At 45.2% G+C, this 922,746-nt stretch carries 779 protein-coding genes, 3 tRNA genes, 2 rRNA genes, 1 other RNA gene, 7 pseudogenes and 1 riboswitch (2 of these 793 only partly in view); of the genes and pseudogenes, 404 read left to right on the top strand and 388 right to left on the bottom strand.

Features of this window, described 5'->3' with window-relative positions:
* Both MUK70_RS30555 and MUK70_RS30550 read right to left on the bottom strand, forming a co-directional pair.
* Positions 1–865, bottom strand: partial view of a TonB-dependent receptor domain-containing protein gene (locus MUK70_RS30555; RefSeq protein ID WP_234656611.1) — the beginning only. It extends 2,024 nt beyond the left edge of the window; 865 of the gene's 2,889 nt are visible here — the first part of the coding sequence; the start codon lies at positions 863–865; the stop codon falls past the left edge of the window.
* Between the two features lie 136 nt (positions 866–1,001).
* Complete coding sequence (locus tag MUK70_RS30550; RefSeq protein WP_234656610.1) at positions 1,002–4,616, bottom strand: PAS domain S-box protein; 3,615 nt, start codon at positions 4,614–4,616, stop codon at positions 1,002–1,004.
* Between the two features lie 81 nt (positions 4,617–4,697).
* On the opposite strand from MUK70_RS30550, the gene rsmA reads away from it, so the two are divergent.
* Entirely contained in the window at positions 4,698–5,504 is an 807-nt protein-coding gene (gene rsmA, locus MUK70_RS30545) for a 16S rRNA (adenine(1518)-N(6)/adenine(1519)-N(6))-dimethyltransferase RsmA (protein WP_234607063.1), read from the top strand.
* A gap of 68 nt (positions 5,505–5,572) precedes the next feature.
* A complete protein-coding gene (mgtE, locus tag MUK70_RS30540; protein ID WP_234607062.1) occupies positions 5,573–6,925 on the top strand; it encodes a magnesium transporter in 1,353 nt (450 codons plus the stop codon).
* Positions 6,926–7,060: 135 nt separating this feature from the next.
* Here the strand turns inward: mgtE and MUK70_RS30535 are convergent, their stop codons facing one another.
* Positions 7,061–8,488, bottom strand: a complete 1,428-nt coding sequence (locus tag MUK70_RS30535; protein ID WP_234656609.1) for an L-serine ammonia-lyase — start codon at positions 8,486–8,488, stop codon at positions 7,061–7,063.
* Between the two features lie 106 nt (positions 8,489–8,594).
* Between MUK70_RS30535 and dtd the strand changes: the two genes are divergently transcribed.
* Together dtd and MUK70_RS30525 are read left to right on the top strand one after the other, a co-directional pair.
* Positions 8,595–9,047: a D-aminoacyl-tRNA deacylase gene (gene dtd, locus MUK70_RS30530; protein WP_234656608.1), complete on the top strand. Its 453-nt coding sequence runs from the start codon at positions 8,595–8,597 to the stop codon at positions 9,045–9,047.
* Positions 9,048–9,201: 154 nt separating this feature from the next.
* Positions 9,202–9,528 (top strand): nucleotide pyrophosphohydrolase, encoded by a 327-nt coding sequence (locus tag MUK70_RS30525; RefSeq protein WP_234607059.1) that lies wholly within the window; start codon positions 9,202–9,204, stop codon positions 9,526–9,528.
* A 56-nt stretch (positions 9,529–9,584) separates the two neighbouring features.
* Here the strand turns inward: MUK70_RS30525 and odhB are convergent, their stop codons facing one another.
* The 8 genes from odhB to MUK70_RS30485 all read right to left on the bottom strand — a co-directional run bounded on the left by odhB (position 9,585) and on the right by MUK70_RS30485 (position 22,271).
* Positions 9,585–11,243 (bottom strand): 2-oxoglutarate dehydrogenase complex dihydrolipoyllysine-residue succinyltransferase, encoded by a 1,659-nt coding sequence (gene odhB, locus MUK70_RS30520; RefSeq protein ID WP_234656607.1) that lies wholly within the window; start codon positions 11,241–11,243, stop codon positions 9,585–9,587.
* A gap of 49 nt (positions 11,244–11,292) precedes the next feature.
* Entirely contained in the window at positions 11,293–14,055 is a 2,763-nt protein-coding gene (locus tag MUK70_RS30515; protein ID WP_234656606.1) for a 2-oxoglutarate dehydrogenase E1 component, read from the bottom strand.
* 111 nt (positions 14,056–14,166) lie between these two features.
* Positions 14,167–15,087 carry a PorP/SprF family type IX secretion system membrane protein gene (locus MUK70_RS30510; RefSeq protein WP_234656605.1) on the bottom strand — a complete coding sequence of 307 codons (921 nt, stop codon included), beginning with the start codon at positions 15,085–15,087 and terminating at the stop codon, positions 14,167–14,169.
* A 103-nt stretch (positions 15,088–15,190) separates the two neighbouring features.
* The gene (locus MUK70_RS30505) at positions 15,191–18,409 is read right to left on the bottom strand and encodes a hypothetical protein (RefSeq protein WP_234656604.1); all 3,219 of its coding nucleotides are present in this window, start codon (positions 18,407–18,409) and stop codon (positions 15,191–15,193) included.
* A 16-nt stretch (positions 18,410–18,425) separates the two neighbouring features.
* Complete coding sequence (locus tag MUK70_RS30500) at positions 18,426–19,496, bottom strand: NAD(P)/FAD-dependent oxidoreductase (protein WP_234656603.1); 1,071 nt, start codon at positions 19,494–19,496, stop codon at positions 18,426–18,428.
* Position 19,497: 1 nt separating this feature from the next.
* Positions 19,498–20,205 (bottom strand): (d)CMP kinase, encoded by a 708-nt coding sequence (gene cmk / locus MUK70_RS30495; RefSeq protein ID WP_234607053.1) that lies wholly within the window; start codon positions 20,203–20,205, stop codon positions 19,498–19,500.
* 97 nt (positions 20,206–20,302) lie between these two features.
* Entirely contained in the window at positions 20,303–20,890 is a 588-nt protein-coding gene (locus MUK70_RS30490) for a LutC/YkgG family protein (RefSeq protein WP_234656602.1), read from the bottom strand.
* 4 nt (positions 20,891–20,894) lie between these two features.
* On the bottom strand, positions 20,895–22,271 hold the full coding sequence (locus tag MUK70_RS30485; RefSeq protein ID WP_234656601.1) for a lactate utilization protein B: 1,377 nt from the start codon (positions 22,269–22,271) through the stop codon (positions 20,895–20,897).
* Positions 22,272–22,513: 242 nt separating this feature from the next.
* On the opposite strand from MUK70_RS30485, the gene MUK70_RS30480 reads away from it, so the two are divergent.
* Complete coding sequence (locus tag MUK70_RS30480; RefSeq protein ID WP_234656600.1) at positions 22,514–22,906, top strand: T9SS type A sorting domain-containing protein; 393 nt, start codon at positions 22,514–22,516, stop codon at positions 22,904–22,906.
* 89 nt (positions 22,907–22,995) lie between these two features.
* Here the strand turns inward: MUK70_RS30480 and MUK70_RS30475 are convergent, their stop codons facing one another.
* The 7 genes from MUK70_RS30475 to MUK70_RS30445 form a co-directional block, all read right to left on the bottom strand.
* Positions 22,996–23,769: a (Fe-S)-binding protein gene (locus MUK70_RS30475; protein WP_234656599.1), complete on the bottom strand. Its 774-nt coding sequence runs from the start codon at positions 23,767–23,769 to the stop codon at positions 22,996–22,998.
* Between the two features lie 2 nt (positions 23,770–23,771).
* Positions 23,772–24,554: an endonuclease/exonuclease/phosphatase family protein gene (locus tag MUK70_RS30470; RefSeq protein ID WP_234656598.1), complete on the bottom strand. Its 783-nt coding sequence runs from the start codon at positions 24,552–24,554 to the stop codon at positions 23,772–23,774.
* Positions 24,555–24,595: 41 nt separating this feature from the next.
* Positions 24,596–24,928: an L-rhamnose mutarotase gene (locus MUK70_RS30465; protein ID WP_234607047.1), complete on the bottom strand. Its 333-nt coding sequence runs from the start codon at positions 24,926–24,928 to the stop codon at positions 24,596–24,598.
* Positions 24,929–24,936: 8 nt separating this feature from the next.
* A complete protein-coding gene (locus MUK70_RS30460) occupies positions 24,937–25,767 on the bottom strand; it encodes an amidohydrolase family protein (RefSeq protein ID WP_234656597.1) in 831 nt (276 codons plus the stop codon).
* Position 25,768: 1 nt separating this feature from the next.
* Entirely contained in the window at positions 25,769–26,632 is an 864-nt protein-coding gene (locus MUK70_RS30455; RefSeq protein WP_234607045.1) for a fumarylacetoacetate hydrolase family protein, read from the bottom strand.
* A 157-nt stretch (positions 26,633–26,789) separates the two neighbouring features.
* Positions 26,790–27,563 (bottom strand): SDR family NAD(P)-dependent oxidoreductase, encoded by a 774-nt coding sequence (locus tag MUK70_RS30450; protein ID WP_234656596.1) that lies wholly within the window; start codon positions 27,561–27,563, stop codon positions 26,790–26,792.
* A 56-nt stretch (positions 27,564–27,619) separates the two neighbouring features.
* Positions 27,620–29,272, bottom strand: a complete 1,653-nt coding sequence (locus MUK70_RS30445; protein WP_234656595.1) for a UxaA family hydrolase — start codon at positions 29,270–29,272, stop codon at positions 27,620–27,622.
* 157 nt (positions 29,273–29,429) lie between these two features.
* Here MUK70_RS30445 and MUK70_RS30440 point away from each other — a divergent pair, with 157 nt between their 5' ends.
* The 4 genes from MUK70_RS30440 (at position 29,430) to MUK70_RS30425 (ending at position 34,093) form a co-directional block, all read left to right on the top strand.
* Positions 29,430–30,332 carry an AraC family transcriptional regulator gene (locus MUK70_RS30440; RefSeq protein ID WP_234656594.1) on the top strand — a complete coding sequence of 301 codons (903 nt, stop codon included), beginning with the start codon at positions 29,430–29,432 and terminating at the stop codon, positions 30,330–30,332.
* Positions 30,329–31,975, top strand: coding sequence for an adenine deaminase (gene ade, locus MUK70_RS30435; RefSeq protein WP_234656593.1), 1,647 nt, complete (start codon positions 30,329–30,331; stop codon positions 31,973–31,975). Before MUK70_RS30440 ends, ade begins: the two co-directional genes overlap by 4 nt.
* A gap of 162 nt (positions 31,976–32,137) precedes the next feature.
* Positions 32,138–32,719, top strand: a complete 582-nt coding sequence (locus tag MUK70_RS30430) for an RNA polymerase sigma factor (protein ID WP_026631654.1) — start codon at positions 32,138–32,140, stop codon at positions 32,717–32,719.
* Between the two features lie 102 nt (positions 32,720–32,821).
* The gene (locus MUK70_RS30425) at positions 32,822–34,093 is read left to right on the top strand and encodes a replication-associated recombination protein A (RefSeq protein ID WP_234656592.1); all 1,272 of its coding nucleotides are present in this window, start codon (positions 32,822–32,824) and stop codon (positions 34,091–34,093) included.
* Here the strand turns inward: MUK70_RS30425 and MUK70_RS30420 are convergent.
* Entirely contained in the window at positions 34,087–34,269 is a 183-nt protein-coding gene (locus tag MUK70_RS30420) for a hypothetical protein (RefSeq protein ID WP_234656591.1), read from the bottom strand. The two genes, MUK70_RS30425 and MUK70_RS30420, sit on opposite strands and share 7 nt — an antisense overlap.
* 136 nt (positions 34,270–34,405) lie before the next feature.
* Here MUK70_RS30420 and MUK70_RS30415 point away from each other — a divergent pair, with 136 nt between their 5' ends.
* The gene (locus tag MUK70_RS30415) at positions 34,406–34,954 is read left to right on the top strand and encodes a YfbU family protein (RefSeq protein ID WP_234656590.1); all 549 of its coding nucleotides are present in this window, start codon (positions 34,406–34,408) and stop codon (positions 34,952–34,954) included.
* Positions 34,955–35,249: 295 nt separating this feature from the next.
* Here MUK70_RS30415 and MUK70_RS30410 read toward each other — a convergent pair whose 3' ends face one another.
* The 4 genes from MUK70_RS30410 to MUK70_RS30395 form a co-directional block, all read right to left on the bottom strand.
* The gene (locus MUK70_RS30410) at positions 35,250–35,444 is read right to left on the bottom strand and encodes a hypothetical protein (RefSeq protein ID WP_234656589.1); all 195 of its coding nucleotides are present in this window, start codon (positions 35,442–35,444) and stop codon (positions 35,250–35,252) included.
* 157 nt (positions 35,445–35,601) lie between these two features.
* Entirely contained in the window at positions 35,602–36,036 is a 435-nt protein-coding gene (locus MUK70_RS30405) for a hypothetical protein (RefSeq protein WP_234656588.1), read from the bottom strand.
* Positions 36,037–36,040: 4 nt separating this feature from the next.
* Positions 36,041–36,541, bottom strand: coding sequence for a hypothetical protein (locus MUK70_RS30400; protein ID WP_234656587.1), 501 nt, complete (start codon positions 36,539–36,541; stop codon positions 36,041–36,043).
* A 161-nt stretch (positions 36,542–36,702) separates the two neighbouring features.
* Positions 36,703–38,700: a T9SS type A sorting domain-containing protein gene (locus tag MUK70_RS30395; RefSeq protein WP_234656586.1), complete on the bottom strand. Its 1,998-nt coding sequence runs from the start codon at positions 38,698–38,700 to the stop codon at positions 36,703–36,705.
* Positions 38,701–39,251: 551 nt separating this feature from the next.
* Here MUK70_RS30395 and MUK70_RS30390 point away from each other — a divergent pair.
* The gene (locus MUK70_RS30390) at positions 39,252–39,986 is read left to right on the top strand and encodes a response regulator transcription factor (protein WP_234656585.1); all 735 of its coding nucleotides are present in this window, start codon (positions 39,252–39,254) and stop codon (positions 39,984–39,986) included.
* A gap of 11 nt (positions 39,987–39,997) precedes the next feature.
* Here MUK70_RS30390 and MUK70_RS30385 read toward each other — a convergent pair whose 3' ends face one another.
* The 7 genes from MUK70_RS30385 to MUK70_RS30355 all read right to left on the bottom strand — a co-directional run bounded on the left by MUK70_RS30385 (position 39,998) and on the right by MUK70_RS30355 (position 47,743).
* The gene (locus MUK70_RS30385) at positions 39,998–41,044 is read right to left on the bottom strand and encodes an aldo/keto reductase (RefSeq protein ID WP_234656584.1); all 1,047 of its coding nucleotides are present in this window, start codon (positions 41,042–41,044) and stop codon (positions 39,998–40,000) included.
* A gap of 17 nt (positions 41,045–41,061) precedes the next feature.
* Positions 41,062–41,556 (bottom strand): GNAT family N-acetyltransferase, encoded by a 495-nt coding sequence (locus MUK70_RS30380; RefSeq protein ID WP_234656583.1) that lies wholly within the window; start codon positions 41,554–41,556, stop codon positions 41,062–41,064.
* 234 nt (positions 41,557–41,790) lie between these two features.
* Positions 41,791–42,318, bottom strand: coding sequence for a hypothetical protein (locus MUK70_RS30375; RefSeq protein ID WP_234656582.1), 528 nt, complete (start codon positions 42,316–42,318; stop codon positions 41,791–41,793).
* 87 nt (positions 42,319–42,405) lie between these two features.
* Positions 42,406–44,151 (bottom strand): ArnT family glycosyltransferase, encoded by a 1,746-nt coding sequence (locus tag MUK70_RS30370; protein ID WP_234656581.1) that lies wholly within the window; start codon positions 44,149–44,151, stop codon positions 42,406–42,408.
* A 22-nt stretch (positions 44,152–44,173) separates the two neighbouring features.
* Positions 44,174–45,946: an ATP-binding protein gene (locus MUK70_RS30365; RefSeq protein ID WP_234656580.1), complete on the bottom strand. Its 1,773-nt coding sequence runs from the start codon at positions 45,944–45,946 to the stop codon at positions 44,174–44,176.
* Positions 45,947–45,957: 11 nt separating this feature from the next.
* On the bottom strand, positions 45,958–46,380 hold the full coding sequence (locus MUK70_RS30360) for a response regulator (protein ID WP_234607027.1): 423 nt from the start codon (positions 46,378–46,380) through the stop codon (positions 45,958–45,960).
* Positions 46,373–47,743 carry a PAS domain S-box protein gene (locus tag MUK70_RS30355; RefSeq protein WP_234656579.1) on the bottom strand — a complete coding sequence of 457 codons (1,371 nt, stop codon included), beginning with the start codon at positions 47,741–47,743 and terminating at the stop codon, positions 46,373–46,375. The genes MUK70_RS30360 and MUK70_RS30355 overlap by 8 nt, the downstream gene beginning before the upstream one ends.
* Before the next feature lie 182 nt (positions 47,744–47,925).
* Between MUK70_RS30355 and MUK70_RS30350 the strand changes: the two genes are divergently transcribed.
* Positions 47,926–48,447 (top strand): DUF4142 domain-containing protein, encoded by a 522-nt coding sequence (locus MUK70_RS30350; protein WP_234656578.1) that lies wholly within the window; start codon positions 47,926–47,928, stop codon positions 48,445–48,447.
* A 26-nt stretch (positions 48,448–48,473) separates the two neighbouring features.
* Complete coding sequence (locus tag MUK70_RS30345; RefSeq protein WP_234656577.1) at positions 48,474–48,815, top strand: hypothetical protein; 342 nt, start codon at positions 48,474–48,476, stop codon at positions 48,813–48,815.
* 7 nt (positions 48,816–48,822) lie between these two features.
* On the opposite strand, the gene MUK70_RS30340 is transcribed toward MUK70_RS30345, so the two are convergent.
* From MUK70_RS30340 to MUK70_RS30205, 28 genes are all read right to left on the bottom strand, one after another.
* Positions 48,823–52,611 (bottom strand): metallophosphoesterase, encoded by a 3,789-nt coding sequence (locus MUK70_RS30340; RefSeq protein ID WP_234656576.1) that lies wholly within the window; start codon positions 52,609–52,611, stop codon positions 48,823–48,825.
* Positions 52,608–53,468 (bottom strand): SdiA-regulated domain-containing protein, encoded by an 861-nt coding sequence (locus tag MUK70_RS30335; RefSeq protein ID WP_234656575.1) that lies wholly within the window; start codon positions 53,466–53,468, stop codon positions 52,608–52,610. Before MUK70_RS30335 ends, MUK70_RS30340 begins: the two co-directional genes overlap by 4 nt.
* A gap of 8 nt (positions 53,469–53,476) precedes the next feature.
* A complete protein-coding gene (ppk1, locus tag MUK70_RS30330) occupies positions 53,477–55,510 on the bottom strand; it encodes a polyphosphate kinase 1 (protein ID WP_234656574.1) in 2,034 nt (677 codons plus the stop codon).
* Positions 55,511–55,516: 6 nt separating this feature from the next.
* Entirely contained in the window at positions 55,517–56,767 is a 1,251-nt protein-coding gene (locus MUK70_RS30325; RefSeq protein WP_234656573.1) for a Pycsar system effector family protein, read from the bottom strand.
* Positions 56,768–56,805: 38 nt separating this feature from the next.
* Positions 56,806–59,202 (bottom strand): GAF domain-containing protein, encoded by a 2,397-nt coding sequence (locus tag MUK70_RS30320; protein WP_234656572.1) that lies wholly within the window; start codon positions 59,200–59,202, stop codon positions 56,806–56,808.
* 83 nt (positions 59,203–59,285) lie between these two features.
* The gene (locus MUK70_RS30315) at positions 59,286–60,572 is read right to left on the bottom strand and encodes an NAD(P)/FAD-dependent oxidoreductase (protein ID WP_234656571.1); all 1,287 of its coding nucleotides are present in this window, start codon (positions 60,570–60,572) and stop codon (positions 59,286–59,288) included.
* Between the two features lie 104 nt (positions 60,573–60,676).
* The gene (locus tag MUK70_RS30310; protein ID WP_234656570.1) at positions 60,677–61,408 is read right to left on the bottom strand and encodes a methyltransferase family protein; all 732 of its coding nucleotides are present in this window, start codon (positions 61,406–61,408) and stop codon (positions 60,677–60,679) included.
* Entirely contained in the window at positions 61,405–62,151 is a 747-nt protein-coding gene (gene cmoA, locus MUK70_RS30305; protein ID WP_234607016.1) for a carboxy-S-adenosyl-L-methionine synthase CmoA, read from the bottom strand. The genes MUK70_RS30310 and cmoA overlap by 4 nt, the downstream gene beginning before the upstream one ends.
* Before the next feature lie 6 nt (positions 62,152–62,157).
* Complete coding sequence (locus MUK70_RS30300) at positions 62,158–62,802, bottom strand: sterol desaturase family protein (protein ID WP_234656569.1); 645 nt, start codon at positions 62,800–62,802, stop codon at positions 62,158–62,160.
* Between the two features lies 1 nt (position 62,803).
* A complete protein-coding gene (locus tag MUK70_RS30295; RefSeq protein ID WP_234656568.1) occupies positions 62,804–63,376 on the bottom strand; it encodes a DUF4833 domain-containing protein in 573 nt (190 codons plus the stop codon).
* Between the two features lie 15 nt (positions 63,377–63,391).
* The gene (locus tag MUK70_RS30290; RefSeq protein ID WP_234656567.1) at positions 63,392–64,300 is read right to left on the bottom strand and encodes a PfkB family carbohydrate kinase; all 909 of its coding nucleotides are present in this window, start codon (positions 64,298–64,300) and stop codon (positions 63,392–63,394) included.
* A gap of 58 nt (positions 64,301–64,358) precedes the next feature.
* Complete coding sequence (locus MUK70_RS30285) at positions 64,359–65,069, bottom strand: HAD family hydrolase (protein ID WP_234656566.1); 711 nt, start codon at positions 65,067–65,069, stop codon at positions 64,359–64,361.
* A gap of 112 nt (positions 65,070–65,181) precedes the next feature.
* Positions 65,182–66,195 (bottom strand): lysylphosphatidylglycerol synthase transmembrane domain-containing protein, encoded by a 1,014-nt coding sequence (locus MUK70_RS30280; protein ID WP_234656565.1) that lies wholly within the window; start codon positions 66,193–66,195, stop codon positions 65,182–65,184.
* Positions 66,176–67,147 carry a CDP-alcohol phosphatidyltransferase family protein gene (locus MUK70_RS30275; protein ID WP_234656564.1) on the bottom strand — a complete coding sequence of 324 codons (972 nt, stop codon included), beginning with the start codon at positions 67,145–67,147 and terminating at the stop codon, positions 66,176–66,178. The genes MUK70_RS30280 and MUK70_RS30275 overlap by 20 nt, the downstream gene beginning before the upstream one ends.
* Positions 67,147–68,016 (bottom strand): hypothetical protein, encoded by an 870-nt coding sequence (locus tag MUK70_RS30270; RefSeq protein WP_234656563.1) that lies wholly within the window; start codon positions 68,014–68,016, stop codon positions 67,147–67,149. Before MUK70_RS30270 ends, MUK70_RS30275 begins: the two co-directional genes overlap by 1 nt.
* 63 nt (positions 68,017–68,079) lie before the next feature.
* Positions 68,080–68,793 carry a nucleotidyltransferase family protein gene (locus tag MUK70_RS30265; protein ID WP_234656562.1) on the bottom strand — a complete coding sequence of 238 codons (714 nt, stop codon included), beginning with the start codon at positions 68,791–68,793 and terminating at the stop codon, positions 68,080–68,082.
* 31 nt (positions 68,794–68,824) lie between these two features.
* The gene (locus tag MUK70_RS30260; RefSeq protein ID WP_234656561.1) at positions 68,825–71,392 is read right to left on the bottom strand and encodes a DUF5686 and carboxypeptidase-like regulatory domain-containing protein; all 2,568 of its coding nucleotides are present in this window, start codon (positions 71,390–71,392) and stop codon (positions 68,825–68,827) included.
* Between the two features lie 103 nt (positions 71,393–71,495).
* Positions 71,496–72,521, bottom strand: coding sequence for an NAD-dependent epimerase/dehydratase family protein (locus MUK70_RS30255; RefSeq protein ID WP_244784584.1), 1,026 nt, complete (start codon positions 72,519–72,521; stop codon positions 71,496–71,498).
* Entirely contained in the window at positions 72,518–73,639 is a 1,122-nt protein-coding gene (locus MUK70_RS30250; protein ID WP_234656559.1) for a GNAT family N-acetyltransferase, read from the bottom strand. The genes MUK70_RS30255 and MUK70_RS30250 overlap by 4 nt, the downstream gene beginning before the upstream one ends.
* Positions 73,636–74,841: a serine palmitoyltransferase gene (spt, locus tag MUK70_RS30245; RefSeq protein WP_234656558.1), complete on the bottom strand. Its 1,206-nt coding sequence runs from the start codon at positions 74,839–74,841 to the stop codon at positions 73,636–73,638. Before spt ends, MUK70_RS30250 begins: the two co-directional genes overlap by 4 nt.
* Positions 74,842–75,287: 446 nt before the next feature.
* The gene (locus MUK70_RS30240) at positions 75,288–78,434 is read right to left on the bottom strand and encodes an efflux RND transporter permease subunit (RefSeq protein WP_234656557.1); all 3,147 of its coding nucleotides are present in this window, start codon (positions 78,432–78,434) and stop codon (positions 75,288–75,290) included.
* Positions 78,435–78,455: 21 nt separating this feature from the next.
* The gene (locus MUK70_RS30235) at positions 78,456–79,505 is read right to left on the bottom strand and encodes an efflux RND transporter periplasmic adaptor subunit (protein ID WP_234607002.1); all 1,050 of its coding nucleotides are present in this window, start codon (positions 79,503–79,505) and stop codon (positions 78,456–78,458) included.
* A gap of 41 nt (positions 79,506–79,546) precedes the next feature.
* Positions 79,547–80,863 carry a TolC family protein gene (locus MUK70_RS30230; protein ID WP_234607001.1) on the bottom strand — a complete coding sequence of 439 codons (1,317 nt, stop codon included), beginning with the start codon at positions 80,861–80,863 and terminating at the stop codon, positions 79,547–79,549.
* 59 nt (positions 80,864–80,922) lie between these two features.
* Positions 80,923–81,534 (bottom strand): TetR/AcrR family transcriptional regulator, encoded by a 612-nt coding sequence (locus MUK70_RS30225; RefSeq protein WP_234607000.1) that lies wholly within the window; start codon positions 81,532–81,534, stop codon positions 80,923–80,925.
* 152 nt (positions 81,535–81,686) lie between these two features.
* Positions 81,687–82,916, bottom strand: coding sequence for an acetate/propionate family kinase (locus MUK70_RS30220; RefSeq protein ID WP_234656556.1), 1,230 nt, complete (start codon positions 82,914–82,916; stop codon positions 81,687–81,689).
* The gene (gene pta, locus MUK70_RS30215) at positions 82,913–85,006 is read right to left on the bottom strand and encodes a phosphate acetyltransferase (protein WP_234606998.1); all 2,094 of its coding nucleotides are present in this window, start codon (positions 85,004–85,006) and stop codon (positions 82,913–82,915) included. The genes MUK70_RS30220 and pta overlap by 4 nt, the downstream gene beginning before the upstream one ends.
* A gap of 53 nt (positions 85,007–85,059) precedes the next feature.
* On the bottom strand, positions 85,060–86,046 hold the full coding sequence (locus MUK70_RS30210; protein ID WP_234656555.1) for an FAD:protein FMN transferase: 987 nt from the start codon (positions 86,044–86,046) through the stop codon (positions 85,060–85,062).
* A 177-nt stretch (positions 86,047–86,223) separates the two neighbouring features.
* Positions 86,224–86,412, bottom strand: a complete 189-nt coding sequence (locus tag MUK70_RS30205; RefSeq protein ID WP_234606996.1) for a hypothetical protein — start codon at positions 86,410–86,412, stop codon at positions 86,224–86,226.
* A 222-nt stretch (positions 86,413–86,634) separates the two neighbouring features.
* Between MUK70_RS30205 and MUK70_RS30200 the strand changes: the two genes are divergently transcribed.
* The gene (locus MUK70_RS30200; protein ID WP_234606995.1) at positions 86,635–86,781 is read left to right on the top strand and encodes a hypothetical protein; all 147 of its coding nucleotides are present in this window, start codon (positions 86,635–86,637) and stop codon (positions 86,779–86,781) included.
* Positions 86,782–86,833: 52 nt separating this feature from the next.
* Positions 86,834–88,438 (top strand): amidase, encoded by a 1,605-nt coding sequence (locus MUK70_RS30195; RefSeq protein ID WP_234656554.1) that lies wholly within the window; start codon positions 86,834–86,836, stop codon positions 88,436–88,438.
* A gap of 52 nt (positions 88,439–88,490) precedes the next feature.
* Here MUK70_RS30195 and MUK70_RS30190 read toward each other — a convergent pair whose 3' ends face one another.
* Positions 88,491–89,948, bottom strand: a complete 1,458-nt coding sequence (locus MUK70_RS30190; protein WP_234606993.1) for a hypothetical protein — start codon at positions 89,946–89,948, stop codon at positions 88,491–88,493.
* 289 nt (positions 89,949–90,237) lie between these two features.
* Between MUK70_RS30190 and MUK70_RS30185 the strand changes: the two genes are divergently transcribed.
* Positions 90,238–91,950, top strand: coding sequence for a twin-arginine translocation signal domain-containing protein (locus MUK70_RS30185; protein ID WP_234656553.1), 1,713 nt, complete (start codon positions 90,238–90,240; stop codon positions 91,948–91,950).
* Between the two features lie 190 nt (positions 91,951–92,140).
* Positions 92,141–93,394 carry an asparagine synthetase B gene (locus MUK70_RS30180; RefSeq protein WP_234656552.1) on the top strand — a complete coding sequence of 418 codons (1,254 nt, stop codon included), beginning with the start codon at positions 92,141–92,143 and terminating at the stop codon, positions 93,392–93,394.
* Positions 93,395–93,551: 157 nt separating this feature from the next.
* Here MUK70_RS30180 and MUK70_RS30175 read toward each other — a convergent pair whose 3' ends face one another.
* The 3 genes from MUK70_RS30175 to MUK70_RS30165 form a co-directional block, all read right to left on the bottom strand.
* Complete coding sequence (locus MUK70_RS30175) at positions 93,552–94,496, bottom strand: bifunctional helix-turn-helix transcriptional regulator/GNAT family N-acetyltransferase (protein ID WP_234656551.1); 945 nt, start codon at positions 94,494–94,496, stop codon at positions 93,552–93,554.
* A gap of 374 nt (positions 94,497–94,870) precedes the next feature.
* On the bottom strand, positions 94,871–95,980 hold the full coding sequence (gene lpxB, locus MUK70_RS30170) for a lipid-A-disaccharide synthase (RefSeq protein WP_234656550.1): 1,110 nt from the start codon (positions 95,978–95,980) through the stop codon (positions 94,871–94,873).
* A gap of 20 nt (positions 95,981–96,000) precedes the next feature.
* Positions 96,001–96,420 (bottom strand): 6-pyruvoyl trahydropterin synthase family protein, encoded by a 420-nt coding sequence (locus MUK70_RS30165; protein ID WP_234606988.1) that lies wholly within the window; start codon positions 96,418–96,420, stop codon positions 96,001–96,003.
* 114 nt (positions 96,421–96,534) lie between these two features.
* Here MUK70_RS30165 and rfaD point away from each other — a divergent pair, with 114 nt between their 5' ends.
* From rfaD to MUK70_RS30150, 3 genes are all read left to right on the top strand, one after another.
* Positions 96,535–97,500, top strand: a complete 966-nt coding sequence (gene rfaD / locus MUK70_RS30160) for an ADP-glyceromanno-heptose 6-epimerase (protein ID WP_234656549.1) — start codon at positions 96,535–96,537, stop codon at positions 97,498–97,500.
* Positions 97,501–97,596: 96 nt separating this feature from the next.
* A complete protein-coding gene (sufB, locus tag MUK70_RS30155) occupies positions 97,597–99,048 on the top strand; it encodes a Fe-S cluster assembly protein SufB (RefSeq protein WP_234606986.1) in 1,452 nt (483 codons plus the stop codon).
* Between the two features lie 108 nt (positions 99,049–99,156).
* Positions 99,157–101,427 carry a monovalent cation:proton antiporter family protein gene (locus MUK70_RS30150; RefSeq protein ID WP_234606985.1) on the top strand — a complete coding sequence of 757 codons (2,271 nt, stop codon included), beginning with the start codon at positions 99,157–99,159 and terminating at the stop codon, positions 101,425–101,427.
* An 8-nt stretch (positions 101,428–101,435) separates the two neighbouring features.
* On the opposite strand, the gene MUK70_RS30145 is transcribed toward MUK70_RS30150, so the two are convergent.
* The gene (locus MUK70_RS30145; RefSeq protein ID WP_234656548.1) at positions 101,436–102,329 is read right to left on the bottom strand and encodes a 1-aminocyclopropane-1-carboxylate deaminase/D-cysteine desulfhydrase; all 894 of its coding nucleotides are present in this window, start codon (positions 102,327–102,329) and stop codon (positions 101,436–101,438) included.
* 40 nt (positions 102,330–102,369) lie between these two features.
* On the opposite strand from MUK70_RS30145, the gene MUK70_RS30140 reads away from it, so the two are divergent.
* Both MUK70_RS30140 and MUK70_RS30135 read left to right on the top strand, forming a co-directional pair.
* Entirely contained in the window at positions 102,370–103,401 is a 1,032-nt protein-coding gene (locus MUK70_RS30140) for an RluA family pseudouridine synthase (RefSeq protein ID WP_234656547.1), read from the top strand.
* A 46-nt stretch (positions 103,402–103,447) separates the two neighbouring features.
* Positions 103,448–103,891: a GNAT family N-acetyltransferase gene (locus MUK70_RS30135; protein WP_234606982.1), complete on the top strand. Its 444-nt coding sequence runs from the start codon at positions 103,448–103,450 to the stop codon at positions 103,889–103,891.
* Here the strand turns inward: MUK70_RS30135 and trmD are convergent.
* From trmD to fabG, 10 genes are all read right to left on the bottom strand, one after another.
* The gene (gene trmD, locus MUK70_RS30130; protein WP_234656769.1) at positions 103,888–104,565 is read right to left on the bottom strand and encodes a tRNA (guanosine(37)-N1)-methyltransferase TrmD; all 678 of its coding nucleotides are present in this window, start codon (positions 104,563–104,565) and stop codon (positions 103,888–103,890) included. The two genes, MUK70_RS30135 and trmD, sit on opposite strands and share 4 nt — an antisense overlap.
* Complete coding sequence (gene rimM, locus MUK70_RS30125; protein WP_234656546.1) at positions 104,555–105,118, bottom strand: ribosome maturation factor RimM; 564 nt, start codon at positions 105,116–105,118, stop codon at positions 104,555–104,557. The genes trmD and rimM overlap by 11 nt, the downstream gene beginning before the upstream one ends.
* A gap of 87 nt (positions 105,119–105,205) precedes the next feature.
* On the bottom strand, positions 105,206–105,964 hold the full coding sequence (locus MUK70_RS30120) for a 30S ribosomal protein S16 (RefSeq protein WP_234656545.1): 759 nt from the start codon (positions 105,962–105,964) through the stop codon (positions 105,206–105,208).
* 141 nt (positions 105,965–106,105) lie between these two features.
* Complete coding sequence (locus MUK70_RS30115) at positions 106,106–107,614, bottom strand: OmpA family protein (protein WP_234656544.1); 1,509 nt, start codon at positions 107,612–107,614, stop codon at positions 106,106–106,108.
* A 55-nt stretch (positions 107,615–107,669) separates the two neighbouring features.
* Positions 107,670–108,078: RNase P RNA component class A (gene rnpB, locus MUK70_RS30110), an RNA gene on the bottom strand.
* 106 nt (positions 108,079–108,184) lie between these two features.
* Positions 108,185–109,525 carry a DUF4403 family protein gene (locus MUK70_RS30105; RefSeq protein WP_234606978.1) on the bottom strand — a complete coding sequence of 447 codons (1,341 nt, stop codon included), beginning with the start codon at positions 109,523–109,525 and terminating at the stop codon, positions 108,185–108,187.
* A 94-nt stretch (positions 109,526–109,619) separates the two neighbouring features.
* Positions 109,620–110,603 (bottom strand): Smr/MutS family protein, encoded by a 984-nt coding sequence (locus tag MUK70_RS30100; RefSeq protein ID WP_234656543.1) that lies wholly within the window; start codon positions 110,601–110,603, stop codon positions 109,620–109,622.
* Between the two features lie 59 nt (positions 110,604–110,662).
* Complete coding sequence (locus MUK70_RS30095; protein ID WP_234656542.1) at positions 110,663–111,577, bottom strand: DUF2279 domain-containing protein; 915 nt, start codon at positions 111,575–111,577, stop codon at positions 110,663–110,665.
* Positions 111,578–111,587: 10 nt separating this feature from the next.
* Positions 111,588–113,663: a VWA domain-containing protein gene (locus MUK70_RS30090; RefSeq protein ID WP_234656541.1), complete on the bottom strand. Its 2,076-nt coding sequence runs from the start codon at positions 113,661–113,663 to the stop codon at positions 111,588–111,590.
* 25 nt (positions 113,664–113,688) lie between these two features.
* Positions 113,689–114,435, bottom strand: a complete 747-nt coding sequence (gene fabG, locus MUK70_RS30085) for a 3-oxoacyl-[acyl-carrier-protein] reductase (RefSeq protein ID WP_234656540.1) — start codon at positions 114,433–114,435, stop codon at positions 113,689–113,691.
* Positions 114,436–114,581: 146 nt separating this feature from the next.
* Between fabG and MUK70_RS30080 the strand changes: the two genes are divergently transcribed.
* Positions 114,582–115,295 (top strand): SDR family oxidoreductase, encoded by a 714-nt coding sequence (locus MUK70_RS30080; RefSeq protein WP_234606973.1) that lies wholly within the window; start codon positions 114,582–114,584, stop codon positions 115,293–115,295.
* 142 nt (positions 115,296–115,437) lie between these two features.
* On the opposite strand, the gene MUK70_RS30075 is transcribed toward MUK70_RS30080, so the two are convergent.
* The 3 genes from MUK70_RS30075 to MUK70_RS30065 are packed head-to-tail and all read right to left on the bottom strand — an operon-like array spanning position 115,438 to position 118,055.
* On the bottom strand, positions 115,438–116,508 hold the full coding sequence (locus tag MUK70_RS30075; protein ID WP_234656539.1) for a hypothetical protein: 1,071 nt from the start codon (positions 116,506–116,508) through the stop codon (positions 115,438–115,440).
* Positions 116,505–117,143: an ABC transporter ATP-binding protein gene (locus MUK70_RS30070; protein WP_234656538.1), complete on the bottom strand. Its 639-nt coding sequence runs from the start codon at positions 117,141–117,143 to the stop codon at positions 116,505–116,507. The genes MUK70_RS30075 and MUK70_RS30070 overlap by 4 nt, the downstream gene beginning before the upstream one ends.
* A gap of 24 nt (positions 117,144–117,167) precedes the next feature.
* Positions 117,168–118,055 (bottom strand): hypothetical protein, encoded by an 888-nt coding sequence (locus MUK70_RS30065; RefSeq protein WP_234656537.1) that lies wholly within the window; start codon positions 118,053–118,055, stop codon positions 117,168–117,170.
* A gap of 343 nt (positions 118,056–118,398) precedes the next feature.
* Between MUK70_RS30065 and MUK70_RS30060 the strand changes: the two genes are divergently transcribed.
* A complete protein-coding gene (locus MUK70_RS30060; RefSeq protein ID WP_234656536.1) occupies positions 118,399–119,433 on the top strand; it encodes an isoaspartyl peptidase/L-asparaginase family protein in 1,035 nt (344 codons plus the stop codon).
* A 23-nt stretch (positions 119,434–119,456) separates the two neighbouring features.
* A complete protein-coding gene (locus MUK70_RS30055) occupies positions 119,457–120,875 on the top strand; it encodes an alpha-L-fucosidase (protein ID WP_234656535.1) in 1,419 nt (472 codons plus the stop codon).
* On the opposite strand, the gene MUK70_RS30050 is transcribed toward MUK70_RS30055, so the two are convergent.
* On the bottom strand, positions 120,872–121,156 hold the full coding sequence (locus tag MUK70_RS30050; protein ID WP_234606967.1) for a type II toxin-antitoxin system RelE family toxin: 285 nt from the start codon (positions 121,154–121,156) through the stop codon (positions 120,872–120,874). The two genes, MUK70_RS30055 and MUK70_RS30050, sit on opposite strands and share 4 nt — an antisense overlap.
* The gene (locus tag MUK70_RS30045; protein WP_234656534.1) at positions 121,150–121,437 is read right to left on the bottom strand and encodes a hypothetical protein; all 288 of its coding nucleotides are present in this window, start codon (positions 121,435–121,437) and stop codon (positions 121,150–121,152) included. Before MUK70_RS30045 ends, MUK70_RS30050 begins: the two co-directional genes overlap by 7 nt.
* A 210-nt stretch (positions 121,438–121,647) precedes the next feature.
* Here MUK70_RS30045 and MUK70_RS30040 point away from each other — a divergent pair, with 210 nt between their 5' ends.
* From MUK70_RS30040 to MUK70_RS30915, 7 genes are all read left to right on the top strand, one after another.
* A complete protein-coding gene (locus MUK70_RS30040) occupies positions 121,648–123,111 on the top strand; it encodes an alpha-L-fucosidase (protein WP_234656533.1) in 1,464 nt (487 codons plus the stop codon).
* A gap of 189 nt (positions 123,112–123,300) precedes the next feature.
* Positions 123,301–123,906 carry an RNA polymerase sigma factor gene (locus MUK70_RS30035; RefSeq protein WP_234656532.1) on the top strand — a complete coding sequence of 202 codons (606 nt, stop codon included), beginning with the start codon at positions 123,301–123,303 and terminating at the stop codon, positions 123,904–123,906.
* Positions 123,907–123,993: 87 nt separating this feature from the next.
* A complete protein-coding gene (locus tag MUK70_RS30030; RefSeq protein ID WP_234656531.1) occupies positions 123,994–125,133 on the top strand; it encodes a FecR family protein in 1,140 nt (379 codons plus the stop codon).
* A 162-nt stretch (positions 125,134–125,295) separates the two neighbouring features.
* Positions 125,296–128,868, top strand: coding sequence for a TonB-dependent receptor (locus MUK70_RS30025; RefSeq protein WP_234656530.1), 3,573 nt, complete (start codon positions 125,296–125,298; stop codon positions 128,866–128,868).
* A 48-nt stretch (positions 128,869–128,916) separates the two neighbouring features.
* Entirely contained in the window at positions 128,917–130,581 is a 1,665-nt protein-coding gene (locus tag MUK70_RS30020) for a RagB/SusD family nutrient uptake outer membrane protein (RefSeq protein ID WP_234656529.1), read from the top strand.
* Positions 130,582–130,673: 92 nt separating this feature from the next.
* A complete protein-coding gene (locus MUK70_RS30920; RefSeq protein ID WP_256464063.1) occupies positions 130,674–131,300 on the top strand; it encodes a sugar phosphate isomerase/epimerase family protein in 627 nt (208 codons plus the stop codon).
* On the top strand, positions 131,239–131,640 hold the full coding sequence (locus MUK70_RS30915; RefSeq protein ID WP_256464062.1) for a sugar phosphate isomerase/epimerase family protein: 402 nt from the start codon (positions 131,239–131,241) through the stop codon (positions 131,638–131,640). The genes MUK70_RS30920 and MUK70_RS30915 overlap by 62 nt, the downstream gene beginning before the upstream one ends.
* Before the next feature lie 152 nt (positions 131,641–131,792).
* Here MUK70_RS30915 and MUK70_RS30010 read toward each other — a convergent pair whose 3' ends face one another.
* The 3 genes from MUK70_RS30010 to MUK70_RS30000 all read right to left on the bottom strand — a co-directional run bounded on the left by MUK70_RS30010 (position 131,793) and on the right by MUK70_RS30000 (position 133,492).
* Entirely contained in the window at positions 131,793–132,050 is a 258-nt protein-coding gene (locus MUK70_RS30010) for a Txe/YoeB family addiction module toxin (RefSeq protein WP_234656527.1), read from the bottom strand.
* Complete coding sequence (locus MUK70_RS30005) at positions 132,050–132,256, bottom strand: hypothetical protein (protein ID WP_234656526.1); 207 nt, start codon at positions 132,254–132,256, stop codon at positions 132,050–132,052. Before MUK70_RS30005 ends, MUK70_RS30010 begins: the two co-directional genes overlap by 1 nt.
* A gap of 69 nt (positions 132,257–132,325) precedes the next feature.
* Positions 132,326–133,492 (bottom strand): LacI family DNA-binding transcriptional regulator, encoded by a 1,167-nt coding sequence (locus MUK70_RS30000; RefSeq protein WP_234656525.1) that lies wholly within the window; start codon positions 133,490–133,492, stop codon positions 132,326–132,328.
* 348 nt (positions 133,493–133,840) lie between these two features.
* Here MUK70_RS30000 and MUK70_RS29995 point away from each other — a divergent pair, with 348 nt between their 5' ends.
* The 17 genes from MUK70_RS29995 (at position 133,841) to cobA (ending at position 160,320) form a co-directional block, all read left to right on the top strand.
* Positions 133,841–136,867, top strand: a complete 3,027-nt coding sequence (locus tag MUK70_RS29995; protein ID WP_234656524.1) for a SusC/RagA family TonB-linked outer membrane protein — start codon at positions 133,841–133,843, stop codon at positions 136,865–136,867.
* Positions 136,868–136,897: 30 nt separating this feature from the next.
* A complete protein-coding gene (locus tag MUK70_RS29990; RefSeq protein WP_234656523.1) occupies positions 136,898–138,391 on the top strand; it encodes a RagB/SusD family nutrient uptake outer membrane protein in 1,494 nt (497 codons plus the stop codon).
* Complete coding sequence (locus MUK70_RS29985) at positions 138,392–139,324, top strand: hypothetical protein (protein ID WP_234656522.1); 933 nt, start codon at positions 138,392–138,394, stop codon at positions 139,322–139,324. It begins immediately after the preceding gene.
* Positions 139,321–141,459 carry an FAD-dependent oxidoreductase gene (locus tag MUK70_RS29980; RefSeq protein ID WP_234656521.1) on the top strand — a complete coding sequence of 713 codons (2,139 nt, stop codon included), beginning with the start codon at positions 139,321–139,323 and terminating at the stop codon, positions 141,457–141,459. Before MUK70_RS29985 ends, MUK70_RS29980 begins: the two co-directional genes overlap by 4 nt.
* An 82-nt stretch (positions 141,460–141,541) precedes the next feature.
* Positions 141,542–144,112: a glycoside hydrolase family protein gene (locus tag MUK70_RS29975; RefSeq protein ID WP_234656520.1), complete on the top strand. Its 2,571-nt coding sequence runs from the start codon at positions 141,542–141,544 to the stop codon at positions 144,110–144,112.
* A gap of 202 nt (positions 144,113–144,314) precedes the next feature.
* Positions 144,315–146,000 carry a sodium:solute symporter family protein gene (locus MUK70_RS29970; RefSeq protein ID WP_234656519.1) on the top strand — a complete coding sequence of 562 codons (1,686 nt, stop codon included), beginning with the start codon at positions 144,315–144,317 and terminating at the stop codon, positions 145,998–146,000.
* Positions 146,001–146,300: 300 nt separating this feature from the next.
* Positions 146,301–148,328 (top strand): glycoside hydrolase family 2 protein, encoded by a 2,028-nt coding sequence (locus MUK70_RS29965; RefSeq protein ID WP_234656518.1) that lies wholly within the window; start codon positions 146,301–146,303, stop codon positions 148,326–148,328.
* A 56-nt stretch (positions 148,329–148,384) separates the two neighbouring features.
* Entirely contained in the window at positions 148,385–150,661 is a 2,277-nt protein-coding gene (locus MUK70_RS29960) for an FAD-dependent oxidoreductase (RefSeq protein WP_234656517.1), read from the top strand.
* Positions 150,662–150,789: 128 nt separating this feature from the next.
* Positions 150,790–151,959 carry a TSUP family transporter gene (locus MUK70_RS29955; protein ID WP_234606946.1) on the top strand — a complete coding sequence of 390 codons (1,170 nt, stop codon included), beginning with the start codon at positions 150,790–150,792 and terminating at the stop codon, positions 151,957–151,959.
* Positions 151,960–152,063: 104 nt separating this feature from the next.
* The gene (locus MUK70_RS29950) at positions 152,064–153,251 is read left to right on the top strand and encodes a trans-sulfuration enzyme family protein (RefSeq protein WP_234656516.1); all 1,188 of its coding nucleotides are present in this window, start codon (positions 152,064–152,066) and stop codon (positions 153,249–153,251) included.
* Between the two features lie 24 nt (positions 153,252–153,275).
* Complete coding sequence (locus MUK70_RS29945; RefSeq protein WP_234656515.1) at positions 153,276–153,620, top strand: hypothetical protein; 345 nt, start codon at positions 153,276–153,278, stop codon at positions 153,618–153,620.
* The gene (locus MUK70_RS29940; RefSeq protein WP_255716665.1) at positions 153,617–154,063 is read left to right on the top strand and encodes a type II toxin-antitoxin system VapC family toxin; all 447 of its coding nucleotides are present in this window, start codon (positions 153,617–153,619) and stop codon (positions 154,061–154,063) included. The genes MUK70_RS29945 and MUK70_RS29940 overlap by 4 nt, the downstream gene beginning before the upstream one ends.
* An 8-nt stretch (positions 154,064–154,071) precedes the next feature.
* Positions 154,072–154,776, top strand: coding sequence for a phosphoadenylyl-sulfate reductase (locus MUK70_RS29935; RefSeq protein WP_234656513.1), 705 nt, complete (start codon positions 154,072–154,074; stop codon positions 154,774–154,776).
* A 125-nt stretch (positions 154,777–154,901) separates the two neighbouring features.
* Positions 154,902–155,855: a sulfate adenylyltransferase subunit CysD gene (gene cysD, locus MUK70_RS29930; RefSeq protein WP_234656512.1), complete on the top strand. Its 954-nt coding sequence runs from the start codon at positions 154,902–154,904 to the stop codon at positions 155,853–155,855.
* Positions 155,856–155,979: 124 nt separating this feature from the next.
* Positions 155,980–157,224: a sulfate adenylyltransferase subunit 1 gene (locus MUK70_RS29925; RefSeq protein ID WP_234656511.1), complete on the top strand. Its 1,245-nt coding sequence runs from the start codon at positions 155,980–155,982 to the stop codon at positions 157,222–157,224.
* A gap of 13 nt (positions 157,225–157,237) precedes the next feature.
* Positions 157,238–159,466 (top strand): ferredoxin-like domain-containing protein, encoded by a 2,229-nt coding sequence (locus tag MUK70_RS29920; protein WP_234656510.1) that lies wholly within the window; start codon positions 157,238–157,240, stop codon positions 159,464–159,466.
* Positions 159,467–159,546: 80 nt separating this feature from the next.
* Positions 159,547–160,320, top strand: a complete 774-nt coding sequence (cobA, locus tag MUK70_RS29915; RefSeq protein WP_234656509.1) for a uroporphyrinogen-III C-methyltransferase — start codon at positions 159,547–159,549, stop codon at positions 160,318–160,320.
* On the opposite strand, the gene MUK70_RS29910 is transcribed toward cobA, so the two are convergent.
* A complete protein-coding gene (locus MUK70_RS29910; protein ID WP_234607271.1) occupies positions 160,317–160,610 on the bottom strand; it encodes a hypothetical protein in 294 nt (97 codons plus the stop codon). The two genes, cobA and MUK70_RS29910, sit on opposite strands and share 4 nt — an antisense overlap.
* A 150-nt stretch (positions 160,611–160,760) precedes the next feature.
* Between MUK70_RS29910 and MUK70_RS29905 the strand changes: the two genes are divergently transcribed.
* The 11 genes from MUK70_RS29905 (at position 160,761) to MUK70_RS29855 (ending at position 175,011) form a co-directional block, all read left to right on the top strand.
* On the top strand, positions 160,761–161,678 hold the full coding sequence (locus MUK70_RS29905; protein ID WP_234656508.1) for a lysophospholipid acyltransferase family protein: 918 nt from the start codon (positions 160,761–160,763) through the stop codon (positions 161,676–161,678).
* A gap of 82 nt (positions 161,679–161,760) precedes the next feature.
* On the top strand, positions 161,761–162,675 hold the full coding sequence (locus MUK70_RS29900; protein WP_234656507.1) for a lysophospholipid acyltransferase family protein: 915 nt from the start codon (positions 161,761–161,763) through the stop codon (positions 162,673–162,675).
* Positions 162,668–163,681 carry a glycosyltransferase family 9 protein gene (locus MUK70_RS29895; RefSeq protein ID WP_234656506.1) on the top strand — a complete coding sequence of 338 codons (1,014 nt, stop codon included), beginning with the start codon at positions 162,668–162,670 and terminating at the stop codon, positions 163,679–163,681. The genes MUK70_RS29900 and MUK70_RS29895 overlap by 8 nt, the downstream gene beginning before the upstream one ends.
* Positions 163,682–163,727: 46 nt before the next feature.
* Complete coding sequence (locus MUK70_RS29890) at positions 163,728–164,636, top strand: carbon-nitrogen hydrolase (RefSeq protein ID WP_234656505.1); 909 nt, start codon at positions 163,728–163,730, stop codon at positions 164,634–164,636.
* A 780-nt stretch (positions 164,637–165,416) separates the two neighbouring features.
* Positions 165,417–168,575 carry a SusC/RagA family TonB-linked outer membrane protein gene (locus MUK70_RS29885; protein ID WP_234656504.1) on the top strand — a complete coding sequence of 1,053 codons (3,159 nt, stop codon included), beginning with the start codon at positions 165,417–165,419 and terminating at the stop codon, positions 168,573–168,575.
* Positions 168,576–168,606: 31 nt separating this feature from the next.
* Entirely contained in the window at positions 168,607–170,085 is a 1,479-nt protein-coding gene (locus tag MUK70_RS29880) for a SusD/RagB family nutrient-binding outer membrane lipoprotein (protein WP_234656503.1), read from the top strand.
* Between the two features lie 38 nt (positions 170,086–170,123).
* A complete protein-coding gene (locus MUK70_RS29875) occupies positions 170,124–170,606 on the top strand; it encodes a hypothetical protein (RefSeq protein ID WP_234656502.1) in 483 nt (160 codons plus the stop codon).
* A 108-nt stretch (positions 170,607–170,714) separates the two neighbouring features.
* A complete protein-coding gene (locus tag MUK70_RS29870) occupies positions 170,715–171,905 on the top strand; it encodes a pyridoxal phosphate-dependent aminotransferase (protein ID WP_234656501.1) in 1,191 nt (396 codons plus the stop codon).
* Between the two features lie 207 nt (positions 171,906–172,112).
* Positions 172,113–173,207, top strand: coding sequence for an AEC family transporter (locus tag MUK70_RS29865; protein ID WP_234606931.1), 1,095 nt, complete (start codon positions 172,113–172,115; stop codon positions 173,205–173,207).
* Between the two features lie 22 nt (positions 173,208–173,229).
* Positions 173,230–173,817 (top strand): Hint domain-containing protein, encoded by a 588-nt coding sequence (locus MUK70_RS29860; protein WP_234656500.1) that lies wholly within the window; start codon positions 173,230–173,232, stop codon positions 173,815–173,817.
* A gap of 120 nt (positions 173,818–173,937) precedes the next feature.
* Positions 173,938–175,011 (top strand): agmatine deiminase family protein, encoded by a 1,074-nt coding sequence (locus tag MUK70_RS29855; RefSeq protein WP_234656499.1) that lies wholly within the window; start codon positions 173,938–173,940, stop codon positions 175,009–175,011.
* Between the two features lie 122 nt (positions 175,012–175,133).
* On the opposite strand, the gene MUK70_RS29850 is transcribed toward MUK70_RS29855, so the two are convergent.
* The gene (locus MUK70_RS29850) at positions 175,134–175,934 is read right to left on the bottom strand and encodes a glycoside hydrolase family 25 protein (RefSeq protein ID WP_234603622.1); all 801 of its coding nucleotides are present in this window, start codon (positions 175,932–175,934) and stop codon (positions 175,134–175,136) included.
* A 130-nt stretch (positions 175,935–176,064) separates the two neighbouring features.
* Between MUK70_RS29850 and MUK70_RS29845 the strand changes: the two genes are divergently transcribed.
* The 5 genes from MUK70_RS29845 to MUK70_RS29825 all read left to right on the top strand — a co-directional run bounded on the left by MUK70_RS29845 (position 176,065) and on the right by MUK70_RS29825 (position 178,536).
* Positions 176,065–176,271: a hypothetical protein gene (locus MUK70_RS29845; protein WP_234603623.1), complete on the top strand. Its 207-nt coding sequence runs from the start codon at positions 176,065–176,067 to the stop codon at positions 176,269–176,271.
* Positions 176,261–176,527, top strand: a complete 267-nt coding sequence (locus MUK70_RS29840) for a type II toxin-antitoxin system RelE family toxin (protein ID WP_234603625.1) — start codon at positions 176,261–176,263, stop codon at positions 176,525–176,527. Before MUK70_RS29845 ends, MUK70_RS29840 begins: the two co-directional genes overlap by 11 nt.
* A 155-nt stretch (positions 176,528–176,682) precedes the next feature.
* Positions 176,683–177,063 (top strand): T9SS type A sorting domain-containing protein, encoded by a 381-nt coding sequence (locus MUK70_RS29835; RefSeq protein WP_234656498.1) that lies wholly within the window; start codon positions 176,683–176,685, stop codon positions 177,061–177,063.
* Positions 177,064–177,178: 115 nt separating this feature from the next.
* Complete coding sequence (locus MUK70_RS29830) at positions 177,179–177,697, top strand: helix-turn-helix domain-containing protein (protein ID WP_234658927.1); 519 nt, start codon at positions 177,179–177,181, stop codon at positions 177,695–177,697.
* The gene (locus MUK70_RS29825) at positions 177,694–178,536 is read left to right on the top strand and encodes an IS3 family transposase (protein WP_244784531.1); all 843 of its coding nucleotides are present in this window, start codon (positions 177,694–177,696) and stop codon (positions 178,534–178,536) included. Before MUK70_RS29830 ends, MUK70_RS29825 begins: the two co-directional genes overlap by 4 nt.
* Positions 178,537–178,610: 74 nt before the next feature.
* Here the strand turns inward: MUK70_RS29825 and leuS are convergent, their stop codons facing one another.
* Positions 178,611–181,418 carry a leucine--tRNA ligase gene (leuS, locus tag MUK70_RS29820; protein WP_234658045.1) on the bottom strand — a complete coding sequence of 936 codons (2,808 nt, stop codon included), beginning with the start codon at positions 181,416–181,418 and terminating at the stop codon, positions 178,611–178,613.
* Between the two features lie 249 nt (positions 181,419–181,667).
* Here leuS and MUK70_RS29815 point away from each other — a divergent pair, with 249 nt between their 5' ends.
* From MUK70_RS29815 to MUK70_RS29805, 3 genes are all read left to right on the top strand, one after another.
* Positions 181,668–182,336, top strand: coding sequence for a porin family protein (locus MUK70_RS29815; RefSeq protein ID WP_234603630.1), 669 nt, complete (start codon positions 181,668–181,670; stop codon positions 182,334–182,336).
* Positions 182,337–182,498: 162 nt separating this feature from the next.
* Positions 182,499–183,989, top strand: coding sequence for a helix-turn-helix domain-containing protein (locus tag MUK70_RS29810; protein ID WP_234603631.1), 1,491 nt, complete (start codon positions 182,499–182,501; stop codon positions 183,987–183,989).
* Between the two features lie 157 nt (positions 183,990–184,146).
* On the top strand, positions 184,147–185,079 hold the full coding sequence (locus MUK70_RS29805) for a sterol desaturase family protein (protein ID WP_234658044.1): 933 nt from the start codon (positions 184,147–184,149) through the stop codon (positions 185,077–185,079).
* Here MUK70_RS29805 and MUK70_RS29800 read toward each other — a convergent pair.
* The 3 genes from MUK70_RS29800 to MUK70_RS29790 are packed head-to-tail and all read right to left on the bottom strand — an operon-like array spanning position 185,072 to position 186,711.
* Positions 185,072–186,235: an acyl-CoA dehydrogenase family protein gene (locus MUK70_RS29800; protein ID WP_234658043.1), complete on the bottom strand. Its 1,164-nt coding sequence runs from the start codon at positions 186,233–186,235 to the stop codon at positions 185,072–185,074. The genes MUK70_RS29805 and MUK70_RS29800 overlap by 8 nt on opposite strands.
* Before the next feature lie 25 nt (positions 186,236–186,260).
* Entirely contained in the window at positions 186,261–186,461 is a 201-nt protein-coding gene (locus MUK70_RS29795; protein ID WP_234658041.1) for a type II toxin-antitoxin system HicB family antitoxin, read from the bottom strand.
* Positions 186,454–186,711: a type II toxin-antitoxin system HicA family toxin gene (locus tag MUK70_RS29790; RefSeq protein ID WP_234658040.1), complete on the bottom strand. Its 258-nt coding sequence runs from the start codon at positions 186,709–186,711 to the stop codon at positions 186,454–186,456. Before MUK70_RS29790 ends, MUK70_RS29795 begins: the two co-directional genes overlap by 8 nt.
* A 152-nt stretch (positions 186,712–186,863) precedes the next feature.
* Here MUK70_RS29790 and MUK70_RS29785 point away from each other — a divergent pair, with 152 nt between their 5' ends.
* A complete protein-coding gene (locus MUK70_RS29785; RefSeq protein ID WP_234658039.1) occupies positions 186,864–187,283 on the top strand; it encodes a hypothetical protein in 420 nt (139 codons plus the stop codon).
* A 6-nt stretch (positions 187,284–187,289) separates the two neighbouring features.
* Here MUK70_RS29785 and MUK70_RS29780 read toward each other — a convergent pair whose 3' ends face one another.
* On the bottom strand, positions 187,290–188,213 hold the full coding sequence (locus MUK70_RS29780) for a sugar phosphate isomerase/epimerase family protein (protein WP_244784581.1): 924 nt from the start codon (positions 188,211–188,213) through the stop codon (positions 187,290–187,292).
* A 108-nt stretch (positions 188,214–188,321) separates the two neighbouring features.
* Between MUK70_RS29780 and MUK70_RS29775 the strand changes: the two genes are divergently transcribed.
* The 5 genes from MUK70_RS29775 (at position 188,322) to MUK70_RS29755 (ending at position 197,010) form a co-directional block, all read left to right on the top strand.
* Positions 188,322–189,908, top strand: a complete 1,587-nt coding sequence (locus MUK70_RS29775) for an NAD(P)/FAD-dependent oxidoreductase (RefSeq protein ID WP_234658037.1) — start codon at positions 188,322–188,324, stop codon at positions 189,906–189,908.
* Between the two features lie 81 nt (positions 189,909–189,989).
* Entirely contained in the window at positions 189,990–190,643 is a 654-nt protein-coding gene (locus tag MUK70_RS29770) for an NUDIX hydrolase (RefSeq protein ID WP_234658036.1), read from the top strand.
* A gap of 169 nt (positions 190,644–190,812) precedes the next feature.
* A complete protein-coding gene (locus MUK70_RS29765; protein ID WP_234658035.1) occupies positions 190,813–193,659 on the top strand; it encodes a DNA gyrase/topoisomerase IV subunit A in 2,847 nt (948 codons plus the stop codon).
* 190 nt (positions 193,660–193,849) lie between these two features.
* The gene (locus MUK70_RS29760; protein WP_310590025.1) at positions 193,850–194,443 is read left to right on the top strand and encodes a SanA/YdcF family protein; all 594 of its coding nucleotides are present in this window, start codon (positions 193,850–193,852) and stop codon (positions 194,441–194,443) included.
* Positions 194,440–197,010, top strand: a complete 2,571-nt coding sequence (locus MUK70_RS29755; RefSeq protein WP_234658034.1) for a DUF5686 and carboxypeptidase-like regulatory domain-containing protein — start codon at positions 194,440–194,442, stop codon at positions 197,008–197,010. The genes MUK70_RS29760 and MUK70_RS29755 overlap by 4 nt, the downstream gene beginning before the upstream one ends.
* Here the strand turns inward: MUK70_RS29755 and MUK70_RS29750 are convergent.
* On the bottom strand, positions 197,005–197,988 hold the full coding sequence (locus MUK70_RS29750; protein WP_234658033.1) for an ABC transporter ATP-binding protein: 984 nt from the start codon (positions 197,986–197,988) through the stop codon (positions 197,005–197,007). The two genes, MUK70_RS29755 and MUK70_RS29750, sit on opposite strands and share 6 nt — an antisense overlap.
* Positions 197,988–198,560 carry a nitroreductase family protein gene (locus MUK70_RS29745; protein WP_234603647.1) on the bottom strand — a complete coding sequence of 191 codons (573 nt, stop codon included), beginning with the start codon at positions 198,558–198,560 and terminating at the stop codon, positions 197,988–197,990. The genes MUK70_RS29750 and MUK70_RS29745 overlap by 1 nt, the downstream gene beginning before the upstream one ends.
* A 170-nt stretch (positions 198,561–198,730) precedes the next feature.
* On the opposite strand from MUK70_RS29745, the gene MUK70_RS29740 reads away from it, so the two are divergent.
* Entirely contained in the window at positions 198,731–199,051 is a 321-nt protein-coding gene (locus MUK70_RS29740; RefSeq protein WP_082215562.1) for a heavy metal-binding domain-containing protein, read from the top strand.
* A gap of 18 nt (positions 199,052–199,069) precedes the next feature.
* On the opposite strand, the gene metF is transcribed toward MUK70_RS29740, so the two are convergent.
* Both metF and MUK70_RS29730 read right to left on the bottom strand, forming a co-directional pair.
* Positions 199,070–200,026, bottom strand: a complete 957-nt coding sequence (gene metF, locus MUK70_RS29735) for a methylenetetrahydrofolate reductase [NAD(P)H] (protein ID WP_234603649.1) — start codon at positions 200,024–200,026, stop codon at positions 199,070–199,072.
* A gap of 372 nt (positions 200,027–200,398) precedes the next feature.
* A complete protein-coding gene (locus MUK70_RS29730) occupies positions 200,399–200,863 on the bottom strand; it encodes a GNAT family N-acetyltransferase (protein WP_234603651.1) in 465 nt (154 codons plus the stop codon).
* A 100-nt stretch (positions 200,864–200,963) separates the two neighbouring features.
* Between MUK70_RS29730 and MUK70_RS29725 the strand changes: the two genes are divergently transcribed.
* Complete coding sequence (locus MUK70_RS29725) at positions 200,964–201,680, top strand: YebC/PmpR family DNA-binding transcriptional regulator (protein WP_234603653.1); 717 nt, start codon at positions 200,964–200,966, stop codon at positions 201,678–201,680.
* Here MUK70_RS29725 and MUK70_RS29720 read toward each other — a convergent pair.
* Positions 201,677–202,309: a transcription elongation factor gene (locus MUK70_RS29720; RefSeq protein WP_234658032.1), complete on the bottom strand. Its 633-nt coding sequence runs from the start codon at positions 202,307–202,309 to the stop codon at positions 201,677–201,679. The two genes, MUK70_RS29725 and MUK70_RS29720, sit on opposite strands and share 4 nt — an antisense overlap.
* Here MUK70_RS29720 and MUK70_RS29715 point away from each other — a divergent pair.
* Positions 202,286–203,206, top strand: coding sequence for an aspartate carbamoyltransferase catalytic subunit (locus tag MUK70_RS29715; RefSeq protein WP_234603655.1), 921 nt, complete (start codon positions 202,286–202,288; stop codon positions 203,204–203,206). The genes MUK70_RS29720 and MUK70_RS29715 overlap by 24 nt on opposite strands.
* Positions 203,207–203,208: 2 nt before the next feature.
* Here the strand turns inward: MUK70_RS29715 and MUK70_RS29710 are convergent, their stop codons facing one another.
* Positions 203,209–203,922 (bottom strand): DNA alkylation repair protein, encoded by a 714-nt coding sequence (locus MUK70_RS29710; RefSeq protein WP_234658031.1) that lies wholly within the window; start codon positions 203,920–203,922, stop codon positions 203,209–203,211.
* 79 nt (positions 203,923–204,001) lie between these two features.
* Between MUK70_RS29710 and MUK70_RS29705 the strand changes: the two genes are divergently transcribed.
* The 3 genes from MUK70_RS29705 (at position 204,002) to rlmB (ending at position 206,997) form a co-directional block, all read left to right on the top strand.
* Entirely contained in the window at positions 204,002–204,892 is an 891-nt protein-coding gene (locus tag MUK70_RS29705; RefSeq protein WP_234658030.1) for an SDR family oxidoreductase, read from the top strand.
* Between the two features lie 150 nt (positions 204,893–205,042).
* Positions 205,043–206,248, top strand: a complete 1,206-nt coding sequence (locus tag MUK70_RS29700) for a GWxTD domain-containing protein (RefSeq protein WP_234658029.1) — start codon at positions 205,043–205,045, stop codon at positions 206,246–206,248.
* Positions 206,224–206,997, top strand: a complete 774-nt coding sequence (gene rlmB / locus MUK70_RS29695; protein WP_234603659.1) for a 23S rRNA (guanosine(2251)-2'-O)-methyltransferase RlmB — start codon at positions 206,224–206,226, stop codon at positions 206,995–206,997. The genes MUK70_RS29700 and rlmB overlap by 25 nt, the downstream gene beginning before the upstream one ends.
* Positions 206,998–207,033: 36 nt before the next feature.
* Here the strand turns inward: rlmB and mnmA are convergent, their stop codons facing one another.
* The 4 genes from mnmA to fdhA all read right to left on the bottom strand — a co-directional run bounded on the left by mnmA (position 207,034) and on the right by fdhA (position 212,138).
* On the bottom strand, positions 207,034–208,137 hold the full coding sequence (mnmA, locus tag MUK70_RS29690) for a tRNA 2-thiouridine(34) synthase MnmA (RefSeq protein WP_234603661.1): 1,104 nt from the start codon (positions 208,135–208,137) through the stop codon (positions 207,034–207,036).
* A 110-nt stretch (positions 208,138–208,247) separates the two neighbouring features.
* Positions 208,248–209,807, bottom strand: coding sequence for a T9SS type A sorting domain-containing protein (locus tag MUK70_RS29685; protein WP_244784579.1), 1,560 nt, complete (start codon positions 209,805–209,807; stop codon positions 208,248–208,250).
* Between the two features lie 19 nt (positions 209,808–209,826).
* Positions 209,827–210,870 carry a hypothetical protein gene (locus MUK70_RS29680; RefSeq protein ID WP_244784577.1) on the bottom strand — a complete coding sequence of 348 codons (1,044 nt, stop codon included), beginning with the start codon at positions 210,868–210,870 and terminating at the stop codon, positions 209,827–209,829.
* Positions 210,871–210,947: 77 nt separating this feature from the next.
* Positions 210,948–212,138: a formaldehyde dehydrogenase, glutathione-independent gene (gene fdhA / locus MUK70_RS29675; protein ID WP_234603664.1), complete on the bottom strand. Its 1,191-nt coding sequence runs from the start codon at positions 212,136–212,138 to the stop codon at positions 210,948–210,950.
* Between the two features lie 128 nt (positions 212,139–212,266).
* Between fdhA and mobA the strand changes: the two genes are divergently transcribed.
* From mobA to MUK70_RS29645, 6 genes are all read left to right on the top strand, one after another.
* The gene (gene mobA, locus MUK70_RS29670) at positions 212,267–212,857 is read left to right on the top strand and encodes a molybdenum cofactor guanylyltransferase (protein WP_255716738.1); all 591 of its coding nucleotides are present in this window, start codon (positions 212,267–212,269) and stop codon (positions 212,855–212,857) included.
* Positions 212,844–213,695, top strand: coding sequence for a formate dehydrogenase accessory sulfurtransferase FdhD (gene fdhD, locus MUK70_RS29665; RefSeq protein ID WP_234658025.1), 852 nt, complete (start codon positions 212,844–212,846; stop codon positions 213,693–213,695). Before mobA ends, fdhD begins: the two co-directional genes overlap by 14 nt.
* Complete coding sequence (locus MUK70_RS29660) at positions 213,692–214,060, top strand: DUF7009 family protein (protein WP_234658024.1); 369 nt, start codon at positions 213,692–213,694, stop codon at positions 214,058–214,060. Before fdhD ends, MUK70_RS29660 begins: the two co-directional genes overlap by 4 nt.
* A gap of 2 nt (positions 214,061–214,062) precedes the next feature.
* Positions 214,063–216,384, top strand: a complete 2,322-nt coding sequence (locus tag MUK70_RS29655) for an FdhF/YdeP family oxidoreductase (RefSeq protein WP_234658023.1) — start codon at positions 214,063–214,065, stop codon at positions 216,382–216,384.
* Positions 216,385–216,601: 217 nt separating this feature from the next.
* A complete protein-coding gene (locus MUK70_RS29650; RefSeq protein ID WP_234658021.1) occupies positions 216,602–219,145 on the top strand; it encodes a PQQ-dependent sugar dehydrogenase in 2,544 nt (847 codons plus the stop codon).
* A gap of 133 nt (positions 219,146–219,278) precedes the next feature.
* Complete coding sequence (locus MUK70_RS29645; RefSeq protein ID WP_234658020.1) at positions 219,279–220,049, top strand: glycerophosphodiester phosphodiesterase; 771 nt, start codon at positions 219,279–219,281, stop codon at positions 220,047–220,049.
* A 52-nt stretch (positions 220,050–220,101) separates the two neighbouring features.
* On the opposite strand, the gene MUK70_RS29640 is transcribed toward MUK70_RS29645, so the two are convergent.
* Positions 220,102–221,151, bottom strand: coding sequence for a homoserine O-acetyltransferase family protein (locus MUK70_RS29640; RefSeq protein WP_234658019.1), 1,050 nt, complete (start codon positions 221,149–221,151; stop codon positions 220,102–220,104).
* Positions 221,152–221,274: 123 nt separating this feature from the next.
* Positions 221,275–221,382: riboswitch (SAM riboswitch) on the bottom strand.
* A gap of 139 nt (positions 221,383–221,521) precedes the next feature.
* On the opposite strand from MUK70_RS29640, the gene MUK70_RS29635 reads away from it, so the two are divergent.
* The 3 genes from MUK70_RS29635 (at position 221,522) to MUK70_RS29625 (ending at position 224,932) form a co-directional block, all read left to right on the top strand.
* Positions 221,522–222,451: a M20/M25/M40 family metallo-hydrolase gene (locus MUK70_RS29635; protein ID WP_234658018.1), complete on the top strand. Its 930-nt coding sequence runs from the start codon at positions 221,522–221,524 to the stop codon at positions 222,449–222,451.
* Between the two features lie 11 nt (positions 222,452–222,462).
* Positions 222,463–224,013 carry an alpha,alpha-trehalase TreA gene (treA, locus tag MUK70_RS29630; RefSeq protein WP_234658017.1) on the top strand — a complete coding sequence of 517 codons (1,551 nt, stop codon included), beginning with the start codon at positions 222,463–222,465 and terminating at the stop codon, positions 224,011–224,013.
* A 130-nt stretch (positions 224,014–224,143) separates the two neighbouring features.
* A complete protein-coding gene (locus tag MUK70_RS29625) occupies positions 224,144–224,932 on the top strand; it encodes a PhzF family protein (protein ID WP_234658016.1) in 789 nt (262 codons plus the stop codon).
* Positions 224,933–225,093: 161 nt separating this feature from the next.
* Here MUK70_RS29625 and MUK70_RS29620 read toward each other — a convergent pair whose 3' ends face one another.
* Entirely contained in the window at positions 225,094–225,966 is an 873-nt protein-coding gene (locus MUK70_RS29620; protein ID WP_234658015.1) for a DMT family transporter, read from the bottom strand.
* 73 nt (positions 225,967–226,039) lie between these two features.
* Here MUK70_RS29620 and MUK70_RS29615 point away from each other — a divergent pair, with 73 nt between their 5' ends.
* On the top strand, positions 226,040–227,431 hold the full coding sequence (locus tag MUK70_RS29615) for an OmpA family protein (RefSeq protein ID WP_234658014.1): 1,392 nt from the start codon (positions 226,040–226,042) through the stop codon (positions 227,429–227,431).
* Positions 227,432–228,032: 601 nt separating this feature from the next.
* Here the strand turns inward: MUK70_RS29615 and pth are convergent.
* Positions 228,033–228,593: an aminoacyl-tRNA hydrolase gene (gene pth / locus MUK70_RS29610; protein ID WP_234658013.1), complete on the bottom strand. Its 561-nt coding sequence runs from the start codon at positions 228,591–228,593 to the stop codon at positions 228,033–228,035.
* Between the two features lie 66 nt (positions 228,594–228,659).
* On the opposite strand from pth, the gene pyrR reads away from it, so the two are divergent.
* Complete coding sequence (gene pyrR / locus MUK70_RS29605; RefSeq protein WP_234604274.1) at positions 228,660–229,199, top strand: bifunctional pyr operon transcriptional regulator/uracil phosphoribosyltransferase PyrR; 540 nt, start codon at positions 228,660–228,662, stop codon at positions 229,197–229,199.
* 8 nt (positions 229,200–229,207) lie between these two features.
* Here the strand turns inward: pyrR and MUK70_RS29600 are convergent, their stop codons facing one another.
* Positions 229,208–230,758, bottom strand: coding sequence for a hypothetical protein (locus tag MUK70_RS29600; RefSeq protein WP_234658012.1), 1,551 nt, complete (start codon positions 230,756–230,758; stop codon positions 229,208–229,210).
* Positions 230,759–230,918: 160 nt separating this feature from the next.
* On the opposite strand from MUK70_RS29600, the gene argS reads away from it, so the two are divergent.
* The 4 genes from argS to MUK70_RS29580 all read left to right on the top strand — a co-directional run bounded on the left by argS (position 230,919) and on the right by MUK70_RS29580 (position 234,755).
* Positions 230,919–232,697, top strand: coding sequence for an arginine--tRNA ligase (argS, locus tag MUK70_RS29595; RefSeq protein WP_234658011.1), 1,779 nt, complete (start codon positions 230,919–230,921; stop codon positions 232,695–232,697).
* A gap of 132 nt (positions 232,698–232,829) precedes the next feature.
* On the top strand, positions 232,830–233,387 hold the full coding sequence (locus MUK70_RS29590; RefSeq protein WP_234658010.1) for a glutathione peroxidase: 558 nt from the start codon (positions 232,830–232,832) through the stop codon (positions 233,385–233,387).
* 73 nt (positions 233,388–233,460) lie between these two features.
* Positions 233,461–233,838: a DUF5618 family protein gene (locus MUK70_RS29585; protein WP_234658009.1), complete on the top strand. Its 378-nt coding sequence runs from the start codon at positions 233,461–233,463 to the stop codon at positions 233,836–233,838.
* Positions 233,839–233,861: 23 nt separating this feature from the next.
* Complete coding sequence (locus MUK70_RS29580; RefSeq protein WP_234603687.1) at positions 233,862–234,755, top strand: 1,4-dihydroxy-2-naphthoate polyprenyltransferase; 894 nt, start codon at positions 233,862–233,864, stop codon at positions 234,753–234,755.
* A 6-nt stretch (positions 234,756–234,761) separates the two neighbouring features.
* Here the strand turns inward: MUK70_RS29580 and MUK70_RS29575 are convergent, their stop codons facing one another.
* From MUK70_RS29575 to MUK70_RS29545, 7 genes are all read right to left on the bottom strand, one after another.
* The gene (locus tag MUK70_RS29575) at positions 234,762–236,543 is read right to left on the bottom strand and encodes an SGNH/GDSL hydrolase family protein (RefSeq protein ID WP_234658007.1); all 1,782 of its coding nucleotides are present in this window, start codon (positions 236,541–236,543) and stop codon (positions 234,762–234,764) included.
* Positions 236,544–236,616: 73 nt separating this feature from the next.
* Positions 236,617–237,066: a DUF4920 domain-containing protein gene (locus MUK70_RS29570; RefSeq protein WP_234658006.1), complete on the bottom strand. Its 450-nt coding sequence runs from the start codon at positions 237,064–237,066 to the stop codon at positions 236,617–236,619.
* A 28-nt stretch (positions 237,067–237,094) separates the two neighbouring features.
* Positions 237,095–240,547 carry a T9SS type B sorting domain-containing protein gene (locus tag MUK70_RS29565; RefSeq protein WP_234658005.1) on the bottom strand — a complete coding sequence of 1,151 codons (3,453 nt, stop codon included), beginning with the start codon at positions 240,545–240,547 and terminating at the stop codon, positions 237,095–237,097.
* Between the two features lie 19 nt (positions 240,548–240,566).
* Positions 240,567–241,187 (bottom strand): ABC transporter ATP-binding protein, encoded by a 621-nt coding sequence (locus MUK70_RS29560; protein ID WP_234658004.1) that lies wholly within the window; start codon positions 241,185–241,187, stop codon positions 240,567–240,569.
* Between the two features lie 104 nt (positions 241,188–241,291).
* On the bottom strand, positions 241,292–242,125 hold the full coding sequence (bla, locus tag MUK70_RS29555) for a class A beta-lactamase (RefSeq protein ID WP_244784574.1): 834 nt from the start codon (positions 242,123–242,125) through the stop codon (positions 241,292–241,294).
* A 29-nt stretch (positions 242,126–242,154) separates the two neighbouring features.
* The gene (locus tag MUK70_RS29550) at positions 242,155–243,360 is read right to left on the bottom strand and encodes a hemolysin family protein (RefSeq protein ID WP_234603694.1); all 1,206 of its coding nucleotides are present in this window, start codon (positions 243,358–243,360) and stop codon (positions 242,155–242,157) included.
* Positions 243,357–243,650, bottom strand: a complete 294-nt coding sequence (locus tag MUK70_RS29545) for a hypothetical protein (protein ID WP_234603695.1) — start codon at positions 243,648–243,650, stop codon at positions 243,357–243,359. Before MUK70_RS29545 ends, MUK70_RS29550 begins: the two co-directional genes overlap by 4 nt.
* A 184-nt stretch (positions 243,651–243,834) precedes the next feature.
* Here MUK70_RS29545 and fbaA point away from each other — a divergent pair, with 184 nt between their 5' ends.
* Complete coding sequence (fbaA, locus tag MUK70_RS29540; protein ID WP_234603696.1) at positions 243,835–244,914, top strand: class II fructose-bisphosphate aldolase; 1,080 nt, start codon at positions 243,835–243,837, stop codon at positions 244,912–244,914.
* 122 nt (positions 244,915–245,036) lie between these two features.
* Here the strand turns inward: fbaA and MUK70_RS29535 are convergent, their stop codons facing one another.
* The gene (locus MUK70_RS29535; protein ID WP_234658002.1) at positions 245,037–245,414 is read right to left on the bottom strand and encodes a winged helix-turn-helix transcriptional regulator; all 378 of its coding nucleotides are present in this window, start codon (positions 245,412–245,414) and stop codon (positions 245,037–245,039) included.
* Positions 245,415–245,508: 94 nt separating this feature from the next.
* Between MUK70_RS29535 and MUK70_RS29530 the strand changes: the two genes are divergently transcribed.
* The 3 genes from MUK70_RS29530 to MUK70_RS29520 all read left to right on the top strand — a co-directional run bounded on the left by MUK70_RS29530 (position 245,509) and on the right by MUK70_RS29520 (position 249,632).
* Complete coding sequence (locus tag MUK70_RS29530) at positions 245,509–246,141, top strand: NAD(P)H-dependent oxidoreductase (RefSeq protein ID WP_234658001.1); 633 nt, start codon at positions 245,509–245,511, stop codon at positions 246,139–246,141.
* A gap of 59 nt (positions 246,142–246,200) precedes the next feature.
* Positions 246,201–246,908 (top strand): DsbA family oxidoreductase, encoded by a 708-nt coding sequence (locus MUK70_RS29525; protein ID WP_234658055.1) that lies wholly within the window; start codon positions 246,201–246,203, stop codon positions 246,906–246,908.
* A gap of 156 nt (positions 246,909–247,064) precedes the next feature.
* Complete coding sequence (locus MUK70_RS29520; RefSeq protein WP_234658000.1) at positions 247,065–249,632, top strand: DUF5686 and carboxypeptidase regulatory-like domain-containing protein; 2,568 nt, start codon at positions 247,065–247,067, stop codon at positions 249,630–249,632.
* A gap of 367 nt (positions 249,633–249,999) precedes the next feature.
* Here the strand turns inward: MUK70_RS29520 and MUK70_RS29515 are convergent, their stop codons facing one another.
* Positions 250,000–251,859, bottom strand: a complete 1,860-nt coding sequence (locus MUK70_RS29515; RefSeq protein WP_234657999.1) for a M1 family metallopeptidase — start codon at positions 251,857–251,859, stop codon at positions 250,000–250,002.
* A gap of 270 nt (positions 251,860–252,129) precedes the next feature.
* On the opposite strand from MUK70_RS29515, the gene MUK70_RS29510 reads away from it, so the two are divergent.
* Positions 252,130–252,294 (top strand): DUF1328 family protein, encoded by a 165-nt coding sequence (locus MUK70_RS29510; RefSeq protein WP_026628251.1) that lies wholly within the window; start codon positions 252,130–252,132, stop codon positions 252,292–252,294.
* A gap of 62 nt (positions 252,295–252,356) precedes the next feature.
* On the opposite strand, the gene guaA is transcribed toward MUK70_RS29510, so the two are convergent.
* Complete coding sequence (gene guaA, locus MUK70_RS29505; RefSeq protein ID WP_234657998.1) at positions 252,357–253,886, bottom strand: glutamine-hydrolyzing GMP synthase; 1,530 nt, start codon at positions 253,884–253,886, stop codon at positions 252,357–252,359.
* A gap of 179 nt (positions 253,887–254,065) precedes the next feature.
* On the opposite strand from guaA, the gene MUK70_RS29500 reads away from it, so the two are divergent.
* Positions 254,066–254,257: a cold-shock protein gene (locus MUK70_RS29500; RefSeq protein WP_026628253.1), complete on the top strand. Its 192-nt coding sequence runs from the start codon at positions 254,066–254,068 to the stop codon at positions 254,255–254,257.
* 290 nt (positions 254,258–254,547) lie between these two features.
* Positions 254,548–257,001: a TonB-dependent receptor gene (locus MUK70_RS29495; protein ID WP_234657997.1), complete on the top strand. Its 2,454-nt coding sequence runs from the start codon at positions 254,548–254,550 to the stop codon at positions 256,999–257,001.
* 128 nt (positions 257,002–257,129) lie between these two features.
* Here MUK70_RS29495 and MUK70_RS29490 read toward each other — a convergent pair whose 3' ends face one another.
* Entirely contained in the window at positions 257,130–258,320 is a 1,191-nt protein-coding gene (locus MUK70_RS29490) for a phosphoglycerate kinase (RefSeq protein ID WP_234657995.1), read from the bottom strand.
* Between the two features lie 267 nt (positions 258,321–258,587).
* Here MUK70_RS29490 and MUK70_RS29485 point away from each other — a divergent pair, with 267 nt between their 5' ends.
* Positions 258,588–260,327, top strand: coding sequence for a VRR-NUC domain-containing protein (locus MUK70_RS29485; protein ID WP_234657994.1), 1,740 nt, complete (start codon positions 258,588–258,590; stop codon positions 260,325–260,327).
* Here the strand turns inward: MUK70_RS29485 and MUK70_RS29480 are convergent.
* Positions 260,295–261,095 carry an endonuclease/exonuclease/phosphatase family protein gene (locus MUK70_RS29480; RefSeq protein ID WP_234657993.1) on the bottom strand — a complete coding sequence of 267 codons (801 nt, stop codon included), beginning with the start codon at positions 261,093–261,095 and terminating at the stop codon, positions 260,295–260,297. The two genes, MUK70_RS29485 and MUK70_RS29480, sit on opposite strands and share 33 nt — an antisense overlap.
* 97 nt (positions 261,096–261,192) lie before the next feature.
* Here MUK70_RS29480 and MUK70_RS29475 point away from each other — a divergent pair, with 97 nt between their 5' ends.
* From MUK70_RS29475 to MUK70_RS29465, 3 genes are all read left to right on the top strand, one after another.
* Positions 261,193–262,512, top strand: coding sequence for a M16 family metallopeptidase (locus tag MUK70_RS29475; RefSeq protein WP_234603711.1), 1,320 nt, complete (start codon positions 261,193–261,195; stop codon positions 262,510–262,512).
* A gap of 40 nt (positions 262,513–262,552) precedes the next feature.
* Complete coding sequence (locus MUK70_RS29470; RefSeq protein WP_234657992.1) at positions 262,553–263,929, top strand: M16 family metallopeptidase; 1,377 nt, start codon at positions 262,553–262,555, stop codon at positions 263,927–263,929.
* 185 nt (positions 263,930–264,114) lie between these two features.
* Positions 264,115–264,969 carry a sugar phosphate isomerase/epimerase family protein gene (locus MUK70_RS29465; protein WP_234657991.1) on the top strand — a complete coding sequence of 285 codons (855 nt, stop codon included), beginning with the start codon at positions 264,115–264,117 and terminating at the stop codon, positions 264,967–264,969.
* A gap of 64 nt (positions 264,970–265,033) precedes the next feature.
* On the opposite strand, the gene MUK70_RS29460 is transcribed toward MUK70_RS29465, so the two are convergent.
* The 5 genes from MUK70_RS29460 to MUK70_RS29445 all read right to left on the bottom strand — a co-directional run bounded on the left by MUK70_RS29460 (position 265,034) and on the right by MUK70_RS29445 (position 272,434).
* Positions 265,034–266,932, bottom strand: coding sequence for a RagB/SusD family nutrient uptake outer membrane protein (locus tag MUK70_RS29460; RefSeq protein ID WP_234657990.1), 1,899 nt, complete (start codon positions 266,930–266,932; stop codon positions 265,034–265,036).
* A gap of 18 nt (positions 266,933–266,950) precedes the next feature.
* Positions 266,951–268,528: a SusC/RagA family TonB-linked outer membrane protein gene (locus MUK70_RS30910; protein ID WP_256464061.1), complete on the bottom strand. Its 1,578-nt coding sequence runs from the start codon at positions 268,526–268,528 to the stop codon at positions 266,951–266,953.
* The gene (locus MUK70_RS30905; protein WP_256464060.1) at positions 268,525–270,450 is read right to left on the bottom strand and encodes a SusC/RagA family TonB-linked outer membrane protein; all 1,926 of its coding nucleotides are present in this window, start codon (positions 270,448–270,450) and stop codon (positions 268,525–268,527) included. The genes MUK70_RS30910 and MUK70_RS30905 overlap by 4 nt, the downstream gene beginning before the upstream one ends.
* Before the next feature lie 180 nt (positions 270,451–270,630).
* Positions 270,631–271,755, bottom strand: coding sequence for a FecR family protein (locus tag MUK70_RS29450; RefSeq protein ID WP_234657988.1), 1,125 nt, complete (start codon positions 271,753–271,755; stop codon positions 270,631–270,633).
* Positions 271,756–271,843: 88 nt separating this feature from the next.
* Entirely contained in the window at positions 271,844–272,434 is a 591-nt protein-coding gene (locus MUK70_RS29445; RefSeq protein WP_234657987.1) for an RNA polymerase sigma factor, read from the bottom strand.
* Positions 272,435–272,588: 154 nt separating this feature from the next.
* On the opposite strand from MUK70_RS29445, the gene MUK70_RS29440 reads away from it, so the two are divergent.
* From MUK70_RS29440 to MUK70_RS29405, 8 genes are all read left to right on the top strand, one after another.
* Entirely contained in the window at positions 272,589–273,545 is a 957-nt protein-coding gene (locus tag MUK70_RS29440; protein WP_234657986.1) for an isopenicillin N synthase family dioxygenase, read from the top strand.
* 58 nt (positions 273,546–273,603) lie between these two features.
* Complete coding sequence (gene chrA / locus MUK70_RS29435; protein ID WP_234658053.1) at positions 273,604–274,746, top strand: chromate efflux transporter; 1,143 nt, start codon at positions 273,604–273,606, stop codon at positions 274,744–274,746.
* A 98-nt stretch (positions 274,747–274,844) separates the two neighbouring features.
* Positions 274,845–277,856, top strand: a complete 3,012-nt coding sequence (locus MUK70_RS29430) for a serine hydrolase domain-containing protein (protein ID WP_234657985.1) — start codon at positions 274,845–274,847, stop codon at positions 277,854–277,856.
* Positions 277,857–277,893: 37 nt separating this feature from the next.
* Entirely contained in the window at positions 277,894–278,220 is a 327-nt protein-coding gene (locus MUK70_RS29425) for a DciA family protein (RefSeq protein WP_082215617.1), read from the top strand.
* A gap of 42 nt (positions 278,221–278,262) precedes the next feature.
* On the top strand, positions 278,263–278,463 hold the full coding sequence (locus MUK70_RS29420; RefSeq protein WP_234603723.1) for a DUF2683 family protein: 201 nt from the start codon (positions 278,263–278,265) through the stop codon (positions 278,461–278,463).
* Complete coding sequence (locus MUK70_RS29415; protein ID WP_234657984.1) at positions 278,454–278,717, top strand: Txe/YoeB family addiction module toxin; 264 nt, start codon at positions 278,454–278,456, stop codon at positions 278,715–278,717. The genes MUK70_RS29420 and MUK70_RS29415 overlap by 10 nt, the downstream gene beginning before the upstream one ends.
* A 14-nt stretch (positions 278,718–278,731) precedes the next feature.
* Positions 278,732–279,658 carry a S66 peptidase family protein gene (locus MUK70_RS29410; protein WP_234657983.1) on the top strand — a complete coding sequence of 309 codons (927 nt, stop codon included), beginning with the start codon at positions 278,732–278,734 and terminating at the stop codon, positions 279,656–279,658.
* Between the two features lie 9 nt (positions 279,659–279,667).
* Positions 279,668–280,468, top strand: a complete 801-nt coding sequence (locus MUK70_RS29405; RefSeq protein WP_234657982.1) for an SDR family oxidoreductase — start codon at positions 279,668–279,670, stop codon at positions 280,466–280,468.
* A gap of 5 nt (positions 280,469–280,473) precedes the next feature.
* Here the strand turns inward: MUK70_RS29405 and MUK70_RS29400 are convergent, their stop codons facing one another.
* Positions 280,474–281,802, bottom strand: coding sequence for an amidohydrolase (locus MUK70_RS29400; protein WP_234657980.1), 1,329 nt, complete (start codon positions 281,800–281,802; stop codon positions 280,474–280,476).
* 466 nt (positions 281,803–282,268) lie between these two features.
* Here MUK70_RS29400 and MUK70_RS29395 point away from each other — a divergent pair, with 466 nt between their 5' ends.
* From MUK70_RS29395 to MUK70_RS29360, 8 genes are all read left to right on the top strand, one after another.
* A complete protein-coding gene (locus tag MUK70_RS29395) occupies positions 282,269–283,636 on the top strand; it encodes a carboxypeptidase-like regulatory domain-containing protein (RefSeq protein ID WP_244784573.1) in 1,368 nt (455 codons plus the stop codon).
* Between the two features lie 31 nt (positions 283,637–283,667).
* Positions 283,668–285,512 carry a TonB-dependent receptor domain-containing protein gene (locus tag MUK70_RS29390; RefSeq protein WP_244784863.1) on the top strand — a complete coding sequence of 615 codons (1,845 nt, stop codon included), beginning with the start codon at positions 283,668–283,670 and terminating at the stop codon, positions 285,510–285,512.
* Positions 285,513–285,520: 8 nt separating this feature from the next.
* Entirely contained in the window at positions 285,521–286,981 is a 1,461-nt protein-coding gene (locus MUK70_RS29385) for a SusD/RagB family nutrient-binding outer membrane lipoprotein (RefSeq protein ID WP_234657976.1), read from the top strand.
* 238 nt (positions 286,982–287,219) lie between these two features.
* Positions 287,220–290,375: a SusC/RagA family TonB-linked outer membrane protein gene (locus MUK70_RS29380; RefSeq protein ID WP_234657974.1), complete on the top strand. Its 3,156-nt coding sequence runs from the start codon at positions 287,220–287,222 to the stop codon at positions 290,373–290,375.
* Between the two features lie 10 nt (positions 290,376–290,385).
* The gene (locus MUK70_RS29375) at positions 290,386–291,960 is read left to right on the top strand and encodes a SusD/RagB family nutrient-binding outer membrane lipoprotein (RefSeq protein ID WP_234657972.1); all 1,575 of its coding nucleotides are present in this window, start codon (positions 290,386–290,388) and stop codon (positions 291,958–291,960) included.
* Between the two features lie 10 nt (positions 291,961–291,970).
* Positions 291,971–292,945, top strand: coding sequence for a DUF1735 domain-containing protein (locus MUK70_RS29370; RefSeq protein ID WP_234657970.1), 975 nt, complete (start codon positions 291,971–291,973; stop codon positions 292,943–292,945).
* Positions 292,946–293,086: 141 nt separating this feature from the next.
* Positions 293,087–294,331 (top strand): pyridoxal phosphate-dependent aminotransferase, encoded by a 1,245-nt coding sequence (locus tag MUK70_RS29365; RefSeq protein WP_275975550.1) that lies wholly within the window; start codon positions 293,087–293,089, stop codon positions 294,329–294,331.
* A gap of 48 nt (positions 294,332–294,379) precedes the next feature.
* Entirely contained in the window at positions 294,380–295,168 is a 789-nt protein-coding gene (locus MUK70_RS29360; RefSeq protein WP_234657968.1) for a queuosine precursor transporter, read from the top strand.
* Positions 295,169–295,201: 33 nt separating this feature from the next.
* Here the strand turns inward: MUK70_RS29360 and MUK70_RS29355 are convergent, their stop codons facing one another.
* On the bottom strand, positions 295,202–295,966 hold the full coding sequence (locus MUK70_RS29355) for a TrmH family RNA methyltransferase (RefSeq protein WP_234657966.1): 765 nt from the start codon (positions 295,964–295,966) through the stop codon (positions 295,202–295,204).
* On the opposite strand from MUK70_RS29355, the gene tamL (MUK70_RS29350) reads away from it, so the two are divergent.
* The 6 genes from tamL (MUK70_RS29350) (at position 295,966) to secG (ending at position 303,121) form a co-directional block, all read left to right on the top strand.
* Positions 295,966–298,437, top strand: coding sequence for a translocation and assembly module lipoprotein TamL (tamL, locus tag MUK70_RS29350; RefSeq protein ID WP_234657964.1), 2,472 nt, complete (start codon positions 295,966–295,968; stop codon positions 298,435–298,437). The genes MUK70_RS29355 and tamL (MUK70_RS29350) overlap by 1 nt on opposite strands.
* Positions 298,438–298,576: 139 nt before the next feature.
* Complete coding sequence (gene miaB, locus MUK70_RS29345; RefSeq protein ID WP_234657962.1) at positions 298,577–300,061, top strand: tRNA (N6-isopentenyl adenosine(37)-C2)-methylthiotransferase MiaB; 1,485 nt, start codon at positions 298,577–298,579, stop codon at positions 300,059–300,061.
* Positions 300,058–301,359, top strand: a complete 1,302-nt coding sequence (locus MUK70_RS29340) for a sigma-54 interaction domain-containing protein (RefSeq protein WP_234603742.1) — start codon at positions 300,058–300,060, stop codon at positions 301,357–301,359. Before miaB ends, MUK70_RS29340 begins: the two co-directional genes overlap by 4 nt.
* Positions 301,343–301,903, top strand: coding sequence for an LptE family protein (locus MUK70_RS29335; protein ID WP_234603744.1), 561 nt, complete (start codon positions 301,343–301,345; stop codon positions 301,901–301,903). The genes MUK70_RS29340 and MUK70_RS29335 overlap by 17 nt, the downstream gene beginning before the upstream one ends.
* 53 nt (positions 301,904–301,956) lie before the next feature.
* Positions 301,957–302,610: a DUF8458 domain-containing protein gene (locus tag MUK70_RS29330; protein ID WP_234657961.1), complete on the top strand. Its 654-nt coding sequence runs from the start codon at positions 301,957–301,959 to the stop codon at positions 302,608–302,610.
* 85 nt (positions 302,611–302,695) lie between these two features.
* Positions 302,696–303,121, top strand: coding sequence for a preprotein translocase subunit SecG (secG, locus tag MUK70_RS29325; protein WP_234657959.1), 426 nt, complete (start codon positions 302,696–302,698; stop codon positions 303,119–303,121).
* Between the two features lie 66 nt (positions 303,122–303,187).
* Here secG and MUK70_RS29320 read toward each other — a convergent pair whose 3' ends face one another.
* Entirely contained in the window at positions 303,188–303,895 is a 708-nt protein-coding gene (locus MUK70_RS29320; RefSeq protein ID WP_234603748.1) for a hypothetical protein, read from the bottom strand.
* 231 nt (positions 303,896–304,126) lie between these two features.
* On the opposite strand from MUK70_RS29320, the gene MUK70_RS29315 reads away from it, so the two are divergent.
* Both MUK70_RS29315 and groL read left to right on the top strand, forming a co-directional pair.
* The gene (locus tag MUK70_RS29315; protein ID WP_026628287.1) at positions 304,127–304,423 is read left to right on the top strand and encodes a co-chaperone GroES; all 297 of its coding nucleotides are present in this window, start codon (positions 304,127–304,129) and stop codon (positions 304,421–304,423) included.
* Positions 304,424–304,478: 55 nt separating this feature from the next.
* The gene (gene groL / locus MUK70_RS29310) at positions 304,479–306,110 is read left to right on the top strand and encodes a chaperonin GroEL (protein WP_234603749.1); all 1,632 of its coding nucleotides are present in this window, start codon (positions 304,479–304,481) and stop codon (positions 306,108–306,110) included.
* A gap of 105 nt (positions 306,111–306,215) precedes the next feature.
* Here groL and MUK70_RS29305 read toward each other — a convergent pair whose 3' ends face one another.
* Positions 306,216–306,878 (bottom strand): ABC transporter ATP-binding protein, encoded by a 663-nt coding sequence (locus MUK70_RS29305; protein WP_234657957.1) that lies wholly within the window; start codon positions 306,876–306,878, stop codon positions 306,216–306,218.
* Positions 306,879–306,969: 91 nt separating this feature from the next.
* Here MUK70_RS29305 and sucC point away from each other — a divergent pair, with 91 nt between their 5' ends.
* The 3 genes from sucC to MUK70_RS29290 all read left to right on the top strand — a co-directional run bounded on the left by sucC (position 306,970) and on the right by MUK70_RS29290 (position 308,993).
* Complete coding sequence (sucC, locus tag MUK70_RS29300; protein WP_233846274.1) at positions 306,970–308,193, top strand: ADP-forming succinate--CoA ligase subunit beta; 1,224 nt, start codon at positions 306,970–306,972, stop codon at positions 308,191–308,193.
* A gap of 90 nt (positions 308,194–308,283) precedes the next feature.
* Positions 308,284–308,691, top strand: a complete 408-nt coding sequence (locus tag MUK70_RS29295; RefSeq protein ID WP_234657956.1) for a HEPN domain-containing protein — start codon at positions 308,284–308,286, stop codon at positions 308,689–308,691.
* Positions 308,664–308,993 carry a nucleotidyltransferase domain-containing protein gene (locus MUK70_RS29290; RefSeq protein WP_234657955.1) on the top strand — a complete coding sequence of 110 codons (330 nt, stop codon included), beginning with the start codon at positions 308,664–308,666 and terminating at the stop codon, positions 308,991–308,993. The genes MUK70_RS29295 and MUK70_RS29290 overlap by 28 nt, the downstream gene beginning before the upstream one ends.
* Here MUK70_RS29290 and MUK70_RS29285 read toward each other — a convergent pair.
* The 3 genes from MUK70_RS29285 to MUK70_RS29275 all read right to left on the bottom strand — a co-directional run bounded on the left by MUK70_RS29285 (position 308,985) and on the right by MUK70_RS29275 (position 312,518).
* Positions 308,985–310,319 (bottom strand): GntP family permease, encoded by a 1,335-nt coding sequence (locus MUK70_RS29285; protein ID WP_234657954.1) that lies wholly within the window; start codon positions 310,317–310,319, stop codon positions 308,985–308,987. The two genes, MUK70_RS29290 and MUK70_RS29285, sit on opposite strands and share 9 nt — an antisense overlap.
* Before the next feature lie 11 nt (positions 310,320–310,330).
* Positions 310,331–311,467 (bottom strand): alpha/beta hydrolase family protein, encoded by a 1,137-nt coding sequence (locus tag MUK70_RS29280; protein WP_234657952.1) that lies wholly within the window; start codon positions 311,465–311,467, stop codon positions 310,331–310,333.
* Positions 311,468–311,642: 175 nt separating this feature from the next.
* The gene (locus tag MUK70_RS29275; protein ID WP_234657951.1) at positions 311,643–312,518 is read right to left on the bottom strand and encodes a diacylglycerol/lipid kinase family protein; all 876 of its coding nucleotides are present in this window, start codon (positions 312,516–312,518) and stop codon (positions 311,643–311,645) included.
* Positions 312,519–312,563: 45 nt separating this feature from the next.
* Here MUK70_RS29275 and MUK70_RS29270 point away from each other — a divergent pair, with 45 nt between their 5' ends.
* The 6 genes from MUK70_RS29270 to MUK70_RS29245 all read left to right on the top strand — a co-directional run bounded on the left by MUK70_RS29270 (position 312,564) and on the right by MUK70_RS29245 (position 321,510).
* Positions 312,564–313,604 (top strand): App1 family protein phosphatidate phosphatase, encoded by a 1,041-nt coding sequence (locus tag MUK70_RS29270; protein ID WP_234657950.1) that lies wholly within the window; start codon positions 312,564–312,566, stop codon positions 313,602–313,604.
* On the top strand, positions 313,601–314,287 hold the full coding sequence (locus MUK70_RS29265) for a response regulator transcription factor (RefSeq protein ID WP_234657949.1): 687 nt from the start codon (positions 313,601–313,603) through the stop codon (positions 314,285–314,287). The genes MUK70_RS29270 and MUK70_RS29265 overlap by 4 nt, the downstream gene beginning before the upstream one ends.
* Before the next feature lie 2 nt (positions 314,288–314,289).
* Positions 314,290–315,657, top strand: coding sequence for a HAMP domain-containing sensor histidine kinase (locus MUK70_RS29260; protein ID WP_234657948.1), 1,368 nt, complete (start codon positions 314,290–314,292; stop codon positions 315,655–315,657).
* Between the two features lie 92 nt (positions 315,658–315,749).
* Entirely contained in the window at positions 315,750–316,997 is a 1,248-nt protein-coding gene (locus tag MUK70_RS29255; protein WP_234657947.1) for a TolC family protein, read from the top strand.
* A gap of 45 nt (positions 316,998–317,042) precedes the next feature.
* Positions 317,043–318,131, top strand: a complete 1,089-nt coding sequence (locus MUK70_RS29250; RefSeq protein ID WP_374759741.1) for an efflux RND transporter periplasmic adaptor subunit — start codon at positions 317,043–317,045, stop codon at positions 318,129–318,131.
* 271 nt (positions 318,132–318,402) lie between these two features.
* Positions 318,403–321,510 carry an efflux RND transporter permease subunit gene (locus MUK70_RS29245; protein ID WP_234657946.1) on the top strand — a complete coding sequence of 1,036 codons (3,108 nt, stop codon included), beginning with the start codon at positions 318,403–318,405 and terminating at the stop codon, positions 321,508–321,510.
* A gap of 101 nt (positions 321,511–321,611) precedes the next feature.
* Here MUK70_RS29245 and MUK70_RS29240 read toward each other — a convergent pair whose 3' ends face one another.
* The 5 genes from MUK70_RS29240 to MUK70_RS29220 form a co-directional block, all read right to left on the bottom strand.
* On the bottom strand, positions 321,612–323,042 hold the full coding sequence (locus MUK70_RS29240; RefSeq protein ID WP_234657945.1) for a hybrid sensor histidine kinase/response regulator: 1,431 nt from the start codon (positions 323,040–323,042) through the stop codon (positions 321,612–321,614).
* A 31-nt stretch (positions 323,043–323,073) separates the two neighbouring features.
* Positions 323,074–324,540, bottom strand: coding sequence for a sigma-54-dependent transcriptional regulator (locus MUK70_RS29235; RefSeq protein WP_234657944.1), 1,467 nt, complete (start codon positions 324,538–324,540; stop codon positions 323,074–323,076).
* 43 nt (positions 324,541–324,583) lie between these two features.
* Positions 324,584–326,026 carry an RNA polymerase factor sigma-54 gene (rpoN, locus tag MUK70_RS29230; protein WP_234603773.1) on the bottom strand — a complete coding sequence of 481 codons (1,443 nt, stop codon included), beginning with the start codon at positions 326,024–326,026 and terminating at the stop codon, positions 324,584–324,586.
* A gap of 476 nt (positions 326,027–326,502) precedes the next feature.
* On the bottom strand, positions 326,503–326,814 hold the full coding sequence (locus tag MUK70_RS29225) for a hypothetical protein (RefSeq protein ID WP_234657943.1): 312 nt from the start codon (positions 326,812–326,814) through the stop codon (positions 326,503–326,505).
* A gap of 56 nt (positions 326,815–326,870) precedes the next feature.
* Complete coding sequence (locus tag MUK70_RS29220; protein ID WP_234657942.1) at positions 326,871–327,185, bottom strand: YtxH domain-containing protein; 315 nt, start codon at positions 327,183–327,185, stop codon at positions 326,871–326,873.
* A 248-nt stretch (positions 327,186–327,433) separates the two neighbouring features.
* Here MUK70_RS29220 and MUK70_RS29215 point away from each other — a divergent pair, with 248 nt between their 5' ends.
* Positions 327,434–327,823, top strand: coding sequence for a response regulator (locus MUK70_RS29215; RefSeq protein ID WP_234657941.1), 390 nt, complete (start codon positions 327,434–327,436; stop codon positions 327,821–327,823).
* A gap of 102 nt (positions 327,824–327,925) precedes the next feature.
* On the opposite strand, the gene MUK70_RS29210 is transcribed toward MUK70_RS29215, so the two are convergent.
* From MUK70_RS29210 to pgmB, 3 genes are all read right to left on the bottom strand, one after another.
* On the bottom strand, positions 327,926–330,202 hold the full coding sequence (locus MUK70_RS29210; protein WP_234657939.1) for a tetratricopeptide repeat protein: 2,277 nt from the start codon (positions 330,200–330,202) through the stop codon (positions 327,926–327,928).
* A gap of 137 nt (positions 330,203–330,339) precedes the next feature.
* Positions 330,340–332,655: a glycoside hydrolase family 65 protein gene (locus MUK70_RS29205; protein WP_234657938.1), complete on the bottom strand. Its 2,316-nt coding sequence runs from the start codon at positions 332,653–332,655 to the stop codon at positions 330,340–330,342.
* 38 nt (positions 332,656–332,693) lie between these two features.
* The gene (gene pgmB / locus MUK70_RS29200; RefSeq protein ID WP_234657936.1) at positions 332,694–333,350 is read right to left on the bottom strand and encodes a beta-phosphoglucomutase; all 657 of its coding nucleotides are present in this window, start codon (positions 333,348–333,350) and stop codon (positions 332,694–332,696) included.
* 121 nt (positions 333,351–333,471) lie between these two features.
* Here pgmB and MUK70_RS29195 point away from each other — a divergent pair, with 121 nt between their 5' ends.
* Genes MUK70_RS29195 through MUK70_RS29185 form a run of 3 tightly spaced genes read left to right on the top strand, consistent with a single transcriptional unit; the run spans position 333,472 to position 337,176 of the window.
* Entirely contained in the window at positions 333,472–335,211 is a 1,740-nt protein-coding gene (locus MUK70_RS29195; protein ID WP_234657935.1) for an alpha-amylase family protein, read from the top strand.
* A gap of 53 nt (positions 335,212–335,264) precedes the next feature.
* The gene (locus MUK70_RS29190; RefSeq protein WP_234657934.1) at positions 335,265–336,083 is read left to right on the top strand and encodes an N-acetylmuramoyl-L-alanine amidase-like domain-containing protein; all 819 of its coding nucleotides are present in this window, start codon (positions 335,265–335,267) and stop codon (positions 336,081–336,083) included.
* Between the two features lie 4 nt (positions 336,084–336,087).
* Positions 336,088–337,176 carry a mechanosensitive ion channel family protein gene (locus MUK70_RS29185; protein WP_234657933.1) on the top strand — a complete coding sequence of 363 codons (1,089 nt, stop codon included), beginning with the start codon at positions 336,088–336,090 and terminating at the stop codon, positions 337,174–337,176.
* Positions 337,177–337,334: 158 nt separating this feature from the next.
* Here MUK70_RS29185 and MUK70_RS29180 read toward each other — a convergent pair whose 3' ends face one another.
* The 3 genes from MUK70_RS29180 to MUK70_RS29170 all read right to left on the bottom strand — a co-directional run bounded on the left by MUK70_RS29180 (position 337,335) and on the right by MUK70_RS29170 (position 340,151).
* A complete protein-coding gene (locus MUK70_RS29180) occupies positions 337,335–338,705 on the bottom strand; it encodes a HAMP domain-containing sensor histidine kinase (protein WP_234603786.1) in 1,371 nt (456 codons plus the stop codon).
* Positions 338,702–339,379, bottom strand: coding sequence for a response regulator (locus MUK70_RS29175; protein WP_234603787.1), 678 nt, complete (start codon positions 339,377–339,379; stop codon positions 338,702–338,704). Before MUK70_RS29175 ends, MUK70_RS29180 begins: the two co-directional genes overlap by 4 nt.
* A 214-nt stretch (positions 339,380–339,593) precedes the next feature.
* Positions 339,594–340,151, bottom strand: coding sequence for a DinB family protein (locus MUK70_RS29170; RefSeq protein ID WP_234657932.1), 558 nt, complete (start codon positions 340,149–340,151; stop codon positions 339,594–339,596).
* 190 nt (positions 340,152–340,341) lie between these two features.
* Here MUK70_RS29170 and MUK70_RS29165 point away from each other — a divergent pair, with 190 nt between their 5' ends.
* From MUK70_RS29165 to MUK70_RS29155, 3 genes are read left to right on the top strand one after another with little or no spacing between them, the layout of a single operon-like run.
* Positions 340,342–340,953 carry a DUF4136 domain-containing protein gene (locus MUK70_RS29165; RefSeq protein WP_234657931.1) on the top strand — a complete coding sequence of 204 codons (612 nt, stop codon included), beginning with the start codon at positions 340,342–340,344 and terminating at the stop codon, positions 340,951–340,953.
* 2 nt (positions 340,954–340,955) lie between these two features.
* Positions 340,956–341,618, top strand: coding sequence for a hypothetical protein (locus MUK70_RS29160; protein WP_244784571.1), 663 nt, complete (start codon positions 340,956–340,958; stop codon positions 341,616–341,618).
* 57 nt (positions 341,619–341,675) lie between these two features.
* Entirely contained in the window at positions 341,676–343,817 is a 2,142-nt protein-coding gene (locus tag MUK70_RS29155; protein WP_234657929.1) for a hypothetical protein, read from the top strand.
* 45 nt (positions 343,818–343,862) lie between these two features.
* Here MUK70_RS29155 and pheA read toward each other — a convergent pair whose 3' ends face one another.
* Both pheA and MUK70_RS29145 read right to left on the bottom strand, forming a co-directional pair.
* Positions 343,863–344,936, bottom strand: a complete 1,074-nt coding sequence (gene pheA, locus MUK70_RS29150; RefSeq protein WP_234603794.1) for a prephenate dehydratase — start codon at positions 344,934–344,936, stop codon at positions 343,863–343,865.
* 98 nt (positions 344,937–345,034) lie between these two features.
* A complete protein-coding gene (locus tag MUK70_RS29145; protein WP_234603795.1) occupies positions 345,035–346,906 on the bottom strand; it encodes a DNA topoisomerase IV subunit B in 1,872 nt (623 codons plus the stop codon).
* Positions 346,907–347,175: 269 nt separating this feature from the next.
* Between MUK70_RS29145 and MUK70_RS29140 the strand changes: the two genes are divergently transcribed.
* From MUK70_RS29140 to nagA, 18 genes are all read left to right on the top strand, one after another.
* Positions 347,176–349,692: an SLBB domain-containing protein gene (locus MUK70_RS29140; protein WP_234657928.1), complete on the top strand. Its 2,517-nt coding sequence runs from the start codon at positions 347,176–347,178 to the stop codon at positions 349,690–349,692.
* On the top strand, positions 349,692–350,774 hold the full coding sequence (locus MUK70_RS29135; protein WP_234657927.1) for a hypothetical protein: 1,083 nt from the start codon (positions 349,692–349,694) through the stop codon (positions 350,772–350,774). The genes MUK70_RS29140 and MUK70_RS29135 overlap by 1 nt, the downstream gene beginning before the upstream one ends.
* Before the next feature lies 1 nt (position 350,775).
* Positions 350,776–351,609: an ABC transporter permease gene (locus MUK70_RS29130; protein WP_234657926.1), complete on the top strand. Its 834-nt coding sequence runs from the start codon at positions 350,776–350,778 to the stop codon at positions 351,607–351,609.
* Positions 351,610–351,626: 17 nt separating this feature from the next.
* Positions 351,627–352,886: an ABC transporter ATP-binding protein gene (locus tag MUK70_RS29125; protein ID WP_234603800.1), complete on the top strand. Its 1,260-nt coding sequence runs from the start codon at positions 351,627–351,629 to the stop codon at positions 352,884–352,886.
* Positions 352,879–353,964 carry a DegT/DnrJ/EryC1/StrS family aminotransferase gene (locus MUK70_RS29120; RefSeq protein ID WP_234657924.1) on the top strand — a complete coding sequence of 362 codons (1,086 nt, stop codon included), beginning with the start codon at positions 352,879–352,881 and terminating at the stop codon, positions 353,962–353,964. Before MUK70_RS29125 ends, MUK70_RS29120 begins: the two co-directional genes overlap by 8 nt.
* 1 nt (position 353,965) lies before the next feature.
* Entirely contained in the window at positions 353,966–356,014 is a 2,049-nt protein-coding gene (locus tag MUK70_RS29115) for an ArnT family glycosyltransferase (protein ID WP_234658049.1), read from the top strand.
* Positions 356,015–356,020: 6 nt separating this feature from the next.
* Entirely contained in the window at positions 356,021–356,719 is a 699-nt protein-coding gene (locus MUK70_RS29110; protein WP_234657922.1) for a WbqC family protein, read from the top strand.
* 2 nt (positions 356,720–356,721) lie between these two features.
* Positions 356,722–357,381: an acetyltransferase gene (locus MUK70_RS29105; protein WP_234657921.1), complete on the top strand. Its 660-nt coding sequence runs from the start codon at positions 356,722–356,724 to the stop codon at positions 357,379–357,381.
* 61 nt (positions 357,382–357,442) lie between these two features.
* Entirely contained in the window at positions 357,443–358,666 is a 1,224-nt protein-coding gene (locus MUK70_RS29100; protein WP_234657919.1) for a glycosyltransferase family 4 protein, read from the top strand.
* Entirely contained in the window at positions 358,663–359,646 is a 984-nt protein-coding gene (locus MUK70_RS29095) for a glycosyltransferase family protein (protein WP_234603805.1), read from the top strand. The genes MUK70_RS29100 and MUK70_RS29095 overlap by 4 nt, the downstream gene beginning before the upstream one ends.
* Positions 359,646–360,404: a DUF5672 family protein gene (locus tag MUK70_RS29090; protein WP_234657918.1), complete on the top strand. Its 759-nt coding sequence runs from the start codon at positions 359,646–359,648 to the stop codon at positions 360,402–360,404. The genes MUK70_RS29095 and MUK70_RS29090 overlap by 1 nt, the downstream gene beginning before the upstream one ends.
* Before the next feature lie 6 nt (positions 360,405–360,410).
* Positions 360,411–361,361: a hypothetical protein gene (locus MUK70_RS29085; protein ID WP_234657917.1), complete on the top strand. Its 951-nt coding sequence runs from the start codon at positions 360,411–360,413 to the stop codon at positions 361,359–361,361.
* Positions 361,362–361,388: 27 nt separating this feature from the next.
* The gene (locus tag MUK70_RS29080; protein WP_234657916.1) at positions 361,389–362,276 is read left to right on the top strand and encodes a glycosyltransferase family 2 protein; all 888 of its coding nucleotides are present in this window, start codon (positions 361,389–361,391) and stop codon (positions 362,274–362,276) included.
* Positions 362,273–363,604, top strand: coding sequence for a hypothetical protein (locus tag MUK70_RS29075; protein WP_234657915.1), 1,332 nt, complete (start codon positions 362,273–362,275; stop codon positions 363,602–363,604). The genes MUK70_RS29080 and MUK70_RS29075 overlap by 4 nt, the downstream gene beginning before the upstream one ends.
* A gap of 55 nt (positions 363,605–363,659) precedes the next feature.
* Positions 363,660–364,709, top strand: coding sequence for an acyltransferase family protein (locus MUK70_RS29070; RefSeq protein ID WP_234657914.1), 1,050 nt, complete (start codon positions 363,660–363,662; stop codon positions 364,707–364,709).
* A gap of 67 nt (positions 364,710–364,776) precedes the next feature.
* A complete protein-coding gene (trxA, locus tag MUK70_RS29065) occupies positions 364,777–365,073 on the top strand; it encodes a thioredoxin (protein WP_234603814.1) in 297 nt (98 codons plus the stop codon).
* A 23-nt stretch (positions 365,074–365,096) separates the two neighbouring features.
* A complete protein-coding gene (locus MUK70_RS29060; RefSeq protein WP_234657913.1) occupies positions 365,097–365,657 on the top strand; it encodes a pentapeptide repeat-containing protein in 561 nt (186 codons plus the stop codon).
* 59 nt (positions 365,658–365,716) lie between these two features.
* Positions 365,717–366,826 carry an N-acetylglucosamine-6-phosphate deacetylase gene (gene nagA / locus MUK70_RS29055; protein ID WP_234657912.1) on the top strand — a complete coding sequence of 370 codons (1,110 nt, stop codon included), beginning with the start codon at positions 365,717–365,719 and terminating at the stop codon, positions 366,824–366,826.
* 3 nt (positions 366,827–366,829) lie between these two features.
* Here nagA and MUK70_RS29050 read toward each other — a convergent pair whose 3' ends face one another.
* Positions 366,830–369,028 carry a B12-binding domain-containing radical SAM protein gene (locus MUK70_RS29050; protein ID WP_234657911.1) on the bottom strand — a complete coding sequence of 733 codons (2,199 nt, stop codon included), beginning with the start codon at positions 369,026–369,028 and terminating at the stop codon, positions 366,830–366,832.
* A gap of 260 nt (positions 369,029–369,288) precedes the next feature.
* On the opposite strand from MUK70_RS29050, the gene MUK70_RS29045 reads away from it, so the two are divergent.
* Entirely contained in the window at positions 369,289–370,689 is a 1,401-nt protein-coding gene (locus MUK70_RS29045; RefSeq protein ID WP_234657909.1) for a purple acid phosphatase family protein, read from the top strand.
* A 39-nt stretch (positions 370,690–370,728) separates the two neighbouring features.
* Here the strand turns inward: MUK70_RS29045 and MUK70_RS29040 are convergent, their stop codons facing one another.
* Positions 370,729–371,514: a ThuA domain-containing protein gene (locus tag MUK70_RS29040; protein ID WP_234657908.1), complete on the bottom strand. Its 786-nt coding sequence runs from the start codon at positions 371,512–371,514 to the stop codon at positions 370,729–370,731.
* A 31-nt stretch (positions 371,515–371,545) separates the two neighbouring features.
* On the bottom strand, positions 371,546–373,420 hold the full coding sequence (locus tag MUK70_RS29035; RefSeq protein WP_234657907.1) for a CocE/NonD family hydrolase: 1,875 nt from the start codon (positions 373,418–373,420) through the stop codon (positions 371,546–371,548).
* Between the two features lie 133 nt (positions 373,421–373,553).
* Between MUK70_RS29035 and MUK70_RS29030 the strand changes: the two genes are divergently transcribed.
* The 5 genes from MUK70_RS29030 to MUK70_RS29010 all read left to right on the top strand — a co-directional run bounded on the left by MUK70_RS29030 (position 373,554) and on the right by MUK70_RS29010 (position 376,498).
* Positions 373,554–374,660, top strand: a complete 1,107-nt coding sequence (locus MUK70_RS29030; protein WP_234657906.1) for an MBL fold metallo-hydrolase — start codon at positions 373,554–373,556, stop codon at positions 374,658–374,660.
* An 82-nt stretch (positions 374,661–374,742) separates the two neighbouring features.
* Positions 374,743–374,934, top strand: coding sequence for a hypothetical protein (locus MUK70_RS29025; RefSeq protein WP_234657905.1), 192 nt, complete (start codon positions 374,743–374,745; stop codon positions 374,932–374,934).
* Positions 374,935–375,023: 89 nt separating this feature from the next.
* Complete coding sequence (locus tag MUK70_RS29020) at positions 375,024–375,557, top strand: hypothetical protein (RefSeq protein ID WP_234657904.1); 534 nt, start codon at positions 375,024–375,026, stop codon at positions 375,555–375,557.
* A 318-nt stretch (positions 375,558–375,875) separates the two neighbouring features.
* Complete coding sequence (locus MUK70_RS29015) at positions 375,876–376,058, top strand: type II toxin-antitoxin system HicA family toxin (RefSeq protein WP_234657903.1); 183 nt, start codon at positions 375,876–375,878, stop codon at positions 376,056–376,058.
* 11 nt (positions 376,059–376,069) lie between these two features.
* Positions 376,070–376,498 carry a hypothetical protein gene (locus MUK70_RS29010; RefSeq protein WP_234603831.1) on the top strand — a complete coding sequence of 143 codons (429 nt, stop codon included), beginning with the start codon at positions 376,070–376,072 and terminating at the stop codon, positions 376,496–376,498.
* 47 nt (positions 376,499–376,545) lie between these two features.
* Here MUK70_RS29010 and MUK70_RS29005 read toward each other — a convergent pair whose 3' ends face one another.
* Positions 376,546–376,896, bottom strand: a complete 351-nt coding sequence (locus MUK70_RS29005) for a helix-turn-helix domain-containing protein (protein WP_234657902.1) — start codon at positions 376,894–376,896, stop codon at positions 376,546–376,548.
* 104 nt (positions 376,897–377,000) lie between these two features.
* On the opposite strand from MUK70_RS29005, the gene MUK70_RS29000 reads away from it, so the two are divergent.
* Positions 377,001–377,267 (top strand): hypothetical protein, encoded by a 267-nt coding sequence (locus MUK70_RS29000; protein WP_234603836.1) that lies wholly within the window; start codon positions 377,001–377,003, stop codon positions 377,265–377,267.
* Here the strand turns inward: MUK70_RS29000 and MUK70_RS28995 are convergent.
* Both MUK70_RS28995 and MUK70_RS28990 read right to left on the bottom strand, forming a co-directional pair.
* The gene (locus MUK70_RS28995) at positions 377,248–377,955 is read right to left on the bottom strand and encodes an AAA family ATPase (RefSeq protein WP_234657901.1); all 708 of its coding nucleotides are present in this window, start codon (positions 377,953–377,955) and stop codon (positions 377,248–377,250) included. The genes MUK70_RS29000 and MUK70_RS28995 overlap by 20 nt on opposite strands.
* A gap of 96 nt (positions 377,956–378,051) precedes the next feature.
* A tRNA-Glu gene (locus MUK70_RS28990) sits at positions 378,052–378,123 on the bottom strand.
* A gap of 257 nt (positions 378,124–378,380) precedes the next feature.
* Here MUK70_RS28990 and MUK70_RS28985 point away from each other — a divergent pair.
* The gene (locus MUK70_RS28985; RefSeq protein ID WP_234657900.1) at positions 378,381–380,870 is read left to right on the top strand and encodes a M14 family zinc carboxypeptidase; all 2,490 of its coding nucleotides are present in this window, start codon (positions 378,381–378,383) and stop codon (positions 380,868–380,870) included.
* A 170-nt stretch (positions 380,871–381,040) separates the two neighbouring features.
* On the opposite strand, the gene aroQ is transcribed toward MUK70_RS28985, so the two are convergent.
* On the bottom strand, positions 381,041–381,457 hold the full coding sequence (gene aroQ / locus MUK70_RS28980; RefSeq protein ID WP_234657899.1) for a type II 3-dehydroquinate dehydratase: 417 nt from the start codon (positions 381,455–381,457) through the stop codon (positions 381,041–381,043).
* Between the two features lie 35 nt (positions 381,458–381,492).
* Here aroQ and xerD point away from each other — a divergent pair, with 35 nt between their 5' ends.
* Complete coding sequence (gene xerD, locus MUK70_RS28975) at positions 381,493–382,389, top strand: site-specific tyrosine recombinase XerD (RefSeq protein WP_234657898.1); 897 nt, start codon at positions 381,493–381,495, stop codon at positions 382,387–382,389.
* On the opposite strand, the gene MUK70_RS28970 is transcribed toward xerD, so the two are convergent.
* Together MUK70_RS28970 and MUK70_RS28965 are read right to left on the bottom strand one after the other, a co-directional pair.
* Complete coding sequence (locus MUK70_RS28970) at positions 382,390–382,593, bottom strand: hypothetical protein (protein WP_234603846.1); 204 nt, start codon at positions 382,591–382,593, stop codon at positions 382,390–382,392.
* 1 nt (position 382,594) lies between these two features.
* Positions 382,595–383,101, bottom strand: a complete 507-nt coding sequence (locus MUK70_RS28965) for a SixA phosphatase family protein (protein ID WP_234603848.1) — start codon at positions 383,099–383,101, stop codon at positions 382,595–382,597.
* Positions 383,102–383,294: 193 nt separating this feature from the next.
* On the opposite strand from MUK70_RS28965, the gene sppA reads away from it, so the two are divergent.
* On the top strand, positions 383,295–385,061 hold the full coding sequence (sppA, locus tag MUK70_RS28960) for a signal peptide peptidase SppA (protein ID WP_234657896.1): 1,767 nt from the start codon (positions 383,295–383,297) through the stop codon (positions 385,059–385,061).
* Positions 385,062–385,065: 4 nt separating this feature from the next.
* Here sppA and MUK70_RS28955 read toward each other — a convergent pair whose 3' ends face one another.
* The 4 genes from MUK70_RS28955 to metH form a co-directional block, all read right to left on the bottom strand.
* Positions 385,066–385,989, bottom strand: coding sequence for a YihY/virulence factor BrkB family protein (locus MUK70_RS28955; protein WP_234657894.1), 924 nt, complete (start codon positions 385,987–385,989; stop codon positions 385,066–385,068).
* Between the two features lie 85 nt (positions 385,990–386,074).
* Entirely contained in the window at positions 386,075–387,313 is a 1,239-nt protein-coding gene (locus MUK70_RS28950; RefSeq protein ID WP_234657892.1) for a NupC/NupG family nucleoside CNT transporter, read from the bottom strand.
* Between the two features lie 93 nt (positions 387,314–387,406).
* Entirely contained in the window at positions 387,407–387,952 is a 546-nt protein-coding gene (locus MUK70_RS28945) for a nuclear transport factor 2 family protein (protein ID WP_234657890.1), read from the bottom strand.
* Positions 387,953–388,153: 201 nt separating this feature from the next.
* Positions 388,154–391,978: a methionine synthase gene (gene metH / locus MUK70_RS28940; RefSeq protein ID WP_234657888.1), complete on the bottom strand. Its 3,825-nt coding sequence runs from the start codon at positions 391,976–391,978 to the stop codon at positions 388,154–388,156.
* Between the two features lie 192 nt (positions 391,979–392,170).
* Between metH and MUK70_RS28935 the strand changes: the two genes are divergently transcribed.
* From MUK70_RS28935 to MUK70_RS28920, 4 genes are all read left to right on the top strand, one after another.
* On the top strand, positions 392,171–392,647 hold the full coding sequence (locus MUK70_RS28935; RefSeq protein WP_233797213.1) for an Lrp/AsnC family transcriptional regulator: 477 nt from the start codon (positions 392,171–392,173) through the stop codon (positions 392,645–392,647).
* A 276-nt stretch (positions 392,648–392,923) separates the two neighbouring features.
* Positions 392,924–393,538 (top strand): RNA polymerase sigma factor, encoded by a 615-nt coding sequence (locus MUK70_RS28930; RefSeq protein ID WP_234603856.1) that lies wholly within the window; start codon positions 392,924–392,926, stop codon positions 393,536–393,538.
* The gene (locus tag MUK70_RS28925; RefSeq protein ID WP_234657887.1) at positions 393,528–394,937 is read left to right on the top strand and encodes a hypothetical protein; all 1,410 of its coding nucleotides are present in this window, start codon (positions 393,528–393,530) and stop codon (positions 394,935–394,937) included. Before MUK70_RS28930 ends, MUK70_RS28925 begins: the two co-directional genes overlap by 11 nt.
* A 94-nt stretch (positions 394,938–395,031) precedes the next feature.
* Entirely contained in the window at positions 395,032–395,943 is a 912-nt protein-coding gene (locus tag MUK70_RS28920; RefSeq protein WP_234603858.1) for a Ppx/GppA phosphatase family protein, read from the top strand.
* Positions 395,944–395,955: 12 nt separating this feature from the next.
* Here MUK70_RS28920 and MUK70_RS28915 read toward each other — a convergent pair whose 3' ends face one another.
* The 9 genes from MUK70_RS28915 to MUK70_RS28875 all read right to left on the bottom strand — a co-directional run bounded on the left by MUK70_RS28915 (position 395,956) and on the right by MUK70_RS28875 (position 406,202).
* Positions 395,956–396,318, bottom strand: a complete 363-nt coding sequence (locus MUK70_RS28915) for an SxtJ family membrane protein (protein WP_234657885.1) — start codon at positions 396,316–396,318, stop codon at positions 395,956–395,958.
* Positions 396,319–396,393: 75 nt separating this feature from the next.
* A complete protein-coding gene (locus MUK70_RS28910) occupies positions 396,394–396,543 on the bottom strand; it encodes a DUF5989 family protein (RefSeq protein ID WP_169719989.1) in 150 nt (49 codons plus the stop codon).
* Positions 396,544–396,614: 71 nt separating this feature from the next.
* Positions 396,615–397,736 (bottom strand): SGNH/GDSL hydrolase family protein, encoded by a 1,122-nt coding sequence (locus tag MUK70_RS28905; RefSeq protein ID WP_234657883.1) that lies wholly within the window; start codon positions 397,734–397,736, stop codon positions 396,615–396,617.
* A 28-nt stretch (positions 397,737–397,764) separates the two neighbouring features.
* The gene (locus MUK70_RS28900) at positions 397,765–399,627 is read right to left on the bottom strand and encodes a carbamoyltransferase family protein (RefSeq protein WP_234603861.1); all 1,863 of its coding nucleotides are present in this window, start codon (positions 399,625–399,627) and stop codon (positions 397,765–397,767) included.
* A gap of 348 nt (positions 399,628–399,975) precedes the next feature.
* Positions 399,976–400,929, bottom strand: coding sequence for a hypothetical protein (locus MUK70_RS28895; RefSeq protein WP_234657882.1), 954 nt, complete (start codon positions 400,927–400,929; stop codon positions 399,976–399,978).
* 182 nt (positions 400,930–401,111) lie between these two features.
* Positions 401,112–401,498, bottom strand: coding sequence for an acyl-CoA thioesterase (locus MUK70_RS28890; RefSeq protein WP_234657880.1), 387 nt, complete (start codon positions 401,496–401,498; stop codon positions 401,112–401,114).
* 75 nt (positions 401,499–401,573) lie between these two features.
* Positions 401,574–403,895, bottom strand: a complete 2,322-nt coding sequence (gene metE, locus MUK70_RS28885) for a 5-methyltetrahydropteroyltriglutamate--homocysteine S-methyltransferase (RefSeq protein ID WP_234657878.1) — start codon at positions 403,893–403,895, stop codon at positions 401,574–401,576.
* 350 nt (positions 403,896–404,245) lie between these two features.
* A complete protein-coding gene (locus tag MUK70_RS28880) occupies positions 404,246–405,370 on the bottom strand; it encodes an acyltransferase family protein (protein ID WP_234657875.1) in 1,125 nt (374 codons plus the stop codon).
* 97 nt (positions 405,371–405,467) lie between these two features.
* A complete protein-coding gene (locus MUK70_RS28875; protein ID WP_234657873.1) occupies positions 405,468–406,202 on the bottom strand; it encodes a glucosamine-6-phosphate deaminase in 735 nt (244 codons plus the stop codon).
* 146 nt (positions 406,203–406,348) lie between these two features.
* On the opposite strand from MUK70_RS28875, the gene fumC reads away from it, so the two are divergent.
* The 12 genes from fumC (at position 406,349) to MUK70_RS28815 (ending at position 415,865) form a co-directional block, all read left to right on the top strand.
* Positions 406,349–407,749 (top strand): class II fumarate hydratase, encoded by a 1,401-nt coding sequence (gene fumC / locus MUK70_RS28870; RefSeq protein WP_234603872.1) that lies wholly within the window; start codon positions 406,349–406,351, stop codon positions 407,747–407,749.
* Between the two features lie 91 nt (positions 407,750–407,840).
* Positions 407,841–408,362 (top strand): HEAT-like fold family protein, encoded by a 522-nt coding sequence (locus MUK70_RS28865; RefSeq protein ID WP_234657872.1) that lies wholly within the window; start codon positions 407,841–407,843, stop codon positions 408,360–408,362.
* Between the two features lie 37 nt (positions 408,363–408,399).
* Positions 408,400–409,341 (top strand): D-2-hydroxyacid dehydrogenase, encoded by a 942-nt coding sequence (locus tag MUK70_RS28860; protein ID WP_234603875.1) that lies wholly within the window; start codon positions 408,400–408,402, stop codon positions 409,339–409,341.
* Between the two features lie 23 nt (positions 409,342–409,364).
* Positions 409,365–410,543, top strand: coding sequence for a galactokinase (locus MUK70_RS28855; protein WP_234657871.1), 1,179 nt, complete (start codon positions 409,365–409,367; stop codon positions 410,541–410,543).
* Between the two features lie 38 nt (positions 410,544–410,581).
* On the top strand, positions 410,582–411,721 hold the full coding sequence (locus tag MUK70_RS28850) for an aldose epimerase family protein (protein ID WP_234657870.1): 1,140 nt from the start codon (positions 410,582–410,584) through the stop codon (positions 411,719–411,721).
* Between the two features lie 91 nt (positions 411,722–411,812).
* Complete coding sequence (locus MUK70_RS28845; protein WP_234657869.1) at positions 411,813–412,049, top strand: DUF4160 domain-containing protein; 237 nt, start codon at positions 411,813–411,815, stop codon at positions 412,047–412,049.
* Positions 412,042–412,374, top strand: coding sequence for a DUF2442 domain-containing protein (locus MUK70_RS28840; RefSeq protein WP_234657868.1), 333 nt, complete (start codon positions 412,042–412,044; stop codon positions 412,372–412,374). The genes MUK70_RS28845 and MUK70_RS28840 overlap by 8 nt, the downstream gene beginning before the upstream one ends.
* Before the next feature lie 25 nt (positions 412,375–412,399).
* Positions 412,400–413,023 carry a hypothetical protein gene (locus MUK70_RS28835; RefSeq protein WP_234657867.1) on the top strand — a complete coding sequence of 208 codons (624 nt, stop codon included), beginning with the start codon at positions 412,400–412,402 and terminating at the stop codon, positions 413,021–413,023.
* Positions 413,024–413,171: 148 nt separating this feature from the next.
* A complete protein-coding gene (locus MUK70_RS28830; RefSeq protein WP_234657866.1) occupies positions 413,172–413,804 on the top strand; it encodes a PspC domain-containing protein in 633 nt (210 codons plus the stop codon).
* 49 nt (positions 413,805–413,853) lie between these two features.
* Positions 413,854–414,039 (top strand): LiaI-LiaF-like domain-containing protein, encoded by a 186-nt coding sequence (locus MUK70_RS28825; RefSeq protein ID WP_234657865.1) that lies wholly within the window; start codon positions 413,854–413,856, stop codon positions 414,037–414,039.
* Positions 414,040–414,043: 4 nt separating this feature from the next.
* Positions 414,044–415,084 (top strand): toast rack family protein, encoded by a 1,041-nt coding sequence (locus tag MUK70_RS28820; protein ID WP_234657864.1) that lies wholly within the window; start codon positions 414,044–414,046, stop codon positions 415,082–415,084.
* Positions 415,085–415,145: 61 nt separating this feature from the next.
* Complete coding sequence (locus tag MUK70_RS28815) at positions 415,146–415,865, top strand: M15 family metallopeptidase (RefSeq protein WP_234657863.1); 720 nt, start codon at positions 415,146–415,148, stop codon at positions 415,863–415,865.
* A 1-nt stretch (position 415,866) separates the two neighbouring features.
* Here the strand turns inward: MUK70_RS28815 and MUK70_RS28810 are convergent, their stop codons facing one another.
* A complete protein-coding gene (locus tag MUK70_RS28810; protein WP_234657861.1) occupies positions 415,867–416,586 on the bottom strand; it encodes a head GIN domain-containing protein in 720 nt (239 codons plus the stop codon).
* 241 nt (positions 416,587–416,827) lie between these two features.
* Between MUK70_RS28810 and MUK70_RS28805 the strand changes: the two genes are divergently transcribed.
* Genes MUK70_RS28805 through MUK70_RS28795 form a run of 3 tightly spaced genes read left to right on the top strand, consistent with a single transcriptional unit; the run spans position 416,828 to position 420,265 of the window.
* A complete protein-coding gene (locus tag MUK70_RS28805; RefSeq protein WP_234657860.1) occupies positions 416,828–417,421 on the top strand; it encodes an RNA polymerase sigma-70 factor in 594 nt (197 codons plus the stop codon).
* A gap of 2 nt (positions 417,422–417,423) precedes the next feature.
* Positions 417,424–418,455, top strand: coding sequence for a FecR family protein (locus tag MUK70_RS28800; protein ID WP_234657859.1), 1,032 nt, complete (start codon positions 417,424–417,426; stop codon positions 418,453–418,455).
* Positions 418,442–420,265: an STN and carboxypeptidase regulatory-like domain-containing protein gene (locus MUK70_RS28795; RefSeq protein WP_234657858.1), complete on the top strand. Its 1,824-nt coding sequence runs from the start codon at positions 418,442–418,444 to the stop codon at positions 420,263–420,265. Before MUK70_RS28800 ends, MUK70_RS28795 begins: the two co-directional genes overlap by 14 nt.
* On the opposite strand, the gene nadE is transcribed toward MUK70_RS28795, so the two are convergent.
* Positions 420,266–422,326: an NAD(+) synthase gene (gene nadE / locus MUK70_RS28790; RefSeq protein ID WP_234657857.1), complete on the bottom strand. Its 2,061-nt coding sequence runs from the start codon at positions 422,324–422,326 to the stop codon at positions 420,266–420,268.
* Between the two features lie 106 nt (positions 422,327–422,432).
* Between nadE and MUK70_RS28785 the strand changes: the two genes are divergently transcribed.
* Positions 422,433–423,668, top strand: coding sequence for an ABC transporter permease (locus MUK70_RS28785; protein ID WP_234657856.1), 1,236 nt, complete (start codon positions 422,433–422,435; stop codon positions 423,666–423,668).
* A gap of 16 nt (positions 423,669–423,684) precedes the next feature.
* Here MUK70_RS28785 and MUK70_RS28780 read toward each other — a convergent pair whose 3' ends face one another.
* Entirely contained in the window at positions 423,685–424,845 is a 1,161-nt protein-coding gene (locus MUK70_RS28780; protein ID WP_234657855.1) for a methionine aminotransferase, read from the bottom strand.
* A gap of 177 nt (positions 424,846–425,022) precedes the next feature.
* Between MUK70_RS28780 and MUK70_RS28775 the strand changes: the two genes are divergently transcribed.
* Positions 425,023–427,170, top strand: coding sequence for a glycoside hydrolase family 31 protein (locus MUK70_RS28775; RefSeq protein ID WP_234657854.1), 2,148 nt, complete (start codon positions 425,023–425,025; stop codon positions 427,168–427,170).
* On the opposite strand, the gene MUK70_RS28770 is transcribed toward MUK70_RS28775, so the two are convergent.
* Positions 427,171–427,647, bottom strand: coding sequence for an NUDIX hydrolase (locus MUK70_RS28770; protein ID WP_234603901.1), 477 nt, complete (start codon positions 427,645–427,647; stop codon positions 427,171–427,173).
* A gap of 20 nt (positions 427,648–427,667) precedes the next feature.
* A complete protein-coding gene (locus MUK70_RS28765; RefSeq protein WP_234603902.1) occupies positions 427,668–428,705 on the bottom strand; it encodes a LacI family DNA-binding transcriptional regulator in 1,038 nt (345 codons plus the stop codon).
* A gap of 275 nt (positions 428,706–428,980) precedes the next feature.
* On the opposite strand from MUK70_RS28765, the gene kduD reads away from it, so the two are divergent.
* The 7 genes from kduD to MUK70_RS28730 are packed head-to-tail and all read left to right on the top strand — an operon-like array spanning position 428,981 to position 436,275.
* Positions 428,981–429,751 carry a 2-dehydro-3-deoxy-D-gluconate 5-dehydrogenase KduD gene (gene kduD / locus MUK70_RS28760; RefSeq protein WP_234657853.1) on the top strand — a complete coding sequence of 257 codons (771 nt, stop codon included), beginning with the start codon at positions 428,981–428,983 and terminating at the stop codon, positions 429,749–429,751.
* 39 nt (positions 429,752–429,790) lie between these two features.
* A complete protein-coding gene (kduI, locus tag MUK70_RS28755; RefSeq protein WP_234657852.1) occupies positions 429,791–430,621 on the top strand; it encodes a 5-dehydro-4-deoxy-D-glucuronate isomerase in 831 nt (276 codons plus the stop codon).
* A complete protein-coding gene (locus MUK70_RS28750; RefSeq protein WP_234603905.1) occupies positions 430,621–430,968 on the top strand; it encodes a cupin domain-containing protein in 348 nt (115 codons plus the stop codon). The genes kduI and MUK70_RS28750 overlap by 1 nt, the downstream gene beginning before the upstream one ends.
* A gap of 23 nt (positions 430,969–430,991) precedes the next feature.
* Complete coding sequence (locus tag MUK70_RS28745; RefSeq protein WP_374759740.1) at positions 430,992–432,932, top strand: glycoside hydrolase family 88 protein; 1,941 nt, start codon at positions 430,992–430,994, stop codon at positions 432,930–432,932.
* Positions 432,933–432,944: 12 nt separating this feature from the next.
* Positions 432,945–434,468 carry a tagaturonate reductase gene (locus MUK70_RS28740; protein WP_234657850.1) on the top strand — a complete coding sequence of 508 codons (1,524 nt, stop codon included), beginning with the start codon at positions 432,945–432,947 and terminating at the stop codon, positions 434,466–434,468.
* Positions 434,469–434,518: 50 nt separating this feature from the next.
* Complete coding sequence (locus MUK70_RS28735; RefSeq protein ID WP_234657848.1) at positions 434,519–435,799, top strand: MFS transporter; 1,281 nt, start codon at positions 434,519–434,521, stop codon at positions 435,797–435,799.
* Positions 435,800–435,843: 44 nt separating this feature from the next.
* Positions 435,844–436,275, top strand: a complete 432-nt coding sequence (locus tag MUK70_RS28730; RefSeq protein WP_234657847.1) for a nuclear transport factor 2 family protein — start codon at positions 435,844–435,846, stop codon at positions 436,273–436,275.
* Between the two features lie 156 nt (positions 436,276–436,431).
* Here the strand turns inward: MUK70_RS28730 and MUK70_RS28725 are convergent, their stop codons facing one another.
* The 5 genes from MUK70_RS28725 to MUK70_RS28705 all read right to left on the bottom strand — a co-directional run bounded on the left by MUK70_RS28725 (position 436,432) and on the right by MUK70_RS28705 (position 441,893).
* A complete protein-coding gene (locus tag MUK70_RS28725) occupies positions 436,432–436,800 on the bottom strand; it encodes a DUF1016 N-terminal domain-containing protein (RefSeq protein ID WP_234657846.1) in 369 nt (122 codons plus the stop codon).
* A gap of 88 nt (positions 436,801–436,888) precedes the next feature.
* Entirely contained in the window at positions 436,889–437,434 is a 546-nt protein-coding gene (locus tag MUK70_RS28720; RefSeq protein WP_234657844.1) for a hypothetical protein, read from the bottom strand.
* Between the two features lie 119 nt (positions 437,435–437,553).
* Positions 437,554–438,768, bottom strand: coding sequence for an ATP-grasp domain-containing protein (locus MUK70_RS28715; protein WP_234657843.1), 1,215 nt, complete (start codon positions 438,766–438,768; stop codon positions 437,554–437,556).
* Positions 438,769–438,877: 109 nt separating this feature from the next.
* Complete coding sequence (locus tag MUK70_RS28710; protein ID WP_234657842.1) at positions 438,878–440,269, bottom strand: leucyl aminopeptidase family protein; 1,392 nt, start codon at positions 440,267–440,269, stop codon at positions 438,878–438,880.
* 73 nt (positions 440,270–440,342) lie between these two features.
* The gene (locus MUK70_RS28705; protein ID WP_234657841.1) at positions 440,343–441,893 is read right to left on the bottom strand and encodes a M20/M25/M40 family metallo-hydrolase; all 1,551 of its coding nucleotides are present in this window, start codon (positions 441,891–441,893) and stop codon (positions 440,343–440,345) included.
* 37 nt (positions 441,894–441,930) lie between these two features.
* Between MUK70_RS28705 and MUK70_RS28700 the strand changes: the two genes are divergently transcribed.
* Both MUK70_RS28700 and MUK70_RS28695 read left to right on the top strand, forming a co-directional pair.
* The gene (locus tag MUK70_RS28700; protein WP_234657840.1) at positions 441,931–442,845 is read left to right on the top strand and encodes a UbiA family prenyltransferase; all 915 of its coding nucleotides are present in this window, start codon (positions 441,931–441,933) and stop codon (positions 442,843–442,845) included.
* Positions 442,846–442,849: 4 nt separating this feature from the next.
* Positions 442,850–443,479: a class I SAM-dependent methyltransferase gene (locus MUK70_RS28695; protein WP_234657839.1), complete on the top strand. Its 630-nt coding sequence runs from the start codon at positions 442,850–442,852 to the stop codon at positions 443,477–443,479.
* Here the strand turns inward: MUK70_RS28695 and MUK70_RS28690 are convergent.
* The gene (locus tag MUK70_RS28690; protein ID WP_234657838.1) at positions 443,476–444,375 is read right to left on the bottom strand and encodes an EamA family transporter; all 900 of its coding nucleotides are present in this window, start codon (positions 444,373–444,375) and stop codon (positions 443,476–443,478) included. The genes MUK70_RS28695 and MUK70_RS28690 overlap by 4 nt on opposite strands.
* A 185-nt stretch (positions 444,376–444,560) precedes the next feature.
* Here MUK70_RS28690 and MUK70_RS28685 point away from each other — a divergent pair, with 185 nt between their 5' ends.
* Positions 444,561–445,358 (top strand): HAD family hydrolase, encoded by a 798-nt coding sequence (locus MUK70_RS28685; protein WP_234657837.1) that lies wholly within the window; start codon positions 444,561–444,563, stop codon positions 445,356–445,358.
* Positions 445,359–445,367: 9 nt separating this feature from the next.
* Here MUK70_RS28685 and fabF read toward each other — a convergent pair whose 3' ends face one another.
* The 9 genes from fabF to MUK70_RS28640 all read right to left on the bottom strand — a co-directional run bounded on the left by fabF (position 445,368) and on the right by MUK70_RS28640 (position 452,737).
* Positions 445,368–446,618, bottom strand: coding sequence for a beta-ketoacyl-ACP synthase II (gene fabF, locus MUK70_RS28680; protein WP_234657836.1), 1,251 nt, complete (start codon positions 446,616–446,618; stop codon positions 445,368–445,370).
* A gap of 33 nt (positions 446,619–446,651) precedes the next feature.
* Entirely contained in the window at positions 446,652–446,888 is a 237-nt protein-coding gene (locus tag MUK70_RS28675) for a DUF2798 domain-containing protein (RefSeq protein WP_234603925.1), read from the bottom strand.
* 49 nt (positions 446,889–446,937) lie between these two features.
* Positions 446,938–447,687, bottom strand: coding sequence for an SDR family oxidoreductase (locus tag MUK70_RS28670; protein ID WP_234657835.1), 750 nt, complete (start codon positions 447,685–447,687; stop codon positions 446,938–446,940).
* 68 nt (positions 447,688–447,755) lie between these two features.
* The gene (locus MUK70_RS28665; RefSeq protein WP_234657833.1) at positions 447,756–448,340 is read right to left on the bottom strand and encodes a TetR/AcrR family transcriptional regulator; all 585 of its coding nucleotides are present in this window, start codon (positions 448,338–448,340) and stop codon (positions 447,756–447,758) included.
* A gap of 146 nt (positions 448,341–448,486) precedes the next feature.
* Positions 448,487–449,755 (bottom strand): PQQ-dependent sugar dehydrogenase, encoded by a 1,269-nt coding sequence (locus MUK70_RS28660; RefSeq protein ID WP_234657832.1) that lies wholly within the window; start codon positions 449,753–449,755, stop codon positions 448,487–448,489.
* A gap of 137 nt (positions 449,756–449,892) precedes the next feature.
* The gene (locus MUK70_RS28655; protein ID WP_234657831.1) at positions 449,893–450,447 is read right to left on the bottom strand and encodes a DUF2911 domain-containing protein; all 555 of its coding nucleotides are present in this window, start codon (positions 450,445–450,447) and stop codon (positions 449,893–449,895) included.
* Between the two features lie 46 nt (positions 450,448–450,493).
* Positions 450,494–450,754: a Txe/YoeB family addiction module toxin gene (locus MUK70_RS28650; RefSeq protein WP_234657830.1), complete on the bottom strand. Its 261-nt coding sequence runs from the start codon at positions 450,752–450,754 to the stop codon at positions 450,494–450,496.
* On the bottom strand, positions 450,751–450,957 hold the full coding sequence (locus tag MUK70_RS28645) for a type II toxin-antitoxin system Phd/YefM family antitoxin (RefSeq protein ID WP_234657829.1): 207 nt from the start codon (positions 450,955–450,957) through the stop codon (positions 450,751–450,753). The genes MUK70_RS28650 and MUK70_RS28645 overlap by 4 nt, the downstream gene beginning before the upstream one ends.
* A gap of 88 nt (positions 450,958–451,045) precedes the next feature.
* Entirely contained in the window at positions 451,046–452,737 is a 1,692-nt protein-coding gene (locus tag MUK70_RS28640; RefSeq protein WP_374759739.1) for a serine hydrolase domain-containing protein, read from the bottom strand.
* 31 nt (positions 452,738–452,768) lie between these two features.
* On the opposite strand from MUK70_RS28640, the gene MUK70_RS28635 reads away from it, so the two are divergent.
* Positions 452,769–453,911: a DEAD/DEAH box helicase gene (locus MUK70_RS28635; RefSeq protein ID WP_234657828.1), complete on the top strand. Its 1,143-nt coding sequence runs from the start codon at positions 452,769–452,771 to the stop codon at positions 453,909–453,911.
* Here MUK70_RS28635 and MUK70_RS28630 read toward each other — a convergent pair.
* From MUK70_RS28630 to MUK70_RS28610, 5 genes are all read right to left on the bottom strand, one after another.
* Positions 453,905–455,032, bottom strand: a complete 1,128-nt coding sequence (locus MUK70_RS28630) for a sialidase family protein (protein WP_234657827.1) — start codon at positions 455,030–455,032, stop codon at positions 453,905–453,907. The two genes, MUK70_RS28635 and MUK70_RS28630, sit on opposite strands and share 7 nt — an antisense overlap.
* Before the next feature lie 59 nt (positions 455,033–455,091).
* On the bottom strand, positions 455,092–456,099 hold the full coding sequence (locus MUK70_RS28625; RefSeq protein ID WP_234657826.1) for an NAD(P)H-dependent glycerol-3-phosphate dehydrogenase: 1,008 nt from the start codon (positions 456,097–456,099) through the stop codon (positions 455,092–455,094).
* A gap of 161 nt (positions 456,100–456,260) precedes the next feature.
* Positions 456,261–457,694, bottom strand: coding sequence for an efflux RND transporter periplasmic adaptor subunit (locus tag MUK70_RS28620; RefSeq protein ID WP_234657825.1), 1,434 nt, complete (start codon positions 457,692–457,694; stop codon positions 456,261–456,263).
* Between the two features lie 71 nt (positions 457,695–457,765).
* Positions 457,766–459,259 carry a TolC family protein gene (locus MUK70_RS28615; RefSeq protein WP_234657824.1) on the bottom strand — a complete coding sequence of 498 codons (1,494 nt, stop codon included), beginning with the start codon at positions 459,257–459,259 and terminating at the stop codon, positions 457,766–457,768.
* Between the two features lie 116 nt (positions 459,260–459,375).
* Positions 459,376–460,611, bottom strand: a complete 1,236-nt coding sequence (locus tag MUK70_RS28610; protein ID WP_234657822.1) for a spore maturation protein — start codon at positions 460,609–460,611, stop codon at positions 459,376–459,378.
* 135 nt (positions 460,612–460,746) lie between these two features.
* Between MUK70_RS28610 and MUK70_RS28605 the strand changes: the two genes are divergently transcribed.
* A complete protein-coding gene (locus tag MUK70_RS28605) occupies positions 460,747–461,211 on the top strand; it encodes a hypothetical protein (protein WP_234657821.1) in 465 nt (154 codons plus the stop codon).
* Positions 461,212–461,285: 74 nt separating this feature from the next.
* On the opposite strand, the gene MUK70_RS28600 is transcribed toward MUK70_RS28605, so the two are convergent.
* From MUK70_RS28600 to MUK70_RS28580, 5 genes are all read right to left on the bottom strand, one after another.
* Positions 461,286–462,716: a PKD-like domain-containing protein gene (locus MUK70_RS28600; RefSeq protein ID WP_244784568.1), complete on the bottom strand. Its 1,431-nt coding sequence runs from the start codon at positions 462,714–462,716 to the stop codon at positions 461,286–461,288.
* 96 nt (positions 462,717–462,812) lie between these two features.
* The gene (locus tag MUK70_RS28595) at positions 462,813–463,463 is read right to left on the bottom strand and encodes a hypothetical protein (protein ID WP_234657818.1); all 651 of its coding nucleotides are present in this window, start codon (positions 463,461–463,463) and stop codon (positions 462,813–462,815) included.
* A gap of 100 nt (positions 463,464–463,563) precedes the next feature.
* Positions 463,564–464,145 (bottom strand): Crp/Fnr family transcriptional regulator, encoded by a 582-nt coding sequence (locus tag MUK70_RS28590; RefSeq protein ID WP_234657817.1) that lies wholly within the window; start codon positions 464,143–464,145, stop codon positions 463,564–463,566.
* A 110-nt stretch (positions 464,146–464,255) separates the two neighbouring features.
* Entirely contained in the window at positions 464,256–465,224 is a 969-nt protein-coding gene (locus tag MUK70_RS28585) for a sugar phosphate isomerase/epimerase family protein (protein WP_234657816.1), read from the bottom strand.
* A 5-nt stretch (positions 465,225–465,229) separates the two neighbouring features.
* Entirely contained in the window at positions 465,230–466,489 is a 1,260-nt protein-coding gene (locus tag MUK70_RS28580) for a Gfo/Idh/MocA family protein (protein ID WP_374759742.1), read from the bottom strand.
* Positions 466,490–466,713: 224 nt separating this feature from the next.
* On the opposite strand from MUK70_RS28580, the gene MUK70_RS28575 reads away from it, so the two are divergent.
* A complete protein-coding gene (locus MUK70_RS28575) occupies positions 466,714–468,309 on the top strand; it encodes a Na+/H+ antiporter (RefSeq protein WP_234603945.1) in 1,596 nt (531 codons plus the stop codon).
* Between the two features lie 2 nt (positions 468,310–468,311).
* On the opposite strand, the gene MUK70_RS28570 is transcribed toward MUK70_RS28575, so the two are convergent.
* Complete coding sequence (locus MUK70_RS28570; protein WP_234657814.1) at positions 468,312–469,838, bottom strand: S8 family serine peptidase; 1,527 nt, start codon at positions 469,836–469,838, stop codon at positions 468,312–468,314.
* A gap of 165 nt (positions 469,839–470,003) precedes the next feature.
* Here MUK70_RS28570 and MUK70_RS28565 point away from each other — a divergent pair, with 165 nt between their 5' ends.
* The 12 genes from MUK70_RS28565 (at position 470,004) to MUK70_RS28510 (ending at position 481,921) form a co-directional block, all read left to right on the top strand.
* Positions 470,004–471,293, top strand: coding sequence for an aminopeptidase P family protein (locus tag MUK70_RS28565; RefSeq protein WP_234657813.1), 1,290 nt, complete (start codon positions 470,004–470,006; stop codon positions 471,291–471,293).
* A 56-nt stretch (positions 471,294–471,349) separates the two neighbouring features.
* Positions 471,350–471,586 carry a hypothetical protein gene (locus tag MUK70_RS28560; protein WP_234603950.1) on the top strand — a complete coding sequence of 79 codons (237 nt, stop codon included), beginning with the start codon at positions 471,350–471,352 and terminating at the stop codon, positions 471,584–471,586.
* Positions 471,576–471,911, top strand: coding sequence for a type II toxin-antitoxin system RelE/ParE family toxin (locus MUK70_RS28555; RefSeq protein WP_234603951.1), 336 nt, complete (start codon positions 471,576–471,578; stop codon positions 471,909–471,911). Before MUK70_RS28560 ends, MUK70_RS28555 begins: the two co-directional genes overlap by 11 nt.
* Before the next feature lie 82 nt (positions 471,912–471,993).
* A complete protein-coding gene (locus MUK70_RS28550) occupies positions 471,994–472,623 on the top strand; it encodes an MgtC/SapB family protein (protein WP_234657812.1) in 630 nt (209 codons plus the stop codon).
* Between the two features lie 208 nt (positions 472,624–472,831).
* The gene (locus MUK70_RS28545) at positions 472,832–473,680 is read left to right on the top strand and encodes an EboA domain-containing protein (protein ID WP_234657811.1); all 849 of its coding nucleotides are present in this window, start codon (positions 472,832–472,834) and stop codon (positions 473,678–473,680) included.
* Positions 473,681–473,691: 11 nt separating this feature from the next.
* On the top strand, positions 473,692–474,720 hold the full coding sequence (locus MUK70_RS28540; protein ID WP_234657810.1) for a TatD family hydrolase: 1,029 nt from the start codon (positions 473,692–473,694) through the stop codon (positions 474,718–474,720).
* A 1-nt stretch (position 474,721) separates the two neighbouring features.
* Positions 474,722–475,591, top strand: coding sequence for a UbiA-like protein EboC (eboC, locus tag MUK70_RS28535; RefSeq protein ID WP_234657808.1), 870 nt, complete (start codon positions 474,722–474,724; stop codon positions 475,589–475,591).
* Positions 475,592–475,631: 40 nt separating this feature from the next.
* A complete protein-coding gene (locus MUK70_RS28530) occupies positions 475,632–476,795 on the top strand; it encodes a 3-dehydroquinate synthase (protein WP_234657806.1) in 1,164 nt (387 codons plus the stop codon).
* Positions 476,792–477,994 (top strand): metabolite traffic protein EboE, encoded by a 1,203-nt coding sequence (eboE, locus tag MUK70_RS28525; RefSeq protein WP_234657804.1) that lies wholly within the window; start codon positions 476,792–476,794, stop codon positions 477,992–477,994. The genes MUK70_RS28530 and eboE overlap by 4 nt, the downstream gene beginning before the upstream one ends.
* Positions 477,987–479,351: an alkaline phosphatase family protein gene (locus tag MUK70_RS28520; protein WP_234657802.1), complete on the top strand. Its 1,365-nt coding sequence runs from the start codon at positions 477,987–477,989 to the stop codon at positions 479,349–479,351. Before eboE ends, MUK70_RS28520 begins: the two co-directional genes overlap by 8 nt.
* Positions 479,352–479,409: 58 nt before the next feature.
* Positions 479,410–480,615, top strand: a complete 1,206-nt coding sequence (locus MUK70_RS28515; RefSeq protein WP_234657800.1) for a PQQ-dependent sugar dehydrogenase — start codon at positions 479,410–479,412, stop codon at positions 480,613–480,615.
* 94 nt (positions 480,616–480,709) lie between these two features.
* A complete protein-coding gene (locus MUK70_RS28510; protein ID WP_234657798.1) occupies positions 480,710–481,921 on the top strand; it encodes a saccharopine dehydrogenase family protein in 1,212 nt (403 codons plus the stop codon).
* 132 nt (positions 481,922–482,053) lie between these two features.
* On the opposite strand, the gene folB is transcribed toward MUK70_RS28510, so the two are convergent.
* The 3 genes from folB to MUK70_RS28495 form a co-directional block, all read right to left on the bottom strand.
* A complete protein-coding gene (gene folB, locus MUK70_RS28505; RefSeq protein WP_234657797.1) occupies positions 482,054–482,404 on the bottom strand; it encodes a dihydroneopterin aldolase in 351 nt (116 codons plus the stop codon).
* 6 nt (positions 482,405–482,410) lie between these two features.
* Positions 482,411–483,460 (bottom strand): DivIVA domain-containing protein, encoded by a 1,050-nt coding sequence (locus tag MUK70_RS28500; protein ID WP_234657795.1) that lies wholly within the window; start codon positions 483,458–483,460, stop codon positions 482,411–482,413.
* A gap of 104 nt (positions 483,461–483,564) precedes the next feature.
* On the bottom strand, positions 483,565–484,467 hold the full coding sequence (locus tag MUK70_RS28495) for a WD40 repeat domain-containing protein (protein WP_234657793.1): 903 nt from the start codon (positions 484,465–484,467) through the stop codon (positions 483,565–483,567).
* A 56-nt stretch (positions 484,468–484,523) separates the two neighbouring features.
* Here MUK70_RS28495 and MUK70_RS28490 point away from each other — a divergent pair, with 56 nt between their 5' ends.
* Entirely contained in the window at positions 484,524–485,153 is a 630-nt protein-coding gene (locus MUK70_RS28490; protein WP_234603970.1) for a 4'-phosphopantetheinyl transferase family protein, read from the top strand.
* On the opposite strand, the gene MUK70_RS28485 is transcribed toward MUK70_RS28490, so the two are convergent.
* Positions 485,148–485,996 carry a transglutaminase-like domain-containing protein gene (locus MUK70_RS28485; protein ID WP_234603972.1) on the bottom strand — a complete coding sequence of 283 codons (849 nt, stop codon included), beginning with the start codon at positions 485,994–485,996 and terminating at the stop codon, positions 485,148–485,150. The two genes, MUK70_RS28490 and MUK70_RS28485, sit on opposite strands and share 6 nt — an antisense overlap.
* A 211-nt stretch (positions 485,997–486,207) precedes the next feature.
* On the opposite strand from MUK70_RS28485, the pseudogene galE reads away from it, so the two are divergent.
* From galE to MUK70_RS28450, 7 genes and pseudogenes are all read left to right on the top strand, one after another.
* Positions 486,208–487,229 (top strand): annotated as a pseudogene (gene galE / locus MUK70_RS28480) (UDP-glucose 4-epimerase GalE).
* Positions 487,226–488,281 carry a dTDP-glucose 4,6-dehydratase gene (gene rfbB, locus MUK70_RS28475; protein WP_234657790.1) on the top strand — a complete coding sequence of 352 codons (1,056 nt, stop codon included), beginning with the start codon at positions 487,226–487,228 and terminating at the stop codon, positions 488,279–488,281. The pseudogene galE and the gene rfbB overlap by 4 nt, the downstream one beginning before the upstream one ends.
* Positions 488,282–488,342: 61 nt before the next feature.
* The gene (rfbA, locus tag MUK70_RS28470; RefSeq protein WP_234657788.1) at positions 488,343–489,209 is read left to right on the top strand and encodes a glucose-1-phosphate thymidylyltransferase RfbA; all 867 of its coding nucleotides are present in this window, start codon (positions 488,343–488,345) and stop codon (positions 489,207–489,209) included.
* Positions 489,210–489,249: 40 nt separating this feature from the next.
* A complete protein-coding gene (locus MUK70_RS28465; protein ID WP_234657786.1) occupies positions 489,250–489,891 on the top strand; it encodes an O-methyltransferase in 642 nt (213 codons plus the stop codon).
* A 35-nt stretch (positions 489,892–489,926) separates the two neighbouring features.
* Positions 489,927–492,446, top strand: coding sequence for a LysM peptidoglycan-binding domain-containing protein (locus MUK70_RS28460; protein ID WP_234657784.1), 2,520 nt, complete (start codon positions 489,927–489,929; stop codon positions 492,444–492,446).
* Between the two features lie 2 nt (positions 492,447–492,448).
* Positions 492,449–493,048 carry a DUF3109 family protein gene (locus tag MUK70_RS28455; RefSeq protein WP_234603978.1) on the top strand — a complete coding sequence of 200 codons (600 nt, stop codon included), beginning with the start codon at positions 492,449–492,451 and terminating at the stop codon, positions 493,046–493,048.
* Positions 493,032–493,364: an MGMT family protein gene (locus tag MUK70_RS28450; RefSeq protein ID WP_234603979.1), complete on the top strand. Its 333-nt coding sequence runs from the start codon at positions 493,032–493,034 to the stop codon at positions 493,362–493,364. The genes MUK70_RS28455 and MUK70_RS28450 overlap by 17 nt, the downstream gene beginning before the upstream one ends.
* Positions 493,365–493,422: 58 nt before the next feature.
* Here MUK70_RS28450 and MUK70_RS28445 read toward each other — a convergent pair whose 3' ends face one another.
* The 3 genes from MUK70_RS28445 to MUK70_RS28435 form a co-directional block, all read right to left on the bottom strand.
* Positions 493,423–493,821 carry a hypothetical protein gene (locus tag MUK70_RS28445; protein ID WP_234657782.1) on the bottom strand — a complete coding sequence of 133 codons (399 nt, stop codon included), beginning with the start codon at positions 493,819–493,821 and terminating at the stop codon, positions 493,423–493,425.
* Between the two features lie 259 nt (positions 493,822–494,080).
* Positions 494,081–494,671, bottom strand: a complete 591-nt coding sequence (locus tag MUK70_RS28440; protein ID WP_234657780.1) for a hypothetical protein — start codon at positions 494,669–494,671, stop codon at positions 494,081–494,083.
* Positions 494,672–494,860: 189 nt separating this feature from the next.
* Complete coding sequence (locus MUK70_RS28435) at positions 494,861–496,336, bottom strand: sodium:solute symporter (protein ID WP_234603983.1); 1,476 nt, start codon at positions 496,334–496,336, stop codon at positions 494,861–494,863.
* 107 nt (positions 496,337–496,443) lie between these two features.
* Between MUK70_RS28435 and MUK70_RS28430 the strand changes: the two genes are divergently transcribed.
* From MUK70_RS28430 to MUK70_RS28420, 3 genes are read left to right on the top strand one after another with little or no spacing between them, the layout of a single operon-like run.
* On the top strand, positions 496,444–496,719 hold the full coding sequence (locus MUK70_RS28430) for an ATP-dependent Clp protease adaptor ClpS (protein WP_082216086.1): 276 nt from the start codon (positions 496,444–496,446) through the stop codon (positions 496,717–496,719).
* Positions 496,720–496,739: 20 nt separating this feature from the next.
* Complete coding sequence (recR, locus tag MUK70_RS28425) at positions 496,740–497,354, top strand: recombination mediator RecR (protein WP_234603985.1); 615 nt, start codon at positions 496,740–496,742, stop codon at positions 497,352–497,354.
* Positions 497,355–497,382: 28 nt separating this feature from the next.
* Positions 497,383–498,093, top strand: a complete 711-nt coding sequence (locus tag MUK70_RS28420; RefSeq protein ID WP_275975549.1) for a superoxide dismutase — start codon at positions 497,383–497,385, stop codon at positions 498,091–498,093.
* A gap of 79 nt (positions 498,094–498,172) precedes the next feature.
* Here MUK70_RS28420 and MUK70_RS28415 read toward each other — a convergent pair whose 3' ends face one another.
* On the bottom strand, positions 498,173–499,516 hold the full coding sequence (locus tag MUK70_RS28415; protein WP_234657779.1) for a tetratricopeptide repeat protein: 1,344 nt from the start codon (positions 499,514–499,516) through the stop codon (positions 498,173–498,175).
* A gap of 194 nt (positions 499,517–499,710) precedes the next feature.
* Here MUK70_RS28415 and MUK70_RS28410 point away from each other — a divergent pair, with 194 nt between their 5' ends.
* Positions 499,711–500,256, top strand: coding sequence for a TlpA family protein disulfide reductase (locus tag MUK70_RS28410; protein ID WP_234657778.1), 546 nt, complete (start codon positions 499,711–499,713; stop codon positions 500,254–500,256).
* Positions 500,257–500,319: 63 nt separating this feature from the next.
* On the opposite strand, the gene azu is transcribed toward MUK70_RS28410, so the two are convergent.
* Entirely contained in the window at positions 500,320–500,814 is a 495-nt protein-coding gene (gene azu, locus MUK70_RS28405; RefSeq protein WP_234657777.1) for an azurin, read from the bottom strand.
* A gap of 104 nt (positions 500,815–500,918) precedes the next feature.
* The gene (locus MUK70_RS28400; protein WP_234657776.1) at positions 500,919–501,485 is read right to left on the bottom strand and encodes a hypothetical protein; all 567 of its coding nucleotides are present in this window, start codon (positions 501,483–501,485) and stop codon (positions 500,919–500,921) included.
* Between the two features lie 139 nt (positions 501,486–501,624).
* Here MUK70_RS28400 and sucD point away from each other — a divergent pair, with 139 nt between their 5' ends.
* From sucD to MUK70_RS28350, 11 genes are all read left to right on the top strand, one after another.
* On the top strand, positions 501,625–502,503 hold the full coding sequence (gene sucD, locus MUK70_RS28395; RefSeq protein WP_234603991.1) for a succinate--CoA ligase subunit alpha: 879 nt from the start codon (positions 501,625–501,627) through the stop codon (positions 502,501–502,503).
* Positions 502,504–502,563: 60 nt separating this feature from the next.
* Entirely contained in the window at positions 502,564–503,745 is a 1,182-nt protein-coding gene (locus MUK70_RS28390) for a DUF4271 domain-containing protein (RefSeq protein WP_234657775.1), read from the top strand.
* A 42-nt stretch (positions 503,746–503,787) separates the two neighbouring features.
* Positions 503,788–504,570 (top strand): uroporphyrinogen-III synthase, encoded by a 783-nt coding sequence (locus MUK70_RS28385; RefSeq protein WP_082216078.1) that lies wholly within the window; start codon positions 503,788–503,790, stop codon positions 504,568–504,570.
* A 132-nt stretch (positions 504,571–504,702) separates the two neighbouring features.
* On the top strand, positions 504,703–505,680 hold the full coding sequence (locus MUK70_RS28380) for a PorP/SprF family type IX secretion system membrane protein (RefSeq protein ID WP_234657774.1): 978 nt from the start codon (positions 504,703–504,705) through the stop codon (positions 505,678–505,680).
* A gap of 355 nt (positions 505,681–506,035) precedes the next feature.
* Positions 506,036–507,109: a T9SS ring complex lipoprotein PorK/GldK gene (porK, locus tag MUK70_RS28375; RefSeq protein WP_026628456.1), complete on the top strand. Its 1,074-nt coding sequence runs from the start codon at positions 506,036–506,038 to the stop codon at positions 507,107–507,109.
* Positions 507,110–507,229: 120 nt separating this feature from the next.
* Positions 507,230–508,045, top strand: coding sequence for a type IX secretion system motor protein PorL/GldL (porL, locus tag MUK70_RS28370; protein WP_234603997.1), 816 nt, complete (start codon positions 507,230–507,232; stop codon positions 508,043–508,045).
* Positions 508,046–508,182: 137 nt separating this feature from the next.
* Positions 508,183–508,578, top strand: coding sequence for a hypothetical protein (locus MUK70_RS30930; RefSeq protein ID WP_275975548.1), 396 nt, complete (start codon positions 508,183–508,185; stop codon positions 508,576–508,578).
* Positions 508,529–509,734, top strand: coding sequence for a type IX secretion system motor protein PorM/GldM (gene porM, locus MUK70_RS28365; protein WP_275975547.1), 1,206 nt, complete (start codon positions 508,529–508,531; stop codon positions 509,732–509,734). Before MUK70_RS30930 ends, porM begins: the two co-directional genes overlap by 50 nt.
* A 38-nt stretch (positions 509,735–509,772) precedes the next feature.
* Complete coding sequence (gene porN, locus MUK70_RS28360; protein ID WP_234604282.1) at positions 509,773–510,837, top strand: type IX secretion system ring subunit PorN/GldN; 1,065 nt, start codon at positions 509,773–509,775, stop codon at positions 510,835–510,837.
* Positions 510,838–510,918: 81 nt separating this feature from the next.
* Complete coding sequence (locus MUK70_RS28355) at positions 510,919–511,437, top strand: helix-turn-helix domain-containing protein (RefSeq protein ID WP_234658927.1); 519 nt, start codon at positions 510,919–510,921, stop codon at positions 511,435–511,437.
* Positions 511,434–512,276, top strand: coding sequence for an IS3 family transposase (locus MUK70_RS28350; protein ID WP_244784531.1), 843 nt, complete (start codon positions 511,434–511,436; stop codon positions 512,274–512,276). Before MUK70_RS28355 ends, MUK70_RS28350 begins: the two co-directional genes overlap by 4 nt.
* 73 nt (positions 512,277–512,349) lie before the next feature.
* On the opposite strand, the gene MUK70_RS28345 is transcribed toward MUK70_RS28350, so the two are convergent.
* The gene (locus MUK70_RS28345) at positions 512,350–512,964 is read right to left on the bottom strand and encodes a hypothetical protein (protein ID WP_244784867.1); all 615 of its coding nucleotides are present in this window, start codon (positions 512,962–512,964) and stop codon (positions 512,350–512,352) included.
* A gap of 253 nt (positions 512,965–513,217) precedes the next feature.
* Here MUK70_RS28345 and miaA point away from each other — a divergent pair, with 253 nt between their 5' ends.
* A complete protein-coding gene (miaA, locus tag MUK70_RS28340) occupies positions 513,218–514,144 on the top strand; it encodes a tRNA (adenosine(37)-N6)-dimethylallyltransferase MiaA (RefSeq protein WP_234657121.1) in 927 nt (308 codons plus the stop codon).
* Between the two features lie 11 nt (positions 514,145–514,155).
* Here miaA and MUK70_RS28335 read toward each other — a convergent pair whose 3' ends face one another.
* The 4 genes from MUK70_RS28335 to MUK70_RS28320 form a co-directional block, all read right to left on the bottom strand.
* Entirely contained in the window at positions 514,156–514,452 is a 297-nt protein-coding gene (locus tag MUK70_RS28335) for a rhodanese-like domain-containing protein (protein ID WP_234657119.1), read from the bottom strand.
* 27 nt (positions 514,453–514,479) lie between these two features.
* Complete coding sequence (locus MUK70_RS28330) at positions 514,480–516,339, bottom strand: T9SS type A sorting domain-containing protein (protein WP_234657117.1); 1,860 nt, start codon at positions 516,337–516,339, stop codon at positions 514,480–514,482.
* Entirely contained in the window at positions 516,314–517,111 is a 798-nt protein-coding gene (locus tag MUK70_RS28325; RefSeq protein WP_234604005.1) for a PASTA domain-containing protein, read from the bottom strand. Before MUK70_RS28325 ends, MUK70_RS28330 begins: the two co-directional genes overlap by 26 nt.
* A 68-nt stretch (positions 517,112–517,179) precedes the next feature.
* On the bottom strand, positions 517,180–517,773 hold the full coding sequence (locus tag MUK70_RS28320) for a riboflavin synthase (protein WP_234604006.1): 594 nt from the start codon (positions 517,771–517,773) through the stop codon (positions 517,180–517,182).
* 168 nt (positions 517,774–517,941) lie between these two features.
* Between MUK70_RS28320 and hisB the strand changes: the two genes are divergently transcribed.
* The 4 genes from hisB to MUK70_RS28300 all read left to right on the top strand — a co-directional run bounded on the left by hisB (position 517,942) and on the right by MUK70_RS28300 (position 521,954).
* A complete protein-coding gene (hisB, locus tag MUK70_RS28315) occupies positions 517,942–519,066 on the top strand; it encodes a bifunctional histidinol-phosphatase/imidazoleglycerol-phosphate dehydratase HisB (RefSeq protein WP_234657115.1) in 1,125 nt (374 codons plus the stop codon).
* A gap of 227 nt (positions 519,067–519,293) precedes the next feature.
* The gene (locus MUK70_RS28310) at positions 519,294–519,566 is read left to right on the top strand and encodes a hypothetical protein (RefSeq protein WP_234604008.1); all 273 of its coding nucleotides are present in this window, start codon (positions 519,294–519,296) and stop codon (positions 519,564–519,566) included.
* Positions 519,567–519,681: 115 nt separating this feature from the next.
* Positions 519,682–520,329 carry a carbonate dehydratase gene (gene can, locus MUK70_RS28305; protein WP_234604009.1) on the top strand — a complete coding sequence of 216 codons (648 nt, stop codon included), beginning with the start codon at positions 519,682–519,684 and terminating at the stop codon, positions 520,327–520,329.
* A 47-nt stretch (positions 520,330–520,376) separates the two neighbouring features.
* The gene (locus MUK70_RS28300; RefSeq protein ID WP_234657114.1) at positions 520,377–521,954 is read left to right on the top strand and encodes a SulP family inorganic anion transporter; all 1,578 of its coding nucleotides are present in this window, start codon (positions 520,377–520,379) and stop codon (positions 521,952–521,954) included.
* Positions 521,955–522,100: 146 nt separating this feature from the next.
* Here the strand turns inward: MUK70_RS28300 and MUK70_RS28295 are convergent, their stop codons facing one another.
* From MUK70_RS28295 to MUK70_RS28260, 8 genes and pseudogenes are all read right to left on the bottom strand, one after another.
* Positions 522,101–522,556: a hypothetical protein gene (locus MUK70_RS28295; RefSeq protein WP_234604011.1), complete on the bottom strand. Its 456-nt coding sequence runs from the start codon at positions 522,554–522,556 to the stop codon at positions 522,101–522,103.
* Between the two features lie 19 nt (positions 522,557–522,575).
* Complete coding sequence (locus tag MUK70_RS28290) at positions 522,576–523,016, bottom strand: hypothetical protein (protein ID WP_234604012.1); 441 nt, start codon at positions 523,014–523,016, stop codon at positions 522,576–522,578.
* Between the two features lie 54 nt (positions 523,017–523,070).
* Positions 523,071–523,613, bottom strand: coding sequence for an RNA polymerase sigma factor (locus tag MUK70_RS28285; protein WP_234657113.1), 543 nt, complete (start codon positions 523,611–523,613; stop codon positions 523,071–523,073).
* Between the two features lie 162 nt (positions 523,614–523,775).
* On the bottom strand, positions 523,776–524,732 hold the full coding sequence (locus MUK70_RS28280; RefSeq protein ID WP_234604014.1) for a transketolase family protein: 957 nt from the start codon (positions 524,730–524,732) through the stop codon (positions 523,776–523,778).
* A gap of 9 nt (positions 524,733–524,741) precedes the next feature.
* Positions 524,742–525,601, bottom strand: a pseudogene (locus MUK70_RS28275) (transketolase).
* 94 nt (positions 525,602–525,695) lie between these two features.
* Entirely contained in the window at positions 525,696–526,154 is a 459-nt protein-coding gene (gene bcp / locus MUK70_RS28270; protein WP_234657112.1) for a thioredoxin-dependent thiol peroxidase, read from the bottom strand.
* A gap of 4 nt (positions 526,155–526,158) precedes the next feature.
* A complete protein-coding gene (locus tag MUK70_RS28265; protein WP_234657111.1) occupies positions 526,159–528,117 on the bottom strand; it encodes a M23 family metallopeptidase in 1,959 nt (652 codons plus the stop codon).
* A gap of 47 nt (positions 528,118–528,164) precedes the next feature.
* Positions 528,165–528,776 (bottom strand): fumarylacetoacetate hydrolase family protein, encoded by a 612-nt coding sequence (locus tag MUK70_RS28260; protein WP_234657110.1) that lies wholly within the window; start codon positions 528,774–528,776, stop codon positions 528,165–528,167.
* Positions 528,777–528,984: 208 nt separating this feature from the next.
* Between MUK70_RS28260 and MUK70_RS28255 the strand changes: the two genes are divergently transcribed.
* From MUK70_RS28255 to MUK70_RS28245, 3 genes are all read left to right on the top strand, one after another.
* Positions 528,985–529,620: a C40 family peptidase gene (locus MUK70_RS28255; RefSeq protein ID WP_234657109.1), complete on the top strand. Its 636-nt coding sequence runs from the start codon at positions 528,985–528,987 to the stop codon at positions 529,618–529,620.
* 115 nt (positions 529,621–529,735) lie between these two features.
* Positions 529,736–530,956: a hypothetical protein gene (locus MUK70_RS28250; RefSeq protein WP_234657108.1), complete on the top strand. Its 1,221-nt coding sequence runs from the start codon at positions 529,736–529,738 to the stop codon at positions 530,954–530,956.
* Positions 530,953–532,608: a DUF8832 domain-containing protein gene (locus tag MUK70_RS28245; protein ID WP_234657107.1), complete on the top strand. Its 1,656-nt coding sequence runs from the start codon at positions 530,953–530,955 to the stop codon at positions 532,606–532,608. The genes MUK70_RS28250 and MUK70_RS28245 overlap by 4 nt, the downstream gene beginning before the upstream one ends.
* A 5-nt stretch (positions 532,609–532,613) precedes the next feature.
* On the opposite strand, the gene MUK70_RS28240 is transcribed toward MUK70_RS28245, so the two are convergent.
* On the bottom strand, positions 532,614–533,270 hold the full coding sequence (locus MUK70_RS28240) for an HAD family hydrolase (RefSeq protein WP_234657106.1): 657 nt from the start codon (positions 533,268–533,270) through the stop codon (positions 532,614–532,616).
* Positions 533,271–533,584: 314 nt separating this feature from the next.
* Between MUK70_RS28240 and MUK70_RS28235 the strand changes: the two genes are divergently transcribed.
* From MUK70_RS28235 to MUK70_RS28215, 5 genes are all read left to right on the top strand, one after another.
* The gene (locus MUK70_RS28235) at positions 533,585–534,025 is read left to right on the top strand and encodes a hypothetical protein (protein ID WP_234604026.1); all 441 of its coding nucleotides are present in this window, start codon (positions 533,585–533,587) and stop codon (positions 534,023–534,025) included.
* 15 nt (positions 534,026–534,040) lie between these two features.
* Entirely contained in the window at positions 534,041–534,508 is a 468-nt protein-coding gene (locus MUK70_RS28230; RefSeq protein ID WP_234657105.1) for a hypothetical protein, read from the top strand.
* A gap of 88 nt (positions 534,509–534,596) precedes the next feature.
* Positions 534,597–535,088, top strand: a complete 492-nt coding sequence (locus tag MUK70_RS28225; RefSeq protein WP_234657104.1) for a hypothetical protein — start codon at positions 534,597–534,599, stop codon at positions 535,086–535,088.
* Positions 535,089–535,142: 54 nt separating this feature from the next.
* Positions 535,143–535,652: a 2-C-methyl-D-erythritol 2,4-cyclodiphosphate synthase gene (gene ispF / locus MUK70_RS28220; protein ID WP_234657102.1), complete on the top strand. Its 510-nt coding sequence runs from the start codon at positions 535,143–535,145 to the stop codon at positions 535,650–535,652.
* Positions 535,653–535,676: 24 nt separating this feature from the next.
* The gene (locus MUK70_RS28215; protein ID WP_234657101.1) at positions 535,677–536,810 is read left to right on the top strand and encodes an amidohydrolase family protein; all 1,134 of its coding nucleotides are present in this window, start codon (positions 535,677–535,679) and stop codon (positions 536,808–536,810) included.
* Between the two features lie 4 nt (positions 536,811–536,814).
* Here MUK70_RS28215 and MUK70_RS28210 read toward each other — a convergent pair whose 3' ends face one another.
* Positions 536,815–537,930: a tetratricopeptide repeat protein gene (locus MUK70_RS28210; RefSeq protein WP_234657100.1), complete on the bottom strand. Its 1,116-nt coding sequence runs from the start codon at positions 537,928–537,930 to the stop codon at positions 536,815–536,817.
* A gap of 145 nt (positions 537,931–538,075) precedes the next feature.
* Between MUK70_RS28210 and MUK70_RS28205 the strand changes: the two genes are divergently transcribed.
* Positions 538,076–539,332 carry a M16 family metallopeptidase gene (locus MUK70_RS28205; RefSeq protein ID WP_234657098.1) on the top strand — a complete coding sequence of 419 codons (1,257 nt, stop codon included), beginning with the start codon at positions 538,076–538,078 and terminating at the stop codon, positions 539,330–539,332.
* Positions 539,333–539,337: 5 nt separating this feature from the next.
* Here MUK70_RS28205 and MUK70_RS28200 read toward each other — a convergent pair whose 3' ends face one another.
* Positions 539,338–540,267, bottom strand: a complete 930-nt coding sequence (locus MUK70_RS28200) for a glycoside hydrolase family protein (RefSeq protein WP_234657096.1) — start codon at positions 540,265–540,267, stop codon at positions 539,338–539,340.
* Between the two features lie 21 nt (positions 540,268–540,288).
* Entirely contained in the window at positions 540,289–541,581 is a 1,293-nt protein-coding gene (locus tag MUK70_RS28195) for a M16 family metallopeptidase (RefSeq protein WP_234657095.1), read from the bottom strand.
* Positions 541,582–541,672: 91 nt separating this feature from the next.
* On the opposite strand from MUK70_RS28195, the gene MUK70_RS28190 reads away from it, so the two are divergent.
* On the top strand, positions 541,673–542,791 hold the full coding sequence (locus MUK70_RS28190; RefSeq protein ID WP_234657093.1) for a glycosyltransferase family 4 protein: 1,119 nt from the start codon (positions 541,673–541,675) through the stop codon (positions 542,789–542,791).
* On the opposite strand, the gene MUK70_RS28185 is transcribed toward MUK70_RS28190, so the two are convergent.
* From MUK70_RS28185 to MUK70_RS28175, 3 genes are all read right to left on the bottom strand, one after another.
* Positions 542,792–544,198 carry a tetratricopeptide repeat protein gene (locus MUK70_RS28185; RefSeq protein WP_234604037.1) on the bottom strand — a complete coding sequence of 469 codons (1,407 nt, stop codon included), beginning with the start codon at positions 544,196–544,198 and terminating at the stop codon, positions 542,792–542,794.
* A gap of 77 nt (positions 544,199–544,275) precedes the next feature.
* Positions 544,276–545,274 carry an NAD-dependent epimerase/dehydratase family protein gene (locus tag MUK70_RS28180; protein ID WP_234657092.1) on the bottom strand — a complete coding sequence of 333 codons (999 nt, stop codon included), beginning with the start codon at positions 545,272–545,274 and terminating at the stop codon, positions 544,276–544,278.
* A gap of 124 nt (positions 545,275–545,398) precedes the next feature.
* The gene (locus tag MUK70_RS28175; protein ID WP_234657090.1) at positions 545,399–546,154 is read right to left on the bottom strand and encodes a hypothetical protein; all 756 of its coding nucleotides are present in this window, start codon (positions 546,152–546,154) and stop codon (positions 545,399–545,401) included.
* Positions 546,155–546,413: 259 nt separating this feature from the next.
* Here MUK70_RS28175 and metG point away from each other — a divergent pair, with 259 nt between their 5' ends.
* Positions 546,414–548,483, top strand: coding sequence for a methionine--tRNA ligase (gene metG / locus MUK70_RS28170; RefSeq protein WP_234657088.1), 2,070 nt, complete (start codon positions 546,414–546,416; stop codon positions 548,481–548,483).
* Between the two features lie 63 nt (positions 548,484–548,546).
* On the opposite strand, the gene MUK70_RS28165 is transcribed toward metG, so the two are convergent.
* From MUK70_RS28165 to MUK70_RS28150, 4 genes are all read right to left on the bottom strand, one after another.
* Positions 548,547–548,882, bottom strand: coding sequence for a hypothetical protein (locus tag MUK70_RS28165; RefSeq protein ID WP_234604041.1), 336 nt, complete (start codon positions 548,880–548,882; stop codon positions 548,547–548,549).
* Between the two features lie 271 nt (positions 548,883–549,153).
* Positions 549,154–549,576 carry an Hsp20/alpha crystallin family protein gene (locus tag MUK70_RS28160; protein ID WP_234657086.1) on the bottom strand — a complete coding sequence of 141 codons (423 nt, stop codon included), beginning with the start codon at positions 549,574–549,576 and terminating at the stop codon, positions 549,154–549,156.
* Between the two features lie 105 nt (positions 549,577–549,681).
* A complete protein-coding gene (locus tag MUK70_RS28155; RefSeq protein ID WP_234657084.1) occupies positions 549,682–549,831 on the bottom strand; it encodes a hypothetical protein in 150 nt (49 codons plus the stop codon).
* Entirely contained in the window at positions 549,831–550,106 is a 276-nt protein-coding gene (locus MUK70_RS28150; RefSeq protein WP_234657083.1) for an Rdx family protein, read from the bottom strand. Before MUK70_RS28150 ends, MUK70_RS28155 begins: the two co-directional genes overlap by 1 nt.
* A 398-nt stretch (positions 550,107–550,504) precedes the next feature.
* On the opposite strand from MUK70_RS28150, the gene MUK70_RS28145 reads away from it, so the two are divergent.
* From MUK70_RS28145 to MUK70_RS28130, 4 genes are all read left to right on the top strand, one after another.
* Positions 550,505–550,918, top strand: a complete 414-nt coding sequence (locus tag MUK70_RS28145; RefSeq protein ID WP_234604046.1) for a hypothetical protein — start codon at positions 550,505–550,507, stop codon at positions 550,916–550,918.
* A gap of 732 nt (positions 550,919–551,650) precedes the next feature.
* The gene (locus MUK70_RS28140) at positions 551,651–552,514 is read left to right on the top strand and encodes a sensor histidine kinase (protein WP_234657082.1); all 864 of its coding nucleotides are present in this window, start codon (positions 551,651–551,653) and stop codon (positions 552,512–552,514) included.
* Positions 552,515–552,520: 6 nt separating this feature from the next.
* Positions 552,521–553,180 (top strand): response regulator transcription factor, encoded by a 660-nt coding sequence (locus MUK70_RS28135; protein WP_234604050.1) that lies wholly within the window; start codon positions 552,521–552,523, stop codon positions 553,178–553,180.
* A 122-nt stretch (positions 553,181–553,302) separates the two neighbouring features.
* The gene (locus tag MUK70_RS28130; RefSeq protein WP_234604052.1) at positions 553,303–553,983 is read left to right on the top strand and encodes a type 1 glutamine amidotransferase domain-containing protein; all 681 of its coding nucleotides are present in this window, start codon (positions 553,303–553,305) and stop codon (positions 553,981–553,983) included.
* Positions 553,984–554,003: 20 nt separating this feature from the next.
* Here MUK70_RS28130 and rfbC read toward each other — a convergent pair whose 3' ends face one another.
* On the bottom strand, positions 554,004–554,552 hold the full coding sequence (gene rfbC, locus MUK70_RS28125) for a dTDP-4-dehydrorhamnose 3,5-epimerase (protein ID WP_234604055.1): 549 nt from the start codon (positions 554,550–554,552) through the stop codon (positions 554,004–554,006).
* Positions 554,553–554,655: 103 nt separating this feature from the next.
* Here rfbC and pyrF point away from each other — a divergent pair, with 103 nt between their 5' ends.
* The 4 genes from pyrF to MUK70_RS28105 all read left to right on the top strand — a co-directional run bounded on the left by pyrF (position 554,656) and on the right by MUK70_RS28105 (position 560,254).
* Positions 554,656–555,483: an orotidine-5'-phosphate decarboxylase gene (pyrF, locus tag MUK70_RS28120; RefSeq protein WP_234657081.1), complete on the top strand. Its 828-nt coding sequence runs from the start codon at positions 554,656–554,658 to the stop codon at positions 555,481–555,483.
* A 52-nt stretch (positions 555,484–555,535) separates the two neighbouring features.
* Entirely contained in the window at positions 555,536–556,765 is a 1,230-nt protein-coding gene (gene lysA / locus MUK70_RS28115; protein ID WP_234657080.1) for a diaminopimelate decarboxylase, read from the top strand.
* Between the two features lie 119 nt (positions 556,766–556,884).
* Positions 556,885–559,488 carry an ATP-dependent chaperone ClpB gene (clpB, locus tag MUK70_RS28110; protein WP_234657079.1) on the top strand — a complete coding sequence of 868 codons (2,604 nt, stop codon included), beginning with the start codon at positions 556,885–556,887 and terminating at the stop codon, positions 559,486–559,488.
* 214 nt (positions 559,489–559,702) lie between these two features.
* Complete coding sequence (locus tag MUK70_RS28105) at positions 559,703–560,254, top strand: type 1 glutamine amidotransferase domain-containing protein (protein ID WP_234657078.1); 552 nt, start codon at positions 559,703–559,705, stop codon at positions 560,252–560,254.
* 28 nt (positions 560,255–560,282) lie between these two features.
* Here the strand turns inward: MUK70_RS28105 and MUK70_RS28100 are convergent, their stop codons facing one another.
* Positions 560,283–560,966 carry a hypothetical protein gene (locus tag MUK70_RS28100; RefSeq protein ID WP_234657077.1) on the bottom strand — a complete coding sequence of 228 codons (684 nt, stop codon included), beginning with the start codon at positions 560,964–560,966 and terminating at the stop codon, positions 560,283–560,285.
* A gap of 141 nt (positions 560,967–561,107) precedes the next feature.
* On the opposite strand from MUK70_RS28100, the gene MUK70_RS28095 reads away from it, so the two are divergent.
* Positions 561,108–562,604: an ATP-binding cassette domain-containing protein gene (locus tag MUK70_RS28095; RefSeq protein ID WP_234657076.1), complete on the top strand. Its 1,497-nt coding sequence runs from the start codon at positions 561,108–561,110 to the stop codon at positions 562,602–562,604.
* Here the strand turns inward: MUK70_RS28095 and MUK70_RS28090 are convergent, their stop codons facing one another.
* The 3 genes from MUK70_RS28090 to porQ form a co-directional block, all read right to left on the bottom strand.
* Positions 562,605–564,392, bottom strand: coding sequence for a cytochrome-c peroxidase (locus MUK70_RS28090; RefSeq protein ID WP_234657074.1), 1,788 nt, complete (start codon positions 564,390–564,392; stop codon positions 562,605–562,607).
* Between the two features lie 65 nt (positions 564,393–564,457).
* Positions 564,458–565,924, bottom strand: a complete 1,467-nt coding sequence (locus MUK70_RS28085; protein WP_234657072.1) for a PhoX family protein — start codon at positions 565,922–565,924, stop codon at positions 564,458–564,460.
* 106 nt (positions 565,925–566,030) lie between these two features.
* A complete protein-coding gene (porQ, locus tag MUK70_RS28080) occupies positions 566,031–567,104 on the bottom strand; it encodes a type IX secretion system protein PorQ (RefSeq protein WP_244784565.1) in 1,074 nt (357 codons plus the stop codon).
* Positions 567,105–567,190: 86 nt separating this feature from the next.
* Here porQ and MUK70_RS28075 point away from each other — a divergent pair, with 86 nt between their 5' ends.
* From MUK70_RS28075 to rbp, 7 genes are all read left to right on the top strand, one after another.
* Positions 567,191–568,750: an acyl-CoA carboxylase subunit beta gene (locus MUK70_RS28075; RefSeq protein ID WP_234657069.1), complete on the top strand. Its 1,560-nt coding sequence runs from the start codon at positions 567,191–567,193 to the stop codon at positions 568,748–568,750.
* 153 nt (positions 568,751–568,903) lie between these two features.
* Complete coding sequence (locus MUK70_RS28070) at positions 568,904–570,178, top strand: Gfo/Idh/MocA family oxidoreductase (protein ID WP_234604071.1); 1,275 nt, start codon at positions 568,904–568,906, stop codon at positions 570,176–570,178.
* Between the two features lie 50 nt (positions 570,179–570,228).
* A complete protein-coding gene (locus MUK70_RS28065) occupies positions 570,229–573,666 on the top strand; it encodes a DUF1080 domain-containing protein (RefSeq protein WP_234657068.1) in 3,438 nt (1,145 codons plus the stop codon).
* A gap of 122 nt (positions 573,667–573,788) precedes the next feature.
* Positions 573,789–574,277 (top strand): Xre family toxin-antitoxin system antitoxin, encoded by a 489-nt coding sequence (locus tag MUK70_RS28060; protein ID WP_234657067.1) that lies wholly within the window; start codon positions 573,789–573,791, stop codon positions 574,275–574,277.
* Positions 574,278–574,283: 6 nt separating this feature from the next.
* Complete coding sequence (locus MUK70_RS28055; protein WP_234604075.1) at positions 574,284–574,739, top strand: RES family NAD+ phosphorylase; 456 nt, start codon at positions 574,284–574,286, stop codon at positions 574,737–574,739.
* Between the two features lie 143 nt (positions 574,740–574,882).
* The gene (locus MUK70_RS28050) at positions 574,883–575,713 is read left to right on the top strand and encodes an SMP-30/gluconolactonase/LRE family protein (protein ID WP_234657066.1); all 831 of its coding nucleotides are present in this window, start codon (positions 574,883–574,885) and stop codon (positions 575,711–575,713) included.
* 43 nt (positions 575,714–575,756) lie between these two features.
* Positions 575,757–576,356, top strand: coding sequence for an RNA-binding regulator (gene rbp, locus MUK70_RS28045; RefSeq protein ID WP_234657065.1), 600 nt, complete (start codon positions 575,757–575,759; stop codon positions 576,354–576,356).
* An 84-nt stretch (positions 576,357–576,440) separates the two neighbouring features.
* Here rbp and MUK70_RS28040 read toward each other — a convergent pair whose 3' ends face one another.
* The 7 genes from MUK70_RS28040 to MUK70_RS28010 all read right to left on the bottom strand — a co-directional run bounded on the left by MUK70_RS28040 (position 576,441) and on the right by MUK70_RS28010 (position 584,978).
* The gene (locus MUK70_RS28040; RefSeq protein WP_234604081.1) at positions 576,441–577,631 is read right to left on the bottom strand and encodes a nucleoside permease; all 1,191 of its coding nucleotides are present in this window, start codon (positions 577,629–577,631) and stop codon (positions 576,441–576,443) included.
* 48 nt (positions 577,632–577,679) lie between these two features.
* On the bottom strand, positions 577,680–580,340 hold the full coding sequence (mutS, locus tag MUK70_RS28035; RefSeq protein ID WP_234657064.1) for a DNA mismatch repair protein MutS: 2,661 nt from the start codon (positions 580,338–580,340) through the stop codon (positions 577,680–577,682).
* A gap of 97 nt (positions 580,341–580,437) precedes the next feature.
* The gene (locus MUK70_RS28030) at positions 580,438–581,034 is read right to left on the bottom strand and encodes a pseudouridine synthase (protein ID WP_234657063.1); all 597 of its coding nucleotides are present in this window, start codon (positions 581,032–581,034) and stop codon (positions 580,438–580,440) included.
* 31 nt (positions 581,035–581,065) lie between these two features.
* The gene (locus MUK70_RS28025; RefSeq protein WP_234657062.1) at positions 581,066–581,650 is read right to left on the bottom strand and encodes a Uma2 family endonuclease; all 585 of its coding nucleotides are present in this window, start codon (positions 581,648–581,650) and stop codon (positions 581,066–581,068) included.
* A gap of 42 nt (positions 581,651–581,692) precedes the next feature.
* The gene (locus MUK70_RS28020) at positions 581,693–582,481 is read right to left on the bottom strand and encodes an exodeoxyribonuclease III (RefSeq protein ID WP_234657060.1); all 789 of its coding nucleotides are present in this window, start codon (positions 582,479–582,481) and stop codon (positions 581,693–581,695) included.
* Positions 582,482–582,506: 25 nt separating this feature from the next.
* Positions 582,507–584,333 (bottom strand): hypothetical protein, encoded by a 1,827-nt coding sequence (locus tag MUK70_RS28015; protein ID WP_234657059.1) that lies wholly within the window; start codon positions 584,331–584,333, stop codon positions 582,507–582,509.
* 18 nt (positions 584,334–584,351) lie between these two features.
* On the bottom strand, positions 584,352–584,978 hold the full coding sequence (locus MUK70_RS28010; RefSeq protein ID WP_234657057.1) for a hypothetical protein: 627 nt from the start codon (positions 584,976–584,978) through the stop codon (positions 584,352–584,354).
* Between the two features lie 143 nt (positions 584,979–585,121).
* Between MUK70_RS28010 and MUK70_RS28005 the strand changes: the two genes are divergently transcribed.
* Entirely contained in the window at positions 585,122–585,628 is a 507-nt protein-coding gene (locus tag MUK70_RS28005; protein WP_234604088.1) for a DUF4494 domain-containing protein, read from the top strand.
* Between the two features lie 53 nt (positions 585,629–585,681).
* Here MUK70_RS28005 and MUK70_RS28000 read toward each other — a convergent pair whose 3' ends face one another.
* The gene (locus MUK70_RS28000) at positions 585,682–586,419 is read right to left on the bottom strand and encodes a hypothetical protein (protein WP_234657056.1); all 738 of its coding nucleotides are present in this window, start codon (positions 586,417–586,419) and stop codon (positions 585,682–585,684) included.
* A 60-nt stretch (positions 586,420–586,479) separates the two neighbouring features.
* Positions 586,480–587,868, bottom strand: a complete 1,389-nt coding sequence (locus tag MUK70_RS27995; RefSeq protein ID WP_234657055.1) for an OmpA family protein — start codon at positions 587,866–587,868, stop codon at positions 586,480–586,482.
* Positions 587,869–588,027: 159 nt separating this feature from the next.
* On the opposite strand from MUK70_RS27995, the gene MUK70_RS27990 reads away from it, so the two are divergent.
* The gene (locus MUK70_RS27990; protein WP_234657054.1) at positions 588,028–588,837 is read left to right on the top strand and encodes a UDP-2,3-diacylglucosamine diphosphatase; all 810 of its coding nucleotides are present in this window, start codon (positions 588,028–588,030) and stop codon (positions 588,835–588,837) included.
* On the opposite strand, the gene MUK70_RS27985 is transcribed toward MUK70_RS27990, so the two are convergent.
* The 4 genes from MUK70_RS27985 to MUK70_RS27970 all read right to left on the bottom strand — a co-directional run bounded on the left by MUK70_RS27985 (position 588,838) and on the right by MUK70_RS27970 (position 591,732).
* On the bottom strand, positions 588,838–589,584 hold the full coding sequence (locus MUK70_RS27985; protein ID WP_234657053.1) for a carboxypeptidase-like regulatory domain-containing protein: 747 nt from the start codon (positions 589,582–589,584) through the stop codon (positions 588,838–588,840). It lies immediately after the preceding gene.
* A gap of 129 nt (positions 589,585–589,713) precedes the next feature.
* Positions 589,714–590,547, bottom strand: a complete 834-nt coding sequence (locus MUK70_RS27980; protein WP_234604094.1) for a phosphatidate cytidylyltransferase — start codon at positions 590,545–590,547, stop codon at positions 589,714–589,716.
* A complete protein-coding gene (locus tag MUK70_RS27975; RefSeq protein WP_234604095.1) occupies positions 590,519–590,740 on the bottom strand; it encodes a putative signal transducing protein in 222 nt (73 codons plus the stop codon). Before MUK70_RS27975 ends, MUK70_RS27980 begins: the two co-directional genes overlap by 29 nt.
* Before the next feature lie 20 nt (positions 590,741–590,760).
* A complete protein-coding gene (locus MUK70_RS27970; protein ID WP_234657052.1) occupies positions 590,761–591,732 on the bottom strand; it encodes a CPBP family intramembrane glutamic endopeptidase in 972 nt (323 codons plus the stop codon).
* A 65-nt stretch (positions 591,733–591,797) separates the two neighbouring features.
* On the opposite strand from MUK70_RS27970, the gene dusB reads away from it, so the two are divergent.
* From dusB to frr, 4 genes are all read left to right on the top strand, one after another.
* A complete protein-coding gene (gene dusB, locus MUK70_RS27965; protein ID WP_234604099.1) occupies positions 591,798–592,787 on the top strand; it encodes a tRNA dihydrouridine synthase DusB in 990 nt (329 codons plus the stop codon).
* On the top strand, positions 592,781–593,317 hold the full coding sequence (locus MUK70_RS27960; protein WP_234657051.1) for an acyl-CoA carboxylase biotin carboxyl carrier protein subunit: 537 nt from the start codon (positions 592,781–592,783) through the stop codon (positions 593,315–593,317). Before dusB ends, MUK70_RS27960 begins: the two co-directional genes overlap by 7 nt.
* A 63-nt stretch (positions 593,318–593,380) precedes the next feature.
* Positions 593,381–594,100, top strand: coding sequence for a UMP kinase (pyrH, locus tag MUK70_RS27955; protein ID WP_026628531.1), 720 nt, complete (start codon positions 593,381–593,383; stop codon positions 594,098–594,100).
* A gap of 28 nt (positions 594,101–594,128) precedes the next feature.
* Positions 594,129–594,689: a ribosome recycling factor gene (gene frr, locus MUK70_RS27950; protein WP_234604102.1), complete on the top strand. Its 561-nt coding sequence runs from the start codon at positions 594,129–594,131 to the stop codon at positions 594,687–594,689.
* Positions 594,690–594,768: 79 nt separating this feature from the next.
* On the opposite strand, the gene MUK70_RS27945 is transcribed toward frr, so the two are convergent.
* Together MUK70_RS27945 and MUK70_RS27940 are read right to left on the bottom strand one after the other, a co-directional pair.
* Positions 594,769–595,761 (bottom strand): UDP-glucuronic acid decarboxylase family protein, encoded by a 993-nt coding sequence (locus MUK70_RS27945; RefSeq protein ID WP_234604103.1) that lies wholly within the window; start codon positions 595,759–595,761, stop codon positions 594,769–594,771.
* Between the two features lie 39 nt (positions 595,762–595,800).
* Positions 595,801–597,117, bottom strand: coding sequence for a UDP-glucose dehydrogenase family protein (locus tag MUK70_RS27940; protein WP_234657050.1), 1,317 nt, complete (start codon positions 597,115–597,117; stop codon positions 595,801–595,803).
* A gap of 211 nt (positions 597,118–597,328) precedes the next feature.
* Between MUK70_RS27940 and MUK70_RS27935 the strand changes: the two genes are divergently transcribed.
* From MUK70_RS27935 to MUK70_RS27925, 3 genes are all read left to right on the top strand, one after another.
* Positions 597,329–598,495, top strand: a complete 1,167-nt coding sequence (locus MUK70_RS27935) for an acyl-CoA dehydrogenase family protein (protein ID WP_234657049.1) — start codon at positions 597,329–597,331, stop codon at positions 598,493–598,495.
* Positions 598,496–598,620: 125 nt separating this feature from the next.
* Positions 598,621–599,535 (top strand): SPFH domain-containing protein, encoded by a 915-nt coding sequence (locus MUK70_RS27930; protein WP_234604106.1) that lies wholly within the window; start codon positions 598,621–598,623, stop codon positions 599,533–599,535.
* A gap of 1 nt (position 599,536) precedes the next feature.
* The gene (locus MUK70_RS27925; RefSeq protein ID WP_234604107.1) at positions 599,537–599,971 is read left to right on the top strand and encodes an NfeD family protein; all 435 of its coding nucleotides are present in this window, start codon (positions 599,537–599,539) and stop codon (positions 599,969–599,971) included.
* Positions 599,972–600,059: 88 nt separating this feature from the next.
* On the opposite strand, the pseudogene pafA (MUK70_RS31260) reads toward MUK70_RS27925, so the two are convergent.
* The 3 genes and pseudogenes from pafA (MUK70_RS31260) to MUK70_RS27910 form a co-directional block, all read right to left on the bottom strand.
* Positions 600,060–601,716 (bottom strand): annotated as a pseudogene (gene pafA, locus MUK70_RS31260) (alkaline phosphatase PafA).
* Between the two features lie 63 nt (positions 601,717–601,779).
* The gene (gene pafA / locus MUK70_RS27915; RefSeq protein ID WP_234657047.1) at positions 601,780–603,456 is read right to left on the bottom strand and encodes an alkaline phosphatase PafA; all 1,677 of its coding nucleotides are present in this window, start codon (positions 603,454–603,456) and stop codon (positions 601,780–601,782) included.
* 126 nt (positions 603,457–603,582) lie between these two features.
* Complete coding sequence (locus MUK70_RS27910) at positions 603,583–606,393, bottom strand: M16 family metallopeptidase (RefSeq protein ID WP_234657126.1); 2,811 nt, start codon at positions 606,391–606,393, stop codon at positions 603,583–603,585.
* Positions 606,394–606,605: 212 nt separating this feature from the next.
* On the opposite strand from MUK70_RS27910, the gene MUK70_RS27905 reads away from it, so the two are divergent.
* The gene (locus MUK70_RS27905) at positions 606,606–606,998 is read left to right on the top strand and encodes a hypothetical protein (protein ID WP_234604110.1); all 393 of its coding nucleotides are present in this window, start codon (positions 606,606–606,608) and stop codon (positions 606,996–606,998) included.
* A 42-nt stretch (positions 606,999–607,040) separates the two neighbouring features.
* Positions 607,041–607,568 (top strand): acyl-CoA thioesterase, encoded by a 528-nt coding sequence (locus MUK70_RS27900; protein ID WP_234657046.1) that lies wholly within the window; start codon positions 607,041–607,043, stop codon positions 607,566–607,568.
* Here the strand turns inward: MUK70_RS27900 and MUK70_RS27895 are convergent.
* Positions 607,558–612,144, bottom strand: coding sequence for a translocation/assembly module TamB domain-containing protein (locus MUK70_RS27895; RefSeq protein ID WP_234657043.1), 4,587 nt, complete (start codon positions 612,142–612,144; stop codon positions 607,558–607,560). The genes MUK70_RS27900 and MUK70_RS27895 overlap by 11 nt on opposite strands.
* Positions 612,145–612,215: 71 nt before the next feature.
* On the opposite strand from MUK70_RS27895, the gene tsaD reads away from it, so the two are divergent.
* On the top strand, positions 612,216–613,214 hold the full coding sequence (gene tsaD, locus MUK70_RS27890; RefSeq protein ID WP_234657041.1) for a tRNA (adenosine(37)-N6)-threonylcarbamoyltransferase complex transferase subunit TsaD: 999 nt from the start codon (positions 612,216–612,218) through the stop codon (positions 613,212–613,214).
* 31 nt (positions 613,215–613,245) lie between these two features.
* Positions 613,246–614,043 (top strand): MOSC domain-containing protein, encoded by a 798-nt coding sequence (locus tag MUK70_RS27885; RefSeq protein ID WP_234657038.1) that lies wholly within the window; start codon positions 613,246–613,248, stop codon positions 614,041–614,043.
* Positions 614,044–614,192: 149 nt separating this feature from the next.
* Here the strand turns inward: MUK70_RS27885 and MUK70_RS27880 are convergent, their stop codons facing one another.
* The 5 genes from MUK70_RS27880 to MUK70_RS27860 all read right to left on the bottom strand — a co-directional run bounded on the left by MUK70_RS27880 (position 614,193) and on the right by MUK70_RS27860 (position 619,775).
* Positions 614,193–614,969, bottom strand: coding sequence for a hypothetical protein (locus tag MUK70_RS27880; protein WP_234657037.1), 777 nt, complete (start codon positions 614,967–614,969; stop codon positions 614,193–614,195).
* Positions 614,970–615,179: 210 nt separating this feature from the next.
* Complete coding sequence (lpxA, locus tag MUK70_RS27875) at positions 615,180–615,992, bottom strand: acyl-ACP--UDP-N-acetylglucosamine O-acyltransferase (RefSeq protein ID WP_026628546.1); 813 nt, start codon at positions 615,990–615,992, stop codon at positions 615,180–615,182.
* A complete protein-coding gene (locus tag MUK70_RS27870; RefSeq protein ID WP_234604120.1) occupies positions 615,989–617,380 on the bottom strand; it encodes a bifunctional UDP-3-O-[3-hydroxymyristoyl] N-acetylglucosamine deacetylase/3-hydroxyacyl-ACP dehydratase in 1,392 nt (463 codons plus the stop codon). The genes lpxA and MUK70_RS27870 overlap by 4 nt, the downstream gene beginning before the upstream one ends.
* 33 nt (positions 617,381–617,413) lie before the next feature.
* Positions 617,414–618,460 (bottom strand): UDP-3-O-(3-hydroxymyristoyl)glucosamine N-acyltransferase, encoded by a 1,047-nt coding sequence (gene lpxD, locus MUK70_RS27865; RefSeq protein WP_234657035.1) that lies wholly within the window; start codon positions 618,458–618,460, stop codon positions 617,414–617,416.
* An 82-nt stretch (positions 618,461–618,542) separates the two neighbouring features.
* Positions 618,543–619,775, bottom strand: coding sequence for an HD domain-containing protein (locus tag MUK70_RS27860; RefSeq protein WP_234657034.1), 1,233 nt, complete (start codon positions 619,773–619,775; stop codon positions 618,543–618,545).
* A 193-nt stretch (positions 619,776–619,968) separates the two neighbouring features.
* Between MUK70_RS27860 and MUK70_RS27855 the strand changes: the two genes are divergently transcribed.
* A tRNA-Ile gene (locus tag MUK70_RS27855) sits at positions 619,969–620,042 on the top strand.
* 559 nt (positions 620,043–620,601) lie between these two features.
* On the opposite strand, the gene MUK70_RS27850 is transcribed toward MUK70_RS27855, so the two are convergent.
* The 5 genes from MUK70_RS27850 to MUK70_RS27830 form a co-directional block, all read right to left on the bottom strand.
* On the bottom strand, positions 620,602–623,202 hold the full coding sequence (locus MUK70_RS27850) for an ABC transporter permease (RefSeq protein WP_234657033.1): 2,601 nt from the start codon (positions 623,200–623,202) through the stop codon (positions 620,602–620,604).
* A gap of 13 nt (positions 623,203–623,215) precedes the next feature.
* A complete protein-coding gene (locus MUK70_RS27845) occupies positions 623,216–623,554 on the bottom strand; it encodes a PadR family transcriptional regulator (protein WP_234657032.1) in 339 nt (112 codons plus the stop codon).
* A 163-nt stretch (positions 623,555–623,717) separates the two neighbouring features.
* The gene (locus MUK70_RS27840) at positions 623,718–624,782 is read right to left on the bottom strand and encodes a hypothetical protein (protein WP_234657031.1); all 1,065 of its coding nucleotides are present in this window, start codon (positions 624,780–624,782) and stop codon (positions 623,718–623,720) included.
* Positions 624,783–624,811: 29 nt separating this feature from the next.
* Positions 624,812–625,549, bottom strand: coding sequence for a hypothetical protein (locus tag MUK70_RS27835; protein WP_234657030.1), 738 nt, complete (start codon positions 625,547–625,549; stop codon positions 624,812–624,814).
* Positions 625,527–626,081: an RNA polymerase sigma factor gene (locus MUK70_RS27830; RefSeq protein WP_234657029.1), complete on the bottom strand. Its 555-nt coding sequence runs from the start codon at positions 626,079–626,081 to the stop codon at positions 625,527–625,529. Before MUK70_RS27830 ends, MUK70_RS27835 begins: the two co-directional genes overlap by 23 nt.
* Positions 626,082–626,229: 148 nt before the next feature.
* Between MUK70_RS27830 and MUK70_RS27825 the strand changes: the two genes are divergently transcribed.
* The 4 genes from MUK70_RS27825 to MUK70_RS27810 all read left to right on the top strand — a co-directional run bounded on the left by MUK70_RS27825 (position 626,230) and on the right by MUK70_RS27810 (position 632,958).
* A complete protein-coding gene (locus tag MUK70_RS27825; RefSeq protein ID WP_234657028.1) occupies positions 626,230–626,655 on the top strand; it encodes a hypothetical protein in 426 nt (141 codons plus the stop codon).
* A gap of 1,323 nt (positions 626,656–627,978) precedes the next feature.
* Complete coding sequence (locus MUK70_RS27820) at positions 627,979–629,418, top strand: SGNH/GDSL hydrolase family protein (protein ID WP_234657027.1); 1,440 nt, start codon at positions 627,979–627,981, stop codon at positions 629,416–629,418.
* Between the two features lie 38 nt (positions 629,419–629,456).
* Positions 629,457–631,277, top strand: coding sequence for a sialate O-acetylesterase (locus tag MUK70_RS27815; RefSeq protein WP_234657026.1), 1,821 nt, complete (start codon positions 629,457–629,459; stop codon positions 631,275–631,277).
* A gap of 100 nt (positions 631,278–631,377) precedes the next feature.
* On the top strand, positions 631,378–632,958 hold the full coding sequence (locus MUK70_RS27810) for a glycoside hydrolase family 43 protein (RefSeq protein WP_234657025.1): 1,581 nt from the start codon (positions 631,378–631,380) through the stop codon (positions 632,956–632,958).
* Between the two features lie 88 nt (positions 632,959–633,046).
* On the opposite strand, the gene MUK70_RS27805 is transcribed toward MUK70_RS27810, so the two are convergent.
* The 3 genes from MUK70_RS27805 to MUK70_RS27795 all read right to left on the bottom strand — a co-directional run bounded on the left by MUK70_RS27805 (position 633,047) and on the right by MUK70_RS27795 (position 635,789).
* Positions 633,047–634,087, bottom strand: coding sequence for an SDR family NAD(P)-dependent oxidoreductase (locus MUK70_RS27805; RefSeq protein WP_234657023.1), 1,041 nt, complete (start codon positions 634,085–634,087; stop codon positions 633,047–633,049).
* Positions 634,088–634,135: 48 nt separating this feature from the next.
* Positions 634,136–635,308, bottom strand: a complete 1,173-nt coding sequence (locus MUK70_RS27800) for an alpha/beta hydrolase (protein ID WP_234657021.1) — start codon at positions 635,306–635,308, stop codon at positions 634,136–634,138.
* A 64-nt stretch (positions 635,309–635,372) separates the two neighbouring features.
* Positions 635,373–635,789: a pyridoxamine 5'-phosphate oxidase family protein gene (locus tag MUK70_RS27795; RefSeq protein WP_234657020.1), complete on the bottom strand. Its 417-nt coding sequence runs from the start codon at positions 635,787–635,789 to the stop codon at positions 635,373–635,375.
* A gap of 157 nt (positions 635,790–635,946) precedes the next feature.
* On the opposite strand from MUK70_RS27795, the gene MUK70_RS27790 reads away from it, so the two are divergent.
* The 3 genes from MUK70_RS27790 to MUK70_RS27780 all read left to right on the top strand — a co-directional run bounded on the left by MUK70_RS27790 (position 635,947) and on the right by MUK70_RS27780 (position 643,255).
* A complete protein-coding gene (locus MUK70_RS27790) occupies positions 635,947–641,946 on the top strand; it encodes an FG-GAP-like repeat-containing protein (protein WP_234657019.1) in 6,000 nt (1,999 codons plus the stop codon).
* A gap of 7 nt (positions 641,947–641,953) precedes the next feature.
* Complete coding sequence (locus MUK70_RS27785) at positions 641,954–642,298, top strand: hypothetical protein (protein ID WP_234657018.1); 345 nt, start codon at positions 641,954–641,956, stop codon at positions 642,296–642,298.
* Between the two features lie 138 nt (positions 642,299–642,436).
* A complete protein-coding gene (locus MUK70_RS27780; protein ID WP_234657017.1) occupies positions 642,437–643,255 on the top strand; it encodes a hypothetical protein in 819 nt (272 codons plus the stop codon).
* Here the strand turns inward: MUK70_RS27780 and MUK70_RS27775 are convergent, their stop codons facing one another.
* The 7 genes from MUK70_RS27775 to MUK70_RS27745 all read right to left on the bottom strand — a co-directional run bounded on the left by MUK70_RS27775 (position 643,256) and on the right by MUK70_RS27745 (position 652,622).
* Positions 643,256–645,472, bottom strand: coding sequence for a TonB-dependent receptor family protein (locus MUK70_RS27775; protein ID WP_234657016.1), 2,217 nt, complete (start codon positions 645,470–645,472; stop codon positions 643,256–643,258).
* A 15-nt stretch (positions 645,473–645,487) separates the two neighbouring features.
* On the bottom strand, positions 645,488–646,630 hold the full coding sequence (locus MUK70_RS27770; protein ID WP_234657015.1) for a DUF3179 domain-containing (seleno)protein: 1,143 nt from the start codon (positions 646,628–646,630) through the stop codon (positions 645,488–645,490).
* Between the two features lie 110 nt (positions 646,631–646,740).
* Complete coding sequence (locus MUK70_RS27765) at positions 646,741–647,958, bottom strand: MFS transporter (RefSeq protein WP_234657014.1); 1,218 nt, start codon at positions 647,956–647,958, stop codon at positions 646,741–646,743.
* Between the two features lie 17 nt (positions 647,959–647,975).
* Entirely contained in the window at positions 647,976–650,747 is a 2,772-nt protein-coding gene (locus tag MUK70_RS27760; RefSeq protein WP_234657013.1) for a TonB-dependent receptor, read from the bottom strand.
* Between the two features lie 13 nt (positions 650,748–650,760).
* Entirely contained in the window at positions 650,761–651,336 is a 576-nt protein-coding gene (locus MUK70_RS27755; protein ID WP_234657012.1) for a carboxymuconolactone decarboxylase family protein, read from the bottom strand.
* Between the two features lie 28 nt (positions 651,337–651,364).
* Complete coding sequence (locus MUK70_RS27750; protein ID WP_234657011.1) at positions 651,365–651,922, bottom strand: carboxymuconolactone decarboxylase family protein; 558 nt, start codon at positions 651,920–651,922, stop codon at positions 651,365–651,367.
* A 145-nt stretch (positions 651,923–652,067) separates the two neighbouring features.
* Positions 652,068–652,622, bottom strand: coding sequence for a hypothetical protein (locus tag MUK70_RS27745; protein WP_234657010.1), 555 nt, complete (start codon positions 652,620–652,622; stop codon positions 652,068–652,070).
* A 121-nt stretch (positions 652,623–652,743) separates the two neighbouring features.
* On the opposite strand from MUK70_RS27745, the gene MUK70_RS27740 reads away from it, so the two are divergent.
* Entirely contained in the window at positions 652,744–653,082 is a 339-nt protein-coding gene (locus MUK70_RS27740) for a cupin domain-containing protein (protein ID WP_234657009.1), read from the top strand.
* On the opposite strand, the gene MUK70_RS27735 is transcribed toward MUK70_RS27740, so the two are convergent.
* The 6 genes from MUK70_RS27735 to MUK70_RS27710 form a co-directional block, all read right to left on the bottom strand.
* The gene (locus tag MUK70_RS27735; RefSeq protein ID WP_234657007.1) at positions 653,076–653,822 is read right to left on the bottom strand and encodes an SDR family NAD(P)-dependent oxidoreductase; all 747 of its coding nucleotides are present in this window, start codon (positions 653,820–653,822) and stop codon (positions 653,076–653,078) included. The two genes, MUK70_RS27740 and MUK70_RS27735, sit on opposite strands and share 7 nt — an antisense overlap.
* Positions 653,823–654,113: 291 nt before the next feature.
* Positions 654,114–654,446 (bottom strand): hypothetical protein, encoded by a 333-nt coding sequence (locus MUK70_RS27730; protein WP_234604145.1) that lies wholly within the window; start codon positions 654,444–654,446, stop codon positions 654,114–654,116.
* A gap of 174 nt (positions 654,447–654,620) precedes the next feature.
* Positions 654,621–655,793, bottom strand: a complete 1,173-nt coding sequence (locus MUK70_RS27725) for a glutathionylspermidine synthase family protein (RefSeq protein WP_234657005.1) — start codon at positions 655,791–655,793, stop codon at positions 654,621–654,623.
* A gap of 10 nt (positions 655,794–655,803) precedes the next feature.
* On the bottom strand, positions 655,804–656,415 hold the full coding sequence (locus MUK70_RS27720) for a Cj0371 family chemotaxis-regulating polar lipoprotein (RefSeq protein WP_234657004.1): 612 nt from the start codon (positions 656,413–656,415) through the stop codon (positions 655,804–655,806).
* Between the two features lie 204 nt (positions 656,416–656,619).
* Entirely contained in the window at positions 656,620–657,906 is a 1,287-nt protein-coding gene (locus MUK70_RS27715) for an aminotransferase class V-fold PLP-dependent enzyme (protein ID WP_234657002.1), read from the bottom strand.
* A gap of 67 nt (positions 657,907–657,973) precedes the next feature.
* On the bottom strand, positions 657,974–658,738 hold the full coding sequence (locus MUK70_RS27710) for a M23 family metallopeptidase (protein ID WP_234657000.1): 765 nt from the start codon (positions 658,736–658,738) through the stop codon (positions 657,974–657,976).
* A gap of 160 nt (positions 658,739–658,898) precedes the next feature.
* Here MUK70_RS27710 and MUK70_RS27705 point away from each other — a divergent pair, with 160 nt between their 5' ends.
* Positions 658,899–659,870, top strand: coding sequence for an aldo/keto reductase (locus tag MUK70_RS27705; protein ID WP_234656998.1), 972 nt, complete (start codon positions 658,899–658,901; stop codon positions 659,868–659,870).
* 42 nt (positions 659,871–659,912) lie between these two features.
* On the opposite strand, the gene MUK70_RS27700 is transcribed toward MUK70_RS27705, so the two are convergent.
* Positions 659,913–660,323, bottom strand: coding sequence for a DoxX family protein (locus MUK70_RS27700; RefSeq protein ID WP_234656996.1), 411 nt, complete (start codon positions 660,321–660,323; stop codon positions 659,913–659,915).
* A 201-nt stretch (positions 660,324–660,524) separates the two neighbouring features.
* On the opposite strand from MUK70_RS27700, the gene MUK70_RS27695 reads away from it, so the two are divergent.
* Both MUK70_RS27695 and MUK70_RS27690 read left to right on the top strand, forming a co-directional pair.
* Positions 660,525–662,786, top strand: coding sequence for a TonB-dependent receptor (locus tag MUK70_RS27695; RefSeq protein ID WP_234656995.1), 2,262 nt, complete (start codon positions 660,525–660,527; stop codon positions 662,784–662,786).
* A 149-nt stretch (positions 662,787–662,935) separates the two neighbouring features.
* Positions 662,936–663,247 (top strand): isoamylase early set domain-containing protein, encoded by a 312-nt coding sequence (locus MUK70_RS27690; RefSeq protein WP_234604154.1) that lies wholly within the window; start codon positions 662,936–662,938, stop codon positions 663,245–663,247.
* 137 nt (positions 663,248–663,384) lie between these two features.
* On the opposite strand, the gene MUK70_RS27685 is transcribed toward MUK70_RS27690, so the two are convergent.
* The 4 genes from MUK70_RS27685 to MUK70_RS27670 form a co-directional block, all read right to left on the bottom strand.
* Positions 663,385–664,305, bottom strand: a complete 921-nt coding sequence (locus MUK70_RS27685) for a hydroxypyruvate isomerase family protein (RefSeq protein WP_234604155.1) — start codon at positions 664,303–664,305, stop codon at positions 663,385–663,387.
* Positions 664,306–664,384: 79 nt separating this feature from the next.
* Positions 664,385–667,078, bottom strand: coding sequence for a PVC-type heme-binding CxxCH protein (locus MUK70_RS27680; protein WP_234656994.1), 2,694 nt, complete (start codon positions 667,076–667,078; stop codon positions 664,385–664,387).
* 408 nt (positions 667,079–667,486) lie between these two features.
* On the bottom strand, positions 667,487–667,738 hold the full coding sequence (locus MUK70_RS27675; protein WP_234656993.1) for a hypothetical protein: 252 nt from the start codon (positions 667,736–667,738) through the stop codon (positions 667,487–667,489).
* 48 nt (positions 667,739–667,786) lie between these two features.
* Positions 667,787–670,870, bottom strand: a complete 3,084-nt coding sequence (locus MUK70_RS27670) for a PVC-type heme-binding CxxCH protein (protein WP_234656992.1) — start codon at positions 670,868–670,870, stop codon at positions 667,787–667,789.
* A gap of 107 nt (positions 670,871–670,977) precedes the next feature.
* Between MUK70_RS27670 and MUK70_RS27665 the strand changes: the two genes are divergently transcribed.
* The 5 genes from MUK70_RS27665 to MUK70_RS27645 all read left to right on the top strand — a co-directional run bounded on the left by MUK70_RS27665 (position 670,978) and on the right by MUK70_RS27645 (position 674,754).
* Positions 670,978–671,568: a hypothetical protein gene (locus tag MUK70_RS27665; RefSeq protein ID WP_234656991.1), complete on the top strand. Its 591-nt coding sequence runs from the start codon at positions 670,978–670,980 to the stop codon at positions 671,566–671,568.
* A 68-nt stretch (positions 671,569–671,636) separates the two neighbouring features.
* Positions 671,637–672,566: an alpha/beta hydrolase gene (locus tag MUK70_RS27660; RefSeq protein WP_234656990.1), complete on the top strand. Its 930-nt coding sequence runs from the start codon at positions 671,637–671,639 to the stop codon at positions 672,564–672,566.
* A 57-nt stretch (positions 672,567–672,623) separates the two neighbouring features.
* Positions 672,624–673,055, top strand: coding sequence for an Xre family toxin-antitoxin system antitoxin (locus tag MUK70_RS27655; RefSeq protein ID WP_234604162.1), 432 nt, complete (start codon positions 672,624–672,626; stop codon positions 673,053–673,055).
* Between the two features lie 3 nt (positions 673,056–673,058).
* Entirely contained in the window at positions 673,059–673,508 is a 450-nt protein-coding gene (locus tag MUK70_RS27650; protein ID WP_234656989.1) for an RES family NAD+ phosphorylase, read from the top strand.
* Between the two features lie 58 nt (positions 673,509–673,566).
* Positions 673,567–674,754 (top strand): glycosyltransferase family 87 protein, encoded by a 1,188-nt coding sequence (locus tag MUK70_RS27645; protein WP_234656987.1) that lies wholly within the window; start codon positions 673,567–673,569, stop codon positions 674,752–674,754.
* 53 nt (positions 674,755–674,807) lie between these two features.
* Here the strand turns inward: MUK70_RS27645 and MUK70_RS27640 are convergent, their stop codons facing one another.
* From MUK70_RS27640 to MUK70_RS27615, 6 genes are all read right to left on the bottom strand, one after another.
* Positions 674,808–675,224, bottom strand: coding sequence for a T9SS type A sorting domain-containing protein (locus MUK70_RS27640; RefSeq protein WP_234656986.1), 417 nt, complete (start codon positions 675,222–675,224; stop codon positions 674,808–674,810).
* Between the two features lie 164 nt (positions 675,225–675,388).
* The gene (gene moaA, locus MUK70_RS27635) at positions 675,389–676,381 is read right to left on the bottom strand and encodes a GTP 3',8-cyclase MoaA (protein ID WP_234656985.1); all 993 of its coding nucleotides are present in this window, start codon (positions 676,379–676,381) and stop codon (positions 675,389–675,391) included.
* A gap of 9 nt (positions 676,382–676,390) precedes the next feature.
* Complete coding sequence (gene moaCB, locus MUK70_RS27630) at positions 676,391–677,299, bottom strand: bifunctional molybdenum cofactor biosynthesis protein MoaC/MoaB (protein WP_234656984.1); 909 nt, start codon at positions 677,297–677,299, stop codon at positions 676,391–676,393.
* A gap of 42 nt (positions 677,300–677,341) precedes the next feature.
* Complete coding sequence (locus tag MUK70_RS27625; protein WP_234656983.1) at positions 677,342–677,791, bottom strand: molybdenum cofactor biosynthesis protein MoaE; 450 nt, start codon at positions 677,789–677,791, stop codon at positions 677,342–677,344.
* A 35-nt stretch (positions 677,792–677,826) separates the two neighbouring features.
* Complete coding sequence (locus tag MUK70_RS27620; protein WP_234656982.1) at positions 677,827–678,066, bottom strand: MoaD/ThiS family protein; 240 nt, start codon at positions 678,064–678,066, stop codon at positions 677,827–677,829.
* Positions 678,067–678,115: 49 nt separating this feature from the next.
* Positions 678,116–679,306, bottom strand: a complete 1,191-nt coding sequence (locus tag MUK70_RS27615) for a molybdopterin molybdotransferase MoeA (protein ID WP_234656981.1) — start codon at positions 679,304–679,306, stop codon at positions 678,116–678,118.
* Positions 679,307–679,783: 477 nt separating this feature from the next.
* Here MUK70_RS27615 and MUK70_RS27610 point away from each other — a divergent pair, with 477 nt between their 5' ends.
* Both MUK70_RS27610 and MUK70_RS27605 read left to right on the top strand, forming a co-directional pair.
* Positions 679,784–680,608, top strand: a complete 825-nt coding sequence (locus MUK70_RS27610) for a lytic transglycosylase domain-containing protein (RefSeq protein WP_234604172.1) — start codon at positions 679,784–679,786, stop codon at positions 680,606–680,608.
* Positions 680,609–680,736: 128 nt separating this feature from the next.
* Entirely contained in the window at positions 680,737–681,183 is a 447-nt protein-coding gene (locus tag MUK70_RS27605; RefSeq protein WP_234656980.1) for a peptidylprolyl isomerase, read from the top strand.
* 68 nt (positions 681,184–681,251) lie between these two features.
* On the opposite strand, the gene MUK70_RS27600 is transcribed toward MUK70_RS27605, so the two are convergent.
* The 3 genes from MUK70_RS27600 to purH all read right to left on the bottom strand — a co-directional run bounded on the left by MUK70_RS27600 (position 681,252) and on the right by purH (position 685,556).
* On the bottom strand, positions 681,252–682,871 hold the full coding sequence (locus MUK70_RS27600) for a sodium:solute symporter family transporter (protein ID WP_234604177.1): 1,620 nt from the start codon (positions 682,869–682,871) through the stop codon (positions 681,252–681,254).
* A 160-nt stretch (positions 682,872–683,031) separates the two neighbouring features.
* A complete protein-coding gene (locus MUK70_RS27595; protein WP_244784562.1) occupies positions 683,032–683,907 on the bottom strand; it encodes a hypothetical protein in 876 nt (291 codons plus the stop codon).
* A gap of 113 nt (positions 683,908–684,020) precedes the next feature.
* Entirely contained in the window at positions 684,021–685,556 is a 1,536-nt protein-coding gene (gene purH, locus MUK70_RS27590; RefSeq protein ID WP_234656977.1) for a bifunctional phosphoribosylaminoimidazolecarboxamide formyltransferase/IMP cyclohydrolase, read from the bottom strand.
* A gap of 137 nt (positions 685,557–685,693) precedes the next feature.
* Between purH and MUK70_RS27585 the strand changes: the two genes are divergently transcribed.
* The 5 genes from MUK70_RS27585 (at position 685,694) to MUK70_RS27565 (ending at position 694,059) form a co-directional block, all read left to right on the top strand.
* Complete coding sequence (locus tag MUK70_RS27585; RefSeq protein ID WP_234656975.1) at positions 685,694–686,482, top strand: SDR family oxidoreductase; 789 nt, start codon at positions 685,694–685,696, stop codon at positions 686,480–686,482.
* A gap of 197 nt (positions 686,483–686,679) precedes the next feature.
* Positions 686,680–687,609: a hypothetical protein gene (locus tag MUK70_RS27580; protein WP_234656973.1), complete on the top strand. Its 930-nt coding sequence runs from the start codon at positions 686,680–686,682 to the stop codon at positions 687,607–687,609.
* Between the two features lie 92 nt (positions 687,610–687,701).
* Positions 687,702–690,443 (top strand): TIM-barrel domain-containing protein, encoded by a 2,742-nt coding sequence (locus MUK70_RS27575; protein ID WP_234656971.1) that lies wholly within the window; start codon positions 687,702–687,704, stop codon positions 690,441–690,443.
* Positions 690,444–690,445: 2 nt separating this feature from the next.
* Complete coding sequence (locus MUK70_RS27570; RefSeq protein WP_234656970.1) at positions 690,446–691,657, top strand: DUF4249 domain-containing protein; 1,212 nt, start codon at positions 690,446–690,448, stop codon at positions 691,655–691,657.
* Between the two features lie 11 nt (positions 691,658–691,668).
* Positions 691,669–694,059 (top strand): TonB-dependent receptor, encoded by a 2,391-nt coding sequence (locus MUK70_RS27565; protein ID WP_234656968.1) that lies wholly within the window; start codon positions 691,669–691,671, stop codon positions 694,057–694,059.
* A gap of 4 nt (positions 694,060–694,063) precedes the next feature.
* On the opposite strand, the gene MUK70_RS27560 is transcribed toward MUK70_RS27565, so the two are convergent.
* From MUK70_RS27560 to MUK70_RS27530, 7 genes and pseudogenes are all read right to left on the bottom strand, one after another.
* A complete protein-coding gene (locus MUK70_RS27560) occupies positions 694,064–697,399 on the bottom strand; it encodes a VCBS repeat-containing protein (RefSeq protein ID WP_244784560.1) in 3,336 nt (1,111 codons plus the stop codon).
* A gap of 3 nt (positions 697,400–697,402) precedes the next feature.
* Positions 697,403–698,434: an FG-GAP repeat domain-containing protein gene (locus tag MUK70_RS27555; RefSeq protein WP_244784558.1), complete on the bottom strand. Its 1,032-nt coding sequence runs from the start codon at positions 698,432–698,434 to the stop codon at positions 697,403–697,405.
* Positions 698,334–698,741, bottom strand: coding sequence for an FG-GAP repeat domain-containing protein (locus MUK70_RS27550; RefSeq protein ID WP_445438797.1), 408 nt, complete (start codon positions 698,739–698,741; stop codon positions 698,334–698,336). Before MUK70_RS27550 ends, MUK70_RS27555 begins: the two co-directional genes overlap by 101 nt.
* Positions 698,742–698,978: 237 nt before the next feature.
* Positions 698,979–700,746 (bottom strand): annotated as a pseudogene (locus tag MUK70_RS27545) (CRTAC1 family protein); the annotation flags it as partial.
* Between the two features lie 15 nt (positions 700,747–700,761).
* Complete coding sequence (locus MUK70_RS27540) at positions 700,762–701,340, bottom strand: hypothetical protein (RefSeq protein ID WP_234656964.1); 579 nt, start codon at positions 701,338–701,340, stop codon at positions 700,762–700,764.
* Positions 701,341–701,427: 87 nt separating this feature from the next.
* Positions 701,428–702,918, bottom strand: coding sequence for a RagB/SusD family nutrient uptake outer membrane protein (locus tag MUK70_RS27535; protein ID WP_234604191.1), 1,491 nt, complete (start codon positions 702,916–702,918; stop codon positions 701,428–701,430).
* 17 nt (positions 702,919–702,935) lie between these two features.
* Positions 702,936–705,998, bottom strand: coding sequence for a SusC/RagA family TonB-linked outer membrane protein (locus MUK70_RS27530; RefSeq protein ID WP_234656962.1), 3,063 nt, complete (start codon positions 705,996–705,998; stop codon positions 702,936–702,938).
* Positions 705,999–706,495: 497 nt separating this feature from the next.
* On the opposite strand from MUK70_RS27530, the gene MUK70_RS27525 reads away from it, so the two are divergent.
* A complete protein-coding gene (locus tag MUK70_RS27525; RefSeq protein WP_374759728.1) occupies positions 706,496–709,393 on the top strand; it encodes an FAD-binding and (Fe-S)-binding domain-containing protein in 2,898 nt (965 codons plus the stop codon).
* Positions 709,394–709,568: 175 nt separating this feature from the next.
* On the top strand, positions 709,569–710,690 hold the full coding sequence (locus tag MUK70_RS27520) for an ATP-binding protein (protein ID WP_234656959.1): 1,122 nt from the start codon (positions 709,569–709,571) through the stop codon (positions 710,688–710,690).
* 2 nt (positions 710,691–710,692) lie between these two features.
* On the opposite strand, the gene MUK70_RS27515 is transcribed toward MUK70_RS27520, so the two are convergent.
* The 5 genes from MUK70_RS27515 to MUK70_RS27495 all read right to left on the bottom strand — a co-directional run bounded on the left by MUK70_RS27515 (position 710,693) and on the right by MUK70_RS27495 (position 717,340).
* Positions 710,693–713,485 (bottom strand): DUF5686 and carboxypeptidase regulatory-like domain-containing protein, encoded by a 2,793-nt coding sequence (locus MUK70_RS27515; RefSeq protein WP_234656958.1) that lies wholly within the window; start codon positions 713,483–713,485, stop codon positions 710,693–710,695.
* 104 nt (positions 713,486–713,589) lie between these two features.
* On the bottom strand, positions 713,590–715,503 hold the full coding sequence (locus tag MUK70_RS27510) for an AAA domain-containing protein (RefSeq protein ID WP_234656957.1): 1,914 nt from the start codon (positions 715,501–715,503) through the stop codon (positions 713,590–713,592).
* 27 nt (positions 715,504–715,530) lie between these two features.
* Positions 715,531–716,760 (bottom strand): multidrug effflux MFS transporter, encoded by a 1,230-nt coding sequence (locus tag MUK70_RS27505; protein ID WP_234656956.1) that lies wholly within the window; start codon positions 716,758–716,760, stop codon positions 715,531–715,533.
* A gap of 144 nt (positions 716,761–716,904) precedes the next feature.
* On the bottom strand, positions 716,905–717,099 hold the full coding sequence (locus tag MUK70_RS27500) for a hypothetical protein (RefSeq protein ID WP_234604200.1): 195 nt from the start codon (positions 717,097–717,099) through the stop codon (positions 716,905–716,907).
* A 28-nt stretch (positions 717,100–717,127) separates the two neighbouring features.
* Positions 717,128–717,340 carry a hypothetical protein gene (locus MUK70_RS27495; RefSeq protein WP_234656955.1) on the bottom strand — a complete coding sequence of 71 codons (213 nt, stop codon included), beginning with the start codon at positions 717,338–717,340 and terminating at the stop codon, positions 717,128–717,130.
* Between the two features lie 380 nt (positions 717,341–717,720).
* On the opposite strand from MUK70_RS27495, the gene MUK70_RS27490 reads away from it, so the two are divergent.
* From MUK70_RS27490 to MUK70_RS27460, 7 genes are all read left to right on the top strand, one after another.
* Positions 717,721–719,886, top strand: coding sequence for a TonB-dependent receptor (locus MUK70_RS27490; protein WP_234656954.1), 2,166 nt, complete (start codon positions 717,721–717,723; stop codon positions 719,884–719,886).
* An 85-nt stretch (positions 719,887–719,971) separates the two neighbouring features.
* A complete protein-coding gene (locus tag MUK70_RS27485) occupies positions 719,972–720,631 on the top strand; it encodes a hypothetical protein (protein WP_234656953.1) in 660 nt (219 codons plus the stop codon).
* A gap of 34 nt (positions 720,632–720,665) precedes the next feature.
* Entirely contained in the window at positions 720,666–721,769 is a 1,104-nt protein-coding gene (locus MUK70_RS27480; protein WP_234656952.1) for a sensor histidine kinase, read from the top strand.
* A 317-nt stretch (positions 721,770–722,086) separates the two neighbouring features.
* The gene (locus MUK70_RS27475; RefSeq protein WP_234656951.1) at positions 722,087–722,842 is read left to right on the top strand and encodes a LytR/AlgR family response regulator transcription factor; all 756 of its coding nucleotides are present in this window, start codon (positions 722,087–722,089) and stop codon (positions 722,840–722,842) included.
* 60 nt (positions 722,843–722,902) lie between these two features.
* Positions 722,903–723,676 carry a non-homologous end joining protein Ku gene (gene ku, locus MUK70_RS27470; RefSeq protein ID WP_234656950.1) on the top strand — a complete coding sequence of 258 codons (774 nt, stop codon included), beginning with the start codon at positions 722,903–722,905 and terminating at the stop codon, positions 723,674–723,676.
* A 1-nt stretch (position 723,677) separates the two neighbouring features.
* Positions 723,678–724,577 carry a non-homologous end-joining DNA ligase gene (ligD, locus tag MUK70_RS27465; protein ID WP_234656949.1) on the top strand — a complete coding sequence of 300 codons (900 nt, stop codon included), beginning with the start codon at positions 723,678–723,680 and terminating at the stop codon, positions 724,575–724,577.
* Positions 724,578–724,617: 40 nt separating this feature from the next.
* Entirely contained in the window at positions 724,618–725,793 is a 1,176-nt protein-coding gene (locus tag MUK70_RS27460) for a glycoside hydrolase family 18 protein (RefSeq protein ID WP_234656948.1), read from the top strand.
* On the opposite strand, the gene nfi is transcribed toward MUK70_RS27460, so the two are convergent.
* Positions 725,794–726,522, bottom strand: coding sequence for a deoxyribonuclease V (gene nfi / locus MUK70_RS27455; protein WP_234656947.1), 729 nt, complete (start codon positions 726,520–726,522; stop codon positions 725,794–725,796).
* Between the two features lie 69 nt (positions 726,523–726,591).
* On the opposite strand from nfi, the gene MUK70_RS27450 reads away from it, so the two are divergent.
* On the top strand, positions 726,592–727,098 hold the full coding sequence (locus tag MUK70_RS27450; RefSeq protein WP_234656945.1) for a hypothetical protein: 507 nt from the start codon (positions 726,592–726,594) through the stop codon (positions 727,096–727,098).
* Positions 727,099–727,120: 22 nt separating this feature from the next.
* Here the strand turns inward: MUK70_RS27450 and nhaA are convergent, their stop codons facing one another.
* On the bottom strand, positions 727,121–728,302 hold the full coding sequence (nhaA, locus tag MUK70_RS27445) for a Na+/H+ antiporter NhaA (protein WP_234656944.1): 1,182 nt from the start codon (positions 728,300–728,302) through the stop codon (positions 727,121–727,123).
* A 266-nt stretch (positions 728,303–728,568) separates the two neighbouring features.
* Between nhaA and MUK70_RS27440 the strand changes: the two genes are divergently transcribed.
* Positions 728,569–728,793, top strand: coding sequence for a hypothetical protein (locus tag MUK70_RS27440; protein ID WP_234656943.1), 225 nt, complete (start codon positions 728,569–728,571; stop codon positions 728,791–728,793).
* A gap of 93 nt (positions 728,794–728,886) precedes the next feature.
* On the opposite strand, the gene MUK70_RS27435 is transcribed toward MUK70_RS27440, so the two are convergent.
* The 8 genes from MUK70_RS27435 to MUK70_RS27400 form a co-directional block, all read right to left on the bottom strand.
* Positions 728,887–730,188, bottom strand: a complete 1,302-nt coding sequence (locus MUK70_RS27435) for a DUF5690 family protein (protein WP_234656942.1) — start codon at positions 730,186–730,188, stop codon at positions 728,887–728,889.
* Positions 730,189–730,206: 18 nt separating this feature from the next.
* On the bottom strand, positions 730,207–731,562 hold the full coding sequence (locus tag MUK70_RS27430) for an aspartate aminotransferase family protein (RefSeq protein WP_234656941.1): 1,356 nt from the start codon (positions 731,560–731,562) through the stop codon (positions 730,207–730,209).
* A gap of 39 nt (positions 731,563–731,601) precedes the next feature.
* Positions 731,602–732,540, bottom strand: coding sequence for an alkaline phosphatase family protein (locus MUK70_RS27425; protein WP_234656940.1), 939 nt, complete (start codon positions 732,538–732,540; stop codon positions 731,602–731,604).
* Positions 732,541–732,551: 11 nt separating this feature from the next.
* Complete coding sequence (locus tag MUK70_RS27420) at positions 732,552–733,682, bottom strand: TIGR03364 family FAD-dependent oxidoreductase (protein WP_244784554.1); 1,131 nt, start codon at positions 733,680–733,682, stop codon at positions 732,552–732,554.
* Between the two features lie 20 nt (positions 733,683–733,702).
* Positions 733,703–734,413 carry an HAD family hydrolase gene (locus MUK70_RS27415; RefSeq protein WP_234656938.1) on the bottom strand — a complete coding sequence of 237 codons (711 nt, stop codon included), beginning with the start codon at positions 734,411–734,413 and terminating at the stop codon, positions 733,703–733,705.
* A 210-nt stretch (positions 734,414–734,623) separates the two neighbouring features.
* Positions 734,624–735,283 (bottom strand): helix-turn-helix domain-containing protein, encoded by a 660-nt coding sequence (locus tag MUK70_RS27410; RefSeq protein ID WP_234656937.1) that lies wholly within the window; start codon positions 735,281–735,283, stop codon positions 734,624–734,626.
* A 39-nt stretch (positions 735,284–735,322) separates the two neighbouring features.
* Positions 735,323–736,132: an isocitrate lyase/PEP mutase family protein gene (locus tag MUK70_RS27405; RefSeq protein WP_234656936.1), complete on the bottom strand. Its 810-nt coding sequence runs from the start codon at positions 736,130–736,132 to the stop codon at positions 735,323–735,325.
* 6 nt (positions 736,133–736,138) lie between these two features.
* A complete protein-coding gene (locus MUK70_RS27400; RefSeq protein ID WP_234656935.1) occupies positions 736,139–736,576 on the bottom strand; it encodes a carboxymuconolactone decarboxylase family protein in 438 nt (145 codons plus the stop codon).
* 232 nt (positions 736,577–736,808) lie between these two features.
* Between MUK70_RS27400 and MUK70_RS27395 the strand changes: the two genes are divergently transcribed.
* The 5 genes from MUK70_RS27395 (at position 736,809) to MUK70_RS27375 (ending at position 745,231) form a co-directional block, all read left to right on the top strand.
* Positions 736,809–737,810, top strand: a complete 1,002-nt coding sequence (locus MUK70_RS27395) for an aldo/keto reductase (protein ID WP_234656934.1) — start codon at positions 736,809–736,811, stop codon at positions 737,808–737,810.
* A gap of 232 nt (positions 737,811–738,042) precedes the next feature.
* A complete protein-coding gene (locus tag MUK70_RS27390) occupies positions 738,043–738,627 on the top strand; it encodes an RNA polymerase sigma factor (RefSeq protein WP_234656933.1) in 585 nt (194 codons plus the stop codon).
* Positions 738,628–738,724: 97 nt separating this feature from the next.
* A complete protein-coding gene (locus MUK70_RS27385; RefSeq protein WP_234656931.1) occupies positions 738,725–739,699 on the top strand; it encodes a FecR family protein in 975 nt (324 codons plus the stop codon).
* Positions 739,700–739,870: 171 nt separating this feature from the next.
* A complete protein-coding gene (locus tag MUK70_RS27380) occupies positions 739,871–743,434 on the top strand; it encodes a SusC/RagA family TonB-linked outer membrane protein (protein ID WP_234656929.1) in 3,564 nt (1,187 codons plus the stop codon).
* Between the two features lie 18 nt (positions 743,435–743,452).
* A complete protein-coding gene (locus MUK70_RS27375) occupies positions 743,453–745,231 on the top strand; it encodes a RagB/SusD family nutrient uptake outer membrane protein (RefSeq protein ID WP_234656927.1) in 1,779 nt (592 codons plus the stop codon).
* Positions 745,232–745,327: 96 nt separating this feature from the next.
* On the opposite strand, the gene MUK70_RS27370 is transcribed toward MUK70_RS27375, so the two are convergent.
* Both MUK70_RS27370 and MUK70_RS27365 read right to left on the bottom strand, forming a co-directional pair.
* On the bottom strand, positions 745,328–745,510 hold the full coding sequence (locus MUK70_RS27370) for a hypothetical protein (protein WP_234656925.1): 183 nt from the start codon (positions 745,508–745,510) through the stop codon (positions 745,328–745,330).
* Positions 745,511–745,592: 82 nt separating this feature from the next.
* Positions 745,593–745,964 carry a hypothetical protein gene (locus tag MUK70_RS27365; RefSeq protein WP_234656924.1) on the bottom strand — a complete coding sequence of 124 codons (372 nt, stop codon included), beginning with the start codon at positions 745,962–745,964 and terminating at the stop codon, positions 745,593–745,595.
* Positions 745,965–746,131: 167 nt separating this feature from the next.
* Between MUK70_RS27365 and MUK70_RS27360 the strand changes: the two genes are divergently transcribed.
* Both MUK70_RS27360 and MUK70_RS27355 read left to right on the top strand, forming a co-directional pair.
* Positions 746,132–746,632: a hypothetical protein gene (locus MUK70_RS27360; protein WP_234656922.1), complete on the top strand. Its 501-nt coding sequence runs from the start codon at positions 746,132–746,134 to the stop codon at positions 746,630–746,632.
* Between the two features lie 13 nt (positions 746,633–746,645).
* Positions 746,646–747,008 carry a DUF983 domain-containing protein gene (locus MUK70_RS27355; protein WP_234656920.1) on the top strand — a complete coding sequence of 121 codons (363 nt, stop codon included), beginning with the start codon at positions 746,646–746,648 and terminating at the stop codon, positions 747,006–747,008.
* Positions 747,009–747,011: 3 nt separating this feature from the next.
* Here MUK70_RS27355 and MUK70_RS27350 read toward each other — a convergent pair whose 3' ends face one another.
* The 5 genes from MUK70_RS27350 to MUK70_RS27330 all read right to left on the bottom strand — a co-directional run bounded on the left by MUK70_RS27350 (position 747,012) and on the right by MUK70_RS27330 (position 754,845).
* Positions 747,012–747,779 carry a GDSL-type esterase/lipase family protein gene (locus MUK70_RS27350; RefSeq protein WP_234656918.1) on the bottom strand — a complete coding sequence of 256 codons (768 nt, stop codon included), beginning with the start codon at positions 747,777–747,779 and terminating at the stop codon, positions 747,012–747,014.
* A gap of 98 nt (positions 747,780–747,877) precedes the next feature.
* Positions 747,878–750,088 carry a DUF2357 domain-containing protein gene (locus MUK70_RS27345; RefSeq protein ID WP_234656916.1) on the bottom strand — a complete coding sequence of 737 codons (2,211 nt, stop codon included), beginning with the start codon at positions 750,086–750,088 and terminating at the stop codon, positions 747,878–747,880.
* On the bottom strand, positions 750,088–751,683 hold the full coding sequence (locus tag MUK70_RS27340; RefSeq protein WP_234656915.1) for a DUF8727 domain-containing protein: 1,596 nt from the start codon (positions 751,681–751,683) through the stop codon (positions 750,088–750,090). The genes MUK70_RS27345 and MUK70_RS27340 overlap by 1 nt, the downstream gene beginning before the upstream one ends.
* Before the next feature lie 108 nt (positions 751,684–751,791).
* Positions 751,792–752,319 carry a DinB family protein gene (locus tag MUK70_RS27335; protein WP_234656914.1) on the bottom strand — a complete coding sequence of 176 codons (528 nt, stop codon included), beginning with the start codon at positions 752,317–752,319 and terminating at the stop codon, positions 751,792–751,794.
* Positions 752,320–752,334: 15 nt separating this feature from the next.
* Positions 752,335–754,845: a glycosyltransferase family protein gene (locus tag MUK70_RS27330; RefSeq protein ID WP_234656913.1), complete on the bottom strand. Its 2,511-nt coding sequence runs from the start codon at positions 754,843–754,845 to the stop codon at positions 752,335–752,337.
* 216 nt (positions 754,846–755,061) lie between these two features.
* Here MUK70_RS27330 and pfkA point away from each other — a divergent pair.
* A pseudogene (pfkA, locus tag MUK70_RS27325) lies at positions 755,062–756,037 on the top strand (6-phosphofructokinase).
* A 13-nt stretch (positions 756,038–756,050) separates the two neighbouring features.
* Here pfkA and MUK70_RS27320 read toward each other — a convergent pair.
* On the bottom strand, positions 756,051–756,824 hold the full coding sequence (locus MUK70_RS27320) for a YdcF family protein (protein ID WP_234656912.1): 774 nt from the start codon (positions 756,822–756,824) through the stop codon (positions 756,051–756,053).
* Between the two features lie 105 nt (positions 756,825–756,929).
* On the opposite strand from MUK70_RS27320, the gene MUK70_RS27315 reads away from it, so the two are divergent.
* Positions 756,930–758,333, top strand: coding sequence for a TlpA family protein disulfide reductase (locus tag MUK70_RS27315; RefSeq protein ID WP_234656911.1), 1,404 nt, complete (start codon positions 756,930–756,932; stop codon positions 758,331–758,333).
* Here MUK70_RS27315 and MUK70_RS27310 read toward each other — a convergent pair.
* Positions 758,328–759,431 carry a lactonase family protein gene (locus tag MUK70_RS27310; protein ID WP_234656910.1) on the bottom strand — a complete coding sequence of 368 codons (1,104 nt, stop codon included), beginning with the start codon at positions 759,429–759,431 and terminating at the stop codon, positions 758,328–758,330. The two genes, MUK70_RS27315 and MUK70_RS27310, sit on opposite strands and share 6 nt — an antisense overlap.
* A gap of 108 nt (positions 759,432–759,539) precedes the next feature.
* Here MUK70_RS27310 and MUK70_RS27305 point away from each other — a divergent pair, with 108 nt between their 5' ends.
* The 9 genes from MUK70_RS27305 to MUK70_RS27265 all read left to right on the top strand — a co-directional run bounded on the left by MUK70_RS27305 (position 759,540) and on the right by MUK70_RS27265 (position 766,750).
* A complete protein-coding gene (locus MUK70_RS27305; protein ID WP_234656909.1) occupies positions 759,540–759,878 on the top strand; it encodes a tRNA-binding protein in 339 nt (112 codons plus the stop codon).
* Between the two features lie 303 nt (positions 759,879–760,181).
* Positions 760,182–760,391, top strand: coding sequence for a heavy-metal-associated domain-containing protein (locus tag MUK70_RS27300; RefSeq protein ID WP_234656908.1), 210 nt, complete (start codon positions 760,182–760,184; stop codon positions 760,389–760,391).
* A gap of 87 nt (positions 760,392–760,478) precedes the next feature.
* The gene (locus tag MUK70_RS27295; protein WP_234656907.1) at positions 760,479–760,943 is read left to right on the top strand and encodes an HYC_CC_PP family protein; all 465 of its coding nucleotides are present in this window, start codon (positions 760,479–760,481) and stop codon (positions 760,941–760,943) included.
* Between the two features lie 89 nt (positions 760,944–761,032).
* Entirely contained in the window at positions 761,033–763,258 is a 2,226-nt protein-coding gene (locus tag MUK70_RS27290; protein WP_234656906.1) for a TonB-dependent receptor, read from the top strand.
* Positions 763,259–763,270: 12 nt separating this feature from the next.
* The gene (locus MUK70_RS27285) at positions 763,271–763,840 is read left to right on the top strand and encodes a helix-turn-helix transcriptional regulator (RefSeq protein WP_234656905.1); all 570 of its coding nucleotides are present in this window, start codon (positions 763,271–763,273) and stop codon (positions 763,838–763,840) included.
* A gap of 29 nt (positions 763,841–763,869) precedes the next feature.
* The gene (locus tag MUK70_RS27280) at positions 763,870–764,106 is read left to right on the top strand and encodes a heavy metal-binding domain-containing protein (protein WP_234656903.1); all 237 of its coding nucleotides are present in this window, start codon (positions 763,870–763,872) and stop codon (positions 764,104–764,106) included.
* A gap of 20 nt (positions 764,107–764,126) precedes the next feature.
* Entirely contained in the window at positions 764,127–764,468 is a 342-nt protein-coding gene (locus MUK70_RS27275; protein ID WP_234656902.1) for a heavy-metal-associated domain-containing protein, read from the top strand.
* Positions 764,469–764,486: 18 nt separating this feature from the next.
* The gene (locus MUK70_RS27270) at positions 764,487–765,923 is read left to right on the top strand and encodes a hypothetical protein (RefSeq protein WP_234656901.1); all 1,437 of its coding nucleotides are present in this window, start codon (positions 764,487–764,489) and stop codon (positions 765,921–765,923) included.
* 83 nt (positions 765,924–766,006) lie between these two features.
* Entirely contained in the window at positions 766,007–766,750 is a 744-nt protein-coding gene (locus tag MUK70_RS27265) for a class I SAM-dependent methyltransferase (RefSeq protein ID WP_234656899.1), read from the top strand.
* Here the strand turns inward: MUK70_RS27265 and MUK70_RS27260 are convergent, their stop codons facing one another.
* The 4 genes from MUK70_RS27260 to MUK70_RS27245 form a co-directional block, all read right to left on the bottom strand.
* Positions 766,751–767,248, bottom strand: a complete 498-nt coding sequence (locus MUK70_RS27260; protein WP_234656896.1) for a DUF6691 family protein — start codon at positions 767,246–767,248, stop codon at positions 766,751–766,753.
* 18 nt (positions 767,249–767,266) lie between these two features.
* Positions 767,267–767,842 (bottom strand): YeeE/YedE family protein, encoded by a 576-nt coding sequence (locus tag MUK70_RS27255; RefSeq protein WP_234656894.1) that lies wholly within the window; start codon positions 767,840–767,842, stop codon positions 767,267–767,269.
* Between the two features lie 22 nt (positions 767,843–767,864).
* The gene (locus tag MUK70_RS27250; protein WP_234656893.1) at positions 767,865–769,247 is read right to left on the bottom strand and encodes an MBL fold metallo-hydrolase; all 1,383 of its coding nucleotides are present in this window, start codon (positions 769,245–769,247) and stop codon (positions 767,865–767,867) included.
* A gap of 94 nt (positions 769,248–769,341) precedes the next feature.
* On the bottom strand, positions 769,342–770,727 hold the full coding sequence (locus tag MUK70_RS27245; protein ID WP_234656892.1) for an MATE family efflux transporter: 1,386 nt from the start codon (positions 770,725–770,727) through the stop codon (positions 769,342–769,344).
* Between the two features lie 349 nt (positions 770,728–771,076).
* Here MUK70_RS27245 and hflX point away from each other — a divergent pair, with 349 nt between their 5' ends.
* The 3 genes from hflX to MUK70_RS27230 all read left to right on the top strand — a co-directional run bounded on the left by hflX (position 771,077) and on the right by MUK70_RS27230 (position 774,584).
* Positions 771,077–772,312: a GTPase HflX gene (gene hflX, locus MUK70_RS27240; RefSeq protein ID WP_234604270.1), complete on the top strand. Its 1,236-nt coding sequence runs from the start codon at positions 771,077–771,079 to the stop codon at positions 772,310–772,312.
* A 46-nt stretch (positions 772,313–772,358) separates the two neighbouring features.
* Positions 772,359–772,430 (top strand) — tRNA-Arg (locus tag MUK70_RS27235).
* A 957-nt stretch (positions 772,431–773,387) separates the two neighbouring features.
* The gene (locus tag MUK70_RS27230) at positions 773,388–774,584 is read left to right on the top strand and encodes a L,D-transpeptidase family protein (RefSeq protein WP_234656891.1); all 1,197 of its coding nucleotides are present in this window, start codon (positions 773,388–773,390) and stop codon (positions 774,582–774,584) included.
* On the opposite strand, the gene MUK70_RS27225 is transcribed toward MUK70_RS27230, so the two are convergent.
* The 3 genes from MUK70_RS27225 to MUK70_RS27215 all read right to left on the bottom strand — a co-directional run bounded on the left by MUK70_RS27225 (position 774,542) and on the right by MUK70_RS27215 (position 777,526).
* The gene (locus MUK70_RS27225) at positions 774,542–775,309 is read right to left on the bottom strand and encodes a murein L,D-transpeptidase catalytic domain family protein (RefSeq protein WP_234656890.1); all 768 of its coding nucleotides are present in this window, start codon (positions 775,307–775,309) and stop codon (positions 774,542–774,544) included. The genes MUK70_RS27230 and MUK70_RS27225 overlap by 43 nt on opposite strands.
* Before the next feature lie 168 nt (positions 775,310–775,477).
* The gene (locus tag MUK70_RS27220; protein WP_234656889.1) at positions 775,478–776,335 is read right to left on the bottom strand and encodes a prephenate dehydrogenase; all 858 of its coding nucleotides are present in this window, start codon (positions 776,333–776,335) and stop codon (positions 775,478–775,480) included.
* A gap of 33 nt (positions 776,336–776,368) precedes the next feature.
* Positions 776,369–777,526 (bottom strand): pyridoxal phosphate-dependent aminotransferase, encoded by a 1,158-nt coding sequence (locus MUK70_RS27215; RefSeq protein WP_234656888.1) that lies wholly within the window; start codon positions 777,524–777,526, stop codon positions 776,369–776,371.
* A gap of 140 nt (positions 777,527–777,666) precedes the next feature.
* On the opposite strand from MUK70_RS27215, the gene modA reads away from it, so the two are divergent.
* From modA to MUK70_RS27180, 7 genes are all read left to right on the top strand, one after another.
* Complete coding sequence (gene modA / locus MUK70_RS27210) at positions 777,667–778,419, top strand: molybdate ABC transporter substrate-binding protein (RefSeq protein ID WP_234656887.1); 753 nt, start codon at positions 777,667–777,669, stop codon at positions 778,417–778,419.
* Between the two features lie 94 nt (positions 778,420–778,513).
* Positions 778,514–779,188, top strand: coding sequence for a molybdate ABC transporter permease subunit (gene modB / locus MUK70_RS27205; protein WP_234608446.1), 675 nt, complete (start codon positions 778,514–778,516; stop codon positions 779,186–779,188).
* A complete protein-coding gene (locus tag MUK70_RS27200) occupies positions 779,169–780,062 on the top strand; it encodes an ABC transporter ATP-binding protein (RefSeq protein ID WP_234656886.1) in 894 nt (297 codons plus the stop codon). Before modB ends, MUK70_RS27200 begins: the two co-directional genes overlap by 20 nt.
* Before the next feature lie 74 nt (positions 780,063–780,136).
* A complete protein-coding gene (locus tag MUK70_RS27195; protein ID WP_234656885.1) occupies positions 780,137–780,814 on the top strand; it encodes an SGNH/GDSL hydrolase family protein in 678 nt (225 codons plus the stop codon).
* 188 nt (positions 780,815–781,002) lie between these two features.
* Positions 781,003–781,971, top strand: a complete 969-nt coding sequence (locus MUK70_RS27190) for an integrin alpha (RefSeq protein ID WP_234656884.1) — start codon at positions 781,003–781,005, stop codon at positions 781,969–781,971.
* A gap of 19 nt (positions 781,972–781,990) precedes the next feature.
* Complete coding sequence (locus MUK70_RS27185; protein WP_234656883.1) at positions 781,991–784,807, top strand: FG-GAP-like repeat-containing protein; 2,817 nt, start codon at positions 781,991–781,993, stop codon at positions 784,805–784,807.
* 6 nt (positions 784,808–784,813) lie between these two features.
* Positions 784,814–785,080 carry a T9SS type A sorting domain-containing protein gene (locus tag MUK70_RS27180; protein WP_234656882.1) on the top strand — a complete coding sequence of 89 codons (267 nt, stop codon included), beginning with the start codon at positions 784,814–784,816 and terminating at the stop codon, positions 785,078–785,080.
* 84 nt (positions 785,081–785,164) lie between these two features.
* Here the strand turns inward: MUK70_RS27180 and MUK70_RS27175 are convergent, their stop codons facing one another.
* From MUK70_RS27175 to thrA, 5 genes are all read right to left on the bottom strand, one after another.
* Entirely contained in the window at positions 785,165–786,061 is an 897-nt protein-coding gene (locus MUK70_RS27175; RefSeq protein ID WP_234656881.1) for a nucleotidyltransferase family protein, read from the bottom strand.
* 123 nt (positions 786,062–786,184) lie between these two features.
* Positions 786,185–786,511 carry a HesB/IscA family protein gene (locus MUK70_RS27170; RefSeq protein ID WP_234608441.1) on the bottom strand — a complete coding sequence of 109 codons (327 nt, stop codon included), beginning with the start codon at positions 786,509–786,511 and terminating at the stop codon, positions 786,185–786,187.
* Positions 786,512–786,570: 59 nt separating this feature from the next.
* Positions 786,571–787,500, bottom strand: a complete 930-nt coding sequence (locus tag MUK70_RS27165) for a phytanoyl-CoA dioxygenase family protein (RefSeq protein ID WP_234656880.1) — start codon at positions 787,498–787,500, stop codon at positions 786,571–786,573.
* A 63-nt stretch (positions 787,501–787,563) separates the two neighbouring features.
* Positions 787,564–788,493, bottom strand: coding sequence for a homoserine kinase (locus tag MUK70_RS27160; protein ID WP_234656879.1), 930 nt, complete (start codon positions 788,491–788,493; stop codon positions 787,564–787,566).
* A gap of 18 nt (positions 788,494–788,511) precedes the next feature.
* Positions 788,512–790,968, bottom strand: a complete 2,457-nt coding sequence (gene thrA / locus MUK70_RS27155) for a bifunctional aspartate kinase/homoserine dehydrogenase I (RefSeq protein ID WP_234656878.1) — start codon at positions 790,966–790,968, stop codon at positions 788,512–788,514.
* A 278-nt stretch (positions 790,969–791,246) separates the two neighbouring features.
* Between thrA and MUK70_RS27150 the strand changes: the two genes are divergently transcribed.
* Both MUK70_RS27150 and MUK70_RS27145 read left to right on the top strand, forming a co-directional pair.
* A complete protein-coding gene (locus MUK70_RS27150) occupies positions 791,247–794,384 on the top strand; it encodes a SusC/RagA family TonB-linked outer membrane protein (RefSeq protein ID WP_234656876.1) in 3,138 nt (1,045 codons plus the stop codon).
* 23 nt (positions 794,385–794,407) lie between these two features.
* Positions 794,408–795,868: a SusD/RagB family nutrient-binding outer membrane lipoprotein gene (locus MUK70_RS27145; protein ID WP_234656874.1), complete on the top strand. Its 1,461-nt coding sequence runs from the start codon at positions 794,408–794,410 to the stop codon at positions 795,866–795,868.
* Positions 795,869–795,949: 81 nt separating this feature from the next.
* Here MUK70_RS27145 and MUK70_RS27140 read toward each other — a convergent pair whose 3' ends face one another.
* Positions 795,950–796,690, bottom strand: a complete 741-nt coding sequence (locus MUK70_RS27140; protein ID WP_234656873.1) for a hypothetical protein — start codon at positions 796,688–796,690, stop codon at positions 795,950–795,952.
* Positions 796,691–796,902: 212 nt separating this feature from the next.
* Between MUK70_RS27140 and MUK70_RS27135 the strand changes: the two genes are divergently transcribed.
* Positions 796,903–797,148, top strand: coding sequence for a YrdB family protein (locus MUK70_RS27135; protein WP_234608432.1), 246 nt, complete (start codon positions 796,903–796,905; stop codon positions 797,146–797,148).
* 5 nt (positions 797,149–797,153) lie between these two features.
* Here the strand turns inward: MUK70_RS27135 and MUK70_RS27130 are convergent, their stop codons facing one another.
* Positions 797,154–800,105, bottom strand: coding sequence for an FAD-binding and (Fe-S)-binding domain-containing protein (locus MUK70_RS27130; RefSeq protein WP_234656871.1), 2,952 nt, complete (start codon positions 800,103–800,105; stop codon positions 797,154–797,156).
* Between the two features lie 121 nt (positions 800,106–800,226).
* Here MUK70_RS27130 and MUK70_RS27125 point away from each other — a divergent pair, with 121 nt between their 5' ends.
* The 3 genes from MUK70_RS27125 to MUK70_RS27115 all read left to right on the top strand — a co-directional run bounded on the left by MUK70_RS27125 (position 800,227) and on the right by MUK70_RS27115 (position 802,753).
* Complete coding sequence (locus MUK70_RS27125; protein ID WP_244784552.1) at positions 800,227–801,687, top strand: thioredoxin domain-containing protein; 1,461 nt, start codon at positions 800,227–800,229, stop codon at positions 801,685–801,687.
* Between the two features lie 389 nt (positions 801,688–802,076).
* Complete coding sequence (locus MUK70_RS27120) at positions 802,077–802,370, top strand: type II toxin-antitoxin system HigB family toxin (RefSeq protein ID WP_234656855.1); 294 nt, start codon at positions 802,077–802,079, stop codon at positions 802,368–802,370.
* The gene (locus MUK70_RS27115; RefSeq protein WP_234656853.1) at positions 802,367–802,753 is read left to right on the top strand and encodes a helix-turn-helix domain-containing protein; all 387 of its coding nucleotides are present in this window, start codon (positions 802,367–802,369) and stop codon (positions 802,751–802,753) included. Before MUK70_RS27120 ends, MUK70_RS27115 begins: the two co-directional genes overlap by 4 nt.
* A 52-nt stretch (positions 802,754–802,805) precedes the next feature.
* Here the strand turns inward: MUK70_RS27115 and MUK70_RS27110 are convergent, their stop codons facing one another.
* Both MUK70_RS27110 and MUK70_RS27105 read right to left on the bottom strand, forming a co-directional pair.
* Positions 802,806–803,381: a DUF4136 domain-containing protein gene (locus tag MUK70_RS27110; RefSeq protein WP_234608427.1), complete on the bottom strand. Its 576-nt coding sequence runs from the start codon at positions 803,379–803,381 to the stop codon at positions 802,806–802,808.
* 311 nt (positions 803,382–803,692) lie between these two features.
* A complete protein-coding gene (locus MUK70_RS27105) occupies positions 803,693–805,060 on the bottom strand; it encodes a Gfo/Idh/MocA family protein (RefSeq protein WP_234656852.1) in 1,368 nt (455 codons plus the stop codon).
* A gap of 143 nt (positions 805,061–805,203) precedes the next feature.
* Here MUK70_RS27105 and MUK70_RS27100 point away from each other — a divergent pair, with 143 nt between their 5' ends.
* Together MUK70_RS27100 and MUK70_RS27095 are read left to right on the top strand one after the other, a co-directional pair.
* Complete coding sequence (locus tag MUK70_RS27100; RefSeq protein ID WP_234656850.1) at positions 805,204–805,659, top strand: DUF6934 family protein; 456 nt, start codon at positions 805,204–805,206, stop codon at positions 805,657–805,659.
* Positions 805,656–805,811, top strand: a complete 156-nt coding sequence (locus tag MUK70_RS27095) for a hypothetical protein (RefSeq protein WP_234656849.1) — start codon at positions 805,656–805,658, stop codon at positions 805,809–805,811. Before MUK70_RS27100 ends, MUK70_RS27095 begins: the two co-directional genes overlap by 4 nt.
* Here the strand turns inward: MUK70_RS27095 and MUK70_RS27090 are convergent, their stop codons facing one another.
* The 20 genes from MUK70_RS27090 to MUK70_RS26995 all read right to left on the bottom strand — a co-directional run bounded on the left by MUK70_RS27090 (position 805,812) and on the right by MUK70_RS26995 (position 827,588).
* The gene (locus MUK70_RS27090; protein WP_234656848.1) at positions 805,812–806,747 is read right to left on the bottom strand and encodes a sugar ABC transporter substrate-binding protein; all 936 of its coding nucleotides are present in this window, start codon (positions 806,745–806,747) and stop codon (positions 805,812–805,814) included.
* A gap of 37 nt (positions 806,748–806,784) precedes the next feature.
* Positions 806,785–807,732, bottom strand: a complete 948-nt coding sequence (locus MUK70_RS27085) for an ABC transporter permease (RefSeq protein ID WP_234656846.1) — start codon at positions 807,730–807,732, stop codon at positions 806,785–806,787.
* A 93-nt stretch (positions 807,733–807,825) separates the two neighbouring features.
* Positions 807,826–809,328, bottom strand: coding sequence for a sugar ABC transporter ATP-binding protein (locus MUK70_RS27080; protein ID WP_234656844.1), 1,503 nt, complete (start codon positions 809,326–809,328; stop codon positions 807,826–807,828).
* A 195-nt stretch (positions 809,329–809,523) separates the two neighbouring features.
* Positions 809,524–810,684 (bottom strand): Gfo/Idh/MocA family protein, encoded by a 1,161-nt coding sequence (locus MUK70_RS27075; RefSeq protein WP_234656843.1) that lies wholly within the window; start codon positions 810,682–810,684, stop codon positions 809,524–809,526.
* A gap of 20 nt (positions 810,685–810,704) precedes the next feature.
* A complete protein-coding gene (locus MUK70_RS27070) occupies positions 810,705–811,766 on the bottom strand; it encodes a sugar phosphate isomerase/epimerase family protein (RefSeq protein WP_234608419.1) in 1,062 nt (353 codons plus the stop codon).
* A gap of 105 nt (positions 811,767–811,871) precedes the next feature.
* A complete protein-coding gene (locus MUK70_RS27065) occupies positions 811,872–813,086 on the bottom strand; it encodes a cupin domain-containing protein (protein WP_234656841.1) in 1,215 nt (404 codons plus the stop codon).
* 238 nt (positions 813,087–813,324) lie between these two features.
* A complete protein-coding gene (locus MUK70_RS27060) occupies positions 813,325–814,419 on the bottom strand; it encodes an aldose 1-epimerase family protein (RefSeq protein WP_234656840.1) in 1,095 nt (364 codons plus the stop codon).
* Positions 814,420–814,467: 48 nt separating this feature from the next.
* Positions 814,468–815,274 (bottom strand): alpha/beta fold hydrolase, encoded by an 807-nt coding sequence (locus MUK70_RS27055; protein WP_234656839.1) that lies wholly within the window; start codon positions 815,272–815,274, stop codon positions 814,468–814,470.
* A 331-nt stretch (positions 815,275–815,605) separates the two neighbouring features.
* Positions 815,606–816,433 (bottom strand): sugar phosphate isomerase/epimerase family protein, encoded by an 828-nt coding sequence (locus MUK70_RS27050; protein ID WP_234608415.1) that lies wholly within the window; start codon positions 816,431–816,433, stop codon positions 815,606–815,608.
* Positions 816,434–816,466: 33 nt separating this feature from the next.
* Complete coding sequence (locus MUK70_RS27045; protein WP_234656838.1) at positions 816,467–817,534, bottom strand: ThuA domain-containing protein; 1,068 nt, start codon at positions 817,532–817,534, stop codon at positions 816,467–816,469.
* Positions 817,535–817,558: 24 nt separating this feature from the next.
* Entirely contained in the window at positions 817,559–818,410 is an 852-nt protein-coding gene (locus tag MUK70_RS27040; protein WP_234656837.1) for a sugar phosphate isomerase/epimerase family protein, read from the bottom strand.
* 39 nt (positions 818,411–818,449) lie between these two features.
* Entirely contained in the window at positions 818,450–819,214 is a 765-nt protein-coding gene (locus MUK70_RS27035; protein ID WP_234656836.1) for a 3-keto-disaccharide hydrolase, read from the bottom strand.
* 276 nt (positions 819,215–819,490) lie between these two features.
* A complete protein-coding gene (locus MUK70_RS27030; RefSeq protein WP_234656835.1) occupies positions 819,491–820,045 on the bottom strand; it encodes a fasciclin domain-containing protein in 555 nt (184 codons plus the stop codon).
* A gap of 184 nt (positions 820,046–820,229) precedes the next feature.
* Entirely contained in the window at positions 820,230–821,375 is a 1,146-nt protein-coding gene (locus MUK70_RS27025) for a beta-1,2-mannosidase (protein ID WP_234656834.1), read from the bottom strand.
* Between the two features lie 81 nt (positions 821,376–821,456).
* Positions 821,457–822,065, bottom strand: coding sequence for a YceI family protein (locus MUK70_RS27020; protein ID WP_234608409.1), 609 nt, complete (start codon positions 822,063–822,065; stop codon positions 821,457–821,459).
* Positions 822,066–822,123: 58 nt separating this feature from the next.
* On the bottom strand, positions 822,124–822,675 hold the full coding sequence (locus MUK70_RS27015; protein WP_234656833.1) for an RBBP9/YdeN family alpha/beta hydrolase: 552 nt from the start codon (positions 822,673–822,675) through the stop codon (positions 822,124–822,126).
* Between the two features lie 22 nt (positions 822,676–822,697).
* A complete protein-coding gene (locus MUK70_RS27010) occupies positions 822,698–823,783 on the bottom strand; it encodes a formylglycine-generating enzyme family protein (protein WP_234656832.1) in 1,086 nt (361 codons plus the stop codon).
* An 8-nt stretch (positions 823,784–823,791) separates the two neighbouring features.
* Positions 823,792–825,246 carry a phytoene desaturase family protein gene (locus tag MUK70_RS27005; RefSeq protein WP_234656830.1) on the bottom strand — a complete coding sequence of 485 codons (1,455 nt, stop codon included), beginning with the start codon at positions 825,244–825,246 and terminating at the stop codon, positions 823,792–823,794.
* An 11-nt stretch (positions 825,247–825,257) separates the two neighbouring features.
* Positions 825,258–826,766, bottom strand: a complete 1,509-nt coding sequence (locus tag MUK70_RS27000; RefSeq protein WP_234657125.1) for a sulfatase family protein — start codon at positions 826,764–826,766, stop codon at positions 825,258–825,260.
* Positions 826,767–827,024: 258 nt separating this feature from the next.
* A complete protein-coding gene (locus MUK70_RS26995; protein ID WP_234656829.1) occupies positions 827,025–827,588 on the bottom strand; it encodes a DUF4142 domain-containing protein in 564 nt (187 codons plus the stop codon).
* A 316-nt stretch (positions 827,589–827,904) separates the two neighbouring features.
* Here MUK70_RS26995 and MUK70_RS26990 point away from each other — a divergent pair, with 316 nt between their 5' ends.
* The 5 genes from MUK70_RS26990 (at position 827,905) to MUK70_RS26970 (ending at position 833,633) form a co-directional block, all read left to right on the top strand.
* Positions 827,905–828,522 (top strand): biliverdin-producing heme oxygenase, encoded by a 618-nt coding sequence (locus MUK70_RS26990; protein WP_234656828.1) that lies wholly within the window; start codon positions 827,905–827,907, stop codon positions 828,520–828,522.
* Between the two features lie 2 nt (positions 828,523–828,524).
* On the top strand, positions 828,525–830,810 hold the full coding sequence (locus tag MUK70_RS26985) for an ATP-binding protein (RefSeq protein ID WP_234656827.1): 2,286 nt from the start codon (positions 828,525–828,527) through the stop codon (positions 830,808–830,810).
* Positions 830,811–830,932: 122 nt separating this feature from the next.
* The gene (locus MUK70_RS26980) at positions 830,933–832,033 is read left to right on the top strand and encodes a DNA topoisomerase IB (protein ID WP_234608401.1); all 1,101 of its coding nucleotides are present in this window, start codon (positions 830,933–830,935) and stop codon (positions 832,031–832,033) included.
* A gap of 26 nt (positions 832,034–832,059) precedes the next feature.
* Positions 832,060–833,028 carry a lipid A deacylase LpxR family protein gene (locus tag MUK70_RS26975; RefSeq protein ID WP_234656826.1) on the top strand — a complete coding sequence of 323 codons (969 nt, stop codon included), beginning with the start codon at positions 832,060–832,062 and terminating at the stop codon, positions 833,026–833,028.
* 137 nt (positions 833,029–833,165) lie between these two features.
* Complete coding sequence (locus MUK70_RS26970) at positions 833,166–833,633, top strand: ferritin-like domain-containing protein (RefSeq protein WP_234656825.1); 468 nt, start codon at positions 833,166–833,168, stop codon at positions 833,631–833,633.
* A gap of 83 nt (positions 833,634–833,716) precedes the next feature.
* On the opposite strand, the gene lolA1 is transcribed toward MUK70_RS26970, so the two are convergent.
* From lolA1 to MUK70_RS26940, 6 genes are all read right to left on the bottom strand, one after another.
* Positions 833,717–834,364, bottom strand: coding sequence for an outer membrane lipoprotein periplasmic chaperone LolA1 (gene lolA1, locus MUK70_RS26965; RefSeq protein ID WP_275975545.1), 648 nt, complete (start codon positions 834,362–834,364; stop codon positions 833,717–833,719).
* Between the two features lie 93 nt (positions 834,365–834,457).
* Positions 834,458–836,980 (bottom strand): FtsK/SpoIIIE family DNA translocase, encoded by a 2,523-nt coding sequence (locus tag MUK70_RS26960; protein ID WP_234656824.1) that lies wholly within the window; start codon positions 836,978–836,980, stop codon positions 834,458–834,460.
* Positions 836,981–837,019: 39 nt separating this feature from the next.
* Positions 837,020–838,051 (bottom strand): quinone-dependent dihydroorotate dehydrogenase, encoded by a 1,032-nt coding sequence (locus MUK70_RS26955; protein ID WP_234656822.1) that lies wholly within the window; start codon positions 838,049–838,051, stop codon positions 837,020–837,022.
* Between the two features lie 173 nt (positions 838,052–838,224).
* Positions 838,225–838,428: a hypothetical protein gene (locus tag MUK70_RS26950; RefSeq protein WP_234656821.1), complete on the bottom strand. Its 204-nt coding sequence runs from the start codon at positions 838,426–838,428 to the stop codon at positions 838,225–838,227.
* Between the two features lie 10 nt (positions 838,429–838,438).
* A complete protein-coding gene (locus tag MUK70_RS26945; RefSeq protein ID WP_234656820.1) occupies positions 838,439–838,771 on the bottom strand; it encodes a hypothetical protein in 333 nt (110 codons plus the stop codon).
* Positions 838,761–838,961: a hypothetical protein gene (locus tag MUK70_RS26940; RefSeq protein ID WP_234656819.1), complete on the bottom strand. Its 201-nt coding sequence runs from the start codon at positions 838,959–838,961 to the stop codon at positions 838,761–838,763. The genes MUK70_RS26945 and MUK70_RS26940 overlap by 11 nt, the downstream gene beginning before the upstream one ends.
* Before the next feature lie 267 nt (positions 838,962–839,228).
* Here MUK70_RS26940 and MUK70_RS26935 point away from each other — a divergent pair, with 267 nt between their 5' ends.
* The 4 genes from MUK70_RS26935 to tamL (MUK70_RS26920) all read left to right on the top strand — a co-directional run bounded on the left by MUK70_RS26935 (position 839,229) and on the right by tamL (MUK70_RS26920) (position 850,095).
* Positions 839,229–841,658, top strand: a complete 2,430-nt coding sequence (locus MUK70_RS26935) for a TonB-dependent receptor (protein ID WP_234656818.1) — start codon at positions 839,229–839,231, stop codon at positions 841,656–841,658.
* Positions 841,659–841,943: 285 nt separating this feature from the next.
* Positions 841,944–842,657: a hypothetical protein gene (locus MUK70_RS26930; RefSeq protein ID WP_234608392.1), complete on the top strand. Its 714-nt coding sequence runs from the start codon at positions 841,944–841,946 to the stop codon at positions 842,655–842,657.
* Positions 842,658–842,738: 81 nt separating this feature from the next.
* Positions 842,739–847,667 (top strand): translocation/assembly module TamB domain-containing protein, encoded by a 4,929-nt coding sequence (locus tag MUK70_RS26925; RefSeq protein WP_234656817.1) that lies wholly within the window; start codon positions 842,739–842,741, stop codon positions 847,665–847,667.
* Entirely contained in the window at positions 847,657–850,095 is a 2,439-nt protein-coding gene (tamL, locus tag MUK70_RS26920) for a translocation and assembly module lipoprotein TamL (RefSeq protein WP_234656816.1), read from the top strand. The genes MUK70_RS26925 and tamL (MUK70_RS26920) overlap by 11 nt, the downstream gene beginning before the upstream one ends.
* 9 nt (positions 850,096–850,104) lie before the next feature.
* Here the strand turns inward: tamL (MUK70_RS26920) and mce are convergent, their stop codons facing one another.
* Together mce and rsgA are read right to left on the bottom strand one after the other, a co-directional pair.
* On the bottom strand, positions 850,105–850,509 hold the full coding sequence (gene mce / locus MUK70_RS26915; protein ID WP_234656815.1) for a methylmalonyl-CoA epimerase: 405 nt from the start codon (positions 850,507–850,509) through the stop codon (positions 850,105–850,107).
* Positions 850,510–850,515: 6 nt separating this feature from the next.
* Positions 850,516–851,451 (bottom strand): ribosome small subunit-dependent GTPase A, encoded by a 936-nt coding sequence (rsgA, locus tag MUK70_RS26910; RefSeq protein WP_234608387.1) that lies wholly within the window; start codon positions 851,449–851,451, stop codon positions 850,516–850,518.
* A 247-nt stretch (positions 851,452–851,698) separates the two neighbouring features.
* Here rsgA and MUK70_RS26905 point away from each other — a divergent pair, with 247 nt between their 5' ends.
* Positions 851,699–852,922 (top strand): ROK family transcriptional regulator, encoded by a 1,224-nt coding sequence (locus tag MUK70_RS26905; protein ID WP_234656814.1) that lies wholly within the window; start codon positions 851,699–851,701, stop codon positions 852,920–852,922.
* Positions 852,923–852,966: 44 nt separating this feature from the next.
* Here the strand turns inward: MUK70_RS26905 and MUK70_RS26900 are convergent, their stop codons facing one another.
* The gene (locus MUK70_RS26900; RefSeq protein ID WP_234656813.1) at positions 852,967–854,223 is read right to left on the bottom strand and encodes a 3-deoxy-D-manno-octulosonic acid transferase; all 1,257 of its coding nucleotides are present in this window, start codon (positions 854,221–854,223) and stop codon (positions 852,967–852,969) included.
* A 222-nt stretch (positions 854,224–854,445) separates the two neighbouring features.
* On the opposite strand from MUK70_RS26900, the gene MUK70_RS26895 reads away from it, so the two are divergent.
* The 4 genes from MUK70_RS26895 (at position 854,446) to MUK70_RS26880 (ending at position 859,014) form a co-directional block, all read left to right on the top strand.
* Positions 854,446–855,216 carry a hypothetical protein gene (locus tag MUK70_RS26895; RefSeq protein WP_082215826.1) on the top strand — a complete coding sequence of 257 codons (771 nt, stop codon included), beginning with the start codon at positions 854,446–854,448 and terminating at the stop codon, positions 855,214–855,216.
* 59 nt (positions 855,217–855,275) lie between these two features.
* Positions 855,276–856,154 carry a lipoyl synthase gene (lipA, locus tag MUK70_RS26890; RefSeq protein ID WP_234656812.1) on the top strand — a complete coding sequence of 293 codons (879 nt, stop codon included), beginning with the start codon at positions 855,276–855,278 and terminating at the stop codon, positions 856,152–856,154.
* 282 nt (positions 856,155–856,436) lie between these two features.
* The gene (gene metK / locus MUK70_RS26885) at positions 856,437–857,717 is read left to right on the top strand and encodes a methionine adenosyltransferase (protein ID WP_234656811.1); all 1,281 of its coding nucleotides are present in this window, start codon (positions 856,437–856,439) and stop codon (positions 857,715–857,717) included.
* Positions 857,718–857,931: 214 nt separating this feature from the next.
* On the top strand, positions 857,932–859,014 hold the full coding sequence (locus MUK70_RS26880) for a fatty acid desaturase family protein (protein WP_234656810.1): 1,083 nt from the start codon (positions 857,932–857,934) through the stop codon (positions 859,012–859,014).
* Position 859,015: 1 nt separating this feature from the next.
* Here the strand turns inward: MUK70_RS26880 and MUK70_RS26875 are convergent, their stop codons facing one another.
* Together MUK70_RS26875 and MUK70_RS26870 are read right to left on the bottom strand one after the other, a co-directional pair.
* Positions 859,016–862,123, bottom strand: a complete 3,108-nt coding sequence (locus MUK70_RS26875) for an efflux RND transporter permease subunit (protein ID WP_234656809.1) — start codon at positions 862,121–862,123, stop codon at positions 859,016–859,018.
* Positions 862,124–862,179: 56 nt separating this feature from the next.
* Positions 862,180–863,184 carry an efflux RND transporter periplasmic adaptor subunit gene (locus MUK70_RS26870; RefSeq protein WP_244784550.1) on the bottom strand — a complete coding sequence of 335 codons (1,005 nt, stop codon included), beginning with the start codon at positions 863,182–863,184 and terminating at the stop codon, positions 862,180–862,182.
* 389 nt (positions 863,185–863,573) lie between these two features.
* Here MUK70_RS26870 and MUK70_RS26865 point away from each other — a divergent pair, with 389 nt between their 5' ends.
* Both MUK70_RS26865 and MUK70_RS26860 read left to right on the top strand, forming a co-directional pair.
* Positions 863,574–869,588 carry an alpha-2-macroglobulin family protein gene (locus tag MUK70_RS26865; protein ID WP_234656807.1) on the top strand — a complete coding sequence of 2,005 codons (6,015 nt, stop codon included), beginning with the start codon at positions 863,574–863,576 and terminating at the stop codon, positions 869,586–869,588.
* Between the two features lie 42 nt (positions 869,589–869,630).
* The gene (locus tag MUK70_RS26860; RefSeq protein WP_234656806.1) at positions 869,631–870,668 is read left to right on the top strand and encodes an RNA ligase family protein; all 1,038 of its coding nucleotides are present in this window, start codon (positions 869,631–869,633) and stop codon (positions 870,666–870,668) included.
* Positions 870,669–870,678: 10 nt separating this feature from the next.
* Here MUK70_RS26860 and MUK70_RS26855 read toward each other — a convergent pair whose 3' ends face one another.
* The gene (locus tag MUK70_RS26855; RefSeq protein ID WP_234657124.1) at positions 870,679–871,893 is read right to left on the bottom strand and encodes a DegT/DnrJ/EryC1/StrS family aminotransferase; all 1,215 of its coding nucleotides are present in this window, start codon (positions 871,891–871,893) and stop codon (positions 870,679–870,681) included.
* Positions 871,894–872,051: 158 nt separating this feature from the next.
* On the opposite strand from MUK70_RS26855, the gene MUK70_RS26850 reads away from it, so the two are divergent.
* The gene (locus MUK70_RS26850; RefSeq protein ID WP_310590022.1) at positions 872,052–873,338 is read left to right on the top strand and encodes a hypothetical protein; all 1,287 of its coding nucleotides are present in this window, start codon (positions 872,052–872,054) and stop codon (positions 873,336–873,338) included.
* A 160-nt stretch (positions 873,339–873,498) separates the two neighbouring features.
* Here the strand turns inward: MUK70_RS26850 and MUK70_RS26845 are convergent, their stop codons facing one another.
* The 3 genes from MUK70_RS26845 to MUK70_RS26835 all read right to left on the bottom strand — a co-directional run bounded on the left by MUK70_RS26845 (position 873,499) and on the right by MUK70_RS26835 (position 878,932).
* Positions 873,499–875,220 (bottom strand): SusD/RagB family nutrient-binding outer membrane lipoprotein, encoded by a 1,722-nt coding sequence (locus MUK70_RS26845; RefSeq protein ID WP_234608376.1) that lies wholly within the window; start codon positions 875,218–875,220, stop codon positions 873,499–873,501.
* A gap of 48 nt (positions 875,221–875,268) precedes the next feature.
* Entirely contained in the window at positions 875,269–878,613 is a 3,345-nt protein-coding gene (locus MUK70_RS26840) for a SusC/RagA family TonB-linked outer membrane protein (RefSeq protein WP_234656805.1), read from the bottom strand.
* A 100-nt stretch (positions 878,614–878,713) separates the two neighbouring features.
* Complete coding sequence (locus MUK70_RS26835; protein ID WP_234656804.1) at positions 878,714–878,932, bottom strand: hypothetical protein; 219 nt, start codon at positions 878,930–878,932, stop codon at positions 878,714–878,716.
* 172 nt (positions 878,933–879,104) lie between these two features.
* Between MUK70_RS26835 and MUK70_RS26830 the strand changes: the two genes are divergently transcribed.
* The 4 genes from MUK70_RS26830 (at position 879,105) to MUK70_RS26815 (ending at position 882,859) form a co-directional block, all read left to right on the top strand.
* The gene (locus MUK70_RS26830; protein ID WP_234656803.1) at positions 879,105–880,529 is read left to right on the top strand and encodes a BamA/TamA family outer membrane protein; all 1,425 of its coding nucleotides are present in this window, start codon (positions 879,105–879,107) and stop codon (positions 880,527–880,529) included.
* Between the two features lie 119 nt (positions 880,530–880,648).
* The gene (locus MUK70_RS26825; RefSeq protein ID WP_234656802.1) at positions 880,649–881,239 is read left to right on the top strand and encodes a hypothetical protein; all 591 of its coding nucleotides are present in this window, start codon (positions 880,649–880,651) and stop codon (positions 881,237–881,239) included.
* A gap of 4 nt (positions 881,240–881,243) precedes the next feature.
* A complete protein-coding gene (locus tag MUK70_RS26820; protein ID WP_234608371.1) occupies positions 881,244–881,951 on the top strand; it encodes a peptidylprolyl isomerase in 708 nt (235 codons plus the stop codon).
* Positions 881,951–882,859 (top strand): SDR family oxidoreductase, encoded by a 909-nt coding sequence (locus MUK70_RS26815; RefSeq protein WP_234656801.1) that lies wholly within the window; start codon positions 881,951–881,953, stop codon positions 882,857–882,859. Before MUK70_RS26820 ends, MUK70_RS26815 begins: the two co-directional genes overlap by 1 nt.
* Positions 882,860–882,862: 3 nt before the next feature.
* On the opposite strand, the gene MUK70_RS26810 is transcribed toward MUK70_RS26815, so the two are convergent.
* From MUK70_RS26810 to MUK70_RS26780, 7 genes are all read right to left on the bottom strand, one after another.
* Entirely contained in the window at positions 882,863–883,462 is a 600-nt protein-coding gene (locus MUK70_RS26810; protein WP_234656800.1) for a Uma2 family endonuclease, read from the bottom strand.
* Positions 883,463–883,538: 76 nt separating this feature from the next.
* Complete coding sequence (gene glgP / locus MUK70_RS26805; RefSeq protein ID WP_234656799.1) at positions 883,539–885,185, bottom strand: alpha-glucan family phosphorylase; 1,647 nt, start codon at positions 885,183–885,185, stop codon at positions 883,539–883,541.
* A gap of 90 nt (positions 885,186–885,275) precedes the next feature.
* The gene (locus MUK70_RS26800) at positions 885,276–886,409 is read right to left on the bottom strand and encodes a multinuclear nonheme iron-dependent oxidase (protein ID WP_234656798.1); all 1,134 of its coding nucleotides are present in this window, start codon (positions 886,407–886,409) and stop codon (positions 885,276–885,278) included.
* 22 nt (positions 886,410–886,431) lie between these two features.
* Positions 886,432–886,587 carry a chryseobasin-related MNIO class RiPP peptide gene (locus tag MUK70_RS26795; protein WP_234656797.1) on the bottom strand — a complete coding sequence of 52 codons (156 nt, stop codon included), beginning with the start codon at positions 886,585–886,587 and terminating at the stop codon, positions 886,432–886,434.
* A 146-nt stretch (positions 886,588–886,733) separates the two neighbouring features.
* Entirely contained in the window at positions 886,734–887,645 is a 912-nt protein-coding gene (locus tag MUK70_RS26790) for a hypothetical protein (RefSeq protein ID WP_234656796.1), read from the bottom strand.
* 93 nt (positions 887,646–887,738) lie between these two features.
* On the bottom strand, positions 887,739–888,305 hold the full coding sequence (locus MUK70_RS26785) for a hypothetical protein (RefSeq protein WP_234656795.1): 567 nt from the start codon (positions 888,303–888,305) through the stop codon (positions 887,739–887,741).
* Positions 888,306–888,437: 132 nt separating this feature from the next.
* A complete protein-coding gene (locus tag MUK70_RS26780) occupies positions 888,438–889,202 on the bottom strand; it encodes a 3-keto-disaccharide hydrolase (RefSeq protein ID WP_234608363.1) in 765 nt (254 codons plus the stop codon).
* A 191-nt stretch (positions 889,203–889,393) separates the two neighbouring features.
* On the opposite strand from MUK70_RS26780, the gene MUK70_RS26775 reads away from it, so the two are divergent.
* The 3 genes from MUK70_RS26775 to MUK70_RS26765 all read left to right on the top strand — a co-directional run bounded on the left by MUK70_RS26775 (position 889,394) and on the right by MUK70_RS26765 (position 895,885).
* The gene (locus tag MUK70_RS26775) at positions 889,394–891,238 is read left to right on the top strand and encodes a 3-keto-alpha-glucoside-1,2-lyase-like domain-containing protein (RefSeq protein ID WP_234656794.1); all 1,845 of its coding nucleotides are present in this window, start codon (positions 889,394–889,396) and stop codon (positions 891,236–891,238) included.
* A 25-nt stretch (positions 891,239–891,263) separates the two neighbouring features.
* Positions 891,264–893,234, top strand: coding sequence for a c-type cytochrome (locus tag MUK70_RS26770; protein ID WP_234656793.1), 1,971 nt, complete (start codon positions 891,264–891,266; stop codon positions 893,232–893,234).
* Between the two features lie 110 nt (positions 893,235–893,344).
* Complete coding sequence (locus MUK70_RS26765) at positions 893,345–895,885, top strand: hybrid sensor histidine kinase/response regulator (protein ID WP_234656792.1); 2,541 nt, start codon at positions 893,345–893,347, stop codon at positions 895,883–895,885.
* On the opposite strand, the gene MUK70_RS26760 is transcribed toward MUK70_RS26765, so the two are convergent.
* Both MUK70_RS26760 and MUK70_RS26755 read right to left on the bottom strand, forming a co-directional pair.
* Positions 895,873–897,243: a sigma-54-dependent transcriptional regulator gene (locus MUK70_RS26760; protein WP_234608359.1), complete on the bottom strand. Its 1,371-nt coding sequence runs from the start codon at positions 897,241–897,243 to the stop codon at positions 895,873–895,875. The two genes, MUK70_RS26765 and MUK70_RS26760, sit on opposite strands and share 13 nt — an antisense overlap.
* 128 nt (positions 897,244–897,371) lie before the next feature.
* Positions 897,372–897,680 carry a hypothetical protein gene (locus MUK70_RS26755; RefSeq protein ID WP_234656791.1) on the bottom strand — a complete coding sequence of 103 codons (309 nt, stop codon included), beginning with the start codon at positions 897,678–897,680 and terminating at the stop codon, positions 897,372–897,374.
* A gap of 572 nt (positions 897,681–898,252) precedes the next feature.
* Here MUK70_RS26755 and MUK70_RS26750 point away from each other — a divergent pair.
* The 13 genes from MUK70_RS26750 (at position 898,253) to cysM (ending at position 911,030) form a co-directional block, all read left to right on the top strand.
* Positions 898,253–898,978 carry a ferritin-like domain-containing protein gene (locus MUK70_RS26750; RefSeq protein ID WP_234656790.1) on the top strand — a complete coding sequence of 242 codons (726 nt, stop codon included), beginning with the start codon at positions 898,253–898,255 and terminating at the stop codon, positions 898,976–898,978.
* Between the two features lie 28 nt (positions 898,979–899,006).
* Positions 899,007–899,798, top strand: coding sequence for a ferritin-like domain-containing protein (locus tag MUK70_RS26745; RefSeq protein ID WP_234656789.1), 792 nt, complete (start codon positions 899,007–899,009; stop codon positions 899,796–899,798).
* Positions 899,799–900,020: 222 nt separating this feature from the next.
* Positions 900,021–901,253, top strand: coding sequence for a sulfite oxidase (locus MUK70_RS26740; protein ID WP_234656788.1), 1,233 nt, complete (start codon positions 900,021–900,023; stop codon positions 901,251–901,253).
* Between the two features lie 19 nt (positions 901,254–901,272).
* Positions 901,273–901,695: a hypothetical protein gene (locus MUK70_RS26735; RefSeq protein WP_234656787.1), complete on the top strand. Its 423-nt coding sequence runs from the start codon at positions 901,273–901,275 to the stop codon at positions 901,693–901,695.
* A 32-nt stretch (positions 901,696–901,727) separates the two neighbouring features.
* The gene (locus MUK70_RS26730) at positions 901,728–902,276 is read left to right on the top strand and encodes a thermonuclease family protein (protein ID WP_234656786.1); all 549 of its coding nucleotides are present in this window, start codon (positions 901,728–901,730) and stop codon (positions 902,274–902,276) included.
* Positions 902,277–902,294: 18 nt separating this feature from the next.
* Entirely contained in the window at positions 902,295–902,885 is a 591-nt protein-coding gene (locus MUK70_RS26725) for a hypothetical protein (RefSeq protein ID WP_234656785.1), read from the top strand.
* A 97-nt stretch (positions 902,886–902,982) separates the two neighbouring features.
* The gene (locus MUK70_RS26720) at positions 902,983–904,149 is read left to right on the top strand and encodes a hypothetical protein (protein ID WP_234656784.1); all 1,167 of its coding nucleotides are present in this window, start codon (positions 902,983–902,985) and stop codon (positions 904,147–904,149) included.
* Positions 904,150–904,230: 81 nt separating this feature from the next.
* Positions 904,231–905,622 carry a hypothetical protein gene (locus MUK70_RS26715; RefSeq protein ID WP_234656783.1) on the top strand — a complete coding sequence of 464 codons (1,392 nt, stop codon included), beginning with the start codon at positions 904,231–904,233 and terminating at the stop codon, positions 905,620–905,622.
* A 29-nt stretch (positions 905,623–905,651) separates the two neighbouring features.
* Entirely contained in the window at positions 905,652–906,161 is a 510-nt protein-coding gene (locus MUK70_RS26710; RefSeq protein WP_234656782.1) for a GNAT family N-acetyltransferase, read from the top strand.
* Positions 906,162–906,303: 142 nt separating this feature from the next.
* Positions 906,304–908,013 (top strand): AMP-binding protein, encoded by a 1,710-nt coding sequence (locus tag MUK70_RS26705; RefSeq protein WP_234656781.1) that lies wholly within the window; start codon positions 906,304–906,306, stop codon positions 908,011–908,013.
* Between the two features lie 114 nt (positions 908,014–908,127).
* A complete protein-coding gene (locus MUK70_RS26700; RefSeq protein ID WP_234656780.1) occupies positions 908,128–908,859 on the top strand; it encodes an alpha/beta fold hydrolase in 732 nt (243 codons plus the stop codon).
* 83 nt (positions 908,860–908,942) lie between these two features.
* A complete protein-coding gene (locus MUK70_RS26695) occupies positions 908,943–910,151 on the top strand; it encodes an alpha/beta hydrolase family protein (protein ID WP_234656779.1) in 1,209 nt (402 codons plus the stop codon).
* Positions 910,152–910,157: 6 nt separating this feature from the next.
* Positions 910,158–911,030 carry a cysteine synthase CysM gene (gene cysM, locus MUK70_RS26690; RefSeq protein ID WP_234656778.1) on the top strand — a complete coding sequence of 291 codons (873 nt, stop codon included), beginning with the start codon at positions 910,158–910,160 and terminating at the stop codon, positions 911,028–911,030.
* A 57-nt stretch (positions 911,031–911,087) separates the two neighbouring features.
* On the opposite strand, the gene MUK70_RS26685 is transcribed toward cysM, so the two are convergent.
* Positions 911,088–911,507: a cytochrome B gene (locus MUK70_RS26685; protein WP_234608344.1), complete on the bottom strand. Its 420-nt coding sequence runs from the start codon at positions 911,505–911,507 to the stop codon at positions 911,088–911,090.
* A 104-nt stretch (positions 911,508–911,611) separates the two neighbouring features.
* Here MUK70_RS26685 and MUK70_RS26680 point away from each other — a divergent pair, with 104 nt between their 5' ends.
* The 3 genes from MUK70_RS26680 (at position 911,612) to MUK70_RS26670 (ending at position 913,086) form a co-directional block, all read left to right on the top strand.
* Entirely contained in the window at positions 911,612–911,914 is a 303-nt protein-coding gene (locus MUK70_RS26680; RefSeq protein ID WP_234656777.1) for a DUF4286 family protein, read from the top strand.
* Between the two features lie 227 nt (positions 911,915–912,141).
* Positions 912,142–912,519 carry an HPF/RaiA family ribosome-associated protein gene (locus tag MUK70_RS26675; RefSeq protein WP_234656776.1) on the top strand — a complete coding sequence of 126 codons (378 nt, stop codon included), beginning with the start codon at positions 912,142–912,144 and terminating at the stop codon, positions 912,517–912,519.
* Positions 912,520–912,672: 153 nt separating this feature from the next.
* Positions 912,673–913,086: a MaoC family dehydratase gene (locus tag MUK70_RS26670; RefSeq protein ID WP_234608341.1), complete on the top strand. Its 414-nt coding sequence runs from the start codon at positions 912,673–912,675 to the stop codon at positions 913,084–913,086.
* A 57-nt stretch (positions 913,087–913,143) separates the two neighbouring features.
* Here MUK70_RS26670 and MUK70_RS26665 read toward each other — a convergent pair whose 3' ends face one another.
* Both MUK70_RS26665 and MUK70_RS26660 read right to left on the bottom strand, forming a co-directional pair.
* Positions 913,144–913,323, bottom strand: coding sequence for a BF3379 family histone-like protein (locus MUK70_RS26665; RefSeq protein ID WP_234608340.1), 180 nt, complete (start codon positions 913,321–913,323; stop codon positions 913,144–913,146).
* 257 nt (positions 913,324–913,580) lie between these two features.
* Positions 913,581–914,853: pseudogene (locus tag MUK70_RS26660) on the bottom strand (aminotransferase class I/II-fold pyridoxal phosphate-dependent enzyme).
* Positions 914,854–915,042: 189 nt separating this feature from the next.
* On the opposite strand from MUK70_RS26660, the gene MUK70_RS26655 reads away from it, so the two are divergent.
* The 4 genes from MUK70_RS26655 to MUK70_RS26640 all read left to right on the top strand — a co-directional run bounded on the left by MUK70_RS26655 (position 915,043) and on the right by MUK70_RS26640 (position 919,659).
* The gene (locus MUK70_RS26655) at positions 915,043–916,548 is read left to right on the top strand and encodes an acetyl-CoA carboxylase biotin carboxylase subunit (RefSeq protein WP_234656775.1); all 1,506 of its coding nucleotides are present in this window, start codon (positions 915,043–915,045) and stop codon (positions 916,546–916,548) included.
* Positions 916,549–916,740: 192 nt separating this feature from the next.
* Positions 916,741–917,790 carry a tRNA preQ1(34) S-adenosylmethionine ribosyltransferase-isomerase QueA gene (queA, locus tag MUK70_RS26650; RefSeq protein ID WP_234608337.1) on the top strand — a complete coding sequence of 350 codons (1,050 nt, stop codon included), beginning with the start codon at positions 916,741–916,743 and terminating at the stop codon, positions 917,788–917,790.
* 84 nt (positions 917,791–917,874) lie between these two features.
* A complete protein-coding gene (locus MUK70_RS26645) occupies positions 917,875–918,549 on the top strand; it encodes a 2-C-methyl-D-erythritol 4-phosphate cytidylyltransferase (RefSeq protein WP_234608452.1) in 675 nt (224 codons plus the stop codon).
* 33 nt (positions 918,550–918,582) lie between these two features.
* Positions 918,583–919,659, top strand: a complete 1,077-nt coding sequence (locus MUK70_RS26640; protein ID WP_234656774.1) for a winged helix DNA-binding domain-containing protein — start codon at positions 918,583–918,585, stop codon at positions 919,657–919,659.
* Here MUK70_RS26640 and MUK70_RS26635 read toward each other — a convergent pair.
* Positions 919,656–920,789: an acyltransferase family protein gene (locus MUK70_RS26635; RefSeq protein WP_234656773.1), complete on the bottom strand. Its 1,134-nt coding sequence runs from the start codon at positions 920,787–920,789 to the stop codon at positions 919,656–919,658. The two genes, MUK70_RS26640 and MUK70_RS26635, sit on opposite strands and share 4 nt — an antisense overlap.
* 523 nt (positions 920,790–921,312) lie before the next feature.
* Between MUK70_RS26635 and MUK70_RS30900 the strand changes: the two genes are divergently transcribed.
* Positions 921,313–921,438, top strand: a complete 126-nt coding sequence (locus MUK70_RS30900; RefSeq protein ID WP_255716677.1) for a hypothetical protein — start codon at positions 921,313–921,315, stop codon at positions 921,436–921,438.
* Positions 921,439–921,934: 496 nt separating this feature from the next.
* Here the strand turns inward: MUK70_RS30900 and MUK70_RS31305 are convergent.
* The 3 genes and pseudogenes from MUK70_RS31305 to MUK70_RS26625 all read right to left on the bottom strand — a co-directional run.
* A pseudogene (locus MUK70_RS31305) lies at positions 921,935–922,135 on the bottom strand (ISAon1 family transposase N-terminal region protein); the annotation flags it as partial.
* Between the two features lie 340 nt (positions 922,136–922,475).
* Positions 922,476–922,587, bottom strand: a 5S ribosomal RNA gene (gene rrf / locus MUK70_RS26630).
* 139 nt (positions 922,588–922,726) lie between these two features.
* Positions 922,727–922,746: ribosomal RNA gene (locus MUK70_RS26625) — 23S ribosomal RNA — on the bottom strand; it runs 2,802 nt beyond the window's last position.

The raw sequence follows: 922,746 nt of genomic DNA, 5'->3' as shown, positions 1-922,746 counted from the left end.
CGATCAGATCCTGGCTGGAAAAATTCTGCATATTAATGTTGTTGCTCAGCCCGATCACGGATATACGCTGATTCCCTTTGAAAAAGCTCACATTTCCACCAGCCTGATAACGATTATCCAATCCGTAACCGGCGAAAACCTTACCGAACTGACCCATTTTACGATCGGCTTTGGTTACAATGTTGATGGTTTTCTGTCCATTACCATCGTCAAAGCCGGTGAATTGTGCCTGATCGCTCAATTTGTCGAAGACTTCTATTTTATCAACAATCTCGGCAGGAAGTGATTTTAATGTCAATGCAGCATCTTCGCCGAAGAACGGCTTACCATCCACCAAAACTCTGTTAACCGTCTCACCATGCGCTGTTACGGTTCCGTTGGTAACCGTAATGCCAGGCATTTTTTGGATGAGATCTTCTGAGGTTGCGTCGGGATTGGTTTTGAATGCAGCAGCGTTGAACTGGGTCGTGTCGCCTTTTTGCTCCATGGCGGTAACCTGGCCTACGACTTTAATTTCTTTCAGGTTTGCAACAGCTTCACTCAATTGAAATGTTCCGACATCCTGATTATCATCTTGCAATGTAACTGTGCGCGAAGCGTCTTTATAACTCAGATAAGAAACCTTAACCAGGTAAACAGCCTGTTTCGCAAGGCCGTTGAAGGAAAATTTGCCCTCTATATCAGTCGTTACATACTCGGGCTTCGCATCCGGCAGGTTCCTGCTCACCGCCACATAAGCGCCAACGACCGGCTCATTGGTTACACTGTCTTTGACAACGCCGGTTATCCGGCCCGTTGAGTCTTGTGCAAATGCCGATAGCGACAATAATATCAGCAGCGAGAGTAGGGATGCGAATTTCTTCATGGTTTCTGTAAAGGTTTATTGCAGTTTAGAGCAACCTTTTTGATTATAGTTTAATCACGCTCCGCAATAAACCGCTACAATCGATGAAACCACCGCACTTATAGATTAACGCCGGGATTTACCCGACGAGAAAATTTCACTTCAACCAGTCTTTTAACAGCCCTTCGTACGCGTTCAGGAACTTTTGGTAAGCCTTTTCCAATTGCGGAAGCGCCTCGGCGAGCGTACTCGTGTCATCCGATTTCAAGCGCCATTCTGCATCGCGCGCTATTTCGGCTACTTGTGCTACGCCCACAGTTCCGCCACTGCCTTTTAATGTATGCAAATTGCTTTTGATCGTTTTAATGTCGCCGTTGGCATAAGCCTCCAATGCGCCAGAAACCAGCTCATTGGATTCAGTAACAAAATCTTCAAACACAGACCACACAAGATCCGCCCCGCCTATGCTATTCAGCTGGTCGATGATTTCTTTGTCCAAAATTGGCAGAGCCACTTCCTGCGCAATTTCACGCTGCTTCGATTCCAGCTTGCGGCTCTCCACGTTGTTTATCAGATCTTTTACTTTAAGTATCAATGTTTGTGCGCGGATCGGTTTGGCGATGTAATCGTCCATGCCCTGGCTCATAAACCGGTCGCGGTCTTCCTTCATGGAATACGCGGTCATAGCAACGATTGGCGGCATGGAATCAGGGAAGCGTTTTTTGAGTTCCTGAGAAGTTTCCACACCATCCATATCCGGCATTTGGATATCCATAAAAATGATGTCGTAACTCAAGTCTGAAACTTTTCGCTTGGCCTCGACCATTTCAATCGCCTTGAAACCGCTTTCTGCAAGATCCACGTAGCAACCCGATTTTTTCAGGATTTCATTGGCCACCTTCCGGTTAACCGCGTTATCATCCACAAGCAGAATGGTAGGATGATAATCTGCAAAAACATTCTCGATCGGCGTTTCCTCCAATTGCACAATGTTGCTGGCCTGCGCGATGGAAGTCTCTTTTGTTTCAAATGTAAACCAGAATGTACTGCCCTCTCCTATCGTCGACTCGACGCCGATTTCACCGTGCATTAATTCGCACAATTGTTTGGAAATCGCCAATCCAAGTCCCGTTCCACCAAAAGATTTACGCGACGAGTTATCCAGCTGTGTAAATGACGTAAACAATATCTGTTTATCCATCGGACTGATCCCTATGCCCGAATCCTGAACCTCGACTTTGATTTTATGAAACAATCCGTCCTTTTTAACCAATGTCAAAAACAATGTAACTGCCCCATGATCAGTGAATTTCAATGCATTGGAAGTCAGGTTAGACAAGATCTGCAGTAACCTGGTCTGATCGGCAATGATGAATTTCGGAATTTCAGGCGCAATGTGATACGTAAGTGTGTTCCCTTTGCTTTTGGCTGTTTGTCCAAAAAGTGAGACGAGTTTCAGCAATAATTCTTCCGTCGCAATCGGCGCCTCATGCAGTTCCATCTTGCCGGCCTCGATTTTGGAAAGATCCAGAATGTCGTTCAGAATATTCAGTAAAGTTTCCGATGATCGCTTGATTGTTAACACATAATCCTTCTGCTCCACATCCAGCGGCGTTTCGCCCAGCAAGTCGATCATCCCGATCACCCCATTCATCGGCGTCCGGATTTCGTGGCTCATGTTGGCCAAAAAGCCTTCCTTAACCTTCAATGAGCGCTCTGCGTGTTCCTTTGCTTTCAGCAATTCCTGCTCGTTGCGTTTCAATTCAGTAATGTCCCGAGCGAGAACGGCGATTTCGGTCGGTTTGCCTTTGTCGTTCGTAAACATCAGCATGTTGATCATAAACTGCCTTTCCGTGCCATCTTTGCGGTAAAGCGAAATTTCGAAGTTACGTAAGCTCTTGCTTCTCCTTAGCCTGATCAATGCAGAATGTATCCGTTTTTTATCCGGGAAAAATTCAGTGATCTTGTGTCCTATGACTTCACCAGGCAAGTAACCAAGCCTTTTCAGCACGGATTGGCTGATCATCGTGATCTCACCCAGACGATTAATCCGGCAATAAATGTCTTGCAGGTTTTCAAAAATCCCACGGAAAAGCTCCTCGCTATGCCTCAATGAAAGCTCGGCCTCTTTACGCCGCGTAATGTCGCGCGCTATTCCCGAAACCTCCTCAATCACGCCGTCCGCATAGTGGATTGGATTCAGGTAAAATTCCAGCCACATTTCGCCCTGGTCTTTCCGATCTATTTTAAATTCAAAATATTGCGGTTCCCCTTTTAATGCTTGCCTGTATTTGGTTTCAAGTGTCCTGCGGTTGCTGTTACCAACCATTCGCCAGCCAAATTTCTCCGCGCTGGACTGCAATGATGGCCTTACACCAAGCTGATTCTGAATCAGATCCGCATAATTCCTGTTAAATGAGGTCAGCTGCAATGATTTGTTAACCGACCATATCAGGTGGGAACTGCTGTCAAAAATCGCATTCAACCGCGCAAGATATTTGCTAAGCTCTTCTTCACTTTGTTTCCGCGCAATCGCCATCGCGACCTGTCCCGAAATAAACTCCAGCAACTCCAAATCCCTGGCATCGAACATATTAGGATCATCGTAGGATTTTACACCAATGATGCCCGTAACACGGTCGCCTACCCGCAAGGGCACGCACAGGAGCAATTTTGGCGTGACGCCGTATAAATAAAGGCTGTTTGTTTTAGCCAGTTCTTCTATTTTCTCTCCTGATAAAAAAAGCGGTTTATTGGACGCAATGGCATATTCCGTCACTCCATTGCCCAGTTTTCTTTTGGTAAACTTTACATTTCCCTGAAAATATTGATCCACATAATAAGGGAAATAAATGTAGCTTTTGCTGGGATCGTAAAGCGCAATGAAGAAGTTTTTTACGTCGATGATCTTACCTAACGCTTCGTGAATGCTATGATAAAAATCATCGAGATTTTGCGTATTAACCGTCCAGTTCGCAATGCTGTAATACAGGTTTTGCGCCTTTTCAGCCCTTATTTTTTCTGTAAAGTCATTTAGAATGCAGCGGAATGCGGTGGGTTTACCATTATCAAACCGGCAATTGACACTTCCTGCAACAAAGACTTTTTTGCCTTCCCTGCTTAGGAAAACAGTCTCAAAATTCGCATTGGAATGGCCTTGCTCTATCAGTTTCAGCTGCGCCAGTGCCTGCTCTTTATGCTGCGGATGCAGAATGTCTTCCATCCGCATGGACGCAATTTCATCCAGTCCATAGCCCAGCACTTCGCGCCAGGCTTTATTTACAAATATGAATTTCCCGTCAATCGCAACAAGCTGGATCAGATCGCTCGTGTTGTCCACCAGATCCTGCAACTGCGAATTGGATTTGGCAATGGACGACTCCATCCTGCGGCGCCGCGTAATGTCGTCACCCACCAGAGTCACACATTCCACCTCGTCCTGCTCGCGGTGCATGAGCACGCTATTGATCGAAAACGTTCTTAATGTGCCTTTTTGTGCCAAAAAGGGAACTTCCCGCTGTTCAAGTTTCCGTTTTCCCTGAATTCCTTCTTCCAGCATCTGCCGGATTTCGTGCTCTTCTTCCTTGGGGATGAGTTTATCAAAAATGCTGTGCCCCAACAGATCCGACTCCTGCCAGCCCGTTTTCATTAAAGCGTGCGCACTAATATTACGGATGATGAAGTCCGGAGAAAAAGTAATTCCAATCAGGTTCAGATGCTGAAGTGTAGCGTGTATAGTCTGCCAATCGGTATGGGACAAGATCATTTCCATAGTATCTCGATAATCGCACTTTTAAGATTCCTTCCTATTCTTTATTCGATAAATCTACGAATTAAGCCGTAATTTTGGTTCGTGAAAACAAATTATAAAAAGCGCGACGATTCCAAAGTGAGGGCCAAAAAGCATTTGGGCCAACACTTTCTGAAAGACTTAAATATTGCTCAGCGGATCGTTGACGGCCTCTCGGGACATAATGGTTACGGCAAGGTTCTGGAGATAGGCCCCGGCATGGGTGTTCTCACCCAGTTTCTTATCCCTAAGGACACATTCAGCACTTATGTGATTGAAATTGACACCGAATCGGTTGCCTATTTAAAGAAACATTACGAAAGTCTGACGCCCAGGATCATTGAGGGCGACTTCCTGAAATTCAATCCGGCAGACTATTTTTCGGAGCCTTTTGCCATCATTGGTAACTTCCCGTACAACATTTCCTCACAGATCTTTTTCCGCGCATTACAAATCCGGGATCAAATCCCGGAGGTCGTTTGTATGCTGCAAAAGGAAGTGGCTATGCGCATTGCGTCTCCGCCGGGAAATAAGGATTATGGCATTTTGAGCGTTCTATTGCAGGCATTTTATGATATAGATTACCTGGTTTCTGTGCCGCCGGGCGCATTTGATCCGCCTCCCAAAGTCCAGTCCGGTGTGATCCGGCTGCGGAGAAATGCGGTTGCAGCATTGGATTGTGATGAAAAAATGTTTTTCCGGGTTGTGAAAACAGCTTTTAACCAAAGGAGGAAAACACTTCGCAATGCATTGAAACCCATTGGTGAATTTCCCGAAAATCCGTTGCTGACCAAACGGGCCGAGCAGTTGAGCGTTGCGCAGTTCGTGGAGCTTACGAAACTCGCCCAGGAATTGCAGCCGCAAATCTGAAAATGCCTTTAAAAAGTATATAATCCAGCCAGGAGCCATTCTGCTAATTGCTAAAAGCTTAGGGAACAATGACGTTTGAATTAACCAAGGAATACGTAGAGCACATTCAGGAACTGATTGAGAAAGAGGATTCTGCTTCCATCAGGACAGAGACAGAGAGCCTTTTTCCCGCGGATATAACCGGTCTGTTATCAGAGTTGGAAACAGAAAGTGCCAAATTCCTGATCACGCAGCTGGATGTGGAACGCGGGGCGGAGATCCTTGCGGATATGGACCCCAACGAGCGCCGGGAGTTTTTGAAAGCATTCACGTCGGAGGAAATCTCCCATTTTGTCAACCTTTTTGATTCTGATGATGCGGTGGACTTGCTGAATGAGCAGCCTATCCGCGTCCGTGAAGAAGTAATTGCCTTGCTGGAAGACCGCGAACAAGCGCGTTTTATCCTGGATCTGCTGCATTATGATGAAGATGTAGCAGGTGGTTTGATGCAGAAAGAGTTGGTGAAAGCCAATGTCAATTGGAATGTAAATCAATGCATTGAAGAACTCCGCAAGCAGGCAGAAGATGTCGGGAAGGTTTATGCGGTGTATGTTGTGGATGATTTTGGCAAGTTGCTTGGCATTCTTTCATTGAAAAAAATCGTCCTTGCGCATAAGAATACACGCATTGAAAGTCTGTACGATAAAGACGTTATTTTCGTAGAAACATATCGCCCAGCCGAAGAAGTCGCCGAACTCATGCAGCGCTATGACCTTGACGCACTGCCTGTTGTGAATGTTCAGGGTAAACTTTTAGGCCGGATCACCATTGATGACGTGATTGACGTGATCACCGATCAGGCCAGTTCCGATACGCTGGCTATGGCTGGTATTACGGGTGATGTGGAAGAAGATGACACGATCTGGCAGCAAACCAAAGCACGTTTACCGTGGCTTTTGGTAGGCATGATGGGGGGGATTCTGGCCGCGAAATTTATCAGTTTTTTTGAGGGAGATTTGAAGATTGTCCCTGCTATGGCTGCTTTTATCCCGATTATCGGATCAACCGGCGGGAATGTGGGCATTCAGACCTCTTCTATTATTTTGCAAAGCCTGGCTGACAAAACGGGCTTGGACACAACAGTTGGTCAGCGATTGATCCGAATGTTTGCCGTTGCATTTATCAATGGGATTATCATCAGCACCATTGTATTTGGATTTAATTTATTGATTGGCAATGATGTACAGCTTGCATTCGTCGTTTCAGCAGCATTGATGTCCGTAGTTTTCCTGGCATCGTTTATGGGCACCATGACGCCAATTTTATTAGAAAAAATAGGCATCAACCCCGCAGTCGCATCAGGCCCATTTATCACCACAGCCAATGATTTGATCGGCTACGGCGTATATTTCGGACTAGCACATTTGCTACTCAATCTATAAAAACAAAGAATAAGTATAAAATTCCACTCAGCGCAAAGGCACCCACTCATTCATAGCAACGGCGCCCCACTCATTCAGCGCAACGAAGCCCGCTCATTCAGCGCAACGGCGCCCGATCATTCACTCATTTAACATTCAACATTCACTCAAACTAATCGGAATATTAACCGCCAACCCGCCCTCCGAAGTTTCCTTATAGCGGTTGTTCATATCCAACGCCGTTTCCCACATCGTGTGCACCACATTGTCCAGTGACACTTTCGCATTGTCAGGGTTACTTTGCAGAGCCAGCTGACAAGCCGTAATCGCCTTGATCGCCCCCATTGTATTTCGTTCGATGCACGGAATCTGCACCAAACCACCCACAGGATCGCAGGTGAGGCCTAAATGATGCTCCATAGCAATTTCGGCAGCCATTAAACATTGCTCGACCGTTCCACCCGAAACCTGAGCCAGTCCAGCTGCCGCCATTGCAGAAGAAACGCCGATTTCAGCCTGACAACCACCCATAGCAGCCGAAAGCGTAGCGCCTTTTTTGAAGATGCTGCCAATTTCACCGGCTGTAAGCAAGAATCTAAACACATCTTCATCTGTCCCACCGCCAAAAGTAAGATGATATTGAATCACCGCCGGAATCACACCAGCCGAGCCATTTGTAGGTGCGGTAACTACGCGACTGTAAGAGGCGTTTTCCTCATTTACGGCCAATGCGAAGCAGCTTACCCAATCCAATGTATATTTAAAACCGCCCCCCCCACGTCTGATCGCGTCCATCCAATCGTCGCAGCCAACGCAAACGAAGTCATTTAAAAGTTTCTGATTCAGAGCTGCCGCGCGACGCTGCACATTCAGACCGCCCGGCAAAACCCCATTCGTTTGACAACCATGGAAAATGCTTTGCTGCATCACATGCCAGATGTTCATCAGGTCACATCTGACCATGTCTTCATTTTTCCAAACCTTTTCATTTTCCAAAACGATTTCCCAGATGGGCCTCCTTGAAATATTATGCCATTTGAGCAAGTCCGCGGCCTGGTCAATCGGATAAGGAAGATCAACGCATGTCTTCACCTCATCGTCCGCCTTGCCTTCCTGAATAACGAAGCCACCGCCAACTGAATAGTAAGTTTCCTCTATCTGCCCCGTTGATTCGCAATTGGCAATGAATGTGAGGCCATTGGGATGGAAGGGAAGCGTTTCGTTTTTATGAAAGATAATGTTCTCTTTCGGGGCGAAAACCACCCGCATGTCGCCGGGGAGCATGATGCATTCCTTTGAAGCTATTTCAGCCAGGATTGCATCAATATTTTCCGTCTTAACTGTAACCGGATCGTAACCGCTTAGCCCCAGAATAACAGCAATATCCGTCCCATGCCCTTTCCCTGTTTTCGCCAAAGAACCATAAAGATGAATGTCAACCGCCCGCACCTTATCTAGCCCACATTGCTCGTGAACAGCTTGTAAAAATTGCTGCGCCGCCCGCCAGGGCCCAAGTGTATGCGAACTGGAAGGTCCAATCCCAATCTTAAAAATATCAAAAACGGATATGCGTTCTTCTTTCATTGATTATTGAAGTTGGCTTAGGTAAAGTTAGCGAGACTTTCCAGGTTTTGGAAACCTGGAAAGTCTTGGGCTACCTTTACGGAACGCTAATTTAAGCTTAGTTAATATGATCGCAGTAATCCAACGCGTGACCAGCGCGTCCGTTACAATTGAGGGGAAAGTTGAGGGAGAGATTCAGAGGGGATTCCTGGTCCTTTTAGGCGTCACACACCTTGATAACCGGGAGGATGTGGAATGGCTGGGAAAAAAAATCGTTGGTCTGCGGGTTTTTGGTGATAGCGACGATAAGATGAACCTGGACCTTAGATCAGTGGATGGGGACATTCTTCTGATCAGCCAATTTACATTACACGCGAGCACAAAGAAGGGAAACCGGCCATCGTTCATCGAAGCCGCCAGACCGGAAGCCGCCATCCCGCTTTATGAAGGGATGATCTCCTTCCTGGAAACAGAACTGGGCAAACCCATCCAACGCGGAATCTTCGGAGCAGACATGAAAGTAGCATTACTAAACGACGGCCCTGTAACAATCATCATTGATTCAAAAAACAGGATTTAATCCAACATCTATTCCAAACCGCCCTCAATTATTAATTATCATCGCCCACCTATATTCACTCATCCCAACATTCACTCATTCACTCATTCACTCATTCAACATTCAATCATTCAACATTCAATCATTCAACATTCAATCATTCAAAATTAAACCAATGACCATCCAAGAAGCACAATCGCAAGTCGATAACTGGATCAAAACCTACGGTGTCCGTTATTTTTCCGAGTTAACCAATATGGCGATCCTCACGGAAGAAGTGGGCGAACTTGCCAGAATTATGGCCAGAACTTACGGCGACCAATCATTTAAAAAATCGGATCTGGGCAAAGACCTGGGCGATGAGATGGCGGATGTAATGTGGGTCCTGATTTGCCTTGCTAATCAGACGGGCATTAACCTGACCGAGGCTTTTGAGAAAAATATGGCCAAGAAAACAGAGCGGGATAAAGACAGGCACAAGGATAACGCCAAATTGAGCTAAACAAAAAAGAGAGCCAGGTGACCAGGCTCTCTTTGTATTATAACGCAATATTGAAATTACATATCGAGTAGTAACCTCATTGGATCTTCAAGTAATTGCTTCACGCGAACCAGGAAGCTTACCGAATCCTTACCGTCAATCGTACGGTGGTCATAAGAAAGTGCCACGTACATTATCGGACGCACAACGATCTGACCGTCAACAACAACTGCGCGTTCAACAATGTTGTGCATTCCTAAAATTGCAGACTGCGGCGCATTGATGATCGGTGTGGAAAGCATTGAACCGAATGTTCCTCCATTGGTAATCGTGAACGTTCCACCAGACATCTCATCCAGTCCAAGTTTCCCATCACGCGCACGCACGGCCAGGCGAACGATTTCCTTCTCCACCGCTGCGAATGACAATGTCTCAGCATTACGGATCACAGGAACAACCAAGCCGCGAGGCGTTGAAACTGCTACGGAGATATCGGCGTAATCGTTGTAAACCAGCTCCTCGCCATCCATATAAGCATTAATAACCGGGAAGTCTTTCAACGCAACGGTTACTGCTTTCACAAAGAATGACATAAAGCCTAAACCAACTTCATGCTTCTCTTTGAATTTATCTTTGAATTTTGAACGCACGTCCATCACAGGCTTCATATCCACCTCGTTGAACGTTGTAAGCATCGCTGTTTCATTTTTCACAGCAACCAGACGGCGTGCAATGGTCTTACGCAAGGACGACATTTTCTCACGACGCTGACCTCTCGCTCCTGCTGGGGCTGATGCGGCTTGCGCAACTGGTTTAGCTGCGGCAGGTTGTGAAGCAGGGGCTGATTCCGCAGGCTTGCTACCCGCTTTCAGCGCATCGTCTTTCATGATTCTGCCACCCGAACCTGATCCGTTTACGTCTTTTGGATCAATTCCTTTTTCAGCTAAAATTTTCGCTGCAACGGGTGAAGCGTGTTTTTCGCTGTATGCTTTATCGGCTCCGGCTGTTTCTCCGGACGGTGCGGCTGCTTGCGGCTGAGAAGCAGATGTTGATGCTTGCGCTCCACCGGCTCCCGGCTCAATGGTGCAAATAACTGCGCCAATTGATAATGTCTCACCTTCTTTTCCAACGATCCGCAGCGTTCCTGCTGCTTCCGCTGGCAATTCAAATGTTGCTTTATCAGATTCCAGCTCGCAAAGGATTTCATCGACTTCTACATGATCACCATCTTTTTTGCTCCAGGAAGCAATGGTAACCTCTGTTATCGACTCTCCCACTGCCGGGACTTTCATTTCATATGCCTTTCCACCACTCGCAGGCGCAGCCTGGGCTGGCGTGGCAGCAACTGGCGCAGCGGCGGCTGGCGCAGCCGCGGCTGGTTCACCGGCTTTATCTTCAATCTTATCGGCAGCCGATTCCTCAGCGGCGGAAGCAGCTGGTGCAGCAGCGTTAGCCGCAGTTTCCTGTTTAGGAGCACTATCTTTCGACGCACCGTTTGCAGCTGAATCGATGGTTGCAATCAGGTCGCCAATGTTCAGCGTATCGCCTTCTTGTGCTTTGATGTGCAGGACGCCTTCTGCTTCTGCTGTTAATTCAAATGTCGCCTTATCCGAATCAAGCCCGCAAATGACCTCATCCATTTTCACAAAATCGCCATCATTTTTGAACCAGTTTCCTATTGTAACCTCTGTAATGGACTCGCCAACGGGCGGTACTTTTATCTCAATTTCAGCCATTTTATGTGCAATCTTGTTATCGAACTAAGTGTCTAAATTTATAGGAATATCATTCAAAAGCTCTGCTAATAATCTCCGCCTGCTCTTTCGCGTGGATTTTGGAGAAACCTGTGGAAGGCGAAGCGCTTGATACGCGGGCGATCACCTGTAAAGGTTTCGCGCCTTTGTACATTCTTAACATGAATGTCCAGCCACCCATGTTGAAAGGTTCTTCCTGCACCCAATATACTTTTGCATTTGGATATTGTGCCAAATGCGCATCGATCTGGCTTTGTGGGAACGGATGCATTTGTTCAAGACGGATAATGGCAACATCATCGCGCTTATCGGCCTGTTGCTTTTCATAAAGCTCATAATATAGCTTTCCAGTGCATAGCAACACTTTCTTCACTTTTTTAGGATCTGCATAAGTGTCCCCGATGGTTTCCTGAAACGAGCCGTTAACAAGACTGTCAATCGGCGAAACGCACAGGGGATGTCTTAGCATTGATTTTGGCGACATCACCACCAAGGGCTTGCGGAATGGGAATTTCAACTGTCTGCGCAGCAAATGGAAGAAGTTTGCGGGCGTTGTAACATTCGCAACGATCAGGTTATAGTTGGCTGAAAGTTGCAAATAACGCTCCGGACGTGCATTGGAGTGCTCTGGCCCCTGGCCTTCGTAACCGTGTGGCAGCAACATAACCAATCCCGTCCAGCGATCCCATTTGGTTTCACTGGATGTAACAAACTGATCGATAATAACCTGCGTACCATTGGCAAAGTCACCAAACTGTGCTTCCCAAATCACCAGTGCATTTGGGTTTGCCATGGAGTAACCAAACTCAAAACCCAAGACGCCGTATTCCGAAAGCAGCGAGTTGTAGATCATAAACCGGCCCTGATCTTCCTGAATATGTTCCAGATTGCTATAAGGCGCATTCGTCTCAACATCCCTAAGGACTGCATGTCGGTGCGAGAATGTTCCGCGCTGTACGTCCTGTCCACTTAATCTTACGATATTGCCGTCAGTCAGGATGGAGCCGTAAGCCAGCAACTCGGCTGTGGCCCAGTTCACTTCTTTTTTATCAAATATCATTTGCTCACGATCTTTGAGCAACTTGTCAATCTGTTTCAGGCGATTGAAATTCTCGGGCGTGCTTATCAGAGCCTTGCCAATTTTTTCCAGCGTTTCCAATGGGACACCGGTTTCCGGTGACTTTTCAAAATCTTCTGGCTTCGCCTTACGAAGCGTATGCCACTCCTGCTCTAATTTAGGCATTGTATAGGGCAATGCTTTTTGCTTCACCATATCCAATCTTTCTTGCAGGAGTTGCTTAAACTCTTTGTCCATATTAGCCGCTAGCTGCGCATCTACATCACCACGGTCTGCAAGGGTTTTTTGATAAATTTCCCTGGGATTCTGGTGTTTTTCAATCGATTTGTAGAGAACAGGCTGCGTAAATTTCGGTTCGTCCGCCTCATTGTGACCATGACGGCGATAGCAAACCATATCAATGAAAATGTCCTTATTGAACTTCTGACGATATTCCACCGCCAGTCGCATACAGAACACAACGGCCTCAGGATCATCACCATTCACGTGCAATACAGGCGCATCGACGATCTTGGCAATGTCGGTGCAGTAAATGCTTGATCTTGCATCAATAAAGTCCGTCGTAAAACCAACCTGGTTATTGATCACAAAGTGGATGGTTCCACCTGTGTAATAGCCATTTAGTGCAGACATTTGGGTAACCTCATAAACAATTCCCTGACCTGCAACCGCTGCATCACCGTGGATCAGAACCGGCAAAACGCGGTCATAATCACTGTCATACATGCCATCGGCCCGCGCACGGATGTAACCTTCTACAACCGGGTTAACAGCTTCCAGGTGAGATGGGTTAGGTGCTAGTTTCAAGTGTACTTTTTCACCATTCTTGGTTGTGATCTGGCTTGCGAAACCCATGTGGTATTTCACGTCACCGTCACCCCAGACCTGGTCGGGCAGGTTACCTTCAAATTCGTTGAAGATCTGTCCGTACGTTTTTTGCATGACGTTGGCAAGCACGTTCAGGCGGCCACGGTGTGCCATCCCGATCATCACCTCCACAACGCCCATTTCAGCGGCCTTATTGATCATCGCGTCCAATGCGGGAATTGTGGTTTCGCCACCTTCCAGTGAAAAACGCTTTTGACCTAAATATTTTGTATGAAGGAAATTTTCAAAAACAACGGCCTCGTTTAACTTGGAAAGAATATGTTTTTTCTCATCAATAGAAAAACTCATATTCAATGCTTCCTTCTCTATTTTCTTGCGCAACCAGCTTTTTTGCTCGCGGTCGCGGATGTATAAATATTCGAAACCAATGTTCCTGGTATAAATCGTTGTCAGGGAATCGACGATCTCCCGCAATGTTGCTGGCCTGCCGAAAACCTCCACACCTGCTTCAAAAACCGAATCAAGGTCTTCGTTACCGAGGTTAAAATCGGCGATATCAAGCTGTGGTTGACGATCTTTACGCTTCTGAATCGGGTTGGTAGTGGCCAATAAGTGCCCTCTTGACCTGAAACCACGGATCAGGTGAACCACCTCCATTTCCTTGCGGATACGGGCTGGACCAACTTTGGATATTGCGGCTGCTTCCTTGCCATTGGCAGCGCCATTGACGTGGCCGTTGCCATTAACAGGATACTTTTGTGAGAAGTCGAAACCTTCAAAAAATTTCTGCCAGCCTTCGTCTACGGAAGCTGGATTCTGCTTATAGGAATTGTACAATTCCTCTATGTAAGCGCCGTCGGAATTTGCTATATATGTGTATTTATCCATCACAAAAGTGAGTATTTCATTTACCGCACAAAGGTACGAGAGTTATTAAAACATTACGAAAAAATTCTCCTTTTAACTTGGGCTGAAACGATTGCTGACGTTTCTGCCGCGTTAGTATTTTTGAAATCCGTTAGGACTCGGTACAAATTTCAGCATCAGTTCGTGGATGCCTTTGGGGCCTGAATAGGAGGCGTAAATTTGCTCGGCCTGTCGCGTGCTGTAAAAGTATCCTAACCTTATATTCCTCCCTGCCTGCACTTCTGCCGAAACCTGCAAATAATCCACTTTCCCTGAAAACGATTTATAACCTCCGCCAGCCCGATACGACGCTCCTATGCCCACTTTTTCATTAAACCAAAACCGGCTGCCAACATCAAAGCGCAACGCATGGTCTTTTTCCTGGACAAATAAAATGTGTGGCAACAGCATCACGTCATCATTCAGTTCATAACTGCCACCGGCCATTATATATAAGGGACGACGATAAACGTTCGATATTGCCTGACCGCCAAAATTCTGCGCTAATAGTTCCGGCTTGGAAAGCCCAAAATACAGACGATCGGAACGCAGCCAAGCCCCGAGTCCGAAACTTCCCAGCACCGTATTATTTCTGGGTGAGGTTAAATCCACCACCGGAAGCACATTAATGCCACCTTGCGCACCAAGTCCCAGTTTCCATTGATCTGAAATGCCCAGGTGAAACGCAAACGATCCCGAAAAGCCCGTTGTGGTGAAAAAGCTCGTCTGATCGTTCAATGCCATAAAACCTATTCCAAACTTCCCATTGGCAACCGTTCCATCTGCTGTGAATGTCTGGCTGGATGGCGAATTTTGAATGTTAAACCATTTTCTACGAAACATTGCGGTCATATTGAATGTCTCACGGACGCCGGTAAAGCCGGGATTAATAGTCATCGGGCTTTGCACATATTGTTCGTAAAGAACCTCTCTTTGGGCAAAAGCAGTCTGAGCGCTTGCAGCAAAGAATAACAACAGGCCAAGGTTTACTTTGTTTAAGAAATGTGTGTTCATGAGAATGAATTAAATATGTAATGAATAAACTAAAAATGGCAAGAGAGGTTATCCCTTGCCAATCTAAAGAACCTGAAATTTTGATTTTATACTGATTTTCTAATCAAAAATCATAACCTAATGTCACGTAAGGAACAGCCTTGTTAGTGTAACCATTGTCAACTCCCCATGCGTAATCGAACTTGGCATAGAAGCCGAACAATGTGGTCCTGGCACCTACTCCGTAGCCCATTAAGTAAGGATTTTTGAAGTTGGTAACCGTCGCCCGGAACGGATCCTCCTCGGTTCCAATAATTTGCGTATTCAAACTGTTATTTTCACTGAATGGCCCCTTACCCGTCCACGCCGTCCCGATATCGCCGAACCCGACAATCTGGAAGTTGCGCAGGAAGCTTGAAGTGATCGCCCCGCGATATAAATATTTTACCAATGGAATTCTCAGTTCTGCGTTCAGCAACATGTAGCTTGTTCCTGATAACCTGTTCAGCTTAAAGCCCCGAAGGTTGGTTGCAAAATCGGCAAAGAAAATGTCGCGGTTGTCTTTCTGGAAATCCAGAGGATTTTCGCCTGTGCGGATTTCCTTCTTATTTCCGATCCAGTTTTCCATTCCGCCCAGGATGTTCTGTTTTGGCGCCTTACCACCTGAATGGCTGGCCGAAGCACGAACCGCTAAAATCAGATCGCGGTGGATTTTTTGGTAATGACGAAAATCGAGGCTAACGCGGTTGAAGCTTTCGTTACCGTTCGTAAGACCTTGTTGCAGGTCATAACGAATCTTAAAACGTGTTCCTTCCATCATGTTCATGCCATTCACCCTTGTGTTATCAAACACGTATTCACTTCTCAAACCGCCGTAGCTGGAAGCCAGGTCAGGATTTGGGAGCAAATACACGTCGATCATGCGCGTGGAACTGAACATCGGGGATAATGAAAAACGGCTGGTTGTCGAGAATGGATAGGAAGCTGTAAACATCAATTGGTTAAAGCGATATTTTTGCGGTGCCCCTTCCGAGTCGATGTAAAGGCTTTTTCTGTCCATCCGCAGTCCAAAGTCGATGCGATATGTGTTATTGTTATATTCTGCAAAAAGATCGCTGTTCCGGAAATTGGACGAGATGAAAAGTCCGGCTTTAATGACGTGATTTTCTAAAAGATCATTCATCGAAATGGATTGCGCATAGCCAAATCCTCTGATGGGATCAATGCGCCAGTCGGAACTTGCGTCATTGGTAATGAACAAGCCCTTGTAAGGGTAAGGTCCCTTAACAGCGATGTTTTCACGCGTTGCTTTCGATCTGGTCAGGGCGCTGGAAGTGCTCGGGAATGTTCCTCTGCGTTGTCTGGATTCGAATGATTTCAGCACATCCTCGTCAAATTCATAATTATCGGTGTCCACTTCACCTTCTTTTAACGCGATCTTAGGCGTTTGCACTGGTTTTGCCTGTACTGCCGAATCCGCTTTCGGGGCAGCAGCATTGCCGGATGCTCCAGTGGTTGTACCAGCTGCCTGCGCATCGCTCATTGCTGGGGTAGAAACCGACGTATTGATGTCAAATGAGTTTTTAAATGCTGCGGTGTAATAACCGTCGTTCAAATAAGTGTAAGCCAATCCGCCACCCGACTTTGTCGTCAGATCCGCATTTCTGATATTTTGAATATAATTGGTCAGTTGCGAGTTGGTATTGCCGGCACGGTTGAATTTGTACAGATTACTTATGCCTTTCGCATTGGAAAGATAAACTATGTCATTTTCGTCCGCGTAAACGGGTAAGGTCTTGGTTTTCCCATCGGTTTGAACCAGTTTCAGCAGGTTATCAGACTTCGGAGTTCCGTCGTGCTCAAAAATGGTAAATGAGCTGGAAATGGACTTATAATTGCCCTTATCTCCCGTTCCGAGTGAGTCCAGCGGCCTGTTTGAAGAAAAAACAACCCTGCGTGATGATCCCTGAACAAAACGCGGTGAGAGGTCATCGTAAAGGTCGCTGGTCAACGGCAATGCAGAAGCCCTTGCAACGCTGATCAGGTAAAGGTCATTTTGTCCGCCTTTGTCCGCGCTTACAGCCAACATTGTTCCATCATGCGAAACATCCATGTCCACAATCTGATCCAGGCCGCGAATGTTGCGTTTCAACTTAACCTTGACCTTTTTTGTGCCGAGATTTTCATACTGATAAAAATTCTTGCGGTCGTTTTCAGTGGCCAGGATGGATAGCACGTTGTTCCTTGACCAGCCCAAAAGCGGTGGCTGCGATTTAACTCTTCCGCCAATAAAGTCAAGCTTACCCTGGCGAACGATTTTCTTACTTCCGGTCTCGCTATCAAACAAATAAACCCGGTAACGACCATTTTTTATTTCACTAACTGCGGTAAATTTCTTATCCGGAGACACCTTAATCACCGCACTTGCATCCGAAACACTGAATTCGTTCAGCTTGTATTTCCAGGTTGGATTGGGATCGGCGTAAAATTGCTCCGCGTTTTTGTTTTGGTTCAAATAGTATGCTTTCCAATCGCGTAAAAAACGGTTGTAAGACTGGATTCCCAAAGTGCTTGTAATGCTGGTCTGTTCTGTCCGGATGATCCGAGTGAGGTTAAGAATGTCCGATATTTTGTCTTTTCCGTAGCGCTCGGCAATGTAATTCCAGATCGAGTGACCGATCAATGTTGCGTCGTTGCCTGTCATTAACGTTGGCTTGCGCACATTGCGGTTTTTGAAAAAATCACGCATGTAATCGTTCAACTCCGGCGACCAGCCTTCCGCAATGTAAGCGGCGGTTCCGGACATAAACCATTCAGGAAGCGTCAGAAGCAATGAACTTTGCAAGGCTTCCTTCATATTTCCGCCGTATAGCATGTCATAAACAAACAAAAGGGTGATGTCCTTTACCAGCTTTTTGCGGAAGCCGATCTGGTCCCCAGTGTACGCAACTTCCACACGCGACTGAGAAAGATCCAGTTTCTGCTCATTCAGGTTGTCCAATGTCGACAGCCCCATATTGCTCTGTTCCAGCTCGGCGGGAGAATTGTAAAGGAAGATTTTCACACGGCTATATGGAGTCCAACCCAGGATATCCGTTATCTTATCAAATTCACTTTCAGCATATTGCGCAGTCAGCTTGGCAAGTGCGGTTCCGCCCTGATAGTGATAGATCTCGAAATTGGTTGTTTTGAATATCTTCCAATTGAAGGTCTTGTACTGGACCCTGTTTTTCCCAAAAGTTTCCTGAGAGGGGTAGCGTTGCGCTTCTGATTCGGTAAATAATCCTAAAACTGCTAAAAGACCGACCGAAAAGGTTAACTTGTATATAGATTTTATGCTCATAGTGCTAAGGCTGACTTCAACGGAAATATAACGAAAAATACCGCTGAATATTAACTAGCGGATTCAATTCTTTCCCGTTTTCCAAATGTTGGGCGAGCTCGTTTGCAAAAAACGGCGCCAGCGTCACACCTTTCGTGCCTAAGCCATTGAAAATGGCAACATTATCGTATTCCGGATGCACACCAATCAATGGCCTGCGATCCCTGACAGACGGCCTGATCCCGGCCACTTCGGACTTAACCTGATAAGGAATTTTCAGCAGCGTATCGAGCTTTTCTTTCAGCTCAGCGGTTGCCTCTTCGGTAGGTTCCCAATCCAGCGGCTCCCAGGAATAAGTGGCCCCTACCCGGCTGACCTTTTCGCCCACCGGAAACATAAAAATCCCCTGGTTCACGATGTAATCCTGTAACGCAACATCCGTCTCAATTTCAAGGATCTGGCCTTTGACAGGTGTAAAGGGAAGCCAGCTGAAAAAATCGTTTTCCAAAGCCATAAATCCCTGGCATAACACCAGTTTTCCAAACGTCTTGCCTTTCCAGACAATCGCCTCTTTTGAAACAGATAACCCATTGAATTCAAACTGCTCGTCAACGAGCCAATCGTTTTCGAGAAAGTAATTTCGGCTCTGCTCCAATAGTAAAGGCAGATCGATCCATCCTGATTTTATAACCTCCAAACCGCCAAAATCCGCATGAATATAGTCTGATAAATCAGCCAAATCACCGCTTTGCTTAATATAGAAAGCGATTGTTGGATCTGCGGTCTGGGCCAGATAAGTGTTTTGTTCGGTAATGGAGCGAAACGGCCTGTAAATGGGCGCCTGATGAACGATCTTCTCACCGAAAATCGCTTCCAGATAGCTATAAAAACCTTTGGCGTAGGGAAAAAGGTCGTCTGCAAGCCAGGTTTTCACCAGTTTTTTACCCGTTAAGGGATTGAAAATACCAGCGGCAACTTTGGAAGAAGATGGCGCGCCTGAATTATTGATGATCAGGATTTTTTTTCCAAGGTCTAATAAATGCATCGCTAGCGAAGTGCCTGCAATGCCTTGACCAACAATCAGATAATCGTAATCATGATCTTCCATATCAGGCTTTACCGGCTTTCCTGCGCAATGATAACCCGATCTGCTCGTCGGCCAGCCGGACAACCATTTCAACTTGCTCGTCGAGCGTCATCAGCGAATTATCAATGTATATAGCATCTGCTGCTTGTCGTAGCGGACTTTCCGCACGTGTTGTGTCAATATAATCGCGCATTTTGAGATTTTCGGCAATTTCGGCAAGCCCTATCAACTCGCCTTTTTCAAGTAATTCGAGCTGCCTTCTTTGCGCGCGGATTAATGGGTCAGCAGTCATGAATATTTTCAGTTCCGCCTGAGGAAAAACGACGGTCCCGATATCACGGCCGTCCATGACGATGCCTTTTGTTTTGCCCATACGTTGTTGCTGCGCCACCAATGCATGCCTGACCTCCGCAATCGCACTCACGTCACTCACTTTTTCGGAAACGTACATTTTGCGGATCTCATCCTCCACATTCAGCCCGTTCAGGTAAGTGTCATTCCGCCCAAGTTCGGCGTGCCTGCGGAATGAAATATGGATATTATTGAGTGCTGCCTCTGTTTCTTTGGGGTTGGTGAGGCCAATGTGATTTTGTATAAAATACAATGTAACAGCACGATACATTGCACCAGTATCAATATAGGGGTAATTCAGCTGCTTTGCAACCAGTTTCGCAGTTGTGCTTTTGCCACAGCTGGAATAGCCATCAATCGCAACAATTATTTTGGGCATATGGATGAATCTTGTGTTTGCAAAAATAGGAGAAAGAATGGGCTGGCAGCCGATTTCAAGCAATTTTTTCCTAGGTTGCAACATTATCCATTGCATATCATGCGTCTTCCAGGAGAAAGATCACCAAACTTCTCGCGCCATGGGCGCCGATAACAAGCGATTGTTCGATATCAGCAGTTTTGGAAGGACCTGAAATAAAACAGCCCCAGCCTGTTGTATCGTGCAAGCGCTCATATGCATCATGCATATTGTTGACAATTGCGTTTCTGGGAATTACAAAAGCCAGGTTCTGGGTTATAAAAGGCAGCGCCCGGTGCGGCAAATGTGTGTCCGAAATCCATACTGCTCCGTTTTCTGCAACACCAAATTCTGCCTGCAATATCGCAATCTCGATCAGTTCCAATGCGTGCGGATCGGGATCATTGAGACTAAAATCCGCCCAATCGGCCAGCGCGGGAATCGTGGTTGCGCGATTCACTACCGACGCATAAAGTTCACCTGCTTTCCGCACCAGTTCCGCCAGATCCTTCACTACGATCACTTCGGTGTAGATCGCAGTTAGCGTTTCAATGAATTTATCTTCTGTATTTTCATATAAACTGTCAAAACGCGTGGTTTGAGGAAGCAGCGTTTCGGCTGGTTTATTCAATTTGATCTGCTGTAATATTCTATCCCGGGACGTCATTGTGCTATTCTTTTCGATTACGGATATACCAGTCGCGGAAGCTTTCTTTGGGCGGCTCAGGCATTTCGCGCTGTTTGAACCAGGGATTCATTCCATTATTGACTACAAAAGGAACTGTCCGCATTAACGATCTTCCCAGCCTACCCGACCATTGATAAAATCTCGGCTGAGACAAAACCACGGACATTGCTTTTATCCCGATTTCCTTCGCTTGCGGCACATGACCGCCTTTGACCAAAACCTGGCGCCACTTATAAAGCTGGTCATGAATGTCAATTTTTACTGGGCAAACATTGGAACAACTGCCGCATAATGTGCTTGCGAACGGCAAATCTGCATTTTTGGTCATATCCAAATTGGGAGCCAGAATCGATCCGATGGGCCCGGCGACCGCATTGTGGTAACTGTGCCCACCGCTTCTTCTATAAACCGGGCAAGTGTTCATGCACGCGCCGCAACGAATGCATTTTAGCGAATTTCTGAAATCAGCCCGTCCTAGCTGGGTCGTCCGACCATTATCCACAATGATAATGTGCATTTCCTGACCCGCACGCGGCCGTTTAAAATGGCTGCTGTAAGTGGTGATTGGTTGCCCGGTTGCGCTTCTTGCCAATAATCTGAGAAATACCGCCAGATCTTTTTGTGTCGGAATTATTTTTTCAAAACCCATGCTGGCAATATGAATGTCCGCCAAATGTGCACCCATATCCGCATTCCCTTCGTTGGTGGAAACCACAAAACCGCCGGTTTCCGCAATGGCGAAATTCACGCCTGTTAATGCTGCCCTTCTGGTCAGAAATTTATCACGCAAATGTTGCCTCGCAGCCTCCGTCAAATATTGCGGGTCGGTTGCGCCTGCTTCTGTTCCTAAATGTTCGTGGAAAAGGTCGCCTATGTCTTTCTTTTTCAAATGAATAGCCGGCAACACAATGTGGCTTGGCGGCTCATTCCGCAACTGCACAATACGCTCGCCTAAATCCGTATCGATCACTTCAATGCCATTTTTAGACAAAAACTCATTCATATGACATTCCTCGGTCAACATGGACTTGCTCTTGACCATCTTATCAATGTTGTTTTGCCGCAAAAGGCCCAGAACGATCTCGTTATGCTCAGCCGCATCGGCTGCCCAGTGAATGCGGACGCCGTTTTCCTTCGCTTTTTGTTCGAAAGCAATGAGCAGTTCGTCCATATGGGAAAGCACATAATTCTTGATGCCCGAAGCCACTTCCCGCAATTGCTCCCATTCGGGCAATAATTTCGAGGATTTATCCCTTTTCTGACGCACAAACCAGAGCGTTTCATCATGCCAATCCACATACGGCTCATCCTTGTTGAAGGTCTCCGAAGCCACGGAATGCTCAATAATTGTCTTAGACATAGTTTCCTTAACAATTTGATAATAGTATTTTATAAAGAATAAGAATTGTACTTTTCACATTCGTTGTACTATTCCAAGTTTGCTATTTGTTTAATAAACAACTTTTTACTTGCCGCAAAAAAGCTATTTTATTGTATTGCAATATCTTATACTTTTGAATCACAAAGTTATTCGATCAGGGCATCGGAGTCCGAAACAAGTTTAGTTTAACTTTTTTTAGACACAATTAAATTTTCACTCTTATGAAAACTAAAAACACGCTTCTCATCGCAGCCTTGACTGGCTTGCTTTTATCAGGTTCGGCATTGACAGTTCATGCACAAACCAACATCGCAACTGAAAAAACTGAAACGGTTTCTAACAAACTGACGGTTATTCAGATCAAACCAATGCAATTCCGCGTTTCATATAATAATCCAACTTCGAAAAATGTAGCCGTTCGTATTTTGGATACTGATAAAAACATTCTTTTTTCAGAAAGCAGACGCGTTGACAACAGCTATTTGAAATATTTCGACTTATCGACCTTGCTGGATGGTACTTATACATTTGAAATCACGGACGGTAAAGAGAAGGCTACACAATCATTTGATATTCTGACTACAACCAGCCGCGTTGTTTCTTCTATCAACTAACAACAAAGCGCTTCTCAGATTTCGACCCCCTCGCGGCGCGACCCGTTTGGAGCACCTTTCATCAGTAAAACTTTGTAAAATGCCGGTTCCTATGCGGGGACCGGTATTTGTTTTATTGCACTGTTCAAAATTTCGGCAATGTGTTTCACCTGAACATTGCTTTTGCTTCTCTTCAAGATCCCTTCCAGATGTAAAAGGCAGCTCATATCAGAGCCTGTAATGTATTCGGCATGATGACGAATATGGTCCGAAACGCGGTCTTTGCCCATTTTTACAGAAACCGCTTCTTCACTTACACAAAAAGTCCCGCCAAACCCGCAACATTCATCCGCCCTATCCAGATCCACCAACTCTAACCCTTTCACATTTTTCAAAAGCGAAACCGGCTTTGAGAACGGCGCCGCATTCAGTTCCGACATTTGCGATAAATGCAGCCCCCGCTGGCCATGGCAGCCTTGATGTAATCCGACGCGATGCGGAAATTCAGCTTCAATGAACTCCACTTTTAAAACATCGACGATGAACTCTACCAACTCATAAACTTTCTTACGCAAAACCTTGGACTCATCAGCCTTGTTTTCCACCTTCAAATGATCCTTAATGTGCAGCACACAACTTCCCGAAGGCGACACAACATAATCACAATCAGCAAATTGGTTATAGAAAAGACGATCGCAATCCTTTGTTAAATGCTCAAACCCCGAATTAGCCATAGGCTGGCCGCAGCAAGTCTGGTTAAGAGGAAATGTTACTGTACAACCCAGTTTTTCAAGCAGTTCGAGGGTTGCGATGCCCACCTGCGGATAAAATTGGTCCACATAACAGGGAATAAACAATCCGATTTTCAAATCCGAGTGATTCATTTTTACCAAAATTCAATGGTGGCAAGTATTGGGTAATGGTCCGAAACCTGCGGGTAATTCCTGATTACCTTATAATTCCTGATCCGCACTTTATTATTCAGCAAAGCAAAAATATAGTCGAGCCGGTCGCCGGGCAATCCTTCGTTCCAGGTTTCCAATTGTGAGCCCTGGGCTGCATCCTGCCAGTTTTTCCGGAATGAAAAGTAGGGCTGCTCGTTCGGTCGTGCGCCCATATCCATGCCCAATAATACCGGCTGAACGCTGTTTACGAGCATCTGGTTGATGTAGGCGGCCTGCAAAGCCCTGTCCATCACCGACGCGTATTCCAGACGCGCATTACAAAACCGGAAAGTGAGCCCTCTGGCTGGCTTTATCAGCCCACATAAGAGCACTTTTGGGTCGGCACCGTCCGTTTTTGGCAGGTTAATGATCTGGCTCTTTTCAAATTCCCAGCTTGATAAGATCCCCACGCCCTGCGATCCGTTTTCGGATCTGTCGGCTTCTCCATATAAATAATGCATCCCGGTTTGAACGGCAATTTGCCGGAGCTGGAACTGCACTTTTCCGTCACCCACCAGACTATCAACCGCTTGCAATGCGATCAGATCCGGTTTGTGCTCATGAATGATTTTCAGAATATCCCGCAGGTTTGACTCGTCGGCCCGGTTCAGCCCATGGCGGATGTTAAAGCTCATCACCTTGATTTCCACTGGCTTGCGGGGCCGGGAAGAAAACAATGTGCAAGACAAACTGGCAATTAGTAATAGATAAATTAATTTACTCAAACCTTATTTTAGAACGCTAAGTCACAAATCCTTCCTTCTTCTTATTTGAGGGCAAATATTTTATCCATTAACACCCATTTTTCGCCAGGCTTGGCGGATGGCAGGGCCTTTTGATATTTCCACATTAACTGCTCCCATTCCTGGACCTGCGCGTTGGCAGCATCCATCTGGGCTTTGTTTTCAAAACTAAAATCGTCTTCTGTCTCCATGATCATGAAAAGCCGTTCACCGATCCGGTAAATTTCCATTTGCGTAATTCCCGCATCCAGAATGCTCTTCTCAATTTCCGGTCTGGCTTTTTTGTGATATTGCTCATACTCAGCAATCATAACCGGATCATTCACCAGATCCACCGCGAGACAGTATTTTTTCATTATATCAGTTATATATCAAGACTGTAAAAATCCACCGCATTTTTACCCATCACTTTCTGCAATTCCGTATCCGAAAACATGCTCAGGTAATCCGTTAAAATCCCCTTAGCACCTTCGTACTCAGCAGCGACCAGACAAACCGGCCAATCGGAGCCATATAAAAGCCTATCGGTCCCAAATGCTTCGAAAACAACGTCCAGATAAGGTCTGAAATCTGCTTTTTCCCAGTTTCGCCAATCCGCTTCGGTTACCATTCCGGATACTTTGCAGCTTACGTTGGAAAGCTCTGCGAGGTTGCGGATATCCGCTGCCCAAGGTTGCATTTCGCCGTTTTTAATCAACGGTTTTGCAATGTGATCGAGGACAAAATGTACATTAGGCAGTTTCACGGCAAAATTGAACGCTTCTTTCAGCTGATCCTGCCGGATCAAAATGTCATAAGTGAAATCAAATGCGACCAGTTGACCAACGCCTCTTATAAATGCTGGCTGCAACATAAACCCCTCCGCCTCGCCTTGCACAACATGCCGGAAACCTTTCAATTTTTCGAATTGGGCATATTTTTCGAGCTGCTCATATAAATCATCCGCTTGCAAATCCACCCAGCCGACAACGCCATTTATAAAATCATTGGCCTCGGCCAGCTGCAACAGAAAATCCGTTTCCGACCTGGATTGCGACGCCTGAACGGCTACACAACCATCCACGCGATTTTCTTTTAAAACCGGTTTCAGGTCTTCGGGCAGGAAGTTTTTTCTGATAACGTGCATTTCCGGCGTGATCCACGAATCACGTTCCTCGTCAAAAATCCAGAAATGCTGATGCGAATCTATTACCATATTACAGTGGTTTCCAAGCGATTGCTTCCTGCTTCTGTGATCCTAATTTTTCTATGCCTAGCTCAACAACATCTCCCGCTTTGAGATAAACCTGAGGCTTCATACCCAGGCCAACACCCGCAGGCGTTCCGGTCGTGATCATATCTCCCGGCAGCAATGTCATGAACTGGCTCAGGTAACTGATCAGAAAAGGAACCTGAAAAATCATGTCAGATGTGCTGCTATCCTGGATTTTCTTGCCATTTAGTGTCAGCCAAAGTTCAAGGTCGTTCGCATTGCCAACTTCGTCCGCAGTTACCAAATATGGACCTAACGGCGCGAAAGTATCATTGCTCTTTCCTTTCACCCATTGTCCGCCTCGTTCCATCTGGAACGCGCGTTCAGAATAATCGTTATGTACGGCATAACCCGCAACATAGCTTAGCGCATCTGCTTCTTCGACATAACTGGCTTTTTTACCAATGATTACGGCCAGCTCCACTTCCCAGTCTGTTTTCTCCGAATTTCTTGGGATGATCACCTGGTCGTAAGGTCCGCAAAGTGCAGAAGTAGATTTAAAAAATACGATGGGCTCTTTGGGCAGTTCCGTCGCTCCCGACTCGTATGCATGTTTGGCATAATTCATTCCTATGCACACAATTTTAGAAGGACGCGCTACGCATGAGCCGTAACGGAAGCCTTCCGCAACTTCCTGGCAGCTTTCCACATTGGTAACAAGCCACTCCGAAAGGCGGTTAAGGCCATCGGTTGCAAAAAATTTCTCGTTGTAATCTTCACCAAATGCAGACACATCCAGTTTTTTACCATCGGGAAGCTCTACACCCGGTTTTTCCTGCTCAAAAGCACCAAATCGAAAAAGTTTCATATGTTGTTCTTGCTTTAAGCTCTAGGCTCTGGGCCGTAGGCTTTAAATATTTGGATAAATAGTATAGTTACATCATACTAACAGGCCAAATCGTGAGGCCTTGCGTAATTTTATTCTAACATAAGACTTACAGCATATAGCTTTTAGCTTACAGCCCCTAATTATTCAATTTCTCAAATCCTCCGTCGATCAGATAATCACAGCCTGTGATAAATCCTGCTTCGTCGGAGCACAGATACAATGCCAGTGCGCCGATTTCTTCCGGTTTTGCCATTCTGCCGATGGGCTGGGTTTTGGAAAGCTTTTCAAACATTTCCGCTTCTTGTCCCGGATATGTTTTTGAGATAAAACCATCCACAAACGGCGTGTGCACACGTGCTGGCGAAATGCTGTTGCAACGAATGCCATCGCCCAGATAATCCCGCGCAACAGACAATGTCATGGAATAAACCGCGCCTTTGGCCGTGGAATATGCAAAACGGTCCGGAATTCCAACGGTCGCAGCGATAGATGCCATGTTCAAAATCACGCCGCCGCCATTGGTTTTCAAATGCGGAATGGTCGCCATCAGGCAATTGTAAACGCCTTTTACATTGACATTGATAACCCTATCAAAATCAATTTCAGATGTGTTATCCGCTTTTCCAATGTGCGCAATGCCGGCGTTATTCACCAGGATATTAATGGTATGATTGGTTGCAATGGCATTGATCACATTCACCACATCTGCTTGCTTTGAGATATCAATGGCATGCGCTTCAGCCTGTCCGCCATCCGCAATAATCTGGCTTACAACTTGATTAGCTAGGTCAAAATTGAGTTCGAGAATATGCACAAATGCGCCCTGTTTTGCAAAAGTTTGAGAGATCGCAAGGCCAATCCCGCTCGCCCCTCCGGTTACCAATGCTGTCTTTCCGCTTAAATCAAACATGTACTTTTTTATTAATATTAAAACAAAAGAGCCTTTTTAATGGCCTTTACTCTGTTTTATAATGAAACTCCTCTCTTCCAGGGGATGAAATCATCCTGACCCAGCTGCTGCGCCTTGGTTTGCTCACCACTCGCAACGCGGATTACATATTCCAGCAATGCTTCCGCATTTTGTTCCAGACTTTGCGTTCCATCCACGACCGGGCCGCAATCGAAATCGATTACATCGGGCATGCGGTTGGCTAATATTGTGTTTGTTGCCACTTTTGCAACCGGGCAGATTGGGTTTCCAGTTGGCGTTCCCAGGCCGGTTGTGAAAAGGATAATGTTAGCGCCGGCAGCAGTTTGGCCCGTCGTTGCTTCCACATCATTTCCTGGCGTGCACACCAGTTGCAGGCCGGATTCTGTGGCTCTTTCCGTGTAATTAAGCACGTCCGAAATGTATGCATTACCGCCTTTCCGCGCTGCTCCGGCAGATTTGATCGCGTCTGTGATCAGTCCGTCTTTAATATTTCCTGGCGACGGGTTGAAGGCGAAAGCTGAACCAACAGCCTCGGCCTTACCCGCGTAATCCCGCATTAGTTTTTCAAATTTCGCTGCTTTTTCTTCTGTAACACAACGGTTAATAAGCTCTTGTTCAACGCCGTTCAATTCCGGAAACTCAGCTAATAATGTTTGTCCGCCCAATCCTACAACGATATCTGATAAATGTCCGAGCACAGGATTAGCCGATATGCCCGAAAATCCATCCGAACCGCCGCATTTTAGTCCGACAGAAAGTTTGGACAATGGCGCGTCGCTTCTTTCGAACTCATTGATTTTGGTCACGCCCATGAAAGTCTCCTTAATAGCGCCAGACATTAAGGAATATTCTGTGCCTTTCTGATGCTCGAATGCGAAGAATGGTTTATTGAAATTAGGATCGCGCTTCTTGATTTCATCTTCCAATGTTTTCAGCTCCGAATTCTGACAACCGAGGCTCAAAACCGTGATTCCGGCCACATTAGGATGCACGGCATAAGCTGCAAAAAGCGCGCAAAGCGTGTTGGCATCCGTTCTTGTGCCGCCGCAGCCGCCCTCGTGTGTAAGGAATTTAATGCCGTCCACATTTTTGAACGGACGTTCCGGCTTCCTTCTTACAGGCTCGCGTTCGGTGAATGCTTCCATGCTTTTAATCGTGCGCAAATCGCCGCTTTGATATAAATGCAGGAAATCGCGGACGTGCTCTCTGTAAATGTCCGTCTGCGCATAACCAAGCTCACGCTCGAACGCATCCTTCATAATCAGCACATTGCGGTTTTCACAAAAAACCAGCGGCACCACAAGCCAGTAATTATATGTTCCTACGCGGCCATCCTCGCGGTGATATCCTTTAAATGTCCTGCCTTGCCATTTGCTGACATCCGGCTGGACATAAGAATAAGGCTGGCGGTTGGCCGTGCTGTAATCCTGTGAATCGTGTTTGAGATTAAATGTGGTGATGGGTTCGCCTTTCCTAATCGGCTGCGAAGCCCGGCCCACCAGCACGCCATACATAATGATAGCGCCACCTGTTTCAATATCCTCTGTTACAAACTTATGCTTGGCCGAAACGCCATAAGGCAGCGAATAATGGCTGCCTGCCCACGCCACGTCTGCATTCACCGGCAAATCGCGCAATGCAACGATCACATTATCAGAAGGATGTATTTTTAAAAGCTGTGACGCCATAGTCTGCTCCAAATTGGTTTATAATTGTAGGGTATGACAAATAGAATTTATCAACAAATGAACTGAAATATTTCAATACATTGATTCGCAATACTAGCAAAGTTTTCAACTATATTGGCATATATTTCCTCTTAATCGATTGTTTTTGTAATTATTTGTGAAACCGCAATTACTGAAAGTCCCGAAAGGTCTGCAAAAATCGTTCAGTATCCGGCGTGATGTGGTCCTTTACTTTTATAACCGCTGGCATTACCACCCCGAATTGGAGCTCATTCACATTGAGCAAGGTTCGGGCACGCAGTTCGTGGGCGACAACATTCAAAACTTCCAGAGCGGCGACTTGCTTTTAATTGGCCCTAACCTGCCCCATTACTGGCGCTGCGATGAAAAATATTTCCAGCGCGAGAGTCAGTTGTACGCACAAGCCACGGTTGTGCACTTTTCGCTGGACCTTTTCGGCAATGCTTTTCTTGATTTGCCGGAAAACAAAGCCATCCGCGAGTTACTGCTCAAAGCCAGATTTGGGATGAAACTTTTGGGCGAAGGAACAGAAAATGTGAAAAAGCTTTTGCAGGAATTGCTGGATCAAAAAAGCGGCAACGCAGTGATTTCACTTTTGCAAATCCTTGAAAATCTGGCACATTGTGCGGAGACAAAAACTTTGTCACACACACATTATCAGGAAGAATATGATCAGTATGACACGGATCGTATTAATCAGATCTACCAATATTCGATCAGCAATTTTCAGAAGAAGATTTCCATTGAGGAGATTTCGGAGATCGCTAATATTAGCCCGCATTCATTCTGCCGTTATTTTAAGAGCCGCAGCCGGAAAACTTATTCGCAGTTTTTGCTGGAACTCAGGATTGGTCATGCCTGTAAATTGCTGTCCGAAAGCAAGTTGCCCGTTGCACAGATCTGCTATGAAAGCGGGTTTAATAATTTTGCCAATTTCAATAAGTATTTCAAAATCCACACCGGCAAGAGTCCTTTGGCCTACCAAAAAGAATTCCGAAAAATTGCCGTTCACCTGCCTAATCTGGAAGTCGCTTTATGAAAATCAACGTCGTCAATATTTTTGAAAAAACCATTTCCGAAGCAGAATTGCACATTGCAGATGGTTTGATAAAAGAAATCAATGTTACCGGCCCTGAAAATCCAACATTGCCTTACGCGATGCCCGGCTTCACGGACGCGCACGTACATATAGAGAGCTCCATGCTTACGCCCGCGCAATTTGCACGGCTCGCCGTTGTGCATGGGACGATTGCCACCGTTTCTGACCCGCACGAAATCGGCAATGTGCTCGGAATGGAAGGCGTTGAGTTTATGATTAATGATGGCAAACGCGTGCCATTCAAATTTTGCTTTGGCGCGCCTTCCTGCGTTCCCGCGACGATTTTTGAAACTGCGGGCGCTGTGATTGATGCTGATCAGGTTGGCCAGCTGCTGGCTAATGATGACATTGGTTATCTGGCTGAGGTCATGAACTTTCCTGGCGTCATTAATGAAGACCCGGACATGATGGCCAAAATCAACTGGGCCAAACATTATAATAAGGTAATCGACGGCCACGCGCCAGGACTCCGAGGCGAGGCTGCACAAAAATACGCTTCACACGGCATAACGACTGATCATGAATGCTTTACCTATGACGAAGCCAGAGAAAAAATTAATTATGGCGTCAAAATCCTGATCCGTGAAGGAAGCGCGGCGAGAAATTTTGATGCATTAATCCCGCTCATCGCCGAATTTCCGGAAAAGATCATGTTCTGCTCAGATGACAAACATCCGGATAATCTGGTTGCTGGGCACATTAATGTGTTGGTTAAAAGAGCATTAGTATTGGGTTATGATATTTGGAACATTCTCTTGGCGGCGTGTATCAACCCAGTTTTACATTATAGCCTGCCTGTCGGCTTGCTGCGTGAAAAGGATCCGGCAGACTTTATCCTAGTTGATAACCTGACTGACTTCAATGTAAAAGAAACATGGATTAACGGGGCACTCGTTGCCAAAGATTCCATTTCGCTGATCCCGAATTTGCAAAGCCCACATCCCAACCGGTTTGTTTGTGATCCAAAAACAGCTGCTGAATTTATTTGTAGAATTGAAAAAAAATCTGAATATCAGATAAGGGTCATTGAGGCATTAGAAGGTCAACTGATTACAAATGAAATCATTGTCAATGCCAAAATGCAGGACAATGAAATTTTAGCTGATCCGGACAATGACATATTAAAGGTGACCGTGATAAACCGGTATGAAAATGCGCCACCCGCGACCGGCCGCCCTGCGATTGCTTTTATCAAAAATTTCGGATTGAAAAAAGGCGCCATTGCTTCATCGGTTGCGCATGATTCTCATAACATTATCTGTGTGGGTTGCGATGATGAGAGCATGGCCTTCGCAGTAAATGCGATCATTGAAGCAAAAGGTGGAATTTCGGCTGCCGGGAACGGGAAAACGCATTTAATACCACTTCCGATCGCCGGCATTATGACGGATTCGGACGGTTATGAAGTAGCAGCTGCATACACGCTGCTCGACAATTTTGTGAAGGAAGAATTGCTGTCGTCACTGCAATCACCATTCATGACGCTTTCATTTATGGCATTATTGGTGATCCCAGCTTTGAAATTAAGTGATAAAGGGCTCTTTGACGGAGAAAACTTCAAATTTGTCTCATTAAGTACCTGAATAGTTACATTCTTAACAAAATGGTAACATTGACCTTTGAAATATAATTTTCTGACGAAAATATTTTTTTAATACGTTTTTTTATAAATATATTTACAAGTGTAATAATGACCCTTATTGCATATATCAATTCCTAACCCCAATCAAAATCCTTTCCAAACAATGGCTCACCTACGCTACAAGCAAGAAGAAGAACTCTGTTTTTGGGATCAGTTCAGAAAAGGCGATGAAAATGCTTATGCATGCCTGTACCGCTCTTACGTTCACATTTTGTATCAGTATTGTTCTCAGTTTACGATTGACAAACCACTGATTAAGGATTGCATTCATGACTTGTTCGTAGAACTCTGGAAAAACCGAATGACGCTGGGTGACACCACTTCCGTTCGGTTTTATCTTATGGCGTCGATCAAAAGAAAGTTAGTTCGCCATTTGAATGCGCAACAAAAGCATACAAGCAACGAAGATATACCGGTTGAATACTGGCATATCAACACGCCTTCTCACGAAAATCACCTGATTTCTGAGGAAGAATTTGAATCAACCAATCAGCATTTAAACGTAGCCATCAACGGGCTTCCACGCCGCCAGCGCGAGGCCATCTTTCTGAAATTTTACATGAATTTGAATAACCACGAAATTGCAGATTTGATGAAAATCAACATTCAGTCTGTTTATAACCTGGTTTTTGGTGCATTAGGCAACCTTAAAAAGCAAATGACGCTGGACAGGCTAACCTTCTGATATTTTCTTACAACATCTTTGCATTGAAAGCGTGGCGAACTAAGCCACGCTTTTTTTGTTAAATATTTACGATCATTAACAAACAGAAATAAGACCAATTGAATGTCGCTGAACTCCACGCCGCTAGCTGAACGTCTTCGCCCGAGAACCCTGGATGATTTTGTAGGCCAGGAAAAATTATTAGGCCCAAACGGCCCGTTACGCAGGGCAATTTTACAAAATACAATTCCTTCCATGATCTTTTGGGGGCCTCCCGGAGTTGGAAAAACAACATTGGCATTGCTCATTGCCGAAACCACAAAAAGACAATTTTATAACCTCAGCGCGATCAGTTCGGGCGTGAAGGATTTACGGGAAGTCCTGGCCCGACCATCCGGCTTGTTTCCGGCCATTTTATTTATTGATGAAATTCACCGTTATAACAAAAGTCAGCAGGATGCGTTGCTGGGTGCTGTGGAAAAAGGACAGGTTACATTAATCGGTGCGACCACTGAAAATCCTTCTTTTGAAATCAATTCGGCCCTTTTATCACGAAGCCAGATCTACATTCTGGAAGCTTTTGGTGAAAAAGAATTGAAACAACTTATTGAGCGAGCGCTTGCGAAAGATCAGTTTTTGAAGGAAAAGAACGTCACTTTTGAGTCGTATGATGCACTGATGCGCCTTTCCGGCGGGGACGGACGAAAGTTGCTCAATCTCCTGGAACTGGTGATTTTAGGAAAAGGCGAGGAAAAGGACATTGTGATCACCGATGAATGGGTAACCGAAGTCGCGCAGCAGAACATTGCGCGTTACGACAAATCAGGCGAGCAACATTATGACATCATTTCTGCATTCATCAAATCTTTGCGTGGCAGCGATCCGAACGGGGCCGTTTACTGGATGGCCCGTATGATTGTGGCTGGTGAAGACCCGTCTTTCATCGCCCGCCGAATGCTGATTATGGCATCGGAAGACATTGGAAATGCCAACCCAACGGCAATGATTATGGCCAATGCCTGCATGCAGGCCGTGAATGTGATCGGCTATCCGGAATGTCGCATAATCCTCTCACAAGTAGCCATTTATCTCGCAACATCTCCCAAAAGCAATGCCAGTTACATGGCCATTGGCGACGCGATTGAGCTTGCAAAAAACACGGCACATTTACCCGTTCCGCTGCATTTACGCAATGCACCGACCAAGCTGATGAAGCAGATCGGGTATGGCAAAGAATATAAATATTCACACGAGTTTGAAGGAAATTTTGCCAAGCAGAACTTCATGCCTGATGAGTTGAAAGGAAAGAAGGTTTTTGAACCCGGATTAAATGCCCGGGAAGAGGAAATCCGCAAAAAATTGCAGCACTGGTGGGGTGACTGGTATGGTTACTGATCCTTATTCTTCAATTTTTCCTCAAATTTCGAAAACGACAAGTCGGGGACTTTACCGGTTTTAGACGGCTTGCTCCACTCTTTTGACAATTTTTTCGCCATTTTGTCGAGGTTTTCCTCGGTCTCCTTTTCCGGGATGGCCTTGGCATTTTCAGACATGGGTGAGTTTCTTTTCATGGATTGAGCATCCGGACAGCGAAAATATATGACAGATTTATAAATTACGCAAAGATGCTTTTGATGGATCAAATATCAGAAACATTACTAAACTTTATAAGCAAAAATTAACCAAATGCCCCCAAAAGCTTAAACAATGACCAATAACACCACGATTCCTGAAACGATTTCTTTGATCGAGCGTCAATTGCTCATAAACCAATGCAAAATATTGTCGATAATCAGCGACGAAAAAGAAAGGGAGATCAATGAAAAACGGATTGAGATTCTCGAAAAAGGCTACACGGGTCTTTATCCCAAAGTTTTTAATACGCTCTATGAGGAAGTGCCGATCAGCGTTTACACCGAAATTTCCAACATTATGAAAATGTATGGACAAATTAACGAGTCGATCAAGCGGTTATCTGATGAAGAAAAAGAGCTGCTCGACCTTGCTGAGATAGAGTTCGAGGGTTTTGATCAGGATAGCGGCATGCACTATTATATGATGTCCTACCTCGTTGACAGGATGGACGAGCACGGCGAGTACAAAGGACGGCAACTGAAATCACACAATAGTTCCTGCATGATTAAATACAATAAGATGCTTTCTGTGTACTCAAATTACGAAAAAGATCACGGCAACCCCTTCGCGTTATCCGATTTGCAAAAATTCATAGAAGCCGTTCAGAATGCACAGGAGTGATTTTATGCCCATTTTACGCAATGAGAAGTCCTAAAAGGCTTAGTTTAAAATAATTTACTTCGCATCCCTATAAAAAATGTTATTTCTTGAATAAAAAATAATGTTTTGAATAAAGAATTTGTTAAATTTGTTAGTGATGGTCAGGAAACTGATTATCAAATAACGTTGAGTAAAATCAGACAACCCGAATACATTGTATTTGGGTTGTTTTTTTTTGCAATAGCATAAAAAAATGCACAGCGAACTGTGCATATATATGAGCTTTAATTTTTAAGGCGATCTCGTTACATCAGGATTAATGCAATTCCATTTTCCTAAGTCTGGTTGCATTGCGTTTCAGGAACATTGCATCCCCCACCATAAATTGATCCTGACCTGGTGACTTCTTTAACTGGGTAATCAGCCATACGCCAAACACGGTCGCGCCGATCAGCACAAGAGTAAATAGATATGGTCCGATTGCATATATACTTTGAAGTAGCTCCGTCATGATTTCCAGTGATTAGTCAGATTTAAGTGTTTGACTAATCAGGAAAAATAATCGTACCAGAGGCACTTCACTTGTCAACCGGATCCTGACACACTATTTTGAGCAAACTTGTAGAATTGCAGGTAGTTAAGCGGCGAAAAGTGGGGAATATCAACCGCTAAAATCCGCTTTTTACCACATTATCCTCTTGCAGATAGCCCAGATATTCGCGGAATTCATACCCGGTCATATCAGTGATTTTCTTTGAAAACAGCTTGTGTTTTTTATCCGGCTCCAACTGTGAAAGTGCATCAGTAATAAGGAAGGTCAGGATCGGGTTCCAACGGTTTAATGTACTCTCGAATGTGATCTCCGGATCGCTCAATTCCTTACTGATAAAATGCAGTCCTTTGTCGTCTGCCAGCAATTTCAGTATCTCGAGATAGACCTTTTGGTTTTCATCATATTCCGGCCTCTTTCCGATTCCTTCGTATTGAAACAGAAAATCTTGTATCTTATAAAGATTCTGTATTGTTGACTCCTGATCCGCCATGGTTATATTGAGTAAATCGTTTGCTTCTTGCTGATGAAAATCATGCCTTATCCAAGGCATGATATCAAATGACTGCATTCACCACTTTCGTATCGCAACCCACCACAGAATTATTCACATAACCCACGCTTACTCCGGACACTTTTGTTGCCTTTTTGGAAGGAAGCGGTGTTTTGATGGTTACGATTTTTGAAGTAATAATCGCCTGTGTATCCGACAAGTACTTGAATTCCACCTCAATATTCTTAATCGTCGCATCGGAATTGTTTTCGATAACCATGCTGTGAATCGCAATCCCGCCCACAGAATGCCATTCGTTTTCAAGGATTTTGATTTTTGCGATCAGTTTCTCCTTATTCTCAGCACCAACGGCACTCAGTGAGTCGGCCTGGCTGAGCACTTCTGTTTTGGATTTGACTACCGGCTTCTCTTTGAGGAAATCGAATTGCTTGTAGTAGTAAAGGATGTAAATGAATGCGCAAACGGGAACTATGGCGCTGACCCATTTTAATAAAGGAATAAAGAACTTCTTGAACTTGGCTTTTTTGCCTCTTCTTCCTGCCATATATGTATTGTTATCGTTTTTGTGATGCTGTTAAACGCAAATATACCGATACGTAGCTGCAAATTTATTCATGTCGTTTTTTTTTGACGCGATAGTGTTACAAACAAAAACAAACCGCTGGTTAAAACCAGCGGTTTGTATGTGTATCGTGCTGAACAGGACTATTGTCTCACAAATCTATGCGCAGATATTGTGCCATTGGTATGAATAACCTGGACAACATATGTGCCGGAGTTCAGGTTACGGGTGCTGATGCCTGTGCTCAATGCATTCGAGGCTTCAAAAACGGTTTTACCAAGCGCATTAACCACTTTTACCTGCTTAACTTTTGACCAGTCGGTCAGGTTCAGGTTCAGGTTTTCAGTATTACGGACCGGATTCGGATACAAGAATGCTGTGCTGGCAAATTTCAGGTTTTCAATATGGCTGTAAGCGAAAGTTTCATCCAGGTCGACCATTTTCAGTCTGTAAAGATTTTCGCCATCCAATGGCTGCGCATCCTGGAAAGAATAAAAATGCTGTGTCACACTTTCATGATTGGATTTCACAGATCCGATTTTTTCCCACTTTTTACCATTCTGGCTACGCTCGATGTCAAAACGGTCACTGTTTGTCTCAGAAGCAGTCGACCAGGAAAGCAGCGCCGTCGGGCCTTCGGATGAAGCTTTGAAGCTTACCAGCGTAACCGGCAATGATGGCTCAATGGTTATTTTAAAAGTCGTCACCGCAGTTTGTCCAAAGGCATTACGTGCTTCCACATCGAAGAAATATACACCTACCTGAGTCTCTGCGGCATTTCCAGACAGGACACCGGCTAATGATAAGGTTAATGTATTAGGCAATGTTCCGGCAGTGGTCCTTGCGTTTACCAGTGTAACATCTTTAAGTCTGTATGTGTAATCAGTTGACGTTCCACAGGCAATGGTGAATCCTGGTTGAGCTGGATACATTGGATAAAGAGGGTCCAAAGCATACGCAGTAGCAGAACTGATATTTATGTTAATGTTGTCGCCGGCATCATACACCTGCAAGTCACCACCCGTAAATATGATAGGTGAACGCGCACTTACTTCGTGAATATTTAAGCTATTAAGGACATTTGCAACGCCTTCTATAATGATTTCAACCCCGTCAAAGGTTACGCCCGGAGCAAAAGCCACTGTGGCAGGCTGCAAATTGTCAAAATCAAGCAAGGTCAGACCCAAGAGAAGACTTTGAAGCGTGCGCGCCGTGCCCACCCTCGTGTTGCCCAGCCTCGCCTGAATCCTTATATTGGACAACAAGGTTACATCAGCCAACAAACCGATTTTAGAAAGTGTAGCAACGATTTCGGTAGTGCCCGGTAGGGTTTTTGTAAAGCGGATTACCTGGGACGTCCCTGCAACCGCACTTACTTCAGAAGCCTTTAACACTGAATAAGTTTCCATGCTGCCATCTATTGCCCTTTCCGGATTTACCAGTGCATTTGTAAGGGCTACACTTATACCATTGGATTCAGCACCGGCATTCGTAAAACGTGTTACTGATTCGCAAGGCACAAAGGTGGTATTTGTGTAAGCCACCGCATGATCAATATCCATTGAAACCTGACCAACAGCCACGGTTCCTATACCCGCAAAATCCAATCCAACACTAACCCGCGTATATGCACCGGATGGAGTGACTGCTAAAAATAAAGCTCCTGATGGATCTCGGACAAGTTTAGAGGTCGTTGGTCCGCCGTTGGACGTTGCGGTAATCGCACTATTATCGAGTAATCCCAGTAATCCCACGATTTGGTCAAGATCCAGACCCACTATATTCGTTGTAAAATCAGTGATCCGGACATAGGTTGTAACGCCCCCGGATATACCGGGGTTAAAATTCATATTTAGTGCGCCATCACTTGCGACATTAATAGTTTCTCCCAGGATATTAACGGTTAGGCCTTCCACTGATATAGTAGCAACGCCACCACCCGGGGCACCCAGTGCATTATCCTTTCCAGTGACCTCCGCATCGGCTGTCAGTTCATCATTTTCTGTGACTGTCGTATTGTCTACATACTGCTGCGCAGACGCACCGTGTACGAGCAAACCAAAAATCAATATAAGACCTGAGGTTACCCTGGAACCTTTCATGGCTAAATTTCTAATTAGTTGACGGATAGAAATTTTCATAGTATTTAAATTTAGATAGTTATAGTGAACCGTTATGTGAAATAAAAGACGTTAGTAGGCATAGTAATAGCGTGCGACTATTTTCAGCCGCGAAATACTTAACTGTATTTATCTTAATGTGGAGCGTTCCGGATCATCACCGGAAGTGGGTATCAGCCCTAAAGCAACGTGAATTCGAAGACGTAAAATTTAATCATTCAATAGTTTTAAGTTGATGGATTGAGTTACTGCAAAGCCTGGAAAATTGTAATTATTGGTTACATCTGAGCACTATTTACATAGCACAAATAGTAGTTATTTGCAAATGTATCTATAAATAGGTCAAAAAAACCCCACATAATATTACTATGAAATAACCCGCAAATTCTTGGGGGTATAGAACTAATTTTATCCACAGAATTTTTATATATTTTATTGGTAAATTGCCGGACAGCAACTCATAAAGTGCCTGTTTGACTTCTGTGAGGACATTTTCAGTCATGAATACTACGTTAGCAAGAACCGTTCTACTTAGTGTTGAAACAAATAGACATGCTGTTACTTCTGATCTTATGGAAATCAAGCTAAAGCATTCAGATGAGCGCTCGAATTTTGTTCTAGGTGGCCTCAAAAATAGTTCTATCAAGGTTGTTCTGGTGGATGAACTTGTAATTCTGACCGACGCTTTGCGGTGCGTTCTACAAGGCATGCAGGAGATTGGTAACGTGGCTTCTTATACCGATGGAAAGGTTTTTTTAGCCGATAAATCCGCTTGTCCGCCAGGTATCCTGATAATGGATTGGGCTATCAATGGCATGAGCGGACTGGAACTGCTGGATTTCGCGCGAAATGCGATGCCTAAGGAAATGAAGATCATTATTTTGTCGACCGTGACGGACGTGCAAACGATCAAGCACGCCATCAGAAGGGGTGCGAATGGCTTCCTGCCGAAAACGACCTCGCTGGACGAATTGAAAGAAGCCATTGTCCAGGTGATCGCAGGGAAACAATACATTGGGAAAGGAATCCGGGATAACCTGATTAACAGTGTTTTTACAGACGAGCAGGTAGTCCTGCACCTTTCGCCCAGAGAAAAGGAAGTTTTACAGAAAGTTTGCAGCGGCCGTACCATTAAAGAAATCGCTTACGACCTGAAACTGAGCGCACATACGGTGCAATACTATCACAGAAGTGTAATGGATAAGCTAAAAGTGAAGCGAACGACAGACCTCATTGTATATGCCATGCAACACGGACTTTATATTCCGGAATTGAAAGAGCCGACACGCAGTCAGCGTGCCGGCTAACGACTAAATTGTTATCGGCTGACTTTCCCGTAAAAATCAGGCAGTGGATTGAGCGCTGTATTTTTGCGCTGGTGCCAATAAGGATATACGGGCGACTTATCACTTGCCGCATCCAGCTTCTTTACCTGTTCAAGATTCAGGTTCCAACCCACTGCCCCAAGATTTTGCCTGAGTTGTTCCTCATTTCGGGCTCCGATCACTACATTGCTTACGGTTGGCCTTTGCAACAGCCAGTTAAGCGCAACTTGCGCAACTGTTTTTTCAGTTTCGGCAGCCACTTCGTCGAGCACATCGATAAGATGAAAGAAAAACTCTTCCGAAACCTCCGGCCCTTCTCCCCCACCTTGCGCAATACGACCTTCCGGAGGAATTGGTTGGCCTCTTCTATATTTTCCTCCAAGCCTTCCAGCCGATAACGGGCTCCATACGATTGTCCCAATGTTCTGATCAACCCCAAGCGGCATTAATTCCCATTCAAATTCACGACTGATCAGGGAATAATGTGCCTGATGTGCAATGTATCTGGACCAACCATATTTTTCAGAAACGGAGAGCGATTTCATGAGATGCCAGCCCGAAAAATTAGAGCAGGCAATGTAACGGACTTTACCTGCTGTAATCAGGTCATTCAATGCGCTAAGCGTTTCCTCGACCGGCGTGTTACCGTCAAAGCCGTGCATATGGTAGATGTCGATATAGTCTGTTTTGAGGCGGCGAAGGCTGTCTTCGCAGGATTTTATTAAATGAAACCGGGAAGAGCCAAAATCGTTAGGCCCGGATCCCATTTTAAATGTGGCTTTGGTTGAAAGAATGATCTTATCCCGCAAACCAATGATCGCCTTACCCAGGATCTCTTCCGACAAACCCTGAGAATAAACATTGGCTGTATCAAAAAGCGTGATTCCTGCATCCAAGCACAGGTTCACGAGCCGGGCTGCCTCGTCGGTCTGCGTATTTCCCCAGGCTTTGAAAAAATCGCCGCCGCCACCGAATGTTCCGGTCCCGAAGCTCAGCACGGGGACATTCAACCCGGATGCGCCTAATTGTCTGTATTCCATATGTGAAAGATGTATTTTTATTTCAAAAATTTTTGCAGCCAAATCAGATCAAAATACCTGCCGTTTTTGTAACCAATCCTCTCAAAATTTCCACATTCTTTATATCCCAACGCCCTATGGAAGTTTAAGCTGGCTATGTTTTCAGATGAAATATTAACCAAAATACTGGATATTCTTAAACCCCTAAGCTCACTCTCCAGAATATTGTAAAGTCGGCTTCCTATCCCTTTCTTAGTAAAACCATCTTTTAACCAATATGTTAATTTCACTGTTTGCGAAAAGGTGCTTTCAGACCTGAAATTATAGGCATACCCAAATCCGATTAGTTCCTTGCCACTCAGGACTACATACCTGGGAAGCATGCTCTTCTCATTTAACATATCCGAGATACTGGTTTTCTTTATAGGCGTCTCAGAAAAATAGGACGTTGAATTAGTAACATAATAGTTAATGATATCTAAAATATCATCTGCATCGGCTAAGGTCATTGGCCTAAATGAAATATTTTCCAAATTCAAGGTGCAAGTTATTTATGATGCCCGTAATATCTTATTTCGAATCATTTTGTAAGTAAATGGAGACCTAAAATACTTAATAATGAATCCATACAGACATTTATCAACTATCAATCAATAAGCCCGATTCAAATCGCTTAAATAAAAAATATGGCGTCCAGTTTTGAACGCCATATTTTTCGCTTTATTAAGCCCTACATCAGCTTTACGGAATCAGATCCATTGCGACGCTTATTGGGGAACGTTTGTCCCTTTGTCGTCGCGATCCCGGTTTTTTCGTTTTTTGTCTTTTTTGCTTGCCTTATCATTCCCGGAACTTTGCCCGGTTTCCGAAGGCTGTGTTGTTGCTGATTGCGTCGCAGTTTGAGATGTTGATTGATTTGTAGAATCCGGCGTTGTCGCGGCAGCGGTTCCTGTTGCCTGCGGCCACGCGGACGTTCCTCCCGCGCTATTGCCTTGTGGCTGTGTGCCGTTTTGTGTCTGATTCGTACTTTGTTGCTGACCCGTATTTTCACTGGTTCCAGTTCCCTGCGATTTGGTGGTTTGTCCGGTCGTATCCGTTGCTGGTGACTGCCGGCTTGCTCCTGCCGTTCCGGTACTTTGTGGCCACGCCGATGTTCCACCTGCGCTGCTTCCCTGCGTCTGGGTTGAATCTTTGGTCGTTGTGGACGGCTGCGAACTTGGACTGGTCGTTTGTGCGTACACCGTGCTGCACAATGTCAGCATCAGCAAGCCTATACTTATTTTTATCGTTTTCATACTATTGATTGTTGATGAATTCTGATTTTCACCCTAACCATCAATAACTGTTCCAGCAAGATTGCCATAACGGAAATAGCAGCCTGCTCACCTGACGTATAGCAAGCTCATCTTTTCCAGCATTCTATTTCTGGTGTCCTTATTTAAAAATCCAGATTTCAATTTTGTGATCCGAAAATAGGCTGGCGTGGCGAGCACATCTGCTTTCAGGCCAGATTTGAGAAGGCTGTCGGCAAGTTCCGGGGAGGTGTAGATGTAGCAAGGGGTTCGTGTTAAAAATGCGCTCAGCTTTTCGCTGGAAGGTAAGATCATTACTTCACCTGGCGCGTAAAATTCGAGGGAATGGGATAGTGATTTGTAAATGGCAACAGGAGGCGTGGGCTCATTTTCCCAAATTGTTCTGGCTGCACTTCTGCCGGATTGAAATTGCAGCAGGAACGGGTAAAAAAACAGAAACAGGAAAATGTAAATGATCGCTGCCATAGCATAACCGTTGTATAAAATTCGCTGTAACGAATTCTGAAAGGGAATAATGTTCACGATCGCCACGATCAGACAGGTTACTCCGGTTGCCAGCCATTCGTTTTTCAGCCCGGTAAAATACAGCAAAGCGATTACTGCAATAGCGGCGATAAAAACCAAAGCCTGCTGGAATTTGGCCAAAATATGCAATTGAACATGCTTCGATTTTTGATATAAAAAATATCCGGTAATGATCGAAAAATAGGGAAACAGGATCAAAATGTAATGCGGGAGCTGAAAGCGCGACAGTGAGAACAAGATGAATGTCAGCAATGTGCTGCCGTAAATCGTCCATCGCACGGCCGCCCGGTTTGTATCAAAACGAATCAGATAAACGATGCCGCCCACCAAACCGACTGACCACGGAAGAAAGGCCCATAATGTAGTGTGCATAAAGAACGTAACATTTCCGCTCCCCTTAATGGGTCCTGTATTGAAGAAGCGCCCGAACTGACTGTCCCAGAAAAAAAATTTCAAACCGGAAACGCCGGTTTTGCCAAAGACGACTTTTTCAGGATGGAGGTCAAACTGCGCATAGAGGCTATATAATTCCGGGGTGATAAACAGGAGGCAAAGGAAGAGCATTACCCACCAGCGGTAATTGATAAACTGCTGCCATTGGGAAGTAAAGATCCAAAAAAGCACCCAGCCGCCACCAATAGTAAGCAACACGAAAATTCCCTTTGTCATGATCGCACAAGCCGAAAACAGCGCAGCGGCAACAATGTGAAGCCCGCTCTTTTTTTGGTAAACACCCAACATATGCCATACAGCCGCAATGATGCAAGTGGTAAGATAAGGCTCCGCACGAACGTCGAAATTCGCTAATGTACTATGCAAAGCAACTGCTGAGATCAACACCGAAATCCTGGCAACGCTAACATTAAACAGATCCCTGGCCGTCAGAAAAGTGTAATACAGCCCCAGGAGCCAGAAAAGAAATGCGGGAAACTTGTAAGCAAAGCTGGTTATTCCAAAAAAACTATAACTGATCGCTGCCATCCAGAATGGGAAATGGGGCTTATCGAGCCAATCCTGGCCGTGACCCCATAAGTTGATCCAGTCGCGGTGCAGTACCATGCGCTTGGCAATGGTGGCGTAAAGTGCGCCGTCGGGTTCGATAATTTCAAGCCATAAACCGGGAACATTCAGTGCAATGCCAATGATCAGTAACCAGGGAAAATAACGTTGCAGTACAGGCTCAACATCACGCATAATTGTAAATTTTTGACCAGGAATTTCCGGCGCTTTCGGGTGAAAGTTGCAAACATACAAAACGACTGCATCATTTGAACCGACGTTTCCGGACATCGCATTTGTCGGGAACGCCTTTCTAGGAGACTTTGGCCGTCTGAACGCCTAGAAAAGGGAAGATATAAGCGTAAAAATCCTCTGGGATAAATGGTTTCGCGAGGTAACCTGTGAAGCCGCTGGCATGGACGCGGTCTTTTTCACTTTCAAGTGCGGAAGCCGTCAGTGCAATAATAGGGATGCGCTGATCAATCTTCCTGATCAAGGCGGTGCTTTCGAAACCATCCATGACCGGCATCCTCAAATCCATCAGGATCAGGTTAAAGCCACCTTGCAGAAAAAGTTCGTAGGCTTCTTTGCCGTTCTGAGCAACCTCGAAGAGAATGTTCTTGCGTTTCAGCAACATGGTTGCCAGGGTCACATTAATTTTGTTATCGTCTGCAATGAGCACTTTCGCTTGCGGATAAGCTATTGCAGTCACGATTTTTTCGCGGACAGCGGGCTTTGCGGCTACTTTTTCTTCCAGATAAGGAAATTGTATTTCAAACGAAAAAACGGACCCTTTTTCAGGTTCACTTTCAAGATGGATGTCACTCTTGAAAAGCCGCAGCAGTTCCTTGGATATAGCTAAACCCAAGCCTGTCCCCTTATTTTCCTGCTCCTCTTGCGGCCTGACCTGTGTAAAACTTTCAAAAATAGTCGGCTGCTCCTCGGCCGGAATGCCTATACCGGAGTCCTTCACAGTAAAGTGTAAACGGACAGTTTTTTCGTCCCGGGCCACTTCTCGCACAGTAAACATCACATATCCTGTTTCAGTAAACTTTACAGCATTGTGAATCAGGTTTGTAATGATCTGATTGAGCCGGACGCTGTCAGAAATAATGTGCGATGGCAGCCGTTCATCGATATCGAAAATAAGGTCGAGCTTTTTCTCGCCAGCCCGCGGAACGAATGTCTTTCGCAGGTTTTCAAAAAGGAGGCCGGGGTCAAAAGCAAATTCGTCGAGCTGGATGTGATCCGAATTAATTTTGCTGAAATCCAGCACATCGTTTACAACGGCCATCAAATGGTCCGAAGAGAATTTCAATGTGGTCAAAAGCTCATTCCTGTTTTTTTGATTTTGATCCTCATCCATCATAATGTGCACAATGCCCACAATCCCGTTCAGCGGCGTGCGTATTTCATGGCTCATCATGGAGAGAAAATCAGACTTGGCTTTTGTCGCATTTTCCGCGATTGTCTTTTGTTTTTCGAGTTCAATATTCTGCTCTTGCAGGTTGTACCGGTAATAAAATTCGCGCTTGTCTTTTCCTACACTAACCTTCATAACAAACGGAAACAAAAATTGCGCGAGTAACAGGAAAACGCCGCCTTCTGTAAAAAACATTTTAAATGCAGACGGCTCGCCGAAAAAATAAATAGCCGAAGGATAAAGGATCATGCTCAGCAGCGAAGAAACAAGCGCATACCGGACTGGCCAACGCAAAATCAACCCTGTAAAAATAACGCCTAGTGTAAGATTAAGGCACGACTGCGCATATGACCTGTGCGGCTGTGCGAGAAGGTAAGCATAGAAGCCTATCATCATGAGCTGTGCCAAAAAGCTCATTTGCTGCCCAGTTATCACTTTTTTATAATGCAAAAGCAAAAGCACTGCGATCAGACTGCCCGAAATGCAATGCGTGTAAATAATCGTTAAGAAAAGAGGGTCACCGGCCAGGTAAAAACCGATGGAGGCCGCAGGATTACAGAGCAGGAAAGTGATACAGAAGAGTTTATTGTATAATTTATTCTCCGCCTCCGCTTCTGACAGCCAAAGCCTTTCAAAAGACCCGGCATAAGCTATGTTTTTCAATGTTTAAGAATTTATTCTGCGGTAAAATCTTGGAAAAAGCCCTTCAACATTTCACTATGGACAATCCTTCCGCAGCTTTCAACATTGAGTGGTTTTTGTTGGTAATCGATCACCTGGCTGTAATTAAGCGCCTTTTTCTTTTCGGATTCTTCCGTTGCAGAGCTTACCATTACTACGTGAACACGGTTTACATAAGGCCTTTCGGCAATTGCATTCAAAAATTCCCAACCGTTCATAACGGGCATATTGATATCCAGTAAAACCAGGAAATGGGTTTCTCCTGACAGATAATTATCCAGATATTGCAGCGCGTCCAATCCATTGTAACACAAGACTGTATCGTTATAGATACCACTTTTTTTCAGAAACATTTCATGCAGGAACAGCATGATCTTGTCGTCATCTACCAACAGGATTTTAAGATCACTAATCATCTTCGGTCTGAACTTTATCGGCTTTATTCACTATCTCTTTTATCACACTGTCGAGTTCGGCGGCCGACTGTTGCACAAGGTTGAGTATTTCTTCCTTCCCCAAATCCCCATATTCCCCCAATTTGAGAAGTTCAACCAACCCCATCATCCGAGTCAGCGGCGCCCTTACTACATGCGACTGAATCCACGCAATTTCCCTCAATTGCTCGTTTTGGAGCTGAATCCGGTGTAAGCTCTGCTTATAATCCGTGATATCCCTTACGGAACCAACGGCACGAATGGCTTTCCCATTCACATTACGTAAAAAAATGATCCTGTGCTCCACTAACGCCACCTTTTGATCAAATTTTACATAGCGGCATTCGGTAACCAGCATTTCCCTTCCTGGATCATTAAGCGCTGCTGAAATCTCTCTTATCACCCGCTCTTTGTCTTCATAATAAATATTATCCGACCAGATATGATTATTATAAACCGCCAGATCATATCCAAAAATATCTTTAAACCCCGTCCCCCATTCAACCTTGTCACGCTCGATATCCCAATCGTAGATGGCTTCGTTGGCTGCATTTAGAATGAGCTTATAACGCTCATTACCCAAAATCAGGGCTTTGGATTTCAGAACTTTTTCAGTGATATCTGTAACGACGCAAAGATGCATGCCAGGCAGAATGTTGGGCTTCACATTGAAACTGCCAATGATCACGCTTCCATCCTTATGAATCAAGTGCATTTTGCCGTTCCGGACCTTCCCTTTGAGGAACCGTGTCCAGATCGCATGTAGATCCCCCGCCCTGACCTTTAATAACTTAAAAAGGCTGATCTTGTCCAGCTCCTTCCTGGAATAGCCAAACATATCAACGACTGCGGTATTATAATCGAGGCAATTGCCATCATCATCGCAGATCATGATGGCATCCTGCGTGTGTTCAAAAATCGCCTTGAACTTCTCGTCTGTCTTGCATTTTTCTGTAATATCCGTCGAAAGAACGAGCTCAGCCTTGCGGCCATCAATATAAATGATGTTGCTCTGAATGTTGACATCAACGATCTCCCCGTTTTTCTTCTGATGCTTGTACCCCCCCGACGAGTAAAGCTTATCATGCATTCTGACTATCTCAACAGCAGAAACCATAGTAGCGATCTCGGCAGCGGGACGCAGGTCTTTGATAGTTAGCCGAAGGAACTCGTCCCTGCTATAACCATAATGTCTTACCGCCGCTTCATTCACGTTCAGTATTTCAAAAGTTTCTACATCATAAACCCACATCGGCTGGGGATTTAGCAGGAAAAGGTCGCGATACATTACTTCCGAAGAAATAGAGCTGTCCTTTTCACTTTTTCCCTGAGTATAATTAGTCATTAAAGCAATAGAGGTCCAATAAATCCTGATAAAACCAGCAATCTAAATTAATTTTTTCTAAATGTAGAACTACTATTACCAAAAGTTTTGAAATAAAATGTGTGTACAAAATCGCGCTTCCTGGCACAATTATTAACGGCCTGTTCTAAGTCACCAAAGGGTTCGAAAAGAAAACATAAGGTATGAAGCATATTAGAGAATATTTTTTTGCCGCGGCCATGATGTTTGCCGGCATTGCATGCAATGATGACACAGCAAGCACAGACGTTCCGGCAGAAATGGATAAACAATTCATACTTTCCGCTTCGGATGCGGGCTTGTTCGAAGTGAATGCAGGCCAGGTTGCGTCATCCAAAGGAACCACAAGTGTTATCAAAGGATTTGGCAAACAATTACTCGATAAGCATACGGAGATCAATCAGGAATTAATGAAGCTTGCTAATAATGCTAATGTCGACCTCGCTACCACCCTGCCTGATGCAAGGCAGCAACAACTGGATACATTGTCCGGACTTACGGGAATGGCGTTTGACACAACTTATATTAAAATGATGGTCAGCACACATGAAGAAATTGTAAATTTATATGAAATCCAGGCAGCGACCGGTGGCAATCCCGACCTGAAAACGTTTGCTTCGGACAAGTTGTCCGGACTGCGGGCGCATCTGGAAACAGCGAAGTCCATAAGGGATTCGATTCAATAAAGATTCAACATTAATCAGAGAAACCCATGTCACAATCCGTAATAGCCATTTTCGAAACCAATGCGGAGGCTCAAAAAGCCAGGCACGCCCTTCTTTCGAGTGGATTTGATATAAGCCAGATAGATGTAACCTACAATGTGGACGTAGAAGAAGACCGCAGCACGGATGGCCAGCAAACCGCTACAACGGAGCAGCCTGCACAGGACGGCAGTCAGGGTTCTATCGTCACCGTTCACGTGGTTAACAACCCGGAATTATTGAATGCAACGACAATCCTGGAAGATTGCGGAGCCATTGATGTCAATGAATTCTCTGCAAAGCCCGCAGTCGATAATGATCCCCTGTTTGACCCGGGAAATATCTCGTAAACCTGTATTAGAACCAAAAACCGATCTGAAATGCGATACGGGGCTTTTCTTCTTTCTTCTCTTTGGGAATAAATGCTCCTACCGCTAATGTAAGGATGTCAACCGGAGCAAACCAGACGCCGCCTCCGTAACTGTAATGCCACGCTTTGGATTCATCATCTTCCAGCCACACACGGCCGTGGTCGAAGCTCCCGAATACGCCGTAGGTAAGCGGTAATGTCGGGTTGTAACTGCTCCCCAATCTGATCCTCAGATCGGTATCATGCCAAAAACTGCTATTTCCGTAAAACCGCTCAGTGCGATATCCGCGCAGTCCCTGCTTGCCGCCCAAGGTAGGCATTTGGAAAAATTCATAACTGTCACCAAAAATCAATCCTGTGCCAACCTGCGTAGCCAGGATAATGTTTTCCCTCGAGTCCAGGCTGGTATAGTAGGCAAATCTGGCGTTGAATGATCCGAAATTATTCCGATTGTCCAAGTTGGTTGTCCACTTAAAGCCGGCATTAAAACGAATTCCGGTGTGAGGCGAGAAAATGTTGTCTACACTGTTGAAATCAAACAGCAATTTACTCCCGGCAAACATTTTCGTATGAAAAACATCGTCAGAGAGTCCGTTCTCGGCACTGGTAATGAAACGCCCGCTTGTAGGCTGGACATCCGACAATTCGAAAAAGGGACCTAGCGTAATAAAACCGGCTGTTCCCGCAAAACGCTTTTTTAATGCAGGGTAGATGTGAAAAAAGCTTTGCCTCACACGGTAATAATCAGGGTCGTCAACCGGCCTTTCCGTATCATTCCCTAGTCCCGCATAATTAAAGGAGTAGGTAGGGCCGTGATAATAGGTGTCCAGATAAAAGTCAAATTTCCGGAATGCATTGATAAAATCCCCCGTGTAATTGACTTTAAATCCGTGTGTTGCAAAGGCATAGCTTGCCCCGAAAGCATGTGATGAGGCATAGGGCTCCTTTTTAAATCCATATCGCATCCATGTCGCATTCGCACCCAGCAGCAAACCATCGTCGGGGTTTACGCCCAGGATCGGTGCGGGAATGGCAATGTCGTAATTGCTGTCGGCGCTTCTGCGATCATAAACATTATAGCGGTAGAGATTCGTCCGCTTGTCCTTCGTATCCGGGCCCGTAACGACCGTGTTCTTCCTTAGATCGTCGTATATGAAGGTTTTCTTTTTTCCCGCACCTGCATGCGTACTGTCTGCAAAAACATCTGTCCCCAGCCCGCCTATCAGCCGCACCTTAATGCCTTTTCCGACATCTCCTTTTACAATAAATTCATCGTCATCCCCATTGCCATACACATGGATCGCTTTGGTGATATCCGAATCAAAAATCCGTTCATAGTTCAAATGCTTGATACGGCCATCCTTCCCTTTTTCATATACCGAAATCTTTGTGCGCTCATCGTCCAGCCTTTCCACTACAACGCGCTCCTCTTCCTCTGTTCCGATTACATTCACATTTTCACTCACAAACTCATAATGCGTTCTGGCGATTGTGAGGAGGTTATCGCGCCGGATTTTCATATTCCGGATCAATGCGGGTGAGGATATTTTCCTGGCTTCGTCAGGCCAGGCGGCAAAAGCGTTATTAATGACGTCGTCGGTAAGGTTTTGCTGGATAAATTTTGCCTGCTCCTCCCACTGTTCCCAGGTAAGCTGCGTAAGGAATGTCCTGTCAAAAAGCCGGGCACTCCATGTAGTCCATTTCATGCTCTGGATCTCGGGACTAAAACTTTGCAGCTGACGAAGGAATGGCAATGTTAGCCTGGCAACACCTGTAAGCATCCCATCATACATGGAAAACGCCTGGTCTCGGTCTCTCGGGATAGGTCTGTACAACGTTGTGCCGTCCTTTTGCTTTACCGAGGACCATGCCCATTGGTCATCATGCCGGTCCCAGTCGCCCACCACAAAGTCGAAAAGCCTTGTCCGGACCGCCCACGATTCATCCACTTTGTTTTTACCATTTTCAAGCATACTTTCCACCAGTTCGGGCGTGCTGACGATCTTATCCGGATTTCCGAAAAACGCTGCCTGTTTCCATCTTTTCCCGTCAGGCCGCTCTTCCAGCAAATTCATCGTGCCACCGAAAAGCGCATTATATGTGGCCAAACCGGGCTGCGCAGGAACATAATATAGTTTTGGGTTTGTATGGTAAACCTTCACCGCATCCGCTAGTATGGGCATGCAAAGCGGCGCAAATGGATTGGTTGACAGGAAGTTGTCCTCCACCAAATATTTCGCAGCAATCATTTGGTTAAAAGGAAATGGCAAGAAACGGCTCACATCTTTCGTCAAGCCGCGTAAGGCGTATTCTTTCCCCTCGCTATCGCGCAGGCGCAAAGAGTTGGTTTGATTTCCACCGCCTTGCTTCACAGGTGTCAAGCCGCCCTTATATTGCGCAAGGTCCAGAACCGGAAACGGGTATTTATGCACATACAAATCGCGGTTATGCTGCCCCAGCAGAAATTTGTGAAATCCACCGACGGGTTTTACTTCATTACTGGTCACAAACCGGCTAGTGGAATCATTATGCTGGTTATATTCTGTAAACGCGACGGCCGGGTCGGGTAATTCAATGGCCTGTTTGTCCTTGATTTTTTTTCTGAAAACCAGTTTCGCATTTTTTCCGTCTTGGCTCACTTCCCAGAAATTGGTCCATGTTTCCCCGCCTTCATAAAAGCTGATTGTGGAATAACCCAGCCTGGATGAGGCAAATTGGGAGCCCTTACCAAGGCTTACGGGGCTATTTTTGCTCCCGCTACCACTGACAATAAACTCCTGACCATCGGTTTCAATAAACTGCAATGCATGTTCGTGCCCGCTCGCGAAGATGAATTTGCCATTCTTCTTCGCACCCGCCATTACAGCTGTACGCAAATCTTTGTAATGCTTGTTAGCAACGTCTTGTCTGGACCCAATTGTAGCGCGAAACAGTGCGCCGATCGTCCCTAACCCAGGCAGAGGAATCCAGAGATCGGGATTGAGCTCGGTAAGCGGGAAAATGTGCTGCTTAATGGTGGATCGTCCCCCGTGCGGTCCGTATGTGTAAGGTGGGTGATGCATGGCAAAGACCACATTTTTATTGCGGTATTTTCTGACCACATTTTCAAACACAAATCGGAACTGCTCCCGGTTTTTGATCTCGCAACCGTCATTGATCTTGGAATCCTTATCCCAATCCGTGAGCCACCACTGCGAATCCACAACGATAACGACCACATTATCATTTAGTTCTATCACTTCCGGACCGGAGCAGCCGTCGAGCGGCAGGAAATAATGCTCGTAATCGTCTTTGTCCTTGATGCCGCGCTTTTCATTGATATATTTATCCACAAACTTTTCCTGGCGTTTTAGACCTTTTACGCCCCAGCCACGCCAATCGTGATTTCCAGGAACAAAAATCGGTGTCCCTTTAAACTTATCCAGCGTTTCGAGCTGGGAAATGATTCTGAATTCGGCCGTTTTACGGTCTGCGGAATCTTCCGCGGGCGGCATGCCGTATTCATAGATATTGTCGCCCAAAAATAATGCAGAACTGCTGGCAGGCTCTGTTTCCAGCTTTATTTTGAGATATTTCAAAACCGGTGCCCGGCTTTCCGGCGAATCGTTTCCGGCATCGCCGATCAGATACATGGTGTGCTTCAAAACGAGATCAGATGCAGGTGCATCCCGCTCCCAGGTTGCGCCTTCCCGGGAAAATTGTGTTTTGTAGCTCGCGCACGAAAACGCGCCGATTAGCAAACCTGCGAAGGTCAGAATCCGCAATGCACTCCTCATCGGCTGATCTTTTTAAATTTCAAAATATTGCCCGAAAAGAGGTCATCGCCCTCATTGGAAATGTAAAGATTCCCCTGCTTGTCGAAAACAATGCCCTCCGGCTGGATAAACATGTTCCCATTGAGCTTGTAAGCCTCTTTTACCTTCCATTGACTGTCGGTGACGATCATAAGCTTATTTACAGCAGAAATTATATACCAATCGTTTGTCAGCGGATTTTTGGCTAGCCCCGAAGGCCTGAAACCTCTTTCAACTTTGCCTGTAATGGCTTTAATCTCATCCACATTAATAGAAAATGTACCGGAAACCTGGGTAGAATCCTTATCCGGCTCCAAAACGTAGCCGGTTACGCTATTCTTGGATTTATCCTGCTCGCAATTTTTACAAAGTATGTAGATCTTACCCGTAACTTCATCGCCGAACATACCTTCGTATTCTCCTTTTGGCAAAATTTTCTTGTATTCCCTGATCTGCTCAACTTCTTGAAAAACCGCTTCGGACAATGGAAAGTTATAGATCAGACCATTGCTTTTGAGGATAAAAACATTGTTTTTCAGAATGGTTACATCCTCATAGTCGCCCTTTTTGGAAAATTTAGCATTAAACTGCTTAGGATGGTCCCAACCCAGGCGATAAAGACGGCCATCTTCATCCTGAACCGCGTAGATCGTGTCGGGGTTGCCCTGGTTCAGCGCGATGCCTGAAATCTCGAAAAGACTTTCGGGCATATTGAATTTGTCCGGCTTTTCCAGATCGTAATCTTTATAAACCACTTGCTCTTTTTTGGTAGAATCGCATCCGCCGAGCGAAAAGCTAAGCATGGCGAGCAAGCCAATCTGTTGTAAAAATGTAGCCATTTCTTTGTTCAAATCAATTTTAGTTCGGCAACGCCTCCCGACAAAAGCCTGTAAATTGCTTCCTGAGAACGGATTCCGCTACCCGTTCCTTTCAGGGAAACATTGTTTAATTCGCTGTCGATCATAACAGCCTGTTCTGTGTCCTGCCATTGCAGTTCGATCATCTCTGTCAGTTCAGCTTTTAGTTTTTCGCTGTAAACAGGGAAACAGACTTCGATGCGCCGGTAAATGTTCCGGTTCATCCAATCGGCGGAGCCCATGAAGATCTCAGGGTTGCCATTGTTATGGAAAATAAATACGCGGCCATGTTCCAGAAATCGATCAACTATCCGCTTGACAACAATATTTTCACTCTGTCCTTGCAAACCCGGCACGATACGGCAAACGCTCCGAACGATCAATCGGACCGGGATGCCTGCCTGAGAGGCCTCGTAAAGTTTGTTAACAAGAACTTCTTCTTCAAGGTTATTCAATTTGATTGTAATCCCGGCTGTCCGGCCATTTCTCGCATGCTCGATCTCCCGGTCGATCAGTTGCAGGAACTTCGCCTGCAAGTTAAATTGAGCGACCAGCAGATGTTTGAATGCAATGATATCCGAGCTGTCCGGCTTTTTCTTTTTACTTAAAAACCGGAAAAGCGTTTCCGCTTCCATAAGCATCGGCTGATGGGCGGTAAGCAGGATATGGTCCGTATAAAAACGCGCTGTTCCCTCATTCAGGTTACCCGTAGCGAACAACCCGAGATACGGATGCTCTGCATGCCTTCGTTTGACCAGGGCAAGCTTTGCGTGCACTTTCAGCGCATTCACGCTATGTACGATTTTCACGCCGGCCGACTTCATTTTCTTGGCCCAGCGAATGTTGTTGGCTTCATCAAAACGTGCTTTCAATTCCACCAGAACGGTCACTTTTTTTCCATTCTTTGCCGCGCTGATCAGGGCAAACGCGATTTTAGAATCATGAGCGACCCGATACATAGTGGTATAAATCTCCTCTACAAGCGGGTTTATCGCAGCCTCATTGAAAAAACGTAAAATCGTGTCATAACTTTGGTAGGGCGCGTGCACCATCAGATCGCGAACGGTAAGCGAATCAAATAACGTATGATTTTCGTCCACGCCTTCTATTCCTTCCACGGCCGGCCATTTGGGATAGGTGTCTGCCGGTGGAGTTACCGGCAGTGAGGCCAGGTCTTTGAGGTTATGATATCGCCCTCCCTGCACTACAGAAGCACTTTTTAAATCGAAAAAGGAGACGATGTGCTGTAAATGCCGCAATGGCAAACCTGGTTCAAATAACAGCCGCGTAGCAAAGCCAAAATCACGCTTTGTTAACTGTTTTTCAAATTTTTCGGCAATATCGTCTCCATCTTCGTCCATCATATCAAGTTCGGCATCCCTCGTTACCTTGATGTTGAAAGCCTGAATCCCGACTGCTGCCGGAAAAAGACTTTTCAGGTTGCGCTTGATAATGTCTTCGAGGAAAACGATATAATCCTTCTTCCCGCTCGTGACCTTCAAAAAACGGCTGAGGTTACCGACCGGAATGTTGACAAGTGCAACGCGCTCTTTGCCTGACGAAAATTCCAAAATCACAACCAGGTATAACTGGTTGTTTTCGGGAAAAAACGATGTGTTTTTCTTTATAATAACGGGCTGTAAAAAACCCGCAACTTGTGCAAAGAAATAGTCGTTGGCAATGCTTGCAATGTCTTCCGGAATCCCATTTTTATAACAAAAATGTACGCCGAGGTTGCTCAGTGACGGAATGATGGAATCTCTTAAAATCCTTCCAAACTCATCTTGTTGCTTGTCAATGATGGCCCCAGCTTTGCTATAAGCATCTTCACCTCCGTCCTGTATCTCCTTTTTTTGCAAATAAGGCATCCTGACCCGGTAAAATTCATCCAGGTTTGAAGAATAAATCGAAAGGAAACGAATGCGCTCCATGAGCGGCACAGCATTATTGGCAGCCTCTTCTAAAACACGACCGTTAAAGGAAAGCCAGCTGATATCACGGTTGAAATAGCGGTACTCTTCCATCGTTAATCAATGTTCAAAAAGTGCGGAAGCAAACACAAAAGCAATCACGGATACGACTATACCGAACATGAAAACATTGTAGGCGATACGCAATAACCTGTATTTCCTGCCCAGTACAACGCCCTGAGAATAAACATCTTTGGTCAAACTGCCATATAGGAATTCACGGTCGTTCATCATGCGCTGCATGCCATTGGAATAATCGTTATAAGACATCCGGTAAAAATTCCCGAAGAAAAGCAGGTTCACATTTTTAGTGTCAATATCCTCCTGGGTGAATGTGCCATGCGGAATGGTAGGGCGTGTAGCGAGAATCGAAAAGACCATCGTAACCATACAAACAGTGAGCAGCAGCATGGTTGGGATGATCAGATAGGTGTTGTCTTCCAGCTTGCGGATTAGGATACTCAGCAAAACCGAAATAATAATGGAAGTGGTTGTAATCATGATATGTGCCTTGTTATCAGCCATATCGCTTAGCCTCTGATGGTTATTGGAACTGATCCTGAACATGGTTTCGATCCCTTTGTCGGGCCGGTCGTTCTTGATTTTTCTGATATCCATGATTTCCGGCGCCGTTGCAGGTGTAAACGGTTGCTCGGCGGGCTCCACAACAGGTGTTTGGGTTATGCTGACAATCTCCTCCGGTATGCCCGAACTTTCCAGCTCTTTTTGTTTTAATTTCTCAATATTTTTTTGCTTTTGCTTGTCAAGCAGGTCTCGGCAGTAATCGGTCTGAAATATGTGCGATTCGAGTAGAGCGATGGTGCTTTTACGCCATTGCGCCTTGTCTATTTTTTTTCCTGCGCGCTGCTCCGCTTCCTTGCGCACAAGCTTGTTCCAATCGGAAAACTCGGGCGTGCCAAAGTGGAAAAGATCGGCGTCGCATACGATCTGCTGAAGGAAACTTTGCGGGTTTTGCGGCCATATTGTTGCCAGGATACAACCTTCCACTTCCTTTATAACACTGTCTTCTATTTCTTCTGATCGCAGAAATTCGGCAGCAAGGACGGCTCCTCTTTGTTCGTGACCGGCTGCTTCGCCGGTGCTGTAACCTGTGTCGTGAAACCAGGCGGCAGTAACCACAATAAAGGTTTCTCTGTCTTCCAACCGGTAATGATTGGCAATTTGAACGGCATTGGACACAACGGCTTCGGTATGCACCAGATTATGGTAACTGAGCTGCGCCAGTGCTTTTGTACCAAAAAAATGATGGACATGGTGCCTTACCTTATCGAGCCGATGGTTGTAATTCATAAAATAGTAATTTTAAAATAGCGCAAACAAACATTGTATCAGTCCCAGTCGGATTCGAGGTTCACCCCGATCCTGAGTGCCTTCAATCCGGTGACGCCCTGCAATTCTTCCAGATCAAGGAATTCGAGGTCATCATTTAAAGTCTTTTTTTCCTGTAAATACCGGATATAACCTACATATTCTTCGGCAGATTTACTATTAAAATAAACGAGTGCTATCTTTCCGGGTTGGGTAAGCCGTTCGCCAGTCCCTTTAATATGTACTTTATCAATGCGCTTTTTAATAACCTGATAGCGAATGTTATAAGCGCCTTCTACGTCAAACCTGCGTTCATCGTCACGAAAACTGATGTCAATGCTGGTAGAGTGAATAAAGATTAACTGCGTGGTTTGCAAAGGCTTCTCCATTTGTGAAATGAGCGAATTGGTGATTTTCGCGATAGCTGCCATGGAGGTTAATTGCCACAAACGTATATTTTTGAGATACAATTCACTGAACTTTTTCTCCGGCTCAATGGACTGTCCGATATAAATGTCGTATTCGATTCCATCCGTCCTGAATTTTTCGAAATAACAGGGATAGGATTGCTGTATTTCTTTCCTGAACAGGTCCAGATACAAATTCACGGAAGAATTGACTTTCTGCATGGAAGCTTCCAGCGCGCGCCGGTTTGAGTAGGCAGCACCGGTTTGTTCGTCTGTTATTTCAAAATAGCTGTCAATCACGTCGACCAGTTCCTCATTCTCGTCACCGGAAGTTTCCGACACAGCCTGAAAAGCCCTTGCTTCCTTGAAATGGATTAAAAAAGGGTGCGCTTCATATTCGAGAAAATCGCGCACGCGCATTTCGTCGCTGTCCGTAGTGTCATTGTCTATTTCTTCGATCCATTTTTTGCATTTATAGATCATTTCATCGGCCAGCCCGAATCCCAGTTTCTGCTTTAAAATTGTAAAGGTTTTTATCAATAAGTCAAATTGTAGGTGCAAATCGTCTCTCAGCGCAGCATTTCTCTCTACTGTGGAATTCCGGATATCAATGGCTCCATACAGCGGATACACATTGCGGAATTGGATGGTCTCAACAGGGGGAGAAGGCAGTTTGGGCGATTTGTCACGCAGATAATGCCAGGCAGTTTCCCGAAATCTCCATTGAACGGCAGGTTGTAAAGATGTAAATTTCTCCCTGATAACATTATCTATCTCTACATTAAATTCGTCAATGTAGTATTTCATCATTTGTCCTATAAACGGAAGTGCAGCATCCAGCCGCGCAAGCACACGCTCATCGATCGCTTTATGTGATTTGGAATACACTTCAAGTACGCCTATGGCTTTGCGGTCGTAGTAAACCGGCAGCAAGGCATAAGACTCTACTCCATCACTCTTGAGAATGCGTATAAAATCCTGCTTACTCTCATCCTCCATAGCCAGATTTCTCATTAACAGCACCTTAGGCGCCTGAAAATATTGATTGGCCATGGACAAGTACATTTCCTCCGCCCGGTCGTCCATTAGTGCCGCGCTCATCAGCTTGCTAAAAAGTACTGTGCTCCGGTCAAAAACCAGCTTATTGTTCACACGCAACACAGGCAGGAGGCCAAAATCAATATCCGAACTGCAGGCAAGCATTTTCAAAGCATCGGTGACATTTCTGAAATACGTGTTAGCGTCGTTCGAGGCTCTATCCAGGATTGCACTCTTAATGCTATCAACCGCATGCTCTCCCGTTACATCCGTAAACATTATAACGGAAAAACCTTCAAACCGGAATAATGAAAGTGGCAGCAGACGGGTGAGGACAGTAATATCATCAGATTCCTGTAATTCCTTCCGAATTTCCTCGAGATCCAGCTCAGGCAGACTTCCTTTGGCGTAAACGTCGGCAAACCGGGTGTCCAGATTGGCACGATAATATCTTTTCAGACCCGTTTTGTCATCATTAAGCGCAATAATGAGGTCGTTTTCGTGCAGGGGCGGAAAATGATACAGACGTTCGAGGATAAACGAGTAAAGCTTTTTCATTTTCTGCTTCACATTGACGACCGTCTTATCGGCAATTTCGCACCGGACGCAGCCGGAATTATCCGTCATCAATTTATAAAAGCCCGATGTCCCGTAAAATACGACAGGACTAACAGGTGTGCTGAGTGCCCAGAAAACCTCATCTTCGTTTGTAACGGGTGGCATTAGCATGCCATAGACCAAACTCAATTCTTCTCTGAAATCCGCGATATTGCTAATGTCAATATCGGCAGAAAACGCCGGATTCGACCGAAGTCTGTCCAGCACCATGGAGAAAAATGTTTTTTTGACTGTTTGTTCCTGTCCTGCTTTCTTTTCCAGAAAACTGATAAAATTTCTGAACGAGATGGAAGAGTCGATGTTCTGGAGACCGTATGGTGCATCTTGGATTACATCAATAATAGTCGGTTCCATTATTTTTTATTTTAAAACGCGCTGGCTATCTGACGGCCCTTAAAATTCCGCGTTTTTGTTGAATTGCCAATGTTAAATTTGAATTACTCTTTTAAAACCGGCTCCTGGACTTTCTCCGTGACAGACGGCTTAATGATCATTCGAAGTGACTGATCTTTGGTAAAATAAGCCACCATCCAATTGTAAAGTGTTTTAATCCGGTTTCGATGGTTAATGAGCGAGATCAGGTGAATAAACAGCCACGCCAGCCATGCGATCACGCCTTTGAAATGGAGCTTGGGCGATGGCATATCCACAACCGCTTTTGCCCTGCCAATGATCGCCATAGAACCCTTGTCATGGTACGCGAAGGGTTTTAGTGGCTGATGTTCGGCCAATCTTCTGAAATTCTGCGCAAGTGTTTTTCCCTGCTGAATGGCTACTTGTGCGACCTGCGGATGCCCGTTCGGAAAATTCGGGTCCGTTTGCTGCAGGCTTGCATCGCCGATTGCGTAAATGTTGTACGAGCCAATTAATTTATTGTAAGCGTCCACAAGCATTCTGCGTCCGCGGCCATAGGCTTCCGGCGGAATGCCTTCAAAGACTTTTCCCGTAACGCCTGCAGCCCAGATCAATGTTTTTGCTTCAATGCATTCACCCTCGCTGAAACAAACCTTGTCGTCCACGAAATCGGAAACGTGTGTATTCAGCTTGATTTTCACACCTAATTTCCGCAAAGCCTCGTAAGTGTCTTTCTGAGAAGCTTCGCTCATGGGCGAAAGCAAGGCATCACCGCCGTCAACCAGATAGATCTCGCTTCCTTTTCCTGCCAGTTCGGGATATTCTTGTCTCAAAATCCCATTTCGCATCTCGGCGAACATGCCGGAAATCTCCACGCCGGTCGGTCCGCCACCGGCTATGACAACGGTCAAAAGCTTGCGGACTTCTTCGGGATCTTCTGAAATGGTGGCCCGCTCCATTTGCTGCAGAAGCCTGTTCCGCATACCGATGGCATCTTCCACGGTTTTCATAGGAGTTGCATTGCGCTTTACATTCTCCATGCCGAAGAAATTCGTCTCGGCACCGGTTGCAAAAACCAGATAGTCGTATCCCAGCTCTCCGTTTGAAAGAATGATCTTGTTCTCGGTCGTTACCACGCTTTGCAACTCTCCAAGCCGGAACGCCAGATTGCCTTTACCCTTGAAAAGTTTCCGGAACGGATAGCTTATGCTGGAAGGCTCTAAAAATGCCGTAGCGACCTGGTAGATCAGCGGCGGGAAAAAATTATAATTGTTTTTATCTACGAGCGTAACTTCGAACTTATTATGCTTAGCGAGGTCGAGCGCAAGGTTTACACCTGCAAAACCTCCTCCTACAATGACAATTTTCATAATGCTTACTGTACTTAGGGGGTTATGATTTTTACTTATTCGTTCCGCATGAATCGGCAACAGTCTGAAAAGCTTCCCCAAGTAAGATCATTAAAAGAGGCACGCTAGGCCAGGCTGTCTGTCATTTTGCCGGATTTTTTCAAATATTTAATATATCCATAAACGAGACCAAAAAAAACGACAATGCCTATGAAAAGCCTCACACGCGTATCACTGTCAGGTGTAAGCTCGGGATACCTGAATAATATGATAGCCGTGATCCCTACTAACCAGACGAACAACGTGTTGTATTCCTTTAAAATCCATCGTTTATAATTGAAACGCATATCATTGAAAGTCTCTGACATGCCTTTAAAATCGATGATCCATCTGTTCACTTTCCTGCAATATTGATCAAAGTCGGCGCCGAACTTGTTGCGCAGAAAGTTCTCTTCTGCCAGCACGATCGCCTGATAGATGAACAAAAAAGACGGCATAACAATGCCCACATATACCAAAGAATTCGATAAAATCCCGACACCCAGCAACATTAGGATATTTCCAACATAAAGTGGGTTTCGGCAATGTTTAAAAATTCCCTCCGTTACCAGCTTTTCCGCATAAACCCTGCGATCCCGGCCGCCGCGGATAATGTATGCAAGCCCGATCGTAATTCCACGGATTATCTCACCCGAGAATGTCACTAAAAGCCCCAGAATGATTGGGAACAAATAATATTTCTCTCCAAAATGCTCTGGCTTAAATAGCAAAGGCGAGGGTAAGAACAAAAGCAGATATAGAAAAATGAACAATATGTTTCTGAACCTGAAAAAGAAATTGCCGATTGTGACCATCATTTTTTATAAGCGATTAGACCTGAAAAATTATACCATTTGAAGAAAGTTTCACAATCTCCAAAGCCCGTTTCCTTCAATAAAAGCAGATTTTCAGACAGCTTATATGGTATGAGAACATTTTCCAGGGCCTCCCTTTTTTGCGAAATTTCCATCTCGCTGTAATGGTTACGGCGCTTATAATTGTAATAATATTTAATAAAATCACGATTGAAAACCGTACTCTCGGCAAGCACTTTTTCCACCAGCAGCAACACGCCTCCAGGGTTCAGTCCTTCGTAAATGTTGCGCAGTAACCGCTCTCTGTAAAGCGGCCTGACGAATTGCAATGTGAGACAAAGAATAACAACGGAAGCATTCTTGATCGGCAATGTCTCATGCAGATCACCCGTTACAAGCTCGTAAGGCCGGACAAAACCCGCTTCTTTCAATTTCACATCACACTTTTCAAGCATTTCGGTCGACTCGTCGATTCCTATGAACCGGACATCCGATGGAATAAGCTTGTCCACTTCGATCATCGTTGTGCCTGTCGAACATCCCAGATCGTACACAAAACTTCCTTCCTTGACGTGATCCGCCGCAATTTCTCCCAGCATGCGCTGCATTTCGTTGTAAAACGGGACTGATCTGCTGACCATGTCGTCAAAAACTTTTACAACTGTTGTCCCGAATTTAAAATCCGACACTTTGGTAATTTCATCTTTGAAAACATTGTCCTGTTCGGGCTGCGGTGTCTCTGTCATACTAGGTTAGGTTTGATGTAGTTCAGCTTTCTCCCGTTTGCTTTCTTTCGTCTTGAATATCCTGTCCCAAAAGTCTGAGCTTACACCATAACCCTTTTCAGAATCAGCGTAATGATGCTCCATATGATGCTTTTTCAATTTCTTCCAAAATGGAGATTTGAAGTTCGCATGGTGCAATGCATAATGGCTCATATCATAGAACAAATACCCGGTCATAAAACCTGAGAAAAAAGCAGCGACACGGAATTCGTCCATAAAAATGGCAAATAAAAAATAAAATCCAGTCGCTAACGGAATACTTACTGACGGCGGCATCACAAGTCGCTTAGAATCATTGGGATAGTCGTGATGCACTCCGTGAAAAATAAAGTGTATCCGTTCCATCCACTTTCCTTTGGGCGAAAAATGAAACACGAACCTATGCATGAAATATTCTGTGAACGTCCAGACGAACAAGCCGCCGAGAACTGTCAGAACAAAATCATACCAAACCAAACCTCCTGGCTGCAACGATTTCCAGGAAAAATAAACGATTACCGGAATAAAAATGAAGAGCGGTACGCTGAAGTGGACCTTCGAAAGGGATTCAAGAAGATTATTTTTAAACATTCTTGAAGATCCCTTTGAGTTTGAGACATAATTTTTAGCCATGTCATACTGGTTTAATCCGCTGGGTTACCGTCTTCCCGGTAGCCGTCTCAGTTCCCTTAAGTTCGATATATAGTACATTGGGAGACCAGAACGTCCCCCCGTCGATCCGGATGAAGACCCGGCTCAGAATGCATTCCTTTTTATTAATGTTCGCGTAAACGTGATACTCGTTCTTGCTGTCCTTGCGAAGATAAAGCGGCATTTTCGAGTAAGCCACCGACCGCAGTTCATAGGTCGCATTTCCCAGCGGCTTGGAGTTGATCCCGTAAGCAAATTTTCTTTGCAGGTAATTGAGATCCCTTCTTTCCCCACCATCGGTGTATCTGATCCAAAACGCGTCAACAGGATTCTTACGACTTAACTGGCCCTGCTCATCCAGGTTAAGATGATAAATGATTGTATTCGCATTGGGATCACGCTGAATGTAGAAAAGTAATCCGGGGATATTCTTTGGTACGGGAAATTCGTCGGGCTCAGCAACGGACGCCTTTGAATTTTTGACAGCAGATTGACTTCCTGAATACGAACACAGCAGCAGGCTAATAGCCAGCACGATACTAACTGCGTTTTTCATGACTATTGTTGAGTACTATTGATAAATTGCGTGGGCGATCATTTCACGATCACATTCTCCATATTGGAGCACTTCTTCAACCATTGCGGCATTACCCGAAAACGGCCCGGATGACTGGATTTTCAAAGTGGCCATTGCCGCTCCGAACTCACCCGCTTCCTGGATATCAGCTCCTTGTATTTTTTTACTCAGATAACCCGCCATATAAGTATCCCCGCAGCCGGTCGCATCCACGATCGCCGTTGGCTTATAAGCCGGAATCCTGAAAAAATCATTGTCTTTATAGATCAGTGAGCCTTTGCTGCCCAGTGTGATAATCACTTCTTTTACACCAAGGTCCGCCAGATATTCAGCGCCCTTGCGCACGTCGCTGGTGCCTGTCACCACTTCCATTTCAAACTCATTTGCTTTGAGGATCGAAACATGCGGAAGCGCTTCTTTTTTGTCAGCCCAGTCTTTATACAAAACTTTCTGGTCTTTTACATATCTCAAATAACCCTGGATATCCAGTGAAACTGTGCCCTTTTGGGCAAGCGATTTCAACAGATCCACAGTAATATCATCGGAAAGCAAAGGACCCAAATGAAATATCCGCGATTCAATGTCAGGCATTTGCGCCGTCGTGAACGGTGCAGCTTTATGCAGCACATTCTGCTCGCGGTGGTCCTGATTGGCACTATAGATATTTTCAAAATACACAGTATGTTCACTCGGTTGCGAGAACACCTGGATGTTTTCGTCCCTTAATGCAGATACAATATGGTTTTCTTCTTCTGCCAGCGCCGTCACCAGCATGTAGTCCACATCGAATTGGCGAAGCGCCTTCGAAAAGTAGAACGACGTGCCGCCGGGCATGTATTTGACAGACTGGGCAGTTACTACTTTATCCAAAGTAATGTGCCCTATGGTACAAATGTCGTACATCTTTATTTTCAATTTAATTTTATCAGGGCTGGTGTCGGTGCCCGATAAAAGTTGACAACTAACCCAAAATTGTAATTGTATCCGCTATTTGGGCAAAATCGGTAATCTCAACATCCGCATCCGAAACTTTGAAGTCCGTATCGGCTTCATCCCATCCTTTCACATTCAGCCAGATTGTTTTACAGCCTAAGGACTTGGCTGGCTGAATGTCTTTGGAATACGAATCCCCTATCACGACACATTCCGCAGGAGGCAACGCCAGTTGATCAATTCCGAGCTGATAAATTTGCGGGCTGGGCTTCCGGACGCCAACCACAGCAGATTCAACAACAGCCTGGAAATAATCCCTAATGCCGAAATCCTTCAAAACATGATTGATGTTTCCATAAAAATTGGAAACCATCACAAGCGGGTATTTTTGCGACAGCCCGGCCAAAACCGGCGCGGCTTTTTCAACAGTAGTGCGTGCAAAATCATTACACTCGCTTGCTATCGCCTCAATCGCTGCATCATTTAATTCAAATCCTTTTTCTCTCAAAAAGCTGAATTGCTGCTCAACTTTCAGAAACAAAACATCATAGAATATATGATGCGGTTCAATGATCGGTTTGATCGCCAGGGCTCTCTCGCCGAATTTGTACGCCTCTGCGAATGCATCCCTATCCACATTTACCTGGTTACGCTGGTAACTTTCCCATAAAACATTAGCCCAATGCAGGCCGTTGGTATCGATCGTACCGCCGTAATCTAGTAGAATGCCATTTATCATTGTGTACTTCGGCTTTCGGCAGTCAGCTTCCAGCCTTTTGTAGTTTATAAAAATATATTAAATCAAATGCGCCCGATTGCCGACAGCCGATTGCCGACAGCCGATCACTAAGTCATTCTGCCAAAGCTACTTCCTCCTTCACTTTCACCTTTTTACTCATCAATGCCAATCCAATGATGATCCAGACTATTTCTCTGATCCGCATGACGATGCCGATGAAAATTCCCTGCGCTGCTGCAAATCCTACGCTGCTTAATGCTAATGCGAGCCCGCCTTCCCTAGTGCCCAGCTGCATCGGGAAGAAGAAAATCAGGTTGGCAAAGAGCGATGATCCCGAGCTGATGATCAGTGATTCCGACAAAGACATGCCCAATCCAATGGCGTGGGCAGTGAAAAAGATCTCTGCGCAACCAATGACCCTTGCCGTGAATTCATAAAACAACGACAGGTAAAAAATGTTTCTCCTTTCGGCATATAAAATGCGGATCTGGTCGTCGACTTCGTATAATGTTTCCGAATTCTTTAATGCAAATGCCCTCGCCTTGGTTTTTACAAAAGGGATTTTTTCCAAAAGACGGAACGTGCTTACCGTAAAACCTTTTTTATAAACATTGATAAACCAATATCCCAAAACCAGTCCCGTAACCAGCAATATGCCGCATCCAACCAGCATTATATCATTCAAAGGCACAACGGCGACGATCAAAACGATGGAAACCAGCCAGAAAATCACGTGCGAAAACATATGCATTAAGCTGTAAAGCAACACCGAAGAAGTGGCTTTTTGAATTCCTAATGCAGGTTTCAGCTCCAAAATCCGGTAAGGCTCGCCGCCCAATGCCACAAATGGCGTAATGTAATTGATCGCATATCCCGAGATCGTCAGCTTTAAAACAGACCAAAACGAAAGATTGCTTTCCGGCAAATTCGGCTCCCGGATAATCGACCGGAATGCCAGCGCATTCAGAACGTAAATCACCAGCCAGCTCCCGATAACGGGGATGAACCAGATGCCAGTCCTGTTTATATTTTCCCAAATCACAAGCGGCCCCGTGCCATAGATCATATAACCCAGTGACAGGATGCCTACGGCCATGAAAAGGGCTTTATACGCCTTGGAACTCATTCGTTTTTCCAGTCAGAATCTTTTGATAAAAATAACGGCTCACTTTCTCCTGGTTTACGATCATGTAAATCAGAATGGGGTTAAGGACAAACATATCGAAGAAGAAATAAATCCACGATTGGTCCAGAAAGAGCCAAAGGAACAGGAATAGCACCCTCGTGTTGAACTGGACAATGTTTGTATACTTCATCAATGGCTTGTTATGCGCCCGAAAATCGGTAACCAGATCTTTTGGCAAGCCTGTTTTATATTTTTCACGAACCAAACCCAGCAACTTCTGCAAATGCGGCGAAAAGCTTTCCTGCAACTTCGTGTAATTGAGATAAGTCCGGGCAATGAATTTCATTCCAAAATCCGATTTCCAGCTCAGGCTGTCGTATTCCTTTTGCAAATCACGGCTGTTGTCCAGCTCACTTCCCGATGTTCCTTTAATAAAAAACAAATGCACATTCCGGTAATAATCTGCCATCGCGGATTGCACCACGTGCGACGCCCCCGCAAGCACACCCGGGACCCAAATCCAGGCGCTCCAGCCCTCATTCATGCTCCTGAGGCAAATCGCAATGTGAATCGCAATGAACCAGAAATCACCCGCAGCACCATCCAAAATCCTTCCCAACCGGCTTTTATCATTCGTCATCCTGGCCAGCTGACCATCCGCGCTATCCAGCGAATTGGCAAATACCAGCAGCAACATCCCGATCACATTGATCCACAGCTCCTGGTAGTAAAACAAGATCCCGGCTGCCACGCCGAAGAAAATACTGATAATGGTAACCGGATTGGGCCGTAACCCTATTTTGGCGCAAAACAAGGCTATTTGATATCCGATAGGCCGATAAAACCAAATGTCGATCTGTTCTTCCGTATCATTGGATTTCAGCGAACTTTCGAATGCTGAAATTTCAGGTTCAGTAATGGTCGTTTCGGGGCGCTTTATAACTGGATCCATTAATTGCTTTTTGTAAATTTCTCGTAAATCATCCGGGCAATGTGTCCTGCGGCCTGGTCGCGGCATGGCGCGAAACTGGGCCAGTCATTCAAGTCGATAATGCCGAAGCTGCCGTCCTTACCAACAATGGCGTCGCCACCGTAAACATCTACTCCAACAGCTCCTGCCGCTTCGGTTGCAACAACCTTCAATTGATCCGCATCGAATGGATAGTAAGCTGAATTGCCGTTAATGTTTTGATATTCAACATATTTATGATGGTTGTTGTCATATGGATAAAACCAAAAGAAAAAATCTGTCCCACGCACGCCGTAAAATTTCACCAGGTCACCGATCAAATGTTTGCTGATCACAGCATCCGGAATGTCCCGCAATGCATATTCACGCAAAATCTCTCTGGCTTCCTCACGCGACGCGGCAAATGAAACGTCTTCCTTATGAATAGCGTGAAAATCGCCCCTTTTGATCCAATATCCCTTTCCTGTAATTGCATCAAAAACTTCGTCACCCGTATAATCCGTCGGCACAATGTAGCTTTCGGCAACCGGGATGTTGTTCAGGTTCAATGCATTGGTCAGGTTGGTGCGGAAGCAATTTTCTATGCCGAATGCTGAGTTGATGACCTGAGCACCGTTCTCCTCTAAAACCTGCAATTTTTTTACCACTTCCTTCTGGCGGGCCATTGTGAAGATCTTTTGTTCGGCAATGTTCTCGTTATTCAAAAAATCATCCTCAAAACTGATCCGCACTTTGCATCCCATTTTTTCTAATTCCTTTGCTGTCAAAGAAAAAATCGCATCATCATTTCCAATGTGGTTAGGCGAGAACTTGCGGTTCCTGGGAACGCCTAATATGTTTAAATCACTCATTTACGCTGCGGCAGGCTGAACGCTCCTGCCTTTATTGGTGTCGGTTACTCAATTTATTTTTAATCAAACAGCAGTTTCGGGGCTTAAAAAAAGCTCGGCTGTTTTAATATCCTGCACGTGGTCCACATCCACAATTTTCGAAAACGGGTAAGCTTTCAGATGAATGTCGTTTTCCAGCAACTGCCGTTGAAAATTGCGCATCCGGCTCACACCGCCATGCACTGCTTCGCTTACCAGCGCAATCGCTTCTTTCCTGAGGCAATAAATCCCGCCGGAGACGAAGCGCGTTTGCGTGGTGTTTTTATCCGTGAACGCTGTAATGTTATCTGCATCATCCACTGTTACATACAAAGGACTTTCGTCGTCAATAAACGTGGTAACAGCCATCAGGCCGCCCAGTTTCTCATTCGCTGCAAATTCCTGAATGTAGGCTGTGAATTCCTCTTCCTTAAAAACCGTGTCCGTTGTCGTCAGGCAGATGGCTTCCAGTTCCGGGTCGCTTCCCAGCAGTTCGTACACGCTATGCAGCGAGCTCGGCGTTGATTTTTTGACAATCTGAATCGGCAATGTCAGGCTCAGGTCTGACAGGTGACTTTCCAGTTCGGCAGATTCTTCATTGATAATGATCATGATTTTTTCTGCATTGTTACGCATAAAAATCCCTATTAGCCTGTCTATCAGCATTTCCCCATAAAGCGTCACCATTGGTTTGGGATGCTTGAAGCCCTCCCTTGCCAAACGTGACCCTTCCCCGGCCGCTATAATTGCGTAATTCATATATAATTGGTGTCGTATTTCTTTGTTCTCCTTAAAAATCAAGCCTGAAACGCGCCCTGATCCCCCACTCCGAAACATTCGGGTTGTCGAGATAGGTAAAACGTTTTACAAGATCCACTCTTAACAGCTTGAAAATGTTGGCTATGCCGACGCTTCCTTCAATGTAAGGTTCCCGGGATAATGTGTAACTGATCGGCTTGCCGTTCTCATCCACCGGAAAGCGGAAAAGTCCAGGGCTATTCATTGGATTGTTCTCATCCCGAAGTCCGCCCATCAGCCCCTTGAAGCTGAAAACCTCTCTCAGTTTCAGTTTTTTCAACAATGGTATTTTGTTGAAAAGAAACCCGTTCATATAATACTGCACATCCAGACTGGCATAATGATCGCTCACAAATTCCAGGAAGTTCATCAGGTTATAGCTGTTGAGCTGGTAAGCATAAGTCTGGTTGGCGCGGTGGATGGTAAGCAGCGGAAAAAGGACATTGCTACCAAAAATGTAACTTCCCTCGGCCGTTACGTCCGCATAACCAAACTGCGAAAGGTAAACACGCTTTGCAATGTTGGCTGAAACGTTGTGATACCGGTTTTGACCTTCAAAAACACCTTTTAAACCTGCATTGTAGCGCAAGGTGAAAATCGGGTATTTATTAATGATCGGCGTGCGATACAATTTTCCCTGGTAATATTGCTCATGCGGTGCATAGCGCACTTCCAGATTCGCTTCTGTGTTGCTCAGGCCTCCCACATTCTCTAAACTACCTTCTTTATCAAGCCTTTCGTATTTCAAAATTCCCGCTGGGGTTTGTTTCCAGTTGGTAAAACCGATCTTGTATGAAAAGCGGCTTTCGAACTCACGCACATATTCCAGCTTGTACACGTCATTGTAAAGCCAGCGGTTGTTATCGCCCCTTTTGAATGACAAGAGGAAGTTGTCTTCCTGCACAAACTGCAAATCCTGACCCGGAATCTTGGTATCACGTTGGTAACTGGCGCGGATGTAGTTCAGCGGGAAATGGTAAACGGATTTGTTATTGAATGAATAAGTCCCGCTCAAAAAGTATTTCCATCTCTGGTCCTTGAAACCGTAAGCTGCATAAGTCTCCAGGTAGAAGCGCTTGCTGAAATCGGTTGTAGTCCGTCCGCCAAAACGCAGCCTGAAACCCTCAACCGGGTTGAAACTGTAAAATGTGTTCACCGGCCCTACTTCCACTTTTCCAAACGATTTATAACCGGATAAGAAAAGCGTAGCAATGTCCATGGTCCTGCGGAATGACGGAATGGTCTGGAGGGTATCCACATTTCGGTAAATGTTCAGCTCCATTTTTTCCAGGGGCAAATGTCTCACGCCAGCCCAGAATGCTTCACCGGTTTTTACATCAGGATTGAACACGATTTCTTCCCTGGGTCCGCGGTAAACACTGTCGGGCCGGCTTTGGTTAATGGTGTAGTTTTTAAAATTCACCACGCGCTGGCCATAAAAACCTGCATTTTTCTCGCCTAATGCGAACTCCATGCCCAATGTTGTCTTCGTTGGGTGATAGCGTCCGTCCGGTCCTTTTTCATATTCCAGACGTGCTTCGAGGTCACGCATGAAATTGAGGTTAATGTCTTTGTTGACAGTCAGATAAGCATTTTGAACTCCATAATTTCCATCCAACGTGATAAACAGCTTGCCTTCGAACAGCATGTCTGTTTTATTTCGTGGCACAAATCCCAATTCAACCAACCATGGCGTTTCTGTCTTGATCGTATCACGAATGAAGAACTTATAGAACGTCGGTGCGGAATTCGCGATCGGGCTCAGTAACAGGTTAGTCGCAATGGAAATGTCATTTTCATACAGATTAATATCTTCATATAACCTGTTGAAATAGGCGCTCAGACCGTCATTATCCACAAATTTCGCGTCGAATTCAGCCCTTCTGTTCGCCAGCACCCATTGCTTTTTGGTATAAGGATTTTTGCGGAAATAAACCTGCGAAAGCTTTTCCTGGATGTAAGCAGGCAACATATTCTTCCCGCCCATGGCAGTCGAATCCTGATCCTCAAAAAGGAATTGGTAATTCTTGAAAATGCGTTTCTCCTTGAAATTGTCCGAGAGGTTGCTCAGCGCAAACGAGATCTTTTCATACTGCTCATACTCCACGAAGTCATTAGCCGCCATTTTATTCTGGTCTTTGTGCGCAATCACTTCGCGGATCAGCTGAACAGCCGGGTTATCCTTGTTTCTGTATCGTCCTCTTCCTTTAATGGTTACTTCTTTCAGCATGGAAGCATCCACCGACATTTTCACATTAATCACCTGATCGATGCCTGGAGTAATGGGTTTTTCAATGCTGAGATATCCTACGTAGGTGAATTTTACGGTTTTGTAATCTTCGCGCAATGTCATCGCATATTTTCCGTCTGCATCGGAGGCTGTCCCCATTGTTGTTCCCGGGATCAGGATGGACACAAACGGCAATGTTTCGCCTGTTTTTGCGTCGGTAACGGTTCCTTTAATTGAGGTGCTTTGCGCTATGGCCGTTCCTGAAATGATCTGTACGAGACAGATAATCAGGAAAACTTTTAACCATACCGACTTAATTAATGTTTTCATTTTTGAACGTCGTAACGTGTTTTTTCATGACTTTGCCATGCATCATAAACATGAGTTTCCTGACGGGAACCCGGTGTAATGATCGATTAGATACCCTGAAATGTTATAGCCACTTATTTTCTTTGTACCACATTAGGGTTTCCTGCATTCCCTGCCGCAAGTCATATTGCGGTGTATAGTGCAGGCTGTTCCTGGCTGCGTCTATGCTACAGATCCAGTTTGCAGCTGTGAGCTCTTTGAGTTTTTCCCTGTTTAAAACCGGGGTTACGGAGGTAAATCCATAGATAAAGTCCAGTAAACCAGCCATTAACCTTACCAAAAACCAAGGTAAATGTGCCCTGAATATGTTTTTACCGCTGATTTCCCGGAACCGGTCTGCGAATGCATAGCGGTCGTAAGCCTGTCCGTCGGAAATATTATATACTGTGATTTCGCGCTGGTTTTCCAGCATTGCAGCCATGGTGGCAGCCACAAGATCTTTTACATAAACGAAGCTGAGCCGTTGCGGGCCCTTGCCTATATATGCATCCAATCCATTGTTCAGTGTTTTGAAAAGAATAAACAAATCCTTTTCACCGGGACCATAAACGGCAGTCGGACGGATGATGGTTAATGGTAAGCCGCTCACTTGCTCGAGATTTTGCTCAGCCAGCAATTTACTTTTACCATAATCTGTCACAGGAATGGGCAATGTTTCCTCTGTGATAAGCTGCTGTTCAGCATAAGCCAGCGGGCCAATAGCGGCCAGACTGCTTAGAAAAACAAAGCGTTTTAAAGGAATATTGGCTGACATGGCCGCTTGCGCCAGATGCAGGGAATATTCTGCATTGACTTTATTGTAAACAGCCGTTTTCTTAGCCTTGGTCACTCCTGCTGCATGGATAATGTAGGAATAGCCTCCATTTTCCAGTAATTCTTTCAAGGAATCCCTTGAATCAAAATTTGTATTCACAAAAGTCAGCGGTCCTTTTCCGGTCTTTTCCAAATCGCCTTGCAGCTTTTTCAGAAACGTCAGGTCGCTGGTGGGCCTGGTTGCTGCATGCACTTCCATGCCTGCTTCCAGTGCAGCTTCTACCAGATGATAACCGATAAAACCGCTCGCCCCCGTTATGAATACTTTCTCTTTCATATTTCTTTTTCCAACAGTCTGTACCGCTTGTACAGCTTTCCGTTGATTTGCTCGATGGCGTGATTCATCAGATAATTGCCTTCCAGCATCCATGAACATTCGCCACCTGTGACTTTTGTGCCGTAGGTGTTTTTGATGATATGGCCGTATAAACAGGCTTCTATGCCCATTTTGCGATATCCTTCAATCACGCCCAACGTTAGTACGCGAATGCGGGTTATATTTTTTTTGCCAAACAATAATTTAAAAATTCCGGTTGGCAACAAACGTCCTTTTTTGATCTTAATCTGGATCTGGTTAATGTCCGGGATGCCCAGCACAAAACCTACCAGCTTGTTATCCTTTTCTGCGACAAGACAAAAATTCGGATCAAGGACTAATTTCAAATCATTGGCCAGGTAATCAAATTCCTTTTCGGTCATCGGAACAAAGCCCAGGTTCTTGTCCCAGGCACTGTTGTAAATTTCCCTGATCTTGGCCACCTCACCCTTGAAATCCTTCAAATTGATCTTGCGAATCGTAATGCCGCTTCTTTTCAATCTTCCTTCCAATGCTTCGATCAGCCTCACTGACTTGTCATTCGCCTCGTTTACATTGATCTCGTAAGCAAGCAAATCGGTCTTTTTTACAAGACCTGTATTTTCAAGCAAAGGCACATAATAGGGCGGATTGTAAGGCATCATAGCCATTGGCGGCTTGTCATATCCTTCAATCAGCAAACCCACAGTGTCGTTGGTCGACAAATTGACCGGTCCTATCAGCGTATCTGCGCCTTTGGATTTAACCCATTCAGCCGCCTGCCCGATCAGCAGATCTACAACTTCCTGGTCATTGATCGTATCAAAAAAACCAAAAAAGCCGTCTTTTCTGCCTGTAAACGCATTGTGATTGCGGTTATCAATCGCCGCAACACGTCCCACAATCTTCTCTCCCTCGTAAGCCAGAAACAGCTTCACTTCCGAATGTTCATAAAAGGGATGCTTCTTCGGAGAAAGCATGTCTCTTTGTGCGATAAAAAGCTCCGGAACGTAGTTTGGATTTTCCTTATATAACTCGTGGGGAAAATCGATGAACGATTCGAGATCTTTGGGAGAGTTTACGTGGGCAATGCGCTTCATAGTTTTGCGGTAACCGCTTCCGGACAGATCTGACGATAAATTTTTGTCATTTTATCAACTGCTTCTTCGATCTGACTGAAAGTGTGCGTCGCCATCAGGGAGAAGCGGATCAATGAATGTTCCGGACGAACCGCTGGCGAAACAACCGGATTGACGAAAACGCCGTCTTCCTGCAACAGCTTGGTCATCAGGAATGTTTTTTCGTTATCACGGATGTAAACCGGCAGGATCGGACTTTCGGTTTTACCCAAATCAAATCCATTAACCAATAACAATTCTTTGGCATATCTGGTGTTGGCCCAAAGACGCTCAATGTGATGCGGCTCTGATTCAATGATATCCAATGCTGCCAATGTGCTGCCCACTGCGGCCGGCGTCATGCTGGCGCTGAACATCAGCGAACGTGCGCGGTGTTTCAGATAATCGATTGTTGCTGCATCTCCGGCAATAAAGCCGCCCAGTGAAGCGAGTGATTTACTGAATGTTCCCATGATCAAATCTGTCGTTTCCGTCAGTCCGAAGTAGGATGCTGTTCCTGCGCCGTTCTTGCCAATTACGCCCAAGCTGTGTGCGTCGTCCACCAACACCGAGGCATCAAATTCTTCTGCAATCGCATTCAGTTCAGGAAGTTTAACAATGTCGCCTTCCATGCTGAAAATACCGTCTGTTGCAATAAGCTTCACGGCTTCTTCAGGCAAAAGGCTTAGTTTCTTCCTGAGGTCTTTCATATCATTGTGCGCATACTTGATCACTTTTGAAAAAGACAAACGGCTGCCGTCAATGATGGAGGCGTGGTCGCTCTCGTCGAGGATCAGGTAATCATTGCGGCCGGTAAGGCTTGACAATGCACCAAGATTCGCCTGGTAACCTGTGCTGAAAAGCACCGAAGCTTCTTTTCCTGTGTAAAGGGCAAGCCTTCTTTCCAGTTCTTCGTGAATGTCCAGCGTTCCGTTCAGGAACCGGGATCCGGCACATCCGCTTCCATATTTTTGCACCGCTTTTTGAGACATCTCAATAATGTAAGGATGCGAGGTCAGGCCCAGATATGAGTTCGATCCGAACATAAGGACCGGCTTTCCATTGATGATAACTTCCGTGTCTTGCCCGGATTCGATGGGGCGGAAGTAAGGATAAAGACCTTTGGATCTAATGATAGCCGCGTCTTTAAATTCGGCGATGCGCTTATTTAATTTTTTACCCATAAGTAATTAATGTCAGAATCAACAGCTTCTTTTAGTGGGGTGCCTGGTGGCTTTCAAGCCGAGGCTGAGGGGTGATCAGAGCGATCAGTTGGTATTGTAGTGATTATTTTCCATGCTAAAATTTTTAGAACTTGAGTTTGATAAAAATGTCAGTTTGGCTTCCCGCGCCTTCTTTTAACCTGTTCTTAAACTACGATCCGGACGTAACAATTTACCGGAAATTCTTTACTGGCATTCAAAGTTAAAAGGTAAACCCGATACCTGCCATACTAGTTCATCAAACTGCCTATTCATTTTGCATTTTACCGTTAACATGAAAAAAATCTTTTTGCATTTTTTCCCCATTCAGCTCTTAAATTGTCAAGTTCTGACGCAGTTGACTTTCAGTTTTTCAAAATTGGGAACTTTTTCAAACAGGAATTTTTTCATGTTAACGTTTATCCTAGCTAGGCTTCCTCCACCACTATACTTTTGGTTACCGTGCCAGAACGGAATCTGAACGACGCCCATTTTTCAGCAGCCCTGTCGACCAGATAATACATCATTGGCACGAGATAAATGGTTAAAAGCATTGAACTTGTAAGCCCGCCTATTAAAACCCATGCCAGCGAATTTTTCCATTCTGCACCTGCGCCTGTTGCCGTTGCAATGGGCACCATTCCGATCACCATGGCAATGGTTGTCATCAGAATCGGACGAAGACGCTCTTCCCCCGCAATCAGAATGGCATGTCTGAACGGCACGCCAAGCTCTTTCTGCTGATTGGCAAAGTCAACGATCAGAATTGCATTTTTAACTACAAGCCCGATCAGCATCAGCATCCCCAAAAGGGCAAAAATACCAATGTTTGACGACGACAATGCGAGTGCCAGAAGCGCTCCGACAACGGCCACCGGGATGGAGAACAACACCACCAGCGGATAAACAAAACTGTCGTACAGCAACACCATGATAAAGTATACCAAAACCAACCCTGCAAGCATCGCCAGACCGAGTGACCCGAACCCTTCGCTCTGATTTTTTGCGTCACCGCCCCAGGTCAGCGTCACGTCAGACGGAAGTGGCTTCTCCACTAACCCCTGCTGAATATTGCTCACCAATGTTCCTGATCCAATTCCTAATGTATTAGCGGTTACCGTCACGGATGAACGACGGTTTTTCCGCTCCACAATCGACGGGCCGTTACTTAAACTCACGTTTGCGAACTCCGCCAGACGGACCGGACGCTTGGCTGCCGGACTGTAAAAGTTAATATTCTTAACATCATCCGGGTTCTTGCGATCGAATGCGTCCAGCATGATGCGGATCTCATAATCTTCACCGCCATCGCGATATTTTGAATCATCATTTCCGGCAAATGCATTCTGCATAGTAGCGCCTACTGTCTGGATGTCGAGGCCAAGCTTCGCCATTTTTTCACGGTCTATTTCCACGCGCACTTCGGGATTACCGGCTTCAACGGACACATTCACGTCATTTGCGCCCGGTGTTTTTCTCAATCTGTTGGCAAGGTCGTTTGCGGATGCAAGGATTTTATCCAAATCATCCCCACTTAGGAAAATTTCGATGGGAGACGTGCCTGAGTTGACCATCCCTACGGCCGCTGAATTGAATTCCACTCCTGCAAACTTCTGTTCCAATTCCTTTCGCACTGCAAGCATGTAATCCTCTGTTGGTTGCGCATTAGCGCGCTCCGTAACAGGGATCAATTCTACGGTTAGCTCCGTCCGGTTTGTTTCACCTTGTCCCGAGCTGTTCAAGCCTGTACTGGCCCCGCCTACATTGGCAAAGATCGTTTTCACCTCAGGTTTTTTTCTCAAATAATCTTCTATCTGTCTGGAAGTAAGGTTATTTTGCTGCAATGAGGCACTTTTGTCCAATTTCATAGTCAATAAGAACTTGCCCTGATCACCTTCGGCTACGAATTCAGAACCAATGATGCCTAAGCTCATTACCCAAACCGTCATCCCGAATATCGCCACCAGAATTCCTGAGAATGCCAGCTTATGACCCAAAACCCATTGCAAACTGCCGTGATACCACTTGGTCATCTTGGTAAGGCCTTTTTCAAACCATAATAAGAAAGCCTGAACCGGATTTTTCGGATCCAGATGTTCGATCCGTGCCATTTTGGAAGTCATCCATGGCGTCAGCGTGAAACTTACCAGCAAGCTGACCATTGTCGCAAACGCGACTGTTAAGCTGAACTGACGAAGCAAATCGGCAATAACGGAGTTCACAAATGTGATTGGAACAAAAACCACAACGATTACCAATGTGATCGCCAATGCTGCAAATCCAATTTCCGTAACCCCTTCAATGGTTGCATCCCAGCGGTTTTTGCCCATTTCCAGATGTCGCTGAATGTTCTCGAGAATTACAATCGAGTCATCGACCAGAATCCCGATCACCAGTGAAAGGGCCAGTAATGTCATCAGGTTCAGCGAGTAACCCATCAAATACATGAAAAGGAAAGCTGCGATCAATGATGCCGGAACGGAAACCATGACAATGAATGCATTCCTGAAACTGTGCAGGAACAGAAGCATAACCGCAGCCACCAGGATCACAGCAATGATCAAGTCATGGGTTACAGCCTCAACCGATTCCAGCGTAAAAATGCTGCTGTCGTAAGCAATGGCAAATTTCACTTTGTCCTTTACATTGGTTTTCTCTATTTCCGAAAGCTTCGCCTGAATGGATTTGCTGATCTCAACCGCATTCGCATCGGATTGTTTTTTTACAAATAATCCAATTCCGTTGATCCCATTATAGCGGCTGATGCTTTCTGCGTCCGTAAGGCCGTCGGTAATGTTGGCGACGTCACCCACGCGGATGGGGCTGCCTGTTACGGGCGAGGTGATGACCAGATTTCTGATGTCATCAATGGAAGTAAACTTTCCGGCGAGGCGCAATGTCATATTTTCGCTTGTGCTCTTCACTTTTCCAGTCGGGAAGTCGAGATTCGCCTGATTAATGGCCTGCGTAACCTGTAATAATGATAATCCGTAAAAGTTGAGCTTATCATTGTTCACATTCACACGGATCTCGCGCTGGTCGCCACCGGTCATGGTGATTTCGGCAACGCCTTCTATCTGCGTTAGTATGGGCAAATATTTGTCTTCAACTTGCTGGTAAAATACTTCATTAGGCAGGCTCGAAGTTGCCAGCAGCTGCATAATCGGCTGATCGCTGGGCGATATTTTGGATAGAGACGGCGTTTCCGCGTCATCCGGCAAGTCGCTCAGCATGTTGTTTACATCACGTTGGGCATCTTCCAAAGCTTTGTCAATGTCCGTCCCAGCTTTAAATTCAACGATAACCAGCGATGCACTTTCCAAAGATTTGGAAGTCACTTCTTTAATGTTGTCCAGGCCCGAAACGGCATCCTCGATCTTTTTACTCACTTCGGATTCTACTTCCGTAGGCGCCGCACCCGGGTAAACCGTTGTGATGGTGATGGTTGGCACTGAGAATTCCGGCAACAGCATGTAATTCAGCTGCGTGTAGGAAACAAGCCCTCCGAGGATCAGCACTGCAAACAGCACAATGATCATCGACGGACGTTTTAATATGGTTTGAATAAATTTCATGTTTTTTCTGGCTAATGTGGATTATTGCGCAATGACCGAAGTGCCGTTTTGCAGGTTGATCTGGCCGCTGGTGACCACTTGCTCGCCTGCCTTCAGACCTTTTGTAATTTCATAAAATTCATTCGTCGTCGCGCCAATGGCTACGTCGCGCAGCTTTGCCTTACCATTTTCAACCACATAAACCTGCGGCTGCTTAGCGGAACCTGTAATCGCCTGACGTGGGATTGCAAGCGCTTCGCCTTTCACTTCGGCATTATTGGCAATGGAACCGTACATGCCTGCTTTCAAAGGATTTTTCTGTGAATTCTGGACCGTAATTTCAACCGGATAATTGTGCGCGTCGTCGCCTTCTGCGCTTACCATGGTCACTTTTCCGCTGAAACTGGCGTCGGGATACACATCCGTTTGAATGCCAATGGTTCTGCCATTGCGGAATTCATTGATCGATTTTTCAGGAATGTTAACCACCAGTTTTAAAAGTGAAATGTCCGTAATTTCAGCCATCGGCGTTCCAATGCTCACAACAGAGCCTTTTTCAACCATTTTAGCCGTTACGATGCCCGAAAACGGTGCTATAATGCTGGTGTTGGCCACTTGTTTTTTCAGTTGTTTGATCTGCGCCTCGGTGCTGCGGATGCTCAGTTGCGTTCTCTCCAGGTTCACGGCCGGGACCGCGTCGCCTTTTACAAGCACTTCGTATCTTTTCAAATCATTTTGGTAACCTTCCAATGTTACTTGCGCGGCCTCAATCTGGTAACGCAATTGTTCATCGTCCAGCTTGGCGATCAACTGCCCTGCTTTCACAAATTGACCTTCCTGAATGTTCAGACGAACGATTTCGCCACCTGCCTGCGGCCGGATTTCAACTTTCCGGTTAGGCGTAAACGAGCCTAAAAAAGATGCTTCTTGCGACAATTTCCGCATTTCCGCAACCGCAACCTTTACCCCTACTTTGGGATCTGCATCGGGAACGTAAACTTTTGCGGCAGTTTTTTCTTTGTTGTCCAATAACTTGGCGGCAGTAAGGCCTATGCCAGCAATCACGGCTAAAAATATAAGTAAGCGTTTCATAATCTTGATGTTAATGTTTAGTACAGTAGTAATTGAGTATGTTATTTTTGTATCAATGAGCCGGTCGCCTTCTTCCATTCCAGTTCGGCTTTCAGCAATTGGACGAGGGAAGTCAGGTAATTACTTTGGGCGTCCAGGTTGCTGTTTTCTGCTTGAATTACGTCCGTCAGCGAAACCGTTCCTTCTTTGAATTGTAATTGGATCTGTTTGTAAACCCTGCCGGCCAAAGCCACCTGATCTTTCTTTGCATTAATATTCCTTTGTTCTACGGCAAATTTGTTTCTCGCATTGGCTTCTTCCATGGCTATGGACTCTTTGACCTGCCGCAGCTGCACACCCAGTTTCTCGTTATCGATCTGGTTCTGACTCCTTTTCGCCCTTCTTGCCATCCCGTCAAAAACACTCCAGTTCAGCTGCAACCCAGCCCAGTAACCCGGCACGTCCTGAAAGGTTGAATTCTCCCCTGCTTTGGCGTAGAACGACATATTTGCTGTTCCGTAAGCACTTACAGTCGGGATAAAGCCAGACTTAATGTTCTTGTCCTGCAACTCGTTCAAATCGCGCTGCTTTTGTATTAAAGCCACATCTGTGCGCCTTGATTCGGCATCTTGCGACTGCACAGGAAGCGAAACATCACTAACGTTTATCGCTATACGCAACGAATCGGATTGCGGGGTCCCGGTGTAATATTTCAGGAGGTTGACGAGCTGACTGTAATTGTCTTTCAATGTTGCCAGCTGCGTTTCTGTTGTGGTTTTGTTGATCAAAATCCTGTCCACATCCACGCGTTGGCCCAGTTTGTTCTGATAAAGCAAATCAGAAACTTTGTACATGCGATCCAGCGAAATAAGGTTGCTGTCTAAAAAAGCCATCTGCTGCACTACCGTAACCAAGTTGTAATAAGCATCTGTAACATTGTAAGCTACATCTTCCTTGGTTTTTACAGTGCTTAACGAGGTAAGCTCCCGATTCAGATTCGCTGCTTTCAGTGCATATCTTACGGATGGATTGTACAGATTCTGAGTTACTTGCGCTGTTGTTGACAGATTGTAAGGCAATCCAAAAGCCAATGTACTGTACTGCCCTTCGGGTCCGCCAAATGCACTTGCCGGCACAACCTGACCTGGAATTTTAAAGTAACGCTTGTAATCCCCCGAAACATTCACACTGGGAAGCAGGGCCGATTTTACCTCATCAATTCTGGCATTGGTTTTCCTTTCTTCCAACTGCGCCGACTGAATGCTAAAATCATTCTTCATGGCTAATTCCAATAGTTGCGGCAGCGAATGCTCCTGCGCTTTAATGCTGCCGGTGGCCAAAAAAGACATAAGGGCTGCGATATGAAATTTTAATTTCATGGCTTAGTTCAAGTAAATGTTTATTTTAAATGTTTGTTTAAATGATAGGCAAAAAAAATTTATCCAATAACCAGATAACTGCAAATCATTTCCTTAATGTGCTCCTTCTGGGTTTCGGCAAAAGTCTCAAATCCTTCGTCCGTCATGTTATACAGTTTTTTATGAATAGGTTTGGCCAGGTAGATAAACTCGACCGAACACTTGATCAGGGGCAGCAGATTTTCGAGCCGCATATCTCTGATCGTTCCATTGGCAATGCCTTCTTCCAGTTGTTGGGTAAAATAGGTTTCCTGCAACCGCTTGAAATGAAACATGCTCGTAAACAAGCGATCCGGCTCTTTGTGGATCTCGTTCATAATGAAAATGACCATATCCGGTTCATTCTTCATCATCGCAAAATCATGCTCGATCATTTCCGAGATTTTCTCCTTAATGCTGATTCTTTTATTCAAAATCTCAATGGTGTTGTTGAAATACATCGCCAGCACTTCACTGAAAATTTCTAAAAACAGCTTCTCCTTACTTCTAAAATAATAATTGGTCAATGCAATGTTCATATCCGCTTCGCGGGCAATGTCTCTCGACGTTGTTCCGTCAAAACCTTTTTTCAGAAAAACCCTCCTGGCCGCTTCCTTAATCTTATCCTCGCTTTTTTCTGTTATGCACTTCACTTGCTTGTCTTATTTAATTTTTGTCAGATTGTCTTCAACGCACAATGTAATTACAAACCAAAGGTCTGCAATTTTTTTTACTCCGCAAACATTTTAAATGATTAATTTAAACAACCATTTAAAACTATAATTTAAAACTAATAATTATCGGATTAATACAATTCAATTTGCTCGCATGGCGGTTCTTCACTTAATAACTCAAAGCTCTGTTTAGCGATCTCAAACTCCTCATTGGTAGGCACTACAAGGATTTTTACACGGGATTCTGGCGTATTAATCTCATTAATCTCATCGGATTTAATCCGGTTACGCTCGGAATCGATCGTCAAACCTAAAAATTCCATATCCCTGCAGACCCTCTCACGCATGAGGGCGTCATTCTCGCCTACGCCAGCGGTGAAAATGACTGCGTCCAGCCCATTTAATATTGCGGCATAAGAGCCAATGTATTTTTTGATGCGGTAAGCAAACATGTCCGCGGCTAATTCGGCGTCATAATTACCCATTTCAAGTAGTTTTCGCACATCACGCATGTCGCTATGGCCTGTAAGCCCCATCATGCCCGATTGCTTGTTAAGCAAAACATCCATCTCATCCGGTGTTTTTTTCTCCTGCCGAAGCAAATGCAAAATAACAGACGGATCAATGTCGCCCGACCGCGTTCCCATGATGAGTCCGCTCAAAGGACCAAAACCCATGCTAGTATCCAGCGACTTCCCCGCGTCGACGGCAGTAATGCTGCACCCATTTCCTAAATGAATGCTGATGATTTTAGCATCGGGCTTTTGCAACCAGTTCATCGCCGCGGAGCTGACAAACTTGTGACTGGTGCCGTGAAACCCGTAAGCGCGGATCCGCATTTCTGAATAATATTTCTCGGGAATTGCATAGCGAAATGCGTATTCTGGCATGGATTGATGAAACGCAGTGTCGAAAACGGCAATTTGTTTTGCGTCCGGAAAAGTCTTTTCTGCTATCTCAATGCATTTATAATTAACAGGATTATGCAATGGTGCCAGGGAAAAAAGCGAGCGGATTTTTTCTTTCACTTCATCTGTCACCATAACAGCCGTCGTAAAATCTTCGCCTCCATGCACCACCCGGTGCCCGATCACTTCAATTTCACCAGTCTTTTCAATAACACCCGTTTCCGGATCGGTTAATAACTGCACAACATTTTGAAGGCCTTCGGAATGGTCTTTGACGAAGAAAGTCTTTTCTGTAAGCTTCTCCACTCCGTCCCGCTGCACTTTATGCCTGATAAAACAATTTTCTTTTCCTATCCTTTCAATGATCCCGACACAAAGCGGTTTTTGCTCGGGCATTTTGAAAAACTGATATTTAAGCGAGCTGCTTCCTGAATTGATGATGAGAATGTTCATTCTTGCTGACATTGAATGGCGGTGATTACCACGGTGTTAAAAATATCGTCGACGGTGCATCCGCGGCTCAGGTCGTTGATGGGTTTATTCAGCCCCTGCAACATCGGCCCGATTGCCAAAGCCCCCGTTTCACGCTGAACGGCTTTGTAAGTGTTATTCCCTGTGTTCAGGTCTGGAAAAATCAGCACGCTGGCCTTTCCTGCTACTTCGGAATTCGATAATTTCTGGTTGCCTACAATCGGGTCCACAGCGGCGTCATACTGGATGGGACCTTCCACTTTGAGATGCGGCGCCCGCTCCTTTACAAGAGCCGTCGCCTCGCGAACACGTTCCACATCCTCGCCTTCTCCCGAAGTTCCGGATGAATAAGACAGCATTGCAATGCGCGGTTCAATGCCAAATCTCGCACTGCTTTCGGCGGATGAAATAGCGATATCGGCAAGCTGGGAAGCCGTTGGGTTTGGGTTTACGGCACAGTCGCCAAAGATCGCGACGCGGTCCGGGAGGCACATAAAGAAGATGGACGAGACGATGGAAACGCCTGGTTTTGTTTTGATAAACTGCAATGCGGGCCGGATCGTGTGCTGCGTCGTGTGCACCGCGCCGGAAACCATTCCATCCGCATGACCTTTGTAAACCATCATTGTGCCGAAATACGAGACATCCGTCATCAGGTCGCGCGCCATTTCCAGGTTTACATTTTTATTTTTCCGGAGCTCATACAGTGTCTCTACATAATCTTCATAATGTTCCGAATGAGTTGGATTTACAACCCTGACTATATTCAGGTCGAGATCTATTCCCAGCCTTTTAATAGCAGCGGCAACTTCCGTTGGATCACCAAGGATCGTCAGGTCCACCACATTCTGGCCAACTAACCTGGCAGCCGCCCGTAAAATCCGGTCATCATTGCCTTCCGGCAGGACAATGTGCTTTTTCTGGCTTTTCGCCCATTTCACCAGTTGATACTGAAACATATGTGGCGTGATTCCTTCTGGCTGGAATGTGATGATTTTATCATCCAGCTTTTTCATATCCACATATTTTTCAAAAGTGTCGATCGCCAGCTCGATCTTTTTCGTGTTGTCCGCAGTAATTCGCGAATGTATCGCACCAATGGCCGTCGTCGTTCCAAATGTGCCTTGCTGTACGGCAATGATGGGGATAATGTTTTGCAAACCTTCCACCAGCCTCATTACCGGCTCTTCGGGAATGGTTCCGGCCGTCAGAACAATGCCTGCAACTTTGGGATAATTGGTGGAAAGGTTAGCCTGCAATGCACCGATCACAATGTCGCCCCGGTCGCCGGGTGTGATGATCAGCACATTCTCTTTGATATGGTTCAGAAAGTTGGGCAGCATCATGGCACCGGTCACGTAGTTGTCAACCTGGCTCGAAAGCAAATGTTCCCCAAAAAGCACTTTGGCGTCGAGCGCATCGGCAATTTCGCGCATAGTAGGACTTAGCAGCGCTTTTTCCCAGGGAATCACCGTGAGCATAATGTCGTCCGGTAACTGCATCCGCAGCAATTCCCTGACGTCTTCCACTTGTTCGGCCTTAACCCGATTCGCCACAATGCCCAGCACCTGGACTTCACGCGATTCAAAATTTCGCAGCACATTCAGCGCTGAATTAATAATCTGAGCCGTAGATTTATTTTCACCATTGATGATTGTCAGCACCGGCGCACCAAGGTTTTTAGCAATCGCCGCGTTGGATTCGAATTCAAAGGCAATTCCTTCACCTAAAAAGTCACTTCCTTCAATGACGGTAAAATCGTAATCCTCTTCCAGCTTTTTAAACTTGCTGATAATGGTGTTGATCATTTCGCCCCAGTTTTCCGATTCGGGGTGTTGCAAAACTTCCTGCCGGGTAAAAGCGAATGTATCCTCGTAAGCAATAGGCAATGAAAAGTAACTAATAATGGCCTCAATGTGCTTGTCTTTCCGCCCGGGTTCCTGCTGGGAAATGATGGGTTTAAAAAAACCGATTTTTTGTGTTTTGGACAAAAGCATATTAACAAGGCCCAATGCAATCACTGACTTCCCTGCATATGGCTCTGCGGAAGCGATAAAAATAGTCTTTGTCATAAATTTTAGCTGAAAAAGCGGTAAGCTATGCTTTCAAGGTGAGGGTTAAAAAACTATTCCAATGTATTCCATTCGGCCACACGCTCATCCTGCCTTTCCACCAGCCAAACTTTACTGTCAGGAAACCGTGCGATGATCTTCTTGCTTTTCGCGATTCCTGCCACACTGAATGCTGTCGCTAGTGCATCCGCAACGGTCCCATCCAGCGAAATAACAGTTGTTCGCACGTGAAATAACAGCCCTATGCCCGTTTTCGGATCGACAATGTGCGAATATCTGGTCCCATTATATTCCATAAAACGATACGTTGGGCCGGAGGTGGCGAGCGCCACGTTTGATAATGCCATTGTTTTAAGCGAATCACTGCCATTTGAAATGGTAATGTTCCAGCCTTCTGTCCCCGGTGGCGGACTGGTGAGAACGATTTTTCCGCCGGCATCCATCATAATTGATTTTATACCAAAGGTCTGCAAGACTTTCACCGCTTCTTCGGCGGCGAATCCTTTCCCAAGACCACCAATGTCCAGCCGCATCCCCTTTTGTGACAGAAATACTTTTTTGGATTTCGGGTCAAGCTTCATTTTTGTGTAACCCGTTTTCGCCATCGCTTCCTTAATTTCGCTTTCCTTCGGAAAAATGCCCTTCCTGGTCGCGTGGCGCCACATCTGCACCACCGGGCCCAAAGTTGCGTCAAAAGCCCCATCCGTTTTTACGCTGATATCCTGACTGATGGCCAGAATGTTGAAGAGATCATCACTCACCGGCACCCATTTGCCGCTTCCGGACTGGGCCGAAAGCATGTTTATTTCACTTCCATCGCGGTAATCGCTTAAAAGTTCGTTCAGTTTCTCAATTCTTTTAAATGCACTTTGGGCTGCAATGTTAGCTACGGAATCGTTTTTTGCATAAAACACGAGCTTAAATGGAGAGCCCATCATGCCTTGTTCAAAACTATATCTACTTTCCTGGGCATAAGTGAACGAAGTCACTGCACTTAGTCCCCATATAAAAACGCATTTAACAATCCTTTCTGAAAACATTCCGGCCATTTTGGTTACTACGACTAACTATATGGATAAAGCCCAAAAGTATTCGATTTGGAAGAATAACTTCTCATGACCTCGGAATGTTGCCATGTTTATGTAGTATATGAACAAAAAAAGGGGCAGAATCTGATTTCTGCACCCATTTATATTATTCAATATGTCAAGATCGTATTATCCGAAATAATCCGCCATGTGATTCCGGTCCGCATGCTGGTGCGAATGTGAATCAATAGCGTCTTTAATCAATCCTACACCGATAAACGGCAAGGACACGATGGTAGAAATGATCATGGCAACAAACAAAATTGTTGCGAAAAGTAACTTACCTGAATAATATATGACGTTTGATAAGAAGTCCATGACAATTACTGTTTATGTGATATTTTTCAATGACAAAGTTAAAAAAATAACCGTGCCAGAGAAATTATATATGATAATTTTATTAGATATTTATATCATTTAAAGGCATTTAGCTATTTATAACTATGCCTAGTTATACTTACTATATCTATTTGTCAAAAACATTCTAAGCGCAAGAAAGTACAGTATAATTTATTCTACAATTCACACACACTCATAGCAATGACCGAAATTATTATAGTAACCCTTCGATTCTTATTCGCCCTGATTCTCGGCGTAGCAACGGTTGTCACCGTCATTATGATCGGACCGTTCTGGCTGATTTTCTGGATCTGGAAACAGCTTACTGAAAAAAAATCCCGCCGTTAACATTTCACTACGGAGACTTTTTATATTGCATCTGAACCTATGATAATGCTTTATGAAAAGAAGAAACTTTGTGCGTCTGGCTTCTGCTGCTGGAATTACTACTGTTGCGTTTCCATTTTTTCAATGTCAGACCAAATCGGCAAACCAGGAAAAGCACGAGCCGTCCAAATTCGCATTAGCCGAAATGACGGTCGTGCAAATGCAGGAGCAGATGAAGCAGGGCAAATTATCATCTCGCTCAATCACAGAGCATTACCTTGATCAAATTGCTGCTTTTGATAAAAAAGGGCCGAAGATCAATGCAGTGATCGAAGTCAACCCGGACGCACTTGCCATTGCGGATGCGATGGATGCGGAGCGAAAAAACGGGAAGGTCCGGGGGCCGATGCACGGCATTCCGGTGCTGATCAAGGATAACATTGATACGAAGGATAAAATGCAAACAACTGCGGGCTCAATCGCACTTGCCGGCAACATTGCTTCTGTGGATGCATTTGTAGTCAAGAAAATGCGCGAAGCCGGAACGGTTATTCTCGGCAAAACCAATATGAGCGAATGGGCTAACTTTCGGTCTACGCGTTCGTCGAGCGGATGGAGCAGCCGTGGCGGGCAAACCAGGAATCCGTACATACTGGACCGTTCCCCTTGCGGTTCCAGTTCGGGATCAGGCGCGGCCGTTGCCGCAAATTTCTGCGCTGTGGCTGTAGGCACGGAAACCAACGGTTCCATCGCATGCCCGGCAGCGATGAATGGTGTGGTCGGCATCAAACCGACGGTGGGGTTGGTAAGCCGCTCAGGCATTATCCCCATATCGGCAACTCAGGACACGGCCGGACCACTCGGAAGGACGGTTGCGGATGCCGCCATGTTACTTAGCGCAATGGTGGGGGCCGACCCCAACGATCCAGCAAAAACTGCCGTTGATTATAAAATTTTCACCGACTTCACCGCTTCCCTTTACCCTAACGGCTTGAAAGGAAAGCGCATCGGAATTGAAAAAGATTTTCTGAAACAACACGAAGATGTGGATGCTTTGCTAAAAAAAGCATTGGATCAAATGAGGGAAAAAGGGGCTGTGATTGTAGAAGTGAATTATATGAAGACGCAAAAAGTGGACGGAGCCGAGTCTATTCTGCTACATTATGAATTTAAGGATGGTTTGAATAAATATCTTTCCAAATCAAACTCAAAAATAAAGTCTTTGGAAGCACTGATCGCGTTCAACAAAGCCAATGCTGCAAAGGCAATGCCTTATTTCCAGCAGGAATTACTGGAAATCTCGCAGGAAAAAGGCGATCTAGAATCGAAGGAATACAAAGAAGCCCTGAAAAAAATATTAAATGTGAGAAATACATTGAATGCACTGTTTGAGTCAGAAAAACTGGATGCGCTTTGTGGACCAGCAACCGGCCCTGCCTGGTGCAATGACCTGGTTAACGGAGACTTTTGGACTGGTTACGGCGGTTATGGACCAGCTGCGATATCCGGATTCCCTTCCGTAACTGTTCCTATGGGTGCTGTGAATGAGCTTCCCGTCGGCATTTCATTTTTGGGTAAAGCATTTGGAGAGCCGGACCTGATTCGCATTGCTTATGCCTATGAGCAAGCCTCTAAAAACAGAAAAGCCCCCAGGTTTATTGAAACGGTTAAAGCATAAAGCTGACCTCGTTTCAATTACCGGGGGCTGTGAAGATATCAGAAGGTTGGCGTTATCTTGCTAAATAAAGTTCATAAATCGAGCCTTTCTGACCCAGGAACTGGTTGGCTTCCTGCTGCGAGTAAATTGTCAGGCCCAATTCATAAAAATCTTCAAACTGATTATACGGATAAGGCTTAAATGTCACCTTATCGGGGAAAAGCATGGACGTTACAACGTTTTCCTGCAATGCCCGCCGGATCTGCGATATCGGGACGATGAGGCCCATGAATAAAAACAGCATGAGTGGATAGGCAACTTTCAGTTTGTACCAGTTGGGCCGCTCTTTGATCCAGACGGAAAAACCTTGCAGGATAAACAAAGAAAGCAATGTCAGAACCGGTGTATTTCCCCTCAGGAACCAGTCGTTCCACTTGCCCATTCTTACGAGCGAAATAAGGATTAGCAGCATAAATAATGCAAGAATGATATCCTTATTGATATTTTTATGAAGGTTAAGAATGAAAACAATGCCGACCAAAACACCCAGATCGATCACTACGCCGAAGAAATAGTGGAACGCGATTTCGTTCAGCGGATTAAACTGCCAGATAAAACCAGCAATCACAGAACCTTTACCTGATAAAAAATAGAAAAAAGTAGGAACGAAAAGCATTCCGGGGATGAGAATGTCGATCATGACTTGGCGCTGGAAAAATGCCCGGATATCATTGCGGTAACGCAGCACGACAAGCATAGAAAAAATGATCACAAAAACGATCGACGGAAAAATCCCCCAGATAAAAATCGCGATAACGGCCAGGAAGCTCCTCTCGGGCTTTTTCAGATACACATAATCATGAAAAAGAATGGAGGAAACGATAATGATAGGGATAAGTTGGTTTGGTGCCCATTGCGCCTGATAAAGCACAGGCCAGATTTCCGTAAAAAACGGCGGTACATGATAATTTAAGCCGATTAGTCGGAGCGTAACCACTTTCACCAAATGTCCGACGCCGCCTAATGAGAGGAACAGCATCAGAGAAAGATAGCTCTTCCCAGTAAAAATGAATATCCAGCAAAAGCCAAGAAACAAGCCAACGGAGGCCCACAAATAAAGTGCGATGCCTGATAATTCGCCCAGCATTTTGGAAATCAATGCGGGAACAAGGAAGAAACCGAAGTAATGACAAGCATAACGGCCATTGGCTTTGAACAAAACCGGCCAGTCATGATTAAAAAGTGTATAATATTTAGAATTATGCGCCCAGTAATCAAAAGCCTGAAAGCAAAAGCCACCAATGCCGGAAAATGCAATGATCAGCAGCGATATGAAGGAAATTTGAATGAGCTGCTTATTACTGATTTCCGCGAGGCTGCTTTTTTCAAGGCGGAAATTGTAAACAAATATGCAGACAATGCCCAGGGCCAGCATCAACGACAAGGGCAAACGGAACCAACCCAGTGAAAAAATAAGGTTCGGCAAAAGAAGATACCCCAGGCTTAAATTTCGAAGTAGAGTTGTTTTCATTTAATAGCCAGGAAAATAGTGAGTTATAATTTGCAGATGAAATGCGCAGGAAAGCTCGGCGCTACTGTATAATAAAGCTCCCGAAAAATCAGGGCTTTTGAAAATACAATTAGCAAGCGGTTGAAGAAACATCTTGTTATCGGGGAAACGGGTTCAAATTTGCCTGAATTTTATCTCAAATCCTAAGGCCGCTTTTACAAATAAATTGAAAAGTTGTAATAAGAATTCTACAAACCAGTAACCCGCCGGTTTTCGATTCTTTTGTCTGCATTTGTAACGATTTGCCTGCATGAACAGAAGAAATTTTGTAAAGGGAACAACCGTCGCTATTTGCGCTTTGCCCATTGCTTCGGCCATGGCCTTTAGTCCTGTAAACAAGAGGATACAAAATGTGCCGGAATGGTTGGAAGCGCTGGTTAAACAAAATGATATCGGCGTTGAGGCAATCAAGAAATTGCAAATCAAAGAGACTGCAAATCCTGCTTATGGCGGGCTTATGGACGCTTTTGAGGTGGTCAACCCACACACAACATCGGCGCTGATCCAGGCAGGGGCTAATGCAATCTCTTCGCCTGGTTCCCGGTTTTTCCGGTCAAACGAATTGCTTGCAGACATGAACCTGGCCACGCTTTATCTCGTTAAAACACAGCACGAGGATGGCACTATTGATCTGCTTTCTACCAACTTCCATTCCACACCAGACACTGGGTTTCTCGTCAAGCGGCTGGTGACTGCCTATACGCTGATCCAAAAATCGGAAACCAGCGGTGGCGATAAAATGCTGACAAACCTCAAAACATTCCTCATCCGTGGGGGCAACGCGCTGTCGGTAGGTGGAATACACACGCCCAATCACCGGTGGGTTGTTTGCGCCGCGCTCGCGAAGCTCAACTCACTTTGGCCCGATCCCAAATACGTTGCCCGGGCGGAGCAATGGCTCGGCGAACACATTGACATTGATCAGGACGGCCAGTATAATGAGAAAAGCACGTTCATTTACTCATCATTGACAGACCGGCTGCTGATCACGATTGCCAGCGGTTTCAATAAACCCGAACTGCTGGACAGCGTCCGCAAGAATCTCGATATGACTATGTTCTATGTGCATCCGAATGGCGAAATTGTTACGGATGCTTCTGGACGCCAGGATAAGGCCCTGGTCGGGACGTTGGAAAATTATTACTATCCTTATCGCTACCTGGCCTTGAAAGACCAAAACGGTGCGTATGCTGCAATGTGTCAAATGATTGAAAAAACAGCCGGGTTGAAAATCGGCGGTTTTCTGGATTACTATCTGTCCGATCAGACATTATGGAAAGAATTGCCTGCGCCCAAGCCATTACCTGTCAATTATGTTAAGACTTTTCCAAACTCCGGCCTGGTCAGGATCCGGCGAGGGAATTGGGACAGCACATTGATCGCCAATAATCCTTCCTGGCTCACATTCATGAAAGGAAATGCAGTTTTGCAGGGCGTGCGACTGGCTTCCTCATTTTTTGGCAAAGGACAATTTCAATCGGAAAAGCTGGATGAAAAAGGAAAAACCTGGGAGCTGGCCCAAACACTGGACGGGCCGTATTTTCAGCCTTATCCCAAAGATTTCATTTCGAAAGACGGAGATTGGGAAAAAATGCCGCGGTTGTTCCGACCTGTTAGCGAAGTCCAAAATCTGGAAACAAGAATCCTGATCAGCGAAACAGAAAACGGGATGCAAATTGACATTCAAACCATAGGCACCGAACGGGTTCCCTTAGCTGTTGAACTGATTTTCAGGCCGGGCGGCACATTCACCGGGCTCACCCGAATTGAAAACACCAAAGATTCGTGGCTGCTGAAAGAAGGAACCGGAAGTTATAGCTTTAATGGTGACACGATTTCTTTTGGTCCGGGGATTGGCTTGCACAAGAACATTGCATTACGCGGCGCACTCCCGCCTGTTGAAGCACCGACTGTGTTCCTGACTGGTTTTACGCCTTTCAAGCATACCATTCGCTTTTCCTAACCATTAGGCTCTGGCCAGCGCGTCGCCGCACCTGTTTCATTGTGACAAACCGGCCTTACCTGCACTTCAATTTAATTTCAAAAAAATACATAAAACACTTACAGGCAACTATTTAATATGCTGAATATTACATAAATTTGATTTTACCCTCCCCTGTTTTCTGGCGCTAAAAATTTTAACCTGTCACATTATGCTGAAGAGGTTTCTATTGCTCGTTTTGGTGCTCGCTTCGCATATCTGTCTTGCGAATCAGATCCTTGTCCCGATGGATAATACGCAGACCAATCACCTGAAAGCTTACGGGTTGGCCTATTCGCTTTTGAAAGATGAGATCGATGTGGATTGGCTGCTGAATTACCGTGGCGGGAGCTTCAAAGTAGGTTATAGCAAGTCCATTGAGAATGAATGCAAGCTCCGCGCCATCTCCTATGAGGTCTTATCCGAATCCGCCAGCGCCCAGATCGTGAGCCAGATCAGTGATCCGAACGTGAATATGGATGTCATTAAGCTGCATAAGGCCGCAAAAATCGCCGTGTATTCCCCTATTAAGATCAGTCCATCCGAATTTGAGAATACAGATGCTGTTTTATTGGTTTTAAAATATGCAGAAATCCCTTTTGAAGTCATTTATGATGAAGAAATCCTGAAAGGCGATTTGCCCAAATATGACTGGCTGCATTTGCACCACGAAGATTTCACGGGTCAATTTGGTAAAAGCCTGCGGCGCACGACGCCTGCGGATGTGAAAGCGCAGGAAGCGATCGCGAGCCGTTTTGGTTTTGCCAAAGTGCCGCAGATGAAACTGGCAGTTGCCAAAGCGATTAAAGAGTTCTGTGCGGGCGGCGGCTTCCTGTTCGCAATGTGCTCAGGTGCAGAAACTTTCGACATTGCACTGGCGGCCGAAGGTATTGATATCGTGGACAATATGGATGGCGATGGCGCGGACCCGGACGCGCAGTCCAAGCTGGATTTTGAAAAAACTTTTGCATTTCAAAACTTCAAATTGCAACTCGACGAATACGAGGGAATGACTTTCTCGGACATCAATTCTTCCGCAGGCCGTTTCCGCAACTGGGGTGAGGATGGCGCTTACTTTTCACTCTTTGATTTTTCTGCCAAATGGGATGTGATTCCCGCTATGCTTGTTCAGAATCATGAGCATCTGGTGAGGGAATTTATGGGACAAACTACTGCTTTCTCAAAACATACGGTTAAACCAGGCGTGCTGGTGATGGGCACGACGACCTCATCAGACCGCTACATTTATGGTGAACTGGGCCGGGGACAATGGACATTTTATGGTGGCCATGACCCGGAAGGACGAGGCGGAGGCGGCCGAAGAATGCCCACGGACCTGAATTTGTACCCCAACTCCCCAGGTTACCGGCTGATATTGAACAATGTGTTATTTCCGTCTGCAAAGAAGAAAAAGCGCAAAACCTAGCAGATAACTCCGGAGGAGTAACCTGTTTAGAGAAGAAATTCGGTCATTTTGTTGGCTCCGGAGGAGCCTCCTGACTACGTCGACATTAGGAAACTCCTTCGGAGTTGTTCCGTGCAACGATAATTGTTTTCCAGAAACAGGAGGCCCTTCGGGCAATTTAGAGAACCAGCTCCATCTTTATATCGGCGCGTTTGAAGTTGTGACCGGTTAATGGCACTTCAATGAAGCCCAGCTTTTTGTAAAGGTTAATCCCTGCTGCTGAGCCTTTTTTGTTGGAATACAAAATAACTTTTTCCGCTCCGAGTTCTCGCGCTTTCTCAATGATCGCATTGCCCAGCAAATCCCCGATTTTCTTGCCGCGCATTTCTTTCGAAACCGTCATTTTACTCATTTCTACAACGCCAGGGTCGCCTTGTTTCAAGGCGCAGGTGCCGACCGTTTCTCCTTGGTAGAGCGCTATTAATATGGCGCCTCCATCTTTCAAATAGTATTTTTCAGGGTCTTCAAGCACTTTTTCATCCTCCGGCTCGACTTCGTAGGCGTCGGAGATCCAGGCGTAATTCAGGTCATAGAATGCTTCTGCGTGCTCGCGCTTGTAGTCTACAATTTTAACTGCCAAAGTCGTTTCTTCCTGACTTAGACGCTGATAGCGATCAAAAAAACCCTCTTTTTTCAATTGGTATTCTGTTTCATCCATGGCTAGTAAAAGGTTATTTGCTGTATTTGTAATGTCTTCTGCCGCTTTGCGTATCACTTCCCAGATGGGCTGCATCTTCTGAACCAATATTTGCGCCTTTTCCGAAAGGCGAACCATTCGTTTACGTTCATCCCGCCCGTCCTTGAATGATTCAACCAATCCTTCTTTCTCCAATTCCTTAAGCAATGTAATCGTCGAAGGATGCGCATAACCAATCTCCTCCGAAAGTTCCAGAATGCTCAGTGCCTGTTTCACGTACAGCGCATAAATAACCGGGAACCATTTCGGTTCGAAATCAATGTTGTTCGCCTTATAAATCAGCGCCCCATCCTTTCGGAATTGGTCACTGAGCTGTTGTAATCGAGTTGAAATGGCCAGGCCACCGAGTTCGTTGAAAATGTTCACTTTTATGAATCTGATTTATCAGTATAAATATACGTAGATAACTACGTAAATGCAAATTTAAAAACGATGTTGATGCTTTTCGACAGTATGTCAGCTCCGCAGGAGCAACCTGTTTCTAGAAAAGCACGAAGAGTTGCAGGTTCGGCTACAGAGTAGCCTCCTATGTTCTAGCTAGGAAACCCGCAGAGTTCCTACAAAATTTCCAGAAAACATTAACCAAGAATGCCTGGCTGCAGCGCAGCCTCCTGAGCTGGCACCAGGAAACTCCTCCGGAGTTCAACAAAAATTTCGAACATGATTTCTAGAAACAGGGAGCCCGTCCCGGGCTTCGCTAGGGAGCAATCTGAGGGTGCTCTACTGCTAGGCTGGGTTGATCATTTCAAATAATCAACTATCAATCCACCCGCTCGCTCCGACGCTCCTGGCCCGCCGACCAAGCTTTTTAATGTCTCATAGTTGCTCATTTGCTGCTCATGCTTTGCTCCGTCAGGCAGGATTTGTCTTAACTCTGCAACCAATAAATCCTCATTCAAACCATCTTGAATCAACTCCCTAACCGCTTCTTTCTCCAAAATAAGATTAACCAGTGAAATGAACGGAACGCGGATGAGGCGTTTGGCGATGGCGTAGGAAAATGCGCTCGTTTTATAGCAGACCACTTCGGGAACACTGAACAGTGCTGTTTCTAATGTAGCTGTCCCCGATGTTACCAATGCAGCGTCGGCAATGTTTAGCAAATCGTAAGTTGATTCGTAGACAATGATTGCATTATGCGCTGCAATGTACTTTTCGTATAAGGTTTTTGGCAGGTTACTAACGCCTGCGATCACAAACTGATGACCAGGGAAATGTGGCTGGACAGTTAGCATAATGTCCAGCATGCCTATAATTTCCTGTTGGCGACTGCCTGGAAGTAACGCTATTATGGGCTTGTCGGATCTGAGGTTGTTCTTTTGCTTGAACTCAGGATCGGGTTTGAAAGCTGCAATGGCGTCCATGAGCGGATTGCCCACGTAATCCACTTTGTAATCGAACTTCTTGTAAAAATCGATTTCAAATGGAAAGATCACGAACATGTGATCTACATTCCGCTTGATCTTTAATGCGCGTTTTTGATTCCAGGCCCAGACTTTGGGGGAAATGTAGTAAAACACTTTCAAGCCTTTTGACTTTGCAAAAGACGCTATACGTAAGTTAAAACCCGGGTAATCGATCAAAATCAGCGCGTCGGGCTTGTATTCAAGAATATCCGCTTTGCATTTTTTGAGAAAACCTGAAATTTTGTGCAGGTTAAGGGCCACTTCCAGGAAACCCATAAAGGCTGTGTCCTTATAATGCGTAACCGGGTCCATGCCTGCGCCCGCCATCATATCACCTCCCCAGCCACGAAACTGCGCATGGGGATCATTCTCACGGATTCCGCCGATGAGGTTGGAGCCGTGCAAATCTCCCGAACGCTCTCCTGCAATGAGGTAATATTTCATCTCGACTAGTCAGTTGGCGCTTATTCGCCGTAATACTCTACAAAATTCTTCGGCGTTTCAACCAGCTTAATGTAATGCAGCTTAGAATTCGGGGATGCTTCTGCAATGGCTGGTGCAAGGATATTCCATATTTCGGTTACAAATATTTCGCAGGAAGCCATTTTGCCGTGCATAAAATCAACGTCCAGATTGAGATTTTTATGGTCCACTTTATCCACCACTTTTTCCTTCACTATATCGCCCAGCACTTTCAGATCAATGACAAATCCCGTGTCCGGATCCGGTTTTCCTTTTACCGTAACAATCAGCTCAAAATTGTGTCCATGCCAGTTGTTGTTGGCACACGGGCCAAATACTTCCTGGTTTTTTTCATCAGACCAGGCCGGATTAAAAAGCCGGTGGGCTGCATTGAAATGCTCTTTTCTGGTTACGTAAATCATAAATCTTCTCCTCCTTGATAAATAGGGTACAAAATTACATCTTGTATCCGTAGTTTTGCAGTTTAACAAGAGGATAACAAAAAAAATGCTATCATTCAAAATATAATCTCTCTCATGATTATCGTAACAGGTGCAGCCGGATTCATTGGCAGCGGGCTTATTAGCCGCTTAAATCAGGACGGTTTCAAAAGCATTATTGCAGTAGATGATTTTTCCAAAATCGAGAAAGCAGAAAACCTTGAAGGGAAAACAATTCAGGAAAAAGTAGAAAGGGTTGAGCTCTTCAACTGGCTCGACAATAACAACCGCGATGTCGAATTTATCTTCCACATAGGCGCCCGTACAGACACAACCGAATTCGACAAAGAAATTTTTGACGAGCTTAATGTCAGCTATTCCAAACAGATCTGGGAGAAGTGCATTGCCTACCAAATTCCGCTCGTATATGCATCATCCGCAGCCACTTACGGGCTTGGCGAACACGGTTACGATGACAATGAATCCACATTATCGCAGCTAAAACCGCTCAATCCGTACGGTGATTCCAAGAATGAGTTTGATATCTGGGCATTGCAGCAAGAGAAAAAGCCGTTTTTCTGGGCAGGATTGAAGTTTTTCAATGTTTATGGCCCGAACGAATATCACAAGGGCAGAATGGCTTCTGTGGTCATGCATGCCTTCAACCAAATCAATAAAACGGAGAAAATGAAGCTCTTCCGATCGCATAACCCTGATTTCCAGGATGGCGAGCAGATGCGCGATTTTATTTATGTAAAAGACCTGATCGACGTTTGCATTTTCTTTATGCATCACCGTAAAAACTCGGGTATATACAACCTCGGAAGCGGCCGCGCACGGACATTCAAAGACCTGGTAACAAGCACATTTAATGCGATGGGCAAGCCGGCAGACATTTCGTATATTGATACGCCGGAAGATATTCGTGATAAATATCAGTATTTCACGCAGGCCAACATGAGCAAACTTCGCTCTATCGGTTTTACACGTCCGTTTACTTCATTGGAAGACGGAATTGACGACTATGTGAAGAACTATCTTTCAACGGGGGCTTACCTGTAAATCCGCATTTTTGTGTATTTTTGATGTTCTCAATAAACTCAATCCCCGTTCTCTGTGTTACTGTAATACGAAACACAGTGTGATAATAATTAGACTATGAGCAAAGAAGATGAATTGTTGGAGGAAATCACCAGTTCGGAATACAAATATGGTTTTGTAACTGATATTGAGGCAGATGAGGCTCCTATGGGGCTGAATGATGATATTGTCAGGTTTATCTCAGCCAAAAAAAATGAACCGGAATGGATGCTTGCGTGGCGTTTGAAAGCTTATCATTTGTGGCTGACAATGGCTGAACCCAAGTGGCCAAATGTTCATTATCCAAAAATCGATTTTCAGGGAATAAAATATTATTCGGCGCCTAAAAAGAAAAAGCAGGTTGACAGTCTGGACGACATTGATCCGGAATTGCGCGACACTTTTGAGCGCCTGGGAATTTCCCTCAATGAGCAAAAAAGACTTTCAGGTGTTTCCATCGCTGTCGATGCCGTAATGGATTCCGAATCGGTTTTTACGACTTTTAAAGGATCGCTGAAAGAAAAAGGAATTATCTTTTGCTCTATCAGTGAAGCCATTCGTGAACATCCTGAATTGGTTAAAAAGTATTTGGGGTCGGTTGTTCCGCCAAAAGACAATTATTATGCCGCATTGAATTCCGCTGTTTTCTCAGACGGTTCTTTTGTATATATTCCAAAAGGCGTTCGTTGCCCGATGGAGCTTTCCACTTATTTCCGTATCAATGCAGCCGGAACAGGCCAATTTGAGCGTACATTGATTATCGGTGACGCTGATAGTCACGTGAGTTACCTGGAAGGTTGCACAGCACCGATGCGTGACGAAAACCAATTGCACGCTGCGGTTGTAGAAATTTTCGCGCACGAGAATGCGAATGTCAAATATTCAACTGTTCAAAACTGGTATCCTGGTGATAAGGACGGCAAAGGAGGGATTTACAATTTCGTAACCAAACGCGGTCTTTGCGATGGCGCAGGTTCGAAAATATCCTGGACGCAAGTTGAAACCGGTTCGGCGATAACCTGGAAATATCCTTCGGTTATCCTGAAAGGTGATAATTCAATTGGCGAATTTTATTCAGTTGCTGTTACAAATAACATGCAACAGGCTGATACGGGCACGAAAATGATCCATATCGGGAAAAATACGAAGAGCCGCATAGTTTCGAAAGGAATTTCAGCTGGCAAAAGCCAGAACTCATACAGAGGACTCGTTCAGGTTTTCAAGAAAGCAGAAAAAGCGAGGAATTTCTCCCAATGTGATTCCCTTTTATTAGGTGACAAATGCGGAGCGCACACTTTCCCGTACATTGAAGTGAGCAATCCTTCCGCAACTGTCGAGCACGAAGCTACGACTTCAAAAATTGGTGAAGACATTCTTTTCTATTGCAACCAACGCGGAATCCCAACGGAGCAAGCGGTTGCTTTGATTGTTAATGGTTATGCAAAAGAGGTGTTGAACCAGCTTCCGATGGAGTTTGCTGTGGAAGCGCAGAAATTACTGGAAATCAGTCTGGAAGGCAGCGTAGGTTAATGCCATAAAGCCCCTTTTTATACGATTGCCCCTCGAAAGCCTTTGATTCGTCAAAGGCTTTTTGTATTTTATTGATCCCGAAAGAAATTAGCCGCTTAGCCCAACGATATGACGCACGTTCCACAATTAATTGTTGACCTTTCACTAATACTCACGATGGCGGGTATCATTACCCTTATTTTCAAGAAATTGAAACAGCCCATCGTGTTAGGTTATATACTGGCCGGATTACTTGTAGGACCGAATTTCAACCTTTTCCCCACCATTACCGACATTAAAACCATTGAAATATGGGCTGAGATCGGTGTTATTTTCTTGCTTTTCAACTTAGGTCTCGAATTTAGTTTTAAAAAACTGGTTAAAGTCGGAAACACGGCTGCGATAACGGGTTTGTTTGAAGTGGGAATGATGCTCGCAACAGGTTTCGTAACGGGGCAGTTACTAGGTTGGAGCAAAACGGATAGTCTTTTTCTGGGAGGGATCATCGCGATCTCCTCCACCACCATTATATTTCGTGCATTTGATGAACTAGGCCTAAAAACGCAGAAATTCACGCGTGTCGTATTGGGCATTCTGGTTATTGAAGACCTTACCGCCGTTTTGTTAATGGTTTTGCTTTCAACATTATCCATCAGTCAGCAATTTGCTGGGATGGAGCTGCTGCAATCCATTCTAAAACTATTCTTCTTCCTGACGCTCTGGTTTTTAGGCGGCATATTCGTCTTCCCAACATTACTTCGCCGTTACAGGAAATTGATGAATGATGAAAGCGTGCTCATCACATCGGTTGCGTTATGCTTTGGAATGGTTTTTCTGGTGACACAAGCCGGTTTTTCGGCTGCTTTGGGCGCATTTATTATGGGTTCCATTCTTGCGGAAACCACGCATGCGGAGAAGATCGAACATTTATTGAAGCCATTGAAAGACCTTTTCGGAGCGGTATTCTTTATATCGGTTGGTATGCTGATCAATCCGGGGTTGCTGGTTGAATATGCAGTGCCCACTGCCATTCTGGTTCTGGTGGTAATTTTGGGTAAAACAACTTTTGTTTCGCTGGGAGCAATCATTTCGGGGCAGCCGCTTAAAAAGTCGTTGCAGTCTGGAATGAGCATGTCGCAGATAGGTGAATTCTCTTTTATCATTGCCAATCTTGGCCTTTCGCTAAGCGTTACCAGTAATTTCCTTTATCCAATCGCCGTGGGAGTTTCAGTAATCACCACATTTACAACTCCTTACATGATGAGGGCATCCGAGCCGCTTTCTGAATGGCTGGAAAAACGCTTGCCGCAAAAATGGAAACATTATCTCAACAGATATGCTACGAGCACTGAAACCATTGTCCAGACCACGCATTGGAATGAAATCCTGAAATCCTATTTTCAAACGATCATCATCAATTCCGTTGTAATCATTGGAATCGTCCTAGCCTCTTCACATCAGCTGGCCGATCAATTACACACTCGAATTCCTGAAACGTATATTACTAATGCGGTTTTGTTTGGCATTACATTCCTTCTGATCTCACCGTTTCTTTGGGCATTGATTTTTAAGAGGTCAAATCGTAAAGCTTATTCGGCTATTTGGTTAAGCAGGAAATTTAGCCGCGGGCCGTTGCTTTTGCTTGAACTATCCAGAGTGCTGGTCGCGATATTGCTGATGGGTTTTCTGCTCAATTCCTTCTTCGCAACCCCAACCGCTTTAAGCGTTGCCGGGGGCATTATGATTTTAGGTTTCGCGATTTTTTACCAAAGATTACAGATCTCTTATCACCGGATTGAAGAGCGTTTCCTGCAAAATTTAAATGCGAGACAATTGGAAGGAAGCGGAAAATCGAAGAAAATATTATTGCCCTGGGACGCGCATTTCGCCTTTCTGGAAGTAAGTCCCGATTCCTCACTGATTGGTAAAACATTGCAGGAATTGAAGATCAGGGAAAATTTTGGTATTAATGTGGTGCTGATCGAGCGCGGCAGCAAAACCATTCATCTCCCCCGCCCCACCGAAGTGCTCTATCCCTGCGACCGCATTGAGGTTATCGGAACGGATGATCAGCTGGACGTTTTCCGGGGCCACATTGAAGTAAGCACCAATGGCGACGTGTACATCGCGCACGAAGACAGCATTGTACTGGAACGTGTGGAAGTAAAAAGCGAATACCATATTCGCGGCAAAAGCATCAGAAGCAGCCAGATCCGTGAAAAAACGCATGGAATGATCGTAGGCCTCGAGCGAAACGGCGAGCGTATCCTCAATCCCGATTCTTCCATGATCATTGAGAATGACGATGTGTTATGGATTGCGGGCGAAAAGGATTTGATCAAAGAATTTGTTAAAACAAAATCAGCGAACAGTGACGAAGAGATTCCGGCTTTGTCCTGAGAGCTTGCCTATAATTTAAGCAGTCCCTGCACTCCGCCTGTATGCACGGCAACAATCGTCTGTCCTTTCTGAAAGTGATTTTTATGAATCAAATCAAAAAGTCCATACAGCATTTTGGCGGTGTAAACTTGTTCAAGCTGGATACCAAACGCTTGCCGGAATTCAAGCATAAATGTGATCAGCTCCTGGTTCCATTTGGCATAACCACCAAAATGGTAATCAGTAAAAAGCTGCAAGTCGCCGGAATGTTGCCCATTTAACAAGGCATGAATATCCTTTTCTAGAAATTCTCCGCCTTTTAATGCTGAGAAAGCAAGCACATTCACGCCAGCAGATAACAGTCCGGCAGCCGTTCCCCCAGTGCCCACAGCAACGGCAAAGTAATCAGGCACTTGGGCCAATTGCGCTTTTATTTCCGGGACAATTTCGCCCACACCTTTTAATGCCAATGCCGACGTCCCGCCCTCCGGAATTATAAACGGGTAATCAAACCTGGCGGCTAGCTCTCGCAAGTAATCTTCGGAGTTCCTGAGCTTATACTCTCCGCGCGACACAAAATGCAGTTGCATGCCTTGGTCTAAACAAAATAACAACGTTGGCGAGAGCTTATCCGCTAGTTCCTCGCCCCGCACTATGCCAATTGTTTCAAGCCCGAGCGCTTTTCCGGCAGCTGCCGCTGCATATAAATGATTGGAAAATGCACCGCCGAATGTCAGCAAACGCCTATTCCCTTGTGAGTCAGCTTCGAGCAAATTGTATTTCAGCTTCCGCCATTTGTTACCCGAAACCTTCGGATGGATTAAATCGTCGCGCTTGATGTACAGCTTGATCCCAGCCTTTTCCGTGATGGCATTGGAAAGTTCCTGGATCGGCGTTGGCAACACGGCACTTAGTAAATCCACTTATTTTGATAATTTTGTTTACAATAAATGACCAATTGGAATGTCCGAAGACAATATTGAGATTGCCTCAGAAGAAGATGATTTATTTGAACATTACAGAATTGTTGCTGACAAAGGTCAGGGACTGATCAGGCTGGACAAATATTTGAGCCTCCATGTTGCGAATGCTTCCCGGACAAAAATACAAAATGGAATTGATGCAGAAGCCGTAAAGGTGAATGGCCATGTTACCAAGGCCAGTTATAAAGTAAAGCCTCTTGATGTGATCACGCTCTCGCTCCCTGAGCCACCCCGCGATACGGAGATCATTCCCGAGAACATTCCGCTGAACATCATTTACGAAGACGAAGTGCTTTTAATTGTCAATAAGCCCACAGGCATGGTGGTGCATCCGGCATTTGGCAACTGGACCGGAACGCTTATCAATGCACTGGTTTATCACTTTCAGCAACTTCCCACCGGCAGAAACGGCGAAGGACGGCCAGGCCTGGTGCATCGCATCGATAAGGACACATCGGGTTTATTGGTCATTGCAAAAACGGAATTTGCAATGACATTTTTGGCTAAACAATTCTCCGATCACACCATTGAAAGGACTTACAATGCATTGATTTGGGGTGAGCCAAAAGAAGAATCTGGCACAATTACCGGCAACATTGGAAGAAGTGCAAGGGACCGGCGCGTGATGGATATTTTTCCGGATGGAAGTCAGGGCAAACATGCTGTGACACATTACAAAACAATCAGGTCGCTACGATATGTTACGCTCATTCAATGTAACCTTGAAACGGGTCGCACGCACCAGATCCGTGCGCACATGCAGCACATAGGCCATCCGATTTTCAATGACACAGTTTATGGTGGGGACAAAATCCTGCGCGGGCCTTCAAATGGAAGTTATAAGGCAATGATCAACAACCTTTTTGAATTGCTTCCGGGACAGGCATTACACGCGAAATCATTGGGATTCATTCATCCTACTACCCGGCAATGGATGCAATTTGATACAGATCTACCATCCAATTTTCAGGCAATTTTAGAAAAGTGGGAAAACTTCACAGACAATCAGTAGGAAATGATGTATTTTGACCTCTTTCAGAATATTAATTGACGATACTATGACAATCTCGACCCGCCAAGGAAAACTAGAAGACATCCCTGCCATTTTCGAATTAGTGAAGGAGCTGGCCGTTTATGAGCGAGCGCTTAACCAGGTCACCAACAATATTGAAAAAATGACCCGGGACTATAATGAAAAGCTGTATGATTTCTTCGTTGCCGAGTCGGATTCAAAAATTATTGGCATGTCGCTTTACTATTACCGTTATTCGACGTGGAAGGGAAAGAGATTGTATATGGAAGATATCATTGTCACAGAAGACATGCGCGGAAACGGAATTGGAAAAGTACTTTTCGATGCAACTGTGGCAGCTGCCAAACAAACCGGTTGTACAGGCATGTTGTGGCAGGTGCTGGATTGGAATACATCAGCCGTTGGTTTCTACCGGAAATACGGCACCAACTTTGACAACGAATGGATCAATTGCAGTCTTGATTTTTAGGGTTTTAACAAATCCGGCCTGCGTTCCCTGGTGCGCTGGATGGACTGCTCGTAACGCCATTCTTCAATTTTAGCTTCGTGCCCTGACATCAGAATGTCCGGAACCTTATGTCCTTCAAATTCCGCAGGGCGCGTGTAAACGGGCGGTGCCAGCAAATTATCCTGAAATGAGTCGGTCAATGCAGAAGTTTCATCATTAAGCACACCGGGAAGTAAACGAATAATCGCGTCGGACAGCACTGCTGCGGCTAATTCGCCACCAGAAAGGACATAATCGCCAATGCTCACCTCTTTGGTAACAAACATATCCCGCACGCGCTGGTCAACGCCTTTGTAATGTCCGCATAGCATAATGATGTTGCCCTTCAATGAAAGTTGGTTCACCATATGCTGCTGCATGAGTTCTCCGTCGGGTGTGAGATAAATTATTTCATCATAATCCCTTTCCTGTTGCAAGCTGCGGATACATTTTGCGATAGGCTCAATTTGCAAAACCATTCCCGCTCCCCCACCAAATGCATAATCATCGATAGTCCGGTGCTTATTTACCGAATAATCCCTAATATCATGCACCATTACTTCCACAAAGCCACCTTGTTGGGCTCGTTTCAGGATAGAATGTGCAAAGAAGCTATCCAGCAGATTGGGAACGCAGGTTATAATATCAATCCGCATCATCCGGTGTATTTTCAGAATCAGAATTGTCAAGATAAACTTCCAGCAGGCCTTCTGGCAGATTGACAATGAGCTGCTTATTTTCTTTATCAGCCTTTAGAACAATGTCGGCTGCGGTTGGGATCAGCACTTCCACACTCTGATAATCCATCGCGATCAGATCCTGCCCGTTTAACGAATACACTTCGCGCACTGTTCCAAGCGTGCCGACAGTTTGATCTACAACCGTAAAGCCTTTGATCTCATGATAATAAAACTCCTCATTGCTCAGCTCTTCCAACTCGTCCAGTGACAGGTAAAGGGAGCTTCCGACCAGGGCTTGCGCTTTTTCTATTGTATTAATATCCTCAAACTTTACAATCGCATTGGCTTGCTTTTGCAAGTTGAAATTTTCTATAAAGTAAGGAACCAGTTCTCCTTTGATTTCAACATAAATTGCGTCGAGATCCTCATATTCCTCGGGATAATCCACGTCAAGAAAAATGACAACATTGCCCGCTGTTCCGTGCGTGCGAACGATATAACCTAATAAATAACAATTATCCTGTGTCACCTGCTTATCAAATAATGGTGTAGTATAAAACAATATGAGTCTGCACGGATCACCGACAGACTCATAAATAGTGTATTTAAACGCTTATTACTCAGCATTTTTCTCTGCTGATTCATCCGTTTCAGGAGTTTCAGTAGACGCTGCTGCCTCAGGAGCAGGAGTTTCAGCAGGTGCTGCAGTCTCAGCTTCCGGAGCCTCAACGGGTGCCGCCGCTTCAACTTCCGGCGTTTCAGCAGGAGCTGGTGCAGCTGCCTCAGCTTCCGGAGTTTCAACAGCTGCTGTTTCTTCAACGACTGTTTCTTCAACTGCTACTTCGTCAGAAACTTCTTCTGTTACTGTGTCGACAGCCGCTTCCGCTTCCTCTACTTCAGGAGCTTCTTCAACAGGAGGCGCGTTTTTCTTAGCGATTGCTTCTGCACGGCTCTGGTTTACTTTGCGTTCAGCATCAAGTCTGGCTTGTTTGTCAGAATCTTTCTTCTGTGACAATGAATCAGCAGCAGTCGCTTTACGATCTGTTTTAGATTCTTTCCATTCATCAAAACGTGAATCAGCAACTTCTTGCGTGATTGCACCTTTAATAACGCCTACTTGCAAATGTTTTTTAAGCATAACGCCTTCATGTTGCAAAATAGAACGTGCTGTATCAGTTGGTTGTGCGCCTTTCAAAAGCCAATCAACTGCTTTGTCTGCTTCCAGAACGATGGAAGCAGGGTTCGTTCCCGGGTTGTAGATACCCAATTTTTCGATGAAGCGACCATCACGTGGTGCTCTGGCATCTGCGACTACGATATCATAAATCGCCTTCTTCTTGCGTCCACGACGCGCCAACCTAATTTTAACTGCCATTATTGAATTTGTTATGATCGGGAACTCGTCCCTAAATTAAACAGGGTGCAAAGGTAAGCGAAATTCCTGAATTCACGAACAGCGCGCACAAAAAAAGGAAGGTAATTGCTTACCTTCCTTTCAATATGTCTTAAACAATTCCTAAGGGCGGAAACCGGCAGGATATGTTGAGCGAAGCGTGTTGTTTGGCAAAATCTTGATCTCAACACGACGGTTGGATTGTAAGCCTTCAACTGTTGTGTTTTCAGCAATCGGGCGGTACTCTCCATAATGCTCGATAATGATACGGCTAGGATCTGTAATTCCAGCGCGGATCAGGAAGCGCTTGGCAGCATCAACACGACGACGTGAAAGTGAAACGTTATACGCATCCGAAGCACGGGCATCCGTGTGACCAACCAGAACGATACGGCAGTTTGTACGCATGTTCAAAAGCTCAACCACTTTGCTTAGCGTTTCTTTTGACGGGTTGCGGATAATGGCTTTGTCAGTATCAAATTCGATGTTGCTGAACAATGCTTCGCATTCGTCTTTCGGCAAATTGTTTTTGATAGCGTCTCTGATGATTTTATCAAGATCCATTGCAACTCCACCACCCGAAACGATGCTTCCGATTGGCGTGTTCGGCTCTTTATCAAAAAGATCTGCTACACCGTCACCGTCTGAATCAGTATAAAGGCGTGGGTCAACCGGCTTAGGCATGTTTGCTTTTGCGATTGAATCCGCATCTTCCATTGTAGGATTGTAAGGAATCGGGATTAAAGACTGTGGATTTGCCCAGCGCAAGTGGTAACGGCCGCTTCCAGCATCATACTTGCCTTTTTTCGCCATTACTGCATTCTTACCCAGCTTGTAAGTCAATGCAATCGTTGCAATTCCGTAAGCGTCGTTGCCTGACTCTCCTTTTGCAAATGTCCAGATGCCTGCTTGTGTTGAGTAATCACTCAATCCACCAACTGTTGCATCCAGTTTCTCAGTATTAACAAAGTTATGCGTGTAATCTAATCCCAAATCAAATCTTGGTGTCAGTTCGTAATGTACAGACAGACCGACAGGCATTACCCATTCACGTGTATAGGTTGAACCATTACGTTCCCACTTTCCAGCTGTTTTGGAACTGGCATCTGTGTTAGTAGAAAATTTATCCACTTGCCCAGTCGTCACGTTAATATAATCTACATCCGTGTGGTAGTAAATGATACCCCAACCTAAATGTGCATCCACTTTCCATCTGCGTAATTTTTTATAACCAAATAGCAAACGGTTAAGATTGGCTGTTCCGTCCAGGGAAACCTGAACGAACGAAGGGCTATTGAATGTAGCGTTGTACTCGTGATTAGTGAGTGAGCTGATGTGGCCCGCTTTTGAACCTTGCAGACGGCCATTGAATCCTACGATCTGAACACCGAAAATGGGTGAAAGCTGTTTGTTAATGGATAAACCCCAGCCACCTGTTAGTTTCTCGTTGTCTCCGCGTTTGAAGCCATTGTACTCAGTTAAATCTCCGAAGAATTTGGTAATCCCTCCGTAACCTGTGATAGACCAGGTGTTCATTTTATTGGGTCCTTCGTACGTTCGATTTTGGGCGGACGTATTCAAACTCAGTAGGGACAAACAAATCAAAGCAACGTAAAGATTCTTTCTCTTCATGGGAAACACCAGTTATGTGATTCAAATATTCACTATTTATTTAACTCAAAATCAGAAAAAAGGTAAGCCAGTAAGCCGGATTCTGTTACTCACATTGGCAAGCCAATGTTACGTTCCTACCATTTATCCAGGATTCCAGTCACCTGGAACCTCTAACGATCTACCCGTGTCAATGTCCCGAGAGACGGGGACGAGCAGCCCCACGGATTGACACCTATTTGATCTTTCAGCCCGTAAGGTTTACCGTGCCTCTGTGGTCACCCAAAGAGCGGTGGTCTCTTACTCCACCATTTCACCCTTACCATGACACATAAAAAACATGCCAGGGCGGTATAATTTCTGTGGCACTTGCTGTCAGCAATCCGTCTCCGGCCTGCTGCCTTCCCGTTAGGAAGTACGATGCTCTTTGCTGCCCGGACTTTCCTCTCCGGCCGAAACCGCAGCGGTAGGTCAGCTTATTCCTTTCCTCTGACCACAAAGCTAAGAAATACTTTCTTTCGATCAGCAGTCAATATACTATTAAAAGTAAAAAATTATGGCAAAGACGCGGATTATTGTCGAAATTTTGTTTCAAATTCCCTTTAATCCGTTGACCTTCAAATTCACATTTCCATTCGCAAATACAACAGAATAAAGGTGTTCCGGTGTTAAATAAACTCTGTCAGGTGTAATATCCGTTAAGTTCCCTTTCAAAATGACACCTTCGGTTACTTTTAAGTTTGACAATGCTTTTTGGATCGTTTTCTTGGCATCAATGATCTGTGCGCCGACAGGAAAAACCATTTTTCGCTCCATCATTCTACTAAATTGCCCCTGCAAAAGCCAGCCCGCAGTTTTCACAATTGAATTCTTTGTATCAAGATCATAATCAAGCCCTTTCAGGGATAATTGCTGTGTCAAGGGGTCATAATAAGGCACACCTTTCAGATAAATGTCCCCATTTATGCTCCCCTTCAAGCCTGCTTTGATCACCAACTTCTCGTTTTGACCATACATATCAATAGAAGTGACCTCAACATTATATTGGCCAGCAAGGAAAGAGAACTTTTCTCCCGCAAATTTAGCAGTCGCCAACCTTGCGGCTTCCGCATAGGAGACCATGCTGATCAATCCAACTTTAAAATCCTCCGGAACTTTGCTCACGATCTGCAAATCAGGCAATTTCAAAATCGCAGGAATTGCCGGCTTGTTTGCCGAAGTAATCGTTTGTGTATAACCTTTAATGCCGATCACTGATCGTAGAACGTTGTTTTTTGCCAGTAGAGGGGTCATGACAACCGCTGTGGGCACAATTGTCAGCCAGGTATCAAATTCCTTTGACAGCAAAACGGGCTGCCGAGCAATGTTCCAGGCCAATTCAGCATTCTTCTTCAATTCAATGTTGCTGGCTACCTGCTCATCGATCGCTTCGGTGATCTTGTCGAAATTTTTATTCAAAAGCCGGCTCGCCATGCTTTTGATCGGAATGTTTATGCCAGCCACCTTGACGTTCGGATCGGAAATCCAATCATAGCTGTCCACATACGTTTCTGATTTAATGGCCCAGTTAGAAGCGATGCCGATTTTTGAGATCAGCCGGATCTTGATGGAAAACTCCGTATCCTTATAACCGGACATGGTTATGCCCAAAGGACTGATCTTGTATCCTGCACTAACCCAGATTTTAAGAGGGACCTCGAACAAAAAAGAGGAGTCTATCGCAACGACTTTAATCGGGCTTATTTTCCAGACTTTGGCTTTGAGATTGTCGTTATCTTCGTCCTCGTAGCTATTATCCTCGTATATTAATCCCTTTATTTTCGCGTTGATCTGGTTTTCGATTTCCGAAATAGGGATTTCCACCGGAACATTCAAAACAGACAAATGCTTTTCGTTCTGAATCTGATTATCGGAGTATTTGTATTCTTCCATAGGCGCTTTCGGAGAGGTGCTTTTAGATCGGCATTGCCATATGCTGAGTGCAAATGCCATTAGAAACAATACATTCAGGCAATTAACGAGCCACTTATTTAATCTTAACGAGGGTTGCACCGTATCCGAATTTTTCTTTTTGAGCGTCTTTAAAATAATTTACATGCTGGTTTTTCCCCAGCCTTCTGTGCAACTCAGTCCGCAAAACCCCGCTTCCGGCGCCGTGAATGAATGTTATCTCCTCCATTCCATTCGCTATGGCAGATTCAAGGCTGCTTTCAAATGTGGAAAGCTGCGTTTTAAGGATAGAATCATTTGATAGCGACCCTACATGTTTCGTCAGTTTTTCAATGTGCAGATCCACCACCTGCTCGGGTTTTTCCAAAACAGGGGTTTCAGTCTTGGCCCCGCCCATTAAGCTCGTTTTCAAATCATTGGAAAGATTTTCAGGGCTAACATATCCTTCCACTTTTGGATTTTCCTCGTCAATCTGATAAACGAACGCTTCCTTTCCCAACACAGGTGCTTTGCCTTTGTTTTTGTAAAATGATTGTGCCCTGCACTTGATTCTTTTGCTCAAAGTCTGGGGCTGCGCGTGGTTGCCTTCGCGGTAATAAAGTATTTTGAATTCAAACACCGGCCACGTTTCAAAATCCTTCATGATCAGTTCCGATAACTTTTGCGCGGTGCGTGGTTGCAACACGCCACCTGCCAGGCCCGCACTACGCTGGTCGTTCATAGCCACTGCCGTAAACGGTAAAATCCAATCCGAATTATTGACAATATGCAGCGTAACCGTCCGGTCATTCACCGGGACGAACGCCAGATAAATGCCTTTTTCTGCAAACGGCGCATTTCTGGGCACAATCGTATCGATTTGTGACCCAATTTTCTTAGAGTCTTGCTCCTTCACCAGCCGCTGACTTTCAATTGGTGAAATGGTTACGATCTCATTCCGCAAGACAGGGATCCGAAATCCGTCTTCAATTTCTATCTCAACAATGTTACCAGGTAGAAATGCATAAATTACGCCTTCCTCCCGTCCGTGCACAAGCCTGACTTTATCTCCTATATTCATATTTTTATCTGTTTGAAAGAATGCTGCGCATTACAACATTCACATTTTAGCAACAATTGTTAAAAGTAAAACGGTTTAAAGTCGATGCCTTTTTTGCTGATCTGTAAAGCCGGGGCGGGAATCTTGATCGAATTGGCAAAAAAACCGATCGTTTTGACCAGCTTGCTTCTTGTCTTAATTTTAGTCAAATCAATGTCCAGCGACAAATAATATTGCCGATAAGGGCGATAACCGCGCTCAATGCTCTTACCTTTTTCAGCAGAAACCATGTTATGAATGCCATAACCGACTGAAAAACAGAGCCAGGAGGGCCAGCCGCTGTTTTTGAAAAACGTACCGGGGCTGCCTGAAAACCAGTAAGTCTGCCCATTGTAATCTTTCAGCCAGCTTTCCGAACGGTTGCTGCCCAGCAGTTCCGGCCGCACTTTTGACAATGATGTATAATGAAAAGAAAACTTCGGCTGAATACGCACTTCATCCCAAAGCGCGATCTGGCCCAGATAAATGACGGATCCAGAAATGTTAGCGATCATATCCCCCGGTGAAAAGCCGTAATCCGGAGAAAAGCCATCCAGGATTTCAATAGGCGTTTGAAAAATTATGCCTGAAATAGCGCCATAGACCAGCATTTGTCGTTTTGAAATTCCCGTTTTCCTGTAAAGTTCGGCAGTGTGTCTTGCAATCTGATACGATGTGTAAACGTGCCCCATTTTGTCCATTTGAAGCCACTCGCGCGTGTCATCCTTAAATGTAAACTTTGTCAGCGGATTTTTGTACCAGGATTTACTGAGGCCATAAATCGTGCCGAGGTAGAGCACTGACTGCGCTGCAAAAATGCCCCTTAGCAACGCATAATTCGGTTTTAGCGTTTGGCCTGAGTCGTTTGCTATCGGCTCAGTTTGCAAAGAATCAGTTTGAGCAAGTACCGGGTTGAGAGGATGAAAAGCGAAAACCAGCGGCAGAAATAATCGCACTAAAAGCGTTTTAATATCCACCATGATACTTTCTAAGGCCCCATTCAGCGCCGAGCAGCAAAACCAAAAGGAAGAACAGCCATTTCATATAGATAATCTCGACCATTTCTTCGCTGCTGTCCAGCCGATCGGCAGGGCGGTTTTCTTTTAGTTTTGAGATAAAATCCGCAAAAGCAGCAGGTGTCGTAAATGTTCCGCCCGAGCGACTGGCCAACTCACGCATCATGCCGAAATCAGCCGTAGTATTATTTAATTCAAGATCTGCATTGCTGATTACAAACTGCCCATTCACTTTTTCCTGACCTGAACGCAATGATGTTGAAGCTGCGAAACGGTAAACGCCATCTGCCAATCCGCTCACATTGAACCTCGGATTTTCCTTGGAATGTGTATAAGTAAACTGCTTCGTCACACCTTTCTCATTGGTAACATCCAGCTTCACTTCCTGACCAAAAATGGGTTCGTAAATGTCATTATATATCTCCGTTTGAAACACGACCTGCTCCCCAGCCTCAAACTCGCTCCGAACCGGGTAAACACGAAATTTCCGCTTATCCTCACGCACCGAAAGCACCTGGATCAGCTTCTGGAACAGGTTATCCACCACTTCCTGCTTGTTCGTTTGCGCAAATTCTTCCTGCCTCCACTGCCAGATCCCCTCTCCCGCCAACACGGCTGTTTTCTGGCCGCCATTCGTATTTAAAACTAAAAGCGGTTTGCTCGTATTTAATGTTCCAACTTTTTGGAACAAAATTGTTTCGGTTCCCGACGAAATGTTATAATCGCCGAAAGGCACAGATAATGGTGGAAGCCGTTCGAGCAATTTAAGTTGTTCCGGATCAAAATTCAGTTGCTGGAAAGCCGGATTGAAGCGTGCGGTAACCTTGTCAACCTGGTTATTGGTGGCATTAATGGTCAGTGACCGGTTCAAAGAGTTGGCAAGCTGCACCGCTGATTGATTGCCTAATATAAAAAACAGCGGCGTTTTGGATTCAATAAAGCTGCGAACCTGCGCATTTCCCATTCCTAATACGTTAGGGATCTGATGTAAGATGATCAGATCGTAGGGTTTCGCGGTTGCTACGGGCGTATTGGATATTGATAAAATTTTAATATCCAGCTCGTAATTGTCATTTGCTTCTATCAGGCTCCGAATGCTTTTAATGTCCGGATGCGGCGCGAGGGCCATCAACAAGATCTTTTGCCTGCCGTCGATAATGTCGATATAAACGTCCTTTCTGTTATTTTTTGGTGAAGTTTCGCCTGCTACGCCGCTCAATTCCAATGTATAGTGCTGCACGCCTTTTTGGCTGGATGATGCTTTGAAATCGACAGCTTTAAAAAAAGAAGGTTTATCAATCATCGCCTGCTGGCTTGAAATGACCCGCCCATTTTGTTTTAATGTAATGGTTGTGGATTTTCCGGCAAGACCATTAGCGGCGATTTCGGCACGGACAGGAAACTCATTTCCGAGATAAGCGATCCTGTTGCTGATCACATCCTTGATCCTGATATCCAGATCCGGAACTGTGTCGCCCACAGCCAATGTGTTCACCCTGAATGGAAAACGATTGTAAGCCGGTGAAATTCCCTGGTTAACAATGCCGTCTGAAAGCAATATTACGTCCGTGAGGTTTCTTCCTTCAAAGTTCGTTTTCACGGTTTGCAGCATTTCAGACAAGTCCGTTTTCTTAGCGTCGAAACGGATGGAATCGGCAACCGGCGAACGGGAATCTTTTCCCAATGTTTGCACACTTACCTCAAAACCGGACGATTCCAGGTCTTTAACCGCATTGGCAACCTGTTTCATCATCGCCGACCCCGGCCCTTTTACCGATTCAGAATTATCGATTGCGAAAACGATTTTGGCTTTATCAACGGAGGTTTCCGTCTTACGGACCAGCGGGCCCAGCAGCAAAAAACAAATCATTCCAACAGTCAGTCCTCTCAGCAATGCCAGCGCATAGTTCCATTTTTTTCCCCAGGCAGCTGCTGGCTGGTAAAGCATGAACGCATACGCAGCGCCTGCCACCAAACAGAAGACAATAAACCAGTAAGGGGTTTGGAAAATGAGTTCGGACCGCATGTGTTAAATGTAACGAAAAAACATGCTATGTCAACATACCGCCATCCACTTGTAAAACCTGGCCGGTAATGTAGCGCGAAAGGTCAGAAGCAAGAAAAACGCAGGCATCGGCAACCTCTTCGGGCTGGCCTCCCCTCTTCATCGGAATCGATTGCTTCCATTCGTCCACCGCTTTTGAATCCACTGCATCCGTCATTTCGGTTTCAATAAATCCCGGCGCGACGGCATTCGAGCGGATGTTCCGTGAGCCTAATTCGAGTGCGATTGATTTGGTAAAACCAATGATCCCTGCTTTGGAAGCGGCATAATTGGACTGCCCTGCATTGCCGCTGATCCCAACCACCGAAGTAATGTTAATGATAGACCCGCTTCTGGCGCGCATCATGCTCTTGGTTGCTGCTTTTGTAAGGTTAAAAACAGATTTCAAGTTAATCGTAATCACAGAATCCCATTGTTCCTCACTCATGCGCATTAGTAATCCGTCACGTGTTACGCCCGCATTGTTGATCAGCACATCCAGCTTGCCAAAATCAGCGATAACATCCGTAACCAGCTGATCCGCAGCTTGAAAGTCAGACGCATCCGAACGGTAACCTTTTGCTTTTACACCGAATTGTTCCAGTTCTTTCGTCAGCGCTTCACCTTTTTCAACACTGGATAGATAAGTAAATGCAACGTCAGCTCCTTCCTGAGCCAGGCGCAAAGCAATGGAACGACCGATACCACGTGATGCTCCGGTTACCAACGCGACTTTATTTTCTACTAATTTCATAAATGGGGATAATTCTGTCAAAATGATTTTGGTGGACAAAAATAGGATTTTAAAGGGCACTGGCAAAAAAGAACACATAGAAACCTTCTGGGTTGGCTTGCTGTTAACCCACTACATTTAATTTTTGTTTACCTAAATTGAAAGCAATGGCAGAAACAATCAAAACAGCGCTCATAACAGGCGGCTCGAAGGGCATAGGCTACGGCATTGCAGAAGTGCTTATAAAAGAAGGCATACACGTGGCAATCACCAGCCGTTCCAAGGAAAGTGCCGACAAGGCAGCAGCGTCATTGAATCAGATAAAAGAAGGATTTGCCATCGGCATTGAATCTGATGTAAGAAATCTGGAATCTCAGCAAAAGGCTGTGGACGCCGTTGTTTCCAAGTGGGGCCAGTTAAATTACTTCATCGCAAACGCAGGTGTGGGACATTTCGCTCCTATTAAAGATCTCACTGCCGAACAATGGCAGGAAACGATCGACATTAATCTGACCGGCGTATTTTTCAGCGCAAAGGCGTCATTAGCAGCCCTGACGCAAACAAAAGGCTATTTTATCAACATTGCAAGCCTTGCAGGAACCAACTTCTTTGCAGGCGGAAGCGCGTATAATGCGAGCAAATTTGGATTAGTCGGCTTCTCACAAGCCATGATGATGGACGTGCGGGACGCGGGCGTTAAAGTGACGACGATCATGCCCGGTTCGGTTGCAACAGAATTCGGCGACCACAAACCATCCGAAAAAGATGCCTGGAAAATCCAGCCCGAAGACATCGGCCAGATCGTTTCCGACCTGATCAAAATGCCAGCAAGAACATTGCCAAGCAAAGTGGAAGTAAGGCCTTCCATGCCGCCGAAGTAGGGCAGGAAGTTTAGGGTTCAGAGTCAAGAGTTTAAAGTCAAGAGTTTAGAGTCAAGAGTTTAGAGTTTAGAGTTTAAAGGTTAAAGTCAATAGTTTAAACGCTAAACTTTACCCTAAACTCTAAACTCTAAACTCTTAAACTCTAAACTCTATACCAGCGCGGGTAAGCTAAAAGCGTAAACGCTACAAACATTCCGGCGATCAACAAAACCGGGATTTTATACAAAATCAACAATGTAAGCCCGATAAAGCCAAAAAGAAACGCTTGAATGCATTCGTCAAGCAAACCTTCTTTTTTGTAAAAAAATAAGTGAGCAGCGACCAGAACAGAAAGTCCCAAAACGTAAAGCTGCATAATTTCAAACGCGGATAATGCGCCATTTCGAACGCTGACGAGCGTTTCTGGAACTATAATGATGGCATGGACCAAAAATATCCGCCCTATCCTGCGCCATCGTGATACCGGTAAAGATCTTCCCCAAAGCCAGGTTTCGCTCTCCCATTGATATAATTCAAATGAAATACCAATGTTCAGTAAATAAGCCAGCGATAATCCGACGGCAGGAAGTCTGAGGTCGTATTGGTCTGTTGAATAGTAAAGCAATGTGCCTAATGTGAACAACATGGCACCCAGCTTACCAGCCAGCAACGTCACACCTTTTTCCTGAAACAACCATTCAAGCGACCACCAGGTCCAGGATGCAAAGCGTTTGAAAGGCCATTTGAAAAAGCGCGTTTTACTTTTTTCAACATATAGCTGCGGGTTCGTGATCCGCCATGCTGCGGCTCCCCCAATCATAATAATAAGCAGAAAATAGTAAGGAAAAATGGGCCATAAACCAGCCAGAAGCTTGTCCTGAACTGCAACTGCAATCAGATAAACACCATAATAAATCAACGGTTGCAAAAAACCAATGGCAAGCAGTGTAAAACGAAAAATCCGTTGAAGAAGCGGCCAAAGCCTGACATTATATACAAATGTATATTCCGGACGCTTCCAGAGCGTGATCAGAAACTGCGTACACATTAATGTATACACGAGCCAAATTGCACCCAGATAGAGCATGCCATTGGATGCCGTCAGAAAGAAAACCGCGAATGCGTGATGCTCAGCTCCGCTTAAAAAGCCGAACAGAAGCGCCAAAAGCACAAAGAACATTCCTGCACGCTGCTTGAAAAACTCCGTAACGGTAACCAGCAGCAATGTTTTCATACATCCCAAACGGCAGAAAGTGTCTTATTTTTGAGAACAAATGTTTCGGTCACATCCAAGCCTTCGTCGCGGAAAGCCTCGTGCGACGAAAGCAGGAATGTTGCGCCGTCAGCCCGGTATTCGCGGATTAGCGCAAAAAGTGCAGCCCGTGCTTCCCGATCAATGGTGATCAGCGGTTCGTCGAGGATAATCACGGAAGGCTTTCCGAGAAATGAAACGGCAAGCGAAACTTTCTTCACCATTCCACTCGAACAACTGCCAAATGGAGTTTGCAGATAATTAATCCCCAAAGCATCAATTAGCATTTCCGATTGGCCTGCCGGGCTTTTCTTCGCCTCAGCTACAAAGCTGATCAGGTCACCAGGCGTCAGAAACGAAGGATATAATGGCTCCGCCTCCCCCAGGTTTATGCGGAGCCTGAAATCAACAGGATGTTTTTTCAGATCATAAAGGCCGTCGAGCACGAGCGAGCCGGTGTAAGGAAGCATTCCGGCGATCGTCCGGAAAAGGGTGGACTTCCCCGCGCCATTTTCGCCCTGAATCCAGAAAATCCCCTCACCAATTTCCCAGGAAGCAATACTCAGTATTTCCAAATCGCCATATCGCTGGTGAAGGTCGCGGATCCGAAGGGTCATTTTAGTGAAGAAAAAAATGATGCATTATTCCTGATAGCCAAATTCGTCTTTAAGAACTTGTAATGCAACCGCTTCTTCATGTTTATACAAATCTTTATTAAACATCGCATCATGGCCCGCATTTCGCAAACTCACCCAACTATGCGTTGCAAAAGGATCATAATCGAAATGCTTGAATGAATGGCCCATATTGTTCAAATCGGCAAACCATTTCACGCCCACATCCAGCCGGTCATACGCGCCGAAAGCAGCCGCTTTTCCTATCGGCAATGTATCATTTCTGGTTTTTTGAAGGTCAATAAGAGCAACATATTCGTTCAGGCGACATTCAGGAAGTGGCCATGGCGTTGCCGGATCCACCACTCTCGGATAGGCATGCGTGCGTGACTGCGGGTAATCCCTTGCCAATTGCAGCACTTCTTCATAAGGCGGTTTGTATGTCGTGTAAATTTCGGGATAACACAATTTGGCCTCATAAGCAGGACAACCCCAACATTGCCCGATCCGCCCGATGCCTGATGCCGATCCCAGGCCTTCGAGATATTCTTTAACCAGATCTTTTTTGAAATAAACATCATTATGAAGCACCAACAAATACTTCTGATCCGACATTTCCCAGGGATACTGATATCTGATCGCATGTCTGAACTTCTTGAACTTCAAAAGAAAAGGGAACTTCACGTTGTTTGTCCAAAGCCATACACTCGGTTTGTAATGCACGATCTTATCCCCGAAATGATCCAGAATAAATTTGTATTTCGAAGGTTCCGGCTGCCTGGCTTCTTCAACAAAATAAATTTTATTGATCCACTTCCCGGAATGCTTCATTAATGTATACAGCGTAATGGCGGTTTGATATGGCTTACCATAGGCATTTATAGCTACATCAACACTTGATTCGAGAGGGTTCATTAGAATTAATAATGGTATGACATGCAGTATTAATTAGGCTAATTTATTAGTTTCTTCCAGATACAAAAACTTGGACCCTGAAAATGTCTCTTATAAAATGTTAAATTTCAAAAATTGCCACTCCCGTTCGTTTAAAATCAGAATATTAAATGGCAAGCCGACATAATCGGCAAATTGTCTACCAGGCGAATCCGTTTTAACAAAATAATGTTACAATAATTGTTATCCACCTGCGGAAATGTATATTTGAAAAAATTTTAAAAACGATTTCCGTATCATTAAAATTTATATTTAAGCTAAAAATACGTTTCAAAACTCGCCTGTCCACCCTAACCGCATTGAGATGACTTCATCACGCCGTTCATTTTTACGCCTGTCCACGCTCGCGCTGCCGCTCGCAAGTGTTCAAAAATTGTTTGCAAAAAATGTCGTCAAAAAACCCCTTGTAATCTCGACTTGGGATAGCGGACAGATCTCCAACGCTGCCGCTTGGCCCGTACTGGAAAAAGGCGGCAAAGCGCTGGATGCAGTGGAACAGGCCGCTATTGCCATTGAAAACGACATCAATTGCTGCGTAGGCCTGGGCGGAAACCCGGACCGAGACGGCTTCGTGACGTTGGATGCATGCATTATGGATGAAAAAGCCAATTGCGGTTCGGTAGCATTCCTGGAACGGATCAAACACCCTATTTCCGTTGCCCGGAAACTGATGGAAACCACACCACACGTTTTCCTGGCCGGCGTAGGCGCTCAGCAGTTTGCAGTAGCAAATGGTTTCAAACTGGAACCAGCAAAGCTTTCTCCCGACGCTGAAAAATCTTATAAGGAATGGTTGAAAAAGGGCGAATACAAGCCTGTTATCAACATTGAACATCAACAATCCAAAGGACAAAAAGGCCACGGTCCATTTGCACCGGCACGCCTGGAAGACGGCTCATTCAATCACGATACAATGGGCACATTGGCCCTGGACAACAACGGTGACCTGTCTGGAATGTGCACCACCAGCGGCATGGGTTTCAAAATGCGCGGCAGGGTTGGTGATTCGCCCATCATTGGTGCAGGTTTGTTTGTAGACAATGAAATCGGCGCTGCGACTTCCTCAGGACAAGGCGAAGAAGTGATCCGGGTTTGTGGCACGCACCTCGTAGTGGAGTTCATGCGCTCAGGACTTTCACCTGAAGAAGCTTGTAAAAAAGCCATTGAACGCATTGTTAAGCCCAATCCGGAGCGTGCGAAGACATTCCAGGTCGGTTTCCTTGCCATTAACAAGCAAGGCGAAGTTGGTGCATATTCCGTTCAGAAAGGCTTCAATTATACAGTTACCGAGCAAGGCGGAAAAGGCGTGGTTATTAACGCCAAAAGCTATTTTTCCTGAAAACCCACATTTAAAAATCTAAAATGAAATTGAAATCTACATGGCTTGCCGCTGCACTGTTGTTCGGCGGTAGCATTCACGCGCAGCAGCATTCCGAGCAGGATCATTCCAAATACGTTGCACCGACAGATCCGTTGGTTAAAGAAAAATTGAGCAAATGGCAGGACGTAAAGTTCGGGTTGCTCATGCACTGGGGAACGTATAGTGCGTGGGGAATTGTAGAATCCTGGTCATTATGCCCTGAGGATGAAGGCTGGTGCGAGCGAAAAGGCCCGCATTCACACGATTGGTTTGAGTATAGAAAAGCCTATGAAGACATTCCTAAAACCTTTAACCCTGTAAAATTCAATCCGGAACGCTGGGCGCAGGCTGCTAAAGGAGCGGGCATGAAATACGTCGTTTTCACAACCAAGCACCACGACGGTTTCGCCATGTTCGATTCCAAATACACGGATTATAAGATCACCAACACGCCTTTCAAGTCAAATCCGAAAGCAAATGTTACCAAGGAAGTTTTGGCCGCATTCCGCAACCAGGGATTCATGACAGGCACTTATTTTTCAAAACCTGACTGGAACACAGATTCTTACTGGTGGCCTTACTTCCCGCCCAAAGACAGGAATGTTTCCTACGACCCGAAGAAGCGTCCTGAAATGTGGAATAAATTCAAAGATTTCACTTACAACCAGATCGAAGAGTTGATGTCGGATTATGGTTCTGTGGATATTTTATGGCTGGATGGCGGCTGGGTAAGGCCTTTCAGTACGATTGACCCTAATATCAGCTGGCAAAAATCGATTCCCTACGACCAGGACATTGACATGGCGCGGATCGCAAAAATGGCCCGATCGCACCAACCCGGATTGCTCGTTGTGGACCGGACGGTAACAGGGGAATTTGAAAATTATGTTACACCGGAACAGTCCATCCCGGATCATTATATGTCCATCCCCTGGGAATCCTGCATAACGATGGGCGATTCGTGGTCTTACATCCCAAAAGAGAATTTCAAATCGACGCAGAAGCTCGTTCACACATTGGTTGACATTGTCGCCAAAGGCGGTAACCTGCTCCTGAATGTTGCGCCTGGGCCGGACGGAGAGTGGCACGAAGAAGCTTACCAGCGCCTGGAAGAAATAGGTAAATGGATGAATGTCAACAGCGTCGGCATCTACGAAACCAAGCCGCTGGCACCTTACCGTGCAGGAAAGTGGGCCTATACCAAAAAAGGCAACACAACCTACGCATTCTACCTGGCCGAAGCAGGAGAAAAGCTGCCAGCAACCCTAAAACCCGAAGGCCTAACCCTTGCCGCCAACGCAAAAATTACCTTAGCAGGAAACAAAAAGGCGCTAAAAACCAAAGCAGGAAACATCGAAATCCCGGCAAAAACAGCCACGGAAATCGGCCAGCAGCCTGCTTATTTATTTGTGATTGATTAGGATTTGGGGGGGAAGGATTTATAAATACTGCCACGACTCAGGATCCTTAACAAAGTGACGTCGGGATGAATGCATTCAATGCCTATCCTCCAATCACCTACGCGGATCCGATAGTAGTTTTCGCCGCTTTTCTGCCCCTCCATTCGCTTGTAATCAAGACCTGAGCTTTCAAGATTTGTTGCAGATTCCAGAATCGTAATGACATTAAAAACCTTTCTTTGAATGTCATTCGGAGTATTTTTTAATTCTTTTTCAAACCTTTTAACATACTGAACTACCATTCCATTTCTTTCTTCAAATCAGCAATGGGAAGGCGCGGTTCTTCGGCATCAGCCCTCATGAGTTCAAGAAAGAAATAGTCTTCAAGCTTTTCATTTTGGATAATGGCTAAAATCTGCTTCATTTCATTTTCGGTCCAGTTCCCGCGTTGCTTTTTAACACTGAATGTTGGAGCAGGCATCCCGATTTGTTCCGCCAAAAAAGCATTTTTATAACCAGACTTATTGATCAGGGCACCCATGTTCTTTTTAAGTTGCATGTAATTTTCGACGATATTTAACATGATAACATTAAAGCTGAACGTTGAAGAATTGGGAAATTATGAATTTAAATTAAGATTTTTGTTATGCTTTCAATCTTTAAATGTGTGTTCTATGTCGACCACTATTTAAAATCAACATCCTAATCAAAAATTAGTGATCTGTTTTAAAAAAACCGATCTTCACTTTTCGAATCACTGCTGACTCTATTTATCAAATATCAATACCTGACGATGATCAAACCCTTAGCCGCACTTGCTTTCTTAACAACTTTAAACGCTTTTGCGCAGACTCCTCCGAAACCTTATGGCGCTTTGCCGGCCCCGAGGCAGGTTGCATGGCACGAAACCGAGGTTTATGGCATTATGCACTTCACTCCTACTACATTCGAAAATAAAGAATGGGGCTTCGGAGACGCTGATCCAAAGACATTCAATCCGAGTGATTTTAATGCGGAACAAATCGTCCTGGCTGCCAAAGCGGGTGGATTGAGAGGCATTGTGCTTGTTGCCAAGCACCACGACGGCTTCGCATTATGGCCGACCAAAACCACTGAATACAACATTTCAAAAAGCCCATTCCGTGGCGGGAAAGGCGATTTGGTGAAGGAAGTCGCGGACGCAGCAAGAAAACACGGACTAAAATTCGGTGTGTACTGCTCGCCCTGGGACAGAAACAGTGCGAAATACGGAACGCCCGATTATCTGGCGCTTTACAGAGAACAGCTCCGCGAGCTTTATACGAATTACGGCGAACTGTTTATGTCGTGGCACGATGGCGCTAATGGCGGCGACGGTTACTACGGCGGCGCCCGCGAAAAACGCGCGATCGATAACACCACTTATTATCAGTGGGATTCTACCTGGACGAACCTGACCCGCAAGCTGCAACCGACAGCCAGTATTTTCAGCGACATTGGGTGGGATGTGCGCTGGGCTGGCAACGAGGACGGAAGCGTGAACGAAACTTCATGGGCGACATTAACACCGAAACCTTCCGAAGGACAGAATGTTGCAGTTCCCGGGCAAGCCAATGCCACCGAAAATCCTGGCGGAACAAGAAACGGAAAGTTCTGGATTCCTGCCGAATGTGACGTTCCGTTGCGCAAAGGCTGGTTTTACCACCCGACCGAAAAACCAAAAACACCAGAAAAGCTATTTGACCTGTATCTCAAAAGCGTTGGCCGTGGTGCAGCGCTTGATCTTGGACTTGCGCCAGATTTGCGCGGACAACTGCACGAAGACGACGTTGCGGCCTTAAAGTCATTCGGCGACCACGTTAAGGCGACATTTGCGACGAACCTGATCGCCCGCGCCGGCTCGAAAGCCGTGAATGTCCGCGGATACAACTCCATTTACAGCGCAAAAAATATCCTGGACAGCAAACCTGAGACCTATTGGGCGACGGATGATGATTTCAAAACACCCGAAGTGGTCATTGACCTGAGCCAGCCGGTGACGTTTGACATTATCAGTTTGCAGGAATTTATCAAGCTCGGACAGCGCATTGAAGAGTTTGCCGTTGACAGCTGGGATGGCAGTGCCTGGAAGGAAATTCACAAAGGAACCAGCATTGGCGCAAAAAGAATCGTTAAACTTGCGACACCTGTGACTACCCAAAAAGTGCGGCTGAGAATCATCAAATCTCCGGTGAGCGTCGCCATTAGTGAGTTCGGTTTATATAAAGATTCCGAGTAACTTACAGAAACATTTTAAGTTAAAGTCACGCTCAAAGGCGTGACTTTTCTTTTTTATTAACGCATCTGTGTTGTCTTTTTGCAGAATTGGACAATTAAATTTTGTTATTCGAATAATTTGCAAAACAGTATTTTATATATAAATCACAATGCCTATTTTTGGTTAGATCAGCCTCTTACTCCGATTACATTGGCGCAGTTTTCAGAACATACCGACGATGCTATTCTTTGGAATTACTTCCGTAGCGGGGATGAAGACGCCTTTACCGAACTTTCGCATCGCTACTATCGCACCCTGATTCAATACGGACAACGGTTTACGTTAAACATGCAAGTTGTCGAGGACACATTGCAGGATTTGCTTGTGCATCTGTGGCTCCACCGCGAGACGATCAATGATACGCCTTCTGTTAAGTTTTACCTGATCAAATCTTTCCGTCACCGCATGCTGAAAACGATCAAACCGCTTTTGGAAGAAGTGGAGCTGACTGATCGGTTTGAGGACATGAATACGGAATTTTCGTGCGAAGATTTTCTCATTCAGCGTGAGCATGAATATGCGCTCAAAAAGCAAGTCAAAAATGCGGTTGATCAGTTGCCCGTCCGGCAGCAGGAAGTAATTTATCTTCGTTTTTTCCAGAATCTGCAACCCGAGGAAATCGGCAGACTACTCTCTATCAACTCACAATCGGTTAGTAACATTATTCAGCGCGCGTTGCATAACCTGCGGAATATGTGGATTTCCACACCGCCTTTCTCCATACTCATCTGCTCTTTTTTCCAAATTTTATATTAAGTCCCGAACCAAAGAAAAAATATTCTATCCCAACTGAGTATTTACCCAGTATAATCGGATAATGTAAGAAAAGCCGCATTTCCGCATATGCATTCCAGTTCATCCAATCTTTTGCAAGCATTGCTCACCAACCCGGATTTCATTGCCTGGTCAAATGGTGACCGGCCGGAGGATGATGTAAAATGGAACAAATGGGCTGGGGACGACCTGGAAAAACAGGAAACGATTGCCATAGCGAGAGAGGTGTTGGAATCTTTTCAGGTTGCCGGACCCAACATGACCGACGAGCACGTTACCAGCAAAGTAAGCCAGGCGCTGAATACGGCCAAAAGGATCGAAAGCGAACAAAACTCACGGAGCATTAGCCCGTTCAGAAGGCTCAATTTTACAGTCTGGAATGTCGCCGCAACGCTGGTAACACTGCTTGGTCTGGCTTTGGCGATTTTTGGAATATATAAAAACGGGCATTTCAAACTTGACTTAAAAAACAATGTCTCGAAAATTGACGATGCGGATACATTTACCGAAGTCACCAATCAGGATCAGGCTGTAAAGTATGTGCGGCTTTCCGATGGAAGCGCCATTGTTTTACATAAAAACAGCAGCATAAGGTTTCCAAAACAGTTTTCCGGCCCGGTGCGTGAGGTGTTTCTGACTGGCGATGCGTTTTTTGAAATAACCAAAAATCCGGAGCAGCCGTTTTTTGTCTATGCGAACGAACTCGTGGCGAAAGTGCACGGAACGAGTTTCAGCATTAAGGCCGGCCAAAGCGATTCCAAAGTTATTGTGGCAGTTAAAACCGGGAAGGTTTCTGTGTTTTCTAAAAACGATTTGAAGGCGGACCAATACAAGAAAGACAAGGCTTTGCAGGCGCTCGTGCTCACGCCTAATCAGCAGGCCACATTAGAACGGAGCCAGTTCAAGCTGTCGCGTCTGGCGCTTAGCAGCCCGATATTATTGAACATTCCTATTGAAAACCAGGACTTTACATTTTCAGAAACACCGGTTAAGGATGTTTTTGAGGCATTGGAAAAAGCTTACGGAATCCACATTGATTTCAATAGGGAAACACTGGCCCAGTGCAGCATAACCGCGACTTTGGGCGATGAGCCGCTGGAAAATAAACTGAAATGGATTTGTACAATCCTAGAAGCAGAATACGCAGTGCGTGAAGATAAAATAACGATTAAAGGCAATCCCTGTAATAATTATTCACCTGAACCTTAACCATTTGACCTAAACAAAAAAGGTGAACGATGCGTCAACATCATTCACCTCGTAACCCCCCCCACTCTATGCTGGCGCTAAGAATAAATCCCTGGGTAAAACCCGGATGGGATGCGGGAATTATTTTGCTGATTTTTTATAACCACCAAAACAATCAAAAGTATGAAAAAAACCTTTTACCGGCAGAACTACCTGCTTAAAATTATGAGAATCAGCCTCATGCAAATGTTGATGATCACCTTGTTTTCCGGGCTTTCCTATGCATTCGACGGCTTCGGCCAGGAAGTGCTGAACCGCAGGTTGACAATCAACATTAAGGAACAAAAAATCGGAACGGCACTCAATCAGATCGGTAAACTTTCGGGCGTGAATTTCATGTACAGCCCCGAACTGATCGGTTCACAACGCACGGTTACTTTCAGTGCAAAAGAAGAAAAACTGGAAGCCATCCTGAACAATTTCCTTACCCCTTTGCAGGTCACTTACGAAGTTTCCGGCAAGCAGATCTTGTTGAAAAGAGCATCACCCAAAACGGCACCTGCGCAAAGCCCTGGTTCGTCTACAAAAATGACCCAACCCGTTGACGTACCCGTTAAAGGGCAGGTAAAGGACGCAACCGGTGCAACAGTTCCGGGAGCAACGGTGGTTTTGAAAGGCAGCTCGTCTGTCGGAACGACCACTGACGCGGATGGCGCTTTTTCACTGACCGTTCCCGATGGCAGCACAACATTGGTCGTGTCGTCAATCGGCTTCCTGACGATGGAAGTGGATATTACCAACAAATCAATGGTGGAAATCACTTTGCAGTCGGATGTGAAAGCACTGTCGGAAGTGGTTGTAACCGGTTATTCTTCTCAGTCCAAAAGGGACATTACCGGCGCTGTTTCCACTGTGGACGCAGTAGAATTGACCAAAGTGGCAGCTCCTAACGTTGCCCAGCAGTTACAAGGACGTGTTGCCGGGGTTACGGTTACTTCCAATAATTCGCCGGGTGGTGAAGCAACCGTTCGTATCCGCGGTTTTGGAACAATCAATAACAACGATCCTTTGTATGTGATCGATGGAGTGCCTACAAAAGGCGGTCTGAACAGCATTAACCCAAACAACATTGAATCCATGCAAGTGCTGAAAGATGCGTCTTCGGCTTCAATTTATGGTTCAAGAGCGGCGAACGGTGTTATCATCATTACGACCAAAAAAGGGAAAGCCGGTGCGCCGCGCTTCACATTCAATTCAAGAGCTGGCTTGCAAACGGGCAAAGTGGAGCTTGACCTGATCAAAGATCCGCAGCAATTTGGCGATCTGCTTTGGACGCAGCGCAAAAATGCGGGCGTATTAACGAATGGCAAGCCTTCGCATCCGCAATATGGAAACGCAGACAATGCTGTTGTTCCTGACTACATCCTGGCGGGGTCGAGTTATGGTCTTTTCGAAGGCGATCCAAAAGTGAATCCTTCTTTATACAACTACAACCGCGCTGGTTTTTACCAGATCGTAAAGGCTAACAAGGAAGGAACTGACTGGCATAAGGAAATCCTCCGTCCGGCTGCCATCCAGGAATACAATGTGGGCGCCACAGGCGGATCGGAAACAGGAAGATATGCGGTTGCATTCAACTATTTTAAGCAGGATGGTGTGCTAATCCATACTTCTTTTAATCGTTACTCATTGCGGTCGAACACAGAATTTACTTTCAAAAAACGCATTCGTGTGGGCGAAAACCTGGAAGTAAGTTATACTGAAAACAAAGGTTATTACAACAACAACGGAACAATAAGCTCGGCCAATAACCAGGATGGCAACCCGGTCGGAAACGGATATCGCATTCCTTCCATCATTCCGGTTTATGACATTATGGGCAACTTTGCAGCAACCAGAGCATCCGGACTTGGACCTGCCACAAACCCTGTTGCGCAGCTTTACAGAACCAGAAAAAACCAGACAAACAACTTCCGTGCATTCGGTAACGCCTATCTGGAAGTGGACATTTTGAAAGATCTGACTGCAAAATCGAGCATAGGCATTGACCTTACTGCTGCAAACCGCGTGGGTTACACATTGATGGATTTGGAAGAAGCGGAAATTGAAGCAGCAAATGCTTTGACCAACGCCAATGCTTACGACATCAACTGGACCTGGTCAAACACATTGAATTACAACAAAACCTTTGCGAACATTCACAAACTCGGCGTGCTTTTGGGTACGGAAGCGATCAAAGGAACGGGCCGCGATTTCACTGCAACCAGAACCACTTTCTTCTCAGAAGATCCTCAATATATGTTCCTGAGCGCAGGAACGGCGGGCATTGCCAACACCGGCGCAGGTTATGAATGGGCCTTGTTTTCGACTTTTGGTAAAATAAATTATGCATTGAAAGACCGCTATTTGCTGGAAGCAACGGTGCGCCGGGACGGCTCTTCCCGTTTTGGACAAAACAACCGTTACGGAACATTCCCTGCATTCAGCGCGGGATGGAGACTTTCCGAGGAAGCATTCTTGAAACCATTGACCTGGCTGGACGATCTTAAAATCAGAGCGGGATGGGGACAAACGGGTAACCAGGAAATTGGTAACTATAACGGTTTCAGCACATATCGTTCAAGCCTGAGCGCATCATCTTATGCGATTGATGGCTCTAACAATGCTGTTCAGCCCGGTTTTGACACAGAAGCATTTGGTAACCCGGATGCAAAATGGGAAACGACTACCCAGACGAACATTGGTGTGGACGCGACATTCCTGAAAGGCATGTTCAACTTCAACCTGGATCTGTATAATCGTACAACTTCCGATATGCTTTATCAGGTGAGCTTGCCGGCAACGCAGGGTGTGGCCACGATTCCGTTTGTGAATGTGGGAGAAATGAACAATAAAGGGATTGACCTTGCACTGGATTTCAATAACAAAGCCATGAACGGAGACCTTACTTACTCCGTAGGCGTGAACTTCTCGACTTATAAAAATGAAGTGATGAAGCTGAACAACAGCACGAGCGCAACGCTTCTTGGACCTGCGATCCGCAGTTATACCTGGACGCGTTCGGTTGCAGGCATGCCATTGTATTCATTCTACGGTTTGCAAATTGACGGCATTTACCAAAATCAGGGTGAAGTGGATAACGGGCCGAAATATCCGGGTTATGCAGCAGTTGGTAAATACAAATACCACGACACAGACGGCGATGGCACCATCACCGACAGCGACCGCAAATTCCTGGGCAACCCGCACCCGGATTTTACCTATGGTATCAACCTGAATGTTAATTATAAAAACTTCGACGTGTCGGCATTCTTCCAGGGCGTGAAAGGAAACGAGATCATTAATATGGTAAAACGGTGGGTTGACTTCAACAATCAGGCCGGTAACAGAAGCCTGCGCATGCTGAATGATTCCTGGACCCCAGAAAACCCTGACGCTGTGCTTCCGATCCTGGATGCAAACGACAGCCGCAGCCAGCAGCCATCGAGCTATTTCATTGAGGATGGTTCTTATTTCCGTATGAAAAACCTGACCGTGGGATACACATTGCCATCAGGTGTTTTGTCAAAAATCGGTTTTGAAAGTGCACGTATTTATCTGCAAGCGCAAAACCTGTTCACCATTACCAAATACAGCGGCATTGATCCGGAAGTTACTTCGGTTGGATCAACACCGGGAAGCACTGTTTTGGGTGTGGATCAGGGGAATTATCCCAATTCAAAAATGTACCAGGTGGGTATCAATTTCGGATTTTAATCAAGGCAAAATAGACATTACTTATCTGATAATTACAAGTTTATAGATATGAACAAGAAAGTATCAATCTTAACAGCGCTGGTTTGCATGGGGTTAATGACCTCCTGCGGCGATGAATTCCTGCAAACCACTCCGCTTGGCGTGGGGAATGAGCAGTCACTTTCCAATAAAAACGGCGTTAATGCAGTCCTGATCGGTGCATACAGTTTGCTCGACGGCGTGGGCGCAGGTCCGGTTAACACCTCATCGGTGAGCAACTGGATTTACGGTTCCGTGGCCTCCGACGACGCATACAAAGGCAGCGACGTGGGTGACCAGGCGCAGATCACGACCATTGAACGTTACATTCCGCAAGCGGATATCGGTGCCTATAATGATAAATGGGTGGCGGTTTATGACGGTGTCTCCCGCACCAACAACACCATCAAGCTCATCGCCCTCGCAACCGATATGACCGAAGCTGAAAAGGCACAAGCATTGGGTGAAGCGCGTTTCCTGAGAGCATGGTATCATTTTGAAGCCAAGAAACTTTGGAATATGGTGCCTTATGTGGATGAAACAGTGACGGATTATATCAACCTGCCAAACGATAAGGACATCTGGCCAAACATTGAGGCGGATCTGCAATTTGCGGTGGACAATATTTCAGCAACAAAAACACAGGCCGGCCGTGCGACCAAGTGGACCGCGAAGGCAACTTTGGCCAAAGTGCACATGTATCAGCAGGACTTCACAGCTGCGAAACCATTGCTTGATGATGTGATCAATAATGGGCCGTTTGCTTTGGTAACGAGCTTTCACGATAATTTCCGGATCACGACGGAGAACAATAGCGAGTCTATTTTTGAAGTGCAGATGTCCGTTGGTGACGGTGGCGGCGGACAGAACGGAAGCTGGGGAGACAATTACAACTTCCCTTACGGATCTGCTCCCGGCGGTTGCTGCGGATTTTACCAGCCTACTCAAAACCTCGTAAATGCATTCAAAACCGATGCCGCTGGCTTGCCATTGCTGGATACGTTCAATGACGCGGATGTGACAAATGATGAAGGACTTTCTTCTACAGATGCATTCACGCCTTACACCGGCACACTGGACCCTCGTCTCGACTGGACGGTTGGCAGAAGAGGTTTACCATTCCTGAACTGGGGTGTGCATCCTGGTAAAAACTGGATCAGGGACCAGGCTTTCGGCGGGCCATATACTTTCAAGAAGTTCTTTGCTTACAGTGGCGAAAACGCGGGCGCAGAATCCCCTCGTGCCAATGCAAATAACTATCGTGCAATCCGTTTTGCGGACGTTCTTTTAATGCGTGCGGAAGTTGCAGTGGAAGAAAATGACCTGGCCGCGGCCTTGAAACTGGTCAACCAGGTGCGCACTCGTGCCGCTAATGTGGTGGTGACGAACGAAGCGGGCAAGCCAGCGGCAAATTATCTTGTAAAACCTTATCCATCCTTTGCAAATAAGGATTATGCAAGAAAGGCGGTTCGTTTTGAGCGTCGCGTTGAGCTTGCGATGGAGGGCCACAGACACTTTGACCTGGTTCGCTGGGGCGTTGCTGATGTGGTGTTGAATGCGTATCTGGCCAAAGAAAGCAAGAAGCGGACTTATCTCTCCGGAGCGACATTCATAAAAGGCAAAAGTGAATATTTCCCGATCCCGCAAGCACAGATCGACATTATGGGATCCAATGTGCTGAAACAAAATCCCTGACCGATTTGGACAAAGCAGGTTATTCATTTAACTTGCTTTGTCACAAATTTTTCAAATTTTATTTATATAAACTATTCCTAAACCTTTACACAATGTCATTCGATCTGAATACAAATAAAGAAGGTGAATCGCGCCGGACATGGTTGAAGACTGCCGCGTTGGCGGGCGTTGCGGCGATGGCTGGTAAAAATGCGCATGCGGGGGAGACAAATTCCGCCGTGCTGCCCGCAAGAAGAATTCCCATTGCCGTTTCCACCTATTCTTACTGGCATTTCGGGAAGGAGAAATATCCGGTTGAAAAAGTGATCGAAGACGCTGCAAAGCTTGGTTTCGACGGTGTTGAAATCCTCCACCGCCAAATGGAGAATGAGACGGTTCCTTATATGAACAAGCTGAAAAGGCTTGCTTTTGATAACGGTCTGTCGCTTCCACTGCTTTCGATTCACCAGAGTTTTGTTCAGCCCAAAGCCGAAGACCGTAAAAAAGACGTTGCGCATACGGTCAACTGCATCAATATGGCCGTTCAAATGGGGATTCCGGCGATCCGGATGAACACAGGAAGCTGGCGGACGGCAAAGAGAGATGCTAATTATTATAAAGATGGCAAGGAGCCGCCGATCGAAGGTTACACAGATCAGGACGCTATCAAATGGTGCATTGATTCGATGGGGGGAATGTCTGGTTGCTGCGGAGAAAGCGGGCGTTGTGCTGGCCATTGAAAACCATTGGGGCTTGTCTTCCAACATTGATTATCTGCTCGAAATTTACAAACCTCTCTCTTCTTCACCTGCTATGGGTATGAATGTAGACACGGGAAATTTCGTGGGTGATCCTTATCCGCAATTTGAGCGGTTGGCACCATACGCCACCATTGTTCAGGCCAAGACTTATTACGGAGGCGGTCACTATTACGATCTGGACCTGGATTACAAACGCATTGCCGGCATTCTGCGCAAAGCCAATTTCAAGGGTTATATCTCCCTGGAAATGGAAGGAAAAGAAGATGCAGCCACGGCAGTTCCTAAAAGCCTAAAATTATTCAGGGAAGTGTTCAGTTGATCCCTTTAAGACAATTATAATTATATTCTGTAGTTAATAAAGTGCGGCTTCGTTGGATTCGCACTTTTTTTTGTGCCACGAATGCACCGCAGCGGCGGCCGCAGATAAGGCACTAATAGTATTCGTGTCCATTGGTGCATTCGTGGCAAGAATCATTTCTCATAATGATAACGACACTGCGTAATTGTAATCAAATCTTTTTCTACCTTGTAAACCAGGCGATGCTCATGCGAGATCCTTCTTGACCAATAACCCGAGAAGTTTGATTTTAGTAATTCCGGCTTGCCCTTACCTTCAAAAGGGTGCCTCAAACATTCTTTTATAAGCTCGTTAATTTTGGTAACGACTGCCTTGTCGGTCCGTTGCCATTCAAGATACTCTTCCCAAGCTTTTGCTCGCCACGCGAGCATCAAGGCTCGATCAGTTCACGATAAATAATATTTCTTCCATTTTCAATGTCGTCAATGGCTTGAAGCAAGTATTCTCTGTTTACAGGATTACTCATCAGATATTCAGTTGCATCCATTTCGACAGCCTTTTTCTTCCGAGCTTTTCGGCTCAAAAACCTAAGAATGGATCGTTTTCCCCTTTCCGTCGACAAAGCTAATCGTAGCATAAGTGAAGATTTTTAATGTTAGTATGTGTTATGAATTGAGTAATGTATTTCAAATATAAAACAATTATTTCAATCCCCACACCGCCGTGACGACCCTCTCACAATTAGCTCCGTCTGTAAAATCTTCTTCTCCGGCAGGTGAACGTCGTCCAGATCAACAAGCTGCAAAACCCATTCCGCAGTGGTCCGGCCCATCTCTAATGTCGGTTGCCGGACTGTCGTCAATCCAGGTCCAATGTAAGCAGATTCAGGATTATCGCTAAAACCAACAACACCCAGTTCGTCTGGAATGCTAATTCCTTTTTCCTTTGCCATTAAGATGATTTCTATTGCTGCGGAATCATTTACGGCAAAAATCGCGTCCGGGCGGTCGGCGAGATCGAGCAGATATTGGCCGTATATTCTTGCTTTTTGCTGGGTCAACATGCCCTGGATTACCATGTGGTCGTCGATGGTTTTACCATGCTTTTCCAACGCAGCCTTGTAACCACGCAATCTTTCCCGGCTCACCGACAAGGTCAGCGGCCCGCCCAGATGCGCGATCCGTTCGTAACCATTCATGATCAAATGCTCCACAGCCAGAAATGAAGCTTCGAAATCATTCACAACAACTTTCGGTACATCAATCTGCTCGCATACGCGGTTGAAAAGCACCAGCGGGATACCGCGTTTTTCGAAAACACCCAGATGATCAAAATTATTGGTTTCCTGCGTCAGCGATATCAGCAGGCCATCGATGCGGTTCGCGAGCATTGCCCTCGTATTCGAAATTTCCACCTGATACGACTCATTGCTTTGCATAATGGTCAGGTTATAACCTGCCTTGGTCAGCACTTCATGTGCGCCGATGATTACGTTTGGGAAAAACGGATTATGAAATTCCGGAACGATCATTCCAATTGTATTTGTCTTGCTTTTTACCAGGCTATAAGCAAGCTGATTTGGCTGGTAATCCAGCTGCAAAGCTTTGTCCAGCACAGCTTGCCGTGTTTCCGGACTAATGTCCGCATGTCCGTGCAATGCGCGGGAAACCGTAGAGTTGGAAACGCCAAGCGATTTAGCAATGTCAATGATTGTGGTCTGATGTCGTTTTCTTTTCGCTGAAATCGCAAAAGGATCTTTTTCTGAATGGGTGAAATAATAGTTACAGGTCTTGCACAGATAGCGCTGCTTGCCTCGTACATAGCCTGCTTTCATAATATGATCCACCTGTTCACACTTCACACATTTGATCATAGCACTTGTACTTTTTCCATAAAACAGCTTTTCCAGACTAAAAGAAACGCAACAATAGCTTCTCCATACAAAAATATGAAATTCTTATATTAATGATTCATAAAACCATATATCGGCAACGTCTTCGCAAACGTTACCGATATTTTTTGTTCAAATCTGATATTTAATAGGCTTATAATTGGCTTGACATCCCCTGCCTACGCGTCTATATTTATGTAAAACCAGCTTGACAATAGCCTGATGAGCAAGTTTGCCCGCTTCTCAAACCCACGCTTTCTCACACCTATACTCAATAAAATTGCATTATTCCTATTTGACCCACATTTACTTTAACCCTAAAAACAGTATATGAAGAGAAGAATACTCAAATCAATTTTGCTGATGGTCCTGCAACTGGGACTGACGCATGCATTGCTGGCGCAGTCCGGCACCGTAACCGGAAAAGTGACCGATGAAAAGGGTGAGGGAATTCCAGGCGCGAGTGTGACCGTAAAAGGAACGCAGCAGGGAACATTAACCACCGCAGAAGGCACATTCTCCATCGAAGCTGCGGCGAACGCGACAATCGTTTTCTCATTTGTTGGTTACCTGGCACAAGAAATCGCCGTTAACAACCAAACAAACATTGACATTGCTTTACAAACCGACACAAAAGCGCTCGAAGAAGTGGTTGTAGTGGGTTATGGAACGCAGCGACGTGTCGAAACAACCGGCTCTATTGCTTCGGTAAAGGCCGAAGATCTTGTGCAAACGCCCGTCGCAAACATTGCCCAGGGCTTGCAGGCGAGAGTTTCCGGAATGCAGATTAATCAGAATTCCGGAGCTCCCGGCGGAAATATCAGCGTACGGATCAGGGGAACAAACTCTATTAACGGGTCATCGGAGCCGCTTTATGTGATCGATGGAATCCAGATTTCCAACGGCGGCGGCATCACGGATGTAAGCCCGCTTTCTACAATCAACCCCAATGATATCGAGTCGGTTGAAGTTCTCAAAGACGCTTCTGCTTCTGCCATTTACGGCGCCAGGGCTGCCAATGGCGTTGTTTTGATTACTACAAAGCGCGGCAAAAGCGGCAGAACGAATGTGACATTCGATAGCTACTACGGCACGCAAAAAGTGAATAAGCAACTGGATGTTTTAAATGCTTCTGAATTTGCACAGCTTGAAAATGAAGCGTTCAAAAACACTTACTATCCTGACCCTGCATCTTTGGGCGAAGGCGTCAATTGGCAAGATTACATTTTCAGAAAAGCCCCGATCCAAAATCATCAGCTTTCAATCAATGGCGGAAATGAAAAAACGCAGATCGCATTGTCCCTCAACTATTTCGATCAGCAGGGAACATTCATCGGCTCGTCTTTTAAGCGCTATTCCTATCGCCTCAACCTGGATCACAGGCTAAGCAAAAAAGTGAAAATCGGAACCAGCATTTTGGGGAGTTATTCCATAAATGACGGCATTCAAACCGGCGGAGAGAATATTGGCGACGGCGGCGCCGTGTTGTCGTCTGTCCTCGGTGCAGCGATTGGCGCGCCTCCTACCCTGAAACCTTATCGGGATGATGGCTCCATTTTTCCTTTTGGCGAACAGGCTGGCGGTCAGTATCGTGAGGTTGTCAATCCGCTGAATTTTGCGGCCATGACCTTGAACCGGGACATTAAAAGAACGCTTGCAAACTTGTATGCCGAGATCAATTTTGTAAAAGGTTTGACTTATCGGGCATCTTTCAATCTGGATCAGCGCGGTGAGTTATTCAATGCTTATTCGCCCAGATCCATCGTTAATAAAAGTGACCTAAACGACAATTCCGGCTCAGGCTCAAAAGGCAATGGCAATTTTCTTGCTTTGCTGCACGAAAGCATTTTAACGTACAATACAAATCTTGGCAAAAACCATACATTCAAGGCGACAGCCGTTTTCGGGACGCAGGTTGAACAATCGAATTCCAATAATCTGAATGCGTCCGGCTTCCCCAATGATGCCACGCAAAATGAAGCATTACAACTTGCATTAACCCGCACAGTGAGCAGCGGCCGAAGCAGCCAGCGTCTGGATTCGTATCTGGCGCGTGTGAATTACGGTTTCAAAGACAAATTTTTCCTCGACCTGACAACCCGCGTCGATGGTTCCAGCAAATTCGGGGCTAATCATAAGTACGGCGTTTTCCCAGCCATTTCCGCCGCTTACAGACTGATTGAGGAGCCATTTATTAAAGAATTGAGCTGGTTGTCGGACCTTAAACTCCGCGGAAGCTTCGGGATTACCGGGAATGCTGGCGGCATCAACCCCTATCAGTCCCTTTCAACGGCAGCATCTACTGGCAGTGATTATCTCATCAATCACACTTACGTGACCGGGATAAACCCCACCGGAATTGCTAACCCCGATTTGCGTTGGGAACGTTCCAGGCAAACCAATTTAGGCATTGACGTTAGTTTGTTAAACAATCGTGTGAACTTTATCGCAGATGTCTATCACAAAAAAACAGACGATCTGCTCTATACAAAAAGCCTTCCTTTGAGCGCGGGTTATGGGTCAATTACAGGCAATTACGCCTCTCTTGAAAACAAAGGACTGGAACTTGCCTTAAATGCGCGGATTCTGGATGGACCACTCAAATGGGACGTGTCGGCCAATACAACATTCAACCGGAACAAAGTCCTGGATCTGGATGGCGGCGTAACGAATGAGAGATTTGTAACAACCTACACAATTCTGAAAGTCGGAGAACCGCTGGGTTTGTTCAAGACTTATGTTTTTGATGGGGTAAACCAAACAGGCGAAGCCATCCTACCCGGCTATGACGGACGTTTGGGCGGTCATAAGGTGAAGGACATTACGGGCGACAACCAGATCACCGCCGCTGATCAGATGATCGTTGGCGATCCAAATCCGAAGTTCATTTACGGTTTCTCAACCAATCTGGCTTACAAAGGTTTTGATCTGGCCGTGTTCATTTCCGGATCGCAGGGCAACGACATTTACAATGCAAGCCGCCTCTCTTTCGAGAACCCGCTGGGCCAGCGCAACTTGCTGGCAGGCGTTGTGAACCGCTGGTCGCCTACAAACCCGAACAATCAATATGTGAGCGCGGCGCAAGGCGGAAGGCTTCCTATTTCGAGCTATGTGGTTGAAGACGGCTCTTATATGCGTTGCAAAAACCTGACGCTGGGTTACACATTGCCACGATTCAAGGGCGTGCAGGGCATCCGGCTTTATGTGAGTGCCAATAATTTGTTCACCATCACCAATTACAGCGGATACGATCCCGAAGTGAACACTTACGCAGGTTCCAACACGATCATTGGCGTCGATAACTTCGTCTATCCGCAATCCAGATCATTCCTGGGCGGCTTGCAGGTCACATTCTAAATCCTCATCACTGACATTATTTTTCGAAACATGAGAAAAACATTAAAAATAAGCGCAATGCTGAGCATACTCGGGGCTTCCCTGCTGCTGCCTTCCTGCGAGCTGAACGAAACGATTTACTCGTCCATTTATACCGAAGATTTTTACAAAACCGCAGCCGATGCAGAAAAAGGCTTGGTTGCTGTTTACGGCGCATTGGGCGGCCTCGGCGGCGCCCCAGCGCTGACATTGGTGGCCGATTTTAGCGACGACCAGACTTACCCGCGCGGCGTTGTGGGCCGTAACACATTGACCATGTTCACCTATGATGTCAATTACACGACCCAAAAAAGCAATAGCCGAGTAAACGAATCGCCGCAGCAGATCTGGCAGTCGTGTTACAGCGGCATTGAAAAGGCCAACTGGGTGATTGCCAAAGTGCCTGGTGCCACAATGGATGAACCGCGTAAAAAGCAGATTATGGGCGAAGCGTACTTTTTACGCGCTTTTTACCATTGGCTTTTGACCAAAAATTTCGGTGATGTTCCCGTAAAGATCACACCAAGCTACACCGAGGAAGAAGCATTGACCGCAAAGAGCCCAAAAGCAGACGTTTACAAACAAATTTACCTGGACCTCGATCAGGCCACATCGGCCGGACTCCCCTCCTTTCCGGCCGTTGCAAAAGGCCGCGCTTCCCATGAGGCTGCCCTCTCACTTTACGCCAAAGCTGCGCTCTATAATGAAGATTGGGCAACTGCATTGGCCAAAGCGAAGCTGGTAATTGCTTCCAATAAGCATGCGCTTTTGCCAAATGTCTGGGATGTGTATCGCTATGATAATGAAGATGCAGCGCGCCTGGAAAACATTTTCGCCTATGAGGTGGATCCGGTTACGCCAGGTTTGAGCCATCAATTGGTCGGCCTTTGCGGTCCTCCGGGAAGCGCAGGGCCGGAATATGCGCGGACTTCGTTCGGTTCCATGTTTGCCTACCAGTCGTTTTTCAACTCGTTTGATCCGAAAGATAAGCGCAGGACGCTTCTGGACACAAACTACATGGACAAAGCTGGAAAAGTGGTTCCGCAAAAAAGCATTACACCCATCACCACGGAAGGTGTTTTGATCAAAAAATACCAGGATCCGGTTTCGACAATTGGTTTAATTCCAAACATTCCAATCCTGCGCATGCCCGATGTTTATCTCATCGCCGCCGAAGCGGAAGCGCGCCAGAATGGAGCTACGGCTGCTGCCTATGAGTATATCAATGTTGTGCGTCAGCGAGCGGGGCTGCCCATTTTAAAAGTTGGCTTGACCAAAGATGCATTTATAGAAGCTGTTTTGCAGGAACGCGCCTGGGAATTTTTCGCAGAAGGTGACCGCTGGTATGACCTTACCAGAACAGGGAAGTTTTTGACTGTTATTCCAAAAGCAGTGAACAGCGTGTACCCAGTCAGGAATGTGACGGCCAAAAACCGCTATTTCCCTATCCCGCAGGACGAGATCAACGCAAACGCAAAGATTGAGCAAAACCCCGACTGGAAGTAAATGAAAAGAGCAGCTATCATTTTGATTTTGAGCATGATTTGTCACTTTTCCACAAAAGGAAGTGATCAAATCCGTGAATTCATCATCGTTGAAAGTGACACGCTGACCTACACATTGAAACTGGTGCTGGACGATTCCGGGCAACCGCAATATTTCTTCCGCAACATTTTCACACCGGTTTGCTATACGAATGAATGCAAGCCGGTGCATATCAACTTCTATTGGGATTTACTGGGCAACTACGAACGTTTCGACTTACCCGAAGGCAAGGTTTTGACCAAAGTTGATCATGATGAATTTAAGCAGGAAGACTATGAAAAATTGCAGGAAATTCTGGCCCAACCCAATTCCATTTTCGCAGACCTGCAGATGGAAGATCTGATCACAAAAGGAACCGACAACCTTACAGATTCTGTGGACGCCAAAGCAGGCGCAACATTGAAAACGATTAAAAATCAGGTTATCGATGGAGCAGTTTACACTTGTTACACCCTTTGGCACATTGCATATGGAACGGTCGTTCCAGAAATGAAAAAGATTATTGAAAATTATAAAAACGACATCTTACTACACCGGTTCTTGGCCAGTAACAATTATCAGTATCAATACTGGGCAATAGAAAAGGTGATGGATAAAAAGGGCAATGTTCAAAAGGCTTATGAAGCTGATCTTGAAAATATCATTGAGGGCAGGAATATTTTCATTGCCAAGAATGCATTGCAACGCGTAAGCAGCGACTTCTTATCTAGTCAAAAACGGCAGGAGTGGCTTTGGAAAACCTATCAAAAATCTCCATATGCACTTCAAATCGCCATTTTAAAAAAACTAAAATCCGTGCATGTCACAACCACATTGGCCAGCAACCTAAAATCCAGCCTGGAAAAATCTAATGAGGAACAAACATCCTTAATCCAACAAATCCTAAACCCATGAAAAAACTCCATATCTCCGGGTTGAAACCCGGAGCAAAGGATATTAGTTGTGCCGATAGCACTTTTTCCTTGTTCTCTTTTTGCTCAGGGTTGAAACCCGGAGCAAAGGATATCAGTTGTGCCGATGGCACTTTTTCCTTGTTCTCTTTTTTATCCAGGTTGAAACCCGGAGTAAAAGATATCAGTTGTGCCGATGGCATTTTCTCCTTGTCCTCTTTTTTCTCCTGGCTGAAACCCGGAGCAAACAATACCGGCCATGCCGAAGGCACTTCCTCCCTATTCCCCAGATCAAGAGCAGCAGCCAGCACCATCAACACCTTCCTACATTCCCCCGGGTTTCAACCCGGGGCAGTAATACTCCTAACTCTGATAACCTTCTGCGCCACTGCGCAAAACCACGTTTTCGTGGAAACGGAATCTTTCGAAGACAAAGGCGGATGGGTGATTGACCAGCAATCTTTTGTAGTCATGGGCTCGTCTTACCTGATGGCACACGGCATGGGCAGGCCGGTGAAAGACGCCTCAACGACCGTCGAATTTCCAAAACCCGGAAAATATAAGATGTGGGTCCGTACCAAAGATTGGGCACCATTTCCGAAAGGGCCCGGAAAATTCGAAATCAGCATGGATGGCAAGAAGGTTGAGCAGGTTTTTGGTGCAAGTGGATCCGATGCATGGAAATGGTATGATGGCGGCGAAATGGATGTTAAAACGAATTCGGCAAAGCTTTCGATTAAGGACTTAACCGGCTTCAATGGCCGCTGTGACGCGATTTTATTTACAGATGATTTAAAATTTACACCTCCTGATGAATCCGAAGCACTAAGCGCATATCGCAAAAAGCTGCTTAACCTGACCGATAAACCTGCCGACGCCGGACGGTTCGATATGGTGGTTGTGGGCGGTGGAATTGCCGGAACATGTGCAGCCATTTCAGCTTCGAGAATGGGTTTGAAAGTTGCTTTAATTCAAGACAGGCCCGTTTTAGGAGGAAATAACAGCTCCGAAATCCGTGTGCATTTGATGGGTGATGTGGATAAAAACCACTATCCCAAACTCGGCAGGATTGTAAGGGAAATGGACAATGGCGATCCGGGAAACGGCAATCCGGATGCCAAGGAATATGGAGACGCACGCAAAATCGCCATCGTTAAAGCGGAACCCAACATTTCACTGTTTCTGAACACTCATGTCTATAAGATTGAAAAAGAGAACGACATTATCACCGCGGTTGTAGGCCGCGACATTGCCACAAATAAAGAAATGCGTTTCACAGGCTCCTTCTTTTCAGATTGCACTGGCGACGGAACAATCGGTTATCTCGCAGGCGCTGAATTCCGAATGGGTCGCGAGAGCAAAGCTGAAACGGGCGAATCTCTGGCCGCTGAAAAGGCGGACGATTTTACATTAGGAACTTCCAATTTATGGGCTTCCCTGGAACGAGACAGCGTCTCTTCTTTCCCGGAAACGCCCTGGGCAATTCAGTTTTCGGATGAATATCACATTGACGAGCCCAAGGCTGACTGGCAGTGGGAAACGGGTTTTGGCAACTTCAATACCATTACAGACGCCGAAAAAATCCGCGACCATAATCTTCGCGCCATTTACGGGAACTGGTCTTATCTCAAAAAGAACAAACCCGTCAAATACGCCAAACGTGAGCTCGCCTGGGTTGCCTACATTGGCGGCAAGCGTGAATCGCGACGAATCATTGGCGACCATATTTTAAATCAAATGGACATTCAGGAGGGCAAATTTTATCCAGATGGCTCCGTAACTGCCACATGGACCATTGATCTGCATTTTCCGGACGCCAAAAACAGCAAATACTTTGAAGGTCAGGAGTTTTTCGCTGGCACCAAACACATTAAGGTTGCTCCTTACACGATTCCTTACCGCTGTCTTTACTCCAAAAACATTCAAAACCTGTTCGTTGCGGGAAGGAACATCAGCACCACGCACGTCGCGTTTGGCAGCACGCGGGTAATGCGCACATGCGGGATGATGGGGGAAGTGGTTGGTTTTGCGGCCTATCTCGCGACCAAATATAAAACAACGCCGAGAGGTATTTACCAGGACCATTTACCTGAATTAATGGGGATTTTAAAAGGTGAAACGCCCGCCCCGCAACCTTGATTTATTTATTCAAATAGAATTAGCGGATTGGCGACTTATGCCTGCGCAGGATTCGATAGTTTATCAACGAAATAGTGACCCAATGAAATTATACTTCGCGATTTTTCTGTGTTTTTGCTCAATTCGTTGTGTTTTAGGTCAGGGTAAATCGCCTGCCAGCCTAACCAATGACCGGATTAGTGTTCAATTTAAAAGTGACAAGAAGAATTGGTCGGTTAATAAAATTCTGGTTAAAAATAATGGCAAATGGGTCAATGGTTTGACGCCTTCCGGCGAGTATACTTTGCTTTATTCAGAGACAAAACCTTCTACGGAGCCTGCAGAAACGTTTGAGAAAATTACGGGAGGAAAATTCCCCGAGGACAATTACCATTATCAGCAACAGCAATGGAAGGAAAGCACAACGGAAGTTGCATTGAACAAAGCGGGACAGGTATATCATTTTTTTCCAGCCAATCTTTTAATTAAAAAAGATGAGCTCGAATTCACCCAGGAAACCAATGTAGCGACTGTCAAAGCAACCTGGACACTGGACCCGCAATTCCCGAACGACGTTCAGGTTACGATGCGGTTGATCCCTAAAAAGAAAGGATATTTTTCACTGGCAACGCCTACGCTCGCCTCAGTTGCAACAAACCAAATGGCATGGACATCGGTGCCCGGTTATTTCCAGGGGAATTTTATCCAAAAGAACTTTGCGCTGGCGTATACTTATGGACACGGCATTCCGGACCGGCCAGTCGTTTACCGTGAACGTTGCGCAACGACATTAAGTCCGCTAATCAGCACAAAAAGCGGCATTACATTGTCTGTTATCCCCGAGCCGGGACTGGCGCGTGATCCCTGGGCAAAGGATAAGATTACACAAACGGATTGGCACCTGGGCCTTTCTCACATGAACAGAAAGGCGCAGCTTTCGCCAACATTATACTATCCGGTCCTGGGCGAACCAAAATCAGAACTGAATGCTGGCGAGGAGATTAGCTATTCGTTTCGATACAGCCTTATCGCCGGCGACTGGTTCCAGGCGATCAAGCACGCAGCCAATGATATTTACAAATTTGACGAAACATTAAGCCTGCGCCAAAGCAAACAAGCACTAACCGACCGCATTGAAAAAATGCACCATTATCTCACCGACCCGAAAACTTCACTTTGGAACATTGAAGAATATGAAGGCAAGCAAATCGGCGCACAATCTTACCTTGGCGGCGTGGTGGGCTCCAATAAAGATGCCATGAAAAATGCGGATTACGGCGCGATGTGGATGCTGGCGAATGCGACTAATGATCCTGAGTTAAAGCAGAAAGTGCTTCCTCCGGCGCTCAACTTCAAATTGGTACAGCAAGAAACCAAAAAGGGCTTCTTCGAAGGTGCCATTGAAGGACAATATTATTTAGCCAAAAGCAAAAAATTTGTTGAGGAATGGGGTGAGGTTGTGGAGCCTATTGCATTGACTTACTATGTGTTACTGGACATGGGTAACATGCTTTTGTTCCAGCCGGAAAATGCGGAATTGAAAGAAAGACTGCGCCTGGGTGCTGATAAATTACTGAATTGGCAAAATGCAGACGGCAGCTGGGCAGTGGCATACGACCGGAAAACGGAGCAGGAATTATTCAAAGATATCAAGGACGTAAGACCGACATTTTATGGAATGATCGTGGCTTACCGCCTTTTGAAAGACGAAAAATACCTGAAAGCCGCTCAAAAAGGGGCTGACTGGTTTATCAAAAACGCAGTCGAAACCGGCACATTCCTGGGCGTTTGCGGCGATGCGCGTTACGCCCCGGATTTCGCAACCGGCCAATCGGCCCAGGCGCTTTTGGATCTTTATGATTTTACTAAAAACAAAAAGTACCAGGATGCGGCAGTGACCTGCGCGAAAATCTACACCGCTTCTGTATACACCCATCCTATTGCCAGCCGTAATGTCAAGAAAGTCAATGGCACCAGTAAGGAAGATTGGGAAATCAGTCAAACTGGTTTGAGCTTCGAGCATGGCGGTATTTTCGGGTCAGCAACACGTCTAGGTCCGATTCAGTTGGCCAGCCATGCAGGGCTTTTCATTCGCATGTATCAGTTAACCGGTGAACAGATCTTCGCCGACATGGCAAGATCAGCCGCTATCGGGCGCGATGCATTTGTAGATAGCAAAACGAGCGTTGCATCCTATTACTGGCAAGCCATGAACAAAGGAGCAGGCCCTTACCCACATCACGCATGGTGGCAAATTGGGTGGATTACAGATTATTTGCTCTCCGAAGCAGCATTAAGATCTAAGGGAAAGATCGAATTTCCAAGAGGTTTTGTAACGCCAAAAGTAGGGCCGCACCAGACTTATGGCTTTGCGCCGGGAACGGTTTATGGCGATAAGGCGAAACTAGTGATTCTGGAAGGATTCGCCGTGGCGAACAAACCCGCTATTGATGTCATTACTGCGAAATCGACTTCAACAAACAGTATCTACGTCGTGCTTCTGAACAACAGTCCGACACCAACTGAATTCGGGCTGAAACTTGATGCTAGCAAAATCAGTAACGCAAAACAAATTGCTAAAATTGAAGCCCTTGGAAACGAACAAATAACAAAAACTGACCAAATAACAATAGAACCATTCGGCTTAAAATCCCTGAAAATTGAACTCCGCTAACTCATAACCGTCAGCTTAAGCTGACGGCTAGAGCACGGATTGATCGGATGCCAGGCTGACGGCTAGAGAACGGATTGATCAGATGCCAGGCTGACGGATGAAGATCAGATTGATCGAATGCCAGACTGACCAATAACGACAAAGCCGCCTGACAGCCAGACCTAAAACAAACCGGATTGCTAAATGCTAATAACCCTAATTCATGAACAACACCATTGATACAGTCGTCATCCTAGTTTTCTCCGCATTCGTGATGGGCATTGGGATGTTATTTGCGAGAACTGGACGGAATTTAAAATCTTTTTTTGCCGGAGGAGAGGCAGTTCCCTGGTTTATCGGGGGGCTGTCCTTATTTATGAGCTTCTTCTCGGCCGGGACATTTGTAGCCTGGGGTTCTATTGCATACAAGCACGGCTGGGTTGCCATAACCATTCAATGGACAATGTGCATAGGCGCCTTGATTACAGCACTTTATTTGGCGCCGCGATGGAAAAGAACGGGTGCATTAACCGCGGCAGAATTCATTAGGGAGCGGCTGGGATTGCCTGTTCAGAAGACCTATATCTTCATTTTCACGCTGGTTTCCGTTTTTATCAAAGGCTCGGTTTTGTATCCGGTTGCCAAGCTTGTGAGCGCTTCTCTTGACTTGCCATTGGTGCCTTGTACGGTTGGTCTGGGGCTTTTTATGATTGCTTACACGGCAATCGGCGGGCTTTGGGCAGTGATGGTTACCGACATTCTGCAATTTGTGGTGTTATCGGCTGCGGTTTTCATTTTGCTTCCATTATCGTTTGACAAAGTCGGCGGATGGGAAGGTTTCAGCAAAGCCGTTCCAGACGATTTTTTTAACCTTTTGAATGGCGAGTACACCATTGGATTCGTCGCCGCATTCGTCATTTATCACATTTGCTACATCGGCGGAAACTGGACCATGGTGCAGCGTTACACCAGCGTCGACAGTGAAAAATCTGCTAAGAAAGTGGCGTTTCTTTTTGCGGGATTGTATCTGATCAGTCCGGTGATCTGGATGTTCCCGCCAATGATTTACAAGGCCATTAATCCAACATTAACAGGCCTTGATACGGAAAATGCGTATCTGATGATCTGCAAATTGGTTTTACCTCCGGGTTTGCTGGGGCTCATGCTAACCGGCATGTATTTCTCCACCTCAGCCAGCGCAAACACAGCTTTGAACGTCGTTTCAGCGGTTTTTACCAATGACATTTACAAAGGAATGGTCAACCCAAAGGCTTCTGACAAGCAACTGATCCGGGTTGCCCGCGGCTCATCCTGGTTTTTCGGATTGGGAATGATCGGGATTGCATTGCTCGTTCCGGCCGCAGGTGGCATCGTAGAAGTTGTTTTAAGTATTTCTGCCATATCAGGCGGCCCGCTTCTGGCACCTCCTCTTTGGGCTCTTTTTTCCAAAAGACTCAACAGCACAGTCACATTATGGGTTACCAGCATCGGACTTTCGGTTAATCTTTTCTTCAAAATCCTTGCTCCGATTCTGCTCGATTTCAAATTGTCCAGAGGTATGGAAACGATCGTTGGCGTAGGACTTCCGCTGTTGCTTTTGCTGGCTTACGAACTCTGGGCGAGGTCGAAAGACATCATTGCACACGAATATTTGACTTACCTGGAAACAAAGGAACAAAAACGCATCGACGCCTTGGAAATCAATGAAGAGGAAGCGATCGAAATCAAGCGTCAGAACCGTTTCGGCTTGCAGGTAATCGCCGGCGCATTGCTCTTCACGGCAGTAATGCTCTTTATATTAAGTGTAATGACGACTTCCGGGACGGTGATAACAGCTGTTGTTGCGACGGTTGTTTTATTTTCGGCGGCGATCCCGTTTGTGGCTTCTCGGAAAGTTAATGTTACGTGATGTCGTTACATGCCTCTGGCATTCCCTGTGACTTCGATTACATCGGGCTACCAATATTGCGTCCCTACGGGACTGAGCCTTGCGAATAATAACAAGCTGAAAAATTGTTGATTAAATAGTCCTAACCAACGCACTATTGGCGAAAAATAATAAACGAATAGATGTCACTAAGTCCCAGAGGGACATCATATAGGTAACAAACAGCCGAATGAATAATGCCCAAAGTCCCGGCAGGGACGAAACATCATGCAAAGGGATGCAACCATATTTTTTGCCTTGCAGTAATAATCATATAAAACAATGAAACAACTCCTAATAACATTTACATTAATTGCTTGCCTTCTAACCCTGCAAACTTCACTTGCACAATTTAAAATCCGTGAACCTAATGCTATCCCACTGCATGGAGAGTGGCTTTTTGCTTTGGATCCGGCTGAGATGGGGATTAAGGGAAAGTGGTATCTGGATAAATTAGCGCAGAGTAACCGGCTGGATAAGGTGACTGTTCCGCATTGCTTCTCTTCGGACCCGCGCTTCGAACATTATACCGGAACAGCTTGGTATAGAAAGAATTTCGCCTGGAAACCGGTCGCCGGAAAGCGGGTGATCCTGCATTTTGACGCTGCTTATTATAAGACGCACGTTTGGCTTAATAATGAAAAAGTGGGCGAGCATGAGGGCGGTTACACGCCATTCAGTTTCGATGTGACGGATTTGCTGAAAGATGGCGACAACCTGCTGGCCGTTTCGGTTAACAATGATACATGGAAGCCAGGCACGGTTCCGGGTGCGAAGGATAATGGGAACATTAATGATCCTTTTATGGGCTGGCTGAATTATGGTGGCCTGGTCCGGCCCGTTTATCTGACCGTTAAGCCCGAGGTTTATGCCGAAAATCTAAAAATTGATGCCCTGCCCGATCTGGAGAAAGGAATAGCGACTTTAAAAACCAAAATCCGTATTCGCAATGCGTCCAAATCTGCCGTCTCGCCGCAGGTTAGCTACAATGTGTTATTTAAAGGCAAAACAATTCCCGTCAATTTAAAAGGTAAACCTGAAAGCATTCCCGCCGGACAAACTGGCATCGTTGACGCGGAAGCCACATTAACTGCCGCACAGGTCAGGTTGTGGGACTTGGATGATCCCAATTTGTATCAGCTTAAAATCGCTGTCGGGGGAGATTCTATCGCTTCCAGCTTCGGGATCAGAAAGGTCGAGGTGAAACATGCGCAGCTGCTTTTGAATGGAAAATCGATTCGTGTTGGTGGTGGAAACCGGGTTGTGGATTATCCCGGATTGGGCTCGGTAGAACCGGATTGGCTTATCGAAAAGGACTTTAAACTGATGAAGGAAGCAGGAATGGAATTCCAGCGGCTTACGCATTACACGCCTTCTGAATACTTCTACGATCTGGCCGACAAATATGGCATGCTGATTATTACCGAGGCCGGAAACTGGCAGCTTACGCCCAATCAAATGGACAATGATTCAATCCGTAAAAAATTCCGCTCGCAGTTTACCGAAATGGCCGAACGGGACTGGAACCACCCGAGTATAATTGCATATAGCGTTGGAAATGAGTATGCGTCTACAACCTCAGCGGGCCAAAGGTGGACAAAGGACATGATTGAATTTGCCCGGCAAACCGATCCGACGCGACTCTACACATTTGCCACAATGCTGTTGAACACACTTCCCAAAAAACCGGAAGATGAAGCCAGCCAATTTGTGGATTTTGTATCAACAAACACTTACGGAAACCATGCAAAAGCGCTCGATCACATTCACGGTTTATATCCCGACAAACCGATTCTTGTAAGCGAATGGGGCGTTCGGGCAGACGAAAAGGATGAGGCATTTCAGGCGCAGCACATTACGGATCTTATGGCCGAATTCCGCAAACGGCCTTATGTGGTGGGCACTTCCTGGTGGACCTATAATGATTACCAAAGCCGCTTTCACAACACAAATGCGAACGGCTATCGTCCGTGGGGCATTGTCGGGCCTGACCGCTCGTTTCGTCAAGCTTATGGTATTCATCAAAAAGAATATTCTCCGGTTACCATTGAAAAAGTGGGTTTTAAAAACGGTGGACAAGGGCAGCATCTGCTTACAGTCCGAATCACTGCACGCGGCGATTTCCCGTCGAGAGCAATTAAGGGTTATAAGCTAAAAACCAATGCAACGACACTTGTGCTGCCCGATCTGAACCCGGGCGAGTCAAAAGAAATCGACATTCCAATCGCTGGTTTTGACAAGCAACTGCATATTAAGATATCAAAACCAACGGGTTTTACGGCTATCGAGACAGACATCGAATTGAAATAATTATAAATACGCGTTCCGCTTTGACAACAGCGGAACGGATGTAATGACCTGACAAAATGATACGCGAAGAAGCATCTGAGAAAAGAGCACCAAAAACCATTGAATCGGCAGCAGATCTGGTGATTGTGGGAGGAGGATTAACGGGAACCTGCGCGGCGATCACTGCTGCGAGGGCTGGCGTAAAGGTAACATTGATTCAAGACAGGCCCGTTTTGGGCGGAAATTGTTCGAGTGAAGTGCGACTCTGGATACTCGGAGCCACATCGCATATGGGCAATAACAACCGCTGGGCCCGTGAAGGCGGCGTCATTGACGAGATTATGCTCGAAAACATTTACCGCAATCCCGACGGCAACCCGCTGATTTTCGACACGGTTTTGCTGGAAAAAGTAATCAATGAAGCCAACATTACATTACTTCTGAACACGGCGGTTTATGATTTGGATAAAAACATAGAATCAGAGACCATCACAGCCGTCCACGCATTTTGCAGCCAGAATAGCACCAGATACACGGTTACCGCACCTCTTTTTTGCGACGCTTCCGGCGATGGAATTATCGGCTTTCTTTCTGGCGCAGCATTCAGAATGGGCGCTGAGTCGGCGGAGGAATTTGGTGAGAAATTTGCACCGGACAAAGCTTATGGTGAGCTTTTGGGACATTCTATGTATTTCTATTCCAAAGACATAGGCCGTCCCGTGAAGTTCATACCGCCTTCGTACGCATTGCAGGACATTACGGAAATCCCCCGTTACAAAACATTCAATCCGAAAGACTTTGGCTGCCGGTTATGGTGGCTCGAATATGGCGGCAGGCTTGACACTGTACATGATACGGAGAAAATCAAGTGGGAATTGTGGAAAGTGGTTTACGGAGCCTGGAACTACATTAAAAATTCGGGTGAGTTCCCGGAATCAGAAAATATGACATTGGAATGGGTCGGCACGATTCCGGGTAAGCGGGAAAGCCGGCGTTTTGAAGGGGATTATTTATTAAAACAGCAGGATATTGTGGAGCAAACGACCTTTCCTGACACAGTTGGTTTTGGTGGTTGGAGCCTGGATTTGCACCCGGCCGATGGCGTTTACAGTGATCAATCGGGTTGTAACCAATGGCACAGCAAGGGCGTTTACAGCATTCCTTACCGTTGTTTTTATAGTAAAAACATCAATAATCTCTTCATTGCCGGCCGCATTATCAGCGCTACACACGTCGCTTTCGCCTCCACGCGCGTGATGGCGACGAGCGCGATGGGCGGACAAGCGGTCGCAATCGCGGCTGCCATTGCGAAGAAATATAGCTGCGCACCCCGCGAAGTTGGTGAACTGCATTTAATAGAACTGCAACTGGAATTATGGCGCGCAGGGCAGTATTTACCACAAACTGAAATCAATGATGCTGAAAATCTGGTTGAAAAAGCAGTAGAAATCAGTGCTTCTTCAAGTTTGAAATTAAAAGATCTTCCCGGCTCAGATCATTGGGCGATTATAGCGCATTCAGTTGCGCAAATGTTGCCTGTTCATGGTAAAATGCCGTCGGTAACGGTCTGGGTGGAAACGTTGTCGGATACTGAATTGATCATCGAGCTTCGAAAAAGCAGCAAAGCATTTAACCACACGCCGGACGTAACACTTGCAACGAAAACATTTAGCCTGAATGCTGGAAAGCATGAAATTACACTTGACTGGTCAGCTGACTTTAATGAAGAAGCTTATGCTTTTGTTTGTTTTATAAAAAATGAAAATATCAAAATTCAATATTCCGAAAAGCGCGTAACAGGCTTGCTAACGGTTTTTAATGCTACAAATCCAGCTGTTTCCAATTATGGAAAACAAGAACCTACGGAAGATTTAGGAGTGGATACATTTGAGTTCTGGTGTCCGCAGCGCAGGCCGGAAGGCCGTAACTTAGCATTTATTCTCAGCGAACCGATCGCGCTTTTTGAACCTGAGAATTTAAAAACCCGTCATAACCGCCCCATCGCCAGTCCGAACGCCTGGGTTGCTGACTTCAATGACGCAGAACCGGTGGTAAACATCCGCTGGGAAGCGCGGGTGAACATTAGCAAAATTGAGATTTGCTTTGATACGGATTTTGACCATCCGATGGAAAACGTGATTTATGTCCATCCCGAAACAGTTATGCCGTTTTGCGCAACCGACATTGAAATTTGTAATGACAGAGATGAAGTTGTTGGAAAAATTAGCGGCAACCACCTCTCACGCAGGACCATTTCCTTCGATCAGCCTGTCCTAACGCAGTTTTTAAAAATAAAAGTGACCAATCCAAATCCGCATACGCCCGCATCTTTATTCCAGATCCGCTGCTATTGATCTCCGCCGGGAGATTTTGTTCTTTGAAAACTAACAATTTGATCTTAAATTTGCCACCCGAAATAGCAAACATTTGTTTGCTATTTTAATGCTCGTTTACTCTATCATTATAGTATACTACATAGACTTTGAAGGAAGCGGCGGATTTCATACCCTCATCTGACACAAATTGGGAATCTCTTGATGTTGCCTACATCGCAAGTGGTGATCCTGAGGAAGATCGGCGCCTGGCGGAACTCGCCCGGGCAAAGGGCCAGGTGGTTTTCCTGCGCGACCTCCCCGAAGAATCCGACGTCCGTTTTAATGTTAACTCCCCTGCTGCTGCGCCCATTGCATCAGCACCAAGTCAGACAAGGAATAATACAAAAATACCATTGACCTGGGAAACCATCCAGCAAAAAATCTGGGCGGCCACTATTCGCAAAAGAACGCGCACTGAAGTTGCCGTTAACATTTTCTCCGCGATCGCATTAATGATTGTAGGCCACCTGCTATTTACATTCTTCACTTACGACCGGCTTACTGTTCTCTGGAATGAACTGGAACTGAATGAAGGTTTCTTTTATTACGTGCTCGGCGGCTTTGTGGCACAAATGATTGATGGCGCATTGGGCATGGCCTATGGCGTTACGGCCGCTACTTTTCTGCTCACACTCGGCGTGCCACCTTCTGCAGTGAGTGCCAGCGTGCACACTTCCGAAATATTTACCAGCGGGGTTTCGGGCTATATGCACTTGAAATTCGGCAATGTAAACAGCAAGCTTTTTAAGAAAATTCTGTTTCCAGGCGTTTTAGGAGCAATTACGGGTGCTTATCTTTTATCGTCGTTTGAGAAATACATTTATGTAATCAAGCCATTAGTGGCAGTTTATACTTTAATTCTGGGAATTCTTATCATTCAGAAAGCGTTAAAGAAGCGAGTTGAAAAGAAGCCGATGACGAAGATTGGCTGGCTGGCCATGGCAGGTGGAACGCTCGATTCGATCGGCGGCGGCGGCTGGGGACCTATTGTAACATCCACGCTGATTGCCCGCGGACGCCACCCGAAATACACCATCGGATCAGTCAACCTGGCTGAGTTTTTCGTTTCGCTCGCAAGTTCAGTTACCTTCATCAGCATCATCGGATTCTCGCATTGGCAGGTCGTTTTGGGACTCATACTTGGTGGTATGGTCGCCGCTCCGATTGCCGCTAATTTATCCAGGAGATTACCAATCAAAACCATGATGATCATGGTCGGAACCGTTATCATTATCGTGAGTTTGAGGATTGTTTATATGGTTTTGAGTGCGCTTTAAGCTATATGCCATAGGCTATATGCGTTCAGCGGCGATTGAGAATTACATTTAAATTATTAACAGGCATACGGCCTGAAGCTTACAGCTTATAGCATACAACATTCATGAAAAAACAGACCAAAGCGATACGCACGCAGACGCCAAAAACAAAGTATCGCGAGCATTCAACACCATTGTTCCTGACCAGCAGTTTCACATTTGAAAGCGCGGAACAGGGAAAAGCATTGTTTGAAGAGACCGAGGATGGAAACATTTACAGCCGTTTCTCCAACCCGACTGTGCAGGAATTTGTTGACAAGGTTTGTCTTTTGGAAGATTGCGAAGACGGTGTTGCGACTGCAACGGGTATGGCGGCGGTTTTCGCAAGTATGGCCGCATTATTGAAAACAGGTGACCACATTATCGCCAGCCGGGCATTGTTCGGATCTGCCCATCAGGTAATTACGCAGATTTTGAGCAAATGGGGCATTACACACACCTATCTGGACGCGGACGCAAGCGAAGCTGACTGGGAAGCAGCAGTTCAGCCAAATTCAAAAATGGTCTATCTCGAAACGCCATCAAACCCAGGTCTTGATCTGGTCGATCTTGCTATGGTAGGAAGGCTTTGCAAAAAGCATAATTTGATATTTAATGTAGATAACTGCTTTGCATCACCAGCATTGCAAAATCCGGCAGAATACGGCGCCGATCTTATCGTGCATTCTGCTACTAAATACATGGACGGACAAGGCCGTGTTTTGGGTGGTGTTGTTGTTGGCAAAAAGGAATATATCAAAGAGTTACGCTTTTTCTGTCGGCAGACGGGGCCGTCCATGTCGCCGTTTAATGCGTGGGTTTTGACTAAAAGCCTTGAAACATTGGGTCTGAGAATGGATAGACATTGTTCTAATGCATTGGCGCTTGCTGAGGCTTTGGAAAAGCATCCGGATGTGAAATCTGTAAGATATCCATTCCTGGAATCGCACCCGCAGCATGAATTGGCCAAACAGCAGATGTCAGCCGGCGGTGCCATTGTTACCATTGATTTGGAAGGTGGATTTGAAAGAGTTTCCGCATTCATGGATGCCTTGGAAATCGCCTCACTTTCATCCAACCTCGGCGATACAAGAACCATTGTAACAAATCCAAACACAACAACACACGCCAAACTAAAACCAGAAGAGAAGAAAGCGCTAGGCATCACCGAAGGCCTCATCCGCATTTCAGTCGGCCTGGAAGACATTGAAGATTTAATCGAAGACTTCACCAACGCCGTGGAGGTGTCGGTGAAAAGTGATATATTAGATTGATAAACACTTAAACATATTCATATCATGCACACATTAACAATTGAAATTCCGGAGCAGTTTGAGAAGAAAGCGGTTCTGCTTTCTATTGCAGTTCAACTGTATCAAAAGGGAGCACTTACGGCTAAACAAGCAGGGGATTTGGCAGAAGTTCCAATGAATGACCTGGTATATTATTCCTTGTCTGATAATGATCCTGCAAAGGAGTTGATTAAGCCGACAATGAAATATGCTTCAACCGAGGAATGGATCGAAAATCTAAAAACAGAGCAAAACTATAAGGGTTTTGATAAGGAGAGAATGCGAAAGCTTGCTGATGAAATGGACATCCAGGAACCATTGGAGCTTTTGCTTTCTCAACTTACCAAATGAGATATTTTCTTGACACCAATATACTGCTTGCCTATTTGAGAAAACACCATTTGGTCGACACTTTACAAACATACTTTGAAGACGAAGGAGAACCGAGTCAAATGTTTACTTCGGCAGTTTGTATTGGAGAGTTGGCATCCATTGGGATCAGAAACAATTGGGGTAAGCAAAAGATGGCAGCACTTAATGCTCTTAAACATTCGGTGCTCATCACAACAGAACTAAATGAACCGATTGTCGAGCGTTACGCAGAAATAGACGCATTCAGTCAAGGCAGATTGCAAGAAAAACAGTTGAAAGGTTCGGCTAAAAACATGGGTAAAAATGACTTATGGATTGCGGCGACGGCGAGTGTTTTGAATGCAACATTAATAACAACGGACAAGGACTTTGATCATTTGAATAAAGAATTTTTAAATGTCGCCCGTTTTGAATTGATATAATATTCACCATGAACAACACAACATCATCTTCTTTAAACGCTGCCATTGAAGGCAAGAGTGAGACGGAATCGCTAGCGATTCTGGCGGATCTTTTTCCTGGCGAGGTCGTTTTTTCAACCAGTTTAGGCTACGAAGATCAGGTTATTACCGATTTTATCCTGAAAAATAACCTGAACATTACGATTTTCACCCTGGATACCGGAAGGCTTTTCAGCGAGACTTATATGACGCTGCAAAAGACGAACAATCGTTACGATACGAAGATCAAGGTTTACTATCCGCAGACGGATTCAGTCGAAACATTGGTAAGCACAAAAGGGCCTTTGAGTTTCTATGACTCTGTGGAAAACAGGAAAGAATGCTGCTTTATCCGTAAGGTGGAGCCATTAAACCGTGCGTTGAAAGGCGCGAAAATCTGGGTTACGGGCATCAGGGCAGAACAGTCGGGGAACCGTCATGATATGCCACAGCTGGAATGGGACGAGGCGCATCAGCTGGTGAAGTTTCACCCGATCTTGCATTGGTCTTTTGAAGAAGTGAAAGGGTATGTTAAATCTAATGGCATTCCTTACAACCCATTGCATGATAAAGGTTTTGTCAGCATTGGTTGCGCACCTTGCACCCGCGCGATCCAGGAAGGCGAAGATTTCCGCGCCGGACGCTGGTGGTGGGAAGATGAATCGAAAAAAGAATGTGGATTGCATGCTAAGTAGGCTGTCAGCCGTCGGCTTTCGATTTTTAGCTTTTAAGGAATGAGTTTTTGCAGTCGACCCTAATCAAAAAATATTACCCGATAGCCGACGGCCGATTGCCGAAAGCTTAAAATAAACTATTAATTATGTCAATTTCAGTTAAAGAAGTGTCGGATATCAGCGATCGGGAAGCGAGACGCAGTTCTCCCGATTATCTAGACCAGTTGGAGGCCGAGGCGATTTACATTATGCGTGAGGTCGCTGGCCAGTTCGAGCGCCCTGCATTGTTGTTTTCAGGAGGAAAGGATTCTATCACATTGGTTAGACTGGCTCAAAAGGCCTTTGCGCCTGGAAAAATTCCCTTTCCGCTGGTGCACGTTGACACCGGACACAATTTTATTGAAGCAATAAATTACCGCGATGAACTGGCTGAACAAATCGGCGCGAAACTGGTCGTTCGCTATGTTGAAGATACGATTAAGGCAAAAGGCTTGAAAGAGCAGACGGGTAAGAATGCAAGCCGTAACTGGTTGCAAACTTTCACTTTGCTGGATACAATTGAAGAATTTGAATTTGACGCATGCATTGGCGGTGCGCGTCGTGACGAGGAAAAAGCACGTGCGAAAGAACGCATTTTCTCATTTCGTGATGAATTCGGTCAGTGGGACCCGAAACGCCAGCGTCCTGAGCTTTGGAACTTGTTCAATGGAAGAATTCACAAAGGCGAGAATGTGCGTGTTTTTCCAATCTCAAACTGGACCGAATTAGATGTTTGGGCTTATTTGAAAAGAGAAAACATCACATTACCATCCATTTATTTCGCCCACGAGCGTGAATTGATTTTGAGAGATGGCAAATTGCTGAACAACACGCCTGTTATTGAACCTGATGAGTACGATCAAATCGTAAAACGCCAAGTCCGTTTCAGAACGGTTGGTGATATGACCTGCACAGCAGCCGTAGAATCCAGCGCAGCGACATTGGACGAAGTTATTGCTGAGATCACTGTTTCTAGGATTAGTGAGAGAGGTGAAACGCGTATTGATGATCAGCAGACGGAAGCGGCGATGGAGGATCGGAAAAAGGGGGGATATTTTTAAGGAAGTTTAGAGTCAAAAGTTTAAAGTTCAGACAAATTAAACTCATCAACTTTCAACTCATAAACTCTATTCACTCATCGCACCGGCGACCCGGTCACTCATTCAATCATTCAACATTATTAAGGTGGATTTACTAAGATTTATAACAGCAGGTTCTGTGGACGATGGCAAGAGCACATTGATCGGACGCTTGCTTTACGATACGAAAAATATATTAGCAGATCAGATGGAGGCCATTGAGCGTGCGAGTAAGAGCCGCAATGTGGGCGAAATTGATTTAGCATTGCTTACGGATGGGTTGCGTTCGGAGCGTGAGCAGGGCATTACGATTGATGTGGCTTACAAATATTTTCAAACGCCTAATCGCAAGTTTATTAGCATTGATGCGCCGGGACACATTCAGTATACCAGGAATATGGTTACAGGTGCTTCTAATGCAGATTTGGCGATCATTTTGGTGGATGCGCGTCATGGGGTTGTCGAACAAACACGCCGCCACTCGTTAATCGCTTCCATGCTGGGGATTCCGCATGTGATTGTCGCGATTAACAAAATGGATTTGGTTGGAAACTCGGAAGATGCGTTTTTGGAGATTGCCAAATCTTATCAGGAACTGGCTGCTAAATTGAACATTAAAGACCTGACCCTTATTCCGGTGAGTGCTTTGAATGGCGACAACATTGTTGACAGATCGGTTAATATGCCCTGGTATACTGGGGAAACATTGCTTTCTGTTTTAGAAAATGTCAATGTTTTGAAAGATCAGAATCAGGAAGATGGTCGTTTCTCGGTTCAATATGTAATCCGCCCGCAAACGGACGAATTGCACGATTATCGTGGATATGCGGGTCGCGTGCAAAGCGGAACATTCAAAAAAGGGGATTTAGTTAAAATCCTTCCTTCTGAAACCGAATCTAAAATCGCGAAGATTGAATTTGGTGGAAACGAAATTGAAGAGGCCTCTGTTTTAGAGTCAGTTACGATCCTGCTTGAAGATGACGTAGATATCAGCCGCGGCGATATCATTGTTTCTGCAACCAATTCACCGATTGTAAGCCAGGATATCGAAGCATTGATTTGCTGGATGGATGATAAAAAGACATTGAAAGCAGGGAACAAATACGTTTTACAGCACGGAACAGCGAGATCAAGATGCTCCATCCGTGACATTGAATACCAAATTGACATTAATTCATACGAGAAGCTGGACGAAGTGGACAGCTTGAAATTGAATGACGTCGCGAGAATTATACTTAGAACAGCCCAGCCAATCGCTTACGATCCATATCAGAAAAACCGCGCTAACGGCGCAGCGATCCTGATCGACGAAACGTCGAATGTGACCGTAGGAGCTTGCATGATTGAATAAAAGAAATATCACCATGAGCGAAATATTGATTTCTGACAAAGTATCGGCCGTTGCGAAGCGCGATATCATTGATTTGAACCAAAAAATCAATGCATTTAATACGGGCGAAACACCCGAAGAAGCTTTCCGCAAGTTCAGGCTTACACGCGGTGTCTACGGCCAGCGCCAGCCAGGCGTTCAAATGATCCGCATCAAGCTGCCTTATGGTCGTGTAACTGCGGACCAGCTTGTCAGGATCGCGGATACTTCGGACAAATTTGCAACCGGAAACCTGCACGCAACCACGCGCCAGGACATTCAGCTACACTTTGTGAAACTTTCAGATTCACCGCAATTGTGGGCTGACCTGGAAGATGCTGGCATTACATTGAAAGAGGCTTGCGGAAACACAATTCGCAATGTTACGGCTTCTTCGGTGGCCGGAATTGATCCGGATGAGCCGTTTGATGTGACGCCGATTACGCATTCTATTTTCACTTACTTCCTGCGTAATCCGATTAATCAGGATATGGGACGGAAATTTAAAATTGCCGTTTCTTCTTCCGAAAAAGACTCAGCATTGGCATTCATTCATGACGTTGGCCTTATTGCGAAAATGGGTGTGAATGAAGCTGGTGAAACCGTGAAAGGTTTCAAAGTGCTGATTGGCGGCGGATTGGGCGCGCAGCCTTTTTCTGCACAAACCGCATTTGAATTCCTCGAAGAAGATAAAGTCATTCCATTTATAGAAGCATTGCTTCGCGTTTTTGACCGTTACGGCGAACGCGTTCGTCGTCATAAGGCGCGTATGAAGTTTCTTTTGGCGGAAATTGGTCTGGACGAAATGATGGCGAGAGTTGAAGAACAACGTGTTGCCATTAAAAATAAAGTCTTCACCATTCCCGAGGATCTTTTTGGAACGAAAGATGTAGAATCCATCACTTTCGTGCCCCGCCCCTCCTTGTCGGAATCGGAAATATTGAACATTGCTTCTCAAAGCATTGAAGCGGATAAGCTTGATATTTTTACAAGATGGCTGAGAACCAACACTTTTGAACAAAAACAGAAAGGCTGGTTTGCTGTTCAGCTGCGTGTTCTATTAGGCGATATGCATTCGGATACAGCTCGTCAGCTCGCGAACCTGGTTCGTCAATATGCGGCCGACGACATTCGGGTAACTGTTAATCAAGGTTATATCCTTCGTTTTGTAAAAGGCGAAGACCTGGTTGCGCTTTATCATGAATTGGCAAAATTAGGACTTGCTGCGCCTGGTTTCGATAGCACGATGGACATTACAACTTGCCCGGGAACAGACACTTGTAACCTCGCCATTTCAAGCAGTTACGGGATCACACGCGTGCTGGAAGATGTCATGCGTGATGAATTCCCTGAAATGATTTACAATCAGGATATTAAGATTAAAATTAGCGGTTGCATGAACGGCTGCGGCCAGCATAATGCTTCTAATATTGGTTTTCACGGAAGTTCAATTAAAAATGGCAAGCTGGTTCTTCCCGCTTTGCAGGTTTTACTCGGCGGTGGTTTCTCCGGCGATGGCGTTGGCTTGATTGGAGATAAAGTAATCAAAGTTCCGACCAAACGCGGTCCGGAAGTTTTGCGTACGCTATTCAACGATTTTGAAACAAATGCTTACGACGGAGAATATTACAATCAATATTACCAGCGTCAGACGAAGAACTATTTCTTTCAATTATTGAAACCGATTGCGGATCTCAGCACTTTGCAGGACGACGATTACCGCGACTGGGATCACGACGAATTGTTTAAAACAGAGATCGGGGTTGGAGAATGTGCGAGTGTGCTGGTTGACCTTGTAGCTACGACCATTACAGAAGGCCAGGAAAAACTGAATCTTGCCAAAGAAAATTATGAATCAGGAATCTGGGCGGATGCGATTTATCATGCTTATAATGTGTTAATTACGGGTGCGAAAGGTTTGTTAATGACCAAAGACGTGACCTTGAACACGCAGTATGGCATTGTAAATGACTTCGAAACGCATTTCGGACAGGATTTTAAATATGAAACACCTGCCGAATTTACACGCGAAGACAAGTCAGAAGCGCCTTTCCGTTCATTGGCGTTCAGCATCAATCATTTTGAGCCAACACAGGAATTTGCCACTTACTTCCTGAGCAAAGCAGAAGAATTCCTGAATTTTGTTCGTGATACACGTGAATCGCAATTGGTAGAAACGGGCGAGCCGGTTTTGCAGGAATTGTCATTCGGAAAAGATAGTTAAAATGGCTTTCGGCTTTCGGCTGTCGGCAATCGAGTGTAATGCTTGACAGCTAACAGCCGAAAGCCGAAGTCATAAAAGATATGAAACTTACATTAATCGGTGCCGGGCCAGGCGATCCTGACCTGATCACTATGAAAGGGGTTAAGGCATTGCAAAATGCAAAAGTCGTGCTCTACGACTCCCTCGCCCACCCATCCCTTCTGGATTACTGCCCCGAAGATTGTGTTAAAATCCTGGTTGGAAAACGCTTTGGTAAAACCAGCTGCGCACAAGACGACATCAATGCCCTTATCGTTGAAAATGCCCGCTTGTATGGAGAAGTTGTCCGGCTGAAAGGCGGGGATTCCTTTGTATTCGGTCGGGGTTATGAAGAAATTCTTTATGCTGCCAAGCACGGCATTGAATCCGAAATCATTCCAGGCATTTCGAGCAGCTACGCTGCTCCCGCACTGGCTGGCATTCCATTGACTTCAAGAGGTTTAAGCGAAAGTTTCTGGGTTATTACAGGAACAACAAAACAGCATGCACTTTCAAACGACGTGCATTTGGCAGCGCAATCCACAGCGACCGTTGTAATTCTGATGGGCTTGCACAAGCTCGACGAAATCGTCTCGATTTACGCTGACTTAAACAAATTTGACGAATCCATTTCCATCATTCAAAACGGAACATTGGAAAATCAGAAAGTGGTGACTGGTAAGATCAGCAACATTGCCGCTCTGGCAAAGGCGAGTGAAATCGCTTCCCCGGCCGTGATCGTGATTGGAAAAGTGGCCGCTTTGCCCGATTTGAGCTTTGCAGACATTGAAACATTAATCCAACAGGGAAAACCTGTCACGAGTGAAGTAAATTAAAGCAGGTTCAAAACCCAGCTGATATCGATCAGCCCCTTCCCGCGAAATTCCAGAAAATAGATAATCCCAGCCAACACAGCATAGCTGACAAACAGCCATTTCTTCTTCATTTCATACTGATCGTGGTGATGAACATAATCGTACACCATGGATGCTGTAAAGCCGAAAATCATCAGCACAAACGACAACAAGCCGCAGTTCTGGCGGTAATGCGTGTAGGTGTGCAAGGCCGGAGCGCCCAGCACCAGATACATCAGCCACATCCCAAATCCCATCCGATACAAATACATGCTCAGGCGGCGATCGTTTTTTATGTCAAATATTCCTTCCAAAACGTCGTTATTGGGTTGGTTTGAATCAGTGAATTTAACAAATTGCGTCAAAAAAACCAGGATTTCGCTGAGATAATATATATACGTATTATTGCAAAAAATTTTTGCATGCCCCTATTTGTATCAAAATTTCTTTTTTTAATTCTAAACCAGGTTTCGTCATTGTCCTGGAGAAATGCTTTCAGGCTCTCTGACTTCCTCCGCTGGTCCATTTTTACAGTCGGCGGATATCGGCGTAAGGTGATTTGGCAAAATTTAAAGAACAGCTTTCCCGAAAAATCGGATGAGGAGCTCACCTGCATTGCCGAAGCATTTCAGCAGCACTTCACAGATCTTATTGTAGAAACCATCAAGTTCCGCACCGCAAGCCCGGAATGCGTGCGGGAGCGCTTGCAAGGCGATATCAGCATTATGGATAAATTTTATGCTGAAAAAACCAACATTATCTATCTCATGGGACACCGCGGCAACTGGGAGCTGGCTAACTTGTTCTCGTCCCTTTGCTTTACACACGAATGCATTGTCGTTTATCGACCATTACAGAATCAGGCTTCTGATCGGTGGTTCCTGGACCTCCGGACCAGATTTGGCGCCAAGCTTGTTCCTATGGATTGTATTTTTAAGGAACTGCAAAAGCCGAGGGAAAGGCCTTACTGCGTCGTGCTTGCAAATGATCAATCACCTAATCCTAAAACAGCCTTCTGGACCAATTTCCTACATCAGGATACAGGCGTTTTCAGAGGCGTTGAAACCATTGCCCGGCGCTATAACCTGACCGTTTTATATGCCGATTTTAGTAAAGTGCCCGGGAAAAGAGGCTACTATCATGTCAACATTTCCACCATTACAGAATGTCCGAAAGAAGTTGAGAATAATGCAATATTGGAAAAACAACTCCGCATTCTTGAAAAAGACATTAATTCTCAGCCCCATAACTGGCTTTGGAGCCACAGGCGCTGGAAACACAAACGCCCGGAATGCCTGAAACCGGAGCAAACTTTGCCCGGATTGTCTTCTGATTTTTAAGCGCTAAGTCTTCGAAAAGTTACATTCAGAGGAACTAAATCTTTTGCATAATTGCTTTTCTAGTGCAAAAGATTTTTACGCAATGAAAACCCTCTCAACCCGATTATTGCTGTTTTTTCTGACAGCGATATCGAGGCTCTCATGGAAAAATTTATATAAGCTTTCCGATATCTTCCGCTTCCTCATTTTCGACATTGGACATTATAGGAAAGAGGTTATTTTTTCAAACCTCAGGAACAGCTTCCCTACTTATAACGACGACACGATCGCGTGCATCGCCAGACGCTATTACCGAAACTTCACGGACATTATTTTCGAAACGATCAAGCTGAGGTCAGTCTCAAAGAATGATTTACTCGGACGGTTTGAGCTGGAAACTGAATTGCTGGACTATTACTATGCGCAGCAAAAGAATGTGGTTGTCGTTTCAGGGCATCTTGGGAACTGGGAAATGCTCAACTTATTTGCTTCTGCCAAATTATCCTACCAAATTGTGGTCGTTTATCACGAGCTGGCCAACGAGATTTTCGAAGATTGGTTTAAAAAAGTAAGGACCAAGTTCGGGACCGAAATGGTGCCTATGAAAGAGGCAATGGTCCGCGCGATGGCGCCAAGAGAAAAACCGTTTCTTTTTGTTTTGGTCAATGATCAGTCACCGAGTCCGGATAAAGCTTATTGGACTAATTTTCTGAATCAGGACACGGGAATTTTCAGAGGCGGTGAACTGATTGCCAAACGCCTGAATGCGCCGGTTTTGTACATGGGGATTTTACGTGATGAGCATAAAAGAGGGCATTACCGCTCCTATTTCAAGCTGATCACCGAAAATCCAAAGCAAGAGCCGACTAACATGATCTTGCAAAGTCAGATCGAATATCTGGAAGAAGACATTAAGCGGCAGCCGGACAACTGGCTTTGGAGCCACAGGCGGTGGAAACATTCCCGGCCGCAAAATCTGCCGCCTTTTCAATTACGTCAAGACACAAAAAGTGAATAAACCTGTTAAATTTCTTATTATCCGCTTTTCGTCAATAGGCGACATTGTCCTTACCACGCCTGTGATCAGGTGCCTCAAACAGCAATATCCCAACGCCGAAGTTCATTTTGTGGTTAAAAAAAAATTCAGGCAGGTTGTAGAACACAATCCTTACATTGATCACCTCCATCTGCTTGACAACAATCTGGACGACCTCGTCAAAATCTTCAAATCCGAGCATTTTGACTACATTATAGATCTGCACAAGACATTACGGTCTTACTTACTGCGTTTGAGGCTCCGCCGGCCAACCCTTACGTTCCGTAAACTTTCCGTGCAAAAGCTGATCATGAACCGGTTTCATGTGGATTTCCTGCCCAAAGGTGTTCACATTGTGGAAAGGAATTTGCGTGCAGTGGAACCGCTGGGCGTAAAAAACGACCACCATCCGGTTGACTATTTTATTTCCCCGGAAGATGAAGTCCCCGTGTCAAGCTTACCGCCATCGCATCAAAACGGATATATTGCCTTTGTGATCGGCGGACAGCATTTTACCAAAAAGTTACCCCCGGAGAAAATAATTGCCATTTGCAAGCGAATCAATAAGCCGATTGTCTTATTGGGCGGACCGGAAGATGCCGCCGTCGCTGAACTCATTACGGCATCCGGCAGCGAAAACATTTTTGATGCCTGCGGAAAATATAGTCTTAACCAATCCGTGTCGCTGTTGAAGTCTGCCAGCTCGGTTATAGCTCATGACACCGGGCTCATGCACATTGCGGGCGCATTTAACAAACCGATTGTTTCTGTCTGGGGCGCTACTTCTGCGGGTCATTTCGGTGTTTGGCCCTATTTGAACACCCAACAAGTGATAGCGGAGGTAAAAGGTCTGCCGTGTCATCCATGCAGCAATTTTGGAATGGCGGCTTGTCCACAGAAACATTTCAGATGCATGTGGGAGCAAGATGAAAATCTGATCGCGGACAGTGCGGTGAAAATGTTCAATGAAACAAGTTTTGATAAATAACTGTTGCAATTAGAGTTAGTGTCCGAGTCAGATATCCATCAAATACATGAATAAAAAAGTCAACATCGGCATCGTGCAAATGAGTTGCAGCGGTGATATTGATGCTAATTTTCATAAAGCCGTTCAGGGAATCCGTGACGCAGCTGCGAAGGGTGCCAACATTGTATGTCTTCAAGAACTTTTCCGCTCGCTTTATTTCTGCGACGTGGAAGACCATAAAAATTTCCTCTTAGCCGAACCCATTCCCGGCCCTTCCACAGAATCGCTGAGCGCGGTGGCGAAGGAATTGGGCGTTGTGATCATTGCTTCGTTATTTGAAAAGCGTGCGCATGGGCTTTACCATAATACAACGGCCGTTCTGGACGCTGACGGTGCTTATCTTGGAAAATATCGCAAAATGCACATTCCGGATGATCCGGGTTATTACGAAAAATTCTATTTCACACCTGGCGACGCGGCAACGGGCGAGTCAGTCGGTGAAGCCGGTGATAAAGATGGCTATCGGGTTTTTGATACGAAGTTCGCAAAAATCGGTGTGCTCATCTGCTGGGATCAATGGTATCCCGAAGCGGCGCGCATTACGAGCTTAATGGGTGCCGAAATCTTGTTTTACCCAACTGCAATTGGCTGGGATACAAATGAAACAGACCCGATCATTAATGAAGAACAATATGGCGCGTGGCAAACCATTCAGCGCGGACATGCGGTTGCAAATGGCGTTTATGTGGTTTCTGTAAACCGGACGGGCCGTGAAGCCGACCAGCAATTCTGGGGCGGATCATTCATTGCCAATCCGCAAGGCCGCTTGCTTTATCTTGCTCCGCACGAAGAAGAAGTGACGCATGTGGAAGAACTTGATTTGGGTAAGCTTGACTTTTACAGAACAACCTGGCCGTTCCTGAGAGACCGAAGAATTGATTCCTATCGCCCAATTCTTAAACGATTTATTGACTAAACACTTAGAAATAAATATAACTATTTTAAGTTTATAAAAAGGAGGCAGCTGTGATCAGCAGCCTCCTTTTTGCGTTTTGCAACTTTGCCAGTTTTAGGTTTAAAAATCCAGTTATGTAACCGAGATTTTACCTAAAAACCAAAATTTACGTATATAAACGTCTAGTTTTAAGACAATTAATTGCAACTTTTGAAAATTTAAGTCTATCAATGACGTAGACATTCTGACAAAACGGGAAATTTAAACTTAATATAAAATTATTACCAAAACATTTTATAACGATTTTAAATGACCAATTTTTATTGCAAAAAACTTCAATTATTAAGTTTAATCTCTTGCATTATTTCACATTGTCAGTATATTTGAGAAGTCGTTAAACGAATGACTGAACTTCTTAAAAGCAGATGTATTCCAGCCGCACATGAATATATCTGTTTGTATCAGGAGGAACATTAAATAAAACCGGCTGTCATAACCAAAACATCCGGCAGGTTCTGTCCTAATACAATATAATTTTTTCAATAACCGAATTACCAATAACGCCGTGGACAGGCAAAATGTCTACGCAGGGATTTCTTTGTCTCTGCCTAAACCTGAGAATGCTGTCTGTCCTCGATTTAAGAGGGTATTGCTTTCCGGAAAAGCAGTTTTGCAAGCTTATGGCTGTGTTGTTCTGTCCACGCGAAAGTGTGTGCGGCGCACGGCAACGTGGACACCACACAGCCATAACTTTTTTCCCTTACTACTCGATACCTAACAACAATTTAACCCCAATCACCCATGCGTAAAGTTCTACTCTTAGTATTATGGGCTTGCATGCTATCCCCACTGGTTAACGCCCAGGTGCGTCAGATAAGTGGCAAGATCTCAGCAGCTGACGATGGTCTCGGACTTGCAGGAGCCTCTATCATATTCAAAGGAACCAACGTAGGTTCAAATGCAGACGCAGACGGAAAATTCAGCTTCTCTGTTCCGGGCGACGGAATTCTTGTGGTTTCATATGTGGGTTTTTTAATCAAAGAACTTCCCATTGGCAACCAAACTCAATTTGACATAAAACTTGACGCCGATACACGCCAGCTTGCCGAAGTGGTGGTTACCGCTTTTGGTATTGAACGCGAGAAAAAAGCATTGGGCTATACAGTCCAGGAAGTGAAAGGAAGCTCGCTGACCGAATCCAGGTCAACAAACGTGGCCAATGCATTATCCGGAAAAATTGCCGGTGTAAGGGTTCAGGCCAATGGCGGCCCGGGCAGCAGCTCAACGATACAAATCCGTGGATCATCTTCTGTTTCAGGCAATAACCAACCATTAATTGTAATCGACGGTGTGCCTATGGAGCAAACTTCCAGCAAAACGCTTGGAGGCGGAATCTCGGAAGTTAACCCGGATAACATTAAAGAAATGTCTGTCCTGAAAGGACCTAACGCGGCTGCATTATACGGTTCACGCGCAGCAAACGGGGTTATTTTGATTACAACAAAAAATGGCCAGGGAACAAAAGGATTAGGTGTTGAAATAAACTCCAACATTACATTCGAACGCCCCTGGATCAAACCTGATTTTCAAAACACATACGGCGGAGGAAGCGGTTACCGGACTTGGTACAACGATGGTTGGAGCTCATCTATCACTGATCCTGCGCAAATTGCACAATACAGGGCCGTTTATGACGCAAGATATCCTCTGGCTGGTTCGGCAGGAACGGATGAAAGCTGGGGAGCACCTATGGATGGCCGTATGGTGAGACAGTGGTGGACGGGTGACGAAGTTGCGCCACTGACTCCTCAGCCTAACAACTGGGAAGAATACTGGCAAACCGGCCGCACGATCACAAACTCGGTGGCATTGTCAGGAGGAAACGACAAAGGCTATTTCCGCCTGGGGTTGAGCCGGGTGGATCAGAAAGGGATTATGTATTACAATGATTTCCACAGAAACAACTTCCGTATCAATTCTGGTTACAATTTGACCAAAAACATCAGCGTCACATTATCTGGTGAGTATATCAAATCAGGCTCGGACAACCGCAGCTATGCAGCTGGACAGGAATTTATCTGGTCGCACCGCTCCGTTTCATGGGATCAGCTTCGTAACTATGAGCAATATACGGATGTGCATAACCAAAAAGCGGGTGACACAGATCCACCAAACTGGCAGCACACATTCTTTACAAACCCTTATTTTTCTCAGCTAAAAATGCCGTCGGGCAATGAAAAAGACAGGTTGTTGGGGAATATTGCATTGAACTACAAAATCCTGCCTTCGCTATCCTTAATGCTTCGCTCAGGAACGGATTATTGGTCAGATACGCGTATCAATGTGACCAACTTCCTTCGCGTTCGTAACGGCACGAGAACACCGGGCCGCTTCAACGAAGAAGTTTTGCGCAGCCAGGAAACGAACACCGATTTCATGCTGACTTACAACAAAAACCTGACAAACGATTTTGGATTGAACATTCAGTTTGGTGGAATTCAACGTAAAAACTATAACAAAAGAAACTACTTTGCTGTGGGTGAAATGGTTGTGGACGGCCTTTACAATGCTGGAAACTCAGTTCCTAGCGCCAACACCATTGAAAGTAAGATCGAGGAATCTGAAACGCAGAGCTTATTCGGGACGGCTAACTTCTCATGGAGAAACGCACTTTTCCTCGACCTGACGGCAAGAAACGACTGGTCGAGCACATTGCCTGCGGATGCACGCTCTTACTTCTACCCTTCTGCATCGGTAAGCGCAGTGATCACAGAATTGTTTGACGTAAAAAGCAATGTATTGTCATTTGGTAAACTGCGCGCCAGCTATGCACAAGTGGGTAACGATGCGCTTCCTTACCAGCTTGCGCAAACATTCACAGCGAGCGGTTCCTGGAATGGTTCTGTGCCGAAATTTGCTGAGAACATTCAAATCGCAAACTCCGAACTGAAACCTGAGATCACAACTGGTCTTGAATTAGGCGCTGACCTGCGTTTCTTCAAAGGAAAAGTTGGTCTGGACGTCACTTACTACGAACAGACTACAAAAGATCAGATCCTGGGTGTTGAGATTTCCAAAGCCAGTGGTTATGACAAAAGAGTCCTGAATGCTGGAAAGATCACCAACAAAGGGGTTGAACTAACACTTTCAGGAACGCCGGTTAAGTTGTCAAATGGTTTCAGCTGGGAAGTTTCTTTGAACTATGCACGCAACCGCAACAAAGTGCTTGAACTGGCAGAAGGACTGACCACTTACACATTGGCAACACAACGTGGAATGACTTCGGAAGCGCGTGTAGGAGAATCTTACGGAACATTCTACGGCGTTGGTTTCCAGAAATCGCCTGACGGACAAGTTGTTTACGGAGCCAACGGCTTACCTGTAACGGTTTCAAATCAAAAGCTCGGCAATGTTCAGCCTGACTGGATTGGTGGAATGCTGAACACACTCAACTACAAAGGTTTCTCCCTAAGTGCATTGGTTGACGTGCGCATCGGCGGTGACATTTATGATGAAGGAACTGGAACCGCTCGATGGACTGGTCAATATGCAGAAACAGCATTGGGACGTGAAGAAGGTGTGATAGGAAAAGGGGTTCGTGAAGTGACAGGGGCGGATGGTTCTAAATCTTTCATTCCAAATGACATCATTGTTACTGCAAACCAACTTTACGGTTACAGCAACCCACGTAACTATCATGAATCAGCCATTTTCGATGCGAGTTATGTAAAGCTTCGCGAGGTTTCATTAGGATACAGCATCAGCCCTTCATTCCTGAAAAGAATCAAAATTCAGTCTGCAAAACTTTCAGTAGTAGGACGCAACGTGTGGATGATCTTCAAAAACACACCGCATATCGATCCTGAAATTGATGCAAAAGGAGCAAACGGACAAGGTTTTGGTTACGGCGAGCTGCCAAGCTCACGCAGCGTGGGTATGAACCTGTCATTGTCATTCTGATCCAGTTAACTGACCTTAAAGAATCTTCAAAATGAGAAATATATTGAATCATAAAACCATTTGGATGACGGCGCTTGCAGGGATTCTTACTGCATCGAGCTGCACCAAAGATTTTGATGAAATGAATACAAGTCCGAACAACCCTACGGCCCTCGGACCACAGTATTTGCTTCCTACCGGCATTGAAACAGCAATTGACCGTTACTGGGGACACCGTACGCGTTTTGAGCGGATCAACATTGATGCAGCCGAATTGTATGTGCAGCATTTGACCCGAAACATTTATTCCAATGAAGGCGATGATTACACCGTTTCGCCTGCGCTGGTTGCCAATAACTGGAAAGGCTTTTACAACGATTCGCAGCTGAACTTCCAACGCATCATCACCATGAGCGGCGAAGGATCTGCCACTCCAAATCCCAATTACGAAGGCGTTGCGATCGTAATGCGCACATGGGTTTTCTCTTTACTCACAGATCTTTACGGAGCAATTCCTTATAATGACGCAATCAAAGGAACAGCCGACGCACCCATTTACACGCCCAAGTATGACGCTATGGACGTGGTTTATGCAGGAATGCTTAACGATCTGAAAATGGCGAACGAAAAACTGGTTGTAGGCGGCCCGGCTATCGCAGGTGACATTATGTATGGCGGCGATATTTTGAAATGGAAAAAATTCGCAAACTCACTGCGCCTTCGTCTTGCCAATCGCCAGGCTGCTAAAAAACCTGCTGAATCCAAAGCGATTATGGCTGAGATCGTCGGCGACGCAGCGAAATTCCCGATTTTCACCAGTAATGCTGACAATGCACAGCTAAACGGAACCGCAGTTTTGCCTAGCAACAACGAGTGGAACCAGGTTATGAAGCAAGACGGACGAACTGACTGGAACATTAGCAAAACACTGGCCGACAAAATGAATGCACTGGGCGACACCCGCATTACAGTTTTTGCCAACGCAAACAAAGACGGTAAATACGAAGGCCACCCGAACGGCTTACCCGACGCAATCGCAACCACATACCTCGCAACCAGTTCCACCATTGGCGATGCATTCACAAAGGCAGAAGCGCCGGAAGTGATCATGACTTTTGCAGAACTGAACTTCATTCTGGCCGAAGCTGCGCTGGATGGCGAGATCACCGGCAGTGCTAAAACTTACTTCGATGCAGGTGTTGCGGCTTCCTTTGCACAATATGGCTTAACGCCGCCCGCTGCTTTTCTCTCCAAATTGGGAGCAGTTACGAGAGAAAAAGTTTTGGAACAAAAGTGGGTTTCACTGTTCGGCCAAGGAGTTGAAGCCTGGGCAGAATGGCGCAGAACCGGTTTCCCTGTTTTCCCCGCGCCGGACCCTCGTGCGGTTTTGCAAAATGGCGGCATCCTCCCTACCCGTTTCCCTTATCCTAACTCGGAATATTCATTGAATGCTGAGTCCGTAAAAGCAGGAGAAGGTTTGAACGGAGGCCCTAATGACATGAAAACCAAGCTTTGGTGGGCTGAAAAGTAAGCAGGTTATCATTTCAAAACTTATTTAGAATCGAGATTATGAAAAACATCAAAACATACATTCCCGCACTTTGCCTGGCTTTGACACTTTCATTGGGACTGGCATCCTGCAGGGAAGAAGATCCATTCCTAGACAGAGACGTTGCGCCCGTGCTTGTTGACATTGTGGGTGCAGCTTTTGGAGCACCCATTGCCAGCGAGCCGACCGTAGGTTACAAGGCAACCGCGACCAAACTGACACTTTCAGCACGCTTGCTGGAACTGGACAAGACCAATATTCTGGATCACACAAAAGGCATTGACTCTATTCCCGTTCCGAATGTTCCAATCAAAATCACATTGCGCACCGGCGAAATTTTAGGTGAAGTGACATCCAACGCACAAGGCTTGGTAACCGTCGACAAAACCTGGGCAGAGCTGGGCGTCCCGGCTCCGAAAGCAGGTGGCGTTACCAAAATTTCCTGGACGGGAACGTACAAGGGAATTGCATTTACAAGATTTTCACAAATACAAGCTAACTAATTGAAAAACAAGCATACAGGTGTTAGCTGTTGGCTTGTTTTTTCGTAAATTGTATCAAGGACTTTACCACAAATACTTATCGTCAAATCTTTTCTAAACAATACAACAATGACTCAAAAAATGGACCGTCGAAATCTTTTAAAATCCGGTTTAATGGCAATCGGAGGAATGACTTTGGCACCGCATCTGAGCATGGGTGCATTTTCAAACGCGCCGCTTAGTCTGGACCCTGAAAACCGTATTTTCCGTAGCCCAATGGTAAGAGAGCACTTTTTACCAAACGACCGCAAAGCGCCGAAAATTATTGCGAAACTGAACTCCAATGAAAATCCATACGGCCCACCGATGTCTGCACAAAAGGCAGTTGCGGATTCTGTAAAAAACGGAAACCGTTATGCATGGAAGGAAATGTATGATTTGATTGATAAAATCGCCAAGAAAGAAGGTGTTTCTGCCGACCACATTATGATGGGCCCTGGATCATCCGATCTTTTGGAAAAAGTGGCTTTGGTAACATTCATGAACGGAAAAGGAAATATTGTTTCTGCTGATCCATGTTATATGTCACTTGTTCAGGTTGCGAAATCTGTGGGTGCAACCTGGAAGCCTGTTCCTTGCACAGCAGACTGGTCACACGACCTGAAAGCAATGGAAGCTGCCGTAGACAGCGAAACGAAACTGGTTTATGTTTGTAACCCAAACAACCCAACCGGCGCAATCACAAAAGGTCAGGATCTGATCGATTTCTGTTCACGCGTTTCTGAAAAAGTGCCTGTGTTCGTTGATGAAGCTTATATCGAGCTGGCTGTTGGTGCTGATACACAAAGCATGGTTTCGCTATTATCACAAAAGAAAAACGTAATCGTTGCCCGCACTTTCTCTAAAATCATGGGAATGGCTGGTATCCGGGTAGGTTATATGGTTGCATTGCCTTCTTACCTGGCTACAATCAACAAAATTACACGTGGCGGGATGGGAATTTCTTACACTTCCATCTTTGCAGCATCTGCAAGCTTGGACGATGCAGATTTCCAAGGCAACACGCGCAAGCTGAACCACGAGGCAAAACTTTATTTATACGAAAACCTGGACAAATTGGGATACAAATACATTCCGTCTTACACCAACTTCGTACTCTTCCCGATCAGCATTCCAGGCAAAGAGCTCTTGACAAAAATGAGCGAAAAAGGAGTAGCCGTAAGGTCTTTCGATATTCAAAACAAACCGTGGTGCCGCGTCAGCATTGGCACAATGGACGAGATGAAGGCCTTTGTAGGCGCATTGAACCAGCTGAGCTGACATAGTGCAATCACTTCGACTCCGCTCAGCGTGACAAAGCTGTTATCAGTGTCATAAGCACTGTCAGCCTGATCGGAGATAGCTTGTCACACTGAGCGGAGTCGAAGTGATTGCACTATGAACATTTTCACTCCTATAAAACACCAACGACCCCACCTACCCTCTTAAATCTTTAAATCCCATTGACCATTCAAATCCCTTTTGATCATGAGTGATGCATTGCAAAAGACCATAACACTCTTATTATTAATCGGTTTGGGGCTCCTACTCAAATCGAAGTTCAAGAATAAAGACCAGACGAACGGGATTAAGGAAATCATTTTGTCCGTTGCATTGCCTTCTACGATCTTTATTTCATTAATGAAGATTGAGATTGATTCGTCCATGATCATCATTCCGTTGGTGACACTGGTTTTCAACTTCTTAATGTTCTTTTCCGCGCCGCTTGCATTCTCATTATTTGGTATTGAAAAAAACAGCCCTACTGGCAGGACTATGATGATGCTTATTCCATCGCTTGCTCCCGGTTTGTCGTGCTTCCCGTTTATTGCAGAATTTCTGGGTGAAAAAAGCCTTGCTATTGCGGCCCTGGCGGATGTGGGTAACAAGTTTTTTGTGCTCATTTCGCTGTACATTCTTGCGATGAACATGTTCCTGAAAAACAGCGATGACAAGGAAACTAAAATGGGGGGGAAACTGAAAAGCTTGTTTGCCAGCATGTTTCAGGAGCCTATCAACCTGCTTATTTTCCTCGCAATCATCCTGTTGAGCCTGGGCATCAATTACAGCTCATTGCCATTTGTGGTAACCGAAATTTTCGACAAAACCAGCGCTATGATGACGCCTTTGGTTCTGCTCTTCATCGGACTGGCCGTGCAGCTTAAAGAAGGCAAGAAACGCATTGTCGCAAGTATCTTATTTTTTCGCGCCGGCATTACGATGATCATCAGTGCCGGAATGATTTACGTGCTGCATATTACGGACCTTTCCATGATTTTGCTGGCGATTGTGATTCCATTGAGTGCCGCTAGCTTCTGGCCATTGGCCCACATTTCAGCATTTAATTTAAGAGAAGACGCCAAAGGTTTGCCGAAGGAAAAGAGAACATTTGACCTGGAACTGGCTGTGTTGCTACTGGCATTCTCATTGCCATTTTCCACAATCCTGATCCTCGCCATTCTTTCATCCGGCTCATTTTTCGCGCATACCTCTACGCTGCTTACGAGCGGGATGATATTTATAGTCCTTGGCGCATTACCAAACGCTTTAAGTAAGGTGTTTGTAAAAATGTCAAAAGCCTGACTTCCAACCGAAATACAATTTTATGCACAAGTTCGCAATAACGTCTGTCCTAGCCCTTTTTTCATTCAATCTGATCGCCCAAACCGATTTTCCAGCCACCGACAATGTCAAATCAGAAGTCACCATCAAAGTATCCAGGAAGACGAAAAGACATCGTTATTTTTCGGATAACGCTCCCGTTACAATGGCTGACGGAAGTGTGAAATCGATTGCGGATATAAAGGTGGGCGAACATGTAAAAACCTGCAAGGGTGGAAAAAGTATGGCTACGCAGGTGAAACAAATTGATGTGTATAACAAACCTGACTTTTCACTCACTGCTATTTATCTTCGTCCCGTCGACGGAATCGCCAATTACGACCCAAAAATGATCCCCGCCCTCCTGCTGGAAGCCACGCCTAACCACCGCGTGCAGACCAACAGAGGCAAAAAACGCTTGAAAAAGCTGAGCAAAAATGACATCCTGTATCATTACGAGCCTTCAACCGGCATTGTTTCGTCCTGGAAGGTGGGCGCGGTTAAAGAAAATGCCAGGTTTGTTTCAAAGGCCTACAACCTCGAAACGGAAGACGGCACGTATCTGGTAGACAATGTGATGGTTGCCCAGTAAAATTGATTTACTCAACTTTCCCCCACGGGATGTAGGCAACTGCATCCCGTTTTTTTGTCTTATACATTATCATTTTGCAATTGCCAGTCAGCAAAACCTTTCCGACCTTTGCACCCTCATATGACTTTTTCAATTGTGCCTGATATAAACACTTCATTGACGCCGGGGGAACTCGGTTTTACGTTTCCAGCCGAATGGTTTCCTCACCGCGCCACCTGGCTTACATTTCCGCATAACGAGGCTTCCTGGCAGGACGAAAGGCTTGCTAAGATGCGTCCGCAATATCTTGCTTTCATCAAGGCCATCAGCCAGGGCGAAAATGTCGGGATCATTGCCAATGATACCAACCTTAAAGAATTTATTACAAATGAACTCGATCGCACAGGCGTTGACCTTGCCAGGATTGAATTTGTAGTTAAGCCAACTAATGATGCCTGGTGCAGGGATCACGGGCCTTCTTTTGTTATTAATGAAAAAACAAAAGAAAAAGCAATCGTAAACTGGGGACATAATGCATGGGGAGGCAAATATCCACCCTACGACGATGATAACCGGACACCGGAAGCCATTGCCAATTATTTGAACCTGCCTGTATTCAACCCCGGGATCATTATCGAAGGCGGCGCGGTGGAATTCAACGGAGCCGGAAGCCTGCTAACCAGCAAGTCTTGCCTGCTAAACCCAAACCGGAACCCGCATTTAAACCAAGGCCAGATCGAAGCGATCCTCTGCCAATATTACGGAATCGAGCAAATTCTCTGGGTTGAAGGCGGCATTGTCGGCGACGATACAGATGGCCACATTGACGACACCACGCGTTTTATCAATGAAGACACGGTTATTGCCTGTGTCGAGCACGATCCGAATGATGAGAATTTTGAAATATTGAAAACCAATCTGCAAATGCTGAAAGGCATGCGTCTGGTTAATGGTAAGCAGCTCAATATCATCGAAATCCCAATGCCCAAAGCCGTCATCATCGACGATTTCCGCACGCCGGGTTCGTATGCGAATTTTTTGATTTGTAATGCTGGTGTTATTGTGCCTGTTTTCAAAAACCCCAATGACCAGGTTGCCATTGACATTCTTGAAAAAGCGTTTCCGGACAGAAGGATCATCCCGCTGGAAGCAACAGAGATCATTTGGGGACAGGGAAGCTTCCACTGTTTAAGTCAGCAGGAGCCGCTGTTGTAAGCTTGTCAGTTCAAGCGCCCACGCGACTTGTCGGCCTGAGCGCCTACTCACCTTGTCAGCGGAGTCGAAGGCACGTTACCCAGGAGTAGCGTGCCTTCGACTCCGCTCAGGCTGACAAGGTGCTAGTTTGCCAAGTTCTGCCAGTCTTCCGGTTCGTGCAAAAACACATTATAGTCCACAAACCCTCTGATCCCATCCGCCCAGCCTTTTTCGCTGTGTTGCCAGAAGAGCACGTGCGCGTCGGATGCCAGGTCGTCCAGGTGCGTGCGGGAATAACCGGCTAGCCAGAGGGGATATTCATCAAAATTTCCGGCAATGTATTTTTTGTAAAAATATTCGTTGACGTAAATGATCGGTTTCACGCCGTAATGTGCTTCAATTTGTTCCAGCCAGTTTTTAACGCCTTTTATAATGATGTCGTCCGGCTTGTTGGCGTGTGTTTCGAGGTCGAGAACAGGCGGCAGATCGCCCGGCTCCATCCGCACTTGCCCGATGAAATTCCGGACCTGCCTGTCTGACATTACCCTTGGATTATAAAAGTGATAAGCGCCCCGGCGCATCCCGACCCGCTTCGCTTCGGTCCAGTTCCGCTTGAATTGTCGGTCTAAATGCGTTGCGCCTTCTGTGGCCTTTATGTAGACGAAATCTATCCCAATGTTCTCGGAACGCGTTTTTTTCAGTTTGTCCCAATTGATTTTTGCATTGTGGTGTGAGACGTCAATACCGTGAATGGCGTAGCGAAGCGGCAGCTTGATGCCGAACTTGGCGATGAACTCCCATTTATTTACATCCTTCTTATCACTCCACCAGATCAGCGCACCGATAAACAAAATCACCCCGGCAATGATCGCCCAGCCCTTTGCCGGTAATGGTTTCAAATACTTTGCTTTGGCCGCCGAAGCCCGAACTTTCCTTTTTGCCATACCGCGCAAAAGTACAAAAGATCGCTGTTTGAATTGAGCTTTAAAACCGATTGCCTGCTCAAAGCAGCCTGTGAAAAATTGCTCCCTTGCTATATGACAAGTTTCTTATTATTTTAGAATAAAAAAAGGCATGGAATCTATTCTCATCAATCCACGGAACAGCGAAGAGTTGAAGCTCCTCTCCGACTTTCTTGAAAAGTCAAATATCACTTCAAAGATTCTCTCCGAAGAACAATTAGAAGATGCTGGTCTCACAATGCTGATGCGCGAAACTGACCGCAGTCAAAAGGTTTCGCGTGAAGAAATTATGCAGAAACTGAAAATCATTGAAAGTTGAATTCCTAAGGAAGTTTTCCAAAGATCTGGACAACCTTAAAAAGCCCGCTATCAAGCTCGCACTCACCGAACTCATCAAATCTCTCGAAGATGCGGACTCACTGAAAGACATTCCCCATACGAAGAAATTGAAAGGCTTTTCAAACGCTTACAGAATCCGTATCGGTGATTACCGTGTTGGGATTTTTGTTGAAAATGACATCGTGGAGCTAGCCAGAATAGCACATCGCAAGGACATTTATAATGTTTTTCCCTAACTCAGCTTATCCAAGTTATTTATTTAAGCACCATTCTACCACTCATTTTACTATTCAACCACTCATGTACTATGCTATACATAGTACCTGCCATCGCATTATGTTTGTCATGTCCAAACGGAACAAAAGATCAGAACCTTAAATAACTGTTAGCCATGAAAACTTCAATCAGAACCTTCGCATTAGTAATTGCCTTCGTTGCTTCTTTCGCTTTTAACACATTTGCCGACGAAAAAGAAAATAAAAAAGTGGTCGGTTTTGGGACCGGTATTTTTGTAAGCAAAAGCCACAAGCTGTTTGTAAGTGTAGATAAGTACAATGACTCCAATGCCATACTGACATTGACCGATAAAAGTGGCAAAGCCATTTACCACGAAACGCTTAACAGAAAAGTCGATAAAATCAGAAAAATACTAGATATCAACACATTACCAGCAGGAAATTATACAATTGAAATTTTCAGCAATGGTGAACGATACAGCAAAACAATTGAAGTGGCCGAACAATTTACCCAACGCGCGATCAGCCTTCGGTAATCAGCCAGCAACATGAGCCATGAAAGAATAAAAATTAGCTAGAAAAATAAAAGAAAGGGCCGCTGTTCAACATGCACTGCCCCCAAAAAGTTAGACACTTCTTGGGGGCTTTTTTATGGGCAAAAACAGAAAACACAGTGTAGCTTTCAGGCTAAAGGTCGTTAAAGCCTATCTAGCCGGTGATGGTATCAATGAATTATCCAGACGCTTTAAGATTGCTAAATCCAGTGTGCAAAAATGGATTGGACATTATAAGCAAGGCGGGGGTTCAAGCCTTTTGCCGCAATACGGGCACAATTACACAAAAGAATTTAAGCAACAAGTCGTGCATGCTTATCAGAACCAGGGCTTATCTTTGAATGAGTGCTGCTTCAAATTTAAAATACCCAGCATGAGTACTTTACATGTCTGGATCAGGCAGTATGAGCAGTTTGGTATAGATGGTTTTATCACGGCCCGTGGCAGGCCCAGGTCTATGAAAAACAAACCCAAGATCATTAAAACATACGGTCCATTGACCCGATTGGAGGAGCTCGAAAACGAGAACCTGCGCCTGAGGGCAGAGAATGACTTGCTAAAAAAGCTGGATGCCTTAATCCGCGAGAAGGAAGCTGCGCAAAAGAAAAAGCGTTGACAATCCATGGGTTAAGGCAGAAATACCCGCTTGAATTGCTTTTGGACCTCTTTGAAATACCCAGAAGTAATTTCTACTACCATATTAAAAATAGCGCTGCCGACAGCAAGTATAAAGACGCGCGAAGGCAGATCAGGCAAGTTTATGATCGGCATAAGGGAAGGTTCGGCTACCGTCGCATTACAATGACTATCCGTAAGATGGGCAGCAACATCAACCATAAAACGGTCTTAAAGCTGATGAAGGCCATGGACCTTAAATCGCTGGTCCGCGCCAAAAAGTACCGCTCTTACAAAGGTCAGACAGGCAAGGTAGCGCCCAACATCCTCAACAGGGATTTTAAATCTATAAAGCCATCACAGAAATGGGCAACGGATGTCTCTGAGTTCAGGGTGAAAGACAAAAAACTTTTTCTATCTCCTATTATTGATCTCTTTAATGGAGAAATCATCAGTTATAGCCTATCTGAATCGGCTAATTTCAAACAAGTCACACAAATGCTCAAAACCGCATTTAAAAAGATAAATAAGCCAGAAAGCCTGGTGCTACATTCGGATCAGGGATGGCAATACCAAATGAGTGAATATCAAAAAATGCTCAAATCAAAAGGCATTACCCAAAGTATGTCCAGAAAAGGCAATTGCCTGGACAACGCTATTATTGAAAACTTTTTTGGAACAATTAAATCGGAATTGTTCTACCTGAACAAATATCAAAGCATTGATGAGCTCAAAAAAGACATCAAAGATTACATTCACTATTACAACAAAGATAGGATCAGGCTTAATTTAAATGGAATGAGCCCGGCTCAATACCGGGCTCATCACACTAATCGTTAAATCTTAACTCGTCCAACTTTTGGGGTTCAGTCCAACAACAGCGGCCCTTTTGCATGGATATATTTAAACCAGCGTCAGATCACAACATTCACGATCCGCTTCGGAACAACGATCACTTTCTTCGCAGCTTTACCTTCCATCCAGCGTTGAACGGTTTCGTCGGCTAAAACTTCCCGCTCAATGTCAGATGCCGGCGTGTCCAAAGCAAAAGTGAGCGAAGCCCGTACTTTACCATTAATTTGGATCGGATATTCGAAAACAGAATCGGTAACGTGCTGCAACTCCCATTTCGGGAAAGTCGCTTTTGAAATCATTCCCTTCTCATTGCCCAACAGATCCCACAACTCTTCGCTGATGTGCGGAGCATATGGTGAAAGCAAAATGACCAGTTCTTGCAAAACCGCTTTACTCTGACATTTAACAGCACCCAACTCATTCACACACACCATAAAAGCACTTACTGCAGTATTGAATGAGAAGTTTTCAATGTCTTCCTCAATTTTCTTGATCGTCTTATGCAGGATTTTCAGCTCTTCGGGTTTAGCGGGAACGTCCTTCACCATCCATTGTCCCGCGTCATTATAAAATAACCGCCAAAGCTTGCGGATAAAACGATATGTTCCGTCTATCCCATTGGTATTCCAGGGCTTAGCCTGTTCCAACGGCCCTAAAAACATTTCATACAAACGCAATGTGTCCGCTCCGTAACGCTCCACAATGTCGTCGGGGTTAACCACATTGAACTTGGATTTTGACATTTTCTCAACCTCCACACCACATACATACTTACCATCTTCCAGGATAAATGACGGGTTCTCGCCTACAATGTCGCGGCGTGTTGCTTTGAACTTCTCAACATCCAAAACATCATTCTCCACGATATTAACATCCACGTGCAATGCGGAAACATCATATTCAGAACGCAAACCAGCACTTACAAAAACAGGACTGCTGTAATCATCGCCTTTTACCCGATACACAAAATTGCTGCGGCCCTGGATCATTCCCTGGTTGATCAGTTTTTTGAATGGCTCTTCCTCGGGCACAAAACCGCGATCTTTCAGAAACTTGTTCCAAAAACGGCTGTACAACAAATGTCCGGTTGCATGCTCGGTTCCTCCAATGTACAAATCCACGTCGCGCCAGTAATCGATCGATTCCCTGGAAGCGAACTCTTCATGATTTTTCGGATCCATATAGCGATACCAATACCAGCTGCTTCCCGCCCATCCCGGCATGGTGCTCAGCTCGTAACCATTGCCCGAGCCATGCGCCCAATCCTGCGCGCGGCCTAAAGGCGGCTCGCCGTTTTCTGTTGGCAAATATTTGTCAACCTCCGGCAGGTTTAAAGGCAATTCGTTTTCTTCCAATAAGTAAGGAAGCGGCTGTCCGGTGCTGTCATTTTTATAAAAAACAGGCACAGGCTCGCCCCAGTAACGCTGACGGCTGAAAACCGCGTCGCGCAAACGATAGTTGATTTTGCCTTTTCCAATCCCTCTTTCTTCAAGCCAGTTAATTAAAACCTTGTTGGCTTCATGAAAAGTCATGCCGTTAATGATGCCGGAATTGATATAATGACCTTCCTTTGTTGAATCTGCCTGCGTTTCCGTTTCTTTTTGTGAATCCAGAATGGGAATGATCGGCAGATTAAAATGTTGCGCAAAATTCCAGTCGCGCTGGTCGCCCGACGGAACTGCCATAACGGCGCCTGTTCCGTAACCTGCCAACACATAATCTGCTATATAAACAGGGATTTTTTCATCATTAAAAGGATTCACCGCATAAGCACCCGTGAATGCGCCAGAAACCGTTTTCACATCCGACATCCGGTCACGCTCCGATTTTTTCTTGGTTGAAGCAATGTAGGCATCAATATCACCGCGCTGCTCCGGCGTTGTAATGATATCAACAAGCTCATGTTCAGGCGCTAGCACCATGAAAGTGACGCCATAAATCGTATCTACGCGGGTTGTAAAAACTTCGATCACATTCTCATGTCCATCTATGCCAAACTTCACCAACGCACCCACAGATCTGCCGATCCAGTTGCGTTGCTGCTCTTTCAGCGATTCGGTCCAGTCGATCGTGTCCAATCCGTCGATCAAACGCTGTGCATAAGCAGTGATGCGCATCATCCACTGGCGCATCAGTTTCTGAACAACAGGAAATCCGCCACGCTCTGAAACGCCGTCTTTTACTTCATCATTGGAAAGCACAGAACCCAGTCCAGCGCACCAGTTTACCGTCGCATCCGCAACATAGGTAAGCCTGTATTTCAATGTTAATTTATACTGATCTTCTTCTGACCAGCTGTTCCATTCTTCTGCTGTAAAAATAGGTGTATCCTCATCGCAAGGCGCATTAACACCTTTATTTCCACTTTTTTCAAAAATAGAAATCAATGATGCAATCGGCTCTGCTTTGTCAGAGTCTTTGTTATACCAGCTCTTGAAAAGCTCGGCGAAGATCCATTGCGTCCATTTGTAATAGTCAGGTTCCGACGTGCGCACTTCACGCTTCCAGTCGTAGCTGAAACCCAGGTTTTTCAATTGCTCAATGTAGCGCGTGATGTTCTGCTCGGTCGTGATGGCCGGGTGCTGGCCAGTCTGGATGGCATACTGCTCAGCCGGAAGACCGAAGCTGTCGAATCCCATAGGATGCAAAACGTTAAACCCTTTCAGCCTTTTGTAACGGGAATAAATGTCGGACGCGATGTATCCCAGCGGGTGTCCCACGTGCAATCCGGCTCCCGAAGGATACGGGAACATATCCAACACATAATATTTGGGAAGATTTGATTGGTTATCAACATTAAATGTGCCCTGGCTCTCCCAATATTGCTGCCATTTCTGCTCTATTTCCCTGTGACTGTAATCACTCATAACTTTTTATATTTCCTTATTCCGATAGGGGCTGGCTTTCTGCCTTGCCGAATTTCAAACTGCCCGCAAAAATAGCGTTTTTGCTCGTAATAAGGTTTACCCCTTCCACATTACATCATGATTCCCGCCATCATTAACCCTTTGTAGAAAGTAATTCCCATTTCGAAAGCAATTACGGGTATTGCTTGCAGGCACGGGTTTTTAAGATTTTTTATTAATAAAATATATATCTACTAACTGAAAATCAACATGAAAAACTTTATGATTGCGCTGTGTTTGATGATGATAAGCTATGCGGCGACAGCACAATACGACCCGGCTTTCAGATTCGGGATCAAGGCGGGAGCCAACTTATCCAACATCAATGGAAGTAATGACCTAACGCTTGCTTCGGGCAATAATCCGTTCAATTTCAAAGACAACGATAACCGTTCGCTGGGTTTTGCAGGAGGTGTATTTTTCCGTTTTGGGAAAACATTCTATATCCAGCCCGAGATTTTATTATCACAAAAAGGAGGTCGTTTCAATGTATATGAAGACGGCGTGCAGGATTCGAATGGAAAGGTTGATGTTCGTTTTTCAAACCTTGATGTGCCGATCCTGTTTGGGGTGAGAGTTGCAAAGTTCTTCCGTATCAATGTTGGCCCGATGGCTTCGCTGAGATTATCGAACAATGGCAAAATCGGTGATTCGTTCGATGTGATCACGGGCGAAAACTCTGCGGAATTCAAAAATCGCCTTGCTTATGGTTACCAGGCAGGTGTGGGCGTTGACTTTGGAAGGTTGAGCCTGGATGTGCGTTATGAAGGCAATTTCACGGACATTGTGAAAGTTGAATTTGATAATGCTACAACTGCTTCGCAATTTGGCAAAAAGAGCAATTTGTTCCAAGCAACGCTTGGCTTTGCGATTTTTTGATCCAAAAAACGGAATGATATAGACGGGACCGGTGTTACAGCGGGTCCCGTTTTTTGTTTTAGCACATTGTCATGAATCTTCACGCGATTTCTACTTTTGCATTTCTTTACCTAAATTGCCTGTGTGCGAAATCATACATTACAGGCGGATTAACACAGCAAAGTGGCGATAAATACAGATAATGTAAGGTTGGTTTTCGGGTTGAAGCTTAAACAGCTGCGACTGGACAAAGGAATGTCACTCAGTGAGCTTTCTCAAAAATCGGGGTTGTCTATTTCTTATATTAATGAAATTGAAAAAGGCAAAAAATACCCAAAATCCGACAAGATTATTGCCCTGGCCTCGGCTATGGATGTGGATTACGACACGCTCGTTTCCCTCAAACTTACGAAACGCCTCGAACCAATTTCCGACCTGCTGAGCTCCAATGTGCTCACCGAACTACCACTCGAACTTTTTGGAATAGATCCTGCCAACCTGCTTGAAATCCTTTCCGACGCGCCGGCCAAAATCAGTGCATTTGTTGGGACGCTGATCGAAATCGCGCGTAATTATAATATGTCGATTGAGAAGTTCTATTTCTCGGCACTGCGCACCTATCAGGAAATGCACGACAATTATTTTGAGGACATCGAGCTGGAAGCAGAGCGTTTTTTAATAGAAAATAATGTGGATCAAAATCAGATCCTGGATGAAAAAGACCTCGCTGAAATCCTGAAATCGCGCTTTAATTATTCGATTGAAAACATCAATGAAAAGGCGAATCCGGAGTTTTCCAGCGTTCGTTCCCTGACCATTACCAGCCCCAATGGCAATCGTTTGCTGATGAATAATCACCTTTCTTCGGTGCAGCGGGGGTTTATCTTCGGGCGGGAAATCGGGTATTTGTATTTAAATCTGAAAAACAGGCTGCATACCACGGCATTAGTGGAAGCGGAATCGTTTGAACAGCTACTTAACAACTTTAAAGCTTCCTATTTTTCCAGTGCCATTATCATTAAGAGAAGCCTGCTTGTGCCCGCAGTTGCAGCCGTTTTTGAACAAAAAATGTGGCAACCGCAACAGCTGATCGACCTCATTCACAGGTTTAATACAACGCCGGAGTCATTTTGTTACAGGCTAAGCAACATCCTGCCGCGTTATTTTGGCATTAACCAGATCTTTTTTTCCCGTTTCAACAATTTCGTCGGTCAGAATATTTTTGATATGACCAAGGAAATGCACATTTCCCGCAAACATTATCCGCACACGGTTAAGGACGAACATTATTGCAGGCGCTGGGTCGCATTGACCATCTTGAATGATCTGGGTGACGTGATCAGGCGAAAAGAGCAGCCGGGCATTCTTTGCAAAGCGCAGAAATCCACTTATCTGGACACGCGGGATGAATATCTGGTGATCAGTTTTGCCCTGCCTATGTCCCCTACTCCTGGCCTCAATGTGAGCGTATCAATGGGCATTTATCTGGATGCGCCTACAAGGGAGAAATTACAGTTTCTGGATGACCCGTTCCTGGTGGCGAGAGAAGTAAACCAAACCTGCGAACGCTGCTCGCTCTTCGACTGCCGTGAAAGAATCGCAGCCCCCACGATCCTACAAAAACGCCATAAAAACGAAGAACTAAGGAAAGCATTAAAGAGGATGATCAACTAAAAACCCCACGGAATAGGGGCTTCGGCGCAGTTGAATGTCTTATTATGGATGGTAATTAAGTCAGTTAAAAGCTGGATTAGAAATAGCTTAGAATTTAAATTCGCAAACCTTACCACCACGTTCCGAATTATCTTTGTGAATATCTGACGTCACTGCTATGCCTGGCACATATGAGTTTGAGGATTTTCTTTTAAAAGTCTCCACTCCGTTTTATCTGTTGCTGATCTGCGTCGAAATTTTTCTGACTTACCGGCCCTCGCACGACCATGGCAGTCCACGCGCTTCCTACAACTTTAAAGATACAATTACCAATGCTTCTTTAATGCTCCTCAACGGCGGCATTGACCTCTTGTTCAGGACGGCTTATGTGGGCGTGCTGATCTGGTTTTATAATATGGGTTTCAAAACGGCGGTTGCCAATCCATTTTTTTACTGGTTCAGTTTATTCCTTTTGGAAGATCTGGCATTTTATACATTGCATTACGTGGACCATCATTGCCGATTATTTTGGGCCGTGCATGTGACGCATCATTCTTCCCAGCATTTTAATTTGACGACCGGTTTTCGCTCGTCTGTTTTTCAGCCACTTTACCGGTTTGTATATTTCATCCCGCTTGCAGTGATCGGCTTCAATCCCGCGGATATTATCATTATGTATTCTTTGACGCAGATTTACGGCATTATTGTGCATACCGAATACGTTGGCAAACTTGGCTGGCTGGAATATCTTTTCGTAACCCCTTCTCATCACCGTGTTCACCACGCAAGCAATGTGCAGTATCTGGATAAAAATATGGGCATGTGCCTGATCATCTGGGACCGCATTTTCGGCACATTTCAGGAAGAGCTGGAAACCGTTCCGCCTGTTTACGGCTTGACAAAACCCATTGAAAACGCGGGCCTGGCCAACACCGTTTTGCATGAGTGGAGGGAAATAGGAAAGGATTTTAAACAAAAAACAAACCTCAGGACAAAGCTCAATTACCTGATTAAAGCGCCAGGCTGGTCTCATGACGGATCAAGACAAACTACAAAAGACCTGCAAAACATATCCTCCACAGCCGACAGCCGAATGCCGACAGCTATTTAAATGCTTGAATGCCCGTAATTTCTGCACCCAGGATCAGTAAATGAATGTCATGCGTTCCCTCGTAAGTGATCACCGATTCCAGGTTCATTACATGCCGCATGATCGGATAGTCGCCCGAAATGCCCATTGCACCCAGGATTTGACGGCATTCTCTCGCCACATTCAGTGCCATGGCCACATTATTGCGCTTTGCCATCGAGATTTGCGTGGTTGTTGCTTTTCCTTCGTTCATTAATGTGCCCAATCTCCACGCCAGGAGCTGCGCTTTGGTAATTTCCGTCAGCATTTCGGCTAATTTCTTTTGTGTCAATTGGAAAGCGGCAATGGGTTTATCAAACTGAATGCGTTCTGCCGCATATTTGACAGCGGTTTCATAACAGTCCATCGCAGCACCGATGACGCCCCAGGCAATGCCGTAACGAGCCTTATCCAGACACAGCAGCGGCGCTTTCAGTCCGGATGCATTGGGTAAAATATTTTCTTCGGGAATAAATACATTATCAAAAACCAGCTCACCGGTCGCACTCGCCCTTAATGACCATTTGTTATGAATTTCGGGTGTTGAAAAACCTTCCATTCCGCGTTCTGCAATCAGCCCACGGACTTTGCCGTCATCATCGCGCGCCCAAACGATTGCGATATCCGCAAATGGAGCATTGGAAATCCACATTTTGGAGCCGTTGAGCAAATAACCGTTTTCGGTTTTCGAAATTCTGGTCGTCATGCCGGCAGGGTTGGAGCCATGATCCGGTTCGGTTAATCCAAAGCAGCCGATCAGCTCTCCGGTGGCCAACCCGGGAAGATATTTACGTTTTTGCTCTTCTGATCCAAACGCAAAAACCGGCCACATGACCAGCGAGCTTTGCACAGAAATCGTCGAGCGCATGCCGGAATCGCCTCTTTCAATTTCCTGGCACATTAAGCCATAACTAATGTAATCCAGACCGCCACCGCCATATTCCTGCGGGATCGTCGCCCCGAACAAACCGATCTCACCAAACTTTTTAATCAAATGCAAAGGGAATTCCGCCTTCCGGGCATAGTCCTCAATGATGGGTTTTATTTCCCTGTCCGAAAAGTCTTTGACAGTACTTACAATCAGTTGCTGCTCAGTAGTTAGCAGATCATAGATGTTGAAGAAATCTGGGGTTGGCATGGAGCTAGAGTCGATCAAGCATACATCAGCTTACCTTGGGTTTCGGAATTTCTCTTCCCAGCGCTTTGGCAGTCTCAATCCATTGATCAACCACAATTTGTACGTTCAGTAACGCTTCACTTTGGGTAGGGCCATCTGCCATGCAGCCTGGCAATTCCGGAACTTCCACAACAAATGTTTTATCCTCTTCGCTCCAATACATAATTAACTCGTATTTGCTATTCATAACTTACAAGTTTGTATTTCAAAATAATCCCTCTCACCTGTTTCACCTGATATGATTTAGCTTTATTTCCATCAGGTTGAATATTTACAATTTCCACAATATTTTCCTTATAAAAAATTCTGTGGCTTCCTCCTGTCGTTTTTTCTGTAAAACCCAGATTTATTAAAACTAATCTTAGGTCATCAAAACTAAAATTGCTATCAGCAGACCCGGAAAGCAACTTTAAAATCAGCTTATCAAATTTTCCCATGTTCTGAATTAGTTATAGTGTGGTGATTCTCTGTCATGATATCCGGGCTAGCCCAAAACGCACTCCAAATTTCTACACACAATATAATAACAGTTACAACCAATGTTGCAGAAATTACATCTTTCCAGTTGAATCCTTAATATCAAAAATCCATGAAAATTCACTACTCAATATTCGTGACATTCTTGTTTGTCAGCATGTTTTCCTGCAAAGAAAACGATGTCCAAGTCGAAAATAACGGTCTGGTAGGGAAATGGAAAATGATTGAATTTTTGTATGATCCAGGCGATGGCAGCGGCAAGTTTCAAAAAGCCTCAGAAGGAGAATCCAGCATTGTGGAGTTTAAGGCGAATGGTGATTTTAAGGAAACCAAAGGACTGCTATATTCCTCTATCAATTCATATACGAAATATAAAATTCTAAACGACTCAAAAATTGAACTCAGCGGCGCACCTTCCAGCAGCGCTTATCCCACTCACACTTGGACTTACAGTAATCTGACAGCCACAACCGTCATACTGGGTTTTGGTTGTGATGAAAGTTGCGCAGGAAAGTTTATAGCAATAAAATAGGCAGCATTATTTCAGCCAGTCCTTGAAAATTTCAGCACTATAAAGCAGGTCTTTCTTATGCGCTTCCACAGCATCCATTGTTTTTGGTGAAGTCTTTTCAAGGCATTGTTCCAAAACAAGATGCGGCTTAACATTCATTGAATTTAATGTTGTTAGGAGACGGCGGTAATCAATGTCGCCATCGGAAAATGCCTCCTGCCAGATTCCATCTTTGGATTGTCGTAAATGCAGCTCCACAATTCTTTTTCCATATAATTTAACAATATCAAAAAGCGCAACCTGCGAATTGGCCGAGCCGCGGTAAACCCAATGCACGTCCAGGCAGAGTGAGACATTTTTAGGGTCTGTTGCCAACAGCATATGGTGAAATTCACGCGCTGCCGCCCGTAACTCCACGTCGTGCGTATGGTAAGCAAGCGTCATGCCCCGTTTTTGTAGTTCAGTACCCAGTTTGTCGAGGTTTTTAGCTTGTTCCGCCAGTTCGGCATCATTTTTATTTTCGGAACCTCCCCATTGCAGCGGGTTGGGATTGGTCACAATGATCTTTGTATCAGCCGGTTTCAATGCATCCGCGATCGCCAGCACCGACTCGATGGATTTCGTTGCCTCATCGGCTTTATGCATCGAACTGTTCACGTAAACCGAGGGCATTACAAGCTGATATTTTTTCAGAACCGGCAATAACTTGGCCACCTCATCGGCTTGTGTAAATGCGGGTTCATATGCTTTCAGGCCCGTTGAAGCGAACTCTTTAAGCGACTGATCCAGGTTCGCGCCCCAGTCTTTTCCCTCCCGAGCATAGAAAGTAATCCATGAATATTGGTTACAGGAAATAGGAAAAGCGGGTGCTATGCCTTCCGTTTCGGGCAAAAAAGCGGCTCCGGCCGAGACGGCCAGTGAATTCATAAATGTTCTCCGGTCCATAGTCATGACACAAGGCAGTTTAGCGAGTTCAGGTAATTTTAATCAAAGGTGAAAACGGGAGAATAATACCGTCTTGCTTACCTTTGCAGCATTAAAGGATAAATCCCTTTCGCAATGCATCAAACGCTTCAACTGACACTGGCGCCCGAAATCGCGCTGGACGACGAGAATTTTCGTCAGCATATCATTAAAAAATTGCGGCTTCGTTCAACAGACACGCCCATTATCCGCAAAACCCGCCAATCCATTGACGCCCGCAGCCGACAGGTGAAAGTCAATGTGCAGGCAGAAGTTTATGTCAATGAAACGCCGCCATCGCTCATTGGTTTCCAACTTGATTATCCGGACGTCAGCAAAAAGCCGCAGGCATTGATCATCGGATGTGGCCCGGCGGGCATGTTCGCAGCATTGCGGTTGATCGAGCTGGGCATTAAGCCGGTGATTTTTGAAAGAGGGAAAGATGTGCGTGCCAGACGGCGCGACCTGGCTGCTATTAATAAAGACCACATTGTCAATCCTGAGTCCAATTACTGCTTCGGCGAAGGCGGCGCAGGGACTTATTCGGATGGAAAATTATATACGCGCTCGAACAAGCGCGGGGACATTCGACGCGTTCTGGAAATATTCGTAGGCCACGGCGCCAGCGAGCAAATTTTGATTGACACGCACCCGCACATCGGCACCAACAAACTGCCTGTTGTGGTTTCCGAAATGCGCGAAAGCATTCTGAAAGCAGGCGGCGAAATCCACTTTGATACAAAGGTTACAGATTTCATCATTGACCAAAACTCGCTGAATGGCGTTATTACCGATGATCAGAAGGAACATTTAGGCATTGGTGTGATCCTGGCAACGGGCCATTCGGCTCGGGATATTTACGAATTGCTGGATGCGAAAAAGATCCTAATCGAAAGCAAGTCATTTGCAATGGGCGTGCGCATTGAGCATCCGCAAAACACCATTGATAAGATCCAGTATCATTGCGAAAAGGATCGGGGACCTTATTTGCCCGCTGCATCATATAGTTTGGTAACCCAAACGCGCTATAAAGGCGTTCAGCGGGGTGTTTTCTCGTTTTGCATGTGCCCGGGCGGGTTCATTGTGCCTGCGGCAACGGCTTCCGGGGAAGTGGTCGTAAACGGCATGTCGCCTTCCCGCCGCGATTCGCCTTACGCTAATTCTGGCATCGTGGTTGCCATTGAAGAGCATGATCTCTTGCCTTACAAGGAATTTGGCGCGTTGGCTGGATTGCATTATCAGAAGGAAATTGAACAGGCAGCCTGCCAGTTTGCCGGCGCCACCCAAACAGCTCCTGCGCAGCTTGCATTGGATTTTGTAAAAGGAAAAGTGTCGTCACAACTGCGCGAAACGTCTTACCAGCCCGGCTTGCAATCTGTTGATCTCCGTGAAGTTCTTCCGGCTGAAATTGCCTTTCCACTCAGCGAAGCACTTTCTGATTTTGGACAAAAAATGAGAGGCTATCTGTCCGGCGATGCGCAGTTAATCGGCGTGGAAAGCCGTACTTCATCGCCTGTTCGCATCCCGAGAGAAACGGAAACCTGCGAGCATCCCGAACTGAAAGGCTTATTCCCCTGCGGCGAAGGAGCGGGTTATGCCGGAGGCATCATGTCGGCAGCCATGGACGGCGAACGCTGCGCCCAGCAACTCGCAAAACTATACGCCAACAAGAAAATCCAATAACTTCGGTATCCATCGTTGTATTGTTATATTTGTATAAATGACGCGGACTGACACCAACACCTTACTCAAAAATCTGCCTCTATGGCCACTTTGGGATCTTTTTCCTTATTTATTGATGCACTCACACAAAAACTGAAATATCCGCTGCCCGGTGAATCAGCGCACCGGATCATGCAGGCTTCTACAAAGCTCAGACTGACTTTCAAACCCAACGCACGCACCCGCAAAAGCGCCGTTCTGGTTTTATTTTATCCTTACAAAGACGAAATTTATTTCCCGCTGATCCTGCGCCCGGCCTACGACGGTGTACATTCAGGACAAGTGGCGTTCCCGGGCGGACGCTTCGAACCGACCGACGAAAATCTCATACGCACCGCCTTACGCGAAGCGCAGGAAGAAATCGGCCTTCGGCTGAATGATGTGAAAATACTAGGCATCCTTACCGAATTGTTTATCCCGGCGAGCAATTTCTACGTCCTGCCCGTCATCGCGACAATGCCTTACCGCCCCGACTTTTACCCCGACCCGCGCGAGGTCGAAGATATTTTTGAGATCAAATTAAAAGAAATTTCTGATATTGAGATTATCGGTTCCAGTGACATACAAGTCCGTGGCGAACAGGTACATGCGCCGCATTATACGGTGCAGGGATACAAAATATGGGGCGCAACAGCCATGATGATCAGTGAGCTCCTGACCGTCCTGAACGCACCCGACGGCGATCCCGGGAGCTAGAAATTGACGCTTTATTTGCTATATTAGCAGGTAATTCAATTAGGTCTTCCGGTATAGTCTGCCCTGTCTCGTTCTTTTGGAATGGAACGGCGCTGTATCACAATCCGGCTGGAAATAGTGGCCTTACAAAAATTTACTGAGTACTTAAAACCTGGTTCCTCCTTCATTTATGGACGAAAACGGAGCTACGCCTGACGTAGAAGATAGCGGATTGCACGATAAACTGCCCATTTCGGGACTATATGAAAGTTGGTTTCTTGATTACGCATCTTATGTAATTCTGGAACGCGCGGTTCCAGCCGTTGAAGATGGCCTAAAACCTGTTCAAAGGCGCATTATGCATGCTTTGAACGAGATGGACGACGGCCGTTTCAATAAGGTAGCCAATGTCGTGGGCTCATCCATGCAATATCACCCACACGGGGATGCCTCCATTTACGACGCCATTGTAAACATTGGTCAGAAAGAATTGCTATTCGACACCCAGGGAAACTGGGGCGACATCCGCACGGGCGACGGCGCTGCGGCTGCGCGTTATATAGAAGTCCGTTTGTCGCGCTTTGCCAAAGAAATTGTTTTTAATGACGACACCACCGAATGGCAGCTGTCCTATGACGGACGGAAACGCGAGCCGGTAACATTGCCCGTAAAATTCCCGCTGCTGCTTTCACTTGGCGTGGAAGGAATTGCCGTGGGATTATCTACGAAAATTCTCCCGCACAATTTCTGCGAGCTGATCGAAGCTTCCATCAGCATTCTTCAAGGCAAAGAAGTCACCATTTTCCCCGACTTCCTTACCGGCGGGCAAATTGATATTTCCAATTATAGCGATGGCCACCGCGGCGGAAAAGTAAGAGTTCGTGCGCGGATCGAGGAAGAGGATAAGAAAATGCTCGTCATCCGCGACATTCCGTTCGGGACCACGACGACTTCCATCATTGATTCGATCATTAAGGCCAATGATACGGGTAAAATCAAGATCCGGAAAGTGGTTGATAATACGGCTGCGGAAGTTGAGATCCAGGTGCATCTGGCGCCTGGCGTTTCGCCTGACATTACCATGGATGCGCTTTACGCATTTACAGAATGTGAAGTTTCCATTTCCCCCAATGCATGCATCATTATCGCCGACAAGCCGCATTTTGTTGGTGTAACAGAGATTTTAAAATACAACACGGGCCAAACGGTTCATTTACTGCAACGCGAGCTGGAAATCAAGCGCTTGGCTTTGCTGGAAAAGATCCTTTACGGTTCCCTGGAAAAAATATTTATCGAAAACCGCATTTACCGTGATATTGAGGAATGCGAAACTTTCGAAGCCGTTATCAGGACTATTGACAAAGGACTTGAACCTTACAAGCCGCAATTCTACCGCGAAATTACGGACGACGACATTGTTGAGCTGACTGAGATCAAGATCAAGCGTATTTCAAAATACGATGGTTACAAGGCGGACGAATTGATGAAAAAATGGGAGGAAGAATTGGCCGAAACCGAAGATAACCTCGTGCATATCACACGCTTTGCCATTGAGTATTATAAAGATTTGCTAAAAAAATACGGCAAAGGACGTGGACGCAAAACGGAGATACGCGCATTCAATCAGATCTCAGCGAATATTGTTGCGGCCAATAACCAGAAACTGTATGTAAACCGTGCAGAAGGATTTATTGGTTACGGACTCAAAAAGGATGAATTCGTAACCGATTGCTCTGACATTGACGACATCATTGTTTTCAAAGCAGACGGAAGATGTCTGGTTACCAAGATTCAGGAAAAAGTTTTTGTTGGAAAAGACATTATTCACTGTGCGGTTTTTGTCAAAAACGATGAACGCATGGTCTATAACGTCGTTTATGTGGACGGGAAAACGGGCGTTTCTTACATTAAAAGATGCCAGATAACCGCCGTAACCCGCGATCGTGAGTATGACCTCACCCAAGGAACGCCCAAATCCAAAATCACCTATTTTACGGCAAATGAAAATGGTGAAGCTGAGATCATTGCAGTAAGCCTTTCGGCGCAAAGCAAGGCAAAAGTGAAGCAGTTCGACTTCAATTTCGCCGATCTGCTGATCAAGAACCGCAGCGCGATGGGTAACATTCTGACTAAATATCCGATCAGGAAAATAACATTGAAACAAGCCGGTCGCTCAACATTAGGCGGCGTGGATATGTGGTTTGACCCGATCATCGGGCGCCTTAACCGGGATGAACGAGGTGAATATCTGGGCAACTTCGGCCCTTCTGACAGCATTTTGGTCATCTACAAAGAAGGTTCTTACGAGCTCACAAATTTTGATCTGACCAACCATTATGTTTCAAATGAAGTGTTGCTGGTCAAAAAGTTTGATCCCAAAATGGCTATAACGGCGCTCTATTTCGACGGTGGACAGAAAAACCATTTCATCAAACGTTTCAACATTGAAACCTCCACACGGGACAAAAAATTCCTATTCATTAGTGATGCCAAAAATAGTAAGTTACTGCTAGCCAGCACCGATAAGCACCCAAGACTGGAAATAACATTGCCCAAAACCGCAACAAAAGAACAGTCGAAGGAGGAATATCTGATTGAAGAAATGGTCGATGTGCGCGGCTGGCGGGCAATGGGAAACAAGCTGCCTAACGATAAATTTAAAGATGTACGCTGGCTGGAACCGCTGCCGGAACCCGAAGAAGAAGTTATAACATCGGCAGAAGTTGCTGATGGAGAAGTTGGGGATGGGGAAGTTGCGGACGGAGACGCAGTGGATGGAGAGGTTGCAGACGTGGAAGCAGAAGAAAACGAAGACCCCGCAAACGAATCCAACACGCAACAAAAGAGTCCAAAGGACGACCCATCACCTAACTCCGGACCTCAGTCCGGGGATACAGGCGAAAGCGACCAAAAAGCGAACAGCCTGTCCGAAACCGCTACGCCGGAAACAACTGACGATGATTCCAAACCAGAAGCAAAAGTAAAGAAAGAACCAAAAAAGGGGAAAGATCAGAAAAACCAGCTGGGTCTTTTTTAAATGATGCATCCGGAGAAATAAAAAACGAAAATCAGCAACAAAAAACGCTGCTAACTGCGTACGGTTTAGAAGTACAACATCGCGTACAGAAGACCGGAATCTTGCAAAGAGTTGGTACATTAGGAAGACAACTTCAAGTATACTGGTGAAGACATTGATAAAAACCATATTACTCTTATTATTTGCGTGCATGGTTTTTATCTTGCTTTGTAACCTCTGGGTGGTGTATTGTACAAGGCAATACAATTTCTTTTCGATTGAAAATCTGCCTTCCAATGATGTAGCGTTGGTTTTAGGGACAAGCAAGAAATCGGAAAAGGGAAAGGAAAACTTGTTTTTTAAATATAGAATGGAGGCTACGGCTCGGCTATTCAAGGAAGGAAAAATAAAATACATTATTTTAAGCGGAAATAATGACTCCCAATATTACAATGAACCGCTTGACATGCAAAGAGCGTTACTGAATCTGGGAATACCCGAGAACGTCATGACGCTGGATTATGCCGGGTTCAGGACATTCGATTCGATCATTCGTTGCAAAGAGGTTTTTAATCAGGACAACTTCACGATCATTTCACAGAATTTCCACAATGCAAGGGCACTATATATAGCTCATAATGAAGGCATTAATGCGATTTCATTTGCAGCGCAGGATGTGCCGGACGGATATTCACTGCGTACATTGGTGCGGGAATACCTGGCAAGACCGAAGGCTGTTCTGGACGTTCACGTATTGCGTCCTGCGGCAGATGTTACCTCAAACAATGAGATAAGAAAAAAATGAGAAATTGGAATGAGGGAAATGATTCGGCACACACCCCGGTTCAGACATATAGCTTGAAAAAGACATTACTTTGTCTGCTCCTACTTGCATTTATTTGTACTACCAAGTCCTTTTCACAGACCACTTATACTATCAAAGGAAGGATAACCGACGCAACAACGGGCGACGCCATTCCTTTCGCTAATGTGGGCATAAAAGCTTCGCTGGCAGGCGCTACAACCAATTTTGATGGCTTTTACCAAATCACTTTCACGCCACCTGCGGATTCGCTCGTAGTTACTTATGTCGGTTATGATAGCAAAAGCAAACCGATCAAACCTGATCTGACCGAGCAAACCATTGATATACAACTCTCCCCGGGAACGCTGCAACTGAGAGAAGTACGGATTTTTGCCGGGGAAAATCCGGCTTATGCCATCATGCGTAAGATTGTAGCGGGGAAAAATAATAACAACACGGAAGAACTGGATGCTTACGAATATGAAAGCTACAACAAGATCCAGATTGACATTGACAACCTTTCCGAGAAATTCAGGAACAGGAAGTCTGTCAAAAAAATGACGCACATTGTCGATAAATATGATGAGGTGAAAGGCGAAAATGGCGAAACGATTATTCCTATTTTCATATCCGAATCAGTATCAGACGTTTATTATCGGCGGAATCCGAAGAAAAAGAAGGAGATTATTAATAAAACCAAAGTTTCCGGTGTGGGTTTGACGGACGGAAGCCTTGTTTCGCAGGTGATCGGATCGTCATTTCAGCAATACAATTTTTACAATAACTGGCTGAATATCTTAGACAAAGACTTCGTTTCCCCGATCGCCGACAGCTGGAAAGTTTACTATGAATATTATCTGTCGGACAGTGTAAAAAACGGCGACAAATACGATTACCAGATTGATTTTGAACCCAAACACGAACAGGATCTTGCTTTCACAGGATCATTTTGGGTGGACGGCGACACGTATGCATTGACGCAAATGGATGCAAGCGTGGGCAAGCGAGCAAATTTGAATTTTATTGAGAAGATAAAAATTCAGCAGTCGTATGAGTTCTTTGAAGAACAAAATGAATGGGTAACCTCTAAAACGCGCGTGCTGATCGACGTGGATGAGCCGACGAAGCAGACAGCTGGCATGTTGCTGAAATTTTATTCAGCTAATTCAAAATACAAGATCAATAACCCACACGATCCCAAGTTTTATGACACCGCCATCGAGCTGAAAGAGGATTATATGCAGCACGATTCCACTTTCTGGCAAAAGAGTCGCCCGGAAGCATTGAGTTCCGCAGAATTGCTTTCATTTCAACTGGTTGACTCGCTGAAAGTCCTGCCTGTTGTGAAAACGTACACCGAGATACTGAACATTTTCGTAAACGGATACAAGCGTATCGACAAATGGAACATTGACATTGGTCCTTACCTGTTTTTATATGCCAACAACAACATTGAAGGCCACCGCGTCCGGCTGGGCTTTAAAACCGATCCCGGTTTCAGCAGAAAATGGATTTTCAATGGTTACGGGGCTTTTGGAACCAAGGATAAAGAATTCAAATACGGCGCCGGAATGGACTATATTTTTGACCGGAAACCCTGGACCGTTGGTGGCATTTCTTATTCCAAAGATCTGGAACGGCTCGGCCTTTCCGCTGAAACAATAGGCCCGAATACACTATTTGGTGCTTTTTCCAGATTCGGAACATTTCGCAGGGCATACTGGCAGGAAGATATTTCAGCTTATTTCAAAAGGGAACTGGTCAAAGGCTTAACGGGAAGCATTCAGATACGCCACCGCGATTTCAGGCCATTATTTCCATTTACTTACCGGACCAATCCTGAGGCTGGCATCGAATCTCCGGTGAAAAGCACATTTGATATTACCGAAATAAATCTCGAAACGCGGCTTGCCAATAAAGAAACGTTTTTACAAAATGATAATGAGCGCATCAGCATGGGTAACGGAAATTCCCCGGCTTTCACATTGCGTTACACATTGGGAGTCAGGAATTTTCTGGGCGGAGATTTCAATTATAATAAATTCTCCTTCAACATTAAACAGAGCTTTCGCTTCGGTGTTATCGGCAGGACTTATTACAATGTTACATTCGGTCTGATCCCCTCCACATTGCCCTATCCCTTGCTGTATACGCCGCTTGGAAATGAGTCGCTTTTTTATGTTGACAATGCGTTCAACCTCATGCGTTATTTCGAATTCATGAGCGACCGATATGTTTCACTGCGCATGGAACACAACTTTGAAGGCTTTCTATTGAACAGGATACCCGCGATCAGAAAGCTCAAATTGCGGATGCTGGCAACCGGAAAACTGTTTTACGGAAGCGTAAGCGACGCGAATCTTGCATTGTCCACAACACAAGATGAGTCAGGCAATGAAGTCCAGGTGTTTAATAAACTGAAAGACAGGCCTTACGTCGAGCTTGGCTACGGGATAGATAACATTCTCAAATTTGGCCGCGTGGATTTTGTGCACAGGCTTACCTATCTCCAAAATCCGAATGTTACTCCGTTTGCTGTGAAGATTTCCTTCTGGTTCAGCTTATAAGATGCGTTTCAGGTCTTTTGAAGCGTAAGTTAAATATACCAACTGCCCTACTTGCATATCCATACGGTTTCTGTAAAAGGATAATGTTTCCTTTTTTGCATTGATACAACGGATTTCCCAGTGGTTTCCATGGAACCGGATCGCCTCCACTTTGCCTTGCCATCTGCTTTTTTCAGGATGCTTCGTCGGCTCGATTTTCTCCGGACGGATGTAAAATTGTTTCGAATTATCTGCGCCGGCGAGCCAGTTAATGTCGCCGGTTAACTCGGCAACGTAACTGTCGACTGGCTGATTATAAACCTCCTGCGGCGTTCCTATCTGGATAATCTCCCCTTCCCGCAGCACCGCAATCCGGTCCGACCAGGCTAATGCATCGGCTGCCTCATGTGTAACGAAGACGCAGGACATCTTTTGTTGCCTGCGCATGGTTTCAATCGCACTGGCCAGCACCCGGCGATTGTGGTTGTCCAAATGCGCAAATGGCTCGTCGAGGAGCAGGACGTCGGGTTGCTCCGCCAATGCTTTTGCGATAGCAGTACGCTGTTTTTCGCCTCCCGACAAAAGCTTGGCTTTCTGATTTTTGACATATTCCAAACCTGTAACAGAAAGCAGCTCATTCACCTTTTCCTTCCTGTAATCAGCCTCATAAAACCGCAGGGAGTAGGCTATGTTCTCCTCAACCGTCTGGTTAGGGAAAAGCTCAAATTCCTGGTGGATGAGCTTGATGGATTCGTGCCCGGGGATGAGCTCGCCGCTTACAGGTTTCAATTCTTGCTCTTTAAAAAAGACCTTACCTTGCTCCGCATCCTGAAAACGGCCCAGAATGCGGAGTAAGGTGCTCTTACCCGACCCGCTTTCGCCTAATATGCCCAGCCATTCTCCTGCATTAAGCTGTAAATCAATGTTGGACAGAACCGGCTTTGCACCAAAGCTCTTTGTAAGGGATTGCGCGCGCAGGGTAATGATGTCTTTTTTCATTACGCCCAGGTGATCTTGTTTTCCATGGGTGTGCGACGGGCCGGCGCTTCCGGTGCATCGTGGTAGCCCATGAAATACAATCCGAGACATTTCTGGTTTTCGGGAACGCCCGCGAATTTGGCCAAAAGGTCCAGAACGCCCGGACTGCTCCAATATGAGCCGATTCCGTAGGCCGTTGCAGTCAGCCACATGTTTTGCACAGCGCAAGCCACCGCAGCCGTTTCTTCCCATTCCGGAAGTTTGTCAGGGTGCAATTCGGCGCAGATCAGCACTACAACCTTGGATTTAAGCACTTTCTCGCCTGCTGCGTCATATCTCGCCTGAGAAAACGATTCAGGGGGCGTTACTGTGCGATATCTTTCCGTAAAGAATCCGGCAAGTTTGTTCAGGCTTTCGCCTTTGTAAACGACGAAACGCCAGGGCTCTGTTAATTTATGGGTCGGGGCATAGTTGGCGTTTTCAAGGATCGTCAACAAAATCTCCTCAGGAATGTCTTTTTCAATATAACTAGGCGGAAAAATACTGCGTCTGTTACGGATTACATGATTTACTGCCTCAACTGTTTGTTCCATTACAATAAAATTTACTTCTGATTTGCCAAAAAAACAAAGCTAGCAATCTGTAACTAAAATTTACCAACATCGTGCACAACTTTGCCGTTAAACAATTAATTTGGGCGGCTCCTTAGTGAAATCCGCTAAATTGGCCTCAATAAATTTCACTTCAACCAACCTGACGCAATATGCTTGTTACTACTACGCCGAATATTGAGGGTAAAAAAATCACAAAATACATTGGTTTGGTAAACGGAGAAGCCATCATAGGAGCCAATTTTTTCAAAGATTTTCTGGCTGGTATCCGGGATGTGGTGGGCGGTCGTTCCGGCTCGTACGAGCAAGGCCTGCGGGAAGCCAAAAGCATTGCCATTCGTGAAATGATGGATCAGGCCCAAAGACTAGGCGCCAACGCCGTGATCGGCGTTGACATTGACCTGGAAACCATTGGCGGAAATAGTTCGATGCTGATGGTCAGCGCGAATGGAACGGCAGTGTGCTACGAATAATCAAACGAAACGGCTCAATCAGAAGATTGCTCTGGCGATTTGCGCAACATTATCCGATTTTCCCATGGTATAAAAATGGAGCACGGGTACACCATATGCCATTAATTCTTTGCATTGCTGAATCCCCCATTCAATCCCTACTTTTCGCACGTCTTTATCTGTTGCACATTTTTCAACTTCGCTGACAAGTTCCTTTGGAAATTCGAGGTGGAAAATATCGGCAAGCACAGTTAATTGTTTTTTGGTAGCCAAAGGTTTCAGGCCTGGAATGATCGGAACGTTAATTCCTTCTGCACGGCATCTTTCCACAAACTGGAAATACTTTTGGTTATCAAAAAACATCTGGGTCACTATGTAATCAGCGCCCAGTTCCACTTTTTTGCGCAAGTGCGCATAATCGGAGTCAAAGCTTGCCGCGTCGAAATGCTTTTCAGGATAACCCGCTACGCCGATGCAGAAATCTGTTGGCCACATTTCGGTTTCCGCATTGAGCAATTTCCCCTGGTTCATGTCGTGCACCTGCTTCACCAGTTCCGACGCATACGAGTGTCCGCCTTGCTTGGCTTTGAACACACCGGCAGATTTTTCAGCATCGCCGCGCAAAACCAGCACATTATCGATACCGAGATAATGCAGATCGATCAGGACATCTTCGGTTTCATCTTTTGTAAAGCCGCCGCAAATAATGTGCGGGACCGCATCCACGTGAAAACGCTCCATTAACCGCGCGCAAATGCCCACAGTGCCTGGTCTTTTGCGAACCGGAATGCGCTCGATCAGCCCGTCCTGCCCCACTCTGTCAATTAATTCTTCCCTATGATAAGTAACGTCAACAAACGGAGGCTTGAATTCCATCAACGGCTCGATTGAATTGAGCAACTCATTGATATTCTGCCCTTTTAATGGTGGGATAATCTCTATTGAGAAAAGTGTTCTGCCTTCGGCCTGACGAATGAACTCGGTAACTTTGGTCATGAAATGATGTGGTGTGTTCTGATTTCGGACACAAATAAACAAAAAAAATGGCCTACCGCATAACAGTAGGCCATTCCACGTAAACCCTCCTCTATCAGTGTTCGTCAAAAATGTTATTGGGTGTCTGACAGGGCGTCAGTCCCAGGCAACAATTTGCTTGACTGAATACTAATAACTAAAATTCTGTGCCAAATTATGAAACAAACACAAACAGACAAAAATATATCAAAGTTTTTTTATCTAAATGTAGATTTTTTACTACAAAAAGCCGGACCAGTCCACTTATTTATACCTATCTGAATAATGCGTAAACCAAGCAGTGTTTAAATATTCATCAAATCCGGGAATTCATTCCCCAAAGTTCTTCCACTTCTAATACTCAGTGATTTGACGCGTCATTTCGATGTGTTCGATGTCATCTTCCAGGTAAATTCCGCTGGATTGTACGAAGCCGAAGGAGCCATAAAATCTTTTCAAATAAAGTTGCGCACCGATCCTGATAATAGTCTTCCCATACAGCTCCTCCACTTTTTTGATAGATTCATTTAACAGCTCAATCCCGTAGCCCATGCCCCTGCCCTGCCCGGAAACAACGATGCGGCCAATGGAAGCAAATTCGTAAGAAACGCCGGGAGGAAGAATGCGCGCATAGGCCAGCAAGTTATCGTCCCGGAAACCGCATAAGTGATGCGATTTTTGATCTTTGCCATCGAGATCGGGGTAGCAGCATCTTTGCTCAACCACGAAAACCTCATTCCGTATCCTGAGAATTTCATAGAGCTCCTGCTTGCTGAGCGCTTCAAATGTCTTGAAGTTCCAGTTTAATTTCAGATCCATTTACAACAGTTGTTCTTGAAAGAATATATTTTTACCTGATTTAAATCGTCTTTTATAAATTTGCAGCGAATTAACAATATAACATTTTACAAAGCTAAGCATGGGAAGAGCTTATGAATATAGAAAAGCGCGGATGTTCAAGCGTTGGGACAAAATGGCCAAAACCTTCACGAGGATTGGAAAAGACATTGTCCTTGCCGTAAAAAGCGGAACCGCCGATCCTAATACAAACGCAAGGCTGAGAGTTCTTTTGCAAAATGCCAGGGCTGCCAATATGCCGAAGGACACCATTGAGCGTGCTATAAAACGTGCCACATCCAAAGATCAGGAGGATTATAAGGAAATGGTTTATGAGGGATACGGACCGCACGGTGTCGCAATCCTCGTTGAAAGCACTACGGACAACCCAACGCGGACCGTAGCCAATGTGCGAAGCTATTTTAACAAGCTAGGTGGAAGCCTGGGCACAATGGGCATGCTTGATTTCATCTTTGACCGGAAATGTATTTTCAAGATCAAAAATCCGGGCAACAAAGACCTCGAAGAGTTCGAATTTGAATTGATCGACGTGGGCGGTGAAGAGATTTTCCTGGATGAAGAAACCAACCTGATCAACATTTACGGCGAATTCACTGCGTTCGGCGCCTTGCAGCATTATCTGGAAGAAAACGGCTACGAAATCGTTGAAGCAGATTTTGAACGCATTCCCAATGACACCAAAACGTTAAGCGACGAGGAAGTCGCCGAGGTTGAAAAACTGATCGAAAAGATTGAGGACGATGACGACGTGCAGCGCGTTTACCACAATATGGGTTAATGCAGCGCGATAATTTCGTGTTGTCGTTTCATGAAATCAAACTTGTCGCCGGGGCCTTTTCCCAGCAAAGATCCGCCAACAGGCGACGAAGAAGAGACTGCCATCACGGTCTCTTCTTCTATTTTTACTGCTCCCAGGCTCACAGCGATAAAGAACCAGCCGGCCGTCGTTTCCAGTAATGAGCCTACTGCGGCGCGTAAGGAAACCTCATTTTCGTGTATTTTTTCTAAAACCAATCTTTCCAGCCGCACCTGCTCATATTGCCGGGCGTGCATATTCCTGTCCAGCTGCCCCATAGAGCGGGAAGTCTCGTATTTGTCCCCCATTGAGCTCTTTCCCTGATCATTGGCCGACGATTGCGCCGCTTCCATCGCATTCCACGCCACCATCATGCGCTCTTCCAAAAGTGATTTTATATAAGTTATCAATGCAGCCTTATCCATTCTATTCAAAATTTTTGAGTCGTTATGCTTACCAGAAAAAAGCATGGTAATGTGCCAAAGATAGTCAGCTGTGACGAAGAAATCGGGATGGGAAATTTCCAAATGCGTTTTCGCGTTGCCAGCTTCCTTATTATCTTTGCCAAACTTTCTTGAATACCAGCAATGACAAAACTTTCGGTCCGGCACTTACTTGGAATTAAAAACCTGAACGAGAATGACATTCATACCATCTTAGACACGGCAACGCAGTTCAAGGACGTCATTAACCGGCCCATCAAGAAAGTCCCATCGCTCCGGGATATTACCATAGCAAACGTTTTTTTCGAAAATTCGACCCGTACACGGTTGTCTTTTGAGTTAGCCGAAAAGCGTCTTTCTGCTGATGTAGTTAATTTTTCAGCCTCGGGAAGCTCGGTAAAAAAGGGTGAAACGCTGCTGGATACGGTCAATAATATCCTCGCCATGAAAGTGGATATGATCGTGATGCGTCATAGCAGCCCGGGAGCGCCACATTACTTGTCTACGCGCATTCCCGCCAATGTTGTGAACGCGGGCGACGGCACGCACGAGCATCCTACGCAAGCATTGCTCGATGCTTTCTCGATGCGCGAGAAGCTGGGCGATCTTACCGGAAAGAAAGTGGCCATCATTGGCGACATCACCCACTCACGGGTTGCGCTTTCCAACATTTTTTGTCTGCAAAAATTAGGAGCAGAAGTTATGGTTTGCGGCCCGTCTACATTGATTCCCAAGCATCTGGACGAGTTGGGCGTCAAGATAAGTCACAACGTAAAGGAAGCATTACAATGGTGCGACGTCGCTAATGTGCTCCGCATTCAGCTGGAACGTCAGCAGATCAAATATTTTCCGTCATTAAGGGAATATTCACTCTATTATGGCATTAATAAGGCGATGCTGGATGATTTGAATAAAGAAATTGTCCTGATGCACCCTGGCCCAATCAATCGTGGAGTTGAGCTTTCCTCCGATGCGGCCGATTCCAGTCATTCTATTATTTTAAATCAGGTTGAAAACGGGGTCGCCGTGCGGATGGCAGTGCTTTATCTGCTCGCACAGCAGTAATTTCAGCATCTCACTTCTTTTCTTTTTGCCCCTAACCTGCCCGTATCCCAAACTTTTCGAATATAGTCGGGCGCATAGGGCACTTTGCAGGCCGTATTACCCACATTGACACTCACTTTTCCGACCCTGTTTGCAATCTCTAATGCTTTCTCAGCCGACGGCTTATAATAGGATCCGACAGCAATTATAAAGCCATTCATTACATACCGGACACGATTCGGCGCATCCGGAATTTGGTTCTCAACGCGGTCCAGGAGCTGATCAACTTCTTCTTTATCAATCCGCTCATCCGGCGTAAGTGCCATTAAGCAACCCAGTGCCGACCAACCTGCGCCTGCAATCAGTTCTTTATCAGATTCAATCCATTTCCGGGCCATTTCAAAGCCATATGGACTCTCCGCAGCGTTCCACGCGACGGTGTACTCGCTGATCATATGCCACGGCGCACGTTCAACCCATTCGTCCAGTACTTCCGGTGTCAGCAACGACGGATTTGACATTAGTCCAGCCAGATACATAACGTCCGAATTGCCGGTTTTGTAAAGCTCCAGTGCGAGTTGGTGGTTGTTTTTGTGTTTTTTCAATATCGGCTTCATATCACCGATTTTCACGCCATACATAGGCTCGACGCCGCCATGATTCCGGAAAGTTTTCAGGGTTTGTTCGCTGCCGAGCTCCGCCAGCTGGTTCATTATGTCCTTCACCTGGTTCATCATAAGCTTATTATTTTAAAACAAAATATAACAATTTTAGATAAAAATTTACCTTTACCCGCATCCATAAAATCTAATTCTGATGATCCATACGGAGGGAATGTTGCGCGATGATGCGCTGAAAAATAAAACGATCATTGTTACCGGGGGCGGCACGGGACTGGGAAAATCCATGGCCAGCTATTTCCTGAAACTGGGCGCTAACATTGTGATTTGCAGCCGACGTCTTGAAGTCCTTGAAAAAACGGCAAAGGAGCTAGAAGAGACCGTTGGCGGAAGCGTCTTAGCCATTGAATGTGACGTACGTAAACCGGAGCAAATCGAAAATGTGATTGCAAAAGCGATTGAGAAATTCGGAAATGTGAATGGCTTGGTCAATAATTCTGCTGGTAATTTTATCAGCCCTACCGAAAGGCTTTCCTATAAAGCCGTGGATGTGGTTGTCGACATTGTTTTGCGTGGGACTTATTATTTCACGCTCGCTTTGGGTAAATATTGGATTGAAAATAACATTAAGGGGACGGTTCTAAACATTTCGACAACGTATGCATGGACAGGTTCGGGCTGGGTGGTCCCTTCTGCTATGGCAAAAGCAGGCGTGCTTGCCATGACCAAATCGCTGGCTTTCGAGTGGGCGGATCACGGGATCAGGCTGAATGCCATTGCACCAGGGCCATTTCCTACAAAAGGAGCGTGGGAGCGGCTTTTTCCCGAAGAACTCGCCAAGAAATTCTCTTTCGAAAACCGCATTCCCCTGGAGCGTGTGGGCGATCACCAGGAACTGGCCAATCTTGCGGCTTATCTGATGTCCGATTTTTCAGCTTATATGACGGGCGAGGTGATAACCCTGGATGGAGGTGAAGTTTTGTCCGCCGGACAGTTCAATTTTCTGAAAGAAGTCACTGATGATCAGTGGGATGTCCTTGAAGATCAGATTAAAAATGCCAACCGTGCGAGCAAGAAACCAGAATAAAAATTTTCTTACCGTTTTATTGGGTAATTTTACCTGTTCGTTCGTTATTTGACAAATGATGAAAACATGTACATGAGAACTACTTTAAGCTTTTATATTTGTGTTTTAACTGCCTTGGTGCTAGCTGGATGTGCGTCATCCAACAAGCCTATGAAGCAAATTCCGGAAGCCCAGGTTCGCCCCACACAGCAATCCGCGCCAATTAACGAAGAACTTTCCCTCATTGCCATTCAAAGTAAATATTTACTGAAAGACACCACGCAGACCAAAATCTATCTTTACGTGGATGCTTTCAAAGGCAAAAACCCGATTTCCCCTGCTGATTTTATCAAGCTTTACAACCTCAATTACGTCATTTACTCGGATTACGGAACGCGTGATCGCTTCGGCTATGGCAATGTGAAACTGGATTCTTCCAATGTTTCCCAAGCTGGCCAAAAGATCGTGATCTCGTACGAGATTAAGAGCCCGGATAAGGAATATGGCGTTCTATTGAGTGAAATAAGCCAGACGGGAACATTGAAAAAGGTTCTCAATGACCTCACTATCAGATTTAAAAAGCAGGGCGTTAACCAAACATATGGCGTTTATACTGCCAGCAGCAGCCAGCCATTGCAACGTCATTATATTAATACTAATGAGCCATTTACCTTAAAAAGAGCAACTGGCGGAAGCGAGCAATTGCACGTGTTTTATTACAATCATGATTTCGAGGCGGCAGGATCGCCTATGAACATTGCGCCTAAGAATGTAAGCAAATCCCTTGAAGTTGACAGCTCATTCACAATCAGTTCGGACCAGCAGCTTGCATTTACAAAAGAAGGCTTGTACAACATTTTCGCGGACACAACACAATCGGAGGGTCTAGGCATACTCGTTGTAAATGAGCGCTTTCCAAAGATGACACGCCCGCAAAACCTGCTCGGACCGTTGCTTTACATGAGCACCAACAACGAAATTAACGAGATTAAAAAAGCAGAAGATTACAAAAAAGCGCTTGACAAATACTGGCTGACATTAATGAATGGAAATGCTCCTCTGGCGCAACAATCCATCCGTTCATTTTACGGCCGCGTTGAGGAAGCAAATCAGCTTTTTACTACATATAAAGAAGGGTGGAAAACAGATAAAGGAATGATTTACATCGTCCTGGGCCCACCGGATAAAGTTCAACGCAGTAAGGATCGGGAAGTTTGGACCTATGATCAACGCGGCAATGCGCAGAACGTCAATTTTACATTTAATAGAAAAAACAATCAATTTGTGGATGATCATTATGAACTGGTTCGCTATGCGGAATACCAGCCCATTTGGTATCCAGTTGTAGAAGCATGGAGAAACGGCAGTATACGGTAAGAAAACCCGCCCCAAGACAGTCCCAGGCCGACATGGTTTTTGGTACGCAGTCTGTACTTGAAACCCTTCGTTCGGGAAAAGAAATAGAACGATTATTCATTCAGAGAGAATTCGGACTTGCTGAAATTGAGAAACTTGCAAAGGAATTGGGCGTTCCTTTTCAGCGCGTGCCGGTTGAAAAACTCAACCGTGTAACCCGAAAAAATCACCAAGGCGTTATCGCTTTCGTCTCCCCGATCCAGTATATGCCCCTTCACAACGTGCTTACGCAGGTTTATGAAGAAGGCAAGACGCCATTGTTGCTGCTTCTAGACAGGATCACTGACGTCAGAAACTTCGGAGCGATTGCCAGAACGGCAGAATGTGCCGGTGTTCAAGCACTTATTGTCCCTACAAAAGGCGGCGCACAGATCAACGCGGATGCCATGAAAACGTCATCCGGCGCGTTAAACTTCCTGCCCGTTTGCCGCGAACCAAATCTGTACGAAACGCTACAATATCTCCGCAACAGTGGTTTACAGATCATTGCCTGTACGGAAAAAACAGAAAAGTCATTGTATGAAATTGATTTCTCGATCCCGACAGTGATCATTATGGGTTCCGAGGAAGATGGTATTTCAAAGGAATTTATTCAGCTGGCAGATTCAGGAGCAAGAATTCCACTGAATGGGCAAGTAGAGTCGTTGAATGTTTCCGTGGCTAGCTCGATTGTGCTTTATGAGGCTGTTAGGCAGCGGACAAAAATTTGATTAGACTTTCCAAGTCTTGAAGACTTGGAAAGTCTGTTACTGCCGGAAACTCTTCATAATCCAGCCGCCGCCAACAACATCATCCCCTTCATAAAACACTGCAGCCTGCCCTGGCGCGATGCCGTTGACGCCGTCGTGGAATTTAGCAACGATTTTATCCGGCTCGATTTGTTCAATGGTTGCCGGCGTTCCGTCGTGTTTGTAGCGCACTTTTGTGACTGTTTCGAGCGGTTTTTCGAGGGAAGCGTATTTTTGCAGATTCAGTTTGCTGACATACATGCCATCCCTGAAAAGGTCAGGCAGATCTCCCAGAACGACTTCATTTGTATCTTTTCTGATTTCCGTGACAAATGCAGGTTTACCCAATGCAATGCCTAATCCCTTGCGCTGACCCACAGTATAAAACGGATAACCTTCATGTTTCCCGACGATTGTGCCGTCTTCAAAAACGAAGTTTCCACCAGCAACCTCTGCTTCCAGACCCGGAATCCTTCTTTTCAGGAACCCTCTGTAATCATTATCCGGCACGAAACAGATTTCATAGCTTTCTGATTTGTTGACCAGATCAATAAAACCTCTTTCGCGTGCCATTTCACGAATTTCTGATTTATGCAGATAACCCAATGGCAATTTTGTGCGGGCCAGGCTTTCCTGCGAAACACCCCAAAGCACGTAACTCTGATCTTTCCAGCTGTCAATGCCTTTGGAAACATAATGACGGCCATCGTGAAATTGCATATTGGCATAATGTCCTGTCGCGATAAATTCGCAATCCAGGCGGTCAGCGCGTTTTAACAGCGCGTCCCATTTAATGTGAGTGTTACATAACACACAAGGATTAGGCGTGCGGCCTTCGAGATACTCACCTGTAAAGTGGTCGATCACGTAATCGCCGAATTCGGCGCGTATGTCCAGAATGTAATGGGGGAAACCCAATTCAACCGCGATGTTTCGGGCGTCGTTGATAGAGTCAAGAGAGCAGCAGCCGGTTTCTTTCTTGGTGCCACCGCTGCTGGCGTAATCCCAGGTTTTCATGGTCATACCAATGACCTCATAACCTTGTTCGTGTAACATAACAGCTGCAAGCGAGCTGTCGATGCCGCCACTCATGGCGACCAAAATGCGTCCGTGTTTGCTCATTCGAGGAATCTGCGAAGGTTGAATGCCTTCCGATTTTGTTTAAGTTGAAAACCCTGAACAGCTATAATTGCCCGTCAGGTTCCACAAAGGTAAGGATTTGTTTCAAAGCGTCAGTTATTCACAACGACCTTCATTACTTCCTTACCCACCTTGATCAGATAAAGACCATTTTGCAGGCTGCTCGTTGCGATAGGTTTGTTGCTCACTACTGAACCCTCTTTTATAGTTTCCCCATTCAATGTCTGAATGCTATACCTAAGATTATCGTTGCTGGCCTTCACAAAAAGCTGCCCTGTTGAGGGATTTGGATAAACAGTTATCTCTTTGGAAAGTTGCTTATTCTCCGTTCGTTTTACCACTATAATTCTTGAATACGAGGACGAGTTATCCAAGTCCACTTGTTTGAGACGGTAGTATGTGACTTTTTCAGGAGCAACATCCGTAAAAGAATAGGTATTGCTACGATTGCTGGTGCCAGCACCATCCACAAATCCGATCTGATCAAATTTTATTGCATTTGCGCTTTTTTCAATGTGAAATCCAGCATTGTTCTGTTCCCAGGTCGTTGTCCAGGTCATTTGATTCCCTTCGAGCGTGCTTTTGCCTGAAAAGCTGATGAGATTCACGGGTAATATTTCTTGGCAAACATTGGAATTGAGAATTTCCGCTTTGGTTTGGCAACCGCTCGCATTTCCCTCAAGCTGTACTGGCAGATTGTTAGACAGCCCATTCAAATAAGTGCAAATGCTCTTCACTCCGCAAACTGAGAGATTAGTGCAGTTGAAAATTTGCAAAAATGATATTCCTGAACTACTGATATTGTCCAGGCCCGCCAGACCAGTCAGAGCAGGGTTATTTTCCAATTTAATGTAACCATTGATTTCTAAAAGATTGGCTAGGCCACTCAAATCTGAAAGCAGAAGATTATTACCAATATACAAAAACCCCCCAAGTGCTTTCAAGCCGATTAGACCAGAGACATCTTTCATTTTATCACTAAGACTTATCATCAAAGCATCTCCTACAGAGGTAATATTTTCCAATCCTGAGAGATTTTCTAATAAAGGGTTACCACCAATTGACATGTTACCATCGACAGCAGTTAATTTGCCCGCACCCGCCACGCTAGTTAAGGCAGCATTGAAAACGACGCGAAAATTTCCCACCTTGACTAAGTTCCCAAGGCCAGATAGATTAACCAGCGACGAATTGTTTTCGATATCTATATAGCCCACAGTTTCCAGCTGTGATAGTCCGGACAAGTCCGCGAGCATTGGATTATTCACAATATTTAAAGCCCCAGAGCTTTTCAACATTGATAGTCCGGAAAGGTCCGTAAGCCTTGGATTATCGGAGATGGTCAATCCGCCAATTGATGTCACTCCCAACAGACCGTCAAGGTTAGTGATGTTAACACCTGAAATGTTAAAACCGTTGGTTACTTCCGTACAACCCGGATAATTTTTGGAGAAATTATCAATAGCCCACTGAGATATCAGATCGCCAACGGTGCAGGCTGCTTTGACGGAAAATGAATTTGCTATTATTACAAAAAAAATCAGCAGTAAAGGTTTTTTCATAAAAGAGGAAGAAGTGATTGGCGGGAGTAATAAGTAATCCTTGGTTACAATATTTTCAAAAAATGGACCACATACAACTAAAGTTGTCACTTTATTTACAGAAACCAAACTACGCGATCACCTGCCGAATTATATTTTTGATATTGAGCTCAATAATCTCAGTCATACTCTCGCATTTGGAGTAATGCGTATCGGAAAAATGTTTGGCTAACCCTTCTCTCAGCTGGTGGATGTTAGCAACCGTTGATATGTTATCTGCAATGGAAACATCACGCAATTCTTTTAAACGGTGCCTTTCACTTCTTGCCTGATACATGATCGAAGATTGCTCTTCCTGTTGATATTGTAGGACCGTTTTATCTGTTAAATATTCCATTGCCAGCTCAACATAGGGCCGGTTCTCTTTGAAAAACTGGGGCATGTAAACCTTAATATTACCTTCGTAAAACTGCTGATCAAAGTCAATTGCGCGTAAACGGAACTGAAAATCGTCAAAATCGGGCGTTATCTGCATGACAAAATTATAGGAGCGCATATCGCCGAGCAGCGTAATCATACAGCGTTCGTTGAATTTGACAAATTCTTTTGCAATGCGGATAGGGTTATAATCTGGCTCGCGCAGGCGCGTTCTCGCAAATTCATCTCCCGGAATTCCTGCAATATGCTCTTCGATCAGACTATCGCCATCTACCAAGTAGTTGACTTGATTAGGTGAAAAAATCTCTTCCAGTTCCAATCCATATATTCTGGACGCGTCCGCTCTTTTAACATAAAAATAATCGTAGATGTCATTCAAACGATTTACAATCTTGATCCTGAACGGGTTAGAGTTACCAAATTTGCAATAGTCAATGCGGTCAATGTATTTGTGTTCAACAATACGAAGGTTACCGGACGCTTTTAGCATAGCGTAGGCCTTTTTCAAACCGTTATGCAGCCTGTCTATCTCATGCGGCGGATAAAGCGGACTTTCCCAGAGTGTATCCCTCCCGTTTTTGTCCATAACCGGAAACGACTCGTAGAAATAAAGCAAATCGTGATAGCCCACCGGCAGCTTGGCGTCGCGCTGGTAAAAACGCAGATATTTTCGCAGCTCGGTACTAACGGGATAAATTGGTTTCTTTTTTAATATTTTAACATCACCTTGTTCCATACAGGAAGTTAGCATTTTATAATGGAAAAGGAGAAGTACGGACCCGCACTTCTCCTTTTGTTATCTTTCAAAAATCCTTAATTCATGATCATATTATGCGGATCGATCACGAATTTTTTGGCTGCACCTTTATCAAAATCCTTATAGCCACGCGGTGCATCCTGCAAGCTGATCACCTCCACATTCACCGCTTTCGCGATTTTGATCTTATCATACAAAATGGCATTCATCAGCGAACGATGGTATTTCATCACAGGACATTGCCCTGTATAAAAGGAATGTGATTTGGCCCAGCCTAGCCCGATCCGAATGCTCAAACTGCCCTCCTGGGCCGCCTTGTCCTTCGCGCCAGGGTCGCCCGTTACGTATAAACCAGGAATTCCAATGGCACCGCCAGCGCGTGTAATGGCCATTGCGGTGTTCAAAACAGTTGCAGGAAGCTCAGTTCCAGAATTGGCTCCGTGCCCACGGGCTTCAAAACCCACACAATCCACAAAGCAATCCACTTCCGGAACGCCAATAATGGCAGCTATGGCTTGTTCGAGTGGTGTGTCTCGGGTCAAGTCAATGGTCTCACAACCAAAGCTTTTCGCCTGATCCAGCCTTTCCCGGATCATATCACCCACAATTACAACCGCGGCCCCCAACAAATGACAGGAAGCTGCGCAAGCGAGTCCCACCGGCCCGGCACCGGCCACATATACAATAGAACCTGGCCCTACTCCGGCCATGACAGCACCGTGAAACCCAGTTGGAAAAATATCAGAAAGCAATGTAAGATCCTTAATATAAGCCATTCCCTGATCCTTATCCGGGAATTTAAGCAGATTAAAATCGGCATAAGGAACCATCACATATTCGGCCTGGCCGCCTACCCAGCCGCCCATATCCACATAGCCGTAAGCCGCGCCGGGGCGGGCTGGATTTACATTCAGGCAAATTCCGGTCTGCCCCACTTTGCAATTGCGGCACCTTCCACAGGCAATGTTGAACGGAACCGAAACGAGGTCGCCCACCTTAATGTATTCCACGTCCCTGCCCGCTTCAATCACAATGCCGGTGATTTCGTGACCTAAAACCAATCCCGCAGGAGCTGTTGTCCGTCCGCGGACCATATGCTGGTCGCTTCCGCAAATGTTAGTCGATACAATTTTCAAAATCACTCCATGCTCGCATTTCCTGTCGCCCAAAGCCAGTTTGGGATACTCAATTTCCTGAATTTCAACCTCGCCCGGCTTTATGTAGGCGACACCGTGGTTTTGACACATAGCAATGATGGGTTAAGTTTAGAAATAATCGGTTTTGCAATATTTTTTATGGGATAACTTCAAATTTAACAAAATTCCCCGTTTACAAGACAAATGATTAAATTAGAGGTGATATTATTTTGACGGTTATGACATTATATGGTTTGGCAGTATGCGGAGGTAAAAGTTCCCGGATGGGTTCTGATAAAAGCCAGCTGCAGTATTTCGGAATTCCGCAGGCTGATCGTGTCGTAAACATTTTGTCACCGCTTTGCGAAAAAGTGTTTTTGTCCTGCAATAGGGAGCAATCCACTATTTCCGGAGCACATAGAATTATAATAGATTCACCTGAATATGAAGACATTGGCCCGATGGCTTCTTTGCTTTCTGCGTTCAAAATTTACCCTGACGCAGATTTTCTGATCGCAGGCTGTGACTATCCGTTTCTCACTACGGAAGTCTTACGCGATTTTCTATTGTCTATTCCCGAAGGTTCGGTTGCCGCTGCATTGTATAATACGGATGAGCAATATGAGCCGTTACTGGCCTGGTACGCAAAGGAGTCCGCGCCTATGCTTTTGAATCGTTTTGAATGCGGAAAATTCAGTTTACAGCATTTCTTAAGGGAAATAAATGCTTGTAAATACATTCCTGGCTCGGAAAATGTAATGCTTAGCGTGGATACGCCTGAGGCTTATGATCGGGCTAAGGATTTACTTAATGTTCATGAAGAGAAATAATAATATGGAAATCAGTGCGATAGCGCAGCAACGCATTAGAGTGATAACCAGCAGCGATGGTCAAGATGCGGAAGACGATCTGGCTGTTGAAGAGCCGCTGGAAATTCAGCTTGCATTCGCTGAATCCGGCAAAAAAATAAAAAAAAGTATTTCCGTGACAATGCGCACGCCGGGTGATGATGACGAGTTGGCGGTTGGTTTTCTCTTTACCGAAGGGATCATTACTGAAAAAAGTCAGGTTAAGGCGGTAGAAACTGATGTTTTAGACGAAAATAAAGTGATCGTGAATCTGGCGCATGATTTCGTTCCGGAGATTAATTCGCTGGAAAGGAATTTCTACACCACTTCCAGCTGCGGCGTTTGCGGGAAAGCGAGCATTGATGCGATCAAGACGGTTTCTGTTTATCAAAACGAGGATAATGCATTGCTTGTGACTAAGCACGTTATTTTTTCATTGAAGGACAAGCTGAATGTGCAGCAAAATATTTTTGAAAGCACCGGCGGACTGCATGCCTCAGCACTTTTTGACCCGAATGGAAATTTTATCACATTACGCGAAGATGTGGGCAGGCACAATGCTTTGGACAAATTAATCGGCCACGCGTTGCTCAATGATCTGCTTCCACTCGCCAACAAGATCCTGCTTTTGAGCGGACGGGCCAGTTTTGAGCTGATTCAAAAAGCAGGAATGGCTGGCATTAAGATCGTTGCGGCCATTGGCGCGCCTTCCAGTCTGGCCGTGAAGCTTGCCGAAGAGAGCAGCATTACGCTTATTGGCTTTTTAAAAAATGACAAATTCAACATTTACTCAGGTTTCGACCGGATTTCAGCATTATGAAAATACGCATTCAACGCAATTCCGTGCGTTTCAGATTGAGCAGGACCGACATTGAAAAGTTGAGTTCGGAAGGTTATATGGAAGAAGTGACGCCATTTGGTCCTACCCGATTTATTTATGCTGTAAAAAAATCAACGGACGTTCCTGGGCTTTCCGCTGAATTCGGGAATGGCAAAATTTTATTGCACATTCCGGCAAGCTGGACCGACGGGTGGGCAGATAACAATGTGGTTGGTCACGATGGAAATATGTCTTTTGGCAATAATGAAAGTTTGAAATTATTAATTGAAAAAGATTTCAAATGCCTGGACAATGTTACTGATGATCAATCGGATAACTATGAAAACCCCGCAAAAACCTGCTAATCATGCCCAATGACCAGAGTAACATTCCAGGAGCCGAAAATCCCGACGAGCTGACCGGACTTCGCAAAACGGAGATCAAAAAAGTGGCCGCAGGCATTCCGGCGGTTGTTTCCACATTTCAGAAAACGATTAGCGAAGCAGGCGTGCAGCGCGGCATGAAAGCACTTTTTAATTTGAATAAAAAAGGCGGTTTCGATTGCCCAAGTTGCGCCTGGCCCGACCCCGACGATGAGCGCTCGGGCATTGCAGAATATTGTGAAAATGGCGCGCGGGCCGTTGCGGAAGAAGCAACCTTAAAAAAACTGGACGCCTCGTTTTTTGCCCAAAATTCTGTTGAATCACTGGGTAAGCTCTCGGATTATGAAATTGGTGGAAAAGGACGGATTGCAGCTCCGATGTTTTTGCCGGCAGGTGCCCAATTTTATCAACCGATTTCCTGGAAATCGGCCTTTGAGAAAATAGCATTGGAATTGAACAGGCTTAAATCGCCGGATGAAGCCATTTTTTACACTTCCGGCCGGACGAGCAACGAAGCGGCATTTCTATATCAGCTTTTCGTTCGTGAATTTGGCACCAATAACCTGCCCGATTGCAGCAATATGTGCCACGAAAGCAGCGGCGTCGCACTGGGTGAATCGCTTGGCATTGGCAAGGGCTCTGTGAAACTGGATGATTTTTATGAAGCCGAGGTCATTATGATCTTAGGACAAAATCCGGGGACCAATCACCCGCGGATGCTGACTGCGTTGCAAAAAGCAAAAGCGAATGGCGCGACGATTATTTCAATCAATCCTCTGCCTGAAACCGGTTTAATGGGTTTCAATAATCCCCAAACGGTGCAGGGAATTTTCGGGACCAATGCAGCACTGACCGACATTTTTCTGCAAGTCAAAATCAATGGTGACCTGGCGTTACTGAAAGCCATTGAAATATTACTACTTAAAGAGGAAGAAAGTAACCCCGGAATGGTCTTTGACCGCAATTTCATCGCTAACAACACCGAAGGTTATAACGATTTTATCGCCCATTTGAAAGAACAGAATGCAGAAGAGCTTGCACGTTTGAGCGGGATCTCTACGACTCAGGTTCAGCAAGTTGCGCGCGTATTAGCCGGAAAAAGCAAGATTATTGCATGCTGGGCAATGGGCCTGACGCAGCACAAGAATGCTGTCGACACGATCAAAGAAATTGTAAATTTGCTTTTGCTGAAAGGCAGCATCGGCAAACCCGGCGCTGGCACTTGTCCTGTACGCGGCCACAGCAATGTGCAGGGCGACCGGACGATGGGGATTTTTGAGAAACCTTCGGAAAAATTCCTGCATGCCATCGAGCGGAATTTTCATTTCATAACCCCAAAAAAGCATGGTTATGACGTTGTTGAGTCCATTAAGGCGATGCATGAAGGCAAAGCAAAGGTGTTTTTTGCGATGGGCGGCAACTTTTTGAGTGCCACGCCGGATACGAGATTTACGGCTGAGGCGCTTAGCAAATGCCGCCTTACGGTGCACGTTTCTACAAAATTAAATCGCAGCCATTTGGTGACGGGTGAGCAGGCGCTAATCCTTCCCTGCCTGGGCAGGAGCGATATGGACATGCACAAGGATGAAAACAGGTTCATATCCTGCGAAAATTCGATGGGCGTGATTCAGCTTTCCAAAGGCGTTTTGTCTCCCGTTTCGGATCAGCTGCTGAGCGAGCCAGTGATCGTTTGCAAGCTTGCTAAGGCCGTTTTGGGACGGAAAACGCAGATTAACTGGGATATTTACGCGGAAGATTATGACGTGATCCGCGCCGACATTGAGCGCACGATTCCCGGATTTGAAAATTACAATGAACGCGTCCGCATGCCGGGTGGTTTTTATTTGCCTAACTGCAACCGGGAAGGATATTTTGATACCTTGTCCCAAAAAGCACATTTCAACATTGGCGCGCTTCACAATCCGGAATTGAAAGACAATGAACTGATGATGATGACCATTCGGAGCCACGACCAGTTTAACACCACCATTTATGGCTTAAATGATCGTTACCGGGGCATTCACAACGAGCGGCGCGTAATTTTGATGAACGAAAACGACATTGCAAAAAGAAATCTGAAAGGCGGTGATGTTGTGGATCTGTACAACCATTATGATGGCATTGAGCGGGTTGCGTACAAGTTTGTTGTGGTCCCCTACCCGATCCCTGAGGGCTGCACAGCGACTTATTTTCCGGAGACCAACGTCCTTGTCCCCATTAACAGCGTGGCCGACAAAAGCAACACCCCAACTTCCAAGATGGTTATTTTAACAATCCGCAAACATTTAAATGCAGTAAGTCATTGAAAGGCCATTTACCCTAAAACTTTAAACTCTAAATCTAAACTCCCAAACTTTCAACTCCCAAACTCTAAACTCTAAACTCCTGAACTCTAAACGCTCAAAAACCCCATTTCTGATTATTTCAGCTGCAATTGCATGCCTTTTTCTGCCTGCATTTTTAGCGAAACCACCTGCAAAAAGGGCAATTTCAGATGCGCCTGACAGCACGCGCTTCACCCATATGATGCTTGCACAAGGCCTGGACGAGCCCATGCAAATGGCCATTTTACCCGATCTGGATGTCATTATTGTGGAGCGCAAAGGCGACGTGAAATTCTACGATGCCAAAGAAAAGCAGATCAAAACCATTGCGCACATTAATGTTTACAGTGGAATTGAAGACGGTTTGCTAGGCGTTGCCGCGGATCCTGATTTTGCTAAAAACCATTGGGTATATCTCTATTATGGCCTCACCGGTGAACGAAATGTAAGTCAGCTTACACGCTATGATTTTGTGGATCAAAAATTGGATCTCAATTCCAAAAAAGTGCTGCTGGAAGTGCCCACACAACGCACTTATTGCTGTCATTCAGCAGGTTATCTGACATTTTCTGATGGATTATTATATCTCTCAACCGGGGACAATACCAATGCAGAAGAAATAGAAGGGCATAATCCCACGGATGAGCGCCCGGGCAGGCAGTTATCTGATGATCAGGGAACCACAGCGAATAGCAAAGATTACCGGGGCAAAATTTTGAGGATCAAACCACTTCCGGACGGCACATATACGATTCCGGACGGCAATTTGTTTCCGAAAGACGGCTCCCTGGGTTATCCCGAAATATATGTGATGGGCTGCCGCAATCCTTTCCGTGTATCGGTGGACCCGAAGACAAAATTTGTGTATTGGGGTGACGTTGGGCCGGATACGAACGTGCCTGCGGAAGAAGGATTTCTCAGCTATGATGAGATCAATCAGGCCAGAAAGCCCGGTTTTTTTGGTTATCCCTTTTTCCTCGGTGCTAATGAGGCTTTTCCCAAATATGATTTTGAAACAAAGAAAGAAGGCCCTAAACAAGATCCTTCGCGGCCCATTAATAATTCACCTAATAACACAGGAATTAAAGAACTTCCCCCTGCTCAGCCTGCTATGATCTGGTATGGAAAAGGCGAATCGAAGCGCTGGCCAATGGTGGGAAAAGGGGCAGCGAGCGCCATGGCCGGGCCGGTTTATTACAGCGAGCTTTATCCCAATGCAAAATACAAGCTCCCGGAATATTACAACGGGAAGCTGTTTATTTATGAATGGATCAGGAAGTGGATTATGGCTGTGACATTGGACAAAGATGGAAATTACGTCAGTATGGAGCCATTTTTGCCCCATTTGAAGGTTATTGCACCCATGGATATGCAAATTGCGCACGATGGCGCCATGTATATGCTCGCTTATGGCACCAACTGGTTTGCAAAAAACACGGATGCCGGACTCATCCGCGTGGAATACTCAGAAGGAAACCGCAACCCAATTGCCAATATCCAAGCTGATAACACGATTGGTGCGGCCCCGCTTACGGTAACATTATCTGCTTCGCAATCAAAAGATTATGATGATGGTGACAAGTTAGCATTCAACTGGAAAGTTGGCGATCGAATCTTCTCAGGAACGAATGTTAAGCATACATTTGATAAACCGGGCGTTTACAATGTTGCACTTACCGTGTCGGACCAGGCGGGTGGCTCAGGCGTGGCGACTGCGCAAATTAAAGTCGGCAATTCTCCGCCGGATGTGGTGATCAGCACGAATGCAAATCGTAGTTTTTACTGGGACAATGTTCCGTTTGATTACAAAGTGATTGTGAAAGATGCTGAGGATAAAACGCCTGAGCAGGAAAATATGAAGCTGGCTTTTGATTATCTGCCTATTGGAAAAGATTTCGCGGCTGCACTTTCCGGCACCAGCCACGGGAACCTGCGCTATGCGGCAACCGAGACATTTTACGCTTCCCTGGATTGCAAATCCTGCCATACCATGGATTCCAAGTCCATAGGGCCCGCTTTGAAGGAGATTTCAAAACGTTATGCGACAAAAAACGGCGCGGCAGATTTGCTTTCCGACAAAATCATTAAAGGCGGCAGCGGCAATTGGGGAACCTATCCAATGCCCCCGCATCCTAATCTGACCACGGCGCAGTCCCGCGAGCTGGCTGGCTACATTCTCTCCCTAACCGGCGAAAAACCCGTATTGGCAACGCAAGGCAACATTAACCTCGAAGAACACGTAGGACAAGGCACCGAAGGTGCATATGTGCTGGCAGCAAATTATACGGATAAAGGCGCAAACGGCATTGAACCATTAAAGGGAAGCGCTTTTGTAGTTTTGAAAAACCCATTGGTTCAGCTGGAAGATTTTGAAAAAGGCAATGTAAGCGTCTCTATCGGCACAAAAAACAATGGATTCGTAACCTCAGTCCCGGCGGGGAACGGCAAGTTTGTAAGCTTTACGAAGATTGATCTGAACCACATTAAAAAAATAAAATTTCGGATACAGGAAGAGGGCGAAGGCGGAATATTGGAAATCCGGCAGGGAAGCGTCGACGGGTCATTATTAGGTTCGATAGCGATAGCCGGGGTGAAATCAAAAGACCTTAAAAGGGAGTGGAAGGAGCTGCGGGCAGACATCAAACCCACCACCGGACAGACCGATATTTTTCTGGTTTTCACAAATCCCGATAAGAACGAAAAACTGCTTTTTTACATTGACTGGATGCTTTTCGAAAGATAATGCTTCCTGAAAATTAACATTAAGCTAACACCGCTGAGCGAAACAAGCTTTAATTTTCGAATCTGCTTTGGATTTCGGTTCAGGGTAAATCCAGGTTAATGTGTTCTTTTTATATAAGTCCAAATTCGAAAAAATGAAAAAATTCTTATCCATTATTGCAGTTGGTTTGCTTAGTCTGACCGCTTTTGAAAGCATGTCTCAAAACAAAAATAAAGTCATAGCGCACCGTGGCGCCTGGAAAAATACGGGCGTAACCGAAAATTCCATCGGCGCATTGGAACATGCGATCAAGCTGGGCTGCTATGGGAGCGAATTTGACGTGCATATGTCGGCCGATTCCGTGATTTATGTCCTTCATGATCATTCAATTAAAGGAACGCACATAGAAAAAACGAATTCCCAGGAGCTTTCGCAGATCAAATTGGAAGACGGTACGGCATTGCCAACTCTGGAAGCTTACTTGAAAGCGGGTGCGAAACAAAAGAAAACGCGGTTAATCCTTGAAATAAAAACCTCTTCTATGGGCAAAGAACGTTCGCTGGCATTGGCCACGAAATGTGTGGAAATGGTGAAGAAATTGAAAGTGGAAAAGATTACGGATTACATCGCATTTGACTTTGACGTTTGTAAAAAAGTAAAAGAACTGGCTCCAAAAGCACATGTGGAATATCTGAACGGAGACAAAACACCGGACGAAATTCAAGCTGCAGGCCTCGACGGCATTGATTATAACCAGGGCGTATTGAAGAAAAAGCCGGAATACATTGCCGCTATCCGTGACAAAAAACTCACTACTAACGTCTGGACAGTGAATGATGAAGAATCAATGAAATGGTTTCTGGAAAAAGGCATTGATTACATCACAACCAATGAGCCGGAACTGCTTTTAAAAATCACGAAGTAAGATTGAGACAAGTCCAGACTTTCCAAGTTTTGAAAACTTGGAAAGTCTAATGCTAAATCCTCGCGGTTTGCAACTTGCCATTTGTTTCCTGCCAAGCTCTGATTACTTGTGTTAACTGCTTATATTCGATCAAAAAGCCGTCGTGGCCATATAGGGAATCAATTTCCTGGAAAACAGCGTCCGGAATGTGCCGGGCCACAAATTGCTGTTCGGATAATGGGAAAAGCAGGTCGGATTTGATGCCCAACACCAATGTTTTGGCCTTGACCAACCCCAATGCATGCACAATTCCGCCGCGATTACGGCCCACATTATGCGAATCCATGATCTTGGAAAGCGTCCAGTACGAATAAGCATTAAACCGTTTCACAAACTTATCGCCCTGGTATTGCTGATAAGACGATGCCCTGAAGTCATCAATCTGATCCGGATTATCACGCGCCTGTGTAAAGTTATAAGTGTCGTAATTTCTGTATGAAAGCAGTGCAATGGACCTCGCAGCGCGCATGCCCATGCTTCCCGCCTCATCCGTGCCATCATTAAACGTCGGGTCCGCCTCGATCGCCATCCGCTGGGATTCATTGAAAGCAATGCCCCAGGGCGAATGCAGCGCATTGGAAGCAATCAGGATCAATTCCTCAAAAAGGTCCGGCACTTCCACCGCCCATTCCAAAGCCTGCTGGCCACCCAGCGAGCCGCCTATACAAAGCTTGATTTTCCTGATCTCCATTTCCTGCCGCAGCAAATCCATGGCACCAACCACATCGCGGACTGTAATGGTCGGGAATGTTCTGTAAAACGGTTTGTGCGTACGCGGATTAATGCTCAGCGGACCCGTTGAGCCATAAGCTGAACCCAGCACATTCACACAAACGATGAAATATTTGGCAGGATCAAAAAACTTGTCATCCCCTACCAGGCCATCCCACCATTCTGCTGCGTTAGAGCTGCCGGTTAGTGCATGACAGATCCAGACAATGTTGTTGTTATCAGCGTTTCGCGTTCCATAAGTGGTGTACGAGAGCTCGAAGCCCGGCAGTTCACCACCCATTTCCAGCGCGTAGGCGTAAGGATATTTAAATGTTTTTTGTTCCGCTTGCATAGTGCCAGAGCACAGGTTTTAATTCAAAGATTTAACAGACTGCTCCGTGGAATGCACAGGGCAGATGCGAGAATAAAGCCATCCGGCTTACGGAAATTTCTAACTGTAAGTTCACGCGAATTGAGTTTATATCTCCTAATAACTTAGGTGGGAATTAGCACCTTTCTCCATCGTGGTAGCAGGTTGCCAGAGGTTCATTGAGCCCATTCTCTCGCCTCTTCTTTATAAATCAATCGCACACTAGGTGAAGCAACTGACTTGATGCTGCAATATTAAGCGCAGATGCCTGAAAATGCAAATAAAAGCGCAAATTCTATTTTGCAGGGGATGTAGGGCGGTTTATCTTTGCCCTTTAATGCTACTCTGTTCAATGAAAAAATACTTAGTCCTCCTTTGTTTTGTTTGCCAAAATGCTTTTGCCCAGCTGCCCTCTCCCGATAATATTTCCAGGCACGTTTACAAGCTTGCGTCGGACAAAATGCAGGGCCGCGGAACGGGCAGCAAGGAGAACAAAAAAGCTGCAAAATACGTGGCGAAGCAATTCAGAAATTACGGACTTCAACCAAAAGGAACAGACGGTTATTACCAGCCATTTACAGCGAAAATCAAACGCGTCGTGGTGCCGGACAGCTTACGGGAAACCAATAATGTGATCGGCTTTCTGGATAACGGGGCTGAGCATACCATTGTAATCGGTGCTCATTTTGATCATTTAGGCTTGGGAAAACAGGGGAGTTCAAAGGCTGAAAAACCCGAAGGACAGATCCACAACGGAGCCGATGATAATGCTTCGGGCGTTGCAGGATTGCTGGAACTTGCCAGATATTTCTCCGAAAACGACGTAAAAGAGCCTTATAACTTCCTGTTTATTGCATTTGGCGCAGAGGAACTGGGTTTGCTCGGCTCGCGCCATTTTGTAAACAATCCTACATTGCCATTGGATAAAATCAATTTCATGTCCAATATGGATATGATCGGTCGTTATGATGCTGGCCGCGGCGTGGGGATCGGCGGCTTTGGAACGAGTGAAGAATGGCCTGAGATATTCAAGAATGTCAAAAATGAAACCAAGTTTTTCACAGACAAGGCAGGAAGCGGCGGCTCGGATCATGGATCTTTTTATGCCAAAAACATCCCGGTCCTTTTCTTTCACACAGGCGGACATGATGATTATCACAAACCAACCGACGATCCCGAAAAAATAGATTATAACGCTGCGGCAGGCATTTTAGGCATTCAAATTCAACTCATAGAAAATGCTATGAAGCTGCCCAAACTTACATTTACCACAGTCCTCTAACCACAATAAATTTGTACGGATTCATTGCACCAACTTTCACGTATGGTCAGTCACATGTTTCTCCGGATGACTTGTATGGGACGCTTTTCCGTGATATCCAGCACAGTCATATTTTTAAGGATTCCAAAACCTTCGCCGATGCGATCCCCCTGGAAGATCCCGTCCTGATCATTGAAAGATATCACCACGAAAAGGGCGAACCGGATTTCGACCTGCAAACATTTGTGAGTGCAAATTTCCGGATGCCTGTGCACATTAAGTCCACTTTTAAGGCAGACAAAAGCTTATCCACTTCGGAGCATATTAAAAGGCTTTGGCCTGTTCTGACCCGTCAGCCCGAAAACCAGGAACGCGGCGGTTCCCTGATCCCGCTGCCATTTCCCTATGTTGTCCCTGGCGGGCGGTTCCGGGAAATCTATTACTGGGACAGCTATTTCACAATGCTCGGCCTGAAAGAATCCGGGAGAACGGATCTGATCGAAAGCATGGTGAACAACTTTGCATATCTGATCGACAGCTTTGGCTACATCCCTACCGCCAACCGAACCTATTATCTGACAAGGTCCCAACCGCCGTTTTTCTCACTAATGGTCCGTCTATACAGTGACATGGCCGGGAAGAAAATCCTGAAACGCTATTTGCCCCAGCTCCAAAAGGAATACGATTATTGGATGCAGAGCGACGGCCCTGCGCATGAACCGTTCACAGCACACAGACGGCTTGTAAAACTGCCCGACGGCGTGCTGCTGAACCGATATTGGGATGATAAGGCCACACCTCGTCCCGAATCTTACCGGGAAGATGTTGAATTAAGTGTTGAAGCAGCGGAGCGATTTCAAACGGAGCCTGATGCCGTCTTCAGGCACATCAGGGCAGCTGCCGAATCGGGATGGGATTTCAGCAGCCGGTGGTTTGCGGATGAAAACGATTTTGCAAGCATTCACACCACAGACATTCTACCCGTTGACCTGAACTGCCTGATGCACCACCTCGAAAAAACGCTGGCCGAGGCTTATTTGCTGAATGATAATTCGGGCATGCATTTGATTTATGAGGAAAAAGCCCGCTTGCGAAGCGCTGCCATTCAGACCTATTTCTGGGATGAGTCGCGCAATTATTTCATGGATTACGATTTCAAAAAGCAGACTTTTACCAAAGCCCTGACACTGGCAGGCACATTTCCGCTTTATTTCAAACTGGCTACCAAATCGCAGTCACATTATTTAAGAGGTTACATTCGCCTGAATTTTATGCGTTCCGGCGGTCTTTTAACAACTACGGTAAAGACCGGGCAGCAGTGGGACGCGCCAAATGGCTGGGCACCTTTGCAGTGGATCACTTACAAAGGCTTGCGTAACTATAATTTTCACCGAACAGCCAACGAACTTTGCGCAGAATGGATCACGCTGGTGGATAAGGAATTTAAACATTCGGGCAAAATGCTTGAAAAATATAATGTCTCGGACACGAATCTTATTGCCGGCGGAGGTGAGTATGAGATCCAGGAAGGATTCGGCTGGACCAACGGCGTTTATCTCCGGATGAAAAATAAAAGGAGCTAGTTTACGTATAAACCGCTGTCGAAATTATTATCTGATTCTAATAATATAATTGAAAATTTCCAGAGGCAACTTCTTCTAATCGTGAATATTTTTAATACCTTGGTAGTGCTAACCCCATTTTGAGAACTACATGAAACTATCCATATACCAGGTCGATGCGTTTACTGATAAACTCTTTTGTGGAAATCCTGCTGCGATTGTTCCTCTGAATGAATGGCTTCCGGATGAAACAATGCTCAACATTGCTGCTGAAAATAACCTGGCCGAAACGGCATTCTACGTTCCGAATGAAAATGGATTTCACATCCGCTGGTTCACGCCTTCCGTGGAAGTTGATCTTTGCGGACACGCTACATTGGCAGCTGCCTATGTAATCTTTAACATCCAAAATTACGAAGGCAAATCCATCCGCTTCGATTCACGGAGCGGCGAGCTTCGCGTGGATTGCAAGGAAGATTGGCTAACATTAAACTTCCCGGTGGATCAGTTCCACATCGCTGTGCCACCTCCCGCTTTGGTAGAAAGCCTTGTTGATACGACTATGCTGGAAGTTTACAAAGGAAAAACCGATTATATGGTTGTTTTAGAGTCTGAAGATGTGGTCAAAAATCTCGATTTCGACATTATCGTGCTCTCCACTATTCCGGCAAGAGGCATTATTGTTACGGCTGCCGGAGAGGATGTTGACTTCGTTTCACGCTTTTTCGCTCCGCAATCGGGCATTGATGAAGATCCTGTAACCGGCTCGGCCCATACAACACTGATCCCTTACTGGGCCGAAAAGCTCGGTAAAACAGTATTAACAGCCAAACAACTCTCAAAACGCGGAGGATATCTCAAATGCGAACTCGACGGCGACCGGGTACACATCGGAGGCCAGGCGAGGCTGTATTTGAGAGGGGAGATTTTGATAGATTAAAAGTTAATTTTGAATGAGTGAATGAGTGAATGTAAAAGTGTCGATGATCGCCAGAGAGAGGGGTGACGCAATCAGTTATTAATTATTTAATAAAATAATTTAATCATTCCGCGCAACGGCGCCCATTCATTCAGGCATTCAGCGCAACGGCGCCCGCTCATTCACTCATTACTCCTCCCCCTCTGCCCTGCATACAGTCCGGCAACAACGAACACAGTTCCGATAACCGTGTAAATTGTCACGGGCTCATCCATAAGCCACCAGGCAAAGAAAAAGCCGAACAGCGGGCAAAGGAAGAGCCATAATGACGCTCTTACCGTGTCTATTCTGAGCAAATGAAACCAGCATATCAGTCCGACAATTGATACGGCGAGACTAAGCCACAGGACCGGAAACCAGAATGTGCCGTCCCAGACTGTGGTAGAGAAATCTGCAAACATTACTGTTGCGGGAAGCAGGAACACACCGCCCAGGAAAACCTGCCAGCCATTGATCAGCAAATTGGGCAGTTCCCATTGAATGGTTGCATAGTAAACACTGGCCGCAGAAACAGCTATCATACTGATCAACAGAATACTTACTCCTTCAACTGTTGTATAACTGTCCGCAAGCAATGGATAAGTTGCAATGCCGACACCCGCCATACCTAACAGGATACCCAACCATTCTTCGGAACGGGGACGCCTTTTGAGCCACCATGACGACAACAGGACAATGATCAGCGGGTTGGTTGAAACAGCCAGGCTGCCGATTCCGGCGGCGGTAAATTTCATGGCGTACACGTACAGGCCCAGATAAAGCGTTGTATTGAGAAAACCAAACAGCGCAAGCTGCTTCCACTCTTTCTTGTTCGGTAGCCGATAGGACTTGTCGTTGCTCAGGAGATAGGAAAAAGTCAGCAGTAATATACCAGCGATAAAGAAGCGAACGTTTGCGAGTATTAACGGAGCTGCAGACCGGACCCCAAACTTGGTGGCGACAGATGCAGAGGACCAAAGAATGGAAAAGAGGATGCCAATACCAATGTTTTTCACGCTTGAAAAGAATTATGAGCCAAAAATACGCGATGCCTTTCGGGTTACCCCTGCACTTTTTATATTTTTGGGCATGATTGATAAAATTAATGCGAAGTGTATCTTGGCGATCCTTTTAACCGGATTTTGTTTTCCCTCCTTTTCGCAAAGCCAGTGGACTTACGACTTCAACAATGGCCTTAATCCGATAGAAAATGCAGGTCCACCATTAAAAGTGCTTGGTCAGCCTGGGAAATATGTAAAAGAAAAAATTCCCGGATCGGATGATTTGAGCCGCACCATTTATCAATTCGAAAAAAATAGTGGCTTACAATTCAATAATGTTGAGGCCAAAGGTTTTTTAAACAAATCATTCACCGTTGAGATCTATTTTAAAATGGATGAGCTCGACAGCTGGAAAAGGGTACTTGATTTCAAAAACAGAAAAAGCGACTACGGCAGTTATATCTACGACGGCAAGCTCAATTTCTACGATTTTGCCATTGGCGAAAAAGCCCCTGTGCGCGCGAACCAGTATGTGCATTACGTGTATTCCCGTGATTTTGAAACCAAGATCATTAAAATGTATATCAATGGTCAGTCCAAACTGGAGTTCAAAGATCCGGGGACGGAAGGGATGCTGGACAATGACCAGGTGCTCAATCTTTTCCAGGACGACCTCATTGCAAATCACGAATCCAGTGCAGGCTCCATCGTCCTGATCCGCGTTTATGACCGGGTTATGACGCCGGTTTTTGTCAGGAGAAGTTACCAAACGATTAGCAGGGTGCCCAAAGCGCCTGTGGCTGAAAAGGAAGAGGAGCAACCGGAAGAAAAGCCGGTAGTGAAAGAGCCAGCCAAAAGAAATTCCAATCTGGCTGTCGTGACGGGACGTGTTTACGACGGAAAAAATCTGAAACCGGTGAATGATGCCGATGTAACGGTGCGTAAATTCAGCACAGACTCCCTGGTTGCGTCAACTAAAACGGTGAACGGTATTTATAATTTTGAACTCCGTCCGCATGAAACTTACCGCATTTCGGCCCAGGCGGATGGTTTTCAGCCGAAAAGCGTGTCCGTGAAAGTCTCAAACCGTTTCGAAGAAGTGAAGTCACTGATCAGCCTTTCGGAATCAACTTATGACACGCCGTTATCAACATTGTATTTTACGCAGAGCACAGATGTGCTGGAAGATGATGCGCTAAGCGGCCTCGATTCACTTGTTTCTTATTTTCTGAAGAAAGAAAATTTAAGAATTATTCTCAAAGGCCATACGGACAACACCGGGGATTTTGCCAAGAATCTGGAATTGTCCAATAAGCGCGTGGAAACTGTCAAATCCTATTTACTTGGCAAGGGAATTCCTGAAAACCGCATTATGGGTTCTGGTTACGGATCTGCGCAGCCTAACCGCATGAACCAGACAGAAGCATTGAAGCGATCGAACCGCAGGGTTGAAATATGGGCAGAGCCTATAAAAAGATAAAGCCATCTCACTGAGACGGCTTTATACTGACTATTCCTAAACCCTTAACCTTTTCTTATCTTATATATCTTTGCAATGATTTCGGCGCGATAGCCGAATAAATTATATCAATGCACGCGTATCTGAACCTCTTTTTATATAAAGTAACAATGTTTTGAATAATACTGCAATTTCCCAAGTAACTAATCCGGAAATGTCGGTCTATATACGAAGCAAATTTAATTTCAGATCTGCCCCCAAACACTGCTTACTTAACTCAATCTGCGTTTCGGACGACTTTTGCCTTATTAACTTGTAACTGAGCGACTAACGAAACTGATTCAATTGTAACAAAGGTAAAAACATTAATATTATTTCCTTTGATTTATTCTATTTTTATTTCGGCGAACCGTGATACAAATGTCTGCATTAATTTTGATATTACAAGCATTACTTAAACGTCTCAACAAAATTATATTTGGAACGAATGCTGGTTTTCAGCGTCTATTTTGTTACAAAATATTAATTTTAACGATTTAAATTAGTTAATATTTCGCCAAAACCCATTATAACAAAATAAATACAAATCTTGAAATATTTATATTTTCTTTAAATAGTACAATCATTGGTTATAATTATTCATTGTTGATTGTATTCCCAAAGTACAAAACGAAAGCACCATATCACCAGCATTGTCTAAAAATATAGGCAGTTCCTTCATTTCTTCATTGGAAAAAGGTTTTAGAACATAATCTACTTGTCTTCCACGCGGAAAATTATTTCCTATTCCGAACCGCAAACGAGGATAATTGGTCGATGCCAGCAGTTCTTCAATATTTTTCAAACCATTATGTCCGCCGTGGCTTCCTTTGGGTTTAATCCGCAATGTCCCGAAAGGAAGCTGTAGTTCATCCAGTATAACAAGCATATTTTCCTCCTGGATCTTGAACTGGTCCATATAGTAGCGGATTGCCTTGCCGCTCAGATTCATGAACGTCGTTGGTTTGATAAAGTAAATTTGCCTGCCTTTATGTTTCCACTCAGCTACAAACGCAAGCTTTTCAAAGGAAAATTTAAAATCATGTTGCGCCGCCAACCTGTCCAGCACCATAAAACCCACATTATGCCTGGTGAATGCATACTCCGGACCTATATTTCCCAATCCGGCAATCAGATATTTCATTTGTCAAAAGTTTTTGATTTCATCTTTGAGCACTTAATTTAGGCTAAAATTCAGGGAATTTACATGATACCCCAAAAACGATTAATACTTAGCAGCCCATTGCTAGAGATCATGACCAGCCGGTTGTGTCAGGAACTGATTGAGAATCACCAGGACTTTTCCAATTCCGTGGTGATGGGACTGCAACCGCGGGGAATATATTTTGCCGAACGCATCATTGCCGAACTTCGGGAGCGCACCGGAAAAGACATTCCACTGGGTTATCTGGACGCTACTTTCTACCGGGATGATTTCAGAAGACGTGAATCCCCGCTCCTTCCCAATAAGACCAATGTCCCTTTTTTGATTGAGGGAAAAAGAGTGATCCTCATAGATGACGTCCTTTCAACGGGGCGCATGGTGAGGGCAGCATTGGACGCTATGACGGCGTTTGGAAGGCCTAAAACCGTTGAGTTAATGGTGCTGATCGATCGCCGCTACAACCGCGAGATTCCTATCGATCCTGATTATGTCGGAATGCAGGTTAGCACGGTGGAAAGTCAGCGCGTGCAGGTGGAGTGGAAAGAGCAGGGCTTTGAGGCTGATCACATCTGGATGGTGGATTAGGCCAGATATCAACGTGGCCGCGAGGCTTCTTCTTTTGTTGCCTTACCGATATCCTCTGTTTTGTAAGTCAGCTTGTTGATATAAAAAACCTCACGTCCCTGACCTATTGAGGATGTTCCCAGGCGCTGCATCCCATAGGCCAGAAAATACTGCCCATACCAAGGCGAGAGATAGCTATCTTCATTGTTAAGCACTTTTTCTTTCTCCGACTTTGCTGTGATTTTGAATTTTTCTGTCTCAACAACCACCTGATTGCGGCTGATCACTTCTGTGTGAATCTCACCTTCCTGCGGATAAGCCAACACAAAATAGTCGTCCACTGGCGTTACCTGAACCATTTCCTGCAAATCATAGCTCGTCAAATCCTTGATCGTAATGGTATTATCCCACATAAATTTGCCGTTTTTATCAAAACCGCATACAATCGCGTGTGTATAACGATATCCTTCCAGTGAACGTGAAATGTAAGGTCTGGAGATGCCTCCGGTGATGATCGGACTGCTGGATCTTTGGTTGGGATAATAAACCTCAGCAACGAGCACAATTTCGTTTTCCGTTTGGATGAGTTCATGAACCAGCAGCCGGTAGCGAAACTTATTTTCCTTACCCAGACTTTTCCGATTAGCAATGCGCTCCATCATGCGTGCACGGCGTTTGGGCTTCATGTAATTGAAAAAATTCTGTAATTCCGAAAATTCTATAAATTGCGGATCCCTCGGTTCATCGTGCTCGACGTGCGTCACATACAACCCCTGAGAATACTGCGTACAACCTACCGAGTAATTGCCAATCAAGTAAGAATCATCCGCATTTAACGGCACGATCTGCCCGGAAATAAAACTGTATCTCGGGTCGCTTAATGTGGTTTTCTTCAAAAGTTTACCGTCATAATTGTATGTCTTAATCTCAAAAACACAGTTTTTCTTTCTATAAGCATAAGTGATCACATTAATGTAGCCATCAATCTCATTGATATCAACATTGTTAAGCTCTGTATTCTTCTCAAAAAGTCCCGGCAGCACACGGGTGGTATGATCAAAAAACGAATGCACGATCACAACCGGCCGTGACCTGTAATAACCGGATACCAACGCTTTACTGCCGATCACTTTGAACTGCTGCACATCCACACCCGACAGCAGATTTCCCTTGTAAGTATCTATGGAACCATCATTGTAATTGATCTGCATAAAAAGAAAACGGTCTGTATCAGGCTCAGCGAAAAGCCAGTAACCACTTTCTTCACCTTTGTAAGCCATTACGGGGATATAACGGAAATCCAGTTTATAGGAGGTTCGCCAAATCACTTTCAATGTCGTGTCGTACTTAACGAACTGCCATTGCTCATTTCTTGAATTAGACCATTCATTGCCCCTGATTACGGATAATAAACCTTGTTCTCCTAAACTAAACACCTCGAATTGCTCGGTAGAAGTAGGACTGGCAGGAATTTCGAGGCGATCTGATTGCTGCAATTGCGCAAATGCACCGACAACCGGAATAATGCACAAAGAGAGCATCCAGTAAATCCGGGACCAGTGCAGAGATTGGTTATTCATAACTTCTTCCTTCGGGGTGTAACTCTCTTCAATATTTACCCTAATTTTGCATCAAAAAGGACAACATTGCTATTAATATTATAAATTATTTTAATCAAATAAAAACTTTGGGAAATGTCATTCTGATTTCGGAGAAGCACTTCCATTTACCCCATCATTCATGACGATTGAAGCAATTCTGAAGGACGATATTCAAAAAGCAATCCAGAAGCATTTTGATATAGCCGTTGAAGACATCATTTTACAACCGACAAAAAAGGAATTTGAAGGATTTTACACTTTTGTTACTTTCCCGCTCACCAAATCCATCCGCAAAACACCCGCGGAAATAGGGCAGATTATCGGAACTGAGCTTGCAGAGCACTCTTCCGTGGCTGACAAGTTCAATGTCGTTCAGGGCTTTTTGAACATCAGCCTGAAAGACACAACCTGGTTGGAATTGTTTTCGAAAGTTTTTAATAATCAGAATTTTGGGACATTTCCTTCGAACGGCCAGTCCGTAATGGTGGAATTTTCTTCTCCCAACACCAATAAGCCGCTTCACCTGGGACATTTGAGGAATAATTTCCTTGGTGATTCTTTATCTAAGATTCTCAAAGCCAGCGGTTATGATGTTGTAAAAACTTGTTTGGTAAACGATCGCGGAATTCACATCTGCAAATCCATGCTGGCTTACCGTGAACTTGGAAATGGCGAAACGCCGGAATCGAGCGGCATTAAGGGCGACAAATTGGCTGGGAAATATTACGTAATGTTTGACGGTGAATATAAACGGCAGATTAGGGAGCTTGTTGAACAGGGAATGCCGGAAGAAGAAGCTACCAAAAAGGCGCCCTGGATCCTCGAAGCCCAAAAATTGCTTTTGCTTTGGGAAAATAATGACCCTGAAACCGTTGCATTATGGCATAAGATGAACGGCTGGGTTTACGAAGGCTTCCGCCAGACTTATGATAAAATTGGTGTTGGTTTTGATAAAACATATTATGAATCAAACACATATCTGCTTGGGAAAGACATTATAGAAGAAGGTTTGCAAAATAATGTTTTCTACAAAAAGCCCGACAATTCTGTCTGGATCGACCTCTCCGCAGAAGGCCTGGACGAAAAGCTCGTTCTGCGTGGTGATGGGACTTCCGTTTACATTACGCAGGATCTGGGAACAACCGAGCTTAAATACGGCGACTTTCATAACAACCGTTATCTGTGGGTTGTAGGAAACGAGCAGGATTATCATTTCAAAGTCCTTTTTGCCATTCTGAAAAAACTGGGGCGTCCTTATGCCGATGGCTGTTATCACATTAGTTACGGCATGGTGGATTTGCCCTCGGGGAAAATGAAATCGCGGGAAGGAACGGTGGTAGATGCCGATGACCTGGTGGAGCAAATGATCCAGACCGCAGCAAGCAGAACGCAGGAACTCGGCAAAATTGATGATTTCGATAGCGCGGAAGCGAAGCAGCTTTACAATCAGCTCGCATTGGGTGCATTAAAGTATTTTCTTTTAAAGGTTGACCCTAAAAAAAGAATGCTCTTTAATCCCGAAGAATCGATTGATTTCCAAGGACATACAGGCCCGTTTATTCAGTACACATATGCCCGGATCCGCTCTATTACCAGAAAAGCGGAGCAGTCAGGCATCCAACCGGTGATTCCGCCCGTAAGCTATGTATTACATCCGGCAGAAAAAGAGTTGATTTTTGCTTTGTCACAATATCCGGTTCGTGTGCTGGCGGCGGCGAATGAGTTTGCGCCTTCAGTTATTTCGTTGTATGCATTTGAGTTGGCAAAGGTCTATAATCAGTTCTACGCAGAGGTCTCTATTTTCTCTGATCCAAACCCGGAAGCAGTGAAATTCAGGGTTGCATTATCGCGTGCAGTTTCTGAAACAATTCAGAAGGCTTTGGGGTTATTAGGGATAGAAGTTCCGGAGCGAATGTAGCGAGGCCGGGTGGTTAGGGAAATCGCGCTGAAAGCAGCTAAAATGTATTAATTTCATGTATTTCATTTTAAATAACATAAACTAACCAATAACCAGACTACGATTATGAGCTTATTAAAATCCTTATTTATTATGATTACGAGTTTAATAACCGGCCTCTTCGCCGATAAGTCCGAAATTGCCACAAAACCTGCGCACGATGTTGTTGCCAAGCAAACGCTTTATGATTTCAAAGTAAAATCGCTGGTTGGTAACAAAACGGTTGATCTGAGCAAATACAAAGGCAAAAAAGTGGTGATCCTCAATGTTGCTTCCAAATGCGGCTACACCAAGCAATATGCTGATTGGGAAAAATTCAATAAGGAGCATGGAGATAAGGTGGTTGTGTTGGGTTTTCCCGCAAACAATTTCGGTGGACAGGAGCCAGGCACAAGCGAAGAAATTGCAACATTCTGCTCAGCTACTTATGGCGTGACTTTCCCTATGTTTGAGAAAGTTTCTGTTTTAGGTGAAGATCAGGCACCCATTTACAAATGGCTTACGACTAAAGACTTGAACGGCTGGAATGACAAAGCTCCAACCTGGAATTTCTGCAAATATGTTGTGAATGAAAAAGGTGAACTAACCAATTTCTTCGCCTCAAAAATATTACCGACTGATCCAGAGTTTTTGACCGCAGTCGGCATTTAAAAAAAGCTTTTTAATTTTCAGGCTGCAAATGTTGCAGCCTGAAAATTTTCCACCATATATACACATCACTAACATGAAAGACATTACAGAAGCAAAGCGCTACATCTCTAACGCTAAGGAAATTTTAAGAGAAAAGGCGATTAAAGAAGGCGGCAGTTACAAAGACCGAAAGTATGTAAGGATGGCAGGGCACACTGCCTACTCTGGTGTTCTGGTTGCACTTGACAGTGTTTTGGGTGATAAGAAAAAAAAGACCAGAAAAAGTGTGGAATGGTATCAAAAGGAGCTTTCTGTTGTTGACAAAAAAGTCTTATCCTACTTCCTTGATGCTTACGACATTCTTCACCTTTCGATGAGCTATGACGGCGTGTTAAATGCCGCTGTATCCAAGGAGGGCCTAGAAGTTGCAGAAAAAATCATAAACTGGGCTGAGCAGAAAACGCAGGCCTGAATACCCGACTCCAATAGAAATCAATGAATCCCTGGATTGAAGCAGCCCGTCCCCGTACATTGCCCCTTGCACTTTCATGTATATTAATGGGCTGTTTTTTAGCGGCTTCTACCGGAACATTCAGCTGGCCAGTGGCAGGATTGAGCGTGTTAACAACCATTTTACTGCAAATCCTATCCAATTTCGCCAACGATTATGGAGATGCTGTGAATGGAAAAGATACCGAATTACGTCAAGGACCACGCAGGGCGGTTCATTCCGGGCACATTCAGGCATCAACCATGCTGAGAGCTATCATCGTCTTTTCGATTCTTGCATTGATTTCCGGAATATCGCTTTTGATCATTGCCTTAAAAGACGCTCCTGCTAATGTCTTCTGGGTTTTTCTGGGTATTGGCATTGCTTGTATCATTGCCGCAATCACTTATACAGCAGGAAAGCGTCCTTACGGCTATGTCGGCCTGGGCGATTTGTCGGTTTTGATATTTTTCGGATGGGTTGGTGTGTTGGGCAGCAGTTATCTTCACACACATGTTTGGGATTGGGGCTTACTCCTTCCCGCGTCCAGCTGCGGACTTTTCGCCGTTGGTGTTTTGAACATTAACAACATTCGTGACATTGAGTCTGATAAGGCGACTGGCAAAAACTCAATTCCCGTACGGCTGGGACGCGAAAAAGCCATTGCCTATCACTGGACCATTTTGATTATCGGAATGCTTTGCGTTTCCGTTTACACCGCCGAGCATTTCTCGGGTTATACAAGCCTGATGTTTCTCCTGAGCTTCCCTTTATTTATCAAAAACGGCCTGGCTATTTCGAGGTTAAAAAAAGCGAATGAACTGGATCCTTATTTAAAGCAAATGGCGCTTTCCACATTGCTTTTTGTGATTTTATTCGGCATAGGCGTCGTTTTATAAGCCGGATTACTTCACAGACCGCTTGATCGAATCTCCCAGAAGCTTGTATCCTTTTGCATTCGGATGCAGGCCGTCGGAAAATAACGACTCATCTATTTTTCCATCTTTTTGCAAGAAAACCTTACCGGGATCAAGGAAGTTTACATTGGTTTCTCCCGTTAGTTGCGCCAATTTCTCATTGATAACAGCAACTCTTCCTTCCTGCTGACGTCTTGGATAAATTCCCAACATTGTAATTTGTGCCTCGGGCTGATGAAATTTCATCGCGTCGATAAGCATTCGCCATCCTTCGACAATTTCCTCATCTGAATTTAAATGCAGGTTATTGGTACCAATGTTTACAAAAAGCTGCTTCGCAGCGTAGCCGTCCAGTTCTCCGTGGTTGATGCGCCATAGCACATTCTCGATCCGGTCCCAGCCATAGCCCAGGTTCCTTGCATTTTTGCCGAATGTATTATCCCACGAATCGGCCCCGTTGGCGCGTGGCCCTTTTGGCAATCCACCCCAAAAATGTGTGATGGAGTTTCCTATGACGACCGTTGCAGGCGGATTGTTCTTATTTAAGTTCAGGATTTCATGATGCCTGGCTTCCCAATCGTAATTATTGAGCTCCCGCATTTGAATAACAGGTTGTGTTGTGGACGCGGTGCCTTTGTATTCGTGCAGGATCTGGCGCAAATGCTTCTCATATCCTTCCGCATAACGCATCATTCCGAGGTCGTTAGGATGCGTCCCGTCCACCATGGTCTCGATATCCTGCCCGAAATCTGCTTTTGGAATAATAAACAATTGCTCAATGCCTTCCGATTTGAGCTGCGCAAACGCCTCTTTCAATGTTTCATTCACCTCGCTGTAAAAATGCCTGCTTTGCGGATTCATATCCTCGTCCGTATAACCGGCGTGTGAGGCCAACACGATAGGCGTGTTCGGATGCTTTTTACGGAGCATTCGGGTGGTGGCGAGAATCCTGGTTTTTACATCTTCAATCGTTAATCCAAGTTTTGAATCGGGTCGTATGGTGAGGTTGGGAAGGCAGTCCAGCACAAAGGCTTTGGCATCAATTTCAGACACAATGCTCACCACTTCCTCTTCCAGCCGTCCGTTTCCAGAAAATCCGAGGTTAACAAGCGGATGGTCCAGCTTCCGTCCCAAAATAGCCGTCCAGGCCATTCCCGGGCGTGAAGCGCAGGCGCCGTGTGCGATGGAAGTGCCGTAAATGACGATAGGCTTGTCCGGTCTGGTTGCCAGCGGCGTAAATTCTGTTCCTTCCGGCGTTCCCACTTCCAGCCATTTCACGCTGTTATATAACGGAAGATAAAGTCTGTATTCCCGGCCTTTTTTGTGATATGAATCATTGGGTTCCAGCCCTCGGAAAGTGTACGTAATTGTATCACCAAAAGCATATTTTCCCGCACACCAACGCCAGTCGCCATCGCTTGAAATAGCGTAAAGATCCACCCCACTCACGCCCGTAGCGGGCATATGGGGTAATGCGTGCTTGCCGTTCACAACATAACGAATGCTTATTTCGGCAGAATTGGCCCGAAACCGCAACATTAGTCCGGCAGATTGATTTGATAAGCCCCAAACCTGCTCTCTAACCTGCTTTTCGGCCCGCGCGGGCAACCTGTCGTAGGGATTTTTCACCTCCTTTGGCCAGGCTTGCCCCTCCAAAACCGGGAATGTGGCAGTTTGCGGGTTCCACCAATTTAGTTTGGTGGTTTGGGCAAATGTAAAATGAAACGAAAAGACTAATCCGAAGCAGGCGAAGGCGGTTTTGAACTTCATATAAAAAGAAAAGGACACTTCTGAATATGTTCAAAAGTGCCCATTCGCTTGTTTCTTACTTCGAAGATCGAAATTATTTCACGATCACGCCATCTGCAATAAAAGTCAATTCATCCTTTGGCTCGGTGATTTTAGCAATTTCTTCCTGGCTCTGACCGGCGTCTTTGGCATAATGCTGTAAATGCTCAACGGGAATCGTTTTCTTCTGCGCCTGACCTTCAAAAACAACCGTTTTTCCGGTTATATCTTTTGGAACAAAAAACGCGTAATCCTTGAACATAACCCGCATTGTTTCACCATTATCCAGCTTTACGGCCATCCAGCATCCTTTCACCTGGCAAACCGATTCTACCTGACCACTTACTTTGGCTGCCATTTCCTTTTTGTCGCCCATTTTTTCCGGCAGTGCGCTGGCTTCAATGGCTTTGCTTTCATTAATTTCCTTTCCAAAATGGCTGTCACTCTGCGCCTGAACGGCCAATGTGCCCATTACAAGCATCATCAGCATCATTACTTTTTTCATGTTCGTTATGTGTTTAAGTGTAAGATAATTATTCCAAAACTTCTACCCAGCCTTTGCAATGGTTGCCCTGAGGCGTATCGACGACATAAAAATACGTCCCGTTTCCGATGCCTTTGCCCCAGTCATTCTTGTAATCCGCCGCTTTGAAAACCGATTTCCCCCATCTGTTAAAGATTTCAAGGGAAGCGGGCAAAACCGGGACAATGAACAGATCATTCTTACCATCACCATTAGGCGTAATTACATTGGCCAGTGTAAATGGTGGTGATGCCGTTATTTTTTTCGACGACGTCAAAGCACATCCTGCACTGTTATAGGCAGTTAATGTAATGGTGTATTCGCCAGGCGTCTCGTAAATATATTCATTAATCTCCGGATCTGTTATCGTGTTTCCAGTCCCGAGGTTCCATTCGTAGCGCTGCGCATTTTTTGTCTGGTTGGACATCGAATAGCTGAACGGCGCATTGCAAGCCCCACCGGATTGATTTATCTCGAAAATCGGTTCATGCGTCCTGTCAACCTTGACCGTAATCTCGCGTACAGGACGGCAGCCGTCCGCATATGTTCCTTCAATGGTGTAGGTGGTTGTTTTTTGCGGCTTCACCGTAACCGATTTGCCGATGGTTTCTTCCAATCCGTCCGTTGCCAGCCAGCGATATTTTGTCCCGTCACCCGAAACAGAGAGCACAACAGTGGCTCCCGCGCAGACTTCCACATCCGGCATATCAATGAAATCGATCTTTTTATCAACCGAAACCTTCATTTTCTCCGTAACCTTACAGCCGCTTGCATTGCTGATCTCGACAGAAAATTCGGCATCTTCCTTGACAGTGACCGAGGGCATAGCAATCGCTGCATTATCCATTCCCGTCGAAGGCGACCATTTATATTGTGTTCCCCCTGATGCCCAGAGCTGCAATTTCGTGTTTTCACAAACCGTCGTATCCGCCTTAATCTTGCTATTCAGCGTCTCTACGATGATTTTCTTCTGCGCAACGTCCATGCGCTTGCAACTCAGCCGGTTATATGCCTTCAATGTAACAGTATATTCGCCCGGTTTTGTAAAAGTGTATTCCGATTGATCCTCTTCACGGGAAAATGTATTTCCGCCAACGTCCCAAATGTAATCCACGCCGCCTTCACTCGTGTTTACGAATGATAGAGATAATGGCGCACAACCGCGTAAAACGTCTTTAGTACTTCCTGAATACACATCAAAACCAGCTTTCAGGCGGTCAATGTCAATTTTGAATGCTGCGTTATTGCAGTTATCGCTGTTATTGGTTTTGGACCAGGCTTGCGGCGTAACCGGAAAGCCGCTGCCCCCGCAGGCGCAAGTCGCATGGTATATAGTCCCATTTTTATCGAACCGACTCGTCCCGCCGTCCACGTGATCGCCCTGGACTTGGCCTGACCGATCCCGGCTCCCGAAATAAGTGGCGTATAGCAGTGATTTGGCACCTTGCTCCAAAATAGCGATGTAAAAATTATTGCCGTTTGTCAAAGATTGGATCGCGTCGTCCGTAACGACCAGATCCGTGGTCGTACTGCTTGAATTATTGGCCGTGGATGAATTTACATTGCCTCCCCAGCCAGCCAGATAAATATTGCCACATTCGCTCACCAGAAAAGCGGTTGGGGAAATGTCAGGAACTCCCCTGCCCGATCCGATTACCGTGGAAAAGACCGTTTTTGACAAAGCCGCATCCAGCGCATGTATGAACTGACCGCTCTTTGCATTCTGATATACACCCTGACTCACCGGATAGGGGCCATTGGTGAGGCCATAAACATACACATTGTTGCCCGCGTCCAGATCCAGTAGGTAAGCGCCGTCCTGATTCGGCGTGCCCAGATAAGTTGCGCCCAGCAATTTATCATTGGCATAATGTGCTACAAATCCGTCTTCTGTTCCATTCAAGGCTTTCTGAAAAGAAGAAGCATTGGCCGGCAAATTTTTGCTTTGCGTAATTCCCGCCACGTAAATATCGCCCAAGGCCGAAACCTTAAGCGAATAAGCAGCGTCCCACTCGTTCCCGCCTATAAATGTGCTCCATAGCAAACTATTCAAGCCGGAATTGAATTTCAGAATGACCCCGTCCTGGACGCCTGCAAATTTCCCCTGAACGGCATTTTTTAAAGGAAAATTGGCGGAATTGGTCGAGGAAACAATAAGCACATTATCATCCTTGTCAATGCCGATTTCGCCTCTGAAACTATCGCCGTAATTGCGGATTGTCGCGAGCTCGGTCATGCTCACGCCATCATTTCCGCTGCCCCCAGCGAAAGTTGATGCAGCCAGCTGTTTGCCGTCCGCGCTTATTTTTGATACGAAAATATCGCTGCCGTTTTCAAGATCCAGTCCTGATATCGGGATAATCTTTGTCCCGCCGCCAAATACTGTTTGGAAAGCGCCGGTCCTCGTGGGGAAGTTTTTGGAAGAGGTTGTGCCTAAAATCAGTAACTCTTTCTTGCTGTTGACGATCAGGCTGCTTGGAATGTCGGTGTGACTGCCGCCCAGAAATGTGGCATAAACCAGTTTGCTTCCATCCGGTGTGAATTTCATGATCGAAACGTCTACCTGGCCTTCGAATTTGGTCTGAAATGCACCGACCGTTGCTGGGAAATTTGCTCCAAAAACAGTCCCGCCGGAATAGAGATTACCTTCATCATCATACGTCGCGGTATGCCCCCAGTTATCCGCAACGGAACCGGAATAGGTGGAAAATATCAGTTCCGGATCAATAGTGAGCTTTTCTGATTTGTTATAGGCTTTTGGAATGCTGAAGGTGACCACATTACCAGCTGACAACTGAAACTGTGAAGAGATTTCCGTAGTCCTGGCATTGATCTGTTGAAATGAATATGGCTCAGCTTCTTTGAACTGCCCAATGCTCGTTTTTACAACGATCTGGCCCGTTTCATTCACAGAAATCTTTTCCGCACCATCGTATTTCATCCTGATCTGTGACGGATCAGCCTGCGGATGGACGATGAATTCGTATTTGAGTTTGAATTGATGCAGATAAACACGCATATCAATCCCCTCGTAAATATTTTTATAAATAACCTCTTCAAACCCTTTTACGCCGCCCGCCCAGTTCTGTTCCTTTTCTCCCAAAAAATAGTTAAAGCCTGTCTCAATGGGCGTACTGGCAGCGTATTTGACATTGGCAGAAGCACCCAAAAACTCAACTTCAACCCCATGTGCTGAGATGGATTTGTCATTTTCCCGGGCACCGGGCGAAGCCACCGGCTGCTTTCCATGATTCGCGGAAACCTGCGCAGCATCATATAATACGTAAACGAGTGATTGTTTTTTAAGAAAAAGAAAGCCGCCGGGGATTTCGGTGCGGAACAAAATGTCCGGTTCCCACTGGCCGCGGTTTTCAATAAAATGCATTCCGCCAGCAAAGCTGCTGCCAACGATGCAGGTTAAAAACAGAAAAAGTAAAACGATAGAACGTATATTTCCCCGCATATTTGGCTCCGCTGTGTTTCTATTTGAACGCAGAAACTGAAATGATATTTTCACAAAATTCGTATTCCTGTTTCACGTTCGAACCTAGCAAAACAAGCTGATTTTGTGTGTGATGGACCACGTGATCGAGATACCAGTTGATGCCCGGAACATCCAGATTGGTTGTAGGTTCGTCTAAGAAAATAACGGGGACGTCGGACATGAAAGCGAGACCCAGCTTCACGCGCTGTTTCATGCCGGAAGAAAAATGACGGAGCGTTTTCCCGCTTGCATGCGGCAACTGAATAAAATCCTCGAAATCTTTGAATGTAATCCCGTTTTTGAATGGCTTGAACTTGCTGTGAAATTGGATCAGCTCGCGCAATGTAAACTCTTCGATCAGTTCGAGATAAGGCGCCGCTACGACCAGATGTTTATACCAATGATCCACTTCGACTTCCTTTCCCGCTGTAGTGATATATTTAATTGTACCCTCAGAAACAGGCATAATGCCCGTCAGCAACTGCAATAACGTTGATTTCCCACTGCCATTCGGCCCTACAAATGTATATTGTTGTCCGGCTGCGAGCTCAAAAGTAGCATTGCGGACAATCCATTCCTTCACAAATTTTTTCCCTATTTTCTCAACCGATATCTGCACTTTTCAAAAACTTAATAATAAAACGAGCCACAAAACCTCCTATTTTGATGCATAATGCTCAAATGCTGCCTTGGAAACCTGCGCCATAACCGATTCGATCGCTTTCAGATCAGCCGTTGAATTGGAGACGAACAATACAATCGCAAAACTTTACCATTTGGCATTTTGACAATGCCGACGTCATTTACGGCGGCCATCATGCCTTTGTCATTCGTGCCGGAAGTGCCCGTTTTATGAGCGACAATGGCATCTTTAGGCAACTGGCCTTTGATCCGGTTCATGCCAGTAGGTCCGTCGATCATGATTTTGGATAAAAAATCCTGGCTGGTTTTAGAAAGATTTTTTCCTTTATGAAAAATTTCCAGCAATTGCAGCATAGCACCCGGCTTGCACCAATTGGTATACTGAACATTCCAGTCCTGCCCCATTTGCTCTTCATTGGCAACGATAGCAATGTCCTTTACGCCCAAACCGTGCACATAATCCTGAACCGGTTTTGTTCCGCCAGCCAGTTTGAAGAGAATGTCGCAGGCAATGTTGTCACTCAATGAAACCATGCTAGCCAGCAGATCTGCAATGGTCAGATCGACATTTCCATCCGGATATTTGTCCCGCAGCGGGCTGTAAGTTTTGAGCTGAACGTCTTCTTTGGTGAGGTGATATTTCTGGTTTAGCGATAATTTCCCTTTATCAACCTGATCCAGAACGGCCATCGCGATGGGGAATTTGAAAGAGCTGAGCATTGGAAATTTGTGATCTGCATTCAGGATAATGGTTTCCTTGCCTTGAAGATCCTGGATGGCAACGCCTGCAATGCCGTCAACTTGTCTGGTAATGCTTTCCAGCTGACTTTTTAAATCTGACTTTTGAGCTAATAATAAATGGGGCAAAAAGAATATTGTCGTTAACAGAAAACTTGATAATGTATTTACTTTCATTGGATTGATTAATTGTTCTTATGAATCTGTTAACTTTTTTCGCTTTTCTTCTCTCTTTCTTCAATGGTTAATCTGACGAGTTCAATGCGCGTGTCCTGCATAGAAACGACCTGGAATGCGTAAGGCGGAATGCTCACCGTTTCATTCACTTCCGGCAAGTCGCCAAAATAGTCGATCACCATCCCGGCTAATGTATCATAATCGCCTTCCGGAAGCTCCCATCCGTATTTTTCGTTTAAATAATCCAGCTCATGCCGGGCGCTCAGAATGTAACTATCATCGTCCAGTTTACGCTCCGTCCAGTCTTCGGTGGAGTCATATTCATCCTGAATTTCACCAAAAATTTGTTCTACGACGTCTTCCACACTTACCAGTCCCGACGTTCCTCCAAACTCATCCACAACCAATGCCAGACTTCTTCTTTCCTCTAAAAAGCGGAGCATAAGATCACTTGCAGGCATTGCTTCCGGCACGATCAGGATCGGCGTGATAATGTTACTGATCTCTTTTGGCTTTTTGAAAAGGGATAATGCATGACAATAACCCAAAACCTCATCAACCGACTCGCGGTGCACGATGATTTTGGAATGGCCGCTCGTCAGGAATGCCGTCCGCAAGTCCTCAATGCTTGCATTCACATTCACCGCCGAAATTTCCGTTCGGGGAATCATACAATCCCTGATACGCAAATCTTTGAAATCCAACGCATTGATAAACATTCTTTCCTCAATGCTGTGGTCATCAAAGTCGGGATCGTCCGCAGAGGCCGCATCATCGCGCAGCGAAGGCGATAGAATATTTTCTTTTACAAATGGCTCAACAACCCAATATAACGGCGTAATGACCCATTCTGCGACGCGAACGGGGAATGCGGAAAGGTCCAGTGCCTCCGGAAAAGCACGCCCGATTTTCACCCAGCTGGAATAACTCGCCATCCAGACCACGATTAAAACGGCAAACATACCGGCTACCAATGCGCCTTCATGAACGCCCAGATCCACCAAAAGGACCGGATAAAACGCTGCTATCGCCCAAAAACAGCCTAATGCAACGGTTAGCAAGCGGATCATACGAAGGATCCTGCGCCAGTATAATGTTTGATAAACTTCCTCGGATTTTTCGTGGCGCAAGGAATAACGGTCTATGGAAACATCCAGCAAAACAGAGCGCACAGCCCCATAATAACCTGCAAGGATAAAGAAAACGACCGTCAAACCCAGAAATAGCATGCTCATTTTTTTGATGTTTTAACCGGCTTGTTCTTTTTTATATCAACCTTCATTTCGGCTTCTTTTTTGGCTAGTAACGAAGCTTTTAACCTGCTGAACTGGAACATTAACAAGCACATAATGGCAAGCAAAAGCAGCCAGTAACTTTCGAACATGGTTGTCCGCCGAAATTCGAGGACCCACACTACAAAAAAGCCCAGTGCGAGGGCAATCAGGATCGTCCTGGTCAGTTTGGAATTCATTAATAATGCTTTCGTCATACAATCATGCAAGCCGATGCCTGCAAATTCAATCATTTTCAAAGATACGCAGATTGCGCCAAAACGATTATAGATAGATTAATCTTCGTCATAAAGCATAATATACCCTTGATCTTTCCTCCATTTTCTGTAAAATACCTAACTTGCAGGGATTCCCGCGCAGTTCATTTTTTATATCTGAATTGTAAAATTTATTCTTGAAAAAATATTCTTTATTACTATGAGCGAAACTACAAAACGCTTTGCGCCCGGTGTTGTAACCGGTGACGGAGTTAGCGAAATTTTCCGCCACGCCAACGAAAATAACTATGCCCTTCCGGCGGTTAACGTGGTTGGAACCAACTCAGTAAATGCAGTTCTTGAAACTGCCAAAGCGGTTAACAGCCCCGTTATCATTCAGTTTTCAAATGGCGGAGCTATATTTTATGCTGGAAAAAGTCTTTCAAACACGGATCAGCAGGCTGCAATTGCAGGTGGAATTTCCGGCGCAATGCACGTCCACCAAATGGCTGCACTTTACGGCATTCCCGTAATTTTGCACACAGACCACTGCGCAAAAAAATTGCTCCCTTGGATCGACGGCCTTCTGGACGCAGGCGAACGTTATTTCGACCAACATGGCATTCCACTGTACAGCTCTCACATGCTGGACCTTTCGGAAGAACCGATTGAAGAAAACATCGAAATTTCGGCAAAATACTTCGAGCGTATGGCCAAAATCGGCATGACACTTGAAATTGAATTGGGTGTAACAGGTGGGGAGGAAGATGGCGTTGACAACAGCGACGTGGACAGCTCTAAACTTTATACGCAGCCGGAAGAAGTTGCTTACGCATACGAAGAGCTTTCTAAAATCTCACCAAATTTCACCATTGCAGCAGCATTCGGTAATGTTCACGGTGTTTACAAGCCGGGAAATGTGAAGCTTGAACCGAAAATCCTTCGCAACTCACAGCAATTTATCCAGGAGAAATTCGGAACTGCTGAATTGCCCGTTAACTTCGTATTCCACGGAGGATCAGGCTCTTCCCGCGAAGAAATCCGCGAAGCGATTGAATACGGAGCCATCAAAATGAACATTGACACCGATATGCAATGGTCAACCTGGGAAGGTCTTTTGAAATATTACAAAGAAAACGAAGGCTTTCTGCAAACGCAACTAGGCAATCCAAATGGCCCGGATTCGCCAAACAAAAAATACTACGACCCACGCGTATGGTTACGCAAAGGCGAAGAAAGCATGATCCAACGTCTGAAACTGGCGTTTGAGGATTTGAATTGTATTAATCAGCTGGGATGATTTTTTGGCTGAGTTTTTGATTTTAATTTGAGGAAAAGCAACCTGCGAGGGTTGCTTTTTTTGTGTCAAATTTCAAACTTTTCCAGAGAGTCAGCTGCTTTAAAAATTGGTTACTATTCGGTCTACAAATGCATAATTCGATCCCTATGCGCTACTCCCCAATTCCGCAGCACCTCGATCACCGGCTTTAATGTGTGGCCGTAATCAGTTAATGTATATTCCACAACCACCGGAATGGAATCGTAGACTGTTCTTTTAACGAGGCAGTTGGCTTCCAGGTCTCTTAGTTCTTTCGACAACATTTTATCTGTAATGCCAGGAATTTCTTTGGCTATTTGGGAGAAACGTTTGTTTCCGAAGATGAGGGAAATGATGATCGGCAATTTCCACTTTCCGCTTAGCACTGCCAATGCATCGCGGACCGGCAGCATGCTTTTCGTGCATTCTCCGTAGGTGTGGGGGGCTTTTTTTGCTGTGACTTCTACGTCTGCTGCTTCCATGAGTGAACTTTTTAAGCTATCCTTTGGTATAGTACTTACAAATGTATAGTTTATTTATTTAAGTTTGCACATCGAATTTAACAAAATATTTGAAATGAATAATCTTATAGAAGACCTAAACTGGAGATATGCTGCTAAAAGAATGAATGGACAGGCAGTTCCACAGGAGAAATTGAATACGATACTGGAAGCCATCAAGTTATCCCCTTCTTCTGCTGGCTTACAACCCTATAACATCGTTGTGATCAGTGACCAGGAAACGAAAAACAGGATTTTTAAGGAAGCCGCTCCGCAGCCGCAGATTCCGGACGCATCACATCTGCTTGTTTTTGCAGCCTGGGACAAAATTACAGCCGCGCAAATCAGCGAGTATATGAATCTGATTGCAACGACACGTGGGATTTCTGTGGAATCGTTGTCAAAATTCCAGGAGAATGTTACCAACAGCGTCCAGGCGCGTTCAGATGAAGGGAATTTCAACTGGGCGGCAAGGCAGGCTTACATTGCATTAGGACACGCGCTGGTTGCGGCGGCTACGGAACACGTGGATGCAACGCCTATGGAAGGTTTTAATAACGCCAAACTGGATGAAATTTTAGGTTTGACCGAAAAAGGATTGAAAAGTGTTGTTATCATGACATTGGGTTACCGCGACGCTGAAAATGATGGTTTGTCAAAAGCGAAAAAGGTAAGAAGATCGCACGAGGAGCTTTTTATTTCGATCTGATAAGCGCCAGCAATAAGTCCGCGGCAACAGATCATTAATTGAACTAACTGACTGATATGATGAAAGTTGAAATATGGAGTGATGTAATGTGTCCTTTTTGCTACATAGGCAAACGGAAGTTTGAAAAGGCATTGGAACAGTTTCCTCAAAAAGAAAAGATTCAGGTGGAATGGAAAAGCTTCCAGCTTAACCCGGCCATGAAAACGGAGCCAGGAAGAACCATCAACGATTATCTGGCGGAAGTGAAAGGCTGGACGCCTGAATATGCAGCCCAAATGAATGATCATGTGACTTCGATTGCAGCCGAAGTGGGTTTGGAATATAATATGGATAAGGCCGTTGTTGCGAATTCATTCGATGCGCACCGGTTTGTACAATATGCAAAAACCCAGGGAAAAGGCGACGAGGCTGAAGAGCAATTATTCAAGGCTTACTTCACTGATGGAAAAAACACGGCCGATAAGGAAACTTTGCTTGACCTGGGTTCAGCAATCGGACTTGATGTGGCTGAATTAAAGTCTGTCCTGGAAACCACCCGGTTCAGTGAGCAAGTTCGTCATGACATTTATGAAGCGCAGCAAGTGGGTGCGCGCGGCGTTCCCTTTTTTGTATTAGACCGCAAATATGCCGTTTCAGGCGCACAACAGCCGGAGACGTTTCTAGGCGCTTTGGAAAAATCATTTTCAGAATGGGAAAAGGCAAACCCCGAACCATTGATTTCTCTGGCAGACGGTGCGAATTGCACGGTTGACGGCCAATGTGACTAACCTGCTATTGGATCTAAAAAGCAGTGTGCGACGTGGTTCGTTCACTGCTTTTTTCTTTGCGTTTAATGCATTGGTACGGTTATATAGTGCGTAAGCATAACGAAACAGTAATTTCGTTGAATTTGTGCTTATTGCAACTAAATGACAGACCCCTCTATGCGCCTATTGTTACTCGTGATACTTTTTGTTGGACTACAACCCCAATTAATCGCCGGCGGAATCAAAGGACGCATTATGACCAACAAAGGCGAAGCGCTTCCCTATGCTGGAATTGCAGTTAAGGGGACCAGTAACGGAACCATGGCCAATGAAGAAGGTGCTTATGAATTCAGTTTGGCGCCGGGAAGTTATGAGATTATTTTTCAATATCTGGGGTTTAAAAGCACTTCCAAAAACGTTACGATTGGCAGCGACTTTACAGAACTGAACATTGTCCTGGAGGAGCATGCACTCAATTTACAGGAAGCGACCATCGGCAAAGGCAAGGAAGATCCTGCTTACAGTATAATGCGGCGCGCAATTGCAAAAGCGCGTTTCCATCAACTGCAATTACGCGGTTACACTGCCAAGGTTTATTCCCGGAGCACAGCATTACCTACAAAAATCCCTTATCTCGTCGAGCGCAGGCTTAAAAAAGAAGGCATTCAGGAAGGGAAAGCAATCCTCAACGAGAGCGTTGCCGAAATCAAATACAGACGACCCGCGAGTTATACACAGAAAATCGTTTCAACGCGAAACAGCCTCGATAACAGCATTCCATCTCCCAACGAGTATATTCTTGCCAGCTTATACAGTCCTGAAATTGCAGGGACGATTTCTCCGCTTTCACCGAGAGCATTTGCTTATTACAAGTTTGAATATGAAGGTTATTTTGAAGATCAGGGACAACTGGTCAACAAGATTAAGGTGATTCCCAAAGCTTATGGTGAAGGCGTTTTTAAAGGGAGCCTTTTTATTCTGGAAGATCGTTGGGCCATTCATAGTTATGATCTGCAAACGACAACCAGCGGATTGAATATTTCGGCTAAACAGATTTTCAGCCCGGTTCAGAATGTATGGATTCCGGTGAATCAGCAATTTCGAATCGATGGAAGTTACCTGGGTTTTGCTGGCGAATTCCGATATCTGGTTTCATTGACTTACGAAAAGCTTGACGTCGATCCGGGGTTGAAGGAAGACATTGTGATCGTTGACCACAAAAAAGAAAAGCCTGCGGACGGATCGAAGCGGAAAAAAGATTTGGAAAAAATGATTCAGGACCAAAAGGAATTTTCTACAAAAAACTTCCGGAAATTGACCAAGGAATACGAAAAGGAGGAGAAAAAGGAAAATAAACAGCAAGGCAGCAGCGATCGGCTGGTCAGGCAGGATTCAATTGTGATCGATTCCATGGCTAATAAGCGTGATACCACTTATTGGCAAGCACTACGGCCCATTCCGTTAACAAAGTCCGAAGTCAGCAGCTACGTCCTGCAGGATAGCATTAAGGTTGTTAAGGATTCGATCAGGGAGAAAACGCGGCCCGACTCTGTTGCATTTAAACCCTTGCATTTGGTTACGGGAAATACTTATACCATTGGCGAGCGCCAAACATTTTATTTCAAAAGTCCATTGCTTTCGATCAGTTATAACACCGTAGAAGGTAACGCGATCAACTTTTTAACTGAGTGGCAGAAACGCTGGGGCAAATCCTACCATTTCAGGGTAACTCCGCTCGTTCGATACTCGTTTGGACGTAAGCGCGTTTATGGCCAGTTGGAAACTGCGATCGGCAATAACAACTGGAGCTTGCTGCTTACCGGCGGTGAAATGGCTAGCCAGATCAATAATAACAATCCAATTCCCCCATTGCCGAACAGCATCGGCGCCCGGTTTTTCGACCGCAATTACATGAAGCTTTATCAAAAGCAGTTCGGACGGGCAGAATTTTCGTTGCGCAACATTGCTGATATCCTGAGCTTTAATGCAGCTGTTGAATACGAGCATAGGGAAGAACTTTTTAATCAGGAAACTGCGCGCCCTATTTTCTTTTGGAGCAAATACAGCTACACACCCAATCGGCCTATAAACAAGGAACTGTCAGACACCGGATTTCCCGAGCACGATGCAGTAACGCTGGATCTTACGGCAACGCTTCGTCCCTGGCGAAGATACCTGATCAGAAACGGAGAAAAACGTTATTTGAGGAGCAAGGGGCCGTCTTTTAGCGTAAATTATAAAAGGGGGGTTGGCGTGGCCGGCGATGTGGATTATTCCATGCTGCAAGGAACGGTCAGGCAGAATTTGAGCCTTGGCCCAAGGAGCAATCTGGAATATTTTGTGAATGGTGGCAGCTTTTTAAGCAGAAAACAGATGTATTTCCCTGATTACCGACATTTCATGGGCAATGAGTTTTTCTTTCAATATGCTTATCCACCGGACCAGTTCAGAATGCTGCCCTTTTATCGTTACAGTACAGATTCCTGGTTTTTCCAGGCACACGCGATCTGGACTTCGCAGCGATTTGCACTTACCCGGATAGAAGCATTACGGATCACCGGCATCTCGGAAACGCTTCAATTGCATTATCTGAGAGCACCAACAATCCACAATTATACCGAGGCGGTTTATGGAATAGACGACATTCTGCGCGTTATCCGCCTGGAAGCCGTCGCTCAGTTCCACGGCAGTCATTTTAAAGGAATGGGCTGGCGCGTGGGGACTTCTATTAAGTTTGGAAGGTAAATTAGCTGCTAAACAAAAAGCGGGATGCTCCTACGAAGCACCCCGCTTTGATCACCCCAACAATTGTTCTCTCACGATTGTCATAAGGATTGGTTTTTAAAGTAATGAACGCGAGGCAGCCAAAGCAGGCCAGAAGCGGAATCATTTTCTGTGCGTATTTTTTTTGCATAGCGATGTGATCGTTTTAGTTAAAAAATTAACATTTTCTATCCGCAAACTATGTTTAGGAAAGTTGAAAGCTGCTATGCGATGTGCTGCCGTGCCGTCTCAATGATTTTACGGCAAAATGTCAAAAGAGTTGAGATTTTAGAAACAAAAAAAGTGACTTCCCCGATTGAGAAAGCCACTTTTCAATAATGTACATTTATTACTTTACAATTTTCTCTGCCTTAAACCGCGGCAGCTCTCTGGATATAGACGGGTATGTATTATTATCCGGATTAATGTCCGCCATTCTCTGGCTTGGGTCGATAACTATTCTTTCAATGTCGGCCGGATTTCTGTCGATAGAGAATGAATATTCAGGATAAGTCCAGCCCCAGTCGCTTAAATATGTTGTTTTGGAATAAAGCGCTTCGGTTTTTTCGCCGCGCATGAGTTCGAGAGGAATGTTGAAGTTCTCCTGACTTCCGTCCTTATAGCTCACCACCACATCGAGAGGCATCGGCATTTGTCCTATCTTTTCTAAAACAACAGTTGTTTTTGCTGCATTCGCCACGACCTCTTTGATTCCATAATCAATGGTTTTGGTGGTTCCCACAAAGTCTTCGAAATACCAATCCAATTCCAGCCCCGATTCCTTTTCCATGATCCGTTTCAGGTCATTAGGGTTTGGGTGTTTAAACTTCCATTCATTAAAATAGCGTTTCATGCCGCTGTCCAGCTTTTGCTTGCCGATAATGTAACCAAGCTGGTTCAGGAAAACTGCGCCTTTGGAATAACTGGCAATGCTGTAAGCACGGTTGGAATTATAATGATCTGCATGGGTTGTCAATGGTTCTTCCAGACCTGATTTTGCGAGATTACGGTAACTGACCGTGCTTCCCCGCTGCGCATCGAGCCGTGATGGGAATAATTCAGCCATGACAATGTTCTGTGCGTAGGTTGTAAACCCTTCATCCATCCAGGCATATTTAGATTCATTTGTTCCCAAAATTTGCTGGAACCAGCTGTGAATGGATTCATGAACAGTTACACTGACTAATCCGCCCAGGTTCTGGCGGCCCGTTATTAATGTTGCCATCGCGTATTCCATCCCGCCATCACCGCCCTGGATTACTGAATATTGCTTATAAGGATAGCGCCCGAATTTTTCGTTCATGATTTTGAAACAACGCACGGCAAGGGGCTCCATTTCCTTCCAGACATTGGCTAATGTATCTGTCTGATAAAAGAAATGCATATCCAGATTGTCATCCACTTTTACCACATCGTGCTTGTAATCGCGGTCAGCGGCCCACATAAAATCATGGACTTCGGGTGCGATGAAATGCCAGGTCAGTTTATCACCGGGCTTGTGCTTCACTTGTGTTTGAGAATAACCATGACCAATTTTGTCCGGGTTTTGCAGATAGCCGGTTGCGGCAACTACATAGGAAGCATCAATCGTCAGCTTCACATCAAAATCGCCCCAAACTCCGTAAAATTCTCTTCCTATATACGGGATAGCATGCCATCCTTCATAATCGTATTCGCTCATTTTTGGATACCATTGCGCCATCGAGTAGTCGATCCCCTCGGAGTTGTCGCGGCCGGTACGACGGATCTGGATGGGGACTTGGGCTTCAAATTCCATTTCAAATGTATGCTGTGTTTTGGGAAGGATCTTTTCCGTTAATGTTACTTCCAGAATCGTCCCTACCACTTCGTATTTAACTGCCTTGCCATTATGCTTTAAAGAGAGCACTTTTTCATAGCCTATTTCTGAGGGGGCTAATTTTGAAATGCGGTCCTTTACGCGCGGGTCCGGGTCGCTGATCGTTCTGGAGCGAACGTCCATTTGGCTGCCTGGCTGAAATGCGTTGAGATATAAATGATAAAACACTTTGTGGAGCGTGTCCGGGGAATTATTACTGTATGTCAGCTTTTGTTTTCCTTTGTATTGATGCTTCGTGGCGTCGAAATCAACCTCCATCTGATACTTCACGCGCTGCTGCCAACGATCACTTTGTGCTGAAACCTGCAAACTGAAAGCAGTAATTAACAACACGACAAAATTCAACTTCATTCGTACTATTTTAGGTTTGTTAATTTGCAAGATAAGTATTTTCGTTTGGTTATGTCAGGATTGAAAACGTGCGGGAAGGCGTAATATTCGGATATTACATAGGAAAAAGTCGAAAAATGGGCATGATTCTCCCCAGAAAATCAGTGATAATTCTTCTTTTTTGATTTAAATTCTTATAAAAACCGAGGTTTTAAGGCGCATCGGCTTTTGGCACATAATTGGTAAAATAGTTTTCATATTTCATTAAGAAACTTAAACCATTTGTCAATTATGTTAAGATGGACCGTAATATTTCTGATAGTGGCTATTATAGCCGGAGTGCTTGGTTTTGGCGGAATCGCTGCCGGAGCAGCTGGAATTGCTAAAATTCTATTCTTCGTATTCCTGGTATTATTCGTGTTAAGCTTAATCAGCCGTGGAGTCGGGCGATCCTGACGCTAACGGAGCGATATTAAAAAAGCGGACAATTTGCATTGTCCGCTTTTTTTCGTTTTCTGCTATTCCCATTCAATGGTTGCCGGCGGTTTCGACGAAATGTCGTAAACAACGCGGTTCACACCTTTGACGCGGTTAATGATATCATTGGAAACCTCTGCCAGGAAGTCATAGGGTAAATGTGCCCAGTCGGCCGTCATTCCGTCCACAGAAGTTACGGCGCGAAGTGCGACTACGCTTTCATACGTCCGCTCATCGCCCATTACACCCACACTCTGCACAGGCAAAAGCATTGCTCCTGCTTGCCAAACATCTTTATATAGATTCCATTTCCGAAGTCCTCCGATGAATATCGAATCCACTTCTTGTAAAATTGCCACTTTCTCAGGCGTGATTTCTCCCAAAATACGGATAGCAAGTCCGGGACCCGGGAAAGGATGACGTCCCAGTATTTTTTCGTCAATGCCAAGCGTCCGGCCCACCGCCCTTACTTCGTCCTTAAACAGTGTATTGAGCGGCTCAACGATTTTGAGCTTCATAAAATCAGGCAAACCACCCACATTATGGTGCGATTTGATCGTTGCAGAAGGCCCGTTGATAGAAACTGACTCAATCACGTCCGGATAAATCGTTCCCTGACCCAGCCATTTCACCTCTTCAATCAAATGTGCTTCCTGATCGAAAATGTCAATAAAGGATCTTCCAATCGCTTTACGTTTCGCTTCCGGTTCTGACAATCCGTTCAGAGATTGGTAAAAATGTGATTTGGAATCAACACCTTTGATATTCAGACCCATATCCTGGTATGAATGAAGCACTTCTGCAAATTCATCCTTACGCAAAAGACCATTATCAACAAATATGCAATACAAGTTCGAGCCAATTGCCTGGTGAACCAGCGTTGCCGCAACCGTGGAATCCACACCGCCCGAAAGCGCCATGACAACCTTATCATCTCCCAGTTTCTTGCGAAGATTGCTGACAGTCTGTTCAACAAAAGATTCGGCCGTCCAATCCTGCTTACAACCACAAATTTTGGCTACAAAATTATACATCAGTTTTTTACCCTCGGTTGTATGCGTAACCTCCGGGTGGAATTGAATGCCGTATGTAAGTTCATTTTCAATTTTAAATGCAGCCACTTTCACTGATTCAGTAGAAGCAATGACGTGGAAGTCGTTCGGAGCACGAACGATGGTGTCGCCGTGTGACATCCAAACCTGTGAAGATTCCGACAAACCTGCAAGCAAAGAAGAATCCGTGTCATCGATAACCAGACGAGCGCGGCCATATTCGCGATGCTGTGAAGGTTTTACGTCGCCGCCCAGTTCCTGAGCCATCAGCTGCGCACCATAGCAAACGCCTAACACGGGCACTATTTTACGAAACTGATCCAAATCTATACGCGGTGCATCTGCGTCCCGGACAGAACAGGGACTTCCGGAGAGAATTACACCTTTGATATTGGGAGTGAGATCGGGGAAATTACTGTAAGGATGGATTTCACAATAAACATTAAGCTCACGAACGCGACGTGCTATTAATTGCGTGTATTGCGAACCAAAATCTAAAATCAGAATTTGTTCAGTCATATAAATGCTATCTAAAACGCAAATGTAGGGGAATTGACCCAAATCAAAAAACCGGATTCAATCATTCCGCAAGCGACTGAAAACCCTACGACTGTCCGGATTTTAATTTTTTCAATGTTTGTTTGTACAAACGCTGCCTTATCCTTACCTTTGACGTAAATTTTCAATATATAATTAATATGAATCAAGGAACAGTAAAATTCTTTAATGACTCAAAAGGTTACGGGTTTATTAAAGACACAGAAACAGGACAGGATTATTTTGTACACATCTCCGGTCTTGTTGACGAAGTTCGCGAAAATGACGACGTTACTTTTGATCTTCAGGAAGGACGTAAAGGGCTTAACGCGATCAATGTTAAGCTTGCCTGATAGGAACTTAATATAAAATGCAAAAGCCGCTTCTCACGAAGCGGCTTTTTTTGTGCCACTTGTCATTCGCAACGGCATTTTGCCACTTAAACTTTTTTTCTCGCCTGATGCAACTTTCTTTCTTCCCTTTGTATCTATCAATCGCAAGTCAGGCACACACATCCGCTTATATAACATAAAAACCACTTATGTAATCTAAGGTTCTATGTTATACAAAGTACTTACTTTTACAATGTACCGGAAAGGAAGTTAATACACCTAAGCCGGACATTGAACATAATCTATTAGCCATGAAATTTTTAATTAACCTAACTGTAGCATTGCTACTGGCTGGAACTTTTGTGCAGGCACAAACCGCTTCCAGCCCCACTGGCAAAGGAAAAGTCTTCGGAGCGATCCTCGACGAAAAGTCTCAGCCATTCCCGTTTGTCAATGTTTTGTTATTGAAGGCAAGCGATTCCACTCTGGTAAAAGGACTTGCTGCCGATGATGGTGGTAAATTTGTATTCGATCAAATCCCAGTCGGCAAATTTCTTACGCTGGTTTCAATGGTCGGTTACCAAAAGAGTTACAGTGCACCATTTGCAGTGAATGACAACGATGTTGCACTTCCCACGATTTCTCTAAAAACCGACACGCAAGCCTTGAACGAAGTGACGGTTGTTGCAAAAAAACCTTTCATTGAGCAACAAATAGACCGCACGGTTGTGAATGTGGAAAACAGCATTGTTTCCGCTGGCGCCACAGCACTCGAAGTCCTGGAACGCGCTCCGGGCGTAACAGTCGACCAACAAAACGAGCAACTTAAATTACGTGGAAAAGAAGGCGTAATCGTTCAGATTGATGGAAAACAGACTTTTTTATCCCAACAAGAGCTCATCACGCTTCTCCGCAATACGCCCAGCGACAACATCGAAAAAATCGAGCTGATCACCAATCCTTCCGCCAAATACGACGCGGCAGGAAACTCCGGGATCATCAACATTAAGATGAAACGCAACAAGAATTATGGCACGAACGGAAACATTAATCTCGGTGCCGCTTATGCACGCTACGGACGTTCCAGTGCAACCGCAACCGTAAATCACCGCGCCGGGAAATTGAGCTCGTTCATCAGCGGAGGCGCTTTTTTCAATAAAGGATTTAACAACAATGACATTTACAGAAAGATCCCGTTCGAAGATAAAGTGACCATTTTCGACCAGAAAACCGAGCGGATCAACAAATCTCAATATTACAATGTCCGTGCGGGTGTCGACTATTTTGTTACGGATAAAACAACGGTTGGCGTGCTCGTTTCAGGGTTTTATAACAACTGGAGCAACCCGTTTGGACAAACAAATACCAGAATCCTGAACGAAGATCTAAGCCTGCAACGCACATTCAGAACGGACGTGTTCAATGGTGGAAAGATGAACAATGTGAGCGCAAATGCGAATTTGAAACATCAGTTCAATGATAAAGGCAAAGAACTGACATTCGATGTGGATTATGTGAATTACAGCGGCAGCAAAAAAAGCAACCTGGATACGCGTTATTTCAATCCACAAGGTCAGGAGGAAAACAATCGCGAAACGGTTAGAAACAACATGCCTTCCGACATTAACATTGGCGTTGCCAAACTCGATTATGCGCAGCCATTGGGCAAAGGAAAGTTTGAAACTGGCTTGAAAACCAGCTTCGTTGCTTCGGATAACGACATGGTTTTTGAAACAAAAACAGATGACTGGGTGCTCGATCCTACGCGTTCTAACCGCTTCAAATACACTGAAAACGTGAATGCAGCCTATGTAAATTACAACGGAAGCATTACGAAAAACCTGAAATATCAGCTTGGCTTACGCGGTGAGCACACGCATTCAATCGGAAACTCGGTGACATTGAATCAGAAACGTGATCGTAATTATGTCAATCTGTTCCCTAGCGTTTTCTTGTCGCAAAACCTTGATACGAACAATGTGCTGAACCTTTCTTACAGCCGCCGTATTGATCGTCCTAATTACCAATCGCTTAACCCATTTGAATTTTATCTTGACCCTTACACTTTCCAACGCGGTAATCCGAATCTGAAACCGCAATACACCAATTCATTCCAGTTAGTCCACGTTTATAAAAGCAAAATCAATACAACCCTTGCTTACAGCCGCATCAAGGATATGATCGCGGACGAGCTTCCGCAACAGATTGCTTCTGAGAACAAAACGTTCGTAACCTCGGATAACCTGGATAATCAGGATAATGTGAGCTTAACTGTTTCGTTCCCGGTCACTTTCACCAAATGGTGGACTTTGCAGGCCAACTTTACCGGGGTTTACAACGCATACAACTCGATTTACCTGGATCAGCAACTGGAAATCAAGCAGGCTTCCTGGAACATGTATGCGAGCAATCAATTCACAATTGGAAAAGGATGGTCGGCTGAGCTTTCGGGATGGTACAATAGCCGGGCGTTTTACGGATTGTATGCAGCGAAGCCGATGGGCATGTTGAATGCTGGTTTGCAAAAGAACATTTGGAATAAAAAAGGAACAATTCGTCTCAATGTAAACGACATTTTCTGGACCAACCGGTTCAACGGAACTGCGATTTACAAAGACATCGATTTCAAAGTGAAGTCGGAATGGCCAAGTCGCCAGTTCAGACTCACATTTACTTACAATTTTGGTAATCAAAATGTAAAAGGCGCTCGCCAGCGCAACACGGGTTCTGATGATCTTCAGAAACGTGCAAACAGCGGAGGATAATCAGGAATTCCGGTCAACTCTGACCCGTGTTCATAAATTAGTTAGGTTTGTTATGCAGAAAAACCATCCCGCGCTGTGCGAGATGGTTTTCTTATTTTTTAACCAAACTTTATTTATTAACCCGAAGCCTAGGCTTCAAGTGCAGCAACGCCTGGAAGCACTTTGCCTTCCATATATTCGAGCAATGCACCACCGCCCGTGGACACATAACTTACACGGTCGCCATAACCTGCATTGTTGATCGCAGAAGCCGAGTCACCACCACCGATCAGTGAGAATGCATCGTTTTCTTCTGTAACGGCAACCACTGATTCAGCGATCGCATTCGTTCCCTGTGCAAAATTCGGGAATTCAAAAACACCCATCGGGCCATTCCAAAGAACTGTTTTAGAATTTTTGATGATTTCAGAGAAGATCTTGATGGTTTCCGGACCAATGTCCAGCCCCTGCCAATCATCCGGAATCTGGCCTGCTGGAACAATCTTACGTTCTGCATCATTGCTGAATTTATCGGCAATCACAGTGTCAACCGGAAGGATCAGGTTAACACCTTTTTCTTTTGCTTTTTTAACCAATTCAAGCGTAAGATCTTGCTTATCAGCCTCTAATAAAGACTGCCCAATGCTTCCGCCCTGTGCTTTTGAAAATGTATAAGACATCCCGCCGCCGATGATCAGGTTATCCACCGTATCAATCAGTCGCTCGATGATCAATATTTTGTCTGAAATTTTGGCACCGCCCATGATCGCTGTGAAAGGTCTTTCGGAATGCTCCAAAAGTCTTTCTGCATTATCAAGTTCAGCCTGCATGACATAACCACAAACTTTGTCTTTGAAAAACTTGCCGATCACAGCTGTTGAAGCGTGTGCGCGGTGCGCAGTTCCAAAAGCGTCCATTACCCACACATCTCCCAGCTTCGAAAGCTTTTCTGCAAAACCTTCATCTCCTTTTTCTTCTTCTTTATAAAAACGAAGATTTTCCAACAGCAAAACTTCACCCGCATTCAAAGAGCCCGCAAGTTCCGTGGCGCTTTGCCCGATGCTATCGTCAGCAAACTTTACAGTCCGGCCGAGAATGAGCGACAAAGGGTTAACAAGGTGTTTAAGAGAATATTTTTCAGTTGGTCCGTCCTTAGGGCGTCCCAGGTGTGACATCAGAATGACAGATCCTCCATCATTAAGAATTTTACTGATAGTAGGGATTGTTGCTTTGATCCGGGTGTCGTCCGTGATCTCAAATTTGTCATTAAGCGGAACATTAAAGTCCACGCGGACTAAGGCTTTTTTGCCTGAAAAATCGTACGAATCTAATGTTGTCATGGGCATGTAAAATTGTTTTCCATAGGCAGCAAATGTAATCCAATTTCTTTATAATATACTATGATATCAAGAATTTACGGCATTTGCAATAGGTATAATGCAATTTATACTATCAATTTTTCTAAAAAAATGAGAATTAACAAAATTTTAATCCTTTCCATAAAAGTTGCCCGCAGGCGCAAAAAGTAGGCGCAATTTGTTACGTAAAAGGCATTATTTTGGTAACTTTAATTTTAGATCAAGTCATTACAATCCGTTTTTATCGAAGTGCTTCCGAATCCTTACGTGCAGAATATCGAGTTTCCGACGGATCTTCCACCTAAATACTATCACGAATATTTCAGTTACGTCCTGGAATTTGTCAGGAAGCGCTATGCCCATGTTTTGAATGAAACGGAGCTGCGTTTTCTGAACGATTACGACTCGCTGTCAGAAGATGCGCAATGTCTTTTCATCCGATTCAGCAACCGCAGCAAATCATTTTTCAGGGTCAATAGCCTCTCCTATTCCGAAATAGATGACCTTCCGGCCGTGCTGAACGAACTGTTGGAAAAAGACTTCATTGAGTCGCTTTGTGATGCGCATGAAGTTCGTTTTTCGGAGATTATGGAGCTCTTCACCAAGCCGGAGCATTTGCTGTTCACAAAGATCCTGGGGCCGGACATTATGCCGTCCAAAAGCATCAAAAAGCCCGATCTTGTGCGCTGGCTTATGCACGAATACGATTTCAAAACATTGTGCGAGATCATTACGGCGCACGAGCCGGTTGTAAAAGTCTCCTATGAAGCCGAAGTGATGGTAATGAAATTTCTGTTTTTCGGGAACAGAAATGCGGACATGACCGAATTTGTGATCCGTGATTTGGGACACGTTCGTTTCAATTCCTTCGATGAGCAACATTTAGCCATTCAATTCGAGACCCGGAAAGACGTGGACGATACCTTAATGGTGTCGCTCATGAAAGAAACTTTTGACGATCTGAAAACGGCATTGCCTCCCGAAGACATTTTCGACTGGTTCATGAACTGGCACGTGGGCAGCGGAACTGGACTGAGCCCGAAGGCCATTCCATCATTCAATACGTTCATTCTCAGGGTTAGCGCGTGGTTGGAACGCAAGAAAATGCTTTCTCAGGCGCTTAGCATTTATCAGCTTACCAATGATGCGCCAGCCCGGGAACGGCGTGTGCGGCTGCTTTACAATCTGGGTGAAATCGATGAAGCTTTGGCATTGTGTGAAGAAATTGCTGAAAATCCGCAAAATGCTGATGAGCGTTATTTCAGCATGGATTTTTATGAAAGGATCAAAAACAAAAAGAGCCGGATCATTAAGCGCACTACCCAAGCATTGAAAGCCGCCGAAGCGATTGAAGTGCCCATTACGTATCGCTACCAGGTGGAATTAGGCGCCATACATTATTACAGGGAACGTGGTTACCAGGCATTTTTCAGCGAAAATGAGCCCTGGCGCACATTGTTCGGGCTGCTTTTCTGGGATGCGATTTACGATACCAATGTGCAAACCATTCACAATCCCTTGCAACGCGTCCCCACCGATTTTTTCCTTCCCGATTTTTATTACAAAAGGGCTGATCAGCTCAAAGAAAGGCTGAAAGCGGCGCACTCCAGGGAGATTATCGAAGAGCTGGTTACGCAGACATACATGGAAAAATATGGCATTACTAATGTCCTCGTGCCCTGGTATGAAGGCGCTTTGGAAAAAGTGCTCGTCTTAATTTCGCTGCTAAGCCCGGAGCAGATCCATTTGGTGATGATGGAAATTGCTCTAAACCTGCGGGAAAACACGCGAGGCTTTCCCGACTTACTGGTTTGGAATGAAACGGAATATGCATTTATCGAAATTAAATCCCCAACGGATCACCTGTCGTCCAGGCAGTTACATTGGCAACATTTCTTCAAAGAACATCATGTTCAAAGCCGCATTGTGCGTGTAAAGTGGCTGAAAGACGAAGTGTCAATCGATCTCGAAACTGGCGACAACGGGTAAATGATCAGACGCATATTTTTCGTCAATGACCTGTGTATCAGATGCTTTCAGCTTGCTTCCTTGCTTAAACATGATAAAGTCGATTGCCTTGTTAGGCATTTCTACGGGAATGGTTGGTTTGCAATCTGAGCACGTTCTGGTAAAATATTTATCAAAATAAGCGATTACCAGGCTTTCGGGAACTGCATTGAAATCGCCTGCGAGGATCATGGGAAGTTCTGTTTTTCCTAACTTTTCCATGATCGTTTCCGCTTGTAAAAGCCGGTTTGGCTCTTTTAAGCCCAAATGTGTGCTGGCGAAAATGACCTTTTGCTTGTTGGGTAATGTAACGGTTATCGCAGCAACCGTCCGGTTTTCTTCGGGCTTGTCCGCATGGATTGGCAATGCATATCTTACAGAATCTTCAATCGGGAATTTACTCAAAACAGCAACGCCATAATCACCGCCCTGGTGGTCGATGGCTTTGGAAAAATAGAATTTCATTCCGGTTAATGCCGCCAATTGCTGCGCCTGATTTTTGCCTTTCCCTGAACGCTCAGTATTCACATCAACTTCTTGCAATGCCACAAAATCGGGTTTTTCAGCATTAATAACCTTTGCAATGGCTTCCACATCAATTTTGTCTCCGGCGGACGGCGGGTTGCAATGGTGAATGTTGTAAGTCATCACCTTGAAACGAAATTTTTTCGCGGGCTTGTCCGACGCATTAACATTCTCAAAAACGCAGACACAAACCAGGATAAGCAGACTAAAAAGGCTATTTTTCATAAAGAATTAAAGGATTAGGATATGGAAGCCTTAAAAGTAGTGGATAGATTTAAATCCAATCGCTATCATTACGCATCAATTAACGAAGCTTAATCAAATGATAAAGAAACTTCTGCTGACCGCAGCGCTGACGGCTGGTTTCGGCATGTCTTTTGCGCAAACCAAGCCGGAAGATGTGAAAACTTTCACATTGGCCAACGGGATGAAATTCCTGGTGCTCGAAGACAAATCCATTCCCAATGCCAACATGTATTTGTTCTGGAAAGTAGGCTCCCGAAATGAAGTGCACGGCATCACCGGCCTTTCTCACTTTTTCGAACACATGATGTTCAACGGTTCCAAAAATTTCGGCCCGAAAGAATTTGACCGTTTTATGGAAGCCAATGGCGGCTCAAATAATGCCTATACATCGGAAAATGTAACGGTTTACACCGACTGGTTTCAAAAAGATGCATTAGAACCCATCTTCAAACTCGAATCAGACCGCATTGCCAGCTTATCCATCGATCCCAAAATGGTGGAAAGCGAACGTGGCGTGGTGCTTTCGGAGCGGAGCACGGGTCTGGAAAACAGCAATTACCGGCTTCTTGGCGAGCTTGTACAATCTGTTGCATTCCAGGAGCATCCTTATATGTTTCCGGTGATCGGCTTTGAGTCGGACATTAAAAGCTGGACGCAGGAAGATCTCGAAAACTATTTTAAAACGTACTATTCGCCCAATAATGCGACCGTTGTTGTGGTTGGCGATGTAACATTGGAGCAGGTCAAAAAAATGGCTGACCAATATATGGCGCCCATTCCGGCGAGAGGTTTACCACCCAAAATCAGAACCGTGGAACCGCCTCAAAATGGTGAAAGACGCGTTACGACTTACAAGGACATCGCGACGCCAAACATTCTGATGGCTTACCACGTGCCCGAAACGAAACATGAAGATTTCTATGCACTGGATTTGTTTAGCAGCTTGCTTACTTCCGGCAATTCTTCAAGACTTACCAAGTCACTGGTGATGGATTCCACATTAGCAACCAATGTTTCCAGTTTCACGGACCAAAGTTTCGATCCAAGCCTTTTCATCATCTATGCCATAGCGGGGAACAATGTTTCGGCGCAGGATTTGGAAAAAGCAATTGATAATCAGATTGATATGATTATCAAAAACGGCGTGAAAGATGAAGAGTTGCAAAAAGTAAAAAATCAGAAGCTCATGGAATTCTATCACACATTGGAAACCATTAATGGTAAAGCCAACAGCCTGGGCAGTTATGATGTGTTTTTTGGGGATTACAAAAAGATGTTCGAAGCGCCGGATTTGTATAAAAAAGTGACTGTGGAAGACATTAAGCGCGTTGCCGCAAAATATTTTACGGATCGCAACCGGACAGTGGGTTATCTCCTACCAGAAAAGTCCAAATAACATCCTCTTCACACCGATAATCATTCATAAAATTTGAAATATGAAAAAGATCCTATTTGTGTTTCTGGCGCTGCTCACGCTTTCGGCCTCGGCACAAAACAATTTCAAAGTGCCGCCTTTCGAGAAATTTAAGCTGAAAAATGGCCTGACGGTTTACCTGATGGAGCAGCACGAAGTCCCGCTAATCAATGTATCAGCCGTTTTTGACGCCGGTTCTATAAACGATGGCGACCGTTATGGACTCGCGGGCATAACCGCCGATGCACTGCTTTTTGGCACTGAAAAATATACTAAACCGCAAATTGAAGAAATGACCGATTTCGTGGGCGCGAGCATTAACACTTACGCAGCCAAGGATTTGGCCGGGCTGACCTCGTCTTTCGCAACCAAAGATCAGGGAAAGCTTTTCGACATCATTCAGCAGGTGATCATGCACCCGGTTTTTGACAAAACGGAATTTGACAAGCATAAGCAACGTCTCACACAGGAACTGGTCAGAGAAAAGGAAAGCCCGCGAGCCGTGATCAACGCTTACATGAACGCATTTATGTTCAAAGATTTCCCCTACGCAACACCCGGCGGCGGCACGCCTGCATCCATCGAAAAACTATCCCCAGCCGACGCAAAAGCCTTTTACGAAAGCAATTACACGTCGGGATTGGGTGCAATTGCCATTGTCGGTGACTTCAAAACGGCAGATATGAAGAAAAAAATGACCGCCATGTTTGGTGCCTGGAAAACAGCGCCTTACCGTATGGTAAAACGCGTTGCGCCAAACCTGGAATTCGACAAAAGCCGCGTGTTGCTGGTTGACAAACCCGATGCAAGAGAAACAACATTCGTGATTGCAGGCAAAGGAATTGATTATAATTCAGCCGATTACGTGCCGGTTTTGGTTGTGAACACCATCCTTGGCGGCCGCTTTACTTCCTGGCTGAATGATGCATTAAGGGTCAATTCAGGCCTTACTTATGGTGCAAGAAGCGGTTTTACCCGTTACAAATTTGCCGGAACATTCTCCATCAGCACTTTTACCAAAAATTCCACAACAGTTCCGGCTGTGGATATGGCTTTGCAGGTCCTGGATAGTTTGCACAAAACAGGGATTAATGAAGAAATACTAAAATCGGCCAAGGCATACGTGAAAGGCAGCTTCCCGCCCGCATACGAGTCTGCCGGCGCACTGGCCAGGCTACTCACCGACATGCATATTTACAATTTTGACGAAAGTTACATCAACACATTCCAGGCGCAAGTCGACGGTTTGACCACCGCCAAGACCAAAGAAATAATTGCTACTTACTTCCCGAAAGACAAGTTGCAATTCGTTATGATCGGCAAAGCCAGTGAGATTCGGGATTCGGTGAAGAAATATGGAGAGGTTACCGAAAAGCAGATCAAGGCGGAGGGTTTTTAGTATAACCATCACTGTCCTCGCTTTTATGCAAGTTGGTGGGCTTCGGCTTCGCTCAGCCTGACAAGGTGGTGCGCTTAACATTACCAACACTTGTCATGCTGAGCGGACAGTCCATTAGCATTGTCATGCTGAGCGAAGTCGAAGCACGCTACTAATCAAGAACAAACATTAAATTAAATTATCAAATGAATAAACTATTAAAAACCTGCCTTTTCGCAGCTGCAACCTTTTTAAGCCAAGAAGCCGTCTTTGCGCAGGGCAATGTCTACACAAACCCAATCGGCTTGCAGGCTTACACATTCCGCGGAAGCTGGGACAAAGGCATTGAGGCGACGCTTGATACGATCAAGTCGCTGGGCGTTACAGAATTGGAGGGTGGGCCTATCAAAGGCATGACGACGGAAGAGTTGCGTAAGCAGCTGGACAAGCGCGGCATTAAGATGGTCTCGATCGGTGCGGATTACAACAAACTGGCTGAAAGCAGCGAGCAGACGATTAAAGACGCCAAAGTTTTAGGCGCAAAATATGTCATGGTCGCGTGGATTCCTCACAAAGGCAAATTTGATCTCGAAACGGCTAAAAAAGCAGTCGCCGACTTCAACAAGGCAGGCAAGGAACTGAAAGAAGCGGGCATTGAACTGACTTACCACAACCACGGCTATGAATTCGAGCCTTACGAAGACGGAACATTGTTTGACTATATTGTCAAAAACACGAACCCTGAATATGTAAATTTTGAAATGGATGTGCTTTGGACGGCATTTCCCGGTCAGGACCCTGCAAAGTTACTTCTTAAATATCCGACAAGGTGGAAGCTAATGCACCTGAAAGATCTCAAAAAAGGTGTAGTCGGTAACCTGTCCGGCGGCACGCCAACCACCAATGATGTGGCTCTCGGAACGGGCTCCATCGACATTCCAGCCACATTAAATGCTGCGAAAAAAGTGGGGATCAAACATTATTTTATCGAAGACGAAAGTCCTTCCTATTTGAAGCAGATTCCTCAGACAATCGCTTATATCAAGGGGATTAAGGAGTAAGTTGTCACTAACTCTGTCACCCTGAGCGGACCGGGCCGCTCAGGGTGACAATGTTAGTAGCGCCCTACCAACCCGGATTCTGCTTCAAGGTTGGCGTTCTTTGTAATTCATCCTGCATGATAGGGAATAAATAATGCCTTGGGGTTACGAAGACGCGGCTTTCAATGAAGTAGCGCTGCATTTTGTATTTTTTACCTTCCACTACAATCTTCCCGGCGGGATCTTCAACCGGCTTCATTCCGTTAATCATTCGCTGCGATTTAGGATAAGGCCATGCCTTTTGAGAGCGCTGGTCATTTGTACTTCCGGCTCCCTGCCACGCCTGTTCTTTGGTGGTTTCTTTGGGTGAACTCGGTTCCAGATATAGCCGGGTTGTCCAAATCCGGTTGTTTTCATAAAACAGCTCCACTCTTCTTTCGCGTTTGATATACTCGTCCATTAATGCCTTACTCGCCTTGGCTTCTGCCGGGATCGGTGCCATAAATGCTCTTTTGCGGACCGTGTTCAGCAAGTCATAAATTTCTGCATTGGGCCCGGCGGTTTCGTTCACAGCTTCGCAATAAATGTAAATGAACTCGGGAAGGCGCCAGACCGGTGGGCCGCTGATAGAAAAACTCTTATCCCTGTTCCAGGATTCCCGCAAAATTTTACGCAAGAAATAACCTGTGGTCGTTGAGTTTGTTGCGCCTACTTTGTCAGCGCCGGAGGCAGTGTTGATCACTTTTCCTTTGAAGGTGGAGCCATGATAAACAATGTCCCTGTAAAATCGCGGGTCGCGTTTTACGCTTTCGTAAGGATTGGCATCGTCATAGCCATCTTTTTTGGCCCTTGCAGCATAAACCGGGTAACCAAATCCATCCGGCGCAATATATTCATATTCATCCACTTGCTCCTGAACGGGCATTTGACGGGAGCTTCCGCCCCAGCTTGGCGGGTAAATGTCCCCCTGCCAATTGTTGTCTTTATCACGGGTCACAAAGAAAACTGCTTCATTCTGGAACGCTTCCATATTGTGATAAAGGTCCCAGAGCCTGGCGGGAACTTTGGAATTGTTGTTATTAATGCCTGCGTCATCTCTGAAATCCGCAGCATCGTGGCCCTGATATAATGCATAACGCTGACGGCCTTCCACTTTGAAATCAATGACAGCCTTTGCAGCTGCTTTTGCCGTGTTCCAACGTGCCGGATTGAAAGCGTATTCGGCGGCAAACGAACGCGTATCATTAGGGAATGTGCCTCCGTTCCACATGGGGGTTGCCGCCATCCAGGCCACTACGGCCTTTAATCCAAGACAAGCGCCCTGATCCACTCGCCCAAAATCGGCACCGCCCCAGCTTGGAGGCACCAGCGCCATGGCGGAATCGCAATCCTGATTAATCTTCGCAACTATGGCATGGAATGACTCCTGCCTGAAATCCATGGGATCGGTCGTTCCGATGGTCCGGTTGACGTAAACCACCTCGCCATACATGCGTGCGGCCAGATAATGGAAATAAGCCCGGAGAAAATAGGTTTCTCCCAACCGTTTGTTCAAATCTCCTGCCTGCAACGGATTATCTGGCGTTTTGTATTTTCTGACACCTTCCAAGATCACATTTGCCTTCCTGATCCGTTCATACAAACTCCACCAATATTGCCCTCTGCTGCTTCCTGCCGGCATTACGCTGGCATTCCAGTCGCCGTTGTTGAATTTGTTGGTAAGACTTCCCTCGGCGGTTGAACCTTCGGCTTCATCGGTTACCGGTGCGGTGGAAAAGTGAGAAAAGAACACGAGCGGGCTGTTGGAGCCTTTTGCGTTGTCGTACAGGTCTGTAACGAGCTGGTTTGTTTTGTTGTATCGGGTAAAAACCTGCTCGGCGTCCACCTGATCATCCGGTTTTCTATCCAGGAAATCCTCTTTGCAAGCTGAGAGCAATGTACAGGCAAAGAACAGAATGGTGATATATGTGTTTTTAGTCTTCATAAATGCTTTGGATTAAAATCAGAATGTTAAATCAACACCGAAATTCAGGACCTTCTGGATCGGATACCAATCGCCGGTTCCTTCCTTTGTTTCCGGGTCCATATCCACCTTTTTGAGACCATCCCAAGTCAGCAGGTTAAGGCCCTGGCAGTAAAACCGCACTTGCTCAATGCCGATTTTCTTGATAGCGGCTTTTGGCAGATTATATCCTAACTCAATGGTTTTAAGGCGAATGTATTTTGAATTATAAAGAAATAAACTGCTGTTCCCGTTCTTATTGTTGCTATGATCCCCGAAATGCAATGCCGGATAAGTGGCGGTTTCAGCGGTTTCGGGCGTCCAGCGTTCCAGGTGCATCGGTTTTACTTTTCCGTATTTATCCTGATTAAACAAAGGAAAGTCGTACACGGCCGCTCCTGAAAGCTGAACCGAAGCCCGTGCCGCACCCTGGAAAAGCATGCTGAAATCGAAGCCTTTGTACTTTGCCCCAACCGGCAGGCCAAACATGATTTCAGGATTTCGTGGGTTACCCATGGCCGTCCGGTCACCGAGATCATCAATCTTTCCGTCGCCGTTTAAATCTTTATACACCACATCACCGGGGCGCAATGTTCCCCAGGATTGGTAACCTCCACCCGAATTCATGGCATTAAGCTCATTGGCTTCCTCCTGATTTTTTACAAAATGGTCAAAAGTATAGTTGAAATGTTCGCCGATGCGTTTGCCCGTGTTTGCCCTGCCTGCCATTGCGTAAGGGATTTCGTTCATGAACACGATGTTGTTGCGCGCAAAAGACATATTAGGACGGATAAAATACGTTGCATCCTTGCCAATGCTGCCAGACCAGCCTATTTCCAAATCGAAGCCGCGGTTGTTAACAATTCCTGAATTAATGTATGGCGCATCCTTCCCGACAATGTCTGGGAAGCCCAGCTTGTCCCCACCGCTCATGTCTGTAATGATGTCATAGCGATGTTCATGGAACAGATCGAGCGTTACAGTAAGGTGTTTCAGGAATGTTGCATCAATTCCAATGTTGGCCTTTCGCGCTTTTTCCCAGGTCAGGCCCGGGTTGGCCAGGTCGCCTTCGTAGAGATAACCGCCCGCACCTGATCCGAAATTGTCCGTTCCGAAGTTGTAATCATGATCCCGGTGACTGAAATACTGAAGATAGATAAAACGGCGGTCATTGGGCACGCGGTCACTTCCGACCAAACCATACGACCCTCTGATCTTAAATGAGTTAAGCCAGTTTTGGGTGCTGCTCATAAACTGCTCTTTTGAAAGCACCCATCCCGCAGAAACGGAAGGAAAAAATCCATAACGCTTGCCTTTTGCGAAGTTCTCCGAACCATTGTAAGCAGCATTAAACTCAAAAAGATAACGATCATCATAACCGTAAGTCGCCCTGGCGGTAATTCCCTGGTAACTGAATGGAACCTGGTTGTTAATGATCCTTTTGGAGCGGTTAACGAGCACCATTCCGGTTACGTCGTGCATTCCGAAATTGCGCTGATAATCCAGCTTGGCCTGCACATAGGAGCGGTTCTCATTGTCTTTATTATCAAACGTTTCGGATCGTCTGGTCAATGTCATATTTGTTCCCTGACTTGTAAGCACCAGTGTAAACGCCGGGATTCCTGTAAATGTCGCTTCCCCTGCTCAGGAACGAATGTGGCATAACCCGGATATTCGCGGTAACCTTCCGAATAAGTCGTCACATCCCGTCTGATCCACGCCCCGTCGGACGCGTCATAAGAGAAAACTCCGTCGATCGAAAGTCCTTTGGTAATGAAATCCAACTTGTGCCCCAGCGAAAATGAACCGTTCAGATAAGTGTTTTTATCATTCAAAAATCCTGTGCGGCTCAATTCTCCGAGCATGTTAAATCTGTAAATCTGATCGCCATAAAGCATTCCTAATGGATTATTGGCTTCATACACGCGGTTGGCAGGATTTCCGTTGGGTTCCAATGTGATCGGGAGATAAGAAGGCTGCGTGTTGGCCATCTCTATAATCCTGGCGGCCGAGGTTCCGGGTGCGTTCCGGTCTGTGATCCGGGCCCCAATATCCAGTCTTGCAAAGAAATTGTCGGTAATGTCTATATCAATGTTCGAGCGGAAGTTATAGCGCTTGAAAATGGCCTGTGTGTTATTAGGACCCATATTCGTGTGCTTATAGTTTCCATCCTGCTGAAAGTAATTGGCCAGAACAAAATATCTGGCCCTTACGGATCCACCGCTAATAGACAAACTATAATCGTGCTGCACGCCGGGCTTAAATGCGTAATCGAAATAATTCCAGTTATATCCCAAACCGTCCGAATTGTCGCCTTTTGCTTTCCGGAAGTTGGCAATTGCCGATTCTGTGAACAGATTCAACGTGGATGGATCTGAATCCGGATTGTCGTTTCGCCTTGCTTCATTGTACAACATAGCATAGTCGGCCGAACCCAGATATTCAGGGAATTGTACTGGCTGATTAATGCCCACCGAACCTTTAAAATTCACCGTGGCTTTGTCCTGCACTTTTCCCCTCTTTGTTGTGATCAGGATTACGCCGTTGGCTCCTCTAACCCCGTAAGGCGCTGTTGCTGAGGCATCTTTCAGTATCGTAAATGTTTCAATTTCCGAAGGTGCCAGATAATCCATGCTTCTTTCCAAACCATCGATAATGACGATCGGCGCCTGGTTTCCGTAAGTTGCTGTACCGCGGATATAAATATCGCTGCGGTCTACACCCGGCTCGCCACCACCGAACTGGTTTGCGAAAAGTCCCGGGAGCCTTCCTGCAAGTGCATTTGTAATGCTTGCCGTCGGACTTTGTTTCAAATCTTCCGTAGTAATGGTGGCGATGGAACCCGTAATCGTGGCTTTGCGCTGAGAACCAAAGCCCACAATCACAACTTCCTCCAAGCCACCCAAGTCTTCTTCCAACTTCACATTAATTGCAGTTTGGGCGCCCACAACGAACTCTTTACCCAGGTAGCCGATGAAAGAAATCACGAGCACGTCGCCCTGTTCGGCTTCAATGCTGAATTTACCGGTGGCGTCTGTGGAAGTGCCCTTGTCTGTTCCTTTCACGATAACCGTAGCACCCGGCAACGGTCCGCCTTTCATATCCTGTATCGTCCCCGTAATTTCCCGGATCACATTTTCAACCGGAGCAACGGGCGCAGGAAGTGATTTCAGCGCATTGGATCTTGACTCCTCGTCTTTTTTGAAAACAGCGATTTGTTTTCCGATGATCTTAAACGTCAGGTCGGAGCCTTTCAACGCTCGTGTCAGAATAGCGGGAACAGTTTCGTTTTTTAGGTTTAGATTGAGATTACCCGCTCCTGTTTCCGGGAAAAGGCCGTCTTTGTAAAAAATCCGGTAATCGGTTTTATCCTGAATCAGCTTGAACAACGCGCTCAGATTGCCGTTCCGGATCGCCACATCCATCCTGCTTTTCTGTGAATAGCCCGTTGCGTGAACGCCCATCATTCCGATCCATAGCAGTAGAATCGTCAGCTTCATAATGTTAAGCAATTTGGTTGGGTACAATAGACCCGGGGGGCAATGCCCTGAATGGTCAAATTTTTTCATAAATTTGAATTGACTTTTGTTGATACAATGGTTTAAAAATCACTTGCTTGCCGGCAAGTGTGACTTTCGGGAGACGTTGCCGCGTCTCCCGTTTTTTGTTCTAATCATGTGCTATCTGAATGTAAACCTCCTTTCCGTTTGCTGATAAGTGAGTGATGTGGATACGGCAATCGCATCGAGAACCATTGCGAGATCATCCTGCAAATCCAGTCTTCCGGAAAATGTAATGTGCTTTGCATCAGCACTTCCCACCAGGATTTCTGCCCGGTAGTAACGCGAAAGCTTTTTCAGAATGTCGGCCAGCGGCGCATTTTTCAGGATCAGGAAACCGTCTTTCCAGGAGATATAGGATTCAATATCAACATCTGTAATTTTCAAACTGTCCTTTTCAGGATTGTAAACGGCCATTTTGCTGGGAGTCAGTTTCCTCTCTTTAGCCCCTAACAATGATTTTTGATTGGCTGTGAGCGCAATGCTCCCCTTCACCAGCACTGCCGCTGTGAACTGGTCGTCATCATAAGCGCTCACGTCAAACTCGGTTCCGAGGACCTGCACTTTCATGTTTTTGGTGTGTACATAAAAAGGATTTTCCGCAGCGTGGGAAACGGAAAAGTAAGCCTGCCCTTCCAGATACACTTCTCGGGTGTCCTCGTCAAACCGGGCCGGGTAAACCAGCCGGGAACCCGAATTGAGCCAGATTTTTGTCCCATCCACAAGCGTAATGGTGGACCTTTTGCCGTAAGGGACTGTTAAGGTGTTGAATCCCTGTTCGGCCCCGGCAACCTGTTGCTCCACCACGGACGATGCATTGATCTGGATCCGGGAACCGTTTTTTTCATATATCAGGTTTGAATTTTGCCTGGACAGCTTGATAACCCGTTTGTCGGCCAGTTCTAACCGGGTTTCCTCCTTATCTGCGCTGATTTTAGAAGCCACTTCCTCCATCGCCATGCCCGCATTTTTCCGCATGAACAGATAACCAGAGCCAGCGATAAGCAGCAATGCAAGGGAGGCCGCCATAGCGAGCCAAGCCCTGCTGAAAGATCGCTCATGCTTTTGCTGGATCGTTTCCTCAACGCGCAACAGAAGCGTTTCTTTTTCCGAAACGGGCAACGATTTCTCCTGCAAGGACTGCATCAAGATCTTCGTGTTGGCCAGGATTTTCTTGTCGTCGTCCGTGAGTGCGACTGGTTCGGATTGCGATACACCTTTGCGCTTTGCTGATCTTCTTTTCATTTAGGGTCTTGTTTGACATACAAGAGAAGACTTTCGACAGCATATAGACTTCAAAAAAGGATTATTTTAACAAAAAGAAGAAAATATTTTATACCCAGTAAAAAATCAGGGCAATGGCGCCGAATTCCAGCTTGCCGCGAAGCTGTTTCAGTGCCCGGTAAATAAAGGTCCGGCAGGTAGGAACGGAGATCTGCATGATGGAGGCAATTTCTTCATAATCAAGATCCTGATTGAAACGCAAATAGAGGATCTCCCGCTGCCGCTCGGGCAACTGATTGATTTCGAATGCCAGATGGTCGAGCATCTCCCTTTGCTTCTCGTCCATAATCATATCGTGTTCAACACTGAAAGCGAATGCATTAATGCCAAATGTTTCGTCAGCATGCCAGCTTTTGAAATTGAGTAAAGAGGATTTACGGTGCGCAGCATGCAGCTTTCTTCGAAACGATTTCAGTAAATAAAATTTAACATTAACCTCCTTCGCCAGACTTCCGCGATAGCTGTGCAGGTCAATGAAAAGATCATGGATACAATCCTTAACCAAATCACTGTCAGCAGAATACCGCATCCCGAACTTGTACAGAATGTCCGTGTAAGCATCATAAAGCTCGCTGAATGCCGAAGAACTCCCGGAAATAAAACGTTCCCACAGGTCAATTCCCGGATCAATGTCTGTCATGGCAGAAAATCAAAAGAAGAAGTCCAAAGATTATAAAAAAGGATGTAATGTATATATAAAAAACATTCCCTTCTGTATACGTTTTCCAGTTCGTGCTGCAAGATCACTTGGCAAGTCTGCGGATAGTTTTTACTTTGCACCAAAAAAGGATTTTATGGAACCAGCATTATTAAATCAAGTCCCATCGCTGGATTTGGCCGATTTTACCTCAGGAAATACTGAAAGGAAAATGCAGTTTGTAGCTGAGCTGGGTGACGCCTTTACCAACATTGGATTTGTGGCAATAAAGAATCACGGACTCAGCGACGCACTAAGAAACGAGCTTTACGAAAAAGTCAAGCAATTCTTTGCGCTGCCGGACGAGGTTAAGAAAAAGTATGAGTTTGCTGAACTGTTTGGGCAAAGAGGATATATTGGCAAAGGAAAAGAAACGGCAAAAGGCTTCAAAGTGGCCGATTTAAAGGAATTCTACCACATTGGACAGCCTGATCCTATTGGAAGCATGCCTTCAAATATTTTCCCGGAAGAGCTCCCCGAGTTTGAAAAATATACATTAGAAGTTTATCATACTTTTGAAAATGCAGGGAAAATGCTCCTGCGCGCCATTGCGATCTACCTGAATCTGCCGGAGGATTACTTTGAGGATAAGGTTAAAAATGGCGACAGTTTACTGCGCGCATTACATTATTTCCCAATTCCAAATCCGGAACTTGTACCCGAAGGGGCTGTTCGTGCAGCCGCACATGGCGACATTAACCTCATAACCTTGCTCATGGGCGCCAGTGCAGAAGGATTGGAAGTGCTTCGCCGGGACGGAGAATGGATTGCCATAACCGCGCTTCCCGATCAAATCGTCGTGAATGTGGGTGACATGCTGGACAGGCTTACCAACCACAAATTGAAGTCGACCATTCATCGGGTTGTGAACCCGCCACGTGAGAAAATGGGCACATCGCGTTACTCTATCCCTTTTTTCATGCACCCGCGGGCAGATATGGATCTTGCAAGCCTGGAAAGTTGCGTGTCGCAGGAGAACCCGAAATTGTATGTCGATATGACGGCCGGGGAATTTTTGGATGAAAGATTGAGAGAACTGGGTTTAAAAAAATAACCTGCACAAACGCTTGGCCCACCCTCCTATCCGCCGCTTTCGCTACATCATTTACCTGATGGACATCCTCTTGTTGTCATTAACCGCTTTTGGAGGTCCGCAGGTGCATTTGATGATGATGATTGAAAGATTGGTCAGGCAAAGAAGATACATTACCGAAGAAGAATTGCTTGAATTACAGGCATTATGTTCCGTTTTGCCGGGCCCGAGTTCCACGCAGACGGTTACGGCCATCGGACTGAAAATAGGGGGACAACCACTTGCTTATCTGACACTTATCGTGTGGTCGCTGCCTGCCATGATCCTGATGACAATGGCGGCGATAGGCATTCATTACCTGGAACGACATTCAATTTCGCTGCAATTCACAAAGTTTGTGGGACCCATGGCGGTGGCTTTTTTAATGTATGGAGCTTCATCTATTGCGCGAAAAGTCATCCATAACACCCAGGGTTGGTCTTTTCTGATCATTTCCACTATTCTCGCTTACATGTATCCCTCTCCCTACATGACGCCAGTGCTCATTATCACAGGGGGCATTGCGGCATCCCTGAACTTCAAAAAACATGAGGTTATGGAGAAAAGCCCGATCCATATTTTGTGGAGGCCGATTATCTTCTGGATTTCGGTTTTGATCGTGGCTGCGGTCGTCGGTAAGCTCACTAATTCACTCCCTGTGAGGTTATTCGAGAATTTTTACAGGAATGGCAGTCTGGTTTTCGGTGGCGGCCAGGTTCTCATTCCCATCCTTTATAATGAGTTTGTGGAATTTAAACATTATCTCACCGACCAGGAATTTCTTGCTGGAATGGCCTTAACGCAGGTTGTGCCAGGGCCTGTTTTTTCCATTGCTACATTTGTAGGAAGCATTTCCCTGCAGTCGGCAGGCATAACAGGACAAATCATTGGCGGCTTTGTCGCAACAGCAGGGATTTTCCTGCCAGGAACATTCTTTATCTTTTTCGCCTACCCGTTCTGGGACCAGTTGAAACGATACAGGGGCATCCGCGCTTCCCTGGAAGGCATACACGCCGCCAGCTGCGGCCTCACCATCGCCGCTGCGATCTCCCTGTTCCAACCCATGATGAACAACTGGCAACCCCTGTTTACTGTCATCTGCACCATTCTCGTTCTCACATTTTCCAAAGTGCCTTCTTACGTGATTATCATCGCCGGGCTGGTGTTGGGGCTGGTTTTTTAACAAGCATTACGCAAACATTCAGCCAGGCAATAGTTTCCATTGGATTAGTCAATTGGTTTTCCAAACTTTGGAAACTGATTCCTATTATGTCCTAATTCATGAAAAAATTCACCTTTCTACTGCTTTTTCTGTTCTTAATAAGGCTTTCAAGTGTTGATTCCCAAGCCCAGATTGCTTCTTCACCTGCTTTTCTGCAGCAGAGCCAGGCCAGCGAATCCCGGCAATGGGTCGATTCGGTTTTTGCTACGCTTACGCCGGATGAACGCATTGCGCAGTTGATTATGGTGGCGGCTGTTTCTGATGTGAAACGGGCGGTTATTGATCCTAAAACGAGCAATCCGGCCGTAGTGGAGAAGTTGATTCGCGAAAATAAGGTGGGTGGGATCGTGTTCTTTCAGGGCGGGCCGGTTCCTCAGGCGCAGCTGACAAATTATTATCAATCCATTTCAAAAGTGCCGCTGCTCATTGCGATGGACGCTGAATTTGGGCTGGCCATGCGGATCGACAGCACGGTAAGATATCCGTATCAAATGACATTGGGCGCCATTCAGGGCAGTAATGATCTGATTTATGAAATGGGCGCGCAACTCGCAAAACAGGCCCGGAGGTTAGGAATGCACATTAATTTCGCCCCCGTTGCAGACGTAAACAACAATCCGGACAATCCGGTTATCAGCTTCCGGTCTTTTGGGGAAAATAAATATAAAGTCGCAGACAAAGCGGTGGCTTACATGAAAGGAATGCAGGAGAATGGCCTGCTAACCAGCGCGAAACACTTTCCCGGCCATGGCGATACGGGAGTGGATTCGCACTACGATCTTCCCTTAATTTCACACAATACAGACAGGCTGGATTCTTTGGAACTATATCCTTTCAAAGCATTGATTGCCAATGGGATAAGCGGGATGATGATTGCACATTTGAGCATTCCCGCTTTGGACAAAACACCGAATTTGCCCTCAACGCTTTCCAAACCCATTGTATCGGATCTTTTAAGAAAACAACTTGGATTTGACGGGCTGATTTATTCCGATGCGATGAATATGAAAGGCGTTACCAAGTATTTCCCGAACGGCAAAGCCGATGCCATGGGCCTCGAAGCTGGAATGGACCTGCTGGAATTTACGGAGGACGTTTCAAAGTCGATTGCTGAAATCAAAAAGAGCATTGCAGAAGGAAAAATAACGCAGGCAGAGATTGATGCACGTTGTAAAAAAGTGCTGCAAGCCAAAGCATGGGCAGGCTTGAATCACTACAAACCGGTTGATCTCAACAATTTATACAAAGACCTGAACCCAAAAGCCGCAGAACTGACGAACCGTCTTTTGACCGAAAAAGCGTTGACAGTCCTGAAAAATGATAACGACTTATTGCCATTGCGAGACCTGGACACTTTGAAAATAGCCTCGATATCCCTGGGTGCAGACACCATTACGACTTTCCAGAAAACATTAGGCCTGTACACAACCGTAGAGCATTTCTACATTCCTGCCAAAGCCACCGAAACGCAGGTTACCGAGCTGCGCGAAAAGTTAAAAGCATTCAATTTGTTGCTGGTAGGCGTGCACTTGGGCAGCATTTCACCGCGAACCAATTATGGGTTAACGGAGCAAATGAGCGCCGTTTTGCAGGAGCTGATAGCTTCCAACAAGGCAGTTGTTTCTATTTTCGGCAATCCTTATGCTTTGAATAAAATTCAAAAGCCGGAAAATGCACGTGCATTGTTGATGGCTTATCAGTTAACGCCTTATACGCAAGACCTTTCGGCGCAGCTGATTTTTGGAGCCATTCCTGCACAGGGAAAACTGCCGGTTACGGTGAATGCCCGATTCCCATACAATGCAGGCATGGAAACACCGGCCATAGGACGACTAAAATACACCATCCCAGAGGAACTTGGCCTTGATTCCGAGGTGATTACTTACAAAATTGACTCCATTGCAAATGTTGCCCTCACGCAAAAAGCAACGCCCGGATGCGTGGTGCAGCTGGCGAAGGACGGTAAAGTGTTTTTCAGAAAAGCCTATGGAAAACACACATACGAAGGAAATGCTAATGTCAAACTAACAGACCTTTACGACCTGGCCTCGGTAACCAAGATCACAGCCTCTACATTGGCCTTAATGAGCCTCTGGGATCAGAAAAAGTTCGATCTGGACGCGACAATGAAGGATTATCTGCCTGATTTCAAGAATTCAAATAAAGCAGATCTGCCATGGCGACGCGTTTTGACGCATAGTGCGCGGTTAAAAGCGTTTATCGTTCTTTGGAAAGAAGCGCAGAATGCGGACGGCAGTTGGAAAAAGAAGACTTTCAGCACCAAACAGTCGAAGAGATATCCGACTTCGGTGGTCGGCGACAGCCTGTTCATTTTTAAAAATTATGATAAGAAGATTTTCGAAGCCATCCGCGACTCTCCTTTGAATGAAAAAGATGGTTATGTGTACAGCGACCTTTCATTTATTCTTTATCCACAAATCGTGAAAACATTGTCGGGCGAGAACTTTGAGGATTATCTGAAAAACCATTATTACCACAAATTAGGCGCAAACACATTAACATTCAACCCCAAACGTTTTTACAAGCCGGAAGACATTGTTCCTACCGAGCGCGATACGTTTTTCAGGATGACGCAACTGCACGGCCAGGTTCATGACGAAGCGGCTGCAATGCTCGGCGGACTGAGCGGGCATGCGGGCTTGTTTGGGGACGCCAATGATGTGATGAAAGTTTGGCAAATGTATTTGCAGCAGGGATATTATGGCGGTCAGCAATTATTAAGTAAAGATGCGCTGATCGAGTTCACGCGTTATCAATATCCGGAGATGGGAAGTCGTCGTGGGATCGGATTTGACAAACCCACATTTAAATATTCAGGAAACGCGCCGAAATATGCCAGCCCTTCGAGCTTTGGGCATACAGGTTATACGGGGATCATGACCTGGGCAGATCCCGCGTGGAAGCTGAATTATGTATTTTTGTCCAACCGCGTTTACCCGACGAGGGAGAATAATAAGATCTCGCAGCTGAACATCCGCACGGCGATCATGGATGTGGTTTATCAGGAATTATTGAAAAAAGTAAGCTCTGAAACAACCGCCGGGCTCTGAGAACTTCCTACATTTGCAGGATTCACTTTGTACAATTATGGCGCAACATTATCGGTTCGACAAAGAAAAAGCCTCCCGGCGGCCTGGCGTCACGCCGTTGAAAGATGCCATTGATCAAATGCTGGAAAAGTATCGTTTACGGAACCGGTTTGATCAATCTTATGTAGTCGCGCATTGGGACAAAATCATGGGTTCAGCAATCGCAACGCGGACAAAAACCGTTTACATTAAAGACAGGACCCTTTTTCTCCAAATAGAATCCGCCCCGTTACGCAATGAGCTATTTCGCGCGAAGGCTAAGATTATTGAGCTGATCAACAGAGAAATGGGCTCGGATCTGCTGGAAGAAGTGGTTTTTATTTAGGGTAAAAGTCTGTTATATTTAATCTCGCTTAAAAATAAAGACATGACAACACTATTGATTAAAACAGAAGATGAAGCGTTTTTAACAGCTGTTAAGAACCTGTTGAAAGACTTCCAGGTTGCATTTGAAGAAAGGGAAGAAAGTCCATATGACCCGGAATTTGTAAAAAAAATAAAGCAGGGCCGACAGGATATTCTTGAAGGTAAAGGTGTCAAGATCGAGCTTGACGATATATGGAAATAACGTATTCCCCACGGGCGAATGCTGAATTACTGCATTGGAAAAAGACCAACAACACTATCATTTTAAAGAAAATACGCGCACTTATTGAGTCAATATCTGAAACACCCTTTGAGGGAATTGGAAAACCCGAAGCGCTAAAATATGACCTTTCTGGACATTGGTCCAGACGAATAACTAAAGAACATCGCCTTGTTTATCAGGTGTTCGATGATATAATACTTGTATTATCTCTAAAAGGTCACTACGAACCCTAGCATAATATCTTTTAATGAATAAAATCAAGCTCCCATCCTTCCTTAAACCGGGTGATAAAATTGGCATTGTAGCTCCGGCGAGCGTTTTGAATTATGATGACATTCTGCCGGGAATTGATATTTTCAAGAATGATTGGGGGCTTGAAGTAATTGAAGGACAGACTTTGAAAACGGCTTCGAACCAGTTTGCTGCCCCCGACAATGTGCGTCTCGCCGATCTGCAAACGATGCTGGATGACCCTTCCATTAAAGCCGTCATCGCAGCCCGCGGCGGTTATGGGTGTTCCCGGATTGTAGATCAGCTTAATTTCGATCAGTTTCTAAAAAACCCGAAATGGGTCGTAGGTTTCAGCGACCTTACCGTTATTCTTTCGCGGATATTGGGTTTGGGTTACGCCAGTTTGCATGCACCAATGGCGAAGTCAATCACGACAGACGGAGCCGAAATGGCCAAAGAATCGCTCAGGCAAATGCTGTTTGGCGAAATGCCGCATTATGCAGTAGAAACACATGAACTGAATAGATCTGGAACTGCAAATGCCGAGGTTGCGGGCGGCAACCTTTGTCTGCTGGCGCATCTGATCGGGACGGAAACGGACGTTGACACGGACGGAAAAATCCTTTTTATTGAAGACATTAACGAATATCTCTACAACCTGGACCGTATGATGATCCAGATGAAGCGGGCTGGTAAATTTGACAATCTGGCCGGTTTGATCGTAGGACAATTCACGGATATGAAGGATAATAGCAGTCCGACATTTGGTAAAACCTACTACGAAATCATTCACGAACACATTGCGGAGTTCGATTATCCGGTTTGTTTCAATTTCCCCGTGGGCCACGTTGGCGACAACCGCGCCATGGGCGTTGGAATGGAGGCTTTTCTGACTGTTACCCGCGAGGATGTTTCCTTTCATTTTGCACACCCTACTAGCTGATCATCCTTTATGGAGACATTTAAAAATAGAGTTGTGTGGGTCACTGGCGCATCTTCCGGGATCGGAGAGGCAGTAGCGCTTGCATTTGCCAAAGAAGGCGCCAGGCTTGTGCTCACTGCCCGGCGGGAACAAGAGTTGCAAAGAGTGAAACAACTGACCGGATTACCAGATGCTTCCATCCTGGTGCTTCCTATGGATGTTACCGAGTTTGACAAAGCCCAAGGCGCTGCCGAACAAGTGATTGCGTACTTTGGACGGATCGATATCATGGTTCACAATGCAGGTGTCAGCCAGCGCTCCTATGTGAATGATACCACGCTGGATGTTTATCAGAAACTGATGGATGTAAATTTTTTCAGCACCGTGGCGCTTACCAAGGCCGTTTTGCCCTACATGGTGCAGCAAAAAAGCGGGCATTTTATTGTAATCAGCAGCGTTGCCGGCAAAATCGGCACGATCATGCGATCGGGTTATAATGCAGCCAAGCATGCCCTTCATGGCTTTTATGATTCATTACGTGCTGAGGGTTACAATGATAACATCAAAGTGACGACGATTTGTCCGGGTTACATCCGCACTAACATTTCGCTGAATGCAATGGATGCTTCCGGAAGTAAATTTGGCAAAATGGATTCCAATCAAGTGAAAGGAATCCCGGCCGAAGAATGCGCCAAACGAATTCTGGACGCTGTGAGAAACGATAAAAAGGAAATTTACATTGGCGGCTTTAAAGAAGTTGCCGCCATATATTTAAAACGTTTTTTACCAAACCTGCTTTTTGATCAGGTGCGTAAGAACATTCCGGAATAACTGGTTTACTTGCTTTTCGCCTTCTTAACTTCGCTTGTTTTAGCCATTTGCAGATAATCCGTTGCCAGGCGGCTCAGCGAGCGAACACCTAGCACAAGGCTGCCTTCGTCTACATAAAAATCAGGCGTATGGTGCGGTGCCGCTTCCTCTATGGACTTCCCCTTCGGCATCCCACCCAGAAAAAAGAAGAATCCGGGGACTTTTTGCTGAAAATAGGAGAAATCTTCGGCACCGGTTTTTGCCGGGATTAATGACACATTGCCTTTCCCTGCCACATTATCAAGTGTCCCGATCATTTTCGCGGTTAACGCTTCATTGTTGAATGTCACGGGATACATTACATTGATATTCACCTTGGCAGATGCACCTGCGCTTTCCGCAATGTTGGTCGCGATCTCATTCATACGCTTGTGCACATGGGTATGCATGCCCTCGTCAAATGTGCGGATCGTGCCTATCATTTTTACGCTTTCCGGAATAATGTTCTGTCTTATGCCGCCATTCACCGCACCGACAGTCACCACTGCGGGCGCTTGCGTAAGATTAAGATTGCGGCTCACGATGGTCTGCAATCCCATAATGATCTGCGAAGAGGTTACAATCGGGTCCACGCCGGACCACGGATAGGCGCCGTGTGTCTGCTTTCCTTTCACATCAATGCTGAAAAAATCTACCGCTGCCATGGTTGCTCCCGGCTTGTAAGCGATCTTGCCAACTTCTATTAATGCATCAATATGTAGTCCGAAAATGGCTTCAACGGCTGGATTTTCGAGAACGCCCTCTTTAACCATTAATTTTGCACCGCCTTCCTCCCCTTCCGGCGCGCCCTCTTCGGCAGGCTGAAAAATAAACTTGATCGTTCCGGGGATTTCGTTTTTCATTCCAGCCAGCACTTCCGCAACGCCCATCAGGATTGCAACGTGCGTATCATGGCCGCAAGCATGCATTACGCCCGTTTTTTGACCGTTATAATCAACCGTTACATTCGACTTAAACGGCACATCCACACGTTCGGTAACGGGCAACCCGTCCATATCCGCTCTTAGCGCTACAACCGGACCCGGCTTCCCACCTTTTAGTAAACCCACGACCCCCGTATGTGCAATGCCTGTTTGCACTTCAATGCCCAGTTGTTTCAAATGACTCGCCACTTTTTCGGCCGTTTTGAATTCGCGGTTACCCAGCTCCGGGTTTTGGTGAAAATCGCGGCGCCATTCCACCAGCTTTTTTTCCAGCAACTGTGCCTTCTGATCGATTGAGGCCGACAAATTGGTCTGCGCTTCTGCGTGGAGAGCCAATAAAACAAGCGCGATTGGAAGTAATTTTCTAAGCATAAATGTAAGATTTAAGAACTTTAATTTATTAGAATAGTCCTATATATAGAGATCTTAGTTAACGGCTAGGAACGAATAAATTCTAGAAAAATTTAATTTAGATTCATTCTTATTTACTGATACGTATATGGATAGCGTACAACTAGTTTGCCTTTTACTAAATGTAAAACCACTTACCTGTAATGATACAAAAAAGTTAAAGAAAGCCCTGTATTGTTAACAAATATATAACAGTAACCGACTTTTGACAAAAATGGCACATTTAAAAAAATCGCAAAAAATGCCTAAATGCAGGTATAAAATTCGCCAAAAACACAGGGGATACCAAAGTATATTTTGAAAAATTGCAATTAAAAGGTTGTAATGGTTAAACTAACTATTATTTTTGCAACATTATGTTAACATAACAAATCTAACTCTTTTAACACGTATGAGGAAGACTCTATTAACCCTACTGGGATGCTTGATGCTATTGACAGCACAGGTTTTTGCCCAGGATCGCGCCGTGACTGGTAAAGTCAGCGCCGAAGACGGCTCCGCGCTGCCAGGTGTGAACATTTCTTTGAAAGGTACTAATCGCGGTACTACCACCAACGCCCAGGGAGAATTCTCGATTAATGCCGAATCGAATTCTACGCTGGTTTTTAGCTTTATCGGTTTCCAGACTCAGGAGGCCGCAGTAGGAAGTCAAACCACTATCAACATTTCTCTTAAGAATGATGTAAGCCAGTTACAGGAAGTTGTTGTAACGGCATTAGGCCAGGAAAGAAAAAGAAATGAGTTGGTTTACGCTGCCCAGCAGGTTAACGCAGAGCAGATCACGCAGGCACGTAACCCAAGTGTAATGAATGCACTGGCTGGTAAAGTGGCCGGTTTGGATATCAAAACCAACAATAACATGGGTGGATCTACCAGCGCGGTTATCCGTGGTTTTAAATCCATTACCGGTAACAACCAGGCGCTATGGGTTATCGATGGTGTGCCTGTATCCAATGCCAACACCAACACTTCTGATCAGCAGACAGGCCGCGCAGGAACTGACTACGGTAATGCCGCAGCGGATATCAACCCGGACAACATTGCTTCGGTTAACGTTTTGAAAGGTGCGGCTGCAACTGCATTGTACGGTTCACGTGCATCTAACGGTGTGATCCTGATCACTACCAAGCAAGGACGTAAAAACAGCTTTGACGTTGTTGTAAACAGCGGTGTTACCTGGGGTAAGATTGACAAATCGACTTTCGTAAAATACCAGAAAGAATATGGCGCAGGATACGATGGTGACGGCGCAAAAACACGTTTTTACCGTGGTAACCTGGGATCTGGCGAAGGAAATATCACATTGTTTGACGCTGATGCTTCTTACGGTCCTAGATTTGACCCAAGTGTAATGGTTTATCAGTGGGATGCACTAGATCCAAGTTCACCAAATTACCAGAAAATGACTCCATGGGTTGCTGCGGCAAACGGACCGGACAAATTTTATGAAACGGGTGTAAACTCTAACCAGAGCGTAAGTATCACAGGTGGTGGCGAAAACACTACATTTAAAGTTGGTTATACGAGAAATGATGAAAAAGGCGTGCTTCCAAACAGTAAATTGGGCAAAAACCTTTTCAATTTCTCAGCAACATTTGACTTGACGAAGAAACTTTCAGTTCAGGCCAATGCTAACTACTCACAAATCAAAGGTCTTGGTCGCTATGGAACGGGTTACGATGGTAAAAACCCTAACCAACAGTTCAGACAGTGGTTTCAGACCAACGTTGATTTGTTAGAACAAAAAGACGCTTATTTCCGAAACGAGCAGAATGTAACGTGGAACTGGGGCTAGCCCAACAAGACCATTTGACACAAACGGCCCGATCTACTCTGAAAACCCATATTATTCCCGTTACCAAAACTACTCGAACGACACACGTGATAACTTCTTCGGTTACGCACAGGCAGTTTACAAACTCGCTCCGTGGGTTGACATAACAGGTCGTTTTGCTTACAACGGAACACAGGATTTCCAGGAAGAAAGGATCGCATTTAACAGTTCCAGCCCAGCAGAATACAGCCGTTACAACAGAGGTTTCAATGAAACTAACCTGGATGTGATCGTTAATTTCCGCAAGGCGATCACAAAAGACATTAATTTTTCAGGTTTGGCGGGTGGAAGCATGCGCAGATCTAAGTTGAACGCGATCAGGGCTAAAACGAACGGTGGTATGGTTGTACCAGGACTTTATTCCCTGTTGAACTCTATCAACGCGATCGAAGCTCCGTCTGAAACTTACCAGCGCATTGGTGTGGATGGGATTTACGCACAGGCTTCATTTGGTTACAAAGATCTTATCAACCTTGACCTTACGGCAAGACAAGATAAATCTTCAACGCTGCCAAAAGACAACAACACCTATTTCTATCCTGCAATCGGTGCCAACTTCAACTTCTCAAACCTCCCAGGTCTGAAGTTTGATTGGTTCACAATGGGTAAACTGAGCGCAAACTACGCGGAAGTAGGTAATGATGCTCCCTGGGGAAGTGTATTGGACGTTTACGACAAGCCAACTGGTATCGGATCGACTCCATACTTTACATTGCGTAACACTAAAAACAACCCTAACCTGAAATCAGAGCGTACAAAAAGCTATGAATTCGGATTGGAAACAGCATTCCTGAACGATCGTGTAGGTTTTAACTTCACTTACTACCGTTCACAAACGCTTGATCAGGTCCTTCCTGTATCGGTCTCAGCTGCGACAGGATTTGCTTTCAAGTATATTAACTCAGGAGAAGTTCAAAACAAAGGTATCGAGATCTCTGCTTACGTAACGCCGATAAAAACTGCTGACTTCTCATGGACATTGAGCGCGAATTTTGCACGTAACAGAAATAAGGTTGTCAGCTTATATGAAGGTGTGACAAACGTTCCTGTTGCCACTTTGCAAGGTGGTGTTTCTCTGAATGCTGCTGTTGGACAACCATTTGGTATCATCCGTGGAACGAACTTCGAATATCATAAAGACAATGGTCAGAAAATAGTTCGCTCGAATGGTACGTACGCTGCAACTGCAAGTGCTGCCGAAATTATCGGAAACCCAAACCCGGACTGGATTGGTGGTATCAGCAACAATTTGAAATTCAAATCACTTTCATTGAGTTTCTTGCTGGATATTCGTCACGGCGGAGATGTATGGTCACTGGATCAATGGTATGGAGAAGGAACAGGTATGTATCCGATCACTGCCGGCTTGAACGAATTGGGTAACCCAAAAAGAGATCCTGCTTACAACTATGATAAGGATGGTAAAAGACTTGGTCTGACAGATCGCCCAGGTGGTGTGTTGTTCCCGGGTGTTAAGGCTGATGGTAGCCCTAACGACATCAGAGCTGAAAACTCCGATGGTAACGGAAACACGGCTTATGGTTATCCAACAAACCCTCCCCGTGCAATGTACATTTATGACGCGAGCTATATTAAGCTGAGAGAAGTTGCTTTGACTTACGCTTTGCCACAAGTTTTCGTTGAGAAACTGCGCGCTTTCAAAGGGGTTGACGTTTCACTTATCGGACGTAACCTTTGGATCATTCAAAAGAATATGGAATTCCAGGATCCGGAAGAAGGTTTGGGCTCCGGCTTGCTGAACGGTGCAGGCGGTTACCAGAGTGGTGCATATCCAGCGGTAAGAAGTTATGGTTTCAATGTTAAATTCCGTTTCTAAAATATAGTATGAAAAGATTAATCATTTTCTTTCTCCCGATCCTGCTGATGACCGCATGCGTCGACAGCCTGGACGACTACAATGTTGACCAGAAGCGCCCTTCGGAGGTGCCACCGGTGAATTTATTTTCCAATGCACTGAAGGGACTTGCGGATACACTTACAAGCCCTAACGTAAACGTGAACAACTATCGTTTGTACGTACAACACTGGGCAACAACCACTTATCTGGATGAGCCTCGTTACAACGTGACAGCGCGTATAGTTCCTCAGGCTTTCTGGCAAGGACTTTACAAAGGTGTAATTTCTGACCTGAATGAAGCACGCAGATTGCTGAATGCAGACGAGTTCATTGTTCCAGCGAACAGAGAGGTGCAATTGGCACAGATCGAAGTAGTTGAAATCATGGCCTGGGCTGCGCTTGTGAACACTTTTGGTAACATTCCGTATTCGGAATCTCTGAATCCGGATAACGTTCTTCCTAAGTATGACGATGCGAAAACAGTTTACGACGATTTGCTTGCCCGTCTGGACGTAGCAATTCCTAAGTTTAGCGCGGCGGGTGTAGGGTTTACAAATGGCGACTTGCTTTATGATGGCGACAAGGCACAATGGGCCAAGTTTTCAAATTCGTTGAAATTAAAACTGGCGATGATTATTGCGGACAGCGATCCTGCCAAAGCAAAAACACTTGTAGCACAAGCTGCGCCGAATGTATTCACTTCGAACAACGACAACGCGGCGTTCCCTTACATTGACACCCCGCCAAACTACAATGTGATCGCTCAAAATTTGAATCCATTGTATTCAAGCCGTCAGGATTTCGTAGCCTCGGCAACGATTATTAACCCAATGAACGATCTAAAAGACCCGAGACTTCCGGCATTCTTCACCACAGTTGATGGTAAATATGTTGGTGGCGCTTACGGATTTTCTAACACTTACTCTTCATTCTCTCACGTAGGAGACAACATCATCGAGCCGGATTTGGAAGGTTTGTTGCTGGATTATTCAGAAGTTGAGTTCTTGCTTGCGGAAGCAGCAGAAAGAGGTTTCATTACAGGTTCTGCTGCAACGCATTACAACAAAGCTGTTGGCGCTTCAATAGAATACTGGTTGAATAACATCGGCGCGCCGGCTGCAACAATCACTGCTGCAACAGCGGCCTACCTTGCTCAGCCAAAAGTGGCTTATGCAACAGCGGGAGCTAATTACAAAGAAAAAATCGGCTTCCAGAAATGGTTGGCATTGTATAACAGAGGATGGGAAGCATGGGTTGAATGGAGAAGATTGGATTATCCAAAATTGCTTCCTCCAACAGGTGGTAACGCCCCTGCCGGACTTGCTATTCCAGTTAGAATGATCTACCCGATCAACGAGCAAACACTGAATGGTGCTAATCGCGAATCGGCAGCAAGTGCAATCGGTGGCGACCTTGTAACGACTAAATTATGGTGGGATAAGTTTTAATTGAACTTACCGACATACAAAAAAAGGGGACAAAGTTTGTCCCCTTTTTTTGTGCCCGCCGTTTAAACACCTCATGAATTCACTTTAAATTCTGAAAAATAGCATCCTAGTAAAATTTAATATACAAATATTGCTCAACTAACAAATTTATATTCTGAAAATTTGTTGGTTTAATTGCAATTGTCAAAACAATAATTATTTTTACCGTAAGCATTATTGACTTAACAAACCTAACTTGATGAAAAAAACTCTACTGACCCTTTTGGGAGGGTTGCTGCTGCTCTGCAGTCAGGCTTTCGCCCAAAGCAGGGAAGTGACCGGGACGGTTACTTCCAAAGACGACGGATCGCCTCTTCCAGGCGTTTCCATTAGAATTGCCGGCAGTAACACCGGAACGCTTACAGATGACAGGGGCGACTACAGCATTAACGCACGCCCGGATCAAACACTCATTTTTTCATTTGTCGGTTTCCTCAACCAGGAACTGAAAGCACCTTCATCAGGCAAACTGGATGTGTCATTAACCCTTGATGAGCTTGCTTTGAACGAGGTGGTAATCACCGCCGGTGGTCTTACGGCACAACGCCGCGAGCTGGGCAACCAGTCCACCACTGTAAAAGCGCAGGACATTGTACAGGGTAAGCCTATCAGCGTCGCAGCCAGCCTCGCGGGCCGCGTGCCCGGTTTGCTGGTAATGGGTGTGAGCAGTGGGGTGAATCCTAATTATCGTTTAGTGTTACGCGGTAACCGTTCGCTGACCGGTAATAACCAGGCACTGGTCGTGATCGACAACATTATTTCCACAAACGACATTCTCGGTAATCTTAACCCCGAGGACATCGAAGACATTCAGGTTTTGAATGGTGCCGGAGCTGCCGCATTATACGGTTCGGATGCTTCCAATGGTGCCCTTATCGTTACCACTAAAAAAGGAAAATCAGGTGTAACGCAGTTCCGTGTTTCCAACACGACAACACTTGAAAAAGTAAGCTTTTTACCTCAGCTGCAAAACGGATTTGGATCCGGAACAACACCGGATGATGTGCCTTCATACACTCCGTACGAAAACCAACAATACGGACCAGCATTCGACGGTTCTATGGTGAACATTGGAAAGCCTTTGCAGGATGGCTCCATCCAACAAGTCCCTTATTCTTCACAAAATTTCCGTGAGGATTTTTGGAACACAGGCGTCGCCAACCAAACTGACCTAAGCGTTACTACAGGAGATGAAAAAGGCACATTCTACTTGTCCGCACAGTATTTTGATCAAAAGTCGACTGTTCCTTACGATAAGTATAAGCGTTATAGCGTCCGCGCCAATGTTGTTCGTCACATTTACAAAAATCTGACGGCCTCATTTAACACAAACTTCATTGCAGGTCGTACCGCACAAAGCAGTGCAACAGCAGCTGCTTATGAAAACCTTTTGATGTCGCCCGGCCAAGTTGATGTTACGAAGTATGAAGATTGGCAAAACAATCCATTTGCAAATCCAAATGGGTATTTCAACGAATATTACCATAACCCCTATTTTACCCTTTCAAACAACCGTTGGGATCAGCGGAACGACTATTTGCAGGGTAACATGGAATTAAAGTGGAACCCTGTTAAACCATTGACATTCACTTACCGCGTGGGTATGAGCGGTCGTAACCTGTCAGGAAAAGTTTACACAGGCAAATTCACCTTTACGGATTATACCAAAAGCATTTCCGGAAGCTCTAAGACAGACATTGCTGGAACGGTTGTCGATTATGCAGGTTACACAACGCAATTTGTAAACGACTTTTTGGCCGAATTCAGAACCAACCTGAGCCCGAATTTCAACTTGAATATTGCCTTGGGTACAACCGTTCGTGAGAATGCAACAAAAGCAATGGGTGTTGTGGCAAACGGATTGGTAATTGACGGACTTTACAATGTCGGTAACAGCTTGAACCCACCGATTGCAAACGAAGGGAATTATAAAGCACGCCAGATCGGTGTGTATGGCGAAGCCCGTCTTGGTTTCAAAGAATTCCTTTACCTGCACGTAACTGGTAGAAATGACTGGCGCTCAATCCTCGCGAAGGAAAACCGCTCCTTCTTCTATCCTTCTGCGGACATTTCATTCATCGCAAGCGATGCGATCCCCGGACTTTCAAATTCTGAATTCCTTGAAAGCTTGAAACTTCGTGCAGGTTATTCACAAGTTGGTCAGGTGAACCTGGGTAATAACAGGGATTTTGGTCCTATTCCTTTGAACAACCTTGGCGCTTACTCATTGAGCAGCACATTCTCGCAAGGTTTTGGTTACCCTTATACAAGCGGTGCCGGTTTTGTATTGGACAATACGCTTGTTTCGTCCGACCTGAAACCTGAGATCACAACCGGAATTGAAGGCGGTATCGACTTTGAATTCCGTCCGTGGAGCATTGGTGGTGGTATTACATATTATAAAACCAACACGGTGGACCAAACCATCACCGTTTTGATCCCGAATTCAACGGGTTATGGATTCTTAAGAACCAACATTGGAGAGGTTGAAAACAAGGGGATCGAAGCAACATTGCACATTACCCCGGTTAAAACTGCATCGGGACTGCGTGTCGAATTGGGGGCTAATTATACTTACAACCAGAATGAAGTGCTTTCCCTTTCTGCACAATCTAACGAGTTAAGTGTTGGTTCTTCCGGTACTCCTGCAAAGGTTATTGCAAAAGTAGGCTCTCCTTTTCCGCTTCTGCAGGTAACGGATTACAGACGCGACGATCAGGGGAGAATCATTGTTGATGCAAAAACGGGTTATCCTTCGACAGATGGTACATACCATGATGTAGGCATCACCAACCCGCCGCACATCCTCGGCGTAAATGGAGGTATCACCTTCAAAAAGTTAAGACTAAACCTGCTGTTTGAGTATCGCAACGGACATTATATCTACAATTCCGTTTCCGGAGGATTTGACTTTTCTGGTGCTGGAGTTCGCACAGGGTGGTACAACAGGGATCGTTTTGTGATTCCGAATTCCTCGTATGAGAATGCAGAAGGTGAATTTGTGGAGAATACCAACATTGCCGTAAGAAGCGGTGGCGCTGATTTCTGGACGGATGCAACCAGAAACAGGGACATTGGCCGGAATTTTACGAACTCGGCAGGTTTCTGGAAATTGCGTGAGGCATCCATCGGCTACGAGCTGCCCGCCGGATTGCTTGATAAAACAAAAGTGATCAAAGGTGCCAGCATCAGCGTTCAGGGAAGAAACCTCTTTATATGGGCTCCAAAATCAAACTTGTACACCGATCCTGAGTATAGCGCAAATGGTGCAGATAACAACGCTGTCGGATTTACCAGCCTTGGACAAACTCCGCCTGCACGTTACTTCGGTGGCACATTATCATTAACATTCTAATTAAACAATAATGAAAAGATATAACATCAGTTGGATGCTGGTACTGCTAATCACAGTCCTCTCATCTTGTAAAGATTATCTCGATATCAATACCAACCCTAACCAGGCAACAAGTGTGCAACCCCTGCTGGTTTTGCCCGCTGCCATTACCGGGACGGCTTCGGTATCGAACCAGTTTAACAGTTATGGTTTACATTTGGGTGGCTACATGGCCAATGCAGGTGGTTTTTCAGGTTTTGGTAATCTGTTCAACTACCAGATCATCCCGGCCGACTACAATGCACTATGGGTAAACACTTACGACAATTTGAACGATTACAAATATGTAATCGACCAGACAGAAGGCGACGATACCCAAGCTTATGCCAATGCAGTTGCAAATATTATGGTTGCATATAACTTCCAGAAATTGGTTGATGCATTCGGTGACGTGCCGTACACAGAAGCTTTGCAAAATAATGCAAACCTGACACCCAAATATGATGACGCAGCGACCATCTATCAGGATCTTGTAACAAGATTGGACGCAGCGATTGCCTTGACTGATGCAGCTGAGTTTCCGACCGCGTTGACCTCGTCTTCTGACCCTATGTTCGCAGGCGATATGACGAAATGGAAGAGATTTGCCAACACCATTAAACTGCGCATTCTGGTTCGCATTTCAGGTGTTGCATCACTTTCATCTTTTGTAACAACAAAATTTGCCGCGCTGGACAAAACGCTTGGATTTATTACCGACGACGCAATTGTTAACCCGGGATATGTAAAAGATAAGCCAAATCCAGTCTGGAACTCGTGGGGATATACTACAACCGGTACACTTGCCAACTCTTCCCGCATTCCGACCGAGTTTGCTTTCGGATTTTACAAAGGCCAAAAGCTGACGGACACCGGAAGAGGTAATGTCATCTACAAAAACTTTGAAACTAACACGCCGGTTAACCAGCTTGGAAACGAAGTAGATGCACCAACGATCATTACCAACTATTCGACCTGGTATACCGGCACGTTCAGCAGCGCTTCGAGCATTGGTAATGCCCTTGGAGTTTTGAAAGGTGCGGGTCAGGGACAAGTGTTGATGCTATTGGCAGAAGCTCAGTTTTTGCAAGCAGAGGCGAGATTGAAAGGCTTCATTACAGGCGACTATGCGGCAAGTTTTGATGCCGGCATCGCTGCATCTTTTACTTACCTGTACAAAGACGTGACTAATGTGGTTGCAGCGGGGAAGAATGTTACCAAAGACGTCGCTGGATACAAGGCCGAAAATGCAGCAAGCTATCTTGTGAACATTAAACTTGCTACAACAGCTGCTCAGCGTTTGGAAGCGATTATTACCCAAAAATGGATTGCAGTAAATATGATCAATTCAGAAGAAGGTTATAATGAATTCAGGAGAACGGGTTATCCAGTTACCCAGCCAAACGGCGATGGCTTCCAAAATATTGCTTCGTTGCTGTCAACCTCTACCCGCGCTGACAAATTGCCTTCAAGAATTCTTTATCCGACCTCCGAGCAATCGTACAATGCCGGCAATTACAGAGTGATTAACCCATTTACCGATTTGATCTTCTGGGATCCTAACTGAAAAATCTCATATGAAATATTCAATAAAAATCGCTGGCCTTTTCCTCTTCGGTGTGGCCATCACCTCCTGCCTGAAAGACGACATGAACCTGGATCCGGACACGTCGACGAATGTAGTAGAATTTAAAAATCCTTCTAGCTTCGTATCCCCTTCCGGCAGTACTTACTCGCTGTATACCCAAGCTTTTGACTTGGCCGAGGAGAATGATTATGCCGTTACAGTAAGTTATTCAGGTGCTAGTGTTGCTCCCGAAGATATACGGGTAACACTCGGTCTTGACACAGCTGCCATTACGCAGTATAATACTGAGCAGGAGACGCATTTTGACCTGATTACGCCCGATTTGTACACCATGCCAACAGAGGTAACCATACCAAAAGGGCAGCGTACAGCAACGGTGAACATAAAAGTGAGAAGCTCGAAATTTGATTTTAGCAAAGCTTATGTCTTGCCTATATCAATCGTGTCTGCATCCACTGGAACGGTAAGTGGTAATTTTGGGACAATTCTGCTGAGCCTGAATGCGAAAAACAAGTACGATGGCAATTACACAGTGACTGCCACCGATCCAATGGTTGATAAAGTAAACCCACTGATAACCGGCTATTACCCTATCAATTCGGATCTTCATACGACGGGTGCAAATTCTGTCGTGATGTACAGCATTTCCTACCTGGACGGATTGGAAGGACACCCGATTAAAAGCAAGAATGCAGAAACCGGTGCGATCTCCGATTCATATTATGGAAGTTTCGCCCCTGTTTTTACCATGGACGCAACCGGAAAAGTGATAAGTGTGACCAACTTTTACGGCCAGCCTGCCGGTAATGGAAGGTCTGCAAGACTTGATCCAACCGGTGTTAACAAATTCACAATCAATGCAGACGGCAGTAAAGTGCTGGAAGTAAAATATGTGATGCAACAAGCTGGACCGACTGATAGAACATTCTTTAGCGAAAAATGGACATTCAAAGCACCCCGATAATGCACTTCCTTATTACGTAATAGTTTGAGATTAGCTGGCCTGCCTCAGGCCAGCTAATTTTTTTATAGATAATGTTGCTGCCTCATATAGGACGTTTTACAATTGATTTTTTAACTTTGATGGTTATCCTATCTGAAATCAATGGAATTCTTAAAAAGCCAGCGCCTGAACAATCTTAAATATGAGATTCGCGGCGCTACGTATCAAAAAGCATTGGAACTGGAAAGCCTGGGTTATAAAATCCATAACCTGAACATTGGTAATCCAGCCCCATTCGGATTTGACTCGCCGGATGAGATTGTTCACGATATCATCATGAATCTCCGCAATGCGCAGGGCTATTCAGATTCCAGGGGATTGTTCGCAGCCAGAAAAGCTGTTATGCATTACACCCAAACAATTGGTATTCAGGATGTTGAAATCAACGATATCTTCATTGGGAACGGCGTAAGCGAGCTGATCCTGCTTTCCATGCAGGCGTTGCTGAATTCGGGAGACGAAATATTGGTCCCATCTCCGGATTACCCGCTCTGGACGGCCGCCATCGCATTAAGCGGAGGCACACCCGTACATTACGTATGTGATGAACAGGCCGACTGGAATCCTGATCTGGATGATATGGAAAAGAAGATCACGTCAAAAACAAAAGGCATTGTCCTCATTAATCCAAACAACCCTACGGGCGCTGTTTACGAAAAGGACGTTTTGACCCGCATTGCCAAAATTGCAGAAGAACATGGTCTCATCATTTTTTCCGATGAGATTTACGATAAAATCCTTTACGACGGCGCGGTGCACTATCCCATGGGCTCGCTTGTAACGGAAACGCTATGTGTGACTTATGGCGGGCTTTCTAAAAATTACCGTTCTGCTGGTTTCCGCGGCGGATGGATGATCCTGAGCGGCGCCAAACAAAAAGCCAAATCCTATCTGGAAGGCATTCTCTTGCTCGCAAGCATGCGCCTGTGTGCTAATGTGCCGACGCAATATGCCATTCAGACCGCATTAGGAGGTTACCAGAGCATTAAAGAACTGGTTGTTCCAACGGGCAGGTTGCACAAGCAAATGAACCTGGTTTACGATCGTCTTACTTCCATTCCGGGTATTACGTGCGTAAAACCCAAAGGCTCGTTGTATGTTTTCCCAAAAATTGATCTGAAAAAATTTGGGTTAAAAACAGACGAACAGTTTGTCTATGACCTTTTAAGCGATCAAAAAGTGCTTGTGGTGGCGGGAACGGGTTTTAATTATATTTCCGATGATCATTTCAGGATTGTGTTTTTACCAACGATCGATGAACTGAACCAGGCCATGGATAAAATTGAATTCTTCCTTGAAAATCACCGGATCCTGTCAACCCGTACTGTGGAAGATGTGATCGCCTGAGCAGCAGACCATGTAACCGATCCTTATCAGCCGTTATTGCCAAAATAAATGACCATCGAAAATACCAGTGTCCAGGAAGCAAAACGGCAACGTTTGTTTTTGCTGCTTTGTGGGATATTTTTAACCAATGCATTGATCGCAGAGATCATTGGCGGTAAAATATTTTCGGTAGAAACATTGCTCGGGATTCCGCCGGCGCAATTGCTCATAGGCGGCCAAAGGCTTGACTTCAATATGACAGCTGGCGTCATAAATTGGCCGGTCGTTTTTGTAACTTCTGATATTATTAATGAATATTTTGGAAGAAAAGGCGTAAAACGCATTTCCTTTCTTACGGCTTGCTTCATTGCCTACACTTTTATTACAATTCTTGTTGCCACATTATTGCCGCCTGCCCAATTTTGGCTGGACATCAACAACACCGACAAAGCAGGGAATGTATTTAACATTAATGATGCATTTTCGAAGATCTTCAATCAGGGATTAGGCATCATGATCGGTTCGATCGTGGCGTTCTTATTGGGCCAACTATTGGATGTGGCCGTTTTTTCGTGGTTAAGGAGAAAAACAGGAAGCAAATTTATCTGGCTGCGTGCAACCGGATCAACGATGTTTTCTCAGCTCATCGACAGTTTTGTTGTCATAACCATTGCGTTTTATGTCTTCGGGAACTGGGACCTGAACCAGGTTTTCTCCGTTGGGACAATTAACTATTTATACAAAGGTCTTGTCGCGATCCTGCTCACGCCCCTGCTTTACGTAGCGCATTATTTTATAGACAACTATTTGGGCAAAGCGTATGCAGAAGAGCTCTCACACAAAGCCGCGCATGAGTAAAGGTTGTTTTATAGTCAAAACCGGCTTTGGACATTAAGCAGGAACATTAATCTGCCGCCTGAGATTATCCAGCATAACCGCCGTCGCTATGCCGACATTGAGCGACTCCGCCTCTCCCACCCGCGGAATTGTAATTTTATCCGTGACAAATCTTTCAACCGCCTGCCCGATCCCGTTCGACTCATTACCCATTACAATGTAGCCGCCCGACTGTGCAAAACTGAAATCATAAAGTGATTTTCCACCAAGGAAAGCACCAATAATGGGTTTGTCCGAAGCATTTTCAGTGAGGTAAGAAGTGAGATCCGTGTAAAAAACGTCAACTCTGGTGAATGATCCTTTGCTGGCAGCGATCACCTTTGGATTATATACATCGGTTGTATCATGCGAACAAATGATTTTTTTGATGCCGTACCAGTCGGCGATCCTGATTATGGATCCTAAATTTCCCGGATCACGGACGTCATCCAGAACCAGCACATATTCTGAATTATCAGGAGACAAAAACTCAATCTGCTTCGTTTTAGCAACGGCCAGGCAAGAATCGTTCGTTTGGAAAGACCCCAGGCCTTCCAGTTCCTGCACCGTAACCGTTTCTGTGATTGTGTTATGCGTGCTTAAAATACTTGCGTATTTTTGCTGAAATTCCGGCGTTACTAACAAAAACTCTATGTTAAAATCGGAATTGAGCAGTTCCAGCACACTCTTGGCACCTTCCACAATAAACGATTGGTGAAGTTGCCTGTACTTCTTGATTTTAAGCGAGTTAATATACTTTATACGATTTTTTGACAGCATTGAATAATAATTCTAAGATTACATATAGCTGGTATTTCTTCCTGATTTTAGTGGGATTGTCGTCTTGCGCACGAAAGCCCGCCTCCCAGGCCAAGAGCTATTATCTCGGCAATTCTTCGATCAAAGGAAATCAGATCATCAATGACTCGGAACTGGAAGCATTGATCCCGCAAAAACCCAACAGACGCCTTCTGGGCTTACCTTTTTTTCCTTACGTTGGCCTATACCGCTTTGGTGAGCTCTTTTACAATCGTGAAGAAAAGCAGCGGAAAGTAATTGAAATCACACAAAAATATCAAAATGAATCGCGCTTAAACGAAAATTCTCCCCGGAAGCTCGAAAAGATTCAACGGCGCTACGCTAAAAAACTCGAAAAAGCGCAGACGCGGGTGGATGAAGGGAATTTCTGGATGCGGGTTCTGGGCGAAGCACCGGTTTATTTCGTCGCCAGCGAAGTTGCCCTTAATGCCGAAAAAATGCAAAAATACCTCTATAACAATGGTTTTTTTGAGGCGGCGGTAAGCTATAAACCGGACACGACATTCAACAGGATCCGCGTCAGTTATTTTGTTGCTGAAAAACGCCCGACAATGATTCGGGGCATTGAGTATCAGGTGCGGAACAATATGGCCGACAGCATTATCAATTCAAATAATAAAAACCCTGCGCTGCAAACCAAAAAGCGCTATGATGGTGATTCATTTGAAGAAGAGCGGATCAGGATTGAGACACTGCTGCGGAATCAAGGCTATCTGGGCTTTTCGCGCCAAAACATTTCCTACTTGATCAATGACACCATTACCAATGCTTCCACGGATAGTTTTTTCAAATCAGTTGACGTGAAAGTGAGGGTGGATATGCCCGGGACGATCAAAAATGGGGAGCGATACAAGATCAATTCTGTCCATTTTGAGGTGTTGCCGCCGTCCGGCTCAACCGCAGATTCACTTTATGCCAGAAAAGACACGGTCAATTTTCGGGGAATTCGTTATACTTTTTCAGACAAGCGATTCGCAACCAGGATCTTAGATAGCAAAATCCAGGTGCGGCCCGGCGCGATTTACAGTCAACAGAAAGAACGCGATACCCAGCAGCAGCTTTCATTAACCGATCAGTTTCGCTTCGTAAACTACACCTATACACTCGATTCGACAGGGCATGGGATCAACAGCTATTTCAAAGTAATTCCTTTGGAGAAATATCAGGTTTCGACTGACATCGGCCTGAATGTGATCCAGCTTCAAGGCGCACCGGGGCCATTTGCAAACTTGTCTTATAAGATTAGGAATGTTTTCAACGGGCTTGAAAATTTTGAGGCTAACCTCCGGGGTGGGATCGAACTCGTGCCCGGTTTTTTGGGTAACAGCTCCATTTATCGAAGTGAAGAGATCGGACTAAACACTTCGCTGACATTTCCAAGATTGCTCACGCCGGCGAATATGCTGCAAAAGCAAACCGCGAGTTTTAATCCTCGGACGCAGGTGGGATTAGGTTATAATTACGTAAACAGGCCCGAATACACGCGGACGAACGTGAAGGTGGCCATGACCTATTCCTGGCAGCCTACAAACAAAACATTATTTAATCTGTCGCTGGTTGACCTCAACATTCTGAATACGCAAAACATCCGCTCTGATTTTCAGGCGCTGCTCGACGAGCTCAGGGAACAGGGAAATAACCTTTACAATAGTTTCCAGCGGTCATTTGTGTCAGACATTAATTTCAATTTTACCTATAACACCAACGCGCTGATCGGTCCGCAAAAGAACGCGCATTATTTCCGGGTTGCGCTGGAATCGGGCGGGACGTCGCTCAATATTCTGCCCAAACAGGAAAATTTGATCAAGAATGTCTTTGGAGATGGTTTGCAGTTTTACAAATATTTGCGCTGGAATGCGGATTATCGTCGATACTGGCCAACAGGAAGGCGTTCGGCATTTGTTGCGAGGGTTAACACGGGCGCAGTTTACAGCTACGGCGATAGCAAAGTGCCTCCCTATGAAAAGTATTTTTTCGCAGGTGGCTCCAATAGTCTGAGAGGGTGGCTACCACGTCGGCTTGGCCCGGGTTCTTCGCCTCCAAGAAAAACCATTGACAGTCTGACCATTGAATCTCCCGGTGAATTTCTACTGGAAGGAAACCTGGAATGGAGAGGTTTCCTCGCTAAATTCTTTGGAGACATTAATTATGCATTGTTTATAGATGTCGGGAATGTCTGGAACCTCAGCAGCACGGCAACCGAAAAGCAAAAGTTTGAAGCGGATAAATTTTTAAAGGAAATTGCCATCGGAACGGGTTTTGGGATTCGCTATGACCTTTCCTTTTTTATTCTCCGTTTTGATTTTGGTATCAAGGTCTATGATCCTGCCTTGCAGCGATTTGTGCTGGATGAGCTGGAATTTAAAAGGCTTTTCAACCGGAGGCAGTCTAATTTCCTCAATGTTAACCTGGGCGTCGGCTATCCATTTTAACCTTTTTTAAGCCCGCTTACAGTATGACAGTTTGTCAGTTTTTACTGAAAACTTCCTATATTTGCAGTCTTGAAAATCTGATACGTGGCAACTCAACGCCCATAGGTTCTCCGAATAAATTGATGTTAAGATCCCATCCATGGAACATAGAATTGCTGATACTTTGAAAATACTGACGCCGGAGGACAAAGAAGCCTGCGAGACAGTCCGTATTTCCGAAAATGAACCGGCTATTAATAAAAAAAGACTCTTTATAGAAAGTTACGGTTGCCAGATGAATTTCGCAGACAGCGAAATTGTGGCCTCTGTGATGCGTGAGGCAGGTTTTGCCACTACTTCCGACGTTGAAAATGCTGATCTCATATTTTTGAACACTTGTGCCATCCGCGACAATGCGGAACAGCGCGTAAGAACGCGATTGAGGCAGCTTAATGTAATAAAAAAGAAGAAACCAGGCACATTAATCGGTGTCCTGGGCTGTATGGCGGAACGCTTGAAAGCCAAGTTGCTCGACGAGGAAAAAATGGTTGACATTGTTACAGGCCCGGATGCTTACCGTGACCTGCCGCGATTGGTGGAAGAAGCCGAAACAGGCCAGAAAGGGGTTAATGTTTTTTTATCAAGAGAGGAAACTTACGCAGATATTTCCCCAATCCGCCTGAATTCCAATGGTGTAACTGCATTGATTTCCATCATGCGCGGCTGCGATAATATGTGCAGTTTTTGCGTGGTGCCCATGACACGCGGTCGTGAGCGTAGCCGTGATCCTTTTTCCATTTTAAAGGAAGCACAAGACCTTTATAATGAAGGTTATAAAGAAGTTACTTTACTTGGTCAGAATGTGGACAGCTATAAATGGCAAGGCCCTAACAGCATTACAGGGATCTCTACAAATGTGGAAACTGCTGCATTACAAACGCAGGTAAATTTTGCCAATCTGCTTGAAATGGTGGCGCAGATCAGCCCGGACCTGCGGGTAAGGTTCAGCACATCGCATCCCAAAGACATTACAGACGAAGTGCTTTACATGATCAAAAAGTACGATAACATTTGCAAATACATTCATTTACCTGCCCAACATGGCAATAGCCGCGTGCTGGAAATGATGAACCGGACTTATGACAGAGAATGGTATTTAGAGAGAATTGACAGCATTCGCCGGATCTTAGGCGATGAATGTGCGATTTCACATGATATGATCGCAGGCTTTTGCAGTGAAACAGAGGAAGAACACCTGGACTCGCTTTCATTGCTTGAATATGTGCGTTTTGACTTCGGCTATATGTTCGCTTATTCCGAACGTCCGGGGACGCTTGCTGCCAAGAAATATCCGGATGACATTCCGGCCGACATTAAGCAAAGGCGCCTCGCGGAAATCATTGATATACAACAGAGAATCTCCCTCGAACGCAATCAAAAACTGATCGGCACAGTGCAGAAAGTGCTGGTTGAAAACACTTCCAAACGTTCTGTGGACGATTTCACAGGACGCAGTGACCAGAATAAAAGAGTCATATTCCCCCGCGAAAATTTCAAAGTAGGCGATTATGTCGACGTTTTAATTACAGACACGACCGCCGCGACACTTCGCGGTTATGCGGTCGAAAAAGTACCCGTTTCATGAATCCAGCTGAAATACAAGCAATAAAGAACCGTTTTGGAATAATTGGTACTTCACCCGGGCTGAATCACGCGATTAATGTGGCTGTGCAGGTTGCAGCCACTGATCTGACCGTGCTCATTACCGGCGAAAGCGGCAGCGGAAAAGAATCATTTTCTAAAATTATCCATAGCCTCAGCTCCCGCAAACACGGACCGTTTATCGCGATCAACTGTGGCGCGATTCCGGAAGGAACGATTGATTCCGAGCTTTTTGGGCATGAAAAAGGTGCATTTACAGGAGCGCTGGATTCGAGGAAAGGATATTTTGAGACAACCAATTCAGGAACCATTTTCCTGGATGAGGTTGGAGAAATGCCTTTGGGCACCCAGGCAAGGCTTTTGCGTGTTTTGGAAAACGGCGAATATATCCGAGTAGGTTCTTCCAAAGTTTTGAAAACCAATGTGCGGGTTGCAGCTGCTACTAATGTGAATTTACTGGATGCTGTCAACAACGGAAAATTCCGGGAGGACCTTTATTACCGTTTAAATACAGTCCCCATTTACGTTCCGCCACTGCGGGACCGCGGTGAAGATATCCTGCTGCTTTTCAGGAAGTTTACCAATGATTTTTCTGAAAGATACAGGACTAAACCGGTGCGGCTTGATGGGGAAGCGCGCGACTTGCTGATGCAATATGCATTTCCGGGAAACATTCGCCAGCTAAAAAATATTGCAGAGCAGATCACCATCCTGGAAACCGATAAAGAACTGCCCATATCGCGCGAAACGTTAAATAATTACCTGAATCCCGTGCAGCCAGCGGGCAGAAAAGCGCTGATCACGCTGCGTTCCGGCGAGGATTCGGCCAGCTCATTTTCGGAGCGCGAGTTACTTTACAAAGTGCTTTTCGACATGCGCCGCGATATGACCGAGTTAAAAAAGCTCGTCCGTAATGTACTCGAAAATGAAAAATATGGCGGTGAGATCCTCAAAGATCACCAGGAGTTGTTCAGTTCGCTGAATAATACGGAACCAGCAAGCCATCCACATACGCCCACCATTGAGCCCGCGCGCTTGCTCTCGCCCGTGCCGCCGCGCACTGTGGACTTGGACAGATATTCGGACGAAAGGAGTGAAATTGAGGATGTTGTGCACGTCACAGCCGAGGAAGAATCTTTGTCCCTGGAAGACAAGGAAAAGGAAATGATCATCAAGGCTTTACGGAAAAATAATAATAAACGAAAATACGCAGCGAGTGCATTGGGCATATCGGAACGCACGTTATACAGGAAAATCAAGCAGTATGACATTGAAGAATAGATTTAAAAATATTTCCGCAGTGCGCATTTCGATGAAGTCCAAACGGCTGTTAACCCTCTTTTTTGTCCTGCATTGTTCCATTTTCATGTCGGGATGTGGCGTTTATTCCTTTACCGGAACCAATTTATCGCCTGATATCAAGACATTCAGCGTGCTCAACTTCACAATGGGAACGGCCGGCGGGCCTTCGGACCTGCCGCAGAGACTTACCGAAGAATTAAAAGAATATTTTCAGCGGAACACAAGTTTAATCAGTCAACCCGGCGGAGGTGACCTGATTCTGGAAGGTTCCATAACCGGTTACGACGTGCTTGCAGCCGCCCCGACCGCAAATGACCAGGCCGGATTAAACCGATTGAATGTCACAGTTCAGGTCCGGTATACCAATGCAAAGGACGAAACCAAGAATTTTGACCAGTCTTTTACTTACTACGCCGACTTTCCCCAGGATCAAACGCTTAACCAGAATGAAGCGCGGCTTTTGCCGACGATCCGTGAGAATTTAGTGCAACAGATCTTTAATAAATCTGCCGCCGACTGGTAGTAGATTTTCCTTTTGCATAACTTCATTTTTTATTCCAAAATATTAAGGTAAATATGTCCATCATTGAAAAGGAGGCGTTCAGCAATCTGGTTAAACATCCCCAGGCAGCAGGCAGCGAGGTAATCGAAGCGCTTGAAGCGACGATAAAGGCATTTCCTTACTGTCAGATTTCCTATTCTTTACTGGCAAAAGCATCCAGCGTGGCCGGAACCGAAAAACTGGACGAAACGCGTCCCAGGGCAGCCGCATATGCACTGAGCCGCGTCGCTTTGCAGCAGCTTGTGGAGAGTGACACGGAGCGCTACGACGCAACCGTCAACATTGAGGAAGTGATCGAGGCGCAGGAAAAATCGGTTCCACTAAATGGTGAGGACATTCTGATTGGCATTGTTGAGCAGGAAACGGTTGCGATTCCCAACCTAATATCTGACGAGCAGAAAAGGCAGCAACAGATCATTCAGGGTTTCATGAAAAAGAACCCGCGGATCATTCGCCAGGAGAACAATCTGGAACCTGTTGCCGTAGATGTGAGCGGCAGAGTTGCAGAGTCCGGCGCGGGAAGCATTGAAACCGAAGCATTTGCAAAAATCCTCGTAAGGCAGGGCAAAATCGAGAAGGCAATTGACCTCTATCAAAAATTGATCTTGAAAAAACCAGAAAAAAGGAATTACTTTGCGAAAAAATTAAGTGAATTGAATCGACTGTAAAACGCTTGATAAACTTCGGATGTCAGCAATTGGCCATCAAAACATTCACTCATTCACGCATTCAACCATTCAAAATTAATAAGGCATGTATTTGGGTTTAATTATCTTGGTTGCGATCATCGCAGTATTGTTGATTCTGGTAGTGTTGGTGCAAAATTCAAAAGGAGGAGGACTTTCCAGCGAGTTTAGCGGAGCAGGAACTACCCAAATGTTCGGTGTGAAAAAGACAACCGATTTATTGGAACAGATTACGTGGGGACTGGCAGGAGCAGTTATTCTTATTTCCCTGGCTTCTTACATTATTGTTGGCGGAAGTGCTCAAACTGGCGGAATTAACAGTGTCAATGTGGATAAGGCCCAGAATACTGTAATACCAGGCGGGAACATCGCTCCTGCACCTGGAGCCGCCGCTCCGGGAGCCGCCGCTCCGGGCGCTGCAACGGCTCCAACAGAAGGCGCTGCAACTACTCCATCTGCGACACCAGCTGCACCGGCAGACAGTTTGAAATAACATATAAGACAGTAAAAAGGGCTCATAATCTGCATTATGAGCCCTTTTTGCGTTTGTATGGTTTGGTTAAGCAATGTTCATTTGCTTCAATATCAACTTTTTGGCAACAGGGAGAAGCGCTTCGTGCAACGGATAGTCGTATTTAGATTCGACCACATAAGTCGCAGGATTGGGCAGCGATTTATTCTTTTTGGTTAAATCAACCTTTATCTGCGAAACTGTATTTCCTAAACCAATTCGGATCGTGTCTACGAAAGTCGTCTTTAAATAACGCTCTTTCATTTCATTGTAAAGCGCCAGCTGGTATTCAAAAATACTGACAATGGGCTGGAATGTGTGTAAAAACAGCAGATAGCCTTCTTCAAGACGCAAGGGCACAATGCCAACCGGCGATATTTTAATGTTCTCCCCCACTTCACTGAAACGCTCCGTGCCTTGTTCCAGCGCGTGCGAAAAACGAGGAATAGCGAAATCCAGGATGTAGTTCAGCTCTTCCAGATAAGGATCATCCTGATGCGTTTCTTCGTATTCCAATTTCCAGGTCTGCAAATTGACGCCTGTTACATTCTTTGGAAAAGAAGTCCTGATCTCGCTTTTAGTGGTGCGGATGCTAATGCAGGAATCAACATGAAATTGCAGATCTGGCAGATGCGGATGGAGCTTGTTTAATGTAAACTGGCCGTCAATGTGCTGTAAATATGCTTGCAAGACATATTTTTTATACTCAAAATCAAAAATTCCTTCGGTTAACCAGTTTTTTTGGAGGTTTGTCATAGGATTCTAAATTTGGTGCCGATAAAATTTAAGCATTTTCAAATCGTGAAACAATTGACTGCCGCGCATGACAATAAAATTACCTCTTATAATCATATAACGACAGGGTAAGGTACAAATCTGTCACACTTCCCGGAAAAAATGTCAGCCATAGCTTGCTGGCATAGATTGTGCTTACTTGGTTTCAGTCAAATCTATTACTGACAATCAAAAAACAAACGTTTAATATTTATGTCAACTTTAGCAGAAATACAAGTGAACGTACAACCTCTGGCTGATCGTGTTCTTGTAGAACCAGCCCCAGCCGAAGAAAAAACAGCATTTGGTATCATTATCCCTGATACTGCAAAGGAAAAACCTCAACGTGGAACTGTTGTAGCAGTGGGCCCGGGTAAAAAAGACGAGCCGATGACCGTTAAGGTAGGTGACACCGTATTATACGGAAAATATTCAGGAACTGAATTGGCGTACGAAGGCAAAGATGTGCTGATCATGCGTGAGTCTGACATTTACGCCATTATTGGTTAATATCAGCAAGTCCAGAAAATAACTCAATCAAGAAAAATCAAAACGATTAATTAGTATGTCTAAGAAAATTTTCTTCGATACCGAAGCTCGTGATAAAATTAAGCGCGGTGTTGATACATTGGCTGACGCCGTTAAAGTAACATTAGGACCTCGTGGTCGTAACGTAGTTATCGATAAAAAATTCGGATCGCCTAGCATCACAAAAGATGGTGTAACGGTTGCAAAAGAAATCGATCTGAAAGACCCTATCGAAAACATGGGTGCTCAGTTGGTGAAAGAAGTAGCTTCTAAAACTGCTGATTCCGCAGGTGATGGTACAACTACTGCCACTGTTTTGGCTCAGGCTATTTATTCAATCGGTGTTAAGAACGTAGCAGCGGGTGCTAACCCAATGGATCTGAAACGCGGAATTGATAAAGCAGTTTCTGTGATCGTTAAAGATCTTGAATCTCAAAAGAAAAACATTTCTACTTCCAAAGAAATCGCTCAGGTTGCTACAATTTCGGCTAACCATGACGAAGAAATTGGTCAAATGATCGCCGAGGCGATGGAAAAAGTAGGAAAAGAAGGTGTTATCACTGTTGAAGAAGCACGCGGAACGGAAACAGAAGTTAAAACTGTGGAAGGTATGCAGTTTGACCGTGGTTACCTGTCTCCATATTTTGTTACAAATACAGAGAAAATGGAAGCTGATCTTGAGCGTCCATATATCTTGATTTCTGAGAAGAAAGTTTCTTCAATGAAAGAACTTCTTCCAGTTTTAGAAGCTGTTGCTCAAACAGGCCGTCCTTTGCTTATTTTGGCAGAAGATGTTGACGGAGAAGCGCTTGCTACATTAGTAGTAAACAAAATCCGTGGCGCCTTGAAAGTGGCTGCTGTGAAAGCTCCTGGTTTTGGTGACCGTCGTAAAGCAATGCTTGAAGACATCGCGATCATCACTGGCGGTACAGTTATTAGCGAAGAGCGTGGTTTCAAATTGGAAAACGCTACTTTGGAATATCTTGGTACTTGCGAAAAAGCGATTATTGACAAAGACAACACAACTTTGGTTAACGGATCAGGCAACTCTGAAGACATTCAGGGCCGCGTGAACCAGATCAAAGCGCAGATCGAAAATACAACTTCTGATTACGATCGCGAAAAACTTCAGGAACGCCTTGCTAAATTGTCAGGTGGTGTAGCTATCCTTTACATCGGAGCTGCAACTGAGGTTGAAATGAAAGAGAAAAAAGACCGCGTTGACGATGCATTGCACGCAACTCGTGCTGCTGTTGAAGAAGGTATCGTAGCTGGTGGTGGTGTTGCTTACATTCGTGCAACTGCTGCGCTGGAAGGCTTTACCGGCAACAACGAAGACGAAACAACGGGTATCAATATCATCCGCGTAGCTTTGGAAGCTCCTTTGAGAACAATCGTTTCTAACTCAGGCCAAGAGCCTTCAGTAGTTGTTGCGAAAGTAAAAGAAGGAACTGGCGCTTACGGTTACAACGCGAAGGACAATGTTTACACAGACCTTTTGGAAGCTGGTATCATTGACCCTAAGAAAGTATCCCGCCTTGCTTTGGAAAACGCAGCATCTATCGCAGGTTTGTTGTTGACAACAGAATGTGTAATTGCTGACGAACCAGAAGAAGCTCCTGCAGGTGGCGGCCACAGCCACGGCGGCGGAATGGGTGGAATGATGTAATATTTGAGAGTTTATAGTTTAAAAAGTTCAGAGTTTAGAATTAGAGTCAAATGTTTAGACTCTAGACTTTAAACTCTGAACTTTTTAACTTTAGACTCTCAACTTTTATGATTGCATAAAGCCATCCTGCATGACTAACCTCCGATCAGCCATTGCTGCCAGATCTTCGTTGTGCGTAACAATCACAAATGTCTGCCCAAAATCATCCCGCAGCTTGAAAAACAACTGATGCAATTCCAATGCATTATGTGAATCCAGGTTACCGCTTGGTTCGTCAGCCAATACGATCGAAGGTTTGTTCAAAAGCGCCCTTGCCACGGCAACCCTTTGCTGCTCACCACCTGAAAGCTGAGAAGGCAAATGATTCGCTCTTTCTGCAAGACCCAGCATATCAAGCAATTCTTTTCCTCGTGCCAGAATGTCCTTTTCACTCATTGAGCCATTGATATATCCCGGCATACAGGCATTTTCCAACGCTGTAAACTCAGCAAGGAGGTTATGAAATTGAAAAATGAAGCCTACTTTTTCATTGCGGAAACGGGCAAGGTCTTTGTCTTTTTGGGTAAAAACATTGATGTCTTCAATAAAAACTTGTCCCTGGTCCGGCCTGTCCAATGTACCCAGAATATGGAGAAATGTGCTTTTCCCTGCGCCGGAAGCGCCCACAATTGCGACAACTTCCCCTTTCTCAACTTCTAAATCAATCCCCTTCAAAACCTGTAAAGAACCGTATGTGCGCCTGATCCCGCTCGCCCGCAGTAAATTCATATTCGTGAAGAAAGATAATTGGACTGAAACCTACGCCCGTTTTGATTAATTCCTTAATTTGCCGTGAAAATACCAATTTACTTTTATACTCATGAATATTCACGAATATCAAGGCAAAAGCGTTCTTAAAAAATACGGTGTGCGTATTCAGGAAGGGCTCGTAGCCGACACTCCGGACAAGGCAGTTGAAGTTGCGCGTGAGCTTAGCCAGCAGACTGGTACCAAATGGTATGTAGTAAAATCCCAGATCCACGCAGGTGGACGTGGAAAAGGCCGCATCGTTGGAACAGAACAACGTGGCGTTGCCCTTGCGAAATCTGTTGAAGATGTTCGCACCATATCTAATAACATTTTGGGGAAAGTGCTGGTTACACACCAGACTGGTCCTGATGGTAAGCGTGTTAACAAAGTGCTTATTGCCGAAGACGTGTATTATCCAGGACCAAGCGAGCCGAAAGAATACTATCTTTCGATCCTCCTTGACCGTGGCAGAAACTGCAATGTGATCATGGCCAGCACCGAAGGCGGTATGGACATTGAAGAAGTTGCAGAGCATACGCCTGAGAAGATCATGAAAGAGTGGATTGATCCAAAAGTAGGCTTACAGCCATTCCAGGCTCGTAAAGTGGCTTTTGCTTTGGGCCTTGAAGGTGATGCATTTAAAGAAATGGTGAAATTCATCACTGCGCTTTACAAGGCATATATTGAAAGTGATTCTGCGATGTTTGAAATCAATCCGGTTTTAAAAACATCTGATAATAAAATTCTTGCCGTTGATGCCAAAGTGGATCTGGATGACAATGCATTGTATCGTCACCCGGAACTGGCAGAAATGCGTGATACGAACGAAGAAGATCCTTTGGAAGTGGAAGCAGGCGCAAACAACCTGAACTATGTGAAACTGGACGGAAACGTGGGTTGCATGGTGAACGGTGCTGGTCTTGCTATGGCAACAATGGACCTTATCAAGCTTTCAGGCGGCGAGCCGGCTAACTTCCTGGATGTTGGGGGTGGCGCAAATGCACGCACCGTAGAAGCAGGTTTCCGTATCATTCTGAAAGATCCAAACGTTAAGGCAATCCTGATCAACATCTTCGGCGGAATCGTTCGTTGCGACCGCGTTGCGGCCGGTGTTGTGGAAGCTTACAAAGCCATCGGAGAAATTCCGGTTCCAATTATCGTTCGCTTGCAAGGAACGAATGCAGAAGAAGGAGCAAGAATTATCAATGAATCAGGCTTGAAAGTTTCTTCGGCAATTGAGTTTAAGGAGGCTGCTGCTAAGGTTTCAGAGGTTTTGGCTGAGCTGGGAGTTTAAGAAATACAGTATATAATAGAGAGGATAGCCATTTTTTGGTTATCCTCTTTTTGTTTTACCGATTACTTAACTAAATCTATATTTTTGTGAATGGATGAAGCCGGATTCAATCAGGAGAAAGTTATTGATTATTGGATCAAAAGTTCCGAGGACGACTTTGAGACGATGACTGCAATGTTCGATAGCAAACGCTATGCATGGAGCTTATTTGTTGGACACCTAATGATAGAGAAGTTGTTAAAAGCAATGTTTGTCAAGATTAACAATGAATTCCCGCCCTTCACACATAACTTATTAAGGCTCGCTGAAAAAAGTAGTATTGAACTAACCGAGGAAAGAAAACTGTTTCTTCTATCCGTCACTGCTTTTAATATCAATGGAAGATATGACGACTATAAAATGAGTTTTCAGAAAACCTGCACACCAGAATTCACGAGAAATTGGATTGAACGCCTAAAAGAAAACAGATTATGGATCAAGGACTTAATCAAACATTAGAACGCTTTGTTTTCTCCGTCTCTAAAAGTCAGCCAGGTTTGGTTGCGGCCTATTTGTTCGGGTCTTATGCCAGAAGTAATTCTCGTGCAGAAAGTGACATCGACATTGCCCTAGTCATCGAGCATTTACCAGAGCACGAAAGATTTGATACGCAAGTCAGGCTAATGATGTTAGCTTCTCAATTTGATTCCAGAATAGAGCCGCACCCGATTTCAAAGCAAGATATGCTCTCTTCGAACAATCCGTTTGCTGCGGAAATTAGGAAGACCGGCATTGAATTCAAATTAGGACAGTCAGCCTAACAAAAACCACAAAACTATCGTCACGACAAAACTCACAGCCCCCTGCAACCCCGTGAGAATGGTATGAGTCCGATAAGTGTCCCTCGCTGAAATCCCCGTAAACTGCGAAACAACCCAGAACCACGCATCATTCGTATGCGACACAATCATGGCTCCGCTTCCTACGGCCATGACGACTAATGTGATTTGAATGGGCGTGACAAACCCAAGCGAGGCTAGTAACGGCGCCAGAATGCTGGTGGTCAGCACCATCGCGGATGTAGTTGACCCTTGTGCTGTTTTAAAGAATGCAGCGATAAGGAAGGCAATTAATAGCAAGTAAGCGCCGGACATTTCGTTATGTAACAGCCATTGACTCACCATATCTTTCAAAGTCGTTTCTTTCAAAATCGCGCCGAAGGCGCCTCCTGCTCCTACAAGCACCAATGTTGTCCCGCAATGTTCGATACCACTTTTGAAACAGGCCATCATTCTTTCTGAGGCATATTCCGGGAAAAGGGAGTAACTGAAAAAGATCGCGAGGAGAAAAGAAACCAGCGGGCTGCCAAAAAAACCCAGCCATTTTGTCCAGATTTCGGGGAAGTTTAGAATCCTTGCGAAAGATGCTAATGTGATCAGGATAATGGGCAGAAGGATGGGCATGAATGCTTTCCATGCAGGTGGAAGCCGACTTTCATGAATGATCACAGGCGGCTCAACAGCTGCACTTTCAGTAATCACAACATTTTTTGCATATCTTCCTGCAAACCAGGTTGAGAGGAAAAGACTTGGAATGGAAACGATTAACCCGATCAGAATAACCAATCCGACAGAATCTGCGATACCTAAGTTTCCAGCTGCGGACAATGGGCCGGGCGTAGGTGGCACAAGCGTGTGCGTAACAAAAAGTCCACCAGACAAAGACAATGCGATGGTTCCCAGTGGCTTTCCTGTTCTTTTTGCAACAATTTGATTGAGCTTATGCAAAATAATGAACCCGGAATCACAAAAAACCGGAATTCCCACAATCCCGCCAATCACCGCCATTGCAAAGGCCGGACGTTTCTCGCCGAATAATTTCAGTATGACATCTGCCACTTTAATTGCAGCACCGGATTTATCCAAAATCGCACCGATTACACAGCCTAAAATCACCATTAAGCCGATTTTGGACATTAATTCGCCAAAACCTTTGCCTATTGTTTCGGCTAGCCTGTCAATTGGCAAACCGGCAAAAACGCCAACGCCAATCGCTGCAAGTAGCAATCCGACAAGCGGGTGCATTTTCAGAAGTGTCGAACTTAATATAATGAAAACAATGGCTGCGAGAACAATGAATATGATCATCAGATATTCGTTTAAAGCAGTTTCATCACCGCCTCATCACCGATTACCGCATTGGCCGGTCGTGGATGCGCCGCATTGAAAACTTCCAGATCATTTTGTTCAAGCACCTTGGAAGGATTTTCATCTATTTTACCCTGCGAATCAGTTACCGATTTGAGATCAAGCGCAAGTTGTTTGGCCATGAAAGTGTACATCGCAATTCTTTTGGAAGGACCGAAATCATGCTTTTCGTCAGGTAAATGCACATTTTCAACTAAATCTCTCTTTCCATACAGCCCATAAATGTTCTGAATAAATGGAAATTCAACATTCGGTGTATTTTTGGTCCAGTCGTCGCCGTCGGACACGAGAAGCATTGGACGCGGTGCCGTTAGCGATGCGATTTCAACATTGTTGGTTTGAAAATCCCCTTTTTTGTGGATCGGAAGTCCGCTTTCACACACACATCCGCCAAAGAAATGGGCCGAAACCATCACAACCGGCGCACTCACTTTCACCCGATTGTCCAGCGCAGCAAGTAGAAAAGTTTGCGTTCCCCCACCCGATTCACCCGTGACACCGATTCTTTCAGGATCAACACCTGGCTGTGCCATAAGAAAATCGAGTGCTCGGACACTGTTAATAGCTTGTAATTTAAGCGCTTTTGGCATTTTATGCTCGCAATATTTGGAATCGCCCTGCCCCACCATGTCCAGCACGAACACTACGGCGCCCATGCGAGCAAGCGTTGCGCAGCGTTTTTGGGTTTGTTCCCTGAAACGGCCGTGTGGATTTTCACCATGCCCATGCGGACATAAAATTCCAGCGTAGGATTGCTGCTTTTTTGTTGGCTTATATAAATTTCCCGTCACATAAATGCCTGGCATGCTTTCAAATGCAACATTCTCAACCGTATAGCCATCCATTTCGCGTTTGCTGTGAATGATCGGTCCAGACGTTGGTTTTGCGGGCATGGTTTCTAAACCCATTCCTTCACGAATCTGCTTCCGAATGGCGGCAGCGCGGGTTTCCCATTCCAGTTTCGTCTTAACGGTATGTTTTTCCAAGAATTCTTTCCCCTGCGCTTCGGTGAAATAGGCGCCCTGGCACAATTCCGCCTGCTGCGCAGACAATGTGTTTGTCAGACAACAAACTACTAGTAGAGACATTAAAACAACTTTCATCAGTCAGGCAAAAAAGAGAATGAATAGATTTTGACAAAAGGGCAGAACCAACCCGGGCTACTGATTGGCTGTCGGCTTTCGGCCATCGGCTATCAAAACTCAATCCAGATTAAAAGCTGACAGCCGATAGCCGAGCGCCGAAAGCCGATTGCCGAAAGCCTCAAGGAACTGCCACCTTAATATAATCCTTCAAAATATGCGCTTCCAGATTGCGGACCAGACCTTTGTATTCACCATCGATCTGGAAATGTGCTTCTTTATCAAGGCATTCTATTTCAGCTTTTTCAACAGAAATGACGCGCATAATCTCCGGATTGAAATCCGTACTGCCGGCAAGAATTTTAGCGGTCTCAATAAAATCGAGTTTTTTGGCAATGACCAATTCAAAGCGACCGTCGGACATGTCGCCCGCCGGGTTAATGGTCACGCCTGTGCCGTATTTTTGTGCATTCGCAATGATGACAATCAGCACGTCTGTCTCAATCACTTCCTCTTCTGTCGTAATCCTCACCAGGAAGTTTTCGTGCTCGCTCAGCGTTTTCAGCATTTCCCGGGCATAACCGAGCTTTCCACGCGTATCGCTGTTCTCGTAGTTTTTAACAAGCAATGCATTTAATCCCACATCCGCCAAATGCAGGCTGATCTCATTATTGATACAAACTGCATCGATCCCCACGATCTTATCCCCAAAAGCCACCTCAACAGCCTCAGCAAGAGAACCTGTAATGCCAAAATCCATAGCCAGCCCATTGGCAGATCCCACAGGAATGATGCCCATAATTACGTCAGCGCCCTGCACGGCTTCGGCTGATAGCGATATGGTGCCGTCGCCGCCTGCCACCAGCACGCGCTCCGGCTTAATGTTTCCCACCATCTCCCGGATTGTTTCCAAATCATGCTCGCCTGTGGTTGTGTAAATACGCAGATCATAACCCTTCGCCGCAGCACTTTCTATGACTATTTCAAAAACCTCATCCTTGTCGACATCGCCGGAGATCGGATTTACAACCAACAAAACCTTTCGTTCTGAAAACATAATGTCTAAATTAGGGACTTCAAGTGTACGGGGATAAAGATAGTTATGAAACGTTGCGACATAAAATTGTATCGCGGATATGCCAATAAAAAAGAGCTCGTGGTGTTTGGGCATATCATTAAAAAATATCCCTCAGGTGATCGAAAATATACGAGAACAGGGTTTCGGTATGCGCGGACGATCATTGAGCTGTTTTCTGTAAAGCCCATTCCGTTTTTAAAAGTAGTGCTGCAAGTGGGTAACATTACAGCCGAGACGACAGCGGAAGAGGACGGCTATTTCCGTTTCCAGGTCCCGCTGACTGAACCAATGCCCAGCGGCTGGCATCCGTATTCGGTGACTGTTGATGACGAATGGAATGAAAAACGATACCAGGGAAGCGCGCAGGAAGAGTTTTTTCTGCCTTACCAAAGTTCGTATGGCATCATTTCGGATATTGACGATACATTTCTGATATCACACAGCCGCCGTTCTTTCAGAAAACTATTTGTTCTGCTGTCCAAAAATGTGCAGGCGCGGAAGCCTTTTGACGATGTGGTTAAGCATTATCAGCTGCTGTCCTTCGCAAGCCGCAAGCATCCGCAGAAAGACAGCAATATCTTTTTCTACGTGTCCAGCAGTGAGTGGAATTTATATGATATGATCGTGCGGTTTGCGGAGCTCAATGGTTTGCCAAAGGCAGTCCTCAAATTGAGAACCATTAAATCAGGGCTGGATGACTTTGTCACAACGGGCGGCGGCTCGCACGACCACAAGCTTCGCAAGATCCATAACATTATCAACTTTTACCCTGAGTTGCAATTTATCCTGTTAGGCGATGATTCCCAGAAAGATCCGGAGATCTATGAAGAGATATGCAGGCAGTTTTCGGCCAACATTCGGGCAGTGTATATCCGGCAGACCCGAAAAAGAGCCAAAGCACTGACTGTGACAAATTTGAAAAACATCCAGGAGCTCGGCATCGATGTATGTTATTTCGTCCACAGCAACAAAGCCATTATCCATTCTCTCGAAACCGGACTGGTGTTCCAGCCGCCCATTGAAACGCTGCCTCCGATAGCAGAAATAAAAGACCTCCTGCTATGAAGAAAATATTGATTATCGAGGACGACCGCCGCATTGCACAGAACATTTTCCGCGGTCTTGCCTCGGAAAATATCGAAGCAGAAATCGCGCACGATGGCATCACAGGAAAGCAAATGGCGCTCGATAAGAAATTTGACCTCATTTTGCTCGATGTAAATTTGCCCGGCATGAACGGTCACGATGTTTGCCAGCAGATCAGGATTTACAAACCGTCGCTGCCGATTATTATGCTTACGGCTTACGGAGAAATTGAGGATAAAATTGAAGGCCTGGGCCGGGGGGCGGACGATTACATTGTTAAGCCATTTGATTTTAGGGAATTGCTGGCCAGAATCAATGCTGCACTGCGGGTTGCTGAATTAATCAATCCAGAGTCCGCGGACAAAATCCTGCGCATTGCCGATCTTGAAATGAACCTGGGAACAAAGCAGGTAAGCCGGGGCGGGCATATAATCGACCTCACTGCCAAAGAATTTGCCTTGCTTGAATATTTCCTTTTGCACCGGGGACGTGTGGTTTCAAAAATGGACCTTGCTGAGCACGTCTGGCATTTGAATTTCGATCCAGGCACCAATGTCGTGGAAGTTTATATCAATTATTTACGTAAAAAAGTAGATAAAGACTTCGCTACAAAGCTCATTCACACGCGTCCGGGCATGGGTTATATCATGAAAGAAGAATGACAATGAAAATCAAGGATCGCATTGCCTTCCAGTTCACACTTTTAGTGGCTGCGATTCTGCTTTTGTTTTCCATTACCATTTACAGCGTTTCCGAACATTACAGGCAGGAAGAATTTTATGACCGGCTCAAAAGCCGCGCGAAAACGACCTGCCGGTTGCTCATGAAAGTCAAAGGCATCGATAAAGACTTGCTGAAAGCAATTGACCAGAATACGCTTTCGGAAATGCTGGATGAGAAGGTCCTCGTATTTAATGAGGAGAATGAATTGATCTATTCCAGTGTGGATGACAAGTTGCTGACTTACCATGCGACATTACTGGACGAAGTCCGGCAAAAGCAATACATGGAATTTCACGAGGGTGAAAGCGAGGTGATAGGCCTTTTGTACCAGGAGCAAAGCGAGCCGCTGGTTGTGCTGGCATCCGCTTATGACACTTTCGGACACAGCAAACTGACCAATTTGCGGGAAACGCTGGGTTGGGGACTCCTTGCCGGGATTGCGGTTACGGTTGGACTCGGCATTTATTTCGCAGGCAATGCGTTGCGGCCCATAAGCCGTATCAATCATCAGGTTTCGTTGATTACGGCCCAGAACCTTTCTCAAAAACTCGATGAGGGCAATCGTAAAGATGAAATTGCACAGCTGGCGATTAACTTCAACACAGTGCTCGCGCGGCTCAACAATGCATTTGAACAACAAAAAAGTTTTGTTTCTCACGCTTCACACGAGTTGCGGACGCCGTTAGCAGCATTGAAGTCGGAAATCCAGCTCGGCCAGCGGTTTAATAAAAACAACCCTGAGATTGACGAGGTTTTTACAAACCTGTTTTCCGACACGGAGCGATTGATCAGCATAACCAATAACCTGCTTTTCCTGGCGCGTTCCTACGAACATTCGGGGCAGTTGAAAATGTCGCCGATTCACATTGAAGATCTCGCCTTCCTGGCCAAAGAAGAACTGCTTTCAATCAACCCCGATTATCACGTTGAAATTGATTACGAAAACATCCCGGAAGATGAAAAACAGACTGTTATAGAAGGAAATGAGGAATTATTGAAAAGGGTTTTTTCAAATCTTCTTGATAACGCCTGCAAATATTCGTCTGACCACCGCGCTTACATCCTGATCTACTCGGATGATAAATCCTGCATTGTAAAATTCAGAGATCACGGCATCGGAATAAGCCCAGAGGACTTACCGCATATTTTCAATCCATTTTACAGATCTTCCACTGCAACACCCGTCCCGGGTTTTGGGATCGGTCTTTCCATTTGTCAGCGCATTGTGGATTTGCACCATGGCGTGATCTCTGTCACCAGTGAGCCGGGCATGGGAAGCGAATTCCAGGTGCGTTTAAACCACGTATAAGCCTGTTTTGGCATTCTAATTTTTTTCTAACTTTATTTTAAGGCTCCTGTAATGTTGGCGTCGGAATATCGCATCATTCTAACACAGAAAACATGCGAACTTATTTCACGACGATCCTTTTATTCCTGGCAGCCCAATTGCACGCACAGGATACATTAAGGCTTTCGATCAAACAGGCTGACAGCCTGTTTCTGCAAAACAACCTTGAAATTCTTGCCGAAAAATACCAGATCGACATTGCCAAGTCTGTTGAAATCCAGGACAAACTTTGGAATAACCCCACTTTTGGCGTCGAGATCAGCGCGTATAATCCTTCCCGCGGTTTCTTAGACGTTGGCAACAATGGCCAGAAAGCTTTCACCATTCAGCAGCTCATTACCCGGGCCGGCAAACGTAACAAGCAAGTTGCGCTGGACGTAGAATCGACGCGGAAAAGCGAATATCAGTTCTTCGACCTGATCCGAACATTGAAATTTGAGCTTCGCCAGATATTTTTTGAATCCTACTATCTGGAACAAACCATTGCGTTATACGATACGCAAATCGCGTCCCTGAATACAACGGTAAATGCATTCGACAAAGAATACGACAGGAAAAACATTTCCCTCAAAGAAGTTGTACGACTCAAAGCCCTGCTCTTTCAATTAACCAATGATCGTGCAGACATCCTGTTTGAACTACATGATAACCAGCGGGATCTGCGAACATTGCTGAATGCCGACCGGCCTGTAAAATCGATTGTAGATTCAGCAGATGTACGCCGTTATCAGCTCAATCAATACACGGCCGATGCATTGAAAGCAAAGGCAATGGAAAGCCGTTCGGATCTCAAAGTGTCGCAATCGGAAGTGAAACAAGCCGAACTGAACTACACTTTGCAAAAAGCATTGGCGGTGCCTGACATTCAGCTCGGTGCGGTTTACGATCAGGCGAGTAATTATGTGAACAATTATGTAGGCGTTTCGGCTACGATAGACCTGCCTGTTTTCAACCGTAACCAGGGAAATATTAAGGCGGCAAAAAGTAATATCAGTTATTTCAAAACCGCTGAAACGGCAAAAGTGAACAGCGTCAACAACGAGGTGGATGCCGCGTTGCAAAAAGTGACTGTGGCCGAAAAGGCCTACCAAGGCGTTGAAGGCCAGTTTTCGGACCAATTCCAGCTCCTGAGCAAGGGAATGTACGATAACTTCCAGAAACGAAACATTACCCTCCTCGAATTCATCGATTTTATAGAAACCTACAACGAAAGCATCAAGGAATTTAATCGCCTGCAAGCCGACCGCATAAAGGTTTACGAAGAACTCAATTTCGTAGTCGGCGAAGAGCTTTTTAACTAACTCGAATTTATCACACCACGGCTTTTGCCACAAATTTTTTTCTCAATGAAAAATCACCTTAGCATGGTTATGCTGGCCGCAATGGGCCTATGGCTGACAGGATGCAATACAAAAAAACAAGATCCCGAAGAATCCCAGGCATTTATGCTTTCGGATACAATGATGAGCCGGATCACGCTGGATACGGTGAAGACCGAGCCGGTGCGGAACGAACTGACACTGGTTGGGAAGGTTGTTCCCGATGAGAATCAGGTGATTAAGGTCTACCCCTTGGTAGGCGGCAATGTGGAGGAAGTGGATGTGGAATTGGGCGACAATGTTCGCAAAGGCCAGAAACTGGCTACAATACGTTCAGGAGAAGTGGCTGATTTTGAAAGACAAATGATCCAGGCACAATCCGATTTGCTCATTGCCCAAAAGAATTTGTCGTCTACCGAGGATCTTTTTGAAAGTAAGCTTGTGCCCGAAAGAGACGTGATTACGGCCCGTCAAGTTGTGGATAAGGCCCGGGCGGATGTAAGCCGGGTCAAGGAAATATTCTCAATTTACGGTTTGGGGAAATCCGCAAACTACATTGTAAAATCACCTATCAATGGCTTTATCATTGATAAAAGTGTGAACCGTGGCATGCAGTTGCGCTCGGATAATGCAGAAAGTCTTTTTACGGTCGGGCAGATCGCGGATGTGTGGGTAATGGCCAATGTGAATGAGAGTGATATTCCACGAATCAAGCTCGGTATGCCTGCCGATGTGCGAACGATCAGTTTTTCCAACGAAGTTTTTAAGGGGAAAGTGGACAAAATCTACAACGTACTGGACCCAGATACAAAAGCAATGAAAATCCGCATTCAGCTTCAAAATGTGGGTTTTAAATTAAAACCGGAGATGCACGCAACGGTTAACCTGAACTTTGAAGAAGGTGGTGAAATGCAGGCCATCCCATCGCAAGCCGTCATTTTCGATCGCAGTAAAAACTGGGTAATGGTGTACCACAGCCGCTCCAAAATAGAAACCCGCCCCGTAGAAATCTATCGCTCACTCGCCAACCGAACTTACATCACCAGCGGCCTCAAAAACGGCGAAGCCATCATCAGTAAAAACCAGCTGCTCGTGTACGATGCGCTTAATGATTGAGAACCAATTTTGAATGAGTGAATGACTGAATGACTGAATGAGGATCAATTTTGAATGACGGTTCGCCGGTGCGATGAATGACTGAATGACTGAATATTTTTTGGTCTTGCTCGTATCCATACATTCACCCCGCTTACCCTTCATCATTCACTCATTCATCGCAACGGCGAACCGTCATTCAGTCATTCAATCATTCAAAATTCACTCATTCACTCATTCACTCATTCACTCATTCACTCATTCACTCATTCACTCATTCACTCATTAACCCATGAACAGTTTCATCAGGGGAATTGTGGGCTTTTCTTTGAAAAACCGCTTTTTCATATTCTTTATGACCGGCCTGCTGATTATCGCGGGGATTGTCAGCTATCGGGACACGCCGCTGGAAGCATTTCCGGATGTCACTAATACACAGATCATTATTGTTACCCAATGGAACGGGCGGAGCGCGGAGGAGATTGAGCGTTTCGTAACGGTTCCCATTGAAGTGGCGATGAATTCAGTGCAGCAGAAGTCCAATGTGCGCAGCACCACGATGTTTGGTCTCAGCATTATTAAGATCATTTTTGATGATAATGTTGAAGATTTTTTCGCCCGGCAACAGGTTAATAATCAGCTTCGTAACATTTCCCTGCCCGAAGGAGTCGAGCCCGACGTGCAGCCTCCCTATGGCCCGACCGGCGAGATTTTCCGCTTTACATTAAAAAGTAAAGACCGTGACAGCCGTGAGTTGTTAACATTACACAATTGGATCATTGACAGACAGTTGCGAAGCATTCCGGGGGTCGCCGACGTGGTTGCATTTGGTGGACGCGAGAAAATTTACGAAGTGCAGGTTAACCCTACCAAACTCGTAAAATACAACATTACGCCCCTGGAAGTTTATCAGGCAGTAACCAAAAGCAATGTCAATGTAGGCGGTGATGTGATTGAGAAAAATGGCCAGGCTTATGTGGTTCGCGGGATCGGATTACTGAACTCAATTCCTGATATTCAGAACATTATCGTGGAGTTTGTGAAGGATAATCCGGTTTTGGTAAAAGATGTGGCCGATGTAAAAGAGTCGGATATGCCGCGCGTCGGACAAGTCGGGCTCGATGGAAATGATGATGTGGTTGAGGGCATTGTTGTTCAGCGAAAAGGCGAAAACCCAAGTGAAGTGCTGGCGCGTATAAAGGATAAGGTGGAGGAATTAAATACAAAAATCCTTCCCCCTGACGTGAAAATGGTCACATTCTACGACCGCGATAACCTCATCGAATTTTGTGCGCATACGGTAAAGCACAACCTCATTGAGGGCATCGTGCTGGTAACCGTGATCGTCTTTCTTTTTATGGCCGACTGGCGCACAACGGTCATTGTCTCTATTATTATTCCGCTTGCGCTCCTCTTTGCCTTCCTGTGCTTGAAATTAAAGGGAATGTCGGCAAACCTGCTTTCAATGGGGGCGATTGACTTCGGGATTATTATTGACGGGGCCGTGGTGATGGTGGAGGGGATTTTTGTGGCGCTGGATCATCTGGCGCATCGCAATGGTATGGACCGTTACAATAAGTTGTCTAAATTAGGTCTGATCAAAAGAACAGGCGGAGAGCTCGGAAAAGCCATTTTCTTTTCAAAACTGATCATTATCACCGCACTGATCCCGATTTTCAGTTTTCAAAAAGTGGAAGGCAAAATGTTTACCCCGCTTGCCTATACGCTAGGTTTCGCATTACTCGGCGCATTGCTTTACACATTGACGCTCGTGCCAGTGCTTTGCTCCTTATTGTTGAATAAAAATGTCCGGGAAAAGAGTAATCCAGTCGTTCGTTTCTTTGACAGGACGGTTACCAATGGTTTTGAATGGTGTTATAAACGTAAAAAATTAAGCGTAGTATTAGCCACCGTTTTCCTTGGGCTCAGCTTGTTTTCGGCCAAGTTTCTGGGAACCGAGTTTCTGCCGACGTTGAATGAAGGAGCACTTTGGGTGGAAGCAAAAATGCCTATGAGCAGTTCGTTGAATGAAACGATCAAAATGGTAACGACACTTCGTGCCAAATTAAACGAGTTTCCGGAAGTTAATGGTGTTTTATCGCAAACCGGCCGCTCCAATGACGGAACCGATCCATCCGGATTTTACTATGTCCAAATGCAGGTTAATCTCAAACCAAAAGACGAATGGAAGCGGAAAATCACGCAGGATCAGCTTATTGAGGAAATGGACAAAAAGCTGAAACAATTCCAGGGCATTAATTACAATTATTCCCAACCCATTATCGACAATGTTGCCGAAGCAGTGGCTGGAATGAATGCCAGTAATGCGGTGAAAATTTATGGAGACGACCTGGAAACGCTGAATGCAAAAGCGGACCAGGTGCTGGAAGCAATTAAAAATGTGCCGGGAATCAAGGACGTGGGCATTTTGCGGAACATTGGACAGCCGGAGATCAGCGTAATTCTGCACGATCACAAAATGGCTCAATACGGAGTTAGCACAGCTGATGCACAAGCCGTTATAGAAATGGCCATTGGTGGCAAAACGGCTTCCATTCTGTACGAAGGCGAACGTAAATTTGACATCCGACTTCGCTACGAACAGCAATATCGCCGCACGGTCGATGACATTCAGCAGCTGATGGTGCCAACATTAACCGGTGGCAAAATCCCTTTGAAGGAAATATCATCGATTCGCACCGTAACCGGGCCGGCATTTGTTTATCGTGATAATAACAAACGCTTCATAGGCGTGAAATTTTCCGTGCGCGAACGTGACTTGGGAAGCACCATTGCGGATGCGCAGAACCGCGTCAAACCATTGTTAAAAACATTGCCAAAAGGGTATTCTGTCAACTGGTCGGGCGAATTTGAAAATCAGGTGCGGGCAACGGCGCGGCTGGGACAAGTGGTTCCAATCAGTCTGATCGGCATTTTCATTCTCCTGTTTATCATGTTTAATAATGCCAAAGACGCTGGTCTGGTTCTTATTAATGTGCCTTTCGCACTGATTGGCGGGATTCTGGCTTTGCATGTCACACACATGAATTTCGGGATTTCCGCTGGCGTTGGTTTCATCGCATTATTTGGGTTATGCGTTCAGAATGGCGTGATCCTGATCTCCGTCTTCAACAAAAACCTATCGGCGAGAATGTCGCTGGATGATGCAATCCGCGAGGGTGTAAAGTCAAGGATCCGGCCAGTGATCATGACTGCGCTAATGGCCGCTATTGGTCTCATGCCCGCCGCAACGTCCACAGGGATCGGTTCAGAAACGCAGAAACCGCTCGCTATCGTAGTGATTGGCGGCTTGATCACGGCAACCGTTTTGACTTTGCTGATCTTCCCGATTATTTATGGCTTTTTCAACAGAAAAAGCAGGGCGGTGAGGGTAGCTTAGTAGGGAGTCACATTTCCTGTGACACTGAGTCGAGCCGAAGTGAGGAGCAGTAAGGTCGTTACTTCGGCTCCGCTCAGTGTCACAATGTAGGAATCGTTATCCTATTTCTGGTTTTGAAACGTAATTGTAAATGTCGTTCCTTCCCCAAGTTCTGACTGCACGTCGATGCGGCCGTGGTGGGCATGGATGATGCTCATGGTTGTGGATAAGCCGATGCCCATGCCATTGTTTTTTCCGGTAAAGTATGGCTCGAAGATTTTTTCCATGTGTTCTTCGCTAATGCCGCAGCCATTGTCCGTGAAAATCACCTGAATGCTGTCGCCCTGGCTTCGGGTACTGATTCTTAAAATGCCTTTATCCTCCTCCATCGCTTCAATTGCATTGGTAATGAGGTTCAAAAAAGCCATTTGTAAGGACACCGGGTCGAGCGGCAGCGCCAATTCCTCTTCCGCAAGCTGGTTTACAATCTGGATTCGCTTCAACTGAACACGGTCTAATGCTGCTCCGATTGCTTGGGTCAGGACAGCGTGCACAGAGCTTGTGACGAGTTCGATATCAGCCGAGCTGGAAGGTTGCAGAAGCTGAGAAATGAGGTCATTAATGCGGTTGCAATTGCGTTTGATGATCTGTGTGTAAAATTTCTGATCTTCATCAACCAGCTCCATTTCAAGCTGCTCCGCGGATAAGTTTACGTTGGTAAGCGGATTTCGCACCTCGTGGGCCAGCATGCGCACCAACCGTCCTGTAACGGCCATTTTTTCTGAAAATAACCTTTCCCGTTCCGATTGCTTGCGGGCAGTCATATCGTGAAGCCTGCCTTGTATATACGGATGATCATCGTCCACTTCCAATGTTGCCGAAAACAGGCAGTATTTTTTCTCGCCATCCTTGGTTAACAACCTAACCTCACGGTCGTGAATCGGGTGATCTTTTATATTATTCCAAAAAGTATCCGACTGAGCGTCTTCCAGCAATTCGAGAATATTTTTTAGTCGCAGATCATCCGCTGAATAGCCTGTCAGCGCGCTGGCCGATGTATTCAAATCAATAATGTTCCCTGCAAGATCACTAATGAAGAGGAAGTCATTGGATTCTTCAAAAATCCTTCTGTAACGTCGTTCGCTGTGTTTTAATGCTTTTAGAACGGAGGTTCTTTCCAGGGCATACCGAATGCTTCTTTCCAGCTTTTCTGAGTCGAGTTCACTCTTAATCAGGTAGTCAGCTGCACCCAGGCGCAATGCTTCAACCGCAATTTTAGTATCCCCTTTTCCCGTCAAAAGAATGATCGGTTCTTCGCATTCAAACTGGCAAGCTAATTCAATCAGGTCTATCCCTGTACGCTCACCCAGCAGATAGTCAAACAGATAGAGTTCGTATTTGTGGTCTTTAATGTGTTGCTGCGCGTCCTTGAATGTAGAACACCAGGTAATATCAAATTTCCAGTTAACCAGCTCCTGAAAATACTCGCGTGTGAGGAAGTAGTCATCCTCGTCATCGTCAACAAGGAGAACCTTTATTAATTTATTATTCATTCGTTAGCATAGCTCAAACGTAACGCTACAATTAAATGTCAAACTGCTTCATCTTATTGTAGAGTGTTTTCCGGTCAATATTCAATAAACGCGCTGCTTTACTTTTATTGAAATTTACATCTCTCAGCACTTGCATGATCATATCATACTCTGCTTCATTGGCAACCGTTTTGAGGCTTGGTTTGGAGTCATCTCCATCCAATGATTCTGCCAGGCTGGCTGTGGGAGCTGATACAGTGGTTGCAGGCTCTTCGTCCAGATCTTTCAGCTTTCTGTAATTTACAATTTCAAAAGGCAGCGACTTTTCCTCGATCAGCTCACCGTCAGAAAGCAGTGTGGCGCGTTTGATAACGTTCTTCAGCTCCCTCAAATTTCCCGGCCATGAATAGTTCAGAAAATCGCTTTTCACTTCCTCTGAAAACCCGCCTACATTTTTGCTAAGCTCCGTATTTGTCGTTTCCAGAAATGTGTTTGCAAACAGCATCAGATCGTCTTTTCTGTTTCTTAAAGCGGGAACCTCTATCGTAAATTCGTTGAACCGATAATAAAGGTCTTCTCTGAATTTACCGTTTCTGGCCGATTCCAGCAATCTTTCATTACTGGCCACGATAATCCTTACATCCAGGTCAATTTCCTTTGAACCGCCAATGCGGCGCATTTTACGCTCCTGCACAACGCGCAACAGTGCAACCTGTATTTCGTATGACAAGTTTGAAACTTCGTCCAGGAAAAGAGTGCCTCCGTTTGCCATTTCAAAATGCCCTATTTTGGTATTTAAAGCACCTGTAAAAGATCCTTTTTCATGACCAAAAAGCTCACTGCCGGCCAATTCCTTAGATATGGCACCGCAATCCATCGCCACAAAGGGCATATCACGCCTTTTTGATCTGTTATGAATTTCCGCAGCAATGGCTTCCTTGCCAGAACCGCTTTCTCCATATATAATCACGCTGAAATTCGTGGGTGCAACCAGATCAACCTGACGAAAAAGATTGTCTGAAACTTCACTCTGCCCCATCACATAACCTGCCTTTGTCCGGGAACTGATTTTCCTGGCTGGTTTTGTTGTTTCAGTGGTTCCTCCGCTCGTTCCGGAAGAGACCGCAGTATATTCAAACTCTTCGTTCTCTCTCGATTCTGCGTCCGCGATGGCTTTTTTCACAGTTACCAATATTTCGTCCGGAAACAATGGTTTGGTGATATAGTCATACGCTCCGAGTTTCATAACATTCACCGCCACTTTAATGTCGGAATAGCCGGTTATGATGAGTACAGGTACATTCGGGCGCTTGGATTTAATTGCTGTAAGCAGTTCCGTACCCGTAATGTCACCCAACCGGAAGTCGGTCATGACCAGGTCAGGTGAAATGGAATCGATCAGTGCAAGGCCGTCTTTACCGTTTTGCGCAGTCTCTACTATAAAATCATTCTTTGATAAAAATCTCTTCAACAGGAAGCAGATATCTGCCTCGTCATCAACTACAACAATTTTTTTCATGCCAGGTCTTTAGGGCTAAATCCAGTTCGTTTTTGTAAGCTGCTTAAATGGTAACTCGTAATCTTGCAGTAGGGATATTCAATTGTTCCCTGTATTTTGCAACGGTCCTTCTAGCCACAGAATAGCCTTTTTCGGAAAGCATATCTGTAATTTGCTGGTCGTTGTATGGATGTCTCTTGTCTTCATCGCTCACGATTTCCCGAATAGCTTCCTGAATTTCACGATTGGAGACTTCGGTACCGTCCTCGTTTGTAACTCCCTCAGTAAACAGGTCTTTGAGCAACACAATTCCAAAGGGCGTCTGCACATATTTGTTCGTTGTCACCCGCGACACCGTGGAAATGTCCATATTAATGATCTCAGCTACATCTTTCAGGATCATCGGGCGCAATTTCTTGATATCGCCCGTTTGAAAGTAATCATATTGCAGCTTAACAATGGCCCTCAACGTGCTCAGCATTGTGTTTTCACGCTGCTTGATCGCATCTATGAACCACTTTGCCGAGTTCATTTTGTTTTTGAGAAACTGGTTGGTAGCCTTATCATTTTTTTGTTCGGCCATTTGGGTAAACAATTTGTTCAACCGCAATGCCGGGCTATTGCCCCAGGTAAGTTGCACTTCTATCTCACCGTCCTCTGTATACCGCAACGAAAAATCCGGCTTGATGCTTTCGTTCACAATGGAATCATTGCGAAGGCCAGACGCTGGTTTCGGATTTAATGTAGTGATCAGTGCGATCGCCTTTTTAAGCGATTCCTCGTCTAAACCGGTAATCCGCATGATCTTATCGTAATTTCTTGCTCCAAGCTCATCGAAGGCATCCGAAACGATTTTGCTAGCCCATTTCCAGGTTTCATCCTGGTTTTCAATGCGGCTTAGTTGGATTTGCAGGCATTCTCTCAGGTCACTCGCGGCAATTCCGGCAGGATCCAGCTGCTGGATCATTTTCAACATTAAATTGACTTCATCTGTGTCAATAAACATGCTGTTAGCAAAGGAGATATCATCGGCGATTACATCACTTTCACGTCTCAGGAAACCGTCCTCATCCAATGAGTCCAGAATAAAATCAGCTATAAGCTGCTGTCTTTCATCCAATTTGAGGAAATGCACCTGCTGTTTCAGATCATCCCGAAACGACATGGTTTCCACCATAGGACGGGTATAAAGCTCATTATCCGGAGATTGGTTGTTGGCGTAGGTCTTATAATCCGGAATGTCATCATCCCTGAACTCGTCCCAGTCATAATAATCCTGCATGGTATTATCTTCACCAGTTCCGGTATCAGCGGGGTCCTGGAATTCGTCAGCAGTATCTTCCGAGGCATTTTCTTCCTTCCCTTCCTCCAATATAGGATTTTCTTCGAGCTCTTCCTTAATTCTTTGTTCCAGTTCCATTGTTGTCAAATGCAGTAAATTCAGCATCTGAATTTGCAACGGAGAATATTTCAGGGTCTGTCTTTGCGTCTGCGTTTGTCTTTGCATATAGCAACCAATGGTAAATAATTAGGATTCTTAAAGTTTAAATTTACGACTCTTTATTTAATCTTTCTTCAATGACAGGTGCGTTTATAAACATTGCGTACATAATTCCACAGACTGAGTACAAATACGCAGAATACCGCACCCCTCCGTGCGTCTTAGGCTTGCTGAACGACCGCCTTCCCGGTTTGGAACAGGCTTTATAATACCGTAGGTCAGCGCACTTCGCCTGTTGCGCGCTAAGTTACAACTATCGCAATTTCATTTAGTTATCGATCAAATTGAGCCATAGGCCGGAACTTGTGCACACAAAATCAGGCATAAGGATTGAAAAAAACAGGCAAACGACGAACTATTGTCGCTAAACTGTTGCGAGACGCGGAATCAATTATTACAAAATTCTTGCCGCCAGCTTTTTTGCAAAAAAAGAACCTGCCGTTGCCGACAGGTTCAGAATGCTACGCTCGGATGTGCCAGTTTCAAGCTGAAGTGACTGGCTTCTCTTCAGTATTTCTTTTGACCCAGCGAAGTCCTTTAAGTAATAACTCTCTCCCTTCCGGAACTCCATGTTTAACGAGTACATTTTTTACAACCAGCGGCACCACATAATTCAGTGGTGGCGGCAGACGGCGCAATGCAGTCTTAGCAAGAATCGCACTTACACCCATTTCCAGGCCCTTGCCTGAACTGCTTGCAGGCCCGGAGAGGAACATTTCCTTGATATAATTAACCGTACTTTCGATCGGTTTCGATTCTCCTTGTTTTTCAGGATTTGTTGATGAACCTTTCATGTTGTGATGAAGCAATGAAAATTCCGGCACCTTGTATGATGCCGGAATTTTCGTTATTAATATTTGTTAATCTCATTTTTAGCAGCATCGGAATATTCCTCCGCTTTGTCCCAAGCTGCATCTTTATACTCTTCGCCTGCTTCTTTAGCCTGCCCAGTTACACTGGACACCTTTTCTTTGCTTTTTTCAAGTGCTTCAATCAGTTCGGTTGCAAGGCTATTTGTCTTCTTTTTGATTTTTTTCCTGGTCTTGTCACCGTCTTCGGGAGCAAAAAGTAACCCAATGATGGCGCCAACCGCCGCTGCCGTTACGATTCCCCAAAATGCTTTATTTCCATTCATAATTTTTTCCATTAATTGTGAAAAATTCATTTAACTAATCAATCACCCAAATCCTGTACCAGTATCCCTCAATTGCTCCTAACGGGATAATGGTTCTACACATCGGATTTGCGGGGCGTTGCCATCACATTTTAGTAATTAGACAATCCTGAGGCATTTCTGGCACGCAGGATGGCAGGATTATTGTAACTACCTGTTCATATTGCCCCTGTCTTAATGGGAACATTTAACAACCCTTCTATACCAATGACCAAAAATTTTATTTCTGACACATCGCTATGAAGATTGTAATTATTGAAGATGAAAAGGATTTGGGGGTGTTAATGCGCAATTTTCTAGTAAAGCAATTAAATATTAAGTCACCGGACGCTTCGGTTAAAGTAGCCTCTTCACTGTCCGAGGGCCTTCAGTGGATCAACGATCTGAATCCGGATTGGATATTCATTGATAATAACTTACCGGACGGAAAAGGAATCAACGAGATCCAGCGGATCAAAAGCGCTGACAAGCTGCAGGGTGCGAAGATCGTTATGATGAGCGCCATGACAAACTTAAAAGAAGAGGCTTTCAAGAATGGTGCAGACTATTTTCTGGATAAACCCATTAGCTTCGTTGAAGTGCGAAATATATTCAGTACCAACGGGCACATGAATGAAGGTGAAGCTTAACAAAACAGTAGACAATATTACTTCAATTGTAGATTTTGGACTGAGATTCGTAGAAAAAATTTCTCAGACAGGTTCCTTTTGCAGTTTATCTTAGCACTTTCTTTAAAATAAGATCGGGCACTTTGTCCCTGATTTGGCGCGTGAGCCTGGTAATTTCACTTTTTGGCTCCTATACCGAACACGCTTTTTCTTTTCCGAATCGACCTTCTTCTTTTCGTAAGCAACTAACTTAAAGTCATACTCCGGTATGAAATAGTCTTCCTGATATTCCGCGACAGGGAGCGGCATATAATGTCTGCCCGGGAAGGAGAGTACGTCGTATTCATAATCGTAGAGATAAATGGTCACAAAGCCATCGCGGCTATACTTGATGCCAATATCCGAGAATGGGCTGTTTTCGTCCGAGGAAGCGACAAGCCGCATCATTTCCTTTTGTTTTCCTTTCACCAGGATGTTCATGTTATACTGAAAAACCCGGTGAAGCGAGTCAATTTGCAATGCTACGCCCAGATAATACTTTGCTTCTTTCATTTGCTCTTTCCCTGCGTACATCACCGCAGTATTGTTCAGCGCGCTTTTATCCTGATAAGTCTGGTAACTCAACTTAGCCTCATCAAATTTTTCCAGATACCGGTAAACATTGCCTTGGTTCACGTTATAGAACTTTCTGGATGGAGCGTTGTCCATAGCGGTTTTAAAGTCATTAAATGCGCCATCATATCTTGCATTAGCCTCATCGACCTGATGCCGCTGCGAATGCCTGTTTCCAATATACGCCTGAATGATCCCGTGATTATTATGTAAGTACGGCAGTTCCGGTTTTTCCCTCACAAGGCTGTCAAACAACGCCATAGACTTATCAAGCTGGTCGTTTTCGAGAAGTACGATGCCCCAGCCGTTCTGCGCATTGACATTGGCCGGGTTTAATGAAACTGCTTTTTTGAAAACCTGATAGCCTTTTTTATACATATCAAAATGCATCAATAGACTGCCGTAATTGCTCCACATCAGGTCGTAACCTTGCTCATACACGAGCGCCTTCGACAGGAATTGCCCTGCTTCGGAATAGCGTTTCTGATCGATCATAATGCCGCTCATGCCTGCCAGCGCTTCATAACGCGTAGGGTCCAGCTTAATGGCCTTTTGAAAATCATCCTGTGCGGGGTTCGTTTGTTTAAGATAATATTCGGAGAACGCTTTGGTGACAAACAGATCTGCGAAAAACTTATTGTCTTCGTTTAAAGCCTTTTCTGCTTTCTTAAAATCTTTCAGCGCCAGGTCATACTTTTTTTGTCCGTAATAGGATACTGCACGGCCCAGGTAAGCGGGCAAATACGTGGAGTCTTTCTTAATAACCCGGTCAAAAAGTGTGAAAGCTGTCTGATATTCGTGTTTCGAAAGGTGTGTATTCCCAATTCCGGATTGGAGGGCGGGTGTTTCGCGCTTTAATGTGGAGGCCAACTTGTAATATCGCTGAGCCTCACTGATCTGCTTCAAGCCATAAAATGAATGCGCCATGCCCAGATAGGCATCACCCCGGAATGTGCGGTCGTCCGTTTCAAGATATTTTTCAAAAACTGCTTTTGCCGCACCAAACTGATTGAGTGATAACAACGCGTTGGCATAGCGGATCTGCGCCTTCAAATGATTTCGCGACACTTTTTCGAAATCCTTTACGGCTTTCTTCTCATTGCCTGTCCGCATTAAAATGTCACCTCTTTGCAAGCGGTAAGCCATTTCATCTTTCTGGCGGATTGCGGTGGCCATTTCGTCAACAGCTTCGGAGAACCGGCCATTGTACTTGTAGATCATCCCCAGATTGTAATTCCACTTTCCGTCGGTATTTTTTGCATTATTACCATTGGCATAGCCCATTGCCTCGCCATACTTTTTTTGCTTTGCATAAGAAACCAGGGTATTCAATGTTGCCTGAGTGCCGCCTGGCGCATCCGCAAAATCGCTCCTCGCTTCGTCATATTTGCCTGATAATAAACTGAAAAGACCTCTGTTGTAATGCAAATGCGGATCCTGCGTGTTCAGGTCCAGCTCCTCCATGATATGAAACGCTTTTTGATAGTTTCCCAACAGTGCCAGGATCACCGCTTCATTGTTCATGCGCTGAACGGAATCAGATGGCTGAAAAGCTTGCTTGTGATACTGCGCGTAGGCTGCCTGCAGGTTGCGGACGCCCCGCTGATAAGTCTCCTCTCTGAGCAATGCAGGGTTATTTTCTTCGAAAGACCGGTTAAAAACAGGGAGCAGGTCTTTCACTATCCGCTGGCACTCATTGAAATCTTGTGCAGATGCAACGCCCTGAGTTAATAGCGTCATCATCAGCAACATACTTGAAGTAAAAAGCAGGCGAATCTTTTGTAGCATGATCCAAAAAAGATGGCTCAAAAGACCGAACCTACAAGTTAACTTTCAGATTTACAATATTTCCGGTAACCGTTTAATAGAATCTGCTTAAAATATAATTTTTTCAATAAATAGGATCATGTAAGATAGAACTACTTTTACGCTTTGATGCTAGCAAATGCGTCGATGAACAAGCGGCGGCTGCCAAGCATGATGTCCAATGGTTTGTCCGATGAATTTTGGATTGTAACAGCTGACTTCGAAACGGAAATCAGCAATAGTGCACCCCGGAAACCGATCCTGAACGAGTATGAATTCCATTGCTCCGGCACATACGGATTCAGAACCAACATTCCATCTTTCACCCGCTGACCCGCAAACCCTTTCACGACGCTCATCCAGGTGCCGGCCATGGAAGTGATATGCAAACCGTCTTCCGTATCATTATTGTAATCGTCCAGATCCAGCCTGGCGGTACGCACATACATTTCGTAAGCCTTCTCCTTTAACCCGATTTTCGCTGCCAGGATTGCGTGAACGCAGGGAGATAATGACGATTCGTGAACGGTCATCGGCTCGTAAAATTCGAAATTGCGCTTGATGTCTGCGATTTGGAATTCATCCTCAAAGAAATAAAGCCCCTGTAAAACATCCGCTTGCTTGATGAAGCACGACCGCAATATCCTGTCCCAGGACCAGTTTTGATTGATCGGACGCTCGCCCGCGATGTCATGAACGGTCAGAATCTCCTTGTCCAGAAAGCCTTGCTGCTGCAAATAAACCTGCCTTATCTGGTCGTACGGAAAATGCATATTTTCAACAATGTGCTTCCATGCATCCATTTCGCTGTTCAGGCTAAAATTGGTCCTGATAATGATCTCGTTGAGCTTGCGGGAGTCCTGCGTCCATAATTTGCCGATGATTTCCAGCGTATAACGCAATGTCCAGCATGCGATGTAATTGGTGTACCAGTTATTATTCACATTGTTTTCGTACTCATTCGGGCCCGTTACGCCCAACATCACATACTGCCCTTTTTCTTCTGACCAGTTAATGCGCTGTTTCCAAAACCTGGATATGGCGATCAACACTTCAAGGCCTTGGTCATTTACATAACTTTCGTCGCTTGTGTAACGCGTATAGTCGTAGATCGCATAAGCAATGGCGCCGTTTCTGTGTATTTCTTCAAAAGTGATTTCCCATTCGTTATGGCACTCCTCACCATTCATTGTTACCATCGGATACAGCGCCGCTCCGTCAGAGAAACCCAGCTTTTCGGCATTCTCAATCGCCTTATCCAATTGCTTATACCTGTAAACCAGCAGGTTGCGCGCGACTTTTTGTTCAGCAGTGGACAGATAGAACGGAATGCAATAAGCCTCCGTGTCCCAGTAAGTTACCCCGCCGTATTTCTCTCCGGTGAATCCTTTTGGACCAATGTTCAAGCGCTCGTCTTCGCCTGTATAGGTTTGTCCCAAATGAAAAATATTAAACCGGATTGCTTGCTGAGCGGCGATGTTGCCCTCAATGGTAATGTCGTTCCGTTCCCATTTTACGGCCCAGGCCTGCATGTGCGCCGCCAGCAAATGATCGAATCCTTTCTCAGAGATCCGCGACACGTAAGATTTGCATTCTTCCAATAAGCTTTCCGTTGGATAATTGTTTGAGGAAAGATTAACCCCATACTTATATACGCTAAGCTCCTGGCCCTCTTTCACTTCCACTTTTACGGTCCCAGCCACATATCTATCCATCTCAACCGGCAACGGCTGGTACGCTGTTTCCAGGCCATCAAGCTTGATATTGAACGCCATTCCCGTTGCAACCTGGAACAATTCGACGCCGTAAGGATTGGGTTTTGTTTCGAGGATAAGGTAACCCTGCGAAGGGCCAGTCTCCTTGTGCACTTCGTTCCAGAAGGACTCATCGTAATTGGAATCCCGGTTCCGGATACTGCCGTCCAGATAGGGCGTGATGGTCATGTAGTCACTAAAATTCAACGGCGTCAGCTTGTAGCTGATCGCCCCTGATTCGTCGTCGGCCATGCTGCAAAACCGCTTTGAATGGATTTTAATCCGCCTGCCTTCTGCCATTTTCACCGTCGCCACTCGTTCGAGCACGCCTTCTTTCATGTTCAGAACACGGCTGAAAGTTTCTATCTCACAAGTGTTCATATCCAGCACCTCCTCCCCGATCCTGATATCAATGCCTATCCAATTGCAGGCATTCAGCACTTTTGCGAAGTAATTTGGATAACCGTTTTTCCACCAGCCCACACGTGTTTTGTCAGGAAAGTAAACCCCTGCCACATAATTGCCTTGTAATGATTTGCCGGAGTAATGTTCTTCAAAGTTGCCGCGCTGACCCATCCGGCCGTTGCCCAAACTCATTAAGCTTTCTGTGATCTCGTTGTATTCAGCGTGGAAGCCATTTTCCACGATACTCCATTCATCATGGGTGATGTAATTTTTCATGTAGGGTAAAATGTATTAGAAAAATAAATAAGTGCGGCTTATGCAAAAGCCGCTTCCATATCCTGGAAATGAAAATCCGAAAATCCAGGGATAACAATGTCTGCCTGGGTCAAAATGGCCTTTTCCCCTATCCCAACGGCCAGCATCCCCGCGGCTTTCGCGGATTGGATCCCTGCCACAGCATCTTCAAAAACAACACATTGGGCCGGTGAAGCCGCAAGATCTGCGGCGCCCATTAAAAAAACCTGGGGATCCGGTTTTCCTTTGGTAGTGCGGTTTCCGTCGACAATGGTGTCAAAATAAGAGAGCATATCAATGCGCTCCATGATGACTTTTGCATTTTTGCTCGCCGAACCCAAGCCAATCCTGATGCCATGATGTTTGAGCTCATCCAAAAACGCCCTAACACCTGGAAGCGTGTCCGCTGGCGTCATCTGCATACATAATGCGAGATAACGGATGTTCTTTTCTGTGGCCCGTTGTAATTTTTCCTCTTCTGAAAGTTTCACACCGCCGAGAGCCAGGATAATTTCAAGCGACTCCATCCTGCTTATGCCCTTTAAAAGTTCATTTTGGGCGTGGGTGAGATCGAATCCGAGATCGTTCGCCAATTGCCGCCACGCATTGTAATGGAATTTGGCCGTGTCAACAATTACGCCGTCCAGATCAAAAAGGCACGCTGCTATTGAGGGCATATTATTTCAAATTTAATATCTTGCAAAATAGTAAAATTTTCCAAGCTCAATCCTGCAAGCCGTCTCAGAACGCGCCGGGAGCGGTTTGGGAACATAATTTTTATAAATAATTTAACTTGATATGCCCGCAGTTAACCAGGATAAGTTCATAGTATATCAGGTGTTTACCCGCTTGTTCGGCAACCAGTGCACGACCAATAAATTTTACGGCTCCATGGCGGAAAATGGCTGTGGAAAATTCAATGATATTAACGAAACAGCACTTACCGCTCTCAAAAATTTCGGCATTACGCACGTTTGGTACACCGGAGTCCTGGAACATGCAACATTAACGGATTACAGCGCATTTGGCATCAATGCCGATCATCCACTGATTGTCAAAGGCAAAGCGGGCTCTCCTTATGCGGTGAAAGATTATTACGATGTGGACCCGGACCTCGCCGTGGATGTGCCTAAGCGGATGGAAGAGTTTGAGCAACTCGTTGCCAGGACGCACGCGCAGAATCTGAAAGTGATTATCGATTTTATCCCAAACCATGTTGCGCGACAATATCATTCGAACACGCGTGCATCCGGTATTCGGGATTTTGGCGAAGATGATGACAATACGGTTTCATTTAGCCCAAAAAATAACTTTTATTACATCCCTAACCACGACTTTGTGGTTCCCGAGGGCCATAAGCCGCCTGTTGAGGTCGCAGCGCCATATCATGAAAGACCGGCCAAGGCAACCGGAAACGACGTGTTCCAGGCGCAGCCGAGCCAGTATGACTGGTATGAGACTATTAAGCTCAATTATGGCGTGGATTATCAAAATGGTGGCCTGCGCTATTTTGATCCAATCCCTTCCACCTGGCTGAAAATGTACGACATCCTGCGTTTCTGGACGGAAAAAGGAGTGGATGGTTTTCGGTGTGATATGGCTGAAATGGTGCCAGCAGAATTCTGGGCGTGGGTTATTCCCGAAATCAAGAAGCTGAAAGAAAGCGTAATTTTTATTGCTGAAATTTACAATCCCGCTGAATATCACCATTATATCAAAACTGGTAAGTTTGATTATCTGTATGATAAGGTTGGCCTTTACAACTCTTTGCGAAGCCTGATTGAAGGCAATGGAACGGTTGAAAACATTACGAGGATCTGGCAGCAGGAGTCAGGCGATATCAGCGAAAATATGCTCCGGTTTCTCGAAAACCACGATGAACAGCGCATTGCATCCCGCTATTTTGCGGGCGATCCATGGGCTGCGATTCCGGCAATGACACTAAGTGCAACATTGCATACAGGCCCGCTGATGATCTATTTTGGCCAGGAGCTGGGTGTTGATCCGGTTGAGGCAGAAGGGTTTCAGGGCGAAGATGGCAGGACGACGATATTTGACTATTGGGGCGTTACGGAGTTTCAGCAATGGGTCAACGGTGGAAAATTTAATCTTGAAAAGCTCACTGCGGACCAGAAGAAATTGCGTGCTTTCTATGAAACGTTGAATCGCTTTGTACTTAACAATGAAGCCGTTTATGCAGGAGCATTTTATGATTTACAATATGTGAACATTGACGGGCAATCTCAGAACTACGATAAAAAGTTGCAATACAGTTATTTGCGGTTCACTGACAATCAAAAGCTGCTTTTTATTTACAATTTTGATAAAGAAAAGACCGTTGAAACAACCGTAAAAATTCCTCAGGATGCCTGGACAAATTCTTTAAAACTGAGTAACACGTCGGCTTACAGATTGAAACCGGTTTTCCCTTTGTTTTCACCTTCACCAAGCTTGCGTACCAACGAAATTACGTCAACTGGTGTTCAGGTTGGTTTGCCGCCCAACTCGGTATCGGTCTATGAAATTGAATTGAAATAAGCATGATAAGAGTCAAATAAAACGCAACTTTACGCAAAAAAGGAAATTTAAGCATGATCAGAGTTATAGTTCTATCCATTTTTCTCATGTCGTCAACAGGGTCATTTGCACAGCTGGCGGTTCAAAAGGTTTTTGGACAAAAAATGGATTTACCGGAGAGCAGTGATATCGGGACGCAGGTTTTGCGCATGGGGGAATCGTTTCTGGGGACGCCTTATGTCGCCGGAACATTGGAAGGAAATCCGACAGAACGGCTCGTTTGCAAATTTGACGGACTGGACTGCACGACCCTTGTGGAGAGTTCAGTGGCGCTGGCTGTTGCGAAAACAGAAAATCCGACTTACGAAGGCTTTAAAAATGAGCTGACCAAGCTGCGCTATCGTGACGGAGTCATTGACGGCTATCCTTCCAGGCTGCATTACGTGCTGGACTGGATGTATGAAAATGAAAAGCGCGGGCGGCTGGAAGACATTACAGCCAAAGTGGGCGGCATTCCCTATAAAAAAGAAATTAATTTCATGTCCAACCATGCGAATTTGTATCCGTCCATGGCGGAAACAGCCGTGTGGGAAAAAGTGCGTGAGCAAGAAGGCCTGATTAACGCGAGAGAGCACAGCTACATTCCCAAGTCCGGCATTCAAAAGGCAGAGCCTATGCTGCACGATGGCGATATTGTTGCATTTACGTCCTCTGTGGAAGGGCTTGATGTCAACCATATGGGCATCATTTCCAAAGTTGGCAGCCGCGCTTACCTGATCCACGCTTCCCTGACGGGCAAAAAGGTGATTATGACGAGTGTTCCGCTCGCCGAATACGTGGCCTCGGTCCCCAAGCATACGGGCATGATCGTGGCGCGACTCAACGATATCTGATCCAATGAACGAATTTTTAAACATGCTCGATTATCGGAATTCGCCGTGGCTTATTGTGCTGCCGGCGCTGATAATCGGACTGATAATCAGTGCCATAGTTATTAATATAATAAAAATTACCGCTGCTAAAAAAGAGTGGCAGGCGATCAGGGCCATTCGCGAAAACCTAACGAGCGTTTTATATTTCTTCATCCCGCTTGTACTCGTTACCGCCACACTTAAAACTTACTCTTTAACCCATAAAGACTATTACTGGACATTTACGATCAGCAAAGTGGCTTTGATCGTGGTAACGACGTGGTTAATGACACGCATTGTCATCATTATCGAAAAAGTCCTGATCGATCAGCTCGATTTCAGCACGCCGGACAACAACCAGGCGCGGCGCCTGTTCACGAAAATCAAGTTTGTGAAGCGGATTGTCATTATCCTCATCATTATAATTGGCATATCTATCCTGTTACTAAGCTTCGAGAGCGTGCGGCAATATGGCGTAGGGATTCTAACTTCGGCTGGGATTTTCAGTGTGATCATTGGTTTTGCTGCACAAAAATCGCTGGCCAACCTCATGGCAGGCATTCAAATTGCATTTACGCAGCCCATCAAGATAGATGATGTTGTGATTGTTGAAGGTGAATGGGGACGTATCGAAGAGATCAACCTGACATATGTAGTTGTCAATATCTGGGATTTGCGCCGGATCGTGCTGCCGATCACTTATTTTATTGAAACACCTTTTCAAAACTGGACACGCAACGACAGCGCACTGATCGGAACGGCTTTTTTCCAGCTTAATTACCTGACACCTGTCCCTAAACTGAGGGAAAAACTAAAAGAAATCCTGGATGCAACGCCCCTTTGGGACGGTAAATCCTGGGCATTGCAGGTTACGGATACGCAAGGGCAGTTGATGGTTGTGAGAGCATTAATGTCTGCACGGAATTCTTCGCAGACATTCGACCTGCGGTGCCTTGTGCGGGAGAAAATGATTGAATTTATTTCACAGGAATATCCGGAAGCACTGCCAAGTCATCGGATCGAAGAGGTGCAAAAACAGGAAAGTATGCTGCCCGAAACGAAGCTTAACCGATAAAAAACTGGCCCCCGAAATATTCGGAAGCCATTCTTTTCTTACTACTCACCTAACTCAATTTAAAGATTTTAATACTGCGCGGAATAGCCATTTGCTTACTACAATGCAAATGACATTTCAGGGTGTTAAATACACATTAACACCGGATTAAAAGAGCGTTAAAACGGAGGAAATTTGAGCATGAACGTAGTTCCGGAACCCAGCACCGACTCCACTTCAATGCTGGCACCCTGCATGTTAACGATACGCTTGGTCAATGCCAGGCCGATACCATAACCTGCTTTACTGATTGTGGTGGCACTCCTGTAGAAAGTATCGAAGATGTAAGGCAGTTCGTTAGCCGCAATGCCGACGCCCACGTCCTTGAAGTCAATCTGAATCAGATCTTTCTGAATTTTCAGGAACACATTGACAGTCTTATCGTTGGAATACTTGCAAGCATTATCCATGAGGTTCATAAACGCCGTTTTCAGCAAGCTTTCGTCCCCATATCGCTTCAATTGTTCCTCGTCCTCCGGGATTTGGTCGTAATGGATGTGCACTTCATAACCCGGATTTTTCTGCTGCACGGAAGCCTTCGCCTGCCAGAGCACTTCATCTACGCGAATCTTGGAAAATGTAACTTTAAAAGCCTGTTCTTCGGTTCTGGCCAACTCCAATAGCCTGCTAACCAGCTCATTCATTTCTCTTGCCTCCGACCAGATGCCTTTCAGCGCCACTTTGTATTCTTCGCTCGCGCGATCTTTCATCAGGCTTAGCTCGGCTTCGCTCATAATGAGCGCCAGGGGGGTTCGCAACTCATGTGACGCGTGAGAAACGAAGTTTTTTTGAGCAATAAATGCAATTTCGAGTCGGCCCAGCATCTGGTTAAATGTTTGTGCAAGTGCAGCAAGCTCATCCTTTTCCCTTCCTACGGTAACCTTCTCGTGCAAATTTCCCGCTGAAATGTTGTTAACCTGCGAAATAATGTCTGAAACGGGCTTAATGGCATCATTGGCGAATTGCCAGCCCGCAACCCCTACCAGAATGAGGGATAAAAGCCATCCGATAACCAATATTTCGCGAAGCCGCTTCAACTGGTTCATACCGGGCACATCATTGGCAACAGCCATTACAACCCAGGGCTTCCTGTGATCCTGCAAGATATGGCGAATGATAATTGCTTCTTTTTTGTCGTGCTTCGTACGAATTTCCCGTCCCGCCCTCGTTTCTGCCAGAATTGTTTTGGATAATGTAAATTTCTCGTTCCCTCCCGTAAATATCAGCGAGTCGCTCCCATCGTAAATGGTGATTTCCTCATTAAGAAAAATCGTATTGTTCTCTTTTTCAATCTTTTCAATGTCCGCCTTGCTGATGTCCTGGCTGGCTTCTACCAACTGGGCAATGGTTTGTGCGCGTTCATTGAGGAAAGAATAGAATTGTTTTTCCCTGTATTGATCGTAGAAATAATAAACAGAAAGGCAAAATAAGGCCATGATGGAACCCACCAGCATGGTAAAGAGCAAGGTCAGACGGGACTTGATATTCATTCTTCCTTGAAGATGTAACCCATACCCACTACGGTGTGGATCAGCTTAGCGGGATAATCCTTGTCCACTTTTTTTCTCAAAAAATTAATGTAAACATCAATCACATTGGTTCCCGTATCAAAGCGGATATCCCAAACTTGTTCGGCTATGTCTACACGCGACACCACGCGGCCTTTGTTCCGCATTAAATATTCTAGTAATGCAAATTCCTTGGCGGTGAGGTCAATGCGGTTTCCGCCGCGGCGCGCCACTTTTTCGTCCAGATTGAGTTCGAGATCAGCCAGGCTTAGGATCTGATTGGATTGTTCACGGTTGCTGTTTCTTTGGGATAGAACTTTGATACGTGCAATTAACTCCCTGAATTCAAATGGCTTAACCAGGTAATCATCTGCTCCGGCTTCAAAACCGTCCAGCTTGTCATCAATGGTTCCCAGCGCGGTCAGGAACAGGATCGGTGTGGCAAGGCCGTCGTGCCGGAGCTGGCGGGCGAGGTCATATCCGTTCAGTAACGGCAGGTTTACATCAAGAATAATGACATCGAAACGATAATTTGACGCCATTTTCTTCCCTACCTGCCCGTCATATGCCAATTCTACTTCCCAAGACTGTTCTTCAAGGCCCCGTTTCAGAAATCCTGCCAACTTGGGTTCATCTTCGACGATTAAGATCTTCATATATGATTGGTGAGCAATTTTATTTGCCAAATGTTGCAGATTTTCTCTTTAAAAAAAGGCTGTCCGAATATATCGGGCAGCCTTTTTGTCTATATCCACACCATTAGAACGCTTGCAAGTATCTACAACATCGTTCTATTATAATGCAAAATATAAATTATTTATTATAAAACATAGGCCACTTGGCCTTTTTGCAAAATTAAATATAACCATTTCAGTAATAGTCAGTTCCATTATCCAAGTCCGACCGGTCATCAAATGTGCTGTAATCGTCCTCTTCCAGACGCATTCCTTTGACTGCTTTTTTAATCAACCCAATCTGTCCTGCGTGGTAAACATCGTGCTGGATAACGCCGTGAATCAATGTATAATAACTGTAATCCCTGCCTGGCACTGGCTCTTCCAAAAAACTGTCACTTTCTATTTTTTCAAGCTCTGAAATCAATTCTTCCTGCGAAAGGCTGAGTTCCATTTGAATGGCTTCCCACTCAAACTCGTCCACCAACGCAAATTTTTTCCAATCCTTATCCAATGTTTTTATGTCAAATTCCGCATCGCCCTGAATTTTGCGCACGGCGAATATCCGCCACGTAGTCATGTGGTAAACGATCTCAGCGATCGAGTGCGTGTTGCTGCTCAGCCTTACCTCGGCCATTTTTGGCGTAACGTCGCGCAGCGCTTCCACAACGGACGGACCATACCAGGCCTCTTCACTTTCATAGGTGTCGTTGAGTACATCTATAATCCTTAAAATCTCTTCTTTTGTTTCCATATATATCCAACCGATTTTGTACGGGGTTTAAATGATTTGCGGTTTTGCTGCAACCAATTTACTTGATGAATAGTCCTGAAAAATATCTGTAACATTTTAAAACTAAAAAATTGGACCGAGAAATAACGAAAAATAAAATGTTCAATTTCAAATTTCGTTTAATTATCATATTTAAATACTAGAAATAAACATGTTAAAAAAAGCTTCATTGTTCATACTCATGGCAGGAATAGGATTGATGTCCTGCTCCAAAGATCCGATCAGTGATTTGTCAACAGAAGAAACCCTCGTTTACATCACCAATCACGATAAAGCGGCCAATTATACGCAATACAAAACGTTCAGCATCGTCGATTCTGTGTTGGTTGTTGAAAACGGACAGGCAGGCACTGCATTGACCGAACTGGACCGGGATGTTCTGATCCGGATCATTTCCAACATGGAAAAATTGGGCTACAAATATGTCAGCCCAAAAAGCAAGCCAGACATCGGCATTAACGCAAGCTGGGTTACCAACACGTATTTGAATGTTGTCCAGCAGCCATTGTCGTCCTATTATGGCGGCTACTGGGGCGGCGGCGGATATGGTTACGGTTATCCAAATTACTACCAGTATTACCAAACCAGCGAAAGTTACTGGCTGATTTCCATGCTGGATTTTAAAAACCCGAATACGGTAGACAAAACCTTCAAAGTGGTCTGGGATGCGCAAATCCGGGGCGCGGGAATCGGAGAAAGACAATATGTGGACACAATGGTTGACTCTATTTTTGGTCAGTCGGGTTATTTAAAAATTAATTAGAAATGAAAAAAATCATAATCATTGCCCTTTTCGTAATAAATGGATTTTCGTCTTACGCGCAGGAACCGGCGCCTAAGCTTTATACACTTCCCTCACCATTTGAACGCTACACGCACTACCTGGCCACTGCCAGACTGATGGGCGCTATGCCGTTGGGATCGTTTTCGGATAATTACATTGATAAAGCCTCTTTTCAAAACTATTCTATTTCTATCGAATGGGTTCTGAGAAATTCCCCGATCTCCGTCGGCGGGGAAATTGGCTCAACCTATTTTGAAAAAAGAATTCCGAGAGCGCTGTATCAGAATGGGGAAGAAACGCTTTCGGCTGTTCAGACGCGCACTGTTTCTCAATATCCCGTTGAAATTTTTGGAAATTATCACTTTCTCCCCAAAACTTCGACCATACAGCCTTACGTGCAGCTGAGCGGTGGAGTCAGCATTTTGGATTACACATTATATTACGGCAACCTGGCCTCTCAGGACCAGAAAGTACGGCCTAAATATGGTGTAGGCGTGGGTTCAAAGTTTCCTTTTAAGCGTGACGGAGCCTTCGGTGTGGACGTTCGGGTTAAGTACGACGGTGTTTCTTACAAGCACGAATACATTGACAAAGGAATCTCTTCTGTGAATGGGTCAATTGGTTTATTCTATCGGTGGTGGTAAGTTTGTCTGATCCTTTTCATCAATCCTGAATAATCTGTGCCCAATAACAACAGCATTTTGTCAAAATCAACATTCTTTTGGATTACCGCATTATTAGTTTTTCTGACGGGGTCCGGCCTTTGGCTCTGGAACCGTTTTGGCCCAACGACAGGCCGGAGCTATCCGCCGAAACTGGAAGCCTATCCGGTTGCAAGAACAATTGATTCGTCTTCGTCCGCCTGCGACCTGGTGGTGCGGCGATACAAACAAATTGGCGAGGAAATGCAATTCGAGCTGGCCGCCAATGCCAGCGGGCTTTCTCCTTATAATGTTGAAATAGCGCAAAAAGGCAAAATAATTCAATTCAAAGAAGTCCCGCACCGTTTCGGGATCTGGCTTTCCACTATGCCTCTGGCTCTCGAAACCGGCCCGGCGACGATTAAAATTATCAGCTTGGGGCAACCTGGCTGCGAGACCTCGGCTGCTTTTGAATTTGATAAAAACAAAAAAGTAGAAATCTTAGATCCCCAAAGCTGGATAAGGCAGGGAAGTAAGGACAACTGGCTGGATGTGAGACCAATAATGGCAAACGGAAAGCTGCATTTAAAAGATTTCGGCAATTATGACGACGGCCGCACGAAAGTCGTCATGATCGACGGTATTGAAGTGAAAGGCCTGGAAAACGGCATTGAGGCAAAGCCTGGCTATTTGTATTCCATTACTGCCCGCTGGATCGATGCGCCTTATAATGATTGGTGGAACAAAATGCGAAACCGCTCCATCAGGCAGCAAAATATCTGGATTTCAGGAAATCCCGGCGCAAAAGAGGACACGAAATTAACCCGTATAGAGATTCCGAAGTGGTTCTCGCCATCGCGGACGATTAATGTTGATTTTGATACAAAATTCCCCGAATTTGAGCCGATTAAGGGCAAATTGGTCATGCAATACCAACTAAATGATTACGTCCCAACGGAAAATTATTACAAACGCGGCATTAATTATCTATATAACGGCAAGGACACGCCGGCGCCGCGGATGCATTACACCGCAACGCCCAATTACTTTGGCGATAAGGATGAAAAGTGGTTCTCTTCCTTATCACAGTCGGATGTTGAAAGCCGGGCTATCGTTCCCAACTTTGGCGTTTATGCCCTGGATTTCGAGTTTTGGAACCAACATTACATTCCGGAAGTGAAGCAACGATTGATCTGGTTTGCCAGAACGATCCGAAAAAACCATCCGGAAATGTACCTGATGGATTATTGGGGCGGCGGTGCTTACACCAATCCGCACATTAACACAATGGGCGGTAAAAATCCGAAGGAGCTGATGGACGATTACAATAACCCCAAGCCCAACAATTCCAATTTCGAAGCATTACCCAATGGAGATAGTTTCCATGACCTTTTTAATGCTACGCCCATAGATGTTTATCCCAAACCCATGTTCGTGAAGGATGAAAAAGGGAACACGCCTAACAATTTTGTTCTTCTTTCCGCGATCCATTCTTTGCGGATCAACAAGCTCATTCCTTATCAGAAAGACAATAAACTCATCTTTTTTGGCTGGAACCGCTATATGCCGCTTTACAGTGATCCGATTGTGCCCTGGAATTATCAGCTTACCGATCCAAAAGGCGAATTGGTAATGAACCAGCTGGAAACGATGCCGGCAAGTCAGGCTTTAAGCATGTCGCTTTTTTCCCTGATCATGTTTGACGGCTATTATTTGTGGCACGACAGCGGCCCGAGCGGCAAAGATCCTAATGCTTATAAAGTGGGTTCCGATGCCTCGTCCTGGGGACATGAATGGTATCCGGCAGACGGTAAAACCCCCGAGTCGGAGATCGGGAAGAAATCGACGGGTCGCGATGCGGCTTACTACTGGGACTATCCTACTCAGTATTATTCACTTGGAAACTGGATGGCTAAGCAAGTGGAAGACGTGATTGTCGGCGGAACCAATAAAGACCTCGCTTTTGAATTAAACGGCAACTGGATTCAGCCCAAAAAAGAGCAGGCTTTGCTCGCCATTGACAAAAAAGAGCCGTTTGTAACTTCCATTGTAAAAGGAAACCAGATCGTTGTTTTGGGTGTGGATTCGTTCCAGTCCCCTACCGCGAACCGCGTATTGAAAGTCAAGTTGCCGGACGGTTCCGAAACTTCCATTGAATTGTATGGAAATTGGCCTTCGCTTTACAGAGGCACATTAAAATAAAAAACAATTGCCGGAGGCCTGAGCCCCCGGCAATTGTTTTTTATTCTAAGAAACCCTGATATAACTTCCCAGCCATTTCAGGTGCGAACCGTATTTATGCATAATTTCCTGCACCATCGGATCGTCTATGTGTCCCAGGAACTCAACCAGAAACCACGCTCTGAATGTCGCGGTTCCCCTTAACGGGCGGCTTTCAATTTTTGTAAGGTTAATCCCCCTATCGTTAAAGTCTTTTAAAAACTCGTACAAAACACCTGGGCGGTTTGTATTGGGCAAATTGGCAATAATGGTCGTTTTGTCGTCATCACTTTTAATGTTGACAAAATCTTTGGCCAAAATCAAAAACCGCGTCCTGTTCTGGTCGCTGTCCTCAATGTTATCAAAAAGGATCGGAACGCCGAAAAGCCTTGCGGAGATCGAGGAACAAATCGCCGCAGCGTCCTCTTCCTGCGATGCCATTTTCGCAGCTTTTGAAGTAGACTCAACCGGGATCAGCTCAATGTCCATTCCTTCCAGATATTCGTTAATGAACTTTCCGCATTGCCGGAATGCAATGTCTTTTGAATAGATCCTGCGAATGTTTTTAAGCGAATCGGACTGCGATGCGAATGTGAAATGCACCTGCAAAAGCACTTCGGCGACAATGGACAGGTTTTTTTCACGGAGAAAATCTACTGTTTCGATCACAATGCCTTCCTGGTTATTCTCAATTGGCACGACGCCAAACTTGGCGCGGCTTGTCTCCACACTCTCAAATACGGAATGAATGGTTGGCAGCACCAGATATTCGCTCATGCCACCGAAGCGCCCTTCGGCTGCCTGATGTGTAAAACTGCCTTCCGGTCCCAGATATGCCACTCTTTCCGGCAATTCCAGGTTACGGGAAACGGCGAAGATTTCGAAAAATATGGCGTCAATGGCCTGCCTGGTCAGCAAACCGTCGTTGCGCTTTTCGAGGCGGTCCAGGATTTGCTTTTCTCTTTCGGGGCGATAAATGATAGACTGGGACGAACGTTTCAGGTCACCTACTTTTTTAACGAGCTCCATACGCTCATTCAAAATACTAAGCAACTGATCGTCAAGTGAGTCTATCCTGTTTCTTAGGTCTTGTAATTCCACTGGACGGTGATTATTATGTATCAGGAGGTCAAGTAACGATTTAGAGACCTGACACTCCTAATATTATTTTTTGCGCGCAAAGATAAACAAACGGTCAGCTATACTGCGAGCGCAAGTTCTTCAATGTTCTTTTCTGTTTTGAGGTTGTCAATGATAAAACGCTGGCGTTCAGGCGTATTTTTACCCATGAAATAGCTCAATAATTTCTGAATGGAAGTTTCTTTTTGCAGGATTACCGGTTCCACCCGCATGTCTTCGCCAATGAATTTTCCGAATTCGTCCGGTGAAATCTCGCCGAGGCCTTTGAAACGGGTGATTTCGGGTTTGCTGCCCAGCTTGTTCACAGCATTCTGCTTCTCTTCCCCGCTATAACAATATATGGTCTCTTTTTTATTCCTGACCCTGAAAAGCGGCGTTTCCAGCACAAACAGATGCCCGTTACGGACGAGGTCCGGGAAAAATTGAAGGAAGAACGTCATCAGCAGCAAACGAATGTGCATACCGTCCACGTCCGCATCCGTTGCAATCACAATGCGGTTAAAACGCAGGTTTTCCACGCCGTTCTCAATGTCGAGTGCATGTTGAAGCAAGTTGAATTCCTCGTTTTCGTAAACGACTTTTTTTGTTAAACCAAAACAGTTCAAAGGCTTACCTCTTAAACTAAAAACGGCTTGTGTCTGAACGTTACGGGATTTGGTGATTGAACCGCTTGCCGAATCTCCCTCTGTGATGAACAATGTGGTTTCGTAGCGAAAGTCATTTTTCAGGTCTGTCAAATGCAAGCGGCAGTCTCTCAGTTTCTTATTATGTAAATTTGCCTTCTTGGCACGATCATTGGCCAACTTTTTAATGCCTGCCAATTCTTTCCGCTCCCTTTCAGACTGTTCGATCCGCTTTTTCAATGCGTCCCTCGATTCCGGGTGCATATGCAGGTAATTATCAAGCCTTTCTTTTACAAAATCATTGACAAATGTGCGAACTGTGGTGCTGTTCGGATCAGGCGTAATGGTGTTGGACCCTAACTTGGTTTTAGTTTGGGATTCAAAAACGGGCTCCTGCACGCGGATGGCCACGGCGGCAATGATCGACGAACGCACATCTTCCGGTGCATAGTCCTTGTTGAAATGTTCTCTAACCGCTTTTACAACGGCTTCGCGAAATGCTGCAAGGTGCGTTCCGCCCTGCGTAGTGTATTGGCCGTTAACAAAAGAATAATATTCCTCTCCATATTGATTGCCGTGCGTCATGGCAAATTCAATGTCCTCTCCTTTTAAATGAATAATCGGGTAGCGCAGCGACTCCGCGTCAGATTTGCTTTGCAGCAGGTCAAGCAAGCCGTTTTGGGAAATATATTTTTGCCCGTTGAAATTAATGGTAAGGCCCGCATTCAGATAACAGTAATTCCAGATCATATTATCCAGATACTGAGGAATGTAACGGAAATTCTTAAAAATCACACCGTCCGGCTCAAAGGCGATGTGCGTTCCGTTACGCTGGTTTGTCTGTATTTCCTTGGACTCGTTCACAAGCGCGCCTTGTGCAAATTCAGCATTTTTACTCTTGCCTTCCCGGAATGACTGCACCTTGAAATACTGTGAAAGTGCATTAACCGCCTTTGTTCCGACACCATTCAAACCAACTGATTTCTGGAATGCGCCAGAATCATATTTTCCACCCGTATTGATCTTGGAAACGCAGTCTACAACCTTTCCAAGCGGTATTCCCCGTCCATAATCCCTTACTTCGACCCGGTGTTCGGAAATTTTGATTTCTATGGTTTTTCCGTTGCCCATCATATGTTCGTCGATTGAATTATCAACGATTTCCTTTACCAGAACATAGATCCCGTCATCCACCGAAGAACCATCCCCTAACTTGCCAATATACATCCCTGGCCTCAATCTGATATGTTCTTTCCAATCGAGTGACCTTATACTATCCTCATCATATTGCACGTTGGTACTTTCCATAAATTACGATCCCTTTGAAGGCGATTGTTGATTTTAAATATTGTATTTTAATAATTTAGGACATTTGTCGTTACCCTGTTATAACTTTACACGAAAATAGCATGGCCCCGATTACTAGAAATTCTTTAAAAATAGGAAAAATCTAATTTACTTTGCCATGTTATACACATCCAATAAGTAAGTATGCTCATATTCAAAATTCAAAAACGCTAGTCTTATATATAGTTTTAATGAATTGCAGGCATTTCAATAGTACAATATTACTTCATATGAACAGAATCAAATTGGCAAAAAGTTATAAAAGCATTCTCCTTTATCTCCTCTGTTTAGTTATTTCGTTGCCATCCCTGTCTCAGGGAATTCCCCAATCCATTCCAACCGCTCCTACCGGCACTGCGCCTCAAAGCGGAACCAATAGCGGTGCGCCGAGAGGTAATGCGGGCAATGCTGGCAACGCGGGAAATTCAGGGAATACACAGGGAAATCAGCCTGGTGCCAACAATCAACAACAGTCTGGTACTCAGCAAAATGCTGAGGGGCAGGGAACTGAAAAAGGAAAAGCCGCGGCTGACCAAAAGGCTCAAACGGGTGACCAGTCGAATCAAAGTAAAATAAACGACACCACATCTTCTCAGCTTTCCGAGGCAGATCAGGAAAAAGAAGCTTTCCGCCAGAAAATCTACGGATATTCTCTTTTTGCAGATAAAAACCTTGATGCCATCCCGGATTTCCAGATCGCAACGCCCACAAACTACATTGTAGGCCCTGGTGATGAGCTTAAAATCTTCATCTACAACTACGCAGAAAGCACTTACGAAGTCACAGTTACAAAAGACGGCTTTATTTCGTTGCTCCGCGTGGGTAATGTATATGTGGCGGGGCGTACGATTGAGGAAGTCCGCAAGATATTAATTGACAAGTTCTCTAAATTTACGCCTGGTCTCATTGGCAGCGGTGGTGAAACGGCAAGGACCAAATTGATGGTAACCCTTGGCGATGTACGCACCGTAAAGGTCTTTGTAACAGGAGAAGTGATCAATCCCGGAACTTATCAGGTGTCCTCATTGTCGTCTGCGTTTAACGCACTTTACCAGGCTGGCGGACCAAACGAAATTGGATCTTTCCGTGATGTGCGGGTAGTTCGCCAAGGTAAAGTTGTGTCGCATATTGACATTTATGATTACCTTGTTAATGGTAAAATCGATGGTGATATACGTGTTCAGGACAATGATAATGTGGTGGTTGGCTACTATCTGAAAAGAGCGGAAATAGCGGGGATGGTAAAACGCCCGGGCATCTACGAGCTTAAACCAGAAGAGAAATTAGGCGATATGCTTCGTTATTCCGGTGGTTTTAATGATAAAGCTTACCGCGCAAGATTGAAAGTGCAAAGGATCACGTCAAAAGAACGTAAGATACTGGATGTAGCAGAAGCCAATTACGAAAATTTCGAAATAGTAACCGGTGACTCTGTAAATGTCGAAACGGTTCTGGATCGTTTTGAAAATATAGTAACTGTTGAAGGCGCCGTCATGCGGCCGGGTGATTATGCACTGGATAACAGCCCATCATTGAAACAACTGATCGACAATGCGCAAGGCTTGCGCGAAGATGCATTCGTAGGACGTGTGAGTGTATTAAGAACACGCCAGGATCTGGTTTTGGAAAGCATATCGATCAATTACACGGATATCCTGAACAATGTTACGCCTGACCTTATTTTGACCAGGCTGGACAGAGTCATTGTCCCTTCCAAATTTGACATGGCCGAAACGGCATTTGTGAGTGTAAATGGAGAAGTAAATAATACGAAGATTACCGAGAACGAAGGCAAATTCCCTTACACGGTCAATATGACCCTCGAAGATCTTCTGGTTCAAGCGGGAGGACTTAAAGAATCTGCTTACACGTCCGAAATCGAGGTGATCAGAAGAAAAAGAAATAGTATTGCAGGAGCTGCAAATGCGCAGATTTCGGAGGTCTTCAAGTTTGATGTGGACCGTGACCTGTCCCTGAACAGCAAAGGAAGCAACTTTACGTTGATGCCTTTTGACCAGGTAACTGTTCGTAAGTCACCTAACTATGTCGAGCAGCAAACTGTATTTGTGGAAGGCGAAGTGCTTATCGCAGGTCCTTATACTATTGTGAATAAAAATGATAAAATCAGTGATGTCATCAAAAGAGCCGGCGGTTTAACCGAACTGGCCTACCCCGAAGGAGCCACATTGCTGAGAAGAACATTGGTGAGAGAACTGGATGAACCAACTGATTTCGATCAGGCGGAACAGACTGAAAAGAGCATCAAATCAGGAACGATCATTGGTGATGTTCCAAATGTGAAAGAAGAATCGATAGGGATCAAGCTTAAAAATATCCTGAAAAGCCCGGGCTCGTTTGAAGACCTGATTGTTCAGGAGGGTGACATTATCCGTATTCCAAAAAGACTGGAAACAGTGCAAGTCAACGGGGCGGTCCTGTATCCCACAACGGTAAAATTTGGAAAGGGAATGGCATTTTCTGACTACATTTCGCAATCCGGCGGCTTCACAACGGAGTCATTGAGAAAAAGCTCTTATATTAAATATCCTAATGGAAATGTTGACAGAACAAGAAGATTCCTGTTCTTCAATGTATATCCGAAAGTTGAACCGGGCTCCGAAATTTTCGTTCCGCAGAGAGCCGCTCCTGCATTGAATCCGCAGCAGGCACTTCAAACCGCAACAGGAATTTTGGGTTCTGTAATGAGTTTAATTTTAGCAGTCTTGGCCTTCCGATCAATCAACTAATGTCAACTACGACACTACAACCGCAACAACAAGTACCAGAAGATGAGCTGACCCCGAAAGAGGTTATCGAAAAAGTGCTGGTCGTAAAAACGGCGATTCTCCGTAACTGGAAAATGCTGGTGCTCTTGCCTATCCTTGGTTTTGGGATCGGATATGGCTTGGACACATTCATTGATAAACCGAATTTGTATGAAGCTGAGGTTGTGTTCAACCTTGGTGCAGGCACGCAGTCGTCCGGTTTCGGCGATATGGCGGGGTTGCTGGGATTGGGAAATGCTCCTGATGCGAACATTTTTACAGGTGAAAACTTTTTCTATTTCGTGAAATCGCGTCCGGTTTTGGAAAGGAACCTGATGAAAGAAGTGGAAGTGAATGGCAAGAAAATGATCCTAGCGAACTTCTTCATTGATTCAAGCGGGATCAAGAAAAAGGAATGGGAAGAAATTCCTGAAAATCATACCTTCCAATTCGCCAGCCGCGATATCAAGAACCTTGACATGAAGTCGAGAAGAATCTTGAATGAGTTGGTTAAGAAGGCAGCCGCCGCGACTGAAATTGCTTCCCTGGATCGTAAATCTTCGTTTATTTCACTCTCAACCAGCATGGAAAACGGCACGCTTGCAGGGCTCTGGGTGACAAAGCTTCTGGAAACGGTTGAGGAAATGTATACAGAAAACCAGACACAAAAATCGCGTAAGACATTAAATCTATTACAACATCGCGCTGACTCCCTGGCAGCAGTGCTTGGCATAGCCGAACACAAGCTTGCAAGACAATTGGATTACAGCGCGCAAATAATGTTACCGGAAGCCAAGGTTTCTGCCAGCAGTATGGAAAGAAAATCGGCCTTCCTGCAGACGCTTTATTATGAAGCGATGGGAAGCGCTGAAAAAATGCGTGTCACCATGGTTCGTGAAGCGCCTTTATTTACGGAAATTGAAGGCATCAAAGTGCCGTTGGACATTAAAGCAGAAGATAAGAGGAACGCAAAAATCGGGGCATTGGTAGGCGTGATGCTCGCACTAATATTCACTTATTTCCGGACGGTCTTTGCAACCCCCACAGTAGTAGTTAAGCAATAGAATGGCAACTCAACACTCAATTACAATAAAAGCAGGCGGATCCGAGAAGGATTATTGGAAAGATCTTTGGCTCAACAGGCAGTTACTCTGGATTTTGTCAAAGCGCGACATTTCAGTTCGTTATAAACAAACCCTGCTAGGTATTGCTTGGAGCGTTTTAAGACCCATAATGACCATGACTGTCATGGTCTTTGTTTTTAGTTATCTTGCCAAAATCAAAAGTGATCCTGGCGTCCCCTACCCGCTGATGGTTCTGAGCGGACTCACAATCTGGACTTTCTTTGCGAATACATTTACGCAGATCAGCAACAGTATCCTTATTAATGGGAATCTGGTTTCCAAAGTGTACTTCCCAAGGCTGCTGATGCCGTTGAGCTCCATAGCTGTCGGTTTTGTTGACTTTCTGATCGCTTTCGGGATATTTATGGTGATGACACTGTTCTTCAAACATCCCATAAGCTGGAACATTGTATTTCTTCCTTGCTTCATTTTACTTACATTTATTACAAGTTTGGGGTTTGGCCTGTTCTTTGCGGTTTTGAACGTTCGCTTTCGGGATATCGGTCAGTTAATTCCATTTTTAGTACAAGTTGGAATGTACGCCGTGCCAGTTGCTTACAGCAGCACACTTGCAAAAGGAACATGGTTTGAAAAATATTATAACCTGAATCCCCTGGTTGGTATTATCGATGGTTTTCGTTGGTGCTTGCTGGGTGACAAAGCATATTTTAATCCCCAAAGTCTTTACTCGACGACAATAATTTCCTTTTCGATATTGATATTGTCTTTGATTTATTTCCGTAAAAAAGAAAAAACTTTCGTGGATCATATCTGAAATAATTACATTTGGGCATGCCTGTAATCGTAGCTGAAGACATCAGCAAGAAATATATTATAGACCATCAACGTAAAAATGGTTCTCCAAGCTTGCGTGATATTGTGACCGAACAGGTTGACAAAATGTTCTCGCGCAAGCAGAACAATTCCGATTTTGCCGAAAAAGAAGAATTTTGGGCATTAAAGGATATCAACTTTTCCATTGATCAAGGTGACCGAATCGGGATCGTGGGGCACAACGGCGCAGGGAAGTCAACACTATTGAAAATCCTCAGCCGCATCACGGAACCCACCACAGGCCAGATCAAGATCGAAGGCCGCATTGCCAGCTTGCTGGAAGTGGGAACCGGTTTTCATCCTGAACTGACAGGCCGCGAAAATATCTTCCTTAACGGTGCGATATTAGGAATGGCCAAAAGCGAGATCAGGCAGTCATTTGATGCCATTGTTGATTTTGCAGGTGTGGAAAAATTCTTGGATACACCGGTTAAAAGATATTCCTCAGGGATGTATGTGCGGCTCGGTTTTGCTATCGCAGCGCACCTTAACCCTGAAATCCTGATCGTAGACGAAGTTTTAGCGGTTGGCGACACCGAATTCCAGAAGAAATGTCTTGGCAAGATGCGTGATGTTTCCGAAAGCGGAAGAACATTGATTTTCGTAAGCCATAACCTGACTGCCATTCAAGCCCTTTGCAACAAATCCTTTTATTTTGAAAAAGGAAGGTTGATTGATCAGGGTGAAACTACACATATCGTTACCAATTATCTGAGCAAGGTTTCTCATAAAACGCTTGAAAAGCATTGGGACAACATTGAAAATGCGCCGGGTAACGATCAGGTCCGTGTCAAAAGATTTAAGCTTTTCCCTGAATATCAGGACGATCTGAACCACATCGACGTCCGTACGCCTATCAATTTCCAATTTGAATTCTGGAACCTGGTTGAAGGCGCAAGCCTGAACCTGAGCATGCACTTGTATACGTTTACAGGTGAGTGTATCTTCAATGTGGGAACGCAGGCTGAAACTTTTTCCAAAGGCCTCGTAAGCGGCGTTTGTGAAATTCCAGGCCATTTCCTGAACGACGGTTCCTATGTGGTTTCTATGATGATTGTAAAGGACACCAGCACCGTTCTCTACAACATGGAAGAAGCCCTTATTTTTGATATTGAGGATTATCGTGAAAATGTAACCTGGTATGGCAAATGGCCCGGATATATTCGCCCTCAACTTAATTTTTCCATTCGCCAAACTGAACATGTAGTGAATGATTAACGTCACTAAAACCTTCTTACCAGACCAGGAAAAATATCTGCAATATGTTCGGGAAATTTGGGAACGCGGATATCTGACCAATAATGGTCCCGTTCTTCAGGAACTGGAAGCAGAATTAAAAAAATACCTGGGGGTTGACCACCTATATTTTTGCGGAAACGGAACGATCGTCCTTCAAATCGCCATTAAGGCGCTTGAAATTTCAGGCGAGGTGATTACAACGCCCTTTTCCTATGTTGCTACTTCCAATGCAATACTCTGGGAAAACTGCACACCCGTTTTCGTGGATATTGACGCTCAGACCTTTAATATAAATCCAGCGCTGATCGAGGCTTCAATCACGCCTGCTACAACTGGGATTCTTGCCACGCACGTTTATGGCAATCCATGCGACATTGAGGCCATTGAAGTCATTGCCAAAAAGCATAACCTGAAAGTAATTTACGACGCGGCGCATGCATTTGGCGTCACATATAAAGGCAAATCTCTGCTTTCCTATGGCGATTTAAGCACATGCAGCTTTCACGCCACCAAAGTTTTCCATACCATTGAAGGCGGAGCATTAATTTCAAATCATCCCGAGCTCGACAAGAAATTGCACCTTTTGCGTGCATTCGGCCATCAGGGCGATGAACATTATCTTTATGCTGGGATCAATGGCAAGAATTCCGAATTCCACGCAGCCATGGGTTTGGTAAATCTTCCCCTAGTGAAAGACATTATTGCTGCCCGCAAAGAAGTTTTTGATGCTTACAACAGCATGCTTAACTGGGATGTGCTTTACAAGCCGGTTATCAGCAAAGACATTGAATATAATTACGCCTATTACCCCGTTGTGTTTCCTTCCGAGCAAGTGATGTTCCGGGTTATGGATGCATTGCGTGAAGAAGATGTGATTCCGCGGCGCTATTTTTATCCTTCATTAAATACGCTGTCGTTCATGCCAAGGCAAATTGCTTGTCCGGTTTCTGAGGATATCGCGCTAAGAGTGTTAAGTTTGCCTTTATATGTTGGCCTTCCGTATTCTGATATAGAACGGATTTCCCGCATTGTTAATGCTCATTTATTACCAGAATAGCATGGGTTTTGTTTACTGGCTTGCCTTCTTACTGTTTTTATACAGCATTAGTTTCGTTGCAAAAAAAATAGCCCAGCCGTCCCTGGCAGAATGGCTCATTGTTTGTTTCATGCTATTCGTGGGAAGCGTCATCCCGGCAGGTTTTGTACTATCTGCATTAGATCTTACCGCACAAACCTGGGCATGGATCATGGCCACATTCGTTGCCTTAAGCCTGCATTATGTAATCTGGACCTCGTTGATCCAGTCACAGCCCTCCTACTCCATTCGTGACGTCATTGCCAACAGGGCAGAAACCTTCCGGTTTTGGACAAAGGAGCTTTCCGTTTATCTGAAAACAATATTTTTCTTCATGTTTGGCACCATTGCTGTGATCGCAGTGACCAACCTCATTCTCGTGCTTTTCACGGTGCCAAATGAATGGGACAGCATGACAGGCCATTTGAACCGAGCCATCCGATACATTCAACATGGCACAATGGCTCATTTCGGAGGGACGAACTGGAATATGGACACTTATCCCAAAAGTCTCACAACGATCCAGATTTACAGTTATCTGATCAGCGGAAAGATCGAAAATGCGTTCAAACTAATTCACCATACTTCCTATTACATCACGCTCGTTTGCGTGTTTGGAATTGCGCAGCGCATCGGCCGGAACTTATCTGCAAGTTTCTTTTGCGCACTGGCTTACGGCATGTTCTTGAACTTCTTAATGCAGGCTGTAACCACCGAAACGGACATTGTTTTAACCGCTTACCTAAGCTGCCTGCTTTATTTCCTTTTCACCTATTACAGCACGCGCAACAACAAATATTTGTATTTATCAGGCCTCGCGTTCGGGGTGGTTTTCGGGCATAAAATAACTTTTGCATTGTTATTACCGTCCGTTTTTGTAATCATGCTTTACACGGTGTTCCTGGCACCGGATTTTAAAGTGTTTTTTCACAGATTCTGGAAACTGGCGGCTGCTATTTCGCTTGCGATGCTCGTTTATACATTTCCGACAGGTTATATCAAGAACATTATGGTTTTCGGGCATCCCATAGGCCCGCCTACCGCATTAAAACATCAGTCTGTTGAGCGTTTTGGCACATTATCTAACCTTTTCGAACAGGGAAGCCGCAATGTAGTCCGTTACACCTACGAATTTTGTAACCTGGATGGCATTCGCAATGCACAGTGGGGATACGATTTAAATACAACCATTCGCAAGCCACTTGTCATTCTGGAAGACAAATTGCGCATGCGGCTGGACGAAGAGACCGAATATGCGATCGTACCTTTTTCTTTCCAGCGCCGGTTTGATAACTTCAATGCCAATCCATACTGGGGTGTTTTTGGTTTTGCGCTGATATTGCCATTGATATTTTTCACATTGATCCGCGTCTTCCGATCCCGCGTGCATTCGTTTTTAGCCCTGGCATTCTGCCTCCACTTTGCAGCGATCTCCTACTCTGCCGTTTACGATCCATTTAAAGGGAGATATTTTATAGAGACTGGCTTATTCGGCGTTCTATTCCTCTTATTGTTGTTTTCAAACCACCGGTTATCAATCCTTAAACCGCGACGGAACGTTTGGAAAGGATACATTATGCTTGTTGTCGGGCTGGCCTGCGTTTCGGCGGTGATGTCGGTTTATCTGAACATTCGCTGCCTTCCTATCGCAGCTTACGGGTATAAATCTGCGTTGCAAACCGACAGGATCCATTTGCAAACATTCGCGCGTCCCGACATTACGAAGGCATATCAGACATTTGATTCCATTGTTCCAAAAGACGCGACCGTTGCACTGGCGACCATTAATGATGATTTCGAATATCCGCTTTATGGCGAAGATCTTTCTCGTAAACTGATCAGCATTAATCCTTTTGAACAAGGTTTGAAACCGATTCCGAAGGACGCGGATTATCTTTTTTATGCCAAAAGCGTGATCAATGACACCAGCCGCATCAAATCTTTACCCACCGACATTCGTTTAGGGAGCGATACGACAATCACCAACGTGGCTGTCCAGGGAGAAGATTATTATCTCAGAAAGCTTAAATAGCCATTCATGACCATCGCCATTATGCAGCCTTATATATTTCCATATATAGGCTATTTTCAGCTGATTAACGCCGTTGATAAATTCATTATTTACGATGATGTGAATTTTATCAATAAGGGGTGGATCAACAGAAACAATGTGCTGGTGTCCGGTCAGGCTCACCTTTTTACTATCCCGCTCAAAGACGCGAGCCAGAATAAGCTTATTAACGAGGTAGAACTTTCGAAAAGCGAACCCTGGCAAAAAAAGTTTTTGAAAACCCTTCAGCAATCCTATCAGAAAGCCCCCTATTTTCAAAAGGTTTTTGTTCTGATCGAAGAAATTGTAAATTTAGACGTTCAAACAATATACGAACTGACCTTTCAGGCGCTGAAAAGGACGTGCGAATACATGGAAATCACGACTGAAATTGTGCCCTCATCCATGATATATCAAAACACACACTTAAAAGGTCAGGAAAGAATTCTGGATATTTGTAAGCAAGAAAATGCCAGCCATTACATTAATCCGATTGGTGGGATGGAATTGTATGATAAAGAGAAATTTGAAAAGGAAGGGATAAAACTTGACTTCATCAAAAGTGTTGCAAGCCCGTATCCCCAATTTAAAAATGCTTTCGTACCTTGGTTGTCGATTATAGATATCCTGATGTTTAACGATCCGGAGCACATTAAGGAACATTTAAAGGCATACGAACTTATTTAACAATGGCTAAGGTTATCGTTTTTGGAGTACTCGACACAGCGGAACTGGCACACTATTATCTGACCCACGATTCAGAGCATGAAATAGTCGCTTTCACGATTAATCGCCAATATATTCAGGATGAATCCTTTAAAGGGCTGCCCGTTGTCGCTTTTGAAGATGTTGCCTCCCTTTTTCCTCCTGCTGAATACGCTTTTTTCGCTCCGATGACCGGCAGAAACATGAACCGGAACCGCGAAGGGATTTTCAATGAAGCAAAATCCAAAGGTTACAAGTTCATTTCGTACGTCAGTTCGCACGCCACCATTTTTGACAGGAGTGTTATCGGCGATAACTGTTTTATCCTGGAAGACAACACCATTCAGCCTTTTACAACCGTTGGAAATAATGTTGTCATGTGGAGCGGAAATCACATTGGCCACCACGGTCAGATTAAAGACCACGCATTCTTTACTTCCCATGTAGTGCTTTCAGGCCATTGTGTTGTTGAATCTTATTCTTTTTTTGGTGTCAACAGTACAATTCGCGATTACACGACCATCGCACAGGGAACTTTGGTGGGTATGGCATCTGCTATCACCAGGGAAACCGAGGAATGGGGAATATACATTGGAAATCCGGCCAAAAAAGTGCCGGGTAAGAAGAGCTTTGAGGCTTATTGAGCATATCCGGGTGAAGAATGTAATCGGGTAACCGAATTTTGAGACAGCAATTTACTGGGTAATGGAGCATAAGAAAATCTTATTTGTAAGTCATGACGCCAATCGCGCAGGGAGCCAGTTGCTGCTGCTGCAATTGCTAAGACTATTGAAAGAGCGAGGCGTTCCTATGCATTTGTTGCTTTGCAGCGGCGGAGAGCTGGAAAAAGATTTTGAAGAAGTTGTTGGTGTAACCCGTTTATATCAAAACATCAAAGTAACCGCCACTCCACTTACCGGAAAACTGCTTAAAAAAGTCCCGCTCTATAAATATTACCAGCAGCATTCGGCACACAAGATCAACGAAAGGATTGCAAATGAGTTGTCTCATCAGAATATCGGGCTTGTCTTTGTAAATTCCATTGCCAATTCGGGCGTTTACTCTGAGTTTCTGAAATTCCTGCACCATTTACCCCTTGTGCTATTTGTGCACGAGCTGGGCATGGCTGTAAAGCTTTATTCACATGAAAAGCAATTGAGTTTCATGCTGAAAAAAGCGGGGCATGTTATCGCCGTCTCAAACGCAGTCGCCAATTACTATATCAGGAAATACAGTTATCCCGAAAATCAGGTCAGCACTTTCACACTTATTGATCACGAGCACATTGATCGGAAGGTGAAAACGGTGCAGCGTGATATTTTGGAAAAAACATACAATGTGCCGCATGATGCGATCGTGATCGGTGGTTGCGGAAATGCAGAATGGCGTAAAGGAAACGATATTTTCAACTGGATAGCTAAACGGGTTATTCATAAAACCAGCCCGTTGCCTGTTTATTTCGTATGGGTCGGCGCAGGTCCGCAACACGAAATTTACGAATTGATTGAAAGCGACATCCGGCTGATGGGACTGAGCGACAAGATCATTCTCGTTCCGCCAACGCCACACGCATTAGATTATATTAACCGGTTTGATGTGTTGCTCCTGAGTTCGCGCGAAGACCCTTATCCGCTTGTGGTTTTGGAAGCAGCTTTGCTGGAAATTCCGGTGGTTTGTTTTGAAGATGCCGGCGGAGCACCCGAACTGATCGAATCAGATGCGGGCTTTGTGGTTCCTTATATGGACATTTCTGCTGCCTCCGAGGCAATTATACAGCTGGTCCTGGATCCATCACTGCGTGAAACGCTCGGCCGTAATGGCAGAAAGAAAGTATTGGAGAGGCACAATACAGAGAAAAGCGTCGCAAGCGTCGAAGCCATCATTCAAAAGTATTTACCTTTACAGGTTTCGGAAAAGCAGAATCAATGACAATTGCCTTCACAATTTGCTCCATAAATTATTTAGCCCAGGCCAGGACATTAGGCGATTCACTTAAATCCACCAATCCGGACGTCCTTTTCTTTATCGGTCTGGTTGATTCATTGCAAGGTGTCGTTTTTGAAAAAGGATATGCAACTGAGTTCCCAATGATCGAAATCGATAAGATCGAGATCCGGGATTTCCAGGAAATGGCTGACAGATACAACATTACTGAGCTCAATACAGCCGTAAAGCCATTTTACTTTACCTATTTTTTCAAACATTATCCCGAAGCAGATAACGTCATTTACTTTGATCCGGACATTATCGTTTTCCAACCGCTGACGGAATTACTGTCTTCATTAGCAACGCACAAAGCTGTATTAACACCGCACATTAATACGCCGATTGAAGATCAGCTGAAACCAAACGAGCTTCACCATTTGAATACCGGCGTTTACAACCTGGGTTTTGTGGCTTTCAGCAGATCCGCCGAGATCACGGAATTTATCCATTGGTGGGAAGAAAAATTGAGATATGAATGCCTTATCGACCTTTGTAATGGTCTTTTTGTAGATCAGAACTGGATGAATTTTCTGCCAGTATTTGTCTCAAACACGCATTTGGAACGTAATCCGGGTTATAATGCGGCTTACTGGAATTTGCACGAAAGAGTATTTTCAGAATCAGAAGGCACACATTTCGTAAATGGAACGAATCCGCTGATTTTCTTTCATTACAGCGGTTATGATCCACAAAAACCTGGTGTTTTGTCCAAATACCAGGATCGCTTCGAACTTTCAGCACGCCCGGATCTGACGGCTTTATTTGACCTTTATCGGAACAGCCTGATCAACAACGGCAATGCATATTATCGCAAATATCACTGCGCTTACATCAAACCTACCCCTGTTCGTCGTTATCAGCGCGTACGAAAGCTGCTGAAAATGCCTTTGAACTACATTATTGATCAGCTGGAAACAACCTGATGAAAGAGCTTGTATCCGTTATTGTGCCCATTCTCGATCCGCAGATCAACCCCACAGAAGAAAGACTCCTGCATCATTGCCTTAATACGCTTGATAAATATCCAGTCATTTTCATCACTTATGAGGGCGCAGATCTTTCAATTGTCAAGGAGCATAATGAAGATATTGATGTAATTTATTTCCCTGAAAAATACTTCCTGTCGCGAGCTGCCCTTGCGGGATTACTGCTTATGGAGGATTTTTATGACCGTTTCAGCTGGTGCGATTTTCTTCTCATTCATGAATTAAATAGCTGGGTTATCCGCGATGAGCTCTATTACTGGTGTAAGCAAGGTTATGATTATCTGAAAGCCGGACCGCTGGAAACCGACAACATTAAGCGGCTTTCCGGAATGGTTGCGAGGCTCTCTGGCCTGAAAGAAGATGAAAAACGACTGTTCGGGCACGCATATGCCAACAATGGGATCTATCTTTGCCGCATAGAACGCATGATCAGTACAATTAAAGCGAAGCAAAAAGAGGTTTATCGCTATCGGCATATTGATGATTTTTTGAATGCCGATTCTGTTTTTTGGGAAATTGAAGCGAACCGGTTTTGGCCTTATTTGCGGAAACCTACAAACATTGTTCGCAACCACTTTGCTATGGATGCAGCTAACATTGATTTAAACAAAACTTTACCCTTTGCATTAACCGGCATTTCGAAGGAAAATATTAATCAATTGCCTTATTTCAAATCATTGCCGGAAGCGGACTAGTTGCACATGAACATTATTTACACGGTTTGTAACAGAATCAACCTTGCCCATGCGCTCGCTTTGGCCGATTCGGTTTTGCTTCACCAGCCGAACCATACATTTTATCTTTGCTGGGTTGACGATACACCAATACAAGTCCCGTCACACATCAGAGTACTGACCATTGAGCAGGCGGAAATTCCGGCCTGGAAAAATATGGAGGCTCAGTATTACAACTTTGAATTAACTGCAGCTTGCCGTCCGTGGTTTGCATTAGCACTGCTGCGCCTGCACAAGGATTGCGAAAATCTTGTTTTCCTGGCTCCGTCGGTCATTCTGGTGAAACCATTTGAAGATGTTATCAATCCTGATTCCAACATTCATTTAACACCTAACATCAAAAAGCCACTCGCCCCTTCCCAGATTCTGGACGACAAGCGGATTTTAAACATTGGCATGTTCCATTCCGGCAGCTGGATGTTGAAATGTGGTGAGAAAACGCTGAAAATGTTAAACTGGTGGGCGGAAAGAACCGTCGACCGTGCTGAATTTGATCTTTGCAATGGCAAGAATATGGATCAATTGTGGCTTAATTATACATTGGTATGGATTCCCGAAACAACACAAATTGGGCATCCTGGCTGGCATTACGGGCTGCATTCCATTCTTAATAATGATCTTCAAATGCGAAATGGCGATTATCACATTGATGGAAAGCCACTGATATCGCTCGATTTTGCAGGACTGGATTTTTTTGATCCCGTATGGTCCAATCACATTGCCCTTATGCCGGCAAATAATGCTTTTCATGCATTGTTTAACATCTACAAAAAAACACTGGACAAATACAAAAAGTTACTTCCTTCCGATCGGCAGCCAGGTTATGGCAAACCTGCCAAGATCCGGGAAAACAGGATTCTAAGAAATAATATGGCAGCGAAATTAAAATCGATCACTGCATTCATTGACCAGTTTTAAATCACCAAAGCGGAAAATCAGGACTATATGCACTTCCTAGAAAAAAATACGCAGGACTTGCGGAATTTTATATCTGAACTTAAAATTAACGGCTCTGAGAACACCACTGATCAGCAGGATTATCCGAAATTAACGATCATAACGCCGTCCTATAACCAAGCTGATTTTCTGGAAAGAACGATTTTAAGTGTTTTAAACCAAAATTATCCCAACCTGGAATACATTATCGTTGACGGCGGCTCAACGGATCACAGTGTTGAAGTGATCAAAAAATACGAAAAATATCTTTCCTGGTGGGTTTCAGAAAAAGACCGTGGCCAGGTGCATGCCATTAATAAAGGTCTTGAAAAAGCAACAGGCGATTATATCGGTTTCCAAAATTCCGATGATGTATATTTTCCGGACACTTTTGCTCGTTTTGGGAAAGCAGCCTTAAACCAGGAAGATGACATCATTTACGGCGACCTCTACATGATAACCCCGGAAGATGAGGTCACCGAAATTTTGAAAACAACTTCATACAGCTTTGATTGCCAGATTCTAGAAGGAATGCAAATCCATAATCAGACGCTGTTTTTCAAGCGGGCATTGATTGAAAAATATGGAAAGTTTGATGAATCTTACCGTTTCGCCTTTGATTACGAGTTCATAACACGTTACACGTATCAAAAATCGACCAGGGTTAGAAAAGTTGAGGGCCTGGGAGGCGCATTGCGGGTGCACCCGGATGCGAAGTCGTCTACGATTGCGTCGGTAGGAAAAGAGGAACATGCGAAGATCCAAAAATTGTACATTTCAACGAACGGTTCAGCAGCTTCCAACAAAATAAGGTATCTTTGGTGCCGAGTTCGTAAAATCCTCTATTTCGCAGTGCGATTAGATTTACAATATATCCGTTTCAGATTTTCCAGATGAATTGGAGTCTACTTAATATAGCCACCAACTTTAATAATCTCAGATATTCCATCGGCATCGCCATGATGTTCAATGGTTTCCCGCTGATCTTTTTCATTCGGGATACTTTGGGTATTGGGCCGGCTAGCAGCGTGTTTACCGCCATATTTTTCGCCCTGGCTTTGTGTCTGATGGTGCCTATGCACCTCTTTAAGAGACTTTACAAGCCTAATGTGATCCTCTTTAACCTCGGTCTCGGCTTTCTTCTGCTTACATTATATTATTTCTTTTTTATCAACAAGCAGGGCAAATCCGTTGCAGACATTGGGAACTACGTCTTCATTTTCGGCTTCCTGATACTCCTAATGCATGTTCCTAACGATGTGAAGGACACGCTGATCATGATCCTTTTTCTGATGTCATTGTTTACCAACATTACATTGGTCTATTCTATCCTGAACGACCCCAACTGGACGCCCGGAATGCGTGCCGCGGTAAGCTTTGCCAACGAAGGCGCACAACCCGGTGGAAATCCGCACATTACAGCCCGAAACGGCATTATTTGCATGCTGTCCGGCATGGTGATGCTGGGCAGGACGCCCGGTATTTTTACCAAATTGTTCCTGTTTTTCTCGGTGCTGTTCAGCCTGGGGGTTATCGTTATTGCACTCGCCAAATCCAGTTATCTGGCCGTTGGCATTATGATCCTTGCTTACTTCATCCTGCAATTCAAAATTTCGAATGTCTTTTCCGCCATCGGGAGCGCTTTCAAAATGAAGAACATGGCTTTCATTGTGCTGATTATCCTGGGCATCCGATACTTTTTAATTCGTTATGGTAATGTTTTGGATATGCTCTTGGGTTATTGGGACGCTTTTGAAAACCGGATCCTGGACGTAATTTTTACTTCAACGGGCGTAAGGATAACGGAAACTGCGGACACGGATGCCTCCGCAATGGGTCGTGTAGGCGGATTTGGTGAATTCACAGAGACCTTATTTTCATGGGATGTTTTCCTCGGCAGAGGCTACAAATCGGACTATCTGGACATTCCCCTTCTGGAATCCTGGGTGAGCCATGGCGTTTTCGGATTTGTGTTTTTCGCAGGATTCAACTTTTTCCTTTTCGTTTACGCCGTGCGCGAAGTCCGGCGATATACGAATCCGCTGACCACTTTCCTGGCTTATTTCTTTTTCTCTTTAATGGTGTTGCTATTCACCGGCGGAAGGCCCTACGACATTGCATTCTGGTTTCCTTACCTGGTTATGATCCGGTTTTTGGGCATCAAATATCTGGATAATATTCCCAGACGATCCGCAACAACTCAACTCACAACGGTTACCAGCTAACCCTTTTTAAAAATTAGTCGTTGGGCGATTTTCGAAGAGCCAGCGAAACCTGCTCATGAGAGACCGCGTTGAACAATTAGATGGACTAAGAGGCATTTTTTCCATTCTCGTGATCGCCCACCATCATAATGCGTTCAAAGAATCGGTCTTTTACAACAACTTCTTTGTCATCAATTCCAGTCTTTTTGTTGACTTTTTCTTCGTTTTGAGCGGTTTTGTGATCGCGATGAATTACGTTGAAAGGATCAGCACCGGAAAGGATTTTGGCACGTTTCTCAAAAAGCGGTTTATCAGGTTGTTCCCGCTTCTTTTTTACACAGAAGTCATCTTTATTATCGCCAGTCTGATCGGCGAAAGCAGTCCTATGAAAAATGTTGGCGAGCTTGGGCTGCGCTATTATGCTTACACAGCCTTTGACACGCTCACATTCATGGGTTCTACGCCCGTTTTCGGCTCCTGGATCAGTAATAATTATCCGGCCTGGTCCATCTCTTCCGAAATGGTTTCGTATGCTTTTTTTGGGCTGGTTATTTTGCTTTTACCAAAAGTGAAGTATGTCACTTTTGCGATAATTGCTTTATTATCAGGTATTTTTATTATATCAAGAGGCGAATATCTATTGGCTTATGACTATGGTTTTGTCCGCGGACTGCTTTGTTTTTCGTTGGGGATATTTACAAACCTCGTATTAAGCAAACGAACATTCAGCTTGTCTGCGTTTGAAATTCCTTTCCTGATATTCCTGATTTCAGCTATGTATGCTGTTCATCATTACGACCTTAACTTATGGAAACTTGTTTTCCCGTTCATCTTTGCGGTGGGGATTGTCATTTTTGCAAGTTCAAAAGGAGTCGTGACACAACTGCTTAAAAGTGGTTCATTTCAATATCTGGGAAAAATCTCCTATTCCATTTATTTGAACCACGCTATTGTACTGATTTTGGTCAACGTAGTCCTTTTTCGCGCATTGAAATCGCCTGTTAATGAAGGGATGATCGCCATTTCGCTGGTCATCTCCATTTCGCTCACGATCCTTTATTCGCATTTCACTTACGAGTTTATTGAGAAAAGGGCGGGGAAGCTGTTGAAGAATTTGTTGGAATGAAAATTGAGTAAACAGGTAAACCTTTCATTGTTTTGAATGGTTATCCTAATAAACCAAAGCAGAAATCATGGCCACATTTTCAGAACTCATCAACAGCAATAAGCCCGTTCTCGTCGATTTTTCAGCAGAATGGTGCGGTCCCTGTAAAATGATGAAGCCCATTTTGGAAAAAGTAAAATCCGAACTCGGCGACTCCGCAACCATCATTAAAGTGGACGTCGATAAGAACAAATCCGCTGCTAATGCTTACAAAATCCAGGGCGTGCCTACTTTGATTGTTTTTAAACACGGCAAACCCATGTGGAGACAATCCGGCGTTGTGCAGGCAGATCAACTGAAATCCATTATTCAGAAATACATCTAATAGTTAACGTAATCCCGGAAATTTTGAGAGGCAACGATTTGGAAGTCATTGAAAACAAAAATTTCAGCATTGAAGATCTGACTGAAACCAGTTACGAACAAGTCAAATTTCTCAACTGCACGTTCTCTGATCTTTCAGGCATTGACTTCATCGACTGCATTTTTCAGGATTGTAACATGAGCAATGCAAGCGTCAAAAATTGCAAGATTTCTGATATTGAGTTTATCAACTGCAAATTGCTGGGTGTTAATTTTTCTGAATCGAAGGACTTTGCATTTGCGGCCAGGTTTGAAAACTGCATCCTGGATTATGCAATTTTTGAACAAAAGAAATTGAACAAATCTGCATTCAGTAACTGCAAGATTCATGGAGCAGACTTCACACAAGCCGACTTATCCAAGTCTAAATTCTACAATTGTGACTTCTGGGATGCTGTTTTTGCCAACACCAATTTAGCAGGCGTTGACTTCTCCAACAGCAAGAATTTTACCATCGACCCAACCAGTAACAACATTCGCAAGGCCAAATTCCTTTCTTCGGATCTGGCTGGCCTGCTGACCAAATTTGACATTATTATCAAGTAGCATTTTGACCGCCTGCGCATTTTTCGTTTCTTGGCGCGTCTAAATCTACCTATTCAATTATGTCACTTCAATTGTTTGCCGAAACCGTTTATACCGGTCAGGAAATTCTTAGAAACCAACTTATACAAGTCATAGAAGGTCAGATTGCCGGCATGGAATACGCTGAACCGGATCCAACGGTAACGCGCGTTGCCAATCTCGCGCCCGGCCTTTTTGACAGTCATATCAACGGCGGCGAGAAATTCTATTTCACAGAACGTGCTGACGAAGAAACCATTGACGATATTTATCAGGCTAGTGTAAAAACCGGAACAGCCTACGTGCTTCCCACGCTCATTACTTCTCCGCAGGAAAATATCCTGAAAAGCATTGAAGCAACGCGTAACTACATCGAAAAAAATCCACATTCCGGCGTTTTGGGAATGCATTTGGAAGGACCGTTCCTTAATCCTATCAAACGTGGCGCACATTTAACGGCCTACGTGCGCAAACCGACGGACGCTGAGTTAAGGGAAGTAATTTATCACGGAAAAGACATTATCAAGCTGATCACCATTGCACCGGAAATGTTCACGACCGAACAAATCCAAATGCTGCTGGAATCCGGCATAACCGTCTCCGCAGGCCATTCTAACGCAACTTACGACGAAGCAACCGCAGCATTTAACCAGGGAATTCAGCTTGTTACGCATTTGTACAACGCCATGTCGGCATTTGGTCACCGTGCACCGGGCCTAGTTGGCGCTACATTTGATAATGAAAATGTGTATGCACCGCTAATAATCGACGGAGTGCATTGCGATTTTGGTGCAGCCAGTGTGGCTTATAAGATCAAGAAAGACAAGCTGTTCCTAATTTCAGACGCATTGTTTTTAGGCGAAAAAGTAACAGAATTCAAATGGGGTGAATTTGATGCTTACTTGAAAGACGGTCGCTATACCAACTCGGATGGGAACCTCGCCGGAGCCACCATATCATTGCCCGACGCGGTTCGTAATGCGGTCAATATAATTGGCATTCCTTTGCAGGAAGCCATAGAAATGGCTACAATCAGGCCTGCAAAAGCATTGGGACTGGAAAAACAGATTGGCAGCATTGCTATTGGTTACCCTGCAACATTCACCACATTTGATGATAATCTGGAAAATTTCTCGGTTTTGAAAATGTAATGTTTACAAAATGAGCATTCCGCCTGCTTTGAGCTGAGTCCAGGTCATAGAAGTCATAAAGTTCTCGAAGCTGCCCAATCCGGCGGCTTCGAAATCATTTTTCAATTTCTCCAAAGGGCAAGCTTCTACATTGGAAGACAGCAACTTAGGCATAACCTCCACAAGCCACTCCCCCACAGCTACATCGGTTTCTATTGCCCACTCCTTTTTCTTATTATAAAAAACCAGTTCCGCGATTTCGTAAACCTTTTTGCCTTTTTTCTCCTCAAAAACAGACATTTCCGGCAAGCTCCCGAGCCAGGTCACAACCGCATTCGGCCTGTGTGCCAGCTCAGGCAGCTTACTAATGCTCTTTTCAATGTAATTGGGCGGAATGGAAGTCGGTGGCACTTTGAAATCAAACCATCTGGAATGCGGAAAGTCAAGACAAACGCCGTGCATGTAATTGAAAAGCGACTTCCGTAAACCCTCAGCAAACAAGTCGTGGTTCGCGCCGGAAGGATCGCCATGTTCCAGATCATTATTAGCAAAGTCCCCGCCATGAGGTCCAATCCGCATCACATCAAACTCCTCGGGATGTAAACCAACCGGACTATGCGCCGTCATCGCAAACCGATGCCAAAACCCCGATTGCACAATGCCAGCCTGAAACAATTGCCGCACCATTTCCAGCGAATCAATCGTTTCCTGGGCTGTTTGTGTCGGAAAACCATACATTAAATACGCATGCACCATGATGCCCGCCTGCGTGAATGCATCCGCGACGCGCGCAACCTGCGCAACCGTCACGCCTTTTTTCATGCGTTCCAAAAGCCGGTCAGAAGCCACTTCCAAACCTCCCGAAATGGCAATGCAACCGGAAGCTTTCAATAGCAGGCAAAGGTCATGCGTGAAGTTTTTTTCAAAACGAATGTTAGTCCACCAAACGACCGTGAGCTTCCTTCTGATTATTTCAAGTGCCAAATCCCTGAGCAACGCCGGCGGCGCGGCTTCATCCACAAAATGAAAGCCGTTCTGTTGCGTTTGTGCAATGATTTCTTCAATGCGATCACAAAGCAATGACGCCGTCATCGGCTCGTAACGTCTGATATAATCCAGCGAAATGTCACAAAACGAGCATTTGCCCCAGTAACAGCCATGCGCTAGCGTCAATTTATTCCAGCGGCCGTCACTCCAAAGCCTGTGCATGGGATTAACAATTTCAATCACCGACAAGTAGTCATGCAAGGGTAAATCGCTGTAATCCGGCGTGCCCGTATCACGCTGCGGCACATCCTTTTCCCTGGCGCCATTGTGATAAATTACTGCACCATCCACACGTGAATAGACACGTTTGAGCTGCGTAATTTCCCTTTCCCCGTCGAGATATTCCAACAGGGAAAGCAAGGGCGCTTCACCGTCATCCAGACAAATAAAATCAATGTAATTAAAAACGCGGGGCTCCTTCAATGTGCGTAATTCCGTATTTGGAAAGCCGCCGCCCATGACGATTTTAATGTTGGGATAATGCTTTTTCAGATGCTGTCCACATTTGAAACCGCCGTAAAGATTTCCGGGAAAAGGAACTGAAATGCAGACGATATCAGGATGGTATTTTTGTAGTTTCTGTTCCAAAACATCCGTTAATGTCTTAGACAACAGCGTATCAGGCGCTTGTAATGCAGCTTCCATCTCATCAAAACTCGTCGCAGACCTGCCTAATCGCTCAGCATAACGGCTGAAACCAAAATGCGGATCAACAGCCTCCTGGACCAAGTCGCCCAGATCTTCAAGATACAATGTTGCGAAATGCCGAGCCTTGTCATGAATTCCCATCGTCCCAAAAGCCCAGTCCATATCCTCCAATTGCTGGAAACGGCTCGCTTCCGGCAAATAACTCCGGTCGCAAATACTGTGCGCTAATGTTGGATTCTGGTTTTTAAGAAAACGGATAACCGGGTCAATGGTTGAAATGTATTCGTCTTTGAGCGAATAAATGCGAAAACTATTTTCCGAAAGCGCAATGTCAGACGCGTCAAGCTGCGCAAAAAGTGTCCGTAAACCCTCCGAAGAAAACAACTCCAAAATCACATCAATCCCTAAATCCGCCTGATACGACTCCCTACCCAAAGTGTTCAAAAACCCTTTTAGATAAGCCGTAGCCGGATAAGGCGTATTAAGCTGAGTAAATGGCGGCGTGACAAAAAGCGTTTTCTGCTGCAAGGTGACTTCAAGTTATTAAACAGTGTAAAGGTACGACTGGAAAAGAAAAATCGCACCTGTCGGATTTGTTGCGCATCCCTGATAGTTTCCGTAAGTTCGGCCAGCATTGGCGCAACCCCTTATGAACATTCTTTCAGACGTTTTATTTCAACAATATCTTGATCAAAATAAATCTCTATGTTGCCGCGTGCAATCAGACCATAATAGCCCGATTCTGTTCGTATCCAGTATTTTAAATGTCTCAACCATTCAATTTTAATATGCGTGCTGCTTTTCCCGGCTTCTTTTTAACATTAACATCATTACTTCTTGTAATTAACAGCGCTTCGCTTTTCGCTCAATCAAGTAAAATATATCCACCATCCCCATTCCCTGACCGCGTTATACTTGGTTATAAAGGTGCTCCGGCGACTTCGCAGGCCGTAAACTGGCGAACCGATTCCACTGTCACAAAAGGAATTGCAGCCATTCATGAGGCCGACCCTTCGCCCGATTTTGTGCCTAATGCCAAGATTGTGAATGCATTGACGCAGGCGGTTAAGCTGGATGGAAAGCTGGTGCATTATCATGAAGTGAATTTCACGGATTTGAAGCCTTCGACCCAATATGTTTATCGCGTTGGGAATGGAGAAAATTGGAGTGAATGGTTTCATTTTACGACGGCTTCGGATAAAAATGAGCCCGTGTCTTTTCTTTATTTTGGGGATGCGCAAACGGAAATACGCTCGCTTTGGTCACGGGCGATTCGCGGCGCTTACGCAACATTGCCCAAAGCCGATTTCATGATCCATGCGGGGGATTTGATCAACCGTTCCAACGCAGATCACGAATGGGGCGAATGGTTTGAGGCGGGTGGCTGGATTAACGGAATGATCCCGAACCTTTCAACTCCCGGTAACCATGAATATTTTAAAGACACAGACAATGATCTGAAAGTCTCCCAGCACTGGCGCCCGCAATTTGCATTGCCGGAAAATGGCCCGGACGGAATGATTGAAACGGCTTACTACATTGATTATCAAAATAATAGATTCATCTTCTTAAATTCTGAAGAAGCTGATAACAGCATTGGGGCAATGAACCGCCAGGCAGATTGGTTTGAAGAAGTTGTAAAAACGAATCCAAATCGTTGGACCGTCGTCGTGCATCATCACCCGGTTTATTCCACAAAGCAAGGTCGCAGCAATGATCGCTGGCGCAGGAAAATGGAGCCGCTTTACAAGAAATACAATGTGGATATCGTGCTGCAAGGTCACGATCACAGTTACGGTCGGGGCTTAAATATGCCAACAGGAGAAAGCCGGCAAACGCCCGACGGGCCGATTTACGTCGTTTCGGTAAGCGGGCCTAAAATGTATGACATTGGTTTGCAGGATTGGATGGACCGCGCGGCTTCCAACACGCAATTGTATCAGGTGATCACCATTGATTCGAGTAAATTGGCATTTAAAGCATTTACAGTGAGCGGCGATTTGTACGATTCGTTCGAGCTTAATAAAGATGATAAGGGCAAAAATACGCTGGTTGAACTCGAAGGAACCTTGCAAATGAAGGAGCGACTGGAACTGCCGGACCGTTATTTGAAAACATTTAAAGAGGCTGATTTAAAGCATTACAATGAGCGTTTTCAGGAGTATAAAAAGCGTAAAGGTTTGAAGTGAGGCAACCAGACTTCCCAAGTCTTGAAGACTTGGAAAGTCTTACAATTCGTTCTTAACAGCCCAAAAAATAGCATTCTTGAAAATGGTCTTATAAACATCATTTTCAAACAGAACCGGCGAGTGTCCCATGAAAATGTAAATGTTCTTCGCTTTCATTTTCGGATTCAACCAAATGACAGGATGGTCGCCCATTTTCACCTCGGAATCAGGCGAATAAGTGGATTCATCAACGCTCGCCAAGACGTCTACATTGGGCCGCGGGCTTTTGTCATAGATATACCATTCCTCTTTTTTCACCAAAAATGTCGCGGGAACACCCTTCATCACGGGATGATCGCTCTCCTCCACTTTCACGGTGGCGGCGGCAAAGTCGGCGATGTAATTTTTGTAGCGAATTCCGCCCATGAAATCCGCAAACCAAGGCCAGATCTTGTAGCCGTCAAATTCGCCCAGTAATGTGGCATGGTGAAAGCCAATCCAGCCGCCTTTGCCTTCATTGATATATTTTTCAAATGCCGCTGATGCTTCCGGTTTCCAGGCATAAGGAACATAATCGAGCTGAATAATGAGCTGATAATTAGCCAGATATGCTTCACTAATCGGGTCTGTTTTATCAATGTAATCAATGGAAAAATTCTCCTTTGCTGCCAATGAATCCAGCCAAATTCTGGCCCTTTTCGAATATTCAATGTGGTGGCCGCCCGGTTCAGCCATCGCCAAAACCCTGAATTGTGGTTTTTTATTTTGCCCAAATGCAGCTGTGCAGACGCAGAAAAGTAAGCACGCAAGCAGAAAAGCGGGAAGTTTCCCGGCGAAAGTATCCATGATTTTAAGGTGTTTAGGAATAAAACCGTCCCTATTTCAGGACGGGTAATGTTATGCTGCTGCTGTATTGTGCATTGTGGTGAATCGTAATTTTTGATTTCTGAAAATCCGCTTCATTGGCTTCAAAAATATTCAGAAACTTCTGTGGGTTCCTGTCTACCAATGGAAACCAGCTGCTTTGAATCTGCACCATAATGCGATGTCCTTTTTTGAATGTGTGGGCGGTTTCATTGAGCTTAACAGTTACTTTTTCCACTTTATCTTTTTTAAATGGCTCAGGTTTTGAAAAGCTGTTCCGAAATTTCCCACGCAACACTTCTGCCCGCACCATTTGCTGATAACCGTTCATATCCACCGGCTTATCACCATCTTTTGCGCCCGGAACCGAGGTGTTAGCAGGCCAGACATCAATGACTTTTACAATAAAATCCGCGTCAGAACCGGTCGTAGAAACCAGCAAATTGGCAATGATCTCACCCGTTAATGTCACATCGGCCGTCAAAGAATCCGTCTGAAAACTAAGCACATCCGGCCGTTTCGAAGCAAAACTCTGGTCTTCGGCCATATAAGCATTGTTCCTATGACCGCCGGTTACGCTCGTGTAAGGAACCGGGTTTGCCGGATCGCTTTCGTAAGCGGTTTCACCAGATTTCGCAGCAGGCTTAGAAGTTGATAATGTGCCATTTGCATTCAAATAATAAGGGGTCGGCCGACTATTTTTCGGCGGCCAGACATCGTAATTTTTCCATTGATTAGAGCCCGTTTCGTAAACCGTCACTTCCGGCTGATCAAAACTTCCTTTTCCTTTGAGATAAAAATTAAAAAATTTCGTCTCGATTTCCTCTTGAAAATATTTGTTCAAATCGCCGCCAAAATGATATTGCGCAAACGACTTCCATTGTGGCGCAGCCCAGCCTCCATGCGTCCACGGTCCCATTACGAGCCGATTATTATTTCCTGGCGTCTGCTTCTCGATCGCTGCATAAGTTTTCAAAGCACCATATAAATCCTCTGCATCAAACCACCCGCCAACGACCAGCACGGCAGGTTTTATGTTTTTCAAATGCTTTTTTATATTCCTGCTTTCCCAAAATTCATCATAAACCGGATGCGCCACGGTCTGCCGCCAAATGCTGTTGGGATCAGAAAAATAAGCGTCTGTATTGGCTTTTTTCAGAGGGCCGAAATCCAGGAAATATTTGTAAGTATCTTTAAATTCAGCTTTGAAAAACGGTTCATAATTCTCTCCATTAGCACTTTTTGGGCCGTCGAAGCCACTGTAAAAACCAAAGTTATCCATCAAAAAAAAGGCTCCATTGTGATAACAGTCGTCACCGATAAATTCATCGGACATTGGCGCTTGCGGCGAAACAGCTTTCAACGCCGGATGTGCATCTGGCAATGCCGCAGAAGAATAAAATCCGGGAAAGGAAATGCCGGATTGACCGACCTTACCATTGTTTTTTGTGTTTTTCAAAAGCCATTCAATCGTGTCATAAGTGTCGCGCGACTCATCGACATCTTTAATACTCGTCTTCTTGTCAATCGCCGGCGTCATTTCCCTGAAATTTCCCTCACTTTTATAACGACCGCGCGCGTCCTGATAAACGAAAATGTACTTTTCCCGCATCAGATAAGGATTTGGCCCCAGGCTACGGCGATATTTATTGACTCCATAAGGCCGCACTGAATAAGGCGTCCGCTGCATGAGGATCGGATAAGTTTGAGACGAATCTTTGGGGGAATAAATGGCAGTAAAAAGCTTCACGCCATCGCGCATCGTGATGTATTGCTCCGTTTTAATGTAATTTTCCCTCACCCAGTTGGTGTCGGGCGCCGCCATGTTTTGAGCCTGACAAATGCAGGTTGAAAGCAGCAAATAGAGCAATAGCAAACGTTTATTCATGGCTGGTTGTTAGTGATAAAATTATATTGGCCAAAAATACAGAAGAAAGTGTTTGTCAAACCTAAAACTTTTTACCTTCCCTAATATTTGCCCTACACGTTTTTCAATGATCCGAATTATTAGAAAATCCCTTATGATATTATTTATTTTGCTGGCTTTGCTTGTCATGGCCGGTTACATTTTTTTGCAGCGCCCACAGTTTGGCCGACAACCTTCCGGCGAAAGATTGGAATTGATTAAAAATTCACCGAACTACAAAGACGGCAAATTTCAGAATGAGAGTTATACGCCAGATTTGGCAGAGGGCCACAGTTATTCAAAAGTGCTCGTTAAATTCTTTTTTGGTAAAAGCAAATACAACATTCCCGGAGCAACCATTCCATCGCAAAAGACTGATTTATTGCATTTAGACCCCAGTGAGAACGTTTTAGTCTGGTTTGGACATTCATCCTATTTCTTGCAGATGGATGGCAAAACATTCCTCGTCGATCCTGTTTTTAGCGGCAGCGCTTCTCCCGTCCACTTCACGACGCCCAGTTTCAAGGGCTCCGATGTTTATGCCGTAGAAGATTTTCCGGCCATTGATTATCTTATGATTTCGCACGATCACTGGGACCATTTGGATTACACGACGATTTTAAAGCTGAAATCAAAAGTTAAGAAAGTGATAACCGGCCTCGGCACCGGCGAGCATTTTGAACATTGGGGTTATAACAAAAACATGCTGATTGAAAAAGATTGGAACCAGGGAGCGGATCTTGGTGACGGATTTCGGGTCGATATAACGCCGGGAAGGCATTTTTCCGGTCGCGGCCTTAGTCGCAATAAGGCACTTTGGGTTTCATTCGTGCTACAAACCCCGACCATGAAAGTTTTCATTGGCGGCGACTCGGGTTATGACCAGCATTTCAAAAGAATCGGAGACAAATTCGGCCCGTTCGACCTCGCGATCCTGGAATGCGGCCAATATAACGAAGCCTGGAAATACATCCACATGATGCCCGAAGAAACCGTCACCGCCGCGCGCGAGCTAAAAGCCACCAAACTGATGCCTGTCCACTGGTCCAAATTCTCCCTTGCCCTCCACGACTGGAACGAACCCATCCAAAGAGCCACTCTCGAAGCCAGGAAGCAAAACATGCCGCTGGTTACGCCCATGATCGGGCAGAAGGTCAATTTGAAGGGAGAGAATGTGTTTACCGATTGGTGGAAGCATGTGGCGTTGCAGCCGGAAAATTAGCGGGAGTTACCGGAGGGACATTGGAATTGCGAATGTGTCGGGAAGTTTTGAAATTGGGATTCTATACAAAACACTTGTAACTATGAATCAGGAACTTGTTGATAAGGTTAGGGCGTATGTGGCGGCAAAACGGGAAGAAATAAATAACTCTACTGATCCTCGGCAAGCGTCTATTGACCGTTTAAAGAAACTCGGTTATCTCGATGAAAATGGGGAGGTTGCTGAACATTATCGCGGCGGCATTCCTGATGACTGGGAGAAAAATAAAGCTTGAATTTAAGCCTGTAACACACACTAAGTTGAATGCATCCATTTCATTACTGTGACGTAACTGTCTACGGTTTTCACGGCTGTCACATAGACGTGAAAAATAAAATTCTTTACGGACTAACTAAGTTTGAAAAAAGTGCTAATCGTTATGATTGGTTAGGGTCTGGCGTTTATTTTTGGGAGAACGATATACAGCGAGCTCAAAGTTGGGCCGAGGAAATGCACGGAAAACGCGCAGCAGTTATAGGCGCAAAAATTCAGTTGGGACATTGTTTTGATATATCCAACTCTTCCGCAAAAGAGATTTTGAGAATTGCCTATGCTGATCTCTGTAAGGACTTGATAAACTCGGATGCTGCAATTCCTGTGAATAGACCGCATCCCAAGGCAAAAGGGAATCCTGATGATAATGTTTTAAGATATCTTGATAGGGTCGTTATTGAACACGCAATGATACTTGTAGGCGATAACGAGCCGAGTCTTTTCTACGACACCGTTCGCGCTCCTTTTCAAGAAGGTTTCCCCGTCTACCCAGGCAGCGCATTTCGCGAGCACGATCACATCCACTTATGCGTTAGAAATGCTGAGTTGCTGGTTGATTTGTTTGATCCGGAAGAGGTGGATTAACATAGTTTATTGAGGTACTATTCCACAAATTCAAATTTAAAATCGCAAGCTTTGACATGTCGCCATTCCTGGTGATTCTGCCCTTCATTCTCAATAAAGTCTTCCAACAAATCTTTAAGATTAATGCTAATCTCCTCCAATGTTCTGCCGCTGGTTACCGGCAAGTAGCCTGAATGTTTTCAATGCGTCCCCACAGCTCGTTATCACCTTTCTCAATAATAACTATCAGCTTCATACTAGTAAATCAAGAATGTACATTTGCAAATAAAGTAACATTTTTGTTACTTTAAAATTATTAACACACTATAATAATTTCTGATGACTGCCAAAGAAGCTCTCAAATTGCTTAAACATGACGGTTGGTATGAAAAGATGCAGAAAGGAAGTCATTTGCAATTGATCCACCCTTTTAAAGAAGGGAAAATAACAATTCCAATGCATAGTGGAGATCTCAAACCAGCAACACAGCACAGCATATTAAAAAAGGCTGGGCTGAAATGATAAAACGTTATATGAAAAGCAAGAAAAATATTGAAAATAGCTCTCAACCTGATGTAGACAAATCAATAATCAAATTGATCGTCGAAGGAGAAGAAGGTTCTCTTTGGGGTCGAGTTGAATACGAGGATAATTTAATTGTAGATGAAGCTGATTCTATTGAGCAGTTGCAAAAACAAATGGCAAATCTGCTGCTAGATTTCCATGATCTTGATCCGAAAAGCTATGAATTTTTCATAGAATTTGATCTTACAGCATTTTTCATTGAATTTGATTTTTTGAAAATGACCAAAATTGCCGAATTATCCGGCTTAAACGGCAGCCTTGTCAGGCAATATGCAACGGGGAAAAAGCATCCATCAGCAAAACAAGCCGAGAAAATTGAAAATGCCGTGAAGCAACTCGCACAACAGCTTTCTAATGTTCACATCTATGCTCGATGAAGTGAATTTACTAGTGCTGACTATTATCGCAAGTATAAAGATAAAATTTAACCCTTCCGCAACTCCTCAACCTGCTTCTCCAACTCGCGAATCCGATCTTCCTGCCTTAAAGCCTTCCGCTGCAATTCGATAAACTCGTCTTTGGTAATGGTTATTTGATCAGTTGGATTTGGTTGCTTTATAAAAACCGGTTCTTCTCCTCCTTCACCAAGCAGCAGCCAATACGGGCTAACTTCAAAAATTTTGACGATTTGACCGACTGCATCTGCTGTAAAGTTACCATTCCCCTTTTCAAGCCTGTTATAAGTCGCTTGCGAAACACCAATCCTCTTTGCGAACTGAGTTTCGCTTAGATTTAGATTTTCCCGCAACTTTTTAACTCTAATTATTTTAAACATTCAAAATAACGAATCATTTAAACTTAAAATGATTTGATATAAATCAAAATGAGTTATATTTGTAAAACACAATCTGTCTACTGCAAATTACACATATTATACAAATGGAAACAACTACGAAGCGCCAACCGGCAATGCCTATTAAGCAACGATTACTCATTCGTTTTCGCAAAGCCAAGGAGATGGCTGGCCCGAAATGGAGGGACAAGCTTGCCAAACATGATCCGTTTTTTGATACGAGAACTGGCGAGGCTTACATGCGGTCTGTTGCACAAGCCCTTTCAGATCCTAGACGTGGTGATGTTGACCGGATTGAATGTGTGACTTTGGCTTTGGAGGAAATTGCGGGGATTAATCAAATAAATTTTTAAAATACCGCTCAGGATCATCCAATAAGCTTTTGGTGAGCTGATAATGGTTTGTTTCTGTGTATTTTATTTCTTCAACAGGCGACTTGTCGAAGTCGAAAATTACCGCGCCGGGATAGGTTAAGAGGATTGGAGAATGTGTTGCTATGATGAATTGTGCATTGCCGGCACGTTCTAAACTGTTAATGATCGACATGAATGCAAGCTGCCGTTGTGGCGAAAGCGCTGCTTCGGGCTCATCGAGCAGATAAATACCCCGATTAAATTTATTTAAAAACAATGATAAAAATGCCTCGCCATGCGATTGCGCATGGAGTGATTTGCCTCCATATGCGTCCGAAAGATCATTTGCATCAACATAAGTAGCGAAATTGAAGAAGCTTTCCGCCCGCATGAAAAAGCCGTTGGTGATTCGTTTTGGTCGCCAGGAAAGCCTCAAAAAGTTTGCAAGGTTTGATTCGGTTTCGTAAAATTCGTAGGAGTGATTTTGATTTCCTCCGGCTGGATTGAAGCCACATTTGATTGCTATCGCTTCCAGGATTGTTGATTTTCCGGAGCCATTTTCGCCGACGAAGAACGTTACATTGGAATCGAATTCCAGGTCCAGGCCATTGGCCAGGACTGGGATGTTGAATGGATATTCGGATGGGTCGCCAAGATCGGTTGTGATGGCGTTGGTCAAGAATGGCATAATCGCAACATCATGTGTGAAGGTAAAGGACAACAAAAAAACCGCTTTAAAAAAGCGGTTTTTGTAGTTTCTGAAAGCGCATTTCGCGCGGTTATGTGACCCATAGGGGAATCGAACCCCTGTTTCAACCGTGAAAGGGTCGTGTCCTAACCGCTAGACGAATGGGCCGACTGGTCTCCTACTTCGCGCGTTTTTTAAGCACTTTCTTTCACTTTTCGTTTCCGTTTTCCGAAATCGTGGTGCAAAGATGCACGGCTGGTTTTTAAATTCCAAACTTACACTTGAAATAAAATAAAAGTATTTCGCACCTGCCTCATTTCCAGAACCTTCAATCTGAAAGTTTTTTTATTCAACCGCCGATAACATTAAATTGAGCTAACTTTCTAATTTTGGACTTTGGCGTTTTTTACCCAGTCCATAATACTATGATGCGATATATCTCCTATTCCCTATTTTTCCTGCTTTCTCATTTTACCATTGCCCAAAACAAAACGCCGGACGAATTCCTCGGCTATCCGCTCGGCTCCAAATTTGCTTACCATTCCCAAATCATAGATTATATCAAGTTACTGCAATCGCAGAATGCAGATCGCGTTAAGCTTGTGCAATATGGAAGCACCAATGAAGGGCGGCCGCTCGTGGTTGCGTTTATTTCTTCGCCTGAGAACATTGCGAATCTTGAAAAGATCCGTACGAATCATTTGAAAAGCATCAAGTTGCTCGACGGCAAACCAGATGCTGCCACGCCGCCGATTGTTTGGATGAGTTACAATGTGCATGGAAATGAATCGGTTTCGGCCAATACGAGCATGAAAGTGGTTTATGAGCTGCTGAACAAGCAAAATGTGCTGACGCAGGACTTCCTGAAAAACATGGTCGTTATGATCGATCCTTGTATCAATCCGGATGGCTATGAGCGCTATACGCAGTGGTATAACCGTGTGCAAAATGCCACTCCGGACGTTACGCCGTTCGCATTGGAGCATGACGAGCCATGGCCGGGCGGACGTTTTAACCATTATTTATTTGACCTTAACCGCGATTGGGCCTGGCAAACACAAAAGGAAACCAAAGAAAGAATTGCACTTTACAATCAGTGGATGCCGCATTTCCATGCTGATTTCCACGAAATGGGCCATAGCAGAAGTTACTATTTCCCACCAGCTGCCCGCCCTTTTCATAAGGATGTTACGGCCTGGCAGCGCCAGTTCAATGATCTGATCGGAGAATATTGCCGAAAATATTTTGACAAAAACAACTGGGCGTATTTCACGCGCTACAATTACGACCTTTTTTATCCAAGCTACGGCGACACCTGGCCCACGGCCAACGGAGCAGTGGGTGTCACGTATGAGCAAGGCGGAGGCGGAAGGGCTGGCCTGGGCATCGAGCGCAAAGACGAGCACGACACATTGACGCTTGTGAGCCGCATTTCGCATCATTATGCGACGAGTTTGGCGACATTGGAGGCGGTGCTTTCGCAAAAAGAGCGCATTGTTTCTGAATTTATCAAATTCCATGACGACGCAGCAAACGCGCCTGCCGGTGCTTTCAAAACCTACATTGTGAAGTCAAAAGGCAATGAAGAACGCATTCGCTCATTCAGCGATTGGATGGACCGTCAGGGTTTTGTTTACGGCATTGCAGGCAAATCGGCTTCCACAAAAGGAACAGAACTGACAACATTAACTGAACAGTCGGTAAAAGTTGAAAATAATGACCTGCTAATCAGCGCATATCAGCCGAAATCTAATCTTTTAAGGATTCTGTTTGAGCCGAAACCGGTGCTGGAAGATTCGGTAACGTACGATGTGACGAGCTGGGGACTTGCTTATTTGTATGGTTTGAAAGCTTATGGTTTGAAGGAAAAATTAACGCCAGCAACATATCAAAAAGAGAAAATTGAGAATCCGATTCCGGCCACGTCTCCTTATGCTTATTTAGCGCAATGGTCTGAGGTGGAGCATGCAGCATTTCTTGCAGAACTTTTAAAAAATGGTGTTTTGGTCAAAAGCTCAAACATTCCGTTCGAAATGAATAAGGCTTCCTATGAAGCGGGAACATTGATTATCCCAAAAAAGGGCAATGAAAATCTGGCCTTCGACAAACTTGTTACTTCCATAGCAACCAAACATTTTGTAAAACTCACATCGGTTAACACAGGTTACGTGAGCAACGGCGCCGATTTTGGCAGTGATTACATTGCAACATTAAAAACGCACAAAGTGGTTGTAGTAACCGGAGATGGCGTCAACCCAACATCTGTGGGCGCGGTTTGGCACTTTTTTGAACAACAAATCGGCTATCCGGCAACCATGGTAAGCGGTTCGCGGCTTTCGTCTTTGCCCTGGAACGAAATCGACGTTCTGATCCTGCCTGATGGCAAATACTCAGACATTATAGGAGATAAAAATCTGGAAGCATTGCAAAACTGGATCCGCAACGGTGGAAAACTGATCGCTATGGAACGCGCGACGGATGCATTTGCAGGAAAACCCGGATTTAATTTGACCAAAAAAATCACAGACCGAAAGAAGGACTCCGACACATTCAAAAAGTTCGGCGACCAGGAACGCGAAGACGCAGGCGATTCTTCACCGGGAAGCATGTTCCAGGTAACAATGGACACAACGCATCCGCTTTCATTTGGCTGCGGCAAAGAATATTTCACCCTCGTGCGCGACACCTACGAAATGGATTTCCTCAAAGACGGCTGGAACGTAGGTTACTTAGGGGAAACAGGTTACAAAGCCGGATTTGTAGGCAACAAAATAACCGGAAAACTCAAAAACACATTAATAATGGGAGTCCAGGAAATGGGCCGCGGCCAAGTCGTCTACCTCATGGACGACCCCGTCTTCCGCGCCATGCTCTATAATGGCAAGATTCTGTTTAGCAACGCGGTGTTTAGATAATGAGTGAATGACTGAATGATAATTTAATAGACTAATAAGCAGGAGCGATTGAATGGGAATGATTGAAGATTTAATCATTAAAATATTCAATCATTCTGTCATGCAATCATTCAACATTAAAAATATTCACTCATTCACTCATTCAATCATTCAGTCATTCAGTCATTCAATCATTCAAAATATCGAACCGCCAGCTCATATCCTCCAAGCCCGAGCCCGCAAATCATCCCCTTACAACGCGACGTAAGATAACTATGGTGACGGAAGGATTCTCTGGCGTGAATATTGGAAATGTGGACTTCTACGGCTGGTGTGGTTACGGCGGAAAGTGCGTCAGCCAGGGCGATGGATGTGTGTGTGTAACCGCCTGCGTTGATCACAATGCCGTCGAATGTAAAGCCCACTTCGTGGATTTTATCAATTATTGCGCCTTCGTGATTGGATTGGAAGTAATGCAGTTCAATGTCTTGAAAAAGACTTTTCAGCGTTTCAAAATAATCCTCGAATGACTGGTTTCCGTAAACGCCGGGTTCACGTTTGCCTAACAAATTCAAATTGGGGCCATTGAGGATCAGGATCTTTTTCATGCTATACAATCAGATTAACCGTTCATTAGATTTATATGTGGCAAAGCTACATCAAACATTTCAAAAATTATCTTCGGCTGGAACGCTCCTTATCGGGCAATTCTGTGGAAGCTTACGTTCGGGATGTTGAAAAGCTGGAAGAATATTTGGAGCTGGCGAAAATAGACTTGCCACCTGCAAAGATGAATGAAGAACACCTGACGGGTTTTTTGAAATATTTGTCGGAGCTCGGTCTCGCCGCACATTCGCAAGCGCGGATGCTTTCGGGGATTAAGGCTTTTTTTAAATATTTATTGCTGGAAAATGAGATCACAGAAGATCCTACCGAGCTCCTGGAATCTCCCCGCCTGCCCCGGAAACTGCCTGATGTGCTTTCTTATGAGGAAATTGAAACCATGCTTTCAGCCATTGACCACTCCACACCGGAAGGAACGCGAAATAGGGCAATTATAGAGGTTTTGTACAGTTCAGGATTGCGCGTTTCAGAGCTAACCGGCTTACAGTTAACACATTGTTATTTTGATATTGGTTTTCTGCGGATTTTGGGAAAAGGGGACAAAGTTCGACTCGTGCCGATTGGCAAGGAAGCGATCAAATACACTCAGATTTACCTGGAGCACGTTCGGAGTGAAATTGCAGCGGCCAAGGACGCAGAAGACATTGTTTTTTTAAACCGAAGAGGCGGACAGCTTTCCCGTGTAATGATCTTCTTAATGATCAAGGACATTGTGGAAAAAGCGGGGATTCATAAAACAGTAAGCCCGCATACATTCCGGCATTCGTTTGCGACACATTTGATTGAGGGCGGCGCGAGCTTACGCGCAGTGCAGGAAATGCTTGGACATGAGTCGATTACAACCACAGAGATCTATACACATTTGGATCGCGATTATCTTCGGCAGGTCATTACCGAATTTCACCCAAGAGGTTGATTATTTCACTTCTTCTAAAAGCGAATCCAGTAAAAGGGAATCTGCATCCGGCGTGGCGCCCGGCAAGGCGCGATTCAATTGCTTAGGCTTGTTCCACGGAGCAGTTGTGCGGCTCGACATATCATATGAAATGTAAGCGAACAACGCAATAAACAGGATGGTTACAACGATAAATACGCTGCGGCTTTTGTTTTGTTTTTCCATTCTAATCAACGTCCCGCACCTGCTTGGGCGTTTTATATAAAGCAAGATTTCCTGTTTTAGCAGAAATTTCCTCCCATTTGAAATTTTCAAATTCAATAATAGCAACGCTTCCCTTCTTCATCGAACCGATACTCGCACCAGAAATGTATTCAGCAAAATAGGTGATATCCGGGTTATGCCCGAAAAGCGCAAGTTTGGAATAAGTTTCAGGCACTGTATTAACCGCAGCGAGATAAGCCTCCGGACCGCCATCATAGATATCCGCATTGGAAACCAGCGATCCAACGTCAACGCCTAGCTTTCCAGCGGTGATAACGGCCGTTTCATAAGCGCGTGAAGCAGGACTCGTAACAAAAATATCTGGTTTGATATCCATTTCGCGCATCCATTCTCCCATTACAGCAGCCTCGGCCAACCCCTTACTGTTCAGTTTTCTGTCAAAATCTTTTGTCAGAAGAGTTTGGTCCTCGGCGGTTGCATGGCGTACGAGAATAAGGGTCTTTTTCATTTGCTATTTTTTTCAAAATTACAGATTCCTCTCATTTAAACACTTGGCAGTCCGACGAAAATTAGCCGGATTTTTTTGCCACTTAGTGTCCTGAAACGACCTTTCGACATTAATTATTCTACAATCCGCGACAATTAATCCGTATTTTTGTTTCTTACATACCTATGAAATAAAACCCATTATACAGCATAACATGTTACAATTTCTTAAATATGTCCTGGCCACTTTCGTCGGCATAATCATCTTCCTCTTCGTTTCCATTTTCATTCTTGCCGGCATCGGATCTATGTTTTCCTCCGAGGAAGAGGTTGTAATCGAGGAGAAATCCGTTCTTAAACTGGATCTCAACAAGCCAATCCAGGAAGTGGGCGTCGAAAATCCTTTTGCTGAAATAGGCGGGCCATTTGGCGGCGACGAAAATGCTGTTGGATTAAAAGACATTATCGAGGCGCTCAAACGCGCACAGAAAGATGATAACATCAAAGGGATTTACCTCAAAACAGAAGGACCGGAAGCAGGCTGGGCAACTTTGGAAGAAATCCGCAATCAGCTTTTGGAATTCAAAAAATCAAAAAAATTCATCGTCACTTACGGCGAATCTTACTCTGAAAAAGGCTATTACATTGCTTCGTTAGCCGATAAAATTTACCTTAATCCAGCTGGCGGAATCGAGTGGAATGGGCTTTCAGCCGAATATAGTTTCTTCAAAGGCACATTCGATAAGCTGGAAATCAAACCCTTGGTTTTTCGTGTTGGTGAGTTCAAAAGTGCAATAGAAATGTTCTCCCGCCAGGATATGAGTGAGGCAAGCAAAAAACAGTCGTCTGAGCTGATCGGCGCTATTAATGGTAACTTTCTCAAAAATATTTCCGCTTCCCGCAACATTCCTGTTGCCGAATTAAAAGGACTCGCAGATTCACTAGCGGTTGACAATCCAAAGTCAGCATTGCAACATAAGTTCATAACCGATCTTGGTTATCAGGACGAATTGGAAGCTTATCTGAAAAGAAATCTGAAAGTTGAAGAAAAAAAGAAAATCGCTTATGTAGGTGTGGACAAATATCTGAAAGGCGGCAAAAGATCTGACGATGGCGATTTCAATAAAAGAATTGGTGTTTTGGTGGCGGAAGGAGAAATTACGAGCGGCGAAGGTGGTGATGGAAATATCGGTTCGGAGAAATTTGTAAAAGAGCTGAAAGAAATCCGGGATAATGATAAAATCAAAGCCATTGTGATCCGCATTAACTCCCCTGGCGGAAGTGCCCTGGCGTCCGATGTCATGTGGCGTGAAATTCAGCTTACCGCTAAGAAGAAGCCGGTTATTGCTTCAATGTCGGATGTGGCAGCTTCCGGCGGCTACTATATGGCGATGGGTTGTGACAAAATTGTTGCACAGCCCAACACCATTACAGGCTCGATTGGGATTTTTGGCCTGATTTTTAACGTAACCGACTTCATGAATAACAAGCTCGGGATCACATTCGATGGCGTAGGAACCAGTCCGCATGCCGACTGGCCTACCGCAACCCGGGAAATGACGGAGTTTGAGAAATCGATGATCCAGAAAGGCGTTAATGAAGGCTATGAGACCTTTACCAGGAAAGCAGCTGCGGGTAGAAAGATGTCCGTTGAAAAACTAAAAAGCCTTGCACAGGGTCGTGTTTGGTCTGGCGTTGAAGCCAAGGAACATGGACTTGTGGATGTTCTGGGTGGCGTTGATGATGCCGTCAAACTAGCCGCAAAAGCCGCGAAGCTTAATGAAGGCGATTACAGGGTTCGTTACTACCCTGAAAAGAAAAAGCCTTTTGACGAACTGGTCACCAAAATTATGGGCGACAACGAAGAAAAGGCAACAACGAAAGCGCTAGGCGATCTTGCTCCTTACGTCAAGATGTATAAGAAACTCACCAATATGGGCGGAATGCAAACAAGAATGCCGTTCGAACTGGTCATCCGCTAAGCAATTAATCCACTAATAGTTTCCCGGTTTTCTCGTCGATCTCTTTCCGTACAACCAGCACAGCATGCTTGTTTGGCGCGATGCCAATGCCATCCTGCCTGGCGTAAACTTTGGTAAACTCTGCCCCGAAATAGAGGATTATGGAAGAATAATAAATCCATGTCAGTAAAATAACAATGGATGCTGAAGTCCCATAAGCAGCTCCCAGATCTGATTGGCCTAAATAAAAACTGATCACAAATTTGCCAATCAGGAACATAATGGCGGTAAATGCCGCGCCGACGATACATTCTTTCCAGCGCAGGTCACCATCGGGCAGCACTTTAAATATGACCGTAAATAATGCGGTAATAATGGTTAAAACGAGTGCGAGATTAACAATGTAGAAGATCACCACAGAGGCTTCTGAAAAATATCTTGTTAGCTGATTACTAAGCACGTCCACAAGGGCACTGGCGCCAAGGGAAACGACCAGCAAAAACCCTAACGTTAAGATGAGAGAAAAGGAAGTCAGCCTGTTTTTCAGATATTGCAACCAGCCTTTTTTAGGCTTCGATTTGATAGACCAGATATAATTGATTGAATCCTGCATTTCTGCAAAAACTCCGGTCGCACCGATCAACAAGGTTCCGATTCCAATTGCGGCAGCAAGCCCTGACTTATTTGAAAGCTCTGCATTTTTCAGGATTTCCTGCAACTGAAGCGCTGCGTTCGCGCCTACCAAACCTCTGATTTGGCCAAATAGCTCACCCTGAATAGCATCTTTACCAAAAAAAATGCTGAAAACCGAGATGATAACCAGCAACATCGGAGCCAGGGAAAAGATGGTATAATATGATAATGCCGCACTGAGTTTCAGTCCATTATCGTTCATAAACTCATTAAAACTCTCCTTAATTATGGAAAAATACAGCTTTACGTTTTTCATATCTATGTTATCTAAACAATGCCTGTGGGCGATCACATCAAGTTGTTAGACAAATATCCATGCCAATGCAAGCCGTTTTCGCCTGTTACAGCAGCAATCCAGCAAGCGTTGCCGACATGTAGGATGCCAGCGTTCCACAAATGAGCGCTTTGAAACCCAATCGCGCAAGGTCAGCGCGCCGGGACGGAGCCAGCTCGCCGATGCCACCAACCTGGATAGCGATGGAGCTAAAATTAGCAAATCCACAAAGCGCAAAACTGGTAATTACAATGGTTTTGTGGTCGAGCGTGTCCTTCATTTTTACAAGATCCAGATAGGCTACGAATTCGTTTATCACCATTTTTGTCCCCATTAAGGAGCCGGCGGCCTCTATATCCTTCCCCGGAACGCCCATTGCCCAGGCAAAAACTGAAAATACTTTGCCCAAAAGAAAGTTGAAGCTTAATTGCGGAAACGCGAACAGGCCGCCTATCAAGCCAAGCAAATAATCCAGCAACGCAACCAATGCGATGAAGCCGATTAGCATGGCAATAACATTGAAACCAACCTTTAAGCCTTCACCTGCTCCCGCCGCAATTGCATCCAGCAAGTTGGCGTGCGTTTTCTGAATTTCCAGTTTGACAGTGCCTTTAGTACTGGATTGTTCAGTTTCGGGATAAACAATTTTTGAAATGACCAATGCGCCCGGCGCGGCCATCAAACTCGCAGCAATAAGATAGGGAGCGGGAACGCCCAGCGAAATGTAAACGGCCATTACGCCACCAGCTATGCAAGCAAAACTGCCCGTCATCGAAGCCATCAGCTCCGAGTTCGTCATGTTTTTAAGATAAGGCTTGATCATGATCTGCGCCTCCACCTGACCTACGAATGTGCTCGCGACATTGGAAAGTGCTTCCGCCCCACTCACACCCATGAGCCAATAAACACCACGGGCAATAAGGGATACAACGCGCTGCATAATGCCCAAATGGTAGAGCATATTCACCAAAACGGCGACGAAAATAATTGTCGGAATTACCTTGAAGAAAAATACGAAGTCATTGCCGGGACCAAATGCGCGTTGCATCAAGTCCGGCCTTACTAATGTTCCGAACACAAAATCTGCGCCGCGGTCGGAGAACGAAAGTAATTTTTGAACTTTATCGCCCAACCATTGGAAAATAGCCTGGCCTGTTTCCGTGCGCAGAATAAAAACTGCCAGACCAAATTGAAGTGCCAGCCCCACGCCTACTGTCCGGTAATTGATAGCTTTTCTGTTATTCGACATCGCAAAGGCGATGCCCAGGATCAATATAATACCCAGTAGTCCCGTAAATCTTTCCATAAATTGTTAAGTCGCCCTTTGCCAAAAGGTGCAAAATAACAACAAATTAATTGGAAGCTACGAATTGAATAAAATATGGGAACGCATCGTGACCTATTTCACTGCAATGGCCGGTCCCACGGACATTGCCAACTCATCGGAATGGCGATGTACGATTTTCCATTGCTTGTTCTCTCGGCGGAAAACGATCGTCACATGCAAATCGAGATTTTGGCCATTTGCCAGCGTATAATGTTCTTTTTGAAGCACATAACCTTGATCAGGACCGGCGTGGCTGGCGATTTTTTCCAGGGTGTAACTTTTTTTACCGGTGATCTTCTTGCTAAATACATCCAGACTTGCCTCCACTTCCTTCCAGCCTTTGGATTCTTCACTATTAAGACCGCAAAAATTGGTCACATCTTCTGAACGAGACCAAAGTGATTTATAATTTTCTGTATTCCCCTGCGCAAATTCCCGGTTTCCCTGCTGCATTATTACGACCGTCTCATCAAATGTTGTAATTGGCAAATTGACATTGGAAACGAAACTTTCTCTGGCAGGAGCCGCCGGTGAATTTACCTCCCGGGTTTTGGACCTGTATTTAAATGAAGATGCGAGGAGGATGAGTAGGATAAAAACTGAAATATTTCTTTTCATGGCTAATAAACTTTTAATTCTTACTTAGAATCGTAATACAAATATTCAATGTAAAAAATTAATAAAATAGCGTAGTACTACCTGTTTACAGCACATTACACCACCTTATTACGCATTTTAGCACAGAAAAGTATATGAATAGTCATAAAAAAAGGAGAACAGGTCGCCCCGTTCTCCCAATGAACCTTAACTATTAATATTTTAATAACCCAAGACCGGCGAAAGCCATTTTTCAATTTCTTCTAAAGGCATGTTTTTTCTCCTTGCATAATCCTGAACCTGATCTTTAAATATCTTACCCACAGGGAAATAGCGGCTTTCAGGATGAGAAAAATACCAGCCGCTCACGCTGCTTGCAGGGTACATCGCAAAACTTTCAGTTAATGTGATTCCCAGCTGCTCAGCATCGAGTAAATCAAACAGCATGCGCTTCTCGGTGTGGTCCGGACAGGCGGGATATCCCGGCGCAGGACGGATGCCTGTATAGCTTTCCTTGATGAGATCTTCGTTACTGAATGTTTCGTTTTTGGCATAACCCCAAATTTCCTTACGAACGCGCTCATGCATTAACTCCGTCAATGCTTCTACCAAGCGATCTGCCAGCGCTTTAACCATAATGCTGTTATAATCATCGTGATCCTTTTCGTATTTATCCAAAAGCGCCTCGATGCCGATGCCCGCAGTTACTGCAAATCCGCCAATGTAATCAGTCTGGCCTGTTTCCAGCGGCGCTACGAAATCGGACAAACAATAATTAGGCAGATTGGAAGCCTTCTGGCTTTGCTGACGCAAATGATGCAGAACCGCCGCCGTATCAGCCACCAGTTCGCCTGCATTCAGATTTTCCGTTGCGTGCTGGCTGATTTTATATTCAATATGCTGGTGCGAACCGTGTCTTTCGCAAGGCACCTCACGTGTTTCTTCTTCAAAATGATGCAACACAATGTCGTCCTGAATTGCATTGGCTGGCCAAAAACCAATTACGGCCTTGGCTTTTAAAGTTTTGTCGCGGATTATTTCTCCTAAAAGAACCGCTGCATCTTCGTACAATTTGACCGCTTCCGCCCCTACCACTTTATCTTCAAAAATCTTGGGGAATTTACCATGCAGCTGCCAGGTTTGGAAAAATGGCGTCCAGTCGATGTATTTGGCAATGTCTGCCAAGCTATAATCATCGTAAACCTTTGTTCCCAGGAATTGTGGTTTGGTCGCTTTAAAGTTTGTCCAGTCAATTTTCGCTTTATTTTCGCGCGCTTTGTCAATGGCAACATGTGCTTTCTCACCGCCTCTTTTCGCATGATCTTCGCGCAGCTTGGCATATTCAGCCTTAATGTCCGACAATACATTTGCCTGACTTTCATCGTTTTGAATAAGCTTACCCGCAACCGGAACAGATCTTGAAGCGTCCAGAACATGGATCACCGCACCTGAATAGTTAGGGTCGATCTTAACCGCTGTATGTATACGCGACGTGGTTGCTCCACCGATGAGAAGCGGCATTTTTAAATTCCTGCGCTCCATTTCTTTGGCAACGCCCACCATTTCATCCAGCGAAGGTGTGATCAGCCCGGAAAGGCCTATAATGTCGACATTGTGCTCGATGGCAGCGGCCAGGATTTTGTCCGTCGGCACCATTACGCCGAGGTCAATAATTTCGTAATTGTTACAGCCCAGCACTACGCCGACAATGTTTTTACCGATGTCGTGCACGTCGCCTTTCACTGTTGCCAGTAAAATTTTTCCGGCTGAATTGTTACCTTCACTCTTTTCTGCCTCGATGTAAGGCTGCAAATAAGCAACCGCTTTTTTCATCACCCGCGCCGATTTAACGACCTGCGGCAGGAACATTTTACCTTCCCCAAAAAGATCGCCGACAATGCTCATTCCGTCCATCAAAGGGCCCTCAATCACCTCCAATGGTCTGGTGAACAAATGCCTGCATTCCTCTGTATCCTCGTCAATATAATCCGAAATTCCTTTAACCAAAGAATGCGAAATGCGCTCTTTTACAGGCAATTGTCTCCATGAAAGATCCGGACCGCTTTGCGTTTTGCCTTTGTCTTTTACAGTTTCGGCATATGTTACGAGGCGTTCCGTTGAGTCTGCACGGCGGTTGAGCAGCACATCTTCGACCAGTTCCAGCACGTCCTTCGGGATTTCATCATAAATCCCAATTTGCGCAGCATTCACAATGCCCATATCCATGCCGGCGCGAATTGCGTGATACAAAAACGCGGTGTGAATCGCTTCACGAACGGGCTCATTTCCACGGAAACTGAAAGAAACATTGGAAACTCCACCTGAGACTTTTGCATGCGGCAGGTTTTCTTTAATCCAGCGAACGGCATTGATAAAGTCAACGGCGTAGTTGTTATGCTCCTCCATGCCCGTTGCGACGGTCAGAATGTTCGGATCAAAAATGATGTCCTCAGCCGGGAAACCAACTTCTTCGGTCAAAATGCGGTAAGCTCTGGAACAAATTTCAATACGTCGTTCCAGATTATCCGCCTGGCCTTGCTCGTCAAAGGCCATTACAACAGCTGCTGCGCCATAGCGCAACACAGTTCTTGCCGATTCCCTGAACTTTTCTTCGCCCTCTTTCAAAGAAATGGAGTTCACGATCGACTTGCCTTGCACACATTTTAAACCTGATTCGATGACTTCCCATTTAGAAGAGTCGATCATTAACGGCACTTTGGAAATGTCAGGTTCGGAGACGATGAGATTTACAAAGGTTTTCATGGCTTCAACGCCGTCGATCATCCCTTCGTCCAGGTTAACGTCAATCACCTGCGCGCCGCTTTCAACCTGTTCACGGGCAATAGCGAGCGCTTCGTCGTATTTGCCTTCACGAATTAGCCGGGCAAATTTCTTTGAACCAGTCACATTACAACGTTCACCAATGTTTACAAAATTGCTCAGCTGATTGATCTTAACCGGCTCCAATCCTGACAATTTCATAACCGTTTCGGTGGAAGGCAATTCTCTCGGGCTATATTTAACAGCCAAATCCGCAATGACGCGAATGTGATCGGGCGTCGTTCCACAGCAACCGCCGATGATATTGACCAGATTGTCCCTCAAAAATCCGTCAATAACCTCGCCCATTTGCTCTGGTGACTCGTCATACTCGCCCATTTCGTTGGGTAACCCTGCATTCGGGTGCGCCGAAGTGAAAAACGGCGCTTCTTTTGCCAGGATCTGCACATAAGGACGCATTAAATCTGCTCCCAATGCACAGTTCAAGCCAACAGACAATAAAGGTAAATGTGAAACAGAAGTTAAAAATGCTTCCGTGGTCTGGCCCGACAATGTTCTTCCCGACGCATCTGTAATCGTTCCGGAAATCATAATCGGCAATGCTTCGCCGGGATTGTTTCTCCAGGAATCCAAGCGTTCCACCTTACCATTTTTGGCATCAACAAAAAATTTATCAATTGCAAAAAGCGCAGCTTTCGCATTGAGTGTATCAAATATGGTTTCAACAAGCAGCACGTCGCAACCGCCGTCCGTCAAGCCCTTAATTTGCTCATAATAAGCCTCTACAAGCTGATCGAAGCTGATAGCGCGATAACCCGGGTTGTTAACGTCAGGCGATAATGACGCTGTCCGGTTTGTTGGGCCCATGGAGCCCGCTACAAATCGCGGCTTGTCGGGATCTCTTTCGGTAAACTCATCCGCAACTTCCCTGGCGAGGCGGGCCGACTCGAAGTTGAGCTCGTAAACCAGTTCTTCCATGCCGTAATCGGCCATGGCGATGGTTGTTCCGGAAAATGTATTGGTTTCTGCAATGTCCGCTCCGGCTTCAAAGTAAGCAGCGTGGATAGCTTTTATAATGTCCGGGCGGGTCAGTGAAAGCAAGTCGTTATTTCCCTTCACATCACGTGGCCAGTCCGCAAAGCGATCCCCCCTGTAGTCATGATCCTCCAATTTGTATCGCTGGATCATCGTGCCCATAGCGCCGTCAAGTACCAGAATACGATTTTTCAGGATTTCACGAATATCTGCTTTTTGCGTTGCTACCATTGTGTTGTATTTGTATTAACAAAATAATTTATGCGAAAGAATTCCAATGTCAACTGGAAAGCAAATTTAGCTTAATAGATGTTTTGTTCAAGATTTTCCAAAAATTTAGACTAATAGTCTGCCAATACTCAATTGGCTAAATTATTTATCTATATTCGACCCGATGAAAAAGTGAATAAAGATATTCTATCTATGTATAATCCTGACGAAACGGACGCTAAAATCCTGCATTATTTGCAACAGGATGCCACCTTGAAAACAAGGGAATTATCAGAAAAGTTAAATCTGTCTTATACACCTGTGTATGAGCGGGTACGAAGATTGGAGAAAGAAGGGATCATTAAAAAATATGTTGCACTCGTTGACCGGGAAAAGGTTGGAAAGAAGCTTATGGCCTTCTGCAACATTGCGTTGAAAGAGCATTCCAAATCAATGGGGGAAAAATTTGTGAAGGCCGTTGTCGCGATGCCGGAAGTGATGGAATGCTTTAATATTTCCGGGGACTACGACTTTTTGCTGAAAGTTGTGGTCGATGATATGTCTCAATATCAGCAGTTTTTAATGCAAAAGCTCGGCTCGCTCGAAAACATAGGAAGCACGCACAGCCTGTTTGTCATGGGGGAGATCAAGAACTCGTCAGCCCTGGAAATGCACATCCAGAAAAAATAAATACGGCACCGGAAATTCCAGGCCGTATTCCAACTCACCCCTAACAAAATTCTTTAACGTCTTCGAATGTCGGTAACATTCCTATAATTATTTACGCCAGTCACAAAGCAGTTGTTGCAAAACAAAGGACTTTTTTGACCCTAAAACGGCTTTAACGTTTTTTAAGATTGATTTTGAACGACTTGAAAATATTATTGTCAACTTTTGCAACAGAATTATGGCAATGTCCGTAATCCTTATAAAGAATTCAATCCCTGACAATCTGATCCTCTAACTTTGCTCTTCGGACGAAAAATATCTTTTGACGAGAACGACTTTGATACAGTCGTTGCTGCGTGCATTGCTGGCAATAACCAGGCACAAAGACATTTATATAAACAGTTTTTCGGCTATTCGAAAAGCATCTGTCTGCGTTACACATCAACAACCGAAGAGGCGGAAGAAGTTTTGAATGAGGGTTTTTTGAAGGTTTTCAATAATTTAGGTAAATACGATTCCAATCATCCGTTCAAGGCCTGGCTGCGGACGATCATGGTGAATACGGCGATCAGTTATTATCGCAAGCACAAGAAGCACAGCGAGGACATGATTTCCTTGGAAGACGCCCCTTATCCCAAGTTTGAAGAAGATATAATCGGCCAGATCACGGCTGACGAGATACTGGAACTGATCCAGAAGATCAAGCCGGTTTACAAAAATGTGTTCTTACTTTATGTAGTCGATGGCTATAACCATCGTGAAATAGCAGATCTGCTGCAAATCAATGAGGCCACGGTTCGCTCACATTATGTTCGTGCGAGGGCACGTTTGCAGCATTTAGTCAAACAATATTACCCAAATCTCTTCCCAAGTGATTGGGCTGTAAAGTCATTCAGAGGAAATGAAAACTAATAAATTTGAGGATACTATACGCCGGAAATTAGAAAGTATTGAACCTGACTTTCAAGAGAAAGACTGGGCTAATATGCAGCGTTATATGCGAGCCCAAAGTCCTCCAAGTTTCTGGCAGCAACACAGTTCATGGATCGGGTACGCCGCCGCAGCTTCGGTTTCGATGGTCATGGCGTTTATGTATGTGAGCCAGCGCACGCAGAACAATCATCTTACAGCAGATGTAAAAAAACTCCAGCATCAGATCGAAGCCATTAAAAATGCGCCGACCCTTGCTGAAAAACCGGATACGGTATATCTCATTAAAAAAGGGGATGGTTCGGATGAGCTGATAGCGCTTTCCGCAGCAGATAATGACATCCCTATCGCTCCGAAGGGCACATTGGCAAGTCGGAAAACAGTTATTAGCAGAGGAGGAGCTAACGCCAACAACAGACGTGCCGAAAACCTCGCACAACCGGTCTCAGACATTGTTGCTGCGTCTTCAAATCCAGGCCTTGCCAATGTCGACGGTGGTTCCGGCTCTGCGGGCAACAATGATAACTTTGTTCAATCCAGCGCTGGTGCAGAAAGGCTTACCATCCCTGCGGGCATTCAGGTGGGCTTGCAGCAACCCGTCGACATTCACAACAACCGTTTTGATGTGAACAAGATGAAATACAATCTCGTAAACCGCATTTCCAAACACCAGTATCAACAAGCATTGCTGGCTTCCAACATTCAAAAATCGGCATTACCCGCATCCGGCAAGAAAACCGAGCAGGTTGCACAAGCGGAAACTATTATTCCAAAATTGGATCTGAAAGTGCCATACCGCTTCGGGGCGGGCATCGCGACGGATGGTGTAGGCAAGACAAAAAGTGTGAGTGGCGAAGTCCTGATTGCCAGGAAGTTTTCAATTTCAGCGGGAATAAGCTGGCTGAAAGTAAAGCCCATGGAGTTTTTTAACGAGAAGTTGTTCCGCGAAAAAAGCCGCCGGGACTTCCGTGGCGAGCATCCGGGTGAAGTGCCTGTTGCCTTGAAGGTTTATAATATCAGAGTTGACCCAACGGTTGTGCAAATTCCTTTAACCGTTGCATTCCGAAATAACATTAAAGATAACTGGGCCTATTATGCGGGCGCGGGGACAAACTTTACAGTGTCTGCAAAAGAGAAGGTTTCCTTCGATGCCAAGGGTGCGAATTATGCGTATATGAACCAGCATTTCGAGGCAAAATCAGACGTGCCTCTGATCAGTTCTGTCAATTTGACCATGGGTCTCGAAAAAACCTGGTATCCGATCGTGGTGCAGGCAGAGGGATATCTGTACGCCTACTTCAACCAGCTTACACCACTGAGCCAGTCCGCAGGACCAGGCGTCAAGGTTAAGCTGATGTATCAGATAGGGGGAAAAATGTAAACAGCCAACTTCAACTTTCAGGAATAATAAGTAGAATGTTGTTCCTTAAAGTCCTATTTTTGGCTTTTATTTACTCCCCTATTATACATAGCTTTTGAAATTCGCTGCAATAGATATTGGATCCAATGGTGCCCGCATGCAAATATCTTCGGTACTGCATGACGAGGGAATTTCCCGTTTTAAGAAAGTTGAATATGTTCGTTTTCCTCTAAGGCTTGGTCATGATGTTTTCACGGAAGGTCGGATAAGCCCCAACAGTGAGGATCGGATGATGAAGCTGATGCTTGCCTATCAACTGCTGATGGAACTTCATGAGGTGGACGATTACATGGCTTGCTCAACCTCTGCAATGCGCGAAGCCGACAACGGTTACGAAGTCCGTGAACACATTCAGCAGCGCACAGGCATCCATATTCAAATTATAGATGGGCAAAAAGAAGCGGAACTGGTTAATAATGTGGTTGTAAAATCGCTTAGTGAAGGCCAGTATATTCACATTGATGTAGGTGGCGGCAGCACGGAGCTGAATGTTTATAAGGACAGGCAAAAGATTGCTGCAAAATCATTCAAATTAGGCTCAGTAAGGCTTTTAGAAGGAAAAGAATCTAAAAATTCCTGGTTGAAGATTAAGGAATGGATTAATCAATATGTTGATTACTCTTTGCCTATCGAAGCCGTTGGAACGGGAGGTAACATTAACAAACTCTTTGACTTATCGTCCAAATTATCCGAAAGCTCCACCAGCCTGGATGAAATCGAAAGAATGCGCGATTACATTGCTTCTTTTACATTGGAAGAACGCATTAATAAGCTGCAACTCAACCCGGACCGTGCGGATGTAATTGTGCCTGCTGGCGACATTTACACTTCTGCAATGAAGTGGGCAGGCGCCACGGTGATCCACGTGCCTGATGTGGGCCTTAAAGATGGGATGCTGCAACTACTATATGATCGGGCTTGCCGCAAAAAAAAGCCCGAGGTTAAGCCCGGGCCTTTGTCAGCGTAAAAATTGTCGGGGCTACCAAACGTGTTCAAGGTCCTTAGCGGAATACTTGTGGTTTCTTTCAACGAAAACGGAGTCCTTAGCTTCGCGTTTCAATGCTAATGGGTTTTTCTTGCCCAACTTTGCAATAGCTGCAACCGGAAAAAGAACCACGAAGAAGACGAGCGACAAAAGGATTCGTCCATTAATAGCACCCAAAATTTCTGCAATCTTATACCAGCCTTTTACGATCAGGTCGCCTGCCGCGGGAATGGCAATGCTTAACATGCCAACTGCTGCCGCAGCGATCAGAAAATATTGTGATTTAAAAATAAAGTAAAGGACTACTAAACCGGTAACGATGACCAACTGTGCTTTGGCCTTATCTGATTCACTCATTTTGAATATTGGGGATAATTAAATGCAGTGGCTTTCGAAACCATTGCATATCTAAAAAGTCTAATCGTCGGCGAGTTAGAATAAGGTGTATATGAACGGAGCCACCGCTGAACCTCCACCGATAACAATCAGAACACCGATAAGTAGCAAAACGACAATCACAGGAGCCAACCACCATTTCTTACGCTCCTTCATAAAGGCAAACAAGTCTGTCAAAAAATCCATTTCTTTTGTGTTTTTATTTCAAAGATAAATATTTCAATATTTTTTAATACTATTTTCTCATTATATTATCATTAAGGCTTCTTCATAGCTTCTGTAAGCCTGTCTGCGATCAGCTTATTTAATGTTGCGCTGCCGTGTCCGTCGTTCTTTCCTACAACACGTTCCTTTTCAGGAATTTTCAGAACACCATCATTAATGCCCACTACGGTCACGCCTTTGGAACGCAGATAATCTTCAACAGGCTTGGTATAACCTGCACTTTTATCCACCTGAAACAGAAATGGGATAAACACGGCATACATTTTAGCACCCGTGCTGTCGCGGTAGTCGATCATTTTGGAAAGATCTCTCAGATGCGCATTAAGCACCGTTGTATCCGTGTAGGCAGTTTGAACAAATTTTTCAAATGTACTGAAACCTGTGTGGGGCAACTGCCAATAGATAAAATTGGGCAGATAAAAACGCTTCACCAATGTTGCCATCGGCCCTTTCAGATCCGCATAAGGTTCTGCACCTGAGAGTGAAAGACCTTTTTCGCGACCGACTTTCTCAATGTCGTTAGGGAAATATTCGAGAACGATAACGTCTGGCTTTACCGGGAATTCTACAAGCCTTTTTGCCTCGTCACGCGTATCGGCACCGGACATTCCCAAATTATAAACAGAATGCTTATCGGCTCCCAGTGAAGCTTCCAGTTGATTTGAAAACCGCTCGTTCACATCTTTCAAACCATGCCCGGCTGCAAACGAATCGCCAATGACCAAAATCTTTTTTTTGCCGGGTTCTTTTTTGATTTCTTTGTCATGATAACCCAGCGAATTAATAGGTTTCCAGTATTTCTCCCACCATATCTGTGAAGCCTTAGAAAGCACGCCTTCGTGGCTTTGAGGTATGTACATGAATATGATTTCCAGGAAGATAAGCGTGACAAGTAGCGGAACTGTGATCGTGACAATGTTGGCCAAAATCCCCTTTGCCTTACTTTTTACAACGCCATAATAGAAAATCCTGAGGATTTCAATGATGAGCAAAAACCAGAAGGCAAATTTCGCCAGCCGAACATACCAGCTATCTGCCTGCGGAAAACCGGGGTATTCAAATTTTATGTCAAATCTGTCGGGATAGAACAGGAAGATGAATAGTAAGCCGAGAAATAAAATGCGAATTACGCTTGTAACTATTTTAGAAGTCATTTGTGTATGTTACTGATATTCAAGGCGATTAATCCAGAACGAATTCTTCCTTCCAATTGTCCTTTTCAAGCCATTCAGGCTGTTGTTTTTTGTCAAAAATGAAATTACCAACTACGAGGTAATCCATTTCTGTACGCATAAAACAGCGGTAAGCATCATTTGGCGTGCAAACGATCGGCTCCCCGCGGACATTGAAACTGGTGTTCACGATCACGGCATAACCCGTAAGCGCCTTGAAAGAATTAATGAGCTCGTAATATCTTGGATTGGTTTCCTTGTGAACGGTCTGGATACGCGCAGAATAGTCAATGTGCGTAATCGAAGGCAAGTCCGAACGTTCAAAATATAGCTTTTCACGCAGGTCCAATGAATCATAATTAGCGGGAACCGGTTTGCGTCTGCCCTCTGCAACCGGGTGAACCAGCAGCATATAAGGCGAAATACCATCGTAATCGAAATATTCTGCGCAATCCTCTGCCAAGACAGAAGGTGCAAATGGCCGGAACGACTCGCGATATTTGATTTTGAGGTTCAACTTTTTCTGCATTTCAGCGTTTCTCGGATCTCCTAAAATGCTTCTTCCGCCTAATGCACGCGGTCCGAACTCCATCCTTCCCTGAATCCAGCCTACCACATTCCCTTCGGAAAGCAATTTGGCCGCGTCCACAGAAAGGTCTTTGAAATTTTCGTAATGCGTGTAGACCGCTTTGTATTTTTTGGCGGTTAAAGCCACGTCCAGATCGGAGAATGTTGGTCCGAGGTAAGAACCTCTCATGGCATCAGCCTTCCAGGTGATTTTCCTTTCCTGACCGAAGAAAATATGATACGCAGCCTGCGCAGCGCCTAATGCACCACCGGCATCCCCTGCAGCTGGCTGGATGAAAATATCTTTGAAAATGTTGGCTTTCTGCAGCTTACCGTTCGAAACGCAGTTCAATGCAACGCCACCAGCCATACACAGGTAATCTGCGCCAGTAAGCCTCTTCGCTTCTTTTGCCATCCGGATCACCGCTTCTTCTGTAATGTTCTGAATTGCTAGGCCGAGGTTACAATGAACGGGCTCAAGCGCGTCTTCAGGTCTTCTTGTTTTGAAACCGAAAAGTGCTTCCCATTTGTCCTCATTCACCATTTTCAAGCCGGTTGCGTAATCAAAATAATCTTGATTCAGCCACACAGAACCGTCTTCCTTTAACTCGATCAGATCTTTGAGAATGATATCCTCATATTTTTTAATATCAGGAGAAGTTGGGTTGCCGTAAGGCGCTAAGCCCATTAACTTATATTCTCCGGAATTAACCCGGAAGCCAAGAAAATATGTGAATGCAGAATATAAAAGTCCTAACGAATGTGGAAATCTCAGCTCTTTTAAAATGCTGATATCTTTTCCTTCGCCCAAACAAATCGAGGCTGTTGCCCATTCACCAACGCCATCAATAGTCAGAATAGCCGACTTTTCAAATGGTGAAGGATAGTAGGCGCTTGCCGCGTGCGACAAATGATGTTCAGGGAAAAGAAGCTTTACTTTTTTCTTTTTGTCATAACCCAACTTGACCAGCTCTTCATTGATCAGACGTTTTAAAAACATCTTTTCTTTGATCCAAACCGGCATTGCAGTTAAAAATGACCTCACGCCTCTGGGTGCAAATGCGTAATAGGTTTCAAGAAGTCGTTCGAATTTCAGAAGTGGCTTGTCGTAAAAAACGATTGCGTCCAGTTCATTTAATGTTAATCCGCCGTATTCTAGGCAAAATCTTACGGCTTCGGAAGGAAAACCCGGATCGTGTTTTTTTCGGGTAAAGCGCTCTTCCTGCGCTGCTGCAACAATTTCTCCATTATCAATAAGGGCTGCTGCCGAATCATGATAAAAAGCTGAAATACCTAGAATTTTCATTTACCTAATTAATAATTTACCACTAAGAACGCTTCCGGAGACATTTAAACCAGATGGCAATAGTGTGTTTTCCTGAACAAGTCTTATATATTTTTGATTTTCAATATCTTACAGAAAATCGATAGCACTTTATCCTTAAATTGACGACAAAGCTAGCAAAAGTTGACACAAATTAGGTATTATCCATATTTACACAAAAGAGAACGATTCAACGGTTTTGTAATTTAACCGGATTAATTATTCCAAATACCATGTAAGGCTTTCCGCGTGCTGAACCTGGGAAACCATACAAACGGCAAAAATAAGGAAATGGATTTTGAATAAATGTCATCTGCCGTTTACGATATGTTATTCCAGAAGCTTAAAATCAACAATAAATGTTGCCAGCTTATTGGAGAAATGTTGCGCTCCCCGCTCACTTACATGGCAGACGTCGCAAAAAAAACTTCCATCCTGCGGCATATTTCTCGCCATATCAAAGAAATGCTTGCCGCTCCGTTTTGCCATGTTGATAAGAATTTGATTATGCTTGTCAATGCCCTTTTTCACATTGTTCGCCTCGCCCCAGATCGTTACGGGAGATGCGTAATGGCACCCTGCGAAATGATCCATATCCTTCTGTTCACCGGTAAGTTTTACGCCTTCGGGAAAGTAGGAAGCGTAATTGAGCAGCAGCAATGCATCGCCGCGTCTTTTAGATAGATCAATGATGCCGCTTAGGTTTTTTTGATAAGATGCAGCGGTTTTAATCTTGGCCCCAAATTTTGCAAACGCAGGATCCACCTGCTCCTGGCTTGCATATACTTTTCTGTCCATTTTATCCCTTATCCCCCTCGTTACCAGATGACATACATAAGGAATTACGGTATAATTTATCTCCGGGTGCGACTGTAAAAGATAAATGTCGCTATACCACTTAATGTGCGAGTAATCAGCCCGGAAATCTTTATCGGGGATGCAGTTTGCGCGGTTTTCATTGATGGCTTCGTAATAAATGACAAGGTCATAGCTTTTGCCTGCCAACAATTTATATTTGATCAGATTATCCAGGGAAGTATGTCCGGCGGCGGCGGTGTTGTAAAAAGCAAACTTTTTTGCGTTGCCATATTTTTTACGCAGGATGGTGTCCAGCCGGGCTTCCATATTAGACCAAGGCGTGCTGATCACAGATCCGCCAAGAATGAGGACATCCTGAATGTCGTCATCATTTCGAATGTCTTTACCGATCATTTCCTTGATTGTGGGATAGAAGCCGGAATACAAATAATCACCTGGTTTCAACAGCGGATAGCCATAGCACATTAATGCTATCCTGAGAATTATTTCAGTGATAACGAAAAGAAAAAAAAAGAATATTAACGAAAAGAGGAACGGACGCCAACTCATTCTGACATAATCCGATACGTGGCTGTTTGTTAAAAAGAACAGGCTCCTTTCAACTGTATCGGTTGTGCCATATACGAGCAGAGACTCGTTTTGGATTTTTAGGTTACAATTTTTGTTGGTTTGTGATGCTCGTCCAGCGCTACAAATGTGAAAATACCTGTTACAGCCTTCTCCCGGCCCTCTTCATACATCTTCTCGACAAAAATGTCCACCCTGACTTTCATACTTGTGTTCCCAACTGTTTCCACGCGCCCTACGAGCTCAATAATGGTTCCTGCCGGGATAGGATGGGTAAAATCAATGCGGTCGGATGAGACTGTGACACAACGTAACCTTGAAAAACGGGTGGCCGCAATGAACGCAACTTCGTCCATCATGGACAGTGCTGTTCCACCAAAAAGGGTGTCGTAATGATTGGTATTATTGGGAAAAACGGTTTTAAAAACGCGTGCTTCGGAGGCAAGAATCTTTTCTTCTAATGTCAAAACAGTGGTTCATTTAATTTGACAAATGTAAAAAAGAGTCAGGAATAGTTACTCCTGACTCTTGATAACCTTGGCTTAATGCGCTACGGGAACAGATTCGCGCAAGATGTTCGCGGCGATAATCATGTTTTGCAGGGCAGCTTCCGTCTCGGGCCATTTTCTGGTTTTAAGGCCGCAATCGGGGTTAACCCAAAGGTTCCTGGCGGGAATTACTTTCAATGCTTTTTCCAGTAGAGCGATCATTTCATCAACCGTAGGCACTCTCGGCGAGTGAATGTCGTAAACGCCCGGCCCGATTTCATTGGGATAATTAAAATTGGCAAATGCATCCAGCAGCTCCATCTGCGATCGCGAAGTTTCAATCGTAATCACATCTGCGTCCATGGCGGCAATGGAATCGATAATGTCATTGAACTCGGAATAGCACATGTGCGTATGGATCTGCGTCTGGTCCGCAACACCGGCGGCGCTCAGCCGGAATGCATCAACAGCCCATTTGAGATAATTATTCCACGCATGTTTGCGCAGCGGCAAGCCTTCGCGAATAGCCGGCTCATCGATTTGAATGACCTTAATGCCCGCTTTTTCAAGGTCCACCACCTCATCTCGAATCGCAAGCCCGATCTGGAATGCGGTATCCTTTCTCGGCTGGTCATCCCGCACGAATGACCATTGCAGAATGGTTACCGGGCCCGTCAGCATGCCTTTTACCAATTTTTCAGAGTTGGCCTGCGCGAATGCCGACCATTTTACGGTCATCGCTTCGGGACGTTCCACATCTCCAAAAATGACGGGTGGTTTTACACAACGGCTGCCATAACTCTGCACCCAGCCGTTTTGCGTGAAAACAAATCCCGACAAGCTTTCGCCAAAATATTCAACCATATCATTCCGCTCGAACTCGCCATGCACCAGCACGTCGATGCCCAGCTTTTCCTGCCAGCGCAAGGAGCTCACAATTTCTTCCCTGATCCTGGCTTCGTATTCTTCAATGGTTAATGTTCCCTTTTTCAAATTTGCCCTCAGCTGGCGCACTTCGTCCGTTTGCGGAAACGAGCCGATTGTGGTTGAGGGAAATAATGGCAGTTGTAACTTTTTAATCTGGATAGCCTGACGGACCGGAAAAGCATTTTGTCTTTCGAAGTCACTTTCCTTCACACTTTGCGCACGCGCTTTCACCGCAGGCTTATGAATCAAAGCGGAATTCCTCCTGGTTTCAATCGCTTGCTGATTGGCAATAAAAGCCTCATCAGTGGCCCAATCCGTTGTGGCCAGCCGCTTTAATGTTGCTACTTCATCCAATTTCTGTTTTGCAAAAGCCATCCAGTTCTTGATTTCCGGCGTCAGCACTGCTTCATTTTTTTCCAGTTCCAAATCATGCGGGCTATGCAGCAATGATGAAGAAGGCGCTATCATTACGCGGTTTTCTCCCAGAACTTCAACAGCGCTCTTGATAAAATCCAGTGATTTTTGTAAATCATTTTTCCAGATATTTCTGCCATCCACAACACCCAGAGAAAGCTTTTTGGTGGAAGCGAAAAATGCCTGATCTGCCAGAATTTGAGGCAATGTTTCTGCGCCGCGCGTGAGGTCGATGTGCAATGCGTCAATGTTCAGGCTTGCTGCTGTGCCCAAATTATCTTCCAAAGCGCCGAAATACGAGGTTACCAGCACTTTTAACTTTGGTAACGCTTCCCGGATCTGTGTGTATGCGCTTTGCAGAGCCAACTTATCTTTTTCAGTTAAATCCAGAACCAATGCAGGTTCGTCCAGTTGAACCCACTCGGCTCCGCGGGATGCAAGTTCTTTTAAAATAGAAATATATACGGGCAGAAGATTGTCCAGCAGGTCAATCCGGTCAAAACCAGCCTCTTTTTCTTTGCCTGATAACAAATAAGTAACCGGCCCGACCAGCACGGGTTTGGTCAAAATCCCTTTTTGCAGCGCGTCTTCAAATTCGAGGATGATTTTATCAGAATATCGGCTGAATTTTTGGTTTATGGTAAACTCGGGCACCAGGTAATGATAGTTTGTATCAAACCATTTGGTCATTTCCATGGCCTTAATGTCCACACCGTCGCGCTGGACGCCGCGGGCCATCGCGTAATAAAGATCCAGCTCGCGGTTGGATTTGCCATCAAGCAGCTGGTGATAGCGCCCGGGAATGGCTCCCGCCATCAGTGACGTATCTAAAACATGGTCATAAAGAGAGAAATCATTAGACGGAATCAGATCAATGCCTGCATTCCTTTGCGTCTCCCAATTCTGATGCCGGATTTTCCGGGCCACTTTTTGGAGTTCCTCCCTGTCGATTTTTCCAGCCCAGAACTGCTCGCTGGCCTTTTTGAGTTCGCGGTGGCTTCCCACACGCGGGTAGCCGAGATTGTGTGATAACATTACCATTGTGTTTAAGAGTTAGTAAAACCCCTGTGAAACACCCCCCATCGGTAAAACATCTTCTGCCGGTTACAGAATCATTACTTACAGTAGCACGAATGCGCATAACTTGCACACAGTTCTTTTCGATTCCGCTTGCTGGATGAGGGCTCCAACAGCAAAAATCGCTGCCCCGATTGACGGGCGTTCACAAAGAACGTGGTAAAATTAAAATGAAAATTTCCCGATCGCCATTCCTGTCACGATTTAAGTGAAAGCGGTTACAATTAATATTTTGGGCAGGATAAAATATCTGTTTTAACGCATATTACATTCACCCAAAAGTGAATTTTATTGGCACAGATCCGGCATCAATGTCTGTTAACCTGCATCCGCACGGTGCGTAGGTTAATGTATTTTTTGAGGCCATTGATGGGTGACTCAAAAAAGAACCAGGAGAGCGAAGCAACGGCAATGACCAGCGCAAGGCTTACTACTTTTCCCATAGCTTCGGTGAGGATGATCTCAATTTTGAGAATTCTCTGGAATATTTTGATCAGAAGCGGCAACAGGATTGACGGCACAACCATATGATATATGTAAAGTCCGTAACTAATCTTGCCAATGTATCGTAATGCGGAATGATTGAGAATTTTTCCAGCAACAGATCTAAAACCATTTCCGTGGCTTGCATGCGCGACAAAGAACAAGCAAAAAACGGCCATTGAAGTCCGAAAAAACAATGTTACCAGCACAGAATCTGCGTGCGTCAGACAGAAGAACAAAAAGAATGTCAGCCCGCCCGCAGCGAAAATGTTTAATTTTCTGAGAAAAATTTCGGGCGACCTGTCATAGACAAGAACATAGGCCCACAGTGCGCCAAGGCCAAATGCATCCAGACAAGTCGGCATTAATACGCCCAGGTTATGCCCGAAAAAAGACAGCAGAAGCCTGCTGATAATCCCGAGAGCAATTGTACCGGCAATTACGTTTTTAATGAAACGCACCCGAACGCTCAGGATAATCAATGGCCAGAAAAGATAGAATTGCTCCTCGACCGAAAGCGACCATAATGTGGATAAAAGATCCGACCAGTTTGCGGTTTTTTCCAAAAGGAAATTAGAGATATAAAGAATGTAGTGTGCAGGATAAGTGTAAAAATCGGTGTTAATGGTTGGTATAAAAGGAATAGACTTCGCTTGCCAGATTACAAAAAGCAGAAAGTAATACAAAGGGAAAATGCGCAAACCCCGCCGTAACAGAAAATTCTTATAGGTTTGAGCAAGGCCTGCTTCTTCAACAGAAGCCTTGCTCACAAGCAAAATCCGCGTGATCAGGAACCCGCTCAGGACAAAAAACAATGTGACGCCAAGCGGTCCGTTCGCCAGCACATTAATCCCCTCTCCTTCCGGAAACCAATGAAAAAGGATGACCAATATGATCGCAATTGCGCGCAGGCCATCCAGTTGCCTGAAATATTCTTGTTGTTTTTGCATTTATTCATAAGGATTAGTCCGCTATAAATAAAATTACACTCCACTAAAACGAATACGCTTCACCAGGCTGACTATCAGCTATTCCTTACTATGTATCTCAATGTTCTATCCCCTTCGCCGCCTCCGCATCCAGCAAAAACTCAGCATTCATGTGATTTTGCAAAGCCGTCGCCGGGAACGCTGTTGTGACCGGAAATGCCAGTGCACGTTGAATAACCGGCGCTTTCGCACTTCCCGAGGCCATGAGGATGGCTGTTTTTGCCTCCATAATGTGCCGGATCCCTACCGTAATTCCCTGACTAATAACTGTTGGCCGCTTGAAATATTTTTGTCCAACCTCTTTAGTTACGTTTTCCAGCTCCGAAACATGCGCATAACTGTCCCAGGGCGTTCCCGGCTCATTGAGGGCTAGATGTCCATTCATGCCCACGCCCAGGATGATCAAATCCAGGCCGCCAAGACCTGCAACAATCTTATTAATTCTCATACATTCTTCCTCCGGATCAATCGCTTTTCCATCGAAAAACACGATCTGGTCTTCGCGTAAACCAATAGGTTTGAGAAAATCTTTATTCAATAAATTTCTGCATCCCCCATCATCCTCCGCTCCGAAACCGACCCATTCATCAAGGCCGATGAAAACGCATTGGGAAAAATCAGTCATGCCTTTTTGGTTTGCAGATACCAAAATTTCAAACATGCCAAGAGGTGTGCTGCCGGACGGCAGACAAATAACCGCGGTGGGTTTTTTGGAAAGTAGAGCCATTACACGCTCGGCCGCGGCTAGGCTCATTGCTTTATAATCCTGGTAAACGTTGAGTTTTGGTTTCATAATTTAAATAAAAAGTGTTTGAAAAATTCATAATACAGACATTCTTTTCGGGAAAGAAACATTTATCCTTGAAAAACACCAAAAACTGAGAGTCCAATCCTAACTTTACCGCATAATCCCGATTGTTCATTCTCACTAATCAAAAAATGGAATACCGTATAGAAAAAGATACCATGGGTGAAGTGCAGGTGCCAGCTCATGTTTACTGGGGCGCACAAACGCAACGCTCGATCCAAAACTTTCCTATTGCCCAGGATATCAACAAAATGCCTAAAGAAATCATCAAGGCATTTGCATATTTGAAAAAAGCCGCAGCTATCACCAACTACGAGGCAGGCATCCTTCCAAAAGAAAAAAGTGACCTTATCGGTCAGGTTTGTGACGAGATTCTGACCGAACAACTCGACGACCAGTTTCCGCTTGTCGTGTGGCAAACGGGCTCGGGAACGCAATCGAATATGAACTGTAACGAGGTGATCGCTTATCGGGGACACGTATTGCAAGGGGGCGAGCTGGCTGATAAAACAAAATTCCTTCATCCGAACGATGATGTGAACAAGTCACAGTCTTCTAACGACACATATCCAACGGCCATGCACATTGCTGCTTATAAAATTCTCGTGGATGTAACTATTCCGGGCATTGTTAAGCTGAGAGATACATTAAAAGCCAAATCCGAGGCTTTCAGAAACGTCGTTAAAATAGGTCGTACGCACTTTATGGATGCGACCCCGCTTACATTAGGACAGGAGTTTTCGGGTTATGCGTCTCAACTGGACCATGGCTTACGCGCGATCTACAACACACTGGCGCACCTTTCGGAACTTGCATTGGGTGGGACGGCTGTTGGAACGGGTATTAACACCCCCGAGGGCTATTCGGAAAATGTTGCACGCCACATTGCCATATTAACCGGACTGCCATTTATCACCGCTGAAAACAAATTTGAAGCATTAGCAGCACACGACGCGATCGTAGAAGCACACGGCGCGTTAAAAACCGTTGCTGTGAGTTTGATGAAAATCGGTAATGACATCCGCATGCTGTCATCAGGCCCGCGTTCCGGCATTGGTGAGATCCATATTCCTGATAATGAGCCAGGAAGCTCTATTATGCCTGGGAAAGTGAATCCAACACAATGCGAAGCCATGACAATGGTGGCGGCACAAGTGATGGGTAATGATGTCGCGATTGGCATCGGTGGCTCGAACGGACATTTTGAATTGAACGTGTTCAAACCATTGATGGCCTACAACTTCCTGCACTCGGCACGCCTGATCGGCGATGTTTGCGTTTCCTTTAATGATAATTGCGCCGTGGGCATTGAACCCTTGCATGAGAACATTAAGAAGCACGTGAACAATTCGCTCATGCTGGTTACGGCTTTAAACACAAAAATTGGTTATTACAAAGCTGCGGAAATCGCTCAGACAGCCCATAAAAATGGCTCGACATTGAAAGAAACCGCTGTTGCGCTGGGTTACCTGACGCCGGACGAGTTTGATGCGTGGGTGAAACCGGAAGATATGGTAGGAGACAATAAATAGTTTTTAATCCAATGTAATCAAATGCTCCGTCAAACCTGGCGGAGCATTTGATTTTAGGACTTGCCCGGCTATGAATATCAAAAACACCTTGATGGCAGATCCAATTCAGTCCAAAAGACGAGCGGCCGAAGTTGCAGCATACGCTTGCCTGGATCCTGCACATTTTGCTGAATTAATGCAATGTTTTCTTTCGGACCATTTCAGGCTTGCCCAGCGCGCGGCTTACAGCGTCGGCATGGCAGGCCGCCAGCGACCGGATCTGATGGAGCCGCACATAGGTTCACTGGTGGACCAGCTCGAAAGAAAAGATATCCATGATGCCGTCATCCGCAACAGCGTCCGTATTCTTCAGGAAGTTGAAATCCCGGAAGATCTGCATGGCCGGGTGATGGATGTGTGTTTTGAATTTATCCAAAACCGGCAAGCAGCGATTGCGATCAGGGCATTTTCGCTTACAGTGTTATACAATTTTTCAAAAATTTATCCCGAAATTAAAAATGAACTGGGCATAATTATTGAGGAGGCGATGGAGTTCGAAACGCCTGCGTTCAGGGCAAGAGGAAAGAAAATTCTGGCCAACATTAAAAAGCAAAAGCATCCTCAACACAGGTAAAACAGCTTACTTTACTTCTTTAAAACAAAAACAGCAAATGACTATATACTGCTATTCCATGCTGGACGATTCGCTGAGAAAAAACCTCAGTGAAGCACTGCAACCCCATCATAACGTTCATTTTCGTACCGGGACATCAACTGAGGATGAGAGCCTGGCAGCCTTCAAAACAGCAGATTATATCCTTGGCAACCCGCCGGTTGAATGGTTTGACAATGCTTCCGATAATCTTAAATTCTGGCAGCTTGATTCGGCTGGATTTGACCAGTATGCAACTGTAAACATTCAAGAGCGCGTGAAGGTGGCCAATATGGGCGACTGGTTCGCACGCCCTTGCGCCGAGTCCATTGTGGGCGGCGTGCTTGCGTTATACCGTGGCCTGGATACGCTGACATTGCTGAAACAGAAGTCGGAATGGGTCGGATCGAAACTCAGAGCTGAACTTAAAATTCTATACAAGCAGAATGTGGTCATCCTGGGAGCAGGGACAATTGGTTTGGCCGTCAATACAATTTTGAAAGGATTTGGCTGCAACACCCATCTCATGGCCCGGACTTCGCGGGAGGCAGACCTTCACAGCAAAGAAGAACTTTTCACCGAGCTGCCTTTTGCAGATCTGGTAATTAACACGCTGCCCGGAACCGCACAGCATTTTGTTGATCAAACATTCTTTTCCAAAATGAAAGAACGCAGCGTGTATGCAAGCGTAGGCAGAGGCAGCACGACAGACGAAGACGCATTGATCGACGTGCTGCAATCAGGTTACCTGGATGGCGCCGTTTTGGATGTGACCGAAATCGAACCTTTGCCGGAAAGCAGCCCACTTTGGACTTTGGAGAATGTAATCCTGACGCAACACACCGGTGGTGGACACAGCAATGAGCACATGGGTAAAGTGGATTTATTCCTGAATAATATTTTTGCAATGGAGAATGGCGGGAATATTGTCAATGAAGTGAATCTGCGCAGAGGTTATTAAGCAATCATCAGATCAAACATTTAATGCAACAAACACATATAGCAGAAAAGATAAAGGAAAAGTATTTCCAGAAGTTTGGCGAAACATCAAATCCGGATCAGGTAAGGACTTTTCGTTCGCCGGGAAGAATTAACCTGATCGGCGAGCATACAGACTATAACAATGGCTTCGTGCTGCCAGCCAGCGTAGATAAGGCGGTTTATTTTGTGATTGAGGCAAGAGACGACGACCAGGTTATCCTGCACGCCGCAGACCTGGATGAGACATATTCATTTTCCGTTCAGGATCTTTCCAAACCAGCGCAGTCCTGGACTCATTATCAGTTGGGGATTATTGAGCAGATCTATAAAAAAGGACTAAAAATCGGCGGTTTCCAGACCACATTCGGCGGCGATGTGCCGGTTGGTGCCGGATTATCTTCCTCGGCAGCATTGGAATGCTGTCTCCTATTTGCCTTGAATGAATTGTACGATCTCGGTCTTGACAGATTCAGCATCGTAAAAATGTCCCAAAAGGCTGAAAACGAATATGTTGGTGTACAATGTGGCATTATGGACCAGTTTGCTTCGGCATTTGGAAAGGAAGAGTCTGTAATCCGGCTCGATTGCCGCTCATTGGAATACGAATATTTTCCATTCCCCATGCAGGATTACCTTTTGGTGCTTTGCGACACAAACGTAAAACATTCCCTGGCCAGCTCGGAATACAACACGCGTCGTCAGGAATGTGAAAAGGGCATCGCTATCCTGCAAAGATATCACCCGGAAGTGCAAAGTCTCAGAGATGCGACACCAGCAATGGTCGAAACGCACAAAGACGAACTGGGCGACATCGTGTATCGCAGATGCAAGTTTATAACCGAAGAAATTCAGCGCGTTCAGGATGCCTGCGACCTGCTCGTGGAAGGGAATCTGGTTGATTTTGGCAAAAAAATGTACGCCACGCACCAGGGACTGCAGCACGAATATGAAGTAAGCTGTCCGGAGCTGGACTTTTTGGTAGACCAGACATTAGCAGATCCTGCCGTGCTGGGTGCCAGGATGATGGGTGGCGGATTTGGCGGCTGTACAATTAATCTGGTTAAAAAAGATGCAGTTGAGGCTTTTGAACAAAAAATGAAAGCAGCTTACCAGGAAAAATACCAGATTGACCTGCCTTGTTATAAAGTAAAAATCACCACGGGCACAGAGGAAATTATTTGAATTTGAAACTATTCTCAGGCAAACCTTTAACCATTGACATGAAAAAAATATTCTTTTTATTCACCGCGCTGACCAGCTTTTACCTTTTCAGCTGCTCCAAATCAAACAAAGAAGAAATGATCAGTACGATTTCAAAAGAATCTTTCGGCAAACTGCCCGACGGCCAGGAAGCAGACCTTTATACGCTTACCAATTCAAAAGGGATGACCGTGAATATTACCAATTATGGCGGCATCATTACTAAATTAACTGCGCCTGATAAAAATGGTGAGTTTGCTGATGTCGTACTAGGTTTTGACTCACTGGCTCCTTACCTGGCTGGTCACCCGTTTTTTGGTGCATTAGTAGGTCGTTACGGCAACCGGATTGCAAAGGGACAATTCAAGCTGAACAATGAAGAATACAAGCTGGCCATTAACAATGGACCTAATTCATTACATGGCGGCATTAAAGGCTTTGATAAGGTGCTCTGGAAAGCGACGGAAATCAATAAGGATTCGATTGTTGGCCTTCAACTCGAATATGTGAGCAAGGATATGGAAGAAGGTTACCCGGGAAATCTGACTGTTAAAGTGGTTTACACCCTGGACAATGACAATGCATTAAGCATTAACTACACGGCAACAACGGACAAGCCAACGGTTATAAACCTGACAAACCACTCGTATTTCAACCTTACAGGATTGAAAAGAGACATTCTGGATCATGAGATCATGATTGAATCAGATAGCATTGTGCCTATTGACACGACATTGATTCCGACGGGAAAACTTCGCGCGGTTGAAGGAACGCCATTTGATTTCAGAAAGCCAACTAAAATTTCCGCTGGCATTAATAAAGTTGAAGACGAGCAAATCAAAAACGGCGGCGGTTACGACCATTGCTGGGTGCTGAAACGCAAAGAACCAGGCTTAGTTTTGTTCGCAACTGCGAAAGACCCGGAAAGCGGCCGTAAATTGGAAGCTTTCACCACCGAACCCGCTGTTCAGTTCTACTCAGGAAACTTCCTCGACGGAACATTAAAAGGCAAAAACGCCACTTACGTCAAAAGATTCGGCTTCTGCCTGGAAACAGAACATTACCCAGACTCCCCAAACCAACCTCAATTCCCTTCCACGGTGCTGAATCCTGGGGATACATACCAGACGACAACAAAATATCGGTTCTCGGCCAAGTAAATGAATATGCTTGGAAAGAGCGAATCATTCGGGATACACGCATCCCAAGTGATTCGCTTTTTCATAAGCTGTATTTTTAGTATTTTTGCCCATGCCGACCGTATTATTTATCCACGGATTTCGTTTTTTCTTTTATCTGAACGAGCATGAGCCGATCCATGTTCACGTTAAAAGGGGCGATAGTGAAGCGAGGATCGTGTTGGTGCCTTTTATTGATATTTCCTACTGCAGGGGATTCAAGAAAAATGAAATGAGGACCATTATCGAGATAATATCCAACAACTATGAAACCATTATTGAAGCCTGGCACTCGACCTTCCATGAGTAAAGAGTTAATGGATCTTTTATCTGGTCCTGAGGAAGATATCAATGTCAATGCTTCTGATGATTTTGATAAAATAATTGAGTCCAGCAATTTGAAGATTCAGCATTTCACTTTTTTTCGTGATCTGGATCTCATTGTATTTATTTTGAACAACAAAAGAATCATTCAAAGGGCATTATCCTCGTTTCCAATACTTGAACAAGCCGAGGATTATCATTTATACCAGTATCAGGTTTCGGATTATGGCATCCACTGGCCCGATCTTGACGCCGATATTAGTCTCAGAGGTTTTTTGGTAGAAGAAACCAAAAAGCTCGTTGCTGCATAAATATCTTCATTCATTAACACTTCCAATGCTTACCAGAACAGTAAAAATCAGCAATGTTACCAATTTGTCCGATGCACGTTATTGTGCGGGGATGGGCGTGGAAATGCTGGGTTTTTCGATTGATGAAGATTCTCCTAATTATATTTCCCCAAAAAAGTTTGAGGATATTTGCTCATGGCTGGCCGGCGTGAACCTCATTGCCGAAACCGCGCAGACGGACCCTGAGGCCATCATTCAAACGTTGGCCAACTATCCCGTGCACTCCGTACAAGTGGAATCGCCAGGACTTTTAAATTATCTTAAAAGTGAATTAAACCTCCCGCTGATCCTCCGAATTAGCGTCGACCTTTACGAAGCAGACGAGATCAGTTCCATATTAAGTCGTTACGAAGGCGAAGTGTCCCATTTCCTGCTGGAGAGTGATAACGAAGCCGAGCTCACTGAAAACTGGATGCAGGTGCTGGGAAACCTGGCTGGCGAATATCCGATCTTGATCGGCTTCGGGCTTGATAATGAATATACTGTAAGCGCGCTCACAGAACTTTTTCCAAACATTGGCATCGCATTACGCGGAAGCGAGGAAATACGTCCTGGTTACAAAGATTTTGGCAGCATGATGGACATCCTCGAAGCTTTGGAAGAACAATAACATCCAAAAACCCCTCTTATAAGTCAATTAATAATAGTTCTCACTAAAAATACCCGCTCAACACGCCCTCCCGCCGATAATAATTTTCCGATTTGCAGTATCTTGCATTACCTACTACCTTTGATTACAAATAAACGCTAAGCTAATCATGGAAAAGAAATTGCATCGCATACCTGACCAGGCAGTTTTCGGAGGAGTCGCATCCGGAATTGCTCAATACTTTCAAATTGATGTTGTTATAGTCCGCGTACTGTTCGTTGTAATGCTGCTGCTGCCGATCCCGCCAACATTTGGAATGACTGCATTTATTTACATTATTCTGTGGGCTGTGCTGCCAACCGGACCAGTTGAAACCATTTATACAACCAACACATCATTTGACACGAATCCGCCAAGACCATCAGATCCTGTTTCAGACAAAAAGAAATCCGACCAGACGGTGATGATATTGGGCGCTGTGTTGATATTTTTCGGAGCTGTGATGCTTGTCGACGATTTCCCGGTTTGGTATCAGTTTAAAAAATATTTCTGGCCAATCGTTTTAATCGCCATCGGAGCGTTTTTGATCCTTCGCCAGCGCGATAAGGAGCACCAAAATAACACAACTGTTTACCCGACAACGCCTCCGCCGCCAGTTGATCCGATTGCACCAGAGCCGGAGCCACAACCTTATACACCGTTTACTCCCTCGACGACGACAACATCAACGACGCATTTCCCCGAAGATCCCGAAGCGAAAAAACCGGATGACGAGGACGATCAGGTGATCAAAGTAAATTGATAAAAAGCATTATAACCGACCCGGTTTTCACATTTAAATAAATACAGCCATGAACTTTCGAAACATTTTCTGGGGAGTGATCCTCATCATTGCCGGATCTCTTTTCTTGATTGAAGAAATAACAGCATTCGATTTCGGCCGCTTTTTCTGGCCTATTATCCTGATTACAACCGGTGCGCTTTTATTATTGCGTAACTACTTGAATTCTGATATTTCCAACCGTTCAAACATTTAAAACCATGAAAAACTCACGCGGTATAGTTTGGGGTGGATTGCTAGTCATATTTGGAATGCTCTGGCTGCTTCGGAATATGAATCTCCTCAACATTGATTGGGACCTGATTCTGCCCTACTGGCCTGTATTACTGATCGTAGCGGGAGCATTGCTTATCGCAAAAGGCAACGAAAGCAGAGGGCTCGGCGGATTAATTGGATTGCTGATTACGCTTGCTGTATTTGGCGGCATTGTCAATAAAACAGACCAAGCCTTCGACCGCCACGCCGACAACTGGGATTGGAACTGGGACAACGATGACGATAACGAGCATTATGGTTATAATGATCACGATGACCATGATAACAATAATGACGATGAGGATAGGGATGAAGACTACGAAAATGACCGTGGGAACCGTGATAGCAAAAGGCCCATCAATGGCAACTACAAGTATGAAATGGAGGATTTTATTCAAAAAGCCAATTTTCATCTGGAAGGCGGAGCGGGTTCTTTCACACTGAATGGTAACACGCAGAAGCTTTTTGAAGCCAACACAAAAAGCACAATGGTGGGCTTTTTATCCAATACATCCATTAACAAACTGGATAACTCTGCCACTGTCAACCTCAAAATGGAGGAAGGTAATGTAAAGATCAATAAAGGTGAAATTTCCAACCAAGCCAAAATTCAATTGAACGAAAGGCCAATCTGGAACATTGATTTGGGCATCGGCGCCGGAAAAGGCAATTTTGATTTCAGTAATTACAAAGTCGAAAAGCTTAAAGTAAGTACGGGTGTTGCCGATATGGACATAAAAATGGGCGATAAGGTTGCCACTTCAAACATCGACATTGAGGCTGGGGTCGCATCCATTACATTGGAGCTGCCTCGCTCTGTGGGTTGTGAAATGCATATGGACGGCGCATTGAATGCTAAAAATATGGATGATCTGGACAAAATCAGCAATGGCCTTTACCGCTCTCCCGACTTTGACAGCGCCTCCAAAAAGATCATTATCCACTTTGAAGGCGGCCTGACAAGCATCAACATCAAGCGCTATTAATACACCCCGAAAATAGAAATGAATATCTTTGCAGCTTATCGCAACGATATTCATTTTTTTTATGCCTCAAAAAGTCCTGTTTATAAGTCTGTTACTCCTTTTCTTCTCCATAATGAGCATTGCTCAAAAAACGGATAATGCATCCGGCAAGAAAACAACCATTCCTGCCATGGAACAAAAAATGATAGATCAGGGATTAGTTGACATTCAAAAACTGGATCCGAACATTCAGGTTGAATTGAAGTATTCTACAACCGATAATTTCGTGGGAAAAGACGTTTACGGGGATTTAAATCGCGCTTATCTGCAACCGGAAATGGCGAAGCGGCTGGTGAAAGCAAATGCACTTTTGAGAAAAAACCATCCCGATTATACATTGCTGGTTTACGACGCAGCCCGCCCGAATTCCGTGCAATTTGCACTTTGGGATGCGCTGGATAACCTCAAAATTCCAGCAAAAAACAAGAAAATGTATGTTGCAGATCCCAAGACCGGCTCCAACCACAACTTTGGCTGCGCGGTGGATTTGACTGTCGTTGACGAAAAAGGAAAACCATTGGATATGGGGACCAAATATGATTTCTTCGGTCCCCTGGCCTATCCCCGTTCCGAACAGGAAATGTTGAAAAAAGGCAGGCTTACCAGCCAGCAGATCAACAACAGACAGATCCTCAGGAAAGCGATGAATCAGGCTGGTTTTGCAACAAATACAACGGAATGGTGGCATTTCGATGGCATGTCCAAGGCTCAGGCGCGCACGAAATATGGCATGATCAAATAGATTATTCCTTCTTCACCGTGCTCCCGCCGGACGTTTTCTTATCCACATCGGGATTGCCTTTATAGCGCACATTGCTTGCGCCGCTCGCATCCACTTTCAGTAATTCTGAAACGCAAACCCTGGCAGTGCTGGCTCCTGACAATTCCAGATCCGATTCCTGCGCAACGAGATCAAAGGCATCCAGCTGAGAAGCGCCGGAAAGTTCACCGTCCAGATACTTGCCTTTGCCGAACATTAAAAGCTGCGACGCACCAGCGAGATCAAACTTGAAATCACGGCCTGAGCCCTCAAACTCAACCTTTGAAGCGCCGGATAATTCAAACTCCAAGCCAGGCAAATTTTCAAAACCCTCCATTTTTGCCTTAATAGCACCCGAAAAATCAACCTTTTGAACATCCGGCATGGTAATGTCGATGTACATCGGCTCCCGGCGGTTACGCCAGGAATTGTTGTAACGCGCAATTAGTTTTCCGTTTTCAACAAACAAGTTCAGATCATCCAGATCGTTGAGTTCCCCTTTTGCAGAAACAGAAAAAGAGCTTCCGGCTTTGACGTTCAACCGAAATGCATCGCCCATTTCCAGCTCATCAAAATTCCGGAAATCATAAGTTCTCGTTCCTTCGCCACGCGGCGGAATGTCGTCCTGGGAATCGACGTAGACACAGGATTGGATAACAAAAGCAAAAAGGGCAAGCGAAATGGAAAAAATAAAATGTTTCATGGCTAATAAATATGATTATGAAATATGGCTAATGCACGCAGATCAGGGCGTTTGGTTTAAGACAATTACCCCCCGTGCCCCCCCTATTCATAAAAAAATATTTTTGGCATAGGGGTGTTGGGGGGGGCAGTTGTCTTATAAAAAAAGCGAATTAACCTTGTCAGCGACCGCTCTTCTTTATCGGGAACCATTAATCGAAAGAGATTATTTATTTTTGACCGAAAATCAAAAATATAACTCGGTGTACTCTTCCGACCCAGATATTGTCAATGCCATAAGGCAGGGCGATGAACAAGCCTTTGAGCAGACTTTCCGACATTACTATCAGCGACTTTGCAATTACGCCTGCACTTTACTCAAAGACGAGGAAGAGTCAGAAGAAGTTGTACAAACCGTTTTTTTAACAATATGGGAGAAAAGAAAAGATCTTGAAATAACATTATCATTAAAATCCTACCTCTATCGTGCTGTTCACAACCATTGCCTCAACCGCTTCAAACACGCATCGGTGCGGCAGGTGCATAAAGAACACACATTGAATTTCGGCGCACAATCTTACGAGTCGGTAACAGAAGTGATCCATGCAAATGAACTGGAAGAACGAATAGAAAAAGCAGTGAGCACATTACCAGAACAGTGTCAGAAAGCATTCAGGCTCAGCCGCTTCGAAGAACTGAAATACCACGAAATAGCAGACCAACTGGGAATTTCGATAAAAACAGTAGAAAACCAGATTGGTAAGGCGCTGAAAATATTGCGCATTGAGCTTGCAGATTATCTGCCCGGATTGCTTTGGCCGGTTTATCTTATTGTTGAACAGCTAACCAGATCGTAACCATGAATTTTCATGAAAACATATCGGAAGAGCTGTTAGCACGCTACCTGGCAGAGACCGCTTCCGAAAAAGAAATAGAGCAAGTGAATGCCTGGCTGGCCCAATCGCCCCAAAATGAGCGCGAGCTGGCTACTTACAGGCTGATCTGGGATCACTCGGCACAAGCTGCAAAAACCAGTTTCCCGGTCAATACGGATGCTGCATGGAACAAGATGAAGGCCAAAATGGCCAGGCCAGCTCCCATCATTGCGCCCGAAATCCTGAAACCAGCAGCGCGCGAAATTGATTTTACACCAAAAACAATTCAGCGGAAATTTCCAATCACGGTCTGGGCGGCTGCAATGGTCGCTTTGGCCTTGCTGGCTTTCGGATGGTTTCATTTCCAATCTACTAAAACCGGTGAAACGCAGCGCATTGCAACGACCAACAACACCAGCGACAGCGTGCTGCCAGACGGCACCAAAGTTTTTCTCAACTATAATTCTTCATTAACCTATCCTTCCAACTTCAACGGAGATCTCAGAATGGTTTCCTTGCAGGGAGAAGCGTTTTTTGATGTGAAACCCGACGCCGAACATCCGTTTGTGATCAATGCGAATGGAACGGAAATACGCGTTTTGGGAACATCATTTAATGTGAAAGCGTACAAAGAAGCGCCGGTTCGGGTGGATGTTTCGACGGGGAAAGTGCAGGTTAGCAAAGCCTCGAAAAAGATTCAGCTCGTAAAAGGGCAAGGCGCAGAGGTGTTGGATGATACGATAAGAGGTTTGGAAGCGAACAGAAATATGTTGAGTTACCACACGCAGGTTTATGATTTCAATGCGGCAGATTTAAATGAGGTAATTACTTCAATCCGTGACGGTTATCACGTAGATGTGCGACTATCCAACCAGCAGATTGCACAATGCAGGCTTACGATCCGCTTTGAAAAAGAGCCATTGGACGCCACGCTCTCGGTCATCGCCGAAACATTGGATCTTGATCTGAGAAAAGAAGGAAAGGTTTACTGGCTCGACGGAAATGGCTGCCAATAGTTTCCTCAACCATAAAACAAGCGTTCTTTTCGCCTGGCTTTTGTTGATGGCCAGTTTTGTAAATGCGCAGGACTTGCTGGAAAGAAGGATTTCGCTAAATGTTACCAACCGTCCGCTGGACGAAACGTTGCAAAAAATTGGCGATTTAGGTGGTTTCAGCTTTTCTTACAGCCCGGACATGGTGGATGTGAAGGTCCGGGTCTCTATTCAGGCCAACAATCTGAGCGTCAGGGAAATATTAACGAGCATTTTTAAAGATAAAGTCTCCTTCAAGGAACGCCGGCGATACATTATTTTGCAAAAAATTGAAGTCCCAAAAGACGAAAAGCCCGAGAATTTCGATCTGAACGGCTACATCATCGATAACAAAACGGGACGAAAGCTGGCTAATGCGAGTATTTACGAATCGGCCACACTCGCTTCCGCGGTCAGCAATCAATATGGATATTATAAAATCCGCCTGCCGGTCTCGCTGACGGCCGTTCGGCTGGAAGTCAGGAAAGAGGATTACATCGGAAAAACCATTTCAATCGCAAGCAGGGAGGATAAATATTTACAAATCAAGCTTAATCCGGATACATTAAGACCGCTTTCAGGGAAGGCGGCGCGGGCTGTTTCCATCAAAGATTCGCTGCATCACAAGGTGGCGATTCCGCAGTTTGAGAACGTGTCTGAACCGGATTTTGAACTGGACACCATTGTTGAACAAATGGCGGCAAGCCGACCGGAATTTAATCTTACCAAAGAATCTGAGAAGTTTCGGACAACTTATCGCAAGGTCCAGAGCAGTTTCGTGAGCGCATTTGCGTCCGCTAAGCAGGCGATCCACACCCGCAACATTCAGGATACATTATATCAACCGTTCCAGGCTTCGATTCTGCCATTTTTAGGAACAAACCATGAACTGAGCGGAAACATTATCAACGATTATTCCATTAACCTGATCGCTGGCTATTCGCTGGGTGTCAACAGATTAGAAGTTGGCGGCTTCCTCAATGTTGTGCGTGGCAATGTGAATGGATTTCAGTTGGCTGGGGTCAGCAACATTGTCGGCAAGGATGTGACCGGCTTTCAATATGCCAACTTCCTGAATATCACATTAGGAAGCATTCACGGCTTTCAGGGAACAAACTTCATCAACTACATTGGCAGAAATTTGAGAGGCTTCCAGATTGCAGGCATCGGCAATGTGGTGGTCGGGACTCTTGAAGGTTATCAGCTTTCTGCGGGTTATAATTATGCAAATACAGTGCGGAGCGGCCATCAGATCGGTTTTGTCAACTATGCGGATTCCTCGGCCACAACTCCTTTCGGGATTTTCAGCTACGTCCGCACGAATGGTTACCGCCGCTACGAGTTCTCGACCGATGAATTCAACTATTTCAACACAGCCTTCAAAACAGGCGTAAGTGCATTTTATAATATTTTCAGCCTAGGGACCAGCGGAACCATGGATGACAAGCCGCTCCTGACATTGGGTTACGGCTTTGGAACAGCACAAAATTTGGGCAAAGGCTGGGGAATTAATGCGGACTTTACCGCCAACCTGGTCATTTTTAAGGATGACCCGCTCGAAGACGTCAACACGGGACTTTTTAAAGTGGCGATAGCTGCTGAGAAAAAGCTGGGCAAACAGTTCGCACTATTTGCGGGGCCATCTGTCAACCTGCTGACCAGCAAACATTCGGGCTTGATGGACACAGAAAAATCAAAAGGACTCAGCCCCATCTGGCTCGGCGGGACACCGGACCACTCCCGCAAAACCTATGGCTGGGTTGGTGTGCAGGCGGGGATCAGGTTTTGCAATTAGTTAAAAACCGATGCGCTTTCTGCCATTTTGCAAGGCAGCGCCCGCAGCATATTCTTTCAATTCTTTCAGTTCTTTTTCAAAGCCGCCCGACAAAATCGGGAAGCGGCACCACGATCTTGGATCCAGATTAAGGTCATCCAAATGGAAAGAAGGCGCGTAACGCTCCCGTTTCCACTGGTTTCGGCTCCACAATTTAAAAAAACGTTCCGTCCACGCAAGTAACTGCTCCGTATCGTAAAGTCCTTTGTACCGAACCTGTAAATGGCGATAAGCTTCGAGCGGAGACTTTTTATCCCTGATCGCGAGCTTTTCCAATGCATTCAGAAATTCATAAGGCATCAGATCTGCCTCGTCCGTCTGTGTTTGCGCGAGCGGACGAAGCTCCGCCGTAGGCTGCAAGCTGTTCACTTTTTTCAAGCCCTCGATTTTGATATGCTTGCCTTTCACTTCACAACCCGCAGTTTCCAGCCAGCGAAGCCACTGCCGTAAATAATGCTTGTCAATTCCCGCCAACGGACTAATGCTGCCCGCCGTGTCGCCATCCATCGTGGCATAACCCACGGCCGCCTCGGACCGGTTGGAAGTGGCCAATAGTAAATGATTGGAGAGGTTGGTGAGCATCCATACGCCCGGTGCTCGCACACGTGCCTGAATGTTCTGCAAAGCAATGTCGTCCTGCTCCCAGGAAAGCTTTCTGCCGATTTGATCTTCAATGAGGCCCTTGTACGTCTCGACAAGCCCATTGATATTAATGTTATAAAATGTAGAACCGATGGATTCTGCCAAAGATTGCGCTGATTCCAGAGTATCCGTGGAGCTGTTTTCTGTGCCCTGGTAAATGTTATGGATCAGAACCAGAGCCAGGTCTTCCTCGGTTTGGGCAGACTGAATGTCCTTAACGTAAGCCAATTTCTCCTTCAAACGGTCCATGCCAATGCTTTCATCCGCAAGCCTGATCATTAATCCGCATAAGGCAGTGCAGGCGCAGGAGTCCGCGCCCCCTGAAAGTGAGATAGTAAAACCATTGGATCGGCTTTTTCTTAAATAATCAAACAGAGCCAGGCAAACTGCACGTGCAAATTCTTCTTCTTTCAAAGCTCCGCCTTTTTCAAATGGCTCGATATCAGGAACCTGTGGTAGAACAGGATCGATATCCGGGAAGTCAAAACGCCCTGCAACGCGCCACGTGCGGTCTTTATTAGCCAAGGCAATTTTGCTTTGCACCTGGCTCAACCGCGTGTATTCTGTGTCGATAACCGCTGTCGTGATCAGGTAATCCTCGTAACTGAACCGGGGGCTCGAGGCAAGCAGGTCGCCATTGGACGCGATCATGGCATCTCCATCGTAAATGGCTCTGCCGGCTTCATTACCGAGCAAATTGGTATAAATATAACTGCATGAAAACGCCCGGGATGCATCCACAACAAGCTTTTCGCGCGTCATAAATTTATTAAATGCGAAATGGCTCGCACTTGGGTTCAGTATAATGTCAACGCCCCTCTCATAAAGCCTGCGTGCAGGCCGGTTAGAAACCCAGCCATCCTCGCATATTTCAAAACCTACTTTCACCCCATTGGTGCCGCCCTGAACAGGGCCATTTGCCAGATCAAAAAGTACATCTCCGATCGGATACAGCATTTGATTCACCTCAATGGATTCAACAATGCCGGGCTGCCAGGGGCGAAACCACCTGGCTTCGTAGTGAATGCCATTGTTTGCGAGATTTTGTTTACAATAAAAACCCAGAATCTGCTTGTTTGAAATGAGACAGGCAGCATTATAGACGCTTCCGTTATGCCGCACAGGCAAGCCTACGGCCACAACCATTCCGGCGGTTTCCTGCACAATTTCGAGCAGACATTCCTTGGCCTGTTCAACAAGGTCGGGCGCGAAGAAATAGTCGTCGCAGCCGTATCCCGAAATACAGAGCTCAGGCAGGCAAAGCAGGCTTACCTGTTGCTTACGGGCCTCATTAATTGCATTAATAATGTTCTTCGTGTTCCCCTCCCACGCCATCGGCGTCTGATTCACCACTCCGGAAGCTACTTTGATCAATGGCATAAAAACGATTCTGGTTTGTGCCGGCAACTTAATAAAATTGCTGTGCGTACCGGCAGATGTTTTTCCCTATTTTTGCCAAACATAAAAATTAACCAGTAGATTCCTCTTGCAATTCCCCTCATTCATCGCAAAACGCATCCGCCACAACGAAGCAGGCTCATTTTCTGCAACCGTTTCACGCATCGGCGTTGCCAGTATTGCCATCGGGATTGCGGTCGGGATCATCGCTTTTGCCGTGCTGCTGGGTTTTAAACAAACCATCCGCCAAAAGATTTTCCTGTTTGGTGCGCACATCAATATCTCCTCATTTGCGGTTGGTAACACGTACGAGGAAGCGCCGCTTTTTGTAAAAAATCCGATCACCGAAGCATTACCTAAAATACCGGAAATCCTTCGATGGCAAGGTGTCGCACATAAATCCGGCATTTTAAAAACCGCCGACGAGATCAAAGGAGTTATTTTAAAGGGCGTAGGCCAGGATTACGACTGGAAAACATTCAAGGGAAGCCTGATTGAAGGAAAACTTATTACCAATAAAGATTCGACTTCGATCAAATACGGGTATTCCTCAGAAATCCTGATCAGCCATAAAATCGCCTCCCAGCTCCGGCTTAAATCCGGTGACAATGTGATCATGTATTCGCTTCAAAACCCTCCCCGGCCGCGTAAACTAACCGTAACAGGCATTTACGACACCCAAATGGAGGAATTCGATAACAATCTGATCATTGGTGACATTAGTCTGCTGCAACGGCTCAATGGCTGGGGAAAGGACTCCGTTGGGAGTTATGAGGTTTATTTGAAGGATTTCGAGAAGCTGGATGAAGTTGCTGCGCAACTGAGAAGGACGCTCCCACCATCCATTTATCTCCAACGGGTGACCAGCATTTTTCCCCAAATTTTCGACTGGCTTTTATTGCTGGACCGCAACACAGCCGTTTTTTTAACATTGATCCTATTTGTTGCCTGTTTCAACATGATCTCGATCCTGCTGGTAATGATCATGGAAAGAACGCCGCTGATCGGACTTTTGAAGACATTGGGAAGTCCCAATAAGCAGATCAGAATGGTTTTTTTCAGGGTCGGGCTTCATATGGTACGCAAAGGCATCATTATCGGGAACATTGCCGGGCTCCTGATTTGCTGGATTCAATACCAGTTTAAAGTCATTTCGCTTGATCCTGTTAATTATTACATGGACACCGTGCCCATCGTTTTCGACTGGCCTATTTTCTTCATGGTCAACGTGATTACCATTGTTATTTCCGGGCTCATTTTATTAATCCCTACATTGATAATCTCGCAAATCACGCCTATCAAGGCACTTTTGTTCAAAAAATAATAGATTGAAGTCTGTTTTACCAAATCACTTTCTTCAACAATTCCGCAGCCCTCAACAGCGTGTCATCATTTTTAGCGAAACAAAAACGCAGCGTGTGGTAATGGGTGATCTGATCGTAAAAAACAGAAACCGGAATGGATGCTACACCCGCTTCAATGGTCAGCCGCTCAGCAAGCTCCCGGTCATTTTCATTAGTGAGCTTTTCATAGGAAACATTCTGGAAAAAACTTCCCTCAGAAGGTTTCAAACCAAAGCCTATGTCCTGGATTGCATTGACAAACAGGTCCCTTTTTCGCTGGTAAAATGCTGATAATGTCAGATAATGCTCAGGGTTCTCCAGATATTCCGCCATGGCAAACTGAACGGGCGTTACCACGCTGAAAACCAGGAACTGATGGATCTTCCTAAATTCGGCTGTCAATGCTTTTGGAGCGAGACAATAGCCTATTTTCCAGCCGGTTGTGTGAAATGTTTTACCAAACGAGCCGCACAGAAACGTGCGTTCAGCCAGGGTAGGAATGGATGCAGCGGAAATGTGCTGCAGGCCATCGAAAATAATGTGTTCGTAAACTTCGTCGCTCACCACCATTAAGTCGTGCTTTTCTGCAATGCCAGCAAGCTGTTGCAGATCAGATAGTTTCCAGACATTCCCTGTTGGGTTATGCGGCGTGTTAATGATCACTGCCTTCGTTCTCGGGCTGATTTTCGATCTTACATCTTGCCAGTCAATGCCTTCATACTGCGGATGCAATGTTACAAAAACCGGAATGCCGCCATTGAGTTCAATGGCTGGAACATAACTGTCGTAGGCCGGCTCAAAAACGATCACTTCGTCACCCGGATGCACGATGGCGGACAACGCTACATACAATGCTTCCGTAGCACCGCTTGTAATGGTGACTTCGGTTTCGGGATGGTATTCTCTTGCCGTTGCGGTGAAGACTTTCTTTGCGATCGCCTCCCGCAAAGCCATTACCCCGGCCATGGGCGCATATTGGTTTTTGCCTTGCGTAATGTATTTTCCAACAAGTTGCTGCAATTCGGACGCACAATCAAACTCCGGAAAGCCCTGCGCCAGGTTAATCGCCTGATGCTCTTCGGCCAATCTGGACATTTTTGTGAAAATTGTGGTTCCAACGCGGGGAAGTTTGGAGCGGAGACCGGCCTTCAAATACATATGAGATCTATGGAGTTGTTCAGAATGAAAACTTTTCCCAAGTGCTCAGGAAAGCTTCAAATATAGCTTATAGCAACGTCCCATAGCATTAATGCGTGTATTTGCCGGAAATTTTACCACAATATTTAGTATAAAACGCACCTCGGAACTTATATTATTTCACAACTACGTTTCCCCATGCATCACGTTCTTTGCCTGCGCCCGCTAATCTTCCTTTTTTACCTGATTCCTGCGACATTAACCGCACAAACCATTCAATGGCAGGAAATGTATCCGGGTGTGTGGAAAGGAATCGCTGGAAAACCGGATGATTATGATTTGCTCAAAGCCGCAGAAACCACTCCTTCGCCAACGCTGCAAAAGCTTTCAAAGGAAGCATTTCCATTGGATATGACCGAGATCCGTGTTGAGCAGAACAATGGTAAAACTTATCTCCGGTTGCCACTGGTTAAAAACGAACAGCTTTTTGGCTTCGGATTAAATTTTCAGACCGTGCACCAGCGCGGAAGGATCATGCAATTGCATGCAGATCATTACGGAAAAGCCGATAATGGCCGCACGCACGCGCCTGTGCCGTTTTATGTGTCGTCGTTAGGTTATGGTGTTTTTGTAAATTCTGCCAAATACATGGATGTATATGCGGGCTCCAATGTGCGGAAAGACAGCAAAAATCCGCCGGAAGTGATGGATCGCAACACAAACGAGCATTGGAGCGCGCATCCTTATTCCGATGCCGTGGAAATGCTGATCCCGGCGCAAGGCATTGAAATATATGTATTTGCCGGCCCCAAACCGATCAATGCGATTCAGCGGTTCAATCTGCTCACCGGGGGCGGTTGCCTGCCTCCACGCTGGGGACTGGGTTTTACGCAGCGCGTGCACCGGCTTTACACGGCCGAGCAAGTGAAACAGGAAGCCAAAGCATTTGAAGAAAAAGGCTTCCCACTTGATTTTATTGGCCTGGAACCCGGTTGGCAAAGCAAGTCCTATCCGTGCACATTTGAATGGGACAAGTCACGCTTTCCTGATCCGGCCGGGTTTATTAAAGAAATGGGCGCGATGGGCGTTAGGATCAATTTATGGACCAATCCTTATGTATCTCCTGATGCGGCGATTTACAAACCAATCCTGCCTTTCACTGGCTCGCATACAGTTTGGAATGGTCTTGTGCCGGACCTTTCCATGCCGCAAGCGCGAAAAGTCCTCTTTGATCAATTTGAAAAAGAACATGTAAAAATCGGTGTGAGTGGTTACAAGATTGATGAAGTGGATGGTTACGATTCTTATTTATGGCCGGATGTCGCTACTTTTCCCTCGGGTCGCTCTTCGGAACAGATCCGTCAGACCTACGGCTTGCTCGTGCAAAAGCACAGTTTTGAAATGTTCCGGCGAAACAATTCACGTACATACGGTCTCGTGCGTGCGTCCAATGCAGGGGGTGCATCCTTCCCCTACGTGATTTACAATGATAATTACAGCCACGAAGATTTCATTACGGCATTGATTAACAGCGGTTATGCAGGCGTTTTATGGACGCCTGAGGTGCGCGCATCCAAAACCGCCGAAGAATGGTTGAGGCGTTTCCAAACAGTTTGCTTTTCGCCCATGGCCATGATCAATGCGTGGTCCAGCAGCACACAGCCATGGACATTTCCGGAAGTTGCCCCTCAAATTAAAGCCGTTGCTGAACTGCGCATGCGCATGATGCCTTACTGGTATTCTGAATTTGCGAAATATCATTACGACGGCACGCCGCCATTCCGCGGAATGAGTCTGGAAGAAGGCTTTTCCGGCCCTGTCAGTAAAGAAAAAACACCCACGGACCTGGAAGCGAATCCTTATGAAGAGGCACTCATCAGGGAGGTGAAAGACCAATATATGGCCGGGGAATTTCTGCTGGTCGCTCCCCTGTTTACGGGTCAGGCTTCCCGCAAAGTCATCCTACCAAAAGGCCGATGGTTTGATTTCTACACTGGAAAATTGGTGGGCGACGGAGAAATTATCACCATCTCACCAGGCCTCGATAAGATCCCGGTTTTCGTAAAAAACGGCGCGATCATTCCCATGATGCCCGCCATGCTGCACGCGCCCAAAGCCGGGCAAAAAGTGGACCTGGAAGTAAGGCATTATGGCGATCAGAATGGAAGCTATAAGCTCTATGATGATGATGGTGAGACATTCGCATATGAAAAAGGCATTTTTTCGTGGCGCACCATTCAAGTTCAAAAGCAAAAAGACGGAAAAATGAAAGGCAGCATTTCCAAGGCGGAAGCGAATAAACCGAGCACGGTCGGCAACGTTACCTGGCGCTTTATGACGCAATGATCACGCTTGATCCAGATTAATAAAACCGGAACTAAATTGTTTCACACGAAGCGGATTTTGTGCCAATTCCGCCGCAAGAAACTCGGGATAGAGCTTAATTTGTGAAATTTCAGCAACGGAATGCCATTTAAAAAACAATTCACCATCACCTTCCACACCGATAAAATCGTTCTGATCCTTTAAAGACGGGATTTCCATTTGATAATAAAATCCAAGCTCATGGTGCTTGATGTCATTGTAAACAAAGAAATTTTCCGAAATCCACAGCATTTCGCCCACTTCAACATCCATTCCGGTTTCTTCCTGCATTTCCCGGATCAATGTGTCCTTGGAAAACTCAAAAAGGGAAGCGCGGCCACCAGGCAGGCTCCAAAATTTATCAGACGGCGTTTTATGCAGAAGCACTTTTCCATCCACAATCGCAACGCCCGCAACACGGTAATTAAACAATGCTCCATCAATGGCCAGGCTGATCATTTATGCTAATTATTTGAAGATTATAATGATTTGGCTTTTCCTACGGACGATTCGCGGATGATCAGCGACGTTTTTAATGATCTGGTTTCAAAAACGTCCGTCTTCTGCGGATGCTCAATGAGCCTGATCAACAGCTCTACGGCCTGCTGTCCCATTTCCATGGCGGGTTGCACAACGGCAGTTAATGGCGGATTCAGCAATTCTGCAACACTGATATTGGTAAAACCAACAATCGCAATCTGTTCCGGAATACTGATATGATTATTTTGCAAAACAGACATACAACCCGTTGTAAGACGGTCGCTGGCTGTAAAAATTGCATCTGGCGGTTCGGGCATTTCAAGCATTTCCTGCACTGCCTGCTCATTTTCACTGGCTACTTTGCCTCCGTGATAACAATATTTGACATAAGATTCGTCAAAAGGAAGACCGTAATCTTCCAAAGCCTGCTTATATCCCGCTAAGCGTTCGGTTGTTATGGATAAGTAAATAGGACTTGTCAGGTGTGCAATGCGTTTTCTGCCGGATTTGATCAAATGTTCTGTTGCTTCGTAGCTTCCGGCAAAATTGTCAACAACCACTTTGTGCGTTTCAATTCCATTCGGAACGCGATCCAGAAAAACAATAGGCAGGCCCCTTTCTATCAGATCCTGAAAATGAAACAAGTTGGTTGTCAGGCTGGATAGAGAAATCAAAAGGCCATCCACTTTGCGGGAAACAAGGTAATTTGTATTGGCAACTTCCCGCTCATAAGACTCATGGCTCTGAAAAATAACCACGTGATAACCCAGGTTATAGGCTATGGATTCAATGCCATTGATGAGCTGCGAGAAGAAATGATTGGCGATTTCGGGAATAATGACACCGATGGACTTGCTTTTGCTATCCCGCAAACTCAGCGCGATAGGATTGGGACGATAATTCATCCGCTCGGCATATTCCATTACCAATTTCTTGGTTTCCGGGTTTATTTCATAGCTATTGCGCAAAGCCCGAGAGACGGTCGAAGTCGAAAGTCCCAGCGCTTTGGCAATGTCCTTTATTGTGATAGTCTCCAAAGAAAAATTGGTTTATTCCAACTTCATGTTTGATTAAATATACTTTATCGAACATGAAGTCAATGTACTAAAATAGAAATGAATATCTAAATGGATCGGAAGATGTTTGCCACCCTGCTTGAGCTGACAACGTTCCCGATAACGATTGCACAAAAAAAGACAATTCATTATTTGATAATTCTAACTATTCGGCCTAAACTGCTGAAATTAACGATCCTCTAAGATCGACGCGTAATTTAGGGGTTACCCCGAAAAACACAATTTGCCATTCCTTAATGAGTACGATAAATTTATTTGACCTGACGGGCAAAACCGCATTGGTAACCGGTTGCAACCGGGGAATAGGAAAGGCAATGGCAGAGGCGCTCGCAGAAGCGGGAGCCGATATTATTGGCGTTTCTTCGTCTGACATTGCGTCGGCAAGCGACTTGCAAGCCTCCGTCACCCAAACCGGAAGAAAATTCTATCCTTACCAAGCCGATCTGGGCAACCGGGAAAGTATTTATGCCTTTATTAAAAAAGTAAAAGCAGCGCATAACCGCATCGATATTCTCATCAACAATGCAGGCATTATCCTGAGGCAACCAGCGGCGGAGCATTCAGACGAATATTGGGACCAGGTTTTGAACATTAACCTGGACGCGCCTTATATTTTGTCCAGGGAATTTGGCCGGGATATGATTGCACGTGGATATGGTAAAATCATCTTTACAGCATCATTACTCACATTCCAGGGCGGTATTAATGTGCCCGGCTATACGGCATCCAAAAGTGCGATTGGCGGACTTGTGAAGGCACTATCTAACGAATGGGCCGGGAAAGGTGTAAATGTGAACGCCATAGCGCCAGGTTATATCAATACAGACAATACGGAGGCTTTGAGAAATGACCCGGTGAGAAGCAAATCCATTCTAGAACGCATTCCCGCCGGAAGATGGGGCCTGCCGGAAGATTTCAAAGGACCTGCTCTATTTCTGGCGTCGGATGCTTCAAGTTATGTGAATGGAGCCATTTTAACAGTGGATGGCGGCTGGATGGGCCGATAACCATTTCTAATTTTTAATAACCCCAGCAAAACCAATATTATGCAAATCAGATTTGAAAGTAGCCGAAAAGAAGTTTCTCAAATGGATACGGCGACTTTGCGCGAGAACTTTTTAATTGAAAATATTTTCCAAACCGATCAGATCAACTTCGTTTACACGCATTATGACCGCGTTATGATCGGAGGTGCCATCCCGGCTGCCACGGCGCTCACATTGGAGACTTATGGCTCATTGAAAGCCGAATATTTCCTGGAAAGAAGGGAAATCGGGATCATTAACATTGGCGGGAAAGGCCAGGTGAAGGCTGATGGCCAAACATTTGAAATCAGTAAGCTGGGTTGTGTTTATTTGGGAAAAGGGACGAAGGAAGTTGTTTTTTCAAGCGAAAATGAGGCCGATCCTGCGGTTTTTTATCTCCTATCCTCGCCTGCGCACCAGTCATTTCCTGCTACACTTTTCACAAAGGAAGACGCCGCGCCTGCGATCATGGGCAGCATGGAAACTTCTAATCACAGGACCATTTACAAATACATTCATGCAGGCGGCATCCAAAGTGCGCAACTCGTGATGGGGCTCACCGTTTTGCAGCCCGGAAGCGTTTGGAACACCATGCCAGCGCACGTCCACGACCGGCGCATGGAAGCCTATTGTTATTTCGATGTGCCTGCTAACCAGCGCATTCTGCATTTGATGGGCGAACCAACCGAAACCCGCCACTTATGGCTGGCCGACCGTCAGGCGATCATTTCCCCGCCCTGGTCAATCCACTCAGGCTGTGGCACTGCAAGCTATTCTTTTATCTGGGGAATGGCCGGCGAAAACAGGGATTACACAGATATGGACGCAGTGGCGATAACTGATTTGAGATAATGAGCGATATAAAAGGAAGGGAATTTATTGACGACGCGGACATTCCGTGGGAAGAACTGGGCGGCGGTTTGAAGCGGAAAATCATGGCTTATGATGACAATCTGATGATGGTTAAAGTGGCTTTCGAAAAAGGCGGCGTTGGCGCGTTGCACAGCCATTTCCATACACAGATGAGTTACGTGGAAAGCGGCAAATTTGAAATAACGATTGGCCCGAAAACCGGCATACTGAGCGGTGGAGACGCCTATTACATTCCGCCGGATGTGGTTCACGGCGCATTATGCCTGGAAGCGGGGATGCTGGTTGATATTTTCAATCCGATGCGTGCCGATTTTATAAAAACCTAGTCTACAATGTTTCTGCTTTTCTGATGAAAAAACTGCTACGCAACATTTTGTTTATTGCACTATTCTGCTCTGCCCCTAATATCATGATCCATGTCAGGGCACAGGAAATTCCCATGTCCCGACAAATGGCGGATGCGTTCATGGCACGTCACAAAGATTCTATATTAGTTGGAAAAAATACGGCAACCAAATGGGACTATGAGCAAGGATTAATGCTCAAAGCCATTGAAAAGGTTTGGTACAGAACAGGAGAAGGCAAATATTTTGAATACATCAGAAAAGATCTGGATCAATATGTCAGACCGGACGGCAGCATCAGAACTTATAAGTTTGACGACTTCAACATTGACAATATTCCGCCGGGAAGAGCATTACTTACACTTTATCAACAAACACAACCGGACAAAGAAAAATACAAAAAGGCGGCTGATTTGCTCTGGAAGCAATTGGAAGAACAACCCCGCACAAAGGAAGGCGGATATTGGCATAAGAAACGATACCCTTATCAAATGTGGCTGGACGGCCTTTTTATGGGCGAGCCTTTTGCCGCGGAATACTGCCTGCTCTTCAATCATCCCGAGCATTTCGACGACATTGCAAAGCAATTCGCATTAATAGAAAAGTACGCGGTTGATGAAAAAACAGGCCTGATTTACCATGCGTATGATGAGAGCCGTGAGCAGAAATGGGCGGATAAAACAACGGGTCGATCACCTAATTTCTGGGCGCGGGCCATTGGCTGGTATGCCATTGCGTTGGTGGATGTTCTGGATTATTTCCCCAAAGACCACCCCAAACGAATTGAACTAATCCAATATCTGAAAAGGCTTGCGCCTGTACTGGCAAAATATCAGGATCAGCAATCCGGACTTTGGTATCAGGTTATTGATCAGGGTAATAGGAAAGGAAATTACCTTGAAGCTTCGGCGTCATGCATGTTCATCTATGCATTGGCGAAGGCTTCCAGGATGGGTTATATAGATCAGTCATTTGCAGCCAATGCGAAGCGTGGCTATGCAGGAGCATTGAAGCAATTTGTTGAGAAAGAAAAAGATGGATTGCTTAGTCTGAACAAAACAGTAAGTGTAGGCGGACTCGGCGGCACGCCCTACCGCGACGGAACCTACGAATATTATCTGAGCGAACCCATCCGGAAAAACGACTTGAAAGGCATCGGGCCATTCATTTTTGCCAGCATTGAAATAGAAATTGCAGCTGAAAATGCAGTGGGCAAAGGCAAAACGGTTGGCTTGGACTATCACTTTAATCAAGAATTCAAAAAACTGCCCGACGGGAAAAATGAACCATTTCACTACACCTGGGAGGACCGGTTGCACTCAGGATTTTGGCTATGGGGCCAAATATTCAGAGAGTTAGGTGCCCAAACAGTCGCCGTTTCGGGCGCGCCGACTTCGGAAAAACTAAAAGGGATCGACGTTTACATTATCGTAGACCCGGACACAAAAAAGGAGTCGCCCAACCCTAATTTCATTCAACCAAACGACATGAATGAGATCGAAAATTGGGTAAAGAATGGCGGCGTGCTGGTCATGATGGCGAATGACACTGCCAATTGTGAGATCATGCATTTCAATGAGTTGGCTAAGAAATTTGGCATACAATTCACCAGCAAGAATAGAAATATGGTTCAGGAAACGCAGTTTGAACAAGGTAAATTGATGATTCCGGCGGATAACAAAGGCATTTTCAAAACAGCCAGCAAAATTTACATTAAAGAACTTTCTCCCCTCCTGCTCTCTGCACCAGCCAAGTCAGCCCTGACGGATCAGGGGGACGTGATTTTGGGAATTTCCAAATACGGCAAAGGGACCGTTTTTGCCGTGGGTGATCCGTGGCTTTACAATGAATATCTCGACGGACGTAGGATTGATACGAGCTTTGAGAACTTTGAAGCAGGAAAAGATCTGGCCGATTGGTTACTAAAACAGGTTGTTAAAAAATAAAACTGTGATGTTATGAGCCGCCTTTTTCGCGAAAATCTTGGCCAGCTAAGAAATCAGCCAGGGCTTGCCGTCCCCGATGATTCTATTTTTCAACTGCCTGAAAAAGTGCTTCAATTTGGAACAGGCGCATTTTTACGGGGTCTCGCCGATTATTTTATCGATAAAGCCAACAGGCAGGGCGTTTTCAACGGCCGCATTGTGGTTGTAAAGTCTACGGATGAAGGTGACTTGAAGGCATTCGAGCGGCAGGACAATCTGTATACGATTTGTTTGCGCGGCAGCCAAAATGGTGTCGTAGAAGAGGAAAACATCATTTCTTCGGCCATTAGCAGGGTTTTGTCTGCTAAAACGCAATGGTCGCTTGTGCTGGACCTTGCTAAGAACCCTGCGATCAGCATTGTGATTTCCAACACCACGGAAATTGGCATTCAGCTTGTTCAGGATGATATTTACCAATGGCCGCCCGTTTCGTTTCCGGGAAAGTTACTGGCGTTTTTATATGCCCGTTACGTGGCTTTTGGCGGAAACCCGGAATACGGCGTGGTGATTATTCCCACAGAACTTATCACGGATAATGGTAAAAAACTTGAATCCATTGTGCTGGAACTCGCGCATAGGAACGGGCTGGAAGCAGCATTTATAGACTGGCTGGAAAACCATAATTCATTTTGCAATTCATTGGTAGACAGGATTGTGCCGGGCAGGCCGGATGAGCATGTGAGCAAACAGCTGGCAGCAGAGCTGGGTTATCAGGACGACTTGCTGATCATGGCCGAACATTATCACTTGTGGGCAATTGAAGGTGACGCGAGCATTCGAAAAAAGCTGCCTTTCCACAAAGTAGACGAGGGCTTGGTCATCGAACCGGACATTGAATTATATCGCGAACTAAAATTGAGATTGCTGAACGGCGCACATACGCTCGGAAGCGGCTTGGCGCATTTGTGTGGGTTCAAAACCGTGGACGAAGCGATGGACAACATACTTTTTGCGACCTATCTTGCTAATCTGATGGAAAGCGAAATCGCACCGGCGATCCCTTATCCGGTTGCCGAAGCTCGTGCCTTGCAATTTTGTCGCAGTGTGCTGGAACGGTTTCATAATCCCCATTTAAGGCACAAATGGCTAAACATTTCGCAGAATTATTCGGCTAAGATGCTTTCCCGGGTGATGCCGGTCTTTATGAAATACGAAAAAACCCGTGACACATTTCCGGAACACATTATATTCGGCTTTGCGGCATATATCTTTTATATGAAGCCCGTCAGAAAAGATGGTGATAACTATTACGGGTTCGCAAATGGCTCCTATTATTTGATCCAGGATCAAAAAGCGTCCTACTTTCACCAGAAATGGCAGATCGCTAAGCTGGAAGATATGGTTACCGCGATTCTGAAAGATCAGTCGATCTGGCAAAAAGATCTTTCCAAATCGGAGGTGATCCGCAAAAACATCGTCTCTCATCTCGAATCCCTGAAACAACTGGGCGCACTGGACACATTGAAGTTATTCCTTGAAAAAACCGAGTACGCCTGAACCACAAGCGCCAAACTTTTATCAGCTCAATTTAATCTGCAAAACCCGACATGGAAAACCAAATGACCAAATACCGCTGGCGGATTGTGGCCCTGCTTTTTTGCGCAACTACAATCAACTATCTGGACCGGCAGGTTCTGGGTTTGTTAAAACCTACACTGGAAGCGGATTTTGGCTGGTCCGAGCAGGATTTCAGTCACATTGTTATGGCTTTTCAAACGGCTTATGCTGTATCGCTCATCGGTTTCGGAGCCATTATTGATAAAATTGGCACCAAACTTGGTTATACCATTTCTGTTGTGGTTTGGAGCATTGCGGCCATGTTGCATGCGGTGGCTACGGGCACATTTAGTTTCGGATTGATGCGTGCATTACTCGGGCTCGGGGAAGCTGGAAACTTCCCTGTGGCTATTAAGGCAACAGCAGAATGGTTTCCAAAGCGCGAACGAGCGCTGGCAACGGGCATCTTTAACTCCGGTGCAAACATTGGCGCAGTCGTCGCCCCAATCATGGTTCCCTGGATTTTGGGCTCCTATGGTTGGCAGGAAGCGTTTCTGATCACCGGCGCAATTGGTTTTATATGGCTGTTTTTCTGGTTCCGCTACTATGAGGTTCCCGCTAAGCAACAGCGCATCAATCAGGCAGAGTTTGATTACATTCACAGTGACAATGAGCCTGATACGAGTAAGGAAGCGCCCGTTAAGTGGCTGGATCTTTTTAAAGTAAGACAAACCTGGGCATTTGTATTTGGTAAAATGCTTACCGACCCGATCTGGTGGTTTTTCCTTTACTGGCTTCCTTCCTACTTTGCCGAAGCATTCAAACTCGATTTGTCTAAACCAAGCGCTGAACTCGTAATCGTTTACACCGCCACGACAATTGGCAGCATTGGCGGCGGTTATCTTTCTGGTTATTTCATCAAAAAAGGCTGGCCGATTTTCAGGGCACGCAAGACATCCATGCTCATTTTCGCATTTCTTGTAACGCCCATTATGCTTGCTCAATACACAACCAACATCTGGCAAGCCGTGATCCTGATCAGCCTGGCGGCGGCGGCGCATCAGGCGTGGAGCGCGAATATTTTCACTACGGCGTCGGACATGTTTCCGAAGAAGGCAGTAAGCTCGGTCGTAGGCATCGGCGGGATGGCGGGATCAGTAGGAGGCATCCTTTTTCCGCTTATGGTAGGGATAATTTTGGATAACTATAAGGCGGCGGGCAACATCGGCGGCGGTTATAACCTCATTTTTATCATATGCGGCTTTGCTTATCTGCTCGCCTGGGGTGTCATGCATTTGTTTGCACCAAAAATGGAAAGGGTTGATATTTAAATAGTTGACATAACCTGTATCATTCACCAACCGTATTCTTTACAATGAAAAAAACATTATTAGTGGCCGTATTTCTTTTGGGGCATATTATTTCTTTTGCCCAAGGCAATGATGAAAAAGCAGTTGCAGAAGCTGTCGAAAGAATCCGCGTTGCTATTATAGGCGCCAAAGAAGCTGATTTAATGAAATTAACTTCCCCAAAACTGACATATGGACATTCCAATGGCCTGCTGGAAGATCAGAAAGAATTTATCCGCGCCCTGGTCAGCGAAGAATCCAAATTCACCAAAATCGAACTCTCCGAGCAGACCATAACCGTTTCGGGCGACGTGGCACTTGTCCGCCACAAGCTCATGGGCGACACACATAACAAAGGCAAAGAGCCCGCCGCAGTAAGACTAGGCGTATTGATGGTTTTGCAAAAAATAAGCGGCCAATGGGTTTTGATAGGTCGTCAGGCTTTTAAGCTGGTGTGAAGCTAACTTTCTGACGTGCAATTTCAACGGCCTTGTGCAGCTTTTCCTGTAAAAGTTCTTGCGAAGGCAGTGCAGTTAAGTAATCGGCTACCCTGATGTTTGCCTGATCCAACTGCATGAGTTCCACATGCTCTTTATTTTTACCACTACAAAGTATCAGGCCCTTTTCAATTCATCGTCAATATACATTAACGACTTAAAATGAGTCCAGCTCAATTGTCTACGCAGTGCGTAGACAATTGAGCTGTCTGAAAATACATTAGCAAAATGCATACAATGCCGTAAATGTTTTTCTCCCCAGCCGCTGCCATATTCCAAAATCAAATCCGCACTCAAAGCGCTGACGATCTGCTTGCCGTATTCTGCCCTTGAATTTCTGAGCACATCATCATTAATCCTTTTGCCGATCTGATAGTAGAGCATCGTAATCTCGGCGTTGACGGCAACCGCAACCCTGGCCCTGCTTTCTTTGATGAGCTGTTTAACGGACGAAATCAATTCTGTTGGTTTTGTTTCCCCATTCATAATACATGTGGTTAGTTTATAACTTTCATGCATTTAGACGTAGGTTCTCAATCCCGGTCACAAGCTGATCAAAATAAATTCAAAAACTTTACTCCTCATCATAAAAACTCAGCGGGCCTTTGTAATGGGCCGTCACATGTTTGCCGTTTCTTTCGATGCAATCGATGTCGAGGATGTAGTTGGGACCTTCTTTTTTTACCGTTAATTTGCCTTCGTAGAGCTCGTAATATTCGCCGTCTTCGGTGGCGAAGTCGCCGTTGAAGACTACGTAGGGATCAAAAAAAGTCCTGACTTCAATGGTGAAGTCGTTGTCAAATGTGTATTCGCCTTCATCCAGGGCGTCTTCTGTGGCACTGATCAGCTTGAAGTAAATTGCATGGCCGACTCCGTAAATAGAATCGATCTTGCCGCCCGATTCGCGGATTTTTACGCCATCCGAGGATAGAAACAGCACTTGACCGCTTTCGCCTTTGGGATATTCTCCTAAATGGATCAATAGTCCTTTCGAAAGCTCGAATTCCCTTCCGTCATGCATGAGGGCATTTTTTGGCTCAACTTCCTTGTCGTCCTTGCAGCCGGCAAATGCCAGGATTAGTAACAAAATAACCCAAAGCGATTTGGAAAAATTGTACATGGTTCAAGATAGTTAGGTTAAACATTGGGGTGTAAAATTTTAAACAAAAAAAAGCGTTCAGGTTGTACACGTAATCTATACAACCTGAACGCTTTAACGCAATGCTATTTATTACTTAGTCAATGTGCAGGCCTGTCCGGAGCCGGTGCCGACGCATGATAATCTTTCTGAATAATGTCTGCGTATTTATCTAATAATTCTATCACTTTCTCCCGCGACTTTGCCCGGACAACCAACCCCACGTGGTATGGTTCATTCATCCGCCACACAATTTCCGGATCGTTAAAAACAGATAAGTCCGGCCATTCCTGTCTTGCCAGCGAGATAATGATGCCTGAATAATCTTTTCTGACAGGCGGCAGCTTGTAATTGTCTCCCTTAGCCTCGGCCGTTTCCATTTTGGCCCATTCCTTCCAAAGATTAATGCCAGAAGACGCTTCCACCATTTCCGAAAGATTGGCACCTCCTACTCGCGAAGAAGTTTCCAGAAAATAATATTTACCATCATCATGGCAGCGGATCACTTCCGTATGCGAGGCGCTGTGCTTTAAGCCGAATGCTTTCAAAAGATCCACAGCCAGGGTTTCTAATGCATGCTCCTCCGAAGAATCAAACGGCACGGTTACCGACGTAAAAATGCCGCCTCCATGGGCCACATCGAACGGAGGCGAAAGATATTTGCTGCTCCAGGAAAAAATAACCCGACCATTATACGAGATAGAATCAACGTGATAAACATGGCCTGGTTTATATTGCTCTACCAGATAAGCATGCCGTTTATCACCAAGCTGATGGATGGTTTCCCACAATTCACCAGCGTTTTCCATCTTCTTGATCCCAGTGGCCGAAGCCTCAGACCTTGGCTTGATCATCCACGGGCCGGGATATTTTTCAATAAAGTCATTGATTGCATCGTCATTGAAAAGCGCAGAGAAACCCGGAACCAAAATCCCTGATTCGGCCGCCTTTGTGCGCATTGCCAGTTTATCCCGAAAATATCTTCCCGTTGTTTGCCCCATGCCTGGAATCCGGAAATATTCCCTGATATGCGCCGCTTTCTCAACATCGAAATCGTCCAGCGCAACCACGCGGTCGATGGGCCTGTCGCGCATGACGTATGCGAGACCGTTAATGATCTCGTTCATGTTATATTTCCCGTCTTCGTCTTCCTCCACATAAAAAAACTCGTCAACCGAGTCCCTGACCCAGGGTTTGTGCTCCAATTTCTTGGCTGTAATGAGGAAAACCTTATTACCCGCTTCCTTACAAGCTTTCAGGAAATCGTTGCCCTTGAAGTATGTCGATATGCAAAGAAATGTAAGCGCTCGGGCCATAAAAATTAGCTTTCGTGGAAAGTAACTGACAAAAATTCTGAATGTTTTAACCCAAAACTTCCTTTTTCAAATCTAGCAAAAAGAACCAATTTAGCAAGGGAAAGGCCATTTAAATTACCCCTGACAAGAAAACGCGCAACAAGCGAACGCCATAAGCCGTGCCTGCGCGGCCGGGAGCAAACTCTGTGTCACCAAACGCCGTCCCGGCAATGTCCAGGTGCGCCCATGCCGGATGTTCGTCGGTAAAGGCTTCCAAAAACTTGGCTGCGACAATGGCGCCTGCGAGCGGTTTTCCATGATAATTCTTAACATCGGCAATGTCGGAAGCGATTTCTTCTTTATAGGCATCCCAAATGGGCAGCCGCCATATTCGCTCGCCTGTGCTCTCCCCTGCCCGCGCCAATGCTTCTGCCAGCGCATCGCTAGGGGTGAAAAGTCCGGCGGCTTCATATCCCAATGTTTGAATTACACTTCCGGTGAGCGTTGCCAGGTCGATTATTGTATCCGGCTTGAACTCCCGGATCGCGTAACTGAGGCCGTCCGCGAGGATCAACCTGCCCTCAGCGTCGGTGTCGATGACTTCAATTGTTTTGCCTGAATAGGAACCAATTACATCTCCCGGCTTCATCGAAAGCCCGTCTACGCTGTTTTCGGTTGATGGAATAACACCGATGATTCTAACGGGAAGTTTCAACTGCGCAGCGAGTTCTACCGCTCCCAAAACAGCCGCCGCACCGCCCATATCACTTTTCATCAAATGCATATTGGCAGCTGTTTTGATGGAAATCCCGCCCGTATCAAAAGTTACGCCTTTTCCTACCAGGGCAATGGTTTTGTTATAATGTTCCGGTTCATACTCCGTAACGATCATGAGTGGCGGCGCCTCGCTTCCTTTACCCACTGCCAGCAATGCGTGCATGCCCAATTCTTCCAACTTGGATTTATCGAGCACCGTCACCTTATAACCATTGTTTTCGCCAGATGCTATTGCCCATTCCGCCAGCGTTGCCGGACTCTTGTAGTTGGAAGGCGCATTCATCAGATCCATGATCCGGAGTTGCACCAATGCGGTCATCTGCGCAACATATAATGCTTCGTCGATCTCCGACATGTACTTTTCAGTCAACACGGACAAAGTTCCGGTTTTGAAAAAGGCGCTTATTGGTTTGGGTTCTGTTTTATATAGTTGCAGATCGTAACCGCCTAAAATGATTCCGTTCACTGCATTTTCGATCCATTCAGGATTGCGGCCTTTGCAATCCAAGACAATTTCGTCCGCCCAGCGGTCTTTACGTTTGAAAAAAAGTGACCTGAAAATCCTGAGAATAGCCGGAGGCTGCGGCGATTTGCCCAACCCGATCCATAGCTCTTTGGAAGAATACCACCACATTTCGCCCTTCTCTGCTTTGAACATGGCCTGGTTCTCCGGCTCTGATCCTTGCTCAAACGGACGGATCAGCAACACGTCTTCTAATGCGTCCGATATTTGTTTTATCTGCATTGTATTTTGAAAATCTTAAAATATGCTATTGACCTGCCCGAGACGGACCGAAACGCTCAATCAGTTGCCCTATTTAATCCAGTCCTCCTCTGCGTGTTGCCTTTCTGGGCTCTGGCCACGTGCCAGGCTCGCCTTTTGCATTCAATGGTAAAACGCTTTTTTCACGCGAAGTTTTTGCCGGATCTTCGCTGGCTTGATAGGCCATGATTGCCGCAAGAATTGCATTGCTGCGCACATCATCAAACACGATTTTGTCGTAAGTATCCCGATTGGTATGCCACGTATATGTTCCGTAAGACCAGTTCAATGAGCTCAATGAGAATGCAGGTGCACCAGCCGCCACAAACGAGGCGAAATCAGATCCGCCAGCACCCGGCGCGCCCGGGAATTTAGATTCAATGGGTGTCTTGATGTGCTCAGGAACTTTGGTCAGCCAGCGGCTCAGATATTCGTAGGAATTCAAAAAACCCTGTCCGGAAAGATTAATAACCCTTCCCGTGCCATTGTCCTGATTAAAAACCGCTTGAATGTTCTGAACAATTTCGGGATGGTCTTCCACAAAAGCCCGGGAGCCATTCAGTCCCTGCTCCTCGCTTCCCCAATGTCCGACGAGAATTGTTCTTTTGGGATTTGGATAAACCTTTTTTAGAATTCGCATAGCTTCCATCATTACAATGGTGCCCGTCCCATTGTCTGTCGCGCCTGTTCCGCCGTCCCAGGAATCAAAATGTGCAGAAAGGATCACGTATTCATTGGGCTTTTCCGAGCCTTTTATTTCTCCGATTGTATTGAATGTCTGGCTTACGCCCGTTTCCTTAGCATCTGCACGCACGCTGATTTTAGGCGTGTGCCCTGACTCCGACAAACGATATAGCAAGCCGTAATCTTCCAGTGAAATGTCAATTGTAGGGATGGTTTTAGTGTAAGCTCCAAAAATCTTATTGGCACCAAAACCTTTTGACCAATAAGACATTACCACACCTGCCGCTCCTGCCTTTTCCAACGCAAGAGGCAAAGTACGGGCATTATAGCCGCTTTTTTTCAAGCGATTTGCCCAAGCCTCCGTCTGTGCGTCCCGGTCTTTTTTCATTTTCTCAAATGATTCTTTGGTCGCGAACTCCTGCCAGTTGTAATCCGGACGGCCCGTTGGCTGGTTCATGCTGATCATAACAAATTTGCCTTTTGCCGACGGCAGCCATTTCTGGAACGCCAGCGAATCCGCAACGTCCGGCAAAATGGTCACATCAGCCGTAACCGTTTTCCCACCCGTTCCGGGGCTCCATGCCAACTGCATTCCTTCCAGGGATTTCACTCGTGGTGCAACCATATCAATATGCGACACGCCGCGCTCCCAACCGCGCCACTCGCCCCATTTTTCGTTTTTTGCCACAATGTTCCAACCTTTATATTTGGCCACCGCCCATTCGTGTGCCTGCTGCATTTGTGGCGAACCCACGAGCCTCGGGCCGATCACGTCCATTAATTCATGCGCCAGTTTTTCCAGTTGTGAGTTTTCGGTTGCTTCTTTAACTATATTTTCAACAACCGGATCTTTACTTTGCGAGAAACCGGCGTGAAACTGAAACGTGAAAATTAATAGGAAAAGGAAGGATATTCTTTTCATGAAATGTTGGTTTAAGCATTGATCTGTTTCCTAATATATGGTAAAAAAAATTGTTTCATTCGTCTTCTTCGCAAATTACTTCGTTGGCCTGCTGGCCGTGGCGTTGTCCCTGGAGACGATGTTTCAGCTTGGCTTACCATTCAATGCGGTTCCCTATTATATCCTTATTTTCTGCGCTACGGTGTTTTATTACACCATTGCCTATTCCATCCCCCCAGGCTCGGCTTTTTCCAGCAATCCGCGAACTGAGTGGTATCGAACGCATTATCGGTTCACACGCGTCAGCCAATATGTACTTTTTACAATTTGCGTCGGGATCGCGGGATGGTTTTTCATTCGTGATCTTAACAAGCTGCTGCATTTACCGATTGCAAACTGGCTGCTAGTTTTGAGCATTCCGACCGCGGCGATTTTGTATTACGGGTTGCTTCCCAAATCAATCATTTCGTTCAATTTAAGGCACACAGGGTGGCTGAAAGCATTTGTGATCGGCTTTGTATGGGCTGGCTTTGTGAATGTGTTTCCTATTACAATGCTCCGTATCGAGCAGGGAATTGTGGTTCACGAGCCCATTTTCATGTTCTGGTTATTTGTCAAAAACTGGATGTTTTGCACAGTAAACGCCATTATGTTCGATATGAAAGATTATGCGGACGATGCCAACATTCAATTAAAGACATTTGCCGTGCGGATGGGGCTCGGGAATACCATCATTTACGTGCTGGTGCCTTTGTCTCTCGTCGGCCTGGTTTCCTTCCTGACATACGCCTATTTCAGGCATTTGAGCCTCCCGACCATTCTTTTGAACCTGCTTCCCTTTTTCTGTCTTTTAAGTGTTGCCTTTGCTTTACAAAAACCTAAAAGTGTGCTTTTTTATCTGATCGTGATAGACGGATTACTACTGTTAAAAGCTATTTGCGGGATTGCAGGGAGCTTTTTCACTTTGCAATAAATCTATGAACAATAACTATGATCGCACTGCCGGATTTTATGACAAGCTGTCAAAGCTGGTTTTTGGAGATGCATTAATGGAGGCGCAGCGGTCGGTTTTACATTTCATTCCTGAGGACGCAAAAATCCTCATTGCCGGTGGAGGGACCGGCGCCGTTTTAGAAGAAATCGCGCGTGTGAGGGCGCAAGGCGTTAGCATTACTTATGTGGAGATTTCGAAAAAAATGATCGGAGTTGCGAGTAAACGGAGCGTAGGTGGAAACAATGTTCAGTTCGTGAATGTTGCAATCGAATCATTCAAAACCGATGAGCGATTCGATGTGATCATTACTTCCTTCCTGTTCGATAATTTCAGGCAGGACAAGGCGGAAGCTGTTTTCTACGCACTTGATAATCTGCTTAATCCGACAGGAATGTGGCTTTTCACGGATTTTAATGTTGAGCAAAATCCAAACAGGATCTGGCAGAAATGGCTTTTAAAATCAATGTATCTGTTTTTCAAAATCCTCTCAAATGTAGAAGCGAACGAGCTTCCTGAGATGGAAATGCTGCTCAGTAATGCAGGATACAAAACAATTTTCAAAAGGCTCTTTTACAGGAATTTTGTCAAATCATTGGTATACCAAAAACCTTAACCCAACGCCGCCCGCCTCCTTCCGAAGATAAACCGCTCATTGAAAACAATGATAGAGATTAAAATGAGCGAATATGCTGTAATCTGGACCGAGTTGATGGGCTCGTGGAAATATAAAAGCGCGATGGCAAAATTCATCAACGGATTGATATACAGCAAAATACCCATTGTGGAAGATGTGACGCCCTGCAATGCATACAAGTTCATAAACAACGGAACGATTGTAAACACCACAGCTATAAGGAATATCAGGGCATAAAATGAAAATTCCGTTGGCAATGCTTCGCTGTATTGTGGATAAAACGGAAGGAGCAGCAACGCAGAAAAAAGGATCTGAACCGTCAGAACCAGAAATTTATCCAGACCCGTGTTTTTTCGTTGACTCACCAGATAAAATGCATACGAAGCCGCGACGATCAGGCTGTAAGCAATATCGGAGACATTGCTGAATGATAACAACATACAACTCGCAACACTCAACAGAACGGCTGCCCATTGCCATTTGCTCAGCTTTTCATTTAATACAAAATAGGCGATCACGGTCGTCATAATCGGGCATACCAAATAGGCAAATGATGCTGCTTTTACGCTAATGTGGTTCATCACGTAAATGAAGAAAAACCAGTTCGCAGTCAGCAGAAATCCGCCTGCTAATGTGAGTATAGTGACTCTTTGTCTTTGCGCCAAAGGCATTTGGCGGAATGTTTTAATATTTTCTTTCAAAACCTTTACCCGAACAAAAAGGCTGATCACGGCCATGATAACGGCGCAAAAAAGGACGCGGTAAAAGAGAATGTCCAGGGAAGCGTAAGCTTTAAGCGGTTTCAAAGCCAGACTAAAAAATCCCCAGATTACAAACGAAACGAATGCTGCCAGATAGTATTTTGAAAATTTCATGGAGCTGGTAATGTGTATCAAATGGCATGGATGAACTGTTTTTAGAAAACAGCAAAACAATTCCACAGGTTCGGAGGCTCTTAAAATCATTCGTTTCTCAACTTATGATGCTTTAATAATGCAAAAAAGCGGAACCTTCGCCCTTATTTTTGGCTTGATTTAGATAGTAACTATTGAAATTGAATATGACTTTTTCCGATATCAGGCTTGTAGCGACCGACATGGATGGGACGCTTTTGAACTCCAAACACGAAATACACGAATCCTTCTTCCCCGTTTTTAGAAAATTAAAGGACCACGGCGTCATATTCGTTGCCGCCAGCGGACGCCAATATTTCAATCTGGCCAAGGCATTGGAGCAGGTTAAAGATGAAGTCATTTTTGCCGCGGAAAATGGCAGCTACGTTGTTTTTAAAGACGAAGAAATCCACATCCAGGCAATCGAACAGGACATTGTCAGGGAATTGGTAAAAATTTCTCGTCCTATCAAAGACACTTATCCAGTGATTTGCGGCAAGAAAAAAGCCTATGTTGAAAACGATGCGCCAGAATTTATCGATCATCTGAAACTTTATTTTGAGCGTTATGAAGTTGTAAACGATCTCATGGAAGTGACAGACGACCAGTTCCTGAAATTTACGCTTTGCGACCTGGCCGGATCTGAGGCGAATAGTTATCCGCATTACAAACACTTTGAAGACAGCCTGCAAGTGAAAATTTCGGGCCCGATATGGCTGGACATTTCACACAAAAAAGCCAATAAAGGTCGTGCTATGGAGGTTTTGCAAGAAAAATTCAATGTGACTTTTGACCAAACAATGGTCTTTGGCGACTATCTCAACGACCTGGAAATGCTCCAAAAAGGCCATTATTCCTATGCAATGGCCAATGCACACCCGGATATCAAAAAAATAGCCCGCTTCATCGCTAAGAGTAACGATGAAAACGGGGTTGTTGAAATTCTTTCGGCAATTACGGTTTAACCTTTGAGGCTAGTCGGTATATTTTTTGAATATAGAAGTTGCCGTGTGACCGCCAAAACCGAATGTATTGTTCAGCGCGTAATTCACCGTTTGCTTCACGGAATCGCCCAATATAATGTTCATTCCTTCGGGCGTGGCGTCGTCCAGCGTCTCTGTGTTGATCGTTCCGGGGACAATATCGTGCTTCACAGCAAGCACGCACACAATGCTTTCGATCGCTCCCGCGGCACCCAGTAAATGCCCGGTCATTGATTTTGTAGCGCTGATCGCAACCGGGTGATCACCGAAAACGGTTTTGATGCCATTCAGCTCACTCATATCGCCGAGGCCGGTTGAAGTGGCGTGGGCATTTACGTAATCGATCTTATCCGGGCTGATCTCAGCCTCTTTCAAAGCCTTCCTCATGCCCAGCGCCGCGCCCATTCCGTCTGGCGGCGTCCCCGTTAAGTGATAGGCGTCGGCCGCCATTCCGCCTCCAACTATTTCGGCATAGATAGTTGCGCCGCGTGCCACTGCGTAGTCCAGATCTTCGAGCACCAAAGCAGCAGCTCCCTCACCCATTACAAACCCATCGCGGTCCTTATCGAACGGCCGGGAGGCTTTTTCAGGCGCATCATTGCGTTTGGATAATGCTTGCGCCGCACCAAATCCACCCAATGCGGAGTAAATGATGGCTGCTTCCGAGCCTCCCGCGATCATCAGCTTGGCCTTGCCCATTTTAATGGTGTCAAATGCACTGATCACCGCTGTATTGGAAGATGCGCAAGCCGATACAGTACAATAATTGGGTCCGTGTAATTTGTGACGGATAGAAATAACGCCCGCTGCAATGTCCACGATCATCTTGGGAATAAAAAACGGACTGAAACGCGGCACGCCATTCGATGCATGGAATTCGAGCAGCTGATCTTCAAAAGTGCCCATACCGCCATTTCCTGTTGCCCAGATCACACCCATATCATAGCGGTCTTCTACGTCAATGGTGCTGAAATCAAGTCCGGCATCTTTAATTGCCGTGTCCGAAGCGGCTATCGCATACTGCGTGTGCAGGTCAAACTTTTTAAGCTCTTTCTTCTCGATATAATCCTCCGGAATGAAGTTGCGGACTTCGCATCCGAATTGCGTTTTAAACTTAGAAACATCCATTTTCGTAATGGTAGCAGCACCGCTTTTACCATTCACAATATTTTCCCAGAACTCATCTACGGAATTTCCGAGGGGAGAAATAACTCCCAAACCAGTAACAACTACTCTTCTCATAAAAATTTAGAATTTTCTCGACAACATCAGGCGTTATTTGTCAAACTCCTGAGTCACTGCATCTTTGAATAAGGCTTCCACCATTTTTTGCACGCTTGGACCTACTATTAATATCACCGGGATAACGATCGCATAGGCCATAATCCAGGATTTCAGCCAAATCACCAAAAAATTGGCAACAAATCCAATATTTATAGAAACCAAACTAAAGGAAATTATACCCGTAGTGATCACGCCCATAATCATTGCAAACGCAATTTTTTGCTTCATTTTCTTATTTTTTTAAGTTTGAAAATTGTTACCGGCGGATACTTCAATGTTAAGCGGCGCTCCCGGGATTCATCGCCAAAAGCGCTTGCTCGGGAGATTGCCGGAATAATCCAAACAGATCTGCAGTGCGGCCGACGTGGATTTCGTAAGTGTCATTGTCAAATGCATTAATTAAAGCCTCGGCCACTTCGCTCGCTGGAATGCCGTTTTCCCCGCCTATTTCAGTCGAAAATTCGGTGTTCACCAGCGGCGGCATTAATTCAAAAACCTTAACGGCTGTTGCTTTTGCTAATGTCAATCGCAGCGACTGCGTGTACGAATGTAATGCCGCCTTGCTCGCTGCATACGTCGGGATAACGTGGTTCGGCACGAGGGCTGCGATGCTCGAGACATTGACAATGGCCGCTTCCTTCTGGGCGCCCAGCAATGGCAGCAATTTTTGATTCAGGCCAATAATCGACAAATAATTGGTTACGATTTCCTCCTCTGCGCGTTCATAAGTGTTGTCGACTTGATCAAGCAGATAGTAAGACGCGGCTCCCGCGTTGTTGATCACAATGTTGATGTTCGGGAAATCACTTTTCAAAGTGGCAACCAGTTTCTCCACATCCTGCTTGTCCGCAACATCACTGACGATTGCCGTTGTATTTTTAAGTTTCCCTGCCGCGCTCGTAAGTCGTGCCTCATTTCTACCCGTAATGATCACATTGTTGCCTTTTTCAGAAAAAATCTTCGCAATCTCGAAGCCGATTCCAGCGCTTCCTCCTGTGATCAAAATTGTATTTCCCGTCGTTTTCATTTTTGTTTTTATTTAATTGAAATATATTAAAATATACCGATCGGTATATTCAGTTTGAAAAAATTTTACTATAAGTCGTCAATCATTTTTTTCACAGCCTTCATGATGGATTTCCTGTATTGCAGCTTCCCCGTTACTTTGCTGATCATGATGCCGCCTTCAACCAGCGCGATCAATGTAATGGCGACGCCCTCGGGATCTATGTCGGCACTCAGCTCATTATGTGCCACGCCTTTTTTTACTAATGCCTCAATTTTATTCTTCCAGGAATAAATTGCGTCAGCTGCCTTTTGGCGGAGCGGCGGATGCGTGTCGTCGGCTTCGGTGGAAGTGTTGAGAATGGGGCAGCCACCCTCGGGGAACGGATAGGTCAGGAAATCCTCATAAATGCGCACATACACCATCAACTTTTCTTTCACCGACTTCTGCGCATCCATTTCAGCCTGCACCGCTGTGAACATCTTTTTCAGGTTGAAATCAAAAGCGGCCAGCGCGACTTCGTCCTTGTTGCGAAAGTTGCCATAAATGCTCCCTTTCGTAAGTCCCGTCGCTTCAATCATATCATTAATAGAAGTGCCGGAATAGCCTTTTACATTAAAAATCGGTGCCGTTTTCTCGATGATAAATTGCCTAGTCCTTTCTGCCTTGTTCATGTGCTTCAAATTAACAACACAAAAATATACCGATTGGTATATTATAACAAGCAAAGTCGCATTTATTTTTAAATTAATTTCACCAAAAACAAAAAAGCGGCCCGTTTTCGCAACCAGGCCGCTTTTTGATCTCCAAAACTAATTTCTCACTTTGCGCTTACACGCCATATTATGCCGCCCGAGTCGTCGTTCACCAACATCGAACCGTCTTCCATTACTGTCACACCAACCGGGCGACCGTAAACTTTCTTCTCACTTTCTACAAAGCCAGTCAGGAAATCTTCGGGCTTACCGGCCGATTTCCCATTTTTAAACGGAACAAAAACCACTTTATACCCCGACAGTTTCGAGCGGTTCCACGAGCCGTGCTGGCCGATGAATGCACCATTCTGATATTTAGCGGGAAATTGTGTTTGATCATAAAATGCCAAGCCCAGTGAAGCCGTATGCGCACCGAGAGAAACGTCCGGAACCAAGGTCTTGGCAACCAGATCGGGGCGTTCGCCTTTTCTTCTGGGATCTTCATTTTTACCAAAATAAGCATAAGGCCAGCCATAAAAACCGCCTTCCTTAACGCTTGTAATGTAATCCGGCACGAGCTCGTCGCCCAATTTATCCCGTTCATTCACAGCCGTCCATAATGTATTGGAGCCGGGAGCCCAGTCCATTCCCACTGGATTCCGTAACCCGCTCGCATAAATACGCTCTCCTGTACCGTCCGGGTTTACTTCCAGAATGTTGGCACGGCGCTTTTCTTCATCCATCCCGTGATCAGCCACATTAGTTGCGGACCCCACCGAAATGTAAATTTTGGAGCCATCCGCATTGGCCAGCAAGTTCCTGGTCCAGTGATTGTTATAACCACCAGCCGGAAGATCCACAATCTTGTCGCCCTTGCTGGTAATCTTGGTTTCACCTGCTTTGTAAGGAAAACGGTAAACGCCATTTGTGTTAGCCACATAGAAGTAATCTTTCAGCACCAGCATTCCCAGCGGCTGTTGAAGGTTTTCCATGAAAATTTCTTTGATCTCCGGCTTGCCGTCTTTATTCACATCGCGCAAAATGGTAATCCTGTCAGCGCTCTTTTTTGTATTGGATTCAGCAACGAAAACGTCCCCGTTCGGCGCGACATACGTCCAACGTGGGTTTTTCAGCTTATCTGCATATTTCGACACCGTGAAACCAGCTGGCGCAGTTGGTGTTTTTCCATCAGGCCAACCCGCTTCCTCCGGCCTGTTTTCAACAGATTCGCTTGTGAAAGGTGCGGGCAATGCAAGACTGTCTGTTGCCGTTGCCACAGAATCGGGACCGCTTTGCGCAGCTTCTTTTTTCTCCTCCTTTGTCTCTTTGCTGCTGCATCCGGCCAGTGTCATCATTAAACAAGCGCATGCAACTATGAGGCTATTTGTCTTCATTCCATCAATTATTTGAAAAGTAAAAAGCAGATCATCGATTTCTCAACCATTGATCTGCTTTTTACAATAATGATGCCACTTTTCCGACAAAAGCTACTCTAATGCCATCAACAGCGCCTGAATGTCATCAGGATGACTTAAAAACTAACCGGAACCTCAACCACAGCGTTCGCCCACCCCATGAACATTTTGGCCGAAGTGTCTGAAACTTTCTCAAAAACGATTGAAAAATTCTCGATTGGTGCTTCCGCATTCTTTACAGGCGCCGTTACACGAAGCACATCATTTGCTTCTTTATATTTGTATGCTCCCCAATAATCCAGGTCCGAGCTCAGAATAATGGTCCATTCTTTTTCGCCTGGAATGCTAAAAAGCGAATAGGTTCCTGCTTTCACTTTCTTACCGCCAAATGTCGCGTCCTGGTAAAACTTGATTTCCGTAGCTTCATCAGCACCTGTTCTCCAAACCTTTCCGTAAGGTTCCAGTTTGCCGAAAGCCTCTCTTCCTTTCAGATAGGGGCGGCTGTATGAAACTTTAACCAACGCCTTCTCACCATCTTTACGGTCGTGAGCAAAGTGATCGGGGAAGTAAGCAATGTCACGCGGGCTTTTGTCCAATGGCCTGAATTTCTGCGACTGGGCCGCAAAAGCAATGAGGATTAATGTCAGGGAAAGGAGAAATTTTCTTTTCATAAAAGTTGACTAGTTGAAAATTAGAGGTAAAAAGGGAGAATTTGATTCATTTCTTGTAATGATGACGGCATTTCAGGACAGTAATCGTATTTTCCCCAATGTAATAGACAAATCGATGCTCATCGGTGATTCTTCGGGACCAGCAGTCAACGAGATCCCCTTTTAATGGTTCAGGTTTTCCTATTCCGTCAAAAGGGGATCGTTTACAAGCTTTTATCAGCTCATTTATCTTTTTGACAATCTTTTTATCTGTCTCCTGCCAATACAAATAATCGTCCCAACCTTCGTCATGAAAGAGTAACCTCATTCTTCTATAAGTTCTCTTTCATGGATGTTCAGCTTTCCATTTTTGAGATCGGCAACGGCCTTGAGTAAGCGTGATTTATTAACCGGATCGCTTAAAAGATATTCGGTCGTGTCTTGTGACACTTGCTTTTTGTCGCTTTCCCGAACTTTCTTTTTGGCTGCCATAGAGGACTTTGCCCTGTTCCAATTGAGGTGAAATGCCATTTAGATATAATAATGTGTGCAAATTTATTTAGTGATTACAAAGCTAAACGTTTGGACTTAATATCTAAAACGTATATCCTTATAAAGGCTAGGACAGCATCTCCCCACTCAACACAGGTCGTGCGTCTTTTGTTTTGCTTAGAATGGCAAGGCTGCGTTTGAATTCGACCTGGACATTGTCGCCCTCAAATTTGCAGGTTACGGTTTCATAGTGAGCTGTTTCGATAAATCGCCAGGTCATTTCAAATGTATTTTCATCAATCCAGGCCCCGTTTCCGGCCACTTTCGTTAATTTTTCACCTGGGACAGGCGTTAATACGAGTTTTAGCGGCATGACTGACAGATCTGTTAATCCCACTTTCCAGTTGCCCAGCCCGTTCACGATTAAATGTTCACCTTTATCATCATAAAGCCGGAATAAGCACCAGCCTTTTGCAAATTCAAATGATACTTTGTTTATTTTCAAGCTGTTATCAGCCACTTTGAAGCTTTTGTTATTCAGTTTCGTGGCCAATTCAGCCGTTGCCTTTCCGGCAGTGAGTGGCAATGCAAGGGTTGTCAATTTCTTTTGAAGCTGCGCCTGGATTTCCTTATCCGCTGGCACGCCTGTTGCCTTTACCGCTGCGAGAATGTTATTCCAAACATGATCCAGAATCGCCTGCATATCACCGGTTTCACTGGTAATGGCAATCACCATGTCTTCCTTCGGCATCACAATGCAATATTGCCCGAAAGCGCCGTCGCCGCGGTAAGCGTCATTCCTGCACCGCCAGAACTGGTAACCGTAACCTTGCAGCCAGTCGTTTTCTTCCGGTTTTCTGGAACCGCCTTTGGACATGATGTGTGAACGCGTCGCTTCCTCGATCCAGGCTGCAGGCAGGATGCGCTTGCCGTTCCATTCGCCTTTTTGCAGATAAAGCTGTCCGAATTTGGCGATATCTTCCGTTTTAACCCGCAGGCCCCAGCCACCTGTATTAATGCCATTCGGATCTACTTCCCAATCCGGGTCGTCGATGCCCAGCGGCTCGAATAATCGTGGCGTCAGATATTGCAGCAATGTTTGTCCTGTCAGTTTCTGAATGATCGCCGACAGCATATACGTTGCGGCACTGTTATACACAAAGAACGTCCCCGGCTCATGCTCAACCGGCAATGAGAGGAATGCTTTCACCCAATTCTTTTCTTTCGATTCCCTAACCGGCCCTGTCGCGTCCTTATCATGTCCGGTGGACATTGTAAGCAAGTCTTTTACGCGCATAGCAGCCAGATTTGCGCTTATGGTTGCAGGTTTGTCGTCCGGGAAAAATGATACAACCTTGTCCTCGACGGTCAGCTTTTTCTCTGCAACCGCCAATCCGATGGCCGTGGAAGTGAAACTTTTGCTCAGCGAATAAAGCGTGTGCTTCATATCCGGGCCATAAGGAGCCCACCAGCCTTCCGCAACCACTTTTCCTTGCCGAAGGATCATTAAACTGTGCAAGTTCAGCTTGTCTGCTTCCACTGCATTGGTGAAATCGAGAATATTTTTCGCTAACAATCCCTGCGCTTCCGGCGAGCTGCGCGGTAATTGCCCGGAATGTAATGTTGCAGCCCAGGCCGATGCCGGAATTGCGCTGATTATACCTAGTTGTAATGCACCAAATCCAAGTTGTTGTAAAAATTCCCTGCGATTGTAAGACATGTCTATGGAGAATAAATGTTCAGAAAAGTCAAATGGTCGGGTGGCTGTGGACAGGTCATGGACGATTTGTCTGCGGTAATGGTATCTTTGTGCTTGCAAAAATATTTTTTGACCAACTGCGCAGCACTTTATGTCTTTCGAATCGCTTGGCTTGTCCGAACCATTATTAAAAACCATTGCCGAACAGAATTATACTCAACCTTATCCGATCCAGCAGGAAGCAATTCCGGCTATTTTGAAAGGAAATGATGTGCTGGGCATTGCAAAGACGGGTTCAGGGAAAACGGCGAGCTTTGTTCTGCCTATTCTGGAATTGTTTCAAACCAAACCGGCGGCTCCGAACAGGCACATTTCGGCATTGATCCTGGTCCCTACACGCGAGCTGGCGGTGCAGATTGCGGTTGTTTTTCAAACATTTGGCGAAAGACTTCCCAGAAAAGTCAAGACGCTGGCGGTTTACGGAGGAGTTTCTATCAACCCGCAAATGATTGGTTTGCAAGGCGTTGAAATTCTCGTTGCAACACCCGGGCGACTAATCGACTTGTTGTCTCACAAGGCGCTTAACATTTCTCAAACCCAAATCTTGGTCTTGGATGAAGCGGATAAAATGCTTAACCTGGGATTTGCAGAGGAAATGAAGGACATCTTTTTTCTGTTGCCCAAAAAGCGTCAGAGCATTCTGTTTTCGGCGACATTAGGAGAGGAAGTTGACCAGATCAATAAAACGCAACTCAGAAATCCGGTTCGCATTGAGATTGAAGAAGAGGAGCAAAACCTGGATCTGATTAAGCAAACAGGCTATTTCGTTGACCCTGACAGAAGAGGACCATTGTTGAGATATCTGATTAAAACGCAGGAAATGAATCAGGTTCTGGTGTTTGTATCTGCGACCAGGACGGCTGATAATTTGGTTGAAAAACTAAATAAAAACGGGATCCAGGCCATGGCGATGCACAGCAAAAAAAGCCAGGGCGCCCGGACAGAAGCTTTGAACAAATTTAAAGCAGGCAAACTTACCGTGCTTGTTGCCACCGATCTGGTTTCCCGCGGCATCGACATTCAATTTCTTCCTTATGTGATCAATTTTGAGCTACCGCGATCTCCCAAAGATTACGTACACAGGATAGGCAGAACAGGCCGGGCAGAAGCATCCGGAGAAGCAATCTCGCTGATCTGCCCGGAAGACGTGCACCATTTCAAGATTATCCAAAAGAAAATGGGCAAAAGCGTCGAAATGTTCGAATCTTATGACCTGGAATTAATGGGTTACTGAGCCGCTTTACTCTTGCTTTTTGCCACCAGTTCTACGATATCCTTTTTGCTTCCAGACCAGAATGCAATTTTCCGGCGGTTGAATGTATACGTTACAGCCACCGAATCCCCGAAGCTGATGATGGCGGGATAGGAATATTCGTCTTCTTTCTTGCCTGTGGCAATGTCCACCCGATCCGTCCAGTTTTGGCCGTTATCGTAAGACATGATCAGCGAAAGGGGCGACCTTGAACCCCAATCTTTATCACTCGGATTATAAGCAAGCACCAGTGTTCCGTCTGGCAGTTTTGCCAGGTCAATGCCACTGTTCGGATTAGGCAGGGATGTTTTTTTTATTGTTGTCCATGTTTTTCCATTATCAAAAGAATCACTTCTGCCGATCACGCCGCCGGTGGTCCTTACCAGCATATGCACATGGCCAGGCTTGGATTCCCATAATGTTGGCTGGATTGCGCCTTTTCCTTTTATTTCGGTTGTGTCAATTTTGAAATACGGGCTTGCAGTCCAGGTTTTACCTTTGTCTGTGCTTCTGTCCACAAAAACTTCCCAGCGGTTCACCTCATTGGATGCGCCGGCCAGCCAGTCGCCGTTGGATAGTTCAATGAGCTTATCTTTTACAGGACCTCTTCCTCCTTTATCACCTTTTACAAGTTCATATGCATCCGACCATGTTTCACCATTATCCGCCGAAGTTTTCACCCACGTTTCCCAATGCGCTATTTCTTTTCCAACTTTGAAATATAAAATAATCTTCCCATCCGACGTTTTTTGCAGCACAGGATTCCAGTGCGCGTCTTCCCGGATCTTGGCAACCTCTTTTGGCGCACTCCAGTTTCCCGGCTGACCTTTGGAAACCCATATGCCTACGTCCGGATTTTTTTCCTCCGTTCCACCAAACCACGCAATCAGATATTGACCATTGTCCAGCCTTACCAGCGTAGAAGCATGGCACTGTGCGAAATCGCGTTTATCGCCAAAAACAAACTCCTTCTTACTTGCTAATGAATCTGTTACCTCCGTTTCGGCAGTTTCAGATTTTTTAGAATTGCAGGAAATCAGCGACATAGAGGCCAGCCAAAGGCCGGTCAGGAGACTTGCAGACAGGATTTTCGGAACGTGCATAATGGGTTTGAGAAAGTAATGATTTTAAAAAGTACCCTATTCGGGGCTGATCAGGCTATTTATTTCAATAATTTCTTTAATTCGTCCATCACCATGCCCGGCGCTTGCTCTTCATATAAAATTCGGTGAACGGCGCTGGTTATAGGCAGGTTCACGTGGTGGATTTTGTTCATTTCGGTAATGCTTTTGGTTGCATAATAACCTTCTGCGATCATTTTCATTTCCAATTGTGCTGCTTTAACGCTGTATCCACGGCCGATCATGTTGCCAAAAAGGCGATTCCGGCTGAATTGGGAATAGGCAGTTACGAGCAGATCGCCGAGATAGGCGGAAGAACTCATGTTGCGTTCACGCGGGTCAAGGGCGGTTACAAAATTCCCGATTTCCTGCATAGCGTTCGAAACCAACACCGCCTGAAAATTGTCGCCATAACCGAGTCCATGCGTGATGCCGCATGCCAATGCGATAATATTTTTCATAACTGCCGCGTATTCAACACCATAGAGATCATCGAGCGGGTTGGCCGTCACGTAACGGCAAGTCATGAGTTTGGCAAAATCCTCAGCGCTGGGGCATTCTGTAGAGGCAATGGACAAGTAGGATTGCTTTTCCAAAGCCACTTCTTCCGCGTGACATGGGCCGGCAATGACGCAGGTTTCGTTCAGATCAATGCCGTACTCCTTTGAAATCCAGTCTGTAATGAGCATGTTTTGGTCCGGGACCATGCCTTTGATGGCTGAAACGATCCTTTTGCCTTGCAAATGTTTGCCGGACAAGTCGCGCAATGCTTCCTGAACGAATGCTGCCGGAACGGCCAGGATCACGTAATCTGCGCCTTTTACCGCGTCTGTGGTCTTTTCAAAAACCTTAATTTTCCTGGGAGAGAGCACAACATCGCTGAGATAGCTGGGATTGTGGTGAAATTTCCTGATATGCTCAATGTCCTTCTGATTGCGCAGCCACCACCGGATCTGGACATGATTCTGTTCGCAAAGGATCTTGATCAGCGCAGTTGCCCAACTGCCCCCTCCTATCACCGCAATCTTAATGTTGTTTAAAAAACTCATTTTGGAGGCCCGAAAAGCTGTTCAGGCGTAATTTTGATATAATTGAATGTTTCCAAAAATGAGAAGATTTTGACAGAAAATAAAAAATCCTTGCAGCAAAGCCGCAAGGATTTTCTTTTTTAACCTAAACTAAATCGAACTTATTACCCTTTTACAACGTATCAGTTCGCGTTTTCATTTGATTTTTTATCGTCTTTTTTCACTTCTTCTTTCTTTTTTTCTACCAAGTCACCGTTCTTGAGGTTTTTGGAAACAGCAATGTATGGCCCGGAGATAATCCGGTCGCCCGGTTTAAGGCCCGAAAGGATCTCAATATTTTCGAAATCGCTGATCCCGGTTTTAACTTCTTTCATTTCCGCTTTTCCGTTCACATCAATGAACACGATTTCTTTTATCAACTCCACTTTTTTAGGCTTTTTATCGTCTTCCTCATCGGGAGCTTGATCCGTTTGTTCACCGGGACGCGCACCGGCTGCGACAGGGGGCGTGCTGCTTCTGGTGGTCACTGCGGCAATTGGGACAGAAATCACATTGTTTTTTCGTTCTGTGATGATTTCCACCGAAGCGGTCATCCCTGGCTTGAACGGATAGGATTTTTTGGATTTGGAAACCATCAGATCAGCAAAGGACTCATTTAATATTTTGACTTTCACCTCAAATTCAGTCACTGCGTCGGCAGAAGCGCTCGACACGGCCGAACTTGTGGATGTAGACGAAGCCAGGCCGGCCGCCGTGTTTGCAATCTCTTTCACAATGCCCCGGAACTTGCGCCCCGAAGCGCTGTATGCGTCCACATCGATTTCGGCTGTGTCGCCCAGCGCAACCCGCACAATATCGTTCTCATTCACATTCACGCGCACTTCCATGTTACTGAGGTTTGCAATGCGCATCATTTCTGTTCCGGCCATCTGTGACGTTCCCACCACGCGTTCGCCAGCTTCTACGTTCAACAATGATACAATTCCGCTCACCGGTGCGAATATGCTGGTTTTCCGCAAGTTCTCTGCTGCGTCTTTCAAACTTGCTTCGGCGCTTTTAATGTTATATAACGCTGCTGAAACATTGGCTTTTGAAGATTCAACGTCCTGTTGTGCAACGCCGAATGTGGATGCAAACTGCTCGTAATCTGCGGCTGAAATTACTTTATCATTATACAGTTTTTTATTTCTTTCAAAATTTGCTTTCGCTTGTATCAAACGCGCTTCGGCCTGTGCAACCATAGCTTTGGTCTGCTCGTAGTTGGCTTTGCTGGAATTCACGGCTGCCTGTGCACGTGCCATTAAAGACTCGTAGTTATCAGGACGAATCTTTAATAATAGCTGTCCTTTCACCACAGAATCGCCCTCGGCAACATTCAAACTGATGATTTCTCCTGAAACGTCCGGACTAAGTTTCACCTCGACCTCCGGCTGAACCTTCCCTGAGGCACTGACGCGCTCGATAATATCCGTCTTTTTAACATTGGTATATTCAACTTCTGTGGCTTTGGGTTTGCCAATGTAACCGGCCTGTTTAGCTCCAAATAAACCCGCTACAAGAAGTGCGACAATGCCTGCTGTAATCCACCAGATCCGTTTCGAAGATTTACGTGCCATAATTTAAACTTTGGTTACAATGATGTTGAATGAGGATGAGCTTAGATTGTCAGGGATAAATGAAGCACTTCTTAAAAATCCGATAACGGGCGGTTCATATAGAAATCGAGGATCTTGGTCCGGAAGACGTAATCGTATTTGGCCTGAACCAGGTTTCCATTGGCCCTGTCGAGGTTGGCTTTGGCAATGCTGTATTCCACAGAATTGATCGCACCGACGTCAAACCGCACTTGCGAAACGCGAAAGGTTTCTTGTAATGCCCTTACCTGATTAGCCGTTGCCGAGTATCGTTTTGCTGCATTGGTCATGTCGATGTAAGCTTGTTCCACATTTTTGCGAATCGTCAGCTGAACCTGCTGGGCCTGATATTCGTAAGTTTTCTGCTGGATTTTGGCGTTAGCTACATTGTATTTCACCCGGAAATTCGTAAAAATCGGGATGTTGAGGTTGATATTAAAGGCTGAGTTACGGTTGAAATTCAACTGATCCAGATAGCGAAAAGTGCGCATTTCCCCGTTCTGAGTTCTTATTTTCTGAACAAGTGGAATTTGTTTATTATCAATAACAACATAGTCTGTCGGAGAAATCACATCTGTAATCGTAAAGCCCGTTCCATCTCCAACGAAACGTTCATCGGGGGCGGCACTTGAAAACGCAGTGTAGATCCCTCCGTTTAATGTTAACGAAGGCAATGCCGCACCCTTGGCGAGATCGATGTTGGTTTTTGCGGCCTCAATCCTCAGCTCAGCAGCCTGCATTTGCGGCAAGTTTCCGCGTGCAACGTCGAATATCTCCTGGATTGTGGCGTCGTAAGCTTGCAATGTGGGATCTGCAACCTTGATTTTCACCACATTGATCTGCTCGCTGCCGGGAATGTTCATGAATTGTTTCAAATTTAGTTTCGCCGTTTCCAGGTTGTTTTCGGCATTGATCAGCGTGAGTTCATCATTGGCCAGCTGTGCTTTTAAATCAAGTAAACTGCTTTCTGCCAATGTTCCTGCTTCTAATAATTTGGTGGTTCTTTCCACTTGTAATTGGGACGCCTGCACTTGAAACTTCGCCACTTCAATTAATTCCTCATTTGTAATCACTTGAAGGTAAGACAGAGCGACATTCAGCATAAGGTCATTGCGGGCGGCGTCCAGGTCCTTTGCGCTGGCTTTGTAATTGGCATCATTAAATTTAATGGTGTTTTTAGTCTGAAAACCGTTAAAAAGGGTGAGCTGTCCACCGAGCTGATAGTTGTTTGAGTTTACATTTTGCTGAACAAACTGGTTGGTAAAAGGATCAATGTTCCTACCTGAACTGAATCCCTGGCTGGCGCTGAAACTGATGCTTGGCCAGCGTTGCCATTTAGACTGGGCATAAATGTTGCTGTTGGTCTGAACAGTCAGCTCCGAAATTTTTATCGATGGATTGGTTTCCAACGCAATCCGAATGCAGTCTTCAAGAGAATATGTGTTAGCTGCCTGACTGGTATCCTTTTGCGCGAAAGCTGTGTTTCCTGCGACAAATACACAAAATACGATGAAAAGAAGTGCGGATTTGCGTAACGAATTTAGCATAAGCGGTTCAGAGTTAGATGATCAATATTAGTGTTTACCAGAAAAAACGGCCATCCATTTTGTACGGACGGTTGCATATCAGGGGTAAAAGGGCATTTCGTGTTGAATGGCCATAATCAATGGAAAAATAAATATCCAAGCCAAATTCCAGCCAAAACGCCTACAAAGTCGGCGATTAATCCAGCTACAATGGCATAGCGAGTGTTTTTGATGCCCACTGAGCCAAAATACAGTGCAACGATGTAAAGCGTCGTATCCGCCGAACCCTGGAAAATGCATACAAGGCGACCCACAAATGAATCGGGCCCAAATTCTTTCATAGCGTCTATCATAAGTGCACGCGCCCCACTTCCGCTGAGTGGTTTCATGAGCGCAACGGGCAAGGCATCCGTAAAATCTGTGTTCATTCCGGTTAGCGAAAAAGCCCATTTTAAACCATCTATGAGATAATCCATTGCACCGCACGTCCGGAATGCACTGATAGCGACAAGCAGACCGACAAGATATGGGATGATGGTAATTGAAGTTGCGAACCCGCCTTTTGCCCCTTCGATGAATGTTTCAAAGACATTCACTTTCCGATACATGGCCCATAACAAGAATCCTGCTACAACCCCCAGCAGGACGGAGTTACCAACAAAAACAGAAATCGTTTCGATCTGCTCTTTTGGCAAACTTGTTAAATACCACATTATCAACACCATAACGGTGGTCACACTCCCCAGCCCCAGCATTACAGTCCGGTTAAAAAGATTGATTTTTTGCCAGGCAGCCGTTATCAGCATTGCTACAACCGTGGTCACATAGGTCCCTACAACACAAGGAATAAATACATCAGAAGGGCTTTCCGCGCCTAATATGGCCCTCTGCGCGATGATGGATAATGGAATGATCTGCAAACCGGATGTATGCAAAACAAGGAACATGATTTGCGCATTGGAAGCGGTGTCCTTGCTTGGATTGAGTTCCTGCAAACTTTGCATGGCTTTTAGCCCGAAAGGCGTTGCAGCATTATCCAGTCCAAGAAAATTGGCCGAAAAGTTCATGATCATCTGGCCGTTTGCCGGATGATCTTTGGGCACCTCCGGAAATAATTTGTTAAAAAATGGCCCTATAAATCGTGCCAGTCGGTCAATAATACCAGCCTTTTCGCCGACATTCAGAATGCCCAGAAAAAACGCCATTACACCTGTAAGCGGCAAAGCAATGTCCATCACCGCCACTTTGGCCATTTCCAGCATCCCCTCGGTTATCGCCTTAAATGTCTGCACATCCCCGGTTAGGATAAATTTCAATAACGCAATGACAAAAGCAATGACAAAAAAGGATACGAAAATATAATTTAACGCCATAATGTAGGTTCGGGGTGATAGGCAGGATTGGTAATGATCTGTTTACAATACCGAAAGTAAAATATTTTATTTAATGTAAATAACAAAGGTATATTGCAAAGCAGTAGTAGCATTTCAAACCAAATAGTGATTCCAATGAAGTATTGCAGCCTTTTTCTTCTGCTCACCTTGTTTGCCTGTAATCAGAATACGAAAAACGAAAGAGATGCCGATGGCAATGAAATCGTAAATGATACGATTGCATTGGAAAGAAAAGTGGTCGAAAACAGTCCTGTGGCTAGTTTTAGTGAAAAAGTAAAAGACCCGCTCAACGACTGGCGCTTTTCCGTGGATGTGTATGAAACCAAATCTACTTTTGATTTTTTAGTCAAAATTAAATACAAAGAACTCGACGCAGAGGACAACATTAAGATCCCGAACTTCGGTATTATGCCCAAAGTGGAAGTCCGGAAAGGCAAGGAAGAACAATCCTGCATTATTGGATTCTTGGATAAAAAAGGTGAATTTAAAGAGTATAAGCTTGTTCAGGTGAAGAATCAGGAATTAAAGATCTCCACCATTAAGCATTACGCAAGAACATTGTATAAAGTGAAGAAATAAATGTTTTTAGATTGCCAAACGCAAAAGAGCCTGGGTTTCCAGGCTCTTTTGCGTTTGGTTGAGGTCTTATGATGTCAGTTCAGCAAGATCCGCACTTTGTCGGGGGATTTCGTTGCAGTCATCAGTTGCAGATAATAAGTGCCCCTTGGCAAATCATTCACGGGAATCGAAATGGTTTGTTTATCATTCAGATCTTTGGTTAAAACAAATTCGTTTGCCGAAATAGATTTGACTTCTTTTGAGCTTGCTTCACTGAAAATTTTGATGTTTTCGGGTAAAGCGTTCACTTCTGCTTTATTTTCAAATGTAATGTAAACGAAGTCATTTGCCGGGTTTGGGTAAATTTCATAGACTGGTCCGTCTATCAAACAATTATCCACGCAAATGGTAATGCCTTTTTTAACCGAGCCAAAGCAATTGCTCACTGTAATGTCAATCCCATAGCAATTATTGGCATAAGAATTAAAATAAGCTGTCCCACCATTAAAATTCAGAATTGAATTTCCCGGATCACTCGTAGTCCAGACGCCAAATTTCGTGTCCGGCTCGCCTGTATAAGCATTCAGCGACACACCTGCACCATTACACATAAAATCCGGCGAACCTCCCCCATTCGCAGTAACGAGCAAAGACGCCGGCTGCGGCGCACTCCTTTTCACCTGAACCGGCGTGCTATAAGCCGTAGTAACCCCACAAACTGAATTCGTCGCAGAAACCTTCACAGTCCCATCACTCACACCAGTCAAATGCGCCACATTCGTATTTCCCGGCGAACTCACCGTAATCCCGCCTGTAGAAGCCCAGTTGTAGGAAGTTGCATTGCTGGCCGAGGCTGTAATGTCCTTCGGAGCACAAAGAAGGATTGGTCCGGAGTTGATGGTTGGAACTGTTGGGAGCGGGCGGGTGATGGTAAGTTGTGAGGAAGTCGTCAGCCCAGCAACATCGCTTCTGGAAGCCACCACTTTAATAACGCCGCCTGAGCCAGCACCTGGCGTAACAGTAATGGTGTTTCCGCTGCCGCTATGCGACCAACCAGCGGGATATGACCAAGCATAATTCGTTGCATTTGTAACAGCTGGAACAGAAACTGTAAATGGTGTCTTGCCGCAATTCAATTGATAGCTGCCCGAATAGGCGTTGCCATTGATTTGAATGTTGCCGGGTGTTCCTAGGTATTTGATGGGGATTTCAATACTTGCAATTTTTCCGACCGGACACGTGATGCAGCCATTGAGTTGACTAGCAGGTTTCGCCGATGTTACTTTAATGGCCCCTTTGCCATTGAAATTGTTCCATTTAACATCAATGTAGTAGTTCCCATCACCATCATGTTTTGAAGGATTCGTACCATAGCCACCTAAAATAACCCCATTGCTAACTTCCCAATAATATTTGCAATTTAAACCGTTATTACAATTTGAGAAGGGATCAAGCTTTACTTCATATCTATAAACATTTTGATCGGGCAATGCATATTGGCAGTTGAGATTAGCTGCATTACACACAATAGTAATATTTTGACTATACGCTGAAATAGACATGCAAAAAATTACCATCAACAAAATTCCGAAGGTGTTTTTATAGTTTTTCATTTGGTCAGATTAAAAGTGATACGAAACATTTAATGCACTGAGAGGATTGAAATCGGAACCAAAATATCTGCGGGCATAGGTAAGGCTCCCATCTTCATTAAAACTTTGGCTTTTAGTATAATGAATGGAAATGGTAGTTTCTGCTGAAATTGAAAGGCGATTTAGGATTCTATATTTTAATCCTATAAAAGGGTAAAGCCCTCCTGCAAACCTGCGTTCTGGATGATAAATGGGGTTTTGCTGTTTCAAATCGTCATAAGCAATATTTACATCAAGCCCATAAATTAATTGATGCTTGCCCGCATTTTTTCGAAACTCATATCCTACTTTGGCTACCACTTTATAATTCCTACTGCTTACCCTTAGAGCCGGGTCATTAAGTGGATCATCAAGCGAATCAACGTACTTTAAATCATTGTCGAACCCAGCGGTGTGGTGACCGATTGAAAGGCGATAGGCTCCCTTTAACTTTGGAGCATACCTAATCATAACAGTACTATATCCATAAAAAATATAATACATATCCAGACTCGCATCCCACTTGTAATCTTGAAATTCCTTACTTGTTTTCTTAATTTTCTCAGGAGGCTTTTCCTGGCCTAGCACTTGATAATTCAGCCAGAGCATCCCGGCTAGCAGAAGAATAAATGTTCTAGTCATAACTTTTCATGGTTTTATTTGATACGCACAAATAAAACCGCGAATCATCATATTACCCCCACCAAAAACCCAGCTTCGCACCTACAAAAACCCAGGAAATTCAATGCTTGGCTCTTAGCTTGCTTACGTAGTTTTCGGAGATGCCCAGGTAGGAGGCGATGTATTTCTGGGGCACTCGGAGGAAGAGTTCTTTGGATTGGTTGTGGAAAATATTCAGGCGCTCCTGGGCGGAGTGGAGACGCATTTCGCGGAGGCGTTCCTTGTGAAGAAGTCCGTAACGCTCGGCGATGATCCTGCCGACATTGGATATTTCGGGATGCTTGGCGTAGAGGCGATATAGGTCCTTGCGGGAAATGTAAATCAATTGGCAAGGTTCCAAAGTTTCAATGAATTCCTGGGAAGGAACTTGCATGACAAAGCTTTCGAAGGCATGGAAGAAATCATTTTCACTGGCAAACCATTCGGTGACCTCGTGACTTTTGCCCGAACTATTGCTGGTAACATAGCAGCCGCGAGCCAGGCCGGTTTTGATAAACCAAAGCTTGTCGCAAATCTCGCCTTCGGAAAGAAGCAGCTTTCCCTTGGGCACATTGACCGGTTTTAAAACTTGGAGAAAATCCGAATAAACGGTGTCATCAAGAGGGGCCATTGCCCCGAGAAAGGAAAGTAATTGTTTTGGCATGAATGATATAGTGTGTCATAATAATTACGCAAGAATACTAAATTTTCCTGCTATAACGCAAAATAGCCCGGAAGTTCCGGGCTATTTACATTTATTACAATTCGTATTTGTCAAGCTTTAAAAACCTCATCCATCTTCTCCCGGATGGTCAGCAATCGCTTCCGGTCGCCGCCGGCAACTTCTGCAGATGCCCAGCCTGAGTAACCGATTTTTTGGAGCGCTTTGTTTACTTCGGGCCAGTTGTTGTCGCCTTCCATAAATTCTACATCGAAGCCTTTCCAAAGGCCGAGGTCGTTTTGTTTTTTAAAGCTGAATTCTTTTAAATGGAGCTTCAAAATGCGTTTGTTCAATGCCTCGATCCAGGAAGTGGGCCAGCTGTAACGAAGCACATTGCCCACATCGAAATACCAGCCAACCATCGGGTGCTTGAAGTCATCGACATACTTTGCTGCTTCCAAGGGACTTAGCAAAAACTGGTTCCAGACATTTTCAATCGCTATTTTAACACCAGTTTTCTCTGCTATGGGAAGCAGTTTGCGAATCTCGGCTTGAGAACGTTCGTATGCTTCGGCATAAGTAACAGTGGCATTGACAACTCCCGGCACAACCAGGACTGTGTTGCCGCCATATTCCTTGGTGTCCCACAATGCTTTTTCAATGGACTTAACGCATTCCTCCCTTTTCTTCGGATCGGGGTCGGATAATGGTAATTTCCAGTGCATTGAATTCACAGTGCCGGGGATCAGCAAGCCTGTTTTATCTCTGGCTGCCAGAACCTCCTTCATATCAAGCTTATCAGGAGAATCGAGCTCCACGCCATCGTAGCCAAGGTCTTTCAGCAACTTAAACTTGTCCATTACAGACAAATCTTCCTTTACCATTCCCCACATCAAGCTTTTTTTAACCATCGGGGCGGCTAACGGACCAGCTGGCATTACGACCTGGGCACCGGAAACAACAGGTGTTGTTGCGCTCGAAATCGCCGCACTTGCTGCAACGCCGCTAGTTCGTACTGCTGCGGCAGCAGCGAATGCCGCCGCCGTAGAAGCAGAGTTTTTCAGAAAATCTCTTCTTTGCATAGATATTATGAGAAAGCAGTGATACCAGGCTTGGCTACCTCAACAACCGGCGGCTTCATATCGAAGCTATAAGTGTCCGGTCCTAATTTTTCTGTTGAGTTCATTGCTTCATCCCAGGTTACGCGCTTTCCAGTGTAAGAAGCCATTCTTCCCATGATGGCAATCAGCGTGCTTTGTGCCATAAATTCACCATCGTTCACGTGCTTACCGCTTCTGATGGATGCAAAAAGCTCATTGTGCTCAGTCTGGTACATATCGTTTTGCGCTCCCGAGTATTTCCATGGATTTTGTCCAAAAATCTCATGTACGTTTCTTGCGCAGTTTACCATTGCACGGCCTTTTGTTCCAATCGTTTCAACGAGATAGCTGTTTTCGCAGTTGGCTTGTTGCCTCGAATGATGGAAACCTTTTGCGCCGTTTTCGTAGTCGTAAACCACCGAAAAGTGATCGAAAATGTTACCGAAAAGAGAATCCGTACGCACTTGTCTTCCTCCCGTTCCTACGGCAGAAACCGGCAATTTGCCGCCCATTGCCCACGACATCATGTCAATGCTGTGGACAGCCTGCTCAACAATGTGGTCACCTGCCAACCAGGTGTAATAGGTCCAGTTACGCAAAACATATTCCGCATCTGTCCAGCCCTGTACGCGTGGGAAAGACCACAATGTGCCTGTATCGTAAGTATTATAAATCGCAGAAATATCACCAACAGCGCCGTCCAGGATCTTTCCGAAACTGGCACGCTTTGGCTCATGGTAACGCCAGCAGAAGCCGGACATTAATGAAACATTTTTTTGTTTGGCCAACTTGGCAGCGTCCAAGACCTTGCGAACACCAGGTGCATCTACAGCCACCGGTTTTTCACAGAAAACGTGCTTGCCCGCATTAATGGCAGCCGTTAAATGCTCCGGACGGAAATGTGGAGGCGTGGCAAGGATCACCACGTCAACACCCGAGTCAAGCACTTTTTTGAAAGCATCAAATCCTACAAATTTATGACCTTCATCGACTTTCACTTTCGCGCCGTGTACTTTCGTCAGGTTTTCAAGTGAAGAATCCATTTTGTCTTTGAATATATCTCCCATTGCGTGGAGAACAACATTTGGATCAGCCTTCAATGCCTGGTTAGCCGCACCGGAACCACGTCCGCCGCAACCGATCAAGCCTATTTTTAACGTCTCTGCATTAACCCCAGCAAACGCACGGTTTGGATTAAGGATCGTTATAGCGGGTAACGTGCTGCCTGCCAGCGCAATACTTGCCATTTTCAGAACATCTCTTCGAGAAGTACTCATTGGGAATTAAGGATTAGGTGATAAATTTTATGATACATTAAGGATCTTTCGGAGCAATAAAGATAGAAAGTTCTGTTATTTTTCCAGCAAAGATGAACCAAAAAATCATTCTGCGTGCTCGATAACACACAAAATCTTATAACGTCTGTTTTCATTTTTGTATACATTTATATCTCGAAACTTCACTTTCCTCTATGGTTCACGATAATTTACTATTAATCATTTCCCTGCTTTTCATCGTCTCAATGCTCACCATGCTGAGCGAAAAAATTGGCGTCTCCTACCCTATCTTTTTGGTTATCGCGGGCTTACTGATCAGTTTTATCCCCGGTATGCCCCATATGCAGCTGGAACCGGACTGGGTTTTTCTCATCTTTTTACCCCCACTTTTATACTCCGCAGCATGGAACACTTCCTGGAAAGATTTCTGGGAATCGCGTCGTCCCATCGGATTGCTTTCTATCGGTCTGGTGGTTTTTACGGCAACGGCTGTGGCTTATCTTTCCAGTGCTATTATTCCCGGCTTCACATTGGCTATGGGCTTTCTGCTGGGCGGAGTCATTTCTCCTCCTGACGCGGTTGCCGCGACTTCGGTTCTGCAGGGACTCAAAGTACCGAAACGGGTGGTCACCATTCTGGAAGGGGAAAGTCTGGTCAATGATGCTTCCTCACTCATCGTGTTCCGTTTTGCGCTGGCGACCATTGCTACGGGCCAATTTGTGCTTTGGAAGGCAGAGCTAAACTTCCTTTTAGTGGCCGGAATGGGGGTCGTCGTCGGACTTATAATAGCGAATATCCTGTATTACGTACACAAATATTTTCCGACAACGCCAAGCATTGACACTGCGCTTACCTTTATCACACCTTATATGATGTACATCGCGGCCGAACATTTCGAATATTCGGGCGTGCTTGCCGTAGTGAGCGGCGGTTTGTTTTTAAGCTTCCGATCCCATGAAGTTTTTGCTTATCAATCCCGCATGCAGAGCACTTATGTATGGGAAACGGTTATTTTCCTGCTGAATGGCATTGTTTTCATCCTTATAGGCCTTCAATTACCGGAAGTGATGGCCGGGCTTGGTGCTTACACCTTACTGGAAGTCGTTTCTTATGCGGTTGTTATCAGCATTGTCACTATCATTATCCGCATTATCTGGGTTTATCCGGGAACGTATCTGCCCCATTTGCTATCAAAAAAAGTGCGAGAAAAGGAAGCGAGGCCAAGCTGGCGGACCACTTTCATCGTGGCTTGGAGCGGCATGCGTGGCGTTGTCTCGCTTGCATCCGCACTGGCGATCCCCCTTACCCTTGATGGAAAGCCTTATCCGCACCGCGACCTCATTTTGTTTATCACATTTGTGGTGATCCTGTTTACGCTGGTTTTGCAGGGATTGAGCCTTCCCTGGCTCATCCGCCTGCTGAAAATAGAAGATCCGGGGGAGAACATGACCGAACAAAAAGCGATCATCAATGCGCGTCTGGCGACGGTCAGCCTGGAATATATGCAGTCCAACTACGAAGGGGAAATTTCACAGTTTGAGCCATTCAGGCTTTTGAAAGACCGCTATGAGAAGATCATCGAACTTGCCGATACCCGCTATCTGGATCTTGATAACAATGCCACCATCGGCTTTGCCAGAGCTTACCGCAAAATGCTCGTGGAAATTGTCGGCATCAAGCGCGAGGAAATTAGAAAAATTCGCCGGGACCAGGTTTGTTCCGACGAATTGATCAAGACGAAAGAAAGAGAACTGGACCTTGAAGAAGCAAGGCTGAGAAACTCTGGCTGAGATTAATCCCAAGCCACTTCGATTACATAACTTTTGAGATCAATGGTCGTAAAACGCTCGCCATTCTGGCGTTTCAGCGCAATTTTGCCATTCTGAACCTTTGCAACCTGTTGCGCAATGACGTCCTTATCCGTTTTCTTTCTGTAAATGGCGACCATTTGATCTTCACTATTAACATCCACATCAATGCTGCGCCCTTTCGCGTTAATTAGTTTCGCATTGTCAGGCAGATAGGGTGCTTTTGCAAGGGCAAGTGCGCGGGAAGCCTGCGGCACGCCGTATCCCACAAAGTTATTTCCATAAGGATACAAATGCGCCGATTTCTCAATGAGGCTGATCAGCTCTTTATTGGTGAGTTTGGGGTTAGCCTGTAAAAGACACGCTGCAAAACCAGTAATAACCGGAGCTGATAATGAAGTTCCGTATAATGAGAAGCAGGAAACATTAGGTTTTATATAAGACAAAAACTCGGGCCCCACACTGCTATAACCGATCCTGTTCCAAAGTTTTCCGTTGGTCGCGCCCACAGCCAGAACGCCTTTTGCATCGGCCGGGGCCGAAACAATTTCCCAGCTTTTATCATCCCCTTCGTTTCCGGCCGAAACAATCAGCATAATGCCCTTTCTGTCTGAGGCGATCTGCGCGGCTTTCGAAATGGCGGAAGTTTTGCCGTCCATTTGAGAAGGAACGTAATTTTCTTTCGGGTCTGAAAATCCTTTGGCATAACCCAAGGAAGTGTTGATCAAACGCACGCCGAGGCTGTCCATCCACTCCATAGCCGCAATCCAGTTGTCCTCTTCGCCCCTGTATTCGCGCAAAGAATAATCGGTTCTTGCCAAATAAAACTTGGCATTGGTGGCCATACCATATTGGATCTCATCCTGAAAGTCAATCCCGGCAATGGCAGCAAGCACTTCGGTTCCGTGCATGTCAGAAAACGACTCCGCGGTGCTGAAAAGCAATTCGCCCGCGCGGCCTGGCTTCACATAATCGCGGATGCCTAAAATTCTTTTATTTGAAAAAATCTGTGTGAGGGAAAGGGAAGAATCAGCTCCATAAAAACCTGCATCGATCACGCCTATGGTCACGTCCTTCGCTGAAATGTTCTCTTTTGTAAATGCATTGGCCTGAACCTGTGACATGACGGGTGCCATTTGGGCCTTTTCAATGGCCTTGGTGCGTGCGATGTAAAATCCCGGGTCGATAGGGACCACTTCCTGCACAAAATCCAGTTCGCGCACTTTCATGGCCTGCTCGCTGGTCATTACCGCAGAAACTGCATTAAGCCATCTGGAACGATTGATAATGCTGACCGATTGTTCGCGTAATGCGCGTTCGTAATCACTTTTAACGGGCAGATCGAGCTCATCGGATGCCGCTAATCCGAGTTTAATGCGGTTTTCAACGGTTAGTGGGGATATAGCGGGCGCTGCGTTCAGGTCTTTATTTTTAAGGTAAATCCAGTATTTCGGACTTGCCGACAAGATGAAAGGTGCAAAAAGAAACGCAAGCAGAAACAATCTTTTCATGAAAATTATCATAGTTAGGTTACATCCGTCAATCAAAAAAATCGACAAATTTTGTATATCGCGTTCAGAACCAAGCAAAGGGTTTTTGCCAGTTTGTCGCTCTATTTTTGAACAAGATAAACGTAATTTTACAAATTAAATTACCAGTTACAAAAATTAACACCTATGCGTTACGCCCCGATCGGCAAGGAGCTTTTTACAGAAAACCGCCGCCGACTTGCACAATTATTGAAGCCAAAATCACTGGTTATATTGAATTCCAACGACATTATGCCTACAAATGCAGATGGTTCCATGGGTTTCAAGCAAAATTCGGACCTATTCTATCTTACCGGTGTGGATCAGGAAGAATCCATACTCATCCTCTCGCCCGAACATCCCGATGAAAAGCTCCGGGAAGTGCTTTTCCTGAGAGAAACCAATGAGATGATCGCTGTTTGGGAAGGTGAAAAACTGACCAAAGAGCAGGCAAGGGAAGTGACGGGAATCAAAACCATTTACTGGACGCATCAGTATGAAACCGTTTTCAGGAACATTGTTTTTGAGGCTGAGCAGGTTTATTTAAATACAAATGAACACACCAGAAACGACTCGCAAGTGCAGACGCGCGAGACGCGTTTTGTGAATGAATTCAGGGAAAAGTATCCTATTCACGCATTTGTCAGGCTCGCGCCGCTCATGCACCAGCTCCGGGCAGTTAAGCAGCCAAGAGAAATTGAATTGCTTCAAAAAGCCTGTGACATTACCAGGCTTGGTTTTGAACGACTTTTGAAATTTGTGAAACCAGGCGTGGAAGAATTTGAGATCGAAGCCGAGCTGCTGCACGAATTTGTCCGCAATCGCTCCAAAGGCTTCGCTTACCAGCCCATCATCGCGTCGGGCGCCAATGCGTGCGTGCTGCATTACATTCAAAATGACCAGCCTTGCAAGGATGGCGATGTGCTCTTGCTGGATGTGGCGGCTGAATATGCCAATTACGGAGCCGACCTGACCCGGAGCATTCCGGTGAATGGTCGCTTTACGAAAAGGCAGCGGGATGTTTATGATGCGGTTTTAAGAGTGTTAAAAGCTGCGAAGGGTATGTTGGTTGCTGGAAACATTTGGGATGAGTATCACCTGGAAGTGGGAAAAATCATGGAAAGTGAGCTGATCGGGCTGGGGTTGATAACCAAAGACGACATTGCCAAACAAGATCCTGAAACGCCTGCATACAAGAAATATTTCCCGCACGGCACTTCGCATTTCCTCGGCCTGGACATTCACGACGTAGGCAACAAATACCGCCGTTTTGAGCCAGGAATGGTATTTACCTGCGAACCCGGCATCTACATTCGGGAAGAAGGTTTGGGGATTCGTCTGGAAAACGACATTCTGATTACGGAGAATGGAAATCTCGATTTGATGGCGCATATTCCGGTTGAAGCGGAAGAGATTGAGGAGATGATGAACCGCTGAGATTAATGCTTTAACACATTCTTTTTGTAAATTTGTTCAGATCAAATTGAAATCAAATGGAAAACACGATCAATTTTAATATTCCGTTGTCATTTCAGCAGCTCGTGGATTTGGTAAGGCAATTACCCAGGCCGGAGCGTGAGAAACTGGTTACAGTAATTCGAGAGGAGGATTTGGATGAAGACGAACCAACCAAAGCTGAGATCCTTGAAAACTTGAAGCGAGATTACATTGCTTTAAAGGAAGGACGATTACAAACTCGCCCTATTGAAGATATCTTGAATGAGCTATAAAATTATTGCTTCTAAAGATTTTGAAAAAGATCTGAAGAGACTTGTCAAGAAATATGCTTCATTAGCACAGGAGACCACCGATTTGATAAAAAGCATCGCAAACAATCCTGTTCAGGGTAAGCCGATAGGAAAAGACTGCTTTAAAATTCGCTTAGCAATAAAAAGTAAAGGCAGAGGAAAAAGTGGCGGCGCACGAATTATAACCTGTGTTTTTACTTTTCAGGAAGAGGTTGTGCTCCTTACAATTTACGACAAAGCAGAAAAAGAAAATATTAAGGCGAAAGAGCTAGATGACCTGCTCAACGCTATTGGACGGAATTATTAATACAAACACCCCAATTTATCAAAAGCCGGGAGATTCAACGTCTTTCCGGCTTTTGGTTATTTAACAACCTTTGGTTTTGGAAATGGAGTTATTGCCGGAAGACATTTATAAGCTGTTGATATCATTTTTTCTGGGTGCTGTGATCGGCACCGAACGGGAGTATCGAAGCAAATCGGCGGGGTTAAGGACTATGATCCTCATTGCGGTGGGGTCTACATTATTTACAATTATTTCCATTAAGATCAGTTCTGATGCGGGGCGGATCGCGGCTAACATTGTGACGGGAATCGGTTTTATTGGTGCGGGGATCATTTTCCGGGAAAATAACCGGGTTGTGGGCATTACAACAGCCGCGATTGTGTGGGTGACGGCAGCGGTCGGAATGGGCATTGGTGCCGGTTTTTACGAGGTAACAATCGCGACATTCATTATCTCCGGGTTGTCGTTGGTTATCCTTGCCCCTATCCAGAAATTTATCCGCAAAAAAAGCCAGATCCGTAATTACAGGCTCGTGTGCCCTTATGAGAAAAAAACCCTGAAGCGATATGAGGAGCTTTTTAAGGATAATGACCTGAAAGTTTTGCAAGGCCAGCAAAACCGTTCTGGCGGCCAAATTACCGGCAGCTGGACATTGCAAGGCTCGGAAAAGAAGCACGAAAAGCTCACGCACCATTTGCTGAATGACTCGGGAATCATAGAATTCGATTTTTAATAAAATTCGGAATGTGCTTTCAGGATTAGATTTTGATTAAAAACAGATGTAAAACCCCTTCCTATGCGTCTTTTCAAGGCAGGAAAACGTTATAACCCGGTGGAGGGAAACTTTATAGTTAAAAAAAACTTTATCATTAATATAACCCACATTCAAGAATGATTTACAAAGTCACAACCCACGTAAATCAGCATTTTATTGCTTCGTTATGTCCGATATTATAAAACAGAATCTTTGGGATATAATCGTCCTCAACACCTCCGGACCTGAGGCTGAATGGTTACAGAACAAAGCTGCGTCGAGCCCTATGGATTTGATGACCGCTTTCGTAGCGGCACCAAGGTTTCTTGCAAAAAAAATCATTTCAATAAATCAAGACCAGCAATTCGTCCTGAATGCCGAAATCCCCGGATTTTCGGTTGAAGGCTGGTCACTGGTAAGGCTCGCGCGCTTATGGCTGCTGACCCAACTCGACCCTTCGGATAAAGAGGAATATGTTAAAAACATTGAAACGCTCTTTGACACGGCCGAAATGAATGAACTGGTGGCGCTTTACTCTGCACTACCCGTACTTTCTTATCCGGATCAATGGCTTTTCAGGGCGACCGACGCGGTTCGCTCGAATATGGGTTTTGTGTTCGATGCCATTGCTCTGCATAATCCTTATCCCGAGAAACATTTCAGCGAACTGGCCTGGAATCAGCTGGTTTTGAAAACCATATTCAATGACAAGCCCATTCATTTTATTGAAGGTTTGGAAAATAGAGCCAACGAAAAACTGGCAATGACGCTGTCTGACTTTGCACACGAACGCTGGGCAGCAGGAAGGAGCGTTCCGGCACAGGTTTGGCGGCTGGCAGGCAGGTTTATGAACCCGACTTTACTGGCAGATATGCAGCATTTGCTTGATTCTGAAAACGTTGATGATCAAAAAGCAGCCGCATTAGCTTGCAAAGATTCATCCCTTGCTCCGGCCAATTATCTTTTGGCTAAATATATTGATCTTGAAAAATCGGTTAAGTCTGGCGCCTTGACCTGGGCCGATCTTGAACACTGACACCTGAACCTATGTGCCTTAATCATAACGATACAACCCCTAATCCTTCGCATTTCGAAGACAGCGAAGAAGCCGTCGCAGCGCCTGCGCACCGCGATATTGCGTGGAACGACTATAAAGATTTAATCACAGGAATGCGCTTTTTCGACCCGCATATCCACATGGTTTCGCGGACAACCGATGATTATCAAGCCATGCATCAGGCCGGAATAGTGGCGTTGATCGAGCCTGCTTTCTGGGTTGGGCAGCCGCGAACAGGACTTTCCAGTTTTAAAGATTATTACAGCAGTCTGGTTGGCTGGGAAAGATTCCGCTCTTCGCAATTTGGCATCAAACATTATTGCACGATGGGACTCAACTCCCGCGAAGCCAATAATGAGCCGCTTGCTGAGCAGGTGATGGAGATCCTGCCATTATATATTTACAAAGAAGGCGTTGTAGGCGTAGGCGAAATTGGCTTCGATGACCAAACTCCGGCCGAAGAAAAATATTACCGTTTGCAACTTGAACTGGCTAAATCAGCCAAGCTTCCTGTCCAGATCCACACGCCGCACCGCGACAAGAAAAAAGGAACGGAACGCAGCATGGCCATTGCACTGGAACACGGCATCGACCCTTCGTGGGTGATCGTGGACCATAATAATGAGGAGACGGTCAAGAGTGTTTTGGACAAAGGTTTTTGGGCGGCTTTTACAATTTATCCTTTTACCAAAATGGGCAATGAGCGCATGGTGAAAGTGGTGGAACAATATGGTCCCGAACGCATTATGGTTAATTCTGCGGCCGACTGGGGCATTTCCGATCCGCTTGCCATTCCAAAAACGGCTGCATTAATGAAGATGCGTGGCATTTCGGATGAAACGATCAGGCTGGTAACTTATCAGAACGCCATCGACGCATTTGGCAAAAGCGGCCAGATTGATGTGACCGATTTTGAATCGGGTTATGCCATTGACCATACCGAGAAGTTTCATGGAAACAGCATCCTGAGAGGCGGACAGCAACCTTCGCCTGCCAAAGATTCATTAGTAATTAATTAAAGTGAGCAGTTTAAAACCGTATCTGCAGCTAACCCGTCCTGCCAATGTTGTGACCGCATTCACCGACATTTTTGCGGGAATGGCCATTGTACAATTTACATTTTCCGATTACAGTCCTGCCCTGCTGCTCGTATCCACATTGGGCCTGTATGGCGGCGGGGTGGTGATGAACGATGTTTTCGACGCAAAGCTCGACGCCATCGAACGTCCCGAACGTCCGATCCCAAGCGGAAAAGTCCCGTTGAAATCAGCTGCTATGCTCGGCATATCGCTTTTATTCCTCGGGATTTTAGCAGCCGCCATGTTCAGCGCTTTGAGCGGAATGATCGCAATAGCTGTCGCTATGCTCACCGTTTTATATAACCGTTTTGCAAAACATAGCCGCATTCTCGGACCCTTAACAATGGGCATGTGCCGCGGCGGAAACCTGATTCTCGGCATGAGCGTGCTGCCAGAATCTTTGCAGCAATGGTCCTGGATGGCGTTATTCCCTGTGATGTACATCGGGGCAATTACATTGATCAGCCAGGATGAAGTGCACGGAGGTAAAAAAACCACTCTCTATATTGCGGCGCTTTTGTATATGGTTGTGCTGTTTTCGCAACTAAAACTGGCTAATGAGCACGGGAATCTGCTGTATGCATTACCATTTGTATTGTTGCATGCCTGGCTCATATTCAGGCCATTATGGAATGCAATGCAGAATCCGGTCGGGCCGTTAATTGGTAAGGCGGTGAAGGCTGGCGTTATTTCTTTGATTGTGATGAATGCTTCGTGGTGCGTGGCTTTCGGCTTGTGGCCGCTGGCGTTGCTGGTTTTGGCGTTATTGCCCTTGTCAATGCTTTTGGCAAAGGTTTTTGCGGTAACTTAGTGTTAAAAATTACTTTTTTGCGTGTTCAATGTCGATTTCAATGCAAACCATACAACAGCGTTTCAAGGTAGAATACAATTATGCCGTATTCTTTACTGAAAATTTATTTGATACAAAAAACCCTTTGCTGCAAGATTTTTTCAACGAATATACCGAGCAGGGCTTTCAGCGTAAGGCTTTGGTGATTGTGGACGAGGGGTTTGCTCAATATCATTCCGATTTATCCAACCAGATTCATTCCTATTTCGCTGCTTCTGTTTCCCATATTCAGCTTGCCCCGGAAATTATCAATGTCCCCGGCGGTGAAGCCTGTAAAAATGATCCCGCACTTTTCGACAGTCTCGTGGAAGCGGTTGACACCTATGGTATTGACAGACATTCATTTATCATTGCGATCGGCGGAGGCGCGGTGCTTGATTTGGTGGGTTATGCTGCTGCTGTTTCGCATAGAGGCATTAAATTGATCCGCATTCCAACAACCGTTTTATCCCAAAACGACTCCGGTGTTGGTGTTAAAAACAGCATAAACTTCCGCGGTAAAAAGAACTTCCTGGGCACATTTGCGCCTCCGGTTGCCGTATTTAATGATCTTACTTTCCTAAGAACATTGGATGACCGCGACTGGCGCGGTGGCGTTTCCGAAGCCATTAAAGTGGCATTGATCAAAGATACTTCGTTTTTTGATTGGATTGAAACAAATACAACTGCGATCGTCAACCGCGATGAGAAAGCCATGGCTTATTTGATTCATCGTTGCGCCGAAATGCATACAGACCACATTGCGGGCGGCGATCCTTTCGAATTTGGATCTTCACGGCCACTGGATTTTGGTCACTGGGCAGCGCATAAGCTTGAATTCCTGACCGGTTTTCAGGTTCGTCACGGAGAAGCGGTGGCGATAGGCATTGCACTGGATTGTGTATATGCCAATAAAATCGGGCAGCTTGCTGACGAAGATTTAAGCCGCATCCTGGATGTTTTGGGTCGGCTAGGCTTTGATCTTTTTCACCCAAAACTATCTGAAAACGATAAAATCAACTTGCGTAATGGCCTTAATGAATTCCGCGAACATTTGGGCGGAAGGCTTACCATTATGCTTTTGGAAAAAATAGGAAAGGGCATTGAAGTGCACGAACTGGATGCAGATATTATCGCGCAATCGGTTGATTATCTGGAAGGAACAAAAATCATTCATGCATTATGATCACGCCTTACGGACATTTAACTTATTGCAGCAACATTCACCCAGGCGAAAAATGGGCTGACCATTTCCAATCGCTTCGGGATAACATTCCTTATATCAGGCAGCAACTTGCGCCAGGACAGTCATTCGGACTCGGACTTCGTGTTGCGAATGAAGCGTCTATTGAATTGAGCAATCCGGAGGTTTTGCAGGAATTCAAAAATTGGCTGCAAGAGCAGGACGTTTACGTTTTTGTGATCAATGGCTTCCCATATGGCGGCTTCCATAACACAGTTGTTAAGGACAATGTGCATACACCTGACTGGACAACAACCGACCGGCTAAACTACACAATCCGCCTTTTTAACATTCTTTCCGAATTGCTTCCCGAAGGGATGCATGGCGGCGTTTCAACTCCCCCGCTGTCTTACCGCTTGTGGTGGACAACAATGGAGGAAAATATCAATGCAACCGAGCAGGCAACCGATCATGTTTTGCAATTGCTTGATGAACTGATCAAAATTGAAGCGGAAACTGGCAAGCTGCTTCACCTGGACATTGAACCGGAGCCGGACGGCATTTTGGACAATGCGGTTGATTTCGTGAAATGGTATCGCGATGTGCTTTTGCCAAGAGGAACAGCCTATTTATCAGAGCAATATAATGTTACTGCTGACGAGGCCAAAGCGACGATTTTAAAACACATTCAGCTTTGCTATGACATTTGTCACGCGGCGGTGGGTTATGAAAATCCAAAAGAAATTCTTGCTTCACTGGATGAAGTCGGGATACAGGTTGGCAGGATTCAGGTTAGCTCAGCACTGAAAGTTAATTTCTCCAATGAAAAGGAAATCAAGCTCAAAGCGATTGAAACATTTGACGAGCCTGTCTACCTGCATCAGGTTGTGGCTTTGAATGAGGATGAAACCAAAACACATTATCCCGATTTGCAGGAAGCATTGACGGATTGGAATGATAAGCAGAAAGAATGGCGCGTCCATTTTCACGTTCCGCTTTTTATTCATTCATACGGCGTGCTTGAATCAACGCAGGGCGACATCATCAAAACACTTGCTATTCACCGGGAAAAGCCTTTTTCTTCGTTTTTGGAAGTGGAAACCTACACCTGGGGCGTTTTGCCCGAAGATATGCAGAAACCCATCGGCGATTCGATCGTTCGCGAAATTGAATGGGTGAAGAAAATACTCAGTTATGAATAAAACAGTCGTTATTGACATCGTAGGTTTAAGTGCAAACCTGATTGGTGAATACACTCCATTTCTTGCCAAATATTTAGCAGACAGACATTTAACACCAATTAAACCTGTTCTTCCTGCTGTAACTACTACATCGCAAAGCACTTACATTACCGGAAAATGGCCTGCTGAAAACGGGATCGTGGGAAATGGCTGGTATGACCGTGAAGATTCAGAAATCAAATTTTGGAAGCAGTCCAACAAGCTTGTAAAAGGTGAAAAAATCTGGGATGTGGCCAAAAAGCTGGATCCCAATTTCACTTGCGCGAAGATGTTTTGGTGGTATAATATGTACTCGACCGCCGATTTCTCAGTAACGCCGCGTCCGCAATATCACGCAGATGGCGTTAAGGCGCCGGATTGTTATTCCTATCCGCCCGAGTTACGCGATGAATTGCAAAAAGATTTAGGCCAATTTCCGCTCTTCAATTTTTGGGGACCGAATGCCAACATTAAGTCTACAAAATGGATCGCGGATTCGTCCATGTGGGTTGAAAAAAAGCATAATCCCACATTAACGCTGATTTACCTGCCGCATCTGGATTATTGTTTACAGAAATTCGGGCCTGATTTTTCAAAGATCAGCACGGAGCTAAATGAAATTGACAATGTGGTTGCGGAGCTGATCCAGTTTTACGAGGCGCGTAATGCGAAGATCATCCTGCTTTCGGAATATGGCATTAATCCGGTAAGCAACCCAATCCATATCAACCGGATTTTAAGAAATGAGGGTTTAATTTCCGTTCGGACAGAACGTTGGTATGAATTGCTGGATGCGGGCATTTCGAAAGCCTTTGCAACAGCCGACCACCAGATTGCGCACGTTTACCTGAATGACCAATCGGTTAAGAACCAGGTTATCAAAGCTTTAAGGAAAACACCAGGCATTGATTTGATTCTGGATAAAGACCAGCAAAAAGCATATAACATTGACCACGAACGCTCCGGCGATCTGGTTGTGGTTGCCAAGCCAGACAGCTGGTTTACCTATTATTACTGGCTGGATGACGCCAAGGCACCGGATTACGCACATTTGGTTGACATTCACCGGAAGCCGGGTTACGATCCGGTGGAAATGTTTATGGACCCAAAAAATCCGCTCATTAAGCTGCGCGCAGGTTATAAATTGACCCGTAAATTGATGGGATTCAGATATTTAATGGACGTGATCCCGCTCGACGCCACATTGGTAAAAGGCTCACACGGAAGCATTAATGTTCCGGCTGAATATTTCCCGATCTGCATCACAGATAAAGCATTGGAAAAATCTGAAATAGAGGCTGTTGATGTCTATGATGTGATCTGGAAACATCTGACTTAAAACACATTGCCGAAAACAAAAGGAGCTTCGTGGCGTTGTAAGATAAAACTTCAACGTCATGACACTTAACTCACTTCTGATATTCTTCCTCTTAACCATAGGCCTTGCCACCATTTCGTGTTCCAAAGATAAGGACGCGGCAGACGATCCCGGAGCAATCGCAAATCCGGATACAACCATCAAAACAAAGGATGCATTTCCCGGCCTGACTTTCACGAATCCTGTTGAAATGAAGCAAATTCCAGGCGATAGCAGTCGTTTTTTTGTTGTGGAACAAGCCGGTGTCATCAGGGTTTTTCAGAACAATGCTGCTGCTACAACCAGCACTGTTTTTCTTGATATCAAAAACAAAGTGCAGGATGGTGGCGAACGCGGCTTGCTAGGCCTTGCCTTTCACCCAGACTTCAAGACCAATGGTTATTTTTATGTCAATTATACCGCCGGAAATCCTTTAAAAACCGTCATAGCACGCTATAAGGCCTCAACGCCGACGGCAGAACGCGCTGATCCTTCCAGCGAAGCGATCTTATTTACATTTAACCAAACTTATGATAACCACAATGGCGGCTCGCTGCAATTTGGGAAAGATGGCTTTTTATACATTGCCACAGGCGACGGCGGCAGCGGCGGCGATCCGCAAAACAATGCGCAAAACCGTAAGAGTCTATTAGGTAAAATTCTCCGCGTGGATGTGGACGGAACAGGAAAAGGCAACTATGGAATTCCGTCCGACAACCCCTATCCAGTCGGGAATAGTGATGGCTTTTTGCCTGAAATCTATGCTTATGGACTAAGAAATCCATGGCGGATTAGTTTTGACATGGATAACGACCGTTTGTTTGCAGGTGATGTGGGACAGAACAAGCGCGAGGAAATTGACCTTATTACCAAGGGCGGGAATTACGGATGGAGGATCAAAGAGGGTGTGGATTGTTACGATCCGGCTTCCAACTGCAACGCCGCAGGTCTTGTTGAACCGATCCATGATTACAACCAAAATAATGGAGACAGGTCTATAACCGGCGGTTATGTATATAGAGGTAAGGCCATTAAAAGTCTGGTCGGAAAATATATATATGGTGATTTTGCCAGTGGCAGGATCTGGGCGTTGGAACTAGACGGCGACCGGAAGAAAACCAATGCTATTTTGTTTGAAAATAAAGGACCGATTTCCTCGTTCGCGCAGGATACGAGCGGTGAGGTTTACTATTTGAATTATGGCGAAGGCAAGATAATGAAGCTTGTTAACGGAAATTTAAATTGAAAAATTAGCCGGTCATTCTATCTTTGCCCAAAATTGGATTAGACTTTCCAGGTTTTGAAAACCTGGAAAGTCTCTCACGCTCAAACAAAATAAAATGTCTAAGGTTTTGATCATTGGTGCAGGTGGTGTCGGCAGTGTTGTTGCCCACAAATGCGCGTTGAATAGCAATGTGTTCACAGAAATAATGCTGGCAAGCCGCACAAAATCCAAGTGCGATAAGATTGCAGCCGAAATCAAAGAAATGCATGGTGTGACCATTGAAACGGCGCAAGTTGATGCCGATATCGTTGCGGAAACTGTGCTCCTTATCAAGCGTTTCCAACCTAAATTGCTGATCAATGTTGCTTTGCCGTATCAGGATCTGACGATTATGGAGGCATGCTTGGCAACGGGTATACATTATCTGGACACAGCCAATTATGAACCAAAAGATGTTGCCAAATTTGAATACAGCTGGCAATGGGCTTATCAGGAAAGATTTAAAGAAGCAGGCTTAATGGCCGTTCTGGGCTGCGGCTTCGATCCGGGCGTGACGCAGGTTTTCACGGCTTATGCTAACAAGCATCATTTTGATGAAATGCATTATCTGGACATTATCGACTGTAATGCGGGTGATCATGGGAAAGCATTTGCAACGAACTTTAATCCGGAAATTAACATCCGCGAGATTACGCAACCGGGGCGTTATTGGGAAAATGGGGAGTGGATTGAAATTCCCGCCATGTCCATTCACAAGCCTATCGAATATCCGGGCATCGGGCCAAAAGAGAGTTATGTGCTTTACCATGAGGAACTCGAATCGCTCGTAAAGAACTTCCCGACATTGAAACGTGCGCGTTTCTGGATGACATTCGGCCAGGCTTACATTACGCATTTGAATGTGCTTGAAAATGTAGGCATGACGAGCATTAAGCCCATCAAATTCAATGGAATGGACATTGTTCCGCTTGAATTCTTGAAGGCTGTGCTTCCTGCGCCAGATTCTTTGGGAGAAAATTATTCAGGTCAAACTTCTATCGGATGCCAGATCAAAGGCATTGAAAACGGTGAAGAAAAAACCTATTACGTTTGGAACAACTGCGACCACGCGGAGTGCTATCGCGAAGTGCGTGCGCAGGCAGTAAGTTACACAACCGGCGTTCCCGCTATGATCGGTGCCATGCTAATGCTTAGTAATGAAGAATGGATGAAACCAGGCGTTTACAATGTAGAAGAGCTGAATCCAGATCCATTTATGGATTTGTTGAATCTTCATGGCTTGCCTTGGAATGAAAGGATCAATGTTCCGTTGCCTCACGAGTATTAAGGGCTTTGTTAATAAGAAGCAGGCTGTCCAACAGCCTGTCCTGCTGAGCGGAGCCGAAGCACGTTACCAAGGAGTAGCGTGCTTCGGCTCCGCTCAGCAGGACAATGCTTGTATCGTTTCTGCTTGATTTTCTTACCCCTCCATCGTGATCATCGCCCTTGTGCAGACGCCTCCTACGGGCGGGTTGAATTTTGAAACTTTTACCGTAATGTTTGCTACAACGGGATAATGCTCTCTGATGCGCTCTATTACTGTAAAGCCTATGTGCTCCAATAACTTGGCTGGCTCCGTCATTACTTTGGAAACAATCTGATAGATCGTTTCGTAATTAACTGTTTCGCTGAGCTTATCTTCTTGCGCAGCTTTGTAAAAATCGGTTGTAATGATAATGTCTAACGCGTATTTATTACCGATTCTTTGCTCTTCGGGATAGTAACCGTGGTAAGCAAAAAACTCAAGACCTTCGAGGGTTATTGTTCCCAATGTATTTTAGATTTGATCAAAAAATGAGCCTCCGGTCTTCTTTGGTTGATTTTCAGGCACTCGAGGTCGGTTGACCGGCGTATTTTCCCTTACTCGCTCCGTTTCCCTGTTTCGCTCCGCTTCTCGTTCACGCGCTGTGCGTTGCAGTTCAGCTAATGCCGCTGCCGATTCCTCAGCTGCGGTTTTTGGCTCTTCTTTTAAGCTGTACGCAATTTCTTCTTCAACAGGCTCCGGTTCGGAGAACGCTTCCGGCTCAACTTCAACAACGTCATTAACCAGTAGCGGTTCCTCATCTTCATATGCTATCTGCGGAACGAATTCTTCTTCTTCGTCCACCATCACCTCTTCCTCCGCATCAACAACTTCAAATAAAACCTGAGGCTTCTCATCCTGCAAAACCACTTCTTCCTCAATTTCTGATGCTTCTTCTAATTGCGGAACTACCCTCGGCTCAACCGGGAACGAAGCTTTCTTAGGAATTTCAATCTCAGAAATATGCTGTTTGATCTCCTCCATTTTATTCAAAACAGATTGCTTGTCATATTTCTGTTCGAATCTTTCCACCGTTTCGATAGTGTTATTGGCGAGCGACGAAAGTTGTACGATAAGATTATCCCGGAAGTTTTCAATCGCCCGGAAATCACGCTCCTGCAACTTCACTTCGGCGGCGAATTCGTCCTTAAAACGTTTTAAACGATCTTCCGTTTCGCGGATAACCTGATTGGTCCTGTCCTCTGCTTCGGCTACCAGGTCGTTGGCTGTTGTCCTGGATTCTTCAATCCGTTTTTCAGCATTTTCATTGGCCTCTTTTTCAATCAGCCTACTGGTATCTTCCGCCGCTTTTAACGTTCTGAACAGCGTAGACTCAATATCTTTTAGCTTGGCAAGCTCCTTTTCGGCATACTCAAGTTGCATTTTCAACAAGCTGTTCTCGCTGGAAAAGCGCTCCCATTCCTGAGACAATGAGTTAAGAAAAGCATCTACTTCGTCCGGGTCGTAACCTCTGAAAATCTTCTCAAAAGTATGCTTGCGTATGTCTATAGCGGATATTTTCATGATGCATTCTATGCTTTGGTACTTAGTTAAAAACGGTCGTGTAAGTTAAAGATATATGAATCATTTTTCAAAGTATTTACCAATAATACCATATTATAAGTATACTAGTCAGCCACTTCCCAAACCGAAATCATTCGGTCGTCGCTGCACGAAATCAACTGGTTTTCATAGCTCGTCCAGAGCAGTTTGTTAACCGAAGTTCCATGCCCTGCATGCCTGGCACGATCAATGATCTTTTTGAGTTTAAAAGTAACAGCATCCCAAATCTTTACCGATTTGTCCATGCTGCAGGAGGCGAATAATGTGCGGTTGGGGCTGAAAGTAATGTCATTGACCGCATATAAATGTGCCGGAATGTCCAAAACCATCCCATAAGCATCATTTACATCCCATATTTTGATGTGTGCATCCCGGCCGGTTGTGAACAGATATTTGCCGTCCGGTGAATACTTAACGGAAAATACCGAGTTACCATGCGATTGGATCGTCTTTTTTAACACATAACCCTCTAAATCGAAGATATTGACGTTACAATCGCTATCTCCCACGGCAAACTCGCGCGTTTCGTGATTGATCGCAATCGTGCGAATGCTCTTGTTGGAGACCTTAATGTGCTTTTGAACCGCGAAAGAGGCAATGTCCATCACTACAATGACGCCGTCGCCCAATGCGATCAATGCTTTATTATCAAAAAACTGAATGTCGAAAATAGCGTCGGTCGTGATTTTCGACGTTTTTTCAATTTTGTTTCCGGCAATGTCCAGCACCTGGATGCCTTCGTAGTTCTGCCCGATCCAAAGTGCATTGTTTTCTTTTTCGAGGCCCAATGCGTACACGGAAACCCCCACGCGGGCGACCAGATTACCCAGATCGGGTTTGTTGAGATCCCATTGAATTACAAAACCATCACCGCCAGCAGAGTAAAAGCCATGAGAAGTGTTGTCAGAAATAATTGTATAAACACTGTCTCTATGACCGGAAAAAGTATCTACTTTGCGAATGTTCATGCTTTGCTTGCGATTGGGATTAAGCGTCAAAAATAGAAATTGTAAACAGAATAATTATGCCGCTCGTTCATTCCGAAATGATCGAAGAGTCCAGTACGCTGCTGCTTTGGAAACTCACAGAAACCGAAACAGAGCTGAAAGAAACCCTGGGTTATGCCTATAATGCGGAAGAACTTTCGGCGATCACACATCCGCAAAAATTGCGTGAATGGCTGGCAAGCAGGCTGTTGATCAAGATCATTGCCGAGCGTTTTGACATTAATTACATCGGGACTTTCAAGGACGAGCACGGCAAGGCATTTCTGATCGATAACGATTCGCACATTTCTATCACCCATACCAATGATTTTGTTGCAGTAGCCATTAATCCGCTGGCGGCTGTGGGGATTGATATGGAGAAAATGGACGCCAAACTGCAACGCACTGCCAAAAAGTATTTATCCCCACCCGAATTTGAACACGCTGGCGATGAAATGGCCTTGCTATGCGTCTATTGGTGTGCTAAGGAGGCGCTTTACAAGCTATATGGTAAGAAAAAAGTCAGTTTTCGGGATTCCATATATATAGAACCTTTCAACAAAGACGCTGTATTAATAAGAGGACGGCTGACAGACACGGGAAAGGTTATTGAAGCAAATATAACTGTCAGATGGTTCGATCATCACTGCCTGGCGATCGCGTTATAGATCGGGCATATCATCCAATGTCGACTTCAAGATTTTTTCGATCTCCCTTATCTTTTCCTGCTCGCTCGTTTTTTCGTAAGATAAAATCAGGTTACGCAACACCCGCTGTACGATTTCGAGGTTCGTGCAAGGTTGGTAAAATATCTCCTTCGATTTAATGTTCAGCTGCGCGATATAATGGTCTATGTCTGTTTTGGAAAAAATAATCCCGCGGTTGAAGACATTGATATAAAACTGCGTTTTGTCATTCTTGTAAGTCAGCACGAAAAGATTCGGCAGGTTAACGCCATAAACGGGCATTCCAAGCTTTCTGGCAATCAAAAGATAGATCACACACAATGTGATGGGGTTCCCTCTCCGGCTTTCCAGCACCACATTGATCATCGAATTGGAAGGCGAATGGAAATTCTTCGTGTTCGCCGCAAAATTCATCACTCCAAAAAAGATGCTGTTAATGCGCTTAATCTGGTCCACAGCATTCATTTCTTCCTGAAACTGGATCCATATGTCGTAATAAAGCTGCTCAATGCTGGTCCGCAGCTTTTCCATGGAAAGATCCGGATAATGGTAAGTTGAAATAATCCACATTCCTTCCAGCAGATCCAACGCACCTCCGTTTTTCCACGCCTGCAAGCGCTCAATCATAATGCTGAGCTGCAATTCGTGAATCAGTTCTTCTATTTTACGCTGCACAATCGGGTTGAAACTCTCCTCCCACTCAGTTTCAAGAAAAGGTATGACATTGCCTCCCAACGACAAGATTTTGCCCTCCACATGCTGGCTCACTTCATGATCTTCGTCATCAAGCAAGGATATCAGTGCTTTAATTTCTCTCTGGTTCATTTTCCTCAAATCTGCATTTAACAACCAACGGATAAATAAAAACATTTTTTTTTAATGGACATCAAATTTTCTACTTTTGCCCGGGAAAAAAGCTTTCAGACGGCGTGAATTTCGAATGTGAATACAGCGAAATTTCTATATTAATGCGTTTTCAGCCTTATTTTTCTTAGTCATCTATACCACAATATTTTTTTAATTAAGCAAAGAGCACATGAAAATTCTTGTTACCGGAGGAGCTGGCTTTATCGGTTCTCACACCGTTGTTGAACTGGATAAAGCAGGGTTTGAGCCAGTCATCATTGACAACCTCTACAATTCAAATCCCGGCGTTCTGGAAGGGATAAAACAAATAACTGGCAAGGATTTTCCATTTTACGAGATCGATTGCAACGATTCTGAGAAGGTCAGGGCGCTGTTTGAAAAGGAAAAATTCGACGGGATTATTCACTTTGCTGCCTATAAAGCGGTTGGCGAATCCGTTGAAAAGCCGCTGAATTACTACGAGAATAATTTAATTTCCCTACTTGTTCTCTTGCGTGCCGCACAGGAATTTAAAGTGCCAAACTTTGTATTTTCCTCATCGTGCACGGTTTACGGTCAGCCTGATGCCATTCCGGTAACTGAAAACACGCCGCGCAAACCTGCAAACTCACCTTACGGTAATACAAAAGCCATCGGGGAAGATATTATCCGCGATTACGTATATGCCAAATCAGGGTGTAAAAGCCATTTCACTTCGTTATTTCAACCCAATAGGCGCTCACGAATCCTCATTAATCGGTGAGTTGCCGAATGGCGTCCCCAGCAACCTGGTTCCTTTTATTACGCAAACTGCTGCCGGGCTTCGTCAATCGCTGACCGTTTTTGGAAGCGACTATGATACAGCTGACGGAACATGTGTCCGCGATTTCATCCATGTTGTAGACCTGGCGAAGGCGCACGTAAAAGCGCTTGAATTGCTGGAAGAGCAGTCGGAACCGGATTATTACGATGTATTTAATGTGGGCACAGGCGAAGGGTTACACCGTTTTGGAGCTGATCAGGACATTCGAAGAAGTAAATGGTGTAAAATTAAATTATTCGATTGGGCCGCGTCGCCCGGGAGACGTGGAAAAAATCTACGCACAGTCGGATAAAGTGAATAATGTAATGAAATGGCATGCCGAGAAAACCATGGCGGATGCTTTGAAAGACGCATGGAACTGGCAACAAAAAATAACAACTCAAAAATGAAAAAGATCTTAATCACAGGTGGTGCAGGTTTTATTGGTTCACATGTTGTGCGCCGTTTTGTAAATTTCCATCCTGACTATCATATATATAACCTCGACGCCCTTACTTACGCCGGAAACCTTGAAAACCTCCGCGACGTCGAGAATGCTCCTAATTACACGTTTGTAAAAGGTGATATCGTTGATGCTGAGTTTATTGACAAGCTGATCAGCGAAAATGACTTTCATGGCATTGTGCACCTTGCTGCCGAAAGCCACGTGGACCGGTCCATTTCTGATCCGATGTCATTTGTGATGACCAATGTGGTGGGAACAGTTAACCTTTTGAATGCTGCTAAAAAAGCATGGAAAGACGATTTCACAGACCGCCGTTTTTACCATGTTTCCACCGATGAAGTGTATGGTGAACTGCACGACCCGGGCACATTCTTCGTGGAAACGACCAAATATGATCCACGCTCGCCTTACTCAGCTTCAAAAGCGTCTTCTGACCATTTTGTAAGGGCTTACCATAACACTTACAAGCTGCCGGTCGTTATTTCCAATTGCTCCAATAATTACGGCCCTAACCACTTCCCTGAGAAGCTGATCCCGCTGATGATTCACAACATTATCCAGCAAAAACCGCTTCCTGTTTATGGAAAAGGGGAAAATATCCGTGACTGGCTCTTTGTGGAAGACCACGCCATTGCCATTGACGTAATTTACCATGATGGCAAAAATGGTGAAACCTATAACATCGGCGGCCATAACGAGTGGAAAAACCTGGATCTTGTTCTGTTGCTCTGCAGCATTATGGACCGCAAGCTGGGCCGCGAAAAAGGCGAAACCGAAAAACTGATTACTTATGTGACCGACCGCGCCGGACACGACCTGCGTTACGCGATCGATGCCACCAAACTTTCCGAAGAACTGGGCTGGAAACCATCCTTGCAATTTGAAGAAGGATTGGAAAGGACAGTGGACTGGTATCTGAACAATCAGGAGTGGCTTAACAATGTCACATCAGGCAATTACCAGAAATATTACACGGATATGTACTCGGAAAGATAATCCACCATACGCGTAGTCCCCAAGACAAACTCATTAATTTACGCTTACCAACGATCTCATAATGAAAGGAATTATTCTTGCCGGTGGATCCGGGACCCGTTTGCACCCATTGACATTGGCAGTTAGTAAACAGCTTATGCCTGTTTATGATAAACCAATGATTTACTATCCGTTATCAATCTTAATGCTGGCGGGCATCCGCGAAATACTGATCATTTCAACGCCTCACGATCTGCCTCATTTTGAAAAATTGCTAGGGGACGGCAGTCGCCTGGGTTGCACATTCACCTATGCAGTGCAGCCAAGCCCCGACGGACTTGCGCAGGCGTTCATCATTGGTGAGGAATTTATTGGTAAGGATAAAGTAGCCTTGATCTTGGGCGATAATATATTTTACGGCTCAGGCCTTTCCCAACTGCTCCAATCCAACAACAACCCGGACGGCGGGGTGATCTTTGCATATCAGGTGCATGATCCAGAGCGTTATGGCGTTGTGGAGTTTGATAAGGCCAATAATGTACTTTCCATTGAAGAAAAACCTGAGCAGCCCAAGTCTAATTACGCGGTCCCGGGTCTTTATTTTTACGATAATGATGTAGTGGAAATCGCCAAAACGATCCCTCCTTCCCCGCGTGGTGAGCTGGAAATCACAGACGTAAACCGGGTTTATCTCGAACGCGGTAAACTGAAAGTGGGCGTTTTGAACCGCGGTACGGCATGGCTTGACACGGGCACATTCCAGTCGCTAATGCAAGCCGGACAGTTCGTTCAGGTGATCGAAGAACGTCAGGGCTTGAAGGTGGGCTGTATTGAGGAGATCGCTTACCGCATGGGCTTTATTAGTGCAGAACAACTGCGTGAAATCGCCAAGCCATTGGTGAAAAGCGGCTACGGAACCTATCTTGAACGCATCGTTGCCAATGTCTGATTACACGATCACATTGTGTTTGGTTTAGAATCGGAAGAAAATGAAGTTTCTGGCAGAGGAAATTGAGGCGTATTCCGTAGCACATACGGAGGATGAGAATGCATTGCTTAAGTCTTTGAATCGCGAGACCCACGCGCACGTTCTCAATCCGCGTATGCTGTCTGGCCACCTTCAAGGCAGGTTTTTATCGATGATATCCCGGATGATCCGTCCGGACAACATTCTCGAGATCGGTACTTACACCGGATATTCTGCGTTATGTCTTTGTGAAGGGCTTAATGAAGGGGGAAAACTGATTACGGTGGACATTAATGAGGAGCTGGAAACTTTTACAAGACGCTTTTTTGAAAGTTCTCCCTTCGCGGATCACATTGATTATCAAATTGGTAAAGCAACCGACATTATACCAACATTGAACGAGACCTTTGATCTGGTCTTTATTGACGCCGATAAAATAAACTACACGAATTACTTCAATCTTTGCATAGAAAAAGTGCGGACTGGAGGTTTTTTAATTGCCGATAACGTACTTTGGAGCGGCAAGGTAATCCAGGACGATATCAAAATTGACAAAGACACCCAGGCGTTACTGGACTTTAATAAAATGGTCCATGAAGACAGCCGGGTTTCCAACATTCTGCTTCCTATCCGCGATGGGTTGATGATCCTCCAGAAATTATAATACACAAAACACATTCAGCCAAGCATTTACAATTTATGGCCAGGACTTTCATTAAAAACATCAAGTACATTACAGTTGCCTGGATGTTGCTGCTTAGTGCTAAAAGCAACGTCATTGCCCAAGCTTATCCCGAAATTCCTTCGAGCATTTTATTTGGCGGGATCACGGTAAAGCTGGACAGGAGCGCCCAGGACATCATTGAAGAAGATGTAAAGAACCTGATGTCCAATAAAAAGTTTTGGGAGGAAAAAATGGACCGCGCCGTGCTCCATTTTCCTATCGTCGAAGGCATATTGATGGACGAAGAAGTGCCCATTGATTTTAAATATCTGGCCGTTCAGGAAAGCTCTTTCAGACCGGATGTTGTGTCTTCCTCCAACGCAGTGGGTTACTGGCAATTTAAACCGGAAACAGCAAGAGAGCTGAACTTGCGTGTTGATGACAATGTGGATGAAAGAAAAAATATCAGCGCTTCGACTCATGCGGCTGCATGGTATTTGAAAAAAAATAATCAGCAGTTTAACAACTGGGTCACTACGCTTTACTCCTATTATCAAGGTGCAGGAGGTGTAAAAAAAGTAGTCCCCGATAACTGGTCCTATGCACGCGAAGTGACATTGAACGGAAAAACGGATCGCTATATGCTTCGCTTTTTCGCGCATAAAATTGCATTGGAAGCTGGTATCGAACGATATAGGACCGCCAGCAAGCTCGTGCTTTTGGAAGCAGATTACGGAAAAGGAAAGACATTGGATGAGATCTCCGCATCGTTGGGTATCGGATCCGCGGATTTGAAAATCTATAACAGATGGCTGACAGACGATAAAATACCGAATGACCGTCAATATATGGTCACCATTCCGGTTCCTGCCGATCAGCTTGCGTCTGTTCGTGAAAAACTGTCGTTGCCGCCTCAGCAAACCGCCGTCGCGTCCGTTTACGAAGACAGCGGTTATCCTGTTCTGAAGAAAAAGCCTGGGAACGCATCGGATCCCAACGGTCCTGAGTTGTATGAAATTAATGGTCTTCCCGGAGCACAGGCTCGCGCCGGCGACAAGCCGAAAACTCTTGCGAGCGCGGGTGATATGAGCGCTCCCAAGTTCATGCGCTTTAATGATATGCTTGCCGAAATGCCGCTTGTTCCTGGTCAGGTTTATTATCTGGCCAAAAAACACAAAAAAGCATCCACCCCATTTCACACCGCCAGACCGGGTGACACCTGGCATAGCGTTTCTCAGCAATACGGGATCCGTTTGGTAAGTCTTTTGAAATATAACCGCACAACAAGCCGCAATTACCCGATCCAGACAGGACAGGTTTTGTTTTTGACCAAAAAGAGACCTAAAAAACAACCGATAGAGATCATTGCCCCACCGCAACCTTCACCTGGCAAAAAGGATTCGGTAATATCAAAAAAAGAGGATGTTATAGCCGCTGCACCTTCGGCTAATGCAAACGCAATTCCGGATAAGCCATCGGGCCGTAAAAAATACACGCCAGTTCTGGTTGAAAAGAAAGAAGAAACGGCCGGTGCACCAGCAACAGCAACGCCTCCTGTAACCAACGCGCCGGTTGCAGCAGCAACGCCTGCGGCCGCGAACATTCAGACAAATCCTTCTGTAAAAACAGCCACAAATGTGCCAGCTTCTGTTCCCACCGAGCCTGTGAGCACGCAAGCCGGCGACCGCGTTGTGATCATTACGCAGGATAATGCGGATACATCTTTTAAATCGTCCGAAGAAAGACCCATAGCCAGCTCAACTTCCCCTTCGAAAGTGGTAACGCCGAATGACACGCGTGCCGCTTCCGAGACTTCCGTATATATGAAGCAACGGGCAGCGGCTGAGGAAAAAGCGGCTAAAGAAGCGGCTGCTGCACCTAAAACCGCAGCTACACCGGAAAAAGCATCTTTCCATACAGTCCAACCCGGTGACACCTATTTCAGCATTGCAAGCAAATACGATTTAACTCTAAGAGAGCTGATTGCTTTAAATAAAAATACACCGGGAAGGCTTGTCGTGGGCCAGCGACTGGTGGTGAGCAAAGCACCAGCTGCTCCCGAAACTGCAAGCACTGCAACAACCAATGAAACGCCCGCTAAAACAACGCGCGACCCTGAAAAAATAACGGTTGTTCGCACCGAACCGACAGAAACTTTCAAAACTCCCGAAGAAATCAAGCATGAAATCCGTACGACTGCCAGTTCAGGAAGCGAATTCCACGTGGTTCAGGGCGGACAGACTTTTTACAGCATTTCCAAGGCTTATGGATTGTCTGTTAAGGACTTATATGAACTTAATGACCTGAATGAATCGTCCCGGTTGAAATCCGGACAAAAGTTGCGTGTGAGGAAAGTAGAATCAGAAGCTCCGGCAGCTGCACCGTCATCGGACCGAGGCCAGTCAGGCATGAAAACACACACGGTTGCTTCCGGTGAAACGCTCTTCCGTATCGCACAAAATTACCATACGAATGTGGAAGATATTAAGCGACTAAACAATATGTCGGGAAATAGTGTTATGGTGGGACAAAAGCTGAAAATTCCACAACAATAATTATGATACTCATTGAGAATACATGCATAAGTGATGACATTGAAGACCAGCTTTTTGTCTGCAATCTGGACAAATGCAAAGGTGCTTGCTGTGTGGAGGGAGATTCGGGTGCGCCGCTGGACGAAGATGAGCTAGCTATTCTGGATGAGATTTACCCGCACGTTGAACCTTACCTGACACAGGCAGGCAAAGATGTCATCGCAAAAGAAGGGACTTATACCAAAGACTGGGACGGCGATTATGTGACGCCCATCATCAACGGAAAAGAATGTGCTTACGCGCTTTATGATGAAAGAGGCATTCTGAAATGCGGCATTGAGCAGGCTTATAACGACGGAAAAATCTCCTATAAAAAACCGATTTCCTGCCATCTTTATCCGATCCGCGTTACCAAATACGAACAATATCACGCGCTCAATTACGATCGCTGGGAAATATGCAGCCCTGCCTGCAGCTTGGGTCAGGAACTTGGCGTACCGGTTTACAAATTTCTCAAAGAACCGCTTGTGCGTGCTTATGGGCCTGAGTGGTATGGCCAGCTGACGCAGGAAATCAATGAGCGCCAGGAAAGCCGATTGAGAGAACATGAAGCAGGGAAATGATTTTTTCACCGACGTCTATGATGTTGTAAGGCAAATCCCCAAAGGCCGCGCTACTTCTTATGGCGCAATCGCCGCTTACCTGGGCGCAAAACGCGGCGCGCGGATGGTGGGCTGGGCAATGGGCAACAGCTATACCCAACATGAATTACCTGCCCACAGGGTTGTCAACAAACAAGGTGAACTTAGCGCCCGGCATCTTTTCGAAACGCCCACAACCATGCAGGAAAGATTAGAGAGTGAAGGTGTTGTTGTGAAAGATGATCGCATTCAGAACTGGCCAGAGTGTTTCTGGGATCCGGAAAAGGAGCTTGGCTGATAAAATGAAAGGCTCTTCATCCGGTTGGATGAAGAGCCTTTTCGTATTTTGAAGCTTATTATTGTAACGAGATCAATTTCTCGCTGGTGCTTTGGATCTGCACTTCTTTTACCAATTTTCTCTTGTTGTAAAACAATTCAAAGTAATAAACGCCGTCGTTCATTTGTTCCAAATCAAAAACACGACGGTATTTTGCGTCTTTATCATTAAAAACTTCGGAATAGAAAACCTTTCCTGCTTTGTCTTTCAAGACTATTCTTAATCTCTCATCAGCGGCTTTGTCAACCGACAGTTTAACCTTATTAGTTTCTTTCACTTTGTAGAGGGCAGCATCAAAAACGACCGCATTGGCAGCTGCTTTTTCTTCGTTGTTTTTCTTTTTGTCGGTTGTAAATGAAGCAAGAGACAAAGTAAGCGCCAGTGCGCAGAACAGGTTTGAAATGTTTGAAATTTTCATGGCTAATATAGTTTTCTAGTTATGACCGTACATTCGCACAGTTGACTATATACAAAAAAGGAATGTGCCAGTTTCATTTCCGAAGAAAATTCAACCGACACATCCCAATCATAACAAACTATATTTCAATAAGTTAACTATATTTTTAAAAAGATTTTACAAGTTGCGCCCACATTCCCAAGCTGTTCGTATCCGAACATTTACAATTGAAACCGAACGAATTCAAATTGAAAACCAGGCGATTTGAAGTTGCATGGGTCTAGATTTTATTTTTGCCCCTGCTTTCGTTAGCGATCTTCTTGATCATTGGCAGGCGGCTTGCCGGAATTAAATGTTTGTAATCCCAAAACGCCGACACGCAAACGATTTTCCACTCACCATTGATCTTTTCCATCAGCCTAACTTCCTTGCTGTGGTGAAAGTTCTTTTCCATTTTATCACTATTGAACTGGTCCCAGGTAAGATAGGCCACGTGATCATCGAAGAACTTATACTTTACATTTTTTCTTTCAACAATCGGATGGCTTGACACGGGTTCAGGGTTGTCCGCAATGTACTTTCCGATCTGCTTATTGATATCCTCCCAGCCTACATTGGAATCGAATGTTCCGTCATTATTGCTCCAAGCCTGGAACGCGTAGTCTGTTTGTGCGTAGTTTGCCTTCCATGCATTGTAATCTCTGGCGAAGAATGATTTGGTTTCGTTTTCAATTACATCGTTGATCGCTTTCTTTTCTTTTTCAAGATTCGCTTCGCGGGCAGCCTCACGGTTGGCTTCTTCTTCCTTGGTCTTATCTGTGCATGAGGCGCATAGCAAGACTCCTAGCATAAATACTGACAGTGTTTTCATACTATAAAAGTTTAGTTTGTTAAAAACAATTTTAACTCAACTTCATCTTTCAGTAAGCATCCATCAAAGGCGCGAATGGGCGTCAGATTTATCAGAAAGTTAATATTTTTTTGTATAAATACAAGAAATAAATCGGAAAATATGTAACCGATTTAAAAGAAAAAGACGATTTATTTTGACAGAATTCAACTATCGCACAAGCGGATTGGGTACGTAGCGTTTCGCCTTGGGGTCGTGTAGTAGCCAAAGCCCGATGAAAGTTATTAACCCGTTGATAATCAACCTTTCAAAGCCAAACTTGTATCCATTGAACCATTCAGCAGAATGTTCATTGATGATGTAGGTCATAACGGGAGCGAGGATACAAACCAGCGGCACCCATTTGTCTTTGACAGGTCGTTTTAAAAATGCCCCGAAAGAGAACAGCCCCAGCAATGGTCCATAAGTGTAACCAGCCAAATCAAACACCGCCGTTATCACTTCCTTACTATTAAGCCGGTTGAAAATCAGGATCACAAGATAGAAAACGACCGAAAACCCGATATGCACCCAGAATTTAATTGACGAGCGCTTCTCTTCGGGGCGCTTTTCAATGTTCATGAAATCGATACAGAATGCGGTTGTCAATGCGGTTAATGCGGAGTCGGAGCTGGCGTAAGTCGCCGCAGTAATGCCCAACAAAAACGTAATTCCGACCACCAGACCTAAATGGTTGAGTGCCAGCATAGGATAGAAATCATCCGATTTTGCAGGCGTCGGGATTCCTTGCGCTTCCGCATATACGTAAAGCAGCGCGCCCAGGGAAAGGAACAGGAAGTTCACGATTACAAGCACCACCGTAAACCAGAACATGTTCTTCTGCGCCTCGCCTATGTTCTTGCAGGTCAGGTTTTTCTGCATCAGATCCTGATCCAGACCGGTCATTACAATGGCTATAAAAACACCGGCGAAGAATTGTTTGAAGAAGTTTTTCGGGTCATTGGTATCCCAGTAAAATATCTTGGAGTAACCACTCGTCTGCACCCTGTTCCAAATGTCGCCAAAGCCATCCAGATTGAGTTCATTGGATACAAGGATAATGGTCAGGATCACGGCGGTGATCAGGAAAAAAGTTTGCAATGTATCCGTAACGATAATGGTTTTCACCCCGCCTTTGAATGTGTAAATCCAGATGAGGAAAATGGTTATAGCCACCGCAACCTCAAAAGGAATCCCAAGCGGCTTGAAAAGTGCTAATTGCAAAACCTGCGCGGCAACATAAAGCCTTACTGCTGAACCGATTGTACGCGAAAGCAAAAAGAATCCGGAGCCTGTTTTATAAGACCAAAAACCAAAACGCTGCTCTAAATAAGAATAAATGGATATGAGGTTTAACCGGTAATACAGCGGCATAAGTACCGTCCCGATCACCAGATAACCCAGAATATAACCTATAACAACCTGAAAATACGAAAATTGAATATTGGCAACCGCTCCCGGGACCGAAACAAATGTCACGCCGGATAGTGAAGTCCCGATCATTCCAAATGCTACAAGATACCACGGCGACTGCCTGTTTGCGGTGAAAAATGTATTGGTATCCGCCCCTTTGGATGTATAAATGGAGACCGTAATGAGCATCCCGAAATACGCGATCAGGATGACCAAGGAAATATATGGATTCATTAAAGCGGGTTATTTGTGAATTTTAGCGGCGCATTAAAAGGTTCTTAAAACTTCCGATACTCTGCGTTTTTGTTTAGATTTGCTAATCAAACAGAAATTTGGTTGTTATGCAAGCGCTTACAGACACTGAGGTAGAAATTCTGGATAAAACTGTTGAAACCGATCTTCAGAAGCTGGTTATCTACAATGATGACGTAAATACATTTGATTGGGTCATTGATACATTGATTGAAGTTTGTGGCCATACGAATGAACAAGCCGAGCAATGTACATTGATCATACATTACAAAGGCAAATGCTCAGTGAAAGAAGGTGCATTTGAAGAATTGACCGGCATGCGTAACGAAATTTGCCGCCGCGGGATCTCCGCAGAAATTCACTAGTCTCACTCTCAACTTTTCCTATGAATTACCCCTCACGTCTTATTGAGGAAGCCGTAAGTGAAATCTCCCGTTTGCCGGGAATAGGAAAAAAAACAGCGCTACGCCTGGCATTACATTTGCTTAAGAGAGAAGAGGAGCAAACCCGGTCCCTAGCAGAGGCGCTTATTAACATGCGGACCAAAACTTCGTATTGCGAAAAGTGCCATAACATTGCCGACGACCGGCTGTGCAATATTTGCAGCAATCCAAGACGTGACAATTCAATCATTTGCGTAGTTGTAGATACGCGCGATGTGCTCGCCATTGAGTCCACCAATCAATATAAAGGGCTTTACCATGTTTTGGGAGGGATTATTTCTCCGCTCGAAGGCATAGGACCGTCAGACCTGCAAATTGATTCACTAATAAAAAGAATAGAACACCCGGAAGACGCTGAACCTGTGAAGGAGATTATCCTCGCATTAAGTCCTACAATGGAAGGCGATACAACCGCTTTTTACTTGCAGAAAAAATTAAGATCGACGGGTGTAAAAATGAGTACGATTGCCCGGGGAATCCCGATCGGGGGCGACCTTGAATATGCGGATGAGATTACCTTGGGACGCAGTATCGTAAGCCGGGTGGCCTACGATTAAGAACTAAACACTTTACCGAAAGACTGTTATGAATAGAACCGACTTCTTAAAGACATTGGCAGGAAGTTCCCTGGCTATGAGCGCATTGTCCAGCCAGTCATTTGCAAATTCAGGAGAAGGCCTACAAGCTGAAATGGCACCGTTCAAACAAGCTCCCCTTCCTTACGACTTCGGTGCACTGGAGCCTAGCATTGATAAAATGACCATGGAAATTCATTATGGAAAACATCATGCGACTTATGTAAAAAACCTCAATGATGCTGTAAAAGGCACGGAATACGAGAAGAAATCGCTGGATGATATTATTAAAACCATTGGAAAAGCACCTACTGCAATCCGAAACAATGGCGGTGGACACTGGAACCACACATTTTTCTGGGAAGTAATGGGACCTAAAAAGGCTGCCGCTCCGGCGGGACCTGTTGCCGATGCAATAAACGGTCAATTCGGATCGATGGATAAATTCAAGGAAGAGTTCGCCAAGGCTGCAACAACGCGTTTCGGTTCAGGATGGGCCTGGCTGGTTGCCAAAGATGGTAAACTGGCGATTGGCTCGACGCCCAATCAGGATAACCCGTTAATGGACATTTCTGATTTCAAAGGAACGCCAATCCTGGGGCTGGATGTATGGGAACATGCGTATTACCTGCACTATCAGAACAAACGACCGGATTACATCAAGGCATTCTGGGATGTTGTAAACTGGGATAAAGTTGCTGAGAAATTGAAAAAGGCTTAGTATCAAAAATCAAAATGAACGAAAAGGAGGTTAACGATCAGTGATCATTAACCCCCTTTTTTTTTGCGACCATTAATGATTAGTTGCAATAACTGCCAATGACCTTATATGCTTGCTGGTAGCCCAACTCCCCCGCCCTGCTCAAATCCAGGCATCCTTCGTTGACTTCTCCGAGACTGTTTTTCAAGATGCCGCGTAAATAATAAGCTTCCGGATAATCGGAACGTAGTTTGATAGAGCTTGAAAAGTCCATAACCGCACCCATTTGGTCACCGCTCGCCGAACGTACCATGGCCCGTGAGAAGAACGCTGTCGAGTAAGTCGGATTAAGCTCTACTGCGGTTGTAAGGTCCTGGATCGCACCCTTCACCTCTCCTACTTTCGCTTTACTGACGCCTCTTACAAAATACGCCTCTGCCCGCTCCTGGCTCAGATTATCTATTTTCATGTTATGCTGAACCTGGTCCCTTAATGCATCCAGCGTTTCGCGGTTTATTTTACCCGAGTAGGCGACTTTTTTCGGATCTCCGACATAGATGTTTTTTAATTCAATAGAAGTAGAAAGATCTGCGATCGCCCCGCGTGTGTCGTTGAGCTTTCCTTTGGCATAACCTCTCCCGTAAAATGCCTGGTAATTTTCAGCGTTCAGCTGGATTGTTTTATCAAAATCAATGATGGCGCCTTGGTAGTCGTCAATCTTGTTCTTGGCAAAACCTCTTTTTTCGTAATATTCACTTTCATTAGGGCTCAATTCGATAGCTCGTGTGAAGTCTGCAACGGCTCCCTGGAAATCGCCCAATTCTATTTTTGCCAATCCACGGCCTGCATAAGCACCTGTTCTTTTGGGACTTAATTCAATAACCCTTGTAAAGTCAGCAAGGCTGCCTGCATATTCATGCAAGTCCTGCTTGCAATTTCCCCGCGCATATAAGGCTGCGAGCTCGTCCGGATTCAGTGATAACGCTTTGTCGAGATCTGCAAGTGCGCTTCGGTGCTTTTTTAGCTTCGCATAACTTACGCCCCGGTTGTAGTAGATCTTCGGGTCTTCTGCATTGAGTTCCAATGCTTTGGAATAATCCTCTATGGCTGAGGAGAAGTCATCCTGCAGGCTTTTGCTCACGCCGCGGCTCTGGTAATAAAGGGGTTCTTTCGGATTTAGCTCAATAGCGCGGTTGTAGTCTTGAATGGCTCCTCTGAAATCTTTCAGATTAGCCTTGGCCAACCCACGGTTGAAAAAGCTTGGCGCATGCTCCGGGCTCATCGAAATGACCGTTGAATAGGCTTGCAGGGCACCATTAAAGTCGCCGGTCCCGGCCCTTGTGTTGCCTTCTTCGAAAAATTCCGCAGCCGATCTTTGGGCAAAAATGGAGTCAGGTAAGAGAATTGCAAAGAGGGTAATCAGACTAAAAAATAAAACTTTCATGTATGTAAACCGTTTCCTCAAATCAAATTTGTTTTTATTATCCTATAAAAGTATTCAAATTCCTACTACGCATCAAAAAAGGCACGCGCTATTTTTCCACCGCATATTTTAAAGTGCTTTTGGGAGAATATGGTTACTTTTACCGTATGAATTCCGGCCGCGGAATCCCTTTATTCACCTATCCAACACCAGTTATGACAGCCACTTCCAGAAAAATTTTTGTCGTCATTTTGATGCTCATTGCAGCCGGAGCTGTGTATTATGCCTTCTTCCGACCGATTGACAATAAGGAGGCTCATGTCGAGGGAGCGGTTCAGGGGCAGGAAGCAGAGGCGTCTGTTTATTTGTCTGAACTGAGAGATCTGGAAGGTAAGCCGGTGGCGATGGACGAAGATAAACTGGTGTTTCTGAATGTGTGGGCCACCTGGTGCGGCCCTTGCAACATGGAAATGCCGGGTATCCAGAAGCTTTACGATAAATACAAAACGCATGAAAAAGTTTCATTCTACATCATTTCAGATGAAGATGCTGCGACCGTAAATCCGTTCATTGCGCGAAAGGGTTATAATCTGCCTTTTTATCAATTTGCAGGCGCTTATCCGCCTGCATTGGATGGCAATGCGATTCCAAGAACTTACATTATTTACAAAGGCAAAATATTAGTCGAGGAAGTTGGCGCGTCGCAGTGGGACCGGCCGGAAATTGTGGATCTAATCGAGAAGCAACTCGCCGAAATCTAAACCCGAAAGGACGCAAAAAGAGCGCTGATCTGCCGACCAGCGCTCTTTTTTATTTTCAATTACTTATTCTACGATGAATGTTCCTTTCATCAATGCATAGTGACCAGGGAAACTGCAGATGTAAGTGTAAGTTCCTTTTGCAGGTGCAGTAAATTCAACCGTGTCGCTTTCACCGCCACCAACAAGTTTGGTATGGGCAACGATGCTGGCCGCTTCCGACTTAGGAATGTATTCTGTTTCTCTTGCAGCAGCAGCTTTTGAACCAAATGCAGCAACATCAGTTCCTGGCTTCAAAAGTACCCAGTTGTGTCCCATTGCCGCTTTTGCAAGTTTACCAGAGTGTGTCAAAGTAAGCATTACTTTTTGTCCAGCCTTCACTTTGATCTCTTTAAGGTCAAATTGCATTGCGTCACTTCCTTTTATAACGATGGTTTTAGCTTGTTTAACATCGCTAACAACAGCTTTGGCTGGTAATTTAGCCTCAGCAGTGTTCATTGTAACCGCTCCGAAAGCCAGAACTGAGGCAAGAAGCATTACGCCATACTTCGTCGTTTTCATATTAAGAGTATTAGTAAACTTGATTGTTTGATAATTAACAGATGCAATTTACGATGCGGCGTTTGAAAAATGCAAAACATTAACATTTGTTTGATAAACAATTGTTAAAACAGGATTTTATATTGATCACGTGCCGCCCTTCCCACACAGATCACGGACAGCACCATCATATAATGGTTAATATCCACCGGGTCCATGGGAATAGGGAGCTTCCCGGATTTCGTAGACAATGCCAGCAGCATCATTGAAAATACCACCCATAACGCGCTTTTCTGTCGGCTTGCAAGTCCTACACAAGAGATCAGTAATGTGATCAGAATGGCGAGTGATTTAATGATAAGACCTACATATTCAACGCCGAACCAAGTGATGCAATACATGAGCAACAACCCGAGTCCAATGGTGGATGCAAAGAAATAAGTCCCCGCCTGATAGCGCATAATCAGGCACCAGGATGCGGAGACGAGGCAAAATGCGCCTAATGTCATCTCACCGGCGATGATGATCTCGTGCAGGTTTTCAAAACTTTCCACGCCTGCATACACAAGCAGGTCCGTGAGCGCGACGAGTGCGATGAAAAACAAAAATATCCCCCAGAGCCACTTGCTAATAAGCGGCTGCGTCCTGAAATACCTCGTAAAAATAAATATGCTGGTAAAACTTAGAACCAAGTTAGAAAATATATGTGGACTGCTGAGTATCTGCATAAACCTGCTTAATATTGTCAATAAAGCAATTTACAAATTCTGGCTACATTTTGCTACTTCGTGCTTTTCGTCCTACTTTTACCAAAAAAACTGATTTACCAACATGAGCGTTTTAGTTAATAAAAATTCTAAGATAATAGTTCAGGGATTTACCGGATCGGAGGGCTCTTTTCATGCCCAACAAATGATCGAATACGGTACTAATGTCGTAGGTGGCGTAACTCCGGGCAAAGGCGGCCTTTCACATCTTGAAAGACCTGTTTTCAACACAGTTGACCTGGCTGTTCGTGCGACTGGTGCGGATGTATCTATCATTTTTGTTCCGCCGGCTTTTGCTGCTGATGCTATAATGGAAGCCGCTGATGCTGGAATTGGCGTTATCGTTTGTATCACCGAAGGTATCCCTACTAAGGACATGATGCAGGCAAAAGAATATATCAAAAACAAAAACTGCCGTTTGATCGGACCAAACTGTCCGGGTGTTATTACTGCTGAGGAATGTAAAGTGGGCATTATGCCAGGATTTATCTTCAAAAAAGGAACTGTTGGTCTGGTTTCAAAGTCAGGAACATTGACTTACGAAGCGGTTGATCAGCTGACACGCGCAGGACTTGGACAAACAACTGCCATCGGTATCGGAGGTGACCCAATCATCGGAACTACGACTAAGGAAGCGGTTGAATTATTGATGAATGACCCTGAAACAGAAGCAATTGTCATGATCGGTGAAATTGGCGGAAGTATGGAAGCGGATGCGGCCAACTACATTAAGTCAACTGGTAACAAAAAACCTGTTGTAGGTTTCATCGCAGGACAGACTGCCCCGAAAGGACGCAGAATGGGCCATGCTGGTGCAATCATTGGGGGTGCTGATGATACTGCTGAGGCCAAAATCAGAATTATGAAAGAGTCGGGTATATTTGTAGCTGAGTCACCTGCATTGATCGGCGAAACGATGCTGATTGCTCTTGGAAGAAAATAGTAACCTGCTTACATATAACTTTATAAGAGGGCTGGGGAAACCCCGCCCTTTTTTATACCAATGAAGTCCATTTCTTTCACGCTTTTTTGGGCTTTTCTTATAGCTTTTTCCGTTTCCGGGACATTCGCTTCCGGCGCGGCCAAAGTCAATCCTCCCGAGCAGTATTTCCCGGTTTACGATTACCAGAACGACTGGCTCGTTTACAATCCTCAATATAAAAACTACGTCCCTTTCTCCCAGGGCGTGAACGAAGGCGCGCGCTACGTAAGCTTGTACATTGATCTTGTCAAGAACCGTCGCTATGTGCTGCTTGTAAAGGCTGAGAATGAGAGCTATTTGTTCCTGGAAGGGTCTCTTCAAAATAAAGTAGCCAAAGAACAATGGCAGGAACTAAGTATAGATAGCCTGCATAAAATATACAAGAAGGACGAATTGCTGCTCACAATTTACGGCAGCTCTGGCATCGGTGACAAATCCGTGCTGCTTTGTAACAAAAAGAAGCGCAACGATCCCACAACCATTCAACACGCGGGACGTAATTTTATAAACATTAAGCCCATTACATTTACTCCGTTTGGCAACTTCGCTGCCCTTTCGCTCATCATTATTTTGATACTAAGCGTCTGGATTTTCAATGCTAACCCATTGTCATTTATACGTTTGATAAATCCAATTGAATTTTTCAACAACGATCCGAGGGACCAGCTTTCCAAAATCAACAAGCCTTATAGCAACACGGTCATTTTTTTTGTCATCATCACCTCAATGCTGATGAGCGTTATTGTGATTTTCTTTTCGGCCAATGAGCTTAATGTATTTTCTGTCAGCACGATATTGTCGGAAAGGTCCAATACATTGCAGATCATGGGTGACTTTTTTATCCTTTCCCTGATCTTTTTCCTACTCACTTATCTCAAATATATCTGCATGGTGATGGCCGGAAACATGCTCAATCTGGACAAGCAGGTCGATATCATCTTTATTAAAATAATACAATCCTCCTACCTGTTTTATGCAGCATTGTTCCTTGTTGTTTTCATGCTGAGTTTCAACCATGTAAACTGGCTTAACGAGATGCGGGCTTATGTTCTGGCCCCATTTTTGCTCTTCTACTCGGCACGATTCCTGGCCCTGTACATTGTAACCAAGCCGCCGGGCTCGTTGATTAATCTGTATTTATTTTCGTACCTTTGCGTCATTGAAATAATCCCGCTCATTGTCGGCATAAAGTTTGCTTTATAATTGCAGAAGATGAAACGGAATTTAAACTAATGAGGATTATACATGAGTGATACCATCAATTTTGATCAGGAGCGGCTTAAAAAAGTAACCAGCCTTTTAGTTAGTCAATCCAGACCAGCCGACGAGAATTCACCTTACTATGAATTGGCCAAAAAATATAATATTAAAGTAGATTTCAGGCCGTTCATACAAATTGACGGAGTTTCTTATAAAGAGTTTCGCAAACAAAAAATCAACATTCTGGACCATACAGCGGTTATTTTCACTAGCCGCAATGCCATAGATCACTTCTTCCGTATTTGTAATGAGGGGAGAGTTGAGGTGCCTGCGACGATGAAATATTTCTGTATTTCGGAACAGACTGCCAATTACCTTCAGAAATACATTGTGATCCGTAAGAGAAAGATCTTCACAGGAACCAAAACGGCTGCTGAACTGATCGAGCTGATGCGGAAACATAAGAAGGAGAAGTTCTTATATCCATGTTCGGACGTTCGCAAAAACGACATTCCGGAATTTGCGGACACAGAAGAATTCCACTTCGTTGAGGCTACGATGTATCAGACCGGCTCTGCCGATCTTTCTGATCTTGAAGATGTTTACTACGATATTATTGCATTTTTCAGTCCATCCGGGATCAAGTCATTGTATGACAACTTCCCTGATTTTAAACAAAACTCCACGCGTATTGCTGCTTTTGGCCCGACAACGGCAAAGGCAGTAACAGATGCAGGTCTTTTTCTGGACATTCAGGCACCATTGCCAAATGCCCCATCGATGACTGGCGCGCTCGACCTTTATATCAGACAGGCGAACAATGTTTGAGTCGTTTTTCCCCCAAAAAAGCCCCGGAAAATTTCCGGGGCTTTTTTGTTATTTTATCAATTTTTTTAAGCAATATGCGTTATAAATAAAATCCGAAAACTCCCAGCGTGTTCCTTAACCAAACCCACAGGCATGACTTTGACGTTTATTATTCGAAGTATTAAATATAACCGGCTGCTTGCCATATTACTCCTGACCACCAGTGGTGCGATGGCTCAGAAAGACGCACAATTCAGCTTATTTTCTCTTAATCAGCTTTATCTTAATCCGGCAGCTGCGGGTGCAGACGGACTTACCAAGTTTCAGCTGACGCACAGAACACAATACGCAGGTTATCAGGGCACTAATGTCACAGACGAAGGGGGTGCACTATCCACCCAGCTGTTTTCATTCAGTATGCCCATTAAAAACTTCGGGATTGGATTTTACGCGCTGAACGATCGCAGCGGTCCTCGCACAGACCAGGAATTCAAAGTTTCAGCAGCTTACCGTATTCCAGCATTTGGCGGCAATTTCCAGGTGGGTGCAAGTGCAGGCTTATTCAGACAGTCCATCGACTATAGCAAGTTGAGATACCAGGATCCCGATGATCCATTGATCCCGACAGGAAATATATCCGAAATTAACCCCGACTTTTCTATCGGCGCGCGATTTGAAAATGAGACATTCTATGCCGGGCTTTCCTTTAACCACCTTTTAGAACCCAAATATCAGCTAGGATCTGGAACTGCGACGAATCCTTTACCCCAAACGTTGTATTTTAATGCGGGTGTAAATATTGAATTAGGTTACATGCTTGATATTCAGCCAATTGTTCTTTTAAAATCTGATATCAGCACTTTCTCTGCCGAAGGAGGCGCAACAGTTACTTACAACAAGCGCTACTGGATTGGTGGAACATACAGACAGCAAGACACTTATTTTATATTGATGGGCGGGATTTATTTACTTCCCGATCAATCGCTGAGGCTTTCCGGAGCGTATGATCTTGTATTGGGGGGAAATGATTCAAAAGCACCTTCTTCCTTTGAAGTAATGTTGTCATACGCGTTACCATCTCCAAAGTTTGGCAAAAAGGCGATCATACGTACACCGCGTTTCAGGTTCTAGCCTGCCAGGCAACGCTCCGTATATAGTACTATGGAATCCAGAAATTATTTAAATAACTGTAATTTAACCAATTTATTAAACGGTTTTTGTAAACCTGTAGGTAATTGTAGTTGATCAGTTTGCAAAACTTTAATTTATATTTGTAAAATAATCTTGCCTTATACCATTTATCTTATTCTTACGTTAACTCGATAAATGCAGGCTTTGTGATGAATTCGGGAGCTTCATAATATGATTTCTCCCAGATTTTGCTGAGCGTGAGATTGTTATTTTTGTTTTTATTTCAAGTATACTATATATCACCAGTCGACGTTTTTAGGCTAACATTTTATTATTCAAATTTTACAAAAACACTATGAATGTGAAAGTGTTCTATCGGGATGGAGTCAAAAGCCTGCTTTTGGTGGCCGCTCTTATGCTGATGCAAAGTTGCGGATTTATTAAAAGTAAGTTTGGCAAGGGAGGACAAGAAGAAAGCGGGATTCAAAACGGGGAAATTACAGCGACAGCCCGTAAAGGTTATAAGCAGACAACTCCGGCTGGTATGGTGGTGATCCCATCAGGCTCCTTTGTAATGGGACAAGCCGATGAAGATATAGCTTCCTCAATGAACAACATGAACCGTCGTGTGACGATCAGCTCATTCTTTATGGATGACACTGAGATCACAAACAACGAATATCGCCAGTTTGTAAATGCCTTGCTGGTTGACTCGGTTTCGGTTTTGGGAGAAGAAGAAATCATGTCCAAATACTATCCTGATACAACAGCTTGGAAAAAAGACTTTGCATATTCTAATGGTGACCCATTTGTCGAATATTACTATCAGCACCCAGGATTTGATACTTACCCAGTTGTAGGTGTTAGCTGGCAAGGTGCCCAGTATTTCTCGAAATGGCGCACTAACCTGCTACATGATTTCCAAAACAAAGAAGGACAATTTAACTCAACCGGCTTCCGTTTGCCAACAGAAGCAGAATGGGAATGGGCAGCAAGAGGCGGACGTGCAGTAGCAAAATATCCTTGGGGTAATCCTTACACCATGAATGCGAAAGGATGCTTCCTGGCAAACTTTAAGCCACAACGCGGAAATTATGATGCGGATGGCTATCCTTACACAGGCCCAGCCAATGCCTACAATCCGAACGACTTTGGCCTTTATAATATGGCAGGAAACGTTGCAGAGTGGACTTCGGACGCATACACAGATAATGCAACAGCGATTGTTTGGGATATGAACCCAAGATATGACAATCCGGACGAACCCCGCAAAGTGGTTAAAGGTGGTTCATGGAAAGACATCGCTTACTACTTACAGACTGGCACGAGAACTTTCGAATACGAAACAGAACGTCGTGCATTCATTGGCTTCCGCTGCGTGATGGACAATGTTAATGACCGCGGTGGTGCGCGTGCACGCCGTCGCTAATTATGATCTTCATTCGAAAGAAGCAGCGTTTTCCGTAACTCTGCTTCTTTTTTACGACCTCTTCAATTCAATTCAAACTAACAATTTCTAAATTTTTCACTGTAACTGATTTCAACAAGTATGGCTAAGAATAGCGGACCTAATTTTTTTTGGGATAAACTGGTACCAACAATATATAGCGCAGGTGCTGCCGTTGTTATTTTGGGAGCGTTAGCGAAAATTCAACACTGGGACTTTGGTGGCCCTTTACTAATTGCAGGATTGGGTACTGAGGTACTTATATTTTTACTCTACGCACTTCAGACACTAACACAATCTTCTGATCGCGATCCGGACTGGACCCGCGTTTACCCTGAGCTTGCAGACGATTACAATGGTCCTGCTATTACTCGTGGATCTACATCTTCAAGTGGTGTTACAGCTAAATTGGACAACATGCTTGACAATGCGAAACTTGGACCTGAGGTTTTCGACAGCCTTGGAAAAGGTTTCAGAAACCTGTCTGAAACAGTTGGCAAAATCAGCGATCTGACGGATGCAACTGTTGCTACTAATGATTACGCAAGAAATGTGAAAAGTGCGTCAACGGCGATCAATGATATGAATAAATCTTATGGTGTTGCGATCAGCGCTATGAGTTCTATGGCTGACGCTACAAAGGATGCGCAATCTTACCGTGAACAATTCCAGCAGATTACCAAAAACATGGGCGCACTTAATGCGGTTTATGAGCTGGAACTTCAAGATACGACGAAGCACTTGAAGGCCATGAATGCATTTTATGGCAACCTTACAGCTGCAATGGAAAACATGGCTGACGCAACAAAAGAATCACAAGTATTTAAAAACGAAATGTCTAAACTGACGACTAATATTTCGTCTCTGAATGGCATTTATGGTAATATGCTGACTGCCATGCGTGGTAGCAACGTGTAATAGTGGATTAGCAAGCATATAGTAAATCCTTCTGAGATTATTAATTGTTTGTTATCAATAAATTATTCAATCACTGATAACTGATTACTGAATATATGGCAGGTGGAAAAGAAACACCCCGTCAAAAGATGATTGGCATGATGTACCTGGTACTTACTGCAATGCTTGCATTGCAGGTCAGTTCAGCCATCATAGAAAAATTCATTCTTCTGAACAATTCTTTGGAACTATCCTCCGGAGCAGCTAATAAAATAAACCAGGAAACTGTACTTAAAATCAAGGCAGCCGTAGAGAAAGCTGGCAACAGGTCGGCCGATGTGGCGGTAATCAAACAAGCCGAAGAGGTTCGCAAGTTTACTGCTGACCTGACCAATGAAATCAATACATTGAAGCAGGAGATTATCACCAAAGCGGGTGGCGGATTGAATGAGGAAGGTGGAATTAAAAACCCAGATGAAGAAGCCAAGGTTGCTGAAATGATGATTGCACAAGGAAAAAAAAGGGAAGGCCTATGGTTTGAAAGAGACGCTTAATGCGTACACTGCAAGATTAAATGCTTTATCTCCTAATAAATTCCAAATGCTTGCAATGGACGGCAGAGAAGATCCGGGCGTTAAAACAAACAAAGAACAAAGAAACAAAGATTTTGCTGAGTTAAATTTCGAATCAACACCCGTTGCAGCTGCATTGGCAGTTTTAAGTCAGAAGCCAACAGACATTCGCCGTATGGAAGGCGAAGTTTTGAACTATCTGGCAAGTAAAGTGGGTGCAGCTGACGTTAAATTTGACCGCGTGCTTGCGATGGTTAGTGCGGATGCTAAAACCGTCGTGGCTGGTACAAAATTCAAAGGACAAATGTTTATTGCCGCTTCGGCATCGGGGATAACTCCTCGCATGAGCTTGAACGGCTCGCCTGTTAAAGTTGAGAACGGTGTTGGTATGATTGAATTCACTGCGCAGGGAGGTGGTTATAATGCAGAAGGGAATGTACGCAAAGAATTGCAGGCACGCATCACGATTCCTACGCCATCGGGAAGAGATACCACTTACACGATGAACCAGGAATATTTTGTAGTGAAGCCTTCTTACCAAATTGAGACAGGAACATTACCTCCGTTGTATTTGGGTTGCGCGAATAAACTGAGTATCCAAAGCCCTGCATTAGGAGCACTTTGGGCACCGAGTTTTTCAACCGACGGTGGAGAAATTATTCAAAGCGGACAGAAAGGAAAGTTTACGATCGTTCCAAGCAAAGCACAGCTGAATATTACAGTTAGCAATGGTGGAAACGTTTTGGGTTCTGAGCCATTCCGTGTAAACCGGGTCCCTAAGCCTTCAATTGAAGTAAGGGTGAATGGTGCGCCATTTGATGAAAGAAAAGGAGCTCCTGCTGCCGGCGCACGAAGTATACAAGTCATCGCTGTTCCTGATGAGAGCTTTAAGAACTTTTCTCCGGAAGATGCGAGATTTAGAGTTTCCCAGGTTGAGATATCATTGGCTCGCGGAAACCGCCGTATTAATGGCGTCACGCTGAACGGCGGCGGAGGTTCAATCTCTTCATTGGCGCAACAAGCACAACCAGGTGACCGCTACGTAATCTCTATTTTGAAAGTTGAACGTCAGAATTTTAAAGGAGCAATTAGCGAAGTTGAAATGGGTAACCAAACTCGTCAGGTAACGCTATACTAATCAGTCAATTTTAATCGTTGATTGGACAATACAACCTTATGTATGTTATGAGAAGAATGAACGGAAAAACGATTGCATGGTCATTACTTTCTTTGTCTTTGGCAACAGGCGCAGCCTTCGCCCAGGAAAAGGAGGATTCCACAGCTAACCAGTTTTCGTCACGCCCCATCGCTGATGGTGACATTTTGATGAAGAGAACGCTATGGAGAAGGGTCGATCTGAAAGAGAAACAAAATGTTTCTATGTTCTCAAAAAACAATGAGATCACACGTTATCTGCTGGAAGCTGCAAAAGCGGGTTTGATTGATGCTTATACAAATGACTCATGCGCTACTAAAATTGATGCTGATGAACTGCATAAGCGTATATTAATCCCTAATCAAACCGCCGGATTATCCGCAGAGGAACTTGCCGCAGGTTTTGGCGAACCTGCGAAAGCCGATGATGGATGGGGTGCCAAGGCAAAGGCTGATCCTACTAAACAGGCAGCAACAGCTGACGATGGTTGGGGCAATACAAAAAAAGACACAAAACCTGAGGCAGCTGCCGAAGATGATGGATGGGGCCCACCAAAGAAGAAGTCTACCAAGAAAGGCGCAAAAACTGAGGTAGCTAAAGAAGAGCCACCGGTAGTTGAGCAACCAAAAGTTGATACAACATTCCAGACCGAAGTTGCCGCTACTGAGGAAGAATATTTCCCTGAGCAGTTGAGCATTCTTGAAGTAAAAGAAGATTGGACATTTGATAAGAAAAGATCTCGTTTGTATAACGACATCCAAACTTTGACGATCATCCTTCCGTCAGAACAAACTGCTACTGGTCTTGAATTGCCTGTTGCTTCTTTCCGTTACAAAGACGTGGAAAGACTATTCAGAAGCGATCCTAAGAAATATATTTGGTACAATACGCATAACACCGCTCAGAATAAAAACCTTGCAGATGCGTTTGATTTGCGCTTGTTCTACGGTCGTATCACAAAGTATTCGAATGCAAACGACAGAGCATTTTTAGATATCTATAACGGCGAAAAAGAAGCACTTATCAAGTCTTTGAACTACGAGCAGGAGTTAATGGAACTGGAACACGGACTTTGGGAATATTAATCTCAAACCTATCAGGCATAAAAAAAGGTTATCCGCACTGCACTGCCCCCAAAAAGTTAGACACTTCTTGGGGGCTTTTTTATGGGCAAAAACAGAAAACACAGTGTAGCTTTCAGGCTAAAGGTCGTTAAAGCCTATCTAGCCGGTGATGGTATCAATGAATTATCCAGACGCTTTAAGATTGCTAAATCCAGTGTGCAAAAATGGATTGGACATTATAAGCAAGGCGGGGGTTCAAGCCTTTTGCCGCAATACGGGCACAATTACACAAAAGAATTTAAGCAACAAGTCGTGCATGCTTATCAGAACCAGGGCTTATCTTTGAATGAGTGCTGCTTCAAATTTAAAATACCCAGCATGAGTACTTTACATGTCTGGATCAGGCAGTATGAGCAGTTTGGTATAGATGGTTTTATCACGGCCCGTGGCAGGCCCAGGTCTATGAAAAACAAACCCAAGATCATTAAAACATACGGTCCATTGACCCGATTGGAGGAGCTCGAAAACGAGAACCTGCGCCTGAGGGCAGAGAATGACTTGCTAAAAAAGCTGGATGCCTTAATCCGCGAGAAGGAAGCTGCGCAAAAGAAAAAGCGTTGACAATCCATGGGTTAAGGCAGAAATACCCGCTTGAATTGCTTTTGGACCTCTTTGAAATACCCAGAAGTAATTTCTACTACCATATTAAAAATAGCGCTGCCGACAGCAAGTATAAAGACGCGCGAAGGCAGATCAGGCAAGTTTATGATCGGCATAAGGGAAGGTTCGGCTACCGTCGCATTACAATGACTATCCGTAAGATGGGCAGCAACATCAACCATAAAACGGTCTTAAAGCTGATGAAGGCCATGGACCTTAAATCGCTGGTCCGCGCCAAAAAGTACCGCTCTTACAAAGGTCAGACAGGCAAGGTAGCGCCCAACATCCTCAACAGGGATTTTAAATCTATAAAGCCATCACAGAAATGGGCAACGGATGTCTCTGAGTTCAGGGTGAAAGACAAAAAACTTTTTCTATCTCCTATTATTGATCTCTTTAATGGAGAAATCATCAGTTATAGCCTATCTGAATCGGCTAATTTCAAACAAGTCACACAAATGCTCAAAACCGCATTTAAAAAGATAAATAAGCCAGAAAGCCTGGTGCTACATTCGGATCAGGGATGGCAATACCAAATGAGTGAATATCAAAAAATGCTCAAATCAAAAGGCATTACCCAAAGTATGTCCAGAAAAGGCAATTGCCTGGACAACGCTATTATTGAAAACTTTTTTGGAACAATTAAATCGGAATTGTTCTACCTGAACAAATATCAAAGCATTGATGAGCTCAAAAAAGACATCAAAGATTACATTCACTATTACAACAAAGATAGGATCAGGCTTAATTTAAATGGAATGAGCCCGGCTCAATACCGGGCTCATCACACTAATCGTTAAATCTTAACTCGTCCAACTTTTGGGGTTCAGTCCACACTGGATAACCTTTTTTTATGCCTCGCTTTTTTATTTCTTAGGTAACTTGAATTTGAATGCCTTGGTCAACCTTGTCTTGTCTTCTGTTAACCCTAATGCAGCAATCGTCTTCTCGTAACTCTTGAGAATTTCCGCATCCATTCTTCCCAGCTATGATCCCAGGAATGATCACGACACGGACGTCCTGAAACGATCTGTCAGGTGCACTAGTAAGCTTCTCCTCAGACCATCCTCTTTGAAACAACTCAACAAAGAATGTCTTGTTTTGTATACCGTGAACAAAAGTAAATTCACTTCCGGCGGCTGTGGCGCCCGATCCAAACAGAACCAATCCTGGCAGAGGCCAGTATACATCTTGTGATTTAATGTAGACCAAGATGGCCGAAGATTGGAATAAACTATCTTCCGCAGGCGTCAAATCATTAAAGCCGGTAACGAAACCACCAGAAGTGTCCGTTTTAACAGCACCCGAAGACAAGATAATCGCTCCTCCACCCGACCCGGTTCCATCTTCACCAGCTGGTCCGGCAGGTCCCGCCGGGCCGGCAACGCCCGGATCTCCTTTCGGCCCAACTTCACCCTGCTTGCCTTCGCAACCAATCAAAAGCGTCATGGATCCAATCCAGGCAAATAGTAATAATCTTTTGAACATAATGTTAATGTTTAGAATGTGAACTGAAAATAAGAATGAAAACTATAAGAGTTAGCACGCTGACGAATTCTATTTTGACGAGAACAAGGGCGTTTTCTCCATAAATTATACAAAAAAATTAACTAATCCTTATTGCCGCTAAAAGATTAAAAAACCAGCAGTCGGGCATCGCTTAAATATGAGAAAAACTAGTGTGCAGAAATCTTTGATCCGTAATTTCGCGACAGACTAATAATGGAACCAAAAGCGTCGAATGTCAGAAAGTCCAAAGAAATATTTGATCATCATTGCAGGACCAACCGCCGTTGGGAAAACAGCAATGTCCATTCAGATAGCCAGAGCGCTGAACACGGAAATCATATCCGCCGACTCGCGACAATTTTTTAGGGAATTGAACATTGGCACAGCTAAGCCAACACTTGAAGAGCTTGCGCAGGTAAATCATCACTTTATCAACTCACATTCCATTTCCGAAAATTACAGTGCTGGTGACTTCGAACGCGACGTTTTAAAACTGTTGGAAAAGTTGTTCGAGACACATGATTACGTCGTCATGACGGGAGGTTCCGGATTCTACGTAAAAGCAGTTTCCGAGGGTTTAGACGACCTTCCTGCGCCTTTGCCTGGCCTCAGGGAATCATTAACTGAAAAGCTTCATGCAAACGGGCTGAACATCCTGCAAGAAGAACTCCGTGAAAAAGACCCGGCATTTGCTGCCACACCCGAAGTCAACAATCCGCAACGCGTAGTAAGAGCTTTGGAAGTTTTCTATACAACCGGTGCTCCAATTTCCCAATATCATCTGAAAAACACGCAAAAGCGGCCTTTTGAACAGATATTAATAGCCCTTGACAGGGATCGCACCGAGCTGTATAACCGGATTGATCTTCGCATGGATATGATGCTGGCAAACGGCCTGGTGGAAGAAGCGAAAGACTTGCTGCCTTACAGAGCGCATCATGCGCTTCAAACCGTGGGATATAAAGAAGTTTATGGCTTTCTGGATAACCAGTATGACGAAGCAGAAATGATCAGACTGCTGAAACAGAATTCACGGCGCTACGCCAAGCGGCAACTAACCTGGTTTCGTCATCAGGGTAAATTTGAATGGTTTCAGGCCAATGAGTATGAAAAAATCCTGACCTACATTCAGGCCAGGATTCAGGATAATGAGCAATGATAAGAATTATGCTATTCCAACTCACGATAGGCAAGAATTCCGCCCAGCACATTTCTAACATTATTAAAGCCCTGCGATTCCAAAAAACGGGCAGCTTTCCCACTTCTGGCGCCTGACCGGCAGTGAATGATAATTTCCTCGTCCTTCAAAGGTTCGAGTTCATCCAGATGATCCGGCAGCTCTCCAAGCGGGATTAGTTTCGCGCCCAGATTATCTTCCTCGTATTCGTGTTCTTCCCGAACGTCGTAAAAATTGATATCCTCTCCTTTTTCAAGACGCTCCTTCAGTTCTTCCACGGTAATATCCATACTTCTTACTTTTTATGATTTATAAAGTTATTGGACAAATAACATTTTTTGGGCAAACGATCGTTTCCCGTCCGACGATTTTACAATATAAATGCCTTCGTCAAGCTCAACCGTGGCTGAACGCTGGCCATTGTTTGGAATAATGGTTTGAACTAAATGTCCTTGTATAGAAAAAATCTCTATTCGTTTTAAAGACGCATTAGCCCAATTTATAATTCCTTTATTTGGGTTCGGGAAAAAATGAAACTCATTCGATGGAGCTGTCTCATTCCCGGTCACAATACCCGTAGCTTTCTTGCCCAGATACGGCCGGATCATTATACTTCCTTTCAACGCAGTTTCCTTGGCCCATTCGGTGCCTAGGTTATAGAAAACAACATTCTTTCCTAACATCGAATTCCTGTCAAATCCCACTGTAACCGGCTGCTCATTGAGTTGAAGCCAGCCCACATAAAAAGTATCGGGAACTGCAACCGGCGTGCTGAATGCATAATCTATAAACCCGTTTCGCTGAGCAGGATATCTTGCGCCGACAGATCTTTGCGCAATGAGTTTGTCCGGCTTACCATTTTTGCTATCAAAGATTTGAATGGTAAATCCCTGGCCTGACACATCTTTATTAAACTGAACCATAGCAAGTCTGATGCCACCTATTGTATCAGGTTTGGCCAGCGTATATTGAACAGCAACGCGACCGAGCTTTTGGTTCACCTGCACACCATATTCCGCACTTCCATCGTCATAGGCATAGTAATCTGTCAGATCTACCCGAGAAGTGATCGAGTCGTTGGTCTTAAGATTAACCCCGGGGATGGTGTCTGTTGTGGTAATAAGGAATTTAGTGGTCAGTTTTAGGCTATCCAGGTTGCTGCTTACGTTAAGCGGCGAAGTTTTTACCGCCAGCGACTTGGATTTCAGCGCCTCAACATAAATGGACCTCTGCTGGTTTCTGAATAATTCAGTTCCCTTAACGGCGTCCCTGATAGTGAATGTGCTCGTTAAAATGTTGAAATTATTAAAATTGTTTACAACATCTGTTTTTACAGAATCAGAAACGGCGGCCTGTGGATTAGCACGATATTGCCTGAGCGGCATCGCTGTGTATCTCCTGAGAAAAGGTGAAACCGCTTTCCTCACCGCAACGTCGAAAACGTAAGGTTGTCGCACCGAGCGCTTGGCGTCCAGGTAAACGTAGTCCAAATGCCACGTGTCGTAATAGCCTGAGTTGCGTCCATACGCTCGAAACCTGAATTGGAATGCATCATGGAAGTAAGCTGCGTCCGCAATCTTGACAAACTGCTTTTTATAGATGGTGTCCAGCTTATAGCCAACCTGTTGCCAGGCCGTTACCCAACCACTGCTTTTACTTAGAAATTCGAGTTGCAGATAATCACTCGAATCGGGCAGCTCTCCCAGGCCTTTTGCCATCCACTGAAAGCTGATATACAAAGAGTCGGCAGCTTTTCTGCCTGCAAGATTGATTGGCTGGGATGTTAATGTATCAGTAAAATTCTGAGTAAGCGGATTGACCAAATTGTAAGGTGTCCCCGTCGCGTTTAGACCATCAAAAGTCGCAATGTTGAGTGAAGGCTGCGAATTAGAAAGTGTATTATTAATGTAAACACCGCTTCCCGGCAACCAGTTTTTAGTATCCGGGCTTGCGGTTTTGGCAGTTGAAAAATCGTCAAAAAACGGGAGGTTTAATGTTGCTTCCGTACGCAATGTGCTTTGCGTTTCGGCCCCTTCATCAGCACGAGACCCGTCTATCGGGACCAGTTTTAGTTGGGCATATAACAACTGACACTGAAAAAGCGTAAGCAGCAATGTCAGGATTATACGTTTTCTATTATCAAAAGAACTTTTACTGTTCCGGTAATATATTCTCATTCCCAGTTGATTCAACTGCTTGTGGTGTGATCCAGAGATCGATTACATCTCCTATTCTAACATTATTTCCAGCGTCCGGGTTTTGTCTTACCACAGTTCCTGCTGCTTGTCCTTCCTCTGCCGGTATTTCCATTTGCTGACCTACTTTGAGCCCAGCTCCAATCAATGCGATTTTAGCCTCATCCAATGGCAAGCCCAAAACCGACGGTGCTTCAAACTGCGCAGTTCCGAGCCCTTCGCCCAATTCAAGATCTATTTTAGATCCCTTCGCAATCGCTTGTCCAGGCAAAATTTCCTTCCCATTATACATTTGTTTCAAAACTGCATTTTGCGCCATATCCGGCACATAGGAAATATTTCCTTCTTCAAGCCCTACACTTTTGAGCAGCATTTGCGCGCTCCGGTGCGTCATATCCGTAAGCTTAGGCATTTTGATCAAAGGCGCCGTGCGCGACGAAACCGTAACATATATCTTGCGTCCTTCTTTTACCTTGGCACCCGGCAAAGGATACTGAGAAATAATGGTCAGCGGGGGCACATTAGCCACGAAAGTACAATCCACTTCATAACGCAAATCACGGCTTTCGAGGAATTCTTCAAGTTCTGCAACATTCTTTTTCTTTAAGTCCGGAATTGTGACTGCCTCACCGTGATTGGTTGTAAAAGGCAGATAAACAAAAAAGAAACCCAGGAAAAGAACCAAAAGCAATGAAACTATAATTCCGATATGTATGAAAAGATCCGTTTTGGACTGTGTACTTATTTTGGCCATGTAATTACTTGATGCGCGAAATGTATAGACGGGTAAAAATAAACGTAATATTTCAGGATGCCAATATACTACATTGTATATGAGCCAAGAATTCTTTTAATGTATTTACCCAGGATATCAAACTCAAGGTTAACCCGATCACCTGCTTTCAGACTGTGAAAATTGGTGAATTCATAGGTGTAAGGAATGATCGCAACCCGGAATGCATTGGTTTCAGAATTGAAAACGGTAAGACTGACGCCATTGATACATATAGAGCCTTTTTCCACCGTAAGATTTCCTGTGGAGGCGTCATATTCAAAATCAAAAAGCCAGCTTCCGTCACGCTCTTCAACCGAAGTGCAAATGCCCGTCTGGTCAACATGCCCTTGCACAATGTGCCCGTCGAACCTCCCATTGGCTGGCATACAACGTTCCAGGTTTACCTTATCATAAACGGCCAGGTCGCCTAAGTTGGTTTTAAGCAATGTTTCTTCAATGGCCGTCACTTTATAAGTGTCCCCTTCTATCGCAACAACGGTCAGACAAACGCCATTATGGTTGACGCTCTGGTCTATCTTTAATTCTGTGGCAATCGGTGACTGAAACGAAAAAGTTTTATTGCTTCCCTCTGAATCTACTTTTAAAAGCGTTGCAATGGATTCTACTATTCCTGTAAACATTATCTTAGACGAAATTTTAAATACAAAGTTACGATTTATCACGGCTCTTTTCTTTGCAAATGGAGCTATTGCTGTGCCTAAATCTTTTCAAATCCACATAGTTTGCGAACTTTGCAGGAATGCGAAAAATCGCCATGCTCTTTGCCTAACCTATTTCTACAACAATTAATGAAAAAAGTCTTATTTATTGATCGGGACGGAACGATCATCGTCGAACCACCCACAGATTTTCAGGTAGACTCATTAGAAAAACTCGAATTTTTACCAAAAGCAATATCCGCACTCCGCAAAATTGCAGAAGAAACTGATTATGAGCTGGTCATGGTTACCAATCAGGATGGCCTGGGAACGGATTCATTTCCCGAACCCACATTCTGGCCGGCACATAACAAAATGCTGCAAACACTGGCAGGAGAAAATATACATTTTGCTGACATTTACATTGACCGAAGCTTTCCCGAAGATAATCTTCCGACCAGGAAACCGGGAACGGGAATGCTTACTGCTTACTTTTCAGACGAATATGACCTGTCCAACAGTTACGTGATCGGTGATCGTCTGACGGACGTGCAACTCGCGGTTAACCTGGGAGCAAAGGCAATCTTGGTTTTGGATAAAACACCCGAAGCTGGCTTATCCACAGAAATGAATGCGGTAACAAGCTTCGTTTCCAGGGATTGGGATGCTATCTACGAACATTTAAAATTGCCTTCCAGAACCGCATCTGTCGAACGGAATACAAAAGAAACGCAGATCAAGGTTGACCTAAACCTCGACGGAAGCGGCAGATCCGACATTCATACAGGACTTGGATTCTTCGATCACATGCTGGATCAACTAGCAAGACATTCCGGAGCAGATTTGTCTATCCACGTCGAAGGCGATTTGCACATTGATGAACATCACACCATTGAAGACACAGCGCTGGCACTGGGTGAAGCTTACCGGCAGGCCATTGGCGATAAGCGCGGCATCAGCAGATATGGGTTTTTGCTTCCTATGGATGAAGCCCTCGCCCAGGTTGCCATTGATTTTTCCGGTCGGCCGTGGATTGTTTGGGATGCCGAGTTTAAAAGAGAGAAGATTGGTGAAATGCCGACCGAAATGTTTTTTCACTTTTTCAAATCATTTTCCGACACATCACTCTCTAATTTAAATATTCGGGTAAGCGGTGACAATGAGCATCATAAGATCGAATCGATATTTAAAGCATTCGCGAAGGCAATAAAAATGGCCGTAAGACGTGATTTGAAAGCACTCGATTTCATGCCTTCAACCAAGGGAGTCCTTTAATTTTTTGATTAGTTGAACGGTCTGAGACATTTTTTATTTAATTTTGTTAACGTTAAGTAGTGTATAAATTGCTTTTTTATGGAAATGACAATCATAATGATCGTTTTTTATGTGGTTCTTCTCGGTTCTGCGTTCCTGGTTGGACGCTGGCTGGAAAACAACGAAAAACAATGGAAGGCTAAGTAAAAATTAATTAATTCACATTGCTGCGAACACTCTGTCTCATATTGCTCACGACCTTCCTCATCTGTAAAGCCACAGATGTAGCCAGCCTTTTGCTGGTGAAGGAAAAGGCGTCTGTGGTTTGCGATACCGGCACTTGTGATAATGAAAAAACGGAAGTTGAGAAAATCAACGACGACCAGTTGTTGATTTCTCATTCCTTCAATGTTGATAAATATATTTTATCAATTCCTCTCCGAAATACTTTCTCCTACTCTACCGGGTTTCAAAACGAAATTTCGTTAAAGCTGCTCTCTCCGCCACCCGAATTAATCTGATTTTTCTGGCATTATTTATTTTATGAGCATGGTGCTCCTGTGAATTTGTGCGTACACATTTCGCCGGGAAGTATCGTCTAAGTTCTCCTATTCAATCTAATTCAATCCAAAAATCATGATTAAGTCGTATAACCAGTTATTTGAAAATAATAAAAAATGGGTCGAAGAAACAAATCAGCAAGATCCTGAATTCTTCACCAAACTAGCGAACGGACAAAGCCCGAAATTCCTGTGGATAGGCTGCTCCGATAGCCGCGTTCCTGCCAATGCCCTCACCGGCACAATGCCTGGCGATATTTTCGTACACCGCAACATTGCCAATATGGTTATTCACACGGATATGAGCATGCTTAGCGTACTGGATTATTCTGTAAACGTGCTTGGCGTTCAGCACATTATCGTTTGCGGTCATTACGGTTGCGGCGGGGTTGCTGCTGCCATGGGCAACAAGCAGGTAGGTCTTATCGACAACTGGCTGCGCCACATTAAAGATGTTTACAGACTTCACCAGGAAGAACTTAACGCCATAGAAGACACGAAGAAGAGAACGGACCGGTTTGTCGAACTCAATGTGATCGAGCAGGTTATGGACCTTGCTAAAACTTCAATTGTGCAGAACGCTTGGTTGAACAAGAAGCCTTTACAAGTTCACGGAGTTGTCTACGCAGTCGGAACCGGCGTTCTTCAGGATCTGGGCGTTACGATGGACAGTGCAAATGATATGGAGAATGTATATAGGATGGATGTTCCTGTTATCGCCTGATATCGTATTTGCTTTTGATTTCAACTTGATTTATTCGAAATAATCGTATGTCAGCAGATAAAAAGAGTTTATTTTCCAACCTTAAGTATGATGTCCCGGCCGGGCTGGTCGTTTATCTGGTTGCGTTACCATTATGCCTTGGCGTGGCCTTGGCTTCGACAGGGCGTTCAGATCTTCTGTTTTCCGGTATCATTGCCGGGATGATCGGCGGCATTGTTGTTGGGGCCATCAGTGGATCCTCGCTTGGGGTTTCCGGTCCTGCTGCAGGACTTGTCGTGATCGTGCTCAATGCATTGGACACCTTGGGCAGCTTTGAGGCGTTTCTTCTGGCCGTGGTCATTGCCGGGATTCTTCAGGTTATTGCCGGAATTATGAAAGCAGGCATTATTGGCTATTATTTCCCTTCGTCTGTGATCAAAGGAATGCTGGCTGCCATTGGGATAACCCTTATTTTAAAGGAAATCCCGCACGCATTCGGCTATGATGCGGACTTCATGGGTGACGAAGCATTTGCCCAGAAAGACGGCCAGAATACATTTACCGAGCTTTTGAATGCGGTGAAATACAGCAGTACCGGTGCCATCATTATTTCCCTGATCTCGCTCGGCTTGCTGATGCTGTTTGACCGGCCATTTATGAAAAAGATCCAGCTTTTTCGTTTTGTACCAGGTGCATTGTTCGTGGTAGTTACAGGTATTTTGCTCAATATATTATTTTCAAAATCATTCCCGGACTGGGCGTTGTCGGGGGACCATTTGGTACAATTACCAGTTGCATCTTCCGCGAACGAGTTTTTCAGCTTTTTCAAATCGCCTGATTTTTCCGCCATTACGCGGGTCGAAACTTATACAATCGGTCTGACATTAGCGATTGTTGCCAGCCTCGAAACATTGTTATGCGTTGAAGCGACCGACAAGTTAGATCCTTTCAAGCGCAGCACGCCAACTAACCGCGAGCTGATCGCGCAAGGAATCGGGAACATCACCTCAGGTATGATCGGCGGTTTGCCCATTACACAGGTGATTGTGCGAAGCTCTGCCAATATCGATTCAGGCGGAAGAACGAAAATGGCTACCATCACACATGGATCCATCTTGCTGCTTTCCGCCCTTTTTATTCCAACGTTCTTAAATTACATTCCATTGGCATCGCTTGCCGCTGTGCTTCTAATGGTAGGTTATAAATTGTCCAAATTTTCTCTCTACAAAGGGATGTATCAATTGGGCAAAGAACAATTTATCCCGTTTATAGTGACCATTATTGCTATCCTGAGTACAGATTTACTAAAAGGAATTGCGATTGGGATGGTGGTTGCCATATATTTTATCCTGAGAAAAAATTACAAGCACTCTTACCATTATGTGAAAGAGAAACACAGAGATGGCGATGTGATCACATTGATCTTGTCTGAGGAAGTGACATTTCTGAACAAAGGAAGCATCAGTGCCACATTGGATAACCTGCCCGACAACGCCACAGTGGTCATAGACGGCAGCAAGTCAATGAACATTGACTATGATGTGCTCGAAATCATCCAGGATTTCAAGAAACATGCAGCTCCTCTGCGGAACATTACCGTGGAGACCAAAGGCATTAGTGGCGTGGAAGTAGTCGGCGGCCACTGACATTGCTGACATTCGATTACTGATTTAAAATAGCCGGGAACATTCCGGCTATTTTTTTGCATAAAAAATCCCACAACCGGCCGAAGCCAATTAGTGGGAATAACGATTTGTAATAAGCCGAAAAAGCGGTTAAATTTTTCAGTTTTTCATTTGTTCTTCAAACGTTGTATAAGCATATCATTGAATGTACGTTCAGCCTTATACAGTTCGATCACTTGACTTGCAGTAATTACTTTTAAAAACCGGGTTTGGTATTCTTTTTCAAGATCAAGTTCTTTCTGACGCAGGTCCTGCACTTCTTTCAGGTTATTTAAGACCTGGTCATCCGTTTGGCCTTCTGCCTTTTTATCATTAATAATCTTTTTTTGCGCACGATGAATCTCTCTGCGTTTCTGGGAATATTCATTATAAACCGGCCAGAATCCGGTCGACTGCTCCGGTGTCAGGTTCAAACGGTTGGTGATAATGGCAACCTTGGCGTCCTGTATTCTCTTTATTTCTTCCTCCGATTTCCTCTGTGCGCTAGCCGTTGTGATAGAAAGCATTGCTATGAAGAGGATGGCCAATAAATTTCGGTGTCTGGTAATATGTTGTAAGTTCATTTTATAGTTAATGTTAGGGTCAAATCGTCTCAATGCCCGACGCCGATTCCTGCAATTGCTGACGGAGAATGTCATCTTCCAGCCCGTCAAGGTAATAAAGTACAGTGGAATCCGTGTCAAACGCCTTTTGAACAACTTTATGCTCACTTAAATCATAATAACTCATATCCTGATCTTCCAGGTAACTAACGATGGACGCATTGCTGATGCCACTCAGCGGCTCCTGCCCCAGCGACCCCTGACGTTCCGGAACGGTTACCCATACAAGCACGAAAATCAAAGCCATTGCCGACACAAGCGCCAGCGAACGCTGCCATGACCAGCCTATTACAGGCTTGCGAACAGGTTCCGAAGGGATTCTTGATTGGATCATCTGAGGCAATTTGTCAAAATAGTCCTCCGGAACCTGGAAAGGGACTTCCTTCTTCAGATCATCCAGTCGTATACGCTTATTATCCATGATTATTTATATTTCCACTCTTGTAAATGTTTGACCAAACTAGTTTGCAATGGTTTAATCTGTTTCGTTTAAATAATCCTCAATTTTTTTTGAAGCCCAATGGTATGAAGCTTTTAACGCGCCTACCGACGTGCCGGTAATTTGAGAAATCTCCTCATAAGGCAGTTCTTCAAAGTATTTGAGGTTAAAAACCAGTCTTTGCTTTTCTGGTAATTTTAATAATGCTTTCTGTAATTTCAGCTGAATGGCGTCTCCGCTTATCAATGGATCTGCTTCTAGTTTTTCGCTCAGCTCGCTTTCTACGTCATTGATTGAAATGAAAAAGCGCTTTCTTTTTTTGTTTAGAAAGTTAATGGCCTCATTACTGGCGATCCGGTAAAGCCACGTGTAAAACTTGGCATCGCCCCTGAAATTTTCCAGCGCCGTCCATGCTTTAATGAAAACATCCTGGGTAATGTCATTGGCATCATCATGGTCTACAACCATTTTCCTCACCAGCCAATAAACCTTTTGCTGATACTTCCGCACCAGCTGGCTGAAAGCGTTTCTGCGCGTTTCGGGATTTTCAAAAAGGGATAATAATTCTTCGTCAGTCATTTAATCGATACTAATTCCCGAATCAACACAAGTCAATAATAGTTCATTTTTTGGTTCAGGGCAAATAAAATTTGAGTCTTGCAAAAAGTAAAACATGGTTTTAACCTTTCGCAAGACTCAATGATTTCCGGCGACACAAAGCCGGCCAGAAACTTCAATAATCTATTTTTTTCTTTCGATTGCACGTTTAGCAGCTTCCACAATGTGCTTCGCTGTCAAGCCGTATTTTTCCATCAGTTGTGTAGGCGTTCCGCTTTCTCCAAAGCTGTCGTTCACCGCAACGTATTCCTGAGGAACAAGTTTGTTTTTAACCAAAACCTGTGCAACGCTGTCGCCCAATCCACCAATGCGGTTATGCTCTTCAGCAGTCACAACGCAACCTGTTTTTTCAACAGATTTCAGGATCGCCTCTTCGTCTAATGGCTTAATGGTGTGAATGTTAATGATCTCAGCATTGATGCCTTCTGCTTCTAAAAGTTCACCTGCCTGGATCGCTTCCCAAACCATATGGCCTGTTGCGAAAATGCTCACATCGGTTCCTTCATTCACCATCCACGCCTTACCGATCTCGAATTTCTGATCAGCATCTGTGAAAACCGGAATTACCGGACGTCCGAAACGCAGGTAAACCGGACCTTCGTAATCCGCAATCGCGATGGTAGCCGCTTTTGTCTGGTTATAGTCGCAAGGGTTGATAACCGTCATTCCTGGCAACATTTTCATCATTCCAAGATCTTCAAGGATCTGGTGTGTAGCGCCATCCTCACCCAATGTAAGTCCTGCGTGTGAAGCACAGATTTTTACATTTTTGTTGGAATAAGCAACGCTTTGACGGATCTGGTCATAAACACGGCCAGTCGCGAAGTTTGCGAACGTTGTAGCAAAAGGGATTTTGCCGCCTATGGTCAAACCGGCAGAAACGCCGATCATATTGGCTTCCGAAATACCGCATTGGATAAAACGGTCCGGATTTTCTTTTATAAATGGTTCGAGTTTCAGCGAACCAACCAGGTCAGCACAAAGTGCCACAACGTTTGGATTCTGCTGCCCCAACACATGCATTCCGGCCCCAAAGCCCGAACGTGTATCTTTCTTCTCAGTGAAGGTGTATTTTTTCATTTTATATAATTAATAGTCTCCCATTGTTTCTTCCAACTGGCCAAGCGCTGCAGCTAGTTGCTCATCATTAGGCGCTACGCCGTGCCATTTGTGGCTGCCCATCATGAAATCGACGCCATAACCCATTCCTGTGTGCAACAAAACCATGATCGGGGTCTGCCGTGTCCAAGTCTGCTTTTTGCCTCGTAAAGACCTTTTAGCACTGCTGCCATATCGTTGCCTTCTTCGATAGAAATTACTTCCCAGCCGAATGCTTCGTATTTTTTACCCAGATCGCGGTTGTTCATTACTTTCACCGTCGGGCCGTCGATCTGCTGGCCGTTTAAGTCAATGAATGCAACGAGGTTATCAACCTGGTGGTGCGGCGCAAATGTTGCTGCTTCCCAAACCTGGCCTTCCTGCTGCTCACCATCGCCCATTAATACGTAAACATGACCCTTGTCGCCGTTCAGTTTCTTTGCCATCGCAGCACCGATCGCCACAGACATTCCTTGTCCTAGTGATCCAGATGCAATACGAATGCCTTCCAAATGCTCGTGCGTGGTCGGGTGGCCCTGCAAACGCGAATTCAGCTTACGGAAAGTTGCCATTTCCTCAACCGGAAAATATCCTTTGCGCGCAAGGGTACTATACCAAACTGGAGAAATATGTCCATTAGAAAGGAAAAAGAGGTCTTCATCCTTGCCATTCATGTCAAAAACCGGCTTACCATCCTGTTCTTTCAATTGCATACGCTCGAAATAAAGCGCCACAAGTAACTCTGTACAGCCCAACGAGCCTCCAGGGTGTCCCGACTGGCAGCCATGCACCATACGGACAATGTCCCTGCGAACTTGTGAGGCTACTTTTTCTAATTGTTCAACTTCCATGTTTATCGATTTTCTATTTATCAAATACGTTCTTTTTGCGTCCATTTTCAGCACGTAAATGTCCTATTATTACGGCTTCTTAAGTGACTCTTTATTATTCACTTTTGTTAAGAATTTGATCAGTGTGATTTTCCGTGTCCACTTTCTGAACCACTTCTTCGATCACGGCCTTTTCATCAATGACGAATGTTGTGCGGATGATACCCATATATTCACGGCCGAATAATTTCTTTTCACCCCAAACTCCGTAATCATTTACCAATTTCTGGTCAGTATCAGCCAGTAATGGGAAGGGAAGGTTATATTTTTTGATAAATTTCCTGTGCGATTTCTCGTCATCCACACTCACGCCAAGCACTTTATAACCCCGCTTTAAAAGAACATCATAATTGTCGCGAAGATTGCATGACTGTGCCGTGCAGCCGGGAGTATCGTCCTTTGGATAAAAGTAAAGAATGAGTTTTTCTCCTTTAAAATCAGAAAGTTTCACCTCATTACCATCCTGATCTTTCGCAGAAAATGCGGGGGCGGGATCGCCAACTTGAAGTCCCATACTTTTACCTTTTTCGTTTTTTCGTTTTTTTCCGCGCAACCGGCAGATCTTTCAATTCGGTTTGCAAGATAGTACTATTTCCTGCCCTATCGGTCACTTCCAGCGTTAGTTCGCCTTCAAAAGGCTTTGCAGTATCCAGCTTTTCTGACCAGATGTAGCCTTTTTTGGAATCAAAATTCATCAGCACCCATTCACCGTTGACCAATGCTTTATAATGGTCCACACCAGAAGTTGCGTCACCGATAAATCCGCGGATCCTGTCCTTACTATGCTCCAAAAGCCGGATCTTTGGTGGAATGGTGTCAGCCTGGATCACAAACGTTCCAAGCTCTCTGGTTTCAAATTTGATCTCGTTATCTACCCAGGTGCCGCCTAAAAACCGGTAGTAACCGTCTAGATAACGGTAAACGCGTGTTTTTTCCTTGTTTTCAGGGACGTTCTCTGGCGAAAATGCAACAGAAATGTAATCTTTAAGCGCAGTTCCACGGTTGTTGATGGTTAATGCGTTGAAATTCTGCTGTCCGGTCAGGAACAATGTGTCAAATATGCTCGTATTCCGGAAATCTACGGACCATTTTTCAGCCTTATAACGGGACGCAACGGCGGGGAAAATCTGACTTCTCAGGTAAGTCTTCACAGTCGTTTTTCCGATTTTCACTGAATCAGGAGTATATGTTCTCAAATCTGTTAAGAAAACCGCTGTCTCGCTTGCATAAAAATCCGGATCTTTTTTCACTTCCTTACCATTGGAATAATAAGTCGCAAACGGAATAGCGCTCCGATAATACTTTGCCTTCACGATCAATGTATTTTCCTGCACGTCTGTTTGAATGTATTCAGGGTTTATTTCAACATCATACACCGGAAGCGGCGGATTTTTCGGCTCTCCTTTGATTGTAAAAACCAGCTCTGAGGCATTTTCAAAGGAATCCGTGATCTTGACACGCACTTCATGCAGCAATGTATCCGCAATGTTCAGCTTACCATTGATCGCATTTGTTTTATATAAATTAAAATTATTGCCATCGGGAACGTAGCATTTCAGATAACGCTGCCCGGTTTTCTGCTCCGTTTCGTAGTCTATAAGGTTGTTATAATCTCTTGTTGCCGTGTTTGGAAAAATCTCAATGTTATAAGAAAACACTTCATCCCCATCCATTTTGATCTCAATGCATTGCAAACCATAACGGAACCCTGTGCCGGTCATTTGGTCGTGCGCCACCATATCAATGCCAATGATGCCCGTTGCAGAAACCGTATCAGGAAGCCGGTAAGAGCCGTCTTTCAGCTTAATGGGCGAATAAACCTTCCGATCAAACTGACCATTCACCCGCCCGTTAATGTCCAGCGGCCTGATCGCCAGATTGACAAATTTGGGAGGCGTGATGTCTTTGATTTCATTGAATCCAAAATACAACGGGTTTAAAAAATTGTCCTTCGAATCGCGGATCTCGAAATGCAAATGCGGCCCTGCTGAACCGCCTGTGTTGCCGGAAAGCGCTATGATTTCGCCCTTTTTAAAACTGAATTTTCCTGCCTCCGGGAAAAGATCGATTTCGAAAGTCTGCTTCTTATACTGCTCCTCGCGCACATAAGCCGCCAGTGAATCGCTGAATTTCAGCAAATGCCCATAAACCGTTGTCTGACCATTGGGGTGGCGCAAATAAATTACATTGCCATAACCACTCCGCTGCACAGCCACTTTGTAAACATATCCCTCAGCAGCCGCGTACACATTCAGCCCCTCGCGCTGCTCCGTACGAATGTCCAACCCGGCGTGAAAGTGGTTGCTGCGCAAATCGCCCAGCCCGCCAGCCAGCGAATTGGCAAGCCCGGGCCTAATCGGAAACTGATAATAACCCTTTGGATAAGTTTGTGTTTGAGCCAAGGAAAGCGAGCATAAGCCCATCAAGCCCGAAAATAACAAACCAATACGGACCATTGTCCGGAAATGATAATGCATGAAAACGAAGTGAATGAATGAAAGGTCCTGCAACGATAAGATCCGGTTTACCTAACGAATAATTCAAGCATCTTCTTGCCCTCAATAGACGCAGTAAGCTTGTCGCCGATCTGCACAGGCCCGACGCCTTTTGGTGTTCCTGTGAAAATCAGGTCCCCTTTTTTGAGCATAAAATATTTGGAAACAAAAGAAATAAGGTAATCAATGCGGTAAAGCATCATCGACGAATTACCATTCTGGCGCGTCTCGCCATTCACATCCAGACTAAAATTTAAGTTTTGAATGTCTTCAAAATCCGATATAGGAACAAATTCTGAAACCGGTGCTGAGCCATTGAATGCTTTCGCTAATTCCCAGGGTAAGCCCTTGCTCTTCAATTCAGATTGCAGGTCTCTCGCAGTGAAGTCGATGCCCACTCCGATCTCGTCATAATATTTGTGTGCAAACCGCTCTTCAATGTTCTTCCCTACCCGGTTTATCTTTATGACAAGCTCCACTTCATAATGCACATCTTTTGAAAAATCAGGATAAAAGAATGGTTCGCCGGGTCTGATCTGTGCCGTTTCAGGCTTCAAAAAAATTACGGGAGCGTCCGGTTTTTCGTTATTTAATTCAGCAATATGCTCGGTATAATTCCTTCCTACACAAATAATTTTCATTCGGAGCAAATAAAATTTGGATTCAATAAAACATAACAAAACTACTTACAAAGCGGTCAGGGACATAATATTTAGCTTATTTTTTCATACAAAATCCTGCCTGCTTCGTTATATCCCCGGTGACATATTCTGCTGCTATTCCTTCAATTCGCTTCATAAATCTTTATTATTTTTGGAGAAAGTATCGTTACTAACAGAAAGCTTGCGCATGAAGAACCAAATTACCCGTTGTTTCCATTTCACAATCTGCACGCTGGCATTAACCATACTTTTGACTGCCTGCGACACACTTCGCAAAACGCCGGAAAAATCAAACTCTTCACGACACACGCCTTCGAGATCATCCAGATCGCGCGGGACTGTTGCGCGCAGACCGCCCGCAAGAACGCCTGCCAGAAAACCCGCAACCACCTCGAAACCAACATATAGCAGACCCGGGGATATGTCGGCGACGGCAGTGCCGCAAGTTGTCCAGGTGGCCCGCACTTATGCCGGAACGCCTTATCGCTCGGGCGGGAATGACAAAAACGGCATTGATTGCTCCGGTCTGATCTGCTCTGTTTATTCAGAAATTGGTGTAAAAGTGCCGCGCATTTCCTGGCAGCAATCTGAATTTGGGCAGGAAGTGAGCAGCATTAAGGACATTAAGCCCGGTGACTGGCTGTTTTTTGTACCCGAAGCAGGAAAAGAAGGCTACGTATCTCATGCTGGCATTGTGACTGACGTCCGAAACCAGGACGAGATTATATTCATTCATGCTTCCACATCGCGAGGCGTGCGCGAAGACAATCTTTTTTCCAACTATTTCAAAGGCAGGTTCGTAAAGGCAATGCGGCCGTTCTAAGCCATTCAATCACTGATATTGTATTATTTTCATGTAAAATAGGGGTAAAGTGCCCGACGACTGTCTGTTTTGCATGATAAATATTATATTGAAACATTAATCCTTTCTCAACTTCATGGAAACTACTATGGGTCCTCCGCCAAATGTCGGAGGCCGGGTCGTACCGCTCAACGCAAGTCCGGACATCCCTGTTTACATTTATGCGACTGTTTTTGCCTCTTTCTGCGTCATAACCGGCCTGATCTGGGACATTTGCTGGCACATGAGCATAGGCCGCGACGGGCTTCTGTCCCCTCCTCACCTGGTTATCTATCTGGGCGCAGTCGTTGCGGGGCTTTTTTCAGGATTTGAGATTTTGAGAAAAACATTCTGGGGAAATGATCTGGAAAAAGCGGCCAGCGTAAAGATCTGGGGCTTTTTTTATAGTTCGCTTGGCTCCCTTTTCTGCGTTTGGGGCGCATTGGCTATGCTCACCTCCGCGCCATTCGATGATTGGTGGCACAACACTTACGGACTGGACGTTACCATCCTTTCACCGCCGCATACGGTGCTGATTTTAGGCATTATCGGCATTCAGTTTGGTGCTATGATCAGCGTGATTGCGGTTAAAAATCAGCTGAAACTTCGTTCGACGCAGTTTTTTGATAAAAAGAAAGCATTGGATAAAACATTGTTCTGGCTTTTTGCATTGTCTGCCGGTTTCCTGCTCACCATTTGGTATACATTGCTTTCAGAAGAGCTTGGCCGCATGCGCATGCACCGTTCAAGTCTGTACATATTTTCCTCCGCAGCATTTCCGGTGTTATTAATGGCCGTGGGCAAAGCCGTTCGGCACAAGTGGGCGATCACCGCTGCAACCGGCATTTATACATTGTTAATGCTGCTCACGCTTTGGATCATCCCCTTGTTTCCCGCCGAACCGAAATTAGGTCCGATTTTAAATCACATTGATCATTATCAGGGTTTCCAATTTCCTCTGCTGCTGATCATTCCAGCTATTGCCATTGATTTCCTTCGCCATCGATACGGTTATATGAATGATTGGAAGTTGACTGCGCTTCTGGGAGCCGCATTTTTATTGGTTTTCTTTTTATTCCAATGGTTTTTCGGCTCATTCTTAATGGAATCTCCCTATGCAAGAAACTGGTTTTTCGGCAGCCATTACTGGTATTTTGGAAATAGTCCTGATTGGGAATATCGCTACAAATTTGGCCCGTGGATGGTGGAAACCACGCCTGAGTTACTGAAAGGATTGGGCATTGCATTAATCGCCAGCTTGATTTCAACACGCATTGGTTTGGCTTGGGGAAACTGGATGCATAAAATTCAACGATGAAAAATTTTGTCTTAACAATCCTGTTTTTGGCTGTCTGCATGACGGCAAAAGCACATGTAGGAAGTGCCGGCGTTCAAATGCAGGGACAAGCCGGCCCTTATAAAGTGCTCGTAAGCGTGGAGCCGCCCGATGTTATTCCGGGAACTGCAAAAATTACGGTTTACATCGAAAGTGGCAACGCGAAGAAAGTGCTGGCCAGACCTATTTACTTTTACTCGGGCGATAAAGGCGCACCTTCGCCGGACGAACTCGCGCAGATTGCAGGGCAAACCGGGCAGTTTCAGGGAGTGGTTTGGTTAATGGAGTGGGGATCTTCCAGCGCACAGATCCAGATCGAGGGAGACCAAGGAAAAGGTGAGCTAATCGTCCCGATTGTAGCCGTTTCCACCGCGGAACGTGACATGCCGAAACATTTGGGCATTGGTCTGAGCATTTTGGGTGTGCTGCTGTTTTTACTAATGATCACAACCATTGGCGCAAGCGTGAGCGACGGGATTTTAAAGCCCGGGGAAACATTAACCGCTGCTCAAAAAAGAAAACGCTGGATTAATATGGGCATTGCAACCATCCTTTGCTCGCTCATTTTATATGGAGGAAGCAGCTGGTGGGACAGCTGGGCGGCGGAATACAAGCAATGGCTTTACAGGCCTGTTAAGGGAAGCGCGGCCATTTTACAGCCTAATGATAAGAGAGTTTTCCAATTAAAAGTCGACACTACGGGCTGGCATGCACAGCGCCGGGGCAGCATGCTCAGTACATTGATTCCTGATCACGGCAAGCTCATGCATACGTTTCTCGTGCGCACACCCGGGTTGGACGCATTCGCGCACATTCACCCGGAACGCAAGGATAGCACCACATTCGAAGCTTTTTTACCCAAGTTACCAGCGGGCAAATATCTCGTTTACAGCGACATTGTACAGCGGTCGGGCTTTGCAGAAACCATTGTGGACACCATTGACATTCCCGAACAAGCAAGCGCAGGACGACCTTTGCCAGTTACCGCCGAAGAGGATACTTATGTTGTAACTGACCCGATCAATGCGCCGGGCAATGTGCCGCTGGATGAGAATGTGGTGATTTGTGGCAAACCCGGGACCAAAACAGTTTTTAAAGATGGCTCCTATGCTGTTTGGGAAGGAATGCCAAACAAGCCATTGGACGCAGGGAAACCTTACCAACTTACATTCGAATTTTTCAATCCGGACGGCAGCGCGTGCTACCCCGAGCCTTATCTCGGCATGACCGGTCACGTGGCGGTTGTGCGCAGCGATGGTTCTGTATACATTCATTTGCACCCGACGGGAACATTTGCAATGGCTGCGGAACAGACCTTCAGAGACCGCATGGCCGACACCGCAAGAACCGCGAAAGCTCCGGCGCCAGCCATGTTCAGGGACAGCATTGATCGTTATCTTGCCAAATTAAAGGCCATGCCGATGGAAGAAAGAGAAATTTTCCTCATGACTGAAATGGGCATGTATGACATTAAAGACGGCGCAATGACCGGCATGGATCACGGAAACCGCATCTCTTTCCCCTACTCATTCCCAAAAGCAGGACGTTACCGGATCTTCCTGCAACTAAAAAGAAATGCGAAAGTGCTCACCGGCGTGTACGATGTGAAAGTAAAGGACGCAGTGACATTATAAGCGGATCAGAACAAGTCTTTGATTTTTTGAAAAGACATTTCCCTGTAATCTTCAATATAAAGGTTGCAGGGAGGCAATTCTTCCTTCACGTGTGAGCTCAGTACGCCCACCACACGCATTCCCGCATTGATCGCAGCTGAAACGCCTGAAAAAGAATCTTCAAATACAACACATTGACCAGGCTCTACACCCAGATTTTTAGCGCTCGTCAGATACACTTCGGGATCGGGTTTGTGCTTTTTCACATTCTCACTCGCCATAATGGAGCCTAAATTTGCCCGGATAGGGACTTCTGTAAGGATCAGGTCCAGGTTTGCTTGCGGCGCTGATGTGGCCACACCCAGCTTTACACCATTCCTATGCAGGTCATTGATAAAGTCCACTATCCCTCCAATCGGGTCAATGTGAGGTTCGTAGATTTGGCGAAACAGACTTTCCTTTTCATTTTCCATTTGCAAAAGCTCTTCCCCTTCGATGACCCTTTGCAGGAAGTGGCTAAGAATGTAACTGTTGCTTTTGCCAAACATATGCATCGCAAACTCTTCGTCGGTGGGTGACAGGTCGCGTTTGGAAAAAAATTCGCGAAACGCCATGGAGTGGTAAGGGTTGGTATGGCAGATCACGCCATCCATATCAAAAATTACTGCTATTTCTTTTTTCATGGCGTAAAGTTAAGCATTAGGTATTTTTTCAACATCTGTCAGGGGTCTTTTCGGGCAGCATTAGTAATTATTCTTTTCCGATATCCTTGGTAAACCACATAACACCCCCGATATTTAAACCGGTAGAAACAGATAAATTGCGGGCTAGGATGACATATAATACTACTTTCCATGTCACCAATTGCAGTTTATAAGGTTATTCTATTAAATTTACTACACTAACCGCCTGCAAAGACCGGAATAGCCAGCAGGACCTGCCTGATTTCAATTATAGGTAGTTCTCTTTGCAAACAATGATACGTTAATAATAATGTATGAGTGAATTAGAGCCAATCAAAAACGGAGTTGCCAAACAGAATGGCAATATGACTTCTTTGGAAGTTTATGACAAATATGGTGCAATGGCTTACGGGATTATTCTGCAAATTTTGCCGCAGGTCCATTTAGCTCAGGAAGTGTTGGTCAGCGTGTTTTCATCGCCGCAATTGCAGGCATGCAATAGTTACCCGTTCAGTTTTGCGGCTTGTGTTATCAAATTAGCCAGAGCAAAAGCTGTGGAAGCAAAACGAAAGCTGATGGCAATCGCCCCCCCAGCAGATCCCGCGAACGTCTCGGGGGCATCACCAGAAATCATTTTCGACTTGTCTTTTTGTCAGGGCTTTACACCGGAAGAAGTTGCAGGGAAATTGAATATATCCAAATCCGAGGTGCTTCGTTCTTTTCATGAATATTTCAAATTATATCGTAACGCGTAACAATCAAAGCATATATTGGGAACAAACGATTTTATTGAGAGCGGAATTTTAGAGGCGCATTTGTTGGGGTTGACCAATGAAGATGAGAAGGAACTTGTAAAACAAATGGTGGAAGAAAACCAGGAAGTAAAGGAACATCTGGTTGATATAGAATCTGATATAACCCGCTATTTCAATGGCGCCGCAGTAACTCCTCCTTCTGCCTTGCGTGAAATCATACATTTGCGAAGCAACCAGGAAAATTTTCGAAAAGAGAAGCATACATTCAAAAAGAAGGCCGAAGAAGATCAAAATACCCGGTTTTTGGATGTGGAAGTGAATGATACCCACATTAAAGTCCATAAATTCTGGCGCCCGGCATTTATTGCTGTCTTTATTTTATCAAAAATCTTCCTTATCGCAGGACTGTATTATTACTTCAAGGCAGTTAATCAGGAGGAGCAAATCCAAAAACTTAAGACAGAAATACAGCAGGTCAAATAGTCTGACAACATTCATCAAACAAGCCGGAAGTCACGTCGTGATCTTCCGGCTTGTTTGTTTATATTTGGAAAAAAACACATTACTATCTATGAAAGAAAGAGAGCGAATAAGTAATCTGGAAGAGTTGATGGCCGAAAACCTAATGCGTTTGGACAGGCTTGAAGTTGGGCAATCGGAGTTGAAATACGGGCAAACCGTTCTCCTGCAAAGCATGACGGACCTAACTAAGGTTGTCAGAAAGAACTCGACTGACATTGAGGTCTTAAAAAGCGATGGTAAAATCTTGAAGGAAGATGTCGCAATCTTGAAGGATGATGTTGCAGTCTTGAAGGAAGATGTTGGAATGCTGAAGGAAGACGTCGGAATCCTGAAGGAAGACGTGGCCATCCTGAAGGAAGATGTAGTCATCTTGAAGGGGGATGTAGCTTACCTGAAAGAAAACATGTTAACGAAACATTTGTTCGCTAACCTCCTTGAAGCTGTGGTAAATGGGTTTGAAAGAAATGACCAACAATTCGCCAAAATGCATACAGAAATGGGTTCATTGCGGCAGGATGTTGATATTTTGAAAGCCAGGTAACTCTTCAACAAAAAACCGCCAAATTACTACGTTCCTCAATCTTATTATAAATTCATGTTTCCGTTCCGAGTTGGCCAGGGTTATGATGTGCATCAGTTGGTAGAAGGCAGGCCGTTTTGGCTTGGAGGGATATTGATCCCACATTCCCACGGTGCAAAAGGTCATTCAGATGCGGATGTAGTTTGCCACGTAATGTGCGACGCGTTGCTGGGAGCCGCAAATATGCGCAACATTGGTTATCATTTCTCAGACAAAGATCTCCAGTGGAAAGGCGTTGACAGCAAAATTTTATTGGCCAAGGTGATGGAAATGATACGCGGAAAAGGCTTCGAAGTGGGCAATGTGGACGTCACCATCGTTCTGCAGAACCCAAAACTCAACCCGCACATTCCTGACATGAAAGCATGCCTTTCATCAGTCACCCAAATTTCCGAAGATAACATTTCAATCAAAGCAACCACTTCCGAACATTTAGGATTCGTCGGACGCGAAGAAGGAATCGCTGCCCATTGCGTTGCATTGCTATATTTGCCGAGTATTTTCCCACTAAGCCAGGATCATTAAACCAAACTCTTGTAAAACGCCTTCATGAAAAAAGTTCTCCTTGCCCTAACCGTTACCATTGGTTTTACATTCGTTGCATGTGCGCAGGAAGGCGGACAGATCACTCAACCGCTTGGTTTTGAGGAATATGATCCGGTTTCGACCTTGAAAGTGGAGGAGCACATTACAAAAAGGGCCAAGTTTCCTTTCATTGACGTTCACAACCATCAATACCAGATGCCTACGCAAGATCTGAAAGCGTTGACGAAGCAAATGGATGAGCTGAATATGGGCATAATGGTCAATTTGAGTGGTCGGGGATGGTCACAGGAATGGGAAGAAGGAACGGCGACGCTCAAAGGTTCGTTGGAAAATATAGCCAAAAATGAACCAAGGCGAATCGCTGTTTTCACCAATCTCCAGTTCAAAGGTTTTGGTGAGAAAGACTGGTCTGCGAAAGCAGTGGCGCAGTTGGAAGCAGATGTAAAAATGGGCGCGAAAGGACTAAAAATTTACAAAAGTCTGGGTTTTAGCGGCATAAAGGATGATAAGGGAAACCGTGTTGCAGTAAGCGATCCGCGCTTGCAACCTGTCTGGCGGAAATGTGGCGAGCTGGGCATTCCCGTTTTGATACACACAGCTGATGTGCCTTCATTCTGGGATCCGATGGACCGCTATAACGAACGCTGGCTTGAACTCAAAACCCATCCTAACCGGAGGCGCGGCGCAAAAGATCCCGTTCCTTTCGACTCGCTGATCGCAGAGCAACATCATATCTTCCGGAGCAACCCGAAAACAACATTCATTAATGCGCACATGGGCTGGTATCCGAATAACTTGAAGAAACTGGATAGCTTAATGGTCGTTTTTCCCAATATGTATGTGGAAATCGGCGCAGTGATTGCTGAGCTGGGCCGCCAGCCGAGAGCTGCGAAGAAGTTTTTTGATAAATACCAGGACAGGGTTTTATTCGGAAAAGATAGCTGGGTGCCTGCCGAATACGCGACCTATTTCAGGGTTTTGGAAACCGAGGATGAATATTTCCCTTATCACAAAAAATATCACGCGTTCTGGAGAATGTACGGGATGGGCCTTTCCGACGAAGTTTTGAAAAAACTTTATTATAAGAATGCGCTGAGAATTATCCCTGGCCTGGACAAAAGCCTTTTCCCGAAATAATGGCTCACTTAAAGGCTTTTGCCTCCTTAATCACAGATCTGTACTCCGCTTTTCCGAGACATTTTTTATAATAGTCCTTGGCTTTCCCTTTATTTCCGGCTCTGGCAGAAATCCTGGCTAACCCCGCATAGGCCATCGCGTGATATTCTTTCGTGTATTGATCGTCATGCGGTGTTTTTAATGCGAGCAAATATTCGCGCTGGGCGGAAGCGTCATTTTTTTCATGTTTCTCATCCATAATGCCCTGGAATGTTCGCCACGCCACAGGATAAAAACCGTGATTTACTTTTTTCAATGCAGTAAGTTCTTTGCCTGCCTGATCGTATTTACCCGACAGCAGTAGCGATTCGATGTTTTTCATCATAAACACCGGGTTTTTTGGATACAACTCTGTCAGTCTATCCATATAGTAAACAGCCTTTTCAGGCTTGGACTCGTATTTAAGATAAATGTGAGAAATATAAAAATTAGCTTCTGCGCGGGTTATTGTCCCTACTTTCGTAGCGTTGTCTATTTGCCTTAACCCCAATGCCTTATCCCCACTTTTAAAGAAAACCAGCAGCGGTTTCACCATGGGATGTTCTTCGGGATACACTTCAACATAATAGTTATACATCCCCGAGGTAAAGTAGAATTCCGGATTCTTATTGATCAATTTCAATCCCTCTGTAAAAGCATTATACGCCTTTTTGCCCTCCCCTGCCGCATTCATCATTTCACCATTATAATTGTACATCATGGCCATGTAACCGCGCGCGACCATGGTGTAAAAAACCGCCTCAGGATCGAGACTGTTCTTGCCAAATTTCTTATTAATGGCGTCCAGACATTGATCCAGTTTATGAATGTATTCTTTGGATTTGGTGGGGTTATCCTTAATGGGCAAATGTTTCCAAAACAGGACAAACGAATCCAGAATGTACGAAACGGGGTGATTAGGATACTTTTTACTAACCTGGTCCATGAAAACCTGGGCTTGATCAAACTCGTAATTGTATATTTTATCCAGACTGTTCTGAACGTTTTTCAATGACGCAGGGTCGTTCAAAAGCTGTGCGGAAGCTGAAAGCGGAGAAATTATCAGTGTAAAAAAGAAAAGAAATCGAAGCGTATTTTGCATGGCATTTACTATAAACACAAAATGGTTTGGTGGAACCGCACCTGAACATTAGCTTTGTTAATAACCCAAAAACAACAATGCGGGTTTCTGTTCCAAAGTTTTATTTGGGCGGTTTTGATCAAAAATTATTTTACTCACTGATATTATGATTCGTTACGAGCAGTTTACCCTGGATAATGGCTTGAAAGTTTTTGTTCATGAAGATTTTTCAACTCCGATGGCTGCTGTAAACATCTTATATAATGTCGGTTCCCGAGATGAAGATGAAGAGCGTACAGGATTTGCGCATTTGTTTGAGCACCTGATGTTTGGCGGCTCCAAGAACATTCCCAGCTACGATATTCCGGTCCAGAATGTGGGTGGAGAAAACAATGCATTCACTTCCCCAGACATCACTAATTACTACATTACATTACCCGCAGATAATATAGAAACGGCTTTTTGGCTGGAATCGGATAGAATGATGAGCCTTTCTTTTGATCCCAATGTGCTGGAAGTGCAGCGAAAAGTGGTGATTGAAGAGTTTAAACAGCGTTATCTGAATCAGCCTTATGGCGATATGTGGTTGAAACTGCGACCGTTGGCATATAAGCAACATCCCTATCGCTGGGCAACGATCGGTAAGGATATCGAGCACATTGAACGGGCAACAATGGACGATGTGCAAGACTTTTTCTTCCGGTTTTACAGGCCTAACAATGCGGTAATGGTCGTTGCGGGCGCTATAAAAACTGCGCAAGTTCGTGAATTGGCTAAAAAATGGTTTAGCGACATTCCTGCCGGTGCTCCTTATGTGCGCAATGTTCCACAGGAGGCTGCGCAAAGCGAAGCGAGGCACTTGGAAACTTCCGCTGCGGTGCCTTTGAATTCGCTGATCAAGGTGTATCACATGCCCGGCAGATACGATAAGGGCTTTTACGCAACTGATTTGCTGAGTGACATTTTGGGACGTGGGAAATCTTCGCGTCTGTATCAGAGCCTTCTAAAAGAAAGATCTATTTTCAACAGCATTTCCGCCAGTGTCACATCATCCCTTGATCCGGGCCTGCTTTTGATCAAAGGAAATCTGAACCCCAACGTCAGCCTCGAAGAAGCGGATGCAGCTGTATCCGAAATATTGAGTGAAATGGTGGCCAACGGGGCTAATGATGATGAAGTTATGAAAGTCAAAAACCAGTCGGAAGCTTCGCTGGCTTTTTCGGAAGTAGAATTGCTGAACCGTGCCATGAACCTGGCATTTGCAGCCAATGCCGGTAATGTGGATTGGGCGAACGAGGATGCGGAAATTATACGAAACCTTACTTCCGCCGACATTCACGAAGCGGCAAAATCAGTGTTACGACCAGAAAATGCTTCAACATTATATTACCGGGCAGAAGAAAAGCAGGCTGCGCTTGTTTAATGCTCCTATTGCGCGGAATGCTTCGGGAAATAAACATTAACTTCGGGATGCATGGTATAAAGTCGGAATTTGCTACCGTCATTCACCACTATCCCGCTTGATTTATCATTGCCGAGGATGGGATTTCCTCCGTATTTTTTCCATTGCACCAAATCCTTGGAAACTGCGACATTCATCGTCCATTCCCGCCAGTCTTTAAAGGCGGAAGCGTGGTAATAAGCGTAATAAAGGCCATTGTATTTGATAATCTGGTTAAAAGCGACTGCAAACTGGTCATACTTTTCAGGGCCGGTTTTGAGCACGGGTTCGTCCTGAACATTAGTCCAGACCTTTAAATCAGTGGAGGTTGCAAGCCAGACAGCTGCATCATTGCGTTCGTAAAAAAGATACCAGATCCCGTTCTCTTTCCAGACAGCCGGCGTGCCATAAGGCCCTTTTCCGATCGGCTGGCCGTTTTTGAGGCGAACATCCAATACGCCGTTATCTTTCCAATTCACCCTATCCCAAGACGTCAGCAAATGAGCCGTGTCGCCCCGGCTTTCAGCAAACATATAATAAATGCTGTCGGATTTGAGGACGCACATGTCTTCAATCCATAATGACGAATGGATGGGCTTTTTTCCCGATCTTTTCCATGCAATGCCGTCATTCGAAGTTGCTAATCCAAGATATTTAATGGAATCGCCTGTGGCTTTGGTATAACCGGTGTACCACAAATAATATGTACTGTCTTCTTTGAGAATGTAACCCCGCTCCCGGATTTTCTCATCCCAGGTTGTAGAATCGCCTGTTCCCTCAAAAAGCGGATTGCCTGAATGTGATTCGAAACTGACCAGCTCTTCTGGAAATTCCCCTGTCTGTTCGTTGGTTTGCTTGCGGTTACAAGCGATCATCAAGGTAAAAGCAATCCAAAGGAAGCAGCTAGGACGTATCATGTGGAGATAAACAGTTTTATACTAATCTTCGGGAAGAAAAGTAAGATAACTGAAATTCTCCTCTTTGAACATTTCCTGCGCAATCTCCTGCAATTGTAATGCGGTGATCTGCTCAATTTCCGTAAAGATTTCCGGAAGCGAATCCACGCGACCGGTATCCAGCAGACTTTTGGCCATCATCAGCATAAAGCTCATGTTACTTTCCTCAGACATTGCCAGTTGTCCCATCAGCTGCACCTTGGTTTGATGCAGTTGTAACACCGACAAAGGCACTTCGCGGATGCGCTTCAATTCTTTGTGAATGAGGGAAATGCTTTTGTTTAACTGCTTTTTTTCTGTTCCAAAGAAAATGCCCATAAAACCTGTGTCCAGATAAGGCGTGTAATTTCCTTCGATAGAGTAAACAAAACCATACTTTTCACGCAGGGAAAGATTAAATCTCGAATTCATTCCCGGCCCTCCAAGCAAATTGACCAACATAAAAAACGATAACCGTCTGTCATCCAGCAAAGGATAAGCCGGTTGGCCCATTGCGCATTGCGCCTGAGAAATAGAGCGTTCTTTTTGCTGACTCACAGGCACATACGCCAAGGGCGCTTGCCTGATCCTGGACGTTTTACGGTGCGGAATGTTGCCCAGATATTTTTCGGCAACGCGTATAACTTTCGAAAAAGGCAGCCTGCTTACAGAGGAAACGACAATGCGCTCTGTGTCAATGTTGTCGTTGATAAATTGCATTAAATCCGCTTTGCCAAACCTGCTTACGGTCTCTGCTGTGCCTAATATATTGTTTCCCAAAGCATGATCGGGAAAAATGAGCTGGTCGAAATCATCCTGAATCGCATCTTCGGGAGAATCAATGTACATCGACATTTCTTCCAAAATCACGTTCCGTTCACGCTCAATCTGCTTTTCAGGAAAGATTGAATGAAAGGTGATGTCCGCCAGCAGGTCCATGGCTTTATCGAAATGATCGTCCAGGACAGAGGCGTGAAAACAGATTTTTTCTTTGGTTGTATATGCATTCAGCTCTCCACCCACATTCTCCAACCTGTTGATAATGTGGTAAGAACTTCGTTTTTCTGTTCCTTTAAAGGCCATATGCTCCCAAAAATGGGCCAGGCCTTGCTGATGCGACAATTCATCGCGACTTCCGATATCGAGCATGATGCCGCAATGCGCGATTTGCGTATAAGGAACCTGCTTGTGCGCAATGCGGATTCCGTTGGCAAGCGTATGTAGATGATAATCTTCTGTGATTGGTAGTGTGGTGGATTTGGGGTTACCCTGTTTACGGACGTTATCTCTCTTCATTCCTTTTGAACACAAAATAGGCACCAATAATTTTCGGTGGTATCCACAAAATTACAGACTTTTGCTCTGAAACCCTTGAAAAGCACCAGTTATGCGTATCGGATTTGATGCTAAGAGAGCTTTTGCCAATAAAACCGGCCTTGGAAATTACAGCCGCTTCGTGCTGGACGCGCTCCTGACGTACGAAAAAAACCAAACTTACCTTGCCTATACACCCAAAAACAATGCAAAACTTTTTAGCGATTTCCCGCCGGACAACATTCGCCTTCCGCAGACTTTCCTAAACAAAAAACTCTCCGCTTACTGGCGTTATGCATCCATAACCACTCAGTTGAAAGCCGAAAATATTAATGTATTCCATGGTTTAAGCAATGAACTTCCGCAAGGGTTGCATAAGGCCGGGATCAGGTCTGCGGTCACCATTCACGATTTGATTTTCGAACGACTTCCCCATTTGTTCAAGCCCATTGATCGGATTATTTACAGACATAAATTCCAGTCAGCCTGCCGCCGGGCAGATTCGGTTATCGCCATCAGTGAGCAGACAAAGCGTGATCTGATCGCACTTTACAATGTCGATAGTGAAAAAATCCAGGTCGTTTACCAGGACTGCAACCCGATTTTTAAACAACCGATTGAAAACAGGGAAAAAGAACAAATCCGGCGTTTGTATGACATTACAGGGCCATACATTTTGTGTGTGGGAACGTTGGAAGAACGTAAAAATCAGCATAGACTCGTGGAGGCATTTGCCCATGTTGCAAGCAATGATTTTCAGCTTATTCTGGTTGGGAAACCGACGAGTTATACGCCTAAAATTTTAGAATATATTAAAAAATATAAGCTGGAAAACAAAGTTAAAATCCTTAGTAACGTCCCCACGGCACATTTGCCAGCGCTTTACCAGGAAGCCGAGTTATTTGCTTACATCTCTGTTTATGAAGGTTTTGGCATTCCCATATTAGAAGCATTGCACAGCGGAACGCCTGTTTTGGCAGCGAAAGGTTCCTGCCTGGAAGAAGCCGGCGGTCCAGGCGGATTGTATGCAGATCCTTATCAAAAAGAAGACATCAGCCATCAGCTTAGTAAACTGATCACTGATGCCGCTTTAAGAACACATCTTATAGAAGCCGGAAAACAGCATATTACTCAGTTTTCGGGCCAAAATATTGCTGGTCAGCTGGTGGATTTGTATAAAAATCTTCGCTGATTATTTTTCTCTGTATTGTTCGATAATCCGGAACAAAGCTTTCTGTTTCTCCAGATCCGGGAAAAAATCGAAAAGCTGAATATGCGCATCGTAATCGAGCGTCAATCCCGTTTCCAGGTTCAGCAATGCTTCACGATACGTTCCCGCGTGAATTTGGTAAACGGCCATGCGGTAATACAGGTCCGCTTCCTCAGGCATTTCATCGATCGCAGCCTGCAAAAGATCACAAGCGCGGACGTAATTTCCTTGCTCAAACAACACATGAGACCATTTTAGCCAGATATCCGGATTGGACGGCTCGATTTCTGCTGCTTTTTCAAAAGCTTCAAATGCTGAAATGACGTTACCAACCTTAAATTCGGTTTCTGCAAGCGCAAGCCAGTAATCGGGGTTTAACTCTGTGATTTGAATGGCTTTACGCAAAAAGCCTACCGCCTCATACCAGCGGCCCAACTCACTGAAACAGATTCCTAATCCATACCAGCCGTCGTCCCATTGCTTGTCCAGCTTAACGGTCTGACGATAATATTTAATAGCCGTTTCAAACTCCCCAAGCTTTTCATAGCAAGTTCCCAGGCAGCAGCAGGTTTCCGGCTGTTCGCCTTCAAGCTCAATTGCTTTCAAATATTGCTCTTTCGCATCCTCGTACTTTTCAAGGTTCATGTACGAATTGCCCAGTTGGAAGAATGCCGAAGCGAAATCTTCCTTCACCAATGTTGCATATTCGTAAGCATTCACCGCATCCTCATAACGTTCCAGTTTGCTGAATGCTATGCCGAGATTATACCAGGCGTGATGTGAAAACGGATCGCGGTCGACTAGCTCATTATAATATCCCAGGTGGCTTTCCAGCTGCCCCACCAGGTCAAGGCAATGGGCTAGCTCATACAGCGCACTCTCATTATTGAGGTTATTCCGAAGCGACTTTTTATAAAACTTGATGGCCTCTTCATATTTACCCCAATTCTGATAGGTCTGCCCTATCTGAAAATATATTTCATCCTGATCTTCAACACGTTGCAGTAAATTTTCCAAAACTTCAATGGCTTCTTCGAATTCACCCATCATATTGGAAATGGCAACCTGCATAAAGGAAATCTCAATATCTCCGGGATGGAAAAGGGAAGCTCTTTCGAGAATTTCCTGCGCAAGATCATGCTCACCTCGGTTGGCATGGAGCTGCACCATATTCAGTAAAAGGTCCAGCGAATACGGATAATCCGACAATCCTAACGCACAGGCTTTAAACGCCTTATCCCAATCTCCTTTTTCAATGTAGTGAACCGTTACTTTTTCATAAGTATCCAAATCAAAAAAAACCGGCTCACTTGTTTTAAGCATTCTTTCAAACCTGAGCAATGTTTCTTTCATATAATCCTTTCTTTCCCCAAAATTTTTCTCCATCATACAAACCGTCAGGTTAGATTTGAGGGCTAACGCACCACTAATTAATTAGAGAAAGTTATAAAATAAATTATCGTAATTCAAATCTTGCCGAGCAAACTTTCACTCACTCTGGCAACCGTTCGTTCAATGGGCTGAAACTGAAAACCCAATGCTTTCCGGACTTTTTCGTTGTCATACGTGATCTTTCTGGCAGCGGATTGTGCCGTTTCTTTTGTTATAAGCGGTTTTGTTCCCAGTAACCAAGTTCGCACTGCTTCAAACCGCCAGATCACTCCGGCCAGCCCGGCTCCCACCCTTAGCGACGGGCGTTTTTTGTGCATTGCATCGGCGATATTATTGAACAAATTTCTATATGAAATGCTTCCCCCGTTCAACAGAAATCTTTCACCGGAGATTTCGGACAACATAAGTTTAAATATTACTTCTGCTACATCATTGACATCCACATAGTTAGCAACGCCATCGGTATAGAAGGGCTTTTCATGATAAACATAACGAAATATTTGCGTGCTGCTTTTGTCCCAGTCGCCTTCGCCTAATATCAATGTCGGATTGACGATCACGGCATTCAGTCCTTCGGCAATGCCGCGCCAAACTTCCAGTTCGGCCAAATGCTTGGTTTTTGCATATTCAGAATTTTCAGGGGAGTCTTCCCAGCGGTGTGTTTCGTCTAAAATCACATCGTGCCCCGGAACGGCTTTTCGTGAATCCGGTCGACCGATCGCCGCAATGCTGCTTACGTGGCAAAGTTTTCCAATGTGTAGTTTAAGACAAACATTTACCACATTCGCAGTTCCTTCCACATTTACCTTATACATGGATTTGCGATCCTTTGGAATAAAAGAAACGACCGCAGCCGTATGCACAATGAAATCCATCCCATAAAAAGCCAGTTCCAACGCGCTGAGATCCAGAATATCCCCTTCAATCCATTGAATTTCAGATTCAACATCCGCTAAAAGGCTCCGATCGGAATTATGGCGATACAATGCGTAGACTTCATGGTTCTCAGCAAGGAACTTTCGCGCCGTTGCGCTCCCAACCAAACCTGTGGCACCGGTAATTAGCACTTTCATAATTGTTAGAACAAAATGTCAGGGTCAAAGTTGGCTGTAAAAAAGTGAATTCATTGCATAACAACAAAAAACCCTTTCTAAATCGCACCGATTCGGAAAGGGTATGCCATTCTAAAAATAATACTTACAGGCTTTCTGCTTGAACCAGATATTTTTCGAGTTTCTCTATCCTGGGAGAAAGGTCATCGATTTCGTTTAATTCAATCGCAAAATCTGCTTTTAATCCTCCCTGAACTATTTCCGGCTTATCTTTCATCTTCTGGATCAGGCCAGGCATTGCTGCTTTCGCTTGTTTATGCAAATTCAAGCTTTGCTCAATTTGTTTTTCAAATTCGCTGACGAGTAAATTATATTGATCATCAGCAACCTGGCCTTTGATTTTATTCATTCCTTCAAAAATAAGTGTAAAGCGCCCACATTCGGAATCGATTAGTTCTTTCGTCAAATAGGCAATTAGCGCGTGGTCGTCTGACTTTATTACATCGTATTCCTGCAGAATCACCTTTGCATACTTGTTCCGAAAATGCCGGATCAGCAACGGATCTTCCTCATGAGTTTGTAAAAAGCGCTTATATGTCTGTACAATCGCATCTTTTTGCGCGCCTGTTAATTGTGCATTCTCCGCAGGCAACGGAATCGGAGCCGTTTCATTCAGCCTTGCTTTTAAGGCACGTTCCGCATCAACCAACTCTTTGGTTATCACTCCGTTCTTTGCAAGGAAATAAGTTGGGTATAACGCATCGTCTTCGGTTACCGCCTTTCTAAAATTGTAGCGTTTTTCCGCTTTTTTCAGATCACCTTCCTGATTCTCCGCGCATCCAAAAGCGGCAATAAGAACAAGAGAAAGGATTAGAAGCCTTTTCAATATGTATATTTTCATATAGAAATTTTTGACAAAATTGGACTTGATTTGACAAATAATGACGGACTGCTGATCGCTATGTCTAAGTGTAATTTGGTAATACAATTTGGGAGAGATCGAACCTCCTGGAAGTTAAGACAATTTAATAAAATTTTATTTACATAGTATCACCTCCCCGTTCTGAAAGCGTTTTTACTAATTTTACGTTTTGGAATGCTGCGGAACTCGAGAATGTTTTCAAAGCGCCACCTTATTTATATTATCTGATTCTAATAAAATGCCGATTTCCAACCCAAAACGATATACTGTTACCGCCGCGCTGATCTACGCCAATGGCCCAATTCACATTGGACATTTGGCTGGATGTTACATACCGGCTGATATATACGTTCGCTACCTGCGCTCCAAAGGGAAAGACGTTGCCTTCATCAGCGGAACCGATGAACATGGCGTCCCGATCACCATTCGTGCTAAAAAAGAAGGGTTGACGCCGCAGCAGGTTGTAGACAAATATTATGCGCAAATCGATGCTTCCTTTAAAGAATTGGGTATTTCCTTCGATATATATTCCAGGACGAGCAAGCCGGTCCACCATGAAACTTCCCAGGAGATTTTCAAGGACTTGTACGATAAGCATGTTTTTGTTGAAGAAACAACAGAACAATATTTTGATGAGACAGCGGAACAATTCCTGGCCGATCGCTACATTGTCGGAACCTGCCCTGTTTGCGCAAACCCGAATGCTTATGGTGACCAATGTGAGCGTTGTGGCTCCACATTGAGTCCGCTCGAATTAAAAGATCCGCGGTCGATGCTCTCAGGTGCGAAGCCGATTTTAAAGGCGACCAAAAACTGGTATTTGCCTTTGGACACGATGCAGCCAGACATTGAAAACTACATTAACAGCCACAACGAGTGGAAAACGAATGTTTTCGGGCAATGTCAGTCGTGGCTAAAAGATGGCCTGAAGCCGCGCGCTATGACGCGCGATCTGGATTGGGGAATTAAAGTGCCGCTTCCCGAAACAGACGGAAAAGTTTTATATGTGTGGTTTGAAGCACCCATCGGCTACATTTCTGCGACAAAAGATTGGCTGATCCAAAAAAACGGAACGGCAGAAGGTTGGAAAAAATGGTGGCAACCGACGGTTCCTGGCGAAGAGACCAAGCTCGTACATTTTATAGGTAAAGACAACATTGTTTTCCACTGCATTATATTTCCTGCAATGCTGATGGCGGAGGGCAACTACATTTTGCCTGATAATGTGCCTGCAAATGAATTTATGAACCTTGAAGGCGACAAAATTTCCACTTCAAGAAATTGGGCGGTCTGGCTTCATGAATATCTGGAAGAACTTCCCGACAAGCAAGATGTGCTCCGTTACGTTCTTACAGCCAATGCACCGGAAACGAAGGACAGTGAGTTTACCTGGAAGGATTTCCAAACGCGAAACAACAGCGAGCTGGTTGGGATTTATGGCAATTTTATAAACCGCGCTATTGTATTAACACAGAAATTCTGCGACAGCAAAGTACCCTCAAGAGGAGATTTGCAGGAAATTGATGAACAGGCATTGAAGGATCTGGCCGAGTTCCCTGCGCGCATTGCTGAATCGCTGGAGACATATCGGTTCCGGGAAGCGCTTACATTGATCATGGACCTGGCTAGATCCGGAAATAAATATCTGGCGGAAACGCAGCCCTGGCATGTTATCAAGACTGACCCCGAGAGAGTTAACACCATTCTGAACATTGCTTTACAAATTTCAGCAACATTGTCTATTGTTTCGGAGCCTGTGCTGCCGTTCACTGCTGTCAAGATCCAGGAACAGCTCGGAATGAGTAATAAGACTTGGGATTATGCTGGTAATCAGGATCTTCTTTCCCCGGGGCAGCCGGTTTTGGAAGCGAAACTGTTGTTTGAGAAAATTGAAGATCACGTGATCGAGAAACAAATTCAAAAACTACACGAAGCAAAACGAATGAACGAGCTGGAAGGAAAAACAGTAACGGCGATCAAACCTGAAATTCAATATGATGATTTCGGGAAAATGGACATTCGGGTGGCCACAATTGTTGCTGCGGAGAATGTTCCAAAAAGCAAAAAGCTGCTCAAACTGCTCGTCGATATCGGCGTTGAACAGCGAACCGTGCTGAGCGGAATTTCTGAGCACTTTTCAGCAGAAGAAGTGATTGGTAAGAAAGTTTTGTATCTGGCGAATCTTGCGCCCCGGAAAATGATGGGACTGGAAAGTCACGGAATGATCCTGATGGCCGAAGACCGCGACGGGAGCCTGGCCTTTGTCCAACCCGGAAAAGAAGTTTGGAACGGCGGAACGGTAAACTGATTTACCAGCCACATAGGAAAGCGGCTCTTGGGAAACCAGGAGCCATTTTTGTTTGCTTAACTATTATTGAAATTCCTGCTTTACCTGATCATACAAAGTATAAACCTTGTGCACCAGCACTTCGCATTCTCTGTCAGACAACTGGTCGATTGTGTTGCTGACGGCATTGGAAACGACCTTCCCTTCCTCATTCACTTTCACCCCTTTTTGCTTGATTACGCTAAGGATTCCTTCCCACTCATTAATCAGGCTATCCGAAAAATACCGTGGCTCGATAATGTTGAAATATGCCGACTGTGATTTTAACTTTTGTTTAAGCTGGCCGGAAGCACTTGAAACTCTAAGTTCTTCTACAAGTTTCGTAAGCTCAATATAAGCGAAGATATTTGATTTTTTCATAACGTTGAGATTGGAGGAGTAATATATAAAATATGGTCGCTAAGATACAGATATGAAACCCCTTTTTTTACTAAAAACTAAAATGTTTACGCTATCTTAATATATTCTATTAGCAGGGTACAATTTTAGAGAAAACAAATTCCATATGCTTCACCGATAGGCCCTAACGTATAAGAAACCGGCTTTTTCGTAACTAAATTTTGATATATGACACATAAAAAAACCCGATAGTTGTAACTATCGAGTGACTTTATTTAGTACAAAATGGCTGTTACCAGCGCTCTATATTCACTTTTCTGTGGTAATCTCCCTGTTCGTCTCCGAAAGGAAGAAAAAGGATCAGATGGCGCAAAGTATCGTCATATTTTGCGGTGATGTTTTCAACGTCAACCCCGTCGGGAATGACGAATGTATTGATGAAACGTACTGTTCTCCACTGCTCTTCATCGGACAAATTCTCCTGAGAAAATATGGGCAACAAGTGAAATAGTTTAAGATTATTAGAATTTTTCTTTCCTTTTACTACTTCCAATTGAAGATCTTCAACCTCGATGCCTGGAACCTTCACAACTACTTCAAAACCGTCCGATCCTCTATCAAGCTTTATAGCGGGCTCACTCATTCCACCATTGATTGTGTTGATAAAATCAATATTCATCAACATCTCCTGGGGTATTTTCAGTTTGCTTTCCATAGCTATCGCGTTTAAGATTCACAAGTTTTATCTATTAACGAAAAACTACGTGCCAAAGATTATTCTTTGATTAAAAATCGAAAATATATTAGTTAAGGTCATTTCCTAACCGCCCAATGCACCGTTTAAAGCACTTTTTCTCCAAAAATCCATGAAAATATCCCATATTTGCAGTGAATAGCCAAATGCCAAAATTGCAGTAACCGCTCCCCACCAGGCGACAAATTGTCCTGCTTTCGTTTCTAAGAAGCACATTATCGATCAGAATGGCCGAGACTGCGCTCGGGATCGATGTGATCGCGGATCAGTTGCTTCACTTCCTTAGGCTCCGGAAAGCGGCCTTCCCGTTTTCTATCCCAGATAACAATTTCTCCTATGGTTATGATATATCTCCCGGCAACTTCTGATGGGATCAATTGAACTCCATGTAAGTCATCGGTGAATGTGGTGAGTAATTCCTGCGCCATCCAGGCAGATCGGAGCAGCCAGCCACATTTCGGGCAGTACTCAATGTTGATCGTAGGTTTCATCTGATAATGCTGATTAGGCTTCCAAGATATCAAAAAAGCCGTGAAGGATGTCCCTCACGGCTTTCGATGTTAACCTAACCCTTTAATCTTGTGTGAGAAATCCCTCTAAAAATTTCTCCCATAACGCTTTACAAATGTCGTCTGCTCTGCAATGCATTTTTAGCGTCATAACCCCTGATTTTTAAAATGCGTAAGCCATATTGAACCTCTTGGTAATAATCCCCAATGTAATAGGTAGAATTACGTGTTTTATGTTCTAGGCCCAATTAAAAGCTACTGATATAGAGCGATTTACCAAATAACCGTTAACTCAATACAATCTAAACGGCTTGGTGTTGACGTGCTCGAGGGTTACATTTACGTAGATCAAGAAATTTTTAAATTCTGCAAAATAGTTTATGGATTCACGGAAATTTACAGGTAACGAAGGACAGCTAATCTCGGCCGAACAAGCATTAAGAATTACAGAACCCTTCCAAAAAAGAGAGCAGGAAATCACGCTTCGTGGTGAAAATTATGTAAAAGCTGAGTTCTTTGGAATACACACATTCAACGAATTGATGAAAATTCACGGCGAAACTTGTGTTGGATTCCGGGTGTATTATGGCATTACCGAGGAAGAAGAAAGTGTTGTCAATACGAAATCCGGGATTGGCATGGGGCAGAAAAGACCAACTTCCCGGCTCGTACTTATTCCTGTTGATGCTTACGGCAACGACCTTACTAAAACTGCCCGGTTAGGCGGAATGAAGGACATGCCTGCAAAAAAAGAAGCAATGACAGGCGGACCGCTTTGCCCCAATGAATGTTAGTTTCGGGCTGCTAGTTTAAGTGTTAGACCATTGAATTTATAATCGAGATGTTTGAAACACTTACGATCTACTTCGCCAAGAAACCAATTCCGTGTTTTACCGTAATAATAACTTTGCTACCTCTGACCTTGATTTTTGTCCGAAAAGCATATTTAGACCCTTCATTCAAATTACTTGTACTTTATCTGTTGTTGAAATTTGTGATAGATATTTTTATGGTCCACTCCGCTGCATTACATAAAAACAACATTATCTATTACAATTTGAGCACCCCCCTTTACTATTGCCTGATCAGTGGCATGTTTTACTATAAATTGATCGGATCGAATGCACGGAAGTTGTTGATATACGCAATGTTTGCATTTTCCGCCTTTTGTGTTTGGGAAATCTTCAATGCCAACCCGAACATCAGGGATCTTCACAACCACAGGGCGGTTCTTTATTCTAAGACTATTGAAGGCGTACTGATAATCTCCTGGATTTTACTGTATTTCTATGAACTCATAAAGTCTCTGAGAATTCCAAACTTATTAACCTTCCCCTTTTTTTGGGTATGTTCTGGACTACTGCTATATTATTCCAGTTTTATATTTATTGCGCCGGCATTGCATTATACTGCAACTTGGAATGGCTCTTTTGACTTGGGCGTGACAAGGATAATTCCCTACATTTTCGAAATTATCTCTGCCATAATGTTTAGCGTTGGTATTTATCATTTTTCGGCCGCCGGTTATGCAAAACAGTGAAGAGTTGAAATGGGCTTTACTCATTGCCTCACTGGCAATGTTGACCATGGCATTTTGTATGATCTCATTTGTGATGTATTATCAAAAAAGGCGTTTCGAAGAAGAAAAGCGGATCAGCGATATTGAAAAAAATTACAATCGACTTTTGCTTGACACCGCATTAAACTCGGAGGAGACAGAACGCCGCCGCATAGCACAGGATTTGCACGATGATATCGGGACAATGCTCTCTCTCACAAAGTTAAGCCTAAACCAACTCAGTAAGATGGTCGGGAACAGCGGAAATGAGAAAGAAGATCAGATTATGAAAAAATCGCAGACGCTTGTGGAGGAAACGATCCTGCATGTAAGGCGTATCACGCGTGATCTGGTGCCAACGACATTGGAAAGGTTTGGCTTGATGGAGGCGATTGAAGAATTTATTCATAAATTAGAGGAAGATAACAACCTCGCTATCACTTTCCAGGCCAATACCGACGACTTTCCACGCCAGGGCCAGAAACTCGAACTTACGCTTTATCGCATTATGCAGGAGCTGGTCAATAATGCGATAAAGCATGCCAGCTGTACAAAAATTGACATCAGGCTGGAAATCAATGACCAGATGATCGGCTTGAAAGTGACTGACAATGGCGTTGGGTTCGATCCCGAGAAAATCAAAGAGAACAACCTTGCCGGACTAGGCTTACTGGGAATTGAAAGCCGGCTGGCGATTGTTAACGGAACAGTCCAATACGAAAAGCCCGAGAAAGGCGGCGCAAGTGCATTCGCACAGATCCCTATGATGCCGGTTACAGACAGCAAACCGGAACCTTTGCACCCATTCCGTCGCGAGCGCGTGAACATTTAAATGAATATGAAAACCTTAAAACTGGGAATTGCGGATGATCACGAATTGTTCAGAAAGGGATTTATCTCCATGCTGAGCGGCATTCCCGATTTCGAATTTATACTGGAAGCGGCAAATGGCCAGGAATTACTCGACCGCCTTCCCGCTAATACGCCCGACATCGTTTTTATGGATCTGCAAATGCCGGTTATGGATGGCATTCAGGCCACAGAAGCAGCATTTGAGAGATTCCCTAATATTAAGGTGATTGTCGTCTCGATGTATAACGAGGACCGTTTCGTCATTCACATGCTGGAAAAAGGCGTGCAGGGTTACTTATTAAAGGATACAAGCCCGGATGAAGTTGAAAAAGCCATTCGCCGGGTAGATGAGGAAGGATTTTATTATAACGATTTTGTCTCCAAAGCCATGCACCGGAAAATGGTTACAAGGCAGGTCAATAAACATCCATTCTTCCCCAACGCATGCAATGTTGCCCTTTCTGCCAGGGAAAAAGAAGTGCTTCAACTGATATGCGATGGTTTCTCAACGGCTGAGATTAGCGATAAGCTTTTCATCAGCGTTAGAACCGTGGAAGGTCACAGATTGCGCGTTTTGGAAAAAACGGGCACCAAAAGCACCGCGGCAGCAGTTGCATTTGCTTACAAAAACCAATTATTGAATTAAAAATCCTTTTCTATATCGTATTCTTTTAAGATGACATGCACTCCAAAGCATGTCATTCTGCTTTTAAGCTGGAATGTCATTTGATTTTATTTATCTTTCTGCCAGTAACTTCGGAAGATATTATGAAAGTCCTCATCGTTTGCACCAATCATGACGCGTTTCCCACCAAAGCCGGAAAGACGGGTTTATGGCTGAGTGAACTGACCTATTTTTATGATGTAATGGCCAAACGCAGGGTTTTGATGGACATCGTAAGCCCATTAGGCGGAAGGATTCCAATTGATGAACGCAGCCTCGAATTGAAAGATGAGTGCAATGCAAAATACTGGGATGACATTGCTTTCCGGGCTAAATTAGATAATTCCCTATCCCTTACCCAGATCAATCCAGCCGATTACCGCCTTATTTATTTCGCCGGCGGACACGGGGCGATGTGGGACCTTGCCGAAAATACCGAACTCCAAAATATTGTAAAGGTCATTTACGAACGCAATGGAATGGTATCTGCGGTTTGCCACGGCGTCTGCGGGTTACTGAACGTTAAACTATCAGACGGCTCCTATTTAATTCAGGACAAATACGTCACCGGCTTTTCCAATGTGGAAGAAGCCTTGATGAGCTTTGTAAGCGAAGTGCCGTTTTATCTGGAAGACAAATTGAAAGAGCGCGGCGCACACTATACCAAAGCAGTGATCCCTTTTATGGAATTCATTGAAATGGACGAGAGGTTAATCACCGGTCAAAATCCTAATTCGGCAAAAAAAGTCGCATCCAAAGCATTGGAAGAACTATTTGAAAAATAACAGATCCGATTCCCAATTCATCAGATCTTTTTCAAATCACCAAAAAGCGAGCGGAAGGTCGGAAGGATTTGATCCTTTTCTGAAACATTGGCATTTTCAATTCCCCAATTGATCGCCAGATCTTCATCATTCCACAAAATCCCTGACTCAGATTCTTTATTATAAATATTCGTGCATTTATAAGAGAAAATAGAATCTTCAAGGGCAACAAAACCGTGCGCAAAACCTTCGGGAACGTAAGCAACGTTATTTTTCTCACTGCTCAGCTCAAAAATCTCATGCTTGCCAAATGTCGGCGACTCCGGCCGGATATCAACTGCAACATCCAGCACCTTACCAGAAATAACGCGAACCAGCTTGCCTTGTGCAAACGGAGCCCTTTGAAAGTGTAAACCTCTGACAACCCCTTTTTTGGAGAAAGACTGATTGTCCTGCACAAAATTAGTAGGCAAGCCCAACTGCTTAAATATCTGTTCGTTATACGATTCAAAAAACATGCCTCGATCGTCATGGAAAACACGTGGGGTAAGTTCAACTAATCCGGCAATGGAGGTTTCGCGAATCTGCATAAAATATTATGTCTGTTGGTTGGTAATGGTAAGTCTTAATGTTGTTACAAATTTATGAATCTATTGATAGAGGTTGTAATTTCGGCGCATTATTTCCAAAATCATGACGTACGAAGCACTGTTTGAACAAATTTCCCAGAAAAAATCCTATTTATGCATAGGGCTTGACACAGATATCCGGAAAATCCCCGCCCATCTGAGTAAAGCGGCTGACCCGGTTTTTGAGTTCAACAAACAGATCATCGACGCCACTGCGGACTTTTGTGTTTCCTATAAACCCAACATTGCATTTTACGAAGCATCGGGCGTAAGAGGTTGGGAAAGTTTGCAAAAAACCATTGAATACATCCCCAAGAGTCATTTTACAATCGCCGACGCCAAACGCGGCGACATTGGAAACACTTCCGGCCTTTATGCCAGAACATTCTTTGATCCGTCTGCGTCCGGGCTTGATTTTGACGCAGTTACGGTCGCGCCTTATATGGGAAGCGATTCGGTAACCCCTTTTCTGGAATTTGAAAATAAGTGGGTTATCCTGCTTGCTTTGACGTCTAACCCGGGAAGCGGCGATTTTCAGCGCCTGCAAGCGGACGGCAAGCCTATATATGAGCATGTGCTCAGAACTTCGCATACCTGGGCAGGTGCAGACCGCATGATGTATGTGGTAGGCGCTACGCAAGCCGCAGAATTCGAAAAAATAAGAAACATTGTCCCGGATCATTTTCTGCTGGTCCCTGGCGTTGGTGCCCAGGGCGGAAATCTTGAAGAACTTTCCCGATTTGGCATGAACAAACATTGCGGACTCCTTGTAAATGCATCCCGCAGCATTATCTACGCTGGAAACGGTATTGACTTCGCGCAAAAAGCAAAACAAGAGGCGCAGCTGCTTCAACAGGAAATGGCCGTTTACCTGGATAAATATTGCCAGTAAGCCCTTTCAAAAACACCATAAATCTTCTTTCGTCATTCCATTAAATTGCCCCATGCAACTTTCCGATCAAAATACATATTCGATTCAAAACATTGATCCTCATCAGCTAACCGAGGCTTATGGCAGCCCGCTTTACGTTTATGACGGCGCAACCATCAGACGCAAAGTGCAAGAATTGCAGCATGCTTTTTCAGGCATTAATATGAAGATCAAATATGCTTGCAAAGCAAATACGAATTTGTCCATTTTACGGTTAATGCGTGATATTGGCGTAGAATTGGATGTCGTTTCGCCGGGCGAACTGGAAATGGGCCTGATGGCTGGTTATGCCGCGGCTCAAATTACATTTACACCCAGCGGCGTTCCTTTTGAAGAGGTTAAGGAAGCTGTGGACGCTGGTGCCATTGTTAATGTGGACAGCATTCCGTTGCTCGAATGGTTTGGGCAAACTTATGGAAACACCAAACCTTGTTTAATCAGGATAAAACCGAACGTGGCAGCCGGCGGTAATGCCAAGATCATGACTGCACATGCGGATTCTAAATTTGGCATTTCAGTTTTGCTGTTGGATCAGATTCTCGAAGTTGTCAAAAAATACGATATCAAGATCATTGGCTTGCACCAACATACCGGATCGGATATCAAGGATGCCGAACCATTCCTGAAAGTGGCTGACATTCTTTTTGAAACAGCCAAACATTTCCCTGATCTTGAAATCGTGGATCTGGGAGGCGGTTTTAAAGTCTCCTACTTACCCGGCGACGAGATAACAGACATGGATTTGTTGGGAAGAAAGATTTCGGAGCGTTTCAAAAAGTTTTGCGGGGAATATGGACGGGAATTGCAGCTTTGGTTTGAACCGGGGAAATTTCTGGTCAGCGAATCCGGCTATTTGCTGGTGAATGCGACGGTTGTAAAGGAAGATCCGGCGCGGAATTTTGTTCACGTGAATTCGGGTCTAAATCACTTGATCCGCCCGATGATGTATGGTTCTTACCATCACATTCTGAATGTCTCTAACCCCGCGGGCGAGCCTAAAACCTATAATGTAGTGGGTTACATCTGTGAAACGGACACTTTCGCGACTGACCGCACCCTGCCCGAAGTGAAAGCTGGCGACCTGCTCGCGTTTTTGAATGCAGGCGCCTATGGCCTTACTATGAGCTCAAATTATAACGCGAGGGTAAGACCCCCGGAAGTTTTAGTGGATCAGGCCGAAGCGCGGCTCATCAGAAGGCGCGAAACGCTGGATGATCTGCTAAAAACGCAGATTGATCTCTGAAATAATGGACATTTTGTCCTGGAAATCTATTTTTCAATTCGTTTAATGCCAAAATTTCAGATTTTCTGATCAGGCATATGATTTTTCATGGAATGATTCGACATTAAGCAATCATCTCCATGAACTTCAACCAATATACCATAAAGGCGCAGGAGATTATCCAACATGCTGCGCAAATGGCCCAGGGAAACCAACAACAGGCTATCGAAACGGGTCATGTCCTCAAATCCATATTGGAAGAGGATCCGAATACATCATTGTTTTTATTGAATAAACTGAATATCAGCCCGGACGTTTTGAACAACCGTTTGGAAAAGATATTGGAAGGATATCCGCGGGTAAGCGGCGGCCAGCCTTATCTCGGAAACGATATGGCTGCTGCGAGTGCCAAGGCGCAAAGTTTTACCAAAGAATTTAACGACGAATTTATAAGCATTGAACTGCTCATTCTTGGCATCCTGGCTGGAAAAGATTCCACAGCGACGCTCATGAAGGAAGTTGGTTTCAAGGAAAAAGAACTGATTAATGCAATCAAAGAACTTAGAGGTAAAAACAATCCTGTGAAAGATCAAAATGCAGAAGCTAAATATCGCTCACTGGAACGATACAGCAAAAATTTAAACGAATTGGCGAAAGCCGGCAAAATTGACCCGGTCATCGGCAGGGACGAGGAAATCCGTCGTGTCTTGCAGATTCTGAGCCGGAGAACAAAAAACAATCCGATCCTATTGGGTGAACCCGGTGTGGGTAAAACGGCTATTGTGGAGGGCCTCGCACAACGCATTGTGCAAGGCGACGTTCCCGAAAACCTGAAATCGAAGATCATCGTATCCCTGGATATGGGACTTCTGATTGCCGGTGCGAAATATAAGGGTGAGTTTGAGGAAAGGCTGAAAGCGGTTATCAAAGAAGTGACGGATTCGGAAGGTGAGATCGTTCTTTTCATTGACGAAATCCACACATTGATTGGCGCCGGGGGTGGTGGTGAAAGTGCAATGGACGCCGCAAACTTGCTAAAACCCGCCCTTGCACGCGGCGAGTTGCATGCAATAGGCGCGACTACATTGAAGGAATATCAAAAATATATGGAGAAAGACAAGGCTCTGGAACGTCGTTTCCAGTCTGTAATGGTCGATGAACCAGATATTCCCGATGCGATCAGCATTCTGCGAGGCATCAAAGAAAAATACGAGCTCCATCATGGCGTTCGGATTCAGGATGATGCTGTGATTGCGGCTGTTGAATTGTCGAACCGTTATATCAGCGACCGGTTCCTACCCGATAAAGCCATCGACCTAATGGACGAAGCGGCTTCCAAATTGAGGCTGGAAATGGACAGCGTTCCCGAAGAGCTCGACGAGCTGAACCGCCGCATTATGCAGCTCGAAATTGAACGCGAGGCGATCCGCCGCGAGAACAACAAGGATAAGGAAACGGTGCTGAACAAGGAAATTGCAGACCTCAGCGAGGATCGTAATACATTAAAAGCACAATGGGAAAATGAAAAGGGCAAGGTTAATGAGGTTCGCACATTAAAAGAACAAAGCGAGCAACTGCGACTGGAAGCCGAACAGGCGGAGCGTGCAGGTGATTTTGGCAAAGTGGCCGAGATCCGTTATGGCCGCATTCCCGAAGTGCAAAGTAAACTTACCGAATTACAGCAGTCCGAAGATTCTCAGAGCTTAATGCAGGAGGAAATCACACCGGAAGACATTGCCGAAGTAGTTGCAAAATGGACTGGGATTCCGGTGAGCAAAATGTTGCAAAGCGACAGAGAAAAACTCTTACAGCTTGAAGATCACTTGCATAACCGCGTTGCGGGCCAGGACGAAGCCATTGAATTGGTTGCCGACGCCGTTCGCCGCAGCCGTGCAGGCTTACAAGACGCGAAACGACCGATCGGTAGCTTCCTCTTCCTTGGACCAACAGGTGTGGGAAAAACCGAACTGGCCAAAACACTGGCTGAATATCTTTTCAACGACGAAAATGCGATTGTGCGGATTGATATGAGTGAATATCAGGAGCGGCATTCTGTAAGCAGGCTGGTGGGTGCGCCTCCGGGATATGTAGGTTATGATGAGGGCGGACAGTTGACCGAAGCCGTGCGTCGCAAGCCTTACAGCGTGATTTTGTTGGATGAAATCGAAAAAGGCCATCCGGACGTTTGGAACATTCTCCTGCAAGTGCTGGACGAAGGTCGGTTGACTGATAACAAGGGCCGCGTTGCTAATTTCAAGAACACCATAATCATTATGACTTCTAATATAGGAAGCCATATCATTCAGGAGAAATTTGCAGAAGACGAAGGCTGGAACCACACGCTGGTCGTGGAAGAAGCCAAACAAGCTGTGCTGGATCTGTTGAAAGCCTCTGTAAGACCTGAATTCTTGAACCGGATCGATGAGATCGTGTTGTTTGAACCGCTTACATTGAAAAACATTCGGAAGATTGTCGACATTCAGTTTAAGGGAATTCAAAAAATGCTGCAAGACCAGGGAGTTACCCTCGATGCAACAGACGAAGCGCTTGCTAAACTGGGTGAAGATGGATTTGATCCTGCATTCGGCGCAAGACCTTTGAAACGTGTTATGCAGCGTCGGATCTTGAATGAGTTGTCCAAAGGCATATTGAGCGGACAAGTTGCAAAAGATTCAGTGATCATGATGGAGCTCAATTCCAAAGGCGACCTGATCTTCGAAAATATAGGGAGCGTAGAGATTTAAAATCTCTTAATAATGATATCTGAACGAGCGGCAGCAATGCTGCTCGTTTTGTTTTAAGGGTGAGATCACACTTTTATCATTTCGCACCACACCTGTTGAATGAAAGCAGCACGGAAATCATATAACTGAACAACGGAACTGGATTAGCAATTTGGCATAATTTTTGTACAAATATTTATCTAAATAATCTAACCCTTAAAATTACACAGATTCCGTGGAACAGTCATTAAATTCATTAAAAGTTGCAATTTTGGTTGCCGATGGATTTGAGCAGGTAGAAATGACCTGTCCCAGAAAAGTCCTAAACCAGAAAGGTGCAACAACTCACCTCATTTCCCCAAATAAAAATGCGGTTAGAGGTTGGAGCCATCTGGATTGGGGCGAGAAACATAATGTAGACGTTCCACTGACATTGGCACGGGCAGATTACTATGACGCATTGTTACTGCCCGGTGGCGTGTTGGGGCTGAATGCGCTTAGAATGAATTACCGTGCCGTGGAATTTGTAAAACATTTCTTTACATCCGGCAAGCCGGTCGCTGCCATTTGTCACGGACCGCAGATCTTAATTGATGCCGATGTGGTTTTAGGCCGTGTTCTGACGTCATATGCTTCTATCAAAAATGATCTCGAGAACGCAGGCGCGAGGTGGGTGGATCAGGAAGTGGTAACAGACAATGGTTTAATCACCAGCCGCACAACCGACGACCTTTCTGCCTTTACGAACTCAATGATTAAGGAGTTCAATATGGAATTACATCATTGAAGGGAGACCGGATGCCTGAGAAACGAAATTATAACAGTCTGGCATCTATTCTCTTAGCCTTAGCTCTATTTTCTGCATAGGCCTTTATCCCGAGCCGGAATGTCTGACCGGCTAAACCAAACAATCCTAACGCAATAAATGGCCCCAAATCAAACAAATCCACTTCTGCTGGTGGGTTTGGAAAGGTCATGGTGTTCAGGATCATCAGTGCTATTCCCAATATACCGAGCGTGAATCCCCAAAACTTCAATTCGATTAATTTACGGGCAGAAATGAGGAACAACACAAGGTAAGTTCCAATAAACATATCCCAGGCGACATCCATGCCCATATCGATCAGCCGGATCGATTCCTTTATAAATCTGGCTTCCGCGGCACCTACTTGATCGTTTTTGATATTTACCCCAATCTGCACCGCTAGTTGCGCGGCCAGGAATGCGGCGCAAATTGTAAATGCAAGACTGCCGAAAACAAATCCCAACCTGTTCGCATAGGAAGGCGCGTGAAAATGAATGTATTCCGTCAACGAAAACAAAAACACGATTCCAAGTATAGGAAACGACATAGCCAGGAAAAATACGACTGGGTCCGGCAAATCCGAGAATGCAATAGTCAGATAGGAAGTGATCGAGAGCATACCGGATATGCCGCCGCTTATCAAAAGGGCTGTCAAACTTGTAGAAAGTGGCATTCCTTTGAGACTTTGCTCCATGTTTGCTGCGGTGATTAGCTTTGCGGAATTCCCAATTATAAAAATTTATAAGGCACCATTACAAATCCAATGAGCCTGCGGCTGGCAACAACAAGCAATCGGTAAAACACTATCTTTGTCCCTCATTGATTTTGGCGTTTCATGGCACTTGTTTCTCTCCTGGGCGTTGCTGCCCGCAAATACGACACCACTGTTTTATCGGATATTGACTGGAATATTGAGCGCGGCACACATTGGGCAGTTATTGGCCCCAATGGTTCCGGCAAGACCATTTTGCTGGATGTTATGGCTGGAAAATGGCCGGTTTCGAAAGGAAAAATCAGTTACGAATTGAATGCGCCGTTAAGACAAGCCGTTGAGCTCGTTTCCAATGATTATTCATTCAACCGCATCGTCAGTGCAGGAGCAGAATATTATCAGCAACGATTTCATGCCTACGAAAGCGAGCGCGCGCCTTCCGTGCGGGCCATTTTAACAGACCAGTTGAAACCGGTTGGCACAGTGAATGCCAATTCTGTGGCACTCGGACCGCCAACTGTCAGTGATGAAGATCTGAATAAAGTTTCTGCACTATTATCGATTACACATTTGCTTGACCATCCGTTTGTTACGCTGTCTAACGGGGAAACGCGGCGGATGCTTTTGGCAAAATCTCTATTAAAAAAACCTGAAATCCTGATGCTCGATAATGCTTTCAGCGGATTGGACGTGCATTCAAGAGAAGTGTTGCGCAATGCTTTGAGCGAGCTGGCCCAATCGGGCGTAACAGTTATTATGGCAACAACAGCCACTGAAATTCCGCCATGCATTACCAATGTGCTCGAATTGAACGAGGGGCACATTTCAAGCACATTCAATGTCACAGATTACAAAGCCCGATACGCAATCCACCCACACAGCCCCAAACCCGATCCGGAAAAACTGGCGCATTTCGGACTGCCGCAACACATTGATTTTGAGTACGCCATCGATTTGCGGAACATTCATGTGCGTTATCACGAGCAGCCTATACTGGCAAATGTAAACTGGAAAATTGCGAAAGGCGAGAAATGGGCACTTTCCGGTCCGAACGGCTCCGGAAAGTCAACATTACTCAGCATTCTCACCGCTGACAATCCCCAACGCTTTGCCAACGATTTCGATTTGTTCGACAAGAAAAGAGGTGGAACAGGCGCTTCGATCTGGGATATCAAACAAAAAATCGGCCACGTTTCACCTGAATTACACCTTTATTTCCCAAGAGAAACCAGCGTTTTCAAAACCATTGCTTCTGGTTTTTTTGATGCGACAGGAGTTTTTTTCAAGAAGTTAACGGAACAGCAAGCAGAAAGGGTGCACGAAGTCGCTGCGCTTTTACATGTGGATCATTTGATTGAAAAGAAATTTTCGGAGCTTTCCAAAGGACAGCAGCGCATGGTTTTGCTGGCCAGGGCATTGGTGAAAAACCCGCCACTGCTGATCCTCGACGAGCCTTGCCAGGGTTTGGACACAGATGCGATCGAATATTTCAAAGCAGTGGTCAATGCAATTTGCGACACGCCGGAGCGCACATTGATCTACGTTTCGCATTATCCCAATGAAATTCCAAGCTGTGTGACTAAAACGCTGCGACTGGATCAGGGAAAAGTTATCGCGTAACTATTCCGGCGCATCGGTTAATGCATCCATAAACGAGATCACGTCCGCGATCTCGCCTTGCGTCAGGTTAAGTTTGTCGGCCGCGAGCGTCTGATTAGGCACATTGAGTCCTAAACCGGCCCCACCGCCTTCGTTATAAAATTCCATCACTTCCTGCAAAGTCGCAAAAGCGCCGTTGTGCATATAGGGGGCCGTTTTTGCGATATTACGCACGGAACTCGTTTTAAACGCATTTTTCCACTGTGGAAACTGATCGTGCACGCCTCTTCCGGGATCTTTATCCAACAGAGGATTTTTCCAATTTGCATTAATTGTCACGCCCAAAACCTCAGATTCCGTGCGCTGGAAATCGGGCGGAACCGTGCCATTAAAAAGCGGCACAAAATGGCAGGTCCCGCATTTGGCTTTGCCCATAAAAACATTGAAACCCTTCACCTGATTATCCGTAAGCGCTTTTTTATCACCTCGCATGTATTTGTCAAAAGGTGAATTGAATGGATTTAATGAACGGACAAAAGTCGCCATCGCATTCTGAATGTAAACTGGCCTGATGGAGTCCAGGTCCGGATAAGCCTTTTTGAAATCACGCTTATAATGTTCGTCGGTCGCCACGAGTTTCGCCACGTTATCCATAGAACCATGCATTTCCAGCTTGTTATGGATCACATCCGCCGCCTGATCTTCCAGGGAAGGCGCACGCAAATCGTAGAAAAGGGCCTGTTGCAAAGATGCATACATGATAGAAGGCGCATTGCGGCTAACAAATTTATTATCAAACCCTTTACTCGTTTTCAACCCATCGGCATAAGCCTTCTCCGGCTGGTGACAGGACCCGCAATTGGTTTTCCCATCTCCTGAAATCCGGTTGTCGTAAAACAATGATTTGCCCAATGCAATGCGGTCGGCAGTTGCGCCGAATTTGGAGTCAGACAAAAGTGCTTCCGGGTCAAAAGCATTTTTATCAAAAATCGTTGCCACATTTCCTTTCAAAAGCTTGTGACTGTTCATAAAAGGAATTGCGGCCAATTCCTGGTTTTTGTATAACGAGCGGCATAATGGATTAATATGATCCGAAATAAATGCAGCGCGATCAAATGCATTGAAATTCTTATTTTGTGTCAAAAAAGCAATGGCGCCATTGGTAATGCTGTCCAGTGCGGCATAGGCTGGCAATTTTGACTTATAAAGCTGTGTATAATGTTGAAATGATTTCAAAACGACCTCACTTTCGGCCAATGCATTCCCAGAAGCGGGCGTATCGAACCCGGAAATACCCAAACTGATCAAGCGGAACATTTCCAGTCGCAGCGCGTCCATCACATGCGAGTCCGTAATGCGAATGTCCGCCCAGAGCATTTTGATCCGCTTCACATTCACTTGCATTTTCCGCGCATGGCGCACCAGTTCTTCCTGATCAACAGGATCTTCCGTATAAATCAACTCTTCAATCACCTGCAAACCGCCCGGCTCAAAAACGGCATTTTCTTCATCTTCAATCTCATCCAACGGCGCTCCATTGATCATGCGGACGGTTGTCGGGAAAAAATATTCGGCAAATGCTTCCACTTTTTTATACTGCAAGCGAAGCTTCAAAAATTCCTTTTGCAATGCTTCCGACCCAGGCTTGGACCGGACAGTTTTCAAAAATCCATCATTCATCAAAATCAGCGAATCCAGATCTGCAACAAATTTTTCATTGACCAATTCATGCGGCTGCCTCTGCGGCGCGCACGAATGGAGAACGAAAATGACAATGCCCGCGAAAATCGCAAAGACAATATTTTTCATGGTGAAATATAAAAATGATAGAAGGCCCTCCGAGGAAGGCCTTCTGGTAATCTTGCTAAGACGTGTTATTGCTTAATTCCGCGAACGATCACAGTTTGTCCGCCTTCCTTGTTTGTAGAGATACCGCTGCCGTCAGCGCCTTTGTATTTTTCGTCCTGCCAAGTGTGCGGGTGCAGGTTGATCATGAATGTCTCGGGAATGCCCACAACATCCGAAATGTCAATCATTGCACCGTATTCCCAGCTGCTCAATGAGTTGTTTGCCACCGAGTTATATTTTGCATTGAATGTTGGATCTTCTCTGCGGTGGTGCATTTGGAGCATCGCTTTGCTTTCTTTCGTAGCCAGGTTATATTGCCAGATCGTACCGTCGTGATCATTGTTTTTATAGAATGAATCACCGTCTTCCTGCACGTAAACAAAGTTTTTGGTCACGCAAATATTGTCCGGGTTCACAATGAAGCTGCCTGGCTTGTCTTCGCCATCCATAATGATCTGCAACTTGCCTTTCAAAGGATTGGTCTCGTCGAATTTCAGGTTGTAGACGCGGCCCCACATGTTTTTTCCGGCTACCGGCGTGATTTTATCCGCCTGGCTAACACCCGTTGCAGTAAAGTAAATATCGCGACCAACGCCAATGCCGCCTTTACGGTAATCAATGTCCTCAACGCGCGCAAACTGGATCATTTTCTTATCCACTGTCTGCATTTGCAGCTCTGCGCCAGTGCTCGTTTTTACATTATCAAAAGGAACAAATTCAACATCATAAGTTTGGCCTTTTACCATATCCGTCTCCACACTTTCCTGGTTTGTGCGGCGTAATGCATATAATTTACCATTGTTCAAATCGCCAACCACATCCGAAACGTAAGCCACAAGCTGGCCGTTTGTGTCATCTTCACCGATAATGATCACTGTTTTGCCTGGAAATGCATCCTTAGGAAGCGGCACTGCATTCTCAGCATTCCATTTTCCAAATGCGCTAACCGTTCTTGTTTTATTCTTTTTATCTGCTGGCGCAAACGGATCGATCGCATGTGTCATCGACTCCGCACTGCTTTCACCCGCTGTCAGGAACAACGGCCCGAAACCATGTTCCTGCGGTGTAGCCAAAGTGGCCGAGCATAGTCTCCATTGCCCACCTTCTGCGTCAACAATGTATTCACCTTTTACAGGTTTCAATTCTTTGTCAAGAAAAACGCGCGAAACGGAGAAGAGAATTTCGTGGTTGTTGATCATCACAAAACCTTCGCCATTTGGGTTTTTCACAAAAGCGCCGCCATCTGGCTGAGCACCGTAAATAAAATCAGGCGAATCCTGCAATTTGTCGTCAGAGCTGATCAAAGTAGTGATTTTCAGATCTTCAAATCCTGGTAATGAACGCACCAACGATGGGTTAACCGAGCGGTCGATCAGTTTTGAAGAGTCCACAGGCGGATCGTTGTGATCCTTAATGCAGCCAGAAAAAGTCATTGCGCCGCAAACCAGCGCAGTAAGGGCATTTTTTGGAATAGAGCTAAAATTCATCGCCATGGTGAGATAGTTTTTAACAAAACTAGGCGAACCAAGGCGCTATGACTTTACCTAAAGATTAAGCTATTATGAACAAAACTTAACATTAGCAAAACAAATCAGGAAGCTAAGGCCTTACTTTGACTGTTTCTTTTGCAAAACCATTTTTCATATTCATAACAATTGATAATGAACTACTTCCAAAACCAGTAACATACTGCGAGCGACCATAACCGACCTCAAACCGCTTAATCCGCATCCAGGCACCAAATGAAAACCCGGCCAATGCGCCACGGTCGGAAAGTCTCAGTTCCTGCCTGCGCAAATGGTCATAACCCAGCATAACGCGGAAGTTCGGATGCAGCAATGCCTCCGCTCCTAAGGAAAGATGACGGCTTAATTTCTCTGCTATGCCTACTTTTTTCGGGACCTTGTTGCCATTATCATCGTAAGTGAAAAACAGGTTCGGATCATTGTAAACCATATCAAACTTGTTCAAATGATGCGCAGTTAGCGAAACGCGGATCGGCATATATTCCGGCTTGAATGTGATGCCGAGACGGACATCCAACGGCAACGCAGGATCGCTTAACCCTGAATAGTTCTGTTTGACGAAACCCATATTTTTAACAGCAAAACCAATAGCAAGATCCTGCTCCGGATGCTTGAAAACCCCACCCCAGTCCCGCGCCAGGCCGAACACATTGTACGACTGCACCGAAGCGCCGACCATTTTCAATGTTCCACCGACTGTAAAAGCGCCTATACTATGCCCATAACCGGCAGATAACCCATAATCCGCCGCCCGGAACTCCCCTATTACATTGCCAATGTCGTCGGTTTCCACCATTGTTCCGTAATTAAGATATTGCAAACCAACCGCCCACACGCCAGCAGATTTGCCAACCCGACGCGCATAAGCCGCATTCACGAACCGCGTATCCGCCAGATAGGGCATCAGATTTATGGAAACATTATTGGCTTTGGAAGAATCGAGCAGCGCAGGATTCTGGATAAAAAGTGCAGGATCATTGCCCGAAATGGTAACGTGATGCGTGCCTAATGCATTGCTTTTTGCCTGGGCTGGCAGTTGAAGAAAGTCGAGCTTGCTTCTTCCACCGATGGATTGCGCTTGTGCTGTTCGTTCAAAGCCAAAGATGATTCCCGCTAAAATGAACGTGCACAATCCGATCTGCCTCATAAGTTGCAATAATTTCCCGAATCAGTAAAATGACAGTATATTTAGATTCTCTACAAGAACAAATGTAACCATATCGTCCGTATTACATGGGATCAGTATCTTCCGCGACTTCAAAAAAAGAACTTTTAGATCAGAAAAATGCCGAGGCCGAGTTGGGTGGAGGTGCGCAAAGGATTGAGGCACAACATGCAAAAGGCAAGCTAACCGCCCGCGAGCGGATCATGGTGCTGATCGATAAAGGCACATTTGAGGAAATCGGGAAGTTTGTAATGCACCGGAGCAAGGATTTTGGACTGGATAGGGAACATTATCTGGGTGATGGCGTGGTTACAGGTTATGGTAAGGTCAATGGTCGGCTGGTTTACGTTTTTGCGCAGGATTTTACCGTTTTCGGCGGCTCGCTTTCTGAAACGCATGCCGAGAAAATCTGCAAAATCATGGATCTCGCCATGAAAAACGGCGCCCCTGTGATTGGTTTGAATGATTCGGGTGGAGCCAGGATTCAGGAAGGCGTGCTTTCGCTGGCTGGTTATGCGGATATTTTTTATAAAAACACATTGGCGTCGGGCGTCATTCCGCAAATTTCCGCTGTGATGGGACCGTGCGCGGGCGGCGCGGTTTATTCTCCTGCGATCACTGATTTTATACTAATGGTCGAAAACACCAGTTATATGTTTGTGACCGGCCCTAACGTGGTTAAAACCGTCACGCACGAGACGGTTACGGCCGAGGAACTGGGCGGGGCAATGACGCATGCGACCAAATCGGGCATCACGCATTTTGTTTCACCCAATGAAGTAGAATGTTTGCTGAACATTAAAAAGCTGCTCAGCTATATGCCTCAGAATTGCGAGGAAAATGCTCCAAGCGTTCCCTATGAGACCCAAGATGAATCCCGTCCTGCTTTAAATAGCGTTATCCCGGACAATGCCAATCAGCCTTATGACATGCGTGAGGTGATCGCTGAAATCGCCGATCCGGAAAGTTTCTTTGAAGTGCACCAGAATTTTGCAGAAAACATTGTGGTCGGTTTTGCGCGAATTGCGGGGCGGAGCATCGGCATTGTGGCCAATCAGCCTGCCGTTCTTGCAGGTGTCCTCGACATTCATTCCAGCCAAAAAGCGGCTCGTTTTGTAAGGTTTTGCGATAGTTTCAACATTCCGCTGCTGGTTTTGGAAGACGTTCCGGGGTTTTTGCCGGGGACGGATCAGGAATGGAATGCGATCATTACCAACGGTGCCAAGTTGCTTTACGCGTTTTGCGAAGCCACCGTTCCCCGTATCACCGTCATCACCAGAAAGGCTTACGGCGGCGCTTATGATGTGATGAATTCCAAACACATTGGCGCAGATATGAACTTTGCATGGCCTACCGCAGAAATTGCCGTAATGGGTGCGAGCGGCGCAGCAGAGATCATTTTCAAACGTGAAATCGCCCAAGCAGAAGACCCCGCTGAAAAGCTGAAAGAAAAAATTGAAGACTACTCTGAAAAATTCACAAACCCCTATCGGGCAGCATTCCGGGGCTATATCGACGAAGTCATTTATCCCGACCAGACACGCGAAAAATTGATCAGGGCTTTTGAAATGCTGGAAAATAAAGTAGACGTTTTGCCCAGAAAAAAACACGGGAATATTCCGCTTTAAGCACGAAATAGGAATGTTAGAGGAAATCCTGGTTCATTATAAAGTAATCGGATTTTAATGTTTCCATTCCAAATCGCTGCTTTGCTACATTCTGATTATTATTCTAAATTCACTCCCTACTTAATAAGTTTATTTCCTAAACATCCTTAACTAATGAAAGAAAAGACGGGCACCTCTGCGTCCAGACGGACCTTTATCAAAGGCTCACTGGCGACGCTGGCCACTTTTTCCATTGTTCCCCGCCATGTTCTTGGCAAAGGTTTCATCGCCCCCAGCGACCAATTGACCAAAGCCATCGTAGGCACCGGTTCGATGGGCCGCGGCCACATTCCTTATGCAGGCACCAAAGTCGTTGCGCTTTGTGATGTGGACAAAAAACACCTGGATATAGCCGTTGGCATGGTGGATAAAGGCGTAAAAACCTTCTCCGATTATCGCGAAGTCATTCAGCTCCCGGAAGTTGACATTGTACACGTGGCCACGCCACCGCATTGGCATGGAATCATTGCCGCAGATGCAGCCCGCGCCGGAAAAGATGTGTGGTGTGAAAAACCGATGACCCGCACAATCGGTGAAGGGAAAAGGCTCGTGGAAGCAGTGCAGCAGCACGGCCGGATTTTCCGGTTAAACACCTGGTTCAGGTTTCAGGATAACTTTTACGGCATGAGAACGCCTGTAAAACCCATTAAGAAGTTGGTTCAAAGCGGTTTGCTGGGCTGGCCTTTGAAAGTTACCGTGAGCAAGCATACCGGTTTTGACTGGAAATTTTACTGGGTAGGCAATACAAACAATGTTCCGCAGCCCGTTCCGGCCGAGCTGGATTATGAAATGTGGCTCGGACCTGCGCCTTACAAACCGTATAGCGAGCATCGCGTGCACCAGACCTTCCGGGGTTACTGGGATTATGACGGCGGTGGATTGGGCGATATGGGCCAGCATTACATTGACCCCATCCAATATTTTCTTGGCAAAGATGACACAAGCCCGGTAAGCGTGGAAGTGGACGCTCCCCAGCAGCACACAGAAGCCGTAGGAACCTGGCGACGAATCACTTACACTTATGCCGATGGCTGCCAGATCGTGCTGGACGGTGAGGCGAAAGATGAAAAAGTGGCTTACATTGAAGGCCCGAAAGGAAAGCTGTTCCCTAATTTCCAATCCGACATCCCAGATCTTGAAAGGAAACTGGCCGCATTCCCGGATCCAGAGCCTCAGGTTACCGACTTTGTGGACGCCGTCAAAAACCGCAAAAAATTTGCGCTGAACGAAGAAAACGGCCACCGCTCCTGCACCATTGTAAATATGGGACTGGCAGCATTGAGGCTGGGCCGCTCTCTCAAATTTGACCCCGAAAAACAAGAATTTATCGATGATGAAGGTGCAAACCGATTGATTAACCAGCCCATGCGCGGCCCATGGACCATTTGATCCGTGTTGTTCCAAAATTTGCACCCATTCATTTCCATCCTTGACCATTCATGAAAAAACAAATATTTACCATTCTGGCCCTCAGCATGCTGATATCGCAGGCATGGGCTCAAACGGACGACGCACTGGCGACCAAAGCCAAAGCGCTACTGTCCAAACTTCCTTCCCAAAACGAAGCTGCATTAAAGAAAAACATGGAAGAACTTGGCCAGCTCGGCAAGCCGGGTTTGATGCAGATCGCATCCATGCTTTCGCCGTTTGGTAAGGGGGATAATACCAAAATTCAATACGCCATCGGTGGGTTCACTTACTACGCTTCACAGGCTGGGAAAGAAGATTTTCGCAAAATTGCGGCTGAGGCTTACGGAGAAGCATTGTCCAAAGTAAGCGATCCCGACACCAAAAATTTCCTGATCTATCAATTGCAGACCGTTGGAAAAGATGAGTCCATTGAGGTTTTGAGACCTTACCTGAAAGATGAGAGACTTTCAGGCCCGGCTTCAAGAACATTGGCAAGAATAGGCTCCCCTGCTGCGGGTGGTGCATTACTACAAGGTTTGGAAGGTGCTCCCGAAAGCACACAAATTGCAATTATCGAAGCATTAGGCGGTGCGCATTATAAGGAAGCGGCTTCCATGATCGAGAAATCGGCAGTGAATGAGGATCTGCTTTTACGCAAAGTAAGCTTATTCGCATTATCGGAAATCGGTGCTCCCTCCTCTGAGCAGATTTTATTGGCTGCTGCGCAAAAGGCAAATTTCGGTTACGACGAATCGGACGCAACGGCCGTCTATCTCAAATATCTGGCACGGTTGGCAGAGAATGGCAACACTCCTGCCGCTGAAAAAGCCGCATTAGCATTGCTCAAAAACACGCCGGACGTGAAGCAAACACCAACCCGCTCGGCTGCATTAAAAATTTACTCCGACATTAAAAAACGCGAATCCGTTCCTGTGTTGGTGAGTGCATTGCAAAGCGCTGATCCTGAATACCGGATTGCCGCATTGAAATTAGGCCAAAAATACCTCATGGCAGACGGTACAACGCCCTGGCTAAATGCAATGAAAAAGGCCAAACCGGAAGTCCAGGCAGAGATTATTACAATGCTGGGCCACGCTAATTCCCTTGATGCTTTGCCTGCAATTCAAAAATCATTAAGCGCCAAGGATAGCAAGGTAAAACTGGCTGCAATTTGGGCGGCTGGAAAAATAGGCCAGGAAAAAAGTCTTCCGGGTTTAATCAACGTTCTGAAAACTGCAAATGCGGATGAAGTTGCCGCGGTTAAAAGCAGTTTGCTAACCATTAAAGGAGATGCGGTTGTAAACCAACTGGCGACAGCATTACCAACGCTTCCCGCACCAGCACAATCAGCCGCTATTGACGTTTTGGCTGCACGGGAAGCGAGTTCGAAGCTTAGTAATGTGTTTGCGTTGCTGAAAAGTCCAAATGCTGAGGTTTCGAAATCTGCTTACACAGCGCTAAAATCGCTTACTACTCCGAATGATCTGCCGCAGATGTTCATTCTGCTCAACACAGTGAGCGATGCAGAACAAATGGCTGCCATTCAAAAAGCGGTGGCTGCGGGCGTGAAAGGCGCCGGCGATACAAAGGCTCAAACAGACGCGATCTTAAAACAAATGCAAGCGTCCCCGGCTGACAAACAGTCGAATTACCTGGCCGTTTTGGCAAGCATAGGCGGCAAAACAGCAGCGAATTCAGTGGTTTCTGCTTACAATAGTGGTGATGCAAGTGCAAAAAAGGCCGCAATTGCTGCATTGGCGGCATGGTCTGATGCGAGTGTTGCTAATGAGCTGCTGGCGATTGCCAGGAAAACAACAGATGCGGATGAATTCAACTCAGCATTGACAGGCTATGTTTCTGCGGCTACGAAATCAACCAAAACGCCTGTTAATAAGGTAATTATGCTTCGGGAAGCCATGGCATTAGCAAAAACGGATGCACAAAAGGAAATGATCCTGAAAGAACTGCCTCGTTTGAGAACATTCAACGCATTGCTTTTTGCAGGAAAATATCTGGACAATCCGGCGACTGAACAAGCTGCTGCACAAGCTGTGATGTCGATCGCGCTGGCTAATAAGAATTTTTACGGTGCTGAAATTCGTGATTTGCTCACAAAAACTTCGTCTTTGCTGAAAGGAAAAGATGCTGAATATCAAAGAGAATCAATCAAAAGGCATTTATCCGAGCTCCCAAAAGACCAAGGCTTTGTAGCGTTGTTTAATGGAAAAGATCTTTCCGGCTGGAAAGGTCTGGTTGAAAACCCGATCGCTCGTGGCAAGATGAGCGCCGACAGTTTGGCTTACAAACAAAAAAAGGCAGATGAAGCTGCACAGAAAGATTGGTTTGCCAAAGATGGAGAACTCGTTTTTTCCGGCCACGGCGACAACCTTGCCACGGTGAAGCAATATGGTGATTTTGAAATGTTTGTAGACTGGAAAATCCAGAAAGATGGCGATGCGGGCATTTATCTGCGCGGAACGCCTCAGGTGCAGATCTGGGACACGTCGCGGGTGAGTGTAGGCGCACAAGTTGGGTCAGGCGGTTTGTATAACAATAAAACCAACGAAAGTAAGCCTTCAAAACTGGCCGACAACGCAATCGGCAACTGGAACACATTTCACATTACGATGATCGGTGACCGCATTTCTGTGGATCTGAATGGGGAGAATGTCGTAGATAATGTGATCCTGGAAAATTATTGGGACCGTAACCTCCCTATTTTTGCCAAAGAACAGATCGAATTGCAGGCGCACGGAAATCAGATCAACTACAGGGATGTGTACGTAAGAGAAATTGCTCGTCCTGAGCCGTTTACATTGTCGGATGCTGAGAAAAAAGAGGGCTTTAAAGTGCTTTTTGATGGAACCGATATGTTCAACTGGGTTGGCAACCGCACCGATTATTTCATCGAAAACGGCGCATTGGTTGTTGATCCCAAGAAAGGCGGCAAAGGAAACCTGTATACCAAGGACGAATACAGCGATTTCGACTTCCGTTTTGAGTTCCAGCTAACACCGGGAGCGAATAACGGACTCGGAATCAGGACGCCGATGGAAGGCGACGCAGCATATGTAGGGACCGAAATTCAGATTCTGGACAATGATGCCGACATTTATAAGGACTTGCATGAATATCAGTATCACGGCTCCGCGTATGGCATTATTCCGGCGAAAAGAGGCTTTTTGAAACCCATGGGCGAATGGAATTACGAGGAAGTGCGCGTGCAGGGTTCCAAGATAAAAGTAACATTGAACGGAACTGTCATCCTGGACGGCGACCTGGCCGAAGCAAGCAAAAACGGCACAGTAGACCGCAAGGAACATCCCGGATTGAAACGCACAAGCGGGCATTTAGGCTTCTTAGGTCACGGCTCAGAACTGAAATTCAGGAATATCAGAATAGCGGATTTGACTAAAACGGCCGCTGAACCGACTGCCTCCACCTCCAAGAAGAAGAAAAAGAAATAAGTGTTTTGATATCCAAAACCTCCTGCAAATGGCCGGAGGTTTTTTTTATTTCAAATCAGTATAAAAGTATACTCTAATAAGTGTAAATTTGTCTTGTGGCACAGCGCGATAAAAAGGCTTATTTGGATACAGAGAACTTGAAGTCAAAAGAGTTCTCTGATTTGCAGGCAACCTATGGGTCGAGCTTTGTGCCTGCAAGCATTATTTTCAATACACACATTCAAAAACCTGAAAGTAAAATGACTGCCATAGAAAAAATGCACGTTGTTAAGCGCGGGATAAGCAAAACGGATCTGGAAGGCTTTAAGGATAAAATCGGTATGGATTATGATCAGCTGGCGGCAACATTGTCAGTGGCGCGCGCAACACTTATTAATAAGAAAGGGCCTGATAAATTCAATCCTACCGTGAGCGAAAAAATCGTAAGCCTTGCGGACATTTACTCTTATGGTTATGAGGTTTTTGAGGATGTAGACCGGTTCAACCGCTGGATATTCAGTCCGAACCGGGCGTTGGGAGGCGAGAGTCCATATGATCTTCTGGATAACCAGTTCGGGCGGGAAGAAGTCAAAAATATTATTGGCCGGATTGATTACGGTGTTTATTCTTAATCCGATATGATCGTTTACCGGGTTGGACGCACCAAATACGCACACGATATGGAAGGAGAAGGCGCCAGGCTTTACGGCGGACGCTGGAACCACAAACTGACTCCGTGCATTTATACTTCGGCGAGCCGGGCATTGGCTCTTTTGGAATACACTGCGAATATCAGCATTGATGACATTCCCAGGGCATTGAGTATCACTACGTTTGAGCTGGCGCCATTAAAAATTCATCAGGTCGGTATTCCGGAACTACCTGGCAACTGGCGCGACGCACCGGCTCCTGCTTCGACTAAAGATTTTGGAACAACATTATTGAAAAAATCTTCTCACGCGTTTCTGGAAATCCCCTCTGCAATCCTGCCCGAGGAATTTAATTATCTGCTCAATCCCCTATTCAATCACAAAGACGCTTTCCGGATTCTGGAAATCAAAGACTTCGTTTACGATTTGAGGATTAAATTATAAAAAAATTTAAAATTGGCCGCAACGAACTGTTTTGGCCATTTTTATTTAGCTTTGAGTAAGTATCAAAAATTGGTAAATCAGAAAGGTATATCACTCCTAGTCAATCTTGCCTGTCAGGAAACATATCCACGCAAACTAAAAACATGAAATCCATTCAACTACTATTCACGGCATCGCTGCTATTGGCTGCGGTGGCTGGCAATGCGCAACATTCCCTAACGGAGATATGGGCAACTGATGCTTCACTTCCGGTGCCGGAATCTGTTTTTTACAGCGCGCAGGACAAGCTGCTATATGTGGCCCAGATCGACGGAAAAGCGGGAGAAAAAGATGGAAAAGGAGCAATCGGAAAAGTTGGACTGGACGGTAAAATCATTAATAAAGACTGGATTACGGGGCTGCATGCGCCAAAAGGGATGGGCATCAAGGGCAACAAACTATTCGTCACGGACGTGACGGACGTTGTTGAGATCGATATCAAGGCTGGAAAAATCTTAAACAGACATGCCGTAGAAGGATCCAAGTTCCTGAACGACCTCACGATTGATTCCGATGGAAATATTTACGTTTCTGATTCGGATACGAAGAAAGTCCATTTAATTAAGGATGGCAAAGTATCGATCTATTTTGAAGATCTGACCAGGCCTAATGGCGTTCTGGCAGTTGGTTCGGACCTGTTGATCGCGGATGCGGGCACATTGAAACGACTTAGTACCGACAAAAAAGTAAGCATTGTTGCAGAAGGAATGGACAAAAGCACCGATGGCATTGAGCAGGTTATACCGGGAGAATACATCGTGTCTTGCTGGGCTGGCGTAGTTTATTACGTAAAGGCCGACGGGACAACAGAGAAGTTGCTAGATACTGCGGCAGACAAAACAAATTCGGCGGACATTGGTTATGATTCGGTTAAGAAAATCGTCTACGTACCGACATTCGCAAAAAATGGTGTCGTGGCTTATCAGTTAAAATAAATATATTTATAACCTAAAAATTAAATTAAAACAAGTCGTTTCCATGGACATTTTTGTTGGGAGTCTTTCTTTTAAATTGAAAGAAAGCGAATTGCGTGAAGCTTTCGAAAAATTTGGAACAGTGAGCTCCGCGAAAATTATCATTGACAAGATCACTCGTCAAAGCAAAGGTTTCGGCTTTGTTGAAATGCCGGACGAGGAAGAAGCAAGGCTGGCAATTAGCAATTTGAATGGTGCTGACATGTATGGACGCCCGTTGGTTGTAAACGAATCGCAGAAAAAAGAAGCAAGAACGGACGCTGGTGCCCCCAGAAGAGAAGGAGGCTTTACAAGGCCTCCCCGCACGGAAGGCAGCAGCACAGACAGGCCCAGCAGCCCAGGCACTGGAGGCAGCACGGGTGGCGGAGGTTACAGCGGCGGAGGAGGTTATTCCGGCGGTGACAAAAGTTCAGGAGGCGGAAACAATGATCGATATAGAAGCAGCGACCGTGGCCAAAGCGGCGGTTATGGAGATAAAGGAGGATTTGGAGGCAAGCCCAGATCGGATGACCGTTTTGGAAAAGGCGGCGCCGATCATAAAAGAGGCGGTGGCGGATCTAAAAATTACAGCCGGAACATTGCCGATGACGACGATGATTATTGATTTAAATAGATGAATTGACAATGCTATTAATAGAAAAACCTGTAAGAATCAACTTACAGGTTTTTTCTTGCGCTAACTCTTATTTTAGTCGGTCGCCTTCACTTTATTATCCTTGAAGAAAAGTACAAAAAGCACCAGAACAATTGCTGCAATACCCGCTGGCACCATCCAGATGCTCGTCCAGTCTTTTACACCGTTAACTGTGTACATATCAGCAACCAGACCGGCAAGCCATGAGCCAATTCCCATCCCAATCCCGTAAGTTGCGATTGAAATAAGCCCCTGTGCAGAAGAACGATATTTTTCGCCTGCTTTGCTATCTGTATAAATTTGGCCGGTAACAAAGAAGAAATCGTAACAAACACCGTGCAGAATAATTGCCATGTAAAGCAGCCATTCGTTATTTACATCCCCATAACCGAAGCCGATAAAACGAATGATCCACGCGATCAAACCTACAACCAACATCCATTTAACCCCCAAACGGCTAAAAGCAAGTGGAATTAGCAGCATGAAAACGACTTCCGAAGCTTGCCCCAACGACATCTTATTCTCCACATTGGTCATACCCGAATCTGTGAGCGACGGGTTGGCCATGGCGTAATAGAACGACAAAGGAATACAGATCAGCAAGGAAGAGATAAAAAATATCGCAAACGAACGGTCTTTGAAAAGTTTGAATGCATCAAGGCCCAAGATGTCCGAAAACGACGTTTTTGTACTTGGTTTCGGCGGGGTGTCTGGCAAAAAGAAAGAGTAGACACCCAAAAATGCGGATGCAACCATTGATATCTTAAAGATCATTACATTATCCCCGAAGCCGTAATACCCAATAATGTTAGAAACTACAATCCAGGAAACTGTTCCCATTACACGTATCGCCGGAAAATCTTTCTCTGAATTGGTAACCTGCTGCATGGCAATCGAAGTAGTCAGCGACATCATAGGCGCGAAAGAAATACAGTAGGCAAGGATAATCCAGAAAAAATTATCCGGGTCGTCAACGCCGGTGAGAACGAAAAGAAGAGCTGCACCTGCTAAGCTTAAAACGCCTAACACTTTTTGTGCAGCAAAGTAACGGTCGGCAATCATTCCGACGAAGAAAGGAGCGATGATCTGCGCAATTGAAAAAGCAGCATAAGCATTCCCAACCTGAGCCCCGGATGCGCCAAGCGCTGTGAACAGGTATTTACTCATTTGCCCGTACCACGATCCCCATATAAAATAGAGCAGGAACATCATGGCCATCAATTGAAACCGCGTTGCGTTTTTCATAAAAGGGATAGGAGATTAAATTGGTAAAATATAAAGTGCATTACTCGGTTATTTCTTCACTATTTTCTGAAATTCGTTCAATTTCAACAGTGCTTCAATGGGTGACAATGTATTGACGTCTACAAGCGACAATTTCTCTTTAAGCTCTTCCATACGCGGATCGGCCGGTTCGAAAATGCTGAGCTGAAAGTTGTTTTTGGGAATTTCTCTGACTCTTTTTTTATGCTCGTGCGTCACATGATCTTTCTCCAGATGCTGCATAATTTCACTGGCCCTCAACACAATAAGCTGAGGCATACCCGCGATCTGGGCCACGTGGATTCCGAAACTATGCGCACTTCCACCTGGTTTTAGCTTCCGCAGGAAAATCACTTTGTTATCCACTTCCTTGACAGCCACATTGAAATTTTTGATGCGCGGGAAATCCTCCGTAAGTTGGTTAAGCTCGTGATAATGTGTCGCAAACAAAGTTTTTGGCCTGCAATCCGCTTGATTATGCAGGTATTCTGCAATGGCCCAGGCGATGGAAACGCCATCGTAAGTGCTTGTCCCACGGCCGATTTCGTCCATTAAAACCAAACTGCGGTTGCTCAGATTATTCAGAATGCTTGCGGTTTCAGTCATTTCCACCATGAATGTACTTTCGCCGCGGCTTAAATTGTCGCTTGCCCCTACCCTGGTAAAAATCTTGTCGACCAGACCAATTGAAGCACATTTTGCTGGCACATAACATCCCATTTGCGCCATAAGGACAATGAGTGCTGTTTGCCGCAAAAGCGCCGATTTACCTGCCATATTAGGCCCTGTAATGATAATGATCTGTTGCACCATATCGTCCAGAAACAGGTCATTAGGCACATAACTTTCGCCTATTGGCAGCTGCTGTTCAATAACCGGATGGCGGCCGTCTTTAATATCCAGCTCATTACCTTCACTGATAGTGGGTTTCATATAATTATTTTTCCGGGCAATTGTGGCGAATGAGCTTAATGCATCGAGTGTCGATATCACCAGTGCATTTTGCTGCACGGTGCTCACATACTCTGCCGCCATCAACATTAATTCGCTGAAAATCCGGTATTCAATCGCTGAAATTTTGTCCTCGGCATTCAGGATCTTTTCTTCGTATTCTTTTAGTTCCGGTGTAATGTAGCGTTCCGCATTGACCAATGTTTGCTTTCTGATCCAATCGGCCGGGACTTTGTTCTGATGCGCGTGCGTCACTTCCAGATAATAGCCAAAAACCTTATTATAAGCGATTTTCAATGATCCGATGCCGGTACGCTCAATTTCCCTGTTTTGCAGTTTGATCAGATAATCTTTCCCTTCATAGGAAATCGCATGCAATTCGTCTAGCTCAGGATCAACGCCGCTTTTTACGATCCGGCCCTGGTTAGTCAGGATCGGTGCGTCGTCACGGATCTCATTTTCAATTTTATCAACCAAAAAACTACAAGGATTCAGCTGATCCGCATATTTTTTTAGTATTTCAATGGCTTGGGTGGAAATCTGTTTCTTGCCAGCTTTCCTTGATTTTTCTTCTTCCTGATTAATTATGCCTGAAATCAACTCCTTAACCGGGCCAATTTGCTTCAACGACTTTTTCAGCTGAACCAGCTCGCGGGGGTTTATCCGTTTTACCGCAACTTTTGAAATGAGCCGTTCCAGGTCCCCAATTTGTTTCAAATGTTGCGTTATCGTCTCATGCAGATCTTCGTTTTCAAGAAAGTGTTCGACAGTATTGAGCCGGTCTTCAATCGCTAACTTATCTTTTAGCGGCAGAACGATCCATTTCCGAAGCAAACGCGCACCCATTGGGGTCACGGTCTGATCTAAAATCTGGATCAATGGCACACCGCCCTCTTGTTGCGGGTAAACGAGTTCGAGGTTTCTTACTGTGAAACGGTCGAGCCACACGTATTTTTCTTCTTCCAAACGCGTAATACGGCCAATGTGCCCCACTTCCTTATGCTCGGTTTCGCGCAGATAATGAAGGATCACACCCGCTGCAATGATCCCCATCGGCAGCGCTTCAATCCCAAAACCTTTCAATGTGGTTGTCTGAAAATGGCCGATCAGCTGCTCATAACCGTATTCATAGCCAAAGCACCAGTCGTCCAGCTGGAAAGAATGGTATTTCCCGCCAAAAAGCTGATTGAATTCTTGTTTGTGTCTTTTGCAAAAAAGCACTTCGGCCGGACTGAAACCTTGAAGCATTTTATCAATATAGGCCGCATTCCCCTGCGCCGTCATGAATTCGCCCGTGGAAATGTCCAGGAAAGCAATCCCGTAAATGTTATCGGGTCCGATGTGCACTGCGGCGAGATAGTTGTTTCTGCGCGTATCGAGCACATTGTCGTTGAGCGAAACACCCGGTGTAACCAGTTCAGTCACACCTCTTTTCACAATGCCCTTCGCAGCAGCAGGATCTTCCAGCTGATCGCAAATGGCCACACGCTCTCCTGCACGAACCAACTTAGGAAGATAATTATCAAGCGAATGATGGGGAAAACCGGCCAATTCTTCGTGCGCGCCACCATTATTCCGGCGTGTAAGCACGATGCCCAGGATCTTTGAGGCACGTATGGCATCTTCTCCAAAAGTCTCGTAAAAGTCCCCTACACGAAAAAGCAGCAGCGCCCCCGGATACTTGGCCTTGATCTCATTGTATTGTTTATTAAGCGGAGTCTCTTTTTGTGCCTTTGCCAACGATCAGCCTTATTTTAAGAAAAGGATATGTACAAAATTAAGCCTTCTCTCCGGTTTGGCAACATTGCACCGAGGTTTTGTGAAAGCAACCGTTATCTCAGTCGTACACGCGGCGCACGTCTTTGGCCGTAACTTCCCATACGTCCCCTGGTTTAGGAAATTCGCCTGTTTTATCAGCAAGAGAAATTTTACCAATTGACCAGCGCACGAGTCTTAATGTCGGGAAACCGGCGGCGGCGGTCATGCGCCTTACCTGCCTGTTTTTGCCCTCACCTATGGAGATGGAAACCCAGGAAACGGGAATGTTCTGTCGAAAACGGATCGGCGGGTTGCGCTCGGGAAGTGAAGGTTCGTCAATTGCATCGACCTTCGCAGGGAGCGTCAGGTGTTTTTTGCCGTTAATAGAAATTTGCACACCGCTGCGAAGCATTTCACAGGCTTCTTCCGTTATGACGCCTTCAACCTGCGCGTAATAAGTCTTGGAATGCTTGTTTTTGGGATCTAACACCTTTGTTTTGAGAAAATTATCATTGGTTAACAACAACAATCCCTCGCTATCGGCGTCTAGACGACCAACCGGATAAATGTCTTTAGGAAACTCGAAACCCAGATCCGCAAGCGTTAAATGGTCACCTTCCCGCGTAAACTGGGAAAGCATTCCAAACGGCTTGTAAATAAAGAAGTAACGGAACAACTTGTATTGAATTAGAACGGAATACGCCTGATCATTTAAGTAGTGAACCAGGGTTTAAAGAAAAACCAGGCAGAATTTCCTCACCAGAAAGTATTACATCCAATGAATCGTGAATGACGACCGATTGGCCTGCTTTGTAAATGTGAACCTTATTCTCCAGACGATCGATTAACCAACCGAGTTTACAACCATTGGCAATGTATTCTTTCATCTTATCTAGTAAATATTTCAGCTCATCGGATTTAGACCGGATTTCAATCACAAAATCAGGGCAAATGGGGGCGAAAGTTTCCTGCTGGTCTTCTGAGAGTGCATCCCATTTCTCACTGGTTACGAATGAAGCATCCGGCGATCTGACTGCTCCATTTGGCAATGTAAAGCCGGTTGAAGAATCGAAAACTTCACCGAGTTGTGCAGCTTCGCTCCATTGAGATAAATGAGCAATGAATCGTACATTAAATTTCCCTGTAAATGATCCTGTTGGAGACATAAGTATAATATTTCCTTGCGAGTCCCTTTCGAACTCTAGTGTGTCGTTCATTTGGCAAAACTGGAAGAATTCTTCCTCACTCATCAGGTCTCCCATCTTCATTGTCACCGGCATTGGCATGTCCATAACGCTTTTGTTTGAATCTTGCTTTGATCAAAAATACAAAATTTATGAGTCGCTCCGTGAATATGGCGATTCAATTTCTAACCACACCGGACAATGATCCGAATGGACGGCGTCATTGAATTGCCGGCTCGAAATGATCCGGTCTTTAATGCTATCCGCCACTGAAATGTAATCAATGCGCCAGCCTTTGTTGTTGCCACGTGCGCCTGCGCGGTAAGTCCACCAGGAATATTCCCGGAGTTCGGGATTTTTGAAACGGAATGCATCTGTATAACCATTACCAAACCACTTGGTCATCCATTCTCTTTCCTCTGGCAGGAAACCGGACATTTTCTTATTCCTGACCGGATCATGAATGTCAATTTCGTTATGCGCAATGTTGTAATCGCCGCAAATGATCAGGTTAGGACGCTCTTTTCTTAATTCCGTAACCCAATCGAAAAAGTCTCCTAAAAACTGCATTTTCACACCCTGGCGAATTTCTCCGCTCGTTCCGGACGGAAAGTAGCAGTTCAAAATGGTGATATCGCCGAAGTCTGCCCGTAAGATCCGGCCCTCCGCATCATAGGTGGGAATAGCACAACCTGCGGAGACCATGTCGGGCTGGATTTTTGAGAAAATAGCGACCCCGCTGTAACCCTTTTTCTCAGCCGCATGCCAGCCCACCAGCTCATAACCCAGTACTTCAAGACCGGAAAGATCCACAACATCGGGCGTTGCTTTCACTTCCTGAAAACATAAAACGTCCGCAGAAATCGTGCTTAACCATTCTATCAAACCATTCCGCAATGCAGCCCGGATTCCATTGAGGTTATAGGTAAGTATTTTCATCAGCTATTTATCGGCTAGTGTCTTGTCAAATCAGGGAAATGCTTTTGCCTGTAAAATAAGACTTCCATTTCCCGGGCGCAACCGGGTCTTTCTCCATCATCCAAACTTCAAATAACCCCGCCGGGAGCTTGGATCTGTACAGTGAATATTGATAATCTGATCCGTAATAACTATGACTTTTCAGCAAATCACTTACCGAATTGGGAACCGGAAGCGCCGGCAGCAAAAGGGTGCGATCATTGGAAGCAAGCACAAAATAAACCGGCTTGGAAGGCCCATTATGCGTTATTTCAAAGCGCAAAAACTTGGAGGACACATTATTAAGGTCTTTTACATAACTAATCTTCAAATCAAATTCCCCTTGATAATGAACTAATTTATTTCCTGTTTCCGCAATGATGCGCTTGTGTTCAGGCAAGTCTTTATACTGACCAAAATCGAGCAAATTGTTAGCATTCAAGGTGTCGATCAGGTTACTCATTCTGGTTGGGTGGTTCCAGAATGGAATGTCACCGAAATTGTCACCCGTGGTCAGGAATGTTTTATGATTTTTCCAATAAAAACTGTCGATTGCAAGGTCTTCGTGAAATTTCCGAATGCTTGTGACGGATAAATAATAGCTAACGAAGTTCAGTGCAATGAAGCAAAATAAGCCAAGGAGAGCCGCAATTCGTTTGACATGCCGCAAATTTTTTGCCAGGATTATGACGCAGACGTAAACCGTCGCCAGCAACGCTACACCAAAGATCATGTAACGCCGCGAAAAAATATTGCCGCCATACATTACATAGGAGCTGATGGGCCTGCTAATGACAAACATTGCGCCCGTTCCCATTGCAAACATCATTGCGCCCCATAAAAACCAATCGCTCCAAACCGTTTTCCTGGCAAGAAACAGCCTTACCAGCCAAATGCAAAAAACCAGCAAAATGCCGGCTCCCAGCAGAACGCACCAGATCATGTCGGCGTAAAACGAATTAGCGATTGGATGTATGAAGTCGAGATAAAATGCATTACCCCAAAATGCGAACACGAATATGAGGTTGAAAATCGGGTGCGGCCACACCGAACCAGTGTGTGAAGGAATTACCTGATAATCAAATAGGAAGTAGAAGAGCACAATGGCCAAGGCGATTGCCAGCCACACAAACAGCAATTTGAATCTTTTCTGTAAAGCCAGAATCAACGTTCCGATAATCCAGGTTAGTATGCCGCTTCCACTCGTGAATGTGGTCAAAAGCGCAGCAGCAATTCCTAAATAAAAACCTTTCTGATCATTCCTGCCCATTCCGTAAGAGGAAAGCAACGCGAAAAAAATCAGCGGGGTGTTCTGGATAGCGGCAATTCCCCACACAGCGTTTTCAAAATAAACCAGATTGAAAAGCACATAGGGAACGGGAATGAAGTAATACCACGAAATCTGCTCTTTCTTAAATGTGAGAAAGAGTAAATAAAAAATGCCCAGTAACGCGAGGTTACCGAGCAAAATTTGTGTCTTAATGTTGACCGTACCCGTAAAAAAGTACATGATCAGCATCACAGTTCTTTCAAATGCAAAACGGTGCTGATTGACCTGCTCGAAAAGCACTTCAATCTTGCCTACAAACCCATTGGCAACATGGAAATTATGGACCGTTTCCAGGAGATTGAAGTCATCCGTGTAAGGAATATTCAATGTATAGGCTTCCAGAATGAGATAAAAATAGACAACCGGCGTAATGATCAGCCCTATTCCCGACCATTTCCTTAAAGCAACCTGACCTTTATAAAAGCTTATCCCAAATAAAACAAGCAGGAGAACGACTAGGCTGAAATATTGAAAAAGATACGGGTTGTCTACAAGTATTCTCAAAACTGTGTGATTTAGATCTTAGCGTGCCAGCATTTTGCTGGTGATTTCCTTTTCGAATGTGATGTATCCCGGATAGTTAACCTGTTTTCCGGCCACATCAAGCGTTGGCCGGATCTTCACCTGGAATTTCGTAGGCTTTGCATCGGCCTTACCCGTTAATGCCAGGATCATATTAACGAACTCATCACGCGTTTTGTCGTTGGATAGCAACTGGTAAGCATTGGTATTCAACCGCACCGGAACTCTTGTGGGACTTGTTCCTGGCATAACTTCGATCAGCTGGCTCAGGAAACCATTAAAAATCTCGTTGTTTGTAAGCAGAACTTTATACTCCAACTGATTGATCGCAGCACGCTTCTTGGTTGGATTTGTAATATCAATGTTAACCCGAAGATCCAGAGGCACATTTTTTCTCAAAAGGCCCATTGCCAATCCGGGATATTTTGCCAGATCAAAATCGCTGAAACTGCGAATGTTGCGAAATTCCTTGATGTCAATTCCAGCCAGATAAACGCTGTCGACGGACGCAATGTCGTATTTACAATCTCCAAAAGTTTTGGCATCAGCAACCTGGCGGCCGACTCCGCAACTCGACACCACACCGGCTACAATCATGAGTACAAGGACCCAAATGTTCTTTTTCATTATCAAAATATTTTTCGCAAGTTAAACAGTAGGTATCAGAACGCATGCACCGCGCATCGATTATTAGTTTGTGACTATATTTTTTGCACGCCTTCACCCAAGCGTTTACATTTGCCTACTTTTAAGAAAACAAAACTACAAATATGGCGAGCTGGTATTTAGGGAAAATTCGGTATCAAAAAGAGGATGAGGCAGGGAGTCTTAAAACAATCAATGAGGTTTATCTGGTAGACGCCGTTTCATATACAGAGTCTGAGGCCAGGCTTTACAAGCAAATTGTAACCGGCGCCAGCGAGTTCAGCGTGATGAGCATTTCGCGTATGCGGCTTGCGGATTTGTTCGCATTTGAGGAAGGAGAGCAGTGGTTTAAAGCAAAAGTGATCTACTTTTCAGTGGATGAGAAAAGCGGTAAGGAGAAGAAAATCGTGAATTATATGCTTGTGAACGCGGATGGCATCCAGCAAGCGCTCGACAGGATCAATGAAAGCATGCGTAATTTCCTGATCCCTTACGAGACTACGGATATTGTCTTAACACCGATTCTGGATGTTTTCCCATACACCGCAGAAGAGGACGAGCAAGAAATCCCAGCCAATATGCGCCCGCTATCAGAAGTAAAAGCAGAAAGAGCAGAAGCAATTCCAGAATAAAAAAAACATTTCCCGTCCCTTTAAAGGGACGGAAATGTTTTTTTATTAATTTTTTATTCTGTTTTGAATGCTGTGTAGCCTTTGGTTGAGATTGTTATTGGATCTTTGCCGAAGCTTTTTAGTTTTAGAATCGTGTCTTTTGAACTGATCTCAGCAACCAGCTGATTAGGCTCCAAAAGATGCATATAATCCAAGGAAGTGGGCATAGCAACTGCGCTTTCTACAAATTCCAGCCCATATAGGGGGTAAACATTAAACGGCGTTTTGGCAAGCCAAACTGTATCCTTGTTCTCGGAAGTGGCATAGCTCACATTATATTCGAGACTTTCAAAACCAAAATCATCCCGTTTGTTTCCCGTCGCTGCCCAGTAAGTCGAGAAATCTTCCCTTGCCTGCGCTTTGGTGTCAGGGCCAGGTTTCAATGCACCCACCGCTTCGTTAATCCTGATCTTTTTACCATTTTCATCGGCGCCGCAGAAAATGTACTTGCCATCTGGAAAACCGATCACGAAATCGAAGTCCTTACCGCCTTTTCCGAAACTGCTCTCTTTTTTAAAACACATTCCACCGCTGACCGGGTCAAGGTAAATGGTGATTGTCCCTTTGGTTTGATCAGCCTTGTTTTCATAATCATACACCAGCGAATGGCTGAAATAATACTGGCCTTTCGCGGGTTGCCACATAGCAGCACGCTGCTTGTCGGCCGCGATCTTTTTGGGGGCCTGAGCAAAAATGGGTGCACTGTAAGCAAGTGCGGAAACAATCATTAAGGAAGCAAAATATCTTTTCATTATCATGGGTTGTAAACGGTGCGCAATCTAGAAAGAGACTGCTAAAAAACCACGCCCCGCTTACAATTTCACAAACTCCACCCTGCGATTATTGGCCTTCCCTTCCGACGTTGTGTTGGGCGTCGCCGGTTCGCTCTCGCCTTTTCCGTCCGTTTCCAAACGGCCTTTGTCAACCGAAAAATCCCTCGACAATGCTTCTTTCACCGCCTCGGAGCGCTTTTTCGATAATGCTAAATTGCTGCCATCATCACCGTCACTATCGGTATGGCCTATAATTTTGACTTTAACCGTGCCGTTTTCTGTCAGCACATTGGCAATGTCTTTGAGCACGCCGTAGGATTCCGGTTTGATATTGGCAGAGTTTACATCGAACAAAATGCCCGTTGTAGAAAATTTACCTTCGGTGATCAGCTTACTCCTCGTATCGGGCGCGCCCACAGCAATGCGCAGGTTTGAAATAAAATAACGGTTCGCTTCCTCGTGATAACCCTGGTTGGAGAATGCTATGAAGTTGTAATTTTTCTCGGGATTGAATGCACGCGGCAAATCCCAAACTTTATAATCGTCTACATAAAGGCGCATACGGCCTTTTTGCCGCCATACCGACACTTTTACAACATTATGCTCGGGCACGTGGAAAGCTGGAAAACTCTTTTCATTTTTCATGATCGAGGAAGCGTCCTCTTCGCCAAAGACATTGAACATGGCCAACCCCTGGCTGCCGCCCGCGTCCTTGGGATGCAAGCCTAGCTCGATTCCGTTCTTTTTGCCTCCATCAAACCCTTTCCAATTGGCGAAATCCTTGGCCGGAGTGGCTACTTCGGCAATAATAGTCCTTAAATAACCCGAATAAAAACTGAATTCGGATGTTGTGGCCAGATTGAATTCCAGCGTGAAATTTTCAGGAAGTTTATTTACAAATTCAGGATAAAAAACGCCTTCCGGGCCTAGCATCAGCCATTTACCCTCGGTTCCTTCAATGGTAACGACCTCACCGGATGAATTGGTGTTCCACTTAGCCGGAAAGTCGCCCACGGCATCCTGTGCGAAATCCTCCACCGCCACTACTTTTTCACCAGGAATAAAGTCAAACTTACTATATGATTTCAAACTTGGCTTTGCGGCTTTTGCAGGTGTTCCGCTCTCCGCAGTTGCCTCATTACTAATATCAGATGAAGCTTCACTTCCAGACTTCGTATCAGCATTTGCATCAGGTTTTGCGCCTTCCGTTTCCTTTGCTTTCTTGTCTTTCTTTTTAAAGAGATTACCAATCCCTTCTTCCACCGAGTCAAAACCTTTGTCAACCGCCTGATCAATCTTCCGGTTAGCCCGGTTTTCTGCCTGTCTTTCCACCACCCGTCCGGGTTCGCTGATCCGTATCTGCGCAAATGCTGTCCCTGAACAAAAAGTAATAACTGCCGAGACGAGTATGACATATAATCTTTCCATAATGTGCTGATTTTAAATTGGATAAATACCTTATTAAATATACACATTAAGATAAGCAGGCTGAAACTAATTGAGTTAGCGGCTTGCAGCCGATTTGAAGGCTTTATCCCGCATCAATTAAAAGGAAGATTGTAAATTGCAGCGCATTTAAACTTCCGCATGAACTTTCACTTTGAGAAAAAGACGATTCACTTGCAAGATGGCCGCCGCGCCTATTTTTCATCTGATTATCATCTTGGCGTCCCCACCCCTGCACAAAGCCGCGAACGGGAAAAACGCGTTGTCAGCTGGCTCGAATCTATCCAGCACGATGCACAGGTCGTTTTTTTAGTAGGCGATATTTTTGATTTTTGGTTCGAATACAAAAAGGCGGTTCCTAAGGGTTTTGTGCGGTTGTTCGGCAAGCTTGCGGAGCTTTCAGATAAAGGAATTGAACTGATTATTTTCACCGGAAACCACGATATGTGGATGTCGGGTTACCTGACGGAGGAAGTGGGTGCAGTGATTTATCGGAATCCCGTCTCGTTTACATTCAATACAAAAGGCATTTCCAAGAGCGTATTGGTAGGTCACGGCGATGGATTAGGGCCTGGCGACGACACTTACAAGTTTTTGAAAAAGGTTTTTGAAAACAGCTTTTTTCAAATGATCTTCCGGATCGTGCATCCCGATGTGGGCATGTGGATTGCAATGGAATGGTCGAAAAGAAGCCGGATTGCCAATGTTAACAAAGGCGAGGAGCGATTTATGGGTGCGGACCACGAATGGTTATTCCAATATTGCCGGGAAGTGGAGCAAACGCAGCACCATGATTTCTATATTTTCGGGCACCGGCATCTGGTGCTGGATATGCAGGTCAATGCGCGGTCGCGATATATCAATCTCGGGGAATGGGTTACGCAGCAGCATTTTGCCACTTTTGATGGCATTAATGTGGCTCTAAGGAAATTTGATCCGGCAGTGGTTTAATTACTGGCCGTTTTTCTTAATCTCATTTTCAGGCATTGGCGGGATAAAATCCTGCTTGGTAATGTTCTCGCGGGGAGCCGCATTCAGGTCTTTTCTCCAATCTTTTTGTTTCAAATCACCTTTTTTCACTGATTTGATAAAATTGGCCCAGGCAAATGGGTTCAGGAAAGGGAATGTGGTTGCAAAACCTTTATTTGCCGATGATTCACGCCCGAAGAGGAGCTGATCCATCGAATAACGGTAATTGGTTTGCGCATTATTAGGAACCTGCGCCGCCATTCTGTTAATGTAGTCAGGATCTGTGCTTCTCGCGAGTGCATCGCGGTCCGCCTGATCGGGCAGCTTCAATTCGAGGAATGCCTTCTTAAATTCCTCTTCCGTAGAATAAGGGTAAATGGTCACACCTGAAAGCGTCACCACATCTTCCCGCAATGCTACGATTGCGGAGTAAATATCTGAATTATAGCTTCTTGGGATAACGTGGTATTGCTTTTTGAAACCCACATAACCAAAAACAATGCTATCCCCAGGAAAAACCTTGATCGTAAAAGAACCGTCACTTCTGGACAATGTTCCTCTGCCCGCATTTACAATAAAAATTGTGGCACCAGGCAAAATCTCCGTGGTTTTGCCACCTACAACCATCCCTGAAAATACAATGGCACTTTGTTCACCCTGCGCATACGAATCCCGGAATCCAGTTACACCTGCAAGTATCAATAAAAATATAAAAAGACTCCGTTTCATTTCCAGATTGTTATTCCAAAATCAATGTTAAACCAAATGCATTTGTAATCATCGCTAAAAATCTGTTCCTAATTTAAAAACGACTTACTGTTGTAGGCATTGCCTTCTGTCCGGACTAATGCCAGTTGCTCAGGAAAAGAGCTTCAAAAAAGTAACGATAAACGGAGCAGAAAGGAGCAGACCGTCAAACCGATCTAAAAAGCCTCCGTGACCAGGAATACTACTTCCCGAGTCCTTAATGGCAATGCTCCGCTTAAAAAGCGACTCTACCAGATCGCCGTAAGTGCCTACCACCACGATAATAGCCCCGATACAATACCATTTCCAGGGTTCGAAGGTACGGAAATAATAACCGAGCACAAACGCGATAAAAGCCGCAAAGACCGCACTTCCCATGGCGCCTTCCCATGATTTCTTTGGGGAAATGCGTTCAAACAGCTTTCTTTTTCCAAATTTCGTCCCGGCAAAATAACCGCCGATGTCAGAAGCCCAAAGCAAAAGCAGGCTTCCCAGCACGATCTCATAATTATAGTTTCCACCCCGCATGGCCATCACAATGATGAGCGCAAAGGGTAAAGCCACATATATTATGCCCAGAAACGTGAAACCAATGTTGGTAAAAGGTTTCAGGTCATTCTTTTTATACAGCTTAATAAAGAATATCATCGATAGCAACGGGCTGATTATGAAGTAATTTTCAAATGGCACAATGTCTTGCTCTATGAGATACGCAAGTAATATCATGACTGTGCCACAGAATGTTCCATAATATGTCAGCGGCTGATTTCCATCCAGGCCCAAGAGCTTGTAAAATTCTAGTTGGGTGAGCGAGCTGATGGTGCAAAAAAGGAGCAGAAAGGTCAATTCATTGTAAAGAATGCAACTTATGATCACAAATACCCCCGCCAGCGCGGTAATGGTCCTTTGCTGTAAATTATTCAGACTCGTTAAGCGCTCCCTCATTCGTTATTATTGTTTGAGCCTGCGAAAGATCACTCGCTGGCACATGCACTTCATACATTCCGAATACCGGATAACTGCTATCCTTTTTGTCTACAATGACGGCCGCGATTCCGTTTTGCTCTAAAATTTCACGGGCAATTTCTGCACGCATCATTTGTGCGCTCTGAAAAGCCTTTACCCAATTCTCAGCCATATTATTTGTTAAAAGATTGATTAAAATTCCTTATCCACGACAACCGCTTCATTCTGCATCGCGCTTGTTTTCCTGATAGAAAACAGTATGCCAGCAGAAACCAGCAATGAAGATAAGATCAGCATCAGCGGCATTGACTTTGTTTCTTCAATATTAATGTTGATAACACCAATATTATTGAGATACATCATCACCAGCACGAAGCCATTATTGACAAAATGTGCGAGTATAGCAATCCAAATGTTTCCGGTCCAGTAATACAGGTAACCAAACACTGCCCCCAGCATCATCCGGGGCAAAAATCCGTAAAACTGGAAATGTATGGCACTAAATATAGCGGCGGCGACCCAAATCCCTGCGTGAGGATTTCCCCACAACTTAATCAGCTTAGTCTGAATAACGCCGCGAAAAAGCACTTCTTCTCCCAACGCGGGCAATAAAACGACAATAAACAATGCGACCAGGAGCTGGCTGAACTGTGTATATTCGGTCATAAAAGCCGTCATGACCGACAATTGATTCTCTTTTTCCTTCATCCACAATTCCAGGCCAGACAATGCGTCGGGCAGTTTCATGGCTGCATTCCATTCGATAAACTTGCTGTTAACAGGGATAAAAGCCAAAACCAGCAAAAAAGCAAGTAACCATATCCGAAACGCCGGTTTGGGCCTGAAATCGAATTCGCCAATCGTTTTGCGATCTATATAAATCCAGAAAACTAGCGAGGGAAGCAGATAGGAAAAGAAATGAACCGTCCCTTGGAGCATCATTAATGCATACCAGCCATTTTTCACGCCGCCAGGATCGCTCAATAATTGGTTCAGAATAGTAGTAATGCTGTTTGTATCAACTTGCAGGTAGAGCGCAAGGACCATTATCGCCAGAATGTTGCCCACTGCCATACCAATGAGCACAAAGCCGATGAGGACCAACAAACTGCCTCCTATGCCGGGTACACGGGAAACTAACTGAATAGAGTTACTATTTTGCATAATTGATGTAAATTTACAGTTAATTATGAATTTAAAAATAAGGCTTAGGGGTCTTCCCTTTTGAAATGGTAAAAATCGGAAACATAGCGTTAGGTGATTTTCCACTGCTGCTTGCACCCATGGAGGACGTGAGTGATCCTCCTTTCAGGGCGGTTTGCAAGGAAAACGGGGCGGATCTGATGTACACGGAATTTGTGTCGTCTGAAGGGTTGATTCGCGATGCAGCAAAAAGTGTGCAAAAGCTTGACATATTTGAATACGAGAGGCCGGTCGGCATTCAGCTTTTTGGCAGTGATATAGAAACAATGGGTTCGTGCGCAGAAATCGCGTCGCGCGTTAATCCGGATTTGATTGATATAAATTATGGTTGTCCGGTTAAAAACGTAGCTTGCCGCGGGGCCGGAGCTGCACTGTTGCAGGACATTCCTAAAATGGTAAAAATGACCGATGCGGTTGTAAAATCGACGCATTTGCCGGTAACCGTGAAAACGCGCCTGGGCTGGGACGAGAGTACGAAGAATGTGCAGGAAGTGGCGGAACGCTTGCAGGACATTGGAATTAAGGCATTGTCTGTGCATGGCCGCACGCGCGTGCAAATGTATAAAGGCTCGGCCGACTGGACATTGATCGCCATGATCAAGGATAACCCGCGCATCAACATTCCGATATTTGGAAATGGTGATGTGGATTCGCCGGAGAAGGCATTGGAATACAAAAACAGGTTCGGTGTGGATGGCATTATGATCGGCCGCGCCACGATTGGAAACCCCTGGATTTTCAATGAGATCAAGCATTATATGAAGACGGGCGAAAAGCTCGCGCCGCCCACCATGGAACAGCGCGTTGCCGTTTGCCGCAAGCACCTGGAATTTTCAATTCGCTGGAAAGGCCCGGTTGCGGGTGTTTTTGAAATGCGCAGACACTATACCAATTATTTCAAAGGACTAGATCATTTCAAACCATTCCGTATGCGCCTCGTGGAGGGAATGACCTACGAAGAACTCGACGGGATTTTACAGGAAGTTGTCCACGAATACAGCGAAGCATTATGCTAAAAATCGCTGTATCCGACTCCCCGGCAACTGAAAATGATGACGACAAGTCAGCTGGAAATGTTTTTGAAATCAATAATGAGAAGAACAGCTTGTCCATAGGCGGGCAATTGTTCGAAGGGGACATTGAGCCGGTTGGTGCGAACCACTTTCATGCTATCTGGCAAAACAAATCCTATAATATTGAAGTGCTGGACCATAATGCGGCGGAAAAGACATTTCATTTACTAATCAATGGTCAGCATTTTTATACCAAGGCAAAAGACGAACTTGATTTACTTCTGGAGGGAATGGGGTTGCAAAACAGCGCCAGCACGAAGATCAACAATGTAAAAGCACCAATGCCGGGACTCATTCAATCCGTTGCTGTTTCGATAGGGGATGTCATTAACAAAGGGGACACGTTGCTTGTGCTCGTCGCCATGAAGATGGAAAACACAATCAAATCATCTGGAAATGGAGTGGTTAAGACATTGAAGGTTGCGGCTGGTGAAATCGTTGAAAAAAACCAGGTATTGCTCGAGTTTCAATAAATTACTTGTTAATCTTAACTTCCTAAGCTTATTTTTACGGTCGAAAACACCTACATCACAATCATGCCCGAACCAAAATATAAACGTTTATTACTGAAACTGAGCGGAGAAGCACTGAATGGCGGCGACAAAGGCCAGGTTATTGACTTTAACATTCTTGACAATTACGCACGTGAAATCAAAAGAATTGCCGAAGTAGGCGTTCAGATTGCAATCGTAATCGGAGGAGGAAATATTTTTCGGGGCGCATCCGTCGAAAAATCGGGCATCGACAGAGTGCAGGGCGACCATATGGGCATGCTGGCAACCGTTATCAATGGTATGGCCATTCAAAGTTCCCTTGAAAAGCATGGCGTGAACACGCGTTTGATGTCGGCCATTAAAATGGAGCAGGTTTGCGAGCCGCTTATCCGCCGCCGGGCAATCCGCCATTTGGAAAAAGGGCGTGTAGTCATTTTCGGGGCTGGAACGGGAAACCCCTATTTTACCACGGATACAACTGCCGGACTTCGGGCCATTGAATCGGAATCAGAGGTGGTTTTGAAAGGCACACGCGTTGACGGCGTTTACACAGCCGATCCTGAAAAAGACCCGCTTGCTACGAAATACACCCAACTTACATTTGATGAAGCATTGTCCAAAAATCTGAAAATCATGGATCTAACGGCATTCACGCTTTGCAAGGAAAACAATGTTCCGATCATCGTTTTTGATATGAACAAGCCTGGTAACCTGTATGATCTCGTAATGGGCGAAGAAGTGGGGACATTGATATCTAACTAGCAGTAATACAATATCTTACTACAAAATAATGGAAGAAATAGAATTATATCTGGATGACGCCAAGGACACCATGGAAGGCGCCATCAAGCACCTTATCATTGAACTGGGCAAAATACGCGCCGGAAAAGCATCTCCTCAAATGCTCGAAGGTCTTCAGATTGAATATTACGGATCAATGACGCCGTTGCAAAACGTGGCTACGATCAACACGCCCGACGCCCGGACGATTGCGATCAGACCGTTTGAGAAAAAGATTATCAATGAGATTGAAAAGGCGATCCGTAACGGTAACCTTGGTTTTGCACCCTCTAATGATGGTGAAATGATCCGGATCTCAGTTCCTCCATTGAACGAGGAACGCAGACGAGAGCTCGTTAAGCGTGCAAAAAACGAAATTGAGACTGCAAAGATCAACATTCGTAACATCCGTCAGGATGCGAATAATTCTTTGCGTAAGCTTACCAAGGAAGGTGTTGCCGAGGATTTGATCAAATTGAGTGAGGACCGCGTTCAGAAACTCACTGACGGTTTTATTTCCAAAGTGGAGCAGATCTTCAATGCCAAGGAAAAAGAAATCATGGAAGTCTAGTGAGTTTTGTATCATGGGCTTACAAACAAAAAATCCCGCTTTCGCGGGATTTTTTGTGCACTTTCTTTCTAAAATATCTCTATTTGGAACCGCTGAAATTTTCGAAACCTCTGTGATTTGATTCTTCATAAAGCCTTTCTTTCGGCAAGTTGCGGAAGTAGTCGTAAGTGATGCGCAGACCTTCCTCGCGCGAAACTTTTGGCTCCCAGCCCAGGATTTCTTTTGCTAATGTTATGTCCGGCTGACGCTGTTTCGGATCGTCCTGCGGAAGCGGTTGATAAATCACTTTCTGATCCGTTCCCGTCAGTTTAATTATTTCCTCAGCGAATTCCCCAATGGTAATTTCAGAAGGGTTTCCAATGTTAACAGGCAAAGAATAATCGCTCATTAGCAATCGGTAAATGCCTTCAACCAGATCATCCACGTAACAGAATGCGCGTGTTTGGGTTCCGTCACCGAATACAGTAATGTCCTCACCTCTTAGTGCTTGCCCGATGAATGCAGGCAATACACGTCCGTCATTGAGGCGCATTCTAGGTCCGTAAGTATTAAAGATCCTTACAATCCGTGTTTCCAGTTGGTGATACCGATGGTAAGCCATTGTGATCGCTTCCTGATAACGTTTTGCCTCATCATAGCAGCCACGCGGCCCGATCGGGTTAACATGGCCCCAGTAATCTTCTGTTTGTGGGTGAACCAATGGATCACCGTAAACTTCCGACGTTGAAGCGATAATAAAACGTGCATTTTTTACGCGTGCAAGTCCAAGCAAATTATGCGTCCCCATCGCACCCACTTTAAGGGTTTGAATAGGAATTTTCAAATAGTCGATCGGGCTGGCAGGTGATGCGAAGTGCATGATGTAATCCAGGTCACCTGGCACGTGTACGAACTTCGTCACATCGTGGTGGTTAAACTCGAAATTCGGATCGGGCATCAGATGCTCAATATTCCGCATGTCGCCGGTAATGAGGTTATCCATCCCGATCACATACATGCCCTCTTTAAGGAACCGCTCGCAAAGGTGCGAACCGAGGAAACCCGCCGCTCCGGTTATTAATACACGTTTCATTTAAAATGAGATAGGTTTAATGTTATATTGACTTCCCAATTAAGCTGGAACTACTTTTTCCCTTCCGATGCTGAAATAAGTGTAACCCATTTCGCGCATGGTACCCAGTTCATAGAGGTTTCTTCCGTCAAAAACTACTTTGTTTTTGAGCAATCTGCTCATTTTTTCAAACTCTGGTGTACGGAACTGTGGCCATTCGGTAAAGATCATCAATGCGTCAGCATCGTCCAAAGCAGCATACGGCGTATGACAGAAAGTTACTTTATCGCCAAGGATCTGCTTTACGTTGGTCATTGCTTCGGGATCATAGACAGTGACTTTTGCTCCTGCTTCCAGCAAAGCATTGATATTTTCCAAAGCTGGTGCTTCACGTATGTCATCCGTATATGGCTTAAAGGCCAATCCCCAGACTGCTATGGTTTTATCCTTCAGATTTCCACCAAAATAGCTGTCTACCATCGGCAAAAGCTTTTTCTTCTGGTCATCGTTCACATCCATAACGGATTGCAGGATGCGGAAATCGTAGTTGTAATCTTTTGAAGTTTTGGCAAGCGCCTGCACGTCTTTCGGGAAACAGCTTCCGCCGTAACCGATTCCTGCAAACAAAAAGCGCTTTCCAATACGGCTGTCCGTTCCGATACCACGACGGATATCGTCTACATTTGCGCCCACTTTCTCGCAAAGGTTTGCGATTTCGTTCATGAAAGTGATTTTCATGGCCAGGAATGAGTTGGCAGCATATTTAGTCATTTCAGCAGAACGTTCGTCCATGAAAATAACCGGGTTACCTTGTCTCACCAATGGCGCGTACAATTTCTCCATTACTTTCTTCGCTTTCTCCGACGAAGTTCCAACCACAACGCGGTCTGGCTTCATGAAATCTTCAACTGCAACGCCTTCGCGCAAAAATTCAGGGTTTGAAACGACGTCGAATTTAACTTTTGCATTGGCAGCGATTGCGGCATTTACCTTTTCGGCAGTCCCAACCGGCACTGTGCTTTTATCAATGATAACCGCGTATTTATCCAGGATGTGTCCAAGATCGTCGGCTACTTTAAGAATATATTTCAAATCGGCAGAACCATCTTCGCCCGGAGGTGTCGGAAGCGCAAGAAAAATAACTTCAGCATCTTTAATTCCTTCTGCAAGATTGGTTGTAAATACCAAGCGGCCTTCCGCCACATTGCGATCAAAAAGAACATCAAGCCCTGGCTCGTAGATGGGAATATCTCCTTTTTGCAACCGTTCAACTTTTCTGACATCAATGTCTACGCAGGTCACCTGGTTGCCCGTCTCGGCGAAGCATGTTCCAGTAACCAAACCAACGTACCCTGTTCCTACAACTGCGATTTTCATAAAATGTGATAATTATTATATAGCTGTTATGACACTTATTAATTAACGTTAAATATTTGTACTTAACCAAGACGGCTAACATTCGAGGTATGCAAAAGTAATTTTTTTAAATGAATCTTCACCGCATGATGTAGGATTTGTTCGTTTACGGATGGTGATTTTAATACAAATCTTGTTAACATTGAATATCACTATATAATCATCAGCAAATATGGACTTGATTAAAGAGGATTCTATTGAAAGCCAGCGCGAACAAACCTGTGACCTGATCCGGGAAACGGTTAAAGACTTTGCGGCTATCCATATAAAGCCTAATATAAGGGAGTGGGACGAAGCCCAGCAATTCCCCAAAACATTGTTTCACAGTCTGGGTGAATTGGGCCTGATGGGCATGCTGGTTCCTGAGCAATACGGCGGAACGGGATTAGGATATAAAGAATATGTAACGGCCATCATTGAGCTTTCCAAAACAGATCCTTCGGTGGGATTATCCATGGCAGCACATAACTCGCTTTGCACAAATCATATATTAATGTTTGGTAATGAAGACCAAAAACAAACCTATCTTCCCAAGCTGGCTTCGGGGCGAAATGTAGGGGCCTGGGGGCTCACCGAACCCAATACAGGCTCCGATGCAGGCAATATGCAAACGGTTGCCGTTCGCGACGGCGGCGACTGGATCATTAACGGTTCCAAGAACTTCATAACCAACGGAAAATCAGGGGATGTGGCCGTTATCATTACCCGAACCGGCGAGCCCGGCGACAAGCACGGCGCAACCGCATTTATCATTGAGCAAGGAACGCCAGGATTCACTTCGGGGCGTAAAGAAGACAAGCTCGGCATGCGCGCTTCGGAAACGGTGGAGCTTATTTTTCAGGATTGCCGCGTTTCAGATAGTCAGCGACTTGGCGAAGTGGGTGATGGTTTTATCCAATCATTAAAAGTCCTCGACGGCGGACGGATCTCCATTGCAGCATTGGGCGTAGGCACTGCATTAGGCGCATATGAGGCGGCGTTGGCTTATTCCAAAGAACGAAAACAATTCGGCAAAGCGATCTGTGACTTCCAGGCGATTGCATTCAAGCTTGCGGACATGTATACGGATGTGCAAGCTTCAACATTGCTTACTTTCCACGCTGCAGCATTGAAAGATTCGGGCCAGAAAGTGGCGCTGGCGAGCTCCGTTGCCAAGTATCATTCTTCCGAAACAGCCGTAAGAGTTGCGAATGAGGCCGTTCAAATCTTTGGCGGTTATGGTTTTGTGAAGGATTATCCGGCCGAAAAGTTTTATCGTGACAGCAAGCTTTGCACCATTGGAGAAGGCACAAGCGAAATTCAAAAAATGGTTATATCAAAAGAAATATTGAAAAATTAATATATCCGTAACCATCCATCCCCATCTTAAACCGACGAGCAAGTTTCCGTTACACTGGTGCGTGAAGCAGTAGGAAGGAAGTCATGTTATGGTTATTTTCGCAATAGACCATAACATGACTTTAAATGACTACTCCACTTATAGTATTATTAGTCCTCGTTGTATTCACGATCCTGATGACCGTGAAAGTAATCCCGCAGCAGACCGCCTACATTATGGAGCGGCTCGGCAAATTTTACGCCGTCCTTCAACCCGGCATCAACTTCATTATCCCCTTTTTCGACCGTATAGCCTACAAATACACGCTCAAAGAAACTGCCATCGACATTCCCGAGCAGATATGCATCACCCGCGATAACGTTCAGGTGCGTATGGACGGAGTCATTTTTATACAGGTTATTGATCCGAAAAAAGCCGCTTACGGCATAGCAGACTACACATTTGCAGTAATCCAGCTCGCGCAAACGACCATGCGTAGCGAGATTGGAAAGCTGGACCTTGATAAAACATTCGAGGAACGTATGACCATTAACCGTGCCGTTGTGGAATCGATCGACGAGGCTGCGACAGGCTGGGGCGTGAAAGTATTACGGTACGAGATCAAAAATATCACGCCCCCACAAAGCGTTCTGATTGCTATGGAAAAACAAATGCAGGCAGAAAGAGAAAGAAGGGCTGTGATTTTGCAGTCTGACGGTGAGAAACAAGCGGCGATCAATGTTGCCGAAGGTCAGAAACAAAAGGTGGTTTTGGAGTCGGAGGGTATAAAATTGAGACAGATTAATGAGGCGGAAGGGGAAGCAGCAGCATTGCGGTCGGTTGCGGAAGCAACTGCGGAAAGCATCAGATTAGTAGCGCAGGCGATCCAGATGGATGGCGGTTCGGAAGCGGTCCAGTTGAAAGTGGCCGAAAATTATGTGGAACAATTTGGTAAGCTGGCCAAGGCCGGCAACACGCTTATTTTACCCGCGAACCTCGCCGATATGAGCTCCCTGATCGCCACTGCGCTTACTGTTGTTAAATCAGAACCGAAGAAATAGTATGGATTTGTCGCTGCCGCAAATATGGCTTATCGTTGGACTGATCATGCTTATCGCAGAGTTGGTCAGTGTTTTACTCGTGTTCGTGTTTTTTGCGATTGGTGCGTTATTTACCTCGCTACTTGCAGCCATAGGCTTGCTTACCAGTACAGAAAGTCAGATCATCGCTTTTTCCGTGATTTCCCTGGTTTCCATGCTTGTTTTACGTAAACATGCGCGCAGGTTGCTGGACCGGAAGGGAGCCGCTGAATATAATGAGTTTGTGGGCGAAACGGCCATGGTTATCAAGGATATCCCCGCAGAAGGAGAAGGTAAAATATACTATCGCGGTGCTGAATGGAAGGCGAATTCGGTCAACCACACGTCGATAGCAGCAGGAAGTAAGGTCGTGATCAAGCAGGCAGATGGCATCCTGCTGATTGTAGAAGAATCTTGAACATTGACTAAAAACCTGAACATTCATAAAAAAGAGGCTGCATAGCAAAGGATTAACTCCGCTATACAGCCTCTTTTTTTAGTATAATTCACTTCTTAATAGCCTCTTCTACCGGATTTCCAATATTCCCGCTGGCGGGTAGAATGTGCAGCAATGAAGCAACAGTAGGCGCAATGTCCGAAACCGAAGTCCGGCGCAATGTTTCTCCTTTATTTATCCCCCATCCAAACATGACAAAAGGAACCTGCGTGTCGTAATTGTATGGTGTGCCGTGGGAAGTTCCTGTTGGCGTTCCGTAAAACCATCCTGGCTGGGAAAGGATCTGCACATCTCCGCTGCGTTTGGCATTTACATTGTTCTTGTATAATTCCAGCTGAAAAGTGTTCAAAGGCGCTTTTCCCATATCCGTCAGGTTCAGGACGTCCGCTACGCCCGGGACTTTTAGCAATGCTTCGCGGATTACGTCTGTCGCCATAGCAACGGTTATTTTCTTTTTTTGCAAAAGGTCATGATCAAAATAAAGCTGGTTATTCTCTCTGCTCAACACATATTTTTCTTTTCCAAAGGCATCATCCAATGCTTTATCAACGGTGGCATTCACAACTCTGCGTTCCACCAGGCCGGAAGGAAGCTTGTGCGCCGCCGCGAAACCAGGAACATCCACAACGCCGTGATCGGCAGTCAGGAAAACCGTGTATTCACCTTTTCCTACCCAGCTATCCAGGAAGCCGAAAAGCTCCGCAAATTCCCTGTCGAGCCGCAGAAAATCGTCTTGCTGCTCAATGGAATTAGGCCCTACCCTATGCCCGATCTTATCCGGTGACGAAAAGCTGATCGCCAGGAAATCGGTATCTTTTCCTTTACCCAGATTTTCACCTTTAATGGCCTCGATAGCCATTTCTTTCGTGATCGTGTTTCCCCACGGTGTATCCGTTACCACCCCAAAGGCATCACCAGCCAAACCAGCCAGATCATAAGGAAAAACGGGCCTTTTCGCCCCTGGCAATTTGCCTTCCCAATCCACGTCGTCTGGTGAGCTTTGGCCGTAATTATCTGCGGAAAGCAACAATTGCCAGCCTTTTTGTAAATAGGCAGAAGGCATTTTCCTGGCATTATAATCTTTCACCCATTGCGGAAGGTCATCCATATAATAAGTGCTTGTCACCCAGTTCCCGGTTTTGGAATCGAACCAATAGGAACCATTGGCCGTGTGCCCGCCCGGTAAAAATGGATCCCCTGTCCTTGATCGCAACGGCAATTGTCTTGTTACGAAAGTTAGTCGCGATCCTTAATTGATCAGAAACTGTGCTGGTCAGCAAATTTTTCGGAGACATCTTACCCACCGTTGTGTTAGTGCTCCCAACCGTTTTTACAGTGCTGTCTTCCACACAATAAATGCTTTGCCTGGTGATCGGGTCAAACCATTCGTTGCCTACAATGCCATTGATTGCGGGCACTGAGCCTGTATATGCAGACGCATGACCGGCAGCAGTTACCGTTAATGCATAATTATAATGGTTGTTCCGACAGTTGAAACCCTCATTCATCATTCTTTTAAAACCACCTTCCTGATATTGATCGTAATAGCGATACAAATAGTCATAACGCATCTGATCCACCACAATGCCGACTACAAGCTTAGGACGGGCGAGAGGCGAAGATTTGGGGACAGCTTTCTTGGAAGTTTGGGCGAATGCAGATACAGAAAGCAGTATAAGCAACGCTTTTAAGCAAATTTTTCTCACGGTTCAGGAATATTTATTAAACAAAAAACCCTTGCAAACAGTGACGCCAGCAAGGGATTTAAATTACTTTTTGAGTGCTTCTTCAACGGGGTTACCCACATTTCCGCTCGGTGGCAGAATGTGCAGCAATGCAGAGATCGTCGGCGCAATGTCCGCTATCGTGGTCCGACGCAGTGTTTCGCCTTTGTTCACTCCCCAGCCATAAAGCAGGAATGGCACGTGCGTATCATAATTATAGGGCGTTCCGTGATCCGTTCCTGTGGCGTACGCAGACGCAAACCAGCCCGGCTGCACAATTACCTGAATGTCGCCGGTGCGTTTTGCGTGAATGTTGTTTTTATACATTTCCAATTGATATGTATTCAAAGGAGCGCGGCCAATGTCGCTCAGGTTCAGCAAGTCTGCAACGCCTTCCATTGGAAGCAAGGCCGTGCGCAAAACCTGGTAAGCGTCGGCAATGCTTACTTTCTTTTCTTTCAAAAGGGCCTTATTCAAATAAAGCTGATAGTTTTCGAAAGCCGCAACGTAATCGCCTTCCCCATAAGCATCATTCAATGCTTTCACAACTGTGCGTGTCAACGCCGTTGCGCTCATCAAGCCCGCAGGCAGTTTCTTTTCTTTCCAAAATGCAGGAACGTCCATAGCGCCGTGATCCGCTGTCAGGAAAACCGTGTAATTGCCTTTTCCTGTCCAGGAATCAAGGAAATTGAACAGATCGGCAAATTCCATATCCAGTTTCAGGTAATTATCCTCTTGCTCCACGGAGTTTGGACCAAATGCATGTCCGATGCGGTCTGGCGTTGAAAAGCTCACAGCCAGGAAGTCTGTATCGGCCCCTTTGCCCAAATTTTCACCCTTAATGGCTGCAATGGCCATATCTTTTGTCATTGTGTTTCCCCAGGGAGAAGTTGTGATAACGGTGTAAGCATCGCCAGCGGTTCCGATAAGTTCATGAGGGAAAATGGATTTGGGTTCGCCCGAAATTTTACCTTCCCAAACTACATCATCCGCAGTGCTTTGCGTGTATTGCTCGATGGGCAGTAATAACTTCCAGCCCGCTTTCGAATATTCGGAAGGCATTTTGCGGTTGTTATAAGCGGTCACCCAGTCCGGCAGATTCTCCCTGTAATACGTGCTGGTTACGAAATTTCCTGTTTTTGCATCGAACCAGTAAGCGCCCGTCGCCGCATGGCCCGCTGGCAAAATGGAAGCACGGTCCTTGATGGCCACGCCGATGGTTTTTGAACGGAAATTGGTGGCGATTCGCAACTGATCCGTGACGGTGCTGGTAAGCAGGTTGCGCGGCGACATTTTGCCGACTGCGCCATTGTTGCTTCCTACGGTTGCCACCGTGCTGTCATCTGTGCAGTAGACTGTTTTTGCGGCCTGCGCATCATACCAATCGTTTCCGACAATGCCATTGATTGCCGGCAATGATCCCGTGTAAATAGCCGAATGTCCTGCGGCAGTAACCGTCAATGCATAATGATAATGGTTGTTCCGGCAATTGAAACCCTCATTCATCAACCGTTTCAAGCCGCCTTCTTTGTATTTGTCATAATAGCGATACAGGTAATCATAGCGCATCTGATCCACCACAATACCCACAACAAGCTTAGGACGAGCAAGTTTGTCCGCATTAGCTGTGGCTGGTTTTGTTTTGGATTGACTAAAAACGGATGGGCTGATGATGAGTCCTGCAATCAGGAATTTTAATGTCAGGTTTTTTATCAATTTCATTGGAGAGGCATTGTAGCGATAAAGGTTTCCTTATATACTCGGCAAAGATAAAGATGTACTGCTTTAAAAGCAGAAACCGGCAGCAAATTGCCACCGGTTTTAACTGTCTGTTAATAATAAGTCATATTACTTTTTCTCGCTTCCTCCCAGCGGTGCAGGCGCAGCGGCTGCGGGCGCACCTTTTTTGGCTTTTGCAAAATCACCGGCCTTAATGATCACCAATTTATTATAATCAATGTGTTTGTTAAATGCAGCTTTAATTTGCTCCGGGGTTAATGCTTCAATTTTCTTCTCAAAATCTGCATCCCACTGCATTGTCCGGTTAAGATAAAGATTGTTGGTCAATGTGTTGGCCAGCGAAGCGTCCTGTGAGCGCCCCACTTGTCTGGATTGCAGGTAACCCGATTTCGCAGCTTTCAATTCCTCAGCTGTAAAACCTTCCTTCATCGTTTTCTCGATCTCTTCTTTAAATGCAGCTTCCAGCTTGTCAGCATTCTGAGGTGCATAAATCGCATAAGACATAAAAGTCCCGTTTTTGTCCAGCGAGCTCGCCGAGAATTGCGAACCCACACCATAGCTTAATCCTTCCTTCTGACGGATGCGCGTCGCGAGACGTGAGTTCAGGAAGCCGCCACCGAGCAAATAATTACCGATCACTAATGCCGGATAATCCGGGTCTGTGTCCTGCAAGGGCATATTAAGACCGGCAATAAACATCGCATTTGCTTTGTCGGGCGTTTCCAGCATTTTGCTTTCCGATTTCACGGCAACATAAGGCGAAGCGATGCGGGTGAATGGCTTGGCGCTTTTCCAGTTGCCAAATTCATCATTAATTATCTTTTGGAGCGCCGCCTTGTCAAAATCCCCTACAACCGTTGCAGAAGCATTATTGGCACCATAAAAATCTTTATGGAACTGCCTGATCTGGTCAATCGTCGTGGTTTTAATACTCTCCACATCTTCATCAAATGTTGCCACATAACGAATGTCGCCTTTTGGATATGGCGTCGTAATCCGGCGATATTGATTGAATGCAATCGCCTGCGGTTCACTACGTTGTGACTCGATCCCCGCCAGCTCTTCCTGTTTCAGTTTTTCAAATTCCGTTTCATCAAATGCCGGGTTTTTCAGAACTTCCGCCACCAGCTTCATGACAGCAGGCAGGTTTTCTTTTGTTGTCTCAATGTTCGCCCCGGCCTGGTTATTGATCCCGAAAAAGCTAACACGCGCTTTCAGTTTATCAAATTCATCTTTTAATTGTTGTCTGGTTTTGGTTTTTGTGCCTTTGTCCAGCATGGAGCCGGTGAGGTCCGAAATGGTCGCTTTGTTCATCAGACTCTTTTCGTCCCCGTAACGCAATGTGATTTTGGCTGCAACAACATTTCCTCTGGTCGTTTTAGGCAGCAATGCGGTTTCGATAGCATTGGGTTTTTCAATGCGCGTTGTGCGGGTTTCCACATTCATCGGCGACGGATCAAATGCTTCCCCTTCTGCTACAACGGCCTCTCCCTTATAGTCTTTCACGAGATCGGCAACATTCGGTGCTTCCGGAATTTCGGCCCTAACCGGGTTGGACTCAGGCACAAATGTTCCTAATGTGCGGTTGGAGGGACGGAAATAATACTGAGCAACGCGGAAAACGTCCTCCGGGGAAACTTTCCGAATGTTATCCCGAAACAAAAATGCGAGCCGCCAGTCACCTGTTGCAATGGCTTCACTAATGCTTAGTCCTACCCTCTCGGAATTACGAAATTCAAGATCCCAGTTTTTCAGGATAGTCGTTTTGGCACGCTCAATGTCCTCTTTTGAAGGTTTCAGAACAGCAGCAGAATCCAATGTCGCCGTAAATGCTTTTTTAGCCTCATCCAAAGATTTCTCTTTTAAAATCTCAGCTCCAAAAAGCACAAATCCCGGATCAAACAACTGAAAACTGAATCCGAATTCGGAAGATGCTTTCTTTGTATTCACCAGGTTTTTATAAAGTCTGCCATTGGGTTCAGCAGTCAAAAGTTCTGTCAGCACTTCCATAGCAGGATAATCCGCATGCAAGCCGGGCATAATGTGGTAAGCTGCCATCAGCATTTGCACGTCGCCCGTTCTTTTCAATTCCACAAAACGCTCACCATCCTGCGTGGGCTCCGAGGTGTACGATTTAGGAAGCACACGTTCTGGTTTCGCGATTTTACCAAAATAATCATTGATCATCGCCAATGTTTTGGCCTCATCGATCTTTCCGGCAACAGTTAGGACTGCATTATCCGGCTGATAATATTTTTTATAAAAAGCCTGTAAATTATCAATGGGCACCCTTTCAATGTCGGAACGGTTTCCGATGGTCGATTTTCCATAGTTATGCCAAAGGAAAGCGCCGGAAATTACGCGCTCCATCAAAACGCGGAAGGGGCTGTTTTCACCTGATTCAAACTCATTACGCACAACGCTGAATTCGCTGTCCAGATCTTTTTTGGCAATAAACGAATTCACCATCCGGTCCGATTCCAGGTCCAGAGCCCATTTCAGGTTTTCTTCGGAAGCTGAAAATGTCTCAAAATAGTTGGTACGGTCATACCAGGTCGTTCCGTTCGGTCTGGCGCCATGCTCGGTGAGCTCCTGCGGAATGTTAGGGTGCTTGGGCGTGCCTTTGAAAACCATGTGTTCCAGCAAATGCGCCATGCCCGTTTCGCCATAACCTTCGTGACGCGAACCCACCAGATAGGTCACATTCACCGTAATTGTAGGCTTCGAAGGATCGGGAAACATGAGCACTTTGAGCCCGTTTTCGAGGTTATACTCTGTAATTCCTTCCACCGAAGTGACCTTTTTCACCCCTTTCGGCAGATCCTGCGAAAAAGAAGGAGCGGCGATAAAGGAGGTTAGCAGCAGTCCGAGCACAGCTTTGCTTCGGAATACATTTCTTCTTTTAAATTTCATGACCATATCCAGACGATTATGTGATTTACAATGCATGAAAATAACGTAGATTATCGCATTTAGCAATGACTTAGGGATAAATGGCGAAATAAAATCCGGTGCAACATAATGGCAACGTTTTGGTGTATAGGTTTTGACTGCATTACATATTTTCCGGCCTCAGTAGGAATTCTGGGAGAAGAATAGCAGTTTTAACATATATGCTTTAATCAAAATAAATGACGTCGCTCAAAAACTTAACCCGCCTGTTTTTTGTATCCATCATCATTATCGTGGCTGGCTGCGCCTCAGGCATTCCTATTTCAACCAACACGAAATATCCTATTGACTTGCTATACGATAACCAGCCGCTGGAACGGCCTTATTCCGAGATCGGGATTGTGGAAATAACCAGTGAGGATTCGCTTACAGCTCGCCAAACGCAGGATAAACGCATGATGTATCGCGGTAATGATGCGAAAACCAAGGAGTTGCTCACCGCCCGATTGGTCATTAAGGCACAAAAAATTGGCGCTGACGCCATTATTAATGTTAAATACAAGTACTACACGAGCGTGAAAAGTGAAGGTTATATGCTCAGCGGGCTCGCTGTGAGATATCGCGGTGAATAACGTTTTTGCCAAAATTTATACAAAATTTCATCTCTCAAATCCATGCTTTTTACCGCTGAACTATCTGAAATGCCAGTCGAGGCAGAATCTCGGGTGATCATCCGTTTTCAGGATTGTGACCCGCTGATGCATTTGAACAACTCTAAATATTTCGAGTATTTTTTCAATGCACGGGAAGATCAGGTTTCCAAGCTTTATGGATTCAGTTTCGAAGCCATGTTCCGAGAGCTTCGGACGAGCTGGGTGGTTTATCAGCATCAGATTGCGTATGTACGTCCCGCGCTGATCAGCGAATGGGTGCGGATTACGTCCCGGGTGATTTATTACAACGAAGACACCATGGTTACGGAATATTTTATGACCAACGATCTCCGTACCGAGCTCAAAACAATGCTTTGGACCACTTCCAAGCACATTAGCATTACCACAGGCAAAAGAGTCCCGCATCCGGTGGAGGTGATGGATTACCTGAAAGCGACTTGCGTGCCTGATCTGGATTTCCCCAATATGCAGTTTAATGATCGCATTCACGCGATCAAGCATGGCTTATCGGCCGGAACTAGCGTGTAGGGTCTTTGTTGGAGATCATTTTGTTGACCGTCGTATCCTGTCTGGTTGAATCCGGGACGTAAGGAATCTTAACAGACGGTTTTGGCATAAGAGAAATGCGGTTGAAACTGTGTGTAAACTGCATACTTACGCCGCCCGTTGTGACAGAGTTCATTACAAGTGAGTTCAGCACATTGCGGTTATAGGCTTTCACGCGCACCGAGCCGCTGGGGTTGAGCCAGTATTCCAAAGTCCATTCACCCAATAAACTGGCCGCATCATACTGCGAAGCCCCGCTGGCACTTTGTGTTCCCGAAGTAAAGCGTCCGTCACGCGTCACGCGAAAACGATCATTGAGAAAACGATAGGAAAACCGCAATTGCAGGTTATTAAGTGCATTCTGATCCAAAGAAAGCCCCGAAACGCCAACTTCCAGATTCTCATTGATCCCCGAAGCCCAGCGACTGATCTGATTGGAAACCAGTTCACTGATGCTGCTGCCGAGGAAATTCTGGCTTCCCACAGCCGCAAGACTTGCCTCCGGAAGTAACTGGTTTACCAGCAACAGACTACTCACCTGCCTGCTCAATTCCTGTTCGTCCGACTTCAATTTATTCTGAAATGCTTCCAATTGTCCTCGATAATCGCTTAATGAAGGGTTATCGAGGACTTTAAGATCATAACGAATCTGCGGCGACATCAACTGTTCCGATAGAGCGATCGTCACCTCAACGGGATAACGGCGCGATAATGCATCGTTACCCGACTGTGTCGTGCTTGTATTGGGGAGCACTCCGGCTAGCGAAACCATCTGCGTATAGCCCGCTTTTACATCCAGTTGTGCGCCATATGGGTCACCAGACCAAACGATGCGGCTGCCGGGTTTAATGTTGAATTTCTTGTTGATCACATTCTGAAGTGTGAAATTGTATTCCCCTCTTTCGATTTCATACGTTCCGGCCATCGTAAAATCGCCTTTTGTATCAATGTTGAGGTTCAGCCTGCCGCTGCCATTTCCGCGGATAATGTCGCCGGTTTGTCTGTCGAAAATAATTTCGCAGGTGGCATCAGGCGTTAAATTGAAATTGAAATCCATTTTAATTCCGCCCACGACCTGATTTCTTGCCGCGGAATCACCTGTGCCGGCGGTGCTGTCGGGCGGAGGCATTTTGCTTACGAATTGAATATAATCCTGTGTGGCAACTTCCGTCGCGCCATCGAGCGGAATGTGGATTTTGGTGCCTTTGTTACTGGTTACATTCGCCTCAATGTTGAGGTTATCAATAGGGCCGAACACTGCAACGGGACCTGTCACATAAGCAGTTCCGTAAAATGTGGTATTATCCTTCGCAGTTGTATTGAGTATTTTAAAATTCTTCAAATCGGCATTGAAACCAAGTGAAAAATATTTGAAACTATCATGAAAAACCCCTCCTCTTAAATTGGCCGTGTTCCCGTCCGCATCCGTAATGAGCATATTATCAGAGGTGATCTCACTTTCCGTAAAATTGATTTTATCACTAAATGTAAAGACCGATTGCAGATAATCGAATTTCATCCGGCCCTTATCAACCATTAGTGAACCATCCAGAACCGGCGCGTTGACAACGCCTTTGATTGTTACCACCCCTTTTGCTGTTCCGCTAATATCCGAAACCAGGCCGGTTGCAAACGGTTCCAATGCTTTGAAGTCAAAATTATTGAAAATCGCTTTCAGGTCCAGCGTGTTTTCATGCTGTTTTGGACGGTAAGCACCAGTGAGATTAAACACCCTGCGCGCATTTTTATTAAGCTGTGCATCAATTTCAAGCTCGCTCCTGCCCTGGTCCCATTCGCCGGTCCCGGCCAGGTTACCAAACTCATACTGGCCGTAACCCAGGCTCTCAATGTTGACATTCGCATCCAGCACGACGCTATGATAAACATCTTTCACTCTGGCCGAACCATCCATGATTCCTGCTAACTGTGTTGTTAAAACCGGATTTAAACTCGCCAGCTTGAAGTTTTTTATATCCAGCATCAGACTTTTATCCGGATCTTCGGACGCTGTGCCATTTACGAAAATCCGCTGCTTGCCGCTAACCAACCCCAGATTAGACATGGTAATGTCTTTTCCGACAATGGAAATGAAGCTTTCAGAGGGAACATTCCAGGTTTCCTCGAGCAAATTGAGTTTTGAGTTTTTGAAAACGATGTCCAAACCGGCGGGCAGGAACCGGATCTCTCCCGCAAGATTAGCATCATTTGTGCTACTTACCTGGTGTAATGCGCCACTAAAATTAATGTGATCCACATCCCAGGCCCCTTCAATTTCCAGCTTCTCCGTTGGGACCAAAACGCTGATCCTTTGCCTTTCAGACGTTACGAGCATGGAGGCGAGTACTTCTGCTGAATTTACAAACTTGGAGGTCGTAACATCTACTTCCGCTTTCACAAACTCATTTGTGCCGTAACGAACCGTGTCCGCAACCGCATCGAGTGTCAAAAAAGCCGTGTTATCCATTTTGAAAACACCTTCCGCCTTCGCGCCTCTGGAAACATAAACATCAGGGCTTAAAAATGCGAGAAACCGGGATAAGTTCCTCGTTTCGACGGCATAATCGATCTGATATCGGTTTAACGACGGCTTAACAGGCTTTTTTTCATAGTACGCAGATCTGCTGGCTTCGTTTTCGAAAAAGTAAAGTTTATATTCTTCCAAAATGCTGCTGATATCCTTATATGCCGCTGTGGGAAGGAAATTACCGTCCATTTCGGCAGTCAGAAACTCGCTTTCTAATTTCAAAATGCGCCTTTCAGCAATTTGCTGAGACGAGAAGACCAATGTGTCCATCACGAGGTTTCTATCCTTTTCGGCCATCAGCAAATACGTGTTAAGGAGCTTTGCATCGCCCGTGAGCGCGTCCAAAGTGTTGCCTGACAGATTAATATTCAGTTGCGTACGCAACGTAATGCCCTCCTTTACAAAACCAAGTTCTTTCAGATTCGCTTTTTCAACAACGCCTTGCACATCAAACGCATTCTGCGCCTTGGAGAGGTCGAATTCGCCTTCAATGTTGGCGATCAGATTGCTATCCCTCGCAATGACCTGCCCATTGAAATACTGGTTTTGGATATTTCCTTTGAGCTGTATGTTTTTGTAATTATAATGCTGAAAACCAATCCGGCCGACGGTCGCATTCATGTCGGTAGAAGCGAATTTCAGCTCTGTTCCTTTTCCAAAAACCTTTCCGTCGAAGTCCAGTTCCTGCCAGGTTTCCTCGTCATCCAGCAACTTCCCCAACTTAAATGCAGCCGTTTTAATCGTCCCTGAATAAGTTGTCGACTGCGCGTCGGCAATGTGAAACACAAGATCGCCCGCCACTTCGCCCATATCCGAGGAAGCGGAAGCATTCAGCGCGAAATCTTCGAGCGTTCCCTTGAATGTGCCATCCAGCAACGTAAGCCCAAATTTTGAAAGTTTCTCATGCATATCCCATTCAGGATAATACTGGACAATGTCCATCGGCTCCACTTTCGAAAGCGACAATTGAATGTCCATTTTCACGCCTTCTATCGTGGGAAGTCCCTGAAAACCAACATTCCCGACTAGACGACTGCCTCTTCCGAAATGCAGGTCCATGTCCGAAACCATGAAATCGTCCACCTTGCCATTAAAATCGCCGGATATGCGCCAGGTTTCACTTAGTTTATCAACATAACTCGAAAAAAGTCCGAGATCCTTCGAGTCAATGCGGCTGCCAACCAAATGTCCTTTCATCCGGACTTTATGGTTAAAATCACCGAGCTCACCCGATCTGTTATAATAAAATATGACTTCGTCTTTCAAATGGGAATTGCCGATATGTGCGTCCAGCTCTTTTAGTTCCATCTTCTTTTGACAAAACAAAAAGCGCGATTTCAGATCATGCATCGTCAAGCCGGTCTGTTTATCAACCGTTTCCAGATTTCTGGCCAGAAAGGAAATCGTGTCCCCCTGCACCAGAAAATTTCTCAGGTCGCCATTTAATTTATTTAACTCAAAATGAGAGTAATCAAATGTCCTTGCGCCTCTGTCACGAGGCTGGCGCGGATCGTCATAGCGGAATGTTCCGTCGATGACTTTTGATTTACCAATAATAAATGGCGTATTATTTTCGGGTGCGTTTTTGGGGCGCGGAACGGCCGGGGCGGTGAGCTGGTTAATGCGTTCTATAAAGCCGTCAATGTTCAGCGAGCCGGATTGAGGCAGCACCGCCAGCCGCACATTGGGTTGAAACACATTTACCTCATCGAGATAAATTTCTTTCGCAGCATTTTCAATGATGTTATTGAGATCCAGGTTGACGTCAATCCGGCCGACGTCGATCATATCCTTCTGGCGCGTATCTTTTACTGAAATTCCTTCAAGCGAAACGACGTCAAACCACTTGATATTGACTTTTTGAATGGTGATGGGATAACCCAGTTTTTCGGAAACGTCGCGGGTAACACGCTGAACTGCCCATGTTTGGACCGAAGGGAGTTGAAGCGCAATGGTAATAATTCCCAACGCCAGCAGCGCGAAGATGATCACTACGATCAGACCATTACCAAACGCCTTCAGGAATTTTAACATATACAGCTTCGCGGCGGGATACCGCTTATCTTATTGTTAATGCTTAATTTTGCGACTATAGTTCAACAATTATGAATATCCTCGCCATTGAATCGTCTTGTGACGAAACCTCCGCAGCCGTAATCACTAACGGGAAAATCTGCTCCAATGTTGTTGCTACGCAACTGATTCACACACAATATGGCGGCGTTGTTCCCGAACTTGCTTCCCGTGCCCACCAGCAACACATTCTGCCTGTGGTAGATAAAGCGTTGAAAGATGCAAAAGTAACAAAAAAAGACCTGGATGCCATTGCTTTTACCAAAGGACCGGGTTTATTAGGTGCTTTGCTGGTGGGGACTTCGTTTGCCAAATCCATGGCGTTGGGGCTCAACATTCCTTTGATCGAAATCAACCACATGCAGGCGCACGTGCTGGCACACTTCATTGACGATCCTAAACCCGCGTTTCCGTTCCTATGCCTGACCGTAAGCGGCGGGCATACGCAAATTGTGAAGGTCACCGGCCCACTCGAAATGGAGATTATTGGCGAAACAAAAGACGACGCAGTAGGTGAAGCATTCGATAAAACAGCCAAATTACTCGACCTGCCCTATCCGGGTGGACCATTAATTGATAAATACGCAGCGCTGGGAAACCCTCATGCCTATCCGTTTCCGCTTCCTGAAATGCCTGGGCTGGATTTTTCTTTCAGCGGGATTAAAACTTCGTTTATGTATTTTCTGCAAAAACAGGTAAGGGAGAATCCGGATTTTATCACTCAAAATATCAATGATATCTGTGCGAGCATCCAATTTACATTGGTGGATATTCTTTTGAAAAAACTCAAAAAGGCATCGATGGAAACCGGGATCAAGGAAATCGCCATTGCGGGTGGCGTTTCTGCTAACTCGGGATTGAGGATGTCGCTGCTTCAATTGGGAGAGAAACTGGGCTGGAAGGTGTACATTCCAGCCTTTGCATATTGCACGGATAATGCGGCCATGATTGCGATGGCGGCACATTACAAGTTTGAAGCCAATGAGTTCACCGACCAAACAGTAAGTCCATTGGCGCGGATGGAGTTTTAAGAATAGTCATGAATAAAAATATACATTAAGCATGCGTGTATCAGAAATTTGGATCTATCCGGTCAAGTCCCTGGGTGGGATTAGGCTGAAAGAAGCTAAAACAGAAAAAAAGGGATTGCAATATGACCGTCGTTGGCTGATCATTGATGAAAACAACACCTTTATAACGCAGCGTGTTTTCCATCAGATGGCACTGATTGATGTTGCACTGGAAAAGGATGGGTTAAAAATATTTGAGCGGAATAATCCTGAAAGCAACATTACGGTTCCTTATGAGCCTGTGTCTGGTGAAACTTTGTCCGTCAAGGTCTGGGATGATGTTGTGGAGGCTGTTACTGTAATGGACGAAGCAGATGTGTGGCTTTCTTCTCAACTGGGGCAGAACGTAAGGCTGGTCATGATGCCTGAATCGACCGAGCGAAAAGCGGATCCAAAATACGCCCAAAACGGTGAAATCGTGAGTTTCGCAGATGGTTACCCGTTTCTTGTTATTTCTCAGGCTTCACTGGACGATCTCAACACCCGGCTCGACGAACCGATTTCAATGATCCGCTTTCGTCCCAATTTCGTTATAACTGAAACGTTACCATTCGAAGAAGATCAATGGAAGCGAATCCGAATTGGAGACTTGGATTTTGAAATTGTAAAACCCTGCGCCCGCTGCGTGCTTACCACTGTAGATCCCGCCACCGGGCAAAAAGGCGCTGAACCGCTAAAAACACTGGCAAGTTACAGGCGCATTAATAATAAGGTTTTATTCGGGCAAAACCTGGTGGCCAGCAACTTTGGGATTATTAGGGAAGGGGATGCACTGGAAGTTGTGGAGTGACAGTTTGCTAATGTAGGAGAGATTGATTTGTTAGGCTAAGAGATTTAACAAATCGTCAAGCTGAGCGTTCACCAACTTGTCAAGCTGAGCGGAGTCGAAGCCGCGTCGTGCAAGCATTTCGACTCCGCTCAATGTGACAGGTGAACTGCTTAATTACCGTTCAGACTCTTAACGCTTCCGTAATATATTTTAGCGTTTTTCAATCTCATGAATGGCCTTGCATACAATTTGTCAAATTTGCCTTCTTTGATAGGCAGGTTAACAGAATGTGCGCTTACACTCACTGGCAGTTTATAAGAAACAGTTCTGTCCGCTAGCTTTGGACTAACATTAACTGCTCCGCTTGGTGCGGTTCTGTAAGAATAAGCAACGCCATATTCTTCAACTTGAACAGTTCCCAAACCAACGATCTCCAACTTGGCAGTTGCCGGCACATTCTGGCTTGATGACAATGCGAAGGATCCAAATTTAGGGACATTCAGTGGTGTGTATTCCATTGCATCACCATAAACCACTTTTCCGTTTCCTGTTTTCGCGTAAGCGCGGTAATAAAGTGTTTCGAAATCATCAAAGCCTACTGATTCTTGCAAGTGAATGTGCTCGCCGGCAGTTGCGCCATACTCGAATTTCAATGGGCTGCTAAATTCGTTACCAAGTGTGGGAACTGCTGCAAATTCATCGCTATTGGTTGATTTAAATGACAGTAAAATACCATATTCTGTAATTGGCTCGGTGCCTAATGTCTCGATATAAAGCCTGAAATTAAGATCATTGATAACCTGACCTGGATTTGTGATTTCTAAGGTCCTGATTCTTGCATCTTCTGCAATTGGCTCGGGATCCGGATCGCGGTGATCCTGGCAGGAAAAAGCAAATAGAAAAAGCGCTGTGAGCAGGGATGAAAATTGAAGTGTGATTCGTTTCATGATTGAAAATTGTTTTGCTGTATTTTGTTCAATCACAATATTAAGTCAAACAAATGTGGACAAAACCAAGTCCAAAACGCCTATTGAATTAACGGTGGGTTTCGATTATTCAAAGGAGACATTATGAGTTAACGGTCAGAAAAAACCGTAAAAAAGCCCGGAAGAATATTCCGGGCTCTCGTTTATTTTTGAGAAAATCTTAATAAAATCTTACGGCTGTGCTTCGGTTTCGGTAGTTCCGTTTGTCTGAAAAGGACTTTTCATGATCCCTCTTTCCGAATTACGGATAAAGTTAATTACCACATCCCGCTCGTTGGATGGCGGTAATTCAAGTTCTATTTTTTGCAAGGCCTCCGCATTGTTAAGGCCTCTCATGTAGATGTAGCGATAAATATTCTGGATCTCGTTGATCTTCTCGTTGCTATAACCGCGTCTTCTCAATCCGACCGAATTAATCCCAGCATAGGAAATGGGCTCGCGCGCAGCTTTCGTGAACGGCGGCACATCCTTGCGGACCAATGTTGCTCCTGATACAAACGCATGCGAACCGATTTTAACAAATTGATGTACAGCACTTAATGCACTCACAATCGCCCAGTCGCCTACATGTACGTGACCGGCCATTTGCACATTGTTCCCAATGATGCAGCTGTTTCCAACCCGGCAATCGTGCGCTACGTGCGCATAAGCCATAATCAGGCAGTCAGAGCCGACCACCGTTTTCCAATGCTCCTCGGTTCCACGGCTGATCGTCGCATACTCGCGGATGGTGGTGTTATCACCGATTATAGTGAATGTGTATTCGTTGTTATATTTAAGATCCTGGGGCGTCGATGCAATTACTGCTCCCGGAAAAATCCGGCAGTTTTTCCCTATTCTCGCGCCTGAATTAATAACAGCGTGTGATCCGATCCATGAACCCTCACCAATTTCAACATCGGAATGTATCATTGCGAATGGTTCAATTTCTACATTCTGAGCGATCTTAGCGTCAGGATGAATATATGCTAATGATTGAGTCATTTTTTCTTTACCAGGCTTGCTATCATATCCGCTTCACACACCAACTGTCCGGCTACGTATCCCCGGCCACTCATTTTTACGATCCCTCTTTTCATTGGAGACGTGAATTCACATTTAAATATCACCGTATCCCCAGGGAATACATTGCGGCGGAAGCGGCATGCATCAATTCCGATCAGATATGGCCAGTAATTATCAGGGTCGGGCACACTTGTCAAAACCAGGATGCCGCCCGTCTGCGCCATCGCCTCCAACTGCAAAACACCAGGCATTACAGGGTTTCCAGGGAAATGCCCCAAGAAAAACTGCTCATTGATCGTCACGTTCTTCACGCCTACTACGCTGTTTTCATCCAATGCAATGATTTTGTCGATCATTTGGAAAGGATAACGGTGCGCCAGCAGCTGTCCGATCTGGTTAATGTCAAAAACCGGCGCCTTATTGGGATCATATTGTGGAATATCTCCTTTGCCGGATTTAATCAGCTTCTTGATTTTCTTTGCCAAAGCAACATTGGCAGCATGTCCCGGGCGGGCAGCTAATATCTGCGCCTTAATCGGGCGGCCTACCAGTGCAAGATCCCCGATCAGGTCCAGCAGCTTGTGCCGCGCCATTTCGTTCGGATAATGCAGGTCCACGTTGTTCAGGATGCCTTTTGACTTGTTTACGCTTACTTTTGGTTTACTTAAAAGCTGCGAAAGATGGTCCAGTTCGCCATCCTGCACTTCTCTGTCTACAATCACAATTGCATTCGTCAGATCGCCACCTTTTATCAGGTTTTGCCTGTATAACGCTTCAAGTTCATGTAAGAATACAAATGTGCGGCATTCCGCGATATCGTCTTTGAATAATGTAATATCATTCAGGGATGCATGCTGGCTGCTGATCACCGTCGAATTATAGTCGACCATCACGGTCAGGCGATAATCAGAAAGCGGCAATGCAGCAAGTTCCGTATCCGTTTCTTTATTCATATAATGCACATACTCAGGAACTTCAAAATAATTCCTGTACGCATTTTGTTCTTCGATGCCCGCGTCGAGCAATGCATCTACGAATTTGATAGAGCTTCCATCCATGATCGGCGGCTCAGGGCCGTCAAGCTGGATGAGCACGTTGTCAATTTGTAAACCCACTAATGCTGCAAGCGTATGCTCAACTGTATGGATTCTTGCTCCGTTTTGTTCAATGGTTGTTCCGCGCGACAGATCGACAACATTGTCGACATCTGCATCTACAATTGGCTGGTCGGGTAAATCAATGCGTTGAAACTTGTATCCGTGGTTGGCAGGGGCTGGTACAAATGTCATTGTAGCCACCACACCAGTATGTAAACCCACTCCTGTTACAGATACAGACTTGGAAATGGTTTGTTGTTTTTCGTTCATTATAAATTTCCTTTTCTTCTTAAAGGCGTTATGCTATTGACCCTGAAAATCGGATGTTTCGTGTTTATTTTCCAGATCTTTAAGCCTTTCTTCTATTTCAGGTAGCCTTCGAACAAGCGCCATTGACCTTAAATGTTCGTTCAAGTCTCTGGCTGGCGAGCCGGATAGTGAAAGTCCTTCTTTTTTGATTGATTTCCCTAAGCCGCTCTGGGCACCTATTTTGGTTTTATTTGCAATCGTAATATGTCCTACGATCCCAACCTGCCCGGCAACAACACATTGTTCGCCTACCGTGGTAGATCCCGAGATTCCGGACTGGGCTGCAATTACGGTATTTTTTCCAATCTCTACATTATGTGCGATTTGCACGAGATTGTCTATTTTAACGCCTTTCCGAATAATTGTGGAACCCATTGTCGCACAATCAATTGTGGAATTAGAACCAACGCTCACATCATCTTCAATGATTACATTACCAAGCTGCGGGATTGTTTTATAAGTCCCGTCTGCCTGTGGTGCAAAACCAAAACCATCGCCTCCAATGACTGTATTGGCAAAAATCACACAATTTCTACCGATGATCGTATTGTCGTAAATACGCACGCCGGGATGAATGATGGAATTATCACCAATTTCGATGTTATCGCCCAGATAAGTGTTAGGATAAATTTTAACGCTGTCACCGATCACGCAGTTTTTGCCAATGTAGGAAAAAGCACCACGGTAACAATTTTCACCAACCTGACTGTTTTCTCCAATAAAACTGGGTTGTTCTATGCCGGATTTACCGTTGGCAATGCGCTTTTGATATTCTTCGAGCAGGATAGTGAATGCAGTGTAAGCGTTTTCGACATAGATAAGTGTAGCCGAAATCTCTTTTTTAGGAACAAAATCCTTGCTTACAATTACTGCGGAAGATTGTGTCGTATATATGTAAGGTTCGTATTTACTATTGGCTAAAAAGGAAATACACCCCGGACGCCCTTCTTCAATTTTAGCAGCCGAATCAATTGTAATTTTTTCATTTCCAACAATGGTTCCATCAAGCATTTGAGCAATCTCGCTGACAGTAAATTTCATATTTTTTCGGCTAATTTCGGGTAACGAATATCGAGTACTAATTATGGATTTTTAAAAAGGCTTTTTCTAATTATGATCCTGACTAACCACGCAAAGATACATTTTTAGCCCAACATACATAGTACTTGCGTACAATCTTAGTCAGTGCCTTTATGGTAGGGATGTCGGACGCATCGGCAATATCCAGCAGTAAGCCGTTCTTCATTTTTACCCGGATCGGATCCAGTTCTTTCGCATAAGCCCAGTTGGTTGTTTCGCCTGTTACCAGAAAATAATCCGTCTGATCCTCCGCAATGCCCGATGTAATAAGCTGGCTCCGCAAATCGGCCAGCAGTGCTTCGTTTGGCGGCGAATCGTAGAATGTGATCTTGAATAATTTACGGTTCAAAAGCATTTTACAAAGGGTCGACAACACCGCATCGCTGTGTGTTCGCCAGCCCTTTACAGAAGCCCATACGTCGTTATCATCCAAACCGTTGAACGATTCGAGTAAATCCTGGTGTATATCAAAGTCTTCCAGGCTATAATTATTGTGCAAAAACCTTGCAAAATCTGGTGTGGCAAACAATGTTGCGCCGCTTTCGGACAATTCCCGGGCCCTTTGGAGAATCTGGGTAAGCATTGCCTGTGCGCTCAGCAGTGTTTTGTGTAAATAAACTTGCCAATACATAAGCCTGCGCGCATGCAGGAAATTTTCAATGCTGAGCAATCCTTTTTCCTCTACTACAAGCTGGTCATCACTTACATCGAGCATCTTAATAAGCCGATCTGCACCGATGGAACCTTCGATCACACCGGTATAAAAGCTGTCGCGGTTCAAATAATCCATCCGGTCCATATCGAGCTGACTGGAAACCATCTGGTGAAAAAACTTTCTCGGATAGGTTCCTTCGAACATCTGGATTGCCAGGTTAAGTCTTCCGTCCATTTGCCGGTTGAGCGCTTTCATCATCACCAGCGTAATGGATTCGTGCGCCACATGCTCCAAAAGAACACTTTCCAAAACATGCGAAAACGGTCCGTGACCCAAATCGTGCAAGAGAATAGCCGCTTGCGCCGCCTCAATTTCAGGTTCCGAAATGGAATGGCCTTTTTCCTGTAACACTTTGAGCGCCTGGGTCATGAGATGCATAGCACCTAATGCGTGATGGAAACGTGTGTGCAACGCGCCGGGATAAACTACATCCGCCAGGCCCAGTTGCTTGATCCGCCTTAACCGCTGAAAGTACGGGTGATCAACCAGGTCATAAAGTAAATCGGAAGAAATGGATATGAACCCGTAAACCGGGTCGTTTATTATTTTCCTTTTATTCAAAGCTCAATTTTTTGGCAAAAGTAATAAACAAGCAACGGACAAAAGAACTTATTCTTATCAATATCATTTGGAGAATTGCCGCTATTGCGTAATTTTGCGCTTCCTTAACGGGCCAGCTCACAAAGCGTTTGCCCGGAAAGCGTTTCCCGGAAAGCGTTTCCCGGTCGGTTAGGGCAACTGACATTAATTATTAGGGCCTATAGCTCATTCGGTTAGAGCAACTGACTCATAATCAGTAGGTGCCTGGTTCGATTCCAGGTGGGCCCACTTAAAAATCAAGGACTTAGCTGAAAAAGTTAAGTCCTTTTGCTTTTAGTTACGCTGACAATTGCAATAGTTTTTAAGGCTAATATTAAAGACGAATCGTCCCGCGCAGCTTACAATCTTCACCTGGATTCTGTTGTGGCCTTGTTAAACCCATATCGTGGTGTACTTTCCTCTCTGTTTTCAACCAAGCTTTTAAGCTCCGCCATCACAGCCAAATCTACATAGCTAGCTCGCTGGCAGTATAAGTCACTTCTGAACAAAATGTAGCAGTGCTGATTATGAATCAAATAGCCGCTTGTAAAGTATTTCTTTAAGGCATGACATTTACTGCACATATTGCAAAAAAATCACTGCGTCCATGGAGAAGAAAAAACGCTTTAACTTTTGGATCAAACTGGCAACCGCATCGCTTGACATTATCAGCTGATACGCCTTGCCTTTTTGTAACCACGAGCTGACCCTTTTCTCTTTATTTAAGGAACCACAGGATCCTGTATTGCTATGCGCTCTCCGGCATGGCCAATTCCCGCCTCATTTTTTGAATGCTTCACCTTGGCAATCATTCCGATCGTAATGTTTGGGATGGGTTGATATATGCTGCCTTGATAGCCTGAAAGCTTACCGTTGCAAAAGCGATTGCCAGTGCAGTGATGAATGTTGCTGGAAGTAGCCACCACTGAATTGCAATGCGGTACTCGTAAGTTTGAAGCCACTTATTCATCGCCCAAAGTGTGACTGGCGCAGCAAGAATACATGCAATTCCCACTAACCAGATAAATTCGCCGGACAGAAGCAGCCACAGGTTAGTAACCGTTGCTCCCAGAATTTTACGGATCGTAATTTCTTTTGTACGACGCTCTGCCATAAACATGGCTAAACCGAACAGCCCGAGGCACGAGATAAAAATGCTCAAAGAAGCAAAGATTCCGGCAAGCCTGGCCATCTGATTGGCTAAGGTAAATTTCTGCTCAAATGCCTGATCAGCAAAGTGATACTCGAAAGGCACGGATGGGTTGTATTTATCGACAATTGGCTGGATAGCCGCCAAAGCTTTGGACAGGTTTTGCTGATCTTTTAGTCGGATTAGCAAAGCATTAACATTGTTGCCATTAAACAATATTACTCCTGGCTTAACCGCACCGAATGGATTTTGCATTAATACATTTTTAGTCACCCCAATGATAGTCAGCACCTGGTCGCCCAACTTCATGGTTTTGCCGATCGGGTCTTCGTAGTTGATCAGCTTTAATGCAGCTTCGTTCAAAATTACGGCTGCGCTGTCGGTACTGTAACGCTTATCGAAGGATCGACCGGCTATAAATTCGAGTCCGGTCGTTTTTTCGTAATCCCAGTCGGTCATCACCACATTAATACTAACATTATTACCCGGATCCTTCCCCTCCCAGCTAAAATGCGTAAAATCATTGTTGATCCAGGTCATGGAACTTGACGCTTTGGCCACGGCTTCAATGTGGCCGGTTTTCAACAGATCGTATTTGAGCGCATTATAATTTTTGATCAGGTCGCTGCTTGCATCCAGCGTGATCAAATTATTGGGATTATACCCAATGGAGCGGCTTTTGGCAAAATTAACCTGTTGATAAACGATTACCGAGGCTATAATCAGCGCAATTGAGATAAAGAATTGGGAAACGACCAGCACCTTACGAAAGTTGACCGGCGCATTACCTTGCTGCAATTTCCCCTTCAATACTTTAACCGGAACAAAAGAAGAAAGGTAAGCCGCAGGATAGCTGCCCGCCAGCAGACCTGTTAGCAAACAAACTCCCAAAACAGTCCCCCATAATGACAAGTCAGTGAAATCAAGCTTGATATTTTTAAAGCCCAGTTCCCCTAAGTGAGGTAGCAGCAGCCACATGATCGATAAAGACAATATGAATGCCAAAAATGCTGTCAGCATCGATTCGGTCAAAAATTGTGCAACGAGCTGCCATCTTTGAGATCCGACGGCTTTACGGATACCGACTTCCTTGGCCCGCTTCTCGAATCTTGCCGTGCTGAGATTCATAAAATTGATGCAGGCAATGAGTAATACAAACGCACCGATGATGCCGAACAGCCTTACATAAATAACCTGTCCGCCGGTATTGACCCATTCCTGGAAATCATCGTATAAGTGCCACCGCTTCATCGGATAAAGCGATAACATTTGTGTTTTTATAAACGGATCTTTGTTCTTGAGCATCGGGCCAATCTTCTTAGAAAGGGCGTCCAGATTCACGCCTTCTTTCATTTGCAGGACCACACCGATGAAACTGTTGTTCCAGCGTGTTTTTGATTCCCGCACGTCAGGGATGTTGGCTACATTGAACTCAAACGGGGCCAGAAATTCGAATTGCAACGACGAATTTGCGGGTACATCCTGAATCACTGCGGTAACCTGAATATCAAATTTGTTGTCGATCCTGATGACTTTTCCGATTGGATCTGTATTCCCGAAAATGGCTTTTGAGAGCGATTGGGTCAGTACAATACTATTAGGATCGGTCAGCGCAGTTTCCGGATTTCCCTTTATGATTGGGTAGGTAAAGATCTTTAGGAAAGAAGGATCAACATAGTATCCTTCCTTTTTAAACTTGCGGTCACCTGCCACGAGGCTATGTACACTGCCCCAATCAAGCCGCGATACCTGCTCGATTTCAGGATAATTGCCTCGGAGTTCATCATAAACCGGCATCATAACAGACCCAGAAGTATTTTTCTCGTTATTCATCAGCGAGTGTTTCATCACTAATGCAATACGGTCTGCATGCTGGTTGAATCCATCAAAACTGATTTCAAACCGCACCCACATTCCAATGAGCAGCGCAAATGCCATTCCCAGTGACAGTCCCAGAATGTTTATGAAAGAAAGCGATTTGTTTTTAAGCAGCTGGCGAATGGCCACTTTGAAGTAATTTTTAAACATAGACTGGCTGAATAGTGGATTGTAAAAATCGGGGCTTGCCTTCCTTTTGATATATCTTAACCTAAAAAAACCCAGTACCTCGAACCAGTAACGAAGTCTGGCTTTGCGGGCTCCCACTGATTTAAGCTGGAAAGAAAATTCTTCTTCCAAATCGCCCTCGATCACTTCCAACAGGTGCGGCGCTACAAACCATTTCAGAAATCGCTTTGCAAGGCGGGGTGGATTTTTCATGTCAAATAGATGGTTATCCAGTAATTGAAAGTTTAGGAAAGTTTGGCAGTCTGCTCCAAAAGCTGGCGCGTACTTCCTTAATCTCATGCAGTGTGCGTTGTCCCAAGGCAGTTATCGTAAAAAGCCGTTTCCTTTTGCCACCCCGCTCCGAAGTGGGCTCGCCGAAAGCAGATCTAAGCATGCCTTTCTCTTCCAAACGCTGTAAAGCCGAGTGGACCTGATTAAGCCGCACTTGTCTTCCGTTTTTCTCCGTAAGCTCGTGCAATAAGGCAACCCCATAAGCCTGTCCATCCAGCACTGCGACGGCCAAAAGAATGAGTTCCTCAAACTCTCCCAGATAATTCCTATTCATAAACGCTATTATTTCCATATTTGCTGATTAAATAGCTTGCCAGCAAATTTTATCTCAATAAGCCCCTGACTAACAAATCATTAGAATAACACTAAAAGAAATTCAGTGTTCACAACCGGACGGTTTCTGTCCGGTTTTAGACCTCTTTTCGGCAAGGGCTTTCCTAACGACCAAGTTTAACCCCAAATGAAACATAACCAATGCTCCCCTTTTTTCCATTTATGAAGCCGGAGTTTAGCCTATCAGTGCCATTAATCGGTTTGGTAGTAAGTGGGATATATTCCGGATAGTATACGATAAAAAGCCCTATCCATTTGTAACCCATTTCTGCGAGATAACTTATTCCGAATGTATGTTTTTTGCCGTAAACTCCATACCCACCTCCTGTTGTGATCGGGCTCTTTTCGTCCGAAGCCGTCGGGCCAGAGGAAATGCTGGCAATTACCGCATTGGCATATTGCGAGGGGTTTGCGTTTTGGAAATTTCTATTATAGTTCAGTCTGGCCCCTACGTTTAAGTAAAAGGTCGACAAACCCTTTCTGTTCTTCAACACAACGCGCGGTGTAACCTGTATAAAACTCTGGAACGCATTGAAATCCGATTTCAACGGGGTAATTTGATTTTCTTTCAATAACTCTTTTGCCCGCTCGGTTACCTGTTTTATATCTTCATTTGGCACGGGCCAGACGAGGTTCCAATGCAGGAACCGCTGAATATTCAGCCCAATGCCCGCTCCATAGCGTAAAGAAATGTCATATCCTGGCCGGGTTGCAAACTTCATATCATGCACGACCGACAAACTGCTTGTCATTAAATTTTCCATCACAATGTCATTCGTCAGCCTGCCGGTAGGGTGGTTCAGTAAAGCGGGCGGCGCCTGGAAAAAGGTGTAGCGATTGACATTGTATCCAACGCCAATGTGCAGGTTCAGGAATGTATTGGCCAGATAGCGCTGACCTCTGGTCGGTTCGATAGGTTCGCTGATGAATTCTTGATTATCTAAGTTAATATATTGCTTGTCAGACTTTTGCGCGCCAGCCTGTGCCGTATTCAGCTCTTTCAGTATCTTGTTAAGATCAATTGTTTCCAGCTGTTGTAGATCTGCCGCAGACTTGCCATAAAAAATAATTTTGCTGTTGTTTCCTGCATTGAGAATGATCGTATCAGGTTTTGTTGGCGTGCATAAGGGATAAAGGATTGTCCCGATGGCAAAAAAAAGCATGTTCATGGCTAATAAATTGGTTAACGTATATTTAATTAATGATGGATTGTCTGTGGCTGCCTGGGGTTTTTGATTGCCGGTGGATGTTCAAAAAAACTCTGATGCACCAAGGACCACAATGTCAGCTTGCCAACATTTCTGTTGAATTGCAGTCGCATTCTTCGCGCCTCCCTGTCTTTCTTCACCTGATTAAAAATGCGTTGTAAACCGGACTGTTCGATTTCCTGCTCAGGCAAAGCAATGTTGGCAATCAATACTTTTTCTCCTTTTTGTTGAAGATCCTGCTTGTCGTTTACTGGCGTTGTGGTTGAATCCGCACGAAAGGCCGTTTGATATTCTTCGAGTCCTGACTCAGGAATTTGTAAGCCAGTTATGCTCATGTCAATGCTGGCTGGTTCTTGTTTGGCTTCTGATAATCGTTGTTCCGTTATAGCTTTGCGAGCTATACTTTTTTCAGAGGCTGGCAATTTGGAAGAGATAGCAGGTCTGTCGATTTCCTTTCTGGTGTGTTCCGCAGGGTTGTGCTGAGGTGTGGTCTCCCTTGTTTTACTATTTGCCACACGGATTTTTTGCTGCTTCTCAGGCAGGTTTACCAGAAAGATCAGTATAAAAACAACCGAAGCAGCCATATACAGCCACCAGAGCACGCGGGATTTCCGGTTATCCTTATTTTGAATTTTTGACCAGATATTTTCCGGATCATATTCAGCAGTCCCTGCGGTTTCCGTCAGGGCCGCCTGCTTTATTTTATCAAACAATTTTTCGTTTTGCATAAGCCGGGTCCAGGTCAATGATTTTTTGTTGAAGTATATTTTTCGCCTTGCTTAACTGCGATTTCGAAGTACCCGGACTTATTTCCAGCAATTCGGCAATTTCAGTATGCGAGTAACCCTCAATTTCGTGCAGGTTGAATACGGTGCGGTATCCCGCAGGTAGGCCCTCTATTACTCTGAAAATTTCCGCCGCAGTCAGACATTCAACCGTCGCATCGTCGATTGAGCAGCTATCATGATTCTGCTCGGTTAGCACTTCAAAACGTTTCTCCTTCCGCAGAATCCTCAGGCATTCATGCACGACGATCTGCTTCATCCACATTTCAAATGGTGGGACGGCAATGAAATGACAGCCATCCATTTTTTTAAATATGATATAAAAAGACTCAGATACTGCGTCCTCCGATTTGGCCTGGTCGACCAAATAGCGCTTAGCCAATCTAAACAACATTCTTCCGTAAAGCTCGAAGACCTTTCTCTGTGCAAGAGTATCCTTTTTTTGAGCTTCCTGGATTATGGAAAGTGTTACCAAAATATCATATTGGATGAATTGTTATAATAAGCAACTCATCGCCCAAACGGTTGCCTGAATGTTATTTATTTATTCACAATTAAGATTCGTAGAAGGATTTTCTTCTATTTGTGATATAATTCGTTAGTTCAGACCAAAATTCAATTCCGTGATCCAGAACCTGTTTAGGCTATTGACAGTCATTTTTTGCTTTTTCTCGGCAGATATCGCTTTTGCCCAGTTCGGCGTGAGCGTTCATCAATCCAACTTGCCATTTATAGGCTTTAATTATGAGTTGGCAGAGCGGTTTGTTCCGGAACTCCGTGTGGGGATAGACACGCATCTGGATAATATGTCGATAGAAGCGGTCGCTACCTACCAGTTTATTGATAAACAAGACGTAGAAGTGTATGCGGGACTGGGAGGGCGGGCTAACAATATTGCAGGCCTGGTCGCACCTATCGGAGCTCATTTTTTTCCTTTTCCCGCAAAGAATTTCGGGTTCCACATTGAATTGGCGCCAATCATTTCAGAAGGTTCGGCGATCATCCGAGGCAGTTGGGGGATCCGTTACAGGTTTAAGCAAAAAAAATAGCGTTCTGTGCGATGATTATTTTAAAAGCGTTTCCCACGGGTTTGTTCGGCTGGTCCAGAGTCTCTCACTTCCTCAGAAACGAGAGGAAGACATTGGCTAAGAAAGCGATTTGAGATGCTGCGAATACAATCAGGATCGCAAAAGGAGTTTCAAAGGAACCAGTAATCCCGGATGACGGCAAAGCTATAATGGTAAGAATTAATAATGTTGTCGCAATATGTAGAAAGGATAACATATAGTTGGACTTTTTGCCTGTTTTGTCCATTGTCCAATATATTACCCCAAAAAACCACATAAGTATTGCTACGGCTATAACATATTGCTGTATAGCAACCACATAGTAGGTATCGTAAAGCTGAAAGTCTAGAGTATGCCCCCCAAATAACAGTCCCACAAGAAGAATAAAAGGTATGCTTAACCAACATAAAGTATAAGGCGAAGTCCAGAGAAAAGTTGGCTTGTTTGAGATCATGTTGGGCTATCTTTAATTTAAAATCAAAAGTAGCTATCAGCGATTAAATCGGAAAATATACATGACAACTAAGGCGGTAAGACTTTTTTGATCCGTGCAATTTTGTCGTAAGAAATAACTTTGTGACATTCCTCAGGTGCGTCTTGCATTTACTACTGACGTTTATACTTTTAGCCTTTTTTAGTAACATTAAGTTTTTGAACCCAGAGATACTTATGAAGCTAATCAGCACCTGCGTTGTCCAAAAAGATTCGTCGGTATTTGCCCTCGTTTCAAAAACGGACTCCATATCAGTGATACTCAGACCCAGAAAAAACACTGTTGTTAAAATTGTGAGAGAATCTAAGGGTGACACCGTGACATGCGCCTTTACCCCATATAACCAAGATCCGGCTGTAAGATCGATAGATTCATTATTGAGATTGGCGCCGGGCTATTTCTATCTCCATCTAAAAATGGATAGCTATGCGTTCGTGTCTTCCGGAAATAGAATTACAAACGGGGCCAATGTTGATTTGAATCCGCTCTGAACAAGCATTCTATTTTAGGGGCAAACAAATCTAACCCAGTATTTGCGGACAGTTCACTATTAATTCTCCTTTAAATAACTAGCATCGACCGGAGAAACATCGTTCTCTGTTTTTTTCCATTTATGCTAATCATATGAACTATTATTAAGGCATATTATCGCAGATAATACAACTGCACGCGTCACGACTCAACATCATCTTCTCGGCTTGATTTAAAAAGAAACGCTAATAGTCAGTGGCAACCCTGCTTGGCAGAGCTCAGTTTTTCGGTGACTCCGAATGAATGCCCTATTTACCTGTTTCATTTAAAACAAACTACAAATGAAGAAGTTATTGCTATTAGTTACCCTTGTTGCATGTAATCAGCCTACGCCCAAATGGCCTGACCCCAAACCTATCGAACCTGTCTACATCCCTACGGCCGAAGATTCGGCTCGAACGCGCGGACCCTTTATGCGAATCCATCCCATGGGACAATATCCGGAAATGATTCACGACAACCTCGAACGACAGCCAGCACTTAAAATAGAAGAATGGCTGTCCACAACCGTCCCACTGGCCGATTTCGGGCGGATTCTTAAACCGGGACAGGAAATGGAAATGGTCGCTTTCGGAGGTGGATTAACTGCTGGCGTCATGAATGGCGGCATCACCCGGGAAAGCCAGCAAAGCAACTACACAAATCTGCTCGCACACCAGATGGGTATCAAAAATTTCGCGATGCCGCTTTTCGAAAAAGAACATTATAACGGCACAGGTTATTACGTATATCGGCATACGGATAATGGATATCCACAATGGGACCGGGTTGTGAATAATACGGTTTCTGTGTTGCTGGGTACGCCGACGATGCCTGAATATCAAGGTAAAATTTCCAACTTTGCTTTGCCAGATGGTAGTGCAGAACGGTTTATGATGGGCAACGATTGCGTAAATTGTGACCTAAATAAGCTTTTTCTTTCGCGATTTAAACATTACCTGCGTCCATATCTATCAGAAGCATTTGACGCAATCAAATCTGAAATACCTTACAATTTCGTAGTCATTGAAGAATTTTTTGATCGTTGGATGTATGGAATTCAAACGGTCGGCCGAGTAGGGCTCTGGGACTACTGCTTTAACGGCTCGATCATGAATACAGGCAAGATCACTGACTCAGCGATAAATAATATCTTAAACAAGGGTCAAAAAGGTGTTATTTTCACAATTCCTCGTTTCCAGGATCTTGCCTATATGAACTGGTATTCGACCGAAGAATTAAAAAAAAGAGCATCGGAGGTACACATCACCTTTAATAAAAACAATATGGGTGATGGGCTGGTAAACAGTGCAAAGCCATTTTCCCTAATCCCGACAGCAAAACTGCATAGCCTTTTTGAAAGATTTAAAGATGGTGATGCTTTCATGGCTAATCTCGAAGACAAAGAAGTTCTAGATTCTGGCGAATGCTATATGTCCGATCCTGCCCTTTATTACAATCATAAAATAAGAGAGTATGCTGTAAAAAAAGATTTGGCCGTTGTCGATCTCTTTGACCTTTATCAGCGCATTCATAAGGGCGGCTATGTGACAGACGACGGCGTTTTAGTCGACGGAACACTTTACGGTAATTTTTTCTCGTCTGACGGGATTTACCCCTCACCGCTCGGACAGGCCATTATTACAAATGAGGTGATCAAGGCCGTCAATCAACATTATGGCGCCAAAATCCCTTTGGTCGACATTGTGGGTTTTGCTAAGTCGGTCGAAGTCAAAAAATAAAAGTATCGATAAACATCAGCAAATTTAATTTCTTGACAATGAACATTTTCACGAAATGGATATTCGTATACACATATCTTTTAGCCAATATTTGCAATGCGCAAACCGTATCTTTATCATATCCGATTAACAATTCTGTGATTCAGCGCAACACGCTAAACAAGGCAACGGCGACCATTGCTGGTCAGCTTATTTCCAATAACCTGGCCGTAACGCTAAGTTACAGAATTCGAACGGTAAGTGCCACAGGGATTCTCGGGGCCGCTGGACCTTCTACAAACCTAAGTTTGGCAGGGAACGGCATGTTTTTTACAACAATTGTCATTAACAAGGGCTGGTATTTAAGTGAAATTCTTTTAAATGGTGTAGTGTATGCTTCGGTAAAATTTGGGATTGGAGATATATTTATTATTGCTGGCCAGTCAAATGCGCAAGGTACTGGGGATATCAAATATGCACTACCATCAAATGCGAGTATTCCGGAATGGGTTGTCGGCACCTTGGAAGATAGGACTTGCACGAAAACCTTTCCGGCGTCTTTCACGAGTATGTTTTCTTTAAATACACCCGATCAGGCTAAACAGTACGGGCGATTAGGGCCGTCTGGGAATAGCACTTGGGCATATGCCGCGCTGGGTAAACTGATTTCTGATTCGAATGGAGGAATGCCGGTAGCATTCTTCAATGCGGCTTCGGGAGGAACTACCATCACACAATGGAAACAGGGCAGCGAAGGTGTTGAAGCAAAACATCCCTACACGGGGGCACAGATATGTGTGGGATATAATCAAGGATCGATGGTTCCCTCGGACTATTACGGTCTGCCCTATACAACGCTAGAAAATGCCCTCAATTATTACGGTTCACTATTTGGTGTGAGGGCAGTACTCTGGCACCAGGGAGAAGCTGATGCGGATTTAAGTGTCAACCCGGTTTACAAGGCAACGAGTTCCGCAGATTATCAGACCAAATTACAGGGAGTCATCGCTAAATCTCGTGCAGATTTTGGAGCACCAAACCTTGCCTGGTATGTTTCCAAAGCATCTATCAGCAAGTTCGGCCCCCTCAACGCCATGATTAGAACCGGCCAGAGCAATGCCGCCTCTGGCCCACCGAATCTAAGCGGTTCTGAGACGGATTATGTAAATGGAAGTTCCGGTCCTACCACTGCCAGCGATGGCGGCGAAGAATACCGCGCAGACAGCACCCACTTTTACGAAGGCCCCGGGTCAATCAAAGGTCTTACCTGGCTAGCCAATAAATGGTTCTCAACCATCGGTGCATTGGGTAATCCAATTGCGGCCAGTTGGGTTCCGCAGCTTACTTATTCGAAAAACGGCGGCTGGCGAACGCTTACTGCAACTGGCGCAGCAGTTCAATATATGTGGAGTAAAGTCGGCATTAATGGCCCCGCCGTGCCCGGGGGCAATGCGAGTGTGTATACGACGGATGAAAAATATTTGGGTATCCGTTGTTATATGAAGGATGCGAATGGTAATTGGCATATATCCGCTGCGATCAATGTTGGGAAGTATGACAACCAGCGCATGGGTGCTGGTGTTGAAGAGGAGAAACAAGAAAGTGAAGAGCCTGGTTTTGAATTAAATGCGTACCCTAATCCATATACAACCAGCTTTACCATTGCATTTGATGTTCCGGATGAAAACAGTAATGTCCGTTTAGACATTATCGATAACCAAGGAAAGGTTATGAAAACAGTTGTAGATAATCCGCATGCAAAAGGGAAATGGCAGTATGAAGTGAAGGAACTGCCTGATTATAGCAATGAGATTTTGTTTTGCAGATTAAAGGTCAATGATCACTACACGGTCAGAAAGCTGGTCCACTATACAAGATAATGCCAACCATAACAAAGGTGAATTCGCTTGCTGAGTGCAGATTTGGTTTCCAATATGAAATAAAATCATTTCCTTAGCCTGATCAACCAATGTTCCTGACATGAAATTCTTCACCTTCATCTTTTTCCTGCCCCTATTTCTCACAACGAACGCTTTCGCGCAGAAACCAAAGCCGAAACCTGCTCCTGGTCTGGTTGTTACTTACAGGAACCCTGTTATTGCTGGCGATTTTGCAGATCCTTCGGTGATCCGGGTTGGTGACACTTATTATGCAGCAGGAACTTCGTCGGAATGGGGTCCGGCTTATCCTATATATAGTTCTAAAAATCTGGTAGATTGGGAATATATCGGGCCCGTTTTTGCCGAATTGCCGGAATGGACAATGGGTAGTTACTGGGCGCCTGAATTGTATTTTCGCAATGGCACTTTTTACTGTTATTACACAGCCCGCCGAAAATCAGACAAACAGTCGTTCATCGGCGTGGCAAGTACGAAAGATTTGACAAAAGGCTTTAAAGACCATGGCGTTATCATTGAATGGACGAAAGAAGCGATTGACGCATTCGTGGTGGAAGATAACGGCAAGCTTTTTATCACCTGGAAAGCGTATGGACTGGATAAGGACCGTGGGATTGAAATACTTGGTGCCGAGCTGGCTCCGGACGGCTTAAAGGTAATTGGCAAGGAGTTTGGATTAATCAAAGCTGAACTTACCGGCTGGGAGTCGGGCGGAGCGGAAGGACAATCCATTTTCAAACGCGGGAATTACTGGTACATGCTCTATTCCGGCAACGCCTGCTGCGGTGCCAATTGTGATTATCAGGTCGGATTTGCCCGAGCCGAAAACTTGCAGGGGCCCTGGACCAAATATGCGGGCAACCCGGCTCTTTTTGGCGATGATTCGTGGAAATGTCCAGGCCATGGAACAGTGGTTGTGACGCCGGATAACCGCTATTTCTATCTGCATCATGCTTATAACGGTGTGGATTTTACTTTTTCGGGAAGACAGGGCGTTCTGAGCGAACTGGTTTGGGATGAAGTTACCAAGTGGCCTTCTTTCCGTTATGGCAAAACCACACCTGCGCAGGCAGAAGCGCCGGTCGCTATCGGCGCTGTGATCAACCATAACTTTTCTATCAATTATAACAAGGACACGCTCAAAGCACCCTGGGTTTATGATGTAAGCTTTCCGAAACCAAGTTATAATGTGCAAAACGGAGCACTTGAAATTGAAAATACCACCCGCACGAACACGGGAAATTTTCTAGGTTTAACCGTTAAAAAAGGAAACTACACCTTTACTTCCGAAGTGCATTCGAAAAAGGATTTATCACAAAATATCATTGTGTACGGCGATGCCCGGAATGCAGTTGGCTATGGTGTTCGCGATAACCAGATTTCATTGTGGCAGGTAAAGGACGGTGTCTATGAGGTGATCAAAACCCAGGAAATTCCTGATAAATACAAAGACATTAAACTAAGCCTGCAAAGCCGTTACGGCCGCTTCTACGAATTCCGCTGGGATGTAAAAGGCCAAAAAATCGATTCCCTGACCAGTTCCGTCCAGATAGAAACGCCCTGGCTGCCACGCTGGGACCGCGCGCCGAGAGTCGGGGTGAATGTTACCGGCAATGGCTCAGGCAAAAGTGAGATCAGGGCGGTGCAGATGAAATATGACTAAAACGTAATGCTTAATCCTGTCTCCACGATTACAATCCAGCATTACATTGTTTTCTAATGCTTCAATAAATCCAGTGTCCCTTTGCCGTCTATATCTCATTATTTTCCAAAGCAGCACGGTCGCTGATGGATGCAACTTTGCCAGTTGATTTTTCTGACTCGCATTCGTAACCCTTCCTGATTACAGCTCCTTCCGGCCCGGATTTTGGCAAAAACCGATTGGCTATGGAGGTGACAAATGACACCAGACCCGGATTGGCACCTTGTAAAGCAACAGCCAGCTTCGCAGTGTTGGTCAGTATAACCTCGGTTTCCCTGTAAGCGACTGCATTCACAATGTCTGTGGCGGCCTGCGAAGCGTCCTGTGAAAGCAGCGGCGAAGAATCTGCAATTTTGAACCACGCATATTCTGCTTCATGGTCGCCTTTAAGGGATACATTCCTCGGGCTTCCGGTCCGCATCAGGTTTGGGATCACGGTAGTAACATGAATGTTGTCTTTTTTCAGCTCGGCATGAAGTCCCTCTGATAATGCGACCATCGCGAATTTGCTCACACTGTAAGGCAGCAAATGAGGCACGGCAACTTTCCCACCTATGGAACAGATGTTAACGATCCGGCCCTCCTTTTGCTCGTGGAAATAAGGCAATGCTGCTTTGATCATGTACAATGCTGCCCAGAAATTAGTATCCATCGCTGTTTTATAATCCTCTACGTCCATCACATTTTCTGGCCCCACGAGCATTACACCCGCATTATTGATTAGCACATCTATTCTCCCGAATTGAGAAACGGCCGCTTCTATCACCCGAGAAGCATCCCGCTGGTCGCTTACGTCGGCTTTCAGGCCAAGCACCGTAGAACCCATCCGGCGGAGTTCCTGCTCAGCGACTTCAATCTGATCGCCATTTCTCGAACAAATCACCAGATTCGCCCCTTTTGCCGCCAGCTCTCTCGCCAGCAACAAGCCTAGCCCACGCGCTCCACCGGTGATTACCACCACTTTATCCTGAAAATCAAACTTGATCATTTCTTTATAAAGGTGCCTGGCTGCTGCATATATGCCTAAGCCCGCAGCCGCCCATAAAGCAGTCTTCCCTGAAAAGAGTCCTTGATTGCTGTTATTTTCCATAATCAGTAGGTTCTAATGTGATTATGAAAGGCTAAAAATCTTATGCCTCTAAGGGCGGGATCTCATGAGTTTGATAAAATTGCCCCAGTCGTAGGCAGTGAGATCGTGTTCACCTTCCCGGTTATGGTAAGCGAGCGGTGGTTTGGGAACGGGCACATTAATGCCGGGCGGGTTTGCTGGCAATTTCGATTTCATGCCATACAACGCATATACTTCCTCAGCTTTTTTGAGTGCCAGAAATGTTCCCGTCGGATCGGCCCAGAGGTCTTTGGAAGCATTGGTAGCGTACAACGGCCTCGGCGCGATTAATGCAATGAGCATATGCTGGTCCACGGGCAACTCGTTTTCTTTGTCATTAAACTTTTTATAATTGTTGTTAAACCAGTGCGGAAACGTGGTATTAATGCGGGTAATTCTCTCACCAAACTGTCGCCGGGCCAAAGCCGCCCCCGTATTTCCTGAACAGTTGGTGACACAAACGGCAAATCGCTGATCCTGCGCAGCTGCCCATAAGGAGGCTTTTCCACCCCGTGAATGGCCCACAACAATCACATTTTTGACATCAATGTCTTTATCGTTTTCAAAATAATCCATCACCCGAGACGCGCCCCAGGCCCATGCACCAATGGCCCGCATGCCGTTATCCGCTTTCAAATGTTCGGGATAGAGTTGCAAAACGCCGTTCATGTACGTTTCCTTATTGTCCGGCGCGAGGTCGCTTACATGGAAAGCGGCGACAGCATAACCGCTGTCAATCACCATTTCGGCTGGCCAGAACCCGCTTTTTATTTTCCTCGTCGGGTCCGTATTGTCCTTTCCTCTATTGTTAATTAAAACAAAAACAGGTGACGGCTTCTTTGCATTATTGGGAACGAACAATAACAAATTGATCTGAATCGATTTCTTGTTCCTGAAAACCTGAACTGCCACATCTTTGAGCCTGGCCTTGCCATTCATCGCTGCCTTATCCTCGTTTTTTAAAGTATAGCGAATGCTGTCATAATCTTTCGGCATTTGCCCATATATATTGTCTTCAAAAAGTTTTAAAATTTCCGGACGCCGGACATCCTCCCACGCTTTCCTGCTTTTCACTCCTTGACCAGCGGACGTTGTGAATATTTCCGGGAGCACGTAGGCAGGGACTTTGGCCTCATCATAATTCTGAGCTACGGAATTTACAATGCACACCAGCAAGAAAAGGGCCGTCAAAAATTGTTTCATAGGAATACAAAAAATGGATCACATCAAGCCGACGTGATCCACAAATTAAAGCATTTATATAAATTTACAGCTTTACTTCTCCCTCTTCCTCACCCTGCCAGTATTTTATTCTCTTGGCCTTCACGATAATCATTGCAATGCCGGGTGTATCGAGTCCTTCTTCGAACCATTGATCCAGATCGCTAACCCAATGCTCTTCCATTTCTTCCCGCTCACGGCTCACTTCGGCTTTTCCTGAAACGGAAATCCAAATGTCCTTTTTACTCTGGAATGTAAGGTTCACTTTATTATCCAGCTCAATGTCACTTACCATTCGGGAAGCTTCCCATGTAAAGAAATAAGAATTCCCATCGTATTCCACTTCCCCGTTATTGCTCATCGGCCGCGAAGCCAGAGCGCCGTCGGAAGTGGTGGTCGTAAGCATACAAAGATCAATATCCCTCATTACCTCGCTTACATCTTTCAAAGTTTTATCTGCCATGATACTTTATCGTTTTTGTGATAGCAGGTATTAAAACAATGCCAGATAGCGCTCAGCGCACATTTCAAAAAAATGTTGAAATTTTCAGGAAACTTGTGACCTGTTCTGATGACCCACGTCTAAATGCCAACAAATCCAATGTTAACGGCAAGGACGTATGAAAAAAATCTGTTTACAATTACTGTTACTGGCAATCATCGCATTCAAATGTTTCTCCCAGAATGTCGATTACAGCACACCACTTTACACCAACCAGTCATTTACGAAAACGGTAAACCCGGCATTGCCTGTCGGCAGCATCGCGGCAAGCGGTGATGTAACTGCCGCCGGCGCTGCCACGTACTCCATTCCGATTATGGCTTCGCCGGGCACAAACGGCGTGGTTCCCTCTATTTCGATAGAATATCAATCTTCTTCGGGAAATGGATCAATAGGAAAAGGATGGAATATTTCGGGCTTATCCGCCATCAGCCGCAGCGGGCAAACCATGTATCACAATGGGCAGGTTACACCCGTCGATCTGAGTAATAAGGACAGGTTTATCTGGGACGGTCAAATGCTGATCGGAGTCAGCGGCGTTTATGGAGCCAACGGAGCAACATACGGACTTGAAAGTGAAAATTTTTCAAAAGTAACCTCTAACGGCATCAACGGCACAGGCCCTACCTGGTTTAAGGTGGTCACAAAAGAGGGCGTTGAAATGGAATTCGGCAACACAGTTGATTCCCGGATGATGGACGAAAGCAATGTCAATGTGCTTTTCTGGCGTATTAACAGGATTAAAAATCCGGATGGGAATTACATTGAATTTAAATATCTGGTCAATGACAGGGATTCGAGAATTGATGAGATCAATTATACCGGAAATACGGCAACGGGTCTTTTGCCTTATAACAAGATCAAATTTCAGTATAAAATCCGGGCCGACATTAACAACCAATACATTGCCGCATCGCTGGTTGCCAACAAATATCTGCTCGATAAAATCACAGTCACAGCCGAAGGCAGCACCGTTAGGAGTTATGATTTCAAATACAGTTGGGATAAAATAAACTCCTATTTGCGCGACATGACGGAATCCGGTTCGGACGGGTCATCACTCAATGCTACGATTTTCAAATATGGCGATACGCCCAAAGACTACACGAATACAACTACAACAATCCCGAGCGCGAACAACATTGAGTCGTTTTCGGGCGACTATGATGGCGATGGGCTGGACGATATCCTCACCGGCACATACACGACCAGTAACGGCATTCGGTTTTATTCTCAATTCAAAGTCTTCAAGCGAACCGCTGGTAATGAAAATTATACACTGCTTTCCATAACGGCGCTTCCAGCTAGTTACAGCCTCGTAAAAGTGGGTCGGAGCGGGCCGTATGAATCGAAAAATGCAAACAACCTTTTGCAGGACGACTTCAATGGCGACGGCCTGGCAGACGTGATGTCGCTTAACATTTCAATTGCAGCAAATGATCTATTTCTGGACAATATCGCTATTTACAAAAGCACGAATGCGGGCACTTCTTTCACGCCACAAGCGAAATCCATTTCATTGAATTCTGGCAAGAAAATCAATGCGAATGGCAATTATTTTCACCCGGGCGATTTCAACGGCGACGGCATTCTGGAATACATTACCATCCTGGGCAATGCTGCCAATGTTTACACGCCCATGCTGCATACCGATTTTACCTCGGCAGTTGCGCCTGCTGCAATCAGTATTTCCGGCCCGTCTTCCATTGCGCTCAATGCCTGGGTGAATGCGAAAGTAAGTGTACTGGATTTTAATGGTGATGGCAAAAGCGATCTACTACTTTGCACAGCCGCCACTTCTGAGATTTATACTTTTACAAGTTCCGTTGCCACGCGAATTTACAGCGGAAACTTTCCAAATGATCAGCAGAATGTCCTTTTGGGAGATTTTAACGGCGACGGAAAAACAGATGTCCTCGCACAATCAGGCAAAACGGTTATTAGGGGATTTTCCACCGGAAGCGCATTTGTTAATGCAAATGTGCCATTGAATGAATTAGCCAGTAACAGCCCATGCCCCGGAGCGAGGCAATTTTATGTTGGGGATTTCAATGGTGATGGGAAATCCGATTTCGCCCACGACTGGTTCCTCGCGAGCGAATTCCCAATTAACGCTGCACCCAGCGAAGATCCGAATTTAAAAAGCTACCTGCTATATACCGGGTTAAATGTCTTTTACAGCCAGGGTAACAGCTTTTTAAAGAAAGAAATATACCTAACTGAACAAAGCCTGAACGGCCCTTGCTCAGGTGCAGTGAATGATTTAAGAAAATATGTCCAGGCCGACTTGAATGGTGATGGCCGCACCGATTTGATATACAACTCCATAAATACAGTAATCACCTCATCCTTCAACTCCGACGGCAAAGAAAATCTGCTTCATAAAGCGGCTAACGGAATGGGCCATATTACCGAGTGGAATTACAAAAAGTTACCGGATGGCGACAGTTTTTATACAAAAGGCCCCGCACTTAGTTATCCGGTCAACAACATTCAGCCTCCTGTTTACGCAGTGTCGGAACTAAAAACCAAAAACGGCATTGGCGGAATTTCCACCATTCAATATGCCTATGAAGATGCGCGGCTGCATCGTGCAGGCAAGGGATATCTGGGTTTCCGCAAGGTGACGACCACGGATCTAGTGATGGATTCTAAAACGATAAGTGAAAGTGAATTTAACAACACCTATTTTATCGCTGCGGGGCAAAAAACAAGCTCCTACCTGGCGTCTACAAATGCATTGCTTTCCCAGTCAACCGTTGCGAATGAATTTGTCAATCTTGGTAGCAAGCGCTTTTTACACCGGATAAAAAGTGTAACGACAAATAATGCTTTTGAAGGCAGAATGCGCATTTACACCAACAATGCATTTGATAATTACGGAAATGTAACGCAAAACACAGTCAATAATGATAATGTTGAAACAACTGTAACTACAAATGTATACGGAGCATATCCGGGTCAGATTCCTAACAAAGCAACATCTGTAACCATCACCAAAACAAGGAGCGGCCAATCTCCATATGCCGTGACGACGGCGTTGGGTTACAATGCATTAGGTCAACTCAATTCCAAGACCGATTTTTCCGGACTGCCCAAAAGTGTTCTCACAACATTTGAATATTATCCGTTGGGAAATCTCAAAAAAACCATAGTAACTCCCTCAGGATTAGCAGCAAGGAGTTCATCAGCGATTTATGACATCAAAGGTCGCTATGCCACCTTCACTACAAATGAACTCAATCAAACCACATCGGCGACTTATGACACCAAATGGGGCAAACCGCTGAGCGTAACAGGCATTGATGGCTTGATTACGACATTCGAATATGATGCTTTTGCGCGGGACAAGAAAACCACTTACCCGGAAGGCTTTGATGTAACGCAAACTTATGGCTGGGATATGTCCGGCAATGCTATTTGGTATTCCAAAACCACTCACCCGGGCAAGCCCGACGTAAAAAGCTGGTATGACTTGCTAGGCAGGCAAATAAAAACCGAAACGGAAGGTTTTCAAGGGCAAACAATCACGCAAGAAACGACTTACGATGCGCGCGGAAATTTATACACCTCTACCAATCCTTACAAGAACGGAGAGGCTGTAATGACTTCGGCCAATGAATATGATGCTTACAACCGGATCTTCCACATTTGCAGCGATGGCCCTTTTGGCGCCACCAACGTTGGCTATGCTTATGCCGGCGGGAAGCTCACGACAGTAACGACCACACCGAATGGAACTTCTTCCAAAGTGACTGACGCAAGCGGGCAAGTGACCAGCGCAACAGATGATGGGGGAACATTGGATTACACCTATTACAGCCATGGCGGATTGAAAGCCGTAAGCAATGGTGCCGCTGAACTCTCAAGCAGTGTGTATGACGCCTATGGCAAACAAACTTCCCTCACCGACCTCAATGCCGGAACAACCACTTACGACTACAATGCTTTGGGTCAACTGGCCAGCCAGACAAATGCCAACAATAAAACGCACACAATGCTTTATGACCTGCTCGGCCGTAACACCAGTCGCACTGGTCCTGAGGGCACAACTACATATGAATATTATCCTTCGGGCAATGCGGCTTCAACCAATCGGTTCAAAAAAGTCACGGGCTTTGCTGGTAACCTGGAAGAATACACCTACGATGCGTTCGGAAGGCTTAAAATCACTAAGCAGACCATTGATGCCTCTGCTTATACAACCACTTATGGCTACAACATTTATGGAGATCTGACTTCCTTGCTCTATCCTTCCGGTTTCGGCACAAATCACGCCTATGACGCCGCTGGCTATCCCACGACCATTAAAAACAGCAACAATGTGGTGACGATTTACACCAACACCGGCATGAATGGCTATGGGCAAAATACCGCTTATTCATTGGGCAACACCAAATCCTCAACGGTTAGTTATAATTATGGCATTCCTACTAAGTTCACCACGGCAGGCATTCAAAATTTTGAACTGATCTGGGATTATGCCAAAGGGAATTTATCAAAAAGGAAAGATTTGATCAAAAACAATGAAGAAAGTTTTACCTATGACAATCTGGATCGGCTGCTTTCCGCAACCGTGCTGGGTAAGGCAGCGCAAACTGTGACTTATCAGCCGTCGGGCAATATCAGTTCGAAAAGCGATGCCGGACAGTCGTTCAGCTATCATCCTACAAAGATTAATGCCCTGGCAGGTATCGTGTCCCCTACTGCCGCGATCCCTGTTCTTACTCAGGACATTACATACACCGCTTTCAACCAGCCTGAGAAACTCACCGAAAATGGCTCCGGACAGCCATATGAATTGACATACACTTACGGCGCAGATTATGAACGCATAAAAGGTGTAATGAAAAAAAGCAATGCGCTCATTAACACGCATTATTATTTCGGAAACAATTACGAAAAAGACGTAACACCCGGCCTCGCTGACAAGCACCTGCACTACATTTATTCCCCTGCCGGAATGATCGCCATTGTAATCCGAGAGAACAATGCAGACCAATATTACTACACTTACACCGATCACCTCGGCTCATTACTAACCACAACCGCCCCAAACGGAGCCGTCCTGCTCGACCAGAACTTCGACGCCTGGGGCCGCCTGCGCAACCCAACCGACTGGACATTCACCAACGTCCCAAATCCAACCAGTTACCTCTATCGCGGCTTCACCGGCCACGAGCACCTCACCAATTTCAACCTCGTCAACATAAACGGCCGGATGTACGATCCGGTGGTGGGAAGAGTTTTGAGTGTGGACAATTATGTGCAAAACCCATTTGGGACGCAGGATTATAACCGGTATAGTTATGCGAAGAACAATCCGTTGGTTTATACTGATCCGGATGGCCAATGGATTCACATTGTCATTGGTGCAGCGATTGGCGGGGCCGTCAATTTGGGATTGAAAGCATTACAGGGAAAAATCCATAATTTTAAAGACGGTGCCGTCGCTTTTGGAATTGGCGCAGCAGCTGGCGCAATCACTGCCGCGACTGGCGGTGCGGCCACATCTGCGCTAAATCTGAGTGCAGCCAGTTTCAGTGGCGGCGCGGTTGCCGGCTCAGCTGGCGCTGCTACCGGCGGTTTAGTGCAAGGTCTCGGCAATGCCGCTTATTTTCACGACAGCTATTCCTTTAAAGAATGGGCGATTGGTGTTGGTATTGGTGGCTTGACAGGCGGAATTACAGGTGGGCTAGGCGCGCCAAAAGGTAAATTTTGGCATGGGCAACGGCCCTCTGGCTCGGGAGGAGAGCTGACTTTTGTCAATGCTGAGTTACCAGATGGCGAAGTCGTAAATTCCTTTGGTGGGGCAAAGGCTGGGGATGTGGTGGCTCAGGGCGGAAATGCCGTTAATCTTGGGACACCAGTTTTAGAAGGAGCACTAAAAAGTAACTACGGAAGGTTTATAAGCAAAATTCCAGCAAACTCTAAAGCCAGTTCGTCCTTTCAATTACTGGATGATGGTAATTATCTATTTCAAGCAATATCGCCCGGCAAAGTACCGGGATCAAGTGCATTATATCAAAAGTGGGTTAATCCCCTAGGCGAGACACTTAAAATGATGAAAACTACGTTTGCGCCCGATGGAAGCATTATTCACATCAAACCAAAATAATGTATATATGAGAGACAGGACAGATATTTTAACAGATTTAGTTCTTTTCAAGGGAGAACTGTCAGAATTGCGGAATGAACTATCACAATATTCTTCTGATGTTGAAAAGCCTCTAATAACAATAAGCAAGCTTGACTTTTCCAATATCCTAAGGAGGTGTATTGCGGAAGAAATCAGCTTCGAAGATCTGACAGATTGGGCTAACCTGATAGAATTCAGAGACGATTTGGATTTCGAACTAGCAGAGATGCAAGAGCTGACATTTGAACTAGCCAGTCCCGAAATAAATGGAGAAATATCAAAAGAACGCTTGAAGGAAATGATTAACGAGTTGATAGCACAACATAATTAAAAGAGCTTCTTCAACTACTTCGGCGGCAGGATGCAAGTCGGCAAAGCTGTTATCGCTGGTAAATATTATTATGTACACAAACAGAATCAAAAACAAATAACCAACCATTTTTTCACAAACCAACCCCAACCCCACGCTATGCGAAAATACCTTCTAATCATCGCCCTACTCTATTGCAGCCACGCTGCCTCTGCACAAACTAAGTTCACGTACGATGCCGCAGGGAATCGGCTTACTCGAAAATCCGAAGGGACATTGGTCCAATTGAATGTTAAAGTCTATTTGCAGGGAGCTTATAAGGCTGCGCTGGCTGGGATGAGTAATCATTTGCAAAATTATTTTGGTGGTAATGCCGGGCTTTTGCCGAAGATGGACGCGTATGGAAGTGGGGCGGTTTATAATAATATTGGGAATCCGGCGGGAGTTGCGGGAGCGGTGGTGGATTGGGTGAAGGTGGAAATCCGTAAGGCCAGTGATCCTTCTGTCATTTTGCAAACAAAAAGTCTGCTTTTGAAAACCAATGGCAATGTTGTGGATATGGATGGAACGGTTCCCAAGTTCTTTTCAGAAACGGTTCCTGTCCATATCATCGTGAAGCATCGGAATCACTTGGCGGTGATGAGCAGCGTTGTGCCTGCTTTTAGCGCTGCAACCGTCACACATGACTTTACGACCGCACTGGCCAGAGCATTTGCTGTGGCGGGCGATCCACCGCAACTCACCAATATAAGTGGAAAATGGGCCATGTCCGCAGGTGACCTCAACCAGGATTACGGCGTGGATGCAACCGATCATTCCATAGGTCAATTTGCTTTTGGTCAGGGCATTTTTGGTGCCTATAATCCCGCAGACATCAATATGGATGGCATTGTTGACAGCATTGATACGTCGATAATGATGAATGCTCTAGGACTGGGATATTATTCGAGTCTTTACAATTTCGACCCATTACTTTAATTAAATCTTAATCCCAAACGACAACCCAAAACTCCTGCCATCGGAACTCCAAACACCTGCGCCTGGATACATGGTGGGTCTTTTGGTAAAATATTGCTTGTCCGTAACATTGTTCACACCTGCTCGCAATGTGTAATTGCTGTTGATATGCAATGTTGCATTCAAGTCAAGCAGGCCGTAGCCGGGCACTTTTCCGATTGTGCCATTAGCGGACGGTTCAACTGTGTTCAGCGGATTGGCGAAATTGGAACTTACGTAGCTGTATTGACAGGTTACGGACAGTTTTTTGTACAAAAGCTGCACGCCATTGCGGGAAATCCAGGTAGGGACGCCTTCGACTTTGTTGCCTGCTACGCTTGTGTTTTCGTTGTTCACAACTGCATTTCCTTTGATATACTGTGCATCAAAATAGGATGTTGACGTAAAAAAGGACAGTTCAGTAGGCGTTGATGAGGTTTCAATGCGCAAGGGAATGTATTCAATATATGCTTCCACCCCGCGTGTACGCGTGTCGCCGGTGACAGTGCGCAGAATGTATGCATTTGCGCCTTCCCGCATGGAGACCGTTCCCATTCTGTTATTAATCAAGACTTGGAAAACGCCTATGTCGTAATGCAGGTTTTTCGTGCCGCCGCTGATGCCTGCTTCTGCATTGTACCCGTAAGCGTCTTTCAGATTTTTATCTACTTTTTCCCAAACAGATCCCGGAATAATGTCTTTGAAGACAACGGGCCTGTAAGCTTGTGAAATGCCTCCGTAAATGCGGTTTTGTGCGTCGAGCCTGTATTGTGTGCTGATGCCCAAAAGCGGGAAGCTGTGTTTGATCTTGTTTGGGAGATTTTGGGGATTGTAATAACTGATGGTTCCCGTCATATCGGTGGCGCCGTTTTCATAACGCAATCCTGGCGAAACGGTCCATTGTGGCGTGAGGTAAATCATGTTTTCCAGAAACAGCGCCACATTATTGGTCTTCATATAAAGGTCGCGGCCAAATGCTGGATCTGTTAATGTGAGATCGAAATCGCTGCCGGTGGTCCCTTTTCCCAATTGCCTTCTGCGCAGTTTGTTATGCATGAGTTGCACACCGCCCGAAAGCACATTTTTAAACCCCGCAATGTCATAATGATGTAAAATCCGCAGCTCGGAAGTGAAGCTTTTGAAATTATCAATGTCCACCTGCCGCGCTTTATAAGACTTTGTTAAAGAATTGATCGTGTCGGGAACATTGGCAAATGCATCAAACATAACGCTGTTCCTGGCTCCGTAAACGCCTGAACTGGTAAATTTTAACTGCGTGTTAGGGCTAATTTGCCAATCCAGAACAAGGGATGGAATGTAAATGTCGGGGTTAAAATAATTTCTGGAACGGGTCGACTGCCGCGGATCGGCATTGAACATGGCGTCGGTCAGCGGGCCGGGAATTTGATATACGTAGGATGAACGTCCTAACTCAGCTTTAATACGCAATGATTTGCTAAACTCATAAGCCAGACTTATAAACTGCGATTCTGCGTCAGATTTGGCATTTTTGCGATAGCCATTGGAATGTCGCTTTTGGTAATAAGCTGAGTAAACCAGCTTTCCTACTTTGCCGCCAATCGCATTATAAGAGCTAAAAAGCCCGAACGAGCCCACCGAATTAATGCTTTCAAATGAAAAAGTCTTCGTCGTGTCGGGGCCTTTGGTCACGTAATTAATCATGCCGCCAAACTGCGCACCATATTGCAATGATGACGTTCCTCTTACCAGCTCTATGCGCTCGATGGATTCCATTGCGGGACTGTAATGGCTGGCCGGATAGCCGTACATATCGGAATTGGTAATGACGCCGTTTTGCCGGATGTTGTATTCCCAGGAGCGGTGTGGGTCCAGTCCGCGTGTCGAAATGTTGATCTGATTGCCACTTCCATCCATATCATAGACGAAAACGCCCGGGATTTTGGCGAAAATTTGTCTGCCCGTTTTCTCAGCAATGTTGCCATTTACACCACCCAACTGAATGACTTCACTCTTCTTACCTGCATGGATATAAGTGTTTTGAACATCAGGAAGCCGCTCGGTGTGGATTACATTTTTTCGTTCTTCGATTGTCACTTCCTTTAAATCCAAGACTTTTTCCGAATCCTGCCTGTTCGTTTGGCCTGCTTGTGCAAAGACATTTTCCTGCGAAAAAACGCACAGTGCGAGTAATGTTAAGAGGGTAATTTTTTTGTGCATTTTCATTTATTTAATTCAATACTGCGCTGTCTCAGGGTGAAATGTCCGCCAGCTGTGCCAGAATTCCTGATAAGCATTAATCCGTTTCAAATCCATCGCATCGCCGGTCACGGGTTTTCCGAGCAGGTTATAAGCTGCATTTTGTGCAAATAATGTGTCGTTTCGAATGGTGAATTCCTGCCCGACTTCTTTTTGAAATGCAAAAAAGCTTTTGTTATCCGCAGCGATCACCAAAGCAACCGGCGTTTCGCCTACACGGTCATTGATAACACGCTGTTTTATAAGCACATTCCAGTCATAAGCCTTGCTGTGACTTCCTGCTTTTAAGCCTACAACCCAGGATTTTTCCTTCCATGCAGTTGTGTCGGTTTTTGTAAGTGCCGACTTTCCTTTTCCGGATTCATAGCGGCTCATGGAGTCATATTTGGCCTGAAAACTGGGGTCTGGCTGCATGATCTTGCTGTTGGGGTGTAGTCTGAGCCATTGGGAAACTGTTGTTTGCGTAACCGCGAGTTCGGGTAGCACCTGCCCTTTCAATGGTCCCGCAATGGCCTCGCCGTTTGCTTGTCTCCACCAGCTGCCGGTTCTTTTGTCTTCAAACATAGCATTGAAATGGTCCATGCCCACGAGCCTGAATTCATCCGGCTTTCCTTCTACGATGGGTTCAAAGACCCTTCCGGTGCGGCAAACCGTGCAGTATGTTACAATTACAGGCTTTCCGCCAAGCACATCGCGCACCTGATGATGGTAACCGATAAATTGAATGGGATAAGCTTTGGCCTCACCATTAACCTCCACACCGATTACCAGACGGTCGTCCTTCACTTTGTTCTGGGAAGCATTGTGTAAAATGACCTGGGATGGCTGATAAAACATGGTGTCCGCCGCCATTTCGTAGTTTGTGCCATAAGTGACAGCGCCAGCAATCATCAGCAAAATAACCGCAATCCACTTCCACTTTCCCATTAATGCTGTGGTGCAGCCTGCAATGATCATCACCCAAAAAACGATCCGGAAAGCCCATCGCCAGGTGTGCAAAAAGTAAGCAATATCAATGCTGTTCATTTGCTGGCTGCCGGGCATGGGCATAATGAAATACACCTTTGCGATTTCGTAAAGGATGATGCCGACAATGCCCAGGTAAAGTAATTTTCTCATTTATGTAAATAGCGAAATATCAAATAAAAACTAGTTTAAGAAAAAAGAAACGGATTCGCCATATGGCAAATCCGTTTGCCTAATTATTAACCTATGATAATATACTTTTTCTATTTGCTTCTGGCAGTGACGATTAGCGCCACCAGGAACGGGATCGTGAACACAAGCAATGCATTCCCGAAACCACCCAAAACCGCCACCAGCGAGCCGATGAAAAACACCGCCGTGGCCGTAAAGAACCGTCCCACATTAAAGCAAAAGCCCGTTGCCGTTCCCCGGATAGAAACCGGGAACAGCTCAGGAATATAACTTGACAAAGCGCCCTGGCTGATCCCGAAACAGAAAGCCAGCGCGGCCGTTTCTAAATAAACAATGTTTGAAAAAGTGCTGTTGGTCAAAAAGAGAATGCAACACATTACCAGGCAAGTGCCGAATGTGAACATTAATGTGGCTTTTTTACCAAACTTATTGATCAGCATACCCGAGAAAATCCCGCCGGTTATCCCGCCAACGCCCAACAAAATCATCACCAACCCCCGCTCCTTCTGACCATCCTGACCCGTTGCAAGTAATGTTTGCACCCAGGTTGGCAACCAGGAGAAAATCCCCCAAAGCCCGATCAGCACCGAGCCGAAAATCAGCGAGCCGGAAAGCAAATTGGCCCGGTTGGTTTCAAAAAACAGTCCTTCCGGTTTGCTCGTATGCGTCTTGGTTACCCGCCACTTATCCGATTCGGGCAGGAGGAAGAATACGAGCACTGCAATGATGACCGGAATAAAACCCACTGCAAAAGCGCTTCTCCAATCTGAAAAAATTAGGTTCAGACTGCCTGTCGTAACGATTCCAACGGGAAAGAAAACGGCCAGAATTCCGAGCATGACGGCTTTGTTTTTGTCTTGCCAGATTTCTGAAATGTAAACCGTAGTGATCAGCAAAACACCGCCTACGCCCATTCCAGCGAAAAACCGCAATACAAGCAAACTATACCAGTCCGGTACAATGGTGACCAAACAAGTAGAAATACCATATAGCCCGATCACCAGTGTTAAAGATTTTACGCGCCCGATGCGGTCGCTGACAAAGCCGAACATAAGTCCGCCGACCATCCAGCCATAAAGGAATATCGCATTCACATAAGCGCCGATCTCCCCAAGTTCTGCCTGCGAAACCGCCTGGCCTTTCAACTCGGGAATCGCAACCGGCAGGTAAACCGACATTAATGTGGAAACCGTCCCGCTCAGCATGTAACTCGCTACGCACAAGCCAAATGCAAGCCATTTCGAGCTTGTTTTCTTTTCCTCCAGATTGGTTAGTTCCAACGTTTCCATATGCTTTGAAGCTGTTATTATCTGAAAAGCTGATCAAAATTGAGACTCACATAATATAATCCACCCACTGCCGGAGAGCCGTAGGCCTGCACGATATATTGATTTGTCAAGTTCGACGCACCCAGTTTCACGATCGTTTTCAGGCTTGGAATGCGATAGCTAACTTTTGCATCCAATAAGTTGTAACTCTTCACTTTACCAGGCTGCATCTCGGTGAAAGTGCCATACCAGTCGAAGCTGCTTTGCCAGTGCCAGGCCACATTAAAGCCGATTTTGTCCGTCAGTTTAGCATTTCCGAAAATCAGGTTGGTTTTCCATTCAGGCGTGTTGAATGCCGGAACATTGTTTTGATCTGCATCGCCAATATTGAAGTCGATCCACGTCGTGTTTGCACTGATTTTGTAGTTTTTGGGAAGTGAATAAGTAAGTCCCGCGCTTACGCCCTGGATGGAAACCTTATCCGCTGCATTGGTATAAAGTTGAAAAAGCTGCCTGTCTGCTCCGAGCAATTCCGCGGCGGCAGCTGGATTCACTTTTCCATCCGGCAAAAGAATGTCTGATTTCGCCCTTGCCACCACGGTGTTGATCATAAAATCAGTGTATTGACTGTAATAATAATTGACGTCGAATAAGAGTTTCTTGGCAATAATTCCTTTGTAACCAAACTCATAGCTTTTCACTTTTTCTGATTTGATATAGGGAACATTGGATTTTACCAGCTTGTCTTTGTTATTGGCAACGGCCTGTGGAAAAGGCGTTCCTTTGGCCATATCAGCCCCAAATGCGCTTGCAAATGCGCCGAAAGAAGCGATGGTTACCGAGTTTTCGTAAGCATTTAATCCGGCAGAGTTCACCGGCGCGCCGCCCAGAATGATGATCGGGCCCACATTCAGCTTAATATATTGATCGCCGATGGTTGGGTTACGGAAACCGGTTTGGTAAGATGCGCGGAAATGGTGGTTTTCGTTCGGAGAAATAACCGCAGATGCACGTGGCGTAAAACGTCCGGCAAAATTCTCATTCTTGTCATAACGACCTGAGACGGTCAGCTTCAAAACATCTTTCCAGAACGATTTCGAAGCCTGTGCAAAAACGCCGTATTCTTCATTTGTAAGGTTTTTGTCTTTATCATCAAACAATGTCCCGCCCGTGTTGAGATAATATTTACGATAATTTCCGCCCACCTGGAAGTTGATAAACTTCAATGCTGAACTGAAATCATACATTCCTTCCACATGACGCAAGCTGCATTCGCTGAGAATTCCGGCCCCGGCCAACCCGCGTGTCTGGATCAGACGGTCTTTTGCAGCATTATATTCGCTCGTTCCGGGCAAAATCCGGCCCTGATTCGCAAAAGCGCGGGCTAGGGAATGGTCTTTGCCGCCTACAGAAGCAATGGCGCCATTGTAAGCAGCCGTATATCTTTCAAACCACGTTGCATCCGCTTTGTCGGGCGAAACTGTATTTCCAGCCAAATCTTTTACCCAGGTTCGGTTGATCTGCTGGCCCAATGCACGGGTGTTATAAGAGTTTGTCGAACGCTCCTGATTGGAATAGGCGCGTACGTAAAAATTGCTTCCTTTTAGTTCTAACTTGTGCTGAATAAATTTAAAATCGTTGATTACAAAGCGGTTACTGCCTGTATATTGAGCTGTTCCCTGATTGAAATTTCCTTGATAAATGGCTTCCAGCTTGTCCGTAATGCGGTAATGCAATGCACCGAGCAGTTTCAGGCTGTAAACGCCGTAAGTCGCCAGATCTTTTTCTTCATAACCTGTGCGTGACACCCGTCCGATATTTGGAATGGTTTGCGCCACCTCGTCGCCGTAAATGTTCAGCGCATTTTTTCCGGGGTTATTGGGACCACGGTTTGCGGCTGGTGTATTAGGGTCAATGTCGGTGTAATCGTTTGCATACCAGTCTGTTCCTTTGAGATAACTTGCAGCGGCTTTAAAGGCAAACTTATTGTTGAAAGCTTTCGCATAACGAACAGCCAGATCATACATCGGTTTCGCACCCAGATCCGTCCCATCACCGATGTGATTGACACCAAATTTCGTTTGCGCGCTTAATCCTTGGTATTCAAATGGATTTTTGGTGCGTGTATTGAGCATGCCGTTGAATGCGATCGGACCGTATAACGCAGATGCAGCACCCGGAATTAATTCTGCGCTTTCCACATCAATGTCATGCGGGCCGAAAAGATTACCCATCGCAAAACCAAGTCCGGAAGGCTGATTATCAACACCATCCACCAGTTGCAGGAAACGGCTGTTGCCTGTTGTATTGAATCCCCGTGTATTAATTTGCTTGTAAGTAAGGCTGCTGGTGACCATATCCAGCGACTTCATATTGACCAATCCATCAAAATAGTTGGCAGAAGGCGTTTGCTGAACGGCACGAGAGTCCATTTTTTCAATGCTCACCGGCGAACGCAAAATGCTCTCTTCCACCCGCGATGCCGAAACGACAACCTGGTTAAGCTCTTCCGCGGCAGGAACAAGATTCACATGAATAGCCTGAGCAGAAGCAACTTCCATCTCCTGACGCGCATAACCGATCAGCGAGATGACCAGCGTGGCGGGAACATTGGTTTTTAATTCAAAAAACCCTTCTGCATTCGTGATCGCACCCGTATTTTTTCCCTTAACAGATACAGAAACGCCCGAAAGTGGCTTTTGGCTATCATTATCGATAATGTGCCCTGAAAGTTGCGTGGATTGTGCCTTTGCATTTTGCATGTACAAAACGCAGAGGATTGAAAACATTAAAAGTAAAGTTCTTTTCATAGAGGAGTTGATTTCACGAGGGTTGTTTTTGTTGTTTCAAATGGTCGTAACCGTTGGCTAATCTGTTATAACCATTGTCGACGAGGCGTTGGCCGAGGCCTTGATAGAATTCAGGATTGGATGGCGCAACGGTGGCCATTCCGTCTACATAGCGGTTGTACAGGCAAAACAAGGCGGCAATCAGCACCGTGTCGTGGATTTCGATGTCAGTTGCACCGTTATTTTTCGCTTCTGCGATGGCTTCTTTTGTCACCGCTTTTCCCAGCACCTGAACTTGTTTGGCGATTTTGAGCAATGCTCTCATTTTATCGCTTACCGGCGTGGCATCAATGTCCTGCTTCATGATTTCGCAGGTTTCGTTGTTGCCAATCAGCAGATCGGCAGCGGCTGTGTGTGCAGCAGTGCAAAACTTGCATGCGTTGTTGTGTGAGACAATGGTCGCGATCAGCTCCCTTTCTCCGGGTGTTAATGTTGATTCACCACGCAAAAGGAACTGTGTCAGCTCACGAATGGGCGCGGCGGTTTCCTTATTGTATTCCAGCAGACCTGTTATTCCCGGCAAATGTTCCGGCAATGGTATATGTGGCATTGCTATTAAAAGAAAATGATTTGAAGAATTATTCAGCAATTTTTTCAACCGAAGGGATATAACCCTTGAAGGCCATACGTTGTCCCATTTCGCGGTAATCCTCATTTTCCTGAGGCGCCCAGGTCCCTAACCCATCCACATAACGGTTGAACATGCAGAATGACGCTGCGATCAAAACCGTATCATGGATTTCGCGGTCAATGGCTCCCTCGGCACGCGCGGCAGCAACGTCTTCTTCCGAAACCTCTTTACCGCTTTTCTGCACTTTGGCAGCGATATTAAGCAGCGCACGCAGTTTTGGCGTGACAGGAATTTCCTGAAATCCGTTTCGGATATCGGCGATCTGATCCAGATCACAAGACAAGTGCGCCATCGCAGCCGAAGCGTGTGACATGTGGCAAAACTTGCAGTCGTTCAGATGGGAAACGTAAGCGGCAATGAGTTCGCGTTCGCCACTGGTAAGCGGAGACTCCCCTCGTAACAAGGTATCTGCAAGCCAGCGCAGTGAAGAAGCTGTTTCGGGACGAAAATTAAACAGGCCAACGATCCCCGGAAGTGATTCGTCGGGCAATGTGATATGCGCCATTTTGAAAAAATCTGTTAGTAGTAAAAAGATTTCTTCCCCTGTTTCAAATTGAACAAAACAGCCATCATACGCTGATTTTCAATTCAATCTGAAAACAACATTTCTGACGAAATGCAGTCGAAAAGGAGAAAATGAAATGATGTTACTAAGCCAGATCGGGTGGCGGCGAGGGAATGGTAAATTGTCTTTCGGAAAAATGAAGCTGCACCTGAGAAACGGCGATCTCCTGGGCGGGCGCCCATTCAAGCAAATAAAACACATGTTTCCTATCCTGGGACATGTATTCTTTTACAAAGTTTTTAAGAATGTTTGAATGATGATCCTTCTGCGGATTGGGCACATTGCCTGTCACCTGATCATTGATTTTGTTGGCCAGATCGCTGAAACGTTCGCGGGCGCCCTGGTCAAACTCGCATTGCACATAAAGTGTGTCGTTGATCAGCTGACGGCTTTTCATCTGATAGTAATGCCCTTCATGCAAAATCTGACCTTCAACCTGCTCAGGCGCGTCCCAGCTTGTCTGGTAAGGAACGGCAACCGGCACTTTAATCACAATGTTCTGAGAATTTTCCGACTGATGAATAAGATCTTTTCCCTGTTCGCTAATGGTATGCGTTTCTTCCGACAGGTAAACTATTGAATAGCCCACCATGTTGTAAAGCAGCAACCCCAAAAGCAATATGGATAAAATCCTGCGCAATGTTGTAATATTAAAATTCGGTCGGAATATACAAATGTATAAAAAGCAACATGAATAGCAAACTGCTCCATGCGTTTTCCTTATTTTTAAATTCAAATATCCAGCTTACCCAAACATTATTATGCCTTTTGTAAATTTCAACACCAATAAACATGTGAAGATCTGGGACGGCATCCATGGAACGCTCTCACACTCAGACAAGATGACGTTCGGCCATTTCACTATTGACAGCGGAACAATCCTGCCAGAACATAGCCACCACCACGAACAATGGTGCCACGTTCTGGAAGGTGAGCTCGAATTTGATATTAATGGCGAAAAAATGCTTCTGACCAAAGGCATGACGGCTTACATTCCATCTCATGCACCCCATTCCGCTGTTGCCCATACGCAGTGCAAAGTGATCGATTGTTTTACGCCTGTTCGTGAAGATTTCGTCGAGCTTGAAAAAAATCAGTAAGTGGCTCTTCCTCCCGAAAGGTCGAAGGTGAAGCCGGTGGTAAAACTATTTTCCGCTGACACAATGAACGCGGCCATATTTGCGGCTTCTTCCAGCGTTCCGCAGCGCCGCATCGGGATTTTGTCGGTCATGTATTTTACTTGCGTCTCGGGCATAGCGTGTACGAGCGGCGTTTCGATAACTGCTGGTGCTAATGCGTTAATGGTGATCCCTGTCTCTGCGTATTCCTTCCCCTGGACTTTGGCCATGCCGATAACAGCGGCCTTAGACGCAGAATAAGCCAGCATTCCGGCATTTCCTTCCTTTCCGGCGATGGAGGCAATGTGTAAAATCCGGCCATAATGATTGGCCAGCATATACGGCAATACGGCCTTTGAAGTGAAAAAGCTGCCCATGAAATTGATGTCGAACACCTTTCTAATGTTGTCTGTATCCACTTCATGACTTTTTACATTGGTTGCGCCCGTAATACCGGCGCAGTTGATCAAAATGTCAACTTTCCCAAAGCGGGCTATGATCTGCTTCACGGCTTTTCCCACCATTTCCTCGTCTGTAACATCCACACTGACAAACTCTTCCTTGTCGGGATGACCCGTGAACTCTTCACGGAGGCCGGTAATGTTTAGATCAAAAAGGCCGACATAAGCTCCTTCATTCAAGAGCTTATGGGCAATCACAAGTCCTAAGCCCGAGGCCGCTCCTGTGATAATTGCAACTTGTGCACTGAAATTGGTTTGCATGACTTTTAATAACGTTAAGTATTGGCGATAAGCCAACGTCAAAAGCATCTCATGGGCACTTTTTAATCTTATTTATTAACAGATAAGATTAAGAATAGAGCAACAAGTTGTGAGAAGCGGAAATTGTCCTGAGTGAATCAAGCAGCGAATCGCCAAAAATACAAAAGCGGGCAAAACAACTTCATCTGAAATGATAGTTATCCGCCCGCTTTACAAGTGAAAATCCGAAGAGAAGTTGATTTGCACCGAAACTGTGGTTGTCTTTTTGCAAACCATAAATGTGATTGAGTTTTATACTAATTCCCTTTCAAATTGCAGTCCTATATGTGCTGCGGGAAAACTCAATACGGTATTAAATTCGTTAACTGCTTGATTAACTTGTCGCTGTGTGATCCCGCTGTATTCCATCACGAGTAACTTAGCTTGCTGCGTCGCCAGCCTTTTGAGTTTCCAAAACTGCGGATGATTAATGCCTATCGGTGCGCGGAAGTATTTTTCTTTCGGCTCCCTGATCAATATTTCATATTCTGTGCTGCGTTGTGGATTGTCGTGCAGAAAGTAACCTTTTACTATGACTTTAACTTCTCGTCCGCTTTTTAATTGAAAAATTTTCTCGTGTATCATGACTGGCTTTGTTTAAGAATTTTCGGAATGCGCTGATGTGCTCGTTTGCATCTTGCATAATATCTATACCAACGCCCCATCAACAGCATTACAAACTTTGCCAGACAAAATGATTTTTTCCTAAAAAGATGAGCAAACGGTCGCCTCAGTTAGTATGCGGTCACTTTCAGAGGATTAGTCAACCAGATGACCGACAAATTGTGCCTTGTTATCCAGTATTTTTCCACCCCGGCGAAAGCCCAGCGCGCACGCCTCGCCTGCGTAGAAGATGCCCGCCTGATACGAATTTCCCGCCCCGTCGATAGGGAATTCGAGATATTCCTGATAGATCTTGGGCTGGTCATCATATTCTCCTTCCACGGTTTCCAACACTTCCCCGCCCTTTTCGAGGATAGAAACGTTAGCCCCTTCGCGACCAAAAAGCACTTTCCGAACCGACTTTTTATGCGGCAATGCATATCGCTCGGTTTGCAGCAGCAGCGGATGATAGGGATAAAGGTCCCACAGGACTTTTAAAATATATTTCGACTGAAATAAAAGCGTATAGGCAGGGTTAAGGATGACAGCTTTTCGGTTTTTGACAATTTCTGTAAGCATACCAGCCAGTTCCGGCTCATCATTTCCAATGTATTCCCAGGGCACGAGCTTGAACCAGAAATCAAACCGCAGAAAGTCGTTGGAATCGGGCACCATTTTGAAAATACCTTCACCATTTGAAAACTCAACTTCCTCGATATAAGCGAAATCCGTATCAAAGCCAGCTTCGCGTGCCGCTTCCGTGAGTAACGCCACATTGGTATCGTCTTCCGGGTAACCGCGCATCGTAGAGAACAAAATGGAAGCGTCCAGATCGTTATTGGCATCTTTAAGATAACGGAACTGGTTTACCAGCGTCTCGTAAAGCGTGTTAAACTGCTGGGATTCGTCGAGCCCGTTCATGCGCAAATGTGCCCATTGCACAACGGCCGTTTCAGGAATGCAAGTCGCTGTGTCCGCATTGAACTCGATAAGTTTAACCGGCTCACCATCAATCCCGCCAGCCAAATCAAATCGACCATACAGGTGAATATGACGGTCGTCCTGCCAGGAGAGCTCGATCAGTTCTCTTAGGTTTTCCGGAATGCCCATTTCTTTATAAAGCTGGTTATCAATGGCATATTGCCCGGCTTCAACCAACATTTCATACAATGTTCCGGCAGCCTCGTAATATTGAACAGCCTGCTCCTCGTTAACGACTACCACGTCGCTCACCACATAAGGAGCTGTGTCGGCACCCAGCATCCAATCCCAGCCCACTTTTTGTAGCCCCTGTTCCGGGTGATTGGGAAGCGATTTTAATTTGATCATAATCCTGATTTTAACCTCCGCTTCTGCCTGAGGAACGTCCGAAGAAACCATTTCTGCCGCCTTTGGGACGGGAAGTCACCATGCGGGTCGTACGGGAAGCATTGGCCTGCTGCACAGCGCCTTGCGACTTGTTATAAGCGTTAGGATCTGCGTAAAATCCTCTGGCGGCACTGCCGTTTCCACGATAGTTGTTCATGTAGGCATTGTTGGAACTTCTTCCAAGCATATACCCCATCCCGCCGTATAAAAGCATGGTAGACAGGCCGCTATGGTGCCCCACGGAAGATTGGTTATTGCGGATTTCATCGTCGATCAACGCTTTGGCTGCGGCTGTGCTCAGCGAATCGGTGTGGCCATCGAGATAAGTGACAATGGCAACGGACTTGTCTGCTTCCACGCTTTCTTCATCTGTAATCTTGAATTCTCCGGGCTTAACCTCCTTAATGTGCGAGCGGATGCCTTTGGAATAATTGGTCTCTTCGTAACTGTAAGCTTCTTCGTCTTCATTGGAACCGCATCCCGTCATTCCGATCCCGGACGATAAAATGGTGAGTGCCAATGCGCTGCTGATGCTTATATCTTTGGCCCTTTTGAGGAAAGAACCCTTTCGTAATTGCGTCATTTGATTAGGTTTTTAGCTGATGATATCAAAAATAAAGATTTAAGCCTCCGATAAAAAGCTTAATGCGTTCGAATGGTTGAATTTACCGACTTTAAAATCCTTATCTACGATAAACGGTCCAGAGCCATTTATACTATAAAAAAAAAACATAACCCGCCTCAATGCGTGCAGGTTATGCGCTCTAAATTTTGGCGAAATGTATGATCAGGCCTTCTTGGCAATCTTTTCCAGCGCCCCGACCAATTTATCCAGGTCACTGATTTTGGTATAAACATGAGGTGTAACCCGCACACAATGAATGTTTTCCCAATTAATGCCCACCGTATGGATCTGGTGATCTTTCATGAGCTTACTATCCAGTTCCTCGGGCTTCATCCCATCAATGCTCACGCCTGCTATGGCGCAGGAATACTCCGGTTTCAGCGATGTATGGATCTTCACGCCCGGAATCTGCAGTGCTTTCTCTGCCCAGTATTTTTTCAAATAATGCACTCTTTCCTGCTTTCTTTTGGAACCGATGCCCTCCTGGAAATTAATGGCTTCACCAATGGCTTGCTCAATGCAAAAACTGCGTGTCCCTAATGTTTCAAACTTGCGGATATCCTTACTTTTTGGTTGGCTGTTGCATAGTAACGGCCATATTTTCTCAATTTTCTCTTTTTTAATCCACATCATGCCGCTTCCTACGGGCGCGCTCAAAAACTTGTGCAGGCTGGTCCCAAAATAATCGCAATCGAGGTCGGGGATTTTATAATCCAGCAACCCGAATGTATGCGCGCCATCCACAACCACCTCAATACCTTTGCTATGCGCCATGTCGCAGATCTTTTTCACCGGCATGATTTGCCCTACCCAGTTGATAATGTGCGTTACGTGAATAATTTTGGTCTTTGGCGTAACGGCGTCAGCAAATGCCTTTACAATCTGCTCGTCATTTTCAATCGGGAAATCAAATGTTAATTGCTTGTAGACCAACCCGTCGCGCATTTCCCTTTGTTTCCATGCCTGGATCATGTTGGGATAATCCTGAATAGTGCCAATGATCTCATCGCCTTTGTCGAGCGGCAAACCGAAAATAATCGTGTTCAGCGCCTCCGTTGCATTCCGATTGATCGCTATTTCTTCTGCATCGCAACCGCCTAGCCTGGCCAGACGCTGCCGGAGTGGTTCTCGGCCTTTATCTATGATCCGCCACATATAATAGGAAGGACCCTGTGCAGCGGCTTTATTGTATTTTTCCAAAGCTTCCTGCACCGCAATCGGCGACGGCGAGACGCCGCCGTTGTTGAGGATAATGATGTCGCTTTTACTCGCCGTGTAAGCATCTTGGATCACCGACCAGTAATCTTCATTGTCCGCACTGTTATCATTCCAAAGCTTCTCGGCTTCACTGAAACTTTCGGCGTGCAGCTCGTTGTAAAGACTATTAAGACCAAAAGCACCAAAGCCAATGGCCGCGCTCTTTCGGAAAAAGGACCGGCGATTGTTCATAAAATATCGTTTATAGGAATAGTAATTGAGTGAGCTACAATTTATTAATTAATAGCATCAATCCCAATCATTCCAAAACGAAACCATCCTTCACCGTTGACATGAGCATCCAGTCGTAAGTGTTGACAGGGACGGGCATGGCGTATTCATCCAGTTGCAGATACATCAGGTGCAGGTGCGTGGGGGATCGCTTTTGGTAAGCATTGTAACCGGAGCGCCCCATTTCAGCGATTTTATCACCGGCATTCACCCATTGCCCGGGCTGCACTTCGACCATGTTGTTATGCGCGTAGTAGAAAAGGCCTTCGAGACAGGGATCGTAAATCCAGATCCAGTTACCGCCCCGGAATTCGCTGTTGTATTTCCAGCCCGTTTCCGTTGCCACCACAATTCCCGAGGTAAATGACAGAATATCAACAGGTTTCCAGGTTCGATCGTCCAGGTTATCCTGATCTTTGTCTTTGATGAACAGGTCGTGCGCAGGATGGCTCCCCCGCACATTGTTGTCGAAAAGATCAAAGCCCTCGCCGCGATAACCCCTTCCGCGGCCTCCGACGGATTCACGCGCTGTGTAACCTTTAATCGGATAAACAAAATAGGACGAGTCAATGACCCGGCACGTGTCCCGCTTGTATTCACTTCTTATTTGCTGCATCACCGTGCGAAAAGCCAGTCGCCCAGAATCGGGAGAGATCACATTATCCCGGATATCCAGCTGGATCTGATTAAATGCAGCGCAGTATTCTTTCATTTTTTCGGAAGGTTCGTCTTCCCTGATCCAACCGGAAATGCTGAGGATCAGGACAATTCCGGCGATTCTTTTTACTGTCATCAACAATGCATTTACCATTGACCCTTTGTGTCCCACTGATCAGTTTAATTGAAGAATGTTATCTTGGCTTTCTGAACTTAAAATCCCACAAATGTATTTCTAATACATTAAAAAGACGCAATCCCTGGCTTTAATCCACGAACACTAAATTTACATAACAATGCAAAACCGTCGTTTTGGGCGTAGTGGCTGGCAGATCAGCGAAATAGGTTATGGAATGTGGGGACTTGCAGGCTGGACCGGCTCCGACCGCAAAGAAACAGATGACTCGCTTAATCTGGCAGTTGAATCGGGCGTAAATTTCTTTGACACTGCCTGGGGTTACGGCGAGGGCCTGAGCGAGCGCATCCTCGGCGACCTGATCCGCCGTTATCCGGACCGCAAGCTATACGCTGCCACAAAAATCCCGCCAAAAAATCGCCAATGGCCGTCCAGGCCGGACTCTTCCCTGAAAGATGTTTTTCCCGCCGATTACATTGTTGAATACACCGAGAAAAGTCTTAAAAACCTGGGTACGGAACGCATTGACCTGCTTCAATTCCATGTCTGGGAAGATAGCTGGGCAGAGGAAGATGAGTGGAAAGAAGCGATCCAGAAATTGACACAGGAAGGAAAAGTGGAACGTTGGGGCATCAGCGTGAATCGCTGGGAACCGGATAATGTGTTGAAAACACTTGAAACCGGCTTAATAGACGCTGTTCAGGTTATTTACAATATTTTCGACCAGGCGCCGGAAGACAATTTGTTCCCGCTTTGCAAAAAACTGGATATTGGCGTTATTTCCCGCGTTCCGTTTGATGAAGGCACATTGACAGGCACATTAACCAAAGAAACGACATTCCCGGCCGACGACTGGCGTTCCACCTACTTTGTGCCGGAAAACCTGAATTCAAGTGTGGATCATGCCGAAGCGTTAAAAGCAGATATTCCCGAAGGAATGACGATGCCCGAACTCGCATTAAGGTTTATATTGAACAACCCGGACGTGCATACCACCATCCCCGGCATGCGCAAATTGCCGCACGTGAGATCAAATGTGTCGGCAAGTGATGGAAAATTATTTGACCCGCAACTGGCGGAAAAGCTCAAAACCCACCGCTGGGACCGTTCTCCAACCCAATGGTCACAATAGCATAAAAAAGGCGTTTCCAGAACCGGAAACGCTTTTTTTTATTTATTTATAAAGACCACTATCCACCGACATTTTTCCCGGACCGGTCAGAAACAATGTAACATATGCAATCAGGAACGACAGTGCATGTTCCTTGTCGGCTAGCGGATCTGCCCCGTGAACAATAAAGGAAACCACGATCATTGTGATGATCAATGGAATGAGTGCCGCCCTGGTAAACAGTCCAAGAATCACCAGAATTGAGCAAACAAACTCTGCGCCTATCGTCAGATAAAGCGACAACTCCTCACCGATCCCGATCGGATCTGCAAACGAATGATCACCTGCCAAAAGGTTTTGCAGCTTCGCATATCCGTGTGTGAGCATGAGCAGCGAAAATCCAACGCGCAAGATCAGAACGCCCCAGTCTGCCTGCGCCGGAAGCTTAATTGGTTTCAAAAATTTTTTCAGCATAGTTATGATGGGTTATTCAATAAGCGGAAATGATACGAAAATCTTTCCGGTTCATAGCAATTTGTTTAACTGAAAGTCGGGGCGGGATAGTTTCAAAAAAAACTTTTATGAATCGAATTATTATTTGTTGTTTGTCAAGTTATATTTTTAGATTTGTCTAAATTAATATTCAGGACAAATTAAATATAAGATTAAGTATACATGAAGTCACTCATACTATTGCTGTTATACACCATCTCTCTGCCCATTCTTGCGCAGCACACACTTTCCGGGAAGGTGATCCTGGAAGACGGCAGCAGTGCAGCATTTGGTGCGTCGGTTTATATTAATGAATTAAAAACCGGTGCAACGGCCGATTCTCTGGGGCATTATAAAATAGCAGGCATACCAAACGGAAACTATTCCATCCGTGTGAGCTTTATCTCCATGCCCTCTATTACGGAGAAGAATGTGCGCATTGAAAAAGACCTGATCCGCGATTTCGTGTTGAAATCCGGTGCGAATTCGTTGGATGAAGTGGTCATTACAGGCACGATGAAAGAGGTTTCCAAATTGGACAGCCCAGTGCCGGTTGACATTATCACGGCAAAATTTATTTACAAAAACCCCGTTCCAAGCATTTTTGAAGGCCTTAGCTATGTAAACGGCGTGCGCCCGCAGCTGAATTGCAATGTTTGCAGTACGGGCGACATCCACATCAACGGACTGGAAGGCCCGTATACGATGGTGCTTATCGATGGCATGCCCATGGTCAGCGGACTTTCCACAGTTTATGGTTTGTCGGGAATCCCAAACAGCCTGATCGAAAGAGTTGAAATTGTAAAAGGCCCGGCTTCAACACTTTATGGCTCGGAAGCGGTCGGTGGCTTGATCAACATTATCACAAAAAATCCTTCCAAAGCGCCTATATTTTCTGCGGATGCATTCAGCACTTCCTGGCTGGATTACAATGTGGACCTGGGCGTGAAATTAACAGCTGGTTCAAAGGCCAGTGCGTTGCTGGGTGTGAGTTATTTCAATTATCAAAATCCCATTGACAACAACAAAGACGGCTTCACGGATCTGACATTACAGAATCGTATTTCAGTTTTCAACAAATGGTCGTTTAACAGAAAAAATAACCGCCAGGCGAGCATCGCAGCACGATACTATTATGAAGATCGCTGGGGCGGGCAGATGAATTGGAACAAGACATTTCGCGGCGGAAACGAAGTTTATGGAGAAAGCATTTATACAAAACGCTTTGAAGTCTTAGGAACTTACCAACTTCCCATGTCCGAAAAAGTAACATTGCAATATTCTTTCAGCTCCCATAACCAGAATTCTACATATGGAAATGTAATTTTTAATGCAGACCAGAAAATTGCATTTGCGCAGCTTTTGTGGGATAAGGAAATTGGCCGCCATAACCTGCTTTTTGGGACACCTTTCCGCTACACATTTTATAATGACAACACCACCGCCACCCGTTTTCTGGACGGCAAAGACCATCCTGACAAAATATTACTTCCCGGAATTTTCATTCAGGACGAGATCAAGGCAGGGGCACATGCATTATTGTTAGGCGCCAGATATGACTATAACAGCCGTCATGGAAGCATTTTCACGCCGAGACTCGCTTATAAATACAAGTTTAACCAAACGGATGTGGTCCGGCTGAATGTGGGCCGTGGATTCAGGATCGTGAACTTGTTTACAGAGGACCATGCAGCGCTGACGGGTTCGCGGCAGGTTATTGTGAAAGAGGCGCTGGATCCGGAACAGAGCTGGAATGTTAATTTAAATGTTGTCAAAAAGATTGTTACCGGGAGTTCGTTTATCGGCCTGGACGCTTCTATTTTTTACACGCATTTTACCAACCGGATTCTCCCTGATTACGACACCAATCCCAACGAGATCATTTACGACAATTTGGATGGTTATGCGGTTTCAAAAGGCGTCAACCTGAACCTCGATTTCAACTTCCCTTTTCCGCTGAAAATTATTGCCGGCGCAACTTACATGGAGAATTTTCAAAAGGAAAATGGCGTCCGTTTCCGTCCTGTGCTGACTGAAAAATATACGGGCGTCTGGTCTGTTTCCTATGAGTTTCAGAAATCCGGCATATCATTTGATTACACCGGAAATATTTATGGCCCTATGCGGCTTCCCGTCCTGAGCGAAGAGGATCCGCGCGCAAGAATTTCGCCGGTTTGGTCGTTACAAAATATACAGGTTACCAAGAAGTTCGGCAACGGTCTGGAAATTTATGGCGGAGTAAAAAACCTACTGAATTTTACGCCTCCCGCCAACTCGATTGCGCGCTCAAACGACCCGTTTGATAAAAATGTGCAGTTTGACAACAACGGTCAGGTGATCGCAACGCCCGATAATCCTTATCGTTTGACGTTTGATCCGTCCTACGTTTTTGCGCCTAATCAAGGCATCAGAGGCTTCCTCGGGATGCGCTATACGTTGCGGTAAAAGTTGGTTAAATAGAGAATAAAAAAATGCATTATGACGTTTAATTATGATTATTCAAAGATCAATTTCCTTTATAATATTGATATTCATTGATTTGAATAATTTTTGATTGTATATTTGTCGCATCAACTATTTAACACTACATAATCATGGCATTAACAAAGCAATTTGTAAAAAGTAAATCAGTCTACAAAGTAACATTTACAGTTCCCGCAGAAGCAGCAGTTGAAGCAAAAAAAGTTGCATTGGTTGGTGAGTTCAACGGATGGAACCCTGAGGAAGCAATCGAATTGAAAAAGCAAAAAGACGGCTCATTCAAAACCAGTCTTGAACTGGCTTCCGGCGAATATCAATTCCGTTACATTCTTGACGACGCGAAATGGGAAAACGACTGGGCAGCAGACAAATACGTTGCTGCTGGCGTTGACGAGACTGCTGAAAATTCAGTTGTTGTATTGTAATTGGCTGTCGGCTGTCGGCTGTCGGCTGTCGGCTGTCGGCAATGAAGAAACCCGAAGAGTATTCGCTACTCTCCGGGTTTTTATTTTTTTCAATATCTAAATTGATAGCCAATTGCCGACAGCCGATTGCCGACAGCCTAAATCGTAAAACTATCGCTCTCCACATACGCCTTAATAAGCGCTTCTTCTCCTGCTTTGCCTGGTGAAAAATTACCGTGCTCCATGCCCATAATGAAGGATTTGTTTTCCTTTTTACTACGGTCGTAAATGTATTTGAAAATGTTTTTGTAATTGATTTCACCTGTTGTCGGCTCTTTACGGCCCGGTTCATCGCCTATCTGGAAATAATCAATTTCGCTCCACGTCCTGTCAATGTTGTAAAGCAGGCGTCCTTCATTTTTCTGCATGTGGTAAATGTCGTAGAGGATCTTGCAGGACTTGCTGTTAACACCTCGGCATATTTCGTACGTCTGGTCGGAAGTTCTCAGGAACAGGTTTGGCGAATCACTTAGCGGCTCCAAAACCATTACCAAACCGTGCGGCTCCAGTATTTCCGCACCTCTGCGCAATGCATCGATTACGTGACCGGTTTGAACGCCAATTGGTAAATTTCTTTCAAAATCGCCCGGCACAACCGTCATCCATTTCGCATTGACGCGCTTGGCGACTTCGACTGCTTTTTTACAGCCATTCAAGAAAATATCAATGTATTCCTGCTTGCCTGCTGCTAATGTATTGGCTCCGTTTCCACCCTTATCCACCACAAAAACGCCCATTTCCATACCCAGGCGGGTCATTTCTTTGGCAATGGCTTCCTGTTGCTCCACGGGCCTGCCCATCATGCCATTATCTTCTATTGCCATGAAACCCTGGTCAGCCATAAATTTCAGCTGATCAATCACATCTTTTCCGGCGCTGTTCTGAAACATGCCGAAGTGGGATGCGTATTTAAGCTTAAATTTATTTTTAGCCTCTGGCGCGGTCGCGAAAGCATCTCCTGCTGCAATTGCTGCACCAGCCAGACCAAGGGAAGATTTTACAAAATTTCTGCGGAGCATATTTCTTTAAGTTTTGTTTAGAAATGTAAAGATGCAGCGCAATTAAATATACCGCAAGCCAGCCCGGAAACTTGCATTCCTAGCTTCTCCTGCGCTTTCTTTTCCTTTCTTTTTTGCTATCCGCTTTTGTAGGATCGGCGAGTTTATCTTCCTCAGGCTTTGGAAAATAAGGCGCGAGCTGCACTTTGATCTCCTCTCTGAATGCATTTTTCACGCCCAATAAAGCCGCCTCTTTTACATCCCCGGCCACACGGTCTTCCCGAAGCAATTTCACAACCGCCTCTTCACCAGGCCAGCTGGCGCCAAGATATTTGGCAGCATTTTTACGGACCGATGCCGATTCGTTGGCATCCAAAGCAGTGTTTCGAAGCAAATAAACCGATTCAGGACTTCCTACTGTTTGTATGGATGCCAAAAGCGCCGACTTTTTAGCTTCATTCAGGCTTCCAAGCTTTTGGGTAACATAGGAAATGCCCGCTTGCTCGAGCAGCAATGCGCCCGCGTCCCGGCCAACAACTTCATCGGATTTATCCAAAGCCATTTTAAACAACCTGTCCATCTCCGATTCCAGCTCGTAGCGTGTCATCAGGTCGATGTAATGTTCCGTCCCATAAGTTTCATCGAGGAGCCTGTTCAATGCGGTTAGTCCCTGCTGCGAGTTGGTAACGAATGATTTATCCAAATGCAGCAATGCCAATTTGCTCACCTCAATGCGGTCTGACGAATTTACCGTCATCACGTTCAGCAATGCTTGTGACTTTTCGTAACCTGCATGGAAAAAGTCAAACGCCCGGAAGTAACGCAACCGGCTTTTGAAACTTACACTTGTGTCCGAAGCTGCCTGCGTCAGATACGGGATCGCTTGCCGGGTTCTTGCCAGCCAAACAATGTCTTTGCCCGCATTCGTCGCAACCGGGTTTGATCCAACCCTGGATAGCCAGGCTGGAAAAATCCGCTCCCATTGGTCATAAGCACCAATGCTCAATGCTTCCACCGTCCAACGGTCGTTGCCTTTGTACTGCTTAGCGAGTTGCAGCCAAACATCCAAAGCCTCATAAGTATGGTTGTGATTGATTGCCAATGCGCATTCTCTTCTTACCTGCGGATCGGGATCGGCAGTGAGGCGCTTAATGTATTCCGTAGGATCGCTGTTACGTTGCCTGACCGCACGCAATGCTGTGATGCGCAAATTCGGGTTCATTTCCCTGAATGCAATGTCAAGGCTCCTGTAATTGAAACCTTCAATGCGGTTCAACACCCACAATGCCCGCGCCCTTAACCTTGGACTCACGCTTATGGAGCGAAAAAGCTGTTCCAGATAAGGTTCAGCTTGCCAGCCATGCTTTACGCAAGCATTCCAGGCCATATAACGCATGGACAAGTTGGGGCTTTGCAATGCTTGTACGGCCTGTTCAGGAATGTTTAAGTCGAAGACAGGAATTTTGTAAGGCGTGCCTGTGGGTGCTACACGGAAGATCCGGCCACGGCTCCGGTCCTTCATTTTATGCGAACCAACGATCGGATCATACCAGTCGGAAATGATGAGCGAGCCGTCTGGTGCCACGCAAACATCCGTTGGCCTGAACCATTTGTCACGCGTTCCTTCTACAATCGGAAGAATGCCTGTTGATTTATATCCTGCACCATCATTAACAACCGGAAATCCGCTGACGTTTTGCTGACCTGCATCTGCGAGCAAAACCTGCTCCCAGTAACGCCTGGGCAGCAAATTACCTTCGTATACAGTGATACCCATCGGGAAACCAGAACCCGTTTCAATCAAATTCGGCACAACGCCAGGGTCATTCTGGTGCCAATGCCTGCGGGGGATTTCGTCTTCCAGATTGGTACGGTTCAAACGCCAGCTGGCGCCCGTCATTTCATCTATATAGCCAAAATTTCCGTTTTCCATCACATAGGAAACCCGGTCACCACCATTCCCAGGCTCTTCCTGATCCGACTGCCACATGGTTCCGAAACTATCGACAGCAACTTCAAACCCGATCCGGAAATTTTCTGCTAATATTTCGACTTTGGTAAAATCCTGATCACACCTGAAAACAACTCCTTGCTTGAATTGTCTGAAATCGATGGGCCTTTCGTATTTGTCGAGCAATGGCCTGTCCTGGCCGTCCACAAGCTGTCTTCCGGCATTTCCGAAATTGAAATAGAACTTTCCATCCGGCCCGAACACAAAAGCGTGAACACCGGCATCGCTTTGCGCGCCACCGATTCCTTTGAACAAAATTTCTTTTTTATCTGCCTTGTCGTCGCCGTTTGTGTCTGTAAAAAGCCACACATACGGACTTTGCGAAACGACTGCCATATTGCCCATCACCCAAATGCCCAAAGGTGCATTCAGCTCCGGACCCTGGTAGAAAACCTTGGTCACATCAGACTTGCCATCACCATCCTTGTCTTCCATGATCACAATGCGGTCACCTTGGCCAAGCTCCGATTTGCCATTCACAGCCGGACGGTAATTATAGCTTTCACAAGCCCAAACGCGCCCCCGGTGATCCACATCAATATTAATGGGGTTGATCACATCCGGTTCTGATGCAAACAATGATGCTTCCAGGCCATCCGCAACTTTGAGGCCTAGCACTGCATTCCGGGAAAATCTCTTTTCAGGTTCAGAAAGCGTAGCGTATACGCTATCATGATTGGTAACTACTAATGAATCAGGAAGTTGACAAAAACCGCAAAAATGGAGAAGAACGGTATTAACTGCAATTAGTAATGCAGACTTAGTAAAATTGAATTGTTTCAAAACAAAATTTGATGATGCAGGTTACTCAAATAACGTATAAAATTACCTGATGTTTCCTGAATAACGAAATGAAGTTTGAAAAGAATGGGGGATTTATTGCTAACTAGTTTTACTTCCTAACTAGGATGCTTGTCAGGATCCAGACGATTGTCAAAAATGGAAAGGAGATAGATGCTTTGGGGTTTCACAACGAAGAATATTGAAGTTTGCGAAGAAGCGACGCACTTTCGAATTTCGACTGGCTTACTGACTATCGGGAATTGCTCTGGATATTTCGCAACTCTGCTGATTTGGTGGTCGATTTCAGACAGAACTTTTAGTGTGATAGTCTCTCCCCATTTGAAGAATAAATACTCGGTCAGGTTTTCATAATCCAAGATAGCCCGTTCCGACCACTCTAACCTTAGACTAACTTCCATACTTCACCCGAAGCTGCGAAATCTTGTCTTCGATGCGGCTTTTGGCGTATTCATGGCTAAAAACACGACCTTCTTGCACATCTTGAAGACCGGCATTAATTCCAATCATTTCCCGCTCACTGAGTTCGCTGGACTCTAAATCCTCATTCTCCAAAATAAATTTGAAGCCAAGCTCAGTCAGCACCTTTTTCAGAAGTGACACATCATTTTCCTGTTCTATTTCTATTTTGATTGTTGTCATAGATCAAATTTAAGAAAATTTCGCTAGCTAGTGCGACCATTATCCAGCTTACTTCTTCTTCAACCCACTCAAATAATCAACCAAACTAACCAGTTCCTCCGTACTCATGGCGTCCTGCAAGCCAGCGGGCATCATGGAATCGTTGAGCTGTTTGATCGATTTTACCTGGGACATTTTATATTCCTGGGTTGAGCCGCCCGGGAATTTCAGGATCAAGTCGGTCTCTGTTTTGCTGGCTACGATTCCTGAGACGGTCGAACCGTCTTTTAATGTTATTTCAAAGCCTTCATAACCAAAGCCAATTCCTGCGCTAGGCTCAAAAATAGCCGCATACTGCGCCTCTTTGGGCAATTTGCTTCCTATTTCAGAAAGTTTCGGACCAAAATCCATCCCTTCGCCATTTACCTGATGGCAAACCGAGCAGTAGGACGTAAATACTTGCTTTCCTTTGGACAAATCACCTTTCATTCCGATCAGTTCACTCACCTGAGGATGTTTTGCGGCTGCTACGGTTGCTCCGTCGGTGTATTTTGCGGCTTCGAGTTTGACTGATTTTCTCCATGCTCCGCTTAACCCTTTTACAGCCGCGGCTTTCTGCTCGCCGCTTAGCTTGCCGTCTTTCAACAATGCCAAAACCTGATCTTCACCATTCATCGTTCCACCCAAAGACCGCGCAGCAATTGTACGTAAGCCAGCCGGATATTGATTATCTAATGCAACTGTTTGCAGTATTTCCAATGATTCCTTGCTTCCTACGCCTCTCAATGCCGACACAATCCCCTCGCTTTTGGCAACATCAGCGCCCTTGATAACTTCCCAAACCATTTTTCCGCCTCCTTGTTTCATCAACTGCATTGCCGCGGCCGGTCGGGTCCTCGTTGCAGATTGATTTATCGCCATATCCAGCAACCTGGCGTTTTCCGATTCCAGTTCGTACTTGCTTACCAATTCAAGATATGCAGGCGTTCCGAACGACGAATCAAGCAACTTTTTGAGCGAGGCCATTGCTTCCGCATTTTGCTTCACAAATGACGGATCCAAATGGCGCAGTGCCAGCTCATTTACCTGTGTTTGTTCAGGAGAATTTCCCTTCATGATTTGCAAAAGGGCCATTGACTTCTCATTTGCCGCGGGGTTAAAGTCAAAGGCACGGAAGTAACGCAGCCTGCTTTTCAGATCGGTTTTAGGATCACCGGCAAGAGAAGCCAGCAAGGGAACAGATTCTTTGCCGCGTGAACGCCAAACGATGTCTTTTCCAGCCTGTGTTGCTATTACATTAGAACCCGCTTTGGCCTGCCAGGCTTTGAAAAACGAGTCCCACTGATTGTCGGCTCCAATGCCTAATGCTTCCAGATACCAACGATCTTTGCCATCGTATTGCAATGCAAGCTCAGCCCATAATGCAGGTGCTTTTGGAGATTGGTTATGATGGAGGATTAATGCGCATTCTCTTCTTACCTGAGGTTCGGCGTCTTTGACCAACAAACTAATGTAATTGGTAATGTCCACATCTTTCAACTCACTTGCAGCACGCAATGCTGCAATCCGCATATCAGGATTAGCGTCTTTAATGGCTATATCAATGTTCTTTTTGCTGGAAGCAGGCCATTTGCTAAGTAACCATAATGCTCTCGCACGCATCCGGTCGCTTGCTTTTTTGTCTTTAAAAAGCTTCTCCAATGAAGGAATTGTCTTTTCGCCCATTTGATTCAAAGCCGTCCAGGCCTGATAACGAACGGAAAGATTCGGGCTTTGCAGTGCTTCCACAGCACCGTTTGCAGTTGTTAAGTCTGTCTTCGGGATTTGGTAGCGTGTGTTTGCAGGTGCAATTCGGTATAGCCTGCCCCTGCTTTGGTCACCTGCTTGGTGGCCGCCTACGCCCGGATCATACCAGTCGGAAACGATGAGGGAGCCATCGGGTGCGACGCAGACGTCGGACGGGCGGAACCATTGATCCCTTTTACCATCAACCACATTCACGATTTTGGCGGTATAACCAGCGCCTGATTTTTGAACCGGATAAGAACGAACCACATTATGGCCCGGCTCGCAATGGATCATTTGATTTTGAAATTCTTTGGGCAGAAGCGTGCCTTCATACACAATCATACCCGTAGGCGACCCTGAGCCTGTTTGCAGCAAATTCGGAACTACGCCCGGATCATTCAAATGCCAATGGCGATAAGGAACCGAATCTTCCATATTCGTGCGGTTTGCACGCCAGCCGGCGCCCGTAACTTCATCTGTATAGCCGTAGTTGCCATATTGCATTACATAGTTTATGCGCACGCCTTTGTTGCCGTCATCATCATTGTCTGACTGCCACATAGTGCCGTAACTATCCACAGCGACTTCATAATTGTTCCTGAAATTGTTACCCAAAACCTCAATATTTTTGAAATCGGGATCGCAGCGGAATACCATTCCCTGTTTTAATTTTTTGAAATCAATAGGCCGACCATCTTTTCCAATCACAGGATTTCCTTTTCCATCCAATAAATGTCCTCCCTCGTTTCCAAAATTGAAATATAACTTCCCATCCGGCCCAAAAATGAATGCGTGCATGCCGTGGTCGTGCTGCTCGCCGCCAACTCCTTCGAAAATAACTTCCTTTTTATCAGCTTTTCCATCATTGTTTTCATCCGTAAAAAGCCAAACATACGGACTTTGAGAAACGACAACACGATTGCCCATCACCCAGATGCCAAGCGGAGAATTGATTTCTTTGCCCTGATAAAAAACGGTCGTTTTATCTGATTTGCCGTCGCCATCCGAATCCTCCATGATCAGGATGCGGTCACCCTCATTTTTGGTAGGGTTACCATTGATCGCCGGCCGGTAATTATACGCTTCGCAAACCCAAACCCGCCCCAAATGGTCCACATCAATGTTGGTGGGATTGGTAATGGTTGGTTCTGAGGCAAAAAGCGTAGCTTCCAGTCCGTTGGTTACGGAAAGGCCTGCTACTGCGTATTTCGGAGAGCGTTTTTGTGCTTCTGTGAGGTCCTTATACAAGCTGTCCAGCTTTGAACTTTGAAAAGTGCTTAGATTAACGTGCTGGTAAGAAGCGATCATCAGGCTTGCCATCAGACATCCCGCCGGAAACAGCATCAGCGTTTTTTTAAAGTTCATGGGGTTGATCAATTACAGTCTGTAATGCGGAAAAGATTTGTACAAATCTTAAATAAAGATTGCTAATTTTAAGCATATAAGAGACAAACCACCTGTCATTTACTACCATGAACAAGACTTTTTTTTCCGCAATTTCTCTCTTGCTCGCCGCGCAGGCAATGGGTCAAACGGCTGTTTTATCCCCCGAAATCCAAATCAAGACGGCTGTGCTGGCTGCGCCTGCCGACAAACGCGAAGGCGCAAAAGTGTACGGCTATGCTGCTGACGGTTCTTTCAAAGTGCTTCGTGCCGGAAACAATGATATGGTTTGCATTGCGGACGACCCGAAAAAGGAGGATATAAGCGTTTCCTGCTATTTTGCCGGCCTGGATGCATTCATGGAAAGAGGCCGCGTGCTGGCTAAGGAAGGCAAAAACCCGAAGGAAATTTTTGACATCCGTGAAAAGGAAGTGAAAGATGGAAAACTGATGATGCCCAAGCAATCGTCCACGCTTTTTGCATTCTCAGGATCCAAAAATGATTATGACAGCGCGAGCGGCGACCTGAAAAACGGTTACCTCCGCTATGTGGTTTATATTCCCTTTGCAACGGCTGAAAGTACGGGTTTGCCACTTAAACCGGACGTTCCGGGTATGCCATGGATTATGGATCCGGGAACGCACAGAGCACATATTATGATCAATCCGGCGAAACCATAATCACTTTCCTGATCAAAATACATGGTATATTGGCCTGGGGACCGTCTTATTGTTAGAAATTTCAATCGATGAAAAAACTAATTGGTCTCCTGGTCGCATTGGCCTTATATGCTACTCCCGATAAATCCATGGCTCAAAATGAAGTGATTAATCTGTGGCCGGAAGGCAAAATCCCCAATTTCAAAGCAAATACTATTGAGGAAAAGTCGGTGACCGACGAAAGCAACATTCTAAGAATCAGCGGTGTTTCGGTTCCTACAATGACCGCTTTTATAGTTCCAAAAGAAAAAGCGACGGGTGCAGCGGTGATGATCTGCCCGGGTGGAGGTTATGGAATCCTGGCTGCTTCACACGAAGGAAGTGATTTTGCCAAGTGGTTTAACGACCGCGGAATTTCTGCTTTTGTGCTGAAATACAGATTACCAAGCGAAAAAACAATGACGCATCAGCATGAAGTGCCCCTAATGGACGCCATGCAAGCGATGAAACTGATCCGGCAAAGCGCCGGAAAATGGAACATTGATGTGAATAAAATCGGTGTCATGGGTTTCTCGGCAGGCGGTCACCTGGCAGCAACATTGTCAACGCATTTTAACAAAGGCGAAAAAGCGTCTCCTGAAAGCAAACCCAATTTCTCGATCTTAATTTACCCTGTCATTTCCCTGACCGCGGAACTAGCCCACGGCGGCTCGCGCGAAAATCTTTTAGGCGCCGAAAAATCAGATGAACTGATCAGATATTACTCCAATGAACTCCAAGTAAGCACCGAAACGCCTCCCGCATTCCTCGTTCACGCCATGGACGACACCGGCGTGCCTCCTGAAAACAGCATTGCCTATTACCTGGCTCTAAAAAAGCAAAAAATCCCTTCTGAAATGCACCTTTACCCAAAAGGCGGCCACGGCTACGGCATGCGAACCGAAGGAAAAGGCTCCCTGGCGAACTGGCCTGCGGCAATGGACGGCTGGCTAAAATCGCTGGGATATGTGAAGAATTGATAGTTTTTTTTGTACCTTTACTGTCAAATGAATGTAACAATTCAATCATTTGACAGTATGCATACACAGATCATCAATATTATGGGAGGACAAAAGGCCTTCTCACAAAAAATTGACAACTTTCTTTCCTTTATTGAAGTTACCCAAAAAGGAATTCCCATTTCGGTTGCGCAGACGGTTCAAAAGAAAATGAATTTGTCGAACAAACAATTTGGCGAAATGTTGAATTTGTCCGAGAGCACTTTTCAGCGTCGCATTAAAAATAAATCGGTGCTGTCACCTGCTGAAAGTGAGCGGGTGATCGACTTTTCTAAAATAATAGCAAAGGGCATGGACGTGTTTGAGGACGAAGGTGACTTTAATACCTGGCTCAACAGTCCTATTCTTGCATTGGGAAATAAAAAACCACTCGCATTATTAGCGTCTTCCATTGGTAGAGAAGAAGTCCTTAATGTGCTTTTTAGAATAGAACACGGCATTTACTCCTAAGTTATGCTGGTTTTTCGCATTGCAAGCCGGGCTTATGCAAGTGATCTGCAGGGAACAGGCTGTCTGTATTCTGGCGGCCGATGGCATTATAAGGGAACACAAATTGTTTATACATCTGAGCACGTCTCGCTGTCCAAGTTGGAAATTCTTGCCAATTCTCCATTCATTCCCAAAAGTCAGACATTAGTAACAATAGAAATTCCCGACGAAGCATCCATATTAGACGTCGGCAAAGAACCACTTCCTGACAATTGGTGGCAGTTCCCTTATCCCGACGCACTGGCAAATATAACGGAGCAATGGATCGGGCAGGGTAAATTCTGGATCATGAAAGTCCCATCTGCCCATTCCTTTAATGAGTTCAATTACCTTTTGAATCCGGCGCATTCCGATCACAAGCTGGCTAAGGTTATTCGTATCGAAGACATTTATTTCGATAAAAGACTAAAATAAATACCCTGATTTATCCCTAGTTTTGACGGACAATTAAAATAGGAGACTTCTGACCTCAATGCGTGCTGTAAACCGTCTTTTAGTTAATCAAAAATATTTGCTGATCCTGTTTATAGGCGTGGCGATCTTTGCCAGCCTGCAGTCCTATTTCGGGGGATTGAAAACTTTTGTTGAGGGTGGCAGGCTTTATACAACTTACAATAACTACATTATATTTAAACAGTCGTTTTTTCACCTCATCGAGTACAAGGATCTGTACGATTCGTTTGTTGAGGAGCAGGGGGATCTTTTTAAATATAGCCCCGCATTTGCGCTCGTTTTCGGCGCTCTAGCGGTCCTTCCCGATGTGCTCGGACTGTCTTTATGGAACATTCTGAATGTAGCGGTGCTTTTTTACTCCATCTATTATCTCCCGCGCCTCGACCTTCGAACCAAAGGGCTAATCCTTGTTTTTGTAGTCGTTGAGATGCTTACTGCCACGCAAAATGAACAAAGCAATGCTTTGATAGCCGGATTATTTCTGTTCACATTCGGATTTCTTGAAAGAGGGAAATACTGGCTGGCGTCGTTTTGTCTCGTTTCCACGATTTTCATAAAGCTGTTCGGGATTGTTGGACTGGCTTTATTCCTCTTGTATCCGAATAAATTCAAGCTTACTTGCACGACGGCTGCATGGGTCATCCTTTTTACAGCGCTGCCATTACTCGTCGTGGACGTTGATCAGTTTGTGTTTTTATACAAAAGCTGGGCAAATCTCCTGGCCAACGACCATTCCATTTCGGACGGTCTTTCGGTGATCGGCTGGCTGAAAACATGGTTCAAGCTGGATGTGAACAAAACTTATGTAAGTGTGGCAGGGGCGATTTTGTTCTGCATTCCGCTTTTGAGAATAAAGCAATACGGCAATTTTACCTTCCGGATGCTCATACTGGCGTCGATCATGATTTGGGTGGTCATTTTTAACCATAGGGCTGAGTCACCTACATTTATCATTGCCATCACCGGCGTAGCGCTATGGTATTATGCACAAAAGCAAAAGCCTGAAAATTACGTGCTTTTGGTGCTCGCATTTGTCTTTACGGCACTCTCGCCAACAGATCTTTTCCCGAGATTTATCAGAAATGAGTGGATGAAGCCATATGTGGTAAAAGCCGTTCCCTGCATCCTTATCTGGGCTAAAATTACTTATGATCTGCTATTTGTGCAGCTCTCGCCCAGGATCGAAAAGCAGGAACCTGACCAATGAAAAAGCGTCACAGGATGCTGCGGCTGCAACCTGTAACGCTGTACTTATGAACCTTAATTTACCCCAACCAAAGTCCGCTCAACTTCTCTTACTTCATTGGTGGCCAGGTAAATGCTTTTAACGATCTTTTCATAATCATTAGAAACTTCCAGCGTGTAAACGCCATCTTTAATTTCCTGGAAATTCAGCTTGCGGCCGTATTTGCTCAGGTATTTTGGAACAAATTCTTCGTGAAGCACTTTCCCTTTGGAATCCATGAGGCGAATGGCGACGCGTTCTCCCTTTTGCTTTTCCATCAGCAAATTCATTGAAACAGTGTTACGGACTCTGTACATGCCGATTTTGAATTTTTCACAGGAATTATTCTTGCACTCTGCTTTGGGTTCAACGCGTGGCGATGCAGATACATTATTGCTTATTAAAAAGAGAGCAAAGGCAGCGGCGGCGGCAGATCTCATCAGGTTTTTCATGGCTCTTGAAGGTTACTTTGAGTAAAAAGTTTGAAAGAATTTTACCAATGATAACCGCAAGGCACCCCATGTTGCACGCATTATTTAAACGGCAGAAATAAGTGTTGAATGGTTTTTAGTATAAAAAACAGGGAGAATGGTGACGTTAATGAGTACGAATCTACCTACCCACCAATTGCTATCATATTCCGATTTTGTTCGTAATCTGATTTAGCATGTTTTTCTGTGAAATCTACGTGGCCGCCGTGGGCGAAATGTTTTTTGTGAAAATGCGCGTAGATGAGCGCGCGGACGTCCTGACCTGCGCGCAGCGGCGTTAAGAGATCGACTTCTGATGTGTCGAAAAGGCAATTTTTTAGCTTTCCGTCGGCGGTGAGCCTGATGCGGTTGCAGCCGGAGCAGAATGGATGGGTGACGGTGCCAATGATTCCAAATGTCCCGGCACCACCAGTGACCTGAAAACGATGTGCGGTATCTTGCAGTTCGCCGGTCAGCTGTTGAAAATCGAATTCATTGTTGATTTCCGAAAGCAGATCATTGTAGGAAACAATCTTAGACATATCCCACTGATTGCCCTTAAATGGCATAAATTCAATGAAACGGACATGTAAGTTAGGTTCTTCCAGGGTCATACGGACGAAATCATTGACCTCATCGTCGTTAATCCCTTTCATAACCACCATATTGATTTTGACAACAAAACCTTCGTTCAGAAGCAATCGGATATTCCCGGTAGTTTTGGTAAAATGATCGCGCTTGGTAACTGCTATGAATCGATCTTCACGCAATGTATCAAGACTGACATTCAGTGAATTAACCCCCGCTTCTTTTAAATTATCAATAAACTGGTCAATGAAAACAGCGTTGGTTGTCAATGTTAATGATGTCGGTAATTTCCCAAGGTCCGAAACGATCTGGCCGACGTCCTTGCGTATCAATGGTTCCCCGCCTGTTAACCGGATCTTATCAACGCCCATTCCTACAAAAATCTCCGCAAGTGCTTTGATTTCTTCCGCCTGCATCAGCCATTTTGAAGGCATGAAGTGCATATCCTCCTGCGGCATACAATAGGTGCACCGCAAATTGCACTTATCCGTCAGCGAAATCCGCAGATAGGTGTGCTTGCGACCGAATGTATCAACAATGGGTAAGGACATTATTTTATATTAATCGTGCTTTTTGCCTTCTATTACACTGAAAACGTGCAAAACCTGTGGAAAAAGCGCATCCATATATTCGGTGACTCCTCCTGTGCTTCCGGGCATTGTAATGACCAGTGTTTCACCAATCATGCCTCCAACAGATCTTGATAACATAGCAGTTTGCATGCGGTCCTGACCGTAATTCCTGGCCGTTTCCGCAATCCCCGGAATCTCTTTTTCAATTAATTCCGACACCGCTTCCGGTGTAACATCCCGGTAAGACAACCCGGTTCCGCCTGTGATCAAAATAAGCTGATAATCTGCATGACAAAGGCTTTTCACCTTTTGTTGAATGCTGTTCTTATCATCAGGGATAATGCTGTAATCGCTTGCATTGAGTTTAAGTGCTTCCAGCTTTTCAATAATTTTCTTCCCTGATCTATCTTCACCAATGCCTTTTGAAATACTATCCGAACATACAATAACGGCGGTTCTCAAATTTTCGGGAATGGCTTTTCTGTCGCTTTTGCCACCTTTTTTCTCCAACAGCCTGATATTCCTGATCTCAACGCCTTTATCAATGGGTTTGAGCATATCATACATGGTAAGTGCAACCACCGATGCGCCATGCATAGCTTCGACTTCGACGCCTGTTTTATATATAGTCTTGACCGTCAGCTCAATGATAATGGTCAAGTCCTCAATCCGATAATTCACTCCTGTAAATTCAACCGGGATGGGATGGCAATCAGGTAAAAGGTCCGGTGTCTTTTTTACAGCAAGAAAACCAGCAGCTTTTGCCATCTCAAAAACGTCCCCTTTCGGGACATTACGATCCCGGATTGCTGTAATGGTTTCAGCTTTGCTTACTTGAACAATCGCTTGCGCAGTGGCAATGCGTAATGTGTTACTTTTATGGGTGATGTCTACCAATTGTAATTTTGAGTGAATGAGTGAATGTTCCTGTTGAGGAGTTCATTTGTTTTCTTTCCAGACGTAATTTCCGGCTTCGCCTACCAACTCTTTTCCGAAGATCGGAACGTTGGCTTTTATTTCTTCTACAATGTATTCAGATGCCTCAAATGCGGCGCGGCGATGGGGCGAAGAAACAAAAACAAACAAACTGATTTCACCCGTGGGAACAATGCCCAGGCTGTGGTAAATGTGCATGCAGGTTAGTTCGAATTTGTCAAAAGCAGCTTCCCGGATATCATGAAAAGCTTTTTCAGCCATTTCTTCATAAGCCGAATATTCGATCCCGCTTACAAGGCCGTCGGCTTTTTCGTCTGCGCGAATCTGGCCCAGAAAAATCGCATGCGCGCCAATCTCTGTTTTAGACTGGTGGCTGGCAATGGATTTGGAAACAAAATCAGGGCTTATCGGCCCTTGAACAAACACTTTTTTAGGCTTATGCACTTTTTCCATGGAATGGTTTCTAAGTTCAGGTTAGGGCTTCCGGATCAACCGCCGGCAAATGGTGGTAGCAATGCTATTTCTGATGCGCTGTCAATAGGAACATGATCTTGCGAAATCTTCTGGTCCACGGCGATCTTAAATTTTTTCTCACGCATGGCCGGATAACGCTCCATAATCTGGCTGCGAAACTCCCCTACCGTAAGATTTTGATCCGCGACCCAAACCTCGTTAGCCAAGCCGGTAATCTCCGCCAGCATACCATAATACATTACTTGAATGCTCATCCTTTATATTTTCAATTCTCTGGCTTAACAATTTTTGCATGGATCTGATTCAGAAAGGAAGCAAATGGACTTCAACCAGATCACCTTCCTTCACGACATTCTGCTCAACAGGCAGATAAACAATGGCATTTGCGATCGCGAATGAACGTAATGCAAACGATTCCTGGCCATCCAATGGTATAACTTCACCATTTACAATTAAGCCTTTAAGAAATTCGTCCCGCTCACCCTGAAAGGAATAAGCGTATTTCACGGGCATTTTCAGCGTCGTCAAAAACGGATCTTTCAGGCCTGACATGATCCTCAATGCTGGCAACACATATTCGTAGTAACAAACCAGCGACGATGCCGGGTTTCCGGGTAATGCAAAAATGAGTTTTTCATTCCTCTTTGCAAATAATAATGGCTTTCCAGGCTTCTGGCGCACTTTATAAAAAATCGTTTTGGCCCCTAATGCTTCCACTGCCTTTCCTACAAAGTCATAATCGCCCACCGAAATTCCGCCCGAAGCAAGCACGACATCATTGTTTTCAGCTAATTCGCTAAGCCCTTTAATGGTTGATTCCAGGTCGTCTTCGGCGTATTTAATTTCAAGATCCGCTATTCCTTCTTTTTCTAATGCCGCCGCGAGCATACTGGAATTTGATTCAAAAATCTTCCCATGCACGATCGCGTCGCCTTTATGCAGCAATTCGTCGCCCGTAATGAGCAGGCCAACCTTGGGCTTGCTGTGAACACTGGCTTCCCAAATGTTCATTCCATGCAAAAACCCAATGCTGCCCGGAGATAAAAAAGTGCCTCCCTCCAACGCAACAGCGCCTTTTTGAATTTGCTGGCCAATGTTTCGTACATTTTTACCAGCCTGAACTGGAAACTCGCGAATGGTTATTGTTCCGTTTTCGGCAGATGTGTTTTCTTGCATAACAACCGCTGTGGCGCCATCGGGAACGGGCGCACCCGTAAAAATCCGAATTGCATTGCCTGAAACGAGCGTTTGCGTAATGGTTTGCCCCGCCTTTGACTCCCCTGAAAGACTGAGGATTGTATCTTTTTCTAAAATATCCGTGTCCAAAATGGCGTAGCCATCCATAGACGATTGCCTGAACGACGGCAAGGACATGGGCGCTAAAATATCATTGGCCAAAACATACCCCAGCGCCTTCCGAACCTCCACGGTTTGAACAGATAGTGCCTGCACATTTGCAATAATCTTTTGTTTAGCCTCGTTAACGGTAACCATAATCTTGAAAAAAAGCGGAAATGCAAGTTAGTATATCCCCGAATCCAATGCCTGAAAATATATTTATTAATGTATCTAAATTTATGAAAAAAGGGTGGATCAGGCCAGTTCAGCTTCTTTTAGCGCCGTTTTAATGTGGTAACTGCCTGGTTTTCAAAGATCCGAATGCAGCTACTACAATTAATTCTATTTTAAATCATATAAAATTCAGGATTCTGCGTTTTGTATTTTCCGGAAATCACCAATTTTAATTCCCTATTTCGGCCTATACGCAAAGCAAAGGCCGGAAATGCACAAAATCTACCAAACGACAAACTCTTGAATTAATACTACAAACCGGTTACATAAGGTGCTATAAATCAAAGTTTTAGCTTACAATGAAATATTATTAATTCAAATACCGTTATCTTTGCTCCCCGGCTTTATGCCTTATACTATGTTCCACGAAATGAAAAATGAATGATTAAACTTATCTTTATGGCCCTCTCAATCGCAATAATGGGTAATGAACCAGTGAGCGAGGTGGGGGTGGAAAAGAAGGAACTGAAAGAGACAACAATTATAGATTCAGATCTTCTTGCTATTGACTTTTGTGGCGAAGCCATCCCATTAACAGAGCTTCGAATCGCTGAGCGATATCAGAACATGATCAGAAATTACGACAATCCTATATTTCGTAAGCTGATGACAAAGACCCAAAAAAGAATCAAGATTATAGAACCGATTCTTAAAAAGTACGGAGTACCAGCCGATTTCAAATATCTCCCAATAATAGAGAGTGCCATGAGTGACGACGCCAAGTCGCACCGGGGCGCGGGGGGCTACTGGCAGTTAATGCCTTCGACAGCAAAATCTCTGGGGCTCGTTGTAAATGAAACCAGGGACGACCGCAAACATCTCGTCAAATCAACGCACGCGGCAGGAAAATATCTCCGCAATCTTTATCGTCAACTTGGTTCATGGACACTGGTTGCTGCAGCTTATAATGCAGGGCCGACGCACATTCAGAATAAGCTTGATGCCCAGAACAAGGACGATTACTTTAAGCTGCGTTTAAACTCAGAAACAACACGTTATATTTATAAGATACTGGCTGTCAAAGAATGGTTCAACAACCCCGAAAGAAGCAAAGAATGGGGAAGCGGTGATGTAGTTGACCGTCTGTCGGAATTCAAACAGGACCAGAAGAAGGCTGCATTGCAAATGGAGAAGGCTGAATCCGAATTGGAAAAAGCTGCTTTGCTGGAAAAAGCGGAATTGCAACTTGCAAGCGAGTCGGGCAAGCTGGTTGCCGGCTCCTGATCTAATCATTTTATTTAGGATAAAGTTGAAGAAAAGGATACATTATCCTTTTCTTTGTGTTGTATTCACGTCAGCAAAACTGACGTGTATACAACTTTAATTTTTGTTCAAATTCTCTTTAAATCAATATGACAAAAGCAGAAATGATCACGGACAAAGGCACCATGCTGATCGAGTTCTACGATGAGGATGCTCCCGGGGCGGTGAAAAACTTTGTTGATCTTTCAAAAAAAGGATTTTACGACGGGCTGATCTTTCACAGGGTTATACCGGATTTCATGATTCAAGGCGGAGATCCTACCGGCACTGGTCGTGGGGGTCCAGGCTATAAAATCGATTGTGAGTTAAATGGTGGTAATCAATATCACGACCGTGGTGTGCTTTCTATGGCGCATGCAGGACGTAATACGGGTGGATCACAGTTTTTTATCTGCCATAGCCGCAGAAATACGGCGCATTTGGACGGAAACCACACTTGCTTTGGTAAAGTGGTGGAAGGCATTGACACTGTTGACCTGATCCGTCAGGGAGACAAAATCCAGAAAATCAACATTATCGAGGAAGAGCAGGCTTAATGTCCTGACTTTTTTAAAAGCAAAAAGGCTTGGATCGCTCCAAGCCTTTCTTTTTGCCAAACTTCCGGTTACCAGAAGTGCGCGTATAAGAATGTGATAATGCCGATCACGATAACAGCACCGACAATAAAGCCGCGGTGCGGAATAAACATGGAAGTGTCGATGGCTAATCCTTTCTTTTCATCAGGCAATACCAGACCTAAAATCACCATCACAACCACACATATCACGAACACGAGTCCCATGCGGTCCAGGAATGGGACTTGCGTCCAGTCAGCGAATGGGAAGTAGTTGTTGTGCATGGCCAAGGCGATCAGGAAACCGCCTACGATTGCAAATAAGGCTCCTGCGGAATTGGTTCGCTTCCAGAAGAAGCCCATGATAAACGAAGCGAAGATACCCGGAGAAAGCAACCCGGTCATTTCCTGAATGAATTGAAAACCACCTTTTTTATCAATGCCCATATAAGGAGAAACAATAATCGCAAGGATCATTGAAACCACAACGACGATACGACCAATGCGCACGAGTGTTTTTTCATCCGAGTTTTTGCCGATGTAATTTTTGAAAATATCAAGCGTAAAAATCGTTGAAATACTGTTTGCCTTACCAGCCAATGAAGCCACCACTGCTGCTGTTAATGCTGCGAACGAAAGTCCTTTCAAACCAGCAGGAAGCAAGTTAAGCAACACAGGATATGCCTTATCTGCATTCAGCTGGCCATCCGCATCCAGCATTTCGGCCTGGAACATTCCTTTGCTATATAATGCATACGCGGCGATACCCGGTAAAACCACGATTACAGGCATTAAAAGTTTGAGGAAAGCTGCGAACAAGATCCCATTACGGGCCGTTTTCAAATCCGCTCCCAAAGCACGCTGCGTAATATATTGGTTACAACCCCAATAGTTCAGGTTCACGATCCACATCCCGCCAAGGAGAACCGTCAAACCAGGCAACTGCATGTAAAACGGGCTCGTTTTGGGGAAGATCATGTGAAAATGGTCGTCGTGATTTTCGCGCATCATTTTGATACCGGTCATCACGCCGTCGATGCCTGCATCACCTGAAACCAGGTTAATAGCCAGATAGGTCGTTGCCAAACCACCGATTACGAGGAAGAAAACCTGGATAACATCCGTAAAACCAATCACTTTCATACCGCCAATGGTGATAATGATCGCAAAAACGGCCAATGCGATCATACAAAACTGGAAATCCAATCCAGAAATACCCGAAACGGCCAGCGCTCCCAGATAAAGGATAGAAGTAAGGTTTACGAGAATGTACAACGCAAGCCAAAAAACGGCCATAATCAAGCTCACCGTAGGATTATAACGCTGGCTCAAAAACTGAGGCATTGTATAAATCTTGTTTTTGAGATAAATCGGCATAAAAAAAACGGCTACAATCACCAATGTTGCGGCCGCCATCCATTCATAAGTTGAAATACCCAAACCCATCGAAAAACCGTTTCCGGACATCCCGATGAACTGCTCAGCGGAAATGTTGGAAGCGATCAGGGAAGCTCCGATTGCCCACCACGTCAGGGAGCCTTCCGCTAAAAAGAAATCTTTGGTTGACTCGACAGTTGACCTTTTCCGTTGATAAATCCAATAACCGTAACCGGAGACGAGGATAAAGTAGAAGAAGAAAACGATATAATCCAGGCTTTGTAATTGTTGCATTTCAAATAATAAAATAGATGAATGTATGGAGTTGATTGGTTTAAATCGAAAGGTACATTATTTTCAGAAAATAGTGCAAAATCAAAAAGGGCGTAAAAATTTTATCTGCGTTTTCTAATGGATTCATAAATATAGTTACAAGTGTTAAATCGACATGTATTTATTCCGATATTTTCTTTGAATCCTGAAATCGGAGCGGGTTGGTCGGGATTTTTTTGAACCACGCAGCCCGTTTTGTAGCCTCAGCACGGCTATAAGCCTCTTCGAACGACTTTCCATTTTGCATGTCGGCAATCAGTTGTTGTAAACCATTTTCTTCCGAAAGGATCAGCCAATAGGAAATTTCCAGCCCCGCAGACATATACGCAAGCATGACCTGTTTTTGATTATTGTTAAAAAATCCTTTGATCGAAGCCATATCCCGAAGTTCGAGGATCTGCTGCCCGCCGCCCGTGTAATAGAGCCATTCATCCATGTAATCGAAATACCGGCCGACTTTATCAGGATTATTGACAAATCGCCTGTCGAGCATGAGCGCGATGCCTTCGTTGAACCATTGCGGAATTTCGGTAGCAATGGTCCACCAACCCAAGCGAGCCAACAATTCCGTGTGGCTCATTTCATGGCTGATCACATCCACATTCAAGCCCTGCGTATTCAGAATCACAAAAGAATTCCCCCAGGGCGTCCCCAGGCTGCAACCTGCCCCTTCTGTGCTGCTGCAATATTTCTGATACTGCTGCGCATTGCTGCAAATGATAATGATCGGAGTGGATTTTTTACCAACAAAAAATGAATCAATCCTGGCTTCGGAGCGGTTAATGATCGATTTCAGTTTCTTGTAATGAACAGGCTTAATGTCCGGGCTAAAATAAATCTGGCCCTTCTCCGATCGAAAATCGGATAGACGGATTAGTTCGCAGTAAAATATTTGAGGATAAAGGAAAAAGAGGCTGGCGATTAAAACCAAGAAACCGGTAATCAACAACTTTCCCAATTTAATGTGAGAACGCTGAAATAATTTACCGGTTTTCAAATTGAACGTTGGAATGAAGAGTTAGAATTAGGACGCTAACCTCCTTGTCAGCCTGAGCGGACCGGGCCGCCGGGCGGTCGAAGGCTGACAAGGAGGTTAACCGTAGCAATTGATTAATGCTTAAAATGACGAATGCCGGTCGTAACCATCGCTACGCCATTCGCATTGCAATAATCCGTAGAATCCTTGTCGCGAATCGAACCGCCCGGCTGAACTACTGCCGTTATACCAGCTAAATGCGCGATTTCAACGCAATCTGCAAACGGGAAAAAGGCGTCCGAGGCCATTACCGCTCCGTTCAGGTCGAATCCAAATGCTTTGGCTTTGTCAATTGCCTGGCGCAATGCGTCTACGCGGGAAGTTTGCCCGGTTCCGCTAGCTAAGAGTTGGTTTTCCTTTGCCAAAACAATTGTATTGGACTTCGTATGCTTGCAAACTTTCAATGCAAATTCGAGTGCAGTAAGCTCGCTTGCAGTCGGGGCCTTTTCGGTTACTGTTGTGAATTGGGATTGAACCTCGGTTGAAAGATCTTTATCCTGCACCAAAACGCCGTTCAGGATGGTTTTGAACATAATTTGTGGCAAAACCACCGCATTGCGTTTCAGCAAAATCCTGTTTTTCTTGGATTTCAATAGCTGTAATGCATCTTCATCATACTCAGGAGCGATGAGGATTTCCATGAATAGTTTATTAAGCTCCTCAGCAGTAGCCAAGTCCACTTTTGTATTCGTGATCACCACACCGCCAAACGCCGAAACCGGATCGCAAGCCAATGCATTGTCATAGGCTTCCTTCGCAGTAGGCGCAGTTGCAATCCCGCAAGCATTTGTATGTTTGATAATAGCAAATGTCGGTGCTGCATCAGCGAATTCGTCGATCAGACTTACGCAGGCATCAACGTCCACTAAATTATTGTAAGACAACTCCTTACCATGCAGTTTATCAAAAATTCCTTCCAGATCGCCGTAGTAAATGGCATTCTGATGTGGGTTTTCGCCGTAACGCAATGTTTGTGAAGACAGACTTGTAAAGTCAAAAAGCGCCTTATCTGTTTTTTCTGTATCAGCAGTAAAAAAGCGGTTGATCGCACCGTCATAATGTGATGAAACGGAAAATGCCTGACCGGCATAGTAACGGCGGTCTTCAATGTCCGTTGCTCCCGCTTTTGCGGTCAGCAGCTCCACAACCTCCGCATATTGGCTGCGTGAGGAAACGATCAGTGTATCTTTAAAATTTTTGGCAGTGGCACGAATCAGCGAAATGCCTCCAATGTCGATTTTTTCAATAATATCCTCTTCTCCTGCACCCGAAGCAACAGTTTCTTCAAATGGATAAAGGTCCACAACCACCAGATCAATGGCAGGAATATTATATTGCTGCGCTTGTGCTACATCGCCAGCATCATCGCGACGGTACAAAATGCCACCCATAATGGCCGGGTGCAATGTTTTTACTCTTCCTCCAAAAATAGAAGGGTAACCCGTCAGTTCTTCCGCAGCAGTAACCGGAATATTTAAATTTTCAATGAAAGTCTGAGTGCCGCCGGTGGAGTAAAGTTTGACACCGTTGTTGTGCAGCAGGCGAACCAAAGGTTCAAGTCCATCCTTATAATATACAGATATAAGAGCGGATTGGATTTTTTTCGACATTGTGGGATGTTAGACTAATGATTTCTCTGACTGAAAAATAAACCGCAAAGATAGCCGAAAAAAGTACGAAGTTTGAAGCAGGGACTGCTAAAATCGAAGAGATAACGAACGAATTATTAGTACATAAATCAAAAGCAATGAATCTTGATCTGACTGGGAAAACGGCACTGGTTTGCGGGAGCACGCAGGGAATTGGCCTCGCATCGGCCATTGAACTCGCATTATTGGGCGCAAATGTGACATTAGTAGCGCGTAACGAAGAAAAATTAAGGGAAGCCGTGGATACGCTCGACACATCCGCTGGGCAGCTGCACCGCTATGTCGTGGCTGATTTTGCAGACCATGAGAATGTAAAAGAAGCCATCGAAAATTACCTCCGCCTCGTGCCCGACGTCCACATTCTCGTCAACAACACAGGCGGCCCATCCGGCGGCCCGATCATTGAAGCCGACACCGAGCAGTTTCTCAAAACTTTCCAGATGCATGTTGTTAACAATCAGTTTCTGGCGCAGGCGGTGGTTCCTTCCATGAAAAGAGCAGGATACGGCCGCATTGTGAACATTATCAGCACTTCTGTGAAGCAACCGATTGTGGGTTTAGGCGTTTCCAACACCATTCGAGGAGCCGTCGCGAGTTGGTCCAAGACATTATCCCTCGAATTGGGCCAGTTTGGCATTACATCTAACAATGTTTTACCGGGCTATACAGTTACTTCCCGCCTGGATGCTGTCTTAGAAATGCGCAGCAAAAATTCAGGTAAATCGAAAGAAGAAGTTGCTCGGGAACTGCAATCCAGCATTCCCATCCGCCGATTTAGCGAGGCAAAAGAAGTTGCCGCGGCAGTCGCATTTTTATGTTCGCCGGCCGCAGCTAGCATCAACGGAATCAACTTGCCGGTTGATGGAGGCAGAACGGAGAGCATGTAGTATTAATTTTATAAAAAATTAAGTAAAATCAAGTTTACTTTGATACATTTGGGCACAACTCCAAATGTATTAAAAAAATAATGCGCCTTTATCGATCAGCATTTATCTTAATTGCCTTTTTGGCACTGTCTGTTTCCTGCTCAAAAGATGACCACCCTCTTCCAAAATCTTGTCGGTATATCGGTCAGAGTTACTCAATGGAGCAAATCAGCGCTTTTTCTGAATGGAGAGAAACCTATGTTTCAAATTTCAAGCAGGATGATGAAGGAAGACTAATTGAGGCGTCCGGCACCAGAAAGACGCTTTCAGCAAGTCCTTCAAATGATGAGGTTTGGAGTGAAGTTATTGAAACCAACTCCTACTGGTTGAAATACAATGAGCAGGGATTTCTCACTGAACTGACAAATGTCAAACTGACGCTCCAAGAAGGAGGCAAGTTCGCAACTTTCGGTCACGAAAACTACCCTAACTATCATCACGGCAGGATAGAGATGAAAGAAGTGACAACATTTAAATACGAATCAGAGCTATTGCGAAGCTCTACCAGAACACGAGTTGCCGATTTTAAAAGTGAAAAAACTCAGGATGTAAAAGTTAGTGCAGAAGCAAATAAGGATTACACATATGAAACGGGAGGAATCATCAAAACGATCACAGAAACGACCGGCAATTATACTTCTGTAACTCAATTCATAAACGGCGTCAAAGCGTCAACGCCAACAAACAAGTATGACGAAAAAGGACAACTAGTCCAGTCATTGTCTCCTGACAGCGAACACAATTTGACCTACGACAGCAACGGAAATATTCTTACTGTCGAAGCCATTTACAAGTCGCAACAGCAATTTTTGGAGATCAGAACGCATGACGATCATCCTAATCCAGACAAACTTCTCCCACAAAAATTCAAAGGCATTCCCGAAGAAATGAGAATTCTGCAGTTCACGGATGGAGGCAATAATAGAACAAGCAGCAAGTCGGTTTATCCAAACAGACCACCTTATGAAGAGAAAACCGTCTACACTTACAATGCTGCCGGATTTCCTATCAGTGCAGTTTCGACTTATACTCAGGCAGACGATTCGGCTACCAAAACAACAACCTACAATTATCAGGATTGCCAATAGTCTCTAACCCAAATAATTAAACAATAGGAAGGAAAATTTGTTTTATTTGACTTAATTTTAGAAAGAGCGCTGGGTGCGGCCGATTTAAGTCTATGATATACAAATACTTCCTCATTTTACTTTTTGTGGTTGCTGGCAAGCTATCTTTTGGACAGGGCGCAGGGAATTTTGTAAGCTATGAGACGGCAAACGGAAGCATTGAGATTCACGGGACCAAAGGCGTGCTTCGCATTCAGATGTTTAGTCCGGAAATCTTTAAGGTTCAAGCTCTCCCATCCAAAAATGCACCGGGGCTTGACAGCTCCTATTCGGTGATTCTTCCTCCATCAACTGCTGCGCTCAACATTGTTGAAACCAAAAACAACATTGAGATACGATCAGAAAAGTGCGCGCTGGTTGTTGATAAATTCCCAATCAATGTTGCTTTGAAGTCTGGTAATGAGGTTAAGATAAAGGAGACCAGGGGTTTTGTACAGACGAAGGACTCTGTCAGCTTTCTTTTTGACATAAATCCAAAAGACGTTTTTCATGGCGCAGGCGGCCGACCATTTGGCCCGGATCTTAACAGGAAAGGTTTTGATTTTTATAACTCTTGGGAGTACGAATATTTTGACCAGTCTACCGGCTTAGCTCAAAGTTTTAATGTTCCCTTCATCATTTCTTCCCACAAATGTGGGCTCTTCTTCGATAGCGACAGACCGGGTTCCATGCGCATGTATGTGGGCGCTGTGGATTCAACATTGCTACGCGTGGAGTCGGCTAGCACCGGGAAGTGGGCTTATTATCTGATCCACGGCAACAATAATGACGAAATTCTTGCCAATTACACGCTCCTGACGGGCCGCCAGCCACTTCCACCGCGCTGGGCATTCGGTTACATTCAGTCGAAATCAGGTTACGACAATGAGAGTGAAGCGACGGTGGCCATTACGAAGCTCCAAGACCAGGGATTTCCGGTGGATGCATTGGCATTGGATCAGCATTGGTATGGCGGTCAAAATGTTCGTGGTAATATGGATTGGGATACAAAAAATTGGCCTAGTTCGGCTGGAATGGTAAAAAGCCTGCTTGATAAGGGTGTCAAAACCATTCTCGTTGCAGATCCTTACATTAGCACGAAGTCCACCAATTATAAATCTGCTGAGGCGCAATCCCTTTTCGCAAAAAAACCCAGCAGCGCCCAAACTTACACGCAGGATGTCGGCACTGCTACGGCGGGACTGCTTGATATTTTTAAACCCGCCGCACAAGGCTGGCTTTGGGAAAAACATAAAAAAATGGCCCTTCAGGGTGTTGCGGGCTGGTGGAGTGAGAAAACAGAGCCCGATCCGCACCCGATGGATGCCGTGCACGAGCTGGGAAATGCCTTTCAAATCCACAATCTGTATGCGCTTTTTTGGTCCAAAACCTTTTACAACAACTTCACGAAAGACTTTCCTGAAAAGCGAATTTTTCACATGACAAGGTCTGGCTGGGCCGGTTCGCAGCGATACGGCGCTTTACCTTGGAGTGGCGATGTTAGCCGTTACTGGGCTGGGTTGAAGCTACAAATCCCGATCATTTTGCAGGCCGGCATGTCCGGGCTTGGTTATATGCATTCGGATGTGGGCGGGGCCATCACTATGTCAGACAAGGCGGAAAAGGATGAAGAACTTGATCTGCGTTGGTTTCAATTCGGCACATTCACCCCAATTTTGAAAGTCGCCGGCCAGCGTGAGAATATAGAACCATTCAACCTCAGCGAGCCATTTTACAGCACGGTCAAAAAATATGCGACTGTTCGTTACCAGCTGCTGCCTTACATTTATTCATTAGCCTGGAAAAACAGCGTTTCCGGACGGCCTGTCTGTTTGCCGATGGACTATTTCAACAATGTCAGGGCGCTTGGGAATATCAGCGATCAGTATTTTTTTGGAGAAAATTTGCTGGTTGCGCCTGTACTTTTGCATGGAATGCCGTTACGGAAAGTCGTTTTACCGCCAGGAAAATGGTTTGATTTTTGGAACGATGAAATTTACAATGGCAACGCGAACATTTTCCCGAAACTTACTGTGGATCATATTCCGGTTTATGCCAGGGGCGGCAGTTTTATTCCAATGTCCACTTCCACGACTAAAAAATCAACCGATTATTATAATTCAGACAGTCTAACGGTTCGGTTTTACCAGGACATTTCGGTCCCCACATCTTCATTCACCATGTTCCATGACGACGGCAATGATCCGAATTCTTTGTCAAAATCGAAATATGAACTTGTCGACTTTATTGGGAATGTTTCCAATGATCAGGTGAATGTGACCGTTCAGCGAACTAAAAGCTTTGATAAATCGCTCGCTAAGAGGCGCCTGACGTTTGAAATAAAAAACCTTACAACCAATCCTACTGCCGTCCTGCTCAACGGCCAGGCTATCCCAATTGTTTATCTCAGCGCCGAATTCAAGAGCAACACGGCTTACTACAACTTGCTCGGCAAGCAGCTCAAAGTGCAGTTTGACTGGGATTGCAATACAACGGCAGCCATTGCAGTCACGCGCGACGGCCTCGACGTGATCACGGGTTCTGAACCGAATGTTAATGATTCTGTGCTCACTGTTTTTCCAAATCCAGCCGGGTCACGTGTGTCGGTAAAAGTAACCGTTCCGGAAACGGGCTTTTATGATTTGGAAGTGTACAATGTGGCCGGGATTTCAGTCTATAAGAGCACATTAGGACAGCATAGCAAGGGAAAAGTGCTTGATCTAAGCCTGAATTTACGAGTTTCGAGCGGTGCATATCTGGTGAGGCTTTGGAATGACCAGGGGCAGTTTTTTACAAAGAAAATAGTTATTCAATAGCCATGAATTACAGGCTTTCATTCTTACTGACCCTTATAATAACCGGCATTACGGCTTGTGTGGAGCCTTATAGTGTCAATTTCGAGAGTGCAAAGGAATATATTGTGGTGGATGGCGTGGTTACCGATCTGGATGGGCCGCAGTTTATCACCTTGTCGAAAACCAATCCGGAGGCAACGAATGAAAGCTCAGAGTTCACGCAAACGATCTGGACAAAGGGCCTTTCCACATTGCCGCTGGAAAAAGCGAAAGCTAAGATCGTCGTCAACGGCTCGCAGATCCTTAACCTCACGGAAGTTGAACCGGGCGTCTACCAATTGCCTGCCAATTTTAAAGGAAGAGTAGGAGACGCTTATGAGCTGGATTTTTTGATGGAAAATGGAAAACATTACAAGTCTTCCGCCGAAGTCATGCCGCCGGTTTCGGCCGTAAAACGCGCTTACGATGTTTTCAATCCAAAAGGGATTCCGAAACTTTCTGAATATTATGGCGAATTCACGCCCAGCAACGACATTTACCTTGATTTTGACGATCCTGCCGGTGAGAAGAATTTCTACCGCTGGCAATGGACGCTCTGGGAATTGCAAAAAACCTGCACAACCTGCAACCAGGGAAAATACTATCTTTTCGATTCTGAAAATGGCGTCGATGGTGACTGTTTTAAGGATCTGACATTGAAATACAACGACATTTACGATTATACTTGTGAGGATCTTTGCTGGGACATTTTTTACAGCAAAGACATCACTATTTTCTCGGACATTTACACCAACGGACAAGGGCAAAAGGACAAGCTTGTCGCACAAATCCCCCTTTTACAATCCAATCCATGCCTGGTAAGCTTGCAGCAAAACTCGCTCACACCCAATGCTTACCGTTTTTTGAAACTCATCCAGGATCAGGCGAATAATTCCGGGACGCTCGCCGACACGCCACCTGCGCCCATTCAGGGCAATGTTACGAACCAAAATGACAAAAACGAGCTGATTATCGGTTTCTTTACAGCCTCGTCCGTTGCGGAATACAGAACCATGCTTTGGCGGAAAAATATCAAGAATGCGGCCGTTTTGAACCAGCTTTTCAAGACCATTCACAACCGCGACCCGATCCTGGAAGAGCGCTCGGCCGGACGGCCTTACATTCCCCTGGCCATTTGCAAAAAGAGCAGATCGCGCACGCCATTTTTACCGGAAGATTGGAAATGGACGCAATAAATGATTTGTAAATGAAGAGATTATACTGTTTTCTTTTCTTATTGGTCAATGTTCTCCCTGCCTTCGCGCAGGGCCTTACGATCACGGGCACGGTGCGGGATTCGGCGACGCTTGCTCCTTTGCCGGACGCTTCTATCGTAATGGATTACAGGAAAAGCTGGTCGGCTGCGGAAATGGACGCAAAAGGTAATTTCACCATTAACCTGCCCAGCGGCGACCACGTGCTGGTGATCCGGCATGTGGGTTATGAGTCGTTTAAAGTTTTTATCAAAAGCGGCACGCAAAAAGCGCATTTCGATGTGTTAATGACCACCACATCGAGTCAGTTGGAAGAGGTGATCATTACGAGCAAGGGTTTTGACCAAACCATTCGGCAACCTATTCTTGGCTCATTGCAGATCAACATTAAGACGCTTGAAAAGCTGCCTTCGGCTTTCGGTGAGATGGATATTTTGCGAAGCCTGCAAATGCTTCCCGGTGTTTCCAGCGTGGGCGAAGCCTCCAACGGCGTTAATATAAGAGGCGGAACCACGGATCAAACGCTCATTTTGCTGGACGACACGCCAATTTTCAATCCTACGCACATGTTTGGATTGTTTTCCGTCATTCCGCCGAACACAGTCAACAGCCTGGATCTTTACAAGGGAAATGTGCCGGCCCGTTTTGGCGGACGGGTTGCTTCTGTTCTGGATATTTCCACAAAAAACCCCAATCTGGATAAGCTCCGGCTGGAAGGAGGCATTAGCTTGGTTTCAAACAGGTTAATGGTTGACGTACCGGTTATTAAAGGGAAGCTGGGCATATATGTCGCCGGCCGCGGGGCTTTCAATGATTTTATTCTGCCAAAGCTCGATAAGCAGCTTAATAACATCAGTGCCAAGTTTGGCGAGCTTTCTGCCAAGTCATTCTGGAAGATCAACAACAAGAATACGCTCACTTTTATGGGCTATTACAGCAATGATTATTTTAAAACAGACCTGCTCACTAACCTGCCCAATGTTGTCGGGACAGACACTTACTACAAACACATGACGACCAATGGCATGCTGCGTTGGCTGCACGTGATCAGTCCGGAAGTCAGCATTCAAACGACGGCTATTTATGCCAAATATGCGCCGGATATTGGGACGAAGGAAAAGGAAACGGGCAATGTGGTGAAGCTGGAATCAGCGGTGGAACAGCGTCAGGTTAAGTCTAACATTAATTATCAGCTGTCCAACCATAAGTTTGAAACCGGCATTATTGCCACGCAATACGTGATTGCACCCGGGACTTTGGAGCCGGGACTGAGCCAGAGCGTCAACTACATTGCCACGCCAACCGAGCACGCCAACGAAGTGGCCTGGTATGCGGATGATGAGATCAACTTTTCTAAGAAACTGGCCGTTTCCCTCGGATTGCGCTATTCGTTTTTCATGGCGACGGGCAAGGCCGTGGTCAGGAATTATCTGCCTGATCAGCCCAGGGACGACTTTTCGGTTGTGGACTCAACGGTTTACAACAAAGGCAAGATTTCAAAAGCATACGGCGGGCCGGAGCCACGCGTGGGCTTGCGTTACGCATTGAACGACCGCATTTCCCTTAAATTCGGCTATAATCTGATGCGGCAATACATTCAAGTGGTTTCCAACACAGCCACGCCCATTCCTACTTCGCGCTGGAAAACCAGCGATACGCACATTAAGCCGCAAATTAGCCATCTTTTCACGGGCGGATTTTACCAGTCGTTTAATGATAATATTTATGAAATTACGCTGGAAGGTTATTACCGCAATGCTAAGAACATTATTGATTACAAACCCGGGGCAGATTTTCTTTTGCAGCAATATCCGGAAACACAGATGATTCAAGGCAAAAACAAGTCCTATGGCCTTGAAATGATGCTTTCCAAGAAGAAAGGGAAGCTAAAAGGCTGGGCTAATTACACTTATGCGAGGTCACTGAACATTGTGGATGAAGACGCGGCATTGATTGAGAAAGTGAACCGTGGCGACTGGTATCCTGCGAATTACGACAAACCACACACATTCAATGCTTCCCTTGACATTACGGTTGACAGTCACAATTCCTTCGGTTTCACATTTGCGTACAGCACCGGAAGGCCTTACTCGGAACCGATTGGTTTTATCAATTATCAAAATAACGTCTATCCATTTTACGACAAGCGAAATAACAAGCGCATTCCGGATTATCACCGCCTGGATTTTGCGTGGAACATTTACAATCCGAGCATGAAGAACCGGAGGTGGCAGGGACATTGGACATTCTCGATTTACAACCTTTATGCACGCAAGAATGCTTATTCGGTGTTTTTCAAAACAGAAAATGCGGTTACCAAAAGTTATCAGCTAAATATCTTCGCGACACCGATTGCGACGGTTGCTTATAATTTTACTTTCTAAGAAGCTATTTCTTCCTTCGGATTACAACGAGTTTGTCGTCATTTCGCGCGGCGACGATTGCGTTTCCGCTCTTTAATTTGATATTTTTCAAATGCTTCACCTGCCCTTTCACCTGCAATCCTTTTAATGATTCGGGTGTAAAGTTGCAGTTTCCGCGGTTAATGAGGACGGTTCCAAAATCGCTGTCGTAGCGGCCCATTTGAATGTTGCAGTTATAAAAATTGCCCATTATAAGCACATCGGGCAGCTTGTCGCCGTTTGCATCAATGATCTGCGCATCGTAAAATGGCGTCCATTGAGCCTTATATCCCAGAGGTTTTACCTCGAAATTGCCTTTTCCATCATTAACCATAACCGCATTCTGAAAATAATCAGCAGACAAAACCTGAGCAGCTTTCAACTTGTCCTCGCCCACCAGATCGCCAAGGCTGGCCTTCGCGAAATCGGTCGCAAAAATGTACTTTTTACGGATCACGGGCATCTGCTTCTCCATTTCCAGCTTGGTCGGAAAAAGAGCTTCCTTTCCATTCAGATAGTAAGTCAATAGCGGCTCTTTTCGGCCATTGCCGTCGTAATCATTGATATACATTTTCACAGGTTGCTCCGCATTGGCTTGCATTCTGCTGTTTGAACCCAAATTTCCGGCTAGAATATCCAGGTCACCGTCACCGTCAAAATCGTATGGCATTACAAAGTTCCACCAGCCTTTTTTGTCGGTCAGCATTTTCTTGGAGAAGCTTTTGCCATCATTCTGCATCATGCAAATTCCGTCCCATTCCGATGCCAGCAACAAGTCCTGATCACCGTCTTTATCCAGATCGGCCAGTTTGGCATTTTTTACATAGCCAATGGACGAAAGTTCTTTGGCATATTGGCTCGTAACATCCGTAAACTTGCCGGAACCGTCGTTTTTCAACAAATAAGACTTCGGAATTTCACCATAATTCAACGGCACAGCACGACCGCCAATGAAAAGATCCACCATGCCATCCCCCGTAAAATCAAAGGGGATAACACAGGAAGCAGTCACGTAAATGTTCGTAAATGCATCGACCTTCACACTCAGGTTTCCCTTGCCATCATTAAGATAAATCCGTGGCATCTGAAATTCAGAATTGTTGACATATTCATTACCGCCAGTTGCCACCACGAGATCCGGATGACCGTCGCGATTTACATCCACCCACTCAGCGCTAATCTCTTCATAAGTGCTGTCTTTCAGCAAAGCGGGCTGAACAGATTCCTTGAAAACACCGCTGTTGGTTTGAACAAATAGGTGGTTTCGCTGCTTCTTGGAAGAGCCAATGAAAATGTCGTCCAATCCATCATGGTTAATGTCGGCAATCGCCAATGCAGGCCCGTCTGCTGTTACTTCGAACGGAATGAGCGAGTTACGGTCAAATTCTACGAAATTATTCTCTTCATGCTTCACATCCACGCCCAACTGCACAGCAATGTCTTCAAACGCATAGTCTTTTGTTTCCCGGCTTGCTTTCAATTTATTGTAATCAAAAACAGGAAGATCATTTTTGTAAGACAATGCCAGTGAATCCTTCAAATCGACCGTTTTGAGCACTTGAAACCGGTTATTCGGCCAAATGACAATCATGGAATCCACATCAGCTTTTTTACCCAAACCAATGTGCAAAGGCACTTCCATACTCGACTGAAAACCACGAACCGGAAACTTCTCGAAACTCAACACTTTGTCCTTTTTGAAAACCAGACATTTAGCCCCAATTGCGTTGAGGTTACCCGGCTTGCCTTTGAGATAAAGTCGCGTGAAATCGCCTTTTCCAGCCTTTTTGCTGTTCAAGTTTTCGTAAATAAATGCCTTTTCGTTAATGTTATTGGTCACAATGTCCAGGTCGCCATCATTGTCCAGATCTGCGTAAATGGAGCCGTTGGAGTAGGAAACCTGATCATTACGGACCAGCCCGTCCATGTCCTTGAACGCGAGATCGCCTTTGTTGGCAAAGAATTTGTTATTCAGCTTGATTTCGGGCAACTTATCAGCCAACCCGGGATCATTTTCGTCAAAATTTTTATTCCTGATTTTCTCCTGAACCACGTCGTCAGACACAAATTTGATGTAATCCGTGTCATTCATCCGCTTTGGAATGCCATTGGAAATGAACAAGTCTTTCAAACCATCATTATCAAAATCAGAAAAAAGTGCGGCCCATGACCAGTCCGTCGAATGCACACCGGAATACATGCCGATTTCACTGAATGTGCCGTTTCCGTTGTTGTATTGCAGGTTATTACGGGCCAATTGATAGTTATAACCCTGCCTAATCTTGTATTTAAAAATGCTGTACATATCCTCCCCTTCCGATTTTTTGAGGATCTCGTAATTGGAAGGAAGCATATCCAGCGACACGATTTCCGGGAAAATATCATTATTCAAATCCGCAATGTCGACGCCCATCGAAAACTGGCTCGTATGCATGATCGACGAGTCCGTCATGTCCCGGAATGCACCGTTTTTTTGATTGATATACAAATAATCATTTTCATGAAAGTCATTGCCAATGTACATATCGGGGTAGCCGTCGAAATTGATGTCGCCGACACCTAACCCGAGGCCATAACCTAATGCCGAACTGTGAATGCCCGTTGTTTTAGACACTTCAATATATTTTCCATTGTCATTTCTCAACAACTTGTCACCTGCCAATGGATGATACACGTTTTCAAAAAGCGCTCTCCGACCAAATGTGCCATTCTGGTGAACAGAATGGTTTAATTGAAACATGTCCAGATCACCGTCGAGATCATAATCGAAAAACATAGCCTGCGTGCCGAAAACGACTAAATCCAAGGCATATTCTTTCGATTTTTCTGCATAAACAGGCACGCCGTCCTTAATTTCCTGGCATACAAACAGGAGGTTATGCCCCTTCATCGACTCAAAATCCCCAACCTGGCTGATATAAATGTCCAGCATTCCATCCTGATTAATGTCTACGATTGACACACCATTCGACCAACCCTTATTCCCTTTGAAATTTGCCTTCTCCGTCACATCCTCGAACCTCATCCCTGACTTGTTCAGGTAAATGCGGTTAGGCTCCTGGTTGGCCGAAAAGCACAGGTCTACAAGTCCATCATTATTCAGATCACCCGCGCCCACACCACCGCCATTGTAAAAATACATGTAGTAGAAAATGTTGAAATCCTTGGTGGGTTTCAGCGTGTTGGAGAAGTCGATTCCGGTTTTTTCGGCAGTTAGTAGATCAAAATCATACTCCGAAATGTCCTTTTCCTTCGAGCACGAAAAACCGGCCAGGATCAAGACGAAGAGCAGGATTTTATAAAATATTTTTTGAAAAAGCATGGATTACAAATTAGCCGCTCGCGGCTTATTAAGCTTGAAAAGAACGGGCTTCGCATTGCTTACGAGATTGATCAGGTAAGGCGCGCCCTGAATGTTGATTGGGCTGATCTGCTTCACTTCGCCGTCGATGGCGTAGCCACTCTGCGTGCTTAATAACAAATCGAACTGCATGTTTCCCTTGTTAATCAGCACATTACCACGGCAAGCGTCCAGTGCGCCGAGCTGTGGAATGAAATGCGTGTAATTGCCGCCGACTATAAGATCCGGCTTGCCATCGGCATTTACATCAGCGCTTTCGATGGCATTCAAACAAGATATTTGCGCCATATGCGGCAATGCTTGGATCGCAAAACGGCCTTTCCCATCATTTACCGCCACCGCAGATTTGAGATAATTGACTGATTTTTCAACAGCCGATTTCATCAAATCTTTGGGAAATAGATCCTGAACGGATTTGTTCGCATATTCGGAATGTTTCAAACTTTCTTTCTTCAAGAATGGAAACTGCGTTGTCAACTCTCGTTTCAACAAAATCGGCATATCACGCTCGTCAACCGTCTTGGTCATTACTTTTTCGATGGTCCCGTTTTTGTTAAAATCATTAATCCAGATTTTGAGCGGCGCATTAGCCGATGCTTTCAGTGAAAAATTCTCGCCTATGTTGCCAAAAATAATGTCCTGATCGCCATCGCCGTCCATATCCGCCACTTTCAGGCATCCCCAGAAACCTGCATAAGGTTCGAGGCCGGAGGCCATTCGCACGAATTTACCTCCGTTGTATTTCAAAATCACCGGCGCCATCCAGTCGCCTGCAATGATCAACTCCTTCGTTTTGTCGCCATCCACATCCGCCCAGGAAGCGTCGCGAACCATGCCTAACTTGGCCAGCTCCGGAGCAATAGTCTTTCCTACTTCTTTGAAAACGCCCTTTCCATCATTCTGATATAGATAACTCCTCGGGCTGGATCCATATTCGCGCGGCACGCTGCGGCTTCCGACGAAAAAGATCCATGTCGCCATCATTGTCATAGTCATGCACAACGATCACAGCTGTGTTCATGGAATTGGGTGGTAATGCACGCGTATTGATTGCAAAATTGCCCTTTCCATCATTTAAATAGAGCCTTGTAGGCAAATCCGGGCTGGTGACAAGCGTTTCATTTCCTCCGCTTCCAACCACGAGGTCAAGGTCACCGTCGCCATCGGCGTCAAAGAACGTTGCCGCAGTGTCCTCGAAGCCTGCGAGATCTGTGAAAACTTTTTGCGTTAATTTTACAAATGAGCTGCCTTTCTGCAAATACAAGTTGTCCGCCCTGCCCTTTCGCGCCGCACATATACACATCCGCATTGCCGTCGCCATCCACATCCCCGATCGCGGCCTTCGGGCCTTCCTGTGAGAGCAACATCGGAATGTTTCTTTCGTGGTAAAAGTCTTCGTATTTGTCTTCCTGATGTGCATCAAATCCGTTGTTCGCAACTTCCGTCAGCAACATTGTTTTTTGCTGAACTGGATTACTGAAAACTGCGCCGACATCGCTAATCTTGAAATTCAATGTCGTATCCGCCACAATTTTCGGATGACTTGTTACTTTTCTATTTGGCCAAATAATGCGAATGGAGTCAATGGAAGCAATTTTCCCTAAGCCGATCGTCACCGGATATTCTGTGCTGGACTGAAATCCACGTGCAGGATTTACTTGTTTGCTGAAAACCTGCTTACCCGCAAAAACCTCGATTTTTGAACCAATCGCATAGGTATTTTTGCCCTCCCCCGTCAGTTTCAGCTTGATATAATGGTTTTTTTCAGGCTTGGCTTCGCTTTTATTTTTATAAACAAAACAGTTTTGGTTCACATTATTTACAACCAAATCCAAGTCCCCATCATTATCGAGATCCGCATAGGCCGCTCCATTGGAAAATGACTTTGTGCCTAACCCAAATTCATCGGCACGCTCCTTAAATTGCAAATCACCCTCATTATGAAAAAAATTGTTTGGAACCGGATTTGAAGGCATTTTATCAATAATGTTCTGCATGTTCTCCTTCTCGCCGGACATCACCATTTTCTGGGTAACCTCGTTGGCGAAAAAGTCGATAAAATCCTGATCCAGAATGTCGTGGTAAATGCCGTTGCAAACGTAAATGTCCGTTTTGGAATCATTATCAGCATCAAACATCAATGCACCCCAGCTCCAATCACTCGCCGCAACGCCCGAGTAATTCGCAATCTCACTGAAAGTCCCGTCCTGATTGTTGAATTGCAGGCTGTTCTGCATGTATTGGTTGTGAAAACCCTTTTCTTTTTTGAGGTTAAAGAGATAATGGTTTTCAAATGATGTGGTTGTTTTGTAGCGATACTCATCGCGCGGCAGCATATCTGTAACAAACAACTCGGGATAACCATCGTTGTTAATGTCTGCCATATCTGCGCCCATGGAAGCCAGGCTTGTGTGTTTTACGCGTTTTTCAAGCTCTTCTGAGAATGTGCCGTCCTTTTGATTGATATACAAATAATCCTTTTCGTAAAAGTCATTACAGATGTAAATGTCGGGATACTGGTCGCCGTTAATGTCCCCCACTGTAACGCCCAGGCCAAAACCGATCAAGCTGCCATAAATGCCTGCTTCCTGGCTTACGTCCACAAATTTACCGTTGTCATTCCGCAGCAGTTTATCACCTCCGCCTTTCAAAAAATCCTTTACAGGCCAGTCTTTGGCGCGGGTGTTCCGATCGTTAGCATAATTCAATGTATTAACCGGAATGAAACTGTTATTCAGGATGTAAGCGTCCAGGTCGCCATCCAGATCATAGTCTAAAAATGCAGCGTGTGTTGTATAGCCGGAGTCATTCAGGCCATATTGTGCAGCCGATTCTGTGAATGTCTGGTCGCCGTTATTTATGTAAAGTGAGTTGCCCTGTTTGTTGACGAATTTTTGATAACCCGCATTGCAAACATAGATATCAAGCAAATTATCGCCATTAATATCCACCATCACAACGCCTGTGCTCCATTTGCTCGGCTCTGCAACGCCCGCTTTGTTGGTAATGTCTTCGAATTGAAAATTGCCTTTGTTTAAATAGAGCTTATTATCGCCCATATTGGCAGTAAAGTAGATGTCGGGCAAGCCATCATTATTGATATCCCCGATTGCCACGCCGCCGCCATTGTAGAAATTGCGATAATTGAAAATGTTAATATCCTCCTTGTCTTCCACTTTATTGACAAAATCAATGCCTGTCACGGAGGCATCCATTTCCTCAAACAAGCCGTCTGATTTCTTGGAATCTTTGCAAGAAGAAATAGAGAACAGGAAGGTAAAAATCGCCGCCGTATGAAGGAAGCGCATGTAATTTGTTGTCATTTAATTGGATATGGAGGAGCTGAAAGCTTCTTTTTCGGTAATGTTGCCCAAACTAACAGACGGCTTTTTATAAACGATCAAGCCCTCGGCGGGAATATATTTGTCGGGCTGTTGGAAGTCGCTGTATTTGCCAACTTTTCCCTTAAACCGGAACACCATTTTATCTTTTGTAAATGTTGTGGCAGTAATCTCGCCCTCAGCCAACATGTAACCCTCCCCAATCATCTTCTCCTTATCAACGATCTTACCCATTTTAATGCTGGTTTCAATCGGTCCCTCCGATCCGATCGCTTTTTTGATCGGCTTGGCGGCATACCATTTTTCTCCGCCCAGATTAATAATTGTTTTACCTTCAAATTGATCCGTTAATGTAAGGCTCATCAGATTGTCTGAGATCAGCACCTGACCGGAGAAGATACTTTCTTGGGGGTAAAAATTATTTCCGCCAATTGAGATCACAATCTTAGCCTGATTTTCTTTTAAAGATTCAAAAAGCTGATCTGCCACCCGATCCGAAGATTCTTTTGAACTACAACTAAAAACAAGAAATGTAAAAACCAAAAGCAACCAACGGGTCATTATAAAACGGATTATTTAATACACCTATAAAAAAACAAAAATGCCCGAAATGATCGAGCATTTTTGTCAAAAAAATATGATTTAATCTTAATAGCCTGGATTTTGTTCCAGGTTTGCATTCGAAACCAAAGCAGCAGATGGAATTGGATAAAGAACAGTGTATGCTTCTTTAACCGATGTTCCTGCGCCGGTTGTAAACTTACCAAAACGGATTTCAGTAGTTCTTTTTCCACCTTCCCAATACAATTCGCGACCAATCTCGTCAAACAAATTAGCATCAGTTAATGAAGCCAATGCCGAAGCACCACGCATTGTTCTTAATGCGTTGATTTGAGTCAAAGCACCTGCTGCATTGCCACTTCTCAATAATGCTTCTGCTTTCATCAAATATGCTTCTGCATAACGCATTAGCAAGTATTTTCCAGCATTTGCAGGGTGATATTTAATTACCCGGATCCCTTTATCTGTTGCTGCACCTGCCAGTGGAACGTCTTTTGTGAATTGCAATGGCTTCTGCGTACGAGTATCAATAATGACTTTACCTTTTTCGTCGTATTGTTGACCGATCAAGAAACCGTAGCTGATACCAGAGAACTGCGTTCCGTCTTTCTTAGCAGGCTTTCCGATACGCGTATCTTTTGCTTCGAATGTGTCATAAAAGTCAGCCAATGTTGCAAAACCGTTCCATCCTGATGGATTTTGTCCGTAGTGCAAAGTCATCATCCAGCGGTTCTGAGCGGTTCCTTCCTGAACGTTGAAAATCGGTTCAGTTTTTGCCGCAGAAGAGAATGCAGAGAAATAATCTTTTTCCAAAGAATAGCCATCAGCAGTAACTGCATCCACGTAGGTTACAACTTTGGCCATGTCCGCCTTATCAAATGTATAAGGACCTTCCGGTGTTGCGCCTTTGTAAATGGCTTTGTTCAGATAAAGTTTAGCCAAAAGGAAATTTGCAGCTGCTTTTGAAGCCGTTCCATTATTAACAGACGGGCCTTTTTTAGGCAGGTTAGGAAGTGCTTCTTCCAAATCTTTAACGATATAGTCGAATGCTTCGGAGCGTGACAATACCTTCGGAAGGTCGTTCACTCCTTGCGTCACTTCACGAACCGGAACAGAACCCCAGTAATCCATAACCCAATGCATATTATATGCTCTCAGGAATTGCGCCTGCGCTTTTTGAACAGCCGTAGGATTGGATGCAATGATTTCGGTTGCTTTGTAAGCTCTCTGGTTCAAGTTATTCCACGCGCTCAATATGTAAGAGTGGGACGCATCCCAGGTATGCTGGTCTAATGTACGCCAAACCCCGTTATCGCCCCAGTCAACACCACGTGTTGGCGGGATCATTTCAGCAGTTGTATGCTGGCCAAGCGCATAGATTCCCGCTTGATCAGAATATGTAGAAAGGTCTTTGTAAGCAGAAGCAAGTGCCTCTGGAACATTAACCGGTGCGAAATTGCCTTCTACAACTTTATTTACAACGGAATCTTTTTCTTCATTGACAAGGTCAGTGCATGCCGACAATGTTGCCATGCAAACCCCTGTGACAAGTAATTTATATATCTGGTTGGTTTTCATTGTTTAATGAATTTGAATTAAAATGAAACATTAACACCCACTGTCCACGTTCTTGCTCTTGGATAAGCAGTGTAGTCAATTCCGAAAGAAGGAATGTCATTCAACGACTTATTGGTGCTTACCTCTGGATCTTGTCCACTATACTTTGTAAAAGTTAATAAATTCTGACCTGTAACGAAGATTCTTGCATTGCTCAGCACTTTGTTTGCTTTCATTGGAACGCGATATCCCAAAGAAAGATTTTGCAAGCGAACGAAATTACCTTTTTCAAGGAAGCGAGTTGAAACGTCCGGTGCGTTTAATGCGCCTTCCCCATTGCCAATCACATCTTTTGTCACGTTACGACCATTTGCAAATGAACCTTGTGTAAAGAATGCATTTGCAGTGTTTGAATACAGGTAGTGACCGAATACACCATTAAAGAACAAGCTCATATCAAACGGTCCAAAAGCTAAATTGTTGGTTAAACCAGCATTAACTTTTGGAAGCGGGCTTTTTCCACCTAGGAATGTCTGGAAGTCACCTGCTGGGTAAAGCGAGTTTCCGTTGTCATCAAATCCACCAAATTCGCGAAGGAAGTAAGCAAATAATGGTTGACCTTCTGCCAGACGTTGTGCAAATGCACCGGATAAGCCTTGTCCATTGATTTCACCTGTATCATATGTTCCGATCAGGTTTTTAACAAGGTTTTTGTTGTAGGATGCATTGAAGACCATTTCCCATGAGAATTTCTTGCCGTCAACAATTACACCTGTTAAAGCCAATTCAATACCGCGGTTTTGAATGTCTGTGTCAAGATTGCGATAAACAAATGGGTTTGGTGCAGGTTGAGCAGCAACCACTTTGAAAAGAAGGTCTTTTGTGCTCTTGTTATATAAATCAACTGTACCACTCAATCTTCCTTTAAGAATCGAAAAGTCAATTCCTAAGTTAACCGCAGCCGTAGATTCCCATCTCAAATCCGGGTTATTGAAAGCCACCGCATTCAAACCACCACCTGTTATGCCATCACCGCCTTGGTTGATTGAATAGCCATCGTAGCGATCACGTCTGTCATATACGTTGTGAGGGATCGCCTGGTTACCCGTCACACCATAACCAATACGAAGCGAAAGGTCCGTGAATACAGTTTTGGGGATAAAATCTTCCTCAACTAGTTTCCATTTAAATGCTCCTGATGGGAAGTAACCATATTTGTTGTTTCCACCAAATTTAGAAGAACCATCCACACGCAATGTACCTGTAAACAAGTATTTGCTTCCAAATCCAAGGTTCAAACGACCAAAATAAGATTGCAGCTCATCTTTGGTATAACTTGAATTCTGAATAACCGAACCTACGCTTGACAATGCTGTAGCATCCTTAATGCCAACAGTTCCGGCAATACCCAGGTTGTTAATCATCAAATCAAGGTTACTGGTACGGAAATTGGCAGCAGCTACGTTTTTGCTTCCGCTTTCAAAGCTCTGATAAGAATAACCTAAAAGTGCATTCAATGTAACACTTCCGATCTCCTTGTCATAAGTGAAGTAATTTTCCATCAACTGGTTGTTACTTTCAACGTCACGGATGTAAACGCGACCGATTTTCTCGATACCCGCCACAACCAGATCTCTTGAATAAGCCTGCTTTCTGGTAGACATGGATTTATCAAAACCAAGCACAGTTTTGAATTTCAAGCCGCTGAAAATTTCAAGTTCCGCGTTGATATTACCCAAGGCACGAAGCGTGTTGCTGTTATCTTTTGATAGCTTCACGAATGCAAGCGGGTTAGGCTCAGTTGTTGTGGATTGGTTCAATGTGTCGCCTCTGTAAGCTGCACGGGTTGGATTTGCTTTCAGAATGCTACCCATCAAATCACCTTCAAAACCAATGTTCTCAGAAATGGGAACACCTGTATCTTGTGTATTTGCAAAGTTCAGGTTACTTCCGATGGTCAATTTATCGCCGATAAATTTCTTCGTTCCGCTGAAACCAACGCTGTAACGTTTTACATTAGATGTTTCCACGATACCATCCTGATTCATATAACCAAGCGAGAAACGATAGTTACCTGACGCGTCACCGCCACCATAAGAAAGGTTGTGCTGATGCGTCAATGCTGTTTTGAAAAGCAGGTCCTGCCAGTCTGTATTTGAACCCTGATCCTGTCCGCCCGCTGCTTTGTAACCCGCTGCGTCCAACAGATCGTATTTTTTAGTGATGTTACTGATACCCAATGAATATCCGTAATCAAGTGCACCTTTTCCTTTGCCTCTTTTTGTTGTAATCAAAACAACACCGTTCGCACCGCGTGAACCGTAGATCGCTGTTGCAGACGCATCTTTAAGAATGTCCATGCTGGCGATATCGTCCGGGTTCAGAAAGTTAAGCGGGTTTTTCGCTGGCTGACGCCCAACACCCTGGTTATCACCACCTGATGACGTGTTATCACCACTCAAAGGCACACCGTCGATTACAAATAAGGGGTTGTTACCACCCAAAACCGACGATGTTCCCCGGATACGCACGTTAATACCACCGCCCGGCTCACCGCTGGACTGGGTAATTTGCACACCCGCAACGCGTCCTTGCATCAGTTGCTCAGGGGACGTTACGATCCCTTTCTGGAAATCCTTTGATCCCAAAGCGGAAACCGCACCGGTTGCATCTTTTTTCTTAACCGTTCCGTAACCTACGACAACGACCTCTTCCAAAGCTTTAACATCTTCGGCAAGTGTAACATTAAGTGTTGATTTGTTGCCAACCGCCACATCCTGCGTCTCATATCCGATGGCACTGAAAGTCAATGTAGAGTTGCCTGGAACGCTGATCTGATAATTTCCTTCTACGTCTGTATTCGTTCCTTTTGTACTGCCTTTAATTGTAATCGTAACTCCCGGAATCCCACCGGTTTTAGCGTCTGTAACCTTACCGGATACATTCACATCCTGTGCCAGAGCATTTGTAGTGAAGCCAATCAGGATCATTAGGATGGCGAATAGCCCTGTGCCTTTTCCTGCAAATCTTTCTCTCGTCGCAATGTTTTTTGCATTGCTTGAATCATGTCGACGAAACACATGAAAGGATAAATTCATCATAGGTTAGTTAATTAATTAGGTAAATCTGATCACCGTTTTGTGTATCATCTTAACATTCTCAGGTCGCTTCACTCAAAAATGCCTTAGTACACTCGTTTTGGCCTTTTTTATGAATTTTACTGCGAAAAAGTTAAAGTTATTCAATGACGGTCATACAAAATAATATAAAAAAGCCGGATAATACAATATCGTTTTTTCGAAATTTGCTTAAAAAAATCAATTTTTAAGCAAGAAAGTTACATTATCCAATTATAGTACAAACGCCATATTTGAGAAGTACAAAAGCAGCGATAATCGGTGACATTTTAATTAAAGTTTAATTTTTCCCGCAACGAGCTCTGAAAATATTTTGCTGGAAATCCTTAATCGTTGTTCGTAACTTTGATGCTAGTATTTTCCGCTTATCCGACACCATGACTGCGCCGCTTTCCGTAACTAACAGTGATTTAAGTCTTCTTGCCAAGCAACTTAAGGGAGAACTGCATTTCGATAATACGATGCGAACCCTGTATGCAACTGACGCTTCCGCATACCGTGAAATGCCACTCGCGGTTGCCATTCCCAAGTCGGAGGCCGACATCAAAAAGTTGATCGCATATGCGACGGAGAAGCACATTTCGCTTATTCCAAGAACGGCCGGAACGTCCCTGGCCGGGCAGGTTGTAGGCAATGGCATTGTGGTGGACGTTTCCCGGAATTTTACTAAAATCCTGGAAATAAATGAGGCCGAAAAATGGGTTCGCGTGCAACCTGGCGTAGTGCGCGACGAGCTTAACATGGCACTGAAACCTTACGGACTTTATTTCGGGCCGGAGACTTCAACCGCCAACCGCGCCATGATCGGCGGGATGGTTGGAAATAATTCCTGCGGCTCTAATTCCATCGTTTACGGCAGCGCCCGGGAGCATACTTTAGAGGTAAAAGCCATTCTGGCCGACGGCTCGAATGCGGAATTTAAAAACATTAAAGGAAGCGATTTCGAAAATATGCTGTTCAATGCACAGCAGAAAAACGGAAGTGCGACGCTTTTGGATAAGATTTATCTCAAAACAAATGAAATACTTCAGTCTGCTGAAAATCAGGCGGAAATAAGAAAGAACTTTCCAAAGCCAAGCATTGGCAGAAGGAACACCGGTTATGCACTGGATATGTTGCTCCACACAGAGCCTTATGCCGATAAAACCAGCCAGAATGAACCTGCACAGCCATTTAATATGTGCAGCCTGATCGCAGGATCTGAAGGGACACTGTGTTTTTTGACAGAAATAAAATTAAACCTGGTTCCGTTGCCGCCGAAAACGCAAGGACTCGTTTGTGTGCATTGCGACACCATCGATGAAGCATTAAGGGCTACGATATTAACATTAAAATACAAGCCGCACGCCGTTGAGCTCATTGACGATTACGTGCTTGAATGTGCCGCTACGAATGCAGAACAAAAGAAAAATGCATTTTTTGTAAAGAATAAGCCCGACGGGAAATATCCGGCGATTCTGGTTGTGGATCTTTCAAGGGAAACAAAAGAAGAAGTCGAAACGCTCTCGGCTGAAATGGTCAGTGAATTGCAGGAAGCAGGCATAGGCTTCCATTATCCGCTGCTTTTTGGAGACGACACCAAGAAAATCTGGACATTAAGAAAAGCTGGTCTGGGCTTGTTGGGCAACATTCCCGGCGATGAAAAAGCCGTTGCCGTGATCGAGGACACGGCAGTTGATGTTTACGACCAACCGGATTACATCCGCGATTTCAATGTTATTTTAAAAAAACACGGCATGTCGGCCGTACATTATGCCCATGCCGGCACCGGTGAAATTCACCTTCGCCCCATCATTAACCTGAAAACCAGCGAAGGACATAGGCAATTCAGAATGATTGCTGAGGAAATCGCTGATCTGGTAAAAAAATATGACGGCTCACTTTCAGGAGAGCATGGCGACGGGCGGTTAAGAGGTGAATTTATCCCGAAAATGGTTGGTGAGCATAATTATCAGCTTTTTAAGGAAATTAAAAAGGCCTGGGACCCGAACAACATTTTCAATCCCGGGAAAATCGTCGATACGGCGCCCATGGACACTTTTCTGCGCTATGAAGCTGATCAGCAGACGCCGGAATTTAAAACTTATTTCCGTTTTCATGACCAGGATATTTTGCAGCACGCCGAGCAATGCAACGGCTCCGGCGACTGCCGCAAAACGCAGATGAGCGGCGGCACAATGTGCCCGAGTTTCATGGCGACGCGCAATGAAAAGGACACAACCCGCGCCCGCGCCAACATTCTCAGGGAAATGCTAACGCGTTCGCCTAAGGAGAATAAATTTGATAATAAGGAGATTAAGGAAGTTTATGATCTCTGCCTGGCTTGCAAGGGCTGCAAAGGCGAATGCCCTTCCAATGTGGATGTGGCCAAACTGAAAATGGAATTTTTGCAGCAATATCACGACGCTAACGGCATTCCGCTTCGTTCATGGCTTGTTGGGAATTTTTCAAAAATGACCGGCATCGCGAGCTATGTTCCCTGGGCATATAATCTGGTCTTCAAAAACGCACCGTTGCGCAAAATCGCTAATCGCATTGTCGGCTTTCATCCTGAGAGAACGATGCCGCTGCTGCATAACACAACGTTGAAAAAGTGGTACGAGCAACGCAAAACAAGCAAATCAACTGGTCGAAAGGTTTATCTTTTCTGCGATGAGTTTACAAATTACAATGATGTTGAGATTGGGAAAAAATCCATTTTAGCATTGGAAAAGCTTGGTTATGAAGTAATTATTCCAAACCATGCTCCTTCGGGTAGGCCGCAACTCTCGAAAGGACTTTTGAAGGACGCGAAAAAGATAGCCGAAGAGAACATTAACCTGCTCAAAGACCTGATTTCGTACGACACGCCGCTGATAGGCATCGAACCATCGGCAATCCTGACATTCCGTGACGAATATCCTGATCTCGTGAGTGATGCGCTTGTGGAAGAAGCCAAAAAACTGGCGCAGAACGCATTGCAGTTTGACGAATTTATTTCCCGGGAAATTGAGTTGAAACACATTTCGAAGGATCAGTTTACCAAGGAGAAGCGATTGATCAAATTACACGGACATTGCCAGCAGAAGGCTGTTTCCAGTGTTATACCAACGAAAAAAATGCTTTCGCTTCCCGAAAACTACACTGTGCAGCTGATTCCTTCGGGCTGCTGCGGCATGGCAGGGTCATTTGGTTATGAAAAAGAGCATTATGACATTTCTATGCAAATCGGGGAGCTGGTTCTATTCCCGGCAGTTCGGCAACAGCCTGAGGAAGTGATCATTGCCGCCCCCGGAACCAGTTGCCGCCACCAGATCCACGACGGAACCGGCAGACATGCAATGCATCCCGCCGAAATTTTGTGGGAAGCATTGGTTTAAGAGTTGATCATTAGCTCATTGTAAATCTCCAGCCATTGGCTGGAGAAGTTGGATGAGACAAGCCTATTACCACTCAGTCTCTATTCAAACAGTTAAAAGTCGACTTTTTGGGAATAGATTCCTAAAAAAACACCACTTTTTAGGAATCTATTCCCAAAAAGTGGTATGTTTGGTTATGATTAAGCGTAATCTCGAAGACATAATCAGGTCAAAACTCTATGATGGAAAAGCCATTATTCTGCTGGGCGCGCGCCAGGTTGGAAAAACGACGTTATTGAACAAGCTTTTTTCAAACAAAGCAGATACGCTTTGGCTCAATGGCGACGAAACTGATGTGCAAGCGCTTTTTGAAAATGCCACGTCTTCCCGTTTGAAAAACATATTTGGTGACAGAAACAACATTGTCATTGACGAGGCGCAAAGAATTTCCGACATTGGTTTGCGCTTGAAACTGATAACGGATAATATCAAAGGCGTTCAATTGGTCGCAACCGGCAGTTCTGCTTTTGAACTGGCGAATAAAGTAAATGAGCCATTAACTGGCCGGAAATGGGAATACAAAATGTTCCCTATCTCATTCGGAGAAATGGTAAATCACCATGGACTTCTGGAAGAAAAGCGGCTTCTGTCTCAAAGACTGGTTTACGGTTATTATCCGGACATTGTGAATCACCCAGGATCCGAGAAGGAGACATTAAAGCAGCTTACCGACAGTTATTTATACAAAGATATCTTGATGTGGGAAAACATCCAGAAGCCCGAAAAATTAATGCGGCTCTTGCAAGCATTGGCATTTCAAGTCGGATCGCAGGTTTCTTTTAATGAGCTGGGTCAAATTTGTGGTTTGGACAACAAAACAGTTGAGAAATATATCAACTTATTGGAACAAGTGTTCGTGATTTTTAGGCTTGGCACCTTCAATCGCAATCTTCGCAATGAGCTTAAAAATAGTCGCAAGATTTACTTCTACGACAATGGCATTCGCAACGCATTAATAGCAAATTTCACCCAACCCGAACTTAGAACAGATATCGGCGCCTTGTGGGAAAATTTTATTATTTCGGAACGAATGAAATTCATTAACTATCAGGGAATCTGGGCAAATAGTTACTATTGGAGAACGAAAGAACAGACGGAAATAGATTATTTAGAAGAATCCGACGGAAAGCTGAGTGCATACGAATTCAAATGGAATCCAAATGCAAAAGCCTCATTCTCAAAGGTTTTCTCAAATGCCTATCCCAATAGTGAATTCAAAGTGATTCATAAGGACAACTTTGATGAATTCATTTTATAAGCTCAGTTTCGCCCCAAATTAAAGTTCATCGTCGTCCCAACCCGGAAAACAGTGTGTTTGTATTTGAAACCTTCAAAACTATTCACAACCTCTAAGCGGAAGGGGAAGCGAATGCCAACGTCCAGACCGTAGCCTAGCTCTGCGTAGTTGTTCGAGGTGGGCGTGGCCAGGTAATGCAGCATGAAGTTTTCTTTGATGCCCAATACGCGGAACCAGGTGATTTGGGTCAACAGGAATTTGCGGAACTCGCTGAGGACGTGGGCTTCAAAGAAATGTTTGGAAGTGCTGTAACGATAATAATCGAGCATCCGGAATGTGCTGACGGGATCGCCCATCTGGAAGAAAAAGCGATTGCCTGCGAAATGTTGGTAATCCGGAAAAGCAACGCTGTCTCCCCAAAATTGTCCCGCAGCAAGCTTATAACTCAGCTTACTTCTTACTCCGGTTTCAAATCCATGCTGAATGCTGATTTGGAAAAAATCATATTTGACATCGCTGCCGAACACATTGTTAATGCCTTTGCGGTAATTAACCGACAACTTTGGGGAATCATCGTCATAATAAGAAGTTTTCCCTTTTCGCGTCCGGTATTTTTGCCACGGCTTGTAAGCTGCCGCAAGGCCCAATGTCAAGGCCTGATGCTCCTGCATCTCAACTGAAGCAGTGCGGCTTTCGTCAGTCAACTCATCATTAAAAGGAATGTTTGAAGTAAACTCCCTTCGTTTCCAGTCGATCCAGCGATAAGGGTTGGTGTTCCCCAAATTTCGCAACGGGCTGCGGTCCGCATATTCAACGTTGACTTTTAGCTCGAAATGTTCATTTTCACGGTCCGTGCCGAAGTCGAGACTTACAAAATTCTTTTCATAGATTTTGATAAAGTTCTGCTCCAAAAACAGCGTCGTAACCGAGTTCAGCAACGGATGCATTGGGTTTTCACTATTGAATTGAGAGACCGCCTGCCCGCCTGAAACATTGATTTCATTCCGTTTCCAGCGATAACCAATCCCGCCCGTCGCCATGAGTTTCTGCCGCGCAAAGGAATAACGCGTAAGCGCATTGAGCGAGAATTCCGAATCCGCCCGGGGAGCAGAAAACCGCTTTACGCCATTGGTCCCGATTTGCAAACTGTCGGGTGTTTTCCTAGCACCATTGCCTTTATAACGCAATTTAAAACCACCACCATTTAAAACGAGTCCTTCCACCGTGTTAACCTGTGCACCCCGCAGCGGCGTTACATAATCGAGCCGCCAGGGGCTTTTCTTGCCTAATCTGAAACTGTGACCGGTGAAAATATCGCCCACGAAACCCAATCCACCACCCTTTTTATTACTTTTTGTAGTGTCGGAATTGGCCACTTTCAAACTGTCCTTTTGCTCCTCCGAGCCTTGTTTCATGACTACAATACTGTCCAATCGCGTGTAACTTTTAACTTCGGCGTTCGTCAGCGGAACAGTGCGGATGGAATCCCAAAAAGCCGTGCTGCGCATGCTGGCCATCGAATCCACCACTGTCGAATCACTTCGGGTAAAGTTAAGGTCAATGTCTTCACCCTTCTCTTCTTTGGCCTTTATGTCCTGCTTTTCGTATTCCTTCATCAGTTTGCGAAGGTTTTTGGCCGAAAATTCTTTTTGCTTGCTAACGACCTCTTCCAGCTTCTGCGACTTGATTTCCCGGCTTGTCAGCTTCACTTTTTTAGCTTCTTCTTTCTGCTTTTTATCATCCACAACCACAATATCCGGCTTGAAAGTGGGGTTAATTTTGAGGTTTGAAAACGATTGCGAGATCACAAAATCACCTTTCCCTTTCAGTCCATAAATGCCGCCCTGAACGTGGAACTGCTGGTTGACAGGCATCCAAACACCTTGAACCGCGCTATAAACCTGTTTAATGTCAATGGTAAAACCCGTGTTAACCGTCGTCAGATCAAGACTGTAAATGCTCCATTCATCTTCAATGATGTGGATCGTTCCTTTGTAAACGCCCTCACCGTAGGAGCGCGGGGTGACTTTTATTTTATTTACCTCAATGCCATTTTCACGGAAAGCACCCTGATACTCAAATTTATAGTAGGCAAAAGCACGCGGCGACAATGGAGAAACGGCCTTTACAACTTCGGGCTGATAAAAACTGGTTAGCAAGTAAGCATTGGGACTTGCAAAACCCTTGTCCTGGCTATTTCTGGCAGCAATAACCTTCTGCTTGTAAGTGTTGGGCTGCTTAAATGTCACTTCGGAAACGCTTTCATTTAGCATGGGAACGCCTTTCTTGAAATTCATTTCCCCCTCCATCTCCTTCAATTCCTTTTTATACAAAAATTCCAAAGGAAGATCTGTAATTACAATCGAAGATTTGGAATAGGCTTTGGCCACATAACTGTCCACTTGAAGTAAATGATAGCGGCTTTTGGCAATTGCACGGCGCATAATGGTGTAGGCGGGATCCTCATCGCGACTTCCTATACGTACCTCGCCGAGGTTGAGTGCCTGCTCTTCCATCGTGAGATCGAAGGTTTCCATTTTATTTTCAACGGTAAACCCTTTCTGCCCTGTTTTAAAACCTAAATATTGAAAAATGACCTCGTAGTAACCCGGTTTCAGGTCCAACTGATAGCGCCCCTCTTCGTTGGAGATCGTGCTGATGGATGTGCCTTTGACAACAATCGCAGCATACGGCAACGGTTCCCCCTTTTTGGTTTTGATAATCCCTTTAATCCCACTGGAAGAAGTGCCTTGTGTGAAGCCCTGACTGATGACCATTAGGGAGAGCAGAATGGCAGAAACGTAATGTTTAAGCATAAAAATAGCAAGAACGTTTTTGGTGATCGCTTGTAACTCCTGGTGAAGATGCTTTTAAATATAAATGAGTTGCATCTAAATGTCAAAAGCATTTTTTCACACCATCAGACGTCCGCGAACTCCCATGCGCTCTGGTAAGCATTCAGGCCCTCGGCATAGGAAATAAAATCCGAGTAAAAAGGCAAATTGGAAAGTGTGGCGCTGTCACCAATTACGACTAGTTTTTTGCGCGCCCGGGTCATAGCTACATTCATCCGGCGAATGTCCGAAAGGAAACCGATCTCGCCTTCGGGGTTGCTGCGCGTCATGCTGATGTAAACAACATCACGTTCCTGGCCCTGGAAGCTATCGATCGTATTAACCGAAATTTTGTTAACAAATGGTTGCAAAAAAACATGATGGGCCAACTGTTCTTTCAACAGGCCAATTTGCTCTTTATACGGGGAAATGACCGCAATGCTTGGAAATCCCTCTGCTTTGAAGTTTTTGGAATGTGTCAACTCGTTCACATACTGAGCCAGATGTTTGAATACAAACACAGCTTCATCCGGATTTGTAGAACTCGTCCCTTCCAGCTTTTCGTCAAAACCGCAACCTGCCGTGTCTATAAATCCCAATGGAGCGTCATTTGGAAACACCAGATGATGGGCGACAGAGGCGTTGGCTTTCAGTTTATTTTGATAGAATATTTTCGACGAATATCCCATAATCGCCTCATTCATACGATATTGCTCTTCCAGCAAAGTCACAGATTCCGGATGCAAAGAGATGCATTTTTCCAATAAGGTTGTGCTCAAACCATTTTTCGCAGCTTCACTCGATTTAATGGTCGGTGCTAACTGGAAGTGGTCGCCAGCGAACACTACTTTATCGGCTTTCAGGATTGGTATCCAGCATGCCGGTTCCAATGCCTGGCCAGCCTCATCGATGACCACAGTTTTATATTTTAAATTTCTGACCGTGTAATGGTTAGCACCGACCAATGTTGCGGTGATCACCTGTGCCTTGCTCAGGATGTCTTCAATCGCATATTGCTCCACGCTTCCTACTTCCTTCATGATCTTGTGGGCTTCATCAAAAAGTGCTTTGCGTTGATCGCGTTCGGCCTTTCCAAAATTTCTTTTGTATTTGTGAGCCAGGTTTTTATATTCGTTTGCCTGCTTTTTCAAGGCCTTAATGTCCTTCATCCGCGCGTGACCGGAAAGTTTGCTATCCAATGTGAGCGACATTAACCGCTCCGAAACGCGGACCGGATTACCAACCCGGAGCACATTAAGCCCCTCATCCGTAAGCTTTTCGCTCAATAAATCAACGGCAGTGTTGCTCGGCGCCACAACCAGGATCTGCTGATGATCTTGTTTAATCAAGGCTTTGATCGCCTGAACCAATGTGGTAGTTTTTCCTGTTCCCGGAGGCCCGTGCACAATGGCAAGGTCCGACGCTGACAGGATTTTATGAACGGCATCGTTTTGCGAGCTGTTCAATTCCGGAATTGATATTTTGGGAAGTTCCTGATTGAAAGAAGGTGATTTTTCACCCGTGAGGATTTTCACCAAACGCCCTTCTTTCTCATTTTCGTGCAATGCAGCTGCCGACTTAACTGCACCTTGCATTTCGTCATAACTATTGTCATCAAAAAGCAGATCGATACCCAACTTTCCATCGCGTGACCAATCCGGCAATTCGTCTGTTCGCAAAGTAATTTTCAGCCTGTTCCCGTTTTGATGCGTGATAATGCCTTCCAACCGGTCCCTCTTGGGTTCATGATTGGAAAACAAAACTGCCGGCATGCCAAAACGGAGCTGATGCGAAAGATCCTGGTGCGTAGTCCGCTCAACTTCAACTGCTAAATAATCGCCGCGGCTCATTTCCGAGCCGCGAATTGCAATGGGATACCAGCTTAATCCGTTCGCACGGCGTTCCGAAACGGACGACCTTTCGATCAGTCGCTGGTAAGATTGCCGGTCTTCTTCCCTTTCTGTTTTAAGTAAATCGAGGAGCTTTTTGAAATAATCCATGCACAAATAAAGTCAACAAAACCGGTTTTAATGCATGACACCGGCATCTGCGCCTTGCTGCACTTCCACTTTTTCCTTGATAAAACGCCTGCCGAAAACCAGCACCGAAAGCGCCAGCACTGAAGATCCTGCCATGGCTGCAACCATCGGAACAACGGATGGCTCTTCAAATAAGCTGATCACAATGGAAATCAATGTGCCGGCTCCCATTTGAAAGGCCCCCATCAATGCGGAAGCGCTACCCGCATTTCTCGTAAAAGGTGCCAGGGAAAGCGCGGCGGCATTTGGATAAGTGTAACCAATGCAGCAAAGAAAGAAAAACAGGAAAGCAATGGTGACCGGCAATGTCAGGAACCCGGCCAATGCTGCGGCAAGAAACGCAAAACTCACTATTACCTGACAAATCAAAGCCACATTAACAACTTGCTCACTGGTGAACTTTCTTAAAAACAACGTATTTAATTGACTCGAACCAATAAATCCGACGGAAAGAAAAGCAAATATCCAGCCGTACACTTTGCCGTCCGTATGAAAAACCTCCATAAAAACGAGCGGCGAGCCTGACACGTAAGCAAATAATCCCGAGAATGCGATGGCACCTGTCAGCGCGTAAGTGTAAAACTGCGGCTCACGAACCACTTGCAGGAAATTGATCAAAATGGGCTTTGGTTTCAGCGAAAGCGTTTTATCCGGTTTATAACTATCTGGCAACCAAAGGACTGTTGCAATTAAAATAGCGATACCCATTCCAGTCAGTATCCAAAACACCGAATGCCAGCCAAATGCGTCTGTTACATACCCGCCGACGGTAGGTGCGATCATGGGCGAAACACCCACAACCAAAAGTAACAGCGAAAAGACCTTTGCATTATCCTTCACCGGAAAAAGGTCCCTCACCATGGCAACGGATGCCACCGTGGCCGCACAGCTGCCAATCGCCTGAATAACCCTCAGCAAAATAAGGTCATTAATGCTCTGCGCCATGGCACAGCCTGCGGAGGCGATAATATAAACGACCAGGCCGATGAACAACGGTCTCTTCCGTCCGAATCTGTCGAGCAGCGGACCGTACAGCAGCTGACCCAGGGAAATCCCCACAAAAAAGCCTGATAAAGAGAGCGAAACTTTGGCCGCAGTGGTGTGCAGATCCTTGGCAATGGCTGGAAAGCCGGGCAAATACATGTCGATGGAAAACGGCCCGAGTGCCGTTAAGCTGCCCAAAATCAGGATGAGAAAGAAGTAGGTTTTTTTGGACATTAGTAAGTATTGTGGCGTAACATCAGGCCGTATAACGCGGGCGGGCATCGGCAGGTTCGGAGAAATTGTATTTATCTTACCACATGCCACAAAAAAGAGGCCCGGATTCCGGAGCCTCAGTCATTGTCCACGACAGATCTGGTCTTAGGCCGCGATCCAGTCCAACTTCTTATATACTTCACGCTCGCTTTCGCTCACGGCATATGGAACTTTGTTTTTTAGGTAAATAATGCAACCGCGTCCTTGTTTGATCGGTGCTATTTTTACTACGTCGTCTCTGTGAATAATAATGTTAATGAGCTTTTGGCCCAGCAATTGAAATGTACCTGATTGTACCATGGCTCTTTTAATGAAAAACGTTATCGCTTCAAGCAATCCCACTTAACGAATTCTCCGACTTCAAATACAGCAGGAAATAATCCTTTGAGATAGAAAAATAACCCAGGTCATTTCTTTCACTCAATTGAAGAAAATCTGCTACTTCTCTTTGCGCGTCCATTTCACTAGTAGCGCCTGTAACTGTAAGCACTGCGCCAGGCTTCAAAGTACTTATTGCATTATTACCAAGTGTAGCTATCATGTTATATTTGATTAAGAGTTAGCTCGTTTTTGAAACTGTTTGACGAGACCTAATAAATAAACATGCCAGACGAGCCGATCACCGTGCATTTACTTTCATGAATGTATTGTCTTTAAGTCTTTGCCAATGAAATATAAAAATTAAGATGCTGATTTAAAGCATTTTGAAAAAATGAAAAAAATTTATATTGAGTATAGAAAAAACGAAGACAAATGTCATTTCTCACGTCAGGTGGCTTCTGGATTTCCGCAATTTCAGTCTTCCGAAATTGAACTTCGGTCAACAATTTCCGCACTTCATATGGCTCGTCCTGAACTTCGGTAAACCTCGGTTTCACATGGTTTTCTTTCTGCCCAATTTTGGATCAAACCAAGGGCGTCATGAAAATTTTCCTTACGATTCTGTTATTCCATATTACGTATTGCGGCATCACCCAAACCTCCATTTCAGGGCGAATCACCGATCAGAAAGGACATGCACTTCCAGGTGCCAGCATTTATATTAAAGGCACTTACGACGGAACTTCCTCCGATGCAGCAGGTAATTTCAAGGTGCAGATCGATGCATCCGGCAGTCAGACATTGAATGTGCAGGCCGTGGGTTTTAAAAGCCAGGAAGTTGCTATGGATCTCAAAGGCCAGCCGTTGACCGTTGACATCATCCTGAGCGAGGCTATCAACCAGTTGAATGCGGTAACCATTTCCGCAGGGGCGATGGAAGCGGGCGATGAGAAAAAGTCCGTTGTACTGAAACCACTGGACATTGTCACAACGTCTGGCGCAATGGGCAACATTACTGCTGCACTGCTTACGCTGCCGGGCACTTCCACAGTGGGCAATGACGGGCGGTTGTTTGTACGCGGAGGCGACGCCTCGGAAACTGCTATTTTTATTGATGGCCTGCAAGTAGGAAATGCATTCGGCAGCACTACTTCCAATGTCCCTACCCGCGCCCGTTTCAGCCCGAATTTGTTCAAAGGCTCATTTTTCAGCACCGGCGGATATTCGGCAGAATACGGCCAGGCGCTGTCGTCCGCATTGGCATTGAACACGCTGGACCTGCCGCTCAGAAACCAGGGCGATGTGAGTGTAATGTCCCTGGGCGGCGGCTACACCCAAACATTAGTAAAAAACGACCACGCAATAACGGCATCGGCCAACTACTATAATCTGGCGCCTTACCAATCCTTGGTTAAGCAAAATTTTGACTGGGAAAAGGCCCCTTCCAGCTGGGATTCTGAGGTTTCGTTGCGCCAGAAATGGGGCAATGCGGGGACTGGAAAAGCGGGATTCATCAAAGCCTACTTTCACACCGAAGGGAGCAGGATGGCGATCTGGCAAAAACTTCCTGGCATTGATGGCCGAGGCGATCGCGTGAAACTAAACAATCATTATAACTACGGGAATGTTTCATTTCGGCATTCGGGAAATAAAGGCTGGCTATTTTATGGCGGCGCGGCTCTGTCTGACAACAGGGATGCCATTCAGTTTAATGCGGATGATATTAAGCAGGTTAACCGGATCTTTCATTCCAAAATCGTCGCTGTAAGGGATTTCTCGTCTCAATTTTCAATGAAAAATGGCCTGGAATACTATGCCAAGAGTTATGCAGAGACATTATTGGATCAAAATCAGACAAGGCAATTCGCTGATAATTTGTTCAATCATTTTATCGAAGCGACGTATTATTTCAGTAACCGCCTCATTATGGTGGGTGGCTTGCGGAGCGGACATAGCAGCTTGGCCAAACAAACATGGCTTACGCCCCGATTCTCGGTTGCTTACAAATTGAATAATCAAGGTCAGTTTTCGTTCGCGGCAGGGAAATTCAAACAGCTTGCGGAAGAGAAACTAAGGATATTTCAAACCGATCTGAAAAACGCAGCAGCAACACATTACATTCTCAATTATTTCATCGTCAACAACAACCGCACATTCCGCGCTGAGGCTTTTTATAAAAATTACGAAAAGCTGGTCACTTATAACGGCTTGCCAAGCGCTCCCAAAAACGTTGCTTTAAATGGCTCGGGTTATGCAAGAGGCGTAGATTTTTTCCTGCGCGACAAAAAAACGATTAAAGACACGGATTTCTGGATCACTTACAGTTTCGTTGACAGCAAGCGGAAATTTGCCGCTTATGAAACCAAAGTTCAGCCGACATTTGCCCCAAAACACAATGGCTCCGTGGTGGTGAAACATTTTGTGACCGCCATGAAATCGCTAGTGGGAACCTCCTGGTCGTGGAACAGCGGCTATACTTATAATGATCCGAATCTTCCGGGCGAAATGCAGCGCAAAACAAAGGCATACAGCGATTTGAGTTTTAGTATCAGTTACTTGCCCAAACCCAATGTAATCCTGCATGTCGCCTGCTCCAATGTTTTGGGACGACAAAATGTCTACGGTTATCAATATGCCACGCAACCGGACGAGGAAGGTTCTTATGCGGGTAAGCCAGTGGGCCAGGGCGCAAAGCGGTTCCTCTTTGCAGGGCTTTTCATCACACTTTCCAAAGACAAAAAAGCGAATCAATTAAACAATTTATAAATGCAATAGACTTCCTGAACAGACTTCCCAAGTCTTGGAGACTTGGGAAGTCTGTTCAGGAAGTCTTCGCTAACAACCAACCAACATGAAAAAGCGCGTACAACTAATCATCGCATTATTATTATTATTAACAATCCTGACAGCCTCCGCACAGGATTCGCCTTACCAGAAGGCGATGAAAAAAGAAATCGCGAAGCTTATCGAGAGCGATTCGCTTCCCGTGTTGCAGCAATCGGCCAATGCATTCGGCCGGATTGCGGAACTCAACCCAAATGAATGGCTGCCCGCTTATTATCAGGTACTTGCCTATACATTTCAGGGTTTAGATAAATCGCTTTCTCTGGACAAAAAAGACGAGCTGCTGGCGAAGGCCGACGAACTGGCGCAAAAAGCCGATGCGTTATCTAAAAACAATGCAGAAATCGTTGCTTTGCAGGGTTTTGTATTAATGGCAAAACTCAATGCGGATGCAGCAAGCCGCGGACAGAGTTTGTCGGGTCCGGTGTTGCAGACATTCGGGAAAGCGCGTGCAATGGATCCTAAAAATCCGCGAGCACTCGCCCTGACAGCCCAAATGGAGTACGGAATGGCCCAGTTTTTCGGTTCCGGGACGGAGAAAGCTTGCGGGTATGCGAAAGAAAGTGTGGCTATATTTGCCTCGCAGGACGAAGAGGCGCTGAAAACCGCTATGTTGCCGACCTGGGGGAAAAGCCTGGCCGAAAAAATGGCAAGGAGCTGCCCCTGAAGACATCAAAAAACCGCTCTGACATGAATCACCAATGAAAAGCACAGCGAAGGGTTCGAAAAAATTCTGGAATTTTTCCCCAGCTTTTTTGGGCGCAAACTTGCTTGTCGCCCTCGTGATTTCGCTAGGTTCGTTTGCAAAATGCATTGCCACTGGTGAAGGTTACCGGGATCTGACCCGGGAAATCCTGATCTCGTTCGTCATGTCGTCCACATTGAGCTATGGCGGATTTTTGATGGAAGATTATTTTGACAGGACCATTTCATGGATTCAATATCCGGTCAAAAGGCTGATTCTGGAATGCCTGTGTTACTTTTTGTATGTCTTTTGCACAAGCATTGTTATCATTTTCCTGTTTCAATTTTTCGTTACAGAGACCTTTACATTGAACAACATCCCTTGGAACAGGCTGGTGAGCTGGACGGGATTTCCGATGAAGATTTCCTTTGTCATTTTATTTATATTAATCAGCCGGTCATTTTTGATGGAATGGCGTACAGCGGCGATTGAATCGGAGCAATTGAAAACAGAGCGTTTTGCGCAGCAATATCAATCTTTAAAAGACCAGCTGAACCCGCATTTCCTTTTCAATTCGCTGAATGTGCTGAGTAACCTCGTTTATGAAAATCCCGACACGGCGGCCAAGTTCATCCGCCAGCTTTCAGGCATTTATCGTTACGTGCTTGAAGTGCAGCAGGAAGAATTGGTTACGCTAAAACAGGAGCTCGGTTTTGCAGAAAATTTTCTGTCACTTCAAAAGATCCGTTTTGAAGAGAGTTTGCAATATCGCATTCAGGTGGATGGAAACGCAGCAGGCTCTTTGCCTCCCCTGTCTTTGCAATTATTGTTGGAAAATGCGATCAAGCATAATGTTGCATCGATGGAAATGCCATTAAGGATTGATATAGAGCTTGTGAATGATCAATTGATTGTCAAAAACAATTTACAGCCCAAGAGTAGCTTACCGGACGATTCTACGGGTGTCGGGCTGGCTAACATTAGCAAGCGTTATGCATTGTTGAGTGAGGATAGAATTTCAGTTAGCAATGATGGCGGTTATTTTGTTGTGACATTACCATTATTGAAAGTCCAAGAACAGGCGACCCCCGCCAGCGTCAAATATGTATATACAAAATAATTGCTAGAAACAGGAAGCTGCTCTGCAGCCGAGTTTTGAAGCCGCCCCAACTGGGCAACCTGTTTTTAGATATGATATAAACCAACATTTTAGCCCGGGAGGGATGACGAGCATGGTGCATCCCGTTACATGCCTGCCTGCATTTAATTTTATTTGCGGTCATTATTTTCTACCAATATGTTTTACCGCTCGCATTGCGTTTATCCTACGTATTGAAGAAAGGGTAGCGTAACACAGCCCCGGAGGGGCATCCTGTTTCTAGAAAAATTGAATTGATATAACTTTTGCCCCGGTAGGGGCATCCTGTTTCTAGATAAATGACTAAAATTCTAATCATAGAAGACGAAAAACCTGCAGTCAGGCGCCTTACTCAGCTTTTAAGCGAGCATTTGCCCGAAGCGCAGGTTCTTGAAAGCCTTGATACGGTTTCTTCCGCCGTTAACTGGTTCAGCACTAATCCAGAACCTGACCTGATCTTCCTGGATATTCAGCTTGCAGACGGAATCAGTTTCGAAATATTTGAAAAAGTAAAAATCACTGCGCCGATCATTTTCTGCACGGCTTATGATCAATATGCCATTAAAGCATTCAAGCTGAACAGCATCGATTATCTGTTGAAGCCCATTGATCCCGAGGAACTTGCACAAGCATTAACCAAATTCAAATCAGGCAGGAAAGAAGCCGGCATTTCGCTGGAACAGATCCGCAGCCTGATGCAGCCGACAACAAAAGCATTCAAAACACGCTTTCTGATAAAGCTTGGAGAACGCATTCAGAGCGTTGACACACAAGACATTGCATTCTTTTTCAGCGAAGATAAAGTCACATTGCTACAAACCAGGCAAGGCAAAAAATACATTGTTGATTACATTCTGGACGAGATTGAGGAAATGGTTTCCCCCGAGCAATTTTTCAGGATCAACCGGAAATATATCAGCTCCATTTACGCAATCAGGGACGTGTTCACTTACTCCAACAGCCGCCTGAAAGTGCATCTCGAAAACTGTTCAGATAACGACATTCTGATCAGCCGTGAGCGGATGGGTGCCTTCAAGAGCTGGCTCGGGCAGTAACGCGGCACGGATTTTTAACAAATTGTCTTTCAAAATAATTGATCATTTTCGAAGAAAGATATGAGAGCAATTTGGTCCGGGGCTATCGGATTTGGCCTTGTCAACATTCCCGTCAAACTTTTCAGCGCGACTCAGCAAGCCGAGCTGGATCTGGATATGCTGGACAAAAAAGATCACGCAAACATTAAGTATCAGCGTGTTAATGGCAACACCGGCAAAGAAGTCGACTGGGATGACATTGTGAAGGGTTACAAGGTTGAAGATGAGTATGTGGTGCTTAACGAAAAGGATTTTGAAAAAGCCAGCCCGGAGAAAACCAAGATCATTGAGATTGCAGAGTTTGTCAACGAAAAAGACATTGACAGCATTTACTACGAAACGCCTTACTATTTGCAGCCGGAAAAATCTGGCGGAAAGCCTTACGCATTGCTGCGCGATGCGTTGAAAAAAACGGGTAAGGCCGGTCTGGGAACCTATGTTTTGAGAAATCGGGAGAGTTTGGTTTTGATTAAAGCGGCTGGCAACATGCTCATCCTGAACAAAATCAGATTTCAAGACGAAATTCGGGAAGCGGATGAACTGGACATTCCGGATGTGAAGATCAAGCCTGCTGAAATGGCTATGGCAGTGCAGCTGATAGAACAGCTCACAACTGAATTTGATATTTCAAATTACAAAGACACATACACCGAATCGCTGCTGAAACTGATTATGGACAAAGCGAAAGGCAAAAAACCGACGACGCCGAAAATGAAGATCGTGCATTCCAAAAGCAAGGATCTGATGGCCCAGCTAAAAGAAAGTTTGAGCGCGCCGAAACGAAAAGCATCGTGATATGAAAAAGAAAGCGGAACTGACGCATCTGGACAAAATCTACTGGCCCGACGAAAATATAACCAAAGGCGAGCTTTTGGAATATTACAGCTTGATAGCGCCTCATATTTTACCCTATCTTAAAAACCGCCCGCTGTCGCTTAGGCGTAACCCCAATGGCATCAAGGAAGCCGGATTTTTTCAAAAAGATGCGGGAGATAACATTCCGGATTGGATCAAAACAGAGGAAATCCTTGCGGAATCGACAGGTAAAATGGTGAATTATTTCATTTGCAATGATGTAGAAACATTGCTTTATCTGGCCAATATGGGCTGCATTGAGATGAATCCCTGGAATTCCACCACCAATAAGCTGGATAACCCGGATTACATTGTGATGGACATCGACCCGTCGGATAATAACACATTTGAGGAAGTTATCGACGTGGCGCTTGTAATCAAAGAGCTTATAGACCAGACGGGTATGACGGGTTTTTGTAAAACCTCCGGATCAAGCGGGCTGCATGTTTACATTCCTTTTGGTAAAAAATATACTTACGACGAAAGTCGTGGTTTCGCCGAAATCCTGGCAACATTGGTGACAGAACGGCTTCCTGAAATCACAACATTGGAGCGCTCACTCGCTAAGCGTAAAAAGAACCAGATCTACGTCGATTTCATGCAAAACCGGATTGCACAAACCCTCGCTTCGGTGTATAGCGTTCGTCCGAAGCCCGGAGCGACCGTTTCCGCGCCGCTGGAATGGAACGAAGTGAAGCATGGATTGACCCCACAAGATTTCACAATCAAGAATATGCTGAAACGCGTCGAGGAAAAAGGGGATCTTTTCAAGGGCGTTTTGGGAAAAGGCGTGGATATGGCGAAGGCATTACAGAAGCTTGAAGCATTGCAAGCGGGGTAAATTTGTAGTTACTTTATCGCTTCAATCATATCCTGATCCCATGCTTTTCATCAAATTTACCAAAACCCTCATTCCCGCATTTACGGCCCTGCTCATTACTTCCCTGCCGTTTTTGAATGCTTGTAAATCCGAAGAAAAAAAGGAAGAATCCGCTGCTGCAACCGATAGCCTGTCCGCAAAACCAGTCGTGATCGGTTACGTAGGCGGTTTCCGCGGCCTTGTTAATACGGACAGCATTGAAGTTGACAAGCTCACGCACATTAATTATGCATTTGTAGATGTGCAAAAGGGCAAAGCTTTTTTAACCAATGAAAAAACAGATTCCACAAATTTCCGCAAGCTTAAATTGCTGAAAGAGAAAAACCCAGATCTTAAAATTCTGATTTCCCTCGGTGGCTGGACTTGGAGTGAAAACTTCTCTGACGCAGTCTTAACCGAAGCTTCCAGAAAAATATTTGCCAAAAGCGCTGTTGACATCATCAAAAAATACGACCTCGACGGCGTGGATATTGATTGGGAATATCCGGGCATGCCGGGCGAAGACGGCAACGTTTACCGACCAGAGGACAAGCAGAACTTCACATTGATGTTCGAGGCGATCCGCAAAGAACTGGATGTTTTTGAAAGAGAATCGGGCAAAAAGAAGTTGCTTACCACGGCGGTTCCGGGTTTTACCTCATTTCTCAAAGTGGTTGAAATGGGTAAAGCGGCAAAATATCTAGATTATGTAAACATGATGACTTACGACCTTTTTCAGGGCGATACGGCTGTCCACCATGCTGCTTTATATAATTCCGATATTTACAAAGCGAGCCATTCTGTGGATAATGCTGTGAAAGCGTTTTCGGCAGAAGGCGTTCCGATGAATAAGCTGGTCGTAGGACTTCCTTTTTACGGAAGAATGTTCCGCGTTGCGAAGCTGGACAAAGGGCTGGGCCAAAAGCAGATTTCACAAAAATATGTGGATGGTTACACGATGATCAAAGACAGTATGGTTAACAAAAACGGCTTTAAAGAATACCGGGACGAGGTCGCCAAAGCGCCATATCTGCTGAATGCGAAGACAGGCGACGTGCTGAGCTATGACGACGAGCAGTCTGTCAGGGATAAATGCAAATATGTGCTGGATAAAAAGCTAGCCGGCGTGATGTTCTGGGAATATGATTCAGATTCCAAAACGTATCTGCTGGATGAAATTGATAAGACATTCAAATAATCAGAACAAGCTCCATTGTTCCAATTTGTGATAACCTTCTTTTAACTCGCCGGTCCGGAACTTGTTCACAAACTCATGCGCCCTGCGGGTGGGTTCCGGAAGCCGGTGTTTCCTAAGGCATTTCATGGCAATGTCCATGCTGTCTCTAAGGCTCATTCTGTGTCCAGGTGAAATAAAAACGGGCTTTACATTAATCTTGCTTCGGAGCGCAAATCCGATGGTATCGCCTTTGTCGGTCACAAGTGTATATTCCCCTTTCGTTTCGCCAGGGTCCGCATAATTTCCAGCCAGCTTTTTCTTTGCGCAACCCAAGGTCACAGTGTCTGTCAGGACCCCGAAATGTGTGGCGATTCCCAGTCTCCGCTTGTGCAGTATCCCGTTTCCGTCAAACATTATGCAGTCGGGCTTCACTGGGAACTGCTCATAAACTTTTAACAATGCCGGGATTTCGCGAAAAGCAAGATAACCCGGCACGTAGGGGAAAATATTGGTCGTCTGCACGAGTGAATATGAAATCGGATTTAAGTCGGGGTAGCTGAGAACAACCATGCCGGCATACACAATCTCACTGTTCAGGTCGAGCGAAATATCGGCACCTGCGATGGTTTTGATCTCGCCCTCCATGGGCGAAAGGTTAACCTGGGCCCTCAGTTTTTCCTGGATAAGCGTGGCTTCGGCAATGGTGAGTTGCCCGTAATTAGATTCCGGCGTTTCAATTATGTTATCCATGTGCGACTGGCATGATATTCTTTGTACAACCTTAAAATATTCGGTCTATTAAAAAATCAAGCCATCCTCATGGAACAAGTTAATGTTAAGCGTAAATGGGCAAATTGGAAATTCATTGCCTTTGTGATCATTCTCATTGCCATTTTTATCAAATTCTTTGTGCTCCGTGACCGCGACGAGAACGCGCCGGTGACCGTAGAACTTGACCTTCCAAAAATTGCATTGCGTAATGTGGAAGAAGTGGAAGCGGTTTTAGGCAAAGGAACGCTGGACAGTTATTATAAGGACGAGGTTGCAGGCTGCGAAAAATGTCCGAAAATGATCTATCGCGAAGGAAAGGTGGAGATTATCTATATCAATGAAATAGCCGATCAAATTCAACTTAATAAACTTTCTGACTACGATTTTGAAGACCGGGTTATACTTGGAATTCTCAATTTGAAAGAAAACATTGCCCCGAACGTTGACGATAATCATCTCAAAAGGTGGGACAACTACGAAAAATATTCACAGATCTCCGCATTCGGCAATGGCAGCAAGATCGAGTACATTCTGATCAAAGCCAAAACAGAGTAATGTAGTTTATGCATTACTGCTGTTAGTATTTCCCAGATCTCCTGCTGACCCAGGTAAGCATTGCACAGCCTAATAATCCGGACAAGATCGAGCCGGTAAGGATGGAAAACTTAGCTTCGGATAAAATCAGATCCTTTCCCGCAAAAGAAAGCAGCGCGATGAAAACGGACATGGTAAAGCCAATTCCGCCCAGCATTCCCACACCCACAATGTGAAGCCAGCCCGCCCCGTGCGGTCTGGCACTAATGCCCAGCTTCACGGACAACCACGAAAGCGCAGTGATTCCCAGCGGTTTCCCCACAACAAGCCCCAGAATAATGCCTAAGCCTAACGGCGTCGTCAATCCCTGAATCATGCCGTCTTCAAACCTGATGTTGGTGTTGGCCAGCGCAAAGACGGGCATAATCAAAAAATTCACCGGCTTCATCAGCATATGTTCCAGCTTTTCCAAAGGCGATTCCGTCGCGTCCGGATTTGTAGGGATTGCAAATGCAGTCAGGACACCTGCAATGGTCGCGTGCACACCGGAATGGTGGATAAAATACCATATAAAAACGCCCGGAATAATGTAAGCAGCAAGGTTTTTCACGCCCATCTTATTCAAAGCGAGCAATGCCACGAAAATCCCTCCTGCATAAAGCAAATACGTGTAATGCAGCTCGGATGAATAAAAAATGGCAATAACCAGAATAGCCATTAAATCGTCGACAATGGCCAGTGCGGCGAGGAAAATTTTGAGGGAGGCTGGCACTTTTTTGCCCAACATGGTAATGATCGCAATCGCAAATGCAATGTCCGTGGCCATCGGAATTCCCCAGCCGCCGGCGGTTTCCGTGTTTTTGTTCAATGCCGTGAAAATCAGAGCGGGAGCAATAACACCTCCCAATGCTGCGAAAATAGGCAGCGCAGCCTTTTTCAAAGACGACAACTCCCCTTCTACCAGCTCCCTTTTGATCTCCAATCCCACCATCAGGAAGAAGATGGCCATTAAACCATCGTTAATCCAGATTAGCAAAGAATATCTGAGATGAATGTCTTGAAAATTATATCCCAGTTCGCTGGCCAGCAGTGCTTCCAGCCCCGGACCGGCGCCTGTGTTAGCAATGATGAGCGAAACGATGACGCAGATAATGAGGATGATCCCACCCGCTGATCCCGATTGCAAGAATTCTCTGAATGGTCGAAGGTTGATGAGTTTAGCCATGCGCACAATTTAGGAAAAATATATTTCTTCAAAAGTCTCTACAATTGTATTATTCCAATGATTAATAAGAAACAACTTTCTTGTAAAAATTGCATTATGCGATCGGCGCAAAGATTTCGAATTGCCTTTAAATTACTCATCATCAATTAAAACCATTCATATTACCGTTAGCTCACTTATTGAAAAAATGCTACGCACGTCTAAAACATTGACTTACATTTGTACAGTCAAATAAGACAAACACAAGATTTAAAAAAGATTTAGCTATGAAAAATTCAATCACAACATTCGTTTGCGCTATGGCGCTCAGCACTACTTTCGCATTTGCTAACATAGAAGATAAAACAAAAGTAGCGGCTCCAAATACATTACCAGCCTCGGCACCGACGCTGGAAACACCGGCACCGCAACGTGAAAAAGCGACCAATGATTTCGCTAAATACACGCCGGCACAAAAAGCTTCTATCGTGGAGCTTAAAGTTGCAAACTAGTTAGAGAATCAGTTATTAAGGTGAAATTGAGATTAAAAAGGAGAACCGCTTCGTTCTCCTTTTTTTGTGCCTCTTAGCAAGCATTTCCGGAGTTCAGGCAGTCGCCAGGCTGGACCCATCCGCCTTTTGCTCCTGGTTTGTCCGGATCCTTTCCAGATAAATATTGGCGCACGCCAGCAGCAACAATCCCAGGAAAAATTGAATGTATGTGAATTGCATCAGTACTTTGGACCAGCTGAGATCTTTCATAAAAAACTCCTTATAAAGCAGCAGGGCGACGCTGCCGAGGTAACCAATGCTTTCGCAGATATAAACAAAGAAGCCCGCATTGGCCTTCATCCTGAAAAGCGCGATCATCCGCTCGAAAATGACCGTTTGGAGCACCGTGTAAGCCAGGAAAGTCCCCAGTCCCACCATCAGCATCCAGTAAAAGCCACTGATTGCCCCTTTTTGAAAAAGGAATGTTCCCGCGCCTAACAATGTGACAGATACAAAAAGGATCAAATTCGTGAGTCGGAAACCTTTCACATTATCCCGCACAAAAGCAAGGCTGCCGATAATTACCAGCACCACGACGCCGGTGATCATTTCTGTGGTTGTGAAAACGCTGCTTCCCCAATTTGCGTCAATTTCATTCCAGATCTCGATAGTAAAATTGTCCCTGAAATCGCGCAGAACAACGAGCGTAGCATAAAATACGACCAGACAAACGATTGGAAAGCCAAATTTCGCCATCACAACGCGCTTGTCTTCCTTTGTCATCGGCTTACGCTCCGTTCTCAATTGAATGTCCTCAGGCGTGGGCTCAGGAATGACCGAAAGCATCCACACAAAAAAGCAGAAAAACGGCAAGAAAATTGCACCCATAAATACCGGCATCCAGAATTCTGAAATGCCTGGAAGCATGGTGTGCAGCTCAATGTAAGTGGTTTTTAAAATTCCGGAAGCTACAACAACACTGATGTTAAGCCCCATTGCCAGCATTTCGGTAAACCGCCGCCCTTCCAGAAAACTGAAAACAACGCCGTAAACCATTCCGAGCGGCAGGCCATTGATAAAAAGAAAAATGAAATTGTAAGGGTAAGGAACAAGCCCGAAAAACAGCAAGGCGATTTCCGCAACGAGGATTAATGAGATAATAAGCTTGATCCGGGAGCTGTGCTGCAGCTCGGAAATGACCTTAATCCCAGCAAATTTGGAAAGTGTATAGCCCGCAACCTGCGAAATGATCAGAACTGCTTTGTAACTCACATCCCCGAGTTCAAGTCCCTGATACAGACCCGCATTGAAGGGTTTTCGGAAGGCATACATGCAAAAATAAGCTCCAAAAGAGGCAATGACGGCCCAGGCAATGAACAGCGCGTTGGAACGCTGCAATGCTTTTTGTAAACGCATAGCACTGGTTTTTATGAATTATACAAAGACGGAGGCCTTTTCCAGGGCGTTTTCAAGAATCAGCAAGGCTTCGTGCAATTGCGCACGACTGATGATCAGCGGCGGCGATAATTGCAGCACATTTCCCTGCGAAACTTTGAAACTCAAACCATTTTTCAGGCATTCGTACATCACAATTTCTGCTTCCTTTACGGCTTTTTCCTTGGTGTCTTTGTCTCTTACTAATTCAATCCCCCACAATAACCCCACGCCCCTCACATCCCCGATTAAGGGAAATTTATCTTGTAGTTTTTGTAATTCACCAGCCATGAAAACGGCATCTTCCTGCACTTTTTCGAGGATTCGGTTTTGCTCCATATAGTCGAGCATCGCCAATGCGGCTACGCTCCCCAGCGGACTTTTTTCATGTGTAAAATGCCCCAGCGAGACGCTTTGAGCAATATTATGCGTGTCTCGTGCCACGATGGCGGCCATCGGCATTACGCCTCCGCCCATGCCTTTTCCCAGACAAATAATGTCCGGCTCAATGTCGTAATGTTCAAATGCAAACATTTTGCCTGTCCTGCCGAATGCGATCGGAATCTCGTCCAGGATCAGCATAACTTTATGCCTCGTACAGATCTCCCGGACTTTGTCCCAATAAGCTTGTGAGGGAATCTGAACATCTGTATTTCTAATGGTTTCGATCAAAAAAGCGCCTATATCGCCTTCTTTTTCAATCACATATTCCAGATAATCTGCATAAGCTATATCGCCGTTGCCCGCGGCCGCAAATGGTCCGCGGTAGGTCATTGGCGGCGGAATGCGCTCCACGCCAGGCATAAGCGGGCCCATATCTTTGCGAAAATCCAGCTCACCGCCCGCAGAAATTGCATCGAGCGAAGCGCCGTGGAATGAATCCCAAAGTGAAACAACTTTATGTTTTCCCGTCACGATCCGCGCCAGTTTCAGCGCCATACTGATCGCCGAAGTTCCTCCCGGCGCAAAAAGCACGCGGTTAAGGTTGCCCGGCAGCAAACTTCCCAGCTTCTTTGCCAGTTCAATTGCCGGGACATTGGTGTAACGCCGCGGCGAAAAAGGCAGGATATCGAGCTGTTCTTTTAATTTTTCAATGATGTAAGGATTCCGGTAACCGAGCTGGTGCACATTGTTGCCGTGAAAATCCATGTAAGTTTTGCCCTGAATATCAGTCAGATAAATCCCTTCGCAGGAAGCCAGAACATCCAGGCAAGGCGTCGATAACGACTGATGCAGAAAATGCTCCGCATCTTCTTCCAGATAAGCAACAGTTTCAGGATCGCTTATCACGGCATACCAATCACGGCGCGCCTCCGACAAGTTGATATCTCCTTCTGTTCTGTTGTGACTGGCCATATTTGACTGATTGTGAAACGACTGGATTTTGAAATCGATTTATTTTTCTCCTTTCCAGAGATTTTCCGGTTCCTTGAAACCTTCAAAAGCGGGTTTCACGGGGCGTCCAATCCAGGCATAAGGCTGCTGAACGCCAAGGACAAATGCAATCGTGGACGCAAGATCATAAGTGTAAACTTCCTGCTCGATCTTATATCCTTTTTTAACATCCTTACCATAAAAAATCCCGGCAATTTCGGCTTCCTGAGGCGTTGCGCCACCGTGACCTTTACCAACTCCACCATGATCAGCCCAAACGATCACCAGTGTTTTGTCCATTATTCCGGCATCTTTCAGGGCCGAAAGGATTTTCCCGATCAGCGAATCGGCTTTGGCAACGGACTGATAATATTCCTCCGAGCCGTGACCGCCGTGATGGCCCGCATGGTCTACATGATCGAAATGCACGAAACCCAACGCAGGCTTTTTGGTTTTGATATAATTGATGAAATCGGTTGCAGTGGAATCCTCGGTGCCAAAACGCTTGTCGTGATTCACCGCATCTTTTTGAAATAACCTCCCAAAACCATCCCAATGATACACCACGCCAATTTCGGCCTTAGGATTCGCCTTATGAAATATACTGAAAATAGTGGGAAAGCGGCCGTCCTTTTCCTGCACGATGGGCGGCAAAGTGTGCTTGTCAATCTCCCAGTCGTTATTGATAATGCCATGTTGCTCAGGGCCCGCACCCATGATCATGGAGGCCCAGTTCTGGCTGCTCGCCGAAGTGAGCACAGTTCGCACATTCCATTTTACGCTGCCGTTGGCGATCATATCGTGCAGCACGGGCGATTTCCCTTTGTTAATGCCGTCCGGACTAAGCCCGTCAACGCCGATAACAATCACGTGTTCAATGCCTTTCGGCCTGTCTTTTTGGCCAAAACAAAAAGAAGAAAACGCTGCAAATGATAAGAGAAGTGAAATTCTGAGCAACATAAATTAAGGGTTTAGGATTCACTGTAAGTTTCGCTGATCACCTCATCACAAAGGCCAAAAGAGAGCGACATGCCCGCTCCGCCGAGTCCGTTGATGATCGTAACGCCTTGTTCGGGCTTCAAGACGATTTCCGTCTGCCCGTTTGTCATTTTCGGATAGATCCCATTCCAGGTTTGGGAAACTTTGGGCGATTTGAACTGCGCGAATGTGCCCAGATAATCGAGGATCATTTTATTGATAAATTCGCGGTCGAACGGGTCAAATGTGAGAGCATATTCATGCGAATCGCCAACTGTGATTTCACCCAGACCGTTTTGAGAAGCCATCACATGAATGCCCCATTTGAGATATTCGCTGTATTCTTCCTGGTATCTTGCTTTCAATCCAGCTAACGAAGGCGCGGCTTTGAAACCGTCGTAATGGATCAAAGGAAGTCCGCCGCATAATGCCGGCCCGATTTTCCAATCGTTGGGCTGCGCTTCCAGGCGGAGCATTTGTAATTTACATTTGGTCAAAGGCGCTGCTGCGAATTCCGCCGGATATAATGTTTCAAAATCCTGTCCGCTGCAAACAAAAATCTCATCTGCCGACCAGCTTCTGGAGCCGGATGAAACATTCGGATAATTGATTTGCGAAATGGCTGTGTCCCAATGAAAAGTCACATTCCACTTTTCCTGCAAGTAACGCGCAACGCCCGCAATGGCTTCCCGCGGGTCCACGATCATTTCATCCGCAGAATACAATGCGCCCAGCAAGCCGTTCCCATTCACAGCAGGCGACATTTCCAGCGTTTCAGCAGCATTTAGCACTTTCACCGGCCGGTAAGCACTCACTTCAACAAACTGCCTGATCACTTCCAGCTCATCGTTCTGATATGCCATGTGCAAGCTCCCGCCTTCATGAAACCAGCATTTCGCCTCCGTAAGCACTTCTTTCCAAAGGCTTTTCGCCTTCAAAGCCCTGTTATATAATGTTCCCTCAGGCTGTCCAATCGGCCACACCATGCCAAAATTCCGGATAGAAGCACCCACCGCCTTCGACGAACGCTCGATCACTGTTACCTGGTAACCTCTTGACACCAAAGCCCTTGCCGTAGCCAACCCAACAATGCCTGCTCCAATAACAATAGCAGATTTACTCATTCCGATGTTGTTAAAATTTGCTATTTGTGAACTTCGCCAGCATAAGCCGGGCTTTCTGAAATGATGGCAACCACGTCCGCAATGTCGTCGATGATGTGCGTAGGCTTATAGGGAAGTAGCTCGTCAGCCGTAAATGCACCGGTCGTTATCCCGATCACATATTTACAGCCCGCGTTAATCCCCTCATTGATATCCACCTCAGTATCACCTACTTTGGCAACATTTGCAGCTGATGTAATGTTGAGTTCCTGCATTATTTTATGGATCATATCCGGATACGGGCGACCAAAAGGCACTTCGTCGCTGGCAACCAGGCAGTCGATTTTATTTTCCCAACCCAGCCTGCCAATAATCACATCTGCAATGTCCCTTGAAAATCCGGTGTTCAAAGCGATTTTTACGCCGGCCTCACGCAATGTTGCGAAAGTCTCTTCCACACGCGGCAATGGCTCTATTTCTTGTGTAGTGCTGTAAAACTGGATCATTCCGTTCACGAAATGTGTGTGAATGTCGTTGATCAGCGCATCGGTGATCTTTGCTTTGTCCGCTTCGCGTGTTTCCAGCATCATCCTGATAGCCAGCGGCTTTTCATATCCCATTAAAGGATTTACATCTTCAATGGCAATGTCATAACCCTGTGATTGCATTGCTTGCTGAAATGCAATTCCCACAAAATTTTTGTCCTTAACAGTGGTTCCTGCCATGTCAAAAACAACAAGTTCTATTAACATCTATGCATATATAATGGTGAACAAATACTGAATTTCAAGAGGAGGGTTTAGGTGATTTCTTTAATTTAAAAAAATGCCAGAAAGTGCGTGAAAGCGCTATTGAGGATAAGATTGATCCTGTTAAGGCACAAAAATAGTGATATGCCTGAGAAATAAAGTTAAGTAAATGTTAATTAATATTTAACATTTGCGCTGAAATTAAAGAAAAAGTCAAGCTTCGTTGAAGAAATAAATCACAAGCAGCAGCACCTCGTCACCGTTGATGCATTTGGGGTTGTGCAGCTCATTGGCATCAAAAAACATAGAATCGCCCTGGTTCAGGACATATTTGTTTTTACCAACCGTGTATTCGACCGAACCTTGCAGCACATACTTGAATTCGTAAGCATTTGTGCGCACCATCGGGCGTTTGGCGTCTTTTTCGAGCCGGAGCAGGACCACGTCAATGTGGTTGTCTTTGAATTGTTTGCTGAAAATGCGGTGATAGTAAAAGCCCTTCGCATTTTCTTTGGTAAAAGGCTGGTATTCTTCCTTGCGACGGATGAGCACATTATCACCCGGAGCTGTTGAAATAATGTCTTTGAAAAACAAATTCAAGTCAATGTCGAGCGCCTTGATCAGGCCAAGCATTACGGGAAGCGAGGGAATGGTGCGGCTGTTTTCGATCTGCGAGACGAGGCTTTTGGTAACGCCCGCTTCGTCGGCGATTTCCTGTAAAGTAACACCCTTATTTTTCCTGACTTCCTTTAATTTATTGCTGATCTGAAAAAGAATGTCTTCCTGCATAATCCCGAAATTGTTGCCTTTTGCCTTGAAATATGTCACAAGGTAATTTTTATTTTCTGTATAAAACAAAATCTCCCGGCTCATGGACCGGGAGATTTGCAACACGTTGCGTAATCGCTAAGTTTAGACCAGCATATCCGTTATGTGGCTGTGAACAAACCTATCTTTTACGTTTCTCAACGATGTTTTCATGGCTAAAAGCATTGCTTTTTGAAAATTAGGGCCAAAGCTCACCCTGGCCACACCCAGGTTTTGAAGTGTTCCCAGCTCAGGCGTTCCTTTCGTAATTAGTATGTTAACAGGAACCGAAAATTCATTTACCAAAGTCGCAATAACCGTCTCATCCTGAACGAATATGGGATAAATGCCGTCCGCCCCCGCATCCGTATAAGCACATCCCCGCTCGATGGCCACTTTCAGTTTTTCATCATTTGTAAACGTACTTGGTTTGAGGAAAACATCGGTTCTTGCATTGATAAACAGCCGAATACCCGCCTTGTCCGCCACTTTTCTGATCAGCTTGATACGCTCAACCTGCAAGTCTACAGGCAGCAGCTGATTGGTTTTCGGGTCACTGTCTTCAATGTTAATTCCGGCCACGCCCGTTGCCAGAATCTTGCGCACATTGATCTTCAAACCCTGCAAATCAGCGGCATAACCGGACTCTATATCGGCGGTAACAGGCACTTCAACTGCATTGACGATTTGCGTGATAACATTTAACGCCTGCTCAAAGGGCATTTTCTCACCATCCTGATAACCATTGGCGCGCGCAATAGCCGCACTAGCCGTGGCAACAGCCTGATAACCGGTTTCTTCAAGCAATGTAGCACCTGTAACATCCCAAATGTTAGGCAAAACAAGCATCTGCTTGCTGTAATGCAGCTTTTTAAGTAGGTCCGCTTTTTCAGACTGCGTGCTTTTCTTTTTCATTTTATCTTAATTCAACGGCCAGTGATCTGCAATGGCAATGCGGTTCCAGGCGTTAATCGTTACGATGCCCATCACGATTGCCTTGGTATAGGCTTCTCCAAACAGCGCTACGGCCTTATTATAGGTTTCATCACGCACACCTTTATTAGCGATGAAAGTAACCTCTTCGGTTAATGCTAAAATGGCGCGTTCCTCTTCTGTGTAAAGTCTGGTTTCGCGCCAGGCATTGAGCAGATAAATGCGCTGCTCCGACAACCCCAGCTCACGCGCTTCCCGGGTATGTTTTTCAATGCAAAATGCGCAACCGTTGATTTGAGAAGCCCTGATTTTAATGAGTTTATAGTGAATTTTATCAAGCCCCGATTCAGAAATATATTTTTCAAGCCCTCTGACTGCCGCGTAGGCTTTGGGGTCCAGATCTATTGTTAAACTTCGCTTTGACATGATCTGAATATTAAAGGTTGCTTAGCGACACAAACTTACCGCACAACAGGACTATCGAAATGATCCATTTTGATTTTTTTTGATAGTCCAATCAATGGAATGTGTTCTAATAATGCTGCCTGTCACGCATTGGGAGCAATATCTCAATCGTGTTCTAGCTGAATTTTATAACTTTAAAAACCGACAAGCGGGTCAATAAATAAAATTTAGAATTACGATAGCCACTCAAATCATGAAATTCAGAAAACTGGGAACAACCGAGGAACAATTGTCTGCGATCGGATTGGGATGCATGGGCATGAGCTTCGCTTATGGGCCAACCGACGATGATGAGAGCATTGCCACATTGCACAAAGCCCTCGATCTGGGCATCAACTTCTGGGACACAGCGGATATGTACGCCAATGGCCAGAATGAGGAATTGATCTCAAAAGTGCTGGTGCAAAACCGTGATAAAGTGTTCATTGCCACGAAATTCGGCTTCCGTTACAGAGAAAATGACGGTGACGCAAAGAATGCAAACGGCTCTTACTTTGACGGCTCGCCCGCATGGATGAAAACTGCCGTTGAAAACAGCCTCAAACGCCTCAAAATCGACACCATAGATCTGTACTACGCCCACCGCATCGACCCGAATGTGCCTGTTGAAGAGATGGTCGGAGCGATGAGTGAGCTGGTTAAGGAGGGGAAAGTGCGTTACCTGGGATTGAGCGAGGCTTCTGCTGCTTCTATCCGCAAAGCGCATGCTGTCCATCCGATTGCAGCGTTGCAAAGTGAATATTCTGTAATCACCAGAGATCTGGAAACAGAAATTTTGCCCACCGTTCATGAGCTGGGCATTTCATTGGTGCCGTTTTCGCCATTGGCAAGAGGATTGGTAACCGCAACCTTGCAGGTTGACGCATTAACTGAAAGCGACTTCCGCAGAACGTTACCGCGTTACCAGCAGGAATTTGCGGATAATAATGATAAACTGGTTAAAGGTTTTGCAGAGATTGCAGCCGGGAAAAACTGCACGCCCGCACAACTCGCACTCGCCTGGGTGCTGGCGCAAGGCGATAGCATTATCCCAATTCCGGGGACTAAAAAGCGAAAATATCTGGAAGAAAACGCGGGCGCATTGGATGTAGAACTTTCAACAGCCGACCTTGCAGCCATTGACGAGCTGGTTGCGCGTTATCCTAACACGGGAGAGCGTTATAATGAAGGGTCCATGAAGTTGGTGAATAACTAGTTTCTGGCGCCTAGACTTCCCAAGTCTTGGAGACTTGGGAAGTCTTATGGGAAGTCTCACAAACCACCCCAAAATAAAATATTGCTATTCCATGCATTTATGTTAAAAAATCATCCATAGCGCACATTACACCATTTTTAATATTGCATTTATATTAAATCACCATTCACAGGTAGTTTATTTATTTTATATTTGGTAAAGCATACGAACCCTTGCCAGCTATAAACTTTCCATGACCCACTTCCAACACTTTTCAGATGATGAGCTTGCCGCTTTGATGAAAGAGGGCGAGGAAGGCGCATTTGATGAGATTTACAACCGGCATTGGGACAAACTTTTTTATGCAGCGCACCGCATGGTGAAGTCGGCCGAAGTGGCGGAGGAGATTACGCAGGATACATTCATGTTGTTTTGGATGAAGCGGGAAACGCTGGAAATCCAGTCGCTTAAACCTTATCTGGCTGCAATGCTTCGCTATGAAGTTTATCGCTATTTGGCCAAATCTAAACAGGAGCAGGAACTCGAATTGACGATCAAACAACAGGCGGTCACCTCGGTTTCCATGGATCAGGAAATTGAGAACAAACTGCTTTTGGAGATCATTACCAACCTTACCAACCGTCTCCCTGAAAAATGCCGCCTGGTTTTTCAATACAATAAATTGCAGGACAGGTCTTTACCGGACATTTGCGAAGAGCTGAACATTTCGCCCAAAACGGCAGAAGCGCATTTGACCAAAGCGTTAAAAATGGTCCGCTCGAACCTCAGCAGCGTCGCACATCTTCTTCTGCAAATACTGCTTCTTGCCAAATTTTAAGGCGGCTCAATAAAAATTTCAGATTTTTTATTTTCCAACTAAGGGGTTTCGCTTCATTCTCCCCTCTAAGTAATGCAAAGGGTTTATCTGCTTTGAAATGACACAGGAGTATATCAGACAGCTTGCCGTCAAGTTTCTTAACGGGACAGCCTCGGAAGAGGAAAAAGAGATATTGCATAAGTGGTACGACAGCCTGAATCCGGACGTATCCGAAACGGAAACGGTCTTCACCCGCGACCCGGATACGGCGAACGAAATGAAGGAGCGGATGCTGGCAAATATGAAAGCATTGCAGCAGCCTGTTCGCAAAACACCCGGCTTTACGCTCATTAAGCGCCTTGTTTCGTGGTCAACAGCCGTTGCGGCGCTTGTCATTGCCGGTTTTATTTTTTGGACAAATCAGCATAAAACTGCCGAAACGGGGATAAGGCTCGTCCAGGCACCGCTGGGAAAAACATTGAAAGTAACATTGCCAGACGGCTCGTTCATCTGGCTCAATGCCGGTTCAAGCCTTACTTACCCGCATTCCTTTTCAGGAAAAACCAGGGAAGTTGTTTTGAAAGAAGGACAAGCGTTTTTTGACGTAAAACACATGACCGACAAGCCGTTCATTGTCCATGCGAAAACTTTGAACATTATAGTCCTGGGAACATCGTTCGATGTGAAGGCTTACCACAATGATCCGGACATTAAAGTGACCGTTAAGACTGGGAAAGTGGGCGTGACCATGCGCGATAAGCCCGAACGTCCGGCGTTAATGCTGCTTCCCGCAGAACAGGCCGTTGTCCCTGAAAAATCCGCTGAAATTCATGTCACAGAAATCAGCAAACCGGCCATTGCGCCGTGGAAAGACAACCGGATGGTGTTTGAAGATGAGTTATTATCGGAGGTTTTCCGCGTATTGGAAAGAAAATACAGGCAGCAGATAAAAATAGAAAAACCTGAATTGACTACTGAAAAAATCACATTGACACTCGACGATCAGCCGATTGGCGATGTGTTGAAAGTGTTGGGCTTTTCCAAAAAATTCAATTATTCACAATTAAACGACAGCACGATTGTAATAAAATAGAGCACTGAAAAATGCAGCTGGCTTTCCAGGAAGGCGGGCTTAAAAAACAGAAACCGGGAACACTGCGAATGTCCCCGGCAATGAATGTCCCTCTGCTATGCAATGCTTCGAACCATCAATAGCGAGAACGGGCGCGGTTTAACAGGTTAACCATTAAACATCCAAACAAATATGGTGAATTATTACCATAAGGGACTCCCCTTATTCAAAAAATTTATGCGCATTTCGACGCTTATTTTGGGCATTAACATGCTGACTGCGGCCCTTTTGATGGCCGGCACAAGCGAGGCTCAGCACGTCAATATGGATGTGCGGCAGTCGAGAGTGAAGACTGTTTTCAGACAAATTGAACAGCAGACCGGCGTCACTTTTGCCTTCGACGAAAAACTCGTCCGTAATGCACCGCAAATCACGCTTTACGCCATGGGACTGCCTGTGCCGGAAATTTTGAAAATGATCGAAAAGCAAACTTCGCTGGAATTCAGGCAGGTCGGGAAAATGATCGGCGTCACCGAAAAAACGAAACAGGAAATGGATCGGGAAGCGGTGGAAATTCAATCTCAATATTTGCTGCGCCCTGTTAAAGGAAAGGTCACCGACGAAAAAGGCGAAGCATTGCCTTCCGTTGCTATCCGTGTAAAAGGAACGAATGACGGAACGATGACGGATCTGGAAGGAAATTACAGCATTGATGTGGCTGGTGATGAATCCATTTTGATTTTTAGTTTCATTGGATTTACCGCTCAGGAAACTATGGTAGGATCACGCTCTACATTGGATATCAAGCTATTACCGGATGTTTCTACGCTTTCGGAGCTGGTTGTGACCGGTTATGGTGCGCAGCGCAAAAAGGATTTGATCGGTGCCGTTTCGGTTGTGGATGTGGAGCAATTAAAACAAACACCTGACGGACAGGTTGCAAACCAGCTGCAAGGAAGAGCTTCCGGGGTGACCATTATCGGTTCCGGCCAGCCTGGCGAAACGCCGCAGGTCCGTATCCGTGGTTTGAACACATTCGGCAATAACTCGCCTTTGTATGTTGTTGATGGTGTTCCTACGACTTCGATTTCAGACTTGAACAGCAACGACATTGCTTCCATGCAGGTTTTGAAGGATGCCGGTTCGGCTTCCATTTACGGCTCGCGCGCTGCGAACGGGGTGATCATTATCACAACAAAAAAAGGAAAAGACAAGGTTAAGGTGAGTTACAGCGCCTGGTATGGCATGCAAACGCCGCCAAAAGGAAATGTCTGGAACACATTGTCGCCGATGGAACAGGCGCAACTGAAATTTCAGGTGCAGCGGAACGAGGGAGCAACCGTAGGCGACGACCAATATGGCTCGGGCCCTGATCCGGTTTTGCCGGATTACATTCTGCCAACCGGCGCGAAGGAAGGCGATCCGGGCACGAATCGCGACCTTTATTATGTCAATCCGGAATACACGTCGGTGGATGATTTTAATAAATTCAACCAGATTGTAAAAGCCAATAAAGAAGGAACGGACTGGTTTCACGAGATCTTCAAACGCGCGCCTTCCACGAGCCATAACATTTCGTTAAGCGGCGGAAGTGATCAGGGAAGCTATCTTTTTTCATTGAATTATTTCAACCAAAAAGGCGCTTTGACCAACACTTATCTGAAACGCTACACCATTCGTTCAAACAGCCAGTATAATGTTGGAAAGCACATCAGGATCGGTGAAAACCTTGCTTTTTCCGTTTCGGATAACCCAAAAAGTGCGCTTTCCGACGGCGGATCGGCCATTGCATTCTCTTTCCGCATGCAGCCGATCATTCCCGTTCGGGACATCATGGGCAATTATGCAGGAAGCCGCGCAGCTGGGATGGGCGATGCCTTTAATCCAGTTGCCATGCGGGATCGTACACGTTACAACAAAGGTTTGGATAATCGCTTGTTTGGTAATGTATTTGCCGAGGTGGATTTATTCAAAAATTTCACCGTCCGCACGAGTTTCGGAGGTGAAAATTACTCGGGTCGTTGGAATTCTTTCAACTTCCCAACTTACGAAAACAAGGAGAACAGCAACACCAACACCTATTCCGAAGGCGCTTACTCGGGCTTCAACTGGACCTGGACAAACCTTGTGACTTTTCATAAATCCATGCAAAAGCATGATCTCACTGTGGTTGCAGGAACGGAAGCGTATAATGGCAAGAGTTACGAGATAGGTGGCGACACGCAGGGCTACTTCTCCTTTGATCCTGATTATATGAATTTGGGAACAGGCTCGGGCACGCGAAGTAATTCGAGCAGCCGCTCAGCTGATGCGTTGTTTTCGTTAATAGGGCGTTTGGATTACATTTATAATGATAAATATCTTTTTGGCGCCGTGATCCGCCGGGATGGTTCTTCGAAATTTATCAATAAAAGATATGGCCTTTTCCCGGCTGTGAGCGCAGGATGGCGGATTTCTCAGGAAGATTTCATGAAAGGAATCATCTGGCTGGACGACTTGAAACTGCGTGCAAACTACGGGATCATGGGTAATCAGATCAATGTGCGGTCTGGTAATGCATTCACCACTTACGGCTCCAATCGCAGAAGTTCATATTATGACCTTTCCGGCACAAGCGGATCGGGCGCTTTGGAAGGTTTTGAAAAAAGCCAGATCGGGAACCCGGATGCTGTATGGGAGAAAAACATCAGTACAAACATTGGTATTGATGCCACCTTCTTCAAAGGGAAGCTGGACGTGATTGCGGATTATTATGTCAAAGATGTGAAGGATCTTCTCTACAATCCAACATTGATCGGCACAGCAGGCGGCGGACAAGTTCCTTTTGTAAACATTGCCCAAATGAAAAACAAAGGGGTCGATTTGCAGATCACTTCCCGTTTCGACATTGGGCGCGACCTGAAATTGAATGCAACCGCGACTTTCACCACTTACAACAACAAGATTCTGAAAGTAACCAACAGCACCAATTATTTCGACTTGGAAGGACGCGGATTTGACGGTCATTCCATTGTAAGAAACCAGGTAGGCAATTCAATCGGTCAGTTTTTTGGTTATAAAGTGATTGGCTTCTGGAATTCGGAAGAAGAAATCGCCGCGGCGAATGCACAGGCCGTAGCGCAAACTGGCGATGCCAGTGCAGTATTCCAGGATGGCGCTTCATTAGGACGTTTTCGTTACCAAAACACAAATGGCGACGGCCAGATTACAGCCGCCGACCGCACCATCCTGGGTAACCCTAACCCTGATTTCAGTTATGGTCTGAACCTTGGTTTTAATTATAAACAGTTCGATTTCAGCCTGTTCCTTTACGGCGTTCAGGGCAATCAGATCTGGAACCAGACGCTTTGGTGGAGTGATTTCAACTCGTCGAGATCGGGTGCGAAGAGCCAGACGGCGCTTTACAATTCCTGGACGCCTGAAAATCACAATGCAAAAGCGCCTATCCAGGAAAATTCCAGTTCATTCAGTACAATCAATGTTCCTAACTCCTATTTCGTAGAAGACGGATCTTACCTGCGCGCGAAGAACATTCAGTTGGGTTACACATTCTCACCTGCTTTCCTGAAAAAGATCAAGACACAGCAATTTAGGATTTATGTGCAGGCCACGAACCTGTTCACGCTGACGGGTTACTCCGGCCTTGATCCGGAAGTGAGCAGAAATGCAGAAGGTAACCCGACCGTATTTGGCATTGATGAGGGCTCCTACCCTTCTTCGAAACAATATACGGTAGGCATTAATCTTACTTTTTAACATTTACCAGAAACTGACATGAAAAAGGGATTTCGATATATCATGGCCTTTTGTCTGATGACAAGCCTTTCGGTTCTGCAAGGCTGCAAGGACGATTTCTTAGATAAACCGGTTCAAGGCGCGTTGGGCGACGAGGTGCTTTCCAACGAAAAAGGCATTGACGGACTGCTCACTGGCGCATATGCCGCATTGGACGGGCAAGGCGATTTCAATGGGGGAAGCGGCTGGGAAGCACCGCCGGATAACTGGGTTTACGGCTCCATTCCGGGTGGCGACGCACACAAAGGAAGCGACGGCGGTGACCAAACACCTATTAATGCCATTGCAACATTTGCTTCCGGTGCGGATAATGGTTTTTTTAATACCAAATGGCGTGCGCTCTATGAAGGTGTTTCACGGGCGAATGCGGTCTTAAAAGTTTTGGCTTTGGTAACGGACATTTCGCCTGAAAGTAAGGCCAACATCGAAGGACAGGCGCTTTTCCTTCGTGCGCATTATTATTTTGAGGCTAAAAAAATGTGGAACATGGTTCCCTGGATCGATGAAACGACGACTGATTTCAATCAACCAAATGATAAGGACATCTGGCCAATGATCGAAGCGGACTTTAAGGCAGCTTATGAAAAATTGCCCGCTACGCAGACATTGGTTGGTCGCGCCAACAAATGGGCAGCCGGCGCATATTTGGCAAAAACCTATTTATACCAACGCAAATTTGCAGAAGCAGCCACGCTTTTCGCAACGGTGATCAGCAGCGGCGTTACCTCCAATGGCTTGAAATATGACCTGGTTTCGTTCAAAGACAATTTCGACGCAGCTACGAAAAACAATGCAGAATCTGTTTTTGCAATCCAAATGGTAGCCAACGATGGAACTTTGGACATTACCAATGCAAACATGGGCAGTATGCTCAATTTTCCTTACGGAACGGGTGCTCCCTTTTCCTGCTGCGGATTTTTCCAGCCTTCCCAAATGCTCGTAAACAGCTATCGCACAGATGCAAACGGCCTGCCGTACATGGATGATTTCAATAGTCATGCAGTCAAAAACGACCTGGGCATTGCTTCATCAGCCGCATTTGTAACGGACGCAGGCCCGCTCGACCCACGCCTCGACTGGACCGTTGGCCGTCGCGATGTTCCTTACCACGATTGGGGACTATTCCCGGGCATGAACTGGGTCCGCGACCAGCGTTATGGCGGCCCATATGCCCCGAAAAAGAACATTCACAGACAAAAAACGCAGGATCTTTATGCAGATCTGACCTCCTGGGCGCCTGGCAATGCCATTAATGTGCTTGTAATCCGATTTGCTGATGTACTGTTAATGGCCGCTGAGGCCGAAGCGAATGCCGGAAGCCTGGCCAAAGCCGAGGAATATGTAAACCGTGTAAGAACCAGGGCAGCAGACAAAACGGGCTGGTTATACAAATACATTGACAACAAAAACCCGCTAGCCGGTTTCTCCACAACGCCAGCCGCAAACTACGTTGTAAAACCCTACCCAGCCGGTTCATTGGCAGCAAAAGGCAAAGACAATGTTCTGAAAGCCATCTACTTCGAACGCGGCATCGAACTTGCCATGGAAGGCCACCGCTTCTTCGACCTCGTTCGCTGGGGCCAGGCCGATAAAACCCTGAACAGCTTCTTCAGCTACGAATCCAAGATTACCAGTGACCTCGCTGGCGGAAAATTCATTAATGGAAAAAACAACTATTTTCCTATTCCACAGTATCAGATTGATATGAGTGTGGTGAACGGAGCTGCAATGTTGAAGCAGAATCCTGGGTATAATTGATGAATGTGATTCATCGATTAACATTTATTTAAAAAACAACATTGCCCCGGGCATAAGCCCGGGGCAATGTTGTTTTTTAAAGCTGTGAATGGTGTTCTATTTGTGGATATTCAGCGCCTTCCCCAAAGCAGCCCTTTTCATCGCCGCCATGTCATAATCCTTCTTTTTGAATATGGCAACGTCCTTCGCAAGCTTCTCATTCGCCTTTTCAAGCAGCTCGTTTTGGACTTTCATTATTTTTAACAGATCATTCATTGCATCCAGATTTTCCAGTTGCATTTAGACAATTTTTTCCAGGTCGGCCTTTGTGAGACTTTCCAAGTCTTGAAGACTTGGAAAGTCTATTGCCGAACGCCCCTCTTCAAATCACCTTCAATTCCGGATCATAAAATCCCTTCCAAACATCTATCGTCTCTTCCAATGTCTCCGGCGGAGAAGCTAGATAGGCTTTGATCTTTGAGAGGTTTTCAGAATGAACGTCCTTAGCAGTGTATTTGATGAGATCCGTGAGCAGGGCGTCGATCTTGGAGGTGTCGTTGTGCCAGTTTTTGCTGTATTTCGTAAACCATTCTTCGTTTAAAAAGACAACACCCGAATAGCGGTAAACGTCGGAAAAGCCGAATGCATCTATCACGATGGGTTCTGTGGGCCATTCTTCATCCAGGGCTTTGTCGCTGAACCTTTCGCGGCCGTCGCCTAGCAATGCAATAAATCTGTATGTTTTGACTGTCATGGATCGTCTGTTTTTGATTTCAAAAATGCCCTAATTTGCACAATTACTGAACATTGCCGAAAATATCATACCGAAATTTGAAGAAATGCTCCTGAACATCTCCAGTTTTCGCCAAAAACTGGACGCGTTATGTTCATGTGTCCAGAAAATGGACAGATATTTGTGATATGATTCGCATTTCAACACTCCCCCTTATCCAAAACACAGAACAATTCAATGCCGCAACGCTTATTTTGCTTGTGGATGTGCTTTTTGTAGGTGATACGCCGAGGAAAATGCGAGAGCGTATCAAGAACAACCATGGCGGGTTTATTTATGACAAGAAAACTTACATTCCGATCACATTAACCGGCACGCCGGAAAGCCTTCTTGCCAATGCCGGAACGCCGATTGTATTCAAATTCGACCAGGGTTTTGAGAACGATTATCATTTCAACGGTAACCTTGAAGCGGCTATTTTTCACAAAAAACTGTATGATATTTCATATTTGATTGGAGAAGCTTCTATTCAGTTTGTGAAGGAAGAGGAATTCATCGTCGAGCGTTATTTATCGGGGGCACGTGAATATATTGAACCGGAAAAAGAAGTTAAAATGCTTGCGCCGGTTGTAAAAATGCCCGCTATCGGTGTGAAAGCGATGAAAGGTCTCGCGCCGGTGAAAAAATAACTCGAACCGCACGATGTCAAAATTATATAGCGTGGTCCGGTTCAAATGCCCGCGCTGCCACAAGGGTGATCTTTTCGTCAACAAAAATCCATACAGTTTCAAAAACGCCATGCAAATGCCCGACCAGTGCCCGGTTTGCAACCAGGATTTCCAGATCGAGCCGGGATTTTACATTGGCGCTTTGTGGACGAGTTTTCCGATTGTGATCTTCATTATGGCCCTCTTATCCGTGCTGCTTTTGATTTATTTCAAAATGGACCTGAACTGGTTTTTTGTAACCATTACGGCCATACTTTTTCTGCTCCAACCGATCATTATCAGGCTTGGCAGGGCAATATGGATTAACGTTTTTGTTGACTTTGAGAAAGAAAACTAGATTTTAAAGATCAATTTTCGAAATCGCCTTTCCCCAGTTTTTACCCAAAACCGCGACGCCTTCTTCGTTAGGATGCAAAAAGAATGTTCCTGCCTGTCCTTCTTCGGGTTTGAACAACTCCTTCGCATGCTTCCTGAAATACTTAAATGACTTCGTGTCTCCCTTAAAAACCCTTCCAGGCTGTGCAGTTTTGTATTCCTTAACGAGGCCATCAATTTCAGGGACATAACTTTCCAGTCTCGCCAGGCCTTCTGCCAGATATTTGGACCTGTTATAAGTGTTGGTGCTATACCAAATTGGGTGATGGATGATGACTTTGCTGCCCGGATATTTACCAAGAAGCTCACTGATAATGGTTTGCAAATTTTTCCTGTAATCTTCTTTCGAAACCGGCGCACCATTCGGCCCTTCCATAGCACTGTCATTTGTCCCCAGTTTCATCGAAAAAAGAAGTTGATGATCTTTTTGCCGGAACAGACTATCAGCCGCTTTGGTCGCTAATGGAAAGTATTTCCCATGGCCCGGAAGCCAGTCCACCGTTGTAGAACCGCTCCTGCCGACATTCACAAATGACACATTCTGAATGCCTTTCTCTTCCTTGAGATAATTAACGGCATGCGTCGGCGGCGGGAATCCATTTGTCCCTCCTTTTCCTTGCGTGATGCTGTTACCGACGAAGACGATGGCGAGTTTTGTTTCTTTTTTGTTTTGTGCAACGACTTGCAGCGCAGTTATCAGCAGAAAAATAAGGGTAGAAAATCTGAGTTTCATTGGGTTTGGTATTGAAATGAAGTTACGGAACATTTGATATCGGTGCTTCAATATAAGTCACCATCACACACTAAACAAATGTCCGGAAACTCAGCCGATCACTTCGCCAAAGCCTTCGATAATTCCGACAAACTTACAACGAATGGGACGCCGGAGGCCCTGTTTGGCTTATAGCCGGGCAGTTTTGAAATGTCCCATTTCTGGTGTTCAAATTCGTGCTCGACTTGTAAATCAATGCGATAGACCAGATACAATGCTCCTTTTGGATCCGGATAATGCTTTTTAATCAAATCTTCCTTTAAAAAAATCCTCGGGCCGGCATCTTTCAGTTTGCACAGTCTGCCCGAAACAGTTTCTCCTGGGCCGTGTAATAACAAATATTTTGCGCTGGCCTGTTTCGCCCCGAGCGGAAGTGAGCCGCTATCTGTGCCCGTTCTGAAATTGTAAAGCCAGTTTTTCTCAATCCAGGCGAGCTGTTCGGCACTTTTATAAAAGCCAATGATCACAAATGTTTCATCGGGAATAAGCCCGCGATTTGCTCCAAATGTTTCGGGTAACTGCTCCGTAACGGCCTCAGTGTTTTTGGATTTATAAATGTCATAATTGCGGAAAGCGGCCTTTTCACGTTGCGATGCCCTGTTCAAAAAATGCCGCGTCACATCGTTTAGAAAAACGCGAAGCGCATTAATCCCGTTATTGGTTTTAGATGGTCGCACTGCAAATGCGCCCAGGCCCGGAATCAGTTCATTAAATCCTTTCCATTTAAACGGCTTCTCCCCTTCCCCGGGATACAAGACATAAGCGCCTGCTGTTCTGCGAATTGCATCTTTGTATGAATGCATTTTTAAAAGATCGTCCCGCTTATAGTCTGTGAACGACTCGACCCTATACTTTGCATCAAAATGAATGTGAACGATCAATTCCTCTCTTTCAGCCTGTGCCTGATTGATTCCAACAGGCCATATCGAAAGTGTAAAATCCGGACGCATGCCTGTTGTCCAGCTGCCGGGATCAGGATAGTCATTTTTGCCGGAGAAGGATCGATTGAAGCTAAACTCAACATTAAGCCGTCTCGACTGACCATTAAAAATACCCTGTACAGCCACGTGCTTGCCCCGCTTTAATTGCAAGCCTAAACCATCGGATGTAGGTTTTAACAGGCTGCCAAGACTCACGGGAGCGATATCAAATACTTCTCGTATCAAATCCAAAAGCTGGAAAAACAGCCAATATTCATAAAGCGCTGCAACATCTTTCTTGCCGGCGGCATACACATCATCTCCGCCGCGCCAGATCAGCTTTGCGGCCAGATCAAACATCAGCCAGATTCTAAAAATCTCCTTATACCCGGATTTCCTTTGCAAAACCGTACTATTCAGCGACAGCAATACCGGTTTTCCGATCTGCTGAAAAAAAGGATCTGTCAGCATCATGTCCAGCTCATTTTCGAGGATCGATGCCTCTTCAAAAAGTCTGCTGCCATGCTTTGCACATGCCTTGAAATCATTCACTAGTACGGCAAAACCGTTTAAAGCGTGTTTTACAAACCGATTTTCGGGCGTATCCAATGATTCTATTTTCGAGGAAAGCGGGACACGTGCCGGAATATTTCCGAACTTTTTCCGTAGCCAATGAGAAGCAGGAATGCCTGTCCTATTGCCAGAACCAGCTATATGCCTGATTATCCTGCCATCAATACGCCGGACCCTGCGAATGTCTGTTAACGCTCCATTCTCAGACCACTTTGTCGCCGGGACGCCAATTATTTTCTGAACGGCGCTAACGAATTCATCACATTGCAGAATCGATTTAATAAATGCAAAGCGCTGATATAATGTCCGTGCGTCCTGACTGAAATCAACCGTGAAGTTGTGTGTCACCGGCGAATTGTGCGCAAGCAACAGGTCGGTGCAATGTTCGGTAATATTTTCCAGCATTAACCGGTAATCCTGCCTGTAACTGGCTTTTTTCGAGCGGATTTCAACTTTAAATTCCGCACATTTCTGCCTTTGCGGAGCCGTCAGTATTTCAAAAGTTGCTGTTCCTGTGTAAACATTAGGAGCCAATCTCCCGGAGCCAGGATTGATTTTAGATGGGAAAACAATGTCGGAAGCTTGCAAGGTATAACCGCCTGAGACAATATATTCATAGAAATGCCCTTCCAACAGCTGGACCCGGGCTTCCCCATTTTCCGATGCCTCCAACTGATCGATCTTGAAAATCGTTTCTAGTTTGCTGTCTTCACCGATAATTTTCAGCTCAATCTGATGTACCTCGGATTCAATGTTTAGCGAAAGTCCGTTTTCCATCAGGCTTCCGAAAAGCTCGTAAACCCGTTGGCGATTAGGCTTTTGTACATCCTCATAAGCTTTTCCAATGTGATGGGATAGTGTATTTGGCCCAATTCAGCCAGCTCTTTTTTTGAATTTAAATAGTCCTCAACCTTGTCCGCATCGGTAACGCATAATGCGCCCAACGTCTTCAAAACAGGTTCCAGCCTTCGCCTTGATCCGTGAACTTTTAGCAGTAACTTCTGCACGATAGCAGCATCAATGACCTCACTTATTTTCCATTCCGGCTCCATGTGGTTGGCGATGGCTGCGAAACGCATGATTTCGGCCGCGCTCCGATAGCCGAACTCGGCACCCGCCTTTTGAAGCTGTTCAAAAAAATTGAGTAATGTATTGCTTATCAGTACTTTACTATTTATTTCCAGCTGCCTGTTCAAAGCCAGCTCAACAAAACTGGTCGCCATTATGGAACCCGCTCCATGAAGCGAATCCAGGTTTAATGTGCAATCGAGATTCAAAAAATGCGCCATTTCTTCCCTTATCACCCGAAATTCGATCACATTGGCACGGTCCAGGACCTTCGGACTGAACATGTAAGTCGTTTCATCGATGTTCACCGTGCCTATGATAAAAAGATTCTTGGGAAGCCTGATTTTCGGGGGAATATTGTCCTGTTTGCTCTCATATTCCGGATGCAGCTTTATATCACCACCTGACTCCATTACGCTCAGGAAATCAGCGAAATAACGCTCCACGTGGCTCAGGTTCATTTCATCAAGAATGAGGAAATAAGGCTTCGCTTGATTTTTGTCAGCCAGCAATATCAGGTCGAGCACGCCGCTGTCCGGCTTCACATATTTTCCCTCTTCCAGCGCATTGGGATAGCCAAGCAGCGGTTCACGATTTGTCCAGTCCGCACCAACGGCCACCAGGCAAATCTGGTCTTCGCTTTCACAAATCCATTTAGAAAACGCCTGTGCAAGCTTTGTTTTTCCTGAACCGGAAAGTCCCGTAAGTATTACAAACGGCTTAGCCAGCAACGAAGTGATGAAGCGTAAAGTGAAGTTGGGGTTCATGTGCAGATTACATCCGGCAATGCTTTTTTGAAATGCCTTGTAATCAAAAGCGACCTTGGGATTAAGCTTCTGTTTTAACAAGAGAGGCTTTTCGCTTACCGAATGCTTATAAATGCTAATAATTTCTGCCAGATCTTCCTCAATCTCCTCTCGCACGAGATTAGCGGGGTCATAAACTTTGAAAACCAATGACACACCGTAACGGGCAGGCTTTCCAAGGTCGTTCCGTTTGAAATAGTCACTGATCCTGACCGGATTAACCAGCTTCCAGTTTGTATTAGGTGGGATAGTTTCGCTCAATCCGTAGCTCAGGACCAGCAAGTTCTGCTTTTTGAAATAAAGATAAAAGGGATAAATGCCGTTGCTGATCGTTTGCCCTTCGGCCAGAAAAGCGATCCAGGTAACCCTTGCCGGATTGCCTTTTCCAAAACTTAGCTTGACTTTTAAGCCATCAAATTGATCGGCATAATGCGCAGTTTTAAGACTGTCAGTCTGCGACTGTTCCAGAAACCTGGAAAGTTCGTCGAAGTATTCCATCAAATAGTGTGTTCAGAGGTCCTTAAAATTCATCCCCGTTGAGATTTTAAAGATGCTGAATTTTTATTTCTATTCAATGAAAATGCTAATTAAAACTGCTTTTTTGAATTAAATATCTTCCCCCAAAGCCAGCTTAATGTGCGCTAAATGATGCTGTAAATGCCATACTGACATGGCCAACGCCTGTTTTTGATTGAGCCAGATTTTTCGAAACGGATGAAAATAAGCTTTTGCAAATGCCTCCGCATCCAGGCTTGTCGCGAAATGCGTATAACGCTGGTTGGTACCGGCAAGGATGTTCAGGGAATCCGCAATGGGCATTCCGAGCGAATCGCCGGTTGCAGCCCAGGCGTCCATGTCGATCATAGTAGGCGCGTCATAATCAGGCTCGGTTACTGCTTTTTTCATGCGCAAGTAATGCAGCAATGCAATGTCTGCCACATGGTGGATAAGCTGACGGATGTTCCAGCTCCCTTCGCGATACGTTTTGGCAAGGTCTTCTTCTCCCAGATTTTCTACCAGCTCTTTGTATGCCGATGCGCTGCTCCTAATGATCTGGATAAAGCTTTCGATCTCTGCTGGTGCATAGTCGTCTTTCAGGACGAATGGTCCGATAGGAAATTTACGATCTGTCATGGCTTTGAATATGCGCTATACTGTATTCTTTTTCTTTTTTACTTCAACAAATACGGCCCCCGCGATGAGTCCGACTAGTAAAAGCGAGCTGACCAGGTCTATTTTGCTTCCTACTGCAACGGAAACGGGCTCGAAGCTGAACTTGATCGTATGCTTCCCAGCCGGAACGCGCAATGCTCTCAAAACATAGTTAGCACGCAGCATATCAGCAGGTTTGTCATCAATGGTCACCTTCCATTCGTTGCGGACGTTGTAATAGATTTCCGAGAACACAGCCAGCCCTTCGCCTTTTGAATTGCTTTCGTAAATTAACTCATTTGGTTTGTAACTTGTAAGGCTGATCTTGTCTGTAGAATCTGGCTGCAATGTCAGTCCGGTAAGCTTGGATGCAAATTTCTGGTCAAGAACAGCTTCTTCTTTTGGTTTTAATGAGTCCAATGCAGCCATTTCTGCATCGGCATTGGGCACCACTTTATAACTTTTCACAAACCAGGCATTGCCAAAAGCGTCGGGATTGGCTTGCGCCACCTTATTGCCTTGCTGATCCGGAATTAAAATATATTTGGTATTCAACATATTCATAATGTTCGCATTAGGCTTCTGCGTATAGATCTGGCGCTCAAACAATTCCTGGTAGCGGCGCAGTTTTGCACCGTGATAACCGCCAAGCGATTTGTGAAAATAGGAAGCGTCGGCGCTGTTGAACGGTCCCTGGCGTGAGGAAAGATCATAAACGCGGTAATTGGGGTCCGTATCACGCAGAATCTGCTCATCAGCAGGCGATGGCGTGGTTACACCCTGAGCGGCATAACTGCTCACGAAATCCTCATTGTTCAGATATCTCTTATCTATCCCAAACAAGTCAAAGATCACCAGTATGAGTAATGTTCCGTAAAATAGAACGGGTTTGACTTTATCCTTCCTCGCAAACCAGACAAGTCCGGCTGCCAACAGCAGAAAAATCAGGCTCCGGATCGCATCGCTTTTCATCAAACTTGCGCGGTCCTGAACGATCGAATTCATGAATTGCTGGGCAAAAGCCTTATCCTGCATTTGCGGCATCAGATACTGCTCCACATATTGCGGATCGCTGGCTGCCTGGAAACTAAAAAATACACCCGGCATGAGCGCCAGCATGAATGTCACACCGCCGGTTATTCCTAATGTAATGAGGAAGGACTTCTGAAACTCCTTCCATTCCACACGTTTTTGCATGATCTCAACCAAAGCCAGCACGCCTACGAGCACCATCAGCAATTGTGCCAGAGAAACGACCATTGTCATTGCCCTGAACTTGTTGAACATTGGGAAATAGTCGAAAAACAAGTAATTGATTCCTGCAAAGCTTTTACCTAACGCCCATATTATATAAAGCAGGACGACTCCACCGGCCCAGTATTTGATGGGATTTTTAACAATGAATAAACCCAGGACAAAAAGGAAAAAGACGATAATCCCCACATAATTCGGGCCACCCATGATCGGCTGGTCACCCCAGTAAAGCGGCAGTTGTTGGATAACATTTAATGCGGATGCGGGATCGATACCCCTGGCTACCAACGTTTTGTAGCTTTCCGAAGTGTTGGAAAGCGGGCCTAAAGATGTGCCGCCGTAAGCGTTCGGGATTACCAAAGTCAGTAACTCCCCGAAGCCATAACTGTACGTAAAAGCATAAGTTTTATCGAGACCTGAGCCGTTTGCATCGGCAGTTGCCGCCGCACCGGGAGCAGTAACCCTCGGTGTAAGCTCGGATTTACCCCGGATTGTTTCTTTGGTATAATCAAATGCATTCCAAAGACGCGTTGTATGCGTGCCCACCGCCACCACCCCAGCAAAAGCAAGGCCTGCCAGGATCAATGCAAGTTCTTTGGCCAATCCTCTTTTGATATAAGAAACACTTTCTATAATAACCAGGATAATGATTCCGAGCCCCAGATAATAGGTGATTTGAACGTGGTTAGCATACAGTTCGAGGGAGAGAAAAAGAGCGGTCAGTGCGGCCCCTGCGAGCCAGTTTTTCCTGAAAGCAAGGATCACACCCGCCAGAACGCCCGGCGCGTACATGATCGCAATGACCTGCGACACGTGCCCTGCTTCCAGATTGATTACATTAAATGCCGAAAAAGCGAAGGCAACCCCGCCAATGGCTGCTAGCCAGCTTCCGGCACCCAGCACGAGAAAAAGAATGTATGCGCTCACCATTCCGATCAGGAAATAGTTGGCTGGCGCTGGTAAAATACGGTTAATGGCTTGTCCGAGTTTTGTAGAAACGCTCGTTGGATAGTCTGCTGCGACGAGGTAAGCGGGCATTCCGGAGAACATCCCGTTGGTCCAGGCAGACCATATTCCCGTTTGTTTGTTATAGTCCAGAACTTCGCGTGCAGCTCCTTTGGCTTGTACATCATCCTGGGCCGTCAGTTTTTTACCTTGTAAAACCGGCGAAACGTACGCAATGGACAGAATCATAAAGCCGATTACCGCCACAAGATGCGGCCAGGAACGCTGCCATGAAATCAAATTTTTCATTCGTTAACGCATATTAAATTTCTATTAACCGCCGCAAATATATAAGTATTGATATATGTTTGGGGTGTTAATTCTGAATCTTCATCCGGCATTTTTTTAACAGAATTCAGAATCAGGTCGTATAAATTAAGAAAATACCGGATAAATTTGCGGAAATTGTGCCTTTAAGGTTTTAAAGGAACTGAACAGCGAACGAAAGAAGTAACCCAAAATTAAATGAAAAGAATTGGAGTATTTACCTCAGGAGGAGATGCCCCGGGTATGAACGCCTGCATCAGGGCGGTGGTCCGCGGTGCCTGCTACCATGGGATCGAAGTTTACGGAATTAGAAGAGGATATAGCGGAATGATCGCCGGGTGATCTCTATAAAATGGAGTCTCATTCGGTTAGCAATATAGTACAAAGAGGAGGCACGATCCTTAAATCGGCAAGGAGCAAAGAGTTTATGACTCCGGAAGGACGCAAGACAGCATACGATAATTTAACAGCAAACGGCATCGAAGGTTTGGTGGCCATCGGCGGAAACGGGACATTCACCGGTGCGATGATTTTTGGCAACGAATACGGCATTCCAACCGTAGGCGCACCCGGAACCATTGACAACGACCTTTACGGAACAGATTATACGATCGGTTTTGACACAGCTGTAAATACTGCCCTGGACGCGATTGATCGTATCCGTGATACCGCCAGCTCACACGACCGGATATTTTTTATTGAAGTAATGGGCCGTGACTCTGGCTACATTGCCGTACAATCCGGGATTGCAGGCGGCGCTGAGCTGGTAATGGTTCCCGAAGTGCTAACGCCGATTTCAGAAGTTGTGGAAACGCTGAAACAAGGTTGGAGCCGTTCCAAATCGTCTTCGATCATTATTGTGGCGGAAGGTGATGATGAAGGAAGTGCGCAGGAAGTGGCAGAAAAGATTAAAGGACAAGTTGACGAGAATGCGGACATCCGTGTAACCACATTGGGTCACACGCAGCGCGGCGGCCCTCCTTCTGCTTATGACCGCATCCTGGCGAGCCGTCTAGGACTTGGCGCTTTGGAAGGTTTGATGGGCGGACAAAAGAATGTGATGGCTGGAATTATTAATAACGAGCTGGTTTACACGCCGTTTGAAGATACAATTCGTCTTCCCAAGCCTATTAATGAAGATTTGTTGAGAATGGTAAAAATATTGAGTGTGTAATTAAGATGCCAGATCAGGTGTAGCCCACCAATTTGTAAACAATGTTTCCAATCCATTCATGCCAAAGCATGCTAAAACTGGCGATCGCGTCGGGGCTAGGGACCAGGAAATCATGCAGTCTTAAACTGTAATACCCACCATAAAAGTCGGCCGGAAAAGTGGCAGCGTGTATGCCCACCTTCGCAAAACATCCGGCCGACCGGCGCATGTGGAATGCAGAAGTGATCAGAAGAAATTTGCCGGCAGGATATCGCTTTTTCAATATAATGGATGAAAACATTGCGTTTTCTCTCGTATTCCGGGCTTTTTCTTCAAATAAAATATCAGCAGCCGGCACGCCCCATTGCACCATCAGGTCGGCGGCTTGCCTTGTTTCCCCTTTTCCTTCCAGCATGAGCTCGCTCGAACTGCTTCCGGTAATCAATATTTTTTTGATCTTGCCTGCTTTGTAGAGCAAATAAGTTTGCAAAACACGGTCTCCCCGCTTACCAAGCACAGCATGGTCTTCCGCAGGATGGTTAGCATCCATTAGTCCGCCCGAAAGTAAAACACCCACATCGTAAGTCCCGTTTAATTCACTCATATTCACTGGTTTTGGTTCCCACCAATTTAAAGCTGAATTAACCAGGAACGTATTGGAGATCAGATAAAGCAAAACAAAACCAATGATGGCGGCTGATTTTCCTCTTTTGCGATTTTTAACAAACAAACTATACAGCAGTAAAAAGAACACGATGCTCAGCGGCATCGCAACAAAATCTATTGCTTTGGACAGAAAATAAAACATTTGGATAAGATGCTGATAGAAGTTATCGTTTTGAAGTTAATTTTGTGGCTTCCACAAAGTTTGATCCAGCCAAATATACTATCATAAGCAAACAACTTTACCCTGATGAAAAATTATAACCGTGCTTTATTCCTCATACTAGCACTTTTTGCTATTTCGCAAACAGCTTTTTCACAAGGCTATCGGATTCAGGCAACAATTAAAGGGCTCGCGGATTCATCACTGGTAATTGGACATTACAGCCGGAACAACACCACATTTGTCCCAAAAGACACGGCAAAAGCGGACGCAACCGGCAAAGTAGTTTTCGAAGGCAAAACAGACCTGCCGGGCGGATTATATGTAATCCTGTTTCCCGGAAACCGAAGCTGGGTTGAGCTGGTTTATTCAGGAAAAGAACCTAATTTTTCGATTGAAACGGATACTGTTGACGCAATTGGCAATATGAAAGTAACCGGCTCAACTGAAAACGAGCTTTTTTACACTTATCAGAAAAAATTAAAATCCGACGCACTCGAAATCGAGTCTTTGAAAAAAAGCGGCAGTGCGGATGCCGGAACCAGGATAAAGGCTTTGCAAAACAGCTTTAACGCTTACCGTGAAAAAACGCTGGCCGACAACCCGGAGGCTTTTACAGTGAAGTTGTTAAAAATGTCCACAGATCCGGAAATTCCTTCGGCTCCAAAGCTGGCGAACGGCAAACCAGATTCCATTTGGGTTTTCAATTATTACAAAGCACATTACTGGGACAATTTCGACTTCTCCGACGCCAGAATCCTCAACACGCCCTTTCTGGAACCGAAATTAGAACGCTATATCAAAAATCTGGTAGTCCAAAGACCCGATTCTTTGATTAAGGATGCGGATATGCTTGCGAAAAAAGCCTCGGCTAACAAAGATGTAAAGTCACAAGTGGTTTTGTACATCACTAATCAATACGAAAACCCGAAGACGGTGGGTACGGAGGCTGTTTGGGTGCATATGGCGCAAAAATATTATTTGTCTGGCGAAATGGGCACTTCCGAGGATGTTAAAAAACGCATTACAGAGAAGGTCAATACATTAAAAGACCTGCTCGTAGACAAGACATTTCCAGCATTGACATTAACCGATCCGGCTGGTAAAAAAATCAGTGTACAGGCAATGGATGCCAATTACAGCGTTATTTTCTTTTATTCGCCAACTTGCGGACATTGTAAAGAAGCCGCACCGAAGCTCAAAGCGTTCTATGAGAAGAACAAGGCAAATGGCATCAAAATCATGACCGTCTCCACGGATCACAACATGGACGAATGGAAAACATTTATCAAGGAGCAACACCTTGAAGACGTCCCAAACGGTTTCGATGCATTGAACCAGATTGATTTTTTAAAGAAATTTGACGTGGTAACAACGCCCACGATCTATATTTTGGATAAAAACAAAAAAATCATCGCACGCAAAATGCCCGTAGAGCAATTGGAGGATTTTTTAAACTACTACCAAAACAAACTCGCCAGGAAGCTATAAGAAAGCTACGCAAATAGGAGCTTTCACGCCAATGCTTTCTGCCTTGAAGGCCAATTTCCCGGTTGCAGCGTCCACATCATAAACAACCAGATTATCAGTTGATTGATTAGCGACAATCATAAACTTTCCGCTGGGATCAAAGTTGAAATCCCGCGGCGTCGCGATTGATTTTGTCTGCTGATCCACCATGTCCAGCGCGCCATTAGCCCCAATCTTGAAGCCACTGATTGAGTTATGCCCGCGGTTGGAAACATAGACGAACTTGCCATTAGGATGCAAATGAATCGCAGAGCTCGTGTTGGTAGGCCCGGAATAATCGGCGGGAACCGTCGGATAAGTATTAACCGCCTTGATCACCCCATTTTTATCAATCGTGCAGGAAGTAAGCGTTGCTTCCAGCTCGTTCAACAAGAAAAGTGATTTCCCGGAAGGATGAATGATCAAATGGCGCGGGCCGGCGCCTGGCTTACCGGAGAAAAATGGCTGCGCAGGATTAGGTTTGAGTGCCCCACCTTTGCTATCCGCCACGTAATTCATAACCTTGTCTGACCCCAGATCCGTCACATAAACATATTTCCCGTCTGGCGATGCCGTTGCAAAGTGCGCGTGAGCCTTTTCCTGGCGCTTCGCATGAGGGCCGGTTCCGGTGTATTGTTCCGTGTAAGTCGGTGCGGTTAACATTCCATCAGCCTGCAAATCATAGGCAGCGAAACTTCCTCCGCCATAGTTGGAGACATATGCAGCCTTCCCGGAAGGATGTACAGAAACGTGACAGGGCCCCACTCCTGCGGACGACTCGCTGTTCAGATAAGTCAGCTTTTTATCGCCTCCGATCGCAAATGCAACAATTTTATCCCCGCCGACGGCATACAGGTTCTTTTTGTTTGGAGAAATCGCCACATATCCGGGGCCAACGCAATTGTTAAATGTATCAATCAATGTAATTTGTCCCGTCGACATATTCAGCTCGCATTGCGAAACCGAAGAATTCGCACCTTTATCCGCTGTCCCGATGTAGAACGCAACCGTTTTATCCTGGAACGACATGCTTACCAGTCCGGCCAGCAACAATGTAAAGACTATAAATAGTTTTTTCATGAATATTTGTTTTAATAAAGGCAACCTGAAAGGGAAAGCAGGGCAAAAGGCATTTTTAATGTTATTTTGGATAATATAAAACGGACCGCGTCACAAAACACATAACTCATGTATACGATCACCTGGCAGGAATTTGAAAATGTGGATCTGAGGGCTGGCACCATTATTCAGGTTGATGATTTCCCCAAAGCCCGAAAACCCGCATTCAAGCTCAAAATTGACCTCGGCCCGGAAATAGGGATCAAAAACAGCTCGGCACAAATCACCAAACGTTACACCAGGGAGCAACTCCTCGGCAAACAGGTCTTGTGCGTCACAAACTTCCCTATCAAACAAATAGCAGACTTCAAATCCGAAGTCCTAACCACCGGGTTCATCCTCCCCGACGGTGAAGTAATCCTATCCAGCCCTGATTTTGAGGTCCCAAACGGCACGCGGTTAGCATAAAATCCCGCAGGGATGAAATATCGGTAGCATCAAACACATAAATATTCATAAATCCCGGAGGAATGAAACGTCGTGCACGCTGTGTCATCCCTCTGGGATTTAAACCGCACGGCGGATCGTTTTCTACAAACTGCATCCCTCCCATTGATTTGGTCAAAAAAATTAAGATCTGGCTCAGCAGACAACGAATTTCGTGAAACCAAAAACTCTGTAATTCATTTATATAATTCTGTAACAACTTCGCGGGGCATTGGGGCGATATTTGCAAAACGAAAATTTGTAATACAGATAGAAAAAAGAATAATGGAAACTTTAAAATTCAAGACCAACATAAAATGTGGGGCCTGCGTAGCCACGGTGACGCCTTTTTTGAGTGAGGATAATGCAATTGAAAACTGGAATGTGGATCTGGCAAGCCCGGAGCGGATTCTAAAAGTGGAAACCAGCAAAACACCCCAGGAAATTGCCGAGCTCATGAAAAAGGCAGGATACAATGCAGAAGAAATAGCCTGACAATGAATATCTTTGAGAGCAGTATGCTTCAAGCAAACGCATACAGCATATAGCGTACAGCCTAAAGCATATAGCATATACACCAACATGAAAAGCAACTTACACCGATCGATCACTGTTTTCATGGCCTTTCTGGTCCTGATGAGCAGTACGGGTTTTGCCTTCATTGAGCATCAGTGCCTGGTGCGTGGCAAGTCGGTGCAGGTTGTTAAGGATCTTAAAAAGGATGCTTCTGAGAATATGGCGGGCTCTTCGTGCTGCGCCAAAAGCAAAAAACTAAAAGAGGCAAAAGGGACATTTTTCAAAAAAACCGATTGCTGTAAAGAGAGTCAAAAGTTCGAAAAGCTGCAAGTCACCACTTCCGGCGTTCATGAGTTGGCGAAATTGCTGAAAACATGGAATGCCGATCAGCTATTTTTTGCGCCGCGGGGCTTTTTAACGCTTATTGAAAAGGAAATTGGAGCCAATGCGCCCCCCAGTCCTGATATATCCTTCTCCTCCCGATTGCATGGGAAAAGTATGCGCTATGCAATCCAGTCCCTTCTCATTTGATACATTGATTTTCAATAGTTTAGGTACAATGCTTGGCCTACCAGCCGCATTGCATTGCTTTTCTTTTGTTTCAATGAATTAAATGAATCATGCTTAAATATCTGACGGGAGGAATATTCCTTCTTGTTTCTTCTTCTCTTTTCGCACAGCGCATAACCGGCTCAGTCAACGAGCAGGTTCCTGATACCAAGGACCTTAAACCGATCACCGGCGCCAATGTCTACTGGTCCGGGACAACACAGGCCACAGCTACGGACACAAGCGGACATTTCAACATTCCCCGGTCTGCCCAATCCAACTTGCTGGTCATAAGCTTTGTGGGTTTCCGAAATGATACGGTAAAGATCGGCGCTGAAAATGATTTGCAGGTGGTTTTACAAAGCGATCAAACCTTGAACGAGGTTGTGGTTCGCGGCAACACGTCAACGATCGACAGGCTTTCACCGCATCAAACCGAGATCATTACCACCCGGGCATTGGCCAAAGCGGCCTGTTGCAACCTGTCCGAAAGTTTCGAGACCAATGCTTCCGTTTCTGTTTCATATGCCGATGCGGTTACAGGCTCCAAGCAAATTCAAATGCTCGGACTGAACGGCACTTACATTCAGACCAACATTGAGAACATTCCTTCCATCCGTGGATTGGCTTCCACTTTCGGGCTCAATTTCGTGCCCGGAACCTGGATCCAGTCGATTGATGTGGGCAAAGGCGCAGGTTCTGTTGTGAATGGTTACGAATCTATGACGGGGCAGATCAACGTTGAAATGCAGAAGCCGGATAGTCGTGAAAAGCTCTATCTGAACACCTATATCAATAATTTTGGTCGCGCGGAAGTAAACCTGAACCTGGCAACGCAGATAAACGAGAAGTGGAGCACAGGGTTGCTGACACACGCCAGCACATTGCGCAACCGGGTAGATAAAAATGATGACGGATTCCTGGATATGCCGCTTTATACACAATACAATGTGGTTAACCGGTGGAAATATCAAAGTGAAAAAGTCATGGCGCAGTTTGGCGTGAAAGCTTTGTATGAAGATCGATTAGGCGGTCAGACGGATTTCGAAAAAGAAATGAAAGGCACAACGCAGGCTTATGGTTTCGGTGCCAGAGTGAACCGCTATGAGTTCTTTTCCAAAATCGCACGCCTGTTTCCCGATAAGCCCTACAAAGGACTGGGTTTCATCGTAAACGCCTCATTACATGATTCCAAGTCCTATTTTGGCCTGAATAATTATGATGGAACGCAAAAAACGCTTTACGGAAATCTGATCTACCAATCGATTATTGGCAATACAAACCATTCCTACAAAACCGGTCTGAGCTATTTGCTCGACAATTATAATGAGCTTTATAAAGACATCCGGCTAGCCAGAAACGAGTCGGTCCCAGGTGCGTTTTTTGAATATACTTACAATAATCTGGATAAGTTTGTCCTCGTTGCGGGCGGGCGGGTCGATTTCCATAATCTTTACGGCACCCAATGGACGCCGCGTTTGCACTTGAAATACAGCCTGACGGACCAAACGACGCTTCGGGCGTCGGCGGGAAAAGGGTTCAGGGTTTCCAATCCGCTGGCTGAATATTACGGAAATCTGGTGAGTTCGCGTGCGGTGCAATTTCGCGAGAGCATTCGTCCCGAAGTGTCCTGGAATTATGGCGCCAGCGTTACGCAGGAGTTCAAATTAGGCGGTATGACCGGCAACCTGATCGTGGATTTTTATAGAACCAATTTCGAGAATCAGCTTGTGGCCGATATGGAAGATCCGCGTTACATTCGTTTTTATAACCTGGAAGGCAATGCTTATGCGAACAGTTTCCAGGCTGAGGCGAACTTAACACCCATCAAACGCCTGGAATTCAAGCTTGCTTACAGACTTTTTGACGTAAAACAATCCATCCGCAATGTATACGACCAAAATGTGTTGCTGCCGAGAATGATGGTAAGCCGCGACCGGGTCCTTTTCAACGCCGGATATGCATTGCCTTATGACAAATGGAAGTTTGATGCGACGGTGCAATGGAACGGAAAACGGCGGCTCCCGTATATGGGCCACGTTGACGACCACCACATGCCGGAAAATCTGGCTTCTACCATGTCGCCGTCATTTTATAATTTTAATGCACAGGTTACGCGCACATTTCCGAAGTGGGACATTTATCTGGGGGGAGAAAACCTGGCCAATTTCCGCCAGAAAAACCCGATTTTGAGCGCGAATGATCCCTTCGGACAACATTTTGATGCCGGAATGGCTTGGGGACCGGTTGTAGGGCGAATGATTTATGCAGGAATACGTTATAAAATAGTGAGATAATTGAAAATCCTTATGAAACTGCATATAAAAAACATGGTTTGTGATCGTTGCAAGCGGGTTGTCCGGGAAGAACTGGAAAATCTGGGCATAACATTGCATTCAGTTGAATTGGGTGAAGTTGAAACCGCCACCCATGTTGATCCTGAACTTCTTGTCAGCATAAAATCTACATTGGAAGCAAGTGGATTTGAATTGCTCGACGACCGTCGGCTGGCAATTGTGGAGCACATCAAAACATTGATTATTGAAGAAGTGCAGTATTTAAAAGGCCATAAGCCTGAACAGCAGAACTTTTCTGATTATTTGTCGGAGAAAATCGGTTACGAATATTCTTATTTGAGTAATCTCTTTTCTTCTGAAACCGGCCAGACCATTGAACAATATATTATCGCCCAAAAGACAGAAAAAGTAAAAGAGTGGCTTTCCTATAACGAGCTGACATTAAGCGAAATGGCCTGGCGATTGTCATATAGCAGCCCTGCACATTTGAGTAATCAATTTAAAAAAGTAACCGGCATGACGCCGGGAGAATTCAGGAAAAGCACTTTGGCACGAGTGACACTCGATAAAGTAGGACAATAAAATCAGACATTAAACAACCTTCAATCATTATGAAAAATATCCTGTATGCCGCACTAATGCTCCTTTTTACAGCCTGCGGAACAAGCAATCATAACGCTGAAAAAGTCGCAGCAGAGGCTTCCGCAACAGCCGCAAAAAAATACGCGTGCCCCATGCACTGCGAGGGAGAAAAAACTTATGAAGCAGCAGGAAAATGTCCGGTTTGCAAGATGGATTTACAAGAAGTGGCCATGGCCGAAACGGATTCCGCAGGACACAATCATTGATCACTAAAACATTTGAAATTATGAAAACGACCATCCTATCCATATTAATCGCACTTTTTGCTGGGGTTAACATTGCGCACGCAGACGGCGACAAGCTAATTAAGATTAAAACTTCTGCGATTTGCGAAATGTGCAAAGAGCGCATCGAACGCAATCTGGGACTTTCAAAAGGTGTGAAAGAATCCAATCTGGACTTAAAAGATAAAGTGGTTACAGTGAAATACAACCCCAACAAAACCACTCCTGAGGCCATTAAAGCAACCATTATCAACACAGGTTACGACGCCGATACGGAAATTGCGAACCAAAAAGCGCACGACAAATTGCCTAGCTGCTGCCGGAAAACGGCCGCTGCACACTAATAACAAAACCACTTCGTCATGAGAAACAGCAAACTAAAAATGCTGGCATTAGCCGGCATAATGACTGCCTATTTCCCTTTGCTGGCGCAGCACGAGCATCATCAGGAGCCCAGGAAAGACTCAGCCAAGCCCGCCACACATGATATGAAGGGCATGGATCACAAAGGCATGAAGCCTGATACTGTGGATCATAGCAAAATGGATCACAGCAAGATGGACCAGGGCAATATGCAGCATGATGTAGGGCATATGACACACAGTTTTTCCCTAAGCCTGCCTATGACACGCAATGGCTCGGGAACAGGCTGGCAGCCCGACGCGACGCCCATGTATGCATACATGAAGCACACAAACAAATGGAGTTACATGTTGCACGGAAGCGTTTTTCTGCGATACACTGCTCAAAATTTCAATAATGACGGTCTGAAAGGCTCAAAATCGAAAGTGAGTGTGCCCAATTGGTTCATGGGCATGGCGCAGCGGCAAGTTGGCAAGAATGGTTTGCTGAATGTTCGCGCAATGGTTTCGCTGGACAGATTATTTGACGGAGGAGCAGGCTATCCGCTTCTTTTCCAGTCTGGCGAAACCTGGAAGGGCGAGCCGCTGATAGACAAGCAACATCCGCACGACCTCATTTCCGAACTTTCCGTTGCTTACACGCAAAGATTAAACGAGAACATTGACCTGACGCTTTATGCAGGTTATCCCGGCGAACCGGCATTGGGGCCAACCGCATTTATGCACAGAATGTCTGCTTTCAACAATCCCGATGCCGTTTTGGGCCATCACTGGCAGGATGCAACGCACATTACTTTTGGCGTGGTGACAGCTGGAATCCGGCTATGGAAGTTCAAATTGGAAGGTTCGTCCTTCACCGGTCGCGAGCCCAACGAAAACCGTTTTGACTTTGATAAGCCGCGCTTCGACTCGTATAGTTACCGGTTACTCTTCAATCCTTCCACAAACTGGGCATTGCAGGTAAGCAGGGGTTTTATCAAAAATCCTGAACCCTTGCACGGCGGCGAAAATGTAGACAGGACAACCGCCTCTGTGCAGCATTCGGCAAATTTAAATGGTAAGAATAAGTGGATTTCAACTTCCGCTGTTTGGGGTTTGAATGAAGCTGGCGGTCATCACAAGGAACATTCAGTTTTGCTTGAATCCAATCTGCAACTGGACAAATGGGCTGTTTACGGTCGTTATGAACGGGTCCAGAAGAGCGTGAATGAGCTGGGCTTGCCTGGAAATTTATCTCTTCGCAAAGATCAGTTTCCCGTATCCATGTTCTCGATCGGCTTGAACCGCCAGATCGCATCATTCCAAAATACACTTTTACAAGCCGGCGGCCAGATCGGAATTTATTCGATCGACAAATTACTGAAACCATTTTATGGTGATACGCCGCTTTCCGGGCAGGTTTACTTGCGCATTACGCCCGGGCTGATGCGTATGTAATGTTGTGATGTTATATTTCAAGAAAGCTGCCATTCATCCTGGCAGCTTTTCGTAGTTTTGCGCTTCATTAAAAAAACCTTCCCGTGGCTTGGTATCACAATTATTTCAAAGGACTCCCGCAACGCGCCTGGAAACTACACCAGGATGAAGAATACACCGATTATGAAGTTGATTTTCTGCGGGATGTGCTCGAAATAAAAGAAAGCAGCAAGGTTTTAGACATGCTGGCCGGCTACGGACGCCACGCGGTCCCACTTGCAGAAGAAGGCGTAGCAATGACTTGCATTGATATTTCCAGTGAATATTGTGACGAATTAAAAGCGGTTGCCAAGAAGCATAATTTGTCTCTGACGGTTATATGCGACGATGTTTTGGAATGTTCCTTTGAAGAAAATGCGTTTGATGCCGCTTTTTGCATTGGAAACAGTTTCAGTTTCTTCCCAAGGGCTGAAACGCAGCAGTTTATATTAAAAATGGCCAACGCTGTAAAATCCGGCGGCCACATTGCCATCCATACAGAGAACCTCGCGGAAAGCATTCTACCAAACTTCCAGGTGCGGAACTGGATGCCTGTAAAAGAGGACATTATCTATCTTGCAGAGAACGAATACAGGCCGGAAGAAGGCTACATTGAGGCTGAGCAAACATTTATTTCCGGCTCAGAAAAAGTGACACATACGGTTCGGCAGCACATTTTTACGCTTTCGGAAATCACCTATATGTTTGAATCTGCGGGTTTGCAGGTTGTAGGAACATTCGGAAATCTGGAAGCAGATCCGTTTGCTTTGGGTGATGAACAGTTGTATCTCGTTGCCAGGAAATTGTGATCAATGCGGCAATTTTGGTTTTAGCAAACCGTAAGTCCAGGTGCCCGCAATGGCACTTAACAATGTGATTATCACCGCCACATAGCCGCTCCCAATCTGTGCAAACAATGGTCCCGGACATGAGCCGGTTATGGCCCAGCCAAACCCGAAAAGCAGCCCGCCATAAATCTGGCCTTTGCTGAATGTCTTGTCGGGAATGACAACTTCTTCGCCCGAAGTGGTTTTAATGCTGAAGCGCTTGATTAACTGAACGGAAACCAGCCCCACAAGCACCGCAGAGCCGATTACGCCATACATGTGAAACGAATCAAAACGGAACATTTCCTGGATCCGGAACCACGAGACGATTTCTGCTTTCACAAAAACAATCCCGAACAGTAAGCCAACGATCAAATATTTGAAGTTCGCGGCGAAACCTTCGGCCGACTTCTGTGTGTTGCTTCCGTCCTTATCTTCTTCCGAAAGCGTGGTTAGGGATGTATTTTCTAACTTTTCCATGCTATTTTGTATCTTAAATTAAAGAGTCAGGGTCAATAAGAAAGGCAAGATCCAATGTGTGCAAACCAAGCCACCGATAAAAAAGCTCACCGTAGCCACCAACGAAGGCCATTGCAATGTGGCTAATCCGGTAATCGCGTGGCCAGATGTGCAACCTCCCGCGTAACGGGTGCCAAATCCAACCAGAAAACCGCCAAAAACAAGGAAAATGATGCCTTTTAAGGAGAAGATGTTGGAAGCGCCGAATATTTCAGCAGGCATTAACCCTGAAAAATTTGTTAATCCAAAGCCGCTTAATGTTTGCTGCGTCGCCTCAGCGATCACCATTTCAGCAGGATTTGCCAGGTAAAAACTGGCAATAAAGCCGCCAATCGTTATCCCGGCCACAAAAAACAAATTCCAGATTCCCTTCTTCCAGTCATACTTAAAAAAGGAAATATTCGCCGGGATCACAGCCGCACAAATGTGCCGCAAGGAAGAAGAAATCCCAAAAGACTTATTCCCGAGCAGCAACAAAGCCGGCACAGTCAACCCAATCAAAGGCCCTGCCACATACCAGGGCCAAGGTCTCCGAAGCACTTCGATGATTTCCATAGGGTAGAGATTAAATAGATTATTAAAGCCTCGGCACATTCGTTTTCCCAACAGCACCGAAGCCTCCTTCAATGTTTACAACGTCGTCTATGCCCCTTGATTTCAGGATGGAGGCGGCGATCATGGAACGATAACCTCCTGCACAATGCACGTAAAGGGTTTTGTTTTTCGGGAATTCGGCCATGAGATCGTTGATGTAGTCTAATGGCAGATTTTTGGCTCCTTCAATGTGGCCGGCTGCAAATTCGTCCGGTTTGCGGACGTCAATTACTTCGGGGTTTTCGCTGTGATAGATCTCTGCAAACGCCTTGGCTGAAACATTATTCACTGCATCCACTTCCTTTCCCGCGTCAACCCAAGCCTTAAAACCACCGTTCAAAAACCCAATCGTATGATCATAACCAACCCTCGCCAAACGTGTTACTACTTCCTCTTCTTTGCCTGGCTCTGTAACAATCAGCAAATTTTGTTTCAAATCCGGGATCAGCGCGCCCACCCACGGAGCAAAACCGCCTTCAATGCCGATGTTGATTGAATTGGGAATAAATCCTTGCGCAAAATCCTCAGGTTTTCGCGTATCCAGAATAAGCGCACCCGTGTTATTGGCCTTGGCCTCGAACGCTTCGGGAGACAATGCCTGGTCGCCGCGTTCGAGCACGTCATCAATGCTTTCGTAGCCGTCGCGGTTCATTTTCACATTCTCAGGAAAATATTTAGGTGGTTCGGGCAAGCCGGCGGTCACTTCGCGAATGAATTCCTCTTTCATCATGTCGGGCCGTAATGCATAATTGAACCGCTTTTGGTTGCCCAATGTATCTGATGTTTCCTTACTCATGTTTTTGCCGCAAGCAGAACCCGCTCCGTGCGCTGGATAGACGATAATATCATCCGGCAATGTCATGATCTTTGAACGCAGGCTTTCGAACAACATTCCGGCCAGATCTTCCATTGTCAGATCGCTTTTTTGAGCCAGATCCGGGCGTCCTACATCGCCTATGAAGAGTGTGTCGCCGCTGAATAGCGCAACAGGGTTTTTATTTTTATCAGATAACAAATAACTCGTTGATTCCAGCGTGTGACCCGGTGTGTGCAATGCCTTTATGGTGATTTCTCCTAACTGAAACTCCTCATTATCAACAGCAATATGCGCCTTGAATGCCGTGTTCGCATTTGGGCCATAAACAATTTCCGCACCGGTTTTTTCAGCCAGATCGATATGACCGGAGACAAAGTCCGCATGAAAGTGAGTCTCAAATACATACTTAATTTTAGCACCAATTTTATTGGCCTTTTGAATGTAAGGCTCCACTTCGCGCAAAGGATCAATGACCGCAGCTTCGCCATTTGAAACAATAAAATAAGCGCCCTGAGCCAGGCATCCGGTATATATCTGTTCTATTTTCATGAAGGATAATGATGGTCGTTGATACGAACTTAACCAAAACACGGGGCTTTTTGTTTCTTGAATGCCGGGGACGCGATTGTCCCCGGCAATGTGATCAGACCTTTACCAACTTCCATTTCCCCAGCCTGAACCGCCAGATCCCTAACAAGGCCAGGATGGATTCTGCAAAGGGAACGGAGACAAAGACGCCGATCGGGCCAAAGTTCATCATAACAGCAAGTACATACGCCACGGGAATTTCAATTGCCCAAAAACAGATCAGGTTCAGGACCGTTGGTGTTTTGGTGTCCCCTGCCCCATTCAGCGACTGAATGACGACCATTCCATATGCATAAGCGGCATAACCCAGGCAGAGCACGCGCAGGGCCATTTTTCCCGTTGCAATTACCTCAGGATTGGGACTGAATAAACCTACAATCTCCTCAGCACCCACGAACATTAAAACGGCCAGTCCTAGTAAAAAAACGAAATTATAAGAGGCACATTTCCAAACGGATTTTTCCGCCCTGTCTGGCTTTCCGGCGCCCAGATTCTGCCCCACGAGCGTTGCGGCAGCGTTGGCCAGTCCCCAGGCAGGCAATAATGTGAACATAATCACACGGATAGCAATCGTATATCCTGCCACCACGTCACTGCCGAACTCAGATAATATACGTGTCAGAAAAATCCAGCTCGCAGAGCCTATCAAAAACTGAACGGTGCCGCCAGTTGCCACTTTGACAATGCCCGCAATAGTTTCCGGATTCGGACGCAGATCTTCCCAAAGCAAGCCTAATGATTTTTGTGCCTTGGTTAGCGAAAACAGTTGATAACCAACGCCTATGGAACGCCCCAAAGCGGTAGCAAGAGCTGCACCCGTAACACCTAACTCAGGAAATGGGCCAAGTCCGAATATCAGAACCGGCCCCAGGATCATGTTTAAACAGTTGGCCACAATCAGCGATCGCATCGCCGTTGCCGCAGAACCGGCCCCACGCAGTGCGCCGCTCAAAGAATAGAGCAAAATAACGACCGGACTGCTCAGAAACTGAATTCTGGCGAAATTTGTCCCAAGTTCTATCACCTTCTGATCGGCGCCCATAATCCGCAGGATATCGCCTGCAAACCACGTTCCGACCGTTGCGGTAACAGCCGAAATAGCTAACGAAATGACGATAACCTGCCCGACAGCATGCCGTGCACCATTTGTATTGCCCTCGCCAACCCGGCGCGCAATAGTCGCCGTCGCAGCCGTGCTCAAACCAATGGCCACTGAATAAACCAGCGTAATCACCGATTCAGTAAGCCCGACAACCGCCACGGCTTCTGTACTTACTTTGGAAACGAAGAAAATGTCAACAACGGCAAATAGCGATTCCATCACCATTTCAAGGATCATTGGGACGGACAGTAAAAAGATAGCACGGTTGATGCTTCCTTCGGTAAAACTTTCTTCGGAGCCACGAATAGCCTGACGAAGCAGTTGAAACCACTTTTTCATGGATATAAAATTGAATGTAAATAAGAGATGTGCGACTTGTGAAAGTCGCGAAAAATTGTCATTGCCCCGGAACTCCGGAGGCTGGCAGACAGATCAGGAAAGACTTTTGGTTATTGTAAACCGAGGATGATCACCAACATATTTCGAAGAATTTGGCCAAAGATACAAAAGTGTTTTTCTATTATTCAAACAAAATAATGGATTAATTAAGATGTAAATGTAATTTCGCGGTTCGGGCCGGGTGAACTTTTGCCAGCGCTATACCGTTGCCTCTCTACTCTTCCCCCCGAATTTCGGAATAAAAGTTGATGTGACTGGCGGGAAGAACAATACAATAAAACAACTGTGCATGATTGATAAAAAGAAGTCATACTCAACAGCGGAAAAGCAGGAAACTGCTGTACTTGTGGCTGTTAGTACCCAAAAACAACCGATTGAAAAGACCAGGGAATATCTGGAAGAGCTTGCTTTTCTGGCGACCACACTGGGCGTGGAGACGGTTAATACATTTACACAAAACCTGGAAAGGGCTGATATCCGGACCTATACAGGAAAAGGAAAGCTCGAAGAAATTTTGATTTATGTGACCGCTAACCCGGTTGACATGATTATTTACGATGACGACCTGACGCCTTCCCAGGTAAGAAACCTGGAAGCTGTTTTTAAGGATATTAAGGTGATCGACAGGAGCTTACTGATCCTGGACATTTTTGCCATGCGCGCGCAAACGGCGCAATCGAAGTTACAGGTTGAGCTGGCGCAATATCAATATATGTATCCCCGGTTGACCAGGATGTGGACTCACTTAAGCCGCCAGTCCGGGGTTGGTGTGGGTATGCGCGGACCGGGTGAAACGGAATTGGAAACGGATAGGCGGATCGTGAAAGATCGGATTGCTTTCCTGAAAGAAAAGCTGGAAAAGGTTGATCGCCAAAGCACTACACGTCGTAAAGAACGGGACAGACTGGTTCGTGTTGCGATTGTAGGTTATACCAATGTAGGAAAGTCAACATTGATGCGCGGGCTTTCGAAAGCAGACGTTTTTGCTGAAAACAAGCTTTTCGCGACGGTTGATTCGACGGTAAGGAAGGTGAATATGGAGAATATCCCGTTTTTGCTGACAGATACGGTCGGTTTTATCCGCAAATTGCCGACAACATTGATCGAGTCTTTTAAATCAACTTTGGACGAGGTTCGGGAAGCGGACGTTTTGCTACACGTGGTGGACATTTCGCATCCGTCGTTTGAAGAGCATCTGGATGTTGTAAACAAAACATTGGAAGAAATCGGCGCAGCTAATAAGCCTACGATTTTGGTTTTCAATAAAATTGACCTTTATAACCCGACATTCAATGCGGATAATGATGAAGGGCAGGAGATTGAGCAGACAGAAAGTGTTCTGGAGCAATTGAAAAAGAGTTATATCGCCGACAAAGCAGATCGCGTTGTATTTATTTCGGCTGAAAAGAAAGAAAATATTGAAGAATTGAGAAACACATTATTCGCACTCGTAAAAGAGCGACACTTCTCAATTTATCCGAACTGGCTTGATTTGGGATACACTGCAGTTGAAACGGAGGAATAATCATTTGTAATTCAAATGATTTTTTCCCAGTTTTGCACCCCAATTCGACTGCGTAGTTCAACGGATAGAATAGGAGTTTCCTAAACTCTAGATATGGGTTCGATTCCCGTCGCGGTCACTGAAGCCAGGCTTATGTCTGGCTTTTTTGTGTGTTATAATTGCGTAGTTCAAAGGATAGAATGGGAGTTGTCGAGCGCGACCCCGGCCTAAACTCTAGATATGGGCCGGGGTCGCGTTCGACTCGATTCCCGTCGCGGTCACGAAAGCCAGGCTTAATGTCTGGCTTTTTTGTGTGTTATAACTGCGTAGTTCAACGGATAGAATAGGAGTTGTCGAGCGCGACCCCGGCCTAAACTCTAGATATGGGTCGCGTTCGACTCGATTCCCGTCGCGGTCACGAAAGCCAGGCTTAATGTCTGGCTTTTTTGTGTGTTATAACTGCGTAGTTCAACGGATAGAATGGGAGTTGTCGAGCGCGACCCCGGCCTAAATTCTAGATATGGGCCGGGGTCGCGTTCGACTCGATTCCCGTCGCGGTCACTGAAGCCAGGCTTATGTCTGGCTTTTTTGTGTGTTATAACTGCGTAGTTCAAAGGATAGAATGGGAGTTGTCGAGCGCGACCCCGGCCTAAACTCTAGATATGGGCCGGGGTCGCGTTCGACTCGATTCCCGTTGCGGTCACTGAAGCCAGGCTTATGTCTGGCTTTTTTGTGTGTTATAACTGCGTAGTTCAACGGATAGAATGGGAGTTGTCGAGCGCGACCCCGGCCTAAACTCTAGATATGGGCCGGGGTCGCGTTCGACTCGATTCCCGTCGCGGTCACTGAAGCCAGGCTTATGTCTGGCTTTTTTAATGTTGTTATCTGAACATGCTAGCCAATTCAGGCAGCTCCCTCTCGCCCATTAAGTCACCGCCTGTTGTTTCTAAATTTCCCCAGGCGTTAAATCTTTAATACAACTCATCTTAGAAAAACATCACTAAAATCTTCAAATCGTTGGACTTTTTATAGTTCTCAGCATGGGGAATTCTTAGCATGGCAATTGTATATACTACTTCAAACAAAATACAACACAATGCAAATGCTTTCAGGCTTGGGCCGCACCCGATACATTCCTCTCGTTATTTTATTTACGCTTGCCATTCTTCAATCCTGTAAGAAGAATCCCACCGAAATGTCCCGGGAGGAGTTAGAGAGTCATTTGAGCTCCGAGCGACATTATGCTAAATTGCTGGAGTTCAGTAAAAGTGCCGGCATAAATGTCGAAAAGTTCGCCGTTGCTGGTGAAAAAGCCCCGGTTTTTGCATTACTGGAGGAAGCAGGATTTGGTCACAAACCGGCATTGCGCTACACCGAAAAGAAAATCAAAGCAGATACACTGATCCTGCGCGAAGCAGCCGAAGCCCTTGTTAAGGGCGAATCAGTGGAGAAGGTGATGGAAAAGCTGGAACCTGCTTTTCCTGTATATCGCAATCTGAAAGTGCATTACGCACGCTTGTTAAAAGAAAATAAAGCGGATAGCGCATCGCTTGTTGCGGAATCTTTGAATGCTTACCGCTGGATTAAGCGACAATCCAAGGGTGCCCCACGATTTGTAATGGTAAATATTCGCGGCGCATATCTCACCGCAATGGATTCGGCCGGACAAAATGTGCTCCGTATGCGTACGGTGGTTGGCAAAAGCGACACGCAAACCCCGACAATGGACACTTATGCAACGAGCATTGTGACCCATCCTTACTGGAATGTGCCTAAAAGCATTGCTATCAAGGAAATGTTTCCGAAAGCGGCAAGCGATCCGGAATATTTGTCAAGAAATAGAATTGAAATAATCGATAACAAAGGCCAGGCAGTAAACCCGGAAGAGATTGATTGGGAAGAACTTACAGCGGAAAAATTCCCTTATCGCTTCCGTCAGGAAACGGGCGAAGATAACTCGCTTGGGTTGCTGAAAGTGGAGATTAAAAATCCTCTGGCGATTTATCTGCATGATACAAATGCAAGATATTTGTTCAAAAGCAATTCGAGATGGAGGAGCCATGGTTGCGTGCGTGTGCAGCAACCCACGGATCTGGCCAACTATATGGCTGGCACCAAGCTGCTTGACAATGATTTCATGACCGAGCCGGACACCGTTTCCACACCACCAAAATGGCATAAGTTAAAAGCAAGAATCCCGGTATTCCTGCTTTACCTGGGTGCCGATTGTAATGAAAAAGGGGATTTGCTTTACTTTGAAGACGTATACAGAAAAGGATCGCCCAAGGTTTGATCCAGCTGTAAACCTGATAAAAGCGGTGACGCCTTAACGTACTTTTGATCAGCGGAATAGATAAACAATCCAGCGCCATTACAAAGCATACTGATCAATTTTTTTGAGTCCAAAACAGATACCGCGGGACATCCCAGGCTCCGACCTAGCCGACCCGTATTTTTGATAAACGACTCACTCACATAATCTGCTCCATGCATAACGATCGCCCTTTCCAAAGCGCGGTCGTTAATTCCTTTTTCCAACCCTTCCAGCCTAAGCGAAAGACCGTGCTTGCCATTGTAAGTCCCCAATGTCTTATAAAACCCCAAGCTGGATTGAAATGATGAATTATCATTTGAAAAACGCTTTGCAAACTCGTCACCGGAATTCCTGCCGTGTGCAACGTATGTATTAAGCAACACCTTTCTTTTGATTAAGTCAATCACATAAAGCCTCTTATTGCGAGATGACTGGCTAAAATCTGCAATGGCAAGAATAGGGTTAGCCAGATTCATTTTCTGGAAGCCATACCAAGCATAGTAAAATGCTGCTTCTGAGAGTCCCTGCTTTTTTAGATCAAGCGAGTCATACAGACTTGCCCAATGCGGCCTGGCAGCGGAATCTACCTTGATTTTTATTGAATTGGATGTTGTAGAATCGGATAAGGAATCAAATTTTTGGAACCCGAAGGAAACGCTAAGCGCAATCATTACTGCTACTAATACTGCCTGAGCTTTTGTCATTTCTAATCGTTTTATTGAGAAATCTAATTATTATCGATTGAGAGAGGAGGTAAATTAAACCCTGTTGAAGGTGCATTATTAACAGCCCGGCTTGTGTTAATGGTTCCTAAAATGCGAAAAACAGCTCATAACAAGCTGTTTTTCAACAATTTAAAAGTCGCATATTTTTTATTTTTTTTCAATTCCGGCCAAAACACGTCGGATATCATTGGCCTTATTCATAAAGTTCAGACTCGTTTCCAGGTCCTGCTGATCGATGGCATCCTTGAACTTTTTCAGCAGCTCAATGTAGTCTCCCAATGCTTTTGATACGTTGGTTTTGTTCTGATCGAAAATAGGCGCCCACATTTGCGGCGAACTTTTAGCGAGCCTGACCGTTGAAGAAAACCCGGTGCTGGCCATTGCAAAAATCGCTTTTTCATCCTGCTCCTTATCCAAAACCGTCAATCCGAGCGCAAAAGAGCTGATATGGCTTAAATGTGACACGTAAGCCAGGTGCAAATCATGTTCACCCGGCTGCATATAGTAGATTTTCATGCCTACATCGCGCAGGAAAGTTTCAACCAGGCCAAGTGACTCGGGATTGCTTTTATGCTTATCACAAATTATTACGTATTTATCTGTCAGCAACTCCTTAAATGCAGCACCCGGGCCGGAATTTTCTGTTCCTGCCATAGGATGCACAGCAACAAATTGCGCACGTTTTGCATGCGCGTCCGCAATCTGGCAAATCGCCTCTTTTGTGGAGCCAAGGTCCATAATTGTGCGGCCTTCCGGCAAATGCTCGAGCATATACGGCAAGAGTTTGTTGATCGCGTCAACAGGCGTTGCCAGCACATTCAATTCAGAAATTCGCAGCGCCTCGTCAAGGGTAACGATCTCATCGACAATACCTTTGGCCAATGCAATTTTTTGATTTACCAAAGAATTATCAACGCCGACGAATTTTACATTCGGATATTTTTCACGCAGGCTCAAAGCGAAAGATCCGCCCAACAAGCCCACTCCTATTATACTGAGAATCATTGTAATTGTTATCTATATAAAAAAACAAATGGCTTATAGCCTGATCCGTTCCACCGCTTCCCAAATCCGCTCTTTGGGCATGCAAAGCGACAGACGAATGTAACGCTGCCCTTTCGGTCCGAAAATGAAGCCGGGCGCGATGAACACGTGCTTTTCAACCAAAAGACTATTCACCAGCGATTCCGCCGACTCGACAGCATCCGGCAACTTGCCCCACAGGAACATGCCTTCCTGCTTGCGGTCCCAGGTGCAGCCGATTGTTTCCAAAATTGCCTCAGCAGCTTCCAAACGGCCTTGATACACCGCATTCCGCTCATAATGCCATTCATCCGAATTATGCAAAGCCGCCACAGCCGCTTCCTGCATTGCCCAGAACATGCCCGAATCTACATTGCTTTTTATCGTCAGCACTGCATTAATGTAAGGCTTAGCCGCTGACAACCAGCCCATTCGCCAACCCGCCATATTGTGCGACTTGCTCATGGAATTGAGTTCAATCGCCACTTCCTTCGCACCATCAACGGACAACAAACTGATCGGCGCTTTTTTATTTAAAATGAGACTATACGGATTGTCGTGGCAAAGCAAAATCTTGTGCTTCGTTGCAAATGCGACCGCTTCTTCAAACAGCTCACGCGTGGCAGGCGCTCCCGTAGGCATATGCGGATAATTGAGCCACATAATCTTGGTTTTCGGCGTTACTAGTGCTTCCATCGCGTTCCAATCCGGCTGCCAGCCAAAATCCTCACGCAACGGATATTCCTTCACAATCGCCCCAACCATTTGACTAACAGCCCGGTAAGCAGGATAACCTAGCTCGGGAACCAGCACTTCATCGCCCGGATCCAGAAATGTCAGGGAAATGTGCGTTATGCCTTCTTTTGAGCCGATTAATGGCAATATCTCTGTCGAGGGATCGAGCTTAACGTCATAAGTGTGATGATAGAAATCTGCGATTGCATTCCGATAGGCGGGCGTGCCCACATAAGGCTGATAACCATGCGCTTGCGGCTTCTGAGCGGCTTCCGACAGGGCGGTTAATGTTTCAGATGAAGGCATCATGTCCGGATTCCCTATCCCCAGGTTAATCACATCGTGGCCTTCTGCAATCAGTTTGCGAACCTCCGCAAGCTTCACCGAAAAGTAGTATTCGGAAGTCTGCTTGGTCCGCTGGGCAGTATCTATAATCATTACATTGTTATTAATTACGCTTTAAGAAGCTGGCTTTCCAACCCTGATTTCGGAACCTGCGGTCGAAATGGCGCGCAATTTACGATTTTTAACGCAATGGGATGCAATGATCATTCGGGCTTTATCCATTAAATTGCAGCATGAACATACAGCGCTTTTTTTTGTTTTTTTTGGTGTTTCTGGCAGGTTGTTCCAAACCTTCGGAGGAAATTGTTGTGGCCACCGCAGCCAACGTGCAGTATGTGATGAAGGAAATTAAGGCAGAATTTGAGAAAGAAACAGGCAAAAAAATCGACATTGTTGTAGGTTCCTCGGGCAAGCTTACCACCCAAATCCGCGAAGGTGCGCCGTTTGATGTCTTTGTCTCAGCTGATACAAAATATCCGCAGGAGATTTTCAAAAATGGCGGCTCGGCAGAAAAACCCAGAATTTATGCATTGGGCACATTGGTTTTATGGTCTAAAAAAATCCCAAAGGCAGAGCTGAATGTGGAAGTTTTAGCAGACGGCAAAATCAAAAAAATTGCCATTCCTAACCCGGAAACAGCACCATACGGAGAAGCTGCCATTCAGGTTTTAAAGTCAAAAAATGTTTTTGGAGAAATAGAAAAAAAACTCGTTTTCGGAGAAAGCATCGCCCAAACCGCTCAATACATCACATCCGGCAACGTAGAAGCCGGCTTCAATGCATTATCCATCGTCCTTTCACCAGAAATGAAAGATCAGGGAAACTACATTATCCTGGACTCTACGGACTACAAACCCATAGAACAAGCCGCTATCCTACTGAACCACAGCGAAGATTCTCCAAAAAAGAAAACCAGCGAACAATTTTATAAATTTTTGTACTCACAAAAAGCAAAAGAAATCTTCCAAAAATACGGCTACAAATAAATAACATTCAGCCCGCTCATTCAGCGCAACGGCGCCCGCTCATTCAGTCATTCAGTCATTCAGTCATTCAGTCATTCAAAATTAACCTTGCACCTTGAACCCCGAACCCCTCTGGCTTACATTCAAACTGGCAACGATCACTTCGGTTATCCTGCTGGTGCTTGCATTGCCATTGGCCTACTGGCTGGCGTTCGGAAAATTTAAGGGACGAGGGATCATTGAATCGCTGATTGGCATGCCGCTTGTGCTGCCGCCATCGGTGATTGGATTTTACCTGCTTTTAGCATTCAGTCCCTCCTATTGGTTCGGCGCTTGGATTGAAAGCTTGTTTGGGTTACGGCTGGTTTTCAGCTTTTCGGGACTGGTCATTGCCTCTGTACTTTATAGCCTGCCATTTATGGTTTATCCCATACGCGCCGGGTTACAATCGCTTCCTGCGTCATTGCGCGAAGCGTCTTACACATTGGGAAAAAATGAGTGGGAAACATTCTTTAAAGTGCTTTTGCCTAACTGCAAACCTGCCATTCTCACAGCATTTGTAATCACATTTGCACATACAGTCGGAGAGTTTGGCGTCGTGCTTATGATAGGCGGCAACATTCCAGGTGTTACAAAAGTCGCTTCCGTGGCCATTTATAATGAGGTGGAAGCGCTGAACTATGGCGCTGCGAACGATTATGCAATGGTGCTTTTTGCAATTACATTCGTTATTTTGCTGTTGGTCTATTCTGTTAACAATCGCCTGCTCCGTGTCCGACAGCCTTCTTAACGTCCATATCCAGCACACTTTGCAAACCGTCCATGGCAAAATGCCGATGGAAATTACATTATCATTGCCGAAAGGACAGATATTAGCCATTACAGGACCGTCAGGAGCAGGAAAAACCACATTATTAAGACAAATTGCCGGGTTATTAACCCCTGAAAACGGCAGAATAGCATTCGGCAGCGAAGTCTGGTTTGACAGTGCTGAGCAAAAAGCCATTTCTCCACAGCTGAGGAACGTTGGTTTTGTTTTCCAGGATTATGCATTGTTTCCACATTTGACAGTTGAGGAAAATTTATTTTTCGGACTAAAAAAGGGAAGCGACAAAAGCATTGTTGATGCATTACTCAGAGCCACGGATCTCTCCAACCTCGCAGACCGCAAACCTAACCAGCTTTCCGGCGGCCAGCAGCAGCGTGTTGCATTAGCCCGCGCGCTGGTCAGAAAACCCGCCCTAATGTTGCTCGATGAGCCGTTTGCGGCGCTGGATTACGACATGCGCTATCATTTGCAGGATATGCTGTTAAAATTCCATCGGCAACATCAGCTCACCATGATCATCGTCACGCATGACATTGGCGAAATATTCCGGCTGGCCGACCAGGTTGCAATCATTGAAAACGGTAAAATTGCCCGCCAGGGCACGCCCGCGGAAGTTTATGCGCATGAACAATCGCAGACAGGAGATTTCGTGATTTTTGGTGAAGTGCTCAGCTGCGTCAGCCATGCCGATCAGCTTCTGGTAAGCGCTTTGGTCGAAAATAAAGTGCGCCAACTCACATTGCCGCTGGATCTTGCGCCTGAAATGATCCCGGGCAACACATTTACATTGCGTTACCCCATGGATTCGGCGCGCGTGATGCTGATCAGGCATTAAAGAATCCAAATGCTTCTAAGGGTAATTTTAAAAGGAGCCGGTCTTTTTTCAAAAACCATTTTTATCAATTTTATATGCGGGTCATTTTTAAATTTTTGCAGGTTGCCATTTTCGTGCTGCCCCTCATCGCCATGCGCCAGGACAAGCCGTTGCGCGTCATATTTTTCGGAGATTCTATTACCCAGGCCGGCGTAGGTCCGACAGGCTACATCACCAAAATGACTGAAATGCTTAAATCAAAAGGTCAGGACAGCCAGTACGAGCTCATGGGCGCCGGGATAGGCGGAAACAAAGTGTACGATCTTTATTTAAGGCTGGAAGACGATGTGCTTTCCAAAAAGCCGGACGTCGTTTTCATTTATGTGGGAATCAACGATGTATGGCACAAAACATCCTCCGGAACAGGAACTGACCCTGATAAATATGTGAAGTTTTACGAAGCTTTGATCAAAAAAATGAAGGCCCAAAACATCCGCGTGATCGTATGCACGCCAACGGTCATCGGCGAAAAGAATGACGCTTCCAACCCTCAGGACGGCGACCTGAACCAATATTCCAAACTCATCCGCGAGATCGCAACCCGCAACAGCCTGCAACTCTGTGACCTTCGCAAATCTTTCCAGGATCATTTAGTCCAAAACAATCCTGAGAATAAGGAAAAAGGCATTTTAACGTCGGATAGAGTGCATCTGACGGACGAAGGAAACAAGTTTCTGGCGGAGCGGATGATGGAAGCCTTGCTGCAGAAGTGAAGGTTAAAAGAGATATTCCTGACAATTCTTAAAAAGTGTCTGGCAAATTTTGTCAGACACTTTTTTACCTTTTGGTCAATAATTCTACCGTTTATTCATCGGTTTGCAGTCGAGAATTTGGGATAAATAAAATTGCAAAGGTGGCTTAATGTCATCTTACCATTTTTTATTACCCTAAAATTCAGACCATGAAACAATATTACAAAAAGGGCATTTTTACGCTCTTATTTATCTTAGCAACGGCTTACATTGTGCAAATGCATGAGCTGTCGTCGAACAGGCCAATAACCGAAACACCTCCGCTTGTTCAATCAAGTAATGTAAAAAATAAACCAAGCGCCGTTCACGACACTACAGTGGCCAGCATCCAGCAAAGCCTGGCCAAGCGCGAATACAACATTTCTTTCGACACCGAAAAGAACACATTACAAAGCCCTAACCGCAAGCAGGGCCTGCGTGCTTACTACAAACCGGGCGTGTTAACGCTAAATAACCGCGTTGATTCAGCAGGCCATAACTTCTCCCTGAAATTGATCAACGAAGGCATCTACGCAGACGGCCGGAAGATACTCTCGGCACAATCCGATGCAAAACATGAGAATGGGGATAACAAGCTTCAAATCAAACACAAAGGATTCACAGAGGAATTTATTAACAACGAAGAAGGGGTCCGGCAGAACTTCATTATTGACTCCGCCCCTATTGCCACAAAAGAACTGCAGGTAAGGTTGTCAGCCCAAGGGCTAAAAGTCAAGGATCTGGGAAATGACGAACTTCATTTTTATGCTGAGAATAAAAAAGGCGAGCCTGCAAACAGCCTCATTTACAAAGACATTACATGCTGGGATGCGGACGGCGACACATTACCGGCCACTTTGCGTTACAAGGACGGGCTTGTACTGCTGAGCGTTAATGTTCAAAACGCCGCTTACCCGGTGACCATTGATCCCATTGTTGTAAACGGAAACCCAAGCAATGCCAATGCGATCGTAGAAAGCAACCAGATCGGCGCTCAGGCAGGGTACGCAGTATCTTCGGCCGGAGATGTGAATGGCGACGGATACAGCGATGTGCTGGTAGGAGCGCCCTTGTTCGACAGCGGAGAGACTAATGAGGGCGTTGTGTTTGTAATACCATGGCTCTGCTTCGGGACTTAGCGCCAATGCGGCGGTTACCTTGCAAAGCAATCACACCGAAGCCCAATTCGGCACCAGCGTTTCTTCTGCTGGTGACCTTAATAAAGATGGATATAGTGACGTCATTGTCGGCGCTCCTTTCTATACCAAAGGTGAGACCAAAGAGGGCGCAGTGATGGTGTACTACGGCTCGGCTTCGGGTTTGAACAGCGTAGCGACAATCCTGGAAAGCAATCAGCCCAATGCGAAATTTGGCAGGGCCGTTGAAGGACTTGGCGACGTAAATGGTGATGGTTTCAGCGATGTCATTGTCGGTGCTCCTTTGTTTGATAAGGGGCAATTCGATGAAGGCGCTGCTTTTATATACCATGGCTCAGCGGCTGGCATTAACCTGCTGGCCGCCAACATTCTCGAAAGTAACCAGGAAAAAGCACAGTTTGGCTATTGCTCCGCAGGAGCGGGCGATGTGAATGGCGATGGCTACAACGATGTACTGGTGGGAGCATATGCCTACGATAAAGGCCATGACAATGAAGGCGCCGTGTTTGTGCATCTGGGCTCTGCCGTTGGCATTAACAACAATGCCTCCGTGGTATTGGAAGGAAATCAAATCAATGCCCAATATGGCTGGTCTGCCGCAACAGCCGGTGATGTGAATGGTGATGGCTATTCCGACATTATTGTTGGGAGCTATTTATACGACTATGGACAAACAAACGAAGGTGCCGTATTTGTCTATCACGGATCAGCACAAGGCATCAAAGCAAGTGCCGCCATCAGGCTTGAAAGCAACCAACCCGAAGCAAAACAGGGCATAGCGGTAGCCTGCGCCGGAGACGTCAACGGCGAAGGTTACAGCGACGTAATGATCGGCATCTGGCAATATGACAAAGGCGAAAACAACGAAGGAGCAGTCGTAATCCATCACGGCTCACCCAATGGCCTGATATCCTCACCTGCCTCAACCCTTGAAAGCAATCAGGCTGACGCAGGAATGGGTTGGTCTGTAAAAAGCGCCGGTGATGTGAATGGCGATGGTTATAGCGACATTATAACGGGTGCGAACACATATGATACGGGGCAAACGGATGAGGGTGCGGCGTTTGTTTGGTTGGGGATGGCGGATGGGTTAAACAAAACTTATGGAACGCAACTAGAAATGAATCAGCCAGAAGCCTTATTCGGCTCATTTATATCAAGCGCTGGCGATCTGAATGGTGATGGTTATGGTGATGTAGCCATTGCGGCTTTCTATTATGACAGTGGCCAGACATCAGAAGGGGCAGTCTTTATATTTCATGGTTCTGCGGCGGGACTTGACGTTGTTCCAAATCAAATTTTAGAAAGTAATCAAGAGTATGCCTCGATGGGAAGTACTTCATCAGCCGGAGATATAAATGGAGATGGTTACGGTGATCTCATTGTAGGCATGCCGCTTTTTGGTGGCAATGATGCAGGAGCAGTTTTTATCTATACAGGATCACCGGCAGGCATAAACAGCAATATTAAAACAATAATATATGGAAAGCAGGAAGATGACGCTTACTTTGGGAATTCTGTGTCCTGTGCCGGAGATGTTAATGGTGATGGTTTCAGTGATATAATAATTGGCTCACCAGGCTTGCTCGTGTCATCACCAGCAGATCAAGGTGCGGCTTTTGTATATCATGGCTCTCCAAATGGAATTAATAAAGACGCAGCAAACGTAACATTGACAGCAAATGCATGTGGAAACTGGTGCAACTACGGCAATGAGGTCTCAGGTGGAGGTGATATCAATAATGACGGTTACGGGGATGTAATTGTTGGGAGCACTTATTATAGTAATGGTGAATTTAATGAAGGTGCTGTTTACATATATTATGGTTCTGCGATTGGGCTTAACATCAACTTAAAAATAATAGTTGAAAGTAATCGTGAAAATTCAGGTATGGGTAGTTCTTTCGAAGTCGGGGATTTAAATGGTGACGGATATTTAGATCTGGCGCTTGGAGCACATGAGTATTCAAATGGTCAACACTTAGAAGGTGCAGTTTTCATTTATTATGGATCAATTACAGGATTTGATAAAAGTCCACAAATTTTAGAGAGTAATCAGATTAATGGATGGATGGGAAATGTCGGGATTCCAGGAGATGTTAATGGAGATGGATATGCCGATTTAATCGTTGGGTCCACGTTTTACTCGAATGGGCAACTTGACGAAGGCGCAGCATTTTTATTTAATGGAACGCCTTTCGGAGTTGATCCAGCTAATTCTTTTATGATAGAGGGAAATCAAGATAATGCTTTAATGGGAAGCTCGGTGGCTGGGGCGGGTGACATCAATGGGGATGGATATAATGATGTAATTGTCGGAGCACGTCAATATAATAAGGGACAAAACGACGAAGGTGCAGCTTTCGTCTTCTACGGCAACAATAACAAAAACCTCCAAAACAACCTCCGCCTCTACAACTCCAATCTTGCAACCCTCATCAACCAATCCCAAAAAGCTAAAAACGATTTTGGGGCTGGGCTTTATGCTAAGTCATTCTTGGGTAAAAATAAAGGCAAGATGGTTTGGGAGACGAAGGCTAAGGGACAGGGATTTTCGAAAGGGGCGAATAATGTGATTACGAATAGCACAATGTCATCTGGTTCGCAGAATGCTTATGCGAGTTTGGGGCTAACTGGCATTGAGCTGAAAAGTGTTGTTGCCAAGCAGGGACCATCAACCAAAGTCCGCGTCAGGGTAAAGTATGATCCTACACTCGCCCTCACCGGCCAGCTTTATGGCCCGTGGCGTTACTTGCCCTCTTACCTAGTTGGCAATAGCATTGCGCCTGCTCCGGAGGATGTGGTAGACGATATGTAGGAGACGGTGAAGCGGAAGGTGGAGGCTTCTGATCTTTTTAAAAATGAGAAAATTCTGGTCTATCCAAATCCTGGTACAGAAAAAATATTTATTGATACAAATAATCCAGACTCAATAAGCCATCTTCAGTTATTTACATTGAACGGCAAATCGATTTATAAAACAACAAAAAATAATATTGATGTGCGAGGCATTGAGTCTGGCATGCACATTCTGGTTATTAGCTATAAGGATGGCTCGCAAACTTCTCGTAAAGTCATGATAGGCAAGTAACAATAGATATAAGTTTGACAAAAGCAAAGACCTCAAATGAGGTCTTTTTCCATTGAAAGCTCTTTAAAATTTTCCAAAAACACCCTACCAAAGCTTCTCAGGATAAACCCCAGTCTCATGCAACGCACTAAGAGACGCCTGAACCGTCGGTTTATCTTCCGGGTAAGTCACGCCAAACCAGTCAGAAGCGATGCGGAAGACGCGGCAGTCGCCCATGCCATTTTTGATGATATGGGTCATGACGGTTGGGATGTAAAATTCGGCTTTTGGGGTGTTGATGTTCTCGCGCGCGTAAGTTTCGAACAGGTCTTTTGTGATGGGGAACATGCCTGGTTTGAAGCCCCAGAAGTTCATGGAAACGGGCGTTTCCGGTGCCAGTTCGGTTTTGACGTCGTTTTCCTCGAAATAGATTTTTCCGTCTTCTTCAAAAATTTTGGTGCGCTCAACCACCGATTCCAGGTTGTGATCAGCCCTTTCGACACAAATCCCGCGGGAAACAGTGCCGTTTTCGGATAATGTGCGTTTCAGCTCGTAACCGATCATTGCGTGCTGCTTATCATTGGTGTCGTTGGTCAGGAAGTCGGCCATGGTGGCGAAAGCGTCGTGACCATAAAAATCGTCGGCATTAATTACGGCAAATGGCGTTTCTGTCTTAGGCCATGCGCATAATGTTGCGTGTCCCGTCCCCCAGGGCTTTACGCGGTCAACCGTTCCCAGATCTTCCGGAACGTATGACTGAACGCCCTGAATAGCAAAGTCAAAATCAATCTTACCCTTCAACTTAGGAGCAAAAATAGCTTCCGCACTATCCTTAATTTCTTCCCGAACGATAAAAACTACTTTACCAAAACCGCTGCGAATCGCGTCATATAGTGAATAATCGATGATTGTTTCCCCGTTTGGGCCAAACTGGTCCAGCTGCTTGATGCCCCCGTAACGGCTACCGATGCCGGCAGCTAAAATCAAAAGAGTTGGTTTCATTCAAAATGTTTTAATGTGTATGTCTGCTACTTGAAGCGGCAAATTAAGCCCATTCAGGAATATAAAAAAACGCGTCCGGAGATTTCCGAACGCGTTTGAAAATAAAATATTTTAAGAATATCGTTATACAGCAAAACTTTCGCCGCAGCCGCAAGTGCGGGTTGCATTGGGATTCACGAATTGAAAGCCTTTACCATTTAACCCGTCCGAGAAATCAAGGACGGTCCCGGCCAGATAAAGAATGCTTTTCTTGTCGACAATGATTTTTACTCCCTTGTCTTCAAAAACCATGTCATTCGGGTTGGTTTCGGAATTGAATTCAAGATTATATGTCAAACCGGAACAGCCTCCTCCCAAAACGCCAACGCGGATTTGATAATCCTCCAAATGCCCGTCTGCTTTGCGAAGTTCAACAATTTTGTTTTTGGCGGTATCACTTACAGTAACCATGCTATTTCTAAGTTTTGTATTCGTCAATATTTAACGTCTGAAACAAATAATAAAGTTCACTAACCCTTCAGAGTTCTTTTCAACTTTCTTAATGAGTCTTCGAGCTGGTTTTTGTAGTCGGTCAATTGACTCAACCCGGTTCTTCCCATAATCGGTTTGTTAAGATATTTATTTTCAACCACTTCCCCTGTAAGTATGTTTACCGGCCGGCGCATATACATCTTTTCAATCGGCAGATCCGACCATAACGGGGAGTAATACATGCAATCTTTGAAATAATAATGCGTCACCTGACTATGCCTGCTCGCCCCCTCGCGCAGGATGGGTTCTCCGCCGTGGAAAAGCGTCGCCGACCAGATCAACGCCTGCCCTTTCCTAACTTTGAAAACCTCCTTTTTCTGACCGGTTGCGATCATTAATTTTTGCACAAAATTCTCATATTCAACGTACTGAACATAACTTCCCGCATCCTGCGCTCCGGAAAGGCCAATATCCGCCATGTTAAAGAATGGCAATTTCTGACTCCCGGGATAGTAATGCAACGGTCCGTTCGACTCATCGATATCTTCCAAAGCCACCCAAACGCCACACATAAACCGCTCAGGAATGGACGAAAAATGAATTGCATCACTATGCGTTTTTTGCTGCGAGCCGACTTGAAAATTAAGGGTTTGGAAAGGGAAAGGTTCTCTGCGATACAAGATCCGCAGCATATCAAGGATCTTTGGACAGCCTGCCACTTCCCGCACGAGTGGTGTAATGTTCCAGGCATCCTGGATTCTGGGTGAAGTATAATGTGGTTTTAAAAGCTCAACAATCCTGTCAAACGTGCTTTCAGGCAGTTCGGTGTCCAGGATCAGGTAACCCTTTTCCGCATAGTCTTTGACGAGCTGCTTTGTGTCTTCATCAAGTGCAGACTGTTCAATTTCTTGTTCAAAGAACGGGGAATCGATCCAGGGCTGGTTCATTGGGTAAACCTTTGTATCCATAGTAAGATTTTAAAGTGTTGCTTTCTGACATTACGTCCCTGAAAATAAGCACTTTGCAAATCATTACAATATGGCAGCACCGTTTTTATTTATTGCAGAAACGTGCATGCTGGATTCAATTCCTGCATCGGCAAATTTTTGCTGCATCGCCACGCCGGCACTTTCCGCATTAGCCTTTCCTTTGCTAAGTGCAAACATAGACGGACCCGAGCCTGAAATGCTGCAACCCAATGCTCCGTTCGCAATCGCAGCCTGTTTTACTTCTTTAAATTCCGGGATTAAAATAGACCTTACCGGTTCGATAATCACGTCAACCATAGACCTGCCGATGAGGTCGTAATCGGCTTTCATCAAACCAGCAACCAGCCCGGCAACATTGCCCATTTGAGCGATCGTGTTTTTCAGGGAAACTTCGTTGCGCAAGATGAAACGTGCGTCTTTTGTATTAATCTCAATATCCGGGTGAACCAGTGTGCAATACAAGTCATCCGGAATTGGAATTGTGAAAATATCCAGCGGATTATAACTGCGTATCACGACGAAACCACCCAAAAGCGAAGGTCCAACATTATCCGCATGCGCCGATCCGGAAGCGATTTTCTCACCTTCCATGGCAAAAGGAAGCAATTCCTGACGGGTTAAAGGGTTACCCAGCAACTCGTTCATTGCCACAACTCCCGCCACCGCGCTCGCGGCACTGGAACCCATTCCACTCCCTAACGGCATATTTTTGTGCAAAACCACCTCGGCTCCGAAGTCCTTAATGCCCAGATGTTTCAATAAATGCAGCATAACAACGGTCACTGCATTTTTTTCAGCATTGCGTGGCAACCGGCCTTCGTCCCCTGTAATTTCTGTTATAACAACGCCAGGCTCATCCCGTTTTTTAATTTCCACAACATCGCCCGGCGCCTCAATAGCGAAACCGAAAATATCAAATCCACAGGCAACATTAGCCACCGTAGCCGGCGCAAAAGCTTTTATTGAATTCACTATAAATGATTGTTTTGCTTACCCCAAATAACTACTAATACTCATGATATCCGCGAAGACGCCGGAGGCAGTCACCTCGGCGCCGGCTCCCGGGCCTTTGATGACAAGCGGGCGATCTTTGTAACGTTCTGTTGTGAAGGAGACAATATTATCGCTTCCTGATAATGTATAAAAAGGATGCTGGGCATCAACGGTTTTCAGCTCAATGCTTGCTTTTCCATTTTCCAATGTGGCGATAAAGCGCAGTTTTTCCTGCTTAGCCTCGGCTGCTGCTTGCATGCTTGCGAAGAAGCCGTCGGAGATTTCCAATTCCTGGAAAAATGCTTCCACGGTGGGTGCATTCAGGCAATTGCCTGGTAAAATGGCTTTGATCGTAATTTCATCGGCTTCCAGTTGCACGCCGACTTCACGCGCGAGGATCAATATTTTACGCCCTACGTCTGCTCCGCTCAGATCTTCGCGGGGATCTGGCTCTGTAAAACCTTTTACTTTCGCTTCCCTAACCACGTCCGCAAAACGGATTCCGGGTCCGAAATTATTGAAAATGTAAGACAGCGTCCCGGAAAGGATCGCCTCGATTTTCAGGAACTTATCGCCACTGGCCATCAGCCCTTGAATGGTGTTTATGATTGGTAAGCCTGCCCCCACATTGGTTTCGTATAAGAACTTAACCCCGCGCTGCAACGCGGTCCGCTGTAACGAAACATATTCCGAGTAAGAACCCGAATTGGCAACCTTGTTAGGCGTCACGACAGAAATGCTGGCGTCCAGCAACATATGATAATACTGCACAATGTCCTTATCCGATGTACAATCCACAAAAACGCTGTTGGGCAAATTGAGCTCGATCATGCGCTGCACAAACGCAGGCAAGCTTGTTTTCACGCCTTCGTCCATCACGCGATCACGCCAGTTGTCTGGCTGAATCCCATCCGGATCAAGCAGCATTTTTTTTGTGTTGGTCAAACCCGCTATGTTCAGGTTCAGTAATTTTTCTTCTCTTAAGTATTTTGTCTGATTTTTGATCTGGTTCAGCAAAGTGCCGCCGATCAAGCCCATTCCTACAATAAATAAGTTAAGCGAACGTGTTTCTGATTGAAAAAACACGCCGTGAATGGCATTAAGCGCTTTGGAAAGGTCACCTTTCGCAATTACTACGGATATGTTCAGCTCGGAAGATCCTTGCGCCGTCGCAACAACATTAATCCCGTTTTTACCCAAAACAGAAAACAGCTTACCGGAAACACCCGTGCTCTTTTTCATGCCTTCACCAACAATCGCGATGATGGAAAGACTTTTTTCGATGGCAATGCTATCGATATGCCCCAATGAAATCTCAGTCGCAAACTCCTTTTCAAGAACTTCCGTCGCACGCTGTGCATTTTTTGGATCAATTGAAAAACAAATCGAATGTTCGGAAGATGCCTGGGAAATCAGAATTACGCTGATGGCATTGTTGGAAAGTGCTGTAAAAAGCCTTCCGGAAATCCCGGCAACGCCTATCATGCCACTTCCCTGAATGTTCACTAGAGCAATCTCGTCGATAGAGGAAATCCCGGTGATCGCATAGTCCTTACCGTTAGCGGCTTTTTGAACATAGGTTCCTTCAAAATCAACATTGAATGTATTCAGGACTTTCAAAGTAATATTCTTTGCAAAGGCAGGCTGCAAACTCGGCGGATAGATCACTTTCGCGCCGAAATGGGAAAGCTCCATCGCTTCCGAATAAGATATAGAGGGAATGGTGAACGCATTGGCCACTTTGCGCGGATCTGCGGTCATCATGCCGTCTACGTCTGTCCATATTTCAATGGAATCGGCATCCAAAGCTGCTGCAATGATCGAGGCTGTATAGTCGGAACCGCCACGGCCCAATGTGGTCGTTACGCCTTCCGCTGTGGAAGCTATAAAGCCCGTTACGCATTGCAAAGCGGATGTTTTGGCAAAGTATTCGAGGATCTGACGATTTGTGATCTCAAAATTCACATCGCCCATTCCGTAAGTCGCATTGGTATGAATGATCTGGCGGGCATCACAAAATTCGGCTGCTATGCCTTTGCTTTTCAGTATTTCGGTGATAACCAATGTGGATAGGCGCTCGCCGAAGCTCATGATCAGGTCCAGCGTCCTTTCCGAAAGCTCCTTAATCCAGGAAACACCTCTTAATATATCTTCCAGCTCATTGAAAATTCCCCTAATGGCCGCAAATGTGCTGCTTTGATTCTTCACAGGAATCAGCCCTCTTACCACTGCAAAGTGCCTTTCCTCAACCACTTTCAGAAATTCCAAATACTCTGGATTTCCGGCAGCAGCCATTTTACCGATCTCGATCAACCGGTTCGTAACACCGCCCATAGCCGAAAAAACGACCGCGATGCGCTCCCCTTCCGCCAGGTTTTTTTCAAGGATACTTATTACTGTTTTAATGCTGTCAACCGAACCGACAGAGGTGCCGCCAAATTTAAGAACCTTCATTTAAAGCTATATTCGAATATGCAGATGATCAATTGGTTCGCCGTCATCGGGTTTGAACCGAATGCAAATATAACAATTCGGACGCCCTATACTTCAAAGATTAGTAGCCATATAAACATCCATTTGAAAAATATAATGTTTCAAATAAATTCATTTAATGTTAGTAATATTTTATCAAAAGATTTTTATCTAAATTTTTATTGTGCGAATTTAAGTTTCACTAGAATATAATTCGGTGCAACAATTACCTAACTAGTTCACTCCTTAAAAATTCAATTATGAGAAAAGTCTTTACTTTGGGCTTTCTGTCGATGCTATTGCTGCTCACGGGCGCGGGTTTCGCACAGGACCTGAACATCAAGGGCAAGGTTCAGTCTGACGACGGGAACCTTCCGGGTGCCAGCATCCTCATCAAAGGCACCAGCCGGGGCAGCACAACCGATGCGAACGGCGAGTTTACCATCAGCGCCCCTTCCGGCGCAACCCTCGTAGTCTCTTTTATCGGCTACAAAACATTAGAGCTGCCCGTCGGCAACAAAACAACACTGGACATTACGCTTGAACAGGACGCTACGCAATTCAGCGAGATTGTGGTCACGGCCCTGGGTATAGCCCGCGAGAAGAAAGCGCTGGGTTATTCTGTGCAGGAAGTGAGCGGAAAAACGCTTACGCAAGCGCGTGAAACCAACCTTGTTAACTCACTTTCGGGACGGCTTGCGGGTGTACAGGTGACCAATTCCAATGGTGCGCCGGGATCGTCTTCCCGGATGATCATCCGCGGCGCCAGCTCGATAGGAAGCAATAATCAGCCTCTGTTCGTTGTAGACGGCGTTCCAGTGGATAACAGCAACTTCGGCTCGGGAACGGGCGTGGATTATGGCAATGCTGCGGCATCCATTAACCCGGACGATGTGGAATCGATCAACGTCTTGAAAGGGCCCAGTGCAGCAGCACTTTACGGTTCACGCGGCGCCAATGGTGTGGTTTTGATCACGACCAAAAGCGGAAAGGGAACAAAGGGCATTGGTGTGTCATTTAACACAAATACTGCATTTGAGAGCCCATTCAGGCTTCCAGAATGGCAGAATGAATATGGCCAGGGTGCAGCCGGCCAGTTTTCTTATGTGGATGGAAAAGGCGGCGGAAAAGGCGATGGTGTGGATGAAAGCTGGGGCCCTAGACTGGACGGCAGATTGTTGCCCCAGTTCGATTCGCCCATTGCGGCAGACGGCACAAGAACGCCGACGCCGTGGATCGCGCATCCTGATAATGTGGACAAATTCTTCGAAACCGGCAAAACATATACGAATAGCGTTGCCGTCACAGGTGGAAACGAAACAGCCGATTTCCGTTTATCCTTTACCAATCTCAGCCAAACAGGAATTTTACCCAATACAGATTATAAACGCCGCACGGTTTCTCTGAACGTTGGCTGGAACCTGACCAAAAAACTGAGCGTAAGGGCAACAGGGAATTACATTAAGGACGGCAGCGACAACCGGAACAACTTCGGGCTTTACTTCATCTGGTTCGGTCGCCAGGTGGATATGGATAAATTGACAGCTTACAAAAAGCCCGGCAGCATTTACCAGAACAACTGGAATGACAACTATTGGACGAATCCTTACTATCTGCTGAACGAGAGCACAAGGGCCAACGAGAAAGACCGACTGTACGGAAATTTCTCCGCAACATATAAGTTTACAGACTGGCTAACATTAACAGGCAGAACGGGAACGGATTTCTATGAAGACCGCCGCAAAACCAAAACGGCAGCGCGCCAGGCAGTAATCGGAACTTCCAACTTGTTCGATGCTTATAATGAAGAGCAGATTTTCGTTCGCGAATCCAACTCAGATTTCCTTTTGAATGCGACGCGTAAATTCGGTGAGTTTGACATTACTGCCAACATTGGCGGCAACCACAGAACCAACTACGCGCAACGCAACTACATGGGCGCGACGGAACTAGCCATTCCGAGAGTTTACAACTTCGGTAACTCTCGTCAGAAGCTGGTTGGGGAAAATAGTTTTATCAAGAAAACCGTAAACAGCCTTTACGCCTCTGCTAACCTTGGTTTCAGGAATTATCTTTTCGTAGATCTTACCGCGCGAAACGACTGGTCGAGCACATTGCCTTCTGATAACCGCTCTTACTTCTATCCTTCCGCGGCTGTGAGTGCGATCATTACGGATATGTTCAATGTAAGATCTTCTGTGCTTTCCTTTGCCAAAATCAGGGCGGGCGTCGCGCAGGTTGGTAACGATACGGACCCGTATCGCCTCGTGAGCACTTACAAATACGAAAATGCCTGGGGAAGCACGCCGAGCTTGTCCGAAAACAATGCCATGCTGAATGCGAACCTGAAACCGGAAATTACTTCTTCTTACGAGATTGGAACGGACATCAGATTATGGCAAAACCGCGTGGGCATTGATGTGACTTATTACAGCAAAGTATCAAAAAACCAGATTCTTGATGTGAACATTTCCAATGCAACAGGTTTTTTATCCAAACTTTTAAATGCAGGAAAAATCAAAAACTCGGGTATGGAAATTCAGCTTACAGCAACGCCAGTTAAGCTGAATAATTTTCAGTGGGACATTGGTTTGAACTGGGCCAAAAACAAAAACAAGGTGCTTTCACTGGACGGCGGCCTTACAACTTACCAGCTCAATACAAGTTACAACTCGCTTACGCAAGCAACCACCACAAGCTCATTCCGTGGCCTTTCTGTTGAAGCGCGCGTAGGGCAACCATATGGAACATTCTTCGGAAAAGGCTTTTTACGCGCTCCGGACGGACAGATCGTTTACGACGCACAGGGATATCCGATGATCAATCCGGTGAGCCGTGTTTTGGGGAGTTTTACGCCGGACTGGATCGGTGGCATTTCCAACACATTTACTTACAAAGGATTCTCTTTGAGCACATTGATTGATGTAAAATCTGGCGGGGACATTTTCTCCCAATCGATCAACATTGGTCGTTATACGGGGGTTTTGAAAGAAACAACATTTGGTCGCGAAGAAGGGGTTATTGGTGCCGGGGTTGTTAATAAGGGAACTGCTGCTGCTCCCGAATATGTGCCAAACGAAAAGAGGATTTCGTCGGAAGAATATCATCACAAATATTATCTGCTGACCAACAACGAGAACACCATTTTCGACGCGAGTTATGTGAAGCTGCGCGAAGTAAAATTGACTTATATGATTTCCGGCAAAGTTTTCAACAAACTGCCTTTCCGCGACATCGCTGTTTCTATTGTAGGACGTAACCTTGCTTTGCTGAAAAGCAACCTGCCCCACATCGATCCTGAAACCAGCTATTACAACGACGGTAACCTGCAAGGCATAGAAAACGGTCAGATCCCAACTACGAAAACGATGGGGTTCAACATCAGCTTTAACTTATAAGACATTCTGTTAATCGAAATGATATGAAAAAGAATATAAACGCATTCATTTTTAAAGGGCTTCTTTCTGCAACATTGCTGGGATTTGCGAGCTGCACGGGTGATTTTGAGGAGATTAATACAAATAATAACAGTGCAGCTTCCGGCACCGCGGATTTGTTTTTGCCTCACGGGATCCAGAGTGCCGTGGACATTTACTGGGGTGGTGCACTCGGAATGGATGTTGGCGATGGCTTTTCGCAGCACTGGGCGCGCATTCAGTATACCGACATTGATCAATATACGGTTTCAAGTGATGTATACACTGCTGGCTGGCAAGGGCTTTACATTGAATCCCTGGCTGATTATCAGCGCATTGACAAGATTGGTCAGGAAACTAACAACGTAAATTACCAGTCCGTAGCTATCATTATGCGTTCGTGGGTGTTCTCGCTGCTTACCGATATTTATGGTGACATTCCTTACAAAGATGCCTTGCAAGGCCTGGAAGGCACATTACTTCCCAAATACGATGCGCAAAAAGATGTGTACGCCGGGTTGATTGCAGAGCTGAAAACGGCAGGCGAAGCCATTAATGCAACGGACAAAAGCGTTGCAATCAGTGGTGATATCCTGTTTGGCAATGACCTTATGAAGTGGAAAAAATTTGCAAACACATTGAGCCTGCGGATTTTGAGCCGCATGATCGACAAAACGGACGCGCCGCTTGATGTAAAAGCAGAGGTTACACGGATTTTGAGTGATCCGGCTAAATATCCGGTCATTGGAACAGTGACAGAAAACATTCAGCTGAATTACCTGGACGTTACCAACAACCAGAATCCGGTGAATGTGAACCGCAAAACCCGTGACGATCACCGGGTAAGCGCAACATTGGTCAACAAACTGAAAGCGCTGGGTGATGTTCGATTGCCTGTTTACGCCAACCTTTCCACGCTTGAACCGGCTTATGTAGGTGTTCCAAACGGGCTTTCTTCTTCCGAAGCCGGTAAGCTGGGACTGGAAAACACTTCACGCGTTGGCGCCTATTTCATTGCTCCTACTGCTCCGGGTGTAATCATGAGCTACGCAGAGTTGCTGTTTTTGAAAGCTGAATTTGCTTACAAAGGCATTGCGGCTGCCGGCGATGTTGAAAAAAACTATACAGATGCCATCACTGCATCCCACGCGCAATACAAGCTGACTGTTGCGCCGGCATATCTGACGGCCAATGCATTAAAAGCAGGCGCAGCTGGTTACACGCAGATTATGGAGCAAAAATGGATCGCGCTTTACGGCCAGGGACTCGAAGCGTGGACGGAATATCGCAGAACGGGAATTCCCGCATTGCAGCCACCGGTTTTGAATACAAACCAGAATGTCATTCCTACCCGCATGCCCTACCCGGGTTCCGAGGAGTCGTTGAACTATGAAAACTTCGCAGCCGCTTTGGCCAGCCAGGGTGGGAAGAATGACATGAAACTGAAACTTTGGTTCGCCAAATAAGTGCCGAGTGGTTGAGGGTAAAACAGAAACGGGTCAGATGCGTGCGGCATCGGACCCGTTTCTGTTATGATGTTATAGCTGTTAAAACGCAAAGCCAAAGCCTGCACCCACATTCACCACACCAATAAAGCGCTTTTCGCTTACTTGTTCAGAAAAATCGAAAGAACCACGAACGGCCCGAATGGTAACATCCTTAATTTCCGCTTCCGCGCCTATCACGTCTCCACTCAATTGAAAAAACAATGCACCTGATAATGGTAAGCGCAAACTGGCCCCACCGGCAAGCCCGAAAGCAGAAGTCGATGCCTTTTTAAGGCTGACATTGATCGGGGCCCCGCCTGCTTCCGAGGTTCCTACCAGGTCAACAGTTGGAGAATTTGCCCAGACTTTCCCCGCTTGGGCATGGAGTTCCAGCTGCACCCTATTCATGTTAATGTACAATGCCGGGCCGACCATTAGTGCATTGAGCTTCCAATTGGAAACCTTGCTCTGCCATGTAAAGGACTCATTCAAAATCTGTGCGTAGCTATTGGCTTTGTCCAAAATCGGCTGGGAGTTGGTCTTGTTAATGTTCATACTTCCCGAAGCCCGCAGACCGATCCAGCGTGCAACCCGAAAATCGTAATTGGCTTGTCCAAAATAACCCGAACCGGTTAAACCAGCGAATGGATCATCCAGTTTTTCCCGGGCAAGTTCTCCTACCGGTAAGCTGTATCCACCTGTTACGGAAAAAAAACTGCGTGTGTTCTGAGCGTTGCTTTCGAAACTGAATAATAGGATTAATGCAATAAGGGATGTAAAGTAATTGAAGGAAATTTTCATAGAGATGGCTGAATATTGTAATAAAGTCTTTGTTTGAGTATCTATTTTTCAACTAAGTTAACATCAAACATACCTGTTTTATTACATTTTTTACAAATGACTTTGATTGGGGAAATTTTATCAACACAATGTTATATAAAACCCTTCAAATCGCTTTTTAACGCTTTGGTACAACTTTGGTAATTGCCAGTGCAAACTAAATCATTGAACCAATGGACAGCCGAGAAACTGACGACCAAGCCAGAGCAACCAAGAATACGAAAAATGTCTGGAAATGGGTATTAGGAGTGGGAATTGTGTTGATGGCAATCGCTTTTTGGGGTGGATTTTTTAACCACAACGAGAATTTTAAAGAATCAGAAACCCCTTCATCACAGGAAACAGGGGCAGCCGGAGCAGCAGCTGCTGACAGTGTTGCATCGGACACCATTATGGAAAATGTGCGCAAAACCGAATAGTAACGCTATCTGACGAGCGCGTCCCATAAAATTTCGGCAGGATGTTGTGAACGACGTCCTGTTCCGTCTTTTATTTGATGACGGCAACTGGTCCCGGCAGCGGCCACCAACACTTCATCCGGTTGCTGGCGGACAGTTGGAAACAGCACAAGCTCTCCGATTTGCATAGAAACGGCGTAATGTTCTTCTTCATAACCAAAGGAGCCAGCCATGCCACAGCAACCCGAAGGAATCAGCTGAACCTGATAATTTTCAGGAAGCGACAATGCTTTTTTAGAAGCAGATAATGTAGACAATGCTTTTTGATGACAGTGCCCGTGCAACTTGATCAGTTGCTTTTTTTGTGTAAAAACATTCTTGTTAATCCGTTTTGCGTCGATTTCGCGTGCGATGAATTCCTCAAAAAGCAATGCATTTTCCGAGATCTTCACGGCATCTTCTCGCTGCTCGGCGGGAACGAGATCAATGTATTCGTCTCGGAATGAAAGGATTGCGGATGGCTCGATGCCAATCAAGGGTGTATCATAAGTGATCAGATCTTTCAGCTGCGCTACATTTTTAATGGCCAGTTGCTGCGCTTCTTTTACAAAGCCTTTGGAAAGATAAGAACGACCTGATTCATCATGTTTTGGAATAATCACTTCATAACCAATTGCTTCCAGCAACTCAACGGCCTTTTTCCCAACTTCTACATCGTTATAATTTGTAAATTCATCACAGAACAAATAAACCTTCCGGACATTGCCCTGATTAGACCCCGGTCTTTTTTTCCACCATTTTTCCAATGTCTCTGCATGCAAATGCGGCATGGAACGCTCCGGGTGAAAACCAACCATTTTATTGGCAATTCTCCGGAGGGACGGCGTTCCAAATACGCTGTTGAATGCCCACGGCGCGATTGAGGCCAACTTCATTTGTTTGGAAAAATTGGCGATCAGCTTGCTTCGCATGGGGATGCCGTGCGTTTCATAATAGTGCTGCGTAAATTCTGCCTTCATCTTACCCACGTCCACACTCGAAGGACATTCAGACTTGCAGCCTTTGCACGAAAGACAAAGATCCAGCACTTCTTTTACCATGTCTTGCGTCACCGCGATCTGTTCTTTTTTATTACCTGGTGTCAGATATTGTCTCAGAATGTTGGCACGTGCGCGTGTCGTATCACGCTCCCGCCGGGTTGCCATGTAACTCGGGCACATGGTGCCGCCGGTGAGTTCCGTTTTGCGGCAATCGCCTGATCCACTGCATTTTTCAGCCAAACGAAGCATCCCTTCCTGCTTGGAAAAATCAAAAATCGTCTTGATTTCGGGCTGCGGCTTATCCTGCTCATAGCGCAGGAACTCGTTCATCGGCGGCGTATCTACGATTTTATTGGCATTGAAAATTCCTTCGGGATCCCAGATGCGTTTCACCTGCCGGAACATTTCATACACTTCGCTGCCCATCATATAAGGGATGAACTCGCCCCTTAACCGCCCGTCGCCATGCTCTCCCGAAAGTGAGCCTTTGTATTTTTTTACCAATGTCGCCGTATTAGCCAAAACCTGTCGAAAAAGCTGTTTTCCCGATTCAGTTTTGAGATTAATCATGGGTTCCACATGCAATTCGCCAGCACCGGCGTGTGCATAATACGAAGCATGCAAGCCGTGGTTTTTCAAGAGAATTTCCAATTCAGCAATGTATTCCGGTAAATCTTCCACTGCAACGGCGCAATCTTCGATCAAGTTAACCGGCTGCGTATCGCCCGGCAGGTTTCTTATCAAACCCAAGCCCGCCTTTCTGATGTCCCAAGCCTTATTTGCATCCTCGCCGAATAAAAGCGGATAGGCATAACCGAGGTTTTCGGCTTTGAGTGCTACAATAAGTTGTGTGGCTTGCACTTCCACTTCTGCATTGTTATTTCCCCAAAACTCCACCAGTAACATAGCCGCAGGATCACCTTGCATGAAGAACCTGTTTTGCGAATAGACGGTGTGATTTTTGGTAAAATCCATGATATAGCGATCCACAAGCTCGGAAGCTTTTGGATTAAACTGCATAGCAACGCGGTTCGCATGCAACGATTCGGCGAGCGAGTCGGCATGAACGCAAACCACGCCGACCGAGGCGGGAGGCGCATCCACCAATGCCAGTTTTGCCTCTGTAACGAAGCATAATGTTCCTTCCGAGCCTGCAATCAGGTTACAGAGATTGATTTCATTCTTTTCAAAACCCCTGACCAACGCGTCCAGCGCATAACCCGAATTTCTGCGCGTCACCGTGGGTTTGGCAAATTGCTTTCTGATCAATTCCTGATCAACAGGATTGGAAACCAATCCCATCATGCCTGCCAGTATAGCCTGTTCTCGCTTGCTTTTTGCCTTTTTGCCTGCGATAATGTTGGTAAAATCGGAAACCGACTGGTTATTAAATGTCGTTTCCGATCCATCCGACAGTAACGCTTTCACTTCCAGCAAATGGTCCCTGGTTGCTCCCCAGGTGATCGAATGCAGTCCGCAGGAATTATTTCCGATCATCCCACCAATCATTGCGCGGCTCGCCGTGGAAGTTTCGGGCCCAAAAAGTAGGCCATATTGTGCTAAATGCTTGTTCAGATCATCGCGGATCACACCTGGCTGCACGCGCACCCACTTTTCCGCCGCATTTACTTCGATTATTTTCCCAAAATGTTTTGAAATATCGACGACTATCCCGCTTCCGACAACCTGTCCTGCCAGCGACGTGCCAGCTGCGCGGGGAATGAGCGTTACTTTATTTTTCGCTGCAAATTCAATCAGGTTGCGAATATCTTGCACCGTTCGTGGTAAAGCCACAGCCAAAGGCATTTCCTGGTAAACAGAAGCGTCCGTCGCATAGATGGACTTTTGGGCCGCATGCAATGTTGAATTATCAAAATAAAGCTCCCCTTCAAACCGGGAACGGAGGTCATTGAATTGAAGAATTGATACGCGGCTCATTCTGAAAATTGGAATTAAGAAGCTAAGTTAAAAGATGTACAGGGCAAATGCCGCACGATCTTACGTATATTGGCACACTTTTTACACTTGAAAAGTGACCTCAAAACTTATTATACACAAAATGAAAAAAGTAACGCTACTGATTTTATTATTTACCAGCGTATTGGTAAAAGCCCAAAATACTGCCACTATAACGCTCACTAACTCAAAACAAGGCCCTGTAACCGTAACATTGGTTCAGGAAGATGTTCACTTTCACCCCAATCTGGGCATCGGGCTTGCCGATGTAAAATTGGAACCCGTCGCCTCAACTGATTTTAAAGATAAAACTACCGAAAAAGCCATTATCCAATTGCCTGAACCCAGAATGATGCGTCTGCAATATGGGGGCGGAAGTGTAAATAAAACCTGGATGCTGTTTATACAACCCGGCGATGACCTTCTTAGCGTTGCATTTGCAGATAATGGGGATGTAACATTCACAGGGAAAAATGCCAATTATCAGACTTTCCTGAAAAACTATTTTCTTGAAAATCAATTCCAATATTTACCCGTATTCGGCTACAAGCCATCGCAGATTGACAACAAAAGTGTTGTGCAACAGAGCGATAGCTTAGAAAAAGCGCGTTTGGACGCTTTTGGTAAGTTTAAGGCGGCAAATCCGGTGGTTCCCGGATTTGAAGCTTATGTTTTGGCTACAACAGCGACTGAGCCTTCCTTAATGAGACGTTTGATCCAGGAAAAAATCATGCGTGGCAATCGTGTTACCAAGCTGGACGACGCGCAACGCAAAGAGCTTGAAGAAGTTACATTGGCGGATTTCAAAATCATGTCGGATGAAGCCTTGCTGAGCCAGTCGTATCGCGATGAGCTGCGAAACTGGGCATTAATTCCTTCAACGCGCAAGTTTCCCCTGGTTTCTGAATCAAGATATGAGATCAGCCCGGAAGCATTGAAAGATGTTTACGCTTTTAGCAAAGAAAAATTGGGCGCATATCCAAAACAGAAAGAATATCTGCTGACTTACTGGCTTAATTATGCCGCTACCGCCATCCCGACGATTGAAACGAGCAAGGCGCTTTTGGAAGACTACAAAACCACTTTCCCGCAGTCGCCGCATATTGAATACATTTCAAAACTGATCACAACCAAAGAATCGCTGCAACCAGGCGCAGCGCTCGCTGATGTCACGTTGTTGAATGTCGACAGCTCGGCAGTAACCGTTTCCTCGCTTACCGGCAAACCCGTTTGCATGGTCTTTTCATTCAGCATTGGCCAGCACGAGCCTGGAATGAAAGCTTTGGAAGATAAACTGGGTGACAAGGCAACATTCGTTTATGTTTCGGTTGCACCTGGGATTCCGTTCGGAACCTGGAAGCAGTATGCAAAGGACAGGCCGAATGCCAGGCACCTTTGGGCTTCTGACGAGAACATTGAGATTTTGAAAGAAAAATACGCAATTGACATTCGTTACCCGTTTTTGGTAACGGACGCATCGGGAAAGATTGTTAATCGCTGGATCCCGCAGGAGTTTCCTGATAACAAGACTCTGGCTGCCGAACTGGGCAAAACGGCGCGTTAATAAATCGCAGAGCGATGAAATGCTAATGACGACCCGGTTTTGTGACTACACAGAATCCCAGAGGGATGAAACATTGGTAGCAACAGAATTTCAATGATATTTCGATCCCGGAGGGATGAAACAGCATGCGTGTTGTTTCATCCCTCCGGGATTTTTCTTGTTATGGATGTCGGTTTGCTACCATATTGTATCCCTCTGGGATTGGGTGTTGATAGATCCTTCCCGCGCCAGATAGCCACGATACTTTCCGCCGGGTTGTTCCCAAATGTTTCCAGAATTGGCTTCTAGTTTCTCCCAAAAATATTGTTGGATCGACAGCAACATTCATATATGGAAAAGTTGCCATAATGACAACTTTTCCATATTTTTGTAAAAAAACACACACATTAATGAATGTCATCAGCTTCAAGAAAATAAGAGATTTTTATACTACACATCCCGATTCCAAAGCTTATCTGACTTGCTGGCCTAAAACAGTTAAAAAGGCGGAATGGAAAGATTTCAATGCATTAAAAGTTGATTTCAGGAGTGCGGATCTAGTAATGGACAACAGATTAATATTTAACATTAAGGGCAATCATTATCGCTTGATTGCCCGAATAAATTTTGAGCATAAAAGGATTATGATCAAATGGATTGGAACACATGCTGAATACGATAAAATAGACGCAGCTATGATATGAGAGATATAGATATGGAGCTTAAATTAATAGAAACGGAGGAAGAATATGACAATGCGATTGCCCGCATCGACTTAATATTTGATGCTCCGAAAGGCAGTAAAGAAGCCAAAGAGCTTGATCTTCTGGTTTTGCTTGTCAACAAATACGAGCAGGAAAATCATCCCATTGAAGAGCCTGACCCGATAGAATATATTAAGATAAGGATGGAAGAAATGGGGCTCAAAGCAATTGATCTTGTGCCTTATATGGGCAACAAAGGCAATGTTTCGCGGGTCCTTAACCGTAAAAGGGGTTTATCTATTGAAATGATTAGAAATCTTCATACGGGATTGGGCTTTCCACTAGATGTTCTGGTTTCTGAGCCCAAACTAACGACAGTATAATAATGCAAAAAGCAGCGAATCCGCTGCTTCTTGCATTATTAATCTTTAACTATTAATTCCTGCTGTAAGTATCCAGCGTAGCTTGTGGGAAGGTTTTAAGAATATCCGTCATGGTGTTTTTAACCATGGTTTCGCGGTCTTCTTTTTTAGTAGGCGCTTTCACTTTGCCGGAAGCCCATCCCTGCCAAACCATCCGGTCGCTGTTTTTCTGATAAATGTTCAGGATAAAACGGCTTTCCTGATAGTTATAGGTCGAAATGTTGTTTCCGCCGCCATACCACCACATATAAGGCGAGTACATGTTGTTGGAACGCACTTGCTGACGTTCTTTTACATCCGTCATGAACCTTACAATGATGTCGGGATTTTTGGTATCCATTTTATACCCTTTGGCCTCCATCACCTCTACAACTGCATCCCCCAGCCTTCTTCTGTTCAACTCACTTCCCAAAAGCGGGTCCTGCTCCATATTGTGCTCGGCTTCCACTTTAAAGGTTTTAAATTGTTTCAAATTCACAGAAGAATCGTAATCGTAACTTGTTTGCAACGCCTGGCTGCATCCCATCATCAAGAGCCCCGCAACGACCACCGCAGCGGTGGACTTCATCAACTTCACTATGGTTTTCATATGTGTTTGAACGTTTAGTTATTGTATTAATCTGACAGTTTCCGAGGGCAAAAGTTTAATTGTTCGGACAACAATATCATATAAACTATAAACAAATATTTTTGGTATATAAGTTTAAAAAAAACATTTTATTAATGCCCTTAATTGCATCAGGGACAAGGTTTTCGAGTTATGCAAACGTTTGCACGAGTGCCCTCTAAATGGAGACAAGAATCATTCAGAAATGGTTGTAAAATAAAAAAAGCGCCCGGGGTTTAACCGGACGCGACGCACTGGGAATTTATAGGGACCACAAACTTTTTTTGCAGGGGCTAAACTTTCTTGTAATCCGGATGTTTGTAGGGATCTCGATATGGGCGGGCCAAAAGCGCATTTGCCTCTCTATCACCCACAATTTTGCGTTTTACCGGGTCATAAACAATGGGTCGCCCTGTTTTCATGGAAAGATTTGCAAGAATGCAGCTTGCTGTGGATATGTGACCTTCCTCAATGTCGGCAACAGGCTTGCTGCTGTTATCGATCGCACTTAAAAAGTCGAGCATATGCAGTCGGGTTGCCGGTGCCGCATTAAGCTCAATCGCTTTTTCCGTCACATCTTCCGGATATTTTTCTTTTTCAAAAACCACATCTTTATGGATTTTTTCGCCTTTTCCTTGCGGAATAAAGTCATAAGCCATTGTGCTTGCCCAGAGCGTTCCCTTTTCTCCGTAAAGCGTAAATGACCAGGGGTAATCAGGATTGTTAGGCGTTCCCCAGGTGCGGTGCTGCCAAACGCAATTCAGTTCATCATATTCAAAAATAGCAGATTGTGTATCTGAAATATTGGATTTACCTTCCTTCTGAACGTAAATCCCGCCTGTTGAACTGATCTTTTTCGGCCAACCCAATTTCAGCATCCAGCGCACGGTGTCCAACATATGCACGCACATATCGCCCGTTACACCATTTCCATATTCCATGAAAGTGCGCCACCAGCGAACGTGCGGCAGCCCGTCGTAAGGACGTAATGGCGCAGGTCCGGTCCATTTTTCATAATCCAAAAAATCAGGAACTGCTTCAACAGGCGGATTACCATTGTTGCGCATATGAAAATAGCAGCACATTTCGACATGCGAAATTTTGCCCAGCAAGCCAGCATCGACAATGTTCTTTTTCGCATCGATCAAATGCGGTGTGCTTTTGCGCTGCGTTCCTACCTGAACGACTTTGTTGTATTTGCGGGCAGCGGCCACCATGGCCTCCCCTTCCATAACATCCACGCTGATCGGCTTCTGCACATACACATGCGCACCCGCTTTCACCGCATCAATCATTTGCAATGCGTGCCAATGATCCGGCGTGCCGATGAGGACAATGTCCATTTCATTCTCCGCCAGCATTTTTTGATAGTCGCCATAAAGCTTCGGCGTCTTACCCGACTTCTGGCGCTGACTGACTAGCTTCCCTGCCTCATTCAACTGATTTTTATCAACATCACAAAGCGCAAGCACTTCAACCGGAGCCACTTGTATCAATCTGAACAAATCACTTTTACCATACCATCCGGTGCCAATAAGCCCTACGCGGAGCGTTTTTGCAGGATTGATAAGGTCCATCCCCCTCGCCCCGAATGTAGAAAGCGCAAGTGCCGCCGTAGCGCCATGTATAAAACTCCGGCGATTGATATTGAAACTGTTCATTGAATAATTGATTGGTTAAGGACTAGCTCAGTTGAAATTAAAAGAGATTTTAAAGGCAGGTTTACTTTCAGCAAATATTTTTATTTGATATGAGTGACTTCTGTTTTGCGTCTACGTCTAAATGGCGGGAAAAACAATGCAATATGAAAACAGAATATTACGACTATAAAGCAAGTGAAAATTGTTTACTGTTTGATTTTGAAAGTGTTAGCGAATTTAAGTCTATCCGAAAACTCATTATTTATACGCCCAGTGACAAAGTATCTAATATGTATAACTTAGCCTTATGCGATATTTTAAGCAACGGAGAAAGCTGCGATCGAAATATTAGCAATAATCTTGACATGGGAAAAGTCATTGCCACCGTCGTAAACAGCATGATCACATTCTGTAAAGCGTATCCAAATTCATCCATTTACATTACCGGAAGCACACCTGCCAGAACGCGACTTTACAATATTATTATAAGCAAAGAACTTTTAGAAGCGAGAAGAATTTTCGAAATTTATGGCTTGAAAGAAATGAAACGAGAGCTTTTCATTCCAAATCGAAAATACGATGCATTTTTATTCACATACTTAAACGACAAAATCAAATGAATCCGACAGCAAGAGCGAAAAGGACCAAATTTAGAGAAGAACGGATATATGCTTCCGTTGAAGAATTTGTTCAAATGAAAAATGAACTTGCCCGTAAACAGCTAGAAGGCGTAGATTTAAGTTTTCTTAACGAAAGGAAAAAGCCGGAGTAATCACTTCAAATACTCCCCCACATTCTCCTTGGTCACCAGCTGAAAAGGAATCAAAACCTGCTTTTCAAACTTCTCTTTCTTAGCAGCCTTAACCGCGGTTTCTATCGCCTTACCGCCTTGTTCCTGTGCATTCTGGAAAATTGTAGCGTTTAGGGTTCCTTTTTTAACAGATTGCAATGCGTCCGGGATGGCGTCTACGCTTACTACTATCACCCTGTCTTTCAATCCTGCGGCTTCAAGCGCTTTAACTGCTCCCATGCCCATTTCGTCATTGTGTGCGAAGACGGCGTTGATTTTTGCACCGTAGGACTGGATCCAGTTTTCCATTAATGACATGGCTTTTGCCCGGTCCCATTCACCGGTTTGCTCGGCAAGGAGCTGCATGCCTGGATTGGCTTTCAGGATTTCCTTTGCTCCATTGTCCCGCTTGATTTGTGCAGCCTGGCCCATAAATCCGTGCATGATGAGCACATTTCCTTTGCCGCCCAGTTTTTCAGCCAGATATTCCATCGCAATCCGGGCAGACTCCGTATCATCAGAACCTACGAATGCAGTTGGTTTTGCGGAAGTCTCGGAGTTGACATTGATGATTGGAATGTTGGCATCCATTGCCAGCTTGACCGCAGGCGAACTTGCTTCAACTTCGCACGGGTTCATGATAATGGCATCCACGCCTTGCGCAATGAAGCTTTCGACTTGCTCCACCTGCTTTAAAGCAGAGCGCTCGGCGTCCACGGTGATGAGTTCAATGCCTAATTCCTTTGCCTTGGCATTCATTTCATCGCTGACATTAACAATGAATTCATTTTGCATACTCAGCATGGTGGCGCCTACGACCAGCTTTTTACCCGATCCGTCATCCCCGCCTTCGCTTTTTTGAGATTGGTTGCAGCCTGCAATGGCCAACGTTAATGCGGTCAGTAGGAAATATTTCATTGAATGCGCCATGCTATTTTGATTCCGTTTTCAAAAACTAATGATCTTTTTTACCCATGCTGTCCAGCACAACCGCCCCAATAATGATAATGCCCATCACAACCTGCTGATAATACGAAGTCACATTCAGCAGATCCAGACTATTGCTGATCACACCAATAAGCAATGCGCCGATCAACGTTCCGGTCATGGTGCCGGTGCCGCCGGATGTGCTGGTGCCGCCGATGATTGCAGCGGCAATGGCGTCCAACTCAAAGCCTGCGCCGGCGTTGGGCTGACCGGTTGTGATTCTGGAAGTGAGCAATATTCCGCCAACAGCAGAAAGCAGTCCACAAAGCGTATATACCCACATTTTTACATTACTCACATTGATTCCGGATGCCCGCGCGGCCTGCTCGTTACCGCCCACCGCGTACATGTAGCGACCAAGGACGGTTTTATTTAGAATAACAGAACAAACAATGAATGCGATAATGAGAATAATGATGGGAAAAGGAATTCCAAAAACATTGCCGCCACCAATAAAATTGAAAGTGTCTGACAAATTGGAAACTGGTCTGCCTTTACTTAAAATCAATGCAAGCCCGCGACCGATGGTCATAGTTCCGAGTGTTACAATGAACGGCGGCACTTTACTTTTGATGATTACAAACCCGTTGAAAGCACCGAAGAGCACGCCAGCCGCTAAACCCGTCAGCAACGGCACCAGCAGCGGATAAGTATCCGGATGCGCAAACATGGCGGCTGTAACACCCGCAACGGCAACCATGGAACCAAGCGAAAGATCAATTCCGCCGGTGATAATGACAAAAGTGACGCCAAATGCCAGCAACGCATTAATGGAAACCTGCGTGCCAATGATCATCAGGTTCGGAACCGTAAAAAACCTAGGGGTGCTCAATGCTAGTGCAATGCATATCAATGCAAAAGCGAGGAAAATACCGTATTGATTAAGTGCCTTGAATCGGGAGGAAGAATTATTCATTTTTAGCTGTCAGCGATCGGCTTTCGGCTATCGCTGTATTTTTAGTTTAAATTGAACAAAGCTGAAAGCTGACTGCCGACAGCTGAAAGCCCCTTAAGCAACCGCGTATTTCATAATTAATTCCTGCGTTGCTTCTTCTCTGGAAAGGATCGCCGTTTGTTTTCCTTTTGATATAACCATAATCCGGTCACTCATTCCAAGTATCTCAGGCAATTCGGAAGAGATCATAATGATGGCGATTCCTTTGTCTGCAAGGCTGCGGATGAGTTTATATATTTCAAATTTCGCTCCCACATCTACGCCTCTTGTCGGCTCGTCGAGAATGATGATTTCGGGCGCTGCGAGCAGCACTTTTCCTATGACTACTTTTTGCTGATTGCCCCCGCTCAGATATGTGACTTTCTGGTGCATATCGGCAGTTTTGATACGCAGGTCTGCAATCATTTGCTCCGTGGAGGCTTTTTCGGTTAACCCATTTATAAAAATCCCCTTTTTATGATGCCTCATGCTGGCCAATGTGGTGTTATCCTTCACCGACATGCCAGGAATAAAGCCCAAACCCTTGCGATCTTCACTCACATAGCCAATGCCGTTTTCAATGGCCTGCCGGGGTGTTTTATTGATTACAGATTTATTTCTAATGCTGATTTCGCCGCTGTCCTGCTTATCCAAACCATAAATCACCCGCGCAATTTCGGTTCGTCCGGCACCCATTAATCCTGCAAAACCAAGGATTTCTCCGGCGTGCACGTTGAAACTAATGTCTGCAAACCGGCCTTTTTTACGTAAACCCTTCACTGAAAGCACCAGCTCCCCTTTTTCACGATTTGATTCAGGAAACATATGTTCAATTTCCCTACCGACCATCATGGATATTAACGATTGCTTATCAAGGTCTGCGGCGCTTTTGGTGGCAATGCATTTCCCGTCCCGCAAGACGGTTATGGTGTCCGAAATCTGGAATATCTCGTCCATTTTGTGAGAGATGTAAATAATGCTTACTCCCTTTGCTTTCAAGTCTTTGATGATTTTGAAAAGTGTATCAACTTCCTTGTCGGAAATGGCGGAAGTTGGCTCGTCCATAATGATCACTTTTGCATCATTTGAAATCGCTTTCGCTATTTCAACCATTTGCATCTGAGCAACACTCAAATGTTTCATTTTGGCCTTTGGTTCAATGTTGACGCCCATTTCTTCCAGAAGGCTCGCCGCTTTTTTATCAATAGCAGCGTCATTCAACCAACCGGAAGTCCAGCCTTTTCTTGCAGAAATTTCCCTTTCTCGCCCCAAAAAAATATTTTGCGCCACAGTCAGTTCAGGAATGATCAGGATTTCCTGGTGGATCATTGAAATGCCCTTTTTCAAGGTGTCGCTGACTTTGCTGTTCTTTAAATTTTGTCCTTCAAAAACAATTTCTCCTGAATCCGGCGCAAGCAAGCCGATCAGGATTTTCATGAAAGTAGACTTGCCCGCTCCGTTTTCCCCCATTAAGGCATGCACTTCTCCTCTTTTCAGCTCAAATTGAATATTTTCCAGTGCTTGCACACCGGAAAATGACTTTGAGAGATTTGAAACTTTGAGGATTGATTCAATCATATTATTTATCCCCCGGTTGAAACCGGGGGCAATTGGTGTTTTTTTGGGATGCTATTATATAGATACAGAAGTCAAGAAACATACCGGATGCAAGACCCTCAAAAACAAAACATTGCCCAGGGTTTCAACCCTGGGCTCTATGATAAATAGATAATGTAAGCGGAAATAGAACTGAATGAATTAAATCAATTAATGTCAGCCTTCCCAAGTCACATTAGTGTCTTTCCAGCTTTTAGATGCTGCCGAATCAAGCACTGCTTCGCATACTTTCTGGGTTTCGTAAGCATCCTTGAAAGTTGGGCGGCAAGGCTCGCCGGTTTGCAGGCTTTCAAAAAAGTCGGCCGCCTGGTGGATGAACGAATGTTCGTAACCAATGCTCGTGCCTGGAATCCACCAACGCTTCATGTAAGGCTGGTCGGCGTCGGTTACCAGAATTGATCTCCAACCGCGAACGATGGATTCGTCGTTATGATCAAAGAATTCCAGACGGTTCAAATCGTGCAAGTCCCAACGGATGGAAGCGTGCTCGCCGTTGATTTCAAATGTATAAAGCGCCTTATGGCCACGTGCGTAACGCGTTGATTCAAAGAGACCTAGTGAACCATTATCGAAGTGGCAGTGGAAAATACAGGCGTCATCAATGCCGACTTTTTTCACCTCGCCGCTGGCTGAATGCACGCGTTCTTTGATAAATGTTTCAGTAACAGCCGAAACGTCCTTAATCCCACCATTGATCCACATCGCTGTGTCGATGCAATGTGCAAGCAAATCGCCCGTTACGCCAGATCCAGCTGCGTCTACATCAAGTCGCCACGTCGCAGCGCCTCCTTGCGGAACATCCGGGTTGATTGTCCAGTCCTGCAGGAAATTGGCGCGATAATGGAAAATACGACCCAGCTTGCCGGAATCAACGATTTGTTTCGCCAATGTTACCGCAGGCACACGACGATAGTTATACCAAACCGTGTTCTGAACGCCTGCTTTTTCAATGGCATCCACCATGGTTTTGGCTTCTTCCAGTGTTCTTGCCAATGGCTTTTCGCATAGGATCATTTTACCTGCCGCAGCTGCTGCAATCGCTATTTCGGCATGCGTATCATTGGGTGTACAAATATCTATTGCATCAATGTCATCGCGCTCGATGATTTTCCGCCAATCGGTTTCAATGGATTCGTAACCCCACTGCTCGGCAAATGCACGCACTTTTTCTTCGTTACGCGAGCAAACTGCCTTTAAAACGGGACGATATTCCAGCTCAGGGAAGAAGTCGCCTATTCTTTTATATCCATTGGAATGCGTCCGGCCCATTAATCCGGTTCCGATCAACGCAATCCTGATTTCTTTTTTATTTGACATATTTCTGAATTCAAATCGGGTTAAACGATGGGAGAAATAACTTTATCTTCCTGATACCAGCCATGCGCCTGACGCACTTTTACTAGCGCCGCGAGAATGTCATTCCAGGTCTGCTGATTGGTCATCACCTCGTTCGGGAACATGCAGCCGTCCCAGCAAATGTGACGGAATGCCTTGGTAACATTGCCATTTTCGTCGCGTAGCCAATATCCTGCATCTTTTGTAATGTCCAGCTTTCCATTGGGATCTGTCGCCAGGCAGTGACGGCCGGTTTTGTCGTGTGAACCTGTTCCATGAACTGTTCCGTCGTTTTGCGCAACGTGGAAATCGAATGTGTAGGGACGCAATTCAGCAGTCATTTTTTTCAAACCTTCTTCCAAAGCAAAACGGTCGCCCCACTGGAAATCAACCGGCAAAATCCGATCGTCAGGTGCATTGTAACCCAATAAATAAAGGAATGTATGCGACATATCGGCCTGGAAACCCATATTCGGGCGACCAACAGCTTTCAGTGTATCAAGCATGGCTTTCCAACTATGCATCCCGCCCCAGCAAATTTCTCCTTCGGCGGCAATTTTTTCACCAAAATCAGCCGCTACATCACAAGCGCGTCGGAATGTTTCAGCAATTTGCTTTGTGTTCGCAGCAGGATCAGCAGACCAAACTTCCGGTGAAGCGGCTGAATCAACGCGGATTACGCCGCCCTGACGGATGCCGAGGTCACGCAGTTTTTTACCAAAAATGCAAGCCTGGCGCACCTGCTCCACAAATGTATCTTTCGCTTCCTTTGTCCCCATCGCAGAACCGGCCCAGACATTGGCCACAAGGCTCCCCACTTCGAGGTTCAGGCCGCTCAACTTTTCAGCCAGGCGCTCCGCGCCGCCGTCCTGGTTCATATAAATACCAACATGCGGGTCGAAAAGGCCCAGATCAACGCCGTCAAAACGAACTCCGTCCACTTCCGCAGACGCGGTTTTTTCGAGCATTGTATCAAAAGAAATAATCGGCTCTTCATCAGAACCTTTACCCACAATCCCAGGCCATGTGGCATTGTGAAGCTTAGGATAATTATTTTCTGGCATGGTTAAGAAGTTTAAAGTTTAAGAAGTTTATAGTTCAAGGTTTATGAGTTTAGAGTTAAAAGTTTATAATTTCTTTAAACTCATCGACTCATAAACTTTTAACTTTTACAACACCAAATCCGGATTTCCCGGACCGAAGTGTTTTAGAATTACAATGGGGTCTGTTTTGGAAGGATTGATGATTACAACGCCATCTGTTGCCGCTTTTTCACTTACAAAAAACTCATCGTTAGTCAGTTGTCCATAACGGATCAATGCAGGTGTCTCAATGTCCCACTCACCGAATTTGCCATGACCTTGCATCACAATAATCCCGTAAGCCGCTGCATCTTTGATCGTTACAGTTTGACTAGGGAAAACAGTCAGCTCTTTCGCGCTGAATGCTTCATTGAGATAGCAAACCCACTTTTCGCTATAACCTTCCGCTTCCATTTCCGCATCATCACGAACCGATTTAGGGCGCATGAAGCGGGTTTCGAGCATGTTAGGATTGGTATTCAATTCCCAGTCGATCACTTCCATCAATTGGTCGTAATCCCCTTTTCTGTCCTCCGGCGTTCCGTTCCAAAGCAATTCCTCAGGAACAATCGCTTCATTTACAAGGGATTGATACATAGCAAAAACGTCGGAAGCTTTCTGCGGCTCGTATGTGCACAAGCTTCCCGGTGCGTGCAACATTCCAGGAGGAACGTCCCAACCCGTTCCCGGTTCAAGGCGGAAAGCAGATGAGTAATTCGTGATCTTGTTGTCACCTTTATTGAAATTCATCAGACATTCCTTGATCTGCTCCTTGGTCGTTCCAGGCGTGATGCCGAAAAATGTGTAAGGAAAATCACCGCCGTGGTTATTCAGTTGCGGCGGAAAATAATAAGCCTCAGGCTTGCCGTTTTGGCCGATTAATGCAGCGTGTTCATCATTGTGGTGAATGTGGTGCGGAAGTGGGCCCATGTTATCAAAAAACTTGGAATACATCGGCCAGCTTTGATATTCATCCCACAAACGGTCGCCGATCAGCGCGCCTTTTAGCTCTTCCACAGCGTCTTTCAGCAAAATTTGCTGCTCGCCATTTCCATCATCATAAACAACGGCACTTAAACCCTCATTTTCACCGGTTAAGGGTCCATTCTTCGCAGGTGTGGTGGATGACAACCAGCGCTCATCAATCCCGCCGCGGACGCCGCCCAGCACATAATAATCGTCCGGATGTAACTTGATCCTGCGCCCTGGAACACAAAACGAACGCGGCACCCAAGTCGGCGCCAAACGCAAAATCCCTTTTCCCTGCTCTAATGCCTTTTCAGCTATACTCGAAAGTCCCATTGTGGTTAATAAATTGGTTTAGTTGTAAACTTTTGCTTTGTTATTTTTTGTATCCGTCGTCAGCTCAGGCTTTTGCTTTTGCCAGCGTGAGCCTCGTGCTTATGCCTTTATTAGCTGCGCTTTCACTTTTGCTTTGTCAGCCTGAGCTTTTACTTTCCCTTGTCAGCCTGAGCGGAGTCGAAGGCGCGTCACCAAGGAGTAGCGCGCCTTCGACTCCGCTCAGGCTGACAAAGGAAGCCTAGGCCACATTTACATTTAACACAAACTCATCAATCGCTTCCTTCTCAGTCATCACATTCAACTCCAAATCATAAACCTTCGTCTCCTCCGGCGCAATGAAAATCAAGGTCTTATCCTCTCTCGCTTTTGCCTGGCCGGACAGCGGATGCGTACTTGGTTCGAGGCCGGTAACGTATTCGCCTTTGCCCCAATGTTGCCAATTCGCCATCCAGGGGAGCTGTTCTTTTTTAAATTTTAGCCCAACAGCCAGACCGATTTTAGCATTATAAAGTCCGCAGACGCTGTCGCCAAAAATATCTGCTTCTATGTCAATCAGAGCCACTTCTTCACCGCTTCCGAGGTGATCGTCCAGTGGGGCGGGGCACTTTTTGAAATTGTTTCCTTCTTTGAAAATCCTGGCATTTTCTTCTCCGTGCCTCGGATGCCATTTGCCTCTCCACAGAATATCTGTTCCATCGTCAGCCAGCGGCCAGCCGAAATTGAAATGATACAAAAGCATATGAGGCGATGGCGTGTTGCCTTTATTGGTTACTTCGTCGTGAATGCGAAGTCCGGGTTGTCCCAGTGTTGCTGAAATGGTTCTTCTGAGTTCCAGACTGGGCCCGAATGGTTTTGTTTCCCTGATAATGCCTGTAATGCTCATTTCCAGCTTCCCGGCCCTCACGTCAGGTTGAATAATGGAAACGATTTCTGCCGGTGAATTGCTGATCAATCCGTGCAAGCCTCTGTCACCAAACTTGTCGGACTCAGGCCCGCCCACGTGCGTAAGGCCGCAAGTTGTAAGCAAACCGCCTCCGAATGTGCGTAACCAATCAATGCCTTTGTCGGAAAACGGCTGCGGATAGGTGATGCCTCCGTGGCTCAGCCAGGCCAGACTATGCTGATTATAAAACGCTTCTGCAATATCCATCGCCCTGTCAATCACCACTTTGAAACGTAATCCGGCTCCTGTATTGATCCAGGCAATCCGTGTTCCTCTTCCGGCGCCATTGTCGAGAATGGACGTTTCGATTCCGCCTATCTGAGCGTGATTGGATACTTTGTTTTTCCAGTCTGCTGGCTGGTCCTGATTTATATGCTCCGCACTTTCCATTTTGTATTAGGTCAATTCAAAAATAAAAAAGGCATTAAACACCTCCTTTTAATGTGTTTTTGATAGAAAATCCCTCACTCTCAGGTTGAAATCATCCGTGTTTTCGAAGTGAAAAGCATGTCCGAGCTTGTCGTAAAGGAAAAGCTCAGCGTTCGGAATGCCGTTTGCGACTTCCTCCGCCATCCAAACGGGTGTGAAAATATCCTCCCGTCCTCCTATGACCAATGTAGGTTGATTGATTTTCTCCAAATCAGCCAGCGCATTGTGATTGATACATGCCGCGGCCTGCCCTTCCAGTCCGTGTAAGGGCTGCGGATGAGGATTTACGGCGTCCTGCTTTCTGCCCAATTCAAGTTCTTCGTGCTTTCTGGGATCGTCCCACGATGATTTTGAAAAGATCAATAATTGAATATATAAGCTAAATTCCTCCGGCCTGAACCTCGCTTTGCTGTTCATGATATGCTGGAATAATCCTTTCGCGTAAGCGTCGCAGCGTGCCCAGGGGCACATTAACACCAGTGATTTCACTTTTTCAGGATGCCGGATCGCGAGTTGCTGGGCAATCGTGCTGCCCATTGAACAACCTACAACATTTACATTTTCAAGTTCAAGGGAATCCAGTAAACCTGCATAATCGTCGGCCATTTGCTCGCTTGTGTATGCGCCTGCTGGCTTGTCCGTCTGTCCTACCCCTCTATTATCGCCGATAATGCAGCGAAAATGATGTTTCCAGTCGGCCACATGCACATTCCAGACTGCCCCGGGCGCCGTGATGCCCATGATCAGCAAAAGCGGCTCACCGGAACCTCTTTCTTCGTAGTACATGTTTATTCCGTTGGTTTTTATCGTTGGCATCGTGCTGGTTAATGATAGGGAGCCCCGCTGGGGCTCAAATAATGTCGTTTCGTATTTTCTAGAAACAGAAAGCCCCGTCGGGGCTCAAATAATGTCGTTTCGTATTTCTAGAAACAGGGAGCCCCGCCGGGGCTTAAACAAAATTGTCGATTCGTATTTTTTAGAAACAGGGAGCCCCCCGGGGCCTAAACAAAATTGTCGATTCGTATTTTTTAGAAACAGGAAGCCCCGCCGGGGCTCAAACAAATTGTCAATTCATATTTCTAGAACAGGAAGCCCCGCTGGGGCCTGTGCAGCAACAGATATCTGTTCCGATAGCCGACAGCCGAAGTCACCTCAATGCCGGAATAAGCTCGTTCTGGATCCAGCTTCCGTCGTGTGTTGTGACGAAGTCGGGATCTTCCAATGCTTCTTTTCCTTCGTCTTCACAAATGATCCAGCCGGTGTAATTAATATCTTTCAGCCATTGGGTTACACCCAAAAGATCCACTTTCCCTTTGCCCATTAATGTAAATTCAGGATTTCCGTCCCAGTCTTTGAAATGGACGTGGTTAATGAGCGACTGATATTCTTTCATTTTGGCCAATGGGTCCATATCGCCGTTGATAATATGACCGACGTCTGGTGTCCAGCCTGTAACCGATGCGTCCAGTCCTTCCAGCACAATCTTATAATCTTCTGCTGTGCGGATAATGGATGTGTGCGGTGAATTGGGGTGGTAACTGCACGGAACGCCTTTATCTGCGGCGCGTCTTGAAACCGTATTTACAATGTTAACAAGCCTTTTTTGACGCTCAGCCAGATCGTGACGGCCTGTTGGAATTTGGACCGTATTTAAAACAGCACCTGGAAAACGTTGTAAGACTCTGATCGCATGATCCGCCACTTCGCGCTCGCGCTCGGTTTCCTCAGCTTCATTCCAATCCAATGCTAAGGCCAACGCAGCCAGCTCAATGCCTTGTTCATCCAGCTTTGCTTCCAGCTTATCAGGATCGATCAAATCCCCCATCCAGGTGAAAATGGGCTGAATTCCGGTAAACCCGGCTTTGGCTATCACTTCAATCATATGGCCCAGCCGACCTTGATGCGTTTGACCGTTGTTGCTCATAAACCAGGTGTAAACCTCTGATCCGAAGCGAAATGGAAGTGTTTGAGACATTAAATGTTTTAATTAATTTATGTAAATCAAAAATTACTTCGTCTTCTTTTTAACAATTTCACCGGGCATAATCAGTGAATCCCAGCCGGCCAGATCCGATGGTTTCACATTGGCCTTATAACCGCTGAAATTGAATGTGGTGGGTTTGTAAGGTCCCACGAAAGCGATGTCATTGGATGGCTTAATCTCTTTTTCCATGCCCATCGCCCAGAATGTCGCATTCAGCGCCATCCGGCGAAAACCTTCATTCAGCAAATCCTCAGAAGCACCATGCGTAGTTGTAAATGAGCGCCCTTTTTTCCCGTTTTCGACCTGATAATCCTTAATCCAAGCGACTGGAAGCAATTCTTTGGTTTTGTCGGGCTCGGAAATTGCAGTCATGCCGTTGAGCACCTGACCTCTTGCGAGCACCGTCCCTTTCGGTTCGGCTGTGTAGCCGCCGGACTGCACCCACATATCTTTTACGCCGCGCATGATGGGGTGCAATTCCTGTGATTTTTCAATAATGATTTTGGAAGATTGCTTGTGGTTCGTTCCATAATGGGAAACCCAGCTCTCACCTAAGACATATTCGCCGAAACCATCTTTCCAATTGGTTTTATCGCCTTTGTAGTCCCAGCCGTAATGGGCCCATTTGGGATTCTTTTTTGTATCAAAAGCGTGGGTAGATGTGCGGAAAGCGACGATTGGCCCTCCACGCTTTACATAATCGTCAATGTGCTGCATTTCTGTGTCCGGGAAACTAGCGAAGCGCATGAACATGACCAGTAAGTCGGCTTTATCCAGCACGTCGAGGCCCTTAATGTCTGATCCTCCCGGGAAAATGTTACCGACAGAATCGAGCGCGTAGACCACTGTGCAGGTGAAGCCATACGTTTTTGCCAGAATTTTCGCTAACGCTGGCAACGATTCTTCGCCTCTGTATTCATGGTCGGTGGCAATAAAAACAATGTTTTTGCCAACGCCCGGTCCCTTATCGCCTTTGTAAATGACACGATATTTGCTTGCGTCGTTGCCCTGTGCGTTTGTACAAATTGATATAAAACTGAATATTAATGTAGCAAAGCTTATGAACAGCAATGATTTCAAGGTTTTTTGCATGGGTCAGGAATGATGTTGGTTTGCTCAAAGACCGTGTTTCAAGCTCATTTCTCGGATAAATTTGTAGCCGTTCTCTGCAATGTCCCATGGATCTGAAAACTCTCGCCAAACGCCGATTGCATTGGCAAAATCCGGATCGTTCCTCGAAAATGCTTCAATGGTAAGCCAGCCCTGATATTTGATTGCGGCCAATGACGAAAATGCATCATCCCAAAGCACTTGCCCGTCCCCTGGCGTGCCGCGGTCATTCTCGCTGATGTGGACGTGGGCCAGTACGGGTGCAATGGTTTGCAGTGCTGCTGCGTATTTTTTCTCTTCAATGTTGGAATGATGCGTGTCGAACATGGCGCGCACATTGGGATGATCCGTTGCTTTCACCAGTTTGAGTAATTGCTCCATGGTGTTGCACAAATAGCATTCAAAACGGTTGAGCGCTTCTAATGCGAATGTAATGTTGGCTTGTGCGGCATAGTCTGCGGCGGCATGCAAGACCTCCCCGACCAATGCATATTCCTGCTCCAAAGCAGGCCGGTTGACAAAGACCGTGTGCGCTGAATGAAACGGCCCGCAAATAATTTTCGCATTCAGATCATGTGCGCGATCAACAGCCCATTTGATTTTATCCAAAGCCCTTTGCCGCACCTCGACTGATTCACTCACCGGATTTTCATCCGCGCCGAGCGTCATAACAGCTGTTGTTTCCAGGCCAATGTCTTTGGTATAATTTCCTACACGCTGATATGCGGCTGATTCCTGAGGGCCTAAATAAAATTCGGCTCCGTCATAACCAATGCCTTTTAAGCGGTCCAGAATTGGGAAAAGATCATCAGAAACCGCCGCCGTCCAGGCCAGCACATTAAATCCTATTTTATTCATTGTACTAAATTTCGTTGTTGCCAGCAGCTGGCACTGACGCTATTGTTTGATTCTCAAATCTTTGTATTCCACTTTCATAGGCGGGCCTACGTGAACCTGCACGCCAAGCAAACCACTTTTTTTGCCATTTGCTGTATCATTATCCGTCACTTCGCTCATCAAAACACCATTAATGTAATGTTGCAGACGGTTTCCTTTGGCCACAATGTGAAACTCGTTCCAGTCTTCGCTTTTAATCAAAGTTTTCAAGGAATCGGATTTGCCCAATGACCCGGTCACTTCTAAACCTGTCCATGCATTGCCTTTTACGCCTGCGCGCACAGCTTCTGGTGTATTTTCTCCTGTATAAGGTTTAATGGTTGTTTTCTGACCGCGATATGCAAGGGTTGTTCTTTTGCGTTCCTCGTAATTTTGGCCTGTATAGTTGTTTTTTCCATCAATATCGGCTTGGTAACCTTTTAATGCAAAAGGCACATCTGTCAACTGCTCGCTTCTGTAATTAATGCCTGAATTACCGGCTGTCGCGATCTTTACAGAGCCTTTCAATTCGAAATCTGCCGGCTCGCCGCCTTTCCAGATGATGAATGAATTTGTTTTCAAAAGGGTCTCAGGTGTGATTTCTCCTACAAGATTTCCATTTTCCACTCTCCAGTATTTTGGATCACCATCCCATCCTTTTAATGATTTGCCATCAAAAATGGATACGAACCCTTTTTCTTTCTTTTGGGCAATGCATGAAATCTGGCTTCCAATGCTCAATAAAACGGCCAGGATAAGTCCGGCGCTAATAAATCTGGAATTCATTTGGATTGTATTTATAGGTTTAGTGACTTCTGAAACAATGGCTTCCCTTACAACAACGGCAATTTTAACTTAACTACTCTTAAAAAAGCAGAAAATAATATCCAAAAATTCCTAAAATTATCCGTCGGACTGTCCTGTACTAACCTGCCTGGATGAGACTTTCCAGGTTTTAAAAACCTGGAAAGTCTGCATTGCGCACAAAAAAGGCGGGAAAGCCTAAGCCCTCCCGCCACATCACAACCACTCTACACAACCAAACTCGCAAAACTCAATTCATTAAGGCATCAAAACTTTGTCGATCACGTGGATCACGCCATTCGATTGGTACACATCTGCAATGGTTACTTTTCCCTTATTGCCTTTTGCATCTGTAACAATCAGGTCTTTTCCATCCATGGAGAAAGTAAGCTCAGCGCCTTGTGCTGTTTTCGCCATTGCTTTTCCGTTGCCATCTTTGATCATTTTCGCAACTGATTTAGAATCAACTTTTCCAGGGATCACATGGTAAGTCAATACCGATGTCAATGTTGCTTTGTTTTCTGGTTTCAACAGGTTATCAACCGTTCCTGCCGGAAGTGCTGCAAACGCTGAATTTACCGGTGCGAAAACTGTGAAAGGACCTGTGCCTGACAATGTTTCTACCAAGCCAGCTGCTTTTACTGCGGCAACCAATGTTGTGTGATCTTTTGAATTAACTGCGTTTTCAATGATGTTTTTGTTAGGATACATTTCTGCTCCACCCACCGTTACTGTTTTTTCCTGCGCAAATGCACCAAAAGCAGTCATTAAAGCCACTGCAAGAAAGCTTGTAAATTTGATCGACGTTTTCATAGGTAATAAGTTCGTTTTTTATATTACCATATACGCCCATTCAATTCCGATCGATCGATCGGCAAAAATTAAATGATGCAAACGCTGTTCGCAGCTCCCCGGCCAAATTGCAGATGCAAATGCCAGAGGCGTAAAATACTGTTAGCAACGAGATGTCGGAGGTTAAAACGCTGCGACTTGTCTTTCACGGCAACGGATCGCCGGAAGTTTTCGTTTTAGGATCGTAGATCGCTACGCCAACACGGGAGTCTGCGCAGCCGTAGTATAGGAGCCATTTATTTTTAAAATAGACCATTCCTTCAATAAAAACCGTCCCGGCAACATACTGTCCGCTCTTTTCGAACGGTTCCATGGGACGGAAGAACGGAACATCCAGCCTGGCCAGCACTTTGGAAGGATCATTTTTATCAAACAAAACCTGGCCGGCGCAGTAACTGTTGGGCGTAAAACGCTTGTCGCCGTCCTCGCCTTTATCGTTTTTACCATTGTATAAAAGCACAATTCCCTTGTCCGTAACAATGGCTGGCGGGCCGCATTCTGTTAAGTTACTGTCGAAAAAGCCTTTGCGAGGTGAGATCAGGTTAACCAGGTTTTCTTTACTGTCTACGAGCGGCGTCCAGTTGATCAGGTCGGTTGACGATGCCAGGTTTACATTCGCCTCGCCAAAGTAGAGCCAGTATTTGCCATTGATTTTTGCGATAACCTGTTTGTCGCCGACCAACTTGGTTACGATGGAGCCGGATTTTGACCAGATCTCATTGAATTTACCATTGAATGCTTTGGTAAATGCCGGGCCGTGCTTTTCCCATTTTAATAAATCTCTTGACGTGGCAATGCCCAGCCGCGCTTTGTCCTGATTCCATTGCGTATAAATGATCACGTACAAGCCATCTTCGGTGACGGCAACGCGCGGATCTTCGCAGCCTCCTGGCCATTCGTTCTTTTTCTGGCTGTCTTCTGCGGGATACAAAACGGGTTCTTTGCGTCTTTTGAATGTGATGCCGTCTTCGCTTTCCGCATAACCAATGCGGGAAGTGCGCTTTCCGATTGCGCGGCCTGCTTTGTCCTCGGCGCGGTAAAGGACCACGATTTTTCCGTCTTTGATCGTTGCCGCCGGATTGAATGTATCGTTGGATTCCCAATCAACTTGCTTTTTGTTCATCGGACAAAAGAATGTCGAAGTTGAATCCGGGGAAATGACAGGGTTAACGCCTGCGGGACGCTGGAAACCGCCGAATGTCCAGTCGGGCAGCTTGTTATCCTGTTGGGCAAAAGCATTTCCTGCAAATAATATCAGGCTCAGGAAAAGGCTGGTAAATATCTTTTTCATGGATAAGATTGGGTTAAAAAAAAATCCGACTCGAACGAAATCGAGCCGGATTATACAAACTTTTCTTAAAATTACCTTGTCTTATTTGTTAGCAACAAGATTCACATCCAATGTAAAATCGTTTTCGATCGCCTTGTCTCCAAGGTTTTCGAAGAAGTTGGTAGAGCGGAATTTAATATCATATTTAGTGCGGTCCACCGTCACTTTTGCATTAGCAGTCACTTTGTTAGCGTCTGATTTTACCGTTGCAGGGAATTTCACATCCTGTGTGATGCCCTTAATGGTCAGTTTACCGGCAACGTCATAATTATCACCTCCTTTTGGTGTTACCGAGGTGATCACAAGCTTGGCCTGAGGATGTTTTTCAACTGAAAAGAAGTCATCACTTTTAAGGTGACCTGTTAGTTTTCCGTTCATATCCTTATCCTCGATGTCAGTCACAACAAGCGATTTTACGTCCGCAACAAAGCTTCCTCCTTTCAATTTATTTCCATCAACAATCAATGAACCACTTTCCACAGGCACTGTGCCCGCGTGCGTTCCAGTTACTTTTTTAGCGCCCCAGGTTATTTTGCTGCTTTTTGTGTCAACTGCAAGTGTTTTGTCCGCAGCTTTTTTATCAGGACCGCCAGCGATTGCAGCAGCATTGAACAGCAAACCCGCAACAAGGAAAACAAACATTTTTTTCATAGTCATTCGATTGTTAAGTTGTAAAATTGATTTGTAAGATAAGAAGATATAATAAAATTTATTCGGCAAACTTTAACCCACTAAGGCTTTCCAGGATCGCTTTTCCTTCTTTCCAATCTTCCAGTCCTGAAACCGCATTGATATGCCCTTTTTTTCCAACATTAACAAAATCACTGCCCCAGTTTTCAGCGAAAGTCTTTGACCTGCCTATTGTTGCATAAATGTCATTGGTGCTCGCTACTACGACCGTTTTAAATTCAAAAGGTTTAACGGGGATCGGCGTAAATCCAACAACAAAATTTAAACGCTTTGACATTTCGGCATCGGCGGGTGCCACAAGCAATGCACCTTTAATGTTTAAAGAGCTGTGTTCCTGCGCCCAATGTGCAATGGTTATACATCCCAAACTATGCCCCACCAGCACAGTAGGGCCCGTCAATTCACTTATTTGTTTATCCAATTGCCTAACCCAGTCCTCCTTCACAGGCCAGTCCCAGTTTTCCTGCTGCACCCTGCTAAACAGATGCGGATACTGTTGTTCCCATATGGTCTGCCAGTGCTGGGGACCTGAGCTTGCCAGGCCTGGAACCGTTAGAAAATGCATACTCATTTCACTCAATCTTAACAAAAATTTAGATCTTATCCTTTACACAACGGAACCCAAGGTTATTGCTGCCACTGGTAACCTCGCCTTTTCCCCGGCTGCCTGCCTTGTAGCGGATGCAATAATCGTCACTGCAAAGGAAAGAACCGCCTCGCTGTACACGTTTTACAGCGCCTGGCTCGTCGGGATCATAACTATCAGCGGGTCCTTTTGGATTATCCTTCGGGCTTTTTTGGTAATAATCTGGTCTGTAAAGGTCTTCACACCATTCCCATACATTGCCGTCCATATCATACAAACCGTAAGGATTAGCGGGAAATGTTTGCACGGGCGCTGCGGTGAGGAAGCCGTCTTCTTTTGTGTTTTTGTCCGGAAAACTCCCCTGGTAAATATTTGCCACCCATTTGTTCCCGGGCTTCAATTCATCACCCCAATAATAAGTGTGGTTACCCTTACCGCCCTGCGCGGCAAACTCCCATTCCGCTTCGGTAGGAAGCCTTTTTCCTGCCCATTTGGCGTAAGCAGCGGCATCTTCGTAAGATACATGGGTGACGGGATAATTCTCGCGGCCTTTAATCGAGGATGATGGCCCTTCGGGATGCGCCCAACTTGCGCCGGCAACGTAGTTCCACCATTGTAAGGGGTTATCCAAAGAAACGCGTGTTGGTGTAGGCGTAAAAACGGCCGATCCGGGAACCAGCTTATCGGCAGGAACGCCCGGATAATCAGCCGGGTTCAACGGTCTTTCCGCAACAGTTTTGTAATTGGTCGCTTTCACAAAAGCCGCAAATTCTGCGTTGGTAACCTCATGCTTATCTATATAAAAGCCATTGACGGTCACCTCATGCATAGGGCGCGAATCCGGAAATTCGTCGGCTCCCATGAGGAACTTGCCGCCATTGATCCACGCCATTCCGGTTGTATCACCTTTCCCTTCGGTAATGTAACTCGCATTTTTTATTGCCGACGCCCTCGACGGAATGCCGTCGGCAATGCAATGTGCAAGGCTATCGGCTTTCCTTTCTTCCGCAGTCTGCTTTTTGTCGCAACTGGTTGCGATTAAGGTTATTATCCCAATGAAAAAACCAATCTTAATGGGCTGCAAAATCTTCATATCCTGACTCATTTAACGCGCTCTGCTCTAATGCTATCTAATTTAAAAACATCCTTCAAAACCTGCCTGGCCGCATGATGACCGCACATACCATGTACACCACCGCCCGGAGGGGTCGACGATGAACACAGATAAATGCCCTCGGCGGATGTCCTGTAAGGGGAAATCTGCAATGTAGGCCTGGAATATAATTGGAAGATATCCTGAATGCCACCATTAATGTCTCCCCCTATGTAATTAGGGTTATAGGCTTCCATTTGGACAGTGTTCATGGTATGCTTTTCAATAATAATGTCCCGGAAACCAGGCGCAAAACGCTCGACCTGATTTTCAATAATGGCTGTCATATCCTTCTCCGAGCCATTGGGAACGTGGCAATAAGCCCAGGCCGATTGTTTTCCCGCAGGCACGCGTCCGGGATCAAAGAGACTTTGCTGTGCAAGCAATACAAAGGGCTTATCCACATGCTTTCCATAATGTATACTTTTTTCACCGTGCGCTATTTCTTCAAATGTGTTGCCCAGATGCACCGTTCCGGCTTTTTTGCAGGCGTCTGCGGTAAAGGGGATCGGCTCCTTCAGCGCCCAGTCTATTTTAAAAACGCCCATTCCCTGCCGATATTTTTCCAGACGTTTGCGATACGAAGCACTCAGCCTGGCCCCCGCAATGCTTAAAAGTTGTTTCGGTGTAACATCCAGCAGAACCGCCTTCGAATCCGGCAGCTCGTCCAGCGATTTCACCTCGAAATCTGTTTGTATTTCACCGCCTATGGACAGAAAGTAACTGGCGAGCGCATTGGCAATCGACTGGCTTCCACCTTTGGGAATCGGCCAGCCGACCAAGTGGGCGCCTGCCATTAACATTATCCCGAATGCCGACGTGGCGGTGCTCTGCAAAGGCTGTATTGCATGCGCCGCCATTCCTGCCCAAAGTCCTCTTGCCTCTTTTGTTTTAAAAAATTTGCCTGTCCAGGTAGCGGAAGGAAGCGCTTTTAATCCGAATTCTACAAGATCGATCGGGTGCTTTGGCCACCTGAGCGGGCCCAGCAGATCGGGAAGCAAGCCGGGCAAATCCGCTAACAATGGCTGCATGAAGTTGAGATAAGCCTTTTCGTCACCTCCTAGCCCCCCGGCAGTTTGGGTTACCGACTCATGTAAAATAGCTGCTTTCCCATCGTCGAACGGATGCGCCGCGGCATATTCCGGCTGAATCATTTCCAGGCCAAAATCCTTTAATGGTAACGTCTTGAAAAACGGGGAAAGCACCGCCATCGGATGCACTGCCGAACAGACATCGTGTACAAAGCCAGGGAGCGTCAACTCGGCGGATCGCATGCCGCCGCCGATGGTTGACCTGGCTTCGACAATCAAAACAGAAAGTCCTGCTTCGCGTAATGTAATGGCCGCCGCTAACCCATTCGGACCGGCCCCTACCACAATCGCGTCATATTCTGTTTTGTACACAGTCCGTTTAATTAAATGCTTTTGGCGCCGACCAGTATTTTCAGTGCCTCGTCGTCCTTGTATTCCTTCATGAGCGCCTTTAATTTTTCTTTTAAGTCGGCTGTTATCTTTTCAGTGCCGGGCGTGCCGTAAATGTTGGAACCCTCTGCAGGATCTTTTTCCAGGTCAAACAATTCCCACGAATCAGCTCCTCCATAGAAATAAGCCAGCTTATATCTGCTTGTACGCAAGCCGAAGTGCGGATAAACATGGTGAGGCTCGGGGAATTCGTAATAATGATAATACGCTTCCTTACGCCAGGGCACTTTCGCCGTCTGGTTGTCTTTTAATAAGGGTAAAAATGATTTCCCCTGAATGTCAGTTGGAATTTTTGCACCGGCGATATTCAACACAGTCGGAGCCCAGTCTACATTCACGATCAGGTCTTCCACTTTTTTACCTGGCTTGATAACACCCGGGTAACGGATCACAAACGGCGTTTTCAGTGATTCTTCATAGATAAAACGCTTATCGAACCAGCCGTGCTCTCCGAGATAAAATCCCTGATCAGATGCATAGATTACAACTGTATTTTTTGACAAACCCGACTTATCCAGATAGTCAAGCAGCTTTCCTATGTTTCGGTCCAGCGAGTTGGCAACAGAAAAATAGTCGCGCAGATATCGCTGATATTTCCATTCGGTTAATGCCTTACCGGTCAGTTTTTTATCCGTTACTTCCTTTCCGATTTTATCATAGTATGCCTTGAAAATCTTTTTCTGTTCTGGCGTAAAGCGCTTGTATGCCCAGTCTTTTTCGTAATCCACATCCACCTTCAGATCTTGTCTCAGCCGCATGGTTTTTTCAATGCTCATATCCTGTTGCATGGCCGCGGTCCTGCCTTTGTAATCATCGTAGAAATTTGCCGGAAGCGGGAATGTTACATGGTCATAGGCCCCCAGGTCCTGCAAGTCAGGGAGCCATTCGCGGTGGGTAGCTTTATGCCCAACGATCAGGAAGAATGGTTTCGTGTTTTCCCGTTTTTCAAGCCAGTCCACAGAGAATTTCGTGATCAGATCCGATACATAGCCTGTGTAATGCGTTGTGTCATTCGGCTGGCCTACAAAATCCGGATTGTAATAATTTCCCTGGTCAGGCAATACATTCCAGTAGTCGAAACCAGCAGGGAGGCTATTTAAGTGCATTTTTCCTATCCATGCTGTCTGGTAACCGCTTTGTTGCAACGTTTTGGAAAGCAATGTCTGGTTTGTATCAAACCTGGTCCTGTCATTTCTTTTATAACCATTAATATGGCTATACTTTCCCGTCAGCAACGTAGCACGGCTTGGCCCGCAGATGGAATTTGTTACAATGTTGTTAGTCATGAGCGCTCCCTCGCGTGCTATGCGGTCAATGTTCGGCGTTTTAACCAGCTTATTTCCATACGCACCTATGCCTTGATACGCGTGGTCGTCGGAAAAGATGAATATAATGTTGGGTCGGGTTGCAGTTTGGGCAACGGAAACGCCACATGCGCCCATGATGGCGAGCAGGCTCAAAAGGGAACGGAACAGGGAAAAATTCTTACGCATCAGCTATACTCTATATAATTGGTAGACAAAATAAGCTTATAAGAAAGGATTTAGCAAATGTTTCCTTTACAACTTAGAAAAACTGCCGTTAAAGAGCCTTCCTGCGTCACAAATTCAGGATTTCTTTTGATTATTCAATGGGCCGAATGTAAAAGAGCCGGAAACCAATGCAGGTTTCCGGCTCTTTAAACTATACTTAAACGGATATTATTTCATCTTATCCTTAATACCTTGCGCCATTTCCAGGTGGTGTTTCAGTGCCGGCACTTTTCCTGCTGCCCATGCTTTTACTTCCGCGTCCTTGGCATCTCCGGCGGCTTTTTCAAACTCGCTGATATCCTCTTTATGGTCGTCGACCATGAAGGAAATATAGTCTTTATCAAACTCCGCGCCTTTTTTCTTGGAGAGTTCGTCAATTTTTTTCTGCTTATCGTCGCTTACCGACATGGGCAAAGTAATATTTTTCTGTTGCGCCAACGCTTTCAGTTCTTCATTGGCCTTACCATGCTCAGTCGCCATGTCCTTACCGAATTTCTTCACATCTACACTGGCTGCATTGGTTTGTGCCAACTCACCCAGCTGAACTTCCAGCATACCGCCATCAGCAGCAGCAACGGCAAATTCCGAGTCATCTTCCAGTTTTGTATCATCCAATGTTGCGTCATTTTGCTCTTCGGCAACCTCTTTACTGTCTTCCTTCTTTGTATCGTTGCAGGCAGCGAATGTCAGCATCGCCGCAAATAGCATCCCTGTTAATGTTATCTTTTTCATAATCTATTTCATTTTTTTGTGATAATGTTTTGAATTGTTAAAATACTGTGCCAAACGAATGTTGGGAACGTATTATATTCAGTTGCAAAAGTTCCTGGTATTTGTTTTAGAAGTCAGTAACCACTTTCTGTTTTAAGTACCATTTTAACGAAAACGCGGCCTTCCCCCGACATTACTTATTGGTGCGTTTCAGTAAAACGCTCCGATCTCCCTTATAAAAAGAAGTGCCTTTATTCCGAATTCACGCAACATCCTTTGCCTGGATGGAACAATTTTTGATTACTGATTAGCTTTTCCAGAAATTCAAGTTGTCTCTATGAGCGAAGAGCCTAATTTTCATTCCGAGCAGGATTCATTTATTCAAAATTTACGGAAGCAAACAGCGGTCAGCCACCAAAAACTGGAAGAGAATGATTTGTCGAAAATGATTCTTAATGAACAGGTTAGCCTGGTTGATTATCAAAACTATTTATCCGCGCTATACGGGGTCACACTCGGCTGCGAAAATTTTGTATTTCCTCAAATTGCAGACATTATACCGGATCTGGACCAGCGTTACCGTTCGCAGCTTGTCACACAGGATCTTTTGGCGACTGGTTTCACAAAAAACCAAATCGAAGCCCTGCCCGTTTACAGATTTCCGTTTTCTTCCGTTGCCGGGTATCTGGGAGCAATGTATGTGCTGGAAGGTTCGACATTGGGAGGCCGGATTTTATATAAACATATTAACAAAACGCTTGGACTCACCCTGGACAACGGAGGCTCCTATTTTTGGGGCTATGGTGAGCAAACTGGCATTATGTGGAAATCCTTTATCTCACCATTTGCCCAATATGCGCTTGGAACAGGACAAAGTGCTGAAATAATACAAGGAGCTGTTAACACATTTACGATTATAGACAAATGGCTTGACGAAGCAGTAATTGAAAAGTAAGAATGAATATCAAAAACATAGTGAACCGCAATCTTGCCAATCTGACAAACTGCGAAAGTGAACCCATCCATATACCAGGAAGCATACAACCGCACGGCTTTATGCTCGGCGTGAACAGCCGGACTTATCTGATCGATTTTTGCAGCGAGAACAGCTTTGAATACACGGGCATCATTCCTCAAATGATTCTAGGGAAGACCTTGGCTGACATTTTCAGTGTACAGGAAGCCGCAGATTTTAAAGAATATTCCGCGGCAGAACAGATTGATTCTGCGAAACCATTTGTTTTTAATATTCATGACACTTACTATAACACTACTGTACACAAGAGTAATGAGACGTTGATCCTCGAATTCGAGCCGTTTCCTGACGGTACGGTTAATTTGCCCAATCTCTATAACCAGACACGGACTTTCGTGTCTATCATGGAGAAAATAACTTACTTACCTGAACTCTGCCGGGAAATAGCAAATGAAACGCGTGCCATTACCGGTTACGACCGTGTTATGATCTATAAATTTGATCCTGACTACAATGGCGAAGTGATCGCAGAGAGCAAGCGGGAAGATCTTGACTCTTTTGCCGGGCAAAAATACCCGCATTCGGACATTCCCGTTCAAGCACGGGAGCTATACATACGTAACCCGTTGCGGATGATCGCAGACATAAAATATACGCCTGTCCCGATCCTGACCATAGACGACGCAAGCGAGAAGACCAATAAATCACTGGACCTCAGCCTATCTATCCTGCGGAGCGTTTCGCCGATCCATGTTGAATATTTGAAAAACATGGGCGTTGGAGCAACATTGACTATTTCACTTTTGCAAAACCAGAAATTATGGGGTTTGATTGCCTGCCACCATTATTCTCCGAAAATATTACCCCACTATACAAGGCTCTCCGCATTGCTTCAGGGACATTTTCTTACTTCACAAATTGCTGTGAGGGAAGTAGCGGAGGAGTTCGAAGTGAGCCAGAAGGTGGATAAGTCCCTGGTAGAATTGCTGTCCAAGCTCCATGAAAATGAAAATTTTGTCGAGGAATATCATAATGATAATTCACTGTTGAAACTGGCCAATGCAACCGGCGCAGCCATTTTTCTGAACAATAAACTTTATAAGAACGGCATCACACCACCGGATGAACCATTAATTTCTCTGTTCTATTTCCTTGCTGACAACTTCAAAACGCAAGGATTGGTTACGCATTGCCTGAGCGATCATTATCCGGAAGGCAGTTCCATTTCCCAGCAGGCTGCCGGCATTCTTTATCATGCATTGTCCGGAGGTTCGGACGGGATCATATGGATGCGGCGCGAGAAGGTTGAGACAAATAACTGGGCCGGGAACCCGGACAAAGCAATGTTGGCTAATGAAGACGGTCTGCGCCTGTCGCCCAGAAAATCTTTTGAGCTTTGGATGCAGGTGGTGAAGGATCAGAGTGACCCCTGGCGCAAATCCGAGGTTAATGTTGCCTCCGGATTCTCCTACGCATTGCAGAAACACATTAATTACAGGGTGATCCAAACCCAGGAAGATGCAAACCGTGTCCTGAATGAAGAGCTGAAAACCGCTAATCAGGAACTGGCCAACCTCAATTGGATCAGCACGCACGATTTGAAGGAACCTCTGAGAAAGATCCAGATTTTTGCATCGAAGGTTCTCGACCGGGAAGATCCGGACCTTTCGGCGCAGGTGAAGGATTCTGTTGAGCGCATGCGTTCGGCGGCAGAGAAAATGCAAAACCTGATCGAAGATATTCTTGCTTACTCCAAAGCGGGAAACATGGAAAAGGTGTTCGAAGAAATAGATCTGAACATTGTGTTGAAGAATGTGCTGCACGAATTGCAGGACAATGTAGAAGAACGCCATGTGACTGTCCATGCGCAGGAGCTGCCTGTATTAAAGGCTATTCCTTTCCAGATTCACCAATTATTTCTGAACCTGATCAGCAACGCCATCAAGTTCACCGATCCCGACACGGCGCCCGAGATTGACATTAAAGTGAATGTTGTTGACGGCAGCGCAATCAATGAGATCATTTCCCCGCTTCAAAAATTTCACAGCATTTCTTTTGGGGATAATGGAATAGGGTTCGAGAAGGAATATGAGACAAGGATTTTCGACGTCTTCCAGCGACTTCACCCTGCCAATAAATATCCGGGAACCGGCATAGGGCTGGCTATTTGTAAGAAAATCGCGGAAAACCATAAAGGACTGATCACCGCGCGTTCCAAGCCGGGAATGGGTTCGACCTTCACATTGTTTCTTCCTATCATCCGATAATCCGCTCGTGGAAGAGATTTCAAATTGAGTAGAATGTTCCTCATAGGCCAATGAATGAGCGTCCTGTTACGGCTGGTATCACTTTAATAGTGAGTCGGAATATAGTTTAACAGTACAAATCTATGTCGGTAGCCGTAGCAGTTGGAACGTTGACAGAAGCGCCCGTCATCACTGCAAAACAAATTAAAAAATTACGAAAAGATCCTGCCCTGACAGCCGCTGCGGCAGGTCTGAATTACATTCAATCCGGTAATGCGCCTGGGTTTATCAGAAAAGGTAAAGCACCGAGATTTTATTATCTTGATAAAAGTGGGAACAGGGCAAAAGACAAAGCTCAGATCAACAGGATCAAAGCATTGGTGCTGCCCCCTGCGTGGCGGGAAGTTTGGATCAGCGAGGACCCGGATACGCATCTCCAGGCAACCGGGATTGATGAGGCAGGCAGAAAACAGTATCGTTATCACCCGCACTGGAACCTGATCCGTAACCAGACCAAATATTACCGGCTGCTTACATTCTCGGAGGCACTGCCACAGCTTAGGGAACAGGTTGAGCGCGATCTGCGCAAACCAAGTTCTGACCTTGACAAATCCATTGCTTTGGTAATCAAAATTATGGATAAGACTTGCATTCGTGTGGGAAATCAGCGGTATAAATTGAAGCACGGTTCTTCTGGAATCACCACTTTGGACGCACGTTGCGCGACCGTTAAAGGCAACACGATCCGGTTTATGTTTACCGGAAAAAAAGGAATTAAACAGGACATCACATTAAGGGATACGCAACTGGCGAGGCTGGTAAAACAGTATAAGGAAATGCCGGGAAAGCGGCTTTTTCAATACACGATGGAAAATGGCGGGCGATGTTCGCTGAATGCTGGCCAGGTGAATGATTACATCCGGAAATATACCGGCTCCAACTTCTCGGCGAAAGATTTCCGCACCTGGATGGGCACCGTTACCGCATTTGAATATCTCAGCCATCAGGAAAAATATGAAACGCAACGACAACTGACCAGGACATTAAATACTTGTCTGGACGTTGTGGCGGCGCATCTGGGAAACACACGGACGGTCTGCAAAAAATATTATGTACATCCGGCGGTCTTCCGGGCCTATGAAAATGGAAAAATTCAGCGTTTCCTCAATAAGCAGGTGGAGGAAATGAAGCTTTTCACGGAAAGCGAGCAACATGTGAAGTCTTTACTGGCGCACCAGGTCTAGAAACGGCTGGATAGCGTATATAAAGTATGGCGCATGATCTCAAAATCCTTATTCTCATATTTTTAATAATTCCAAAAACCGGCATTGCGCAGCGCATTGACCAGACTGCGTCATTCCGGAATGTTGCGGGAGACAAATATGTCAGGCTGCATTACGACAATGATTTCTTTGCTACGAGCGATTATTACTACACTCAAGGTTACAGTTTTGAAGTGGTAACGCCAGGATTGAGGAAGAATCCACTGAACAAACTTTTGCTGAACATAGGCCAGTCCACACATTACGGGCTGGCTTTTGAACATTATGGCTTCACACCAACCAGCATTTCCTGCGAAGCCATCTTATATAATGATCGTCCTTTTGCCGGGTGCATTATGCTCAAATCCTTTCGCACTTCAACTGATTCACTCAAAAAAATACGATTGGTTGCTATACTAAGCACCGGAATGATCGGGCCAGCTGCTTTTGCTGGCAAGATGCAAACGAAAATTCATGAGTGGACGGGCGACCGCGATCCTAAGGGCTGGCAAAATCAGATCAAGAACGATGTAATCATCAATTACGAAGTCCAGTTTCAAAAGCAGCTTTTTAATTTCAAAAATCTTGTCGCCCTTAACACCGAGACCCAAATGCAGATTGGCACACTAACCAGTAAGGCGCAAGCAGGCGTAACGGTTCGCCTCGGAAAGTTCAATGCGCTATTTGAAAACCGGCCGGTAAAATTCAGGAAGAACATTCAATTCTACATTTATAATCAGCCACTTGTCGGTTTCCATGTATACGACGCCGCATTGCAGGGAGGTTTATTTACGAGGAATAGTCCTTACAAATTGAGATCTTCTCAAATTAACAGAGTGACATTTCAGGACAATTTCGGTTTGGTTGTTCAGTGCTGGCGCATTTATCTGGAATATTATCAGTCCTTTCTCACCAAAGAATTCCACACCGGAATGGAACACCGCTGGGGAGGCGTTAAAGTCGGTATTGCGATATAATAAGTGCAAAAAGAACTACATATACGTTCAGCCCGAAATCTCTGAAACATCTTTTCCATGCAAATTAACGATGGCACAGCATTTTTAGGCTGATGTCAATAACGGATACTTATCACAAACTTAAAATAGACTTAGTTATGGAAACCAATGAAAATCTTGTTGAAGTTCTGAATGACTTGATAAAAATTAACAACGACCGTATCGAGGGTTACGAGAGAGCGATTAATGAAGTGGAGGACATGGATCTCGACCTGAGAGGCATCTTTCAAAAGATGGCGAACGAAAGCCGCCAGAACATTGATGAGCTGAGTGCTGAAATCATAAACCTGGGAGGAGAGATCGAAACAGGCACTACGAACTCGGGAAAAATTTACAGAGTTTGGATGGACATTAAAGCAACATTCACCGGCCACAACAGAACTTCGGTTCTTGAAAGCTGCGAATATGGTGAAGATGCAGCCCAGGAAGCTTATGACGACGCATTAGCAACAGATACGGATCTGCCGGTTGACATCAGACAGATCATTGCCAATCAGAAAGCAGAATTGCTTGAATCGCACAACCTGATCAAAAAATACAGGGATTTGCACCAGGCTGTAAATTAATTATCAGTGCACAATTTGCTTAAAATAAGAAAGGCGGCAGGATCAAAAGATTCTGCCGCCTTGTTTTTGTATGACTAAATGGATTATCTGAGGTCGACAACTTCAACGCCAGGGTATTGCTTCGAATTAAATGCAAAGTAACTGTCGGCAACTGCAACGTCCGGCTGGAAATCATTCACTTTATAAGTTACTTCCTGCCCATTTTTCTGGAATATTGTCCAACTGTTGATAGACTTATCGGCCTTGTTCACTGCAATCTGCACTTTGTTCACCTGGCTATCCTTCTTGGTCGGCGTCAGTTCCACTACTTCCAGCGACTTCGCACCTTCTTTTTCTTCTTTCAGAAAGGCATATTTAAACCCTTTCTTATACGCCGTATAAATTTTTGTTGGGTCCAAATCGCCTGTTGCCGTTGGATCAAAATCCTGAAGATTAACTTCGTTGGTTTCCTTAATGTATGTGGCCATCAGCTTACCATCATTAAAAATCTCCTGACCAGCCATTTTCAACCTGAACTTCGTCCCTTTCACTGTTGCTTCTCCTTTAAGCGGCTTGCCGCCTTCCGGCGTGTAAGTAAATACAGCCTTGAAGGATTTTATTTTCTGGTATTTGTTGCTCATCGCTTCCAGAATGGCTGACGATTTTTTGTCTCCCTGAGCACTGGCCGATGTGGCCGAGCCCAAGATTACCATTGCTGCGAAGAAACAGGCACTAATTCTGAAACTTTTCATATTAAATGTTTTAGTTCTTAATAAGTTAAATAAAGGGCGTGAAACAGTCTTGTTACAAATTTTAGACCAATTGTAATCAGGATGGTTTAATGGCTAGATCAAGCCTCTCATCCGAAGGTGTTCTTCCAGACCGCTCAGATCGTGGAACATCACATCACGCGCCTTACTTCCGGTAAACGGACCGACCACGCCCAGCAATTCGAGCTGATCCATGATCCTGCCGGCGCGGTTATAGCCAAGCTTCATTTTGCGCTGGATCAATGATGTGCTTCCCTGCTGGTGGGTGACAATAAGCCTGGCCGCATCTGGCAGTAAGCCGTCAAAATCATCCGGATTAAGGTCTGCCTTGCCCTCTGACGCATCCTCGCCTTCGTATTCCGGCAATGCATAGGCATCGTCGTAACCTCTTTGGGCACCTATAAACTCGCAAACGTCCTCAATTTCTCTTGTATCAATGAAAGGGCATTGTAAACGGATTACCTCAGAATTTATCGCCAAAAGCATGTCACCTTGTCCCACGAGCTGTTCAGCGCCACCCATATCGAGGATGGTACGGGAGTCGATGCTGGAAGTTACGCGGAAAGATAAACGAGCTGGAAAGTTGGCTTTGATAAGACCTGTGATGACCTTGACCGAAGGACGTTGCGTGGCAACAACCAAGTGAATACCAACGGCACGCGCAAGCTGGGCAAGTCGCGCAATCGGTGTTTCCACTTCTTTGCCAGCTGTCATCATCAAATCTGCTAGCTCATCGATCACGAGCACAATGTAAGGAAGGAAGCGATGTCCTTTTTCGGGATTGAGACGCCTTTGGGCAAACTTGGCATTGTATTCTTTCAGGTTACGAACCGATGCTTCTTTCAGCAGATCGTAACGCGAATCCATTTCTATACACAACGAATTCAGTGTAAAAATTACCTTTTTAGTATCGGTAATGATTGCTTCATCCGCATTGGGGAGCTTGGCCAGGAAGTGCCTTTCCAGTTTGTTGAACAATGTAAGCTCGACTTTTTTAGGATCCACAAGGACAAATTTCAACTCAGCCGGATGCTTTTTATAGATCAGCGAAGCCAAAATAACATTCAATCCGACGGACTTTCCCTGCCCTGTTGCACCGGCCATCAGCAAGTGAGGCATTTTTGCCAAGTCAACGATATGGATGTCGTTCGAAATTGTTTTTCCCAAAACAATGGGCAAATCGTAATTCGCCTTGATGAATTTTTCGTTGGACAGAACAGAGCGGATAAAAACCGTCTCCCGGTTCTTGTTAGGCACTTCAATCCCGATTGTTCCGCGGCCGGGCATAGGCGCAATGATCCGGATTCCAAGTGCTGCCAAACTCAACGCAATGTCACCTTCCAGATTCTTGATTTTCGAGATCCTGACCCCGGCTTCCGGGATAATCTCGTACAATGTAACAGTCGGCCCGATCGTGGCCTTGATCTTGGAAATATTGATCCCGTAACTACCGAGCGTGTCAACGATCCTCGTTTTGTTACTTTCCAGCTCTTCCTGACTTACTTTTTCATGCTGATTATCCACCGCATCATTCAGCAGGCCAATACTTGGAAATTGGTAAGTCGGCAAGTCCAGCATGGGGTCATACTGGCCAAACTCTCGCAGAACCGTTGCATTGATGTCCTCGTCTTCAAACTCCTCTTCATCTGCCTGACCATTGGAATGAATAGTTGTATCCTCCACTTCAAGTTCCAATTTAAGCGGCGTTGCAGGAGCCGGCGTAACAGGAATTGGCATGACCGGAGCCGCATTGGTAACGACTTCAATCCGCGGCACGGTTTCGAGCTCAACAGCCGGTTTTACGGGCTCCGCTTTTTCGTCGGCTACGAATTCCTCGTCGTCATATGTATCATTCACAACCGATGTAAATGATCTTTGCTCACTCACAACCTTCTCTTCTGATCCCGGCACCGAATCTTCTTTTGTTTCGGGGCCGATGTCTGGTCTGGCGTTTTTCAGTTGCCAGGCTTCATACGCAGATTTGGCATCATAAAAGAAAACAGCGAACACAAAAAGTGCGAAAATGATCGGAATGACACTTCCCCATTTCAACCAATCAAAAAGTACGACGTTGATCATGTAACCAAAGCCACCCGAAACGAAACTCAATGTGTTTTCCTTATTGCTCATCAGGACCACGTACCCCATCATTACACTTAGCCATAATGTAAAGAAAATGACCTCCTTGGTAGTTTTGGTCAGGGATAAAAGCTCTTTACCAAAAGCCATCTTCCAACCGGCAATAAAAGGCACCAGCGGAAGCAAAAGTGCGCCTACACCAAACCAGCGATAAACAAAAAAATGGGAAACAACGGCACCGAGCACGCCAAAGAAATTGCGCGTTTGTCGCCCTGCGTCGCGGATGGATTCGTGGCCCAGGCCATCAATTACGCTCTGATCCGAAAGGCCTGAGATGATGTAGGATAGGAAAGAAATTTCCATGATGAGGCCGAGCACGATAAAAAAAGTGCCCCAGGCCAGGATGTTCTTCGGATTGGAAAAAATGTGGTCCCAATCCAATGATATCTTAAAACCGGGACTGCTTGTTTCTTCTGTTTTCTGGCGCTGAGTATTTCCTCTGAGCTTATTTACTGACATTTAGCTTCAATTCTGGGATGCGTGAAGTGGTATTGTGTATTACTTTCTGACCAATGATTTGCAAATGTCCTTTACCAAACCCGGCCCTTCATATATAAATCCTGTGTATAGTTGCAGTAAGCTCGCTCCTGCGTTTTTCTTGTCAATGGCTTCCTTCGCCGAACCTATCCCGCCGACTCCGATCACTGGAAATGCATGGTTGGACTTATCACAAATGTAACGAATTACTTCCGTCGCGCGGTGTGCAAGTGGCGCACCGCTTAATCCACCCGCCCCTGCTGCTTCAATCTCAGCCTGGCTCGTCCGAAGGTCTGCGCGGCTGATTGTGGTGTTGGTAGCGATAACGCCAGCGATCCCGGTTTCTTTTACAATGTCAATAATATCGTCCAGCTGGCTTAAAGTCAGGTCCGGGGCAATCTTTAAAAATATGGGTTTTGGATTAAATTTTTCAGTATTCTTTTTTTGAAGTTCGCGCAGCAGCGCAGTAAGCGGTTCTTTTTCCTGTAAATCCCGTAATCCGGGCGTGTTGGGCGAGCTTACATTGACAACGAAATAATCGACAACATCAAACAACTGCCTGAAACAGATCAGGTAATCGTCCAGCGCCTTATCATTTGGTGTATCCTTATTTTTTCCAATGTTCCCGCCAACAAGGATTTTTGATTTGCGGTTAGCGAGTTTCGCCGCCGCGACAGCTGCACCCTTATTATTGAAACCCATTCTGTTAATGAGCGCTTTATCTTTTTTCAGCCTGAATAAGCGAGGCTTCTCATTGCCTGGCTGCGGCCGCGGCGTAACCGTCCCGATCTCGATAAATCCAAAGCCCAAAGCTTCCAGCTCATCCACCATTTCGGCATTCTTGTCAAATCCGGCAGCCAGTCCTACAGGGTTGCGAAATTTTAGCCCGGCCACTTCCTGAACCAGGTCCGGGTGATCGTATGTATAAAGGGATCTTAAAATTTGAGGGACAAAAGGGATTTTAAAAGCAAACTGTAACAGTTCACAGACAAAGTAATGGATGCGCTCCGCATCAAACAGGAAAAGTATAGGGGAAATGAGAATTTTATACATCCTGCAAAAATATGATCTTTCAGAAGAAGGCTCTGTTGGTTGCAGGATTTTTATTTGTTAACCTTTATTCACTTGGCTACCTGTGTCGTTTTGCAACCTCAGAAAATCATCAATCATAGCGTCGAAGATCCTGTGGCCGACGGGTTAATAGAACTGGACTAACTCCACTGTTTCTAAATCCATTCTGGTTTTTGAATTGTGAGTGTACGGCGAGATCCTTTGGGTTTTACAAGTCCAAGAAAAGCGTCCATTTTTGCTTTATTTTCGAAAAATTTAATAAAACGTTCCTCCGGACTTTCCTTCATACCATCCAGCATCGCCTGGAAATAAGGCTCGCTTTTATCTTGATAAAAGGTGATAACTCTTTTCTTTTCCATATGTTAGCGGTTACAATGCGAGCAATTCCTTCAGCAATTGTTTCAAGTATGCGTCTGTCACGTTTTCTTTTTCCGACTTGTCGAAGATTGCCAGTAAATATACTCTCCCGTTCGTCACCTGAACGTAAGTAATCAGCCTTCCTCCGCCGCTTTTACCTTTTCCTTTGCTTTTGATGGCAAACCGTATCTTGTAACAATTCTTGAATACTTCGTTCCCTGTTATTGGATTATCACGAAGCGTTTTCGACAAAGTAAGAATGTCCGAATGAAGAGAAGGGAATTTTTTTAGCAGTTTCTTAAACTCTCTCTGAAAATGAGGAGTTGCAATTATCTCAAAGTTCATGAAGGAATTCTTCCAATGTTTTGGCCTTCAATTCCCCTTTTTCAATTTGCTGCATTTCCTCAACGCCAGACTTGATGCTGGCAGCCATATTAAAAGCTTCGAGCTTTCGCTCAACTTCCTGCCATTCTTTCAAAGGTAACTGAACAGCAGTGACCTTACCTTTTGAATTTGACACAAATTGCACATTCATACAACAGACTTTATTAGTTGGTTAGTAAAGATCGGAACATTAATTTTTAATACCAATAAGATTGGTACCGACGCCCCTTGAATATTCGTCTGCCATATTCTTAATTTTTTTATAATTTTATGTAATTAATCAGATATACTGCGCGTTAAAAATGTTCCTGCCTGGATTGTTGGATTAGCTTTTAGCGAACCCGGTTTTATCCAAAACACACGCCTCAATTACCAATTAAATAACTTAACTCCTAATAAAAATCTAAAACCTATACCCGTGAAAAGAACTCCGTTTCTTAACTTTTTTGCCCTTTTTCTACTCAGTTTCTTCTTTTCTGCTTCTATCAAAGTTTCTGCCAGTCCTATTTTTGGCACAAAAAACGGGTACGTAGACGGCGGTAAGCTTGTCGGAAAAATTGTGGAATCGCCCGGCAATGTGGGCGTCAGTTTTGCCACGATTGCGTTGCTGGCTTCCAAAGATTCTTCATTAGCAAGTGGAAGCGTTGCCGATGAAAACGGCGTGTTCAGCATCGCCAATGTTACGCCGGGGAAATACGTGCTACGGGTTACCAACATGGGTTATCAGACATTATTTGTCCCGAACATCAATGTTTCAGCCGAGGCCAACTTGCTGGACTTGGGCAACATTACCGTCCTTCCGGAAGCGCAAAAACTGAATGAGGTGATCGTCAAAGGCGAGAAAAGCATGATCGTGGACGACATTGACAAGAAGATCGTCAATATTGGCAAGGATATGCTGGCCACCAGCAACAATGTGAGCGACCTGCTGGAAAAAGTGCCGGCCGTTTCGCTGGATGAGAATGGAAATCCGCAAGTTCGAGGCAAAGGCAATGTGGTCGTCCTGATCGATGGCAAACCTTCAAATTTATACGGCAGCGACTTGCCGACCATTCTGCAATCTTTTCCTGCAAACCTGATTGAACGCATTGATGTAATGACAACGCCTTCTGCGAAATACGAAGGCGAGGGCGCTTCGGGTGTTATTGACATTATCACCAAAAAGACGAAAATACGCGGCACAAACGGCGGTTTGCGTGCAAGTCTGGGAAACAAGAATAACCATAGCGCATCGGGGAACATTAGCTATCGCATAGGTAAAGTAGGCGTAAACGCTTCGCTAAGCGGGCAATCCAGAAACATGACGTGGAAAAGAAATCTGAGTCGCGACAATTTTATCTCTGAAAACACCTCCCACCTCGAACAAAACGGAACGGGCGGTAACAAAGGAAAAAATGCCTTTGGGCGGATTGGCGTCAACTATGATATCAATGATAAAAATTCACTGGAAGTAGGCGTGAACTATTCGCGTGACCAGAGCCGTAATAACAGCAACCTTTTAAATGAAACCAGCTTCTCTTCGGGTAATGCAACCGAAACGTTCAGCCGCCTTAATAATAGTAAAGGGAATGGTGAAAACCTGAATTTTAACCTGGATTACCGCAAAAAGTTCGACGAGAAAGACCATCAGCTTACATTCACATCCAGTTACTCACTGGGTGAATCGGACGGCGAATCTTATTATAACCAGGAAAGCGAGATCGACAGTCTGATGCGCAATCAGCAGAATTTGCGCGATAACAAGCGTCATTCTTTATTCCTCAATTCGGACTACACCTGGCCTATCAGCAAAAAAGCAACTTTGGAAGTGGGTTTACGCTCGCGAATGAGTGCGAACGACAACACCAACGCCTTTTACAATATGTCAAAGGAAACCGGAAGCTACGTTTTCGACCCGAACATTAGCAATGTGTTTGGCTACAAAGACGCGACTTACACGGGATTCATGACCTTTTCCCAAAAAACAGACCTTTGGGGCATGCGCGCGGGATTGCGTGTGACGGACTATAACCAGGATATTAATCAAATAAGCATTAACCGTGCATTCAATGTGCATTTCCTTACGCTGGTGCCTAGCCTTGCGCTGACCAGGAAATTGGGTGAAACAGCACAGTTGAAGCTCAATTACAGCCGCCGCGTGCAACGTCCGGAAGCGGATTGGCTCAATCCTTACACCGACGTCTCGGATCCACGAAACATTCAATCCGGAAATACATCCCTGAAACCCGAATTTACACACAAGGCCGAAATGGGTTATTCCAATTATGAAGCGTCCGGGGGCTGGGGACCATCCTTGTTCATGGATTATTCCAACAATGCAATAACCAGGATCAGGACCATTGATGAGACAGGCATATCATTAACCCAATTTGCCAATGTAGGCCGCGAGCTTTCCTACGGACTCGAAACTGACTTTTCCCAAACCATTTTTGAAGTGCTGAAAATTAATGGAAGCGGCAGGGTTTACCGGAGTGAGATAGTATCTCAAGTTGCTCAGATTGACAACAGAACTTGGAGTTACTCAGGAAATTTGAATGCATTTGTAACGCTTCCTGCGGATTTTAAGGCATCGGCCTACATTAATTATGAAGGGCCAAGAGCCATTGCACAGGGAACGCGTGAAGGTGTGTTTATTGCCAATATGGGTATCAGAAAGGAGCTTTTGGAAAAAAAGGCAACAATCTCATTTAACGTGCAGGACATATTTTTGTCGAGAGCTTACAAAAGTCAGCTTAATACGGCCACATATTCACAAAACTCGCTCTGGCAGCAGACAAACCGGCTTGTCAACCTGACTTTCCAGTATCGTTTTGGGAAAATAAGTGCAAGCGGCGGAGATGATGCTTGATTTTTAATTCAGTTTATAGTATCAAAGGGAGGGGTGTTCACTCTTCCCTTTTGCATTTTATACACGACATGTTGTATAAAAAGCGGCTGGCCGATCCACATATGGCTTTAAAATCCCGTAACGTTTGTTAGTGGAATGGTTTTTGCAAAACATGCAACGCGGTAGTGGAATAAATTGACTTAATTAAACCCTGAAGGAGATACTTGATCTAACATAACGAAAGACAAACTGTTTTTCCCAAGTAAGACTTGTGATCCGTTATCCATACCAAAACAAAACATTGACATGAAAAAATCACTGAACATGTTACCCGCATTGCTGCTTGTTTCCTTCCTTTCGTTTGGACAACAATTGCCTGCCGATTCTATTTTTTCTAAATTTTATAAAGCCACGGGCGGTAAAGCATTGTGGGACGGCGTTAAAACCATTAACCTGAAAAGAAGTTACACAGCTGCCTCGGCGGCTCCGTATGACGCCAACGTCACTGTCTCCATCCCCGACCAATCCATTTCGAAATCGAAAACCATCATGAAACGGAGCTTCGTTTACACAGTGAAGGGCAATGAAGGGTGGATAAAAGTGCCGATCGGGCAGAGAACAGACGTAAAGGACCTGAGCCAGGCTGAACAGCAAAATATGCGTTTCGAAATGTATGAGCTTCTCGCGCCGTTTATTGATTACAAGAGCAGGGGCTTAATTGCCACCACTGTCGGAAGTGAGACATTGAACAGCGTGCCGGTAACCCAGGTAGAATTGCAGGGCAAAGGTGTGAAATATAACCTCTATTTTGATTCAAAAACCGGCCTTTTGCAAAGAGTACGTAAAAATTTGGCAGGCGTGGAGACAACCACGGATATGTCTAATTATACCAAGTCTGGGTATGGCATTTTATATCCTTCCAAACTGGTTGAGATCAACAGTTTGGATAAAAAACCGGTGACGGTTGTATCAACCGCCACCATTAATAGCCAGGTTGCCCCCGAATTATTCAGAAGGTGATTGCAGGTGTTGGCGTAAATTGTATAGGAGGAGGTAACTTATCACTCGTGCCCTGAGTCGGGCCGGGCATAAAAGAAAAGGATGAAGAAAGCACTAAAAGTATTTGCAATTGTTATTCTGGCGATATTGATCCTGGTTGGCGTCTTGATTTGGGGTATTCAAACGCCCTTTGGACAAAATTTTCTGACAAACCAGGCCAATTCATATTTACGGAAAAAGCTGAAAACAAAGGTCAATATTGAAAAAGTGCGTTTCGACGTTCCGGACTGGATCTTGTTAGAAGGCGTTTATTTTGAAGATCAACACGGCGATACGCTGGTTGCAGGAAAAAGACTTTACGTTGATCTCGACATGTACAGCCTTATAAAGGGCAATGTCGGGATCAACAAAGTAGAGTTGGAAGGCATTAATGCCAACATTAACAGGGTGTTACCTGACACCGTTTTTAATTTTCAGTTCATTGTTGATGCTTTCGCAAGCGCCGACACCACTACGGCGGTCGACACGACTTCCAGCCCGTTAGAAATGCGGCTCGACCAGATTTCATTGAAAAATGTGCGCCTGTCCTATCGCGATGCCGTTACAGGCACCGATGCACTGGCTAACATTGATTCAGCGCTCGTTCGTTTTGACAAATTTAATCCCACACTTTCTCAATATCACCCCTCCAAACTTGCTTTGCTGGGGAGTGAGGTCAAGCTCAGGATGTATCAGCCACTCAAAACGGAAACGACTCCGGAAACCGTTCCCGACCCGGCTGATTCGCTGGACATTAAAGTTGGGGATATTGATATCAGGGAATTTAAATGGCTGTTTGAGGATGAAATCGCCGGCTTGAAAAACGGCGTTTCGGTTGGTAAGCTGGAAGGACGTGTGAACAACATTTTTATGGGAAGCCAATATGTGGATGTTCGCAATCTGAACCTTGAAAAAATGTCATTATATGCCGAATTTGCTAAGAAGGCGAAAGCAGAGGGTAAGAAAGACACGACCACCGAAGATGCAGCGACGCCAGGCTGGAACGTAAAAGTAGGCGACATCAAGCTTGTTAACAACGACTTACGTTACGACGATTTCAACACGCCGGCTCAACCCAAGGGGCTGGATTTTGCACATTTGAATGTTAAGGACCTTAATATAGATTTACAAAATTTCATTTTCTCTCCCGAAAACATTGCCGGTTCACTCAAATCAGGATCATTTCAGGAAAAGAGCGGCTTTAAATTGCAGGAGTTCCGTACCAATTTCAAGTATGGTGCGCAGGAAACCTATCTGCGGAATTTGTATGTAAAAACACCCAATACGCTGCTTAGGGACGAGTTAAGTCTTCGATATAAGAACCTGGACGAACTTGCCAAGGACATTGCCAAAGTTAAAATCAAACTGCACCTTACCGACAGCCGCGTAGCATTTGCAGATATTCTGCTTTTGGTGCCGGATCTGGCCAAAACGCCGCCATTCAGTAAAGAACCAAACGGAATGCTGAAAGGCTCCGGGCTTGTAACCGGCTCAGTGGATGATATGCTCATTTCGAAAGCGCGTTTCAGCATGCTTGACGGAACGATTCTGGCACTTGACGGACGCATTCGGGGCCTGCCGGATGCCAATAAGCTGGCCTTGGATATGACCATTAATGAGCTTTCATCGACGAAAGACGACTTGATGAAAATGTTGCCGGACAGCGCTGTGCCTGCTTCTATTGAGCTTCCGCAGGACATTAAAATTACAGGAAAAGTGAAAGGGTCAATGGAAGACATCACGATGACAACGACCATTAACACATCCTTTGGCGTAGGCACATTCTCTGGCAACCTGAAAAACATTACGGATAGCATCAAAGCTCAATACAACGGCACACTGGCTTTTAACGATTTTGATCTGGGTAAACTAATGAAGCAACCGCCTGAGCAAATGGGCAAACTCACGCTTCGGACCGACCTGGATGGTGTAGGTTATGCACCCAAAACAATGAAAGCAAGTTTGGACGGAACAATTGCCAGCGCGGATATCAGAGGTTACGTGTATAACAATCTCACATTAAAAGGAGATGTTGACAATGGCTTCGCAAATGTTGCGGCAACGATGAACGACCAGAATATTGATGTGGACCTCACTGCACAGGCTGATCTCTCCAAAGAATATCCTTCCGTAAAAGCCGATGTTTCTATTGACAAGCTGGATCTGACTGCACTGAACTTGTATGCCGATTCCTTGCAGCTTAAAGGGAACATTAAGGTAGACATGCCTTCCACCAATCCCGAAAACCCATTAGGAACGGTCGATATCAACGATTTCACATTTACCCATCACCGCAGGCCCATTACCATCGACTCGGTGAATGTACAATTGACGGATTCCAGCGGACAACGGCAGGCAACGATTAAATCACCTTTTCTGAAGGCAGAAATGAAAGGTGATTTTGTTTATACAGAAATTGCGGACGCATTGCTGACCGAAGTGGGCAAGCATTTCAAAGCACCGAATCTTACTTACAATACAGTTACCAAACCGGTAAATTTTACGCTCAATGCGACGGTGTCTAATCACCCCCTGATCACGACTTTTGTTCCTGCGCTGAAAGAAATGAATGATATCCAGTTCAAAGCAAAGCTGGATAACCAACAGGATTCATCCATCGTAGCGCGACTGTCCATTCCAATGGTGAATTATGACAGCATTCAAACCGAAAGGGTTTCCGTTGATTTCAGTAATACAAAGGAAAACGCCGCATTGAATGCCAATGTCGGCTTGGTGAACACCGGCAGTTTCAGGATTCAGAATGCATCGCTGGAAAGCAAAATTGTTAATAATGATGTCAAATTCGATTTCATCGTAAGGGATTCTGTTAATACGGAACGCCATGCAGTGCTGGGCGATCTCGCTATCGCAGACAATCGTTACAAGCTGAATTTGCGTGAAGGCTTGCTTTTGGATTATCTCAAATGGGAAACTGACACTTCCGGATACATTTCCTATGCACCGGACAGCCTTTATGTTAAGAATTTCGTCATTAAGAGCAAGGATCAATCCTTGACCATTAATTCCACCAGCGAAGCACCAAACAGCCCACTCGACATTGCAATCTCCAATATTTCCATTGGCCCGATGATCGGCATTGCCACGCGCGATTCTACATTGGCAACCGGGATATTAAATGGAAAAATACTTTTGAGCGATTATATGAAAGCGCCGGTTTATACGGGCGAATTGACGATCGACAGCCTGGCCGTGACGAAAATTCCGGTTGGTAACCTGGTCTTGAAATCGACCAATGAAACGGAAAACCTGATCCGTGTAGACATGTCGCTTACCAACGGGGAAAATAACCTGACCCTGGACGGAAACTATAACCTGAAATCCGAAAGCCCGATGGATTTCAAACTGGACCTCAAAAAACTGAGTGCACAAACTATTGAAGCATTTAGCTTCGGCGAATTAAACAAGGCAACGGGGAACTTGACAGGCAACATTGCCATCACCGGCGCCACCGACAGCCCAAAACTGGACGGCTCTGTTAATTTCAATGATGTAGCATTTAACGCAACACAATTGGGCGCCCGTTACTCATTAGCCAACCAAAAAATCCTTTTCAACGGACAAAATATTAATTTCAACAATTTCATCATTGCTGATTCGGTGAACCAGCAGATGAAGATCAACGGAAATGTGAGCATTGCCAACATTCCGAACGTCAGTTACAACCTGACTATTAATGCCAAGAATTTCAATGTGCTTAATTCAACGCAGAAACAGAACGAACTGTTCTTTGGGAAGGCCAACGTTGATGCTGATCTGAGTGTAAAAGGACAAGGCGCCAACTCGGTTGTGGACGGCAGCATTAAAGTGGATCCAGGCAGCAACATTACATTTGTGCTTCCCAGCGGGGCAACAGAAGCTGGTGATGCAGCCAAAGGCATCATTGAGTTTGTGGATATGAGCGATTCAACACAGGTTGCTGTGGCAGATTCGGCTGCCGCCAAAATCACGACCGTTGATTTTGCTTCACAAATTTCCCTTGACATTGATGTTGATGACAAGTCCGAGTTTAAAGTCGTGATCGACGAGCTGAATGGTGACAACATCCGCCTGAAAGGAAATGCACAGCTCAACACCGGGATCGCGCCAAACGGCCAGCTTTTCATGCTTGGCTCTTATGACGTGACCGAAGGTTCCTACGACCTCACATTGCAGATCTTAAAACGACAATTCGAGATCCTGAAAGGAAGTAACCTGTTATGGACCGGCGACGTAATGAACGCCGAACTGAACATTACGGCGGGCTATACGGTGGAAGTTGATCCGGGATCGATTGCCTCCAAATTTCAGGGCGCAAGCAAAGTCCCCATTCAGGTGCAGGTGGTGATAACCGGAAACCTTACAACCCCGAACATCACGTTCAACATAGTGCCCGATGAAACCATTGACAAGCAAGTAACCAACGAGCTGACCAGTCAGCGGTTTTGGGAAGATATGAAGAGCAATCCGTCTGAAATGAACAAGCAGGCATTTGCGCTTTTGATTACCAATAAATTTATCACTGACCAATCATCGCCCGGCTTCAATCTCGGTTCGAGTGCCGAAGCGGTTGCACGCCAAAGTGTAAGCCAGCTGTTGAGCGATCAGTTGAATAACCTGGCATCGGATTTGGTAAAAGGCGTTGATCTGGATATTGGCGTCAACTCAACAGCCGATCAAACCACGGGTTCGCGGACCGACCTTAACCTGGGCCTAAGCAAAGCATTCCTGAATGATCGCCTCAAAATTTCAGTGGGTAAAAACTTCGAAATTGAAAGCCAGAGCAACTCGGCCAGCTCTAATGAGGTTTTCGACAACATCGCATTGGACTATGCCATCACCAGAGACGGGCGGTATTTATTCAGGGCGTTCCGGAAAAATCAATATCAATCTATTTTGGAAGGTTTCATTATTGAAACAGGGGTGAGTTTTATTGTAACGGCAGATTACGACCTGCTGCGTGAATTTTTCGAAAGACAAAAAAATGAGAAATAGTGTATTAGGCATATTGGTTTTTTTGGTGACGCTGAGCAGCTGTTCAGTGAATAAATATATCCCGGAAGGCCAAAGTCTCTATGTAGGCAGCAAAGTGAAAGTGCAAGCGGACAGCATTACCAAGCCTAATGTATCAGGCCTGGCATCTGAACTGGAAGCGATTGTGAAGCCGCCGCCGAACAAAACACTACTGGGTTTTCCCTGGAAAGTATGGTGGTGGTATTTCATTGGTGAGCCGAAAGATGAGGGCGGCTTACGCAGCTGGTTTCGCAATAAACTTGGAGAGGAACCCAAGTTCGCAACGCAGCGTGTGGCCGACATCAATGCATCCAATATGGTTTCTCATCTGGATAATGAGGCCTATTATCGCTCAAAAGCCACGGGTACGCTTGTTCGTAGTAAAAAAGAAAAACGCAGGACCGCTATTTACCAGTTTGATGCCTATGTGATGCCGCGTTATGTGATGAATGAGATCAATTATGTGGTGCGCGACAGTTCATTATTTAATCGCGATCTCATTTTAGCCAAACAAAAAACTCTGTTAAAAAAAGGAGAACCGCCGCGTCTGGATGTAATCTCAACAGAGAGGAGCAGGATTGACCTGGAACTGAAAGGCAAAGGATATTATTTTTTCAATCCTGATTATCTGATCATTAAAGTGGATTCCACCATTGGAAAAAGGGATTCAACACTTGCTCCGCAGCAGGTAAATATCTTCCTTGAAGTAAAGCCACAAACTGCGCAAACTTCTTTAAAGCAGTATTTCATAAACAAAATCTACGTAAATACGGGAAGCCAGGAAAGTTTGCTCGCCGACACAACGGCTGCGCGCGAGCCGCTTCGCCGTGGCCTGAACATTAAAGATCCGGGCAATCTGTATAAAAGAAGAATCTTTTACGACGCAATTGGTTTTCGGAGAGGGAATATGTATACCAATACCATGCATAATGTGTCTTTGCAACGATTGGTCAACCTTCAAAACTTCAAGTTTGTAAAAAATCAGTTCGACCTTGTTCCACGCTCGGATTCGGCCTTGCTGGATGTGCGTTATGATCTGGAACCGTTGAAAAAGAAAGCGCTGCAAACCACTATAAGTGCGAGCACCAAGTCCAACAACCTGGGTGGCTCGCAACTGGATGTGGCCTGGCGGAACCGGAATACATTCAGAGGAGCTGAAATGCTCGCAGTCAAGGCTTTTTTTGGATTTGACGTGCAGCTAGGTGGAAATCAGGAGGCAAATCCGAACCGGATTGGTAATGAGTACATTCGCTACGGTATAGGCGCCGACTTGTCCTTCCCGCGCTTTATTATTCCGTTTGTGCGCATTAGACCAGAAAAAAGCCAGGCTCTGCCCAAAACCGTACTTTCAATAAACTATGAAAACCGGGTGCAACGCGGACTTTACACAACCACATCCATCCGGGGAGACTGGGCTTACATTTGGAGCAAAAATTCAGAGGTTGTACATACATTAACTCCAATTTCAATTAACTACATTCAACCTCGCAATGTAAATTATGAGCGCTTATTTGCCATTGCCCAGAGTCCTAATACGAACCCCGTGGATGTGGAACGGCTATTCACGCTTGTTGAGCAAAAATATTTCATTGCGGGATCCAACTATTCCATATCGTATCGGCCCACACCTAAACCATTTGCCAGAAACCAATATGCTCTATCAGGGGGAATTGATTACGGTGGAAATTTGCTGAGCCTTTTTGCCAAACGTCCTAGCGGAGACTCAGTCGGAATACCGAAAGAATTTTTGCAGGTTCCCGTTTTTCAATATGTCAAAGTAGATGGTGATATTAGATATTACCGGACCATTACCCCGGGAATCAAATGGGCAAACCGGCTCTTGCTTGGAGCGATCAAACCATATGGCAACTCGAAAGAAATGGCTACGCCTCAGTTCAAACAATATTTTGGTGGTGGTAGCACAGGGATAAGAGCATTCCGCGCACGTGCCTTAGGACCTGGTGCATATACGCCCGACACAGCAACAATCAGGCTTATAGGTTATCAGAATTTTGCAGACATTCGGATGGAGTTCAACTCGGAGTTGCGTTTGAAATTTACTAACATTATTAATGGCGCTGTGTTTATGGACGCTGGAAATATCTGGTCATTCGGCAGCCCTGAGAGAGTACGTTATGATTCTAGCGCTATTATTAGCAAAGACTTTATCAAACAAATTGCCGTCGGCGGCGGGATTGGTTTACGACTTGATTTCTCCTACTTGATTTTCAGACTCGACATCGCAACGCCTTTCCGCAAGCCCTGGTACACCAAAGAAATTAAATCTGAAACACCGGAAGGTGAGGTTACTTACAAGAATCCGTGGGTTTTTAACGAAGTCAATTTCCGGAGTAAGGCTTGGAGAAAGGAAAACCTAATCCTCAACATTGCCGTTGGCCTTCCATTTTAGGTTCAAAGCTCAGGATTTGATTTCCTGACAAAGCTCGATCAGCATTCCATTCGTAGATTTTGGATGCAGAAAACAAACGAGTTTATTGTCCGCTCCGGGTTTGGGGGTTTCACTTAACAAGGTGAAACCTTCTTTTTTTAGGCGGGCCATTTCAGCAACAATGTCGTCTACTTCAAACGCGACATGATGAAACCCCTCCCCTTTTTTCTCGATAAACCTCGCAATGACGCCATCCGGGTCTGTGGATTGTAGAAGCTCTATTTTTGTTTGATTAACCTGAAAAAACGAAGTCAAAACACCTTCGGAAGCGACTGTTTCTCGCTTGTATGGCCGGGAATTGAAGAGATTTGAAAACAATTTTTCAGCTTCTTCCAGCTCCTTAACCGCAATTCCAATGTGCTCGACATTTTTCATCCGTGTCTATTTTCGATTGTCTGCACCACCAACCATACTCAGGTAACTTTCGTAACGACTGATCGCGATCTCACCATCCGAAACCGCATCTTTTACCGCACATCCAGGCTCGTTGATATGCTGACAATTATTAAAACGACATTGATTTAGCAATTCCCGCATTTCAGGAAAGTAATGGCTGATTTCCTCCGGCTTCATGTCGGAAAGGCCCAGCTCCTTAATTCCGGGTGAATCAATGATGAATGTACCCGGTTCGAGCTCGAACATTTCAGCGAATGTTGTCGTGTGCACGCCCTTGTTAGCGAATGTGGAAACTTCTTGCGTTTTAATGTCGAGATTCGGCGCAATGGCATTTACCAATGTGGATTTTCCAACGCCCGAATGCCCCGAAAGCAAAGAAACTTTCCCTTTCAACAATGCTGCAAAATCTTCAAGCCCCTCCTGGCTGACGGCTGTTGTGGCCATGCATTTATAACCCAGGCTTTCGTAAAGTTCCATCAGTTCCGCCTGAAAGTCCTTCATATCATCATTGAGCAAATCCTGCTTGTTAAATATTACGACACCAGGAATTCGGAACGACTCAATGGCGACCAAAAACCGGTCTATAAAACCCAGAGAAGTCCTTGGGAAAACCAATGTGGCGATCAGAATGGCCTGATCAACATTGGCGGCGATCAAATGTGCATGTGCGGTTTTGTGCACCGAGCGCCGTACGACGTAATTTTCCCGGGGCATTATTTCATGTATAATTCCAAAATTCTGCGTTTCATCTTCCGCTTCAAACCGCACATAATCACCTACGGCAATCGGGTTCGTAACTTTCAACCCCAACGCCTTAAACTTTCCCTTCAACCTGCACTGCCAGATATGCCCGTCGCGGCTGTCCCGCACGTCATACCATGAACCAGTCGACCGCAAAACCAATCCTTTAACTAAATCCATTCCGTCTTTTTTTGCAAATAGCGAATTTAACCGGAGTTTCACATTATACTGCCGTATATGCTTAAATCAGCCAAATAAAATTAAGTAGTTTTTACATAGCCTCTGTTTTTATTTGCCAGCGGTACGTAACGATAATAATATTTTTTAATATTTAATCTACTTAAATTGTTTTTGCATACATTAGTATCAGACAATCATAAGAATTTTAAATAAGCCTTTATAACAAAATATATTTACACTCCACATAATGGACTTAGTTGTAGAAGAACCGAATTCGGTCATTGATATTCGCAAGAACCGTATCAGAAGTAATTTATTGCTTCATTTATATCAATCCGGCGATACTTCAATCAACAAAATGGCACGCCTGTTCCATGCCAGCATCCCTTCTGCAACGGGCATTGTGAATGAGCTTATCCGCGAAGGTTGGATCATTGAAACCGGAACTGGTCCGGCACGTGCAGGCAGGCCTCCGGTGCTATATGGGTTAAATGCAAAAAAATACCTTACGCTGATTATGGACATCAACCGCCATGACACGCAACTTGTTATTTTCGATCTGCATAACCAGCTGATTTTAAAGCGGAAAGTGGACATCCGGCTCGACGATTCTTCCACATTCCTTGATCAGCTTTTCGCAGCCAGCGACGACTTTCTCAAATCTAACAATATCAACGTCAGTAAGTTATGGGGCATAGGTGTTTCGATGCCGGGCCTTATCAATTCTTCACAGGGAATAAACCTGACTTACCTGAACCTTACTCCTCCCGGCGTTCCGCTGGTTTCGCATTTAAAAAAACATTTCAAGCTGCCGGTTTGCCTTTTTAATGATACAAAAGCGACGACGATCGGCGAGCACAGATTTGGTTTTGCCCGGGAAAAATCTCAGGTCCTGACCATCAACATTGATTGGGGTGTGGGTTTGGGGATTATCATTAATGGTGAAGTTTTCAACGGCGCATCGGGATTTGCAGGCGAGCTTGGCCACATTCAGGTAAAACCTGACGGACTTTTATGCCACTGTGGTAAAATCGGCTGCCTGGATACCATCACTTCCGCCATTGCGCTGATTAGGCGCGCGAAAGAGGGCATCAATAGTGGAAAAGCAACTATTTTGTCTCAAATCGTCAATAATAACCTGGATCTGCTGGACACTTCTCACATTATAGAAGCGGTGCATGCGGGCGACGAATTTTCTATTGATTTATTGAGCACCGTTGGAACGGAACTGGGCAAAGGACTGGCAACTGCCGTTCATCTTTTCAATCCCGAAGTCATTATCGTAGGAGGATTATTGGCGGAAGCCGGACCATTTATTTCTAATCCGATTGAGCAGGCGATTAATAAATATTGCCTTTCGGATTTCAAAAACTCATTGTCCATTCACGTCTCCAAATTAGGCGCAAAAGCCCGTTTATTAGGCACCCAGGCGCATTTGTTTGAGCACCTGATCGCAAAGGAATTTTCCTGAAAATATGGTTCCGGGCTGAATTATTACTTTTACAAAGCATTAATTCAGCCCAGCATTTTCTTGACTTCACTGAGTATCAAGGCTGTCGAACCAACGCCTTCCGCAATGTAATTTTTGTTGACATTACCCGCCGCTTTCCTGGTGTCGGGAGATGAAATCCACTGATCTGCAACGGCTATCAAATCGTCTTTATCTGCCACCGCAACAGCGCCCTTCCTGTTGATCAGATCAACCGCTTCCTGGAACTTGTGGTAGCGCTTATTTCCAAAAGTGATGGGAATGCCAAAAGTTGCCGCTTCCAGGATGTTGTGCAGGCCCGAACCAAAAGCCCCGCCAATGTAAGCCATATCGCCATACTGGTACAAAGAGGAAAGCATTCCAATATTATCAATCACAAGATAATCATATTCCTTGCTATGAATATCAATGGCCAACTCCGAGTATAAAAGCGTTTTCCCTTTCAGGCTTTTGCGCCACTGCTCAATCTCATCCTTATGGATTTCATGCGGAGCAACAATCGCTTTAAGGGCTCCTCTGAAATGATTCAAGACGGGAATAAGAACCTGCATATCAGCTTCCCATGCCGATCCGACAATCAAACAGAACTTATTATCCCTGAAATCCGCAGCCTCAGACAGATTTTTCACATGCTGTGCAATCGCAGAAACGCGGTCGAACCGGGTGTCACCGGCCAGGCTGCAATGCCGCACGCCTATGCCATGAAGCAAGGCGAGAGATTGTTGGTTTTGTACAAAAATATGATCAAAGGCGTAGAGCATTCTCTTGAAAAATCCGCCTCTCTTTTTGAAAAAGATCTGGTCCGGACGAAAGATCGTGGAGAAGGATATAATGCGCGCCCCACTCCTTTTCAGCTCAGTGAGGTAATTGTGCCAAAATTCATATTTGATGAAGAACGCAATTTTCGGCTGAACGATTTCAACGAAACGTCTTGCATTAGATGCTGTGTCCCACGGCATGTAACAGATGTAATCTGCACCGTTATAATTTTTCCTAACCTCATATCCGGACGGGGAAAAGAATGTCAGGAGAATAAAATGATTGGGAAACTGTGCTTTATAGGCTTCTATAACCGGCCTGCCCTGTTCAAATTCCCCTAACGAAGCCGCATGAAACCAAGCCACGGAACGTCCGTTGACCAACTTTTGAAACCCACTTTCCATTTCCTCCAGCAACCCATCGCGACCCACAACACCAAGCTTAATTTTACGATTGAATAAAGCTGCAACGCGCATCAAGGAGGCGACGGTGCTGACTGCGCTTTGATAGATAACTTCGAACAAAAGACTCTGATTAAAAGAAGATTAGCAAAAAGTTTATTTCGAAAAATCCCGGAAGCACGGGACAGCTGGCGGGCTTTTTTATTTCTTTTCCGGTTTAAAGAACATAAATGTACAAAAAACCGTTAAAGTGGTGGCGATATTCAGCGGCCTTACAGTAGAATTTTGTACTTTCACTGTTCATACGACACTTCCAATTTGTAACAGGGATTTAGATCTAAATATATGATGCGTGTAAAATTTTTACTATCAGTATCTATTCTGTTTGCATTATCAACAGATATATATGCGCAACGTCGGGCGAAGGCTGAGGACAATGAAGAGAGCTATAAATCCTTTACTTCATTTGGAGTTACCACAAACACCAATTCAGGAATCCTGGGAGGTGCCGTTTTCAGGCAATCTTCTGCCTTAGGTTCAAAATTATTTGGCAAAAACCAATACAGATATCTGGCCCTCGAACTGGTCAATGTAAAACATCCGAAAGAGCTTTCCCAGCAGGACTTTGTTACGGGAGCAAGGCTGGTTTACGGCAAGCAGAATTACCTTTTCGTCCTGAGGCCCGAATACGGAAGGGAACTAACATTATTTAGCAGACAAGATGATGAGGGAATTTCAATTAGTGGAATCCTGGCAGCGGGACCATCATTAGGATTGGAAAAACCGTATATGGTTCAGTTTCAAAGCTCAGACGGACGTGTCGTTACGGAGCCATTTGATCCTGTGAAACACGCCGGAAGCACGCAAACGACCGGAATTGTGGGCGCGGGAAGCTTTTTCCAGGGGTTCGGACAAACTAAAATTGTTCCCGGCTTGCATGTAAAAACGGCAATGAGTTTTGAATTAAGCGCTTTTCGTGAAAATGTGACGGGTGTTGAAATTGGTTTTATAGCGGAAGCATTTACAAGAAAAGTTCAAATCATGGCATTCGCCGAAAACAGAAGCTTCTTCACTTCGGGCTATCTGACGTTGTATTTTGGAAGCAAAAAGCGATAAATAAATTAGCAATTGACAGGTTGATATTCAAACCAGGCTGTCGGAGATTACCAATATATATGATTGAATTACCTGTTATTCCCTCGGAGCGCAAGAAAAGACCAGATTGGTTGAGGGTTAAGCTGCCAGCCGGACCAGAGTTTCGGAAAGTAAGGCAACTGGTTGATAATTATAAATTGCATACAATCTGCGAAAGCGGAAGCTGCCCGAATATGGGCGAATGCTGGGGCGCGGGAACAGCCACCTTTATGATCCTGGGCAATGTTTGCACGAGAAGTTGCAGCTTTTGCGCGGTGGCCACAGGTCGCCCTAATGAATATGATGTTGACGAACCGCGACGCGTAGCAGAGGCTATCAAGCTTATGCAGGTTAAGCATGCTGTAATTACGTCCGTTAACCGGGACGAATTGAAAGACCGAGGCGCTGAAATCTGGTATCAGACGGTAATGCAAGTCAAAGAGAATACGCCGGAAACGACCATTGAAACATTGATTCCCGACGTTAAAAACAACTGGGATGCATTAATCCACATGATTGAAGCGGGCCAGGAAGTTGTTTCGCACAATATGGAAACGGTGGAACGTTTATACCGTGCGGTACGTCCTCAGGCCAAGTACGAAAGGAGCCTGGAACAGATCAGAAGAACAAAAGCCTACGGTCAGCGCACCAAATCCGGGATTATGCTAGGACTCGGTGAAACGCAGGACGAAGTGCATAAGGCCATGGACGATCTTGCGGCAAATGGTCTGGACATCCTGACTTTAGGACAATATCTGCAACCCACTAAAATGCACCACGAAGTGATCGAATGGATCACTCCTGAAATGTTCGATAATTACAGAGAAGAAGGTCTGAAACGCGGACTTAAATACGTAGAGTCCGGACCGTTGGTCAGATCAAGTTACCATGCGGAACGCCATGTGAATGTTCCGATTTGATATGATATGTTATACAAGCAGAAAAGCCTGTTCTCAATGAGAATAGGCTTTCCGCATTTTAACAGGTTAGAACGACAACTTACACATTATTGATATATAATAATATTTAGGTCGTTTTTTAGACCGATTTTGGTCAAATAGAGGAATGGGGGCATATTTTAATCAATTAATTATTATTGATAATAAATACAAAATTTGTTTAGTCTCCCAAAAAAGTTCAATTTTGTTCTTTCAATCCGCACACTCAACAGATCGTTTTTAAGGAATTAACATTTTCAATTTATGCCATACTTATTCACCTCGGAGTCCGTATCTGAAGGACATCCTGACAAGGTCGCCGATCAAATATCAGATGCTTTAATTGATAACTTCTTAGCTTGGGACACTAATAGTAAGGTAGCCTGCGAAACTTTGGTAACAACCGGCCAGGTCGTTTTAGCGGGTGAAGTTAAAACAAACACTTATCTGGATGTTCAGAAAATAACACGCGATGTTATTAGAAAAATCGGATACACGAAGAGTGAATACATGTTTGAAGCCAATTCCTGCGGTATATTATCAGCCATTCACGATCAGAGTGCAGACATTAACCAGGGTGTTGACCGTGCCGTTGCTTCAGAGAGCTTTGAAGAAAAAGCAAATGCGCAGGGTGCCGGCGACCAGGGAATGATGTTTGGCTATGCAACGCGTGAAACTGACAACTACATGCCACTGGCATTGGACCTTGCGCATAAGATATTGCAGGAAATGTCTGCGATCAGAAACAACGAATCCAGCCTGATCCCTTATCTCCGCCCGGATGCTAAGTCCCAGGTTACGATCGAGTATAGCGATGAAAATGTGCCTTTGCGCATTGATACAATTGTTGTTTCTACACAACATGATGATTTTGATTCCGAAGCGGACATGCTGGCAAAGATCAAAGCGGATGTGATCAATATTGTGATCCCACGTGTGAAAGCTAAGCTTACTCCTGAACTGCAAGAACTGTTCACCGGAGACATCACATTCCACATTAACCCGACGGGCAAGTTCGTAATAGGTGGCCCGCACGGAGACACCGGACTTACCGGACGTAAAATTATCGTTGACACTTACGGCGGAAAAGGTGCACACGGTGGTGGCGCGTTCTCAGGAAAAGATCCTTCCAAAGTGGACCGCTCAGCTGCCTATGCCACACGCCACATTGCCAAAAATATGGTGGCATCAGGACTTTGCGATGAAGTGCTCGTGCAGGTTTCCTATGCAATTGGTGTAGCTGAACCTTGCGGTTTGTACGTCAATACTTACGGAACATCCAAAGTATCCGGCACCGACGGCGAGATTGCTTTGAAGATCGGTGAAATTTTTGATCTTCGTCCGTATGCAATTGAGCAACGCTTGAAACTGCGTAATCCAATCTATTCCGAAACAGCCGCTTATGGTCACATGGGCCGTAAAAATGAAGTTGTTAAAAAATCTTTCAAAGGCGCCAATGGTGAGGAGAAAGAGGTTGAAGTAGAGTTGTTTACGTGGGAAAAACTTGATTTCGTCGATGCAATCAAGGAAAAATTTACACTGTAATTACAAATGCTTTTAATACTAAGGCCGGTTAATCACCGGCCTTATTTTTTGCCCCTGCAAAAAACATTGATAATATTTTGATAATATTCTGTTTTCAAAATATTGATCTGAATTTGTAATTAATCCCTACATTTTCCGAATAAAACCTGGATATTTGCGTTTCTGAGAGGCTGTGTTAATCATCTTTATCAAGAAACTTCGTCACTCCATTTATATGCAATACCAAAAAATCAAGTTTACCAACGCGGGTAAAAGCACATTTTTCCCTACGCTTCGTCAACGGGTTGATCAGTATTTTTCTTCTAATAACATTTGCAAATCGGGTGGCAAAAAGATCATTTACAAGGCAGTCTTTATGCTGAGCCTGTATCTGATCCCCTACACACTCATACTTACGGGTAATTTTTCCAACCTTTCCATGTTCCTGATGACCATCGTGATGGGATTTGGCGTGGCAGGTGTGGGTATGTCGGTCATGCATGATGCCATACACGGCTCGTTGGCTACTTCCCACGTGGTGAACAAGCTCTTTGGGGCTTCTATTTACCTTTTGGGCGGCAATGCCTATAACTGGGAAGTGCAACACAACAGACTGCATCATACTTACACCAACATTCACGAAGTGGATGAAGACATCACGGGAAAGTTCTTATTGCGCCTTTCTTTTCAGGAAAAACAGAAACGAATTCACCGTTTCCAGCACATTTACGCATTCTTTTTATATAGCCTGATGACCCTGTCATTCCTGTGGAAGGATTTCAAGGAAATTTCACTTTTTAATAAGATGTCAGAGTCCGGCATGACCAAGCCCTTTCCACGGGAAGAGCTCATCAGACTGGTGATTACCAAACTGGCTTACCTATTGTTCATTTGCGTGATCCCGCTTTACTTCACCTCGCTCACATTCGGACAATGGTTTCTTGGATTCATGGCCATGCATTGCACCGCCGGGATGATTCTGAGCACTATTTTCCAAATGGCGCACGTAGTAGAGGGTGTTGATCAGCCGAAGCCGACTGATTCGGGGTGTGTGGAAAATGCCTGGGCGGTGCATCAGTTGCAAACGACGTCCAATTTTGCGGGAAGAAACCGCTTTTTATCATGGTACATTGGTGGCCTGGATTACCAGATCGAACATCATTTGTTTCCATCCATTTCCCACATTCATTATCATGCATTATCGCCCATTGTACAGGCGACCGCGCAGGAGTTCGGGTTGGATTACAATGCCAAAGAGAACTTTACCCATGCATTAGGCTCACACGTCAGGATGCTCAAAAGCATGGGCAGGGCCTGATTCAGACCGGGTCTGTCATTTCACTTTCGCGCGCCACCTGCTCGATCATTTTCATTTTCTCGAAATCCTTGGGCCTGGAGAAGAATGTATAAATGGCTGGGATCACGTATAATGTGAGCACCAGCGAGAAAAGTAGCCCGCCCATAATCACAATCCCCATCGACATCCGGCTTTTGCCCGCTGAACCCAGCGCCATAGCAATCGGCAATGCGCCCAGGATCGTTGCGAGACTGGTCATCAGGATCGGCCTGAAACGTAATGTGGCTGCTTCGAGAACCGCCTCCTGAATGCCGAGGCCTTTTTCACGCAGCTGGTTAGCAAACTCCACAATCAGGATCCCGTTTTTAGTTACCAACCCAATCAGCATGATCATTCCGATCTGGCTGAAAATGTTTAACGTCTGATCAAAAAACCAAAGCGAGAACACCGCGCCTCCGATAGCTAGCGGCACGGTAAACATGATGATAAACGGATCGACAAAACTTTCAAACTGGCCTGCCAGGATAAAATAGATCAATATCAATGCTAAGAAAAAGGAGAACATCGTGTTCGATGAGCTTTCTGCATAATCCCGTGAAGAACCGCTTAATGATGTCTGGATGGATTCATCTTTCAACTTATCCCTGATCCGGTCCATGGCCGCAATGCCGTCGCCAATGGTTTTACCTGGTGCCAATGCTGCCTGCACCGTTGCGCTCATGTAACGGTTGTAGTGGAAAAGTTGCGGTGGGCTGCTTTCTTCTTCCGCTTTCACAATGTTGTCCAACTGGACCAGACTTCCGTTTGCCGTCTTCACAAACATACTTTTCAAATCCAAAGGTTCATCGCGGTTCGCGCGGTCGTATTGCCCGATCACCTGATATTGACGGCCATTCATAGTGAAATAGCCGAAACGCTGCCCAGCAAAGGCAAGCTGCATCGTTTGTGCTACATCCTGAACTGTTACACCCAGCGATTTCGCCTTTTCACGGTCGATCGCGATCTGGATCTCCGGTTTGCTGAACTTCAAATTAACATCCGTGATGGCGAATGTGGGATCATTGGAGGCCTCTTCCATGAATTTGGGAAGATATTCCCGCAGCTTTTCAAAATCCGGTGCCTGGATCACGTACTGGATCGGCAATCCACCGCGAGAATCCACTGAAATGGTTTGCTGCTGCACAACGAATGACTTTGCATCCGGCATTGACTTTAATTTCTGATTGATATAATCGGCAATTTCCTGCTGCGATTCTTTACGATCTTTTTTATCAACCAATGCAATCCGCCCACTGCCTGTATTTGCTGCGCCCAGGCCGGAATTTCCGGGAGACGTGATCAGCATTAGGCCTTTCTTGCCCGGCATGGAATCCATCAGCATTTGCCCCACTTCCTGCACGTAGCGGTCTGTGAATTCAAATGAAGACCCTTCCGGCGCTGTCATATTGATCCTGAACCAATTGCGATCATCCAACGGGGCAAGTTCAGATTGCAGGCCTTTTCCAAAAAACCAGATCATGCCCACAGTTAAAGCAACAATGGGAATGGCCACCCAGCGCATTTTCAGGAATTTGGCCAGCGCATTGCCATAGTTATTGGTTATGCTCACAAAAAACGGCTCAGTCTTTTCATAGAACCAGCTTTTTTTATGCGTCTTGCGAACCAGATAAGCATTCAACATCGGCGTCAGCGTCAGGGATACGAAGGCCGAGATCAAAACGGCTGCTGAGATCACAATTCCGAATTCCCGAAAAAGCTTGCCGACAAAACCCTCCATAAAAATAACGGGAAGGAAAACAGACGCCAATGTGATCGAGGTGGATAAAACTGCGAAAATGATCTCATTCGCGCCTTTTATGGCTGCCTCGATAGGCCCCATCCCCTGCTCTATCTTTTTGAAAATATTCTCCGTGACGACAATCCCATCATCCACCACAAGTCCGGTCGCCAGAACAATGGCCAGCAGCGTGAGCACATTGATCGAAAATCCCATAATGTACATCACAAAAAACGTCCCGATCAGCGAAACCGGAATGTCTATCAACGGACGGAAAGCAATCAGCCAGTCGCGGAAAAACAGGTAAATGATAATCACAACCAGTACGATGGCAATGAGCAGCGTTTCACCCACTTCTTCAATCGAACGCTCAACGAATATGGTGTTATCAATCAGTGTATCAAGCTGATAGTCTTTGGGAAGCTCTCTTTTAATGTCCGCCATCCGCTTGTTAACCTCTTCCGCAATGTTGAGATAATTCGCACCCGGCATAGGAGAAATCGCCAGACCGATCATGGGAACATTATCCAGCCGCAGGATCGTTTCTTCGTTTTCGGGACCCAGGGCTGCGTAACCAATGTCCTTTAAATGAATGGTTTGTGTAGCAGAATTTTTAATGATCAATTCATTAAAATCCTCTTCCGTCCGAAACCTTCCAATCGTTTTTACGGTAAGTTCCGTGTTGTCTCCTGCCAGTTTTCCACTGGGAAGTTCAACATTTTCCCTATCCAGCGCGACCTTCACATCCTGCGTGGTGATGCCGAGTGAAGCCATTTTGATCGGATCCATCCAGATACGCATTGCGTATTTCTTCTGGCCAAAAATCCGGATCTCACTCACGCCTTCAATGGTCTGCAAACGCTGCGCGATCACATTCTCCGCATAATCACTCACTTCCAAATGGGACCGCGTATCGCTTTTAAATGTAAGCACAATGATCGGCTCGGAGTTAGCATCTGCTTTGGCAACAACCGGCGGCCCGTCGATATCCAATGGCAATGTGCGTGAAGCCGAGCCGACCTTGTCCCGCACGTCATTAGCGGCGCGCTCCATATCCACGCCAATGTCAAATTCAACCGTTATCTGACTTGTTCCCTGGCTGCTCGTAGAGTTGATCGACTTGATTCCTTCGATGCTGTTAAGCTGTTTTTCAAGTGGTTCCGTAATTTGAGATTCAATAATATCCGCGTTGGCTCCCGTGTAACTCGTCCGAATAGAAACCACAGGCGGGTCAATGGAAGGGAACTCCCTCATCCCCAAAAATTTATATCCCAGAAATCCGAATAATATGATCAGCAGGTTCATGACAATCGCCAGAACCGGCCGCTTGATAGAGAGTGTTGATATACTCATAATTGGAGATTAATGTCGGCTGACATTCATTTGTTGACAAGTTCACGATTCCTTCCTCAGTTCACCCGCACGACCGTATTAGGCTTGATAGCGATAATTCCCGATGTGATCAGCGAGTCACCTGGCTGCAAACCTTCGATTACCTGAACTTTCTTATCCGTCCGCAACCCCGTTACAACCATTGCTTCCTGCGCCTTGCCGTTTTTCACAACAAACACTTTTTTACCCTTCAAAACCGGCACTATTGCCTCGGTAGGGATCATCATGGCCGATTTATTAGCATCCAGGTCCGCCAGGATTTTAACAAACATACCCGGCACGAACCGGCCCGAAGGATTGGGTGCTGTCGCCCGCACTTTCAGCGTACGCAGACTTTCCTCCACTTTCGGATCTATCGCAAGGATTTTAGCACGATAAGTAGATGGATCGCCGTCCAGACTGAACTTCACGACATTGCCTACTCTGATGTTCGGTGCATACTTTTCAGGAACGGTAAAATCAACCTTCACCGGATTGCTCTGCACAATGGTTACGATGGGCGTACCCGGAGCCAGATATGCGCCTTCACTAATGTATTTTAATCCGATCCGCCCACTGAATGGTGCCCTGATCTCCGTTTTCTCCAGCTGTGCTGCCAGAACCTCCTTCTCAGCCTCCAGAATCCTGATATTATTTGAAGTCACATCGTATTCTTCCAGATTGATCGCTTCAACATTCAGCAATTTCTTCTGACGCGCTTCTATTTTCCTGGTAAGCTCTTGGTTATAAGACACTTTTTGTAATTGCGCTTGCAGCTCCCGGTCGTTGATCTTTCCAATCAGTTGACCTTTTTCAATGTACGCGCCTTCCTGAATATTCAATTTAACCAACCTGCCCGATGCTTCCGCCATGACATTCACTTCTTCATTAGGAATGACTGTGCCAGATGCAAATATTTGGTTTTCAATAGATTCTCTTTTTACAACATATACATTCACGGGCACTGCACCGCCGACCGAATTTCCACTGCCACTGCCTTTCGCCTCCCGAGGGCTTATCCTTTCCAGGCTTGGAAAACACAAACAGCTTTCCCAGCACCAGCACAATGATTATCCCTCCAACCAGCATTATCGTACGCATATCAATTCAAATAAATTTCGTTCAATTGGAATATTAATAAATTATATTTCTTCAACAGGGTTTATTAAAGATACTTCATATTGTACAAAGCGGCAATCTGTTCGTTTTTTACTTTTGGTGAATGTTAAATTCTGATGAAGTTCGAGGCTTTAAAACCGCCGCCGGGTAAATGGTTTCAAAAACATTTCCACTTTCCAGTATATTTAGCAAAATGAGCTCAGCAATTAAAAACGCTGATTTTCGCAAAACTTCAATTCGTCCGACAAACCCCATGACGACATTCCGACATTGCTTCCACTATTTCATCATCCTGTTAATATGTTACCTTCCTATGTACACGCACGCGCAAAGCAAGATCAAAAATTATGAGTCGCAATGGAAAATAGTTGAAGGGCACCAGCAGAAAAACCTGCCTAAATCCGCGCTCGGGGAGGTCAGGAAAATTTATGATTTAGCAAAAAAAGAAAATCAGGAAGCGCAGGTCATTAAAGCTGCTGTTTACATGGTCAACTTACAGATCGATACGCGGGAAGACCAGCAAGCGGCCGCTATCAAGGAGCTGGAAAAGGAAGTTCGGGAGAGCCGCGGCGCAGCAAAAGCCATCCTGACCAATTTGCTTGCATCTGCCTATTACAGCTATTTTCAGGAAATCCGCTGGCAGGTCTATCAACGGACTGCAACGGCAAATTTCAAAAAAGACGATGTCAGCACCTGGACAACAGAGGATTTTCATGACAAAATATCCTCACTTTACCTGTCTTCCATTGCCGATGAAACACTGCTCAAACAAACCAGGCTCGACGCATTTGATGCGATCATCACCAAAGGAAATACACGGAAGTTACGCCCGACATTGTATGATCTGCTCACGCAAAAGGCCTTGCAATACTTTGCTTCCGACGAGCGCGACATCAAAAGGCCTTCCTATAAGTTCGAAATTAACCAGGCCGCTGCATTTGATCCAGCCGCTGATTTTATACACCGGAAATTCGAAACAAAAGACAGCGCTTCTCTTGAATTTTTCGGACTTCTGTTATATCAGAAACTCATCGCATTTCACATCAATGATCCCCAGCCCGACGCACTGATCGACATTGATTTACAGCGCCTTCAATTTGTCCGTCAAAAGTCTGTCCATCCCGACACGGACGAGCTATACTACATATCCCTGAGCCATTTAGCAGACCAATATCAACGAACGCCCGCCGCCGCGCAGGTCTGGTACATGAAAGCTTTTAATCATGAGCAAAAAGGAAGTTTTTTCAAACCTGACAGCGACACTGCCAACCGTTTTGAGCGCGTTAAGGCCGCTGAGATTTGTGAAAAAATCATGAAAGAAAATCCGGAAACGGAAGGTGGAGTTAATGCCTATAACTTGCTTAATACCATTAAAAGGCAAGAATTGCAGTTCACTACGGAGCAAGTTAATATTCCTGACAAGCCTTTTTTGGCTTTCGTAGAAAGCAGGAATCTCAGCAAGCTGTTTTTGAAAATTGTAAAGGCTACCGGGGAAATCAAGAAAAACTTCGAGAAAAACGACATTCATGAAACTCTCAGAGTGCTTGCTGGCACCTCTTCAATAAGATCCTGGGAGCAAAAGCTGCCGGATACCAGGGATTTTCAGCAGCACGCCGTGGAAATCAAGGTGGATGCACTTCCCGCCGGCGAATACGTATTGATCGCCAGCCCTGACGCAGGATTCAATGAAAGCAGGTCGGTGGTTGGTATTAAGCTGCTGTATGTGAGCAACATTGGTTATGTGCAGCGGGAAGCGGATTATTTTATACTGAACCGGGAAACCGGGCAGCCGCTCGTTGGTGCCCATGTTACTGTTTGGAATACAAAATATGATTATCAATCAAGAAGTTACATTCAGCAGAAAGGACATTCTTATGTGGCTGACAAAAATGGTTATTTCAAGGAAAAAGTAAGGAAAGAAGCGCAATCACAAAGCCAGATGCTGGAAATTGCACATGGAAACGACCATTTGTTTATCCGGGAAGATACACGCACCTACTATAATACTTTCAACGATCCGGAACCGGATCAGGACGAGCTAAAAATGTATCTTTTTTCGGACCGCAGTTTGTACCGGCCCGGGCAAACCATTTACTATAAGGGAATTGCCACCAAAGGAAAGGATATACTTCAAGATCAGACAGAGAAGATCGAGATTGAACTCAAAAATACTAATGACGAAGTGATCGGAAAAGCAACCAGGACTGTCAACGAATTTGGTAGTTTTTCCGGGTCATTTGTCCTTCCTGCCGGCTCGCTTAACGGGCAGTTTTCGCTCGTGGCCCATGATGAGCACATTGTTACATTTCATGTCGAAGAATATAAGCGGCCACGATTTGCAGTTGAATTCGACACATTAAGCAATTCCTATAAGTTAGGCGACTCCATTACAGTGACAGGAACGGGGACCGCTTATGCTGGCAACCAGATCGATGGCGCAAAAGTGGTCTACCGGGTCGTCCGGAGTGAGCGATTTTTATATCCCTGGCTGTTCAGGACCCGCTATTATCCTTCGGCCGAACCACAGGAAATTGCGCACGGCGAAACAATAACCGATGCCTTTGGAAAATTCAATGTCCACTTTGAAGCCATTCCCAATTTAAAAACAGATAAAAAGCGTGATCCGGTGTTTGCCTATACCGTATATGCGGATGTGACGGACATTAACGGAGAAACCAGAAGCGCACAAACCGTGGTTTCGGTGGGTTATAAGTCCCTTTTACTAAAAGTGGACATTGCTGAAAAAGCTTCGGCTGACAGCCTGGGAAGCCTGAAAATCCGCACTGAAAACATGAATGGACAATTTGTTACGGCGCCGGTGACTGTAAAAATTGCGCGTCTTTCCCCGGAAAAAAGACTGATCAAGCCGCGTTACTGGCAGCGCCCGGATCTATTTGTGATGACCAAAACAGAATTTGTCAAGGCTTTCCCGAATGACGAATATGACAAGGAAACGGAAAAGGAAAGCTGGCCGGAGCAAAATATTGTATTTGAAAAAACAGCTCAGCTGAAAGAGAATCAACCGTTTAACCTGGACAAAACAGATTTTGATGCCGGATTTTACAAGATTGAGATCTTTACAAAAGACGATAGTAATGCAGCAATTAAAGATGTCAGATACATTGAACTGATTGATCACAAACAGAACAGCATTATTTATCCACAATACATTTCCGCAGAAGGCAGTGAAACGATTGAGCCAGGACAAAAAACGACAATCAAGGTTGCGACAGCCGCGGAAAATGCATTTGTCATCAGCAGTTCGGGCAAAAAATCAAGTCCCGATAATTTTTCATTTTATAAACTAAATGCTGAAAGGCGAACATTCGACATTACCGCATCTGAGGCAGACCGAGGCGGATTTGGTGTTGATTTTATGTTTGTAAAACACAACCGCGTGCATCAATATCAGGATCTTGTAAATGTCCCCTGGACGAACAAGGATCTGAAAATTGAGTATCAGACCTTTCGTGACAAAACATTGCCGGGAAGTGCCGAAAAGTGGACTGTAAAGATTTCTGGTTACAAGCAGGACAAAGTGGCTGCTGAAATGCTCGCCAGCATGTACGACGCGTCGCTTGATCAGTTTTATCCGCATCAATGGTCGAAGCCAGCGCATTGGCCGGTTGCATCTGGGTTATCCCGATGGGGCAATGGGCTCAGTTTTAGGCAAAAAGACGCGCTAGCCTTCAATGTGCCTTATGCTCGCTATAAAAGTTTTCAGAAGCGATACGACGACTTGATTTCAATAAATGCAGTACAAATACAATTTTTGGAACGCGTGCCGGGCAGGGGCGGGCGTAGTCGAGTCATGTCCATGAGTGTTCCTATGGAAGTGAAACATGACGAAGAAATAAAGGAATCCGTGATTGCAGAAAAAACCATGGGCCAGGATGCTTCGGCGATGAATGAGGTTGTAACGGTGGGTTATGAAGTTCAAAAATCTCTTCAAAACAAAAAAGAAACCCCATCACCATCACCCCGGAAAAACTTCAATGAAACCGCATTCTTCCTCCCCGATCTGAAAACGGACAAAGATGGCAGTATTACATTTTCATTTACCATGCCCGAAGCATTAACACGCTGGAAGTTCCAGGCTTTGGTGCATACAAAAGAGCTCGCATTTGGTTACAGCAGCAAAGAAATTGTTACGCAGAAAGAACTCATGGTGCAGCCTAATCCGCCCAGATTTTTGCGCGAAGGTGATCAGATTACATTCGCTACGAAAGTGGTCAACTTGTCTGATCGCGCTTTAAATGGAAAAGTTTCATTGCAATTGTTTGATACTGAAAGCAATGAAACTAACGACGCATTATTCGCAAATGTGGGAAATGCAAAGGATTTTAATGTTGCTGCCGGGCAAAGTACGGTGGCGCAATTTGCCATTGGTATACCCAAAACATATTCGAAAACAATCACCTGGCGTATGGTTGCCAGCGCGGGAAATCTTTCCGACGGGGAGGAAAATACATTGCCTGTTTTGTCCAACCGCACTTTGGTAACCGAGACATTGCCATTGGCTATGCGCGGGACTGGAAGCAAGCAATTCAAAATGGAAAAGCTGATCAATTCCGCTAAATCGAAAACGCTTACCAATCAGTCCTTAACCGTCGAATATACCAGCAATCCGGCGTGGTATGCAGTCCAGGCGCTGCCTTATCTGATGGAATACCCGTACGACTGTGCGGAACAAACCTGGAACCGCTATTATGCCAATTCCATGGCCGCCAACATTGTGGCAAGCTCGTCCGGAATTGCCAAAGTGTTCGAAACCTGGCGCAAAAGCGACACCACAGCTTTGCTGAGCAATCTTCAAAAGAACCCGGAATTGAAATCATTGCTTTTGGAAGAAACACCCTGGGTGCTCGCAGCAAAAACAGAAGCAGAGCAAAAAAAGAACATTGCGTTGCTCTTCGATCTTTTGCGGATGACAAATGAATTGAGCAGCGCCATTGAAAAACTAAGGCAGTTGCAAAATCCCGACGGAAGCTTCGCATGGTTCAAAGGCGGCCCGGACGACCGTTATATGACGCAGTATATCGTGAGTGGAATCGGGCATTTACGCAAGTCTGATGCTGTGCAAAAGAGTCAGGAGGAAGCGCTCTCGACCATTATTGAAACCGCAATCCCTTACCTGGACGCCCGGATGAACGACGATTACAATGATCTGATCAAACGAAAATCCAACCTGAAAGAATATACGCCATCGGCAACGGGGATTCAATATTTATATATGCGCAGCTTTTTTCCCAATCAGCAAGTGCAAAGTGCTCACCAAAAAGCATATCGCTATTTCTTGGAGCGCGCCAAGGTCACCTGGAACATTCAGACCAAATATATGCAGGGTATGATTGCCCTGGCATTGCAGCGCTCCGGTGACAAAACAACGCCTGCCGCAATCCTGAAATCTTTAAAACAAACGGCTATTGTAAACGAAGAGTTGGGCATGTATTGGAAAACGAACCAACTCGGCTGGTGGTGGTACGAAGCGCCCGTTGAGCAGCAGGCATTACTGATTGAGGCTTTCCAGGAGATTTCAAATGATGCCACAGCTGTTAATGATATGAAGACCTGGCTTTTGAAAAACAAACAAACCAACAACTGGGAAAGCACAAAAGCCACAGCGGAAGCCTGTTACGCTTTGCTGATGACCGGCAATAACTGGATCGCGGATGACCGTAACGTCTCGGTTTATCTGAATAAGACTAAAATAGAACCGAAAAAAATAGAAACGGGAACGGGTTATTTCAAAATAGCCATGGAAGGAAACAGCGTAACTCCGGAAATGGGTAACATTGAAGTGCAGGTAAGCGGTGGAAAGAGCATATCCGGTGCACCATCATGGGGAGGAGTTTACTGGCAATATTTTGAAGATCTTGATAAAATTACTCATTCTGAAACGCCTCTTAAACTGTCTAAGAAGCTGTTTATTGAAAAAAATTCGGATAATGGCCCGGTGCTTACGCCGGTGAATGCAGGCGATGTTGTGCATGTGGGCGATAAGGTGAAAGTCAGGATAGAGCTTCGCGCGGACCGGGATATGGAATATGTGCACATGAAAGATATGCGCGCCTCTGGTTTTGAGCCAGTTAATGTGCTCAGCAGTTATAAGTGGCAAGACGGCCTGGGTTACTACGAAAGCACAAAAGACGCCAGCACCAATTTCTTTTTCAGCACATTAAGAAGAGGCACTTACGTCTTCGAATATCCGCTCTTCATCAACCAAGAAGGCAACTTCAGCAACGGCATCACAACCATTCAATGCATGTACGCCCCCGAGTTCACCTCGCACAGTGAAGGGTTTAGGGTTCAGGTCGGGAAGAAATGAAACGCGGCGGGGCCGCGTTAATCAAACATTAATACACATACTATGGACAAATTCTCAGAATACGAAAAAATCCCTTCCAATTTACAGCGTTTGATTCAAGATGAGCGGACTGCCGATTTGGTTTATAAATTCAAATGGATAGCAACCGAAAAGCTGCATGGAGCAAATTTCAGCATTATCTATATTGATAAAAAGCTTCGGTTTGCAAAGAGAAAAGGATATCTCAACTGGAAGGACGATTTTTTTGGCTTTCAGTTATTTGTAAGTAGAAACGAAAACAAAATACTGGAACTTTTCGAACAACTGGAAAGAGATTTTAAAGCAAGAAAAATAACCATATATGGCGAGTTAGTAGGAGGACTTTATCCTCACCCCAATGTGGCTCCCGATGACAGCATCCGGCCGATCCAGACAGGGATTTATTATTCTCCTACTATCGAATTTTGCGCTTTTGACATTGCTATCGAACATGACAAATTGCCTACTAGGCTATACTTGGACTATTTAAGATGCATTGAATATTTTTCCCGGTTTGGTTTTTTATATGCCAAAATCCTTGCAACAGGAAGACTTCAAGAATTATTGAATCTGGATATAAGACTAGATTCCTTCTTACCGGAACAGCTTGGTTTACCGCAGCTTGAAAAGAATCTTATAGAGGGTATCGTTCTAAAACCGATCGATTTTTCGCCGCATCATGAGATTACTTCTAGGCCTATACTAAAATTAAAGAATCCGGAATTTGAAGAGATTATCATATTTCACCAGGCAGAAAAGTGGTCATATAACAACACTTTTATCTCCCACGCGCAGGATCTGGAATTTATCGTTGACGAAATTCGAAATTATATCACGGCAAATCGGCTTAACAATGTGCTGTCTAAAACTGGTCATCTTAAATCTAATAATTTCAAACGCAGGATTGAAGTTGAAACCCTCTTTCTGGAAGATGCGCTGGCAAGCTTTAACGAAGATCATGGGTTTATTCTAGGTGAATTAAGCGAGCAGCAGACAAATTGGGTTACCGCGAGGATCATAGCATCTATTGTCCAAATAGTGGATTCATCACTAGATAGTTAATGTCGTCCTGTCATAATTGCGAAGTCTGAATCTTCAAAATGGCATTTACAAACGCTTCCATATCTTCTTTTTCACCTAGCAAGGCATGCTGTAAAATCCAGACCGCGTCTGAGCTGCATGCTTGTTCTGCATTGGGGCAGTAAACCTGGGTATAATCCACGTGGTCCGGAATGGCGTAGCACATGAAATTTTTATTTTGAAAAAGGGGCTGTTTATATAATGGATGAGGATAACCTTTGAAACTCGGCACGCCTTCCGCTGTAAGCATTGCCGCGAAATCATTTCTGGACAGGCCACCAAAAGCCGCAGGATCGTATTTGAAAATATAAATGTGGTAACAGTGCAAGGTGATCGCTTCGTTACGCGACAAAGGTGAGATCCCTTTAACCTTTGAGAGTAAGTGGTTCAAGTATAGCCCATTATCGTTCCGTTTTCGGGTCTGAGCTTCCAGTCTTTTCAGTTGTTGCGAGAGCAGAACGGCTTGTATTTGTGTGATCCGGTAATTGCAGCCCGGATTGTAATGGTCATACCATTGTCCACCCTCGATCCGCCCGACATTCCGCAGCGAACGCATCATGGCATATAGTTCGTCGTCGTTGGTGATCACAATCCCGCCTTCACCGGATGTCAGGTTTTTGGAAGATTGAAAACTGAAACTGCCTACATCACCAATGGAACCCAGTTTTTTGCCCTTGTATTCCGCTCCATGCCCGTGCGCTGCATCCTCGATAACGCGCAAGCCATGTTTTCTGGCAATGTCCATAATTGCATCCATATCGCAGGCTAAGCCGCCGAAGTGCACGGGAATGATTGCTTTCGTCCGCTCCGTAATGGCCGCTTCAATAGCTGCGGGGCTAATGTTATAGGTGTTGGGATCAATGTCCACAAAAACTGGAACGCAATTGCATTCGATTACCGATGAAGCCGTTGTAATAAACGTATACGGTGGTACGATCACTTCGTCGCCGGGCTTCACGTCGCAGGCGATCAATGCAAGTCGGAGCGAAACGGATCCGTTTACGCAGGTGATTGCATATTTGGCTCCGCAGTAAGCAGCAAACTCTTCTTCAAACTTCGCGACTTCGTCTCCGCAGTCGGGATTCCCCCATTTTCCGCTTTGAGCAATTCTGGTGACTGCATTTACATCGCCGGCATCGAATATCGGCCATAAAAATTCCTTATTGACCGCTTTTGGTCCGCCATTTATGGCCAGCTTCTCCTTCATTTCAGTGTTTTCCAAAATCAGATCCGTTTGTGTGTACAACCTTTGATATTACTAAACGAGACGTTTTTCAGGCTACTTATGGCAAGCACTGACCTGCTTTTATAGTCCATTTTTAAGTAAAAAAAGTACTTCACTCACAATTTCAATCACATACATACATGATGAACAATCAACAACTATTTCGTGCTTTACTCATTACAGGCATGTCACTCGGCACGGCGTGGGCTGTTCGCGGACAGTTTGGACACGCACAAGGAGCTGCCTGGGCAGGCGGGATCGGTGGTCTCTGCATTATTTTGTTAGCCAAACGCCAGGACTGGTATGCAAAAGCTTTTCACCTCGCCCTTGCTTCGGCAGCGGGCTGGGGTATCGGGGGCATTATCAGTTATGGTGTTGTGGTAGGTTACGGAAGAGGCGTTGACTTTGGGAATGTATATTACGGTCTGTTAATGCTTTTTGTGATTGGCGGGCTATTCGGACTCATCGGAGGCGGCCTTTTCGGAATTATGCTTTCGGATACGCAAGATGAGCCGGTTAAATGGCCGCAACTGCTCGTGGAATTAACGGCGGGCGCCATTATATTTTATTATTTGCTGATTGAGGAATTTGGCTGGTTGATGACACCCCCACGCTCGGAAGCCTGGGCCGCGTGCTTCGGGATAGCGGTCGCGATGTTCTGGTATATGTTCCGGCACAAATATTACCAGGCGGTCAGACTGGCGCTTTTCGCAGGGTTGGGCGCTGGCTTTGGATTTGCCTTTGGTAATTTCTTGCAAGTATTGGGATCTGCCTCGGAGCTAAAATTCAATTTCTGGAACGTCATGGAATATTCAATTGGCTTTTTCGGTGGGATTGGCATGGCTTACGGTGTTTTTACATCAACATGGCCTGCAACGCCCACTATCGTCCGGAAGGAAGCAGCGATTGCTCCCTTTTTCATCTTAGCGGCAATCATTCCATTCGTGGTTTGGGAACAATCTTTCGGAACTGAGCGCCTGCTTGGCATTCTCAAGGAAATAGAGCCATTTGGTGACGGCATTTGGACGGTAAGACGTGCTCAGTCAGTTGCTTTGCTGCTGGTCATTTATTTTGCAATATATTCTTATCGAAAATACATCAGAATCCGTCCCGGCAACCATTTTTCTTTTACTGATAAACAAGTCAGCCACTTTTTCTTGGGTTACTTAGGCTTGTACGTGACGTTCAGCATCCTGGTTACGATGTCCTTTCTAAGCTTTTATCGCATTGAGCAATACTTATATATCGTCAATGTCATCATCATTATGTCGCTCATCGGCAGCCATAAGCCTCATTTTAGTGAACGCGGCTTAAATTATGAGCGCTGGTTTGTTAATTTCCTGTTCTTGCTGGCTTTTCTAGCTATTCTGACGGCCATAGCAGTATCTTCTCACGGTGAACTACATGGGGCACAAAGGAGGTTTTGATGCGCAAAAAGTAGTCTTCATGTCTTAACAAAGTGTAATTCCCGTCGGACTCCATTATACAAAAACCGCAATAAGGTAAAAGGCGCAGTACTGCATTCCTTTTACTTATTGCGGTTTTATCACTCCGGGCTATTGAGCAAATCCAAAACTGCCTGCCGGTTTATTCCCAGGGTTTTCCTGTGCCTTGCACCAGCCATGGTTTTGACCATTGGCTGTTTTTCTTGCGCGGCCCTGAAAACCTGGTTTCCTCCAGTCTTTCAATGGCACTTCTCACGCTCTCGCCATTGTTGTTCAGTTCATTGTTACTGTAAATAAAGCGTACTGGCAATGCACGGGAAACAGGCGCTACGCCGGGAACAAGCTTTGGTAAACCCGTCCTGCGATAGTCAAACCAACCTTCCGTGGCCGCAGTCCAGCTTGCAATCCATTTTTGTTCGATGATTTGCGCTTGTGTGCCATTGTAAGCAACGCCTTTTTGTTTGATAAATGCGTTGTACGCATCCGCTACACCCCAGGTTTGCAATGATTGCTTAATGCCATTATTGTAATGCGCAGCGGCATCACCGGCCGCCCAACCTTTCTGTGCGGCTTCCGCCAGAATAAAGGATGTTTCAGCAGCCGAAGCCAATCTTGCTTTCAAAATTCCTCCTTTATTTCCTTGATAAGTGTAGCTCAGTTGCGATGCATGCTGATTCTGCACTTGCTGACCCGTTGTAGGATTTTCGTTAAAATAGGTCGGATCGATCATCCCGGGCGGAACGCCCACGTACTCGCCAGTATTTAGCGGCCCGTTAAATTGTTCAGGACGGCTGGGCTTGTAGGTGTTAGGGTTGAAATGACGCGTGTATTTGTGCCCCGCAGCGATTTTCGCCCTTAATTCCTGCTCAGTAAATGATTTCACACCGGTAAGGATTTTGCCATCCTCACGAATGAACTCATCCATTCCTTTGGCCAATGTCGGATCTGCCACCCAACGCACGTGAACCGGTAAGAACCAAACTTTCAAACGAGGGTCCTGGTTGGTTACCAGGTTGCTTATCAATGTTGATGCCGGTCTTCTCCTTCTCCAGTTAGATTCGCTGACATCATATGCGGTTGCATTTGGCCATGAATTGTCTTTGTCTGTGCCGATGTAATCCATTACTGCATCATCGCTGGCATCTTTGAAATAAATTCCGGATGCATAAACCGCTTCAATTCCTGGTTTGGCAATGTCAGGCAGCTTGCTTGAAATACGCATATAGTAGCGAAGCAGCAATGTGTTCGCAAATTTTTGCCATTTCAGCGCATTTCCATTATAAAACACATCATAAGCAGGCGCATCTCTTTCATCACCTGATGCCGCGAAAGTAGCTGAGGCAGCCTTCAAATCTTCAATGATCCCTTTGTAGATCACTTCCTGACTATCGAATTTCGGAAGCATTGTTCCCTCGTCCCCTTTCAGTGCCTCGGTGTAGGGTGCGTCGCCCCAGAGATCGGAAATAGTCCCGAAGATGAATGCTCGCATCGTTAATGCAACACCTTCATGAAATTTGACCTTGGTCTCAACGGCTCTTTTGTGAAGCAGGTTATTGTTTCTCAGAAATCCATACCAGGCCTTCCATTCGTCGTCTTCTTCGTTCCAGTTGTAGTCATTGAAGCCATCTTTCCAGGCATCTTCCTGGGTGTGCTGTATTACGCCCGCAATTTTGCCGTAGCCCAACTTTACATATTGGTTGGCAACGCCCGTCATGACGGTGGGCATTATCAGGTTTGGATTGGCGCTGTTTGGATCAACACCATTTGGGTTTTCATTGATCTCCGTCAGGTCTTCCTTACAAGAAGTTACGACCAGCAGCGAAAGCATGAAAACAAGACCGGGAATATATTTTAAAATCTTCATTGCTTTATATTTAAAGTATGATTAGCAAAAGCATTTTCAGTTGCACGATCAGAAATCGAAGTTCAGCTTAAATCCAAATGGGATTGTCCACGGCATAACATTTTGTCTTTCAATTCCCTGACGGAACCCGCCTTTGTTTGGATCAGCCCAGAAGGCACGCTCAGGATCGATTCCGATTTTTGAAGCGGTCCACAACATGATATTTCTGGTGTACAACGACAGGTTGGCATTCCGCACCACACCGAAAAGGTTTGGTATTTTGTATGACAATGTTACTTCCCGCAATTTTACAAATGACGCGTCAAATGTAACCTGCTGGTTGAAGCTCCATGGATACACTGCGGTGATCGGCAGATATTTTGTTCCTGTTCCGCCCAGCCATTCATGGTAATTACCCGCTTCATCCTGCCACACACCCGGAATAAATGCTCCGTCCCCATCCGGTCCGAAACCGCCGGTTGCCGCCGTGTGCCCTCCTACGCGTGGAAAATTGCCGTTTTGCGGAATAATATATTTTTCAGGATCCGATTTCAATAATGCAACCAGTTCATCCGGCGTATATTGACTTCCCGGGATCAGGTTGTCGATCTGACGTTGCGATTTCCAGTCGGATTCTCCGTAACGATATGTAAACGACATAAATTCGCCGCCTTTTCGCCAGTCGAAACTTAATCCGAGTGATAACCTTTTGTAGGTAATAGTTGCCTGTCCGCCTACGAGGAAGTCTGGGTTGTAGTTACCGACCTTCACATTGTTTTCGCGGCCGCCGAGCGATTGCCAATCCATATCACCGCCTTCACCATCATAAGCGATGATAGGCCAGCGATAGTAAGGCGAGTTTTCATCTGTAACTGTCGCGAATCCGCGGCTGTACATATTACCGATTTGCTCCCCTACAAAAGTGTAAGCGCCCGCTCCGTTTTCTCCCCATTGTTCAAAATAAGGAAAGTTGGGAGCTAATTCTTTCACCGTAACGCGGTTGCGGCTGAAATTAGCATTCAAATCGACGCTCCATCCGTTTCTGTTACTGATAGGGGTTCCACCCAAACCAATTTCCCAACCACGGCTTACCAGCTTTCCAGCATTAATGTTCTTGCTGGCATAACCGGTTGACGGCGCCATAGGAACACTGAAAATCTGGTTTGTATTAGCCCTGTCATAATATGTAATATCGAATCTCAATCGGTTATTGAACAGATTCAGGTCAATCCCTCCTTCTGTTGAGGTCGCGATTTCAGGCAATAAGGTTGGGTTAAGCAAATTGTCACCCAGGTTGACCGTTACGAGGTCGCCCCAGTTTCCGGTTCCAAGGTTGGGATACAACTGATAAGGATCAGTATCATTACCCACCTGCGCCCAGCCTCCGCGGAATTTCAGTAACGAAACGGCCGATGGCATATTAAATGTAGTGCTTGCCAACCAGCTCAATGATGCCGACGGATAGAAATAAGAGCGGTTGCTCTCAGGAAGTGTGCTTGACCAGTCGTTACGCGCCGTCAAATCGAGATAAAGCTGATTTTTGAAACCTATAGAGCTCAATGCATACAAACTGTATATGGCTTTCTTGTAACTGCCGTTTCCTACGATCCTGTTACCGACAGGAATATTTGAAATGTTATACAATCCCGGCACGGAAAGGTCTCTGCCGCCCAGGTTTGAGCTGTTTCCATGTTGCTGCATGATGTTACCACCACCCGAAATGCTTATGTCAAAATCGCTTGCCTTAATGGTCTTAGTAATAAGGAAATCTGCATTGCTTTCATTCCGGCCGATATTTTCAAGATAATAACCGCCTTTCGCCATGCTCTTGTAGCTCCATGGAATTTTGGTCTCGCGGTCTTCATCATACATATCATGTGAGTAACGTGCAAAGGCGGTCAGACCCGGGGCGATTGTCCAGTCCAATTTGATATTCCCATACAAACGATCACGTGTATACGCATTGGTCAAATGTTTGGCAAGGAAATATGGGTTGTCCGTCTCACCTTTTGCGACGGTCATCTGTTCGATTTCTTCCAAACCCGGTTTCCAGACACCTTTCAGATCCTCAATATTATAGCTGGGAGAATAATATACGGCTTGCAATGGGTTACCGTCTCTTTCTGAAGTTTGCGGGCGGCTGTTTGAGCTGGAACGGACGAAATTGATATTGGTGCTCAATTTCAGATTTTTAGCCATATCAAATGTCCCCGCAAGCGACAACCCATTCCGATAGAGGTCCGAGTTAGGGATCAGTCCGCGGTTGATCATATTATTGTACGAAACGCGGTATGTCGACTTATCCGTAGAACCGGAAACGGTCAGGTTGTTCGTTGACGTAATCCCCGTCTGAAGAAAATTCTTCATGTTGTCTTTATAAGATCTCAGCTCCGTAGGGATTGGATTACCCTTTTCATCCAGCGGGCTGTTCCATTGTACTTCTTTGTTTCCCGCATCCAGTGGTAACCCTCCCCAGTATGCCGATGACTCGTCCAATTGGAATGGTCTTTCACCGTTGGCGTACTTATAATGCAGATCCAGATATCTATAAGGTTTTTCAAAGACATTGGAAGTAGAGAACGAAACGCCCAGTCCTTTCCCTTTTTTTCCCGATTTGGTCGTGATCAGAATAACCCCGTTACCGGCTCTGGAGCCATAGAGTGCTGCCGCGCTAGGTCCTTTCAAAACCGACATGCTTTCAATATCGTCGGGGTTAATGTCTGAGATCGCATTACCATAATCGACTTTGTTACCGCTTCCTTTCTCGCTCACGTTGGCAAGGCTGTTGGCTATGGGCACACCGTCCACCACAAACAATGGCTGATTGTTTTTCAAGGATGCTGCTCCCCTGATCACAATGCTGATCGACGAACCAATACCGCTGGTTTGGTTAATAGACACCCCAGAAACGCGCCCTGACAGGGAAGTAAGCACGTTTTCATTGGCAACATTGGCAATGTCCTTACCTTCTACTTTACCAACATTATATCCCAGCGAGCGTGTTTCCCTTTTTATGCCGAGGGCCGTGACAACTGCTTCCTGCAAAGTCGCCACATTCTCTTCCATTACAACGTCGATCACACTTTTTCCCTGAACAGTCACTTCGGTTGTGTTGAACCCAATGTAGGAAAAAACGAGGACTGCGTCATTGCCGTCAACATCAATGTCATATTTCCCGGCGGCGTCGGTGGTCGTTCCCAGCTGGGTTCCTTTTACCAGCACGTTTACACCCGGTATAACTGCCCCATCCACAGCGGACGTCACTGTTCCGCGGATTCGGGCAACGGACTGGCCGAGCCTGGCATTTTCAGGTTTTTTACCGGCCAGTACGGATACTTCCGTCAGGGTAAAAAGCAGCGTTGCGAGCAAACACCAGAATACCCGTCGCATACTAATAATAGAGATTGGATCCATAATCTTCAAATTTTAGGTGATTGTCATTGGTCATGATACAGGAGAAATAGATATAGTAGATATTAAAGGGAGTTTTGAGTTACATACCAAGCAAGTTTGTTTAAGTACTGTTATTTTCGCCTTTCGAATGCCCGTTTTCACTATGGCCGTTGGGCTGATTCTGCCTCAGCAGATAATCGAAATAAATTTCCAGCGCATCTGAATACTTTTGCTGGTCCTTTTCACTGTTAATGCCTTCCAGCAGCTCGGACAGTTCTTGCCCGGTGAGTTTGTTACTGATCAGTTTATTAATCAAGGTTTCAGCCCGGGAAAGTGACATAGTTGTAGCTGTTAAGTCTTTGTAGGATACTCGCTGTGTTTGCGAAAAGACTATCTCTATTATATGTTTTTTTAAATGCGCAGCGATGTCAATTTAGATAACCTTATTTTTACCAAAATTTCACCATATTCAAGGAAAGTATCGTTTTTATGACGAAACCTGGCAGTGACGAATGAACCTGAAAAGACATTATAAGAAGATATACTTTCCGCTATTCGTATTACTTTTTTTCCAAACCGCTTACGCGCAGACAGTTGCAATAGACACAGCTGGGAAAATCGTGGTGGGCGACATTTTAGTTGAAGGAAATCACCGGACAAGGGCCGACATTATCTTGCGGGAAATGGCGGTAAAAACCGGCGACACGCTAAGTGCAGCTTCTATTGCCGAAACCCTCGAAATCGACCGCAGGAAAATTGTCAACACCAATCTTTTTATTACCGTAGATCTTATACCCAAAAGCAACCCTGATTCTGTCCGGACCGACATTAGCATTGTGGTGAAGGAACGTTGGTATCTCATTATTGTCCCCGTTTTCCAGCTGGCAGACCGGAATTTTAATGAATGGTGGTATGAACGAAAACGCGACCTGTCCCGGACCACTTACGGCGTTTACATGAGTTATGGCAATGTGACCGGCCGGGCCGATAAGCTGCGTTTTTTGGCTGAATTTGGGTTTATTCCAAAATTCGAAGTCGCTTATACACTGCCTTACATTGATAAGGCTCAGAAAACCGGCATAACGATTGGTTCTTCCTATTCTGTAAATAAAACAACGGCTTTCAGAACATGGCGGGATAAGTTGCAATATTTTAACAGCGAAGATATTAACCGCGAAAGGTTCTACTCCTACGTAAGTATTAGCCGTCGAAACAAATATTACACATTCCACACAGCCGACCTGCGGTGGAGTTATAGCAAGATTTCGGACACCATTGCGACCCTTAATCCCAATTATCTGCTCAATGGAAGATCAATTCAGCACTATTTCCAGCTGACTTACACATTCAGTTATGATAAACGGGATAATGTTCAGTATGCATTGCGCGGACAAAGCCTTGCACTACAGCTTTCCAAAATCGGCTTACTACCGACGGACGATGTGAATATGACCTACTTTTACGGTTCCTACCGAAAATACATTCCTATTTCTAAAAGATGGTATTTCAATACGGGCGTCCGGGGAAGGGTTTCGCTGCCAAAGCGCCAGCCTTATCTGCAGACGGTTGGCCTGGGTTACAGAAATGATCTGGTGCGTGGTTACGAGCTTTATGTAGTTGACGGACAAGATTATGCATTGCTTAAAAATGAATTGAAATACAAGCTCTTCTCAGTCCAGAAACATTTCCCTTTTATCCCGGTCAAGCAGTTCAACACGCTTCCGCTGGCCGCATACATCAACACTTTTGCGGATGCTGGTTATGTTAAAAACAGTTATCCCGAGTTCAGTAACACCAGGCTGGGGAACTCCATGTTATATGGTGCAGGCGCCGGACTGGATATTGTTACATTTTACAATATATTGGCCAGATTCAACCTCACTTTAAACGGAAAAGGAGAGCGAAGATTCTTTTTCAACGTTTCCCGCGAATTTTAAAATCATTTTCAAAACAGGCAAATATGGCTACATTGCACATTTAATAGCCCTTTTGGAATTGAAAGGCATAACTATTGTAACATTAATACTAAAACCGAGTGAAAAAAACCTCTACACGCATGAAACGTTTTAAAACCGGGCTTGCCATCTTCATTTTTGCGCTAGCAATCTCAGGGTGTGACACCAAAACGAACGAAAAAACAGAAGCAGCAGCCGACTCCCCGGCTGTTGAAACGCCAGCCACGAACGAGCTGAATAGCGACCAATCGGCTTTGCTGACAACAATCCTTGGAGCGGAGCAAGCGGAAGGAACCGTACTTCGAGGCATTTCTTTTGGCGATCCGGTAAGTAAAATCAAGGCCTCCGAAAATTTCGAGATGTTTGAAGAAACAGCAGATCATCTGGGATACACGGCAGAAACGCCGCAACTGGAAACCATTGATGTTCAATATTTTCTGACGCCGGATAAAAAGGTAAACAGGATTACTATAGATGTTTATCTGAACAGTCCCGAAGCCACAAAGCAGCTCTGGAATGCTGGAAAAAATTATTTTACAAAGCGTTACGACGCTCCTAAGGAAGAACCAAATCAGGTCACCTGGAACAAAAAATCAGTTAGGGTTAATATGGAAGATGTTTCAAAAGGAAAGGACTTTGGGCTGAAATTCCAGTTTGTCCCAACCGATAAAAATGTACTCGCGGCAAAATAAAATTATGAAAATCAAAAAATCATTACTTCTGGCAGCATTATGCCTGTTTTCTGTGGGCGTTTTTGCCCAAAAAAGCTCGAAAAAAGACGAAGTCGTAACGATAAAGACTGAGATGGGCACCATAAGGGTGATTCTGTTTGATGAAACACCGAAGCATAAGGCTAATTTTCTTAAACTTTCAAAAGATAAATTTTACGATGGACTGCTTTTCCATCGGGTTATCGACGATTTCATGATCCAGGGCGGCGACCCGAATTCAAGAAATGCCAAGCCGGACGATATGCTTGGGAAAGGTGATAACGGCTATAAAATCCCGGCGGAATTCAGTCCCAAACTGTTCCACCAAAAGGGCGCATTAGCAGCAGCGCGCGATAATAACCCGGCAAAAGAATCTAGCGGATGCCAGTTTTACATTGTCCAGGGAAGGAAATGGAGCAAAAATGATTTAAACAAACAGGCAGCCCGTGCCGCCCGAAAGCTAACGGACTCGCAGAGGAAAGTTTATGAAACCATAGGAGGAACACCACATTTGGATGGTGCTTACACCGTTTTCGGACAAGTTATTGATGGAATGGAGGTGATTGATAAGATCGGAGCGGTTGAAAAAGACGAGCGTGACAGGCCTGAGAAAAACGTTTCGATGAAAGTGTCTGTCAAAAAAATGAAGAAGAAAAAGATCACTAAGAAATACGGCTGGCAATACGAAGCTTAATGCAAAAAAAACGAATACTGATCACCGGTTCGAACGGTCTGCTTGGACAGAAGCTGGTGGATTTGCTCGCTAACAACGAACATTACGAGATATTTGCTACTGCAAAAGGCGAGAACCGGTTAGGCATTTCCGAAGGCTATCGCTATATGCAAATGGATGTGACCGACGCCGGGGAGGTGGATGACGTCCTTAACCAGGTAAAGCCGCAGGTCATTATCCACACAGCCGCCATGACCAATGTGGATCAATGCGAAATGGAGAAAGACGCCTGCTGGAAGCTGAATGTTACAGCTGTTGAAATCCTAATCGCTGCTTGCAAAAAGCACGATATTTTTCTCGAACACGTTTCCACCGACTTCATCTTCGACGGAACTTCCGGCCCATACAGCGAAGAAGATGAGCCTAACCCGATCAGCTTCTATGGCTGGAGCAAATACGCTGCCGAAAAAGCCGTTATGCATTCCGGCATTCGGTGGGCTATCGCACGTACGGTGCTTGTATATGGCATTGCACACGATATGAGCCGGAGCAATATTATCCTTTGGGTTAAAAAATCATTGGAAGAGGGGAAGGCGATCAAGGTTGTTACGGATCAATTCCGTACGCCGACATTGGCCGAAGATCTTGCGATGGGATGCTTTTTGATTGCGGACCAGGGCGCACAAGGCATTTATCACATATCAGGCAAAGACTTTCTGACCCCTTACGAAATGGCGATCATGACCGCAGATTATTTTGCGTTAGACAAATCGCTCATTTCCCCCACAGACGCCTCATCATTCTCCCAACCAGCCCCCCGCCCGCCGAGAACCGGGTTTGACTTAAAAAAATCCCGAAACATACTCGGCTATGAACCGCGCACATTTCGGGAAGGAATTGCTTTACTGGCAAAGCAGATTGGAAGTTAATGCTCAGGATTTTTCGATGGCCGAAAGGTCCAGCACAAATCCAGGAAAAACCGGATCGCCCGAAAGCTGAACGTCCAAGCTCTTAATTGTCTGCACTTCGTTGCCTTGGCTGTAAATTAAAACCTGCTGGCTGAAACGATCAATCAGCCATGCGAGCTGGCAGCCGTTATTTATATATTCCTGCATCTTATCCTGCAAATATCTCAAATCGTCTGATTTGGAACGCACTTCAATGATAAAGTCGGGGCAAACCGGGGCAAATTTCTCTTTCTCATCTTCGGATAATGTATCCCACTTGGCCTTGGAAACCCAGGACAAGTCCGGGGAACGTACAGCGCTATTAGGAAGTGTAAAGCCTGTTGAAGAGTCAAATAATTCGCCGGCAACCGCATTGCGATCAAGCCAATTGAATATGATATTAGCTATACGTAAATTAAACTTTCCTGTAAAGCTTCCTGTCGGGGACATAAAAATGATATTTCCGTTTTTATCCCGCTCAAAGCTTAGCGTGTCGTTCATCTGGCAGAACCGGAAAAACTCATCTTCACTCATGATATCCCCCACTTTGAAGGTCACGGGCATTGTGATCAGTGATGTATCCATGATGAGTATGTTTAAGGAAGCAATTTAGCAATTTCTTAGCGCTTGGTAAAACCGCAGAATTTTTGAGACACCCCGTTTAATAAAGCTTCTCATAATACTCCCGCGCCATGCGGTCGGAGTTAAATTCCACGCTGACATCGTTCATGCTGTTGAGCACCATTTCCTGCCATTTTTGTGGGTTTGCGTAATAGGTCGGGATTACGGTGCTTTCGAGTTTTTGCATAAGATTGTCGCAATCCTGCTTATTAATGTCATCGCCTTCGGCAACGGGCAGCAAAAAGGAATTCTCGCCATCTTTTGAAAATTCGCAGATCCAGCCGTCGAATGTTGACAAGTTCAATGAAGCATTCATTGCCGCGGTCATTCCGCTGGTTCCGGAAGCTTCTCGGGTAACAACGGGTGTATTAAGCCAAACGTCTGAACCATCCTTTAGTAATTTAGAAAGCGCCAGTTCGTAACCAGTCAGCACAGCCATATTCGGGAAATGGTGGCTCTGGTAAAACAAATGGTTGAATGTGTTCACCGCGCCTTCGTCTTTCGGATAGGGCTTACCTGCCCAGATCACCTGAATGGGCTGCTCTTTGTTCTCCATCATTTTCCGAAAGCGTTCCATGTCCCAAATGAGCATATCCGGCCTTTTATAAGCAGCAAACCTGCGTGCCCATACAACGGTAAGCACATTTGGGTCAAATATTTTACCGCATTGATCGGCAACGGTTTTGAACAAAATCTTTTTCAGCTCTTTCTTGCGTTCAGCAATTCGCCCGGAATCCTTTGCAATGCGCGCTTTTTCGAGCTCACTATCAACCCAATAAGCATTATTCTGCGCATTGGTAATATGATCGATTTCTGCAATTTTCGGATGTGATTGCCACATATGCCGGGAAACTTCGCCGTGAAGCTTGGAAACGCCATTGGCCTTTCTGCTGAGACTTAACGCGGCCAGCGAATGGTTGAAAATGTCGTCTTTGATCCCGCTGATCTTCCGGACTGTCCCCAGATCCAGGCCTGAAAAGAAACCCAGCTTTTGAAGAAAATGAATGTCATGTTTTTCATTCCCGGCTTCCTCAGGCGTATGTGTTGTAAAAACGACCCGTTTTTTGACCTCAGGGACTTTTTTATATTTTTTAAACAAATGAAAAATCGCCGAAACTGCGTGCGCTTCATTAAAATGATAAACATCCGGTTCGTAACTCAATTCTTCAAGCAAACGCGCACCACCGATGCCAAGCACCATACATTGCGCCACTTTGTAAGTTACATCTGCATCATACAAGGAATAACTGATTGCCCGCGTCGTTTCGTCATTTCCATCGGTATCGGTGGTGAGGAGGAACAATGGCGCCGATTGAAATACATCCGGAGGCAGATAATAGGCCGCTACCCATACATTTTGGCCCATAACCGGAATCTGAAACCGGATCTTTGTGTCAACAAGAAAAGAATACATCTTCTCCCTGAATTCGGGCTGCATACTGCCGTCCTTTTTCCTTCCCTGGTCGTAATAGCCATATTTCCAAAGCATGCCTACGCCTATCAAATTCTGCTTCAGTGCATACACGCTCCGCATGTGTGACCCGGCAAGAAACCCAAGACCTCCCGAGTATATCTTTAAAGCCTGATCGACGGCGAATTCCATTGAGAAATAAACAACTGATTTCTGGTATTTTTTATCCGGAACAATTGGATGCTTATAAGGAAGTGAAAATGTTTGTTGTGACATTAACAGGCAGATTTTTAGTGGAAAAACATAAAGTTAAAAAATCAAGCCGTGAATCATTACCAATCAGCATATTAGTAACACAAGCATTTTTTACGCAAAGCCGTTTTTCCACTTCCGGGCGATTGAAATGGCTGTTTGTAGCATATAAGGAGCCCAACTGTCAACTCCCCACGCCGTATCATTCAGGCTCGAGGCACGCAGCAGGGCCTGCGCCTCGCTCACGCTGCCGGCTGTTTCCAGGATATGCGAAAGTTGAAGTTGCTGTTTGTACAAATCATGATCTTCCAGTGGTATAATGTCGGCAGACCTGTTTGTTGGGGCAAATGAGTTTTTAATCTTTGGATCGAAACAAGTTCTTGCTTCTTTGATAATGCTGTCCATTCTAAAAAAGTCCGATTGGAAAGCCGCCTGACTTTCAAGCGTGTCCAGCGCTGTCCCCATTTGCTCCATCACGACGTATTTCAGATTTTCGCATCTTGGAATGGCTTTGCCCAAAAATTCAAAAACGGCCTCAGGAACGCGTTCGTCATGCGTATCGCGCCTTACCTGCCTGCCGGAATCTGCCAGCGTTTCGTCCCAGCTTCCGCCCGAAATGTGCATTTCCCTGACCCTGTCGAGCGGATACAGCTTAATGATATAGTCGAAATCAATGTTGAAATTGTGAACCTGGCAGTATATGTTATGGAGGTCGAGAATGATAAAACCATTGACACTTTCTACCAGTTGATCCAGAAACTCGCCATGTTTTTTCACCTCATCCAGTGAATAGGAAAAAGCCAGATTTTCGAGTCCCACGGGACATTTACACGCATCCTGTATCCTTTGCAGCCTGTCTTTTCCGAGTGCCAGCGTACGGGACGTGAACGGAATGCTGATCGGGGCGCCTTTGTGAAAATCTTCGCCAGTCATAAAACCGAAATGCTCGGTGATATGATCGAACTGAAACTCCCTGGACAATTTTTGAAGTTTATGAAGCCATTCCTGCTGCTCAGAAGACCATTTTCCCGAAAATAGCGAAAAGTATACGCCGTGTCCGATCAGCCGGTCATGTCTGCTGAATTCACTGACAAGATCGATGAACCAAGCCGGGATTTCACTGAATTTGAAAAGTGTATCGAAAGACCATTCAATTGCCTCCACTTTTTCCTGCTCAAACAACGGCAGTGCTGCCTGTAAAATGTGGGCATCCAGGTTGCAGGCAATGGAGGAATAAATTCCGGACATACAGTTTTACCATTTTAGTGGATCAGCCCATGCCACAAGCCGGGCAGCTGTCCATGGTTTTAATTTTGCTTGTTTTTTCGCCATCCGGCTTTACTGAGCTGTCGGTGCAAGCGGTGGCCAGTGCGGTAACTGTAACTGCCACGGCAACTGCCTGAAGAACTGATTTCGAGATTTTCATAACGATTATCTGTAAGGTGAATTGAAATATATTTAAAAGATTCAATTCAAATTCATTTGGTTGTAACCGCTGATATTAATTTTAGTATAAACTCAAAAAACCTGTCAGAACGAGCCCAACAGGTTTTTTTTCAGCATTTAATCAAATCAATTTCCAAATAACCTTGCCCAGAAACCTTTTGCTTTTGCTTTGGTTTCAACAATTTTTTCGGACGCTGCTTCCTTCGCTTCCTGAAATTCTTCGGTGGCTTTTGCCCTTAGTTCTTCGGCTTTGAGCTGTGCTTCTGCAAGTTTTTCCGCTGCGATAGCTTTCGTTTCTTCAAAAGCTTCCTGCAAGTCTTCTTTCAAATCATTGTATTTATCCGCTGCTGCTTCCTTAATGTCGTCATATTTTTCAGCCGCTGCCTCTTTGAGATCACCTGCTTTCTCGCTTAGATCGGAATAAATTTCTTCCGCTTTTACGCGTCCGGCCGCAATATTCAATTCCACCTCATTCTGCAACTGCTCCGTTTTCTGGGAAAAGCCTGACTTTACCTCTTCGGCTTTTTCGGTCGCAGCCTCTTTTATTTCTTCTGCCTTTTCGGTTGCCTGCGCTTTCACTTCATCTACTTTCGCAGCCGCTTCCTCTTTAATGGAGGCCACGATTTCTTTTGCTTCTTCCGTTTTGTCAGCCGCCGCCACTTCAAAATCGTCAACCTTATCCGCCGCAACCGATCTTACTTCTTCCACCTTATTTTCTGCCTGTGCTTCCAGTTCGAGCGCTTCGTCCTTAGTCTGATCGAATTTCGATTCGCCTGCTGCTTTCAAATCATCCAAAGTTTCGTAGACCTCAGACTTAATTCCATCAGCTGCTGTATCGGCCTCGTCGATTGCGCCTGCTGCGGCCTCCTCCAGTTCGTCCACTTTTTCTGTCTCGAATATCGCTGCCTCTTCATTAATTTCCTCTGCACTATCTACGATCTCCTCTTTTCTTTCGGCAGCTTGCTCTTTTAACTCTTCTGCTTTCTTCTGAAGCGATTCGGTCACTTCTTCGGGTGTGGGGTTTTCGTTTTCAGCCATTGGAAAGGAGTTTAAGGTGGATATTTTATAAAGGTTGATCTCGAAAGCTACAAAGGAGTTGGCAACGTTGCAAGCAACAACACCGCTTTTCTATTACTCTAACCTTCTAATCATCAATTTTTTAATGAGCTCATAGAAAGGCTCAGGCATCAATGTTCGCCAGTTGTTCAGTTGCAATGTTCCCCCGAAATTGATGTAGTAATCCAGCCGGAATTTCTTCCATTGCTCCTCCACGTGTTCCCTGAAATTCACCGCGGCGATCCAACCGTCTTCAATGTCGTCAAACCATTCGGCGTAATAATCATCCTCGCTTCCGTGAAAGTCGAGCACATTTTCACCCATTAAAATAAACTGGTTAATGCCCTCATTCACAAGCGGATCAACGACCTGACGCTTAAAAAACATAATGTCATTGTGCAGCGCGTCATTCCACTCGCCAAACAATTCAATGATCGCAAAGCGTTTGTTATAATCAGCGAAAAGAATCTTCACATACAGCGTTTCAGAGCCTATTTCGTCCCATAACGGATGAATGTAGTAACCGTAAATCGCGTTTTCGTAATAATCTAAATTGTAAGTCCGGCCAAAGAAGGGCGACTTCTCATCGTGGCTGGCTATATAATGTTTTTCCCAATTGTAATAAGGCTCAATCTCCTGCATGGCAACAATGTTCTTTCGGCAATAAGTACATTAATATATGAATAACCTGGAAATGAAAAAAGGCTTAAACGATGTTTTAAACCGTTTAAGCCTTTCAATTATTGTTCCTGAAATCCGCCGGGCGTCGGTCGCTTACAGCTCGCGTATCCAGATGTTACGGAAGCTTGTCGTATTGTTGTGATCTTGTAATTTGATCGGGCCTTTTCCGTGTGGCTCAATCACTGGCTGGCCTACATAAGGAGTCGTTCCCTGGATCATGGTGTGGTTTTGAACCAAAACACCATTGTGGATCACTGTAATGTAAGGAGGAATCGTCATTTGGCCATCCTTATTGAAATGAGGCGCTGTGTAAACAACGTCATAAGTCTGCCATTCTCCTGGTCCTACGGTTGCATTCACAAGCGGCATGGTTTGCTTGTAAATAGATCCCGCCTGTCCATTCGAATACGTTGGGTTATTATAGCTGTCTAAAACCTGCAACTCATAAATCCCTTGCATAAAAATACCGCTGTTTCCACGTCCCTGGCTGTTTCCTTCCACTTTCGCAGGCGTACGCCATTCGATATGCAGCTGGTAATCGCCAAATGTTTGTTTCGTTTGAATGTCACCGGATTTAGGGGCAACGGTCATTGCGCCGTCTCCAACAGTCCAGGGTGCAGCCGCTTTGCCGTCTTTACCAGAAACCCACGCATCCAGATTTTTACCGTCAAACAATACGATTGCGTCGGAAGGTGCAGTAAAACCGGAAACAGCCGTAGACGGTTTACCAGGCGTTACAACGCGGGGAACCGGGCTCCATAATTCACTTGATTCAGGAGTTTGCTTGGCAGGTTGCAACTGGGCATGTGCAGCAAATGCCGTTGCAAGGCTGAATGCGGTCAGGATTAGTTTTTTCATTTTAAAACTCAACTTTTAGTCTAATAACTATTGAAATAATATCAAAACACAACATTAAGTAAAAAGCACTAACAAACGCGGTTCTCACCTAATTAAATGTAATTTTTCGGATTCTTATCACGTAATTTGCACCCGCGTATGCCCATGGCTGCGCCGCATTTCAAATAAACCTACATAAGCTTACTTCAAGTATGTTTAAAATTAACCGTTCTTTTTTCCAGCTCTTTGCGGGTGGAATTGCTGCATTTACTATGCAATCCGCTTATGCACAGCAACCTGTCCCTCTTAACGACCTCAGTGCGTTTACTACAAAATCCGACAATTGGAAGATCGTCGGCAATGCTTCTGCCGACATTTCCAAAGAAAATGTATTGATCACAACGCCCGGAAAAGGCGTACTGGCCTGTACACACGAAAAAGGAAAATATGGCAACCAATATGAACTGATCTCCAATTTCAAACACGGCGATCTGGACATTGAGCTTGATTTCATGTTGACCAAAGGATCCAACTCCGGAATCTACTTGCAAGGCAATTATGAAGTTCAGCTTTTCGATAGCTGGGGTAAAAAATCTGCCAAATACAATGATAACGGCGGAATTTACGAGCGCTGGAACGATTCAAAACCAGAAGGCGAAAAGGGTTACGAAGGCTATGCGCCTCGTTTCAATGTTGCCAAAGCACCTGGTTTGTGGCAAAATATCAAGATTTCTTACCAGGCTCCTCGTTTTGACGCAAATGGCAAGAAAACTTCCAATGCAGTGTTCCTTTCAATCGTGCTGAATGGCGTTACGATCCATGAAAATGTGGAAGTAAGCGGTCCCACACGCGGTTCATTGACTGGCGAAGATGTGGCCATGGGCCCTATCCGCATCCAGGGCGACCATGGTTCATTGGCTATCAAAAACATTATCATCAATAATTTTGATAAAAAGCCGGGAACGTTGTCAGAGCTTACTTACAAGACTTATTATGGCGCTCTGTCGGAAACAGAAGACCTTTCTAAACTGACTCCTGCTGAAACCGGAAAATCGGAAGCGCTGAGCTGGGAGATCCTGAAAGAGAACAACAATTACTCTTACGTATATACAGGACGCTACAACGCGCCAACGGAAGGTGATTACAATTTCAGATTGCAGGCTTCCGGAAATTCATACTTGAAAATCGACGGCAAATATGTGATCGATGCAGCTTGGAAGTCAAATAATGAATTCCGTGAAGGAAAAGTGAACCTGAAAGCGGGCGACCACACCATTGAAATCTTCAACAATAAGAAAGACGGCTGGATGCGCCCGGTGCTTGGTCTGTGGGTAAATGGCCCTGGTTTCAGGGAAGTGGCTTATCATACCAAAAGCTCCGCAATGGCGGGCGGCGTTAACGACCCGATCCTGATCTCTGCCGGAACAAACAATGTTACCCGCAGTTTTATGGATTTCAAAAAAGGCAAAGGAAAAGGACAGCGCGTAGTGCATGCGGTTTCTGTGGGAAGTCCTTCGAATCTGCATTACACTTATGATCTGGATAAAGGCGCTGTTTTGCAAGTTTGGCGCGGTGAGTTCCTGGATGCAACGCCGATGTGGCACGATCGCGGCGATGGTTCGTCCCGTCCGAGAGGCAGCGTAACATTGCTGGGCAATGACATGGTGCTGGGGAAATCGGCCAAAGGAAAATGGCAGGCGGACACAACCGGCAGCAGTTACCGTCCAAAAGGTTATGTTCTGGATGAGCAGGATGTGCCTACTTTCCAATATCAGGCATTCGGATCCCATGTAACGGATTACATTTCTGTTGTTAACAACCAGTTTTTTGAAAGGATTATCAAAGTAAACAATCCTGCGAAAGACCTGATTGCAAGACTGGCCGACGGAACAAATATTGAAAAGATCGCAGACGGACTTTACGCCGTTGATAACAAGTCGTATTACATTCAATTGGCTGATAAAAGTGTGAAACCTGAGATCAGAAGCGCCGACGGCATGCAGGAATTGTTAGTGCCTGTTACAAACGGTGAAGTTAAATATTCGATCCTATTCTGATTAATCCCCTATTATTCAATACATAATGAAAAAAATTGCTCACATAGCCTTTGCTCTTCTGGCAACACTTTCCGTGCTCAAAGCGCAGGAGTCCCCGAAAGAAGAAGACTTTTATAAAATCGTTACCCCGCCCATTCCCGAAGGAATTATCCTGGAAGTCGGTGGTTTGACTACAATGCCAAATGGTTCTCTGGCTATTTCCACACGTCGTGGGGAAGTCTGGATCGTGGATAACCCGACAAGCAGGACGCCATTTTTCAGAAAATTTGCGACAGGTCTGCATGAAATTCTGGGGCTAGCTTACAAAGAAGGTGCATTGTATTGCGCACAGCGTGGCGAGCTTACCAAGCTGATTGATAAAAACGGCGACGGCAAAGCGGATGTTTACGAAACCGTTTACGCATGGCCATTATCCGGACATTATCACGAATATTCCTTTGGCCCGAAACTGGCGCCGGACGGAAGCTTTTTTGTAAGTGGTAACGTAGCATTTGGTGACGAAGAATGGTGGAGAGGCGAAAGCCGTGTGCCAGGCCGTGGCTGGATTTTTCACATTACAAACGACGGGAAATACGAACCATACGCAACAGGCGTTCGCTCCCCTGCGGGAATAAGCATGCTGAACGGCGAATTGTTTTACACAGACAACCAGGGAGACTGGATGGGAACTGGTGCTATTTTCCAGGTTAAAAAAGGCGGCTTCATGGGCCACCCGGCTGGTTTAAAATGGGCAGGATTGCCAAACTCACCTGTTAAGCTTACAGAAAAGCAATTTTTCGCTGAGCGCGACAACCGCCAGAACAAAGACGACAAAGGACGCGCTATCAAGCCTGAAAATACAGGAAATGAAACGCCTCAATTCCTTTATCAATTGAAAGAAAAATATGACATGGTGCAGCTTCCGGCTGTTTGGTTGCCTTATGGTGTGCACGGCGTTTCTACTTCTGAGCTCATTTTGGATAACACGCAGGGAAATTTCGGACCATTTACGGGGCAGGTTTTCGTGGGTGATCAGGGACAAAGCAACATTATGCGTGTGGTTTTAGAAAAAGTAAAAGGCGAATATCAGGGCGCAAGCATTGGTTTCCGCAGCGGATTCCAGTCGGGCGTTTTGCGTATGGCTTTTGATAAAGACGGTTCCATGTTCGTGGGTGAAACCAACCGGGGTTGGGGATCGGCAGGTGATGCTAACCAGGGCTTGCAGCGTTTGGTCTGGAATGGTAAAATGCCATTTGAAATGTACACAGTAAAAGCGCAACCTGACGGTTTTGAAATCGAATTCACAATGCCGGTTGACCGCAAATCAGCAGAAGATCTTGATTCTTATAATGTTAGCAGCTATTTGTACAAACATTATCCGGTCTACGGAAGCCCTCCTATCGACACGAAGGCTGTGAAAGTAGTGGGTGTGAAAGTTTCGGATGATGCGAAGAAAGTAAGGATCGTTTTGGATGGCATGCGTCAATATTATGTGCATAAAATCCAGCTCGAAGGCGTTCGTGCTGCGACCAACAGCTGGTCGCTGGTTCACACAGATGCTTATTATACATTGAACAACATTCCAGACGGTGAAAAACTGAAAGTGTCGGAGCTAAAAACAACCCGGTCGGGCGCGACCCGGTCAGGCGCGACCGGGTCAGGAAAAGCGGCTTCTTCTGTTGCTGCTCCTGAAAAAGAGCACGTTTCTCCGGATGGAAAAGGCAAAGCCGCAGCTGGGACTGCTTCAACATCAAAAATCCCGACTTGGGCAGAAGTGAAACCGCTTTTGGAAAAAAACACCTGTCTGGCTTGCCATACAATTGACAAAAAAGTGGTAGGACCATCCTACACAGACGTTGCAAAACGTAAATACAGCAACGAGAAGATCGTGGATCTGATCTACAATCCTAAGCCGGAAAACTGGCCGGATTACGCCACGCCAATGCCTCCTATGCCGCAAGTATCGAAAGAAGATGCTTCAAAAATTGCATCATGGATCAATTCTCTTGGTAAATAACACTGCACTTTCGCTGCTGCGAAATGAGCTTGAAATGTCCATAGAAAGGCTGCCCGATATGATGGGCAGCCTTTTTTCGTTATATTCACATTGTGTACTATTAAGCCGTTATGTCCGCTCTTCGTGACCTTTTTTTCCTAAAATCAGTCAAAGGCAAAGTCTTGCTCGGCTTTTTGCTTGCGTCGCTTGCTCTGGGCACGTCGTGGATTATCAGCAAAAAGGCTTTTGAAGATATGCTGATCAAGCTGGAAGTAATGTCCACGCCAAATGATAAACTCCGGCTGGTTAATAAAATATTCAAGAATATTCTTCAGCTCGACCACTTACAAAATACACGGACATTAAAAGGCGAAGAAAAAAACGAGCAGGTTTTGGCCCAGTCCAAGGAGCTTATGGCAACGTTGGATTCCCTGAACGAGTTAAGCCTGGGAGACGATATGCAGATCATTCGCATCGATTCCATGAAGACCCTGCTGGAAGAGCGCGATAAAATTTACGGAAAGTATATAAAAGTGCGTTCGAAGCTGGTTAATAACAAAGATCTTGAAGATGAAGTAAAGACCATTTCCGGGCTGATCACCACAAAGCTGAAGCCCGACAGCACGGTTGTCAAAACGGAAAAGAGGACCACTACAACAACCGTTTACACCGAGTTACCCGATTCCCTTCAAAAGGCAAGCCAGAAGAAAGGATTTTTCAATCGGGTCTTCGGCGGATCAAAGAAAGCCAGGAAAAACGCGCCACCGCAACCTGCAAAAGTTGTTCAGAAGCAGGAAGTCAACGTGCAGGTAGACACAATAACTGTTGCGCAGGAAGACAGCACCATTGAAAAGGTGGGGGAAGCCGTGCATGCGATTGAGAAATCTCAGAAAATAAGAACCACCAGTTTTGTAGACAGGGAGCAAGAGCTTGCGGCTGCAGGCAATTCGCTGGTGCAGCAGCTTCTGGATGTAATGCAGGAGGTAGAAGGCGAAGTGCTCAAAGAATCGGATCTGGAAGGTGCGCGCTCAAAGAACATTGTAACCGGCAGCATTAACACACTGGAATACATCATGCTTGGCTTCTTTTTCCTCACGGCCATGCTGGCTTACCTTATTTTCACAGACATCACCAAGAGCAACGAATATCGCAGCCAGCTCGAAGAGGCAAAAGAGGAGGCAGAGTATCATAGCATGGCCAAGCAGCGGTTTTTATCCAACATGAGCCATGAGATCCGCACACCGCTGCAATCCATTATCGGATATACCGAAGCATTAAAAAAGGACGAAAAACCGAAACGGCAGGATCTGGAAACACTGCATTCGGCCTCAGAACACCTTCTGCACCTGGTGAACGAAGTGCTGGATTACAGCCGCATCATTTCCGACCGGTTTACATTTGAAGAAAGGACATTTGCTATCACGCCGCTGCTTAATGAGGTTATTCAAATGCTGCGACCGACGGCAACTTCAAAAGGGCTTACATTAAAGCTGGAAAACGGGCTTTCTTCAAAACTATATCTGAATGGAGATCCTTTCCGCCTGCGGCAGATCCTTTACAACCTGCTTACCAATGCCATTAAATTTACAGAGACGGGCGAAGTGGTTTTACAGGTTACCGGTTTTGAAAGTGACAGCGATCTTGAAATAGAATTCCAGATCTCGGATACGGGCATTGGCTTGTCACCGGAACAAGTTCAGCGTGTCTTCAACCAATTCGAGCAGGCCGACCCTTCCATTTCACGAAAATATGGTGGCACCGGACTTGGTCTCAGCATTGTAAAAGCCTTGGTAGAAGGCATGTCGGGCAACATTAAAGTTAAAAGCACGCTGGGTAAGGGCACGACTTTTTTTGTAACCACCCGTATGAAAAAAGCAGAAACACTGGAAATAGCCCCAGAGGAAACATACGAAAGAAATTATAATGTTGCAGGGAAAGTGTGGCTGGTTGACGATGATGCTTTCATCCTTAAATGGTGCGCATCTGTCCTGGAAATGAACGGCATTCTGCACACCTGTTTTTCTTCCGCCGAGGAGGTTTTGAGCAGACCGTGGGACCCGCAGGTCCGGTTTGTCCTGACGGATATGCGCATGCCCGGCATGAATGGTGCCGAGCTTTGCAAACGTCTTCGCCAATCGGCTTCCGAAGAAACCAAATTCTTCGTTTTAACTGCACAGGCACTCCCCGAAGAGCGGTTAGGCTTACTAGGGATGGGTTTTGATGGTTATCTAATGAAACCTTTCCATTCCAATGAGCTGCTGGAATTATTAGAAGCTTCGTCTCCGAAGGCTGATATGCCGACCAACATCCCAATCACAAATCCTGATACCGAGCTTGATTTCTCATCGTTAAATGAAATGACTTTCGGCGATGAAAGCCTTCTCAGAGAGATTTTGGAACAATTTGTAAAGGATTCCAGAAAGGATGTTAGCGATCTCGCCCTGCATATACAAAACAATGAATTCGAGAAAGTTCAGGAACTGATGCACCGTATGGCTGGCCGTACCGGCCAGATCGGCGCCCGGGAACTGTCTGCAAAATTCCGACAGTGCGAAATCGCGTTGCGCGAAGATCCGGCTCAGGTTCCTAAATCAGAATTGCAACGGATTGTGAAAAATGCGGCAATCGTGGTCGAACAAGTGGAAGAAAGGGCCCTGGCTTACTCGATATGATATTTTTCTATCTTGTAGTAAAGTGTTTTTCTGTCAATATTCAACAGTTTCGCGGCTTTACTCTTGTTATAACGCACTTCCTGCAAAACCTTCTCAATCATTTCCTTTTCATGCGTTTCCTGCAAAGCTTTCAGGTCTGATCCCGCTGGTTTTTGCTGATCTTCCAAAGCTGTAATCATTTCAGCCGGCAACGCGTTTAATGTTGCCACTTCTTCCTTTGAAAGCAATACGAGGCGTTTGATCACATTATTCAGCTCACGCAGATTTCCCGGCCAGTCGTATTTATGAAAAACCTCCATTACTTCTTTGGACAGTTCCCGCACATTCCTACCTAACTCTTCGTTCGCTTTTTCTACAAAATGTTGAATAAATATGCCCAGGTCCTCACCTCTTTTGCGGAGTGGCGGCACTTCAATTTTAAATTCGTTCAATCTGTGATAAAGGTCATCGCGGAAATCGCCATTGGCAGCGTTCACCATCAGGTCTTCATTGGTTGCCGCTATAAGCCTTACATCCACCTTGATTTGCTGCGTGGCACCTATGGGCACAATAATACGCTCTTGCAAAGCCCGCAAAAGCTTGATCTGAACATCATAACCGAGGTTACCGATCTCATCCAGGAACAATGTCCCGCCGTCAGCCGCCTCGAACTGCCCGATCTTATCCTGCAATGCGCCCGTGAATGCTCCCTTTTTATGGCCAAAAAGCTCACTGGCCGCCAACTCTTTTGATAATGATCCGCAGTCGATGGCGACAAACGGGCCATTATTACGTTTGCTCATTTTATGGATGGATTTCGCCACGTGCTCCTTCCCGGTGCCGCTTTCTCCCTGTATGATCACAGACATATCCGTGGGTGACACCAGGCGGACATATTCGTAAAGCTGTTTTGAAATCTTGCTTTTACCCTCAATAAATTCCAGCGATTGCTTGTCAGTCTTCGCACCGGTTTTTGTTTTAGGAGTTGCCTTTGTATCTGTGGATTCCGCTTTATTAAGCGCTTCCCGTAATACCATAAGCAGTTCCTCCGGGTTAACGGGTTTGGTTATGTAATCGAAAGCGCCAATTTGCATGGCTGTCACAGCTGTACGTACATCGTGGAAACTTGTCATGATAAATGCAGCCGTACGGTTTCCTTCACTTCTCAGCGCTTTCAAAAAATCAACCGAGTTGCCATCGGGGAGACGGTAATCCAGCATTAACACTTCAAACGGTTCGTTGGAATCACTATTCTTCAGTGCTTCCCTTGCTTCTTTGATATTGGAACAAACTTTAACCTGATGGCCATGCTTACCAAGAAAATTGCTTAGCAGCTTTGAGAATGTTGTATCGTCTTCAACGAGGAGCAGGTGAGCCATGGATTTTTAATTATCAAAAATAAATTACTAAACGAGCGGGGTAGCGTAAAATTATAAAAACAAAAGTCAAAAAGCCGGAGAATTCTCCGGCTTTTCATTGAGAGCTGACAAATATATCAAGAAATGCTTCAATCAACTTTCTTTCCATATTTATCCAAATTGATGACCGTAGACTCTTCTCCTTTTTTAGCATTCACCTCAAAATATTGAGAATTATCCTCTTTCGTGACTAAAAAAGCGCTGGTCACCTGCCACCCTGCATAAGCGTCGCCGGACAACGTATTTTTGACTGCTTCTGGTAAATCGTCCGGTCTCACCGCCACCTTACCCTGTGTGCTGCACAGCGCGAAGGTTCCTGCTTTTGTCGTATTTGCCTGCACTTCTGTTGCACCCAAAATGGTCATTAACAAGGCAGGCAGTATCAGTTTCTTCATCATGTTTGATCGTGTAAGGTAAACCTGTGGAAGCAGCACGGAATAATATAATGCCACTTTCAGGAATATACAAATTAAGTTGATAATCAGATATTAACAAATTTTCTACCCTTCCCCATCTCATGCTGCGTGCACAATGTCTCAACATGTTGTAGCATTTCACGTCAAGCGCACAATGCTTGCCGTGAAAATTCCCCCTCAGGAAACGCTGGCAAAGGATCTTAAAAATAATCCAAATTTTTTCGCCTATTCTCTCCAATAAAACAACATAATAATTTATATTTGAGTCAAAATTATTAGTATATAATTTGTAGCAGTAAATCTACAAGTTATCAGCTTCACAATTAGCTCACTTAGCTATCACGGCATAAAAATATATTTACTCAGCGTTATTTTATTAAATATCGGTTAGTCTGAAAGCATCAGGAGTCTAGTAATAGGCTCTTTTTGCTTTTTAACCCCTTTCAAAAAAAATACCCTTTTTCCCTTCCATTGATCTAAAGTAAATAAGAGGGCGTAGGTCTGTAAAATCTTTTCGATACCCGAAAGGAAAGTCAAGAAACCTTTTTATTGCTATGAACAGACTAATGAAATCAAAAAACAACTCCGGAAAGGAAGAAGGGGAAATCACGTCAGTAGTAAACAGACGTCTGTTTTTGCGTTCTGCCGGATTGGCCACATCGCTCGGAACTATTGTCATTGCTGCTGCATGTAACGATGATGATCCGGACCCAATGATCCCCGGAACAGGTGACACCGTTGACCTGGGTTCAGGAGATGTAGGTGTATTGAACTATGCATACGCGCTGGAACAATTGGAAGCCGCATTCTACACACAGGTTATTGCTACACCATATTCAGGAATGACCGACGCGGAAAAAACGATCCTTACCGATATCCGCGACCACGAAATTATTCACCGCGACTTTTTCAAAGCTGCATTGGGCGACAAAGCGATCAAAGGACTTACGCCAAATTTCGCTGCCATTGATTTCACAAAACGCGATGCTGTACTGGGCGCAGCCAAGCTTTTTGAGGATACAGGCGTTGCGGCGTACAATGGTGCAGGAAAACTGATCAAAGATGATGGTTATTTGGTGCTTGCCGGAAAAATCGTTTCCGTTGAAGCCCGTCACGCTGCGGTTATCCGTGATCTGATCAATCCTAAATCTGTTGACTTTGCAGGCGACGACATCATTAATGGTGACGGATTTGACAAAGCGGTTGCCCCGGCCGATATCCTCGCTGCCGTAAAGGGTTACGTAAAGGACACCATCACAGGTGCCAACGTAGGTAAATAATTTAAAACACTAATTTGATTCAGAAACAATGGATATTTTCAAAATTATAGATGATTTTCAAAGAATTGACGGAGATGCAGCGGGCCGACTTGAGTACGCTACACGTCGTCACTTCATGAGTAAAATAGGCAGTAAACTAGCAACAGTTGCAGTTCCTACTGTCTTTGCATCAATCGTAAACAAAGCATTTGCACAGTCTGCAACAGCCATTGAAGTGTTAAATTACGCTTTGACGCTGGAATACCTGGAAGATGAGTTTTACAAAGCCGGAAATGCAGCTGCTAACCTGATCCCTGCATCAGATAAAGCAATTTTCGCTCAAATCGGCAAGCACGAAACGCAACACGTAGCATTCCTTGTGAAAGCATTGGGCGCTAAGGCGATTAAAAAACCAACATTCGACTTCCAATATGGCGGCGCTTTTGGTGATGTTTTTACCAATTACAAAACATTCGTAACAGTTTCAAGTGCATTGGAAGATACAGGCGTTCGTGCCTATAAAGGACAAGCCACTGCATTAAAGGCTGATCCGCAAATCCTGGAATATGCATTGCAAGTTCACTCTGTGGAAGCACGTCACGCAGCTGTTGTCCGCAGATTGGCGGCGACTGTAACTGCAAATCCTGCTATGAAAGGCTGGATTACAGGAAAAGAAGGCGCTGTACCCGCGATTTATGCTGGTGAGGAAAACATGACACAAGGCGGTGTAAACCTGAAAGGCCTTGCTTCCAAATCGGATGCGGCTGTTACAGAAGCATTTGACGAACCATTGACAAAAGCAGCGGTGCTTGCCATTGCGGGGCCGTTTATCAAAGCATAGTAACGCATAATGTAGATTCTCCTGTCGAACGTATACATACACTTATTTTAAGTGAGTAATGTTCTGAGTGTCAGTACACACTATTATCTTGAAGCGAGAGGTTGTCCGAAGGGCAGCCTCTTTTTTATTAAATATCCCTTAAATCGGTATAATCGGGTGCTTTAATAATATGGTTTACGTAAATTCGACGTTTGATATTTTGAACTATTTCTGAACCTCGTAATGAATTCTGCATCTGACCGACGCGACTTTTTGAAGCAAAGCAGCCTGGTTGCACTAGCTGCCGCAATGGGTACAAACATTGTTTTTGCGGACAAAATGCCCAAAGGTTATGTCCCGCTTCTATTTGATGAAAAGGACGCGTTGAAAGGCAAAAGCCTGGAAATGATCGTTCAGGGAGATAAGCCCTGGAATGTGGAAGCTCCCGTCCATTTGCTCGATGACCGCATTACGCCGGTAGACAAGATGTTTATCAGAAACAACGGACTTATCCCGGAAACAATCGATGCTGCTTCCTGGACGCTGACCATCGACGGGGAATCGGTAAAAGCATCGAAGACTTACACGCTCGCAGAATTGAAAAAGAAATTTAAGCATTACACTTACCAGCTGGTCCTTGAATGTGGCGGTAACGGCCGCTCGGGCTTTCAGCCGCAGGCATCGGGCAATCAATGGGGACAAGGCGCAGTACATTGTGCAGAATGGACCGGTGTCCGTCTGAAAGATGTACTGGCCGATGTTGGCGTCAGAGGCGATGCGGTTTACATTGGCTACCACGGAAAAGACCAGCATTTGAGCAAAGACCCGAAAAAAGAATCCATTTCCCGCGGCGTGCCGATGTCCAAAGCCATGGAGGATGAAACGATCATTGCCTGGCAATTGAATGGTAAGGATATCCCAGAATTCCACGGTTATCCATTGCGGTTGGTCATTGGTGGCTGGCCGGCATCCGTTTCGGGCAAATGGCTTAGCCGGATCTCCGTTCGTAATAAAGTGCACGATGGCGCCAAAATGGAAGGCCACAGTTATAAAATGCCTAAAAGCCCCGTTTCACCGGGCGAAGATGTGCCGCAAACAGATGAATATTTCAAGATCATTGAATCCATGCCTGTAAAATCGCTCATTACTTTTCCAAAATCGGGAGCAATGATTGCGCCTGACGCCGAACTGGCATTACGCGGACATGCATGGGCGGGCGACCGCGCGATCAAAAAAATGGAAGTTTCGATTGACTTCGGCGCAACGTGGAAGGACTGCAAGCTGGAAGCACCTGCTAACCGGCTGGCGTGGCAACATTGGAGCGCTAAGGTGAAATTTCCATCAAAGGGTTATTATGAAGTCTGGGCAAAAGCGACCGACGACAAAGGAAATGCGCAGCCTATGGTTATACCCGCTTGGAATCCGGGTGGTTACCTGAACAATGCGTGCGAGCGAATCGCGGTTAAAGTGGGTTAATTATTGAAAAATCCCTGCAATGCATTTGATCAAAAATAAAAATCTTTGTCTGCTGCTTACCCTTTTCCTTTTTATAGGATTGGTTTCAACCGCTTTTCGCTCCAAAACACGTATCGAAAATCGGTCAGGAATAGTAAAAGTGGCTTTGGACACTACAAAAACAGACAAGGAAACCGGACTGGTAACGGATCCGAACCTGTATATGGTGAAGGCGCAGTGTACAAGCTGTCATTCGTCTAAACTGATCATTGCCAATCGCTTTACAAGAGACGGCTGGAAGCAGAAAATTCGCTGGATGCAGGCCAACCATAACCTTTGGGACCTTGGCGAAACAGAAAAACAGGTGCTCGATTACCTGGAAAAACATTACGCGCCAACGGCAACAGCCGCCCGCAGGAAGCCCCTCAACGACATTAAGTGGTACAAGCTTGAAGAACAGTGAAAGTGATTGGAGTGAAAGTAATTAGAGTAAAAGTGAGTAGAGTAAAATCCCATGTTTTGATTGCGCTGACAGTTATCCTCGCGCTTTCATCTTTTAATAATGACATTGCAAGTCGCCTTCAAAATGCCAATATTCAGCAGCATTACGACTTACCAAATCCTTTAAAGGCAGAGGTTATCGGGATTCAGGATGGCGACACTATTGAGCTGAAATTTCTTTTCTCCGGCAAAAAAGCAGGTCAGAGAATGGGCAAACCGATCAGGATCAGGCTATTGCATGTGAATTGCCCGGAGCGCGGAAGACCATATTATAAAGTTGCGAAGCAGTATACAAGCCAGCAATGTTTCCGCAAGACGGTTCAGATCAGGCATGCAGGTAATTTCGATAAATACGGCAGGTTATTGGGTGAAGTTGTGCTTCCGAATAACAGGATCTTGAATAAGGAGTTGGTAAAAGCCGGACTGGCAGTGCATTTCAAAAAGTATTCAAAAAGTCAGGAATATTCCAATCTGGAAATTCAGGCTAAGAAGCAAAAACTGGGCATTTGGAGCCAGCCATCTACATTTTTTGGTCAGCTATAATTACAAATTAAACCACAAATGTCTTCATCGTCAGCGCTTTTTCAGATACTATATCAAAACGAAACATTGTTCCGTGTGGGGGCGAGTGCTGCGCCGGAGGTTGTGGAAAAACCAGTCATTAAGGAGCCTGAGCCCGCTGCCGTAATCGCCGAAACTCCGACCATCATTGCCAAGCCCATCTCCCAAACGCCATCCGTAGCGTCTGCGCCGACATTGCCAGTTGCTGATTTCCCGGCATTGCTGCATAGCATCCTGATCCTCATCGACGCGCCTAAACAGAAAGAAATGGCTGCATCGGAGTCTGTATTTTTGGACAATATCCTTAAAGCAGTCGGTCACTCTGTGGAGAAAGCGGACATTGTTAATTACAGTTTCCTAAAAGGTCCGGACGCGCGAAAAGTGCTGTCAGAAAAGAAAACCAATTTCTTCATCACCTTCGGCGTGCCGCTCATTAAGCTGCATTTGGACCTGCTACTGATGCCTTACACACCGAAATTAGTCGATGGAGTCTGGTTCCTGCTCACAGATACATTGCCCGTCATCGAGGCTGATCGTAATTTGAAGAAAAAATTATGGCAGGCTTTACAGAAGATGTTTGAAATGTCCTAATTACCAGATGCTTACCTTTTTTAATAGCCGGTCATCACAATAATGTAGCAATTTTCTCTGTTTTCATGGATAATCGCAGGTTAACCCATGAAAAACAATGGCAAAATTGACTGAACTGATTGCGAACTGGTTCCGCCCCAACGCATCCGACGCGGACCAATACTATGATGATGAGCCTGTTGAAAACGAAACAGCTCCCAACGCTCCCTCCGATTATTCTCCTTTAACCAACGCTGCCTCATCCTTGCCGGAAAACCGTTCCCAGATTATTACATCTGCAACGACCAAGCCTGTGCAAATGCCTGAACCGGCAGTGAGTGAGGTTCCGGAAATACAGAAAGTGGAAGTCATCATTCCGTATTGGCTGGAAGACGAAGATACATTGCGTGACGAAGGCGTGCTGTTCGGACTTTCGGAATCCGATCCGCATGAAAAGACAGACATTATCCAGAAATATTTCTCCAATCTGGCAGCAGGATACAACGCCAGCATTGAACAGCATAATGAACGTATTCAGGAGTTTAACCTTTTTATCGGGCAGAAAAATAACCGTATTGAGGAATTAAAGGACAAATTAAAAAACCCGGTTAACAACACTGAGCGCGAGCATCACCTACCCCGCACATTGATCGGCATAAGCCTTTGCATTGCTATGTGTATCGGTAACTTTTTCCTGATCCGGGAGTCTCTCAAACCGGCATTCGCGGACAATTCGTGGATTGCGCTGGGTGTATTCCTGGCTGGGATGTTCAGTTTATTTGGCAAAATTTCTCTTTTTCACGACACCGATTCGCGCGTGACGTGGAAGTCGCTGCTGGAAGAGATCGGGCTTCCTTTTGCGGCAGCATTGTTTGTGTTTGCTAATGTGATCACATATCAGACCTGGTGGCAGGCATTTGCGCTGTTTGTGTTCGTTTTCTTCCTTTTTATGTTCGCAGGAAAGCTTTTGCTAAGCAACATTACGGTTTTATGGAACGACACAAAGGCTTGGCTCAACATTAGAAAAGACAGCCAGGAATTTGCTGACAATAACTATAACTGGGAAACGGAATGCCAGACGCTTCAAGAGGAAATTGACCAGTTGCGCGTCAAAAAATGGCAAATACTCCGGGAGCAAAGCACAGCTGAGACCGAGCGGGATCGGCTTTACGCAAAAAGGGATATGTTGGTTAAACTTTTCGAAAGTGAGTTTTTCCTGGCTAGAAGGATGAAAAACGAGCTGAGCACGAGGCAGCTAAATTTGATCCGAAAAAGCAGAGATTAATGTTCCCGGGCATGGCTTTTTCGAAGCTGAGCCTGGTATTTTATCAAAATTCATTTTCGATCATACAAAATACATAAAGTCATGAACGAGCAGAATCCAAACCAGGGCGGTGATTTTCAGCACGGATATTCCAGTGGAATTGAAGGCATTGACCGCCAGGTGTACGAAGCATACTTGTCCAGTAATGTAAATCACGACTGGATTATTGAAAGAATTAACACCAAGAAAGAAGAACTTTTTTCAGTAAAAAATAAGCAGCAGGAAACGATCCGGCAGCACAAAACGGCCTACGACAAGCTGCAAAACGAGGTGATGGGCCTTAATAATACTGCAAAAAAGATCCAGGATAGTGAAAAGTCAATCGCTGAGATCGATGCCGTCACCGAGGAGTTAAGGGAAAAACGCACGAGCAAAGCGCCATCCTATTCCTTAATTGCAGGGCTGATATTTCTGGCCGCGGGTATCTCTTTCATTGCGGGTGACTTGATCATTTCGCACGAAATTGTGGCATATGCGCTGAATATCAGGAACTCCAATGAAGCCTGGGCATTTGCAATCGGTTTAGCCATGTTGTCAATTCTTTTGAAACCTGCCTATGACCGTTTGGTGGAAGAACCCTACCATAGAAACGAAACGCCAAAGGCGAGATCTCGCTATGCGGGCTTTAAATTGGTTCTCTCCATTTTCGCCATTGTTACATTAATCATTTTAGGCTGGTTCCGTTATGAAGCTTACCGCACCGATAAGCTGAAAGAAGCGATCAACAAGTCTGTCAAAAACTTGCAATTAAATGCCGTTGACCCGTTGACAGGCGCTCCGGTAAACAGCCCTGAACTGACAAACAAAATCGAAGAAGCGCTTCGAAACTCCGATCAACTGAACCTGGATCTTGTCAATAGTCCGTGGGCATTACTTTCCTTCGTATTAAGCGGTGTGCTTTTTGCGGTTGCAGGTGCGGTTTCACTGGGTATGGCGTTGCCGGTGTTACAAGGATTTTGGTATCGATGGCTCCAAATTGATCCCAAATTATGGCGGCTAAGACGCAGAAGAAAACGGATTTTAAGACAAATGGAGCCGCTGCAAGAAGCCCTGACCGCTCATTTGACACAAAAAAGCATTCTTGAAAACGACATTGCCGTAATGCCTGCCCTGGAAGAATTGAAACAGGAAGAATCGCAGATCAAAGCGGAGATTGAAAATCTGGAAGCGGAACGCAGAAAAACACTGACCGACACCCGCGTTCATTCGTATGGAGATGGCTATGCGCACGGTCAGGTGAGCAGGGATGTAATGGGAGAGGAAGAATATGATGCATGGAGAAACAGCCATTTAACAGTTTCCAACCTTGCTTTACGCGCCAAATCCAATGCTTCCGCAGATCGCGCAGTTCCCAGGTCACGGGCCACCGGAATGCGCCCGCATCAGGCCATCCGGAAAGCAATAACTGACCGGTTTGACGAAAACAACTCATAATGTTCTAAATTGGGGGTTAAATTATCAATATGATTCTAACCCCCAATTTAAGGATTGTGCCCTGCGACGATACGCTTTTCGATGCCATTCGCATGGGTAATAATGCATTAGCACGCGTAATGGGTGTTAATGTTCCCAAGAAGTGGACCGAGTTTCGGGACACCTTTACTCCTTCTTACCATCGCTGGAAGGCCCACCCTCCTTTGCGTGACTGGTGGGTTTATTTGATTATACACATTCCCGACAACATGCTGATCGGCTCTTGCGGCTACAAGGGCGAACCGGATGCCAGTGGAATGGTTGAGATTGGTTATGAAATCACGTCTTCCCACAGATCCAAAGGTTTGGGTGCAGAAACGGCCAAAGGGTTAACCGTGCATGCATTCGCACAGCCGGGTGTCCACAAAATAGTTGCGCATACTCTCAGAGAGGAAAATGCTTCTGTAAAAATCCTTGAAAAAATAGGTTTTAAGCAAATAGAGGATGTAAACGATCCCGATGAAGGGCCCCTTTGGCGATGGGAACTGGCACGGAAATAATTCTTTGCGCGCTTATCCGTTATAATTGGAGAATTATTGTTTTTTAAAAAATTTATTGGACTAGATCAATATTTCCTTTGGTTATTGTTACCTTGATTTTTAAAAACGCACGCATTTTTGCACCCTTTTCCATTTCTGAATTATGATCGCTATATCAAAGGATACCTATCCGTGGCTGAAAAATTATCCGGAAGGCATCCCCTACGAAATAAACCCCGACGCATACGGTTCCCTCCTCGAAATGATGGAAATCAGCTTCCGTGATAACGCGGAGAAGCCTGCCTACACCAACATGGACAAGCAGCTTACATTTGGGCAGGTTGATGTGCTATCCAGAAATTTCGCAGCTTATTTACAAGGACTGGGCCTGGTTCAGGGTGACCGGATCGCCATTCAAATGCCTAATCTGCTGCAATATCCTGTGGCAATGATGGGCGCTTTGCGTGCTGGTTTGGTAATTGTCAATACCAACCCGCTTTATACGCCGCGTGAAATGCAGCATCAGTTTAAAGATTCGGGTGCCAAAGCGGTCGTGATCCTGGCGAATTTTGCGGTTAACCTGGAAAAGATCATTGCAAATACGAATATTCAGCATGTCATCATTACAGAGATCGGCGATCTTTTAGGCTTTCCAAAAAAGCTAATCGTTAATGCAGTGGTGAAATACGTGAAGAAGATGGTCCCGAAATACAATGTTCCGGAAGCCGTTTCCTTTTCACAAGCACTTTCCATTGGCGCCAGCCGTGAATACAAAAGACCGAATGTCTCTGGAATTGACATTGCTTTTATCCAATATACAGGCGGCACGACCGGCGTTTCAAAAGGCGCAATGCTTACACACCGCAACCTGATTGCAAATGTAGAAGGCATTAATGAATGGTTGATGTCCAAAATGAGGCGTTCGCCGGCAAAAGGGCAACTTACCATTGTGGGTGCGCTGCCTTTGTACCATGTTTTTGCATTGACAATCAATGGCCTGTGTGGCATTAAATGGGGTGCGCTCAATATCCTGATCACCAATCCAAAGGATATTCCCGCATTTGTAAAGGAATTGAAGAAATTCAAATTCCATATTTTCCCTGGCCTGAATACATTGTTCAACGGCCTGATGAACAATCCCGATTTTGCTTCTATTGATTTTTCTGAACTGAGAATTACCATTGCCGGCGGCATGGCTTTGCAAAAAGTGGTGGCCGAACGCTGGGAAAAAATAACCGGCTGTCCACTTGTGGAAGGTTACGGGTTATCCGAAACCTCCCCGGTGCTTTCTGTAAATCCGCTGGATGATCATCATAAGTCGGGCACGATAGGACTTCCGTTCCCCAGCACAGAAATGCGCATCCTGAAAGATGACGAAACCTGGGCTGCGCTAGGCGAAAAAGGAGAAATTTGTGCCAAAGGCCCCCAAATTATGCTGGGTTATTACAACCGCCCGGATGAAACTGTGAAAGTGATTTTTGAAGACGAAGGCGGCAGGTGGTTTAAGACCGGCGATATCGGGTATGAAGATGAAGACGGTTTCTTCAAAATCGTGGACCGGAAGAAAGATATGATCCTGGTTTCCGGTTTTAATGTGTATCCCAATGAAATTGAAGAAGTCGTTTCGCAATGTCCTGGTGTATTGGAAGTCGCGTGTGTAGGCGTGCCGGACGAAAAATCGGGGGAGATGGTAAAGATCTTTGTTGTCAAAAAAGATCCAGCGCTGACGGAAGAGAAAGTGAAGGCGTTTTGCAAGGAAAATTTGACCGGATATAAGATTCCGCGCAGCATAGAATTCAGAAGTGAATTGCCTAAAACCAATGTGGGTAAAATTCTCAGAAGAGCATTGCGGGAAGAAGAGATGGCCAGTTGAAAAATAGGCCGAATCAGCACTTGCAACGCAATCTATTCGTCTAAAAAAGCCCGGAAAGCCTAAGGTTTATGTATATTTAGCCAAACAAGTTCTCAACCTTGAAAGCAAATCTATATGAATCTACACCGGAAAACTTTGGTATTGTTACACGGACATGGCATAGATGATACGATTTGGGATAACCTTGATGCCGCGCTTAATGAAGATTTCACAATAGTCAGGCCCAATATTTCCTTATTCACATTCTGCCAGTCTGTTGAAGATTATGCAGACGAATTGCACCGGTTTCTGACCAACGCTAACATTACGAAATGCACATTGATCGGCCACTCGATGGGCGGTTATATTGCCCTTGCATTTGCCGACAAATACATGGACATGCTGGAAGGCTTCGGGCTGTTTCACTCCACTGCCTATGCCGACGACGAGGCAAAAAAACACCAGCGTAACCAAACCATTGAATTGCTGAAAAACCATGGTACCGAGGCATTTGTAAAAAATACAGCCGGAAATCTTTTTGGAGAGCGTTACAAAGAACTTTATCCCGACCGGGTTAAGGAACACATTACCCATTTCGGAAAACTTCCCGCAGAAGCACTCATTGCCGGCATTAACGCCATGCGCAGTCGGCCAGACCGCACGGCCGTGCTCACGCGGATGCCATTCCCGGTTTTGTTCATTATCGGAATGCAGGACAAGCTGATTCCGTTTGAAAGCGTGATCACATTGTCTGAATTTCCAAAGCAAAGCTACCCCTTCATCCTTTCCGAAGCCGGACATTTGGGGATGGTAGAGCGACCAGACGCTACTGCACGGATGATCAACTGGTATATGGGAAAAATTTAAGTCAGAAAATCCGCAATTCCCTGATCTAAAACAGGTCATCGTTCGTTATGTACACTTGAACGATGACCTGTTTTTATAAGATTATGCAAAATTTTACGATCGTAGTGTTTCAAAAAAGACTATCCTTCCTGCTTGTCTGGACTTTGCTCTTGCTTTATTCCTGCAAGGATGACAAGCCACTACCCATTGACCCGCCGGTTGAGAATGAATATCTCGAGGAAAGCAGTGTCATTACTGAGCTGACCCAACAGCAGGTTGCGCAAAAAGCAACCGCGTTAAACCCAATTTTAGCAGGGTATGTAAAAAACGGCATTAAAGTTTACAAAATCACTTATAAGACCAAGAATACGGACGGAACGGACATCATGGCATCCGGCGCATTAATTTTGCCGTCGACGCCTAATCCTGTTTCCATGATCAGTGTACAGCATGGCACAATCCGCGATGATTCCTCTGCGCCTTCCAACTTCCAGGATGGTTCCGAAGGTGCCTCGTTCGGTTCATTGTTTGGCTCAATGGGCTATATTATCGCATATCCGGACTACATTGGTTATGGTGCTTCAAAAGATCTTCCGCATCCATACGAGCACAGGGCAAGCCTGGCTTCTGCTTCGCTGGATATGCTGCGAGCCTCAAAGGAATTTCTGAAAGGCCGGACTGACGTAAAGTGGGATGAGAAATTGTACATTGCAGGTTATAGCGAAGGCGGTTATGCGACCATGTCTTTGCATAAAATGATTGAAGACGAAGCTGCCGGTGAGTTTAATTTGCGGGCTTCCAGCTGTGGAGCAGGCGCTTACGATAAAACAGCGTTCATGAAACACGTTATTAATACAAAAACACAGGGCGTTGCCTCCTATAACGCACTTTATCTTTGGGTGCTGTTGACCTATGACCGCATTTACAAATTAAACCGTCCGGCTTCCTATTATTTCAAAGAACCTTATGCAGCGGGAATCACGCAGTCCGGGATTACAACGCCTATTAATGTTAGCTTTGATTCCATTCTGAACGAAAGTTTCAAGAAAGATCTGAATGATGGAAAAGATGCCGACTTTGTTGCAGCCATTGCAGACAATGATGTCTACAACTGGAAACCGAAAGTTCCTGTGCAGTTATATCACGGTGACGCGGACCAGCTGGTGTTTTATTTCAATTCAGAAAAGGCGTATACGACAATGAAAGCTTTGGGTGCAAATGTTCAGCTGATACCGGTTCCGGATGGCACCCATAGCAGTTCTATCACGTCCTATCTGATTGGAACATTAGCATTTTTTACCTCTACAAAATAACATTACATGTTCTCACTTCTTGATCTGGTTGGAAATACGCCCCTCGTTGAATTAAAAAAAATCAATCCCAATCCAGACGTAAAAATTTTTGGAAAGCTTGAAGGCAACAATCCGGGTGGAAGCGTGAAGGACCGCGCTGCATTCAGTATGATTAAAGGTGCTATGGACCGCGGCGAAGTAACGTCAGGAACAAAGCTGATTGAAGCCACAAGTGGAAATACAGGCATTGCGCTGGCCATGATCGCACGCTTATTTAACCTCGAAATCGAGCTGATAATGCCCCAAAGCTCAACAAAGGAGCGCGTTTTAACAATGGAAGCTTACGGTGCCAAAGTGGTGCTCTCGGAAACAATGGAAAGCGCACGGGACATTGCGGAGGAAAAGGCAGCAGCAGGCGGTTATTTTATGCTAAATCAATTTGCAAACGCAGATAACTGGAAAGCACATTACAACACAACCGGCCCGGAAATTTATAAGGATACCGACCGGGCAATCACGCATTTTGTTTCATCAATGGGCACCACGGGCACCATTATGGGTGTCTCGCGCTATTTGAAAGAGCAAAATCCGGACATTCAGATCGTGGGCTGCCAGCCGACGGACGGATCGAGCATTCCGGGCATCAGGAAATGGCCTACTGAATATCTTCCCAAAATATTTGAAAGAAACCGCGTTGACCGGGTAATGGAAGTTACGCAAGACGATGCGGTGTTTATGACCAGGAAACTAGCGCGGGAAGAAGCTGTTTTCGCGGGAATGAGTAGTGGTGGTGCTACTTGGGCAGCCGTAGAGCTTGCAAAAGAATTAAAGGAAGGTGTAATCGTCTGCATTATCTGCGACCGTGGCGACCGCTATTTGTCCAGCGATTTGTTTGGGTGATAGGGAGGAGAAAGACTTACCAAGTCTTGAAGACTTGGTAAGTCTTGACGACCCGAATCAGAACCAGCCCGAGCCGAGGTTTCGGAAAGGCCAGGGAATCGCAACGAGAATGATGATCAGGCCCATGGCATAAAAGTAAAGCACCGTTCTGTGCTTGGCGGGGCCAGTCAGTTTCTTCGACCTTATTCTCCCTACCGTTATCAGCACAATGGCGATCAGCATCATAAATATGTGTTCGATCGAATAGAAACGGAAAACCTTTTCGCTGATCAGATCAAAATTCACTTTCGCGCTCATGGTGTAAAGGATCAGTCCGAGCAGCAATTGCGTATGTGTGGCAATGAATGCGAACAGATATATTTTGCTGTCGCCCTGAGCACCTTTTTGCCAATTGGAGTAAGCAGTAAATATTGCAGCAATCAAAAGTGCCAACACTATATAACGGAGGCCTGAATGGGCACGTATAAGCGCGTTCATATAAAATCAGTTTATGGTGAATACGTAAAAGTATGCAAATGTAACGCTCAACCGGGCATTATGCTTGATATTTGCACAACAAAAAGTCCTAAATTTTAAATATCATGATCATATTTAACATTACTGTCAATATCAGCTACGCCGCAGAAAAAGAGTGGCTGCATTACATGAAGACAGTTCATATCCCCGAAATCCTGGCAACAAAATTGCCCCTGGAATGCAAGCTGCTACGCTTACTCACTGAGATCGAAAACGAAGGGTCCACTTATACATCGCAGTTTTCGTTCCGGACTATGGAGGATTTTTTAGCGTACCAGACGCACTTTCAGGCAGATTTGCAGGAGCGGCATCACACTCTTTTTAGTGGTCAATATGTATCTTTCCGGACACTTCTGGAAGAAGCTTAACGAATTATATCTACATAGTTGAGATAAAATAAATATATCCAAAAACAACCCGGTTTGCTTGACATTACCCTATTATTTCCCTTTATTTAATATACCGTTAAGATCAAAAATGGTGTTCGGGGAAAGTTCTGAGATTGGGCTGAATTGATCTGAAATGTATGGGCGATCCCGGCATACATGTTGACAGAACGGTTTTAAAATATGTTTTACCTTAAAACAAAGTGCTTATGAGACTGCAAATGCAAGCAATTCATTTTGACGCCGATCCTAAGTTGTTGAGCTTTATTCAACAAAAGTTAGATAAACTTGATACGTTTTATGACCGTATTACTAGTGGAGAGGTGTTTTTGAAATTGGATAAAAGTGACAATGCCAAGTTACAGACTAAACTTCTTGAAGTTAAGCTTTATGTTCCGGGAGGAACCATGTTTGTGAGAGAGCAGGGGACGACGTTCGAGGAAGCAACTGATTTAGCTATTGATACATTGAAAATGCAGGTCATAAAGTTTAAAGACAAACGTAACAATGCCAGGGCACCGAAAATTATCGAAGGTGTAGCATTAGAAGATGGCGTTACGGTTATAGCGGAGGAAACAGAAGAGTAAACAAAATATATAAATCAGCAAAAGAAGTCGCCCCGCTCCGGGACGGCTTCTTTTGCTTTATAGCTGACCCGCCGGCTTCTAACCGGCCGGACCGTTTGCAACAATCGGATAATTGACCGAATTTTAGGCTTTTCTTACCGTAATAAAGATTGTATGAATATTGAACCTGTTGTTGATAGTAGTTTTGAACAGCCATTCCGGTTAACCCAGGAGGAAGTTCAGCGCTTTGCAGACCTGACCGGCGATAACAACCCTATCCACCTTGACGCTGAATATGCCGCGACGACCTCATTCAAAAAGCCAATCATTCACGGCATGCTGGGCGCCACCATTTTTACGAAAGTATTGGGAACACAATTCCCCGGGTTTGGGTCCATTTATCTAAAACAAACATTGGAATTCCTTCGTCCCATGTTCGTCGAAACCGATTACAAGGCGGTTTTTACTATCAAAACCATTAACCCGGAAAAGCACATTGCTGAGATTTCAACTGAGATCGTGGATGTATCGACGAAAAAAGTTGTAACACGTGGCGTGGCTACGATGATCAATACAGAAAAGTTTTAACAACAAAAGCCCGGACACACACGGCCCGGGCTTCACATAATAATTATTTGCCTCTGATTATTCTGCGGTGTTCTTTTTGTTTTGAACCTCGGCACGGATATCCTGAGCCAACGTTTTAAGGTCTTGCATACCTTTACGAACGCGTGTTCCAGCAGCCTGGTTACCTTTTTCATAGAACTTATCGAAATCGCCCTCAAGCGAAAGGATCAAATCTTTAACTTCATCAAATCTTGCCATGTCTGTGTTTGTTTTTTAGTTTTTAAAAATGCCTTTTACACGCTAAAAACGCATGTTTTGACCGAAATTTAGTAATTAAAAGCATTCCCGCAACCCAAAAAACAAAAAAAAACACTTCTAAAATACAATTAATCAATTGCAATTGTATAAGTAGTTATAAATCAATGTATTAGTTATTATTAAATTTTCAAAATAAAATCAAAAAAAAGAGGGCTTTTTAGAAAAAAGCCCTCAAAAAAGCAAATAATGCGTATTTCTTATTCTACAACCTCCTGCACGTCTTCAATCTGATAAACTCTGTTCTTCAACTTATCTGCCAAAGTTGTGAACGCATTCAAAGTATATTCCACATCCTCCAATGTATGTGCAGCCGTAGGGATAATGCGCAGCATGATCTGTCCCTTGGGAACAACGGGATACACAACGATCGAACAGAAGACACCCATATTCTCGCGCAAATCACGAACCATCCGTGTTACTTCGGGAACTCCGCCTTCGCTATGCAGGAAAACAGGCGTAACCGGCGATTCAGTTTCGCCGATATTGAAACCCCTTCCTCTAAGTCCGTCTTGCATGGCTTTCACATTCTCCCAAAGCTTCGCACGCAGCTCAGGCATTGTTTTGATCATTTCCAGACGCTTGCGGCAGCCCTCAACGTATGGCATAGGAAGTGCCTTGGCGTAAGTTTGTGAGCGCATATTGTATTTGAGGAACATGATAATTTCCGGATCGTCCGAAGCGATAAACGCTCCGATGGCGGCCATTGATTTTGCAAAAGTAGAGAAGTAAAGGTCAACCTCTTTTTGCACGCCCAGAAGCTCCCCTACTCCGGCACCCGTTTCACCCATTGTGCCGAAGCCATGAGCATCGTCCACAAGCAGACGGAAATCATATTTTTTCTTTAACTCAACAATGGCCTTCAAATCGCCTACTTTCCCGGACATTCCAAAAACGCCTTCGGTAATGACCAGGACGCCACCACCTTTTTCATTGGCCAGCTTTGTTGCGCGGATCAGGTTTTTTTCAAGGCTCACCATATCATTATGGTTAAACTTGTAGTACTCCCCTAATTTCGCCTTGTGCAACCGGATTCCATCGATAAGGCAAGCGTGTGATTCAGCATCGTAAACAATCACGTCCCGGTGGTCGCAAATACATTCGATTGCCGACATGACGCCTTGATAGCCGTAGTTCAGAAGGAATGCGTCTTTCTTGCCAACAAACTCAGCGAGTTCTTTTTCAAAAGTCTCATGAAGCGTTGAATTTCCCCGACATCATTCTCGCACCCATTGGGTAGGCAAGCCCCCATTTCGCAGTTGCATCGGTATCAGCTTGTCTAATTTCCGGATGATTGGCTAATCCCAAATAGTTGTTCAGGCTCCAATTCAACACCTCACGCCCCATAAATCTCATGCGCGGACCCAACTCTCCTTCCAACATGGGAAAAGAAAAATAGTGGTGACTGTTCAGCATTTTGGCCGGTGTCCCGATAGGACCAGAGTTGTTGCGCAATTTCTCGAAAATATCCACTCGCTGTTATTTTATGTGGGTAACCAATTAATACAAAAATGTTAGATAAATGCAAAAATTAAAAAAATTTGCGCTTACTTTAATACTATATCGACATTAGGATAAAGTGTAAGTTAGCAAAATAATAAAAATGCTACTTTGCACCCGTCCCTTGTTTTCACAGCTTACCACCAAAATTCTGACCAATCCATGCGCTCTATAAAAAAAATCCTGGTTGCAAATCGCGGGGAAATTGCCTTGCGGATCATGCGGACGGCCCGGGAAATGAACATTGCGACGGTTGCCGTTTTTAGTGAAGCCGATAGGAAATCGCCACATGTGCGTTACGCGGATGAAGCCGTATGCATTGGGCCCGCGCCATCTTCAGAGTCGTATTTGAGAGGTGATAAAATTATTCAGGTTTGTAAAGATCTGAATGTCGATGCGATACATCCAGGTTATGGCTTTTTGTCCGAAAATGCCGGGTTTGCCAAAATGGTGCAGGAAGCAGGCCTTATTTTCATCGGACCTTCGCCGGAGGCGATTGAGATTATGGGCAGTAAGCTGGCTGCAAAACAAGCTGCAGGCCAGTATAACATTCCAATGGTTCCTGGCACAGAAACGGCTATAACCGACCGCACCGAGGCCAAAACACGGGCCATGGAGATTGGTTATCCCATCCTGATCAAAGCATCTGCGGGTGGCGGCGGCAAAGGCATGCGGGTTGTAAATAACGAAACCGATTTTGACGAACAAATGGACAGGGCTGTTAGTGAGGCACAAACATCTTTCGGCGATGGGTCGGTGTTCATCGAAAAATACATTACTTCTCCCAAGCACATTGAAATTCAGGTTCTTGGCGATCAGCATGGCAACATTATCCATTTATTTGAGCGCGAATGTTCTATTCAGCGCCGCCACCAGAAAGTGATCGAAGAAGCGCCGTCTATTTCTATTTCTAATGAAATCAGGGTGGAAATGGGTCGTTGCGCTATTGATGTGGCGAGATCTTGCGGATACTATGGAGCCGGAACGGTCGAATTTATCCTGGATGAACAAGGAAATTTCTATTTTTTAGAAATGAACACGCGCCTCCAAGTAGAACATCCCGTAACAGAACAGATTACAGGAGTTGATTTGGTGAAACAAATGATCTTCATAGCAGAAGGAAAGCCGCTGACATTAAAACAAACCGATTTGAGCATCAAGGGGCATGCGATTGAAGTGCGGGTTTATGCCGAAGACGCTGCCAATCATTTCCTTCCTGACGTTGGAACATTGCATACATATGTAAAACCAGCCGGCAATGGCGTAAGAGTGGATGACGGTTTTGAGCTCGGTATGGAAATCCCCATCTATTATGACCCCATGATCGCAAAGTTGATCACTTATGGTGCCGACCGCAACGAAACGATCCAGAAAATGATCCGCGCCATTGATGAATACCAGATATCGGGCGTGCAAACCACATTGCCTTTTTGCAAGTTTGTGATGAAACACCCTGTGTTCGTCTCGGGAAATTTTGACACCAATTTTGTCTCAAATCATTTTCAGCCTGGAATGCTGGTTGGAGAAATTCGAGAAGACGCATCGAAACTAGCAGCTATTATTACAGCTCAGTTAATGCAGAAAGCGGATTCGGGAGCTGAAAAGTCAGCTGGTTTGGAAAACAAAAAAGCGCCTGGCTGGAAGCGGCGCAGCCTGCGTAATCTTTAAGGACCCAGCCTCTTGTATTTTACCGGGAAATTGCCTACTTTTGCGGTCTTAATTTTTGGAATGTTGGATTGCATAAAAATTACAGAATTTGGAACAACTATGCAAGTAATCCAGTCCTCAACAATTCTTTCATAAGAAGTACACGATTGCCTTATTGGCTCACGACTAAAGAAATTCACAGAATATTCAGCTATGAAGCTATCCGAATTTAAGTTTGATCTTCCCCAAAGTTTAATTGCACTTCATCCCTCAGACCGCGGCGAATCCCGCTTAATGGTTGTACACCGTAAAACAGGAGAAATTGAACATAAAACCTTTGCTAACCTTATCAACTATTTTGATGACGGCGACGTAATGGCCATTAATGATACAAAAGTATTTCCAGCCCGTCTATTCGGACAAAAAGAAAAAACAGGCGCAAAAATTGAAGTTTTCCTTTTGCGCGAACTGAACCGTGAAATGCGCCTTTGGGACGTTTTGGTTGATCCGGCCCGTAAGATCCGTGTTGGCAACAAACTTTATTTCGGAGACAGCGACCTGGTTGCTGAGGTGATCGACAATACGACTTCCCGTGGGCGTACGATCCGTTTTTTGTATGACGGCGATAATGACGCTTTCATGAAACTGGTTGACGAGTTGGGTGAAACGCCGCTTCCTCCGGAAATTATTTCCAGACGTAAAGTTGAGACTTCGGACAGGGAGCGTTTTCAAACCATTTTTGCTGAACACGTTGGTGCAGTTGCGGCTCCAACGGCTGGAATGCACTTTACGAAGGCGATTATGAAGCGTTTGGAAATCAAAGGTGTTAACTTTGCTCCGGTAACATTGCACGTTGGGCTTGGAACATTCCGGACCGTGGATGTTGAAGATCTGACAAAACACAAAACAGATTCCGAAAACTACCGGATCACACAAAGCAGTGCTGACATTGTAAATGCAGCCATAGATAACAAAAAACGCATTTGTGCAGTTGGAACGACGTCTTTGAAAGCTGTCGAATCTTCCGTTTCCGCAAGCGGACATCTCAAAGCTGTGGAAGGCTGGACAGACAAATTCGTTTTCCCACCTTACGATTTTAAAATTGCCAATGCACTATTATCAAACTTCCAGCTTCCCGAATCGATTCTATTGATGTCGGCTTGTGCATTTGGTGGTTTTGACTTAGTGATGAAGGCTTACGAGCTTGCAATCAAGGAAAAATATAAGTTTTTCACATACGGCGACGCGATGTTGATAATTTAAGTTTAAATAAAAATTTCAAGATGGTCATTTATGGTCAAGGATATGATTTCCTGATACATAATTGACCATTTTTTTATGACTGCTATGCAAGAATACGCTATAATCGTTGCGGGAGGAAGCGGTAATCGCATGAAGAGCGAGGTCCCGAAACAGTTTTTGAAAATAAATGGTCTCCCGATCCTGATGCACACCATCAATGCTTTCAGGAACTACTCTGAATCGTTAAAGATCGTTTTAGTGCTTCCCAATAGCCAGATAAACTATTGGAAGCAGCTTTGTGCAGATCATTTGTTTTCCATCACATATACATTAGTTGCTGGTGGCGATTCCCGCTTCGCCTCGGTTAAAAACGGATTGAAGAGCATTCAGGGAAATGATGGACTTGCTGCAGTGCATGATGGCGTAAGGCCGGTGATCAGCAAGGAAATAATTGCCGCAAGTTTTGCAAAAGCCGCTGACCAGGGCAGCGCCGTAACGAGTGTTCCGCTAAAAGATTCTATCAGGAAAGTGGAAGCAAACGGCGAAAACGCCGCCATGAACAGGAGCGCCTTCCAATTAATCCAGACCCCGCAAACATTTCGCCTGGACTGGATGCAAAAAGCATTTGAAATGGGCTATAATGATCAGTTTACGGATTGTGCCAGCGTTTTGGAAGCAGCAGGTTATCCAATTCATTTGATATCCGGTTCCTACGAAAACATAAAGATCACTACGCCGGAAGACTTGCGGTGGGCCGAAATATATCTGCAAAAGAATTAATTTACAGCCATTATCCAGGAACCCATCATTAATATGACCACTGACGAAATCATATTACTGCGCCTTTACAATCAGCAGATCTCTCACAACCCTTCCCATTCACCGGAGGAAATTGTCGCCTGGATGGGTGCCATTCAGGCGCAGGATTATGTAGGTGCTAAATGGTCTTTGGGTTTGCGCCTGCCTAACGGAACAGAAGCGGATATTGATGAAGCTATCGCAAGAAAAGCAATCGTCAGGACGTGGCCAATGCGAGGAACATTACACTTTGTTGCTGCGGACGACGTTCGATGGATGCTGAAATTGCTTACGCCAAGGATTATTGCCGGATCGGCCGGCCGCAACCGTCAACTGGAATTGGATGATGCGACTTTTAACAAAAGTCATGATTTGCTTATTCGGGCAATGGAAGGCGGTAAGCAGCTCATGCGGAGTGACGTGTACGGCGTTTTAGAGAACGCTGGCATTCCAACGACAGGCCAGCGCGGCATACATATTATTAATCATCTTGCGCAGAAACAAGTGCTTTGTCTTGGCGTGCACAATGAAAAGCAGGCAACTTATGTATTGCTAGATGAATGGGTTCCCCATTCCAAAAATCCAGAAGGTAAGGAAGCTTTGGCAGCATTAGCATTGCGTTACTTCAACAGCCACGGCCCGGCGACGCTGAACGACTTTGTCTGGTGGTCAGGATTAAAGATTACTGATGCGCGCGAAGGGCTTAATTCGGTTACATCTCAGCTCGAAAGGATCGAATTCGAAAATAAAGCGTATTGGACAGGGCGAGAACATCCTGAATTTAACTCCCTATCATCCACTTTTCTACTGCCCGGTTTTGACGAGTATATGCTCGGTTATACGGATCGTTCACTGATTTTAGCTCCCCATTATGCATCCAAAATTGTCCCTGGTAACAACGGAATGTTTATGCCTACAATCCTTGTTGACGGAAAAGTGAAAGGCTTGTGGAAGCGCGTTATAAAAAAAGACACGATTTCGATTGAGATGCTGCCCTTCGAAAAAATTACGAAGGCTAGGATCAAATCCTTAGCGTCGGAGGCAAAGCGATATGGAAAATATCTTGGCAAGAGCGTATCGCTTCTTGACTAGACCTTCACAAATATCTTATTGCGGTAAAGAAAGTACAAGAAGAGCCAGACGATAACAAATCCGCCCAATGCGTTAAACACCTCATGCCATCTCTCCGGCGCATATTTGTAAAATCCTTCAAAAAGTAATTTGGAGGAAGCGTTGAAATCGATAAACCGTACAGCCAGGTAAATCACCAAGGAATTCATGCCTATAACCTGAAAAAAGAAAGCCCACTTTTTAAAGCCCTTCACGTCAATGACCCAGTAGAATGTGGCAAGCATTGTGAATGCCATTCCCGTTGTCAGCATAATAAATGAACTGGACCAAAGATGTTTGTTAATTGGAAAAACAAGATCCCAGAACAAGCCTGTAACGATTCCGATAAGTCCGCAAAGGAAAAGCTGTCTCAGTTTATTTCCCACAACCTGATTACGAAGCAAAATATCACCTGCAATTGTTCCGAATAATGTCAGACAAATAGCAGGAAATTGAGTTAGCAATGCTAGCTCATCATAAGTGCCTTGTTTCAGTTTACCGGGCATGAAATTTCTGTCAAACCAACCGACGAGGTTCCCTTCAAAGGAAAGGTCTCCCGCTCCGTAACCCGGAACCGGAATCGCGACGAGGCTCAGATAGTATAGTATTAATGTGGAGATCGCGATCCAAATCCTGCTCGTAAATGAAAAATTCATGTAAAGAATAGCTCCAATGAACGTTGCAAGTCCTATTCTTCCTAACACACTTCCGTAGCGTATTTGCGCAAGATCAAAGATATCAATGGGTGCATTTTTATCGAGTATACCCAATGCCACCAGGATCAGCATTCGTTTAAATGTTTTACTCAAAAGCGCTGATTTGGAAATGCCTCTGGCGAGCCCACCCGTTAAGCTAAACGAAAGAGATGTGCCAGCTAGGAAAAGAAAGAGCGGAAATATGAAATCATAAAATGTAAACCCATGCCATTCTGGATGCACGAACTGGGCGGAAATAGCATCAACCCAAGCAAACCCTGTTTTTCCTCCCAATAGATAAATAAACGAGCCGCCTCCTGAAATCATCAGCATATCAAAACCGCGTAGTGCATCCATAGAAGCAAGTCGTTTCACCTTGCTTTCATTCGTCACCAGATTGATTGAAGCAGTTTCCATATCTATGATTTGATCGTAAGCAAAAAGTATTAGCATGACATTATTTACCCAATTGTATATCCTTGGTCTTGAAAAGGCTTTGTACCTAAATGCTAATGTTACTGATAAAGGCCTGTACTTTCCTATCGACAAAATTTACTGAACAAAGGCAATTGATTATCGGCTTTTTGTATTATTTATAAAACGGCAAAACACAGGTTGGATAGGTGAACAACGCACAGCTTGTTTATACTCTCAAATTAAAAACGGCTGACTCAGATCACCGAAATCTATTGCACTATCTATCACTTTTACTAAAAAAATAATCATTCTGCGATAAATTAATCCTAATTAACTCCGGATCATATCTGAAACGGGTAATTATGAAATGACAATGCCATTAATGAAGTTGTTTGAGAATGTAGATTTGGTAAAACAGAATTTGGATTAAAGTCCATTAGCAATTGAGTGAGAAAAGCCAATTCCGGAAGAACCTTCGAATCGGCACTTTTTGAAGGCAGAACTACGCCAAATATAACTTTCAATGGTCACTAGAATACCGAAATTTTCGACTGCATCTTCGGCATCAGAGCTTGAATCAACGCGGATCGACATCGAAGACGGTGAGAGGAAGTTCGGCGATAAAGAATCTATGGCGAAAGCCTCTTGAACTAAACCAACTTTTTGAGGAAATGAAGAATTACTTGAAGCCAGATCACCGGACCTTAGCATCGGCGATCCTTTTCACTCCATTTGGATAGTCTGGTTAACCTATATATTTTTTCGATAGCATTCAAAAAGATTGAGCTCCAATCACGCGGCGAACCATCTCAGATCATATGCATTTTAAAGGCTTGGAAAGCGCTCAAAGACCAGTTGAGCGCCTCCTTCTTGATTACCACAAGTGTTCGGCTTTTGCAAAGTGTTACTAATAGCAGGAACTCTTTCGAGGTGTCACTGTCCAACAGATAGCTCCACTTCCTGAAGCCACTCTGACAATTACGAATTTTAACGTAATAGCTATCCTTGCCATTCACGCCTTAATAACGCCCAATACTACCAAACATCCTTAGGCCTCGTATCCACCAATTTTTTCCGCTTCGGCGATCCGAATTCGCGTAGCAGGCCCCTACTATTAACACCATAAAATCTTGCAACGTTAGGCACTACTCGGTCGGTATCAACTTATGCCTGCCCGACAGTCCGGTTTTAAAAGCGAAAAACTTACTGGTCATCCGTGTTCCACTAGCTACCTCTGTCCCGTCTCTGTAAACTGCTTTTCCAGTCTTGGTATTGAGCCATCTGCGGCGTTTAATGTGAAGGAAGACCTTATCGCCATGAATTGACAAATCCTGAACAGTAATTGTCGAAAAGAGGCTTTGGAGAGTAGGTCCTTTCTTTCCGGATCATTCTCGTCCGCATTTTTCTTATCGATATGCACGTGGAAGACTCAGGCCGGCCAGTCAGTGGAAATTAATTCAAATTTTCGAGGATGAACTCTGGTAATAGAGCTGAATGATAGGCAGGAAACTCTCCAAAACTAATGAGGTTTACTAAAAACACCAACCTATATAAATCCTATACGCTCCACAAGTTTTTGATTTAACCCGGCTTAACTTCTCTGCTCCGGATGGAAAAAGGTAAACACTGGTTAATGGGCACAAAAAAAGACCATCCTTTTGAGATGGTCTTTCGTATTTAATGGTATTGTGGCGACTACCTACTTTACCAGGTTTGATCCAAGTATCATCGGCGGTTCTGGGCTTAACTTCTCTGTTCGGGATGGGAAGAGGTGAACACCAGGCCAATAGTCACCAACAAGCTCTTTGAGTTAGAGTTCAGAGTTTAAGAGTTAAAAGTCTTATGAGTAATCTTACTCATGAACTTTGTACTCTTGCACTTTTTACTCTTTTCATGTCATATTGGAAGTAGAAGAGATCAAGATTGTTAAGATGTTAATGTGCAAGCTCTTGGGTAA

It is taken from the genome of Dyadobacter chenwenxiniae, from assembly GCF_022869785.1.
Lineage (GTDB): Bacteria > Bacteroidota > Bacteroidia > Cytophagales > Spirosomataceae > Dyadobacter > Dyadobacter chenwenxiniae.
This window is presented reverse-complemented; position numbering and strand designations above follow the sequence as displayed.

Excerpts from the sequence above, each read along its gene's own strand:
- MUK70_RS30550 (WP_234656610.1), bottom strand. The coding sequence starts at position 4,616 with ATGGAAATGATCTTGTCCCATACCGATTGGCAGACTATACACGCTACA.
- mgtE (WP_234607062.1), top strand. The coding sequence starts at position 5,573 with ATGACGTTTGAATTAACCAAGGAATACGTAGAGCACATTCAGGAACTG.
- MUK70_RS30535 (WP_234656609.1), bottom strand. The coding sequence starts at position 8,488 with ATGAAAGAAGAACGCATATCCGTTTTTGATATTTTTAAGATTGGGATT.
- dtd (WP_234656608.1), top strand. The coding sequence starts at position 8,595 with ATGATCGCAGTAATCCAACGCGTGACCAGCGCGTCCGTTACAATTGAG.
- MUK70_RS30525 (WP_234607059.1), top strand. The coding sequence starts at position 9,202 with ATGACCATCCAAGAAGCACAATCGCAAGTCGATAACTGGATCAAAACC.
- odhB (WP_234656607.1), bottom strand. The coding sequence starts at position 11,243 with ATGGCTGAAATTGAGATAAAAGTACCGCCCGTTGGCGAGTCCATTACA.
- MUK70_RS30515 (WP_234656606.1), bottom strand. The coding sequence starts at position 14,055 with ATGGATAAATACACATATATAGCAAATTCCGACGGCGCTTACATAGAG.
- MUK70_RS30510 (WP_234656605.1), bottom strand. The coding sequence starts at position 15,087 with ATGAACACACATTTCTTAAACAAAGTAAACCTTGGCCTGTTGTTATTC.
- MUK70_RS30505 (WP_234656604.1), bottom strand. The coding sequence starts at position 18,409 with ATGAGCATAAAATCTATATACAAGTTAACCTTTTCGGTCGGTCTTTTA.
- MUK70_RS30500 (WP_234656603.1), bottom strand. The coding sequence starts at position 19,496 with ATGGAAGATCATGATTACGATTATCTGATTGTTGGTCAAGGCATTGCA.
- cmk (WP_234607053.1), bottom strand. The coding sequence starts at position 20,205 with ATGCCCAAAATAATTGTTGCGATTGATGGCTATTCCAGCTGTGGCAAA.
- MUK70_RS30490 (WP_234656602.1), bottom strand. The coding sequence starts at position 20,890 with ATGACGTCCCGGGATAGAATATTACAGCAGATCAAATTGAATAAACCA.
- MUK70_RS30485 (WP_234656601.1), bottom strand. The coding sequence starts at position 22,271 with ATGTCTAAGACAATTATTGAGCATTCCGTGGCTTCGGAGACCTTCAAC.
- MUK70_RS30480 (WP_234656600.1), top strand. The coding sequence starts at position 22,514 with ATGAAAACTAAAAACACGCTTCTCATCGCAGCCTTGACTGGCTTGCTT.
- MUK70_RS30475 (WP_234656599.1), bottom strand. The coding sequence starts at position 23,769 with ATGAATCACTCGGATTTGAAAATCGGATTGTTTATTCCCTGTTATGTG.
- MUK70_RS30465 (WP_234607047.1), bottom strand. The coding sequence starts at position 24,928 with ATGAAAAAATACTGTCTCGCGGTGGATCTGGTGAATGATCCGGTTATG.
- MUK70_RS30460 (WP_234656597.1), bottom strand. The coding sequence starts at position 25,767 with ATGGTAATAGATTCGCATCAGCATTTCTGGATTTTTGACGAGGAACGT.
- MUK70_RS30455 (WP_234607045.1), bottom strand. The coding sequence starts at position 26,632 with ATGAAACTTTTTCGATTTGGTGCTTTTGAGCAGGAAAAACCGGGTGTA.
- MUK70_RS30450 (WP_234656596.1), bottom strand. The coding sequence starts at position 27,563 with ATGTTTGATTTAAGCGGAAAGACAGCATTGGTAACCGGAGGGGCGAGC.
- MUK70_RS30445 (WP_234656595.1), bottom strand. The coding sequence starts at position 29,272 with ATGGCGTCACAGCTTTTAAAAATACATCCTTCTGATAATGTGATCGTT.
- ade (WP_234656593.1), top strand. The coding sequence starts at position 30,329 with ATGAAAATCAACGTCGTCAATATTTTTGAAAAAACCATTTCCGAAGCA.
- MUK70_RS30430 (WP_026631654.1), top strand. The coding sequence starts at position 32,138 with ATGGCTCACCTACGCTACAAGCAAGAAGAAGAACTCTGTTTTTGGGAT.
- MUK70_RS30425 (WP_234656592.1), top strand. The coding sequence starts at position 32,822 with ATGTCGCTGAACTCCACGCCGCTAGCTGAACGTCTTCGCCCGAGAACC.
- MUK70_RS30420 (WP_234656591.1), bottom strand. The coding sequence starts at position 34,269 with ATGAAAAGAAACTCACCCATGTCTGAAAATGCCAAGGCCATCCCGGAA.
- MUK70_RS30415 (WP_234656590.1), top strand. The coding sequence starts at position 34,406 with ATGACCAATAACACCACGATTCCTGAAACGATTTCTTTGATCGAGCGT.
- MUK70_RS30410 (WP_234656589.1), bottom strand. The coding sequence starts at position 35,444 with ATGACGGAGCTACTTCAAAGTATATATGCAATCGGACCATATCTATTT.
- MUK70_RS30405 (WP_234656588.1), bottom strand. The coding sequence starts at position 36,036 with ATGCCTTGGATAAGGCATGATTTTCATCAGCAAGAAGCAAACGATTTA.
- MUK70_RS30400 (WP_234656587.1), bottom strand. The coding sequence starts at position 36,541 with ATGGCAGGAAGAAGAGGCAAAAAAGCCAAGTTCAAGAAGTTCTTTATT.
- MUK70_RS30395 (WP_234656586.1), bottom strand. The coding sequence starts at position 38,700 with ATGAAAATTTCTATCCGTCAACTAATTAGAAATTTAGCCATGAAAGGT.
- MUK70_RS30390 (WP_234656585.1), top strand. The coding sequence starts at position 39,252 with ATGGAAATCAAGCTAAAGCATTCAGATGAGCGCTCGAATTTTGTTCTA.
- MUK70_RS30385 (WP_234656584.1), bottom strand. The coding sequence starts at position 41,044 with ATGGAATACAGACAATTAGGCGCATCCGGGTTGAATGTCCCCGTGCTG.
- MUK70_RS30375 (WP_234656582.1), bottom strand. The coding sequence starts at position 42,318 with ATGAAAACGATAAAAATAAGTATAGGCTTGCTGATGCTGACATTGTGC.
- MUK70_RS30370 (WP_234656581.1), bottom strand. The coding sequence starts at position 44,151 with ATGTCCGGAAACGTCGGTTCAAATGATGCAGTCGTTTTGTATGTTTGC.
- MUK70_RS30360 (WP_234607027.1), bottom strand. The coding sequence starts at position 46,380 with ATGATTAGTGATCTTAAAATCCTGTTGGTAGATGACGACAAGATCATG.
- MUK70_RS30355 (WP_234656579.1), bottom strand. The coding sequence starts at position 47,743 with ATGACTAATTATACTCAGGGAAAAAGTGAAAAGGACAGCTCTATTTCT.
- MUK70_RS30350 (WP_234656578.1), top strand. The coding sequence starts at position 47,926 with ATGAAGCATATTAGAGAATATTTTTTTGCCGCGGCCATGATGTTTGCC.
- MUK70_RS30345 (WP_234656577.1), top strand. The coding sequence starts at position 48,474 with ATGTCACAATCCGTAATAGCCATTTTCGAAACCAATGCGGAGGCTCAA.
- MUK70_RS30340 (WP_234656576.1), bottom strand. The coding sequence starts at position 52,611 with ATGAGGAGTGCATTGCGGATTCTGACCTTCGCAGGTTTGCTAATCGGC.
- MUK70_RS30335 (WP_234656575.1), bottom strand. The coding sequence starts at position 53,468 with ATGGCTACATTTTTACAACAGATTGGCTTGCTCGCCATGCTTAGCTTT.
- ppk1 (WP_234656574.1), bottom strand. The coding sequence starts at position 55,510 with ATGGAAGAGTACCGCTATTTCAACCGTGATATCAGCTGGCTTTCCTTT.
- MUK70_RS30325 (WP_234656573.1), bottom strand. The coding sequence starts at position 56,767 with ATGAATTACAACCATCGGCTCGATAAGGTAAGGCACCATGTCCATCAT.
- MUK70_RS30320 (WP_234656572.1), bottom strand. The coding sequence starts at position 59,202 with ATGGAACCGACTATTATTGATGTAATCCAAGATGCACCATACGGTCTC.
- MUK70_RS30315 (WP_234656571.1), bottom strand. The coding sequence starts at position 60,572 with ATGAAAATTGTCATTGTAGGAGGAGGTTTTGCAGGTGTAAACCTTGCG.
- MUK70_RS30310 (WP_234656570.1), bottom strand. The coding sequence starts at position 61,408 with ATGATGGTCACAATCGGCAATTTCTTTTTCAGGTTCAGAAACATATTG.
- cmoA (WP_234607016.1), bottom strand. The coding sequence starts at position 62,151 with ATGACAGAGACACCGCAGCCCGAACAGGACAATGTTTTCAAAGATGAA.
- MUK70_RS30300 (WP_234656569.1), bottom strand. The coding sequence starts at position 62,802 with ATGGCTAAAAATTATGTCTCAAACTCAAAGGGATCTTCAAGAATGTTT.
- MUK70_RS30295 (WP_234656568.1), bottom strand. The coding sequence starts at position 63,376 with ATGAAAAACGCAGTTAGTATCGTGCTGGCTATTAGCCTGCTGCTGTGT.
- MUK70_RS30290 (WP_234656567.1), bottom strand. The coding sequence starts at position 64,300 with ATGTACGACATTTGTACCATAGGGCACATTACTTTGGATAAAGTAGTA.
- MUK70_RS30285 (WP_234656566.1), bottom strand. The coding sequence starts at position 65,069 with ATGATAAATGGCATTCTACTAGATTACGGCGGTACGATCGATACCAAC.
- MUK70_RS30280 (WP_234656565.1), bottom strand. The coding sequence starts at position 66,195 with ATGAGTTCCAAGGCGTATAAAGCCCTTTTCATGGCCGTAGGCATCCTG.
- MUK70_RS30275 (WP_234656564.1), bottom strand. The coding sequence starts at position 67,147 with ATGGATCCAGTTATAAAGCGCCCCGAAACGACCATTACTGAACCTGAA.
- MUK70_RS30270 (WP_234656563.1), bottom strand. The coding sequence starts at position 68,016 with ATGAGTGATTTAAACATATTAGGCGTTCCCAGGAACCGCAAGTTCTCG.
- MUK70_RS30265 (WP_234656562.1), bottom strand. The coding sequence starts at position 68,793 with ATGAATTACGCAATTATAGCGGCCGGGGAAGGGTCACGTTTGGCAAGG.
- MUK70_RS30260 (WP_234656561.1), bottom strand. The coding sequence starts at position 71,392 with ATGAAAACATTAATTAAGTCGGTATGGTTAAAAGTTTTCCTGATTATC.
- MUK70_RS30255 (WP_244784584.1), bottom strand. The coding sequence starts at position 72,521 with ATGAAAGAGAAAGTATTCATAACGGGGGCGAGCGGTTTTATCGGTTAT.
- MUK70_RS30250 (WP_234656559.1), bottom strand. The coding sequence starts at position 73,639 with ATGAAGCGCATTGCCCACGTAAACTCTCCCAAAGATCTCGAATCGTTC.
- spt (WP_234656558.1), bottom strand. The coding sequence starts at position 74,841 with ATGGGTAAAAAATTAAATAAGCGCATCGCCGAATTTAAAGACGCGGCT.
- MUK70_RS30240 (WP_234656557.1), bottom strand. The coding sequence starts at position 78,434 with ATGAAATTTATTCAAACCATATTAAAACGTCCGTCGATGATCATTGTG.
- MUK70_RS30235 (WP_234607002.1), bottom strand. The coding sequence starts at position 79,505 with ATGAAACGCTTACTTATATTTTTAGCCGTGATTGCTGGCATAGGCCTT.
- MUK70_RS30230 (WP_234607001.1), bottom strand. The coding sequence starts at position 80,863 with ATGAAATTAAAATTTCATATCGCAGCCCTTATGTCTTTTTTGGCCACC.
- MUK70_RS30220 (WP_234656556.1), bottom strand. The coding sequence starts at position 82,916 with ATGAACATTCTCATCATCAATTCAGGAAGCAGCTCGCTTAAATATCAG.
- pta (WP_234606998.1), bottom strand. The coding sequence starts at position 85,006 with ATGACAAAGACTATTTTTATCGCTTCCGCAGAGCCATATGCAGGGAAG.
- MUK70_RS30210 (WP_234656555.1), bottom strand. The coding sequence starts at position 86,046 with ATGTTTTCAGAAAGGATTGTTAAATGCGTTTTTATATGGGGACTAAGT.
- MUK70_RS30205 (WP_234606996.1), bottom strand. The coding sequence starts at position 86,412 with ATGGACTTCTTATCAAACGTCATATATTATTCAGGTAAGTTACTTTTC.
- MUK70_RS30200 (WP_234606995.1), top strand. The coding sequence starts at position 86,635 with ATGACCGAAATTATTATAGTAACCCTTCGATTCTTATTCGCCCTGATT.
- MUK70_RS30195 (WP_234656554.1), top strand. The coding sequence starts at position 86,834 with ATGAAAAGAAGAAACTTTGTGCGTCTGGCTTCTGCTGCTGGAATTACT.
- MUK70_RS30190 (WP_234606993.1), bottom strand. The coding sequence starts at position 89,948 with ATGAAAACAACTCTACTTCGAAATTTAAGCCTGGGGTATCTTCTTTTG.
- MUK70_RS30185 (WP_234656553.1), top strand. The coding sequence starts at position 90,238 with ATGAACAGAAGAAATTTTGTAAAGGGAACAACCGTCGCTATTTGCGCT.
- MUK70_RS30180 (WP_234656552.1), top strand. The coding sequence starts at position 92,141 with ATGCTGAAGAGGTTTCTATTGCTCGTTTTGGTGCTCGCTTCGCATATC.
- lpxB (WP_234656550.1), bottom strand. The coding sequence starts at position 95,980 with ATGAAATATTACCTCATTGCAGGAGAGCGTTCGGGAGATTTGCACGGC.
- MUK70_RS30165 (WP_234606988.1), bottom strand. The coding sequence starts at position 96,420 with ATGATTTACGTAACCAGAAAAGAGCATTTCAATGCAGCCCACCGGCTT.
- rfaD (WP_234656549.1), top strand. The coding sequence starts at position 96,535 with ATGATTATCGTAACAGGTGCAGCCGGATTCATTGGCAGCGGGCTTATT.
- sufB (WP_234606986.1), top strand. The coding sequence starts at position 97,597 with ATGAGCAAAGAAGATGAATTGTTGGAGGAAATCACCAGTTCGGAATAC.
- MUK70_RS30150 (WP_234606985.1), top strand. The coding sequence starts at position 99,157 with ATGACGCACGTTCCACAATTAATTGTTGACCTTTCACTAATACTCACG.
- MUK70_RS30140 (WP_234656547.1), top strand. The coding sequence starts at position 102,370 with ATGTCCGAAGACAATATTGAGATTGCCTCAGAAGAAGATGATTTATTT.
- MUK70_RS30135 (WP_234606982.1), top strand. The coding sequence starts at position 103,448 with ATGACAATCTCGACCCGCCAAGGAAAACTAGAAGACATCCCTGCCATT.
- trmD (WP_234656769.1), bottom strand. The coding sequence starts at position 104,565 with ATGCGGATTGATATTATAACCTGCGTTCCCAATCTGCTGGATAGCTTC.
- MUK70_RS30120 (WP_234656545.1), bottom strand. The coding sequence starts at position 105,964 with ATGGCAGTTAAAATTAGGTTGGCGCGTCGTGGACGCAAGAAGAAGGCG.
- MUK70_RS30115 (WP_234656544.1), bottom strand. The coding sequence starts at position 107,614 with ATGAAGAGAAAGAATCTTTACGTTGCTTTGATTTGTTTGTCCCTACTG.
- MUK70_RS30105 (WP_234606978.1), bottom strand. The coding sequence starts at position 109,525 with ATGGAAGAATACAAATACTCCGATAATCAGATTCAGAACGAAAAGCAT.
- MUK70_RS30100 (WP_234656543.1), bottom strand. The coding sequence starts at position 110,603 with ATGAATATAGGAGATAAAGTCAGGCTTGTGCACGGACGGGAGGAAGGC.
- MUK70_RS30090 (WP_234656541.1), bottom strand. The coding sequence starts at position 113,663 with ATGCGGTCCGAACTCATTTTCCAAACCCCTTACTGGTTTATTGTCTTC.
- fabG (WP_234656540.1), bottom strand. The coding sequence starts at position 114,435 with ATGAAATTAGTAGAAAATAAAGTCGCGTTGGTAACCGGAGCATCACGT.
- MUK70_RS30080 (WP_234606973.1), top strand. The coding sequence starts at position 114,582 with ATGGCAGAAACAATCAAAACAGCGCTCATAACAGGCGGCTCGAAGGGC.
- MUK70_RS30075 (WP_234656539.1), bottom strand. The coding sequence starts at position 116,508 with ATGAAAACATTGCTGCTGGTTACCGTTACGGAGTTTTTCAAGCAGCGT.
- MUK70_RS30070 (WP_234656538.1), bottom strand. The coding sequence starts at position 117,143 with ATGACCCTTCGGATCCGCGACCTTCACCAGCGATATGGCGATTTGGAA.
- MUK70_RS30065 (WP_234656537.1), bottom strand. The coding sequence starts at position 118,055 with ATGAACCCTCTCGAATCAAGTGTTGATGTAGCTATAAATGCCTATGGT.
- MUK70_RS30060 (WP_234656536.1), top strand. The coding sequence starts at position 118,399 with ATGACTTCATCACGCCGTTCATTTTTACGCCTGTCCACGCTCGCGCTG.
- MUK70_RS30055 (WP_234656535.1), top strand. The coding sequence starts at position 119,457 with ATGAAATTGAAATCTACATGGCTTGCCGCTGCACTGTTGTTCGGCGGT.
- MUK70_RS30050 (WP_234606967.1), bottom strand. The coding sequence starts at position 121,156 with ATGGTAGTTCAGTATGTTAAAAGGTTTGAAAAAGAATTAAAAAATACT.
- MUK70_RS30045 (WP_234656534.1), bottom strand. The coding sequence starts at position 121,437 with ATGTTAAATATCGTCGAAAATTACATGCAACTTAAAAAGAACATGGGT.
- MUK70_RS30040 (WP_234656533.1), top strand. The coding sequence starts at position 121,648 with ATGATCAAACCCTTAGCCGCACTTGCTTTCTTAACAACTTTAAACGCT.
- MUK70_RS30030 (WP_234656531.1), top strand. The coding sequence starts at position 123,994 with ATGCATTCCAGTTCATCCAATCTTTTGCAAGCATTGCTCACCAACCCG.
- MUK70_RS30025 (WP_234656530.1), top strand. The coding sequence starts at position 125,296 with ATGAAAAAAACCTTTTACCGGCAGAACTACCTGCTTAAAATTATGAGA.
- MUK70_RS30020 (WP_234656529.1), top strand. The coding sequence starts at position 128,917 with ATGAACAAGAAAGTATCAATCTTAACAGCGCTGGTTTGCATGGGGTTA.
- MUK70_RS30920 (WP_256464063.1), top strand. The coding sequence starts at position 130,674 with ATGTCATTCGATCTGAATACAAATAAAGAAGGTGAATCGCGCCGGACA.
- MUK70_RS30010 (WP_234656527.1), bottom strand. The coding sequence starts at position 132,050 with ATGCTCGCGTGGCGAGCAAAAGCTTGGGAAGAGTATCTTGAATGGCAA.
- MUK70_RS30005 (WP_234656526.1), bottom strand. The coding sequence starts at position 132,256 with ATGCTACGATTAGCTTTGTCGACGGAAAGGGGAAAACGATCCATTCTT.
- MUK70_RS30000 (WP_234656525.1), bottom strand. The coding sequence starts at position 133,492 with ATGATCAAATGTGTGAAGTGTGAACAGGTGGATCATATTATGAAAGCA.
- MUK70_RS29995 (WP_234656524.1), top strand. The coding sequence starts at position 133,841 with ATGAAGAGAAGAATACTCAAATCAATTTTGCTGATGGTCCTGCAACTG.
- MUK70_RS29990 (WP_234656523.1), top strand. The coding sequence starts at position 136,898 with ATGAGAAAAACATTAAAAATAAGCGCAATGCTGAGCATACTCGGGGCT.
- MUK70_RS29985 (WP_234656522.1), top strand. The coding sequence starts at position 138,392 with ATGAAAAGAGCAGCTATCATTTTGATTTTGAGCATGATTTGTCACTTT.
- MUK70_RS29980 (WP_234656521.1), top strand. The coding sequence starts at position 139,321 with ATGAAAAAACTCCATATCTCCGGGTTGAAACCCGGAGCAAAGGATATT.
- MUK70_RS29975 (WP_234656520.1), top strand. The coding sequence starts at position 141,542 with ATGAAATTATACTTCGCGATTTTTCTGTGTTTTTGCTCAATTCGTTGT.
- MUK70_RS29970 (WP_234656519.1), top strand. The coding sequence starts at position 144,315 with ATGAACAACACCATTGATACAGTCGTCATCCTAGTTTTCTCCGCATTC.
- MUK70_RS29965 (WP_234656518.1), top strand. The coding sequence starts at position 146,301 with ATGAAACAACTCCTAATAACATTTACATTAATTGCTTGCCTTCTAACC.
- MUK70_RS29960 (WP_234656517.1), top strand. The coding sequence starts at position 148,385 with ATGATACGCGAAGAAGCATCTGAGAAAAGAGCACCAAAAACCATTGAA.
- MUK70_RS29950 (WP_234656516.1), top strand. The coding sequence starts at position 152,064 with ATGAAAAAACAGACCAAAGCGATACGCACGCAGACGCCAAAAACAAAG.
- MUK70_RS29945 (WP_234656515.1), top strand. The coding sequence starts at position 153,276 with ATGCACACATTAACAATTGAAATTCCGGAGCAGTTTGAGAAGAAAGCG.
- MUK70_RS29940 (WP_255716665.1), top strand. The coding sequence starts at position 153,617 with ATGAGATATTTTCTTGACACCAATATACTGCTTGCCTATTTGAGAAAA.
- MUK70_RS29935 (WP_234656513.1), top strand. The coding sequence starts at position 154,072 with ATGAACAACACAACATCATCTTCTTTAAACGCTGCCATTGAAGGCAAG.
- cysD (WP_234656512.1), top strand. The coding sequence starts at position 154,902 with ATGTCAATTTCAGTTAAAGAAGTGTCGGATATCAGCGATCGGGAAGCG.
- MUK70_RS29920 (WP_234656510.1), top strand. The coding sequence starts at position 157,238 with ATGAGCGAAATATTGATTTCTGACAAAGTATCGGCCGTTGCGAAGCGC.
- cobA (WP_234656509.1), top strand. The coding sequence starts at position 159,547 with ATGAAACTTACATTAATCGGTGCCGGGCCAGGCGATCCTGACCTGATC.
- MUK70_RS29910 (WP_234607271.1), bottom strand. The coding sequence starts at position 160,610 with ATGTATTTGTATCGGATGGGATTTGGGATGTGGCTGATGTATCTGGTG.
- MUK70_RS29905 (WP_234656508.1), top strand. The coding sequence starts at position 160,761 with ATGCCCCTATTTGTATCAAAATTTCTTTTTTTAATTCTAAACCAGGTT.
- MUK70_RS29900 (WP_234656507.1), top strand. The coding sequence starts at position 161,761 with ATGAAAACCCTCTCAACCCGATTATTGCTGTTTTTTCTGACAGCGATA.
- MUK70_RS29890 (WP_234656505.1), top strand. The coding sequence starts at position 163,728 with ATGAATAAAAAAGTCAACATCGGCATCGTGCAAATGAGTTGCAGCGGT.
- MUK70_RS29885 (WP_234656504.1), top strand. The coding sequence starts at position 165,417 with ATGCGTAAAGTTCTACTCTTAGTATTATGGGCTTGCATGCTATCCCCA.
- MUK70_RS29880 (WP_234656503.1), top strand. The coding sequence starts at position 168,607 with ATGAGAAATATATTGAATCATAAAACCATTTGGATGACGGCGCTTGCA.
- MUK70_RS29875 (WP_234656502.1), top strand. The coding sequence starts at position 170,124 with ATGAAAAACATCAAAACATACATTCCCGCACTTTGCCTGGCTTTGACA.
- MUK70_RS29870 (WP_234656501.1), top strand. The coding sequence starts at position 170,715 with ATGACTCAAAAAATGGACCGTCGAAATCTTTTAAAATCCGGTTTAATG.
- MUK70_RS29865 (WP_234606931.1), top strand. The coding sequence starts at position 172,113 with ATGAGTGATGCATTGCAAAAGACCATAACACTCTTATTATTAATCGGT.
- MUK70_RS29860 (WP_234656500.1), top strand. The coding sequence starts at position 173,230 with ATGCACAAGTTCGCAATAACGTCTGTCCTAGCCCTTTTTTCATTCAAT.
- MUK70_RS29855 (WP_234656499.1), top strand. The coding sequence starts at position 173,938 with ATGACTTTTTCAATTGTGCCTGATATAAACACTTCATTGACGCCGGGG.
- MUK70_RS29850 (WP_234603622.1), bottom strand. The coding sequence starts at position 175,934 with ATGGCAAAAAGGAAAGTTCGGGCTTCGGCGGCCAAAGCAAAGTATTTG.
- MUK70_RS29845 (WP_234603623.1), top strand. The coding sequence starts at position 176,065 with ATGGAATCTATTCTCATCAATCCACGGAACAGCGAAGAGTTGAAGCTC.
- MUK70_RS29835 (WP_234656498.1), top strand. The coding sequence starts at position 176,683 with ATGAAAACTTCAATCAGAACCTTCGCATTAGTAATTGCCTTCGTTGCT.
- MUK70_RS29830 (WP_234658927.1), top strand. The coding sequence starts at position 177,179 with ATGGGCAAAAACAGAAAACACAGTGTAGCTTTCAGGCTAAAGGTCGTT.
- leuS (WP_234658045.1), bottom strand. The coding sequence starts at position 181,418 with ATGAGTGATTACAGTCACAGGGAAATAGAGCAGAAATGGCAGCAATAT.
- MUK70_RS29815 (WP_234603630.1), top strand. The coding sequence starts at position 181,668 with ATGAAAAACTTTATGATTGCGCTGTGTTTGATGATGATAAGCTATGCG.
- MUK70_RS29805 (WP_234658044.1), top strand. The coding sequence starts at position 184,147 with ATGCCTGGCACATATGAGTTTGAGGATTTTCTTTTAAAAGTCTCCACT.
- MUK70_RS29800 (WP_234658043.1), bottom strand. The coding sequence starts at position 186,235 with ATGCCAACCCCAGATTTCTTCAACATCTATGATCTGCTAACTACTGAG.
- MUK70_RS29795 (WP_234658041.1), bottom strand. The coding sequence starts at position 186,461 with ATGAATAGCAAATACGAGTTAATTATGTATTGGAGCGAAGAGGATAAA.
- MUK70_RS29790 (WP_234658040.1), bottom strand. The coding sequence starts at position 186,711 with ATGGGAAAATTTGATAAGCTGATTTTAAAGTTGCTTTCCGGGTCTGCT.
- MUK70_RS29785 (WP_234658039.1), top strand. The coding sequence starts at position 186,864 with ATGAAAATTCACTACTCAATATTCGTGACATTCTTGTTTGTCAGCATG.
- MUK70_RS29780 (WP_244784581.1), bottom strand. The coding sequence starts at position 188,213 with ATGACTATGGACCGGAGAACATTTATGAATTCACTGGCCGTCTCGGCC.
- MUK70_RS29775 (WP_234658037.1), top strand. The coding sequence starts at position 188,322 with ATGCATCAAACGCTTCAACTGACACTGGCGCCCGAAATCGCGCTGGAC.
- MUK70_RS29770 (WP_234658036.1), top strand. The coding sequence starts at position 189,990 with ATGGCCACTTTGGGATCTTTTTCCTTATTTATTGATGCACTCACACAA.
- MUK70_RS29765 (WP_234658035.1), top strand. The coding sequence starts at position 190,813 with ATGGACGAAAACGGAGCTACGCCTGACGTAGAAGATAGCGGATTGCAC.
- MUK70_RS29760 (WP_310590025.1), top strand. The coding sequence starts at position 193,850 with ATGGTTTTTATCTTGCTTTGTAACCTCTGGGTGGTGTATTGTACAAGG.
- MUK70_RS29755 (WP_234658034.1), top strand. The coding sequence starts at position 194,440 with ATGAGAAATTGGAATGAGGGAAATGATTCGGCACACACCCCGGTTCAG.
- MUK70_RS29750 (WP_234658033.1), bottom strand. The coding sequence starts at position 197,988 with ATGAAAAAAGACATCATTACCCTGCGCGCGCAATCCCTTACAAAGAGC.
- MUK70_RS29745 (WP_234603647.1), bottom strand. The coding sequence starts at position 198,560 with ATGGAACAAACAGTTGAGGCAGTAAATCATGTAATCCGTAACAGACGC.
- MUK70_RS29740 (WP_082215562.1), top strand. The coding sequence starts at position 198,731 with ATGCTTGTTACTACTACGCCGAATATTGAGGGTAAAAAAATCACAAAA.
- metF (WP_234603649.1), bottom strand. The coding sequence starts at position 200,026 with ATGACCAAAGTTACCGAGTTCATTCGTCAGGCCGAAGGCAGAACACTT.
- MUK70_RS29730 (WP_234603651.1), bottom strand. The coding sequence starts at position 200,863 with ATGGATCTGAAATTAAACTGGAACTTCAAGACATTTGAAGCGCTCAGC.
- MUK70_RS29725 (WP_234603653.1), top strand. The coding sequence starts at position 200,964 with ATGGGAAGAGCTTATGAATATAGAAAAGCGCGGATGTTCAAGCGTTGG.
- MUK70_RS29715 (WP_234603655.1), top strand. The coding sequence starts at position 202,286 with ATGACAAAACTTTCGGTCCGGCACTTACTTGGAATTAAAAACCTGAAC.
- MUK70_RS29710 (WP_234658031.1), bottom strand. The coding sequence starts at position 203,922 with ATGATGAACCAGGTGAAGGACATAATGAACCAGCTGGCGGAGCTCGGC.
- MUK70_RS29705 (WP_234658030.1), top strand. The coding sequence starts at position 204,002 with ATGATCCATACGGAGGGAATGTTGCGCGATGATGCGCTGAAAAATAAA.
- MUK70_RS29700 (WP_234658029.1), top strand. The coding sequence starts at position 205,043 with ATGAAGCAAATTCCGGAAGCCCAGGTTCGCCCCACACAGCAATCCGCG.
- rlmB (WP_234603659.1), top strand. The coding sequence starts at position 206,224 with ATGGAGAAACGGCAGTATACGGTAAGAAAACCCGCCCCAAGACAGTCC.
- mnmA (WP_234603661.1), bottom strand. The coding sequence starts at position 208,137 with ATGAGCAAACACGGACGCATTTTGGTCGCCATGAGTGGCGGCATCGAC.
- MUK70_RS29680 (WP_244784577.1), bottom strand. The coding sequence starts at position 210,870 with ATGGAACAAGGTGATGTTAAAATATTAAAAAAGAAACCAATTTATCCC.
- fdhA (WP_234603664.1), bottom strand. The coding sequence starts at position 212,138 with ATGTGTCAAAACCACGGTGTCGCCTACATAAAGCCGGGCGAGGTTGAA.
- mobA (WP_255716738.1), top strand. The coding sequence starts at position 212,267 with ATGACATTATATGGTTTGGCAGTATGCGGAGGTAAAAGTTCCCGGATG.
- fdhD (WP_234658025.1), top strand. The coding sequence starts at position 212,844 with ATGAAGAGAAATAATAATATGGAAATCAGTGCGATAGCGCAGCAACGC.
- MUK70_RS29660 (WP_234658024.1), top strand. The coding sequence starts at position 213,692 with ATGAAAATACGCATTCAACGCAATTCCGTGCGTTTCAGATTGAGCAGG.
- MUK70_RS29655 (WP_234658023.1), top strand. The coding sequence starts at position 214,063 with ATGCCCAATGACCAGAGTAACATTCCAGGAGCCGAAAATCCCGACGAG.
- MUK70_RS29650 (WP_234658021.1), top strand. The coding sequence starts at position 216,602 with ATGATGCTTGCACAAGGCCTGGACGAGCCCATGCAAATGGCCATTTTA.
- MUK70_RS29645 (WP_234658020.1), top strand. The coding sequence starts at position 219,279 with ATGAAAAAATTCTTATCCATTATTGCAGTTGGTTTGCTTAGTCTGACC.
- MUK70_RS29640 (WP_234658019.1), bottom strand. The coding sequence starts at position 221,151 with ATGCAAGCGGAACAAAAAACATTTAAATATCCTTACGCCTACGCGCTG.
- MUK70_RS29635 (WP_234658018.1), top strand. The coding sequence starts at position 221,522 with ATGAAAAAATACTTAGTCCTCCTTTGTTTTGTTTGCCAAAATGCTTTT.
- MUK70_RS29625 (WP_234658016.1), top strand. The coding sequence starts at position 224,144 with ATGAAACTATCCATATACCAGGTCGATGCGTTTACTGATAAACTCTTT.
- MUK70_RS29615 (WP_234658014.1), top strand. The coding sequence starts at position 226,040 with ATGATTGATAAAATTAATGCGAAGTGTATCTTGGCGATCCTTTTAACC.
- pth (WP_234658013.1), bottom strand. The coding sequence starts at position 228,593 with ATGAAATATCTGATTGCCGGATTGGGAAATATAGGTCCGGAGTATGCA.
- MUK70_RS29600 (WP_234658012.1), bottom strand. The coding sequence starts at position 230,758 with ATGAATAACCAATCTCTGCACTGGTCCCGGATTTACTGGATGCTCTCT.
- argS (WP_234658011.1), top strand. The coding sequence starts at position 230,919 with ATGACGATTGAAGCAATTCTGAAGGACGATATTCAAAAAGCAATCCAG.
- MUK70_RS29590 (WP_234658010.1), top strand. The coding sequence starts at position 232,830 with ATGATTACGAGTTTAATAACCGGCCTCTTCGCCGATAAGTCCGAAATT.
- MUK70_RS29585 (WP_234658009.1), top strand. The coding sequence starts at position 233,461 with ATGAAAGACATTACAGAAGCAAAGCGCTACATCTCTAACGCTAAGGAA.
- MUK70_RS29580 (WP_234603687.1), top strand. The coding sequence starts at position 233,862 with ATGAATCCCTGGATTGAAGCAGCCCGTCCCCGTACATTGCCCCTTGCA.
- MUK70_RS29575 (WP_234658007.1), bottom strand. The coding sequence starts at position 236,543 with ATGAAGTTCAAAACCGCCTTCGCCTGCTTCGGATTAGTCTTTTCGTTT.
- MUK70_RS29570 (WP_234658006.1), bottom strand. The coding sequence starts at position 237,066 with ATGAAAAAAGTAATGATGCTGATGATGCTTGTAATGGGCACATTGGCC.
- MUK70_RS29565 (WP_234658005.1), bottom strand. The coding sequence starts at position 240,547 with ATGCGGGGAAATATACGTTCTATCGTTTTACTTTTTCTGTTTTTAACC.
- bla (WP_244784574.1), bottom strand. The coding sequence starts at position 242,125 with ATGAAAGTAAATACATTATCAAGTTTTCTGTTAACGACAATATTCTTT.
- MUK70_RS29550 (WP_234603694.1), bottom strand. The coding sequence starts at position 243,360 with ATGAGCATGCTATTTCTGGGTTTGACGGTCGTTTTCTTTATCCTTGCA.
- MUK70_RS29545 (WP_234603695.1), bottom strand. The coding sequence starts at position 243,650 with ATGATTGAATTTGCAGGCATCGGCTTGCATGATTGTATGACGAAAGCA.
- fbaA (WP_234603696.1), top strand. The coding sequence starts at position 243,835 with ATGAGCGAAACTACAAAACGCTTTGCGCCCGGTGTTGTAACCGGTGAC.
- MUK70_RS29535 (WP_234658002.1), bottom strand. The coding sequence starts at position 245,414 with ATGGAAGCAGCAGACGTAGAAGTCACAGCAAAAAAAGCCCCCCACACC.
- MUK70_RS29530 (WP_234658001.1), top strand. The coding sequence starts at position 245,509 with ATGAATAATCTTATAGAAGACCTAAACTGGAGATATGCTGCTAAAAGA.
- MUK70_RS29525 (WP_234658055.1), top strand. The coding sequence starts at position 246,201 with ATGAAAGTTGAAATATGGAGTGATGTAATGTGTCCTTTTTGCTACATA.
- MUK70_RS29520 (WP_234658000.1), top strand. The coding sequence starts at position 247,065 with ATGCGCCTATTGTTACTCGTGATACTTTTTGTTGGACTACAACCCCAA.
- MUK70_RS29515 (WP_234657999.1), bottom strand. The coding sequence starts at position 251,859 with ATGAAGTTGAATTTTGTCGTGTTGTTAATTACTGCTTTCAGTTTGCAG.
- MUK70_RS29510 (WP_026628251.1), top strand. The coding sequence starts at position 252,130 with ATGTTAAGATGGACCGTAATATTTCTGATAGTGGCTATTATAGCCGGA.
- guaA (WP_234657998.1), bottom strand. The coding sequence starts at position 253,886 with ATGACTGAACAAATTCTGATTTTAGATTTTGGTTCGCAATACACGCAA.
- MUK70_RS29500 (WP_026628253.1), top strand. The coding sequence starts at position 254,066 with ATGAATCAAGGAACAGTAAAATTCTTTAATGACTCAAAAGGTTACGGG.
- MUK70_RS29495 (WP_234657997.1), top strand. The coding sequence starts at position 254,548 with ATGAAATTTTTAATTAACCTAACTGTAGCATTGCTACTGGCTGGAACT.
- MUK70_RS29490 (WP_234657995.1), bottom strand. The coding sequence starts at position 258,320 with ATGACAACATTAGATTCGTACGATTTTTCAGGCAAAAAAGCCTTAGTC.
- MUK70_RS29480 (WP_234657993.1), bottom strand. The coding sequence starts at position 261,095 with ATGAAAAATAGCCTTTTTAGTCTGCTTATCCTGGTTTGTGTCTGCGTT.
- MUK70_RS29475 (WP_234603711.1), top strand. The coding sequence starts at position 261,193 with ATGATAAAGAAACTTCTGCTGACCGCAGCGCTGACGGCTGGTTTCGGC.
- MUK70_RS29470 (WP_234657992.1), top strand. The coding sequence starts at position 262,553 with ATGAAAAAGATCCTATTTGTGTTTCTGGCGCTGCTCACGCTTTCGGCC.
- MUK70_RS29465 (WP_234657991.1), top strand. The coding sequence starts at position 264,115 with ATGAATAAACTATTAAAAACCTGCCTTTTCGCAGCTGCAACCTTTTTA.
- MUK70_RS29460 (WP_234657990.1), bottom strand. The coding sequence starts at position 266,932 with ATGAAGACTAAAAACACATATATCACCATTCTGTTCTTTGCCTGTACA.
- MUK70_RS30910 (WP_256464061.1), bottom strand. The coding sequence starts at position 268,528 with ATGACATTGACCAGACGATCCGAAACGTTTGATAATAAAGACAATGAG.
- MUK70_RS30905 (WP_256464060.1), bottom strand. The coding sequence starts at position 270,450 with ATGAAGCTGACGATTCTACTGCTATGGATCGGAATGATGGGCGTTCAC.
- MUK70_RS29450 (WP_234657988.1), bottom strand. The coding sequence starts at position 271,755 with ATGAAAAGAAGATCAGCAAAGCGCAAAGGTGTATCGCAATCCGAACCA.
- MUK70_RS29445 (WP_234657987.1), bottom strand. The coding sequence starts at position 272,434 with ATGACAGACATTGATCCGGGAATTGACCTGTGGGAACGTTTTATTTCC.
- MUK70_RS29440 (WP_234657986.1), top strand. The coding sequence starts at position 272,589 with ATGGAACCAGCATTATTAAATCAAGTCCCATCGCTGGATTTGGCCGAT.
- chrA (WP_234658053.1), top strand. The coding sequence starts at position 273,604 with ATGGACATCCTCTTGTTGTCATTAACCGCTTTTGGAGGTCCGCAGGTG.
- MUK70_RS29430 (WP_234657985.1), top strand. The coding sequence starts at position 274,845 with ATGAAAAAATTCACCTTTCTACTGCTTTTTCTGTTCTTAATAAGGCTT.
- MUK70_RS29425 (WP_082215617.1), top strand. The coding sequence starts at position 277,894 with ATGGCGCAACATTATCGGTTCGACAAAGAAAAAGCCTCCCGGCGGCCT.
- MUK70_RS29420 (WP_234603723.1), top strand. The coding sequence starts at position 278,263 with ATGACAACACTATTGATTAAAACAGAAGATGAAGCGTTTTTAACAGCT.
- MUK70_RS29415 (WP_234657984.1), top strand. The coding sequence starts at position 278,454 with ATGGAAATAACGTATTCCCCACGGGCGAATGCTGAATTACTGCATTGG.
- MUK70_RS29410 (WP_234657983.1), top strand. The coding sequence starts at position 278,732 with ATGAATAAAATCAAGCTCCCATCCTTCCTTAAACCGGGTGATAAAATT.
- MUK70_RS29405 (WP_234657982.1), top strand. The coding sequence starts at position 279,668 with ATGGAGACATTTAAAAATAGAGTTGTGTGGGTCACTGGCGCATCTTCC.
- MUK70_RS29400 (WP_234657980.1), bottom strand. The coding sequence starts at position 281,802 with ATGCTTAGAAAATTACTTCCAATCGCGCTTGTTTTATTGGCTCTCCAC.
- MUK70_RS29395 (WP_244784573.1), top strand. The coding sequence starts at position 282,269 with ATGCTATTGACAGCACAGGTTTTTGCCCAGGATCGCGCCGTGACTGGT.
- MUK70_RS29385 (WP_234657976.1), top strand. The coding sequence starts at position 285,521 with ATGAAAAGATTAATCATTTTCTTTCTCCCGATCCTGCTGATGACCGCA.
- MUK70_RS29380 (WP_234657974.1), top strand. The coding sequence starts at position 287,220 with ATGAAAAAAACTCTACTGACCCTTTTGGGAGGGTTGCTGCTGCTCTGC.
- MUK70_RS29375 (WP_234657972.1), top strand. The coding sequence starts at position 290,386 with ATGAAAAGATATAACATCAGTTGGATGCTGGTACTGCTAATCACAGTC.
- MUK70_RS29370 (WP_234657970.1), top strand. The coding sequence starts at position 291,971 with ATGAAATATTCAATAAAAATCGCTGGCCTTTTCCTCTTCGGTGTGGCC.
- MUK70_RS29365 (WP_275975550.1), top strand. The coding sequence starts at position 293,087 with ATGGAATTCTTAAAAAGCCAGCGCCTGAACAATCTTAAATATGAGATT.
- MUK70_RS29360 (WP_234657968.1), top strand. The coding sequence starts at position 294,380 with ATGACCATCGAAAATACCAGTGTCCAGGAAGCAAAACGGCAACGTTTG.
- MUK70_RS29355 (WP_234657966.1), bottom strand. The coding sequence starts at position 295,966 with ATGCTGTCAAAAAATCGTATAAAGTATATTAACTCGCTTAAAATCAAG.
- miaB (WP_234657962.1), top strand. The coding sequence starts at position 298,577 with ATGGAACATAGAATTGCTGATACTTTGAAAATACTGACGCCGGAGGAC.
- MUK70_RS29340 (WP_234603742.1), top strand. The coding sequence starts at position 300,058 with ATGAATCCAGCTGAAATACAAGCAATAAAGAACCGTTTTGGAATAATT.
- MUK70_RS29335 (WP_234603744.1), top strand. The coding sequence starts at position 301,343 with ATGACATTGAAGAATAGATTTAAAAATATTTCCGCAGTGCGCATTTCG.
- MUK70_RS29330 (WP_234657961.1), top strand. The coding sequence starts at position 301,957 with ATGTCCATCATTGAAAAGGAGGCGTTCAGCAATCTGGTTAAACATCCC.
- secG (WP_234657959.1), top strand. The coding sequence starts at position 302,696 with ATGTATTTGGGTTTAATTATCTTGGTTGCGATCATCGCAGTATTGTTG.
- MUK70_RS29320 (WP_234603748.1), bottom strand. The coding sequence starts at position 303,895 with ATGACAAACCTCCAAAAAAACTGGTTAACCGAAGGAATTTTTGATTTT.
- MUK70_RS29315 (WP_026628287.1), top strand. The coding sequence starts at position 304,127 with ATGTCAACTTTAGCAGAAATACAAGTGAACGTACAACCTCTGGCTGAT.
- groL (WP_234603749.1), top strand. The coding sequence starts at position 304,479 with ATGTCTAAGAAAATTTTCTTCGATACCGAAGCTCGTGATAAAATTAAG.
- MUK70_RS29305 (WP_234657957.1), bottom strand. The coding sequence starts at position 306,878 with ATGAATTTACTGCGGGCGAGCGGGATCAGGCGCACATACGGTTCTTTA.
- sucC (WP_233846274.1), top strand. The coding sequence starts at position 306,970 with ATGAATATTCACGAATATCAAGGCAAAAGCGTTCTTAAAAAATACGGT.
- MUK70_RS29295 (WP_234657956.1), top strand. The coding sequence starts at position 308,284 with ATGGATGAAGCCGGATTCAATCAGGAGAAAGTTATTGATTATTGGATC.
- MUK70_RS29290 (WP_234657955.1), top strand. The coding sequence starts at position 308,664 with ATGGATCAAGGACTTAATCAAACATTAGAACGCTTTGTTTTCTCCGTC.
- MUK70_RS29285 (WP_234657954.1), bottom strand. The coding sequence starts at position 310,319 with ATGATCATATTCATTGTTCTCGCAGCCATTGTTTTCATTATATTAAGT.
- MUK70_RS29280 (WP_234657952.1), bottom strand. The coding sequence starts at position 311,467 with ATGTCTCTACTAGTAGTTTGTTGTCTGACAAACACATTGTCTGCGCAG.
- MUK70_RS29275 (WP_234657951.1), bottom strand. The coding sequence starts at position 312,518 with ATGTTTTCAGAACGAAAGGTTTTGTTGGTTGTAAATCCGATCTCCGGC.
- MUK70_RS29270 (WP_234657950.1), top strand. The coding sequence starts at position 312,564 with ATGAAACGTTGCGACATAAAATTGTATCGCGGATATGCCAATAAAAAA.
- MUK70_RS29265 (WP_234657949.1), top strand. The coding sequence starts at position 313,601 with ATGAAGAAAATATTGATTATCGAGGACGACCGCCGCATTGCACAGAAC.
- MUK70_RS29260 (WP_234657948.1), top strand. The coding sequence starts at position 314,290 with ATGAAAATCAAGGATCGCATTGCCTTCCAGTTCACACTTTTAGTGGCT.
- MUK70_RS29255 (WP_234657947.1), top strand. The coding sequence starts at position 315,750 with ATGCGAACTTATTTCACGACGATCCTTTTATTCCTGGCAGCCCAATTG.
- MUK70_RS29250 (WP_374759741.1), top strand. The coding sequence starts at position 317,043 with ATGAAAAATCACCTTAGCATGGTTATGCTGGCCGCAATGGGCCTATGG.
- MUK70_RS29245 (WP_234657946.1), top strand. The coding sequence starts at position 318,403 with ATGAACAGTTTCATCAGGGGAATTGTGGGCTTTTCTTTGAAAAACCGC.
- MUK70_RS29240 (WP_234657945.1), bottom strand. The coding sequence starts at position 323,042 with ATGAATAATAAATTAATAAAGGTTCTCCTTGTTGACGATGACGAGGAT.
- MUK70_RS29235 (WP_234657944.1), bottom strand. The coding sequence starts at position 324,540 with ATGAAAAAAATTGTTGTAGTTGATGACGAGGCAGATATCTGCTTCCTG.
- rpoN (WP_234603773.1), bottom strand. The coding sequence starts at position 326,026 with ATGCAAAGACAAACGCAGACGCAAAGACAGACCCTGAAATATTCTCCG.
- MUK70_RS29225 (WP_234657943.1), bottom strand. The coding sequence starts at position 326,814 with ATGAAAGGTTCATCAACAAATCCTGAAAAACAAGGAGAATCGAAACCG.
- MUK70_RS29220 (WP_234657942.1), bottom strand. The coding sequence starts at position 327,185 with ATGAATTTTTCACAATTAATGGAAAAAATTATGAATGGAAATAAAGCA.
- MUK70_RS29215 (WP_234657941.1), top strand. The coding sequence starts at position 327,434 with ATGAAGATTGTAATTATTGAAGATGAAAAGGATTTGGGGGTGTTAATG.
- MUK70_RS29210 (WP_234657939.1), bottom strand. The coding sequence starts at position 330,202 with ATGCTACAAAAGATTCGCCTGCTTTTTACTTCAAGTATGTTGCTGATG.
- MUK70_RS29205 (WP_234657938.1), bottom strand. The coding sequence starts at position 332,655 with ATGAAAAATTACATCACCCATGATGAATGGAGTATCGTGGAAAATGGC.
- pgmB (WP_234657936.1), bottom strand. The coding sequence starts at position 333,350 with ATGCCCTCAATAGCAGCGTGCCTTTTTGATCTGGACGGCGTAATTGTT.
- MUK70_RS29195 (WP_234657935.1), top strand. The coding sequence starts at position 333,472 with ATGCCCGCAGTTAACCAGGATAAGTTCATAGTATATCAGGTGTTTACC.
- MUK70_RS29190 (WP_234657934.1), top strand. The coding sequence starts at position 335,265 with ATGATCAGAGTTATAGTTCTATCCATTTTTCTCATGTCGTCAACAGGG.
- MUK70_RS29185 (WP_234657933.1), top strand. The coding sequence starts at position 336,088 with ATGAACGAATTTTTAAACATGCTCGATTATCGGAATTCGCCGTGGCTT.
- MUK70_RS29180 (WP_234603786.1), bottom strand. The coding sequence starts at position 338,705 with ATGAATATCAAGTCCCGTCTGACCTTGCTCTTTACCATGCTGGTGGGT.
- MUK70_RS29175 (WP_234603787.1), bottom strand. The coding sequence starts at position 339,379 with ATGAAGATCTTAATCGTCGAAGATGAACCCAAGTTGGCAGGATTTCTG.
- MUK70_RS29170 (WP_234657932.1), bottom strand. The coding sequence starts at position 340,151 with ATGGAAACAAAAGAAGAGATTTTAAGGATTATAGATGTACTCAACGAC.
- MUK70_RS29165 (WP_234657931.1), top strand. The coding sequence starts at position 340,342 with ATGTTAAAAAAAGCTTCATTGTTCATACTCATGGCAGGAATAGGATTG.
- MUK70_RS29160 (WP_244784571.1), top strand. The coding sequence starts at position 340,956 with ATGAAAAAAATCATAATCATTGCCCTTTTCGTAATAAATGGATTTTCG.
- MUK70_RS29145 (WP_234603795.1), bottom strand. The coding sequence starts at position 346,906 with ATGGAAAGTACCAACGTGCAATATGATGAGGATAGTATAAGGTCACTC.
- MUK70_RS29140 (WP_234657928.1), top strand. The coding sequence starts at position 347,176 with ATGAACAGAATCAAATTGGCAAAAAGTTATAAAAGCATTCTCCTTTAT.
- MUK70_RS29135 (WP_234657927.1), top strand. The coding sequence starts at position 349,692 with ATGTCAACTACGACACTACAACCGCAACAACAAGTACCAGAAGATGAG.
- MUK70_RS29130 (WP_234657926.1), top strand. The coding sequence starts at position 350,776 with ATGGCAACTCAACACTCAATTACAATAAAAGCAGGCGGATCCGAGAAG.
- MUK70_RS29125 (WP_234603800.1), top strand. The coding sequence starts at position 351,627 with ATGCCTGTAATCGTAGCTGAAGACATCAGCAAGAAATATATTATAGAC.
- MUK70_RS29120 (WP_234657924.1), top strand. The coding sequence starts at position 352,879 with ATGATTAACGTCACTAAAACCTTCTTACCAGACCAGGAAAAATATCTG.
- MUK70_RS29115 (WP_234658049.1), top strand. The coding sequence starts at position 353,966 with ATGGGTTTTGTTTACTGGCTTGCCTTCTTACTGTTTTTATACAGCATT.
- MUK70_RS29110 (WP_234657922.1), top strand. The coding sequence starts at position 356,021 with ATGACCATCGCCATTATGCAGCCTTATATATTTCCATATATAGGCTAT.
- MUK70_RS29105 (WP_234657921.1), top strand. The coding sequence starts at position 356,722 with ATGGCTAAGGTTATCGTTTTTGGAGTACTCGACACAGCGGAACTGGCA.
- MUK70_RS29100 (WP_234657919.1), top strand. The coding sequence starts at position 357,443 with ATGGAGCATAAGAAAATCTTATTTGTAAGTCATGACGCCAATCGCGCA.
- MUK70_RS29095 (WP_234603805.1), top strand. The coding sequence starts at position 358,663 with ATGACAATTGCCTTCACAATTTGCTCCATAAATTATTTAGCCCAGGCC.
- MUK70_RS29090 (WP_234657918.1), top strand. The coding sequence starts at position 359,646 with ATGAAAGAGCTTGTATCCGTTATTGTGCCCATTCTCGATCCGCAGATC.
- MUK70_RS29085 (WP_234657917.1), top strand. The coding sequence starts at position 360,411 with ATGAACATTATTTACACGGTTTGTAACAGAATCAACCTTGCCCATGCG.
- MUK70_RS29080 (WP_234657916.1), top strand. The coding sequence starts at position 361,389 with ATGCACTTCCTAGAAAAAAATACGCAGGACTTGCGGAATTTTATATCT.
- MUK70_RS29075 (WP_234657915.1), top strand. The coding sequence starts at position 362,273 with ATGAATTGGAGTCTACTTAATATAGCCACCAACTTTAATAATCTCAGA.
- MUK70_RS29070 (WP_234657914.1), top strand. The coding sequence starts at position 363,660 with ATGAGAGACCGCGTTGAACAATTAGATGGACTAAGAGGCATTTTTTCC.
- trxA (WP_234603814.1), top strand. The coding sequence starts at position 364,777 with ATGGCCACATTTTCAGAACTCATCAACAGCAATAAGCCCGTTCTCGTC.
- nagA (WP_234657912.1), top strand. The coding sequence starts at position 365,717 with ATGTCACTTCAATTGTTTGCCGAAACCGTTTATACCGGTCAGGAAATT.
- MUK70_RS29045 (WP_234657909.1), top strand. The coding sequence starts at position 369,289 with ATGCGTGCTGCTTTTCCCGGCTTCTTTTTAACATTAACATCATTACTT.
- MUK70_RS29040 (WP_234657908.1), bottom strand. The coding sequence starts at position 371,514 with ATGGATACTTTCGCCGGGAAACTTCCCGCTTTTCTGCTTGCGTGCTTA.
- MUK70_RS29035 (WP_234657907.1), bottom strand. The coding sequence starts at position 373,420 with ATGAATAAACGTTTGCTATTGCTCTATTTGCTGCTTTCAACCTGCATT.
- MUK70_RS29030 (WP_234657906.1), top strand. The coding sequence starts at position 373,554 with ATGATATTATTTATTTTGCTGGCTTTGCTTGTCATGGCCGGTTACATT.
- MUK70_RS29025 (WP_234657905.1), top strand. The coding sequence starts at position 374,743 with ATGAATCAGGAACTTGTTGATAAGGTTAGGGCGTATGTGGCGGCAAAA.
- MUK70_RS29015 (WP_234657903.1), top strand. The coding sequence starts at position 375,876 with ATGACTGCCAAAGAAGCTCTCAAATTGCTTAAACATGACGGTTGGTAT.
- MUK70_RS29010 (WP_234603831.1), top strand. The coding sequence starts at position 376,070 with ATGAAAAGCAAGAAAAATATTGAAAATAGCTCTCAACCTGATGTAGAC.
- MUK70_RS29005 (WP_234657902.1), bottom strand. The coding sequence starts at position 376,896 with ATGTTTAAAATAATTAGAGTTAAAAAGTTGCGGGAAAATCTAAATCTA.
- MUK70_RS29000 (WP_234603836.1), top strand. The coding sequence starts at position 377,001 with ATGGAAACAACTACGAAGCGCCAACCGGCAATGCCTATTAAGCAACGA.
- MUK70_RS28995 (WP_234657901.1), bottom strand. The coding sequence starts at position 377,955 with ATGCCATTCTTGACCAACGCCATCACAACCGATCTTGGCGACCCATCC.
- MUK70_RS28985 (WP_234657900.1), top strand. The coding sequence starts at position 378,381 with ATGATGCGATATATCTCCTATTCCCTATTTTTCCTGCTTTCTCATTTT.
- aroQ (WP_234657899.1), bottom strand. The coding sequence starts at position 381,457 with ATGAAAAAGATCCTGATCCTCAATGGCCCCAATTTGAATTTGTTAGGC.
- xerD (WP_234657898.1), top strand. The coding sequence starts at position 381,493 with ATGTGGCAAAGCTACATCAAACATTTCAAAAATTATCTTCGGCTGGAA.
- MUK70_RS28970 (WP_234603846.1), bottom strand. The coding sequence starts at position 382,593 with ATGGAAAAACAAAACAAAAGCCGCAGCGTATTTATCGTTGTAACCATC.
- MUK70_RS28965 (WP_234603848.1), bottom strand. The coding sequence starts at position 383,101 with ATGAAAAAGACCCTTATTCTCGTACGCCATGCAACCGCCGAGGACCAA.
- sppA (WP_234657896.1), top strand. The coding sequence starts at position 383,295 with ATGTTACAATTTCTTAAATATGTCCTGGCCACTTTCGTCGGCATAATC.
- MUK70_RS28955 (WP_234657894.1), bottom strand. The coding sequence starts at position 385,989 with ATGAAAAACGTAAAGCTGTATTTTTCCATAATTAAGGAGAGTTTTAAT.
- MUK70_RS28950 (WP_234657892.1), bottom strand. The coding sequence starts at position 387,313 with ATGGAAAGATTTACGGGACTACTGGGTATTATATTGATCCTGGGCATC.
- MUK70_RS28945 (WP_234657890.1), bottom strand. The coding sequence starts at position 387,952 with ATGAAAAGAAATATTTCAGTTTTTATCCTACTCATCCTCCTCGCATCT.
- metH (WP_234657888.1), bottom strand. The coding sequence starts at position 391,978 with ATGGTAGCAACGCAAAAAGCAGATATTCGTGAAATCCTGAAAAATCGT.
- MUK70_RS28935 (WP_233797213.1), top strand. The coding sequence starts at position 392,171 with ATGTATAATCCTGACGAAACGGACGCTAAAATCCTGCATTATTTGCAA.
- MUK70_RS28925 (WP_234657887.1), top strand. The coding sequence starts at position 393,528 with ATGAAAACTAATAAATTTGAGGATACTATACGCCGGAAATTAGAAAGT.
- MUK70_RS28915 (WP_234657885.1), bottom strand. The coding sequence starts at position 396,318 with ATGAGTGAATCAGATAAGGCCAAAGCACAGTTGGTCATCGTTACCGGT.
- MUK70_RS28910 (WP_169719989.1), bottom strand. The coding sequence starts at position 396,543 with ATGGATTTTTTGACAGACTTGTTTGCCTTTATGAAGGAGCGTAAGAAA.
- MUK70_RS28905 (WP_234657883.1), bottom strand. The coding sequence starts at position 397,736 with ATGACTTCTAAAATAGTTACAAGCGTAATTCGCATTTTATTTCTCGGC.
- MUK70_RS28900 (WP_234603861.1), bottom strand. The coding sequence starts at position 399,627 with ATGAAAATTCTAGGTATTTCAGCTTTTTATCATGATTCGGCAGCAGCC.
- MUK70_RS28895 (WP_234657882.1), bottom strand. The coding sequence starts at position 400,929 with ATGTGCTATGGCTATCCGCTGTTGAAACCAGGTGATTATTTGTATTCC.
- metE (WP_234657878.1), bottom strand. The coding sequence starts at position 403,895 with ATGTTATCACACAATCTCGGCTACCCGCGTGTGGGAAGCCACCGCGAA.
- MUK70_RS28880 (WP_234657875.1), bottom strand. The coding sequence starts at position 405,370 with ATGCAAAAACAACAAGAATATTTCAGGCAACTGGATGGCCTGCGCGCA.
- MUK70_RS28875 (WP_234657873.1), bottom strand. The coding sequence starts at position 406,202 with ATGAAACCAAAACTCAACGTTTACCAGGATTATAAAGCAATGAGCCTA.
- fumC (WP_234603872.1), top strand. The coding sequence starts at position 406,349 with ATGGAATACCGTATAGAAAAAGATACCATGGGTGAAGTGCAGGTGCCA.
- MUK70_RS28865 (WP_234657872.1), top strand. The coding sequence starts at position 407,841 with ATGGCAGATCCAATTCAGTCCAAAAGACGAGCGGCCGAAGTTGCAGCA.
- MUK70_RS28860 (WP_234603875.1), top strand. The coding sequence starts at position 408,400 with ATGACTATATACTGCTATTCCATGCTGGACGATTCGCTGAGAAAAAAC.
- MUK70_RS28855 (WP_234657871.1), top strand. The coding sequence starts at position 409,365 with ATGCAACAAACACATATAGCAGAAAAGATAAAGGAAAAGTATTTCCAG.
- MUK70_RS28850 (WP_234657870.1), top strand. The coding sequence starts at position 410,582 with ATGAAAAAAATATTCTTTTTATTCACCGCGCTGACCAGCTTTTACCTT.
- MUK70_RS28845 (WP_234657869.1), top strand. The coding sequence starts at position 411,813 with ATGCCGACCGTATTATTTATCCACGGATTTCGTTTTTTCTTTTATCTG.
- MUK70_RS28840 (WP_234657868.1), top strand. The coding sequence starts at position 412,042 with ATGAGTAAAGAGTTAATGGATCTTTTATCTGGTCCTGAGGAAGATATC.
- MUK70_RS28835 (WP_234657867.1), top strand. The coding sequence starts at position 412,400 with ATGCTTACCAGAACAGTAAAAATCAGCAATGTTACCAATTTGTCCGAT.
- MUK70_RS28830 (WP_234657866.1), top strand. The coding sequence starts at position 413,172 with ATGGAAAAGAAATTGCATCGCATACCTGACCAGGCAGTTTTCGGAGGA.
- MUK70_RS28825 (WP_234657865.1), top strand. The coding sequence starts at position 413,854 with ATGAACTTTCGAAACATTTTCTGGGGAGTGATCCTCATCATTGCCGGA.
- MUK70_RS28820 (WP_234657864.1), top strand. The coding sequence starts at position 414,044 with ATGAAAAACTCACGCGGTATAGTTTGGGGTGGATTGCTAGTCATATTT.
- MUK70_RS28815 (WP_234657863.1), top strand. The coding sequence starts at position 415,146 with ATGCCTCAAAAAGTCCTGTTTATAAGTCTGTTACTCCTTTTCTTCTCC.
- MUK70_RS28810 (WP_234657861.1), bottom strand. The coding sequence starts at position 416,586 with ATGAAACATTTTATTTTTTCCATTTCGCTTGCCCTTTTTGCTTTTGTT.
- MUK70_RS28800 (WP_234657859.1), top strand. The coding sequence starts at position 417,424 with ATGAATTTTCATGAAAACATATCGGAAGAGCTGTTAGCACGCTACCTG.
- MUK70_RS28795 (WP_234657858.1), top strand. The coding sequence starts at position 418,442 with ATGGCTGCCAATAGTTTCCTCAACCATAAAACAAGCGTTCTTTTCGCC.
- nadE (WP_234657857.1), bottom strand. The coding sequence starts at position 422,326 with ATGCCATTGATCAAAGTAGCTTCCGGAGTGGTGAATCAGACGCCGATG.
- MUK70_RS28780 (WP_234657855.1), bottom strand. The coding sequence starts at position 424,845 with ATGTATTTGAAGGCCGGTCTCCGCTCCAAACTTCCCCGCGTTGGAACC.
- MUK70_RS28775 (WP_234657854.1), top strand. The coding sequence starts at position 425,023 with ATGCATCACGTTCTTTGCCTGCGCCCGCTAATCTTCCTTTTTTACCTG.
- MUK70_RS28770 (WP_234603901.1), bottom strand. The coding sequence starts at position 427,647 with ATGATCAGCCTGGCCATTGATGGAGCATTGTTTAATTACCGTGTTGCG.
- kduD (WP_234657853.1), top strand. The coding sequence starts at position 428,981 with ATGAGTACGATAAATTTATTTGACCTGACGGGCAAAACCGCATTGGTA.
- kduI (WP_234657852.1), top strand. The coding sequence starts at position 429,791 with ATGCAAATCAGATTTGAAAGTAGCCGAAAAGAAGTTTCTCAAATGGAT.
- MUK70_RS28750 (WP_234603905.1), top strand. The coding sequence starts at position 430,621 with ATGAGCGATATAAAAGGAAGGGAATTTATTGACGACGCGGACATTCCG.
- MUK70_RS28745 (WP_374759740.1), top strand. The coding sequence starts at position 430,992 with ATGAAAAAACTGCTACGCAACATTTTGTTTATTGCACTATTCTGCTCT.
- MUK70_RS28740 (WP_234657850.1), top strand. The coding sequence starts at position 432,945 with ATGAGCCGCCTTTTTCGCGAAAATCTTGGCCAGCTAAGAAATCAGCCA.
- MUK70_RS28735 (WP_234657848.1), top strand. The coding sequence starts at position 434,519 with ATGGAAAACCAAATGACCAAATACCGCTGGCGGATTGTGGCCCTGCTT.
- MUK70_RS28730 (WP_234657847.1), top strand. The coding sequence starts at position 435,844 with ATGAAAAAAACATTATTAGTGGCCGTATTTCTTTTGGGGCATATTATT.
- MUK70_RS28725 (WP_234657846.1), bottom strand. The coding sequence starts at position 436,800 with ATGAATGGGGAAACAAAACCAACAGAATTGATTTCGTCCGTTAAACAG.
- MUK70_RS28720 (WP_234657844.1), bottom strand. The coding sequence starts at position 437,434 with ATGTACAATTTTTCCAAATCGCTTTGGGTTATTTTGTTACTAATCCTG.
- MUK70_RS28715 (WP_234657843.1), bottom strand. The coding sequence starts at position 438,768 with ATGGCCCGAGCGCTTACATTTCTTTGCATATCGACATACTTCAAGGGC.
- MUK70_RS28710 (WP_234657842.1), bottom strand. The coding sequence starts at position 440,269 with ATGCAGATAAAACAAATATCGGACGCATTAGAAGACGTGTTGCTGATC.
- MUK70_RS28705 (WP_234657841.1), bottom strand. The coding sequence starts at position 441,893 with ATGAAAAGAATATCCTTCCTTTTCCTATTAATTTTCACGTTTCAGTTT.
- MUK70_RS28700 (WP_234657840.1), top strand. The coding sequence starts at position 441,931 with ATGGTAAAAAAAATTGTTTCATTCGTCTTCTTCGCAAATTACTTCGTT.
- MUK70_RS28695 (WP_234657839.1), top strand. The coding sequence starts at position 442,850 with ATGAACAATAACTATGATCGCACTGCCGGATTTTATGACAAGCTGTCA.
- MUK70_RS28690 (WP_234657838.1), bottom strand. The coding sequence starts at position 444,375 with ATGAAATTTTCAAAATACTATCTGGCAGCATTCGTTTCGTTTGTAATC.
- MUK70_RS28685 (WP_234657837.1), top strand. The coding sequence starts at position 444,561 with ATGACTTTTTCCGATATCAGGCTTGTAGCGACCGACATGGATGGGACG.
- fabF (WP_234657836.1), bottom strand. The coding sequence starts at position 446,618 with ATGAGAAGAGTAGTTGTTACTGGTTTGGGAGTTATTTCTCCCCTCGGA.
- MUK70_RS28675 (WP_234603925.1), bottom strand. The coding sequence starts at position 446,888 with ATGAAGCAAAAAATTGCGTTTGCAATGATTATGGGCGTGATCACTACG.
- MUK70_RS28670 (WP_234657835.1), bottom strand. The coding sequence starts at position 447,687 with ATGAAAACGACGGGAAATACAATTTTGATCACAGGAGGAAGCGCTGGA.
- MUK70_RS28665 (WP_234657833.1), bottom strand. The coding sequence starts at position 448,340 with ATGAACAAGGCAGAAAGGACTAGGCAATTTATCATCGAGAAAACGGCA.
- MUK70_RS28660 (WP_234657832.1), bottom strand. The coding sequence starts at position 449,755 with ATGAAGACAAATAGCCTCATAGTTGCATGCGCTTGTTTAATGATGACA.
- MUK70_RS28655 (WP_234657831.1), bottom strand. The coding sequence starts at position 450,447 with ATGAAAAGAAAATTTCTCCTTTCCCTGACATTAATCCTCATTGCTTTT.
- MUK70_RS28650 (WP_234657830.1), bottom strand. The coding sequence starts at position 450,754 with ATGAGGTTACTCTTTCATGACGAAGGTTGGGACGATTATTTGTATTGG.
- MUK70_RS28645 (WP_234657829.1), bottom strand. The coding sequence starts at position 450,957 with ATGGCATTTCACCTCAATTGGAACAGGGCAAAGTCCTCTATGGCAGCC.
- MUK70_RS28635 (WP_234657828.1), top strand. The coding sequence starts at position 452,769 with ATGTCTTTCGAATCGCTTGGCTTGTCCGAACCATTATTAAAAACCATT.
- MUK70_RS28630 (WP_234657827.1), bottom strand. The coding sequence starts at position 455,032 with ATGCACGTTCCGAAAATCCTGTCTGCAAGTCTCCTGACCGGCCTTTGG.
- MUK70_RS28625 (WP_234657826.1), bottom strand. The coding sequence starts at position 456,099 with ATGAGTTTTTTAAACAACATTAAGATTGCGGTGATAGGAGGGGGCAGT.
- MUK70_RS28620 (WP_234657825.1), bottom strand. The coding sequence starts at position 457,694 with ATGGCACGTAAATCTTCGAAACGGATCTGGTGGATTACAGCAGGCATT.
- MUK70_RS28615 (WP_234657824.1), bottom strand. The coding sequence starts at position 459,259 with ATGCTAAATTCGTTACGCAAATCCGCACTTCTTTTCATCGTATTTTGT.
- MUK70_RS28610 (WP_234657822.1), bottom strand. The coding sequence starts at position 460,611 with ATGGCGTTAAATTATATTTTCGTATCCTTTTTTGTCATTGCTTTTGTC.
- MUK70_RS28605 (WP_234657821.1), top strand. The coding sequence starts at position 460,747 with ATGAAGTATTGCAGCCTTTTTCTTCTGCTCACCTTGTTTGCCTGTAAT.
- MUK70_RS28595 (WP_234657818.1), bottom strand. The coding sequence starts at position 463,463 with ATGACTAGAACATTTATTCTTCTGCTAGCCGGGATGCTCTGGCTGAAT.
- MUK70_RS28590 (WP_234657817.1), bottom strand. The coding sequence starts at position 464,145 with ATGCCAAAACAATTACTTTCCTTTCTCGGGGCAATGGCCCCTCTTGAT.
- MUK70_RS28585 (WP_234657816.1), bottom strand. The coding sequence starts at position 465,224 with ATGCAAAGAAGAGATTTTCTGAAAAACTCTGCTTCTACGGCGGCGGCA.
- MUK70_RS28580 (WP_374759742.1), bottom strand. The coding sequence starts at position 466,489 with ATGGCAAGTATTGCGCTGGCAGGCAGCACGTTACCCGCTATAACGATC.
- MUK70_RS28575 (WP_234603945.1), top strand. The coding sequence starts at position 466,714 with ATGGTTCACGATAATTTACTATTAATCATTTCCCTGCTTTTCATCGTC.
- MUK70_RS28570 (WP_234657814.1), bottom strand. The coding sequence starts at position 469,838 with ATGAAAAGATTGTTTCTGCTTGCGTTTCTTTTTGCACCTTTCATCTTG.
- MUK70_RS28565 (WP_234657813.1), top strand. The coding sequence starts at position 470,004 with ATGCGTTACGCCCCGATCGGCAAGGAGCTTTTTACAGAAAACCGCCGC.
- MUK70_RS28560 (WP_234603950.1), top strand. The coding sequence starts at position 471,350 with ATGGAAAACACGATCAATTTTAATATTCCGTTGTCATTTCAGCAGCTC.
- MUK70_RS28555 (WP_234603951.1), top strand. The coding sequence starts at position 471,576 with ATGAGCTATAAAATTATTGCTTCTAAAGATTTTGAAAAAGATCTGAAG.
- MUK70_RS28550 (WP_234657812.1), top strand. The coding sequence starts at position 471,994 with ATGGAGTTATTGCCGGAAGACATTTATAAGCTGTTGATATCATTTTTT.
- MUK70_RS28545 (WP_234657811.1), top strand. The coding sequence starts at position 472,832 with ATGTCCGATATTATAAAACAGAATCTTTGGGATATAATCGTCCTCAAC.
- MUK70_RS28540 (WP_234657810.1), top strand. The coding sequence starts at position 473,692 with ATGTGCCTTAATCATAACGATACAACCCCTAATCCTTCGCATTTCGAA.
- MUK70_RS28530 (WP_234657806.1), top strand. The coding sequence starts at position 475,632 with ATGCAAACCATACAACAGCGTTTCAAGGTAGAATACAATTATGCCGTA.
- eboE (WP_234657804.1), top strand. The coding sequence starts at position 476,792 with ATGATCACGCCTTACGGACATTTAACTTATTGCAGCAACATTCACCCA.
- MUK70_RS28520 (WP_234657802.1), top strand. The coding sequence starts at position 477,987 with ATGAATAAAACAGTCGTTATTGACATCGTAGGTTTAAGTGCAAACCTG.
- MUK70_RS28515 (WP_234657800.1), top strand. The coding sequence starts at position 479,410 with ATGACACTTAACTCACTTCTGATATTCTTCCTCTTAACCATAGGCCTT.
- MUK70_RS28510 (WP_234657798.1), top strand. The coding sequence starts at position 480,710 with ATGTCTAAGGTTTTGATCATTGGTGCAGGTGGTGTCGGCAGTGTTGTT.
- MUK70_RS28500 (WP_234657795.1), bottom strand. The coding sequence starts at position 483,460 with ATGAAAATATCCGCTATAGACATACGCAAGCATACTTTTGAGAAGATT.
- MUK70_RS28495 (WP_234657793.1), bottom strand. The coding sequence starts at position 484,467 with ATGAACATTCGCAAAGTAGATACTTTTTCCGGTCATAGAGACAGTGTT.
- MUK70_RS28490 (WP_234603970.1), top strand. The coding sequence starts at position 484,524 with ATGCCGCTCGTTCATTCCGAAATGATCGAAGAGTCCAGTACGCTGCTG.
- MUK70_RS28485 (WP_234603972.1), bottom strand. The coding sequence starts at position 485,996 with ATGAACCAGAGAGAAATTAAAGCACTGATATCCTTGCTTGATGACGAA.
- rfbB (WP_234657790.1), top strand. The coding sequence starts at position 487,226 with ATGAAAAAGATCTTAATCACAGGTGGTGCAGGTTTTATTGGTTCACAT.
- rfbA (WP_234657788.1), top strand. The coding sequence starts at position 488,343 with ATGAAAGGAATTATTCTTGCCGGTGGATCCGGGACCCGTTTGCACCCA.
- MUK70_RS28465 (WP_234657786.1), top strand. The coding sequence starts at position 489,250 with ATGAAGTTTCTGGCAGAGGAAATTGAGGCGTATTCCGTAGCACATACG.
- MUK70_RS28460 (WP_234657784.1), top strand. The coding sequence starts at position 489,927 with ATGGCCAGGACTTTCATTAAAAACATCAAGTACATTACAGTTGCCTGG.
- MUK70_RS28455 (WP_234603978.1), top strand. The coding sequence starts at position 492,449 with ATGATACTCATTGAGAATACATGCATAAGTGATGACATTGAAGACCAG.
- MUK70_RS28450 (WP_234603979.1), top strand. The coding sequence starts at position 493,032 with ATGAAGCAGGGAAATGATTTTTTCACCGACGTCTATGATGTTGTAAGG.
- MUK70_RS28445 (WP_234657782.1), bottom strand. The coding sequence starts at position 493,821 with ATGAAAATTTCAAACATTTCAAACCTGTTCTGCGCACTGGCGCTTACT.
- MUK70_RS28440 (WP_234657780.1), bottom strand. The coding sequence starts at position 494,671 with ATGAAAACACTGTCAGTATTTATGCTAGGAGTCTTGCTATGCGCCTCA.
- MUK70_RS28435 (WP_234603983.1), bottom strand. The coding sequence starts at position 496,336 with ATGAATCCATATATTTCCTTGGTCATCCTGATCGCGTATTTCGGGATG.
- MUK70_RS28430 (WP_082216086.1), top strand. The coding sequence starts at position 496,444 with ATGCAAGCGCTTACAGACACTGAGGTAGAAATTCTGGATAAAACTGTT.
- recR (WP_234603985.1), top strand. The coding sequence starts at position 496,740 with ATGAATTACCCCTCACGTCTTATTGAGGAAGCCGTAAGTGAAATCTCC.
- MUK70_RS28420 (WP_275975549.1), top strand. The coding sequence starts at position 497,383 with ATGAATAGAACCGACTTCTTAAAGACATTGGCAGGAAGTTCCCTGGCT.
- MUK70_RS28415 (WP_234657779.1), bottom strand. The coding sequence starts at position 499,516 with ATGAAAGTTTTATTTTTTAGTCTGATTACCCTCTTTGCAATTCTCTTA.
- MUK70_RS28410 (WP_234657778.1), top strand. The coding sequence starts at position 499,711 with ATGACAGCCACTTCCAGAAAAATTTTTGTCGTCATTTTGATGCTCATT.
- azu (WP_234657777.1), bottom strand. The coding sequence starts at position 500,814 with ATGAAAACGACGAAGTATGGCGTAATGCTTCTTGCCTCAGTTCTGGCT.
- sucD (WP_234603991.1), top strand. The coding sequence starts at position 501,625 with ATGAGCGTTTTAGTTAATAAAAATTCTAAGATAATAGTTCAGGGATTT.
- MUK70_RS28390 (WP_234657775.1), top strand. The coding sequence starts at position 502,564 with ATGAAGTCCATTTCTTTCACGCTTTTTTGGGCTTTTCTTATAGCTTTT.
- MUK70_RS28385 (WP_082216078.1), top strand. The coding sequence starts at position 503,788 with ATGAGTGATACCATCAATTTTGATCAGGAGCGGCTTAAAAAAGTAACC.
- MUK70_RS28380 (WP_234657774.1), top strand. The coding sequence starts at position 504,703 with ATGACTTTGACGTTTATTATTCGAAGTATTAAATATAACCGGCTGCTT.
- porK (WP_026628456.1), top strand. The coding sequence starts at position 506,036 with ATGAATGTGAAAGTGTTCTATCGGGATGGAGTCAAAAGCCTGCTTTTG.
- porL (WP_234603997.1), top strand. The coding sequence starts at position 507,230 with ATGGCTAAGAATAGCGGACCTAATTTTTTTTGGGATAAACTGGTACCA.
- MUK70_RS30930 (WP_275975548.1), top strand. The coding sequence starts at position 508,183 with ATGATGTACCTGGTACTTACTGCAATGCTTGCATTGCAGGTCAGTTCA.
- porN (WP_234604282.1), top strand. The coding sequence starts at position 509,773 with ATGTATGTTATGAGAAGAATGAACGGAAAAACGATTGCATGGTCATTA.
- MUK70_RS28355 (WP_234658927.1), top strand. The coding sequence starts at position 510,919 with ATGGGCAAAAACAGAAAACACAGTGTAGCTTTCAGGCTAAAGGTCGTT.
- MUK70_RS28345 (WP_244784867.1), bottom strand. The coding sequence starts at position 512,964 with ATGTTCAAAAGATTATTACTATTTGCCTGGATTGGATCCATGACGCTT.
- miaA (WP_234657121.1), top strand. The coding sequence starts at position 513,218 with ATGTCAGAAAGTCCAAAGAAATATTTGATCATCATTGCAGGACCAACC.
- MUK70_RS28335 (WP_234657119.1), bottom strand. The coding sequence starts at position 514,452 with ATGGATATTACCGTGGAAGAACTGAAGGAGCGTCTTGAAAAAGGAGAG.
- MUK70_RS28330 (WP_234657117.1), bottom strand. The coding sequence starts at position 516,339 with ATGAGAATATATTACCGGAACAGTAAAAGTTCTTTTGATAATAGAAAA.
- MUK70_RS28325 (WP_234604005.1), bottom strand. The coding sequence starts at position 517,111 with ATGGCCAAAATAAGTACACAGTCCAAAACGGATCTTTTCATACATATC.
- MUK70_RS28320 (WP_234604006.1), bottom strand. The coding sequence starts at position 517,773 with ATGTTTACAGGAATAGTAGAATCCATTGCAACGCTTTTAAAAGTAGAT.
- hisB (WP_234657115.1), top strand. The coding sequence starts at position 517,942 with ATGAAAAAAGTCTTATTTATTGATCGGGACGGAACGATCATCGTCGAA.
- can (WP_234604009.1), top strand. The coding sequence starts at position 519,682 with ATGATTAAGTCGTATAACCAGTTATTTGAAAATAATAAAAAATGGGTC.
- MUK70_RS28300 (WP_234657114.1), top strand. The coding sequence starts at position 520,377 with ATGTCAGCAGATAAAAAGAGTTTATTTTCCAACCTTAAGTATGATGTC.
- MUK70_RS28295 (WP_234604011.1), bottom strand. The coding sequence starts at position 522,556 with ATGAACTTACAACATATTACCAGACACCGAAATTTATTGGCCATCCTC.
- MUK70_RS28290 (WP_234604012.1), bottom strand. The coding sequence starts at position 523,016 with ATGGATAATAAGCGTATACGACTGGATGATCTGAAGAAGGAAGTCCCT.
- MUK70_RS28285 (WP_234657113.1), bottom strand. The coding sequence starts at position 523,613 with ATGACTGACGAAGAATTATTATCCCTTTTTGAAAATCCCGAAACGCGC.
- MUK70_RS28280 (WP_234604014.1), bottom strand. The coding sequence starts at position 524,732 with ATGAAAAAATACACCTTCACTGAGAAGAAAGATACACGTTCGGGCTTT.
- bcp (WP_234657112.1), bottom strand. The coding sequence starts at position 526,154 with ATGGGACTTCAAGTTGGCGATCCCGCCCCCGCATTTTCTGCGAAAGAT.
- MUK70_RS28265 (WP_234657111.1), bottom strand. The coding sequence starts at position 528,117 with ATGCATTATCATTTCCGGACAATGGTCCGTATTGGTTTGTTATTTTCG.
- MUK70_RS28260 (WP_234657110.1), bottom strand. The coding sequence starts at position 528,776 with ATGAAAATTATTTGTGTAGGAAGGAATTATACCGAGCATATTGCTGAA.
- MUK70_RS28255 (WP_234657109.1), top strand. The coding sequence starts at position 528,985 with ATGAAGAACCAAATTACCCGTTGTTTCCATTTCACAATCTGCACGCTG.
- MUK70_RS28250 (WP_234657108.1), top strand. The coding sequence starts at position 529,736 with ATGGAAACTACTATGGGTCCTCCGCCAAATGTCGGAGGCCGGGTCGTA.
- MUK70_RS28245 (WP_234657107.1), top strand. The coding sequence starts at position 530,953 with ATGAAAAATTTTGTCTTAACAATCCTGTTTTTGGCTGTCTGCATGACG.
- MUK70_RS28240 (WP_234657106.1), bottom strand. The coding sequence starts at position 533,270 with ATGAAAAAAGAAATAGCAGTAATTTTTGATATGGATGGCGTGATCTGC.
- MUK70_RS28235 (WP_234604026.1), top strand. The coding sequence starts at position 533,585 with ATGAGTGAATTAGAGCCAATCAAAAACGGAGTTGCCAAACAGAATGGC.
- MUK70_RS28225 (WP_234657104.1), top strand. The coding sequence starts at position 534,597 with ATGAAAGAAAGAGAGCGAATAAGTAATCTGGAAGAGTTGATGGCCGAA.
- ispF (WP_234657102.1), top strand. The coding sequence starts at position 535,143 with ATGTTTCCGTTCCGAGTTGGCCAGGGTTATGATGTGCATCAGTTGGTA.
- MUK70_RS28215 (WP_234657101.1), top strand. The coding sequence starts at position 535,677 with ATGAAAAAAGTTCTCCTTGCCCTAACCGTTACCATTGGTTTTACATTC.
- MUK70_RS28210 (WP_234657100.1), bottom strand. The coding sequence starts at position 537,930 with ATGCAAAATACGCTTCGATTTCTTTTCTTTTTTACACTGATAATTTCT.
- MUK70_RS28205 (WP_234657098.1), top strand. The coding sequence starts at position 538,076 with ATGATTCGTTACGAGCAGTTTACCCTGGATAATGGCTTGAAAGTTTTT.
- MUK70_RS28200 (WP_234657096.1), bottom strand. The coding sequence starts at position 540,267 with ATGATACGTCCTAGCTGCTTCCTTTGGATTGCTTTTACCTTGATGATC.
- MUK70_RS28195 (WP_234657095.1), bottom strand. The coding sequence starts at position 541,581 with ATGAAGAGAGATAACGTCCGTAAACAGGGTAACCCCAAATCCACCACA.
- MUK70_RS28190 (WP_234657093.1), top strand. The coding sequence starts at position 541,673 with ATGCGTATCGGATTTGATGCTAAGAGAGCTTTTGCCAATAAAACCGGC.
- MUK70_RS28185 (WP_234604037.1), bottom strand. The coding sequence starts at position 544,198 with ATGATGGAGAAAAATTTTGGGGAAAGAAAGGATTATATGAAAGAAACA.
- MUK70_RS28180 (WP_234657092.1), bottom strand. The coding sequence starts at position 545,274 with ATGAAAGTGCTAATTACCGGTGCCACAGGTTTGGTTGGGAGCGCAACG.
- MUK70_RS28175 (WP_234657090.1), bottom strand. The coding sequence starts at position 546,154 with ATGAAAATATACATATTGAAAAGGCTTCTAATCCTTTCTCTTGTTCTT.
- metG (WP_234657088.1), top strand. The coding sequence starts at position 546,414 with ATGCCGATTTCCAACCCAAAACGATATACTGTTACCGCCGCGCTGATC.
- MUK70_RS28165 (WP_234604041.1), bottom strand. The coding sequence starts at position 548,882 with ATGAAAAAATCAAATATCTTCGCTTATATTGAGCTTACGAAACTTGTA.
- MUK70_RS28160 (WP_234657086.1), bottom strand. The coding sequence starts at position 549,576 with ATGGAAAGCAAACTGAAAATACCCCAGGAGATGTTGATGAATATTGAT.
- MUK70_RS28155 (WP_234657084.1), bottom strand. The coding sequence starts at position 549,831 with ATGTGCTTCTTAGAAACGAAAGCAGGACAATTTGTCGCCTGGTGGGGA.
- MUK70_RS28150 (WP_234657083.1), bottom strand. The coding sequence starts at position 550,106 with ATGAAACCTACGATCAACATTGAGTACTGCCCGAAATGTGGCTGGCTG.
- MUK70_RS28145 (WP_234604046.1), top strand. The coding sequence starts at position 550,505 with ATGGATTCACGGAAATTTACAGGTAACGAAGGACAGCTAATCTCGGCC.
- MUK70_RS28140 (WP_234657082.1), top strand. The coding sequence starts at position 551,651 with ATGCAAAACAGTGAAGAGTTGAAATGGGCTTTACTCATTGCCTCACTG.
- MUK70_RS28135 (WP_234604050.1), top strand. The coding sequence starts at position 552,521 with ATGAAAACCTTAAAACTGGGAATTGCGGATGATCACGAATTGTTCAGA.
- MUK70_RS28130 (WP_234604052.1), top strand. The coding sequence starts at position 553,303 with ATGAAAGTCCTCATCGTTTGCACCAATCATGACGCGTTTCCCACCAAA.
- rfbC (WP_234604055.1), bottom strand. The coding sequence starts at position 554,552 with ATGCAGATTCGCGAAACCTCCATTGCCGGATTAGTTGAACTTACCCCA.
- pyrF (WP_234657081.1), top strand. The coding sequence starts at position 554,656 with ATGACGTACGAAGCACTGTTTGAACAAATTTCCCAGAAAAAATCCTAT.
- lysA (WP_234657080.1), top strand. The coding sequence starts at position 555,536 with ATGCAACTTTCCGATCAAAATACATATTCGATTCAAAACATTGATCCT.
- clpB (WP_234657079.1), top strand. The coding sequence starts at position 556,885 with ATGAACTTCAACCAATATACCATAAAGGCGCAGGAGATTATCCAACAT.
- MUK70_RS28100 (WP_234657077.1), bottom strand. The coding sequence starts at position 560,966 with ATGGAGCAAAGTCTCAAAGGAATGCCACTTTCTACAAGTTTGACAGCC.
- MUK70_RS28095 (WP_234657076.1), top strand. The coding sequence starts at position 561,108 with ATGGCACTTGTTTCTCTCCTGGGCGTTGCTGCCCGCAAATACGACACC.
- MUK70_RS28090 (WP_234657074.1), bottom strand. The coding sequence starts at position 564,392 with ATGAAAAATATTGTCTTTGCGATTTTCGCGGGCATTGTCATTTTCGTT.
- MUK70_RS28085 (WP_234657072.1), bottom strand. The coding sequence starts at position 565,924 with ATGGCGATGAATTTTAGCTCTATTCCAAAAAATGCCCTTACTGCGCTG.
- porQ (WP_244784565.1), bottom strand. The coding sequence starts at position 567,104 with ATGAGGCAGATCGGATTGTGCACGTTCATTTTAGCGGGAATCATCTTT.
- MUK70_RS28075 (WP_234657069.1), top strand. The coding sequence starts at position 567,191 with ATGGGATCAGTATCTTCCGCGACTTCAAAAAAAGAACTTTTAGATCAG.
- MUK70_RS28070 (WP_234604071.1), top strand. The coding sequence starts at position 568,904 with ATGAAAGAAAAGACGGGCACCTCTGCGTCCAGACGGACCTTTATCAAA.
- MUK70_RS28065 (WP_234657068.1), top strand. The coding sequence starts at position 570,229 with ATGAAAAAACAAATATTTACCATTCTGGCCCTCAGCATGCTGATATCG.
- MUK70_RS28055 (WP_234604075.1), top strand. The coding sequence starts at position 574,284 with ATGATCGTTTACCGGGTTGGACGCACCAAATACGCACACGATATGGAA.
- MUK70_RS28050 (WP_234657066.1), top strand. The coding sequence starts at position 574,883 with ATGAAATCCATTCAACTACTATTCACGGCATCGCTGCTATTGGCTGCG.
- rbp (WP_234657065.1), top strand. The coding sequence starts at position 575,757 with ATGGACATTTTTGTTGGGAGTCTTTCTTTTAAATTGAAAGAAAGCGAA.
- MUK70_RS28040 (WP_234604081.1), bottom strand. The coding sequence starts at position 577,631 with ATGAAAAACGCAACGCGGTTTCAATTGATGGCCATGATGTTCCTGCTC.
- MUK70_RS28025 (WP_234657062.1), bottom strand. The coding sequence starts at position 581,650 with ATGGACATGCCAATGCCGGTGACAATGAAGATGGGAGACCTGATGAGT.
- MUK70_RS28020 (WP_234657060.1), bottom strand. The coding sequence starts at position 582,481 with ATGAAAATACTTACCTATAACCTCAATGGAATCCGGGCTGCATTGCGG.
- MUK70_RS28010 (WP_234657057.1), bottom strand. The coding sequence starts at position 584,978 with ATGAAAAAGAACATTTGGGTCCTTGTACTCATGATTGTAGCCGGTGTG.
- MUK70_RS28005 (WP_234604088.1), top strand. The coding sequence starts at position 585,122 with ATGGCGAGCTGGTATTTAGGGAAAATTCGGTATCAAAAAGAGGATGAG.
- MUK70_RS28000 (WP_234657056.1), bottom strand. The coding sequence starts at position 586,419 with ATGAAAAGATATTTTGCTTCCTTAATGATTGTTTCCGCACTTGCTTAC.
- MUK70_RS27995 (WP_234657055.1), bottom strand. The coding sequence starts at position 587,868 with ATGGAAAGATTATATGTCATACTCGTCTCGGCAGTTATTACTTTTTGT.
- MUK70_RS27990 (WP_234657054.1), top strand. The coding sequence starts at position 588,028 with ATGAACTTTCACTTTGAGAAAAAGACGATTCACTTGCAAGATGGCCGC.
- MUK70_RS27985 (WP_234657053.1), bottom strand. The coding sequence starts at position 589,584 with ATGAAACGGAGTCTTTTTATATTTTTATTGATACTTGCAGGTGTAACT.
- MUK70_RS27980 (WP_234604094.1), bottom strand. The coding sequence starts at position 590,547 with ATGAGGGAGCGCTTAACGAGTCTGAATAATTTACAGCAAAGGACCATT.
- MUK70_RS27975 (WP_234604095.1), bottom strand. The coding sequence starts at position 590,740 with ATGGCTGAGAATTGGGTAAAGGCTTTTCAGAGCGCACAAATGATGCGT.
- MUK70_RS27970 (WP_234657052.1), bottom strand. The coding sequence starts at position 591,732 with ATGCAAAATAGTAACTCTATTCAGTTAGTTTCCCGTGTACCCGGCATA.
- dusB (WP_234604099.1), top strand. The coding sequence starts at position 591,798 with ATGGTAAAAATCGGAAACATAGCGTTAGGTGATTTTCCACTGCTGCTT.
- MUK70_RS27960 (WP_234657051.1), top strand. The coding sequence starts at position 592,781 with ATGCTAAAAATCGCTGTATCCGACTCCCCGGCAACTGAAAATGATGAC.
- pyrH (WP_026628531.1), top strand. The coding sequence starts at position 593,381 with ATGCCCGAACCAAAATATAAACGTTTATTACTGAAACTGAGCGGAGAA.
- frr (WP_234604102.1), top strand. The coding sequence starts at position 594,129 with ATGGAAGAAATAGAATTATATCTGGATGACGCCAAGGACACCATGGAA.
- MUK70_RS27945 (WP_234604103.1), bottom strand. The coding sequence starts at position 595,761 with ATGAAACGTGTATTAATAACCGGAGCGGCGGGTTTCCTCGGTTCGCAC.
- MUK70_RS27940 (WP_234657050.1), bottom strand. The coding sequence starts at position 597,117 with ATGAAAATCGCAGTTGTAGGAACAGGGTACGTTGGTTTGGTTACTGGA.
- MUK70_RS27935 (WP_234657049.1), top strand. The coding sequence starts at position 597,329 with ATGGACTTGATTAAAGAGGATTCTATTGAAAGCCAGCGCGAACAAACC.
- MUK70_RS27930 (WP_234604106.1), top strand. The coding sequence starts at position 598,621 with ATGACTACTCCACTTATAGTATTATTAGTCCTCGTTGTATTCACGATC.
- MUK70_RS27925 (WP_234604107.1), top strand. The coding sequence starts at position 599,537 with ATGGATTTGTCGCTGCCGCAAATATGGCTTATCGTTGGACTGATCATG.
- pafA (WP_234657047.1), bottom strand. The coding sequence starts at position 603,456 with ATGAAATTGATAAAAAACCTGACATTAAAATTCCTGATTGCAGGACTC.
- MUK70_RS27910 (WP_234657126.1), bottom strand. The coding sequence starts at position 606,393 with ATGGTCATGAAATTTAAAAGAAGAAATGTATTCCGAAGCAAAGCTGTG.
- MUK70_RS27905 (WP_234604110.1), top strand. The coding sequence starts at position 606,606 with ATGACGTCGCTCAAAAACTTAACCCGCCTGTTTTTTGTATCCATCATC.
- MUK70_RS27900 (WP_234657046.1), top strand. The coding sequence starts at position 607,041 with ATGCTTTTTACCGCTGAACTATCTGAAATGCCAGTCGAGGCAGAATCT.
- MUK70_RS27895 (WP_234657043.1), bottom strand. The coding sequence starts at position 612,144 with ATGTTAAAATTCCTGAAGGCGTTTGGTAATGGTCTGATCGTAGTGATC.
- tsaD (WP_234657041.1), top strand. The coding sequence starts at position 612,216 with ATGAATATCCTCGCCATTGAATCGTCTTGTGACGAAACCTCCGCAGCC.
- MUK70_RS27885 (WP_234657038.1), top strand. The coding sequence starts at position 613,246 with ATGCGTGTATCAGAAATTTGGATCTATCCGGTCAAGTCCCTGGGTGGG.
- MUK70_RS27880 (WP_234657037.1), bottom strand. The coding sequence starts at position 614,969 with ATGAAACGAATCACACTTCAATTTTCATCCCTGCTCACAGCGCTTTTT.
- lpxA (WP_026628546.1), bottom strand. The coding sequence starts at position 615,992 with ATGACTCAATCATTAGCATATATTCATCCTGACGCTAAGATCGCTCAG.
- MUK70_RS27870 (WP_234604120.1), bottom strand. The coding sequence starts at position 617,380 with ATGAACGAAAAACAACAAACCATTTCCAAGTCTGTATCTGTAACAGGA.
- lpxD (WP_234657035.1), bottom strand. The coding sequence starts at position 618,460 with ATGAAATTTACTGTCAGCGAGATTGCTCAAATGCTTGATGGAACCATT.
- MUK70_RS27850 (WP_234657033.1), bottom strand. The coding sequence starts at position 623,202 with ATGAAAAATCCACCCCGCCTTGCAAAGCGATTTCTGAAATGGTTTGTA.
- MUK70_RS27845 (WP_234657032.1), bottom strand. The coding sequence starts at position 623,554 with ATGAATAGGAATTATCTGGGAGAGTTTGAGGAACTCATTCTTTTGGCC.
- MUK70_RS27840 (WP_234657031.1), bottom strand. The coding sequence starts at position 624,782 with ATGAACATGCTTTTTTTTGCCATCGGGACAATCCTTTATCCCTTATGC.
- MUK70_RS27835 (WP_234657030.1), bottom strand. The coding sequence starts at position 625,549 with ATGCAAAACGAAAAATTGTTTGATAAAATAAAGCAGGCGGCCCTGACG.
- MUK70_RS27820 (WP_234657027.1), top strand. The coding sequence starts at position 627,979 with ATGAAGAAGTTATTGCTATTAGTTACCCTTGTTGCATGTAATCAGCCT.
- MUK70_RS27815 (WP_234657026.1), top strand. The coding sequence starts at position 629,457 with ATGAACATTTTCACGAAATGGATATTCGTATACACATATCTTTTAGCC.
- MUK70_RS27810 (WP_234657025.1), top strand. The coding sequence starts at position 631,378 with ATGAAATTCTTCACCTTCATCTTTTTCCTGCCCCTATTTCTCACAACG.
- MUK70_RS27805 (WP_234657023.1), bottom strand. The coding sequence starts at position 634,087 with ATGGAAAATAACAGCAATCAAGGACTCTTTTCAGGGAAGACTGCTTTA.
- MUK70_RS27800 (WP_234657021.1), bottom strand. The coding sequence starts at position 635,308 with ATGAAACAATTTTTGACGGCCCTTTTCTTGCTGGTGTGCATTGTAAAT.
- MUK70_RS27795 (WP_234657020.1), bottom strand. The coding sequence starts at position 635,789 with ATGGCAGATAAAACTTTGAAAGATGTAAGCGAGGTAATGAGGGATATT.
- MUK70_RS27790 (WP_234657019.1), top strand. The coding sequence starts at position 635,947 with ATGAAAAAAATCTGTTTACAATTACTGTTACTGGCAATCATCGCATTC.
- MUK70_RS27785 (WP_234657018.1), top strand. The coding sequence starts at position 641,954 with ATGAGAGACAGGACAGATATTTTAACAGATTTAGTTCTTTTCAAGGGA.
- MUK70_RS27780 (WP_234657017.1), top strand. The coding sequence starts at position 642,437 with ATGCGAAAATACCTTCTAATCATCGCCCTACTCTATTGCAGCCACGCT.
- MUK70_RS27775 (WP_234657016.1), bottom strand. The coding sequence starts at position 645,472 with ATGCACAAAAAAATTACCCTCTTAACATTACTCGCACTGTGCGTTTTT.
- MUK70_RS27770 (WP_234657015.1), bottom strand. The coding sequence starts at position 646,630 with ATGAGAAAATTACTTTACCTGGGCATTGTCGGCATCATCCTTTACGAA.
- MUK70_RS27765 (WP_234657014.1), bottom strand. The coding sequence starts at position 647,958 with ATGGAAACGTTGGAACTAACCAATCTGGAGGAAAAGAAAACAAGCTCG.
- MUK70_RS27760 (WP_234657013.1), bottom strand. The coding sequence starts at position 650,747 with ATGAAAAGAACTTTACTTTTAATGTTTTCAATCCTCTGCGTTTTGTAC.
- MUK70_RS27755 (WP_234657012.1), bottom strand. The coding sequence starts at position 651,336 with ATGCCACATATACCATTGCCGGAACATTTGCCGGGAATAACAGGTCTG.
- MUK70_RS27750 (WP_234657011.1), bottom strand. The coding sequence starts at position 651,922 with ATGGCGCATATCACATTGCCCGACGAATCACTTCCGGGGATCGTTGGC.
- MUK70_RS27740 (WP_234657009.1), top strand. The coding sequence starts at position 652,744 with ATGCCTTTTGTAAATTTCAACACCAATAAACATGTGAAGATCTGGGAC.
- MUK70_RS27735 (WP_234657007.1), bottom strand. The coding sequence starts at position 653,822 with ATGCAAACCAATTTCAGTGCACAAGTTGCAATTATCACAGGAGCGGCC.
- MUK70_RS27730 (WP_234604145.1), bottom strand. The coding sequence starts at position 654,446 with ATGATACACGAGAAAATTTTTCAATTAAAAAGCGGACGAGAAGTTAAA.
- MUK70_RS27725 (WP_234657005.1), bottom strand. The coding sequence starts at position 655,793 with ATGATCAAATTAAAATCGCTTCCCAATCACCCGGAACAGGGGCTACAA.
- MUK70_RS27720 (WP_234657004.1), bottom strand. The coding sequence starts at position 656,415 with ATGACGCAATTACGAAAGGGTTCTTTCCTCAAAAGGGCCAAAGATATA.
- MUK70_RS27715 (WP_234657002.1), bottom strand. The coding sequence starts at position 657,906 with ATGAACAATCGCCGGTCCTTTTTCCGAAAGAGCGCGGCCATTGGCTTT.
- MUK70_RS27710 (WP_234657000.1), bottom strand. The coding sequence starts at position 658,738 with ATGACAGTAAAAAGAATCGCCGGAATTGTCCTGATCCTCAGCATTTCC.
- MUK70_RS27705 (WP_234656998.1), top strand. The coding sequence starts at position 658,899 with ATGCAAAACCGTCGTTTTGGGCGTAGTGGCTGGCAGATCAGCGAAATA.
- MUK70_RS27700 (WP_234656996.1), bottom strand. The coding sequence starts at position 660,323 with ATGCTGAAAAAATTTTTGAAACCAATTAAGCTTCCGGCGCAGGCAGAC.
- MUK70_RS27695 (WP_234656995.1), top strand. The coding sequence starts at position 660,525 with ATGAAGTCACTCATACTATTGCTGTTATACACCATCTCTCTGCCCATT.
- MUK70_RS27690 (WP_234604154.1), top strand. The coding sequence starts at position 662,936 with ATGGCATTAACAAAGCAATTTGTAAAAAGTAAATCAGTCTACAAAGTA.
- MUK70_RS27685 (WP_234604155.1), bottom strand. The coding sequence starts at position 664,305 with ATGCTCCGCAGAAATTTTGTAAAATCTTCCCTTGGTCTGGCTGGTGCA.
- MUK70_RS27675 (WP_234656993.1), bottom strand. The coding sequence starts at position 667,738 with ATGACAACAATCAAAATAGAAATAGAACAGGAAAATGATGTGTCACTT.
- MUK70_RS27670 (WP_234656992.1), bottom strand. The coding sequence starts at position 670,870 with ATGAACTTTAAAAAAACGCTGATGCTGTTTCCGGCGGGATGTCTGATG.
- MUK70_RS27665 (WP_234656991.1), top strand. The coding sequence starts at position 670,978 with ATGAACAAGACTTTTTTTTCCGCAATTTCTCTCTTGCTCGCCGCGCAG.
- MUK70_RS27660 (WP_234656990.1), top strand. The coding sequence starts at position 671,637 with ATGAAAAAACTAATTGGTCTCCTGGTCGCATTGGCCTTATATGCTACT.
- MUK70_RS27655 (WP_234604162.1), top strand. The coding sequence starts at position 672,624 with ATGCATACACAGATCATCAATATTATGGGAGGACAAAAGGCCTTCTCA.
- MUK70_RS27650 (WP_234656989.1), top strand. The coding sequence starts at position 673,059 with ATGCTGGTTTTTCGCATTGCAAGCCGGGCTTATGCAAGTGATCTGCAG.
- MUK70_RS27645 (WP_234656987.1), top strand. The coding sequence starts at position 673,567 with ATGCGTGCTGTAAACCGTCTTTTAGTTAATCAAAAATATTTGCTGATC.
- MUK70_RS27640 (WP_234656986.1), bottom strand. The coding sequence starts at position 675,224 with ATGAAAAACCTGATGAGATCTGCCGCCGCCGCTGCCTTTGCTCTCTTT.
- moaA (WP_234656985.1), bottom strand. The coding sequence starts at position 676,381 with ATGTCCTTACCCATTGTTGATACATTCGGTCGCAAGCACACCTATCTG.
- MUK70_RS27625 (WP_234656983.1), bottom strand. The coding sequence starts at position 677,791 with ATGGAAAAAGTGCATAAGCCTAAAAAAGTGTTTGTTCAAGGGCCGATA.
- MUK70_RS27620 (WP_234656982.1), bottom strand. The coding sequence starts at position 678,066 with ATGAGCATTCAAGTAATGTATTATGGTATGCTGGCGGAGATTACCGGC.
- MUK70_RS27615 (WP_234656981.1), bottom strand. The coding sequence starts at position 679,306 with ATGGTTACCGTTAACGAGGCTAAACAAAAGATTATTGCAAATGTGCAG.
- MUK70_RS27610 (WP_234604172.1), top strand. The coding sequence starts at position 679,784 with ATGGCCCTCTCAATCGCAATAATGGGTAATGAACCAGTGAGCGAGGTG.
- MUK70_RS27605 (WP_234656980.1), top strand. The coding sequence starts at position 680,737 with ATGACAAAAGCAGAAATGATCACGGACAAAGGCACCATGCTGATCGAG.
- MUK70_RS27600 (WP_234604177.1), bottom strand. The coding sequence starts at position 682,871 with ATGCAACAATTACAAAGCCTGGATTATATCGTTTTCTTCTTCTACTTT.
- purH (WP_234656977.1), bottom strand. The coding sequence starts at position 685,556 with ATGTCGAAAAAAATCCAATCCGCTCTTATATCTGTATATTATAAGGAT.
- MUK70_RS27585 (WP_234656975.1), top strand. The coding sequence starts at position 685,694 with ATGAATCTTGATCTGACTGGGAAAACGGCACTGGTTTGCGGGAGCACG.
- MUK70_RS27580 (WP_234656973.1), top strand. The coding sequence starts at position 686,680 with ATGGAGCAAATCAGCGCTTTTTCTGAATGGAGAGAAACCTATGTTTCA.
- MUK70_RS27575 (WP_234656971.1), top strand. The coding sequence starts at position 687,702 with ATGATATACAAATACTTCCTCATTTTACTTTTTGTGGTTGCTGGCAAG.
- MUK70_RS27570 (WP_234656970.1), top strand. The coding sequence starts at position 690,446 with ATGAATTACAGGCTTTCATTCTTACTGACCCTTATAATAACCGGCATT.
- MUK70_RS27565 (WP_234656968.1), top strand. The coding sequence starts at position 691,669 with ATGAAGAGATTATACTGTTTTCTTTTCTTATTGGTCAATGTTCTCCCT.
- MUK70_RS27560 (WP_244784560.1), bottom strand. The coding sequence starts at position 697,399 with ATGCTTTTTCAAAAAATATTTTATAAAATCCTGCTCTTCGTCTTGATC.
- MUK70_RS27555 (WP_244784558.1), bottom strand. The coding sequence starts at position 698,434 with ATGACTATGACAATGATGGCGACATGGATCTTTTTCGTCGGAAGCCGC.
- MUK70_RS27550 (WP_445438797.1), bottom strand. The coding sequence starts at position 698,741 with ATGTGTATATGTGCGGCGCGAAAGGGCAGGGCGGACAACTTGTATTTG.
- MUK70_RS27540 (WP_234656964.1), bottom strand. The coding sequence starts at position 701,340 with ATGACCCGTTGGTTGCTTTTGGTTTTTACATTTCTTGTTTTTAGTTGT.
- MUK70_RS27535 (WP_234604191.1), bottom strand. The coding sequence starts at position 702,918 with ATGAAAACCAACCAGATATATAAATTACTTGTCACAGGGGTTTGCATG.
- MUK70_RS27530 (WP_234656962.1), bottom strand. The coding sequence starts at position 705,998 with ATGATGAATTTATCCTTTCATGTGTTTCGTCGACATGATTCAAGCAAT.
- MUK70_RS27525 (WP_374759728.1), top strand. The coding sequence starts at position 706,496 with ATGCGAACCCTGTATGCAACTGACGCTTCCGCATACCGTGAAATGCCA.
- MUK70_RS27520 (WP_234656959.1), top strand. The coding sequence starts at position 709,569 with ATGATTAAGCGTAATCTCGAAGACATAATCAGGTCAAAACTCTATGAT.
- MUK70_RS27515 (WP_234656958.1), bottom strand. The coding sequence starts at position 713,485 with ATGCTTAAACATTACGTTTCTGCCATTCTGCTCTCCCTAATGGTCATC.
- MUK70_RS27510 (WP_234656957.1), bottom strand. The coding sequence starts at position 715,503 with ATGGATTATTTCAAAAAGCTCCTCGATTTACTTAAAACAGAAAGGGAA.
- MUK70_RS27505 (WP_234656956.1), bottom strand. The coding sequence starts at position 716,760 with ATGTCCAAAAAAACCTACTTCTTTCTCATCCTGATTTTGGGCAGCTTA.
- MUK70_RS27500 (WP_234604200.1), bottom strand. The coding sequence starts at position 717,099 with ATGGTACAATCAGGTACATTTCAATTGCTGGGCCAAAAGCTCATTAAC.
- MUK70_RS27495 (WP_234656955.1), bottom strand. The coding sequence starts at position 717,340 with ATGATAGCTACACTTGGTAATAATGCAATAAGTACTTTGAAGCCTGGC.
- MUK70_RS27490 (WP_234656954.1), top strand. The coding sequence starts at position 717,721 with ATGAAAATTTTCCTTACGATTCTGTTATTCCATATTACGTATTGCGGC.
- MUK70_RS27485 (WP_234656953.1), top strand. The coding sequence starts at position 719,972 with ATGAAAAAGCGCGTACAACTAATCATCGCATTATTATTATTATTAACA.
- MUK70_RS27480 (WP_234656952.1), top strand. The coding sequence starts at position 720,666 with ATGAAAAGCACAGCGAAGGGTTCGAAAAAATTCTGGAATTTTTCCCCA.
- MUK70_RS27475 (WP_234656951.1), top strand. The coding sequence starts at position 722,087 with ATGACTAAAATTCTAATCATAGAAGACGAAAAACCTGCAGTCAGGCGC.
- ku (WP_234656950.1), top strand. The coding sequence starts at position 722,903 with ATGAGAGCAATTTGGTCCGGGGCTATCGGATTTGGCCTTGTCAACATT.
- ligD (WP_234656949.1), top strand. The coding sequence starts at position 723,678 with ATGAAAAAGAAAGCGGAACTGACGCATCTGGACAAAATCTACTGGCCC.
- MUK70_RS27460 (WP_234656948.1), top strand. The coding sequence starts at position 724,618 with ATGCTTTTCATCAAATTTACCAAAACCCTCATTCCCGCATTTACGGCC.
- nfi (WP_234656947.1), bottom strand. The coding sequence starts at position 726,522 with ATGGATAACATAATTGAAACGCCGGAATCTAATTACGGGCAACTCACC.
- MUK70_RS27450 (WP_234656945.1), top strand. The coding sequence starts at position 726,592 with ATGGAACAAGTTAATGTTAAGCGTAAATGGGCAAATTGGAAATTCATT.
- nhaA (WP_234656944.1), bottom strand. The coding sequence starts at position 728,302 with ATGGCTAAACTCATCAACCTTCGACCATTCAGAGAATTCTTGCAATCG.
- MUK70_RS27440 (WP_234656943.1), top strand. The coding sequence starts at position 728,569 with ATGAAAAATTCAATCACAACATTCGTTTGCGCTATGGCGCTCAGCACT.
- MUK70_RS27435 (WP_234656942.1), bottom strand. The coding sequence starts at position 730,188 with ATGCGTTTACAAAAAGCATTGCAGCGTTCCAACGCGCTGTTCATTGCC.
- MUK70_RS27430 (WP_234656941.1), bottom strand. The coding sequence starts at position 731,562 with ATGGCCAGTCACAACAGAACAGAAGGAGATATCAACTTGTCGGAGGCG.
- MUK70_RS27425 (WP_234656940.1), bottom strand. The coding sequence starts at position 732,540 with ATGTTGCTCAGAATTTCACTTCTCTTATCATTTGCAGCGTTTTCTTCT.
- MUK70_RS27420 (WP_244784554.1), bottom strand. The coding sequence starts at position 733,682 with ATGAGTAAATCTGCTATTGTTATTGGAGCAGGCATTGTTGGGTTGGCT.
- MUK70_RS27415 (WP_234656938.1), bottom strand. The coding sequence starts at position 734,413 with ATGTTAATAGAACTTGTTGTTTTTGACATGGCAGGAACCACTGTTAAG.
- MUK70_RS27410 (WP_234656937.1), bottom strand. The coding sequence starts at position 735,283 with ATGAGCCGGGAGATTTTGTTTTATACAGAAAATAAAAATTACCTTGTG.
- MUK70_RS27405 (WP_234656936.1), bottom strand. The coding sequence starts at position 736,132 with ATGAAAAAGAAAAGCACGCAGTCTGAAAAAGCGGACCTACTTAAAAAG.
- MUK70_RS27400 (WP_234656935.1), bottom strand. The coding sequence starts at position 736,576 with ATGTCAAAGCGAAGTTTAACAATAGATCTGGACCCCAAAGCCTACGCG.
- MUK70_RS27395 (WP_234656934.1), top strand. The coding sequence starts at position 736,809 with ATGAAATTCAGAAAACTGGGAACAACCGAGGAACAATTGTCTGCGATC.
- MUK70_RS27390 (WP_234656933.1), top strand. The coding sequence starts at position 738,043 with ATGACCCACTTCCAACACTTTTCAGATGATGAGCTTGCCGCTTTGATG.
- MUK70_RS27385 (WP_234656931.1), top strand. The coding sequence starts at position 738,725 with ATGACACAGGAGTATATCAGACAGCTTGCCGTCAAGTTTCTTAACGGG.
- MUK70_RS27380 (WP_234656929.1), top strand. The coding sequence starts at position 739,871 with ATGGTGAATTATTACCATAAGGGACTCCCCTTATTCAAAAAATTTATG.
- MUK70_RS27375 (WP_234656927.1), top strand. The coding sequence starts at position 743,453 with ATGAAAAAGGGATTTCGATATATCATGGCCTTTTGTCTGATGACAAGC.
- MUK70_RS27370 (WP_234656925.1), bottom strand. The coding sequence starts at position 745,510 with ATGCAACTGGAAAATCTGGATGCAATGAATGATCTGTTAAAAATAATG.
- MUK70_RS27365 (WP_234656924.1), bottom strand. The coding sequence starts at position 745,964 with ATGACAGTCAAAACATACAGATTTATTGCATTGCTAGGCGACGGCCGC.
- MUK70_RS27360 (WP_234656922.1), top strand. The coding sequence starts at position 746,132 with ATGATTCGCATTTCAACACTCCCCCTTATCCAAAACACAGAACAATTC.
- MUK70_RS27355 (WP_234656920.1), top strand. The coding sequence starts at position 746,646 with ATGTCAAAATTATATAGCGTGGTCCGGTTCAAATGCCCGCGCTGCCAC.
- MUK70_RS27350 (WP_234656918.1), bottom strand. The coding sequence starts at position 747,779 with ATGAAACTCAGATTTTCTACCCTTATTTTTCTGCTGATAACTGCGCTG.
- MUK70_RS27345 (WP_234656916.1), bottom strand. The coding sequence starts at position 750,088 with ATGGAAAACGGACTTTCGCTAAACATTGAATCCGAGGTACATCAGATT.
- MUK70_RS27340 (WP_234656915.1), bottom strand. The coding sequence starts at position 751,683 with ATGGAATACTTCGACGAACTTTCCAGGTTTCTGGAACAGTCGCAGACT.
- MUK70_RS27335 (WP_234656914.1), bottom strand. The coding sequence starts at position 752,319 with ATGACAGATCGTAAATTTCCTATCGGACCATTCGTCCTGAAAGACGAC.
- MUK70_RS27330 (WP_234656913.1), bottom strand. The coding sequence starts at position 754,845 with ATGAAAAATTTGATTTCATGGCAGCGTTCCTGGCCGCATCTTGTGGCG.
- MUK70_RS27320 (WP_234656912.1), bottom strand. The coding sequence starts at position 756,824 with ATGTTTTATTTTCTGTCCAAAGCAATAGATTTTGTTGCGATGCCGCTG.
- MUK70_RS27315 (WP_234656911.1), top strand. The coding sequence starts at position 756,930 with ATGAAAAATTATAACCGTGCTTTATTCCTCATACTAGCACTTTTTGCT.
- MUK70_RS27310 (WP_234656910.1), bottom strand. The coding sequence starts at position 759,431 with ATGAAAAAACTATTTATAGTCTTTACATTGTTGCTGGCCGGACTGGTA.
- MUK70_RS27305 (WP_234656909.1), top strand. The coding sequence starts at position 759,540 with ATGTATACGATCACCTGGCAGGAATTTGAAAATGTGGATCTGAGGGCT.
- MUK70_RS27300 (WP_234656908.1), top strand. The coding sequence starts at position 760,182 with ATGGAAACTTTAAAATTCAAGACCAACATAAAATGTGGGGCCTGCGTA.
- MUK70_RS27295 (WP_234656907.1), top strand. The coding sequence starts at position 760,479 with ATGAAAAGCAACTTACACCGATCGATCACTGTTTTCATGGCCTTTCTG.
- MUK70_RS27290 (WP_234656906.1), top strand. The coding sequence starts at position 761,033 with ATGCTTAAATATCTGACGGGAGGAATATTCCTTCTTGTTTCTTCTTCT.
- MUK70_RS27285 (WP_234656905.1), top strand. The coding sequence starts at position 763,271 with ATGAAACTGCATATAAAAAACATGGTTTGTGATCGTTGCAAGCGGGTT.
- MUK70_RS27280 (WP_234656903.1), top strand. The coding sequence starts at position 763,870 with ATGAAAAATATCCTGTATGCCGCACTAATGCTCCTTTTTACAGCCTGC.
- MUK70_RS27275 (WP_234656902.1), top strand. The coding sequence starts at position 764,127 with ATGAAAACGACCATCCTATCCATATTAATCGCACTTTTTGCTGGGGTT.
- MUK70_RS27270 (WP_234656901.1), top strand. The coding sequence starts at position 764,487 with ATGAGAAACAGCAAACTAAAAATGCTGGCATTAGCCGGCATAATGACT.
- MUK70_RS27260 (WP_234656896.1), bottom strand. The coding sequence starts at position 767,248 with ATGGAAAAGTTAGAAAATACATCCCTAACCACGCTTTCGGAAGAAGAT.
- MUK70_RS27255 (WP_234656894.1), bottom strand. The coding sequence starts at position 767,842 with ATGGAAATCATCGAAGTGCTTCGGAGACCTTGGCCCTGGTATGTGGCA.
- MUK70_RS27250 (WP_234656893.1), bottom strand. The coding sequence starts at position 769,247 with ATGAAAATAGAACAGATATATACCGGATGCCTGGCTCAGGGCGCTTAT.
- MUK70_RS27245 (WP_234656892.1), bottom strand. The coding sequence starts at position 770,727 with ATGAAAAAGTGGTTTCAACTGCTTCGTCAGGCTATTCGTGGCTCCGAA.
- hflX (WP_234604270.1), top strand. The coding sequence starts at position 771,077 with ATGATTGATAAAAAGAAGTCATACTCAACAGCGGAAAAGCAGGAAACT.
- MUK70_RS27230 (WP_234656891.1), top strand. The coding sequence starts at position 773,388 with ATGCAAATGCTTTCAGGCTTGGGCCGCACCCGATACATTCCTCTCGTT.
- MUK70_RS27225 (WP_234656890.1), bottom strand. The coding sequence starts at position 775,309 with ATGACAAAAGCTCAGGCAGTATTAGTAGCAGTAATGATTGCGCTTAGC.
- MUK70_RS27220 (WP_234656889.1), bottom strand. The coding sequence starts at position 776,335 with ATGATTCTCAGTATAATAGGAGTGGGCTTGTTGGGCGGATCTTTCGCT.
- MUK70_RS27215 (WP_234656888.1), bottom strand. The coding sequence starts at position 777,526 with ATGATTATAGATACTGCCCAGCGGACCAAGCAGACTTCCGAATACTAC.
- modA (WP_234656887.1), top strand. The coding sequence starts at position 777,667 with ATGAACATACAGCGCTTTTTTTTGTTTTTTTTGGTGTTTCTGGCAGGT.
- MUK70_RS27195 (WP_234656885.1), top strand. The coding sequence starts at position 780,137 with ATGCGGGTCATTTTTAAATTTTTGCAGGTTGCCATTTTCGTGCTGCCC.
- MUK70_RS27190 (WP_234656884.1), top strand. The coding sequence starts at position 781,003 with ATGAAACAATATTACAAAAAGGGCATTTTTACGCTCTTATTTATCTTA.
- MUK70_RS27175 (WP_234656881.1), bottom strand. The coding sequence starts at position 786,061 with ATGAAACCAACTCTTTTGATTTTAGCTGCCGGCATCGGTAGCCGTTAC.
- MUK70_RS27170 (WP_234608441.1), bottom strand. The coding sequence starts at position 786,511 with ATGGTTACTGTAAGTGATACCGCCAAAAACAAAATTGTTGAACTTCGC.
- MUK70_RS27165 (WP_234656880.1), bottom strand. The coding sequence starts at position 787,500 with ATGGATACAAAGGTTTACCCAATGAACCAGCCCTGGATCGATTCCCCG.
- thrA (WP_234656878.1), bottom strand. The coding sequence starts at position 790,968 with ATGAAGGTTCTTAAATTTGGCGGCACCTCTGTCGGTTCGGTTGACAGC.
- MUK70_RS27150 (WP_234656876.1), top strand. The coding sequence starts at position 791,247 with ATGAGAAAAGTCTTTACTTTGGGCTTTCTGTCGATGCTATTGCTGCTC.
- MUK70_RS27145 (WP_234656874.1), top strand. The coding sequence starts at position 794,408 with ATGAAAAAGAATATAAACGCATTCATTTTTAAAGGGCTTCTTTCTGCA.
- MUK70_RS27140 (WP_234656873.1), bottom strand. The coding sequence starts at position 796,690 with ATGAAAATTTCCTTCAATTACTTTACATCCCTTATTGCATTAATCCTA.
- MUK70_RS27135 (WP_234608432.1), top strand. The coding sequence starts at position 796,903 with ATGGACAGCCGAGAAACTGACGACCAAGCCAGAGCAACCAAGAATACG.
- MUK70_RS27130 (WP_234656871.1), bottom strand. The coding sequence starts at position 800,105 with ATGAGCCGCGTATCAATTCTTCAATTCAATGACCTCCGTTCCCGGTTT.
- MUK70_RS27125 (WP_244784552.1), top strand. The coding sequence starts at position 800,227 with ATGAAAAAAGTAACGCTACTGATTTTATTATTTACCAGCGTATTGGTA.
- MUK70_RS27120 (WP_234656855.1), top strand. The coding sequence starts at position 802,077 with ATGAATGTCATCAGCTTCAAGAAAATAAGAGATTTTTATACTACACAT.
- MUK70_RS27115 (WP_234656853.1), top strand. The coding sequence starts at position 802,367 with ATGAGAGATATAGATATGGAGCTTAAATTAATAGAAACGGAGGAAGAA.
- MUK70_RS27110 (WP_234608427.1), bottom strand. The coding sequence starts at position 803,381 with ATGAAAACCATAGTGAAGTTGATGAAGTCCACCGCTGCGGTGGTCGTT.
- MUK70_RS27105 (WP_234656852.1), bottom strand. The coding sequence starts at position 805,060 with ATGAACAGTTTCAATATCAATCGCCGGAGTTTTATACATGGCGCTACG.
- MUK70_RS27100 (WP_234656850.1), top strand. The coding sequence starts at position 805,204 with ATGAAAACAGAATATTACGACTATAAAGCAAGTGAAAATTGTTTACTG.
- MUK70_RS27095 (WP_234656849.1), top strand. The coding sequence starts at position 805,656 with ATGAATCCGACAGCAAGAGCGAAAAGGACCAAATTTAGAGAAGAACGG.
- MUK70_RS27090 (WP_234656848.1), bottom strand. The coding sequence starts at position 806,747 with ATGAAATATTTCCTACTGACCGCATTAACGTTGGCCATTGCAGGCTGC.
- MUK70_RS27085 (WP_234656846.1), bottom strand. The coding sequence starts at position 807,732 with ATGAATAATTCTTCCTCCCGATTCAAGGCACTTAATCAATACGGTATT.
- MUK70_RS27080 (WP_234656844.1), bottom strand. The coding sequence starts at position 809,328 with ATGATTGAATCAATCCTCAAAGTTTCAAATCTCTCAAAGTCATTTTCC.
- MUK70_RS27075 (WP_234656843.1), bottom strand. The coding sequence starts at position 810,684 with ATGTCAAATAAAAAAGAAATCAGGATTGCGTTGATCGGAACCGGATTA.
- MUK70_RS27070 (WP_234608419.1), bottom strand. The coding sequence starts at position 811,766 with ATGCCAGAAAATAATTATCCTAAGCTTCACAATGCCACATGGCCTGGG.
- MUK70_RS27065 (WP_234656841.1), bottom strand. The coding sequence starts at position 813,086 with ATGGGACTTTCGAGTATAGCTGAAAAGGCATTAGAGCAGGGAAAAGGG.
- MUK70_RS27060 (WP_234656840.1), bottom strand. The coding sequence starts at position 814,419 with ATGGAAAGTGCGGAGCATATAAATCAGGACCAGCCAGCAGACTGGAAA.
- MUK70_RS27055 (WP_234656839.1), bottom strand. The coding sequence starts at position 815,274 with ATGCCAACGATAAAAACCAACGGAATAAACATGTACTACGAAGAAAGA.
- MUK70_RS27050 (WP_234608415.1), bottom strand. The coding sequence starts at position 816,433 with ATGTCTCAAACACTTCCATTTCGCTTCGGATCAGAGGTTTACACCTGG.
- MUK70_RS27045 (WP_234656838.1), bottom strand. The coding sequence starts at position 817,534 with ATGCAAAAAACCTTGAAATCATTGCTGTTCATAAGCTTTGCTACATTA.
- MUK70_RS27040 (WP_234656837.1), bottom strand. The coding sequence starts at position 818,410 with ATGAATAAAATAGGATTTAATGTGCTGGCCTGGACGGCGGCGGTTTCT.
- MUK70_RS27035 (WP_234656836.1), bottom strand. The coding sequence starts at position 819,214 with ATGAATTCCAGATTTATTAGCGCCGGACTTATCCTGGCCGTTTTATTG.
- MUK70_RS27030 (WP_234656835.1), bottom strand. The coding sequence starts at position 820,045 with ATGAAAACGTCGATCAAATTTACAAGCTTTCTTGCAGTGGCTTTAATG.
- MUK70_RS27025 (WP_234656834.1), bottom strand. The coding sequence starts at position 821,375 with ATGAAAAAGATATTTACCAGCCTTTTCCTGAGCCTGATATTATTTGCA.
- MUK70_RS27020 (WP_234608409.1), bottom strand. The coding sequence starts at position 822,065 with ATGAAAAAAATGTTTGTTTTCCTTGTTGCGGGTTTGCTGTTCAATGCT.
- MUK70_RS27015 (WP_234656833.1), bottom strand. The coding sequence starts at position 822,675 with ATGAGTATGCATTTTCTAACGGTTCCAGGCCTGGCAAGCTCAGGTCCC.
- MUK70_RS27010 (WP_234656832.1), bottom strand. The coding sequence starts at position 823,783 with ATGAAGATTTTGCAGCCCATTAAGATTGGTTTTTTCATTGGGATAATA.
- MUK70_RS27000 (WP_234657125.1), bottom strand. The coding sequence starts at position 826,766 with ATGGGCGCATGTGGCGTTTCCGTTGCCCAAACTGCAACCCGACCCAAC.
- MUK70_RS26995 (WP_234656829.1), bottom strand. The coding sequence starts at position 827,588 with ATGAAAAAGATAACATTAACAGGGATGCTATTTGCGGCGATGCTGACA.
- MUK70_RS26990 (WP_234656828.1), top strand. The coding sequence starts at position 827,905 with ATGAGCGAAGAGCCTAATTTTCATTCCGAGCAGGATTCATTTATTCAA.
- MUK70_RS26985 (WP_234656827.1), top strand. The coding sequence starts at position 828,525 with ATGAATATCAAAAACATAGTGAACCGCAATCTTGCCAATCTGACAAAC.
- MUK70_RS26980 (WP_234608401.1), top strand. The coding sequence starts at position 830,933 with ATGTCGGTAGCCGTAGCAGTTGGAACGTTGACAGAAGCGCCCGTCATC.
- MUK70_RS26975 (WP_234656826.1), top strand. The coding sequence starts at position 832,060 with ATGGCGCATGATCTCAAAATCCTTATTCTCATATTTTTAATAATTCCA.
- MUK70_RS26970 (WP_234656825.1), top strand. The coding sequence starts at position 833,166 with ATGGAAACCAATGAAAATCTTGTTGAAGTTCTGAATGACTTGATAAAA.
- lolA1 (WP_275975545.1), bottom strand. The coding sequence starts at position 834,364 with ATGAAAAGTTTCAGAATTAGTGCCTGTTTCTTCGCAGCAATGGTAATC.
- MUK70_RS26960 (WP_234656824.1), bottom strand. The coding sequence starts at position 836,980 with ATGTCAGTAAATAAGCTCAGAGGAAATACTCAGCGCCAGAAAACAGAA.
- MUK70_RS26955 (WP_234656822.1), bottom strand. The coding sequence starts at position 838,051 with ATGTATAAAATTCTCATTTCCCCTATACTTTTCCTGTTTGATGCGGAG.
- MUK70_RS26950 (WP_234656821.1), bottom strand. The coding sequence starts at position 838,428 with ATGGAAAAGAAAAGAGTTATCACCTTTTATCAAGATAAAAGCGAGCCT.
- MUK70_RS26945 (WP_234656820.1), bottom strand. The coding sequence starts at position 838,771 with ATGAACTTTGAGATAATTGCAACTCCTCATTTTCAGAGAGAGTTTAAG.
- MUK70_RS26940 (WP_234656819.1), bottom strand. The coding sequence starts at position 838,961 with ATGAATGTGCAATTTGTGTCAAATTCAAAAGGTAAGGTCACTGCTGTT.
- MUK70_RS26930 (WP_234608392.1), top strand. The coding sequence starts at position 841,944 with ATGAAAAAATCACTGAACATGTTACCCGCATTGCTGCTTGTTTCCTTC.
- MUK70_RS26925 (WP_234656817.1), top strand. The coding sequence starts at position 842,739 with ATGAAGAAAGCACTAAAAGTATTTGCAATTGTTATTCTGGCGATATTG.
- tamL (WP_234656816.1), top strand. The coding sequence starts at position 847,657 with ATGAGAAATAGTGTATTAGGCATATTGGTTTTTTTGGTGACGCTGAGC.
- mce (WP_234656815.1), bottom strand. The coding sequence starts at position 850,509 with ATGAAAAATGTCGAGCACATTGGAATTGCGGTTAAGGAGCTGGAAGAA.
- rsgA (WP_234608387.1), bottom strand. The coding sequence starts at position 851,451 with ATGGATTTAGTTAAAGGATTGGTTTTGCGGTCGACTGGTTCATGGTAT.
- MUK70_RS26905 (WP_234656814.1), top strand. The coding sequence starts at position 851,699 with ATGGACTTAGTTGTAGAAGAACCGAATTCGGTCATTGATATTCGCAAG.
- MUK70_RS26895 (WP_082215826.1), top strand. The coding sequence starts at position 854,446 with ATGATGCGTGTAAAATTTTTACTATCAGTATCTATTCTGTTTGCATTA.
- lipA (WP_234656812.1), top strand. The coding sequence starts at position 855,276 with ATGATTGAATTACCTGTTATTCCCTCGGAGCGCAAGAAAAGACCAGAT.
- metK (WP_234656811.1), top strand. The coding sequence starts at position 856,437 with ATGCCATACTTATTCACCTCGGAGTCCGTATCTGAAGGACATCCTGAC.
- MUK70_RS26880 (WP_234656810.1), top strand. The coding sequence starts at position 857,932 with ATGCAATACCAAAAAATCAAGTTTACCAACGCGGGTAAAAGCACATTT.
- MUK70_RS26875 (WP_234656809.1), bottom strand. The coding sequence starts at position 862,123 with ATGAGTATATCAACACTCTCTATCAAGCGGCCGGTTCTGGCGATTGTC.
- MUK70_RS26865 (WP_234656807.1), top strand. The coding sequence starts at position 863,574 with ATGTACACGCACGCGCAAAGCAAGATCAAAAATTATGAGTCGCAATGG.
- MUK70_RS26860 (WP_234656806.1), top strand. The coding sequence starts at position 869,631 with ATGGACAAATTCTCAGAATACGAAAAAATCCCTTCCAATTTACAGCGT.
- MUK70_RS26855 (WP_234657124.1), bottom strand. The coding sequence starts at position 871,893 with ATGAAGGAGAAGCTGGCCATAAATGGCGGACCAAAAGCGGTCAATAAG.
- MUK70_RS26850 (WP_310590022.1), top strand. The coding sequence starts at position 872,052 with ATGATGAACAATCAACAACTATTTCGTGCTTTACTCATTACAGGCATG.
- MUK70_RS26845 (WP_234608376.1), bottom strand. The coding sequence starts at position 875,220 with ATGAAGATTTTAAAATATATTCCCGGTCTTGTTTTCATGCTTTCGCTG.
- MUK70_RS26840 (WP_234656805.1), bottom strand. The coding sequence starts at position 878,613 with ATGGATCCAATCTCTATTATTAGTATGCGACGGGTATTCTGGTGTTTG.
- MUK70_RS26835 (WP_234656804.1), bottom strand. The coding sequence starts at position 878,932 with ATGTCACTTTCCCGGGCTGAAACCTTGATTAATAAACTGATCAGTAAC.
- MUK70_RS26830 (WP_234656803.1), top strand. The coding sequence starts at position 879,105 with ATGAACCTGAAAAGACATTATAAGAAGATATACTTTCCGCTATTCGTA.
- MUK70_RS26825 (WP_234656802.1), top strand. The coding sequence starts at position 880,649 with ATGAAACGTTTTAAAACCGGGCTTGCCATCTTCATTTTTGCGCTAGCA.
- MUK70_RS26820 (WP_234608371.1), top strand. The coding sequence starts at position 881,244 with ATGAAAATCAAAAAATCATTACTTCTGGCAGCATTATGCCTGTTTTCT.
- MUK70_RS26815 (WP_234656801.1), top strand. The coding sequence starts at position 881,951 with ATGCAAAAAAAACGAATACTGATCACCGGTTCGAACGGTCTGCTTGGA.
- MUK70_RS26810 (WP_234656800.1), bottom strand. The coding sequence starts at position 883,462 with ATGGATACATCACTGATCACAATGCCCGTGACCTTCAAAGTGGGGGAT.
- glgP (WP_234656799.1), bottom strand. The coding sequence starts at position 885,185 with ATGTCACAACAAACATTTTCACTTCCTTATAAGCATCCAATTGTTCCG.
- MUK70_RS26800 (WP_234656798.1), bottom strand. The coding sequence starts at position 886,409 with ATGTCCGGAATTTATTCCTCCATTGCCTGCAACCTGGATGCCCACATT.
- MUK70_RS26795 (WP_234656797.1), bottom strand. The coding sequence starts at position 886,587 with ATGAAAATCTCGAAATCAGTTCTTCAGGCAGTTGCCGTGGCAGTTACA.
- MUK70_RS26790 (WP_234656796.1), bottom strand. The coding sequence starts at position 887,645 with ATGGCTGAAAACGAAAACCCCACACCCGAAGAAGTGACCGAATCGCTT.
- MUK70_RS26785 (WP_234656795.1), bottom strand. The coding sequence starts at position 888,305 with ATGCAGGAGATTGAGCCTTATTACAATTGGGAAAAACATTATATAGCC.
- MUK70_RS26780 (WP_234608363.1), bottom strand. The coding sequence starts at position 889,202 with ATGAAAAAACTAATCCTGACCGCATTCAGCCTTGCAACGGCATTTGCT.
- MUK70_RS26775 (WP_234656794.1), top strand. The coding sequence starts at position 889,394 with ATGTTTAAAATTAACCGTTCTTTTTTCCAGCTCTTTGCGGGTGGAATT.
- MUK70_RS26770 (WP_234656793.1), top strand. The coding sequence starts at position 891,264 with ATGAAAAAAATTGCTCACATAGCCTTTGCTCTTCTGGCAACACTTTCC.
- MUK70_RS26765 (WP_234656792.1), top strand. The coding sequence starts at position 893,345 with ATGTCCGCTCTTCGTGACCTTTTTTTCCTAAAATCAGTCAAAGGCAAA.
- MUK70_RS26760 (WP_234608359.1), bottom strand. The coding sequence starts at position 897,243 with ATGGCTCACCTGCTCCTCGTTGAAGACGATACAACATTCTCAAAGCTG.
- MUK70_RS26755 (WP_234656791.1), bottom strand. The coding sequence starts at position 897,680 with ATGATGAAGAAACTGATACTGCCTGCCTTGTTAATGACCATTTTGGGT.
- MUK70_RS26750 (WP_234656790.1), top strand. The coding sequence starts at position 898,253 with ATGAACAGACTAATGAAATCAAAAAACAACTCCGGAAAGGAAGAAGGG.
- MUK70_RS26745 (WP_234656789.1), top strand. The coding sequence starts at position 899,007 with ATGGATATTTTCAAAATTATAGATGATTTTCAAAGAATTGACGGAGAT.
- MUK70_RS26740 (WP_234656788.1), top strand. The coding sequence starts at position 900,021 with ATGAATTCTGCATCTGACCGACGCGACTTTTTGAAGCAAAGCAGCCTG.
- MUK70_RS26735 (WP_234656787.1), top strand. The coding sequence starts at position 901,273 with ATGCATTTGATCAAAAATAAAAATCTTTGTCTGCTGCTTACCCTTTTC.
- MUK70_RS26725 (WP_234656785.1), top strand. The coding sequence starts at position 902,295 with ATGTCTTCATCGTCAGCGCTTTTTCAGATACTATATCAAAACGAAACA.
- MUK70_RS26720 (WP_234656784.1), top strand. The coding sequence starts at position 902,983 with ATGGCAAAATTGACTGAACTGATTGCGAACTGGTTCCGCCCCAACGCA.
- MUK70_RS26715 (WP_234656783.1), top strand. The coding sequence starts at position 904,231 with ATGAACGAGCAGAATCCAAACCAGGGCGGTGATTTTCAGCACGGATAT.
- MUK70_RS26710 (WP_234656782.1), top strand. The coding sequence starts at position 905,652 with ATGATTCTAACCCCCAATTTAAGGATTGTGCCCTGCGACGATACGCTT.
- MUK70_RS26705 (WP_234656781.1), top strand. The coding sequence starts at position 906,304 with ATGATCGCTATATCAAAGGATACCTATCCGTGGCTGAAAAATTATCCG.
- MUK70_RS26700 (WP_234656780.1), top strand. The coding sequence starts at position 908,128 with ATGAATCTACACCGGAAAACTTTGGTATTGTTACACGGACATGGCATA.
- MUK70_RS26695 (WP_234656779.1), top strand. The coding sequence starts at position 908,943 with ATGCAAAATTTTACGATCGTAGTGTTTCAAAAAAGACTATCCTTCCTG.
- cysM (WP_234656778.1), top strand. The coding sequence starts at position 910,158 with ATGTTCTCACTTCTTGATCTGGTTGGAAATACGCCCCTCGTTGAATTA.
- MUK70_RS26685 (WP_234608344.1), bottom strand. The coding sequence starts at position 911,507 with ATGAACGCGCTTATACGTGCCCATTCAGGCCTCCGTTATATAGTGTTG.
- MUK70_RS26680 (WP_234656777.1), top strand. The coding sequence starts at position 911,612 with ATGATCATATTTAACATTACTGTCAATATCAGCTACGCCGCAGAAAAA.
- MUK70_RS26675 (WP_234656776.1), top strand. The coding sequence starts at position 912,142 with ATGAGACTGCAAATGCAAGCAATTCATTTTGACGCCGATCCTAAGTTG.
- MUK70_RS26670 (WP_234608341.1), top strand. The coding sequence starts at position 912,673 with ATGAATATTGAACCTGTTGTTGATAGTAGTTTTGAACAGCCATTCCGG.
- MUK70_RS26665 (WP_234608340.1), bottom strand. The coding sequence starts at position 913,323 with ATGGCAAGATTTGATGAAGTTAAAGATTTGATCCTTTCGCTTGAGGGC.
- MUK70_RS26655 (WP_234656775.1), top strand. The coding sequence starts at position 915,043 with ATGCGCTCTATAAAAAAAATCCTGGTTGCAAATCGCGGGGAAATTGCC.
- queA (WP_234608337.1), top strand. The coding sequence starts at position 916,741 with ATGAAGCTATCCGAATTTAAGTTTGATCTTCCCCAAAGTTTAATTGCA.
- MUK70_RS26645 (WP_234608452.1), top strand. The coding sequence starts at position 917,875 with ATGCAAGAATACGCTATAATCGTTGCGGGAGGAAGCGGTAATCGCATG.
- MUK70_RS26640 (WP_234656774.1), top strand. The coding sequence starts at position 918,583 with ATGACCACTGACGAAATCATATTACTGCGCCTTTACAATCAGCAGATC.
- MUK70_RS26635 (WP_234656773.1), bottom strand. The coding sequence starts at position 920,789 with ATGGAAACTGCTTCAATCAATCTGGTGACGAATGAAAGCAAGGTGAAA.
- MUK70_RS30900 (WP_255716677.1), top strand. The coding sequence starts at position 921,313 with ATGGTCACTAGAATACCGAAATTTTCGACTGCATCTTCGGCATCAGAG.